This is a genomic window from Actinoplanes sp. NBC_00393, assembly GCF_036053395.1.
Taxonomy (GTDB): Bacteria; Actinomycetota; Actinomycetes; order Mycobacteriales; family Micromonosporaceae; genus Actinoplanes.
This window is the reverse complement of the sequence record NZ_CP107942.1, coordinates 6,775,516-7,688,540: the sequence shown is the minus strand read 5'-3', so window position 1 is coordinate 7,688,540 and position 913,025 is coordinate 6,775,516. Positions and strand designations below refer to the sequence as shown.

Annotated in this window: 820 protein-coding genes, 8 tRNA genes, 5 pseudogenes and 1 riboswitch (2 of these 834 only partly in view); of the genes and pseudogenes, 500 read left to right on the top strand and 333 right to left on the bottom strand. The window is 70.6% G+C overall.

The annotated features are described in order from the left end of the window. From OHA21_RS35495 to OHA21_RS35470, 6 genes are all read left to right on the top strand, one after another. Positions 1-554 carry the 3' end of a diguanylate cyclase gene (locus tag OHA21_RS35495; protein ID WP_328462543.1) on the top strand. 1,444 nt of this gene lie to the left of the window's left edge, so only the last 554 of its 1,998 coding nucleotides appear in the window; the start codon falls outside the window, past its left edge; it ends in the stop codon at positions 552-554. 47 nt (positions 555-601) lie between these two features. After that, positions 602-1,495, top strand: a complete 894-nt coding sequence (locus OHA21_RS35490) for a UTP--glucose-1-phosphate uridylyltransferase (RefSeq protein WP_328462541.1) — start codon at positions 602-604, stop codon at positions 1,493-1,495. Next, on the top strand, positions 1,492-2,802 hold the full coding sequence (locus tag OHA21_RS35485) for a molybdopterin molybdotransferase MoeA (protein ID WP_328462539.1): 1,311 nt from the start codon (positions 1,492-1,494) through the stop codon (positions 2,800-2,802). The genes OHA21_RS35490 and OHA21_RS35485 overlap by 4 nt, the downstream gene beginning before the upstream one ends. After that, positions 2,803-3,438 carry a GNAT family N-acetyltransferase gene (locus tag OHA21_RS35480; protein ID WP_328462537.1) on the top strand — a complete coding sequence of 212 codons (636 nt, stop codon included), beginning with the start codon at positions 2,803-2,805 and terminating at the stop codon, positions 3,436-3,438. A 100-nt stretch (positions 3,439-3,538) separates the two neighbouring features. Next, complete coding sequence (gene sepX, locus OHA21_RS35475; protein WP_328462535.1) at positions 3,539-4,288, top strand: divisome protein SepX/GlpR; 750 nt, start codon at positions 3,539-3,541, stop codon at positions 4,286-4,288. A gap of 93 nt (positions 4,289-4,381) precedes the next feature. Beyond that, a tRNA-Ala gene (locus tag OHA21_RS35470) sits at positions 4,382-4,455 on the top strand. 83 nt (positions 4,456-4,538) lie between these two features. Here OHA21_RS35470 and OHA21_RS35465 read toward each other — a convergent pair. The 4 genes from OHA21_RS35465 to OHA21_RS35450 all read right to left on the bottom strand — a co-directional run bounded on the left by OHA21_RS35465 (position 4,539) and on the right by OHA21_RS35450 (position 6,907). Then, a complete protein-coding gene (locus OHA21_RS35465; protein ID WP_328462533.1) occupies positions 4,539-4,823 on the bottom strand; it encodes a hypothetical protein in 285 nt (94 codons plus the stop codon). Then, the gene (locus OHA21_RS35460) at positions 4,816-5,919 is read right to left on the bottom strand and encodes a WXG100 family type VII secretion target (RefSeq protein ID WP_328462531.1); all 1,104 of its coding nucleotides are present in this window, start codon (positions 5,917-5,919) and stop codon (positions 4,816-4,818) included. The genes OHA21_RS35465 and OHA21_RS35460 overlap by 8 nt, the downstream gene beginning before the upstream one ends. Then, positions 5,916-6,278: a hypothetical protein gene (locus tag OHA21_RS35455; RefSeq protein WP_328462529.1), complete on the bottom strand. Its 363-nt coding sequence runs from the start codon at positions 6,276-6,278 to the stop codon at positions 5,916-5,918. The genes OHA21_RS35460 and OHA21_RS35455 overlap by 4 nt, the downstream gene beginning before the upstream one ends. Positions 6,279-6,394: 116 nt before the next feature. Next, positions 6,395-6,907, bottom strand: coding sequence for a DUF2199 domain-containing protein (locus OHA21_RS35450; protein ID WP_328462528.1), 513 nt, complete (start codon positions 6,905-6,907; stop codon positions 6,395-6,397). 149 nt (positions 6,908-7,056) lie between these two features. Between OHA21_RS35450 and OHA21_RS35445 the strand changes: the two genes are divergently transcribed. Then, positions 7,057-8,301 (top strand): GAF domain-containing sensor histidine kinase, encoded by a 1,245-nt coding sequence (locus OHA21_RS35445; protein WP_328462526.1) that lies wholly within the window; start codon positions 7,057-7,059, stop codon positions 8,299-8,301. Between the two features lie 53 nt (positions 8,302-8,354). Here the strand turns inward: OHA21_RS35445 and OHA21_RS35440 are convergent, their stop codons facing one another. Further along, complete coding sequence (locus tag OHA21_RS35440) at positions 8,355-10,715, bottom strand: bifunctional polysaccharide deacetylase/glycosyltransferase family 2 protein (protein ID WP_442875194.1); 2,361 nt, start codon at positions 10,713-10,715, stop codon at positions 8,355-8,357. A gap of 516 nt (positions 10,716-11,231) precedes the next feature. Between OHA21_RS35440 and OHA21_RS35435 the strand changes: the two genes are divergently transcribed. Then, positions 11,232-11,591 carry a hypothetical protein gene (locus tag OHA21_RS35435; protein ID WP_328462522.1) on the top strand — a complete coding sequence of 120 codons (360 nt, stop codon included), beginning with the start codon at positions 11,232-11,234 and terminating at the stop codon, positions 11,589-11,591. Between the two features lie 1,699 nt (positions 11,592-13,290). Here the strand turns inward: OHA21_RS35435 and OHA21_RS35430 are convergent. Continuing rightward, positions 13,291-14,871, bottom strand: coding sequence for a dolichyl-phosphate-mannose--protein mannosyltransferase (locus OHA21_RS35430; RefSeq protein ID WP_328462520.1), 1,581 nt, complete (start codon positions 14,869-14,871; stop codon positions 13,291-13,293). Between the two features lie 50 nt (positions 14,872-14,921). Here OHA21_RS35430 and rsmI point away from each other — a divergent pair, with 50 nt between their 5' ends. Continuing rightward, complete coding sequence (rsmI, locus tag OHA21_RS35425) at positions 14,922-15,779, top strand: 16S rRNA (cytidine(1402)-2'-O)-methyltransferase (protein WP_328462518.1); 858 nt, start codon at positions 14,922-14,924, stop codon at positions 15,777-15,779. Here the strand turns inward: rsmI and OHA21_RS35420 are convergent. After that, positions 15,773-16,648 (bottom strand): hypothetical protein, encoded by an 876-nt coding sequence (locus OHA21_RS35420; RefSeq protein WP_328462516.1) that lies wholly within the window; start codon positions 16,646-16,648, stop codon positions 15,773-15,775. The genes rsmI and OHA21_RS35420 overlap by 7 nt on opposite strands. 132 nt (positions 16,649-16,780) lie before the next feature. On the opposite strand from OHA21_RS35420, the gene metG reads away from it, so the two are divergent. Together metG and OHA21_RS35410 are read left to right on the top strand one after the other, a co-directional pair. Continuing rightward, complete coding sequence (gene metG, locus OHA21_RS35415; RefSeq protein ID WP_328462514.1) at positions 16,781-18,583, top strand: methionine--tRNA ligase; 1,803 nt, start codon at positions 16,781-16,783, stop codon at positions 18,581-18,583. Between the two features lie 246 nt (positions 18,584-18,829). Next, on the top strand, positions 18,830-20,107 hold the full coding sequence (locus OHA21_RS35410; RefSeq protein WP_328462512.1) for a PKD domain-containing protein: 1,278 nt from the start codon (positions 18,830-18,832) through the stop codon (positions 20,105-20,107). A gap of 48 nt (positions 20,108-20,155) precedes the next feature. Here the strand turns inward: OHA21_RS35410 and OHA21_RS35405 are convergent, their stop codons facing one another. Continuing rightward, positions 20,156-21,190, bottom strand: a complete 1,035-nt coding sequence (locus tag OHA21_RS35405; RefSeq protein ID WP_328462510.1) for a hypothetical protein — start codon at positions 21,188-21,190, stop codon at positions 20,156-20,158. Positions 21,191-21,260: 70 nt separating this feature from the next. On the opposite strand from OHA21_RS35405, the gene OHA21_RS35400 reads away from it, so the two are divergent. Then, positions 21,261-22,154: a TatD family hydrolase gene (locus OHA21_RS35400; protein ID WP_328462508.1), complete on the top strand. Its 894-nt coding sequence runs from the start codon at positions 21,261-21,263 to the stop codon at positions 22,152-22,154. Between the two features lie 4 nt (positions 22,155-22,158). Here the strand turns inward: OHA21_RS35400 and OHA21_RS35395 are convergent, their stop codons facing one another. Further along, entirely contained in the window at positions 22,159-22,581 is a 423-nt protein-coding gene (locus OHA21_RS35395) for a hypothetical protein (protein WP_328462506.1), read from the bottom strand. A gap of 57 nt (positions 22,582-22,638) precedes the next feature. Between OHA21_RS35395 and rsmA the strand changes: the two genes are divergently transcribed. The 4 genes from rsmA to OHA21_RS35375 all read left to right on the top strand — a co-directional run bounded on the left by rsmA (position 22,639) and on the right by OHA21_RS35375 (position 26,785). After that, a complete protein-coding gene (gene rsmA / locus OHA21_RS35390; RefSeq protein ID WP_328462504.1) occupies positions 22,639-23,496 on the top strand; it encodes a 16S rRNA (adenine(1518)-N(6)/adenine(1519)-N(6))-dimethyltransferase RsmA in 858 nt (285 codons plus the stop codon). Next, positions 23,493-24,440 (top strand): 4-(cytidine 5'-diphospho)-2-C-methyl-D-erythritol kinase, encoded by a 948-nt coding sequence (locus OHA21_RS35385; protein WP_328462502.1) that lies wholly within the window; start codon positions 23,493-23,495, stop codon positions 24,438-24,440. Before rsmA ends, OHA21_RS35385 begins: the two co-directional genes overlap by 4 nt. Before the next feature lie 7 nt (positions 24,441-24,447). Further along, a complete protein-coding gene (locus OHA21_RS35380; RefSeq protein WP_328462500.1) occupies positions 24,448-26,241 on the top strand; it encodes an ABC-F family ATP-binding cassette domain-containing protein in 1,794 nt (597 codons plus the stop codon). Positions 26,242-26,323: 82 nt separating this feature from the next. Continuing rightward, entirely contained in the window at positions 26,324-26,785 is a 462-nt protein-coding gene (locus tag OHA21_RS35375; protein ID WP_328462498.1) for a DUF4383 domain-containing protein, read from the top strand. Positions 26,786-26,826: 41 nt separating this feature from the next. Here the strand turns inward: OHA21_RS35375 and OHA21_RS35370 are convergent, their stop codons facing one another. Next, a complete protein-coding gene (locus OHA21_RS35370; RefSeq protein ID WP_328478737.1) occupies positions 26,827-27,432 on the bottom strand; it encodes a TetR/AcrR family transcriptional regulator in 606 nt (201 codons plus the stop codon). 179 nt (positions 27,433-27,611) lie between these two features. Here OHA21_RS35370 and OHA21_RS35365 point away from each other — a divergent pair. The 9 genes from OHA21_RS35365 to cysN all read left to right on the top strand — a co-directional run bounded on the left by OHA21_RS35365 (position 27,612) and on the right by cysN (position 37,116). Beyond that, positions 27,612-27,683, top strand: a tRNA-Gln gene (locus tag OHA21_RS35365). Between the two features lie 111 nt (positions 27,684-27,794). Then, positions 27,795-29,234, top strand: a complete 1,440-nt coding sequence (gene glmU / locus OHA21_RS35360; RefSeq protein ID WP_328462496.1) for a bifunctional UDP-N-acetylglucosamine diphosphorylase/glucosamine-1-phosphate N-acetyltransferase GlmU — start codon at positions 27,795-27,797, stop codon at positions 29,232-29,234. Between the two features lie 113 nt (positions 29,235-29,347). Beyond that, on the top strand, positions 29,348-30,328 hold the full coding sequence (locus OHA21_RS35355) for a ribose-phosphate diphosphokinase (protein ID WP_328462494.1): 981 nt from the start codon (positions 29,348-29,350) through the stop codon (positions 30,326-30,328). Positions 30,329-30,666: 338 nt separating this feature from the next. Continuing rightward, the gene (locus tag OHA21_RS35350; RefSeq protein ID WP_328462492.1) at positions 30,667-31,281 is read left to right on the top strand and encodes a 50S ribosomal protein L25/general stress protein Ctc; all 615 of its coding nucleotides are present in this window, start codon (positions 30,667-30,669) and stop codon (positions 31,279-31,281) included. 85 nt (positions 31,282-31,366) lie between these two features. Further along, on the top strand, positions 31,367-31,954 hold the full coding sequence (pth, locus tag OHA21_RS35345) for an aminoacyl-tRNA hydrolase (protein ID WP_328462490.1): 588 nt from the start codon (positions 31,367-31,369) through the stop codon (positions 31,952-31,954). Between the two features lie 140 nt (positions 31,955-32,094). Then, entirely contained in the window at positions 32,095-33,924 is a 1,830-nt protein-coding gene (locus OHA21_RS35340; RefSeq protein ID WP_328462488.1) for a sugar transferase, read from the top strand. Positions 33,925-33,964: 40 nt separating this feature from the next. Continuing rightward, a complete protein-coding gene (locus OHA21_RS35335; protein WP_328462486.1) occupies positions 33,965-34,858 on the top strand; it encodes a 3'(2'),5'-bisphosphate nucleotidase CysQ in 894 nt (297 codons plus the stop codon). Positions 34,859-34,906: 48 nt separating this feature from the next. Continuing rightward, positions 34,907-35,818, top strand: a complete 912-nt coding sequence (gene cysD / locus OHA21_RS35330; RefSeq protein WP_328462484.1) for a sulfate adenylyltransferase subunit CysD — start codon at positions 34,907-34,909, stop codon at positions 35,816-35,818. Then, the gene (cysN, locus tag OHA21_RS35325; protein ID WP_328462482.1) at positions 35,818-37,116 is read left to right on the top strand and encodes a sulfate adenylyltransferase subunit CysN; all 1,299 of its coding nucleotides are present in this window, start codon (positions 35,818-35,820) and stop codon (positions 37,114-37,116) included. Before cysD ends, cysN begins: the two co-directional genes overlap by 1 nt. Positions 37,117-37,119: 3 nt before the next feature. Here cysN and OHA21_RS35320 read toward each other — a convergent pair whose 3' ends face one another. From OHA21_RS35320 to galE, 4 genes are all read right to left on the bottom strand, one after another. Beyond that, positions 37,120-37,944 carry an ATP-binding protein gene (locus tag OHA21_RS35320; protein ID WP_328462480.1) on the bottom strand — a complete coding sequence of 275 codons (825 nt, stop codon included), beginning with the start codon at positions 37,942-37,944 and terminating at the stop codon, positions 37,120-37,122. A gap of 116 nt (positions 37,945-38,060) precedes the next feature. After that, on the bottom strand, positions 38,061-38,264 hold the full coding sequence (locus OHA21_RS35315; protein ID WP_328462478.1) for a hypothetical protein: 204 nt from the start codon (positions 38,262-38,264) through the stop codon (positions 38,061-38,063). Positions 38,265-38,301: 37 nt separating this feature from the next. Then, positions 38,302-39,432 (bottom strand): galactokinase, encoded by a 1,131-nt coding sequence (gene galK, locus OHA21_RS35310; protein ID WP_328462476.1) that lies wholly within the window; start codon positions 39,430-39,432, stop codon positions 38,302-38,304. Further along, positions 39,429-40,403, bottom strand: a complete 975-nt coding sequence (galE, locus tag OHA21_RS35305) for a UDP-glucose 4-epimerase GalE (RefSeq protein WP_328462474.1) — start codon at positions 40,401-40,403, stop codon at positions 39,429-39,431. The genes galK and galE overlap by 4 nt, the downstream gene beginning before the upstream one ends. A gap of 132 nt (positions 40,404-40,535) precedes the next feature. Between galE and trpS the strand changes: the two genes are divergently transcribed. The 10 genes from trpS (at position 40,536) to OHA21_RS35255 (ending at position 51,285) form a co-directional block, all read left to right on the top strand. Then, on the top strand, positions 40,536-41,561 hold the full coding sequence (trpS, locus tag OHA21_RS35300; protein ID WP_328462472.1) for a tryptophan--tRNA ligase: 1,026 nt from the start codon (positions 40,536-40,538) through the stop codon (positions 41,559-41,561). 5 nt (positions 41,562-41,566) lie between these two features. After that, positions 41,567-42,100, top strand: a complete 534-nt coding sequence (locus OHA21_RS35295) for a 2'-5' RNA ligase family protein (RefSeq protein WP_328462470.1) — start codon at positions 41,567-41,569, stop codon at positions 42,098-42,100. Positions 42,101-42,136: 36 nt separating this feature from the next. After that, the gene (locus tag OHA21_RS35290; RefSeq protein WP_328462468.1) at positions 42,137-43,066 is read left to right on the top strand and encodes a YihY/virulence factor BrkB family protein; all 930 of its coding nucleotides are present in this window, start codon (positions 42,137-42,139) and stop codon (positions 43,064-43,066) included. A gap of 296 nt (positions 43,067-43,362) precedes the next feature. Then, on the top strand, positions 43,363-44,451 hold the full coding sequence (locus tag OHA21_RS35285) for a BMP family lipoprotein (RefSeq protein WP_328462466.1): 1,089 nt from the start codon (positions 43,363-43,365) through the stop codon (positions 44,449-44,451). A 157-nt stretch (positions 44,452-44,608) separates the two neighbouring features. Next, positions 44,609-46,087, top strand: coding sequence for an ABC transporter ATP-binding protein (locus OHA21_RS35280; RefSeq protein ID WP_328462464.1), 1,479 nt, complete (start codon positions 44,609-44,611; stop codon positions 46,085-46,087). Beyond that, the gene (locus OHA21_RS35275) at positions 46,084-47,322 is read left to right on the top strand and encodes an ABC transporter permease (protein ID WP_328462462.1); all 1,239 of its coding nucleotides are present in this window, start codon (positions 46,084-46,086) and stop codon (positions 47,320-47,322) included. The genes OHA21_RS35280 and OHA21_RS35275 overlap by 4 nt, the downstream gene beginning before the upstream one ends. 4 nt (positions 47,323-47,326) lie before the next feature. Then, entirely contained in the window at positions 47,327-48,595 is a 1,269-nt protein-coding gene (locus OHA21_RS35270; RefSeq protein ID WP_328462460.1) for an ABC transporter permease, read from the top strand. A gap of 15 nt (positions 48,596-48,610) precedes the next feature. Then, positions 48,611-49,324: a cytidine deaminase gene (locus OHA21_RS35265; protein WP_328462458.1), complete on the top strand. Its 714-nt coding sequence runs from the start codon at positions 48,611-48,613 to the stop codon at positions 49,322-49,324. Further along, positions 49,321-50,598, top strand: coding sequence for a thymidine phosphorylase (locus OHA21_RS35260; protein WP_328462456.1), 1,278 nt, complete (start codon positions 49,321-49,323; stop codon positions 50,596-50,598). Before OHA21_RS35265 ends, OHA21_RS35260 begins: the two co-directional genes overlap by 4 nt. 6 nt (positions 50,599-50,604) lie before the next feature. Then, positions 50,605-51,285 (top strand): DUF4272 domain-containing protein, encoded by a 681-nt coding sequence (locus OHA21_RS35255; RefSeq protein WP_328462454.1) that lies wholly within the window; start codon positions 50,605-50,607, stop codon positions 51,283-51,285. On the opposite strand, the gene OHA21_RS35250 is transcribed toward OHA21_RS35255, so the two are convergent. Beyond that, entirely contained in the window at positions 51,282-52,082 is an 801-nt protein-coding gene (locus tag OHA21_RS35250) for a putative RNA methyltransferase (protein ID WP_328462452.1), read from the bottom strand. The two genes, OHA21_RS35255 and OHA21_RS35250, sit on opposite strands and share 4 nt — an antisense overlap. 26 nt (positions 52,083-52,108) lie before the next feature. Here OHA21_RS35250 and OHA21_RS35245 point away from each other — a divergent pair, with 26 nt between their 5' ends. The 5 genes from OHA21_RS35245 to OHA21_RS35225 all read left to right on the top strand — a co-directional run bounded on the left by OHA21_RS35245 (position 52,109) and on the right by OHA21_RS35225 (position 58,633). Then, positions 52,109-53,230 (top strand): adenosine deaminase, encoded by a 1,122-nt coding sequence (locus tag OHA21_RS35245; RefSeq protein WP_328462450.1) that lies wholly within the window; start codon positions 52,109-52,111, stop codon positions 53,228-53,230. 453 nt (positions 53,231-53,683) lie between these two features. Further along, on the top strand, positions 53,684-57,172 hold the full coding sequence (locus OHA21_RS35240; protein WP_328462448.1) for a sensor histidine kinase: 3,489 nt from the start codon (positions 53,684-53,686) through the stop codon (positions 57,170-57,172). After that, the gene (locus tag OHA21_RS35235; RefSeq protein WP_014447580.1) at positions 57,169-57,573 is read left to right on the top strand and encodes a roadblock/LC7 domain-containing protein; all 405 of its coding nucleotides are present in this window, start codon (positions 57,169-57,171) and stop codon (positions 57,571-57,573) included. The genes OHA21_RS35240 and OHA21_RS35235 overlap by 4 nt, the downstream gene beginning before the upstream one ends. 90 nt (positions 57,574-57,663) lie before the next feature. Further along, a complete protein-coding gene (locus OHA21_RS35230; RefSeq protein WP_045740042.1) occupies positions 57,664-58,044 on the top strand; it encodes a DUF742 domain-containing protein in 381 nt (126 codons plus the stop codon). A gap of 1 nt (position 58,045) precedes the next feature. Then, positions 58,046-58,633 (top strand): GTP-binding protein, encoded by a 588-nt coding sequence (locus OHA21_RS35225; protein WP_196413414.1) that lies wholly within the window; start codon positions 58,046-58,048, stop codon positions 58,631-58,633. Positions 58,634-58,692: 59 nt separating this feature from the next. On the opposite strand, the gene OHA21_RS35220 is transcribed toward OHA21_RS35225, so the two are convergent. From OHA21_RS35220 to deoC, 6 genes are all read right to left on the bottom strand, one after another. Then, on the bottom strand, positions 58,693-59,397 hold the full coding sequence (locus OHA21_RS35220) for an HAD family hydrolase (RefSeq protein ID WP_328462443.1): 705 nt from the start codon (positions 59,395-59,397) through the stop codon (positions 58,693-58,695). Positions 59,398-59,526: 129 nt separating this feature from the next. Then, entirely contained in the window at positions 59,527-61,731 is a 2,205-nt protein-coding gene (locus OHA21_RS35215) for a transposase (RefSeq protein WP_328462441.1), read from the bottom strand. Between the two features lie 67 nt (positions 61,732-61,798). Then, a complete protein-coding gene (locus OHA21_RS35210) occupies positions 61,799-62,671 on the bottom strand; it encodes a DNA primase (RefSeq protein WP_442874945.1) in 873 nt (290 codons plus the stop codon). Positions 62,672-62,768: 97 nt separating this feature from the next. After that, entirely contained in the window at positions 62,769-63,605 is an 837-nt protein-coding gene (locus OHA21_RS35205) for an aldehyde dehydrogenase family protein (protein ID WP_328462437.1), read from the bottom strand. Continuing rightward, positions 63,598-65,022: an aldehyde dehydrogenase family protein gene (locus OHA21_RS35200; RefSeq protein WP_328462435.1), complete on the bottom strand. Its 1,425-nt coding sequence runs from the start codon at positions 65,020-65,022 to the stop codon at positions 63,598-63,600. The genes OHA21_RS35205 and OHA21_RS35200 overlap by 8 nt, the downstream gene beginning before the upstream one ends. A 10-nt stretch (positions 65,023-65,032) precedes the next feature. Next, a complete protein-coding gene (gene deoC, locus OHA21_RS35195; RefSeq protein WP_328462433.1) occupies positions 65,033-65,962 on the bottom strand; it encodes a deoxyribose-phosphate aldolase in 930 nt (309 codons plus the stop codon). Positions 65,963-66,021: 59 nt separating this feature from the next. Here deoC and upp point away from each other — a divergent pair, with 59 nt between their 5' ends. After that, positions 66,022-66,654 carry a uracil phosphoribosyltransferase gene (gene upp / locus OHA21_RS35190; RefSeq protein WP_328462431.1) on the top strand — a complete coding sequence of 211 codons (633 nt, stop codon included), beginning with the start codon at positions 66,022-66,024 and terminating at the stop codon, positions 66,652-66,654. Here the strand turns inward: upp and OHA21_RS35185 are convergent. After that, complete coding sequence (locus tag OHA21_RS35185) at positions 66,651-67,139, bottom strand: NUDIX hydrolase (RefSeq protein WP_328462429.1); 489 nt, start codon at positions 67,137-67,139, stop codon at positions 66,651-66,653. The two genes, upp and OHA21_RS35185, sit on opposite strands and share 4 nt — an antisense overlap. A 197-nt stretch (positions 67,140-67,336) precedes the next feature. Between OHA21_RS35185 and OHA21_RS35180 the strand changes: the two genes are divergently transcribed. The 6 genes from OHA21_RS35180 (at position 67,337) to OHA21_RS35155 (ending at position 73,129) form a co-directional block, all read left to right on the top strand. Further along, complete coding sequence (locus OHA21_RS35180) at positions 67,337-68,443, top strand: DegT/DnrJ/EryC1/StrS family aminotransferase (protein ID WP_328462427.1); 1,107 nt, start codon at positions 67,337-67,339, stop codon at positions 68,441-68,443. Beyond that, positions 68,440-69,438 carry a Gfo/Idh/MocA family protein gene (locus tag OHA21_RS35175; protein ID WP_328462425.1) on the top strand — a complete coding sequence of 333 codons (999 nt, stop codon included), beginning with the start codon at positions 68,440-68,442 and terminating at the stop codon, positions 69,436-69,438. The genes OHA21_RS35180 and OHA21_RS35175 overlap by 4 nt, the downstream gene beginning before the upstream one ends. A gap of 77 nt (positions 69,439-69,515) precedes the next feature. After that, positions 69,516-70,643 carry a glycosyltransferase family 4 protein gene (locus OHA21_RS35170; protein ID WP_328478735.1) on the top strand — a complete coding sequence of 376 codons (1,128 nt, stop codon included), beginning with the start codon at positions 69,516-69,518 and terminating at the stop codon, positions 70,641-70,643. Positions 70,644-70,650: 7 nt separating this feature from the next. Then, a complete protein-coding gene (locus OHA21_RS35165; RefSeq protein ID WP_328462423.1) occupies positions 70,651-71,181 on the top strand; it encodes a hypothetical protein in 531 nt (176 codons plus the stop codon). Continuing rightward, positions 71,178-72,554, top strand: a complete 1,377-nt coding sequence (locus tag OHA21_RS35160) for a glycosyltransferase (RefSeq protein ID WP_328462421.1) — start codon at positions 71,178-71,180, stop codon at positions 72,552-72,554. Before OHA21_RS35165 ends, OHA21_RS35160 begins: the two co-directional genes overlap by 4 nt. Then, positions 72,551-73,129 carry a hypothetical protein gene (locus OHA21_RS35155; RefSeq protein WP_328462419.1) on the top strand — a complete coding sequence of 193 codons (579 nt, stop codon included), beginning with the start codon at positions 72,551-72,553 and terminating at the stop codon, positions 73,127-73,129. The genes OHA21_RS35160 and OHA21_RS35155 overlap by 4 nt, the downstream gene beginning before the upstream one ends. 59 nt (positions 73,130-73,188) lie before the next feature. Here OHA21_RS35155 and wecB read toward each other — a convergent pair whose 3' ends face one another. Both wecB and OHA21_RS35145 read right to left on the bottom strand, forming a co-directional pair. Further along, positions 73,189-74,268 (bottom strand): non-hydrolyzing UDP-N-acetylglucosamine 2-epimerase, encoded by a 1,080-nt coding sequence (gene wecB, locus OHA21_RS35150; RefSeq protein ID WP_328462417.1) that lies wholly within the window; start codon positions 74,266-74,268, stop codon positions 73,189-73,191. A 63-nt stretch (positions 74,269-74,331) separates the two neighbouring features. Next, positions 74,332-76,473 carry a glycosyltransferase family 1 protein gene (locus OHA21_RS35145; protein ID WP_328462415.1) on the bottom strand — a complete coding sequence of 714 codons (2,142 nt, stop codon included), beginning with the start codon at positions 76,471-76,473 and terminating at the stop codon, positions 74,332-74,334. A 112-nt stretch (positions 76,474-76,585) separates the two neighbouring features. Here OHA21_RS35145 and OHA21_RS35140 point away from each other — a divergent pair, with 112 nt between their 5' ends. Beyond that, positions 76,586-78,118: a glycosyltransferase family 4 protein gene (locus tag OHA21_RS35140; protein ID WP_442874944.1), complete on the top strand. Its 1,533-nt coding sequence runs from the start codon at positions 76,586-76,588 to the stop codon at positions 78,116-78,118. 9 nt (positions 78,119-78,127) lie between these two features. Here the strand turns inward: OHA21_RS35140 and OHA21_RS35135 are convergent, their stop codons facing one another. Both OHA21_RS35135 and OHA21_RS35130 read right to left on the bottom strand, forming a co-directional pair. After that, positions 78,128-78,967, bottom strand: coding sequence for a hypothetical protein (locus OHA21_RS35135; protein WP_328462413.1), 840 nt, complete (start codon positions 78,965-78,967; stop codon positions 78,128-78,130). Positions 78,968-78,984: 17 nt separating this feature from the next. After that, entirely contained in the window at positions 78,985-79,506 is a 522-nt protein-coding gene (locus OHA21_RS35130; protein ID WP_328462411.1) for a class I SAM-dependent methyltransferase, read from the bottom strand. A 353-nt stretch (positions 79,507-79,859) separates the two neighbouring features. Here OHA21_RS35130 and OHA21_RS35125 point away from each other — a divergent pair, with 353 nt between their 5' ends. Then, positions 79,860-81,419, top strand: coding sequence for a glycosyltransferase (locus OHA21_RS35125; RefSeq protein WP_328462409.1), 1,560 nt, complete (start codon positions 79,860-79,862; stop codon positions 81,417-81,419). Continuing rightward, positions 81,416-82,699, top strand: a complete 1,284-nt coding sequence (locus OHA21_RS35120) for a nucleotide sugar dehydrogenase (RefSeq protein WP_328462407.1) — start codon at positions 81,416-81,418, stop codon at positions 82,697-82,699. The genes OHA21_RS35125 and OHA21_RS35120 overlap by 4 nt, the downstream gene beginning before the upstream one ends. A gap of 54 nt (positions 82,700-82,753) precedes the next feature. Here the strand turns inward: OHA21_RS35120 and OHA21_RS35115 are convergent, their stop codons facing one another. Further along, complete coding sequence (locus OHA21_RS35115) at positions 82,754-83,299, bottom strand: acyltransferase (protein ID WP_328462405.1); 546 nt, start codon at positions 83,297-83,299, stop codon at positions 82,754-82,756. Positions 83,300-83,431: 132 nt separating this feature from the next. On the opposite strand from OHA21_RS35115, the gene OHA21_RS35110 reads away from it, so the two are divergent. The 3 genes from OHA21_RS35110 to OHA21_RS35100 are packed head-to-tail and all read left to right on the top strand — an operon-like array spanning position 83,432 to position 89,571. After that, the gene (locus OHA21_RS35110; RefSeq protein WP_328462403.1) at positions 83,432-85,540 is read left to right on the top strand and encodes a bifunctional glycosyltransferase/CDP-glycerol:glycerophosphate glycerophosphotransferase; all 2,109 of its coding nucleotides are present in this window, start codon (positions 83,432-83,434) and stop codon (positions 85,538-85,540) included. Further along, positions 85,533-88,865: a bifunctional glycosyltransferase/CDP-glycerol:glycerophosphate glycerophosphotransferase gene (locus tag OHA21_RS35105; protein ID WP_328462401.1), complete on the top strand. Its 3,333-nt coding sequence runs from the start codon at positions 85,533-85,535 to the stop codon at positions 88,863-88,865. The genes OHA21_RS35110 and OHA21_RS35105 overlap by 8 nt, the downstream gene beginning before the upstream one ends. 19 nt (positions 88,866-88,884) lie before the next feature. Further along, positions 88,885-89,571: a GOLPH3/VPS74 family protein gene (locus OHA21_RS35100; protein WP_328462399.1), complete on the top strand. Its 687-nt coding sequence runs from the start codon at positions 88,885-88,887 to the stop codon at positions 89,569-89,571. 53 nt (positions 89,572-89,624) lie between these two features. Here the strand turns inward: OHA21_RS35100 and OHA21_RS35095 are convergent, their stop codons facing one another. Both OHA21_RS35095 and OHA21_RS35090 read right to left on the bottom strand, forming a co-directional pair. Beyond that, on the bottom strand, positions 89,625-91,274 hold the full coding sequence (locus tag OHA21_RS35095; protein WP_328462397.1) for a phospho-sugar mutase: 1,650 nt from the start codon (positions 91,272-91,274) through the stop codon (positions 89,625-89,627). A 24-nt stretch (positions 91,275-91,298) separates the two neighbouring features. Beyond that, a complete protein-coding gene (locus OHA21_RS35090) occupies positions 91,299-93,200 on the bottom strand; it encodes a serine/threonine-protein kinase (RefSeq protein ID WP_328462395.1) in 1,902 nt (633 codons plus the stop codon). A 205-nt stretch (positions 93,201-93,405) separates the two neighbouring features. Here OHA21_RS35090 and OHA21_RS35085 point away from each other — a divergent pair, with 205 nt between their 5' ends. Further along, positions 93,406-94,971 carry an acyl-CoA mutase large subunit family protein gene (locus OHA21_RS35085; protein ID WP_328462393.1) on the top strand — a complete coding sequence of 522 codons (1,566 nt, stop codon included), beginning with the start codon at positions 93,406-93,408 and terminating at the stop codon, positions 94,969-94,971. 182 nt (positions 94,972-95,153) lie between these two features. Beyond that, on the top strand, positions 95,154-96,410 hold the full coding sequence (locus OHA21_RS35080) for an amidohydrolase (protein ID WP_442874943.1): 1,257 nt from the start codon (positions 95,154-95,156) through the stop codon (positions 96,408-96,410). A 99-nt stretch (positions 96,411-96,509) separates the two neighbouring features. Here OHA21_RS35080 and OHA21_RS35075 read toward each other — a convergent pair whose 3' ends face one another. Next, on the bottom strand, positions 96,510-97,448 hold the full coding sequence (locus OHA21_RS35075) for a DUF4349 domain-containing protein (protein WP_328462391.1): 939 nt from the start codon (positions 97,446-97,448) through the stop codon (positions 96,510-96,512). 106 nt (positions 97,449-97,554) lie between these two features. On the opposite strand from OHA21_RS35075, the gene OHA21_RS35070 reads away from it, so the two are divergent. From OHA21_RS35070 to OHA21_RS35055, 4 genes are all read left to right on the top strand, one after another. Continuing rightward, positions 97,555-98,187 carry an MBL fold metallo-hydrolase gene (locus OHA21_RS35070; protein WP_328462389.1) on the top strand — a complete coding sequence of 211 codons (633 nt, stop codon included), beginning with the start codon at positions 97,555-97,557 and terminating at the stop codon, positions 98,185-98,187. Between the two features lies 1 nt (position 98,188). Continuing rightward, a complete protein-coding gene (locus OHA21_RS35065; RefSeq protein ID WP_328462387.1) occupies positions 98,189-99,118 on the top strand; it encodes a hypothetical protein in 930 nt (309 codons plus the stop codon). A 68-nt stretch (positions 99,119-99,186) separates the two neighbouring features. After that, on the top strand, positions 99,187-99,924 hold the full coding sequence (locus tag OHA21_RS35060) for an SCO6745 family protein (RefSeq protein WP_328462385.1): 738 nt from the start codon (positions 99,187-99,189) through the stop codon (positions 99,922-99,924). Between the two features lie 44 nt (positions 99,925-99,968). Further along, positions 99,969-100,943, top strand: a complete 975-nt coding sequence (locus OHA21_RS35055; RefSeq protein ID WP_328462383.1) for a GNAT family N-acetyltransferase — start codon at positions 99,969-99,971, stop codon at positions 100,941-100,943. Here the strand turns inward: OHA21_RS35055 and OHA21_RS35050 are convergent, their stop codons facing one another. Then, positions 100,944-101,405 (bottom strand): gamma-glutamylcyclotransferase, encoded by a 462-nt coding sequence (locus OHA21_RS35050; protein WP_328462381.1) that lies wholly within the window; start codon positions 101,403-101,405, stop codon positions 100,944-100,946. Positions 101,406-101,493: 88 nt separating this feature from the next. On the opposite strand from OHA21_RS35050, the gene OHA21_RS35045 reads away from it, so the two are divergent. Next, the gene (locus tag OHA21_RS35045; protein WP_328462379.1) at positions 101,494-102,894 is read left to right on the top strand and encodes an NAD(P)H-quinone dehydrogenase; all 1,401 of its coding nucleotides are present in this window, start codon (positions 101,494-101,496) and stop codon (positions 102,892-102,894) included. On the opposite strand, the gene OHA21_RS35040 is transcribed toward OHA21_RS35045, so the two are convergent. Both OHA21_RS35040 and OHA21_RS35035 read right to left on the bottom strand, forming a co-directional pair. Next, positions 102,872-103,531 carry a DedA family protein gene (locus tag OHA21_RS35040; RefSeq protein ID WP_328462377.1) on the bottom strand — a complete coding sequence of 220 codons (660 nt, stop codon included), beginning with the start codon at positions 103,529-103,531 and terminating at the stop codon, positions 102,872-102,874. The two genes, OHA21_RS35045 and OHA21_RS35040, sit on opposite strands and share 23 nt — an antisense overlap. A gap of 315 nt (positions 103,532-103,846) precedes the next feature. Further along, positions 103,847-105,595 (bottom strand): acetyl/propionyl/methylcrotonyl-CoA carboxylase subunit alpha, encoded by a 1,749-nt coding sequence (locus OHA21_RS35035; RefSeq protein ID WP_328462375.1) that lies wholly within the window; start codon positions 105,593-105,595, stop codon positions 103,847-103,849. Positions 105,596-105,630: 35 nt separating this feature from the next. Between OHA21_RS35035 and OHA21_RS35030 the strand changes: the two genes are divergently transcribed. The 4 genes from OHA21_RS35030 to OHA21_RS35015 all read left to right on the top strand — a co-directional run bounded on the left by OHA21_RS35030 (position 105,631) and on the right by OHA21_RS35015 (position 109,118). Continuing rightward, positions 105,631-106,206, top strand: a complete 576-nt coding sequence (locus OHA21_RS35030) for a PadR family transcriptional regulator (RefSeq protein ID WP_328462373.1) — start codon at positions 105,631-105,633, stop codon at positions 106,204-106,206. A 378-nt stretch (positions 106,207-106,584) separates the two neighbouring features. Then, on the top strand, positions 106,585-107,526 hold the full coding sequence (locus OHA21_RS35025; protein WP_328462370.1) for an ATP-binding cassette domain-containing protein: 942 nt from the start codon (positions 106,585-106,587) through the stop codon (positions 107,524-107,526). After that, on the top strand, positions 107,523-108,278 hold the full coding sequence (locus tag OHA21_RS35020) for an ABC transporter permease (protein ID WP_328462368.1): 756 nt from the start codon (positions 107,523-107,525) through the stop codon (positions 108,276-108,278). The genes OHA21_RS35025 and OHA21_RS35020 overlap by 4 nt, the downstream gene beginning before the upstream one ends. Before the next feature lie 48 nt (positions 108,279-108,326). Further along, positions 108,327-109,118: an ArsR/SmtB family transcription factor gene (locus OHA21_RS35015; protein ID WP_328462366.1), complete on the top strand. Its 792-nt coding sequence runs from the start codon at positions 108,327-108,329 to the stop codon at positions 109,116-109,118. Positions 109,119-109,191: 73 nt separating this feature from the next. Here the strand turns inward: OHA21_RS35015 and OHA21_RS35010 are convergent, their stop codons facing one another. The 4 genes from OHA21_RS35010 to OHA21_RS34995 all read right to left on the bottom strand — a co-directional run bounded on the left by OHA21_RS35010 (position 109,192) and on the right by OHA21_RS34995 (position 113,252). Next, entirely contained in the window at positions 109,192-109,806 is a 615-nt protein-coding gene (locus OHA21_RS35010; RefSeq protein ID WP_328478732.1) for a Maf family protein, read from the bottom strand. Between the two features lie 349 nt (positions 109,807-110,155). Further along, positions 110,156-111,235 carry a S8 family serine peptidase gene (locus OHA21_RS35005; protein WP_328478731.1) on the bottom strand — a complete coding sequence of 360 codons (1,080 nt, stop codon included), beginning with the start codon at positions 111,233-111,235 and terminating at the stop codon, positions 110,156-110,158. Positions 111,236-112,547: 1,312 nt separating this feature from the next. Continuing rightward, positions 112,548-112,970, bottom strand: a complete 423-nt coding sequence (locus OHA21_RS35000; RefSeq protein ID WP_328462364.1) for a hypothetical protein — start codon at positions 112,968-112,970, stop codon at positions 112,548-112,550. An 84-nt stretch (positions 112,971-113,054) separates the two neighbouring features. Then, positions 113,055-113,252 carry an acyl-CoA carboxylase epsilon subunit gene (locus OHA21_RS34995; RefSeq protein WP_328462362.1) on the bottom strand — a complete coding sequence of 66 codons (198 nt, stop codon included), beginning with the start codon at positions 113,250-113,252 and terminating at the stop codon, positions 113,055-113,057. A gap of 101 nt (positions 113,253-113,353) precedes the next feature. On the opposite strand from OHA21_RS34995, the pseudogene OHA21_RS52845 reads away from it, so the two are divergent. The 4 genes and pseudogenes from OHA21_RS52845 to OHA21_RS34975 form a co-directional block, all read left to right on the top strand. After that, positions 113,354-114,778: pseudogene (locus OHA21_RS52845) on the top strand (serine/threonine-protein kinase); the annotation flags it as partial. A gap of 1,617 nt (positions 114,779-116,395) precedes the next feature. Then, positions 116,396-116,611: a hypothetical protein gene (locus tag OHA21_RS34985; RefSeq protein WP_328462360.1), complete on the top strand. Its 216-nt coding sequence runs from the start codon at positions 116,396-116,398 to the stop codon at positions 116,609-116,611. A 23-nt stretch (positions 116,612-116,634) separates the two neighbouring features. Then, the gene (locus OHA21_RS34980; protein ID WP_328462358.1) at positions 116,635-117,372 is read left to right on the top strand and encodes a M50 family metallopeptidase; all 738 of its coding nucleotides are present in this window, start codon (positions 116,635-116,637) and stop codon (positions 117,370-117,372) included. A 66-nt stretch (positions 117,373-117,438) separates the two neighbouring features. Then, positions 117,439-118,089, top strand: coding sequence for a M50 family metallopeptidase (locus tag OHA21_RS34975; protein ID WP_328462356.1), 651 nt, complete (start codon positions 117,439-117,441; stop codon positions 118,087-118,089). A 3-nt stretch (positions 118,090-118,092) separates the two neighbouring features. On the opposite strand, the gene OHA21_RS34970 is transcribed toward OHA21_RS34975, so the two are convergent. Beyond that, positions 118,093-119,646 carry an acyl-CoA carboxylase subunit beta gene (locus tag OHA21_RS34970; RefSeq protein WP_328478729.1) on the bottom strand — a complete coding sequence of 518 codons (1,554 nt, stop codon included), beginning with the start codon at positions 119,644-119,646 and terminating at the stop codon, positions 118,093-118,095. A gap of 125 nt (positions 119,647-119,771) precedes the next feature. Between OHA21_RS34970 and OHA21_RS34965 the strand changes: the two genes are divergently transcribed. The 3 genes from OHA21_RS34965 (at position 119,772) to OHA21_RS34955 (ending at position 123,063) form a co-directional block, all read left to right on the top strand. Beyond that, entirely contained in the window at positions 119,772-121,403 is a 1,632-nt protein-coding gene (locus tag OHA21_RS34965) for a hypothetical protein (protein ID WP_328462354.1), read from the top strand. A 273-nt stretch (positions 121,404-121,676) separates the two neighbouring features. Then, complete coding sequence (locus tag OHA21_RS34960) at positions 121,677-122,531, top strand: biotin--[acetyl-CoA-carboxylase] ligase (protein ID WP_328462352.1); 855 nt, start codon at positions 121,677-121,679, stop codon at positions 122,529-122,531. 4 nt (positions 122,532-122,535) lie between these two features. Then, positions 122,536-123,063 carry a PH domain-containing protein gene (locus tag OHA21_RS34955; protein WP_328462350.1) on the top strand — a complete coding sequence of 176 codons (528 nt, stop codon included), beginning with the start codon at positions 122,536-122,538 and terminating at the stop codon, positions 123,061-123,063. Here OHA21_RS34955 and OHA21_RS34950 read toward each other — a convergent pair. Genes OHA21_RS34950 through OHA21_RS34940 form a run of 3 tightly spaced genes read right to left on the bottom strand, consistent with a single transcriptional unit; the run spans position 123,060 to position 124,971 of the window. Further along, positions 123,060-123,617 (bottom strand): GtrA family protein, encoded by a 558-nt coding sequence (locus OHA21_RS34950; RefSeq protein ID WP_328462348.1) that lies wholly within the window; start codon positions 123,615-123,617, stop codon positions 123,060-123,062. The two genes, OHA21_RS34955 and OHA21_RS34950, sit on opposite strands and share 4 nt — an antisense overlap. 27 nt (positions 123,618-123,644) lie before the next feature. Continuing rightward, positions 123,645-124,181: a GtrA family protein gene (locus tag OHA21_RS34945; protein ID WP_328462346.1), complete on the bottom strand. Its 537-nt coding sequence runs from the start codon at positions 124,179-124,181 to the stop codon at positions 123,645-123,647. A gap of 25 nt (positions 124,182-124,206) precedes the next feature. Beyond that, positions 124,207-124,971, bottom strand: coding sequence for a sigma-70 family RNA polymerase sigma factor (locus tag OHA21_RS34940; protein WP_328462344.1), 765 nt, complete (start codon positions 124,969-124,971; stop codon positions 124,207-124,209). Between the two features lie 300 nt (positions 124,972-125,271). Here OHA21_RS34940 and OHA21_RS34935 point away from each other — a divergent pair, with 300 nt between their 5' ends. From OHA21_RS34935 to OHA21_RS34925, 3 genes are read left to right on the top strand one after another with little or no spacing between them, the layout of a single operon-like run. Next, positions 125,272-127,077, top strand: a complete 1,806-nt coding sequence (locus OHA21_RS34935; RefSeq protein ID WP_328462342.1) for a phosphoenolpyruvate carboxykinase (GTP) — start codon at positions 125,272-125,274, stop codon at positions 127,075-127,077. A gap of 33 nt (positions 127,078-127,110) precedes the next feature. After that, the gene (locus OHA21_RS34930) at positions 127,111-128,238 is read left to right on the top strand and encodes an NAD(P)/FAD-dependent oxidoreductase (protein ID WP_328462340.1); all 1,128 of its coding nucleotides are present in this window, start codon (positions 127,111-127,113) and stop codon (positions 128,236-128,238) included. A 32-nt stretch (positions 128,239-128,270) separates the two neighbouring features. Beyond that, the gene (locus OHA21_RS34925; RefSeq protein ID WP_328462338.1) at positions 128,271-129,041 is read left to right on the top strand and encodes an isoprenyl transferase; all 771 of its coding nucleotides are present in this window, start codon (positions 128,271-128,273) and stop codon (positions 129,039-129,041) included. Positions 129,042-129,141: 100 nt separating this feature from the next. On the opposite strand, the gene otsB is transcribed toward OHA21_RS34925, so the two are convergent. Continuing rightward, on the bottom strand, positions 129,142-129,948 hold the full coding sequence (otsB, locus tag OHA21_RS34920; RefSeq protein ID WP_328462336.1) for a trehalose-phosphatase: 807 nt from the start codon (positions 129,946-129,948) through the stop codon (positions 129,142-129,144). A 274-nt stretch (positions 129,949-130,222) separates the two neighbouring features. On the opposite strand from otsB, the gene OHA21_RS34915 reads away from it, so the two are divergent. The 4 genes from OHA21_RS34915 to OHA21_RS34900 all read left to right on the top strand — a co-directional run bounded on the left by OHA21_RS34915 (position 130,223) and on the right by OHA21_RS34900 (position 134,088). Then, positions 130,223-131,635, top strand: coding sequence for a PhoH family protein (locus tag OHA21_RS34915; protein WP_328462334.1), 1,413 nt, complete (start codon positions 130,223-130,225; stop codon positions 131,633-131,635). A gap of 240 nt (positions 131,636-131,875) precedes the next feature. Then, entirely contained in the window at positions 131,876-132,577 is a 702-nt protein-coding gene (locus tag OHA21_RS34910) for a transglycosylase SLT domain-containing protein (protein ID WP_328462332.1), read from the top strand. Between the two features lie 66 nt (positions 132,578-132,643). After that, positions 132,644-133,426: a S1 family peptidase gene (locus OHA21_RS34905; protein WP_328462330.1), complete on the top strand. Its 783-nt coding sequence runs from the start codon at positions 132,644-132,646 to the stop codon at positions 133,424-133,426. A 47-nt stretch (positions 133,427-133,473) separates the two neighbouring features. Beyond that, positions 133,474-134,088 carry a rhomboid family intramembrane serine protease gene (locus OHA21_RS34900; RefSeq protein ID WP_328462328.1) on the top strand — a complete coding sequence of 205 codons (615 nt, stop codon included), beginning with the start codon at positions 133,474-133,476 and terminating at the stop codon, positions 134,086-134,088. Positions 134,089-134,188: 100 nt separating this feature from the next. On the opposite strand, the gene glpX is transcribed toward OHA21_RS34900, so the two are convergent. Continuing rightward, positions 134,189-135,265: a class II fructose-bisphosphatase gene (gene glpX / locus OHA21_RS34895; protein ID WP_442874942.1), complete on the bottom strand. Its 1,077-nt coding sequence runs from the start codon at positions 135,263-135,265 to the stop codon at positions 134,189-134,191. On the opposite strand from glpX, the gene OHA21_RS34890 reads away from it, so the two are divergent. Then, positions 135,177-136,049, top strand: a complete 873-nt coding sequence (locus OHA21_RS34890) for a DUF4245 domain-containing protein (RefSeq protein WP_328462324.1) — start codon at positions 135,177-135,179, stop codon at positions 136,047-136,049. The genes glpX and OHA21_RS34890 overlap by 89 nt on opposite strands. A 137-nt stretch (positions 136,050-136,186) precedes the next feature. Here OHA21_RS34890 and OHA21_RS34885 read toward each other — a convergent pair whose 3' ends face one another. The 3 genes from OHA21_RS34885 to OHA21_RS34875 are packed head-to-tail and all read right to left on the bottom strand — an operon-like array spanning position 136,187 to position 138,192. Continuing rightward, entirely contained in the window at positions 136,187-136,390 is a 204-nt protein-coding gene (locus OHA21_RS34885; protein WP_328462322.1) for an exodeoxyribonuclease VII small subunit, read from the bottom strand. Then, the gene (gene xseA, locus OHA21_RS34880; protein WP_328462320.1) at positions 136,387-137,625 is read right to left on the bottom strand and encodes an exodeoxyribonuclease VII large subunit; all 1,239 of its coding nucleotides are present in this window, start codon (positions 137,623-137,625) and stop codon (positions 136,387-136,389) included. Before xseA ends, OHA21_RS34885 begins: the two co-directional genes overlap by 4 nt. Before the next feature lie 9 nt (positions 137,626-137,634). Next, positions 137,635-138,192 (bottom strand): hypothetical protein, encoded by a 558-nt coding sequence (locus OHA21_RS34875; RefSeq protein WP_328462318.1) that lies wholly within the window; start codon positions 138,190-138,192, stop codon positions 137,635-137,637. 115 nt (positions 138,193-138,307) lie between these two features. On the opposite strand from OHA21_RS34875, the gene OHA21_RS34870 reads away from it, so the two are divergent. Next, the gene (locus tag OHA21_RS34870) at positions 138,308-139,327 is read left to right on the top strand and encodes a 4-hydroxy-3-methylbut-2-enyl diphosphate reductase (RefSeq protein ID WP_442875193.1); all 1,020 of its coding nucleotides are present in this window, start codon (positions 138,308-138,310) and stop codon (positions 139,325-139,327) included. On the opposite strand, the gene OHA21_RS34865 is transcribed toward OHA21_RS34870, so the two are convergent. After that, the gene (locus tag OHA21_RS34865; RefSeq protein WP_328462314.1) at positions 139,320-140,453 is read right to left on the bottom strand and encodes a DNA recombination protein RmuC; all 1,134 of its coding nucleotides are present in this window, start codon (positions 140,451-140,453) and stop codon (positions 139,320-139,322) included. The two genes, OHA21_RS34870 and OHA21_RS34865, sit on opposite strands and share 8 nt — an antisense overlap. A gap of 53 nt (positions 140,454-140,506) precedes the next feature. Here OHA21_RS34865 and OHA21_RS34860 point away from each other — a divergent pair, with 53 nt between their 5' ends. Then, positions 140,507-141,226, top strand: a complete 720-nt coding sequence (locus OHA21_RS34860; protein WP_328462312.1) for a hypothetical protein — start codon at positions 140,507-140,509, stop codon at positions 141,224-141,226. Between the two features lie 18 nt (positions 141,227-141,244). Here OHA21_RS34860 and OHA21_RS34855 read toward each other — a convergent pair whose 3' ends face one another. The 4 genes from OHA21_RS34855 to OHA21_RS34840 all read right to left on the bottom strand — a co-directional run bounded on the left by OHA21_RS34855 (position 141,245) and on the right by OHA21_RS34840 (position 147,542). Then, positions 141,245-141,796, bottom strand: a complete 552-nt coding sequence (locus OHA21_RS34855; protein WP_328462310.1) for a hypothetical protein — start codon at positions 141,794-141,796, stop codon at positions 141,245-141,247. A gap of 66 nt (positions 141,797-141,862) precedes the next feature. Next, a complete protein-coding gene (gene valS, locus OHA21_RS34850) occupies positions 141,863-144,400 on the bottom strand; it encodes a valine--tRNA ligase (protein ID WP_328462308.1) in 2,538 nt (845 codons plus the stop codon). Positions 144,401-145,331: 931 nt separating this feature from the next. Next, complete coding sequence (locus OHA21_RS34845; protein WP_328462306.1) at positions 145,332-145,829, bottom strand: methylated-DNA--[protein]-cysteine S-methyltransferase; 498 nt, start codon at positions 145,827-145,829, stop codon at positions 145,332-145,334. Positions 145,830-145,952: 123 nt separating this feature from the next. Then, positions 145,953-147,542: a DNA-3-methyladenine glycosylase 2 family protein gene (locus tag OHA21_RS34840; RefSeq protein ID WP_328462304.1), complete on the bottom strand. Its 1,590-nt coding sequence runs from the start codon at positions 147,540-147,542 to the stop codon at positions 145,953-145,955. 105 nt (positions 147,543-147,647) lie between these two features. Here OHA21_RS34840 and OHA21_RS34835 point away from each other — a divergent pair, with 105 nt between their 5' ends. The 4 genes from OHA21_RS34835 (at position 147,648) to OHA21_RS34820 (ending at position 150,320) form a co-directional block, all read left to right on the top strand. Next, complete coding sequence (locus OHA21_RS34835; protein ID WP_328462302.1) at positions 147,648-148,445, top strand: alpha/beta fold hydrolase; 798 nt, start codon at positions 147,648-147,650, stop codon at positions 148,443-148,445. 23 nt (positions 148,446-148,468) lie between these two features. Then, complete coding sequence (gene ychF, locus OHA21_RS34830) at positions 148,469-149,554, top strand: redox-regulated ATPase YchF (protein ID WP_328462300.1); 1,086 nt, start codon at positions 148,469-148,471, stop codon at positions 149,552-149,554. Between the two features lie 134 nt (positions 149,555-149,688). Beyond that, positions 149,689-149,928 carry a hypothetical protein gene (locus tag OHA21_RS34825; RefSeq protein ID WP_328462298.1) on the top strand — a complete coding sequence of 80 codons (240 nt, stop codon included), beginning with the start codon at positions 149,689-149,691 and terminating at the stop codon, positions 149,926-149,928. Between the two features lie 14 nt (positions 149,929-149,942). Further along, positions 149,943-150,320 carry a PIN domain-containing protein gene (locus OHA21_RS34820; protein ID WP_328478727.1) on the top strand — a complete coding sequence of 126 codons (378 nt, stop codon included), beginning with the start codon at positions 149,943-149,945 and terminating at the stop codon, positions 150,318-150,320. Positions 150,321-150,354: 34 nt separating this feature from the next. Here OHA21_RS34820 and OHA21_RS34815 read toward each other — a convergent pair whose 3' ends face one another. Then, the gene (locus tag OHA21_RS34815) at positions 150,355-150,945 is read right to left on the bottom strand and encodes a helix-turn-helix domain-containing protein (RefSeq protein ID WP_328462296.1); all 591 of its coding nucleotides are present in this window, start codon (positions 150,943-150,945) and stop codon (positions 150,355-150,357) included. A 63-nt stretch (positions 150,946-151,008) separates the two neighbouring features. Between OHA21_RS34815 and OHA21_RS34810 the strand changes: the two genes are divergently transcribed. Further along, on the top strand, positions 151,009-151,488 hold the full coding sequence (locus OHA21_RS34810) for a GNAT family N-acetyltransferase (protein ID WP_328462294.1): 480 nt from the start codon (positions 151,009-151,011) through the stop codon (positions 151,486-151,488). A 10-nt stretch (positions 151,489-151,498) separates the two neighbouring features. Here OHA21_RS34810 and OHA21_RS34805 read toward each other — a convergent pair whose 3' ends face one another. The 4 genes from OHA21_RS34805 to OHA21_RS34790 form a co-directional block, all read right to left on the bottom strand. Beyond that, positions 151,499-152,119 (bottom strand): hypothetical protein, encoded by a 621-nt coding sequence (locus tag OHA21_RS34805; protein WP_328462292.1) that lies wholly within the window; start codon positions 152,117-152,119, stop codon positions 151,499-151,501. Positions 152,120-152,317: 198 nt separating this feature from the next. Further along, a complete protein-coding gene (locus tag OHA21_RS34800) occupies positions 152,318-152,623 on the bottom strand; it encodes a DUF1905 domain-containing protein (protein ID WP_328462290.1) in 306 nt (101 codons plus the stop codon). Between the two features lie 15 nt (positions 152,624-152,638). Next, complete coding sequence (locus OHA21_RS34795; protein ID WP_328462288.1) at positions 152,639-153,232, bottom strand: phosphoesterase PA-phosphatase; 594 nt, start codon at positions 153,230-153,232, stop codon at positions 152,639-152,641. Positions 153,233-153,276: 44 nt separating this feature from the next. Beyond that, positions 153,277-153,744 (bottom strand): MarR family winged helix-turn-helix transcriptional regulator, encoded by a 468-nt coding sequence (locus OHA21_RS34790; RefSeq protein ID WP_328462286.1) that lies wholly within the window; start codon positions 153,742-153,744, stop codon positions 153,277-153,279. A gap of 199 nt (positions 153,745-153,943) precedes the next feature. Here OHA21_RS34790 and OHA21_RS34785 point away from each other — a divergent pair, with 199 nt between their 5' ends. From OHA21_RS34785 to OHA21_RS34775, 3 genes are read left to right on the top strand one after another with little or no spacing between them, the layout of a single operon-like run. Next, positions 153,944-154,828 (top strand): G5 domain-containing protein, encoded by an 885-nt coding sequence (locus OHA21_RS34785; RefSeq protein WP_328462284.1) that lies wholly within the window; start codon positions 153,944-153,946, stop codon positions 154,826-154,828. Positions 154,829-154,877: 49 nt separating this feature from the next. Continuing rightward, positions 154,878-155,711: a nucleotidyltransferase domain-containing protein gene (locus tag OHA21_RS34780; protein ID WP_328462282.1), complete on the top strand. Its 834-nt coding sequence runs from the start codon at positions 154,878-154,880 to the stop codon at positions 155,709-155,711. Next, the gene (locus OHA21_RS34775; protein ID WP_328462280.1) at positions 155,708-156,454 is read left to right on the top strand and encodes a peptidase E; all 747 of its coding nucleotides are present in this window, start codon (positions 155,708-155,710) and stop codon (positions 156,452-156,454) included. Before OHA21_RS34780 ends, OHA21_RS34775 begins: the two co-directional genes overlap by 4 nt. Positions 156,455-156,623: 169 nt before the next feature. On the opposite strand, the gene OHA21_RS34770 is transcribed toward OHA21_RS34775, so the two are convergent. After that, positions 156,624-156,809: a hypothetical protein gene (locus OHA21_RS34770; protein ID WP_328462278.1), complete on the bottom strand. Its 186-nt coding sequence runs from the start codon at positions 156,807-156,809 to the stop codon at positions 156,624-156,626. Between the two features lie 261 nt (positions 156,810-157,070). On the opposite strand from OHA21_RS34770, the gene OHA21_RS34765 reads away from it, so the two are divergent. Further along, positions 157,071-157,973 carry a hypothetical protein gene (locus OHA21_RS34765; protein WP_328462276.1) on the top strand — a complete coding sequence of 301 codons (903 nt, stop codon included), beginning with the start codon at positions 157,071-157,073 and terminating at the stop codon, positions 157,971-157,973. Between the two features lie 597 nt (positions 157,974-158,570). Here the strand turns inward: OHA21_RS34765 and OHA21_RS34760 are convergent. Together OHA21_RS34760 and OHA21_RS34755 are read right to left on the bottom strand one after the other, a co-directional pair. Beyond that, entirely contained in the window at positions 158,571-158,933 is a 363-nt protein-coding gene (locus tag OHA21_RS34760) for a PH domain-containing protein (protein ID WP_328462274.1), read from the bottom strand. A 25-nt stretch (positions 158,934-158,958) separates the two neighbouring features. Then, positions 158,959-159,270 (bottom strand): pterin dehydratase, encoded by a 312-nt coding sequence (locus tag OHA21_RS34755; protein ID WP_328478725.1) that lies wholly within the window; start codon positions 159,268-159,270, stop codon positions 158,959-158,961. Positions 159,271-159,455: 185 nt separating this feature from the next. Here OHA21_RS34755 and OHA21_RS34750 point away from each other — a divergent pair, with 185 nt between their 5' ends. Beyond that, the gene (locus OHA21_RS34750) at positions 159,456-159,878 is read left to right on the top strand and encodes a (deoxy)nucleoside triphosphate pyrophosphohydrolase (RefSeq protein WP_328462272.1); all 423 of its coding nucleotides are present in this window, start codon (positions 159,456-159,458) and stop codon (positions 159,876-159,878) included. Here the strand turns inward: OHA21_RS34750 and OHA21_RS34745 are convergent. Continuing rightward, complete coding sequence (locus OHA21_RS34745; RefSeq protein ID WP_328462270.1) at positions 159,867-161,408, bottom strand: long-chain-fatty-acid--CoA ligase; 1,542 nt, start codon at positions 161,406-161,408, stop codon at positions 159,867-159,869. The genes OHA21_RS34750 and OHA21_RS34745 overlap by 12 nt on opposite strands. Positions 161,409-161,513: 105 nt before the next feature. On the opposite strand from OHA21_RS34745, the gene OHA21_RS34740 reads away from it, so the two are divergent. From OHA21_RS34740 to OHA21_RS34715, 6 genes are all read left to right on the top strand, one after another. Next, positions 161,514-162,146 carry a TetR/AcrR family transcriptional regulator gene (locus OHA21_RS34740; RefSeq protein ID WP_328462268.1) on the top strand — a complete coding sequence of 211 codons (633 nt, stop codon included), beginning with the start codon at positions 161,514-161,516 and terminating at the stop codon, positions 162,144-162,146. Continuing rightward, a complete protein-coding gene (locus OHA21_RS34735) occupies positions 162,143-163,552 on the top strand; it encodes an aldehyde dehydrogenase family protein (RefSeq protein ID WP_328462266.1) in 1,410 nt (469 codons plus the stop codon). The genes OHA21_RS34740 and OHA21_RS34735 overlap by 4 nt, the downstream gene beginning before the upstream one ends. Beyond that, on the top strand, positions 163,549-164,637 hold the full coding sequence (locus tag OHA21_RS34730) for an alcohol dehydrogenase catalytic domain-containing protein (RefSeq protein WP_328462264.1): 1,089 nt from the start codon (positions 163,549-163,551) through the stop codon (positions 164,635-164,637). The genes OHA21_RS34735 and OHA21_RS34730 overlap by 4 nt, the downstream gene beginning before the upstream one ends. A 48-nt stretch (positions 164,638-164,685) precedes the next feature. Further along, entirely contained in the window at positions 164,686-165,708 is a 1,023-nt protein-coding gene (locus OHA21_RS34725; protein ID WP_328462262.1) for a 5'-3' exonuclease, read from the top strand. A gap of 60 nt (positions 165,709-165,768) precedes the next feature. Continuing rightward, positions 165,769-168,252: an ATP-binding protein gene (locus OHA21_RS34720; RefSeq protein ID WP_328462260.1), complete on the top strand. Its 2,484-nt coding sequence runs from the start codon at positions 165,769-165,771 to the stop codon at positions 168,250-168,252. A 94-nt stretch (positions 168,253-168,346) separates the two neighbouring features. Then, on the top strand, positions 168,347-168,877 hold the full coding sequence (locus tag OHA21_RS34715; RefSeq protein WP_328462258.1) for a DUF6886 family protein: 531 nt from the start codon (positions 168,347-168,349) through the stop codon (positions 168,875-168,877). On the opposite strand, the gene OHA21_RS34710 is transcribed toward OHA21_RS34715, so the two are convergent. The 12 genes from OHA21_RS34710 to OHA21_RS34655 form a co-directional block, all read right to left on the bottom strand. Beyond that, the gene (locus tag OHA21_RS34710; RefSeq protein ID WP_328462256.1) at positions 168,834-169,436 is read right to left on the bottom strand and encodes a TetR/AcrR family transcriptional regulator; all 603 of its coding nucleotides are present in this window, start codon (positions 169,434-169,436) and stop codon (positions 168,834-168,836) included. The two genes, OHA21_RS34715 and OHA21_RS34710, sit on opposite strands and share 44 nt — an antisense overlap. Continuing rightward, entirely contained in the window at positions 169,433-170,632 is a 1,200-nt protein-coding gene (locus tag OHA21_RS34705) for an acyl-CoA dehydrogenase family protein (protein ID WP_328462254.1), read from the bottom strand. The genes OHA21_RS34710 and OHA21_RS34705 overlap by 4 nt, the downstream gene beginning before the upstream one ends. Further along, entirely contained in the window at positions 170,632-171,612 is a 981-nt protein-coding gene (locus OHA21_RS34700; RefSeq protein WP_328462252.1) for a phosphotransferase family protein, read from the bottom strand. Before OHA21_RS34700 ends, OHA21_RS34705 begins: the two co-directional genes overlap by 1 nt. After that, positions 171,609-172,382 carry an SDR family oxidoreductase gene (locus OHA21_RS34695; RefSeq protein ID WP_328462250.1) on the bottom strand — a complete coding sequence of 258 codons (774 nt, stop codon included), beginning with the start codon at positions 172,380-172,382 and terminating at the stop codon, positions 171,609-171,611. The genes OHA21_RS34700 and OHA21_RS34695 overlap by 4 nt, the downstream gene beginning before the upstream one ends. Next, positions 172,379-173,125 carry an SDR family oxidoreductase gene (locus tag OHA21_RS34690; RefSeq protein WP_328462248.1) on the bottom strand — a complete coding sequence of 249 codons (747 nt, stop codon included), beginning with the start codon at positions 173,123-173,125 and terminating at the stop codon, positions 172,379-172,381. Before OHA21_RS34690 ends, OHA21_RS34695 begins: the two co-directional genes overlap by 4 nt. A gap of 43 nt (positions 173,126-173,168) precedes the next feature. Next, the gene (locus tag OHA21_RS34685) at positions 173,169-174,437 is read right to left on the bottom strand and encodes an ABC transporter substrate-binding protein (RefSeq protein ID WP_328462246.1); all 1,269 of its coding nucleotides are present in this window, start codon (positions 174,435-174,437) and stop codon (positions 173,169-173,171) included. After that, a complete protein-coding gene (locus OHA21_RS34680; RefSeq protein ID WP_328462244.1) occupies positions 174,434-175,474 on the bottom strand; it encodes a branched-chain amino acid ABC transporter permease in 1,041 nt (346 codons plus the stop codon). The genes OHA21_RS34685 and OHA21_RS34680 overlap by 4 nt, the downstream gene beginning before the upstream one ends. Beyond that, positions 175,471-176,349 carry a branched-chain amino acid ABC transporter permease gene (locus OHA21_RS34675; protein WP_328462242.1) on the bottom strand — a complete coding sequence of 293 codons (879 nt, stop codon included), beginning with the start codon at positions 176,347-176,349 and terminating at the stop codon, positions 175,471-175,473. Before OHA21_RS34675 ends, OHA21_RS34680 begins: the two co-directional genes overlap by 4 nt. An 8-nt stretch (positions 176,350-176,357) precedes the next feature. Beyond that, positions 176,358-177,074, bottom strand: a complete 717-nt coding sequence (locus OHA21_RS34670) for an ABC transporter ATP-binding protein (protein WP_328462240.1) — start codon at positions 177,072-177,074, stop codon at positions 176,358-176,360. Positions 177,075-177,737: 663 nt separating this feature from the next. Then, the gene (locus tag OHA21_RS34665) at positions 177,738-178,445 is read right to left on the bottom strand and encodes an ABC transporter ATP-binding protein (protein ID WP_328462238.1); all 708 of its coding nucleotides are present in this window, start codon (positions 178,443-178,445) and stop codon (positions 177,738-177,740) included. Positions 178,446-180,036: 1,591 nt separating this feature from the next. Continuing rightward, positions 180,037-180,672, bottom strand: a complete 636-nt coding sequence (locus tag OHA21_RS34660; RefSeq protein WP_328462236.1) for an alpha-ketoglutarate-dependent dioxygenase AlkB — start codon at positions 180,670-180,672, stop codon at positions 180,037-180,039. Then, a complete protein-coding gene (locus OHA21_RS34655; RefSeq protein WP_328462234.1) occupies positions 180,669-182,174 on the bottom strand; it encodes an MFS transporter in 1,506 nt (501 codons plus the stop codon). The genes OHA21_RS34660 and OHA21_RS34655 overlap by 4 nt, the downstream gene beginning before the upstream one ends. Before the next feature lie 88 nt (positions 182,175-182,262). On the opposite strand from OHA21_RS34655, the gene OHA21_RS34650 reads away from it, so the two are divergent. Further along, positions 182,263-182,991 (top strand): TetR/AcrR family transcriptional regulator C-terminal domain-containing protein, encoded by a 729-nt coding sequence (locus OHA21_RS34650; protein ID WP_328462232.1) that lies wholly within the window; start codon positions 182,263-182,265, stop codon positions 182,989-182,991. Further along, positions 182,978-183,499 carry a GNAT family N-acetyltransferase gene (locus tag OHA21_RS34645; protein ID WP_328462230.1) on the top strand — a complete coding sequence of 174 codons (522 nt, stop codon included), beginning with the start codon at positions 182,978-182,980 and terminating at the stop codon, positions 183,497-183,499. Before OHA21_RS34650 ends, OHA21_RS34645 begins: the two co-directional genes overlap by 14 nt. 69 nt (positions 183,500-183,568) lie before the next feature. Here the strand turns inward: OHA21_RS34645 and OHA21_RS34640 are convergent, their stop codons facing one another. The 7 genes from OHA21_RS34640 to OHA21_RS34610 all read right to left on the bottom strand — a co-directional run bounded on the left by OHA21_RS34640 (position 183,569) and on the right by OHA21_RS34610 (position 193,332). Further along, positions 183,569-184,138 (bottom strand): GNAT family N-acetyltransferase, encoded by a 570-nt coding sequence (locus OHA21_RS34640; RefSeq protein ID WP_328462228.1) that lies wholly within the window; start codon positions 184,136-184,138, stop codon positions 183,569-183,571. Positions 184,139-184,147: 9 nt separating this feature from the next. Beyond that, positions 184,148-185,146 carry a succinate dehydrogenase/fumarate reductase iron-sulfur subunit gene (locus OHA21_RS34635; RefSeq protein ID WP_328462226.1) on the bottom strand — a complete coding sequence of 333 codons (999 nt, stop codon included), beginning with the start codon at positions 185,144-185,146 and terminating at the stop codon, positions 184,148-184,150. Beyond that, on the bottom strand, positions 185,146-187,038 hold the full coding sequence (locus OHA21_RS34630) for a fumarate reductase/succinate dehydrogenase flavoprotein subunit (RefSeq protein ID WP_328462224.1): 1,893 nt from the start codon (positions 187,036-187,038) through the stop codon (positions 185,146-185,148). Before OHA21_RS34630 ends, OHA21_RS34635 begins: the two co-directional genes overlap by 1 nt. Positions 187,039-187,049: 11 nt before the next feature. Then, positions 187,050-187,841 (bottom strand): hypothetical protein, encoded by a 792-nt coding sequence (locus tag OHA21_RS34625; protein ID WP_328462222.1) that lies wholly within the window; start codon positions 187,839-187,841, stop codon positions 187,050-187,052. Between the two features lie 350 nt (positions 187,842-188,191). Next, positions 188,192-189,868 (bottom strand): TldD/PmbA family protein, encoded by a 1,677-nt coding sequence (locus tag OHA21_RS34620; protein ID WP_328462220.1) that lies wholly within the window; start codon positions 189,866-189,868, stop codon positions 188,192-188,194. Between the two features lie 217 nt (positions 189,869-190,085). Next, positions 190,086-191,522, bottom strand: a complete 1,437-nt coding sequence (locus OHA21_RS34615; protein ID WP_328462218.1) for a TldD/PmbA family protein — start codon at positions 191,520-191,522, stop codon at positions 190,086-190,088. A 31-nt stretch (positions 191,523-191,553) separates the two neighbouring features. Continuing rightward, complete coding sequence (locus OHA21_RS34610) at positions 191,554-193,332, bottom strand: alpha/beta hydrolase family protein (protein WP_328462216.1); 1,779 nt, start codon at positions 193,330-193,332, stop codon at positions 191,554-191,556. A 93-nt stretch (positions 193,333-193,425) separates the two neighbouring features. Here OHA21_RS34610 and mshB point away from each other — a divergent pair, with 93 nt between their 5' ends. The 3 genes from mshB to OHA21_RS34595 all read left to right on the top strand — a co-directional run bounded on the left by mshB (position 193,426) and on the right by OHA21_RS34595 (position 195,309). Continuing rightward, the gene (gene mshB, locus OHA21_RS34605; protein WP_328462214.1) at positions 193,426-194,304 is read left to right on the top strand and encodes an N-acetyl-1-D-myo-inositol-2-amino-2-deoxy-alpha-D-glucopyranoside deacetylase; all 879 of its coding nucleotides are present in this window, start codon (positions 193,426-193,428) and stop codon (positions 194,302-194,304) included. Then, positions 194,301-194,762, top strand: coding sequence for a hypothetical protein (locus tag OHA21_RS34600; protein ID WP_328462212.1), 462 nt, complete (start codon positions 194,301-194,303; stop codon positions 194,760-194,762). Before mshB ends, OHA21_RS34600 begins: the two co-directional genes overlap by 4 nt. 79 nt (positions 194,763-194,841) lie before the next feature. Beyond that, complete coding sequence (locus OHA21_RS34595) at positions 194,842-195,309, top strand: hypothetical protein (RefSeq protein ID WP_328462210.1); 468 nt, start codon at positions 194,842-194,844, stop codon at positions 195,307-195,309. Positions 195,310-195,313: 4 nt separating this feature from the next. Here the strand turns inward: OHA21_RS34595 and OHA21_RS34590 are convergent, their stop codons facing one another. Further along, positions 195,314-196,273: a GNAT family N-acetyltransferase gene (locus OHA21_RS34590; protein WP_328462208.1), complete on the bottom strand. Its 960-nt coding sequence runs from the start codon at positions 196,271-196,273 to the stop codon at positions 195,314-195,316. Between the two features lie 83 nt (positions 196,274-196,356). Here OHA21_RS34590 and fdxA point away from each other — a divergent pair, with 83 nt between their 5' ends. The 4 genes from fdxA to OHA21_RS34570 are packed head-to-tail and all read left to right on the top strand — an operon-like array spanning position 196,357 to position 199,747. After that, positions 196,357-196,683: a ferredoxin gene (gene fdxA / locus OHA21_RS34585; protein ID WP_328462206.1), complete on the top strand. Its 327-nt coding sequence runs from the start codon at positions 196,357-196,359 to the stop codon at positions 196,681-196,683. Continuing rightward, on the top strand, positions 196,680-197,786 hold the full coding sequence (gene dapC, locus OHA21_RS34580) for a succinyldiaminopimelate transaminase (protein WP_328478723.1): 1,107 nt from the start codon (positions 196,680-196,682) through the stop codon (positions 197,784-197,786). The genes fdxA and dapC overlap by 4 nt, the downstream gene beginning before the upstream one ends. A gap of 16 nt (positions 197,787-197,802) precedes the next feature. Next, positions 197,803-198,450, top strand: coding sequence for an SIMPL domain-containing protein (locus OHA21_RS34575; protein ID WP_328462204.1), 648 nt, complete (start codon positions 197,803-197,805; stop codon positions 198,448-198,450). A 49-nt stretch (positions 198,451-198,499) separates the two neighbouring features. Continuing rightward, entirely contained in the window at positions 198,500-199,747 is a 1,248-nt protein-coding gene (locus OHA21_RS34570) for a DUF4407 domain-containing protein (protein ID WP_328462202.1), read from the top strand. A gap of 104 nt (positions 199,748-199,851) precedes the next feature. Here the strand turns inward: OHA21_RS34570 and OHA21_RS34565 are convergent, their stop codons facing one another. The 8 genes from OHA21_RS34565 to OHA21_RS34530 all read right to left on the bottom strand — a co-directional run bounded on the left by OHA21_RS34565 (position 199,852) and on the right by OHA21_RS34530 (position 206,727). Next, entirely contained in the window at positions 199,852-200,856 is a 1,005-nt protein-coding gene (locus tag OHA21_RS34565; RefSeq protein WP_328462200.1) for an SDR family oxidoreductase, read from the bottom strand. A gap of 36 nt (positions 200,857-200,892) precedes the next feature. Next, positions 200,893-201,513 carry a hypothetical protein gene (locus OHA21_RS34560; RefSeq protein WP_328462198.1) on the bottom strand — a complete coding sequence of 207 codons (621 nt, stop codon included), beginning with the start codon at positions 201,511-201,513 and terminating at the stop codon, positions 200,893-200,895. 425 nt (positions 201,514-201,938) lie between these two features. Then, positions 201,939-202,646: a hypothetical protein gene (locus OHA21_RS34555; protein ID WP_328462196.1), complete on the bottom strand. Its 708-nt coding sequence runs from the start codon at positions 202,644-202,646 to the stop codon at positions 201,939-201,941. Continuing rightward, complete coding sequence (locus OHA21_RS34550) at positions 202,643-203,125, bottom strand: hypothetical protein (protein WP_328462194.1); 483 nt, start codon at positions 203,123-203,125, stop codon at positions 202,643-202,645. Before OHA21_RS34550 ends, OHA21_RS34555 begins: the two co-directional genes overlap by 4 nt. A gap of 63 nt (positions 203,126-203,188) precedes the next feature. After that, a complete protein-coding gene (locus tag OHA21_RS34545) occupies positions 203,189-203,683 on the bottom strand; it encodes a hypothetical protein (protein ID WP_328462192.1) in 495 nt (164 codons plus the stop codon). Between the two features lie 490 nt (positions 203,684-204,173). Further along, positions 204,174-204,977: a class I SAM-dependent methyltransferase gene (locus tag OHA21_RS34540; protein WP_328462190.1), complete on the bottom strand. Its 804-nt coding sequence runs from the start codon at positions 204,975-204,977 to the stop codon at positions 204,174-204,176. Between the two features lie 51 nt (positions 204,978-205,028). Next, a complete protein-coding gene (locus OHA21_RS34535; protein ID WP_442875192.1) occupies positions 205,029-206,081 on the bottom strand; it encodes a MerR family transcriptional regulator in 1,053 nt (350 codons plus the stop codon). A gap of 46 nt (positions 206,082-206,127) precedes the next feature. Further along, on the bottom strand, positions 206,128-206,727 hold the full coding sequence (locus OHA21_RS34530) for a LysE/ArgO family amino acid transporter (protein WP_328462186.1): 600 nt from the start codon (positions 206,725-206,727) through the stop codon (positions 206,128-206,130). A 71-nt stretch (positions 206,728-206,798) separates the two neighbouring features. Here OHA21_RS34530 and OHA21_RS34525 point away from each other — a divergent pair, with 71 nt between their 5' ends. Continuing rightward, positions 206,799-207,623, top strand: coding sequence for a LysR family transcriptional regulator ArgP (locus tag OHA21_RS34525; RefSeq protein WP_328462184.1), 825 nt, complete (start codon positions 206,799-206,801; stop codon positions 207,621-207,623). A 3-nt stretch (positions 207,624-207,626) separates the two neighbouring features. Here OHA21_RS34525 and dapD read toward each other — a convergent pair whose 3' ends face one another. Then, positions 207,627-208,607: a 2,3,4,5-tetrahydropyridine-2,6-dicarboxylate N-succinyltransferase gene (gene dapD / locus OHA21_RS34520; RefSeq protein ID WP_328462182.1), complete on the bottom strand. Its 981-nt coding sequence runs from the start codon at positions 208,605-208,607 to the stop codon at positions 207,627-207,629. A gap of 34 nt (positions 208,608-208,641) precedes the next feature. Between dapD and dapE the strand changes: the two genes are divergently transcribed. Continuing rightward, entirely contained in the window at positions 208,642-209,712 is a 1,071-nt protein-coding gene (gene dapE, locus OHA21_RS34515) for a succinyl-diaminopimelate desuccinylase (protein WP_328462180.1), read from the top strand. Here the strand turns inward: dapE and OHA21_RS34510 are convergent. Beyond that, entirely contained in the window at positions 209,709-209,909 is a 201-nt protein-coding gene (locus OHA21_RS34510) for a hypothetical protein (protein ID WP_328462178.1), read from the bottom strand. The two genes, dapE and OHA21_RS34510, sit on opposite strands and share 4 nt — an antisense overlap. 173 nt (positions 209,910-210,082) lie before the next feature. Between OHA21_RS34510 and OHA21_RS34505 the strand changes: the two genes are divergently transcribed. The 4 genes from OHA21_RS34505 (at position 210,083) to OHA21_RS34490 (ending at position 218,944) form a co-directional block, all read left to right on the top strand. After that, entirely contained in the window at positions 210,083-210,862 is a 780-nt protein-coding gene (locus OHA21_RS34505; RefSeq protein ID WP_328462176.1) for a TIGR00730 family Rossman fold protein, read from the top strand. Further along, entirely contained in the window at positions 210,862-211,413 is a 552-nt protein-coding gene (locus OHA21_RS34500; RefSeq protein ID WP_328462174.1) for a TIGR00730 family Rossman fold protein, read from the top strand. The genes OHA21_RS34505 and OHA21_RS34500 overlap by 1 nt, the downstream gene beginning before the upstream one ends. A gap of 77 nt (positions 211,414-211,490) precedes the next feature. After that, a complete protein-coding gene (locus OHA21_RS34495) occupies positions 211,491-215,315 on the top strand; it encodes a UvrD-helicase domain-containing protein (RefSeq protein ID WP_442875191.1) in 3,825 nt (1,274 codons plus the stop codon). Beyond that, positions 215,315-218,944: an ATP-dependent helicase gene (locus tag OHA21_RS34490; RefSeq protein ID WP_328462172.1), complete on the top strand. Its 3,630-nt coding sequence runs from the start codon at positions 215,315-215,317 to the stop codon at positions 218,942-218,944. The genes OHA21_RS34495 and OHA21_RS34490 overlap by 1 nt, the downstream gene beginning before the upstream one ends. 10 nt (positions 218,945-218,954) lie before the next feature. On the opposite strand, the gene OHA21_RS34485 is transcribed toward OHA21_RS34490, so the two are convergent. Continuing rightward, a complete protein-coding gene (locus OHA21_RS34485) occupies positions 218,955-219,362 on the bottom strand; it encodes a pilus assembly protein CpaE (protein ID WP_328462170.1) in 408 nt (135 codons plus the stop codon). Between the two features lie 224 nt (positions 219,363-219,586). Here OHA21_RS34485 and cspE point away from each other — a divergent pair, with 224 nt between their 5' ends. Beyond that, a complete protein-coding gene (cspE, locus tag OHA21_RS34480; RefSeq protein ID WP_014447450.1) occupies positions 219,587-219,790 on the top strand; it encodes a transcription antiterminator/RNA stability regulator CspE in 204 nt (67 codons plus the stop codon). A 316-nt stretch (positions 219,791-220,106) separates the two neighbouring features. Here cspE and OHA21_RS34475 read toward each other — a convergent pair whose 3' ends face one another. After that, positions 220,107-220,823, bottom strand: a complete 717-nt coding sequence (locus OHA21_RS34475; RefSeq protein WP_328462162.1) for a lysophospholipid acyltransferase family protein — start codon at positions 220,821-220,823, stop codon at positions 220,107-220,109. A gap of 100 nt (positions 220,824-220,923) precedes the next feature. Here OHA21_RS34475 and OHA21_RS34470 point away from each other — a divergent pair, with 100 nt between their 5' ends. Further along, positions 220,924-221,787, top strand: a complete 864-nt coding sequence (locus OHA21_RS34470; protein WP_328462160.1) for a hypothetical protein — start codon at positions 220,924-220,926, stop codon at positions 221,785-221,787. A 26-nt stretch (positions 221,788-221,813) separates the two neighbouring features. Here the strand turns inward: OHA21_RS34470 and OHA21_RS34465 are convergent, their stop codons facing one another. The 4 genes from OHA21_RS34465 to OHA21_RS34450 are packed head-to-tail and all read right to left on the bottom strand — an operon-like array spanning position 221,814 to position 224,920. Beyond that, positions 221,814-222,680 carry an ABC transporter permease gene (locus tag OHA21_RS34465; RefSeq protein WP_328462158.1) on the bottom strand — a complete coding sequence of 289 codons (867 nt, stop codon included), beginning with the start codon at positions 222,678-222,680 and terminating at the stop codon, positions 221,814-221,816. Then, a complete protein-coding gene (locus OHA21_RS34460; RefSeq protein WP_328462156.1) occupies positions 222,670-223,416 on the bottom strand; it encodes an ABC transporter ATP-binding protein in 747 nt (248 codons plus the stop codon). Before OHA21_RS34460 ends, OHA21_RS34465 begins: the two co-directional genes overlap by 11 nt. Before the next feature lie 2 nt (positions 223,417-223,418). Next, positions 223,419-224,498 (bottom strand): ABC transporter substrate-binding protein, encoded by a 1,080-nt coding sequence (locus tag OHA21_RS34455; protein ID WP_328462154.1) that lies wholly within the window; start codon positions 224,496-224,498, stop codon positions 223,419-223,421. Between the two features lie 8 nt (positions 224,499-224,506). Next, the gene (locus OHA21_RS34450; RefSeq protein WP_328462152.1) at positions 224,507-224,920 is read right to left on the bottom strand and encodes an RrF2 family transcriptional regulator; all 414 of its coding nucleotides are present in this window, start codon (positions 224,918-224,920) and stop codon (positions 224,507-224,509) included. 152 nt (positions 224,921-225,072) lie between these two features. Here OHA21_RS34450 and OHA21_RS34445 point away from each other — a divergent pair, with 152 nt between their 5' ends. The 4 genes from OHA21_RS34445 (at position 225,073) to OHA21_RS34430 (ending at position 229,610) form a co-directional block, all read left to right on the top strand. Further along, positions 225,073-226,380, top strand: coding sequence for a M16 family metallopeptidase (locus tag OHA21_RS34445; protein WP_328462150.1), 1,308 nt, complete (start codon positions 225,073-225,075; stop codon positions 226,378-226,380). Next, on the top strand, positions 226,377-227,690 hold the full coding sequence (locus OHA21_RS34440) for a M16 family metallopeptidase (RefSeq protein ID WP_328462148.1): 1,314 nt from the start codon (positions 226,377-226,379) through the stop codon (positions 227,688-227,690). The genes OHA21_RS34445 and OHA21_RS34440 overlap by 4 nt, the downstream gene beginning before the upstream one ends. Beyond that, the gene (gene nudC / locus OHA21_RS34435; protein ID WP_328462146.1) at positions 227,687-228,655 is read left to right on the top strand and encodes an NAD(+) diphosphatase; all 969 of its coding nucleotides are present in this window, start codon (positions 227,687-227,689) and stop codon (positions 228,653-228,655) included. The genes OHA21_RS34440 and nudC overlap by 4 nt, the downstream gene beginning before the upstream one ends. Positions 228,656-228,728: 73 nt before the next feature. After that, positions 228,729-229,610: a phytanoyl-CoA dioxygenase family protein gene (locus OHA21_RS34430; protein ID WP_328462144.1), complete on the top strand. Its 882-nt coding sequence runs from the start codon at positions 228,729-228,731 to the stop codon at positions 229,608-229,610. Between the two features lie 48 nt (positions 229,611-229,658). On the opposite strand, the gene OHA21_RS34425 is transcribed toward OHA21_RS34430, so the two are convergent. After that, the gene (locus OHA21_RS34425) at positions 229,659-229,901 is read right to left on the bottom strand and encodes a mycoredoxin (protein ID WP_093619172.1); all 243 of its coding nucleotides are present in this window, start codon (positions 229,899-229,901) and stop codon (positions 229,659-229,661) included. A gap of 83 nt (positions 229,902-229,984) precedes the next feature. On the opposite strand from OHA21_RS34425, the gene OHA21_RS34420 reads away from it, so the two are divergent. From OHA21_RS34420 to OHA21_RS34410, 3 genes are all read left to right on the top strand, one after another. Further along, positions 229,985-232,120 carry an ATP-dependent DNA helicase UvrD2 gene (locus OHA21_RS34420; protein ID WP_328462140.1) on the top strand — a complete coding sequence of 712 codons (2,136 nt, stop codon included), beginning with the start codon at positions 229,985-229,987 and terminating at the stop codon, positions 232,118-232,120. 119 nt (positions 232,121-232,239) lie between these two features. Then, a complete protein-coding gene (locus OHA21_RS34415; RefSeq protein WP_328462138.1) occupies positions 232,240-232,524 on the top strand; it encodes a hypothetical protein in 285 nt (94 codons plus the stop codon). Between the two features lie 141 nt (positions 232,525-232,665). Continuing rightward, positions 232,666-233,028, top strand: coding sequence for a WhiB family transcriptional regulator (locus OHA21_RS34410; RefSeq protein ID WP_328462136.1), 363 nt, complete (start codon positions 232,666-232,668; stop codon positions 233,026-233,028). A gap of 462 nt (positions 233,029-233,490) precedes the next feature. Here the strand turns inward: OHA21_RS34410 and OHA21_RS34405 are convergent, their stop codons facing one another. From OHA21_RS34405 to OHA21_RS34395, 3 genes are all read right to left on the bottom strand, one after another. Next, a complete protein-coding gene (locus tag OHA21_RS34405; RefSeq protein WP_328462134.1) occupies positions 233,491-234,837 on the bottom strand; it encodes an ABC1 kinase family protein in 1,347 nt (448 codons plus the stop codon). Positions 234,838-234,864: 27 nt separating this feature from the next. Further along, entirely contained in the window at positions 234,865-235,995 is a 1,131-nt protein-coding gene (locus tag OHA21_RS34400) for a hypothetical protein (protein ID WP_328462132.1), read from the bottom strand. 211 nt (positions 235,996-236,206) lie between these two features. Beyond that, positions 236,207-236,371 (bottom strand): DUF5679 domain-containing protein, encoded by a 165-nt coding sequence (locus tag OHA21_RS34395; protein WP_328462130.1) that lies wholly within the window; start codon positions 236,369-236,371, stop codon positions 236,207-236,209. 474 nt (positions 236,372-236,845) lie between these two features. Between OHA21_RS34395 and OHA21_RS34390 the strand changes: the two genes are divergently transcribed. Then, complete coding sequence (locus tag OHA21_RS34390; protein WP_328478719.1) at positions 236,846-237,382, top strand: M48 metallopeptidase family protein; 537 nt, start codon at positions 236,846-236,848, stop codon at positions 237,380-237,382. 35 nt (positions 237,383-237,417) lie between these two features. Continuing rightward, on the top strand, positions 237,418-238,014 hold the full coding sequence (locus OHA21_RS34385; RefSeq protein ID WP_328462128.1) for a hypothetical protein: 597 nt from the start codon (positions 237,418-237,420) through the stop codon (positions 238,012-238,014). Here the strand turns inward: OHA21_RS34385 and OHA21_RS34380 are convergent. Then, positions 238,011-239,246, bottom strand: a complete 1,236-nt coding sequence (locus OHA21_RS34380; RefSeq protein ID WP_328462126.1) for a zinc-dependent metalloprotease — start codon at positions 239,244-239,246, stop codon at positions 238,011-238,013. The two genes, OHA21_RS34385 and OHA21_RS34380, sit on opposite strands and share 4 nt — an antisense overlap. Before the next feature lie 90 nt (positions 239,247-239,336). Here OHA21_RS34380 and OHA21_RS34375 point away from each other — a divergent pair, with 90 nt between their 5' ends. The 5 genes from OHA21_RS34375 (at position 239,337) to OHA21_RS34355 (ending at position 246,271) form a co-directional block, all read left to right on the top strand. After that, positions 239,337-240,365, top strand: coding sequence for a YlbL family protein (locus OHA21_RS34375; RefSeq protein WP_328462124.1), 1,029 nt, complete (start codon positions 239,337-239,339; stop codon positions 240,363-240,365). 128 nt (positions 240,366-240,493) lie between these two features. Next, positions 240,494-243,442 (top strand): UPF0182 family membrane protein, encoded by a 2,949-nt coding sequence (locus tag OHA21_RS34370; protein WP_328462122.1) that lies wholly within the window; start codon positions 240,494-240,496, stop codon positions 243,440-243,442. Positions 243,443-243,508: 66 nt separating this feature from the next. Next, positions 243,509-243,582: transfer RNA gene (locus tag OHA21_RS34365), tRNA-Met, on the top strand. A 1,108-nt stretch (positions 243,583-244,690) separates the two neighbouring features. Beyond that, a tRNA-Met gene (locus OHA21_RS34360) sits at positions 244,691-244,764 on the top strand. 268 nt (positions 244,765-245,032) lie between these two features. Next, the gene (locus OHA21_RS34355) at positions 245,033-246,271 is read left to right on the top strand and encodes an FxsB family cyclophane-forming radical SAM/SPASM peptide maturase (RefSeq protein ID WP_328462120.1); all 1,239 of its coding nucleotides are present in this window, start codon (positions 245,033-245,035) and stop codon (positions 246,269-246,271) included. Positions 246,272-246,276: 5 nt separating this feature from the next. Here OHA21_RS34355 and OHA21_RS34350 read toward each other — a convergent pair whose 3' ends face one another. The 3 genes from OHA21_RS34350 to OHA21_RS34340 all read right to left on the bottom strand — a co-directional run bounded on the left by OHA21_RS34350 (position 246,277) and on the right by OHA21_RS34340 (position 250,317). Next, on the bottom strand, positions 246,277-247,488 hold the full coding sequence (locus OHA21_RS34350; RefSeq protein ID WP_328462118.1) for a lamin tail domain-containing protein: 1,212 nt from the start codon (positions 247,486-247,488) through the stop codon (positions 246,277-246,279). Between the two features lie 107 nt (positions 247,489-247,595). Further along, positions 247,596-248,933 (bottom strand): lamin tail domain-containing protein, encoded by a 1,338-nt coding sequence (locus OHA21_RS34345; RefSeq protein WP_328462116.1) that lies wholly within the window; start codon positions 248,931-248,933, stop codon positions 247,596-247,598. Positions 248,934-249,033: 100 nt separating this feature from the next. Continuing rightward, the gene (locus OHA21_RS34340) at positions 249,034-250,317 is read right to left on the bottom strand and encodes a lamin tail domain-containing protein (RefSeq protein WP_328462114.1); all 1,284 of its coding nucleotides are present in this window, start codon (positions 250,315-250,317) and stop codon (positions 249,034-249,036) included. Between the two features lie 151 nt (positions 250,318-250,468). Here OHA21_RS34340 and OHA21_RS34335 point away from each other — a divergent pair, with 151 nt between their 5' ends. Together OHA21_RS34335 and OHA21_RS34330 are read left to right on the top strand one after the other, a co-directional pair. Further along, complete coding sequence (locus OHA21_RS34335) at positions 250,469-251,383, top strand: pentapeptide repeat-containing protein (RefSeq protein ID WP_328462112.1); 915 nt, start codon at positions 250,469-250,471, stop codon at positions 251,381-251,383. Positions 251,384-251,392: 9 nt separating this feature from the next. Continuing rightward, positions 251,393-252,373, top strand: a pseudogene (locus tag OHA21_RS34330) (TerC family protein); the annotation flags it as partial. Between the two features lie 242 nt (positions 252,374-252,615). Here the strand turns inward: OHA21_RS34330 and OHA21_RS34325 are convergent. Next, positions 252,616-253,494 (bottom strand): translation initiation factor 2, encoded by an 879-nt coding sequence (locus OHA21_RS34325; protein ID WP_328462108.1) that lies wholly within the window; start codon positions 253,492-253,494, stop codon positions 252,616-252,618. 158 nt (positions 253,495-253,652) lie between these two features. Beyond that, entirely contained in the window at positions 253,653-254,504 is an 852-nt protein-coding gene (locus OHA21_RS34320) for a spermidine synthase (protein WP_328462106.1), read from the bottom strand. An 82-nt stretch (positions 254,505-254,586) separates the two neighbouring features. Between OHA21_RS34320 and OHA21_RS34315 the strand changes: the two genes are divergently transcribed. The 3 genes from OHA21_RS34315 (at position 254,587) to OHA21_RS34305 (ending at position 257,832) form a co-directional block, all read left to right on the top strand. After that, positions 254,587-256,137: a DUF1800 domain-containing protein gene (locus OHA21_RS34315; RefSeq protein WP_328462104.1), complete on the top strand. Its 1,551-nt coding sequence runs from the start codon at positions 254,587-254,589 to the stop codon at positions 256,135-256,137. 5 nt (positions 256,138-256,142) lie between these two features. Beyond that, positions 256,143-257,396 (top strand): DUF1501 domain-containing protein, encoded by a 1,254-nt coding sequence (locus OHA21_RS34310; RefSeq protein WP_328462102.1) that lies wholly within the window; start codon positions 256,143-256,145, stop codon positions 257,394-257,396. Positions 257,397-257,457: 61 nt separating this feature from the next. Next, the gene (locus tag OHA21_RS34305; protein WP_328462100.1) at positions 257,458-257,832 is read left to right on the top strand and encodes a hypothetical protein; all 375 of its coding nucleotides are present in this window, start codon (positions 257,458-257,460) and stop codon (positions 257,830-257,832) included. A gap of 24 nt (positions 257,833-257,856) precedes the next feature. Here OHA21_RS34305 and malQ read toward each other — a convergent pair whose 3' ends face one another. Continuing rightward, complete coding sequence (malQ, locus tag OHA21_RS34300) at positions 257,857-259,953, bottom strand: 4-alpha-glucanotransferase (protein WP_328462098.1); 2,097 nt, start codon at positions 259,951-259,953, stop codon at positions 257,857-257,859. Between the two features lie 67 nt (positions 259,954-260,020). On the opposite strand from malQ, the gene OHA21_RS34295 reads away from it, so the two are divergent. Next, positions 260,021-260,263 (top strand): hypothetical protein, encoded by a 243-nt coding sequence (locus OHA21_RS34295; RefSeq protein WP_328462096.1) that lies wholly within the window; start codon positions 260,021-260,023, stop codon positions 260,261-260,263. A gap of 25 nt (positions 260,264-260,288) precedes the next feature. Beyond that, the gene (locus OHA21_RS34290; protein WP_328462094.1) at positions 260,289-261,524 is read left to right on the top strand and encodes a chitosanase; all 1,236 of its coding nucleotides are present in this window, start codon (positions 260,289-260,291) and stop codon (positions 261,522-261,524) included. A gap of 19 nt (positions 261,525-261,543) precedes the next feature. On the opposite strand, the gene OHA21_RS34285 is transcribed toward OHA21_RS34290, so the two are convergent. The 8 genes from OHA21_RS34285 to aroA all read right to left on the bottom strand — a co-directional run bounded on the left by OHA21_RS34285 (position 261,544) and on the right by aroA (position 269,266). Next, positions 261,544-262,791 (bottom strand): family 16 glycosylhydrolase, encoded by a 1,248-nt coding sequence (locus OHA21_RS34285; protein ID WP_328462092.1) that lies wholly within the window; start codon positions 262,789-262,791, stop codon positions 261,544-261,546. A 94-nt stretch (positions 262,792-262,885) separates the two neighbouring features. After that, positions 262,886-263,605 (bottom strand): carbohydrate-binding protein, encoded by a 720-nt coding sequence (locus tag OHA21_RS34280; RefSeq protein ID WP_328462090.1) that lies wholly within the window; start codon positions 263,603-263,605, stop codon positions 262,886-262,888. An 86-nt stretch (positions 263,606-263,691) separates the two neighbouring features. Further along, positions 263,692-264,249: a DUF5709 domain-containing protein gene (locus OHA21_RS34275; protein WP_328462088.1), complete on the bottom strand. Its 558-nt coding sequence runs from the start codon at positions 264,247-264,249 to the stop codon at positions 263,692-263,694. Between the two features lie 29 nt (positions 264,250-264,278). Next, positions 264,279-265,010 (bottom strand): ATP-binding protein, encoded by a 732-nt coding sequence (locus tag OHA21_RS34270; RefSeq protein ID WP_328462086.1) that lies wholly within the window; start codon positions 265,008-265,010, stop codon positions 264,279-264,281. A 176-nt stretch (positions 265,011-265,186) separates the two neighbouring features. Continuing rightward, entirely contained in the window at positions 265,187-265,987 is an 801-nt protein-coding gene (gene hisN, locus OHA21_RS34265; RefSeq protein WP_328462084.1) for a histidinol-phosphatase, read from the bottom strand. Positions 265,988-266,104: 117 nt separating this feature from the next. Further along, entirely contained in the window at positions 266,105-266,314 is a 210-nt protein-coding gene (locus OHA21_RS34260; protein ID WP_328462082.1) for a hypothetical protein, read from the bottom strand. A 586-nt stretch (positions 266,315-266,900) separates the two neighbouring features. Then, on the bottom strand, positions 266,901-267,971 hold the full coding sequence (gene rsgA, locus OHA21_RS34255; RefSeq protein ID WP_328478717.1) for a ribosome small subunit-dependent GTPase A: 1,071 nt from the start codon (positions 267,969-267,971) through the stop codon (positions 266,901-266,903). Between the two features lie 2 nt (positions 267,972-267,973). Further along, the gene (aroA, locus tag OHA21_RS34250) at positions 267,974-269,266 is read right to left on the bottom strand and encodes a 3-phosphoshikimate 1-carboxyvinyltransferase (protein ID WP_328462080.1); all 1,293 of its coding nucleotides are present in this window, start codon (positions 269,264-269,266) and stop codon (positions 267,974-267,976) included. A 151-nt stretch (positions 269,267-269,417) separates the two neighbouring features. On the opposite strand from aroA, the gene OHA21_RS34245 reads away from it, so the two are divergent. The 5 genes from OHA21_RS34245 to rsrA all read left to right on the top strand — a co-directional run bounded on the left by OHA21_RS34245 (position 269,418) and on the right by rsrA (position 272,486). Next, positions 269,418-270,098, top strand: a complete 681-nt coding sequence (locus tag OHA21_RS34245) for an SOS response-associated peptidase (RefSeq protein ID WP_328462078.1) — start codon at positions 269,418-269,420, stop codon at positions 270,096-270,098. A 191-nt stretch (positions 270,099-270,289) separates the two neighbouring features. Beyond that, positions 270,290-270,685 carry a WhiB family transcriptional regulator gene (locus OHA21_RS34240; RefSeq protein ID WP_328462076.1) on the top strand — a complete coding sequence of 132 codons (396 nt, stop codon included), beginning with the start codon at positions 270,290-270,292 and terminating at the stop codon, positions 270,683-270,685. A gap of 13 nt (positions 270,686-270,698) precedes the next feature. After that, positions 270,699-271,307, top strand: a complete 609-nt coding sequence (locus OHA21_RS34235; RefSeq protein WP_328462074.1) for an alpha/beta hydrolase family protein — start codon at positions 270,699-270,701, stop codon at positions 271,305-271,307. A gap of 101 nt (positions 271,308-271,408) precedes the next feature. After that, complete coding sequence (locus OHA21_RS34230; RefSeq protein ID WP_328462072.1) at positions 271,409-272,203, top strand: sigma-70 family RNA polymerase sigma factor; 795 nt, start codon at positions 271,409-271,411, stop codon at positions 272,201-272,203. A 4-nt stretch (positions 272,204-272,207) separates the two neighbouring features. Further along, positions 272,208-272,486: a mycothiol system anti-sigma-R factor gene (gene rsrA / locus OHA21_RS34225; protein ID WP_328462070.1), complete on the top strand. Its 279-nt coding sequence runs from the start codon at positions 272,208-272,210 to the stop codon at positions 272,484-272,486. A 59-nt stretch (positions 272,487-272,545) separates the two neighbouring features. Here rsrA and OHA21_RS52840 read toward each other — a convergent pair whose 3' ends face one another. After that, the gene (locus tag OHA21_RS52840; protein WP_369752275.1) at positions 272,546-272,620 is read right to left on the bottom strand and encodes a 50S ribosomal protein bL37; all 75 of its coding nucleotides are present in this window, start codon (positions 272,618-272,620) and stop codon (positions 272,546-272,548) included. A gap of 133 nt (positions 272,621-272,753) precedes the next feature. Between OHA21_RS52840 and OHA21_RS34220 the strand changes: the two genes are divergently transcribed. After that, complete coding sequence (locus OHA21_RS34220) at positions 272,754-272,972, top strand: biotin/lipoyl-binding carrier protein (RefSeq protein ID WP_328462068.1); 219 nt, start codon at positions 272,754-272,756, stop codon at positions 272,970-272,972. A gap of 5 nt (positions 272,973-272,977) precedes the next feature. Here OHA21_RS34220 and OHA21_RS34215 read toward each other — a convergent pair whose 3' ends face one another. Beyond that, positions 272,978-274,519 carry a tetratricopeptide repeat protein gene (locus tag OHA21_RS34215; protein WP_442874941.1) on the bottom strand — a complete coding sequence of 514 codons (1,542 nt, stop codon included), beginning with the start codon at positions 274,517-274,519 and terminating at the stop codon, positions 272,978-272,980. Between the two features lie 180 nt (positions 274,520-274,699). On the opposite strand from OHA21_RS34215, the gene OHA21_RS34210 reads away from it, so the two are divergent. Further along, complete coding sequence (locus OHA21_RS34210) at positions 274,700-275,716, top strand: SIS domain-containing protein (protein WP_328478713.1); 1,017 nt, start codon at positions 274,700-274,702, stop codon at positions 275,714-275,716. 24 nt (positions 275,717-275,740) lie between these two features. Next, a complete protein-coding gene (locus OHA21_RS34205) occupies positions 275,741-277,279 on the top strand; it encodes a sensor histidine kinase (RefSeq protein WP_328462066.1) in 1,539 nt (512 codons plus the stop codon). Here OHA21_RS34205 and OHA21_RS34200 read toward each other — a convergent pair. Beyond that, a complete protein-coding gene (locus OHA21_RS34200; protein ID WP_328462064.1) occupies positions 277,160-278,392 on the bottom strand; it encodes a glycosyltransferase family 39 protein in 1,233 nt (410 codons plus the stop codon). The genes OHA21_RS34205 and OHA21_RS34200 overlap by 120 nt on opposite strands. 375 nt (positions 278,393-278,767) lie before the next feature. Between OHA21_RS34200 and OHA21_RS34195 the strand changes: the two genes are divergently transcribed. The 3 genes from OHA21_RS34195 (at position 278,768) to OHA21_RS34185 (ending at position 282,265) form a co-directional block, all read left to right on the top strand. Continuing rightward, positions 278,768-280,462 (top strand): nitrite/sulfite reductase, encoded by a 1,695-nt coding sequence (locus OHA21_RS34195; protein WP_328462062.1) that lies wholly within the window; start codon positions 278,768-278,770, stop codon positions 280,460-280,462. A gap of 151 nt (positions 280,463-280,613) precedes the next feature. Continuing rightward, positions 280,614-281,369: a phosphoadenylyl-sulfate reductase gene (locus tag OHA21_RS34190; protein WP_328462060.1), complete on the top strand. Its 756-nt coding sequence runs from the start codon at positions 280,614-280,616 to the stop codon at positions 281,367-281,369. Beyond that, positions 281,351-282,265 (top strand): sirohydrochlorin chelatase, encoded by a 915-nt coding sequence (locus tag OHA21_RS34185; protein ID WP_328462058.1) that lies wholly within the window; start codon positions 281,351-281,353, stop codon positions 282,263-282,265. The genes OHA21_RS34190 and OHA21_RS34185 overlap by 19 nt, the downstream gene beginning before the upstream one ends. Before the next feature lie 972 nt (positions 282,266-283,237). On the opposite strand, the gene OHA21_RS34180 is transcribed toward OHA21_RS34185, so the two are convergent. Together OHA21_RS34180 and OHA21_RS34175 are read right to left on the bottom strand one after the other, a co-directional pair. Beyond that, on the bottom strand, positions 283,238-283,492 hold the full coding sequence (locus tag OHA21_RS34180; protein ID WP_328462056.1) for a WhiB family transcriptional regulator: 255 nt from the start codon (positions 283,490-283,492) through the stop codon (positions 283,238-283,240). Between the two features lie 412 nt (positions 283,493-283,904). Next, the gene (locus OHA21_RS34175; protein WP_328462054.1) at positions 283,905-284,855 is read right to left on the bottom strand and encodes a diacylglycerol/lipid kinase family protein; all 951 of its coding nucleotides are present in this window, start codon (positions 284,853-284,855) and stop codon (positions 283,905-283,907) included. 52 nt (positions 284,856-284,907) lie between these two features. Between OHA21_RS34175 and OHA21_RS34170 the strand changes: the two genes are divergently transcribed. Then, positions 284,908-285,303, top strand: coding sequence for a hypothetical protein (locus OHA21_RS34170; RefSeq protein ID WP_328462052.1), 396 nt, complete (start codon positions 284,908-284,910; stop codon positions 285,301-285,303). Between the two features lie 38 nt (positions 285,304-285,341). Next, a complete protein-coding gene (locus OHA21_RS34165) occupies positions 285,342-286,034 on the top strand; it encodes a FadR/GntR family transcriptional regulator (RefSeq protein ID WP_328462050.1) in 693 nt (230 codons plus the stop codon). A 7-nt stretch (positions 286,035-286,041) separates the two neighbouring features. Here the strand turns inward: OHA21_RS34165 and OHA21_RS34160 are convergent, their stop codons facing one another. Beyond that, positions 286,042-286,449, bottom strand: coding sequence for an ATP-binding protein (locus OHA21_RS34160; protein WP_328462048.1), 408 nt, complete (start codon positions 286,447-286,449; stop codon positions 286,042-286,044). Positions 286,450-286,545: 96 nt separating this feature from the next. Continuing rightward, entirely contained in the window at positions 286,546-286,950 is a 405-nt protein-coding gene (gene sodN / locus OHA21_RS34155) for a superoxide dismutase, Ni (RefSeq protein ID WP_328462046.1), read from the bottom strand. Positions 286,951-287,035: 85 nt separating this feature from the next. Between sodN and OHA21_RS34150 the strand changes: the two genes are divergently transcribed. The 3 genes from OHA21_RS34150 (at position 287,036) to OHA21_RS34140 (ending at position 289,789) form a co-directional block, all read left to right on the top strand. Beyond that, a complete protein-coding gene (locus OHA21_RS34150) occupies positions 287,036-287,344 on the top strand; it encodes a S26 family signal peptidase (RefSeq protein WP_328462044.1) in 309 nt (102 codons plus the stop codon). Positions 287,345-287,487: 143 nt separating this feature from the next. Next, entirely contained in the window at positions 287,488-288,774 is a 1,287-nt protein-coding gene (locus OHA21_RS34145) for an NAD(P)-dependent malic enzyme (RefSeq protein ID WP_442874940.1), read from the top strand. Between the two features lie 73 nt (positions 288,775-288,847). Then, positions 288,848-289,789, top strand: coding sequence for a zinc-binding dehydrogenase (locus OHA21_RS34140; protein ID WP_328462042.1), 942 nt, complete (start codon positions 288,848-288,850; stop codon positions 289,787-289,789). A 528-nt stretch (positions 289,790-290,317) separates the two neighbouring features. On the opposite strand, the gene OHA21_RS34135 is transcribed toward OHA21_RS34140, so the two are convergent. Then, positions 290,318-291,187 (bottom strand): alpha/beta hydrolase family protein, encoded by an 870-nt coding sequence (locus OHA21_RS34135; protein ID WP_328462040.1) that lies wholly within the window; start codon positions 291,185-291,187, stop codon positions 290,318-290,320. 114 nt (positions 291,188-291,301) lie between these two features. Between OHA21_RS34135 and OHA21_RS34130 the strand changes: the two genes are divergently transcribed. Further along, the gene (locus OHA21_RS34130; RefSeq protein WP_328462038.1) at positions 291,302-291,466 is read left to right on the top strand and encodes a hypothetical protein; all 165 of its coding nucleotides are present in this window, start codon (positions 291,302-291,304) and stop codon (positions 291,464-291,466) included. Here the strand turns inward: OHA21_RS34130 and OHA21_RS34125 are convergent. Next, entirely contained in the window at positions 291,455-292,570 is a 1,116-nt protein-coding gene (locus OHA21_RS34125; RefSeq protein ID WP_328462036.1) for an acetate/propionate family kinase, read from the bottom strand. The genes OHA21_RS34130 and OHA21_RS34125 overlap by 12 nt on opposite strands. Further along, positions 292,567-294,648, bottom strand: a complete 2,082-nt coding sequence (pta, locus tag OHA21_RS34120) for a phosphate acetyltransferase (RefSeq protein ID WP_328478709.1) — start codon at positions 294,646-294,648, stop codon at positions 292,567-292,569. Before pta ends, OHA21_RS34125 begins: the two co-directional genes overlap by 4 nt. A gap of 49 nt (positions 294,649-294,697) precedes the next feature. Here pta and OHA21_RS34115 point away from each other — a divergent pair, with 49 nt between their 5' ends. After that, positions 294,698-295,165: a hypothetical protein gene (locus tag OHA21_RS34115; RefSeq protein WP_328462034.1), complete on the top strand. Its 468-nt coding sequence runs from the start codon at positions 294,698-294,700 to the stop codon at positions 295,163-295,165. 3 nt (positions 295,166-295,168) lie between these two features. On the opposite strand, the gene OHA21_RS34110 is transcribed toward OHA21_RS34115, so the two are convergent. The 5 genes from OHA21_RS34110 to OHA21_RS34090 all read right to left on the bottom strand — a co-directional run bounded on the left by OHA21_RS34110 (position 295,169) and on the right by OHA21_RS34090 (position 301,623). After that, positions 295,169-295,348 carry a DUF6104 family protein gene (locus OHA21_RS34110; RefSeq protein WP_328462032.1) on the bottom strand — a complete coding sequence of 60 codons (180 nt, stop codon included), beginning with the start codon at positions 295,346-295,348 and terminating at the stop codon, positions 295,169-295,171. 58 nt (positions 295,349-295,406) lie between these two features. Then, a complete protein-coding gene (locus OHA21_RS34105) occupies positions 295,407-299,120 on the bottom strand; it encodes a multifunctional oxoglutarate decarboxylase/oxoglutarate dehydrogenase thiamine pyrophosphate-binding subunit/dihydrolipoyllysine-residue succinyltransferase subunit (RefSeq protein ID WP_328478708.1) in 3,714 nt (1,237 codons plus the stop codon). Positions 299,121-299,284: 164 nt separating this feature from the next. Continuing rightward, complete coding sequence (locus OHA21_RS34100; RefSeq protein ID WP_328462030.1) at positions 299,285-300,055, bottom strand: ABC transporter permease; 771 nt, start codon at positions 300,053-300,055, stop codon at positions 299,285-299,287. Beyond that, a complete protein-coding gene (locus OHA21_RS34095; RefSeq protein ID WP_328462028.1) occupies positions 300,052-300,948 on the bottom strand; it encodes an ABC transporter ATP-binding protein in 897 nt (298 codons plus the stop codon). Before OHA21_RS34095 ends, OHA21_RS34100 begins: the two co-directional genes overlap by 4 nt. Positions 300,949-300,957: 9 nt before the next feature. Further along, positions 300,958-301,623, bottom strand: coding sequence for a hypothetical protein (locus OHA21_RS34090; RefSeq protein ID WP_328462026.1), 666 nt, complete (start codon positions 301,621-301,623; stop codon positions 300,958-300,960). Positions 301,624-301,716: 93 nt separating this feature from the next. Here OHA21_RS34090 and OHA21_RS34085 point away from each other — a divergent pair, with 93 nt between their 5' ends. From OHA21_RS34085 to OHA21_RS34055, 7 genes are all read left to right on the top strand, one after another. Beyond that, complete coding sequence (locus OHA21_RS34085) at positions 301,717-302,478, top strand: GNAT family N-acetyltransferase (RefSeq protein WP_328462023.1); 762 nt, start codon at positions 301,717-301,719, stop codon at positions 302,476-302,478. Next, positions 302,475-303,236: a lysophospholipid acyltransferase family protein gene (locus OHA21_RS34080; protein WP_328462021.1), complete on the top strand. Its 762-nt coding sequence runs from the start codon at positions 302,475-302,477 to the stop codon at positions 303,234-303,236. Before OHA21_RS34085 ends, OHA21_RS34080 begins: the two co-directional genes overlap by 4 nt. A 98-nt stretch (positions 303,237-303,334) precedes the next feature. Beyond that, entirely contained in the window at positions 303,335-304,048 is a 714-nt protein-coding gene (locus tag OHA21_RS34075) for a response regulator transcription factor (RefSeq protein ID WP_328462019.1), read from the top strand. Positions 304,049-304,084: 36 nt separating this feature from the next. Then, positions 304,085-305,638, top strand: a complete 1,554-nt coding sequence (locus OHA21_RS34070; protein WP_328478706.1) for a PAS domain-containing sensor histidine kinase — start codon at positions 304,085-304,087, stop codon at positions 305,636-305,638. 39 nt (positions 305,639-305,677) lie between these two features. Then, entirely contained in the window at positions 305,678-307,297 is a 1,620-nt protein-coding gene (locus tag OHA21_RS34065; RefSeq protein WP_328462017.1) for a trypsin-like peptidase domain-containing protein, read from the top strand. A 218-nt stretch (positions 307,298-307,515) separates the two neighbouring features. Further along, a complete protein-coding gene (locus OHA21_RS34060) occupies positions 307,516-310,710 on the top strand; it encodes a cyclic nucleotide-binding protein (protein WP_328462015.1) in 3,195 nt (1,064 codons plus the stop codon). Between the two features lie 34 nt (positions 310,711-310,744). Further along, complete coding sequence (locus tag OHA21_RS34055; protein ID WP_328462013.1) at positions 310,745-310,960, top strand: hypothetical protein; 216 nt, start codon at positions 310,745-310,747, stop codon at positions 310,958-310,960. On the opposite strand, the gene trxA is transcribed toward OHA21_RS34055, so the two are convergent. After that, positions 310,957-311,304: a thioredoxin gene (trxA, locus tag OHA21_RS34050; RefSeq protein ID WP_328462011.1), complete on the bottom strand. Its 348-nt coding sequence runs from the start codon at positions 311,302-311,304 to the stop codon at positions 310,957-310,959. The two genes, OHA21_RS34055 and trxA, sit on opposite strands and share 4 nt — an antisense overlap. Continuing rightward, positions 311,286-311,666, bottom strand: a complete 381-nt coding sequence (locus tag OHA21_RS34045) for a MerR family transcriptional regulator (RefSeq protein ID WP_328462009.1) — start codon at positions 311,664-311,666, stop codon at positions 311,286-311,288. Before OHA21_RS34045 ends, trxA begins: the two co-directional genes overlap by 19 nt. A gap of 83 nt (positions 311,667-311,749) precedes the next feature. On the opposite strand from OHA21_RS34045, the gene OHA21_RS34040 reads away from it, so the two are divergent. Then, positions 311,750-312,604, top strand: a complete 855-nt coding sequence (locus OHA21_RS34040) for a patatin-like phospholipase family protein (protein WP_328462007.1) — start codon at positions 311,750-311,752, stop codon at positions 312,602-312,604. Next, positions 312,604-313,659: a 1-acyl-sn-glycerol-3-phosphate acyltransferase gene (locus tag OHA21_RS34035; protein WP_328462005.1), complete on the top strand. Its 1,056-nt coding sequence runs from the start codon at positions 312,604-312,606 to the stop codon at positions 313,657-313,659. Before OHA21_RS34040 ends, OHA21_RS34035 begins: the two co-directional genes overlap by 1 nt. On the opposite strand, the gene OHA21_RS34030 is transcribed toward OHA21_RS34035, so the two are convergent. Both OHA21_RS34030 and OHA21_RS34025 read right to left on the bottom strand, forming a co-directional pair. Beyond that, on the bottom strand, positions 313,638-314,441 hold the full coding sequence (locus tag OHA21_RS34030; protein WP_328462003.1) for a hypothetical protein: 804 nt from the start codon (positions 314,439-314,441) through the stop codon (positions 313,638-313,640). The genes OHA21_RS34035 and OHA21_RS34030 overlap by 22 nt on opposite strands. Before the next feature lie 102 nt (positions 314,442-314,543). After that, on the bottom strand, positions 314,544-315,272 hold the full coding sequence (locus tag OHA21_RS34025; RefSeq protein WP_328462001.1) for a hypothetical protein: 729 nt from the start codon (positions 315,270-315,272) through the stop codon (positions 314,544-314,546). A gap of 140 nt (positions 315,273-315,412) precedes the next feature. Between OHA21_RS34025 and OHA21_RS34020 the strand changes: the two genes are divergently transcribed. Then, entirely contained in the window at positions 315,413-316,561 is a 1,149-nt protein-coding gene (locus OHA21_RS34020) for an FHA domain-containing protein (RefSeq protein ID WP_328461999.1), read from the top strand. Between the two features lie 40 nt (positions 316,562-316,601). Here the strand turns inward: OHA21_RS34020 and rocD are convergent, their stop codons facing one another. From rocD to OHA21_RS34000, 4 genes are all read right to left on the bottom strand, one after another. Further along, a complete protein-coding gene (gene rocD, locus OHA21_RS34015) occupies positions 316,602-317,816 on the bottom strand; it encodes an ornithine--oxo-acid transaminase (protein WP_328461997.1) in 1,215 nt (404 codons plus the stop codon). Next, positions 317,813-318,619 (bottom strand): dimethylargininase, encoded by an 807-nt coding sequence (ddaH, locus tag OHA21_RS34010; protein ID WP_328461995.1) that lies wholly within the window; start codon positions 318,617-318,619, stop codon positions 317,813-317,815. Before ddaH ends, rocD begins: the two co-directional genes overlap by 4 nt. A gap of 271 nt (positions 318,620-318,890) precedes the next feature. Then, the gene (locus OHA21_RS34005; protein ID WP_328461993.1) at positions 318,891-319,508 is read right to left on the bottom strand and encodes a hypothetical protein; all 618 of its coding nucleotides are present in this window, start codon (positions 319,506-319,508) and stop codon (positions 318,891-318,893) included. A gap of 107 nt (positions 319,509-319,615) precedes the next feature. After that, positions 319,616-320,221, bottom strand: a complete 606-nt coding sequence (locus tag OHA21_RS34000; protein ID WP_328461991.1) for an ATP-dependent Clp protease proteolytic subunit — start codon at positions 320,219-320,221, stop codon at positions 319,616-319,618. A gap of 123 nt (positions 320,222-320,344) precedes the next feature. Here OHA21_RS34000 and OHA21_RS33995 point away from each other — a divergent pair, with 123 nt between their 5' ends. After that, positions 320,345-321,187: an Fpg/Nei family DNA glycosylase gene (locus tag OHA21_RS33995; RefSeq protein WP_328461989.1), complete on the top strand. Its 843-nt coding sequence runs from the start codon at positions 320,345-320,347 to the stop codon at positions 321,185-321,187. Here the strand turns inward: OHA21_RS33995 and OHA21_RS33990 are convergent. Together OHA21_RS33990 and OHA21_RS33985 are read right to left on the bottom strand one after the other, a co-directional pair. Further along, the gene (locus OHA21_RS33990) at positions 321,165-322,256 is read right to left on the bottom strand and encodes a polysaccharide deacetylase family protein (protein WP_328461986.1); all 1,092 of its coding nucleotides are present in this window, start codon (positions 322,254-322,256) and stop codon (positions 321,165-321,167) included. The genes OHA21_RS33995 and OHA21_RS33990 overlap by 23 nt on opposite strands. 580 nt (positions 322,257-322,836) lie before the next feature. Continuing rightward, on the bottom strand, positions 322,837-323,994 hold the full coding sequence (locus OHA21_RS33985) for a carboxylate-amine ligase (RefSeq protein WP_328461954.1): 1,158 nt from the start codon (positions 323,992-323,994) through the stop codon (positions 322,837-322,839). Between the two features lie 75 nt (positions 323,995-324,069). On the opposite strand from OHA21_RS33985, the pseudogene OHA21_RS33980 reads away from it, so the two are divergent. The 3 genes and pseudogenes from OHA21_RS33980 to OHA21_RS33970 all read left to right on the top strand — a co-directional run. Further along, positions 324,070-324,356, top strand: a pseudogene (locus tag OHA21_RS33980) (1,3-beta-glucanase); the annotation flags it as partial. A 224-nt stretch (positions 324,357-324,580) separates the two neighbouring features. Then, complete coding sequence (locus OHA21_RS33975; protein WP_328461952.1) at positions 324,581-325,861, top strand: chitinase; 1,281 nt, start codon at positions 324,581-324,583, stop codon at positions 325,859-325,861. A gap of 28 nt (positions 325,862-325,889) precedes the next feature. Then, complete coding sequence (locus tag OHA21_RS33970) at positions 325,890-327,086, top strand: carbohydrate-binding protein (RefSeq protein WP_328461950.1); 1,197 nt, start codon at positions 325,890-325,892, stop codon at positions 327,084-327,086. A gap of 10 nt (positions 327,087-327,096) precedes the next feature. Here the strand turns inward: OHA21_RS33970 and OHA21_RS33965 are convergent, their stop codons facing one another. Further along, entirely contained in the window at positions 327,097-327,753 is a 657-nt protein-coding gene (locus OHA21_RS33965; protein WP_328461948.1) for a DedA family protein, read from the bottom strand. 167 nt (positions 327,754-327,920) lie between these two features. On the opposite strand from OHA21_RS33965, the gene OHA21_RS33960 reads away from it, so the two are divergent. Genes OHA21_RS33960 through OHA21_RS33945 form a run of 4 tightly spaced genes read left to right on the top strand, consistent with a single transcriptional unit; the run spans position 327,921 to position 332,302 of the window. Then, positions 327,921-329,567, top strand: coding sequence for an alpha-amylase family protein (locus OHA21_RS33960; RefSeq protein WP_328461946.1), 1,647 nt, complete (start codon positions 327,921-327,923; stop codon positions 329,565-329,567). 52 nt (positions 329,568-329,619) lie between these two features. Beyond that, the gene (fabG, locus tag OHA21_RS33955; protein ID WP_328461944.1) at positions 329,620-330,384 is read left to right on the top strand and encodes a 3-oxoacyl-ACP reductase FabG; all 765 of its coding nucleotides are present in this window, start codon (positions 329,620-329,622) and stop codon (positions 330,382-330,384) included. A gap of 46 nt (positions 330,385-330,430) precedes the next feature. Continuing rightward, positions 330,431-330,835 carry a hypothetical protein gene (locus tag OHA21_RS33950; RefSeq protein WP_328461942.1) on the top strand — a complete coding sequence of 135 codons (405 nt, stop codon included), beginning with the start codon at positions 330,431-330,433 and terminating at the stop codon, positions 330,833-330,835. A gap of 3 nt (positions 330,836-330,838) precedes the next feature. Continuing rightward, positions 330,839-332,302, top strand: a complete 1,464-nt coding sequence (locus OHA21_RS33945) for a glutathionylspermidine synthase family protein (RefSeq protein WP_328461940.1) — start codon at positions 330,839-330,841, stop codon at positions 332,300-332,302. 4 nt (positions 332,303-332,306) lie between these two features. Here OHA21_RS33945 and OHA21_RS33940 read toward each other — a convergent pair whose 3' ends face one another. Together OHA21_RS33940 and OHA21_RS33935 are read right to left on the bottom strand one after the other, a co-directional pair. Then, a complete protein-coding gene (locus OHA21_RS33940; protein WP_328461938.1) occupies positions 332,307-332,726 on the bottom strand; it encodes a hypothetical protein in 420 nt (139 codons plus the stop codon). After that, positions 332,719-333,084, bottom strand: a complete 366-nt coding sequence (locus tag OHA21_RS33935; protein ID WP_328461936.1) for a hypothetical protein — start codon at positions 333,082-333,084, stop codon at positions 332,719-332,721. Before OHA21_RS33935 ends, OHA21_RS33940 begins: the two co-directional genes overlap by 8 nt. 77 nt (positions 333,085-333,161) lie before the next feature. Here OHA21_RS33935 and OHA21_RS33930 point away from each other — a divergent pair, with 77 nt between their 5' ends. Both OHA21_RS33930 and OHA21_RS33925 read left to right on the top strand, forming a co-directional pair. Continuing rightward, positions 333,162-334,061, top strand: coding sequence for a Gfo/Idh/MocA family protein (locus tag OHA21_RS33930; RefSeq protein ID WP_328461934.1), 900 nt, complete (start codon positions 333,162-333,164; stop codon positions 334,059-334,061). Positions 334,062-334,311: 250 nt separating this feature from the next. Next, positions 334,312-334,641, top strand: coding sequence for a hypothetical protein (locus OHA21_RS33925; protein ID WP_328461932.1), 330 nt, complete (start codon positions 334,312-334,314; stop codon positions 334,639-334,641). 2 nt (positions 334,642-334,643) lie between these two features. Here the strand turns inward: OHA21_RS33925 and OHA21_RS33920 are convergent, their stop codons facing one another. Beyond that, complete coding sequence (locus OHA21_RS33920) at positions 334,644-335,633, bottom strand: AraC family transcriptional regulator (protein ID WP_328461930.1); 990 nt, start codon at positions 335,631-335,633, stop codon at positions 334,644-334,646. Between the two features lie 291 nt (positions 335,634-335,924). Here OHA21_RS33920 and OHA21_RS33915 point away from each other — a divergent pair, with 291 nt between their 5' ends. Then, positions 335,925-336,281: an STAS domain-containing protein gene (locus tag OHA21_RS33915; protein ID WP_328461928.1), complete on the top strand. Its 357-nt coding sequence runs from the start codon at positions 335,925-335,927 to the stop codon at positions 336,279-336,281. Between the two features lie 67 nt (positions 336,282-336,348). On the opposite strand, the gene OHA21_RS33910 is transcribed toward OHA21_RS33915, so the two are convergent. The 3 genes from OHA21_RS33910 to OHA21_RS33900 are packed head-to-tail and all read right to left on the bottom strand — an operon-like array spanning position 336,349 to position 339,054. Further along, positions 336,349-337,926, bottom strand: a complete 1,578-nt coding sequence (locus tag OHA21_RS33910; protein WP_328461926.1) for an MDR family MFS transporter — start codon at positions 337,924-337,926, stop codon at positions 336,349-336,351. Continuing rightward, positions 337,923-338,555: a TetR/AcrR family transcriptional regulator gene (locus OHA21_RS33905; protein ID WP_328461924.1), complete on the bottom strand. Its 633-nt coding sequence runs from the start codon at positions 338,553-338,555 to the stop codon at positions 337,923-337,925. The genes OHA21_RS33910 and OHA21_RS33905 overlap by 4 nt, the downstream gene beginning before the upstream one ends. 40 nt (positions 338,556-338,595) lie before the next feature. Further along, positions 338,596-339,054, bottom strand: a complete 459-nt coding sequence (locus OHA21_RS33900; protein WP_328461922.1) for a hypothetical protein — start codon at positions 339,052-339,054, stop codon at positions 338,596-338,598. A 66-nt stretch (positions 339,055-339,120) separates the two neighbouring features. Here OHA21_RS33900 and OHA21_RS33895 point away from each other — a divergent pair, with 66 nt between their 5' ends. Further along, positions 339,121-339,483, top strand: a complete 363-nt coding sequence (locus OHA21_RS33895; RefSeq protein WP_328461920.1) for a nuclear transport factor 2 family protein — start codon at positions 339,121-339,123, stop codon at positions 339,481-339,483. Here the strand turns inward: OHA21_RS33895 and OHA21_RS33890 are convergent. Then, entirely contained in the window at positions 339,480-341,117 is a 1,638-nt protein-coding gene (locus OHA21_RS33890; protein ID WP_328461918.1) for a CocE/NonD family hydrolase, read from the bottom strand. The genes OHA21_RS33895 and OHA21_RS33890 overlap by 4 nt on opposite strands. 130 nt (positions 341,118-341,247) lie before the next feature. Here OHA21_RS33890 and OHA21_RS33885 point away from each other — a divergent pair, with 130 nt between their 5' ends. The 6 genes from OHA21_RS33885 to OHA21_RS33860 all read left to right on the top strand — a co-directional run bounded on the left by OHA21_RS33885 (position 341,248) and on the right by OHA21_RS33860 (position 348,186). Next, positions 341,248-342,711: a serine/threonine-protein kinase gene (locus OHA21_RS33885; protein WP_328461916.1), complete on the top strand. Its 1,464-nt coding sequence runs from the start codon at positions 341,248-341,250 to the stop codon at positions 342,709-342,711. A gap of 63 nt (positions 342,712-342,774) precedes the next feature. After that, positions 342,775-344,736: a capsular polysaccharide synthesis protein gene (locus tag OHA21_RS33880; protein WP_328461914.1), complete on the top strand. Its 1,962-nt coding sequence runs from the start codon at positions 342,775-342,777 to the stop codon at positions 344,734-344,736. A 58-nt stretch (positions 344,737-344,794) separates the two neighbouring features. After that, positions 344,795-344,977 (top strand): hypothetical protein, encoded by a 183-nt coding sequence (locus OHA21_RS33875; protein ID WP_328461912.1) that lies wholly within the window; start codon positions 344,795-344,797, stop codon positions 344,975-344,977. A 276-nt stretch (positions 344,978-345,253) separates the two neighbouring features. Beyond that, the gene (locus OHA21_RS33870; RefSeq protein ID WP_328461910.1) at positions 345,254-346,195 is read left to right on the top strand and encodes an SCO2522 family protein; all 942 of its coding nucleotides are present in this window, start codon (positions 345,254-345,256) and stop codon (positions 346,193-346,195) included. Beyond that, positions 346,179-347,117, top strand: coding sequence for an SCO2521 family protein (locus OHA21_RS33865; protein ID WP_328478704.1), 939 nt, complete (start codon positions 346,179-346,181; stop codon positions 347,115-347,117). The genes OHA21_RS33870 and OHA21_RS33865 overlap by 17 nt, the downstream gene beginning before the upstream one ends. A gap of 310 nt (positions 347,118-347,427) precedes the next feature. Beyond that, positions 347,428-348,186: a GNAT family N-acetyltransferase gene (locus OHA21_RS33860; RefSeq protein ID WP_328461908.1), complete on the top strand. Its 759-nt coding sequence runs from the start codon at positions 347,428-347,430 to the stop codon at positions 348,184-348,186. 290 nt (positions 348,187-348,476) lie between these two features. On the opposite strand, the gene OHA21_RS33855 is transcribed toward OHA21_RS33860, so the two are convergent. The 3 genes from OHA21_RS33855 to OHA21_RS33845 all read right to left on the bottom strand — a co-directional run bounded on the left by OHA21_RS33855 (position 348,477) and on the right by OHA21_RS33845 (position 350,071). After that, positions 348,477-348,548: transfer RNA gene (locus tag OHA21_RS33855), tRNA-Arg, on the bottom strand. Between the two features lie 66 nt (positions 348,549-348,614). Next, positions 348,615-349,268: a DUF305 domain-containing protein gene (locus tag OHA21_RS33850; RefSeq protein WP_328461906.1), complete on the bottom strand. Its 654-nt coding sequence runs from the start codon at positions 349,266-349,268 to the stop codon at positions 348,615-348,617. Beyond that, entirely contained in the window at positions 349,265-350,071 is an 807-nt protein-coding gene (locus OHA21_RS33845) for a DUF3105 domain-containing protein (RefSeq protein ID WP_328461904.1), read from the bottom strand. Before OHA21_RS33845 ends, OHA21_RS33850 begins: the two co-directional genes overlap by 4 nt. An 86-nt stretch (positions 350,072-350,157) precedes the next feature. Between OHA21_RS33845 and argS the strand changes: the two genes are divergently transcribed. The 5 genes from argS (at position 350,158) to thrC (ending at position 355,993) form a co-directional block, all read left to right on the top strand. Further along, a complete protein-coding gene (gene argS / locus OHA21_RS33840) occupies positions 350,158-351,822 on the top strand; it encodes an arginine--tRNA ligase (RefSeq protein ID WP_328461902.1) in 1,665 nt (554 codons plus the stop codon). Positions 351,823-351,824: 2 nt separating this feature from the next. Further along, on the top strand, positions 351,825-353,210 hold the full coding sequence (gene lysA / locus OHA21_RS33835) for a diaminopimelate decarboxylase (RefSeq protein WP_328461900.1): 1,386 nt from the start codon (positions 351,825-351,827) through the stop codon (positions 353,208-353,210). Further along, complete coding sequence (locus OHA21_RS33830; RefSeq protein ID WP_328461898.1) at positions 353,207-354,505, top strand: homoserine dehydrogenase; 1,299 nt, start codon at positions 353,207-353,209, stop codon at positions 354,503-354,505. The genes lysA and OHA21_RS33830 overlap by 4 nt, the downstream gene beginning before the upstream one ends. Continuing rightward, positions 354,505-354,873 carry a VOC family protein gene (locus OHA21_RS33825; RefSeq protein ID WP_328461896.1) on the top strand — a complete coding sequence of 123 codons (369 nt, stop codon included), beginning with the start codon at positions 354,505-354,507 and terminating at the stop codon, positions 354,871-354,873. The genes OHA21_RS33830 and OHA21_RS33825 overlap by 1 nt, the downstream gene beginning before the upstream one ends. A gap of 70 nt (positions 354,874-354,943) precedes the next feature. Next, positions 354,944-355,993 carry a threonine synthase gene (gene thrC, locus OHA21_RS33820; RefSeq protein ID WP_328478702.1) on the top strand — a complete coding sequence of 350 codons (1,050 nt, stop codon included), beginning with the start codon at positions 354,944-354,946 and terminating at the stop codon, positions 355,991-355,993. 2 nt (positions 355,994-355,995) lie between these two features. Here thrC and OHA21_RS33815 read toward each other — a convergent pair whose 3' ends face one another. Then, a complete protein-coding gene (locus tag OHA21_RS33815) occupies positions 355,996-356,346 on the bottom strand; it encodes a MarR family winged helix-turn-helix transcriptional regulator (protein WP_328461894.1) in 351 nt (116 codons plus the stop codon). Positions 356,347-356,595: 249 nt separating this feature from the next. Between OHA21_RS33815 and OHA21_RS33810 the strand changes: the two genes are divergently transcribed. The 6 genes from OHA21_RS33810 to OHA21_RS33785 all read left to right on the top strand — a co-directional run bounded on the left by OHA21_RS33810 (position 356,596) and on the right by OHA21_RS33785 (position 366,247). Then, positions 356,596-359,895, top strand: coding sequence for an efflux RND transporter permease subunit (locus tag OHA21_RS33810; RefSeq protein WP_328461892.1), 3,300 nt, complete (start codon positions 356,596-356,598; stop codon positions 359,893-359,895). 60 nt (positions 359,896-359,955) lie between these two features. Next, positions 359,956-361,215 carry an MFS transporter gene (locus OHA21_RS33805; protein ID WP_442875190.1) on the top strand — a complete coding sequence of 420 codons (1,260 nt, stop codon included), beginning with the start codon at positions 359,956-359,958 and terminating at the stop codon, positions 361,213-361,215. Positions 361,216-361,247: 32 nt separating this feature from the next. Next, positions 361,248-362,192 carry a homoserine kinase gene (thrB, locus tag OHA21_RS33800; RefSeq protein WP_328461888.1) on the top strand — a complete coding sequence of 315 codons (945 nt, stop codon included), beginning with the start codon at positions 361,248-361,250 and terminating at the stop codon, positions 362,190-362,192. A gap of 300 nt (positions 362,193-362,492) precedes the next feature. Next, positions 362,493-364,541 carry a transcription termination factor Rho gene (gene rho / locus OHA21_RS33795; protein WP_328461886.1) on the top strand — a complete coding sequence of 683 codons (2,049 nt, stop codon included), beginning with the start codon at positions 362,493-362,495 and terminating at the stop codon, positions 364,539-364,541. A gap of 133 nt (positions 364,542-364,674) precedes the next feature. Further along, positions 364,675-365,844 (top strand): nitric oxide synthase oxygenase, encoded by a 1,170-nt coding sequence (locus tag OHA21_RS33790; RefSeq protein WP_328461884.1) that lies wholly within the window; start codon positions 364,675-364,677, stop codon positions 365,842-365,844. Between the two features lie 10 nt (positions 365,845-365,854). Then, complete coding sequence (locus OHA21_RS33785; protein ID WP_328461882.1) at positions 365,855-366,247, top strand: VOC family protein; 393 nt, start codon at positions 365,855-365,857, stop codon at positions 366,245-366,247. Here OHA21_RS33785 and OHA21_RS33780 read toward each other — a convergent pair. Genes OHA21_RS33780 through OHA21_RS33770 form a run of 3 tightly spaced genes read right to left on the bottom strand, consistent with a single transcriptional unit; the run spans position 366,231 to position 368,799 of the window. After that, the gene (locus OHA21_RS33780) at positions 366,231-366,848 is read right to left on the bottom strand and encodes an RNA ligase family protein (RefSeq protein ID WP_328461880.1); all 618 of its coding nucleotides are present in this window, start codon (positions 366,846-366,848) and stop codon (positions 366,231-366,233) included. The two genes, OHA21_RS33785 and OHA21_RS33780, sit on opposite strands and share 17 nt — an antisense overlap. Positions 366,849-366,851: 3 nt before the next feature. Further along, positions 366,852-367,748, bottom strand: coding sequence for a phosphatase domain-containing protein (locus OHA21_RS33775; RefSeq protein WP_328461878.1), 897 nt, complete (start codon positions 367,746-367,748; stop codon positions 366,852-366,854). Positions 367,749-367,761: 13 nt separating this feature from the next. Then, the gene (locus OHA21_RS33770) at positions 367,762-368,799 is read right to left on the bottom strand and encodes an RNA ligase (protein WP_328461876.1); all 1,038 of its coding nucleotides are present in this window, start codon (positions 368,797-368,799) and stop codon (positions 367,762-367,764) included. Between the two features lie 194 nt (positions 368,800-368,993). Between OHA21_RS33770 and rpmE the strand changes: the two genes are divergently transcribed. Both rpmE and prfA read left to right on the top strand, forming a co-directional pair. Beyond that, complete coding sequence (rpmE, locus tag OHA21_RS33765; RefSeq protein WP_328461874.1) at positions 368,994-369,218, top strand: 50S ribosomal protein L31; 225 nt, start codon at positions 368,994-368,996, stop codon at positions 369,216-369,218. A gap of 80 nt (positions 369,219-369,298) precedes the next feature. Continuing rightward, a complete protein-coding gene (prfA, locus tag OHA21_RS33760) occupies positions 369,299-370,390 on the top strand; it encodes a peptide chain release factor 1 (RefSeq protein ID WP_328461872.1) in 1,092 nt (363 codons plus the stop codon). On the opposite strand, the gene OHA21_RS33755 is transcribed toward prfA, so the two are convergent. From OHA21_RS33755 to OHA21_RS33745, 3 genes are read right to left on the bottom strand one after another with little or no spacing between them, the layout of a single operon-like run. Then, on the bottom strand, positions 370,374-371,726 hold the full coding sequence (locus tag OHA21_RS33755; RefSeq protein ID WP_328461870.1) for an outer membrane protein assembly factor BamB family protein: 1,353 nt from the start codon (positions 371,724-371,726) through the stop codon (positions 370,374-370,376). The two genes, prfA and OHA21_RS33755, sit on opposite strands and share 17 nt — an antisense overlap. Further along, positions 371,723-373,027: an outer membrane protein assembly factor BamB family protein gene (locus OHA21_RS33750; protein WP_328461868.1), complete on the bottom strand. Its 1,305-nt coding sequence runs from the start codon at positions 373,025-373,027 to the stop codon at positions 371,723-371,725. Before OHA21_RS33750 ends, OHA21_RS33755 begins: the two co-directional genes overlap by 4 nt. Before the next feature lies 1 nt (position 373,028). After that, positions 373,029-374,525, bottom strand: a complete 1,497-nt coding sequence (locus tag OHA21_RS33745; RefSeq protein ID WP_328461866.1) for a GGDEF domain-containing protein — start codon at positions 374,523-374,525, stop codon at positions 373,029-373,031. Positions 374,526-374,622: 97 nt separating this feature from the next. Here OHA21_RS33745 and prmC point away from each other — a divergent pair, with 97 nt between their 5' ends. From prmC to OHA21_RS33725, 4 genes are read left to right on the top strand one after another with little or no spacing between them, the layout of a single operon-like run. Continuing rightward, a complete protein-coding gene (gene prmC, locus OHA21_RS33740) occupies positions 374,623-375,495 on the top strand; it encodes a peptide chain release factor N(5)-glutamine methyltransferase (protein WP_328461865.1) in 873 nt (290 codons plus the stop codon). Positions 375,496-375,519: 24 nt separating this feature from the next. Continuing rightward, positions 375,520-376,164 carry an L-threonylcarbamoyladenylate synthase gene (locus tag OHA21_RS33735; protein WP_328478700.1) on the top strand — a complete coding sequence of 215 codons (645 nt, stop codon included), beginning with the start codon at positions 375,520-375,522 and terminating at the stop codon, positions 376,162-376,164. 1 nt (position 376,165) lies between these two features. After that, positions 376,166-376,759: an arsenate reductase/protein-tyrosine-phosphatase family protein gene (locus tag OHA21_RS33730; protein ID WP_328461864.1), complete on the top strand. Its 594-nt coding sequence runs from the start codon at positions 376,166-376,168 to the stop codon at positions 376,757-376,759. Continuing rightward, on the top strand, positions 376,756-377,748 hold the full coding sequence (locus tag OHA21_RS33725; RefSeq protein WP_328461863.1) for an L-threonylcarbamoyladenylate synthase: 993 nt from the start codon (positions 376,756-376,758) through the stop codon (positions 377,746-377,748). The genes OHA21_RS33730 and OHA21_RS33725 overlap by 4 nt, the downstream gene beginning before the upstream one ends. Here OHA21_RS33725 and OHA21_RS33720 read toward each other — a convergent pair. Further along, the gene (locus OHA21_RS33720; RefSeq protein ID WP_328461861.1) at positions 377,707-379,233 is read right to left on the bottom strand and encodes an SDR family oxidoreductase; all 1,527 of its coding nucleotides are present in this window, start codon (positions 379,231-379,233) and stop codon (positions 377,707-377,709) included. The genes OHA21_RS33725 and OHA21_RS33720 overlap by 42 nt on opposite strands. 82 nt (positions 379,234-379,315) lie before the next feature. Between OHA21_RS33720 and glyA the strand changes: the two genes are divergently transcribed. The 14 genes from glyA (at position 379,316) to OHA21_RS33650 (ending at position 390,942) form a co-directional block, all read left to right on the top strand. After that, a complete protein-coding gene (gene glyA, locus OHA21_RS33715) occupies positions 379,316-380,605 on the top strand; it encodes a serine hydroxymethyltransferase (RefSeq protein WP_328461859.1) in 1,290 nt (429 codons plus the stop codon). A 107-nt stretch (positions 380,606-380,712) separates the two neighbouring features. Continuing rightward, positions 380,713-381,081 carry a hypothetical protein gene (locus tag OHA21_RS33710; protein WP_442874939.1) on the top strand — a complete coding sequence of 123 codons (369 nt, stop codon included), beginning with the start codon at positions 380,713-380,715 and terminating at the stop codon, positions 381,079-381,081. A 210-nt stretch (positions 381,082-381,291) separates the two neighbouring features. Then, positions 381,292-381,528, top strand: coding sequence for an AtpZ/AtpI family protein (locus OHA21_RS33705; RefSeq protein ID WP_442874938.1), 237 nt, complete (start codon positions 381,292-381,294; stop codon positions 381,526-381,528). A 15-nt stretch (positions 381,529-381,543) separates the two neighbouring features. After that, a complete protein-coding gene (gene atpB / locus OHA21_RS33700; protein ID WP_328478694.1) occupies positions 381,544-382,332 on the top strand; it encodes a F0F1 ATP synthase subunit A in 789 nt (262 codons plus the stop codon). Positions 382,333-382,411: 79 nt separating this feature from the next. Next, positions 382,412-382,642: an ATP synthase F0 subunit C gene (locus OHA21_RS33695; protein WP_328461857.1), complete on the top strand. Its 231-nt coding sequence runs from the start codon at positions 382,412-382,414 to the stop codon at positions 382,640-382,642. 26 nt (positions 382,643-382,668) lie between these two features. Then, positions 382,669-383,214, top strand: a complete 546-nt coding sequence (locus tag OHA21_RS33690) for a F0F1 ATP synthase subunit B (RefSeq protein ID WP_328461855.1) — start codon at positions 382,669-382,671, stop codon at positions 383,212-383,214. Continuing rightward, positions 383,214-384,035 carry a F0F1 ATP synthase subunit delta gene (locus tag OHA21_RS33685; protein ID WP_328461853.1) on the top strand — a complete coding sequence of 274 codons (822 nt, stop codon included), beginning with the start codon at positions 383,214-383,216 and terminating at the stop codon, positions 384,033-384,035. Before OHA21_RS33690 ends, OHA21_RS33685 begins: the two co-directional genes overlap by 1 nt. A gap of 78 nt (positions 384,036-384,113) precedes the next feature. After that, complete coding sequence (gene atpA / locus OHA21_RS33680) at positions 384,114-385,685, top strand: F0F1 ATP synthase subunit alpha (protein WP_328461851.1); 1,572 nt, start codon at positions 384,114-384,116, stop codon at positions 385,683-385,685. A 2-nt stretch (positions 385,686-385,687) separates the two neighbouring features. Further along, on the top strand, positions 385,688-386,614 hold the full coding sequence (locus tag OHA21_RS33675; protein ID WP_328461849.1) for a F0F1 ATP synthase subunit gamma: 927 nt from the start codon (positions 385,688-385,690) through the stop codon (positions 386,612-386,614). Beyond that, the gene (gene atpD / locus OHA21_RS33670; RefSeq protein WP_442874937.1) at positions 386,614-388,053 is read left to right on the top strand and encodes a F0F1 ATP synthase subunit beta; all 1,440 of its coding nucleotides are present in this window, start codon (positions 386,614-386,616) and stop codon (positions 388,051-388,053) included. Before OHA21_RS33675 ends, atpD begins: the two co-directional genes overlap by 1 nt. Before the next feature lie 130 nt (positions 388,054-388,183). After that, a complete protein-coding gene (locus tag OHA21_RS33665; protein WP_442874936.1) occupies positions 388,184-389,299 on the top strand; it encodes an LCP family protein in 1,116 nt (371 codons plus the stop codon). Positions 389,300-389,378: 79 nt separating this feature from the next. Then, the gene (locus OHA21_RS33660) at positions 389,379-389,660 is read left to right on the top strand and encodes a F0F1 ATP synthase subunit epsilon (RefSeq protein ID WP_196413689.1); all 282 of its coding nucleotides are present in this window, start codon (positions 389,379-389,381) and stop codon (positions 389,658-389,660) included. An 8-nt stretch (positions 389,661-389,668) separates the two neighbouring features. After that, positions 389,669-390,136, top strand: coding sequence for a DUF2550 domain-containing protein (locus tag OHA21_RS33655; RefSeq protein ID WP_328461841.1), 468 nt, complete (start codon positions 389,669-389,671; stop codon positions 390,134-390,136). A gap of 2 nt (positions 390,137-390,138) precedes the next feature. Then, positions 390,139-390,942, top strand: coding sequence for a PhzF family phenazine biosynthesis protein (locus tag OHA21_RS33650; protein WP_328461839.1), 804 nt, complete (start codon positions 390,139-390,141; stop codon positions 390,940-390,942). A 1,209-nt stretch (positions 390,943-392,151) separates the two neighbouring features. Here OHA21_RS33650 and OHA21_RS33645 read toward each other — a convergent pair. Both OHA21_RS33645 and OHA21_RS33640 read right to left on the bottom strand, forming a co-directional pair. Further along, positions 392,152-392,562 (bottom strand): VOC family protein, encoded by a 411-nt coding sequence (locus tag OHA21_RS33645; protein WP_328461837.1) that lies wholly within the window; start codon positions 392,560-392,562, stop codon positions 392,152-392,154. Beyond that, positions 392,559-393,137 (bottom strand): cob(I)yrinic acid a,c-diamide adenosyltransferase, encoded by a 579-nt coding sequence (locus tag OHA21_RS33640; protein WP_328461835.1) that lies wholly within the window; start codon positions 393,135-393,137, stop codon positions 392,559-392,561. The genes OHA21_RS33645 and OHA21_RS33640 overlap by 4 nt, the downstream gene beginning before the upstream one ends. 42 nt (positions 393,138-393,179) lie before the next feature. Between OHA21_RS33640 and murA the strand changes: the two genes are divergently transcribed. Continuing rightward, complete coding sequence (gene murA, locus OHA21_RS33635; RefSeq protein ID WP_328461833.1) at positions 393,180-394,469, top strand: UDP-N-acetylglucosamine 1-carboxyvinyltransferase; 1,290 nt, start codon at positions 393,180-393,182, stop codon at positions 394,467-394,469. Here the strand turns inward: murA and OHA21_RS33630 are convergent. After that, the gene (locus OHA21_RS33630; protein WP_328461831.1) at positions 394,466-394,816 is read right to left on the bottom strand and encodes a hypothetical protein; all 351 of its coding nucleotides are present in this window, start codon (positions 394,814-394,816) and stop codon (positions 394,466-394,468) included. The genes murA and OHA21_RS33630 overlap by 4 nt on opposite strands. A 121-nt stretch (positions 394,817-394,937) precedes the next feature. Between OHA21_RS33630 and OHA21_RS33625 the strand changes: the two genes are divergently transcribed. Continuing rightward, on the top strand, positions 394,938-395,786 hold the full coding sequence (locus OHA21_RS33625; RefSeq protein WP_328461829.1) for a 3-hydroxyacyl-CoA dehydrogenase family protein: 849 nt from the start codon (positions 394,938-394,940) through the stop codon (positions 395,784-395,786). A 12-nt stretch (positions 395,787-395,798) separates the two neighbouring features. Here the strand turns inward: OHA21_RS33625 and OHA21_RS33620 are convergent, their stop codons facing one another. From OHA21_RS33620 to OHA21_RS33605, 4 genes are read right to left on the bottom strand one after another with little or no spacing between them, the layout of a single operon-like run. After that, positions 395,799-396,551, bottom strand: coding sequence for a hypothetical protein (locus OHA21_RS33620; protein ID WP_328461827.1), 753 nt, complete (start codon positions 396,549-396,551; stop codon positions 395,799-395,801). Continuing rightward, positions 396,538-399,039: an FtsK/SpoIIIE domain-containing protein gene (locus OHA21_RS33615; protein WP_328461825.1), complete on the bottom strand. Its 2,502-nt coding sequence runs from the start codon at positions 399,037-399,039 to the stop codon at positions 396,538-396,540. The genes OHA21_RS33620 and OHA21_RS33615 overlap by 14 nt, the downstream gene beginning before the upstream one ends. A gap of 38 nt (positions 399,040-399,077) precedes the next feature. Next, a complete protein-coding gene (locus tag OHA21_RS33610) occupies positions 399,078-400,421 on the bottom strand; it encodes a hypothetical protein (RefSeq protein ID WP_328461823.1) in 1,344 nt (447 codons plus the stop codon). Between the two features lie 8 nt (positions 400,422-400,429). Next, positions 400,430-401,050 carry a DUF4126 domain-containing protein gene (locus tag OHA21_RS33605; protein WP_328461821.1) on the bottom strand — a complete coding sequence of 207 codons (621 nt, stop codon included), beginning with the start codon at positions 401,048-401,050 and terminating at the stop codon, positions 400,430-400,432. A gap of 60 nt (positions 401,051-401,110) precedes the next feature. Here OHA21_RS33605 and nucS point away from each other — a divergent pair, with 60 nt between their 5' ends. Continuing rightward, on the top strand, positions 401,111-401,770 hold the full coding sequence (nucS, locus tag OHA21_RS33600; protein ID WP_328461819.1) for an endonuclease NucS: 660 nt from the start codon (positions 401,111-401,113) through the stop codon (positions 401,768-401,770). Here nucS and OHA21_RS33595 read toward each other — a convergent pair. Genes OHA21_RS33595 through OHA21_RS33585 form a run of 3 tightly spaced genes read right to left on the bottom strand, consistent with a single transcriptional unit; the run spans position 401,722 to position 405,413 of the window. Further along, positions 401,722-403,275, bottom strand: coding sequence for a DUF6297 family protein (locus OHA21_RS33595; protein WP_328461817.1), 1,554 nt, complete (start codon positions 403,273-403,275; stop codon positions 401,722-401,724). The genes nucS and OHA21_RS33595 overlap by 49 nt on opposite strands. Next, positions 403,272-403,910: an ABC transporter ATP-binding protein gene (locus tag OHA21_RS33590; RefSeq protein WP_328461814.1), complete on the bottom strand. Its 639-nt coding sequence runs from the start codon at positions 403,908-403,910 to the stop codon at positions 403,272-403,274. The genes OHA21_RS33595 and OHA21_RS33590 overlap by 4 nt, the downstream gene beginning before the upstream one ends. Before the next feature lie 9 nt (positions 403,911-403,919). Further along, on the bottom strand, positions 403,920-405,413 hold the full coding sequence (locus OHA21_RS33585; protein ID WP_328461812.1) for an aldehyde dehydrogenase family protein: 1,494 nt from the start codon (positions 405,411-405,413) through the stop codon (positions 403,920-403,922). Positions 405,414-405,466: 53 nt separating this feature from the next. Here OHA21_RS33585 and OHA21_RS33580 point away from each other — a divergent pair, with 53 nt between their 5' ends. Both OHA21_RS33580 and OHA21_RS33575 read left to right on the top strand, forming a co-directional pair. Then, positions 405,467-405,793 (top strand): hypothetical protein, encoded by a 327-nt coding sequence (locus OHA21_RS33580; RefSeq protein ID WP_328461810.1) that lies wholly within the window; start codon positions 405,467-405,469, stop codon positions 405,791-405,793. A 53-nt stretch (positions 405,794-405,846) separates the two neighbouring features. After that, complete coding sequence (locus OHA21_RS33575) at positions 405,847-406,650, top strand: alpha/beta hydrolase (protein ID WP_328461808.1); 804 nt, start codon at positions 405,847-405,849, stop codon at positions 406,648-406,650. Here the strand turns inward: OHA21_RS33575 and OHA21_RS33570 are convergent. From OHA21_RS33570 to mce, 4 genes are all read right to left on the bottom strand, one after another. Beyond that, on the bottom strand, positions 406,647-407,867 hold the full coding sequence (locus OHA21_RS33570) for an AI-2E family transporter (RefSeq protein ID WP_442874935.1): 1,221 nt from the start codon (positions 407,865-407,867) through the stop codon (positions 406,647-406,649). The two genes, OHA21_RS33575 and OHA21_RS33570, sit on opposite strands and share 4 nt — an antisense overlap. Positions 407,868-408,041: 174 nt before the next feature. Next, the gene (locus OHA21_RS33565) at positions 408,042-409,526 is read right to left on the bottom strand and encodes a Laminin subunit beta-1 (protein WP_328478690.1); all 1,485 of its coding nucleotides are present in this window, start codon (positions 409,524-409,526) and stop codon (positions 408,042-408,044) included. Positions 409,527-409,746: 220 nt separating this feature from the next. Beyond that, positions 409,747-411,072: a cell division protein DivIVA gene (locus OHA21_RS33560; protein WP_328461805.1), complete on the bottom strand. Its 1,326-nt coding sequence runs from the start codon at positions 411,070-411,072 to the stop codon at positions 409,747-409,749. Between the two features lie 265 nt (positions 411,073-411,337). Beyond that, a complete protein-coding gene (gene mce / locus OHA21_RS33555; RefSeq protein WP_328461803.1) occupies positions 411,338-411,811 on the bottom strand; it encodes a methylmalonyl-CoA epimerase in 474 nt (157 codons plus the stop codon). A gap of 82 nt (positions 411,812-411,893) precedes the next feature. Between mce and OHA21_RS33550 the strand changes: the two genes are divergently transcribed. Both OHA21_RS33550 and meaB read left to right on the top strand, forming a co-directional pair. After that, positions 411,894-413,078 (top strand): acetyl-CoA C-acetyltransferase, encoded by a 1,185-nt coding sequence (locus tag OHA21_RS33550; protein WP_328461801.1) that lies wholly within the window; start codon positions 411,894-411,896, stop codon positions 413,076-413,078. Positions 413,079-413,121: 43 nt separating this feature from the next. Continuing rightward, complete coding sequence (meaB, locus tag OHA21_RS33545; RefSeq protein ID WP_328461799.1) at positions 413,122-414,078, top strand: methylmalonyl Co-A mutase-associated GTPase MeaB; 957 nt, start codon at positions 413,122-413,124, stop codon at positions 414,076-414,078. 400 nt (positions 414,079-414,478) lie between these two features. Here the strand turns inward: meaB and OHA21_RS33540 are convergent, their stop codons facing one another. Continuing rightward, positions 414,479-415,060 (bottom strand): PadR family transcriptional regulator, encoded by a 582-nt coding sequence (locus OHA21_RS33540; protein WP_328461797.1) that lies wholly within the window; start codon positions 415,058-415,060, stop codon positions 414,479-414,481. 53 nt (positions 415,061-415,113) lie between these two features. Between OHA21_RS33540 and OHA21_RS33535 the strand changes: the two genes are divergently transcribed. The 4 genes and pseudogenes from OHA21_RS33535 to OHA21_RS33520 all read left to right on the top strand — a co-directional run. Further along, a complete protein-coding gene (locus OHA21_RS33535; RefSeq protein ID WP_328461795.1) occupies positions 415,114-416,445 on the top strand; it encodes an FAD-dependent oxidoreductase in 1,332 nt (443 codons plus the stop codon). 325 nt (positions 416,446-416,770) lie between these two features. Then, entirely contained in the window at positions 416,771-418,444 is a 1,674-nt protein-coding gene (locus OHA21_RS33530; protein ID WP_328461793.1) for an acyl-CoA mutase large subunit family protein, read from the top strand. Positions 418,445-418,517: 73 nt separating this feature from the next. Further along, on the top strand, positions 418,518-419,459 hold the full coding sequence (locus OHA21_RS33525) for a tetratricopeptide repeat protein (protein ID WP_328461791.1): 942 nt from the start codon (positions 418,518-418,520) through the stop codon (positions 419,457-419,459). 15 nt (positions 419,460-419,474) lie between these two features. Next, positions 419,475-420,378 (top strand): annotated as a pseudogene (locus tag OHA21_RS33520) (arginase family protein); the annotation flags it as partial. A 1,806-nt stretch (positions 420,379-422,184) separates the two neighbouring features. Here OHA21_RS33520 and OHA21_RS33515 read toward each other — a convergent pair. Continuing rightward, on the bottom strand, positions 422,185-424,089 hold the full coding sequence (locus OHA21_RS33515) for a penicillin-binding transpeptidase domain-containing protein (RefSeq protein WP_442874934.1): 1,905 nt from the start codon (positions 424,087-424,089) through the stop codon (positions 422,185-422,187). Between the two features lie 201 nt (positions 424,090-424,290). On the opposite strand from OHA21_RS33515, the gene OHA21_RS33510 reads away from it, so the two are divergent. Both OHA21_RS33510 and OHA21_RS33505 read left to right on the top strand, forming a co-directional pair. Further along, a complete protein-coding gene (locus tag OHA21_RS33510) occupies positions 424,291-429,234 on the top strand; it encodes an NAD-glutamate dehydrogenase (protein WP_328461787.1) in 4,944 nt (1,647 codons plus the stop codon). Positions 429,235-430,165: 931 nt separating this feature from the next. Beyond that, a complete protein-coding gene (locus OHA21_RS33505) occupies positions 430,166-431,098 on the top strand; it encodes a type IV toxin-antitoxin system AbiEi family antitoxin domain-containing protein (RefSeq protein ID WP_328461785.1) in 933 nt (310 codons plus the stop codon). A gap of 254 nt (positions 431,099-431,352) precedes the next feature. Here the strand turns inward: OHA21_RS33505 and OHA21_RS33500 are convergent, their stop codons facing one another. From OHA21_RS33500 to OHA21_RS33485, 4 genes are all read right to left on the bottom strand, one after another. Beyond that, positions 431,353-432,084, bottom strand: a complete 732-nt coding sequence (locus tag OHA21_RS33500) for a TetR/AcrR family transcriptional regulator (protein ID WP_442874933.1) — start codon at positions 432,082-432,084, stop codon at positions 431,353-431,355. Continuing rightward, positions 432,065-432,490 (bottom strand): thiol-disulfide oxidoreductase DCC family protein, encoded by a 426-nt coding sequence (locus OHA21_RS33495; RefSeq protein ID WP_328461783.1) that lies wholly within the window; start codon positions 432,488-432,490, stop codon positions 432,065-432,067. The genes OHA21_RS33500 and OHA21_RS33495 overlap by 20 nt, the downstream gene beginning before the upstream one ends. A gap of 10 nt (positions 432,491-432,500) precedes the next feature. Further along, on the bottom strand, positions 432,501-432,908 hold the full coding sequence (locus OHA21_RS33490) for a hypothetical protein (RefSeq protein WP_328461781.1): 408 nt from the start codon (positions 432,906-432,908) through the stop codon (positions 432,501-432,503). Between the two features lie 135 nt (positions 432,909-433,043). Then, positions 433,044-434,495: a glycoside hydrolase family 3 N-terminal domain-containing protein gene (locus tag OHA21_RS33485; RefSeq protein ID WP_328461779.1), complete on the bottom strand. Its 1,452-nt coding sequence runs from the start codon at positions 434,493-434,495 to the stop codon at positions 433,044-433,046. A 174-nt stretch (positions 434,496-434,669) separates the two neighbouring features. Here OHA21_RS33485 and OHA21_RS33480 point away from each other — a divergent pair, with 174 nt between their 5' ends. From OHA21_RS33480 to OHA21_RS33470, 3 genes are all read left to right on the top strand, one after another. Next, positions 434,670-435,848, top strand: a complete 1,179-nt coding sequence (locus OHA21_RS33480; RefSeq protein WP_328461777.1) for an ROK family transcriptional regulator — start codon at positions 434,670-434,672, stop codon at positions 435,846-435,848. An 82-nt stretch (positions 435,849-435,930) separates the two neighbouring features. Then, complete coding sequence (locus tag OHA21_RS33475) at positions 435,931-436,746, top strand: ABC transporter ATP-binding protein (protein ID WP_328461775.1); 816 nt, start codon at positions 435,931-435,933, stop codon at positions 436,744-436,746. Then, positions 436,747-437,637, top strand: coding sequence for a ribokinase (locus tag OHA21_RS33470; protein WP_328461773.1), 891 nt, complete (start codon positions 436,747-436,749; stop codon positions 437,635-437,637). A 60-nt stretch (positions 437,638-437,697) separates the two neighbouring features. Here the strand turns inward: OHA21_RS33470 and OHA21_RS33465 are convergent, their stop codons facing one another. Genes OHA21_RS33465 through OHA21_RS33450 form a run of 4 tightly spaced genes read right to left on the bottom strand, consistent with a single transcriptional unit; the run spans position 437,698 to position 440,018 of the window. Beyond that, positions 437,698-438,615, bottom strand: a complete 918-nt coding sequence (locus OHA21_RS33465; protein ID WP_328461771.1) for a methyl-accepting chemotaxis protein — start codon at positions 438,613-438,615, stop codon at positions 437,698-437,700. Continuing rightward, positions 438,612-439,154, bottom strand: a complete 543-nt coding sequence (locus OHA21_RS33460) for a PAS domain-containing protein (protein ID WP_328461769.1) — start codon at positions 439,152-439,154, stop codon at positions 438,612-438,614. Before OHA21_RS33460 ends, OHA21_RS33465 begins: the two co-directional genes overlap by 4 nt. Before the next feature lie 52 nt (positions 439,155-439,206). Then, positions 439,207-439,560 carry a DoxX family protein gene (locus OHA21_RS33455; RefSeq protein ID WP_328461767.1) on the bottom strand — a complete coding sequence of 118 codons (354 nt, stop codon included), beginning with the start codon at positions 439,558-439,560 and terminating at the stop codon, positions 439,207-439,209. Continuing rightward, complete coding sequence (locus tag OHA21_RS33450) at positions 439,557-440,018, bottom strand: DUF6232 family protein (RefSeq protein ID WP_328461765.1); 462 nt, start codon at positions 440,016-440,018, stop codon at positions 439,557-439,559. The genes OHA21_RS33455 and OHA21_RS33450 overlap by 4 nt, the downstream gene beginning before the upstream one ends. A 160-nt stretch (positions 440,019-440,178) precedes the next feature. Here OHA21_RS33450 and OHA21_RS33445 point away from each other — a divergent pair, with 160 nt between their 5' ends. The 3 genes from OHA21_RS33445 to OHA21_RS33435 are packed head-to-tail and all read left to right on the top strand — an operon-like array spanning position 440,179 to position 444,628. Next, entirely contained in the window at positions 440,179-440,952 is a 774-nt protein-coding gene (locus OHA21_RS33445) for an enoyl-CoA hydratase/isomerase family protein (RefSeq protein WP_328461763.1), read from the top strand. Positions 440,953-440,994: 42 nt separating this feature from the next. Beyond that, positions 440,995-442,992, top strand: coding sequence for an Hsp70 family protein (locus tag OHA21_RS33440; protein ID WP_328461761.1), 1,998 nt, complete (start codon positions 440,995-440,997; stop codon positions 442,990-442,992). A 13-nt stretch (positions 442,993-443,005) separates the two neighbouring features. Further along, positions 443,006-444,628 (top strand): acetolactate synthase, encoded by a 1,623-nt coding sequence (locus OHA21_RS33435; RefSeq protein ID WP_328461759.1) that lies wholly within the window; start codon positions 443,006-443,008, stop codon positions 444,626-444,628. Here OHA21_RS33435 and OHA21_RS33430 read toward each other — a convergent pair. Genes OHA21_RS33430 through OHA21_RS33420 form a run of 3 tightly spaced genes read right to left on the bottom strand, consistent with a single transcriptional unit; the run spans position 444,625 to position 445,735 of the window. Then, positions 444,625-444,957 (bottom strand): PLD nuclease N-terminal domain-containing protein, encoded by a 333-nt coding sequence (locus OHA21_RS33430; protein WP_328461757.1) that lies wholly within the window; start codon positions 444,955-444,957, stop codon positions 444,625-444,627. The two genes, OHA21_RS33435 and OHA21_RS33430, sit on opposite strands and share 4 nt — an antisense overlap. A 38-nt stretch (positions 444,958-444,995) precedes the next feature. Beyond that, a complete protein-coding gene (locus tag OHA21_RS33425) occupies positions 444,996-445,352 on the bottom strand; it encodes a DUF202 domain-containing protein (protein ID WP_328461755.1) in 357 nt (118 codons plus the stop codon). Then, entirely contained in the window at positions 445,352-445,735 is a 384-nt protein-coding gene (locus OHA21_RS33420; protein ID WP_328461753.1) for a YidH family protein, read from the bottom strand. Before OHA21_RS33420 ends, OHA21_RS33425 begins: the two co-directional genes overlap by 1 nt. A gap of 376 nt (positions 445,736-446,111) precedes the next feature. Between OHA21_RS33420 and OHA21_RS33415 the strand changes: the two genes are divergently transcribed. The 11 genes from OHA21_RS33415 to OHA21_RS33365 all read left to right on the top strand — a co-directional run bounded on the left by OHA21_RS33415 (position 446,112) and on the right by OHA21_RS33365 (position 463,070). Beyond that, entirely contained in the window at positions 446,112-446,888 is a 777-nt protein-coding gene (locus OHA21_RS33415; RefSeq protein WP_328461751.1) for an electron transfer flavoprotein subunit beta/FixA family protein, read from the top strand. A 20-nt stretch (positions 446,889-446,908) separates the two neighbouring features. Next, positions 446,909-447,859 carry an electron transfer flavoprotein subunit alpha/FixB family protein gene (locus tag OHA21_RS33410; protein ID WP_328461749.1) on the top strand — a complete coding sequence of 317 codons (951 nt, stop codon included), beginning with the start codon at positions 446,909-446,911 and terminating at the stop codon, positions 447,857-447,859. A 1,474-nt stretch (positions 447,860-449,333) separates the two neighbouring features. After that, positions 449,334-450,509: a cysteine desulfurase family protein gene (locus OHA21_RS33405; RefSeq protein WP_328461747.1), complete on the top strand. Its 1,176-nt coding sequence runs from the start codon at positions 449,334-449,336 to the stop codon at positions 450,507-450,509. Positions 450,510-450,518: 9 nt separating this feature from the next. Next, a complete protein-coding gene (mnmA, locus tag OHA21_RS33400; protein WP_328461745.1) occupies positions 450,519-451,607 on the top strand; it encodes a tRNA 2-thiouridine(34) synthase MnmA in 1,089 nt (362 codons plus the stop codon). Next, positions 451,600-452,589, top strand: coding sequence for a methionine synthase (locus OHA21_RS33395; RefSeq protein ID WP_328461743.1), 990 nt, complete (start codon positions 451,600-451,602; stop codon positions 452,587-452,589). Before mnmA ends, OHA21_RS33395 begins: the two co-directional genes overlap by 8 nt. A gap of 185 nt (positions 452,590-452,774) precedes the next feature. Beyond that, the gene (gene ligA / locus OHA21_RS33390; RefSeq protein ID WP_442875189.1) at positions 452,775-455,069 is read left to right on the top strand and encodes an NAD-dependent DNA ligase LigA; all 2,295 of its coding nucleotides are present in this window, start codon (positions 452,775-452,777) and stop codon (positions 455,067-455,069) included. 1,111 nt (positions 455,070-456,180) lie between these two features. After that, positions 456,181-458,265, top strand: coding sequence for a putative bifunctional diguanylate cyclase/phosphodiesterase (locus tag OHA21_RS33385; protein ID WP_328461739.1), 2,085 nt, complete (start codon positions 456,181-456,183; stop codon positions 458,263-458,265). 13 nt (positions 458,266-458,278) lie between these two features. Beyond that, a complete protein-coding gene (gene gatC, locus OHA21_RS33380; RefSeq protein WP_328461737.1) occupies positions 458,279-458,578 on the top strand; it encodes an Asp-tRNA(Asn)/Glu-tRNA(Gln) amidotransferase subunit GatC in 300 nt (99 codons plus the stop codon). 2 nt (positions 458,579-458,580) lie between these two features. Continuing rightward, positions 458,581-460,044 carry an Asp-tRNA(Asn)/Glu-tRNA(Gln) amidotransferase subunit GatA gene (gene gatA, locus OHA21_RS33375; RefSeq protein ID WP_328461735.1) on the top strand — a complete coding sequence of 488 codons (1,464 nt, stop codon included), beginning with the start codon at positions 458,581-458,583 and terminating at the stop codon, positions 460,042-460,044. A gap of 10 nt (positions 460,045-460,054) precedes the next feature. Beyond that, positions 460,055-461,533, top strand: a complete 1,479-nt coding sequence (gatB, locus tag OHA21_RS33370; RefSeq protein ID WP_328461733.1) for an Asp-tRNA(Asn)/Glu-tRNA(Gln) amidotransferase subunit GatB — start codon at positions 460,055-460,057, stop codon at positions 461,531-461,533. 277 nt (positions 461,534-461,810) lie between these two features. Then, positions 461,811-463,070 carry a pectate lyase gene (locus OHA21_RS33365; protein ID WP_328461731.1) on the top strand — a complete coding sequence of 420 codons (1,260 nt, stop codon included), beginning with the start codon at positions 461,811-461,813 and terminating at the stop codon, positions 463,068-463,070. Positions 463,071-463,102: 32 nt separating this feature from the next. Here OHA21_RS33365 and OHA21_RS33360 read toward each other — a convergent pair whose 3' ends face one another. Further along, a complete protein-coding gene (locus OHA21_RS33360) occupies positions 463,103-463,765 on the bottom strand; it encodes a response regulator transcription factor (RefSeq protein WP_328461729.1) in 663 nt (220 codons plus the stop codon). Beyond that, positions 463,762-464,916, bottom strand: coding sequence for a sensor histidine kinase (locus OHA21_RS33355; RefSeq protein WP_328461724.1), 1,155 nt, complete (start codon positions 464,914-464,916; stop codon positions 463,762-463,764). The genes OHA21_RS33360 and OHA21_RS33355 overlap by 4 nt, the downstream gene beginning before the upstream one ends. 206 nt (positions 464,917-465,122) lie before the next feature. On the opposite strand from OHA21_RS33355, the gene OHA21_RS33350 reads away from it, so the two are divergent. Continuing rightward, entirely contained in the window at positions 465,123-465,800 is a 678-nt protein-coding gene (locus OHA21_RS33350) for a hypothetical protein (RefSeq protein ID WP_328461722.1), read from the top strand. 12 nt (positions 465,801-465,812) lie between these two features. On the opposite strand, the gene OHA21_RS33345 is transcribed toward OHA21_RS33350, so the two are convergent. The 3 genes from OHA21_RS33345 to OHA21_RS33335 all read right to left on the bottom strand — a co-directional run bounded on the left by OHA21_RS33345 (position 465,813) and on the right by OHA21_RS33335 (position 469,052). Continuing rightward, complete coding sequence (locus tag OHA21_RS33345; protein WP_328461720.1) at positions 465,813-467,390, bottom strand: metallophosphoesterase family protein; 1,578 nt, start codon at positions 467,388-467,390, stop codon at positions 465,813-465,815. A 48-nt stretch (positions 467,391-467,438) separates the two neighbouring features. Continuing rightward, positions 467,439-468,599, bottom strand: a complete 1,161-nt coding sequence (locus OHA21_RS33340) for a PQQ-dependent sugar dehydrogenase (protein WP_328461718.1) — start codon at positions 468,597-468,599, stop codon at positions 467,439-467,441. A gap of 66 nt (positions 468,600-468,665) precedes the next feature. After that, the gene (locus OHA21_RS33335) at positions 468,666-469,052 is read right to left on the bottom strand and encodes a PH domain-containing protein (protein WP_328461716.1); all 387 of its coding nucleotides are present in this window, start codon (positions 469,050-469,052) and stop codon (positions 468,666-468,668) included. A 204-nt stretch (positions 469,053-469,256) separates the two neighbouring features. Between OHA21_RS33335 and OHA21_RS33330 the strand changes: the two genes are divergently transcribed. After that, a complete protein-coding gene (locus OHA21_RS33330; RefSeq protein ID WP_328461714.1) occupies positions 469,257-471,884 on the top strand; it encodes a putative bifunctional diguanylate cyclase/phosphodiesterase in 2,628 nt (875 codons plus the stop codon). On the opposite strand, the gene OHA21_RS33325 is transcribed toward OHA21_RS33330, so the two are convergent. Further along, positions 471,881-472,894 (bottom strand): LacI family DNA-binding transcriptional regulator, encoded by a 1,014-nt coding sequence (locus OHA21_RS33325; RefSeq protein WP_328461712.1) that lies wholly within the window; start codon positions 472,892-472,894, stop codon positions 471,881-471,883. The genes OHA21_RS33330 and OHA21_RS33325 overlap by 4 nt on opposite strands. 285 nt (positions 472,895-473,179) lie before the next feature. Here OHA21_RS33325 and OHA21_RS33320 point away from each other — a divergent pair, with 285 nt between their 5' ends. Genes OHA21_RS33320 through OHA21_RS33310 form a run of 3 tightly spaced genes read left to right on the top strand, consistent with a single transcriptional unit; the run spans position 473,180 to position 476,352 of the window. Further along, positions 473,180-474,466: an ABC transporter substrate-binding protein gene (locus OHA21_RS33320; RefSeq protein WP_328461710.1), complete on the top strand. Its 1,287-nt coding sequence runs from the start codon at positions 473,180-473,182 to the stop codon at positions 474,464-474,466. A gap of 57 nt (positions 474,467-474,523) precedes the next feature. Continuing rightward, positions 474,524-475,504 (top strand): carbohydrate ABC transporter permease, encoded by a 981-nt coding sequence (locus OHA21_RS33315; RefSeq protein ID WP_328461708.1) that lies wholly within the window; start codon positions 474,524-474,526, stop codon positions 475,502-475,504. Further along, positions 475,501-476,352, top strand: a complete 852-nt coding sequence (locus OHA21_RS33310; RefSeq protein WP_328461706.1) for a carbohydrate ABC transporter permease — start codon at positions 475,501-475,503, stop codon at positions 476,350-476,352. Before OHA21_RS33315 ends, OHA21_RS33310 begins: the two co-directional genes overlap by 4 nt. Before the next feature lie 64 nt (positions 476,353-476,416). On the opposite strand, the gene OHA21_RS33305 is transcribed toward OHA21_RS33310, so the two are convergent. Continuing rightward, a complete protein-coding gene (locus OHA21_RS33305; RefSeq protein WP_328461704.1) occupies positions 476,417-476,887 on the bottom strand; it encodes an NUDIX hydrolase in 471 nt (156 codons plus the stop codon). A 216-nt stretch (positions 476,888-477,103) separates the two neighbouring features. Between OHA21_RS33305 and OHA21_RS33300 the strand changes: the two are divergent. Continuing rightward, positions 477,104-477,947, top strand: a pseudogene (locus OHA21_RS33300) (IS5 family transposase). Positions 477,948-478,232: 285 nt separating this feature from the next. Here OHA21_RS33300 and ilvD read toward each other — a convergent pair. Further along, entirely contained in the window at positions 478,233-480,080 is a 1,848-nt protein-coding gene (gene ilvD, locus OHA21_RS33295; protein WP_328461702.1) for a dihydroxy-acid dehydratase, read from the bottom strand. Between the two features lie 102 nt (positions 480,081-480,182). Here ilvD and OHA21_RS33290 point away from each other — a divergent pair, with 102 nt between their 5' ends. The 8 genes from OHA21_RS33290 to OHA21_RS33255 all read left to right on the top strand — a co-directional run bounded on the left by OHA21_RS33290 (position 480,183) and on the right by OHA21_RS33255 (position 493,541). After that, positions 480,183-482,525 (top strand): putative bifunctional diguanylate cyclase/phosphodiesterase, encoded by a 2,343-nt coding sequence (locus OHA21_RS33290; protein ID WP_328461700.1) that lies wholly within the window; start codon positions 480,183-480,185, stop codon positions 482,523-482,525. 143 nt (positions 482,526-482,668) lie between these two features. After that, positions 482,669-484,498 carry an acetolactate synthase large subunit gene (locus OHA21_RS33285; RefSeq protein ID WP_328461698.1) on the top strand — a complete coding sequence of 610 codons (1,830 nt, stop codon included), beginning with the start codon at positions 482,669-482,671 and terminating at the stop codon, positions 484,496-484,498. Beyond that, a complete protein-coding gene (gene ilvN, locus OHA21_RS33280; protein WP_196413761.1) occupies positions 484,498-485,016 on the top strand; it encodes an acetolactate synthase small subunit in 519 nt (172 codons plus the stop codon). Before OHA21_RS33285 ends, ilvN begins: the two co-directional genes overlap by 1 nt. Before the next feature lie 30 nt (positions 485,017-485,046). Continuing rightward, a complete protein-coding gene (gene ilvC, locus OHA21_RS33275) occupies positions 485,047-486,060 on the top strand; it encodes a ketol-acid reductoisomerase (protein ID WP_328461694.1) in 1,014 nt (337 codons plus the stop codon). A gap of 134 nt (positions 486,061-486,194) precedes the next feature. Further along, positions 486,195-487,793: a phosphoglycerate dehydrogenase gene (serA, locus tag OHA21_RS33270; protein ID WP_328461692.1), complete on the top strand. Its 1,599-nt coding sequence runs from the start codon at positions 486,195-486,197 to the stop codon at positions 487,791-487,793. Between the two features lie 572 nt (positions 487,794-488,365). Then, positions 488,366-488,830 carry a hypothetical protein gene (locus OHA21_RS33265; RefSeq protein WP_328461690.1) on the top strand — a complete coding sequence of 155 codons (465 nt, stop codon included), beginning with the start codon at positions 488,366-488,368 and terminating at the stop codon, positions 488,828-488,830. Positions 488,831-488,972: 142 nt separating this feature from the next. Next, the gene (locus tag OHA21_RS33260; RefSeq protein ID WP_328461688.1) at positions 488,973-492,995 is read left to right on the top strand and encodes a hypothetical protein; all 4,023 of its coding nucleotides are present in this window, start codon (positions 488,973-488,975) and stop codon (positions 492,993-492,995) included. A gap of 18 nt (positions 492,996-493,013) precedes the next feature. Then, entirely contained in the window at positions 493,014-493,541 is a 528-nt protein-coding gene (locus tag OHA21_RS33255) for an SMI1/KNR4 family protein (protein WP_328461686.1), read from the top strand. 16 nt (positions 493,542-493,557) lie between these two features. Here OHA21_RS33255 and OHA21_RS33250 read toward each other — a convergent pair whose 3' ends face one another. The 3 genes from OHA21_RS33250 to OHA21_RS33240 form a co-directional block, all read right to left on the bottom strand. After that, the gene (locus tag OHA21_RS33250) at positions 493,558-493,893 is read right to left on the bottom strand and encodes a hypothetical protein (RefSeq protein WP_442875188.1); all 336 of its coding nucleotides are present in this window, start codon (positions 493,891-493,893) and stop codon (positions 493,558-493,560) included. 133 nt (positions 493,894-494,026) lie between these two features. Beyond that, a complete protein-coding gene (locus OHA21_RS33245) occupies positions 494,027-495,883 on the bottom strand; it encodes an RICIN domain-containing protein (RefSeq protein WP_328461682.1) in 1,857 nt (618 codons plus the stop codon). 80 nt (positions 495,884-495,963) lie between these two features. Next, positions 495,964-497,847 carry a hypothetical protein gene (locus tag OHA21_RS33240; RefSeq protein WP_328461680.1) on the bottom strand — a complete coding sequence of 628 codons (1,884 nt, stop codon included), beginning with the start codon at positions 497,845-497,847 and terminating at the stop codon, positions 495,964-495,966. Positions 497,848-498,148: 301 nt separating this feature from the next. Here OHA21_RS33240 and OHA21_RS33235 point away from each other — a divergent pair, with 301 nt between their 5' ends. From OHA21_RS33235 to OHA21_RS33215, 5 genes are all read left to right on the top strand, one after another. Beyond that, complete coding sequence (locus OHA21_RS33235) at positions 498,149-499,201, top strand: hypothetical protein (RefSeq protein ID WP_328461679.1); 1,053 nt, start codon at positions 498,149-498,151, stop codon at positions 499,199-499,201. A gap of 67 nt (positions 499,202-499,268) precedes the next feature. Then, entirely contained in the window at positions 499,269-503,396 is a 4,128-nt protein-coding gene (locus tag OHA21_RS33230; RefSeq protein ID WP_328461678.1) for a polymorphic toxin-type HINT domain-containing protein, read from the top strand. Then, on the top strand, positions 503,393-503,875 hold the full coding sequence (locus OHA21_RS33225) for a hypothetical protein (protein ID WP_328461677.1): 483 nt from the start codon (positions 503,393-503,395) through the stop codon (positions 503,873-503,875). Before OHA21_RS33230 ends, OHA21_RS33225 begins: the two co-directional genes overlap by 4 nt. A gap of 393 nt (positions 503,876-504,268) precedes the next feature. Continuing rightward, positions 504,269-505,294, top strand: a complete 1,026-nt coding sequence (locus OHA21_RS33220) for a 3-isopropylmalate dehydrogenase (protein ID WP_328478686.1) — start codon at positions 504,269-504,271, stop codon at positions 505,292-505,294. Between the two features lie 155 nt (positions 505,295-505,449). Beyond that, positions 505,450-506,547 (top strand): branched-chain amino acid aminotransferase, encoded by a 1,098-nt coding sequence (locus OHA21_RS33215; RefSeq protein WP_328461675.1) that lies wholly within the window; start codon positions 505,450-505,452, stop codon positions 506,545-506,547. Positions 506,548-507,136: 589 nt separating this feature from the next. On the opposite strand, the gene OHA21_RS33210 is transcribed toward OHA21_RS33215, so the two are convergent. Together OHA21_RS33210 and OHA21_RS33205 are read right to left on the bottom strand one after the other, a co-directional pair. Then, positions 507,137-507,487, bottom strand: a complete 351-nt coding sequence (locus OHA21_RS33210) for a hypothetical protein (protein WP_328461673.1) — start codon at positions 507,485-507,487, stop codon at positions 507,137-507,139. Positions 507,488-507,661: 174 nt separating this feature from the next. Then, complete coding sequence (locus tag OHA21_RS33205) at positions 507,662-508,408, bottom strand: tyrosine-protein phosphatase (protein WP_328461671.1); 747 nt, start codon at positions 508,406-508,408, stop codon at positions 507,662-507,664. Between the two features lie 200 nt (positions 508,409-508,608). On the opposite strand from OHA21_RS33205, the gene cimA reads away from it, so the two are divergent. Further along, positions 508,609-510,195: a citramalate synthase gene (cimA, locus tag OHA21_RS33200; protein ID WP_328461669.1), complete on the top strand. Its 1,587-nt coding sequence runs from the start codon at positions 508,609-508,611 to the stop codon at positions 510,193-510,195. On the opposite strand, the gene thrS is transcribed toward cimA, so the two are convergent. From thrS to OHA21_RS33175, 5 genes are all read right to left on the bottom strand, one after another. Then, positions 510,192-511,406: a threonine--tRNA ligase gene (gene thrS / locus OHA21_RS33195; protein ID WP_328461667.1), complete on the bottom strand. Its 1,215-nt coding sequence runs from the start codon at positions 511,404-511,406 to the stop codon at positions 510,192-510,194. The genes cimA and thrS overlap by 4 nt on opposite strands. Before the next feature lie 157 nt (positions 511,407-511,563). Next, complete coding sequence (locus tag OHA21_RS33190) at positions 511,564-512,097, bottom strand: GNAT family N-acetyltransferase (RefSeq protein WP_328461665.1); 534 nt, start codon at positions 512,095-512,097, stop codon at positions 511,564-511,566. Then, positions 512,094-513,089 (bottom strand): endonuclease/exonuclease/phosphatase family protein, encoded by a 996-nt coding sequence (locus OHA21_RS33185; RefSeq protein WP_328461663.1) that lies wholly within the window; start codon positions 513,087-513,089, stop codon positions 512,094-512,096. Before OHA21_RS33185 ends, OHA21_RS33190 begins: the two co-directional genes overlap by 4 nt. Before the next feature lie 116 nt (positions 513,090-513,205). Beyond that, positions 513,206-514,546, bottom strand: a complete 1,341-nt coding sequence (locus OHA21_RS33180; RefSeq protein ID WP_328461662.1) for a M16 family metallopeptidase — start codon at positions 514,544-514,546, stop codon at positions 513,206-513,208. Beyond that, on the bottom strand, positions 514,543-515,856 hold the full coding sequence (locus tag OHA21_RS33175; RefSeq protein ID WP_328461660.1) for a M16 family metallopeptidase: 1,314 nt from the start codon (positions 515,854-515,856) through the stop codon (positions 514,543-514,545). Before OHA21_RS33175 ends, OHA21_RS33180 begins: the two co-directional genes overlap by 4 nt. Positions 515,857-515,932: 76 nt before the next feature. Between OHA21_RS33175 and arfB the strand changes: the two genes are divergently transcribed. Beyond that, the gene (gene arfB, locus OHA21_RS33170) at positions 515,933-516,361 is read left to right on the top strand and encodes an alternative ribosome rescue aminoacyl-tRNA hydrolase ArfB (protein WP_442874932.1); all 429 of its coding nucleotides are present in this window, start codon (positions 515,933-515,935) and stop codon (positions 516,359-516,361) included. 45 nt (positions 516,362-516,406) lie between these two features. Beyond that, positions 516,407-516,616 carry a hypothetical protein gene (locus tag OHA21_RS33165; RefSeq protein ID WP_328461658.1) on the top strand — a complete coding sequence of 70 codons (210 nt, stop codon included), beginning with the start codon at positions 516,407-516,409 and terminating at the stop codon, positions 516,614-516,616. A 224-nt stretch (positions 516,617-516,840) separates the two neighbouring features. Here the strand turns inward: OHA21_RS33165 and OHA21_RS33160 are convergent, their stop codons facing one another. Continuing rightward, positions 516,841-517,782, bottom strand: a complete 942-nt coding sequence (locus OHA21_RS33160) for a 3-methyladenine DNA glycosylase (protein ID WP_328461656.1) — start codon at positions 517,780-517,782, stop codon at positions 516,841-516,843. 133 nt (positions 517,783-517,915) lie between these two features. On the opposite strand from OHA21_RS33160, the gene OHA21_RS33155 reads away from it, so the two are divergent. The 4 genes from OHA21_RS33155 to OHA21_RS33140 are packed head-to-tail and all read left to right on the top strand — an operon-like array spanning position 517,916 to position 520,819. Next, positions 517,916-518,848 (top strand): ABC transporter ATP-binding protein, encoded by a 933-nt coding sequence (locus OHA21_RS33155; protein WP_442874931.1) that lies wholly within the window; start codon positions 517,916-517,918, stop codon positions 518,846-518,848. Further along, positions 518,848-519,690: an ABC transporter permease gene (locus OHA21_RS33150; protein ID WP_328478680.1), complete on the top strand. Its 843-nt coding sequence runs from the start codon at positions 518,848-518,850 to the stop codon at positions 519,688-519,690. Before OHA21_RS33155 ends, OHA21_RS33150 begins: the two co-directional genes overlap by 1 nt. Positions 519,691-519,742: 52 nt before the next feature. Next, complete coding sequence (locus tag OHA21_RS33145) at positions 519,743-519,985, top strand: helix-turn-helix transcriptional regulator (RefSeq protein WP_328461654.1); 243 nt, start codon at positions 519,743-519,745, stop codon at positions 519,983-519,985. Positions 519,986-520,024: 39 nt separating this feature from the next. Continuing rightward, complete coding sequence (locus OHA21_RS33140; RefSeq protein ID WP_328461652.1) at positions 520,025-520,819, top strand: fumarylacetoacetate hydrolase family protein; 795 nt, start codon at positions 520,025-520,027, stop codon at positions 520,817-520,819. Here OHA21_RS33140 and OHA21_RS33135 read toward each other — a convergent pair. Next, on the bottom strand, positions 520,808-521,599 hold the full coding sequence (locus OHA21_RS33135) for a TetR/AcrR family transcriptional regulator (RefSeq protein ID WP_328461650.1): 792 nt from the start codon (positions 521,597-521,599) through the stop codon (positions 520,808-520,810). The two genes, OHA21_RS33140 and OHA21_RS33135, sit on opposite strands and share 12 nt — an antisense overlap. Positions 521,600-521,620: 21 nt before the next feature. Here OHA21_RS33135 and OHA21_RS33130 point away from each other — a divergent pair, with 21 nt between their 5' ends. The 3 genes from OHA21_RS33130 (at position 521,621) to OHA21_RS33120 (ending at position 522,721) form a co-directional block, all read left to right on the top strand. Beyond that, a complete protein-coding gene (locus OHA21_RS33130) occupies positions 521,621-522,424 on the top strand; it encodes an SDR family oxidoreductase (RefSeq protein WP_328461648.1) in 804 nt (267 codons plus the stop codon). A gap of 62 nt (positions 522,425-522,486) precedes the next feature. Then, positions 522,487-522,558, top strand: a tRNA-Gln gene (locus OHA21_RS33125). 90 nt (positions 522,559-522,648) lie between these two features. After that, positions 522,649-522,721: transfer RNA gene (locus OHA21_RS33120), tRNA-Glu, on the top strand. An 819-nt stretch (positions 522,722-523,540) separates the two neighbouring features. Here OHA21_RS33120 and OHA21_RS33115 read toward each other — a convergent pair. Then, positions 523,541-525,211 (bottom strand): ISAzo13 family transposase, encoded by a 1,671-nt coding sequence (locus OHA21_RS33115; protein ID WP_442874930.1) that lies wholly within the window; start codon positions 525,209-525,211, stop codon positions 523,541-523,543. Between the two features lie 531 nt (positions 525,212-525,742). Here OHA21_RS33115 and OHA21_RS33110 point away from each other — a divergent pair. Beyond that, positions 525,743-525,815 (top strand) — tRNA-Glu (locus OHA21_RS33110). A 95-nt stretch (positions 525,816-525,910) separates the two neighbouring features. Beyond that, positions 525,911-526,567, top strand: coding sequence for an MBL fold metallo-hydrolase (locus tag OHA21_RS33105; protein WP_328461647.1), 657 nt, complete (start codon positions 525,911-525,913; stop codon positions 526,565-526,567). 62 nt (positions 526,568-526,629) lie between these two features. Here the strand turns inward: OHA21_RS33105 and OHA21_RS33100 are convergent, their stop codons facing one another. The 5 genes from OHA21_RS33100 to OHA21_RS33080 all read right to left on the bottom strand — a co-directional run bounded on the left by OHA21_RS33100 (position 526,630) and on the right by OHA21_RS33080 (position 532,538). Further along, positions 526,630-527,400 (bottom strand): MBL fold metallo-hydrolase, encoded by a 771-nt coding sequence (locus OHA21_RS33100; RefSeq protein ID WP_328461645.1) that lies wholly within the window; start codon positions 527,398-527,400, stop codon positions 526,630-526,632. Next, positions 527,376-528,164, bottom strand: coding sequence for an alpha/beta hydrolase (locus tag OHA21_RS33095; protein WP_328461643.1), 789 nt, complete (start codon positions 528,162-528,164; stop codon positions 527,376-527,378). Before OHA21_RS33095 ends, OHA21_RS33100 begins: the two co-directional genes overlap by 25 nt. Next, positions 528,161-528,991, bottom strand: coding sequence for an alpha/beta fold hydrolase (locus OHA21_RS33090; RefSeq protein ID WP_328461641.1), 831 nt, complete (start codon positions 528,989-528,991; stop codon positions 528,161-528,163). The genes OHA21_RS33095 and OHA21_RS33090 overlap by 4 nt, the downstream gene beginning before the upstream one ends. A gap of 69 nt (positions 528,992-529,060) precedes the next feature. Then, positions 529,061-531,820 (bottom strand): AAA family ATPase, encoded by a 2,760-nt coding sequence (locus OHA21_RS33085; protein WP_328461639.1) that lies wholly within the window; start codon positions 531,818-531,820, stop codon positions 529,061-529,063. 31 nt (positions 531,821-531,851) lie between these two features. After that, on the bottom strand, positions 531,852-532,538 hold the full coding sequence (locus tag OHA21_RS33080; protein ID WP_014447202.1) for an IclR family transcriptional regulator: 687 nt from the start codon (positions 532,536-532,538) through the stop codon (positions 531,852-531,854). 49 nt (positions 532,539-532,587) lie between these two features. Here OHA21_RS33080 and leuC point away from each other — a divergent pair, with 49 nt between their 5' ends. The 4 genes from leuC (at position 532,588) to OHA21_RS33060 (ending at position 536,072) form a co-directional block, all read left to right on the top strand. Further along, positions 532,588-534,042, top strand: coding sequence for a 3-isopropylmalate dehydratase large subunit (gene leuC, locus OHA21_RS33075; protein WP_328461637.1), 1,455 nt, complete (start codon positions 532,588-532,590; stop codon positions 534,040-534,042). Positions 534,043-534,058: 16 nt separating this feature from the next. Next, a complete protein-coding gene (gene leuD, locus OHA21_RS33070) occupies positions 534,059-534,649 on the top strand; it encodes a 3-isopropylmalate dehydratase small subunit (RefSeq protein WP_328461635.1) in 591 nt (196 codons plus the stop codon). Between the two features lie 161 nt (positions 534,650-534,810). After that, on the top strand, positions 534,811-535,542 hold the full coding sequence (locus OHA21_RS33065; RefSeq protein ID WP_328461633.1) for an HU family DNA-binding protein: 732 nt from the start codon (positions 534,811-534,813) through the stop codon (positions 535,540-535,542). A 98-nt stretch (positions 535,543-535,640) separates the two neighbouring features. Beyond that, positions 535,641-536,072 carry a hypothetical protein gene (locus OHA21_RS33060; protein WP_328461631.1) on the top strand — a complete coding sequence of 144 codons (432 nt, stop codon included), beginning with the start codon at positions 535,641-535,643 and terminating at the stop codon, positions 536,070-536,072. Here the strand turns inward: OHA21_RS33060 and OHA21_RS33055 are convergent. From OHA21_RS33055 to cofC, 4 genes are read right to left on the bottom strand one after another with little or no spacing between them, the layout of a single operon-like run. Beyond that, positions 536,029-536,907 carry an NUDIX hydrolase gene (locus tag OHA21_RS33055; RefSeq protein WP_328461630.1) on the bottom strand — a complete coding sequence of 293 codons (879 nt, stop codon included), beginning with the start codon at positions 536,905-536,907 and terminating at the stop codon, positions 536,029-536,031. The genes OHA21_RS33060 and OHA21_RS33055 overlap by 44 nt on opposite strands. Further along, a complete protein-coding gene (locus OHA21_RS33050) occupies positions 536,907-539,156 on the bottom strand; it encodes an RNA degradosome polyphosphate kinase (RefSeq protein ID WP_442874929.1) in 2,250 nt (749 codons plus the stop codon). The genes OHA21_RS33055 and OHA21_RS33050 overlap by 1 nt, the downstream gene beginning before the upstream one ends. 55 nt (positions 539,157-539,211) lie before the next feature. Beyond that, positions 539,212-539,409, bottom strand: a complete 198-nt coding sequence (locus OHA21_RS33045) for a cold-shock protein (RefSeq protein ID WP_328461628.1) — start codon at positions 539,407-539,409, stop codon at positions 539,212-539,214. 18 nt (positions 539,410-539,427) lie between these two features. Beyond that, on the bottom strand, positions 539,428-540,069 hold the full coding sequence (cofC, locus tag OHA21_RS33040) for a 2-phospho-L-lactate guanylyltransferase (protein WP_328478676.1): 642 nt from the start codon (positions 540,067-540,069) through the stop codon (positions 539,428-539,430). A 128-nt stretch (positions 540,070-540,197) separates the two neighbouring features. Here cofC and OHA21_RS33035 point away from each other — a divergent pair, with 128 nt between their 5' ends. From OHA21_RS33035 to OHA21_RS33020, 4 genes are read left to right on the top strand one after another with little or no spacing between them, the layout of a single operon-like run. After that, the gene (locus OHA21_RS33035; RefSeq protein WP_328461626.1) at positions 540,198-540,923 is read left to right on the top strand and encodes a lysophospholipid acyltransferase family protein; all 726 of its coding nucleotides are present in this window, start codon (positions 540,198-540,200) and stop codon (positions 540,921-540,923) included. After that, entirely contained in the window at positions 540,920-541,912 is a 993-nt protein-coding gene (locus OHA21_RS33030) for an NAD(P)H-dependent glycerol-3-phosphate dehydrogenase (protein ID WP_328461624.1), read from the top strand. Before OHA21_RS33035 ends, OHA21_RS33030 begins: the two co-directional genes overlap by 4 nt. Further along, the gene (locus tag OHA21_RS33025; RefSeq protein WP_328461622.1) at positions 541,909-543,012 is read left to right on the top strand and encodes a cystathionine gamma-lyase; all 1,104 of its coding nucleotides are present in this window, start codon (positions 541,909-541,911) and stop codon (positions 543,010-543,012) included. Before OHA21_RS33030 ends, OHA21_RS33025 begins: the two co-directional genes overlap by 4 nt. After that, positions 543,009-543,368, top strand: a complete 360-nt coding sequence (locus tag OHA21_RS33020; protein WP_328461620.1) for a hypothetical protein — start codon at positions 543,009-543,011, stop codon at positions 543,366-543,368. Before OHA21_RS33025 ends, OHA21_RS33020 begins: the two co-directional genes overlap by 4 nt. A gap of 3 nt (positions 543,369-543,371) precedes the next feature. Here OHA21_RS33020 and OHA21_RS33015 read toward each other — a convergent pair whose 3' ends face one another. After that, on the bottom strand, positions 543,372-543,755 hold the full coding sequence (locus tag OHA21_RS33015; RefSeq protein WP_328461618.1) for a hypothetical protein: 384 nt from the start codon (positions 543,753-543,755) through the stop codon (positions 543,372-543,374). Positions 543,756-543,917: 162 nt separating this feature from the next. Between OHA21_RS33015 and OHA21_RS33010 the strand changes: the two genes are divergently transcribed. After that, on the top strand, positions 543,918-545,000 hold the full coding sequence (locus tag OHA21_RS33010; RefSeq protein ID WP_328461616.1) for a D-alanine--D-alanine ligase family protein: 1,083 nt from the start codon (positions 543,918-543,920) through the stop codon (positions 544,998-545,000). 6 nt (positions 545,001-545,006) lie between these two features. Here the strand turns inward: OHA21_RS33010 and OHA21_RS33005 are convergent, their stop codons facing one another. Further along, on the bottom strand, positions 545,007-545,636 hold the full coding sequence (locus OHA21_RS33005) for a DUF3515 domain-containing protein (protein WP_328461614.1): 630 nt from the start codon (positions 545,634-545,636) through the stop codon (positions 545,007-545,009). Between the two features lies 1 nt (position 545,637). Continuing rightward, positions 545,638-545,871: an Lrp/AsnC ligand binding domain-containing protein gene (locus OHA21_RS33000; protein WP_196413799.1), complete on the bottom strand. Its 234-nt coding sequence runs from the start codon at positions 545,869-545,871 to the stop codon at positions 545,638-545,640. Positions 545,872-545,968: 97 nt separating this feature from the next. Here OHA21_RS33000 and OHA21_RS32995 point away from each other — a divergent pair, with 97 nt between their 5' ends. Together OHA21_RS32995 and OHA21_RS32990 are read left to right on the top strand one after the other, a co-directional pair. Next, positions 545,969-546,910 (top strand): thiamine-phosphate kinase, encoded by a 942-nt coding sequence (locus tag OHA21_RS32995; protein WP_328461605.1) that lies wholly within the window; start codon positions 545,969-545,971, stop codon positions 546,908-546,910. A 16-nt stretch (positions 546,911-546,926) separates the two neighbouring features. Further along, positions 546,927-547,385 (top strand): GNAT family N-acetyltransferase, encoded by a 459-nt coding sequence (locus OHA21_RS32990; RefSeq protein ID WP_328461603.1) that lies wholly within the window; start codon positions 546,927-546,929, stop codon positions 547,383-547,385. A gap of 439 nt (positions 547,386-547,824) precedes the next feature. Here OHA21_RS32990 and OHA21_RS32985 read toward each other — a convergent pair whose 3' ends face one another. Together OHA21_RS32985 and rpmB are read right to left on the bottom strand one after the other, a co-directional pair. Next, the gene (locus OHA21_RS32985; protein ID WP_328461601.1) at positions 547,825-548,397 is read right to left on the bottom strand and encodes a hypothetical protein; all 573 of its coding nucleotides are present in this window, start codon (positions 548,395-548,397) and stop codon (positions 547,825-547,827) included. Between the two features lie 458 nt (positions 548,398-548,855). Further along, complete coding sequence (gene rpmB, locus OHA21_RS32980) at positions 548,856-549,047, bottom strand: 50S ribosomal protein L28 (RefSeq protein WP_026207002.1); 192 nt, start codon at positions 549,045-549,047, stop codon at positions 548,856-548,858. Between the two features lie 176 nt (positions 549,048-549,223). Between rpmB and OHA21_RS32975 the strand changes: the two genes are divergently transcribed. From OHA21_RS32975 to OHA21_RS32965, 3 genes are read left to right on the top strand one after another with little or no spacing between them, the layout of a single operon-like run. Beyond that, positions 549,224-550,942 (top strand): DAK2 domain-containing protein, encoded by a 1,719-nt coding sequence (locus OHA21_RS32975; protein ID WP_328461599.1) that lies wholly within the window; start codon positions 549,224-549,226, stop codon positions 550,940-550,942. After that, positions 550,939-553,113 (top strand): ATP-dependent DNA helicase RecG, encoded by a 2,175-nt coding sequence (gene recG / locus OHA21_RS32970; RefSeq protein ID WP_328461598.1) that lies wholly within the window; start codon positions 550,939-550,941, stop codon positions 553,111-553,113. The genes OHA21_RS32975 and recG overlap by 4 nt, the downstream gene beginning before the upstream one ends. Before the next feature lie 2 nt (positions 553,114-553,115). Next, positions 553,116-553,469 (top strand): DUF952 domain-containing protein, encoded by a 354-nt coding sequence (locus tag OHA21_RS32965; protein WP_328461596.1) that lies wholly within the window; start codon positions 553,116-553,118, stop codon positions 553,467-553,469. Between the two features lie 29 nt (positions 553,470-553,498). Here OHA21_RS32965 and OHA21_RS32960 read toward each other — a convergent pair whose 3' ends face one another. Then, positions 553,499-554,419 carry an LPXTG cell wall anchor domain-containing protein gene (locus OHA21_RS32960; RefSeq protein ID WP_328461594.1) on the bottom strand — a complete coding sequence of 307 codons (921 nt, stop codon included), beginning with the start codon at positions 554,417-554,419 and terminating at the stop codon, positions 553,499-553,501. Positions 554,420-554,699: 280 nt separating this feature from the next. On the opposite strand from OHA21_RS32960, the gene rsmD reads away from it, so the two are divergent. The 9 genes from rsmD (at position 554,700) to mutM (ending at position 560,998) form a co-directional block, all read left to right on the top strand. Then, positions 554,700-555,263 carry a 16S rRNA (guanine(966)-N(2))-methyltransferase RsmD gene (rsmD, locus tag OHA21_RS32955; RefSeq protein WP_328461592.1) on the top strand — a complete coding sequence of 188 codons (564 nt, stop codon included), beginning with the start codon at positions 554,700-554,702 and terminating at the stop codon, positions 555,261-555,263. Further along, positions 555,260-555,739: a pantetheine-phosphate adenylyltransferase gene (gene coaD, locus OHA21_RS32950; protein WP_328461590.1), complete on the top strand. Its 480-nt coding sequence runs from the start codon at positions 555,260-555,262 to the stop codon at positions 555,737-555,739. Before rsmD ends, coaD begins: the two co-directional genes overlap by 4 nt. Before the next feature lie 94 nt (positions 555,740-555,833). Further along, positions 555,834-556,331 (top strand): hypothetical protein, encoded by a 498-nt coding sequence (locus OHA21_RS32945; protein ID WP_328461588.1) that lies wholly within the window; start codon positions 555,834-555,836, stop codon positions 556,329-556,331. Between the two features lie 132 nt (positions 556,332-556,463). Next, the gene (locus OHA21_RS32940; protein ID WP_328461586.1) at positions 556,464-557,027 is read left to right on the top strand and encodes a YceD family protein; all 564 of its coding nucleotides are present in this window, start codon (positions 556,464-556,466) and stop codon (positions 557,025-557,027) included. A gap of 5 nt (positions 557,028-557,032) precedes the next feature. Then, the gene (gene rpmF, locus OHA21_RS32935) at positions 557,033-557,206 is read left to right on the top strand and encodes a 50S ribosomal protein L32 (RefSeq protein WP_127543102.1); all 174 of its coding nucleotides are present in this window, start codon (positions 557,033-557,035) and stop codon (positions 557,204-557,206) included. A 21-nt stretch (positions 557,207-557,227) separates the two neighbouring features. Further along, positions 557,228-558,196, top strand: coding sequence for a phosphate acyltransferase PlsX (locus tag OHA21_RS32930; protein ID WP_328478674.1), 969 nt, complete (start codon positions 557,228-557,230; stop codon positions 558,194-558,196). Continuing rightward, on the top strand, positions 558,189-558,941 hold the full coding sequence (gene rnc, locus OHA21_RS32925; protein ID WP_328461583.1) for a ribonuclease III: 753 nt from the start codon (positions 558,189-558,191) through the stop codon (positions 558,939-558,941). The genes OHA21_RS32930 and rnc overlap by 8 nt, the downstream gene beginning before the upstream one ends. A 26-nt stretch (positions 558,942-558,967) precedes the next feature. Then, positions 558,968-560,134 carry a hypothetical protein gene (locus OHA21_RS32920; RefSeq protein WP_328461581.1) on the top strand — a complete coding sequence of 389 codons (1,167 nt, stop codon included), beginning with the start codon at positions 558,968-558,970 and terminating at the stop codon, positions 560,132-560,134. 12 nt (positions 560,135-560,146) lie between these two features. Then, positions 560,147-560,998 carry a bifunctional DNA-formamidopyrimidine glycosylase/DNA-(apurinic or apyrimidinic site) lyase gene (gene mutM, locus OHA21_RS32915; RefSeq protein ID WP_328461579.1) on the top strand — a complete coding sequence of 284 codons (852 nt, stop codon included), beginning with the start codon at positions 560,147-560,149 and terminating at the stop codon, positions 560,996-560,998. Positions 560,999-562,552: 1,554 nt separating this feature from the next. Here mutM and OHA21_RS32910 read toward each other — a convergent pair. The 3 genes from OHA21_RS32910 to OHA21_RS32900 are packed head-to-tail and all read right to left on the bottom strand — an operon-like array spanning position 562,553 to position 566,159. After that, the gene (locus OHA21_RS32910) at positions 562,553-563,107 is read right to left on the bottom strand and encodes a spherulation-specific family 4 protein (RefSeq protein WP_328461577.1); all 555 of its coding nucleotides are present in this window, start codon (positions 563,105-563,107) and stop codon (positions 562,553-562,555) included. Next, the gene (locus OHA21_RS32905; protein WP_328461575.1) at positions 563,104-564,606 is read right to left on the bottom strand and encodes a hypothetical protein; all 1,503 of its coding nucleotides are present in this window, start codon (positions 564,604-564,606) and stop codon (positions 563,104-563,106) included. Before OHA21_RS32905 ends, OHA21_RS32910 begins: the two co-directional genes overlap by 4 nt. Further along, positions 564,603-566,159 (bottom strand): DUF3492 domain-containing protein, encoded by a 1,557-nt coding sequence (locus OHA21_RS32900; protein ID WP_328461573.1) that lies wholly within the window; start codon positions 566,157-566,159, stop codon positions 564,603-564,605. The genes OHA21_RS32905 and OHA21_RS32900 overlap by 4 nt, the downstream gene beginning before the upstream one ends. A gap of 514 nt (positions 566,160-566,673) precedes the next feature. Between OHA21_RS32900 and OHA21_RS32895 the strand changes: the two genes are divergently transcribed. From OHA21_RS32895 to OHA21_RS32880, 4 genes are all read left to right on the top strand, one after another. Beyond that, positions 566,674-566,868 carry a hypothetical protein gene (locus tag OHA21_RS32895; protein WP_014447165.1) on the top strand — a complete coding sequence of 65 codons (195 nt, stop codon included), beginning with the start codon at positions 566,674-566,676 and terminating at the stop codon, positions 566,866-566,868. A 249-nt stretch (positions 566,869-567,117) separates the two neighbouring features. Then, on the top strand, positions 567,118-570,747 hold the full coding sequence (gene smc, locus OHA21_RS32890; protein WP_328461570.1) for a chromosome segregation protein SMC: 3,630 nt from the start codon (positions 567,118-567,120) through the stop codon (positions 570,745-570,747). A gap of 6 nt (positions 570,748-570,753) precedes the next feature. After that, positions 570,754-571,368, top strand: a complete 615-nt coding sequence (locus OHA21_RS32885) for an HAD family hydrolase (RefSeq protein WP_328461568.1) — start codon at positions 570,754-570,756, stop codon at positions 571,366-571,368. A gap of 89 nt (positions 571,369-571,457) precedes the next feature. Beyond that, positions 571,458-572,129 (top strand): hypothetical protein, encoded by a 672-nt coding sequence (locus tag OHA21_RS32880; RefSeq protein WP_328461566.1) that lies wholly within the window; start codon positions 571,458-571,460, stop codon positions 572,127-572,129. A gap of 1,061 nt (positions 572,130-573,190) precedes the next feature. On the opposite strand, the gene OHA21_RS32875 is transcribed toward OHA21_RS32880, so the two are convergent. Together OHA21_RS32875 and OHA21_RS32870 are read right to left on the bottom strand one after the other, a co-directional pair. Next, positions 573,191-573,712, bottom strand: a complete 522-nt coding sequence (locus OHA21_RS32875; protein WP_328461564.1) for a DinB family protein — start codon at positions 573,710-573,712, stop codon at positions 573,191-573,193. Further along, positions 573,709-575,403 (bottom strand): alkaline phosphatase D family protein, encoded by a 1,695-nt coding sequence (locus OHA21_RS32870; protein ID WP_328461562.1) that lies wholly within the window; start codon positions 575,401-575,403, stop codon positions 573,709-573,711. Before OHA21_RS32870 ends, OHA21_RS32875 begins: the two co-directional genes overlap by 4 nt. A gap of 117 nt (positions 575,404-575,520) precedes the next feature. On the opposite strand from OHA21_RS32870, the gene ftsY reads away from it, so the two are divergent. The 8 genes from ftsY (at position 575,521) to OHA21_RS32830 (ending at position 587,558) form a co-directional block, all read left to right on the top strand. Then, complete coding sequence (ftsY, locus tag OHA21_RS32865; RefSeq protein ID WP_328461560.1) at positions 575,521-576,717, top strand: signal recognition particle-docking protein FtsY; 1,197 nt, start codon at positions 575,521-575,523, stop codon at positions 576,715-576,717. A gap of 39 nt (positions 576,718-576,756) precedes the next feature. After that, positions 576,757-577,554 carry an aminoglycoside phosphotransferase family protein gene (locus OHA21_RS32860; protein ID WP_328461558.1) on the top strand — a complete coding sequence of 266 codons (798 nt, stop codon included), beginning with the start codon at positions 576,757-576,759 and terminating at the stop codon, positions 577,552-577,554. 166 nt (positions 577,555-577,720) lie between these two features. Then, entirely contained in the window at positions 577,721-579,094 is a 1,374-nt protein-coding gene (locus OHA21_RS32855) for an ammonium transporter (RefSeq protein WP_328461556.1), read from the top strand. 33 nt (positions 579,095-579,127) lie between these two features. Then, positions 579,128-579,466 (top strand): P-II family nitrogen regulator, encoded by a 339-nt coding sequence (locus OHA21_RS32850; RefSeq protein ID WP_328461554.1) that lies wholly within the window; start codon positions 579,128-579,130, stop codon positions 579,464-579,466. A 14-nt stretch (positions 579,467-579,480) separates the two neighbouring features. Further along, positions 579,481-581,748, top strand: coding sequence for a [protein-PII] uridylyltransferase (locus OHA21_RS32845; protein WP_328461552.1), 2,268 nt, complete (start codon positions 579,481-579,483; stop codon positions 581,746-581,748). Positions 581,749-581,948: 200 nt separating this feature from the next. Further along, positions 581,949-584,411: a glycosyltransferase family A protein gene (locus tag OHA21_RS32840; RefSeq protein ID WP_328461550.1), complete on the top strand. Its 2,463-nt coding sequence runs from the start codon at positions 581,949-581,951 to the stop codon at positions 584,409-584,411. 58 nt (positions 584,412-584,469) lie between these two features. Beyond that, entirely contained in the window at positions 584,470-585,519 is a 1,050-nt protein-coding gene (locus tag OHA21_RS32835; protein WP_328461548.1) for a class I SAM-dependent methyltransferase, read from the top strand. Beyond that, positions 585,516-587,558, top strand: a complete 2,043-nt coding sequence (locus OHA21_RS32830) for an acyltransferase family protein (RefSeq protein WP_328461546.1) — start codon at positions 585,516-585,518, stop codon at positions 587,556-587,558. The genes OHA21_RS32835 and OHA21_RS32830 overlap by 4 nt, the downstream gene beginning before the upstream one ends. A 3-nt stretch (positions 587,559-587,561) precedes the next feature. On the opposite strand, the gene OHA21_RS32825 is transcribed toward OHA21_RS32830, so the two are convergent. Both OHA21_RS32825 and OHA21_RS32820 read right to left on the bottom strand, forming a co-directional pair. Further along, entirely contained in the window at positions 587,562-588,044 is a 483-nt protein-coding gene (locus OHA21_RS32825; protein WP_328461544.1) for a CAP domain-containing protein, read from the bottom strand. Positions 588,045-588,158: 114 nt separating this feature from the next. After that, positions 588,159-590,504, bottom strand: coding sequence for a glycosyltransferase family 2 protein (locus tag OHA21_RS32820; RefSeq protein WP_328461542.1), 2,346 nt, complete (start codon positions 590,502-590,504; stop codon positions 588,159-588,161). 122 nt (positions 590,505-590,626) lie between these two features. Here OHA21_RS32820 and OHA21_RS32815 point away from each other — a divergent pair, with 122 nt between their 5' ends. Both OHA21_RS32815 and OHA21_RS32810 read left to right on the top strand, forming a co-directional pair. Next, positions 590,627-593,236 carry a glycosyltransferase gene (locus tag OHA21_RS32815; protein ID WP_328461540.1) on the top strand — a complete coding sequence of 870 codons (2,610 nt, stop codon included), beginning with the start codon at positions 590,627-590,629 and terminating at the stop codon, positions 593,234-593,236. 5 nt (positions 593,237-593,241) lie between these two features. Beyond that, positions 593,242-593,955, top strand: coding sequence for a hypothetical protein (locus tag OHA21_RS32810; protein WP_328461538.1), 714 nt, complete (start codon positions 593,242-593,244; stop codon positions 593,953-593,955). A gap of 622 nt (positions 593,956-594,577) precedes the next feature. Here the strand turns inward: OHA21_RS32810 and OHA21_RS32805 are convergent. Further along, a complete protein-coding gene (locus tag OHA21_RS32805; protein WP_328461536.1) occupies positions 594,578-595,840 on the bottom strand; it encodes a nucleotide sugar dehydrogenase in 1,263 nt (420 codons plus the stop codon). Between the two features lie 15 nt (positions 595,841-595,855). After that, positions 595,856-597,628 carry a stealth family protein gene (locus OHA21_RS32800; RefSeq protein ID WP_328461534.1) on the bottom strand — a complete coding sequence of 591 codons (1,773 nt, stop codon included), beginning with the start codon at positions 597,626-597,628 and terminating at the stop codon, positions 595,856-595,858. A gap of 241 nt (positions 597,629-597,869) precedes the next feature. On the opposite strand from OHA21_RS32800, the gene OHA21_RS32795 reads away from it, so the two are divergent. From OHA21_RS32795 to OHA21_RS32780, 4 genes are all read left to right on the top strand, one after another. Beyond that, positions 597,870-598,100 carry a hypothetical protein gene (locus OHA21_RS32795; protein ID WP_328461532.1) on the top strand — a complete coding sequence of 77 codons (231 nt, stop codon included), beginning with the start codon at positions 597,870-597,872 and terminating at the stop codon, positions 598,098-598,100. A 62-nt stretch (positions 598,101-598,162) separates the two neighbouring features. Further along, positions 598,163-599,713 (top strand): signal recognition particle protein, encoded by a 1,551-nt coding sequence (gene ffh, locus OHA21_RS32790; RefSeq protein WP_328461530.1) that lies wholly within the window; start codon positions 598,163-598,165, stop codon positions 599,711-599,713. Positions 599,714-599,774: 61 nt separating this feature from the next. Continuing rightward, the gene (locus OHA21_RS32785; protein WP_328461528.1) at positions 599,775-600,389 is read left to right on the top strand and encodes a Uma2 family endonuclease; all 615 of its coding nucleotides are present in this window, start codon (positions 599,775-599,777) and stop codon (positions 600,387-600,389) included. A 25-nt stretch (positions 600,390-600,414) separates the two neighbouring features. After that, entirely contained in the window at positions 600,415-601,491 is a 1,077-nt protein-coding gene (locus OHA21_RS32780) for an amidohydrolase family protein (protein ID WP_328461526.1), read from the top strand. Here the strand turns inward: OHA21_RS32780 and OHA21_RS32775 are convergent. Together OHA21_RS32775 and OHA21_RS32770 are read right to left on the bottom strand one after the other, a co-directional pair. Then, a complete protein-coding gene (locus tag OHA21_RS32775; RefSeq protein ID WP_328461524.1) occupies positions 601,481-602,845 on the bottom strand; it encodes an outer membrane protein assembly factor BamB family protein in 1,365 nt (454 codons plus the stop codon). The genes OHA21_RS32780 and OHA21_RS32775 overlap by 11 nt on opposite strands. Continuing rightward, positions 602,835-603,329, bottom strand: a complete 495-nt coding sequence (locus OHA21_RS32770; RefSeq protein WP_328461521.1) for a SigE family RNA polymerase sigma factor — start codon at positions 603,327-603,329, stop codon at positions 602,835-602,837. Before OHA21_RS32770 ends, OHA21_RS32775 begins: the two co-directional genes overlap by 11 nt. 83 nt (positions 603,330-603,412) lie before the next feature. Here OHA21_RS32770 and proS point away from each other — a divergent pair, with 83 nt between their 5' ends. The 13 genes from proS (at position 603,413) to OHA21_RS32705 (ending at position 612,207) form a co-directional block, all read left to right on the top strand. Continuing rightward, positions 603,413-604,819 carry a proline--tRNA ligase gene (gene proS / locus OHA21_RS32765; protein ID WP_328461519.1) on the top strand — a complete coding sequence of 469 codons (1,407 nt, stop codon included), beginning with the start codon at positions 603,413-603,415 and terminating at the stop codon, positions 604,817-604,819. A gap of 2 nt (positions 604,820-604,821) precedes the next feature. Further along, entirely contained in the window at positions 604,822-605,469 is a 648-nt protein-coding gene (locus OHA21_RS32760) for a DUF402 domain-containing protein (RefSeq protein ID WP_328461517.1), read from the top strand. Between the two features lie 173 nt (positions 605,470-605,642). Further along, entirely contained in the window at positions 605,643-606,158 is a 516-nt protein-coding gene (gene rpsP / locus OHA21_RS32755) for a 30S ribosomal protein S16 (RefSeq protein ID WP_328461515.1), read from the top strand. Continuing rightward, positions 606,136-606,393 carry an RNA-binding protein gene (locus OHA21_RS32750; RefSeq protein ID WP_014447131.1) on the top strand — a complete coding sequence of 86 codons (258 nt, stop codon included), beginning with the start codon at positions 606,136-606,138 and terminating at the stop codon, positions 606,391-606,393. Before rpsP ends, OHA21_RS32750 begins: the two co-directional genes overlap by 23 nt. Positions 606,394-606,399: 6 nt before the next feature. Then, a complete protein-coding gene (gene rimM / locus OHA21_RS32745) occupies positions 606,400-606,966 on the top strand; it encodes a ribosome maturation factor RimM (RefSeq protein WP_328478671.1) in 567 nt (188 codons plus the stop codon). Beyond that, positions 606,963-607,727 (top strand): tRNA (guanosine(37)-N1)-methyltransferase TrmD, encoded by a 765-nt coding sequence (trmD, locus tag OHA21_RS32740; RefSeq protein ID WP_328461510.1) that lies wholly within the window; start codon positions 606,963-606,965, stop codon positions 607,725-607,727. The genes rimM and trmD overlap by 4 nt, the downstream gene beginning before the upstream one ends. A 123-nt stretch (positions 607,728-607,850) precedes the next feature. Beyond that, positions 607,851-608,207 carry a 50S ribosomal protein L19 gene (gene rplS, locus OHA21_RS32735; RefSeq protein ID WP_328461508.1) on the top strand — a complete coding sequence of 119 codons (357 nt, stop codon included), beginning with the start codon at positions 607,851-607,853 and terminating at the stop codon, positions 608,205-608,207. Between the two features lie 164 nt (positions 608,208-608,371). Further along, positions 608,372-609,268 carry a signal peptidase I gene (lepB, locus tag OHA21_RS32730; RefSeq protein ID WP_442874928.1) on the top strand — a complete coding sequence of 299 codons (897 nt, stop codon included), beginning with the start codon at positions 608,372-608,374 and terminating at the stop codon, positions 609,266-609,268. Beyond that, positions 609,265-609,930, top strand: a complete 666-nt coding sequence (lepB, locus tag OHA21_RS32725; protein ID WP_328461506.1) for a signal peptidase I — start codon at positions 609,265-609,267, stop codon at positions 609,928-609,930. Before lepB (OHA21_RS32730) ends, lepB (OHA21_RS32725) begins: the two co-directional genes overlap by 4 nt. Positions 609,931-610,010: 80 nt before the next feature. Next, positions 610,011-610,457: an NUDIX hydrolase gene (locus OHA21_RS32720; RefSeq protein WP_328461504.1), complete on the top strand. Its 447-nt coding sequence runs from the start codon at positions 610,011-610,013 to the stop codon at positions 610,455-610,457. Next, entirely contained in the window at positions 610,457-611,290 is an 834-nt protein-coding gene (locus OHA21_RS32715; protein WP_328461502.1) for a ribonuclease HII, read from the top strand. Before OHA21_RS32720 ends, OHA21_RS32715 begins: the two co-directional genes overlap by 1 nt. Next, a complete protein-coding gene (locus OHA21_RS32710; protein ID WP_014447123.1) occupies positions 611,287-611,610 on the top strand; it encodes a DUF2469 domain-containing protein in 324 nt (107 codons plus the stop codon). Before OHA21_RS32715 ends, OHA21_RS32710 begins: the two co-directional genes overlap by 4 nt. A gap of 72 nt (positions 611,611-611,682) precedes the next feature. Continuing rightward, complete coding sequence (locus tag OHA21_RS32705) at positions 611,683-612,207, top strand: murein hydrolase activator EnvC family protein (protein ID WP_328461496.1); 525 nt, start codon at positions 611,683-611,685, stop codon at positions 612,205-612,207. Here the strand turns inward: OHA21_RS32705 and OHA21_RS32700 are convergent. Together OHA21_RS32700 and OHA21_RS32695 are read right to left on the bottom strand one after the other, a co-directional pair. Then, positions 612,194-613,384 (bottom strand): aminotransferase class V-fold PLP-dependent enzyme, encoded by a 1,191-nt coding sequence (locus tag OHA21_RS32700; RefSeq protein WP_328461495.1) that lies wholly within the window; start codon positions 613,382-613,384, stop codon positions 612,194-612,196. The genes OHA21_RS32705 and OHA21_RS32700 overlap by 14 nt on opposite strands. A 17-nt stretch (positions 613,385-613,401) precedes the next feature. Continuing rightward, a complete protein-coding gene (locus OHA21_RS32695; protein ID WP_328461494.1) occupies positions 613,402-614,499 on the bottom strand; it encodes a tyrosine recombinase XerC in 1,098 nt (365 codons plus the stop codon). A gap of 53 nt (positions 614,500-614,552) precedes the next feature. Here OHA21_RS32695 and OHA21_RS32690 point away from each other — a divergent pair, with 53 nt between their 5' ends. Continuing rightward, positions 614,553-615,014, top strand: coding sequence for a pyridoxamine 5'-phosphate oxidase family protein (locus tag OHA21_RS32690; RefSeq protein WP_328461493.1), 462 nt, complete (start codon positions 614,553-614,555; stop codon positions 615,012-615,014). 445 nt (positions 615,015-615,459) lie between these two features. Here the strand turns inward: OHA21_RS32690 and OHA21_RS32685 are convergent, their stop codons facing one another. Both OHA21_RS32685 and OHA21_RS32680 read right to left on the bottom strand, forming a co-directional pair. Beyond that, positions 615,460-615,864, bottom strand: a complete 405-nt coding sequence (locus OHA21_RS32685) for a winged helix-turn-helix domain-containing protein (protein WP_328461491.1) — start codon at positions 615,862-615,864, stop codon at positions 615,460-615,462. Positions 615,865-616,121: 257 nt separating this feature from the next. After that, entirely contained in the window at positions 616,122-616,382 is a 261-nt protein-coding gene (locus tag OHA21_RS32680; protein WP_328461489.1) for a hypothetical protein, read from the bottom strand. Positions 616,383-618,574: 2,192 nt separating this feature from the next. Here OHA21_RS32680 and OHA21_RS32675 point away from each other — a divergent pair. Then, complete coding sequence (locus tag OHA21_RS32675) at positions 618,575-618,760, top strand: AlpA family phage regulatory protein (protein WP_328478667.1); 186 nt, start codon at positions 618,575-618,577, stop codon at positions 618,758-618,760. Positions 618,761-619,017: 257 nt separating this feature from the next. On the opposite strand, the gene OHA21_RS32670 is transcribed toward OHA21_RS32675, so the two are convergent. The 3 genes from OHA21_RS32670 to OHA21_RS32660 form a co-directional block, all read right to left on the bottom strand. Next, complete coding sequence (locus tag OHA21_RS32670; RefSeq protein WP_328461487.1) at positions 619,018-620,211, bottom strand: DNA-processing protein DprA; 1,194 nt, start codon at positions 620,209-620,211, stop codon at positions 619,018-619,020. 82 nt (positions 620,212-620,293) lie between these two features. After that, the gene (locus OHA21_RS32665) at positions 620,294-621,826 is read right to left on the bottom strand and encodes a YifB family Mg chelatase-like AAA ATPase (RefSeq protein ID WP_328461485.1); all 1,533 of its coding nucleotides are present in this window, start codon (positions 621,824-621,826) and stop codon (positions 620,294-620,296) included. Next, positions 621,826-622,185, bottom strand: coding sequence for a YraN family protein (locus tag OHA21_RS32660; RefSeq protein ID WP_328461483.1), 360 nt, complete (start codon positions 622,183-622,185; stop codon positions 621,826-621,828). The genes OHA21_RS32665 and OHA21_RS32660 overlap by 1 nt, the downstream gene beginning before the upstream one ends. A 357-nt stretch (positions 622,186-622,542) precedes the next feature. Here OHA21_RS32660 and rpsB point away from each other — a divergent pair, with 357 nt between their 5' ends. From rpsB to OHA21_RS32625, 7 genes are all read left to right on the top strand, one after another. Further along, positions 622,543-623,427, top strand: a complete 885-nt coding sequence (rpsB, locus tag OHA21_RS32655) for a 30S ribosomal protein S2 (RefSeq protein WP_328461481.1) — start codon at positions 622,543-622,545, stop codon at positions 623,425-623,427. A gap of 74 nt (positions 623,428-623,501) precedes the next feature. Next, positions 623,502-624,332 carry a translation elongation factor Ts gene (gene tsf / locus OHA21_RS32650; RefSeq protein WP_328461480.1) on the top strand — a complete coding sequence of 277 codons (831 nt, stop codon included), beginning with the start codon at positions 623,502-623,504 and terminating at the stop codon, positions 624,330-624,332. 108 nt (positions 624,333-624,440) lie between these two features. After that, on the top strand, positions 624,441-625,193 hold the full coding sequence (gene pyrH / locus OHA21_RS32645) for a UMP kinase (protein ID WP_328478665.1): 753 nt from the start codon (positions 624,441-624,443) through the stop codon (positions 625,191-625,193). Between the two features lie 61 nt (positions 625,194-625,254). Further along, positions 625,255-625,812, top strand: a complete 558-nt coding sequence (frr, locus tag OHA21_RS32640; protein ID WP_328461479.1) for a ribosome recycling factor — start codon at positions 625,255-625,257, stop codon at positions 625,810-625,812. Further along, the gene (locus tag OHA21_RS32635; protein WP_328461477.1) at positions 625,812-626,834 is read left to right on the top strand and encodes a phosphatidate cytidylyltransferase; all 1,023 of its coding nucleotides are present in this window, start codon (positions 625,812-625,814) and stop codon (positions 626,832-626,834) included. The genes frr and OHA21_RS32635 overlap by 1 nt, the downstream gene beginning before the upstream one ends. A 24-nt stretch (positions 626,835-626,858) precedes the next feature. Continuing rightward, complete coding sequence (rlmN, locus tag OHA21_RS32630) at positions 626,859-628,037, top strand: 23S rRNA (adenine(2503)-C(2))-methyltransferase RlmN (protein ID WP_328461476.1); 1,179 nt, start codon at positions 626,859-626,861, stop codon at positions 628,035-628,037. A gap of 37 nt (positions 628,038-628,074) precedes the next feature. Beyond that, positions 628,075-629,286, top strand: a complete 1,212-nt coding sequence (locus tag OHA21_RS32625; protein WP_328461475.1) for a DivIVA domain-containing protein — start codon at positions 628,075-628,077, stop codon at positions 629,284-629,286. 54 nt (positions 629,287-629,340) lie between these two features. Here OHA21_RS32625 and OHA21_RS32620 read toward each other — a convergent pair whose 3' ends face one another. Further along, the gene (locus tag OHA21_RS32620; protein WP_328461474.1) at positions 629,341-629,580 is read right to left on the bottom strand and encodes a DUF2631 domain-containing protein; all 240 of its coding nucleotides are present in this window, start codon (positions 629,578-629,580) and stop codon (positions 629,341-629,343) included. Positions 629,581-629,707: 127 nt separating this feature from the next. Between OHA21_RS32620 and OHA21_RS32615 the strand changes: the two genes are divergently transcribed. Further along, positions 629,708-631,267, top strand: coding sequence for a Rieske 2Fe-2S domain-containing protein (locus OHA21_RS32615; protein WP_328478663.1), 1,560 nt, complete (start codon positions 629,708-629,710; stop codon positions 631,265-631,267). A gap of 124 nt (positions 631,268-631,391) precedes the next feature. Here the strand turns inward: OHA21_RS32615 and OHA21_RS32610 are convergent, their stop codons facing one another. Both OHA21_RS32610 and OHA21_RS32605 read right to left on the bottom strand, forming a co-directional pair. Continuing rightward, positions 631,392-632,963, bottom strand: a complete 1,572-nt coding sequence (locus OHA21_RS32610; protein WP_328461472.1) for a phytoene desaturase family protein — start codon at positions 632,961-632,963, stop codon at positions 631,392-631,394. Positions 632,964-632,974: 11 nt separating this feature from the next. Next, positions 632,975-633,802, bottom strand: coding sequence for a YhjD/YihY/BrkB family envelope integrity protein (locus OHA21_RS32605; RefSeq protein WP_328461470.1), 828 nt, complete (start codon positions 633,800-633,802; stop codon positions 632,975-632,977). 66 nt (positions 633,803-633,868) lie between these two features. On the opposite strand from OHA21_RS32605, the gene dxr reads away from it, so the two are divergent. Genes dxr through ispG form a run of 3 tightly spaced genes read left to right on the top strand, consistent with a single transcriptional unit; the run spans position 633,869 to position 637,508 of the window. Beyond that, a complete protein-coding gene (gene dxr / locus OHA21_RS32600) occupies positions 633,869-635,068 on the top strand; it encodes a 1-deoxy-D-xylulose-5-phosphate reductoisomerase (protein WP_442874927.1) in 1,200 nt (399 codons plus the stop codon). Beyond that, positions 635,068-636,327, top strand: a complete 1,260-nt coding sequence (locus OHA21_RS32595) for a M50 family metallopeptidase (RefSeq protein ID WP_328461466.1) — start codon at positions 635,068-635,070, stop codon at positions 636,325-636,327. Before dxr ends, OHA21_RS32595 begins: the two co-directional genes overlap by 1 nt. A 5-nt stretch (positions 636,328-636,332) precedes the next feature. Then, a complete protein-coding gene (gene ispG / locus OHA21_RS32590; protein WP_328478661.1) occupies positions 636,333-637,508 on the top strand; it encodes a flavodoxin-dependent (E)-4-hydroxy-3-methylbut-2-enyl-diphosphate synthase in 1,176 nt (391 codons plus the stop codon). A gap of 53 nt (positions 637,509-637,561) precedes the next feature. Here ispG and OHA21_RS32585 read toward each other — a convergent pair whose 3' ends face one another. Continuing rightward, the gene (locus OHA21_RS32585; protein WP_328461464.1) at positions 637,562-638,401 is read right to left on the bottom strand and encodes a GNAT family N-acetyltransferase; all 840 of its coding nucleotides are present in this window, start codon (positions 638,399-638,401) and stop codon (positions 637,562-637,564) included. A gap of 123 nt (positions 638,402-638,524) precedes the next feature. Between OHA21_RS32585 and OHA21_RS32580 the strand changes: the two genes are divergently transcribed. Beyond that, positions 638,525-639,127 carry a PadR family transcriptional regulator gene (locus tag OHA21_RS32580; RefSeq protein ID WP_328461462.1) on the top strand — a complete coding sequence of 201 codons (603 nt, stop codon included), beginning with the start codon at positions 638,525-638,527 and terminating at the stop codon, positions 639,125-639,127. 166 nt (positions 639,128-639,293) lie between these two features. Here the strand turns inward: OHA21_RS32580 and OHA21_RS32575 are convergent, their stop codons facing one another. The 7 genes from OHA21_RS32575 to OHA21_RS32545 form a co-directional block, all read right to left on the bottom strand. Beyond that, the gene (locus OHA21_RS32575) at positions 639,294-639,776 is read right to left on the bottom strand and encodes a GNAT family N-acetyltransferase (RefSeq protein ID WP_328461460.1); all 483 of its coding nucleotides are present in this window, start codon (positions 639,774-639,776) and stop codon (positions 639,294-639,296) included. A 128-nt stretch (positions 639,777-639,904) separates the two neighbouring features. Next, a complete protein-coding gene (locus OHA21_RS32570) occupies positions 639,905-640,885 on the bottom strand; it encodes an LLM class F420-dependent oxidoreductase (protein ID WP_328461458.1) in 981 nt (326 codons plus the stop codon). 77 nt (positions 640,886-640,962) lie between these two features. Next, positions 640,963-642,030: an ABC transporter permease gene (locus OHA21_RS32565; protein ID WP_328461456.1), complete on the bottom strand. Its 1,068-nt coding sequence runs from the start codon at positions 642,028-642,030 to the stop codon at positions 640,963-640,965. Next, a complete protein-coding gene (locus OHA21_RS32560; protein ID WP_328461454.1) occupies positions 642,027-642,920 on the bottom strand; it encodes an ABC transporter ATP-binding protein in 894 nt (297 codons plus the stop codon). Before OHA21_RS32560 ends, OHA21_RS32565 begins: the two co-directional genes overlap by 4 nt. 61 nt (positions 642,921-642,981) lie before the next feature. Beyond that, positions 642,982-643,641: a response regulator transcription factor gene (locus OHA21_RS32555; RefSeq protein ID WP_328461452.1), complete on the bottom strand. Its 660-nt coding sequence runs from the start codon at positions 643,639-643,641 to the stop codon at positions 642,982-642,984. Further along, the gene (locus OHA21_RS32550; RefSeq protein ID WP_328461450.1) at positions 643,638-644,921 is read right to left on the bottom strand and encodes a sensor histidine kinase; all 1,284 of its coding nucleotides are present in this window, start codon (positions 644,919-644,921) and stop codon (positions 643,638-643,640) included. The genes OHA21_RS32555 and OHA21_RS32550 overlap by 4 nt, the downstream gene beginning before the upstream one ends. Before the next feature lie 44 nt (positions 644,922-644,965). Further along, complete coding sequence (locus OHA21_RS32545; protein WP_328461448.1) at positions 644,966-645,349, bottom strand: MerR family transcriptional regulator; 384 nt, start codon at positions 645,347-645,349, stop codon at positions 644,966-644,968. Positions 645,350-645,937: 588 nt separating this feature from the next. Between OHA21_RS32545 and OHA21_RS32540 the strand changes: the two genes are divergently transcribed. From OHA21_RS32540 to OHA21_RS32510, 7 genes are all read left to right on the top strand, one after another. Then, positions 645,938-647,473, top strand: coding sequence for an amino acid permease (locus OHA21_RS32540; protein ID WP_328461446.1), 1,536 nt, complete (start codon positions 645,938-645,940; stop codon positions 647,471-647,473). Between the two features lie 14 nt (positions 647,474-647,487). Then, positions 647,488-648,834: a glutamine synthetase family protein gene (locus OHA21_RS32535; RefSeq protein ID WP_328461444.1), complete on the top strand. Its 1,347-nt coding sequence runs from the start codon at positions 647,488-647,490 to the stop codon at positions 648,832-648,834. 53 nt (positions 648,835-648,887) lie between these two features. Then, positions 648,888-650,243 (top strand): aldehyde dehydrogenase family protein, encoded by a 1,356-nt coding sequence (locus OHA21_RS32530; RefSeq protein WP_328461442.1) that lies wholly within the window; start codon positions 648,888-648,890, stop codon positions 650,241-650,243. Then, positions 650,244-651,008: a 3-oxoacyl-ACP reductase gene (locus OHA21_RS32525; protein WP_328461440.1), complete on the top strand. Its 765-nt coding sequence runs from the start codon at positions 650,244-650,246 to the stop codon at positions 651,006-651,008. It begins immediately after the preceding gene. Positions 651,009-651,178: 170 nt separating this feature from the next. Then, positions 651,179-651,868: a gamma-glutamyl-gamma-aminobutyrate hydrolase family protein gene (locus OHA21_RS32520; protein WP_328461438.1), complete on the top strand. Its 690-nt coding sequence runs from the start codon at positions 651,179-651,181 to the stop codon at positions 651,866-651,868. Between the two features lie 16 nt (positions 651,869-651,884). Beyond that, the gene (locus OHA21_RS32515; RefSeq protein WP_328461436.1) at positions 651,885-652,619 is read left to right on the top strand and encodes a gamma-glutamyl-gamma-aminobutyrate hydrolase family protein; all 735 of its coding nucleotides are present in this window, start codon (positions 651,885-651,887) and stop codon (positions 652,617-652,619) included. 62 nt (positions 652,620-652,681) lie between these two features. Beyond that, complete coding sequence (locus OHA21_RS32510; RefSeq protein WP_328478659.1) at positions 652,682-656,224, top strand: SpoIIE family protein phosphatase; 3,543 nt, start codon at positions 652,682-652,684, stop codon at positions 656,222-656,224. Here OHA21_RS32510 and OHA21_RS32505 read toward each other — a convergent pair. Further along, a complete protein-coding gene (locus OHA21_RS32505) occupies positions 656,211-656,588 on the bottom strand; it encodes an STAS domain-containing protein (protein ID WP_328461434.1) in 378 nt (125 codons plus the stop codon). The genes OHA21_RS32510 and OHA21_RS32505 overlap by 14 nt on opposite strands. Here OHA21_RS32505 and map point away from each other — a divergent pair. Next, positions 656,587-657,444 (top strand): type I methionyl aminopeptidase, encoded by an 858-nt coding sequence (gene map / locus OHA21_RS32500; RefSeq protein ID WP_328461432.1) that lies wholly within the window; start codon positions 656,587-656,589, stop codon positions 657,442-657,444. The genes OHA21_RS32505 and map overlap by 2 nt on opposite strands. A 3-nt stretch (positions 657,445-657,447) precedes the next feature. Here the strand turns inward: map and OHA21_RS32495 are convergent, their stop codons facing one another. From OHA21_RS32495 to OHA21_RS32485, 3 genes are all read right to left on the bottom strand, one after another. Continuing rightward, positions 657,448-658,155, bottom strand: a complete 708-nt coding sequence (locus tag OHA21_RS32495; RefSeq protein ID WP_328461430.1) for a nucleotidyltransferase domain-containing protein — start codon at positions 658,153-658,155, stop codon at positions 657,448-657,450. Positions 658,156-658,218: 63 nt separating this feature from the next. Next, complete coding sequence (locus OHA21_RS32490) at positions 658,219-658,638, bottom strand: ferritin-like domain-containing protein (protein WP_442874926.1); 420 nt, start codon at positions 658,636-658,638, stop codon at positions 658,219-658,221. After that, positions 658,638-659,138 carry a hypothetical protein gene (locus tag OHA21_RS32485; protein ID WP_328478657.1) on the bottom strand — a complete coding sequence of 167 codons (501 nt, stop codon included), beginning with the start codon at positions 659,136-659,138 and terminating at the stop codon, positions 658,638-658,640. The genes OHA21_RS32490 and OHA21_RS32485 overlap by 1 nt, the downstream gene beginning before the upstream one ends. A 171-nt stretch (positions 659,139-659,309) precedes the next feature. On the opposite strand from OHA21_RS32485, the gene rimP reads away from it, so the two are divergent. The 10 genes from rimP to truB all read left to right on the top strand — a co-directional run bounded on the left by rimP (position 659,310) and on the right by truB (position 670,234). Then, entirely contained in the window at positions 659,310-659,927 is a 618-nt protein-coding gene (gene rimP / locus OHA21_RS32480) for a ribosome maturation factor RimP (RefSeq protein WP_328461426.1), read from the top strand. Continuing rightward, positions 659,924-660,940, top strand: coding sequence for a transcription termination factor NusA (gene nusA, locus OHA21_RS32475; protein WP_328461424.1), 1,017 nt, complete (start codon positions 659,924-659,926; stop codon positions 660,938-660,940). Before rimP ends, nusA begins: the two co-directional genes overlap by 4 nt. Continuing rightward, positions 660,918-661,304 carry a YlxR family protein gene (locus OHA21_RS32470; protein ID WP_442875187.1) on the top strand — a complete coding sequence of 129 codons (387 nt, stop codon included), beginning with the start codon at positions 660,918-660,920 and terminating at the stop codon, positions 661,302-661,304. The genes nusA and OHA21_RS32470 overlap by 23 nt, the downstream gene beginning before the upstream one ends. A gap of 106 nt (positions 661,305-661,410) precedes the next feature. Further along, a complete protein-coding gene (infB, locus tag OHA21_RS32465) occupies positions 661,411-664,500 on the top strand; it encodes a translation initiation factor IF-2 (protein ID WP_328461420.1) in 3,090 nt (1,029 codons plus the stop codon). Positions 664,501-664,565: 65 nt separating this feature from the next. After that, positions 664,566-665,591: a TRM11 family SAM-dependent methyltransferase gene (locus OHA21_RS32460; protein WP_328461419.1), complete on the top strand. Its 1,026-nt coding sequence runs from the start codon at positions 664,566-664,568 to the stop codon at positions 665,589-665,591. A gap of 33 nt (positions 665,592-665,624) precedes the next feature. Continuing rightward, positions 665,625-665,918 carry a DUF503 domain-containing protein gene (locus OHA21_RS32455; RefSeq protein WP_328461417.1) on the top strand — a complete coding sequence of 98 codons (294 nt, stop codon included), beginning with the start codon at positions 665,625-665,627 and terminating at the stop codon, positions 665,916-665,918. Between the two features lie 72 nt (positions 665,919-665,990). Continuing rightward, entirely contained in the window at positions 665,991-666,452 is a 462-nt protein-coding gene (gene rbfA, locus OHA21_RS32450) for a 30S ribosome-binding factor RbfA (RefSeq protein ID WP_328461415.1), read from the top strand. Further along, entirely contained in the window at positions 666,449-667,465 is a 1,017-nt protein-coding gene (locus OHA21_RS32445) for a DHH family phosphoesterase (protein ID WP_328461414.1), read from the top strand. Before rbfA ends, OHA21_RS32445 begins: the two co-directional genes overlap by 4 nt. A 447-nt stretch (positions 667,466-667,912) precedes the next feature. Further along, entirely contained in the window at positions 667,913-669,244 is a 1,332-nt protein-coding gene (locus OHA21_RS32440; RefSeq protein WP_328461412.1) for an MATE family efflux transporter, read from the top strand. A gap of 102 nt (positions 669,245-669,346) precedes the next feature. Continuing rightward, positions 669,347-670,234 carry a tRNA pseudouridine(55) synthase TruB gene (gene truB / locus OHA21_RS32435; protein WP_328461410.1) on the top strand — a complete coding sequence of 296 codons (888 nt, stop codon included), beginning with the start codon at positions 669,347-669,349 and terminating at the stop codon, positions 670,232-670,234. An 11-nt stretch (positions 670,235-670,245) separates the two neighbouring features. Here truB and OHA21_RS32430 read toward each other — a convergent pair whose 3' ends face one another. Beyond that, positions 670,246-670,647 (bottom strand): response regulator, encoded by a 402-nt coding sequence (locus tag OHA21_RS32430; protein ID WP_328461408.1) that lies wholly within the window; start codon positions 670,645-670,647, stop codon positions 670,246-670,248. Then, positions 670,644-673,220, bottom strand: a complete 2,577-nt coding sequence (locus OHA21_RS32425; RefSeq protein WP_328461406.1) for a response regulator — start codon at positions 673,218-673,220, stop codon at positions 670,644-670,646. Before OHA21_RS32425 ends, OHA21_RS32430 begins: the two co-directional genes overlap by 4 nt. Before the next feature lie 101 nt (positions 673,221-673,321). Here OHA21_RS32425 and OHA21_RS32420 point away from each other — a divergent pair, with 101 nt between their 5' ends. From OHA21_RS32420 to OHA21_RS32380, 9 genes are all read left to right on the top strand, one after another. Next, the gene (locus OHA21_RS32420) at positions 673,322-674,254 is read left to right on the top strand and encodes a bifunctional riboflavin kinase/FAD synthetase (protein WP_328461404.1); all 933 of its coding nucleotides are present in this window, start codon (positions 673,322-673,324) and stop codon (positions 674,252-674,254) included. A gap of 114 nt (positions 674,255-674,368) precedes the next feature. After that, entirely contained in the window at positions 674,369-674,638 is a 270-nt protein-coding gene (gene rpsO / locus OHA21_RS32415) for a 30S ribosomal protein S15 (RefSeq protein WP_111651421.1), read from the top strand. 193 nt (positions 674,639-674,831) lie between these two features. Then, positions 674,832-677,159, top strand: a complete 2,328-nt coding sequence (locus OHA21_RS32410; RefSeq protein WP_328461398.1) for a polyribonucleotide nucleotidyltransferase — start codon at positions 674,832-674,834, stop codon at positions 677,157-677,159. After that, the gene (locus tag OHA21_RS32405; RefSeq protein WP_328461396.1) at positions 677,160-678,488 is read left to right on the top strand and encodes a M16 family metallopeptidase; all 1,329 of its coding nucleotides are present in this window, start codon (positions 677,160-677,162) and stop codon (positions 678,486-678,488) included. Positions 678,489-678,512: 24 nt separating this feature from the next. Continuing rightward, positions 678,513-679,457, top strand: a complete 945-nt coding sequence (locus OHA21_RS32400) for a phosphatase PAP2 family protein (protein WP_442875186.1) — start codon at positions 678,513-678,515, stop codon at positions 679,455-679,457. A 4-nt stretch (positions 679,458-679,461) separates the two neighbouring features. After that, positions 679,462-680,211 (top strand): 4-hydroxy-tetrahydrodipicolinate reductase, encoded by a 750-nt coding sequence (dapB, locus tag OHA21_RS32395; protein WP_328461394.1) that lies wholly within the window; start codon positions 679,462-679,464, stop codon positions 680,209-680,211. 39 nt (positions 680,212-680,250) lie between these two features. After that, entirely contained in the window at positions 680,251-680,688 is a 438-nt protein-coding gene (locus OHA21_RS32390; protein WP_328461392.1) for a hypothetical protein, read from the top strand. After that, positions 680,685-681,524 carry an MFS transporter permease gene (locus OHA21_RS32385; protein WP_328461390.1) on the top strand — a complete coding sequence of 280 codons (840 nt, stop codon included), beginning with the start codon at positions 680,685-680,687 and terminating at the stop codon, positions 681,522-681,524. The genes OHA21_RS32390 and OHA21_RS32385 overlap by 4 nt, the downstream gene beginning before the upstream one ends. Before the next feature lie 392 nt (positions 681,525-681,916). Beyond that, positions 681,917-682,462 (top strand): winged helix-turn-helix domain-containing protein, encoded by a 546-nt coding sequence (locus tag OHA21_RS32380; protein WP_328461388.1) that lies wholly within the window; start codon positions 681,917-681,919, stop codon positions 682,460-682,462. Positions 682,463-682,799: 337 nt separating this feature from the next. Here OHA21_RS32380 and OHA21_RS32375 read toward each other — a convergent pair whose 3' ends face one another. Beyond that, on the bottom strand, positions 682,800-683,204 hold the full coding sequence (locus tag OHA21_RS32375) for a thiol-disulfide oxidoreductase DCC family protein (RefSeq protein ID WP_328461386.1): 405 nt from the start codon (positions 683,202-683,204) through the stop codon (positions 682,800-682,802). A 4-nt stretch (positions 683,205-683,208) separates the two neighbouring features. Then, entirely contained in the window at positions 683,209-683,772 is a 564-nt protein-coding gene (locus tag OHA21_RS32370) for a GNAT family N-acetyltransferase (RefSeq protein ID WP_328461384.1), read from the bottom strand. Between the two features lie 42 nt (positions 683,773-683,814). Here OHA21_RS32370 and OHA21_RS32365 point away from each other — a divergent pair, with 42 nt between their 5' ends. The 5 genes from OHA21_RS32365 to OHA21_RS32345 all read left to right on the top strand — a co-directional run bounded on the left by OHA21_RS32365 (position 683,815) and on the right by OHA21_RS32345 (position 689,849). Further along, on the top strand, positions 683,815-685,056 hold the full coding sequence (locus tag OHA21_RS32365) for a winged helix-turn-helix domain-containing protein (protein WP_328461383.1): 1,242 nt from the start codon (positions 683,815-683,817) through the stop codon (positions 685,054-685,056). Then, on the top strand, positions 685,053-685,586 hold the full coding sequence (locus tag OHA21_RS32360; RefSeq protein ID WP_328461381.1) for a DUF2752 domain-containing protein: 534 nt from the start codon (positions 685,053-685,055) through the stop codon (positions 685,584-685,586). The genes OHA21_RS32365 and OHA21_RS32360 overlap by 4 nt, the downstream gene beginning before the upstream one ends. A gap of 26 nt (positions 685,587-685,612) precedes the next feature. Continuing rightward, the gene (dapA, locus tag OHA21_RS32355) at positions 685,613-686,506 is read left to right on the top strand and encodes a 4-hydroxy-tetrahydrodipicolinate synthase (protein ID WP_328461379.1); all 894 of its coding nucleotides are present in this window, start codon (positions 685,613-685,615) and stop codon (positions 686,504-686,506) included. A 13-nt stretch (positions 686,507-686,519) separates the two neighbouring features. After that, positions 686,520-688,208 (top strand): ribonuclease J, encoded by a 1,689-nt coding sequence (locus OHA21_RS32350; protein WP_328461377.1) that lies wholly within the window; start codon positions 686,520-686,522, stop codon positions 688,206-688,208. An 87-nt stretch (positions 688,209-688,295) separates the two neighbouring features. Further along, positions 688,296-689,849 carry a S1 family peptidase gene (locus OHA21_RS32345; protein WP_328461375.1) on the top strand — a complete coding sequence of 518 codons (1,554 nt, stop codon included), beginning with the start codon at positions 688,296-688,298 and terminating at the stop codon, positions 689,847-689,849. Positions 689,850-689,958: 109 nt separating this feature from the next. On the opposite strand, the gene OHA21_RS32340 is transcribed toward OHA21_RS32345, so the two are convergent. Further along, positions 689,959-690,381 carry a YbjN domain-containing protein gene (locus tag OHA21_RS32340; RefSeq protein WP_328461373.1) on the bottom strand — a complete coding sequence of 141 codons (423 nt, stop codon included), beginning with the start codon at positions 690,379-690,381 and terminating at the stop codon, positions 689,959-689,961. Between the two features lie 86 nt (positions 690,382-690,467). On the opposite strand from OHA21_RS32340, the gene OHA21_RS32335 reads away from it, so the two are divergent. Next, complete coding sequence (locus OHA21_RS32335; protein ID WP_328461371.1) at positions 690,468-692,960, top strand: FtsK/SpoIIIE family DNA translocase; 2,493 nt, start codon at positions 690,468-690,470, stop codon at positions 692,958-692,960. On the opposite strand, the gene OHA21_RS32330 is transcribed toward OHA21_RS32335, so the two are convergent. Both OHA21_RS32330 and OHA21_RS32325 read right to left on the bottom strand, forming a co-directional pair. Beyond that, the gene (locus OHA21_RS32330) at positions 692,911-693,390 is read right to left on the bottom strand and encodes a DUF3291 domain-containing protein (protein WP_328461369.1); all 480 of its coding nucleotides are present in this window, start codon (positions 693,388-693,390) and stop codon (positions 692,911-692,913) included. The two genes, OHA21_RS32335 and OHA21_RS32330, sit on opposite strands and share 50 nt — an antisense overlap. 31 nt (positions 693,391-693,421) lie before the next feature. After that, positions 693,422-694,087 (bottom strand): helix-turn-helix transcriptional regulator, encoded by a 666-nt coding sequence (locus OHA21_RS32325; RefSeq protein WP_328461367.1) that lies wholly within the window; start codon positions 694,085-694,087, stop codon positions 693,422-693,424. Positions 694,088-694,175: 88 nt separating this feature from the next. On the opposite strand from OHA21_RS32325, the gene rimO reads away from it, so the two are divergent. The 9 genes from rimO (at position 694,176) to OHA21_RS32280 (ending at position 701,668) form a co-directional block, all read left to right on the top strand. Next, a complete protein-coding gene (gene rimO / locus OHA21_RS32320; RefSeq protein ID WP_328461365.1) occupies positions 694,176-695,636 on the top strand; it encodes a 30S ribosomal protein S12 methylthiotransferase RimO in 1,461 nt (486 codons plus the stop codon). After that, entirely contained in the window at positions 695,633-696,226 is a 594-nt protein-coding gene (pgsA, locus tag OHA21_RS32315; protein ID WP_328461363.1) for a CDP-diacylglycerol--glycerol-3-phosphate 3-phosphatidyltransferase, read from the top strand. Before rimO ends, pgsA begins: the two co-directional genes overlap by 4 nt. Before the next feature lie 30 nt (positions 696,227-696,256). After that, positions 696,257-696,742 carry a CinA family protein gene (locus tag OHA21_RS32310; protein WP_328478653.1) on the top strand — a complete coding sequence of 162 codons (486 nt, stop codon included), beginning with the start codon at positions 696,257-696,259 and terminating at the stop codon, positions 696,740-696,742. Positions 696,743-696,901: 159 nt separating this feature from the next. Continuing rightward, positions 696,902-697,270, top strand: coding sequence for a helix-turn-helix domain-containing protein (locus OHA21_RS32305; RefSeq protein WP_328461361.1), 369 nt, complete (start codon positions 696,902-696,904; stop codon positions 697,268-697,270). A gap of 225 nt (positions 697,271-697,495) precedes the next feature. Then, positions 697,496-698,365 (top strand): PspA/IM30 family protein, encoded by an 870-nt coding sequence (locus OHA21_RS32300; RefSeq protein ID WP_328461360.1) that lies wholly within the window; start codon positions 697,496-697,498, stop codon positions 698,363-698,365. A gap of 14 nt (positions 698,366-698,379) precedes the next feature. Further along, positions 698,380-699,144 (top strand): phage shock envelope stress response protein PspM, encoded by a 765-nt coding sequence (gene pspM, locus OHA21_RS32295; RefSeq protein WP_328461359.1) that lies wholly within the window; start codon positions 698,380-698,382, stop codon positions 699,142-699,144. A 63-nt stretch (positions 699,145-699,207) separates the two neighbouring features. Further along, a complete protein-coding gene (locus OHA21_RS32290; protein WP_328461358.1) occupies positions 699,208-699,516 on the top strand; it encodes a type VII secretion target in 309 nt (102 codons plus the stop codon). After that, on the top strand, positions 699,513-701,192 hold the full coding sequence (locus OHA21_RS32285; protein ID WP_442874925.1) for an alpha/beta hydrolase: 1,680 nt from the start codon (positions 699,513-699,515) through the stop codon (positions 701,190-701,192). The genes OHA21_RS32290 and OHA21_RS32285 overlap by 4 nt, the downstream gene beginning before the upstream one ends. Then, entirely contained in the window at positions 701,189-701,668 is a 480-nt protein-coding gene (locus tag OHA21_RS32280) for a hypothetical protein (RefSeq protein WP_328461357.1), read from the top strand. Before OHA21_RS32285 ends, OHA21_RS32280 begins: the two co-directional genes overlap by 4 nt. Here the strand turns inward: OHA21_RS32280 and OHA21_RS32275 are convergent. Then, positions 701,654-702,457 carry a DNA-formamidopyrimidine glycosylase family protein gene (locus tag OHA21_RS32275; protein ID WP_328461356.1) on the bottom strand — a complete coding sequence of 268 codons (804 nt, stop codon included), beginning with the start codon at positions 702,455-702,457 and terminating at the stop codon, positions 701,654-701,656. The two genes, OHA21_RS32280 and OHA21_RS32275, sit on opposite strands and share 15 nt — an antisense overlap. Before the next feature lie 17 nt (positions 702,458-702,474). Further along, positions 702,475-705,171, bottom strand: a complete 2,697-nt coding sequence (locus OHA21_RS32270; protein ID WP_328461354.1) for a BTAD domain-containing putative transcriptional regulator — start codon at positions 705,169-705,171, stop codon at positions 702,475-702,477. 66 nt (positions 705,172-705,237) lie between these two features. On the opposite strand from OHA21_RS32270, the gene OHA21_RS32265 reads away from it, so the two are divergent. Both OHA21_RS32265 and OHA21_RS32260 read left to right on the top strand, forming a co-directional pair. Beyond that, complete coding sequence (locus OHA21_RS32265; RefSeq protein WP_328461352.1) at positions 705,238-705,900, top strand: hemerythrin domain-containing protein; 663 nt, start codon at positions 705,238-705,240, stop codon at positions 705,898-705,900. Between the two features lie 12 nt (positions 705,901-705,912). Next, complete coding sequence (locus tag OHA21_RS32260) at positions 705,913-706,653, top strand: N-acetyltransferase (protein ID WP_328461350.1); 741 nt, start codon at positions 705,913-705,915, stop codon at positions 706,651-706,653. A gap of 516 nt (positions 706,654-707,169) precedes the next feature. Here the strand turns inward: OHA21_RS32260 and OHA21_RS32255 are convergent. Next, positions 707,170-707,958 carry an SAM hydrolase/SAM-dependent halogenase family protein gene (locus OHA21_RS32255; protein ID WP_328461348.1) on the bottom strand — a complete coding sequence of 263 codons (789 nt, stop codon included), beginning with the start codon at positions 707,956-707,958 and terminating at the stop codon, positions 707,170-707,172. A 73-nt stretch (positions 707,959-708,031) separates the two neighbouring features. Here OHA21_RS32255 and OHA21_RS32250 point away from each other — a divergent pair, with 73 nt between their 5' ends. Further along, positions 708,032-708,958 (top strand): LLM class F420-dependent oxidoreductase, encoded by a 927-nt coding sequence (locus tag OHA21_RS32250; protein WP_328461346.1) that lies wholly within the window; start codon positions 708,032-708,034, stop codon positions 708,956-708,958. 339 nt (positions 708,959-709,297) lie between these two features. Here OHA21_RS32250 and OHA21_RS32245 read toward each other — a convergent pair whose 3' ends face one another. Next, positions 709,298-713,893 (bottom strand): ATP-dependent helicase, encoded by a 4,596-nt coding sequence (locus OHA21_RS32245; protein WP_442874924.1) that lies wholly within the window; start codon positions 713,891-713,893, stop codon positions 709,298-709,300. A 217-nt stretch (positions 713,894-714,110) separates the two neighbouring features. Here OHA21_RS32245 and OHA21_RS32240 point away from each other — a divergent pair, with 217 nt between their 5' ends. Further along, a complete protein-coding gene (locus tag OHA21_RS32240) occupies positions 714,111-716,282 on the top strand; it encodes a serine/threonine-protein kinase (protein WP_328461342.1) in 2,172 nt (723 codons plus the stop codon). Between the two features lie 174 nt (positions 716,283-716,456). On the opposite strand, the gene leuE is transcribed toward OHA21_RS32240, so the two are convergent. Together leuE and OHA21_RS32230 are read right to left on the bottom strand one after the other, a co-directional pair. Further along, the gene (gene leuE / locus OHA21_RS32235) at positions 716,457-717,107 is read right to left on the bottom strand and encodes a leucine efflux protein LeuE (protein WP_328461340.1); all 651 of its coding nucleotides are present in this window, start codon (positions 717,105-717,107) and stop codon (positions 716,457-716,459) included. Positions 717,108-717,119: 12 nt separating this feature from the next. Continuing rightward, a complete protein-coding gene (locus tag OHA21_RS32230; protein WP_328461338.1) occupies positions 717,120-718,358 on the bottom strand; it encodes a bifunctional pyridoxamine 5'-phosphate oxidase family protein/GNAT family N-acetyltransferase in 1,239 nt (412 codons plus the stop codon). Positions 718,359-718,418: 60 nt separating this feature from the next. Here OHA21_RS32230 and OHA21_RS32225 point away from each other — a divergent pair, with 60 nt between their 5' ends. The 6 genes from OHA21_RS32225 to rny all read left to right on the top strand — a co-directional run bounded on the left by OHA21_RS32225 (position 718,419) and on the right by rny (position 726,787). After that, a complete protein-coding gene (locus OHA21_RS32225; RefSeq protein ID WP_328461336.1) occupies positions 718,419-719,765 on the top strand; it encodes an aminotransferase class I/II-fold pyridoxal phosphate-dependent enzyme in 1,347 nt (448 codons plus the stop codon). Positions 719,766-719,829: 64 nt separating this feature from the next. Further along, positions 719,830-720,492 (top strand): UdgX family uracil-DNA binding protein, encoded by a 663-nt coding sequence (locus OHA21_RS32220; RefSeq protein ID WP_328461334.1) that lies wholly within the window; start codon positions 719,830-719,832, stop codon positions 720,490-720,492. A gap of 25 nt (positions 720,493-720,517) precedes the next feature. Further along, a complete protein-coding gene (locus OHA21_RS32215) occupies positions 720,518-720,718 on the top strand; it encodes a DUF3046 domain-containing protein (protein WP_328461332.1) in 201 nt (66 codons plus the stop codon). Positions 720,719-720,915: 197 nt separating this feature from the next. After that, the gene (gene recA / locus OHA21_RS32210) at positions 720,916-721,959 is read left to right on the top strand and encodes a recombinase RecA (protein WP_328461330.1); all 1,044 of its coding nucleotides are present in this window, start codon (positions 720,916-720,918) and stop codon (positions 721,957-721,959) included. Between the two features lie 14 nt (positions 721,960-721,973). Continuing rightward, the gene (locus OHA21_RS32205) at positions 721,974-722,675 is read left to right on the top strand and encodes a regulatory protein RecX (protein WP_328461329.1); all 702 of its coding nucleotides are present in this window, start codon (positions 721,974-721,976) and stop codon (positions 722,673-722,675) included. Between the two features lie 2,387 nt (positions 722,676-725,062). Beyond that, positions 725,063-726,787, top strand: coding sequence for a ribonuclease Y (gene rny, locus OHA21_RS32200; protein WP_328461327.1), 1,725 nt, complete (start codon positions 725,063-725,065; stop codon positions 726,785-726,787). Positions 726,788-726,794: 7 nt separating this feature from the next. On the opposite strand, the gene OHA21_RS32195 is transcribed toward rny, so the two are convergent. The 4 genes from OHA21_RS32195 to OHA21_RS32180 all read right to left on the bottom strand — a co-directional run bounded on the left by OHA21_RS32195 (position 726,795) and on the right by OHA21_RS32180 (position 730,036). After that, on the bottom strand, positions 726,795-727,673 hold the full coding sequence (locus OHA21_RS32195; protein ID WP_328461325.1) for an amino acid ABC transporter permease: 879 nt from the start codon (positions 727,671-727,673) through the stop codon (positions 726,795-726,797). Further along, positions 727,670-728,335: an amino acid ABC transporter permease gene (locus OHA21_RS32190; protein ID WP_328461323.1), complete on the bottom strand. Its 666-nt coding sequence runs from the start codon at positions 728,333-728,335 to the stop codon at positions 727,670-727,672. The genes OHA21_RS32195 and OHA21_RS32190 overlap by 4 nt, the downstream gene beginning before the upstream one ends. Before the next feature lie 64 nt (positions 728,336-728,399). Further along, positions 728,400-729,263 (bottom strand): glutamate ABC transporter substrate-binding protein, encoded by an 864-nt coding sequence (locus OHA21_RS32185; RefSeq protein WP_328461321.1) that lies wholly within the window; start codon positions 729,261-729,263, stop codon positions 728,400-728,402. 29 nt (positions 729,264-729,292) lie between these two features. Further along, positions 729,293-730,036, bottom strand: a complete 744-nt coding sequence (locus OHA21_RS32180) for an amino acid ABC transporter ATP-binding protein (RefSeq protein ID WP_328461319.1) — start codon at positions 730,034-730,036, stop codon at positions 729,293-729,295. A 136-nt stretch (positions 730,037-730,172) separates the two neighbouring features. Here OHA21_RS32180 and OHA21_RS32175 point away from each other — a divergent pair, with 136 nt between their 5' ends. Continuing rightward, a complete protein-coding gene (locus OHA21_RS32175; protein ID WP_328461317.1) occupies positions 730,173-730,601 on the top strand; it encodes a hypothetical protein in 429 nt (142 codons plus the stop codon). Between the two features lie 21 nt (positions 730,602-730,622). Beyond that, positions 730,623-732,107 carry a tRNA (N6-isopentenyl adenosine(37)-C2)-methylthiotransferase MiaB gene (miaB, locus tag OHA21_RS32170; protein ID WP_328461315.1) on the top strand — a complete coding sequence of 495 codons (1,485 nt, stop codon included), beginning with the start codon at positions 730,623-730,625 and terminating at the stop codon, positions 732,105-732,107. A gap of 211 nt (positions 732,108-732,318) precedes the next feature. Here the strand turns inward: miaB and OHA21_RS32165 are convergent, their stop codons facing one another. Continuing rightward, positions 732,319-733,206: a LysR family transcriptional regulator gene (locus tag OHA21_RS32165; protein WP_328461313.1), complete on the bottom strand. Its 888-nt coding sequence runs from the start codon at positions 733,204-733,206 to the stop codon at positions 732,319-732,321. Positions 733,207-733,290: 84 nt separating this feature from the next. Here OHA21_RS32165 and OHA21_RS32160 point away from each other — a divergent pair, with 84 nt between their 5' ends. The 3 genes from OHA21_RS32160 to OHA21_RS32150 all read left to right on the top strand — a co-directional run bounded on the left by OHA21_RS32160 (position 733,291) and on the right by OHA21_RS32150 (position 736,595). Continuing rightward, positions 733,291-734,238 (top strand): threonine ammonia-lyase, encoded by a 948-nt coding sequence (locus tag OHA21_RS32160; protein ID WP_328461311.1) that lies wholly within the window; start codon positions 733,291-733,293, stop codon positions 734,236-734,238. Between the two features lie 79 nt (positions 734,239-734,317). Continuing rightward, positions 734,318-736,111 carry an NAD-binding protein gene (locus tag OHA21_RS32155; RefSeq protein ID WP_328461309.1) on the top strand — a complete coding sequence of 598 codons (1,794 nt, stop codon included), beginning with the start codon at positions 734,318-734,320 and terminating at the stop codon, positions 736,109-736,111. Positions 736,112-736,127: 16 nt separating this feature from the next. Further along, complete coding sequence (locus tag OHA21_RS32150) at positions 736,128-736,595, top strand: hypothetical protein (protein WP_328461307.1); 468 nt, start codon at positions 736,128-736,130, stop codon at positions 736,593-736,595. Here the strand turns inward: OHA21_RS32150 and OHA21_RS32145 are convergent. Beyond that, positions 736,576-737,538, bottom strand: a complete 963-nt coding sequence (locus OHA21_RS32145; protein WP_328461305.1) for an SCO2521 family protein — start codon at positions 737,536-737,538, stop codon at positions 736,576-736,578. The two genes, OHA21_RS32150 and OHA21_RS32145, sit on opposite strands and share 20 nt — an antisense overlap. A gap of 183 nt (positions 737,539-737,721) precedes the next feature. Between OHA21_RS32145 and OHA21_RS32140 the strand changes: the two genes are divergently transcribed. Then, positions 737,722-738,687, top strand: a complete 966-nt coding sequence (locus OHA21_RS32140; protein WP_328461303.1) for an FAD-dependent oxidoreductase — start codon at positions 737,722-737,724, stop codon at positions 738,685-738,687. A 103-nt stretch (positions 738,688-738,790) separates the two neighbouring features. Continuing rightward, a complete protein-coding gene (locus OHA21_RS32135; protein ID WP_328461301.1) occupies positions 738,791-742,918 on the top strand; it encodes a HEAT repeat domain-containing protein in 4,128 nt (1,375 codons plus the stop codon). On the opposite strand, the gene OHA21_RS32130 is transcribed toward OHA21_RS32135, so the two are convergent. The 4 genes from OHA21_RS32130 to OHA21_RS32115 all read right to left on the bottom strand — a co-directional run bounded on the left by OHA21_RS32130 (position 742,887) and on the right by OHA21_RS32115 (position 748,241). Next, entirely contained in the window at positions 742,887-743,864 is a 978-nt protein-coding gene (locus OHA21_RS32130; RefSeq protein WP_328461299.1) for an SCO2522 family protein, read from the bottom strand. The genes OHA21_RS32135 and OHA21_RS32130 overlap by 32 nt on opposite strands. Beyond that, entirely contained in the window at positions 743,861-744,778 is a 918-nt protein-coding gene (locus OHA21_RS32125) for an SCO2523 family variant P-loop protein (RefSeq protein WP_328461297.1), read from the bottom strand. The genes OHA21_RS32130 and OHA21_RS32125 overlap by 4 nt, the downstream gene beginning before the upstream one ends. Continuing rightward, positions 744,778-746,700 (bottom strand): SCO2524 family protein, encoded by a 1,923-nt coding sequence (locus OHA21_RS32120; protein WP_328461295.1) that lies wholly within the window; start codon positions 746,698-746,700, stop codon positions 744,778-744,780. The genes OHA21_RS32125 and OHA21_RS32120 overlap by 1 nt, the downstream gene beginning before the upstream one ends. Positions 746,701-747,032: 332 nt before the next feature. Beyond that, entirely contained in the window at positions 747,033-748,241 is a 1,209-nt protein-coding gene (locus OHA21_RS32115; protein ID WP_328461293.1) for a DUF349 domain-containing protein, read from the bottom strand. A gap of 179 nt (positions 748,242-748,420) precedes the next feature. Between OHA21_RS32115 and miaA the strand changes: the two genes are divergently transcribed. The 3 genes from miaA to OHA21_RS32100 are packed head-to-tail and all read left to right on the top strand — an operon-like array spanning position 748,421 to position 750,887. Then, the gene (miaA, locus tag OHA21_RS32110) at positions 748,421-749,326 is read left to right on the top strand and encodes a tRNA (adenosine(37)-N6)-dimethylallyltransferase MiaA (protein ID WP_328461291.1); all 906 of its coding nucleotides are present in this window, start codon (positions 748,421-748,423) and stop codon (positions 749,324-749,326) included. 8 nt (positions 749,327-749,334) lie between these two features. Next, a complete protein-coding gene (dapF, locus tag OHA21_RS32105; RefSeq protein WP_328461289.1) occupies positions 749,335-750,165 on the top strand; it encodes a diaminopimelate epimerase in 831 nt (276 codons plus the stop codon). Further along, on the top strand, positions 750,165-750,887 hold the full coding sequence (locus OHA21_RS32100; protein ID WP_328461287.1) for a glycerophosphodiester phosphodiesterase: 723 nt from the start codon (positions 750,165-750,167) through the stop codon (positions 750,885-750,887). Before dapF ends, OHA21_RS32100 begins: the two co-directional genes overlap by 1 nt. On the opposite strand, the gene OHA21_RS32095 is transcribed toward OHA21_RS32100, so the two are convergent. Beyond that, positions 750,884-752,380, bottom strand: coding sequence for an NAD-dependent malic enzyme (locus OHA21_RS32095; protein WP_328461285.1), 1,497 nt, complete (start codon positions 752,378-752,380; stop codon positions 750,884-750,886). The genes OHA21_RS32100 and OHA21_RS32095 overlap by 4 nt on opposite strands. Positions 752,381-752,493: 113 nt before the next feature. On the opposite strand from OHA21_RS32095, the gene hflX reads away from it, so the two are divergent. Further along, the gene (gene hflX, locus OHA21_RS32090) at positions 752,494-753,906 is read left to right on the top strand and encodes a GTPase HflX (RefSeq protein WP_328461283.1); all 1,413 of its coding nucleotides are present in this window, start codon (positions 752,494-752,496) and stop codon (positions 753,904-753,906) included. A gap of 71 nt (positions 753,907-753,977) precedes the next feature. Then, on the top strand, positions 753,978-755,864 hold the full coding sequence (locus OHA21_RS32085) for a hypothetical protein (RefSeq protein WP_328461281.1): 1,887 nt from the start codon (positions 753,978-753,980) through the stop codon (positions 755,862-755,864). A 560-nt stretch (positions 755,865-756,424) separates the two neighbouring features. On the opposite strand, the gene lexA is transcribed toward OHA21_RS32085, so the two are convergent. Beyond that, positions 756,425-757,144: a transcriptional repressor LexA gene (gene lexA / locus OHA21_RS32080; RefSeq protein WP_328478649.1), complete on the bottom strand. Its 720-nt coding sequence runs from the start codon at positions 757,142-757,144 to the stop codon at positions 756,425-756,427. Positions 757,145-757,471: 327 nt separating this feature from the next. On the opposite strand from lexA, the gene OHA21_RS32075 reads away from it, so the two are divergent. The 3 genes from OHA21_RS32075 to OHA21_RS32065 all read left to right on the top strand — a co-directional run bounded on the left by OHA21_RS32075 (position 757,472) and on the right by OHA21_RS32065 (position 761,382). Then, on the top strand, positions 757,472-757,609 hold the full coding sequence (locus OHA21_RS32075) for a hypothetical protein (RefSeq protein ID WP_328461279.1): 138 nt from the start codon (positions 757,472-757,474) through the stop codon (positions 757,607-757,609). 317 nt (positions 757,610-757,926) lie between these two features. Next, entirely contained in the window at positions 757,927-758,445 is a 519-nt protein-coding gene (gene nrdR / locus OHA21_RS32070; protein WP_328461277.1) for a transcriptional regulator NrdR, read from the top strand. 45 nt (positions 758,446-758,490) lie between these two features. Then, on the top strand, positions 758,491-761,382 hold the full coding sequence (locus tag OHA21_RS32065) for a vitamin B12-dependent ribonucleotide reductase (protein ID WP_328461275.1): 2,892 nt from the start codon (positions 758,491-758,493) through the stop codon (positions 761,380-761,382). A gap of 62 nt (positions 761,383-761,444) precedes the next feature. Here the strand turns inward: OHA21_RS32065 and OHA21_RS32060 are convergent, their stop codons facing one another. Further along, entirely contained in the window at positions 761,445-761,993 is a 549-nt protein-coding gene (locus tag OHA21_RS32060) for a hypothetical protein (protein WP_328461273.1), read from the bottom strand. Positions 761,994-762,123: 130 nt separating this feature from the next. On the opposite strand from OHA21_RS32060, the gene OHA21_RS32055 reads away from it, so the two are divergent. After that, complete coding sequence (locus tag OHA21_RS32055; RefSeq protein WP_328461271.1) at positions 762,124-763,305, top strand: MFS transporter; 1,182 nt, start codon at positions 762,124-762,126, stop codon at positions 763,303-763,305. A 465-nt stretch (positions 763,306-763,770) separates the two neighbouring features. On the opposite strand, the gene OHA21_RS32050 is transcribed toward OHA21_RS32055, so the two are convergent. Together OHA21_RS32050 and OHA21_RS32045 are read right to left on the bottom strand one after the other, a co-directional pair. After that, entirely contained in the window at positions 763,771-764,679 is a 909-nt protein-coding gene (locus OHA21_RS32050) for an alpha/beta fold hydrolase (protein WP_328461269.1), read from the bottom strand. Then, positions 764,676-765,254 (bottom strand): hypothetical protein, encoded by a 579-nt coding sequence (locus tag OHA21_RS32045; RefSeq protein ID WP_328461267.1) that lies wholly within the window; start codon positions 765,252-765,254, stop codon positions 764,676-764,678. The genes OHA21_RS32050 and OHA21_RS32045 overlap by 4 nt, the downstream gene beginning before the upstream one ends. Before the next feature lie 633 nt (positions 765,255-765,887). Between OHA21_RS32045 and OHA21_RS32040 the strand changes: the two genes are divergently transcribed. Beyond that, positions 765,888-766,439, top strand: a complete 552-nt coding sequence (locus OHA21_RS32040; RefSeq protein ID WP_328461265.1) for a hypothetical protein — start codon at positions 765,888-765,890, stop codon at positions 766,437-766,439. Here OHA21_RS32040 and OHA21_RS32035 read toward each other — a convergent pair. Beyond that, positions 766,436-767,119, bottom strand: a complete 684-nt coding sequence (locus tag OHA21_RS32035) for a metal-dependent transcriptional regulator (protein ID WP_328461263.1) — start codon at positions 767,117-767,119, stop codon at positions 766,436-766,438. The genes OHA21_RS32040 and OHA21_RS32035 overlap by 4 nt on opposite strands. A gap of 238 nt (positions 767,120-767,357) precedes the next feature. On the opposite strand from OHA21_RS32035, the gene OHA21_RS32030 reads away from it, so the two are divergent. Beyond that, positions 767,358-768,539, top strand: a complete 1,182-nt coding sequence (locus OHA21_RS32030) for an acetoin utilization protein AcuC (protein ID WP_328461261.1) — start codon at positions 767,358-767,360, stop codon at positions 768,537-768,539. A 3-nt stretch (positions 768,540-768,542) separates the two neighbouring features. Then, entirely contained in the window at positions 768,543-771,089 is a 2,547-nt protein-coding gene (locus OHA21_RS32025; RefSeq protein WP_328461259.1) for a bifunctional acetate--CoA ligase family protein/GNAT family N-acetyltransferase, read from the top strand. Between the two features lie 3 nt (positions 771,090-771,092). Here the strand turns inward: OHA21_RS32025 and sigB are convergent, their stop codons facing one another. Next, entirely contained in the window at positions 771,093-772,085 is a 993-nt protein-coding gene (gene sigB, locus OHA21_RS32020; RefSeq protein WP_442874923.1) for an RNA polymerase sigma factor SigB, read from the bottom strand. A gap of 233 nt (positions 772,086-772,318) precedes the next feature. Here sigB and OHA21_RS32015 point away from each other — a divergent pair, with 233 nt between their 5' ends. After that, entirely contained in the window at positions 772,319-773,104 is a 786-nt protein-coding gene (locus OHA21_RS32015; RefSeq protein ID WP_328461257.1) for a sporulation protein, read from the top strand. Here OHA21_RS32015 and dtd read toward each other — a convergent pair. Beyond that, positions 773,101-773,523 carry a D-aminoacyl-tRNA deacylase gene (gene dtd, locus OHA21_RS32010; RefSeq protein ID WP_328461255.1) on the bottom strand — a complete coding sequence of 141 codons (423 nt, stop codon included), beginning with the start codon at positions 773,521-773,523 and terminating at the stop codon, positions 773,101-773,103. The genes OHA21_RS32015 and dtd overlap by 4 nt on opposite strands. 218 nt (positions 773,524-773,741) lie before the next feature. Here dtd and OHA21_RS32005 point away from each other — a divergent pair, with 218 nt between their 5' ends. The 13 genes from OHA21_RS32005 (at position 773,742) to OHA21_RS31945 (ending at position 785,764) form a co-directional block, all read left to right on the top strand. Beyond that, complete coding sequence (locus tag OHA21_RS32005) at positions 773,742-775,679, top strand: methyl-accepting chemotaxis protein (RefSeq protein WP_328461253.1); 1,938 nt, start codon at positions 773,742-773,744, stop codon at positions 775,677-775,679. A gap of 23 nt (positions 775,680-775,702) precedes the next feature. Beyond that, the gene (locus OHA21_RS32000) at positions 775,703-777,262 is read left to right on the top strand and encodes a chemotaxis protein CheW (protein ID WP_328461251.1); all 1,560 of its coding nucleotides are present in this window, start codon (positions 775,703-775,705) and stop codon (positions 777,260-777,262) included. A gap of 12 nt (positions 777,263-777,274) precedes the next feature. Further along, complete coding sequence (gene cheB / locus OHA21_RS31995; protein WP_328461249.1) at positions 777,275-778,339, top strand: chemotaxis-specific protein-glutamate methyltransferase CheB; 1,065 nt, start codon at positions 777,275-777,277, stop codon at positions 778,337-778,339. A 22-nt stretch (positions 778,340-778,361) separates the two neighbouring features. Continuing rightward, entirely contained in the window at positions 778,362-778,985 is a 624-nt protein-coding gene (locus OHA21_RS31990; RefSeq protein WP_328461247.1) for a HEAT repeat domain-containing protein, read from the top strand. 2 nt (positions 778,986-778,987) lie between these two features. Next, positions 778,988-779,857 carry a CheR family methyltransferase gene (locus tag OHA21_RS31985; RefSeq protein ID WP_328461245.1) on the top strand — a complete coding sequence of 290 codons (870 nt, stop codon included), beginning with the start codon at positions 778,988-778,990 and terminating at the stop codon, positions 779,855-779,857. After that, complete coding sequence (locus OHA21_RS31980; RefSeq protein ID WP_328461243.1) at positions 779,857-780,258, top strand: response regulator; 402 nt, start codon at positions 779,857-779,859, stop codon at positions 780,256-780,258. The genes OHA21_RS31985 and OHA21_RS31980 overlap by 1 nt, the downstream gene beginning before the upstream one ends. Next, the gene (locus OHA21_RS31975; protein WP_328461241.1) at positions 780,255-782,621 is read left to right on the top strand and encodes a chemotaxis protein CheA; all 2,367 of its coding nucleotides are present in this window, start codon (positions 780,255-780,257) and stop codon (positions 782,619-782,621) included. Before OHA21_RS31980 ends, OHA21_RS31975 begins: the two co-directional genes overlap by 4 nt. After that, entirely contained in the window at positions 782,602-782,877 is a 276-nt protein-coding gene (locus tag OHA21_RS31970) for a hypothetical protein (protein ID WP_328461239.1), read from the top strand. Before OHA21_RS31975 ends, OHA21_RS31970 begins: the two co-directional genes overlap by 20 nt. Further along, positions 782,874-783,245 (top strand): response regulator, encoded by a 372-nt coding sequence (locus OHA21_RS31965; RefSeq protein WP_328461237.1) that lies wholly within the window; start codon positions 782,874-782,876, stop codon positions 783,243-783,245. The genes OHA21_RS31970 and OHA21_RS31965 overlap by 4 nt, the downstream gene beginning before the upstream one ends. Positions 783,246-783,271: 26 nt before the next feature. Continuing rightward, entirely contained in the window at positions 783,272-784,318 is a 1,047-nt protein-coding gene (locus OHA21_RS31960; RefSeq protein ID WP_328461235.1) for a methyl-accepting chemotaxis protein, read from the top strand. A 32-nt stretch (positions 784,319-784,350) separates the two neighbouring features. Then, entirely contained in the window at positions 784,351-784,623 is a 273-nt protein-coding gene (locus tag OHA21_RS31955; protein WP_328461233.1) for a hypothetical protein, read from the top strand. 20 nt (positions 784,624-784,643) lie between these two features. Further along, on the top strand, positions 784,644-785,222 hold the full coding sequence (locus OHA21_RS31950) for an HhH-GPD-type base excision DNA repair protein (protein WP_328461231.1): 579 nt from the start codon (positions 784,644-784,646) through the stop codon (positions 785,220-785,222). A 158-nt stretch (positions 785,223-785,380) separates the two neighbouring features. After that, positions 785,381-785,764: a DUF3099 domain-containing protein gene (locus OHA21_RS31945; protein WP_328461229.1), complete on the top strand. Its 384-nt coding sequence runs from the start codon at positions 785,381-785,383 to the stop codon at positions 785,762-785,764. Positions 785,765-785,769: 5 nt separating this feature from the next. On the opposite strand, the gene OHA21_RS31940 is transcribed toward OHA21_RS31945, so the two are convergent. Both OHA21_RS31940 and OHA21_RS31935 read right to left on the bottom strand, forming a co-directional pair. Further along, positions 785,770-786,645 carry a carbohydrate kinase family protein gene (locus OHA21_RS31940; protein WP_328461227.1) on the bottom strand — a complete coding sequence of 292 codons (876 nt, stop codon included), beginning with the start codon at positions 786,643-786,645 and terminating at the stop codon, positions 785,770-785,772. A 70-nt stretch (positions 786,646-786,715) separates the two neighbouring features. Next, on the bottom strand, positions 786,716-787,666 hold the full coding sequence (locus OHA21_RS31935; protein ID WP_328461225.1) for a pseudouridine-5'-phosphate glycosidase: 951 nt from the start codon (positions 787,664-787,666) through the stop codon (positions 786,716-786,718). Between the two features lie 130 nt (positions 787,667-787,796). Between OHA21_RS31935 and OHA21_RS31930 the strand changes: the two genes are divergently transcribed. The 5 genes from OHA21_RS31930 (at position 787,797) to OHA21_RS31910 (ending at position 791,268) form a co-directional block, all read left to right on the top strand. After that, complete coding sequence (locus OHA21_RS31930) at positions 787,797-788,015, top strand: DUF3039 domain-containing protein (RefSeq protein WP_328461223.1); 219 nt, start codon at positions 787,797-787,799, stop codon at positions 788,013-788,015. A 7-nt stretch (positions 788,016-788,022) separates the two neighbouring features. Further along, positions 788,023-788,637: a trimeric intracellular cation channel family protein gene (locus OHA21_RS31925; protein ID WP_328461221.1), complete on the top strand. Its 615-nt coding sequence runs from the start codon at positions 788,023-788,025 to the stop codon at positions 788,635-788,637. A 173-nt stretch (positions 788,638-788,810) separates the two neighbouring features. Beyond that, positions 788,811-790,478 (top strand): DEAD/DEAH box helicase, encoded by a 1,668-nt coding sequence (locus tag OHA21_RS31920; RefSeq protein WP_442875185.1) that lies wholly within the window; start codon positions 788,811-788,813, stop codon positions 790,476-790,478. 56 nt (positions 790,479-790,534) lie between these two features. Further along, positions 790,535-791,035 carry a hypothetical protein gene (locus OHA21_RS31915; protein WP_328461217.1) on the top strand — a complete coding sequence of 167 codons (501 nt, stop codon included), beginning with the start codon at positions 790,535-790,537 and terminating at the stop codon, positions 791,033-791,035. Then, positions 791,035-791,268: a helix-turn-helix transcriptional regulator gene (locus tag OHA21_RS31910; protein WP_328461215.1), complete on the top strand. Its 234-nt coding sequence runs from the start codon at positions 791,035-791,037 to the stop codon at positions 791,266-791,268. The genes OHA21_RS31915 and OHA21_RS31910 overlap by 1 nt, the downstream gene beginning before the upstream one ends. 76 nt (positions 791,269-791,344) lie before the next feature. On the opposite strand, the gene OHA21_RS31905 is transcribed toward OHA21_RS31910, so the two are convergent. Further along, positions 791,345-791,587 (bottom strand): DUF7455 domain-containing protein, encoded by a 243-nt coding sequence (locus tag OHA21_RS31905; RefSeq protein WP_328478645.1) that lies wholly within the window; start codon positions 791,585-791,587, stop codon positions 791,345-791,347. Positions 791,588-791,833: 246 nt separating this feature from the next. After that, positions 791,834-793,390, bottom strand: a complete 1,557-nt coding sequence (locus OHA21_RS31900; RefSeq protein ID WP_328461213.1) for an RNA polymerase sigma factor — start codon at positions 793,388-793,390, stop codon at positions 791,834-791,836. 254 nt (positions 793,391-793,644) lie between these two features. Between OHA21_RS31900 and OHA21_RS31895 the strand changes: the two genes are divergently transcribed. Beyond that, entirely contained in the window at positions 793,645-794,466 is an 822-nt protein-coding gene (locus tag OHA21_RS31895) for an inositol monophosphatase family protein (RefSeq protein ID WP_328461211.1), read from the top strand. 14 nt (positions 794,467-794,480) lie between these two features. Here OHA21_RS31895 and OHA21_RS31890 read toward each other — a convergent pair whose 3' ends face one another. Beyond that, complete coding sequence (locus tag OHA21_RS31890) at positions 794,481-795,029, bottom strand: LytR C-terminal domain-containing protein (RefSeq protein ID WP_328461209.1); 549 nt, start codon at positions 795,027-795,029, stop codon at positions 794,481-794,483. Between the two features lie 334 nt (positions 795,030-795,363). Here OHA21_RS31890 and OHA21_RS31885 point away from each other — a divergent pair, with 334 nt between their 5' ends. Both OHA21_RS31885 and OHA21_RS31880 read left to right on the top strand, forming a co-directional pair. Further along, on the top strand, positions 795,364-795,660 hold the full coding sequence (locus OHA21_RS31885; protein WP_023561654.1) for a DUF4193 domain-containing protein: 297 nt from the start codon (positions 795,364-795,366) through the stop codon (positions 795,658-795,660). 144 nt (positions 795,661-795,804) lie between these two features. Continuing rightward, the gene (locus OHA21_RS31880) at positions 795,805-796,623 is read left to right on the top strand and encodes a hypothetical protein (RefSeq protein WP_328461202.1); all 819 of its coding nucleotides are present in this window, start codon (positions 795,805-795,807) and stop codon (positions 796,621-796,623) included. Here OHA21_RS31880 and OHA21_RS31875 read toward each other — a convergent pair. Next, complete coding sequence (locus OHA21_RS31875) at positions 796,589-797,086, bottom strand: DUF3093 domain-containing protein (protein ID WP_328461200.1); 498 nt, start codon at positions 797,084-797,086, stop codon at positions 796,589-796,591. The two genes, OHA21_RS31880 and OHA21_RS31875, sit on opposite strands and share 35 nt — an antisense overlap. A 94-nt stretch (positions 797,087-797,180) precedes the next feature. On the opposite strand from OHA21_RS31875, the gene dut reads away from it, so the two are divergent. The 4 genes from dut to OHA21_RS31855 all read left to right on the top strand — a co-directional run bounded on the left by dut (position 797,181) and on the right by OHA21_RS31855 (position 799,540). Continuing rightward, the gene (gene dut, locus OHA21_RS31870) at positions 797,181-797,648 is read left to right on the top strand and encodes a dUTP diphosphatase (protein WP_328461198.1); all 468 of its coding nucleotides are present in this window, start codon (positions 797,181-797,183) and stop codon (positions 797,646-797,648) included. 16 nt (positions 797,649-797,664) lie between these two features. After that, positions 797,665-798,309, top strand: coding sequence for a DUF3710 domain-containing protein (locus OHA21_RS31865; protein ID WP_328461196.1), 645 nt, complete (start codon positions 797,665-797,667; stop codon positions 798,307-798,309). Between the two features lie 86 nt (positions 798,310-798,395). Continuing rightward, positions 798,396-798,773 (top strand): OB-fold nucleic acid binding domain-containing protein, encoded by a 378-nt coding sequence (locus tag OHA21_RS31860; protein ID WP_328461194.1) that lies wholly within the window; start codon positions 798,396-798,398, stop codon positions 798,771-798,773. Beyond that, on the top strand, positions 798,770-799,540 hold the full coding sequence (locus OHA21_RS31855; protein ID WP_328461192.1) for a DUF3159 domain-containing protein: 771 nt from the start codon (positions 798,770-798,772) through the stop codon (positions 799,538-799,540). Before OHA21_RS31860 ends, OHA21_RS31855 begins: the two co-directional genes overlap by 4 nt. Here OHA21_RS31855 and OHA21_RS31850 read toward each other — a convergent pair. Further along, positions 799,508-800,188: a potassium channel family protein gene (locus OHA21_RS31850; RefSeq protein ID WP_328461190.1), complete on the bottom strand. Its 681-nt coding sequence runs from the start codon at positions 800,186-800,188 to the stop codon at positions 799,508-799,510. The two genes, OHA21_RS31855 and OHA21_RS31850, sit on opposite strands and share 33 nt — an antisense overlap. Position 800,189: 1 nt before the next feature. Next, positions 800,190-800,855, bottom strand: coding sequence for a potassium channel family protein (locus OHA21_RS31845; protein ID WP_328461188.1), 666 nt, complete (start codon positions 800,853-800,855; stop codon positions 800,190-800,192). A gap of 113 nt (positions 800,856-800,968) precedes the next feature. On the opposite strand from OHA21_RS31845, the gene OHA21_RS31840 reads away from it, so the two are divergent. Both OHA21_RS31840 and OHA21_RS31835 read left to right on the top strand, forming a co-directional pair. Further along, positions 800,969-803,002, top strand: a complete 2,034-nt coding sequence (locus tag OHA21_RS31840; protein ID WP_328461186.1) for an APC family permease — start codon at positions 800,969-800,971, stop codon at positions 803,000-803,002. Beyond that, positions 802,999-804,288, top strand: a complete 1,290-nt coding sequence (locus OHA21_RS31835) for a class I SAM-dependent RNA methyltransferase (RefSeq protein ID WP_328461184.1) — start codon at positions 802,999-803,001, stop codon at positions 804,286-804,288. Before OHA21_RS31840 ends, OHA21_RS31835 begins: the two co-directional genes overlap by 4 nt. On the opposite strand, the gene OHA21_RS31830 is transcribed toward OHA21_RS31835, so the two are convergent. Then, positions 804,228-804,623, bottom strand: coding sequence for a MerR family transcriptional regulator (locus OHA21_RS31830; protein WP_328461182.1), 396 nt, complete (start codon positions 804,621-804,623; stop codon positions 804,228-804,230). The genes OHA21_RS31835 and OHA21_RS31830 overlap by 61 nt on opposite strands. A 57-nt stretch (positions 804,624-804,680) precedes the next feature. Here OHA21_RS31830 and OHA21_RS31825 point away from each other — a divergent pair, with 57 nt between their 5' ends. Further along, positions 804,681-805,754, top strand: a complete 1,074-nt coding sequence (locus OHA21_RS31825) for an alkene reductase (protein WP_328461180.1) — start codon at positions 804,681-804,683, stop codon at positions 805,752-805,754. A 22-nt stretch (positions 805,755-805,776) separates the two neighbouring features. Here OHA21_RS31825 and OHA21_RS31820 read toward each other — a convergent pair whose 3' ends face one another. Beyond that, complete coding sequence (locus tag OHA21_RS31820; protein WP_328461178.1) at positions 805,777-806,634, bottom strand: bifunctional 5,10-methylenetetrahydrofolate dehydrogenase/5,10-methenyltetrahydrofolate cyclohydrolase; 858 nt, start codon at positions 806,632-806,634, stop codon at positions 805,777-805,779. Between the two features lie 14 nt (positions 806,635-806,648). After that, a riboswitch (ZMP/ZTP riboswitch) is annotated at positions 806,649-806,731 on the bottom strand. Positions 806,732-806,864: 133 nt separating this feature from the next. Between OHA21_RS31820 and dxs the strand changes: the two genes are divergently transcribed. Genes dxs through OHA21_RS31790 form a run of 6 tightly spaced genes read left to right on the top strand, consistent with a single transcriptional unit; the run spans position 806,865 to position 814,765 of the window. Next, positions 806,865-808,808 carry a 1-deoxy-D-xylulose-5-phosphate synthase gene (gene dxs / locus OHA21_RS31815; protein ID WP_328461176.1) on the top strand — a complete coding sequence of 648 codons (1,944 nt, stop codon included), beginning with the start codon at positions 806,865-806,867 and terminating at the stop codon, positions 808,806-808,808. A 44-nt stretch (positions 808,809-808,852) separates the two neighbouring features. After that, positions 808,853-810,160 carry an outer membrane protein assembly factor BamB family protein gene (locus OHA21_RS31810; RefSeq protein ID WP_328461174.1) on the top strand — a complete coding sequence of 436 codons (1,308 nt, stop codon included), beginning with the start codon at positions 808,853-808,855 and terminating at the stop codon, positions 810,158-810,160. Between the two features lie 24 nt (positions 810,161-810,184). Then, positions 810,185-811,534, top strand: a complete 1,350-nt coding sequence (locus tag OHA21_RS31805) for an outer membrane protein assembly factor BamB family protein (protein ID WP_328461172.1) — start codon at positions 810,185-810,187, stop codon at positions 811,532-811,534. Between the two features lie 36 nt (positions 811,535-811,570). Then, positions 811,571-812,863, top strand: coding sequence for an outer membrane protein assembly factor BamB family protein (locus OHA21_RS31800; RefSeq protein ID WP_328461170.1), 1,293 nt, complete (start codon positions 811,571-811,573; stop codon positions 812,861-812,863). Between the two features lie 10 nt (positions 812,864-812,873). Continuing rightward, complete coding sequence (locus tag OHA21_RS31795) at positions 812,874-813,548, top strand: response regulator transcription factor (RefSeq protein WP_328461168.1); 675 nt, start codon at positions 812,874-812,876, stop codon at positions 813,546-813,548. Then, positions 813,545-814,765 (top strand): sensor histidine kinase, encoded by a 1,221-nt coding sequence (locus tag OHA21_RS31790; RefSeq protein ID WP_328461166.1) that lies wholly within the window; start codon positions 813,545-813,547, stop codon positions 814,763-814,765. The genes OHA21_RS31795 and OHA21_RS31790 overlap by 4 nt, the downstream gene beginning before the upstream one ends. Here the strand turns inward: OHA21_RS31790 and OHA21_RS31785 are convergent. From OHA21_RS31785 to OHA21_RS31770, 4 genes are all read right to left on the bottom strand, one after another. Then, positions 814,762-815,556, bottom strand: coding sequence for a hypothetical protein (locus OHA21_RS31785; protein ID WP_328461164.1), 795 nt, complete (start codon positions 815,554-815,556; stop codon positions 814,762-814,764). The genes OHA21_RS31790 and OHA21_RS31785 overlap by 4 nt on opposite strands. 104 nt (positions 815,557-815,660) lie before the next feature. Then, entirely contained in the window at positions 815,661-817,721 is a 2,061-nt protein-coding gene (locus OHA21_RS31780) for a 3-hydroxyacyl-CoA dehydrogenase NAD-binding domain-containing protein (protein WP_328461162.1), read from the bottom strand. Continuing rightward, on the bottom strand, positions 817,718-818,911 hold the full coding sequence (locus tag OHA21_RS31775; RefSeq protein ID WP_328461160.1) for a thiolase family protein: 1,194 nt from the start codon (positions 818,909-818,911) through the stop codon (positions 817,718-817,720). Before OHA21_RS31775 ends, OHA21_RS31780 begins: the two co-directional genes overlap by 4 nt. Positions 818,912-819,008: 97 nt before the next feature. Next, positions 819,009-820,316 carry a ribonuclease D gene (locus OHA21_RS31770; RefSeq protein ID WP_328461158.1) on the bottom strand — a complete coding sequence of 436 codons (1,308 nt, stop codon included), beginning with the start codon at positions 820,314-820,316 and terminating at the stop codon, positions 819,009-819,011. Between the two features lie 140 nt (positions 820,317-820,456). Between OHA21_RS31770 and OHA21_RS31765 the strand changes: the two genes are divergently transcribed. Continuing rightward, on the top strand, positions 820,457-821,521 hold the full coding sequence (locus OHA21_RS31765; protein ID WP_328461156.1) for a S1C family serine protease: 1,065 nt from the start codon (positions 820,457-820,459) through the stop codon (positions 821,519-821,521). Between the two features lie 139 nt (positions 821,522-821,660). On the opposite strand, the gene OHA21_RS31760 is transcribed toward OHA21_RS31765, so the two are convergent. Then, complete coding sequence (locus OHA21_RS31760; protein WP_328461154.1) at positions 821,661-822,233, bottom strand: DUF3000 domain-containing protein; 573 nt, start codon at positions 822,231-822,233, stop codon at positions 821,661-821,663. 82 nt (positions 822,234-822,315) lie between these two features. Between OHA21_RS31760 and hemE the strand changes: the two genes are divergently transcribed. From hemE to hemQ, 3 genes are all read left to right on the top strand, one after another. Beyond that, entirely contained in the window at positions 822,316-823,350 is a 1,035-nt protein-coding gene (gene hemE / locus OHA21_RS31755; RefSeq protein ID WP_328461152.1) for a uroporphyrinogen decarboxylase, read from the top strand. Positions 823,351-823,438: 88 nt separating this feature from the next. Continuing rightward, positions 823,439-824,830, top strand: a complete 1,392-nt coding sequence (hemG, locus tag OHA21_RS31750; RefSeq protein ID WP_328461150.1) for a protoporphyrinogen oxidase — start codon at positions 823,439-823,441, stop codon at positions 824,828-824,830. Beyond that, complete coding sequence (hemQ, locus tag OHA21_RS31745; protein ID WP_328461148.1) at positions 824,827-825,531, top strand: hydrogen peroxide-dependent heme synthase; 705 nt, start codon at positions 824,827-824,829, stop codon at positions 825,529-825,531. The genes hemG and hemQ overlap by 4 nt, the downstream gene beginning before the upstream one ends. On the opposite strand, the gene OHA21_RS31740 is transcribed toward hemQ, so the two are convergent. Then, positions 825,503-825,958: a GNAT family N-acetyltransferase gene (locus tag OHA21_RS31740; RefSeq protein WP_328461146.1), complete on the bottom strand. Its 456-nt coding sequence runs from the start codon at positions 825,956-825,958 to the stop codon at positions 825,503-825,505. The genes hemQ and OHA21_RS31740 overlap by 29 nt on opposite strands. An 83-nt stretch (positions 825,959-826,041) precedes the next feature. Between OHA21_RS31740 and OHA21_RS31735 the strand changes: the two genes are divergently transcribed. The 4 genes from OHA21_RS31735 (at position 826,042) to OHA21_RS31720 (ending at position 828,273) form a co-directional block, all read left to right on the top strand. Continuing rightward, on the top strand, positions 826,042-826,317 hold the full coding sequence (locus OHA21_RS31735; RefSeq protein WP_328461144.1) for an isoamylase early set domain-containing protein: 276 nt from the start codon (positions 826,042-826,044) through the stop codon (positions 826,315-826,317). Positions 826,318-826,384: 67 nt separating this feature from the next. Then, on the top strand, positions 826,385-826,987 hold the full coding sequence (gene wrbA, locus OHA21_RS31730) for an NAD(P)H:quinone oxidoreductase (RefSeq protein WP_328461142.1): 603 nt from the start codon (positions 826,385-826,387) through the stop codon (positions 826,985-826,987). A 9-nt stretch (positions 826,988-826,996) separates the two neighbouring features. After that, positions 826,997-827,797, top strand: a complete 801-nt coding sequence (locus OHA21_RS31725) for a thymidylate synthase (protein ID WP_328461141.1) — start codon at positions 826,997-826,999, stop codon at positions 827,795-827,797. Beyond that, on the top strand, positions 827,794-828,273 hold the full coding sequence (locus OHA21_RS31720; RefSeq protein ID WP_328461139.1) for a dihydrofolate reductase: 480 nt from the start codon (positions 827,794-827,796) through the stop codon (positions 828,271-828,273). The genes OHA21_RS31725 and OHA21_RS31720 overlap by 4 nt, the downstream gene beginning before the upstream one ends. On the opposite strand, the gene msrB is transcribed toward OHA21_RS31720, so the two are convergent. Beyond that, positions 828,251-828,658: a peptide-methionine (R)-S-oxide reductase MsrB gene (gene msrB, locus OHA21_RS31715; protein ID WP_328461137.1), complete on the bottom strand. Its 408-nt coding sequence runs from the start codon at positions 828,656-828,658 to the stop codon at positions 828,251-828,253. The genes OHA21_RS31720 and msrB overlap by 23 nt on opposite strands. 73 nt (positions 828,659-828,731) lie before the next feature. On the opposite strand from msrB, the gene OHA21_RS31710 reads away from it, so the two are divergent. The 3 genes from OHA21_RS31710 (at position 828,732) to ligD (OHA21_RS31700) (ending at position 830,909) form a co-directional block, all read left to right on the top strand. Further along, positions 828,732-829,220 (top strand): hypothetical protein, encoded by a 489-nt coding sequence (locus OHA21_RS31710; RefSeq protein ID WP_328461135.1) that lies wholly within the window; start codon positions 828,732-828,734, stop codon positions 829,218-829,220. A 99-nt stretch (positions 829,221-829,319) separates the two neighbouring features. Next, on the top strand, positions 829,320-829,826 hold the full coding sequence (locus OHA21_RS31705) for a hypothetical protein (protein WP_328461133.1): 507 nt from the start codon (positions 829,320-829,322) through the stop codon (positions 829,824-829,826). Positions 829,827-829,892: 66 nt separating this feature from the next. Then, positions 829,893-830,909, top strand: a complete 1,017-nt coding sequence (gene ligD / locus OHA21_RS31700; protein ID WP_328461131.1) for a non-homologous end-joining DNA ligase — start codon at positions 829,893-829,895, stop codon at positions 830,907-830,909. Here ligD (OHA21_RS31700) and OHA21_RS31695 read toward each other — a convergent pair. Beyond that, the gene (locus tag OHA21_RS31695; RefSeq protein WP_328461129.1) at positions 830,898-831,341 is read right to left on the bottom strand and encodes a GNAT family N-acetyltransferase; all 444 of its coding nucleotides are present in this window, start codon (positions 831,339-831,341) and stop codon (positions 830,898-830,900) included. The two genes, ligD (OHA21_RS31700) and OHA21_RS31695, sit on opposite strands and share 12 nt — an antisense overlap. A 56-nt stretch (positions 831,342-831,397) precedes the next feature. On the opposite strand from OHA21_RS31695, the gene OHA21_RS31690 reads away from it, so the two are divergent. Further along, positions 831,398-831,856, top strand: coding sequence for a potassium channel family protein (locus OHA21_RS31690; RefSeq protein ID WP_328461127.1), 459 nt, complete (start codon positions 831,398-831,400; stop codon positions 831,854-831,856). Here OHA21_RS31690 and OHA21_RS31685 read toward each other — a convergent pair. Further along, positions 831,807-833,360 (bottom strand): alpha/beta hydrolase, encoded by a 1,554-nt coding sequence (locus OHA21_RS31685; protein ID WP_328461125.1) that lies wholly within the window; start codon positions 833,358-833,360, stop codon positions 831,807-831,809. The two genes, OHA21_RS31690 and OHA21_RS31685, sit on opposite strands and share 50 nt — an antisense overlap. A gap of 25 nt (positions 833,361-833,385) precedes the next feature. Further along, entirely contained in the window at positions 833,386-834,453 is a 1,068-nt protein-coding gene (locus tag OHA21_RS31680; RefSeq protein WP_328461123.1) for an ATP-dependent DNA ligase, read from the bottom strand. A gap of 84 nt (positions 834,454-834,537) precedes the next feature. Between OHA21_RS31680 and OHA21_RS31675 the strand changes: the two genes are divergently transcribed. Together OHA21_RS31675 and OHA21_RS31670 are read left to right on the top strand one after the other, a co-directional pair. Then, the gene (locus tag OHA21_RS31675) at positions 834,538-835,353 is read left to right on the top strand and encodes a MerR family transcriptional regulator (RefSeq protein ID WP_328461121.1); all 816 of its coding nucleotides are present in this window, start codon (positions 834,538-834,540) and stop codon (positions 835,351-835,353) included. Positions 835,354-835,358: 5 nt separating this feature from the next. Beyond that, on the top strand, positions 835,359-836,291 hold the full coding sequence (locus tag OHA21_RS31670; RefSeq protein ID WP_328461119.1) for a transglutaminase-like domain-containing protein: 933 nt from the start codon (positions 835,359-835,361) through the stop codon (positions 836,289-836,291). Between the two features lie 266 nt (positions 836,292-836,557). On the opposite strand, the gene OHA21_RS31665 is transcribed toward OHA21_RS31670, so the two are convergent. The 3 genes from OHA21_RS31665 to OHA21_RS31655 all read right to left on the bottom strand — a co-directional run bounded on the left by OHA21_RS31665 (position 836,558) and on the right by OHA21_RS31655 (position 838,607). After that, positions 836,558-836,923, bottom strand: a complete 366-nt coding sequence (locus OHA21_RS31665; RefSeq protein WP_328461117.1) for a DUF3037 domain-containing protein — start codon at positions 836,921-836,923, stop codon at positions 836,558-836,560. Continuing rightward, entirely contained in the window at positions 836,923-837,648 is a 726-nt protein-coding gene (locus OHA21_RS31660; protein ID WP_328461115.1) for a HipA family kinase, read from the bottom strand. The genes OHA21_RS31665 and OHA21_RS31660 overlap by 1 nt, the downstream gene beginning before the upstream one ends. A gap of 407 nt (positions 837,649-838,055) precedes the next feature. Further along, complete coding sequence (locus OHA21_RS31655; RefSeq protein ID WP_328461113.1) at positions 838,056-838,607, bottom strand: hypothetical protein; 552 nt, start codon at positions 838,605-838,607, stop codon at positions 838,056-838,058. A 959-nt stretch (positions 838,608-839,566) separates the two neighbouring features. Between OHA21_RS31655 and OHA21_RS31650 the strand changes: the two genes are divergently transcribed. Continuing rightward, positions 839,567-839,914 (top strand): histone-like nucleoid-structuring protein Lsr2, encoded by a 348-nt coding sequence (locus OHA21_RS31650; protein ID WP_328461111.1) that lies wholly within the window; start codon positions 839,567-839,569, stop codon positions 839,912-839,914. Between the two features lie 741 nt (positions 839,915-840,655). Next, positions 840,656-841,723: an NAD-dependent epimerase/dehydratase family protein gene (locus OHA21_RS31645; protein ID WP_328461109.1), complete on the top strand. Its 1,068-nt coding sequence runs from the start codon at positions 840,656-840,658 to the stop codon at positions 841,721-841,723. Positions 841,724-841,899: 176 nt separating this feature from the next. Here OHA21_RS31645 and OHA21_RS31640 read toward each other — a convergent pair whose 3' ends face one another. Further along, positions 841,900-844,929 (bottom strand): putative bifunctional diguanylate cyclase/phosphodiesterase, encoded by a 3,030-nt coding sequence (locus OHA21_RS31640; RefSeq protein ID WP_328461107.1) that lies wholly within the window; start codon positions 844,927-844,929, stop codon positions 841,900-841,902. Positions 844,930-845,011: 82 nt separating this feature from the next. Between OHA21_RS31640 and OHA21_RS31635 the strand changes: the two genes are divergently transcribed. Beyond that, positions 845,012-845,647, top strand: coding sequence for a class I SAM-dependent methyltransferase (locus OHA21_RS31635; RefSeq protein ID WP_328461105.1), 636 nt, complete (start codon positions 845,012-845,014; stop codon positions 845,645-845,647). On the opposite strand, the gene OHA21_RS31630 is transcribed toward OHA21_RS31635, so the two are convergent. From OHA21_RS31630 to OHA21_RS31615, 4 genes are all read right to left on the bottom strand, one after another. Beyond that, complete coding sequence (locus OHA21_RS31630; protein WP_328461103.1) at positions 845,644-846,360, bottom strand: HAD family hydrolase; 717 nt, start codon at positions 846,358-846,360, stop codon at positions 845,644-845,646. The genes OHA21_RS31635 and OHA21_RS31630 overlap by 4 nt on opposite strands. Further along, positions 846,357-847,112, bottom strand: coding sequence for an ROK family protein (locus tag OHA21_RS31625; RefSeq protein ID WP_328461101.1), 756 nt, complete (start codon positions 847,110-847,112; stop codon positions 846,357-846,359). Before OHA21_RS31625 ends, OHA21_RS31630 begins: the two co-directional genes overlap by 4 nt. Before the next feature lie 56 nt (positions 847,113-847,168). Next, positions 847,169-847,876 carry a dethiobiotin synthase gene (bioD, locus tag OHA21_RS31620; RefSeq protein WP_328478643.1) on the bottom strand — a complete coding sequence of 236 codons (708 nt, stop codon included), beginning with the start codon at positions 847,874-847,876 and terminating at the stop codon, positions 847,169-847,171. Between the two features lie 569 nt (positions 847,877-848,445). Continuing rightward, positions 848,446-849,579, bottom strand: a complete 1,134-nt coding sequence (locus tag OHA21_RS31615) for an 8-amino-7-oxononanoate synthase (RefSeq protein WP_328461099.1) — start codon at positions 849,577-849,579, stop codon at positions 848,446-848,448. Positions 849,580-849,663: 84 nt separating this feature from the next. Between OHA21_RS31615 and bioB the strand changes: the two genes are divergently transcribed. Both bioB and bsaP read left to right on the top strand, forming a co-directional pair. After that, positions 849,664-850,659 carry a biotin synthase BioB gene (gene bioB / locus OHA21_RS31610; protein ID WP_328461097.1) on the top strand — a complete coding sequence of 332 codons (996 nt, stop codon included), beginning with the start codon at positions 849,664-849,666 and terminating at the stop codon, positions 850,657-850,659. Next, complete coding sequence (gene bsaP / locus OHA21_RS52835) at positions 850,656-850,835, top strand: biotin synthase auxiliary protein BsaP (protein ID WP_442875184.1); 180 nt, start codon at positions 850,656-850,658, stop codon at positions 850,833-850,835. Before bioB ends, bsaP begins: the two co-directional genes overlap by 4 nt. A 146-nt stretch (positions 850,836-850,981) precedes the next feature. Here bsaP and OHA21_RS31605 read toward each other — a convergent pair whose 3' ends face one another. Both OHA21_RS31605 and OHA21_RS31600 read right to left on the bottom strand, forming a co-directional pair. After that, a complete protein-coding gene (locus tag OHA21_RS31605; protein WP_328461095.1) occupies positions 850,982-852,028 on the bottom strand; it encodes a GNAT family N-acetyltransferase in 1,047 nt (348 codons plus the stop codon). 107 nt (positions 852,029-852,135) lie between these two features. Next, positions 852,136-852,849 (bottom strand): amino acid-binding protein, encoded by a 714-nt coding sequence (locus tag OHA21_RS31600; protein WP_328461093.1) that lies wholly within the window; start codon positions 852,847-852,849, stop codon positions 852,136-852,138. A 239-nt stretch (positions 852,850-853,088) separates the two neighbouring features. On the opposite strand from OHA21_RS31600, the gene OHA21_RS31595 reads away from it, so the two are divergent. From OHA21_RS31595 to OHA21_RS31515, 17 genes are all read left to right on the top strand, one after another. Beyond that, positions 853,089-853,799, top strand: a complete 711-nt coding sequence (locus OHA21_RS31595) for a pyrimidine reductase family protein (RefSeq protein WP_442874922.1) — start codon at positions 853,089-853,091, stop codon at positions 853,797-853,799. Positions 853,800-853,887: 88 nt separating this feature from the next. Then, positions 853,888-855,678, top strand: a complete 1,791-nt coding sequence (locus tag OHA21_RS31590) for an ATP-binding protein (RefSeq protein WP_328461092.1) — start codon at positions 853,888-853,890, stop codon at positions 855,676-855,678. 20 nt (positions 855,679-855,698) lie between these two features. After that, positions 855,699-856,853: an exonuclease SbcCD subunit D gene (locus tag OHA21_RS31585; RefSeq protein ID WP_328461090.1), complete on the top strand. Its 1,155-nt coding sequence runs from the start codon at positions 855,699-855,701 to the stop codon at positions 856,851-856,853. Then, the gene (locus OHA21_RS31580) at positions 856,850-859,408 is read left to right on the top strand and encodes an SMC family ATPase (protein WP_328461088.1); all 2,559 of its coding nucleotides are present in this window, start codon (positions 856,850-856,852) and stop codon (positions 859,406-859,408) included. Before OHA21_RS31585 ends, OHA21_RS31580 begins: the two co-directional genes overlap by 4 nt. Beyond that, positions 859,405-860,373: a hypothetical protein gene (locus OHA21_RS31575; protein WP_328461086.1), complete on the top strand. Its 969-nt coding sequence runs from the start codon at positions 859,405-859,407 to the stop codon at positions 860,371-860,373. Before OHA21_RS31580 ends, OHA21_RS31575 begins: the two co-directional genes overlap by 4 nt. A 581-nt stretch (positions 860,374-860,954) precedes the next feature. Further along, complete coding sequence (locus tag OHA21_RS31570; protein ID WP_328461084.1) at positions 860,955-861,638, top strand: sigma-70 family RNA polymerase sigma factor; 684 nt, start codon at positions 860,955-860,957, stop codon at positions 861,636-861,638. Beyond that, positions 861,635-862,408 (top strand): anti-sigma factor family protein, encoded by a 774-nt coding sequence (locus tag OHA21_RS31565; protein WP_328461082.1) that lies wholly within the window; start codon positions 861,635-861,637, stop codon positions 862,406-862,408. The genes OHA21_RS31570 and OHA21_RS31565 overlap by 4 nt, the downstream gene beginning before the upstream one ends. 222 nt (positions 862,409-862,630) lie before the next feature. Next, entirely contained in the window at positions 862,631-863,305 is a 675-nt protein-coding gene (locus tag OHA21_RS31560; RefSeq protein WP_328461080.1) for a COG4315 family predicted lipoprotein, read from the top strand. 119 nt (positions 863,306-863,424) lie between these two features. Next, positions 863,425-864,201, top strand: a complete 777-nt coding sequence (locus OHA21_RS31555; protein ID WP_328461078.1) for a DUF4142 domain-containing protein — start codon at positions 863,425-863,427, stop codon at positions 864,199-864,201. 39 nt (positions 864,202-864,240) lie between these two features. After that, complete coding sequence (locus OHA21_RS31550; RefSeq protein WP_328461076.1) at positions 864,241-865,485, top strand: Pecanex-like protein 1; 1,245 nt, start codon at positions 864,241-864,243, stop codon at positions 865,483-865,485. 280 nt (positions 865,486-865,765) lie between these two features. Further along, positions 865,766-866,674, top strand: a complete 909-nt coding sequence (locus tag OHA21_RS31545; RefSeq protein WP_328461074.1) for a DNA-3-methyladenine glycosylase family protein — start codon at positions 865,766-865,768, stop codon at positions 866,672-866,674. Positions 866,675-866,738: 64 nt separating this feature from the next. After that, complete coding sequence (locus tag OHA21_RS31540; protein ID WP_328461072.1) at positions 866,739-868,007, top strand: hemolysin family protein; 1,269 nt, start codon at positions 866,739-866,741, stop codon at positions 868,005-868,007. A 64-nt stretch (positions 868,008-868,071) separates the two neighbouring features. Beyond that, entirely contained in the window at positions 868,072-868,638 is a 567-nt protein-coding gene (locus OHA21_RS31535; protein ID WP_328461070.1) for a GAF domain-containing protein, read from the top strand. A 26-nt stretch (positions 868,639-868,664) separates the two neighbouring features. Then, positions 868,665-868,862, top strand: coding sequence for a hypothetical protein (locus tag OHA21_RS31530; protein ID WP_328461068.1), 198 nt, complete (start codon positions 868,665-868,667; stop codon positions 868,860-868,862). A 19-nt stretch (positions 868,863-868,881) separates the two neighbouring features. Beyond that, positions 868,882-869,781: a diacylglycerol/lipid kinase family protein gene (locus tag OHA21_RS31525; protein ID WP_328461066.1), complete on the top strand. Its 900-nt coding sequence runs from the start codon at positions 868,882-868,884 to the stop codon at positions 869,779-869,781. Between the two features lie 1,060 nt (positions 869,782-870,841). After that, positions 870,842-871,309 (top strand): DIP1984 family protein, encoded by a 468-nt coding sequence (locus OHA21_RS31520; protein WP_328461064.1) that lies wholly within the window; start codon positions 870,842-870,844, stop codon positions 871,307-871,309. Positions 871,310-871,690: 381 nt separating this feature from the next. Then, positions 871,691-871,894 carry a hypothetical protein gene (locus OHA21_RS31515; RefSeq protein ID WP_328461062.1) on the top strand — a complete coding sequence of 68 codons (204 nt, stop codon included), beginning with the start codon at positions 871,691-871,693 and terminating at the stop codon, positions 871,892-871,894. 33 nt (positions 871,895-871,927) lie between these two features. Here OHA21_RS31515 and OHA21_RS31510 read toward each other — a convergent pair whose 3' ends face one another. Further along, positions 871,928-873,031, bottom strand: a complete 1,104-nt coding sequence (locus OHA21_RS31510; protein ID WP_328461060.1) for an MBL fold metallo-hydrolase — start codon at positions 873,029-873,031, stop codon at positions 871,928-871,930. A gap of 148 nt (positions 873,032-873,179) precedes the next feature. Here OHA21_RS31510 and OHA21_RS31505 point away from each other — a divergent pair, with 148 nt between their 5' ends. Together OHA21_RS31505 and OHA21_RS31500 are read left to right on the top strand one after the other, a co-directional pair. Continuing rightward, positions 873,180-873,698 carry a hypothetical protein gene (locus OHA21_RS31505; protein WP_442875183.1) on the top strand — a complete coding sequence of 173 codons (519 nt, stop codon included), beginning with the start codon at positions 873,180-873,182 and terminating at the stop codon, positions 873,696-873,698. 9 nt (positions 873,699-873,707) lie between these two features. Then, positions 873,708-875,174 (top strand): deoxyguanosinetriphosphate triphosphohydrolase family protein, encoded by a 1,467-nt coding sequence (locus tag OHA21_RS31500; RefSeq protein WP_328461056.1) that lies wholly within the window; start codon positions 873,708-873,710, stop codon positions 875,172-875,174. A 456-nt stretch (positions 875,175-875,630) separates the two neighbouring features. Here the strand turns inward: OHA21_RS31500 and OHA21_RS31495 are convergent, their stop codons facing one another. From OHA21_RS31495 to OHA21_RS31465, 7 genes are all read right to left on the bottom strand, one after another. After that, complete coding sequence (locus OHA21_RS31495; protein ID WP_328461054.1) at positions 875,631-876,353, bottom strand: SDR family oxidoreductase; 723 nt, start codon at positions 876,351-876,353, stop codon at positions 875,631-875,633. 9 nt (positions 876,354-876,362) lie between these two features. Further along, the gene (locus OHA21_RS31490) at positions 876,363-877,259 is read right to left on the bottom strand and encodes an AraC family transcriptional regulator (protein WP_328461052.1); all 897 of its coding nucleotides are present in this window, start codon (positions 877,257-877,259) and stop codon (positions 876,363-876,365) included. Positions 877,260-877,413: 154 nt separating this feature from the next. Beyond that, the gene (locus tag OHA21_RS31485; protein WP_328461050.1) at positions 877,414-879,045 is read right to left on the bottom strand and encodes a GMC family oxidoreductase; all 1,632 of its coding nucleotides are present in this window, start codon (positions 879,043-879,045) and stop codon (positions 877,414-877,416) included. A gap of 39 nt (positions 879,046-879,084) precedes the next feature. Then, positions 879,085-880,704, bottom strand: a complete 1,620-nt coding sequence (locus OHA21_RS31480) for a phospholipid carrier-dependent glycosyltransferase (RefSeq protein ID WP_328461048.1) — start codon at positions 880,702-880,704, stop codon at positions 879,085-879,087. A gap of 27 nt (positions 880,705-880,731) precedes the next feature. Beyond that, positions 880,732-881,190 carry a hypothetical protein gene (locus OHA21_RS31475; RefSeq protein ID WP_328461046.1) on the bottom strand — a complete coding sequence of 153 codons (459 nt, stop codon included), beginning with the start codon at positions 881,188-881,190 and terminating at the stop codon, positions 880,732-880,734. A gap of 101 nt (positions 881,191-881,291) precedes the next feature. After that, positions 881,292-882,146, bottom strand: coding sequence for a CDP-alcohol phosphatidyltransferase family protein (locus tag OHA21_RS31470; protein WP_328461044.1), 855 nt, complete (start codon positions 882,144-882,146; stop codon positions 881,292-881,294). A gap of 141 nt (positions 882,147-882,287) precedes the next feature. Next, positions 882,288-883,283 carry a fatty acid desaturase family protein gene (locus tag OHA21_RS31465; protein WP_328461042.1) on the bottom strand — a complete coding sequence of 332 codons (996 nt, stop codon included), beginning with the start codon at positions 883,281-883,283 and terminating at the stop codon, positions 882,288-882,290. Between the two features lie 107 nt (positions 883,284-883,390). On the opposite strand from OHA21_RS31465, the gene OHA21_RS31460 reads away from it, so the two are divergent. Continuing rightward, positions 883,391-884,677 carry a sensor histidine kinase gene (locus OHA21_RS31460; RefSeq protein WP_328461040.1) on the top strand — a complete coding sequence of 429 codons (1,287 nt, stop codon included), beginning with the start codon at positions 883,391-883,393 and terminating at the stop codon, positions 884,675-884,677. Continuing rightward, a complete protein-coding gene (locus OHA21_RS31455; RefSeq protein WP_328461038.1) occupies positions 884,629-885,267 on the top strand; it encodes a response regulator transcription factor in 639 nt (212 codons plus the stop codon). The genes OHA21_RS31460 and OHA21_RS31455 overlap by 49 nt, the downstream gene beginning before the upstream one ends. Before the next feature lie 651 nt (positions 885,268-885,918). Here the strand turns inward: OHA21_RS31455 and OHA21_RS31450 are convergent. Further along, positions 885,919-886,962 carry a WD40/YVTN/BNR-like repeat-containing protein gene (locus OHA21_RS31450; RefSeq protein WP_328461036.1) on the bottom strand — a complete coding sequence of 348 codons (1,044 nt, stop codon included), beginning with the start codon at positions 886,960-886,962 and terminating at the stop codon, positions 885,919-885,921. Between the two features lie 86 nt (positions 886,963-887,048). On the opposite strand from OHA21_RS31450, the gene OHA21_RS31445 reads away from it, so the two are divergent. Continuing rightward, on the top strand, positions 887,049-887,618 hold the full coding sequence (locus tag OHA21_RS31445) for an antibiotic biosynthesis monooxygenase (RefSeq protein ID WP_328461034.1): 570 nt from the start codon (positions 887,049-887,051) through the stop codon (positions 887,616-887,618). 1 nt (position 887,619) lies between these two features. On the opposite strand, the gene OHA21_RS31440 is transcribed toward OHA21_RS31445, so the two are convergent. From OHA21_RS31440 to OHA21_RS31430, 3 genes are read right to left on the bottom strand one after another with little or no spacing between them, the layout of a single operon-like run. Next, the gene (locus tag OHA21_RS31440) at positions 887,620-888,213 is read right to left on the bottom strand and encodes a hypothetical protein (protein WP_328461032.1); all 594 of its coding nucleotides are present in this window, start codon (positions 888,211-888,213) and stop codon (positions 887,620-887,622) included. 58 nt (positions 888,214-888,271) lie between these two features. Next, positions 888,272-888,511: a hypothetical protein gene (locus OHA21_RS31435; protein ID WP_328461030.1), complete on the bottom strand. Its 240-nt coding sequence runs from the start codon at positions 888,509-888,511 to the stop codon at positions 888,272-888,274. A gap of 12 nt (positions 888,512-888,523) precedes the next feature. Continuing rightward, entirely contained in the window at positions 888,524-890,125 is a 1,602-nt protein-coding gene (locus OHA21_RS31430; protein ID WP_328461028.1) for an alpha/beta hydrolase, read from the bottom strand. 387 nt (positions 890,126-890,512) lie between these two features. Between OHA21_RS31430 and OHA21_RS31425 the strand changes: the two genes are divergently transcribed. The 5 genes from OHA21_RS31425 to OHA21_RS52830 are packed head-to-tail and all read left to right on the top strand — an operon-like array spanning position 890,513 to position 896,545. Then, on the top strand, positions 890,513-892,300 hold the full coding sequence (locus tag OHA21_RS31425; protein WP_328461026.1) for a sensor domain-containing diguanylate cyclase: 1,788 nt from the start codon (positions 890,513-890,515) through the stop codon (positions 892,298-892,300). Between the two features lie 51 nt (positions 892,301-892,351). Next, on the top strand, positions 892,352-894,064 hold the full coding sequence (locus tag OHA21_RS31420; RefSeq protein WP_328461024.1) for an acyl-CoA dehydrogenase: 1,713 nt from the start codon (positions 892,352-892,354) through the stop codon (positions 894,062-894,064). 10 nt (positions 894,065-894,074) lie between these two features. Further along, positions 894,075-895,022 (top strand): non-homologous end-joining DNA ligase, encoded by a 948-nt coding sequence (ligD, locus tag OHA21_RS31415; protein ID WP_328461022.1) that lies wholly within the window; start codon positions 894,075-894,077, stop codon positions 895,020-895,022. A 45-nt stretch (positions 895,023-895,067) separates the two neighbouring features. Next, positions 895,068-896,456 (top strand): OFA family MFS transporter, encoded by a 1,389-nt coding sequence (locus tag OHA21_RS31410; RefSeq protein WP_328478639.1) that lies wholly within the window; start codon positions 895,068-895,070, stop codon positions 896,454-896,456. After that, positions 896,453-896,545, top strand: a complete 93-nt coding sequence (locus OHA21_RS52830) for an MFS transporter small subunit (protein WP_442874921.1) — start codon at positions 896,453-896,455, stop codon at positions 896,543-896,545. Before OHA21_RS31410 ends, OHA21_RS52830 begins: the two co-directional genes overlap by 4 nt. 11 nt (positions 896,546-896,556) lie before the next feature. Here the strand turns inward: OHA21_RS52830 and OHA21_RS31405 are convergent, their stop codons facing one another. The 5 genes from OHA21_RS31405 to OHA21_RS31385 all read right to left on the bottom strand — a co-directional run bounded on the left by OHA21_RS31405 (position 896,557) and on the right by OHA21_RS31385 (position 903,313). Then, a complete protein-coding gene (locus tag OHA21_RS31405; protein ID WP_328461020.1) occupies positions 896,557-896,721 on the bottom strand; it encodes a hypothetical protein in 165 nt (54 codons plus the stop codon). A 1,883-nt stretch (positions 896,722-898,604) separates the two neighbouring features. Continuing rightward, positions 898,605-900,134 (bottom strand): arabinosylfuranosidase ArfA, encoded by a 1,530-nt coding sequence (gene arfA / locus OHA21_RS31400; RefSeq protein WP_328461018.1) that lies wholly within the window; start codon positions 900,132-900,134, stop codon positions 898,605-898,607. 16 nt (positions 900,135-900,150) lie between these two features. Continuing rightward, positions 900,151-900,948, bottom strand: coding sequence for a carbohydrate ABC transporter permease (locus OHA21_RS31395; protein WP_328461016.1), 798 nt, complete (start codon positions 900,946-900,948; stop codon positions 900,151-900,153). Between the two features lie 137 nt (positions 900,949-901,085). Continuing rightward, positions 901,086-902,015, bottom strand: coding sequence for a carbohydrate ABC transporter permease (locus OHA21_RS31390; RefSeq protein WP_328461014.1), 930 nt, complete (start codon positions 902,013-902,015; stop codon positions 901,086-901,088). Next, positions 902,015-903,313, bottom strand: a complete 1,299-nt coding sequence (locus OHA21_RS31385) for an ABC transporter substrate-binding protein (RefSeq protein WP_328461012.1) — start codon at positions 903,311-903,313, stop codon at positions 902,015-902,017. Before OHA21_RS31385 ends, OHA21_RS31390 begins: the two co-directional genes overlap by 1 nt. Before the next feature lie 300 nt (positions 903,314-903,613). Here OHA21_RS31385 and OHA21_RS31380 point away from each other — a divergent pair, with 300 nt between their 5' ends. From OHA21_RS31380 to OHA21_RS31350, 7 genes are all read left to right on the top strand, one after another. Next, positions 903,614-904,636 (top strand): LacI family DNA-binding transcriptional regulator, encoded by a 1,023-nt coding sequence (locus OHA21_RS31380; RefSeq protein WP_328461010.1) that lies wholly within the window; start codon positions 903,614-903,616, stop codon positions 904,634-904,636. After that, positions 904,633-904,959 (top strand): hypothetical protein, encoded by a 327-nt coding sequence (locus tag OHA21_RS31375; protein WP_328461008.1) that lies wholly within the window; start codon positions 904,633-904,635, stop codon positions 904,957-904,959. Before OHA21_RS31380 ends, OHA21_RS31375 begins: the two co-directional genes overlap by 4 nt. 134 nt (positions 904,960-905,093) lie before the next feature. Continuing rightward, positions 905,094-906,731 carry a beta-1,3-glucanase family protein gene (locus tag OHA21_RS31370; protein WP_328461006.1) on the top strand — a complete coding sequence of 546 codons (1,638 nt, stop codon included), beginning with the start codon at positions 905,094-905,096 and terminating at the stop codon, positions 906,729-906,731. Between the two features lie 226 nt (positions 906,732-906,957). After that, complete coding sequence (locus tag OHA21_RS31365) at positions 906,958-908,427, top strand: pyridoxal phosphate-dependent decarboxylase family protein (RefSeq protein ID WP_328461004.1); 1,470 nt, start codon at positions 906,958-906,960, stop codon at positions 908,425-908,427. Further along, positions 908,427-909,725 (top strand): lysine N(6)-hydroxylase/L-ornithine N(5)-oxygenase family protein, encoded by a 1,299-nt coding sequence (locus OHA21_RS31360; protein ID WP_328461002.1) that lies wholly within the window; start codon positions 908,427-908,429, stop codon positions 909,723-909,725. Before OHA21_RS31365 ends, OHA21_RS31360 begins: the two co-directional genes overlap by 1 nt. After that, positions 909,722-911,917 (top strand): GNAT family N-acetyltransferase, encoded by a 2,196-nt coding sequence (locus tag OHA21_RS31355; RefSeq protein ID WP_328461000.1) that lies wholly within the window; start codon positions 909,722-909,724, stop codon positions 911,915-911,917. Before OHA21_RS31360 ends, OHA21_RS31355 begins: the two co-directional genes overlap by 4 nt. Further along, positions 911,914-913,025: the 5' portion of a penicillin acylase family protein gene (locus OHA21_RS31350; protein ID WP_328460998.1), read on the top strand. Its footprint extends 700 nt past the window's final position; only the first 1,112 of its 1,812 coding nucleotides appear in the window; its start codon is at positions 911,914-911,916; its stop codon lies off the right edge, out of view. Before OHA21_RS31355 ends, OHA21_RS31350 begins: the two co-directional genes overlap by 4 nt.

Genomic DNA, 913,025 nt, shown 5'->3' with positions numbered 1-913,025 from the left:
ACCCGCTCACCGGTCTCTGGAACTACCGTTATCTACGTGAGGTGCTGCGCCGGGAGGTGGAGCGGGCCAGCCGGTTCGGCCGGATGCTCACCGTGCTGGTGCTGGACCTGGATCACTTCAAGGAAGTGAACGACACTTACGGGCACACGGCCGGTGATCAGGTGCTGGGCGAGTTCGCACGGCGGATCCGGATCGGGTTGCGCGAGGTGGACGTGGCGTTCCGGCAGGGCGGGGAGGAGTTCGTGGTGCTGCTTCCGGAGACCGACGCCTACGGCGGTGTGATCGTGGCGGAACGACTCGGCGCCGCGGTGCGGGACTGGCCGGTGCCGGTCGACCCGCGGCGTCCCGGCCTCGACGACCGCATCCCGATCAGCGTCTCGATCGGCATCGCGGTCTTCCCGGAGCACGGCAGCACCGCGCAGGAAGTGCTCGACGCCGCAGACGAAGCGCTTTACGCGGCGAAGAACGCGGGTAGAGATACATACCGACTTGCCGAGCGGGAATCGGTCGCCACCGGTGGGCCGCAACCGCCGAGACACGGTGGCGGCCGATAGTCTCGCGGCATGCCCGGGCACGATCCAGTGAAGGTGCGGTGGACTGAATGACGACGAAGAAGCGCGCGGCGAAGGCAGTGATCCCGGCGGCGGGTCTCGCCACGCGGTTCCTGCCGGCCACCAAGGCGGTTCCCAAGGAGCTGCTTCCGGTGGTCGACCGGCCGGTGCTGCAGTACATCGTCGAGGAGGCGGCGGCCGCCGGTCTGAACGACGTCCTGTTGGTCACCGGCCGTGGCAAGACTTCGATGGTCGATCACTTCGACCGCCGACCCGACGTGGAGCAGCGGCTGGAGGAGAAGGGCGACCAGGAGCGCCTCGCCGCGGTCCGGCGGACGAGCGAGCTGGCCGATATCTACACCGTGCGGCAGGGCGAGGCGCTCGGGCTCGGCCACGCCGTCGGCACGGCCGCCTCGCACGTCGGCGACGAGCCGTTCGCGGTGCTGCTCGGCGACGAGTTCGTCGAGGAGGATCGGCCGCTGTTGCCCGCGATGCTCGATCTGCAAGCGGAGACCGGTGGCATCGTGCTGGCGCTGCTCGAAGTGTCGCCATCCGAAACATCCCGGTACGGGATCGCTTCCGTGGAAAAAACGGATGAGTCCGATCTGGTGAAGGTCACCGGCTTGGTCGAGAAGCCGTCGCCGGAGGAAGCGCCGAGCAATCTGGCGGTGATCGGGCGCTACGTCCTGCCGGGGAAGATCTTCGACGCGATCGCGGACACCAAGCCGGGCGCCGGCGGCGAGATCCAGCTGACCGACGCGATGGCGACGCTGCTCGCCGAGGGCACGCCGGTGCACGGCATCGTCTACCGCGGCCACCGCTACGACACCGGCATGCCGCTGGGCTACCTGCAGACGGTCGTCGAGCTGGCCGTCAAGCGCCCGGACCTGGGCGAGGAATTCCTGACCTGGCTGACCGACTTCGTCGGTGGTCGGAAGGGATGACCGCCACGGCCGATGCCGAGGCGGCCGCCAACGAGCTGATGCCTCTCGCCGAATACCTGGGCAGCGTGCTGCGCAGGTTGCGGGCGCTGCCTCCGCTCGACCTCGACCTCACTCAGGCGCACGGGAACGTGCTGGCGGCCGACGTGGTCGCGCCGCACCCGTTCCCGGCGTTCGACCAGGCCGCGATCGACGGGTACGCGGCCCGATGGGAAGACCTGGCCGGCGCCGGGCGCATCGGGTCGCACCCGTCGTTCGGGCAGTTCGAGAGCAGCGCCCGGACGGTCCGGCTCAACGTGGTCGGTGACCTGGGTGCGGCCAGCTGGCGCCCGGTCCGGCTCACGCCGGGGACCTGCTTCTCGGTGGCGGCCGGCGCGCCGCTGCCGATCGGCGCCGACGTCGTGGTTCCGGTGCACTGGACCGACCAGGGCATGGCGGCCGTGGAGATCATGCACGCGCCGAAGCGGGGGTCGGGCGTACGCCGAGCCGGCGAAGAACTGGCAGTCGGCCAGGTGCTCGCTCCCAACGGCTCGTACGTGAGCCCGCCGATGGTGGCCACCTTCGCCGCCGCCGGCATCGGGCACGTGCTGGTCCGGCCCAGCCCGCGGGTGGTCGTCGTGGCCACCGGCGACGAACTCGTCGACGTGGGCCGGCCCAGTCAGCCGGGCCAGGTCGTCGACGCCAACTCGCACGCGCTCACCGCTGCGGCGGTGGAGGCGGGGGCTCTGGCGTACCGGATCGGCATCTGCGACGACGACCCGGAAGGCCTGCGTGGCCTGCTGGAGGACCAGACGCTGCGCGCCGACCTGATCATCACGACCGGGGGCACCGGCACCGGGCCGGGTGACATGCTGCGCCGGGTGCTCTCCCGGCCCGGCCCCGGCCGGGGTTCGGTGGAGTTCACCAACGTGGCGCTCTGCCCCGGCACCTCGCTCGGCTTCGGCACCGTCGGCGGCGAAGAGGTGCCGGTGGTGTGCCTGCCGGGCGAGCCGGGCGCCGCGCTGATCGGCTTCGAAGTGCTGGCCCGCCCGGTGATCCAGCTGCTCGCCGGATCCGAACCGGTCTTCCGGCCCAGCGTCAAGGCGCACCTGCTGGAGACCGTCTCCTCACCCGGCGGGCTGCGCGAGTTCCGGCCGGCGCACGTCGCGGAACGGCGCGGGGGTGGCTACACGGTGCAGCCGCTCGCCGGTGGGCCGTACACTCTCTCCGGTCTCGCGGAGGCCAACGGTCTGTTGGTGCTCGGTGAACGAGTCACCACCGCGGCCGCGGGATCGACCGTCGACGTACTGCTCCTCGACCGGAGGCGATGAATGCTGGGGGCCACGCCCGGTTGGCCCGCCGTGCTGGCGGACGGGCCGGTGCTGTTGCGGCCCTACAAGCGTGGCGATGCCCGGGCCTGGTCCGATGTGCGGATCGCCAACCAGGCGTGGCTGTCGCCCTGGGAGTCGGCGCCGCCCGGGCCGTGGGCCGAGATGAACTCGCCGCGAGCCTTCGGCTACGTCTACCGCGACATGAAACGAGCCGCCCGGCGCGGCGAGAGCATGCCGTTCGCTGTCTGCCTGGCTGAGAACGGGCAGGAGCGGCTGGTCGGGCACGTCAACCTGGGCAACATCGTGCGGCGGGCGTTCGCGTCGGCGTACGCGGGCTACTGGGTGGACTACCGGGTGGCCGGGCGCGGTGTGATCCCGACGGCGCTGGCCCTGGCTGTGGACCATGCGTTCGGGCCGGGTGGGCTGCACCGCATAGAGGTCAACATCCGGCCGGAGAACGGGCCCAGTCGCCGGGTCGTGGAGAAGCTGGGGTTTCGCGAGGAGGCGTACCACCAGCGCTACATGCACATCGACGGCGGCTGGCGCGACCACCTCGGGTACGCCATGACCAGCGAAGAGGTCGTCGCGGAGGGCGGGCTGCTGTCCCGCTGGAAGCGCGTACGCACCGGCAATTGATCTTGTACGTCGCGACGCTACCGGCGCGGCGCGCGAAATATCACGGCTACCGCCCGTAACCTCGCATTCGTCGTGTCATCTGTTCTGGTGGAACGGAGGGGTGAGGGTGCCGACCTCGGTGCTCCTCGCCGTCCTGGCCGCAGCCGGATTGCTCGCTCTCGCCCCGGCGCTCGTCCGCCGGTACGACGCCACCGAGCGACTGGCCGCGGAACGGGCGTCGTCGACGGCGCGGGTGCTGCAACGCCACCGCCGTCGCCGCACCGTGCCCGGACGCCGACCGATCAACCCCGGCCGCCAGGTCACGGTTACGGTACCCGCCCCATCGGGTGATCCGGCGCCACCCCAACGGCGTCTGCGGCTGGTCACGGGGAAGCGGCCGATGCGCGTACGCGAACGCCGTGGCACCCCCGCGGTGGTCCGCCGCCGCCGCGTCTTCGCCGCGCTGATCCTGCTCAACCTGATCGAGCTGGTCGGCGTCCTGGCCGTCGGGCCCGGCTTCTGGATCAGCTTCGCGGTCACCGGCACCCTCCTCGGCGTCTACCTGATCCACCTGCGCAACCGCGCCATCGCCGACCGTCGGCGCCGCCGCATCCAGGCCCGCGAAGCGGCCTGGCTCGCCGCGCGCCAGGCCGAGGTCCGCCGGGAACAGGCCCGCCGTGCTGCTGCCCGCCGCGAAGCCCAGCGTCGCCTGGCCGCCCAGCGCGAAGCCGTCCGGCGTGCTGCCATGGGCTTGGATCGGGAGCCGTCCGATCTGCCGATGGTTGCCAACGGGGGGTCCGTCTCCTACCGCCGCCGGGGCGGCCTGCGCGGCCGCCCCTACGAAGCCGGCGGCCGGCACCACACGGCCTAGGTGTGCTGATCTTGTGGGGTCGGTTCGCGGGGCGGTTCGCCGACCTGTTAGCCTTGCTGCGGTTCCACGGTGAGGTAATCGCCGAGGAAGTAAGGGGCTGTGGCGCAGACTGGTAGCGCACCTCGTTCGCATCGAGGGGGTCAGGGGTTCAAATCCCCTCAGCTCCACCCACACACGACGGCCAGCGGAAACGCTGGCCGTTGATGGTTCTGGGCCTTGCACGATCTGAGCTGGACCAGATCGACGCCTACTAGATCATTTCGCCGAACTGATCTTTGCCGGCTTCGGCGAGATCGGCCCGCTCGGACGCGGACAAGGCCTGGCACCTCGCCCATCCGCGGCCGAAGGCTTCGCCGAGTTCGTCGCCGTAAACGCTGCTGAGCGCCAACTCGCGAAGCGGAGCGCCGGCGAGAGCGTCGCGGGCCATCTCGCGCATCTTCTCGCTGCCGCTTTCGGCCATTGTGCTGAGTATCTGGCGGATCGCTTCAGCGACGCGAGCGTTGCCGTGCGCCAACTCAAGAATGTGGTCAGGCACGGGCGCCGGCTCCCGCCAAAGGATGGTCGTATCCGGCTCCGCCGCCGAGGACCGGCATCTCGACTGACTCGAGATCGCTGAGTCCCTGGTTGAGAGCCGCCCGGAAAGCCATGATCGCAGCGTTGGCGTTCTGCACGAACTTCATCGTGTCGGCCCACAGCTTCAGCACGTTGGCTGCCTGTACGGCCGCGAGGGTGTAGCCGACACCCAAACCCACGCCGCTGGCGGCTGTTGCGGTGCCGGCGTAGAAGGCCATCGCCGAGATGATTGCCGCGTCAATCATTGCTTTGAGCGTTCCGCCTATCGCTTCGCCGGCGGCCCAGACGGCGTCGGACATGGTCCGGTATGAACGGCCGATCTCCTCGAGCGACGGGCGAATTCCATCCATTGCCGTAGCAAGATTGCTGAAGTACTGGTACGCCGATCCTCCAGCATTGCCTTGCCACCTGTCGCCCAGTTGGGTGGCTCCCGACTGGAGGTTCGCGGCGGTGTCGTGGAGCGCTGCACTCGCGTTGGCCAGTACCTCTGGCATCTTCGCGAAGATTTCCCAGTCGCCGAACATCTTGTTCTGCAACTCGGCGATGGGATCGAAGCCAAAGATGACGTCGAGGCCCTTCATCAACCACGATGCTGGGCTGATGTAGTCCATGAATGCGAACTTGTTGGGTGAATTTGGCGGTTCACCGGGCGGAAGTAGATGGTTCTCGGGAGCTCGGCTGTCGCGGAACAGGCCGGGCTCGCAGGCATTGGCGGCGATCTCCTGCTCGAGAGCTGTGGGGCATTGGCCGAGATTCGAAGGTAGTGCCTGGTCCAGACTCGTTGCCGCTGCGTGAACGGTCTCCCGGTAGTAGGCGGCCGCGCTGCGCAACTCGGGGGCTGAAGCCTCCAACAGGCACTGGAGCCGCGTGAAGGTGTTCTCAATCGTCTGTAGCGCCTGCAGGTTCCCCTCCTGGGCGAAAGAGAAGAGCTCCCCGCCGGTTCCCCCTTCCGCGTTCTTGGCGATGTAGCCGTTGATGACCGTTGAGTCGAAGCGAACCCGGTCCACCTGATCTGCATAGGCGGACAAAGCGGGAGGCTCAACCGTGAGGGTTGTCATTTGCCGGCACCCACGACGATGACCAGGGCTATTACGCCGAGGACGGTTAGCGTGACCGACGCGATGAGCAGCCGGCGGGTCAACGCCGGGTAGGGCCGGCTGAAGTAGACCCCCGCCCCGCAGACGCCGGCGATCGCGCAGACAAGCGTCGGGGCCAGCCGTGCTCCGTCGGCTCCACCACTTGCGACCACGACGAGCGAGAGCAGTCCCAGGACGATGCTGACGTTGGCGATACGAGTCCGTAGGTTCCAGTACGCGGACCGCTGGAGCCGGCCGACAGCAGCCTCGTACTCGGCTGCGGCTGCTCTGTGCTCCTCGGGCGTACCGCGTCGAACCTTGGGGTTGTTCTTCCTCGCCATGGCCGGAACGGTAACAATCGACGAAGATCATTACCGCCGTTGATGCCTCGTTGTCAGGTGCCGCGAACTTCCTGGTGGCGGTGAACCGGCGGAGTTATTTCGGCGTTCAGCGAGTGCTAGGCGTCCGTGCGGTGCAGGTGGAACGCGGCGATCTCCTTGACCCGGGTCAGGGTCAGGCCGGCCCGCTGGTCCACGGCGAGCGGGTGGTCGGTCGGCTCGAGTTCGATGTACGGCAACTGCCCGACCGGCCGGGTGTGGACATTTGTCTTGAGGTTGAGCGTCGTCGGCTCGTACCCCGCAATGGCGTTGGAAAGCCAGCCGAAGTAGGGCGGCTCCGTTTCTCTGCCGGCCTGCTCCCAGACGTCGACGGCGCGGGTGAAGTTGGGTCGGCTGAGGGAGACCCACATGCTCCAGGTGAAGACCTCCCCGGTCTCCCACACCGGCAGTTCGATGAGGCCGCGGACGAAGAACTGCTCGCCGGAGATGACGCACAGGTCGGAGTCCAGCAGGCAGGCGGAGTCGTTCGCCATCTCCGGCTGCCAGTAGTCCGGCGCGGTCGCGGCGAAGCTGAGCGGCGGGCCGCTGTGCATTGCTCCGCAGATGCCGCAGGCGAACTTTTCGGTGCTCATGGGCGCGAAGCATACGACCGGACGTATAAATCTTGGTTGCAGAGCCCGATACGTCACACCGGCGCGCGGTCAGCCGTTCAGTCTACGCAAAACGTGAAAATAGCTACTTTTGGGTGGTATCTCTGGAGCAAGTCTCGGAGGTGACCCACATGAAAGCACCCCTGCCCGACAACGAGATCGAGCGCTTGGCGGCGCTCTACTCCCTCGACATCCTCGACAGCCCGCCCGAGAAGGACTTCGACGACATCGTGGCCCTGGCGGCCGGCGTCTGCGAGGCGCCGATGGCGATGGTCAGCCTGGTCGACGCCGACCGGCAGTGGGCCAAGGCGAGCACCGGAACGGAGCTCGCCGAGACCTCACGGGACGCGTCCTTCTGCGCTCACGCGATCCTCGGCCGGGACCTGCTGGTGGTGCCGGACGCCCGGGAGGACGCCCGGTTCGCCGACAATCCCGCGGTGACCGCCTCGGACGGCGTCCGGTTCTATGCCGGGGCGCCGCTGCTGACCACCGACGGGTTCGCGCTGGGCACGCTCTGCGTGCTCGACAACGAGCCGCGCCGGCTGGACATGGAGCAACAGCAGGCGCTGCGTGCGCTGGCCAGGCAGGTCACGGCCCAGTTGGAGCTGCGACGGTACGCCTTCGCGCTCGCCAACACCACGGCCCGGCTCCAGGAGCTGGAACGCCGTAAGGACGACCTGGCCGGTCTGGTGGGCGGGGAGCTTCGGTCGTCGCTGCGGCTGATGTCGGCGTACCTGGAGCGGCTCGGTGACACCGGTTTCCACGACGCCGAGATGGCGGACCTGGTGGCCCGGGCCACCGCAGCGCACTGCCGGGGCTTCCGTGAGCTGATCGACCACCTCACCACGATGGCCGAGGCCGGTCTGGGCGGCGACAGCCTGCACATGCGGCAGTGCGACCTGACCCGGGTCACGCAGCGGGCGGTGGAGGCGGTCCGGCCGATCGCCGCCAGCAAGCACATCTGGATCCTCAACCAGGCCGGCGGCCCGTCGCTGCCGATCATCGCCGACCCGGTCCGGCTCGAACAGGTGCTGACACACCTGCTCTTCGCCGCGGTCAAATACACGCCGGAGGGCGGCCGGGTCCGGGTGGGCACGGAGATGGAGTCGGGCCCGACGGTACGCCTGGACGACATGGACCTGCCCGACGGTATGCGGCCCGACCTGTTCCCGCACCTGTACTACGGCGCGATTGCGAACCCGGCTGACGTACCCGGCCCGGATCGTGGCCTGGCCGTCGCCAAGCGAATCCTGGATGCGCACCATGCCACCGTCGCCCTTTCCGACCGGCCCGGCGACGGCACGTCGTTGCATGTGGTCTTTCCGTACGCGCAGATGAACCCGACCGAGCTGATCCGCGACCTCGCCATCGCCTGAGTCCGCCGGCCCGGACCCCGACCGGCTGCACAGTGGGGTCCGGGCCGGCGCGTTCACCCGGCGCGGTCGTCGGGTGTCCACCCGGCGCGCACCGGGCCGTAGTCCGCCGGGGCTGAGCCGGCGGACGGAAGCTCCGCGGAGTGCCGCGGCTGGACCGGCACGACGGGCGGGGCCACCGCCCGGCCGACCGGCGACCGCGGATAGGAGGGCGGGATGTCCTGCCGGGCCGGCGGCCAGGTGTCGAGCGCCGGCCCGACACCGGCGCCGGCCGGTGGGGTCGGCTCCGGGCTGGGCGAGCGTGGGGCCAGCCCGGCCCGGTTGAGCTTGTGCCAGCGCAGCCGGCCGCCGGTCAGCGCGGTGGTGGCCGACTGGAGCAGCACGAGGTACATCAACTGCCGGTAGGCGAACTGCTGCAACGGCAACCGCAGCAGCGGGCGCATCGACTCGCGGTCGAAACGGAACGCCACCGCCGCGGTGAACATCTGCAACGCCAGCATGCCCAGCCAGGCCGCGACGGTCTCCTGCAGGTTCCAGAAGACCAGGCCGTAGACCAGCATGATGTCGACGACCGGGGCGAGCATCGGCAGCGCCACCCCGAACAGGGCGAGGAACGGCAGGCCGACCCGGCCGAAGCGGCCCGACGGACCGGACTCGAAGATCGCGTGGCGGTGCTTCCACATCGCCTGCATGGTTCCGTAGCTCCACCGGTACCGCTGGCGGTAGAGCTGCTCCAGAGTGGTCGGCGCTTCGGTCCAGGCCTTGGCGTTCTCCTCGTACACGACCCGCCAGCCGGCCCGGCACAGCGCCATCGTGACGTCGGTGTCCTCGGCCAGGGTCTCGTCGCTGACCCCGCCCACCTGCGCGAGCGCCTCACGCCGGAACGCGCCGATCGCTCCGGGCACGGTCGGCATGCAGTTGAGCACCTCGTACAGGCGGCGGTCCAGGTTGAAACCGATCACGTACTCGATGTGCTGCCAGAGCGCGACCATGGTGCCCCGGTTGCCGACCTTCACGTTGCCGGCGACCGCGCCCACCGACGGATCGGCGAACGGCTGCACCAGCCGCCGGATCGAGTCGGTCTCGAAGATGGTGTCGCCGTCGACCGTGACGATCAGGTCGTGCCGGGCCAGGGCCACCCCGGTGTTCAGCGCGTTCGGCTTGCCGCCGTTGGGCACGCGGACCACCCGTACGTTCGGCAGGCCCATCCGCTCGACCAGGTCGGCGGTGCCGTCGGTGGACCCGTCGTCGACCACCACCACCTCGATCTCCGGGTAGTCGCCGCAGGCCAGCGACCGGACAGCGGCCTCGATGCCCTCCTTCTCGTTGTAGGCGGGCACGATCACCGACACCGGGTCGGTGACCGGTGGGCCCCAGCGCCAGCTTCGCTTGCGGCGCTGCCGGGCATGCCGGGTCGCCAGCAGAAGCAACAGCGCGGTACGCCCGATCGTCAGCAGACCCACCACGATGAAGAGCCCGGCGATCACGGTGACCATGCCGTCGGCCAGCCGTACCGTCCAGATCAGAGCCAGCCCGCGCCACTCGTCGCTGTGCGGGGCGTCCTGATTGAGCGGCAGCTGAGCAACCGTCTCAGTGCTCTCGGCGCGACCCTTGGCCGCGGCGTTGGCGCTGATGCCGAGGTTGAGGCCCTCGGTGACGGTGGTGAACCGGTAGCCGCGAGCCTTCATCCTCGGGATGAACTCGGCCAGAGCGGCCACCGTCTGCGACCGCTCGCCGCCGGCGTCGTGGAACAGGATGATCGCCGACTCGTCCTTCGGCGGCGTGGCGTTACGGACGATCTGCTCGACCCCGGGACGCTGCCAGTCCTGGCTGTCCGTGTCGTTGACCACGACGAGGTAGCCCTGCGCGCCGACCTCCTTGACGATCTTCCAGTTCACCTCGTCGATCGCGGCGTTCTTCGAGGAGTACGGCAACCGGGCCAGGTTGGTCCGCACCCCGGTGGCCCGGGCGATCGCCATCTGGTTCTGCGACAGCTCGAGCTCCCGTCGCCAGGGTGCGAGCCGCTGCATGTTCGGGTGGGTGAAGGTGTGCAGGCCGAGCTCATTGCCGTCGGCCACGATCTGCTTGGTGAGTTCCGGGCGACGGGCCACCTGCGAACCGACGACGAAGAACGTCCCGTGCGCGTCGTTGTCCCGCAGCACCTTGAGGATCTTCGGCGTCCACTCGGGATCCGGGCCGTCGTCGAAGGTGAGCGCGATGGTCCGCTCCGGCAGCCGGCTGGTGCTCTCCTGGCCGCCGGTCGTGTTGATGACCGGCCCGCCCTCCCGGATCGTCTGCGGCACGCCTGCCTGGTCGCCGACCTCGGACGCGACGTGGTCGCTCTTGAACTCGGCGTTGATGTAGGCCTGCACCACCAGCACCGCGACGAAGAACCCGATCAGCAGGGTGCCGAGCATGACACGGGGGCGCGGCAGGATGCGCCGCCGGCTGCGGGCACGGCGCCTGATGGGTACGCCGGTCACGCCGCAACCTTCGCCGGCGGCGTGCTGTCCGCGGGGTCGTCGTCGGGTGACGGCTCGGCTGGTGCCTTCGTGTCCCCGGATTCGGTCGGCGGTGGCACGGGCGCGACCGGGCCACTCACCTGGCCGCCGCCACCGCTGCCGCCGGAAGCGCCTCCGCTGCCGCTTCCGGCCCCGGTCCCACTGCCCCCGGTTCCAGTTCCGCTGCCGGACCCACTTCCAGCGCCGCTGCCGGTGCCGGATCCACTTCCGGTCCCGCCTCCGGTTCCTCCGGTCCCACTTCCGGAGCCGCCGGTTCCGCTTCCGGAGCCGCTGCCGGTCCCGGAGCCGCCGCCGGTCCCAGTCCCGGTTCCGCCTCCGGTTCCGCCTCCGGTTCCGCCTCCGGTTCCGCCTCCGGTTCCGCCGGAGTCGACGACTGGCGGCTCGGGGGCGGGCGGCTCCTGCACGGGTGGCTTGGACGGGCTCGCCGACGGGCTGGGCGACGCCGGCGTGCTCGTCGACTCCAGCGGCCTACTCGTCGAGGGCGACGGCTTCTTGGTGGCCGACGGTTTCGCGCTGGCCGACTTCGACGGGCTGCCGGCCGGCCGCGAAGCCGGCGCGCTGGGCCGCCGCCCGATGCTCTCGGTACGGCGTTGCAGCGCCTCCGGAACGAACCGCGGCGGCGCGCTGGTGGTCGGCGCCGGCGTGGGACTGGGCTTGGGCTGCGGCTCGGGCTCGTCCCGGTCGTCGTCGTCCTCCAGGCCGGGCAGCGGGAACACGGCGCTGGAACTCACCGGGCCTCCGGCCAGGCTGACACTGACCAGCCCGCCGTAAGCGACGACGAGGACACCGAAGGCCAGCGCGATGCGCCGCAGCATCCGGCTGCGTCGCCCGGTGGAGTCGACGAACACGGGTGCGGGCGTCGACACGACGATCACTTCCGTGGCGGGCACGTCGGTATCGGCGGTTGGCGAGTTTTCTGGTTCCTGCGAAGTCACGCGGCGAGCTTAAGAACATTTATCGCGATCTTGGCACTTATCACTCACAAGGGGGACGACCGACTGATCCCTAGAAAGGGGACGAAATGATGAGGCTGGGGATTTGACCCGCTGGTGCCCGGAAGTCCGATGTCGGCCGCCATCATGCTGAGCTGCGGCGCGAGGGACAAGCCAAAGACGTTACGCCGATTTCCGCAACGATTTGCTGTCGCCTTGCCGACTCGATAATCGAGCATTCCTCGCGAATCGATTAAACCGATAAGCGTTATAAGAGGCTAATGTCCGAATCGATGAGATGCTCGGACCGACACGGCAATCTTGCCCAGGCACCGTTGTGCCGGTCATCGCACCTCGATAAGCTCCAGGGTGCGCGCCCCTATCGCCCGCTTCCCCCGTGGCAGGCGATCGGGGCGCGCCCTTGCGTCCACCACATGCGGCCGACGCGGACCCGCAGAACGTCCCGCAACCGCGCGCGGTGCCCCGCAACCCACGCCGTGCCCCGCAACCCACGCGGTGCCCCGCAACCCGCGCGGTGCCCCGCAACCCGCGCGGTGCCCCGCAACCCGCGCGGTGCCCCGCAACCCGCGCGGTGCCCCGCAACCCGCGCGGTGCCCCGCAACCCGCGCGGTGCCCCGCAACCCGCGCGGTGCCCCGCAACCCGCGCGGTGCCCCGCAACCCGCGCGGTGCCCCGCAACCCGCGCGGTGCCCCGCAACCCGCGCGGTGCCCCGCAACCCACGTGCCGTGCAACAGCGCATCCCAGCCGGTATCAGCGCCTCAAGCCGCCTCGCGGCGCCGGCTCCAGTCCTCGAGCGCACCAAGTCGTCGATTCTGGCCCTCAAGCGCTCCGACCGGAACGGCGAAATGCCTCGCTTGCACCGTTTCGCCAGCCCACCTGGCTCGGGCTGGGGTTGGGTGCGTGAGCGGCGGCTGGGCGGTCCCGGCCGCCGTGTAGGCAGGTTTCGGGCCCGGGATTCAGTGCGTGAGCGGCGGCTGAGCAGTCCCGGCCGCCGTGTAGGCAGGTTTCGGGCCCGGGATTCAGTGCGTGAGCGGCGGCTGGGCAGTCCCGGCCGCCGTGTAGGCAGGTTTCGGGCCCGGGATTCAATGCGTAAGCGACGGCTGGGCGGCCTCGGCCGTCGCGTAAGCAGGTTTGGGCCTGCCATTGCATGTGCGGACGACGGCTGGGCGGTCTCGGCCGTCGTGTAGGCACTGCAGCACACAGCCCGAACCACCAGCAGTGGCCGCGAGGCCGGCGAGCTGGCGCCCGCGAACGCAACGGCGCCCGCATGAGGTATGTCTGTGCCGGCCCGCGGCGGTGGGCCGGCGTCAGCCCACGCAATGACCGCACGCCGGCCCACCGCCAAGGGGGTTGATCTTGCATGGGAAGCCGGGTGGTGAGCGCGCGCTGCGGAGCGGGACCGCCTGCGGATGCTGCATGGGCCCGGCGGCCGCGCTGGGGCCCGGTGTTGCACCCGCATCGCGCGGCTCGGCGGGACGGGCTAGCTGGGTTCGGGGGCGAGGCTCACCCGTACGAAATCAGATCCATCTGCTGCCCAGCCACATCCGCACCGACCAATCGTCGTAAGGCATGAGGGTGCCCACGAAGATCGGGTAGAAGTAGGCGAAGCAGAGTGCCACCAGGACCACGAATGTCGTCGCCACGACCGTGCCGACCAGTTGGCGGTCGGATTTGTTCGGGCCGGAGACCAGGCCGCCCGGTGGGGTCATGATCGCGCCGAGGACGTAGACGACGGCGAGGATGAGGAATGGCAAGGCCGGGAGTGCGTAGAACGAGAACATCGTGCGGCCGTCGGCGACTGCGAAGTAGAACCAGGGCAGCAGGCCGGCGACCGCGCCGGTGAAGATGGCGTAGGCGCGCCAGTCGCGGCGGGCGATGCCGAACCACACCAGGGTGCACAGGGCCGGCAGGAACGACCACCACAGGATCGGGGTGCCGAGCAGCAGGATCTCGGCCGCGCAGCTGGGGGCGCCGCAGTTGCCGTTGCCGTTCCAGTAGAAAGCGACCGGGCGGCCGAGCAGCAGCCACTGCCACGGCCAGGACTGGTAGACGTGGCGTTCGGTCAGTCCGCTGTGGAAGTCGTAGGCCTGGGTGTGGTAGTGGATCAGGTTGAGCAGCGCACCGATGATCGGCGGCTCGGCCATCCCGTTGTCGGCGCGGTAGTGCCGGTAGTAGCCGGTGTCGGTGAGCAGCCAGCCGGACCAGGAGCCGATGTAGACGAGCAGGGTCAGGCCGAAGGCGAGGACCAGCCAGCCCAGGTCGCCGAGGATGCCGGCGAGGAACGGGCCGCGTACGCCGGCCGAGCGCCGGGCCTGCACCCGCCAGGCGATGACGAGCACCGCGAAGAACGGGGCGAAGAACAGCGCGCTCCATTTGACGCCGCAGGCCATACCGAAGGTGATGCCGGCGACCAGCAGCCACCATGGCACGATCCGGGGTACGCGCGGGGTGGTGGCCGGGTCGAAGCCGGACTCCAGCGCGCGCTTCCACCGGCGCCGGTAATGATCTCGGTCGATGACCATCGCGGCGAAGGTCATCAGGATGAACAGGCCGAGGAAGATGTCGAGCAGCGACGTCCGCGACAGCACGAACTGGAAGCCGTCCAGCGTCATCAGCAGGCCCGCGATGCCGGCCAGCACGATCGAGTGGAACAGCCGGTAGGTCAGGCGGATCAGGACCAGGATCATCAGCGTGCCGGCGACCGCGCTGGAGAACCGCCAGCCCAGCTCGTTGTTGCCGAACAGGTGCTCGCCGAACGCGATCAGCCACTTGCCGAGCGGTGGGTGCACCACGTACGCCGGGCCGTTGGTCTTCTCGTCCCACTCCACACCGTGCTGGAGCATGTCCCAGGCGTCGGTCGGGTAGTACACCTCGTCGAAGATGTAGCCCTTGGGTTTGCTGATGCCGGCGAACCGCAGGATGCCCGCGACGGTCACGATGATCGCGGTGACCAGCCAGGAGTACGGGTCGAAGCGCCGGTCCAGCGTCGACAGCCGACGCCGGACGATCGTGGGTACACCACGTACGCCCGGGGACTTCTCGGCCTCGGCGGGTGAATCCGCGGGGGTGAGGTCGGTCTCAGCTGTCGCCGTTGTCACCCCGCGATCGTAGGCCACCGACGCGTTCCGGCATGTGATGGACTCTTCTGATGGTGAGCGACGAAAAGACCGCCGGGCGGGTCGTGCTGGCGGGTGCGCCACTGGGCAACATCGGCGATGCCTCGGCCCGGTTGCGTGAGGTCCTGGCCTCGGCGGACGTGATCGCGGCGGAGGACACCCGGCGTCTGACCCGGCTGGCCCGCGACCTGGGTGTCACGGTGCGCGGCCGGATCGTCTCCTACTTCGAGGGCAACGACGAGCGGCGTACGCCCGAGCTCGTCGAAGCCCTCGAGGGCGGCGCGGTGGTCGCCGTGGTGACCGACGGTGGCATGCCCAGCGTCTCCGATCCCGGTTACCGGCTGGTCCGGGCCGCGCTGGACGCCGGCTACCCGGTGACCGCGGCGCCCGGCCCGAGCGCGGTGACCACCGCGCTCGCCCTGTCCGGCCTGCCCAGCGACCGGTTCGTCTTCGAGGGTTTCCTGCCGCGGTCCGGTTCGGGGCGCCGGAGCCGGCTGCGGGAGCTGACCGGTGAACCGCGCACGCTGGTCTTCTTCGAGGCGCCGCACCGGATCGTGGCGGCGCTGGAGGACCTGACGGCGATCTTCGGCGGGGAGCGGCCGGCCGCGGTCTGCCGGGAGCTGACCAAGACGTACGAGGAGGTGCGCCGCGGCGGGCTGGCCGAGCTGGCCGCCTGGGCCGCGGCCGGCGAACCGCGCGGCGAGATCACGCTGGTGGTGGGTGGCGCGCCGGCCGGGCCGGCGGAGCGGCCGGCGGACGAGGAGCTGCGCGCGGCGGTCGCCCGGTGCGAGGCCGCGGGCACGACACGCCGGGACGCGATCCAGGCCGTCGCGGACGAGTACGGCTTGAAGAAGCGCGACGTCTACAGCCTGGTGCACAGCGCTCAGTAGGCGGCGATCAGGAATCCGAGCAGCAGCAGAACGGGACCGGCGAGGCAGGCGAGGACGGCCCGCCGCCGGGCCCGCCGGGACTCCAGCCGGCGCGCCCCGGTCGCCTCCGCGATGCCGTAGCCGCAGACCAGCACCAGCAGGAACCCGAGCGTCCAGCGCAGGTGCATCAGATAGCCGGTGGGCGTGGTGTACGCCTGGGTGCTGTCCGGGCTGACCATCCGGGCCGGGGAGACCGCGCCGGCGTCGCGGTTGTCGCCGGCGATGCCGAGCAGTGTCACCTGGGACACGCTGAACTGCCCCTCGCCGGCGGTGAACCGTCCGGTGCAGCGCTGGGTCAGGCCGCTGCCCTGGCATTGCGTGGTGGTCGCGAAGCCCTCGTCGCCGTGCCCGACCGCCAGCCAGAACGGTTCGGCGCTGACCCATCCGAAGAACGCGGCCATCAGACCGAGCGTGAGCAGCGCGACCAGGGCGCTCGCCGGGTTGCGTACCGGCGGTTTGCGGCGCCGGTCCGGCCGCCGTGCGGCCTGCTCGGCCGCCCGCCGGGCACGTTCCTCCTCGGTCAGCCAGAACGTCGAGCTCTCCATCCGCTCCAGCCGCGCCGCGACCGCGGGAGAGGCGGCCGGCGGCCGATGCGTGGTGAGGGCCACGGTGGGCCGGTTGCGGTCCTCAGGTTCTTCTTCCGGTACGCGCGAAGCGTCCCCGTTCCCGCCGGGCTCGATGATCATCAGCTCGCCGGCGGTGGCGAGCCGGGAGCCCTCGGCCGGTTCCTGGTCCGCCTGCCCGCGCCACCAGGCGCCGTCGGGGTCGGCGGGGGTCCACGGGTTGGCCTGGCCAGGTGTTTCTCCGGGCTGCGGCGCGTCTCCGGTCACCTGATCATTGAACGCCGCGGGCCACCATCGGGTACGTCATCTATGGGGCGTGTCGGGACAAAAAGGCATTCCGGCGTGCCGGGTGGCAATCCGTTCGCAGCGCACCGTCAGCGGTCACTACGCTGGGGAGCCATGAGTCACGTTCTCGCCGCGGTCGCCTGGCCCTACGCCAACGGCCCGCGCCACATCGGTCATGTTTCCGGTTTCGGAGTGCCTTCCGACGTCTTCAGCCGGTACATGCGGATGGCCGGTCACGACGTGCTCATGGTCTCCGGCACGGACGAGCACGGCACCCCGATCCAGGTCCAGGCCGACGCCGACGGGGTCACCCCGCGTGAGCTCGCCGACCGCTACAACCGGGTCATCGTCGAGGACCTGCACGGGCTGGGGCTCTCCTACGACCTGTTCACCCGGACCACCACGCGCAACCACTACGCCGTGGTGCAGGAGCTGTTCGAGGGGCTGCACCGCAACGGGTACATCGTTGCGCGCACCACTCTCGGCGCCATCTCGCCGTCCACCGGCCGCACCCTGCCGGACCGCTACATCGAGGGCACCTGCCCGATCTGCGGCTACGACAGCGCCCGCGGCGACCAGTGTGACAACTGCGGCAACCAGCTCGACCCGGAGCAGCTGCTCAACCCGCGCTCGCGGATCAACGGGGAGACGCCGCAGTTCGTCGAGACCGAGCACTTCTTCCTGGACCTGCCGGCGTTCGCCGAGGCGATCGGCAGCTGGCTCGACCACCGGGAGAACTGGCGGCCCAACGTTCTCAAGTTCTCCCGCAACCTCCTGGACGACCTGCAGCCGCGGGCCATCACCCGGGACCTCGAGTGGGGTGTGCCGATTCCGCTGGACGGCTGGCGGGACCGGTCCGACAAGCGGATCTACGTCTGGTTCGACGCGGTGATCGGTTATCTGTCGGCGTCCATCGAGTGGGCTCGGCGTACCGGGGATCCGCAGGCCTGGCGCCAGTGGTGGTCGGCCGACGCGCAGGGCAAGGACGCGTCCGGTTACTACTTCATGGGCAAAGACAACATCGTCTTCCACTCGGTGATCTGGCCGGCCCTGCTGCTCGGCTACTCCGGCGAGGGCGACAAGGGCGGCGACGCCGGCGAGTTCGGCAAGCTCAACCTGCCGACCGAGGTCGTCTCCAGTGAGTACCTGACGATGGAGGGCAAGAAGTTCTCGTCGTCCCGGCGCGTGGTCATCTACGTGCGCGACTTCCTGGAGCGCTACGACGCGGACGCGCTGCGCTACTTCATCGCCGCCGCCGGCCCGGAGTCGAACGACACCGACTTCACCTGGGCCGAGTTCGTCCGGCGCAACAACGACGAGCTGGTCGCCGGCTGGGGCAACCTGGTGAACCGGTCGATCTCGATGGCGGCGAAGAACTTCGGGGCCATCCCCTCTCCGGGTCCGCTGACCGCCGAGGACGAGGCGGTGCTCGCGGTCGCCAAGGCCGGTTTCGGTACGGTCGGCGAGCTGATCGGCAAGCACCGGCAGAAGGCCGCGATCGGCGAGGCGATGAAGGTGGTCGCCGAGGCGAACAAGTACCTGTCGGAGCAGGCGCCGTGGAAACTCAAGTCGGACGAGGACAAGCCGCGCCAGGCGACGATCCTGCACGTCGCGCTGCAGGTGGTCAGTGACGCCAACACGCTGCTCACCCCGTTCCTGCCGCATTCCGCGCAGAAGGTGTTCGAGCTGCTCGGCGGCGAGGGCGTGCACGCGCCGATGCCGCGCATCGAGGAGGTCGAGGACCTCGACGGCGGTCCCGGCTACCCGATCCTGACCGGTGACTACACCGGCGGAGCGCGCTGGCAGTCGGTGCCGCTGGTGGCCGGCACGCCGTTGAGCGCCCCGAAACCAGTTTTTCGCAAACTCGACCCGTCCGTCATCGAGGAGGAGCTGGCCCGGTTGGGCGAAAGCTCCTGACCTGCGGGATCTTCCTGATCGATGCCCGTCGGTGCCGGTTCGGCACCGGCGGGCATCGTCGTCGATGTGGCGGATTCCACGTCGGCTGTCCGTTTATGGGATTGATCAGGTCTACGTAGATCCGGTACCGTCACGTCGCCACGGGGGAACGTGGGCGTTTCATCGGTACGACTGCGTCACGGCGCAGGCACCGAGCGTGACGCCTTCCTTCTTCGTGTGGATCCACCCCCTCGAAGGAGTTTCGTTTTGAAACCACGTCTTTCGCGTCCGCTCCTGGCGGCGCTCGTCAGCGGCGCGCTCGTCGCAGGTGGCGCGGTCTACACGTCCCCGGCCTCCGCTGCCCCCGTGCAGGCCCTCAAGGCTGACCCGTCGGCCAGCGCGTCGGCCGACCCGTCGCCGAGCGTCACGGAAAGCGAGACGACGCCCGCCAGCCCGTCGCCGAGCGTCTCGGCGAGTGACACCCCCGTCAGCCCGTCGCCGAGCGTTTCGACGAGTGACACCCCCGTCAGCCCGTCGCCGAGCGCCCCGGTGAGCCCGTCGCCGAGCACCTCGAGCAACCCGGCGACGCCGGACACCAAGGCGCCGACCGGCACGTTCAAGCTGAACCGGACCTCGATCTGGTACGGCCAGACGGTCACCTTCAGCCAGACCACGCTGTCGGACGGCGACGGCAGCAAGCCGGAGCAGATCGTCCGGAAGATCAGCTTCGGCGACGGCACCAGCGTCACGCTGCGCGGCACCCAGAACACCTTCACCAAGAAGTACACCAAGCTCGGCAAGTTCACGGTCACCGAGACGCTGACCGACCTGGCCGGCAACACCGGCACCGCGAGCACCAAGTACACGGTCACCGTCGCCATCCCGGGTAAGTACTCGCTGAGCGCGAAGACCGTGTACCGGGGTCTGCCGTTCAAGGTGTCTGTCACCAACATCCCGGCTGGCACCAGCGTGATCCGGATCTACTGGAGCGACAACACCTACACGAAGTACAGCCCCAATGGCAAGAAGTCGGCGACGTTCACTGGTTGGATCCGCAACCAGAACGACAACCCCGCGTTTCCTGTGATCGTCGGCAAGCGTTCGATCACCGCTACCTTCCAGAACGCGGCGGGCATGACTGCCCCGTTCCGGATCGGTCAGATTACGGTCCTGAACGACACGACGAGGCCGACACTGACGATCACGAAGCCGTCGAGCCCGAGCCGGGTCAGCTCTTGGAAGACCGTTCGGGGCACCGCCAGCGACAAGGGTAGCGGGTTGCTGCAGGTGAGGGTTACGGTGCTTCGGGCGACCACCTCGGGCAAGACATATTGCATGACCTCGAAGAGTGCGTGGAAGCGCTACACCACTGACGCCCCGCCCGCCTTCTGTAAGACGTTCCCGGTGAAGGTGGCCAAGGGTAAGTGGTCTTTCAAGCCTGCGCCTGGTCTCACGAAGGGCTACGTCCTCGTGCTCGCAGCCGCCGTGGACAAGCTGGACAACGCAAAGATCGTTATTCGTGAGGGCGAGCTCACCCGCAACTGAATCTGATCACTTGAAAGGGCCGGCGAAAGCCGGCCCTTTTTCGTGTGCTCAGATCTGGTAGGCGAGGTCCGCCAGATGATGTTCGGTCAGCTCGTCGATCGGCGCCCACGACTCGTACACGCCGCGCTCGTAGCAGCGGGCCCCGGTCAGGTTGACCGCGTCGGCGTCCGGGCGGACCAGCCGCAGCCGGGCCCAGGTCTCGTCGCGCTGGAGCACCCAGCAGGGGATGCCGCGCCACAGCGCCTGCTCGGCCCGGCGGCTCAGCGACTGCACCGGGTACCGGGCGGCCCGGGTCAGCGCCCGCACCCGGAACTCGCCGGGCGGGTCGGCCACCGCCTCGTACTCCTTGCCGTTGATCCGGCCGACCAGCTTCGCGGTGCCGGTCGCGGTGCACGGCACGTACTCCCGGTCCGGGCTGACGCCGGGAATCTCACCGAGCAGGCCCCGCCAGCGTGGCCCGGCCAACCGCAGCCACCCGTGCTGCTCCGGCTGGTACGTGTAGAGCACCACCTCGTCCCCGCCCGGCACATACGCCAGCAGCTGGGCGTTGGCGGGTAGCGGAAGATCGGCGAAACCGCTGGTGACGTACTCCGGGATCAGGTCGTCGGTGCTCGGCGTGAACCCGGTGCCGAGGACCATCGCGCCGATCCGGGAGTGAGCCGGCAACGCGGCCAGGCCGGGCTGCGCGGGTTCCGCCGGCACCTCGAAGTCCATCGGGTCGGTGGCCCGCCAGCGCAGCGCGAACGCCACCCGGTCGTCGGTGGCGCCGTCGGTGCGCAGCAGGGTGAGCTGTTCCGGCTCGCGCAGGTGGGCGATGTCGCAGGACCGGTAGCAGAAGCCGTACGGCAGCCAGCCGCCGAGATGGCCGGCGACCTGTGCCGCGGAGAGCACCTTCGTCATCCGGGTGCCGCGGCGGATCGCCGCGGTGGCCCGGATCCGGTGGAGTTCAGGATCCTCCCGGTACGCCACCGACTGGCTCATCAGCTGCACCTGCTGCCATGTCAGGTCGCGGCGCAGCGGAGCCATCAGGGGCGCGTCCAGCGGGTCGGCGCCGATCTCACTGTCCTCACCGGTCACGGTCACGCGGCGCAACCTAAGTGACGCCGGTGGATGCGGGATGAACGGCCGGTTACCGGAAAACGCGACGTGCACAATGTCTCACATGCCTTCACCATCCGAATCGCGTCGTGCGAAGAACGCCCGCCGGGCCGGGGAGTTCCCGCCGGCTCCGGAGCCGCTCGCCGTGCCGGTCTTCGACAGCCACACCCACCTCGACCTGACGGTTCAGGAGGCGGGTGTCCCCGGCGGCGCGTCCGGCGACCCGGTCGAGGCGCTGATCACCGCGGCGGCGAAGAGCGGGGTGGACCGGCTCGTGCAGGTCGGCGTGGACGTCGACTCGTCGCGCTGGGGCGCCGAGCTGGCCGAGCGGCACGGCTCGGTGCTGGCCACGGTCGCGCTGCACCCCAACGACGCGCCGCGGCTCTCCGATCTCGACAGCGCGCTGCGGGAGATCGAAGCGCTCGCCGGCCGCCCGCGGGTGCGGGGCATCGGGGAGACCGGCCTGGACACGTTCCGTACCGGGGAGGAGGGCCGGGCCGCCCAGGAGGAGAGTTTCCGGGCGCACATCGCGATCGCGAAGCGGCACGGCAAGGCGCTGGTCATCCACGACCGGGACGCCCACGACGACGTGTTGCGCGTCCTCGACGCGGAGGGCGCTCCGGACACTGTGGTCCTGCACTGCTTCTCCGGCGACGCGGAGTTCGCCGCCGAGTGCGTGCGCCGTGGCTATTACCTGAGCTTCGCCGGGACGGTGACCTTCGCCAGCGCGGGTTCGCTGCGGGAGGCGGCCGCGCTCACCCCGATCGAGCAGATGATGGTGGAGACCGACGCGCCCTATCTGACGCCTACGCCGTACCGGGGGCGGCCGAACGCGTCGTATCTGATCCCGCTGACCGTGCGGGTCCTGGCCGAGGCGCGGGGTGTCGACGCCGACGAGCTGTGCGCGGCGATCTCGGCGAACGGGGAGCGGGTCTTCGGGCCCTGGTAGGGCTTCAGTCCAGCTCGACCCAGGCGGCCGCGCCCAGTTCGCGGCTGAGCTGTTCGAGCTGGGTGGCGAAGGCGGTGGGCGCGGCGTGCAGCGGGCCGCGCGACACCATCCGGACCGCCCATTGGTGCCCGGGGGCGATGTTGAAGATCCGGCGCACCACCCGGGAGCCGCGCGGGTCCGGCTCCACGGCGGTGACCCCGCGGTACCACCACTCGCCCTGCTCGGCGACCGAGCGGGCAGCCTGGTCCACGGTCACCGTGAGCCGGCTGCCGTCACGGATCACCACGAACTCGCCGTGGCCGGACCGCTCGATCGTGCCCTCGGCGGCGAGCGGGGACCGGCCGCCCGGCAGCACGTCCAGCAGCACCCCGGCGACCTCGTCCGGGGTTGCTTCGATGACACCGCGCAGCACGAGCAGCTCGCTCATGAATCATTACTACCCGGCGGTGTCCAGTCCGCCGGGTCGCCCACCTAGGCTCTGGGCATGGCTGAATCGCTGCTCGGCCCGGCGGAGATCCGGGAAATCGCCGCCCGGCTGGGCGTGGCGCCGACCAAGAAGCTCGGCCAGAACTTCCTGCACGACCCGAACACCATCCGGCGCATCGTGGCCGCGGCCGGCCTGCGCCCGGACGACGTCGCCCTGGAGGTCGGGCCCGGCCTGGGCTCGCTCACCCTCGGCCTGGTCGGCGCGGCGCGGCACGTGCACGCGGTGGAGATCGATCCGGCCCTGGCCGCCGCGCTGCCGGACACGGTCCGGGCCGAGCACCTGACCGTGCACCCCGCCGACGCGCTCCGGGTGAGCGGCGACCGCTTCGACCCGGCGCCGACCATGCTGGTGGCGAACCTGCCGTACAACGTCGCGGTGCCGGTGGTGCTGCACCTGCTGGCCGAACTGCCCACGCTGCGCGGCGGGCTGGTCATGGTGCAGAAGGAGGTCGCCGACCGGCTCACCGCCGGCCCCGGCTCGAAGGTGTACGGCGTGCCGTCGGTCAAGCTGGCCTGGTACGCCGAGGCCAGACCGGCCGGCAAGGTGCCACCGGCGGTGTTCTGGCCGGTGCCCAACGTGGATTCCGGCCTGGTCGCCTTCACCCGGCACACGCCGCCGGAGGGCGCCGACCGCGCGGCCGTCTTCGCGGTGGTCGACGCGGCGTTCGCCCAGCGCCGCAAGACCTTGCGGGCCGCGCTGGCCGGCTGGGCCGGCGGCCCGGACCGCGCCGAGCAGGTGTTGCGTGCGGCCGGCATCAGCCCGCAGGCGCGTGGCGAGTCGCTCACGGTGAGCGAGTTCGCCGCGATCGCGGCGGCGGCGAAAGTGTCGGAGCACGGCGGTAAGCTCAGCCCGTGACTGAGGCCTGGGGACCGGACGACGACGAGCCGCGCCCGCACCACGGCCCGGTCAAGGTGCGTGTGCCGGCGAAAATCAACCTGCACCTCGGCGTCGGTCCGCTGCGTCCCGACGGCTATCACGAGCTGAACACCGTCTATCACGCGATCAGCCTCTTCGACGAGCTCACCGCCCGCCGCGGTGACACGCTCACGCTGACCATGGAGGGCGAGGGCACCGGCGAGCTCGCGCTCGACGAGAGCAATCTGATCATCCGGGCCGCCCGGGCGCTGGCCACCCGGGGGCGGGTTCCGGCGTTCGCCCGGCTGCACCTGCGCAAGTCGATCCCGCTGGCCGGCGGGCTGGCCGGTGGCAGTGCCGACGCGGCCGCCACGCTGATCGCCTGCGACATGCTCTGGGGTCTCGGCATGTCCCGTGAGGAGCTGGCCGAGGTGGGCGCCGAGCTCGGCTCCGACGTGCCGTTCCTGCTGCACGGTGGCACTGCGCTGGGCACCGGTCACGGTGAGACGGTCAGCCCGATCCTGGCCCGCCCGACCACGTGGCACTGGGTGGTCGCGGTCGCCGACGGCGGCCTTTCCACCCCGTCCGTCTACCGCGAGCTGGATGTGTTGCGTGACAGCTCGTGGCCACCACCCCCGCTCGGCGGGCCGGATCAGCTGATGGCCGCGCTGCGCCAGCGTGACCCCGAGGTGCTCGGCGCCGCCCTCGGCAACGACCTGCAGCCCGCCGCGCTCTCGCTCCGCCCGCAGCTGGCCGACGTGCTGAAAGCCGGTCACGAGGCGGGCGCGGTCACCGGCATCGTCTCCGGTTCCGGGCCGACCTGCGTCTTCCTGACCACCGATGCCGGGCACGCGCAGCGGGTCGCCGCCGGGCTGAACGCGGCGGGGGTGTGCCGGGCCGCGGTCACCGCGCGAGGGCCGCAGCCGGGCGCGCGGGTAATCTAGACGCATCGTGGCCAACATCATCAACCTGGACCGGGTCAACAAGGGTTACGGCGCCGCCGGTCAGCTGCTCACCGACGTCTCGCTCGGCTTGGACGACGACGCCCGCATCGGCATCGTCGGTCTCAACGGCGCCGGCAAGTCCACCCTCCTCCGCCTCCTCGCCAAGATCGAGGAGCCCGACTCCGGCCGGGTCACCCACCGGCGCGACCTGCGGGTCGCCACCCTGCCCCAGAGCCTGAACCTGGCCGGCGACCTGACCGTGCGGGACGTCGTCCTCGGCACCGCCTGGCTCGCCGAGGGCATGGGCGCCGAGCACGAGTGGGCCGGCGACGCCGGAGTCCGCCTGATCCTCGACGGCCTCGGCATGGGCTACCTCGGCCTGGACACCCCGGTCGGGCCGATGTCCGGTGGCGAGCGCCGCCGGGTGGCGCTCGCCGCGCTGCTGGTCCGGGAGAGCGACCTGCTCATCCTCGACGAGCCCACCAACCACCTGGACGTGGCGGGTGTCGACTGGCTCGCCAAGCACCTGCTGACCCGGAAGGGCTCGCTGGTCGTGGTCACCCACGACCGCTGGTTCCTCGACGAGGTCTGCACCGCGACCTGGGAGGTCGTGGACGAGCAGGTGCACACCTACGAGGGCGGTTACGCGGCCTGGACCCTCGCCCGGGCCGAGCGGCAGCGGGTCGCCGCAGCCGTCGAGGCCCGCCGGCAGAACCTGTTGCGCAAGGAGATCGCCTGGCTGCGCCGCGGCCCACCGGCGCGCACGTCGAAGCCGAAATTCCGGATCGACGCGGCGAACGAGTTGATCGCCGACGTGCCGCCTGTCCGCGACACAGTCAGCCTGCAGAAACTGGCCACCACCCGGCTCGGCAAGCAGGTCTACGACCTGGAGCAGGTCACGCTGAACGCCGGGCCCAAACCGATCTTCGGTGAGCTGACCTGGCAGGTCGGCCCCGGCGACCGGATCGCCATCCTGGGTGCCAACGGCGCCGGCAAGACCACCCTGCTGCGTCTGCTCGCCGGCATCACCAAGCCGGATGGCGGCCGTCTGGTCACCGGCTCGACCGTGCGCCCGGCGTTCCTCTCCCAGGAGCTCAAGGAGCTGCCCGGGCACCTGCGCCTGCTGGAAGCGGTGGAGGAGGTCGCCAAGCGGGTCAAGCTCGGCGACCGCGAGCTGTCGGCCGGCCAGCTCGCCGAGGTGTTCGGCTTCACCGACAAGCGGATCTGGACCCCGGTCAGCGACCTCTCCGGCGGCGAGCGGCGCCGGCTCCAGCTGCTCCGGCTGCTCGCCACCGAGCCGAACGTGCTGCTTCTCGACGAGCCGACGAACGACCTGGACACCGACACCCTGGCCGCGCTGGAGGACCTGCTCGACTCGTGGCCGGGCACGATGGTGGTGGCCAGCCACGACCGCTACCTGGTCGAGCGCGTCACCGACACGGCGTTCGGGATGTTCGGCGACGGCCGGCTGGTGCACCTGCCCGGCGGAGTCGACGAATATCTGTCCCGTGTCGGCGATCCGAGTGCTCCGGGCGTACCGGCAAAGGATGCGCAAGCGGCGCCGAGCGCGCCGGGCCTCTCCCAGGGTGAGTTGCGCCAGGCTCGCAAGGATCTGGCCCGGCTGGAACGCCAGATGGACAAGCTTTCCGAGAAGGAAGCGAAAATCAACGAGAGCCTGGCCGAGCACGGCAGCGACTACGACAAACTGATCGAGCTGGAAGCGCAGCTCAAGGCCGTGCGCGAGGAACGCGCACAGGTTGAGGAGAGCTGGCTCGAGCTGGCGGAGCAAGTGCCCCATTAAGGGATCCGGGGGGTGTGCCTGCGCCGCTTGTGGGGGATACGCGAGAATCGGCACGTAGGCACCCGACCTTGGAGACGGAACCATGGCGCACACCCCGGTCAACCACCCGCTTCGGCCGATCTACCGGATAGTCGGTTTCATCGTCGGGGCATACCTGGTGGCCTTCGGCATCCTCGGGTTCATCCAGACCTCGGGTGAGAGCTTCACCGGACCCGGCATCCGGGTCCTCGGCCAGGGCACCAACATGCTCTGGTCGATCGTGTCCCTGGCGGTCGGCGCGATCGTGCTGCTGACCACCGCGGTCGGGCGCAACCTCGACGTCGCCGCCGACAAGTACCTGGGCTGGGGCCTGCTGGTGCTGGGCAGCTACGAGCTGGCCGTGCTGCGCACCGACGACGTCAACATCTTCGGCTTCACCATGTCGACGGTGGTCGTCACCTACCTGGCCGGCCTGCTGCTGATCACGGTGAGCCTGTACAGCAAGGTCGCCCCGCGGTCCGAGGCCGGCGCGCCCCGCCAGGTGCGCGAGGGTCGCACCGCCTGATCTCTCTGATCGCCTGATTCACCTGACCCGTCGGGGTCCGCTCAGCGGACCCGGCGGGTCAGCAGGCCCGGTTTCGTCTCGAGGTGGGACAGACCGTTCCAGGCCAGGTTCACCAGGTGCGCGGCGACCATCTCCTTCTTCGGCTTGCGCGCCTCCCGCCACCACTGCCCGACCAGGGCGACCATCCCGACCAGCGCCTGCGAGTAGAGCTCGGCGACCTTCGGGTCCAGGCCCCGGCTCTTGAACTCGGCGCCCAGGATGTGCTCGACCTGATGCGCCACATCGCTCATCACGCTGGAGAAATTGCCGCCTCCGGCGGAGAGCACCGGCGACTCCCGGACCAGTACGCGGAAACCGTGCGGTTCCTCCTCGATGTAGTCCAGCAGCGCCAGCGCCGCCTGCTCCAGCAGCTCGCGCGGATGCCCGGCGGTCAGGGCCGTGGCGATCCGGTCCAGCAGGGCCCGCACCTCCCGGTCGACGACCACGGCGTACAAGCCTTCCTTGCCGCCGAAGTGCTCGTAGACCACCGGTTTCGACACCTTGGCCCGGGCGGCGACCTCCTCGACGCTGGTGCCGTCGTAACCGCGTTCGGCGAAGAGCTGCCGGCCGATCACGATCAACTGCTCACGGCGCTGGGCTGCCGACATCCGTACCCGCGGCGTGCGTCTGTCCCCCTGATCGCTCACCGCCCCATCCTGCCAGCCTCGTTCTCGCCCGCTCGCGGCTCTTGACGTCTCTTGTCGTCGCGCCGAACGGCTGTCGCCCGACAGACTTCGTCCGCTTGCCACGATCGTCGAGGGGGACGCTAGGCTAGCCACGGAACCATTCGGCCGTGGTGTAATTGGCAACACTCTTGGTTTTGGTCCAAGCTTTCCGGGTTCGAGTCCTGGCGGCCGAGCAATTTCTGTGGTAATCGCCCTGGTGGGTGGTACAAGCCCGTTTGGGCTGCGGGCGGCGTCATCGGACGCCGCCCCCGCAACATGCCACTGCGAATTGATGGAGTTGCCGCGTGAGCCAGGCCCCCAGCCGTACCGTTGTCGTCCTTGCCGCTGGTGAGGGCAAACGGATGAAGTCCGCGACCCCCAAGGTTCTGCAGCCGCTCCTCGGCCGCACGCTGCTCGGGCACGTGCTCGCCGTCGCTCAGGCCATCCACACCGACCGCACCCTGGTCGTGGTCGGGCACAAGGCCGACCAGGTGGGTGCGTACCTCGCCGACGCCGCGCCGGAGGCCACCCCGGTGCTGCAGGCCGAGCAGAACGGTACGGGTCACGCCGTCCGGATCGCCCTCGACGCCGCCCCGGAGCTGACCGGCACGGTGGTGGTGCTCAGCGGCGACGTGCCGCTGCTGCGCCCGGAGACGGTCGAGGCGCTGCTGTCCACCCACGAGCGGGCCGGCGCCGCGGCGACCGTGCTGAGCGCCGAGGTGGCCGAGCCGGGCGGGCTGGGCCGGATCGTCCGGGATAAGGACGGCAACCTGGAGCGGATCGTCGAGCAGAAGGACGCCTCCGCCGAGGAGCGCCTGATCCGCGAGGTCAACTCCGGGATCTACGCCTTCGACGCGGCGCTGCTGCGGGAGGCGCTCGGCAAGCTCTCCACCGACAACGCGCAGGGCGAGGAGTATCTGACCGACGTCTTCGGGATTCTCGCCTCGCAGGGGCACCCGGTGGCGATCGAGGTCGCCGAGTTCGCGTACGAGACGCTCGGCTGCAACGACCGGGCGGAGCTGTCCCGGCTGCGGGTGCTGATGCGCGACCGGGTCAACGACGGCTGGATGCGTTCCGGGGTGCTGCTGCTCGACCCGGCCACCACCTGGATCGACGTGACGGTGACGCTGGAGCCGGACGCCGTGGTGGATCAGAACTGCAAGCTGTCCGGCAGCACCACGGTGGCGCGGGACGCGGTGATCGGCCCGGACACCACGCTGATCGACACGACGGTGGCCGAGGGCGCGACCGTCCTGCGTACTCACTCGATCGGGGCGCAGATCGGTCCGGAGGCGACAGTCGGACCGTTCTCGTTCCTGCGGCCGGGGACCACGCTGGCTCGCAAGTCCAAGATCGGCGGTTTCGTCGAGGCGAAGAACGCCGAGCTCGGCGAGGGCGCCAAGGTGCCGCACCTGACCTATGTGGGTGACGCGACGATCGGGCCGAAGGCGAACATCGGCGCGGGCACGATCTTCGCCAACTACGACGGCGTGCGGAAGAGCCGGACCGTCGTCGGTGAGGCGGCGTTCGTCGGGTCGGACACGGTTCTGATCGCGCCGGTGGAGGTCGGTCCGGGGGCGTACGTGGCCGCGGGCAGCGCCATAGCGAAGGATGTTCCGGCCGGCAACCTGGGGGTGACCCGGGCGCAACAGCGCAACGTCGAGGGCTGGACCGCGCGCAAGCGTCCGGGGACGGCTTCCGCCGCTGCCGCCGAGGCCGCGGATACCACCTCTGAGCAGGAGTGATCCAGCTGGGGTGAGCCATCCCACCCAGCGGGCTCGAAACGTGGCGGTTACCTTGTCGCAAGGGATACTTCACTGCGAACCCAGATCCCCCAACCAACGGGAGCAGCGAGCCGATGGGCAGCATCGTCGCCGAGAACCGTAAGAGTCTGATGCTCTTTTCCGGCCGGGGTTTCCCCGAGCTGGCAGAGGAGATCGGCCAGGTGCTCGGCGTCGCGCCGACGCCGTCGGATTCGTACGAGTTTGCGAACGGTGAGATCTTCGTCCGTTTCAAGGAGTCGGTCCGTGGCTCCGACGCCTTCGTGGTCCAGTCGGTCACCGAAGGGGTGAACCGCTGGGTCATGGAGACCCTCATCATGATCGACGCGCTGAAGCGTGGTTCGGCGAAGCGGATCACCGTGGTCCTGCCGTTCTACCCGTACTCGCGGCAGGACAAGAAGCACCGCGGCCGGGAGCCGATCTCCGCCCGCCTGGTGGCCGACCTGCTGAAGACCGCGGGGGCGAACCGGATTCTCACGGTCGACCTGCACACCGCGCAGATCCAGGGCTTCTTCGACGGCCCGGTGGATCACCTGTTCGCGATGGACATCCTCGCCGACTACGTGCAGCGCAAGTTCGCCGGACGGCCGATGACCGTGGTCGCGCCCGACTCGGGCCGGGTGCGGGTCGCCGAGCGGTGGACCGACCGGCTGGGCGGGTGCCCGCTGGCCTTCATCCACAAGACCCGTGACCCGCTGAAGCCGAACCAGGTGGTGGCGAACCGGGTGGTCGGTGAGGTCGAGGGCCGGGTCTGCCTGATCGTCGACGACATGATCGACACCGGTGGCACGATCACCAAGGCGGCGGACATCCTCTTCGAGGAGGGCGCGGCCGACGTGATCGTGGCCTCGACCCACGCGCTGCTCTCCGACCCGGCCACCGAGCGGTTGAAGAACAGCCGGATCAGCGAGCTCGTGGTGACGAACACTCTGCCGCTCTCGCCGGAGAAGCGGCTGGACAAGATCACTGTGTTGTCGATCGCTCCGCTGCTGGCCCGGGCGATCCGTGAGGTGTTCGACGACGGCTCGGTGACCACTTTGTTCGGTGGCCTCAGCTGATCTTCGCCGCTTTGGGAACGCCCGTCTTCCGACGGGCGTTTCCCATGTGGTGCAAGTTGCAGCCGGGGAGTCATTTTGCGCGGACGCCGCCAGGTGGCCGGACCCGCTGAATGATGCGCGATCGTGGCAGGTAAGCTAGTGCGGTTGCCACGGCGAGGGTGCCTCGTGGGCTGTTGAGGTTCGCAGTCCGCTCGAGGCGCCGTCATCGACGCGGTGCTCCGGGCCTGTGCCCGCGCGCCCTCTTGCCCGGCAGCGCCGAAAAACCACCGCAGCACTGCCGGATACCGCAGCCGCAGACTTAGACGCAGCCCGCTTCGAAGAGTTTCAGGAGTTTCCCCGTGTCCGAGGTAAAGATCAGCGCCGAGCCCCGTACCGAGTTCGGCAAGGGTGGTGCCCGTCGCACGCGCCGGGCGGGTCTGGTGCCAGCCGTGCTGTACGGCCACGGCGAGAAGCCGCAGCACATCGCCCTGCCGGCCCGTGAGTTCGCGGCCGCCATTCGTCATGGCGGCATCAACCAGATTTTCACGATCGACATCGCCGGCGGCTCGGGCGCCACGTTCGCCCTGCCGAAGGCGATCCAGCGTGACCCGATCAAGGACACCTTCGAGCACGTCGACCTGCTGATCGTGAAGCGTGGCGAGAAGATCCAGGTGGACGTCCCGGTGACGCTGACCGGTGAGGCCGCCAAGAACACGCTCGTCGTGCACGAGTCGAACACGGTCGCTGTCGTCGCCGACGCGCTGCACCTGCCGTCCGAGCTCGAGGTGTCGATCGAGGGCCTCGAGGCGGGCTCGCACGTCACCGCCGGCGACGTGAAGCTGCCCCGCGGCACCGAGCTCGCGGTGGACCCGGAGACCGTTCTCGCGGTCGTCAGCGCGGCCCAGACCGTCGCGCCGGCCGAGGACGAGGCGGGCGAGGGCGGCGAGGCCGCCGAGGGCGAGACTGCGGAGTAAATCAGTCGCGCAGCAGCGGTAAGCCAGCTATCAGGGAAAGTGCCGGACGGCACTTTCCCTGAATGCGTATGTGGGAGGCGAAGTTTTGAGCGACGAGGCGCCGTGGCTGGTGGTCGGCCTGGGCAACCCGGGCCGGGAGTACGCCGGGAACCGGCACAACGTGGGCTTCATGGTGGCTGATCTGCTGGCTTCCCGTACCGGTGCCAAGTTCGGCCGGGCGAAGCGCGCGCAGGCGGAGGCTGCGGAGTGCAGGCTCGGCTTCGGTGGTCCGCGGCTGATTCTGGTGAAGCCGCTGACCTACATGAACCTGTCCGGCGCCCCGGTGGTGTCGCTGGCGCAGTTCTTCAAAGTGCCTGTGTCGAATGTGATCGCGGTGCATGATGAGCTGGATGTGCCGTTCGGACAGGTTCGGGCGAAACGTGGCGGTGGCGAGGGCGGGCACAACGGGCTGCGCTCGATGTCGAAGTCGTTGGCCAGCAAGGAATATGCGCGGGTGCGGTTCGGGATCTCCCGCCCGCCGGGCCGGCAGGATCCGGCGGACTACGTGCTCTCCGACTTCTCCGCAGTGGAGCGCAAGGAACTGGACTTCCTGGTGGATCGGGCAGCCGACGTCGTCGAGGCGATCGTTCTCGAGGGTGTCGAGTGGGCGCAGAACAAATACCACGGCAATTGATCTTCGTGGGACGAAACAAAGAATCCGTTTGGGTCGTTTTGTCCGCCTAGTCATCCCGTGACGCGCTCCACCGTCCATCCGTTGGTCACACGGACGCACGCAATCGGTGCGCCGGTCGACGGGACGGGGAGGTTCGAGGGATGTCGCAGGACGTGTCCGAGGACCGGGCGGGCGCGTTGACCGAGCCGACGGCGGTCCTGCCGGTGATCCGGCCTGAGCCGGCCCGCCGAACTGCGGCTGAGCACCGGGCGGGCCCGGCCGGAATCCGGCCGGATCCGTCGCCCGGGTACGGCCTGGCGAATCATCCCCCGGCGAACCAGGGGCCGCAGCGACCGCCGCGCCGGGGACCGGCACTCAACCAGATTCCCGGCCCGGTGGCGCCGCTGAGCCCGCCACCGGCCGGCGCCGGAGAGCGCAACGCCGCGCCCCGCAACGTACGATCCGCCCCCGACCCGGCCCGCAATCATGCGATGGAGCGGCACTGGTCCACCCGGCCCAGCCGCTCGCAGGCCGCCCGTGCGGCCAACCGCCCGTTCGTGCGGGCCCGCGGCCGGCATGCGGCGATGTCGCGGCGGCAGCTCTGGGAACGCCGGTACGTCTGGGCGCTCGTCCTCTGCGACCTGGTCGCCGGGGTGGTCGCCGGAGTCGTGACCTTCATGATCCGCTTCGGGGACGGGGTGACCGCGTACAACCGCGGGTACCTGATCCTCTCCGCGCTGCTCCCGGCCGCGCTCCTGGTCGTGCTGGCCTTCTTCCGGGCGTACGAGCGGCGCTATCTCTTCGTCGGCAGCGACGAGTACCAACGGGTGATCCGCGGTGGGGTCAGCCTGATTGCGGGCGCCTCGGTCGTGTCCTACGCCCTCGATCTGGACCTGGCCCGCTCGTACGTTCTGGTCGCTCTGCCGGTCGCGATAGCCGCCGTCGTGGTGGCCCGGTTCGTGCTCCGCAAGCGGCTGCATCTCGCCCGGGCACACGGCGAGAACCTCCGACGAGTGATCGTGGTCGGCCACGAGCTGTCGGTCATCGGCATCACCCGGCAGCTGCGCCGCGAGCGCTATCACGGTCTGGAGGTGGTCGGCGCCTGCCTGCCACCGGGCGCCGACGGGATCGGCGTGACCGATCTGACCGTCTACGGCACGTTCGACGACGTGGCCAGCGCGGTGGAGCAGGCGGACGCGGACACCGTCGTGGTGACCAGCTGCCCCGAACTGGACGGTGCCGCGGTACGCCGGCTGGCCTGGCAGCTCGAGCGGGACGAGGTGGACCTCGTGGTGGCCAGCGCGCTGGTCGATGTGGCCGGTGCGCGTACCACGATCCGGCCGTTCGACGGCCTGCCCATGCTGCACGTCGAACATCCCCGGCTGCATGGCGGATCGCGCCTGGTCAAGGACGTGGTCGATCGTGCAGGTGCGCTCCTGCTCCTGATCCTTTTCGGTCCGGTGCTCCTGGGCGTGGCGCTCTGCGTGAGCCTTACGTCGCGTGGCCCGGTACTCTTTCGGCAAGTGCGCGTGGGACGTGACGGCCGTCATTTCCGGATCTTCAAGTTCCGCAGCATGTATATCGACGCCGAGGCTCGCCTGAGCGAGTTGAGGCACCTCAACGAGCACGACGGTGTGCTCTTCAAAATCCGCGACGACCCGCGGGTCACCCCGGTCGGACGGTGGTTGCGCAGGTTCTCGCTGGACGAGCTCCCGCAGCTGCTCAACGTCCTGCTGGGGCAGATGTCGCTGGTCGGTCCACGGCCGCCGTTGCCGACGGAGGTTGCCGCCTACGCCGACGATGTGCGGCGCCGGCTGGCGGTCAAGCCCGGCATGACCGGCCTGTGGCAGGTCTCCGGGCGCTCCGACCTCTCCTGGGAGGAGGCGGTCCGGCTCGACCTTCGCTATGTCGAGAACTGGTCCCTGAGCCTGGATCTGGTGATCCTGCTCAGGACGGTGACCGCGGTGGCGCGGTCATCCGGAGCGTACTGAAGGTCGCTGGCTGCCGAGAGGCGAAGTGAGGAGCTAGACGATGGGCGAGCAGACGAAGACGTCGGCACGCATTGCTGGTCAGCGGGACGCCGGCGAGAACGGCACACCGCCGGTGATCGACGCCGCGTTCGCCCGCTGGCTGGCCGACCGCGCCGGCCAGGTGCTTCTCCAGGTTCGCAACGAGATGGGGTACGCCGACCCGAAGGCTCTCAAGGCCGCCGGTGACCAGGCCGCGCACGACCTTCTCCGGGCTGAGCTGGCCCGCTGGCGTCCGGCTGACGCGGTGCTCTCCGAGGAGGACGAGCACGCCCGGGTCGCCTGGCCGGAGGGTGAGGAGAGCACCACGGTCCGCCCGGACCGGCTCGGCGCCTCGCGGGTCTGGATCGTCGACCCGCTCGACGGCACCCGGGAGTTCTCCGAGGAGGGCCGCACCGACTGGGCCGTACACGTGGCGCTCTGGACCGCCGACTCGTCGAACCCGTCCTGTCTCGCGGCCGGCGCGGTGGCGATGCCCGCGCAGCACCGCACCCTGGCCACCGACAAACCGCCGGCCTACCCGCCGATGCCGCTGGAGGCGGCGACCGGCGGCGCGATCCGGATCGCGGCCAGCCGGACCCGTCCGCCCGCGTTCGTCACCACGCTCGCCGAGGAGCTCGGCGCCGAGCTGGTGCCGATGGGCTCGGCCGGTGTGAAGATCGCGGCGGTGATCAGCGGCGAGGCGGACGCCTACGTGCACGCCGGCGGACAGTACGAGTGGGACTCGGCCGCTCCGGTTGCTGTGGCATTGGCCACGGGGTTGCACGCGTCACGTATCGACGGCTCACCGTTGAGCTACAACGAAGCCGATCCCAAGCTTCCCGACCTCGTCGTCTGTCGCAAAGATCTCGCTCCTCGGTTGCTTGCTGCGCTACAGCGGCATCTTCCGCAACAATGACGAACCGGAAACCGGCCGATAACCCCGAAAGGTCTGGGGACTGAACCCATGAGCCAGACGAAGCCCTACCGCGTCTCGCATCTCGATGCTCTCGAAGCCGAGAGCATCTTCGTCATGCGGGAGGTCATGGCCGAGTTCGAGCGCCCCGTGCTGCTCTTCTCCGGCGGCAAGGACTCGATCGTGATGCTGCGTCTCGCCGAGAAGGCGTTCGCCCCCGCGCGCATCCCGTTCCCGGTCATGCACGTCGACACCGGCCACAACTTCCCCGAGGTCCTGGAGTACCGGGACAGCCGGGTGGCCACGCTCGGCCTGAACCTGGTGATCGCCAGCGTGCAGGAGGCGATCGACACCGGACTGGTCCGCGAGCTGCCGGACGGCACCCGTAACCGGATCCAGACGCCGGTGCTGCTGAACGCGGTGGAGAAGTACCGCTTCGACGCGCTCTTCGGCGGCGCCCGCCGGGACGAGGAGAAGGCCCGGGCCAAGGAGCGGATGTTCAGCTTCCGCGACGAGTTCGGCCAGTGGGACCCGAAGAACCAGCGGCCCGAGCTCTGGGCGCTCTACAACGGCCGGCACCACCCGGGCGAGTCGATCCGGGTGTTCCCGCTCTCCAACTGGACCGAGCTGGACGTCTGGCACTACATCGCCAAGGAGAAGATCCCGCTGCCGAGCATCTACTACGCCCACGACCGCGAGGTCGTCGAGCGCAACGGGATGTTCTACGCGGTCAACGAGTTCATCCGGCTGCGCGACGGCGAGACCTCCGAGGTCCGCCGGGTGCGGTACCGGACGGTCGGTGACGCGTCGCAGACCGCGGCCGTGCTCTCCGACGCCGACACGGTGGACAAGGTGATCGACGAGGTCGCTGCCACCCGGATCACCGAGCGCGGCGCCACCCGTGGCGACGACAAGGTCTCCGAGGCCGCGATGGAAGACCGCAAGCGAGAGGGTTACTTCTGATGAGCCAGGCAGTCATCCAGCCTGACGCCGCCGCCTCGCGTGGCATGGACCTGCTGCGGTTCGCCACCGCCGGAAGCGTCGACGACGGCAAGTCGACCCTGATCGGCCGCCTACTCTTCGACACCAAGACGATCTTCGAGGACCAGCTCGAGGCCGTGGAGAGCGCCAGCGCGTCCCGCGGCGACGAGTACACGAACCTCGCGCTGCTCACCGACGGCCTGCGCGCCGAGCGCGAGCAGGGCATCACCATCGACGTGGCGTACCGGTACTTCGCCACGCCGCGGCGCAAGTTCATCATCGCCGACACCCCGGGGCACATTCAGTACACCCGGAACATGGTCACCGGCGCCTCCACCGCCGACCTGGCGCTGATCCTGGTCGACGCCCGCAAGGGCCTGGTCGAGCAGTCCCGCCGGCACGCGTTCCTGACCAGCCTGCTGCGGGTGCCGCACCTGGTGCTGTGCGTCAACAAGATGGACCTGGTCGACTGGGACCAGAAGGTCTTCGAGCGGATCGCCGACGAGTTCACCTCGTTCGCCGCGAAACTCGACGCCCCGGACCTGACCATCATCCCGATCTCCGCGCTCAACGGTGACAACATCGCCACCCGCTCGGAGAACAGCCCCTGGTACGAAGGCCCGTCCCTGCTGCACCACCTGGAGCACGTGCACATCGCCAGCGACCGCAACCTGGTCGACGTGCGGTTCCCGGTGCAGTACGTGATCCGTCCGCAGTCGACCACGGTCACCGACTATCGCGGGTACGCCGGCCAGGTGTCCTCCGGGATCCTCAAGCCCGGCGACGACGTGATGGTCCTGCCGTCCGGGATGACCAGCACGATCGCGTCGATCGACACCGCCGACGGCCCGGTCGACGAGGCCTTCCCGCCGATGTCGGTGACGGTCCGCCTGACTGACGAGATCGACATCTCGCGCGGTGACATGATCTGCCGTCCGCACAACGCCCCGACGCCGGCTCAGGACGTCGAGGCGATGATCTGCTGGATGGACGAGACGGCCCCGCTGCGGGTCGGCGGCAAGTACGCGATCAAGCACACCACGCGTACCGCCCGGACCGTGGTCCGCGGCGTGCAGTACCGGCTCGACGTGAACACGCTGCACCGCGACGAGTCGGCCAACGAGCTCGCGCTCAACGAGATCGGCCGGGTCCGGCTGCGCACCACCGTGCCGCTGCTCGCCGACGAGTACCGGCGTAACCGGACCACCGGCGGTTTCATCCTGATCGACGAGACCACCAACCGGACCGTCGGCGCCGGGATGATCATCGAGGCCAGCTAGCGCCTAGCGGGACGACCGATCCGGGTCCTCGTCACGGGCCCGGATCGTCGCCCACACCACCTTGCCGTTCTCGGCCAGCATGGCGCCCCACAGCGTGGCCGTCTCGTGCACGGTCCGCAGGCCGCGACCGCGTACGTCGAGCGGCACGTCCGGGCGCGGCCGGGTCAGCCTGATCATCTGCGGCAGGACGGGATCCCCGTCGCCGACCGAGAGGTGCAGACCGGCGCCACGCCGGGTCACCACCACGCGGATCTCGGTGCGGGCGTGCTCGACGGCGTTCGTCACGAGTTCGGACATCACCAGCCGGCTGGAATACAGCAGGTGCCCGAGGCCCCACTGCAGACAGGCGTCGCCGACCAGGTTGCGGGCCACGCTCGGTGCGTCCGGGTCGGGCAGCAGGGTCACAGCCACCCGCTCGGTGCCGGGTATCCGGCCGGCCAGGGCCACCCGGGCCTGACGGACCTTCGCGTACACCGGCAGGAAACGGCCGGCCCCCAGCGCCTGCATCCGGTCGGCCAGCGGCAGGTCCGGGGGCACACAGAGGGCGAAGTGCACCGGCGGCTCCAGGCCGGCGGCGACGTGCTGGGCGGTCACCCACGTCGAGGCGCTTTCGCTGTGGGGGTCGAGCAGGCCGGCGAGGTCGACGATCAGGCCGTCGGGATGCTCGGTGAAGCATCGGCGCAGCGTCACCGAGGTGTGGTAGCGCAGCGGCGCGTCCCAGGAGCCCCGCACCGTCAGAACGGAGACGACAGCGTCGTCACCGGCATCGACGCTGACTGCGACACCCTGCGCGGTGTCATCGCGCAGGTGCGGTGGGCTGACCCCCATGCCGGACACCATAACCGCGTGCCCGTCCGGTGAGCCTCTGGTCTCGCTCCTGCGGGTGATCAGGCGAAAGGCCGACGGCACCCCTCGGATTGGTGGCAGCGAGGGGCCCGAAAGGCTCAGTCGCCGTCGTCGGAGAGCCGTTCCTCGATCGCCTCGGTGATGGCGCCGGTGAGGTCCCCGGACGGGATCGCGACGCTCTCGCCGTCGACGTCACCGGTCGGCTCGGGCTGCGGGGCGGTGCCTTCCCCGCCGAAGCCGAACTCGTTGGGCTCGTTCGTCTCCCGGGGCTGGTCCTGCGGCGGGTCGGTCTCGGTCGTCATGGGACGTGCCATACCCGCCGCAGGGCTGCTCGAAGCGTTACAGCCGGGTTGCGCCGGGACCGGCGACGGCCACCCAGCTGGTCGGGGCGGTGAAGTCCCGCTCGGCGTACGCCTCGGCCACCGCGGTGGCGGTCGCCTCCGCCCGGTCGCTGTCCACCAGGGCCAGCACGCAGCCGCCGAACCCGCCGCCGGTCATCCGAGCGCCGTACGCCCCCGCCTCCAGCGAGGCCTGCACGGCCACGTCCACCTGCGCCACGGTGATCTCGAAGTCGTCGCGCATCGAGGCGTGCGAGGCGGTGAGCAGCGGGCCGATCTCCCGGACCCGGCCGGAGCGCAGCAGGGTGACGGTGTCCAGCACCCGCTGGTTCTCGGTGACGATGTGCCGGGTGCGCTTGCGCAGCACGTCGTCGTCGAGCCGCTCCAGCGCGGCCGGCAGCTCGTCCACGCCCACGTCGCGCAGGGCGGCCACGCCCAGGACGGCGGCGGACGCCTCACACGACTTGCGGCGAGCGCCGTACTCCCCGTCGACGTGCTGGTGCGGCGCGTTGCTGTTGATCACCAGGATGGCCAGGCCCTCGGCGGCGAGGTCGAACGGGATCTGCTCGACCTGGTAGGTGCGGCAGTCGAGGAACAGCGCCCGGCCCGCCTGGCAGCGGATGGACGCGGACTGGTCGAGGATGCCGGTGGGCGCGCCGACGTAGAGGTTCTCCGCGCGCTGGGCCAGCGCGGGCCGCTTCTCCACCGGCAGGTCCAGCCCGCCGAGGTCGACCAGCGCGGTGAGCACGGCCGACTCCAGGGCGGCCGACGAGGACAGACCGGAGCCGAGCGGCACGTCGGAGTCGATCGCGATGCGGACCGGCGGCACGTCGAAACCGGCGTCGCGCAGCGCCCAGACCACGCCCGCCACATACGCCCCCCAGCCGGTCACCTCGCCCGGCTCGGTGATCCCGAAGGTCACCGGCTCGCCGGTCAGCGTGGAGCAGACCGACCACCGGTCGTCCGGCGCCGGCCCGACCGCCGCCACGGTGCGCTGCGGCAGGGCGAAGGGCAGCACGAAGCCGTCGTTGTAGTCGGTGTGCTCGCCGATCAGGTTGACCCGGCCGGGCGCCGCCCACAGCCCGGCCGGCTCCACACCGTACGCCTCCTGGAAAGCCTCGGAGGCGCTCATGCCACGTGCTTGCGGTAGAAGGTCCAGGCGTCGCCGATCATCGCCTGCAGCGTGTTCTTCTGCGGCACCCAGCCCAGCTCCGCGCGGGCCCGGTCGGAGGCGGCGACCAGGGTGGCCGGGTCGCCGTCGCGCCGCGGGGCGATCTCGACCGGGATCGCGGCGCCGGTGACCTCGCGAGCCGCCTCGACCACCTGCCGGTTGGAGAAGCCGTTGCCGTTGCCCAGGTTGTAGATCTTGTGCTCGCCGGCCACCGTGGCGTCCAGCGCCAGCAGGTGGGCCCGGGCCAGGTCCTCGACGTGGATGTAGTCGCGGACGCAGGTGCCGTCGGCGGTGGGATAGTCGTCGCCGAAGAGTTGGAGCTTCTCCCGCTTGCCGGCGGCGGCCTGCAGCGTGATCGGGATGAGGTGGGTCTCCGGGTCGTGCCGCTCGCCGATCTCGTGCCCGTCGTGGATGTAGGCGCCGGCCACGTTGAAGTAGCGCAGCGAGACGGCGGCCAGCCCGTGTGCGAACGTCTCGGACGTCAGCGCCAGGTCGAAGGTCAGCTTGGTCGACCCGTACGTACTGGTGGGAGCCTTGATCGCGGACTCGGTGATGGGCAGCTCGACCGGGTTGCCGTAGACCGCGGCGGTGGACGAGAAGATCACGCGGGGCACCTTGGCGGCGCGGATCGCGTCCAGCAGGGCGAGGGACTTCACCACGTTCTCGTGCCAGTAGAGCTCCGGCTTGGCCATCGACTCGCCGGCTGCGATCAGGCCGGCGAAGTGCAGCACCGCGTCGAAGCCCGCGTCCGGCGTCAGCACCTGAGCGGCGTCGGCGATGTCCGCCTGGACGAAGGTGGCGTCGGGGGCCACCGCCTCGCGGAAGCCGGTGCGGAGATTGTCGAGGACGACGACCTCGTGGCCGGCGTCCAGCAGCAGCCTGCTGGTCACGCTGCCGACGTAGCCGGCGCCACCGGTGACGAGCAATTTCACGACTCAGGCCCTTTCGCTAAACTGACGACTTCAGAATTTCTCATAAACGCTCATAAGTCAACAGGTTCGAACATCGGCACGAACCGGTGGGGGATTCGCGGTATCCCGGGCGGTGCTGACACAATGGCGCCCATGTCCGACGCTGCCCGCCGCCCGCGTGTGCTCTCCGGCATTCAGCCGACCGCCGACTCCTTCCACCTCGGCAACTACCTCGGCGCCGTACGCAACTGGGTGTCGATGCAGGACACGCACGACGCCTTCTACTGCGTGGTCGACCTGCACGCGATCACCATGGGGCATGACCCGGTTGCTCTCCGTAACCGTACTCGCGTTTCCGTCGCGCAATTGCTCGCGCTCGGGCTGGACCCGGACCGCTGCACCCTGTTCGTCCAGTCGCACGTGCCGGAGCACGCCCAGCTGGGCTGGGTGCTCAGCTGCATCACCGGTTTCGGCGAGGCCGGCCGGATGGTGCAGTTCAAGGACAAGTCGGCCAAAGCCGGCCAGGACAGCACCACCGTCGGCCTCTTCACCTATCCGATCCTGCAGGCCGCCGACATCCTGCTCTACCAGGCCGACCAGGTTCCCGTCGGGGAGGACCAGCGGCAGCATCTGGAACTGACGCGGGATCTCGCGCAGCGGTTCAACACCCGGTACGGCAAAACCTTCAACGTGCCCTCGGCGTACATCGTGAAGGACACCGCGAAGATCACCGACCTGCAGGACCCGACGAGCAAGATGTCGAAGTCGGCCTCCTCGCCGAACGGCATCATCGAGCTGCTGGACGACCCGGCGCGCTCGGCCAAGAAGATCAAGTCGGCGGTCACCGACACCGGCCGGGAGATCCTCTACGACGAGGAGAACAAGCCGGGCATCAGCAACCTGCTGACCATCTACGCGGCGCTCACCAACCGGGCCATAGACGAACTGCTGGAGATGTACGACGGACGCGGTTACGGCGACCTGAAGAAGGACCTCGCCGAGGTGCTGGTCGAGTTCGTCAAGCCGATCCAGGAGCGGACGAAGGCGTACCTCGACGATCCGGCGCAGCTCGACAAGGTGCTCGCGATCGGCGCCGAGAAGGCGCGCGCCGTGTCCGCGGTGACGCTGGCTCACGCGTACCAGAACGTGGGTTTCGTCAGCCCCGCCCGCGGGGCCTGACCGCGGTGCCCGAACCGGTACCGGCCCGCACGCGCATCGGCGTGGCCATCGACATCCCGGAACCCTGGGGTTCGATGCTGACCCGCCGGCGTGCCGAGGCCGGCGATCCGCAGGCCGCCTACACGCCGGCACACGTCACCCTCCTCGGCCCGACCGAGGTGGCGACCGACGCGCTGCCGGCGGTGGAGAAGCATCTCGAGGCCATCGCCTCGGCGCAGCCGCCGTTCGTCATCCACCTGCGCGGGACCGGCACCTTCCGGCCGGTCACCGAGGTGGTTTTCGTGACGCTGGCAAGGGGCATCAGCGAGTGTGAGCTGCTGGCCGAGGCGATCACACGGTCGGAGGACGTGCGGCGGGACACCCGGTTCCCGTATCACCCGCACGTCACTGTCGCGCAGGAAGTGCCACCGGAGTCGCTGGACGCGGTCTTCGAGGATCTGGCCGGATTCTCGGCCAGCTTCGAGGTCGGCTACTTCACGTTGTTCTCGCACGGCGGAGAAGGCCCGTGGCGCCCACGGCGGGACTTCCCGCTCGGCTGAGCCCTCGTTCGGCGTGATGTCGGTTACGGTCTGCCGGTGAATCCGATCGACCGGGCTTATGACGCGGCTGAGGCCCGGATCATGGCGCTGCGCTACCGGTCGCCGTACTTCGATCATCTGTGCCGGGCGATCCTGCGCTACGAGGACGTCCAAGGTGGCCGGCTGGCCGCGGCGATCGCCTACTACGGCTTCTTCGCGATCTTCGCGCTGCTGCTCATCGGGTACTCGGTCTTCGGCATCCTGCTGACCAACAACAACGAGCTGTTCGACCTGGTCGTCGACTTCCTCGCGAACAACCTGCCCTTCCTGGACGTGCAGGCCATCGTCGACAGCAAGAAGACCGTCGGGATCGTGGGCATCCTCGGCCTGACGTTCACCGGCATCGGCTGGGTCGAGTCGATCCGCTCCTCACAGCGCCTGATCTGGCAGTTGCGGGAGCAGCCCGGCTACATCGGCGTACGTCAGGTGGTCGACCTGGTGGTGCTGATCGGCGTCCTGCTCCTGCTGGCGCTCTCCCAGCTCGCCGTCTACGGCCTGGAACGGCTGCTGCACTGGTTGGCCGGGGGCGGATTCACCACGGTCCTCTCGATCGTCAGCTGGGTGCTCACCCTGGGCGTGAACATGCTGCTGGCGGCGGCCCTGCTGGCCGCGGTGCCGCGGCTGCGGATGACCGCCCGCCGGATGGCGCCGCCGGTGCTCCAGGTCGGCATCGGCATCATGCTGCTCAACACCGTGGGCCGCTCGTTCGTCGCTCTCGTCGAGCGCAATCCGGCGTACGCGCTGGTCGGCTCGGCCGTCGGCGCCCTGGTCTACCTGTACGTCTTCAACCAGCTGCTGCTGTTCGGCGCGGCCTGGGCGGCGACCAGCCCGCACGGCCGGGTGGTGGACCTGTCGGCGGACGACAAGACCGCCCCGGTGGGCCAGAACATCTGGATCAGGCACACTGGGCCGCGCGGCGATCACTAAGCGGTGCGCGATTCATTTGTCGCGCTGAATCAGCCTTTTTGGCATTAACGACTGTTAAGGTGCTGATAACAGTGCGCTGGCCACCCGCGCCTTCGAAGAGCCGCATGATATCCGGGTTGCCCGTTTCCCGGGCGTACAACGTGATACAGAAACGTCTCGACCGGGACCTGGGATTGCAACCAGGTAACGGTGCGCGAACAGTCCGGAACGATCCTCTGCCGGGGCGTTTGGCCACGGCTACGCTGCCGACCTGAGATTCACCGTACGGATTCGGTGAGCAGTGGAAGGAGGGCGTCTTGCGCCCAGTACGTGGGAAGCGGATCGTGGCGATTCTCGCGGCAGGTGGGCTGACGCTCGCTGCCGCTGCCTGTGGCGACGCCCCTGACGAGACCCCGACCGGTGGCAGCTCCGCCGCGGCGGAGTACGCGGCCTGCATGGTCACCGACCTCGGCGGCATCGACGACAAGTCGTTCAACGCCTCCGCCTGGGCCGGCCTCGAGGCCGCCAAGGGTGAGCAGAGCAACATCAAGACCTCGTACACGGCTTCGTCGTCCGAGGCGGACTACGAGCCCGGCCTCCGTGGCGCGGTCAGCAAGAAGTGCAACTTCATCCTCGCGGTCGGCGGCCTGATGGGCGACGCCACCAAGAAGGTCGCGGGCGAGAGCGCCGACTCGCAGTTCGGCATCGTCGACAGCGGCAGCTCGGGTGACAACGTCTACCCGATGCAGTTCGCCACCCACCAGGCCGCGTTCCTCGCCGGCTACCTGGCCGCGGGCTACTCGAAGTCGGGCAAGGTGGCCACCTACGGCGGCCTGAAGATCCCGCCGGTCACCATCTTCATGGACGGCTTCGCCGACGGTGTGGCGCACTACAACCAGGCCAAGGGCAAGACCGTCCAGGTTCTCGGCTGGGACAAGGCGAAGCAGAACGGCACCTTCGCCGAGAGCTTCATCGACCAGAACAAGGGCAAGACCGTCACCCAGACCCTGGTTTCGCAGGGCGCCGACGTGATCATGCCGGTCGCCGGCGGCACCGGCCTGGGCAGCGCGCAGGTGGCCAAGGACTCGGCCGGCAAGCTCTCGGTCATCTGGGTCGACCAGGACGGCTGCAAGAGCGCCGAGCAGTACTGCGACGTGTTCCTGACCACCGTGGTCAAGAACATCCAGGACGCGGTCAAGCAGGCCGTCCTCAAGGGCGCGAAGGGCGAGGCGCTCGCCGCCGCCCCGGGCTACCTGGGCACCCTGGAGAACGACGGTGTCTCGCTGGCGCCGTACAACCAGTTCGACTCCAAGGTCGACGCCGCCCTCAAGACCGAGGTCGACACGCTGAAGGCGGACATCGTCTCGGGCAAGGTCAAGGTCGAGTCGGCCAGCGCGCCGCAGTGATCCAGCAGTAGTAACATCTGGCCGCCGCGCGGCCGCAGGCAATAACCTGCGGCCGAGCGGCGGCTCGCATTGAACCGTCCACCAGGCCAGAACCGACGTCGGGGAGATTCCGCTGAAACTGGAACTGCGCGGCATCACCAAGCGCTTCGGCGACCTGGTGGCCAACGACCACATCGACATCACCGTCGAACCCGGCGAGGTGCATGCCCTCCTCGGCGAGAACGGCGCGGGCAAGTCCACGCTGATGAACCAGCTCTACGGCCTGCTGCAGCCGGACGAGGGCCAGATCATCGTGAACGACGAGCCGAAGGTCTTCCGCAGCCCGCGGGACGCCATCGCGGCCGGCATCGGCATGGTCCACCAGCACTTCATGCTGGTCCCGGTCTTCACCGTGGCGGAGAACATCGCGCTCGGCCACGAGGAGGTGCGCGGCGGCCCGCTCGGCTGGCTGGACCGCCGGCGCTCCCGCCGCGACGTCCTCGAGACCTCCAAGAAGTACGGCCTGCCGGTCGACCCGGACGCGCTGGTCGAGGACCTGCCGGTCGGCGCCCAGCAGCGGGTGGAGATCGTCAAGGCGCTGACCCGCGACGTGGACCTGCTGATCCTGGACGAGCCGACCGCGGTGCTGACCCCGCAGGAGACCGAGGAACTGCTCACGGTGATGCGCTCGCTCACCGAGCTCGGCAAGTCGATCGTCTTCATCACCCACAAGCTCAAAGAGGTCAAGTCGATCGCCGACCGGATCACCGTGATCCGGCGCGGCAAGGTGGTCGGCACCGCCACCCCGCAGACCAGCGAGGACGAGCTCGCCTCCCTGATGGTCGGCCGCGCGGTCAGCCTGGAGGTCAGCAAGACCCCGGCTGAGCCCGGCCGCAACGTGCTGCAGATCTCCGGCCTGGTCGTCGAGGACGACCGTGGCGCCCGCGCCGTGGACGGTCTGGACCTGGTGGTGCGCGCCGGTGAGGTGCTCGGCATCGCCGGTGTGCAGGGCAACGGCCAGGAGGAGCTGGTCGAGGCGATCATGGGCCTCCGCCCGGTGCGGGCCGGCTCGGTCGAGCTGGACAACGAGGACCTGTCCGGCATGAGCACCAAGAAGATCCTGCGCTCCGGCGTCGGCTACATCCCCGAGGACCGCAGCCACGACGGCGTGGTGAAGGAGTTCACCGTCGCCGAGAACCTGGTCCTCGACATGTACGACCGGGCGCCGTACGGCAACGCGTTCAAGCTCAACCCGGCCAAGGTCGGCGAGTCGGCGCGGGAGCGGATCGAGCAGTTCGACATCCGCTGTCAGGGCCCGGAGACCGCGGTCGGCACCCTGTCCGGCGGTAACCAGCAGAAGGTCGTGGTGGCCCGGGAGATGTCCCGCCCGCTGCGCCTGTTCATCGCGTCGCAGCCGACCCGTGGTGTGGACGTCGGGTCGATCGAGTTCATCCACGGCCGGATCATCCACGAGCGCGACCAGGGCACCGCGGTGCTCGTGGTCTCGAGTGAGCTCGACGAGGTGGTCGGGCTCGCGGACCGGGTCGCGGTGATGTACCGCGGCCGGATCCTGGCCGTCGTCTCCCCGGACACCCCCCGCGAGGAGATCGGTCTGCTGATGGCCGGCATCACCGGCGGAGAAGAGGAGTCCAAGTGACCGCCGAGCCGCGGAAGTCTGACGAGGACTCCTTCGTCAGCCATTTCGTACGCAACCTGTGGTCGGCGAACAGCGTCACGGTCACCCTGCTGTCGGCGTTCCTGGCCGTGGTGATCGGCGCGGTCCTCATCGTGGTCTCCGACTCGGAGGTGCTGGCGAAGTTCGGGTACTTCACCGCCCGGCCGAGCGACGCCATCTCGTCGAGCTGGGAACTGATCAGCACCGCGTACTCGGACCTGCTCAAGGGCGCGCTGGGGGACCCGGCGGCGTACCAGGCCTGGTTCTCCGGAACCGGCACCTGGCAGGAAGCGTTCGCCCCGCTCTCGGAGACGCTCACCTACGCGGCGCCGCTGGTCTTCACCGGCCTCTCGGTGGCGCTGGCGTTCCGCGGTGGCCTGTTCAACATCGGCGCCCAGGGCCAGGCGGTGCTCGGCTGCATCACGGCCGGGGTCGTCGGCTTCTCGTTCGGCCTGCCGATCGTGCTTAACCTGCTGATCGCGCTCATCGCCGGCGTCATCGGCGGTGCGATCTGGGGGTTCATCCCGGGCATCCTCAAGGCCCGCACCGGGGCCCACGAGGTGATCACCACGATCATGCTGAACTACATCGCCAGCCTCTTCCTGTCCTGGCTGGTGCTGCAGAAGGGCGTCCAGGACCCGGACCGGACCGACGCGATCAGCAAGGCCGTCGCCGAGTCCGCACAGCTGCCGTCGTTCGGCGGGGTGCTCCGGGTGCACCTGGGCATCCTCATCGCGGTGGCCGTCACCTTCGGCGTGGCCTGGCTGCTCAACCGGTCCGCGTTCGGCTTCGAGCTGCGTGCCGTCGGCGCCAACCCGCACGCCGCGGAGACCGCGGGTATCAGCGTGGCCAAGACGTACGCGCTGCTGATGGCCGTCGCCGGTGGCCTCGCCGGCCTGGGCGGCGCCACGCAGGTGCTCGGCACCGCCCACGCGCTGACCCCGGCCGTGGCCGGCAACATCGGCTTCGACGGTCTGCTGGTCGCGCTGCTCGGCCGCAACAAGCCGTGGAGCACCTTCTTCGCGGCGCTGCTGTTCGGCGCCCTGCGGGCCGGCGGCAACCGGATGCAGACCTTCTCCGGCATCTCGCTGGAGCTGGTCACCGTCCTGCAGGCCCTGATCGTCATCTTCATCGCCGCCCCCGCACTGGTTAAGGCGATCTTCCGACTCCGCGCCAGCCGCAGCATGCGGCCCGGCGTGACCCTGGCGAAGGGCTGAGGACATGTCGACCGCGACTGTGGAGGAGCTGACCGAGGTCGCCGCTCCGGAGCCGTTCTGGACCCGGCAGCGCCGCCTCGGCCTGGGCCTGATCATCGTCGGCGGCCTGGCCGCCGTGCTGTTCGGCGCGCTCGCCCCGAGCGAGGCCGCGCGCTTCACGCTCAGCGAGGACGCCGAGGGCGCCGCGATCTCGATCAACGGTCAGCTCGGCGCGATCCTGTTCGGCGTGCTGACCGTGGTGACGGGTGGGGTGCTCTTCAGCGGGCGCGCCAAGCAGTACCAGAACCTGTTGCTCAGCCTCGGCATCCTGTCCTTCGTCCTGTCGTTCCTGTGCTGGCAGGTGGCGGGCAAGTTCCTGCCGCTGGTGGACACCACGAGCGGCACCCTGCAGCTGGCTCTGCCGCTGATCCTGGGCGCGCTGGCCGGTGTGCTCGGCGAGCGCTCCGGTGTGGTGAACGTGGCGATCGAGGGCCAGTTCCTGATGGGCGCGTTCGCCGGCGCACTGATCGGCACGATGGCCGGCAGCGTCTGGGCCGGCCTGATCAGCGCCGCGGTCGGCGGTGTGATCATCGCCGCCATCCTGGCCGTGCTCTCCATCCGCTACCTGGTCGACCAGGTCGTGGTCGGTATGGTGCTCAACCTCTTCGCGCTGGGCATCACCGGCTTCCTCTACGAGCGGCTGATGCAGACCGACGCGACCAGTTACAACACCCCGCCGCAGATGCCCACCTGGAGCATCCCCGGACTCTCCGACATCCCGGTGATCGGCCCGGTGCTCTTCCGGGCGAACCTGCTGGTCTGGGTGGCGCTGCTGCTGGTCGTGGTGATCTTCTTCGCGCTGAGCCGGACTCGCTGGGGCCTGCGCACCCGGGCGGTCGGCGAGCACCCGACGGCAGCCGACACCGTGGGTGTCCGGGTGCGTGGCCTGCGGTACATGAACGTGCTGCTCGGCGGGGTGGTGGCCGGCCTCGGCGGCGCCTACTTCACCCTGGTGGCGACCGGCAGCTTCACCAAGAACATGACCGCGGGCGCCGGCTTCATCGCGCTGGCCGCCCTGATCTTCGGCCGGTACTCGCCGATCGGGGCGCTCGGCGCGGCGCTCTTCTTCGGCTTCGCCCAGAAGCTCGCGACCTACCTGAGCGCGGTCGGCAGCCCGGTGCCCAGCCAGTTCCTCAACATGCTGCCGTACATCGCGACCATCATCGCGGTGGCCGGCCTGGTCGGACGGGTGCGTGCCCCGGCTGCAGACGGTCTCCCCTACGTCAAGGGCTGAGGCAGAATCAAAGCTATGGAGATCGACTGGGCAGGACTGCGCGCGGCCGCCATCGAGACGATGCGGCGCGCCTATGTGCCGATTTCCGACTTCCCGGTGGGGGTTGCCGGGCTGACCGATGACGGTCGGATGGTCGTCGGCTGCAACGTGGAGAACGCGTCGCTGGGCATGACCCTGTGCGCCGAGTGCGGGCTGGTCAGCTCGCTGCACGCGACCGGCGGGGGACGGCTGGTGGCGATCTCCTGCGTGGACGCGACCGGCGCGCCGCTGATGCCGTGCGGCCGGTGCCGCCAGCTGCTCTGGGAGCACGGCGGCCCGGAGCTGCTGGTCGAGGCGCTGCCCCGGCCGCTGCGGATGACCGAGCTGCTGCCGCACGCGTTCGGCTACGAGGACATGGAGCGGGTCACCGGCCCGGCCGGCGGCGCCGAGGTGCCCGCCGAGCTGGCCAAATGGCGGGGCCGGGGTACGGTCTTCGTCCACCCCGACCTGTCCGGCGGCGAGACCATCTGGACGGCGTACTGGGAACGCTCGTCCGGCACGCCCGGCGCGGCCGAGACCACCGGCATCCTCGAGGAGGGGCCGAATTTTCCGACCGCGGCCGCCGCGGTGGCCTGGGGACTGGTCCGTTCGCCGCGGGTCGTGGTGGTCGACGCCGAAGGCAAACTCGCGTGGGCCGGTGAGGGGGAAGTGCCCGACGGCATCCCCCAGCGGTGGGAAGGTACAGAATGAGCAATTTCACAGCTGTGGACGTCATCCGCGCGAAGCGGGACGGCCACAGCCTCTCCGACGCGCAGATCGACTGGGTGGTCGACGCGTACACCAAGGGTGTCGTCGCCGACGAGCAGATGTCGGCGCTGGCCATGGCGATCCTGCTGCGCGGGATGACGCCGGCGGAGATCGCCCGGTGGACCGCCGCGATGATCGCCAGTGGTGAGCGGCTGGACCTGTCGTCGGTCTCCCGGCCGACCGCCGACAAGCACTCCACCGGCGGCGTCGGCGACAAGATCACACTGCCGCTCACCCCGCTCGTGGCCGCGTGCGGGGTGGCCGTGCCGCAGCTGTCCGGGCGCGGTCTCGGGCACACCGGCGGCACCCTGGACAAGCTCGAATCGATCCCGGGCTGGCAGGCCCGGATCTCCAACGAGCAGTTCAAGAGCCAGTTGCAGGACATCGGCGCGGTCATCTGCGCCGCCGGCGAGGGCCTGGCCCCCGCCGACCGCAAGCTCTACGCGCTGCGCGACGTCACCGGCACCGTCGAGGCCATCCCGCTGATCGCCAGCTCGATCATGAGCAAGAAGATCGCCGAGGGAACCGGCGCGCTGGTCCTGGACGTCAAGGTCGGCACCGGCGCCTTCATGAAGGACCTGCCGACCGCCCAGGAGCTGGCCCGGACCATGGTCCAGCTCGGCAAGGACAGCGGGGTCACCACGGTCGCGCTGCTCACCGACATGAACACCCCACTCGGGTACGCCGTGGGCAACGCGAACGAAGTCGCGGAGTCGGTCGAGGTGCTCGCCGGTGGCGGTCCGGCCGACGTGGTCGAGCTGACCCTCGCGCTGGCCCGGGAGATGCTGGCCGCGGCAGGCGTGGACGCCGACCCGGCGAAGGCGCTCGCGTCCGGCGCGGCGATGGACAGCTGGCGGGCGATGATCCGGGCGCAGGGCGGCGACCCGGACGCGGCACTGCCGACCGCGGCGCACACCGAGATGCTGCGGGCCGGCAGCGACGGCGTGGTGCAGACCGTCGACGCGTACGGGATCGGCATCGCCGCCTGGCGTCTGGGCGCCGGCCGGGCGCGCAAGGAGGACCCGGTCAGCTTCGGCGCCGGCGTTCAGCTCAAGGTCCGCCCCGGCGACCGGGTCAAGGCCGGTGACGTGCTGCTCGAGCTGCGCGCTGACGACGAGTCCCGGATTCCGGTGGCCCGCGACGACGCCGAAGGGGCGATCCGCATCGGTGACGAGGAGCCCGCCTCTGTCCGCCTCCTGCTGGACCGCATAGCCTGACCGACCATGACAAAGGCCGCCCCCGATCCCCGAGCGGTTCGCGAGGCCAGCCTCGACGAACTCGCTCGTCTCGGCCTGCCCCTCCCGCCCCTTGCGTTTCCGCTGGTCTGGGAGGCGGGTGACACGGTCGAACTGCGACCGGTCGCCGAGCTGGAAGCCCGCGCCGCGGTGCTGCACGTCGTCGTCGCGCGCTGCTTCGGCATGCCCACCGAGGCGGCGATGAGCTGGCTGCTCGGGTCCCACCTGGTCGAATCGGTCACCCCGCCGGAGTGGCAGTTCGTGATCGGGGCCAAGGGCGACCACCGCTCGTTCGTGCTGCACCACGACGCGGTGTTCGCCCTGGGCTGGCTGCTCGGCCTGAGCCGGCACCTGGATCCCACGGTGCCGCCGGAGGAGCGGCTGATGGACCAGATGCCGGACCTGCCGGGCGGCGAGACCTTCACCAGCTGGCGTTCCCGGTCGCTGGTCGCGGTCCGTGACCCGATCGAGGCCGCGGTGCTGCTGGACCTCTACTACTGCCTGGACTGGGCGTACCAGGAGGCCGAGCAGCAGGGCCGGTCACTGCCCGGCGAGGTGGACAGCAACGCGATCGGCCAGCGCCGCTGGGCGCTGGAGTGGGCGGTCATCTTCCACGGCCCCTACCACGACAAACCCCCGGAGTGGGAAGAGGTCGACCTGTCGGTCTAGCGCGGCCGGTAGACCGCGAGATCGACCGCCGCGGTCACCTCGACCGCCCGCGCCGGCAGGTCCTCCAGCGGCACGTGCCGTGCGCTCGGGGTCATGCCGATCAGAGTGCGTGTCTGCGCCGCGGTGAGCATGATCGACCGCCGCAGCGCGGTGCCGGAGACGAGCTCGAAATGGTCGCCGAGCGCCGCGCTCACCCGCTCCGACTTGTTCGGGTCGACGTGGATCAGGTGGTGCGTGGCGATCAGTTCGGTGAGGTGGTCGGCGGCCGGAGTGACGACGAGCAGCACGCCGTCCGGGTGGAGCACACGGCGGAACTCCGGGCCGTTGCGCGGCGCGAAGACGTTCAAAATCACGGCGGCGCACGCGTCCACCACCGGCAGCGGCCGCCACAGATCGGTCAGGACGGCCGCGGCGCGTGGATGGGCCCGGGCCGCCCGGCGCAGCGCGGGCTTGGAGACGTCCAGGCCGAGGCCGGTCGCTCCGGGGGAGTCCGTCAGGAAGCGGGCCAGATAGTCGCCGGTTCCGGTGCCGGCGTCCAGGACCAGCCCGTCGGTCCGGTGTTCGGCGAGCGCCGACGCGATGAAGTCGTAGTGCCCGGCGGCCAGGAAATCGGCGCGGTCGGCGACCATTTCCGCGGTGTCACCGGTGTGCGGCAGACGTCCTGCGCTGAGGTCGGCGTACCCCTGCTTGGCCATGTCGAAGCTGTGCCCGCGCGCGCAGCGCAAGGCCCGCTCGCGTCGCGTGAGTGGTTCGCGGCACACCGGGCACCACAGATACGGAATTGCTCCGTCGATCATCGGGGGCTTCCCTCTAGGCTCTTCTGATGGCTGGCATCGCGCATTCCGACATCGTCAAGGCACCGAAGGTTCTGCTCCACGACCACCTGGACGGCGGTCTGCGGCCGGCCACCATCGTCGAGCTCGCCGAAGCCGTCGATCACGAACTGCCCACCCGGGATCCGGAGCAGCTCGGCGAGTGGTTCGTCGCGGCCGCCGACTCCGGCTCGCTGGAACGGTACCTGGAGACGTTCGCGCACACCGTGGCGGTGATGCAGACGCGCGAGGGCCTGCACCGGGTGGCCAAGGAGTGCGCGCTCGACCTGGCCGCCGACGGCGTGGTCTACGCCGAGGTCCGCTACGCCCCGGAACAGCACCTGGAAAAAGGGCTGAGCCTGGACGAGGTGGTCGAGGCGGTGCACGCCGGGTTCCGTGAGGGCTGCGCCGAGGCGGAGGCGCAGGGCACGCCGATCCGGATCGGCACCCTGCTGACCGCCATGCGGCACGCCGCCCGGTCGCAGGAGATCGCCGAGCTGGCCGTCCGCTTCCGGGACGTCGGCGTGGTCGGTTTCGACATCGCCGGCGCCGAGGCCGGCTTCCCGCCCACCCGGCACCTCGACGCCTTCGAGTACCTGCAGCGGGAGAACTTCCACTTCACCATCCACGCCGGCGAGGCCTTCGGGCTGCCGTCGATCTGGCAGGCCATCCAGTGGTGCGGGGCCGACCGGCTGGGCCACGGCGTGCGCATCATCGACGACATCAACAGCGCGCCGGAGGGCCCGAGCGCGGTCACCGCGACCGGTGGCACACAGGCCGCCCCGCCGGTGCTCGGCCGTCTCGCCGCCTACGTCCGGGACAAGCGGATCCCGCTCGAGCTGTGCCCCTCGTCGAACGTGCAGACCGGTGCGGCGCCCTCGATCGCCGAGCACCCGATCAAGCTGCTGCACGATCTCCGCTTCCGGGTCACGGTCAACACCGACAACCGGCTGATGAGCGGTACGTCGATGTCCCGCGAGATGACACTGCTCGCGGAGGCGTTCGGCTGGGGCTGGATGGAACTGCAGTGGCTGACGATCAACGCGATGAAGTCGGCGTTCATCCCGTACGACGAGCGATTGGTGATCATCAACGAGGTGATCAAGCCGGCGTATGCCAAGTTGGTGAGCTGAAAGTCCGGCTTGTCGCCCTTTCCCGGGAAAGGGACGAACGTACGTCAAAAGAAATCGACGGTCCGGCTTCGGCGGTCCACCGTTCGGCTAGACTGCCGCCTGCAAAGTCGGCAGAATCCGGCATCTCGCCTTGCCGATCGCGCGGAAGCGAGCCATCGTCGTTTCTGCCGCGATCGACTAGGATCGGGTCCCGGTCGGCCAGAAGCCACCCCCCAACGCAGTGCCGACCGAGTGAAGTGACCTTGAGAGATGTGCACATCTACAGGCAGTGATACGAGACCGGCGATGTTCAACTTCGATGTTGCAACATCGCGTCACACAACCGGTCCGTGTCCGCGCGCCCTTTCTCTTTGACACTTGTCGTGATGGAATCTCGGGGGCCCGACCCGGCGAGTCGGCCGTGCGCGGTGCCCGGCAAGCCGAATGCCGGGCCCGAATCAGGAGGACGGTGACGTGAGCAAGCGCCCCAACACGGCGAACGGCGTCATGTCGCGTCTCAGTCGACCCGCTGGTCGACTGCGAGACCTACCAATCTGGTCAAAGCTTGGCTTGATCATGTTGGTCCCGACCGTGGCGACGATCATCGTTGGCGTCAACGGCCTCGTGGACCACATCGACGAGGCCAGCAACGCGGAGCGTGCTCGCACCCTTTCGGTGCTCTCGCAGAACGCCGGTGCTCTCGTCGACCACCTGCAGGCTGAGCGCACCTACGCGGTCATGCTGACGCTCGCGAAGGAGAAGGCCCGGACCGCCCCCAGCGACGCCGTCAAGGACGCCGCCAACCAGCAGGCCGCGGCGGCGAAGAAGCTGTACACCGACGAGCACCCCGGCGCGGATGAGGCCAAGGGGCCCTACGCGCAGCAGAAGGGCGCGCTCGAAGAGGTGCCGCAGAACGTCGGCGTCCTGCTCCTCCGTCTCGACAACAACCTCGAGGACCTGCCGTCGTTCCGGAGCAAGGTCGGCAACGGCAGCGGCGCGGAGCCGGACCTCAAGACGGTCAAGGATGCCTACACCCGGCTGATCGAGGACCTCCTCCAGGTGCGCGAGGCCTCTGCCCAGCTCGCCACGGACCCCGACCTGAGCAGCCGTCTCGGCGTGGTCGCTGCGGTCGCCCGCCAGAAGGAGTACATCGCCCAGCAGCGGTACCTGGGTCACCAGGTGATCAGCCAGGGCGATCTGACCGCGGACCTGCGTACCGCGTTCCTGCAGACCGAAGTCGGTAAGAACCTCGCCAAGAGCTCCATCGAGGCGAGTGGCACCGACGCCGAGAACCAGACCATCGCCGACACCATCACCGGCGACAAGGTTCGTGCCGCGACCAACCTCACCGTCCCGCTGCTCGCCCTGCAGGGTGGGAACACCAAGAGCCCGCCCTTCATGCAGACCCCGAGCTGGGAAGAGGCGATGAAGGGGTACAACGACCTCTTCCGGGACGTGGAGAGCAAGTTCGACGCCGAGATCGTGAATCAGGCGACGGTCCTGCGGGACGACACCAACCAGCGGGTCTTCCTGGAGACCAGCGTGCTGCTCGGCATGCTCCTGCTGGCCATCCTGTTCGCCTGGTTGGTCGCCCGCTCGATGGCCCGCTCGCTGCGTGAGCTGCGCCAGGGTGCCCTCGCGGTCGCCCAGTTCGGTCTGCCGCACGCGGTGAGCCGGCTGCGTGACCCGGCGCTCTCCGCGTCGCTCACCCCGGCCCAGGTCGCCGACCAGATCGCCGAGCCGCTGCCGGTCCGGAGCCGGGACGAGTTCGGGCAGGTGACCGAGGCGTTCAACGCGGTTCACCTCGAGGCCGTGCGTACTGCGGCTGAGCAGGCCGCCCTGCGTGCCTCGGTCGCGACGATGTTCGTCAACCTCGCCCGCCGTTCGCAGATCCTGGTCGACCGGCTCATCGGTCACCTGGACCGGCTGGAGCGCGGCGAGGAGGACCCGGACCGTCTGGCCGAGCTCTTCCAGCTCGACCACCTGGCCACCCGAATGCGGCGTAACGACGAGAACCTCCTGGTCCTCGCCGGCGCCGACTCGACCCGCGTGCAGCGGGAGCCGGCCGCTCTGATCGACGTGCTCCGTGCCGCCCAGTCCGAGGTCGAGCACTACACCCGCATCGAGTTCGGCATGATCGACCGGGAGATCGAGGTCGCGGCCCACGCGGTCAACGACATGGTCCACCTGGTCGCCGAGCTCTTCGACAACGCGACCGCCTTCTCCCCGCCGAACTCGCACGTCCTCGTCGAGGCGCGCCGGATGGGTGAGAACGCGGTGCTCACCGTCGAGGACCACGGCATCGGCATCAGCCGCGAGCAGCTCCGCGACCTGAACGAGCGGCTCGCCAACCCGCCGACGGTGGACGTGGCCGTCTCCCGGATGATGGGCCTCGTCGTGGTCGCCCGGCTGGCCAACCGGCACGGCGTCCGCGTCGAGCTGCGGCCCGCCGACCGCGAACGCGGCACCGTCGCCGAGGTCGGCCTGCCGATCTCGGTCCTGGCCGCCGCGGCCTCGGCCCGGGTGCAGACCAACGGTTACGGCGAGCCGAGCCCGATCGGGTTCGACGAACCGCTTGCGCTGGAGGGCGGCCGCGGTGGCTACCCCGGTGGTGGCAACGGTGGCGGCCGGCCGTTCGACACGGCGAGCATCAGCAACGGTGGCGTGCCGGCCTGGTCGGACCTCACCGGTGCTCCGCCGCCCGCCAACTTCGGTCTGAACGGTGCGAACGGTTCGGCCAACGGCTTCCACGGCCCGCGCAGCAACGAGGTCATCCCGCCGCTGCCGTCCGCCCCGCAGGGCTTCGCCGGTCTCGACGACCTGGTGCAGCGGCGCAACGGCGGCGAGTTCCAGCGTCCCGACGGGGAGACCAACGGCTTCGGTGGCGCGACCATCCCGCGTCAGCTGCCGGCCAACCCGGAGAGCCAGGGCCGCAACCCGTTCATGCCGCCGGTGTCCGCGCCGCCCGTGCCGCCGATCTCCGCTCCGCCGGTCTCGTCGGCGCCGCCGGTCTCCGGTCCTCCGATCTCCGCGGCTCCGGCCGAGCCGATCTCGGCCGCCCCGGTCTCCGGGCAGCCGCTCGAGCAGCGCAACCCGTTCGCCTCGGCGCCGCCGGCCTGGCCGCCGGTCGCCGCCGACCGGGAGGCCGGCGCGACCCCGCACGTGCCGGAGAACCTTGCCGCGGCGCTCGACATGACCGCGGAACTGCCGCGCTACCGGCCCGAGGCCTTCGAGTCGCAGGCGCAGGTGGCCCGTCCGACCAACCCGCAGACCGCACCGGTTCCGGTGTCGGCCCCGCCGGTTCCGGCCGGACCCGAGATCGCTGCTGCCGAGGCGCATGCCGCGGCCGCCGCACAGATCGCCGCGGCGCAGGCCTCGGCACACCAGGAAGGCGCGGTTCCGTTCGCCGACGAGACGATGGAGCTGCCGATCTTCCGGGAGCTCGAGTCGGCCTGGTTCACCACGGCGCGTACCGATGCGCCGCCGCGCAGCACCAACGGTTCGGGTGACGAGCCGGTTCTCTCGCAGCGGATCCCGACCGGCGAGCCGACCCGCTCGGCCGGCGTGCCGCAGCAGGCCGGTCCGCCCGAGGAACGTGACACGGCCACGGTCGGGGCAGCAGCCACGGCCGCTTCCTACAGCAACGGCGCGGGCGGCAACAACCCGTGGCGCACCGCGGCTGACGACGGCTGGCAGGCGGCCCGCATGGCGGCCGAGGCGCCGGTCGAGACCACCACCACGGCAGGCCTTCCGAAGCGCACGCCGATGGCGCAACTCGTCCCCGGCGGTGTTGACCGGGGCGGTAACTCCGTCCAGCGTCGTACGCCTGAGGGGGTTCGCGGTCTGCTTTCCGCGTACCACCGGGGTGTTCAGCGCGGTCGCACCAAGGAACAATCGACCAACCTGGAGGAGACTCCAGGAGGGCAGCAGCCCTCGCAGGCTGGCAAGGAGCATGAGGCATGACATCTACGCAGGATCTCGGTTGGCTTCTGGCCAACTTCGCCGACCGCGTACCCGGGGTTGCGCACGCGATCGCGGTCTCCGCCGATGGCCTGCTCCTCGCGGCCTCGCGGGACCTTCCGCGCGACCGTGCCGACCAGTTGGCGGCCATCGCGTCCGGCCTGGTAAGCCTGACCCAGGGCGCCGCCCGGTGCTTCGAGGGTGGCGCCGTTCTCCAGACGGTCGTCGAGATGGACAATGGGTTCCTGTTCCTGATGTCCATCTCCGACGGTTCCTCGTTCGCGGTGCTCGCAGCGCGCAGCTGCGACGTCGGGCAGGTGGGCTACGAGATGGCTCTCCTGGTCGACCGCGTCGGCGAGGCACTGACTCCCGCGCCGCGTTCGGCGGCCGGGGTGCTGGGCTGAGAGGGACTGGTAGCCGGCCCAGTCGGCTACTGTCAGAAACCTTGACAACTAATACACTTCTAGGGGCCGAGGGAGGGGTTGACGGTGACGATGCCTGAACGCGATGAGCCGACCGGCGCGCTGGTCAGGCCGTATGCCGTGACCCGCGGTCGGACCCGGCCGAAGCTTGAGATAGCGCTGGAAGCGCTGGTCGAGACAACCGTGCGCGGCCGTTCTGGAATCAGCCGCGGCGGGCAGGGTGGAAGCGAGCATCAGTACATCGCGGCGATGTGCGACGGGGGGCGCGTTCAGTCGCTCGCCGAGATCGCCGCACGCATGCAACTGCCGCTCGGTGTGGCACGTGTGATCGTCGCCGACATGGCCACTGATGGCCTGGTTGCGGTGTATGAGCCCACCTCGCTCGAAGACGAGACCGACGCGGTAGGCACGGAACTGCTGGAAAGGGTGCTGAGTGGACTTCGCAGGCTCTGACATGTCGCACCGTCCCGCTGCGGGACGCGTGACATCGGCGAAGATTGTCATCGCCGGTGGCTTCGGCGTCGGTAAGACGACGCTGGTGGGGTCGGTCTCGGAGATCACCCCACTGACGACTGAGGCGATCATGACCTCGGCGGGTGTGGGTGTCGACGACAACCGGCAGGTGCCGGGCAAGATGACCACCACCGTCGCCATGGACTTCGGCCGGATCAGCATCGACCGGGACCTGATCCTCTACCTGTTCGGTACCCCCGGCCAGACGCGGTTCTGGTTCATGTGGGACGAGCTGGTCCGGGGTGCGATCGGTGCTGTGGTCATGGTGGACACGCGTCGGCTCGCCGACTGCTTCGCCGCCATCGACTTCTTCGAGCATCGTCGCCTGCCGTACCTGGTGGCGATCAACTGCTTCGACGGCATGCAGTATCACAACGCGCAGGACGTTCGGGACGCTCTCGCGGTCTCGAGCGACGTGCCCGTCGTGAGCTGTGACGCCCGCAACCGTGAGTCGACGAAGAACGTCCTCATCTCGCTGGTCGAGTATGTGTTGACGATGCGTCGCTCGCGCGCGGTAGCGCCGGCCTGACGAACGGTCGAAGCCCCGCTCCGCCGGCCGGAGCGGGGCTTCTCCGTGCCCGCTTGCACTTACGCTGAGTGAGCGTATCGATGCAGTAGGGCCGGCAGCTCGGTGATGTCGTCGATGCTCAGCCGTGGCACGAACGCGTCCGGATCAACCCGGAAGGCGTGCGCGCCCGGATGCCCGGCGTTCGTGATCAGTACCGGTCGCATGCCTGCCCGCTCGGCGCCGGCGTGCTCGCGGCTGCCACCGTCGCCGACGTACCAGCACTCCTCGGCGGGCACGCCCAGGCGGGCCGCTGCGGTGGCGTACAGGCGGGGGTCGGGCTTGCGGTGTCCCTCGCGCCAGGAGAAGACCGGGGCGTCGATGCGGGACGCGTACGGGGTGTCCGCCCACGCCTCGCAGAGCTCACTGGAGCAGTCGCTGAGAAGGCCCAGACGGTAGCCGCCGGCCCGCAGGTGATCCAGGGTGGGCAGTGCACCGGAACGCGGCCTGCGGACCAGCTCAGCGCCCGCGTGGTGACTGGTGATCGCGGCCGCGAGGGTCTCCTGGTCCGGGTCGGCGCCGCACTCGCCGGCGATCCGGCGCAGGGTGTCGGCGGTGCTGCCGTACTCGCCCACCACGCGCTGCGGGAAGCTCCCCGACATCGCGGTCCAGAACCGTTCCGGCGGAATGCCGAGGACCGCTGCGGTCGCGGCGAAGGTGTCCGCGCGCAATGTCTCGGCGGAGGGGTCGGTCAGCGTACCGAAGAAGTCGAAGACGATCGCTCGCATCCGTGCAGCTTCGGATACGGCGATGGGTCGCGAGCGAGCGGGTCGCGGCGACGATCGCTCGCGTCCGTCCAGCTTCGGATACCGAGATGGGCCGCGACCCAGCGGGTCGCGGCCCATCCACGTTTTCGGTCAGCGACCGCCGTAGCCGGCGTTGTTGTTGTTTCGGTAGTCGTCGGCCGGCTGGCCGTCCCGGGTGAAGTCCCACCCGCCGGCCGCCTCGCGTCCGGGCCGGCCACCCATCGCGAAACCGCCGATCTCCTGCCCGCGCCGCCAGCCACGGAAGTAACCGGTGGTGTGCGCGGCGATCGACGCGGCGTCGCGGACGATCCGCAGCGGGCGCTCCTCGCGCAGCGGCGAGCCTGGGACCAGGTTGGCCTGGGGCACCCGCTTCGGCAGGCCGGCCGAGGTCTCGGCGGCCACGGCCGGGGTGGCGGCCTTCTCCGCCGCACGCCAGCCGCTGTCGTTCGGGTTGGTCCAGTCCAGCTTGTCGGGCTTGTTGGACTCGTCGTGCCCGGTGAACCAGGCGGACCGGGCCGCCGCGAAGATCAGCAGGTCACCGTCGCTGCCGTCGGCGGGAACCGGCGGGGTGGTGCTGCGGTCCAGGGCGGTCAGCTTCGTGCTGGAGGTCCCGCCGGCACTCCGGCTGTCGCCGTCGACCAAGCGCAGCGGCGGCGTCTGGACCGGGTCGAGACCGGCGCCCCGGTTGCCCAGCTGCGACTCCACCAGGCGCAGTGACGGCGGCTCCTGCGGCATGTCCTGCCACGGCGGCTTCACCCGGCCCGACGCGGGCGGCGAGCTGACCGCGGCGGCGGCCGGCGGCGCCGCTGGGGCGTCGTCGTTCCCGGTGTTGAGCAGCGGCCAGTTGGCCCGCGAACCCGGCTCCGGCATCTCCTGCGCCGGACGCGGGGAGGGCATCGGCAGGCTCAGGTCGGTCGGCCCGCTCGCCGTGCCGTTGGCCGGCGCGGACGGGCGGGTGTTCGGCCGGGACGGGATGACCGTGCGCTGCCGCTCGGCCCGGGCCCGGTTCAGCTCGGCGTTGGTGAGGGTGGGCCGGAACGGCTCGCCCTGCTCGGCGGGGGTGCTTCGGCCGGCCGCGGGCTGCACCGACGAGGGCGCGCCCGGGTTGCGCGACGCCGGCACCGGACGCGAGCCCGGAGTGATCGGGGTCATGCCGGGCGGAGGCGGCGGGACCGAGACGGGCCGGTTGCCCGGGTTGCCGGTCCGGCTGGGAAGGCCGTTGGCCGCGGCCGGTGCGATCGGCGGGGGAGCGATCGGGTCCGGCGCGACCGGCGGTGCGGTCATCGGCTGCGGGCTGGCCGGTCCGGCGCCGGTGGACGCCGGCTCGGGACGGCCACGCCGGCCGAAACGCGGGATCTCGGTGCTCGGGGCGGACTGCATCGGAGCCGGCTCGGGAGCCCGGCGGGTGGCCCGGCGTCCCACGCTCGGCGTGCCGGCGGACTGCATGCCGCGGGCGCTGAGGGTGCCCACCAGAGCGGTGCAGGCGGCGTCGCAGGAGCGGACCGCGCCGATCGCCTGACGGACCGCGTCGGCGGCGGCCGGGGCCAGGGACTTGTTGACCCCGCCCCGCCGGGGCGACTCGCTGATCGCCACGTGCAGAGCGGTGACGGCGGCGATCACCTGGTCCTCGGTGCCCGCGCCGGCCCGGGTCAGCTCGACGGCGATCTCCCGGGCGGTGTGCTCCGGGTCGGCGCCGCGAGCGGTCAGCCGGCCGGGCTCGGGCACCGCGTCGAGCACGGCGAGGGCCAGGCGGTGCGCGGGATCCGGATAGGCCCGGAGGGCGGCGGGGTAGAGCTCGCGCAGTACCTCGCGCAGGGCGGCCGCGGCCGCGTGCCGCCCGTTGAGCATGGCGACGTGGGCGGCCAGAACCGGCTTGTAACTGACCAGGTCCCGGGGGGTGGGCAGGTTCACCGCAGCGATCGCGCCGGCCTGCAGTGCCCGGGCCAGGCCGACCGCGCGGCGTGCGGCGGCCGGCGCCTGGATCTCGTCCGGGGACTCGTCGTCGGAGAAACGCTCCGCGAAGTCGTCCGCGTCGTCGTCGTCGATGACCACCAGCGGCCGGCCGGCCGCGGTCAGCAGTGAGGTGACCACGTGGTCGTCGCTGTCCGCGGCGACTGCCGCGTCGCTGAAACCGGTCGTCCGTTCCACGAGCAGCGATCCCAGCTGGGCGTAACCGGCCGGGTCGTCACTGATCTCATGGACGCCGAGCAACCGGCCTGCGTCGTCCACCACGGCGATGGTCAGTGGCGCGGCCGAGGCCGAACGCACCGCGTCATCAGCCGACGCCAGACCGCAGTACACGCGCACGAGCGCCACGGCGTCGTCCTCCTCCCCGGGACTGCTGCTTTTCTGTGGCCAAGGACTGATGTTCCCTGGTAATCGGTCAGTCACGCCAGTCCACAGCGGCAGAGATCTTGCCGATGACGGAGCGCCAACCCAGGCTTGCCTGTTGTGCCCCGATTTTCTTCAATCGCCGCCGGCCGAAGAAACCACCCATACCGCCACTTTCCGCGGCGCGGAGTGATTCGTCCAGGTCGTCGAGTGGTGAGCCGGGCGACAGTGCCAGGATCACCGGCTTGATACGGAGCGCGTATCCCAGGTCGCGGGCCACCTCACCGGCAGCGATGAGCAGCGGCAGATCCCACGTGTCATGGCCGCCACGCAGGTTCTCCACCACGAGGTCGAGCTCGTAGCGATCATCCGGCAGCGGGTCGATGTCGCTCGACTGTACCCGCTCCGCGACGGTGCCCCAGGTGTCCAATTGTGCGAGATCGTGCGGAGCACCCGAACGAAGGAAGGAGACCAGCGATTCGGCGCTCTTGAAGGCGAGCAGGCGGCCCTTGTGGCTGAGGAACATGGGTACTTCCTCGTCGCCCGCCTGGGTCGCGGCCTCCTCCGGCTCGTCCTCGAAGTCGGCCGGATCGGGCTCACCATCAGCCCGTTCGGCTCCGTCCTTGTCGGCCTCGCCCTCGGCGAGCAGCGCCTGGAACTCCTCGTCGACGATGACTTCCTCGTCGTCCTCGGCGGCGCGCTTGCGGCTCTCGAACGGGTCGTCCTCGTCGGCCTCGATCTCGGTCGGCGTGATCTCCGACGCCTTCCGGTACGCCCGCAGGGTCAGCCCCACCCCGCCCGGCAGTGCGATCTCGACCGGCTGGATGCGGACGCTCTCCCAAAGCTCACGCCCGGAACCGCCCCCGGTCGAGGACTTCTCGGCCACCGGCGCGGACGCCTCGGGCTCGTCGGACTGGCTGGTCACGGTAGACCTCCGGGTGATCTTGGGGGTGGCGGGACGGGTGACTCTGGGCACACACCCTAGTAGGCAACGCTGTGTGACAGCGGCCCCGTCCCTGTTCCTAGTAGCCCTTCGGGTGCCACACAGTCTTGATCTCCAGAAACGCGGTCATCGGACGCAGTCCCGGGTCGGCGGTGAAGTCGACGCCGCCGGCGGGTGGCCGGACCACCCGCTTGAGCGTGCCGGCGGCCGCCTTCTCCAGTTCAACGGCCAGATCGGGGTCCTCGACACCGGTCAGGTCCAAACCGTTGACGTCGGCGTGCGCGGCCAGCCAGGGTGCGGTCTCCGCATACCGGCCGGTGAGGACGTTCACCACGCCGCCGGGCACGTCCGAGGTGGCGAGCACCTCGGCCAGGGTGATCGCAATCTGTGGATCAGCGGCGAGCACGACCACCGTGTTGCCGGTGACCACGGCCGGGGCTACGACGCTGACCAGGCCGAGCAGGGTGGGCGGGGCGACGACGGCGACGACGCCGGTGGGCTCCGGTGCGGAGATGTTGAAGAACGGCCCGGCCACCGGGTTCGCTCCGCCGGCCACCTGGGCGATCTTGTCGGACCAGCCCGCGTACCAGACCCAGCGGTCCACCGCGGCGTCCACCTCAGCTCCCGGCACGCCGAGCGCCTTGAACTCGGCACGCCGCGCCTCGATCATCTCGGCGATCCGGTAGAGCACCTGCCCCCGGTTGTACGCCGTGGCGCCGGCCCACTTCGGCTGGGCGGCACGGGCGGCCACCACCGCGTCCCGGGCGTCCTTGCGCGAGGCGAGGGCCACGTTGTCGCCGTTCACCACGTACGTCCGTCCTGACTCGCTGCGAGGAAAGGCGCCGCCGATGTAGAGCTTGTAGGTCTTGCGTACGGAAAGCCGCGTCGGTTCCGTCGCCTTGGCTGTCTTAGGCAAGGTACGCCTCCAGGCCGTGCCGGCCGCCCTCCCGGCCGTAGCCGGACTCCTTGTAGCCGCCGAACGGCGACGTCGGGTCGAACTTGTTGAACGTGTTGGCCCACACCACGCCGGCGCGCAGTTTGTCGGCGATCGACAGGATCCGTGAGCCCTTCTCCGACCAGATGCCGGCGGACAATCCGTACGGAGTGTTGTTGGCCTTCTCGATCGCCTCGGCCGGGGTCCGGAAGGTCAGGACCGACAGGACCGGTCCGAAGATCTCCTCCCGGGCGATCCGGTGGGCCTGGGTGACGCCCGTGAAGATCGTCGGAGCGAACCAGAAACCCCGGTCCGGCAGTTCGCAGGCCGGCGACCAGCGTTCCGCGCCCTCGCCTGCACCGATTTCTGACAATTCGGTAATACGCGCCAATTGCGCGGCCGAATTGATCGCGCCGATGTCGGTGTTCTTGTCCAGCGGGTCGCCGACCCGCAGCGTCGCCATCCGACGTTTCAGCGAGGCGAGCAGCTCCTCGGCGATCGACTCCTGCACCAGCAGCCGGGAGCCGGCGCAGCAGACGTGTCCCTGGTTGAAGAAGATGCCGTTCACGATGCCCTCGACCGCCTGGTCGATCGGCGCGTCGTCGAAGACGATGTTCGCCGCCTTGCCGCCCAGCTCCAGGGTCAGGCGCTTGCCGGTGCCGGCCACCGCGCGGGCGATCTCCCGGCCCACCTCGGTGGAGCCGGTGAAGGCCACCTTGTTCACGTCGGGGTGCGAGACCAGGTACGCCCCGGTATCGCCGGCCCCGGTGACGATGTTCACCACGCCGGCCGGCAACTCGGCCTGCCGGCAGACGTCGGCGAAGAAGAGCGCGGACAGCGGCGTCGTCTCGGCCGGCTTGAGCACCACGGTGTTGCCGGTGGCCAGCGCCGGCGCGATCTTCCAGGCCAGCATCAGCAGCGGGAAGTTCCACGGGATGACCTGGCCGGCGACGCCGAGCGGGCGCGGATCGGGGCCGAAGCCCGCGTACGCCAACTTGTCGGCCCAGCCCGCGTAGTAGAAGAAGTGCGCCGCGACCAGGGGCAGGTCGACGTCCCGCGACTCCTTGATCGGCTTGCCGTTGTCCAGCGACTCCAGCACGGCCAGCTCGCGGGAGCGCTCCTGGATGATGCGGGCGATCCGGAACAGGTACTTCGCGCGCTCCGACCCGGGCAGCGCGGACCACGGCCCGAACGCGCGGCGGGCGGCGGCGACGGCCCGGTCCACGTCCTCCTGGCCGGCTGCGGCGATCTCGGCGAGAACCTCCTCGGAGGCCGGGTTCACCGTCTTGAAGACGCCGCCCTCCAAGGCCTGCTCGAATGAACCGTCGATGAACAATCCGTACGACGGGGCGATGTCGACGACGGAGCGTGACTCTGGCGCGGGTGCGTACTCGAACATGACCCCTCACTCAGTCCAGGGTGAAATAGTCCGGACCGGCGTAGTGGCCGGTGGTGAGCTTGGTCCGCTGCATGAGCAGGTCGTTGAGCAGCGACGAGGCGCCGAACCGGAACCAGTCCGGGTGCAGCCAGTCGTCGCCGACCGTCTCGTTGATCATCACGAGGTACTTGATCGCGTCCTTCGTGTTCTTGATGCCGCCGGCCGGTTTCACCCCCACCTGCCGCCCGTGCCGCTCCCGGAAGTCGCGGACCGCCTCCAGCATGACCAGGGTGATCGGGAGGGTCGCGTTCACCGCGACCTTGCCGGTCGAGGTCTTGATGAAGTCGGCGCCGGCCAGCATCGCCAGCCAGGACGCCCGGCGCACGTTGTCGTACGTCGCCAGCTCGCCGGTCTCCAGGATGACCTTGAGATGGGCGTCCCCGCACGCCTCCTTGACCGCGACGATCTCGTCGAACACCTTGCGGTAGTCGCCGGCCAGGAACGCGCCCCGGCTGATCACCATGTCGATCTCGTCGGCGCCGGCCTCGACCGCACTCCGCGTGTCCGCCAGTTTCACCTCGAGCGGCGCCTGCCCGGACGGGAACGCGGTCGCGACGCTGGCCAGGTGCACGCCCGAGCCGGCGAGGGCGGCCGAGGCGACCGGGACCATCGCGGGGTAGACGCAGATCGCGGCCACCGGCGGGCAGCTCGGGTCGGCCGGATCGGGCCGGCGGCCCTTGGCGCAGAGCGCCCGCACCTTGCCCGGCGTGTCGGCGCCCTCCAGCGTGGTCAGGTCGACCATGCGGATGGCCAGGTCGATGGCCTTGGCCTTGCTGCTCGTTTTCACCGATCGGGTGCCGAGCGCGGCCGCTCTGGCCTCGACACCCACCTTGTCGACACCGGGCAGCCCGTGCAGGAATGAGCGGAGATCGGACAGCCCGGTGGCCGCTGTCACAGTCATGAGAGCGATTCTACGCAGCCCACCGACAATTGATCTTGATGGAACGGTAGGTTGAGCCCGTGGACGTCCTGGTTGTAGATCACCCGCTGGCCCAGACCCGGCTCACCGCGATGCGTCGTGCGGACACCGACTCCGGCGTCTTCCGCGCCTCGCTGCACGAGCTCACCACCATGGTGGTCTACGAGGCGGCCCGCCTCTTCGCCGTCGAGAAGTACCCCATCGAGACCCCGGTCGCGCCGACCGAGGGCACCCGGCTGGCCAACCCACCGCTGATCGTGCCCGTGCTCCGCGCCGGCCTCGGCATGGCCGACGCGGCGCTGGGCCTGCTGCCCGAGTCGTCGATGGGCTTCGTCGGCCTGGCCCGCGACGAGAAGACGTACGAGCCGCGTGCCTACATGGAGTCGCTGCCCGGCGACCTCTCCGGCCAGCCGGTCCTCGTCCTCGACCCGATGCTCGCCACCGGCGGCTCGCTGCTGCACTGCTGCAAGCTGCTCGCCGACCGGGGCTGCACCGACATCATCATCTGCTGCGTGCTGGCCGCACCGGAGGGTATCGAGCGGCTCGCCGCCTCCGACCTGCCGCTGCGCCTGGTGACCGCCTCGATCGACCAGGGCCTCAACGAGAAGGCCTACATCGTCCCGGGCCTCGGCGACGCCGGCGACCGCCAGTTCGGCGGCATGCGGCGCTTCTAGCCGGGGGTGTGCGACCAGCTGAGCGCCTTGCCGTCGGCGAACGGCATCACGCCGTGGAACGGGCGCGGCTGGTCACCGAGGACGAGCGGGAGGAAATGCCGGTCCGACTCCCACATCGGGACGCGGCCGGCCAGCACGTCGGCCTTCTCGACCCAGTGCAGCGAGCCTTCCGGATTGGCCGACAGCGGGGTGCCCGACCAGTCCGGAATCCGGAACAGAAAGCCGAACCAGTTCTCGCCGTTCCGGCCGAATCCGGGCCAGGAGATCGTCCCGGCCAGATCGAGCCGGTGGCACTCCAGCCCGGACTCCTCGGCGATCTCCCGGCGCATGCCGGAGACCACGTCCTCGTCCGGGTGCAGCTTGCCGCCGAGCCCGTTGTACTTGCCGAAGTGGATGTCGTCCGGACGGGTGTCCCGCCGGATCATCAGAAGCCGACTCCCGTCGGCGGAGAGGACATAACCGAGGGTAGCGAGGATGGCCTGCACGGCCGCCACCCTAGAGTGGCTGCCGGGTACAGTGGCCGCGTACGCCGGACCGTTCCAACTGGCGTAAGTGCTGTACCATCTCGTGCGCCGTCGTCGATGCGCGGCCGGCGCCATGCACCGGCACCCCTAGCGTGCGTCGTTGCGGGGAGTGACACGCTCCCTACGCACCTCTTACTCTTCGCTCAGGAGGAACGCCCATGACGGGCTCCCAGCCTGCCATCCCGCCCGCTCGTCCGGTGATCGGTGAGGATGAGATCGAAGCCGCGGTCCGCGTCCTGCGCAGCGGCATGGTGGTTCAGGGCCCGGAGGTCGCGGCCTTCGAGAACGAGTTCAGCGAGCTGGTCGACGGCCGGCACTGCGTGGCGGTGAACTCCGGCACGTCGGCCCTGCAGCTGGCGCTGCTCGCGCTCGACCTGAAGCCGGGCGACGAGGTCATCGTGCCGTCGTTCTCCTTCGCTGCCAGCGCCAACGCGGTCCGGCTGGCCGGCGCGACGCCGGTCTTCGCGGACATCGACCCGGCCACCTTCTGCATCGACCCCGACGCGGTGGCCGCCGCCGTGACGCCGCGCACCGTGGCGATCATGCCGGTGCACCTGTACGGGCACCCGGCCGCGATGGACCGGATCATGCCGATCGCCGAGGCGCACGGCCTCGCCGTGGTGGAGGACGCCGCGCAGGCGCACGCCGCGGGCCTGAACGGCACGCCGGTCGGCGCCTTCGGTGTCGCGGGCTGCTTCAGCTTCTACCCGACGAAGAACATGCACTCGCTCGAGGGCGGCATGATCACCACGGCTGACGCGGAGTTCGCGCGCAAGCTGCGGCTGCTGCGCAACCAGGGCATGGAGCAGCGGTACCAGAACGAGATCGTCGGCGCGAACATGCGGCTCACCGACGTCGCCGCCGCGATCGGCCGGGTGCAGCTCGGCAAGCTCGCCGGCTGGACCGACAAGCGCCGGGCCAACGCCGCGTACCTGGACGAGCGCCTGACCGGCGTGGTCGTCCCGGCGGTCGCCGCCGGCGCCAAGCACGTCTACCACCAGTACACGATCCGGGTCTCCGGTGACCGGGACGCGTTCCAGGCCGCGCTCGCCGAGCGGGGCATCGGCAGCGCGCCCTACTACCCGACGCCGATCCACCGGCTGCGTCCCTACCTGACCGAGGACGGCCAGCCCGGCCCGTGGAAGCTGCCGGAGACCGACCGCGCCACCGGCGAGGTGCTCTCCCTGCCGATCTTCCCGAGCCTGACCACCGAGGACCTGGACCGGATCGTCGCGGCCGTGAACGACGCGGCGGTGAGCGCATGACCGGCAAGGTGCTGCGCGCCGGCCTGATCGGGCTGGGCGCGATGGGCCGCAACCACGCCCGGGTGCTCAGCCTGCTGGACGGCGTCGACCTGGTCGGCGCGGTCGACCCGGCGCCGAACGCGGTCGGACCGCACGGTGTGCCGGTCGTCTCCGACCTGGACCAGCTGTTGAAGATCGGCGTCGACTACGTGGTGGTGGCCTCGCCGACCGCCCTGCACGAGGAGCTCGGCCTGCGCCTGGCCGAGGCCGGTGTGCACGCCCTGATCGAGAAGCCGCTGGCCCCGTCGGTGGAGGCGGCCGGTCGGCTGGTCGAGGCCTTCGCGAGCCGTGGCCTGGTCGGCGCGGTCGGTCACATCGAGCGCTACAACCCGGCGCTGCAGAGCCTGCGGACCCGCCTGGAGTCCGGCGAGCTGGGCGAGATCTACCAGATCGTCACCCGGCGGCAGGGCCCGTTCCCGGGCCGGATCGCCGACGTCGGTGTGGTGATGGACCTCGCCACCCACGACATCGACCTGACCGCCTGGGTCACCGGCCGCCCGTACGAGCAGGTCTCGGCGCGGACCGCGTCCCGCAGCGGCCGTCCGCACGAGGACATGGTCTCCGCGGTGGCCGGCCTGGCCGGCGGTCTGATGGCGAACCACCTGGTGAACTGGCTGAGCCCGTTCAAGGAGCGGTCCACCGTCATCACCGGCGAGCGGGGCAGCTTCGTCGCCGACACCCTCACCGCCGACCTGACCTTCTACGCCAACGGCGCGGTCGGCACCGAGTGGGAGGCGCTGCGCGCCTTCCGTGGCGTCGCCGAGGGCGACATGATCCGGTACGCGATCCCGAAGCGGGAGCCGCTGCTGGTCGAGCACGAGCGCTTCCGTGACGCGGTGGACGGCAAGGAGAGCGACATCGTCACCCTCGAGCAGGGCATGCGTACGGTCAAGGTGGCTGAGGTGGTGCTCGAGTCCGCGAGGACCAGCGCGACCCTCACGATCCCCGCGACCTGATGGCGCGTGACGTTGCCGTAGTAACGCCCTGGTACCCCAGCGCGGAACTGCCGTTCCGGGGTGCCTTCGTGCGAGCCATGGTGGAGGCGACCGCACCGGTCGCCGACACCATGACCGTCTATCACTGCGACTCCTGGGTGAGCCGGCTGTCCGCAGCCGAGGACGCGGCCATCCAGGAGGCGGTTTCGGAGCTGTGGGCGTACGCCGCGGTTCCGGCCGAAACGGTGGGCGGCGCCGCGCTGGTCACCGCGCCGGTCGCCATGCCTCGCGCCCTGCCCTTCGCCGAACAGGCCCGCCGGGCGGCGGACGCCCTCGGCGGCGCCCTCGGTGGCAAGCCGATCGACGCCGCGGTGGTGCACGCCCACGTCGGCCTGCTCGGCGGCATCCCGGCGCTGCGCAACATGCGCCCGGACGCCCGGCTGTTCGTCACCGAGCACGCCACCTTCCTGGACCGGATGCTGGCCGAGCCGGACGGCCGGGCCGGCTACGCCGAGGTGCTCGCCGCCTGCGAGGCGTTCTTCGTGGTCGGCGACGAGCTGCGCCAGCAGCTCGCCGAGGCGTTCCCGGAGCACGAGGCGAAACTGAAGCTGATCGCCAACCCGATCGACTTCGACGTGCCCCGCGCGGAGCCGGTGACCGAGCTGCGCCGCTGGCTGTTCGTCGGCGGCCTGATCGAGCGCAAGGGCGTGCGCTGGTTGCTGGAGGCCTTCGCGGCCTGCCGCGCCGACGACCCGTCGCTCACCCTGACCGTGGTCGGCACCGGCGAGCTGAACGGCTGGCTCACCGAGCGCGCCGCCGAGCTGGGCGTCGCGGACGCGATCACGCTGACCGGCGCGCTGGCGCCGGAGCAGGCCCTCGAGCTGATGCGCGAGCACGACCTGCTGGTGCACCCGAGCCGGTACGAGACGTTCGGCGTGGTGATCATCGAAGCGCTGGCGGCCGGCATGCCGGTCCTGATCACCCGCAGCGGTGGTCCGGAGCAGACTCTCGCGGGCATCGAGGCGGACGCCGGCGAGCTCGTCGAGATCGAGGACGCGCCGGACGCCCTGATCGCCGGTTATCAGCGGCTGCGCGGCCGCTTCCCGTCCGGGCTGGACCAAGCGCACGCTCGAGCCGTCCTCGCCGACCGGTATGGTTATGGTGCCGTCGCACGCAGTCACCAAGCAGCCTGGTTCGCATCCTCGTACTCCGGTCAGACCCGGTAGGGATCTCATGCAGGTACTTTTTCTGGCTCTCGGAGCCAACCGCCGGCGTGCGGTGATCGAGGAGAGCCGGCGGGTCGTCGAGCACGGCGGCCGCGCGGTGGTGCTGGTCACTAGCCGCTCGGCCTGGTCGGCCGAGACGTTCGCGCCCGGCGTACGCGTACTCGCGCTCCCGTCACCCGACACCCACTGGCCGTTGCGTGCCGAGCAGGTCGTGCTCTTCCGCGGCCCGCGGTTCGTCCTGGCCCGGGCCGCCCGGGTGCTCAAGCGCAGCCCGAAACGATGGATCGGGGCGTACGAGAAGCGGGTCGCCAACCGGATGCACCGCAAGGTCTTCCTGCCCGTCTACCGCAAGGCGTGGCCGGATCAGCAGAAGCGAGCCCTGGCTGCCCAGGTTCGTGCCGGCGGGCCATACGATGCCTTTGTGGTGACCGACCCCATTTCCTTCCCGGTCGCCCGGGAGCTGATCGGCTCCGAGCGCGTCGCGTTCCGCATCGACCAGTTGGTCACGCCGGCTAACTCGGACAAGGGAAAGGTATGACCTCCAGCAGACCGAAGCCGCCCCGGCTGCTCTACATCGCCTTCTACTTCCCGCCCTCGCGGGCCAGCGGTGTCTACCGCGCCCGTGCCACCGCCAACCACTTCGCCGCCGCGGGCTGGGACGTCACCGTCTTCGCCGCTCCGCTGCGGTTCCTGTACCACGTGATCGGTTCGGTCGACGAGAAGCTCTCCGAGACGGTCGACCCCCGGATCAAGGTGGAGCGCCCCGAGCTGGACCTCTCCCGCTGGGAGAACGAGCTGCACAACATGACCTGGCTGGAGGGCACCCTCCCGGAGGCGGCGAAGAAGCTGCGGCAGTGGCGTGAGGACCGCTACTTCCCGGAGGTCTACGCCTCCTGGGCCCGTGACTCCGTGACCAAGGCGCTGCGGATGCACAAGACCGAGAAGTTCGACGCGGTGCTGGCCACCGGCAACCCGTTCGCGGCCTTCGCCGCGGCCTGGGAGATCAACAAGAAGACCGGGATTCCGTACGTCGCCGACTACCGCGATTCCTGGACGCTCGATCTGTTCAGCGACGAGCCCGCGTTCCCGCCCGAGCACGCTGCCTGGCGGTGGGAGAAGCGGATCATCGGCGACTCCAGCGCCACCGTGTTCGTCAACAACGCGCTGCGGGCCTGGCACGCCGACCGCTACCCGGCCTCCGCCGACCGGATGCTCGTGGTGCCGAACGGCTGGGACCCCGACCTGCTGGAGGTCGCGGCCGGCGACGGCGCGGAGAGTGCGAACCGTCCACTGCGCTTCGGTTACCTCGGCACCGTCACCTCGAAGCAGCCGGTGGTCGAGATGGCCGAGGCGTTCCGTCAGGCCCGGGAGTACCCCGACCTGCATGACGCCGAGCTGAACATCCATGGACATCTCGGTTTCTTCAAGCAGAGCCACGCCGCCTTCCTGCCGCTGCTGGGCCTGGACGCCAAGGGCGAGCCGGACCCGGAGTCGGACCACGGTCTGCGCCTGCGCGGCCCGGTCTCCAAGACCGAGGTGGCCGGGGTCTACGAGCACAACGACGTCCTGGTCTTCCTGGCCGCCGGCGGCAAGTACGTGACCTCCGGCAAGATCTTCGAATACATGGCCGCGGGCAAGCCGATCGTCTCGGTGCACGCGCCGGAGATCGCCGCCCGTGAGGTGCTGGAGGGCTATCCGCTCTGGTTCACCGCGGACAGCCTGGACCCGGGCCAGGTGGCCAAGTCGATGGTGGAGGCCGGCCGGGCCGCCCGCACGCTGACTCCGCAGCAGCAGGCCGAGGCCCGGGCGTACGCCGACCGGTTCCAGCGCGACAAGCTGCTGGACCCACTGGAACACGCGATCCGGGGCATGGTGCGCCGGCCGATTCCCGCGGCGGAGGTGCAGGCATGAGCGAGCCGTCCGCGGCTCAGCCGCGCGTCGTGGTGCTGACGCTGAGCTACAAGCTGTCCCGGCGGGTGCAGTCCTACATCGACGATCTGACCAACGCCGGCGTGCGGGTCGACCTGCTCGTCGTGGAGAACCGCACGCTGGAGGGCACCGAGTTCGGCCCGCTGGTCAACGCGCGCCCGGTCTTCAAGAGCGAGATGTACGGACTGCCGCTGCGCTGGGTCGAGCGGAAGCTGGTCTTCGACGTACCGTCCAAGGTGTTCGGCAAGACCCGCGCGATCACCCGCGAGGGCGAGCGTCTGCGGCTGCTGGACCGGACCGCGCTGGCGGTCCGTCGCCGGCAGAGCCGGGTCTCGAAGGGCATCCACAACAAGATCTTCTGGCCGGTGTTCAAGCAGGCGCGCCCGCTGCTGCTGATCCCGCGCAGCCGCAAGCAGGCGCTCACCTTCGACATCGGCAACGCCGACCGGATCGTGGCGGCCGACGCGGCGGCTCTGCCGCTCGCCTGGCGGATCGCCAAGCGCTATCCGAACGTGCAGGCGACGAAGGCGCTCGATCGCAAGCCCTGGATCGCATAGGGGACATCGAAAAGGGCAGGGGCAGCAGATCGCCGCCCCTGCCCTTTCTCGTCTGTGGGTCAGCGCTGCGAGAGCACCTCGACGACCCGGTGCGCGGCGCGGCCGTCACCGTACGGCTCGCCACGGTCGGAGGTGGGCGCCGGACGGGTCGCCGCGGCGGCCCAGTCGGCGCCGAGCGTCCACGGGTCCGGGATCAGCCGGTTCCAGTCGCCGACCAGGGTCTCCACCCATTCGGTCTCCGGGCGCAGCGTGGTGCACGGCCGGGCCAGAAGGTACGCCTCCTTCTGCAGACCGCCGGAGTCGGTGACGACGCCGGCCGAGCCGAGCACGGCGGCGACCATTCCGGCGTACGGCAGCGGGCGACCGGCGTACAGCGAGCCCTGGGTCAGCTTCAGGCCGTAGCTCTCCGCCCGGGCGACCAGGCGCGGGTGGGCGAGCAGCGCCACCGGAACGGGCAGCGAGGCCAGCGACTCGATCAGCGCGGCGAGCCGTTCCGGGTCGTCGGTGTTCTCCGCCCGGTGCAGGGTGGCGAGAAGGTACGGCGAGTTCGGGTCGATGCCGGCCGGCAGCTCCGGACGGGGGTGCTCGCCGGCCGTCACCGCGTCACGGATGCGCAGGCAGACGTCGACCATCACGTCACCGACCAGCACCGAACGCTCGGACAGCCCCTCGGCGGCGAGGTGGCGCATGGCCTCCTCGGTGGGCGCCAGCAGCAGGTCCGCCGCGTGGTCGGTGAGCACCCGGTTGTGCTCCTCCGGCATCCGGCGGTTGAACGAGCGCAGGCCGGCCTCCAGGTGCGCGACCCGGTAGTGCAGCTTCACCGCGGAGACGGCGCCGGCGAGGGTGGAGTTGGTGTCGCCGTACACCAGGACCCAGTCGGGCTTCTCCCGATCCAGCACGGCGTCCATCGCGGAGAGCACGGCGCCGGTCTGCACGCCGTGGCTGCCCGAGCCGACCCCGAGGTGGACGTCCGGGTCGGGGATGCCGAGACCGGAGAAGAAGACGTCAGAGAGGTCGGCGTCGTAGTGCTGGCCGGTGTGCACGATGACGTGCTCGTGCTCGGTCGCGCCGAAGGCGGCGGCGATCGGGGCCAATTTCACCAACTGCGGGCGAGCGCCCACCACACTGAGGACTTTCACGCTGCTCCTAGCGCTGATCGGTTGCGAGCCGCGGCACACGATACGTGAGGAAGGTTGCGCGCTTCACCCCGCCGGGTTCTGGAGCAGCTCATCGTACTGTTCCTGGACGACGGACCAGTCCCATGTCACCGCCGCGTGCTCGGCGGCGGCCTCGCCGGTCTTGCGCCAGATCTCCTCGGTGGCGGTGTGCGCCAGGATCCGTTCCACGGCCTGGGCCGGGGTCTCCACCATCCAGTCGGCCGGGAAGATGCTGCGGGCGCTGTGCGTACGGCCGGCGAAGAACGGCCAGTCCCGGACCACCGGCACCGCGCCGCTGGCCGCGCCCTCGATCACGCCGAGGTGGAAGCTCTCCCGTACCGAGGCGCTGAGGATCACACCGACGTCGGTGAGCGCGCCCGGCACGTCGTCGGTCTGCCCGATCCGCCGGACCGCGCCCTGCATCTCGAACTCGGCCAGCTCCCGGGTGTACTCCCGGGCGTAGTCGGCGGCCTGCGGGGTCGGCAAGCCGTCCAGGTCCGCGCCGATCAGGACGAGGTTGTACCGCTCGTCGTGCCGGCGCAGCCCGCGCAGCACCTCGAAGGTCCAGCGCGGGTCCTTGGCGATCCGGCTCTGGCCGATCTGGGCCAGCGTGAACCGGGCGTCCGGGTTCTTGGGCCGGCGGTAGCGGTCCAGCCGGGCCGCGTTGGTGACCACCCGGGTACGCGGTCCGCCGGGTTCGCGCAGGCGGGGCGCCACGTCCAGGGTGTAGTCGAGCAGCGGCTCCGAGACGAAGACGAAGTCGTCGATGCGCGACATGTCGACCAGGTGCGGGAACATCGTGAACGCCTCGAACAGGTGCAGCCGGACGATGATCCGGGTGGTGCCCGGGTCGATCACGGTGAACAGCGCGGCCTGCATGAGGCACCACTCGACGAAGACCGTGTCGGCCCACTCGAGGTGCGGCGCGAACCACTCCTGGATCCGCTCGGCGTACTCCGGGTCGCCGCCCAGCTTGTGTTTGAGCATCGCCGGGACCCGGGACAGCTCCTGTTTCTCCGGGTCGGCGAGGAGGTCCAGGGTCCGTACCTCGAAGTCCGGGCTCTCCTGATAGCGCTCCCGGATGGTCCCGAGGAAGTTCTCGTTGCCCCGGCTGACGAAGAGCAGCCGGTGCGGCCGGTCGGTGGGCGGCGGCGCGGCCGGGGTCCGGCGCCCGCGGGGCGCGGCCATGGTCTGTCCCACCCGGCTGTCGTGCAGCGGCGCGAGATACCCGGTCGGGTCCGGCGCCATCGGCGAGGTCAGCCAGTCGAAGTGCACGGCCCGGTGGAAGAGCAGCTGCATGACCTGGTTCACCGAGCGGGTCGCCGCGTCGAAGTCGGCGCGGGCGAGCTGCTGGTCGGCGACGGCCAGCTTGGCCGTCGCGGCCTCGGTGAGGAACTCCGGGATGCGGCCGGCGGCCAGCTCGTCCTTGGCCGCGGCCATCAGCATCTTGGCCCGGACCTCGAGCCTGCTCATCCGCTGCGCGACGCTCACCCGGGCCGCGGTCGCCTCGGCGGGCAGGCCCAGCCGGGTCAGCCGGCCGATCACCTGCCGGCCCAGGTTCTCCCGCCGGGTGTCGCTGAGACCGCGCGCGCCCAGCAGGGCCTGACCGGCGCGCAGGCCGGGCGGGAAGGTCAGCGCCTTGCCGACGACCCGGTCGCCCGCCTTGTCGGCGAGCCGCTTGGCCCGCTGCCGGATCGCGTCCACCGCCACCACGGGGCTCGGGCCGATCCGCAGGACGCGGCGGGCCGCGTACTTGGACGGGCGGGCGGCGCGCTCGGCCAGCACCGCGGAGGCGGACGGCAGGTCGAACACGGTGTCGGCGGCTCGGTTGCGGCGGCCCAGTTGGCGTACGGCCGTGGCCGCTGCCGGGTCCAGCGCGACGAGCACCTCCGCCGTCGCGGCCCGCCGGCGCAGCTCCGCGTCCTGCCGGACCCGCAGCCAGAGCTGGTGACCGGCGCGGGCCGCCTGGTGCTCGCGCCGGGCGTCGGCGGGCAGGCTCTGCGCATCGCGCACCGCGAGGATCTCGGCGGTGCCGGGCATGATCGTGATCTGGTCGGTGGGGCATCCGGCGGCGATCGTCACCTGGGCCCCGCCGGCATGCATCCGGGCCACCGCCTCGGCGACGGCCTCCGGCGTGGCAGGCGCTTCGGCGGAGACGATCAGCACCGTGGCGAATCGCTGTGTCATAAGGTGTGTGCGCCTCTGAGTGGGGGATGCGAGACCGACACTCGAATCTACGCTATAGCGTGGACCGCCTCACCTCGCATCGGCGGGGCAGAGACGAGGGAGTAGCAGCTTCATGAGTTCCGACGTGGCGCCAGGGCAGCGCAGGATCGTCATGCTGGTGGACAACAGCGTGAACGGCGACTCGCGGGTACAGAAGGAAGCGCGCTCCGCGGCCGAGGCGGGCTGGGACGTGACCCTGCTCGGCAAGTCGCCGGACAACAAGGAGCACACCTGGACGCTGGGCCCGGCCAAGGTCCGGCTGCTGCGTACGCCCTTCCTGCTGGGCAAGCGCCCGCACGAGTTCCGCCGCCGCTGGCTGATGGCCCCGCTCGCGTACCCGCAGACCGGTGTCGCCGAGAACCGCGTGCAGCAGGTCAAGGCGTGGAAGGCCGACCTGAGCATGAGCCGGCTGGCGGAGCCCGACGGCACACGCCGGCCCTCGGTCGAGGCGCAGTGGCACGCCGCCCGGGCGCTCGGCCGCTGGGTGGCGATCCGCCAGCGGCAGACCAGGAAGGCCGCACGGGCGCGGAAGAAGCTGGACACGCCGAGCGACAAGTTCTACGCGTGGTTCTGGAGCACGGTGCAGGGCGAAGGCGCCTGGCGCAAGCTCGAGCCGCAGCTCTGGGACTGGGAGCTGGCGTACGGGCCGGTGATCGACGAGCTGGCGCCCGACCTGATCCACGCGAACGACTTCCGGATGCTCGGCGTGGGCGCCCGGGCCAAGATGCGGGCCAAGGCCGACGGCCGTGACATCAAGCTGGTCTGGGACGCGCACGAGTTCCTGCCGGGCGTCCGGCCGTGGACCGACAACCTGCGGTGGCGGGCCGCGCACATCCTCCACGAGAAGGAGTACGTGCCGTACGCGGACGCCGCCATCACCGTCTCCGACGACCTGGCCGGCATGCTACAGGAGACGCACGGTCTCAAGGAGCGGCCGCGGGTCGTGCTGAACACCCCGGCCGTCGAGCACGCTCCGCACGAGCTGATCGAGGGTGTCGACGTCGACGCGCCGGCCGCCGACCTGCGCGCGATGTGCGAGGTGGGACCGGACGTGCCGCTGCTGGTCTACAGCGGAGCCGCCGCGCCGCAGCGTGGCCTGGCCATCATGATCGAGGCGCTACCGCAGCAGCCCGGCGTGCACGTCGCCCTGGTCACCAACAACCAGACCGGCGGGTTCATGACCGGGTTGCGCAAGCGAGCCGGTGAGCTCGGCGTGCTGGACCGGGTGCACTTCCTGCCGTACGTGCCGCACTGGCAGGTGGTGCCGATGCTGTCCGGGGCGGACGTGGGCGTCATCCCGATCCACCACTGGCCGAACCACGAGATCGCCCTGATCACCAAGTTCTTCGAGTACTCGCATGCCCGGCTGCCGCTGGTGGTCAGCGACGTCCGGACGATGTCCGCCACCGTGCGGGCAACCGGGCAGGGCGAGGTGTTCAAGGCCGAGGATCTCGACGACTACCTGCGGGCGGTGCAGGCGGTCCTGGACGATCCGGATCGCTATCGAGCGGCGTACGACAAGCCGGGCCTGCTCGACGGATGGACCTGGGAGGCCCAGGCGAATGTGCTGAACTCGGTGTACCGGGAGCTGCTCGACCAGGCCTGAGCCCGCGGGTCAGCCACGGTTGCGCCAGGCCCGGACCAGTCCGGTCGGCACCGACACCAGTGCGCGTGCCGGCCGGCGGGCGCCCTCGACGATCGTGTATCCCACCTGGAACGTGGTGGACGACCGCAGCTGGGTCAGCCGCTCCTGGGCGGTGGCGAGCTTGGCCCGGGTGGTGGCGAGCTTCTCCTGCACGGCGGTGTGCCGCTCCTCCAGACCGGCGACCTTGGCGTCGGCGGTCCGGACGGCCGCCTCCAGCTCCCGGATCCGCTTCTGCTGGGTGTCGACGCGATCGCGCAGGTCGGCCAGCTGACGGCGCAGCGGGCGGGCGACCAGGTCGCCGAAGAGGTGTTCACCGGTCAGCCGCAGCAGCGTACGCAGCTCCGGCTCCGCCCCGCCCAGGGTGATCGGGCTGTCGTCCAGGTACGACCGCAACGGCGCCAACCGCTCCACCCGGGCCGCGACGACGGCGCAGTGGACGCCGTGCCGGTTCGCCCGGTCCACCGGCACCGCCTGCAGCACCTGGCATCCCGCCTCGACGAGCGGGTCCAGCAGGACGTGGTAGGGAAGCTCGTCCACCGGCCAGCCGAGCAGCAGCACCACCCGGCCGCCGGGCGCGAGCCTCCGCAGCGTCGCGGCCAGCTGATCCGCAGCGAGATCCGGCCCGGCGAAGGCCACGACGAGGGTGTCCGTGTCGAAGGCGTCGGTGCCGTCCGGGTCGTACGGCAACCGCCGGATCCCGTCCTGCCCGTTCAGCAGGCCGGCCAGCAGCTCCTCCGCCCGGCTGTCGTCGCCGGCCCAGACGAGCGTGGTCGCCTCGCCGGCCAGGGCCGGCAGTTCCTTGATGAGCATGTGTTCTCGCCGATCGTTCAGCTGGTACGGGTGAAGGCGTAGAAGCCGATGACGCTGCGCCGGAAGTCGTACGGGTGATACCCGTCGAGCCGCATCCCCAGCGCGGAGAGCAGCGGCAGGTACGTGTTCCGGCCGCGGAGCACCTGGTAGTTGCCCATCGGCTCGTCGTGGTCGGCGTCCCAGTCGGCGACGACCAGCCGGCCGCCGAGGCGGACCAGGGACGCGAGATTGCGTACCGATCGCTCCCACTCGCCGTCGTCGAGGATGTGGAACAGCACGTCGACGCAGAGCACCACGTCGTACAGCCAGGGGCTGCGCCATCCGGAGAGCGACGACTGGTGGTACCGCGGCCCGCCACCGTTCTGCCGGGCGTTCTCCAGCGCGGCCTCGCTGCCGTCGATCCCGTCGACCCGGTGGCCGAACCGGGCGAGCTCCCGGCTGAACCAGCCCTTGCCGCAGCCGGCGTCCAGCAGATAGAGCGGTGCGGTGGGAGAGGACTGCAGGCCGACCAGGTCCATCAGCAGGCTCAGCCGCCGCATGTAGAACATCCGGTTGGTCGCCTCGTCGAAAGATATGTGGCCACCGGAACGCAGATCACTCTCCTGCTGGTGTCTCTGGTTCCAGTACGCCGACGCCTCCGCGTCGCTGAGGAGCGCCATGTGGGGCGTACCGCCTTCGTTGCGCGAGTGAACAGGGCGACACTATGTATACGCCGGAAACGGGACGAAAGTCCGCCGTCGCGGCCCTGAACACGAGTTGACTTCCGGGGAAGCTGCTGGGAAACGGCACGGGAGGAGTTCCTCGCCCGGTTAACGATGGTGAAACCATGGCATACACTCCACTGCGCCTCGCCCCTCGAGCGGGGGTCTGGAGGAAAAAGCAGGTGCCAGCGGTGAGCGTGCCCGACGTCAGCGTCGTGGTCGCCGTCTACAACACGATGCCGTACCTGACCGAGTGCCTCACCTCTCTCGTGCAGCAGACCATCGGCCTCGACCGCCTGGAGGTCATCGCGGTCGACGACGGCTCCACCGACGGCGGCGGCGAGGAGCTCGACCGCTGGGCGGAGCGCTACCCGGGCACGATCAAGGTGCTGCACCAGGCCAACTCGGGCGGTCCGGCCAAGCCGAGCAACCGGGCGCTGGACATCGCCACCGGGCGCTACGTGTTCTTCATCGGCGCCGACGACCACCTGGGTCCCGAGGCGATGCAGCGGCTCGTCGCCACCGCCGACAAGCTGGACGCCGACATCGTGCTGGGCCGGATGGTCGGCGCCGGCGGCCGCTACGTGAACCAGGCCGTCTACAAGCCCGGCAACAAGAACTCGATCACCCTGGCCGACTCGGCGCTGCCCTGGGCGCTGTCCAACACCAAGCTGTTCCGCCGCTCGATGATCGAGGAGAACGGCATCCGCTACCCGGAGCAGCTGCGCTCCTACAGCGACCAGCCGTTCACCCTGCGGGCCGTGGTGGCCGCCCGGCGGATCGCGGTCCGCGCCGACTACGACTTCTACTACGCGGTCCGGCGCCAGGACGACAGCAACATCACGTACGGCACTCCGGTGACCCGGTTCCTGCAGGACGCCGAGGTCGTGATGGACACCGTGGCCGACGTGGTGACCGATCCGGAGAGCCGCCACCGGGTGCTGCGCCGCAACTTCACCTGGGAGGTCTACAAGCTGGTCAGCGCCCGCTTCGTGGCCGCCGGCCCGGAGGAGCGGCGGCAGGTGCACGAGGGCGTGCGCAAGCTCGCCGAGGCATACCTGACCGAGGAGATGCGGGCCAGTCTGGACGTGCACCGGCGGGTGCCGATCTCGATCGCGCAGCACGGGTCGCTGGAGGACCTGGAGGCGGTCGCGGAGCACTACGCGGAACACGGCCTCGGCCCGCTGGTGATCGAGGGCGACCGCTACTACGTCGCCTTCCCCGGCTTCCGCGACCCGGCGAAGGACTTCCCCGACGCGTGGTTCGAGGCGACCGCTGGCGAGTCCTCGGCCGCGGTGCAGCGTGAGCCCGCCACGGTGACTCTCGGTGAGGGAGTCCTCCGGTTGGAGTGGCACAGCCACCTGCCGGCGCTCGGCCCGGGCGCGTCGGTCTCGATCGGCAGCCAGAAGGCGCGGAGCCTGACGGCCGAGCCGGTCGACGGCGGCCTGCGGATTCGTGCCGAGTTCGCGCTCACCGATCTGGCCGCGTCCTGGAAGGGCCGGCCGGTCAAATTCCGGCATTCCGCTGCAGAGCCTGCGATAACTCGTGACCTCACCGTCATTCCCCCGGCGGTGGTTACCGTCCGCTACCGCAACGGTCTACGCTTCTACACCGTCGCGCTCCGGACGAACAGCAAAGCACGGCTGACGGTCGTGGTGAGCACGTTCGGTCCGCGACGTCTCGCCGGCCGTCTGGTACGGAAGCTGCGGCCCGTCCTCGGGCCACGCCAAGGAGGAAAGACCCCCGCATGAAGATCTGTGTCGTGGCGCTCGGGAAGATCGGGCTCCCGCTCGCTGTCCAGTTCGCCAGTAAGGGCCACACCGTGCTCGGCGCCGACGTCTCCGAGTCGACGGTGCGTACCGTCAACGAAGGTCTGGTGCCGTTCCCGGGCGAGGCCGACCTGGACGTCAAGCTGAAGCAGGCGGTCGGCGCCGGGCTGCTCACCGCGACCACCGACACCGCGGCCGCGGTCGCCGAGTCGGACGCGGTCGTCGTGGTCGTGCCGCTCTTCGTCGACGCCGACGGCAAGCCGGACTTCGGCTGGATGGAGTCGGCGACCCGGGACATCGCCCGTGGGCTGCGCCCGGGCACGCTGGTCAGCTACGAGACCACCCTGCCGGTGGGCACCACGCGGGACCGCTGGGCGCCGCTGCTGCAGGAGGGTTCCGGCCTGGTGGCCGGTCAGGACTTCGACCTGGTGTTCAGCCCGGAGCGGGTGCTCACCGGCCGGGTCTTCGCCGACCTGCGCAAGTACCCGAAGCTCGTCGGCGGCGTCAACGCGACGTCGGCCCAGCGGGGCGTCGAGTTCTACGAGGCGGTGCTCGACTTCGACGAGCGGCCCGACCTGGACCGGCCGAACGGCGTGTGGGACCTGGGCAGCGCCGAGGCGGCCGAGCTGGCGAAGCTCGCCGAGACCACCTACCGCGACGTCAACATCGGCCTGGCCAACCAGTTCGCCCGGTACGCGGACACGCTCGACATCGACGTGAACCTGGTGATCGACGCCTGCAACACCCAGCCGTACAGCCACATCCACCGGCCGGGCATCGCGGTCGGCGGGCACTGCATCCCGGTCTACCCGCGGCTCTACCTGTGGAACGACCCGGCCGCCACGGTGGTCCGGGCGGCCCGGGAGGCCAACGCGGGCATGCCGTCGTACGCGGTGGACCTGCTCGCCGCGGCCGTCGGCGACCTGTCCGGCCTGAGCGTGCTGGTGCTCGGCGCGTCGTACCGGGGTGGGGTCAAGGAGACGGCGTTCTCCGGCGTCTTCCCCGCGGTCGAGGAGCTGACGAAGCGCGGCGCGACGCCGTACGTGTCGGATCCGATGTACAGCAACGCCGAACTGACCGCCCTCGGCCTGCCGGCGTGGAACGGTGAGGAGGTCCGTGCGGCGATCGTGCAGGCCGACCACGCCGAGTACCGGACGCTGACCGACAAGGACCTGCCGGGCGTCGAGGTCGTCGTGGACGGCCGCCGGGTCACCGACCCGGAGCGTCTCGGCGGCATCCGCCGGGTCGTCATCGGCGGCTGACGAGAGACCGAAGAGTGCGGCCCCTCAGGATCTCCTGAGGGGCCGCGCTGTTTCTCAGGGACGGCGTTCCGGGTCCCGGCTGACGATCTCGCCCTTCTCGTCCACCCAGCCCTTGGGCCGGGCCGGGTTGCCGGCGACCAACTGGTACGGCTGCACGTCCTTGGTCACCACCGAGCCGGCCGCGATCATCGCGAATTCGCCGATCTCGGTGCCGCAGACCAGGGTGGCGTTGGCCCCGATCGACGCGCCCCGCCGGATCAGGGTCGGCGTGATCGTCCAGTCCGGATTCTGGGCGCGCGGCCGCAGGTCGTTGGTGAAGACCACGCACGGTCCGACGAAGACCTCGTCTTCGATCGTGACGCCCTGGTAGACCGACACGTTGTTTTGGATCTTGACGCGGCTGCCGACCACGGCGTTGGCGTCGAGGTAGACGTTGCGGCCGATCACGCAGTCGTCGCCGACCACCGCGCTGGACCGTACGTGTGCGAGGTGCCAGACCTTCGTCCCGGCGCCGATCCGAGCGCCGTCCTCCACGTCGGCCGTGGGGTGCACGAACGGTGGCCGTTCGTCGGCTGCGGAGTTCTGAGTTTCGGAGTTCATGCAGGTAGTGTCGCTGGTCCCCGACTTGAAGTCGCAATCGGATGGCCATCTCGCGGTGACGGGTCACGATGTGCCCGGTGTTACCCTTGGCGCTCTTCTCGACGTTGTCACACGGACGGTGTGCGCCCACAAATGCCGAACTTCCTGAGCGTGGTCATCCCTGCGTGGAACGTGCAGGGATATCTCCCAGAATGTCTTGATTCTGTGCTGCGGCAGCAGCGGTCCACCGACGTCGAGGTCGTGGCGGTCGACGATGCGTCGCCGGACCACTCCGGTGAGGTGATCGACGAGCGAGCCGCAGCCGACCCGCGGGTGGTCGCCCTGCACCTGGCGGCCAACGGCGGCGCCGGCGCGGCACGCAACGCCGGCCTGGACCGCGCCACCGGCGACTACGTGTGGTTCGTCGACGGCGACGACCGGATCGTCCCGGACGCGCTCCCGGTGATCGAGTCCCGGATCGCCGAGGAGAAGCCGGACGTCCTGGTGGTCGGCGTGGCCCGGGAGCGGTGGAACCGCAAGGTGTCGCGCTGGCTCACGCCGACCGCGATCCGGACCGGGGCCGAGGCGCTGACCGTCGCGCCGCCGCCGCTGGGCGCGCTGGTGATCCGCCGCCAGTTCCTGATCGACGCCGGGATCCGCTTCGAGCCGGGCCTGTACGAGGACGTCGCCTTCGCCTACGCCGTGCTCGCCGCCACCGGCGACGTGGCGACCGTTGAGCCGGCCTGCTACATCCACCGGCTGGACCGCCAGGGCTCGCTGCGGGCCTCCCGATCGCCGCGGCACGCCGACGCCGTGACGCAGTACGGCCGAGCGCTGAGCCTGCCCGCGCTGGCCGGGGCCGACCCGAAGCTACGCCGCCGGGCTCTCGATCACGCGGCCGGCGAGCTGTTGAAGATCCTCGACAACGGTTCCCTGCTACCGGCCAAGGCGCGGCGGACGATGTTCCAGAACACGTCCCGGCTGCTCGCCGAGCATGGGGCCGGTGAGCTGAACGGCGTACGTCTCAAGCATTCCTACCCGCTCTACCGTGCCCTGACTGCCGGCCGCAGGCTGGCCGGCCGGGTGCTGGGCAAGCCCCGGCGGGCGGTCCGCAAGGCACGGGTGACGCTGCGCAAGGGCCTGCTGCGCGCCTACTACCACTGGGAGCTGCGGCGCCCGATCGACGAGAACCTCGCGGTGTACGGGGCGTACTGGTACCGGGGTTACTCCTGCAACCCGGCCGCGATCTACGAGAAGGCCCGGGAGCTCGCCCCGCACGTGCGCGGTGTCTGGGTGATCAAGCCGGGCGCCAAGGCTGTCCCCGAGGGGGTGCCGACCGTCGTGCCCGGCAGCCGGGCCTACTTCCGGACCCTCGCCCGCGCCAAGTACATGGTCAACAACGCCACCTTCCCGCCGTACGTGGTGAAGCGCCCCGGCCAGATCCAGGTGCAGACGCACCACGGCACCCCGCTCAAGACCATGGGTCTCGACCAGCCCCGCTTCCCCGCCTCGCTGAAGAACTTCAACGTGGAGCGGATGCGCCGCAACCTCGCCAAGTGGGACTTCAGCATCACCGCCAACCGGCACACCACCCTGCTCTGGGACCGGCAGTTCCCGATCAAGGGGGAGACGCTGGAGGTCGGCTACCCGCGCAACGACCGGCTCGCCCTGGCCGGCCCGGCGGAGGTGACCGCGGCCCGCGCCGAACTCGGCATCGAGCCCGGCGAGCAGGTCGTGCTCTACGCGCCGACGCACCGGGAGTGGCACGCCACCTTCACCCCGATGCTCGATGTGGACGCGCTGGCCGAGGCGCTCGGCCCGAACACCCGGATCCTGCTGCGCGGCCACTACTTCTACGACTCGATCGGCTTCCCGCCGCGGCATCCGCGGGTGCTCGACGTGTCCACCCACCCGTCGGTCGAGACGCTGGCGATCGCGTCCGACGCGCTGATCACCGACTTCTCCTCGATCATGTTCGACTACGCGGTGCTGGACCGGCCGCTGGTGATCTTCGCGCCGGACTGGGAGACGTACCAGGCGGTCCGCGGTGTCTCGTTCGACCTGGCGGCCGAGCACCCGGGCACGTTCGTGCGCACCTTCGACGACCTGGTCGCGGCGTTCCGCGGCGGCACGATCGACGACGATGCCGCCCGGCAGGCGCGGGCGCGGTTCCGGCAGCGGTTCTGCTCGCTGGAAGACGGGCACGCCTCCGAGCGGGTGGTCCGGCGGGTGTTCCTGAACGAGCGGGACGCCGATGGCTGAGCTGGTGCCCGGGCTGATCAGCGTGATCGTCCCGGTCTACAACGTCGCGCCGTTCCTGCGCGACTGCCTGGACTCGCTGCGGGCGCAGACCTACCGCGACCTGCAGGTGATCATGGTGGACGACGGGTCGACGGACTCCTCGGCCGCCATCGCCGAGGAGTACGTGGCGGCCGATTCCCGCTTTCGGCTCATCCGGCAGGCCAACGGCGGCCTCAGCGCGGCCCGCAACGCCGGGCTGCCGGCCGCGACCGGGGAGTTCCTGGCCTTCGTGGACAGTGACGACGTGCTGGTCGCCCACGCGTACGAGCTGCTGGCCGGCGCCCTGGCCGACGGTGCCGACTTCGCCACCGGTGGAGTGCTCCGCCTGAACTCCCGGGGCACCCGCAAAGGCTCCCCGCACCGGCACGCCATCGTCGCGACCGACCTGGCGGCGCACGTCTCCACGGTGGACAGCCTGCTCGCCGACCGGACCATCTGGAACAAGCTGTTCCGCCGCTCGTTCTTCGACCGGCACGGCTTCGCGTTCCCGGTCGGCCGGCTCTTCGAGGACGCGCCGGTCACCGTCCCCGCGCACGCGCTGGCGAACAAGGTCGCGGTGGTCGCGGAGACGATCTACTTCTGGCGGCTCCGCGAGGGCGCCGAGCAGTCGATCACGCAGACCGGCAAGGAGCTGCGCAACATCGAGGACCGGTTCCACTCGATCGACCTGGCCGCCCGGGCGCTCGCCGCGGCCGGCCGGGACGAGCTGCGCCGGCAGTTCCTCGAGCTGTCGATCCGCGACCAGCTGAGCAACTACTTCAAGTTCCTGCCGTCGGCCGCGCCGGAGGTCCGGGCGCGGTTCATGGAGCTGGCCCAGGCTTATCTGAAGCAGGTGGACCCGGCGGTGGTGGACCGGCTGCCCGCCGCGATCCGCCGGCACTGGAAGCTGATCCGCGACGGCCGTACCGACGAGCTGATCGAGCTGATCGACCACGGGTACCGCTCGGCGGGCAAACCGCAGCTGCCCCGGCTGGAGTCGACCGTGCGATCCGTGCGCTGGCAGGACGGCAAGCTGGAGCTGACCGGCGCGGCCCGGTCCCCGGCCGAACCGGGCAGCCGGGTGGGCCGCCTGAAGGTGTTCTGGGCCTCCGGACCGGCCGGATCCCGCCGGATCCCGCTGTGGGCCCGCCGGCACGCGGACGGCTTCGCGCTGACCGTCCGGCCGGAATCGCTGCGTACCGCCAAGGGCTGGACCCGGGGCAACTGGACCATCGTGACCGCTATGACGCAGGGCCTGAACGTCCGGCGGACCCCGCTGCGGGTGCCGGCCGACTGGGCCGGTCCGATGCCGCGTCTCGCCGTCGCCCCGGGCGTCTGGGTCCAGCCGACGGCCACCAGCTCGGGGGTCGTACGGATCTCGGTGGTCAAGGCGGACGGCTGGCTGACCGGCAGCCGCCGCGACGGCGACGACCTGGTCCTGGAGGGCCGGCTGCGGCGCCCGGAGCAGTCGGCGCGGGTCCAGTTGTGCCGCGCGCCCGGCGTCGTCGCCCTCAGCGTGGCGGCCGAGCTGAGCGGGGACGGTCACGAGTTCACCGCGCGCTTCCCGCTGAGCCGGATCGCGCTGGACGTCCGCGATGACAACCACGCGTCCGGCCTCTACGCCCAGCGCTTCCGGGTGGAGCTGGTGACCGGCAAACCGGCCCGGCTGCCGGCCGCCGACGACTACGTCCCGATGCGCACCGCGTACGGCACCGACGAGGTCTACACCGCGCTCTCCGGCAGCGGTCTGCTCACCGTCGGCACCCGCCCGCAGGGCCCGGTGATCACCGAAGCCCGGTGGCGGCCGGACGGCGTCCTGGTGGTCGGCGGGACCAGCCCGGTGCCGGCCGAGGGCGAGCTGCTGCTGCGCCTGCGCGGCCGGCGCAAGGACCTCGGCCTGCCGCTGCGCGTCGCGGACGGCCGCTGGGAGGTGGCGATCGACCCGGCCGCGGTGCCGACGCTGGCCGGCCCGTTGCCGCTGGCCGGCGGCAGCTGGGACCTGAACTTCCGGTCCGCTGGGCGGCATCGCGACGCGATCGCGCCGCTGGACCTCGACGGGTCGGCGCTGGCCGGCCTGCCGCTCACCGGGCCGGGGATCGACGGCGTCCGGGGCCTGCTGCGGCGCGGCCAGAACGAGCACGCGGTGCTCGACCTGAGCGTTCCGGAGACCGGCCCGCAGGAGCACACCCGGCTGCTGGCCCGGCACTTCCCGCCGAGCGGCCGGGCCGCGCTGCGCGAGGTCGTGCTGCTGGACGCCGCGCCGGGCCGCCGCTTCCTCGACGACCCGGCGGCCGTGCTGGCCGAGCTGAACTCCCGGCCGGACGCGCCCCCGGTGCTCTGGACCCTGGACCGCGGTCAGCCGCTGCCGGCCGGCGCCGAACCGGTCGCCCTGAACTCCGAGGCCTGGTACGCCGCGCTGGCCACCAGCCGCTGGGTGGTGACCAACGACAACCTGCCGCTCTGGTTCCGGCCCGCCCCCGGCCAGGTGGTGCTGCGGCTCGGCGGTGGCTGGCCGGTCGCCCGGTCCGGCGCCCTGGCCACCGGCCACCCGCTCGGCCAGAGCCTGATCGAGCAGCTGCGCTCGGACGCCGCGAGCTGGACGGCGGTGGCCTCGCCGAGCCCGACCGCCACCCCGGTGCTGCGCCGCGAGCTCTGCTTCGACGGACCGGTCCTGGAGTACGGCCGGCCGGCCAACGACTCGCTCGCCACCGTCGACCCGGCCGCCGCCCGGGTACGCGTGCTGGACCAGCTCGGCCTGCCGGACGACACCCGCCTGGTGCTGTACGCGCCCACCCGCCGCCCGGCCGACCTGCGCCGCCGCGGGTCCAGCGACCCGGGCCGGTTCCTGGACCTGCTCGCCGTCTCCGCCGCGCTGCCGCCCGGGCACCGGCTGCTGGTACGCCGCCACCCCGCGGTGCCCGACGACGTGGCCGGCCTGGTCTCCGGCGTGCTGGACGTGACCGCCTACCCGCGGGTGAGCGAACTGCTGCTCGCCACCGACATGTTGATCACGGACTACTCGGCGCTGCTCGCCGACTACGCGGGCACCGGCCGTCCGGCTCTGCTCTTCGTGCCGGACCTGGCGGACTTCACCGCGTCGCCCGGTCTGAACGTCGATCTCGAGCAGGAGGCGCCCGGGCCGTTGTTACGGACTTCTGGCGAGGTGGTAACGGCGTTGCAGGACATTCCGGGAATCGTCGCCGGGCACGCTGCGCGAGCGTCGGCCTTCGCCGCCACGCACGGCTCGGGTAGCGAAGGGGGAGCAGCTGCGAAGCTGGTCGACTGGCTGCTGGCGGCCGGGCGTTGAGCCACTATCGTTGCTAGATATGACCCCCATTCCGCTCGCCGAGGAACTCCTCCTCCTCGCGTACGACGATCAGACCGGCAAGGCGACCGGGTCCCGCATCGGGCTCGATCTGGGCATGGCCGCGGCCGTGCTGATCGACCTGGCGCTGGCCAACCGGATCGCCTACGCGGCTGACGGCTACCTCATGGTCGTGGACGCCACTCCACTCGGTGACCCGGTCGCCGATGCTGTCCTGGCGAAGGTGGCGGCGGACGAGCCGCACACCCCGGCGCAGTGGCTGCAGCGGCTCCGGCACCGCCTGCGCACCCGGGTCCTGGAGGACCTGTGTGCCCGCGGCGTCGTGCAGGACGTGGACGAGACCCAGCTGGGCGTCATCCACGTGCATCGGTACCCGACCACCGACCCGGCCTACGAGGCCGAGATCCGGCAGCGGCTGGCGGCCGCGCTGATCGGCGACTCGCTGCCCGACGAGCGGACCGCCGCGCTGGTCACGCTGCTGGTCGCGGCCCGGATGGAGCCCGCTCTGAAGCTGCCGGCCGGCGAGACCGAGCGGGCACACGAGCGGCTCGAGGAGATCGCCAGCAACGCCGGTTTCCTCGGTGACGTGAGCCTGGAGGACTCCATCGTGCGGCCGAGCGTCGCGCTGGTGGTGGCCACCCTGGGCAAGGCCATCACCGCCGCGCTGGGCGCGCCCAAGCCGATCTGATCGATTCGGGTCGTTCGGGGAGAGCAGTTGCCGCTGCTCTCCCCGCAGCTTTTCTAGACGCCGAGCACGGCGGCGATCTCGGCCCGCAGCGCGGCGAGGCCGGCCGAGGCGCGGGTCCGGGCCGACGCCAGGTCACCCTCCGCGACCGGTTCGACCACTTCGAGGTACGCCTTGAGCTTCGGTTCCGTGCCGGACGGCCGGATCACCACGCGGGTCGCCGCGGTCCGGAACGTGAGCACGTCGTTCTCCGGGAGCAGGTCGGCCACCTCGGTCACCGGTGACCCGAGCAGGGCGGCCGGCGGGTCCTGCCGGGCCCGGGTCATCGCCCGGCCGATCTCGGACAGATCCTCCACCCGGACCGAGAGCTGGTCGGTGGCGTGCACGCCGAACTCGGTCGCCAGCTCGTCGAGGCGGTCACCGAGGGTGCGGCCGGACTCCTTCAGTTCGGCGGCGAGCTCGGCCACGGTCAGCGCGGCGGTGATGCCGTCCTTGTCGCGCACCAGGGCGGGGGCGACGCAGTAGCCGAGCGCCTCCTCGTAGCCGAAGGCCAGCTCCTCGGCGGCCCGCACGATCCACTTGAAGCCGGTGAGGGTCTCCGCGTACGGCACGCCACGGGCGGCGCAGAGGCGGCCCAGCAGCGAGGACGAGACGATCGTGGTCGCGTACGTGCCCGGGACGCCCCGCCGGATCAGATGGTCCGCGAGCAGCACCCCCAGCTCGTCGCCCCGCAACGGCCGCCATCCGTCCGGCGAAGGGATCGCCACCGCGCACCGGTCGGCGTCCGGGTCGTTGGCGATGGCCAGGTCGGCCCCGGTCGTGTCGGCGAGGGCCAGCAGCAGGTCCATGGCGCCCGGCTCTTCCGGGTTGGGGAACGAGACGGTCGGGAACTCGGGGTCCGGCTCGGCCTGTTCGGCGACGACCGCCGGCACGGCGAATCCGGCGGCGGCGAACGCGGCGGCCACCGTACCCCCACCCACACCGTGCAACGGCGTGTACGCGACGCTCAGGGCCCGGGAACCGCCCTCCGAGAGGACGTTCGCGGCGCTTTGCACGTACCCCGCGAAGATCTTCTCGTCCAGAACCGTGCCCGGCTCGCCCAGCGGAACCGCGACCAGGCTGCCGGCCGCGCGGATGGCCGCCTCGATGCCGGCGTCGGCCGGCGGCACGATCTGGGCCCCGTCCCCGGCCGGCCCGCCGAGCTGACGGCCCAGGTAGACCTTGTAGCCGTTGTCCTGCGGCGGGTTGTGACTGGCGGTGACCATCACGCCGGCGACCGCGTCGAGAGCGCGTACCGCGTACGCCAGAACGGGCGTGGGCAGCGTGCGGGGGATCAGCAGGGCCGCGCGCCCGGCGCCGGTGGCGACCCGGGCGGTCTGCTCGGCGAACTCGCGGGAGCCGTGCCGGGCGTCGTACCCGATCACCAGCGGCCCCTCGCCGCCCTGCGCGGCGAGCCAGCTCACCAGGCCGGCCGCGGCCTGGGTGACCACCGCGAGGTTCATGCCGTTGGGGCCGGCGCGGAGCCGGCCGCGCAGGCCGGCGGTGCCGAAGGTGAGCGGGCCGGCGAACCGGTCGCGCAGCTCGGCCGCCGTGCCCGGCAGACCGTCGATCAGAGCGCGCAGCTCGGCCCGGCTCGCCGGATCGGGATCGTCGGCGAGCCAGGCCTCGGCCCGGGCCGTCAGGTCAACATCAACTTCGGACGCCATCAGGGATTGATAGCACAGCGACGGTCACAGCTTCAGCTGGAAGCTCTCCGCCATGGCGTCGAAGTACTTCCGGCTCTCCGCGAAGTCGGCGTCCGTGGTGGTCAGGTAGAACGAGTACATCTTGTTGTTGACCGTGGTCATCCGCCAGATGCCGTGCCGCATGTTCTCGCCGCTGCCGCAGGTGTACTCCAGCTGCGCGCCCGGGTTGCCGGCCACCTCGACCTCCTCGGTGGCCACCTGGGTGAACGGCGACGGGCAGTTCTTCGACTTCTTCAACCCGGCCGGGGCGGTCTGCGAGACGAACTTGGTCGGGGCGATCGAGCCCTTCTCCACCAGGACCCGGACCTTGCGCAGCTTGTTCTCCGGATCGACGTAGTCGACGTAGACGCCGCCGGCGGCCCTGGTCCAGCCGGCCGGGACCTGCACGCTGACCGCGGCGTTGCCCTTGTAGTCCTGGGTCTCGAAGTCGGCGACCGGCGCGGCGCTGGCCGGCGGCTGGGCAGCCGGTGTCGTGTTCTCCGGGTCGTCACCGCCGGAGAGCGCGAAGACCAGGACCAGGATCAGTACGACCGCGCCCGCGGCCCCCGCCGACGCCAGCTGCTTGTTGCGCGGCCAGGACTTGAACGTGCTGACCGCCCGCTCGGAGTTCTCGCGCAGCGACCGGGTCACGCCCTCGATCGCGACCCGCCGTTTCGCCGCCGGGCTGGCGACGACTGTGCCCGGACGCGGGCTCTGCCACGGGTTCTGCGGCGGGATGACGCTGGTCGGGTCGGCCGACGGGATCTGGTGCGCGGGCATCGTGCCGGTCGGGTACCCCGCCGCGTCGGCCGGCTCGGGGGCCCGCCGCCGCCCGCCGCCCGAGGAGTTCTGCTGCTCCAGTTTCGCCAGGTGGTCGGTGAGCGACTCGCCCGGCGCGAGCATGGCCCGGCCGCCGATCTGGCCGGTCGGCTGCGGCGGGATCTGCTGCGTCTCGGCCGGCGCCGGGCTGACCGGGCGCGGACCGGAGACCACCGAGTACGGATCGGTCATCATGTGCGGCGGGCTGGTGCTGGCCAGCGGGCCGGCCAGCTGCTGGCGCAGCATGGTGCGCGCGGTCTGCACGTCCATCCGCTGCGCCGGGTTCTTCTCCAGCAGGCCCATCAGGACCGGGGTCAGCGAGCCGGCCCGGACCGCCGCGGCGGGCGGGTCCTCGACGACGGCGTGCATCGTCTCGATCGGGTCGCCCTTGTCGAACGGCGGCCGGCCCTCGATTGCGGTGTAGAGCGTGACGCCGAGCGAGAACAGGTCGCTGGGCGGGCCGAAGTCGTGGCCCATGGCCCGCTCCGGCGAGATGAAGTGCGGCGAGCCCAGCACCATGCCGGGGGTGGTCAGCTGCACGTCGGTCGGCATCCGGGCGACGCCGAAGTCGGTCAGCACACAGCGGCCGTCCTGGCAGATCAGCACGTTCGCCGGCTTCACGTCGCGGTGCAGCACGCCGTGCGCGTGGGCCACCTCGAGGGCGCCGAGCAGTGCGATGCCGATCTTGGCGACGACGCGCGCCGGGACCGGGCCGTCCTCGATCACCATGTCGGCCAGGCTGCGGGCGTCCAGCAGCTCCATCACGATCCACGGCCGGCCGTTCTCGTGCACCACGTCGTAGACCTGCACGACGGCGGGGTGCTGGAGCGCGGCGGCGGCGCGGGCCTCGCGCATGGTCCGCTCGTACATCGCGTCGCGGTCGCTCGGGGCCAGGCCGGGCGGGAGGATGACCTCCTTGATCGCCACGTCCCGGCGCAGCAGCGTGTCCGCCGCGCGCCAGACCGTTCCCATGCCGCCGTGACCCACCGCTGCGCGGAGCGTGTACCGCCCGCCGATGAGCGTGCCGGGGGCCGCACGTCCGCTGGGGGGAGCCGTGTTGCCGCCGCTCCACGTCGGAATCTGAGTCACTGAGGATGCCACCGAGGGGTGTAGGGGGCTGTCGACCAACCCCGCTATCTTGCCCGCTGGTGGCCTCACTGCAAAAGTCGCAGTCGGAGTGTTAACCACTCTTCGACCCTGGGTAGCCACCGCGTGGCCGAGGGTGGAGCAGTGCCAACGCTGAGTGCAAAATCCCTCACTGTCGGCGGCCTGAACGAGCATTAGGATCACTTAAGTGAATGCAGAGTCTGGGTTCCCCATCAAGCCGGTGTACGGCCCCGGCGATGTGCCCGCGGATGCCGGAACCGATCAGCCCGGTCAATTTCCGTACACCCGCGGGGTCTACCCGACGATGTACACGAAACGGCCGTGGACCATGCGGCAGTACGCGGGCTTCGGCACCGCGGCCGAGTCCAACGCCCGCTACCACCAGCTGCTGGCCGCCGGGACCATGGGCCTCTCGGTCGCCTTCGACCTGCCCACCCAGATGGGGTACGACTCGGACGACCCGATCGCGCACGGGGAGGTCGGCAAGGTCGGCGTGGCGATCGACTCGATCGACGACATGCGCCGGCTCTTCGACGGCATCCCGCTGGACCAGGTCTCCACGTCGATGACGATCAACGCGCCGGGTTCGGTGCTGCTCCTGCTCTACCAGCTCGTCGCCGAGGAGCAGGGGGTGCCCGGCGACAAGCTGCAGGGCACGATCCAGAACGACATCCTGAAGGAGTACATCGCCCGCGGGACGTACATCTTCCCGCCGAAGCCGTCGCTGCGCCTGGTGGCCGACACGTTCGCCTACTGCCGGGCCGAGATCCCCAGGTGGAACACCATCTCGATCTCCGGCTACCACATGGCCGAGGCCGGTGCGACGCCCGCGCAGGAGATCGCGTTCACCCTGGCCAACGGCATCGAGTACGTGCGGGCCGCGATCGCCGCCGGCCTGGCCGTCGACGACTTCGCGCCCCGGCTGAGCTTCTTCTTCGTGGCCCGGACGACGCTGCTCGAGGAGATCGCGAAGTTCCGGGCGGCCCGCCGGATGTGGGCCCGGATCATGCGCGACGACTTCGGCGCCGAGGACCCGAAATCGATGATGCTGCGGTTCCACACGCAGACCGCGGGTGTCCAGCTCACCGCCCAGCAGCCCGAGGTCAACCTGATCCGGGTGGCGATCCAGGCGCTCGGTGCGATCGCCGGCGGCACGCAGTCGCTGCACACCAATTCGTACGACGAGGCGATCGCCCTGCCCACCGAGAAGTCGGCCCGGCTGGCCCTGCGCACCCAGCAGGTCCTCGCCTACGAGAGCGGCCTCACCGGCACCGTCGACCCGTTCGCCGGGTCGTACGCGGTGGAGGCCCTGACCGACGCCGTCGAGCAGGAGGCGACCGCGCTGATCGACCGCGTCTTCGAGTTCGGCTCCGCGGTCGACGCGATCGAACAGGGTTTCCAGAAGGGCGAGATCGAGACCTCCGCCTACCGGATCGCCACCGAGATCGACGGCGGTGAGCGGGTCGTGGTCGGCGTGAACCGGTTCGTCGCCGACTCGGAGGAGAAGTACGAGCCGCTACGGGTCGATCCGGCCATCGAGGCCGCCCAGGTGGCTCGGCTGGCCAAGCTGCGTGCCGAACGCGACGAGCCGGCGGTGCAGGCCGCGCTGGCAGATCTGGCGAAGGCCGCCGCTGGAAGTGTGAACGTCTTACCGTTGATGAAGGAAGCGTTGCGCCTGCGTGCCACCGTGGGAGAGGTCTGCCACACGCTGCGTGGCGTTTGGGGCGTACACCGGCCGGTCGAACGCTTCTGAACCACGAGACGTACTCGTAGTGTGTCGCGTCACCTGCGCGATCCACTACCCGTTGTAGAAAAGCGGACGGGGCGATCTCCCGTGCGCTTTTACCTGACCGTTACACACGGTGATCGGAATGGGATTAAGCTGTCGCGCGTTGCGAAACGCGACAAACCTCGAGACTGAAGACGGAAGCCGACGTGACTACTGCTCTGACGGCGCCGGAAGGCGTCGAGAAGGCGTGGCCCGGGCCGATGCCCGGTGCTGATCCGCTCCCTGGCCAGCTGGACCGCTGGCTCGCCGCGCGGGGTGCCGAGCTGGTAGCGATTCGCCGGCACATTCACGCCCACCCGGAGCCGTCCCACTCGGAGTTCGAGACCGCCGCGCTGATCGCCCGTGAGCTGGCCGTCGCCGGTCTCGCGCCGCGGATGCTGCCGCGCGGTAACGGGGTCGTCTGCGACATCGGCGAGGGTGACCGGGTGATCGCCTTCCGGGCCGACATCGACGCGCTGCCGCTGCAGGACCTGAAGGACGTGCCGTACCGCAGCACCGTGGACGAGATGGCCCACGCCTGCGGTCACGACGTGCACACCACCGTGATGCTCGGCCTCGGCATGGCCCTGGCCCAGCTGAACGAGCAGGGCGAGCTGCCCGGCCGGGTCCGGCTGATCTTCCAGCCCGGCGAGGAGGCGATCCCGTCCGGCGCGCCCGAGGTGATCGCCGCGGGCGCGCTGAAGGACGTCGCCGCCATCTACGCGCTGCACTGCTACCCGCAGCTGCCGGCCGGGCTGGTCGGTGTCCGTTCCGGCCCGTTCACCGCCGCCGCGGACACCGTGAAGGTCGAGCTCTCCGGTCCGGGTGGGCACACCGCCCGTCCGCACCTGACCGCCGACCTGGTGCACGCGCTGGGCCGGGTGATCGTCGACGTGCCGGCCCTGCTGGACCGCCGGATCGACCCGCGCGCCGGTGTCTCGCTGGTCTGGGGCGCGGTGCACGCCGGCCAGGCGTTCAACGCCATCCCGGGCACCGGCGAGGTGCTGGGCACCGTCCGGATCCTGAACCGGGACGCCTGGCGGCAGGCGCCCGAGCTGATCACCAAGCTGATCCACGACGTGGTCGCGGCCACCGGCGCCGAGGTCAAGGTCACCTACACCCGCGGCGTGCCGCCGGTGATCAACGACCGGATGGCCTCGGCGATCATCGCCGGCGCGGCGGGCGCCGCGCTCGGCGCCGACCGGGTGGTGGAGGCCGAGCTCAGCATGGGCGGCGAGGACTTCTCGTTCTACCTGGAGCACGTCCCGGGCGCGATGATCCGGCTCGGCACCGGTGTGCCCGGCTCCGACGTGCGCCTCGACCTGCACCAGGGCGACTTCGACGTCGACGAGCGCTGCATCGGTTACGGCGTGCGCGTCATGACGCACACCGCCTTGGCGGCGCTCTCCACGGGCGCTTTCTAAAACCTTTTCCGGTACGGGTTCTCGAACAGTCCCGCCGCCACCGCGCGACGTGACAGCCACCTCAGCCCGGCGGCGCGGCCGCCGGGCTGATGCGGTGGTTCAGCTCGCGGCGTCCGTCGTGGCCGGAGCGGGCCGGGGCAGCGCCGGGCCGGCCGGCGGAGTCCGGCGGCGGAGCCGCCGGATCGTGTAGAGGATCGCCACCGCCGGCACACCGATCGCGATGACCCACGGCAGGACCGCGCCCAGCACGGTCAGCAGCACGGCCAGCGACGCCTTCAGCGCCTTCCAGCCGCCGCTCAGGCCGGCCAGGAAGCCCGGCGGCTCGTCACCCGGGTCGGCGGCCTGGGTGGCGTCCGGGTCGAGCAGCACGACGGTGATGGTGGAGAGCGCGGTCAGGTCGGCCAGCCGGCGCTTCTTGGCCTCCAGCGACGCCAGGTCCGCCTCGCGGGTGGCCACCTCGCGCTCCAGCATCACCAGGTCGTCCAGCGAGTTCGCCTGGGAGAGCAGCTTCTTGGCGCTCTCCACGCGGGCCTTCTGCACCGAGATCCGGGCGTCCAGGTCGACGACCTCTTCGGTGACGTCCTGCGTGTTGATCCCGCGTACCTCCTCGGTGCCCAGCTTGGCGAGCTGGTCCACCACCGAGCTGAACTTGGCGGCCGGTACCCGCAGGGTGAGGTTGGCGGTGTCCGAGCCGGTGCCGCTGTGCCGCTCGTCGGAGCCGATGAACCCGCCGGCCGCCGACGCGATGCCGGTGGCCTGCGCGGCCGCGGCGGTGACGTCCTCCACCCGGACCGTGATCGAGCCGGTGTAGATGATCGATCGCTGGTCGACGCGCAGGTCGGGCGCCTGGGCGGCGGTGTTCTTGCCCTGGTCCGCGGCACCCTGCCGAGCCGCCTGCTCGCCGCCCGCCACTTCACCGACGGCCGGCGCGGCCTCAGAGGTCGCCGCGTTGTCCTCGGATCCGCCACCACAACCGGTCAGCAGGGCGCCGCTCAGCAACAGGGCGGCGATCACCTTGGTGGTTCCCCGTACTCGCATCGTTGCTCCGATCTGTCTCGACTGACCGGTGGGACGTGCGGCACACGTCACCCGGTTCCGGCAGACTGCGAGGTGACCGGTCACGATTCAGCAGCGGAGGGGTCCCGTGCGCGTCACGAAGTTCACGCATTCCTGCCTACGGGTCGAGGGTGCGGGGGTGCTCGTCGTCGATCCCGGCGAATTCTCCGAGTCGTCCGCATTGGACGGAGCGGACGCCGTGCTCATCACCCACGAGCATTTCGATCATCTCGACGTGAAGGCGGTCGTCTCGGCCGTCTCCCGGCGCGCCGATCTGCGGATCTTCGCGCACGAGGCGGTGCTGCCGCTGCTCGCCGAGGTCGCCGAGGCCACCACCGCGGTCACGGCCGGGAGTGAGTTTGAGGCCGCCGGATACCGGGTGCGGGCGTACGGCGGACAGCACGCGATCATCCACCCGTACGTCCCGGTCTTCGCCAACCTGGGCTTCCTGATCGCCGACGAGGGCAGCAACCTCTACCACCCGGGTGACTCGTTCGCGCTTCCCGACCAGCCGGTGGAGACTCTCTTCGTGCCCCTGAACGCGCCGTGGACGACGATCGCCGAGTCGCTGGAGTTCGTCCGGACGGTTCGGCCCGCCCGGGCGTTTGCGTTGCACGACGGCCTGCTCAACCAGCGTGGCGCCGGTGTCTACGACAAGCACCTGGAGACCTTCTCCGATACCAGGTACCAGCACGCTGCTCCCGGGACGGTTCTCGACTGACGTGCCCAGCAGCACCGACACCGTCGTCCGGCGGCTCTACGAGGACCCGCCGGAGAGCTTCGTCGCCACCCGGGCCGCCGCCGTCGACGAGGCGCGCCGCAGCGGCGACCGGGACGCGGCCAAACGCCTCGCCGCGCTGAAGAAACCCACCGTGGCCGCCTGGGTGGTCAACCTGCTGGCGCTCAAGCGCCCCGAGCTGATCGGCGAGCTGGTCGAGCTGGCCACCGCGCTCCGGGCCGCTCAGCGTGACCTGCACGGCGAACAGTTGCGGGAACTGTCCAACCAGCGCCGGCAGTTCGTCTCCGCGCTGGTCGCGGCCGCCCGCAAGCTCGCGGTCGCGGCCGGGGTGCCGGCGGCCCGGCTGCCGCTAGCCGAGGTGGAGTCGACCCTGACCGCCGCGCTCGCCGAGCCGGAGATCGCCGAGCAGGTGCGCACCGGCCGGCTGATCCGGGCGGCCACCTACGCCGGCTTCGGTGAGGTGCCGCGGCCCCGGTTGCGGCTGGTCACCGGCGAGGCGGCGGACGCCGACCAGGACCAGGACCAGGAGGAGGACGAGCCCGACGAGGACGCGGGAGCGGAGGTCCCGCGACTGTCGGCGCGGGAACGGGCCGCCGCCGAGCAGCGCCGCCGCGAGCGCGACCGCAAGCAGCGGGAACTCGACCGTGAGCTGTCCACCGCGCTGGCCGCCGAGCGGCGTGCGGACGAACAGCTGGAACGGGCCGAGGCCGCCGAACGCGACGCCGGCCACCTGGTCGAGGACCTCGACGCCGAACTGGCCGAGCTGGAACGCCGGCGCACCGAGGCGGTGGCCGACGTGGCCCGGCGCAAACTCGCGCGGCGTACCGCCGAGCGTGAATCGGCGGCCGCCCGCCGGCGGGTCGGTGACGTGCAGGCAGCCCTGGATGACCTGGCCGCAGAGGGTGCCGACTAGCCAATTCGGACGGTCGAGGCGCGCGGGAGCGTTTTCTTTCGGCGCTCGAGGGGAGCAGAATCGGGCAGGTGACCCCGGAACAGGCCGCCGCCAACGCCAAAGCGGGACTCGCCATGATCGTCGGCGCCTTCGCGGAATCACCGCAGACCCTGCGCCGCGCCCGGCTGCTCGGTCTGTCCGGCTGGGCGTACCACGTCTCGGCCCGGGCCGGCGCGCTCGGCGAGGTCCGGCCGGAGACCGTGGCCGCCGCGCTGGCGTTCATCGCGCCGGAGGCGGTCACCGACGGCTGGGAGGCGACCGTGAAGACGTCGTCGCCGGTCGAGGTCGCCAAGTGGCACCTGCACGAGCTCTGCACCTGGGGCAACGACCAGCTCAGCGGCTTCCCGCGGCTCTCCCGGCTGCTCGAGCTCGCCGGCCGTCTGGTGGACGCGGTGGACCCGGCCGGCCTGCCGCTCTTCGCCGCCTGGCGGGCGATGCCGGTGCCGGACACCGATCCGGGCGCGCGGGCCGCCGTGCTGCTGCACCTGCTGCACGAGCACCGTCAGGGCGTCCACGTGATCGCGGTGCGGGCCGGTGGGCTGTCCCCGATCGAGGCGATCATCGCCGGGCCGGACGGCGAGACCGGCGCGGTGGCGTTCGGCTGGCAGCCGCCCTATCCGCCGGCCGGCCCGCTGGTGCGCCGGCTGATGTGGGCCGAGGCGGTGGCGAACTCGCTGGCCGGCCAGGCGTACGCGGTGCTGGACCGGGCCGAGCGGGTCGAGTTCGCGGGCCTGCTGGAGTCGCTGAGCCACCGCCTGGCCCGCTGAAAATCCGTTGGCAGGCGCGGCCCGGCCGTGGTCGGATGCCGGGCATGACCGAGCTGCCCACCGGCTGGACGATCCGTCGGCCCACCCTCGACGACGTCCCGGCGATCCTCGAGATGGTGCACGCCAGTGACATCGCGGCGCTGGGCGAGCCCGACTTCACCCTCGACGAGGTGCGCGAGGAGCTGACCGGGCCGAACACCGACATGTCCCGGGACTGCTGGGTGGCGCTGGACGGCACCGGCCGGATCGTCGGCTGGGCCTACCCGCGCAACAACACCGGCCTGGCGCGCGACTTCGCCGAGATCTACGTGTGGCCCGATGCCGGTGAGCCGGCCGAGCGGCCGCTCCTCGGCCTGCTGATGGCACGGATGCCGGAGCGTGCCGCCGAGCTGGGTCACGACGTCTACGAGGTGCGGGCCGGCGCCATCCCCACCGAGAAACAGCACATCGAGGCGCTCACCGAGGCCGGCTTCACGTTCCTCAAGCAGCACGCCCGGATGCAGATGAAACTCGACGGGGTGTCCCCGGCCGCGCCGGAGCCACCGGCGGGTGTGACGATCCGGCCGGTCCGGGCCGACGACGAGACCGAGATGCGCCGGTTCCACGCCGTGATCGAGGAGGCGTTCCGGGACGCCGACCACCCCGCGATGGCGTATGGGGACTGGCGTGAGCAGTTCGAGGCCGAGTCCGGGGTGGCCTTCGACGAGTGGTTCGTCGCCGAGGCCGACGGGGTGATCGCCGGGGCCCTGCAGTCCGGCGGCAACGGCGGCGACGAGGAGAACGACGAGGGCTGGGTCAAATACCTCGCGGTGCTCCGGGCGTACCGTAAGCGGGGTTTGGGGGAGGCGCTGTTGCGCCGTGCTTTCGCCGCCTATGCAGCCAAGGGCCGTGCCAAGGCCGGGCTGGGCGTCGATCTGGCGAACCCGACCGACGCCGCGAGCCTGTACCGCAAGGTCGGCATGACCTCGCTCTACCGGGCGAACGTGTATCAGACCACGGTGACCGCGGCCGCCCGCTGATCAGACCTCCGGCGAGGCGGTCCCGGTCGGTCGCCCGCGCAGCTCCTCGACGTAGTCGTCGGGCGCTCCGGCCTTCTCGGCCGCGTTGGCGATCTCGGAGAGATACCACGCGGTCGGCAGGCCCCCCTCGTACCCGGTGAAGACGTAGACCCAGGCGGGCACGTCACCGTCGAGCGTCGATACACGGACGGTGACCTTCTGGTACGCGCCCGCGGTCACCCCCTCGACCTCGTCGAGCTGCGCCGCGTCCCAGGGGTGCACGTCGTACAGCGAGACGAACACCCGGTCGCCGGGCGACTCGACAATCGTGGTTACCGCTCCCTCCCAGCCGATTTCTCCCTCACCCGCAAAGGTGAGACGCCAGCCTTCGACCCACCCCACGCCGACCATCGGCGAGTGCGGACAGTAGGCCCGCATGCGGGCGGGATCCAGGTTCGAGCCATACGCGGCGTAGTGACGCACGGCGACGACGATAGTCGCAGCAGCGGGTAGTGAGAATATGGAACGTGCGTGTCGGCACAGTTCCTGTCTCTTTGGAGGTCGTTCAGTCGTGAGTCGGATCGTGATCATCGGTGGGGGACCGGGAGGATACGAGGCCGCCCTGGTCGCCGCGCAGCTCGGCGCGGAAGTCACCCTCGTCGAGGCGGACGGTCCCGGGGGAGCATGCGTTCTGACCGACTGTGTGCCGTCCAAGACCTTCATCGCCAGCTCCGAGGTGATGACCGGATACCGCCACAACGAGCGGTTCGGGATCCGCTCGCGCGGGCTGGACGGCGTCAGCGTCGACGCGGTGGCGGTGAACGAGCGCGTCAAGAAGCTCGCGCTGGCTCAGTCCGGTGACATCCAGACCAAGCTGATCAAGGCCGGGGTGGACGTGGTCCGTGGCCGGGCCAAGCTCGGCGAGGACCGGCTCGGGCACACCCACCAGGTGCTGATCACGCCGGACGACGGCGAGACGTACGCGGTGGAGGCCACCACCGTGCTGCTGGCGACCGGCGCCACCCCGCGGGTCCTGCCGACCGCCCGCCCCGACGGCGAGCGGATCCTCGACTGGCGCCAGGTGTACGACCTGACCGAGCTCCCCTCCCACCTCGTGGTGATCGGCTCCGGTGTGACCGGCGCCGAGTTCGCCAGCGCCTACCTGGCGATGGGCGTCCAGGTGACCCTGGTCTCCAGCCGTGAGCGGGTCATGCCGCACGAGGACGCCGACGCCGCCATGGCGATCGAGCGGGTGTTCCGGGAGCGGGGCATGACGATCCTCAGCCAGGCCCGGGGCAAGTCGGTGGAGAACACCGGCGACGGCGTACGGGTGACCCTCTCCGACGGCCGGGTGATCGACGCCTCACACGCGCTGATCGCCGTCGGCGCCATCCCGAACACCGCTGAGCTGGGCCTCGCCGAGTACGGCGTGGCGGTCGGCGACGGCGGCTACGTGACCGTGGACCGGGTGTCGCGGACCAACGTGCCGGGCATCTACGCCGCCGGTGACTGCACCGGTGTGCTGCCGCTGGCCAGTGTCGCCGCCATGCAGGGCCGGATCGCGATCTGGCACGCCATGGGTGAGGCGGTGGCGCCGCTGCGGCTGCGGACCGTCTCGGCGAACGTCTTCACCGACCCGGAGCTGGCCACCGTCGGCGTGTCGCAGAACGAGGCGGACTCCGGCCGGACCCCGGCCCGGCAGGTGATGCTGCCGCTCACCGGCAACGCCCGGGCCAAGATGGCCGGCCTGCAGGACGGGTTCGTCAAGCTCTTCTGCCGCCCGGCGACCGGCCAGATCATCGGCGGTGTGGTGGTCGCGCCGAAGGCCAGCGAGCTGATCCTGCCGATCACCATGGCGATCGAGAACAACCTGACCGTGGACCAGCTGGCCCACACGATCACGATCTACCCGTCGCTCTCCGGCTCGATCGCCGAGGCGGCCCGGCAGCTCATGCTGCACGAGATTCAGTAGTCGTCTTCGTCTTGTCGCCCTCTTCGGTGTCCTTGCCGCCGAAGAGGGCCAGGATCCAGCCGGCGGTGCCGAAGATCACCGCGGCGGTGGCCGCGATGGCGAACAGCCGCCAGGCGTCCTGAGTGATCGCGGTGCCGCCCAGATGCCCGACCAGGCCGCCGTAGCAGGCCCAGCTCAGCGCCGCGGCGAGGTCGTAACCGACGAAGAACTTGATCGGATAGCCGGTCTTGCCGGCGTTGTAGCCGGACGCCATCCGCCCGCCGGGGACGAACCGGCAGAGCAGCACGACGAGCGGGCCCGGCCGGCGTAGGCCGCGGGTGAACCGCTCCGCCGCCCGCCGGGTCTTGGACGGGTCGGCGTCCTCGTTGCGCGGGGCGAACCGGGCGCGTAACGCGCTCAGCCGGGCGCCGGTGGAGCGGCCGAGGACGAAGGCGATCGCGTCGCCGGTGAACATCCCGAGCGTTCCCACGGCGATGACGGCAGCCAGATCGAGATTTCCGTAGACAGTGAGGGCCCCAGAGGTGATCATGATGGCCTGAATGGGTACGACCGGCACCAGAGCGTCCACGGCCAGGAAGCCGAACAGAGCAAGGTACGCCCAAGCCGGCGTTGCCAACATGGTCAACAGTTCGGTCATCGGGGTGCCACCTCGCGGCTTCGGGACTCACGGCATTGTGCGTGGGCGTAGCTGAGAGTGCGCTGTGTTCAGCATGCCTCCGAACCGGCCCACCCGGCGGTGATGCCCGACACGGTACGTGGCCGGGTCACACCTGCGCGCCTCCTTTTCGATGCGCCGGGGCGGGCGGGCGTACCGTTGGACTGCCCGCGCCACCGGGCCCCAGTTTCCCGGTGGGATGCGGCCGCGGGCCGCCGGTAGGTCCCGTATCGGCGGCCCGCCCCTACCTCGGCGTTGTTCGAGGAAGCCTCGGTGTTGCTCGATCGAGCCTTGGTGTTACTCGATCGAGCACAGCACGGTGCCGGCGGTGACCGTCGCGCCGACCTCGACTGTGAGCCCCGACACTGTTCCCGGTTTGTGAGCCTGCAGCGGCTGTTCCATCTTCATCGCCTCGATCACCACGATGGTGTCGCCCTCGGCCACCTGGTCGCCGTCCTGGACGGCGACCTTGACGATCGTGCCCTGCATCGGCGCGGTGAGCCCGTTGCCGGAGACCGCGGCCGTGGCCCCCGACCCGCCTCGCGAGCGGCTCGTGCTGCGTTTGGGGGTGCTTGCCGGCGTACCGGAAAACAGGGTCTTGGGAAGGCGCACCTCGATGCGCCGCCCGCCGACCTCGACCACCACGGTCTCGCGCTCGGTGGGTTCGCCCTCCGGCGCAGCCGGGGCGGCGAACGGCGGCACCCCACCGGCCCACTCGGTCTCGATCCAGCGGGTGTGCACCGTGAACGGCTCGCCGGTGAACGCCTCGTCGCGGACCACCGCCCGGTGGAACGGCAGAACCGTGGCGATGCCCTCGATCACCGTCTCGTCGAGCACCCGGCGGGAGCGTTCCAGAGCCTCGGCCCGGGTCGCGCCGGTCACGATGATCTTCGCCAGCATCGAGTCGAAGTTGCCGCCGATCACGCTGCCCGTCTCGACACCCGAGTCGACCCGCACGCCCGGCCCGGACGGCCAGGTCAGCTCGGTGACCCGGCCCGGCGCCGGCAGGAAGTTGCGCCCGGCGTCCTCGCCGTTGATCCGGAACTCGATCGCGTGCCCGCGCGGAGCCGGGTCCGAGGTGAACGCCAGCACCTCCCCGGCGGCGATCCGGAACTGCTCCCGCACCAGGTCGATGCCGGTGGTCTCCTCGCTGACCGGGTGCTCCACCTGCAGGCGCGTGTTGACCTCGAGGAACGAGATCGTCCCGTCCTGGCCGACCAGATACTCCACGGTGCCGGCCCCGTGATACCCCGCCTCGCGGCAGATCGCCTTCGCGCTCTCATGGATCTTCGCCCGCTGCTCGTCGCTGAGGAACGGCGCGGGCGCCTCCTCCACCAGCTTCTGATGGCGGCGCTGCAACGAGCAGTCCCGGGTGCCGACCACCACGACGTTGCCGTGCGTGTCCGCCAGGACCTGGGCCTCCACGTGCCGCGGCCGGTCCAGGTAGCGCTCGACGAAGCACTCGCCGCGCCCGAACGCGGCCACCGCCTCCCGGGTCGCGCTCTCGAACAGGGCCGGGATCTCCTCGGCCGTGCGGGCCACCTTCAGCCCTCGGCCTCCGCCGCCGAAGGCGGCCTTGATCGCCACCGGCAGGCCGTGCTGCTCGGCGAACGCGACGATCTCGGTTGCCTCCGCAACCGGTTCAGAAGTGCCGGGTACGAGCGGCGCGCCCGCCCGCTGCGCGATGTGCCGTGCGGTGACCTTGTCGCCCAGGTCGCGGATCGCCTGTGGGCTCGGCCCGATCCAGATCAAATTCTTGTCGAGTACGGCCTGCGCGAACTCGGCGTTCTCGGAGAGGAAGCCGTAGCCGGGATGCACCGCGTCCGCCCCGCTGCGCGCTGCGATGTCGAGCAGCTTGTCGATGCGCAGGTAGGTGTCGGCGGCGGTCTCGCCGTCCAGCGCAAAGGCCTCGTCGGCCTGCCGCGCGTGCAGCGCGTCGCGGTCGCTGTCGGCGTAGACGGCAACGCTCGTGAGGCCGGCGTCTTTGCAGGCCCGGATCACCCGAAGGGCGATCTCGCCACGGTTGGCGATCAATATCTTCCGCACGGCTATGAGCCTAACGGTCGTTTTACTCTTGAGTAGTGTCCGCGACTCGCATGATGATCCTCGGTTTGGTCCAGCTGATGCAGCCGGTGCACGGCTATGACGTGCGCCGTCAGCTGCTGAGCTGGAACGCCGACAAGTGGGCCAACGTCCAGCCCGGATCGATCTATCACGGCCTGCGCAAACTGACCGAGGAAGAGCTGCTGCGCGAGGTGGCCACCGAGCAGGTGGGCGCGCGGCCGGCGCGGACGACGTACGAGATCACCGAGAAGGGCCAGGCGGAGTTCGAATCCCTGGTCCGCAACTACTGGTGGAACCTCGCCTCCCCGCCGGACCCGTTCATGGCCGCCTTCTCGTTCCTGCCGGCGCTGCCCCGCTCGGAGGCCTCCGCAGCGTTGCGCAACCGGGCTGCTCAGCTTCGGACCGCGGTGGAGTATCTGCACGTCAGCACCGGTGCGGAGTGGGCGAAACAGAAGCCGGCCTTCGTGTCGTGGCTGTGGGAGCTGGGGATCGTGCGGGCGGAGGCCGAGATCGCCTGGTGCGAGCGCACTGCCACCCGCATCGAGTCCGGCGAGGAATACGGCGATGGTCGCCCTCCCGCCCCTAACGGCTGAACGAATCCCGCCGCTTCCGCTTCCCGCGGCCCCGGCTTGCTTCGGCCCGCTTTTCCGCGGCCCCGGCTTGCTTCGGCCCGCTTTTCCGCGGCTCCGGCTTGCTTCGGCCCGCTTTTCCGCGGCTCCGGCTTGCTTCGGCCCGCTTTCCCGCGGCCCCCGGATACCCCGCGGCCCCGCCTCCCGCGGCCCCGCCTCCCGCGGCCCGGCTTCCCCGCGGCCCCGCCTCCCGTGGCCCGCCTTCCCCGCGGCCCCGCCTCCCGCGGCCCCCGCTTCCCCTCGGCCCGCGCTTCCTCGCCTTCAGCGGGTTCCTGCCGCCATCCTGCGGCTGTTTAATAATCAAGTTTGACTAAAGTGATTGATGGTCGTAGTTTGGGTCGTATGATTGAGACTCGCGGGCTACGCAAGTCCTTCACGTCCCGTCGCGGGCCATCCGTGGAGGCCGTCCGAGGCATCGACCTGGACGTCGCCGAGGGCGAGATCTTCGGTTTCCTCGGCCCGAACGGGGCCGGCAAGACCACCACGCTGCGCATGCTGGCCACCCTCATCGAGCCGGACGGGGGCGAGGCCACCGTCGCCGGCGCCGACCTGCGGCGCGAGCCCGGCGAGGTGCGGCGCCGGATCGGGTATGTGGCACAGGGCGGCGCCACCTGGGACGACTCCACCGCCGTCGAGGAGTTGGTGCTACACGCCCGCCTCTACGGCCTGTCCCGCTCGGCCGCCCGGTCGCGCGCCGCCCGGGTGCTGGAGTCCTTCCAGCTCGCTGAGTACGCGGACCGCAAGTGCCGGACCTACTCCGGTGGCCAGCGCCGCCGCGTCGACATCGCGCTCGGCATCATCCACGAGCCGCGGCTGCTGTTCCTCGACGAGCCGACCACCGGGCTCGACCCGCAGAGCCGGGCGCACATGTGGGACGAGATCCGCCGGCTGCGCGACGAGGGGATGACCGTCTTCATCACGACGCACTACCTGGAGGAGGCGGACGCGCTCTGCGACCGCATCTCCATCATGGACCACGGCGAGATCGTCGCCTCCGGGACGCCTTCGGCCTTGAAGCGCTCGATCGCCGGCGAGGTGGTCGTCGTCAGCCTGCCCCTGGGTTCGGTGTCCGCCGCGGCCGACGTGCTGACCTCCTACAAGCTCGACATCCTCACCGATGGCGTCCGATTGCACGTCGAGGACGGCGCCACCGCCATTCCGGACATCCTCCGGTTGCTGGACGCCGCCTCGGTGCCGCTGACCGGGATCGAGTTGCACCGGCCCAGCCTCGACGACGTCTTCCTCACTAAGACCGGTCGATCCCTGCGGGAGAGTGCGGCATGAAATTCGTACGCGACACTTGGTTGATCTTCGAGAACCAGATGCGTCTGCTGCTGCGCAATCCCGTCTGGGTCCTGGTGGGCGTCTTCCAGCCGGTGATGTACCTGCTGCTCTTCGCCCCGCTGCTGCGGCCGGCGCTGCAGGTTTCCAGCGACGCGGAGGCGTACGAAATCTTCGTCCCTGGAATGTTGGTCATGCTCGCCATCTTCGGCGGGCTGTTTCAGGGCTTCGGCCTGATCGCCGAGCTGCGGGCCGGCGTGATCGAGCGCTCCCGGGTCACCCCGGTCAGCCGCCTGGCGCTGCTGCTCGGCCGCACCCTGCGCGACGTGGTCTCCCTGGTCGTCCAGGCCGTCATCATCACGCTGCTCGCGATCCTCTTCGATCTGCGGGTGTTCCTCGGGAACCTGCTGCTGGCGTACCTGATGCTGGCTCTCATCGCCCTGATGACCTCGGCGATCAGCTACGGCGTGGCGCTGCGGGTCCGCAGCGAGGACGCCCTGGCCCCGCTGATGAACACGGTGGCGCAGCCGGTGCTGCTGCTTTCCGGGATCTTGCTGCCACTGACGTACGCGCCCGCGTGGCTGCAGAACGTCGCCGACTGGAACCCGTTCTCCTGGGCGGTGGACGGCACCCGGGCCCTGTTCCGCGGCGACCTGGGTGCGCCGGAGGTCTGGCAGGGCCTGGCCATCACCGCGGTGCTCGCCGTCCTGGCGGTCGTGTGGGCGGCACGGGAGTTCGCGCGCAGCGTTCGCTGAGCTCTCGGGGGTTGATAGGCAGCCGTTTGGCTGCCTATTATTCGTGGTGTGGACGAGGTCTTCCGGGCGCTCGCCGACCCCGGCCGGCGGCAGTTGCTCGACAGCCTGAACCAGCGCAACGGTCAGACGCTGCGCGAGCTCTGCGACGGCATGGGCATGGCCCGGCAGTCGGTCAGCAAACACCTGGCGGTGCTGGAAGCCGCCGGCCTGGTCACCACGGAACGGCGCGGCCGGGAAAAGCTGCACTACCTCAACGCCGCGCCGGTCAATGCGATCGCGGACCGCTGGATCAGCCGGTACGACCGGCCACGCGTCCAAGCGCTCGCGGCACTCTCTTCGCAGGCCGCTTTCTTTTCGGAGGCTTTGACTATGGGGTTCAGTTACACGACGTACATCGCTACCACCCCGGAAAAGCTGTGGACGGCGTTGACGGATCCGGCTTTCACCAGGGAGTACTGGGGGGTCGCTTTCGAGACGGACTGGACGCCCGGTTCGCCGATGACCTGGACGGAAGCTGGCGTCACGATCAGCGATCCAGCGCAGGTGGTGCTCGAGGCCGTGCCGGGGCGGCGGCTGGCGTATACCTGGCATACCTTCACGCCGGAGTTCGCCAAGGTCCACGGCTTCTCTGAAGAATGGCTGGCTTCGGCTGTCCAGGGCAGCCGCTCAAAGGTCACCTTCGACATCGAGCCCCAGGGCGCGATGGTCAAGCTGACCGTGACCCATGATGATTTCGGCCCGGACGACGTGGCTTTCCAGGGCGTGGGGGAGGGGTGGGCGCAGTTGCTCTCCAGCTTGAAGACCCTGCTGGAGACCGGCTCGGCGCTTCCCGCTGGCTAGATCGCGGCGACTTCCCCGAGTCCGTCAGGATCGCGCCGGAGTTCGGTCAGCCAGCCGCCGCCGTCGTCTTGCTTCAGCGCCGCCACAGAGACGTGATCGGGACGCCCATCTCAGCGAGAAGGTTGCGCAGCAGCGGCAGCGACAGCCCGATCACGTTCCCCGGATCCCCCTCGATCCGCGTAACGAACGCCCCACCCCGGCCGTCCAGCGTGAACGCCCCAGCCACCTGCAACGGCTCACCCGAAGCCACATAGGCCTCGATCTCCGCATCACTGACATCCGCGAAATGCACCACCGTGGTGCCAACCGCCTCCGCCTGCAGCCCACTGACCAGCCCGGTCAGGTGATGCCCGGTGTGCAGAACCCCGGACTTCCCGCGCATGGCCATCCACCGCTTGGCCGCTTCCTCAGCGTCAGCAGGCTTGCCGAACACCTCATCCTCGAACGCCAGCACCGAATCACACCCGAGCACCAGAGCCCCCGGGTCAGCCGGCAGTTGGGCGGCCACCGTACGCGCCTTCATCCGCGCCAGGGCAAGACTCATGGTGTACGCATCGTCAGCGTCCACCACACTCTCATCCACCCCGCTGACGATGACCTCGGCGTCAATCCCAGCCCCGGTAAGCAGCGCCCGCCGAGCAGGGCTCGCCGAGGCAAGAATCAGTCGGTACGCGATGTCGGTCTGCACGAAAAACGAGACTACAAGCCCCAGCCAGCCAAAAACCGCATGCAAGCCGCGTGTTTCAGCCTCGAACTCCTACAAATCGCTCACCTTGTCTACCGCCGGACCTGGCGAGACCGACCACACTGTCCAACTCCGCCGCCGCCCAGCCCTTGGTCAGCCGAATTTGGCTCCGTCTAACGCGTAGCGAAACCTGCCGTCCGATGCGACTACACCTCTTGGCGGCTAGGTGCGCCAAAAGGTCGAGCACAACCCGCCCGGTCGCCGCCTACACTCCTCTTCCTTTGGCTACCCGGTCCGCTTCGTTACCCGTCCGATCCCAGATTCGCGGATGCTGCCGACCAAGCAGCAGCCGTCAACCAGGTCGCCGCCGTCTCCGAGCGGCTGCAAAAGCGAGAAGCGTGCCGATCGCAACGATTGCGGCGCCACCACCAGTGACCGCCAGCAAGGCAGAACCACCCGTTTCTGCGCCGGGAGGGTGGGCCGAAGATGCGGAACCTGATGGCACTGCGGCGCCTGATGGGTCAGCACCTGGACCCGTAGTGGAATCAACCGGCGGCACGTAAGCGGTAAGAGCCTTGACGATATTGAGTACGCCAAATCCACACTCGTCGTCCCGCCCCGGAGGCCCAATATCCGTAGCCGTGGCCGTCAGCCGATGAATCACCTCCTGAGCGGAGAGCTCCGGGAACCTAGACCGCACAAGCGCAGCTGCTCCCGAAACAATAGCCGTCGCCGCAGAGGTTCCATCCGTATCGCGGTAACCGTTGTCGAGGCCAGTCGTTACGATTTCCGTTCCCGGTGCGCAGATTCCAACGCTAGGTCCTGTTAGGGAATAATCTGCATGCCGTCCGTTTCTGTCTATTGCACCCACTGCCAGAACTCCAGGGCTTACAGCCGGATACCGCATGAACGCGTCTCTGGAACGATTGCCGGCGGAAGCCACGATAACCGAGTCGCTCGTTGCCGCCGCGTCAACGGCAGCATCTAGATTCTTAGATGGAGCGGCCGTTGAAGATATGCTTATAACTTCAACCCCATTTCGTGCGGCCCACTTGATGCCGGCGTGCAAATTGACATCAGTGTCCGTCGATCCAAATATCTTGATCGGCAAAACCTTGGCAGCCGGTGCAATTCCTAGGGCGCCGACTCCATCCCTTCCGTGCGCCACAATCAAGCCAGCCATCTGTGTTCCGTGGCCAATTTGGTCGAATTGTCCGATGCCGTGTCCGCCAGCAACTACATCGATGCCTCGCAGGAGATTGTCTTCGAGGTCTGGGTGGGGGGCGACGCCGCTGTCTGGGAGGCCGACAATGACCCCGGCTCCGGTGCTTATGGAATGAGCCTTTCCGGCGTCGAGGTACGCCAGGAACCATTGGGCCGAGCGGACCTTATCGGCGGGAGCATCATTCGCTGTAAGAGGAATCGGCAGCATGGCCGCCAGCAAGGCCAGGCCTATCGCGGTAATCGTGGCGTGCATCTCTAGTTAAGTCCGATTACTGGTCCGGGATCTATCTTAGTTTCGCGGGGAGGTCGTAGAATCGGTTCGACACCCTCAGTGATTTCCCAGGGGTGGTCCCGGTTCAACTCTCGTTTTGCTTCGCCGTTCCTGCGGCCCGGGCTTGGGGCGGGCGGCGGTTGGCCGATGAGACCTCCAACCGGGTTCACTCGTTGAGAGGTGTGTGCATTTGACGTAGGTGGCCTTACTCCGCCACTTCCTGGAACTCCGCCAATTACAGAGCCTGGCGGTAGTGCGTGATTCTTGACGGGCGAGCCGGGCGCATGGTTGGCTGTGTAACTGGGCCTTGTGGTACTAGGCGATTGAATCGGATTCAAGCCATTTGGGCCTCCGCTGGACGAGATTATTCCTGGTCCGGAAAGTGGCGGCCGCCCTTCGGGGTTCCCGGTTGATGGCGATTGGATGCTTTCCTTCGCAGGCGGTGGATTGCCGGCAGGGTCGTGGCCGCCCAGTATTGGACCGGGTCGTTCCGGAGCGGGCGCGGGTTTTCCTGCCCTGGGCGTGAGAACTGATCGCGATTCGCGCGGTTTTCGCTCAGTTCCTCTGCGGAGTTTGCTGAGCGAGGTGATGGTGGGCGTTGCCGCAGGTAAGGGCAGGTTCGCGTCGGCGGAAGTCGAAAAAGGGTCGTTGCGCTCGTCATTCTTCAGCGGCGGCTTGTAGAGCTTGGGCTGGATGATTGAGACCTGGGCTAGGGCCAGTTCTGAGCTGAGAGACGACATCACCCTTCGGGCCTGGTCTTCCAAGGTTGCCTGCCGGCCGTCGGCCACCGGGGACTGGGGTGGAACTCCCCGTCCCTTGCTCGGGGTTGCCTGGTAGGCCCGCTTCTCCTCCTCGTACCCCGCCAGCAGGACCTCATTGGCACCGTGCTCTCGCTGGATCTCCGCCATCGTCTTTCTTGCGGAGTCCAGCGCCCCCGTCGCCCCCGCGAGGGCGCGATGGTTGGCCACGGCGGCCTCGTGTGTGTCCTTGAGGCTGAGGATCAGGGCGTCGAGCCGCTCCATATATGCGGCCGAGGCCGCGCTGCGCTCAGGCGGCCAAGCGGCCGCGAGGCTCTCGCGGTAGCGCTGCACGCCCGAAATGTGCTGCAGCACCAGCTCAGCCGACCGCTTCCAGGCGGCGATCAGATGCTGATGGCCGGCGCCGTCGTGGCGTTCGATCATCGACCACATCTCGGGGACCCGCAGGCTCCACCAGTTCGTCCCGCCGCTGATACCTCCGCTGTCCAGCATCAGATCTGCCCCTCCCCGGCCGGGAGGATGCCTGCGATCCGCAAGCCGGCATGCACGTCGGTGACTCTGGCGCGGGCGTAGGCATCGGCCCCGCGATACTGCTCGCTGACTTCGCGGGCGGCGGTGGCGAAGCCGTACGTCCCGTTGGCGTAGTTGTAGACGTTCTGCAGGGCGGTGTCCTGGGCCCGCTCATGGGCGGCCAGGAAGAGGTGCAGCTCGCTGAAGCGCTCGTCGGCCGGTGGCAGCGTGGTGAGCATCGTGTCGGTGACTTCGAGCGCGCGTGGGCTGTAGTTCTGTTCGACGTCGGCTTTCAGCCGGGCCGCGAACTCCTCCATGGCGAGGATGTCGGCTTCGATGTCGCCGAAATCGGTGTGACCGTAATCTCGCAGCCACGCCGGGCCCAGGTCCTCGTCAGGGATCATCGTCGCCCTCCATCGACGTCGAACGAATTACCCCTGCGAGGTTAGCTGCTCACAGCGAGTATTTCCGCCCCCTGTGGACAGCGCTCAGCGGGGCAGTGCGGAGGTGCGCCAGCTGCGGGGTGCGGCCTGTGGACGGGCTGATCGGGCCCAGTTTGAGGGTGGCTGGGGCACCGTTCCGGAATTGACCGAAGTGGATCGAGATGCCAGGATGGCGGCCAGCGCGGCCAGCTCATGATCGTCTAGGCTTCCCCGTACGACGCTGACCAGCGGTTCCTCATTCATCAGCCGAGCGTACGACGGGTTCCGGGAGATCCGGTGACACGTGTCCCACACTCGGCTGATCAATTCGCGGCCGCTCGACAGAACCAGGTATTTTCTGCGTGATGTCTTCTTCTCCCCCACTCGTTGTCGCTGATCGGTACCGGCTCGTCGCGCCGCTCGGTCAGGGCGGGATGGGGCGTGTCTGGCGGGCGACGGACGTCGTCCTGCACCGGGACGTGGCCATCAAAGAGCTCGTTCCGCCGCCGGGGCTGACGCCGGGCGAGCGGCAGGAGATGCGGGAGCGGTCGCTGCGCGAGGCGCGCGCGATCGCCCGGCTCAACAACATCAACGTGGTTCGCGTCTTCGACGTGCTGCGTACGGATGCGGACCCGTGGATCGTCATGGAGTACGTGGCGTCCCGCTCGCTCCAGGACACGCTGGCGGCCGACGGCCCGTTCAACCCGGTCCGCGCCGCCGAGATCGGTCTCGGCGTGCTCAACGCGCTGCGCGCCGCGCACCGGGCCGGGGTGGTGCACCGCGACGTCAAGCCGGGCAACGTGCTGCTCGGCGCCGACGGTCGCGTCGTGCTGACCGATTTCGGTCTCGCCACCGTGCCCGGCGACCCGAACGTGACTCGCACCGGCCTGGTGCTCGGCTCCCCGGCGTACATCGCTCCGGAGCGTGCCCGCGACGGCACTGCGGGCCCGGCGGCGGACCTGTGGTCGCTCGGCGCGACGCTGTTCGCCGCGGTCGAGGGGCAGTCGCCGTTTGCGCGCCCGTCGGCGATCGCCACGCTGGCTGCGCTGGCCACCGAGAACCCTCCGCCCTCTCGTGCGGCGGGTCCGCTGAAGCCCGTACTGAACGGGTTGTTGCGCAAGGATCCCGCCCACCGCATCAATGCGGAGGAGGCGGAGCGACTGCTGTCGCGTGCTGCCGGGCGGCGCGCTCGGGTGACCTTCCCGATGAGCCCGACCATGCGCCGGCCTGGTGCCGGCCGCGAGCGGCCGTCGTTGCCGAGCGGTCCGGGTGGCCCGCCGGTGCTGCCGGGTTCCGGCTTCGCGACCGGTTCGGCGCCGGTGGTGCCCAATCCGCGCCCGCCGGTCACCGCCACGCCGCCGCCGGGCCGGCCGACCTTCGCGTCCGGCAAGGCGTCCGTCAGTGGCCAGGCTCCGGCAGACACGCCGCCGCGCGCTACGCGCCCGGGCAGCAAACCACTCGATGCGACCAGGCTCGACACACCGCCGGTTCAGGACCCTTCCGGTACGCCCAAAGCACCCCGAACCGGCCAGAGCGCTCCGCCCGCGGGTCCGCCGGCGACCGCTCCGGTCAGCCCGGCCCGGATCGGGTTCACCGCTGCCGACGTGGCCGCCAACCGCCGGAGGCAGGCCGCCCCGGAGCACGAGCGCTCGCTGGCCGCCGCGACCGGTGCGTACCCGATCGTGCCCACCCCGTCCGACTCCGCCCAGGCCACGACGGTGATGCCGGCCGGCGGTGCACCGGCCGGTGGTGCGCCGGCTGGTGGTGAACCCGCGTCCGAGGACGCGACGACCGTGATGCCGAAGGGCGCCGCGCCGGCCACTGAGGACGCCACGACGGTGATGCCGTCCGGCGGCCCGCAAACCGGCACAAAGCCCACCGAGTCGGCTTCGGCTGAGTCCGGTTCGGTCAGCAGCGCGCCCGCCGGTACACCGAGCGCGGACCAGAAGGCTGCTGCCGCCGTGACGGCCGCCGAAGCCCAGGTCAGCGACACGAAGACTGCGGACGCGGAGGCTGACGAGGCCGCGACAGGGCAGGAAGCGAAGTCCGGCGCGGCTGGAACGGCATCGACGGCCACCGAGTCGACGAGCGACGAGAAGTCGGGCGAGGGCTCTGCCGCCGAGGCGGAGGCAACCGCCGCTGAGCCGGACACCGACGAGCGGAAGCCGACTGCTGACAGCGCATCGAAGGCGGCTACTGCCGGCGCTGGGGAGGACGCGCAAGCTTCCGACGACGCGAATGCGTCCGAAGCCGACAGCCCGGCGACAGCCGGCGCCGCCGAGCAGGCGAAGGTCAGCGAGAACGAGCAAGCCGAGGTCGAGGCCGACGAGCAGGCAAAAGCCGAGGCCGACGAGCCGGCAAAGGCGGAAGCCGACGAGGCGGCGAATGCGAAGGCCGCAGGTCAGCCGAAGGGGGACACGGACGAGCCGGCGAAAGCCCCGGAGCCGGTGCAGAAGCCCGCGGCGGCTGACGAGGCCACCTCGGTCATCGCCGCGCCCGAGGTCGACGCGGACAAGACCTCGTTCGTCGACCTGACCGCTGTGGTGCCGCCGGCCAGGACGGCGCAACCGGCCGGGGACGACGCGACCCGGGTGGTCGGCGATCTGGGTGCGGTTCCGCAGTTCAGTCGGCCGAACCGTCCGGCCTGGACGCCGATGCCGGTACGCGAAGGGGAACGCCGCACCGGTATCACCGTGCTCGGCACGACGCTGACCAAGCGGCAGGCCGCCGTCGGCCTCGGCATCCTGCTGACGTTTCTGCTGCTCGTCGGCATCATCCTGGTGCAGGCGTTCGGCGACGAGGGCACCACGCCGGACGGTAACTCGGCCAAGCCCGCGGCGGCCGCGACCGGTAAGCCGGGTTCCGGCAAGCCGAGCGCCGGGGGGAGTGCCACGCCGAGTTCGGCCGCGCCGACCAGTGGCGGAGCCGTCCCGAACGGCTGGCACACGTACAAAGGCTCCGGTTTCAGTTTCCCCGTGCCGGACAGCGTCAAGGGCTCCGGCGGCGGCACCGGCCTGATGCTGGAGTGGAAGAACCGGCTGGTCCGCGTCGACAAGATCGAGGCTCCGCTCGGTGACCCGGTCAAGTTCCTGGAAGAGCAGCAGAGCAGCCACTACCGGAACTACCGCAAGATCGGCATCACCCCGGTCGAGTACCACGGCAAGGCCGCCGACTGGGAATTCACCTACACCACCGACAGCGGCTCCGAGCAGCGCGTCGTCCGTCGCGCGTTCGCGGTCGACGGCCAGACTTTCCTGCTCAGCTGGTACACGCAGCAGAAGGACTGGGACGCGGCGAAGAAGGACTTCGAGGTCATCAAGCAGGCGTTCGACGCGAGCTGAGGGCACGATGCGTGAGATCCGGACGGCTGGGTAGTTATCCAGCACCACGGATGGAGGTGCATCATCATGAGCTGCCGACGACACGGCAGTAAGCCCACGATCGCCCTGTGGATGCTGGTAGCGGTGGCTGACGTCGCGTTGATCGTGGCGACCGCCGGTCTGCTCACTGTTCTTCTCGTCGTCGCCGGTGCCACGGTGCTGGGCGGCGGTTTCCTGGCTGCGCGGGCCCTCGGCCGGCGCGACGCCGAGCCCGCAGAGGCGGTGGTACGCCGACGCGCATAGCGTGATCGGCTACAGTCCCCGGCGTGTTGTCGATCGACGGTGTGACTGACCTCTGGGACCAGCTGTTCGGCGCTCAGCCGGACCCTCCCGGAATGCTCGTGCTGCTCACAGCGGTGGCCGGCTTCCTGGCTGTGGCGATCCGCCCGGTCTGGCGGGTGGCCCGTAACGCGGTCACCATCGCGCACGAGGGCGGCCACGCCCTGTTCGCGTTGCTGACCGGCCGCAGGCTGCGCGGTATCCGGCTGGAGTTCGACACGTCCGGCCTCACCCTGTCGGCGGGCCGGCCGACCGGTCCCGGAATGATCCTGACTCTGCTCGGCGGCTACATCGCGCCGTCGCTGGTCGGTGTGCTCGGCGCCTGGCTGCTCGGCGGCAACCGGATCACGCTGCTGCTCTGGCTCGCGGTGGTGTTGCTGCTCCTCATGCTGATCAACATCAGGAACGTGTTCGGCGTGATCTCACTGGTGGCGACCGGCGCGATCGTCTTCGTCGTCTCCTGGTACGCGGAGCCGCAGGTGCAGGCCGCGTTCGCGTACGCCGGGGTGTGGTTCCTGCTGTTCGGCGGGGTCCGCCCGGTGTTCGAGCTGCAGACGCTGCGCAAGCGTGGCCGGATGCGTGACTCGGACGCGGATCAGCTCGCCCGGCTCACCCACGTGCCCGCGCTGCTCTGGGTCGGCGTCTTCCTCGTCGTGAACCTGGTCGGGCTGGCGGTCGGCGCATTCCTGTTGGCCGGTCAGTGGCTGCCGGAATCCATCGGCTGAGCGGCCGGTGGATCGGAGCCTGAACGGCGATAGGCGTCGCTGTCCGGTTTAGATAACTTGCCCGGCATGGAGGCTTCGCCGGGGCTCGCCTGGACCACCGGTCTGGTGGCGTTCGTCGCCGCTGTGCCGTTGTGGCGCTACACCACGAATGCGATCACCGTCGCGCACGAGGGCGGCCATGCCGTGTTCGGCCGGATGTTCGGCAGCACGGTCAAGCACGTCAAGATCTTCCGCCAGGGAGCGGGGGAGATGCTGCCCGGCAAGGAGAATCCGTTCTCCCGGTTCATCTCGCTGGTCGCCGGCTATCTCGGGCCGTCCATCTTCGGGTTCGGCGGGGCGCTGTTGCTCGCCAACGACTTCGATCCGCGCTCGGTGCTGTTCCTGACCATGGTGTTCCTGGTCGCGGTGCTGATCATGACGAGGAACGCGTTCGGCTTCCTGGTCATTATCGGACTGGGTGCGCTGTTGTGGGTGGTCGCTATGCGGTCCGTCGCGGAGGTTCAGCTCGCTTTCGCGTACGTCTGGGTCTGGTTTCTCCTGATGGGTGGAGCCCGTCAGGTGCCGGAGCTGTTCTGGGTGATGTGGAGCGGCGACCGGAGCAACGATGCGGCGCTGCTGGAGAACCAGACGCACATCGGCGACGTGGTCTGGCTCTTCCTGTTCTGGCTGCTGTCGCTGGGCGCGCTGGTCTACGGCGGTGCGCTGATGGTCCGGTGACGATCAGAGCGGGATGTTGCCGTGCTTCTTCGGCGGCAGGGTCTCCCGCTTGGTGCGCAGCATCCGCAGCGCCCGGGTCACCTGTGATCGCGTCTGCGCGGGGCGGATGACCGCGTCGACGTAGCCGCGTTCGGCGGCGATGTACGGGTTGGCGAAGGTGTCCTCGTACTCCTGCACGCGCTGCGCCCGCTGGTCCGCCGGCTCCCCGCGGTAGAGGATGTTGACCGCGCCCTGCGCGCCCATCACCGCGATCTGCGCGGTCGGCCACGCGAAGTTGACGTCTGCGCCGATGTGCTTGGAACCCATCACGTCGTAGGCGCCGCCGTAGGCCTTGCGCGTGATCACCGTGACCTTCGGGACGGTGGCCTCGGCATACGCATAGATCAACTTGGCGCCGCGCCGGATGATGCCGTCCCACTCCTGCCCGGTGCCGGGCAGAAACCCCGGCACATCCACAAAGGTCAAAACTGGGACATTAAAGGCATCACAGGTACGCACGAAGCGCGCCGCCTTCTCACTGGCGGCGATGTCCAGTGTGCCGGCCAGGCTGATCGGCTGGTTCGCGACGACACCCACCGGCCGGCCCTCGACCCGCCCGAACCCGACCACGATGTTCTGCGCGTAGAGCGGCTGGACCTCGAGGAACTCGTCGACGACGGTCTCGACGACCTTCTTGATGTCGTAGGGCTGGTTCGGCGAGTCCGGGATGAGTGTGTCCAGGGCGAGGTCCGACTCCCGTTCCGAAAGGTCCGCCTCCTCCTCGTAGACCACCGGCTCGTCGAGGTTGTTCGACGGCAGGTAGGACAGGAGTGCCCGTACGTAGTCGATCGCGTCCTCCTCGTCTTCGGCGAGGTAGTGCGCGTTGCCGCTGCGGGTGTTGTGGGTGCGGGCGCCGCCGAGTTCTTCGAAACCGACCTCTTCGCCGGTGACGGTTTTGATCACGTCGGGGCCGGTGATGAACATGTGGGAGGTCTGGTCGACCATGACGGTGAAGTCGGTGATGGCGGGGGAGTAGACGGCTCCGCCGGCGCAGGGGCCCATGATCAGGGAGATCTGGGGGATGACGCCGCTGGCGCGTACGTTGCGGAAGAAGATGTCGGCGTAGAGGCCGAGGGCGACGACGCCTTCCTGGATGCGGGCGCCGCCGGAGTCGTTGATCCCGATGATCGGGCAGCCGATCTTCATGGCCAGGTCGAGGACTTTGACGATCTTTTCGCCGAAGACTTCGCCGAGGGAGCCGCCGAAGACGGTGAAGTCCTGGGAGAAGACGCAGACCTGGCGGCCGTCGATTGTGCCGTAGCCGGTGACGACGCCGTCGCCGTAGGGCCGGTTGCGGTCCAGGCCGAAGGCGGTGGAGCGGTGCCGGGCGAGTTCGTCGAGTTCCACGAAGGAGCCCTTGTCGAGCAGCAGTTCGATGCGTTCACGGGCGGTCTTCTTGCCGCGGGCGTGCTGCTTCTCGACGGCCCGGGCGGAACCGGCGTGCACGGCCTCCTCCGTGCGAGCGGCCAGATCGGCCAGCTTGCCGGCGGTCGTGTGGATGTCAGGCTGCGTCGTCACGGTGGTCTCCACGCTCGGAAGGCGGCGGTGCACTCCGCCGATGATCCTAGTAGCGGCGGCATCGCCCGGGGCGGGCGTCGCTACGAGTGCGTTTCGCGCGCAATGCCCCATTCGTTACCAAGTTCGTGACGAACTGGATGACCGCGGCCGGGCTCGCCTTCATCGCAGGCGGCCTCGCCACGTTGATCAGCTTCCGCGCCATGATCTTCGGGGGCGGCGCCCGTCGCGCGACCCGGGCCGGCGCATCCGCCCGTCGCCGGCGTTCGCGAAGCCTGCCCGCCCCGCCGCCCTCGATGGAGACCGGGCCGACCTTGGCCAATTCCGCGCCGGCGCCGATGGGAGCCGGCCCGCGGTCGGCGCCGGACCCGAGGGAGCTGGACCCGCGAGAGCTGGACCCGCGAGAGCTGGACCCGCGAGAGTTGGACCCGAGGGAGTTGGACCCGCGAGAGCTGGACCAGAGGGAGCCGGACCCGCGGCAGCCGGGCTCGCTGGAGTCTGACCCGCGAGAGCCGGGCCTGCTGGAGCCGGACCCGCGGCAGCCGGACCGGGCCCTGCAGACGGTGCCGGGCCTGCTGGAAGCCGGGCCGGTGATGGTTGACGCCGAGCCGAGCCTGGGTGACGGCCTTGAACCGATCGAGCCGGAACTGGAGCCGGAACCGCAGCCGGAACCGGCCCGGCGGTCGGCGCGCAGCCGGGTGGGCCGCCGGCGTCGGCTGGCTGCCGCCTTCAGCGGGCGACCGACCGACACCGACCCCGGGCACAGCGGGCTCGCCTCGATCGGCCTGGCCGACGACGAGTCGCCCTTCGAACCGGCCGCGGCCTTCGATCGTGCCGATCAGGATTTTGATCATGCCGATTATGCCGAGCCGGCCGGGGCCTTCGAGCTCGTCGAATCGGCGCCGGCTTTCGAGCTGGCCGAATCCGCGCCGGCTTTCCAGCACGCCGGATCCGCGCCGGCTTCTGAGTTCGCCGAGCCGGCGCTGGCTTTCCAGCACCCCGGATCCGCGCCGGCCTCTGAGTTCGCCGAGCCGGCGCTGGCTTTCCAGCACCCCGGATCCGCGCCGGCTTCTGAGTTCGCCGAATCGGCGCTGGCTTTCCAGCACGCCGAACCCGCGCCGGCCTCCGACTTTGCCGAGCTGGCGCCGGCTTTCCCGGCGGTCGCGGCCGGCGACGAATACCCCGAAGCAGAGGTCGCAGAATTCGGCGGGATTCGCGATTACGGCCCCGAACCCGCCGACAACCGCTTCGCCGAGGCGGCCCCGATGCCGGAACCGCGGCCCGCCGTCGACCGCTCGGACCGCTCCTACGGCGACCGCATCGACGGTTGGGTCCGCCCGCACTATCTCGATCTGGACGACCGCCCTCCGGCCGGCGACTACTGGACCCCGGTCCCGGACGACCTCTACGCCGATCCCGAGCCCTCGGCCCGCGGCTACGGCTGGCCGGTCCCGGTGGAGCGGCTGCCACCCGTTCCCGACTACGAGCCGGCCACCGGGTTCGACCTGACCCCGGTGGAGGCGGCCGAGCCGACCGCGCTGGTGCCGGCCTGGCCGCCGGTCGCCGAGGACCGCCGGATCCGCCTGCCCCGGTCGTGGGCGGCCCGCGACGAGAAGGCAAGCGGGCAGGAGCAGAACACCGGCCGCCGCAGCCGTCGTACAGGCGCCGACGACCGGCCCCGGCCGCGACCCCGGCCGACCGCGCAGATCGAGCCCGGCTCCGCGTACGTCAGCCGCCACGCCGCCGGCCCGCATGGCTGAAGCCGCCCGCATGGCTGAGGCCGCCCGCATGGCTGAGGCCGCCCGCATGGCTGAGGCCGCCCGCATGGCTGAGGCCGCCCGCATGGCTGAGGCCGCCCGCATGGCTGAGGCCGCCCGCATGGCTGAGGCCGCCATGGCTGAAGCGGCCGCCATGGCTGAAGCGGCCGCCATGGCTGAAGCGGCCGCCATGGCTGAAGCGGCCGCCATGGCTGAAGCCGCCCGCCGGCTGAAGCCGCCCCTCCGCCGACCGGCACGGCTGACTAGGCTGCGCGGATGGCTTCCTCGTCGTACGCCGACCTCGACCGCCCTCCGCTCTCGGCCCGGTCGCTGAGCCGGGCCCTGGTCGTGCCCGGCGGGCTCTGGTCCCGGCTGGACGTGCGCGACGAGACCGGTTCGACGAACGCCGACGTGGCCGAGGCCGCCCGGGCCGGCGAGCCGGAGGGCCTGGTCGTGGTGGCCGAGAGTCAGGTCGCCGGCCGGGGTCGCCGGGATCGGCAGTGGGTGTCGCCGCCGCGGGCCGGACTGACGTTGAGTATCCTGCTGCGGCCCGGTGCCGCCGATGCCGAGCGCGGCTGGCCGGCCGCCCCGGCGGCCGGGTTCGGCTGGCTGCCGCTGTTGGCCGGGGTGGCGCTGCGGGAGGCGGTGACCCGGGTGGCCGGTGTCGAGGCTGCCCTGAAATGGCCGAACGATCTGCTCGTCGGCGACCGCAAGTGTGCCGGGATCCTGGCCGAGGTGTCCGCCGACGCCGTGGTGGTCGGCATCGGACTCAACGTCAGCACCCGCGCCGAGGAGCTGCCGGAGACCACCGGTGTGCCGGCCACGTCGCTGCGGGTGGCCGGCACCGACAAACTCGACCGGGATCCGCTGCTGCGGGCGCTGCTGCGCGGGCTGGCCCGGTGGTACGGCGGGTGGCGCGAGTCCGGCGGGGACGCGGAGATGTGCGGGCTGCTCGGCGAGTATCAGCGAGGCTGCGCGACGATCGGGCGTACCGTGCGGGTGCTGTTGCCGGGCGGCGGCGAGCTGACCGGCGAGGCGGTCACCGTGGACCGGGACGGGCAGTTGGTGATCCGTACGGAGGACGCCCGCGACCTTCGTGTCTCAGCGGGTGACGTGCTGCACGTACGCTGACCGCGTGGCGTTCCCGGACGATGTGCTCATCGACGAGGAGGAGCTGGTCCTCCACCTGCGTCCGCATGCGAAGGCGGCGGTGCTCCCGATCCTGCTGCTGCTCCTCACGCTGTCCGGGTTCATCCTGGCCTGGGTGATGCTGCCGGACTCCGAGGGCGGCCGGATCGGTCTCGGCCTGGTCGCCGCGATCATGCTCTGGCACGCGGTGAAGTACGGCGTGGTCCCGCTGCTGAAATGGCGCTGCACCCATTACGTGCTGACCGACGAGCGGATCCTGCTGCAGCACGGTGTGGTCAACCGGGAGCGGCGGGACCTGCCGCTGAACCGGGTCAACGACCACGCGCTGACCCAGTCGCTGCTGGACCGGGTGCTCGGCAGCGGGACGCTCACCATCGACTCGATCGGCGAGCAGAGCGCGCGGCTGACCGCGATTCCCGGCGCGCCGCAGGTGCAGACCCTGCTCTACGAGCTGATCGAGCAGGCGCCGGCCGAGGAGGACGAGGAGCAGGACGAGGTGGAGGAGGTCCGCTAGCGGGCGTCGAGTTCCGGCTGCAGGTCGAGCCGGGCCACGCTGCCCGGGGTCTCGACGGCGCTCAGCTCGGCCAGCCCGGCCGTGGCGTCCAGCTCGGTGATCGCGGCCTCGTGGCCGTCGACCGGCGGCTTGAGGAAGACGAACGTGCGGTACGCCCAGAACCGGAAGATCGTCGCGATCCCGATGCCGAACAGCGTGACCGTCATGAAGAGCAGCTCGTCGTGCTCCTCGGTGAGGCCGAACCCGTACTTGCCGATGGCGATCGTGCCGGACTGGATGACCATGCCGACCAGGTTGAACCCGAAGAACAGGGTGTACTCCCGGCGCAGCGCGGTCCGGGTGTGGTTGCGGTAGGTCCAGTACCGGTTCGCCAGGTAGGCCAGGGTGGTGGTGACCACCGTGCCGACGACGCTCGCCTTGACCGCGCCGATCGGCAGCAGGGCGTACGTGATCGCCATGTAAAGCAGCATGTTGCTCGCGCCGATGATGCCGAAGGCGATGGCTTCGGGGGCTAGACGGCGGAGGCGATCCGTCAGCGGACTGGCTGAGGGCATTGGGCAACCTTACGCGAGCAGTGGTGATTACGCCGAGTCACTGACGGCGGATGAGGGCGACGTCATCTTCGGGTCGTCGCTGACCCGGAACACGAACCGGCGGTATGACCAGAATCGGAACAGGGTGCCCACCGCGGTGCCTACGAACTGCCCGGAGATGTTGTCGGCGAGCGGGGTCTGCAGGGCCGGCCAGATCTGGCCGAGGCCGTAGTGGCTGATCGCCAGGCACAGCAGGGCGATGCCCAGGCCGATCGCGTTCAGCACGAAGAACGTCGTGTACTGCCGGGCCATGTTCGTGTGGTCGCCGTGCCGCCAGGTCCAGAACCGGTTGCCGAAGAACGCGAACGTCGTCGCGATCACCGTGGAGATGGTCTTGGCGAGCAGGGTCTCGCTGCCGACGCTCAGCAGCACATTGAAGATCGTGAGATCGATGGCGAAGGCAGTGGTGCCGACGACGCCGAACTTGCCCACCTCACGGGCCAGTGCGACGAGCCGCGTGCGCAGACCGGATGCGGGCTGCGGTGGGTTCGGAGGCACGCGTCCGAGGGTACCGGCGGGTGTCATCTGTGGCTGTCTTCGCTGCCGAGTCTTAACCGGACGTCTCGGCATGGTGACGTTGTCGATACGGTGCGTTCCGGAAGCCGTCGATTTCCCGGATCTCGGCGAGCCGGCCCTGGCAGTCGTCGCACCAGGAGAGGTGGGTGCGCATCCGGTTCGCGTCGCGCGCGGCGAGCCGGCCGCGGACCTGCCCGCCCAGATGCTCACCGGCCCAGCGGCACTCCGGATGATCCGCCGCGGTCACGTGCTGCTGCAGGTAGAGACTGCGCAGCCCTTCCCGCGCGCGGTGGGCCAGCACCGCCACCGCGTTCGGCGTCAGTCCCATCCGGGGCGCGAGCTCGGCGGGGGTGCTGCCCTCCACCTCGGTCTGCCACAGCACGTCACGCCAGCGTGGCGGCAGTTTGCGGAACGCGGCCGCGGCGTAGGTGCGTTCCAGCCGGTCCAGCGCCGGGTCGGTGAACGGCTCGCCGGCGTCGTAGCGGGTCAGGTCGTCGGTGAACTCCAGCCGCCGGTCCAGCCGGGCCCGGTGGTAGCAGACGTGCCGCATCGTGGTGTGCAGGTAGGCGCGGAACGCGACCAGCGGCCCGCGCCCCGCCCGCAGGGTCGCGAAGACCTTGGCGAACGTCTCGGCGACCAGGTCGTCGACGTCGGCGGGATCACGGACCAGCCCGTACGCGAACTGGCGGGCAGCGCTGTGATGACGCTCGTAGAGGGTGCCGAACGCGGCGGTGTCGCCGGCCCGGACGGCGGCCAGCAGGTCGTTGTCCGAGTCCGCATGGTGGCCCGGGATCGTCATTCCGCCTCCTGTGGCAGGAACTGCGAGGAAAGCCCGATTAGGTGAAAGTCTAAGGCTTTAAGTCCCTTTTGCGAAAGTTGTCGCCTGCCGGTGTGGCTTTACTGTGACCCTGCGCAGTGATGCGCTCAACGGCGAAGAATCGATCGTCTGCGAGCAGAGCAACCATAGATTGTGCGGTTGTCCACAGGTTCTGCCGATGAACTCAACGCGGTATCGGCTTAGGCTGACGTAACTCCCACGACCGAGCCGGGCTCTCCGGCAGCTTCGTCGTAGGTCAGTGCCGACCGAAGGAGCTTCACCTTGACTCAGCCCCCTACCTCGCACCCCCGCCTGCTGGCGTGGATCGACGAGGTCGCCGCCCTGACAACGCCCGACCGGATCGTCTGGTGCGACGGTTCGGAGGCCGAGTGGACCCGCCTCACCGACGAACTCGTCGAGTCCGGCGCGCTGGTCCGTCTCGACCCGGAGAAGAAACCCAACTCGTTCTGGGCGCGTACCGATCCGTCGGACGTGGCCCGTGTGGAGGAACGCACCTTCATCTGCTCGGCCGACGAGGCCGACGCCGGGCCCACCAACAACTGGATGGCGCCGGCCGAGATGAAGCAGCTGATGACCGGGCTGTACCGGGGCTGCATGAAGGGCCGGACGATGTACGTCGTCCCGTTCGTCATGGGTCCGCTCGACGCGCCGAAGCCGATGTTCGGCGTGGAGCTGACCGACAGCCCGTACGTGGTGGCCAGCATGCGCATCATGACCCGGATGGGGGCCGGGGTCCTGAAGGCGATGGGTGACGACGCGGACTTCGTGCCGTGTCTGCATTCGATCGGCGCGCCGCTGTCCGAGGGTGACGCGGACGTCGCCTGGCCGTGCAACGAGACGAAGTACATCTCGCACTTCCCGGAGACCCGGGAGATCTGGTCGTTCGGCTCCGGGTACGGCGGCAACTCGCTGCTCGGCAAAAAGTGCTACGCGCTGCGGATCGCCAGCGTGGCCGCCCGGGACGAGGGCTGGCTCGCCGAGCACATGCTGATCATGAAGCTGACCTCGCCGGAAGGTCAGGTCAAGTACATCGCGGGCGCCTTCCCGTCGGCCTGCGGCAAGACCAACCTCGCCATGCTCCAGCCCACCCTGCCGGGCTGGAAGGTCGAGACCGTCGGCGACGACATCGCCTGGATGCGGTTCGGCGAGGACGGCCGGCTCTGGGCCACCAACCCCGAGTTCGGGCTGTTCGGCGTCGCGCCGGGCACCGACTTCCACACCAACCCGAACGCGATGCGCACCCTGGCCAAGGGCAACTCGGTCTTCACCAACGTGGCGCTCACCGACGCCGGCGACATCTGGTGGGAGGGCATGGGCGAGCCGCCCGCGCACCTCACCGACTGGAAGGGCCAGGACTGGACGCCGGAGTCGGAGGCGCCGTCCAGCCACCCGAACAGCCGCTTCTGCACCCCGATCGAGCAGTGCCCGATCCTCGCCGACGAGTACCACGACCCGCGCGGCGTACCGATCGACGCGATCCTGTTCGGCGGCCGCCGCAAGACCACGATCCCGCTGGTCAGCGAGGCTCGCGACTGGGTGCACGGGGTTTACCTGGGCGCCACCCTGTCGAGCGAGACCACCGCGGCCGCGGTCGGCCAGGTCGGGGTCGTACGCCGTGACCCGATGGCGATGCTGCCGTTCATCGGCTACCACGCCGGTGACTACTTCCAGCACTGGATCGACATGGCGAAGGGCGCCTCGGGCGACGCCGACAAGCTGCCCAAGGTCTTCTACGTCAACTGGTTCCGGCGCGACGCGGACGGCGGTTTCCTCTGGCCGGGATTCGGCGAGAACAGCCGCGTCCTCAAGTGGGTCGTCGAGCGCCTCGACGGCAAGGCCGACGCCGTGGAGACCCCGATCGGCCACGTGCCGACGCCGGAGTCGCTCGACCTGACCGGCCTGGACCTCGACCCGGCCGCGCTGGAGGCCGTGCTGAAGGTCGACACCGACGAGTGGCTGGCGGAGATCCCGCAGGTCACCGAGTGGTTCGAGAAGTTCGGCGACAAGCTGCCCGCGCAGCTGTGGGCCGAGCTGGACGCATTGCGGGCCCGCCTCGACAAAGCCTGACCCGGCAGCGCCGGATAGGGCACGATCCCCTTCATGGGGATCGATGCCTACGACGTGGCGGTGATCGGCGCGGGACCGGCCGGCTCGGCAGCGGCGATCGCCGCCCGCCGGGCCGGCGCCCGCGTCCTGCTCCTCGACCGGGCGGACTTCCCGCGCGACAAGACCTGCGGAGACGGGATAGCCGCCGAGGCGGTCGACGTCCTCACCGGCCTCGGCGTGCCGGACGTCACCCGCGGCTACCGGCCGATCGAACGGCTCCGGCTGGTCTCGCCCGGTGGCGCGGTGGCGGCGCGGGCCCTGCCGAGGCCGGCGCACACCGTGCCGCGGCGGGTCTTCGACGAACGCCTGGTGCGGGCCGCGGTCGCCGCCGGCGTCGAGCTGCGCCGGCACACAGTAAGAGAGGTACGCGAGGAGCACACCGTCGTCATCGACGGGACGTTCCGGGCACACGTGGTGATCGGCGCGGACGGCGCCGGCTCGGTGGTGCGGCGCTCGCTGGGTGCGGGCGTCAACCCCGCCGGGCATCTGGCCATCGCGATCCGCGGTTACCGGCCCAGCACCAACACCGGCGAGCAGGTCATCGTCACGACCCGGCAGCGCTGGCCCGCGTACGCCTGGGAGTTCCCGATCGGCGACGGCACCGCCAACGTCGGCTACGGCGAACTGCTGCGCGGGAATGCGCTGTCTCGCGCGTACCTCGCCGGCCGGATGGCCGAACTGCTTCCCGGCAGCGACCCGGCCGGCGTGCGTGGGCACCACCTGCCGCTGTCCACCCACCGCCCGGCGCCCGGCCGCGGCCGAGTGCTGCTCGCCGGCGACGCGTTCTCCCTGGTCAACCCGTTCACCGGGGAGGGCATCTTCTACGCGGTGCTGTCCGGGGCGCTGGCCGGCGCCGCAGCCGCCCGCGGCCCCCACGACGTGGTGCGGCGCTATCGCGACGCGCTGAACCGCCGGCTCGGCCGGCACCTGCGCCACTCCAGCGCCGCCGCCCGGCTCACCATCTGGCCGCGGGTCGCCGACGCGGCGGTGCGGGCGGCCGCAGCGGACGCCGGCGTATTCGACCGGATGGTGGAACTGGGTCTCGCGGACGGACTGCTGGACGCTCGCACGATCGGGCGCATCGCGGTGGGGATGGTCTCGTGGCGTACTGTCCCCGCGTGAACCTGCGGTCGGGGTGGTTACGCTTTGCGGTGATGAGTCTGCGTTCCCTGGTTTATTCCTTCTACGAGCGACGGTTGGCCGGCAAGCTGGCCGGCACGCCCGTCCCCCGGCATGTCGGGGTCATGTGCGACGGCAACCGGCGCTGGGCCCGCGAGATGGGCTTCGTCGACCCCAACGACGGCCACCGGGTCGGCGCCACCCGGGTCAAGGAGCTGCTGGCCTGGTGCGATCAGGCCGGCATCGAGCACGTCACGCTCTACCTGCTGGCCACCGACAACCTGCGCCGCCCGGCCGCCGAGCTGGACCCGCTCGTGAAGATCATCGAGGATCTCGCCACCGAGCTGGCCGAGGACGGCAACCCGTGGCGGCTGCGCATGGTGGGCGCGCTCGACCTGCTGCCCGCCGCCACCGCGGCGACGCTGAAGGCGGCCCAGGAGAAGACCCGGGATCGCAGCGGCGGCGTCGAGGTCAACATGGCGGTCGGTTACGGCGGGCGCCGCGAGATCACCGACGCGGTCCGCTCACTGCTCTACGAGCACGCCGCCTCCGGGGGAACACTCGAGGAGCTCGCCGAGATCCTCGACGTCGAGCACATCGCCGAGCACCTCTACACCCGCGGCCAGCCCGACCCCGACCTGGTCATCCGCACCAGCGGTGAGCAGCGGCTCTCCGGTTTCCTGCTCTGGCAGTCGGCGCACTCGGAGTTCTACTTCCACGACGCCAACTGGCCCGACTTCCGCCGGATCGATTTCCTGCGCGCGCTGCGTTCCTACGCCGGCCGCCAGCGCCGTTACGGCGCATAACCTCATTCTTACGACAAACCCCTGCTGGTACGACAGAGCCGCGGCCCGGGCGTACCGTCCCGGCCCCAGCGCGACCGCCGGGCTCAAGCAGGGCCCCGCACTAGAACCGGCGCAGGCCCTCGGTGAGGAAAGCCGCGACCGCGTCGGGGGAGTCGAGGGTGAGGTCGGCGGCGCTGGACACCTCGGCGCCGGTCTCCGGGTTGGCCACCGCGACGGCCATGCCGAAGAACGACGGGTCGACCGCCTCCCGCGCCCGCAGCGCGTCGAACGCCTTGATGTCAGACATGTCATCCCCGAAATACCAGGCGCAACCGGCGTTGCGGACACCCTCGGTGATGACCATGCCCTTGTCCTGGTCGACCGGCGGCTTCAGCTCGGCCACCATGCGGCCCCGCTGGATCCGCAGCCCCAGTTTCTCGGCCTGCTCGTGCGCCCAGCGCTCGACCGTCTCGGCCAGCTCCGGCGCGACCCGGTAGTGCAGGGCCACGGAGAGCCGCTTGAACTCCACCAGGATCTCGCCGGGCAGCTCGGCGCGGGCCCGCTCGGCCAGGTCGGCCATCGCCGGCACGAACTCCAGCGCGGCCGGCTCGGTGACCACCTCGCCGTCGTGCCAGACCTCGAGGCCGTACAACCCGTACAGATCCACGTGCTCCAGGGTCTCGAAACGCGACCGCAGGAAGCTCACCGGCCGGGCCGAGACGATCGCCACCCGGGCCACCGCCGTCGCCAGGCGCTCCAGCACGCCGAGCACGGCCGGCACCGGCTGCGAGGCGTCCGGGTCGTCGGTGACCGGCGAGAGGACACCGTCGAAGTCGAAGAAGAAGGTGGTCGCGGATGCGCGCTCAGCCGTGAACGCCCACGCCTCGTCGGTGGTCAGCGGATGCGTCGGACGTGCGGTGTCTGCCACGCAGTCAGATTACCCGCGGAAGGTCTTCTTTTATGCCGGCCGAATTCACGTGCGTCGAGAGTCACCCCTGGGTGCCCGATTTTGCGCTCTACCGCAGGACGCGGTTGACCGCTAGCTTTGAGGCATGGCACGGGGTCATCCCGAGCCAGCCGGTCGGCCCGGACCTGCGACAACATGCGCCACGGGGCCCGCAATCCGACCCCGTGTCAGGTTCCGGCGACCGGAGGTGGCGGACCGCGGGCGGACCGGGTTGCACGCCCGCTGGAGCAGGCCTGTGACATCTCGCCGTACCGATGCCGGGGTCCCTTCGAACCCGGCCGACGCAGTCTCCAGCAGCCGAGCCACCGCGGGGCGCCGTAAGCCCCGAGACCGGCACGCTGACGCGGAACCCGCCCCGGCAGGGCGGGTTTTCGTTCTGGACACTTCGGTCCTGCTGTCCGACCCGGCGGCCTTCCGCCGGTTCACCGACCACGAGGTCGTCGTTCCGCTCGTGGTCATCTCCGAACTGGAGGGCAAACGTCACCACCCCGAGCTGGGCTGGTTCGCGCGGCAGTCGCTGCGCATGCTGGACGAGCTGCGCATCAAGCACGGCCGCCTCGACCAGCCGGTGCTCTGCAACGACGAGGGCGGCACGCTGCGGGTCGAGCTGAACCACGCCGACCAGAGCGCGCTGCCGCACGGCTTCCGCAACGACTCGAACGACACCCGCATCCTGTCGGTGGCGCTCGGGCTCGCCGCGGAGGGCCGCGACGTCACGCTGGTCAGCAAGGACATGCCGCTGCGGGTCAAGGCCGCCTCGGTGGGCCTGACCGCCGACGAGTACCGGCACGGCCAGGCCAGCGACCCCACCTGGACCGGCATGGCCGACCTGCAGCTCACCGAGGAGCAGGTCGGGTCCCTCTACTCCGGTGACGAACTGGAGGTGGAGGAGGCCGAGACGCTGCCCTGCCACACCGGTCTGGTGATCCACTCGCCGCGCGGCTCCGCGCTGGCCCGGGTCAACCCGGACAAGACCGTCAAGCTGGTGCGCGGCGACCGCGACGCGTTCGGCCTGCGTGGCCGTTCCGCCGAGCAGCGGGTGGCGCTGGACATCCTGCTCGACGAGTCGATCGGCATCGTGTCGCTGGGCGGCCGGGCCGGCACCGGCAAGTCCGCGCTGGCGCTCTGCGCCGGCCTGGAGGCGACGATGGAGCGCAACCGCCACAAGAAGGTCGTCGTCTTCCGCCCGCTCTACGCCGTCGGTGGCCAGGAGCTCGGCTACCTGCCCGGCAGCGAGTCGGAGAAGATGTCGCCCTGGGCGCAGGCGGTCTTCGACACCCTCGGCGCGGTGGTGCACGCCAACGTCGTCGAGGAGGTGCTGGCCCGCGGCATGCTCGAGGTCCTGCCGCTGACCCACATCCGCGGCCGCAGCCTGCACGACGCGTTCGTCATCGTCGACGAGGCGCAGTCGCTGGAGCGCAACGTGCTGCTCACCGTGCTCTCCCGGATCGGCCAGGGCTCGCGGGTGGTGCTCACCCACGACGTCGCGCAGCGTGACAATCTGCGGGTCGGCCGGCACGACGGGGTGACCGCGGTGATCGAGGCGCTGAAGGGGCATCCGATCTTCGCCCACGTCACGCTGACCCGTTCGGAGCGGTCCCCCATCGCCGAGGTGGTCACCGACCTGCTGGAGGAGATCCCCCTGTGAGATGACGCCAGCGCGGTGGATTTGGTCCGAAATGATGCACAATTGTTAGTGACTAAAATCACAACACCGCGCTGGCATTTCACATCCACTTCACGTTGCGCCATGGTGTTCGGCGGGCACCTGGTCAACTCCCTGCGGGTGTGAGGCGGCGACCGGACGGTCGCGGGTGCTCGCGGCGCGCTCCACTGAGAGTAACGGTGGGAACGCGCCGCGTCATTGCCCCCGACGAAGGGAATCTTCGTGAAGCGGCTCTGGAGCCGGCTCGGAGTTCGTGCGGCGTCCGTCAGTCTTCTCCTGGCCGGTCTCATCGGCGGTGTCTACGTCGGTCAGACCCAGGACTTCCAGGAGCAGAGCGCCGAGACGGCTCTCGTGACCCAGGCGACCGCGGACGAATTCCAGCTCCTCAAGGAACGCCAGAACCACCACGCCGCGGCGCGGGCGCACCGCAGCCAGGCGGAGGCGGCCGCCGCTTCCAAGGCGGCCACCGAGGCCAAGGCCGCCGCCGGCAAGGCGCGGACCCTGGAGAAGAAGGCGATCGCCGAGGAGAAGGCCGCCAAGGAGGCCGAAGAGGCCAAGGAGGCCGAGGAGAGCGGCGGGCCGGTGCCCTTCACCGGGGACATCCCGGCGTCCTGCGACGAGTACAGCGGAAGCCGGAAGATCGGCTGCGCCCTGATGCTCGACAGGGGCTTCGGACTCGACCAGTTCCCGTGCCTGGACAAGCTGTGGAAGAAGGAGAGTGGCTGGAACTACAAGGCCACGAACCGCAGCTCCGGGGCGTACGGAATCCCGCAGGCCCTGCCCGGCACCAAGATGGCCTCGGCCGGCGACGACTGGAAGACCAACCCGGCCACCCAGATCAAGTGGGGCCTCGGCTACATCAAGGGCCGCTACAACACCCCGTGCAGCGCCTGGAACCACTCGCAGAACGTCGGCTGGTACTGATCGAACCTCGCGACGGGGCTGTGCGGCGTGCCGCGCAGCCCCGTTTTGCTGTGATCAAATGTCTGCATGGTCCGAAATGCCGTCTCGCTTGTTCTGGCCGTCGCCGTCACCCTGGCCTGCGCGAACCTGCCCGCCCGGGCCGCCGAAACTGACGAGCCGGTTCGCGAGGTGGTCGGCGGCAAAGTGGCGACGGCCGGCAAGTTCCCCTGGGTGGTGCGCCTCTCGATGGGCTGCGGCGGCACGTTGACCGCGCCCCGGGTGGTGCTGACGGCCGGGCACTGCGTCGGCGCCACCGGACCCAACAAGAAGATCACCGTCACCGCGGGAGTCTCCGACCTCAAATCCGACCGGGCCATCACCGTGAAGTCGGTCGAGGTGATCCGGGCCGAGGACTTCATCACCGAGACCCGCGGCGACGACTGGGCGGTGGTCAAACTCGAACGCCCGCTCGACCTGCCGACCATCGGCCTGGTCGAGGACGGCAGCGACACCGGCACGTTCACGGTGATGGGCTGGGGACAGACCCGCGAGGGCGCGCTGCGCCAGCAACGGCGACTGCACTACGCCGACGTGCCGACCATCCCGGACGACAAGTGCGCGGCGGCGTACCGCAAAGCCGGCGTGACCCTGGTCCGCGACGAGTCGATCTGCGCCGGCCGGCACGGCGTGGACACCTGCCAGGGCGACTCCGGCGGGCCGATGGTGCGCCGGTCCGCCGCCGGGCGCTGGGAACAGGTCGGCATCGTCAGCTGGGGGCTGGGCTGCGCCCGGGACGGCTACTTCGGCGTCTACACCCAGATCTCCAAGTTCCGCCCCGCCATCCAGGAGGCGATCCGCAAGCTCAGCTGAGCGGCTCCCGGGTGGCCGCGCGAGCAATGCCCTGCCACCATCGGTGCATGGGGTACGGGTGGACGGCGGCACGCGAGGACGAAGCGGCGAAATTCGGGACTGACGCGTTCTACTCGTCGATCGGGCGCGCGTTCGTGACCATGTGCGCGGTGATCCCGGTCCTGTTCGTCATCGAGGCGATCGACGTGGGCCTGGGCCCCGGCACCCTCGACGTCGCCGGCGGCATCATCCCGCACCGCATCGAGGGGCTGGACGGGATCCTGTTCAGCCCGTTCCTGCACTCCGGCTGGGACCATCTGTACGGCAACGCCGTCCCGCTCATCCTGCTCGGCACCTTCGTGCTGGCCGGCGGCGCCCGGCGGGCCATCTGGTCCACCTTCGTGATCATGATGGTCACCGGGATCGGCGTCTGGTTCGTCGGCGACCCGCGCAGCGTCGTGGTCGGCGCCAGCGGCGTGATCTTCGGATACCTGGGCCTGCTGTTCACCCGCGGCCTGGTCGAGCGCAGCTGGTGGAACTTCGGGGTGGCCGTCTTCATCGGCCTGCTCTACTGGTACCAGCTGTACGGCATCCTCCCCACCGACCCGCGGGTCTCCTGGCAGGGCCACCTGCTCGGCCTGATCGGCGGCGTGATCGCCGCCATCCTGTTCCGCCGCCGCTGACCCCCTCGGCTGACCGCCCGCGCTGCCTCCGCAGCCGTGAAACAGCTCTGGCCGTCAGCCGGGTTTCTCAGCTGACGGCCAAAGCTGTTTCGGCGAACCGTCAGCTGAGCGGGACCGTCGGCAGGTGGCCGTCGAAGTCGACGGCCGAGTAGAGGGCCAGCTTCTCCAGCCGGTGATACGAGTCGATCACCCGGATCGTGCCGCTCTTGGACCGCATCACGATCGACTGGGTGTGCGCGCCACCGGAGCGGTAGCGGACCCCCTTGAGCAGGTCGCCCGAGGTGACACCGGTGGCGACGAAGAAGCAGTTGTCGCCGGTCACCAGGTCGTCGGTGGTGAGCACCCGGTCCAGGTCGTGGCCGCCGGCGATGGCCTTCTCGCGCTCGGCGTCGTCGCGCGGCCACAGCTTCGCCTGGATCATGCCGCCGAGACACTTCAGGGCGCAGGCCGCGGTGATGCCCTCCGGGGTGCCGCCGATGCCCATCAGCACGTCGACGTCGGACTCCAGACGCGCCGCCGAGATGGCGCCGGCGATGTCACCGTCCGAGATGAACTTGATGTTGGCGCCGGCCTGCCGCACCTCGTCGACCAGCTGCGAGTGACGAGGACGGTCCAGGATGCACACCGTCACGTCGGAGACGCTGGAGCGCTTCGCCTTCGCGATGCGGCGCAGGTTCTCCTTCACCCCGGCGTTGATGTCGACGACGTCGGCGCAATCCGGGCCGACCGCGATCTTGTCCATGTAGAAGACCGCGCTCGGGTCGAACATCGCACCCCGCTCGGCCACCGCGAGAACCGCGATCGAACCCGGCATCCCCTTGCTCATCAGCGTGGTGCCGTCGATCGGGTCGACCGCGACGTCCACCTCCGGCCCGGTGCCGTCGCCGACCCGCTCCCCGTTGAAGAGCATCGGCGCCTCGTCCTTCTCACCCTCACCGATCACCACGACGCCGCGCATCTGGATCGAGTTGATGAGCTTGCGCATGGCGTCGACGGCGGCGCCGTCACCGCCGTTCTTGTCACCGCGGCCGACCCAGCGGCCGGCCGCCATCGCGGCGGCTTCGGTCACGCGGACGAGGTCGAGGGCGATGTTTCGGTCGAGATCCTGGGGGACTCGGGCGGGCACGGCGGCCTCCTCGCGACATTGCGGGGCTGGTAGGTCCTCCGATCCTGGCATTAGAGGCCGCGCCAAGTCTCGGTTCAGCGACATGGTTAACAATGGGTCGGTGGAACCCGCATCGCCCCAGCAGCCCCAGCCCGCCGACACACCGGCCCCGGCGGGCACAGCAGCCCCGGCCGACGCACCCCTCGGCAGCGCGGCCCCGGCTGGTGCGGCCCCGGACAGCGTGGCACCGGCTGGGGTGGCGGCACCGGCCGCCGGTGACGCGGCAGCCGCCGGTGGGGCGACGTCCGCCGGGGCAGGGCCCGGCCAGGCTGCGGCTCAGCCGCGGCTTGCGGCTCGGGAAGGGCGCCGGCCGCGCGACATGTTCTACTCGCTGGCGGTGCTGCTCATTCCGATCGCGCTGGTTCTGACCTTCTACCGGGTCCTCTTCGACGGCGACAAGCCGATCTCCGTCGACCCGGCCCCGGCGATCCAGCAGGCGGCACAGGAGTTCACCGTCGCCGAGCCGACCGGCTTAGGCGACGATTGGCACATCACATCGGCCCACACCCGCCACGAGGACGGTGGGGTGACGCTGCGCCTCGGGTTCGTCGACCCGGACGACGACCCGATCCTGCTGGTGCAGAGCACAGTGCCGGCCGCCACCCTGGTCCCGGCCGAGGTCGGCGCCGAGGGCAAGCGCATCGGCGCCTTCCGCACCACCGAACGGACGTGGATGCGCTACTCCGGCCGCCCCGGCGAGACCGCCCTGATCTTCACCGAGCAGAACCGAACCGTGATCATCGTCGGCAAGACCGACCAGGAGAACCTGGACACCCTGGCCGCAGCGCTGTCCTGACCAACGGCCGGCCGTAATGGCCCGTGCTCCGCTCCAACGGTCGGCGGCGCGGTTGGCTATTGGTCGGCGCGGGCGGCTACTGGTCAGCTCAGGCGGCTATTGGTCGGCTCGGGCGGCTATATGGTCGGCTCAGGCGGCTATTGGTCGGCTCGGGCGGCGCGGGCCGCCTCGATGCGCTCGCGGGCGCCCTCCAGCCAGCGCTGGCAGATGTCGGCCAGTTTCTCGCCGCGCTCCCACAGGGCGAGCGACTCCTCCAGGCTGCCGCCGCCCTGCTCCAGCCGCTCGACCACGGTGGCCAGCTCGGTGCGGGCCTGCTCGTAGCTCAAGTTCTCGTCGGTCATTCGCTCTCCTGTACCGCTGCCTGCAGCTCGCCGTCCGCGAGCCGGATCCGAAGGAGGTCGCCGGCCGCCACCTCGTCCGCGGCGCGGACCACGTGGCCGTCGGCGCGCTGCACGATGGCGTAGCCGCGCTCCAGGGTCGCCGCCGGTGACAGCGCGCGCAGCCGGGCCACGGTGTGCCGCAGGTCGTCGTCGGCCCGGCGGAGCCGGTGCTCGAGGCTGCGCCCGGCCCGGTCACGCAGCGCGGTCACCTCGGTGCCGCGCTGGTCGAGCAGCGCCTCGGGGCGGGCCAGCACCGGCCGGGACCGCCACGCCTCGATCCGCTGCCGCTCCCGGTCGATCATGCCGAGCACCGCCCGGTCCAGCCGGGACCGGGCGTGCTCCATCAGCCGCAACTCGTCGGCCAGGTCGGGCACGATCCGCTTGGCGGCGTCGGTCGGGGTGGAGGCGCGCAGGTCAGCGACGTAGTCGAGCAGCGGCGCGTCGGTCTCGTGGCCGATCGCGCTGACCACCGGGGTCCGCGCCCCGAACACGGCCCGGCACAGCGCCTCGTCGGAGAACGGCAGCAGATCCTCCACGCTGCCGCCGCCGCGGGCGATCACGATCACGTCGACGGTGTCGTCGTTGTCCAGCACCTTGAGCGCGTCGATGATCTGCGGCACCGCGGTCGGACCCTGCACCGGCACGTTGATGACCCGGAACTCGACGGCCGGCCAGCGGCGCCGGGTGTTCATCAGCACGTCCCGCTCGGCGGCACTGGCCCGGCCGGTGATCAGCCCGATCCGGCCGGGCAGGAACGGCAGCCGCCGCTTGCGCTCCCGGGCGAACAGGCCCTCCGCGCCCAGCAGACGTTTCAGTTTCTCCAGCCGGGCCAGCAGCTCACCGAGCCCGACCTGGCGGATCTCGTCGGCGCGCAGGCTGAGCGTGCCCCGGCCCGGATAGAACTCCGGCTTGGCGTGCAGCGTGACCCGGGCGCCCTCGGCCAGCTCGGGGGCACCGGCGTCGAGCACGTCACGGTGCGCGGTGACGGTCAGGCTGAGGTCGGCGGACGGGTCGCGCAGGGTCAGGAAGACCACCCCGGAGCCGGGCCGCCGGCTGATCTGGGCGACCTGCCCGTCCACCCACACCCAGCCGAGCTTCGCGATCCAGGCGCCGACCTTCTGGCTGACCACGCGCACCGGCCATGGCTCCTCGGCGGTGCTCTTGGCCGCGCTCTTCTGCGGATCGGGCTCAGTCACCCGGCCAGATTAGGTCAGCCCACCGACATTCTGGTCTCTGCGATCCGGGGTGGCGGCGTACGCCCGTCCTTCGGCATGCCCGCCGAGGCCGCTCAGATCCACCGGGGTCCGCCGTTCCGGCAGCCGCCGCTCCACCGCGGTGAGGACCGTCAGCAGCAGCAGAGCCACACAACCCCAGAAGATCAGGTCAGCGACCAGGTACTTCACGTCCACGTGCGCACCGGCGCCGGTTCCCAGGAACGGGTACGGATACCCGCGCCGCTGCGGATAAGCCTCCAGACAGCACCGCGTGGTCGTCGGCAGCGCCCCGGCCACCAGACCGGCCAGCGCGATCGGCGTGGCGAGGAGATACCCGGCGCGGCTCGGGTCCAGCCGGTGCCGGGTCAGCAGCAGCGCCCCGCCCAGCGCCAGCACCACGTGGAACACCAGGTACGCCCCGGTCAGCCCACCGTCCACCTCGACAGCAAGGTTCAACAGCCCGATGCCCAGCAGGAACCAGCCGGTCATCACCCGCAGCACAGCCGGGATCGAGGGCCACAGACCGTCCTGCGCGTCCTCGCCCGTCATGATCCGAGTATCCCGCCGGATCAGGCACGTTCGGGCCGAAACGCCCCGACCGGGCGCACAGCGTCAACACTCCACCGTCCGGCCCGGGGCCGTCGATCACCCTGCTGTGGCGCTGATCGCAGGAAAGCGGCCGGGCGAGCGAGGCACGTACCATGGCCGGGTGACTGAAGCTCGTAAGCGGGTGTTGCTCGCCAAGCCGCGTGGCTACTGCGCCGGTGTCGACCGCGCTGTGCAGACCGTCGAGGAGGCGCTGAAGCTCTACGGCGCCCCCGTCTACGTGCGCAAGCAGATCGTGCACAACAAGCACGTGGTGAGCACGCTGGAGGCCCGCGGGGCGATCTTCGTGGAGGAGAACTACGAGGTGCCCGAGGGCGCGACCGTGGTCTTCTCCGCGCACGGCGTGGCCCCCGAGGTGCACGAGCAGGCCCGCGAGCGCAACCTCAAGGCGATCGACGCCACCTGCCCGCTGGTCACCAAGGTGCACCACGAGGCCAAGCGGTTCGCCGCCGAGGACTACGACATCCTGCTCATCGGCCATGAGGGCCACGAGGAGGTGATCGGCACCTCCGGTGAGGCGCCCGCGCACATCCAGCTCGTCGACGGGCCCGACGACGTGGACAACGTCGTCGTCCGCGACCCGGCGAAGGTCGTCTGGCTCTCCCAGACCACGCTGTCGGTCGACGAGACGATGGAGACGGTTGCCCGGCTCAAGACCCGGCTGCCGCTGCTGCAGTCCCCGCCGAGCGACGACATCTGCTACGCCACGTCCAACCGGCAGCACGTGATCAAGGAGATCGCGCCGGACTGCGACGTGGTGATCGTGGTCGGCTCGACCAACTCGTCGAACTCGGTGCGTCTCGTCGAGGTCGCCCTCGGCGCCGGCGCGCGAGCCGGCCACCTGGTCGACTTCGCCTCCGAGATCCAGGACGAGTGGCTGGCCGGCGCCACCACGGTCGGTGTCTCCTCCGGCGCGAGCGTCCCGGACGAGCTGGTCATGGAGGTGCTGGCGCACCTCGCCGAGCGTGGCTTCGGCGAGGTCACCGAGTACACGACGGCCGAGGAGCGCCTGACCTTCTCGCTGCCGCAGGAGCTGCGCAGGGACATGAAGGCCGCGGCCGCCGCGAAAGCTAGCTGAGCTCCGGCGCCTGCGGCTGGCGAGGCGTCAACTCGATCTGTACGGGCGGCGGCAGCTCGTCGTCCGCGACGCCCATCTCGGCCAGCTTGCGGGCGCTCACCAGCACCCGCGACTCCAGCGACCCGACCGCCCGGTTGTACGCGGTGACCGCCCCGGCCAGCGACGTCCCCAGCTTGTCGACGTGGTCACCGAGGGTGGACAACCGCCCGTACAGCTCCCGGGCCAGCCCGTGCACAGCGGCCGCGTTGCGGGTCAGCGTCTCCTGCCGCCACGAGTAGGCGACCGTGCGCAGCATCGCGATCAGCGTCGCCGGGGTGGCGAGCACCACATTGCGGCGGAACGCGTACTCCATCAGCGTCGGGTCCCGCTGCAACGCGACGTCCAGGAACGGGTCGGCCGGCACGAACAGCACCACGAAATCCGGGGTCGACTCGAACGCCGTCCAATACCGCTTCCCGGACAGCGAGTCCACATGCGCCCGCAGATGCCGGGCGTGCTGGTCCAGGCAGGCGTCGCGCTCCGGCTCGGAGCGGGCCTCCATCGCCGACAGGTACCCCTCCAGCGGCGCCTTGGCGTCGACCACCACACTGCGCCCGCCGTGCAGCCGCACCACCAGGTCGGGCCGCACCCCCTGCTGATCGGTGGACGCGGTCACCTGCTCCGCGAAGTCACAGTGCTCCAGCAGCCCGGCCGCCTCCACGATGCGCCGCAACTGGTGCTCACCCCACCGGCCGCGCACCTGCGGCGCCCGCAGCGCCGCCACCAGCTGCTTCGTCTCGGTACGCAACTCGCCCGAGACCACCCCCATGGCCCGGACCTGTTCGCGCAGCTCCGCGTACGCGTCGATCCGGTCGTGCTCGAGTTGGGCGACGCGTTCCTCGTACCGTCGCAGGGTTTCGTGCAGCGGGCCCACTGCCCGGGCGACCGCCTCCTGGGACTGGGCCGTGGCCTCATAGGACAGAGCGCGTAGCGACTGCTCCAGGCGCTGCTCGCCGTCGCGCGCGGCGGCCAGCGTCGCCTCCAGCCGGGCGATGTCGGTGGCGGCGCGGGCGCGGGCAACCAGCCAGCCCAGGGCGGCGCCGGCGAGCAGGCAGACGAGAATCACAGCCAGTGTCGAGAACGTCACCACCGCAGATTGCCAGAAAGGTAAGACATGAACTGCGGGGGTACCGTGGAAACATGACGAGCGTGTTGCTGATCGTGGCCATTGTGGCGGTGGTCGTGCTGGTCATCGCCGGGACGCAGCGCAACGGCCAGGCGCGCCGGCAGACCCAGCTCGAGGACGCGCGCGCCGAGGCGCAGCGCTGGTATGAACGGCTCGGCGGCCAGGTGATGAACCTGTCCTCCGAGGAGCCGGCGGCACGGCAGGCGCTCGCTGACGCGAGCGAGCGTTACAACGCGGCCGGCGGCCAACTTCAACAGGCCAACACGGTACGGCAGTACGAGCTGGCCCGGGAGTCGGCGCTGGAGGGTCTGGCGTACGTTCGGGCGGCCCGCACCGCGATGGGCATCGACCCCGGCCCTGACCTGCCGCAACTCGCCGGCGCCCAGGGCACCGGGCAGCTCACCCAGGAGCGCGAGGTGACCGTGCAGGGCCACGCCTACAAGGCGGGGCCGCGGCCCGGCGCCGACACGCCCTACTACTACCCCGGCGGCCGCGTGCAGGGCCGCCCGGTCCCGGCCGGCTGGTATTCGACACCGGTGTGGAAGACCGCGCTCGGCGCCGGCGCCGGTGTGCTCGGCGGCATGCTGATCTTCGACGCCCTGTTCTCGCCGGGCTTCGGCGACTTCGGCTACGACGGTGACTTCGGCGACGCCGGCGGCGGCGATTTCGCGGGCGGGGACTTCGGCGGCGATTTCGGTGGTGGCGGGGACTTCGGCGGCGGCTTCGACTTCTGACCGCCGCGGACGTCGCGTCTAGACCTTGCCTGCGGCGCGCATCCGCCGGTCCAGCTCGCGGCGCAGGGCACCCGGGCTGGGCCAGATCTGAGTGAGATCAGCGGTGTACGCCGGCCCGCGCGGCGTGTCCACCAGGGCCGGATCACCGTGGTCGGCGCCCTGCACCGGGTGCACGCTGTCCAGGTCGGCCGGCACGACCTCGAGCACCGTACGCAGGCCGTCGCGGCGAACCACCACGGCGGCGATGTCCGCCCAGTCCAGCAGAATCGGGTCGCTGTCCTGCGCGGCCAGCTCCAGACCGCCGGCCGAGACCCGTACCCAGGTCGGCAGAGCCGCCCGGGCGGAAAGCGCGTAGGTGCCGGCCACGCATGCGCCGATGACGACCGCCTGCAGCGCGGTGACCCACCACGGGTCCCCGGAGTCGCCCGTGATCCAGCCGACGATCGGTGACACCGCGACATAGGCGACGATCAGCGCGACGGACACCACGGCGAACGTCCGGGCCGGTGACGACCGGAACAGCACCGCGTCCCGGGCCGGCGCCACGACCTGCTCCGGTGCGATCGACATGCCTCCTATGGTGGACCAAGCCGAGCCCCCGCTACCGGGCTTTCGCCAGGTAGCGGAGGCCGTGACTCAGAACGCGCAGGCGATCACGAGCTCCGGGGTGCGGTCGCGCAGCAGGTCGAGCTTGGTGATCCGGCCGGCGGCCCGGAAATCACCGTCGATCAGCTCCAGCCGGTCGAGCAGCTCCGCCGGGCCGAGCGCCTCGGCGAGCGGCACCTCCGTCTTCATCGACAGCTTCCGGTCCGATTTGGCCCGCCGGACCTGCCGCAACGCCTCCCCGGCGAGATCCAGCAGGGTCGGATCGCTGTCCGGAGCGACGCGGGACAACTCGTACGTCGTCGGCCAGGTGGCGCGGTGCACCGAACCGTAACGCCACCAGGACCAGACCTCCTCCGTCACATACGGCAGGAAGGGTGCGAACAGCCGCAGCTGCACCGACAACCCGGCCGCCAGCGCGGCCCGCGCCGAGTCGGCGCCCGGCCCCGACCCGTAGGCCCGGTCCTTGACCAGCTCGATGTAGTCGTCGCAGAACGTCCAGAAGAACGTCTCGGCGGTTTGCAGCGCATCGGTGTGCTGGTACTGCTCGAAGGCGGTCGTCGCGGCGCCGAGCACCTCCGCCAGCCGGCCCAGCATGGCCCGGTCCAGCGGCTCGGTGACCGGCCGGCGCAGCGCCTCGGCCGCACCCAGCCCGAGAGCGAACTTCGACGCGTTGAGCAGCTTGGTCGCCAACCGCCGCCCCACCTTGAGCTGAGCCGGCTCGAACGCCAGGTCGGCGCCGGGACGGCCGCTCGCCGCCCAGTACCGAACGGCATCGGACCCGTACTGCTCCAGCAGCGCGAGCGGGGTGACCACGTCGTTGCCCTGCGACTTGGAGATCTTCTTGTGGTCCGGGTCGAGGATCCAGCCGGACAGCACCGCCCGCTTCCACGGCAGCGTGTCGTGGAGCTGATCGGCACGCAGCACCGACGAGAACAGCCAGGTCCGGATGATCTCCTGGCCCTGCGGGCGCAGATCCATCGGGAAGACCCGCCGGTGCAGGTCCTCGTCGGTGCTCCAGCCGGTGACGATCTGCGGGCTCAGCGACGACGTCGCCCAGGTGTCCATCACGTCGGGATCCGCGGTGAAACCGCCCGGGACGTCGCGCTGCGACTCGGTGAACCCCGGCGGACAATCCGAGGACGGGTCGACTGGCAGTGTGGAATCGTCCGGTATGAGAAGCTGGTCGTAATCCGGCTCGCCAGCGTCGTCGAGCCGGTACCAGATCGGGACGGGCACGCCGAAGAACCGCTGCCGGCTGATCAGCCAATCCCCGGTCAAACCGGTGACCCAATGGTCGTACCGATGGCGCATGCTCTCCGGAACCCACTCCAACTCCCGGCCGCGCGCCAGCAAGCGCTCGCGCAGCCCCGGATCGCGCCCGCCGTTGCGGATGAACCACTGCCGGCTGGTGACAATCTCCAGCGGCGAGTCGCCCTTCTCGTAGAACTTCACCGGATGCGTGACCGGCCGCGGCTCCCCGAGCAGGTCACCGGACTCCTGCAGCAACCGGACGATCTCCCGGCGGGCCGCGTTGACGGTCAGGCCGGCAAACGCCTGATAGGCCGCCGCGGGAACACCGGCCGGACGATCCGCCAGGAACCGCCCGTCCCGGCCGAGCACGACCCGCGTGTCCAGCTCCAGGTCGCGCCACCAGGTGACGTCGGCCAGGTCGCCGAACGTGCAGACCATCGCGATACCCGTACCCTTGTCGGCCGCGGCCAGCGGATGCTCCCGGACCGGAACCTCGACGTCGAAGAACGGCGTCCGCACCGAGGTCAGGCCGGCGAACCGCGGATCACCGGGATGATGAACCAGAGCGACACACGCCGGCAGCAACTCGGGCCGGGTCGTGTCGACCTCGACCGGGCCGTCCGGCCCGTGGAACCGCAACCGGTGATAGGCGCCGGGCCGCTCCCGGTCCTCCAACTCGGCCTGCGCCACCGCCGTCCGGAAACCGATGTCCCAGAGCGTCGGCGCCTCCGCCGTATACGCCTCCCCGCGAGCCAGATTGGCCAGAAAGACCCGCTGCGAGACAGCCCGCGCCTTCGTCCCGATCGTCGAATAGGTCAATCCCCAGTCGACAGAGAGACCCAGCCGGCGCCACAACGCCTCGAACGCCTTCTCATCCTCGACCGTCAACCGATTGCAGAGCTCGACGAAATTGCGCCGCGAGATCGAAACCGGCTGCTTCGGCGGTTTCGCCGGCGGCTCCCAACCCGCGTCGTAGGGCAGCGCCGGATCGCAACGGACACCGAAAACATTCTGCACGCGGCGCTCGGTGGGCAGCCCGTTGTCGTCCCAGCCCATCGGATAGAACACGGTCTTCCCACGCATCCGCTGAAAACGCGCGACGGTGTCGGTATGCGTGTACGAAAAGACGTGCCCGATATGCAACGACCCCGATACGGTCGGCGGGGGTGTGTCGATCGAATACACATCCGCCCGCTCCTTGGAACGGTCGAATGCGTACGTGCCCTCCCCCTGCCAGCGCGGCGCCCACTTCCCCTCGAGCCCGTCCAGAGACGGCCGCTCGGGGAGACCGTGGCGCCCGGTTCCCGTATCAGTCATGCCGCTCAGCGTAGGACCGATGCCCTGCCCCGGCGAGACCTTTTGCGCCGCTGTGGACAACCCTCAGCCGCTGGTCGCACGGCGGCCGGGTCCGGCATGCCGATTCCCCTGAAAACCAGCTTCGGTACGCGTATTCGCCCGAGTTCGCCATACCCAGCGGCCTGAACACCCACTGCAGTCAGCGTGCCCGCCGAACTGAAGCACGTGGCCGCCGCTCGCCTGCACGTCTCCCACCGCCGCACCCTTAACCCAGCTCAGCCCCGCCGTGGGTCGCTCCTCCCGCTCAACCCCGCTGCGAGTCGCCCTCCCGCTCAGCCCGCTCAGTCCCAGCCGCTAGTCCCCTCGGCTCAGCTCAGCTCCGCCGTGAGTCGCCCTCCCGCTCAGCCCCATCCAACCGCGAGCCGCCCTCCTGCTCAGCCCAGCCCAGCCGCAAGTTCTCCCAGCTCAGCTCAGCCGCAAGCCCCCGTTCAGCCCAACCGCGAGCCGCCCTTCCGCCCAACCCAGCCCAACCGCGAGCCGCCCTTCCGCTCAACCCAGCCCAACCGCGAGCCGCCCTTCCGTTCAGTCCGCCCAACCCAACCCAGCTCAGCCCAGCCCAGCCCTCTCAGCTCAGCGGCCCCGCGTCGCCCCCAGCCCAGCCGCCGATGACGCACGTTCGAGTGCGAGTTGCTCGGTTAGGTGTCTGGGTGGCGGCTGGTGGGGGCGAGCCGCCACCCAGGCGTGTTTCAAAGCGCTGGTTGGATGCCCAGGCGGCGGCTGGTGAGGGCGAGCCGCCACCCAGGCGTGTTTCGAAGCGCTGGTTAGATGCCCAGGCGGCGGCTGGCTTGGGCGAGCCGCCGCCCACGCATGTTTTCGAGGTGCCGATTGGGCTGCCGGAACCGCCCGGCAGCCGCGTGCCCGTTTCTCCCGGCCACTGCCGCGGCGGCCGAGCTCAGCCGGCGGCCTCGTGTTCCAGCAGCCACGACTTGACCGGCAGTCCCCAGCGGTAACCGCCAAGCGATCCGTCGGTGCGCAGCACCCGATGACACGGCAGGATCAGCGCTACCGCGTTGCGGGCGCAGGCGGCCGCCGCGGCCCGGATCGCAGTCGGCCGGCCGGACAGATCGGCATATCGGGTGTACGTCACCGGGGCGCCCGGCTTGATCTGCCGCATGACCTCCCAGGCATGCCGCATGAACTCGCCACGCGTGTACTGCTCCACCACGATCCCGTCCAGCGCGGTCAGATCACCGGCCAGATAGTCGCGCACCGCGGCACGCACGGGCCCGACGTCGTCGTCCGCCTCCACCGGCGCCAACAGGCTCGGATGGACCAGACTCATCAACTCCGGCACGTCGGTGGTGAAACCCGCGGCACGAACCGCACCCGCGGCCGTGGTGACCACCGTGAACGGGCCGATCGGGGTGTCCAAGGTCGAATGACGCAACATGATTCTCTCCTCACAGGGGGATCCAGCGTGGCCGACCGGGAGCGATCTTGCGCAGCGGCCTGTGGACAACGCGGGATTGTGGACAACGGTTCGGATGGGATGCGGCGCCGGTAGGTTCGGTTCTCAGGCGGCGCGCCAGAGGCGGACCAAGGCGTAGGAACGCCAGGGCCGCCAGCGTTCGGCGTGTTTTGCCAAGGATCGGGGGGAGTCGGGCAGGCCCAGTGCTGCGGCGCCGCGGCGGGCGGCCAGGTCGGTCTCGAGTAAGACGTCGGGGTCGCCGATCGCACGCATCGCCACGTAGCCGGCAGTCCATGGGCCTATTCCGGGCAGGTCCATGAGGCGGGCGACGGTTTCGGTGCGGTCGGCGCCGGGTTCCAGGTCGAGCTTGCCGTCGGCCACGGCTTCCGCCAGGGCGCGGATGGTGGCGCGGCGAGAGGCCGGCATGCCGAAGGCGGAATCGGGAAGCGCAGCGATGGCTTCGGCGGCCGGGAAGCCGGTGAGCGGCCGGGTAGCCGGTTGGGAGGTGGACTCGGGGGAGGGGGAGGGGCCCTCGGCCGGAGATGAGCCCGCGGCCGGAGATGAGCCCTCGGCCGGAGATGAGCCCGCGGCCGGAGATGAGCCCGCGGCCGGAAATGAGCCCGCGGCCGAAGATGAGCCCGCGGCCGAAGAGAGGCCATCGACCGCACCAGCAGCACGCAGCATCCGGTGCAAAGTCGTCCGAGCACCCGCCACACTCACTTGCTGCCCGACCACAGCCCGAACAGCCATCTCAAACCCATCGACCGCCCGAGCCACCCGCACCCCCGGCTCAGCCGCCACGGCCGCACCCAGCGCAGGATCCGCCCCCAGCATCGCGTCGACCGCGACCGGATCGGCGTCCAGATCGAACAGCCGCCGGCACCGCGCCACCGCCGGCGCCAGATCCCGCACGTCGCTGAGCTGCAGCGTCGCATGCACCCACCGATCTCCCGGCCGCAGCGCGACGCTCGCGCTGCCATGCGGCAGGAGCAACCCTCGGCGGTACGTGTCTCCGGCCATTTCGTCGACTCCGGGCAGGGTGCGCGCCCCGAGGAACTCCAGGAGCGACGCGGCGTGCAGCGGAGGCCGGTACGCCAGACGCAGGTTGATCACGCCGGCTTCCCCCCGCCCGGTGGGCCGCTTCTCGCGCAGCTGGCTGGGCGATGTCGCGTACACCTCAAGCATCGTGTCGTTGAACTGCCGCACACTGCCGAACCCAGCCGCGAACGCGATCTCGGCCAGCCCGAGATCGGTGGTCTCGACGAGGATCCGGGCGGTCTGCGCCCGCTGGGCTCGCGCGAGCGCCAGCGGCCCGGCGCCGAGTTCGGCGGTGAGCATCCGGTTGAGGTGCCGTTCGGTGTAGCCGAGCCGGCTGGCGAGCCCGGACACGCCTTCCCGGTCGACGACGCCGTCGCCGATGAGCCGCATGGCCCGTCCGACGGTGTCGGCCCGGGCGTCCCATTCCGGGGAGCCGGGGGCGGCGTCGGGCCGGCAGCGGCGGCAGGCCCGGTAGCCGGCTCGTTGGGCGGCGGCTGCGCTCGGGTGGAAGGTGACGTTCTCCCGTTTCGGGGTGACCGCCGGGCAGGACGGCCGGCAGTAGATCCCGGTGGTCCGGACCGCCGTGTAGAACCAGCCGTCGAACCGTTGGTCGCGGCTGTCGACGGCGCGGTAGCAGCGTTCGAAGTCCAGTTCCATGCCTTGAGTCTGCTCCCGGCGCGCCCCGGAAAGCTGGCGGGATTCGGACATGGCCGTCTGTCAACCGTGGTTGACGACTCGGGATCTGTCAACTACGGTTGACGCATGGCGACGACAGCGATCAAGCGCCAGATCCACTGGCGGACCTACGGCAGCGGCGGCCCCAAACTCGTGCTCCTGCACGGCGGGATGCAGGCCTCCGCCAACTTCACCAAGCTCGCCCGCAACCTCGCCCGGACCCACACTGTGTACGTCCCTGACCGTCGCGGACGTGGCCTCAGCGCTCCGGCGGCGGCCGGTCACGGTCTGCGGGTCGAGATCGACGACCTGCACGCGGTGCTCGACGAAACCGGCGCCGGCAACGTCTTCGGCCTCAGCTCCGGGGCGGTCGTCGCGCTGCGCGCCGCGATGGAGTTGCCGATCGAGCGCCTGGCCCTCTACGAGCCACCGCTCAAGTACGGCGTACACGACCCGATCGCCTGGCTGCCGCGGTACGAGAAGGAGCTGGCCGCGAACAAGCGGGCCGCCGCGTATGTGACGGTCGTTCAGGGCACCGGCGAGCTCCGCCACGTGCCGAGGGCTGCGCTGACCCCGTTCATCCGGCTCGCGATCAGCAATGGCCGGGGCCGGCTGATCGGCGACCTGATCCCGACGATGCGCCTCGACGCGGCGGTGGTCCAGGATGCGGCCGGGCCGTTGGAGACGTACGCGGCGGTGACGGCCGAGACGCTTCTGCTCGGTGGCGAGCGCTCCTCGGCGTACCTGAAAGGGGTCTTGAATGACCTTGAACCGATCCTGCCGAGAGTGCGCAGAGTGACCCTGAGCGGGGTGGGGCACACCGCCGCGGACGACAGCGGCAAGCCCGAGCTGGTCGCCGCCGAACTGCGCCGGTTCTTTGAATAGCCGAACCCGTAGACTGGCGTTCCGTGAGCCTCACCATCGGAATCGTCGGCCTGCCCAACGTCGGCAAGAGCACCCTGTTCAACGCCCTGACCAAGAACGACGTGCTCGCCGCGAACTACCCGTTCGCGACGATCGAGCCCAACGTCGGCGTGGTCGGGCTGCCCGACGAGCGGCTGGGGAAGCTCGCCGAGCTGTTCAGCAGTGAGAAGATCCTGCCGGCGCCGGTGAGCTTCGTCGACATCGCCGGCCTGGTGCGCGGCGCCTCCAAGGGGCAGGGCCGGGGCAACGCGTTCCTCGCGAACATCCGCGACGCTTCCGCGATCTGCCAGGTGGTGCGGGCCTTCTCCGACCCGAACGTGCTGCACGTCGACGGCAAGGTCTCGCCGGCCGACGACATCGAGACGATCAACACCGAGCTGATCCTGGCCGACCTGCAGACGGTCGAGAAGGCCCTGCCGCGGCTGCAGAAGGAAGCGAAGCTCAAGAAGGAGAAGGCCGCCGCGGTGGCCGCCGCCGAGGCCGCGTTCAAGCTGCTCAACGACGGTGTCACGCTCTACCAGGGTGCGAAGGCCGCGGGCATCGAGCTGGAGCTGCTGGCCGAGCTGCACCTGCTCACCACCAAGCCGTTCCTGTACGTGTTCAACGTCGACGAGGCCGAGCTGGGCAACGAGACGTTCCTCGACGAGCTGCGCGCGCTGGTCGCCCCGGCCGAGGCGGTCTTCATGGACGCCAAGATCGAGTCCGAGTTGATCGAGCTGGACGACGACGAGGCCCTCGAACTGCTGCAGTCGACCGGGCAGTCCGAGCCGGGGCTGAACCGGCTGATCCGGGTCGGGTTCGAGACGCTCGGCCTGCAGACCTACCTGACCGCCGGTCCGAAGGAGGCCCGCGCCTGGGTGATCCCGGTCGGCGCGACCGCCCCCGAGGCGGCCGGCGTGATCCACTCCGACTTCCAGCGCGGCTTCATCAAGGCCGAGATCGTCAGCTTCGACGACCTGATGGCGGCCGGGTCGATGGCCGCGGCCAAGTCCGCCGGCAAGGTCCGCATGGAGGGCAAGGACTACGTCATGAAGGACGGCGACGTGGTCGAGTTCCGCTTCAACGTCTGATTTCATGCCGACGTCTGCCGCATCGGGTCTGCGCCTTAATAGGCGCGGATTCAACCTCCGCCGAGCTTTCAGTGCAGTCGTGGCCTGCGCGCCAGGCTCGCTCCGTGCTGGTAATACCATGGTATGGTCGATGGATGGCCAGGACGAAGAAGGTCACGATCACGCTGCCGGCAGAGTTGCTGGAGAGCATGAAGGCGCACACGGACAACGTCTCCGGCTACCTCACCGAGTTGGCCGAGCGGGCCGAGCGGCGCAGGCTACTCCGGGAGGAGTTGGACCGCTACCAGGGCGAGTCCGGGGCGTTCACTGACCAGGAGATGGCCGAGGCTCGGGCGCTCCTGCACGGGACCGGGGAGACCGGGCGTGCGGCGTGAGCCTTGAGTCATTGGTGCTCGACTCGCAGGGCTTCTCGGAGTGGATCGACCAGGATCGCAAGGTGATGCGCCTGCTGGAGCAGGCGGAGCGTGACGGGGTCGATCTGGCCATGTCGGCTGCCACGATCATCGAGGTTGCTCACTTTGGTGTGGATGTCGCGCGGCTGAGTTGGCTGCTGTCCCGGATCCGGGTGGAGTCGGTGACGAAGGAAACCGCCCGTCGCAGCGCGGGGCTGTTGAAGGCGGCAGGGCTTCATGGGCACAAGTACGCCATCGACGCCATGGTCGCGGAGGTGGCGCTGCGGCTACCTGCGCCGGTGGCGGTCTTGACCTCCGATGTCGACGACATGGTCAAGCTGTGCGGGCAACGGGTTCGGATCATCGGGCTGTAGGTGGGTTCTCCAGCGGTTGCGGCCGGCGGTCGGGTCACTCGGCCAGGTCGTAGACGGCGAGTGCTGCGTCGAGCATCTGCTTCTGGGCGACAGCCGGGAAGGCGGCCGGGTCGGCGGCTGCGTACGCCGCCACGCCCTCGGTCATGGCGATCAGGGCCAGTGTCGCGGCTGACACCCGGTCCGCCGGCCAGTCGGGTGCGGCTGCGGCGGTGAGGCGTTCGACCCTGGTCCGCCAGGCGCGGTTGTTGCGGCGGTGCTCGGCGATCAGGTCTTCGTCGGAGACGGCTGCGGCCAGGAAGCCCATCCAGACCACCGCTTCCTGGCGGGTCTGCTCGTTGATCGCCATGCCCTGATGCAGGACTGCCCGCAACGCCGCCCGGGGGGTGGCTGCTGCGGCCTCCAGCGCCTCGACCCGAGCGCGGGTGGTCTCGTGCAGTAGCTGCCGGGCGTGCAGGAGCAGGGCCTGGCGGTTCGGGAAGCGGTGCATCACCAGCCCGGTGGTGCAACCGGCGGCAGCTGCTACCGCGCGCACGGTCAGCCGTTCCAGACCCTGCTCGGCCAGCACGGTCCATACCGCCCGGGACAACGCCTCGCCCTGCGCCGATCGGTCCGCTGTGCGTGACACGCGTCGCACCTCTCTCTTTTCGTAACGGATGTTACCGTAACGCTTGTTACGAAGGAGGCCGCCATGACCTGGACCATTGAAGAGCGCTCGTGGGACGACCCGGCGGGGGCTGCGCTCCGCAACGCGCAGCGGGCCGAACTCGACGTCCGTTACGGCTCAGACGACCATGAGCCCGGTACGCCGCCGTCCGCCGCCGACATCGATCTCTTCCTGGTCGCCCTGGACAGCGCCGGGCGGGCTGTCGGCTGTGGAGCTCTGCGCCGCCTGGACGCGGACAGCGCCGAGGTCAAGCGCATGTATGTCGAGCCGGGCAGCCGCGGCTCCGGCGTGTCCACGGCGATTCTGCACGCCTTGGAGGCGGCCGCGCTCGACCGCGGGTGGACGACGATCCGCCTGGAGACCGGGCCGGCCCAGCCGGACGCGATGCGCTTCTACGAACGCGAGGGGTACACCGAGATCCTGCCGTTCGGCGCCTACGTCGGCTCCGACGTGTCGGTCTGCTACGAACGCGCGCTGCGGGACAGCACCGGCGCGCGCCGATAGGAAAGGCCCCTCAGATCTCGTCCTCCTGCGTGGCCGCCAGATAGGTCTGGTTGAGCACACCGAGCGTCGACATGCCCTGCGGAATGCCGCCGCCGACGTATTGCCACGGGATGGCGCGCAGGTGGCGGCGCACCTCCTCGTCCTGGGTGATCAGCCGTTTCATGGTGACCGCGATCTGGTCGGCGATCCATTTCTTGTCGGCGGCGGTGAGAGCCACGGGTACCTCCTCAAGGTGCCAGGTGCCGGTGTCACGCTCGCGGGCCGGTGTGTCGCCGGCCGAGAAATGCGCGTGCGCGGTGTGGGGGTTGTCGCCGGAATAACGCCGGGCGGTCCAGCCCTGTGTCGCCGACCAGATGGTCCGGTCGTGAATGACATAGGTGAGGCGTTTCTCCTTGCCGGACCGGCAGCGCGCCACGATGAACTCGACGACGTCGCGCATGTCGACGCCGGAACCCAGGTTCGCGTCGACGTCGATCGCGTGGACCAGATTGCGCTCGTCCGGGTTGTGGTCGGAGTCGCGGCCCTGATGCGCGGTGTCGCCGATCCACCCGTCCGAACTCTTGTCGCGACCGGGGAACACGGTGTTGAAATCGGTGCGCAGGCGCACCAGGCTCGGAACCAGGGTGGCCATCAGCGGACCCCACCCTGCTGTTCGGTTTGGTTGTCCATGGGGGCCTTTCGCCAGGATTCGGCTCCCGTGGTTGTTCCCAGCCACCGTCGGGGATAATCCGGGTCGCGTCCGACCAATCTGGTGTTCGGTTCGCGTCAAGCGTGCGCCGGGAGGCGGCGCGGCGACCAGGTTGCCGACCGATCGGGTGACGCGAGCGCTTCAGTCTCCGGTCTGGCGGGACGGGCGCACAACTACCGCGACGACGTCACCTTCGCCTATGCCTTCGGCGTTTCGGACGGCGTCCTTGAGGGGGACCAGATAGCGGCCGTCGCGGGGGAAGAGGGCCGTTCGGAACTCGGTTCGACCGATGACGGCCTGTACCGGCACCTGGCCCCAATAGATCAGTTCTCGTGCTTCTTCTTTGAGTTCGGCGCTGTCGGCTTCGGACATCGCCACGAAGTAGAAGGGCGCCGGCCCGCGCCACTCGATGATCTCGCCACTGAATCGCCACTCCACAATGCGCATTGAACCAGCTGAACGTCAGCGCAGCGCCGGGAAGACGGTGCCGGCGATCACGGCGCCGGCCAGGGCGCCCACCACCACCTGGGCCGGGGTGTGCGCGGTGAGCCGGACCCGGGCCCAGCCGCCGAGAATCACCAGCGGGACGCCGAGCAGGGCCACCGGCCCGTAGACGGCGGTCAGCGCGGCCACCGTGCCGGACGCGACGCCGGCGTGGATCGACATCTTCCACCAGTGCGTGACCAGGGCGAACACCGCCAGCCCGACGCCGCCCGCGGCGAGCAGCGCAAGGACCTCGCGGGGTGCGCCGAGCACGATCAGCAGCACCAGGCCCGCGACGAGCGACGCGGTTCCGAAGATCAGCGGGATGCGGCGGTCGGCGCGTTCCGGGATGTGGTGGTTGGTGAGCCGGCCGGTGCGTACGCCGTGCAGCACGTAGCCGAGCGGGATGACCGCGGCGAACAGCGCACCGGGCAGACCCCACCACCGTGATACCCCGGGCGCCTCGCCGGCGTGCCAGCCGACGATCAGCAGGAGCGCGGCGACCAGCACCGCGGGGGCGAGCACTTCGGAGACGATGCGGGCGATCCGGTCCCGCACACCAGCGTTGAGCACGCCCTAATCATCGCAATCCGCCGGATCTTGACGGGGAGGCGCGCTCAGGCGTCGGAGGCCATGGCGTTGAAGGCGGCGGCCAGGCGGGCCAGGTCGATCTCGCCGAGGTGGTCGAAGATGTGCCGGCGGACGCTGGCCAGATGGGTGGGCCAGGCCTCCTGGAGACGCTCCAGGCCTTTCTCGGTGAGCACCGCGTTCGCTCCGCGAGCGTCCTCCTGGCAGCGGATGCGGCGCAGATAGCCGAGCGACTCGAGTTTCGCGGCGAGCCGGGTCATGCCGCTCAGTGACATATCGCACGCGGTGGCGAGCTCGCTCATCCGCATCAGTTGGCCGGGTGTCTCGGAGAGGTGGCGCAGCACCGAATACTCACTGGCGGACATCCGCTGCTCGCGGACCAGGTCGGCGTCGAGGGCGCGGGGCATGACCAGCAGGAACCGGCCGAGCGCCCGCATCACCGCCTCCTCCTGCGGAGACAGCGGAGCGAGGCCCGCCGGTGAACTTGAGGCGGACATGGACCCGATCGTACGGCCGCCGCGCACGCCCCGGGGCAGTCGATTTTGCGGCTCGCCGGGGCAACGCGCGAACCCGGTCACGGGGCACGGCGGTCAGCATTTCGGGTGACTCGGGGAGGCTTGCGTCCGGCTCGTGGAGAGTCACAATGCTTTGGTGCAAAACCAGACAACTAGTGACTCTTGGCAGCATCTGCTCGAAATGCCACGAAAGTCTTGGTGGGCCCGGCTGCCGTTCGGCATCCGGATGACCGCTGGCGCCGCGGCGCTCCTCGTGGTCGTCGGTGGTGGGGCGGCCGGAGTCGCGTCCCTGACCGGGGACGACACGAAGACCCTCGCGGTGCAGCAACGGTCTGCCGAGGACCTCGGCGCCCCACAACTCGACGAGGACCCCGAGGTGGTGAGCCGGGCGGCCGCCGCGGCTGAGCCGCTGCCTCGCCGGCACACCGCCGTTCCCCAGCAGGCGACCCCGGCCGAACCCGCGGCGGAGCAGCTCAGCCGGGCCCGCGACGGCGAGGACCGCGCCGACCGGACCGGGCCGCGGCCCACGCGTACCGCTGACGGAGAACCGGCCGTGCGGGTCGCGCCGGCGCGGGCCGCCCAGCCGGCCCCCGCGCCGGTCGTCACCACCCGGACCGACGTGGAGACCCGGGCGATCCCGTTCCCGACCCGCCTGGTCCGCGACTCGTCGCTGCCGCGCGGCACCCGGCGCATCCAGACGCCCGGCGCCCCCGGCGTGGAGACTGTGCGCTACCTGGTGACGCTGGTCGACGGCAAGCCGGCCGACCGCAAGCTGGTCGACACCGCCGTCACCAAGAAGCCCGAGCCGCGGGTCGTGGCGTTCGGGGCGCGGCGCAAGCCGGTCAAGGAGTGCGGCAAGCCGCTGCACCTGTGCATGCCGCTCGGGCGGTCCGCGGTCTGCCCGGAGGGGCAGGAGAAGCCGGCAACGGCGGCCGGCGAGGAGGGGCGCGAGGAAAGCAGCGCGGTTCAGCTCGGCGGTTCGGTCCTGCTTTCGGACGAGGACCTCGAACTGCTCAACCCGGAAACCCTGGACAACGTACGCCTGGAGCCCGCAACACTGTGTTGAGGACCACCCGGTCATTGCGCCGTCCGGCCCGGCAGACCACGGTGAACCCATGGCACTGACCGACGCCGCCCTGATCGGCCTCGCCGACCGGCTGGCCGCCGTGCCCGGCGTCGTCGGGGTGGTCCTCGGCGGCAGCCGCGCCCGCCGCACCCACACGCCGGAGTCGGACACCGACCTCGGGCTCTACTACCGGCACCCGCTCGACACCGGTCGCCTCGGCGAGCTGGCCGTGGCGGTCGGCGGGACCGGCGCCAAGGTGACCGTGCCGGGCGACTGGGGCCCGTGGGTCGACGGCGGCGGCTGGCTGCGGGTGGACGGCGACCCGGTGGACTGGATCTACCGCGACCTGGACCGGGTGCACCGGTGCTGGGCCGACGCCGAGAAGGGCCGGTACGCGTTCCACACCCAGGCCGGCCATCCGCTGGGGGTGCCCGACTTCGCGTACCCCGGCGAACTGGCCCTGGGCCGCATCCTGTCGGACCCGACCGGCGAGCTGACCACGCTGCAACGCCGCGTGCGCACCTTCCCGCGCCCGCTGGCGGATGCCCTGGTCGGCGGCCTCTGGGAGGCCGACTTCCTGGTCGGCATCGCGCGCAAGGCGGTCTCCCGCGGCGACAGCGCCTATATCGCCGGGTGCCTGTTCCGGCTGGCCGGGGTGTGCGCGCACGCCCTGCACGGCGCGGCCGGGCAGTGGTTGATCAACGAGAAGGGCGCGGTCGCCGCGGCCGGTGCGCTGCCCGGCGCGCCGGACCGGTTCCAGGCCCGGGTGGACGCCGCGTTCGCCGCGGTGACCAATGATCCGATGCACCTCGCGCTGGCCATCGACATCGCGGCGGATCTCGTGCTGGAGACCTCCGACGCGTGCGCGATGATGTTGCGGTGACTGCCGACGTTCCCACGATCCTGGCCACCAGCGCGTTCTTCCGCCGCGGCAAGCACGGCCCGATGAGCCTGCGCCCGGGTGCGATCCACTACTTCGCCGCCGAGCTGGCGAACGCCCGCAAGGCGCCGAAGATCTGCGTGCTGACCCAGGCCACCGGCGACCCGGAGACGCGGATCGGCGCGTTCTACTCCGCGTTCGCCGGGACCGAGTTCACCATGTCGCACCTGCAGCTGTTCCCGATGCCGAACGTCGAGGACATCCGCGCGCACATCCTGGCCCAGGACATCGTCTGGGTGGACGGCGGCAGCGTGGCGAACCTGTGCGCGGTCTGGCGGGTGCACGGCCTCGACGAGATCCTGCACGAGGCTTGGCAGGCGGGTGTGGTGATGAGCGGGGTGTCGGCCGGATCGATCTGCTGGCACCAGGGCGGCAGCACCGACAGCTACGGGCTCGAGCTGCGTGCCTTCACCGACGGGCTGGGCTGGCTGCCGTACAGCAACGGCGTGCACTACGACGCCGAGGAACAGCGCCGGCCGAAGATGCACGAGCTGATCGGCGAGGGCACCCTGGCGGATGGATACGCGACCGACGACGGGGCCGGGCTGGTCTATCGCGGCACGGCGCTGGCCGAGGCGGTCGCCGACCGGGAAGGGCCATCGGGGTACGAGTTGAAGCGCGCCGCCGACGGTTCGGTCACCGAGACTCCGCTGCCCACCCGCGTCCTGCCCGTTCCGGCGAACTGACGCCGGGACCCGCGGCCGTGGTTAGGCTCGAATCGGATGAGGAACACGCGCAACCCGGAGCGGATCGATTCCGTTGAAGCTTCGGAGTCATTCCGTGCCAAGAGGGAGAACGATGTCTGTCACGCGTGGCGGTGAGGGCGGAAGTTACCGCTAGCCGAGGGGTGGCCCTTCAGTGGAGGGCCACCGTGGCGAGCCCCACCAGGACCGCGGACAGCAGGAACGCGAAGGCGAAGATGGCGTTCGCCCCCAGCGCGGCGCTGAGCCGGTGTGGCTGGCCCCCCTCACCACCCCCGGTGCCGGCCGGGGCCGCATCGAGGTCATGACCGAACAGCTCGGCGCGGTATCTGCGGGTCAACGGTCGCTGTAAATGGGTCAGCACCGGTGATCGCCTCCGGGGGGTCGGGGAGGTCGGGGTGGAAAACTCCTGGGCCAGCATGCGGCGGCGGGAAATCCGGGAGCAATAGTTACTCGTGGGTAACCGTCGGCGGTGGGCCGGTCTGGCATGTCTCGTCCGCTGATCGGGCCGGCGACCTCGTACGATCGGGCGTCCCGGCCCGTGTCAGGTCACTCTATATAGGTATTTGTCGGTTAGCGCCCATTCGACATCATTGTGTCGATGATGGCCGAGACACCGTCGAAGTATCAGACCCTGTTCAGGGGCACCCTGAACGTCTCGATCGTGCTCATCGGACTGGCCTCCGGCATCGCCCAGCTCGCTGAGATCCCGACCAGCATCGCCCAGTGGGTGCTCACCGCCGTCTTCTTGGCCTGCCTGCTCTATTTCGTGGTCCGGCTGTGGCAGCTCGCCTTCGTCGTCAAGATCCGCCAGCTGCGGGCCGAGCTGCTGAACACCACCAAGGACCTCGCCCTGCAGCGGGCCGGCCACCAGCACTACCTCGACGCGATCCAGCGGATCAGCGACCGGGAGAAGCCGCTCTTCTCCGAGACGCTCGAGGTGCTGGTGACGGTCGGCGCCGACGACGACAGCGACCGCATCGTCGAGAAACGGGTCACCACGCCCGAGCCGCTGGTCACGCACCGGACCATGCGGCCGATCGTGCCGACCGACAACGACCGGCTGATCCGCATCGACGACATAGCGTTCAAGACGATCCGCCCGGTTGCCGGCACCATCACCGCGCTGCCACTGGAACAGACCCGGCTCCTGCGGGTCTGGCTGATCTTCGACCCGGCGATGACCACACCGACCGAGTGGCAGGTCGAATACCGCCCGAAAGGCCTGTGGCGGCCCCTGCGCGAACGCGGCTGGGACCAGCTGGTCTGGGAGGACCGGCTGCCCAACGCCAGCGGGACGCCGTCGGCCTTCACCCGCTTCGAGGTCACCTTCAGCTTCCCGGAGAGCGACCAGCCGCCGAGCGTCAAGGAACGCCAGGGTTACGGCCGGATGAGCGAACCGGTCCGCGACCCACGCGGCCGCTGGGAGGTGGTCTGGCGCGACGAGAAACCCGCCGGCCGCCGCTACGTCTGGGACCTCACGCAGGCAGTCGGCGGCCCCTGAAAACCTGCGGGGTACGGGTAACCCCCGCCCCGCCGAATCTGCCCCGTCCCCGCTTTCCGGCGCGACCACCAGCCCACTCCCGGCCCCACCGCGACCGCCGGGCTGATCCAGTGCCCCAGCCGCAGGGCGACCGCCGGGCTGATGCGGTGCCCCGGCCCCCAGCGCGCGCTCAAACCCTGAGCGCGCGTATCCGGAAAGGCCACCCTTCACTGCGATCTTGGGCCGCTTTTCCCTGTCGGGTGTGGCCGGAAGCCCAAGATTGCTCAGGGCGATTGGACCTTGTGCCGCTTTGCCCCGCCGGGTGTGGCCAGGAGCCCAAGATCGCTGCATGAAGCTGAGGGAGCGTGACAGGGTCGGCAGCGCTGGTCCCGGGCTGGGGCGGCGTTCTCGAGTTCGGGCGGTGCCTCTGCGCCCGCCCCAGGGCACGCGGGTGCCGGGCCCGGCCCGTGAGTGGCTGCATGGGCCCGGCGGTCGCGCTGCGGCCGGGAGTGGCACCCGGAGCGCGGGCAGGGCGGGACGGTGTCGATCTGGCGGAGCGGCGCGGCGCGTACCGGGAAGGAACCGGAAGCGAAACGAAGACCTGGGGCCGGGAGGGGTTCAGGAGGCCCGGCTGAGGATCAGGTTATGCACGGTGTGGGCCTTGTCGGAGCCGCGGAACTCGATCTCGTACACGTGGGTGCCGACCGTGATGGCGATGGTGCCGGAGGAGAAGAACTGGCCGGCCCAGCTCTTGTTGCTGACCACGCTGACGCTGTGCACCTTCGAGTACGGGATGCTGGTGATGGCGAACCGCTTGCCGACGTAGGACTTGTCCTGAACGATGATCCGCCGGTTGGTCAGGCCGATGAAGCCGGTGCCGGCGCCGATCGCGTCGTAGACGGCGATGATCTCCTCGCCGTCGAGCAGGCCGCTCTTGATCTGCTCGAGCTGGCCCTTGTTGTCGTACACCACGTCAGTCATGCGGCGCAGCGTAGCGCCCGCAGCGTTACGGACGCTCGACCACAGTGCGGTAGAAATCCTCGATCCGGGCCGCCAGCGTTACCTCACCATCGGTAATCGCGGTGCCGTCCTGCGGGCCCAGACAGATCTGAGTGTGACCGTCGATCCGCCGGATACTTGGTCGAATGTGCAGTGTGTCCGCCGCCACTTTGATGCGCTCGGTGAGTGCCGCGTGCTGGCTGTCGTCACAGGCGAGATCCCGCCGGATCTGCACCCCGTCGCGGGTCCACCCACCCAGTAGCGCCAAAGCATCGCTCAGATAATCGGTGTTGGTGCTCCGGCGTCGTCTGGCCCGCACTTGCCGCACCCCCCTTAGCGTCGTTGCCGGCTTGTGGCCGAACTGTCGCCGTGTCGTCATGGTCGGTGCCCCACAGTTTCGTCTTTTGGGACAGTCATGTCCACGCCCACATATCCGTGTTTGCGTGACGATCAGGGCAGCAACGGGCAACCTGATCGGTGAACTTTTGTGGGATCTTTGAAACCATGCCGTCGGAACAGTACGTCAGGCCCACGTCGTCACCCAGGGTGATTGTCGCGGCTGTGATCATCACCGCTGGGCGGGTGCTCGCCTGTCAGCGCAGCGCACCGCCGGAGGCGGCCGGCAAGTGGGAGTTCCCCGGCGGCAAGGTCGAGCCCGGTGAGACCGAGGAGCAGGCGCTGGCCCGCGAGTGCGTCGAGGAGCTGGGTGTGCGGGTGAAGGTCGGTGACCGGGTCGGCCCGGACGTGCCGCTGGCCCACGGTCGCGCCGTGCTCCGGGTCTACGCCGTCACCCTGCTCGACGGCGACGTCCCGACCGCGCTGGAGCATGTCTCCATGCGCTGGCTGACCGTGGACCAGCTGGGCAGCGTCACCTGGCTGCCGGCCGACAAACCGATCGTCGCGGAACTCCCGGCTCTACTGACCTGAGTACTGCTTGCGCAGCTCCCGCTTGAGGACCTTCATGCTCGGCCCGAGCGGCAGCGACTCGGCGAACCGCACCTGGCGCGGGTACTTGTGCTTGCCCAGGCGCTCCTTCGACCACTCGATGAGCTCGTCCTCGGTGAGCCCCTTGTCGTCGAGGACCACCACTGCGCAGACCTCCTCACCCTGCACCTCGTCGGCCACGCCGATCACCGCGACCTGCTGCACCGCGGGGTGCCGGGCGATGACCTCCTCCACCTCACGCGGGTAGACGTTGAAGCCGCCCCGGATGATCAGGTCCTTGGTGCGGTCGACGATGCTGATGAACCCCTCGGCGTCGCGCACGCCCAGGTCGCCGGTGCGGAACCAGCCCTCCACCAGGGCTTCCGCCGTCGCCTCCGGCCGGTTCAGGTAGCCGGCGAAGACGTTGTGCCCGCGGATCACGATCTCGCCGAGCTCGCCGTCCGGCACGAACTCGATGCTCTCCGGCACCTCGGCCCGGGCGATCTCCACCTCGACACCCCAGATCGGGTGCCCGACCGTGCCCGGCTTGGCGCCGAAGGACGGCTGGTTCGTGGTGGCGGTCGGTGAGGTCTCGGACAACCCGTACCCCTCCCAGATGGTCGAGCCGAACGCGGCGGCGAACTTCTCCAGCACCGCGACCGGCAGCGACGCCCCGCCGGAGACGCAGAGCTTGAGCTGCGGCAACTGCTCGGCCTTCGCCGCGGCCTCCAGCAGCCCGATGTACATCGTCGGCACGCCGTGGAAGATGGTCACCTTCTCCTTGAGCATCAGCTCGATCGCCGCCTCGCCGGAGAACCGGGGGAGCAGCACCAGCGTGCCGCCCAGGCGGAAGGTGGCGTTCATGCCGACCGTCTGCCCGAAAGTGTGGAACAGCGGCAGGCAGCCGAGCACCACGTCGTCGCCGGTGAGCGGGTGCACGTCGAACACGTTCACCGCGGCGTTCATCACCAGGTTGAGGTGGGTGAGCATGGCGCCCTTGGGCTGGCCGGTCGTCCCGCTCGTGTAGAGGATCACCGCGACGTCCTCGGCCTCGCGGGTCACGTACGTCCGGATCGCCTCGACCCCGGCGGCGACCTCCTCGAGCCGGGTGGGCGGGTTGGGCAGATCGGCCGGCAGCGGGCCGACGTTGACCAGCCGGGTGCCGGTCGCGTGCGCCGCGCCCGCGCCGACCTGGAGCATCGCGGAGTGGGTGACCAGCAGGTTCGCGCCGCTGTCGCGCAGCACGTAACCCACCTCCTCCGCGTTGAGCAGGAGCGACACCGGCACCACGCGGGCGCCGACGGCCAGCGCCGCGAAGTAGACCCGTGGGAAGTCGGCCACGTTCGGGATCATCACGCCGATCGTGTCGCCCGGCTTGATGCCGAGCTCGCGGAGGCCGGCCGCGTAGGAGCGGGTCTGCTCCCACAACTCCGAATAGGTGATGCGGGCGCCACCGGCGTCGATGACCGCCACCTTCTCCGGGTATCGGCGCGCGGCCTCGGCGAGGACGGTAGCCAGAGACAGCGTCGTCATGCGGAGCCTCCTTCGTAAGCTCGGGGGAGTGATGTACATCGCAGCTGTGCTTAAACTAGCGGCGTAAGTTTTTGCGCGTCCAGTGCGAATTCCTGAGGAGTCCCCATGGCCCGGCCCCGGCAGGCGCTGCTCACCCGTGAGCGGATCGTCGAGGCTGCCGGTGCGCTGATCGACGCCGAAGGGCTCGACGCGCTCTCCATGCGGCGGCTCGCCACCGAGCTGGGCGTGCAGGGCCCCTCGCTGTACAACCACTTCGCGACCAAGGCGGAGATCGTCGACGCGGTGGCCGAGGCCGTGGTGGCCGAGGTCGACATCTCCGGCTTCACCGACTGCGACTGGCGTGAGGGACTGCGGCTCTGGGCGAAGTCGTACCACGCGGTGCTCGCCGCCCACCCGAACATCGTTCCGGTGCTGGCCACCGGCCCGGGCCGCCGGCCGGCCGGGCTGGCCATGGCCGAGGCCGTCTACGGCGCGCTGCTCGACGCCGGCTGGTCGCGGGCCCGGGCCACCCACATCGGCGCGCTGATGCGCTACCTGATCACCGGTTCGGCGCTGGGTTCCTTCGCGCTCGGCTTCGAGGCCGACCCGGAGCTGTACGACGACCGTTATCCGCACCTGCACCGCGCCCACGAACTCGCCGCACACCGCGACGCCGTCGACGAGGGCGCCTTCGAACTCGGGCTGGATCTGTTGATCACCGGCCTGTCCGACCGCTATGACCAGGGGGTACGCCGATGACGTCGGTATTCCGTGACGAGCTCTACATCGGAGGCGCGTGGGTGCCGCCGGATTCGAGCGAGCGGATTCCGGTGGAGAACCCGTACACCGAGGAGGTCTTCGGCCACGTGCCGGCCGGCACCGCCGAGGACGTCAATCTGGCCGTCTCCGCGGCGCGCCAGGCCTTCGAGGGCTGGGCTGCGACGCCGCCCGCCGAGCGTGGTGCAGCCCTCGGCCGGCTGCACGCTGCGCTGGCCGCGCGCGCCGACGAGATCGCCCGCACGGTGGGCCTCGAGCTGGGCACGCCGCTCAAGATCGCCAAGGCGGTCCAGGCGGGCCTTCCGCTGACGGTCCTCGCGGGGTACGCGGAACTGGCCGCCCGCCCCGCGCCGGAAGAGACGATCGGCAACTCGCTGGTGGTCCACGAGCCGGTCGGCGTGGTCGGCGCGATCACCCCGTGGAACTACCCGCTGCACCAGGTGGTGGCGAAGGTCGGCGCGGCCCTGGCCGCCGGGTGCACCGTGGTTCTCAAGCCGAGTGAACTGACGCCGCTGGTGGCGTACCTGCTGGCTGACGCGGCCAAGGACTCCGGCCTGCCGCCCGGCGTGCTCAACGTGGTGACGGGCACCGGGCCGGAGGTCGGCGCGGCGATCGCCGCCCACCCGGACATCGACATGGTGTCGTTCACCGGCTCCACCGCGACCGGCCGGGCGATCTCGCACGCCGCCGCGGACCGGATCGCCCGGGTGTCGCTGGAGCTCGGCGGCAAGTCGGCCAACGTGATCCTCCAGGACGCCGACCTGGTCAAGGCGGTGAAGGTCGGCGTCGGCAACGCGTTCCTCAACTCCGGGCAGACCTGCACCGCGTGGACCCGGATGCTGGTGCACCGCAGCCACTACGACGAGGCGGTGGAGCTGGCCGCCAAGACCGCGGCCGGATACCCGCTGGGCGACCCGTTCGACGCCGCGACCCGGCTCGGGCCGCTGGTCTCGGCCGGGCAGCGCGAGCGGGTCCGCGGCTTCATCGAGCGGGCGTCGGCCCGGCTGGTCTCCGGCGGGCTGGACGCCCCGGTGCCGTCCACCGGCTATTTCGTCGCGCCGACCGTCTTCGCCGATGTGGACCCGAGCAGCGAGCTCGCGCAGGAGGAGGTCTTCGGCCCGGTCCTGTCGATCATCCCGTTCGGTGACGACGACGAGGCGGTGGCGATCGCGAACGACTCGAAGTACGGGCTGGCCGGCGCGGTCTGGGGTCCGGACGAGCGGGCCGTGGCGGTGGCCCGGCGGATCCGCACCGGTGCGGTCGACGTCAACGGTGGCGCGTTCAACCCGTTCGCGCCGTTCGGTGGTTACAAGCAGTCCGGCATCGGCCGGGAGCTGGGCGCGTACGGCCTGGCGGAATTCCAGCAGGTGAAGGCGATCCAGCGATGAGCCGTTACATGTCCGGGCTGGTGGTTCGTGCCGAGGGCACGCCGGCCGAAATCGTCGAGCTGCGGCTGCCCGAGATCGGGCCGGGCCAGGTGCGGGTACGCATCCGCGCGGCCGGGGTGTGCCACTCCGACCTCTCCATGATCAACGGCACGCTGCGGCCGCCGCACCCGCTGATCCTCGGGCACGAGGCGTCCGGCGAGGTGGTCGAGACCGGCGACCACGTGACCCGGGCCGCGGTCGGTGACCGGGTGGTGCTGAACTGGCAGCCGGCCTGCCGCAACTGCTGGTTCTGCGAGCACGGCGAACCGTGGCTGTGCAGCACCTCACACGGGGTTGCCGCCCTGGAGAACGGGATCACCCTGGACGGCGCCCCCGTGCACGTGACACTCGGCGTCGGCGCGCTGGCCGAACAGGTCGTGGTGCCGGAGAACGCCGTCATCCGCGTACCGTCGGAGCTTGATTTTGATCTTGCTGCGCTGCTCGGCTGCGCGGTGCTCACCGGAACCGGCGCTGTGCGCAACACCGCCCGGGTGCAGCCCGGCGAATCGGTCCTGGTCATCGGCCTGGGCGGGGTCGGCCTGTCGGTGGTCTCCGCGGCCCGCGCAGCCGGCGCGGCGCAGGTGATCGCGGTGGACGTCACCGAGGCGAAGAAGGAACTCGCCGAGGCGGCCGGCGCCACCGACTTCGTGGTCTCCTCGGAGAACCTGTCGAAGGACATCCGCGGGCGGACCGGCAAGCTCGGCGTCGACCACGCCATCGAGTGCGTCGGCCGGGCCTCGACGATCCGCGCGGCCTGGCGCGCCACCCGCTCCGGCGGCCAGGTCACCGTGGTCGGCATGGGCGCGGCCGACGACATGGTCCAGCTGAGCGCGCTGGAGATCTTCAGCTCGGCGCGCATCCTGCGGGCCTCGGTGTACGGGCAGGCCGACACCGACCTGGAGGTCCCGGCCCTGGCCCGCGACGTCCTGGACGGCAGACTGACCCTCGACCACCTGATCACCGACCGCATCCGCCTGGCCGACGTCCCGGCCGCCTTCGACCGCATGAGCCGAGGCGAGGGAGCCCGCTCGGTGGTGAACCTCTAGCGGATCGTGGACTGGCGGTTGCCGGGGTCGGCGGGACACACTCGTCGGGTGTCGTCTCGCCTGCCGCTGCTGCTTGTCCTGGACGGCAACAGTCTGCTGCACCGCGCCTACCATGCGGCCGCGGGCGAGGGGTTCATCGACGACGACGGGCGGCCGGTGTGGGCGCTGCGCGGCCTGGTGGGCTTCGTGGCCCGGGCCGCCGCGCACCTGCGGCCGGACGGGCTGGTCGTCGCGTTCGACTGCCCGGAGCAGTCGGCCCGCCGCCAGGAGTACCCCGATTACAAGGCGCACCGGCCGGACAAGCCGGCCGACCTGACCGAGCAGATCGCCGGTGCGCCGGGCCTGCTGCGGGCCGCCGGGGTGTGCACGGTCGTGCCGCCGGCGTACGAGGCGGACGACGTGCTGGCCAGCTGTGCCGCGCACGCCCGCGGCAAGGGCTGGCGGTCGGTGCTGATGACCAGCGACCGGGACGCGTTCGCCCTGATCGACGAGACGACCTCGGTGCTGCGGGTGCGCAACGGCGGCATGGACGAGGCGGTGCTCGTCGACGGGGACGGGCTGTCCGCTCTCTACGGCGTCCAGCCCTGGCAGTATCGCGACTTCGCCGCTCTGCGCGGTGACCCGTCGGACAACCTGCACGGCGTACGCCGCTTCGGCTCGACCCGGGCCGCCCGGCTGCTCGCCTCGTTCGGCACGGTCGAGGCCGCCTGGAAGGCCATCGACGACGGTGACCTGCACGCCGTACGCGAAGTGGTGGGTGCCCAGGCTGCTGAAGAGCTGACCCGGACCGCGGCCCGCGAGGCGGTCGAGCGCAACCGGCGGCTGATGCGGATGCGCGACGACCTGCCGGTGCCGCCGCTGGAGCAGGCCCGGCTGCCGCTCGACTATCTGACCATCCGCAAGGCGCTGCGGGCCCGGGCCATCAATTTCGGCCCGTCCCTGTGGGCGCTCGTCGGCGGCGCCGAGCCGCCGGCCGGGGTGGACCCGGCGCCGGAGGCACGCCCGTGGGTGTTCCGCAGCGGGCTCACCGCACGCCGCGACCCGACGCCCGGCCAGATGGCGCTGTTCTGAAGCAGAAGCAAGTCGGATAGGTGATGGAGCCGGACGGGTGCCGGCTGTCATGGTTCGGGGGTGCTGCTCGAACGCTCGGAGCAACTGCATGCGCTGCACGCCGCCGCGGACAGCGTGCGAACCGGGCCGGGCGGAGCCCTGGTGCTGCTCGGCGGCGAGGCCGGCGGTGGCAAGACCGCACTGCTGCGGCGGTTCCGCGCGGAGAGCGATGCGGAGTTCCTCTGGGGTGCCTGCGATCCGCTCTTCGCGCCGCGCCCGCTCGGGCCGTTCCAGGAGATCGTGACGGGGACGAGGCCGCATGAGGTGGCCGCGGCGATCACCCGGGACGCTCGGGCGCGTCCTGGCCTGATTCTCGTCCTGGAGGATCTGCACTGGGCCGACGAGGCCACATTGGACGTGCTCAGCCTGCTGGGGCGCCGGATCGAGGGCATTCCGGCGCTGGTCGTCGCCAGTTACCGCAGTGACGAGCTGGACCGCGGTCACCCGCTGCGCCGGACGCTCGGCGAGCTGCGCGGCGAGTCGGTGCAGCGGCTCCGCGTCGAGCCGCTGTCCCGGGAGGCGGTGGGCGTGCTGGCCGGAGGGGACGGCGCCGCGCTGCACCGGGTCACCGGGGGAAACCCGTTCTTCGTCACGGAGGTCCTGGCCGGCGCGGGCGAGCAGGTGCCGTTGACCGTACGGGACGCGGTCCTGTCCCGGATCGTCCAGCTGGACCCGGAGGCGGTGGCCCTGCTGGAGGCGGTGTCGGTGGCCCCGTCCTTCATGGAGCTGCGGGCCGTCCCCGGCCTGGACGCGGCGCTGGGCGCCGGAATGCTGGAGGGCGTGCCGGGCGGCGTGGCGTTCCGGCACGAGCTGGCCCGGATCACCGTCGAGGAGTCACTCACCCCGCACCGGCGGCTGGAGCTCAACCGGGCCGTGCTGCGGGCTCTGCTGGACGAGCCGGACACGGCCGACCCGAGCCGGGTGGCGCATCACGCGGAGGCCGCCGGCGATGCCGCGACCGTCCGGATCTGGGCGCCGATCGCGGCCGAGCAGGCCGCCGCCCGCGGCGCACACCGGGAGGCTGCCGCACAGTACGCGCGAGCCCTCCGCTTCGCCGGCACGCTGCCCCCGGCCGAACGCGCCACGCTGCTGGAACGCCGCTCGCACGAGTGCTACCTGACCGAGCAGACCGACGAGTCGATCGCCACCCTGCGCGCGGCCATCCGGCTCCGGCAGCAGACCGGTGACCGGCTCGGCGCGGGCGCAGCGCTCGTCGCGCTGGCCCGGCGGCTGTGGTGCGCCGGTCTCGCCGCGGAGTCGGCGCGGGCCGGGGACACCGCGATGGAGCTGCTCGACAGCCTTCCACCGGGCCCGGAGCTGGCGGTGGCGTGCAGCAACCAGTCCGCGACCTGGCTCAACCTGGAGGACTACGCGGGCACGATGACCTACGGCGAACGAGCCCTGCGCCTGGCCGCGGAGCACGACGTGCCGGAGATCGTCGTGCACAGCCTCAACAACATCGGCACCATGCAACTGCTCACCGGCGAGCCGGACGGCATCCGGAAACTGGAGCGCAGTCTCGCCCTGGCTGAGCAGGAGGGGCTGGACGAGCACGTCGGCCGGGCGTACCTGCATGTCGGCTGGGCGATGACCCGCACCCGCGCGTACCACCTGGTGTCCTGGTTGGACCACGGCCTGGCCGCGTGCGAGGAGCTCGGGCTGGAGGCCTGGAGCAGCTACCTGGTGGCGTACCGGGCGAGGTACCTGCTGGACACCGGCCGGTGGGAGGCCGCGGCCGGGGACGCCCGGTCGCTGCTGCGTGCCGCCGGGCCGGCGCCGCTGCTGCGGATCCTGGCGCTGACCGTGGCCGGGCTGGTCGCGGCCCGGCGCGGTGACGAGGATCCGTGGGTACTCCTGGACGAGGCGCGGGCACTGGCTGAGGGGCAGACCGAGCTGCAGTATCTGGCGCCGGTAGCGGCCGCCCGGGCGGGAGCGGCCTGGCTCGCCGGACGGCCGGTGGAGGCCGAACTGCGGGACACCCTCGAGGTGGCCCGGCGGTGGCAGGCAGCCGCCGTGATCGGCGAGCTGACCCGGTTGCTGAACCTGGCAGGGGAGAGCCCGGCCGGAGCGGGGGAGATGGCGGCGGCGGAGCAGTTGCGGGCGCGCGATTGTGCGTACGATGCGGCATTGGTCCTGGCCGGGGCACCGCACGAGGCCGGCTTACGTGCCGCGCTCGCGGAATTCCAGCGGCTCGGCGCCCGGCCGGCGGCCGCGATCGTCACCCGGCGGCTGCGTTCCCGCGGCCTGCGGGACATCCCGCGCGGACCGCAACGCCGCACCCGGGCCCATCCGGCCGACCTGACCCGGCGGGAGGTCGAGGTGCTCGCCCTGGTCAGCGAGGGCATGTCGAATGTGGAGATCGCGCAGCGGCTGTTCCTGTCGACGAAGACCGTGCACCACCACGTCTCCGCGATCCTGCGCAAGCTCGGCGTGGCCCGGCGCGGCCAGGCAGCCCGGCATTTTATGGGTACGGACACCGATTTCCCGGGGCGCCCGGCTTCCTAGCGTCGAACCATGACGACACCGTGGCAGATCCAGCGGGAGATGATCCGGGCCCGCGAGGCCGACCTGGCCCGCGCCGTGCGGCACCATCATCGGGATGAGACCAGCGGACGGCCAGGTGCTGCACTTCTCCGAAGATCCGTCGATCACGCGCTTCGTGCCGCACGTGGCGGCTACCGCGCAGCAGCCCGAGGCCTACGTCTGGGCCGTCGACCACGACCGGGCACCTGACTACTGGTTCCCCCGGCAATGCCCGCGGGCGATGGCCTGGGTCCGGCCGGAGACCACCACAGACGATCGCGAGCGGATCATCGGCGCCGGGTGCGGGGAGCGGGTCCATGCGATCGAGTACGCCTGGCTGGACGCCATGCGGACCACAGTCCTGTACGCCTACCGGCTCCCCGCCGAGCGTTTCCGCCCGTTCGGCGACCATGCGCGAGTGGCCACCGAAACGGTCGAGCCGCTGGGCGCCCCGGAACCGGTCGGTGACCTGCTCGAATGCCACGCCCGCGCCGGCATCCAGCTGCGGGTGCTGGACAACTTGTGGCCCTTCTGGGAGCAGGTCATCGCCAGCACCGCCGGCTTCAGTGGGATTCGGCTGCGTAACGCCCGGCCAGCAGCGCGGTGACGGTGCGGCTGAGGGCGGCCTCGGCGTCCTCGATCGGCAGGTCCATCGCCTCCCGCCAGGTCGCCCAGGTCGGCCACTGACTGATCGAGGTCAGCGCGTTGAGCAGATCGTCGTCGCTGCCGATCTCGGCCGGGAAGGTGGTGAGCAGCTCGTCGCGTACCCGGTTCGAATGCAGCTTCCGGTAGTGCTGCAGGCCGGCCGAGAAGGGCTCCTTCAGGGCGGAGGCCCGGGCGTTGGGGCTGATCTCCTCGAGCAACCGGGCACGCTGGCGGCTGTACGCCTGGATCCGCTCCGCCAGCGGCAGGTCGGCCGGCACCGGCTCGTAGGAGGCGTCCCGCTGCTCGAGGACGCGCTGACCGCTCGCAGTCATCAGCGCCTCCATGTCGGCGAAATGGCTCCACAGGGCGCGCAGTGAGACCCCCGCCAGCTTGGCGATCCGGTCCGCGGTGGGCCGCAGGTCGCCTTCCTTGATCAGCTGGAGGTGGGCGTCGACGATCGCATTGCGGGTCCGCTCGGAACGTGCGGTGCGACCGTCGACGCGGACGGGTGGTGTGGTCACGAACTACTCCGGTAACGCTTGAGCTCACGGTGGGCCAGGGAACGTTTGTGCACCTCGTCGGGGCCGTCGGCGAGCCGCAGCATGCGGGCGCTGGCCCAGAGCCCGGCGAGCGGGGTGTCCTGGCTGAGCCCGGCCGCGCCGTGCGTCTGGATCGCCTTGTCGAGGATCCACTCCACGGTCGCCGGCACCACGATCTTGATGGCCTGGATCTCGGTGTGCGCGCCCTTGTTGCCGACGGTGTCCATCAGCCAGGCGGCCTTGAGCACCAGCAGGCGGGCCTGCTCGATCCGGACCCGGGACTCGGCGATCCAGTCCTGGATGACGCCCTGCTCGGCGAGGGTCTTGCCGAACGTGCTCCGGGACAGCGCCCGGGTGCACATCAGCTCCAGACCACGCTCGGCCATGCCAATCAGCCGCATGCAGTGGTGGATCCGGCCCGGGCCGAGGCGCGCCTGGGAGATGGCGAAGCCGCCGCCCTCGACGCCGATCAGGTTGGACGCGGGTACGCGTACGTTCTCGAAGATCAGCTCGGCGTGCCCACCGTGGTCGCCGTCGGTGTAGCCCATCACCGTCATGCCGCGCTTGACCGTCAGGCCCGGCGTGTCCCGCGGTACCAGGATCTGGCTCTGCTGCACGTGCCGCGCGGCGTCCGGGTCGGTCTTGCCCATCACGATGAAGATCTTGCAGTTCGGGTTCATCGCGCCGGTGATGTAGAACTTGCGCCCGTTGATGACGTAGTCGTCGCCGTCGCGCTCGATCCGGGTGCCGATGTTGGTGGCGTCGGAGGAGGCGACCTGCGGCTCGGTCATCGCGAAGGCCGAACGGATCTCGCCCGCCAGCAGCGGTTTCAACCACTGCTCCTGCTGTGCCGGGGTGCCGAACTCGGCGAGCACCTCCATGTTGCCGGTGTCCGGGGCGGCACAGTTCAGCGCGGGCGGGGCGACCGCCGGGCTGCGGCCGGTGATCTCGGCGAGCGGCGCGTACTGGAGGTTGGTCAGGCCGGCGCCGTGCTCACCCGGCAGGAAGAGATTCCACAGGCCGGCTTCCTTGGCCTTCTCCTTGAGAGAGGAGAGCACGGCGGGCGGCTCCCAGCCGTCTGTGTGGAATTCCGATTCGACCGGATAGATGTGCTCGTCCATGAAGGCGAGCAGCCGCTTGCGATAGTCCTCGGTCTTCGCGTCGAACTCGAAGTCCATCAGTGTCCTTCCAGCGCTCGGTGGCCCTGCTCGATCAGGACCGGGACCATCGCCCCGATGGTGTCGAAGCCGGGGCCGACCGTCTGACCCTTGGTGTAGCGGTAGTGCACGCCCTCGAGGATGACGGCGAGTTTGAACGCGGCGAATCCCACGTACCAGTGCAGGTCACCGACGTCGCGCTTGCTGCGCTCGGCGTAGCGGGCGGCCATCTCGTCCAGCGACGGGTGACCGGGCAGGTCGATCGGCGCGACCGGCTCGCCGTCGCGGAACAGCAGCGGCCGGCCGGCGTAGACGAGCATCAGGGCGACGTCGCTGAGCGGGTCGCCCAGTGTCGACATCTCCCAGTCAAGGACGGAATTGACCGTTAAATCAGAACCTATTAGGACGTTGTCCAGCCGGAAGTCGCCGTGCACCACCGCACCCGGCCCGCCGGCCGGAATGTCCACGGCGAGACGGGCGTGCAACTCCTCGATGCCGGCCAGTTCGCGGCTGCGGGAGGCGTCGAGTTGCTTCTTCCACCGGCGCACCTGCCGCTCGTTGAAGCCCTCCGGCCGTCCGAAGTCGCCGAGGCCGATCGCCACCGGATCCAGCGAGTGCAGATCGGCGAGGGTGTCGACGAGGGTGAGCGTCAGCGCGTGGAGATCGATCTGCTCGAGTTCGGCGGCCTCGCGGTAGATCTTCCCGTCGACGTGCTCCATCAGATAGAAGGGTGCCCCGATGACTTCGGTCTCGGTGCAGAGCAACACCGGCTTCGGCACCGGGAAACCGGCCTCGGAGAGCGCCGCCAGCACCCGGTGTTCCCGGACCATGTCGTGCGCCGTGGGCAGCACGTGCCCGAGCGGCGGCCGCCGCAGCACCCAGCGGTTGACGCCGTCGGTGACCGCATAGGTCAGGTTCGACCGGCCCCCGGCGAACATCGTCGCGGTCAGCGGCGGACTGTCCAGAAAGGCCTGGAGTTTCGCCAGGTCCAGCCCTTTCATTTCGCGCTCTCGAAGCCGCGCTGCAGTTTGTTCATGCCGCCCAGCCAACGGTCCGGATCCGTCGCGCGCAAGCGGTAGTAGTCCGCCACCTCAGCATGCGGGAGGATCAGGAAATCGGTCCCGCTCAGCGAGTCGGCCGCCAGGTCGGCGACGGCTTCCGGCGGCAGCGCGCCTTCGGCGAGCAACGCCGCGCTGCCACTGCCCGCGGCGTTTCCACGGTTCAGCATGTCGGTGCGCACGCCCTGTGGGCACAACGCCTGCACGATCAGACCCCGGTGCGCGTACGTGGCACGCAGCCATTCCGCGTACGCCAGCGCCGCATGCTTCGTCACCGAGTAGGTCGCGCTGCCCAGCAGGGTCAGCAGGCCGGCCGCGCTGACGGTCATCAGCAGCCGCTTCGGTTCACCGGTGTCCAGCCAGCGCGGCAGCAGCGCCCGGGTCACGTAGACGTGCGACATCACGTTCACCCCGAAGTCGCGCTGCCACTGCTCGTCCGGCGTGTTCTCGTCGCCGGACGACAGCACGCCCGCGTTGGAGCAGAACAGGTCGATCCCGCCGAGATCCGCCCACGCGGTGTCGATCAGGTGCCGGACGTCCTCCTCACGGGCCGCGTCGCCGGGGACCGCGAGACCGCCGATCTCGTCCGCGACCGTCCGGGCGGCGTCCCCGTTCAGGTCGTTGACCACGACCCGGGCGCCGTCGGCGGCGAACCGGCGGGCCAGGGCGGCCCCGATCCCACCGCCGGCGCCGGTGACCACGACCCGCTTCACTGAACCGACCCGGTGAGGGTGACGCCGCCGTCGATGACGATGGTCTGGCCGGTGATCCAGCCCGCCTCGGGCGAGCAGAGGAACGCGACCGTGGCGGACACGTCCTCGGGCACGCCCAGTCGCTTCAACGGGTAGGTGGCCGCGACCTCGGCCTCCCGGCCCTCGTAGAGCGCGGTGGCGAAGCGGGTCTTCACGACCGCCGGGGCGACCGCGTTGACCCGGATCTTCGGGGCCAGCTCGATGGCGAGCTCCTCGGTGAGGTGGATCAGCGCCGCCTTGGTGGTGCCGTAGAAGGCGATCCCGGGCGCCGGCCGGACCCCGGAGACCGACGAGATGTTGACGATCGAGCCGCCCGATGAAGCCAGCCCGCCGCGCAGCGCCTCCTGCACCCAGCCGAGCGTGCCGATCAGGTTGACGTCGGCCATCTTGCGGGCCGCGTTCAGGTCGAGCGTGGCCAGCGGCCCGTACGCCGGGTTGATCCCGATGTTGTTGATCAGAGTGGTGACCGGCCCGAACGTCTCGCGCACGGTGTCGACCACCGCGGCCCGGTGCGCCGGGTCGTCACCTTTGCCGGCCACCCCGACCGCCACCTCGGGGCCGCCGAGCTCCTTCACCGCGGCCGCGAGCGCGTCGGCGTCCCGGCCGGTGACGGCGACCCGGGCGCCCTGAGCTATCAAGCGTTGGGCGATGGCGAAGCCGATTCCTCGGCTCGCACCGGTCACGATTGCTACCTGGTCTGCCATCGCCCAACCTCTCGTCGTTTTTGTTGCATAGGGAGTGCAGATATTACGCGGCCGGTACGCCGTTCTGCGGCGGCGTCACAGCCTGAGCCGTGTGCGGGGCCACCGGGGCGTCCTTGTCGTCGGTCGTGTACGGCGTACCGAAGAAGACCGCCTTGCCGCCCTCGACCTTGGTGAGCTGGGCTCCGCCGTACCCGGAGTGGTCGGTGTCGGAGAAGCGCATCGGGACCAGGCCGGGGCCCTGGAAGCCGTTCTTCTTGACCGCCGCGATGATCCCGTCGCGGGTCAGGTCCTTGCCCGCCGCCTGCAGCGACTGCACGAACAGGTACGCCACCGACATGCCGTAGACGACGTTGTTGTCGAACTCGGCGTTGCCGTTGTACTCCGCGTTGACCTTCTTGTAGAGCTGGATCCACGGGTTGGCCTCGTCGGTGGTCAGCGGCAGGTAGTTCGACGCCACCACGCCTTCCATCAGCGGCGCGGCGGCGCCCAGGGCCTTGCCGACAGTCGTCGGGTCGGCGCCCACGTTACTCACCACGAACTGCGGCTTGAAGGCGATCTTCGCAGCCGTGCCGATCGAGAGCGCGGTGAAACCGGGCACCGTGGCCAGCATGACCACCTGGCAGCCGGCCGCCTTGAGCGCACCCATCTGCGGCCCGACGTTCGGGTTGCTGGTCACGTAGGTCTGCTTGGCCGCCACCGGGCCGACCACCTTCTCCACGCCGGCCAGGAAGTCGCGGCCGAAGTCGTCGTCCTGCCCGAGGACACAGACCTTCTTCCCGGCCTGCTGCTCCTTCACGTACGTACCGAGGATCTTGCCCTCGACCGTGTAGTCCGGGTTGAAGCCGAACGTGCCCGGGTACTTGTCCGGCTGGTTCCAGCTGCGGCTTCCGCTCGCCACGAACAGGTCGGGCACCCGGTTGGTCTTCAGGAAGTCGAGCACGCCGGTGTGCGTGGGCGTACCCAGGCCGTTCAGGATCGCGAAGACCTTGTCCTGCAGGACCAGCTCGCGCACCACGGTCTGGGTGTTCGCCGGGTTGTAACCGTCGTCCTTGACCTTGTAAGTGATCTTGCGGCCGTGAACGCCGCCGTTCGCGTTGACGAAGTCGAAGTAGGCCTTCGTGGCCGGCGAGATCTTCGAGTAGCCGGCGGCCGCCGGACCAGTGAGCGGCATGTGCGTACCGACGGTCACCTCGGTGTCGGTCACACCCGGGACGTCAGCGCTGCCGCTGCTCCCACCGCCGCCGTCGTCGCTGCAACCCGCGGCGGTGGCCAGCAGCACGACGGCCAGAGCCGTCGCTACCGTACGTTTCATCGGTTCCTCCTGACAGTGTTAGCCCAAAATCGGTTGAAGCGGATTGATGCGATGCCGCCCGGGGCGGCGAGCATGACGACGATGAGCACCACACCGAAGACGACCAGCGCGAGGTTGCCCTCGAGCCGGTGCGATCCGGTCTGTTCGGCGATCGACTGGGACAGCGTGGGAAGCACGACCAGCAGCAGGGCGCCCAGCAACGAGCCGACCAGGCTCCCCAGCCCGCCGATCACGATGGCCATGACCAGGAAGAGCGAAAGCGTCAGCGGGAACGCGCCGGGGGAGACGCTCTGCGCGAGGAAGGCGAACAGGGCGCCGGACAGCCCGGCGCAGGCGGCGCTGACCACGAAGGCCAACACCTGGGTACGCGCGACGTTGATCCCGGCGAGCTTGGCCGCGGTCTCGTCGTCCCGCACCGCCCGCATGTCCCGGCCGAACCGGCCGCGTACCAGAAGAACCAGCAGCGACACCGTGACCAGCGCGCCGGCCCAGCACAGCCAGGCCTGCCAGCGTTCCATCGGGATCGTGCCGGGCGGCGGGTCGAGCACCACCGACAGGCCCTGATCGCTGTTGAAGGTCTCGTCGAACGTACTGGTCACCGATGGCACGACGATCGCCACGGCGAGTGTCAGACCGGCCAGATAGGGCCCGCGCAGCCGGGCCGCGGCCAGGCCGATCACCACGCCCACCGCGGTGGTCACCACGATCGCCAGCAGGAAACTGAGCGGCAGGTTGAGCCACTTGTTCTGGGCCAGCGCCAGTGTGTAGGCGCCGGTCGCCATCAGCGCGCCGTGCCCCAGCGAGAGCTGCCCGTTGAGTCCGGTCAGGATGGTCAGGCCCGCGGTCACACAGAGATAGGCGCCGACCGTGGCGAGCTGGTAATTGCGGAACGGCGGCAGCGTGTAGGTCAGCGCGAGCACGATCGCGGCGCCGGCCAGGATCACCAACAGCGCCGGAACGCGGCGCCGCCTTCCCTTCGTCGGCGCAACCAGATCCGGTACGGGCGCCGTGCTCGACTTCTGCTTCATGTCGGTCATGCCACCCTCGCCTTCGAACTGGAGAAGAGCCCGCCCGGCTTACCGAGGAGCACCACGACGAGCAGGAGCAGGACGGCCATCGGGGCGACCGTCGGCTCCACGTATCCGCTGACGTACGAGAGCAGCAGCCCGACGACCAGGCCGCCCACGACCGCGCCGATCGGGCTGTCCAGGCCACCCACCACCGCGGCCGTGAACGCCGAGATGAAGACCACGTCCATCGCGGTCGGGTGCAGGCCCAGCTCGGTGGGGACGACCAGCATCCCGGCGAGCGAACCGACCGCGGCGGCCAGCGCCCAGCCGAGCGTCAGCATCCCGCCGACGGAAACCCCCAGCAGCCGGGAGACGTCCGGCGCGAACGCCGCGGCCCGCATCCGCAACCCCACCGCGGTACGCGTGAACAGCAGCGTCAGAGCGCCGACCACCACACCGACCGCGGCGAAGACGAACAGGTCGTACCGGGAGAGCAGCGCCACCCCGCCCACCTCGAAGGCGTCCCGGCTGAACGGCGTCTGCACCGGCCGGAACTCGTTGCCGTAGAGGATGCCGAGCACACCCTGGATCACCAGGACCAGGCCCAGCGCCACCACCACCCCGTTCAGCGGCGACGAATGGTCGACGAACCGCATCACCACCCGCTCGACCGTGACGCCGAGGACCAGCCCGAACGCGATCGCCACCACGAACCCGAGCCAGTAACTGCCGGTCGCGCTGGTCACCGAATACGCCGCGTAGACCGCCGCCACCGCCATCGCGCCCTGCGAGAAGTTGACGATCCGGGCGGCCCGCCAGATCAGCACTAGGGCGAGCGCGAAGGCGGAATACACCGCGCCGCGGCTCAGCCCGTCGAAGGTCAGATAGATGAACTCGTTCATGCTTCTTCCTAAAAGCCCAGGTAGGCGTGGCGGAGATCGGCGTCGTCGCGGAGCACCGAGGCCTTGTTGCGGGCCACCACCTGGCCGAGGGCCAGCACCACGCCCTCGTCGGCGATGGAGAGCGCACTGCGTACGTTCTGCTCCACCAGCAGCACCGCCAAGCCGGTGCGTTCCCGCAGGTCCCGCAGCAGCGCCATGATCTGGCCGGTCACCTTCGGGGCCAGACCCAGCGACGGCTCGTCGAGCAGCAGCAGCCTCGGATTGCCGACCAGCGCGCGGCCCAGCGCGAGCATCTGCCGCTCACCACCGGAAAGCTGATGGCCGGCGAAGGTACGCCGTTGCGCCAGCGGCGGGAACAACTCGTACACCTCGTCGAGCGCCTGCTTCGCCGCCGCCCGGTCCTTGCGCCACAGGCCGCCCAGCCGCAAGTTCTCGTCGACGGTCAGCTCGGTCACCACACCCCGGCCCTCCGGCACGTGCCCGATGCCGCGGCGCACCATCTGCTCGACCCGGGTGCCACGCAGATCCGTGCCGTCGAAGACCACCCGGCCGTTGCCCTTGACCAGGCCGGACAGCGTGCGCAACAGCGTGGTCTTGCCGGCCCCGTTCGCGCCGAGCACCGCGACGATCTCTCCTGGTTGGACCGTGAGGTTCACGTCGTGCAGGACGGGCGCCGCGCCGTACCCGGCGGTGAGGCCCTCGACCTCCAGCAGTGCGCCGCTCATGCCGGGTCACCGGCCGTTGCCGGGGTACGGGTGCTCATCGGCGTTCCTCCTTCGGGGACCGTCGTTCGGTGCTGGGCTCTTTGCTCTTTGCTCTTCTGCTCTTTTGCTTGGTCGCTCGCTGCTCGCTGCTCTTGCGCTTTGCTGTTCGCGGCCGTTGACTCTTCGCTGCCTGCTGCCTGCTGCCTGCTGCCTGCTGCCTGCTGCCTGCTGCCTGCTGCCTGCTGCCTGCTGCTCTGGCTCTTGGCTGCTTGCTGCTCGCGGATCTCTTTGCTGTTCGCGCTTTGCCCGGCGTCTTCGGTTCCGGCGCCCTTCGTTCCGGCGCCACCCTTCGTTCCGGCGGCATCCTTCGTTCCGGCGCCACCCTTCGTTCCGGCGGCGTTCTTTGCTTCGCGTCTCTCTGGCTCGGCGTCGCTTCGGTGCGCGGATATGCCGGGTGGGCCGGTCCGCCGCGGGCGGCTCCGGCTTCCGGTGTGTATCTGTCTAGCTGGATATAACGCTTTTTTCCGGATACGGCGTTGCTGCCGGCGGACCGCCCGGCCGGGGTGCGGCCGAGCGGCCGGTCCGGCCAGGAAATGCGGTGGCCGATCAGGCGGTGGTGGATGGCCGGGTCAGGCCCTGGCAGGGTGACTGCTCAGGCCCAGGGCTCGAAAGATCCGGCAGCGGTCAGGCCGCCGCGCCCAGGTAGGCGTCGGTGACCCGGGGGTTGTTGCTGATCTCGTCCGGCGTCCCGAGCGCGATCGGCTTACCGAAATCCAGCACGAGAATCTCGTCGCACACCGCCATGACCAGATCCATGTGGTGCTCGACCAGGAGAACCGTGGTGCCGGTCTCCTTGATCAGGGTGGCCAGCCAGCTGATCTCGTCGGCATCCAGGCCACCGGCCGGCTCGTCGAGCATCAGGATGCGCGGCTTGGCGACCAGCGCGCGGGCCAGCTCGATCCGCTTCCGGATCGCATAGGGCAGTGCGCCGGGTCGGGCCCCCGCATAACGGTCGACCCCGCATCGCGCCAGCGCAGCCATGGCCTCAGCCTCGGCTCGCCGCCCACGGGTCCCGACCATCACGTTCTCCAGCACAGACATGCCGCCGAACTGGCCGACACCCTGCAACGTCCGGGCGATGCCAAGCCCGTTGAGCTGGTGCGGTCGCGGCCGCCAGGGCTGCCCGTCCAGAGTCAGACTCCCGGACGAAGGCGGAACAAAACCGCAGATCACATTGAAAAGCGTCGTCTTGCCCGCCCCGTTCGGCCCGATCACCCCGACGATCCGCCCCGGCGCCACACGCAGAGACACATCATCAAGAGCAGTCAGCCCGCCGAAGCGAACAGTTATGTGATGGAGCGCAAGCTCCTTGAGCGGGGATTCTGTCGACATGGAGCCACCTCGCTGGACCGGTGGAAGTCCTGTGTGGAGCCGATTGCCTCTGCAGCAGAGACTTAAGGTCAACTATTTACACTAGGAGTGTAACTTTCTCGGCCGCGCCGTCAACCACTTGCAATGCCCCTGTTACCTCGAGATTTCAAAGCCGCCCTCAGCCCCCGCCCATCCCCCCTCCTACCAGGCGTTTCCCCCCGCTCGCCAGCGCAGCCCACCCGGCCCCGTAGCCCACCTCGACCCGACAGCCCACCTCGACCCACTGCTCACCTCAGGCCTTCAGCCACCCGGGCCGCACCCATGTGGGCCGCACTCACTCGGGCCGCACGCACCGGGCCGCACCCACCCGGCGCGCACGCACCCGGGCCGCAGCCGCCCGGCCGCAGCCGCCCGGGCCGCAGCCGCCCGGTTGCATCCAGCCGGGCTCCCAGCCGTCGGCCGTAGCCTGTCCGGGTCGCTGTCGCCCCAGGCCCCGGCCCCTCCGCGGCCAATCAGGCCCGGCCAGCCCGGCCGCCCCGGCCAGCCCGGCCGCCCCGGCCAGCCCGGCCGCCCCGGCCAGCCCGGCCGCCCGGCCAGCCCGGCCGCCTGCCTCCGCGTCCTACCTTCGGTAGCTGCGCCAGCTTCACCCAGCCAGCTGGCGTTGCGGCAGGTTATGGCCTGCGGATTCGATGCTTGATTGCCAGCTGGGCGTGGCCGGCTGGCGTTGCGGCAGGTTATCGCCCGCATATTCCATGTCTGAGTGCCAGCTGGGCGTGGCCGGCTGGCGTTGCGGCAGGTTATGGCCCGCCGATTCGGTGCCTGAGCGCCAGCCGGTGGTCTCGGTCCGAGGTAGAGCGTCGCGGTGACCACATGCGTTCGCGTGAGCACGTCGCCCCGGCTCGCCGCGATCTTGGCGGCTGCCACCAATGCGGGTGGACGAGCCCTGGTCGCCAAGATCGGGCCGAGGCTTACCGCCTGGGAGACCTGAGGACATCGGTGGTCACGGCCCGACAGATGCGCCGCATGCCCGGAGCGATGGGTTGCCTCATCCGACCGTTGGATTCAAGGCGGTGGCCGTGCTGATGTGCGGCCGGGCAGTAGATGTGCGGCCGCGGCTGTGCTGCAAGCAGTAGTCAGCAAGCTTCGGGCCATTAGGGCGCGGCGCGGCCGCCCGCGGTGCGGACGTGGGCCGGGCGCGGGCCGGGCGCGGCGTGGACTGGGCGCGGACGTGGGCCGGGCGCGGGGCCGGGCGCGGCGTGGACTGGGCGCGGACGTGGGCCGGGCGCGGGGCCGGACGCGGCGTGGACTGGGCGCGGACGTCGGCCGGGCGCGGGGCTGGACGCGGCGTGGGCTGGACGCGGCGGGGACTGGGCGTGGGCTGGGCGCCGGACGCGAGCGGGGTGCGGAAAGGGCTGGGCGCGGACGCAATGCGCGGACGTGGGCTGGGCGCCGGACACGAGGCACGCCCGCGGGCGCGCGAAATGTCGGGTTCAGCGCAAGCCGCTACATGGGCCCGGCGGCCGCGCTGCGGCCCGGCCCGGCATCCTGCATCGCGCGGCCACGGCGGAACGGCGTAGTTGCGTTTGAAGAACTGCGCTAACCCGTACCCCCTCTAAGCCACACCCGCAGGCCGGAACTGAACGCTGATGCGCGGCCCCACGGGTTTGGCCGTCTTCGGCACGGCATGTTCCCAAGTGCGCTGGCAGGACCCACCCATGACGATCAGGTCACCGTGGCCGAGTGGGAAGCGAAGCGTGTCATGGTCGCCGGTGCGCGAGCGGAGCAGCAGATTGCGCGGAGATCCAAAGGAGACGATCGCAACCATGGTGTCGTGTTTCGCGGAGCGGCCGTGGGTGTCACCGTGCCAGGCCACGCTGTCGCGGCCGTCGCGGTAGAGACACATGCCCGCGGTGACGAACTCCTCGCCGAGCTCATCAGCGTAATAGCTGTTCAGTGCGGCCTTCGCAGCATCCAGCGCAGGATGTGGCAGAGGTTCACGACCGCTGTACCACCGCAGCAGCCGCGGAACGTCGACGACGTCGTCATACATCTTGCGGCGCTCGGCGCGCCAGTCGATGCCGAGCAGGGTCTCGAAGACCTCGTCGGAGCCGTGCATCCAGCCTGGCAGGGTGTCGACCCACGCGCCCGCGGTGAGCCGGAGCCGGATGAGGCGGCCGGCCAACGGCTCGAGCTCGCTGGCCGGCCCGGACATCAGATCAAGCATCGAAGGCTGGTAAGCGCCGGTCATCCCACCATGTTAGTACGAACGTTCGAATCCGTGGGGGCAACCTCGGGCCGTGGCCGCAGAATGGCGGTGGCGACGACCGCCGCCACGATGCCACCCACCACGCCGACCAGCGCGGTGATCGAGAAGGCGTCGACGAAGGCGTCCTGGGCGAGCCGGGCCAGGGCGTTGTCGCCGGTGGTGGCCGCCAGGTTGAGCGCGTCACCGATGGATTCGCGAGCCGGGACGGGGGCGTCGTCCGGCATGGCCGAGCGGTACGCGGCCGTCAGCACTGCGCCCAGCACCGCAACGCTGAGCGCCGTGCCGACCTGCTGAACCGTGTCGTTGACCGCGGACCCCACGCCGGCGCGTTCCGGCGGGAGGGCGCCGAGCAGCGTCCCGACCGCGGCCGGCACCGCGGTCCCCTGGCCCGCGCCGATCAGTACGAGCGCGGCGGCCAGCGTCGGGTAACCGTCACCGGAACTCAGCGAGGCGAGCACGCCGAAGCCGCCGGCCATCAGCAGCAGCCCGGCCCCGAGCGCCACCCGCGCCCCGAACCGTTTGTCCACCACCACGCCGACACCGTTGAACGCCATCGCCGTGACCAGCATCGGGATGAACGCGAGGCCCGCCTTCAGCGGCTCGTAACCGAGCACGAACTGCAGATACTGGGTCAGCGCGAGCACGATGCCGCCGGCCGAGAAGCCGAGCAGCACGATGGAGAGGCTGGCGCCGGCGAAGTTGCGGTTACGGAACAGGGTGAGCGGCAGCATCGGCTCGTCGGTCCGGCGTTCCCAGACGGCGAACGCGGTCAGCGCGACCGCGGCGACAGCGAAACCGCCGAGGGTACGCGCGGACGACCACCCGTGCCCCGGGGCGTTGATGATGCCCCAGACCAGGGCGGTCATGCCGAGCATCGAGGTGACCGCGCCGACCAGGTCGGGCCGGCTCGCCGGTCCCCGGGACTCCGGAATGATCACCAGGGCGGCGATGATGCCGAGGATCGCGATCGGGATGTTCAGCAGGAAGACCGAGCCCCACCAGAAGTGTTCGAGCAGCAGCCCGCCGAGGGTGGGCGCGCCCAGGGCGCCGAGCATCAGGACGGAACTCCAGATCGCGATCGCTTTCTTGCGCTCGCTGTCGTCGAAGACCGTGGTGAGGATGGACAGGGTGCCGGGCATCAGGAAGGCGGCGCCGGCGCCCATCAGCCCGCGCGCGGCGATCAGCTGACCGGGTGTCTGGCAGATCGTGGCCAGAATCGAGGCGCTGCCGAACACGATCAGGCCGAACACCAGGCCGAGCCGGCGTCCGTGCCGGTCGGAGAGGCTGCCGGCGGTGAGCAGCAGGCCGGCGAAGACCAGGATGTACGCGTCGATGATCCATTGAATGTCCGTGCTGCTCGCGCCGAGGTCGACGATCAGCGACGGGATCGCGATGTTGAGCACCATGTTGTCGACGACGACCACGAGCAGGCTGAGGCACAGCACGCCCAGGATCAACCAGCGACGGGGGTGACGTTCGGGCATCGGTGAGCCTCTCTCGTACGGTGTGCGAGTGACTCGAACACCGTACACCTGACTCGTACAGTGTTCGAGTGTCGGTAGGATGACATCCATGCCCGACTTCACCGACTCGGTGTGGACCCGCCCGCCACGCACCCGGGGTGACCAGCCCGCATTGACTCGTGAGCAGATCGTGCGTACCGCGGTGGAGATGCTCGACGCCGAGGGGACGGCCGGCCTGAGCATGCGCCGGCTGGGCACCCGGCTCGGTTCCGGCGCCACCTCGCTCTACTGGCACGTCGCCCACAAGGACGAGCTGATGGAGCTGGCCGTCGACCAGGTGCTCGCCGAGGTCTACGTGCCGGAGCCGGGCGACACCGGCTGGCGGATGGGCGCATCGGTGCTGGCCAACGGCATGCGCGACGCGCTGCTGCGACACCCCTGGGTGATCGGGCAGCTCGGCCTGCGCCCCACCCTCGGCCCCAACGCGATGCGGATGGGAAACCGGATGGTCGCCCTGTTCACCGCCGCCGGATTCACCGGGATGGCGGTGTCGCACGCGGCCGCGGTGTTGCAGGCGCACGCGGTCGGCTCGGCGACGACCGAGTCGGCGGTGGCCGCGTCGATGCAGCGGTCCGGGATCGATCCGACCGAGGTGGGCCGGCGCCTCGAGCCCTACCTCGAGCAGATCGCCGATGACTACCCCGACTACGACAAGTGGCGGCGGGCGACCGACGAGATCAACCAGAATCCGTACGACATGTTCCGGGAAGGCTTCGTCTTCGGCCTGGAACGGATCCTCGACGGCCTCGAACTGTGGTTGAACAATGCTGAAGATTAGGGACGCCGGTCCCGCGGATGCGGCTGCCTGCGCAGCCATCTATCGCCCTTACGTCCTGGACACGGCGATCACCTTCGAGACCGAGCCGCCGACAGCGGCCGAGATGTCCGAGCGGATCACGGCAGCTTCCCGGGCGCACGCCTGGCTGGTGGCCGAGCTTGAGGACAACATCATCGGGTACGCGTACGCGGGCCCGTTCGCCGTCCGCCCGGCGTACCGGTGGTCGTGCGAGGTGAGCGTCTACCTGGAGACCGGCCGGCACCGCACCGGGGCCGGCCGCGCGCTGTACCAGGTGCTGCTGCCCAGGCTGGTCGACCGCGGCTACCGGGTGGCCGTGGCGAAGACGACGCTGCCCAACGAACCGAGCCTCGGCCTGCACGCGTCGTTCGGTTTCGAGCCGGTCGGGGTGCACCGCCGAATCGGCTGGAAACACGGCGCCTGGCGCGACGTAGCCATCACCCAGCTCAACCTGGTCACCGACAGCGCCGAACCGATCGAACCCCGCTGACCGCCCCTGCGTCCGCGCTCGCCCGTCGGCCCCGAGTTCGCTCCGGGCCAGACGGCGGGCGGGGCCCGGTCAGTCGGTGGCGAGCCGGGCGTGGCCGTGCATGTCGTGCCAGCCGTCGGCGTGCCTGGCCACCCCGCGTTGGACGCCCTCGGCCGGGAATCCGGCCAGCTCAGCCACCCGGCACGACGCGTTGTTCAACGTCGAGTGGTTCAGCTCCACCCGGTGCAGCCCCAGCGTGCCGAACGACCACACGGCCAGCGCCCCGAGCGCCCGCGGCGCGATGCGCTTGCCGCGGGCCGACGGCAACACCCAGTACGACACCTCGGCCAGCCCTTCGTCCAGGTCGACCCGGCGGAAGCTGATCTGCCCGGCCACCGCGCCGTCCAGGGTCACCGCCCAGCCGGCGCCGGTCTCCGTACTCCAGCGTCCCGGCCACCGTGCGATCCACTCCCGGGCCTCATCGCTGGTCATGCTGCGGCAGTGCCACCGCTGGATCGCCGGGTCCGAGTACCCGGCGATCACGTCCGCCAGATCCGATTCCTGCCACGGTCGTAGTTGCAGGCCGTCGTCGGTGATGACGGGTTGCGGCAGGGAACTGAGCGTTCCGGCGGGCAGAGCCGGGGTGTAAAGCGACGGCATGCGGCGAGGTTACTTCTCCTTCTCCGCCTCCGGGTGGTGGTAGACGATCTGCTCGGGCGGGAGCGGGAAGGTGATGTCCTCCCCGAACGGGGACAGTCCACCCTGGAGCGGCGCCGCCATCTCGGAGATGTCCATGTGCCCGTCCGGCCCGACCGGTGCGTTCTCCGGCAGCCGCGCGCTGGAGAACGGGGTGCCGGCCGCCACGCCGGTGACTCCTACCGAGGTGCTCGGGGCGAGCGACTCGGATGACTCCAGCTGATCCCGGCGGAAGATCTTGCGACCGAGCCAGACCAGCGGGTCGTAGCGGCGGTCGACGACGCGCTCCTTCATCGGGATGATCGCGTTGTCAGTGATCTTGATGTGCTCGGGGCAGACCTCGGTGCAGCACTTGGTGATGTTGCAGTAGCCGAGACCCTGCTCGGCCTGCGCATACTCCTTGCGGTCACTGCGGGCGTCGAGCGGGTGCATGTCCAGTTCGGCGGCGCGGATGAAGTACCGCGGGCCGGCGAACGCCTCTTTGTTCTCCTCGTGGTCGCGGACCACGTGACAGGTGTTCTGGCAGAGGAAGCACTCGATGCACTTGCGGAACTCCTGGCTGCGCTCCACGTCGACCTGCTGCATCCGGTACTCACCGGGAGCCACTCCGGCGGGCGGCGCAAACGCCGGTGTCTCCCGCGCCTTCTCGTAGTTGAACGAGACGTCGGTGACCAGGTCCCGGATGATGGGGAAGGTCCGGATCGGGGTGATCGAAACCGTCTCGTCCTCGTCGAACGTGGACATCCGGGTCATGCAGCCGAGCCGCGGCTTGCCGTTGATCTCCATGGAGCAGGAGCCGCACTTGCCGGCCTTGCAGTTCCACCGGCACGCCAGGTCGGGTGCCTCGGTGGCCTGCAGCCGGTGGATGATGTCGAGGACGACCTCGCCCTCGTTCACCTCGACGTCGAAGTCGCGCAGCTCGCCGCCGGATGCGTCGCCGCGCCAGACGCGGAAGCGCCGTTTGGTGCCCATCACTCTGCCTCCAGCTCGGCAAGTTCCTCGTCGGTCAGGTATTTCGCCAGCTCACTGCGGTCGAACAGGTCGATCAGCTCGTCACGCATCTTCGGCACCGGCTTGCGTTCCAGCAGCACGTCGCCGCTCTCGTCGAGCGAGCAGATCAGGTTGACCCGGCGCCACTCCGGGCTCATCTTCGGGTGGTCCTCCCGGGTGTGGCCGCCGCGGGACTCCTCCCGTTCCAGGGCTGCCTTGGCCGTGCACTCCGAGACGACCAGCATGTTGCGCAGGTCGATGGCGAGGTGCCAGCCCGGGTTGTACCGCCGGCCACCGTCCGCCGACACGTTCGCCACCCGCAGGCGCAGCTCGTGCAGCTTCTTCAGCGCGTCGGTCAGCTCACCCTCGCGGCGGATGATGCCGACCAGGTCACCCATCACCGCCTGCAGGTCCTGCTGCAGCGTGTACGGGTTCTCCCCACCGGTACGCACCAGCGGCGCCAGCGCGACCTCGGCCGCCGCGGCGACGTCCACCTTGCTCACCTTCGGTCGGCGGCCGAGCGCATCAACGTACGCCGCGGCGTGCTCGCCCGCCCGCTTGCCGAAGACCAGCAGGTCGGAGAGCGAGTTGCCGCCGAGCCGGTTGGACCCGTGCATCCCGCCGGAGACCTCACCCGCGGCGAAGAGCCCGAGCACCGTACCGAGGGCGGCCCCGGTGTCCGGCTCGACCTCGACGCCACCCATCACGTAGTGGCAGGTCGGGCCGACCTCCATCGGCTCCTTGGTGATGTCGACGTCGGCCAGCTCCTTGAACTGGTGGTGCATCGACGGCAGCCGCCGGATGATCTGCTCGGCCGGCATCCGGCTGGCGATGTCCAGGAACACTCCGCCGGCCGGGCTGCCGCGACCCGCCTTGACCTCGCTGTTGATGGCCCGGGCCACCTCGTCGCGGGGCAGCAGCTCGGGTGGGCGGCGATTGTTGTCAGGATCGGAGTACCAACGGTCGGCCTCCTCCTCCGTCTCCGCGTACTGCTTGCGGAAGACGTCGGGGACGTAGTCGAACATGAACCGCTTGTTCTCCGAGTTGCGCAGCACGCCGCCGTCGCCGCGGACCGACTCGGTGACCAGGATGCCCTTCACACTCGGCGGCCAGACCATGCCCGTCGGGTGGAACTGCAGGAACTCCATGTTGATCAGAGTCGCGCCGGCGCGCAGGGCCAGCGCGTGGCCGTCACCGGTGTACTCCCACGAGTTCGACGTGACCTTGTAGCTGCGGCCGACACCGCCGGTCGCCAGCACCACGGCCGGCGCCTCGAAGAGCAGGAACTCGCCGGACTCCCGGTAGTACCCGAACGCCCCGGCCACCCGGTCGCCGTCGAGCAGCAGCTCGGTGACCGTCGTCTCCTGGAACACCCGGATCCGTGACTCGTAGCTGCCGGTCTCGGCGAAGTCCTCCTGCTGCAGCGAGACGATCTTCTGCTGCAGGGTGCGGATCAGCTCCAGTCCGGTCCGGTCGCCGACGTGGGCCAGCCGCGGATACTCATGGCCGCCGAAGTTGCGCTGCGAGATCTTGCCGTCCTTCGTCCGGTCGAAGAGCGCACCGTACGTCTCCAGCTCCCAGATCCGCTCCGGCGCCTCCTTGGCGTGCAGCTCGGCCATCCGGAAGTTGTTCAGGAACTTGCCGCCGCGCATGGTGTCCCGGAAGTGCACCATCCAGTTGTCGCGGCTGTTCACGTTGCCCATCGCGGCGGCGGCGCCGCCCTCAGCCATGACGGTGTGCGCCTTGCCGAACAGCGACTTCGAGATGATCGCCGTCTTCTTGCCGGCCAGCCGGGCCTCGATCGCCGCGCGCAGTCCGGCGCCACCGGCGCCGATCACGACGACGTCGTACAGGTGTCGTTCGATCGTGGTCATCGTGGTCGCCCTCAGTTGATGAAGCGCAGGTCGGAATACCACTCAGCGGCGAGGCCCATGATGTAGAAGTCGGTCAGGGCCAGCGTGCCGAGAGTGATCCAGGCCAGCTGCATGTGCCGGGTGTTGAGCTTGGAGACGAAGGTCCAGAAGCGATACCGCACCGGATGCTGGGAGAAATGCTTCAGCCGGCCGCCGGCGATGTGCCGGCAGGAGTGGCAGGACAATGTGTACGCCCACAGCATGATCACATTCACCCAGAGGATCACGTTGCCGAGGCCCAGCCCGGTCGCCTGAGCGATCGCCGCGTCCCACGTGTTGATCAGCGAGATGATCACCGCGGCGTAGAACGCATACCGATGCGCGTTCTGGAAGATCAGCGGGAACCGGGTCTCGCCGGAGTAGCGCTTGTGCCCGTCCGGCACGGCGCAGGCCGGCGGCGACAGCCAGAACGACCGGTAGTACGCCTTCCGGTAGTAGTAGCAGGTCAACCGGAAGAGCAGCAGGAACGGCAGGCTGAACGCCGCCTCCGGGATCAGGAAGAACGAGGGGAGCGGAGTGCCGAACAGCGCCGCGTCGCCGCACACGTCGGTGAGGCAGGGCGAGTAGAACGGCGTCAGATAGTGGTAGTCGTCGACGAAGAACCACTGGTGCATGAAGACCCGGACCGTGGCGTAGGTGACCCAGGCCGCCAGCCCGACGCCCGTGACCAGGGGGGCGAACCACCACCGGTCGGTGCGAAGCGTTCTCGCCGCGATCGCCGCGCGTGCGCGGCTGCCGCCCGGCGTCGTTGCCGTCGTCGTCATTCCATCTCCCGGAGAGTGCCGTCTCAGGTGTGCCGGCGACTGCCACAGGACACAAAGGTGCCCCACGCCAGCCGTCGCCAAGCGACAGTGATGTGGGGCACACGTTACGCCGAACGTCCGACACTTTCCCGGCCGGGCTGCCCTCCGCGTCACAAAAAGATCATCCCGCCCTGCAAAGACAGTCACCGATGAGGTAATGGATCTTTCTGGATGAACCTGCCGCGGGTGGCGGCCGTTGCCGGTCCGCCCTCCGCCCTCGGCCCTCCGCCCTCGGCCCTCCGCCCTCCGCCCTCCGCCGGGAGCATCGGCGGTGTCGACGCACCTACAGCCGGAGGCGGTGGGGCGCACCCTCAGCCGGACGCGTTGCCGGTGATGTTCCACGAGGCCAGATGGAGGGCCGGCGCCGCATACCGGGCGCGGCCCCAGGCCTGTGGCAGCAGCACCGCCTCGGTGCCGATCCCGAGCACCCGGCCGGGAGCCAGCGCCTGCGGGTAGGACTGGGTGAACCGCAGCCCGCCGACCGCCGAGACGATCTCGCCGTCCTCCACGAGCCAGACGCCGTTCCGGGTCAGCCCGGTCACCACCAGGCTTTTCGGGTCGAGCACCCGGGTGTACCAGAGGTCGGTGACGAGCAGCCCCCGGCGCATCCGGGCAACCAAGGGGCGGGCCGACTCGGCGATCATCCCGGCGCCGTCGCTCCCGGCACCGCTGTGCCCGGCTCCGGCCTGAGCCGCTCCGGGTTGAGCCGCACCGGGTTGAGCCGCACCGGGTTGAGCCGCACCGGGTTGAGCCGCTCCAGCGTGAGCCGCACCGGGTTGAGCGGCGCTGACCTGAGCAGCGCCGGCCTGAGCGGCGCTGGCCTGAGCGGCGCTGGCCTGAGCGGCGCCGGCCCGACTAGCGCCGGCATAAGCGGCGCCGGCGTGAACGGTGCCGGCACCCGCAGCGGCAGTGGCCGGCCGGTCGGCCGCCTCCAGGCGCATATGGGTTGGCAGCGGCCCCCACGACCGGGACACCGCGGAGGCGTGACCGGTGGACTCCGTGCCGTCCTGCGCGGCCGAGGTGCGGTCGTGCGCGACCGCTGTGGTCACCCCGTCCCGGACCAGCACCAGCGTGCGGCGCGGGGTGCCCTCGTCGTCGAAGGGCAGGCCCGGGGCCGGCTCGCCGCGGCTGCCGAGCGCATCGTCCACGATGGTCACGGACGGGTCGAACTGGGCGGCGCCGAGCTGGGCGAAGGACTGCCGCTGCACGAACGCCTTGCCGTTGAAACCGAACGTCGCGAAGTTCTCCAGCAGGTCGGCGACCGCGTCCGGCTCGAGGACCACCTCGTACTCCCCGGGTGGGAGTTCGGCCGGCTGCCGGGCGGCCCGGGCCTTCGCTGCGGCCCGCGCGCCGAGCACTGCACCGTCCAGGTCGGCCAGCCGGCAGGCTGCGAGGCGCGCGACCCCGTCGGAGCCGTCGACCCGGGCGATCCCGTCTATGGCGGCCTCGGCTGTCCGGCCCTCGACGGCCTGGCCCGCAGTGTTCGCGAAGGCGGCCGAGACGTAGACGGTCCGGCAGTAACCCGCGGTCTCCAGACCGCCGGCGGCCTCCACGAAGTCGCGCACCCGCACGGCCCGCTCGTCGGGCGTGGCCCGCGCGGTGGCCTCGTCGAAGCCGAACGCCAGCCCGGAGCGGTCGCCCGAGCCCGGATGCGCGGCCGAGACGTGCAGCGCCGCCGGCCGGGTCAGCCCGGGCCAGGCTGGGTCTGGTGGGCTCACCGAGGCCGCCGCGACGGTCCGCTCGACCAGCGCGCGCAGGCCGTCGGCCCCGGTGACCGTGGTGGAGCCGCCCGCAGTCCGCCCGTCGAGGTGCAGCCGCAGACGCACGCCGGTGGTCGCATCCGCCACGTTCTGATGGATCATCGAATTGGCGAAGCGGGTCAGTGCCTCGGCCCGGTGGCCGACCACCACCTCGGCCTCCGCGGACCGCCCGGCCACCTCACGGACCAGCTCGATGACCCGGGCCGCAAGCCCCAGCTCCGCGCTCATGCCCCCACCTCCGCTTCGCCCAGGCGCCGACCAAAGCTGATGCCTCGGTGCCGATCGGAGCTGACGCCCCGGCGCCGATCGGAGCTGACGCCCCGGCGCCGATCGGAGCTGACGCTCCACCGCCGATCGAAGCTGATGCCCCGGCGCCGATCGGAGCTGACGCTCCACCGCCGACCGAAGCTGACGCCCCGGCACCGGCCAAAGTTGAACAGGCCGCTCATCCGTGCACCCCCACCCGAACGTTGGTGAACCGGGCCGGCGCCGCCGGGTGCCCGGTGTGCCCGATCTGGCCGGGCTGGCCCTTGCCGCAGTTGGGCGTGCCCCAGGCGATGGTCTCCGAGGAAAGCATGTCCATCGACTGCCAGAACCGCGGGCCGATCCCGGTGTAGGTGGGGTTGCGCAGCATCCGCCCCAGCTTGCCGTTCTTGATCTCGTAACCGATCTCGCAGCCGAACTGGAAGTTGAGCCGCCGGTCGTCGATCGACCAGGAGCGGTTGACGTCCATGAAGACGCCGTCGTCGGTGGCCGCGATGATCTCCTCGAGGGTGTGCGGGCCGGGCTCCAGACCGACATTGGTCATCCGGACCATGGGAAGCCGGGACCAGCCGTCGGATCGGACGCTGCCCGCGTAGTCCAGCCCGGCGACGGCCGCCGAGTCCCGGCCGGCCAGCACGCCCACCCAGATGCCGTCGCGGACCGCGTGCCGCTTGGTGGCCGGGGTGCCCTCGTCGTCGAAGCCGAAGCTGCCCAGCCCACCCGGGAAGGTGGGATCGATCGTGATGTTCATCAACTCGGAGCCGTAGCGCAGTGAGCCGAGCCTGCTCAGATCGAGCCAGCTGGTGCCGGCGAACGCCGCCTCCCAGCCGAGGATCCGGTCCAGCTCGATGGCGTGCCCGACCGACTCGTGGATCTGCAGGGCGAGCTGCTCGCCGCCGAGCACCAGGCTGGTCTCGCCGGACGGGCAGAGCGGCGCGGTCAGCAGCGCCCGCGCCTCCTCGGCCATCCGCGGAGCGTTGCCCACCAGGTCCAGCTCGTCGACCAGCTCCCAGCCGCGGGCGCCGAACTGCCCGCGCCAGGACGGCCAGGAGCGCCGCTGGATCTCCCCGTCGCCGAACGCGGTCGCCTCCACCCCGGCGCCGCACTCACGGATGTGCTGGTCGATGCGGTGCCCCTCGCTGGAGACGAACCACTTACGGGTGTCCCAGATCGAGTAGTTCGCCTCGGCCATGTCGGCGCCCGCCGCCTTGGCCGCGAGGGTGGCCCGGACCAGCAGGTCGCCCTTGTCGGAGAGGGACACGCCGAGCGGATCGACGAGGCAGTCGCTGGCCCAGCTGGCCACCACGGCTCTGCCGGGCACCAGCTCGACCGGCGGGCCGGGCACGGTCGCGCTGGCCGCGGCGATCTGCGTCGCCCGCCGGCCGGCCGCCTTGGCGGACGGCTCGGACAGATCGGGCACGGCGTAGAAGCCCCAGCTCGACCCGACCAGCGCGCGGACGCCCAGGCCCGCGCTCTCGTCGAACCCGAGGTCCTCGACGGCCCCGTCGCGGGCCGACAACGTCTCAGTGCGCCGCACCATGACGCGCGCGTCCGCATAGCGGGCGCCGGCATCGAGCGCGGCCTGCACCGCCGCGCCCGCCTCATCGAAGTGGCTCATGACCCGACCCTAAGTGGCCGGTACGACACTTTCAGTTCGCCGGCCGCAGGAAGGGCCGCAGGAATTGCAACTCGTCCTCCGGCGAGGCGGCCGGCGCCGACGGGAATCCGGGCAACTCGGCCCCGACCAGGAGCACGTCCGGGGAGGAGCCGGCCTCGGCGAGGCTGTGGTGGGCGTACACCTCGGCGGAGTCGTGCCGGTCGCCGAGGTAGCGCTCGGCGATCGGGGCCGGCAGCTGCGCCCAGTCGAGCACCGGGTCGCGGGCCACCGCGCGGTGGAACACCTCCGGCATCCGCAGCACGGCCAGCGCGGCGAGCCAGCCGCCGAGGCCCCGGCCGCGGACCGCGACCCGGGTCAGGTCCAGATCGGGATGCTTGCCGACGAGCGCGTTGAGGGCGTCCGCCTGGTCGCCGAGCACCACGTCGGCGAGCCGCCGGTGCACCGCCTTCTCGAAACTGGGCGCCAGTCCGGGCGTACCCCGGGAATCTGTGCTCACGACGGCGAAGCCGGAGTCGGCCCACCACTGGCGTTCCTGCCAGGCCGTGCTCTCGGTGACCACCTGCTGATGCCCGGGCCCGTCGCCGAGGCTGACCAGCACCGGAAGACGGGTTCCGGCGACGAAGCCGGTGGGGTAGAGCACCGCGGCCGGCAGTCGCCGATCGGTGACCCGCTCCAGGACCGGCTCCGGTCGGTACGAGGGCTCCACCGCGTACGTCCGCAGTGTGGCCACCTGGACCTCCCCGCGCCACACCTGCTCGCCGGCCACCAGCAGATCCCCGCCCACGGTGACCCCCTGCGGCCCGCACCGGACCGGGACCCGGCTCACCTCGGGCCCGCCGCCACCCAGCGAGGTACGCACCCGGAACACCTCCCGGGTCGCCGGGTCCCCGAGGCTGCCCTCGACGATCAGATCCGGTGAGCCGGTCGGCCCGTCGAGCCGGGGCAGCGTGCCGGCCACCCGGCGCACATAGAGACTCGGCGGCGTGAGCAGGCTGCCGTCGGCGAACAGGCAGCGTGCGTCGAAGCCGTCGTGGGCCAGCTCGCCGCCGACCAGCACCCGGCCGTCCGGCAGGTGCCGCGGGGTGCCCGGGATCGGCTCGACCCAGCGCGCGTCGGCGAGTTCGGCGTGCACCTGGCTCTCCCCGGTACGCGGGTCGACCGACAGCACCAGCCCGTGCTGCTGCATCCGGCGCAGCACCGTGATCAACGGTCCGCCGCTGTGCCACCGGACCTGGGCGAGATAGGGATAGGTCTCCCGGTCCCAGTGCACGTCGACCCAGCCGTCGTCCAGGTCGAGCAGGTGCAGGCTGGCCGCCTTGGCGGTGCGGACGGCGAGGATCTGGCTGCCGTCCGGCGCCCACCACCAGCCCCGAGTCCGGCCGAACTCGGCGGCGCCGACCCCGGCGACACCCCAGGAGATGGCGCCGCAGTGCTCACGCCAGGCGTTGCCCGGTTCGCCGGCGAGCAGGCGGTCGCCGTCCGGGCCGACCACCCGCAGCGTGGCCGAGCCGTGCGGGTCGGTGACGTAGCCGATGTTGCGGCCGGCCGGGTCGGGGCGCGGATCGTGGACCGGCTCGGCGGTCGGGATCGCGGTCACCGTGCCGTCGATCAGGTCGGCCCGGAACAGCTCGCCGGCCCGGGCGAAGGCGGCGACACGGGCGTCGCGGTCGGTCGCGTACGACTCCACCGGCCCCGCCGCCACCTGCTGCTCCGTGCCGGTGGCCAACTCGAACGTCCAGAGGCCGGCCGAGCGGAGGAACACCAGCCGTTCGCCGTCGGCGCCGATCGTCACGCTGTGCGGGTAGTCCACGTGGACAGCATCGCTGATCAAGACGGCCTCGTGCGGGGCAAACCGCGGGCTCGTCGAGCGAACCTGTCGGTGGTCGCGCGTACAGTATCGGCCGTGACCGCTAGCAATGAGCTGCCCGCCCGCCGACTGCTGTTGGTTCATGCGCATCCCGACGACGAGGTCATCGGCACCGGCGCGACGATGGCGCACTATGTCTCCTCCGGCGCCCACGTGACCCTGGTGACCTGCACTCTCGGCGAGGAGGGCGAGATCCACGTGCCGGAGCTGGCGCAGCTCGCCGCCGGGCAGGCCGACCAGCTCGGCGGCTATCGGCTGGTGGAGTGGGAGCGGGCCTGTGCCGCACTCGGCGTGACCGACCACCGGATGCTCGGTGGCCCGGGCCGCTACCGCGACTCCGGCATGATGGGCCTGCCGACCAACGATCATCCGCGGGCGTTCTGGCGGGCCGACCTGGACGAGGCCGCGGCGTCCCTGGTGAAGATCATCCAGGAGATCCGCCCACAGGTCATGATCACGTATGACGAGAACGGCTTCTACGGCCACCCGGACCACATCCAGGCGCACCGCGTCGCGATGCGGGCCGCCGAGCTGGCCGGCGAGGACGGTCCCGCCAAGATCTACTGGAACGCGATGCCGCTGAGCGTGATGCGCAACGGGATGGACGCCTTCCGGGAGTCCGGCGACAACCCGTTCGCCGAGGTGGAGAAGGTGGAGGAGCTCCCGTTCGGCACACCCGACGAGGAGATCGCCGCCTGCATCGACGGCACCGACCACCACGCGAAAAAGGTCGCGGCGATGCGCGCCCACGCCACCCAGATCCCGGACAACTCCTGGCTGTACGGGATTGCCGGCGACTTCGGCGGCGAGTTCATGGGCGTGGAGTACTACACGTTGGCCAAGGGCGAGCGCGGCCCCGGCTCGGGCCCGTTCCAGTGGGAGGACGACCTGTTCAGCGGCCTGGAGATCCGATGACCGAGCCGGTCGTCACCAGGGAGCCGTGGGCGGGCTGGGACCCCCTGATCCGCGCCGCCGGCGTGATCGTCTCGATCCTGGCCACCGTCGTCACCGTCTTTCTCGAGCTGGAGCTGAGCGCCCTGCGCCTCGGCGGTTTCGCCGAGCTCTTCGCCGGCCGCTCGCCGTGGGGCGGCAGCGGCGCCGCGGTCCCGCTGGCGATCCCGGTCGCGGTCGCGGCGAACATCGCGATCTGCTGGTTCGCGGTGACCACCACCGGCCGCCGGTGGGCGATCGGGCCGCCGTGGGCGCTGTGGACCCTGCTGATGCTGGCCGCCGCCGGTGTCCGCACCGCCGAGGGGGACTACCTGCTCGGCGGGACCAACTGGGTGGCGCTCGTGATGATCCTGGTCGGGAGCCTGACCTTCGCGGTGTATTCGTACCGGTTGATCCTGCGCCCGGTCCCGGCTGACAGCTGACTCCTAGCCCGCATCTAGGAATCCTCGCGTTCCATCCGCCAAGATGTGCGTTACGTGGACGACTTCAGCGGGAGGAAAGATGAGGGAGCAGCGCTGGTTCCGGATCACGGTGCTGGCGGTCGCACTGTTCGCGATCAATGCGGTGGCACGTCTGGTGGTCCGTTTCGGATTCGACGGCTCCGACACCGCGCAGAGCCGGGCGACGATCGTCATGTTCGTGCTGATCTCGCTCGTGCTCGGCACCCTCACCTTCATCCGGGCGCAGCGCGTGCGGCCCAGCGACTGGCTGCCCGACATCGGGTTCGGCGCGCTGGGCGGCATGCTGCTGACCGTCCTGGTCGGCCCGTTCATCAGCGGCAACGGCCCGTTCGCGAACGGCGCCGGTGACTTCTTCGCCCAGATCTGGCTCTACGCCGGCTGCTCCATCGCGGGCACGCTGCTCGGCTACTGGGTCGCTGTGCTGCTCGGCCGCGACTACCGCTCCAAGTCGCTCAAGGCGTTCACCGAGCGGCGCCACACCCATCCGCGCCGGGTTGTCGGCCGGTAATCGTTTACCGGGGGCCTTCCCTGGTCAGATAGGTGTGGTGGGTGCTGAAGCCGAGCCGGCCGTAAAGCGTGACCGCCGGCTGGTTGCGCTCCTCGACCTGCAGGTAGGCGCGGGTGGCGCCGCGTTGCGCCGCCCATCCGGCGACGGCACGCACGACATGCCGCGCCAGGCCGCGACGGCGTGCGGCCGGCGCGGTCTGCACCAGGGAGAGGCCGAGCCAGCGATCCGGGCCGGTGACCGCACCCCGGGCCACCGCGATCAGGTCACCGTCGGCATCACGGACGTGGGCGAAGACCTTCTCCGGTACGCCGTTCAGAATGCGAAGTGCGGTCCCCGGCAGGGTGCCCTTGTGCTCGGCGACCATGGCGTACCACTCGTCGGTCGGGTTGTCGGCCAGATCGACCGGTGGCAGGTCGGCACGGGCCGGGGCGGCCAGCAGCGGCGCCAGCGGCGCGGTCTGCACCAGGGTGAGCGGCCGGGCCGTCCAGCCGCGCTCGTCCAGCGCCGCGTTGACCGGGGCGGCGAGCGGCATCGGGGTGTTGATCAGCGGCTGCTGGCCACGGTCGGTGTACCAGGCGGCGACCGCGTCGATGGCGGCCTCGAGCGGCCGGTCCGGGTCACCCACGGCCAGCGCCGAGTTGGCCCGGCCGGTCCAGTTGTCCGCGGCGCGCAGGATCCACCCACCGAGCCGGGACCGGACCGGGGCCGGCCAGGCCTCGTCGGCGGCCAGCTCGAGGGCGATCACTTCGGCGGCGCGGGCGCGGCGGGCGGGCGGGACACGCTTGGCCCGGTGCACTTCGCGCAGAGGTACGCGTACCGTCCCCTTGTCGGTGGCGATTGTGAGATCGGTCTCGGTGAGGTCCACGAGCTCACCGAGGGCATCCGTGAAGAGCGTGCGCTCCCCGGTTACGCCTACAATTCGCCGTACCACCACCCGGTGTCCCACATCCTGCTGTCGGAGCACGCATTACCTCCTTCGGCGGGAATACTAGGCTCTGCAATTTGTCGTCGGCGGTCCCCGCGGCGTGGCTTCGAAGGGAAAGACCCGTGACCTACATCATCGCTGAGCCCTGCGTCGATGTTCTCGACAAGGCATGCATCGAGGAATGCCCGGTCGACTGCATCTATGAGGGCAACCGGATGCTCTACATCCACCCCGATGAGTGCGTCGACTGCGGGGCCTGCGAGCCGGTCTGCCCCGTCGAGGCGATCTTCTACGAGGACGATGTTCCGGACCAGTGGAAGGACTACACGAACGCGAACTACGAGTTCTTCGAGGATCTCGGTTCGCCCGGTGGCGCGTCCAAGGTCGGCAAGATCGACAAGGACACCCCGTTCGTGATCTCCCAGCCGCCGCGCGGGGACGCGCACTGAACGCTCGGTCGTCGGCCCTGCCGGACTTCCCCTGGGACCTGCTGGAGCCGGCCAAAGCCATCGCCGCGGCGCATCCGGACGGCATCGTGGACCTGTCGGTCGGCACGCCGGTCGACTCGGTCCCGCCGGCTGTCCGGCAGGCTCTCGCGGATGCGTCGGACGCGCCCGGCTACCCGCTGACCGCAGGCTCACCCGGGCTGCGGGCCGCCATCACCGGCTGGCTCACCCGGGAGTGTCACGCTTCCGGGGAGTTCGGCGTGCTTCCCACGATCGGGTCCAAGGAACTGGTCGCCTGGTTGCCGACGCTGCTCGGCGTCGGCCCGGGCGACGTCGTGGTCATCCCGGCGGTCTGCTACCCGACGTACGAGGTGGGAGCCAAACTGGCCGGCGCCGAGGTGATCCGGTCCGACTCGCTGACCGCCCTCGGCCCCGATCGCCGGGTGAAACTGATCTGGATCAACTCGCCGTCGAACCCGACCGGCCGGGTGCTCCCGGTCGAGCACCTGCGCAAGGTGGTCACCTGGGCCCGGGAGCGGGGCGTCGTCGTGGTCAGCGACGAGTGCTACCTCTCGCTGGGCTGGGAGTCGCAGCCGGTCTCGGTGCTCTCCGACGAGGTCACCGGCGGTGACTACACCGGTGTGCTGGCCGTGCACTCGCTCTCCAAACGCTCCAACCTGGCCGGTTACCGGGCCGGGTTCGTCGGTGGGGATCCGGCTCTGGTCGCCGAGCTGCTCGCGGTCCGAAAGCACGCCGGCATGATCGTCCCGGCGCCGGTGCAGGCCGCCATGGTCGCCGCGCTGAACGACGAGGCGCACGTCGCCGAGCAGCGCTCGCGGTATGCGTCGCGGCGCGACATCCTGCGGACCGCGCTGGTCAAGTCGGGTTTCGAGATCAGCCATTCGGAGGCCGGCCTCTACCTGTGGGCCACCCGCGACGAGGACTGCTGGGCGACCGTCGACCGGCTCGCCCGGCGCGGCATCCTCGCCGCACCGGGCGCTTTCTACGGTCCGGCCGCGGCTCGCCACGTACGGATAGCGTTGACCGCGACCGACGAGCGCGTGGCCGCGGCAGCGGACCGGCTCGCCGAGCCGTTCACCGACTGAACCCGGGGGAATCGCCGTGGACAGACCGATCGTGACCGTCCACGGCGAGGCCCACCGCGAGGTTCCGCCGGAGCAGGCGGTCTTCTCGCTCACCGTCTCCACGGTCGACCGCGACAAGGCTGCCCTGGTCGCCCGGATCACCCAGCGAGCCGCCGAGGTCGGCGCGGTGCTGGATCGCTTCGGCGCGGCGGTCGAGCGCCGGGAGACCACCGGCGTCCAGGTGAGTCCCGAGTACAACCGGCGTGGTAAGCGCACCGAGACCTATTCGGGGTCGATCACCACGACGGTCACCGTGACCGACTTCGACCGGCTGGGCGAGCTGCTGGCCGAGCTCGCCGTCGGGGAGCTGACCTCGATCTCCGGCCCCTGGTGGCAGCTTCGCCCGGGCAGCCGGGCGGATGCCGACGTGCGCGGCGAGGCCGTCACCGACGCCTTGGACCGGGCTCGGGTGTACGCGGCCGCGGTCGGCGCCGAGCTGGACCGGATCATCGAGATCGCCGATGCCGAGTCCGGTGGCATGCACCCGATGACGCGGTCCTTCAAGGGCGGCGCGGAGATGGCCGACGAGGCCGCCGCGTTCGAGCTCCACCCTCAGCAGCAGACCGTCGAGGCCCGGGTCCTTCTACGGGTCAGCATCACGGAACCAACCGTCCTGCGCGGCTGATCCGCCATTTCCTGAACGCGCGGCCGGGTCGTCGGCCAGACTCGGCAGCATGCGCAAGGGCCTCGGGCACCTGCTGCTGCGGGTGGCGAACGTGAATCCCCGAAGTGTGGCGACACACTCGGACCGCGTTCTTTATCGATCGATCGGCGTCTTCATCCTGCTGTACTTCGTCTACGCGACGGTGGGCGGTGCCGCGTTCATCGACGCCAGCACCGGCTACTCCCATCCCTGGTACCAGTGGCTCGTCGGGCCGCTGGTCGGGATCGGCGTGGTCGCGTACGACCGGGCGGTGGTGGGCCGGGTGGCGATCAATTACGACCGGCTCGACTCGGCCGATCCGCGGCATCTGCTGCGCCGGCCGACGATCGGGCTCTACCTGGGCCGGCTGGGACTGGCCCTGCTCTTCGCCGTGGTGGTGACCGAGCCGCTGATGCTGGCCCGGTACCGCGGCGAGATCGACGCCCGGCTCGCCGAGGTGCACAGCGTGCAGCTCGACGAACTGGACCGCGGTGGGGCGGTGGCCGGCTACCGCGCCCGTCTGGACACGCTCCGGCGGGAATCCGCGGCTGACGACGAAGCGGTCCGGTCGCTCACCGACCGGGCGGCCGGCAAACGCGGCGACGCCCGGCTGCTCTACCGGCAGGCGCTCGCCGACTCGGCCGGCGGCGGCGTCACCGGCCGGGCCGGCTGTCCGCGCGGTGGCTACTGCGACGATCTGGTGCAGCGCTCGCGCAACCTGGACCGGGAGGCCACCGGCCTCGACCGGCAGGCCGCCGAGCTGCAGCGGGACCAGCGGGCAGCGCGCGCGGCCCGGGCCGCCGAGCAGGCCCGGCTGGGCGAGCAGATGAACACTGAGCAGGCAGCCAACGCCGCGGTGGTACGCGCGGACGCCGGATTCGGTGCGCGTACGGCAGCGATGTGGCACCTGATCACCGCGGACTTCTGGGGCGTCGGGCTGTTCTACCTCGGCATCGCGTTGCTGCTGGTGGCCCTGGACTGCGCGGCGATCGGGCTGAAGTTCGTCTCCCGCGGAAACGCGTACGAGCGGGCCGAGGCGCGGGCCGGCCGGCTGCGTGAGCACGAAGCGTCCCTGATCCACGAGCGGGAGATCCACGACGCCCGTACCTACGGCGACGCCACCGCCAAGGTGATCGCCGACGGCATCGAGGCGGCCAGCCACGACGGTCGCCTGGTCCGGGCCGCCGAGGACCGGGCCCGAACTGTCCTCACCACGGCAGTCGTCGTCGACCCCTCCCAGCTCGACCGCCCCATCCCGCGCCACCGCATCAACGCCTGACCCCAGCTGTCACTCAGGGCTGCTTCACGCCACGTGAAGCAGCCCTGCCCGTCAGCCGGTTTGTCCGGCTGGCGCGGGCTGTTCCCCGGCCCGCCGAACAGCCCTCAGCGCCGGCTACAGGTGTTGGCCCAGACAGCGCCCGCGATCAGGCCGCCGGCCAGCGAGGCGAGCAGTCCGTGATGCTGGGAGGCCCAGAGCTGCAGGCTGCGGCCCTTGGCGTCGCCGTCGAACGCGCCGTGCGCACCGGCGTCCCGGCCGCCCGGCCCGTCGGCGGGCTCCCACAGGTTCGCCGGCTGGTCCGGGTCATGCTGCTCGCCGGTCTGCTGACTCCCGTAGCCCTGCCAGGCCAGATACCGGTCGAGCAGGCCGGGCGCCACGGCGTTCGCGGCCAGGGTGAGCGCGGTCGAGCCGCCCACCCAGTACTCCCGGCGCCGCGGATGCTCGGCGGCGTAGAGCACCGCCCGCGCGGCGACCTCCGGCTGGTAGATCGGCGGAACCGGCTGCGCGTTGCTCGGCAGCCGGGAGAGCACCCAACGGAACTGCGGCGTGTTCACAGCCGGCATCTGCACCATGGTGACGTGCACGTTGCTCCGCTCGTGCAGCAACTCCACCCGTAGCGCTTCGGTGAACCCCTGCACCGCGTGCTTGGCTCCGCAGTAGGCGCTCTGCAGCGGGATCCCACGGTAGGCGAGGGCCGACCCGACCTGCACGATCACGCCGCGGTCGCGGGCGCGCATCCGGGTCAGGGCGGCCCGCGTGCCGTGCACGTAGCCGAGATAGGCAACCTCGGTGGTACGGGTGAACTCGTCCATCCCGATCTCGGCGAACGGGGCGAAGACGCTGGAGAAGGCGTTGTTCACCCAGAGGTCGATCGGGCCGAGCTCCTTCTCGATCCGGTCGGCGGCGGCGTCCACCGCGGCGAAGTCGGCGACGTCCACTTCCAGGGGCAGAGGGGTGCCGCCGGCTCGGCGTACGTCATCGGCTGCTGCGGCCAGGCCCTCCGCGCCGCGCGCCAGCAGCGCCACCGCATCGCCTCGCGCTGCCAGCCTGCGGGCGACCGCCCGCCCGATTCCGGCGCTGGCGCCGGTCACCACCGAGATCCTGGTCATGCCGATGCTTTTCACCGGTCCAGCAGGCCGGAAACATCATGCGGGTACGGCCTGAGCCTGCACCGGCACTGTGAAGGTGGCGCCCTGGCACGCCGCCGGGCCCTCCCGCATGGTGAGCGCGCCCGGCAGGATGAACGCCCCGATGGTGTCCTTCGGGACCTCCCAGGCCACCGCGAACGTGGCTTGGTTGATCTCCACCTGCGGGTTCACACAGCCGGCCGCCCGGTGCGCTTCATCGGCGACCACCGGACCGGCGCCCCGCATGATCGAGGTGATCCGGATCGGCACCGAGTGCCGGGTGGGCACGGTCACCGTGAGGTTGCCGGCGACGCCCGGCCGCAGCGTCTGAGTGGCGTCCGAACTGCCGCTTACCACCAGCTCGAACGCCGAGTTGCCGGCCCCACGTGGCCCGTTGAAGTGCCAGTACGCCCACGCCGCCCCCGCGTTGGCCAGCACCGCAGCGATCGCCGCCGCGGTCAGGATGGCGCGGGCCCGGCGGTCGAACCGGCGCCGCGGCGAACCGGGCCGGTGCACCTCCCAGGTCGGCTCCTCGTGATCGGCCGCCCTCGACTCGGTGTCCTTCCCGCCGGGGACCTGCGCGCGGCCGTGAGCGGTGCCGCTCTCGGCCAGACTCGCCAGCACGTCACGCCTGTTCACGAGACGGCCTCCACAGCGACGGCCGCGAATGGGTGGCTCGGGTGGGACATGCGGCTCGCTCCTCCTCGAAGGCCGGCGGAATCATGCCTGTTCGGCGTTCATACAACGGTCCCCGATGGAGATGTCCGATGTGATCGGTTTTCCGTACGCCGTTCCGGCGCATAAATCGGACAGGTCCACCTGTCTGGCTTAACCCGCCAGGGTGAGGTCATCGGATGCCGCCGAAGCACCTGGCAGGCGGCTCGATCATCGGTAACCGGTCAGCCTGCCGGTATGCCCAGCTAGCGTCATCGGGGCTACTGCTCAAATCAGTGCCAGTCTACGCGCAATACCATAGACCGCTCATAACGCTGTAGAACGTGTCTAACCAGACAGGTTCGAGCCCCCTCGGCGCGGCTGCACCGGGGGGCTCGAACGGGGCTGGGTTATTGCTCGGGTGCGGCCGGGCTGGCTGACGCGACCGGCTCCGGAGTGGACTCCTCCGGCTTCGGGACACTCGGGTCCGGCTTCACGACCTCCGGGTCGGTGCTCGCCGGCTTCCCGTTCTCCGGATTGCCGTTCTCCGGCTTCCCGCTCTCCGGATTTGCGTTCTCCGCCGGGGTCGGCGACTCCGGCGCCGGCGGAGCAGGGTTCGGTGCGACCGGATCACCGGGAGCTCCGGCCGGCGCGTTCACCTGCACGCTCTGCGGGGCGGGCGCGGCGAAGGCGAGACGCTGACTCCGCCGGCTCTCCTCGCCGGTCCAGTTCCGGAACCGGGGAACTACGGTCCAGCGCCACTTGCCCCCGGCCACCTCGGCCGCGGTGAAGGTGACCGACTCGACCGGCCCGCCACTGGCCGCCACGGTGTGCGTGACGTCGGGCCGTGGCGGGTCACTCACACTGTGCGCGGTGATCGCGTAGTGGTCCATCAGCACGCCCGGGGCCATCTCCTGGGCGCTCCAGGTGACCACGGCCTGAAGGCCCTGCTTGGCGACACTCGGCTCGACGCCGCGGGGCATCCCGGCCACCTTGACGGTGTAGGACCCCGGGTTGTCCGGCAGCGTCCAGCCACCCGCGTAGGCGAACACGGTCCCGGTCGCGCCCAGAGCCGCCACCACCCCGGCCACCAGCAGGACTTTCCCGGCGCGCCTCATCGGTTCATCCGATGGCCGACGCCGGAGACCGTGATGGTGAACCTGGCTCCCGCACACTTCTGGGACGCGCCGACCGGCATCACGATCGGAATCGAACCGGCAAGCTCGGTACGCCCGGTCGCCGCCACCGTCGCCGGCAGCCGACCGCTGAACTCCCGGACCTGCAGATTCTGCGAGTTCGCCGGGCATCCCCGCCGCGACGACGAGGACACCTTGGCGGTCAGCCTCTGCAGGCTGAGCCGAAACCCGAGCGGATTGCGCACCGTGATCTTCATCTGCCGCACCGCACCGGGGTGGAGACCCCGAACCGGCTTACCCTCCAGCGTGAAGTAGAGCGGCCCGTCACGGTGGTCACCGCCCTGGCCGACCAGCCGCAGGACGTCGCCGTCCCGGACCGACGGCGCGTCGGGCGCGACGGCGACCAGAACGCCGGCCAGGACGGCCGCCAGTGCAGCCGCGGTCCACCAGCTCTTCAACATGGACGGTCCCAGGTGTAGTCGGTGCGGCGGGGCGGAGTGGTCCGCCCCGCTCTGCAGGAAAGGTCACGAAGCCTCGGGCAGGCTCTTGGCGTTGAACGAGTAGTCGATCTTGACCGTCTTGGCGGAGCAGGCCTGCGGGATGTTGCCGATGGTCACCGTGCCCGGCACCGATGCCGCCTCATCCCCGGCGGCGATCGTCGGCGTGCCGGGGAAGGTCGTGGTGAACATCCCCGCCTCCTTCAGCCCCGCCGCGCAGGCGGTCGCGTCCTCTCCCGCCGGTGTGACCGTCGCGTTGACCACGGCGATCTCTCCGGTGAGCTGGACCGGGAACTCGTTCGGGTTCTTCATCGTCGTCGTGATGTCCGTGGTGAGACCCGGGTAGAGGTTGTCGGTGAAGGTCGTCGACGCGGTCAGCTTCTTGATCTGCGCGGCCTTGCCGTTGGCCTTGCCCTCACCCTCGATGTCCCAGCCGGAGAAGGCGGCCCATGCCGCGCCCCCACCCAAGGCGACGACAGTGACGCCGACGATGACAGCGGAACGCTTCGAGATCTTGCGCATGGGAATGTTCCTCCTGGAACGGTAAGCGTGCGCTAACGCCCCGTAAGAGGTCGCGAGCGACCAGAACGGGGTGCGCGTCGTTAATCGGGTGTCCCGGGAGCCCAAAAGGCGTCCCGGCGCTGCGACAAAGATGACGGACCCGCCATTTCCCGGCGATAGTTCTTCCCGTCGGCCTGTTGCATGCGATCCGGCGGCGCCTCCGAGCCGTTCCGGTTACCCCGCACGTGTGACGGAGCGCCCGCCACCTTCCCGGTGAGCAGTGCCAGAGCCTCACGAACACACGCGAAGAGCTGCAGTTTCGCCTTACTGCCACGCATCGGCGAAATTCTCAACTCCGAAAGCTGTTCGGATTATCGAAAACCGCCGCAGGAAGCTTGAAACGCGAAGCTTTAATGTGAAACCAAGCGTCCCGTACAATGGCCAGGGCGACATTTTCCGGCAGCTGGACACTATCGTGTTGTCCGGCATTCCCCTGAAAGAGGCTTGCGGCTTACGGTTCTGTCGGCCGCTCGGCCTGGAGCAGGAAGCGGTGCGCCCGCGCAGTGAACTCACCGCGGGCCCGGATGGTCGCGGCGAGACGGGCCAGCGCCCGCTCGTACTTGTACGGAGTGAAGTCCCGGATCTGCCACGGCACAGTGCGCAGCTGGTGCACCACCGCCGAGATGTCCCGGAAGACCGCGTGCGGGTGCTCCTCGCGCACGTCGACCACCTGGAGCCCGGCCGCCTCCAGCGATGCGGCCGCGACCTCGGCATCCCACCGGCGCGGATGTGGCGGTGGCGCGCCGAGCGCGACATTCAGATCCGCCAGATCATCACTGCCGACCTGCTGGGTGAGCAGGACTCCGCCGGGCTTCAGCAGACGGGCGATGTCCGCCGCGGGAAGCCGCCCGTGCCGGCTGAGCACCAGATCGAACTCGTCCTCGCCGGCCGGCAGCTCGGTGAGCACCGCCACCCCGAACGGGGTGAGCCGCTCCCGGGCGGCCGGAGTGTTCCGCGCCCAGCTCTCCACGGCCACGGTGTGCGGGGGCAGCGGGGCAAGCTCCGCCAGCAGCTCGCCGCCGCCGGTGTCCAGGTCGAGCACGCTCGTGGCTCGGCGCAGCAGCGGACGGGCCAGCTCCAGGTACGACCAGGACGGCTCGGACGCCACGGCCAGGCCGTCCAGCCAGGCGAATTCCCACCCGGTCATGGAGGCGCCGGTAGCCGCGGCGTTGAGTTCGTCCTCCTGCCGGTTGCTGCGCACATCGGAAACGTAGCCGGGCGGCCCGCCGACGAGCGACTCCATCTCACGTCTCATGCGGGACCGGTGCCGGACTGTGGCTGAACGGTTACCAGAGCCCTTCCCTCCTCACTGCCGGACCGGCATCAGGAGCGAGAACCGGGACTCGTCACCCGCCACCCGGACGGCGAGCGGCCGCAGCGGCCCGTCGAGCTGGAGCACCAGCTGGCCCGGGCCGCCCGCGTCCAGCGCCTCGAGTAGAAACTCGCGGTTCACCGCGACGTGGGCACCGGCATCCGCCGCCCACTCGCTCTCGGCGGCGAGGTGCAGACCACCCACGGGGTCCAGATTCAGGATCGAGACCGGGTAGGTCGAGCCGTCGTGCTCCCGTGCCACCACCGGGGCTGCGGCGAGTCGCTCGCGCAGCTCGGCGGCATCCACCAGGACCTGCCGGGTCTCCGGGCCGGAAGGGCTCAGCAGCCGCTGGTAATCCGGGAAGTCGACGTCGAACGGCTCGCTCGTCAGCGCCGAGTCGCCGATCCGGGCGCTGACCTGGTCGGCGGTCAGGTCGAGGGTCACCGAGCCGGTGTGCACGCCGCGCAGCCCGTCGACGAAGGCCAGGGGCAGGAAGCTGCGAGCCGCCGGACCGGTGATCTCGGCCGGGGTGGAGGCGACGGCCAGTCGATAGCGATCGGTCGCGACCAGGGTCAGGACACCCTCGCCGGTCTCGAAGAGGACGCCGGCGGGAATGACGTCGGCGGTGGCGGGCGCGGCGAAACGCACCGCGTCCAGCGCGGCGCGCAGGTCGGCGGCCGGCAGGGTGACGCGCGTCATGGACTTCTCCTCCGAGTCGAGCAGAGCGTGCAGGCGGGAGAGCTCACGTCGAGCGTCGGCGAGACCGGCCTCCAGCCGGGTCAGGTGGAGATCGAGCTTGACCCGCACCGAATCGGGGTCATCCAGGTCTCGCACCGCCTGCGCGATCTCGGCGACCGGCATGCCCACCCGCCGCAGGCCGGCGATGAGCCGGGCTGCCCGGATCTGCTCCGCCGTGTAGCGGCGATAGCCGGTGACCCGGTCCACCGCGGCAGGGACCAGCACCCCGGCACCGTCGTAGAACCGCAGCGCGCTGACACTCAACCCGCTGGCACGTGCGACGTCACCGATTCCTTTTAAGTCCCGCAGCTCGCTCCTCACCTGCACAACTCTGAGGTCTGCCCCAGGGTGAGAGTCAAGCCTGCACGACCAGCGCGATGCCGAGAATCGCCATCACCGCCGCGATCAGGCCGTCGAGCACCCGCCAGGCAGCCGGGCGGGCCAGCAGCGGCGCCAGCCGGTGCGCGCCGGTGCCGAGCGCGGTGAACCAGACCAGGCTCGCCGCGGCCGCGCCCAGGCCGAAGGCCCAGCGGTTCGCGTGCTGTTGGGCAACCGAGCCGAGCAGCAGCACTGTGTCCAGGTAGACATGCGGGTTGAGGTAGGTCAGGGCGAGGCAGGTGAGCAGCGTGGCGCGCAGGGTCGCGGGCGCCTTGCCGGCCGGGTCGAGCGCCTGCGGCCGCAGCGCCCGCCGCGCCGCCAGCGCGGCATAGGCCAGCAGGAACGCCGCGCCGGCCCATCGGATCATGGTCACCAGCTCGGGCCGGGCGGTCAGGACCGCGCCGAGGCCGGCGATGCCGGCCGAGATCAGCGCAAGATCGGAAAGAGCACAGGTCAACACCACCGGTAGTACGTGCTCCCGGCGCAGACCCTGCCGCAGGACGAAGGCGTTCTGTGCCCCGATGGCGATGATCAGTACGGCGGACGCGGCGAACCCGGCGAGAGCGGAGGGAAGCATGTGCTCGACGCTACGGACGCCGGCTCCCGTACTCCAGCTAATCATTCTCAAGATGGATTAGCATCTCTTACGTGGACCAGGTGCAACTAGCGACCTTCCAGGCCGTGGTCGAGCTGGGAAGTTTCGAGGCGGCCGCACGTGCGCTGCACGTCACACCATCCGCAGTCAGTCAGCGGATCAAGGCGCTCGAGCAGTCCGTCGGTCAGGTGCTGGTGCGCCGGGCAAAACCGTGCACAGCCACCGAGGCCGGCCAGGCGCTGGTCCGCTTCGCCGGCCAGGTCGCGCTGCTGGAGCGCGAGGCGCTGGCCCAGGCCAGCGGCGGCACCCGGCTCTCCTTCGTGGTCAACGCGGATTCGCTGAACAGCTGGTTCCTGCCGGTGCTCGCCCGGGTGCCGGGGGTCAGTTTCGAGATCCACACCGATGATCAGGATCACACCGCCGAGCTGCTGCGGGCCGGCATCGCGATGGCCGCGGTCACCGCGGATCACGTCGCGGTGCAGGGGTGCCGGGTGGAGCGGCTGGGCGCGATGCGGTATCTGCCGGTCGCCGCGCCCGGCTTCGACGCGACCGACCTGAGCCGGGCGCCGATGCTGGTCTACAACCGCAAGGACCGCCTGCAGCACCGGTTCCTCGGCGACCGGCCGGAGCCGCCGATCCACTACGTGCCCGGCGCGGCCGCCTTCAACGAGGCGATCCGGCTCGGCCTGGGCTGGGGCCTGGTCCCCGAGCAGAACGCCCGGCCCGACCTGGAGAACGGCCGCTACGTCGACATCGCGCCGGGCCGCTACCTGGACGTGCCCCTCTACTGGCAGTGCTGGCGGATCGAGTCGGAGACCCTGAACAGACTGACGGCCGCCGTTCGCACGGCGGCCGCCCAGGCCTTGCGTCCCTCTTGAGGGTCAGTCGTTGGCGTGCAGCGCGCTGTTCAGCTCGATGCCGGTGCCCTTGCGCGGGCGGGCCTCCAGAGCGCCGGAGACCGAGTTGCGCCAGAAGAGGAGATTGCTCACACCGGACAGCTCGATGGCCTTCACCACGCGGCCGTCGGGCAGCGTGATCTTCGAGGCGGCAGTGATGTAGACACCCGCCTCCACCACCGAGTCGTCGCCGAGCGAGATGCCGATGCCCGCGTTCGCCCCGAGCAGAGCGCGCTCGCCGATGCGCACCTTCTCCTTGCCGCCACCGGAGAGCGTGCCCATGATCGACGAGCCGCCGCCGATGTCCGAGCCGTCGCCGACCACCACACCCTGCACGATCCGGCCCTCGACCATCGAGGTGCCGAGCGTGCCGGCGTTGAAGTTGACGAACCCCTCGTGCATCACGGTGGTGCCGGAGGCCAGGTGGGCGCCGAGCCGCACCCGGTCCGCGTCGGCGATCCGCACGCCGGACGGCACCACGTAATCGATCATCCGCGGGAACTTGTCCACGCCGTAGACGGCGAGCTGCCGGCCGGCCGCGCGCTCCAGGAAGCGCAGCTCGTCGACCCGCTCCGGCGGGCACGGGCCGGCCGAGGTCCAGGCCACGTTCGCCAGCTTGCCGAAGATGCCGTCCAGGTTCAGCGCGTTCGGCTGGACCAGGCGGTGCGAGAGCAGGTGCAACCTCAGGTACGCGTCGGAGGCGTCGGTGATCGGGTCGGCCAGCGACTTGATCACCGTACGGACCTCGACGGTGCTCAGGCCGGGAAGCAGCTTGGTGCCGGTCAGCCCGGCCGGGAGGGCCGGCGCGTCGGCGGGCTCCTCGCCCAGTCCCAGGTATCCGGCCGGGAACCAGGTGTCGAGGACCTGCCCCTCGGCGGTCACGGTGGCGAGGCCGATGCCCCAGGCGGGCGAAGTCGAGATCGCGGTTTCCACGGACCGAACCCTACCGGACCCGGAACGAGGCATCGGGAGCGTCGTACGCCCCCGGTATGGTGCGCTCATGGCCAACCCGCTTACCCCGGACGTGCTGCTCGACCCGGTCGTGCTGACCCGCGCCCTGGTCGACATCGAGTCCGTCTCCCGCGATGAAAAGGTGATCGCCGACTGTGTGGAGGACGTCCTCCGCAGGGCCGGTCACCTGAGCGTCCGGCGACTGGGTAATACGGTGATGGCGCGGACCAAACTGGGCCGCGACCAGCGGGTGATCCTCGCCGGCCACCTGGACACGGTCCCGGTCAACGACAACCTGCCGTCCACGGTCGTCGACGACCTGATCTACGGCTGCGGCACCTCGGACATGAAATCCGGCGTCGCGCTCGCGCTGCACCTGGCCGTCACCCTGCCCGACCCGCGTTACGACTTGACCTACCTCTTCTACGAGGCGGAGGAGATCGAGTCCGAGTTCAACGGGCTCAACCTGGTGGCCGAGGCCCACCCCAAGTGGCTGCAGGCCGACTTCGCGGTGCTGCTCGAGCCGACTTATGGGTTGGTCGAAGCCGGTTGTCAGGGGACCATGCGGGTGCGGGTGCACACCACCGGGCGCCGGGCGCACACGGCCCGGGCCTGGCGCGGGGTGAACGCGATCCACGCGATGGGTGAGCTGCTGCGGCGGCTCGAGGACTACCACCCACGCACCGTGACGATCGACGGGTGTACGTATCGGGAAGGGCTGAGCGCGGTCCGGATCGAGGGCGGCATCGCCGGCAACGTGGTGCCGGACGACTGCTTCCTGGATGTGAACCTGCGGTTCGCCCCGGACCGCTCGGAGAAGCAGGCGCTGGAGCACCTGCAGGAGATCTTCCATGGGTACGAGTTGGAGGTGACCGACTCCGCCCCAGGCGCCCTGCCCGGCCTCAAAGCGGCCCCGGCCAGGGAATTCCTCGCCGCCATCGGCCTCGAGCCGGCCGGCAAGCTCGGGTGGACCGACGTCGCCCGTTTCGCCGCGCTCGGCATCCCGGCGCTGAATTACGGGCCCGGCGACCCGGCGCTGGCACACGCGCCGGACGAGCACGTCGAGATCGGCAAGATCCGCGACGGCTCGGCCACGCTTTACCGCTGGCTGGCCGACTAGATCTGCGGCACCGCCACCCGGCCGATCGCGCGCTGGGGGAGAGCCAGCAGCTCGGGCGGTATCTCCATGGTCGCTTCCGGGTCGACGGCCGGTTCGGGATCACGCGCCGCGAAAGCCATCCGCCGTTCCTCCACCACCAGGCGGATCCGGCGCTGCATGCGGCGCTGCATCTTGAGGCGCTCGTATCGATTCGTCACGGTGGCTGCTCCTTCGCCGGGAGCCCGGTGATGCCAGGTCGGTAACAGTACAGACGTGCTGGAGCTACTGTCGGTTGCTTCAATCTGGCAAAAAGGTCTCGAGGTCGCAATCCTCTTACCGAAACGCAGCCGGTTATTCACCAGGTACTGACCGTCCGCACTACCTTGGTGGCATGACGGAGAGCACCAACGGGCGACCATCTACCGGCCCGGAACGTCATCGCGGCGCGGTCACGCTGCGGCGTGATTCGATCCCACCGAGCACCGCTGATCAGAAACTGCTCGACTCGCACCACCGCGGTGAGTGGAAGACCAAGGACGCCTGGCGGGCGCTGCGGATCCTCTCCGAGTTCGTCGAGGGCTTCGACACCCTGGCCGATCTGCCGCCCGCGGTGAGCGTTTTCGGGTCCGCGCGCAGCAGCCCGGACAGCTACGAGTGCGAGCTGGCGTACAGCTTGGGCGCGGCGCTGGCCGAGGCGGGGTACGCGGTGATCACCGGTGGCGGTCCAGGGGTGATGGAGGCTGCCAACCGGGGAGCGACCGAGGCCGGCGGGATGTCCGTGGGCCTCGGTATCGAGCTTCCGTTCGAGCAGGGGCTCAACGACTGGGTCGACGTCGGCATCGATTTTCGCTACTTCTTCGTACGCAAGACCATGTTTGTGAAGTATGCCCAGGCCTTTGTCGTGCTTCCTGGCGGTTTCGGAACGCTGGACGAGCTCTTCGAGGCGATCACGCTGGTGCAGACCAAGAAGGTGACCCGGTTCCCGGTGATCCTGATGGGCGCCGAGTACTGGGGTGGGCTGCTCGACTGGATGAAGCGGCGGATGCTCGACGAAGGCAAGATCAGTGCCATGGATCTCGACCTGATTCAGACCACCGACGACGTCGCCGAAGCGGTCCGCATCATCGTGGACGCCGACGCGGCTCTCGCCGACCCGAACGGTAAGCGGTAGTGGCGGCCGTCTGCGTCTTCTGCGCCTCCTCGACCACGCTGGAACAACGCTGGCTCGACCTGGCCGGCGAGACCGGCCGGGCCCTCGCCGAACGAGGGCACGTGCTGGTCTCCGGCGGCGGCTGCGTCGGCATGATGGGTACGGTCGCCGACGGCGCCCGGTCCGCCGGCGGGCACACCCTCGGCATCATCCCGCAGTGCCTGGTCGACCTCGAGGTCGCCGACGTCGCCTCGGACGAGCTGCTGATCACCGCAGACATGGCCGCCCGGAAGAACCTGATGATCGAACGATCGGACGCCTTCCTCACCCTCCCGGGTGGTCTCGGCACGCTGGACGAGCTCTTCGAGGTGTGGACCACCGCGACCCTCGACGTGCACCGCAAACCGATCGTGCTGCTCGACCCGGACGGCTTCTACGACGGGCTGCTGCGCTGGCTCGGCGGCCTGGTCGACGAGAAGTTCGTGCGGCCCGCCGCGATCGAGATGATCCAGGTCGCCCGGACCGTTCCGGCCGCCCTCGACCTCATCGAGGACACCCTCGGCAGCCGATAACGTCGTACCGGCGTGCTCTCATAGATGCCGTGAGCACGCCGGCCCCCCGTCCCCCGGTGCGCCGGCCGGCCTATCGCCTGGTCCGGCGGCCCCGCCCGATCGTTCCCGAGCTGCCGGTCGACCCGGTTCAGCGCCGGGCGGTCGAGCACACCACCGGGCCGCTGCTGGTGATCGGCGGGCCCGGCACCGGCAAGACCTCGGTTCTGGTCGAGGCGGTCGCCGCCCGCATCGCCGAGGGCACCGATCCCGAGCGCATCCTGGTGCTCACCTTCGGCCGCCGCGGCGCGGCAGCGCTCCGCGACCGGATCGAGGCCCGGGTCGCCGACGATCCCGGGCGGATCGTGCACGAGCCCCTGGTCAGGACCTTCCATGCGTACGCGTTCGGCTTGCTCCGCCGCGCCGCAGCCGAACGGGGTGAGCCCTCCCCGCGCCTGCTCACCGGCCCCGAGCAGGACCTGATCATCCGGGAGCTGCTGGCCGCGGTCGGCGATCCCGAGGCGCCCGACACGATCGGCTGGCCAGAAGCGCTGCGGCCGGCCCTGCCCACCAGGGCCTTCGCCCAGCAGTTGCGTGACCTCATGCAGCGCGCCGCGGAGCGCGGCATCGGGCCGGTCGAGCTGGCCCGGCTCGGCGAGCGCCTCGGCCGTGACGACTGGCCGGCCGCCGCCCGCTTCCTCCGGGAGTACGTGGCGGTTCTCGCCCTGCGCGACGTCACCACGCGCGGTTCCACGGCGTATGACCCGGCCGAGCTGGTCCGGGCCGCCTCCGGCCTGCTCGCCGACGAGCCCGACCTGCTGGCCGCCGAGCGCCGCCGTCTGGATTACGTCTTCGTCGACGAGCTGGCCGAGACCGACCCGGCGCAGATCGACCTCCTCACCCAGGTCGCCGGCGGCGGCAAGCCCCTGATCGCGTTCGCCGACCCGGATTCGTCGGTCTTCGGCTTCCGAGGCGCCGACCCGGAGATCGTCGCCACGTTCGCCGAGCGGTTCCGCTCGGCTGCGGGCGCCCCGGCCGAAACCGTCGTCCTGCACACCAACTACCGCGCAGCACCTCAGCTGCTCGACGCGACCGGCCGGGTGGCCCGCCGCATGCGCGGTCCGATCGGGCACCGCCCGATGTTCCCGCCGCCGACACCGGAGCCCGGCCCCACCGGGCCCGGGCCGGCCGAAGCCGGTTCCGCCGGGTCAGTCCCTTCCGAGTCTGGTTCCGCCGGGTCGGGGCGTGCTGGGGCCGGTGCCGTCGAGCCGACGGCTTCCACGCCCGGTCCTGCCGCCGAGGGGGATGCCCGGCCCGGTGACGGGGCCGGCGGGGATGCCCGGCCCGGTGGCGGGGCCGGCGGGGATGCCCGGCCCGGTGGCGGGGCCGGCGGGGATGCCCGGCCCGGTGGCGGGGCCGGCGGGGATGCCCGGCCCGGTGGCGGGGCCGGCGGGGATGCCCGGCCCGGTGGCGGGGCCGGCCGCCCGGTCGATGATGTCTTCGGGCCGGTGCCGGAAGCTGTGGTGCGGACCTTCCGGTCGCCGGCCGCCGAGACCGCCTACATCGCGCACGCGCTGCGCGAGGCGCACCTGCTGCACGGGGTGCCGTGGTCGCGGATGGCGGTGCTGATGCGGTCCACCGCGCTGCAGCAGCCGTCGGTGCAGCGGGCCTTGGCCGCCTCCGGCGTGCCGACCGTGATCCATGCCGAAGATCTGCCGTTGCACCTGCAACCGGCGGTCGCGCCGTTCCTGCTGCTCCTACGGTGTGCGCTCGATCCCCAGGTGCTCGATGAGGAGGCCGCGGTAGCGTTGCTGCACTCCGCGCTCGGCGGCGCCGATCCGCTGGCCGAGCGACGGCTGCGGCAGGGTCTGCGGGCCCTCGCGCTGGCGGCGGGTGATCGCCGGCCGTCCGGTGAGCTGCTCGTCGACGCGGTCCGGGATCCGGCCGGGCTGGACATGGTCGAGCGGCGCTGGGCACGGCCGGCCCAGACGATCGCCCGGCTGATCGCTGTCGTCCGAGAGGCCGCGGCGGAGCCCGGGGCCACCGCCGAGGAGGTGCTCTGGGCTGTCTGGCGGGCCAGCGGTCTCGCCGACCGGTGGTATGCGATGAGTACCCGCGAGGCCCCCATGCCGGACCAGCGCGAGGTCGGCCGGGCCCGGCAGTGGCGAGCCGAGGCTGCCGACCGAGACCTGGACGCGATGGTGGTCTTGTTCGACGCCGCCGCCCGGTTCGTCGACCGGCTGCCCGGCGCGCGTACCGAGGTGTTCTTGGACCATGTGCTCGGCCAGGACCTGCCCGCTGACTCGATCGCGCCGAGCGCCGACCGCGGCGAGGCGGTCCGGCTGCTCACCGTGCACGCGGCGAAAGGCCTGGAGTGGGACGTGGTGGTTCTGGCCGGGGTGCAGGAGGGCATCTGGCCCGACCTGCGCCTGCGCGGCAGCCTGCTCGGCTCGGAGCGCCTGGTCGACGTGATCGCCGGCCGCCCGGCCACGGGCGCGGCCGCCGTCGCCACCGAGACGTCCGCGCTGCTGGACGAGGAACGCCGGCTCTTCTACGTGGCGACCACCCGGGCTCGCCGCCGCCTGGTGGTCACCGCGGTGGCCTCGGCGAGCGTCGGCGGCTCGGCCGGTGAGGAACAGCCGAGCCGGTTCCTGGCCGAGCTGGCCCTCTCCGCCCCTGGCCCCGGCCCGGGTGCCGGTCCGGACGCTCCGCCGCCGACCGAACCGCCCGAGCCGGACCCCTGGGACACCGGCCCGCCCGACGGACCCTCCGGTCCCTCGGACAGCGGCCCGGACCCTGATCAGCAGCTCGACAGCCAAGCAGCGGCCGAGGACGCGCCGGACGGGGCCGAGCCGGAGGCGCGTGATGCTGAGCCGGCTGTGGACGATGACGGCGGGCCGGTTGAGGAGGATGAGCTTCCGGTCGGGCGGGCGCCGCGGGCACTCACGCTGGCCTCGTTGGTGGCCGAGTTGCGTACCGTCGTGGTGGGATCTGCGGAAACGCCCAGCCGGCGGCGCGCTGCGGCGGCTGAGTTGGCTCGCCTGGCCGCGGCCGGAGTGCCCGGCGCGCACCCGGACGAGTGGTGGGGGCTGAGGCCACTGTCCGACGACCGGCCGCTGGTCGACGAGGGCGAGCCGGTGAAGGTCACCCCGTCCTCCATGGAAAGTGCGCTGCGCTGCAGCCTGCGGTGGCTGCTGGAGCGGCACGGCGGCGCGGCCCCGGCCGGTCCGGCGCAGGGCATCGGCAACCTGGTGCACGCTGCCGCCATGCTCGCCGAGGATGCGAACGCCGATCGGGAGAAGCTGGTGGAGTACGTGTCGGCCCGGTTCGACTCGATCGAGCTGGCGGCGCGCTGGCTGGCCGGTCCCGAGCAGGAGCGTGCCCAGGGCATGGTCGACAAGCTGCTGCGCTGGCTGGCGGCGAACCCGCGGCGGCTGCTGGCGATCGAGCACGAGTTCACCGTGCGGCTGGAGGACGAGCGGCGCCCGATCCAGCTCACCGGGCGGGTCGACCGGCTGGAGATCGACGACGCCGGCCGGCTCGTCGTCATCGACCTGAAGACCGGCAAGACCACCGCCGTCTCGGCCGCCGACGTGGCCGAGAATCCGCAGCTCGCCGGCTATCAGGCCGCGGTGGATGCGGGCGCGTTCGCCGATTACGGCGCGGACAGCGGCGGCGCGGCCCTGGTGCAGCTCGGGCCGGGCAAGGAGGCCCGCGAGCAGATGCAGGTGCCGCTCACCGAGGCGGCGGATCCGCAGTGGGCGTACGCGATGGTGCGCCGGACCGCCGAGACCATGGCCGCGTCGACCTTCTCCGCGGTGGCCAACAGCCGGTGCCGGGTCTGCCCGGTCCGGACCAGCTGTCCCATCTCCGGTAAGGGCCGCCAGGTCGTCGAGCCGGGCCCGTCACGACCGGACGGTCCCTGATGACCCAGCCGCCGCTGTTCACCGATGAGGCCCGGCCGCGCCGCCGGGCTGCTGAGGGACCCCGCTACACACCGCGGGAACTCGCCCGGATGCTGCGCCTGCCGCCACCGACGCCGGAGCAGGAGGCGATCATCGCCGCGCCGGTCGAGCCGCTGCTGGTGGTCGCCGGCGCCGGGTCCGGCAAGACCGAGACGATGGCGTCGCGGGTGGTCTGGCTGGTCGCGAACGGGTACGCGCATCCCGGCGAGATCCTCGGCCTGACCTTCACCCGCAAGGCCGCCGGGGAACTGGCCCACCGGGTCCGGACCCGGCTCGGCCAGCTGATCCGCCGGCTCGGCCGGGACGACGCGTTCGCCGGCGAGGCGACCATCTCGACCTACCACGCGTACGCCGCCCGGGTGGTCACCGAGCACGGCCTGCGCGCCGGGTACGAACCGTCCGCCCGCCTGCTCACCGAGGCCGCCCGCTGGCAGATCGTCGACTCGCTGGTCCGCGCCTACACCGGGGAGATGACCGGCCTGAACCGGGCGCCCGGCACCGTCACCGACGACGTGCTGGCCCTCTCCGGCGAGCTCGCCGAGCACCTGGTCTCCCCGGAGGATCTCGCCGCGTGGACCGGCCGGTTCTTCGCCGAGGTGCAGGAGTTCCCCGGCCGGGTCTACGCCGACGTGACCGAGATGCTGCGCCGCCAGCAGCACCGGCTCACCCTGCTACCCCTGGTCCGCCTCTACCAGCAGCGCAAACTCGATCTGGAGGCGATGGACTTCGGCGACCAGATGGCCCGGGCCGCCCTGGTGGCCCGGGATCATCCCGAGGTCGGCGAGACCGAGCGTGGCCGGTTCCGGATCGTGCTGCTCGACGAGTACCAGGACACCAGCCACGCCCAGGTCACGATGCTGAACAACCTGTTCGGCGGCGGACATCCGGTGACCGCGGTCGGTGACCCGTGCCAGTCGATCTACGGCTGGCGGGGCGCCTCGGCCGGCACTCTGGAGCGGTTCCCGGCCGAGTTCACCGACCGGACCGGCCGGCCCGCCTGGGTGCAGGGCCTGACCCGGAGCTGGCGCAACCGGCCGGAGATCCTGCGGGTGGCGAACACGCTCGCCGCCCCGCTGAACGCGCAGGTCGGCGTGCTGAAGGCGGCCGACCGGGTGGCCGCCCCGGTGGGTGGGCGCACGGTGACCTGTGCGCTGCTGCCGACGTACGCGGACGAGGCCAACTGGATCGCCGACTCGATGCTGACCGCGTGGCGCCTGGTCGCCGGGATGCCGTCGGCGCTGCCCGAGGAGATCCCGCTGGAGCAGCGCCCGACCAGCGCCGTGCTGGTTCGGGTGCGCAGCCAGATCCCGGTGATCGAGGAGGCGCTGCGGGCCCGCGGGCTGCCGGTCGAGGTGGTCGGTCTCGGCGGTCTGCTGGACACGCCGGAGGTCCGCGACGTGGTGTGCACGCTGCGCGTTCTGGCCGACCCGACCGACGGTGCGTCCCTGTTGCGCCTGCTCACCGGGGCCCGCTGGCGGATCGGCCCGCGCGACCTGGTGGCCCTGCACCGGCGGGCCCGGTCGATCGCCGCGGCCCGCGCGGTCCCGGCCGGCGAGGAGCAGGAGGACGTGACCGCCGACCGGCTCGACGACGCCACCCTGGTCGAGGCGATGGCCGACCTCGGCATGCCCCAGCAGTATTCGACTGAGGGTTATGTGCGGCTCCGGGCGTACAGCAGCGAGCTGTATGCGCTGCGGCAACGCCTGGACCAGCCGCTGCCCGATCTGCTCGCGGACATCGAGCGCACCATCGGCCTGGACGTGGAGGTGGCGGTTCGCGGGTGGGCGGCCGGGGACGCCGGGCTGGCCCGCGGGCACCTCGACGCGCTCGGTGACGCCGCGACCCGCTACGTGAGCGAGAACGAGACCGGCACGCTCGCCGGTTTCCTGGCCTTCCTGGCGGCCGCCGAGGAGGAGGAGCGCGGGCTCGAACCGGGGCAGGTCGACGTGGTCGAAGGCGCGGTGCAGATCCTCACCGCGCACGCGGCGAAGGGCCTGGAGTGGGACGTGGTCTCGGTGGCCGGCCTGTGCCGTGGCGTCTGGCCCGGGCAGTCCCGCAGCTCCGACCACTACCTGGGCGGCATCGGGGTGCTGCCGTTCCCGCTGCGGGGTGATTCGTCCGGTCTGCCGGACCTGGACCTCGGCGACGCGGTCGATCAGAAGGACGTCGCGGCGGCGTTGAGCGCCTTCACGCGGGCCTGGCGGGAGCACGACGAGCGGGAGGAGCGGCGTCTGGCGTACGTCGCAGTGACCCGACCCCGCCGGCTCCTGCTCTGCTCGGGTTACTGGTGGGGCGACGGCGTGAAACGGCCGCGCGGCCCGTCGGTCTTCCTCGACGAGATCCGGGCGACCTGTGCCGAGGGCGCCGGCGTGATCGACGTGTGGACGCCCGAGCCGGCGCCCGGCGAGTCCAACCCGAGTGACCGCGTGGTGGCCAACGCCGAGTGGCCCGCCGACCCGCTCGGCCTGCGCCGGCCGGCCATGCAGGCCGCCGCCGACCTGATCCGCCGCATGATCGCCGCCCCGGACGCGTCCGCGGCCGAGGCTTTCGCCGACCTGGCGGCCGCCGATCCCGAGGTGGCCGCGCGGGCCGGGCTGGCAGCCGACCTTGCAGGCTTGGCTGCCGCCGGCTGGGAAACCTCAGGGGTACGCCCGGACGACCGCGCCGATCGACCAGAGGCAGCCGACGCCTCCACAGAGCAGGCCGAACCGGTCATCCCTGCCCAACGCCCAGCCGCGGCGAAGGCCGCCGAGCCCGACGGCTCGGCGGATGCTTCCGAATCCGACGGCTCGCTGGAGGAAGCCGATGCCGAAACCGAGGCCGAGGGGGAGCCCGCGGATCGGGAGGAGCTGGCGGCGGCGGTCGCGGAGGTGGATCGGGCGGCTGCGGCCGAGGATCCGGATATCGCCCGCTGGCGGCGGGAGGCTCAGCTGCTGCTCGCCGAGCGGGCGGAGCGGGCCCGGCACGACGGGCCGATCGAGGTGGCGCTGCCGCCGCACCTGTCGGTGTCCCAGCTGGTGGTGCTGCGCCGCGACCCGCAGGCGCTGGCCCGGTCGTTGCGCCGGCCGCTGCCGCACCGGCCGGCGCCGCAGGCCCGCCGTGGCACCGCGTTCCACGCCTGGCTGGAGCAGCGGTTCGGCACGTCGCGGCTGATCGACATCGACGAGCTGCCGGGCGCCGCCGACGAGGGTGCGGCCGGCGACGAGGAACTGGCCGCGCTGCAGGAGGCGTTCCTGACCGGCGAGTGGGCCGACCGCACGCCGGTCGAGGTGGAGGTGCCGTTCGCGACGACGGTGGCCGGGGTGGTGGTGCGCGGGCGGATGGACGCGGTCTTCGCCGACCCGGGGAACCGGTTCGACGTCATCGACTGGAAGACCGGGCGGCGGCCGTCCGGTGCGGAGGCCGAGGCGGCGGCGGTGCAGCTGTCGGCGTACCGGATTGCCTGGGCGTCGCTGGCCGGGGTCCCGGTCAACCGGGTGCGCGCCGGGTTCCACTATGTCCGCGAGCAGGTCACCGTCCGGCCCACCGATCTGATGGACGCGGCGACGCTGGCCGCGCTGATCGAGGAGATCCCGGCCGGGTCGCTCTGACCGAATCCGGTCAGGCTCCGGCCGCTTTCAGCAGGTGCAGGAGCGCCGCGGCGTACCCGTCCTCCGGCGTCGCGGCGGTGAACGTGTGACTCTCGTCGAGCAGCTCCACGCGTACCCGATAGTGGTCCGGCTCGCGGCCCAGCTCGCGGAACGTGCCGCCCAACAGCTCCCGCAGCTGGTCCTCCCGCGGTAGCCAGATGGTCTCGTCCAGGTCCACGTCGTCGAGCGCCCACTCGGTGGTCCCGTTGAAGCCGATGATCCGCCCTTCCGGCCGGTCGTGCACCTGAATCGTCATGTTGCTCAGCACGAAGACCTCGTCGTCCAGGTCCCGGTCGGGCACCGCGAACCGGTCGCCGAGGCGGGGCTTCCAGATCAGTCCAGCGGCTTTGAGCTGCCTCGCGACTTGCACGCCGAGCACGTCCCGGCCTCCTTCGTCATGCTAGGCTCCCTGCGTTGTCAGTTTGGTTCCCAAGTACTCAGGAGCGCCTGTGGGGAAGTCTGCCCCAGGCGCTCTTTGTCGTAACCCGGATTCCTCCGGTACGGGCGATCAGTACGGCGACACGAGCCCCGCAGAATGCGGGTCTTATTACCTCGCTCTCGTCCATAATGGGCGGAGAGCGATCGACCGTCGAGGAGACGATCATGGTTACCGGCGTAGTGAAGTGGTTCAACGCGGACAAGGGCTTCGGATTCATCACCCCTGACGACGGCGGCGCCGACGTCTTCGCCCACTTCTCCGCGATCCAGATGTCGGGCTACCGCAGCCTGGAGGAGAACCAGCGGGTCGAGTTCGAGGTGACCCAGGGCCAGAAGGGCCCGCAGGCCGCCAACATCCGCTCCGTCTGATAATCGCATCCGACGAGCGGCTGCCCTCGGCAGTCGCGAGCGCATGATTGCGGCGCCGTACCCGGCCGGGTACGGCGCCGTTTGCGTTTCCGCAGGCCGGCGGCGAGATGCCGCGCCCGCGGGAGAGCGGGGCCCGCGCCCGCGGGAAGTCGCGCCTGCAGGAAAGCCGGCACGGACTGCGCTGACGGGATGCCGCGCCGGCCGCGGGCGACGCTGACGAAGAGGCCGGGCAGGCGGGGAGGCCGCCGGTCGGGAGCCGGCCCGGGGACGCTGAAGGGCTCCCGGCACGCCGGAAGCCCTTCGAGATCAGTTTCGGTCAGATGGCCGCGGTGGGCTGCGGCAGCGGCGCGGTGCCGCCCAGGTGGGCCGGCAGCCACCAGCGGTCGTCCGGGCCGGAGGGCTGTTCCGGGTACGCCTTCTGCACGGCGTCGAGCAGGCCGGCCAGCCGCACCTTGAGCGCCGCGGTGATCGCCTCGGGGGTGGCGCCCTCGGGCATCTCCACCGCCTCGCCGATCTTGATCAGGACCGGCACGTGGCGTTTGGTGAGCTCCTTCTTGCGGCCCTTGGTCCAGAGCCGGTGCGGACCCCAGACGGCCATCGGGATCAGCGGGACGCCGGCCTCCTGCGCCATCCGGGCGGCGCCCGACTTGAGGCCCTTGATCGTGAACGACTCGCTGATCGTCGCCTCCGGGAAGACGCCGACGATCTCGCCACGCTTCAGCGCCTCGATCGCCTCGCGGAACGCCGCGGTGCCCGCCTTGCGGTCGACCGGGATGTGCCGCATGCCGCGCATCAGCGGGCCGCTGATCTTGTGGTCGAAGACCTGCTTCTTCGCCATGAACCGGACCAGCCGCTTGGCCGGCTGAGCGCCCAGGCCGCAGTAGATGAAGTCGAGGTAGCTCGAGTGGTTACTGGCCAGCACCGCTCCGCCCGTCGCCGGGATGTGCTCGGCGCCCTCGATCTGGATCTTGTTGTCGAGCACGCGGAACATCGTCTTGGCCAAGGCGACGACCGGGGGATACACCAGTTCCATGGCAGAACGGTAACCGACAACGCCTGGAATCGCGCTGGCCGGGCGCACAATACCGGCCGCCGTACCGGCCCGTGGGACAGTCGTGGTGTTCACTGGTGACATGTCGAATCGCGCGGGCGGTCCGTGGGCGTCGGGGGCGGTGACCGCTTCGGGCGTACCCCCGCTCGGTCCTGCGCAACCGGCCGCGCCGCCGCCGGCGCCCTCGCCGGATGGACCACAGCGTCGCCGGCGGCAGTTGCTGATCTTCGGTGGCATCGCCGGCGTGATCCTGGCGGTGGGTCTGTCGGTGTTGCTCGCCGTGCTGCTCGGCGGGGAGAGCAATCCGTTCCGCGACAAAGCGTCCGCACCGGCTGACCTGCGGCCGCCGCTCGCCCAGGCGTGTCCGGCGCCGACCGTGTTGCCGAGCGGGGCCGCGACGCGGGGGCCGAGCGCTCCGCCGCCGGCCGCCGGGGAGCGGACCGTGGACGAGGACGCCGGGATCTCGTACCGGAAGTACGGGAAGCCGTGGGTCACCTGGGACACGGTGTGGCGGGCCGGGACGCTGGAGGTGCCCTACCGGGTCGGCCAGCACTTCGTGACCGAAACCTACAGCGGCGGTGAGTACCACGCGTCGATCCTTTCCGCGGCGGTGCCGGCGGCGGACAACGACGCGGTCTCGCTGGATCTCGAGTGTGTCGGGCGGCAGGTGGCGGCGGATGTCCGCGCCGAGTACTACCCGCAGCCGAACACCATGGAGCCGCTGCGCGACGAGGTGACCACGCTGGGCGGGTTGCCGGCCTGGGTGAGCGAGTTCCGGCTGCGTTTCGAGGCGAACGGACTGACCGCCACCGACGAACTCTCCGCGGTGGCGGTCATCGACGTCGGCAAGCCGACGGCAGCGATTCTGTACGTGTCGATCCCGGGCACGCACAAGCAGTTCGACTACGTCGTCGAGGATGTCCTCAACTCGATCCGCCCGCTCTAACTCGGCGGCAATCGAAGCGAAGCCAGCTAGCTCAGCAGGCCCCAGCGCTTGCGCAGCGAGTTGTCGGCGGCGTTGAACAGCACGTCGATCAGGATGCCGATCACCAGCACCACGATGATGTAGCAGATCACCAGCGAGGCCTCGTTCAGTTCCCGGGCCTGCTGCATGCGTACGCCGATGGACAGCGCGCCCGGCACGATGACCAGCAGCTCACCGGCCATCAGGCTGCGCCAGGAGAACGCCCAGCCCTGCTTGAGCCCGGAGATGAACGACGGCAGCGACGCCGGCAGGATCAGGTGCCGGTACTTCGCCAGGCCTTTCATCCCGAGCACCTCGCCCACTCTCAGCCAGGTCCGCGGCACGTAGTCGATGCCGCTGATCAAGCCGTTCGCCACCGAGGGTGCGGCCCCGATGATGACCACGAACATGATCGCGCTCTCGCTGATCTGGAAGAGCAGGATGGCGAGCGGGAACCACATGATCGACGGCATGGTCTGCAGGCCGGTGATCAGCGAGCCGATGGCGGCCCGCAGCGGGGCGAACCGGGCCACCGCCGCGCCGATCACTGTGCCGATGATCACGGCGAACACGAAGCCGGTGAGCGCCCGGGTCAGGGTCAGCTGGATGCCGTCCCAGAACGAGCCGGTGGTGATCAGGTCGGCGAGGTCGGAGAAGACCGTCTCGGGCCCGGGCAGGACGTAGACCGGCTTCCACTCGGAGAGCACGACCAACTGCCAGACCGCGATGACGATTGCGATCGCCAGCAGCTTCGGCCAGGTGTTGCGCCAGATGCGCAGGCCGAGGTTGCCCTTCTCCTTCTCAGGCCCGAGCTCGAGGGCGTCCAGGCCGCTGATCTCATCGGCTTTCGTGGACTCGACGACTTCAGTTGGCATGACGGGCCACCTCCGCGCGGAGCCGGTCGGTGATCTCGGCGGCCTGCCCGGCCACCTCGGTCGAGTCGATACGCCGTGGACGCGGGTGGCCGATCTTGAAGTCCTCGATGACCCGGCCGGGCCGGCTGCTCAGCAGGATCACCCGGTCTCCCAGCCGGACCGCCTCGCGGACGTTGTGCGTCACGAAGAGCACGGTCAGCTCCTGCTCGCGCCAGATCCGCTCCAGCTCGTCGTGCAGGATGTCGCGGGTCATCGCGTCGAGCGCGCCGAACGGCTCGTCCATCAGCAGGATGTCGGCGTTCTGGGCGAGCGCGCGGGCCAGGGCCACGCGCTGCCGCATACCGCCGGAGAGCTCGTGCGGGCGCTTGTTGCCGAAGCCGCCCAGCCGGACGATCTCCAGCAACTCGTTCGCCCGCTTCTTGCGCTCGGCCCGGCCCACACCCTGCAGGCGCAGGGCCAGCTCGACGTTGCCGGCCACCGAGAGCCAGGGGAAGAGGGCGGCCTCCTGGAACATCAGCGAGACGTTCTTCCCGCCGATGTCCAGGGTGCCACCGCTGATCTTGTCGAGCCCCGCCACCAGCGACAACAGCGTGCTCTTACCGCAGCCGGAGGCGCCCAGCAGGCAGACGAACTCGCCCTTGCTGACGGTCAGCGACACGTGGTCGAGCGCGAGCAGGGCGTTGCTGCCGGACCCGTACTGCTTGGAGACGCCGTCGAGGCGTACCACCGCGGTCATCGTCAGGCCGCGGCGTCGCTGACCGCGGGCTGGCCGTCGGCCTTGAGGACCTCGTTGAGCAGCGTGAGGTCGTAGATGCCGGCCAGGTCCACCGGCTTGAGCAGGCCGACCTCCTCGGCGTGCTTGGCGCTGGTGAACAGCGACGGGGCGATCGGATCGTGGGTGAACTTCAGGTTCTTGAACGCGGCGGCCAGGATCTCCGGCTTCAGCGGCTTGCCGGACAGCGCCTCGAGCTGGGCGTTCGCGGCGGTTTGCGCCTCGGCGTTGTCGGTCTCGATGTACTTGACCGACTTGACGTGGCCTTGCAGCAGCTTCTTGACCGTGCCCGGGTACTTCTTCAGGAACTCCTGGCTGACGATCAGATAGGTGGTGACGAACTGCTCGTTCGGCCACAGGGTCTTCTCGTCGACCAGCACCTTGCCCTTGGATTCCAGGATCAGGCGGCTGAAGTTGGGCTCCGGCACCCAGGCGCCGTCGATCGCGCCCTGGGCGAAGGCCTGTAGCGCGGTCGCGTTCTCCTGCGGCTGGATCGAGACGTCGCCGCCGCCCTGCTGATCGGCGTTGAGGCCGTTCTCCTTCAGCCAGGCGCGCAGCGCGACGTCCTGGGTGTTGCCCAGCTGTGGGGTGGCGATCTTCTTGCCCTTGAGGTCGGCGGCAGTGTTGATGCCTTCCTTGACCACCAGGCCGGCGCCGCCCGAGGTGCTTCCCGCGATGATCTTCAGCGCGGTGCCCTTGGACTGCGACCAGCCGTTGATCGCCGGGTTCGGGCCGATGTAGGTGGCGTCGATCGCGCCGGAGAAGAGCGCCTCGATCGCCGACGGGCCGGCGTTGAAGGTCTTGGCGTCCAGCTTGGTGCCGGTGCCCAGGGCCTCCTCGAAGAACTTCTTGTTCACGCCGACCAGGGCCGGGGCGTGGGTGATGTTCGGGAAGTAGCCGAGGCGCAGGGTCTCGGCCTCGGCGCCGGCAGCACCCGAGCCTGCGGCGGCCGAGGTCTGGTCGTCGGAAGCGCAAGCGGCGAGGGCGGTCGAGGCCACCACAGCGGCCGTGGCAAGGGCGAGCGCACGTATGGTGCGGGAGCTCATGCTCACTCCTAGTTCGTTTTCACTGAGATGCTGGAGAGTTCGGCCAGGGTTTTGTGGTCGACGACACCCTCGATGGCCGCCTCGACGGCGATCCACACGTCGTGCAGCGCCGTCGCCGCACCGTGATAGGTCGCCGTGGACGTGGGGAGCCCCCGGACGGTGGTGAGCGCGCCGCCGACGGCGCGGACCACGTCGCCGACGGTGATCTCCTCGGCCGGGCGGGCCAGGGCGTATCCGCCGTCCACGCCGCGGTGGCTGTGCAGCAGCCCGGCGCGGCGCAGGTCCAGAAGGATGCCTTGCAGAAAGCTGAGCGGGATGTCCTGTGCGGCCGCCAGACCGGCGGCCTTGACCAGACGAGGGTCCTCGGCGGTGACCGCGAGCATGGCGCGAACCGCGTAGTCCGTGCGTGCCGAGACGTACACGATGCGCGCCCCCTTCCGTCGAAACTTTGCATTGCCTATCTGTTGGATGGGAATGATGGAACAGATGGGTTTAGTGCGTCAAGCCCAGGGAGGTGGACGGTTGTGTCGGGTGACTACAGCGCGGATCCGCGCCGACACGCTAGATTCGTACCGTGGCGCCCAGAATCAAGATCCCCGCGACGAAATATCCGGTCGAGCGACTCACCCTCGGCAATGGTCTGCGCGTGGTCCTGTCCCCGGATCGCAGCGCCCCGGTCGTCGGTGTGGCCGTCGTCTACGACGTCGGCATCCGCAGCGAACCGGAAGGCCGTACCGGTTTTGCCCACCTCTTCGAGCACCTGATGTTCCAGGGCTCGGAGAACCTGGAGAAGCTGGCGCACTTCCGGCACGTGCAGGGGGCCGGTGGCAGCTTCAACGGCTCCACCCACCTGGACTACACCGACTACTTCGAGGTGCTGCCGGCCGGCGCCCTCGAACGCGCGCTCTTCCTCGAGGCCGACCGGATGCGCGGTCCCCGGCTCACCGAGGAGAACCTGCGCAACCAGGTCGACGTGGTCAAGGAGGAGATCCGGGTCAACGTGCTGAACCGGCCGTACGGCGGTTTCCCCTGGTTGAAGCTGCCGCCGGTGATGTTCGAGACATTCGCCAACGCGCACGACGGCTACGGCTCGTTCGAGGACCTGGAAAGCGCCACGGTCGAGGACGCGCAGGGTTTCTTCGACCGCTATTACGCCTGCGGCAACGCGGTGCTGTCGGTCGCCGGTGACTTCGACGTGGCCGAGGCGACCGCGATGATCGAGCGGCACTTCGGTGATGTGCCGGCCCGACCCGCCCCGACACTGCCGGACTTCGCGGAGCCCGGGCTGGACGGGGAGCGGCGGGAGTCGTACACCGACCGGATCGCCCCGCTGCCCGCCGTCGCGGCCGGCTACCGGGTGCCCGACCCGATCAGCGACTTCGCGGCGTACCTGCCGTTTGCGGTGCTCGCCGAGGTGCTCACCGACGGTGACGCGTCCCGGCTCGTCGAGCGGCTCGTCCAGCGCGACCGTACGGCCACCAACCTCGGCGGCTACCTGGGCTTCATGGGCGACGAGTACCAGGTGCGCAACCCCACCGCGCTGCTGCTCCAGGCCCACATGCCGCCCGGTGGCGACGCCGGCAAGGTGCTGCAGACTATCGACGAGGAGCTGGACCGGCTCGCCACCGACGGCCTCAAACCGGGCGAGCTGGCCCGCACCCAGGCCCGGATGGCGACCCGCCTGCTGCACGACACCGACGCGGTCCTCGGGCGAGCCCTTCCGATGGCCGTGCTCGAACTGCAGCGTGGCCGGCCCGGCCTGCTCAACGACCTGCCGAAACTGATCAACGAGGTCGGCGAGGAGCAGATCGTCGCCGCCGCGGCCACCCTGCGGCCCGAACACCGTGCCAGTGTCGAAGTGATCCCGGGAGCCTCCGCATGAAGACGTTGCCCGACCTGCTCCCGGACGCGGAACTCCACCTGCCGCGCGAGTCCGAGCGCACCCTGCCCAACGGCCTGACCGTGATCGCGATCCGGCGGGCCGCGGTGCCCCTGGTCGAGGTGCGGCTGCGGATCCCGTTCGGCCGGGCGCCGCTGGCCCCGGCCACCCTGCTGTCCCAGGCCCTGTTCACCGGGACCAGCGCGATGTCGAGCATCGACCTCGCCGCCGAGCTGCAGGCAGTCGGCGGCAGCCTGGCCGCCGGGAACGACCCGGACCGGTTGCTGATCACCGGCAACGCTCTCGCCGACGGGTTGGACCGGACCCTGGAGCTGCTCGCCTCGGTGCTCACCGACGCCGCCTACCCGGCCGAGGAGGTGGGCACCGAGCGGGAACGCCTGGTGGACAACATCCAGGTCGCACTGAGCCAGCCCGCACACCTGGCCCGGGTGGCGCTGCTGAAGCGGATCTACGGCATCCATCCGTACGCGGTGCAGACCCCCGCACCGGAAGAGGTGCGGGGCGTCGAGCCCGCCGCGCTGCGCGAGCTGCACGCCGCCCGGGTCCGCCCGGCCGGCGCGGTCCTGGTGCTGGTCGGCGACATCGACCCGGAGCAGGCCATCGACACCGCGGAGAAGGTGCTGGGCGGCTGGACCGGTGCCGGGCCGGACGGCACCATCTCGGCGACCCCGGCCCTGGAGACCGGCCCGCTGCTGCTCGTCGACCGGCCCGGGTCGGTGCAGTCCTCGCTGCGGATGGCGCTGCCCGGCATCCCGCGGACCGACCCCGACTACGCCGCGCTCAGCCTGGCGAATTTCGTCTTCGGCGGTTACTTCTCGTCCCGCTGGGTGGAGAACATCCGGGAGGACAAGGGGTACACGTACGGCTCGCACTCGCTGATCGAGCACTTCGTGGCCGGTTCCACGCTGCTCGCCGCGGCCGAGGTGGCCACCGAGGTGACCGGCCCGTCGCTGCTCGAGACGCTCTACGAGCTGGGCCGCATCGCCAGCCTCCCGCCCGGTGAGGAGGAGCTCGAGCAGGCCCGGCGCTACGCCCTGGGCACGCTCCGGCTGGGCATGTCGACCCAGGCCGGCCTGGCCGGGCTCGCGAGCATGTACGCCGGCTTCGGCCTGCGCCTCGACCACCTGCGGGAGCACTCGGCCGCCCTCTCGGCCGCCACCCGCGAGGAGGTCGCCGCCGCGGCCGCGAAGTACCTGGCCCCGTCCCGGGCGGTGACCGTGGTTCTCGGCGACGCGGAGAAGATCGAGCCGCAGTTGTCCGCCCTGATCGCAGTGGAGCGCAGCGCAGAGTGACCGAGCCGGAACAACCCGACCTGGGCGAGCAGCCCGGGACCCCGCCGCTGGCCAGGAGCACCCTCGACCGGGCCGCGCTGCGGCGCAAGGACGAGGCCTGGCTGGCCGCGGCCTGGGAGCGCGGCCGGGTCCTCGTGGTCGACCTCGCCAAGGGCGGGCGGGCACTGATCACCGACCGCGCCGACGGTGGCGCCCAGCTGGTGCTGGTGCCGTCGGCCGAGGCGCCGGAGGGGGAGCGCTGGTTCCTCGGCGTCGACGTGGACGACACCCCGGTCTGGACCACCAACGCCCCGCTCGCGTCGTCCGGCGACACGCGGGCGGTGACCCTGCGCGAGATCGGTCATCTGCTCGACGACCGGGACGCCGGCCTGTTCACCGCGGCCGCCGCGCTGGGCAACTGGCATGCCAGTCACCAGTTCTCGCCGCGGACCGGCAAGGCCACCGTCGCCGTCGAGGCCGGCTGGGCGCGCGCCGACAGCGACGGGCAGCTGATGTGGCCGCGGACCGACCCGGCGATGATCGTTCTGGTGCACGACGGGGTCGCCGGCCCGGCCGGGCGGTGTCTGCTCGGTCACAACGCGGCGTGGCCGACCGGTTCGGACGGTGTCCGGCGCTTCTCCTGCCTGGCCGGTTACGTCGAGCCCGGAGAGTCCGCCGAGGCTGCCGTGCTCCGTGAGGTGGGCGAGGAGGTCGGCATCCGGCTCGCCGCCCTCCAGTACGCGGGTAGCCAGTCCTGGCCGTACCCGGGATCGCTCATGCTGGGCTTCCACGGCGTGGCCGACCCGGCACAACCGCTGGTCCTGGACCCCGAGGAGATCGACGAGGCGCACTGGTTCAGCCGGGAGGCGATCGCCAAGATGATCGCCGGCGGGTACGTCGACCCGGATTCAGGTGTGCCGATGAGCCTGCCGATGCGTTCCTCGATCGCCTTCTATCTGATCGAGAAGTGGCTCCACGCCGGCTGAAAATTCTTCCCCTTCCGAGGCAACCATTACGAGGGTTCGTCGCGTCTTGGTTGCAAAGACGAGAGGGGAACCGATGACCCAGGTGGAAGCGCCGGCGTGGACGCCGATGTCCGCGGACGAGCGGGCGGCGTTCGACCGCGACGGATACATCGTCGTTCCGTCGGTGCTGAGTGAGAGCGAGATCGCGATCGGCCGGACCGCGATCCTCGAGGCGTACGAGAAGGGCAAGCGAGACGGGAAGCTCGGGCCTACGGGGGCTCTGCACCAACTCTCCCCGATCACCGGGGTTCCTGAACTGGCCTTCCTCCTCGACCACCCGAAGGCGTTCAAGTACATCTGGTCCCTGCTCGGGTGGAACATCCACGTGTACCACTCGCACATCGACGTGCACCCGCAGATCCACGAGCAGCAGAAGACCTGGTGGCACTGGCACCAGGACGGTGGCCGGCAGAACCGGGAGCTGGAGACCGACCCGCGCCCGATGATGTCGGTGAAGTTGGCGTACTGGTTCTCCGACGTCAGCGAGACCGGCCGCGGCAACTTCACCGTGCTGCCCGGCAGCCACAAGACCAACTGGTTGCCCGGCCCGCCGAGCCGTGGTGTCCCGTGGCCCCAGCCGGAGGGTGCGACGCAGATCACGGCGAACCCCGGTGACCTGGTGGTCTTCGACCGCCGCATCTGGCACGCCCGGTCGGACAACTACTCCGACATCACCCGGGTCGGCGCCTTCTTCGGTTACACGCCGCGCTGGGTGGCGATCCGCGACGAGGTCGCCGACCTGCCGAACCGGCCGGAGTGGGAGACCTTCACCGAGGTGCAGAAGCAGCTGCTCGGCGGCTTCGGCAACGGTGACGGCGACCACCAGTGGGGGCACTACCCGGAGACCACGCCGCTCTACGGAGCGCTGAAGGAGCGGGGTCTGCTCGACTCCAGCATCCCGGCGCTGATCCCGTAACACGAAAGTGGGGCCGCCCGGCCGGGCGGCCCCACTTTTCTTGACGACTTACGCCGCGATGGCGGCGAGGTGCTGCTTGACCTGCACGATCGACGGGTTGGTCAGCGCCGAGCCGTCGGAAAACTTCAGCGTGGGGACGGTCTGGTTGCCCCCGTTCACGCTGCGCACGAACGCGGCCGAGGCCTCGTCCTGCTCGATGTCCACGACGTCGTAGGCGATGCCTTCCCGGTCGAGCTGGGACTTCAGACGGTGGCAGTACCCACACCAGGACGTCGAGTACATGGTCAGCATCGGTCAGAGCTCCTTTGGGGATGAGTCACACGGCACTACACCTTCCCGCATAACGCCCGCCGGGGGTGTCATGATTCCCTACCGTGCGGACTGATGGGGTGCTGGCCGGGCTCGACCCGGAGCAACGGACGGCGGTGACCGCTCCGGCCGGCCCGGTCTGCATCCTCGCCGGGGCCGGCACCGGGAAGACCCGGGCCATCACACACCGGATCGCGTACCGGACATCGAGCGGCGAGATCAGCCCCCGCCACGTGCTCGCGGTCACCTTCACCGCCCGGGCCGCCGCTGAGATGCGGGCCCGGCTCACCTCGCTGGGCACGGCCGGCGTGCAGGCCCGCACGTTCCATGCCGCAGCCATGCGCCAGGTGCGCTACTTCGCCCCCCGGCTCCTCGAGGGCCGCGGCATGCCCGAGCTGATGGAGAGCAAGGCGCGCACGGTCGGCCTTGCGGCAGCCCGAGTCGGGGTACGCGCCGACCGCGCCGCCGCACGCGACCTGGCGAGCGAGATCGAGTGGGCCAAGTCGTCCCTGGTCGAGCCGGGGGAGTACACCGTCGCGGCCGCCAAGGCTCTGCGCGAGCCACCGTACGAGCCGGCCCGGGTGGCCGAGGTCTTCGCCGCCTACGAGCAGCTCAAACGCCGTCAGGGCGTGATCGACTTCGAGGACCTGCTGCGCGCCGCGGTCTGGGGCATCGAGGAGCACCCGGACGTCGCCGACCAGATCCGCGCCCAGTACCGGCACTTCGTCGTCGACGAGTACCAGGACGTCAACCCGCTGCAGCAGCGCCTGCTCGACGCCTGGCTGGGCGGGCGCGACGACATCACCGTGGTCGGGGACGCCAGTCAGACGATCTACTCGTTCACCGGCGCGACCTCGGCGTACCTGATCGACTTTCCGCGGCAGCGGCGCGGCGCGGTCGTGGTGCGCCTGGTCCGCGACTACCGCTCGACCCCGCAGGTGGTCGGGCTGGCCAATGCGGTCATCCGGCAGGCCCGCGGCACCGAGGCGAAGCTGCGCCTGGAGCTGGTCGGCCAGCGGCCGGGCGGCCCGGAGCCGGAACTCAAGATCTTCCCGGACGAGCCGGGGGAGGCGGTCGCGGTGGCCCGGCGCTGCCGGGACCTGATCGCCGCCGGCACGCCGGCGAGTGAGATCGCGGTGCTGTTCCGCACCAACGCGCAGTCCGAGGCGTACGAGGAAGCGCTGGCCGAGGCCGAGGTCCCGTACGTGGTCCGGGGCGCCGAACGGTTCTTCGAGCGCGCCGAGGTGCGGCAGGCCATGATCGCTCTGCGGGCGGCCGTGCGTTCCATCCCGGGCGAGACTCCGCTGGTGGATGCGGTCGTCGAGGCGCTCGCCGCGACCGGGTGGAACCGGACCCAGCCCCCGCCGGGCGGTGCGGCACGCGAGCAGTGGGAGGCACTCGCGGCTCTGGTCACTCTCGCCGAGGAGTACGCGGCGACGCCCGAGATCCTCCCGATCGGTGAGGCCGGGCGGGTGCAGCGGGACGTGTCGCTCTCGGCGTTCAACGACGAGCTGGCCCGTCGCGCGGAGCAGCAGCACGCACCGACCGTGGCGGGTGTCACACTCGCCTCGTTGCATTCGGCCAAGGGCCTGGAGTGGGACGCGGTCTTCCTGGTCGGCCTCGCCGACGGCACGCTGCCGACGACGTACGCCAAGACAGCCGAACAACTGGAGGAGGAGCGCCGTCTGCTCTACGTCGGGGTCACCCGCGCCCGCCAGGTGTTGTGGCTCTCCTACGGCCAGTCCCGCTCGCCGGGCGGCCGCCCCCGCCGCCCGAGCCGCTTCCTGCCGCAGCTGGAACGATCCGGATCGGCCGAGCGCACCGCGGACCGCAGTCGGAAACCCGACCGCCGCCGACCGCAGGTGTCCTCCTGCCGGATCTGCGGTGCCACCCTGCTGGCCGGCGCCGACCGCAAGCTGGGCCGCTGCCCGACCTGCCCGTCGGACCTCGACGAAGACCTCTACCAGCGTCTTCTCCAGTGGCGCGCGAACACCGCCGCACACCTCAAAGTCCCTGCATATGTGGTGTTCACCGATGCCACTCTGGTGGCCATGGCGGAACGCCGCCCGGCCGAGCCGGCGCAGCTGCTGGCGATCGCCGGGATCGGCCCGCGCAAACTCGGTCAGTACGGCGATGCGGTCTTCGCTCTGGTCGCCGGAGCGAGCCCCGATGATCTTGCGCAAAAAAACTTCGAAAGTTAGTCCGTTAATTCGTTTGCCCTCTCCTGTAGGGCAGGCATAGCCTCAGGACACGTCTTGGCGAGCACTGAGTTCGCTGGGGTTCTCAACACGAGTGCAAGGTCATGGAGGAGGTGGCAACGATGAAGCTCAACACCACGATGCGTCCGTCGATGCTGCCGACTGCTGCCTGGCCTCTGTCCGCCTCGCTGCCCGCAACCGCCGCTCCGTCGGCGCTGCTGGTTGCTGAGCGGACCCCGGCTCCGCAGGTGCACCAGGTCCAGGCTCAGACCGAGCTGGGCAAAGCGGTCCTGGTGCTCATCGACGGAAACAAGGGGACCACTGGGTTCAAGGGCGGCGTCTCCATCTCCCGCAAGCGCTACACGGATGGTGGCAGCGGTGTCCCGCCTCGAGGAAGGCCGGTCTGATAAACCAGACCTCCGGCTCACCTCGAGGCCGCGGAACCCGTAACCGGGATCCGCGGCCTAAATTTTTGCCGGCTTACCGGCCGGTGCACGACCCGAACGGCGATCCAGAAGATCGAGAAAAGAGAGAGGTGACCGGGCTTTATGAGTCTGGCGCTGGCCCCGATCGACATCAACGTCGAGCTCGAGGCAAACCTGCCCTGTCGGAAGTTCGACCCGGACCTTTGGTTCTCGGACTCCCCGGCCCAGCTGGAACTGGCGAAGTCGCTCTGCGGGGACTGCCCGCTGCGCGTCGAGTGCCTGGCCGGCGCGGTCGAGCGGAGCGAGCCCTGGGGTGTCTGGGGCGGCGAGATTTTCGAGCGTGGCGCCGTGGTTCCGCGCAAGCGGCCCCGTGGACGTCCGCGTAAGGCCGACGTCGCTCGCGACGCCGAGCTGGCTGTCGAGGTCGAGGAGCGGCTCGCCGCGAACGGTCTCGACTCGCGCAACTCCGTCCGACTGGCGGCCTGACATGACGACCCTCCCCATTGCAACCACCGAGATCCGGAAGCCGAGCACCCAGATGAAGAATGATGGAGCCACCAAGATGAGACTCATCCAAGAGGCATTGTCCAGAGCTCGAATGCGTCGGCCTCAGAGTGACCGTGCACCTGAGGCTTACCGCTCCGCCCGTCAGATCGCCATGCAGGCCCGTCACCGGGCAGCCCGCGAACTCGGGGTCTGAGCCCGAATCCCACCAAGACCCGCTACCTGGGAAATGAACATGGGCCCGTCCGCTTCAGCGGACGGGCCCATGGCCGTTGTCGGCAAGTGATCAGCGCAACAGGGCGATGCCGGGCGGCCGGCCGATCAAAGCGCCGGAGCCAAGCCGGGCAGCCAGGGCCGGCCGATCAAAGCGCCGGAGCCAAGCCGGGCAGCCAGGGCCGGCCGATCAGGGCGCCGGGACGAAGCCGGGCAGCCGCGGCCGGTCGATCAGGGAGTCGGGGCGAAACCCGGCAACCAGTCGATCAGGATCTGCCGGTACGGCGCCTCCGCCTCCAGCTGGCTGAGCACCCCGATCGAGCCCAGCGTGACCCGGTGGATCAGCAGGTAGGACGGCGGCAGGTTGAGCTTGCGGCTCAACTGGTAAGCCGGCGACCGCGGACTGCCCAGCCGGGTGGCTTCGGCCCGCAACCAGGTACGGGTGAACCGGAACCGCTCCACCGCGACCGGTTCGATCATCGGCCGGAGGAAGGTGAGCACCGCCTCCGCGTCGATCTCGTCGTCCGCCTTGATGAACTTCTCCTCGCGCAACCCGTCCACCACCGCCTGGGCGTCACCGTCCAGCGCGAGCCGCACCAGCCGGCCGATCGGCTCGGGGTGGCCCTCGGGGAGACGGGCGACGGCACCGAAATCGATCACTCCGAGGCGGCCGTCGGCGAGGATCCGGAAGTTGCCGGGGTGCGGGTCGGCGTGCAACAGCCCGGCCCGGGCCGGCGCCGAGAAGTGCAGGATCGCCATCAGCCGGCCGGCCTCATCGCGCTCCTCCGGGGTGCCGTCGGCGATCACCCGGGCCAGCGGGGTGCCGTCGACCCACTCGGTGACCAGGACCTGGGGCGCCGAGGCGACCACCCGGGGCACGAAGATCTCCGGATCGTCCCGGTACGCCTCGGCGAAGGCCCGCTGGGTCTCCGCCTCCATCTCGTAGTCGAGCTCCTCGGTGACCCGGTCCCGCAGTTCGGCGAGGAGCGGCTTCACGTCGATCCCCGGCTGGATGATTTTGAACATGCCGGCGAGACGGCCGAGTTGCTTGAGATCGGCGATCAGCGCGTCGCCGGCGCCCGGATACTGCACCTTCACTGCGACCGGCAGCAGCTTCGGTTTCGCGTTGCGCCGGGCCGGCGGGAGTTTCCACACCGCGCGGTGCACCTGGCCGATGCTGGCCGCGGCGGCCGGGCTGTCGTCGAACTCGGCGAACCTGTCCCGCCAGTCCGGCCCGAGTTGCTGGGCGAGCGCCTTGTGCACGTTCGCCACCGGCATCGGCGGCGCCGCCTCCTGGAGCTTGGTGAGCGCCTGCCGGTAGGGGCCGGCCATCTCGTCCGGCAGTGCCGCCTCGAACACCGACAGGGCCTGGCCGAATTTCATCGCACCACCCTTGAGCTGCCCGAGAACGCTGAACAGTTGCTCGGCGGTGCGTTGCTGGATGTCGGCGGAGATGACGTCGGTGGCGATCCCGACGGCTCTCTTGCCCAGCCCCAGAGCAGTACGCCCGGCGAAGCCGAGTGGGAGGGCTGCGAGCTTGGCCGTCCGGGAAGCCGCGCGGCGCGGTATGTCCGTCACCAGATCATTGTTACCGACGTTCGCCCCTTACTCTGCCCGTCGCCTGGTGGTTTGGTGCTTATGCGGTGAAGGTCTGGTGAAGGTGGCCGTCCGCCGACGGCGCTGGCAGGCACAGCCCGGATGCGGTGGCCAGGTCCGGCGCCGGAACCGGCCGGGCGCAGTGATCTCCACCGCCGCACCGAGCGTCTCCGGTGTCCGGCCGTCCAGGTAGGCGAGGGCTTCCGCCGTCGCGTACGCCGTGGCGGCCAGCAGCGTGGCGACGGCGCACGGCTCGGCGGCGTCCGGAGCCGGCGGGGTCAGAGCGCCGGGCCAGCCGGCGTCCCGTTCGCGTCTGTGCAGGTCGAGGCAGTTGAGGCAGGGAGTGCCGCCGGCCGGCACCAGCGGGCCGATCACGGCCGCGCCGTCGCGGATGGCGACCGCCAGGTGCGGCTGGCGCCGCCCGGCGTGCCCCGCGGCGATCAGGGTGGTCGGTTCGTCGTGGGCGAGCTGGACGACCAGGGAGGCTGCCATGCGGCGTACGCCGTGCGCGTCGGTGCCGGGTGCGACGCGCTGGATCGCGGCGCTGACGGCGGCGCGGCGTGGACTGCCGACGTCGTCCGGCCCGAGCGGCGCCCCGGCCAGTTCGTCCGGGCCGACGACACCGGCGAGATCCGGGTACACGTGGCCGACCCCGGACTCGGCCAGGGCGACGGCGATGGTGGCGCCGAGCCGGCCTCGGCCGCTGACCACGACCCGGGCAGCGCGGCGGCGCCGGAAGACACGGGCGGGTGAGGGGTCGGTCCGGGCGCCCTCACCGGTACGCGCGGCAGCGTCCAGAGCCAGCGCGGCAGCCTCACCGGAGAGCCGGTGGCGGGTGGTGACCGGCATGGTCGCCGGCAGCAGAGCCGCGGAGGGCATGACGAGCCCGGCGGTGTGCAGAAGGTCGAGAAGAGCGCGTGCGTCGTCCGGTGGCACCCCGAGCTCGGCCGCACGGAGCAGGACGACCCGCTCGGACCGGCGGCCGTCCAGCAGATCCAGCACCTGGGCGGTGCGCGGATCGGCCAGCTGAAGCAGCACGGCGTGTGCCGGATCGAGCCCGATCTGCAGCTCACCGGGGCTCCGCCAGATGCGCGGCAACCCCGGGATCAGGGTGGGCCGGGGCAGCGGTGTCCGAGTCATGAATGACAGGGTGTCACCGCAGCGCTGCGGAGCGGTGTGGTTATCCACAGGCAGACATCGCCCTGAAGCGGTTTTTCCACAGCTTCGAGCGAGTTATCCACAGGCTGTTGTGGTTGTCCCGATAACTCAACGTGTTGGAGCGAACACGGTTACGGCAGTACGGCATGTGTGCCGGGGAGGACGACCGCAGCCGGCCTCCCCGAGCACATGATCACGCCTTGGCCTTGCCCAGGATTCGGTTCATGGTCGTCCCGCAGACCGGGCACTTGCCCTTGGCCATGTTCATGCCGGTCTTCGAGACCTCCACGTTGCCCTGGAAGTCACGCTTCTCCTTGCACTTGACGCAGTAGCCGTTGTACGTGGTGTTGTCGGCCACGGTTCCTCCTCATCGTTCTCGTCGGCCGCTCGGCCCTGTGCCTCGTTCGCGGCGACGGGCGCGAACCTGTCTGCGGCGCTGGACCGCTTGCGCGGCCACGCGGATGTGGCCACCCGTCCGGGGCGGTCACTTACCCAGGTCAGGCCGGTTCCATGTCAACGCAGCGTCGGCGGTCTCGCCGACGAAGCGAGTGTGCCGGTACGAACTATCCTTTTCCGCCAGGTTTGCCGGGACACGCCGACGAATCCCTTCAGAAGGTCCCAAAACGGATATTCGAGTGCGGGATAGCAGTGAGTCGACGATGGTCTAGGTTGACGGAAGTCTCCGCTGTTGCCCGTGAGGAAAATTTTTTCGGGTATATCAGGGCGAAGTGCGCATTTTCCGTGACAGTCATTGCCCGTACTCTTGCGGTGACCAGGGGCATCCGGATTAGCGTCACAACGTGAACCCGAATCTGGGCCGCGCGAGCCGATGATGGCTGCCCGCGTGCGCAAGCCTGTCGTGGAAGTGCGGCGCAGTCAGCGTCGGCGCCGGACGGTGTCCGCGTATCGCGACGGTGAGCGAGTCGTGGTACTCATCCCGGACCGTTTCTCCCGGGCCGAGGAGACCGAGTGGGTCGAGCGGATGCTCGCCCGGCTCGCCGCCCGTGAGGAACGCTTGCGGTGTACCGATGCTGAGCTGCTGGCCCGCGCCCGCCGCCTGACCAACCGGTACCTGGCCGATCACGCGGACCGGGTGGCTCCGGCCAGCGTCCGCTGGGTGACCAACCAGAACGGCCGCTGGGGCTCCTGCACGCCGGACGACGCCACGATCCGGATCTCGCACCGGATCCAGGAGATGCCCGACTGGGTCATCGACTACGTGCTGCTGCACGAGCTGGCCCACCTCGTCGTGCCGAGCCACAACACCCGCTTCTGGGACCTGGTCAACCGGTTCCCCAAGGCCGAGCGCGCCCGCGGTTACCTCGAGGGTGTCTCCGCTGCCGGCAGTCTGGTGATGGTCGACCAGTAAGGCTCCGAGGGCCAATGAGGCTCTAAGCTCGACCCGTGACGCGGCGGGTGGTTGTGGCGATGCTGGTGCCGGTGTCCTGGAGCCCACCCGGCGTCGACCTGCGAGCCTGGCGCTCCGCGATGGCCGAGGACGTGGTGGACCTGCTGGCCCGCCTGGCCCAGGCGGAGGCCGCGATCGCCGCCGTGCCGGCCGATCGGGAGCTGGCCGAGGAGATCGCCTGGCCGGGCACCCGGATCTACGAGATTCCCGCGCCCACGGTGCTGCCGGTGCTGGCAGCGGCCGCCGAGGACGGGTTCGACCAGGCCGCTGTGATCGCCGCAGACGCGCCGGACGTACCCGGCATGACCCTCGGCAAGCTGCTACGGCCGCTGGACAGCAAAGCTGTCGCGGTCGCACCCGGCGGACCCGGCGGTGGCCTCTTCGGCGTCGCCACCGGCCTGCCGGCGCCCGGCTGGCTCGTCGACCACGACCTGGACAGCGCCTCGGCCCAGCTGCTGCGCAAGACGGCGCCGGTGCCGGGGGACGTCACGTCCACCCCGCACTGGCGCCGTCTGCGCGGTCCGGCCGAGCTGGCGACGCTGGACGTCGCCCTGGAGGGCTGGGAGAACACCCGCGCCCTGCTCGGCGGTTAGTCCTCCTTCGGGCCGTCCTCCAGCCCCTCCAGCTCGCTGATGTCCCAGTCCGACCGGCTGCGGGCGAACGACTCCGGGTCGGCGAAGTCGTCGTCGGTGGGCAGCAGGTCCGGGTGGTCCCAGAGCGCGTCGCGCCCGGCGATGCCGCGGTTCTCGGTGACCGCGGCCCACAGGGCGCCGGCCTCGCGCAGCCGGCGCGGCCGCAGCTCCAGGCCGACCAGGGCGGCGAAGGTCTGCTCGGCCGGCCCACCGGCCGCCCGGCGCCGGCGGAACGCCTCACCGAGCGCGGCCACCGACGGCAGCCGGTCGCCGGCGGCGTTGTCGACGACGTGGCCGACCCAGCCCTCGACCAGCGCGAGCGCCGTCTCCAGGCGGGCCAGACTGGCCTTCTGCTGGGGCGTGTCCTCCGGAGTGAAGATGCCCTCCAGAGCCATCGCCTGCATCGACTCGGGATCGGTCGGGTCGACGCGGCTCATCGCCTCCTCGATCGCCTCCCGGTTCACGGTGATGCCGTTCGCATATGTCTCGACGGCGCTCAGCACGTGCGCCCGCAGCCACGGGACGTGCCCGAAGAGCCGCTGGTGGGCCGCTTCGCGAAGAGCCACGTACAGCCGCACCTGGTCCTCGGGAAGTTCGAGCCCGGACCCGTACGCCTTGATGTTGGACGGAATCAGTGCGGCCGTGCCCGCGGGGCCCAGCGGAAGCCCGATGTCGCCCGCGGAGAGCACCTCCGCGGCGAGCTGGCCGAAGGCCTGCCCGAGCTGGCCGCCGAAGAGCGCGCCACCGAGGGTGGCGACCATCGAGGCCATCGGGCCGAGCTGCGCCCGGGCCTCCTCCGGCACCAGGTCGCCCATGGCGCCCACCATGCGGCCGGCGATCGGCTCACACAGCTTCTTCCACACGTCGAGGGTGTTGTAGATCCACTCGTTGCGGTTCCACGCGACGGCCTTGTGGATGCCGCTGGGAAGCGCGGTGACCGGGTCGAGCCAGAGGTCGGCGAGTCGCAGCGCCTCCTCGACCTGGTGGCGCTCCAGCATGTTCACCGCCGGATCGCCGGTCGCCGAGAGCTGGCTGGCGGCGACCTGCCGGGCCAGGTCCCAGTTGACCGGGCCACTGCCGGGCGCGGCGAACATCTGCTGCAGCTGCGCCATGAACTGCTGCATCTGCTGCGGGTCGGAGGGGTCGGGCGGCTGAGCGCCCGGCAGTTGGAAGCCGAACGGGATATCAGGCACGACCACAACGGTACGCGCGAAATGCTCGTAGCGGACCGAGGGCGGAGTCAGCTCAGAGAGAACTCAGACAGAGTGGGTACGCTCACGCGCATGAGACGTCGCGGAGTCACCGTCATCCTCGGCGCCCTGATCACCGCTCTCCTGGCAGCCGGTGTCATGGTCGCACCCCTGCCCTACGTGGTGCTCAAACCCGGACCCACGGTCAACACCCTCGGCTCGGACAACGGCACCGAGGTCATCCAGGTCAAGAAGGGCGAGACCTCGACGTCCACCGGCCAGCTCCGGCTCACCACCGTCAATGTGCAGTCGCAGGTGGAGCTGGTGTGGGCCATCCGCGGCTGGCTGAGCGGGGAGGACGCGGTCGTCCCGCGCGAGCTGATCTACCCGCCGGACCAGAGCGAGAAGCAGGTCCAGGAGCAGAACGCCCAGGAGTGGCGGCAGTCGCAGACCAGCGCCGAGACGGTGGCGCTGCGCGAGCTGGGATACCCGGTCCTGACCTACGTGTTCGAGGTCACGAAGGGCAGCCCGGCCGACGGCGCGCTGCAGAAGGACGACGTGATCACCGCGGTCGACGGCACCGCGATCGCCGGGCCGGGCCAGGTCACCGAGCTGGTCCGGGCCAAGCCCGCCGGCACCACGCTGACCGTCTCCTACGAGCGGGACGGCAAGGCCGGCTCGGCCCAGGTCACCTCGCGGGCCGGCGAGGACGACGACACCCCGCGGATCGGTATCGACATCCGCACCAAGCAGCCCAACCCGTTCGACATCGAGATCGACCTCGACAAGATCGGCGGCCCGAGCGCCGGGCTGATGTTCACCCTCGGGATCATCGACAAGCTCAAGCCGGAGGACCTGACCGGCGGCAAGATCATCGCGGGCACCGGAACCATCGACGACGACGGTAACGTTGGCGCGATCGGCGGCATCCCGCAGAAGCTCGTGGGCGCCAAGGATGCCGGCGCCGAGCTCTTCCTGGTGCCCAAGGACAACTGCGCGGAGGCGTTGCGCAACCCGGTCGACGGCCTGGTCATGGCCGAGGTGGCCACCGTGGACGACGCCCTCACCGCGCTCCAGACCTTCACCGCCGGCGGGACCCCCAAGCCCTGCTCGGCGGCGTGATGCCCGCGTCGGTAGTGACGACTCAGTTCTGCCGCGTATAGAAGCTGGATGCGACATCGTAAGGTGAAACACCGGCCAGACGAAGTGTGGAGCCAACGTTGGTCATGCGTAACAGTCCTCTACCGAGGATGAGCCGTCGCGGTCGCGTGACCGTCGGCGTCCTGGTCGGGGTCTTCATTCTTTTCACACTGCTCGGTTGGGGCATCGACGCCTACACCGACTACTTGTGGTTCTCCGAGGTCGACTTCACCGCCGTCTTCTCCGGGATGCTGCTCACCAGGCTCACGCTGTTCCTGGTGATCGGCGCGTTGATGACACTGGTCGTGGCGGGCAACCTCTACCTGGCGTACCGGTTGCGCCCCCTGCTGCGCCCACACTCGGCGGAACAGGCCACCCTGGAGCGGTACCGGATGATCCTGGCGCCCCGCCTGGGCACCTGGATCGCCGTGATCAGCCTGATCATCGGGTTCTTCGCGGGTCTCTCCGCGCAGGCCCGGTGGAGCGACTGGATGCTGTTCCGCAACGGTGGCGACTTCGGGGTCCAGGACCCCGAGTTCAAGGTGGATATCTCCTTCTACATCTTCGAGTACCCGCTGATGCGCTACCTGCTCGGCGTCGCGTTCACCGCGGTGGTGCTCTCGGTGCTCGGCTCGCTCGCGGTGCACTACATCTTCGGCGGCGTCCGCCTGCAGGGCGTCGGCGACCGGATGACCACCGCGGCCCGCGCCCACCTCACCTCGCTGGTCGCCATCTTCGTGCTGCTCAAGGCCGTGGCGTACGTTCTGGACCGTCGTGCCCTCCTGCTGGAGCAGCACGTCTCGCCGGGGCTGTACGGCGCCGGCTACACCGACGTGAACGCGCTGCTCCCGGCGAAGGAGATCCTGGCGTACATCTCGGTGGTGGTCGCAATCGCGATCATCGTGTTCTCCAACGCGGTGATGCGGAACCTGGTCTGGCCCGGTGTCTCGCTGGCGCTGCTGGCCATCTCGGCCGTGGCGATCGGCGGCATCTACCCGCTCGCCGTGCAGAACTTCCAGGTCAAGCCCAGCCTCTCGGACAAGGAGCGGCCGTACATCGAACGGTCCATCAACGCCACCCGGGACGCGTTCGGCCTCGCCCAGACCGATGTCACGCAGTACAGCGCGAACAGCGGCGCCCCGCCGGCGAGCCTGAGCGGCGACACCAGCGCGCAGAACGTACGGCTGATCGACCCGCAGTTGGTCTCCCAGGCGTTCACCCAGTCCCAGCAGTCCCGCGGCTTCTACGACTTCGGCGAGAAGCTCGACGTCGACCGCTACACGATCGACGGCAAGACGCAGGACTACGTGGTCGGCGCCCGTGAGATCAACGACGCCAAGCTCACCGCCCAGCAGCGCAACTGGCTCAACCGGCACACCGTCTACACCCACGGCTACGGCCTGGTGGCGGCGCCGGCCAACCAGGTGTGCGGCACCGGCCTGCCGTACTTCGTCTCCGGCTTCCTCGGCGCCGAGACCCGCACCGGCAACAGCTGCACCGCGGCCACCGACCTGATCAAGACCGAGCAGCCGCGGATCTACTACGGCGAGCAGTCCACCGAGTACGTGATCGTCGGTCAGTCCGACCCGAACAAGAACGTCGAGTTCGACCGGCCGCAGGAGCAGAACGCGGACGCGTCGGTGCTCTACACCTACGAGGGCAAGGGCGGTGTGGAGATCGGCTCGTTCTTCCGCCGGCTGGTCTTCGCCATCAAGAACACCGAGAGCAACTTCCTGCTCTCCGATGCGGTCAACGAGGACTCGCGGCTCATGTACACCCGTACGCCGCGTGACCGGGTCGAGAAGGTGGCACCCTTCCTGACGATCGACGGCGACCCGTACCCGGCCGTCGTCAACGGACGGATCACCTGGATCCTGGACGGCTACACCACGGCGCAGACCTATCCGTACGCCCAGAAGATCAACCTGGCCACCGAGACGCGGGACGAATTGACCGGGCAGGGCTCGTTCGCGCTCGCCCGCGACGACGTCAGCTACATGCGCAACTCGGTGAAGGCGACCGTGGACGCGTACGACGGGACGGTCACCCTCTACGAGTTCGACGAGAAGGACCCGGTGCTGAAGGCCTGGAACAAGGCGTTCGGTGGCGACCTCGTCGTACCCAAGGCGGAGATCCCGACCGACCTGGCCGCGCACTTCCGCTACCCGGCCGACCTGTTCAAGGTGCAGCGCAACCTGCTGACCAAGTTCCACGTCACCGACCCGGGCACCTTCTTCTCCGGTGACGACTTCTGGCAGGTGCCGAACGCCCCCGACGCTCCGCAGAACGGTGTCAAGCAGCCGCCGTTCTACCTGAACGTCAAACTCCCCGAGCAGGAGGAGACCCGCTTCCAGCTCACCTCGGGCGTCACACCGGCCAACCGGGAGAACATGGCCGCCCTGATCTCCGCGTCGTACGTCGACGGCCAGCCCAAGCTCGAAGTGCTGGAGCTACCCGACGACACCGTGGTCCCCGGCCCGGTCCAGGTGCATCAGCGGATGGTCAACAACTACAACATCTCGCAGCAGCTGGCCCTGCTCACCCGCGGTGGGCAAGCCTCCGTCCTGTACGGCAACCTGATCTCGCTGCCCCTCGGCGACGACATCCTCTACGTGGAACCCGTCTACGTGAAGAGCAGCCAGGCAGGCGCGGCACCGCTGCTGCAGAAGGTCCTGATGTCCTACGGCGACGGCGGCACCTACGTGGTGCTCGAGGACAACCTCACCGAAGGCCTCAAAGCCCTCGTCGAACTCGGCAAGACGGCCGGCAACAACAACACGCCACCGCCGGGCAACAACAACAACACGCCACCGCCGGCCAACAACACCCCACCCGGCACGATCAGCGCCGAACTGGCGCAGGCCGCCGCCGACGTGGACAAGGCCATCGAAGACCTCCGCAACGCACAGATCGCCGGAGACTTCGCCAAGCAGGGCGAGGCCCTGAAAGCCTTGGACGAAGCGATGACCCGCTTCCAGACCGCCCAGAACACCGCAGGCGGCGGCGCCACCCCGGCACCGTCCGGAGCCGCCAGCCCCGCCCCCACCACGGGCGGTTGATCCCGGCACCGCTCCGGGGGCCGTTTTGCGGCCCCCGGAGCGAGTGCGCTAGTGTTGGTGAGCCGACGCGGGGTGGAGCAGCTCGGTAGCTCGCTGGGCTCATAACCCAGAGGTCGCAGGTTCAAATCCTGTCCCCGCTACGAGTCCTAGGGGCCTCCTGTCCGCGGAAAGCGCGGAGTGGGAGGCCTCTTCGCGTTTCTGCTCCGGGGCCGAGCCCCGGAAACCCACGTTGCGGTGGTTGCTGTGGGTGGCATCGCTTGCGCTTGCCGAAAACCCCTTGTTGTACGGTCACGCGCGTTCGACCTGCGCCGGACCGCCCGACCGTCGCTGTCGCTGTCGTCACGGTCGCTGCCGCGTGCCTGCCAGCCTGGCCCATCGCGCCGACCTGGCTCGCCCGGCTGGACTAGCTCGCTCTGGCCGGGTTGGCTCGCCCCGCCGACCTGGCGGGTCCAGCGAGCCGGCTCGCTCCACCGGCTGCCCGGCATTATGACTCCTCCGTCGGCCCGGCCCATCGGCCCGGCCCATCGGCCCGGCCCATCGGCCCGGCCCATCGGCCCGGTCCTCCATCGGCCCGGTCCTCCATCGGCCCGCTCCTCCATCGGCCTGGTCCTCCATCGGCCTGGTCCTCCATCGGCCTGACCCTTCAACGGTCCTTCCGACCCCTCTGATTGGCCGGCTCGCACCCGTCCCGTCCCACTGGTCCGTCAGGCCTCACGTCCGCCAATCCCCACTGGCCCGCCCGCCCCCAGCGGACCGCCGACTTCACCGGACAGCCAGCCCCGCTGGCCAACTGGCCTCCCCTGAAGCTGAGCTGGCCGCGCGCTGGGCTGGCTGGCCCACCGGGCTGCGCGCTCTACGGGTCCGTGGCCCCACCGGGCCGGCTGGCCCTAGCCCTTGCCTTGCCCCACCGGGTCGGCTTTCCTGGCTTTCCTGGCTCTTGGCCCGCCGGGTCGGCTGGGCCTGGCGTTGTTGGTCGGGTGCTCCGCCGGTCCGGCCGGCTTCTACCCACCCCGGCTCCACCGGTCCGCCTTGCCCTATGCGCCCATCCGCGCTCCGACTGGACCCGGCCGACCTACCCGGCTTGGGCGGGCCTGAGGGTTGGAAGGCGCCTGGGCGGGGCCTCCATTGCCGCGGCCTTTGATGAGGGAGTCGGGAGGCCAGGTCAGGATGGGAATGTGGGGGTGGGGAGGCGGAAAGCCGACCCGGTGTGGGGGGTGCGTGGGGGACGAGCTAAGCTTTACCTACCGACGCGGGGTGGAGCAGCTCGGTAGCTCGCTGGGCTCATAACCCAGAGGTCGCAGGTTCAAATCCTGTCCCCGCTACGAGATGAGAGGCCTTCTGTTTGCGGAAACGCGAGCAGGGGGCCTCTTCGCGTTCAGCGCGCAAGGCTGATTGCGCCCGCCTGCGGCGTCCGTGCGCCGGTGACCCTTCCCACATTGCTGCCGACGCTCTGCCCTGTTGCGGCGTCCAGCGGGCGGCCTCTGGTTGCTCGGGGTGGGTGGTGGGAAAGGGCACGGGGCGCGGGCGGGGAAGCTTGCTGCTTAGGCTTTGAGTGTCTGCTGTGGTCGGTCGGGTAGGCTGGGAGGGGCGGTGGCGGGGCGGGAAGCGGTTCGGGAGCGGCACGTTCGGGCGGCGCCCTGGCCGTACGCGGGACTTGATCTTGCGGGTGGGGTGGGGGTGCCGTTTCGCGAGCTGGTGTTGAAGGTTCATCAGCGGTGCAACCTCGCCTGTGACTACTGCTACGTGTACGAGCACGCGGATCAGAGCTGGCGGGAACGGCCCCGGGTGATGTCGGACACGGTTCGGGACGCGGCGCTGGGGCGGTTTGCGGAGCATGCACGGCGGCACGGGCTGGAGAAGGTGCGGATCTTGCTGCATGGGGGAGAGCCGCTGCTGTACGGCCGGGAGCGGATCGCGCGGCTCGCGGAAGCGGCACGGGCGGCCTTTCCGGACGGGTGTGACGTCGAGCTCGGGATGCAGACGAACGGGGTGCTGGTCGACGCGCCGATGGTTGCCTTGCTGGTCGAGCACGGGATTCGGGTCGGGGTCAGCGTCGACGGGCGGGCGGCGGACCACGATCGGCATCGGCGGACTGCGGACGGGCGGGGAAGCTTCGCGGCGGTTGCCCGCGGTCTGGAGTTGCTGGGGCGGGCAGAGAACCGGGCGGCGTACGCGGGGGTGCTCTGCACCGTTGCGGTGGACACCGATCCGATCGGCTGTTACGAGCAGCTGATCGCGTTCCGGCCGCCGGCGATCGACCTGCTGTTGCCGCACGCGAACTGGGACAACCCGCCATGGCGACCCGCGGGGCGGCGTACGCCGTACGCGGACTGGCTCTTTGCGATCTTTGATCGGTGGTACCGGGAGCCGGAACCGCCGCGGATCCGGCTCTTCGATGACGCCGTCGCGCTCGTTCTCGGTGGAAGTGCACGTGGCGAACAGCTGGGGCTGAGCCCTTCGGGCGTGGTGGTGGTCGAGTCCGACGGTGCGATCGAGCAGGTGGACGCTTTGAAGAGCGCGTACGCGGGGGCCTGCGCTACCGGCCTCGACGTGTTCCACGACGACCTGGACGCGGCGCTGCGGGATCCCGGGATCGTGGCCCGGCAGATCGGCCGGGCGGCGCTGTCGCAGGAGTGCCTGAGCTGTCCCGCGGTCGCGTATTGCGGGGGCGGCCACTACGCCCACCGCTACCGGCGCGGCACCGGCTTCCTGGCGCCCTCGGTGTACTGCGCAGACCTGCGCGTCTTCGTCCGGCACGTCCACCGGCGGGTCGCCGCTGACCTGCGCGAACGGCAGTCAGCCCTCCGGGAGCGGGTCCCGGAGGGCTGACTGGTTCAGCAGTCGGTGTAGCCCTTGCCGGGCTTGGTCCACTTGCACGTGTCGATCGTCTTGCCGGCGCCGGTGCGCAGGTAAGCGGTGTCGCCACCGTTGTTCCAGACGTGTTTGGTCCGGCCCCAGTACCGGGTGGTGCTGGTGTTGCTGCCCTTGCCGCTGCGCACGATGACGTACTTGCCGGCGCCCAGTTGGTAGGTGCTGGTGAACCGGTAGAGGTTCCCGGCGGCGTCCCGAACGGTCCAGCCCTTCAGGTTGATCGTCTGCTTGAACTTGCTGGTCAGCTTGAAGTACTCGCGGTTGAGGTTCTTTGTCGTGTCAGTGCCCGGTGCGTTGTAGAGGACCCGGGTGAACAGCACCGACCCCGCACCGGGAGTGGCCGGAGTGGGCGGCTTGGTGGTCGGTGGCGTGGTCGGTGGCGTGGTCGTCACCGGGCCGCTGGTCGCGCCTGCCGGCACGGCTGGTGCGATGTTGGCCGGCGGGACCGGGCCGCCGGCCGGCGACGAGCCGGCCACCGCGGCCGCCACATTCGCCGAGTAGTTGGCTAACAGCAGGTTGTCCGCCGAGGCGTAGCCCGTGCTCCCCTCCGACAGGAATGCCCGGTAGTAGTGGGTGCCCGCAGGCTGCCCGCTGGCCGAGGTGACTACCTCGGCCGAGTTGTCAGCGCTCGACTCGGTGAAACCGTTCGCGACCTCAGTCCAGCCGCTGCCGGTATACCGCTGGATGCTCACCGGGATGCCCGGTTGGGCCGGGGATGCCTCCACGACGAAGTTCACGGTGCCGGTGCCGCCCGGAGTCGCGGTGAACTCGGAGGTGGACACCCGCAGCGGGGCCTTGACGATGCGGGAGTACAACCCTTCCGCCTCGACCGAGAAGACGAAACCGGAGTCCATGGTCCGGGTGATCGTCCAGTTGCCGTTGCTACCCGACCGTACGGTGGTGGGCTTGTCCGGGAACCACTGCTCGGCGGCCTCCAGCCCGGCCGGATCCACCACGTCCCTGCCGAAGATGTAGGCCCGCTCGTGCAGCGTGACGTCGACGTTCGGTGCGGCAGTGCCGGTCAGCAGAATGTCGCCGTAGCCGACGCCGATCGGCGGCACGTTGAACGTCGGTGTGGTGGCTGCGGTAACCGGATTCGCGAACAGCAGTCCCGAGGCAGCGACGAGCACGCCCGCCGCGGTGCTCACACCGAGGACGGTTTTCGGTCGCATCATCTGGTGGTCCTCCGTCATGGCCCGGCAGAACGGGTCGCTGCCGGCTGCAAAAACAGACTGCCCTCCGGGACCGGTCCCGGAGGGCAGTTCTGAGGGATTGCAGGTGATCAGCAGACGGTGTAGCCCTTGCCCGGCTTGGTCCACCGGCAGGTGTCGATCGTCTTGCCGGCGCCGGTGCGCAGGTAGGCGGTGTCGCCACCGTTGTTCCAGACGTGGCTGGTCCGACCCCAGTAACGGAGGCTGCTCGAGCTGGTGCCCTTACCGGTACGGACGATGACGCTGTTGGCGGCACGCAGGTTCAGCGTCGTGGTGAACCGGTAGAGGTTCCCGGCGGCGTCCCGGACCGTCCAGCCCTTCAGGTTGATCGTCTTCTTGGTCTTGTTGGTGATCCGGAAGTACTCGCCGTTGAGGCTCTTGTTCTTCTTCGTGTCCTTGCCCGGAGCGTTGAACTGGATCCGGGTGAACTGCACCGAACCCACAGCGGGGGCGGGCGGCGCCGGCGGGGTCGTCGGCTTCGGCGGAGTCGTCGTCGGCTTGCTCGGGCTCGGGCTCGGGTTGGCGCTCGACCGGCTCGGGCTCGGGCTGGGGTTCGTCGGGTTCGGGTTGTCGACCGGCCCGCCGTCCGGGTCCGCGATGGCCGGGTTGGGCACCGGGTTGCCCTCGGAGGGCGCCGGACCGTTGGTGGCGGGGGAGCCGGGGACGTCGACCCGGAGGTTGATCGAGTAGTTCGCGATGATCAGGTTCAACGGATCGGCGTAGCCGGCCTTCACCGACTCGCCGTTCTCCAGGCTGCCGACGAACGCGCGGAAGGTGTGGCTGCCGGCGGGGAGGCCGGTGACCTGGTTGCCCCACCCCGCGGCGTTGGACAGGCCGTTGTCGACCGCAGTCCACCCGTTGCTGGTGTAGCGCTCGATGGTGATGGGGAACCCGGCCTGACCGGGGTTCACGCCGACGTTGAAGCTGACGGTGCCGGCCTCGGCGACGTTGGCCGTGAAGACGGGCTGCACGCGGACCGCGGAGTAACGGCGGTTCGAGAACCCGTCATCGGTGCCGACCATCATGATGTGGCCGGAGTCCATCGCGCGGGTGATGGTCCATCGACCGGCGCTGTTCGCGACCGTCGTGACGGGCTCGTACTCGTTCTCGCCGTTCTCGTTCTGCCCGATCCACTTGTCGTAGTCGTTCGCCGGCTTGGCCTTCAACTGGTCGACCGTGAAGTCCTTGGCCCAGTAGTAGGCGTCCTCGTAGAGCGTGACGGTGTCGCCGGGCTCCGCGGTGCCGGTGAGGACCACCTTGTCGTTCGTGTTGTAGCCGTTCGCGACCGGAATCTTGTCGAACGTGGGGGCATCGGCGGCGAACGCCGGGCTGGGAGCCGTCAGCACCGCTGCGGTGATCACACCGAAGGCGGCACTGGCGCCGAAAATTGCTTTCGGGCGGATCTGCATTGAGGTTCCTTTTTCGAGGGGTGGTTCGCCGCCGGTCACGAATCAGGAACTGCCCCCCGGGACCGAGATCCCGGAGGGCAGTCGCCGATATGGCGGACTATCAGCAGTTGGTGTAGCCCTTGCCGGGCTTGCTCCAGGTGCAGGTGTCGATCGTCTTGCCGCCGGAGGTCCGCAGGGTCGCGCCGTCGCCGCCGTTGTTCCAGACGAACTTGGTCTTGCCCCAGAACCGGACGGTGCGCGTGTTCGAGCCCTTGCCGGTGTGCACGATCGTGCTGTTGCCGGCGGCCAGGTAGTAGTTGCTGGTGAACCGGTAGAGGTTCCCGGCGCGGTCCCGGACCGTCCAGCCGATCAGGTTGATCGTCTTCTTGGTCTTGTTGGTGAGGCGGAAGTACTCACCGTTGATGCTCTTGTTCGTCCTCTTGTCCGTGCCCGGGGAGTTGTAGTAGATCCGGGTGAACTGCACCGAACCGGCCGCCGGCGCCGCCGGAACGGGCGGCTTCGTCGGAGTCGGGGTCGGCTTGGTCGGGGTGGGGCTGGTCGGCGGCTTGCTCGGGCTCGGCGCCGGCGAGCTCGGAGCCGGCGAGGAGCTCGTGCTCGGGCTCGGGCTCGGGTTGCCGCCACCCGTACCGCTCACCGTGACGGTGTCGGTGAAGGTGTTGCTCTCGATCAGGTTGGCCACGGAGGCGTAGTCCGCGTTGCCGGCCTCGGCCACGACCGCACGGTAGGTCTGCGAGCCGGCCGGCTGGTTGGCGGCCGTGCCCTGGAACTCGGCGTCGCCGTCGCCGTCGTCGCCCTCGGGCAGCTCGTCGTTGCCCTCACCGGGCGGGCCGTCGGTGTAGCCCGACGCGACGTCCACCCAGCTGCTGCCGTTCTGCCGCTGGATCGTCACCGGGAACCACGGCTGGTCCGGGCTCGCGTGGAACCGGAAGCTGATGGCGTTGTTGGCGCCCGCGGTCACCTCGAAGGCCCCACCGACCTTCATCGGCGCCGTGACGATCGGCGAGTAGGTGATGTCGTTGCCGGTGCCGGACGAGACCGCCCAGACGAAACCCGAGTCCATGTACCGGGAGATCGTCCAACGGCCCTGGGCGTTCGCCTTGACCGTGACCGGCATGCTCGCTTGGTACTCGGTCGCCGCGGGGAGGTCGGCGCCCGTGGTCGCACCGCCGCGCCAGACGTAGGCACGCTCGCGCAAGGTGACGTCGGCGCCCGCGGTCGCGGTGCCGGTGAGCTGCACCTCGGCGAAGCCGGTCGGGACGGTGGGCTTGTCGAAGGTCAGCTCGCCGGCTGCGAACGCGGGCGTCGCACCCATCAGGCTGGTGCCGGTAACGAGCACACCCAGAGCGGTTCCTACGCCGAAAATCGTTTTCGGTCGTGTCTGCATGTAGTGGTCCTCCGTCATGGGGGCAGCACAGTTGGCGCCCGCGCCAGGATCGAACGGTGACACTAGCGAGAATTCACCGTCATGGTCATCGTTCACACAGATCGGCACCATACCCGCTGGTCCCTTGAAATGTGGTCCCCAAGGCGGGCAAGTGATCGAACTTGCAGTCGGAAATGGCTTTCCGGACGATGTCGGTAAGGTGTCTGACGGGCGCGTGTCCGGTGATATCGGCAAAATCGGTCAGCCCGCCGATATGGCTCGAACTGCTGCGACCCGGACGCCACGTTCTACGGAAACGGATGAGATGACCCGCCTGGCTGCCGATTGTGTTCGTTGCGCTGCGCTCTGTTGCGTGGCTCCGGCTTTCGCCAAATCTTCCGATTTCGCCATCGACAAGCCGGCCGGGCGCCCTTGCCGAAATTTGACAGACGACTTCCGCTGTGGCATTCACGAGGAACTGCCCCGGCGCGGGTTCAAGGGCTGCGTCGTGTTCGATTGCTTCGGCGCCGGGCAGCGCATCACCCAGGAAATGTTCGGCGGCCGGGACTGGCGGTCCGCACCGGAGATCGCCGGTGACATGTTCGCTGTGCTGCCGGTGATGCGGCAACTGCACGAGTTGATGTGGTACCTCACCGAGGCGCTGCGCCTGGACGAGGCGCAGCGCCTGCATCCGAAACTGCGTGCCGCCCTGGCCGAGACCGACGCGCTGGCCGCCGGCACTCCCGCCGAGCTACGGGCGCTCGACGTCGACGCGTACCGGGGAAAGGTCAATCCGCTGCTGCGGCGCGCGAGCGAGATGGCCCGGTCCCGGGCCGGTGGCCGCCGCCCGGACCACACCGGAGCGCAGCTGATCGGCCGCCGCATGCGCGGCGCTGATCTGCGCGGGGCGAGTTTCCGCGGCGCTCTGCTGATCGGCGCCGTCCTGAGCGGCGCGGATCTGCGCCGGGCCGATTTCACCGGTGCGGACCTGCGCGGCGCCGATCTGCGCGGCGCGAATCTCGATGGTGCGCTATTTCTCACCGCCTCCCAGTTGCGCTCCGCGGTGATCGACGCCGATCAGCCCTAGGATGAGCGCATGCAGCAGGTATCCGGTGCGGTGTGGGTCCTGACGGTTCTGGGCATCGTCGGTCTCCTGCTTTTCGACTTCTTCTTCCATGTACGCCGAGCGCACATCCCCACGTTGCGCGAGGCCGCACTGTGGACGTCGATCTACGTCTCGATTGCGATCCTGTTCGGCGTCGGGGTGTGGGTGTTCGGCGGCTCCACCATGGGCGCGGAGTACTTCGCGGGCTATGTGACCGAGGAGGCGCTGTCGGTCGACAACCTCTTCGTCTTCCTGCTGCTGATGAGCAGTTTCAAGGTGCCCCGAGCCGATCAGCAGAAGGTGCTGCTCTTCGGCATCGTGGTCTCGCTGCTCGCCCGGACCGGGTTCATCCTCGTCGGCGCGGCATTGATCAATTCCTTTGCCTGGATCTTCTACATCTTCGGGCTGATCCTGCTGATCACGGCGGGCAACCTGCTGAGGGAGAAGCACGACGACGAGGACGAGCCGCCGAACAACTTCGTCATCCGGCTGGCCCGGCGGTTCCTGCACACCTCGGACAAGTACGACGGGGACAAGCTCTTCACCTATCAGGACGGTAAGCGGGTGCTGACCCCGATGCTGCTCGTGATGGTGGCGATCGGCGGCACCGACATCCTCTTCGCCCTGGACTCGATCCCGGCGATCTTCGGTCTCACCCAGAACGTCTATCTGGTCTTCACCGCCACCGCCTTCTCCCTGCTCGGGCTCCGGCAGCTCTACTTCCTGATCGACGGCCTGCTGGACCGGCTCGTCTACCTCTCCTATGGGCTGGCCGCCATCCTCGCGCTGATCGGCGTGAAGCTCGTGCTGCACGCCCTGCACGAGAACAACGTGCCGTTCATCAACGACGGCGAGCCGGTGCACGTGACCGAGATCCCGACCGCGGTCTCTCTCGCGATCATCGTCGCGGTGCTGGTGATCACGGTGATCGCTTCGCTGCTCAGCCCGAAGGGCCGCGCCCGGACGTACGTCTCGAACGCCCGGCGGCACGCCAACGAGTTCCTCGACATCGAGACCGACCCGAACTACTGCGACGAGATCTACCACCGGCTGCTGGTCGAGGAGGAGAACCTGCGGCAGCTGCCGGAGCGGTACCGGGCCCGCATCCGCCAGGAGTCCGAGCTGATGGACCTGCTGCGCCGGGCACACCAGGTGCACACCGAGCGGGTCGCCGAGGGCCGCTGTTTCGCGCCGTCGACGGCGAACTGATCAGCTCAGCGGTACTCGTCGGACGGCGGCGCGGACAGGTACGCCGACAGGTTGGTGCTCTGACCGTTTTCCTCGGGGGCGGCGGAGACGAGGTTGGCCACCCGGGCGGCCAGGCTCGCGGCGCGGGAGGCGAGATCGGGTTCCGCGTGCCGGCTGTCCTGCTCGGCGCGGATCGCCTGCTCGGCGCGGAGCGCGTCGGCGGCCAGCCCGGGGCGTTCCACGTAACCACGGCTGTCCGAGACCGGGGTCGCGGAGATCGGTGTGGCCGAGACCGGAACCGACGAGACGGGCGGGGAGAAGTACTCGGGCTCGGGAGCGGGCACCGGCACAGCGCCGAGCAGCGTCACGGTCTGCCCCTCGCCGCCCTGGTAGTTGCTGAACTCCGGGCCGATCACCAGGCGGGAGAGCATCCGGGCCTGCGGCGCCGGCACGCCGATCTCGTCCGCGTTCTCCACCCGGAACCGGGCGATCGCCTGCCGTAGCAGATTGGCGAGCCGGTCCGCGTCGCTGACCTTTGTCACGTCGCCGCCGGCGAAGACCAGCGCCGGGAAGCTCGTGCCCGGGCCGGTGCAGACCAGCTGGATCTGGGTGACCGTGGCGTTGCGCCCGGTCTCCCGGTTGCCGGGCTGGACGCGCAGGTGCTGCGGCCAGAGCCAGAACAGCTCGCCACTACTCTGCGTCGTTTCGCCCGCGTGGGAAAAGCGCACCCGGCGGTCCGTCACGAGGACCGCGGTCTCCTCCGGCAGCGTCCAGCGGGGCAGTGAGGACGCCTCGTCGAATCCGTACTCCGCGACGGCGCAGTGGCCCTGCCAGAGCACTCGCTCACCGCTGTCCAGCGGTCCGAGATCGGTTCCCGTCGCCGACAGGAAGTGCTGGTGGAACATGGTTGCCTTCCCCGTGGTCGCCGCGATCGGTAAACGCGGCCGCAACGATTACAGCCGGGCGCGGGCGGTGTCGCCAGTCACCCGACGCGAATCACACTGTACTTCCGGAAATCGACATGCCGCGGTGACCGTAGGTGCACCTTCGGCCGATCCAACCATCACTTTCGGTTACTGAAAAGTCCTTCGGGCGGTGCTGGGGAGGCAACCGCGGTGGCATCCGGCACCGGCGCGGCCCCGCCGGTGAAGCGCTCCAGGTCGGTCTCCACCCGTCCGGGGAACCAGTCCCCGGCGGCGCGGCGGGTCAGCTCGGCGATCGGGGGCGGGGTACGCCCGGCGAGCACCACGAGGTTGCCGAAGCGCCGCCCGCGCAGCACCCCGGCGTCGGCGATCAGGCAGGCGTCGGGCAGCGCGGCCCGGATCGTGGCGACCTGGCTGCGGGCGTGCTTGAGCGGGGGCCCGTCGGCGACGTTCGCGATCAGCCACCCGGCCGGGTCGAGGACGCGGGCCACCTCCCGGAGGAACTCGGCCGACGCGAGGTGGGCGGGGGTGCGGGCACCGGCGAACACGTCCAGGACCACCAGGTCGTACCCGGCGTCCCGCATTCCTTCGACAGCGGCGCGAGCGTCGGCTACGCGTACCCGGACATTGGCATTGACCGGGAGCGGCAGTGCCTGCCGGACCAGCTCCACCAGCGGCCCGTCGATCTCCACCACCCGCTGCGGCGAGCCCGGCCGGGTGGCCGCGAGGTAGCGCGGCAGCGTCAGCGCGCCGCCGCCCAGATGCAGGGCGCGCAGCGGCCGCCCCGCGGGCGCCGCCAGATCGATCGCCGCGGCCATCCGGCGCACGTACTCGAACTGCAGGTATGTCGGGTCGGCGAGGTCGACGTGCGACTGCGGCGCGCCATCGAGCAGCAGCGTCCACGCGGTGTCCCGGTCCGGGTCGGGAACCAACTCGGCGACGCCCGAGGCGACCGTCTCCACCCGCCGCCGGGCTGTCCTGCGCTGTGCCATCCGGCCAGTATCCAGGGAGCAGATCGGTAGCACGGCGCAGGGAACCCAACGATCACACCGGAAACTTCCGACAGATTCCCCCGTGAACGCATTCGAGCAGACGGTGACCCGCCGCGCGGTGGTGGGCGGGATGGCGGCCGCCGGCGCGGCGGTCACGCTGGCCCCCGGTATGCCGGCGACCGCCGCCCCCTCGTCGAGCCCGGCCTCTCTGCTGCCCGCCGACCCGCTGCTGCACCTGCTGCGCCGGGCCACCTTCGGGCCGAGCCCGGCATCGATCGCCGAGATCCGCAAGCTGGGCGCCGCGGCCTGGCTGGACCGTCAGCTGAGCCCGGCCACGATCCCCGACAAGGTGGCCGACGGTGTCGTCGCTCGGCTGCCGCTGAGCGGGCTGACCATCGCCCAGATCCGCAGCCAGGTGTCCACCGGCAAGCTCAAGCTGTACAGCTGGGACCCGATGTGGCAGCTCGGGTTCGCCGCCGTCGGCCGGGCGATCTGGAGCGAGCGGCAGCTGTTCGAGGTGATGGTCGACTTCTGGAGCAACCACCTCAACGTGACCGCGCCGTACGGCGACGTCTGGGACAGTCGCGCCGATTACGACCGCAACGTGATCCGCAAGTACGCCCTCGGCAGGTTCTCCGACATGTTGAAGGCCTCGTCGCGGCACCCGGCGATGCTGACCTACCTGGACAACCGGTACTCGACGAAGGCGGCGCCGAACGAGAACTACGGCCGTGAGCTGCTCGAACTGCACACGGTCGGGCTGGCGTACACCGAGGCGGACGTGCAGAACGCGGCCCGGCTGCTCACCGGCCTGACCGTCGACCACGCCACCGGCCTCTTCAAATTCGACTCCGCGATCCACGCCACCGGCGCGGTCCGGGTGCTGGCCTTCCAGCACGCCAACACCACTCCCGGCGGCGGTGCCAGCGCCGCGCTGGCGATGATCGACTACCTGGCCCTGCACCCGGTGACGGCCCGCCGGATCGTCACCAAGCTGTGCGTCCGGTTCGTCGCCGACGAGCCGCCGGCCGCTCTGATCACCGCGCTGGTCAAGATCTACCTGGACAACGGCTCGGCGATCGCGCCGGTGCTGCGGGCCCTGTTCACGTCGGCCGAGTTCGCGGCCTCGATCGGGGCCAAGACCCGGACCCCCTTCGAGGACCTGGCCGCGACCGTACGAACGCTCGGCTACGGCCCGGCGACCAGCGGCACCAAGTTCCTGGAGAGCCTGTACTGGATGTGCCGTGAAGCCGGGCAGGCGCCGCTGTTCTGGGGCCCGCCGAACGGCTACCCGGACGTGGCAGCCGCCTGGGCGTCTCCGTCCGGTCTGCTGGTGCGGTGGAACTTCCACCTCTCCATCGCGGCCGGGTGGTGGCCGGACACGCTGGTCAAACCGGCTTCGCTGGCGACCGGGATGGTGGGGGTGGTGCCGGCCACGTACGGCGCCCTGATCGCGGCCGTCGGCATCCGGCTGACCGGGATCGCGCCGACTCCGGCGCAGACCACCGCGCTGGCCGCGTTCTACGGCAAGACGCCGGCCTCGCCGCTCAAGTCGAACGACCCGGCCGTCGGCTGGATGTTCCCGTACCTGATGGGGATGCTGCTCAACTCCCCGTCCTTCGCGTTGAGGTGACCACGATGACTTGCGGATGTGACGACCTGCGCCAGGCCACCACGTCGCGGCGCGGCCTGCTCGCGGCGGGGCTCGCCGGCGCCGGTGTCGCCGCGATGGGGCTCGACACCAGCGTGGCGTACGCCGCCGACCCCGCGTACGCCGGTGACGTGCTCGTACTGGTCTCGTTGCGCGGCGGGTTCGACGGGCTGTCCGCGGTGGTTCCGGCCGGCGACGCCGCCTATTACGCTGCGCGGCCCGGGATCGGCGTACCGAAATCCCAGCTCATCGGCGGTGACTCGTTCTTCGGCCTGAACCCCGCGCTGGCCCCGCTGCTGCCGTATTGGACCGGCGGGCAGCTCGCCGCGGTGCACGCGGTCGGCCAGCCCGCGCCGAACCGGTCGCACTTCTCCGCGATGGAGGAGCTGGAGCGGGCCGCCCCCGGCACGTCGTTGCGGACCGGCTGGCTGAACCGGATGCTCGGCTCGCTCGGATCGACCGACCCGTTCCAGGCGATCGCGATGGGCACCGCCCGGCCGGCCCGCGTGCTCAGCGGCGCCGCGCCCTACCTGAGCCTGACCGCGGTCGACGACCTGCAGCTCACCGGTGAGCAGGCCGACCGGCCGATCGGCGCCACCATGGCGGCGCTCTACGCCGGCGCCCCGGCCGCGCTGGCGGACCCCGCGACCCAGCTGACCGGGGCGCTCACCCGCGGCGCGAAGCTGCGGGCGGCGGGCTACACACCGGCGAACGGCGCGGTCTATCCGGACACCGAACTCGGTGCGGCACTGCGCGACGTGGCCCGGCTGATCAAGTCCGACGCCGGGCTGATGAGCGCGACGGTCGACTCCGGCGACTGGGACATGCACGAGAACCTCGGCCCGGCGGTGGCCGGCCGCCGGATGTTCGACCAGCTCAAGCTGCTCGCCTCGGCGCTGGCGGCGTTCGCCGCCGATCTGGGCGCCGAGGGCATGCGCCGGGTCACGCTGATCACCATCAGCGAGTTCGGTCGCCGGGTCGCGCAGAACGGCTCCGGCGGATTGGACCACGGCTACGGCAACGCGATGTTCGTGCTGGGCGGCAACGTCAAGGGCGGCAAGGTGTACGGCCGATGGCCCGGCCTGACCACCGCCGCGCTGCGGGACGGCGACCTCGCGGTGACCACCGACTATCGGGCGGTGATCGGCGAGATCCTCCGGGCCCGCTGCGGCGTCGGTGATCTGGCCGGCGTCTTCCCCGGCGTCCCCTCGTCCTTGCTGGGGATCGTCACCGGTCACTAAACGTGGCTATTTTCCGCAAAACCGTCATACGGTTCATGAAGCACGTTCCACACTGAAAACCATGTCGAGCAACGTGCTGGCCGAGATCATCGGTGGACAGCGGCGGCCACTGGGGCCGCCGCCGATCGTGGAGATGCCTGCGATCCTCGAGGCCGCCCGCCAGAGCGCGGGCGCGCCGCTGCAGATCCGGCGGCACACCTCCGAGGAGGGGGCGCCGTTCTGGCGGTGGGACTGCGCCGGCTGCGGAGAGTACGGCGGCGGCCGGCACCACGAGGACGCCGTCGCCCGCGCGCTGCGGCACTGCCGCGAACACCCTCAGCACCGCTCGTCCCTGCTGCCGCCGGCCCGCTGCCGGCAGCCGGACACCTTCCTGCCACTGCACCCCATGCTGTACGCGGTGGACGACGACCCGCCGCCCGAGCCGCTCGCGATCTGAGCGGTCCGGGCGGCGGCGCCGCGGTCACCGCTGCGTGTCGCCCGACCCCGTGCGCTTCTGCGCCTCGTCGACTCCCCGGTCGATGTGAGCCGTGTACTTGTGGCCGGTACGCCGGTCCACCGCGTCACCGATCTTCTCCAGCGCCATGTCGACCTTGTCATCGTGCTTGTCGGCCAGCGCCTTCGCCTTGTCCAGGAAACCCATGCTCTTACGGTTACCCAGAATCTCGGCAACCTTGCGGAACATTGCGTCCGAACTGATGTCGGCCAGATCGGTGCCGAGCGGGATCCGCCAGTTCGGGTACTCGTCGAAGGTGCCCGGCAGGTTCGGCTGCCGGCGTTCCAGCAGGACGTCGTGCAGTGCGGCGGTGACCAGCCGGCACGGCGTCCGGGCCAGGAACCGGTGCATCGCGACCACGGTCTCCTCGGTCGTCGCGTCCGGTTGCAGGAGACCCTCGGCGCGGAGGCGGTCGAGCAGCTGATCCCGGTCCTTGGCCCAGTTCGCCCGCTCCTGTTCCACCGGTCCGGCCAGCTGGCCGAGCTCGGCGCGTACCTCGACCTGCTCACCGGCCAGGAAGCCGGCGGCGGTCGGCAGGTCGTGGGTGGAGATGCTGGCCAGCGCGTTGCGCGGGTATCCGGCGGCGGGCCGGTAGCCACCGTCGTCGTCGCGGGTGAACCAGAGCACGGCCGAGCCGAGCATGTTCATCCGGTCCAGGCCCTCGGTCACCACCGGCAGGACCGTGCCCAGGTCCTCGCCGATCACCACGGCGCCGGCGCGGTGCGCCTCCAGGGCCAGGATGCCGAGCATCGCCTCCGGGTCGTAGTGCACGTAGGTGCCCTCGGCCGGGCCCATCCCGGACGGCACCCACCACAGCCGCCAGAGCCCGGCCACATGGTCCACCCGCAGACCGCGGGCGTGCCGGAAGATCCGGCGCAGCATGTCCCGGTACGCCGCGTACCCGCTCTCGACCAGCCGGTCCGGCCGCCACGCGACGCCACCCCACTCCTGGCCGAGCTGGTTGAACGCGTCCGGCGGCGCCCCGGTCCGGGCCTCCATCGCCAGCACGTCCTGCAACAGCCAGCCGTCCGCACCGGACGGGTCGACCGCCACCGCGAGGTCGTGCACGATGCCGACGGACATGTCCCGGGCAGCCTCGGCGGCGGCGTCGAACTGCTCCTCCAGCAACTGCTGGATCCAGGCATGGAAGAAGATCCGATCACTTTCGTACGCGAGGACAGCGGGCGAGTCCGGCCGGCGCAGTTCCTCCGGCCACTCCCGCCAGTTCGGACCGTGCTCCTCGGCGAGCGCGCAGAACCGGGCGAAGTCCGCCAGTCCCGGGTCGCTCTCCAGGTCGACCGGTCCGGCCAGCGGCCGCAGCAGTTCCAGCGCGGCGAGCTTGGCCGCCAGCACCGCGCTGTAGTCGATCAGCCCGTCCGCAGGTTTCGCCGGGCGCAGCGCGTCGACCCGCTGCTGCAACTCCGGATCGGCCCGCCGGTACTCCGCGGTGTCCGCCACCCGCAGGTAGAGCGGGTTCGCGAAGCGCCGGCTCGACGGCGAGTACGGCGAGGCCGGCACCGGCAGGGTCGGGGTGACCGCGTGCAGCGGGTTCAGCAGCACCACGTCCGCGCCGCCGCAGTCACCGGCGAAGTCGCGCAGGTCGCCGAGGTCGCCCATGCCCCAGGAGCCGGCCGAGTGCAGCGTGTAGAGCTGCAGCATCCAGCCCCACGCCTCCGGCGGCTCGGGCAGTTCGGTGGGGACCACGACCAGGGTGACGTCCTGGTCGGCGACCCGCAGGCGGTGCCAGCCGAGCGGCAGGTCGGCGGGGAGCCGGTCCACCGTACGCGTGCCGCCGTCCTCGAGCGTGATCTCGCCGGGGGACGGCAACGGCCGGGTGCTCCCGGCCCGCAGCACGACTGTGCCGGGCAGGCGTTCGCCCTGGTCACGCCGGCGGGCGGCGGCGAGCGACGCGCGTACCGCCGCGGGGGTCGTCGCGTCCACGCCGAGCATGCCCAGCACGCCGATCACCGACTCCGCGGCGACGGCGGTGCGCTTTCGGCGCCAGTTCTCGTACCACGTGGCCACGCCGTGCGCCTCGGCCAGCGCCTCCAGATCCGGGTTCATGGGGCTGTTTCCTCTCACTCGGTAACGGCTCTCTTACCCGTTGCGCGCATGGGTCAGCATGGAACACATGTCTGACGTGGCGAAGTGGTGGACCCGACTGACCGCCGTGCTGACCGGCGCGGTGCTGGCCCTGGTGATCCCGGCGCACGCCTGGGCCGCGAGCAACGGCGTGACGGAGATCGCGGTCGAGGCGGCCCGGCGCCGCTCCCGAGGCGGGTTCGGGGTGTTCGGCCTGCTCTGCTGCCTGGTCGTCGTGGGTTTGGTCATATTGGCGATAGTGTTGATTTCGCGGAACCGTAAGCGTCGCTGACGCGTCCCGCCCTAGCGTTGAAGGTATGCGTTCCTTCGCGCTGGGTGCCGGGATAACGGCTGTTCTGTGTGTTCCGCTGGCCGTCTCCGTGGCCGCCAGCGCGTCCCCGGACGTGCTGCTCTCGTTGCGGCGGCCGGTGCTCGCCTCATCCACCGAGAGCGTCGCGTGGGCCGCTGCCAAGGTCACCGACGCGCACCGCGGCACCCGCTGGTCCAGTGCGGGTGGCGCCGGCACCCAGTGGGTCCAGATCGATCTCGGCGCCGCTCAGCAGGTGCACCGCGTGCGGCTGGCCTGGGCGAAGGCATACGCCAAGGCGTACCGGATCCAGATCTCCGGCAACGGCTCGGTGTGGACCGATCTCTACCGCACCGCGACCGGCAACGGCGGCACCGACGACGTCCACAACCTCGCCGGCAGCGGGCGCTACCTGCGGATCCTGGCCACCCAGCGGGGCACCACCGGCGGCTACTCGCTCTGGGACGTGCGGGCGTACGGTCCCGGGCCGGCCGCGCCGGTGACCGAGGCGGGCCAGTCCGCTGCCGCTGTGGTGCCCGCGATCGCTGCGGACCTGACCGCGAACGTCAAGAAGGAGACCGCGCTCAAGCTGGTCGCCAGCGCGGAGAACTCGACGCTCGACTGGCGCTCGTTGTACGGCTACATCGAGGACCTGGGCGACGGCCGCGGGTACACCGGCGGTCTCGTCGGGTTCTGCTCCGGCACCTCCGACATGCTCGCCGTGGTGACCGAGTACACCAGGCGAAAGCCGGACAACAGTCTGGCCGGCTACCTGCCGGCGTTGCGTGCGGTGGACGGCACCGACTCGCACAAGGGGCTCGACCCGGGCTTCCCGGCGGCGTGGCGGGCGTCCGCAGCCGACCCGGTCTTCCAGAAGGTGCAGGAGGAGGCGCGGGACCGGATGTACTTCCGGCCGGCGGTGCGGCTCGCCGAGGCCGACGGGCTGCGGGCGCTGGGCCAGTTCGCCTACTACGACGCCGCGGTCATGCACGGGGTCGCCGGACTGCGCGAGATCCGGGCGCGGGCGGTGGCCGGGCAGCGGACGCCGGTCCAGGGCGGCGACGAGATCAGCTATCTCTCCGCGTTCCTGGACGCTCGGCGGGCTGAGATGCGTACCGAGGCGGCGCACCGCGACACCACCCGGGTGGACACCGCCCAGCGGGCCTTCCTGCGGGCCGGCAACCTGGACCTGGTCACCCCGCTGAGCTGGCGGGTCTACGGGGACCGGTACACCGTGACGCGGTAGACCGGTCCCCGCTGTTACCTCAGGCCCGCGTCCACTTCTGGTTTGCGGTGCCGCCGCAGTCCCAGAGGTGCAGGCGGGCGCCGTTGGTGTTGTTCCACTCGGCGATGTCGACACACCGGTTCGCCGAGACGTTCACCAGGTCACCGGCGGCCGACAGGGTGAACCGCTGCACCGGGTTGCCGTTGCAGGTGACCAGCTGGATCGGGGTGCCGTTGGCCAGCGCGCCACCGGCCGGGTCCATGCACTTGCCCAGGGCTCGCAGGGTGCCGTCGCTGTTGAACGTCCACTTCTGGGCGCCGCTGCCGTTGCAGTCCCACATCTGCAGCCGCGCGCCGTCGACCGCGTTGGCGCCCGGGATGTCGATGCACTTGCCGTTGAAGTTGCTCTTCAGCGCGTTGCCGGTGGCCGGCGGCGGGGTGGTGCCTTCGTTCCAGGCCGAGACCCGGACGTAGTCGACCAGCATGGTCTGCGGGAACGAGGTGGAGGCGTCCGGGCTGCCCGGCCAGTTACCGCCGACCGCCACGTTCAGGATCATGAAGAACGGGTGGTCGAAGACCCACTGGCGGCCGCCGAGCGAGGCCGGGGTGACCCGGAAGTACTCGGAGCCGTCCAGATACCAGACGATCAGGTTCGGCGACCACTCCACGGCGTACTGGTGGAAGGCGTCGCCGAGCGGTGCGCCGAGGGTGCGGCTGCCACCGATCGCGCTGCCGCCGGAGTAACCGGGGCCGTGCACGGTGCCGTAGAGCTTGTTCGGCTCCTTGCCGACGTTCTCCATGATGTCGATCTCGCCGGACTGCGGCCAGCCGACGCTGCCCAGGTTGTCGCCGAGCATCCAGAACGCCGGCCAGATGCCCTGGCCCTTCGGGACCTTGATGCTGGCCTCGAACCGGCCGTACCGCTGGGTGAACTTGCCGGAGGTCAGGATCCGGCCCGAGGTGTACTGGCACGTGCCGTACCAGCACTGGTAGTTGGCCGGGTTCTCCTTGCGCGCGGTGATCGCGAGCTGGCCCTGGCCGTTCTGCCGGACGTTGTTCGTCGAGTTCGTGTAGTACTGCAGCTCGCTGTTGCCGAAGCCGCCACCGCCGACGTCGAAGTTCCACTTCGAGCCGTCCACCGGTGCGCCGGCCGCGCCGTTGAACTCGTCGGACCAGGTGACCGGGCCGATCGCGGCCTCTGCGGTGTCGCTGCGGGAGGCCAGCGTCAGGGTGCTGGCCAGGGTTGTCGCGACTATCGCCGCGCCGAGCAGGATGCGTAACTTGCGCATGGGGGATCCTCCGGGGGAGAGGGAACCGTACTCCAAACAGTCTTTAAAGTTCGACTGTCATCGGTCAATGGAGACGGGTTCCGGAACCTCCGGATCACACTTTTTTGAAAATCGCCGGCACGAGATCGGGCTGCCAGCCCGGCAGCGAGGTGTGGAATTCCTGTACGCGGTACAGCTCGCCCCGGTAGCGGACGTACTTCCCGGGCCGATACGTCGTCTGGATCTTCCAGTTCGTCGCCTGGACGGTGACCCGGACCGAGACGCGCACGTAGTCGACCAGCATGGAGTCCGGGTCCCGCCCGCCGGCGGCCGTGTTGAGCGACAGCCGGAACGGCTGACCCGCGGTCGACGGGGTGAAGCGCAGGACCTTGCGGCCGTCGACCGACCAGACCAGTGTGGTGGGCGACCAGTCGATCACGTACGTGTGGAAGTCCTCGCTGCCCACGCTGTCGTCGGCCAGGACCTCCACCCGGCCGGCCGGGAGCCCGCCGTCCGGGGTCAGCACACCCAGGGCACGCCAGGCGCCGCCGTCGCGGCTCATCCGGATCCGGGCCTCGGCCCGCCCGGACTTCTGCCCGAGGGTCTTCTGCGTCCGCAGCTGCGTGGCGAGGAAGAGCTCGCCGTCGCCGGTCAGCTGGGCGCGGCGCGCATCGCCGGCCACCGCCCACTTCGCGCCGTCGGGCGCGCCGCCCCGGGCGCCGGTGAAGTCGTCACTGAGCGCGGAGCGGCTCACCGTGTCGGCGGCCCGGGCGGGAGCGCCCGGGCCGATCCCCAGGACCAGCACTGCGGCCGCGAGCAGGTGCGCGTATTTCACCGCTGCACTCTGCTCAGCTGCCCGGCTACCAGGCAAGAGGCGCAGCCGAGATTTAATGTTCAGCCGCAGTCGGTTTTTTTGGGTGTTCAGTCGTAGTCCGGTGCTCGGGTCTCGTGCATGGCCAGCTCCTCGGCGCTCGCCCCGCCGCCGGCCGCGCCCGCGTCGTACGCCACGCTGTCCGGCTCCTCGTCCCAGCCCGAACCCTCGTCCGGCGCGACCAGCCGGCCGACCGCCTGCGGATCCTCCTCGTCCAGCTGGCCGTCGTCGTAGAGCGAGACCTGCGAGTGCGGGTCCGAGGTCGGGCCCGGCTCCCAGACGTCCCGGTCGAACTGGCGCTGCTCCGAGTCGTCCACCGTCTCGTCGATCGGGTCACGGCGCTCCGGCAGCGCCTCCTCGGCGCCGAAGTCCGGCTGCTCCTGCCGCAGCCGGCGGTCCAGTCCCTCGCCCTGCCGCTGCTCCTCGGCGGTGTCACCGAAACGGTTCGACCCGCCGGGACCCACGCCCGCGAGCGCGGCCGGGTCCGGGCCGTCGCTCCACCGCGGGCTGTTCACCTCGTCATACGCCGTGGAATCGTCGTCGGCGGTGTCCGGCAGCCCGGACGCCTCCGGATCGCTGACCTCTGCCGGGTAGTCGTTGTCTCGCATGTCCGCAATCTACCCACGGGTGGGGCCGGTCATACAGGCATCGCGGGCTCGGCTTCGAGCCGTGCCCACACCACCTTGCCGTCGGCCAGCAGCAGGTGACCCCAGCGGTCGGCCACCGAGTCGATCAGAAGCAGGCCGCGCCCGCCGTACGAGGTCGGTGCGACCGGGCCGTTGAACCGGGGCATCGAGGGTGAGCCGTCCCGGACCGCCACGCTCATCGTCCCGCCGTGCAGGGCGAGGAGGAACTGCATCGGCGTACGGGCGTGGGCCACCACGTTGTTGACCATCTCGGTCGCCACGATGCAGGCGTTACCAGCCAGTTCGGGCTGCTCCCACCGGCCGCACGCCTCGGTGATGACCTCCCGCGAGCGGCGGGCCGCACCCACCACGGGCTCCAGCTCGATGCTGACCCGGTGATCGGTATCGGGCTTGCCGAGCGCCGCGAACGCGCCGGCCGGGTCCGGCCACACCGGCCAGCCGCTCGCCTTCCAGGTCCCCGCGTCGGACGGACCGCAGAGGGTGAGATGGCTGCCTGGCCAGTCCCGGGTGTCGTCGAGGAGCTCACGCAGCATGGAGACCGCGTCGGCCCGGGCCACCTGCAGACCGGTGACGTCGACGACGATGGCCTCCGGCTGCGAGGCCAGGACGTCGAGCAACGCTGAACGGATCGGTGTGACAGTCTCGTCGTCGAGCACCCCGCTCAGCCGGACCAGGGGATAGGGCTGGCCGCGGTCCACCAGGTGACGAACCTCGCTCGGCATGATCGCTCCATTGTGCATAACGTGTCCCCTCCTCGCATTTCGGCGCGTGAGGATCCGTTGCCGCGGTCACCACCAAGTAGGCATAAATCCTGAAATCGGGTTATACGCCCCCGGCGGGCATGCAGAGGAAGTACCCCGCTCGGGTGGTCTCACTCCCGAACCGGGCACTCAGCTGATCAGGGTCGGCGAGCCAGCGCCGCGAGGACACTCTCGTGCAGCAGCCCGTTGGTCCCGACCACCGAACTCTTGTCGCCCGTCGGCCGCCCGTCCAAGTCGGTGATCTTGCCGCCCGCCTCGGTGACGATCGGGATCAGCGCCGCCATGTCCCACAGCGACAGCTCCGGTTCCGCCATCGCGTCCAGCGCGCCTTCGGCGAGCAGCATGTACCCGTAGAAGTCGCCGTAGGCCCGGCTCCGCCACACCCCGAGCAGAATGTCCATCATCTGGTCGAGGCGGCCCATTTCCGCCCACCCGTTCAGGCTGGCGTAGCAGAAACTCGCATCGGTCAGCTTCCGCACCGACGACACGCTGATCCGGGTCGCGGCGTGCTGATGCTTGCCCGCGAACGCGCCCAGCCCGCGCCCGGCCCACCAGCGCCGGCCGAGAGCCGGCGCGGACACCAGGCCCACCACCGGAGTGTCACCCTCCATCAACGCAATCAGCGTGGCCCAGATCGGTACGCCGCGGACGAAGTTCTTCGTCCCGTCGATCGGGTCGATCACCCAATACCGGCTGCCCGGCCCCGCCGCCGCGACCGACCGCCCGAACTCCTCCCCGAGCACACCGTCCCGCGGCCGCGCCCGGGCCAGCGTCGCCCGCACCGCCTTCTCCACCGCGGTGTCCGCGTCCGAGACCGGCGTCAGATCCGGCTTCGCCTCAACCCGCAGATCCAGCGCCCGAAACCGAGCCGTGCTGATCGAGTCGGCCGTGTCGGCGAGCAGGTGAGCAAGCGCAAGATCGTCCGCGTATCCAGCCATGCCAGCAAGCTAGTCCATCCACCACGCCACAGCCGCACAGGTCCAGGCCCTCCCGCCCAGACCCACTCCACCCAGCCACCCACCCAGCCACCCGGCTCAGCCACCCAGGCACCCGGCTCAGCCCACCCGGGCGCCCGGGCCCAGCGACCAGGTGCCCGGGCCCAGCGACCAGGTGCCCGGGCCCAGTGACCAGGTGCCCGGGCCCAGTGACCAGGCGCCGCGGCCCAGCGACCAGGGCCCGGGCCTAGTGACCAGGCGCCGCCCGGGCCCAGCGACCAGATGCCGGGCCCAGCCACCCAGGCGCCAACCCTCCGGCCGGGCTGACACCAGACCTGCCTGCCAGCACCCCCGAAGCCGATTGGCAGGCGCACCGAATAGGAGCGCTGTTACGTGCGCAGGTGCCAGCTCAGCGGGCTCGGCTGGCGCAGGAACACGGAATGCAGCCGTCGTTACATGCGTGGGCGGCGGCTGGGTCTGCTCGGCCGTCGGCGAGGCATGGAATGAGGGGGCTGTTGGGTGCCTGAGTGGCGGCTGGCGGATGGGAGCCGCCCGTCAGGCGGGTTTCGAGTGGTTTGTTGGGTGCGTGGGTGGCGGCTGGGTGTGCTCGGCCGTCGGTCAGGCATGGAATGAGGGGGCTGTTGGGTGCGTGGGTGGCGGCTGGCGGATGTGAGCCGCCCGGCAGGCGGGTTTCGAGTGGTTTGTTGGGTGCGTGGGTGGCGGCTGGGTCTGCTCGGCCGTCGGTCAGGCATGGAATGAGGGGGCTGTTGGGTGCTTGAGTGGCGGCTGGCGGATGTGAGCCGCCCGGCAGGCGGGTTTCGAGAGGTTTGTTGGGTGCGTGGGCGGCGGCTGGGGTCTGCTCGGCCGTCGGTCAGGCAGGAATGGGAGGGTGCGGTCGGCTGGAGGAGGGCGGGGGTCAGCCGGCGGGGGTTTCGTCGGCGGGCTGGTCGCGTTGGTCCAGGTCGCCGGCGCGGGAGCTGAGCAGGCGGCGGTATGAGGCGAGCCGGCGGGGATCGGCGTGTCCGTCGGCCACCCAGGCGTCGAGGCGGCAGTCGGCGTCCGCGGTGGTGTGCCCGCAGTTCGGCTGATCCTCCAGAGTGCCCTCGACCAGGTCGGGGAAGCCGTGGAGCAGGCTTTCCGCGCTGACGTGGGCTAGACCGAAGCTGCGGATCCCGGGTGTGTCGATGATCCAGCCCGGATCCTTCCGGGATCTGCCGATCGCCGGGAGCCGCAACGCCACCGCGCTGGTCGACGTGTGCCGGCCCTTGCCGATCGCGCTCACCGCGCCGACCGCCCGCAGCGCATCCGGCACCAGACGGTTCACCAGGGTCGACTTGCCCACCCCGGAATGGCCCACGAGCACCGAGATCCGGCCGGACAGTCGCTCCCGGAGCTCGGCCAGGTCGCTGCCCGGGCGCACCAGGACGTACGGCAGGTCCAGCTCGGCGTAGTAGCCCAGCACCTGCTCCGGCCCGGCCAGGTCGGCCTTGGTCAGGCAGAGCAGCGGCTCGACATCCGCGTCGTACGCCGCGACCAGGCACCGGTCGATGAACCCGGTCCGCGGCGGCGGGTCGGACAGCGCGCTGACGATCACCAACTGGTCGGCGTTCGCCACCACGACCCGTTCCAGGCGGCCCTCGGGCGTGGTGTCGTCGTCATCCGCGGTGCGCCGCAGCACCGAGGTGCGCTCACCGATCCGGACGATCCGGGCGAGCGCGCCCGGCGAACCGGAGACGTCCCCGACCAGCGCCACCCGGTCGCCGACCACCACCGACTTGCGGCCCAACTCGCGGGCGCGCATCGCGGTGATCACCTCGGTGTCGCCGGTGTCCTCGCGCACGCACCCGTACCGCCCCCGGTCGACCGTGATGACCAGCGCGTCGATCGCATCGTCGTGCTTCGGCCGCAACCGGGTACGCGGACGCGACGAGCGGCCCGGTCGGATCCGGACGTCGTCCTCGTCGTACTCCCGCTTACGGCCTGGCAGATCTAGCTCCTCGCCACGAGTCCCGCCCAGAGTTCGGGGAACTCGGGCAACGTCTTCGACGTACAACCTACGTCGGTGAGGTTGATCTCCGGCACGGCGAGGCCGATTACCGCCGCGGCGTGTGCCATCCGGTGGTCGGCGTAGGTCTCGAACGTGGTGCCGTGCAGCGGCCGCGGCACGATCCGCAGACCGTCCGGGAACTCGGTGATCTCGGCGCCGGCCTTGCCGAGCTCGGTGGCCAGCGCGCTGATCCGGTCGGTCTCGTGACCGCGGATGTGCGCGACGCCGCGCAGCTCGGACGGGCCCTCGGCGAGCGCGGCCAGGGCGGCGATCACCGGGGTGAGCTCGCTGACCTCGGAAAGGTCGGCGGTGATCCCGCGCAGCGTGCCGGTGCCCCGCACGGTCAGGCCTTCGGCGGACTGGCTCACCTCGGCGCCCAGCTCGGTGAAGAGCTCCTTGACCCGGTCGACCGGCTGCCAGCTGTCGGCCGGCCAGCCGGCCAGCGTCACCGAACCGCCGGTGACCGCGGCGGCGGCGAAGAACGGCGCTGCCCCGGAGAGGTCCGGCTCGATCGTCCAGGTCCGCCCCTGCAGCGGGCCCGGCTGGACGGTCCACACGTCGGGCACGCTCTCGTCCACCACCGCGCCGGCGGCGCGCAGCATGTGTGTGGTCATCCGCAGGTGCGGGGCGGACGGCACCGGTGGGCCCTCGTGCCGCAGGACCAGGCCCTTGCTGAACCGGGCCGCGGAGAGTAACAGCCCGGAGACGAACTGGCTGGAGCCGGAGGCGTCGATGACCGCCTCGCCACCCTCCACCAGGCCGGCGCCGCGCACGGTGAGCGGCAGCCCGCCGGTGGGCGAGGCCTCGATCGACACGCCGAGCGAGCGCAGTGCCTCGACGATCGGGCGCAGTGGCCGGTTGCGCGAGTGTGGGTCGCCGTCGAACTCGACGGTGCCCTCGGCCAGCGCGGCCGCCGGTGGCAGGAACCGCATGATCGTGCCGGCCAGCCCCACGTCGATCCGGGCCGGGCCGCGCAGCGGGCTTGGCTCCACCACCCAGCGGTCGTCCGCACCGGTGTCGACGCCGACGCCGAGCGCGCGCAGGCCGGCGGACATCAGCACGGTGTCGCGGGCGCGCAGCGGCGCCTCGATCACCGACGGGCTGTCGGCCAGCGCGGCGAGCACCAGGGCCCGGGCGGTCATCGACTTGGAGCCGGGCAGGCGCACGGTCGCCGTGACCGGACCGGAAGCGGGCGGGGCGAGCCAGGGGCGAGGTTCAGCAGTCACGGTCGCCATTCTGCCGCCGCCCACCGACATTTCCGCGGCGAGTTCCCGGCCCACGGGACACCCCACCCGTCCGGCTGACCCGAGCCGCGGCCGTGGGGTGCGGTGAAGGGGCGGCATTGCGGGCGGACGGTCGGGGCCGCCGGGGCGTACCGTGCTGCGCATGTGCGGGCGATACGCGACCACCAGGAGCAACGCCGACCTGAGCCAGTTCTTCGAGGCGGTCGACGTGGCCGAGCCGTTGCGGCCCAGCTGGAACGTCGCGCCCACCGATCCGGTGCCGCTGGTGCGGATGTCGCAGCGGGATGCGGCCCGCGTCGTCGACAGCGCGCGCTGGGGGCTGGTTCCGCCGTGGGCGCCCGACCTGCGCGGCGGCGCCCGCATGATCAACGCCAGGGCGGAGACGGTGGCGACGCTGCGGTCGTTCGCGCCGTCGTTCGCCCGGCGGCGGTGCCTGATTCCGGCTGACGGCTGGTTCGAGTGGGTGCGTACCTCGGGCAAGCAGAAGCAGGCCTACTACATGACCCCGGGGGACGGTACGCCGCTGGCGTTCGCCGGACTCTGGTCGGCGTGGGGTCCGGAGTCCGTGCTGACCTGCAGCGTGGTGACGACCGCTGCGATCGGGGGCCTGACCCGCGTGCACGACCGGATGCCGCTGATCCTGCCGGCCGACCGATGGGCGGATTGGCTGGCCGGCGGCGGGGAGCCCGAGGAGCTGCTTCGCCCGCTCTCCGAGCGGGATCTGGAGGCGATCGAGGTACGCCCAGTAGGCTCCGATGTCGGAAATGTCCGAAACAACGGTCCAGCCTTAGTGGAACCTGTTGCCGAGGTAACGCTTTTCTGAACAGCTCTAGATCAACGATGGTCTTTGTCGCTTTATGCGCCCATTCTGGATCGACAACTTTGTTTCAAGATAGATCACCCCCTTGTTCTGATCTTGTACGGTGCGGTACAAACCAGCGCCGGAGTGGTGCCGGACCGTAAGGTGCGGCCCGGCCGCCACAGCAGTTCCGGTCCCACGGGGGAGGTGGGCTGATGACACGAGCACGCATGCCGCGTCCGCACGAGGTGGCTATCGCGCGACGCGACCCGCGGCTGCTCGAGGCGATCGCGCAACGGCAGACCGATGAGGCGTGGCGCACGAGGGGCGCATGCCGCAGCGTTGATCCGGAGACGTTCTTTCCCGCGCCGAACGAGCCGTCCGGCGGAGCCGTCGCGCTCTGCGGCACGTGCGACGTGCAGGGCCCATGTCTGGCCTGGGCGCTGCAGGTCGGCGACTGCCACGGCGTCTGGGGCGGCACCACGCCACGGGAACGGCGGGCCATGCTGGTGGCCTGGCGGGAGCGGGTCCAGGCGAACGGCGAGATGGTCGAGGACGACGACTCCGACGACGATCGCCGGTTCCTGACGCTCACACCGGTCAGTCGCTGATAGAACGGGCCTTGTGTCCAGTTCCACCCGAACGATCGAAACCCCACGCGGCCCCGCTGCCGTGCTCGTCACCGAGCCGTCCGGTCCGGTGCGGAGTCTGCTCGTCCTCGGCCACGGTGCCGGGGGCGGCGTCGACGCGCCCGACCTGGTGGCGGTGCACGACGCGGCGGTGGCGGCCGGCGTGCGGGTCGCTCTGGTGACCCAGCCGTACCGGGTCGCGGGCCGTCGCGCCCCGGCGCCGGCCGGGCACCTCGACGAGGCTTGGACGACGGTGGTGGGCGCTTTACGCGTACCGGAGATGCCGTTGATCCTGGGCGGGCGCTCCAGCGGAGCGCGCGTCGCCTGCCGGACCGCGCCCACGCTCGGGGCCACGGGGGTGCTGGCGCTGGCCTTCCCGCTGCATCCGCCGGGCCGGCCGGAGAAGAGCCGAGCCGGCGAGCTGCCCACCTCGATCCCGACGCTGGTGCTCAATGGTGATCGTGATCCGTTCGGGGTGCCGACCGCGACCGGCTCGGTCGAGGTGCTGGTCCGCCCGGGTGCCGTCCACGATCTCCGCAAGGATCTGTCCACCACCGCGGAGCTGGCCGTGAGCTGGTTGCGCAGGCACGCCTGGGCCGCTTGATCCACTTGCGACGGGGGTCACCCGGCGCCCTCTTCCGGAATGCAACTTGCGAGTTTGTGGTTGTACCGCTCGGAAGATGTCGGCGGGAAGGGGTATTCGTAGTGCGAGCCGGTACCGAGTACGTCCAGCGTGACGGCCGGGAGGCGGCCCGGGTGCGGACGTTGTTGAGTTCACCCGAATGGCCTGCGGCCCAAACGCCCCCTTCGGTGAGCGTCGGCACACCCGCGGTTTTCGAAGGCGTTACACGGGCACTACCCGTATCCTCGGCGGGGCGGTCGAGGGGGGAGTCCAGGGTGGCCCAGAAGGAGCGGACCGACGAGCGTCGCCGGCGGTTCGAGCGCGACGCGTTGCCGTTCGTGGATCAGTTGTATGCCGCCGGACTGCGGATGACCCGTAACCCGGCCGATGCCGAAGACCTGGTGCAGGAGACGTTCCTGAAGGCGTTCTCCGCGTTTCACCAGTTCGAGGAGGGTACGAACCTCAAGGCCTGGCTGTACCGGATCCTGACGAACACCTACATCAACTCGTACCGGCGTAAGCAGCGGCAGCCGGTGCAGGCGCCGACCGAGGAGATCACCGACTGGCAGCTCGCGTCGAGCGAGTCGCACACGTCGCAGGGTCTGCGGTCGGCCGAGACCGAGGCGCTGGACCGGCTTCCGGACAGCGACATCAAGGAAGCGCTGCAGTCTCTTCCGGAGGATTTCCGGCTCGCCGTCTACCTCGCCGATGTCGAGGGTTTCTCGTACAAGGAGATCGCCGACATCATGGGTACGCCGATCGGCACCGTCATGTCCCGGCTGCACCGCGGCCGGCGCAACCTGCGCAAGCTGCTCGAGCAGTACGCGGCTGACCGCGGTATCAGCCGTACCTCGACGTCCGAGCCGCAGGAGGCCTGACGGGATGACCAGCGACGAGCACGAGACCGATTGCACGGTCGTTCTCAGCGAGGTCTACCTCTACCTCGATCTGGAGTGTTCCGAGGAACGCCGCCAGCTGATCAAGAAGCATCTCGACGACTGCTCCGGGTGCCTGCAGGAGTTCGGCATCGAGCACGACGTGAAGGCGCTGGTCGGCCGCTGCTGCGGCGACGAGCGTGCCCCGTCCGAGCTGCGTGACCGGCTGCGGCACAAGCTCGATCAGCTCGAGGTGCAGACCGAGACGCGTGAGTTCCTGATCTGAACGTGACGAAGGGCCCGGCGGCGGGAGCTGCCGGGCCCTTCGTCACGTATGCAGACGGCTCAGCTGTTGGGGCGCTTGCCGTGGTTCGCGCTGCTCTTCTTGCGAGCCTTCTTCTTACGGGCTTTCTTGGCCATGGCCGACTCCTGTTCCTGGCGTGTGACTCGCAGCCGATCGTAGTGGGCGCGTCCCGTGGCCTGAGACTCACCTGCTCCGGATCCATGATTTGATGGCGTCAATCGACAGCGTTGACGAGGAGGACGACCGGCGATGGCGGACGAGATCCGGGCCGAGATGGTGGCCAACGTGTGGAAGGTCGTGGCCTCGGTCGGCGACACTGTCGCGGAAGGCGACACGCTGGTGATCCTCGAGTCCATGAAGATGGAGATCCCGGTGCTCGCCGAGTCCGACGGGACGGTCGGTCAGCTCGCGGTGAACGAGGGCGACGTGGTCCAGGAAGGCGACCTGATCGCCGTCATCGACGGCTGACCCTTTCAGTCCCGGCGCCAGCGCAAGAGCGATCTTCCCCGCCCGCGCTGGCGCGGGACCGCCGGAACACGGACGGTGGCGGCGGCCAGTTCCCGGGTGGGCCGGTCCAGTTCGGGCGCGAGCAGGGCGAGCTCGGCGACGGCTCGCGCCGACGGGCCGGAGGCGGTTTCCGCCACCCGCCCGGCAACCACTGCCGCCACGTCGTAGCGGGCCTCCGGGTCCACCCAGGAGTACGCGATGAGCGCGAAAAGCGCCGCCTGAGTCACCCGGTCCACGTCCCCGTCCAGCAGGCCGAGCAGCAGCCGCCGGCGGCTGGACTCCAGCCAGGGCTCCTCGGTGCCGTGGTGCAGCAGTCCCAGGCAGGCCCAGACTTCCAGGCCGGTGGGTTGTTCGGCACCGGCGACGGACGGGTGGGCGAGCAGGGCCAGCAGCTCCCACGGCTCGACGAGGACCAGGCCGAGCGCGCGGTCGTACGCCCCCGGCGGATGCTCCCAGCTGATGGTGGCAACCTGCCGGAGCCGCCGGAGCGCGTCCGCGGAGGGTTCCGCGTTGACCGGCGCCCGGCCCGCGGGCAGCGGCATCCCGGCCGGCAGACCGCCCAGCCAGGCCGAGTTCCGGCAGCATTCGGCGAGGTCGGTGTGCTCGTGCGCGTCGTCCGGGTGGTCGCGGACGAAGTCGGCCAGGGACACCAGGTGGGCGACGTCGCCGTCGGCGCGGTACCGCAGGCGGTGGGCGGTGTGCACCACGCAGTCGAAGGTGGGGTCGCGTTCCAGGGCCAGCTCGGTCCAGCGCAGGGCTTCGTCGAGGCGGCCCAGGTCGGCCAGGGTGGCGGCGACGTCCGCGTACACCGAGAGGTCGTCGGGGTCGTAGGCGACGGCCCGGCGCAGCGCGGCTAGGGCTTCGGGGATCCGTCCGGCGCTTCGGTACGCGTACCCCAACCAGATTTCCCCCAGCTTGGAAGGCTGCGCCCGCGCGCCCCGCCCGGCCCAGTCGACGGCGAGGCGGGTCTCGCCGAGCCGGCGCGCCAGCGCTGAGCCGGCGCCGAGCAGCATCGCGTGCTCGCCGTGCGCGGCGACCGCATTGCGGACCACCGTGAGGTACGGCCGAAGCGCGCCCACCGTCTCCACCGGCGCCGGATCGCCGACCGTGGTGCACAGGCGCATGACCGTGCGGGCGAGCTGCCCCGGCTCGATCCGCGCGCCGAGGGCCGGGTCCTGCACCCACGGCACCCCGGCCCAATCGGTCTCCGGGGTCTGACCGCTGGCCGCGGCGAGCAGGGCGAGACCGTCCTCCGGCCGGCCCGCGGCGGCGAGCAGGTGCGCGTGGGCGACCACCCGGCCGACCGGCGCGTGCGGCTCGAGCGGGAAGAGGTCGAGAGCCCCGTCCGCCCGTGCGGCCAACCGGCTGAGCAGCTCGTGCGTCTCCGGCAGGGTGGGTGCGTGGGGCAGCGCGCCGGCCAGCAGCCCGGCGGCGTTCGTCATCTCGCCGGCGTCGAGGGCGGCGCGGGCGCGCGCGAGGTCCTGGCGGGCCGAGGGGCGGGAATCCACGAGTGAAGACCCTAGGGGAAGTGCCCGCCATCTGTCAGTCCTCACGTTTGCGCACTCGTGCTCGAAACCTTGACCAAGTAAGCTTTTTCTTGCAAGACTGCGCATGCTTCGAGCGAGGCGTGCAAATTACAGGGCGTGCACGATCAAGGGGAGGATCACGTGACACAGCGAGGCCACGGCATGTCGGCGGACATCGCCGAACAACCGGCAGGATTCGCCCGGCTGCTGGAGGCCGAGCACGCGGACGCGATCGCCGGCGTCGCCGCCGAGGTGGCCCGCCGCCGCCCGCGCAACGTCGTCTTCGTCGGCCGCGGCACCTCCGACCACGCCGCGCTCTACGGGGCGTACCTCACTGAGATCCGGCTGGGCCTGCCGGTGGCCAGCGCCTCGCCGAGCGCGATCACGCTCTACGGCGCCCGGCCCGACTTCACCGGCTCACTGGTCATCGGGGTCAGCCAGAGCGGTGGCTCGGCAGACCTGAGCGGCGTGCTCAGCGTCGCCCGGGAGAACGGCGCGCTCACCCTCGCGATCACCAACAACCCGGAGTCCACCCTCGCCAAGGCGGCTGAGCTCTCGATCGACGTGGCGGCCGGGCACGAGCGGGCGGTGGCAGCCACGAAGACGTATACGGCGGAGCTGCTCGCCCTGCTGCTGCTGGTCGAGGGCGTGCGGGCCGGTGACGGCCGGTTGCCCGCCGACGAGCAGGCCGCGCTGGCGAAGCTTCCGCAGCTGGCCGAGGAGGCGCTCGCCGACTCGACGGCTGACGAGCTGGCCCAGCGCTACCGGTTCGCGTCCAGCCTGGTCACCACCGGGCGGGGATATGCGTACCCGACTGCCCGGGAGACCGCGCTGAAACTGATGGAGACGTCCTACCTGCCGGCGCTCGCCTTCTCCGGCGCCGACCTGCTGCACGGCCCGCTGGCCATGGCCGACCCGGACGTGCCGGTGCTCGCCGTGGTCGGTGACGGCCCGGGTGGGAAGTCGATGCAGGACGTGGTGGCCCGGCTGGGTGAGCGGCGGGCCGACGTGGTGACCATCGGTCCGGCCGGGAAGATCAGAGTGCCGGCGGTCGACGAGCGGTACAGCCCGTTGCTCGACATCCTGCCGCTGCAGAAGCTGGCGCTCGCCCTCGCGCTGGCACGTGGCGAAGATCCCGACGCGCCCCGTGGCCTGAAGAAGGTCACCACCACCCTGTAGAAAACGCCCGAATAAGCTGGGCTCGTGTCCACCCTGCGTGACCTCGTCGAGGAACACACCACCCTCGGCCCCGCCGACATCGACCACCTGCACCGGCTCGCCGGCGACTGGCTGCTGCTGTCCGACCTCTCCTTCGCCGACCTGCTGCTCTGGGTGCCGATCAAGGGGGATCCGCGGCAGCCGCGGGAGTTCCTCTGCGTCGCGCAGGTGCGGCCGGTCACCGCGCCGACGGCGTACCAGGACGACCAGGTCGGCAAGATCGTCGGCGGGCCGGAGGTGGCGCACCTCGAGGTGGCGCTGACTCAGGAGCGGATCTGGCGGGAGGGCGACCCGGTCTGGTACGGCGACACCCCCGCCCGCCACGAGGCGATCCCGGTCCGCCGGCGCGACGAGACCGACCTGGAGGAGGCGGCCAGCGAGGTGATCGCGGTGATCGGCCGGGACACCAACCTGAGCACCGCCCGCACGCCCAGCCAGCTCGAACTCAACTATCTGACCACCGCCGACGACCTGGCCCAGATGGTCGCCGACGGGACGTTCCCGCCCCGGCGGCATCCCGGCGAGATCACCTCGGCGCCGCGGGTCGGCGACGGCCTGATCCGCCTGGACGCCTCCGGCAAGGTCACCTACGCCAGTCCGAACGCGCAGTCGGCGTACCGGCGTCTCGGCTTCAACGCCCACCTGGTCGGCGAGGAGCTGGCGAAACTGGCCAGCCGGCTCTCCGCCGACCCGCTCGAGGGCAACGACGCGTCGGAGCGCATTCTGGCGTCGCTCCGCGGCGAGTTCCCGCCGCGGATGGAGGTGGAGGCCCGCGGCGCCACCGTGCTCACCCGGGCGCTGCCGCTGCTGCCGGCCGGGGTGCCGATCGGCGCGCTGGTCCTGGTCCGGGACGTCACCGAGGTGCGCCGCCGGGAGCGCGCCCTGATGACCAAGGACGCCACGATCCGGGAGATCCACCACCGGGTGAAGAACAATCTGCAGACCGTGGCCGCGCTGCTGCGCCTGCAGGCCCGCCGGGTGGACGCCCCGGAGGCCAAGATGGCCCTGGAGGAGTCGGTACGCCGCGTCGCCTCGATTGCCCTGGTCCACGAGACGCTGTCGATGTCGAGCGACGAGGCGGTCGAGTTCGACGGCATCGTCGACCGGGTCGCGACCGCCGCCACCGAGGTGGCCACCACCGCGTTCCCGGTGCACATGCGCCGGGAGGGCACCTTCGGCGTCCTGCCCGCGGAGATCGCCACCTCGCTCGTGATGGTCCTCAACGAGCTGCTGATCAACGCGGTCGAGCACGGCTTCCCCTCCGCGGAGGACGAGGAGCCGGCCGAGGGCACGACCGGCGAGGTGGTCGTCTCTGCGCACAAGTTCCGCAAGCAGCTGCACGTCACGGTGGCCGACAACGGGCAGGGACTGCCGGACGACTTCAAGTTCGAGGGGAGCAACCGGCTAGGTCTGCAGATCGTCCGGGCGCTCGCCACCGGTGAGCTGCGCGGCAGCATCGAGTTGCGCAACCGGGCCGGCGGTGGCACCGAGGCGGTCCTGGTGGTGCCGCTCGGCAAGCGCTAACGGTTGGTGACCGGACGGCGCCCGGACCGCCCGGTGCTGCGGCACGGCGAGCAGGACCACCAGCGCCAGCACCAGCACGGCACGCAGGCGCAGGCCACGTAGCGCGACCGCGGCGCAGAGCGCGATCGGCGGCAGCACGAAGAGCACGTGCTGCGGCGCCCAGAGCGGCCCGGTCAGGAACGACCCGGCGAGCAGCACCAGCGGTGGCACGGCGGCGAGCACGGCGAGCTCGCGGATCAGCGCCCGGTCCGGCCAGCGGGCGGCGAGCGCCAGGCCGGCCACCACCAGCCCGGCCGCTCCCGCCAGCGCCTCCGGCGCGGACCAGGCCATCTCCCACCGGGCCTGCGGGCGGAAAGCAAGCAGGGCGGCATGCTGCCGCAGACCCAGAGAGATCAACGGCGCCGGGGGTACGAGTGACAGCACGGTCACCGGAAACCACCAGAAGAGCGCGGACTGCCTGCTCAAACGCCACCGGGACACCACGATGTACGCGTGTCCGGCCAGCATCAGCAGCGCGGTCACCTGGGCCAGCCCGGTGCCGATGACGAGTAGCCCGTAGCCGGTCCACCGCCACCAGCGCGGGCGGTCCAGCGTCCGGTAGAGCACCAGGGTGGCGGCGGTCGCGAAGAGGAAGGCCAGGGCGTACGGGCCGGCCTCCTGGGCGTACCGGCTGACCGGGACGAGCGCGACGAGCAGCAGCCCGCCGTAGAGCCCGGCGCCGGGGCTGAGGATCCGCCGGCCCAACTCGCCCGCGAACCCGACGCCGAGCACCATCGCCACCAGCGAGGGGAGGCGCACAGTGCTGGCCGCGTCGCCGAACAACCCGGTCCAGTAGTGCAGGAACAGGTGGTAGGGCGCGTTCACGGCGTCCGCCAGCCGGGCCGACTCGACGATCGCCGCGGGATCCGGGACGCTGAGCGTGAGGCGCAGCGTCTCGTCCGGCCCGAGCGCGGGCCCCGCCAGGCCGAGCAGGCCCACCGCGGCGGTCAGAGCAGCCGGTACGAGCGACGGAGCCCAGATCCAGAACACGGTGGCCGCGCGCCGCGGGCTCGAACGACGCGGACCGGAGAGTGGTCGGCTGGGGGAGTCGTCGTGGGCGGACTGTGCGAGCATGCGCGGCTCCCGATACCGACCGGCGTTCGCTCGAGTCTCGCAACGTGTGGTGACGTTGTCACTACTACAAGTGGTTCGCCGACGTCCGATCTTGTGCGACCTGACACACTCCCGAAATCTGGACCGCACTGGCCGAGATTGCCTCGGGCGTGAGAGGCTAGCCGACATGACCGCTGCAGTTGACCCCCACCTCGTGGCCCGCCGCCACGTGGACTATGGGCGTGTCCGCAGCGCGATGTGTCCGGCTTCCTGACGCCACCCGAATTCAGTTCGGGTGCGCAAGACGCGCCGGCCCTCTCCTGACACAGATGTCACGAGCCTCCAGGTGGCCGTGAGCGTCCTCGCGCGCCCACTAAACCCGGAGGGAACGCCGACATGGCGCCCAGCAACACCCCCGCTGCACGGCCGACCGCCCGCCCCCGTAAGGCGCGCGGCGAGGGACAGTGGGCGCTCGGACACCGCGAGCCGCTCAACCCCAACGAGCGCAGCAAGAAGGACGACAACCCGCTCAACGTGCGGGCCCGGATCGAGAACATCTACGCCCACGGCGGCTTCTCCTCGATCGACCCCGCCGACCTGCGGGGCCGGTTCCGCTGGTGGGGGCTCTACACCCAGCGCAAGGCCGGGATCGACGGCGGGCGGACCGCGGTGCTCGAGCCCGAGGAGCTCGAGGACGAGTACTTCATGTTGCGCGTCCGGATCGACGGCGGCGCCCTCAACCTCGCCCAGCTGCGCACCATCGCGCAGATCTCCACCGAGTTCGGCCGCGACAGCGCGGACATCACCGACCGGCAGAACATTCAGCTGCACTGGGTCCGGGTCGAGGACGTGCCGGAGATCTGGCGCCGGCTCGAGGCGGTCGGCCTGCAGACCACCGAGGCCTGTGGTGACTGCCCCCGCGTCGTGCTCGGCAGCCCGGTCGCCGGCGTCTCCGCCGACGAGGTGCTCGACGGCACCCCGGCGATCGACGAGATCGTCAAGCGGTACGTGGGCGACACCCGCTACTCCAACCTGCCCCGCAAGTTCAAGTCCCAGGTCTCCTGGCTGGCCGACGGGCCGTACCAGGCGAACGACATCTCGTTCGTCGGCGTGGTGCACCCGGACCACGGCCCCGGCTTCGACCTCTGGGTCGGCGGCGGCCTCTCCACCAACCCGCGCCTGGCCGAGCGGCTCGGCGTCTGGGTGCCGCTCGGCGAGATCCCGGACGTCTGGGAGGGCGTCGTCGGGATCTTCCGCGACTACGGCTACCGGCGGCTGCGGCACCGGGCCCGCCTGAAGTTCCTGCTCGCCGACTGGGGTGTGGAGAAGTTCCGCGAGGTCCTGGAGAAGGAGTACCTCGGGCGCGCCCTGATCGACGGGCCGTCGCCGGACCTGCCGGAGAAGCCGATCGACCACATCGGTGTGCACAAGCAGATCGACGGGCGCAACTACGTCGGCGCGGCGCCGGTCGTCGGCCGGTCCTCCGGCACCCAGCTCAGCAAGCTCGCCGATCTGGCCGAGGCGCACGGGTCGGATCGGGTGCGGCTCACGGCGTACCAGAAGCTCCTGGTTCTCGATGTTGTTGACGAGCAGGTGGAATCGCTGATCGCCGGCCTGCGCGGCATCGGGCTGGAAGCCCGGCCTTCGGCCTGGCGGCGCGGCACGATGGCCTGCACCGGCATCGAGTACTGCAAGCTCGCCATCGTCGAGACCAAGGCGCGTGGCGAAGAGCTGGTGGCCCGGCTCGAGGACCGGCTCAAGGACTTCGACGCGGACATCTCGGTGCACATCAACGGCTGCCCGAACGCCTGCGCCCGCACCCAGGTCGCCGACATCGGCCTCAAGGGCCAGCTGGTGATGAACTCGCACGGCGAGCAGGTCGAGGGCTTCCAGATTCACCTGGGCGGCGCGCTCGGCATGGCCAAGGGTGAGACCGCCGGTTTCGGCCGCAAGGTCCGCGGCCTCAAGGCCACTGCCGAAGAGCTTCCGGAGTACGTCGAACGCGTGGCCAAGCACTACCTGGACGGCCGCACCGACGGCGAGACGTTCGCGAACTGGGTGCTCCGCGCGGAAGAGGAGCTCCTGAAATGAGCGACGCCAGATCGGCCCCTCTCTACTGCCCCTACTGCGGTGAAGAGGACCTCCGTCCCAACGAGGCATCACACGGGGCCTGGGAGTGCCACTCCTGCGCCCGGGTCTTCTCGGTCAAGTTCATCGGGTTGTTGTCCAAGGGAGTAAACCAATGAGTCTCCTGAACGCCTCCGGCCTGGGCCTGATCAATCTCGGCGCCCCCGCTGACCACTCTCTCCGTTCCGCCGACGAGCTCCGCGAGCTCGCCGCACAGGCCGGTCGTGACCTCGAGGGCGGCTCCGCCGAGGAGATCGCCAAGTGGGCGACCGACACCTTCGGCGCGCGCTTCTGCGTCACCAGCTCGATGGCCGACGCGGTGGTCGCGCACATCTTCTCCCGGGTGTCGCCCGGCGTGGACGTGGTCTTCCTCGACACCGGCCTGCACTTCCCGGAGACCCTGAAGGTCCGCGACACCGTCGCCCGCACGATGAACGTGAACGTCCGCTCGATCCGCCCGCGGATGACCGTCGGCCAGCAGGACGGCGAGTACGGCCCGCGCCTGTTCGCCCGCAGCCCCGACGAGTGCTGCTTCATGCGCAAGGTCGAGCCGCTGGAGCGCGCCCTCAGCGACTACGACGCCTGGGCCACCGGCCTGCGCCGCGACGAGTCGCCGACCCGGGCCAACACCCCGGTGGTGGCCTTCGACGCCAAGAAGGGCAAGGTCAAGGTCAACCCGATCGCGGCCTGGACCGAGGCCGACGTGAACCGCTACATCAGCCGCTGGAACGTGCCGGTCAACGAGCTGTTCAAGAAGGGCTACGGCTCGATCGGCTGCTGGCCGTGCACCCGCCGCACCAAGGCCGGCGAGGACCCGCGGGCCGGCCGCTGGGCGATGTTCGAGAAGACCGAATGCGGCCTGCACGTCTGACCCCCCGCGGCCGTGACGGCTTGTCCGGCCGGCCCGCGGTGGTCCTGGTGGCACACGGCAGCCGGGACCCCCGGGCCGCTGTGGCCACCGAGTCACTGGCCCGGGCGGTCCAGGTGGCCCGGCCGGAGTGGGACGTCCAGGCGTCCTACCTGGACCACGACGGCCCTCGCCCGCTCGACATCCTGGCCTCACTCGGCACCCGCCGCGCTGTCCTGGTGCCGCTGCTGCTGACTGCGGCGTACCACGGCCGTGTCGACCTGCCCGCGGTCGTCCGTGCCGCCGAATCCCTGCCGGTCTCGGTCACCGCTACCGATGTGCTGGGCCCGGCGTCGCCGCTGCTGCTCGCCGCGGTCAGCCGCCGTCTGGACGCTGCCTGCCGGCGTTTGCCGGAGACTCCGCTGAATGCCGACCGCGGCCTTTCGCGTTTGAAGGGCGTCTCGCTGGAGGCGAGCCGTCCGCCTTCGGGACACGTCCCGCTGGACGAGCCTCTGCGTATGGCAGGCGGCGACCGTGGGTGTTCGTCGAGTGCCGGCTTGGACGCCGTGGTGCTGGCTGCGGCCGGGACCCGGAATGCCGCTGCCCGCGAGACAGTCGCGGCGGCCGCGGCGGCGCTCGGTGCGCGCCTGGGGCTGCCGGCCGCGGTCGGTTACGCCTCCGGCCCGGGCGGCACCGCCGGAGAGGCCGTAGCCGCCCTACAAGGCGCCGGCGCCCGCCGGGTCGGGATGGCGGCCTACTTCCTGGCGCCCGGCCTGCTCTACGACGTAGCGGTCCGCTCCGCCACCCAAGCCGGCGCGGTGGCGATCGCCGAGCCGCTGGGCGCGGCCCCGGAGTTGGTCCAGCTCGTCATCGCGCGCGCTGAGTCGAACCTCGACACCCCGCTCGCTGCCGCGGCCTGAGCGCTTCTCTGCCGCCCTTCCCCGGTCCGTTCCTCCGCCATCCGCTGTGGCCGCGCCCACGACGCCTGTGATCGCCTCTTCGCGGTGCGACTGACGGATCTCAGCGGCGGCTCTGGGCGCGATCACGGCGGCTTTCCGGGTGATCCTCTCGGGCTCGCGGCAAGATCGCGGCGGGTTGGGACGACGAGCGACCCGGCGAACGCAGGCGGCCTCCTTCCGAGTACGCGGCCTGAGGCAACGACAGTCGGTGTCAGCCGAACCGTCCGGCTGACGCCGAGCGCTCCTTCGGCGGCCGGGATACGACATCAGGCGACAGCCGGACGGCTGGGCTGACACCGAGTGCTCCCTCAGCGGTCGCGAAACGACACTGGCGGTCAGCTGAGCTGTCCGGCTGACACCGAGTGCTCCCTCAGCAGTCGCGAAACGACACTGGCGGTCAGCTGAGCTGTCCGGCTGACACCGAGTGCTCCCTCAGCGGTCGCGAAACGACACTGGCGGTCAGCTGAGCTGTCCGGCTGACACCGAGTGCTCCCTCAGCGGTCGCGAAACGACACTGGCGGTCAGCTGAGCTGGTCGGCTGACGCTGAGGGCTCCATCAGGGGCCAGGAAGCAGCGGTGGCGGTCAGCTGGGCACGAGTGGCTCGCTCCAGGGCCGGCCTGGGCGCGGTGGGTAGCTCGAGAGGGCGCCGGCCGTGGGGAGCGGGACCGGATTAGTTCACTCTGGGCTACCGTCACTCTGCGCTAGGCGACGATTCACCGCGATGACTCTTCAAGATCGTCCAATGCGGAGGGTGCCGGGATGACAACTCAATGCGCTTGATCGGCAATTTCGAGATCATTTCGGCGAGTGGGTAAACGTACTGTGATCGGATTAGCGCACAGTGGAATGTAAACCCTCGGTGAGTGCCCCGAAACAGCAAGACGCCCCGGTGCCGTACGGCCCGGGGCGCAAATGCTGTGTGGGGGATTAGTTCAAGCGGTGGGGGCGCCGATCCGGAGACCGCCACGACGCTTGACTGCGCGCCGCTCGTCTTCGCTCATCCCGCCCCATACGCCGGCGTCCTGACCGGACTCGAGTGCCCACGAGAGGCATTCCTCGGTCACCGGGCACCGCCGGCACACGGCCTTGGCCTGCTCGACCTGCAGGAGCGCCGGGCCGGACGTCCCAATCGGGAAGAACAGCTCGGGGTCCTCGTCGCGGCAGATCGCATCGTGACGCCAGTCCATGGCGGCAAACTCCTTGTTTCGGATGGGGTAATGAAAACAGTGCTGTTTACCTATATGCATGCGCCTGGTGCTTGACGGGTTGTACCCGCACGATCACCAGTGCGTCAGCAAGCTTTTGGTGTTTGGTGGCTGTTCCGCGCTTCTGGATTAGGAACGCGTACAAGCAGCAACCGGTTACTTCTTATCGCTTGTGAATGCTTTCACGAACTCTCGCGATGTCAAGGGTAGCGCTGGAAGTTTCTCCCGCTGGGTGAGCTGCCTCACGCACCCTTATGTCCGGTTCCGCCGTTACTGCCAGAGCCGGTTGACGAACGCTCCCATCAATGTAGTACGGTCCCGGCCGTTTCGCCGACCTTTTGCCCGTGTTTCTGTAACGGATCGTGAGCACGCGTCCGGAACACGTACCCCGTTCTCAGCAGATCACACGCAGCGCCGACGGGACGGACACGAAGTGCACCTTCTGGCGCTCCCCTAGGTAGTCGCCGTCCAGCTGGAATGCCTGGGGTCGGGACGCCACCACGGTGAACTCGGCGATGTCATGCAGCCGTAATACTTGTTTACCGTGTGGATCACCGGCGCGCCACGCGAGTTGTGTCACGGTCCGTGCTGTACCCGGGATGTTCAGACGGCGCAGGGCCGTCACATCGAGCCCGAGATCGAACGAGGCGTCAGGATTGAGGTGGATCGCCCGCTCGCGGACATACGTCCACGGCGCGGTGTTCTGCACCATCACTGTGCCCAGACCGGATTCGTCCTGCTCGCCCGGGCGTTCCAGGGTCAGCGGCGGGTTCTTCCGGTCGAGCCCGGTGAGGAACTGGCCGGCCATCGAGCGCACATAGAGGCCGGGAGTCGAGGTACGCCCCCGCAGCCGCGCCTGTTCCACCCGCCGGATCGTCGCGGCGTCCCAGCCCAGCCCGGCCGTGAAGGTGAAGTAGCGATCGTCCGCCCGGCCGAGATTGATCACTCGGTGCCGTCCGTCACGGATGCCGTCCAGGATGACGCTGGTCCCGTCGACCCAGTCGCGCGGCATGCCGAGCGCGCGGGCGAAGACGTTGGTGGAGCCTCCGGGCACCACGGCGAGGGCCGGCAGCCGGTACGCCGAAGGCCCGGCAAGCTCGGCGAGCGCGGTCGACGCGGTGAGCAGTCCGTTGACGGCCTCGTTGACAGTGCCGTCGCCGCCCAGCGTGACGACCACGTCGACACCACTCTCGGCAGCGTCGCGAGCCAGCTTCGTGGCGTGTCCGCGCCGTTCCGTGTACTTCACCGTCAGGTCCACCGCGCTGCGCAACGCCCGGACCAGAACGTCGCGGCTGCGCTCACTGGTCGTCGTCGCCCGGGGGTTGACCACCAGCAACGCTCGCATGGGCGGCACTGTACCCAACGGAAGCCCTCCGGACTGTCGGTATGGTGCTGCAGTGACCGGTGAGAAGCCTGCGACCACCCCCGTGGCGACCCTCGATTGGGGGGTTCGCCTGCTCTACCTGCAGAGTGCTGGTCTTGCCGCGCTCACGGCGTACCTCATCGTCCTTGATCTGACCAGCGATGAGGTGAACGTTGCGATCGCCGCGTCGCTCACCGTGATGGCCGCCCTGGCCGCGGCCGCCGTTTTCTTCGTGGCCCGCGCCCTCGGGCGCCGGGCCGTGCGTGCCCGCGGGCCGGCGGTCGTGGTGCAGCTGTTCCTGCTGGCCACCGGCGGCTTCCTGCTGCAGGTCGGACCGATGGCGCTGGGCGTCGCGATGCTGGTCCTGGCCGTGCTGACGGCGGTTCTGATCCTGGTTCCACCCAGTAGCCGAGCGTTGGGCGTCGATTAACGGCCCCTTTCTAGCCGATCAGGGCCTAACCTGGACGGGTGACCGGCTCTACGGTGCGCCCGCCTGCCTATCAGCAGCTAGCGGACGATTTGCGGGCGGATATCACTTCGGGGCGGCTCCAGCCAGGTGAGCGGCTGCCACCGGAGCCCGAACTGTGCGTGAAGATCGGCGTCAGCCGCAGCACAGTACGGGAGGCGCTGCGATTATTGGCCAGCCAGCATCTGATCGTGACGACCCGCGGGGTGACCGGCGGAAGTTTCGTGGCGCATCCGGATGCGGCGAAACTGGCTGACGGCCTCTCCACCGGGTTCGCGCTGCTGGCCCATTCCGCCCATGTCGGGCTTGCCGACCTGCTGGAGCTGCGGCGGGCGCTGGAGGTGCCGGCCGCCGGCCTGGCCGCGGTGCGGCGCACCGACGCGCACCTCACCGAGCTGCGCGGGACACTCTTCGATCCGGCGATCGACGACATCGACACGATGCTGGCGGCGCACGCGGCGTTCCACCGGGCGGTCGCCAAGTCCACCGGCAATCCGCTCTTCGAGCTGGTCGGAAGCCCGCTCTATCAGGCTTCGTACGGTGAGGAGGTGATCGGCGGGTTGCCCGAGGGCTACTGGAACCGGATCGACGCCGATCACCGTACGCTGCTGGAATGCCTGGCCGCGCAGGACGCCGAGGGCGCCACCCGGGTGGCCGCGCAGCACCTCGACTTCATCGCCGAGACCGTGCGCTGAGCGAGGATCAGAACTCGGTACGCCGGGTGAGCAGGCGAATCGTCGCATACCGCCCGTTCGCCTCGGCGGCGGCGGACGTGGTGAGGGCGGTCAGCACCTTCCACGCGAAGGACGACTCGGAGGGCAGTCGTGCGCCGCGCACTGTGGAGACGGTGACCTCGACGGTCAGCGCGTCGTCGGTGACGGCGAAGCGGCACTCCAGCTCGGCGCCGCGGGTGGCGATCGCGAGCAACATGGCGCACGCCTCGTCCACAGCGATCCGCAGGTCCTCGATCTCGTCAAGCGCGAAGTGCAGTCGCGCGGCGAGGCCGGCGGTAGCCGTACGGAGGACGCCGAGGTAACCCCCGTCGGCGGGGACCGTCAGCAGTACGACGTCGTCTCCGACGTCAGGCTCCGTCTGGATCAGCTGAGTCACGCGAGCCCTCCTCCCGATGGAGGAGACTCTAGCCGCTCACCGTGCGTGAAGACGAGTGTGGCGCCGGCCGGAGTGTCCGGCGGCGCCACGACAGCGTCAGGCCTGCTTGGTCTCCCAGAAGATCTTGGAGATCTCCTCGATCTTGCCGAGCAGCTGGTCGGCGACCGCCGGGTCCACGGAGCCCTTGGCGCCGGCGGCGCCGGCGAGCTTGGTGGCCTCGTTGAAGAGCTGGTGCAGGTTCGGGTACTTCTCGAAGTGCGGGGCCTTGAAGTAGTCCGTCCACAGCACCCAGAGGTGGTGCTTGACCAGCTCGGAGCGCTGCTCCTTGATCAGGATGGCGCGGGTGCGGAACTCGGGGTCGGTGTTCCCCTGGTACTTCTCGGCGATGGCCTTGATCGACTCGGCCTCGATCCGGGCCTGAGCCGGGTCGTAGACCCCGCAGGGCAGGTCACAGTGCGCGCTGACCTCGGTGCGCGGCGTGAGGAAACGCGGAAGTCGCATCAGGACTCCTCCATAGAGTTTGCGATGATCCAGGGTTGACACTACCCCTTACATCCATGCCGTAACGCGACGGAGGCTTGATGCCTTGAGGTGGCAATTACCACTGTTCGCCGTGCTCGTCCGGGGCCCCTCGATGGCGCCGACACTGCGGGCCGGGGACGCTCTCGTGGTCCGTCGCGGCGGGCGGGTGAAGGCCGGTGACATCGTCGTCGCACAGTTCCGGTCGAGGCCCGGTCTGCTGGTCGTCAAGCGGGCCGCCGAAACCCGTGACGGCGGGTGGTGGCTGATCGGTGACAACGAGTTCGTGACGGACGATTCCCGTGCTCACGGCGTCGCGGACGTCATCGGGCGTGTGATATTTCGCTACTACCCGAGACCGTTCCGGTTAAGTTAGTGTCCTCTGATCCCCAGCGCACACCCGCGCTGTGGTGGATTTACCGGGTGATCCCCGCATAGCACCGCCCTTCCGGCGCATACTCGCGACCGGGAGCCGCGCAGGTGCCACGTATCAATGTCGATGCATTGTGGAGTTTCACCGTGTCTTTCTTCAGCTTCGAACTCGATCCCGCCCTGGCCGCCGATCCCGTCTTCGACCTGCACCGCCGGGGCAAGATGACGATGAGCGCGACCGTTCCGCTGGCCAGCCGCGACGACCTGTCCCTCGCCTACACGCCCGGCGTCGCCCGGGTCTGCGAGGCCATCGCCGAGGACGAGTCGCTCTACTCCGACTACACCTGGACCTCCAACACCGTCGCCGTGATCACCGACGGCTCCGCCGTTCTGGGCCTCGGCAACATCGGCCCGAAGGCCGCGATGCCCGTCATGGAGGGCAAGTCGGTCCTGTTCAAGCAGTTCGGCGGGGTCGACTCGATCCCGATCGTGCTGGACACCCAGGACGTCGAGGGCATCATCGCCACGGTCAAGGCGATGGCGCCGTCGTTCGGCGGGATCAACCTCGAGGACATCAGCGCGCCCCGCTGCTTCGAGATCGAGCAGCGCCTCGACGCCGAGCTCGACATCCCGGTCTTCCACGACGACCAGCACGGCACCGCGGTCGTCACCCTCGCCGCGCTGCGCAACGCCGCCAAGCTGCTCGGCCGGCAGTTCGCCGACCTGCGGGTCGTGGTCAGCGGCGCCGGAGCGGCCGGGGTCGCGATCACGCAGACCCTGATCGCGGCGGGTGTCCAGGGCGCCAACATGATCGTCGTCGACTCGCGCGGCATCATCCACGGCGAGCGGGCCGGTCTGACCGGGAAGAAGGCGGAGCTGGCGGCGACGACGAACTTCTCCGGGCGTACCGGGGGGATCGCCGAGGCGCTGATCGGCGCCGACGTGCTCGTCGGTGTCTCCGGCGGCAACATTCCGGAGGAGGCGCTGGCCGGCATGGCCCCCGGCGCGATCATCTTCGCGCTGGCCAACCCCACGCCGGAGGTTCCGCCGGCGACCGCACACAAGTACGCGGCGATCGTCGCGACCGGCCGCAGCGACTTCCCGAACCAGATCAACAACGTGCTGGCGTTCCCCGGCATCTTCCGCGGCGCGCTCGACGTCCAGGCGTCCACCATCACCGACCGGATGAAGGTGGCCGCGGCCGACGCGATCGCCGCGATCGTCGCCGACGACCTGCGCCCCGAGGCGATCGTGCCGTCGCCGCTGGACCCGCGGGTCGCCCCGGCAGTCGCGGCAGCCGTCGCCGCCGCCGCGATCGAGGACGGCGTCGCCCGCCGCACGGTGGCTCCGGCCCCGGCCCCGGCCCCGGCGGCCGCGGCCCCGGCTTCGGCCCCGGCTGCCGCGGCCCCGGCTCCGACCTCGCAGCTCGCCTGATCAACCCCCAGTGCGCCGTCCCACCTCGCTCGGTGGGGCGGCGCACTGCGTTAACGACGACTAAGGTCGGGTGATGCGCGCCGCCTACGCCTCCTCACTCCAGCCCGACGCGCCGCTGAGCGGCCTCACCGTCGGTGACCTGCCCTTCTCCGCCCCCGAGGGCTGGGTGCCGGTCCAGGTCCGGGCCAGCTCCCTCAACCACCACGACATCTGGTCACTGCGTGGCGTCGGCCTGCCCGCCGACCGGCTGCCGATGATCCTCGGTTGCGACGCCGCGGGCGTCGACCCGGACGGCAACGAGGTCGTGCTCCATCCGGTCGTCGAGGACAAGGCCGACCCGCGCGGCTACTCACTGCTCTCCGAGCGGCACCCCGGCACCCTCGCCGAGCAGGTGGCCGTACCCAGGGAGAACCTGATCCCCAAACCCGCCGGCGTGTCCTTCGTGGAGGCGGCCTGCCTGCCCACCGCGTGGCTCACCGCCTACCACATGCTGGTCAGCCGGGGCCGCGTCGCCGACGCCTCCGCGATCCTCGTCCAGGGCGCCGGCGGCGGCGTCGCCACCGCGGCCGTCGCCCTCGGGGTCGCGCTCGGCAAGCGCGTCTACGCCACCAGCCGCGAACAGTGGAAGCGCGACAAGATCACCGCCCTCGGCGCCACCGCCGTCGAACCCGGCGCCCGCCTCCCCGAGCGCGTCGACGTGGTCGTCGAATCGGTCGGCTCACCCACTTTCGACCACTCGATGAAGTGCTCCGCACCCGGCGCCCGCATCGTCGTGTGCGGTGCCACCGCAGGTCACAAGGCCGAGATCGACCTGCGGCGGGTGTTCGCCATGCAGCTGGAGATCCTCGGCAGCAGCATGGGCACCGCGGCGGAACTCGCCGAGCTCCTCGAACTCTGCGCCTCCGGCAAGGTCAAGCCGGTCATCGACTCCACGCACGCGTTCAGCGCGATCGACGAGGCCTTCGCCCGCCTCGCCTCCGGCGAAGTCTTCGGCAAGGTGGCCATCACCCACTAGCCCATCGGTTTCTGGTAGCGGCAGGCTTCCCGCTCACGCCCATTTTTCGGTACGGGTCAGCACCGTCCCGCCAAATCGACACCGTCCCGCCGAGCCACGCGATGTAGGCGCGTGGCCCGGCCCCAGCGCGCCCGCCGGGAAACACCACGTGGCCGCGCCCACCCCCGGCTGACTGCTGCCCCACCCCACGAAACAACCGTGAGAGCCAGCCGGCTTGTCCAGCTGACGTTGAGTGCTGCTTCCCGGGCCGGGAAGCGACCGTGAGTGTCAGCTGGGGGGGTTGGTGGGCTGACGGTGAGTGCTGCTTCCCGGGCCGGGAAGCGACCGTGAGTGTCAGCTGGGTTGGTGGGCTGACGGTGAGTGCTGCTTCCCGGGCCGGGAAACAGCCCTGGGAGTCAGCTGGGGGCGGCGGGAGCTGTGCGGGAGTGGCGGCGGCCACCTGCCGTTTCCCGGCGGGGGCGCTGGGGCCGGGAGCGGGCAGGTGGCCGCCTCGTAGAGCGAGATGGCGACGTCCGTACGTCGAATGGGTTAAAGCGTGCCCACCAACCCGGCCGCGCCGGTGGAGGAGGCGTCCTGGGGGAGGCGCGCCTTGGCGGCCGAGTCGCCGTAGAGGGACCAGCGCCAGAAGTCGGTGGTGGTCGTCGCGACGACGGCGGGCTGGTCGCGGTGCGGCAGGTGGGTGCCCTGCGGGAGTTCCAGGAAGGCCTTCGGCCAGGTCACCTGGTTGTAGGCGCCGTACGCCTGCTCATAGGTGACCGTCGTGTCGAGCTTGCCCTGAACGAACAGCAGCGGGACCGGCGTGCCGGAGAACGGCGCCGGCTGGGGCATCTGGCGGCCGGAAATGATCAGGCCGGCCTTGAGTCGTTCGTCGCGGCTGCTGCTGAAGAGGCCGATCGTGGTGATGCCGCCCGCGGAGTGTCCGGCGGCGGCGATCCGGTTGGGGTCGATCTGGCCGGGCAGCGCCTTCAGCACTTCGGTGATGACGAACTGGGCGTCAGCGGGCTGGTTCACCACGTCGTCGGCCCGGTAGTCGGTGGCCTGGTTCCACGTGTGCGGGTATCGCGGGGCGGCGACCACGAAGCCGGCCTGGGCCCACGAGTTCAGCAGGTCGATGTAGTCGTCAGGCTGCGAGGTGAGGCCGTGGCTGAAGTAGATCAGGGGGTAGGGTCCGCCGCCGGTGGGCAGCCAGACCTTCGTGGGCAGCGGGCGGCTGCCGTCCCGGTTGAGTTCGATCTCCTGGGTCCGCACCTCGAGGCTCTGCTCCGGCGCGCCGGCGGCGGACGGTGAAGCGGCAGCCGGGGCGGATGTGGTGGCGTTGGGGTCCTCCGAATCGGGGGTGCAGGCGCTCAGCGCTGCGACAGCGACGATGGTCAGGGCGGCAACGGCACGACGTAACACCCGACCCATTGTGCCGTGCCGTGATCAAGCTGCCCGTCGCCGAGGTCACACCCGGTTCCGCCGAACAGGTGCTGTGCTTCGCCATCCTTGACCGGTTCGGCTATGGTCCGGCGCATGTCTGACAACCACGTGGACCCGAGTGGCAACACCGAGGCGTTCCGGGCGTTCACCCGGACCACCCCGGATCCCACCGAAGCGCCGTCCAGGGCGCCGCTCGTGATCGGCGGCGTCGTCGTCGCGGTGGTGCTGATCGCGCTGATCGCCTGGCTAGCTCTCTGATCCGATCGCCCGGCGCGCCTCGTCGGCGATCTCCAGTTCCTCCTCGGTCGGCACCACGCAGACCGTGATCGGGGAACCGTCCGGCGAGATGATCAGCTCGTTGCCGGCGTTGCGCTCCGGGTCGATCGCGATGCCCAGCGCTTCGAGGCCGGCGAGGGCGCCGATGCGTACGTTCGGCGAGTTCTCCCCGATCCCGGCGGTGAACGTGATCGCGTCCACCCGGCCGAGCACGGCCAGGTAGGCGCCGACGTACTCGCGTAGCCGCCGGTAATAGATGTCCAGGGTGAGCGCCGCCTCCGGATCCCCGGCGGCGCGGCGTTCCTGAACCGCCCGCATGTCGTTGTCGCCGGCCAGGCCGAGCAGACCGGACCGGCGGGTCAGCGCGTCCTCGATCTCGTCGAGCGACAGTCCCGCGACCCGGTGCAGGTGGAAGACCACGCTCGGGTCGACGTCACCCGATCGGGTGCCCATCACCAGGCCGGGAAGCGGCGACATGCCCATCGAGGTGGCCACGCTCTGGCCGCCCTGGACGGCGGTCGCGCTGGCGCCGTTGCCCAGGTGCAGGGTGATCACGTTGGTCTCGGCGACCGGTTTGCCGAGCAGACGGGCGGTCTCGCGAGACACGTACGCATGAGATGTCCCGTGGAACCCGTAGCGCCGCAGCCCCCACCGTTTCGCCAGGTCCCGCTCGATCGCCCAGAGCACCCCCTCCGGCGGGATGGTCGCGTGGAAAGCCGTGTCGAAGACGGCCACCTGCGGCACGTCCGGCAGCAGCTTGCGGGCGACTTTGATCCCGGTCAGCGCGGCCGGGTTGTGCAGCGGGGCGAGCGGAATCAGCTCCTCGATGGTGGCGACCACCTCGTCGTTGATCACGGTGGAGCTGGTGAACCGGTCCCCGCCGTGCACCACCCGGTGCCCGACCGCGGCCAGCCCGCTCAGATCGACCGTGTCCATCAGCCGCTGGAGCGCCTCGCCGTGGTCGGCCGCGTCGCCGCCGCCCTCGCCGATCCGCTGGATCAGGCCCTTGGCCAGCACCTCGGAGCCGTCGAAGAGCCGGTAGCGCAGCGACGACGAACCGCTGTTGAGGACGAGCACCCGAGTCATTTCGCTCCCGCCTGGATCGCCGTGATGGCGACGGTGTTGACGATGTCCTTGACCGTCGCGCCGCGGGACAGGTCGTTGACCGGCCGCCGCAGGCCCTGCATCACCGGGCCGACCGCCACCGCGTTCGCCGACCGCTGCACCGCCTTGTATGTGTTGTTGCCCGTGTTGAGATCGGGGAACACGAAGACGGTGGCTTTGCCCGCGACCGCGCTGCCGGGCAGTTTGGCGGCGGCGACGGCCGGGTCGATCGCCGCGTCGTACTGGATCGGGCCCTCGACCGGCAGGTCGGGCCGCCGCTCCCGGACCAGTGCGGTGGCCGCCGCGACCTTGTCCACGTCGGCGCCCGAGCCGGAGCTGCCCGTCGAGTACGACAGCATCGCCACCCGCGGCTCGATGCCGAACGCGGCGGCGGTCTCGGCTGAGGAGAGCGCGATGTCGGCCAGTTGGGCGGCGTCCGGATCCGGGTTGACCGCGCAGTCGCCGTAGACCAGCACCCGGTCGGCGAGCAGCATGAAGAACACGCTGGAGGCGACCGTCAGCCCCGGCACGGTCTTGATGATCTCGAAGGCCGGGCGGATGGTGGCCGCGGTGGTGTGGGTGGCGCCGGAGACCATGCCGTCGGCCAGACCGGAGGCGACCATCAGGGTGCCGAAGTAGTTCACGTCGCGGACCACGTCGTACGCCAAGTCCAGCGTCACGCCGCGGTGTTTGCGCAGCTCGGCGTAGCGGGCGGCGAAATCCTCCCGCCACTGGCTGGTGGCCGGGTCGACCAGCCGCGCCCCGCCGATCTCCACGCCGATCTCCCGGGCCCGCCGGTTGATCTCCTCGGGGTCGCCGAGCAGCGTCAGGTCGGCCACCCCGCGGCGCAGCAGCGTCTCGGTGGCCCGCAGGATCCGCTCCTCGGTGCCCTCCGGCAGGACCAGGTGACGGCGGTCGGCGCGGGCCTTCTCGATCAGATCGTTCTCGAACATCAGCGGGGTGACCCGGCTGGACCTCGCCACGTTCAGCAAACCGGTCAGCTCGGCGGTGTCCACACTCTCCTCGAAGACGCCGAGCGCCGCGTCGACCTTGCGCGGGGTGCTCAGCTGCGCCTCGATCCGGCCGGCCGCGGAGATGGTGTGGTAGCTGTCCGACTTGGCGATCAGGATGGCCAGGCCGGTGTTGAGGCGCTCGATGACGCGGACCGCCTGCTCGTCCGGCGGCTCGCCGAGAGTCAGCATCAGCCCGGCCAGGGTGACCGTGCCGGCGGCATGCGCGGCGCTCGCCGCGACGAGCAGGTCGGCCCGGTCGCCGGGGGTGATCAGCAGCGCGCCCTCGGTCAGGTGCTTCAGGACGGTGGGGACCTGGGCCGCGCCGACGACGTAGTCGAGCACGTCGCGGTCGAGGGCGCTCGACGTACCGGAGAAGACTGTGGCATCGAGCGCGCCGGCCACCTCGCCCACCGTGGGCGCGGCGATCACCGGCATCTCCGGCACGGCCCAGAAGGGCACCGGCAGTCCGTCCGGCGCGCCGCCCGAGGCGGCGGCCGGCACGCGGTTGGCGATCACTGCGACGACGGTTGCGCCGAGATCATCAAATGAGTGGTACGCACTACGCGCGACCGCCGTCAGCGACTCGGCACTGCGGCCCTCGCCACTGACCACCGGCACGACGACGGTGCCGAACTCGGTCGCCAGCCGCGCGTTGAAGGCCAGCTCACGGGGCAGCTCCTCGCGGCCCTCGGCGGGCTTGTCGACGAAGTCGCTGCCGATCACCACGACCGCGGAGCTCTGCCGCTCGACCGCGCGGTAGCGCTCGACGATCCGGCCGATCAGCTCCTCACGGCGGTCGTCGGCGATCAGGGCCGTCGCCTCGGCGATGGTGGCGCCGTAGGACTCCTCGTAGGCCGTCTCGCCGGGATAGCGCTCGCGCAACAGGGTCAGCAGGGGGTCCCGGCCGTTGCCGATGACCAGCGGGCGGAACACACCCACCTGCGCGACCTGCCGGGACAGCAACTCGACGATGCCGAGAGCCACGGTCCCCTTGCCGACACCCGGACCCAAACCCGCGACGTACACACTGCGTGCCACGACCTTCAACCTACCGGCCGGAACGGCGGCACGTCGGGCCGAAAGTCCCGTCTTGTGGATGACCACCGTCACGTGCACACTGGGCATGCGTCAAGGTGGCGTGCGCCTACCGGGGGAGGTTGTGTTGGGCTGGCAGATCGACGAGCGGATCAAGAAGCTGGAGGGCTGGACCATGCTGCAGGAAGGGCTCCAGGAAGCGATCAACACGCACCTGGAATCGGTGAACCAGCATTTCGAGAGTCACGCACGACGGCTGGACGTCATCGACGGCAGGTTCGAAGCGATCGATCGTAGGTTCGATGGGATCGATCGCCGACTGGACGCCATGGATGGCAGGTTCGACGCCATGGATGGCAGGCTCGACGCCATGGATGGCAGGTTCGACGCCATGGACGGCAGATTCGACGCCATGGAACGCTCCTTGGAGCGCAGGTTCGACGCCATGAATCAGAGCGTCGGGAAGTTGGGCGGCAAGTTGGATCTGTTGATCGAGCTGCTGCGACCGCGCGTCATCGACCGCGGCTGAGGACTACTCCTCGTCCTCGTCGTCGTCGCGGGCGAGCCACGTGGCGAGACGCTCGATCGGCGTCTCGAACTCGGGGTTGAGGTCGACGAAGGTGCGCAGCTGTTCGCCGAGCCACTCCAGGGTCACGGTCTCCGCGCCGCGCCGTTCGACCAGTTCCTCGATGCCACGATCGGTGAAGTACATGTCCGGATAGTAAGAGGGGGCGCTCCGCCGCAGCGGAGCGCCCCCTCCCGTCAGTCCGTCACGGACGCGGCAGCGAGGCCTCGATCAGCGCGGCCTGCTCGGCCTCGTGCATCTTGGCCGAGCCCACCGCCGGGGCCGCCGCGGCCGGGCGGGAGATCCGCCGCAGCCGGACGCCCTCGAGGTGCTCGAGCAGGTTGAGCGCCACGAACGACCAGGCGCCCTGGTTGGCCGGCTCCTCCTGGACCCAGGCGAAGTCCTCGGCGTTCGGGTACTGCGCCAGGATCGCCTTGAGCTCCTCGACGGGCAGCGGGTAGATCTGCTCCATCCGGATGATCGCGGTGTCGCTGTTCCCGCGGTCCGCCCGCGCCTGGAACAGGTCGTAGTAGACCTTGCCGGAGCAGAGCAGCACCCGCTTCACCGAGCCGGCGTCCAGCGGCTGGCCGTTGATCCCGGCGTCGCCGAGGACCGGCTGGAAGGTGCCCTCGGTGAAGTCGGTCACCGAGGAGACCGCCAGCTTGTGACGCAGCAGCGACTTCGGCGAGAAGACCACCAGCGGCTTGCGCTTGCTGCTCAGGGCCTGGCGGCGCAGCAGGTGGAAGTAGTTCGCCGGGGTGGTCGGGTTCGCCACGCGCATGTTGTCCTGCGCGCAGAGCTGCAGGAACCGCTCGGGACGGCCGGACGAGTGGTCCGGGCCCTGGCCCTCCATGCCGTGCGGGAGCAACAGCACCAGCGACGACTGCTGGCCCCACTTCACCTCGCCGGAGGAGAGGAACTCGTCGACGATCGACTGGGCGCCGTTGACGAAGTCACCGAACTGGGCCTCCCAGAGGACCAGCGCGTCCGGGTTCTCCACCGAGTAGCCGTACTCGAAGCCCATCGCCGCGTACTCGCTCAGCAGCGAGTCGTGCACGAAGAACCGGGCGTTTCCGGTGATCATCGAGCTCAGCGGCAGGAAGTCCTTGCCGGTCTTCGAGTCGACGATCGCGGCGTGCCGCGAGGTGAAGGTGCCCCGCCGGGAGTCCTGGCCGGCGAGCCGGACCGTGACGCCCTGGTTGAGCAGCGAGCCGAACGCGATCAGCTCGCCGAAGCCCCAGTCGATGCCGCCGTCGGTGGACATCTTGGCCCGCCGGTCGAGCAGCTGCTGGACCCGCTTGTGCGGGGTGAAGCCCTCGGGCAGCTCGACGTGCGCCTGCCCGACCGCCCGGACCACGCCGGCGTCGACCGCGGTCTCCGCCTCGGGCTCCGGCTCCTCGGCGATGATGTGCGGCCGCGGCGGGGTCTTGGCGGTGTCCCGGGTGGCCTTGAAGACGTCCTCGAGACGGCCCTGGTAGTCGCGCAGCTGCTCCTCGGCCTCCTGCACGGTGATGTCGCCGCGGCCGATCAGCTCCTCGGTGTAGAGCTTCCGCACGCTGCGCTTGGTGTCGATGATCTGGTACATCCGCGGGTTGGTCATCGACGGGTCGTCGCCCTCGTTGTGACCGCGGCGGCGGTAGCAGATCATGTCGATCACGACGTCCTTGTTGAACGCCTGCCGGTACTCGAACGCCAGCTTCGCGACCCGGACGACTGCCTCAGGGTCGTCGCCGTTCACGTGGAAGATCGGTGCCTGGATCATCCGGGCGACGTCCGTCGAGTACATCGAGGAGCGGCTGTACTCCGGCGCGGTGGTGAAGCCGACCTGGTTGTTCACGATCACGTGGACCGTGCCGCCGGTGCGGTAACCGCGCAGCTGGGAGAGGTTCAGCGTCTCGGCGACCACGCCCTGGCCGGCGAACGCAGCGTCGCCGTGCACCAGGACCGGCAGCACTGTGTAGCCGTGCAGGCCCAGGTCGAGGCGGTCCTGCTTGGCGCGGACGATGCCCTCCAGCACCGGGTCCACGGCCTCGAGGTGGGACGGGTTGGCCACCACGCTGACTGTGGTCGCGTGCTCGCCGTCCGGCGTCGTGTACTTGCCGGTCTGGCCGAGGTGGTACTTCACGTCACCCGAGCCGTGGGCGGACTTCGGGTCCATCCAGCCCTCGAACTCGTTGAAGATCTTCTCGTACGGCTTACCGACGATGTTGGTGAGCACGTTCAGCCGGCCGCGGTGGGCCATGCCGATCACCATCTCGTCGAGACCCGCCTCGGCGGACGACTGCAGCACCGCGTCGAGCAGCGGGATCAGCGACTCGCCGCCCTCCAGCGAGAACCGCTTCTGGCCGACGAACTTGGTCTGCAGGAAGGTCTCGAACGCCTCGGCCGCGTTCAGCCGGTGCAGGACGTGCTTCTGCTCCTCGGCGTCCGGCTTGGTGTACTTGACCTCGACTCGCTCCTGGACCCAGCGGCGCTCCTCCGGGTCCTGGATGTGCATGTACTCGATGCCGATCCGGCGGCAGTAGCTGTCCCGCAGCACGCCGAGCACGTCACGCAGCTTCATCTTCTGCTTGCCGGCGAAACCGCCGACCGGGAAGGCCCGGTCCAGGTCCCACAGGGTCAGGCCGTGCTGCAGCACGTCCAGGTCGGGGTGCTTGCGGATGGTGAACTCGAGCGGGTCGGTGTCGGCCATCAGGTGACCCCGGACCCGGTACGCGTGGATCAGCTCGACCACCCGGGCGGCCTTGTCGATCTGCCCCTCGGAGGTCCGCGCCACATCGCGCACCCAGCGCACCGGCTCGTACGGGATCCGCAGCGCCGTGAAGATCTCGTCGTAGAAACCGTGCCCGCCGAGCAGCAGCTCGTGCATCACCTTGAGGAACTCGCCGGACTGCGCGCCCTGGATGACCCGGTGGTCGTAGGTGCTGGTCAGCGTGGTGACCTTGCTGACGCCGTGCTCGGACAGGGTCTCGTCGCTCATCCCGGAGTACGGAGCCGGGTACTCCATCGCGCCGACGCCGATGATCGCGCTCTGCCCGTTCATCAGGCGGGGGATGGAGTGCACGGTGCCGATGCCGCCGGGGTTGGTCAGCGAGATCGTGGTGCCCGAGTAGTCGTCCATGGTCAGCTCGTTGCGGCGGGCGCGCCGGACCACGTCCTCGTACGCCTGCCAGAACTGCCGGAAGTCCATCGACTCGCAGTTCTTGATGGACGGCACGACCAGGGTGCGGGAGCCGTCCTTCTTCGCGAGGTCGATCGCGATGCCGAGGTTGATGTGCTCGGGCTGGACCAGCGCCGGCTTGCCGTCGATCTCGGCGAACGAGTTGTTCATCTCCGGGTGGGCGACGACCGCCCGGATCAGCGCCCAGCCGATCAGGTGGGTGAAGCTGACCTTGCCACCGCGGCCGCGCAGGAGATGGTTGTTGATGACGATGCGGTTGTCCACCATGAGCTTCGCCGGGACCGCGCGCACCGACGTGGCGGTGGGCACCTCGAGCGAGGTCTCCATGTTCTGGACGATCTTGGCAGCGACGCCGCGCAGCGTGGTGGTCTTCGCCCCGTTCACCGAGGGCTTGGCGGCGGGCTTCTCCGCGGCCGCGGGCTTCGCGGGGGCGGCCGGCGCCGGCTTGGCGGCGGGCGCGGCCGGGGTCACCGGTTTCGGCTTGGCGACCGTGGCCGCGGCCGGCGCGTCTGTCCCGGCTTTGGCGGCGGTCGCGGTCGCGTTGGCCGCCTTCGCCTCGTCCGGCGTCGCGATCGAACCCGTGGCCATCGCCGGCTTGTAGTCCGCGAAGAAGTCGTGCCACGCGGGGTCGACACTGGTCGGGTCGGACAGGTATCGCTGGTACATCTCATCGACGATCCACTCGTTGGGACCGAAGTCCGCGAGCGGATTGTCCTGCGAAGTCTGCTGCGTCGACACTGCCGCGTTCGCCTCTTTCACCGTGTTTGTCATCACGTGACTGCTCCGTCACGCGGGACGGGTAGGATTCGGTGTCCAGGCTACGCCGTGTACGAGCGCTGTCCGCTCGGACGTCCGCTCTGTGACCTACACGGCCCGCAAGCTTTGCTGACGCGCCCGGTTTGTCAGCCGATGTCGCGCCGACGGACGAGCAGCGTTCCGAGGCCTCCGCCGACCACGGCGTACGCGATCAGCACCGCCGCGCCGGTCCAGCGGCCGGGACCGCTCGGCAGGTCCTGCCCGGTGATCATCAGATCCGACGCGACGGTCGGCACCAGGAAGTCCAGCTTCTCGAGGCCGGGGAGGTAGTCGCTCAGCACGACGAAGAGCGCGGTGACCACGGCGGAGCCGAGCACGTAGAGCGTCGTGAGGATCAGCGTCGCACCGAGCTGGCTGCGGATCAGCACCCCGCATCCGACGCCGAGGATCGCCCAGAGCGCGAACGCGACGGCGTTGAGGCCGACCGCCTGCCAGACCTCGGCCGCGCCGAGCTGCCCGGGCAGGCCGAGATCCGACATCACGACCGGGGTGACGATCAGGTTCGCCACGGTGACCAGCGCCCAGACGCCCAGGCCGACGATGATCGCGGCGCCGAACTTGGCCAGGATCACGTGCTCCCGGCGGGGCGTGGTGAGGAACGTGGTGGTCGCGGTCAGATGGTGGAACTCGCTGGTCACCATGATCGCGCCGAGCAGCAGCACCACCAGGATCCCGAAGAACTGGCCGCTGGTGGTGAGGTTGACGGCCACACCCAGCGCGTTGTCCGGTGGCTGGCTGCTGGCGTCGGCCCAGTTGAAGAAGAGGGCCATGCACCACAGCGGCAGCAGCAGGAGGCCGAAGCCCCACCACAGCGAGGTGGTCCGGACCTTCAGCAGTTCGGCACGGACGAGGTTCATCGGATCGCCGCCTTCCCGGCCGTCAGGTCCAGGAACACCTGTTCCAGGTCCACCCGTTCACCGGTCAGCTCGTGCAGCTCCACCCCGGCCCGGAACGCCAGCTGCCCGACCTGGGCCGGTTCCGCGCCGATCACCAGCAGCGAACCGTCGGCCTCACCGTGCATCGACAACCCCGCCTCCTCGATCGCGGCGGCCAGCCGGTCCGGCTCCGGGGTACGCACCCGGACCTGCGCGGCCTCGCCGCCGCCCAGCACGTCGGCGACCGGGCCCTGCTGGACCAGCCGCCCCGCCGCCACGATCACCACGTCGTCGGCGAGGTGCTGCATCTCGGCCAGCAGGTGGCTGGAGACCATAATCGTCCGGCCCTCGGCGGCCAGGCCTTTGAGCAGGTCACGCATCCAGCGGATGCCCTCCGGGTCGAGCCCGTTGGCCGGCTCGTCCAGGATCAGCACGCCGGGGTCGCCGAGCATCGCGGTGGCGATGCCCAACCGCTGCCGCATGCCCAGCGAGTAGCCCTTGAACTTGCGGTGCGCGGCCGGCTGGAGCCCGACCAGGTCGAGCACCTCGTCGGCCCGGCCCGCCGGCAACCCGGCGGCCTGGCAGACCACCCGCAGATGGTCGCGCCCGGTCCGGCCGCGGTGCGCGGCGGACGCCTCCAGCACCGCGCCGACGTGCCGGATCGGGTCGGTCAGGTCGGCGTAAGAGCGGCCGTCGATGGTGGCCTCACCGGCGGTCGGGGTGACCAGGCCGAGCAGCATCCGCAGCGTGGTGGTCTTGCCGGCGCCGTTCGGCCCGAGGAAACCGGTCACCCGGCCGGGCCGCACCTCGAACGACAGGTCGTCGACGGCACGCAGCTTGCGGTACTGCTTGGTGAGGTGCTCGACCGCGATCATGGCGGCAACTTACTTGATCACCGCAATCCATGTGGCCCGTGCGGACGCGAGGCGCTGTCCGCCGGGCCCGTAGACGGTGGAGTCGACGGTCGCCTTACGCCCGGCGATCTCGGACGCGGCGCCGACCACCACGCACTCCGCGCCGGGTGCCGGCAGGGCGTCGACCCGCGCCGCGATCCGGCCCAGCACGTACGCCTGACCCCGGGCGATCGCCGCCCACCCGCCCGGGCAGTCCAGCGCGGCCCACAGGGTGGGCACCGACACGTCGTCCGGAACGGTCCACGGCGCCGCGGTACGCCCGTCCGGCAGGACGCCCGGGAAGATCTCCAGACCGTCCTTGCCCGGCCGTCCCGGGCCGCAGACGAAGCAGGTCGGGAAGGGATGGGTGACGAAGCCGGGATAGCCGCGCGAGGCCTCGACGGCCGTGGCGAGCGGGACCGGCGGGACGTCGTCCCCCACCCCGGCCACCTCGAGCACCTCGGCGACCAGCGTGTCGCCAGCGAGGACCGTGTCGTCACGCAGCTCCAGCGTGGTCTCCAGGGGCGGCGGCACGCGCAAGGTGACCTGGAACGGCGGGCCACCGGTGCGGGCGCCGGCGGCGACCGCGAAGACGCCTGAGCACCAGCCGCCGTTGCCGGTGCCGGGAGGGCCGTTGAAGCGAGCCGGAATCAGCATCCACCGACCTTCGCACACGTCGTTCATCCAGCGGTCACACATCACTACCTGACCCGACACTCCATCGGCAGACGTCGCCCTTACACAGTTCTCATGGCAGTTCTGATGACCGCCGCCGCACCCACCGGGACCAGCGGCTACACCCTCCTCCTCGCGGACGACGCGAGCCTCGTCGAGGCCGCGCAGCGTCTGCGCCACGACGTCTTCGCCGGCGAACTCGGAGCGAACCTCCCGGGCGCGGCCGCCGGGCTCGATGCCGACGGCTTCGACGCCTACTGCGACCACCTGATCGTCCGGGACGACGCCACCGGAGCCGTCGTCGGCACCTACCGGATGCTGTCCCCACGGGCCGCCGAGCTGGCCGGCCGCCGGTACGCCGACACCGAGTTCGACCTGAGCGCGCTGCGGCCGCTGCGCGACCACCTGGTCGAGATCGGCCGCTCCTGCGTGCACCCGGACCACCGCTCCGGCGCCGTGGTCAACCTGATGTGGGCCGGCATCGCGCGGTACCTGCACCTCAACAACCTGCGCTGGCTGGGCGGCTGCGCCTCGGTGCCGCTCGCCGACGGCGGCCACGTCGCCGCCGGGGTGCGCGCCCGGCTCAACGCCAAGCACCTCTCACCGCCGGCCCTGCGGGTCCGCCCGCGCCGCCCCTGGGTGCCCGGGGAGGACCTGGTCGCCGACCCCAAGGTGGCGGTGCCCCCGCTGCTCCGCGGCTATCTGCGGCTGGGCAGCTGGGTCTGTGGCGAACCGGCGTACGACCCGGACTTCGACTGCGCCGACTTCTACGTGCTGTTCTCCATGGACCGGCTGGACCCCCGCTATCGCCGGCACTTCCTGGGCGCGACGCGATGATCTGGCATCCCAGCTCGCAGTGCGGGGACCGGTGCCGGGACGGCGGGCGTCCCGCCGCGAGCCCGGTCTCCGCTGTGGTCCGGGTGGCGGCGCTGCTCGGCGTACTCCTCGGGGGTCTTCTGCCGGCGTCTCTGCTGGGTGGCGCCGCGTTCGGCCGCCTGTCGCGCGCCATGCTCGCGGCTCTCGGTGTCCGGATGGTGTGGCGCGGCCCGGTGCCGCGGCCCGGCAGCCTGCTGGTCGCCAACCACGTCTCCTGGCTGGACATCGTGGCGCTCACGGCGGTGCGGCCGGTGCGCCTGGTGGCCAAGCACGACGTGCGGGCCTGGCCGGGGATCGGCGCCACCGCCGGGCGGGCCGGCGCGATCTTCATCGATCGCTCCCGGCCCCGGGCGCTGCCGCAGACGGTGGGCGAGGTGGCCGGGGCGTTGCGAGCCGGGCGGTCGGTTGCGGTCTTTCCGGAGGGTACGACGTTCTGCGGCGCCGAACACGGCCGGTTTCGTCCCGCTCTCTTCCAGGCCGCGATCGATGCCGGCGCGCCGGTCGTCCCGATCTCGATCACCTATGACTCGACCGAGGCGGCGTTCGTCGGCGGAGACACCCTCTGGAGTTCGGTGGTGCGGGTGGCCCGTGTCCGCCGGCTGACCGTCACGCTGGTGGCCGCGCCGGCGCTGCGCCCGGAAGCCGGCGCCGACCGCCGCGTGCTGGCCCGGGCCGCGCAGGCCAGCCTCGGCGGGTCCGGATATCGCCTGGCCGCGTGACCCACCCGCCACCCGAAAGCGGCATGAAAGCTCTCGCTCACAGATAATTTTCAGGAAGTGTGCAGCCCCGGCGCAGCGGCCGGGGACACAATGACCGCATGGCGACCCAGACCCAGCCCAAGCAGAGCGAGGCGAAACTGCTCGTCGTCGAGGACGACGCCAACATCCTCGAGTTGCTCTCCGCCAGCCTGCGCTTCGCCGGGTTCGACGTCACCACCGCCACCAGCGGCAGCGCCGCCGTCAGCGCCGCGCGCAGCTCCTCGCCCGACCTCGTCGTGCTCGACGTGATGCTGCCCGACCTCGACGGCTTCGAGGTGATCCGCCTGATGCGCGAGGGTGGGCAGCGGACCCCGGTGGTGTTCCTGACCGCCCGGGACGGCACGGACGACAAGATCCGTGGCCTCACCCTCGGCGGCGACGACTACGTGACCAAGCCCTTCAGCCTGGAGGAGCTGACCGCCCGGATCCGGGCGGTGCTGCGCCGCACCACGGCCGGCGACGAGCAGCCCTCCCGGCTGGTCTTCGCCGACCTGGAGCTCGACGAGGAGACCCACGAGGTTTACCGGGCGGGCAGCCGGGTGCAGCTCTCGCCGACCGAGTTCAAGCTGCTGCGCTACCTGATGCTCAACGCCAACCGGGTGCTCTCCAAGGCGCAGATCCTCGACCACGTCTGGAAGTACGACTTCCGTGGCGACGACAACATCGTCGAGTCGTACATCTCGTATCTGCGCCGGAAGGTGGACAACGTGCAGCCGCGCCTCATCCACACCCTGCGCGGAGTGGGTTACGTGCTGCGCAAGCCAGCGGTGTAGGCGGCGGTGAGCCTCGCCGAGCGGGTCCGGGAGTCGATGCCCCGCCAAACCAGCCTGCGCAAGATCTCGCTGCGGACCAAGCTGGTCGCGGCGGTCTTGACGCTGGTGTTCGCTGCGCTCGCCATGATCAGCGCAACCAGCACGTACGCGTTGAACCGCTTCATGCTGGACCGGATGGACGCGCAGCTGAAGTCGTTCGGTACTCAGACGGTCAACGCGTTCAATGAGGGCCCGGGCGGCCGGATCTTCCTTCCGCCCGACTACTACGTGGCCCGCACCTCGGTCAGTGGTATCGGCATCCCCAAATATGACGACACCCAGTTGACGCCGGAGGATCTTCCGCCGCTCTTCACCGGTGCGGAGGAGATCAACGAGCACCTCGGCGAGCCGTACACGGTCCGTTCTCAGAACGGCGAATACGTGTGGCGGATGGTGGTGGCCCGGCTCAACAACGGTGAAGTTCTGCACATCGCCCAGATGATGATCGGGGTGGACGCGGTCATCGCCCGGCTGATCTGGGTCGATTTTCTGGTCGGCGTGGGTGTGCTGATCGCGCTCGCCACGGTCGGCGCCGCGATGGTCCGGCAGAGCCTGATCCCGCTCGTGCAGATCGAGCGGACCGCCGCCCGGATCGCGGCCGGCGACCTGAGTCAGCGGGTGCCCGACCCCGAGGTGGACGGCGCCGAACCGACCACCGAGCTGGGCCGGCTCTCGGTAGCGCTGAACGCGATGCTCACCCAGATCGAGTCCGCCTTCATCGCCCGGGCACAGTCCGAGCAGGCGGCCCGCGCGGCCGAGCACAGCGCCCGGCAGGCGGCCGAGGCCGCCCAGCGGTCCGAGTCGCGGGCGCTGCAGTCCGAGGAGAAGATGCGGCAGTTCGTGGCGGACGCTTCGCACGAGTTGCGTACGCCGTTGACCACCATCCGTGGGTTCGCCGAGCTCTACCGCCAGGGCGCGGTGTCCGACCCGGAGGCGGTGGCCCGGCTGGTGCGCCGGATCGAGGACGAGGCCGCCCGGATGGGCCTGCTCGTCGAGGACCTGCTGCTCCTCGCCCGGCTGGACCGGGAACGCCCGCTCACCCTGGCCCCGGTCGAGCTGCCGGTGCTGGCGCTGGACGCGGTGCAGGCCGCGCAGGCCACCGCGCCGGACCGGGAGATCAACCTGGAGATCCGGGACGAGCCGGAGCGGCTGGTGGCGTACGGGGACGACGCCCGGTTGCGCCAGGTGATCGGCAACCTGATGACCAACGCCGTGGTGCACACCCCGCCGGGCGCCGCGGTGACGCTGCGACTGCACGCCGGCGCCGGGGACACCGCGGTGATCGAGGTGTCCGACACCGGTCCGGGGCTGAGCCCGGAGCAGCGGGAGCGGGTGTTCGAGCGCTTCTATCGTGCGGACGGGGCCCGGACCCGCAAGACTGACCGGGAGGCGACGGGCACCGGTTTGGGGCTGGCGATCGTCGCGGCCATCGTGGCGGCACACCAGGGAACCGTCGAGGTAGTTTCCGAACCGGACCAGGGCGCAACGTTCCGAGTCTCTTTGCCGACCATAAATGCGGATAAAGGGTTCACAGAAAACGTCCAGGACTAACACAGTTCGGTACGAGTACGACGGGGCAGAGTTACCTACATGAACGAGAACGAGACCAACCCGCGGCCCGCGGACGCCGCCGCTGACAACACCAGCGCGGAGCGGGTGGAGTCTGAGCAGCCGACCGCTGTGCAGCCGTCGGTTGCCCCGCAGTCAGCCGCTCCCCAGTCCGCGGCACCGCACTCCCCGGGCGCCGCCCCCTCGGCCGCCTACGCCCCCGGCGTCGCGCAGCCCCCGGCGCCGCAATCGTCGGCGCCGCCGGCACCGCAGCCGCCGTCATTCCAGCCGCCCGCGCCTCAGCCGCCGCACGGCCAGGTCCCGCAGCCGCCGCAGAGCCCGTGGGCCCAGTCGCCCTGGCAGCAGCCGACCTCGGCGCAGCCGGCCGGCCCGGACTACCCGACCACCGCGGTGCCGTACGGCCACCCGCACCAGGGCTACCAGCCGCCGGCCGGGTACGGGCAGACCGGTTACCAGGACTACGGGCACCAGTCCGCGTACGCCGCCTGGCAGGCCAACCAGGCGCAGCCCGGCACCGAAGGCGCCGCCTGGGCCCAGCCGGTCGCCACCGAGCAGCGCACCCCGGGCCGCGGCCGCAAGATCTTCGTGGCCGGAGCGGCCGCCGTGCTGATCGCGCTCAGCGCGGGCGGGGTCGGCGCCGCCACCGCACTGGCCCTGGACAACGACAACGGCACGGCAGCCGTGCAGACCGGCAACTCCTCGGTCACCCGGGTGGTGGACCGGTCGTCGCTGGCCCAGATCGCCGCCGCCGTGCAGGACAGCGTCGTCTCGATCACCACCGGGACGGGCGAGGGCTCCGGTGTGGTGCTCAGCGCCGACGGTTACATCGTGACCAACAACCACGTGGTCGCGAACGCGCAGGGCGAGTCGGTGAACATCATCTTCGCCGACGGGACGAAGGCCACGGCCAGCGTCGTCGGCACCGACCCGCGTACCGATCTGGCCGTGGTCAAGGCCACCGGGGTGAGCGATCTGAAGGCCGCCAAGTTCGGCGACAGCTCGCAGATCCAGGTCGGCGACACCGTCCTGGCGCTGGGCAGCCCGCTCGGCCTGGAGGGGTCGGTCACCGCCGGCATCATCAGCGCCAAGGACCGGACCATCCAGTCCAGCGGCGAGGAGGACCAGCAGCAGAATCCGTTCGGCGGCCAGCAACAGCAGCAGTCGAGCACCACGATGACCGGCCTGCTGCAGACCGACGCCCCGATCAACCCGGGCAACTCGGGTGGCGCGCTGGTCAACACCAACGGCGAGGTCGTCGGCATCAACTCGGCGATCGCCACGTCCGGCTCGAGCTCCGGCAACATCGGCCTCGGCTTCGCGATCCCCAGCAACAAGGCCCGGCAGGTCGCCGACGCCCTGATGCAGGGCAAGAAGGTGAGCCACCCGGCGCTCGGCGTCAGCGTCACCGACGCGGAGAACGGCGGCGCGCTGATCAGCAGCATCACCGGGGACAGCGCGGCGGCGAAGGCCAAGCTGCAGCAGGGTGACGTGGTCACCTCGGTCGACGGCAAGGCGATCGAGGACTCCGACGATCTGGTGGCGGCGGTCCAGGCCGGCACGGTCGGGCAGAAGATGACCCTCAAGTTCACCCGCAACGGTGACGAGCAGACCGTCACGGTCACGCTCCAAGAGGCGCAGTAACGCTTATACGGCGGGTGACGCGACCGGGGGTGGCGCGTCACCCGCCGTATTCCTATCTATGCCGTAATTCGCGACCTTCGAGACCAACAGGGCGCATTTGCCGCACGGGACTCGCGTTTGACCAGGCGACCGCCTAATCTCCATTCGCCACAGGCGTTGGCCGTCGCCGCCCGCCGCAGTGGAGATATTCGCTTCGGCGGAGTGAGAGGCCCTGCGAGTTGACGTACGTCGAGACCCGGACCAGCGTTTGGGAAGCCCTGGCCGGCCGTGCCCCGGGGGTGCCGTCCGGACCCGCCGACGCCGGTCTTTGGCACACCGTGGCCGAGCGGCTCAACCCTTCCAGCGCCCGTCCCGTGCTGCGCCCCGGCATCGAGGTCCGGCACCGGACCGCGGTTCGCGGCGGCCGGTACGTGATGCTCCGTTCGCCGGACGAAGGCGGCCGTAGCTCGTACCTCCGGCTGACGCCGGAGGAGTATCAGCTGGCGCTGATGATGGACGGCATCAGTACGGTGGCCCGGCTGGTCGCCGAGTTCGCCCGGATCGCCGGCCGGCTCGCCCCGGACCAGGTCCGCCGGGTGGTCGCCGACCTGGCCGCCAACCGGATGCTGGAAGAGCTCCCGACGGACGCTTTCCGGCCGCTGCGGGAGATGGTCCGCGAGCCGCTGCCGAAGCGGGTCGGCAACTCGCTGCTCGCCGCGGTCCGCGGCCGGCAGGTCGTCTCCTTCGAGGCCGACGGCCTGCTCACCAGCCTCTACCGGTCGGCCGGCCGGTTCCTGTTCACCCGCGCCGCGGTCGGGGCCGGCGGGCTGCTGGCGCTCGCCGGCGTGTTCCTGTTCGCGGCCACCTGGCAGCGGGGGAGCCGTTCACTCTTTCTGGTGGGTGACTCGTACCTACTGGGTGCGATCGCACTCCTGTTGCTCAACGTGCTGGTGCTCGCCGCCCACGAGCTGGGTCACGCGCTCGCCGCGAAACGGGTCGGGCGTGAGGTCCCGGTCGCCGGGCTGCTGCTCTACTTCGGCATCCCCTCGGTCTTCATCGACACCAGCGACGTCTGGATGGCGGGCCGCCGCGCCCGGATCGCGGTCACCGCGTCCGGTCCGGCCACCGCGCTCGGTCTGGCCGGTCTGGTCCAGGTGATCGGGCTGGCCGTCCCGGCCACCGGCGGGATCGCCTTCAAGCTGGCGTTCCTCTTCTACCTGCACGTGTTCTTCAACCTCAGCCCGCTGCTGCCGCTGGACGGGCAGTACCTGCTGATGGACTGGCTGGAGATCCCGGACCTGCGGGCCCGCGGGCTGTCCTGGGTGTCCGGCCGACTGCGCCGTCGCGGTCCCCGCTGGTCCAACCTGGACCGCGAGGGTCGCCTGGTCGCCCTGTACGGGCTGCTCGCGGTGCTCTGGTCGGTCGCGGCCCTGGGCCTGGGCTACCGGCTCTGGAAAGACCGGGTGCAGGGACTGGCGGTCGGCCTCTGGTATTCCGGCTTCTTCGGCAAGCTGCTGCTCCTCGTGATGCTCCTGGGCATCGTCGCGCCACCGTTCTACTTCCTGCTGGGCCGCCTCGGCACCGCCTGGAGCCGGTGGCGGCAGCGGGCCGCCGAGCACGACCGCGAGTCCGACCTGCCCCGCCGGGTCGCCGCGCTGCACGCCTCGGAGCTGGGCGGCCTGGCCGAGCCGGCGCTGCAGTCGCTGGCCGCGCGGGCCCGCTGGATGCACCCGCCGACCGGTCGCCATCTGGTGCTCGCCGGCGAACACCAGCCCGCCGTCTACGTCGTGGTCGAGGGCGCCATGCACGGCCGCCGTCCCGGCGACCCGGGCGGCACCATCCGGCACCACGTCGGCCCGGGCGGCGTGGTCGGCCTCGCCAACGCGCTCACCGGGCGCAGCGCCCAGCTCGACTGGCACGCCGCGGGCGCCACGCTGCTCGCCCTGCCGGCGTCCACGGTGGCCACTGTGGTCGGCCCGATGCCCGGGCCGCCGCCGCAGGAACGCGCGGAGGCCGAGGCACTCTTCGCCGACACCCCGGCGCTCGCCGGTCTCGAGGAGGACCAGCGCCTGGCGCTCATCGCCGGAGCGCACGCGGTCGACCTGGACCCCGGCGCGCCGGTGGTTCTGCACGGCCCGACCCATGCGGTCGTCGTCGAGTCCGGGGTCATCGCGATGCCGGACGGCGTCGAGCTGCGCCGGGGCACCCTGGTCGGCCCGGTCGGTGACGGCAGTCCCGGCATGGTGGCGCAGGCGCGTACCCCGGTCCGGCTCTGGATCATTCCGGACGCCGCCGATCTGCCGCCGCTGGTCGGCGGGTTCGGCGCGGGCGCGCAGATGCCGGCGATCCGGCCCAGCGCGCCGGTCGCGGTCCGCCCGGGCGCCGCACACCCGCCGCTGGCGGTGCCGCCCGGTCCGCCGGACGGCACCGAGGAGTACGGCGTGGACAGTCATTTCGAGCGCCGGATGTGGGCCTTCGTGAGCCTGCTCCTGGTGTTCGCCCTGATCAGCGTCGGGCTCAACATCAGCCGCGGTCCGGCCTGGGCCGAGATGCCCGGCGAGCGCGTGCTGCTCGCCGTGGACCGCGGGCAGGCCAGCGCGCTCGCGGACCGGGAGTCGGAGAGCCTGCAGGAGGGTGACGAGCGTTACCTGAGCGCCGGCGCGCGGATCGACGTGCCCACCTCGTCGCGGGCCCTGCTGACCTTCCCCGGTGGGGCGACCGTGGTGCTCTGCCCCGGTTCCCGCGCCGAGGTGAACGAGGTGGCGGTGGACACCGGACGGCACCAGGTGCCGGCCGGCCGGCTGACCCTGACCAGTGGGCGCCTGCTGGCGGACACGAACAGCTCGAGTGGGGCGTACGAAGCGTTGCACCTGACCGTGCGGCGGCCCCAGGGTGACGTCACCAGCACCGGCCAGGCCTGGTACGCGGTCGACACGGCGGCGGTCGCTGTCGCCAAGGGCCGGGTCGCTGTCGGGGGCGGCGGCACCTCGTCCAGCAGCCCCGAGCTGAACTGCGGTGACGGCATCGCCGTCACGCCGCCGTCGGCCGGCCCGAGTTCGGAGCCGTCCGAGGCGCCGGCCCCGGTGGACGCCCCCACGTCACCCGTCGCGCCGTCGACCACGCCGACCACCGTTCCGGGTACGACTCCGCCGGTGGCGCCCAACCCGGGTAACAACAACGACGACGTGCAGCCCACGACGACGAGGACGACGAACCCGGTCCCGACCCGGACCACCACCGCCCGGCCGCCCGCTAACCCGACGATCACGGTGCCGACGGCTCCCCGGCCGACCCGTACGACGACCCGGCCGACCACGAACCCGACGACCACCACCCCGGACGAGCCGGACCCCGACCCGACGACCAAGGAACCCACCGAGGAACCGACGGAGACCTCCAGCCCGGCCGGTGAGCCGTCGCCATCGTCTGACTGACCGCGGCCGCTCCGTCAGAGAGAGGAAGGCCGCGATGCTGTGCTGGTTCTGCGCCGAGGGGGCACGCGCGACGTGCCGGTTCTGCGGGCGGGGCGTGTGCCCGGAGCACGCCCGGTTCGGGCCGTTCCTGCTGGAGGTCACCCGCTCGGTGGTCCGGGACCGCAGTGAGGCGCTGGTGGTCGAGGACGCGGTGCAATGCGGCACCTGCCGTCCCCGACCACAGCCGGTGGCCATGCCCGAGTTGGACTAGACGTTCGCGTACGGGGTGGTCGCGCTGGTCAGAGCCCGGCGCAGGACCGACTTCGGGCGGGCGCCGACGAGGGATGCGGTGACCACGCCGTCGCGGAAGAAGAGCAGGGTCGGCATCGAGGTCACCCGGTGGTCGCGGGTGGTCTCCGGGTTGGCGTCCACGTCGAGCTTGACGATGCGTACCTGCCCGTCGAACTCCTCGGCGAGCTCGGCCAGGACCTGCGCCATCGGGCGGCAGGGCGGGCACCACTCGGCCCAGAAGTCGACCAGCACCGGGATCGGTGACTGCTTGACGACCGCTTCGAAGGTGTCGTCGGTGACGTCGGTCAGGGATTCATCTGGCATCGGATCTCCCGGTTGTCGAGCGCTTGGCCCAGCTGGTCCTGCAACCGGTCCCGCACCTCGGTGAGCCGGGCGAGGTAGTCGTCCACCTCGGCCAGCCGGCGGCGCAGCACCGCCACCGAGTCGGGGCACACGTGGCCGGCGTCGTTGCCGGCCCGCAGACAGGCGACGAAGGGCTTGATGTCGTCCAGGCCGAAACCGTCGGCGAGCAACGTACGGATCTCGTGCACCACACGCAGCTCGGCGTCGTCGTACTGGCGGTAGCCGTTGCCGTCCCGGCTGGGGCGGACCAGCCCGTGCTCCTCGTAGTAGCGCAGCGTCCGCGGGCTGGTACCGGCCCGTTCGGCCAGCTCTCCGATCAGCATGCTCCGACGGTATGCCTTGACGTCGGCGTCAAGGCAACCGCCGGCGCCGGGGCGGACTCGCAAGATCGTGGGAGGATGAACACATGGTCGACGGTCCGGTGGCGTTCGTGCTCGGTGGCGGCGGTGTCCTCGGCGCCGTCGAGGTCGGGATGCTGCGGGCGTTGTTCCGGGCCGGCTTCCGCCCCGACGTCGTCGTGGGCACGTCGATCGGCGCGGTCAACGGCGCACTCGTCGCCGCCGATCCCGCCGAGTCGGTCACCGACCGCCTGGTCCGGCTGTGGACGTCGCCGGAGGCCGCCGCGGTGTACGGCGACTCGCTCGGCCGCCAGATGCGGCGCTTCGCCGCGCGTACCCATCTGCACTCGCCGCGTCCGCTGCGCCGGCTGCTGGAGGGCGAGCTCGGGGAGGGCGCCGCGTTCGCCGATCTGAAGATCCCGTTCCGCTGTTGCGCGGCCAGCATCGAGCGGGCGGCCGAGCACTGGTTCGACAGCGGGCCGCTGATCGACGCGGTGCTCGCCTCCTCCGCGGTGCCCGGGCTGCTCCCGCCGATGGAGATCGGTGGCGAGCACTATGTGGACGGTGGCATCGTGAACTCGATCCCGATCGGCGAGGCGGTCCGGGTCGGCGCGAAGCTGATCTTCGTGCTCCAGGTGGGCCGGGTGGAGCGGCAGCTCGCCGTTCCGCGCCGGCCGTGGGAGGTGGCTCAGGTGGCGTTCGAGATCGCCCGCCGGCACCGGTTCGCCCGGGAACTTGCCTCGTTGCCCGACGATGTACGGGTGCATGTGCTTCCCAGCGGTGGCGGTGAGAGCCGGGACGACTCCCCTTGGGCGTACCGGGACATGGCGTCGGTGGGCCGGCGGATCAGTCGCGCGTACACCGCGTCCCGTCGCTACCTCGCGGCCAATGTGCATCCGCTGCCGGAGGCGGGTGGTCGTTGATGGGGTTGCCGCCGGTCTGGGTACGCCGTCTGCTGATCGCTCCCGCCGTCGTGCTGCTCGCGTCGGCGCTGCTCACCACCCTGCCGGTCTGGCTGCTGATCGCGCTGGCCGTCTCGCCGCTGATGCCTGGCCGGCTGCGGGTGCCACGGGTGGTCTTCCTGGTCATCGTCTACCTGGTCTGGGACGCGGTGGCGCTGATCGTGCTCGCCGTCCTCTGGGTCGCCTCCGGTTTCGGGTGGAAGATCCGAAGTGCCGCGTTCCAGCGCGCGCACTACGTGGTCACCGGGCATTTTCTTCGTACGCTGTTCTGGTTCGCCCGCTGGTCGCTGCACCTGGCGATCGACGTGGTGGGCACCGACCCGGACACTGCGCAGCCCGGCCGCCCGGAGATCGTGGTGAGCCGGCACGCCGGCCCGGGTGACTCGTTCACCCTGATCCACGCGCTGGTCAACTGGTTCGCCCGGGAGCCGCGGATCGTCCTGAAGGCGACGCTGCAGTGGGACCCGGCGGTGGACGTGCTGCTCAACCGGCTGCCCAACCGGTTCGTCTCGCCGGGGCGGACCGGCACGTCGACTCTCGAGGAGCAGATCGGCGACCTCGCCACCGGCCTGGACCACAACGACGCCTTCGTGATCTTCCCGGAGGGCGGCAACTTCACCCCGCGCCGCCGGACCAGCGCCATCGCCCGGCTCCGGGCCCGTGGCCTGCATGACATGGCCGTGAAGGCCGAGGGCCTGCGCAATCTGCTGCCGCCGAAACCGGGCGGGCTGCTGGCCGCGATCGAGGCCGCGCCGGACGCCGGGGTCATCTTCGTGGCGCACACCGGCCTGGACCGGATGCTGAGCGTCTCCGACGTCTGGCGCGAGCTGCCGATGGACAAGCGGTTGGTGATGCGTTTCTGGAGTGTGCCTCCGGAGGAGGTGCCGGCCGGTGAGCAGGACCGCATCGAGTGGCTCTACGACTGGTGGGCCCGCATCGACGCGTGGATCGAGGAGAACCGGCCGGACACCGTTCCGTTGTGGACGCCGCTGGGTCAGCCGCCCAGGGCGCGGTAAACGTCCTCCGGGGCCTCGACGACCTGGGCGGCCGGCGGGCGCGCGGCGGTCACCGTTGTGCCGTAATCGGTGTAGAGCGCCTCGAGCACCGTCGACTGCGGCAGCTGGAGCGTCAGCGCGGAGAGGCGGCCCTGCTCGTCGAGGCCGGCGGTGAACGGCACCCGCTGAGCGGCCGGGCCGTACCCCTCGATGGTCACCTTGTCGAGGCCGGCGACGCCGGTCGCCTGGGTCAGATCCACCGTGCCTGCGTAGCTGCGCGCGCCGGTCGAGTGCACGTCGGTGGTCGAGCTGATCAGCCGGGCGGTGTCGACCGGGTCGATCCGGCCGGGGCGCAGGCCGGTGTTCGCGCCGTCCGGCAGCCGGCTCATGTCGAGGTGGGTCCAGGTGTCGCCCTTGGTGATGCCGGGGATCTGCGCGTACAGGTCCTGGCCGACCAGCAGCGACTTCACGGTGAGTTCGGTGTTGGTGCCGGAGGCTTTCAGCTCGGCGGTGCCGTTGCCGTTCGGCGCGTCGATCAGCGCGGTGAGCTGGAAGCCGACACCGGCGGTGACGGTCAGCTTGAAGCTTTCGCTGTCCAGCTTGGCGGTGGCGTCGGCGAGGGCCTGGACGGCGGCCGGGTCGGCCGAGCCGGCCGCGGACGGCGCCGTGGCCACCGGCGTGGATGCGGAGGCGGAGCTGGAGGCCCCGGGCCCGGCCACGCCGTTGTCAGCACAGCCGGCCATCGCGAGGGCGGCCGTGGTCGCCGCCGCGAGGCCGATCCCGGCGAACCGTGATGTCCGCATGTCGATCCCTCCTGCCGTGCCGGCGGTCGGGTGACGCCGGTCGATGGCGGAGTTCCCGATCGCGCCGAACGGCAAACGGACACGGCGGGTTAAACGGACACCTCAGGCTGTGATCGAGGCGAGCATCTCGGCCGGCATCTCGACGACCTGCGACGCCGGCGGCTTCTGGACCGTCACTGCGCTGCCGAAGTCGTAGTACGTCGTGGTGATCTTCCCGGCGAGCGGGCTCAGACTGTTCATGTCGAGCACGAGTTCGGTGAGCCGGCCCTGCGCGTCGACCTCGGCGGTGAACGGCACGGCGGCGGCCTTGTCACCCAGCGCCTTCAGGGCCGACTGGTCGGCGTCCGGCGTCTTGGTCATGTCCAGCGAACCCCGGTACGACCCGTCACCGGTTCTGGTGACCCCGGTGGCCGCCGAGATGAATTTGTCGGCGCTCGCCATGTTCTCCGGGTTCAGGTCGCTGCCGGCCGGGATCTTCGCCGCGTCGACGTGCATCCACTTGCCGCCGGAGACACCCTCGTACCGCATGTACAGGTCCGCGCCGATGAGCCGGATGGCCATGACCATGGTCTCGCCGCTCATCGACATCTTCATGGTCATGTCGAACTTCTTGTTCGCCGTGTCGGCCGCCCCGGCGGCCTCCATGCCGGCCGACATGGCCATCTTCATCTTCATCGACTCGTCCTTGAGCCGGTCGGCGGCCGCGGTGAGCTCGGTGATCGGGTCGGCCGCGGCGACACCCGGACTCGCGCCGGAGCTCCCGCCGCAGGCGCTCAGCCCGAGCGCGACGACGACCACAACCCCAAGAACCGGCAGACGCTGAAATTTCATATGTTTCCCCTCATTGATGTCCGAAGCGTCGCCCACCATAGCGACCCGCTCCACCAAATCGCGGGCCGATTTTCTTGACGATCATGGGCGGGGCATGATGGGTCGCAGCGGTCCGCACGCGCACGCACAGGGGAGGACTCGTGAGATTCGAGGTCAGCAAGGTCCTCGACGCCATCGAGGCCCGGCTCACCACCGACCCGGCTCTGGCCCGGGGTGTGGTTGATCTGTCAGAGGTCGTCCGTTACGCCGACCTCGATGGTGGTCGCCCGGCCAGCCTGGTACGCCTCGGCCTTCTGGTGGACGCGCTCGGCCGGCACGTGGCCGAGGAGAACGTCCCCGTCTACGCGATCGCCCCACGCGGTCTCATCTCGGACACCGACCTCACGTCGAACGAGCGCATGGTGGTCCGGCGCTGGGCTGACGACGGCAAGATCGAGGTCGTTCCGCAGATCGAGGACCGGGTGCTCGAGGTGGCCGAGATGCTGGGGCTTCCGGTGCTCACCCGCGACCGGGAGGACCGGTTCCGGGACCGCCGGCCGTGGGTCACCGACCCGGGCCGGCTGCTCGCCCTGGTGTCGAACGCCGGCGGGCCGGTGCTGGTGGCCCGGGTGGGCCGCGGAGAGGCGCTGCCGCAGGCGTCCCGCTCACCACTCGGTGAGCGGCTGCTCGCCCGGGTGTGGAGCTGTCCCGCGCCGAACTGCAACAGCTACGGCAACGGTGGCGACCCGGACAGCCCGTTCGCCGACATGCGTACCTTCACCAGCCCGGTCGCGCAGCCGCCGCCCACCCTGCGGGCCGGCGCGCCGACCTGCCCGCGGCACGGGGAGCGGCTCCGGGACACCGGCGCGCGCCCGGCCACCGAGGTCTTCTCGGTACGCATCGACGGCGTGATCCGGCAGCGTTTCGTGGTCTCCGAGGAGACGCCGGTGACCGTCGGCCGGGCCCCCGAGGGCGGTTCCGGGATCATGCTCGGCCAGTGGCTCACCGACGACGCCCGCAAGTGGATCAGTCGCGGTCACGTGCGGTTCGCCCTGCGCGGTGGTGAGGTGACCGTCCAGGACATCAGCACCAACGGCAGCGGCATCCGGCCCGGCGGCTCCTTCGACGACCAGGACCGGATCACTCTCAAGCGGGAGGAGAGCCGGGTGCTCGCCGCGGACGACGTGGTGGAGCTCTACGCCGGGGTGCACGTCGGCCGGTCCAACCTGTGGGCCAGCGGCGGCGTCGTGCAGCCCGAGTCGGTGATGGGCGAGGCGCCCACGATGGCGTTCCGCCCGGTCGGCCGCTGACCTTCTCGATGGGCGCCGCCGACGGCGGCGCCCATCGAGCTCAGCCCGCCAGCACCGCCGCGAGCTGCGCCAGCGCGTGATCCAGGTCGGCCTCGGTGACCACCAGCGGCGGGGCCAGCCGGATCGTCGACCCGTGCGTGTCCTTGGCCAGCACGCCACGCTCGGCCAGGCGTTCGCACGCCTGCCGCCCGGTCATCAGCGCCGGGTCGATGTCCAACCCGGCCCAGAGACCCCTACCGCGTACGCCCACCACGCCCTTGCCGATCAGTGCCTCCAGCCCGGCGTGCAACCGTGCCCCGAGCCGGGCCGACCGCTCCTGGAACTCGCCGGTGGCCAGCAGCCGGACCACCTCGGTGCCGACCGCGCAGGCCAGCGGGTTCCCGCCGAAGGTGGAGCCGTGCTCGCCGGGCCGCAGCACACCGAGCACGTCCCGGTTCGCGGCGACCGCGGAGACCGGGACGATGCCGCCGCCGAGGGCCTTGCCCAGCACATACATGTCCGGTACGACGCCGTCGTGCTCGATCGCGAAGGTCTTCCCGGTCCGGCCCAGACCGGACTGGATCTCGTCGGCGATCATCAGCACGTTGTTGCCGGTGCACAGCTCCCGCACCCCGGCGAAGAAGCCGGCGGGCGGTACGAGCACCCCGGCCTCGCCCTGGATCGGCTCCATGAGCACGGCCACCGTGTTCGGGGTGATCGCCGCACGGACGGCCGCCAGGTCGCCGTAGGGCACCATCACGAAGCCCGGCGTGTACGGCCCGAAGTCGGCCCGCGCGTCCGGATCGTCGGAGAAGCTGACGATCGTTGTCGTACGCCCGTGGAAGTTCCCGCCGGCGACGATGATCTCGGCACGCTCGTCGGCCACGCCCTTGACCCGGTAACCCCACTTGCGGGCCACCTTGATCGCGGTCTCCACCGCCTCCGCGCCGGTGTTCATCGGCAGCACCAGGTCCTTGCCGCAGAGCTCGGCGAGCCCCCGGCAGAACGTGGCGAACTGGTCGTGCACGAACGCGCGGCTGGTCAGCGTGACCCGGTCCAGCTGGGCGTGCGCCGCGGCGATCAGCCCGGGGTGGCGGTGCCCGAAGTTCAGCGCGGAGTATCCGGCCAGGAAGTCGAGGTAGCGGCGGCCGTCGACGTCGGTCACCCAGGCGCCCTCGGCCTCGGCGACGACCACCGGCAGCGGGTGGTAGTTGTGCGCGGTCCAGCGCTCGGCGTCCTCCAGGGCGCCCGGCGTACGGAACTCGACAGTCGTCATGAGCGCACCTCCAGCGTGCAGCACTTCGGTCCACCGCCGGCCTTGCGAAGCTCGGACATGTCGACCCCGATGGTCTGGTAGCCGGCCGCGCGCAGGGCCGCGGCCAGTCGGGTGGCCTGCTCGGCCAGCACCACGGTACGGCCATCGCTGACCGCGTTGAGGCCGAGCACCGCCGCGTCCTCCGGCGTTGCGATGATCGCATTCGGGAACAGCTGCCGGAGCACGGATTGCGAACCCGGCGAGAAGGCCTGCGGAAGGTACGCGATGTTGGTCTCGTCCAGCACGCAGAGCGCCGTGTCCAGGTGGTAGTAAGCCGGGTCGACCAGCTGCAGCGTGATCACCGGCCGCTGGAGGACCTCCTGCGTCTCGGCGTGCGACGCGTGGGCGGTCCGGAATCCGGTGCCGGCGAGCAGCAGGTCACCGGCGAGCAGGATGTCGCCCTCGCCCTCGTTGGTGTGCTTGGGCTCGTGCACGTCGAAGCCGCGCTCACGGAACCAGGCGGAGTACGCCGGGGCCTCGTCGGCCCGCTCGGCGTCCCGGAACTGCACGCCCAGCACCCGCCCGCCGACCACGGTGGCGCCGTTCGCGGCGAAGACCATGTCGGGCAGGCCGGGCAGCGGGTCGATCAGGTCGACGGTGTGCCCGAGGCTGAGGAACGTCTGCCGCAGGTTCTCCCATTGGCTGATCGCCAGCGCGTTGTCGTACGGCGCCGTGGGATCCATCCACGGGTTGATCCGGTACGTGACCGCGAAGTGGGTGGGCCGGCACATGAGGTATCGGCGCGGCGAGGCGTGGAACGTCATGGAAGAAAACGCTAGGCGGGAACCCCTGCCGAATGCTCTGGATCAACCATGCGTACCGCGCCGGATCGTTGCGTGATCGCCCGGGCGCGCGGCGAATCGTTGCGTAGGGCCCGCAGACGCGCTGAGGGAGTGGCGAACCGCCACTCCCTCACCGCGTTGCGATCTCCAGCGCACCGCCGGAGTGTTTTCGGGGCGGGCCGACGCCAGACGTCGTCCCGGTTCCGAGGGGTACGTTGCCGGTGCATCACCGGCGTTGAATGTCAGATACCCGTCAGAATCGGGTCTCAAACTGTGTGTCGAGCCACTGGCGGAGATCGTTTGCCGGCTGCATGTCGGTGCCCAGCCAGGACAGCTGCCCGGCCAGCGCCAGGATGCCGACGACGATGGCGCCGATCGACAGGATCAGGCCGATCAGGGCGTCGGTCTTGCCCGCGATGTGCCGCTTACGGGTCGCGAACAGGCCGGCCATGGAGAGCACCAGGGCGACGGCGGCCACGCCGATGCCCCAGCCCAGCAGCGGTCCGGAGAGCACGAGGAGCGCACCGGCCACACCGAGGATCAGGCCCAGGGTGGCGAGCATGCTGGCCCGCGGCTTGCGGTCGGCGACCGGCACCGGAGCGGGACGGTCGGTGGTGCGGTCGGCGACGGTGGGGTTCACCGTGGCGCGGCCGGTGGTGTTGCGGTCCCGGTCGACCGCGGCGGCGCGGTCCACCTCCGTGCGGGCGGCCGGAATGGTCGCCGTGGTCGCGGTGTCGTCCCGTCGGGGGCTGACCGGCGGCCGGGGGTCATGCTGCGCCGGCCGGTTCTCACGATGCGTCGCGACCGTCTCGGTGCGGTCGGCGTCCGTGTTATCGGCCGTGGTCTGGCGGGAGAACGTCGGGATCCTCACGTCAGCACCTCCTTGACGATGTACGGGTATGACGTGCCTCTATACCCGCACCGCCCGGAAACGACACGAGGGGCACGCGACGCGTACCCCTCGTGTGTGACGGTGGCTCAGCGCAGCGGCGCACCGGTGTGCACGTCGGACGCCTGCCGGATGACGTGGTCGACGATGCCGTACTCCTTGGCCTGCTCGGCCGTGAACCAGCGGTCCCGGTCCGAGTCGCGCTCGATCTCCTCCGGGGTGTGCCCGGTGTGGAACGCGATCCGCTCGTTCATCACCTGCTTGATGTGCAGCATGCTCTCGGCCTGGATGGCGATGTCCGCCGCGGTGCCGCCGATGCCACCGGAGAGCTGGTGCATCATCACCCGGGCGTGCGGCAGCGCGTACCGCTTGCCGGGGGTGCCGGCGCAGAGCAGGAACTGGCCCATCGAGGCGGCCATGCCCATGGCGATGGTCGCCACGTCGTTCTTGATGTACTGCATGGTGTCGTACACCGCCATGCCGGCGCTGATCGAGCCGCCCGGGGAGTTGATGTACAGGGCGATGTCGCGCTCCGAGTCCTCGGAGGCGAGCAGCAGCATCTGCGCGCAGATCCGGTTGGTCACCTCGTCGTTGACCTCGCTGCCGAGGAAGATGATCCGCTCCCGGAGCAGGCGCTCGAAGACCTGGTCGTCGAAGGTCGCGCCGCCGCCACGCATGGTCGTGTCAATGGTCATGGACCCACCCTCTCGCATCCGCTGTTCTACGTCTCACACCCTCTCCCAGGGCGCGCCCGGATCCCAGCAATTCCCCTCAGGGCGAATCCGCTCTCGGCATAATGCGCGGCTACCTTTGATCGTGTGCCGGAGGGACATACGATTCACCGCCTCGCGATGCGTCACCGCGAGCTCTTCACCGGGCGGCCGGTGGCCGCCAGCAGCCCGCAGGGCCGCTTCGCCGCGGGCGCCGCGCTGATCAACGGGAGCGTGCTGCTCGACACCGAGGCGTACGGCAAGCATCTGCTCCATCATTACGAGGACGACCGGATCGTCCACGTCCATCTCGGCCTGTACGGCAAGTTCACCGAGGGCGAGCTGCCGATGCCCGAGCCGGTCGGGCAGATTCGCATGCGATTGACCGGTTCTGGTCACTGGCTCGATCTGCGCGGGCCGACCGCGTGCGAGGTGCTGGAGCCGGCCGCGGTGGACCTGCTGCGGGCCCGGCTCGGCGCGGACCCGCTTCGCGACGACGCCGATCCGGCAGCCGCGTACGCCCGGGTCCGCTCCAGCACGAAGCCGCTGTTCGCCCTGCTGCTGGACCAGTCCATCGTGGCCGGCTGCGGCCTGATCTACGCCAACGAGGTGCTGTTCCGGGCCGGCCTGTCGCCGGAGACACCGGGCGCGGCCATCGACCCGGCGCGCTGGACCGCGCTCTGGGACGACCTGCGGGCGCTGATGAAGGAGGGCGTCGCGCGCGGCCGGATCGACACCGTGCACACCGAGCACACCCCGGAGGCGATGCGGCGGGCGCCGCGCGTCGACCGGCACGGCGGTGAGGTGTACGTCTACCGCCGCCCCGGCCAGCCCTGCCTGGTCTGCGACACCCCGGTGGCCCGCGGCCCGATGGCCGGCCGCAACCTCTACTGGTGCCCGACCTGCCAGCCCGCCGCGGACCGCCCGGTCAGGCGGGCACGGAAGGGGTGACCTCCGGCGCGGTGGCCGACCCGGACGGCTGCGGGGTAGCGGGCGTGGTCGGCTCCGGCTCGGCCGGCGTGCTTGGCTCCGGCTCGGCCGGCCGCACCGGGTCGCCGGGCAGGCCGACCTGGAATCTCTCGGTCAGCCAGGGCAGCAGCCGCTCGAACGCCTCGGTGGTCGCGGGCTGGTTGAAGTCGTGGGCCAGCACGATCGAGCCGGGCCGGGTGTTCTTCTTCACCTCGTCGACGATCCGCTTCACGCGCTGGTCGTAGGTCTCGCCGGCCGGGTGGAACCAGTCGCGCGGGTCCACCTCCCAGTACAGCGAGGTCATCTGCTTCCCGTACGCCACCTCGACCAGCCGGTCGGTGAAGTTGCCGCCCGGCGCCCGGAAGTACGGGATCTCGGCGTCCGGAACCGCGGCCCGGATCGCCGCCGCTGTCCGATCCAGATCATCGCGGATCTTGTCCGGCTTCTTCTTCCCGATCGCCAGGTCGTGGTCCCAGGTGTGGTTGCAGAGCACGTGCCCGGCGTCGACGATCTGCCGGACCAGCTCAGGGTGCGCCTGCGCCTGCGTGCCGACCAGGCAGAAGACCGCCTTGACCTGGTACTTGTCGAGCAGAGCCAAGATCTTCGGGGTCTCGTTCGGGTCCGGGCCGTCGTCGAACGACAGCATGACCACCTGCGAGCCGGTGGTGATCAGCGAGCTCGCCGGGCCGTCACCCTTCGGCACGGTCACCCTCTCCGGGGCGGCCTCCTCACGCTCCGGCGCGGTGCGGGTCGCTTCCGGCGTGGGCGGCGGCGGTGCGGCGGTCTGGGTGGCTGCCGGGCGTGCGGCCGCGGCCGGGGGCTCCTCGGTCTTCGGCCGCTCCGGCTGCTTCTCGGTGATCCGGCCGGCCACCGCCTGCGCGGCCACGTTCATCACGCTGGTGTTCTCGCCGCCGCTCTGCGGGATCGGCACGGCGGTCAGCAGCAGCCCGGCCGCGACCAGGGTGCCGAGCAGGATCTGCGGCCGCTTCTTCGCGGTCTCCAGCCAGGTTTCCAGGGGCAGCGTGCCGGGCGCGCGATGCGTACCGGTCACCGGGCGGGTGCCGGCCCGGCCGCTGGCCTGCGCATGCCGGGCAGCGCGCGACCGGCGCGTTTCGCTCCTGTTCGGGTACGCCTCCGCGCGATGCCTCGCGGAAGCCGAAGTCACAGACCGAGCGGAACCCCGAGTCGCAGACCGAGCGGAACCCGGCGTCGCGGACCGAGCGGCAGCCGGTATTGCGGACCGGGTGGAACCCGGCGTTGCGCGCCGGGTGCCGGCCGGTGTTTCGGGCTGTGCGTGGCGGCCCTCGGTGACGTCCGTGAACGCGACCCGCGGCCGGACCGGGCGTGCTGCCGCCGGCTGCGCCTGGGCCGCGTCGGCCAGCGATTCCGGCCGCCGGTGCCGCCCGCCCGTGGAGCTCTGCGCGCCGGTCAGCGGCGCTGCGGGGGACGAGGTGTGCGGCGGCATCCGTCATGACTACCGTGCCGCAAGATCGAGCGCGAGACCGAATTGGTCACCGTGCCATTACGCAGCGGAATCCCCGCTGGTCACGCTCGGTACTCGTGTCGAATGCCACCAGTGTTATTCACCGCCGAGCATTGACCGGCGTCTGTCTGGAATCGCTCCCAGCCGTTCAGGCCTCGCCCTTGGTGGCCTGGGCGAGCCAGTCCACCACCGCGCCGACCGGCTCGCCACCGGCAAGGATGGCGCGCTGCCGGGCCGCACCGGTGCCGTTCGACCGCAGCCGGCCCAGCAGCAACGTGGCCGTCTCCAGGTCACCGTGCCGCTCCAGCTCCGGCCGCACGTAGTCGAAGAGCTGCCGCATCAGCCGCCAGGCCGGGCGCGGCTGCCGGGTCGCCATGTCGATGTTGAGGCCCTCGAGGCCGTCGTGCGCCGCCCGCCAGTGCGCCGCCATCAGCAGCGGGTGCGCCACGTCGGGCGCCTCGATCCCCTCCCGCACCTCGCGCAGCAGGGTGGCGACCAGGGCCCGGGTCAGGGCGGCGAGCAGGATCGCGTCGTCCAGGGTCGGGGTGACGTCGCCCATCCGGATCTCCACCGTCGGATAGCTCGCGGAGAGGCGCGCGTACCAATAGAGCATCCCCTCGTCGAGCATCGCGCCGCTGGCCTCCAGGTCGGCGATGAGCGTCAGGTAGTGCTCGTGCGACTGCAGGTACGGCGTGGGGCCGACGGTCGGCCAGCGCTCCCACATCATCGAGCGCCAGCTGGCGTAGCAGGTGTCGCGCCCGGCGAACAGCGGTGAGTTCGCCGTGGCGGCCTGCAGGATCGGCAGCCAGGGCCGCAGGTGGTTGAGAACCTGCACGCCGGTCTCCGGGTCCGGGATGCTGACGTGCACGTGCGTACCGCACATGCCCTGCCCGGGGGAGAGGTCGCCGAAGCGCTCGCGCATCCGGTGGTACCGCGGGTTGTCCACGATCCGCATGTTGGGTCCGGAGGCCGGGCCGGTGCCGACCGCGATCAACCGGGCGCCGGCCCGCTCGGTCGCGGCCGCGAGCTCGGACCGGAGCCGCCGCATCGCCGTGGTGAGCCCCTCCAGCTCGAGCTGCGGCGGACTGGCCACCTCGATCTGGCTCCGGTAGTACTCGTGCTGCACGCTGCCGCGCAGCTCGTCCGGCAGCTCGTCGAAGACCGCCTCGACCGCCTCGACAGCACGCGGTTCGGTCGCGTCGACCAGGAGATATTCCTCCTCGACGCCGAGGGTCAGCAGGTCGTGGCGTTCGGCCTCGGCGGCGATCTCCGGGGGGAGTTCGGTGCCCTCGGTGACGGTTTCCATGGCCGCACCCATACCCGGGGACTTTTCCCCGGAAACCGTGGCTCAGAGATCGGCGCGCGTCCCATATTGACAAGCTCCGGCCATCCCGGCGGCGCGCCCAACTGGGGCACCGGCGAGGTCGAGACGATGACCGACTCGACCACGAACGTCTACCACGACGGCAACGGCAACCTGGCGATCAAGCCGCTGCGCGACTCCGCCGGCCGGTGGACCTCCGGCCGGGTCGAGACTCGGCGCACCGACTTCGCCGCACCGGCGGGCGGCCGGATGCGCATGGAGGCCCGGATCCAGCAGCCCAACGTGACCGGTGCGGCGGCCGCCGGCTACTGCCGGCGTTCTGGGCGCTCGGCGCCGCGGCCCGCCCGGTCGGCGTTAGCGGCAAGCCCGCCGACTTCGTGAACGTGAACTGGATCCAGTTCACCCGGTAAACATTTTTATCGACTGAGACAGATGGGCTGTGGCCGTTGACCTGCGGCTGCGGCCCATCCTGGCGATTTAAGGAAGTTTAAGGCCGGGCCTCTTTACTTTTACTGTTAACAGTCCTAAAGATTGATGCATCTCACCGGATGTGCATGGAAGGACGGCGATGAAGCGCACCCGATCGGTAATCCTCGCAACGGTCACGGCGCTGGTCGCCGGTGGAGCGGCGACGTATTTCTCCGGCAACGCGTCGGCCGCGACGGCTTGCGCGCCCGCCTGGAGCTCGGCCGCCGTCTACGTCAAGGGCAACGTGGTCTCGCAGAACAACCAGAACTACACCGCGAAGTGGTGGACGCAGAACGAGTCGCCGGCTGTCCGCAGTGGTCAGTGGGACGTGTGGGCGAACAACGGCGCCTGTGCGGGCGGCACGAACCCGACCACGCCGCCCACCACGACGCCGCCTACGACGACACCGCCCACCACCACGCCGCCGACCACCACGCCGCCCACGACGACTCCGCCGACGACGAATCCGCCCAGCAACGGGTCGCTGCCGAAGCACTTCATCACCGGGTACTGGCAGAACTTCGACAACGGCGCCGCGCCGCTCAAGCTCGCCGCCGTCCCGGCCACCTACGACCTGATCGCGGTCGCCTTCGCGGACGCCACCGCCACCCAGGGCGCGGTCACCTTCACCCTCGACCCGGGCCTGGCCACCGCGGTCGGCGGCTACACCGACGCCCAGTTCAAGGCGGACATCGCCACCCTGCACTCGCGGGGCAAGAAGGTGATCATCTCGGTCGGCGGCGAGAAGGGCACGGTCGCCGTCAACAGCGCCGCCGCGGCCACCGCGTTCGCCGACTCGGTGCACACGCTGATCAGGAACTACGGCTTCGACGGCGTCGACATCGACCTGGAGAACGGGCTCAACCCGACCTATATGGCGCAGGCCCTGCGGTCGCTGCGGAGCAAGGTCGGCAGCAGCCTGATCATCACGATGGCGCCGCAGACCATCGACATGCAGAACCCGCAGTCGTCGTACTTCAAGCTGGCGCTGGACATCAAGGACATCCTCACCGTCGTCTTCACCCAGTACTACAACTCCGGTTCGATGCTGGGCTGCGACAACAACGCCGCGTACAGCCAGGGCACCGTGAACTTCCTGACCGCGCTGGCCTGCATCCCCCTGCAGAACGGGCTGCGCCCGGATCAGATCGCCCTCGGCCTGCCGGCCAGCACCCGCGCGGCCGGCGGTGGCTACGTCGCCCCGTCGGTGGTCAACGCCGCCCTCGACTGCCTGGCCAAGGGCACCAACTGCGGCACCTTCAAGCCGCCGGCGACCTACCCGGGCATCCGCGGCGCGATGACCTGGTCGATCAACTGGGACGTCACCAACGGCAACGGCTGGGCCAACACGATCGACCCGCACCTCGCCACCCTCCCCTGACCCCCTCCGACCCTCAGGAAGCATCCCCATGAACCTGCGCAGGAAGATCGCCGTCATCGCGGCAGTCGCAGCGGTCGGTACGGCCGCGGCGGTCCTGCCGATGGCCACCTCGAGCGCGGCCGTCGCGTGCGCCCCGGCGTGGAGCGCGTCCGCGGTTTACGTCAAGGACAACGTGGCCTCGCAGAACGGCCACAACTACACCGCGAAGTGGTGGACGCAGGGCGAGTCACCCGCCACCAACAGCAGCCAGTGGGCCGTCTGGATCGACAACGGGGTCTGCGGTGGAACCACCCCGACCACGCCGCCGACCACCCCGCCCACGACCGGGCCGACGCCGCCGCCGACCGGCAACAAGATGGCCGCCGCGCCGTACCTCTACCCCGGCTGGGGCAACCCGCCGGCGCCGGCCACGGTGGTCAACGCGACCGGGATCAAGGCGTTCACGCTGGCGTTCGTGCTCGCCAGCAACGGCTGCAACCCGGCCTGGGACGGCTCGACCGGTCTCACCGGCGGGGCGCACGCCAGCACCATCGCGGCGATCCGGGCGGCCGGCGCGGACGTCGTTCCGTCGATCGGCGGGTGGAGCGGCAACAAGCTCGGCCCGAACTGCGCAACGGCCGAGGCGCTGGCCGGGGCGTACCAGAAGGTGATCGACACGTTCCAGCTCAAGGCGATCGACGTCGACATCGAGAACACCGACGAGTTCGAGAACTACGTGGTGGCGGACCGGATCGTCGACGCGCTGAAGATCGTCAAGCAGCGCAACCCGGGCGTGAAGACCATCCTCACCTTCGGCACCACGCCGAGCGGGCCGAACGCGCACGGCGTACGGCTGATCCAGCAGGCCAAGGCGAAGAACGCGAACATCGACGTCTTCACCCAGATGCCGTTCGACTTCAGCGGCCACGCGGACATGTACGCCGCCACGGTCGGCGCCACCGAGGGCCTGAAGAACGTGCTGAAGACGACCTTCGGCCTCAACGACGCGCAGGCGTACTCCCGGATCGGGATCTCCGGCATGAACGGCCTCTCCGACCAGCAGGAGCTGACCTCGGTGGAGACCTGGACCCGGATCCGGGACTACGCGAAGAACAACGGTCTGGCCCGGTTCGCCTTCTGGGCGGTCAACCGGGACCGGGGCTGCGCCGGCGGTGGAGTGGTCTCCAACTGCTCCGGCATCGCCCAGGCCGACTGGGCGTTCACCAAGGTGAGCGCCGGCTTCTGAACCAGCATCGCTACGCGCGGTCGCTCGTCCGGGCGGCCGCGCGCCGGCGTTTGCGGACCTTCTTGAACACCCACTGTCCGATCACGATGGCGAAGAACGCCCAGATCGCGTAGTCGAAGTAGTGGGCGTACGTCTCCAGGTCCTGCCAGCGCGACCCGAGCGCGTAGCCGCCGCCGATGAACAGCGCGTTCCACACCCCGCTGCCGAGGGTGGTGAACAGAATGAACAGCCCGAGCCGCATGTGGTTGGCGCCCGCCGGGATGGAGACCAGGCTGCGCACCACCGGCATGCAGCGGCCGATCAGCACGGCTGACTTCTCGTGCTTGGAGAACCAGCGGTCCGCCTTGTCCAGGTCGTCGAGGTCGACCAGCGGAACCTTGTCGAGCCAGCGGCGCAGCCGGTCCTCACCGAGCCCGCGGCCCAGCCAGTAGAGCAGCAGCGCACCGCCGAGCGCGCCGAGCGTCGCGGTGATCCAGACCAGCACCAGGTTGACCCGGCCGACGCTGGCGAGGTAACCGGCCATCGACAGGACGATCTCGCTCGGGATGGGCGGCACGAGATTCTCGAGTGCGACCAGCAGGCCGACGCCGACCTCGCCGAGTGAGTCGATCACCGAAGCGACCCAGCCGGTCAGTCCACCGAGGTTGGTGAGATCGCCTTCGGCCATGTGTGGTCCTCCTCGGAAGTCGGTGCCAGAGGTGTACCCGCCATCCAGCGTACGAACCGGCTCGCGTATATACCGTTGATCGGGATATCCCCCGGCCATGACCGACCTGCCGGTCCGGTGGGCATAGGGCGTTTCGCGGGGCGGGCGCGTGGCTAAAGAACAGGGCCATGAGTGACCGGTGGTATGAGAAGGCCGTCGTCTATTGCCTGGACATCGACAGCTTCGCCGACTCGAACGGTGACGGGTGCGGTGACCTGCGCGGCCTGATCGGCCGTCTCGACTATCTGTCCCGGCTGGGCATCACCTGCCTGTGGCTGAACCCGATCCACCCCTCGCCGAACCGCGACGACGGGTACGACGTGTCGGACTTCTACAACGTCGATCCGCGGTTCGGCAACCTGGGCGATTTCGCCGAGCTGCTGCACGAGGCGGGCAACCGCGGCATCAAGGTCATCATCGACCTGGTGGTGAACCACACCTCCGACCAGCACCCGTGGTTCCAGTCGGCACGGTCGTCGCCGGATTCGCCGTACCGAGACTGGTTTGTCTGGAGCGAGACCGAGCCTGCGGACCGCAAGCAGGGCATGGTCTTTCCGGGCGAGCAGGCGGAGACCTGGACCTACGACCGCACCGCGAAACTCTGGTACTACCACCGGTTCTACAAGTTCCAGCCGGACCTGAACATCAACAACCCGGCGGTCCGCGAGGAGATCAAGAAGATCTGCTCGTTCTGGCTGCAGCTCGGGGTCGCCGGGTTCCGGATGGACGCGGTGCCGTTCATCATCGAGAAGACCGAGCCCGGCAATCCGGCCTCGCCGATGGACTTCGAATTCCTCTCCGAGCTGCGCCAGCACGTCCAGTGGCGGCGTGGCGACGCGGTCCTGCTGGCCGAGGCCAATGTGGAGCCGGCCCAGCTCACCGAGTACTTCGGGGATGCCGGTGGCTCGTCGAACCGGATCCACATGCTGTTCGACTTCATGCTGAACAGCAGGATCATGCTGGCGCTGGCCCGAGAAGACCCGGAGCAGGTCATCGACGCCCTCCGGGACGCGCCGAAGCTGCCGCAGGGTGGGCAGTGGGCGACGTTCCTGCGCAACCACGACGAGATCGACCTGTCCCGGCTCACCACCGAGCAGCGTGCGGACGTGTTCGCCAAGTTCGGCCCGGACGAGAACATGCAGCTCTACGGCCGGGGCATCCGCCGCCGGCTGGCGCCGATGCTCGGCAACGACCGGCGGCACATCGAGCTGGCCTACTCGCTGCAGTTCACCCTGCGGGGCACGCCGGTGCTGCGCTACGGCGAGGAGATCGGCATGGGGGACGACCTCGAGCAGCCCGGCCGGCACTCGGTGCGTACCCCGATGCAGTGGTCGCTGCAGCCCAACGGCGGGTTCTCCACCGCGGACCCGGACCAGCTGGTCCGCCCGGTCATCTCCGACGGCGAGTTCAGCTATTCACAGGTCAACGTCACCCTGCAACGGCACGATCCGAACTCGCTGCTCTCCTGGTTCGAGCGGATGATCCGTACGCTGCGCGAGGCCCCGGAGATCGGCGGCGGCGAGTGCAAGCACGTCGACGTGCCCGTGCCGCCCGGCGTGCTGGTGCACCGGGCCGACGACGGCACCGGGACGATGGTCTTCGTGCACAACCTGGGCACCGAGCCGGGTGTGGTCGATCTGAGCAGCCTGGCCGCCGAGGCCGACTTTCCGAACGACGTGCTGGCCGACCAGGAGTACCCGGAGCCCGGCAAGCTCGACGCGATCCGGGTCGAGGGACACGGATACCGGTGGATCCGGCTGCGCAGGACGGCCTGATCGGGACTAGCATCGGCCGTCAGTGGTAATGGAGATCACTACGGAGGCCGCAATGTCGCAGTCCGCACCCCGCCGGGTGGCCGTCGTCACCGGAGCCGCGCGCGGCATCGGCGAGGCGATCGCTCTGAAGCTCGCCGCCGATGGTCTGGCCGTCGCCGTCGTCGACCTCGACGAGGGCGCCTGCGCCAACACGGTGACCGCGATCCACGACGCGGGCGGCACGGCGGTGGCGGTCGGCGCGGACGTGGCCGACCCGGCCCAGGTGACTGCCGCGGTCGAGCGGGTGGTGTCCGAGCTCGGCCCGCCCACCGTGCTGGTCAACAACGCCGGGGTGCTCCGCGACAACCTGCTGTTCAAGATGTCCGAGGATGACTGGGACACCGTGATGGCGGTGCACCTGCGCGGCGCCTTCCTGTTCAGCAAGGCGGTGCAGAAGCACATGGTCGACGCCGGCTTCGGCCGGATCGTGAGCCTGTCCAGCACCTCCGCGCTCGGCAACCGCGGCCAGGCGAACTACGCCGCCGCCAAGGCCGGCATCCAGGGCTTCACCAAGACGCTCGCGATCGAGCTCGGCAAGTTCGGCATCACCGCGAACGCGGTCGCGCCCGGGTTCATCGTCACCGACATGACCCGGGCGACGGCCGCCCGTATCGGGGTCGATTTCGCAGATTTCGAGAAAGCGACCGTGAGTCAGATTCCGGTGAATCGGGCAGGCCGTCCCGAAGACGTGGCGAACACCGTAGCCTTCCTGGTCAGTGACGGGGCAGGCTTCGTCTCGGGACAGGTTGTGTATGTCGCGGGCGGGCCGAAAGACTGATCGTGACGGATGCTGGCAACTTGCTGAGAAGAGTTACAAAGAAATCATGAACCGACGCATGAGTTCCCGCAGCGTGTCGCTCACCAGCACGTTTCTTCTGCTGGCCGCGGGAGGTGTGGCGGCGTGCGACAACGATGAGTACGAGGACCAGGGCTTCTACTGCGCCGACGCCAACGGTGTGGTCGTCGACGAGGACTACTGCGACGACGATGACAGCTACCACCCCGGCGCCGGCTTCTTCATCTGGCACTCCACGGCGTACCGGTCCGGATACCCGGTCGGGCACAAGCTCCCCGCCGGCGGCTCCAAGTTCGCCTACAACGACGCCGCCTCCCGGTCCAAGTTCGGTCTGCCGGCCGCCGGAAAGATCACCAACGGCACGGTGAAGACCAGCGTCGTCGGCAAGGGTGGCAGCGGCGGCTCCCGCAAGTCCTCGTCGTCCGGGGGCTGACCGGTGCGACGTGTTCCGTACGGGCCGGTGCGTGACGGCTGGCAGCTCACCAACTTCAGCCTCGGCTTGACGTACAACGACACCGAGCTGCCGGACGGCACCATGACGTCGTACTGGCGGGAGGGGCCGTACTACGACTTCACGGCGGCGGAGATCGAGGAGCTGGAGACGGCCACCGCCACCCTGCACGCGATGTGCGTGGAGGCCGGCGACTGGATGGTCCAGCAGTGCCCGCGCCGTACGGTCGAGGGCCGCAAGCAGGGCTTCTTCGCCTCGGTCTGCAACGACGAGACGTGTTTCCTGGCGCGCATCGGCATCCCGGAGTACACCCACGAGCAGATCCTGCGGACCTGGTTCGACGGCGACGCGGAGACGTGGACGCACTACGACAAGGATCCGGACATGCGTCTGCCGATGCAGACGCCGGACTACTCGCCGAGCGTCTACGGCCGCTTCGACCTCTGGTACAACGGGGCCGGCAGCGTGCCGCGGCTGCTCGAGTTCAACGCGCAGACGCCGACGTCGCTGGTGGAGGCCGCGGTCATCCAGTGGCACTGGATGGATCAGACCGGCGTCACCCAGCACGAGTGGCGCCAGTGGAACTCGATCCACGAGCGGCTGGTCGGCTGGGAGGCCACCCCGGGCGAGCCGGGCGACCCGGGAGCGTGGCGGCGCAACATCAACAAGCTGCGCGAGGCCCGTACCTGGCTCCCGGAGAAGCCGAAGATCTTCTTCGCGTACGAGACGAGCGAGACGTCCGGCGAGGACCGGATGAACGTCGCCTACCTGATGGCCACCGCCGAAGAGGCCGGCTACCCGGTCGAGCTGATCGCGATGAGCCAGATCGGCTGGGACGTGGCCGGTGACCGGGTCGTCTTCGTCCCCGGCCCGGGTCAGGAACACAAGGCCGAGCCGATCGACGTGATCTTCATGCTCTACCCGTGGGAGTGGTTCTGGCACGAGGAGGGCGGCAAGGCCTTCTTCCGCAACATGGCCGATCCCGAGAAGCGTGGCACGGTCTGGATCGAGCCGCCCTACAAGGCCGCGCTGCTCGGCAACAAGGCGCTGCTCCCGGTGCTGTGGAAGCTGTTCGGTGACGACCCGGAGCGCGGGAAGTACCTGCTGCCGGCCTATTTCGCCGAGTCCTCCGGCGCGGCGAAGCTGACCTCCTACGCCAAGAAGCCGGTCTGGGGCCGGGAAGGCGGTTCGGTCACCCTGGTCCGCGACGGGGTTCCGATCACGGCAAACCCCTCGGAGTACGGCGCTGACGGCCGTTACATCGTGCAGGAGCTCTGCGAACTGCCGTCCTTCGAGGGCCTGGAGGGCACGCTGCACCCGGTGATCGGCGCCTGGCTCATCGACGGGGAACCGGCCGGCATGGGCATCCGCGAGGGCATCGGCACCGAGGGCCTGGTGACCGGCAACACCTGCAACTTCGTCCCGCACGCCATCGAGTCCAACGCCTGATTCGTCAGGCTTTATGGCGCCAGATCCACCAGAGGCCGATGAACGGCAGGACGAGCGGGACGTAGCCGTAGCCGCTCCCGAAGTGGGACCACACGGTGTCGTCGGGGAAGGCGACCGCGTCGACGATGCTCAACAGGCCGACGATCAGCACGCCGGCCAGCTCGATGCTGCAGCTGACCAGGGCGATCATCCGGCCGCGCGGGCCGCCGCGGGCCAGGCCCACGGTGGCGGCCAGGTAGACCAGGCCGGCCAGGGCGGAGAGCAGGTAGGCCAGCGGCGCCTCGGAGAAGTGCGTGCTGATCTGTACGAGTGCGCGCGCGCTCGCGGAGAGCGCGAAGATGCCGTAGACCAGCAGGAGGACCCGGCCGAGGCCGGTGTTCAGCGCGGCGTCTTGCGGGCGGGTGGTGGTGGGAGTGTCAGGCACCGGTCACCGACGCGATCTGCTGCAACCGCAGCACGAGAACGGGCAGGACGAGGCAGCCGATCCCGAGAATCAGGCTGCCCCAGCGGGTCGGCTCCATCCTGGCCAGCACCAGCGCCGTCGGGGCGAAGGCCAGCGTCGTGATGAGATAGCCGGCGAAGGTGGCGGTGTCCTGCGGCCGGCTGCCGTCGAAGAGGCCGATGACCGCGATCACGAGGAGCACCGCGACCAGGGCGCCGAGCACGGCCATGAGCAGCAGGTCGAGCCGGTTGGGGGCGCGGTCCAGGGCGGCCCGCAGCAGGTACCACGCCGCGAGCAGGAGGGCTGCGACGATCGTCGCGGTCGACAGGGCACCGTTCACCCGGCCAGGTTACTGATGCCCCGGCGGGCTGGTAACTTCCGGCCTGGAGATCAGCTTCTACAAGGGTGGTCGATTCAGTGCGCTTCGGACTTTTTGGAACCGGCCCCTGGGCGCACATGGCGCATGCACCGGCGCTGGCGGCGCATCCCGGGGTGGAGTTCGCCGGCGTGTGGGGGCGGGACCCGGCGAAGGCCGCCGATCTGGCCGGCCGGTTCGGCGTCCGGACCTACGCCGGCGTCGACGAGTTGATCGCGGATGTGGACGCGGTGGCGATCGCGCTGCCGCCCGATGTGCAGGCGCCGATCGCCCTGCGCGCGGCGGAGGCGGGACGGCACCTCCTGTTGGACAAGCCGGTCGCTCTGCGTACCGATGAAGCGAATGCTCTCGCCGCGGCAGTCGCAGAGCGTGACCTTGCCTCGGTGGTCTTCTTCACCCGGCGCTTCGCGCCGGAGGTCTCCGGCTTCGTCGCCGGGGCGGTCGCCACCGGTGGCTGGACCGAGGCCCGGGTCGACCATCTCGGTTCGATCTTCGAGGATGGGAACCCGTTCGGCGCCTCGCCCTGGCGGCGGGAGCGCGGCGGTCTCTGGGACGTCGGCCCGCACGCGCTCGCGCTGGTCGTGCCGGTGCTCGGTCCGGTCACCGAGGTGACCGGGATGGCCGCCGAGCCGGATCTGACCCACCTGCTGCTCCGGCACGCCGGCGGGGCGATCAGCCGGGTCACTCTTTCGGTGGACGCGCCCGCTCTCGCGGCACGCGAGGAAGCCGTGTTCGCCGGCCGGGCCGGAGTGGTGCCGGTGCCGGACGCGGTGTGGGACCCGGAACAGGCTTTCGGCGTGGCCCTGGACCAGCTGATCTCCGCTGTCGCGGGTGGCGCGCGCCCGGAGTGCGACGTGCGCTTCGGCGCCGAGGTGACCGCCGTGCTGGTCGCCGCCGAGCGGGCGATCCGGGAGCGGGTGACCGTGCGGCTGGAGGGCTGATCCGCCCTACGCCCGGTAGCCGGATCACGGCGAACTGAGCGCTAACTGGACAGAACCTGCGCGTTACGGATGGACGCATAGTAGCGAGCCGAATACATTTTCGCCTTGTCACGCGCACCGGGTCGGACGTCCGGCTGAGGCTCTGGCAGCCTCACGGCGTACCCCGGGGTGGGTGTGGGGGTGAGGGGATGCGCCACATGACCGACTGCACCGCAGGGAAGCAACCGGCCGCACGGGTGGAGGTCCGGGCGTGACCGGGCTCTGGGACGCCGAGCGGGACGCGTACGAGGCGGCGCAGGCGCTGGCCGGCCTGGCCGCGCTGCTGTCGCACTCCGCGACCGGGCGCGCTCCGGACGAGCTGCTCAGCCTGGTCCGCAACGGCGAGGTGGCGGCCCAGCGTGTGGTGGCCTACCTGCGGCATCAGCGCGCCGCCGGCGACGGTGACCTGGCCGCGGTGCCGACCCGGCTGGCCCCCTGGCGGGACTGGGTGCCGACCCGTGGTCATCTCTTCGGCGCGACGGCCGCCCCGCACCGGGCCGGCGAGGTGCCCCAGCCCCGGCGCTGCGACCCGGGGGAGTGACGCTACGGCGTCGTCCGCAACGTCTCGGAGGGTGACTCCCCGAACCGCTGCCGGTACGCCGACGCGAACCGCCCCAGGTGGGCGAATCCCCAGCGGTGCGCCACCGTGGCCACTGTGATCCGGGCCGGGTCACCGCGCCGCAGGGTCTCCCGGGCGCGGGTCAGTCGTACCTGCTGCAGATAGGTCATGGGTGCGCACCCGACGTGCCGGCGGAAGCCCTCCTGCAGCGACCGCACGCTCATCCCGGCGATCGTGGCCAGGTCGGCGACGGTGAAGCCACGCTCCGGCTCGTCGTTGATCGCCTCCACCGTGCGCCGGATCGCGCGCGGTGGGCCCGCGGAGACCGGCCGGACCAGCTCGTCGCGGTAGCGGTGCGGCACGCTCAGCAGCAGCCCGCTCAGCACGCTGCTGCACAGCTGCTCGGCGATCAGCGGCTGGTAGATCAGGCTGGTCTCGTGGTCCAGCTCGTCGTGGAGCAATCTGATCAGCCGGCTCCAGCTGTGCGCGGGCCCCTCGGTGAGGTCGAAGGTGGCGGGCAGGTCGATCGGCCCGTCGACCGGGTGACCCAGCAGGGTGGCGAGCTCCGCCTCCAGCGCCCAGCTCTCGATCCGTACCTCGAGCTCCGCGGTGTTCGCCTCGTGCCGCAGGTGGACCGGGTCGCCGGGCCGGAAGGCGAGGGCGGTCGCCGGGGTGGCGGTGACCTCCTGCCCGTCCTGCCGGGAGCGGATCGCCCCGGAGGTCGGGAGTGTCACGTGGTACGCGTCCGCCTCCGGCGCGATCAGCGTGGCGGATCCGGCGAAGGTGAAATGTCCGACGGTCAGCGGTCCGAGCTGGATCACCTCCACTCCCACCTCGGCCTTCTCGCCGTCCGGCGCGCCCAGCGACACCGGACGGTAGAAACGATTCAGTAGGTCGTGGGCCGACTCGGCTTCGACGCTGTCGAAGTAGGCCGCTCCCGGCGCCGACGTGGCGCTCGGTAGGGCGTCAACCATGCCGACCGGAGCTCCATCGCATACGGTGAGTATTCGGTCAAAGTCTGTGGACAGTCAACGGAGACGCCACGCAGTGACCGTTCCAGCACATTCCGGCCATATGAACTACTCTGGCGTTCCGCGCCTACGTGGCGTAACTTGCAGACCAGCGGATTGTTGTAGGAACGCGGGTTCCGGTCGGTGTCCCCCAGCGAGCGCCGCACGCGTACGACCCCTTTTTCCGGGTTCGGCGCACCGTGCCCCGCGGAAAGTCGGCGTCGGCTCCGGCCCGATGCCAGGAAGAGGGCAGCTGTGTATCTGCCGATCACGACCCGCCAGCTGGCCGACGGCACTGTCGAGATCGCACCCAGCGGTGAGATCGATCTCGACAACGCTCACGTCATGAGGGATGCCGTCAATGACGTTCTGACCAGCATGACACCGAGCAAGATCTGTCTGGATCTCCAGCGGGTCATGCTGATCGACAGCATCGGGATCGGCATCCTGGTGGCCTGCTTCCACACCGCCGCGGCGAGCGGCGTGAAGCTTGTGGTGAGCCACCCCAGCGCCACGGTCTACCGGCAGCTCTGGGTCTCCGGGCTGGTCGGCCTGCTCGGGTGCGCCGAGCCGCCGTCACCGCGGACCTCGGTGGGCCTGCGCCCGTCCTGAGCCCGGTTTTCACCCGTCTGAGCGGTGCCGGACGTCCGATAATGACCGTCCGGCACCGTCTCGAGGGTCAGTGCGCGGCGAGGGCTGCCGCTTCCTCCTGGGCGCGTCGTTCGTCGCCGGAGAGCGTGGACAGCGGCTTCTCCTTGATGAAGAGCACCGCGATCACCGCCAGGAACGCGATCGGCGCACCGACCATGAACAGGTCGGCGGTGGCCGTACCGTAGATCTCCTTGACCACGGTGAGCACCTCGGGCGGAAGCGTTTCCAGATCCGGGACCTGTGCGGTGCCGCCGGAGGCGGCCGTGCCGAACTTCTCGCTGAACAGCGAGGTGACCCGGCTGGCCAGGACCGCACCGAGCGCGCTGACGCCGATCGAACCGCCCATGCTGCGGAAGAAGGTCAGCGCCGAGGTGGTGGCGCCGAGCTCGGCCGCGGGCACGTCGTTCTGCGCGGCGAGGACCAGGTTCTGCATCAGCAGGCCGACCCCGATGCCCAGCACGGCCATGTAGACCGAGAGCACCACCACGCTGGTCGTGGCCCCGATCGTGCTCAGCAGCAGCATCCCGGCGGTCATCACGACCGAGCCGGCCACCAGGTACGCCTTCCACCGGCCGTGCTTGGTGATGAGCGCGCCGGCGACGGTGGAGGAGATCAGCAGACCGAAGACCATCGGCAGACCCATCAGGCCGGCGACGGTCGGCGACTTGCCGAGCGAGATCTGGAAGTACTGCGACAGGAAGACCGTGCCGCCGAACATCGCCACACCGACCAGCACGCTGGCGACGATCGCGAGGGTGACGGTGCGGTGCCGGAAGATGCCGAGCGGGATGATCGGCTCCTTGGCCTTGGACTCGACCAGCACGGCCAGCGCGAGCAGCACCAGACCGCCGGCCACCATGGCCGCGGTCTGCCAGGACGCCCAGTCGAAGTGCTCGCCCGCCAGGGTCGACCAGATCAGCAGGGTGCTCACCCCGGCGGTGATCAGCAGCGCGCCCAGCCAGTCGATGCTCACCTCGCGGCGGACCACCGGCAGGTGCAGGGTCTTCTGCAGCAGCGCGATGGCGATCACCGAGAACGGCACGCCGATCAGGAAGCACCAGCGCCAGCCCAGCCAGGAGGTGTCGACCAGGACGCCGCCGATCAGCGGGCCGGCGATGGTGCCGACGCCGAAGACCGCGCCGAACATGCCGGAGTAGCGGCCGAGTTCCCGCGGCGGGATCATCGCGGCCATCACGATCATCGCGAGCGCGGTCATGCCGCCCGCGCCGACGCCCTGGATGACCCGGCTGACCAGCAGAACCTCCACGTTCGGCGTGAGGCCGGCGACCAGTGAGCCGAGCACGAAGAGGCCGAGCGAGAGCTGGATCAGCAGTTTCTTGCTGTAGAGGTCGGCCATCTTGCCCCAGAGCGGGACGGTGGCCGTCATGGCGAGCAGTTCGGTGGTGACGATCCAGGTGTAGACCGACTGGCTGCCGTTGAGGTCGGCGATGATCCGGGGCAGGGCGTTGGCCACCACGGTGGAGGCCAGGATGCTCACGAACATGCCGAGCATCAGGCCGGAGAGGGCCTGGATCACCTCGCGGTGCGACATCCGGCCGGACGACTCGGCGTCCGGTGCGGGCGGTGTTTCGGGGGTGGTGGTCATGCGGCGGAGTCCTCGCTCGTGCTGTCAGGGGCGACGAGTCCCTCGGCGACCGTGCCGAAGGCCTCGCGGGTGTGGTCGGAGAGCAGCCGCTCGGTCTCGTCGGCGGCCCAGCGCATCACCGCGACGCGCAGCGCGGCGTTGGCGACCGCGGCGGCGAGCGGCGGAAACGGATGATCAAGGGCCAGCCCGGTACGCCGGGCGATCGCCTCGGTCAGCTCCCGCTCGGCGGTCGCCGCGGCGGCGATCAGCAGAGGCATGAGCTGCGGATTGTTGCTGATCACCCGCATCCGGAGCAGCCAGAGCGCCCGGTCCTCCTGGATCTGGCGCATCGCCGGGGCGAGGGCCGCCAGGAGGGCGTCCAGCAGGTGGGTGCCGCCCGGTACGGCCAGCAGCTGCTGCGTGATGTCGGTGCACCCCTCCAGCGGATCGCCGACGAGGGCGTCCTCCTTGGTGGGGAAGTAGTTGAAGAAGGTCCGCGGCGACACCTCGGCGAGCGTGCTGATCTCGTCGACCGTGACCCGGTCGGCGCCCCGCTCGTCGACCAGCCGGAGCGCGGCGCTGATCAGGGCGAGGCGGGTCTGCCGGCGTTTGGTCTCGCGCAGGCCGGCCGGGCGCTCGGGGGTGGGCACCCGGCGAGGCTACGCGCGATCTTGCAGTTTCTGCAAAGTTTTAATCGTTCAGCTGTGTGCGCTCGATCTCAGCCAGAGCAGCGGTCAGCCAGGGCGCCGCCGGACGGCCGCTGAGCAGGTCGGCGATCAGCACGGCGGACTGCCGGGCCAGCGCGTCCGGTTTGGGGGCCGGTGCGCCGTCCTCGTCGAGCACGCCGAGCGCGCCGGCCAGCAGCCAGAGCACCACCTGCGGGTCGGCGGCGGGCCAGGACCGTACGCAACTCGCCAGCGCGGCCCGCACGTCGTCGGCGGTCAGCCCGTCCGGATGCCCGTCCTCCAGCAGCAACCGCACCACTGTGCCCAGAATCAGCCCGGTCTGCGCCGGATCGAGCCCGGCCAGCCGGTCGGTGGCATCGTCGAGCTCCGCCGCGTCGCCGGCCCGGACAGCGTCGACGGCGGCGGTCGCCGCGGCCGCGATCGGCCGGGCCGGAGCGGGCAGATGCCGCCAGGATTCGGTCATGACGACGACCCTACCTACGGCCGCTTGCTGGCAGTCTGTACGCAGCGGACGACGGAAGGACACGCGATGTCGAACCTGGACGCGGTCACCGCCTGGGTGGACAACTACCGCAGGGCATGGGAGTCCAACGACCCGGATCACGTCCGGAACCTCTTCGCCGACGACGCCGCCTACTTCACCGAGCCGTACGCGACGCCGTGGGTCGGCCGGGAGGCGATCGTCGTCGGCTGGCTGGACCACCAGGACGAACCGGGCACCACGACCTTCGCGTGGCACCCGCTCATCGTCACCGACGAACTCGCGGTGATCGAGGCGACCACCACGTATCCCGACAAGGTGTTCCGCAACCTCTGGATCCTCCGGCTGGACCACACCGGACAGGCCCGCCAGTTCACCGAGTGGTGGATGCGCGAGCCGGACCCTGCCTAGCGGGCCACCGGGAGGTCCAGGCGGGAGCCGGCCAGGTGCAGGGTGTGCAGGGAGGGCTTCAGATAGCGGCCCTCGGCCGGGTCGCCGGGGGTGCCGAGGTTGCGGGCGAACCGGGGGAAGGCGCCACCGGAGATCTGCAGCCGCAGCCGGTGACCGGCGGGCAACCGGTGGAAGCACTGGTCCAGGGTCAGGCTGAGCCGCTGCAACCGGCCGGCCGGCACCGACGGGTCGAGGCGGAGATGCTGGTCGGAGAAGTTGCGGGACCGGCCGCGCGGGTCGACGTCGCAGAGTCTCGCGAAGACGTCGGCGTACGGGTTGTCGACGTCGATCGCCAGCTCCAGGACGGGCGCGCCGACCACGTCCACGGCGGTGGGCAGCGGGTCGGTGGTGAACGTGGCGACATCCGCGCGGGACTCGAGCCGGCGGTTGTCGCGTACGCCCATCGAGCCGGTCAGCGTCCGGCCGCCCACCGACGGGGTGGGGTCGGCCGGGTCGTACCGGAAGGCGGCGCTGCCCTCCGGCCGGCCCGGCGCGGCGGTGGTCAGCGAGCGGTCGGCCCGCAGGTGGAAGGTGACCGGCTCGGCCGGCGGCGGCCACGACGGCAGCTCGTGCCAGGCGCCCTCGCCGGTGCGGTAGACCCGGACCGGTGACTTGCGGGCCGACGCGCCGCCGCTCAGATGCTGGTCCAGCCAGGCGACGCTCTCCCGGGCGACCTGGCCGGCGGCCTGGAACGCGACCTGGAAGTGGGTCCACGGGCCGACGGTCAGGGCCACGTCGACGCCGCGGGCCTCGAGCGCCGCGTACTGCTCCAGGGTCTGGTCCAGGAACAGGTCCTGCCAGCCGCCGATCAGCAGCACCGGGACGGTGGAGCGCTGCAGCGCCGACCCGGCCCGGTACGGCTCCCACCACGGGTCGTCGCCGTCCGGGTGGGAGAGCCACTCGCGGTACCAGGGCGCGCGGCCCCGCAGCACCGGCACCGCCGCCGCGGGCAGAGGGAGCCCGGTCAGGCCGGGGCTGATCCGGCGTGGGGCGGTCGCCATGGTCAGCAGCCGGCGCAGGCCCGGGCCGTCCTCCTGATGGGCGATCTGGTCGCTCCAGCCGAGGAAGTCGCCGAGGGTGAACGCGCCGGTGCCGAAGACCGCCTGTCGGAAGTCGTGCGGTCCCACGTAGACCACCGCGGCGCGCAGCTCCGGCGGTGGGTCCTGCATCAGCGTCCACTGTGCCCACCCCAGGTACGAGGCGCCGAGGGTGGCCAGCCGGCCGTCGAACCACGGCTGGTCCCGCAGCCAGGCGACGGTGTCCAAGCCGTCCTCGGTCTCCTGGGCCATCGGCCGGAACTCCCCGCCCGATCCGAAGGTGCCGCGCACGCTCTGGATCAGCACGTGATAGCCGCGGGCGGCGAGGAGCCGGCCGTTCAGCGCCGAAGTGGGGAATCCCCGTCCGTATGGGGTCCGGATGAGCACGGTGCCGCGCGGCTCGTCGCTCTCGGGGATGAAATGGTCTCCGATGAGCACGGTGCCGTCGCGCATCGGAGTGCGTACCGATTCGACGGTATATGCGTTCAATGCGGGGGTTTGACCGAGAACCCGGCTCAGCACCCGGTCGGCCATCCGCTGCCGTTTCGAGATCGCCATGAGCTCGCCCCCTGCTGGTCGATGACGGGTCTGGCGACGATATCCGGGGCCCGGCGGAATGTGAATGATGAATGGCATTCGCTATCCGGCCGATGTGCGAATTCCCGAGCGTTTCGGCAAACTGCCTCGGGTGGACGAGGACCGCAAACTCGGTGGCCGGTACCGCTTGGAGAACGAACTCGGCCGTGGCGGCATGGCCGTCGTCTGGCGTGCCCGCGACGAGGTGCTCGACCGGCCGGTCGCGGTGAAGGTGCTGGCCGGGCACTACGCCGGCGAGCCCCGGTTCCGGGCCCGGATCCTGCACGAGGCGCGCGCGGCGGCCACCCTTTCGCACCCGAACATCGCGCAGATCTACGACTTCGGCGAATCCGACGAGAACGGCCGGCAGGTTCCGTACGTGGTGATGGAATTGATCAACGGGCCGACATTGCAACAGAAGGTCGCCCGCGGCCGGATTCCGCCGCGCACGGTCTTCCGGATCTGCGGCGAGATCGCCACCGCGCTCGCCGTGGCCCACGAGGACGGCCTGGTGCACCGGGACATCAAACTGGCCAACATCATGGTCACCGCCGGTGGGGCGAAGGTGGTGGACTTCGGCATCGCCGCGGTGGCCGGCCCCGCCTCGCCCGAAGACGCGCTGCTCGGCACCCCGGCCTACCTCGCCCCGGAACGCCTGACCGGCGGCGCCGTCGAACCCGCCTCGGACATCTACGCGCTCGGCGTGCTCCTCTACCGGCTGCTCGCCGGAGTGGCGCCCTGGAGCGCGGAGACCACCACCCAGATGCTCAGCGCGCACGTCTACCAGGAGCCGGAGCCGCTGCCGTCGCTGCCCGGCGTGCCCGCCGAGATCGCCGCGCTGGTCAACCGGTGCCTGGCCAAGGACCCGGCGGAGCGGCCGGACGCAGCCGAGGTGGCGGGCACGCTGGGTGACGCGGCCGAGGCTGCCAGCACCGATTTGGCGGTACGGGAGAGCACCGTCCCGGTCGTGCCGGCGCCGGTCGAGGCGAGTGCGGTCGACGTACCCCCCTGGTGGAAGCGGAAGAAATTGCTGGCCGCCGCCGGGCTGGCGACCGTGCTCATCGCCGTGCCGGCCCTCTGGTCCGGTCGCGACGGCGACCGCGGCGCCTCGGCGGGGATCAGCGACCTGGCGCCGGCGTCACCCGGCGTCACCAGGAAGGCGTCCGGTGCGGCGGACGTGACGCGCACTGCCGCGGCAACCGTCCGGCCGGGTCGCGTCGTGCCCGGCATGAGCGGCGGCGCGTCGGCGGTGCCGGAGCCGATGCCCTCGCTCGTGCTGCCGGAGGTGCCTTCGGATCCGGCTCCGGCACCGAGCGGCGGCAGTGTGGCCCCGCCCGTCTCGGCACCGCCGGAAGGCACCCGGCTGGAGTCGCCGGGCGGCTCGGTCCTGGCGCGCTGCGCCGACGGGAAAGCCGAACTGGTGGCCTGGGAACCGCGGCCGGGTTTCGTGGTGGAACGGGCCGCCCCCGGACCGGCGCTGGCCCCGGTGGTGGTCTTCCGAGGCGACCTGGCACGGTACCGGATGACCGTGACCTGCATCGGCGCCCGTCCCTCCGCTGTGGTGCTGCCGCTGTGACGGATCACGCGGAGTCGAGGCCTCGTTAGACTGCGGCGTAACGCGTGGTGCGAAGGGATGTCGATGACGAGCGCGATCACCCTCTGGACCCGACTGGCCCGGCTCCGGACCGGTGCCACGAGCCTGCCTCAGACGGTCCCGCAACCGTCCACACCGGCCACGCCGACGGTGCTCAACCTGGTGCCGGACCCCGGATTCCGCGGTCCGCTGGACCGGCCCTTCGAGGCCGGCGGGGTGCACGTGCACGCCCACAACTCGTGCGAGCTGGCCGAGGTCCCCGGCCGGCCCGGTGTGTCCGGCGCCCGGGTCGAGGGGGTCGGGCGGACCAACGACACGTTCATCGCGCCCGGTGGCTACGAGGCGCCCGGTGCGATGCGGCTCGGGATGCGCGCCGGGGCGACGTACACCGCCGGCGTCTCGGTCTTCCTGCCCGCGCCGCTGACCGGCGCGCTGCATCCGGCCGCGCTGCGGCTGGCGCCGGGTTGCGTCACCCAGGGCGCCCGGCGCGCCCTCAAGCCGTCGCCGCCGGCCCGCAACGAGTACGGCCACCACCGGATCAGCGTGACCTTCACGGTCCCGGCCACGGCCACCAGCGCCTGGATCAGCCTGCACAGCGGCATGGCCCGCGGCGGCGGGACAGTGCACTGGTACGACTTCGCGCTCACCGAGACCGCGGCGCCGGTCGACCACTTCGACGGGTCCACGCCGGACGATCTCTTCCACACCCACGAGTGGACCGGCGAGCCGAACGCGTCGCCGTCGCGCCGGACGTTGCGGGTGGACGCCGCTGCCACGCCGGCGGAGATCGCCGCGGAGGCCGTCCGGCTGGCCCGGGCCGGTGCCGGGGACGAGGTTCGTCACCTGCAGAGACACCTTGGCGGGGACCGGTTGGCGGCGGCTCGGATCGCGCTGGCCGAGGGGCAGGAGCAGGCCGCGGTCAAGGTGCTGCGCCGGGTCGTCAAGGCCGGCGATCCGGACGGGGCGGCGGCGTACGAGCTGGGCCGGCTCGCGCTGGCCGAGGGGGACGGGGAGAGCGCCGAGAAGCTGTTGCGCGAGGCGGTGGCCAAGCGGCCGGAGGCGTACGAGCGGGGGTACGCGCTGGCGTCCGCGTACGACCGGCTGCGGCGCTTCGAGGACAGCAAACGGGTCGCGGCCGCGGCCCTGGAGCACGACGTCAAGCTGCCGTTCGACGGTCCGGCCGTGCTCGACCTCGACGCCAGGCACTTCGGCGCCCGGCGGGACCTGGGCGTCTTCGTCGGCGAACACCTGGAGCAGATTCGGGTGCAGGCCGAGCAGCGCCTGGCCGCGCCGATCGCCAGCACCTTCGACCAGCCGATCTTCATCTACTGGGCGCAGGGTTTCGGGTCCGTGCCGCCGGTGGTGCGGGCCTGCCTGGCCGCGCTGAAGGCCAACAATCCGGGCGCCCGGGTGCACGAGCTCAGCGACGCGAACGTCGGCGCGTACGTCGACGTGCCGGAGGACCTGGTGGCCCGGCTCGACGGCGACCGGGCGCGCTTCTCCGACCTGCTGCGGATGCTGCTGCTGGAGAAGTTCGGCGGGATCTGGGTGGAGGCGACGTGCTACGTCTCCGAGCCGCTGCGCCCGCGGATCGACGCCGCCCTCGCGCAGGGAGGTGCCTTCGCCTTCAACTACACCGGGCCGTTCATCTCGAACTGGTTCCTGGCCGCCCGCCCGGACAGTTACGTGCTGCACCTGTGGCGGGCAGCGGCCCTGCTCTGGTGGGAGCTGCGCGGCGAGCTGATCGACGACTTCCTGCACCACCATCTCTTCGAGATGCTGCATCACCTGGACGAGCGGTTCCGCGCCGAGTGGGACGCCGGGCGGCGGCTGAACGCGAAACCGCCGCACGCTCTGCAGCGCGTGATGTTCCAGCCGTACGACCCGGACATGTTCCAGACGATCCGGGAGGGTGCGTTCGCGCACAAGCTGCGTCACCGCTATCCGGAGGGGGAGTTGCGCAGCGAGTCGTACCTGGCCCGCGTCATCCGGGGCGACCTGCCTTGATCCGTTTCCACAGGATCGGCCCACGGGATTCGTAGGGTGGATTCCTAAGGTTGGCGGCATGCCCGTTTTCGTGGATTCCACCGGTCGTCGCAAGCGCCTGCTCGCCGTACTCGGATTTCTGGTCGTGTTGTTCGCCGCGCTCTACATGGCCGTGGTGGGTGCGAGTGTCCTGCTGGCCTCGGATGCCGGCCTGACCACCAGAGCGACCGTGTCACCCTCGGCGTCCACTTCGGCCGGTTGACCATGCGTGGCTTCGAGCTCACCAATTGTCAACGATCCATGCCCTTATGTGATTGATGCGCAAAATGTCGTGCGGTTTGAGGCCGGGGTGGCGAGATATGCTTCGGCGCACGAAGCGGTGCTGAGTGCGCGACGAACGGGGGGTGGGTGCCCGTGAGGCTGCTGCCGCCCCAGGAGTTGCTCTCGGTGGCTGGTCTTCCACCGATGGACCCGGCAGCACATGCCGGCGGCGGCCGGCTCGTCCACGGCAAGGACGGCACCGCATTCGGGCGGGCCGATGAGAGCTGAGGCCGAATTCATCGAATCGAGCGCCGACGGGCGTACGGAATCCGTTCCGCTGTCGCACCTGTCGGTCGAGCTGGGCCATTTCTGCGGCTCGGACCCGGCTTTCCTGGCCGACAGTTTCCGGCGCATCAGTCCGTGGTTCTCCGCGGCCCGGGACGCATTGCGGTTTCCCAGGCCCCGGGTCAGCACCTGCTTCCTGATCGACGATTACTTCGGCCGGCCGGAACCGCCGCGGACGCTGATCGCCGAACTGCTCGGCGCCGCTGAAGAGGCCGGGATGACGATCGACTATCTGGTCCGTGCCTCCGGGTTCGCGGAGCCGCGGGACACCGATCCGGGTTGCTCGCTGGCCGAGCTCGTGATGGCGCGGGTGGTGGAGGATCCTCCGCCGGACACCACCGGGGCGCGCCCGCCGGTCCAGCAGTCCGGCTGGCTGTCCAACGGGCAGCGGTCGCCCTCGCCGTGGGCGCCGCCCGCGGAGAACGCCGCCACGGATCATTCGATCTTCGCCGACATCGAGTTGTGGAATGCCGGCTCCGACGGCCGGCGGTGGTCCTGCGCGATGCTGGCCTCGGTGTGGCAGCTCCTCCGGCTCGGCGTCCTGCGGGACCACGGACGCCGGGTGGCGGTGCCGGAGCCGCTTCCCGCCGGCCTGCCGCACGACTGGCGCGAGCTTCCGGTGGTTTCCCAGGTCAGCGACCGTGCCGCGCCCTTCACCGCCTATCGGACGATGACCGTCTGCGCCCCGCTGTTCCTGCCGGTCGAGAACGCCATCCGGACGATTCTCCAGCAGGTGGCGATCGAACCGGCGGTGCTCGGCCAGCTCGCCGCGCGGGCCACCGCTGAGCACCTCGATCTGCCGGCAGCAGTGGTCGATCGGATCGAGTACCTCTTCGTCGACACCGGACCGGTGCGTGATGCTGATTCTCGGTGAGGTGCAGACCACCGCCCTGCGGCACTCCGGCAGCGTGCCCCGCGAGCTGGCGGAGAGCGCGCTCGGGCTGGTGGCGGGCGAGCGGGTCCGGGTCTCCGAGCGCCCGGTCAGCTACGCGACCAGCCCTGATGTCCTCACCGGGGTGGACTGTTCCCTGGCCGCCCGGCCGGGTGCCCGTGGCGTGGGCACGCTGACCGGCCGGGTCTGCCTGACCGGTGGCCTGGTCCTGCAGGGCTCGGTGCTGGCCCCGATCGATCCGGTCGCTGCCGGCCGGCGGCAGCCCTGGTCGCACTACCTCGCCCGGCCGGGTGTGGTGGAGGCGATCGGGCGGGCCGACCTGCCCGGGGTCGTGGCCACACATCTCGCCTCGGGCCGGGACGTCTCCACGATGGGGATGGGTGCGTTCGCTGCGCGGCTCCTGGACGACGTGCAAGGCTGTCCGGCGCTGGACCGGCATACGCCGATCCGGGCGCGCCGCACCGTCCTCCGGTGGGCCGCGCTGCACGACGAGGAGGTCGACGGCGTTCGGGTCCGTTTCACCGTGCGCGAGGACGGGCTGCGTACCGTGTTTCTGCTTCTCGGATCGCAGGAGACGGCGGAGATCGCCGACCTCTGCGAGGACCTGGCGATGCACGACTGGCTGCTGACCGCTCTGTTGTCTGTCATCGACCACAGCCGGATCGGCGTGGCGGAGCCGGCGCACAGCGTGGAACGGCTGCGGCCCGCCGTCGACCGCCTGCTGCACCTGTGGATGCCGGCGGCGCGGCTCGGCGGATTCGCGCCGGCGGTCTGGGGTGCTCTGGAGGACCGGCCCGGCCTGTCCCGGCAGTGGGAGGCGTCGGTGCAGCGGATCCGGGATCAGATGGCGATGGCGGCGGCGCTGGCCACCCGCACCGCCGGGGCTCCACAGCTCTTTCCTTGACCATTTCGACCTTGATTTGTCAAGACCGAATCATTCAATACCGCGATGTTTTCCAAAGTCGCAGAACTGAGCGGGCGAAGGGGTGACGAGTAGTCTGCTTGGAGTGCCGTGAGTCATGGCGTATGGTCGTGCCTCGCTTCCGCGGAATGGGCCGCGCTGGCATTGATCATGGTCATGACTTCCGGCTGACGAGAATGCGCCTTGCCTTTCGGCGCAGGAACGGTGGGTAGCGGTGATGAAGTCCGGAGACGCCGTGGCTGAGCGGCAAACCGCTGGTGTCGAGCCCGGTCCACCAGGCTCTGCCTTGGAAGTGAGCACGCTGCGCACCGGTGAGCAGCTGGAGGCCGCCGCGCGGCTGCTGTGGGCGGTCTGGGAGGCGCGCACCGCTGCGGAGCGGACCCAGGTGATCAGCACCAGCATGCTGCGCACCCTGGCCCACACCGGCAACTACGTGGCCGGCGCTTTCCTCGGCGAACAGATGATCGGCTGTACCGTCGGCTTCCTCGAGACCGGATCCGGTCAGGTGAACAGCCTGCATTCGCACATCACCGGGGTCCATCAGCCGGAACGCAATCGGGGTACGGGTTTCGCGCTCAAACGGCACCAGCGGCAGTGGGCCCTGGAGAACGGGCTCGACCTGGTCACCTGGACCTTCGACCCGTTGGTCTCCCGTAACGCGTACTTCAATCTCTGCAAGCTGGGCGGCACCGTCACCGATTACCGGCCGGACTTCTACGGGCAGATGGACGACGGCGCCAACACCGGCGACCGCACCGACCGGCTCCTGGTCGAGTGGACCCTGCGCGCCGAATGGGTCGAGCGGGCGATGGACAACGACGACCCGGGCCTGCGGCGGCACGCCTCGGTCGAGCCGGGCGCGGAGCTGATCGCGGTGCCGGAGGACATCGGCCTCCTGCGACAGACGGACCCGCTCCAGGCCCTGAACGAGCGCTTCGCCGTCCGCGACCGCTTCCTGTCCCTGTTCGCCGAGGGCTACCGCGTGGTCGGCATGACCAGAACCCGCGAATACGTCCTGCTCCCGCACGACCGCATCGCCTCTTACGAGTAATGCGGTAAAGCGCCCCGGGAAACGACCGCCGGAATGGCGCGGAATGGCCTCCGGCGCGATACCGCGCCGCATCAGAAGGCAGCACAATGCCAGCGTCGCAAAGCCCGCGGCGCGGTAGGCCACCGCCCAAGACTTGCATCGCGGCAGATCACGCGCAAACCCCACGGCGCGGCAGGTCACCGCGCAAAAACCTGCATCGCGGCGTGGGGTCTGGGGCTCGGGCCCCAGGCTGGAAAAGCACGATGGGCACCGTTCCGCGTTTTCTGCGGAAACAGGTGCCCGATCCATCGTGCCCCCGGCAGGATTCGAACCTGCGCTTTCGCCTCCGGAGGGCGACGCTCTATCCCCTGAGCTACGGGGGCCCAGTGGTTCAGAAGCCTAGCAGGCCCGCCGGAGCCATTGCCAACCGGTTCCGGCGGTGTCGCCCGTCAGCTCTGCTGAACCTCTTTGAGCAGGGAGTCGATCAGCTGGATCTCGCCCTGCTGGGCCTTGACCATGCTCTGGGCGATCCAGTCCACGTTCTCGTCGTCGGAGAGCTCCACGGCCTCCTGGGCCATGTGCACGCCGCCGAGGTGGTGTGCGCGCATCAGCGTGAGGAACTGGACGTCCAGCTCCTTGCCGGTGGCCTTGCGCAGGGCCGCCATCTGCTCGCTGGTGGCCATGCCGGGCATCAGACCGTCGACGATCGAGCCGTCCGAGTTCGGCATCCAGGCCATCGGCTCGGCCGACCCGGTGGGATCCAGATGCCAGTCACGCAGCCAGGCCTGCATGTAGCCGATCTGCGCCTGCTGGGTGGTGGCGATGTCGGCGGAGAAGGTGACGATGTGCGGGGTGTCCGAGCCGGCGTGGGCGATCATCGCCATCTCGACGGCCTGGGCGTGGTGGGTCGACATGTCCCGCAGGAAGCCGGCCTCCACCGAGTCCTCGCCCGGGGTGCGCAGGCGCGGCACCACCAGGCCGGCCGCGACGCCGAGGAGCAGGCCGACGAGGAGCACGGCCACGGCGGTGTAGCCGAACCGGCGGTTCGACGGGCCCGCCCCGGGCGCGGTCATCGCGCCCGAGGCACTGACTTCAGTCGTCATCCGGTGGGGTTGTCCATACCCGTGCCGTTGGGGGCGCCGGCGGTGATCGGGCCGGTGGTGGTGTTGCCGCTGGAGCAGGCCGCGCCCGGCTCCAGGGAGGCCTTCACCCGGGTCGTCTTGATGAACTCGTCGATCCGCGCGTCGTTCGCGTCGTCGAGCTTGAGCTGGTAGCCCCAGACCTGCACGGAGATGTTCTTGTCCAGGTTGGCGATCGGGGACATGAACATGTAGTCCTGGCCCTGGACCTTGCTCTGCAGCGCCGTGACCTGGTCGGCCGCGAGGCCCTGCTTGTACGTGATCCAGACCGCGCCGTGCTCGAGACTGTGCACCGCGTACTCGTTGGCGATCGGCTCGCTGTAGATGTCACCCATGCAGTTCTGCCAGGTCTGGTTGTGCGCGCCGCCGACCGGCGGATTCGTCACGTACGTCTGCGCGCCCTCTTTGTGGGTCTGGTCGTCGATCTGCGGGTTCTTCTGCGCCCGGTAGTTGACGACGCCCTCGATCTCGGCGACCTGCTCGTCCCACGGGCGGGAGCCCTGGACCGAGGCGAACACGCCGTAGCCGATGATGCCCACGGCGATGAGCACCACCACACCGGCGACCGCGATGGGTCCCCAGTTGCGCCCGCCGGCGACCTTCACCGGGGTGACTGGCTTGCGGCCCTTGCCACCCTTGCCGGCCGGGCGGTTGCCGCCGGGACGGTTGCCGCCGGACTTGCCCGCCGGTGGCTTGCCCTGGCCGGTGGTCTTGCCGACCTTGACCGTGGACGGGACCCGTTCGGGACCCGGCGTGCTCATACTCATCGCGCCTCGTCGATTCTTAAAATTGGGAAGGGGCGGGGCTCGGGTGGCCGCCGAACGCCGAAGTCTACCCCCGATAGCATGGCCGGGTGACTCCCGCCAACCTTGCTGACACCGTTCTCTCAGCTGCTCGTGCCGTTTTCGAGACGCGTGGACTCGACGTCGCCGCGCTGCCCGCGACCACCGCGGTGGAGCGCCCGCGCAACCCCGAGCACGGCGATTACGCCTCGACCATCGCCCTGCAGGTCGGCAAGAAGGCCGGTGTGGCGCCACGTGAGCTGGCTGCCGCGCTCGCCGAGGAGCTGGGACGACGTCCCGGGATCAAGTCGGTGGAGATCGCCGGGCCGGGCTTTCTGAACATCCGGCTGGACGCTGCCGCGGCCGGTGTCCTGGCGCGCGAGATCGTGCTCGCCGGCTCAGCTTACGGGCGTACCGACCGGCTCGCCGGCGAGCGCATCAATCTGGAGTTCGTCTCGGCCAACCCGACCGGTCCGGTGCACATCGGCGGCGTCCGGTGGGCCGCGGTCGGTGACGCCCTGTCCCGCCTGCTGCGCACCGCCGGGGCCGAGGTCGGCACCGAGTACTACTTCAACGACGCCGGCTCGCAGATCGACCGGTTCGCCCGTTCGCTGCTGGCCAGCGCGAAGGGGGAGCCGGCGCCGGAGGACGGGTACGGCGGGGCGTACATCGCCGAGATCGCGACCGAGGTGGTCAAGCAGTCCCCGGACGTGCTGGCCCAGCCCGAGGAGCAGGCGCAGGAGACGTTCCGGCAGGTCGGCGTCGAGCTGATGTTCGCCGAGATCAGGAAGACGCTCGGCGAGTTCGGCGTGCACTTCGACACGTACTTCAACGAGAAGGACCTGCACGACCGGGGTGAGCTGCAGGAGGCTCTGGACCGGCTGCGCGAGCAGGGGCACATCTACGAGCAGGACGGGGCGACCTGGCTGCGCACCACCGATTTCGGTGACGACAAGGACCGGGTGCTGCGCAAGTCCGACGGCGACTGGACGTATTTCGCCGCCGACTGCGCGTACTACCTGGACAAGCGCAAGCGCGGCTTCGACCGTGTGGTGATCATGCTGGGCGCCGACCACCACGGCTACATCGGCCGGATGAAGGCGATGGCGGCCTGCTTCGGCGACGATCCTGCGAAGAACCTGGAAATCTTGATCGGCCAGTTGGTGAGCCTGGTCCGCGACGGCGAGCCGGTACGGATGAGCAAGCGCGCCGGCACCGTGGTGACCCTGGAGGACTTCGTGGACGCGCTCGGCGTCGACGCCACCCGGTACGCGCTGGCCCGCTACTCCAGCGACTCGCCGATCGACATCGACATCGACCTGTGGACCCGCGCCACCCGGGACAACCCGGTCTACTACGTGCAGTACGTGGCCGCCCGGACCTTCAACGTGGCGATCAACGCGCACGACAAGGGTGTCACCCGCGGCGAGCCGGACGAGTTCAAGCCCGAGCTGCTCAGCCACGAGAAGGAGAACGACCTGCTCAAGGCGCTGAACGAGTACCCCGACGTGGTGGCTCGCGCGGCTGAGCAGCGGGCCCCGCACCACGTGGCCCGCTACCTCGAGGAGGTGGCCGGGGCCTACCACCGGTTCTACGACAAGTGCCTGGTGAGCCCGAAGGGCGACGATCCCGTCACGGAGACGCACCGCGCGCGGCTCTGGCTGAACGACGCCACCCGTACGGTGATCGCGAACGGTTTGGGCCTGCTGGGCGTCTCCGCCCCGGAGAGGATGTAGTCATGCGCGCACACGAGGCCGGGGCCCTGCACGGAGACCTCGGCAGTCGCGGGCCGGCCTGGCTGCGTACCCCGGAGGATGTCAACAACCTGGTGCCGCAACTGTGGCCGCGGACCGTGACCCGGACCGAGGCCGGGTCCCTGGAGATCGGTGGGGTGAACGTCGCCGATCTGGCGGCCGACTACGGCACCCCGGCCTACCTCCTCGACGAGGAGGATCTGCGGGCCCGCTGCCGGGACTTCGCGGCGGCCTTCGCCGGCGCCGACGTCTACTACGCGGGCAAGTCGTTCCTCTGCAAGGCGGTGGTCCGGGTCGTCGACGAGGAGGGCCTCTTCCTGGACGTCTGCTCCGGTGGCGAGCTGGCGGTGGCGCTGGCGGCCGGGTTCCCGCCCGAGCGGCTCGGCTTCCACGGCAACAACAAGTCGGTGTCCGAGCTGTCCCGCGCGGTGGAAGCAGGCGTCGGCCGGATCATCGTCGATTCGTTCCACGAGATCGACCGGTTGACAGAGATATCAAAAAAGTCCGGCAAGCGGCCCGGCGTGCTGATCCGGGTCACGGTCGGCGTCGAGGCGCACACCCACGAGTTCATCGCCACCGCTCACGAGGACCAGAAGTTCGGTTTCTCCCTCGCCGGCGGCGCCGCCTTCGCCGCGGCCGCGAAGATCATCGACGAGGGAGTGCTCGACCTGCGGGGCCTGCACTCGCACATCGGCTCGCAGATCTTCGACACCAGTGGTTTCGAGGTGGCCGCCCGCCGGGTTCTGGAGCTGCAGGCGCAGATCCGGGACGCTCGCGGCGTGGAGCTGCCCGAACTGGATCTCGGCGGCGGCTTCGGCATCGCGTACACCACTCAGGACGACCCGTCGACCGCCGATGACCTGGCGAAGCGGATCAACAAGATCGTCGAGTCGGAGTGCGAGCTCGCGTCGTTGCGCGTGCCGCACCTGTCGATCGAGCCGGGCCGGGCGATCGTCGGGCCCGCCGTGTTCACGCTCTACGAGGTGGGCACGGTCAAGGACGTCGACGGCATCCGGACGTACGTGAGTGTGGACGGCGGGATGAGCGACAACATCCGGACCGCGCTTTACGACGCCTCGTACTCGGCCACCGTGGCGAACCGGCGCAGCGACGCGGAGCCGATGCTCGCCCGCGTTGTGGGAAAACATTGTGAGTCCGGGGACATCGTCGTGAAGGATGAATTCCTGCCCGCCGACGTGCAGCCCGGAGATCTTATTGCGGTGCCGGGCACCGGTGCCTATTGCCGGAGCATGGCCAGCAACTACAACCACGTTCCTCGGCCGCCCGTCGTGGCGGTGCGTGACGGCGCGGCTCGCGTCATCGTGCGGCGCGAGACCGAGGACGACCTGCTTGCATTGGATGTTGGATGAGCTCAACGCGATCGGTCCGCCTCGCCCTGCTCGGCTGCGGCACCGTCGGTACTGAAGTGGTCCGGCTGCTCCATGAGCAGGCCGAGGACCTGACCGCCCGGATCGGCGCCCCGCTGGAACTGGTCGGCATCGCGGTGCGCCGGCCCGGTCGCGAGCGTGGTGACCTGCCGGTCGACCCGTCGCTGTTCACCACCGACGCGCTGGGCCTGGTCAAGCGGGACGAGGTGGACGTGGTGATCGAGGTCATCGGCGGCATCGAGCCGGCCCGGAGCTGGCTGATCGAGTCGCTGCGGGCGGGCAAGAGCGTGGTCACGGCCAACAAGGCCCTGCTGGCCGAGGACGGTGGCGCGCTGCACGACGCCGCCGCCGAGGGCGGCGCCGACCTCTATTACGAGGCGTCGGTGGCCGGCGCCATCCCGCTGCTGCGCCCGCTGCGCGAGTCGCTGCACGGCGACCGGGTCACCCAGGTCACCGGCATCGTGAACGGCACGACCAACTTCATCCTCTCGTCCATGGCAGCCACCGGGGCGGGCTTCGACGAAGCCCTCGAGGAGGCCACCGAGCTGGGGTACGCGGAAGCCGACCCGACCGCCGACGTGGAGGGTTTCGACGCCGCCGCCAAGGCCGCGATCCTCGCTTCCCTCGCCTTCCACACCCGGGTCACCGCCGCTGACGTGTTCCGTGAGGGCATGACCGGGGTGACCGCCGGCGACATGGCCAGCGCCAAGGAGATGGGCTGCACGATCAAGCTGCTGTGCATCGCTCAGCGCGGGGACGATTCGGTCTCGGTGCGGGTGCACCCGGCGATGATTCCGCTCAGCCACCCGCTGGCCGGCGTGGGCGACGCCTTCAATGCGGTCTTCGTCGAGGCCGAGGCGGCCGGTCCGCTGATGTTCTACGGCCGCGGCGCCGGGGGCCGGCCGACGGCCAGCGCGGTGCTCGGCGACATCGTCGCGGCGGCCCGCAACAAGCTGACCGGGACCCGGGCGCCGAGCGAGAGCAACTACGCGCGGCTCACGGTCCGCCCGATCGGCGAGTCGTCGACCCGCTACCACATCAGCCTCGACGTGGCCGAGCGGCCGGGCGTCCTGGCCAAGGTGGCCGGGGTCTTCGCCGACCACGAGGTCTCCATCGCGACGGTCCGGCAGTCCGGCCGTGAGGATGACGCGAAATTGGTCATCGTGACGCACAGTGCCCCGGACGCGGCGCTGGCGGCTACCGTCGAGGCACTGTCGCGACTGGACATCGTCCGGTCGATCGCGAGTGTGCTGCGTGTCGAGGGGGGAGCCGGCTAGTGCTGGACCACGTGGGGTTCCAATGTGCCGATCTTGCGGCCAGCGCATCGTTCTACGACGCGGTGCTGGCGCCGTTGGGCGGCCGCCGACTGCTGGACTTCAAGGTCGCGATCGGCTACGGGACGGACCACGCGGACTTCTGGATCGGCGAGTTCAACGAGGGTGAGGGCTTCCGCGAGTCGCACATCGCGTTTGCGGCGGCGGACCGGGCGGCGGTCGACGCCTTCCATCGGGCCGCGGTCGAGGCCGGCGCCGAGGTGCTGCACGAGCCGCGCCTGCACCCGGAGTACCACGAGCACTACTACGGCGCGTTCGTGCGCGATCCGGACGGCAACAATGTCGAGGCCGTCTGCCACCGTCCCGAATAATGGGCATCCGGTCTCAAGAACCGGATGCGTGAGGCACTCTGTGCCGGACGAATCGAGTGAGGAGCAGACCATGTGGCGGGGCTTGATTGAGGCGTACCGGGACCGGCTGCCGGTCACCGACGCCACGCCGGTGGTCTCGTTGCGCGAGGGCAACACCCCGCTGGTCCCGGCGCCGGTGCTGTCCCAGCGGGTCGGCGCGGACGTCTACCTGAAGGTGGAGGGCGCCAACCCGACCGGCTCGTTCAAGGACCGCGGCATGACCATGGCCGTCTCCAAGGCGGTCGAGGAGGGCGCGAAAGCGATCATCTGCGCCTCCACCGGCAACACCAGCGCATCGGCCGCCGCGTACGCGGCCCGGGCCGGGATCACCTGCGCGGTCCTCGTGCCGCAGGGCAAGATCGCGCTGGGCAAGCTGGCCCAGGCTCTGGTGCACGGCGCCCGGCTGCTACAGGTGGACGGCAACTTCGACGACTGCCTCGCGCTCGCCTCGAAGCTCTCCCAGGACTACCCGGTCGCGCTGGTCAACTCGGTGAACATCTTCCGCCTGCACGGGCAGAAGACGGCCTCCTTCGAGATCGTCGAGGCGCTCGGCGACGCTCCGGACATCCACTGCCTGCCGGTCGGCAACGCCGGCAACATCTCCGCGTACTGGATGGGTTACCAGGAGGACAAGGAGGCCGGAAACTCCACGAAGCTGCCGAAGATGTACGGCTTCCAGGCTTCCGGCGCGGCCCCGATCGTGAACGGCAAGGTGGTCGAGCAGCCGTCGACCATCGCCACCGCGATCCGGATCGGCAACCCGGCCAGCTGGACCAAGGCCCTCGACGCCCGTGACGCGTCCGGCGGCCTGATCTCCGCGGTCACCGACCGCGACATCCTCAACGCCTACCGGCTGCTCGCGCGCGAGGTCGGCGTCTTCGTCGAGCTGGGCAGCGCGGCCAGCGTGGCCGGTCTGCTCCAGCAGGCCGCGGCCGGGAAGATCCCGGCCGGCTCGCGGGTGGTCTGCACGGTGACCGGCCACGGTCTGAAGGACCCGGAGTGGGCCATCTCCACCGCGCCCTCACCGACTGTCATCCGGAACGACGCACTGCTTGCCGCCAAGGCACTCGACCTGGCCTGATCTCACCCGGCCCGATTCGGGTCGGAGGCCGTACCCGCCTCTCTGACCAGCAGTTCCATCGCCTTGGCGACGATCTCGAGCTCCTCGGCTGAGAGCCGGCTGAGGAGCTCGCGCTGTTTCGCCACGCCGGCGGTGATGATGCCCTCGATGAGCTCGGTGCCTGCCCTGGTGAGGCCGATGCGGCGGATCCGCCGGTCGTGCAGGTCCTCCGCGCGCGTGACCAGGTTCTGCACCACCAAGCGGTCGATCATGCCGCTGAGTGCCGCGGCGCCCACTCCCACCATGCGGGCGAGCTCGCCGCCGGGCAGGGTCCCGTGCCGGGACAGCAGCAGCATGATCTTGAGCTGCGACATCGTGAGATGCGATGAGAAGAGCGGATCCGACCGATCGTCGACGAACAGGTGCTCCAATCGAATCTGGGCACCCATGATGTCTGCGATGAGCTTTTCCTTCTGGCTCAGCGCCGGCTCCTTATGTGACGTGCAGATGGCGTATGCGCTGCCACCTCGTGACGGACGGTACCAGGGGGACCCGATCGAAAATCATTTGTTCGCGTCAGGCAAACTATCAGCATCGACCGAACTTTTCTCGGGGGAGCGCCCATGTCAGCACTGACACGGCTCAGCCTTGCCAACCGAGGTCTAGTGGCGCTGATCGCGATCGTGATCAGCGGATTCGGCCTCTACGCGATTCCGTCTCTCAAGCAGCAGCTCTTCCCTTCGATCGAGCTGCCCGCCGCCTTCGTCAGTGCGGTGCTGCCCGGCGCCTCGCCGGAAGCGGTCGAGGAACAGGTGACCAAGCCGATCGAGGACGCGGTCAAGGGCATCGACGGCATCGACAGCGTGTCGTCGACCTCCCGGGAGAACGTGTCCAGCGTCGTCGTGCTCTTCGAGTTCGGCACGGACATCGAGTCGGCGGTCAACCAGGTCACCACCTCGGTGAACCGGATCCAGTCGCAGCTGCCGGAGAGCGTCGACCCGCAGGTCTTCGCCGGCGGCACCGACGACATCCCGGCGATCGTGCTGGCCGCCTCCGGCGGTGACGACGAGAGCGACCTGCTCCGCCGGCTCAACGAGACCGTGGTGCCCGAGCTCAACGGGATCGAGGGCGTGCGGGACACGCAGGTCACCGGCGCCCGCTCCGAGCAGGTCGTGATCACGCCCAACCTGGCGAAGATGGGCGCCGCCGGGGTCAGCCCGGCCTCGCTCACCACGGTGCTGCAGAGCAACGGCGTCTCCATCCCGGCCGGTACGGTCGTGGAGGGCGACAAGTCGCTGAACGTGCAGGTCGGCACCCCGATCACGGCCGTCCAGCAGCTCCAGGACGTCTACCTGACCGGCTCGCGCGGCCCGGTGCGGCTCGGTGACGTCGCCACGGTGGAGAGCAAGCTGCCGGCCCCGGAGTCGTACACGCGGACCGACGGGGTGGACAGCCTCGGCATCGCGGTCACCGCCCGGCCGGACGGCAACCCGGTGGAGATCTCGCACGAGGTCCGGGACATGCTGGACGACCTGCAGCGCGAATCGGGCGCGACGATCACGGTCATCACCGACCAGGCGCCGTACGTGGAGCGGTCGATCCACACCCTCACCGTCGAGGGACTGCTGGGCCTCGTGATGGCCGTTCTGGTCATCCTCGTGTTCCTTCTCAGCGTCCGCTCGACGCTGGTCACCGCGGTGTCCATCCCGCTCTCCGTGCTGGTCGCGCTGATCGCCCTCTGGATCGGTGACTACACACTCAACCTGCTCACCCTCGGCGCGCTCACCATCGCGGTCGGCCGGGTGGTGGACGACTCGATCGTGGTGCTGGAGAACATCAAACGCCACCTCGAGTACGGCGAGGAGAAGGTGCACGCCATCCTCGGCGCGGTCCGCGAGGTGGCCGGCGCGGTGCTCGCGTCAACACTCACCACGGTTGCCGTCTTCGCGCCGATCGCCCTGGTCGGCGGCCTGGTCGGGCAGATCTTCTCGTCCTTCGCGATCACCGTGACGGTGGCGCTGCTGGCCTCGCTGATCGTCTCGTTGACGATCGTGCCGGTGCTGGCGTACTGGTTCCTCAAGCCGCCGCCCGCCGGCGTCGACGCCGAGGCGGTCCGTAAGGCCGCCGAGGAGAAGGAGCTGCGCAGCCCGCTGCAGCGCGGCTACCTGCCGGTGATCCGGTTCGCCACCACCCGCCGCTGGACCACGGTGCTGATCGGCATCGCGGTGCTGCTCGGCACGTTCGCCCTGAGCACCCGGCTGGAGACGAACTTCCTGGACGAGTCCGGCCAGGACAGCATCACGATCAGTCAGGAGATGCCGGCCGGCACCAGCCTGGCGGCCACCGACGAGGCGGCCAAGAAGGTCGAGACCGTGGTGGCCGGGCAGGAGGGCGTCAAGACCTACCAGGTCACCGTCGGTGGCAGCTCGGGCAACCCGTTCGCGGGTGGCGGCGGCGCCGGCACGGCGAGCTTCAGCGTGGCGCTCGAGGAGGACGTGGACGCCGCGGAGGTCTCCGACGAGCTGCGGACCAAGTTCGACGCGCTGGCCGACGCCGGTGAGATCAAGATCGGGCAGGAGGGCTCCGGGCTGGGCAGCAGCCAGCTCTCCGTCTCGGTCAACGCGGCCGACACCGAGGTCCTCGCCACCGCCACCGAGCAGGTGCGCAAGGCGATGTCCGAGGTGTCCGGGGTCTCCGACGTCGACACGTCGCTGGCCGAGAGCGTGCCGCGGCTCGACGTGGTGGTGAACCGCGAGGCGGCCGCCGAGGCGGGCGTCACCGAGGCGCAGGTCGCCCAGAGCGTCGCGGGGCTGTTCCGTGCCGCCCCGGCCGGCGAGATCAACGTCGACGGCACCACCCAGGACGTGGTGATCTCGTTCGGTGCGGCGCCGGCCAACCCGGCCGCGCTGCGTGTGATTCCGATCACCACCCCGGGTGGCGTGGTCCCGCTGGACCAGATCGCCGACGTCAAGCAGGTGGACGGCCCGGTGCAGATCAGCCGGGTCGCCGGGAACCGGACCGTCACCGTGACCGGCGCGGTCACCGGGTCGAACCTGACCCAGGTCAACCAGGACCTGACGGCGAAGCTGGACGGGCTGGACCTGCCGCCCGGCGCCGAGTACACGATCGGCGGCGTCAGTGCCGACCAGGAGGAGGCCTTCGGTCAGCTCGGCCTCGCCGTGCTGGCGGCCATCGCGATCGTCTTCGTGATCATGGTGGCCACCTTCCGCAGCCTGCTGCAGCCGGTGATCCTGCTGGTCTCCATCCCGTTCGCGGCGACCGGCGCGATCGGCCTGCTGCTGATCACCGGTACCCCGCTCGGCGTCCCGGCCCTGATCGGTGTGCTGATGCTGGTCGGCATCGTGGTCACCAACGCGATCGTGCTGATGGACCTGATCAACCACTACCGGGCGCAGGGCTACGGCGTGACGGAAGCGGTGATCGAGGGCGGCCGGCACCGGCTGCGGCCGATCCTGATGACCGCGATCGCGACCATCTTCGCGCTGATCCCGATGGCGCTCGGCCTCACCGGCGAGGGCGGCTTCATCTCCCGGCCGCTGGCCATCGTGGTGATCGGTGGTCTGGTCAGCTCCACGATCCTGACCCTGGTGCTGGTGCCGACGCTCTACACCATGGTGGAGAACCGCAAGGAGAAGTCGCGGGCCAAGCGCGCGGCGAAGCGGCTCCGCAAGGGCGAGGGCGCCGTCCCGGTTCCGGTCGGTCCGGCGGCCACGGATGTGCTGGCAGCCGCGCCGAAGGACGACACGGTGACGGACGACCCGGCTCCGGCTCCAGTGCCGGACACCGGCGACGGAGCCCGCGAGGCCTCTCCCGAGAACGGCAGCGGTGCGGCCCTGCGCGGCTACACCGACCAGTTCGAGGTGCTCAAGATGCCTCGCAAGCAGGACAAGCCGAACGAGTAGGCGTACCGAAGACCGATGCCCGGCCCTGTGCGGCCGGGCATCGGCGTATTCCGGACCGCTATGGTGCTGTATGTGCCCGCAGCCTTTTCGGTCCTTACCCGCAACCGTGATTTCCGCCGTCTCTTCGCGGCGGAACTCGTGGTCTTCGGCGCCGACTGGTTCGTCATGGTGCCGTTGCTGGTGCTGCTGCCGGAGCTGACCGGCAGCGGGGCCTGGGGCGCGCTGGTGCTGGCCGCCGACACCGGGATCGTCGCGCTGCTGCTGCCGTACACCGGCACCGTCGCCGACCGGGTGGACCGGCGGAAGATCCTGGTCATCGCCAACTTCGCGGCGTTCGTCTCGGTGCTGCTGCTGTTCGCGGTGCGGTCCGCGGCCACCGCGCCGCTGGCCCTGGTCGCGATCGGCGCCATCGCGGTGTCGAAGGCGTTCTATTCACCGGCCGCCTCCGCCGCGCTGCCGAACGTGGTCGACCCGTCCGACCTCGCGGCGGCGAACACCATCTCCGGTTCCGCTTGGGGCACGATGACCGTCGTCGGCGCCTCGCTCGGTGGTGTCGTGAGCAGCGTCTTCAGCCCGTACGTCTGCTTCGCCGTGACCGCGGTCTTCCTGCTCGCCGGCGCTGTGCTGACCACGCTGATCCGGCGCCCGCTGCAGGCGCCGCGCGGTGACGCCGAAGGTGGCCAGTCGCTGCGCGCGATGTTCGAGGCGCTGCGCTACATCGCCGCCCGGCCCCGGCTCCGGGCCCTGGTCACGGTGAAGTCGGCGGTCGGCCTCGGCAACGGGGTGCTCACCGTGTTCCCGCTGATCGCGGCGGCGCACGGTGCGGGCGCGATCGGCGCCGGGCTGCTCTTCGCCCTGCGCGGTCTCGGCGCCCTGATCGGCCCGCTGGTGATGCGGCCGGTGCTGAACCGGCCGTCCTGGCTGCTCCCGGGCCTGGCCCTGTCGATGGGCCTGTACGGCGTCGGCTATCTCGGTGTCGCCTTCGCCCCGTGGTTCCCGCTGGTACTGGCACTGGTCTTCGTCGCGCACTTCGCCGGCGGCACGAACTGGGTGCTCTCCAACTTCGCGCTGCAGGGCGAGGTCCCGGACGCGCTGCGCGGCCGCATCTTCGCGGTCGACATGATGCTGGCGACGCTGGCGATCGCGATCAGCCAGCTCGGCGCCAGCCTGTTCATCGACCGGGTCGACTCGCGGATCATCCTGGCCACGTGCGCGCTGATCACGCTCACGTACGCGATCGGCTGGCGCTTCGCCACCCGGCGGCTGACCCCGGTCGCCGCCGCGCCGGAGACCTCCGACCGTCCGGCGACGGCGGAGTGAGGAACCGTTTGATCAAGCCCTAGCATGTGGCGATGGGCTTGTCCTTCGTCACCGCTCCGGTCTCCGTCAGCACGCCGGCGACCAGCGCCAATCTCGGTCCCGGCTTCGACTCACTGGGTCTGGCGCTCACGCTCTACGACGACCTGAGCGCTCGGGTGACCGGCGACACGTACACGGTCGCGGTCAGCGGCGAGGGCGCCGGTGAGTTGCCCACCGACGAGACCCACCTGGTGGTCCGGGCCATGCTGGCGACCTTCGACGAGCTGGGCGAGCGCCCGCCCGGGGTGGCCGTCGAGTGCGTCAACCGGATCCCGCAGGCGCGCGGCATGGGCAGCTCGTCGGCCGCCATCGTCGGTGGCGTGCAACTCGCCCGTGGCCTGGTCCGGGACGGGCTGCGGCTGATCGACGACGCGGCCGCGCTGCGGATCGCCGCCCGGCTCGAGGGCCATCCGGACAACGTGGCACCCTGTCTGCTCGGTGGCTTCACCGTCGCCTGGACCGAGGCGTCCGGCGGGCGCGCGGTGCGCCTGTCGCCGGCCGAGGGGGTCCGCCCGACAGTTTTCGTTCCGGTCGAACGTGGGTACACGGCGACCGCCCGGGCGGCGTTGCCGTTGGAGGTTCCGCACGCTGACGCGGCGTTCAACGCGGGGCGGGCGGCGCTGCTGACGCACGCTCTCACCAGGGACCCCGCACTGCTGTTCCCGGCCACCGAGGACCGGCTGCATCAGGACTACCGCTCCGCCGGGATGCCGGGCACGGCTTCGCTGGTGGCGGCGCTCCGGTCGGCCGGGGTGGCCGCGGTGGTCAGTGGCGCGGGACCGACCGTACTGGCGTTGACCGAGGTCCCGGGCGATTTCGCGCCGGGTGCGCACTGGCACAGCGAAGTGCTGGGCGTGGATGACGCCGGTGCTCGTGTGAAAGGGGGTATGGTGGAACACGCCGAGCGGGGCCCTGTTGCCGCAGGTCGTACGAGTTGATTACGCTCAAGACCTAGCACAGCCGCGAAGCAAGCGATCTCTGCGGTTCGGCGCACCCCCGAGATTTCTGGGCCTTGGTGGCCTTTCTCAACTCTCATCAAGGCACACGCCGGGCAGCAGTCGATAGATCGCTGCACTCGCCGAGACCTACCCGTCAAGCCCTGGCGGGCAGGGATACCGGTCGAGCTGCCGTGCTGCACGAAACTCCCGCGCCGCTGTTGCGAAGCGGGCTCCGAGGGCACCCGGCCCTGGCTGCAAAGTTCCGGGTGACTTCGGGTCTTTTCCGACGGAAGGAATCCATTGAGCGACACCACCGACGTGACGTCGGGTGTTTCTGACGTCGCTGACGGCGCCGGCACCACCGCGACCGCTACCAAGCGCCGCCGTGGCGGCACCGGGCTGTCCGCCATGCTGCTGCCCGAGCTGCAGAGCCTCGCCGCTTCCCTCGGCATCTCCGGTACCGCCCGGATGCGCAAGGGTGAGCTGATCGCCGCGATCACCGAGCGCCAGAGCGGCGGCAACGCCGCTGCCGCCGAGTCCGCCCCGCGTCCGCGGACCAACGGCTCCGAGGCTGTCGCTGCCCCCGCCCCGGCTCAGCCGGCCCCGGTCGAGGCCGCCCCCGCGCCGAATCCCCCGACGGGAACGGCCCAGCTTGCCCCGGCCGAAACGGCTCAGCCCGCCCCGGCGGCCGAGCGCCCGGCCCGGAGCCGGCGTGAGCGTGGCTCCCGCCAGACAGCTCCGGCTTCGGCTCCGGCCGAGAGCGTTGCTGTCGCCGAGGCCGCGCCCGCGCCGGCCGCTGCCGCCCCCGCCGCGGTGACCGCCCCGGCCGAGACCACGCCCGCCGCCCCGGCGGAGAACACCGAGCGCCCCGAGCGTGGTGACCGGCCCGAGCGCGGCGAGCGCAACCGGGACCGGCAGCGCAACCAGCGTGACGGTCAGCAGCGTGACGATCGTCAGCGCGACGACCGCCAGCGCGACGGGGACCGCAACAACGACCGGGACCGCAACAACGACCGGGACCGGGACCGGGATCGTGCCCCGCGGGCCGACCAGGGTCATGACGACGACGACAACGACTCCGGCGAGGGTGGCCGCCGGAGCCGCCGCAGCCGCTTCCGGGACCGCCGTCGTGGCCGGGACCGCGACGGCGACGGCGGCGGCCAGCGCGACGGCGGCCGCGAGAGCCGCGAGCCGCACGTGGCCGAGGACGAGGTGCTCGTTCCGGTCGCCGGCATCTTGGACGTGCTGGACAACTACGCGTTCGTCCGGACCACCGGCTACCTGTCCGGGCCGAACGATGTGTACGTGTCGATGTCGCAGGTCAAGAAGTACGGCCTGCGTCGCGGCGACGCCGTCACCGGCGCCGTTCGCTCGGCCCCGCGCGACGGTGGCGGCGACCAGCGGCGGGACAAGTACAACCCGCTGGTCCGCCTGGACACCATCAACGGGATGGAGCCCGAGGAGGCCCGCCGGCGTCCCGAGTTCTACAAGCTCACGCCGCTCTACCCGCAGGAGCGCCTGCGGCTGGAGACCGAGCCGCACATCCTCACCACCCGCGTCATCGACCTGGTCATGCCGATCGGCAAGGGCCAGCGGGCGCTGATCGTCTCCCCGCCGAAGGCCGGTAAGACGATGGTGCTGCAGGCGCTGGCCAACGCGATCACCCGCAACAACCCCGAGTGCCACCTGATGGTCGTGCTCGTGGACGAGCGGCCCGAAGAGGTCACCGACATGCAGCGCTCGGTCAAGGGCGAGGTCGTCGCGGCCACGTTCGACCGTCCGCCGCAGGACCACACCACGGTCGCCGAGCTCGCCATCGAGCGGGCCAAGCGGCTGGTCGAGCTGGGCCACGACGTCGTCGTGCTGCTCGACTCGGTCACCCGGCTCGGCCGGTCGTACAACCTGGCGGCGCCGGCCTCCGGCCGGATCATGTCGGGTGGTATCGATTCGACCGCGCTCTACCCGCCGAAGCGGTTCCTCGGCGCGGCGCGCAACATCGAGAACGGTGGCTCGCTCACCATCCTCGCGACCGCGCTGGTGGAGACCGGCTCGATGATGGACACGGTCATCTTCGAGGAGTTCAAGGGCACGGGTAACGCCGAGCTCAAGCTGGACCGGAAGATCGCCGACAAGCGGGTCTTCCCGGCCGTGGACGTCTCCGCCTCCGGCACCCGTAAGGAAGAGATCCTGATGGGCAAGGAGGAGCTGGCGATCATCCACAAGCTCCGCAAGGTGCTCAGCTCGCTGGAGTCCGGCGCGGCTCTGGACCTCCTGCTGGACCGGCTCAAGCAGACCCGGACCAACATCGAGTTCCTGATGCAGATCGCCAAGTCGACGCCTGGCGAATAATCGAATAAAAGCGACGGGCCCCACCCAAACGGGTGGGGCCCGTCGCTTTTGTCGCACAGATTGTCTGATTCGGCCCATCCGGGGTCGTGCGAACCTCCGGTATCCCCATCCCTCGATAATCCGGAGGCGCTCGATGATCGTGCCTGGCTACCGGGACCACCCGACGGAGCCCTGGGACCGCTCCGCGCCCGTCGACCCCGGTGAGGCCGAGGACTTCCTGCGCCGCTGCTACACCGAGAACCCCCGGCTCGGACCGGTCGAGCCGCGCCTCGCCATCGTGCGGGCCCAGATCGCCGCGACCGGAAGCTACGTGCACACCACCGACGAGCTCACCCACGGCGCCAAGATGGCCTGGCGCAACGCGAGCCGGTGCATCGGGCGCCTCTACTGGCGCAGCCTGCTGGTGCTGGACCGCCGCCGGGCCCGCACCGCGGACGAGATCTACTCGCTGCTGGTGCAGCACCTGCAGACCGCCGGCACCGGCCAGCTCCGTCCGGTGATCAGCATCTTCGCGCCGGCGCAGCCCGGCATGCCGTACGCCCGGGTGTGGAACGAGCAGCTGATCCGCTACGCCGGCTACCGGACCGAGGACGGCCGTCCGGTCGGTGACCCGCGGCTGGCCGGCTTCACCGCGGCGGTCCGCGGGTACGGCTGGCGGGGCAAGGGCGAGGCGTTCGACGTCCTGCCGCTGGTCATCGAGACACCGGGGGACGGCGTACGCCTCTACGAGCTCCCCGAACGTGCCATCCGTGAGGTGCCGCTGACCCACCCCGAGTACGGCTGGTTCGCCGAGCTGGGCCTGCGCTGGCACGCGGTTCCGGCGATCTCCAACATGCGGCTCACCATCGGCGGGGTGCACTACCCGCTGGCGCCGTTCAACGGCTGGTACATGGGCACCGAGATCGGCGCCCGCAACCTCGCCGACACCGACCGCTACGACATGCTGCCGGTGGTGGCCGCCCGGATGGGCCTGGACACCAGCCGGGAGTCGACCCTGTGGCGCGACCGGGCCCTGGTCGAGCTGAACCGGGCGGTGCTGCACAGCTTCGAGCAGGCCGGCGTGAAGATGAGCGACCACCACACCGAGTCCCAGCGGTTCCTGACGCACATCCGCAACGAGGAGAAGGCCGGCCGGCCGGTGCCCGCGGACTGGAGCTGGATCGTCCCACCGCTCTCCGGCGGCGCCACCCCGGTCTTCCACCGCTACTACGAGGAGCTCGATCTCAAGCCGGCGTTCTACCTCGACGACGAGGCGGCGGAGCTGGCCCGCGACGGAATGCGGCGGTGCCCGCACGCCAACTAGCGTGTGAGTCATGACCTCGTTCATCTCGCACACGACCGTGGACGCCACCGACGCTTTCGCGTTGAGTCGCTGGTGGCAGCAGGTTCTGGGCTACACCGACGATCCGGAGGATCCGAACGAGCCCGGTCACGAGGAATGCATGATCATCTCGCCGGACGGGCGGCACAAGGTGCTCTTCATCGAGGTGCCCGAGCCCAAACAGGGCAAGAACCGGGTGCATTTCGACCTGCGGCCGGCCGAGGGCACCCGGGACGAGGAGTGCGACCGGCTGATCGCGCTGGGCGCCAAGCCGGTCGACGATCTGCGGGTCGCGGACGGCACCGGCTGGGTGGTCTTCAACGATCCCGAGGGCAACGAATTCTGCGTGCTTCGCAGCGAGGAGGAGCTCAGGCGAACTCGTTGACGGCGAAGTCGTCGCGGTGGCGCCACGACGCCTCGGTCCGGACGTGGTCCTCGCGTACCCATTTGAGGACCTTGTGGGAGAAGTCGGCGGCCGGGATGCGCCCGGCCGCGCGCACCACGTACCCCTCTGAACTCGAAGGTTTGCGTTGCGCCGCCCAGGCGGAGCGTGCCTCGGAGATGCTGCCGCCGCGGTAGAGGACCGGGACCATCGGCAACTCCAGGCGGCGCGCCCAGTCGACGGTGTCGTCCCAGCCCAGCAGCGTGTCCGTCTCGTCCCAGATGCCGAAGACCAGGAAGACGCCGGGCAGATCGCAGTAGGCGATGCTGCGGCGGGCCCACATGGACTCGCCGCAGACCCGCCAGTCGTCCGGAATCCGGTACGCCGTCATCGCCCACAACGCTTTCGCCGGGCGATCCCAGGGCTGGGTGCCGGAGTCGAGCGACCGGGCGTACATCGAGTCGCGGGTGAAGGTGAGATTTCCGCCGTCCATCTTCTCGGTCACCACGAGCTCACCGTCCAGCCAGGACAGATCATGCTGAATGCGATCATCAGCGGTCGCGCCCGGCGAGTCCGGCAGATGGAACGTCCGCGGATATTTCACGGTCTAGAAGTCCCCCTCCGCCACCTGGAACACGGTGAGCCCGAGCGCCCGCCACATGCGTACCACCTGTTGACGGTCGTCGAACACCCCGACGATCCGCCAGCGGTCGCGGACCTCCTGCTCGAAGATCTCCCGCTTGACGATCGAGTCCTTCCGGCTGTCGCCGGCGGACCGCATGAAGAGCGCTTCGTACGGCACACCGACGAACAGGTCGAGCCACGCCTCGGTCTCCGGCCGGCACACCTCGTCCCGTCCCGAGCAGAAGACGATGGCGTGGCCGGCCGCATGCATCGCCCGGACCGCCGTGATGACCGCCGGATTCGGCTCATCCTCACCGACCCGGCCCCAGTCGTACGGGCTACGGCCGGTCATCAGCGCGACCGTCCCGTCGATGTCCACCAGCACCGCCTCCGGCAGCTCCGGATCCGGCCGGTACACGACTCCGGGGCCGCCGCGCTCCACGAACGGCACCGGGAGCGGCAGGTTCTTGCCGGCCAGATAGCGGTCGTGCATACGGCGGATGGCGTCCGCGCCGACCCGCTCGTCCTCGGGCCGGTCCGCGTCCCGCCGGACACACTCGTCCAGCGGGACGTCGGTGAAGTCGTGCACCTCGAACGACGCGCCGAACCGGGCGGCCAGCTCAGCCCACTCCCGGACCGTCTTGGCGCGCAGGTTCGTGTCGTCCACGATGACGCTGCCGTGCGCCCGCAGCAGCGCCTCGACCGCCGCCCGCTGCGCCTGGGTGACCTGCGCCTCGGCCCGCTGAGTGAACAGCCGCCGGCCGTGCAGCATGATCCGCAGGTCGTCGCGGTTGACCCGGACCACGTCCGGCTGAAGCTTGCGGGCGAACGTGGTCTTGCCCGAGGCGGGCAGGCCCCGCGTGATCAGAAGTCGTGTCATCCCCAGATCCCTGTCAACCGGCCGGCCGGGCCCGCTGCCACAGGCCGGAACGGTAGTCCTTGCCGTCGAGCCGCAGGAACAGCTCGCCCCGGAACTCGGTGCGCAGCGCGGCGGCCGCGAACTCCTTGCGGCCCCACCCGGCAGGCAGTGCCGCGACGATCCCGGCGAAGGCCGCCTCGACCTCTGCGGCCCGCGCCTCGACGGTCGCGGTGAGCTCCGCGGCGATGCCGCTGACCCAGACATGGAACTCGTCGGGCAGCGGCGCGGTGAGAGCGTCCAGGTCGCCGCCGTTGGCGAGAACGTCCCACACGGTACGCGGAGTCAGCCCGGTCACCAGCCGGTGCAGGCGCACGTAATCGGCATACTTGATCTTCACGCGGTGGTCGGTGCCGGTGAAGTGGACGACCAGGCCCTCCCGTCCGTCGCGCGGCGGAGCGGCGAGCGCCTCGGCCAGTGTCGCGTACCCGAACGTCTCGACCACCGGGCCCGGCCAGTCCGGCACGGCCTCCGGGCCGGACGTGCGGCCGGTGGCGATGTCGACCGTGCCGAGCAGCACCAGGTCGTCGAGCCCCTGGTAGTCGACGACGATCCGGTTGCCGGGGTAGATGATCTCGACGAGGACGGTCAGGCCGGCCGGCGGGACGAAGGACGCGTAGCGCGTACGAAGAATGTCGGTTGCGTGCCGTGCCTGGTCGGAGGCGAAAGACCCACGCGTGGCGACGGCGTAGCCGGAGCCGTCGTGATAGATCACGCCGAGGCTGCCGTCCGCCTTGTCGGTCACCGCGACCCGGGCTTCCAGATCGAGCTTCTCCTGAAGTTGATCATGGTTGAAGAACTTCGGAAAGGGCCGGGCGACGATCCGGCCGGTGTCGCTGACGACCAGGCCGCGGCAGGCGAGCGTGACCGGGGTCCAGGCGCCGGAGTACTGGCAGGCCTCGGTGTAGTTGTAGATCACCAAGGGCAGCGAGGGGTGCCGCTGCGACCGGACGTGCCCGTTCTCGAGCGCCGAGGTCAGTTCGACCGGATCGAGCACGTCGTGGAGCAGGGTCATCGCGGCGCCTTTCGCTGCGGGAATTACCGGAGGGGCGCTCACGTTAACCAGGGCGAATCCAGTTGCACCTCCTGATTTCCGCGCGGTACGGGAGGCATGGCAGACTGGTACATCGGCCAGTAGGGGTTCCGGTTCACGTCTCAACTCATAGAAGGCGACCCGGCGACCCGATCATCGAGAGGGACCGAGAAGACATGAAGAGCGGCATCCACCCGGAGTACACGACGACCAACGTCATCTGCTCCTGCGGCAGCACCTTCACCACCCGTAGCACCGCCAAGGGCGGCGAGATCCGCGTCGAGACCTGCAGCGCCTGCCACCCGTTCTACACCGGCAAGCAGCGCGTCCTCGACACCGCGGGCCGGGTTGCGAAGTTCCAGGCGAAGTACGCGAAGGTCAACGCCGGGAAGAAGAAGTAACTGCTTCAACGGCGCCCGTCCCGGTCACCGGGGCGGGCGCCGTTCGCATGTGAGTCGCTTCGATCGGCTGGGAGAGACCGATGAGCAACGACCGCCTGACCACGCTTCTCGACGAGTACGCGGACTTGGAGAAGCGGATGGAGGATCCGTCGATCCACGCCGACCAGGCCCTGGTCCGGCGGGTCGGTCGCCGCTTCGCCGAGCTGGCGCCGCTGTACGCCGCCCACCAGGAGCTGGAGGCGGCCCGGGCCGACCTGGCCGCGGCCAAGGAGCTGGCGGCCGAGGACCCGGCCTTCGCCTCCGAGGTCGAGGCGGTCGCGGCGGTTCTGCCGGCGCTCGAGGAGAAGCTCGGCGAGATGCTCATCCCGCGCGACCCCAACGACGCCAAGGACGCGATCATCGAGATCAAGGCGGGTGAGGGCGGCCAGGAGTCCGCGCTGTTCGCCGGGGATCTGCTGCGCATGTACACCCGGTACGCGGAGCGCCGCGGCTGGGTGGTCGAGGTGATCGACTCGCAGGAGTCGGACCTCGGCGGTGTGAAGGACATCTCGGTCGCGGTGAAGACCAGGGGAGTGCCGGAGGGCGGCCACGGCGTCTGGTCCCGGATGAAGTGGGAGGGCGGCGTGCACCGGGTGCAGCGGGTGCCCGTCACCGAGTCGCAGGGCCGGATCCACACCTCCGCGGCCGGCGTGCTGGTGCTGCCGGAGGCAGAGGAGGTCGACGTCCAGATCGAGCCCGGGGACCTGCGGATCGACGTGTTCCGTTCGTCCGGCCCGGGCGGGCAGTCGGTCAACACCACCGACTCCGCGGTCCGGATCACCCACCTGCCCACCGGCACCGTGGTGAGCTGCCAGAACGAGAAGAGCCAGCTGCAGAACAAGGAGTCCGCGATGCGGATCCTGCGGTCCCGGCTGATGGCGGTGGCACAGGAGGCGGCGGACGCGGCGGCCGGTGACGCGCGCAAGGCCCAGGTGCGTACGGTCGACCGCTCGGAACGCGTCCGGACGTACAACTTCCCGCAGAACCGGATCACCGACCACCGGATCGGCTACACCGCCTACAACCTGGACCTGGTGCTCGGCGGCGAGCTGGACGGGGTGCTGGACGCCCTGGCCGGCGCGGACCGCGCCGCCCGTCTGGCCGGCGACACGGAGCTCAGCCGACGGCAGTGATCGTCAGTTCGCCGGCCTGGTCGCAGGCCATGTACCGGCGGGCGGACATGCACTGCGGGCCGTCGGCGTTGGGGATCTCACCGATCCGGACCACCCGGCCGGTCTCCAGGTCGAGGTGACTGATCGAGCTGTACGCCCGGCGCTCCTCGAGGACCCGGCGCACCAGGATCTGCGAGCCGTCGACGGCCGGGCCCTGCAACGGCCAGCCGGTGGCGCCCGAGCCGATCTTCCGGCCGGTGGTCAGGTCCAGCAGTACCTGCTCCTCCGACGCGGAGCCGGGCAGGGAGGCGAGCACACGGTCCTCGGCGACGAGTTGGATGCCGCTGTAGCCGGGTTGCTGCCAGACCGGGCGCCCGGTGAGCGGTTCGAGGGTGCTGACCGCGGTCTCTTCGGAGAGGCAGAGCAACGGGCCACAGCCCTGGGCGAAGGCGTACGCGCTCGCCTCCCTACGCCACAGCTCTTCCAGCGTGTCCAGCCGGTACGCCTCGATCAGGCTGCTCCGGTCCGCGTCCTGCCGGATGGTCATCACCAGCCCGTTGGTCACCGAGAGGTACGTCGAGTAGCCGAAGCCCGGTGTGCCCCGGCTCCACGGAAGCTCGGCCTCGTGCACCACCTTGCCGTCCGCATACCGCACAACGGTGACTTTGCCCTGGCTGTCGGCGGTGACGATCCGGTCCGGCGACGACTGGTCCTGCGGGACCGTCACCTGCTCGGTCGCGGTGACGTCGCGCCGCCACACGATCGATCCGTCGCGCGGCCGGACCAGCCAGATCGACGAGAAGAAGCTGTCCTGGCCGCGCTCGGCGAACAGCAGCGCGTCGCGGCGGGCGTCCAGCACCTCGCCCCGCCCGCGCCACAGCTCCTGCCCGGTACGCGCGTCGATCGCGGTGGTCGTGCCGCCGTACACCACGAAGCCGGTGCTGCCGTCCTCCAGCTTGATCTGCTTCGACTTCTCGTCGCCGGGGATCAGCAGGAGGCCGGCCTCCTCGCCCAGCGACATGTAGGTGGGCTGCCGGTCGAACGGCAGCCGCCACTGCACCGTCCCGTCAGCCAGGTCGTACGCGACCAGGTCGCTCCCGTCCCGGGTCGGCTGGTGCACGAAGACGCCGTCCGAGCGCACGGTCATCGCGAAGCCGGCGTTCGGCCGTACCGACCACACCTCGCGAACCGTCGGCGGGCCGGGCAACCCGGACGCGCCGAGCACGAGCAGGCAGAGCAGCGTCACGCCGATCGCGGCCACCCGGCGCCACGTGCGCGGATTGAACTCCGGGTGTTTCTCCCGCTCCTCCGGATCGGGTGCGGCGGCCCCGACGTCGCCGAGCTCGATGACGGTCATCGGGGGACCGCGGCGACGACGAGCCGGCCCGGGCCCTCGCAGACCAGGTAGCCGGGGGCCGACCGGCAGCGTTGCTGATCCGGAACGCCGGCCACCGCCCCGAGCAGGGCCCGCTTCCCGGTACGCAGGTCCAGCGAGGCCACCGAGGTCCGGCTCTGCGGTGTGGCCGTCGGGTTCAGCAGCAACAGCGAGTCCGGCCGGGTGTGGTCGGTCGCCACCGACCCGCGCAACCCGTCCGCCAGGACCCGCCCGCTCCGGCTCTCCACCAGCACGTGTTCCCCGCCCCCCTGCACGTCGATCAGCATCCGGTCCGAGCCGATCACCGAGATGCCGGCCACGTCCGGGTACCGCCACAGCTCCCGGCCGGTCTCCGGGTCGAGGGCGACCATATCCGCTGCCGCGTGCCCGCAGAGGACCACACCACAGCTGAACGATATGTCGGCGCCGGAGCCGACCCGCGGGATCTCGGTCAGAGTCTGCAGGTCGTAGGCCGCGCTGTAGGTCCGCTCGCCGTCGGAGTGCAGCACCACCAGCCGCCCGTCCTCGGCCTGCAGCGTCACGTAGCGGCCGATCGCCGGCTCGGTGGTGAGCCCGGGGATGCGGCGCTCGATCAGAACGGCGGCGTCGGTGTACCGCAGCACGGTCAGCTGACCGGTCGGGCTGTTGGTCACCAGACGGGTCGGCCGGCCGTGGTCGCTCTCCACGGCGACCTCCTGCACCGCGCTGACCGGCCGGTCCCAGTACGGCGTACCGTCGGTCAGCCGCACCCGGGCCAGCCCGAGGATGCCGCCCTGACCGTCATACCTGATCAGGAGCGTGCTGTCGTCGTCGACGGCCAGCGCGTGCACCTCGCCCGGCCGCTGCCAGATCTGTTCGCCGGTGCCGGTCCGCAACGCGATCGTCGTCCGCGTGACCGGCTCGGGCCCGGCGGGCGGCGGTTCGACCGAGAGCAGCACGGGACCGCCGCCGGGGGTGACCCGGAACCCGGCCAGGCTCCCGGGCAGCTCCCTGTCCCACAGCCGGGCGCCGTCGGTGAGCCGGAACGCGGTGATCCCGGTCCGCTCGCCGGCGCGCACCAGCAACGCCGTGTCGCCGCTGACCATGACGTTGCTCTCGGACGCCATCTCGGCGCTCCACAGCAGACGGACGCCCGGCTCGGCAGCCGGCGCCGAGCCGGCACAGACCAGCAGGGACAGCCCCGCCAGGGCCGCGCCGAGCCGGCGGCTGCGAGGCCGGATCCGATCGGCTTCCGTGTCCGGTGGGCGGCCGGCGGTGACGTCGCCGAGCTCGATCACGGACATCTCACGTGGGTTTCCGGCTCGCCGCCGCGGCTGCCAGGGCGACGGTCAGCCCGCGGCCGCGGGAGCCCACCTCGGACCAGCCGGCGGCCAGGCCGATCGGGGTGCCGGGGACCAGCGCCTGCCAGTTCTCCGCGGTCGCCGCGGCGCCGATCCGGCGGGACACCTCGGCCGCCTGATTCGGCCCGGCGCCGGGCAGCACCAGCACGAACTCGTCGCCGGCGAACCGGGCCACGAAGTCGCCGCGGCGCAGCGCCCGGTGCAGCACCCCGGCGATCCGTTGCAGCACCAGGTCGCCGCAGTGCCGGCCGTGCCGCGCGTTCACCCCGGAGAAGCCGACCACGTCACAGACACCGACCGCGGCCCGTTCGCCACGGGCCAGCAGGGTGTCGACGTAGCGCTCCAGCTGCCGGCGGTTGGGCAGGCCGGTCAGCGGGTCGACCAGCGTCTCGTCGCCGTACCGGCCCGGGTCGCGTTGCGTCTCCTGGGCGTCCAGGCGGGCGGCGACCCCGTCCAGGTAGCCGTCGCGCAGCTGGTCGATGCGCTGCGCGGCGAGGCGGAACGCGTACCGGTCGGCGGCGTGCGCGGCTGCGTGATCGCCGGCGCTGGCGTGGCAGATGCTGCGCAACCGGGCCGGCTCGGGGGCGCCGAGCACCTCGGCGGAGACCGGCACCGACTCCAACATGGTCAGTGCCCGCTCCGGTTTGCCGGAGGCGATGGTCAGGCAGACCGAGCCGAGATGTCGCAGGTCACGGGTGCGCACGCTGTCGCCGCCGCCGGTGAGCCACGGTTCGGCGTCGGCGCCGGTCGGCTCGCCCAGCGCGGCGCGGCGGGCCAGCGCGTACCCGTAGACCGCGCGGCTGCCCGGCCGCAACTGGTCGGTGGCGACGTAGCGGGACAGCTCGGCGTCGATGTCACGCAGCACCCGCAGGCAGCCGTCGGTGTCGCCCTGATGGTCCAGCGAGACCGCGTTGCGCAGCCGGATGCCCGGCGCGGCGAAGATCTCCGCCGCCAGGCCGGCGCTCGCGCCGACCTCGCGGGCCTGCTCGATGGCGGTCAGCGCCTGGCCGTGAAAGCCCAGATAGGAGTACGCCATGGCGAGGTCGTGCCAGCCCCAGGCGGTCTCCTGATCCCGCTCCGGAACGGCCGCCAGGGCTCGGGAAGCCTGCACCAGATGGGTCACCCCACGGTCCAGATTGCTCTGCAGGTGCGCGCCGAGCGCGGCGAACGCGTGCATCTGACCCCGCAGATAGGGATCCGGCACCTCCCGGACCGCCTCGGCGGCCGCGGCCATCGCGGTGGCCAGCTCGGCGACGCGGCCCAGGTTGATCAGTGCGCCGAAACGCTGCACCAATGCGTACGCCCGGGTGGTCGGATCGGTCGTGGCGGCCAGCACCGCGTCGAGGATCGGCAGTGCCTGTGCGGACCGGCCGTTCTGCTGCAGATCCCCGGCCCGGCGCAGGTCCTCGACGTGTTCCGCGAGCTGGTCCAACCAACCCACCAGGCGCCTCCCACGACCTCGGCGGCGCGCGCATCCGAACGAACCCGGGTGACCCGGCCGATCCCCACGGTGCGCGACGTCTCATGATTATGCCGTGATGCCGCGACACGAACACCCCCGCGAAACCGCGGATCGGACCCGGCTCGCGCCGGAACTGGCCGCCGCCACGGCGGCGCTCGCGACGGCCGGGGTGGCATCACCGCGTGTCGATGCGGAGCTGCTGGCCGCGTACGCCCTGGGTGTGCCCCGCGGCCGGCTGCTGCTCATCGACACGATGCGAGCCGGCGAGGCGGCACGTTTCCGGGCCCTGGTCGCCGATCGGGCCCGCCGGATCCCGTTGCAGCATCTGCTCGGCACCGCGGCCTTCCGGCATCTGGAGCTCGCGGTCGGTGACGGCGTCTTCGTCCCACGGCCCGAGACGGAGCTGCTGGCCGGGTGGGGGATCGAGTGCACCGGGCCCGGTGCGGTCGTGGTGGACCTGTGCAGCGGCAGCGGCGCCATCGCGCTGTCGGTGGCCGACGAGACGAAGGCCGCCCGGGTGATCGCGGTGGAACGGTCCCCGGAGGCGCTGCCCTGGCTGCGGCGCAATGCCGCCGGGTTCGGGTCGGTCGAGGTGGTCGACGGGGATGTGACCGATCCTGATCTGTTGTCCGATCTGCACGGTCAGGTCGACGTGGTGCTCTGCAACCCGCCATATGTCCCGGACGGCACTCCCGTTCCGGCGGAGGTGTCCGATCACGATCCGCCCAGCGCCGTCTTCGGAGGCGCTGACGGGCTGTCCGTGATCCGGCCCGTCATCGCGCTCGCTGCGAAGCTGCTGCGTCCCGGCGGCTGGTTCGGCGTCGAGCACGACGACGTGCACGGGGCGGCCGTGCCCCGGCTGATCACCGCCGACGGCCGGTTCACCGAGGTGAGGGCGCACGACGATCTCACCGGCCGCCCCAGATATGCGAGCGCTCGGCTCCGCTGACGACATGGCACACTGCATCTCGTGATGCTCTACGACTGCGCCACCGTCGCCGACCGGGACCGGGGGATCGCCGCGGCCGTCGAGGCGGCCAAGAGCGGCGAGCTCGTGGTGATGCCCACCGACACGGTGTACGGCGTCGGCGCGGACGCCTTCACCCCCCACGCGATCACCCAGCTGCACCACGCCCGCGGCTCGGACCGGCGGGTGCCGCCGCCGGTGCTGGTCGGCTCCCGGCACACGCTGGACGGGCTGGTCTACTCGCTGCCGCGGGCCGCCCGGGAGCTGGCCGACGCCTTCTGGCCCGGCGCGCTGACCATCATCGTCGAGCATTCGCCCAGCCTGCAGTGGGATCTCGGGGACACCGGCGGCAGCGTCGCGGTCCGGATGCCGCTGCACCCGGTCGCGCTCGAGGTGCTCCGCGAGGTCGGCCCGATGGCCGTCACCACCGCCAACAAACTCGGCCAGCCCGCGCCGGGCACCGCCGAGGAGGCGCGCGACCAGTTGGAGTACGCGGTCCGTGTCTACCTCGAGGCCGGCCCGGCCGCCGACCCGGCGCCGAGCACGATCGTCGACGTGACCGGCGATGTGCCCCGGGTCCTGCGGGCCGGCGCGGTGCCGCTGGAGAAACTGCGTGACGTGGTTCCGGACATCGTCGACGGGCAGGGCTGACGTGACGCCGTTCACTGTTCTGCACGTGTGCATGGGCAACATCTGCCGGTCGCCGATGGCCGAGCGCCTGCTGGCCCGGGCGGTCCGCGACCGGGCCGGCGACAGCACCGAGGAGCTGCTCCGGAGCCTGAGCGCGGGCACCGGTGGCTGGCACGAGGGCGAGCCGATGAACCCGCCGGCCGCCCGGCTGGTCCGGGCCCGCCGCGGCAGCGACGACGGTTTCGTGGCCCGCAAGCTGCGCGGCGACTTCATCGACGAGGCCGACCTGATCCTCACCGCCACCGCCGATCAGTACGACTACGTGGTCGCCCTGCGGCCGGACGCGGCCGGCCGGACCTTCGTGCTCGGCGAGTTCGGCCGCCTGCTCGGCGCGGTGGACCGGGCCGCCCTGCCGCCGGCCGACGCCAAGCCGGAGGCGGTGCACGCCCGCGGCGCCGCGATCGTCAAGGCGGTCGCCCGGCTCCGCGGCGACGACCAGCCACAGGGCGCCGACGACCTGGACGACCCGTGGGGCCGCGGCGACCAGACCTTCCAGCGCGTCGGCGACGAGATCGAGGACACCACGGTGCCGTTCGCCGCCCTGCTGCTCCCGTGACGAGCCGGATCGTTCGCCCGGACGCCGAAGGGCTGAGCCGGGCGGTGGAGATCCTGCGGGCCGGCTCGGTCGTCGCGTTCCCCACCGAGACCGTCTACGGCCTGGGCGCCGACGCCTTCTCCGAGCGGGCCGTCGGCGAGATCTACCGGCTGAAGAACCGGCCGAACTGGAACCCGCTGATCGTGCACGTCGCCGACGTGGCGGCGGCCCGGGAGCTGGCCGAGACCTGGCCCGCGCAGGCCGACGAGCTGGCCGCCGAGTTCTGGCCGGGCCCGCTCACCCTGGTCGTCCGCCGGGCCCGGCACCTGCCCGGCATCGGCGCCGCCAACGACACGGTCGCGGTCCGGGTGCCTGCGCACGACGTGGCCCTGCGCCTGCTCGAGGCGTCCGGTCTGCCGCTCGCCGCGCCCAGCGCGAACCGGTCGGAGGGCATCTCGCCGACCACCGCCGAGCACGTGGTGCGCAGCCTGCCGGACGTGCCGCTGGTGCTGGACGGCGGCGCCTGCTCGTGGGGCATCGAGTCGACGGTGCTGGACCTGACCACCGGCGTGCCGACCCTGCTGCGGCCGGGCGCGCTCGGCCTGCGCGTGCTGCGCGACGCGGCCGGCGCGATCGCCCTGCCGGACGCCGAGACCGCGGACGGCGCGGCCCGGCCGTCACCCGGGATGAGCCGGCGGCACTACGCGCCGCGGGCCCGGGTGCTGCTCTGCAAAGACATCCACGATGTGGACCGCGCCGAGCTGGCCGACCCGATCGGCGCGCTGGCGTACGAGGGCTCGGCCGGCTCTGAGGGAGCGTCGGGAACAGCCGTGGAAGCAGGCCGGACCGAGATCCTCTCGGCCGATCCGCGGGAGTACGCGGCCGACCTGTACGCGGCCCTGCACCGCCTGGACGACGCCGGGGTCGCGACGATCCTGGTCCAGGAGCCGCCGCAGACCGAGGACTGGCTAGCCGTCCGCGACCGGCTGGGCCGGGCGGCGGCGGAGTGACTCCTCGGCCTCGGCCGTGATGTTGCGGGCCATGCCGGCGAAGACCAAACCGTGGAAGGGCAGCACGGACGCCCAGTAGAGGTGGCCGGCCAGCCCGCGCGGCAGGAAGACCGCACGCTGCCGGTACACACTGCCGCCGGACGGTGACGGCTCGGCGCGCATCTCCAGCCAGGCACGGCCGGGCACCTTCATCTCGGCCCGCAGCCGCAGCAGCGAACCGGGCTCGATCTCCTCGACCCGCCACCAGTCCAGCGCCTCGCCGACCCGCAACCGGTGCTGGTCCCGGCGCCCGCGGCGCAGCCCGACGCCGCCGGCCAGCCGGTCCAGCCAGCCGCGGACCGACCAGGCGAGCGGGAACGAGTACCAGCCGTTCTCACCGCCGATGCCCTCGATCACCCGCCACAGGTGCTCGGGCGGCGCCTCGACCGGGCGGCAGCGCTCGTCGAGGTAGAGGCTGCCGCCGGACCACTTCGGGTCGCTGGGCAGCGGTTCGGCGGCGGCGTCCCCGCCGGACGCGGTGGACCAGCGGGTCTCCACGTCGGCGTCGCGGATCTTGCCGAGGGCGAGGCGGACGGACTCGTCGAAGCCCAGGACATCCGGGGTTGCCTTTTGTTTTCCGCCGCGGGTGGGCTCAGTCGGGCCGGGCAGCAGTTCGGTCAGGTCGTTCTCGTGTGCGACGGCCTCGTGCACCAGGCTGGCGACCAGCGGCCGGGCGATGGCGTTCGGCACCGGGGTGATCAGGCCGACCCAGTGCGCGGACAGCCAGGGGCTGAGGACGCGGGTCGGCAGGATGATCCGGCGGGGGAGACCGGCCACCCGGGCGTACCGGCGCATCATCTCGGCGTAGGTCAGCACATCGGCGCCGCCGATGTCGAACCCGCGGTTGACCTCGGGCGGCAGGTCCGCGGCGCCGATCAGGTAGCGCAGCACGTCACGTACCGCGATCGGCTGGATCCGGTTGCTGACCCAGCGCGGGGTGATCATGGCCGGGAGCCGCTCGGTGAGGTGGCGCAGCATCTCGAACGAGGCCGAGCCGGAACCGATGATCACCGGTGCCCGCAGCACCACCGTGGGCACCCCGCTCGCCAGCAGGATCCGGGCCACCTCGGCGCGGGAGCGCAGGTGCGCGGACGGGTGCTCGTCGGCCGGCGGCTCGGGTCCGCCCAGGTAGATGATCCGGCGTACCCCGGCGGCCCGGGCGGCGGCGGCCATGTTGGTGGCCGCCTGCCGGTCCCGCTGCTCGAAGTCGGCCTGCCCGAGCGAGTGCACCAGAAAGTAGACGACCTCGATCCCGTCGAGGGCCGCGACCAGGGAGGACGGGTCGAGCAGGTCGGCCTCGACGATCTCCACCCGGTCCTTCCACGGGACGTCGCGCAGCCGGCCCGCACTGCGGGACAGACAGCGCACGGCATGGCCGGCTTCGAGCAACCGCGGGGCGAGTCGGCCGCCGATGTAACCGGTCGCGCCGGTGACGAGGCATCGCATAAGTAGAGACTGTGCCCGCATGCAGGGGGTCTCACGCCATATGCTTTTTTCTGGCAGGCTCCTCGAGGTCGGGAGGCCAGAGGTGGGCACCTTCTGGGGACCGGACTTCGCCGCGCTCGAGCGCGACGATCCGGAGATCGCGGCTGTCCTGGTCGACGAACTGGCCCGGCAACGGGAGACTCTGCAGCTGATCGCGAGCGAGAGTTTCACGTCGCCGGCGGTGCTGGCCGCGCTCGGCTCGACGCTGGCGAACAAGTACGCCGAGGGCTATCCGGGTCAGCGCTACTACGGCGGCTGCGGGCAGGTGGACCGCGCCGAGGAACTGGCCATCGAGCGGGCCAAGGAACTGTTCGGCGCCGACCACGCCAACGTTCAGCCCCATTCCGGGGCGTCGGCAAACCTGGCGGCGTACGCGGCACTCGCTGAACCGGGCGACGTGGTGCTGGCCATGGGCCTGCCGCACGGCGGCCACCTGACACACGGCAGCAAGGCCAATTTCTCCGGCAAGTGGTTCCACCCCATCGCGTACCGGGTGGAGCCGGAGACCGAGGAGATCGACTACGACGAGGTACGCGACCTCGCCCTGGCGCACCGGCCCAAGCTGATCATCTGCGGGGCGACCTCCTACCCGCGGCTGATCGACTTCGCCCGGTTCCGCGAGATCGCCGACGAGGTGGGCGCCTACCTGCTGGTGGATGCGGCGCACTTCATCGGCCTGGTGGCCGGGCGGGCGGTCCCGTCGCCGGTGCCGTACGCCGACGTGGTCACCTGCACCACCCACAAGGCGCTGCGCGGACCGCGAGGCGGCATGATCCTCTGCCGTGCGGACCTGGCCCAGCGCGTCGACAAGGCGGTCTTCCCGTTCGCGCAGGGCGGCCCGATGATGCACACCGTCGCCGCCAAGGCGGTCGCGCTGCGCGAAGCGGGCATGCCCGCCTTCCGGGGGTACGCTCAGCAGACGGTCCGCAACGCCCGGGTGCTCGCCGCCGGTCTCGGCGCCGAGGGGATGCGCCCGGTCTCCGGTGGCACCGATACCCACCTCGCCGTGCTCGATCTGCGCGAGCTGGGCGTCAGCGGCCGGGAGGCGGAGGCGCGTTGCGCGGCCGCGCGGATCGCGCTCAACAAGAACGCGATTCCGTACGACCCGGAGAAGCCGGCCGTGGCATCCGGTTTCCGGGTGGGCACGCCGAGCGTCACCTCGCAGGGCATGCGGGAGGGCGAGATGCGGCAGATCGCGGGTCTGATCGGGGTGGCGGTGCGCAGCGATCCGGAGACGTCCGGCGGGGCGGGCCGGCTCGCCGAGGTCACCGAGGAGGTGTCGGCACTGGTCCGGCGCTTCCCGTTCTACGTGGAGCAGGAGGTCTTGGCGTGAGTCATGGGGACGGTCGGGATTCGGGCGCGGCGTACGCCGTACCGGATGATGAAGATGATCTCCCCCTGCCTGAGCTCCCGGCCCTGCCGGCCGACCCTCGCTGGCGGGTGGAACACCTGCCGCTGCTCTCCGCGGTCTGCGTCCTCCTGCTCACCTGCGCCGCCTCGGTCGGGTTCTTCGCCGGCGGCCCGGCCGCCGCGCTCGGCGCGGCCACCGGCGTCCTGATCGTCACCGTGAGCTACTCGATGTCGACCTTGGTGATCGCCTGGGCCGACACGGTGCGTCCGGCGCTGCTGATGCCCCTTGGCCTGCTCACATATATGCTGAAATACACGCTGTTGGGCATTATCCTGGCCTACGGAGTTTCCACCGATTGGCCCGGCAAAACGGCCCTCGGTCTGGGCATCGTCGCCGGCGTGATGGTGTGGACCGGCGTGCAGGCCTGGTGGATGTATGGCAGGACTGTCGGAAAGTGATCTATCGCACTGCGTTCCCCCTGGTCACAGCGGGTGAAGTAGGGCAGACGGCCACGATCTGGTGACCTCCTGGCTCGCGCCGTGTTCCGTTTTGGCGTGACAGGAGTACCGTGTCCAGACAGTTGCGAGACCCCTGACGCCTGGACAACTGCGGTTGTGCGGGGGGTCCCGCCTAGCTTCGCGTTTCCTGCTGATATCGTTCGGGCCGTCATGACCGGCCAGAAACCTCCCGACAAATCCCGCGGCGAAGACGGCTCCAACCTGCCTCCCGACTCGAGTGTGGGCATGACCGCTCTCTCGTATCTCATCGCGGGTTTGTTGGTATGGGGTGGCATCGGCTGGCTGGTCGACCACTTCGTCGGAACCAGGGGCATCTTCGCCGGCATCGGCTCCGTCCTCGGTATCGCCGGAGGCGTGTACCTCATCGTGCGCCGGCTCGGCGCCTGACAGGAAAGGGCCATGGTGATCGGTCAGTCGACGGTCCTCGCGGCGGCGTTCCCGCCCGATGTCGAGGACTTCTACCTGCCCAGCATCCTGCCGTGGGGCGAACACAACAATTACTGGTTCACCAAGGTCACGCTGCTGATCTGGGTGGCCGTCGCGATCATCATCGTCTTCTTCCTGGCCTCCTACCGGAAGCCGCAGCTGGTCCCCACCAAGAAGCAGTGGCTCGCGGAGAGCATCTACGGCTTCGTGCGGAACAACATCGCGGTCGACATGATCGGCCCGGCTGGTGTGCGCTTCGCGCCGTACCTCACGACGTTGTTCATGTTCATCCTGCTGAACAACTTCTGGGGCATCGTGCCCTTCGTGCAGATGTCCCCGATGTCGCACATCGCCTTCCCGGCAGTGCTCGCGGTGATCAGCTATGTGATGTTCATCTATGTGGGCGTCCGGCACCACGGTTTCGCCGGGTACTTCATGCACGCCCTGAAGCCGCCGGCCCCGTGGTTCATCCTGCCGCTGCTGGTGCCGATCGAGTTCTTCTCGACCTTCCTGGTCCGCCCCTTCTCGCTGGCGGTTCGTCTCTTCGCCAACATGTTCGCGGGCCACATGCTGCTGCTCGTGTTCACGCTCGGCGGCTTCGCGATGATCTCCGCGAACGCCATCTTCACGCCGTTCGCGGTTCTCTCCTGGGGTCTCACCATCGCGCTGACCCTGCTGGAGTTCCTGGTGATCTGTCTCCAGGCCTACGTCTTCACCGTGCTGACCGCGAGCTACGTCCAGGGCGCGCTCGCCGACGAGCACTGAGCAGTACTCGAACGCATCAGGTAACACCCCGTTTTTCGTCCCGCGTGACAGTCACGCGAGATACCAGGAGGAACAGAGAATGCTTCTCGCCGAAGTTGCTGGTAGCACCGCCGCCATCGGTTACGGCCTCGCTGCCATCGGCCCGGGTATCGGTGTGGGTCTCGTCTTCTCGGCCTACATCCAGTCGACCGCCCGCCAGCCGGAGTCGTCGCGTCTGACCCTGCCTTACGTCTGGATCGGCTTCGCCGTCATCGAGGCGCTCGCGCTGCTGGGCATCGCGTTCGGCTTCATCTGGCAGGGCGACTTCTGATCGTCGACCTCAACTAGGAGGTTCACATGATCGATCTCTATCTGGCGGCCGAAGAGGGCGCCACCGAGCACAACCCGATCCTGCCGATCTGGCAGGAGATCGTGGTCGGCTCGGTCGCCTTCGCGGTGCTCTGCTTCGTGCTCATCAAGTTCGTCTTCCCGCAGATGGAGAAGACGTTCCGGGCGCGGGTCGACGCCATCGAGGGTGGCATCAAGCGCGCCGAGGCCGCTCAGGCCGAGGCGAACCAGCTGCTCGAGCAGTACAAGGCGCAGCTGGCCGAGGCTCGTACCGAAGCCGCTCGCATCCGCGACGAGGCCCGGGCCGACGCCGAGGGCATCCGGCAGGACGTGCTGGCCAAGGCTCGCGAGGAGTCCGACCGCATCATCGCGGCCGGCAACGAGACGCTCGCCGCCCAGCGTGAGTCCATCGTCCGGGAGCTGCGCTCCGAGGTCGGCACGCTTGCGGTCGACCTGGCCAGCAAGATCGTCGGCGAGGCGCTGGCGGACGAGGCCCGTACCCGGGGCACCGTCGAGCGGTTCATCAACGACCTCGACTCGGCCGGGCGGCGCTGATGGCTTCGGGCGTGAGCCGCGAGGCCTACGGCGAAGCGTCGGACCGGCTCTCGGCCGAGACCGCGTCGGCCACGGCCGCGCAGCTGGCCACGGTCGCCGACGAGATCCTGTCGGTGGCCGGCCTGCTGCGGGCCCAGCCCCGGCTGCGCCGGGCGCTGACCGACCCGTCGCGGTCCGGCTCGGACCGGGCCGACCTGCTCAAGTCGCTGCTGTCGGGCAAGGTCACCGAGGCGACGGTGAACGCGCTGGGCACCCTGGTGTCCGGCCGTTTCTCCAAGCCGACCGAGCTGCTCGACGCCACCGAGCGCCTGGGCGCGGACACCCTGCTGGCCTCGGCCGGCAAGGACGGCAAGCTGGCCGAGGTCGAGGACGAGCTCTTCCGCTTCAGCCAGATCGTCTCGGGCAACTCGTCGCTGTCGGTCACGCTCAGTGACCCCAGTGCGCCGACGGAGCGCCGGGTTAAGCTGGTTCAGGACCTGCTGAAGGGCAAGGTTCACGTGGCCACCGGCCGGCTCGTCGAGCTCGCGCTGGACGGCTTCGGTGGCCGTGGTTTCGAGGCCTCGCTGATCCGGTTGGTCGAGCTGACCGCCGCGAAGCGGGATCGTGAGGTGGCGTACGTGACGGTGGCGAAGCCGCTCACCGACGCCGACGAGCAGTCCCTCGCCGCGAAGCTGTCCGCCCTCTACGGCCGTGAGGTCTCGCTGAAGGTGGACGTCAATCCGTCGGTTCTCGGCGGCGTGAGCGTCCGGGTCGGCTCCGATCTCTACGACGGCACGGTCCTGCGCCGGCTGAACGCAGCCAAGCAGGCGTTCGCTAAATAGTCCTTTCCCCTCGATTTTCCAATCGAGAAGCCCCCTCGGCGGCGGTGATCGTCCCGAGCTAGACAGAGAAGGCAGAGGATGGCCGAGCTGACCATCTCCTCGGATGAGATCCGGGGGGCGCTAGAGCGCTACGTCTCGTCCGGTACGCCCGAGCTCACCCGCGAAGAGGTCGGCATCGTCTCCGACGCGGGCGACGGCATCGCGCACGTCGAGGGCCTGCCCTCGACGATGGCGAACGAGCTGCTGGAGTTCGCTGACGGCACGCTGGGCGTCGCCCTGAACCTCGACGTCCGCGACATCGGCGCCGTGATCCTGGGTGACTACGCGAACATCGAGGAGGGCCAGCCGGTCAAGCGCACCGGCCGTGTCCTCTCGGTCCCGGTGGGCGACGCCTTCCTGGGCCGCGTAGTGGACGCGCTGGGTAACCCGATCGACGACCGCGGCGAGATCGCGAACGAAGGCTTCCGCGAGCTCGAGCTGCAGGCGCCGAACGTGATGGCGCGGCAGCCGGTGAAGCAGCCGCTGCAGACCGGCATCAAGGCGATCGACGCCATGACGCCGATCGGCCGCGGCCAGCGCCAGCTGATCATCGGCGACCGTAAGACCGGTAAGACCACGGTCGCGATCGACACGATCATCAACCAGAAGGCGAACTGGGAGTCCGGCGACCCGGAGAAGCAGGTTCGCTGCATCTACGTGGCGATCGGCCAGAAGGCCTCCACCATCGCCAGCATCCGGGGCACGCTGGAGGCGCAGGGCGCGCTGGAGTACACGACGATCGTCGCGGCTCCGGCTTCCGACCCGGCCGGCTTCAAGTACATCGCGCCGTACACCGGCTCGTCCATCGGACAGCACTGGATGTACAACGGCAAGCACGTCCTGATCGTGTTCGACGACCTGACCAAGCAGGCTGAGGCGTACCGGGCCGTGTCGCTGCTGCTGCGCCGTCCGCCGGGCCGCGAGGCGTACCCGGGTGACGTCTTCTACCTGCACTCCCGCCTGCTGGAGCGCTGCGCCAAGCTCTCCAACGAGCTGGGTGGCGGCTCGATGACCGGCCTGCCGATCATCGAGACCAAGGCCAACGACATCTCGGCCTACATCCCCACCAACGTCATCTCGATCACCGACGGCCAGATCTTCCTGGAGTCCGACCTGTTCGCCTCGGGTGTCCGCCCGGCGATCAACGTCGGCACCTCGGTCTCGCGGGTCGGTGGTTCGGCTCAGGTCAAGGGCATGAAGCGGGTCTCCGGCCGGCTTCGCCTCGACCTTGCCCAGTTCCGTGAGCTGGAGGCCTTCTCGGCCTTCGCCTCCGACCTGGACAAGGCGTCGCGTGCCCAGCTCGAGAAGGGCATCCGCCTGGTCGAGCTGCTCAAGCAGCCGCAGTACTCGCCGTACTCGGTCACCGACCAGACGATCGTCATCTGGGCCGGCACCACCGGCCAGCTCGACGACGTCCCGGTGGGCGATGTGCGCAAGTTCGAGCAGGAGCTGCTGGAGCACATCAAGCGCAACCTGAGCGAGGTCTACACCTCGATCGAGTCGACCAACAACCTGACGGACGACAACATCGCCTCGCTCGAGGGCGCCGTGGTCGACTTCAAGAAGTCCTTCCAGGGTGGGTCGGCCCAGGCCAGCGAGAGCGGTAACTAGGCATGGCCGGTCAGGTACAGGCGCTGCGACGGCGCATCCGCACCGTCAAGTCGACCAAGAAGATCGCCAAGGCGCAGGAGCTGGTCGCCACCAGCCGGATCGCCAAGGCTCAGGAGCGGGTGAACGCCTCCCGGCCGTACTCGGAGGCGATCACCAAGGTTCTGGGCGCGCTGGCGACCAACGCTTCGGTCGACAACCCGCTGCTGGTCGCGCGTGAGCGCGTCCAGCGGGCGGGTGTCCTGCTGATCACGAGTGACCGGGGCCTGGCCGGCGCCTACAACGCCAACGCCATCCGGACCGCCGAGCAGCTGATCGCTCAGCTCCGCTCGGAGGGCAAGGAGGTGGCGCTGTACATCGTCGGCCGCAAGGGCGTCGGTTACTACAGGTTCCGGAACCGGGAGATCGCCGCCAGCTGGACCGGCTTCTCCGAGCGGCCGTCGTTCGGCGACGCCAAGCGCATCGGTGACGCGCTGATCGAGGCGTTCGCGGCCGGTTCGGAGACGGACGGCACCTTCGGTCCGGAGAACATCGCGGGCGTGGACGAGCTGCACATCGTGAGCACCGAGTTCAAGTCTCTGATGACGCAGACCGCCAATGCGAAGCCGCTCGCGCCGGTCCAGGTCGAGGAGCAGGAGGAGACCTCCGAGCTGCGCCCGGCCTACGAGTTCGAGCCGGACGCCGACGAGCTGCTCGACGCGCTGCTGCCGAAGTACCTCAACACGCGCCTCTACGCGGCGCTGTTGGACTCGGCGGCGAGCGAGTCGGCATCGCGCCGGCGGGCGATGAAGAGCGCGTCGGACAACGCGGACGACCTGCTCAAGCGGTACACGCGCGAGATGAACTCCGCGCGGCAGGCTGCGATCACCCAGGAAATCAGTGAAATCGTCGGCGGCGCCAACGCGCTGGCCGAGGCGGGAAGTGATGTGTGATGACTGCTGTAGCTGAGCCCAAGGCTGAGACCGCTGTCGGCCGCGTCGTCCGGGTCATCGGCCCGGTCGTCGACGTCGAGTTCCCGCGGGACGCCATGCCCCCGATCTTCAACGCGCTGCACGTGGAGGTCACCCTCTCCGGCGGCACGAAGAAGCTGACCATGGAGGTCGCCCAGCACCTGGGTGACAACCTGCTCCGCGCCATCTCGATGCAGCCGACCGACGGCCTGGTCCGCGGCGCCGAGGTGGTCAACACCGGTGCGCCGATCTCGGTGCCGGTCGGTGACGTCACCAAGGGCCACGTGTTCAACGCCCTCGGCGAGGTGCTCAACGTCGACCCGTCGACCCTGGACATCCAGGAGCGCTGGTCGATCCACCGCAAGCCCCCGGCGTTCGCCGACCTCGAGCCGAAGACCGAGATGCTGGAGACCGGCATCAAGGTGCTCGACCTGCTCGCGCCGTACGTGCGTGGTGGCAAGATCGGCCTGTTCGGTGGCGCGGGTGTGGGCAAGACGGTGCTCATCCAGGAGATGATCATCCGGGTGGCCCGTAACTTCGGTGGCACCTCGGTGTTCGCCGGCGTCGGCGAGCGCACCCGTGAGGGCAACGACCTCATCCTGGAAATGGACGAGGGTGGCGTTCTGGACAAGACCGCGCTGGTCTTCGGCCAGATGGACGAGCCGCCGGGCACCCGTCTGCGGGTCGCCCTGACCGCTCTGACCATGGCGGAGTACTTCCGGGACGTCCAGAACCAGGAGGTGCTGCTCTTCATCGACAACATCTTCCGGTTCACCCAGGCCGGTTCCGAGGTCTCCACCCTGCTCGGCCGTATGCCGTCCGCCGTGGGTTACCAGCCGACCCTGGCCGACGAGATGGGCGAGCTGCAGGAGCGGATCACCTCGGTCCGGGGCAAGGCGATCACCTCGCTGCAGGCGATCTACGTGCCCGCCGACGACTACACCGACCCGGCGCCGGCCACCACCTTCGCCCACCTGGACGCGACCACGAACCTCGAGCGGTCGATCTCCGACAAGGGCATCTACCCCGCCGTGGACCCGCTGGCCTCCAGCTCGCGGATCCTGGCGCCGGAGTTCGTCGGCGCCGAGCACTACACGGTCGCCCGTGAGGTCCAGCGGATCCTGCAGAAGTACAAGGACCTGCAGGACATCATCGCCATCCTCGGTATGGACGAGCTCTCCGAGGAGGACAAGGTCACGGTCGCCCGGGCCCGCCGCATCGAGCGGTTCCTGTCGCAGAACACCTACGCGGCGGAGCAGTTCACCGGCGTTCCCGGCTCGACGGTCCCGCTGAAGGAGACCATCGAGGCATTCAAGAAGATCGCTGAGGGTGAGTACGACAACTACCCCGAGCAGGCCTTCTTCATGTGCGGTGGCCTCGAGGACCTCGAGAAGAACGCGCACGAGCTGATGAAGGGCTGATCTCAGCCCCGAATCCGTCCGAGAGCCGCACCGGTTGAACCCGGTGCGGCTCTCGCCCGTTTCCCAGGGCGGGGAGCCGTGGAGAATCTTGGGTATGCTTGGCGCCGCCTTGGCTGAGAATGGGGATCGAGTGGCAAAGAAATACAAGCGCCGCGCGCCGCTGTGGGCCCGCCTGAGCGCGGTTTTCGGCGCCGTCCTCATGGTGACGAGCGGTGGCGTGCTGGTGACCGGTCAGACCGTGATCGCCAAGTACACGGGGGCGGTGGACGCGGGCGACGTCCGGATCGGCGGCTCGGACACCAAGGAGGCCGCGGACATCAAGGGCCCGGTCAACATCCTGCTCGCCGGCATCGACCCGCGGGGCACGAAGACCGCGCCGCTCTCCGACTCGATCCTGGTCGCGCACGTGCCGGCCTCGATGGACCAGGTCTACCTGTTCTCCCTGCCCCGCGACCTGTACGTGGAGATTCCGGCCTTCGACAAGAACGGCTTCCGCGGCGCGAACTCGAAGATCAACGCCGCGATGACGTTCGGCAGCTCGATCGGCAACGGGAAGTACGACGAGAAGCAGGGTTTCCAGCTGCTCGCCAAGACGGTCACGAACCTCACCGGGATCAAGGAGTTCGACTCCGGCGCGATCGTCAACTTCGGCGGCTTCAAGGACATCGTCGAAGCCATGGGCGGCGTCACCATGACGATCGACCAGAACGTGAAGTCCGAGCACCTGCAGCCGAACGGCAAGCCCCGGCCCAAGCGGCCGGAGTGTGGGGAGGGCGGCTGCGAGCACCCGTACATCGGGCCGCAGAAGACCTACAAGAAGGGCACCTACCACCTCGAGGCGTGGGAGGCGCTGGACTACGTCCGCCAGCGCTACGGCCTGCCGAACGGCGACTACGACCGCCAGCGGCACCAGCAGCAGTTCGTCAAGGCGATGGCCAAGCAGGCGATGAGCAAGGACGTGGTGACCAACCCGTCCAAGCTGCTCAAGGTGCTGGACGCGGCCGGTGACTCGCTCACCTTCTTCGGCGAGGGGCACAGCGTCGTGGACTGGGGTCTGGCGCTGCGCGGCGTCAGCACCGACGACATGACGCTGATCAAGCTGCCCGGTGGGGCGCTCATCGAGAACGGGGAGTACCTGGGGGAGCAGCTGGCGCCGTCGACGGAGGAGTTCTTCCAGGCGGTCAAGGACGACCGGATCGCCGAGTTCCTGCTCGACAATCCGGAATACGTCAGCAAGAACGGCTGAGGCGGCACCCCGTACCAGGGTGACCTGGGGCGCAGATTAGACTTCACCCGATCGGTTCGCAGCGTCAAAGGGAGACAGCGTGGCCAACCAGCTGCACGTCGAGGTCGTCGCCGTCGAGGAGAAGGTCTGGTCCGGCGAGGCGGAGATGCTCGTGGCGCGTACGACCGAGGGCGAGATCGGTGTCCTGCCCGGTCACTCGCCGCTGCTCGGCCTGCTCAAGGAGCCGTCCCAGGTCCGTGTGAAGCTCGCCGGTGGCGAGCAGCTGACCTACGACGTGGCCGGTGGCTTCCTCTCCATCGACGCGAACGGTGTCACGGTGCTCGCCGAGAGCGCCACGCCCGCTACGCCCGAGTCTCACTGACACCGGCGATGCGGGTTCTGGAAATCTTCGGAATCTGCGTCGTCGCGCTGCTCGCACTGCTCTTCGCCGTCTTCTTCCGCCGCCGCCTGCTCATGGTCGGCGGCGGCACCATCCGGGTCCAGGTCCGGATCAGCAAGATGGTGCGCGGCCGCGGCTGGTCTGCCGGTCTCGGGCAGTTCGTCGGCGACGAGCTGCGTTTCCACCGCATGTTCAGCCTGGCCATCCGTCCCAAGCGGGTGCTCGACCGGCGGACGCTGACGGTCCAGGAGCGGCGCCTGCCGGCCGGCCCGGAGCGTCTCACCATGCCGGGGCACTGGATCATCCTGCGCTGCGCCACCGAGGTGGCCGAGGTGGAGATCGCGATGGCCGAGACCACCGTGACCGGCTTCCTCTCCTGGCTCGAAGCGGGCCCGCCCCGCGGCCCGGGCAGTGTTCCCGGCCGGCCGGTCTTCGGGCCGCGTCCCATCGAGGGCTGACCGTGCGCATCCGCGTGGTCGACGCCTTCACCGACCGTCCCTTCGCCGGCGCCCCGGCCGGGGTGGTCCTGCTGGACGCTTTCCCGGCCGACGACTGGATGCAGCGGGTCGCTGCTGAGGTCAACCACGCCGAGACCGCGTTCCTGCACCGCCTGCCGGCCGGCGCGGAGGCCGACTGGGCGCTGCGCTGGTTCACCCCGGCGGTCGAGGTGGCCCTCTGCGGGCACGCCACGCTGGCTGCCGCACACGTCCTGCGCGAGGCCGGCCCGGTCCGGTTCGCCACCCGCAGCGGCGTCCTGGTCGCGTCGCCCGGGCCGGACGGCATGCTCACCCTCGACTTCCCGACCGCGCCGCTGACTGCGCGTGAGCCCGATCCGGCGCTGGCCGCGGCCCTCGGCGCCGAGCTGGTCGCCGTGCACCACACCGGGCCGAACACCGACGACCTGCTGGTCGAGGTGGCGGACGAGAAAACGGTCCGCGCGATCGTGCCGGACCTGCGCGCTCTGGTCCCGCTCTCCGCCCGTGGCGTCATCGTCACCGCGGCGGCCGGCGACCCGGCCGCCGGCTACGACTTCGTCTCCCGCTTCTTCGGTCCGGCCGTCGGCGTGGACGAGGATCCGGTGACCGGCAGCGCGCACACCGCCCTGGCGCCCTACTGGGCGGGCAAGCTGGGCCGCGCCGAGCTGACCGGCTATCAGGCCTCGCCGCGCGGCGGCTCCGTGCGGGTCGCGCTGCGCGGCGACCGTACCCATCTGAGCGGCCACGCGGTCACGGTGATCGACGGCGAGCTGCACAGCGAGATCTGAACAGATTCCCGGTACGCCTACGCCTGCCAACCGCAGCCGATCCGCGATCGTCAGCCCACTCCCGGCCACAGCGCGACCGCCGGGCTGAAGCATTGGACAGCTTCAGGGATCTAGGTCCGCCCGGCTGGCGCCGTCTCGGTTCAGCCAGGCAACCCGATGCGGCTGTCGCTCAGGGGCGTTCCCCGCTTCCGCAACCAGCCGGGTCACCCGGCCGTCGGTCAGGGTCGTTTCTCGCTTCCGCGGTCAGCCGTGAAGCCAGCCGGGTCGCCCGGCTGTCGGTCACGGTCGTTTCCCGCCTCCGCAGCCAGCCCTGAAAGCCAGCCGGCGGGCGGTCGGTGGGGTTGTGGATCATCCGGCAACCGTAACTTCCAGCTGGGTGGCCCTAAGGGAAGTTTGCCGAGCATCGGCTGGGAGCTGTGGCTGTCTCCACCGGCCGGAAAGGTGCGCAGTTCCCAGCCGGGTGATCAACAAGCCAGGAAATGACGGCTCGGCTGTGGGTTATGGCCGGCGGGCGGCCTTGGCCGAGGCGTGACGTCGCTGCCGGGCGGCTGGGGCCTCGTATCGGACTCCGTTGATCGGTCGGCCGCGCGGTGGCGCTGTCTTTCCGGCCGGGAGACAACGCGGGTGGGCGGCTGAGTGATCGAACGGGTCGAAATAGCGGCCTCAGCCGTACGTTGGTGCTGTCACCAGCATGATCCGCCAGGAGCGTCGCAGCGCTCACCATGCTGCGGTGCCGCGGCGCCGGAAACATCGGCGTGCCCGTGGACGCGGTGCCGGGAAAGCCGGACTGCTTGTGGCGCGGTGCCGGGAGGCTGGCGTGCTTGTGGCGCGGTGCCGGGAGGCTGGCGTGCTTGTGGCGTGGTGCCGGGAGGCTGGCGTGCTTGTGGCGCGGTGCCGGGAGGCTGGCGTGCTTGTGGCGCGGTGCCGGAAATGTCGGCGTGCTTGTGAGCGTGGTGCCGGGAAGCCGGCGCGGTGCCGGGAAGCTGGTGTGCTTTTGTGGGCGCGGTGCCGGGAAGCCGGCGTGCCTGTGGGGGCGGTTTCGGAAGTGCCGACGTGCCTGCCGGGGAGGGCTTGCCGCGGGTGGGCGCTGGTCCGGCGAGCGGGTGGGCGTGCCCGGCTGCCCGGTGCAGACCGGGCCGGTCGAGGCGAGCTACGGACGGCCGCCCCCGGCTTCCCGGTCGGCGGCGAGACCTCGACGCCGACAGCTTCCTAGTCCGGTGCGGGAGGGAAGTGGCTGGCGCTGAGCTCGACCTCGTAACCCTCGGCGTCCTCCAGGTAGGCGGCGTAGCTCGCCGGGCCGCCGGCGTGCGGGTAGCGGTCGGCGAAGAGCGGGGACCAGCCGTTGGCCGGGGCCTCCGCCCACAGCCGGTCCACCTCCGTGGACGTGTCCACGGTGAACGCCAGGTGGTTCAGGCCGGGTGCCAGGCGGTCGTGCACCTCGCCGGAGAGCGCGGGGGACTGCTCCAGCACCAGGTAGACGTCGCCGTGCTTCCAGGAGCGGCCGCCCTGCCACTCCTGGAACGGCTGCCAGCCCAGCTCGCCGAGCAGCCAGCCCCATGGGCGCAGGGCGCCGTCGAGGTCGGGGATCCAGAGCTCGATGTGGTGCAGACCGCCGGTCATCTCCGGCTGCCGCCGGGGACCCACTTGACGTCGCCGTCCGGGTTGGCGACCCGGGACAGGATGAAGAGCAGATCGGAGAGGCGGTTCAGATATTTCGCCGGCTGCACACTCGTACGATCCGGCTCCTGTTCGTAAAGAGCCCAGGCCGTGCGCTCCGCGCGGCGCGCCACCGTGCGTGCCACGTGCAGCAGGGCCGCGCCGGGGGTGCCGCCCGGAAGGATGAAGCTGTCCAGTGGCGCGAGCCGCTCGTTGTACTCGTCGCACCAGCCTTCGAGGCGGGTCACGTACTCCTCGGTGACCCGCAGTGGTGGGTATTCCGGCGGCTCCGGCGAGAGCGGATTGCCCAGGTCGGCGCCGAGATCGAAGAGGTCGTTCTGGATGGTGGCGAGCACCGTGCGTACGTCGTCCGCGAGATCGCCCAGCGCCAGCGCGGCTCCCAGCGCGGCGTTGCACTCGTCGGCGTCCGCGTAGGCCGCGATGCGCGGCGCGGTCTTCGCTGCGACCTCGTTGTTGACCAGCCGGGTCTGGCCGGCGTCGCCGGTACGGGTGTAGATCCGGGTGAGATGCACTGCCATGCGGCCCACCCTACGCAGTCGATGATGCCGCGGGCCCATACCATGGCCCGCGTGGATGTGATCAGGGTGAAGGGCGGCGCGCGGCTCGCCGGAGACGTCGTGGTCGGCGGTGCGAAGAACTCGGCGCTCAAGCTGATGGCGGTGGCGTTGCTCGCCGAGGGCCGCAGCGTGGTGTCGAACGTGCCGCGGATCACCGACATCGCCATCATGGCCGAGGTGCTGCGCCGGCTCGGTTGCGACGTCAGCCTGCAGGGCGGCGAGGCGGTCATCGACGTGCCGGTGGAGCCGGGCAGCGAGGCCGACTACGACCTGGTGCGCCGGCTGCGCGCGTCGATCTGTGTGCTGGGCCCGCTGCTGGCCCGCCGCGGGTACGTACGGGTGGCGCTGCCGGGCGGCGACATGATCGGTTCCCGGGGCCTGGACATGCACGTCTCCGGCCTGGCCCGGATGGGTGCGGAGATCTCCAACGAGCACGGTTTCGTGATCGCCGCGGCCCCGGCCGGGCTGCGCGGCACCAAGATCTGGCTGGACTTCCCGAGCGTCGGCGCCACCGAGAACCTGCTGATGGCCGCGGTCCTGGCCAAGGGCGTCACCGAGATCGACAACGCGGCGCGGGAGCCGGAGATCGTCGACATCTGCCAGATGCTCAACTCGATGGGCGCCCGGATCGAGGGCGCCGGCACGTCGACGCTGATCATCGAGGGGGTGGACGGGCCGCTCAAGCCGGTGCGGCACGAGACCGTCGGGGACCGGATCGTCGGCGGCACCTGGGCGTTCGCCGCGGCGATGACCCGCGGCGACGTGACCGTACGCGGAGTCCGCCCGGAGTTCCTCGACATCGCGCTCGACAAGCTGGTCACCGCGGGCGCCACGATCGAGCCGGGCGACAACGAGTTCCGGGTCCGGATGGCCGACCGGCCGCGGAACGTCGACATCGTCACGCTGCCGTACCCGGGCTTCGCCACCGACCTGCTGCCGATGGCGCTCGGCCTGGCCGCGGTCGCCGAGGGTTCGTCGCTGATCACCGAGAACATCTTCGACGGCCGGTTCATGTTCGTGAACGAGATGGTGCGGCTGGGGGCGGACATCCGTACCGACGGGCACCACGCGGTCGTCAACGGGCGCGAGCGGCTCTCCGGGGCCCCGGTACGGGCCACCGACATCCGGGCCGGCGCCGGTCTGGTCATCGCCGGGCTCTGCGCCGACGGGGTGACCGAGGTCGGCGAGGTGCACCACATCGACCGGGGCTACCCGGACTTCGTGGCGGATCTGGCCCGGCTCGGCGTCGAGGTGGAGCGCACCGACGTGCCCGAGCCCACGTTCGACTTCTAACTCGACACCAGCCGGCGGGCCTCTTCCACCTCTTCGCAGAAGACCAGCACGCTGACCCGGCCGTCGCGGCGGGTCGCCGTGGTCGCCCGGATGCCGGCGTCGCCGAGGAGTCGCCGGATCTCGTCGGCGACCTCGGTGTCGTCGGCGACGGCGGCCGGGAAGAGGAGACCGTAGTCGTCCCGGTCGCCGAAGATCGTCAGACCGTCCGCGTACGCGTCACGCGCCGGTTCACCGCCGGTCGGGCCGGTGGGCTGCAGGCCCATGCGCCAGAACACCGCGCCGAGGAAGCCGACCAGTCCGACGGCGATCAACGGTCCGATGAGGTACCAGCCGTCGCTCGTGGCCATGCGCACAGTCTGGCACCGCGGACCGCTGTTTTCTGCGGATTTGCCCTGATCGAGGGCCGTGCTGAATCTCCGTTAAGTAGCGCCGTTAGACTGTGGCCCCCTCGAGGTGAAGGAGTTGGGCATGGCGGGTCGGCTCGCGGTCATCGGTTCCGGGTTGATGGGCTCCGGTATCGCACAGGTCTCGGCGCAGGCCGGATGGCAGGTCACCATGCGGGACGTCGACGACGCCTCGCTCAACCGCGGCATGGCCGCGATCAGGGACTCGCTGACCCGGTTCGCGGCCAAGGGCCGGATCGCCGAGGACGACGTCGAGGCCACCCTCTCCCGGATCAGCCCCACCACCGACCTGGACGCGGCCGCCGACGCGGACGTGGTGGTCGAGGCCATCTACGAGAAGGTCGAGGCCAAGCACGAGGTCTTCAAGGCCCTCGACAAGATCTGCAAGGCGGGCGCGGTCCTGGGGACCAACACGAGCGCCATCCCGATCACTCAGATCGCCACGGTCACCTCCCGGCCCGAGTCGGTCGTCGGCATCCACTTCTTCTCGCCGGTGCCGATGATGAAGCTGGTCGAGCTGGTCCGTGGCTACCAGACCTCGGACGAGACGCTGGCCTCGGCGCGTGCGTACGCCGAGGAGGTCGGCAAGACCTGCGTCGAGGTCAAGCGGGACGTCGCCGGCTTCGTCTCGAACCGGCTCTTCTCCGCCTTGCTTGTCGAGGCGATCCAGCTGGTCGAGTCCGGCGTGGTCAGCGCCGCCGACCTGGACACCGTGATGAAGCTCGGCTTCGGCCACGCCATGGGCCCGCTGGCGACCGTCGACCTGACCGGCCTCGACGTGATGCTGAACGCGGCCGGCAACATCTACCGCGACACCGCGGACGAGAAGTTCTTCCCGCCGGAGCTGCTCCAGCGCATGGTCCAGGCCGGCGACCTGGGCCGTAAGACGGGCAAAGGCTTCTACAGCTACTGAGGCTACGAGCGGTCAGCGGGAGGCGGCGAAGGCCAGGGACAGCAGGGTGGCGGCGACCATGCCGCCGAGCAGGGTGAGGCCGATCCCGCCGATGTCGAGGCGGGCGGCCAGCCGCCGGTGGGCCAGCAGGGCCGCGACGGGCACGCCCGCCGACGGCGCGACCAGGAAGGTCAGCCAGCCCAGTCCGCGGATGAGCAGGCCGCCCCAGACACCCGTACTCCCGAATGTCACCAGCCCGGCCGCCACCAGGCCGGCCAGTGCCGCGCAGACCGCGCCCACCACCGGTAGCAGCGGGAGCGCCCAGCGGGACAGCGACCGTCGCCCGGCCGGGCGCACGGTCACGTCGATCCGGTCGGCGGCGCGGGAGAGCAGGGTCCGCGGTGACTGACGTCCGGGCGCCGGCGCGTCCTCGGTCGACGGCCGGCGCTGCAACGCCACCCGGGGCAGCGTCTCCACCGGCGCCGGTTCGGGCACCTCGCCCAGCGCGCGGACCCGCATCCCGCGCGCCCGGCGCAGCTGGTCCCAGAGGCGGGCCGCCTCCCGGTCCACGTCGAGGACCTGCGCGGCCGCCGCACCCGCCCACCGGTCCGCGGCGAGCGCGTCGTGCTCGGCCCGGGCCAGTTCGCCGGCCGCGCGCGCCGCGCTGTCCTGGTACGCCTGCTCGGCGTCGTCCAGCTCCGCGTCGCGACGCCGGGTGACGTCGGCGAGGGCGCTCACCATCAGCTGGTAGTCGCGGCCCAGGGGCTGCCGGTCACGTGTGGTCACTGTTCACCTCGTACGGGATGATCACTTCGGGGGTGCGGTGCACGGATCGGTCGAAGAACAGCGCCCGCCGGGCTCGTGGGCGCCAGACCGGGCCGCCGGGCAGCGGATGCAGTGGGGCGAGATCGAGCGCGACCCAGGCGCCGATCGTGTCGAGGTGCTCGCCGAGCCCGGCCGTCGAACGCCACCAGCCGAGCACGTGGGTCCGCCGTTCCGGCCCGTCGGCGAGCAGGGACCGCAGATCGTCGTGGTGCTCGGGGCCGGCCGCGTCCAGTCCGTAGCCGAGCACGTACCGGGGCACCTCGGAGTGCGGCAGGTCGAAGTGGACGTCGGACGCGTCGTACCAGTCGGCGACCGGCAGTTCGGCGACCAGCCGGGCCGCGGCCCGCTCCGCCTCCGGCGCCAGGCAGACCACACTGAAGTGCGCGGGGCCCTGCGCGGCCAAGGAGAGCGCGGCGGCTGCCAGCACGTCACAGGCCTCATCGGTACGCGTACCCAGCACCGCCAGATTCCGCCCCGGCATCCGCCCGAGCCGCAGCCTGGCCGGCCGTTCCGCGACGTCGATCCGCTCGCCCAGCACCGCCCCCGGTGACGACCCGACCGGCTCGTCCGCCGACGGCACCCGCCCCGACGGCCGGTACGCGGACGGCAGCCGGGGCACCGCCGTACCGTCGAAGAGCCGTGGCTCCTCGCAGCCGAGCGGCCGGGTCCGCCAGAGTTTGCGCTGCAGGGCCCGCCAGCCGGCCCGGTCACCGGCATCCGGCAGCCGGACGATCCGGTTGGCGCCGGCCACCCCGGCCGCGGTGTTCACCACGGCGTGGCCGCGCGGGATCACCGCGGCCGCCAGGTTGTCCTCGGCGAGGATCCGGTGGGCCTTGGGCAGCGCGATCCGCAGCGGGAGGAGGCTGAGCAGCGCGGGGCTACCGGCGACCTCCCGGGCGGACAGGATCAGATGGATGCCCTGCGCCGGCCCACGCCGGGCCAGGTCCTCCAGCAGCGAGACGGCCTCGTCCCGCCTCTCCAGCAGCACCGGGAACTCGTCGATCACCGCGACGATCCGGGGCCAGTGGCCGGCCGGGTCGGCGGCGCGCAGCCCGGCCAGGGTGCCCGCGTCGTGCCGTTTGGCGGCCTGGGCCCGGGTACGCAGCTCCTCGCTCAGGTGCCGCAGCATGGCGAGCCCGAACTCGCGGTCGCCGGTCACGTTGATCCCGGCGAGGCGGACCTGGGGCAGCCAGCTGGGGTCGCGCGGATCCGGGGCGTACCGGGCGAACGACACCCCGTCGGCGAAGTCGAGCAGGTAGAGGGCGAGTTCCTCGGGGCCGTACCGGGCGGCGAGCGAGCCCAGCCAGGCGTGGATCAGGTTGGTCTTGCCCGCTCCGGCCGGACCACCGATCAGCGCGTGCGGCGGGTCCTCGCCGAGCGGCACCTCGACCAGGGCGCCGTCGGTGCTGTCGCCGATCGGCGCGATCAGGCCGTGCCGGGAGGACCCGGTCCAGTACGCGGCCGGCTCCAGATCGGCGAGCCGGGCCGGCGGCGGCCCGGACCGGATCCGCTCGGCCGCGTTCCGGCAGAACGCCGTGATCCGCTCGGCGGGTGGCGGCGGATCGAGCTGGATCTCCAATGTGCCGAGGGAGTCGCAGGTGGCGGTCCGGTCCCGGACCACGATGCGTTCCAGCGTGGCGTGCTGCTCCAGCTCCAGTCCCCGGACGACCAGGTGCACCCCGCAGGCCACCCCGGTACGCACGATCCGGTCCAGCTGAGCCCGCTCCCCGGCGGTGATCTCGGCGGCGGTGGCCCGGTCGGCGAGCAGCACGACGAGCCGCCACGGGAGTGGTTCGGCCGGGACCCGCTCGTTGACCCGGCAGATGTGCTCGACCAGTTCGTCGAGCAGCGGCCCGAGTCCACCCGGCCCGACCAGCGTAGGCCCGAGCGGGGCGAACGGCGCGAGCGTCCCGCCCAGCTGCTCCGGGTCGTAGACGGTGAGCTGCACGTCGCCCGGCCGGGTGCTGCCGATCGCCCGCAACAGCACCCCGGTGATCACCTCGTCGAGGACCGCTGTCGGACCGTCCAGGTGCAGGTGCGCGGCGCCGAGCAGCGGGATCAGCGCGGGAAGCGCGGTGGCCTCGTCGAACGCGATGGTGCCGATCCGCAGCAGCCCGGGCCGGCCGCCGGGTTCCGGCTCGCTCGGCGCCCACAGCCGCCAGGGTGCTCCGGCGGCGCCGTTGGCGCTGACCGTGGCCAGACCGCGCAGGTGCCCGGCGAGTCTGCCGGCCTCGTGCCGGTACCGCTGCCGGATGTCGTCCCGGGCCGATTCCCGGGCCGCCGCCAGCTGGCTCAGGCAGGTGGCGTACGCGTCCCGGACGAGCCGTCGTCGTTGCTGCGCCTCACCACGGGCCGACTCGGCGGCGGCCAGAACCGCCCGAGCGGTGCCGCGCGCCTCGGCCAGTTCCTGCCGCACGGCGGCGACCAGCGCGTTGCGGTGGCTGCCCATGGTGGGGGATTTTAGCCATTTCCGCCCATTTTGGGGTTTTAGGCGTTGCGTGTCGTGATCTCGTCCGTGGCAGGTCGCCCGGACAGCGCCCGGTGCCGGCCGCCGAGATCGGTCCACAGTCGCTCGGCCACGATCATCGCGGCCTCCCGCTGCCACTGCCGGGTCACGTCCCGCGGCACGTACCGCCGGAACCAGTCCACCGCCAGCCGCGCCTCCCGGCTCATCCCGTCGCTCCGCGGCCGCCGGGCGTACGGATTCAGTCCCAGCACACAGCAGAACTGCAGCACGTTGTAGTAGCGCCAGTCGTCGGTGGTGCTGAACGGGCCCGGCGGCCGCAACGCCGACACCGACTCCCGCAGCACCGCCCGCAACTCCCGGGCCCGGGCCCGCGGCTGATCCTCCCGGCCCGCCAGGCGCCGCTCCACCACCGGCATGTCCGTCAGCGGGCTGCGGGCCAGCCGGTCCAGATCACCGAAATCGTTCAGCGCCCGCCGGGTCAGCCGCAGGAACTCCGGCTCACCGATCGAACCCAGCCGGCGCGGCTCCCGCCGCCGCAGCAGCGCATCCGCGTTCAGGAACAGGACAGTGCGGTCCGAGCGCAGCGCGGCGTCGTCGGCCAGCGCCACCCGGTCCAGCAGGCGCCGCAGCCGGCCGGTCAGCCCGGCCACCGAAGCCGTGCCCGCGACCAGCACGAACTGCGCCGCCGCCACCCCGTCGTGATCCGGCACCAGCAGCAGGGTCACGGTGGCCGGAACCGCCGCCACCACGATCGCGGCGCCCGCGGCGACCAGCGCGCGGCGCAGATCGGGACGCAGCCGCTCGCCCGCCTCGGTCGCGTGCGCCACCGCCATCAGATAGCCGACCACCAGCAGATCCACGCCGATCGCCCCGATCAGCGGCGCGTCCCCGCCGAGATCGACCGGGCCGAGCAGCAGGCCGAGGCCGACCGCGTACAGCACCGCCATCATGGTCATCGCCGGTGGCAGCATCCGCGGCACCACCTGCGCGCGCAGCCGCCACAGCAGGACCAGGCCGCCGACCAGCGGGCTCAGCGCGACCAGCCGGCCCACGCCGGGCAGCGCGACCACCATCACCAGGAACAACAGGCCGAGCACGAGGGCGCCGCGGTCGATCGGCCGCCGCTCCGGCGGCGTCAGCGGCAACAGCGCCACCACGGCGCCGGCCCACCCCAGAGCAGGCAGGCAGAGCAGGACCTGGGCGGGCATGGAGCCCGGTGCGATCGTCCAGGCGGCGACCCCGATGGCGTACGCCGTGAGCGCCGCCGCCGACCACCGGAGGATCCACCGCCCCGGGTCGCGGCCGATCAGGTAGCAGGCGAGCCACCAGGCGAGGGCAAAAGCGGGTACGGCGACGGCGGGCACCCGAGCAGTCAACCAAATAGTTGGCGGGTCTCGATACCGGAGTTTCGTTCACGCCGGCGCCGTCGTCTGCGGCGGACCACCCACACCGCGCTCCACAGCAGCACGACCAGGCCGATCAGCACCAGAATCGGCAGCACGATGGCCACCACGGACATCACCACGCTGCCGAAATCCTCGGCGGTGCTGGCGACCGGCGCCCCGATGCCCGCCGTGCTCGCGTTCACCACCGGCCGCGACGCGCTCTTGATGCCGTGCACGCCCAGCGCTATCAGCCCGCCGACCACGATCGGCACCCACTGGTGCGAGGTGAAGAACGAGCCCGGGTCGGACACGGTCACCGTCTCGGACGCCGAACCGGCGCCGAACGCCAGCCCGCCCGCGGTCGGCCGGACGAACGTCTGCACCACGTCGTTCATGTGATCCACGACCGGGACCTTGTCGGCCACCACCTCGATCGTGAGCAACAGGCCCAGAATGATCAGGGTCCAGCCGTTGGACAGCCACGACCAGCCGGCCGGCAGGCTGATCGCCTCCGTGTACCGGGCCAGCAGACCCATCGTGAGCAGCGGAATATAGGCATTCAGGCCGGCTGATGCGGCGAGACCGGTGCCGGTCAATGCTTCGAACACGAAACCAGCATGGCACCGGCATGCGAACCCCGCCCGGCCGCAGTCGGGTAGTGTCGCCCGGTGCGTCTGGTCATCGCGAAATGCTCCGTGGACTATGTCGGCCGTCTCTCCGCCCACCTGCCCCCGGCGGTCCGGCTGTTGATGGTCAAGGCCGACGGGTCGGTGTCGATCCACGCCGACGACCGTGCCTACAAGCCGCTCAACTGGATGAGCCCCCCGTGCAAGCTGCAGGAGGCGCCCGGGGTGTGGAAGGTGGTGAACAAGGCCGGCGAGGAGCTACGGATCACCCTGGAGGAGATCTTCCAGGATTATTCGTACGAGTTGGGCGTCGACCCCGGCCTGGTCAAGGACGGCGTCGAGGCGCACCTGCAGGAGCTCCTGGCGGAACACCCGGAAACCTTCGGCGAGGGCTGGACACTGGTCCGCCGCGAGTACATGACCGCGATCGGCCCGGTGGACCTCCTGTGCAAGGACGCCGACGGCGGTTCCGTGGCGGTCGAGGTGAAACGCCGGGGCGAGATCGACGGCGTCGAGCAGCTGACCCGCTACCTCGAACTGATGAACCGCGACCCCCTGCTCGCCCCGGTGAAAGGCGTCTTCGCCGCCCAGGAGATCAAGCCCCAGGCGCGGGTCCTCGCCACCGACCGCGGAATCCGCTGCGTGGTCGTCGACTACGACAAACTCCGAGGCATGGAACGAAACGAACTAACCCTCTTCTGATTGCCCCAGCACTGATCAGCGGAGGGAAAGCTCCACACGCTGGTCGGTGTGGAGTACCGGAGGTAGGCGAGGACGCCGAGCAGGGTGACGGCGGTCTGGACGGTCAGCAGGGCCGGGGTGGCCGGCTGGTCCAGGCTCAGCGCCGCGACCGTGGGCAGCGTCAGCAGGAGCAGATCCAGCCCGGCGAAGGCGTGCAGCAGGGGACCGGTGGGAATCGCGCCCATCGGGGTGTCGAGGGGCAGCAGGTCGTTGCGGACCAGGCCGGCCCGGGCGGCGCGCAGCGCGGCGATCGCGCCGATCGGGCCGAGAACCAGGCCGAACAGCCACCACGGACCGCCGGGCAGAACGCCGGCCAATTGGAGAAGCACCAGGGCGACGGTGGCCCAGGCGGTGGCGAGCGCGGCGGGCACCCACAGCCGCTGGCGCAGCACTTCGCGTGCGGACAGGCCCAGCAGGCGGAGCAGGACCGGGTTCGCCGCGTCGGTCTTCACCGTGGCGGTGGTGGCCCGCGCGGCGATCATCGTCCCGGCCACCAGCACCGCGACCATCACCCAGCGCGGTCCGTTGGCGAGCAGCAGCGGGACAGTGGCGGAGGCAGCCGTCCAGAGCAGGCGCGGCGTGCGGCGCCGGGCCAGCAGCAGATCCTGGCCGGTCAACGGCGGCAGCCGGCGGGACAGGCGGTCCGACCGCAGGCGGCGATGGGACCAGTAGTCCCGTTCCAGCATGTCGGCGAGGAAGGTGGGCTCCACGCCGTACACCGAGTCGGCCACGGTGCCGGCGGTCCGGGCCGAGTCCAGGATGCGGTCGTTCGGGGTGCGCGCGAGGTCGCGTACGGCGAAGAAGGAGGCGGCGGCGGCGACCACCGCGAGGGCCCCGGCGAGCTGGACCACGACGGAGGCCGCGGGCCAGCCGCCGAAGGCGGGCGGTGTCCACCCGGCAGCTTCGGCGACCAGGGTGGCCAGGCCCGCGATCAGGGCCGACCGGGCCGCCGCATCGGTGACCGGACCCAGGCGTGGCCGGGTCTGGACGGCCGCCGCGGCGAGGGCCAGCAGTACGCCGGCCAGCGCCCCGGTCACCACCAGGGCGAGCGAACCGCTGCGCCGGTCGGCGTGGCCGAGGATGCCCAGCGTGGCGGCGGCGCCGGCGAGGCCCGCGGCGACGGCGGCGGCACGCAGCGACGGGCTCAACAGCACGCGACGGCTGACCGGGGCGGTGAGCAGGAAGTACGCGGCGGGGCGGCTGACCGCGACCGGGCCGAGGCGGCGCAGGGTGAGGTGCAGCAGGGCGGCGCAGACGGCCGCCCAGGAGACGGCGCCGGTGCCGCTGAGATCCTGGACCGTGGGCCGGAAGACCGCCTCGAGGGGGTCCTTGAGCATCGCCACGACGACGGCGAAGCAGAACACCGCGACGTAACCGGTGGCCAACGTCTCGCCGCGGTCACGGTGTGCGGCCTGGGTGCGGTGGATCCAGCGGCGGACCGGCCGCAGCGCAACGGTGGAGGTCACGACGCGAGCGCCTGCATGGTGGTGAGCTCGGCGCCCGAGGCGAGGGCGAACTTCTCGTCGTGGCTGGCCAGCAGCAGGGAGCCGCCGGCCGCCAGGTATTCGGCGAGCATCGCCGCGACCAGCGCCCGGCCGTCCGGGTCGAGGCGCTGCTCGGGTTCGTCGAGGATCAACAGGGAGCTGGGCCGCAGCAGCGCGAGCAGCAGGGTGAGGCGCTGCTTCTGCCCGGACGACATCGACGCCGGGATGGCGTCGCCGTGCGAGGCCAGCCCGAAGCGGTCGAACGCCTCCTCGACGGCGTCGTCCTCCGGGTCCTGGCCGTGCGCCCGGCAGACCAGCTCGGCGTGTTCCCGGGTGGTGAGGCCGGGGTACCAGGTCGGCGGTTCCACGGTGGTCACCACGGCCCGCCAGAAGTCCGGGGTCTGGCCCGGTTCGGCGCCGAAGACCCGGATGGTGCCGGCGTCCGCCCGCTGCAGGCTGCTCACGCAGCGCAGCAGCGTGGACTTGCCGATGCCGTTCTCCCCGGTCACGCAGACGCCGCCGTCGGCCGGGACGGTCAGCGCGACGTCCACCAGCACCGGTGCCGAGCCGTAGCTGACGGACAGACCGCTGACCTCGACCGCCGGATGATCGACCATCCGAACAGACTAGGGCTTGCGGCCGTACAGCAGGCGCAGGGCCTTGACGATCTGGTTGACCTGGGCCGGGGTCCGCTCGAAGGTCATCGCGGGGAGCAGGGACTTCGCCCGGCGTACCGTGATTGCCTTTGCCCTTGCGAACTCGCGCAGACCGTCCTCACCGTGGATGCGCCCGAAGCCGGACTCGCCGACCCCGCCGAACGGCAGGTTGCCCATGCCGACGAAGGTGAGCGTCCCGTTGACGGCGACCATGCCGGAGCGGAGCCGGCGGGCGATGCGGATTGCGTTCTTCTTGCCGAAGACCGAGCCGCCCAGCCCGTACGCGGTGTCGTTGGCCTTCTCCACGGCCTCGTCCGCGTCGCGCACCTTGGTGATGGTCAGCGTCGGCCCGAAGGTCTCCTCCCGGATCTCCGTGGAGTCCGCCGGAACGTCGACCAGGACCGTCGGAGCGACATACGGCGCCTGCACTGCATCGGACCCGCCCAGGACCGCCCGGCCGCCCTTGGCCAGCGCGTCCTCGATGTGGTCGCGGATGATCTCGAGCTGCCGCGGCATGGTGATCGGCCCGATCTCCTCACCGGTACGCAGCTTGCCCGCCTTCTCCACCACCGCGTCGACGAACCTGTCGTAGACCGGCGCGACCGCGTAGACCCGCTCGATGCCGATGCAGGTCTGCCCGGCGTTGGTCATCGCGCCCCAGACCGCTGCCTCGGCCGCCGCAGCGACGTCCGCGTCCTCGTCGACGATCAGCGCATCCTTGCCGCCTGCCTCGATCACCACCGGCACGAGGTTCTCCGCGCAGGCGGCCATCACCTTCTTGCCGGTCGCGGTGGAGCCGGTGAACGAGACTTTGCCGACCCCGGAGCGGCACAGGGCGCCGCCCACGTCGCCCAGGCCGTGCACCGCCTGGAGCACCGGGTGTTCCGGCACGATCTCGGCGAACGAGTCGGCCAGCCACTGCCCGACCACCGGTGTGTACTCGCTCGGCTTCAACACGACCGCGTTGCCGGCGGCCAGCGCGCCGCTGATCGGCCCGACCGGGGTGACGATCGGATAGTTCCACGGGCCGATCACGCCGACCACGCCGAACGGTTGGTACTCCAAGTGGCCGGAGTGCTCGGCGGTCAGCAGGCGGGTCCGCACCCGCCGCGGCCCGAGGACACGCTTGGCGTTGCGGGCCGCCCAGTCCAGGTGTTCGACCGCGGCGGCGATCTCCATGAGCCCGTCGGTGACCGGTTTGCCGGTCTCCCGGTGGGTCAGCTCGGCGAGCTCCTGCATCCGCTCGACCAGCAGGGTGCGCCAGCGCAGCAGCCGGGTGCGGCGGCCGTCGTAGCCGAGGCCCTGCCACCAGGCCGCGGCGGTGCGGGCCCGCTCGACGGCGGCGACGACCGCCTTCTCGTCCGCGACCGGCACGCGGCCGGCCTCGTCGCCGGTGGCCGGGTTCGTGGAGATGAGCCAGCCGTCCTCGATCACGGGAACGCCGGGAACGTGAATCGCCGTCATGACCGGAGTCTAGGGTGATTGTTACTGATCAGTCACTACGTACTCTTGAGCTTGTGAGCCCCCGCCGCAACCATCCCCGCCGCCGTGACGACGACGAGCGCCGTCCGGACCGGCCGGGAATCACCGAGGATCGCGTCCAGCAGTGGCAGGACGGTGAATGGATGGTCCGGAACATCTTCGGTGCGGCGGCCGTGAAGACGTACCGGTGTCCCGGTTGCATGCAGGACATCCGGCCGGGTGTGGCGCACGTGGTGGCCTGGCCGGCCGACGGCTACGGCGACGAGTCCGACCGGCGGCACTGGCACACCGGTTGCTGGCGCGCCCGGGATCGGCGCGGCCCGGGTGTGGAGCGCTCGCGCAACGCCCCCCGCTATGGGTGATCCCTTCAACCGCCCCACCCGCCACCCTGAAAAGGAACAAAGGCCCTTTCATCATGAGCAACCAGATCCGTGCCAACTCGATCCTCCCCGCTGACCGGGAGGAGATCGAGCTGCACACCGCGGACGGCGTCACCCTCGTCGGTGAGCTGGCCAAGCCGCTCGACCGCGAGCCGGTGGCCACCATCGTCTGCTTGCATCCGCTGCCCACCCACGGCGGGATGATGGACAGCCACGTCTACCGCAAGGCCGCCTGGCGGTTGCCGGCCCTGGCAGGCATCGCGGTGCTGCGTTTCAACAGCAGAGGGACCAGCAGCGTACGCGGAACCAGCGGCGGATCCTTCGCCAACGCGGTCGACGAGAAGTACGACGTCGCCGCCGCGATCGAGTACGCGGAGTTCGCCGACCTGCCCGACATCTGGCTGGTCGGCTGGTCGTTCGGCACCGACCTGACCCTGATGTACGGCCTGGACCCGGCCGTCTCCGGCGCGATCCTGCTCTCCCCGCCGCTGCGTTTCTCCAAGCCCGAGCACCTCGAGGCGTGGGCCGCCGACGGCAAACCGGTGACCGCGATCATCCCGGAGTTCGACGACTATCTGCGCCCGGCCGAGGCGAAGGAGCGGTTCGCCGCCATCCCGCAGTGCGAGGTCGTCCCGGTGGAGGGCGGCAAGCACCTGTGGGTCGGTGACGCCGAGACGATCCTCGACGAGATCGTCCGCCGGGTCGCGCCGGACGTGCCGACCCCGCTGCCGCGAACCTGGGACGGACCGATCGAGACCGGCGACGCCGGGGCGTACGCGGACCGCACGGTCGCCGCTTTCTCCGACGTCGAGGTGCCCCGCCCGCTGCGGGACAGCTAACGCGTCTCCATGCTGGGCTGCAGGACCTCCCGCATGATCAGCTGGATGGCGGCCACCATCGGGATGGCGACCAGGGCGCCGATCACCCCGAACAGGCCCACCCCGACCAGGGCCGCCACCAGCGCCGCCACATCGCTGACCTTGACCGAGCGCCGCATCACGTTCGGATAGATCAGGTAGTTCTCCAGCTGCTGGTAGACGATGAAGAAGATCACGCAGACGATCCCGTCGGTGATCGACGAGGCGAGCCCGACCAGGCTCACGATGATCGCGCCGAGGGTGGCGCCGATCTGCGGGATCAGGTCGAAGACCGCCACCACCACAGCCAGGGCGAACGGGTACGCCAGCCCGAGCGCGAGAGCCAGCCCGAAGGTGCTCAACCCGGCCAGGATGGCGATCGAGAGGGCACCCACCATGTACGCCCCGACCTTGGTGAGGATCTCGTCGGTCAGTAGCCGTACCCGATCCCGGCGCGACGACGGAACGAGCGAATACCCGGTCTCCTTGATCCGCTCGAAGGCCGCCATGAAGTAGATGGTCAGGACCAGCACGGTCAGGATGTTGAAGATCGTGCCGAAGAGCAGCCGGGCGCCGCCGACCACCCCGCCCACCGCGTTGCCGACCGTGCCCGCGTTGATCGCGCTCTGCACCTTGTTGGCGATGTCGTAGCGCTGGACCAGCTCGTTCACCGTCTCACTGCGGCGCAGGCTCTCGATCACTTCCGGCGCGTTGTTGATCAGCGCGGTGGTCTGCGTGACCAGCGGCGGGATCAGCGCGATCAGACCGCCGGCGAGCAGCCCGACCACGGTCAGCGCGACGATCGCCACCGCCACGCCGCGCGGCAGCCCCCACCGCCGCAGCCGGGACACCGCCGGGTTGAGGCCGATCGCCAGGAACAGCGCGATGAAGATGAGGACCAGGATCGAGGCGGCGTTGCGGACGCCGAGAAACAGCGCGTACGCCAGGATCGCGCCGAGTCCGAACAGGAACCCGAAGAAGAACGGACTACGCCGGTTCAGCGGTGGGCCCGGCTCACCGAACCTGGTCTCGTCCTCCGCCGTCTCTTCCACTGCTGTCTTCTTCTCGGCCGCCTTTTTACCGGCCGTCTCGACCGGAAGCTCGCGCTGGGGCGGCTGAGGCTGTTGAGTCGGCTCAGACGGCGAGGTGGATGCAGAGGCTTCATCGGGGGACGACATCGGGACCTCCACAGCGCACATCGGAGATCCCGGACGCTATCGCCGTCCGGCCTGCTCCGCCACCCCGGCGGAGCAGGCGTGTCGCGGCTACTCCACTACCCCGGCGGAGTAGGCGTGTCGCGGCTTCTCCACTACCCCGGCGGAGTAGGCGTGTCGCGGCTTCTCCACTACCCCGGCGGAGTAGGCGTGCCGTCGTTACTCCGCGTCGGCCGGAACCCGGCTGGCCTGCGGGACGGTCACCTTTGCGGACGCGGTGACCTTGCCCGGCTGACCGGCCGGCATCTCAGCGGCGTGCGCCCCGGCAGGCTTCTCTGCGGCGTGCGCCCCCGCCGGCTTGTCTGCGGCATGCGTTCCGGACGGCCGGTCGGCGGCGTGCGCCGCAGCCGGTGCGCCGGCTGCCGACTCAGCATTCGTGTCGTCATCGTCGTCGGGTGCCGCCGCAGCGGCCAGGACCGCGGCCGCGGCCAGCTCGGCCACCCGCTTCGCCTCTTTTTGCACCTGACGCCGGACGTCGGCAGCGTGCCGCTCGGCCGCCGCACCGGCCCGCTCGGCCTCGGTGACCCGCTTGAGCTCCGCCTCGAGCTGTTTGCGCGCGTCGGCCAGGCGCTCACCGACCCGCTCGGCCTCCTTGCCGGCGGTCTGTGCCTGGTCCTCGGCGGCGGCCCGGCGCTGCTCCGCGTCGGCGATCTTGGCGTTGGCGGCATCGAGTTCCCGCCCAGCCTGAGCGATCTTCTCCTGCTGCGCGGCGATCTCCTTGCGGACCGCGGTGGCCTGCTCGTCGGAGCGGCGCAGCACCTCCTCCGCGTACTTGTCGGCCTCGCTGCGCAGGTCGGCGCACTGCTTCTCGACGCCGGACCGCATCTGGGCGAGCTCCTCCAGCACCGAGTGCCGGCGCAGCGCGAGCTCGTGCTCGACCGAAGCTTTCAGGTCGGCGTGCTCACGGTCCGCCTCGGTACGCCGAGCCGTGATCTCCTGATGCGTCTTCTCCCGCAGCGCCTTGAGCTCCTGCTCGGCCTGAACCCGGGTGGACTGCACGTACCCGTCCACTTCGGCCTTGGTGCGCTGTGCGTCCTGAGCTGCCTTCTCGGCCAGGTGCTTCGCCTCGCTGCGGGCCCGGTTCAGAACGGCCTCGGCCTCGGCGTGCAGCTGCTCCGCGTTCTTACGGGCGGTGGCCACCGCCTTGTCGGTGGCGGCCCGCTTGGCCGCGTCGGCCTTCTCCTCCTCGGAGCGGCGCGCGGCCAGGGCGATCTCGAAGTCGCGGATGCCGTCGTGGGCGTGCGCCTCGGCCTCGGCCCGGATCCGCTCGGCCTCGGCGAGCCGGCCGGCGATGTCGTCGGTGGCGGAGGCCTTGATCGCCTCGGCCTGTTCCTCGGCGAGGGCCAGGATCTGTTCCACCCGGGGGCCGAGGTGCCGGAACGAGACCTCGCCGGTGATCCCGGAGTTGCGCCGGGTCTGCGTGATCTCCTGCTGCAGCCGCTCGATCTGGGCGGCCATCGCCTGAATCTGTGAGTACGCCTGCTCCCGCTCGGCGGCCAGGGCGGCGATCTCGTTCTCCGCCCGGGCGACGTACCGCTCGACCTGCTTCCTCTCGTAACCCCGCAGGGCGGTCTCGAAGCTGGGCTCGGTGGCCGACTCTCCGCCAAGACCGAAGATTTCACCGCCGTGCGACATGTTGTCCATCCTCACATACGCATCGTCCCGGGGCATGTCGGTACACACCGGGTTGGCTGGGACTGTGCGGGTAGTCACGTTTTGTCTCACCTCGGCTTGCCAAACCCAGGCTACGCGCCAAAACGATTGAGGCCGTACCGGAGAAACTCCGGTACGGCCTCAATCGTCACGAACCTTCCGGCCGGTTCACCGTCGCGTACTCGCGGCGGGGACGCAACCGGAGGAGGAATCAGGAGTTGGTCTTAGCTGCTACCGGCTGGTCGCCGGCCTCCGCGGCCTCTGCCTGCTCGGGCTGGTCCCCGCCCTGCTCGGGGGCACGCTGAGCGGGTGCCTCGACCGGCTTCGCAGCCGCCTCGGCGACCGCCTGCACGGCCCCGCCGACACCCGGAACCAGGCCGGAGAGACCGGACAGCATCTGCCCCAGCTGGTTGGTGACCGCGTCCTTCTGCCGGGTGAGGTCCTCGACCTCGCGGCGGGCGGCCTGGGTGGTCAGCTCGGCCTCGCTGCGCGCCTCGCTGAGCAGACGGTTGGACTCGGCACGGGCCTCGGTGACGGTCTTCTCCGCCAGCGCCCGCGACTTCTCGACGACCTCGGCGGCGCTGCGCTCCGACTCGACCCGGCGGGTCTCGGCACGCTGCTCGATCTCCTTGGCCCGGTCCTCGGCGGCGCGGGCCCGCTCCTCGGCCTCGGCCACCATCTTCTGGGTGGCGGCGACCTGGGCGGCGTGGCGCTCCGACTCCTCGCGCTCCGACTTCTCCCGGCGCTCGGCGATCTCCAGGGCCAGCGCCTGGAGGTCCTTGTCACGCTTGTCGCGCGCGTCGGTCAGCAGCTTGGTGGCCTCGGCCCGCTTCTCCTCGGCCTCCCGGGCGGCCTTGGCCCGGGCCTGGGTGATCTCCCGCTCCGCGGTGGCGCGCAACGAGGCGACCTCCCGCTCCACGGTCGACTTCAGCTCGGCGACCTCGTGCGCGGTCACCGTACGCAACTGCTTGGTTTCCCGGTCTGCATCCGACCGGAGCGTGTCGGCCTCGCGCCGCGCCTGCACCCGGGTCTCTGCGGCCTCGCGCTCGGCGTGCGTGCGCACCTGGCCGGCCTCACGCTCAGCGGTGGCCTTCATGGCCGCGGCCTCGGCGCGCGCCTTGTCGGTGATCTCCCGCGCCTCGAGCCGGGCGGCGGAGAGGATGCCCTCCGACTCGCGCTTCGCCTCGCCGCGGTGGTCGTTCGCCTGCTCCTCGGCGAGACGCAGGATCTGCTCCACCCGGGTGCCCAGCCCGGAGAGCGTCGGACGGTTGTTCTCCTCCAGCAACTTGTTGCTGTCGGCGAGCTTCTGCTCCAGCGCGTTGAGCCGCTGCTCGGCCTGGCGCAGACGACGCTGAGCGTCGTTCATCCGCTGCTCGGCCTCGCCACGAGCCTGCTCGGACTGATTCAGCGCGGCGAGCAGCCGGCCGATGTGTCCGTCGACCTGGTGACGGTCGTAACCCCGCAGGACAACGGTGAAGTCGTGCTGCGAGTTGGCGGTCTCGAAGAAGGCCAGGTTCTGATCCTGCTGCTGGGGCATTGCGCCATCCTGGCGAGAAGGGGGCGGACATGCAAGAGCGGATGAGCATCCGAACCGCATCGTAGATCAGCTTTGACCTGGACCGCAGCCGGGGGCCGGGCCGAACGGCGGTGACTCTCGGCTCACCGGTCGGCCCGGCGTCGTCCCCTCGCCACCTGCCCACTCGGGGCTTCGGGGGATCAGGGGTCGGTCGCCGGCCTCGTCGGCCCCGCTCAATGGCGACGATCCTGCCAGGAGGCCGGGGCGCAGTCAGGAGGAATCACTCCTACGGCGTACCCGGTTCCACCAGCTCCACCAGAACCCCGCCTGCGTCCTTGGGGTGCACGAAGTTGATCCGCGACCCGGCCGTGCCGCGGCGTGGCTGGTCATAGAGGAGACGGAGTCCGCGGGCCCGGAGCTGATCGGCTGCCACCTGGACGTCGGCCACCGTGTAGGCGAGTTGCTGCAGTCCCGGGCCGCTGCGGTCGAGGAACTTGGCGATCGCCGAGTCCGGGCGCAGCGGGGCGAGCAGCTGAAGGCGTGGGCCGGTGCCGTCGCCGACGGCGAGCATCGCTTCCCGTACGCCTTGTTCCTCGTTGGTCTCTTCGTGCACACAGCGCAATCCGAAGTTTTCGGCATAGAACCGGATGGCTGCGTCCAGATCAGGCACGGCGATGCCGACGTGGTCGATGCGCAGTAATTCGATGCCGGAGAATGTGACATTGTCGGATGCCCCGGCAGGCGGTGAGACGTCTGTCATGCGGTTAGTCTCGAACCTGAGTCATCGTTAAGGCCAATCGGGTATCCCCCAGTGCCCGGACGTCGCAGATGGGATCGAGACCGTGACCAGTTCCGTGATCGTCAGTGGCGCCCGGACCCCGATGGGGCGCCTGCTCGGCAACCTCAAGCACCTGCCCGCCACCGCGCTGGGCGGCCACGCGATCGCCGCCGCGCTGCGCCGTGGCGGAGTCGCCCCCGAGCTCGTGCAGTACGTGATCATGGGACAGGTCCTCCAGGCCGGCTGCGGCCAGATCCCGGCACGGCAGGCCGCAGTCGCCGCCGGCATCCCGATGACCACGCCCGCGCTCACCATCAACAAGGTCTGCCTCTCCGGCATCGACGCGATCGCCATGGCCGACCAGCTGATCCGGGCCGGCGAGTTCGACATCGTGGTGGCCGGCGGGATGGAGTCGATGACCAACGCCCCGCACCTGCTCACCGACCAGCGGCAGGGCCGCAAGTTCGGCGACGTGCTGGTCCGGGATCACACCGCCTTCGACGGGCTGATGGACCCGTGGGCTGGGATCTCGATGGGTGAGTCGACCGAGGCGAGTGGCGTACAGCTCGGGATCACCCGTGCGGCGCAGGACGCGTTCGCCGCGCTCAGCCACCAGCGGGCCGCCGCTGCCCAGCGTGAGGGACGGTTCGCCGAGGAGATCGCCGCGGTCCCGGCCGGCGGCCGTGACGCCGGGCAGCCGGTGGAGACCGACGAGGGCGTCCGGCCGGGCGCCACCGCCGAGTCGCTGGCCGGTCTGCGCCCCGCCTTCACGCCGGACGGCACGATCACCGCCGCCAGCGCCTCGCCGATCTCGGACGGCGCCGCCGCGGTCGTCGTGATGAGTAAGAAGAAGGCCAAGCAGCTCGGTCTGACCTGGCTCGCCGAGATCACCGCGCACGGCAACGTGGCCGGGCCGGACAGCTCGTTGCAGTCCCAGCCGGCCAACGCCATCAAGCACGCCCTCGGCAAGGCCCGCCTCACCGTGGAGGACCTCGACCTGATCGAGATCAACGAAGCGTTCGCCCAGGTGGTCATCCAGTCGATGCGCGAGCTGAAGGTGGAGGAGGACATCGTCAACGTGAACGGCGGGGCGATCGCTCTCGGACACCCGATCGGCATGTCCGGCGCCCGTCTGGTGCTCACCCTGGCGCTGGAACTGCAGCGGCGCGGCGGCGGCTACGGCGCAGCCGGCCTCTGCGGTGGTGGGGGCCAGGGCGACGCCCTGATCATCAAGGTACCGTCGGCGTGACGGCCGCAGCGGTCTGCGGCGCCGCTGGCGAGGAGGTACAGCCGTGACCCGGTTCGGGGACGTGCCCACCTTGGTCGCGAAGGCCCGGGACGGCGACCCCAGATCGGTGGCCCGGCTGATCAGCCTGGTGGAGAACGGCGATCCCGCCCTGCCCGAGGTGGCCGCCGCGATGGCGCCGCACGCCGGCCGGGCCCAGGTGATCGGCCTGACCGGCGCGCCCGGCGTGGGCAAGTCCACCACGACCAACGAGCTGGTCCGGCTGCTGCGCGAGCAGGGCGCCCGGGTCGGTGTGCTGGCCGTGGACCCGTCCAGCCCGTTCAGCGGCGGCGCGATCCTCGGCGACCGGGTGCGGATGACCGAGCACACCGCGGACCGCGGCGTCTACATCCGGTCCATGTCCAGCCGCGGCCAGCTCGGCGGCCTCTCCGCGGCCACCCCGCAGGCGGTCCGCGTCCTGGAGGGCGCCGGCTGCGACGTCATCCTGGTCGAGACCGTCGGCGTCGGCCAGGCCGAAGTGGAGATCGCCTCCCTGGCCGACACCACGCTGGTCCTGCTCGCCCCCGGCATGGGCGACGCCATCCAGGCGGTGAAAGCCGGCGTCCTGGAGATCGCCGACGTCTTCGTCATCAACAAAGCGGACCGGCCCGGCGCCGACACCACCTACCGTGACATCCAGGGCATGCTGGCCCTCGGCGAACGCGGCCCCGGCGACTGGCGCCCCCAGGTGGTCCGCGCGGTCGCCGCCAAGGGCGAAGGCGTCGACGAAGTGGTAGCGGCGATCACCAAACACCGCGACTGGCTGGAGTCCAGCGGCAACCTGCGGACCCGCCGCGAACAGCGAGCCGCCGCCGAGGTCTCCGCGCTGGCCCTGGGCACGCTCCGGGCCCGGATGGGCGACCTACGCTCCGGCACCACCCTGAACGACCTCGCTGCGCTCGTCGCCGTCGGCGAACTGGACCCCTATGCCGCAGCCGACCAACTGCTGGCCAACCTTTCCTGATTCGGTACGAGTCTCGAAAGGTCCCCGCTCTCCCTCCAGCGACCACCAGCCCACTCCAGGCCCCAGCGCCCCCGCCGGGCTCACCCTCAGCTCCAGCTGACCCCCAGCGCTGCCTCCCGCCCCACGTAACAACCACGGCCGTCAGCCGGTGGCGCCGGCTGACGCTGAGCGCTGCCTCCCGCCCCGCGAAGCGACCGTGGCTGTCAGCTGGTGGTGCGGGCTGACGGTGAGTGCTGTGTCCCGGTGCGGGAGGCGACCGTGGCTGTCAGCTGGTTGTGCGGGCTGACGGTGAGTGCTGTGTCCCGGCGCGGGAGGCGACCGTGGCTGTCAGCTGGTTGTGCGGGCTGACGGTGAGTGCTGTCTCCCGGCGCGGGAAGCGACCGTGAGAGCCAGCTGGGGGTCAGCTGAAGTGGGCGAGGGTTTCGTCGATCAGGGTGCGGTCCCAGTGCAGGGCGCCGGAATCGAGGTCGGCGGCGACGGTGTGGAGCCAGGTGATCTCGGCGCGGAGGGCGGCCAGACGGTACTCGTCCTCGATCAGGAAGATCCGGGGGAGGCCGGGCGGCGCCTGGGCGGCGATGGCGGCGGCGCGTTCCTCCTGGATGGCGGCGCGGCGTAGCAGTAGGTCGCGGCTTTCGGCCGGGGTGAGCATCGGCAGGAAGGCGAGGGCGACCGGCAGTTCGGGGAACTCGCGGGCCGGGGTCGGCAGCATCTCTAGGAGCCAGCGCCGCAGGGTGGCGGCGCCTTCGTCGGTCACTTCATAGACGGTTCGCTCGGGGCGGCCGGCTTCCCGGGTGGTGGCGCCGGGGCGGACCAGATCTTCCCGGACCAGGCGGTCGAGGGTCTGGTAGACGCTGTTGCGCTGCGCCACGTTGACCAGCTGGTCCTGGCCGCGTTCCTTGATCACCTGCTGCATCCGGTACGGGTGCATCGGCGCCTCCACGAGCAGTGCCAGCAGAACCATCGCCAGGGGAGACCGCTTCATGGCGGCCAGCTTAGGCCTTGACGATTGTTAGTCATTGCATCAATAGTTATAACATGACTAAGGAAGCGAGAAGTGCCATCGTGATCGGCGGAGGGATCGCGGGCACCGCGACGGCCGTAGCCCTCCGGTATGCCGGGTTTCAGCCGGTGATCTACGAAGCCGGCGAGCCCGCTGTCGATGAGCGGGGCGCGTTCCTCACCCTCGCGGTGAACGGGATCAATGCTCTGCGCTCGCTCGGGATGGATCCGGCGCGTGTGCTGGCCCGCGGCTTCCCGACGCCGTCGATCGCCCTCCGGGGTGCATCCGGCCGGCTGCTCGCGGAGGTGCCGCTGGGCGGCCCGCTGGCCGACGGGGTGGTCACCACCACGATTCGGCGGGCCGACCTCTACGCCGCCCTGCGCGCGGAGGTGGCGGCCCTGGGTGTGCCCATCGTGTACGGCGCCCGGCTGGTCGCGGTCAGCGAAGGCAAGCGGGGTGAAGGGGAGAGGGGCGAAGGCAGGCGGGGTGAAGGGGAGAGAGGCGAAGGAGGGCGAGGTGAAAGGGAGAGAGGCGAAGGCGCGCAGGGTAAGGAAAAGCAAGGCGGCGGTGGGGGCGGTGAAGAGGCAGGGGAGGTCACCGCGAGGTTCGAGGACGGGCGGACTGCGAGTGGCCGATTGCTGGTCGGAGCGGATGGGCTGCATTCGCGTACCCGGCAGGTTTTGAATCCTGGCGCGCCGGCGCCGCACTATCTCGGGCTGCTCAATGCGGGTGGGTTCACCGCCGGGCCGGTGGATGGGCCGCCGCCCGGGGTGATGCAGATGTCCTTCGGGCGGCGGGCGTTCTTCGGCTGGGTGAGCGCGCCGGACGGCTCGGTGTGGTGGTTCGCGAATCCGCCGCGCAAGCGCCCGATGGAGCCGGGCGAGTTCTCTCCGGAGGCTTGGCGTGCGTATTTGATGGATCTTTTCGCGGGGGAGCCGGCGGCTGACTTCATCGCGGCTTCGGACGAGATCGTGGGGCCGTGGAACACCCGGGATCTGCGGCGGGTCCGGGTCTGGCAGCGCGGCCGGATCGTGCTGGTCGGCGATGCCGCGCACGCCGTGGCGCCGTCGTCCGGGCAGGGGGCGGCGATGGCGCTGGAGGATGCCGTGGCGCTCGGCCGACAGCTGAAGGAGAGAGCGCTGCGGGAGGCGCTCGCGGCCTACGAGGCCAGCCGCCGTCCGCGGGTGGAGAAGGTGGTCGCCTATGGCCGCCGGACCAGCAACGGGAAGGTTCTGGGACCGGTCGGCGCGGCCATCCGGGACGCCATGCTGCCGATGATCATGCGCCGGATGCATCGCCGGGGTGATCCGCAGGCGTGGATCCTGGACCACCGCATGCCCAGCCTGACTGAAGCCGCCGGTCGCTGAAACCGCTGCGGGGCGGCGCGAAAACCTGAAGCCGCCGGTCGCTGACACCACCGATCGGGCGGCGTGGAGAAACCGGCGGCCCGCCGGCCGCGCACCGCCGCCGGTCGGGCGGCGCGGGTCGGCAGGCGGTGGCATGACGGTGGCATTGCCCCGGCGGCGTGGCGGACGCCACCGGGGCCTGAGGGGCCGTCCGGAACCACTCTCGGTGATCGAGCGCCGGAGCGACAGAACGCCGAAGAAGACAATCCGAACAATGATCTCAAGCTGACCATCCCGAGTGGGTCATAGCCTTAATGATCGTTCAGTTCTGCGCTACGGTGTCGGCATGGACGCTGCCGAGATCGCCGCCGGCCGGGAGCGCTGGCAACGGCGCTACGATGCGGCCCGCAAGCGGGACGCCGACTTCACCACGCTCTCCGGTTCGACGGTGGACCCGGTCTACGGGCCGCCCGACGGCGTCGAGTACCCCGGCTTCGAGCGGATCGGGTGGCCGGGCGAGTTCCCGTACACCCGTGGTCTTTATCCGACCGGCTATCGCGGGCGGACCTGGACCATCCGCCAGTTCGCGGGCTTCGGCAACGCCCGGCAGACCAACGAGCGCTACAAGATGATCCTCGCTGCCGGCGGCGGCGGGCTGAGCGTCGCGTTCGACATGCCCACCCTGATGGGCCGCGACTCGGACGAGCCGCAGTCGCTCGGCGAGGTCGGCCACTGCGGCGTCGCGATCGACTCGGCCGCCGACATGGACGTGCTCTTCGACGGCATCCCGCTGCAGGACGTCACCACGAGCATGACCATTTCCGGTCCGGCAGTGCCGGTCTTCTGCATGTACCTGGTGGCCGCCGAACGCCAGGGCGCCTCGATCAAAGATCTTGACGGCACCCTGCAGACGGACATCTTCAAGGAGTACATCGCGCAGAAGGAGTGGCTCTTCGAACCGGAGCCGCACCTGCGCCTGATCGGCGACCTGATGGAGTACTGCGCTCGCGAGATCCCTCGTTACAAGCCGTTGTCGGTCAGCGGCTATCACATCCGGGAGGCGGGTTCGACCGCTGCGCAGGAGCTGGCCTACACCCTGGCCGACGGCTTCGGCTACGTCGAGCTCGGGCTCTCCCGCGGGCTGGACGTCAACACCTTCGCGCCCGGGCTGAGCTTCTTCTTCGACGCGCACGTCGACTTCTTCGAGGAGATCGCCAAGTTCCGCGCCGCCCGCCGGATCTGGGCCCGGCACCTGCGCGACGACTACGGGGCGACCAGCGAGAAAGCGCTGTGGCTGAAGTTCCACACGCAGACCGCCGGGGTCTCGCTGACCGCGCAGCAGCCGGTCAACAACGTGGTGCGTACCGCCGTCGAAGCCCTGGCCGCGGTGCTCGGCGGCACGAACTCGCTGCACACCAACGCGCTCGACGAGACGCTCGCGCTGCCCACCGACGAGTCCGCCGAGATCGCCCTGCGCACCCAGCAGGTGATCATGGAGGAGACCGGTGTGGTCAACGTGGCCGACCCGCTCGGCGGCTCCTGGTACGTCGAGGCGCTCACCGACCGGATCGAGGCCGAGGCGGAGGAGATCTTCACCCGGATCCGCGAGCTCGGCCACGACGGCACGATCACCGCGGGCATCCTGCGCGGCATCGAGGACGGCTGGTTCACCGCGAACATCGCCGAGGCGGCGTTCGCCTACCAGCAGGCGGTCGAGAAGCGGGAGAAGAAGGTGGTCGGGGTCAACGCGCACCTCGGCACGGTCGCCAAGGAACTCGAGATCCTGCGTGTGTCGCACGAGGTCGAGGTGGCACAGCGGCGCGAGCTGGGCGCTCGCAAGGAGAACCGCGATGGGGTACGGGTGAAAGCGGCTCTCGAGCACCTGGTGGCCGTCGCGCGTACCGGGGAGAACATGATCCCCGCGATGCTCGACGCGGTCCGCGCCGAGGCCACTCTCGGCGAGATCTGCGGCGTCCTCAAGGACGAGTGGGGGGTGTACCGGGAGCCGGCCCGCTTCTAGGGGTTGTGACGTCCGATATCGGGCGGCTGGTGGCGACGCGAACAGGCTGGACAGCGTGCGAGACTAGGTAACCATGAGCGACCCACGGACCACTCCGTCGATCTTCACCCGCGGCGCGGTCGATCTCAGCACGCTGCGCCCCCCGGCGCCGGCCAAACCGGCCGCGCCGAGCCGTCCCGCCCCGAGCGACGGCGCCCCGGCCACCGGCACCCCCGGTGCGGCCCCGGGCGCCGTTCCGGGCGTCACCCCGGACACCGTCATCGAGGTCACCGAGGCGAATTTCCAGTCCGTCCTGGAGCGATCGCTGACCACGCCGATCCTGCTGGACTTCTGGGCCGACTGGTGCGAGCCGTGCAAGCAGCTCTCCCCCGTGCTGGAGAAGCTGGCAGGGGAGTACGCGGGCTCGTGGATCCTCGGCAAGGTCGATGTGGACTCCAACCCCCGGCTCGCTCAGGTCTTCCGGGTGCAGGGCATCCCGATGGTGACCGCGGTGATCGGCGGGCAGCCGGTCGAGGGCTTCACCGGGGTGCTCTCCGAGGCCCAGATCCGGCAGTACATCGATGCAGTGCTCAAGGCGGCCGGGGTCAGCGTGGAGACGCCCGCCGACCCGCGGCTGGACGCGGCCGACGACGCCCTGATGACCGGTGATCTGGATGCGGCCGAGGCGGCGTACAAGAAGATCCTCGCCGAGTCCCCGGCCGACGCGGCTGCCGAGTCCGGCCTGGCCCAGGTCGAGCTCTACCGCCGGATCAGCGGCGCCGACCCGGCGACCGCCCTGGCCAAGGCCGACGCCGCGCCGGACGACATCGAGGCCCAGCGGCTCGCCGCCGACATCGAGGTGCTCAGCGGGCAGGCCGAGCAGGCGTACGCGCGGCTGGTCGCCCTGGTCAAGCGGACCAGTGGGGACGAGCGCGATGCCGTACGCAAGCATCTGCTGTCGCTGTTCAGCGTGGCCGGCCCGGACGATCCCGCGGTGGCCGGCGCGCGTCGCGCTCTGGCCAGCGCGCTCTTCTAGGCAGAGGGGGGCGTCGTGCGCCGCATCGCCGTTCTGGACGCGCCGTCCAACCTCGGCCTGCGCCCGCCGACCGTGACGTCGGTGCCGGGCTGCGCCAAGGCGCCCGGCGCCCTCCGCGACCAGGGCCTGCTGACCAAGCTGCACGCGCGCGACGCCGGCTGCCTCACCCCGCCGCGGTACGACCCGGGTGACTGGCGGCCCGGCGACGGCGTGGCGCACGCACCGGAGATCGCGGCGTACTCGCGGGCGCTGGCCGACCGGATCGGCGCGATCATCGACGGCGGCGAGTTCCCGGTGGTGCTCGGCGGCGACTGCTCCATCCTGATCGGATCCGGCATCGCCATGCACCGTCTCGGCGAGGCGGTCGGCGGCCGGATCGGCCTGGTCTTCGTGGACGGTCACTCGGACTTCCGGCATCCCGGTAACGCGTCCTACGTCGGAGCGGCGGCCGGCGAGGACCTCGCCCTGGTCACCGGCCGCGGACAGGCCGACCTGGCCGCGATCGAGAGCCGCCGGCCGTATTTCCGGGACGTCGACGTCGTGGTCCTCGGCATCCGCGCGCAGGACGAGTACCGGTTGGACCTGCAGGCCGCCGGCATCGTGACCCGCCCGGTCCCGGCCCTGCGTGCGGAGGGCGCCGCCCGGTCCGCGCAGTGGGCCCGGGACCAGCTGGTCGACTGCGCCGGCTACTGGGTGCACGTGGACGTGGACGTGCTCGACCCGGCGGTGATGCCGGCGGTGGACGCGCCGGATCCGGGTGGCATCGCCTTCCCGGAGCTGGAGCTGCTCCTGGCCGGGCTGGTGGAGTCGCCGCACTGCCTGGGCGTGGAGATCACCGTCTTCGACCCGGACTACGACCCGGACGGCCGCTACGCGTCGGAGATCACCTCGGCGGTGGTCGCGGGGCTGGCCCCGGTTCGGACGACGCCTGCCCGGCCGGATCTGATCGCGGCGCGCCGAGACCTGGACAACGGGGCCGGTCCGTCGGTGGCTGCCGGCGGTGGTGCTGGGTCCGTCGCTTCGGATGCTGCTGGCGGTGGTGCCGGGTCTGTCGCTTCGGATGCTGCTGGCGGTGGTGCCGGGTCTGTCGCTTCGGATGCTGCTGGCGGTGGTGCCGGGTCTGTCGCTTCGGATGCTGCTGGCGGTGGTGCCGGGTCCGTCGCTACGGATGCCACTGGCGTTGATGGCGGGGCCGTCCCTCCGGAAGCCGCTGACACCGATGCCGGATCTGCTGCTTCGGAAACCGTCGGTTCTGATGCCGCAGTCGGTTCCGAGGCTGCGCGCAGGGAGCTGGGTGGTCTAGGAGCGGCCGCTTTCGGAGCAGCCCACTCCGATCTGGTCGCTTCGGCCGGGATCGGGCGGCTGGCCCGCCCAAGCTGGGAAGAAAGGCTCTCCTCTGCTGAGGAGGATGCCATCGCACGGCGCCGGGCCCCGGCCGAGCAGGCCACGGACGGTCCAGCTGCGGGAGCGTTGCTCACTCCTGTGCCGGCCCCGGCCTTCGAGCCGGCGGTGTCTACTGATGTTCAAGAGTCCGAAGAGGCGTTGCTGCCGGCCGACGAGCCCGCCGAGCCGGAGGCGTCGGCGGTCGAAGACCCCGAGCTCGCCGAGGACCAGCCCGTCGACGAAGTCGGCGAGGAACGGTGGGAGCGCGAGCCGCTCGACGAAGTCGGTGAAGTCCGGCCGGAGCACGGGCCGCTCGACGAAGTCGGTGAGGTCCGGTGGGAGCACCAGCCGCTCGACGAAGTCGGTGAGGGGCAGCCGGAGTCCGAGCTGATCGACGAAGTCGGCGAGCCGCTGACGGAGCACGAGCCGGCCGGAGGAGAGGCTCAGTCGCCCGCCGAGGCGGATCCGGCCTTGACCGAAACCGATCAGTTTCCGGTGGATCAACCGGACGAAGCGGACCGCGCGGTGTCGAACGGTTGGGGAGCGGGCGATACCGCTGACAGCGACCCGGCACAGGCAGTGCCGAGCGATGCCGAAGCGAGCCGCGACGAGGCGATCAACGCCGAAGCGAGCCGTGCCGAAGCGAGCGGCGCTGAAGCGAGCGACGACGAGGGGATCGGCGCCGAACCGGCCGACACAGAGGCGATCGGTGCCGAAATGGGCCATGTCGGCTCCAGCGATGCCGGAGCCGAGGACGCCGCACCGATCGATGCCGGGTCGGACGAGGCCGAAGCAAACGATGCCGAGGCGGACCACGCCCAGCCGGACCACGTTGAGCCCGGCAGTGTTCCAGTGGGAGCCGGCGGCGAGCTGACCAGCGACGGTGAGCGGCCCGAGGTGCGGCTGCTGTCCCGGCCGCTCGGCTCCGCGCCGCTGCTCGACTCGGAGCCGTTGCCGGCCACCCGGCCCGGCATGCTTCGTCCCCGGCCGCCGCTGGACCCGCCGGCCGCCGGCGCGCTGTACCGCCCTGACCCGGGCTTTCCCGACGGCGCCGCCTGAGCGTTGAGGCGCACGCCGGCCCACCGGCGCCGGCCCCCACTGTGCCGCCCGAGCCGGGATCCGACGGCGCCGCCTGAGCAGTGACGTGCGCGTCGGCCGCGACCCGCACTGGCTGGGACCGGCAGCCGAGGTCTGCGCTGGTCGGGATCGGCAGCCGCGGCCCGCGCTAGGTGGGAGCCGCGGCCGCAGCCCCCGTGGCTGGGACCGGCAGCTGCGGCCCGTGCTGGCTGGGAGCGGCGGCCGCGGCCCGTGCTGGCTGGGAGCGGCGGGCCGGGCCGGCGGGTTACTTGTTCAGGTTGGTCAGGAAGCGCTTGGCGATCGGCACCGCCGCCTCGGAGCCGGCGCCGCCGTTCTGGACCATCACGGCGAAGGCCACGTCGCCCTGGTAGCCGATGAACCAGGAGTGGGTGGCCTCCGAACCGGTCTGGAACTCGGCGGTGCCGGTCTTTCCGAACACCGGCTTTCCGGGCACGGTTCGCAGCGCGGTGGCCGTACCGCCGGTGATCACCTCGCGCATCATGTCGCGCAACGCGCCCACCGCGGTCTGGTCCAGGGCCGGTCCGGGGGTGCCGGTGTTGGCCGGCGCCGGGTCGAGCAGCAGCTTGGGTGGCTGGAACTGGCCCTTGGCGACGGCCGCGGTCGCCGCCGCCATGGCGATCGGGCTGACCGTCGTGCTGCCCTGGCCGAACGTCGCGGCCGCCAGTTCGGTGGCGGTGCCGCCGTCGGAGACCTGGCCGGCGTACGCCTCGATGCCCAGATCCCACGTGCTGCCCAGCCCGAGCGCCGTCGAGGCTTGCTGCAGCCCGGCCGAGCCGAGTTTGGACGACAGGGCGGCGAACGCGGTGTTGCAGGACTTGGCGAAGTCGACGTGGAACTGCACCTTGCCGAGCGCCTCGTCGTGCGAGTTCTTGAATTCGCGGCCGTCCACGTTGTACGTCTTGGGGCAGTCCACGACGGTGTCCGCTTTGACCGCGCCGCCGGCCAGTAGCCCGTACGCCGAGATCATCTTGAAGGTGGAACCGGGCGGCACCTGCCCGGTCAGTGCGGTGTTGACGCCGCCGGCGTCGGGCCCGTTGGCGGCCGCCAGCACGGCACCGTCGCTGACCCGGATCGCGACCAGCGAGCTCGGCTGTTTCTCGGCGGCGAGGGCCTGGTCGGCGGCGTTCTGGGTGGCGGTGTCCAGGGTGACCTTGACCGGCTTGCCGTCGACCGGGTCGGAGGTGAAGATCGGGGCCTGTTCGGCTTCGCCGTCGGCGGCCTCGCGGGAGATCACCACGGAGAGGCCGGGGGTGCCGCGCAGCACGGTGTCGTACTTCTGCTGGAGCCCGCCGTGACCGACCATGTCGCCGGTGGCCAGGGTGTCCGGCCGGGCGCCGAGGTCCTCCTTGGTGGCGGCGTCGACGGTGCCGAGCAGTGCCCGGGCGAACTCGCGGGTCGGGGCGAGCTGCCGGGTCTCCTCGCGGAAGACGGTGCCGTCGAGTGGGCGTACCTCGGGTCGGATCTTGAGGTAGACCGGCCGGCGCAGGGTGATCAGGTCGATGAAGGCGCCGGGGTCGGCGGCGTCGACCCGGGCCTTGAGGTCCGACATGTCCACGTCGACGTCGATCTTCTGGAACGACGCGGCCAGATCCTTCTGTAGCTGGGGCAGGTTTTTGATCTCCTGCGGGGTGACCCCGACGACCACCACCGGCTGCGGCCCGAACAGGGCCTTGCCGTCGGCGTCCTGAATGGCGGCCCGTTGCGGGGCGACCCGGCGCAGCCGGAGTTTGTCGCCGGCGGCGAGTTCCGGCTGGAGGACGGCCGGTTCCCAGATCACGCTCCAGTCGTCGCCGGCCTTGGTGGCGCGGACCGTGCTCGGGTACGACCAGTTCACCCCGCCGGGCAGGGTCCACTTCAAGGTGATCGGCGTGCTGGCCACGTCGCCGCTGGTCTTCGAGTCGCCGGCGACCGAGAGTTCGAGCGGCTGCTGGGACAGGTCGCCGTAGAGCTCGCGGATGCCGGTCAGCACGTCGTCGGCGGAGATCTTGCCGCCGCTCGCGGTGACGAAGCCGACCTCGTTGAGGTTGCCGTTGCGCCAGCCGTCCAGGAACGCCTTGACGGTGTCCTCGGGCGGGTCGGCGGAGCAACCGGTCAACCCGCCCACGGTGAGAAGGAGCAATGCCGCCAAACCAGCTCGATAACGGCGCATGACGGTCCTTTCCGTGGGGTAGCAGATCAGACCGTAGTAGGCACACGCCCGTCATGCTGACCCGCAGCGGGTGATACTCGGCAAACCGGCACATCGCCGTGCTGGCACACCCGGGGTGTGAGGGGTGCCGGGCCGGTCGTTCTAGGCTGTGCTCGAACACGTTCGAACCCACAGTGCCGTGGGTGAGGGGAGCGCCAGGCCATGGCTGTCGCCGACGAGGCAGCGACCGAAGCTGATCAGACTGTGCCCGAGGATTTCGCGGCCGGTCCCGGACTCGCCCTCACCGGGCGATTGGGGACGTCCACCGAATCAGGAGAGCTCGACGAGCCCCTGCCCGACGCCGAACGGCTGGTGGAGCAGGCGGTGCAGCGAGCCGGCGAGGACCATTCCACCGCGTCGCTGGTCGGCCGCTTCTGGCGGTTCGCACCCGACGAGGAGCTGGTCGGTTACACGCCTGACGAGATGTACGCGGCCGCGCTGGAGCACCGCGAGCTGGCCCGCAACCGGCTGCCCGGTGAGCTGAAGCTGGCCATCACCGAGCCGACCGGTTCGCAGGGCCACACCGTCCTGCAGATCGTCACCGACGACATGCCGTTCCTGGTCGACTCGGTGATCGCTCTGCTCACCGCCCACAACCTCCAGGTCCACCTGCTGGTCCACCCGCTGATCGTGGTGCGCCGCGAGCCGCTCGGCGCGCTCGCCCAGCTCGAGGCCGACGTCGAGCCGGACGACGCGATCGAGGGCGACCTGGTGGAGAGCTGGATCCGGATCGAGATCGATCCGGTCCGCCGGGCGGAGGCGCGCGACCAGCTGCTCAACGAGGTGCGGCGGGTGCTCACCGACGTCCGGGACGCGGTGGAGGACTGGCCGCGGATGCGCCAGCGGGCCGTGGTGATCTCCGACGAGCTGGCGGCGGCGCGTGGCAGCGAGCACAAGCTCCCGGTGCCGGACAAGGACGTCACGGACACGATCGAGCTGCTCAAGTGGCTGGCCAGCGACCACTTCACGTTCCTCGGCTACCGGGAGTACCGGCTGGACGGCGGTGTTCTGAGCGCGGTGCCGGGCACCGGCCTGGGCATCCTGCGCGGGGCGAGCAAGCCGCGCAAGCTGGCTTCCGAGATGGCCCCGGAGGCGTACGAGCGAGCGCTGGAGAAACGCCTCCTGGTGATCACCAAGGCGAACTCGCGGGCCACCGTGCACCGATCCGCCTACCTCGACTACATCGGCGTGAAGGTCTTCGACGACCAGGGCAACGTCACCGGCGAGCGGCGCTTCCTGGGCCTGTTCTCCAGCTCCGCCTACCGGACGAGTGTGCGCCAGCTGCCGGTGGTCAAGCGCAAGGTGCAGGAGGTGATGGACCGTTCCGGCCTGTCGCCGCGCGGTCACTCCGGCAAGGACCTGCTGCAGATACTGGAGACCTATCCCCGCGACGAGCTGTTCCAGATCAAGACCGATGATCTGTACGAGGCGGTCGTCGGTGTGCTGCGGATGGCCGGCCGCCGTCAACTGCGCCTGTTCCTGCGCCGGGACGGCTACGGCCGGTTCATCTCCTGCCTGATCTACCTGCCCCGGGACCGCTTCACCACCGGCAACCGGCTGCGCATGCAGGAGATTCTGCTGCGCGAGCTGAACGGGATCGGCGTCGACTACACCACCCGGGTCACCGAGCGGATGCTGGCGCGGGTGCACTTCATCGTGCGCACCGATCCGGTGGCGCCGCCCGGGCAGATCGACCCGAACGCACTGGCCGAGCGGCTCGCCGACGCGACCCGCATGTGGGACGACGACTTCTCCCTGGTGCTGGAGCGCAAACTCGGCGACGAACCGGCGAAACGCCTGTTCACCCGGTATTCGACGGCGTACCCGGAGAGCTATAAGAACAGCCACACGCCGTACGAGGGGATGCAGGACCTGGCCAAGCTGGAGCTGCTCGAGGAGCCCGGCCAGCTGGCGATGCACCTGTTCCGGCGGCGGCTCGGTTCGGACGGCACACCCGAGCCGGACGAGCGGGACGTCCGTTTCAAGGTCTACCGGTACGGCGAGCCGATGATGCTCTCCGCGGTGCTGCCCGTCCTGCACTCGTTGGGCGTCCGCGTGACCGACGAGCGGCCGTACGAGATCCGCCGCGACGACGGCGTCATCTACCTCTACGACTTCGGTCTGCTCCCGCCGGCCGGCCACCGCGAGCTGGCCGAGGTGCGCCCGCAGGTGGAGAACGCGTTCGCCGCGGCGTGGCGGGGCGAGGCCGAGGTGGACGGCTTCAACGAGCTGGTGCTGCGGGCCGGGTTCACCTGGCGGCAGGTGGTCGTGCTCCGGGCGTACGCGAAATACCTGCGCCAGGCCGGCAACGTCTTCTCGCAGCGCTACCTGGAGTCGACCTTCACGGCGTACCCGGAGATCGCCGGCCTGCTGGTGAAGCTCTTCGAGACCCGGTTCTCCCCGGCGCTGCAGGTCGGCGAGGCCGAGCGCGGCCGCCAGGCCGTCGAGCTGCGCACCCGGATCACCGAGCTGCTCGACCAGGTGGAGAGCCTGGACCAGGACCGGATCCTGCGGTCGTACCTGACGCTGATCGAGGCCACCCTGCGGACCAGCTTCTTCCAGCGCGGCTCCGAGGGACGCCCCAAGTCGTACGTGGCGTTCAAGCTCGACCCGCAGGCCATCCCGGACCTGCCGCAGCCCCGCCCGAAGTACGAGATCTTCGTCTACTCGCCCCGGTTCGAGGGCGTCCACCTGCGGTTCGGCGCGGTCGCCCGGGGTGGTCTGCGCTGGTCGGACCGGCGTGAGGACTTCCGTACCGAGATCCTCGGCCTGGTCAAGGCGCAGATGGTGAAGAACGCGGTGATCGTCCCGGTGGGCGCCAAGGGCGGCTTCGTGCTCAAGCGCAAGCCGGGCGACCGGGACGAAGCGGTCGAGTGCTACCAGCAGTTCATCACCGCGCTGATGGACGTCACCGACAACATCCTGAGCGGCAAGATCGTGCCGCCGCGGGACGTGGTGCGCCACGACGGCGACGACCCTTATCTGGTGGTGGCCGCGGACAAGGGCACCGCCACGTTCAGCGACATCGCCAACGCGATCTCGGTGAAGAAGGACTTCTGGATGGGCGACGCCTTCGCCAGCGGAGGCTCGGCCGGATACGACCACAAGAAGATGGGCATCACCGCCCGCGGCGCGTGGGAGTCGGTCAAGAAGCACTTCCGCGATCTGGGCACCGACACCCAGACGCAGGATTTCACCGTGGTCGGCGTGGGCGACATGTCCGGCGACGTCTTCGGCAACGGCATGCTGCTGTCGCAGCACATCAAGCTGGTGGCGGCCTTCGACCACCGCCACATCTTCCTGGATCCCGACCCCGACCCCGCGATTTCGTACGCCGAACGCAGGCGCCTCTTCGACCTGCCCCGGTCCTCCTGGGCCGACTACGACAAGTCGCTGATCAGCGAGGGCGGTGGGATCTACCCGCGCGCCGCCAAGTCGATCCCGGTCAGCCCGCAGGTCCGCGAGGTGCTCGGGCTGGAGTCCTCGGCGAAGACGATCAGCCCATCCGAGCTGATGCGGGCCATCCTCAAGGCCCCGGTTGATCTGTACTTCAACGGCGGCATCGGCACCTATGTGAAGGCGACCGCCGAGTCGCACGCCGACGTGGGTGACAAGGCCAACGACGCGATCCGGGTCAACGGCTCCGAGCTGCGGGTCAAGGTGGTCGGCGAGGGCGGCAACCTCGGTCTCACCCAGCGCGGGCGGATCGAGTTCGCCCGCAACGGGGGCCGGGTCTTCACCGACTTCATCGACAACTCGGCCGGTGTGGACTGCTCCGACCACGAGGTCAACATCAAGATCCTGCTCGGCGGGGCGGTCGCCGACGGCGAGATGACCATGCCGGAACGCGACGAGCTGCTCGCCGCGATGACCGACGAGGTCGGCGCCCTGGTGCTGCGGGACAACTACGAGCAGGCGATGGCGCTCGGCAACGCCCGGGCCCAGGCGCACTCGCTGCTCCCGGTGCACCGGCGGATGCTCAAGTCGCTCGAGCAGCGCGGCGAACTCAACCGGGAACTCGAGGCGCTGCCGTCGGACAAGGAGCTCGCGGCCCGCGACGAGGCCGGCCAGGGGCTCACTGCTCCGGAATTCGCGGTGCTTCTCGCGTACGTCAAGATCAGTTTGGAGCGCGAGGTCCTCGCGGATGAACTGGTCGACGAAGCCTGGACCACTGATGTGCTGACCCGGTATTTCCCGACGCCGCTGCGCGAGCGGTTCGCCGCGCGGATGGCCGGCCACCGGCTGCGCCGGGAGATCATCTCGACGTCGCTGGTGAACGAGGTGGTCAACCGGGGCGGCACCTCCTTCGTCTACCGGGCGATGGAGGAGAGCGGGGCGTCCGCGGCCGACGTGATCCGGGCGTACGTGGTGATCCGCGACGTCTACGGCCTCCCGGAGATCTGGGCGGCCGCCGAAGGGCTCGACAACGAGGTGCCCACCCCGGCGCAGACCGCGGTCTTCCTGGAGACCCGGCGACTGCTCGACCGCGCCGTACGCTGGCTGGTCAGCACCCGCCGCTCGCCGATCGACGTGGCCGGTGAGATCGCCAAACTGCGGCCCGGCGTCGCCACCCTGCTGCCGCAACTGCCGCAGCTGGTGGTCGGCGGCGAACGCCGTGCCCTCGAGGCGCGGGTCGCCTCGCTGGCCGAGAAGGACGTGCCGCCGGCCCTGGCCGAGAAGGTCAGCCGGGTCTTCTACGGATTCGGCCTGCTCGACATCCTGGAGACGGCGGCCGCGATCGACCGGGACGCCACCGAGGTGGCCCAGGTCTACTTCGTGCTCTCCGAACGGTTCGGCGTGGATGCGCTGCTCTCGCACATCTCCCGCCTGCCGCGCGGCGACCGCTGGCAGACCCTGGCCCGGATGGCGCTGCGCTACGACCTGTACGCGGCGCTGGCCGCCCTGACCGCCGAGGTCCTGCAGTCGACGCCGGCCACGGCGGCCCCGGAGGACCGGGTCTCGGAGTGGGAACAGGTCAACGCGGCGTCGATCGCCCGCGCCTCCAACGCCATGGGCAACGTCGAGGATTCTCCGGCGGATCTGGCTGCGTTGTCGGTCCTGCTCCGCCAGATCCGGACGCTCGTCAAGACGTCGTCCGCTTCCTGATCAGCTCGATGGGTGGCTGGGCGCTGCGCGCCCAGCCACCCACTTCGTCGCTCCCCTCGGCCAACCTGCTGTTCCGCGGCGACCGCGTCCACCCCAGCGGCGTCCGTTCCCGTCTTGCTTTTCCGGTTTGGCCGTGCCTGGCTGGCGGGGACCGTTCCTGCTTTGCTTTTACCGGCCTGACCGTGCCCAACCCGCGTCCGTCGCACGGACTCACCGTTGGGCGCCCAGAAACGGGGCGGTCGCCTTCGGCGTGCGTTCTCCGCTTCTTTGCCCTGCGCCCAGCCTGCGCCACCCGGCATTCCCGGTGCTGGCACCAAACCTGCGTGGCGTCGGCTGCCCCGCCTCCATGCCCGTGAATCCGGCGCGTCTTCCGCTCTCCTGTCCGGCTCCACGCTCGGCGGGGCGCAGCGGGCTTGGGATTTGTCTCCTCCCGAGATCGATTTGCGCCTTTCATTCGTTCTTTCTGATCCTTGTGGCTGATTGGGTGCGCCATAGCGCACCCAATCAGCCACGTAACGCGATCGACCACATCAGGGAGCACCCGATCCACCACGCAAACGGGCTGCCGGGGAACTGGGCGATCGGGCGTGGGGTGCTCTGGGGCCGGGGCTGTTCGGGTGCCGGGCGATCGGGCGTGGGGTGCTCTGGGGCCGGGGCCGTTCGGGTGCTGGGCGATCGGGCGTGGGGTGCTGCTGGGGGGTGAGGAGCTGGAGGATCGGAGCCGGCGGGGTAACCGGGGGTTGCTGCATTCGAGCGCCGCGGAAGCAGTCCGCGGCAGGTGCGATTCGCATGTCGGATTTGTCGCCCCGGATGCGGCCTGAGCACGGCGGCAACCACGGAACCCGGATCCACCACGTAGGCGTTGTCCACAATCTGTGGCTGTCCACAGGCCTGGTGGCGGGCGGTAGTGCCAAACGCGAGAGTTGCCCGCATGGACATCGACGAGGTTGGGCGGCGCCAGCGCGGCATCGTCACCAGGGCGCAGGCACTGCATGCCGGTCTGACGATCGACGAGGTGAAGCATCGGCTGCGGTCTGGGCGGTGGCAGCGGCTGTCGGCGGGGATCTACGCCACATCCTCGGGTGCGGTGCCGAGGCAAGCGTTGCGCTGGGCGGCCGTGCTGCGGGCCGGTCCTGGGGCGATGCTGTCCCACCGCTCCGCGGCCGAGGAAGTCGGGTTGATCGAGGCGGGATCGGGTCCGTTGCATGTCACGGTGCCGGCGGTCCGGCACATCGTGACGCCGAGGGGGACGGTGGTGCATCGCTGCCGGCATGCCGCGAAGCGGCGACATCCGAGTCGATCGCCGCCACAGACCCGCATCGAGGAAACGGTTCTCGACCTTGCTGTGGGGGAGCCGACCGAGACGGCCATGGGCTGGATCGCGGCGGCCTGCGGTGCGCGGCTCACCACTCCGGAGAGGATTTCCGGGGCCATGCGGCGAAGAGGGCGGGTCGCCGGCCGTCCGATGCTCGCTGGTTTGCTCGAGGACGTGGCGGCCGGCTGCATGTCGGTGCTGGAGCGGCGATACCTGCACGACGTGGAGCGCCCGCACGGACTTCCCGAGCCGGCCCGTCAGTCGCAGCGCCCTCGCGGCGGCGGCTACTGGTACGACGACGTCTACTACCCCGACTTCCGGGTTCGGATCGAGCTCGACGGGCGGGCCGCGCATCCGGCCGAGCAGCGCTGGCGTGACTTCCGGCGCGACAACTCCGCCGTCCTGTCGGGTGATGTGGTCCTGCGCTACGGCGCGGCCGACATCCGGGAGAACCCGTGCGGGGTGGCAGCTCAGGTGGCCGAGGTTCTGCGGCAACGCGGTTGGGCAGGCCGCCGGCAGCGATGCCAGTCGTCGTGTCGCCCGATGTGAAGGTGGTGAGCCGGGCTCCGGAGGGCTGCTCCCGAAGTCCGCCGTGCCCGGCTCACCGTCTGCGTCGCGGTTTCGTACTGGTCCCGAGTCGAGATCCGCGACGTCCCCAGACCCACCTGCGGACCTGACGCTACGTGACTTTCAGTGAGGGGCGGAATGGCTGCGGTCACGGATTGTCCGTTCGGTTGGCCCGATTCGGGCGTAAGACAACGACATATCCGACACCAAGAACAAGGAGCGCAGGAGTGATTACGCTATGTGATGTCGTCGCGGCGCACGTTATTCAGCAGGTCGAGCACCTGACGCAGCGCCGGGCGCAACACGCGCAGTCGGGACAGGCCGACCAGCCGGTCGATCAGAGGGACTGCGCCGTCGATCAGCCGCCGGGAACGCCGCTGCTGCGGAGACTTGTCGTAGACCCAGAACAGGGTGACGCCCATCCAGCTCAACCAGAGCAGTTCCGGCAGGTGCTCCCGAAGTTCGGAGTCGACCTTGGCCGTCGATCCGTCGAGCACCTGGCGGAAGAGGTCGATCGAGGCGTCCCGCGCGGGCGACGACTCGGGGGAGAACGGGCTCAGCGGCGAGGACGGCTCGGCCGCGGTCTTGAAGAACGTCGCGGCGAACGAGTGGTACGGCGCGTTCACGTCGATGCCGGCGTGCAGAACCCCGCGCAGGCGGGCCGCGAAGTCACGCTCTGTCGCCAGCACGGGCGCCGCTGCCAGGCGGTGCTCGCTCTGCAGATGGTCGTAGAACCCCTGGATCAGGTGTTCCTTGGAGTCGAAGTAGTAGTAGGCGTTACCGACCGCGACCCCGGCCTCCTTGGCGATGGCCCGCATGGTCGTGTCCGCATACCCCCGCTCCCGGAACAGCCGCAGGGCCGTCTCCAGGATCGCCTGCCGGGTCTGCTCGCCGCGGGCCCGCAGTCGTTTCCCGGTGGGCGGCTCGGTGGGCGGCCCGGCGGGGCCGTCAGCGGCAGCTGTCGTCACATGCCTCACCGTATCCGGGGTCCCGGGTGGACCGCCGGACGGCCGACGCGGCGGCGATGAAACTGCGGGCCAACGGCAGCATCGACGGGCCGGCCAGCCGGTCTGCCAGCCCACGGTAGTCGGCGAGCGCCCAGAGGCAGGCCAGCCAGGCGCCGTCGCCCGTGTAAACCGAGCCGGTGTCGGCGATCACGGTGAGATCCCGCAGCGTGGCGGCGTGGTCGAGGGTGGGGAACCGGTGCCGGGCCTCGGCCGAGGCGGCCGGGACGAACTCCAGTGGCACGAGTTGATCCCGCCGGTCGAGCCACAGATGGGCGGTCCGGCAGATCGGGCAACCCGCGTCGTACAGAACGGTGAACGAACCGATCCGGCCGGCCCCGTGCCCGGCCGGATCGGGGACCTCGGTCATCCGCCGGGCCTCAGGCGTGTGCCGGCGGCATCGGCAGTCGCGCGGCGGGCGGCAGCGGCGGGGTGCCCTGGTGCTGGCGGAGCCGGCCGCGCCGGTAGCGGCCCAGGATGAAGACGTTGCAGAAGTGCAGGACGCCGAGGACGAGCAGCACCAGGCCGACCTTCAGGGAGAGCGCCTCCAGCAGCTCGCTCGTGCTGGTGACGATCCGGTCGGACCGCATCGCGACTGCCACGTAGCCGAGATTGAGCAGGTAGAAGCCCATGGTGAGGAGCTGATTGACCGCACGGGCCAGGGTGGCGTCGGCGAAGACCTCGGCCAGGAAGATCTGGCCGTTGCGGGACAGCGTGGTCGCCACCCACACGGTCAGCCCGATGCTGATCGCGAGATAGACGAGATACATCAAGGCTTGCTGGTCCATGGCGTGCCCCTCTTGAACGTGTTCAAAAACGTGCCCCCTCAAGGTAGGCCTTTTCTTGAACGCGTTCAAGGATTCGGATCGAGGAAACGGAAAGCCGGCCCGCCGCGATGGCGGGCCGGCTGAGGAGGAGCGGGGTCAGTGGGCGAGGCCGAGCGCTTCCGCGGCGGCGCGGCCGTTGGCGAGGCTGGCGCCGTGGGTGGTGATGAACGCGCGGGCACCCTCCGGCCGCCAGGACGACGGCCAGCCCATCTCCACCACGCCGACGGGCCGGGTCGCGGCCAGTTCGCCGACCAGGGCGCGGCCTGCCGGGGAGCTGTGGATGCGCCGCCCGACCACCACGATCGGCCGTTCGCCGGCCTGGTCGGCGATGGCCTGCGAGGTGGTCGAGCCGGCCACCACCTCGACCAGCTCGGTGCCGTTCAGGTGCGGTTTCAGGCCCCACGGCACCCGGCCCTCGGCGATCGAGAAGCCGGCGACCAGCTGCACGACCAGTGGGGAGCGCAGGTCACCGGGGGAGCCTTCGACGGTCACGGCCCGCCGGGCGGCGGCCACGCCGAGCTCACGGTCGCGGTCCGCGGCCGGGCGCGGGGTGGAGCTCCAGGCTGCCAGGGCGGCGGTACGCGCCACCGCACCCTCCAGCCGTTCGAGCGGAAGCCGCCCGTCGCCGACCGCCGCCACGATCTCCGCCGCCACGGCTTCGACCAGTGCCCGGTCCACGTCCGCGCCGATGCAGAGCAGGTCTGCTCCGGCGCTCAGGGCAGCCACCGCCGCCCGCGGAATGCTGCCCGCGGTCCCCGCCGCGCCCCGCATCTCCAGGGCGTCGGTGACGATCACGCCGCGATAGCCGTACTCGCCGCGCAGCAGCCCGGTCAGCGCGGCCCGGCTGAACGTGGCGGGCAGGTCCCCGGTGAGCGCCGGCACCCGGATGTGCGCGCTCATCACGGCCTGTGCCCCGGCGGCGACGGCCGCGGCGAACGGCGGCAGGTCGCGTTCGCGCAGCACGGCCATCGGCACGTCGACGGTGGGCAGTTCGAGGTGCGAGTCGGTGACGGTGGCGCCGTGGCCGGGGAAGTGTTTCGCGCAGGCGGCCACGCCGGTCGATTCGAGCCCGACGATCGCCGCGCCGGTGTGCCGGGCCACGAGCGCCGGGTCGGCGCCGAAGGACCGGGTGCCGATGATCGGGTTGTCGTCGGCGGTGTTGACGTCGACGGTCGGCGCCAGGTTCAGGTTGATGCCGGCGGCCGCGAGGTCGGCGCCGATGGCCGCGTAGACCCGGCGGGTCAGCGAGGGGTCGTCGACCGCGCCGAGCGCCGCGTTCCCCGGGTACGCGCTTCCGGTCCGGTGCCCGAGCCGGGTGACGTCGCCGCCCTCCTCGTCGATGGCGACCAGCACGTCCGGCCGGGCCGTGCGCAGCTGCGCGGTCAGTGCCGCGAGCTGGCCGGAGTCGCCGACGTTGGTGCCGAACAGGGTGTGGCCGGCCAGTCCTTCGGTGAGCAGTTCGAGTGCCCAGTCCGGCGCGGTGTGCCCCGGAAAGGCGGCCAGGAGGGTGTGCAGGGCGAGTCGGCGAAGGCCGGGGTCGGTCGACATGTTGTCCTTCCGATGACGCAAAACTGGTCCGGGCGGCCTCCGAGCTGCCATGATCGCTCGGAGTCGATGAGCCACCCACCGGCTCGGCGACGTTGCCGACCGTTACGCTGCGGCTGCGTGTCGTGCGCCGACACTGTAACAGGAAAGAAACCTAATCATTAGGGGACGAACGCTATGGCCGCCACCCGCCTCCCGGGCACGCCCCGGCTGCTGCGCGCACTCAACGACCGTGCAGCGCTGGACCTGCTGCTCACGCGCGGTCCGCTGACCCGGGCCCAGCTCGGTGAGCTGACCGGCCTCAGCAAGGTCACCGCCTCGCAGTTGGTCGAGCGGCTGGAGGAGCGCGGCCTGGTCCGCCGGGTCGGCGAGCAGGCCGGCGGTCGCGGTCCGAACGCGCAGCTCTACGCGGTCACTCCGGGCAGCGCGCACGTGATCGGTGTGGACGTCGGCCCGGACTGTGTGGTGGCGGCCTGCGCGGACATCACCGGCACGATCATCAGCCGGGTCGAGCAGAGCACCAAGGACACCGACGATCCGGTCGGGGTCGTACACAATGCGGTGGTCCAGGCCGCGGGCGAGGCCGGCACCGACATGACTTCGGTACGCCGAGTCGTGCTCGGAACCCCCGGCCTGGTGGACCCGGAGTCCGGCGAGATCTCCTTCGCCCACGACCTGCCCCGCTGGCACCGCGGCCTGCTCGCCGAGCTGCGCCGCGACCTGAGCACCCCGGTCTTCTTCGGCAACGACGTGAACCTGGCGGCGGTCGCCGAGTCCGGCACCGGCGCGGCCACCGGCGTCAGCGACTTCGCGCTGGTCTGGATCGGCCGGGGCGTCGGTCTGGCCACCGTGATCGCGGGCCGCCTGCACCAGGGCGCGACCGGCGCCGCCGGTGAGATCGGCTACCTGCCGGTGGGCGGCGCCGAGGTGCCGCACAACGCCTCCCGCCGCGGGGTGAAGGGCGCCTTCCAGGCGATCGCCGGCGCCGACGCGGTCAAGGCGATCGGCAAGCAGTTCGGCTTCCGCGGCGCCGAGGGGGCGGACGTGGTGCGTGCCGCGGTCGCGGCCGGCCCGGCCGGTGAGCCGGTGCTCGACGAGCTCGCCCGCCGCCTGGCCCTCGGTGTCGCCGCCACCTGCGTGGTGCTCGACCCGCCGCTGGTCGTCCTGGCCGGCGAGGTGGGCCGGGCCGGCGGCGAGGCGCTGGCCGAGCGGGTGGAGCGCGAGGTCGCCGCGATCACGCTGGTCTCGCCCAAGATCGTGGTGACCGGTGTGGCTGCCGAACCGGTCCTGCACGGCGCCCTGCGGATGGCCCTGGACGCGGTTCGCGACGAGGTCTTCGGCTCGACGACGGACTGATCCGCGGGCGGCCGGACACCCGGGTGGGTGCGGCACCGGCACGCCGTCTCGTTCCGCTCCGGGCGCGTGGTTGGATGGATGCGTGCTGGAGGCTGCCGTACCCATTCCGCCCGACGAGGACACCGTCATCGCCTTCGACCGCGTCAGCGTGGTCCGGTCGGGAAATCACCTGGTCCGTGACCTGTCCTGGCAGGTCGAGCTGGATGAGCGGTGGGTGGTGCTGGGCCCCAACGGCGCCGGCAAGACCACCCTGCTCAACCTCGCGTCCGCCCGGTTGCACCCCACCCGAGGTACGGCGTACGTGCTCGGTGAACGGCTCGGCCGCGTCGACGTCAACGAGCTGCGCACCCGGGTGGGCATCACCACCGGCCGCTTCGCCGATCAGGTGCCGCCGGACGAGCGGGTGCTCGACGTCGTGGTCACCGCCGCGTGGTCGGTGGTCGGCCGGTGGCGGGAGAGCTACGACCCGCAGGACGAGGCCCGCGCCCGCGAGCTGCTCGACCAGCTCGGCATGACGGGTTTCGCCGACCGCGAGTTCGGCACCCTCTCCGAGGGCGAGCGCAAGCGCACCCAGATCGCCCGCGCGCTGATGACCGACCCCGAGCTGATGCTGCTCGACGAGCCGACCGCCGGGCTCGACCTGGGCGGCCGGGAGGTGCTGATCGGGCACCTCTCCGAGCTGGCGCTGGACCCGGACGCGCCGGCCATGGTGCTGGTCACCCACCACGTCGAGGAGATCCCGCCGGGCTTCACCCACGGCCTGCTGCTGCGCGAGGGCGTGGTGGTCGCGTCCGGCCTGCTCGGCGAGGTGATGACCGCGGAGAACCTGACGAAGACCTTCGGCCTGCCGCTGGTGGTGGACCGGTTCGGCGACCGCTACACCGCACGGGCGGGCTAGATGGCCCCGCGGATCGTCGTCGCCGGCAGCGCGAACATGGATCTGGTCGGGCTGGCGCCACGTCTGCCCCGGCCGGGCGAGACGGTGCTCGGCGACGACTTCGTGATGGCGCCCGGCGGCAAGGGGTCGAACCAGGCGATCGCGGCCGCCCGGGCGGGCGGCGCGACCACCTTCCTGGGCGCGATCGGATCGGATGCGTTCGGGGTCACCCTGGGCGCCCGGCTCACCGCCGCAGGCGTCGACACCAGCCGGGTACGTACGAGCTACGGCACGTCCGGCGTAGCAGTGATCATGGTGGACCGGGACGGGGAGAACTCGATCCTGGTCAGCCCGGGGGCGAACAGCTCGTTCGTCGGCCTGACCGACGACGAGCAGTCCGTGATCGCCGAGGCCGACGTGCTGCTCTGCCAGCAGGAGATCCCCCTCGAGACGGTCTTCGCCGCGCTGCGCGCCGGCCGTGCCGCGGGCACCCGGACGATCCTGAACGCGGCGCCCGCCATGGACCTGCCGGACGGCCTGCTCGACGAGGTGGACCTGCTGGTGGTCAACGAAATCGAGGCCCGGGCGATCACCGGCGAGAAGGAGCCCGACATGGCCGCGCTCCTGCGGCTGGTGCCGCGGGTGGTGCTCACGCTCAGCGGCGCCGGCTCGCGGTACGCCGACCGGGACGGCCGCGACGAGCAGATCCCGGCGTTCCGGGTGGAGGTCGCCGACACCACGGCCGCCGGCGACGCCTTCACCGGGGCACTCGCCGTCGCCTGGGGCGAGGGCCGGGACCTGGTCGACGCGGTGCGCTGGGCGAACGCGGCCGGCGCGGTGTGCGTACAGAAAGTCGGCGCCAGCGGCGCCCTGCCCGAGCGCGCCGAGATCGAAGCCCTCTACAGCGCCTGACCAGCTGGCCCTCAGTGCTGTTTCCGGGCTTGTGAAACAGCACTGAGAACCAGCCGGGGGTTACGACTCCCGGATGGTGGTGACGAACCGGGAGACCTCGCCCCGGAGCACCTCGGCGAGCTGGGAGAGTCCCACGTCGGCCGGGTCGGCGCCGCCGTCCACCGCGATCGCGATGCCCTCGACCAGCGCGCTCATCTCCCGGATCCGGGCGGTGACCGCCTCCAGCACGGCGATCGCGTCGGCTGCGGCCTGCTGCACGGTGTTGACCTGACCCATGATCTCCTCGCTGGACGAGCTGGTCTCGTTCGCCAGGGACTTCACCTCGTTGGCGACCACGCCGAAGCCGCGTCCGGCGCTACCCGCGCGGGCCGCCTCGATGGTGGCGTTCAGGGCCAGCAGCCGGGTCTGCGCCGCGACCTTGTTGATCAGGTCGACCGCGTGCCGGATCTGCTCGGACGAGGTCCGCAACGACGAGACCGTGCCCAGGCCCTGCTCGGCGTTGGTGACCGCGTCCCGGGCGAAGTCGGCCAGCCCGTTTGCCGAGCGGCCCATCTCGGTGGCCGCGGTGGCGACCTGCTCGGAGACGGTGAGCACCGCCGACTCCAGCTCGTCGGCCAGCGCCTGCCGGCCCCGGGCCGCGTCTGCGAACTGCTCCGCGGTCCGGCTCATCACCTCGTTCGAGCGGGTGATCTGCTGCGCCGCCGACCGGTACGCGCCGGCCAGCCCCTGGGTGAGGAAACGCCGGTGGAAGCGGCCCTGCGCGGCGGCGGCCGACGCGGCGCCGGCCTCGCGGACGAAGGCGTCGATGTGGTCGAGCAACCCGTTGATCGCGTTGCGGACGCCGATCGCCCGTTCGGTGTCGGCGAGCGGCGGCACCCGGGCCTCCAGGTCGCCGTTGCGGGCCCGCTCGCAGATCTCGGTGACGATGCGTACCGCCCGGTCCAGGTCGGCGTCCCCGGCGGCCGGCGTGGGCTTCACCGGCTACCGCCGTCGGTGAGCGCCCAGACCAGTTCGTCGTACGTCTGCCCGCGCTCGGCGAGCATCTGCTGCAGCGTCGCCGCGCCGGCCGCGACCGCGTCCGGGGTGTGGCTGTGCCGCCGCTCCTCGGCCCGGATCCGCTCGTAGACGGCGCTCACCGCGGCGACGGACGGGGCAGACGGGCTGCGCCGGTTCGAGTGGTAGCCGATCAGCCGCCCGGATGCGTCGTGGGAGGGCGTGATGTGCGCGAAGACCCAGTAGTGCGCGCCGTCGGCGGCCAGGTTCAGGACGTACGCGAAGATCTCCTCGCCGTCCTTGAGGGTGTCCCAGAGCAACTGGAACACCGCCCGCGGCATGTCCGGATGCCGGATCAGGTTGTGCGGCCGGCCCAGCGCCTCGGACTCGGCGAGCGCCGAGACCCGCAGGAAGACATCGTTCGCGTACGTGATGACGCCGCGCGGATCGGTCTTGCTGACGATCAACTCGTTCTGGCCGAACGTGCGCTCGACACCGGTGGGGCGTACCTCAGTCGCTCTCATGATGTCTTGATCGTCGCGAACCGATGCCGTCGGCACCGGGATTTCGCCGGATTCAGCGGGCCACGCGCAGCGCCCAGGCGATCAGCGGGATCTGCATCGGCAGGCGCCCGTAGGCGATCGCCCGGCGCGCCGGCGGGGCATGCCGCCAGTCGATCGCCATCCGCACGTTCGCCGGGAACACCGCGGCGAAGAGGGCGGCGGCGGCCAGGCCACCGGCCCGGCGGGTGCGGGGATGCGCGACAGCGGCGGCCACCGTCAGTTCGGCAACCCCACTGAGGTACGTCCACGTGCGCGGCGACCCCGGCAGCGACCGCGGCACGATGCCGTCGAACGGCTTGGGCGCGACGAAATGCAACGTGCCCATCGCGCCCAGGAACGCGGCCAGACTGGCAGCGTCCTTTCTCATCGGCGCACCGCCGGCTCCAGGGCCCGCTGCAGGGCCCGGTAGATCCGGCCGAAACGTTGCGCGTTGTCGGTGCGCAGCAGGAGCACGTCGCCGCCGCGCACCCGGCCCCAGATTTCCAGGCTGCGGCTGCCCCGGTCGTAGGAGTGGTCGACCCGCTCGAGCATCAGGTCGGCGACCGGGACCACGGCCAGGCCCAGCAGGATCCCGCCGACGACCAGGGTCAGGGTGGTGCTGAGCTCGGTGTCCAGAAGCAGGGCGACCGCGATGGCGAGCCCGCCGAGCAGGAGCGGGAGGAGGATGGTCAGGCCGAGGGCGCCGCGCCAGGCGATCACGCCCCAGGACCGGGTGCCCCGGGTGTACCAGACCTGGATCAGCTCGGGCAGGCGGAAGTCGCGGCCGTTCATCCGCACGCCGGACGACGTGATGAGGACTTCCGGATCCCGGTAATAGGTGGTCATCGTCTCCTCCAGGGGCCGGTGAGGCTTGTTCGCGACGGTGGAGACCCGGGCGGATGGCCTGCGCAGACTAGTGGCTTGCGGTAGGTCGCGAACAAGCCTCAAATTTAGCTCGTACCCCGCATAGGCTGACGGCGAAACGGCTCGATGCGAGGAGGCGCGGGTGGGCGAGTTCGTACGGCTCGAGATCGCGGACGGAATCGGGACGATCCGGCTCGACCGGCCGCCGATGAATGCGCTGAACGTGCAGGTCCAGGAGGAGTTGCGGGCAGCCGCGCAGGCGTTGTCCGACGACGCGTCGGTTCGGGCCGTGATCGTGTACGGCGGGGAGAAGGTGTTCGCCGCCGGCGCCGACATCACCGAGTTCGCCACCGTTTCGTACCCGGACATGGTGGCCCGCGCCGGGGCCCTGTCCAGCGCTATCGACTCGATCGCCCGGATCCCTAAGCCGGTCGTCGCCGCGATCACCGGGTACGCGCTGGGCGGCGGCTGTGAGCTCGCTCTCGCCTGCGACTGGCGGGTGGTCGCCGAGGACGCCAAGCTCGGCCAGCCGGAGATCAAACTCGGGCTCATCCCGGGTGCCGGCGGGACCCAGCGGCTCGCCCGTCTGGTGGGTCCGGCCCGGTCCAAAGATCTGATCTTCTCGGGTCGGATGGTGGACAGCGACGAGGCGTTGCGGATCGGGCTCGCCGACCGGGTGGTTCCGGCCGCCGAGGTGTATTCGACCGCGGTCGAGCTCGTCCGGCCGTACCTGACCGGGCCGGCGTTCGCGCTGCGAGCGGCCAAGCAGGCGATTGACGGCGGCCTGAGCGTCGACCTGGCAGCCGGCCTAGCGCTCGAGTCACACCTCTTCGCCGGGCTGTTCGCCACGGACGACCGGCTCGAAGGGACTGCTGCTTTCGTCGAGAAGCGCAGGCCCAAGTTCACCGGCAGGTAATGGATCACTCGGCTACGGCCGGTCATTGCCTAGACTGCGGTCATGTCCATCGACCAGGGTGGTCCGAAGCGGTACGCCCTCGGCATCGACTTCGGCACCTCGAACACCGTCGCCGTCGCGCGATGGCCGGACGGCCGTGCCCGCCCGATCCTGGTCGACGGCTCACCGCTGCTGCCCTCCGCGGTGTACGCGGACGCGAGTGGGAACCTGCTCGTCGGCCGGGACGCGGTGCACAGCGCCCGGCTGGACCCGGCCCGGTTCGAGCCGAACCCGAAACGCCGGATCGACGACGGTCTGGTGCTGCTCGGCGAGCGTGAGTTCGAGGCCGTCGAGCTGATCACCGCGGTGCTCGCCCGGGTCACCGAGGAGTGGCATCGCGCCGTCGGGCCGTACCGGCCGCAGACCACCCTCACCTGCCCGGCGAGCTGGGGCGCGACCCGGCGTACGTTGCTGGCCGAAGCCGCCGCCCGGGCCGGCCTGGAAGGCGCCCGTCTGGTCGCCGAGCCGGTCGCCGCGGCCACCTACTTCGCCGAGATCCTCGGGCGGGACGTGCCGATCGGCTCGGTCGTCATGGTGCACGACTTCGGCGCCGGCACGTTCGATGCCAGCGTCGTCGCGCGTACCGCCGAGGGTTTCGAGGTCCTGGCCGTGGACGGCCGCGACGACCTGGGCGGCCTGGACGTGGACGCCGCGATCGTGGAGTACCTGCGCACCGACGACTGGCGCCGGCTGATGGAACCGGGGACCGTCGAGGAGCGGCGGGCGCGGCGGCAGCTCTGGGACGACGTGCGGATCGCCAAGGAACGGCTCTCCCGGGCCCAGTCGGCCGACTTCGTGGTGCCGCTGCTCGACACCGAGGCCCACCTCACCCGCGACGAGCTCGAGACCTTGGCCCGGCCGGTGCTCGAGCAGACCGTACGGGTCACCAAGAACCTGCTGCGCTGGGCCGACCTCCCGGAGGGCCGGCTGGCCGGCGTCTTCCTGGTCGGCGGCGCCAGCCGGATCCCGCTGGTCGCCACGCTGCTGCACCGCGAGCTGGGCGACCCGCCGGTGGTGATCGAGCAGCCCGAGCTCGTGGTGGCCGAGGGCAGCATCCTGGCCGGGGCCGCGCTGCTGTCCAGCGAGCCGGCCGCTCCCGGGCCCACCGAGGAGCTGCGGCTGCCGTCGAAATACCTGCCGAGCGCGACCGGTCTGATCGCCGTGCAGACAAAGCCGCTCGCGCCGTCGCCTTCGTCTTCGTCTTCGCCCGAGTCGCTCTCGTCCGAGTCGCCTCTGCAGGAATCCGACGAGACAGTCGTCGCGAGAGCGGGCGAACCGGTGGTGGAGGCCGAACAGGCCACGGTGGTGGCGGCCGTCAGCGAGCCGGGGACGAGCCGGCGCGAGATCGACGCTGCGCCGACGCTGGCGACCGAGCGGCTGGGCCCACCCGAGCCGGAGCAGGCGCCGGAGAGCACCCCGCTGCCGAAACGGGTGAAACAGCCGGTGGCCGAGGCGCCGGACGACGACCTCCCGCCGGACGACGACATGCCGCCGCATCTGCGCCCGCCGGTCGACCCGTGGCCGCACGCCGACCCGTCCACCTGGCGGCCGGATCCGGACGCGACTGCCGCCGCCCCGCACCCCCGGGGCGATTGGAAGCCGGATTCGAGCTGGAAGCCCGTACCCCCGCCGCGGAAAGCCGGACCACCGCATCGGGCGAACCGGCCCACCACGCCAGTGGTCGCGCATGCCCGGCCGATCTCGCCGGTGGCGGCGCAGCCGCACCAGATCCCACACGTGGTCGGCTCGGCGCGCGCTGTTCCGCAGGGGCGTGCGGTGGCCGCCGCGCCGAGGCCGCCGCAGCTACCGGAACCCAAGCCGAAGAAGCGGCGCAGAGGCGGCTTCCTGCGTGCCGTGCAGATCCTGCTCAGCCTGCTCACGATGGTGCTGGTGCCGATCGTGGCGCTGGTGCTCGCGTACGGCTACGCGAACGGCGACCCGCTGCAGGAGGACGCCATCAACGTCTTCGAGGACCTGGGGAACCTGCTCGGATTCAACTAGACCGGGAGAGCTCGTGAGCGGAACGATCGAGGGGCACGGCGGGGAACTCGCGCTCGCCGCGCTGCGGGCCTTCGGGGTGACCGAGATGTTCACCCTCTCCGGCGGGCACGTCTTCCCGCTCTACACCGCGGCGCACGAGGCCGGCTTCGGCGTCCACGACGTGCGGCACGAGCAGTCCGCGGTGTTCGCCGCCGAGGCGGTGGCCAAGTTGCGCCGCCGTCCCGGGCTCGCCGTGCTCACCGCCGGTCCCGGTGTGACCAACGGCATCTCCGGGCTGACCAGCGCGCATTTCAACGGCTCCCCGGTGCTGGTGCTCGGCGGGCGGGCGCCGGCGTACCGGTGGGGGTCCGGCAGTCTTCAGGAGCTCGATCACGTGCCGCTGGTCGCCCCGGTCACCCGGTACGCGGCTACGGTCACCGGCACCGAGGACATCCCCGGCCAGATCGGGGCGGCACTCACCGCGGCGCTCACACCGCACCGCGGGCCGGTCTTCCTCGACCTGCCGCTGGACGTGATCTACTCCACGGCTGAAGCGGCGAGTCCCGGAGTTCCGGCGATCCCGGTGCTGGAGGCCGACCCGGACGAGGTACGGCGGGCCGCCGAACTGCTCGCCGGGGCGGACCGGCCGGTGATCATCGCGGGTTCCGACGTGTGGACCGGGGACGCGGTGACCGAGTTGCGGGCGGCGGCCGAGGCGTTGCGCGTACCGGTCTTCGCCAACGGCATGGGCCGCGGCGTGCTGCCGCCCGGCCATCCGCTCGCTTTCTCCCGGGCCCGCCGGGTCGCCCTGAACGAGGCCGACGTGGTGGCCGTCGTCGGCACCCCGCTCGACTTCCGGCTCGGCTTCGGCGATTTCGGCGGCGCGCGGGTGGTGCACATCGTGGACGAGCCGGGCCAGCGGGCCGGTCACGTGACCCCGGCCGTCTCCCCCGCCGGTGATCTCGGTCGCATCCTCGCCGCGCTCGCCGAGTACTCCGGGCGGCGGGCCGACCACGAGGAATGGGTGTCCGGGCTGCGTACCGCCGAGGACGCGGCGCGGACCCGCGACGCCGAGGCGATGGCCGCCGAGACCGACCCGGTACGGCCCGCCCGGATCTACGGTGAGCTGCGCAAGGTGCTCGCCGCGGACGCGGTGACCATCGGCGACGGTGGGGACTTCGTGTCGTACGCCGGGCGCTTCCTGGAGCCCGCTCAGCCCGGGACCTGGCTCGACCCCGGCCCGTACGGGTGCCTCGGCACCGGGCTCGGCTACGCGATGGGCGCCCGGGTCACCTACCCCGACCGGCAGGTCTGTGTGCTGATGGGCGACGGTGCGGCCGGCTTCTCCCTGATGGACGCCGAGTCACTGGCCCGGCAGGGGCTGCCCGTGGTCATCGTCGTCGGCAACAACGGCATCTGGGGCCTGGAGAAACACCCGATGCGCGCCATGTACGGCTACGACGTCGCCGCCGACCTGCAGCCGGGATTGCGGTACGACGACGTGGTGAAAGCGCTGGGTGGTGCGGGCGAGACGGTGGAGAAGGCAGCCGAGATCGGGCCGGCACTGCGACGGGCCTTCGACGCGGGTGTGCCGTACCTGGTCAACGTCCTCACCGACCCGTCCGACGCGTACCCCCGCAGCTCGAACCTGGCCTAGGCCTGCTGTTCGTCGTCCTTGTTCAGATCGCGTTCCCACTCGGCGAGCGTCTCGCGGTCCCGCCGGGATTGTTCGGTGTCCATGGAGCGCAGGAAGTCCGGGTCGTCGTCCGGGGAGGACGGGCGCGGTGACCGACGCCGTTGGGCACGGGTCACCGGGCGGCCCCACACGAAGTAGGCGATCGGACCGGCGATGGGGATGAGAAGGATCACGAGGATCCAGAGCGCCCGCGGCATGTTCCGGACGCGTTCCGCTGCCAGGCCGCTGATGAGGGCCAGGATGAGCAGGGCGAGCGCCGCCGCGGCCAAGACGATGAGCAACCGGACCATGGGGCAATGATGCATCGGTTATTCCCGGTCGGCGACGATCAGAGCATGACAACCCATCCACCGAGGATCGCCAGCAGCGCCGTGATCAGCGCGTAGGCCCGGATCGACCGCGGTACGGCCACCGGAAAACGGGTTCGCAGGCCGCGGGCGCGGTGTAGGGCGAGGGCCACCATCGCCGCCCAGCCGATCATCACGGCCGCGGCGACCAGCCATTCGGCCGGTCCGGCGCCGGGTGCGAAAGCGGGCCGGGCGGCGAGCAGCGCCACCGCGGCAGCCGACAGACCGGTACGCCGCCAGGCCAGCCGGGTCCGCTCCGGAGAAGCCCCCGGATCCCGGTCGATCCCGGCGCAGGCCCCCGGATCATGTTGATGGTCGGCGCAGGGCTCCGACGACATCAGAAGACCTGGATCAGCACCGCGACGACCAATGCGAGCGCGCCCAGGGCGACCACGATGGCGAGCACCGCCGGGAAGCGGGACCGGGGCAGCGCCGTGCCGTTGCGCATGGCCCGCTCGGTCCGCGCCCAGTGGTCGACGGCGCGCAGCGCCACCACCCCGCCCAGCACGAGCAGCAGGATCGCGATGATCTCGCGCAGATGCGTGACCGGCAGCGGCGGCAGGAACTGCGCGCACGCCAGGCCGCCGGCGATCAGCGCCAGGCCGGTCCGGATCCAGGCCAGGAAGGTACGTTCGTTGGCCAGCGAGAACCGGTAGTCGGGCGTGGTGCCCCGCTCCGATTCCCGCTCCGGGTCGAACCACTGAGCCAGGCCACCGAACACCTGTCGATTATTGACCTAGTGGGTCAAGAATCCGGGTGCCAGAGGATGCGGACTTCGTCACTGACGCAGGCCTCGCGTGAGTGCCCACAGAGGCACCACGGTGAGTCCGGGCCGGCGCGACCATGGGACTGCGGCTCGATCACGTCGGGGCGTGGGGGACTATGGGACGCAGGCGGACTGACATCGTCGACCAGCGAGACGTTTTGACCGGACATGTCTGACACCTCCTCGTCGCCCACTGTAGCGATCTCGGTCGCCTCGTGGGTGAGGTGTGTCACTCTGGGTGGCCGGCAACATCAAATCTACTGGCGGGTAACCTGGCTGACATGTCCGTCGCCGGCGGGTGCGTTCAACTCAGGAGGGTCGTAGGAGCGCGATGAACATCGTCGTACTGGTGAAGCAGGTACCCGACTCCGGTGCCGAGCGCACCCTGGCCGCTGATTTCTCGGTGGATCGGGCGTCGTCGAGCAATGTCATCAACGAGATGGACGAGTACGCCATCGAGGAAGCGCTGAAGATCAAGGAAGCGCACGGTGGTGAGGTGACCGTGTTGACGGTGGGCCCGGCGGGTGCGACCGACTCGATCCGTAAGGCGCTGTCGATGGGGCCGGACAAGGCGGTCCACGTGCAGGATGACGCGTTGCACGGTTCGTGTGCGGTGGCGACGTCGAAGGTTCTGGCGGCGGCGCTGGGTCAGTTGAACGCGGATCTGATCCTGTGTGGCGCGGAGTCGACCGACGGCCGGGTGCAGGTGATTCCGCACATGCTGGCGGAGCGGCTCGGGGTGGCGGCGCTGACCGGGGCGCGCAAGCTGAGCGTGGACGGGTCGCAGCTGACCGTGGAACGGCAGACCGACGAGGGCTACGAGGTCGTCACGGCCGCCACGCCGGCGATCGTCAGCGTCTGGGACACCATCAACGAGCCGCGGTACCCGTCGTTCAAGGGGATCATGGCCGCGAAGAAGAAGCCGGTGCAGAGCCTCACGCTCGGTGAGCTGGGTGTGGCCGCCGACGAGGTCGGGTTCGCGGGTGCCACCAGTCAGGTGCTGGAGTTCTCGAAGCGGCCGCCGCGTACCGGCGGTGCGAAGGTCGTGGACGAGGGCAACGGTGGCGAGCAGCTCGTCGCGTACCTGGCCACCGAGAAGTTCGTCTGAGTCTGAGGGGATAGAGGACAATGGCTGAAGTACTGGTCGTCGTCGAGGCCTCGCAGGCCGCCGGCGTCAAGAAGGTCACGCTGGAGATGCTGACCATCGCGCGTGGACTCGGTTCGCCGTCCGCGGTGGTCTTCGGTGACGCGTCGGCGCTGACCGAGAAGCTCGCCGAGTTCGGGGCGGAGAAGATCTACACCGCGTCCGGTGAGGACGTCGAGGGCTACCTGGTCGCGCCGAAGGCGACCGTGGTCGCCGAGCTCGTCAAGCGGGTGCAGCCGGCGGCGGTGCTGCTCGGCTCCACGCAGGAGGGCAAGGAGATCGCCGGTCGGCTGGCGGTCAAGTTGGACAACGGGCTGTTGACCGATGCGGTCGCGGTCGAGGCGGACGGCACCGCGACGCAGGTGGTGTTCGCGGGTTCGACGATCGTGAAGTCGAAGGTCACGCGGGGTCTGCCGATCGTGACGATCCGCCCGAACTCGGTGACCCCGGCGCCGGCCGCGGCGTCGCCGGCGGTCGAGGAGCTGACCGTGGCGGTGTCGGAGGCGGACAAGCTGACCAAGGTGGTCGAGCGGGTCGCCGAGCAGAAGGGTTCGCGCCCGGAGCTGACCGAGGCGTCGATCGTGGTCTCCGGTGGCCGCGGTGTCGGTAACGCCGACAACTTCAAGCTGGTCGAGGAGCTGGCCGACCTGCTCGGCGGCGCGGTCGGCGCGTCACGCGCGGCGGTCGACTCGGGTTACTACCCGCACCAGTTCCAGGTCGGGCAGACCGGCAAGACGGTGTCCCCGCAGCTGTACGTGGCGCTGGGCATCTCCGGCGCGATCCAGCACCGGGCCGGCATGCAGACCTCGAAGACGATCGTCGCGGTCAACAAGGACGCCGAAGCGCCGATCTTCGAACTCGCCGACTTCGGCGTGGTCGGCGACCTGTTCAAGATCGTCCCGCAGGCGGCCGACGAGATCCGCAAGCGCAAGTAAGGCATCCCGCTCCACGAGGGAAGAACGGCCCGGCGGCCATCCGCCGGGCCGTTCGCCGTCGAACCCCTCCCCGGTACGCGCGACGCCGCCCCCAACCCCAGCCACACCTCCCTCGCTCAACGAAGCGACCACCAGCAACTCAAGGCCCCAGCGCCCCCGCCGGGCTCATCCCCGCCAAGCCCACCCCGCCCGGCCCCGCCGCAGCCTCCCGCCAACCCCGGATGGCCGTCTCGCCCCGCCGCCACCGCAGCCTCCCTCAACCCCGGATGGCCGTTTCGCCCCGCCGCCGCCCAGCCCTCCCTCAACCCGGGATGGCCGTCTCGCGACGCTGCCGCCCAGCCGTCCCTCAGCCCCATACGCCCGCCCGCGACGCCGCGAGCAGCAGCCTGACCACCCGGTGGCCATGATCAATTCAGCCGAGCGACGGCGCCTCAGCGCCAACTGGCAGGCGAGCACCGAATAGGAGCGGGGGATGTCAGGCTGGCGCTGAGGGCTGTTTGGCGGGCGTTGAGACAGCACTGAGCGTCAGCCGAGCGATCCAGCTGGTTGCCACGGCTGTTTCCGGAGGCCCGAGACAGCCCTCAACGCCAGCCGGGCCACGCGCGTCCGTCCGGCTGGCGCTCAGTGTTGTTTCGAGGCGGTCGAGACAGCCGTCAGCGCCAGCTGAGCGATCCGGCTGGCCGCCATCGCTGTTTCCCGAGGCCCGAAACAGCCCTCAGCGCCAGCCTGGCCGCAGACTCCGCCCGGCTGACCGCCAGCGCTGTCTACATCGCCCCCGAGTGCCAACAGGTGCGCACGTAACAGCTCGGCGGATCTGGGCGCCAACAGGTGCGCACGTGCCAGCTCGGCGGGTTCGGCTGGCGTAGGGCATGGAATGCGGCCGTTGCTACCTGCGTGGGCGACGGCTGGGCCGGGCTCGGCCGTTGGTCAGCCATGGAATGCGGCCGTTGTTACCTGCGTGGGCGACGGCTGGGCGGGTCCGGCTGGCGTAGAGGCATGGAATGGGGCCGTTGTTACCTGTATGGGCGACGGCTGGGCCGGGCTCGGCCGTTGGTCAGCCATGGAATGCGGCCGTCATTATCTGCGTGGGCGACGGCTGGGCGGGCTCGACCGTCCGTCAGGCATGGAATGAGAGGGCTTTGCCTGCGTGGGCGACGGCTCCGGCTGGCGGCCGGCTGGTGGCGGGCGGCCAGCTGGTGACGGGCGGTGGGCGGTGGTCGCGGCGGGCGGCGGGGGCGGGCATGCGGGGCGATTGTGCGGGGGAGGCGGGGGCTGGGGTGGGTGAGGTGAGGGTGAGCCCGGCGGTCGCCGGGCGGCCTTGAGGGGTGCCGGGGTCGCGAGGTGCGGCGGGGCGGGCAGGGAGGAGGGCTGGGGAGGATGGGGTGGGCGGCGTCGCGCGTACGCCGCATGGGTTTGATCTTCGGGGGTAGGACGGCGGCGAGGGTGCGCGGCGGGACGGCCTAAGCTGGGAGTGATGGCCTACCTGGATCACGCGGCGACTACGCCGATGCTTCCCGCCGCGCTTGACGCCTACGTCGCCGCGGCGCGGGAGGTCGGCAATCCGTCGTCCCTGCATGCGGCCGGGCGCGGCGCCCGGCGCCTGGTCGAGGAGTCGCGGGAGCGGGTTGCCGCGGCGCTCGGCGCGCGCCCTTCGGAAGTCGTCTTCACCGGCGGCGGTACGGAGAGTGACAACCTCGCCGTCAAGGGGATCTTCTGGGCCCGGCGCGATGCGGAGGCGGAGCGGGTGCGGGTCGTGGCCTCCGCGGTCGAGCATCATGCCGTCCTGGACGCGGTCGACTGGCTCGGCCGGCAGGAAGGCGCGGAGGTGACCACGCTGCCGGTGGACGAGACCGGACGGGTGGCTCCGGAGGCGTTGGCCGAGCTGATCGCCGAGCGTGGCGACGAACTCGCGGTGGTCAGCGTGCAGTGGGCGAACAACGAGGTCGGCACGGTTCAGCCGATCACCGAGCTGGCGGGGATCGCCGCGGCGGCGGGTGTGCCGTTCCACACCGACGCGGTGCAGGCGATCGGGCAGATTCCGGTGGATTTCGCGGCCAGCGGGGTGGCCGCGCTCACGGTGACCGGTCACAAGGTCGGCGGGCCGGTCGGGGTGGGCGCCCTCCTGCTGGGCCGGGACGTGCCGTGCACGCCGCTGCTGCACGGCGGCGGCCAGGAACGCGATGTGCGCTCCGGCACGTTGGACACGCCGGGCGTGGTCGCTTTCGCGACCGCGGTGGAGACCGCGGTGAAGACCCGGGAGGAGTACGCGGCGCGCCTCGCCGGACTCCGCGATGAGCTGGCGGATCGGGTACGCGCGGCGATCCCAGACGCGATCTTCAACGGTGCCGTGACCGACCGGCTGCCGGGTAACGCGCACTTCTCCTTCCCGGGGTGCGAGGGCGACGCGTTGCTGCTGCTCCTGGACGCGCAGGGGGTCTACTGCTCGACCGGTTCGGCCTGCTCGGCCGGGGTGGCGCAGCCGAGCCACGTGCTGCTCGCGATGGGTGCCGACGACGCCCGGGCCCGGTCCTCGCTGCGGTTCACTCTCGGCCACGACAGCACGGTCGCCGACATCGACGCGCTGCTGGCGGCGCTGCCGGGTGCGGTCGAGCGGGCCCGCCGGGCCGGGGCGTGGAAGACGCCCAGATAGGCTTTGAGCATGCGAGTTCTTGCGGCCATGTCGGGCGGTGTCGATTCGGCGGTTGCCGCTGCGCGCGCCCGGGAGGCCGGTCACGACGTCACCGGTGTGCACCTGGCGCTGGCGCGTAACCCTCAGACGTTCCGGACCGGGGCGCGCGGCTGCTGCACCCTGGAGGACTCCCGGGATGCGCGCCGGGCGGCCGATGTGATCGGGATCCCGTTCTACGTGTGGGACATGGCCGAGGAGTTCCACGACAGCGTCGTCGACGACTTCGTGAACGAGTATGCGGCTGGGCGTACGCCGAATCCCTGCCTGCGCTGCAATGAGAAGATCAAGTTCGCGGCCGTGCTGGACCGGGCGGTGGCCCTCGGCTTCGACGCCGTGGTCACGGGGCACCACGCCCGGCTGGGCGGGGACGGTCTGCTGCGCCGCAGCGTCGATCTGGCGAAGGACCAGTCCTACGTGCTGGCCGTGCTGACCCGCGACCAGCTGGACCGGGCGATGTTCCCGCTCGGTGACTCGACCAAGGAGCAGGTGCGGGCCGAGGCTGCGGCGCGCGGGCTGGCGGTGGCGGACAAGCCGGATTCGCACGACATCTGCTTCATCTCGGACGGGGACACGCGCGGATTCCTGGAGAGCCGGCTCGGGTCGGCGCCGGGGGACATCGTGGACGGGCGGACCGGGGAGAAACTCGGGACGCACAACGGGGCATACGGGTTCACCATCGGCCAGCGCAAGGGTCTCGACCTGCGGGTTCCCGCCGCCGACGGCCGGCCTCGGTATGTCTTGTCGATCACCCCGGTGAACAACACGGTGACCGTGGGCCCGCGCGAGGATCTCGAGGTCGACGTGGTCACCGCCACCCGCCCGATATGGCACGAAATTTCGGCGGATGTCTCGTGTGAGGTGCAGTTGCGTGCCCACGGTGAGGTGGTCGGCGCCTCGGTCTCGGTGGCTGACGGCGGCCTGACCGCCCGGCTGACCTCGCCGGCCCGGGGTGTCGCGGCGGGGCAGGCGATCGTCGCCTACCGGCCGGACCCGGACGGTGACGTCGTGCTCGGCTCGGCCACCATCACCGCGGGCTCCCGGGCCTCGGCCAATGCCTGAGTTCCCGTGGTCCGCCGGCGCCGCCACCGGCATCGGCTCGCTGCCCGGCACGGACATCGCCGAGGCGCAGCGCATCGTCCTCGGCGAGCTGCCCGACCTGCCGCACCTGCCGGAGCTGCCCGACCGTGGCCCGGGCGCCGACATGATCGGCCGTGGCGCCGGTTTCCTGGTGGAGCTCCCGGTCCAGCTGTACGCCGGTCGCTGGCAGATCGCCTCGCGTCCCGGCAAGGATCTTCGCCGTACAGCTGACCTGCTGGAACGCGACCTGGACCAGCTAACCGAGCAGGCCGACGGCTACGCCGGGCCGCTGAAGATCCAGGCGACCGGCCCGTGGACGCTCGCGGCCGGCCTGGACCTGCCGATCGGCGGCCGGATGCTGCGCGACCCCGGCGCGGTCCGCGATCTCACCGACTCCCTCGCCGAGGGCCTGCGCCGGCACGTCGAGGACGTCCGCAAGCGGGTGCCCGGAGCGACCGTGCTGCTCCAGCTGGACGAGCCGTCACTGCCCGCAGTGCTCGCCGGGCAGGTGCCGACCGAGAGCGGCCTCTCCGCCTACCGCAAGGTCGACGGCCCGGACGCGGCGACGCGCCTGCGGACCGTCGTCGAGACGGTCGGCACGCCGGTGATCCTGCACTGCTGCGCGCCTTCCGTTCCGCTGCAGGTGGTCCGGGACTCCTCCGCGGCCGCGGTGGCGCTGGACCTGTCGCTGGTGAAGGACCTCGACCCGCTGGGCGAGGCGATCGAGGCCGGCCTGGGGATCTTCGCGGGCGCGGCGCCGTCGACCGGCACTTCCCGGCCGGACTCGAAGAAGATCGCCGAGCGGGTGCGCACGCTCTGGCAGCGGCTGGGCTTCCCTGCCGCGCGCCTGCCCGAGCAGGTGGTGATCACACCGGCCTGCGGCCTGGCAGGAGCAACTCCGGGGTACGCGAGAGCGCTGCTCAAAGCGTGCACCGAAGCCGGTCGGCGCATCTCGGAGGTGTGAGCCCCCGTTTTGTCGGGGGGTGCGACTACCGTGCCTCGTAGTTGATTGATACGGAGGTTCCGGTGTCTGACACAGCCCCCACCGCGGAGCAGGAGGCGGCCGCGGGCAAGGACCCGACGCCTGAGGCCAGCGCTCGCCACGCTGAGCTCGCCGACGAGGTCCGCGGGCATCAGTATCGCTATTACGTGCTGGATGCTCCGACGATCTCGGACCATGACTTCGACGTGCTGCTGCGCGAGCTGGAGGCGCTGGAGACCGAGTTCCCCGCGCTGCGCACGCCGGATTCCCCCACGCAGAACGTGGGCGGCACCTTCTCGACGCAGTTCACCTCGGTCGACCACGCCGAGCGGATGATGTCGCTCGACAACGTCTTCGACGACGACGAGCTGGCCGCCTGGGCCGACCGCACGGTGCGGGACGCCGGCGGTCCGGTGCAGTTCCTCTGCGAGCTCAAGGTCGACGGGCTGGCGATCAACCTGACCTATGAGAAGGGCCGGCTGGTCCGCGGCGCCACCCGCGGCGACGGGCGCACCGGGGAGGACGTCACGCCCAACGTGCGGACCATCCGGGAGATCCCGGAGCGGCTGACCGGCGACGACGTGCCCGATCTGCTCGAGGTGCGCGGCGAGATCTACTTCCCGGCCGAGGCCTTCGCCGACCTGAATGCTTCGCTGGTCGAGGCTGGCAAGGACCCGTTCGCCAACCCGCGCAACGCGGCCGCCGGCAGCCTCCGGCAGAAGGACCCACGCGTCACCGCCTCCCGCGGCCTGCGGATGGTGGTGCACGGCATCGGCGCGCGCGACGGCTTCGCCCCCACCTCCCAGTCGCATGCCTATGCGGCGTTGAAGGCCTGGGGTCTGCCCACCAGCGAGCGGTGGAAGCTGGTCGACGACATGGCCGGCGTCCGCGACTACATCGCCTACTACGCGGAGCACCGGCACGGCGTCGAGCACGAGATCGACGGCGTGGTGATCAAGGTCGACTCGGTCGCCATCCAGGGCCGGCTCGGCTCGACCAGCCGGGCGCCACGCTGGGCCATCGCGTTCAAGTACCCGCCGGAGGAGGTCAACACCAAGCTCCTCGACATCGCGGTGAACGTGGGGCGCACCGGCCGGGTCACCCCCTATGCGGTGCTCGAGCCGGTGAAGGTGGCCGGTTCGGTGGTTGCGCAGGCCACCCTGCACAACGCGCAGGAGGTGGTCCGCAAGGGCGTCCTGATCGGCGACACCGTGGTGCTGCGCAAGGCCGGCGACGTGATCCCGGAGGTCCTCGGCCCGGTCATCGACCTGCGCCCGGACGACGCCCGGGCCTTCGTGATGCCGACCGAGTGCCCGAGCTGCGGCACCCCGCTGGCCCCGGCCAAAGAGAGCGACATCGACATCCGCTGTCCCAACGCCGAGTCCTGCCCGGGGCAGCTGTGGGAGCGGCTGAGCCACGTCGGTAGCCGCGACGTGCTGGACATCGAGGTGCTCGGCGACAAGGCGGCCAAGGCGCTGCTCGACTCCGGCGTGCTGCACAACGAGGGCGACCTGTTCGACCTCACCGAGGAGCACCTGCTCCGGGTCCCGTTCTTCGTGAAACAGAACGGTGAGCTCGGCGCCAACGCCCGCAAGATGCTGCAGAGCCTCGAGGAAGCGAAATCGCGCCCACTGGCCCGCGTGCTGGTCGGCCTCTCGATCCGGCACGTCGGGCCGACCGCGGCTGATGCGCTGGCCCTGGAGTTCGGCTCGATGGCCGCGCTGGAGGAGATGCTCGCCCGCACGGCTTCCGAGCCGGCGGTGGTGGCGGCCACCGCCGAGGCTGCCGCCGCCGAATCGGCCGGCGTCGAGCCTGCTGCCGAGCCTGCTGCCGCCGAATCGATCACCGCTGAGGCGGCTGCTGCCGAATCGGCCACTGCCGGGGCTGCTGCCGAATTGGCCGGCGTCGAGCCTGCTGTCGGCGAATCGACCGCCGCTGAGGCTGTTGCTACCGGATCGGCCGGCGCCGAGGCTGCTCCGGCCGGATCGGCTGCCGACGCTGGTGTGGTGGCCGGGGAGGCGCCGGAGGCGAAGCGCAAGGCCAAGGTCCTCGACCCGCTGGCGGCGGTCGACGGGGTCGGCCCGATCATCGCGGACAGCCTGCGCGAGTGGTTCACCGTGCCGTGGCACCGGGAGATCGTCCGCAAGTGGCGCGAGGCCGGGGTGAAGATGGCCGACGAGCGCGTCGAGACCGGTCCGCGCCCGCTGGAGGGCATGACCTTCGTGGTCACCGGCACGCTGGCCGGCTACACCCGGGATCAGGCCGCAGCGGCGCTCACCACCCGCGGCGGCAAGGTGAGCGGCTCGGTCTCGAAGAAGACGGCGTTCGTGGTGGTGGGGGAGAACCCGGGCAGCAAGTACGAGAAGGCGGTCTCCCTCAAGGTGCCGGTGCTCGATGATGCCGGCTTCGAGGTGCTGCTCGCTGAGGGGCCGGAGGCGGCGCGGGCAGTCGCCGAGCTCTGATCGCGGGCCCACGCGTCTCGCGGTATTCGGTCGGGTCAGCAGGCACGCCTGCTGACCGCTAGGGCCGACCGCCCGACACTACGCGGCTGCCACGCCGGACTGGGCACATCGGGCGGTCGGCCGAACACCGCGGCCGCTGCGCGCTATCCGCACACGGCGCAGCCGGCCGGACGCCGCGGTGCGCCGCGCGTGTGGCCGATCGCCCGCCGCGCCGTGTGTTGGCGGCCTGGCCGGGCGCTGCCACGCGCCGCGCTGGTGGCCGAAGGCCCGCCATGCGCTGCGTTGATGGCCGGACGCTGCCGCGCGCTGCGCAGCTAGCCGAACGCCGCCCGTGCGCCGCGCCACACCGCGGGGCCGCCGGCACACCGCGAGGGCGCCGGCACACCGCGGGGCCGCTGGCACGCCGCGGGGCCGCTGGCACGCCGCGGGGCCGCTGGCACGCCGCGGGGCCGCCTGCACACCGCGGGGGCGCCGCATGCCGCAGACCCGCGCAGCTAGTCGAACGCCGCGGTACGCCGCGCCATACACCGCGTGGCGCCTGCACGCCGCTGGGGAAACTGCACGTCGCGGGGGCGCCGCATGCCGTAGGCCCGCGCAGCCGGCCGAACGCCGCTGCGCGCCGCGCCACACACCGCGTGGCCGTCTGCACGCCGCCGCGCCACATGCTGCGTGGCCGCCTGCACGCCGCGGGGGCGCCGCATGCCGTAGGCCCGCGCAGCCGGCCGAACGCCGCTGCGCGCCGCGCCACACACCGCGTGGCCGTCTGCACGCCGCCGCGCCACACGCCGCGTGGCCGCCTGCACGCCGCGGAGGCGCCGCCTGGCGCAGACCCGCGCAGCCAGCCGAACGCCGCCGCGCGCTGCGCCAAACTCCGCGTGGCCGACTGCATACCGTCGGGGTGGCGCAAAACGCAGCCACACCCGCCGCGGCCGCCGTGCCGCGGCGGGGAGGCGGCTGCGACGGGCGACGGTCACCCATTCGGGCGAATCGTGATGGTTCTCACGTCTATTGGCTTATGACGGTTTAGTAACTCATAGGCGCTTTAGCGCAAAAAAGACCATATGGATCTATGGTGTAGGCGATCGGTGATCGAGGCCATCGTGGAGGTCGCATGGATGCCGCTCGCCCCCGCATGGCCACGTTCCGGGCCGCCGCTCCTGAGGTGGCCCGGAACGAGACAGGTCCGCCGCACCGGCGGACCGTTCTCATCACGACGGTTGTGGCCGTCGCCGCAGCGCTGATCCTCTGGGCGGCGGACCCAGGCTCGTTCGCCGGGCTGCCGTCCGGGTTCTGGACCATGGCGCTGCTGGCCGTGGTCGCCGACGTCCGGCCCTACCTGGTTCCGGGGCGCCGGGCCAGCGCCGTCATCCTGCCGTCGATCTGTTTCACCTTCGCGATCATGCTGGCCTGGGGTGGGCCTCCCGCGCTGGCTGTTCAGCTGGTCGCGGTGACCGTCGCCGGCGTACGGATGCGGCATTCACTGCGCCGCACCCTGCATCTGGCGCTGCAGCACGCTGCCGCGCTCGGAGCCGCCACGGCCGTGGCTGCGCTCACCTCGTTGCGGATCGGTCCCCAGCCGGGTTGGCGGGACGCCGCGCTCACCTGCGCCGCCGCGGCGGTGTGGATCGCCGCCCGGTACGCGGTCGCCGCCGTGGTCCGTCGCTGGACCGCCGACGGCCGCCCGCGTAGTTACCGGCGGCGGGTGCACGCCGACCTGCTGGCCACCGCCGCCCTGCTCCTGCTCAGCCCGGTCGTCCTGGTCGCCGCCCACGTCAGCCCGGCCCTGCTGCCGCTGGCTCTGCTGGCGCTGCACGCCGTGCACCGGATGGTCCGCTGGGCCGGTGAGTCGGAGCGGGCCACCCGGTTCGACACGCTGACCGGCCTGCCGAACCGCCGGGCGCTGCAGGCCGCGATGACCGAGCGCGCCCCGGACCGCCGGCGGGCGCTGTTGCTGCTGGATCTCGACCGGTTCCGCACGGTCAACGACGCCCTCGGCCATGGCGCCGGCGACCGCCTGCTGACCCGGGTGGCGGGCCGTCTCGCCGCCGCGGTCCCCGCCCACGATCTGGTCGTCCGGCTGGGCGGCGACGAGTTCGCGGTGCTCGCCACCCGGGTCGAGGGCCCGGCCGCGGCCCGCCGGATCGCGCAGCACCTGGCCGAGACGTTGAGCCGCCCGTTCCTGATGGACGGCACACCGATCGAGGTGAGCGCCTCGATCGGGATCGCGCTGCAGTCCGGCCGGCGTGACGGCGGCACCCTGCTGCGTGAGGCCGAGGCCGCGATGTACGAGGCGAAGCAGCGCGGCGACCAGATCGCGGTGCACGGCCCGGACGCCGCACACCACTCGCCGGAGCGGCTGGCGCTGCTCGCCGACCTGCGGACCGCGCTGCGCCGCGAGGCCCCGGACGACGGGATCATGCTCTTCTACCAGCCGCAGATCGCCATCGCGACCGGCGAGGTGATCGGTGTGGAGGCGCTGCTGCGCTGGCGGCACCCGGAGCGCGGCACAGTCGGCCCGGACGAGCTGCTGCGGGTGGCCGAGCCCACCCCGGTGATGCGGTTGCTGACCAACCGGGTCCTGGAGGAGGTGATCGCGCAGCTGGCCGCATGGCAGAAGCAGCAGCCGGCCGCTTGGCAGAAGCAGAAGAAGCCGTTGCGGGCCGCGGTCAACGTCAGCGCCCGCGACCTGCACGCCGGGGACATCGCGGATCGGGTCGCCGGGCTCCTGCACCGCTACGCGGTCCCGGCCGAGCTGCTCCAGCTGGAGATCACCGAGAGTGCCCTGATGGCCGACCCGCACCGGGTGCTGGACACCACCACCCGGCTGAGCCGGATGGGGGTCGCGATCTCGCTGGACGACTTCGGCACCGGCTACTCGTCGTTGCAGCATCTGCGCCGGCTGCCGCTCTCCGAGGTGAAGATCGACAGGTCGTTCGTGCTGGGTATGGCGACGGACCGGGGCGACGCGGCGATCGTACGATCGGTGATCGGTCTTGCCGAGGCCCTCGGCCTGCGTGCCGTCGCCGAGGGGGTGGAGGACGAGGCGACCTGGCGGCTCCTGGCCGCCGCCGGATGCCACACAGCGCAGGGCTGGTTCCACGCGCGCCCGATGCCGGCCGCTGATCTCGCCGAGTGGCTGGCCCGGTACCGGCCGGTCCATCCCCGGAAAATAGAATCAGGCAAACCGTCGAACTAAATGAGGGGGCAGGATGGCCGCCATCTCCCGCGAAGAGGTAGCGCACCTGGCGCGCCTGTCGCGGCTCGCCGTGACCGAAGAGGAGCTCGATCGATTCGCGGGACAGCTCGACGTGATCCTGCAGTCGGTCGCGCGGGTCGGTGAGGTGGCCGCGGAGGACATCCCGCCGACCTCGCACTCGGTGCCGCTGACCAACGTGTACCGCGACGACGTTCCCGTGCCGAGCTTGACGCAGGACGAGGCGCTCTCCGGCGCGCCCGACGCGTACGAGGGCCGGTTCCGGGTGCCGCGCATCCTGGATGAGGAGGACTGATCGTGACTGACCTGACCAGGATGTCCGCGGCTGACCTCAGCAAGTTGATCACCGCGAAGGAGGTCTCTGCCGTCGAGGTCGCCACCGCGCACCTCGATCGCATCTCCGCAGTTGATGATCGAGTGCACGCGTTCCTGCACGTCGACCGCGAAGGCGCCCTCGAAGCGGCAGCAAGAGTTGACCGGGGCGAGGTCACCGGGCCGCTGGCCGGTGTGCCGATCGCGGTCAAGGACGTGGTGACCACCAAGGGCATCCCGACCACCGCCGCCTCCAAGATCCTCGAAGGCTGGAAGCCGCCGTACGACGCGACCATCGTCGAGCGGCTGAAGAAGGCCGGCATGCCGATCCTCGGCAAGACCAACATGGACGAGTTCGCCATGGGGTCGTCGACGGAGTACAGCGCTTACGGCCCGACGAACAACCCGTGGGACCTCGGTCGCATCCCGGGTGGTTCGGGTGGCGGCTCCGCGGCGGCGCTCGCCGCGTACGAGGCCCCGCTCGCAATCGGCACCGACACCGGTGGCTCGATCCGCCAGCCCGGCGCGGTCACCGGCACGGTCGGCGCCAAGCCGACCTACGGCGGAACGAGCCGGTACGGCCTGATCGCCTTCTCGTCCTCCCTGGACACCCCGGGTCCCTGTGCCCGCACGGTCGAGGACGCCGCCCTGCTCCACGCCGTGATCGCCGGCCACGACCCGCGGGATTCCACCTCGATCCCGCAGCCCGTGCCGGACGTGGTCGCCGCCGCGCGACTCGGGAAGCAGGGCGATCTGTCGGGCGTCAAGCTCGGCGTCGTCAAGGAGTTCACCGGCGACGGCTCCGAGCCCGGTGTGAGCGCCGCGTTCAAGGACAGCCTGGAAGCGCTGGTCAAGCTCGGCGCCGAGATCGTCGAGGTCTCCTGCCCGAACTTCCAGTACGCGCTGCCGGCCTACTACCTGATCGCCCCGAGCGAGTGCTCCTCCAATCTCGCCCGCTTCGACGGTGTCCGTTACGGCCTGCGCGAGGGCGACGACGGCAACCGCTCGCTCGAGGAGGTCATGTCGCTGACCCGCGAGGCGGGCTTCGGCGCCGAGGTGAAGCGCCGGATCATCATCGGCACCTATGCCCTGTCGTCGGGTTACTACGACGCCTACTACGGCCAGGCGCAGAAGGTCCGGACCCTGATCACCCGGGACTTCCAGTCCGCGTTCGAGAAGGTCGACGTGCTGGTCTCGCCGACCACGCCGTTCGTGGCGTTCCCGTTCGGGTCCCGGACGTCCGACCCGTACCAGATGTATCTCGCCGACCTCTTCACCATCCCGACGAACCTGTACGGCGGACCGGCCATCTCGGTCCCCTGCGGTCTCTCCGAGGGCCTGCCGGTCGGCTTCCAGATCATGGCACCGACGATGGCCGACGACCGGATGTACCGGGTCGCGGCAGCCCTGGAGTCCGCTGTCGGCACGCTGACCCCGCCGGCGCTGTGAGGGAGAACCGATGACCTACGAAGAGATCCTCACCCGGTACGAGCCGGTGATCGGCCTGGAGACGCACGTCGAGCTGGGCACGAGGACGAAGATGTTCTGCGGCTGCAAGACCGACTTCGGCGCCGAGCCGAACACCCAGGTCTGCCCGGTCTGCCTGGCCCTGCCGGGCGCGCTGCCGGTGGCCAACCGCGCCGGCATCGAGGCGACCATCCGGATCGGCCTCGCGCTGAACTGCGACATCGCCGAGTGGTGCCGGATGGCCCGGAAGAACTACTTCTACCCGGACATGCCGAAGAACTTCCAGACCTCGCAGTACGACGAGCCGCTCTGCACCGACGGCTACGTCGACGTGACCGTGGACGGCAAGGAGTACCGGATCGGCATCGAGCGGGTGCACCTCGAGGAGGACACCGGCAAGACGCTGCACGTCGGCGGCGCGACCGGCCGCATCCACGGCGCCACCGAGTCGCTGGTCGACTACAACCGGGCCGGCATCCCGCTCGTCGAGATCGTCACCAAGCCGGTGCCCGGCCTCGGCGCGCTCGCTCCCGAGATCGCCAAGGCCTACGTCGCCGAGCTGCGCGACATCATCCGCTCGCTGGACGTCTCCGACGTGCGCATGGAGCAGGGCTCGATGCGCTGCGACGTGAACACCTCGCTGAACCGGCCGGGTGAGGAGTGGGGCACGCGGACCGAGACGAAGAACGTCAACTCGCTCCGCTCGGTCGAGCGCGCGGTCCGCTCCGAGATCATCCGCCAGTCGGGCATCCTCGACGAGGGCGGCAAGATCTTCCAGGAGACGCGGCACTTCCAGGAGACCACCGGCGACACCCGTCCCGGCCGCTCCAAGGAGACCGCGACCGACTACCGCTACTTCCCCGAGCCCGACCTGGTCCCGATCGCGCCGGACCCGGCGTGGGTCGCGGAGCTGAAGGCCGCGCTTCCGGAGAAGCCCAGCGCGAAGCGGGCCCGTCTCCGCGAGGAGTGGGGGATGAGCGAGCTCGACATGCAGTCGGCCACGAACGCCGGCGCGGTCGAGCTGATCGAGGAGACGATCGCTGCAGGCGCGTCGCCCGCCGGCGCCCGCAAGTGGTGGCTGGGCGAGCTGGCCCGCCGCGCCAACGAGCAGGGCATCGAGCTCGCCGAGGTCGGCGCCACGCCGGCCCAGGTGGCGGCGCTGCAGAAGCTGGTCGACGACGGCAAGCTCAACGACAAGCTGGCCCGCCAGGTCCTGGAGGGCGTGGTGGCCGGCGAGGGTGAGCCCGCAGCGGTGATGACCGCGCGCGGTCTCGAGGTGGTCAACGACACCGGCGCGCTCACCGCCGCGGTCGACGAGGCCATCGCCGCCAACCCGGACATCGCCGCCAAGATCCGTGACGGCAAGGTGGCCGCCGCCGGCGCCCTGGTGGGCGCGGTCATGAAGACCACGCGCGGCCAGGCGGATGCCAAGACCGTCCGCGAACTCATCCTGGAGCGTCTCGGCGTTTAACCCTTTCATCGGTACGCCTAACCGCCCGGCCCTCTCTTGCGGGGGCCGGGCGGTTGCCGTTCCCGGCCTGGTCCCGCCGGTTCCGGGCGGTGGGCGGTGGTTGCGCTAACAGCGAGGCAGTTGCAGCAAATAGCTGCAACAAAAAACAAATGACCTGTCCCTTGACGAGGCCGTTTGTGAGCGACAACATCGATGGACATCTGTAAAGCGAGGGGCCGGGCGCATCCCCACAGTACGCCGCCCGGCCGTTCCCCCATGCCCTCGGACGGAGAGAACCATGAGTGAGATCAGAAGACGACGGCGCTGGGCGGCTGCGGCCGTCACGGTGCTGGCCACGGTGGGGCTCGGCGCGGCCGGCCTCGTCACGGCCCAGCAGGCGAGCGCCGCGAGCATCGATCTCAACGCCTATTACGTGCTGAAGAATCAGCACAGCGGCAAGGTGCTGGACGTCTGGAACCTCTCCACCGCCGACGGCGCGGTCATCAACCAGTGGACGCAGAACAACGGCGACTGGCAGCAGTTCAAGTTCCTCGACATGGGCAGCGGCAACTACCGGCTGCAGGCCAAGCACAGCGGCAAGGTCCTCAACGTGCAGGGCGCCTCGACCGCCGACGGCGCGCAGGTCATCCAGTCCAACGGTGACAAGAACGCGACCAGCCAGCAGTGGAAGATCCAGGACATCGGCAGCAACATCCAGCTGATCAACCGGAACAGCGGCAAGGCCCTCGAGGTCTTCGAGTGGTCGACCGCCGACGGTGGCAACGTGGTGCAGTACGCCGACCAGAACTTCGCCAACCAGCAGTGGCAGCTCATCAAGATGGGCAGCGGTGGCGGTGGCGGCGGCACCGGGCCCACCACGCCGTGGCCGAGCGAGACCGGCAGCGTGAAGGTCAACGCCACGATCAGCGTGCCGTCGAGCGGCCTGGACGGCGGCAACAAGCGCTACTACGGCATCGGTGACGGCGGGCAGAGCGAGAGCCAGGACCCGATGTTCAAGCTGGCCAACGGCGCCACCCTGTCGAACGTGATCATCGGCGCCCCGGCCGGCGACGGCGTGCACTGCGACGGCAACTGCACCCTGCGCAACGTGTGGTGGCTGGACGTGGGCGAGGACGCCGCGACCTTCCGCGGCGGCAGCTCCACGGTGGCCACCGTCGACGGCGGCGGCGCCCGGTCGGCCTCCGACAAGGTGTTCCAGCACAACGGCGGCGGCACGCTGACCATCAAGAACTTCCAGGTCAGCAACTTCGGCAAGCTCTACCGCTCGTGCGGCAACTGCTCCACGCAATACAAGCGCACGGTCGTCATCCAGAACATCCGGGCCACCGCGCCCGGCACCTCGATCGCCGGGATCAACACCAACTACGGCGACACCGCGACCTTCAGCGGCATCACCATCGTCGGCGACAGCTCGAAGAAGATCTCGATCTGTGATCGGTTCACCGGCAACAGCAGCGGCAACGAGCCGACCAAGACCGGATCCGGGCCGGACGGCACCTACTGCCGGTACTCCACGTCCGACATCACCTACTCCTGAGGGAACAGGGGAACAGAGCTGGTCCGGCCGGGTCAGGAGGCTCCCGGCCGGACCAGCCCGCTCTCGTACGCGAAGGCGACCGCCTGCACCCGGTCCCGCAGGCCGAGCTTCATCAACATCCGGGACAGGTACGTCTTGACCGTCGCCTCGCCCAGAAAGAGCTCCGCCGCGATCTCGGAGTTGGACAGCCCTCGGGCCACCAGACGCAGCACGTCGGTCTCCCGGTCGGTGAGGCCGCCGAGCCGGGACGCGTGCGCCGGATCGTGCTGCGGCGCCTCGGCCAGCGACTGGATGACCCGCAGGGTGACCGCCGGGTCGAGCAGGCCACGGCCGTCGGCGACGGTACGCACCGCGTCGAGCAGCTGTTCCGGCGGCGACACCTTGAGCAGGAATCCGCTGGCCCCGGCACGCAGCGCGCCGGTGACGTACGCGTCCTCGTCGAACGTGGTGAGCACGATGACCCGGGTGGCGGGCAGTTCCGCGACGATCCGCCGGGTCGCCTCGATCCCGTCGACCCGGGGCATCCGGATGTCGATCAGCAGCACGTCCGGCTCGGTGCGCAGCACGACCGAGACCGCTTCGGCCCCGTCCGACGCCTCACCGACGACCTCGATGTCCGGCTGGTGGTCGAGCAGCATCCGCAGCCCGGCCCGGATCATGCCCTCGTCGTCGGCGAGGACCACGCGGATCGTCATCGGGTTCTCCTGATCGGAAAATTGGCGCAGACCGCGTAGCCGCCGGTCGGGCCTGGACCGGCACGCAGGGTACCGCCGAAGAGCACCACCCGTTCTCGCATCCCGATCAGCCCGTGACCGCCGACCCGATTCTCGGCGGGTTCGGCGGGCGCCCTGGTGGACGGGTCGTTGGTCACCTCGACGGTGAGCGTGTCGGCCTCCTGGCACACCCGGACCCGGGTGGGCACCGGGCCGGCGTGCCGCAGCACGTTCGACAGGGCCTCCTGGGCGATCCGGTACGCCGACACGTCCAGCGTCCGCGGCAGGTCGAAGTCGCCGGTCAGTTCCAGCTCGACCGGGAGACCGGCTGCGCGTACGTCATCGATCAGCTCGTCGATGTGCCGCAGCGACGGCTGCGGAGCGCGCCCCGCCGCTTCGGCCTCGTCCCGCAGGATGCCGACCAGGCCGCGCAGCTCCTGGACCGACTGCCGGCCGAGGCGTTCCACGCCGAGCAGCACCTCGCTCTCCATCGGCCGGTCGTCCATCCGGGTGCGCAGGACCCCGATCTGCAGCACCATCACGCTCACCGAGTGGGCCACCGCGTCGTGGATCTCGCGGGCGATGCGCTGCCGTTCGGCCATCACGACGGCGCGGTCGCGGGCCTCGCGTTCGGCGTCCAGGGCGGCGGCCAGGCGGGCCAGTTCGTCGCCGCGGGTCCGTTCCCGGCGGACGACCCGGCCGACCCACCACGACACCCAGTACAGGGTGCCGAAGAACATCGACTCCCACGCCGACTGGCCGCCGGCGACGACCGCGACGACCGCCATCAGGTGCCCGGCCAGCGGTCCCACCCAGCGGTGCCGGCCGGTCTGGCGGTAGCCGAGCCACCCGTACGCCAGCAGCAGCGCGACCACCGTCGTGCCGGGCGGCCCGGGGACGCCCAGCGCGACCACCGCCGGGAACGTCGCGGACATCAGCAGCGCTCCGCCGAGTGGCGACCAGGCCGCCAGCACCGCACCGGCCGATGTCATCGCGACGCTGACGACCGGGGCGAGCGGCGCGGCCCGGTACGACGGGTCCAGCGTCACCTCCGCCACGCCCAGCGCGGTGAGCAGCACCGCTGCGGCGATGGGCAGCGTGCGCCAGGGCGCGGGTACGCGGAAGGACGGCATGTGGATCACGGTAGCCAGCGTGGGCAGCGGGGCGGATCCGCCTGCTGGTGGACAACCGGGCGCTCTGCGGTCCACCGCGCGGTGGACGAGCGGTCCGGCGCCGCCAACCGCGTGACGGGTGGCGATCAAGCTTCCAGGAGGCATCGACGAGCACCGTCGAAGACCTAAGTTTTCCCTGGTCAAACGAGAACCGAGGAGAACTGATCATGACTGTGACCGCAACCACCGCCGACGCTGTGACGACCCGCGAGAACCCGGCCGCCAGGGTGCTGTGGCGGACCGGGGCGGCGTCCCTGATCGCCGGCCCGCTGCTCTTCTTCGCCGGCAGTGTCACGGCGCCGGTGCAGGATTCCGAAACCCAGGCCGGGTACGTCGAATCGCTCGCCCGGGACCCGCTGCTGACGCAGGTGTCGGCGCTGCTGCTGCACTACGGCAACATCTTCATCGGCGTCGGCGCGCTGCTGCTCCCGCTGCTGGTGCGCGGCCGTCGAGGCGCCGTCGTCACCATCGTCGGCTCGCTGATGATGGCGCTCGGCTTCCTCAACATCTCCGGCAACCTGCTCAGTGACTGGTGGATCATGGAGCTGGGGCGCAACCTGCCGATCGAGCAGGCGGTCGCCCTGGCCGAGGGCGCGCTGGGCCACGGCCTGCTGCAGGTCTGGAACTTCACCGAGATGCTGTCCCTGCTCGGCGTGGTCGTCGTCCAGGTCGGGCTGGCCCGCGCCGGCGTGATCGGCTGGTGGGCCGTCCCGGTTCCGGCGATCTGCCTGCTCGGCGCGTTCGCGCTGCCGCTGAGCATGCCGGTGCTGATCTCCGCGGTGGTCGGCGCCGCCTTCGCCCCGCTCGTGGTGGCCGGCGTCCGGGCTCTGCGCCGCCCGGCCTGACGGCTTGGAGGCCTAACGGCTGGGCTGGCTGACCGGTACGGACGACTCCGGCGTGGGCACCGGCTCCTCCTCGTCGAGGCCGACCACGTTGCGCTGCATCTCCACGTTCGACTGGCCGGTGCCGCCCAGCTGGATGTCGTCGTAGGCCTTGAGCTCGTTCTTCTCGTCGAAGTAGAGAACCGACAGGCTCAACGGCGTCGGCTCCTCCTCCTCGAGCCCGCGCAGCCCGGCCCCGCCCGTCGACCCCTCGATCATGAGCCGGGTGGTCATCAGCGGCTGGGCGACGGCGGCGGCCGACGGCGCCGCGGAGGGGCCGGCCGACGGCTCCGGAGCCTCCGGGGCGGGCAGCCGGCTCACCTCGCGCTGGTGCCGGTGCCCGGCGAGGACCAGCGGCACCACACCGGAGAGCGGTTGCGCCATGGCCGGGTCGTGGACCAGTGCGATGTCCACCTTCTTGCCGGAGTCCCGGATCGTGGTCGCCAGCCGCTCGCCGGCCGCGGTCAGCAGCTCCGGTGCGGCGTCGTCGCCGGCCTCGTTCGTCTCGCTCTTGTCCGGGGTGAACTGCGGGTCGCCGATACCGGCGATGGTCAGCCCGTCCACCGTGGTCAGGGCGTTGTCCAGGACGACCGCGTTGCTCTGCGCGCGCACCGCGGCCTGGATGGAGGCGGAGTCGTGGTTGCCCCGCACCCAGATGTACGGCACCTGGATCGACGGGATGGAGGCGACGTACCCGGTCTCGGCGCTGCTGCCCCAGTCCACGATGTCGCCGGTGTCGATCACCGCGTCGATCTCGAAGGTCTCCACGACGGTCCGGATCAGGCCCCACGAGGCCGGGTTCAGGTGCAGGTCGGAGACGTGCAGCAGGCGGGTGGTGTTACCGGCCGGCTCGTAGACCGGCAACGTCGAGATCGTCGAGTAGACCCGGCTGACGTTGCCGACGATGGCCTGCAGCTGCTCCGCGTACCGTCCGTAGTTGTCCGCGATCCGGCGGGCGTCGCCGACCACCGCGGGTGCGTTGATCAGCAATCCTTCGTACCGCGGCTCGCTGATCGCGTCGGGCCGCAGCGTGGCCGCCGCCAGGCCCAGGCTGCCGCCGGTGACCACCAGCGCGGTCACGCCGGCCGCCGCGGTGCGGCGGACGTCCCGGAAGATCAGCGCGGCCAGGATGAGCGCGCTGAGCACGGCCAGCCCGAGCGTACGCAGACCGAGGCGGGACACTCCGGCGACCACCTCGTCGACCGCCCGGTCACCCGCCGAGCTGATCGCCGCCGGGTTGTCGATGAGCGCCTCGGTGCGGCTCTGATCCAGTGAACCGAGGGCCACCTCGAGGTGCAGTGGACCGCGGTGACTGTCGAGATGCAGCGAGCCGAGCGGCGGGATGTCCACCGAGGTGCCGCCGTGGATCGACGGCGTGATGGACATCTCGGCCGAGAACGGGCCTACGTTGAGCCCGGACTGCGCGAACAGCATCACGCCGATCATCGAGCCGAGCACGCTGACCAGGCCGACGGACACGGCGACCCCGACCCGCCTGGTCCAGCGGTGCCGGGCCACCCGGCCGGCCCGGTGCAGGAGTTCGCGAGGCTTCATCGGGGCCTCACCTGCCCGGCCCCGCGCTGATCGAAACAGTCATGGCCGTCAACTCCGGCCGGCGCCGCCGTCGGAGAAGACCAGGCGGATGATGCGGTCGTCGTCGGGATTCGGCTCACCGGCCTCCTCCTGGTTGGAGGTGCTGACCCAGAACGAGCCGTCCGGCGCCGCGACCAGGGCCCGCAGCCGGCCGAACTCGTCCTTGAGCAGCTCCTGCGGGTTGCCGAGCACCGTGCCGTTGCCGGTCACGTTCAGCAGGTAGACGCGCTTGCCGAGCAGACACGCGGTGGCCACCAGGCTTTCCAGCGCGGCCACCCCGCCGCAGGACGAGTCCGGAGACGGCCAGGAGGCCAGTGGGTCCTTCAGCTTCGGGTCGCCACCACCGCCGTCGGCCTTCGGCCAGCCGTAGTTGCCGCCCTTGGTGATCACGTTCAGCTCACCGAACCGGGGCTGACCACTTTCGGTCGCGTACATCCGCTTGCTCTTGTCCCAGGACAGTCCCTGGACGTTGCGGTGGCCGGAGGACCAGACCGCCGAGCTCTTCACCGGGTTGCCGGCGGCCGGCTTGCCGGACGTGCTGATCCGCAGGATCTTGCCGCCGAGACTCTTCGGGTTCCCCGCCTGGTTGCCGCTCGGCGTGCCGTCGCCGGTGCCGACGTAGAGCTGGCCGTCCGGCCCGAAGGCGAGCGCGCCGCCGTTGTTGTCCACCGAGCGTGGGATGCCGGTGAGGATCGGCTGGAGCCTGCCGCCGATCACCAGCTTGCCGACCCGGTTGTCCCGATCGGTGGAGTAGTAGACGTACAGGGTCTTGTCGGTCGCGTATCTGGGGGAGACGGCGATGCCGAGCAGCCCGCCGTCGCCGGAGGACTGCACCTCGTCGAGTCGCTGCAGCTCGCTGACCTTGAGGCCGTCGGCGTCCGACTCCGGACCGACCTTCAGGATGCGGGCGGTGTCCCGCTCGGTGACCACGGCGGAACCGTCCGGCAGGAAGGCGATGCCCCAGGGCACCTCGAGCGCCTTGGCCAGGACGGTGACCGCGACCTCCCGCTCCTCGCCGTCGTCACCGGCGGTCGGCGCGACCGACGGACGGGGCAGGTTCGGCGGGGAACCGGCCTGATCCGGCCCGGGCGGCCCGAAGCTGCACCCGGCGGTCAGCACCAGCACGGCACCGACGCTCGCGACCGCGGCACGGCCCCGGCGGAATAGCACGACCAAACCACCCCTCTCAGGCTCTGCCGACCAGGGTAGCCGTGGAGCCTGAGAGAGCCGGGCCGGTCAGCGCCCGGCGCCGGCCGAACCTGCGATCGGATGCCCGCTCGCGGCCAGCACCAGCGGAAGGTTGTCCCGGTTGACGCCGGTCAGCCGGATGACGTTGCCGTTGTCCAGCAGGGCGGAGACCCGGCCGCGCTGATCCGGGGCGAGCTCGGTGATCCGGCTCCAGGGCACCCGGCTGCCGCCGAACAGGGCGCGCACGCGCAGCTCGTCGGCGTACACATCGGTGCCGGCCCGCCAGGCCCAGAGCAGCACGGCGAGCGGGATCAACAGGATCGGCGTCAGCACCCAGGCCGCACCGGCCAGCGGCACCGCGCTGACCAGCGCGATGAGCGCCGCGACCAGGACGGCGCCGGACTTGCGGACGCGGAGGACGGGACGAGTGCTCACGACCCCATTCTCCCACTCACGGCGGCCGGAACCGTCCGGGGACCCGGCGGGCGTGCAGGATTTGACCATCATCGCTGGATGGCAGACGATCGGATTACCGGAAAGGCCGTAACCCGATCCGGGGACATTCGTTGACCGGATGCAGTTCCCACCCCGACCCACGGGGGACCCGTTACCCCCGGGGGAGAACGCAGAGGACACATCGTGGCTGTGCCGACCCCTGCGCCGGCCCCGCCCCGGAGTACCGGCCGGGCGGTCCTGATCGCTGTCCCCATCGTCTCCGCGCTGGTTCTCCTCGCCGGCGCGGCCGGTCTGCTGCCCGGTCCGGCGGCGCTCGCCCTGGCGGTCGGCGCCGGCGGTCTCAGCGCGGCCGCCGTCCTGATCCGGACCGCACTCGACATCCACCACGCCGAGGGCACGTTCGCGGCCTGCCGGGGCGCCGGTTTCGTCGGGCTCGGCGCGCTCGCCACGGCGATCACCGCGGTGCTGCCCTGGGTGGCGCCGCCGGGGCTGGTCGGCTGGCTGACCGCGGGGCTGGCAGTGGTGGCGATCTGCTTCGTGGTGGGCACGTCATTGCTGCCCGGCGCGGCTCGCAACTGGCAGGTCCGGCTGCGGCGCACCTTCGACGGGGTCGGGCTGGGGGTGAGTCTCGGCTTCGCGGCGTACCTCGTACCGGGGGCGGCGGCCGGGCCGGCCGCGGTGCCGGCGATGCTGATCGCCGCCGGCGGGGTCGCGATCGTCACGGTGATCGTGCTGCGGGCGCACCCGCGCCCGAAGCCGGCGCTCTGGTGCGGTGCGGGGGAGACTCTGACGCTGCTCTCGCTCTGCGGGCTCACCGAGCTGGTCGCGTTCGGGGTGACCGGTCCGGCTCTGCCGCTGGCCGGTCTGCCGATGGTGGCCGGGCTGACCGCGTCGGCGTTCGGCGGCTCACCGCGGGACCTGCCGGTGCCCCCGCTGCAGCCGCGTCACCCCGATCAGTACCTGGCGAGCTACCCGTTGCTGGCGGTGCCGGCCGCGGTCGGCGTGGTGGCCGCGATCTGGCACCTGATCGCCGTCCGCGCCTTCAGCACCCAAGCGATCATTTTCGGTCTCGTGATGGTCAGCGTCCTGGCCATACGGGAGCTGCTCGTGGTCCGCGACATCCGCCGCTACGCCGGCCGGCTCCGGGTCGCCGAGGCCCACTTCCGCTCATTGGTGGCCGGTGCCACCGACCTCACCCTGGTGCTCGATGAGCACCTCACCATCCGTTGGCAGTCACCGGCGGCGGCCCGCCTCTTCGGGCTCCGCGACGACGCGGTGCTCGGGCGCGAGTTCCGCGAGCTGATCCACCCGGACGACGCCGACGACGCTCAGGCGGTGATCGAGTCGGTGCTCGCCGGCGAGCACGAGGGCGGGCCGCCGGTGCTGGTCAGCGCCCGGTTGCGGGACGGCGCCCGGATGTGGCGGGACACCGAGTCGACGATCTCCGACCAGCGGTCGGTGCCCGAGGTGGCGGCGCTCGTGGTGCACGTCCGGGACGTCGGGGAACGCGTACATCTGGAACGCACCCTGCACCGCCTCTCCCACCTGGACCAGCTGACCGGGCTGGCGAACCGGCCGGCGCTCATGCGCGACCTGCTGGAACGCCGGCGCCGGGCAGGGCAGCGCGGCACCCTGCTGGTGATCGACCTGCACGGGCTGGCCGAGATCAACGACTCCCGCGGCCGGGAGATCGGCGACGCCGTGCTGGTCGAGGTGGGCCGCCGGATCCGCGGCCTGCTCGGCGCCGAGGACGTGCCGGCCCGGCTGGGGGGTGACGAGTTCGCGGTGCTCACCGTGGAGTCGGCGGTGCCGGCGTACGCCCTGGCCACCCGCATTGTGACCACCCTGCGCGAGCCGTACCCGCTGCCCGGTGCCACGGTCGAGCTGCACACCAGTGTGGGCCTGGCCGAGCTGTCCGGCGGCGCCGACTCCGAGGAGGTGCTGCGGCACGCCGACCTGGCCCGGCAGCGCGCCCGGCAACTCGGCCTGGATCGCGTCGAGTGGTACGACCCGGACGTCGAGATCCAGTTGCACCGCCGGATGGAGCTGGAACGGCAGCTGCTCGGTGCGGCCGGCCGTGGCGAGCTGGACCTGGTCTTCCAGCCGGTGGCCGGCCTGCGCGACAACCGCCCGGCCGGGGTGGAGGCGCTGCTGCGCTGGCGTCACCCGGAGCTCGGCACCATCCTGCCGGAGGAGCTGCTGCCGATCGCCGCGTCCCTGGGTATCACCGCGCAGCTGGACGAGTGGGTTCTCGACGAGGCCTGCCGGCACCTGACGACCTGGTCGTTCCCGGACGACAACTTCTGGCTGTCGGTCAACGTGGGCCCCCGCGAGCTGCTTACCGCACGCTTCCCGGAGCACGTCGCCGAGACCCTGAAGCGGTACGGCCTGGCCCCGGAACGCCTGATCGTCGAGGTGGCCGAGACCTGGATCGCCGAGGACGTGCCGGCCATCGTGGCCGCCCTCAGCGGCCTGCGCAAACTCGGCGTCCGGGCCGCGCTGGACGACTTCGGATCGGGGCAGACCTCGCTGTCGCACCTGCGGCGGCTCCCGGTGGACATGCTCAAGCTGAGCGCGTCACTGCTGAGCAACCCGGCCGAGGCGGTGGTCGGCGGTGGTCCGGCGGTGCTCGACGTGGTGGTCAGTCTCGGTCGCCGGCTGGGTCTGGAGATCGTCGCCAAAGGACTGGAGACGGACGTGCAGATCGAGCGGGCCACCGCCGCGGGCTGCCGGTACGGCCAGGGGCACGCCCTGGGGTACCCGGCGCCGGCCGAGCGGATGGAGGCCTACCTGGAGAGTCACCGGTCCTAGCGCGGCGGGGCGGTGCTGCCCCGCGGGGTGAGGTGCACCCGGCCGGCTTCGACGTTGCCGACCTTCTTGCCGTCGATCGCGTTCAGCAGCTCCCGGGCCGCCTGCGCACCGTACGCCGAGATGTCCCGGCTCAGCGCGGTGAGCGGCGGGTGCACCAGGCTGCACAGTGGTGAGTCGTCCCAGGCCACGATGGACAGATCGCCCGGAACGGCGAGGCCCATCTCCTGTGCCACGGCCAAGCCGGCGACCGCCATCACGTCGTTGTCGTAGATGATCGCGGTCGGCCGGTCGCCGCCGATCAGCAGCCGGCGGGTGGCCCGGCTGCCCTCCTCGCCGGTGTAGTCGGCGGGTAGCGTGACCACGTTGTCCAGCCCGAGCGAGGCGCAGACCTCGTTGAACGCCTTGGTCCGGACCTGGGTGTGCAGCAGGTCGGGCACACCGCTGACCCGGGCGATCCGGTGGTGACCGAGGGCGACCAGGTAGCGGACCGCCTCGGTGATCGCACCGGCGTCGTCGGACCAGATCTGGGCGATCGTGCCGGTGTCGCCCGGGCCGCCGATCACCACGGCCGGGAGCTGGAGCTGCTGCAGCACCGGGATGCGGACGTCGCCCTCGCGGATGTCGGTGACGATCACGCCGTCGATCCGGCGCTCGCCCCACCAGCGGCGGTAGACCTCGATCTCCTGCTCGGGAGTGGCCACCACCTGCAGCGTCAGCGCGTACGAATGCGCGCCGAGCTCGGCTTCGAAACCACTGATCAGGCCCATGAACCAGGGCTCGATGCCGAGAATCCGGGCGGGCCGGCACAGGGTCAGGCCGACGGCCCGGGCACGGGCGCCGGAGAGCGCGCGGGCCGCGCTGTTGGCGTTGAAGCCGATCTCCTGAGCGATCGCCAGGATGCGTTTGCGGGTCGCCTCGGAGACGCCGGGCTGGCCGTTCAGCGCATACGACACGGCGCCCTTGGACACACCCGCTCGCCGTGCGATGTCGGCGATCGTGGGCCGTTTCACTCAGTCTCCTCCGTACCCCGATGCTGCCGAGCTTAACCGGCACTGAACGGCCGTTGGCGGGCTCCCTTGGCGCTCGGAAGGCGCTTGAGCGGTTAAGTGTTACGGCACACATCGATGGCTGTAAAGCATGGGAGCGCGCCCATGTCCGTTAAATGCCGCTTATCCACACCTGCGGTCGCGAAAAAATCACGACTGTAACCGGCTATTGACAGCCGCCGAAGCCCCACATAGCGTCGGCGCAACTTACCCGGTTCAGTGACTTACCTCTCCGCACTGGAGGAAACTATGGAGCGTTTCGGACGTCGTGCCCTGCGCGCGGCCGTCGCTGGTGTCGCAGCGACGCTGTTGATCACCGGCTGCAGTGGCCAGGCCCTGGAGGGCGACAGCAGTGACAGCGCCAGCGGCGAGCAGGTCACGCTGAAGTTCAACATCTTCGGCGACATGGGCCAGGAGCAGCTCAAGGCCAAGTACGAGAAGGCCAACCCGAACGTCAAGATCGTCTTCAACAAGACCGAGTACAACGCTCACCACGAGGACCTGCAGAAGAAGCTGGTCGCGGGCAGCGGCGCGGCCGACGTGGTCGCCGTCGACGAGGGCTTCATGGTCCAGATGCGGGCGCAGGCCGACAAGTTCGTCAACCTGCTCGACAAGGGATCCGGCAAGCTCGAGTCCAACTACCTGCCCTGGAAGTGGAAGGGCGGACAGTCGGCCGACGGCAAGCTGATCGGTCTCGGCACCGACGTCGGCGGCCTGGCCATGTGCTACCGCACCGACCTGTTCAAGGCGGCCGGCCTGCCGACCGAGCGTGACAAGGTCTCCGAGCTCTGGCCGACGTGGGACGCGTTCATCCAGACCGGCCAGAACTACGTGAAGTCCACCGGCAAGAAGTTCGTCGACTCGGGCACCAACATGTTCAACCCGGTGCTCGCCCAGCAGCCGGTCGGCTTCTACAACGAGCAGGAAGCGCTGCAGATGGAGGGTGGCCCCAAGGCCGCCTTCGAGATGAGCATGAAGGCGCTCGACGCCGGCATCTCCGCCAACCTGAACAGCTTCCAGCCGGGCTGGGACCAGGGCTTCACCGGTGACAAGTTCGCCGTGCTCGCCTGCCCCGCGTGGATGCTCGGCCACATCCAGCAGACCGCGCCCAAGCAGAAGGGCAAGTGGGACATCGCCGCTATCCCGGGCGGCGGCGGCAACTGGGGCGGTTCCTGGTTCACCGTTCCGGCCCAGGGCAAGAACATCGACGAGGCCGTGAAGTTCACCGAGTGGATGGTGCAGCCGGAGCAGCAGATCGAGGTCTTCAAGACGGTCGGCAACCTGCCCTCGCAGCCGGCGCTCTACAAGGACCCCGCCGTTCTGGACTTCAAGCACGAGTTCATGAGCAACGCGCCGACCGGCCAGATCTTCGCCAAGACCGCGGAGAGCCTGCAGCCGCAGTACCTCGGCAAGAAGAACGGCAAGACCCGTGAGGCTGTCGAGGCGGTCATCACCCGCGTTCAGCAGGGCAAGCTCAAGTCCGACGCGGCGTGGGCCGAGGCGGTCAAGGAAGCCGAGAAGGTCGCGAATTCCTGATCTGGATCGCACTGGCGGGGCGACGCGAGTCGCCCCGCCTTCGCTCAAGGAGTGCCCGTGTCACTGACCCAGATCCGGCCCGCGCCGCCCGCGCCGCAGCCGGCCGAGCGCGTCAGCAAGTCGAAGCTGTGGTGGCACCGCTTCGACACCAAGACTGTTCCGTACATTCTGATCGCGCCGTTCTTCGTGCTTTTCGCGATCTTCGGTCTGTTCCCGCTCATCTACAACGCCGTGGTGTCCTTCCGCTACTGGCGGCTCGACGACCCGACCAAGACCGGCTGGTCCGGCCTGGCGAACTACACCCAGCTCTTCACGGACGAAGACTTCTGGAACGCGCTGTTCAACACGTTCGGCATCTTCATCCTGTCGACCGTGCCGCAGCTGCTGCTGGCGCTGACCATCGCGAACCTCCTCAACCACCGGCTGCGCGGAACCACCTGGTGGCGGGTCGCGGTGCTGCTCCCGTACGTGACGCCGGTCGCGGCGTCCACCCTGCTCTTCTCGATGTTCTTCGCGCGTGACTACGGCATGGCCAACTGGTTCCTCTCGCTCGTCGGGTTCGGCCAGGAACAGCCGCTGGACTGGCGCGCCGAGAAATGGAGCTCGTGGATCGCGATCGCCACGATGGTGAACTGGAAGTGGATCGGCTACAACGCGCTGCTCTACCTCTCGGCCATGCAGGCGATTCCGCGCGACGTCTACGAGGCGGCGGCGGTGGACGGCGCCGGGCCCCAGCGCCAGCTGTGGCAGATCACCGTGCCGATGATCCAGCCGGTGGTGATCTTCACGGTGGTGCTCTCCACCATCGGTGGTCTCCAGCTCTTCAACGAGCCGATGCTCTTCGACGAGAACCCGGCCCTGGCCCGGGGTGGATCGGACCATCAGTGGCAGACCATGGCCCAGTTGATCTACGAGGTCGGCTGGCGTGACCTGAACCTGGGCTACGCGGCGGCGATGTCCTGGGCGCTGTTCCTCATCATCCTGGTCGTGGCCGCGATCAACGCCCTGCTGACCCGGCGCTTCGGAGGTGGCCGATGAGCACCGTGACGGGTCGTGCACCGCAGGACACGCGCGCCGGCTGGCGTACCTATCTCGGCCTGGCCACCGTGCTGGCACTGTCGATCTTCCCGCTGTACTGGATGTTCGTCATCGCCACCAGCCCGGACGGCGCGATGGTCAAGTACCCGCCGGTGTTCCTGCCGGGCGACCAGTTCCTGGTCAACCTGCGCGAGGTCTTCACCGCGGACAACGTGTACTTCGCCGCTTCGCTGATCAACAGCACCATCGTCTCGACCGTGGTGACGGCGACGACGCTGTTCTTCTGCTCGCTCGCCGGCTTCGCCTTCGCCAAGCTGCGCTTCCCCGGCCGCGACAAGCTGATGTTCGTGGTCATCCTGACCCTGACCGTGCCCAACCAGCTCGGTGTGGTCGCCCTCTACATCCTGATGGGCGAGATCGGCTGGAACGGGACGCTGCTGGCGGTCATCGCACCCAGCATGGTCACCGCGTTCGGCGTGTTCTACATGCGCCAGTTCATCGACCACGCGGTGCCCGGCGAGCTGATCGAAGCGGCGCGCATCGACGGCGCGTCGACGTTCCGGATCTACTGGAACATCGTGCTCCCGGCCATCCGCCCGGCGCTCGCGGTGCTCGGCCTGCTCACCTTCGTGGCGACCTGGAACGAGTTCCAGTGGCCGCTGATCACGCTCGGCGGCACGGAGTTCCCCACCTCGATGGTGGCGCTCTCCGACCTCGCCAGCGGCAGCTTCGTGGTCTTCCGCAGGGTTCTGGCCGGCGCTTTCGTGGCCACTCTGCCGCTGCTCGTGCTGCTGATCATCGGCGGTCGGCAGATCGTGCGCGGCATCATGGAAGGCGCGGTCAAATAACAAAAGCTGGTTAACAGGGCTGTTTCCGGCGTCCCGGAACAGCCCTGTTGACCAGCTGTATTCATTACGCCACGAAGTAGGGGGTCGCGGTGGGGTCGAGGGCGAGCTCGAGGTAGCGCTTCTGGCGGGGACCGAGATCCGGTACGGCATCGGGTGCGAACCAGGCCACGTCGATCGACTCGTCGTCGTTGACCCGGGCCTCGCCGCCGACGGCCCGGCAGGCCAGGCAGACCTCGAGCCAGTAGACCTGGTCGCCGTTCTGCATCGTGCGCAGCTCAGAGGCTTCCACGGCGAGGATCCGGTCGACCACGATCTCGACGGCGGTCTCCTCGTAGACCTCCCGGATCGCCCCGGCCGCCGGCTGTTCGCCCGGATCGAGGACGCCGCCGAGCAGCGACCAGCGGTGATCGTCGCTGCGCTGGTTGAGCAGGACCCGGCCCGCGTCGTCGAGAACGATGGCGGTCACGCTGGGCAGCGGTAGTGGTGCGTGTCCGATGTGCTGCCGCAGCTCGACAATGAATTCCGGAGTAGCCACAAAGCGACCTTAACCGCCGCACTCCGGGCGGGCGCGGTGGAGGGCCCGCGGGAGGCGAGGGCTAGGCCGGCTGCTCGAGGGAGTGGGCGGCGCTGGCCGGCGTGAGCAAGCTGAGAGGCTGGGCCGCGCGAGGCGCGCCGCGCGAGGGAGCGGAGAGGCCGGGCCGTGCTAGGTCGTGTCTTCAAAGGATCATGACCATGGGTGATGTACGGCGTGATCCGCCGCTATGAGCTGACCGACGCCGAAGGGGAATCGTTGTCACCACACTTGCCCTCGGTGATCACCGGCGGTCGCCCCCCGGTGAGGACGACCGCCGCGTGCTCAACGGCATCGTGTGGAAGATCCGCTCCGGCGCCCCTGGCGTGACGTGCCCGCCCGGTACGGCTCCTGGAAGTCGATCTACACACGTTCCCGCAGGTGGGCTCTCGGCGGCACGTTCACCACGAATGCTCGCCGCCTCTCGGGCCGCGGCCGACGCGAACGCCGACATTGACTGGCTGGTCTCGGCCGACTCCACGATCGTGCGGGCCCACCAGCACGCCGCCGGCGCTAAAGGGGGCACCCGGAAACGGATAAACCGGATCACGCCCTCGGACGATCCCGTGGCGGACTGACCAAGATCCACCTCGCGTGCGACGGCGCCGGCCGCGTCCTGGCCTTCGTACTCACCGGCGGCAACGTTAACGACTGCACCCGCTTCGAGCAGGTCATGGACGCCATCCGCGTCGCCCGGCCCGGGCCCGGCCGACCCCGCACCGAACCCGAGCACGTCATCGCCGACAAGGGATACAGCACCCGCGCCATCCGCCGCTATCTACGCCGCCGCGGCATCACCCACACCATTCCCGAGCGCAGCGACCAGCAGAAACGCCGCCGCAACTGAGGACCCCGCGGCGGCCGACCACCCACCTTCAACAAGCAGATCTACCGGCACCGCAACGTCGTGGAACGCTGCTTCAGCCGGCTCAAACAGTGCCGATCTCTGGCCACCCGCTACGACAAGAGCAGCCACTCATTCCAAGCCACCGTTACCATCGCCGCACTGCTGCAGTGGCTATGACCCCTTTGGCGACACGGCCTAGGCGCGCCGCGTGGGAGAGCGGAGAGGCTGGGCCGCGCGAGGCGAAGGGGCGGCGGCGTGGGGCGGGCCGCGTGACAAAGCGGAGAGGCGGCGGGCGCTGGGTGGGCCGCTTCCGGAGATCTGGGAAATTGGGGCGGGTTGGCGAGCCGAGTCGTGGCGGGTGGCAGTGGGCTACGCCGTGGGAGGTGTGGGCCGTGCCGGCGCCAGCCGCCGTAGGCGGGGCCGGGCGAGGATTCCGCGCCCGGCCCCGTAGGCGTACGAAATCTATTCGGGAACTCGGCGGTAGGCGCCGTCGCTGGCGCTGGTGGCCATCGAGGCGTAAGCGCGCAGCGCCGCCGAGACCGGGCGCTGGCGCGCGACCGGCGTGTACGGCTTGGCCCGCCGCTCCTCCTCGTGCCGGCGCTGGGCCAGCACGTCGTCGTGGACGTTGAGGGTGATGCTGCGGCCCGGGATGTCGATCGTGATCTCGTCGCCGGTCTCGACCAGGGCGATCAGGCCGCCGCCCGCCGCCTCCGGGGAGACGTGGCCGATCGAGAGGCCGGACGTGCCGCCGGAGAAGCGGCCGTCGGTGATCAGCGCGCAGGCCTTGCCCAGACCGCGGCCCTTCAGGAAGGACGTCGGGTAGAGCATCTCCTGCATGCCCGGGCCACCGCGCGGGCCCTCGTAGCGGATGACCACGACGTCGCCCTCGACGACCTCCTTACCGAGGATGCCGGCGACTGCGTCGTCCTGGGACTCGTAGACCCGGGCCGGGCCGGTGAACTTCCAGATCGACTCGTCGACGCCGGCGGTCTTCACGACACAGCCGTCGGGGGCGAGGTTGCCGAAGAGGATGGCCAGGCCGCCGTCGACCGTGTACGCGTGCTCGACCGACCGGATGCAGCCTTCGACAGCGTCGGTGTCGAGCGTGGCCCAGCGGTTCTGCGTCGAGAACGGCTCGGTGGTACGCACGCCGCCGGGCGCGGCGTGGAACAGCTCCAACGCCTCGGGCGAGGGGTCGGAGCCGCGGATGTCCCATTTGTCGAGCCAGGCGGACAGCGACGTCGAGTGCACGGACCGCACGTCGGTCTGCAACGCCCCACCGCGGTGCAGCTCGCCGAGCAGCGCGGGGATGCCGCCGGCCCGGTGCACGTCCTCCATGTGGTACTTCGGGCTGTTCGGCGCCACCTTCGACAGGCAGGGCACCCGGCGGGAGATGGCGTCGATGTCCGACACGCTGAAGTCGATTTCGGCCTCGCGGGCCGCCGCCAGCAGGTGCAGGACGGTGTTGGTCGAGCCGCCCATCGCCACGTCCAGCGCCACCGCGTTCTCGAAGGCGCTGCGGCTGGCGATCGAGCGCGGCAGGACCGACTCGTCGTTCTTCTCGTAGTAGTCCTTGGCGATCTCCACGATCAGCCGGCCGGCCTCGGTGAACAGCGCCTTGCGGGAGGCGTGCGTGGCCAGGGTCGAGCCGTTGCCGGGCAGCGACAGGCCGATCGCCTCGGTCAGGCAGTTCATCGAGTTGGCGGTGAACATGCCGGAGCACGAGCCGCAGGTCGGGCAGGCCGAGCGCTCGATGGTGTCGAGCTGGGCGTCGGTGACGTTGTCGTTGGCCGCGGCGCTCATCGCGTCGACCAGGTCGAGCTTCTCGTGCACGATGCCCTCGATGGCGACCGTCTTGCCGGCCTCCATCGGGCCGCCGGAGACGAAGACCGTCGGGATGTTGAGCCGCAGCGCGGCGATCAGCATGCCGGGGGTGATCTTGTCGCAGTTCGAGATGCAGACCAGGGCGTCGGCGCAGTGCGCATTCACCATGTACTCCACCGCGTCGGCGATCAGCTCGCGACTGGGCAGGGAGTAGAGCATGCCGCCGTGGCCCATGGCGATGCCGTCGTCGACCGCGATGGTGTTGAACTCACGCCCGACGCCGCCGGCCGCGGCGATCGACTCGGCGACCAGACCGCCGAGGTCCTTGAGATGGACATGCCCCGGTACGAACTGGGTGTAACTGTTGGCGATCGCGACGATCGGCTTGCCGAAATCGTCGTCGGTCATGCCGGTGGCGCGCCACAGGGCGCGCGCGCCGGCCATCGTGCGACCGTGGGTCGAGGTCCGGGAGCGCAGCTCAGGCATCCCCCCATACTGCCACCGGCCGGCCGGCGAATCGCCTAGGACGTCCACAGCTCGGGACGCCGGGGTCTGTTGAAATCGACGGAGATCCGGCACAGTGTGTCCGTGCATTCACCGTCCGGATTGGAGCTGGCGGCACTCGCGTGCCTGCTGGCTGCCGTCCCCGCGGTGGCCTATCTCGGGCAGTCCGGTCGCCGGCACACCGGCGCGGCCCGGCGGGCACATCTCCTGCTCGCGGCCGGTGGCGCGCTGGCCACGGCCGCCGCGCTGGCCGGGCTGGCCAGCGCCCTGCTGGTGCACCACCATGATCCCGGCCACACGCGGACGCTGGCCACCGCGGTCGCGATCGCCATGAGCTGCGGCACACTCACCCTGTTGGCCGGCACGGTGGCGCTGCCCGGCGCGACCCGCGGCCCGGCCGCCGCGGTCCGTCACGTGCTGGACGGCCTGGTGATCGCGGCGGCGATCTGGTTCGTCGGCTGGGTGCTGATCTCCCGGCCCACGCGGATCCTCGGCGACCTCACGCCGTACCCGTGTCTCGCCGTGCTGCTGCCCGCGGTCTTCGCGGTGCTGGCCCTCGGGCTGACCGCGGTGATGGGGTTGCATGCGCACCGGCCACGTCGGCACACCGTCCGGGTGGCGGCCGGGGTGAGCCTGGTCGCGATCGCGGCGACCGCGCTCGCCGGCGGCATCTGCCGGGAACGCGACGGGTTCGCCCTGTTCAGCGTGCTGCTGCTCACCGCCGGGCTGGTGCACATCGCGTTCGCGGTGCGGGCCGCCGACCGCCCGGTCGAGCTGAACGGTGACGTCCTGGAGCGCGGCGGGGCGTACGCGGTGGTCGTGATGATCGCCATGCTCGGCGCGCTCGGCTACCACCTGATCCGCGGCGGCACGATGGACGTGCTCGGCTATTTCGGCGCCGCGGTCGTCGGCCTGGCCCTGGTGGCCCGGCAGTACCTGGCGCTCGGCGACGTCCGGCGCTACACGGTGCAGCTGCGCCTGCGGGAGGCCCATTTCCGCGAGCTGGCGCACACCGATCCGCTGACCGGCCTGGCCAACCGCCGGGGCCTGCAGCGGGCCCTGCGCGAGTCGCCGGAGAACGCCGCCCTGCTCGGCATCGACATGGACGGCTTCAAGATCGTCAACGACATGCGCGGGCACGACATCGGCGACGCCGTGCTGGTCGAGGTCGGCTCCCGGCTCAAGCACAACCTGCTGGAGGGCGACGTCGCGGCCCGGCTGGGCGGCGACGAGTTCGCGGTGCTGATGCACGGCGACGCCGAGGAGGCGGTGCTGGCCGCACACCGTCTGCTGGCCGTGCTCGGCGAGCCGTACGAGGTCGACGGCGGCCCGATCTTCCTCTCCGCCAGCGTCGGGGTGGCCGACACCGGTGAGCTGCTGCACGACGCCGACCTGGCGCTGCGCTACGCCAAGCAGCGCGGCAAGAACCGGGTGGAGCGCTACCAGGCCGGCTACGACGAGCTGCTGCGCCGCCGCGGAACGTTGCAGGGCGAGCTGCGCCACGCGATCGATCGCGAGCAGCTGCGGCTGGTGTTCCAGCCGGTGGTGGCGCTGCCGTCGATGCGCCCGGTGGGCGCCGAGGCGCTGCTGCGGTGGACCCATCCGGACCTGGGACCGGTACGCCCGGACGAGTTCATCCCGGTCGCCGAGGAGTCCGGGCTGATCAACCGGATCGGCGCCTGGGTCCTCGAGCAGGCCTGCAAGCAGCTCGCCGACTGGCTGGGCAAGGGGCACGACGTCTGGGTCTCGGTGAACCTGTCGCCCAAGGAGCTGCACGCCGCCGACTACGCCGGCCAGGTCGCCGACGTGCTGGCCGAGTACGGCGTGCCGCCGCAGCGGCTGGTGCTGGAGGTGACCGAGCACGCCGTCGCCACCGACATGGAGGAGCTGGTCGGCCGGCTCGCCGAGCTGCGCGAGACCGGCGTACGGATCGCGCTCGACGACTTCGGCGCGGGCTATTCGTCGCTGACCCAGCTGCGGACCCTGCCGGTGGACATCCTGAAGATCGACCATGCGCTGGTGGCCGAGCCCGAGTCGCGGACCGGGACGGCCGCCCCGCTGGTCGACGTGGTGGTCCGGCTCGGGCACCGGCTCGGCCTGGAGGTGCTCGCCGAGGGCATCGGCACGCCGGCCCAGCGCGAGGTGGTCGAGGAGGCGGGCTGCCGGCTCGGGCAGGGTTCGCTCTTCGGCTGGGGTGTGCCGGCCGAGCACTTCGAGACGCGACTGCGCACCCTGCGCCCGGCGGGACCGCGACCGCAGCCGCCGGCGCCGCGCAACGCCCCGGCGATCGATGCCCCGGCGCGCAGCCAGGTGGTCCGCCTCGGCCCGGGAATGCGGCAGGTCAGAGCGCTGCTGCCGAGCGACCCTGATTTCGCTGATCAAAATGTGGGATCAGTTGACTCAGGCCGTGAGATGGGGCAAGGTTAGCCGCATGTGCTTCCAGTCCCGAGTACTTATCTGAGCGCACTCTCCGCTTGAGGAGGGTGCGCTAGGTCCCGTGCTTCTGCACGAGGGCCTTTTTTGTTGCTCAAATTGACTGGACCGACCAACCCGAAAAGGTCTGAACTGCCATGACGAGACCCACTCCCGAATCTCTCGCCCAACGAGTCACTCCGGCCACCGTCGCGGCGGCCGTGAACACCGCCCCCGCAGTCGTGGCCCCGGTAGCCACCACCGGTGCCGGCGCGCTCGTCCGGTCGCTCGAGGCGCTCGGGGTCGAGGTCGCGTTCGGCATTCCGGGCGGCGCCATCCTCCCGGCGTACGACCCGCTCTTCGACTCGAAGGTGCGGCACATCCTGGTCCGGCACGAGCAGGGCGCCGGGCACGCCGCCACCGGCTATGCGCAGGCCACCGGCAAGGTCGGCGTCTGCATCGCGACCAGCGGTCCGGGCGCGACCAACCTGGTCACGCCGATCGCGGACGCGTACATGGATTCGGTTCCGATCGTCGCGATCACCGGGCAGGTCGGCCGGCCGTACATCGGGACGGACGCCTTCCAGGAGGCGGACATCCAGGGCATCACCCTGCCGATCACCAAGCACAACTTCCTGGTCCAGAGCCCGGAGGAGCTGCCGCGGGTGCTGGCCGAGGCGTTCCACCTGGCGGCCACCGGCCGGCCCGGCCCGGTCCTGGTCGACATCCCGAAGGACGTGCTCCAGGCGCAGACCACCTTCGCCTGGCCGCCCACGCTGGACCTTCCGGGCTATCGCCCGACTCTGCATCCCCATGGCAAGCAGATCCGTGAGGCCGCGCGGTTGATCGCCCAGGCCAAGCGCCCGGTTCTGTACGTCGGAGGCGGCGTCCTGAAAGCCGGTGCCACCGACGGGCTGCGCAAGCTCGCCGAGCTGACCGGCATTCCGGTGATCACCACGCTGATGGGCATCGGCGCGTTCCCCGACTCGCACCCGCAGCACCTGGGCATGCCCGGCATGCACGGCACGGTTCCCGCGGTCTACGCGATGCAGAAGTCCGACCTGCTGGTCACGCTCGGCGCCCGCTTCGACGACCGGGTCACCGGCAAGCTGGACTCGTTCGCCCCGGACGCCAAGGTCGTGCACGCCGACATCGACCCGGCCGAGATCGGCAAGAACCGGCACGCGGACGTCCCGATCGTCGGCGACGCCCGGCACGTGATCGACGAGCTGATCGCCGCGGTCTCCGCGACCGCCGAGGGCGCCGGCCAGTACGAGGCCTGGTGGAAGACGCTCAACGAACTTCGCGAGCGCTACCCGCTGGGCTACGAGGAGCCGACCGACGGCACCCTGGCCCCGCAGTACGTGATCGAGCGGATCGGCGAGCTGGTCGGGCCGGACGCGATCTACTGCGCCGGTGTCGGGCAGCACCAGATGTGGGCGTCGCAGTTCATCAAGTACGAGAAGCCGGGCACCTGGCTCAACTCGGGCGGCGCCGGCACCATGGGCTACGCCGTCCCGGCCGCGATGGGCGCCAAGGTCGCGCAGCCGGACACCCAGGTCTGGGCGATCGACGGCGACGGCTGCTTCCAGATGACCAACCAGGAGCTGGCCACCTGCGCGCTGGAGGGCATCCCGATCAAGGTCGCCGTGATCAACAACGGCAACCTGGGCATGGTCCGGCAGTGGCAGACACTGTTCTACGACGGCCGGTACTCGAACACCGAGCTGGGCACCCACAAGCACCGTATCCCGGACTTCGTGAAACTGGCCGAGGCGCTCGGCTGCATCGGCCTGCGCTGCGAGTCGAAGGACGACGTCGACAAGGTCATCAAGCAGGCCATGGAGATCAACGACGCTCCGGTGGTCATCGACTTCACGGTCGGCAAGGACGCCATGGTCTGGCCGATGGTCGCGGCCGGCACCAGCAACGACGAGATCATGTTCGCCCGGGACGTGCGTCCCACGTTCGATGAGGACGACCTCTGATGACGAACAAGCACACGCTGAGCGTGCTGGTCGAGAACAAGCCGGGTGTGCTGGCCCGCGTGAGTGGCCTGTTCTCCCGGCGCAGCTTCAACATCGACTCCCTGGCGGTGGGCGAGACGGAGAACCCGGAAGTCTCCCGCATCACGATCGTGGTCAACGCGGACACGTCTCCGCTGGAGCAGGTCACCAAGCAGCTCAACAAGCTGGTGAACGTCCTGAAGATCGTGGAGCTGGACCCGGCTCAGTCGGTCCAGCGTGAGCTCCTGCTGGTCAAGGTGCGTGCCGACCGGGCACAGCGCAGCCAGGTGCTCGAGACCGTCGAGCTGTTCCGGGCCCGGGTGATCGACGTCGCTCCGGACACCCTGACGATCGAGGCCACCGGTAACCCCGACAAACTGGATGCGTTGCTGCGCGACCTCGAGCCGTACGGCATCAAGGAGATGGTGCAGTCGGGTCTCGTGGCGATCGGCCGCGGCTCCCGTTCCATCACCACCGGCCCGGCCCTTCGCGCCGCCTAGTTGTTACGAACACGAGAGAAGAAGGAATCCATGACCGCGGAAGTTTTCTACGACGACGACGCCGACCTGTCGATCATCCAGGGCAAGAAGGTCGCCGTGATCGGCTACGGCAGCCAGGGCCACGCGCACTCGCTCTCGCTGCGTGACTCGGGCGTCGACGTGGTGGTCGGTCTGCAGGAGGGCTCGAAGAGCCGTCCCAAGGCCGAGGAGCAGGGCCTGACGGTGAAGACCCCGGCCGAGGCCTCCGCCTGGGCCGACGTGATCATGGTGCTGGCGCCGGACACCGCCCAGCGCAAGATCTACGCCGAGTCCATCGCCCCGAACCTGACCGCGGGCAAGGCGCTCTTCTTCGGCCACGGCCTCAACATCCGCTTCGAGCTGATCAAGCCGCCGGCGGACGTGACCGTCGCGATGGTCGCCCCGAAGGGCCCGGGCCACCTGGTCCGCCGCCAGTACGTGGACGGCAAGGGCGTCCCCGCGCTGGTCGCCGTGGAGCAGGACCCGACCGGCGAGGGCCTCGCGCTCGCCCTGTCGTACGCGAAGGCGATCGGTGGCTCCCGCGCCGGCGTCATCAAGACGACCTTCAAGGAAGAGACCGAGACCGACCTCTTCGGTGAGCAGGCGGTCCTCTGCGGCGGCACCGCGGCGCTGGTGCAGACCGGTTTCGAGGTGCTCACCGAGGCCGGCTACGCCCCGGAGATCGCGTACTTCGAGTGTCTGCACGAGCTCAAGCTGATCGTCGACCTGATGTACGAGGGCGGCATCTCCCGGATGCGGTACAGCGTCTCGGACACCGCCGAGTTCGGTGACTACGTCTCCGGCCCGCGGGTGATCAACGCGGAGACCAAGGAGGAGATGAAGCGGATCCTCGCCGACATCCAGTCCGGCGCGTTCACCCGCCACCTGATCGAGGACGACGAGGCCGGCGGCCCGGAGCTCAAGAAGTACCGCGAGCAGGGCGCCCAGCACCCGATCGAGATCACCGGTGCGAAGCTGCGCGGCATGATGAGCTGGGTGGACCGGCCCATCACCGAGACCGCCTGATCTTCTCGCTGCGCTACTGATGACGCCCGGCCGGGTTTACCCGGCCGGGCGTTTTCATGAATGAACTGAACCTCAACTGGCCTCCGTTCGTACCATTCGGCATCGTCAATGGCGACGAAAGGCGGATGGAAGTCATGACTGCTGTCGTCCTGGTCACCGAGGAACTCGCTCCGGCCGCGCTCGACCTGCTCGCCGAGGACCACGAGGTCCGGCAAGTGGACGGCACCGACCGGCCGGCACTGCTCGCCGCGCTCGCCGAGGCGGATGCGGTCATCGTCCGCAGCGCCACCCGGATCGACGCCGAGGCGCTGGCCTCCGCGCCCCGGCTGCGCGTGGTGGCCCGGGCCGGGGTGGGCCTGGACAACGTCGACCTGCCCGCCGCGACCGCCCGCGGCGTCCTGGTGGTGAACGCGCCCACCAGCAACATCGTCTCGGCCGCTGAGCAGGCGGTCGCCCTCCTGCTCGCGGTCGCGCGGCATACCGCGACAGCCAGCGCGACGCTCAAGGCGGGCGCCTGGCGGCGCTCCGCGTTCACCGGGGTCGAGGTTCAGGGCAAGACCGTCGGGGTGGTCGGGCTGGGCCGCATCGGCGTCCTGTTCGCACAACGCATGGCCGCCTTCGGGGTACGCCTCATCGCGTACGACCCGTATGTGCAGCCGGCCCGGGCGGGACAGTTGGGCGTCCAGCTGATGAGCCTCGACGACCTGCTCAAGGAGAGCGATTTCATTTCGGTGCACCTGCCGCGTACGCCGGAGACGCTCGGCCTGATCGGAGCGCGGGAACTGGCGCTGGTCAAACCGACGGTCCGGATCGTGAACGCGGCCCGCGGCGGGCTGGTCGACGAGGCGGCGCTCGCCGAGGCGCTGGCCGAGGGCCGGGTGGCCGGCGCCGGCCTGGACGTCTTCGAGGCCGAACCGATCACCTCGTCGCCGCTGTTCGGCTTCGACAACGTGGTGGTCACCCCGCACCTGGGCGCGTCGACGGCCGAGGCGCAGGACAAGGCCGGGATGGCGGTGACCCGCAGCGTGCAGCTGGCTCTGCGCGGCGAGTTCGTGCCGGACGCGGTGAACGTCCGGGCCGGCGGGGCGGTCGACGAGGACGTCCGCCCGCTGCTGCCGCTCGCCGAACGGCTCGGCCGGGTCTTCACCGCGGTCGCCGGCGGGGTCGCGGCCCGGATCACCGTGGAGGTCCGCGGTGAGGTCGTCGCCCACGACGTCACGGTGCTCGAACTGGCCACCATGAAAGGCCTGTTCGCGCCGGTGGTCGAGGAGCAGGTGACGTACGTGAACGCCCCGCACCTGGCCGCCGACCGTGGAGTCGAGGTGGACCTGGCGACGTACGAGGACGCCGGGGAGCACGTCAACCTGATCACTGTGCGTGGGGCGCTGCCGGATGGGCGTACCGTCGCGGTGGCCGGCACCATCGTGACTGCCGGCACCCGGGAGACGGCGAAGCTGGTCGAGGTCGACGGCTTCGAGCTGGACCTGCCCCCGGAGAACGTGCTGCTCTTCTTCCGCTACCGGGACCGGCCCGGCGTGGTCGGCGCGATCGGCACCACCCTCGGCCGCGCCGGCGTGAACATCGCCGCGATGCAGGTGGCCCGCCGGGCCGCCGGCGGCGAGGCCCTGATGGCGCTGACCATCGACTCGGCCGCCGACCCCGAGGTGCTTGCCCGGGTGTCCCGCGAGATCGGCTCCTCTCAGGCGGCCGCAGTCGACCTGCGCACCGCCTGAGACGTGGGCATCAGTCGCGGGCGGTCACGACGCCGGTGGCGAGGTGGTCGGCGTCCGCACCGGCGAGACCGGTCAGCCTCGCACGCGTGATGATATTCACGTCGGCCTTTCTGAATTCATGGGAGGCGAGCGATCCGGGCAGCAGCCATTGCGGGCAGCCGTGAAACGGTGCCCGAGGTCAGTGGTAATTCGTCAGCCTGATCGGCGTGTGGTCTCCGGGGACGTCGTTCGTCAGACCGGCCACTGTGGAAGTACGCGCCGATGAAAGGTGCATGTGAATCCCCGTGATTCGATGCGCACGACCGGCGTCCCCGTGTGCCGGAAGCGTCGCAGTTGCCGGATGCTATCGACTTCATCGATGAATTTGCAAGACCGGGATTGCGTTCCGTCGCGAGGTGTTCGACTCCGCTGGGGAGCGTGCTGTCCAATGTGTCGATCATGTGATTCAATGCCCGCGGCGTGAACTCATCGATCCCGGTGATTCGCGCGGTTCGCGTTGCGGCCCCGTGTCGGATGAACCTGCGTCCCACGTGCGGCTTCGATCGTTTGCGATGTTCCACGGGGGAGCTGACATGCAAGCACGCGTCCTAGCTGCGGCAATAGCCACAGAGGCGCTGACATTGGATGGTGGGGCCGGCCTCGCCGGCGCGGCTGCGGCGAATATCGCGGCCGTGTCCACCATGGCCGTCAATGACGCAGAGTGCGAATTCGTCCGCTGGCCGGCGCAGTACGACGAACGCGCCATGATCCGGTCGGCAGTGTGGAGCACGCTGCTCAGCGAAGACGTCACCATGGGTGTGCGGCGGTTCTTCGAAACCGGGTGGGAATACGCGGAGTCACGTTCCTCGGGTAGTCGGCCGAGCTACCAGGATTTCGTGTCCCACCTCGTCGCGATGTGCGTACCGGCCTATTCGCCGGAAGTCTTCGCGGTCGTGCCACAGGCGTCCCGAACACCGGACGTGAAGCGCGAAGCGTTCGTGCGTACCGCCTACGCGACGGCCAGGGAGCGCGACCGCTGCTATCGGGAAACGGCCTGAACGAGCAGGCCGTCAAGGCCGGGCGCTCCTGGGCGCATTTACCCGCCTGACCTTTCACGCCAAAACGGTTTCGCCGCTGAGGCATGACCTCAGCCTGCCCTTTTTCACCCGCTATGCGGATTTAACCGCGAACGGATGTGTTGTGAGCATCACGAAGCGAATACGCAACGCGATCACGCTGTCCCTGGCCGGTCTGGTGGCCGGCACGCTTCTGCACGCTCCACCGGCATTGGCGGCGGAGCCGACTCCGACGCCGTCCGTCGTGGCGTCGGAGGAGCCGTCACCGGATCTCAACATTCCGCCGCTGGTCACCGAGTCGTGGAACGGCACGGCCGGTGTGGACGTGATGGCGGAGCGGTGGCGCAAGGCCGTGTCCGACGTGGCCGCCCTGACGCCGGAGCCGGAGATCCGCGATGCCGCGTTGGCGGCCCTCGCGACCGGTGACCCGGCGGTCATCCAGAAGTTCGCGATCACCGACAAGCCGGCGTTGGACAAGCAGGTTGCGGCTCGTAAGGCGAAGGAAGCCGCGGACAACCTGGCGGCGATCAAGGCGATGAAGGGCACTGGCGGCCCGTACTTCAACGCCGAAGTCGACCGGGTTCTCGCCGGCACCGATCTGGACCGGGCCAACTTCCTCGCCTACGGCGCCGACATCGCCCGGGACCGGGACGCGAAGGTCGAGGCGGACAAGGCCGAGCGGGCACGCACGTTGCGCGAGCGGGTCCGGCTGATCGCCGCGGCGGCGCCCGCGGAGACGAACCTGAAGCGGGCTGCCGAAGCCGCGCTCGCGGGCAATGACGACGCCATCAACACGTTCCTGACCACCGGTTATCTGGCAGCGGCTCGGGCCGATGCGGCGGAGCGTGAGCAGTATCTGAAGGACCTCGAGGCGCGGAACAAGGCGGCCGAGGAACTGACCGAGCTGGCGCGGAAGTCGGCGGCGGCGAACGAGGCACGGACCCGGTTGCTGGCCGCGCACGGCGAAGGCGTGCGGGCGTTGCAGCAGGCGTCGAACGCGATGGCGGCGGCGGCGAACTCTGCCCGGCACGCGACGCGAGTACTGGATGGATCCGGTACGTCGGCGTCGAAGGCCACCGAGTTGGCGGCGGCCAATGCGGAGTCGAAGCGGCAGCTCGGGTACGCGCAGACCGCGGCGACCGAGGCCGCCCGATCGGCGCAGGTGGCCACTACTGCGGCGAATGATCTGATCGAGATCGGCCTGGAGTACGGCGCGGAGTGGTCGCAGATCACCCAGGGCATGAGCGAAGCCGCCACCGCCGCGGTCGGCGCCGCGCAGACCGCCGTGCACGCGGTCGACGCGACCGTCGCGACGAACAACGCGGAGGATGCCCAGGCGAAGGCTGAGGCGCACGCGCAGCAGGCGATCAAGTGGCGTCAGCACGCGGAGGAGCACGCCAAGGCGGCGGCCAAGCTGGCGGCTGCGGCAGCGAAGCAGGCGGCAGCGGCGAGGACCGCTGCGGCGCGGGCGAAGAAGGCCCGGGAGCAGGCGCAGGCTGCGGAGAAGAAGGCGTGGGAGGAGGCGGAGAAGACCCGCCAGCATCGCCAGGAAGCCGAGGCCAAGGCGGCCGAAGCCAAGCGCCAGCGGCAGATCGCTGAGCAGGAGGCGGCCAACGCTGCCGACCACCGTGCCGAAGCCGATCGGCAGGCGGCGGACGCCCGTAGTGCACGCAAGAACGCTGAGGCGCAGGCTGCCATCGCGGACAGCGCCAGCAAGAGCTCCGAGGAAGCCGATGCGAAGGCGGCCGAGGCCGACCGGAAGGCGTGGGCGAAGGAGCAGGAGGCGGCGCAGGCCCGGGACGCGGCACTGGTCGCCGAACGGGACCGGCAGGCGGCCCAGGCCAAGGTGCAGGCCACCAACGCGTGGGTCGCGTCGGCCGACAGCGACGCCGCCAAGGCGGAGGCGCAGGCCGCCGCGGACGAGGCGAAGCGCGAATACGAGACGGCTGACGCCGCGGCCAAGTCGGCACGCTCGTTCGCGAACACCGCGACCGGCGCGGCGGCAAACGCCCGGGCCTCCGCGACGGCCGCGAAGCAGGCTGCCAACCGGGCATGGGCTGCGTGGCGGAAGGCTTCCGCTGCGGCCGACGCCGCGGATGCGGCCGCGGACCAAGCCGAGTACTCAGCCAAAGCCACCCACGCCGCGCGGGTCAAGGCGGATGCCAAGGCCGCGGAAGCGACCGCGCAGCAGATCAAAGCGGCGAACGCGGCCACCGCGGCGATGAACCTGGCCATCCAGGCCGCCGATCAGGCAGTGCGGGCGCTGTGGGCGGCTGACCGGACGAAGAGTGAGGCCGAGGCGGCGACGTCCGAGGCGGTTGCCGCGGCGGTGCAGGCCGAGACCGCGATCCGTGCCGCGGCGGCGGCCGCGACCTCGGCGGCGGGTATCGCTGATCCGGCGAACACGGCGATCGGGATGGTGTCGCCGTTCACCGGCGCCGACATCGACGCCGACTTCGTCAAGACGGTGGCGGAACTGGCCAAGACGATCGGCGAGGAGCAGGCGGCCGAGGCGCAGGCTCGTGCCGACGAGGCCCTGGTCGCGGCGACCAAGGCACAGCAGGCCGCGGATCTGGCGAATGCCCAGGTCAAGCCGGCCTATGTGGCGGCTGCGGCGGCGGCGAAGTCGTCTGCCGAAGCGGCGCAGTCGGCTGCCGAGGCCAAGAAATACGCCGCGCAGGCGGCAGCGGACGGTGCGGCCGCTCGTGAGGCGGCGGCCAGTGCCGGGCGTGCGGACGCCCAGGCTCGGGCCGACGCGCGGTCGGCGCGTCAGTCAGCGAACGAGGCAGCGGCCGATGCCGCGGCCGCCGGCCGCAGCGCCGAGCAGGCGCAGCGCGACGCGGATGCCGCCAACGCGGCGGCGACGGCTGCCGAGAATGACGCCGCAGCCGCGAAGAAGGCGGCGGAAGAGGCCGAGGCCGACGCGGCCGACGCCAAGGCCTCGTCGGACTCCGCGCAACAGCATGCCGACAGTGCCGCTACGGCTGCCGCGAAGGCCCTCGAACACGCTGTCGAGACCCAGAAGGCCTACGAGCGAGCCGAGGAAGCCGAACGCCAACGGCTCGAGGAGGCGCTCGAGAACGGCGCCGGTCTGACTCCCGAACAGGAGGAGGAACTCCTCCGCGAGCTCACCCCGGAGGAGCGGGCGGAGTACGAAGCCGCGAAGGAACTGGCCGGTCAGGGCTTCCTGGACTTCGTCAAGGAGAACGGGCTGGAGATCCTCGGCGACCTGATCCTCGGCGAGATCCTCACCTGCATCAAGACTCCCAGCTGGAGTGCGTGCTTCTGGGCGGTTCTCGAACTCGTCCCGTTCGGCAAGCTGAAGAAGCTCGGGAACCTCTGGGACATCTACAAGAAGTACAAGAAGTTCGCCGAGAAGATCCGCAACGCCGGCAAGAAGCAGGACGAGCTCCTCAAGAAGGCCCGAAAGAAGAAGAAGGACCGCGACGACGAGGAATGCAAGCTCCTTCCGCCCGTCTACACCGCGAGCGCCGACCCGGCCACGCTGAAATCCGGCGGCGTCGTGGACACGGTCTATCGAGCGGGTGACGGCGCGAAGCTTCAGACGGATGTGGACACCGGTCGCACCACGGTTGCCGACTCCACCCCGAAGACTTCCTTCCTGTCCGTCCCGACCTTCGAGCAGTCGGGCTCGGCCACTCCGTCCGGACAGCACTGGCTGCGCACCGGCGCCGGAACCCATGTCCAGCTCTCCGCGGTCCAGAACGCAGCTAGTGCACCGCTGGTTCCGGGATGCGGCGAGGTAAAGATCAAGATTCCGGATACGGCAACTGCCACCCACATCAAGGAGTACGAGGCTTACGTGGAGGCCTCGAACGAGGCGATCGCCAAGAAGCTGCTCTCCAAGACGGGACGTGTCTCCACCGCTGGCGACATCCGCCGGGAGGCCGACAACGCCGCGGCCCGGGAACGCCGACGGGCCGAGAAGGCGGGTACGCCGTACAAGGGAGTCGCGGGTCACGCGCCGGACGCCATGTGGCTCGGTCACGGTATCCCGTACAAATGGATCGACATGGCAAAGAAGGTGAACAGCAGCCTTTCCATCCAGGGATGGCGCAACTACCCGGTCGGGTACAAGCCGACTAAGTTCGTCCTGATCTACCCCAGCGGCGGCGGTACGCCCTAGCAGTAGGAGGCGGTGACGATGACACTCGACTGGGCCGGCGAGATCGATCGCATGGTGTCGGCGAAGCAGGTGCTGAGGGAGGCCGACCAGGAGGAGTTGTGGAGGTACGAGGCGCCGAATCCACCGGCGACCGAGAAAGCCGTCCGGCAGGCGGAGACCGCGGTCGGGTTCACCTTCGACAGTGAGTACGCCGCGTTCCTGCGGCATGCCGACGGGTGGCCCGCACTCCTGCAGAACACCGACCTGTTCGGCACCGCCGATCTGACGGGCCCGGCCTACGCCGAAGCGCTGGACCTGCTCGAGGACGCGAAAGCCGAGGCCGAGGGAACCGATCTGGCCGAGTCCGTCGGCTTCCCGATCGGTGCCTCGGAGACCACCATCGACATGTTCGTCCTGCTCCGCGGCAAGGGCGACCAGCAGTGGTCGATCGTCTGGATGGCGGGCGCCGAGGTCGAGCGGTACGACAGCTTCCCGGCGTTCTTCCGAGCGATGGTGGAGCACAACCTCAGAGAGGCCGACGATTTCCGTCGGAGGCTGAGCGAGTAAGGGTTCCCGGCACGGTCTACCTGGTCTGCAGCGGCGGCCGGTAGACCGTGCCGTCCTGTAGGTCCAGCAGGTCCAGGTTGAGTTCGCCGGCCAGGCGTTCGATGGTCTCCAGGACCACGTCCGGGCAGTTCTCGTCCAGCCTCATCTGGATGTGGTCGGCGGCCGCGTGCAGCGGTGCGGTCGCCCACGGTGTGCCCGGCGCCGTGGCACGCGGCCCGCGGTCCGGGTAGCTGCTGGTCAGGGCGTCGTAGAAGGCGACGACGCGCGGGTCGGCCGGGCGCTGCGGGTGGTCGCCGCGGGCGCACCGCTCGTTGGCGGCGCGTACCGTGTCCGGCGCGGCGGTCGGGTCCATGGCCCAGACGACGAGGTCGAAACTCACCGGCGCATGGTGCCATCACGGCCGCTGCCCGCCGTGAATCCGGTGCCTCGACACGCGGAAACAAAAGAGGGGCTCCCCGCCCGCGCGGGGAGCCCCTCTTCTTCGGTCAGCTCGCGGTCCTGGTGTCCCAGATCGGCTTGCTGTCGCGGTTGCGGTAGAGCACCAGGTTGCCGTCCTCCTGCATCCACAGCGTCGAGGGTCCGTTGCCGCTGGTGTTGGACGCCCACACCGCCTTGCCGGCGGCGGTGTAGAGGACCAGGTTGCCGTCCCGCTGGTTCACCAGCTTCACACCGGTGGTGGTGTTGGTCGCCCAGACCGCCTTGCCGCTCTTGTAGACGACGGCGTTACCGTCGCGCTGCAGCCACAGCTGGTGGTTGTTGCGCGAGTGCAGGCCCAGGGTCGGGCTGAGGAACTGCCCGGCGGTGAGCTTGGTGCTGGTCGGGTACCACTGCTGGTTGGTCTTGTCGTTCACGTCGTAGGTGATCGCCGCGGCGCCGTTGTCCCGGCTGGCGTTCTGCACCGTGATCGCCTTGTGGCCGTTCTCGTTGACCCACACGTAGTTGTCACCGACGGTGCGGTAGTAGAAGTGCTGGTCCGCCCGGCCGTCACAGGTCCGGATCTCCACCGGCGCGTCGTTCCCGGTCGCGGCGCCGACGATGCCGGCGCACTTGGTGCGGTCCTTGGCGTTGACGAGCCGGTACTGGCCACCCGTGTTGTAGACGCGCATCGCGATCCACTGCTGGTGGTCGGCGCCGCAGTCGGTCTGGACCAGGCGGGTGCCGTCACCGGTGCCGCCGTTGACCGGGCCGAGGCACTTCTGCGAGTTGACGTTGCGCCACTCCCACGTGCCGCCGCTGGGCCGGTTGGCGTCGTCGATCGCGACCTCGTACTGGCCGGTGGTCACGAACCGGCGCAGCGCGTCGGGGCCGGCGGCGAGCGCCTGGGTGGCCGCGGTCACGAGGTTGTCGAAGCCGGTTCCGAGAGCGCCCGACCGGATCCCCTCGGTGACCCGCCGGTCCTCGGCCTCCTGCTTGTCCAGGGCGATCTGGATGTCCCGTTCCTTGGCCTGGTGGATGCCGGTGTGGATGAACGCCTTCCACACCGCCGGATCGTGGCTGCGGATCGTAGCGATAGCGGCGGTCTGGACCTCGGTGCCGTCCGCGCTGAAGTTCCACACCTCGATCACGAAGTCGCGATCGGGCAGGTTGAGCAGCTCGGCGGTCACCGGCATCCCGATCCGGTTCGCGGCGAACTGCTTCGCGGCGCGAGCCAGCGCGTCGGCCTTCTCCGTATCGGTTTGCGCCTGGTCCGCGGCGATCCGGTCGGCGGTGTCCTCCCGGGCCAGCGCTGCCAGGCCGGACGTGATGAACAGCCGCTGCTCCTCCGCGGTGCCGGCCAGCGCGGCAGACCCGGCTGCCTTGACCTTGGGCCAGTCGGGGTTGTCCTTGATGAGGTTCCAGATACGACGGATGAAATCGGTGTCGCTGCCCGCGAGCAACTCGGCGTCGGCGACGATGTCGACCGCGGCGGCCGCGGTGGCGCGCAGGACCTCACGTTCCCGCTTGTCGTCGGCCTCCCGCTTCAACCGCGCGACGTCCCGGTCGTACGCGGCGTGCACCTCGGTGGTGATGAACCGGACGCAGAGCTCGTCGGCCCGGTCCAGCGAGCTGAACGCCTGCTCGGCGGCGAGCCGGACCTCCAGGTGGTCCGGGTTGTCCTTGATCTCCCGCCAGAAGGCCATCACGAAGTCGCGGTCGGAAAGGCCCGGCAGGTCCGGGTTCTCGCCGAGGCCGAACTTCATGGCGACGGTGAGCTTCTCTTCGTAGAGGTCCTCAACAGCAGCCGCCAGCACGACCCCGGCCGTGGAAACCGGAACGGCGTGGGCGGTGGTGGGCAGCGTCGGGACGAGGGCGGCGACGGCAATTCCGCCGGTGAGCAGCCGCCGGGTCAGCGTACGTCTCATGGTTCTCTCCGGATATGGAAAGCGGCGTAGGCGCTCATGAATGCAAAGGCATTCATGAGCGCCTACGTGGAGGCTGATTGTCAGGCGGGGTTGGGAACGGTCTTCTGGACCGTCCAGAGGGCGTTCAGAGCGCCTTCCTTGACCCGGGCGATCCGGTTGGTGTCCAGAACCGCGATCCGGGTGCCGTCGATGGCGAACTGCGTGACGCCGCTGTACTGGAAGACCCAGTTGGCGTTGAGCGCGCCCTCCTTCACCTGGGCCACACCGGCGTTGGTCAGCGTGCCGATCCGGTCGCCGGAGAGCGCCAGCTGCTTGACCCCGGTGAACTGGGTGCTCCAGTTGGCGTTCAGCGCACCGTCCTTGACGAGCGCCGCGCCGGCGGTGGTGAGGACGCCGATCCGGTCGCCGGAGAGCGAGAGGTGCTTGACGCCGGTGTACTGGTTGCTCCAGGCCGCGCTCAGCGCACCCTGCTTGACCAGAGCGGCGCCGGCGGTGGTGAGGACGCCGATCCGGTTGCCGGAGAGAGCGATCTGCTGGATTCCGGTGTGCTGGTTGCTCCAGGCGGCGCTGAGCGCACCCTCCTTGACCAGGGCCGCACCGGCGGTGGTGAGCACGCCGATCCGGTTGCCGTCCAGGGCGATCTGCTTGACGCCGGTGTACTCCTTGACCCAGCCGGCGCTGAGGCCACCCTCCTTGACGTACGCGATGCCGTCGGTGGTCAGGATGCCGATCCGGGTCCCGGCGATCACGAGCTGCTTGACCCGCGGGTACTCCTTGACCCAGGCCGCGTCGAGCGCGCCCTCCTTGACGTACGCGGCGCCGTCCGACGTGGTGATGCCGATCCGCTTGCCGGTCAGCGTCACGAACGTCGCGTCCGGGCCGACCTCGTACTGACCGGTCTGCAGGAACTTCACGACCGCCTCGTACGTACCGGCCAGCGCGACCCGTCCGGCGGCCGCCAGGCTGAGGTGCCCGGCCTTCACTGCCCGGTCGATGATCGCCTGGACCGCCTTGCGGTCGTCGGCTTCCTTCTTCTTGATGGCGTTCTCGATGTCCCGGTCCTTGGCCTGGTGGATACCGGTGTCGATGAACGTCTTCCAGTCGGCCGGGACCAGGCTGCGCGAGGCGGCGATGGCCGCCAGCTGAACCTCGCTGCCCTCAGGGGCGAAGTTCCAGACCGTCACCACGAAATCCCGGTCCGGCAGGTTGAGCAGCTCCTCGGTGACCGGCAGACCGATCCGGTTCGCGGCGAACTGCTTCGCGGCGCGGGCCAGCGCGGCGGCCTTCTCGGCCTCGGTCTTCTCCTCGTCCTTGGCGATCCGGTCGGCGGTGTCCTGCTTCGCGGCCTCGGCCAGGCCGGAGGCGATGAACGCCGCCTGCTGCTCGGCGGTGCCGGTGCTGGCGGCGACCGCCGCGGCCTCGACCTTCGGCCAGTCGTCGCCGTCGTTGACGAGCTCCCAGATCTTCAGGATGAACTGGGCGTCGGTGCCGCTGAGCAGGGCGGCGTCGGCGACCACATTGATCGCCGCGGCCGCGGTGCTGCGGGCCAGATCGCTCTGCCGCTTCGCCTCGGCGACCTGGCGCTCCCGCTCGATGTCCCGGTCGAAGGCCGCGAAGACTTCGGTGAGGATGAAGTCGGCGCAGGCCTGGTCGACGGTCTCCGGTGCGGAACTGAAGGCGATCTCCGCGGCGACCCGGACCTCGGAGTGCTCCGGCTTGTCCTTGACGTGGTTCCAGATCGCGATGACGAAGTCCCGGTCGGGCAGACCCGGAAGGTCGACGTCCTCGCCCAGACCGAACTTGATGGCGACCGCGAGCTTCTGGTCGTACAGGTCTGCGGCCAGGGCGAAGGCCGTGACGGGCCGGGACTGGATCGGGGCTGCAAGCGCGGTCGACGGCGCCGCCGCGGTCAGGGCCACCGCGGCGATGCCGGCAGCGAGAAGTCGTCGGGTGATGGGTGACATGAAGGTGATTCCCCCGTGTGAAGTGCTGGAGAGACGTCAATGCCGAAGGGCGCGAGCAACGGGACCTGCCCGCGCCGCCAACGGACGCCCGGGCAAGCTAGCCCGGCGCTTCGGCCATTGACAAGGCTGCATCGCTATGACGGATCGCTCAGATTTCTGTTTCCGCTGATCAGCCCGGAGAAAGTCATGTTCCTGAGATTTCCGGGGAGGCGTTTGGCAGACATTTATGTTTTCATCTGCGTCTATTGCGCAGACCTCGGGAGGTCGGCGCATCAGTGTTGCGCGAAAAACGGGGGATTCCATGAAGCGCAGAAGTGTGCTCTTTGCGGCGGCCGCGATGACGCTGGCGGCCGTTCCGTACGCCGGTCCCGCGTGGGCGGCGGAGCCGTTGACCGAGCTCGAGGAAGCGGAGCGGTTCTTCGTACGCTGGCTCTCGGTCCACGATGAGCGTGCGCTGGTGCGCAGCGCCGCCCGTGCGGCCCTCGCGCCCGGCGACGTCGCGTCCATCACCAACTTCCTGGCGATCGAGGGCGGCTACGACAAGGCGATGGAACGCGCCGCGACGACGCTTGCCCGGCACATCTCCTACACGCAGCGGATGGTCAATACCCACCCGGTCCAGTACTACCCGTGGGTCAACAACGCAGGTCGCCGTGCCTTGATCGGCAGCGAGGCGGAGCTCGCCTACTTCGTCAACACCGGCTACCAGGAGAATCTGGCTCGCGACAAGCAGGGCATCGCCGACGACAAGCTCCGCGCCGACCTGGTGAAGCAGGCCGACCGCGACTACGTGATCTTCCTGAGCGAGAACGACCCCGGCGATCAGGTCCGGGCCTGGGCCGGACGGGCCGTCGCCGAGGGGACGACCGACAAGGACGTCGCCGAATTCCTGAACTACGGCTGGGTCAGCGCGTCCAAGCTGGACACCCAGACCTTCCGTAGGCAGTGCGCCGACGCGGACAAGGCCTGGCTGGTGACGTCCCGCGGGCTCGTGAAGGCGGCGGAGGACGCCGAGCTCAAGGCGCGCAACGCCGCCGACGAGGCGAAGGCGCAGCTGCGCGCGGCCGCGGCCCGGGAGTGGGCCCTCGTCGGCGCACAGACCAGCGCCCCCCGGGTGGCCTGGGCCAACGCCGAGCAGGTCGCCCTCCAGCAGGCCGAGGTCTGGCTGCAGATCTCCATCGCCGCCGCGTCGGCGACCAGCCCGCACTGGCAGACCATCGCCGGCACCTCGCTGGGCACGCGCGAGGAATGGCTCAAGGAACAGCAGGCGGCAGCGGAACAGGCCGCGTCTTGGCTTGCGCTCTTCGACAAGGCCGTGAAGGCCGAAGCTGCGCTTCTCGACCCCAACGGCTGACGCCGACTCCGACTTTCTGCATGCGTACGGGTGACGCGTGCCCATTTCTGCTGGATAGGACTCTGCAGTGAAGCTCACGCGACTACGCGCCGTGCTCACGGCGTCGCTCGCAGCTATCGTTTTCGGCACCGCTCTACACGCCCCACCGGCCTGGGCCGCCGAGCCGACGCCCACACCGTCCGCGGCAGCGACGGAGGCGCCGGCCTCGGAAATCGAGATCCCGCCACTGGTCACCGAGTCGTGGAACGGCACGACTGGTGTGGACGTGATGGCGGAGCGGTGGCGTAAGGCGGTCGCCGACGTTGCCGCCTTGACGCCGGAGCCGGAAATCCGCGACGCCGCCCTGGCCGCGCTCGCCACCGGTGACGCGGCGGTGATCCAGAAGTTCGCGATCACCGACAAGCCGGCGCTGGACAAGCAGGTCGCGGCCCGCAAGAAGCAGGAAGCCGCGGACAATCTGGCGGCGATCAAGGCGATGAAGGGTACCGGGGGTCCGTACTTCAACGCCGAGGTCGACCGGGTCCTGGCTGGTACCGACGACGATCGAGCGGCGTTCCTGGCGTACGGGGCGGACATCGCCCGCGACCGGGACGCGATCGTCGCCAGAGACGCTGCCGAACGGGCTGCCACCTTGCGGGAGCGGGTCCGGTTGATCGCTGCGGCAGCACCGGCAGAGACGCACGTCAAGAAGGCTGCCGAGACCGCCCTCCTAGGCAACGACGCAGCGATCAACGCGTTCTTGGCCACCGGCTATCTGGCTGCTGCTCGTGCGGACGCAGAGGAGCGTGAGCAGTACCTCAAGGACCTCGAGGCCCGGAACAAGGCGGCCGAGGAACTGACCGAGCTGGCGCAGAAGTCGGCGGCGGCGAACGAGGCACGCACCCGGTTGCTGGCGGCGCACGGCGAAGGCGTGCGTGCTCTGCAGCAGGCGTCGAACGCGATGGCGGCGGCGGCGAACTCTGCCCGGCACGCTACCCGGGTGCTGGCCGGCACTGGTACGGCGGCGTCGAAGGCCACCGAGTTGGCGGCGGCCAATGCGGAGTCGAAGCGGCAGCTCGGGTACGCGCAGACCGCGGCGACCGAGGCGGCCAGCTCAGCGCAGGTGGCCACCACAGCGGCAAACGATCTGATCGAGATCGGCCTGGAGTACGGCGCCGAGTGGTCGCAGATCACCCAGGGTATGAGCGAGGCTGCCACCGCTGCGGTCGGCGCCGCGCAGACCGCGGTGCACGCCGTGGACGCGACTGTCGCGACGAACAACGCGCAGGGTGCTCAGGCGCAGGCGGAGGCGCACGCGCAGCAGGCGATCAAGTGGCGTCAGCATGCGGAGGAGCACGCGAAGTCGGCGGCGAAATTGGCGGCTGCGGCGGCGAAGCAGGCGGCTGCGGCGAAGACGGCTGCGGCGCGGGCGAAGAAGGCGCGTGAGCAGGCGCAGGCGGCCGAGGCCAAAGCTTGGGCGGAGGCAGAGAAGACCCGCCGGCACCGTCAGGAGGCCGAGGCTCAGGCAGCGGAGGCGAAGCGGCAGCGGCAGATCGCCCAGCAGGAAGCCGCCAACGCGGCAGCGCACCGTGCGGAGGCCGAGCGGCAGGCCGCAGCAGCCCGAACCGCGCGGGCGAACGCCGAAGCCCAGGCAGCCATCGCCGACGGTGCCGCGAAGCGTTCTTCGGACGCGGACAAGAAGGCTGCCGGCGCTGCGAAGACCGCATGGGATAAGGAACGAGCCGCGGAGCAAGCCCGGGATGCGGCGCTCGCTGCGGAGCGCAATCGGCAGACCGCTCAGGCCAAGGCGCAGACGACTAAGGCGTGGGTGGCCCAGGCTGACAGCGAGGAAGCCCGGAACGAGGCGCAAGCCGCGGCGGACCAGGCCGACGGCGAGTATCGGACTGCGGACAACGCCGCCAAGTCGGCACGGGGATTCGCGAACACCGCCACTGGCGCTGCGGCGAACGCACGCGGCGCGGCCACGGCGGCTCAGCAAGCTGCTGACCGGGCATGGGCAGCGGCCGAGAAGGCGCGTGCCGCGGCAGCTGCAGCTGATGCGGCTGCCGACAAGGCCGAAGCCTCGGCAAAGGCCACGCATGCGGCTCGCGTGCGGGCTGATGCGAAGGCTGCGGTCGCGACAGCGCAGCAGGCGAAAGCGGCGCAGGCAGCTGCCAACGCGGTGAACCTGGCCCGGCAAGCCGCTGAGGAAGCGGTCCGTGCACTGTGGGCAGCGGACCGGACTAAGAGTGAGGCCGAGGCCGCAACGACCGAGGCTGTTGCCGCAGCGGCGCAGGCCGAGACCGCGATCAAAGCGGCTTCTGCAGCAGCGTCGTCATCGGCGGGAATCGCAGCACCGCACGACACCGCGATCGCCATGGTCTCCCCGTTCACCGGCGCCGACATCGACGCGGACTTCGTCAAGCTCGTGGCCGAGCAGGCCAAGACCATCGGCGAGGAACAGGCGGCCGCGGCGCAGGCCCGTGCGGATGAAGCTCTCGTCGCAGCTACCAAGGCGCAGCAGGCTGCCGATCTGGCCAACGCCCAGGTCAAACCCGCCTACGTCGCCGCTGCCCAAGCGGCTAAGTCGGCTGCCGAAGCTGCGCAGTCTGCGGCGGAGGCTAAGAAGTACGCCGCGCAGGCTGCGATCGAGGGCGCGGCTGCTCGTGCGGCGGCGGCCAGTGCGGGTCGGGCGGACGCGCAGGCGAAGGCCGACGCCTACGCAGCGCGGCAGGCTGCCAACGAAGCTGCCAATGACGCCGCGATCGCCGGCCGCAGCGCCCAGCAGGCGCAAGCCGATGCGGACGCTGCCGACAGCGCCGCCATTCGGGCAGAGAGCGACGCTGCCGCAGCCCGCGGCGCCGCCGACGAAGCCGAAGCGGACGCCGCGGACGCCAAGGAGGCAGCGGAATCGGCGCAGAAGCATGCCGACAGTGCCGCCGAGGCCGCTGCAAAAGCTCTTGAACACGCCGTGGAAGCGCAGAAAGCGTACGAGCGGGCCGAGACCGCTGAACGGGAACGAATCGAAAAGGCTTTGGAAGACGGCTCCGGCCTGACACCAGAGCAGGAGCAGGAACTCCTCAACGAGCTGACCCCGGAAGAGCGGGCGGAATACCTCAAGGCCAAGGAAGCCGCCGAACAAGGCCTGATGGACTTCATCAAGGAGAACGGTCTTGAATTCCTGGGTGACCTGTTCATCGGTGAGATCAAGAACTGTGTCACCAAGCCCAGCTTCGGCGCTTGCTTCTGGGCGGTCTTCGACCTGGTCCCGTTCGGCAAGCTGAAGAAGCTCGGAAACGTCTGGGACCTGTACAAGAAGTACGAGAAATTCGTGGAGGGTCTCCGGCTCGCCGGCAAGAAAGCAGACGAGCTGCTCCAGAAGGCCAAGAAGAAGCTGCTGGATCGCCGCAACACCGGCTGCCCTGGTAACAGTTTTGTTCCTGGCACCCCGGTCCTGCTCGCCGACGGTACGACTCGCGCGATCGAAAAGCTGGCCGTCGGCGACGAGGTGCTGGCGACCGACCCGATCAGCGGCGTCACCGCGGGCAAGGCAGTCACCGACACGATCATCGGCAGCGGTGACAAGCAGCTCGTCGACATCACCGTCGACACTGACGGGACTCGTGGTGTCGCTACTGCCACCATCACCGCCACGCACAACCATCCGTTCTGGGTGCCAGCGTTGTCTGAGTGGGTCGAAGCCGAACGCCTCTCGCCGCAGCAGTGGCTACGGACCAGCGCCGGCACGCTTGTCCAGATCTCCGCTGTCGGGCACCGCTCCGTTCAGATGGTGGTCCACAACCTCACGGTCGCCGACATCCACACGTACTACGTGGTTGCTGGTTCCGCGTCGATTCTGGTCCACAACGATGGTTCGGGACTCTGTGAGACTGCTACCAAGACGGCTCTCGCCAAAAATGACCGGCTCAACCATGCCTGGCGGCACCTCCAGGAGGTCGGCATCGTCACCGGTAACTGGTCAGGGAAGAAGAGCCCGGAGGCGCTCCGCAAGATCCTGAGTCCGATCCTCCAGAACCCCACGAAGCGGCTCACCCCGACGCACACGCAGGGCGACCCCGTAGAAATCTTCGTGGGAGAGCAGAATGGTCGCTGGATTGCAGTTCAAGTATGGACTTCCGGGGACAGAAAGGGTGAAATGGCGACTGCCTATGAGGCTACGGCGGATCAGCTGCGCCACTGGGGCGTCACCCCTTGACAACGCCGGCCCGCGCCACGCTGAGGCAGCCGTTCCGTGGTGACCGACCCGGCATCACGTTCTACGCTCTGTTTCCGCGTGGCGCGTGGCACGGCGATGATTTCCCGCTCGAGTGTTTCCCGGCTCTGGCGCAGGCCGGTGACTTCACGATGCATGGGCAGGACTGGGAGATAAAGCTCTGGGATCTCACTTTTGAGGAGTTTCCCGACAGTGAGTCATGGCGCACGGGCGTCCATCGAACCTATGACTGGATCTTCGCCTCCGGAGGCGTGGTGGCGTGGATCGGAGACGGGACTGGATACGCGGCACCTCCGCAGTTGTTCGACGCCAAGCGGATGGCCAACAGCGTCTTCGAGGGAAGGAGCGCGGACGGGATCCGGGTAGGGGCATTGGAGCTGGATGCCCCGGCCGTCTATCTCGACGGAGCCGGACTCCGGGTTCTCCGCACTGCGTCGGGTGGACTGGCGATGGCCGACTAGCTGTAGATGGGTGCAGCGCATCATCCCTCCGCAGGGATGATGCGCTGTGTGTTCGAGGGCGTATTCGACACGCGATCTTCGCAGTTGGTTCGACTCGGAGCCGGACACGCGGTGATGCGCCTTGCGCGTCATTAGTCCGTCTCGCTAGCGTTGTCCCTGCCGCACGGCGCCGCGCGGGCTCGTCTTCGGGTGATGAGCTTCGTGTCCGGCCGCGCGGTCATCCGGCGGGACCGAACCACGCGTACTCGTCGCAGCAGCCCCCGTGACCGTTTGCCGCGGTCCGGGGGCTGTTCGCGTACCCACTAATCCAACCAGTGGGACCGGCGTACCGCACAACGGGAAGCACGGCTACCCTGGCACGGGTTGGACCCGACGTTGGGAGTGGACGTGAGCGTGGCGCGGATCGCGGTTGTCGCCGGAGACGGCATCGGGACCGAGGTGACCGCCCAGGCCCGCAAGGTGATCGACGCCGTCCTCCCCGGGGCCGACTACAACGAGTACGACTTGGGTGCCCGCCTCTACAACCGCACCGGTGAGGTCCTGCCGCAGGCGATCCAGGACGAGCTGGCCGGCCACGACGCCATCCTGCTCGGCGCGATCGGCGACCCGAGCGTCCCGCCGGGTGTCCTCGAGCGCGGGCTGCTGCTGAAGCTGCGGTTCGACTTCGATCAGTATGTGAACCTGCGCCCCTCCAAGCTGTGGCCGGGCACCACCAGCCCGCTCGCCGGCGTCAAGGCGGGCGAGATCGACATGGTCGTGGTGCGTGAGGGCACCGAGGGCCTCTACGTCGGCGCCGGCGGCGTCCTGCACAAGGACACTCCCGCCGAGATCGCGACCGAGGAGAGCCTGAACACCCGGCACGGCGTCGAGCGGGTCATCCGCGACGCCTTCGCCCGCGCCGAGCGCCGCGACCGCCGCCACGTCACCCTGGTGCACAAGACCAACGTGCTCACGCACGCCGGCAACCTGTGGTCGCGGGCGTTCGCCGCCGTCGCGGCCGAGCACCCCGGCGTCACCACGGAATACCAGCACATCGACGCCGCCAGCATGTTCATGGTGAGCAACCCGCAGCGGTTCGACGTGGTGGTGACCGACAACCTCTTCGGTGACATCCTCACCGACATCGCCGCGGCCGTGACCGGCGGCATCGGCATGGCAGCCAGCGGCTCCGTCAACCCGGAGCGCAAGTTCCCGTCGACCTTCGAGCCGGTGCACGGCTCCGCGCCGGACATCGCCGGCAAGGGCCTCGCCGACCCGGCGGCCGCGATCCTCTCCGCGGCCCTGCTGCTGGAGCACCTGGGCCACCTCGATGAGGCACGGCGAGTAACCGAGGCGGTCGCGGCCGAGGTCGCGTCCCGCACTTCGGGCGCGCCGCTGCGTACCGCCGAGGTCGGCGACCGGGTCGCCGCCGCCGTCTGAGTCGGCGCCTCTCCCAGCCGGAGCCAACCGGAGCCCGACCAGGGCTCCGTCACCCCGCGGTCATTGTTTTAACGACCGTTCGGGGTAGATTTCATGCGGCACTACGGGTGCCTCGCATGCTTCGATCTTTTCTGCAGAAAGCAGGTCTCTTTGTCATGAGCGGTGGTGACAACCTCGATTTCGAGATCCGTCCGAACCCGGCACCCGTAGGCGACGCAGAACGCGCCGCCCTGCTGGCGAACCCCGGCTTCGGCCGCATCTTCACCGACCACATGGTCACCGTGCGGTACGCGGACGGTAAGGGCTGGTACGACCCGCGGGTCGAGGCCCGCGCCCCGATCCCGATGGACCCCGCGAGCGCGGTGCTGCACTACGCCCAGGAGATCTTCGAGGGCCTCAAGGCGTACACGCTGCCGGACGGCGGTGTCGCGATGTTCCGCCCGGATGCGAACGCGGCCCGGTTCAACCAGTCCGCCGCGCGGATGGCGATGCCGGCCCTGCCCGTCGAAACCTTCCTCCGGTCGCTGCACGAGATCATCTCGATCGACCGGAACTGGATCCCGGGCGGCGAGGAGGGCAGCCTCTACCTGCGCCCGTTCGCCTACGCGAGCGAGGTCTTCCTCGGCGTCCGCCCGGCAACGGAGTACCTCTACCTGGTGATCGCCTCGCCGGTCGGACCGTACTTCTCCGGCGGCGTCAAGCCGGTGAACATCTGGGTCTCGCCGGACTTCACCCGCGCGGCGCCCGGCGGCACCGGCGCGGCCAAGTGCGGCGGCAACTACGCGGCCGGTCTCTCGGCCCAGGCCGAGGCCGCCGAGCACGGCTGTGACCAGGTCGTCTACCTGGACGCGGTCGAGCGTAAGTACATCGACGAGCTGGGCGGCATGAACGTCTTCCTGGTCTTCGACGACGGCAGCCTGGCCACCCCGCCGCTGACCGGCACGATCCTGCCCGGCATCACCCGCGACTCGGTGATCAAGCTGGCGCAGCGGGCCGGCCGCCGGGTCGAGGAGCGCCCGATCAGCCTGGAGGAGTGGCGTGACGGCGTCGCTTCCGGCCGGGTCCGCGAGGCGTTCGCCTGCGGCACCGCCGCGGTGATCACGCCGATCGGCACGATCCGCAGCGAGGACGGCGAGTTCACGGTCGCCGACGGCGGTTCCGGCGAGGTCACCATGGGCCTGCGCAAAGAACTGGTCGACATCCAGCGCGGCCGCGCCGAGGACCCCTTCAGCTGGGTGCACCGAGTTCTTTAAAGAAGAAACATCCGGGGTACGACAAATCCGCGACCACGCACGGCGAAAGGCCGAAGCGCGACCGCCGGGCTGATGCGGCTCTCACCCACCCAGAGCCGCGCCACCCGACGCTGGGGGTCAGCCGGTTCCACCGGCTGACCCCCAGCGCTGTCTCCGGCCGTTTCAAGGAACATTGGCGGTCAGCCGAAGAACCCGGCTGACGCCGAGCGTTGTCTCGCGGGCGTTGAGGCAGCATTGGCGGTCAGCCGAGGGAAGTCGGCTGACGCCGAGCGTTGTCTCCCGGCCGTTGAGGCAGCATTGGCGGTCAGCCGAAGGAAGTCGGCTGACGGTGAGGGCTGTGTTCCGGGCGTTGAGGCAGCACTGGCCGTCAGCTGGTCAGTGGTGGGGGCGTCTGGCGGGGCGGCGATTCCGGACTGGACGACGCGGGATCGGGCGCGCAGCTCGGGAGTTCGCCGGCGGCTTTGGCGACGGTTGCGGGGGACAGGTCCGGCGGCGGGACAACCAGGGCGACCCCCGCGGACGCGGGGGGCGACTCCCGCGTCCGCGGCGCGGGCCGAGTTGACGAACTGGTCGGCGCCCCGCGGCAGGATCAGGTGCGGCAACCCGTGGCAGAGCGCCGCCACGATCGTCCCGGCTCCGCCTGGGTGCGGGCGCCGAACCAGTCCCACGCCTCCGCGGGCAGCGGTCCCAGCCCGTGGACCGCATGCCGGGCGCCGGTCCGGGTCGCCGCGATCGCACCGGCCAGCTCGGTGACCGGAGGGATCACCAGATCCGGCCGCCACTCCTCGGCTCGCGGCACGGGATTCGAGGCCCGCCGGAGCGCGGCCGCCCCGAACATGCCGGAGATGATCGCCGGCATCCGCTGCGACGGTGGAAGCGGGTCCACCCCGCTCGCCCGGAAGCCGGTCTCGCCTCCGCCCGGCTGGGCCCGATGTCCCACGTGGAGATTGCTCGCCGGGCGGCTTCCGCGGCGCCTTCCGCGCCCGAGGCGAGCACCACCTCATGACCCCGCCTCCTGGGCGGCCCGGATCATCGGGGAGCAACGGCAGGAGGTGCCCGTGCGCGGGCCAGGTTCTGAAGAGGATGCGGCAACCTGCCCGCGCCGGTACGGCAGTCAGTTCTCGGTCAGCAGGTGCGCTCGCATCGACGCGATCTCGTCGGCGGTCAGGCCGATCTCCTTCGTGTACGCCTCCACCGACCCGTGCCGGTCCCGGAGGTCGCCGAGGAACATCCGCATCGCCTCGGGCGGCGAGTCGAACATGTGCTCGTTGCCGAGGATCGTCTCCGGGTTGTGCTCCAGCAGGTATTTCGTGAGCGGGCGCATCGCCTCGGTGGTCAGCGCGTAGTCCGCCGCGATCACCTCGTCCTCGACGCCGAGCAGGGCCAGCGTCAGCGCGCAGACCGTGCCGGTCCGGTCCTTGCCGGCCATGCAGTGCACCACGACCGGAGCGGCCGCCGGGTCGGCGATCAGGCGCAGCGAGTCGGCGATCGCCTCGTGCCCGTCCTCGGCGAAGTTGAGGTAGCGGTCGGCGAGCCAGCGCTCGTGCACCTCGTCCTCGGTGTGCCCGACCTCTTCCCAGTCCACGTGCCGCAGCACCAGGTTCCGGTAGTCGACGCCGTGCGCGTCGGCGACCCGGCCGAACTTCTCGACCTCGTGCGGCCGGCGCAGGTCGATCACCGTACGCACGCCCAGCGCCGCGAACGCCTCGGCGTCCGCCTCGTCGAGCCGGTGCAGCGAGTCGGCGCGGAACAGCCGTCGCCAGCGCACCGTGCGCCCGTCGAGGCCGGCGTATCCGCCGACGTCACGGAAGTTGTACGCCTTCGAGAAGGGCAGGTTTCGTGAATACGATTCGTCCACCACAGGGCCAACTTAGTCCCGATAGTTGGAACAGCGCTTCCCGTGAACACGGTTAGTGGCATGCTTCATCTCGTGACCCACCTCGTGCTCATTATTGGCACCTAGCGCGCCGGCTGACTCTCCGCCGACGCGCAGACCTCCCGCATCCGCGGGGGGTCTTTTTGTTGTCGAAGTGGGTGACCAACCCGAAAGGACTTCCTCTCATGGACTACCAGGTGTTCGACACGACGCTGCGCGACGGCGGGCAGCGTGAGGGAATCAGCTACACGGTCGCCGACAAGCTCGCGGTCGCACGCCTGCTGGACGAGTTCGGAGTGGGGTTCATCGAGGGTGGCTGGCCGGGCGCCATGCCCAAGGACACCGAGTTCTTCGAACGGGCGAAGACCGAGCTGGAGCTGCGGCACGCGGTGCTGGTGGCGTTCGGCGCGACCCGCAAGGCGGGCGTCGACGTGGCTGAGGACCCACAGGTCAAGGCGCTGCTCGACGCCGGTACGCCGGTCGTCTGCGTGGTCGCCAAGTCGGACATCCGGCACGTCGAGCGGGCCCTGCGCACCACCGGCGACGAGAACCTGGCGATGGTTCGGGACACCGTCCAGCACCTCGTCGCCAATGGACGGCGCGCGTTCGTGGACTGCGAGCACTTCTTCGACGGCTTCCGCTACGACCCGGAGTACACCGCCAGTGTCGTGAAGACCGCGATCGACGCGGGCGCCGAGCGGGTCGTCATGTGTGACACCAACGGCGGCATGCTCCCTTCGATGATCACCAGGGCGATCAACGAAGTGGTGAGAAGCGCCGGCGTCAGCCCGGAGCAGCTCGGCATCCACTGCCAGAACGACACCGCCTGCGCGGTCGCCAACACGGTCGCGGCGGTCGAGGCGGGGGTCAGGCACTTCCAGTGCACCGCCAACGGGTACGGCGAGCGCCCCGGCAACGCCGACCTGTTCGCCACGGTCAGCAACCTGCAACTCAAGCTCGGGCTGAAGGTCCTACCGGACGGATGCCTGGAGAAGGCGACGCGGGTCTCCTCCGCGCTCGCCGAGATCGCCAACATCGCCCCCGACACCCACCAGGCCTATGTCGGGGCTGCCGCGTTCGCTCACAAGGCGGGCCTGCACGCGAGTGCGATCAAGGTGGATCCGCTGCTGTACAACCACATCGACCCTGCGGTTGTCGGCAACGACATGCGGATCCTGGTGACCGAGATGGCCGGCCGGGCCAGCATCGAGCTCAAGAGCCGTGAGCTCGGACTGGACCTGGCCGGCCATCCGGACACCCTGACGAAGGTGACCCGGAAGGTCAAGGACCTGGAAGCGGGCGGCTGGTCGTTCGAGGCCGCTGACGCCTCCTTCGAGCTGCTGGTCCGCAGCGAGCTGCCCGGTGCTGACTTCGCCCGGCCGTTCACCCTGGAGTCGTACCGGGTGCTGGTCGAGCACCGCGAGGACGGCACGGTGATCTCCGAGGCCACCGTGAAGGTCCGGGTACGCGGTGAGCGCGTGATCGCCACCGCCGAAGGCAACGGCCCGGTCAACGCCCTGGACGAAGCGCTTCGGGTGGCGCTGTCCAGCCACTACCCGCAGCTGAAGTCGTTCGAGCTGACCGACTACAAGGTGCGGATCCTGGAGGGCAGCCACGGCACCAACGCGATCACCCGGGTGCTGCTGGAGACCAGCAACCACACCGGCGAGTGGACCACGGTCGGCGTCCACGAGAACATCGTCGAGGCGAGCTGGACGGCCCTCGTGGACGCCTTGACCTACGGCCTCGCTCGCAGCACAGCGGCGGCCTAGAGCAGATCTCCGGAGCGGGCGGCGGCGACCGACGCGATCAACGCGATGGCCTCCGCCGCCGGCATCGGGTCGAGCTGCCGACCGTTCCGCAGCCGTAGCGCGACCCGGCCGTCCACAGCTTCCCGGGCGCCGATCACCGCGACGTACGGGATCTTGCGCGCCGCCGCTTCCCGGATGCGGGCCCCGACCGACCCGTCGCGGTGGGCCTCCACCCGCAGCCCGGCGGCGAGCGCGTCCCGGACGACCGCGGAAGCCGCTTCGTCCTGGTCGGCGCCGACCGGCAGCACGGCCAGCTGGACCGGCGAGTACCAGACCGGGAACGCGCCGCCGTGCACCTCGATCAGGTGCCCGAAGAGCCGCTCCATCGACCCGGCCAGGCTGCGGTGCACCATCACCGGCCGGGACCGTCCGCCGTGCGCGTCGGCGTACTCCAGCTCGAACCGTTCCGGCTGGTGGTGGTCGATCTGGACGGTGGCGAGGCTCCATTCCCGGCCGGCCGGATCCGAGATCTGCATGTCGATCTTGGGGCCGTAGAAGGCGGCTTCACCGGGCGCGTCCGCGTACCCGATCTGTGCCTCGGAAAGCGCCTTGCGCAACAGCGCCTCGGACCGTGCCCAACCGGCTTCGTCGCCGCCGTATTTTCCGCCGGGACCGCGCAGCGAGAGCCGGTACGAGACCGGCCCGAGGCCGAGCGCGGCATGCGCCTCGCGCATCAGCCGCAGCACGCCGGCCACCTCGGCGCCGGCCTGCTCCTCCGGGCAGAAGATGTGCGCGTCGTTGAGCAGGATCGAGCGGACCCGGGAGAGGCCGCCGAGCACGCCGGAGCGTTCCGCGCGGTACATCGGGCCCAGTTCGGCGATGCGCAGAGGCAGATCACGGTACGAGCGACCGCGTGCCTTGAAGATCAGAGCGTGGTGCGGGCAGAGGCTGGGCCGCAGCACCAGTTCGTCGTCGCCGACCCGCATCGGCGGGAACATGTCGTCGGCGAACTTGTCCCAGTGGCCGGAGAGCTCGAACATCCGGCGTTTGCCCAGGACCGGCGAGTACACGTGCTGGTATCCGGCGCGCCGCTCCAGCTCGTAGAGAAAGGACTCCACCTCGTGGCGCGCCGCGGCGCCGCCCGGCAGCCAGAACGGCAGGCCGGCGCCGATCAGCGGGTCGGAGTCGAAAAGGTCCAGCTCGCGGCCGAGCCGGCGGTGGTCGACAGACATGGTGTTCTCCTCGGGTGCGGTGGGCGACCGGCCGAGGACAGGAAGACGGCCCCGGGCTTGTCGCCCGGGGCCGTTGTCGTCACTGAGAGATCAGCGGGAACGAACGCCGGGACTCGCCGGCGTCGTCGTGACTGCGCTGTTTCTCATGCCGCCGATGCTAGGCCTCACCCGGCTGGGCGGCGAGCCAATTCTCGGCGAGGAGCTGGAACAGGTAGTGGTCCTGCCAGTCACCGGCGATCCGCAGGTAGCGCGGCGCCATCCCGAACCGTTCGAAGCCGTTGCGTTCCAGGACGCGCTGCGACCGTACGTTGTGCAGCAGTGTCCCGGCCTCGATCCGGTGCAGGCCGTGCTCGGCGAAGGCCGCCCGGACGAGCATCGCGACCGCTTTCGTCGCGACCCCGCGACCGGCGGTCTCCTCGGCGACCCAGTACCCGAGGTTGGCGGAGAGGAACGGGCCGCGCACCACGTTCGACAGGTTGATCCGGCCGACGATCCGGCCGTCCTCCACGATCACGTGCGGCAGGGCGTTGTCCTGGGTCAGCACATCGGCGAGGAGCGCCCGCTGGCCGGCCTCGGTGTAGAAGCTCTCCTCGCGGATCGGGTCCCACGGCTGCAGGTACTCCCGGTTGGCCCGCAGCAGCGCGGCGAGCGGCCCGGCGTCGGCGAGCGCCACGCGCCGAATCTCGATCATGACGCTGCCGGGATGGTGAGCGAGGCGAACACCGCACGGTGGTCGGACTCGGTCACGTCGTGCACCTCCACGTCACGCACTCCGATCCGCTCGTCGACCAGCACGTGGTCGATGGTCACCAGACCGTTCGATCCTCCCCGGGACGGCCAGCTGGGCACCAGACCCTTGCCCACGGTGTCGGCCGCGTCCCGGTACCCGGTCGCGATCAGTTCCCGCAGCACCTTGTGATCGAGCGTCGCGTTGAAGTCGCCGAGCAGGATCCGCGGCGTGCTGTTCTCGTCGGCGGGCAGCTGCTCCCGGATGTCGGTGCTCCAGCCGGCGAACATCGTCGGGTGGGCCGGGGCGAGCGGGTGCACCGACTCCAGATAGACCGGGGCGGCGCCGGGTGGCTGGATCGTCGCGAACGCCTGCTGGAAGCCGCCGGCGTTGCGGCGCGAAGCCTGGTCCAGCATCGGGTACCGCGAGTAGAGGCCGGAGCCGCTCGCGCCGTACTCCGGGGCCAGCTGCTGGTGCGGCAGCAGCTCGTCGATGCCGGCCGCTTTCAGAGCCGCCTCGCCGCGCGGGGTGAACTCCTGGACGGCGAGCACGGCGACGTCGTTGTCCCGGACCATCTGGACGATCTGATTCGGGTCGGCGTCGCTGAACAGCAGGTTGGCGGTCAGCACCCGCAGCTCGACACCCTCCGACGGGCCCTTGTCGAAGTCCGGCACGGCGCGCGGCAGCACGCACACCGCCATGCCGAGGGCCACCAGACCGGCCACCGCGGCAGCCGCCCAGCGCCTGGCGGCCAGCGCCAGCAGGAAGGGGATCAAGGTCCAGGCAGCGACGTACGGCGTACCGGCGAACAACATGATCAGCATGCCGCGTTCGAGTCCGAACGCCCGCCCCAGGAACCAGATCGCCCCGGGGGTCAGCAGCAGCCAGAGGAAGACAGAAAGGACGATGCGGCGCCGGGCCGGGCGCTTCTCGGTCGGCGCTTCGGTGATCGTCATGGCGGCAAAGTTATCCGGCGTCGGCTAACAGGATGCTGTGAAGGCGGTCCAGGTCACATCATCGACGTCGCTGAGAGCCCGGGGTCGCGGCGCGACACGACCCCGGGAACCCATCATCAGACGTCGGCGTCGATCAGGTCGCCGAACTCGGCGAGATCCCCCCGGATGACGGACCCGTCACCCTCCACCACCAGGGTCAGCCCGTCCACCGCCAGGTGCCGGGCCGCGGCCGCGGAGACCTGCTCCACGGTCGCTTCCAGGTACTCCCGGCGCAGCGTCTCGTAGTAGTCGTCCGGTAGGCCGTACACGACCAGCGTGGCCAGGGCCCCGGCGATCGCACCGGGCGTCTGCATCTCCACCGACAGCTGCCCGGCCCGCCACGAACGGGCCACCTCGAGCTCCGACTCGGTGACACCCTCCCGCTGGGTCCGGGCGATCTCGCCCAGGGTGTCCTGGATCGCCGGCCCGGTCACCGCGGTCTGCACCCCGGCGGCCACCTCGAACCGGCCCGCCCGCCGGGTCATCGCGAACGAGCCGCGGATCCCGTACGTGTAGCCCTTCACCTCGCGGATCAGGTGGTTCAGCCGGGACGTGAACGCGCCGCCCAGGACCGTCGCGGCGAGCGTCATCGCCACGTAGTCCGGGGTGGCCCGCTCCGGCGCCCGGTGCCCGAGCCGCAGCGTCGACTGCACCGAGCCGGGCCGGTCGACCAGCAGCGTGCGGACCCGGTCCGGAACCGGTACGCCCAGCGGGCCGGCCACCGCCAGCGGCTCACCCGAGGTGCCGGCGAACGCGGCCTCGGCCAGGGCGTCCAGGTCGAGCGCGTCCAGGTCGCCGGCGACCAGCAGCACGCCGGGCCGCAGCATCCACGACTCGTGGAAGGCGAGCACGTCCTCGACGGTGACCGCGGCGACGCTCGCCGGGTCGCCGTGCAGCGGGCGGGAGTAGCGCCCGTCCGCGCCGAACAGGTCCTTGCGCAGGGCCGCGTCGGCACGCGGGCCGGGCTGGGCCCAGTCCATCCGCAGCGCGGTCACCTCGTCGTCGCGCACGCGCGCGACATCCGCGGCGTCCAGCTTCGGTGTGCGCGCGGCCTCGGCGGCCAGGCGCACGGCGTCGGTCAGCATCGGTACGGGCGCCGACACCCCCACCCGGAAGGTGTCCCAGTCGACCGACGGGGACAGGTCGGCGCCGAGACCCTCCAGGGCCAGCGCGTACGCCGCCGAGTCCCGCTTCTTCGTCCCCTCCTCCAGGCACTTGGCGAGCACCGTCGCGGTGCCCTCCCGGCCCTCGGCCTCGCGGGCCGCGCTCGCGTCCAGCAGCAGCGCGGCGCTGGCGAGGATCTGGCCGGGCAGGTGCGCGGCGATCACCGTGCCGCCGTGCGCGGTGATGCGGCGGACCGCGGGGAACGCGTACGGCCGGGCCGGTCCCGGGGCCGGACGGGTGGTGACGAGGGTCATGACGGCTCCCCGGGCAGGTAGGTGAGGGTGACACGGGACTCGGGCCGCAGCGTCTCGGCGGCCGCGGCGGTGACGTCCTCCGCGGTGACGGCGAGCCACTTCGCCAGCCGGTCGCCGGCCGCGGACGGATCGCCGAACTGGGTCGCGTACCGGCCGAGGGTGTCGGCGCGGCCGCCCACAGTGGAGACCTGCCGCCACCACGCGGTGGTCAGCAGCGCCTTCGCCCGGTTCAGCTCGTCGGCGGTGACCGGCTCGTCGATCAGGCTCTGCACGACGTCGGCGAGGCCCTGTTCCAGGGTTTCCACGGGGACGCCGTCCTTCACCGTGGCCGTGATGATCAGCGGGGCCGGGGCGTGTGCGAGATCCACCCCGTACGAGCCGATGTAGTCCGGCTGGGCGATCCGGGCGCCGTCGGCGAGCCGCTGGTAGAGCCGGCTGCCACGGCCGTTGCCGAGGATCGTCGCGAGCACGGTCATCGTGTCGTAGCCGGGCGTGCCGAACGGGTAGGTCCGGTGCGACAGGTAGATCCGGGCCGCGGGCACGGCGGCGGTCACCGTCTCCCGGGCGGGTCCGGCGGCCGGGCCGGGCAGCGAGCCGTCCGGGGCCGGGGGGATGTCCGGCACTGTGGCGATCGCACCGAAGTACTTCTCCGCCAGGGCGAAGACCTCGTCGGGCGTGGTGTCGCCGACTACCGTGAGCACGCAGTTGTTCGGCGCGTAGTACTGCTGGTGGAACGCCTTGAAGGTGTCCAGGCTCGCCGCGTTCAGATCCTCCATCGACCCGATCGTGGCGTGATGGTACGGATGCCCCGGCGGGTAGAGCAGCGGCAGCAGGCGCAGCCAGGCGTCACCGTACGGCACGTTCTCGTAGCGCTGGCGCCGCTCGTTCTTCACCACCTCGCGCTGGTTGTCCAGGGTCTCCTGGGTGAGCGCCGGGACCAGCCCGCCCATCCGGTCGGCCTCCAGCCAGAGCGCCAGCTCGAGGTGCTCGGACGGCATGGTCTCGAAGTAGTTCGTCCGGTCCGGATTGGTGGTGGCGTTCAGCGAACCGCCGTTGCCCTGCACGAGCCGCATGTGCTCGGTCTTCTTCACGTGCTGCGACCCCTCGAACATCAGGTGCTCGAAGAGGTGCGCGAACCCGGTCTGACCTGGCGGTTCGTGCCGGGAGCCGACGTCGTACCAGAGGTTGACGCAGACGACCGGTGCGGTCCGGTCCGCACTGACGACGACCCGCAGGCCGTTCGCCAGCCGCGTGGTTTCGATGGGCCACGGATAACCGGTCGTGGCGACCGGTGCGGTTGGTGACGTCACCCCACCAATCTTGCACTGCCCGGGTCCCGGCGATAACCGCGTGGCGCATGATCGTGGCGGATGGAATGCTGGGGCGGTGCTGGACGACGTACGGGTGAACGACCGCCTGACCATCCCGGCGGCCGAGCTCTCCTGGCGTTTCTCTCGGTCGAGCGGCCCCGGTGGGCAGGGCGTGAACACCACCGATTCGAGGGTCGAGCTGTCGTGGGACCTGCTCGGCTCCGACCTGCTGCCCCTGACCCTGAAAGAGCGGGCGGTCTCCCGCCTGGGTAACCGGCTCGTGCAGGGCGTGATCACGATCACCGCCGCCGAGCATCGCTCCCAGCTGCGCAACCGGGAGGCGGCCGCCGCCCGGCTGGCCGCCGCGGTCGCCGGAGCGATCGCCGCGCCGCCGCGGGCCCGCCGCGCCACCAAGCCGTCCCGCGGCTCGGTCGAGCGCCGCATCGCCGAGAAGAAGCGCCGTGGCCAGACCAAGCGCAACCGCCGCGCCGATCCGTCGGACTGACCCGATCCGCTGCGCGACGCGGGTCGGTTTCTGGATACTCGCTGCATGGCGGACTTGATGGACAAGAGCGACGAAGACCTGGTCGGCATGTTGAAGTACGACGCCAGCCACCTCGGGGACGTGGTCGACCAGCTGAAGTCAGGCTTCCACGGCGACCCGGCCGAGGCGATCCGGCTGCTCGACGACGCGGCCGCTACCCAGCAGGAGAACGTCGAGATCCTCCAGGAGCTCGCCCGCCGCCGAGCCCAACATTGATCTTGCTCAGCTGACACTGAGGGCTGCTTCCTGGGCCGCGAGACAGCGCTGAGCGTCAGCCGGCGAACTCGGCTGACGCTCAGGGCTGTCTCGCGGCCCGTAATGCAGCGCTGAGCGTCAGCCGGGTGAACCACTGGGTAAGCCCGGCGCGGGCGCTGGGGCCCGGTGTTGCAGGTGGTCGCCGGGGAGAGCGGGGACGGATTCGTGACCCGTACCCCGCATTTTCATCTTTGGTTGAAGGGGGCGACCGCCTCGCGGTTGCGGGCTGCGGCCTCGGGGCCGAGCAGTTCCTCGCAGACCCGGATGAGGCGGTTGCGCAGGCCGGCCGCGCGGCGGGCCAGCTCGCGCTGGCGAGCGACGTACTCAGCCTTGCCCTCGGGGGTTTCGATCTTGACCGGAGGGTGGCCGTAGGAGGCCAGGTCGTAGGGGCTGGCCTGCATGTCCAGCAGACGGATCTCGCCGGCCAGGGCGAAGCAGTCCAGCGCGAGCGCGCCCGGCACGGCCGGGCCGAGCTTCTGAGCCCATTTGTGTACGTCCATCGCCGCGTGCAGACAACCCGGCTGATCCAGATCCACCTGGGTGGCACGGGTCGGCTGGAGCCGGTTGAGCCCGACCGCCTCGGGGGTGAAGAAGCGGAACGCGTCGAAGTGGGTGCAGCGGATGGTGTGCTGCTCGACCACCTTGTCGGTGCCGTCCTGCCCGAGGCGCAGCGGCAGCTCGTGGCGGTGCTCGGAGTCGCGGTAGACCATCGCCCACTCGTGCAGGCCGAAGCAGCCGGAGAAGACCGGCCGGGACGCGGTGGCGGTCAACAGGCCGTGGATGTATCGCACGCTCTCGCTGCGGGCGTGCAGGAAGGCGTCGACGTCGAGGGTGACGACACCGTCCGCGTGGGTCAGGTAGAACTTCCAGCCGGCGTGCTCGGCCAGGCCGTCGGGGGCCGGCGCGAGGCCCGCGCCGACGCCGGGATGCCAGCGGCGCAGTGAGGAAGGCCTGGTCCCGTAATAGTCGTATAGAAAGTCTTCTATGGCATGCTTGTCGCCCGTCGCGCGACGGGTGCGGTGGCCCGCGGTCATCTGGTCGGCGCGCTCGGCGTGCGCCCGGGCGAGGGGAATCCAAGTGACCGAGGGCAGCGTGGTGGTGAGCGCCCTCACCTGCTTGATCCCCATCGCACCAATGTATATAGCCAAGGCGATCAACACGATCACCGTTTGGCGCGAATGAGTTCCGCCACGGTTGGCGATGACATAGGCATGCTTAGGTATGTAGTAGAAGTGCTACATTCTTGATAGTGTGCTGGACATGAACGAGACGGTGCTGGCGGGGGAGGCCGCCATCGGTCCCGGTGCGCCGGCCGACGAGCCGGCCATCGAGGTCCGTGACCTGCGGATGAGCTACGGGCCCAAGGAGGTCCTGACCGGCGTCGACTTCATGGCACGCCGGGGTGAGGTGCTGGTCCTGCTGGGGCCGAACGGCGCGGGCAAGACCACCACGATCGAGATCCTCGAGGGCTTCCGGCGGCGGTCCGGCGGGGACGTCCGGGTCCTCGGGGTGGACCCGGAGGAGGGCGCCGAGGCCTGGCGGGCCCGGCTCGGCGTGGTGCTGCAGTCCTGGCGCGACCACAGCAAGTGGCGGGTGCGCGAGCTGTTGGAGCACCTCGGCGCCTACTACGCGGCCTATGCGACGCCGGAGCGCCCGCGGCCCTGGCCGGTCGACGAGCTGATCGAGGTGGTCGGCCTGACCGAGTCGGCGGGCACCCGGATCGCCCGGCTCTCCGGTGGCCAGCGCCGCCGGCTCGATGTCGCGATCGGCATCGTGGGCCGCCCTGAGCTGCTCTTTCTGGACGAGCCGACGGTCGGCTTCGACCCGGAGGCGCGGCGCGAGTTCCACGATCTGGTGCACCGGCTGACCGATGTGGACGAGACCACGATCATGCTGACCACGCACGACCTCGACGAGGCGGAGAAGCTGGCGGACCGGATCCTCATCCTGTCCGGCGGGCGGATCGTCGCCGGTGGCTCGGCCGACGAGCTGTCCCGGCAGGTGGCCGGCGAGACGGAGATCCGCTGGACCCGGGACGGGCAGCGGTTCGTGCACTCGGCGGCCGACGCGACGAGCTTCGTGCGGGAGCTGTTCCGCCAGCACGGCGCCGCGATCGGTGACCTGGAGGTGCGGCGGAGCAGCCTCGAGGAGACATACATGAAGCTGGTCCGCGAGGCGGAGGGGACGGCGTGATGATCAGAGTGGCCCGGCTGGGCGTGCGGCGTGGCCTCATCGAGCTGCGCCAGTCGCTGAGCAGCGCGTCCGACCTCTTCGGCTATCTACTGCCCGCGGTGTTCCTGGTCATCGCGCTGTTCCTGATGCGCGACAGCACGATTCCGGGCACCGCATTCGCCCTGGGCGCGCACACCCTGGTCGGCTCGCTGGCGATGCTCATCGTGATCAGCGGATTCATGAGCATGATGCAGTACCTGTCGATGGAGCGGGAGGACGGCACCCTGCTGCGGGCGAAGGCCACGCCGAACGGGATGGCCGGCTACCTGGTCGGCAAGATCGTCCTGGTCGCCGGGGTGTCCGTGATCAGTTGCCTGTTCGCCCTGGTGCCCGGCCTGTTCCTGGTGGACGGCCTGACCTTCGGTGTGGACCGGGCGCTGGTCCTGCTGTGGCTGACGCCGCTCGCCTTCCTGGCGACCATGCCGTTCGGCGCCGTGCTGGGGTCGATCTTCGACAACCCGCGCAACGCCGCCATGCTGATGCTGCCGCTGATCGCTCTGACCGCGGTCTCCGGCATCTTCTACCCGATCACGGCGCTGGCCGGCTGGCTGCAGGGCGTCGCGCAGGTCTTCCCGATCTACTGGCTAGGGTTGGGCCTGCGCTCGGCGTTCCTGCCGGACGCGCTGGCGGCCGCGGAACTCGGCGGCACCTGGCGCCACCTGGAGACGTTCGGCGTCCTGGCGGCGTGGTCGGTGATCGGCCTCCTGCTCGCGCCGGGCATCCTGCGCCGGATGGCCCGCCGGGAGTCCGGCTCCGCGGTGGCGGCGCGGCGGGAACGGGCGATGACTCGGATGAGCGTCTAGGTGGGCAGGTTGTCTTCCGTTTTCGGGCGGCGGGTGGGGCGGTTGGAGGGGGATGGCTAGCGAGGTCACGTACAACCGGATCGCAATGCTGCGGGCGGAGCGGGGGATCACCCGCCGGCAGCTCGCGGATGCGCTCGGCGTGCACTACCAGACCGTGGGCTATCTGGAGCGCGGCGAGTTCAGCCCGAGCCTGCACCTGGCGTTGCGCATCTGTGGGTACTTCGAGGTGCCGGTCGAGGTGATCTTCTCGCTGGAGCCGTTCCCGCGACTCGGTGCGGAGAGCCGCCCGGCGTAGATTTCGGGGGAGTCCATTCCTTCAAAGAGGGGTTGTCCCGTGCGCTTCGCCCGTTTTGTTCATGCCAAGGGGGTCTCGTTCGGCGTCGTCGAGGGGGATGGCGCCAGCGGCCTGACCGTGGCCGAGATCAGCAGCCTGCCGTTCGAGAAGGTGGTTACCACCGGGCAGCGGTGGGCGCTGCCGGACGTACGCCTGCTCGCCCCGATTTTCTCCAGCAAGGTGATCGGAATCGGCCGCAACTACGCCGACCACGCCGCCGAGCTCGGCAACGAGGTCCCCAAGGAGCCGCTGATCTTCATCAAGCCGTCCACCTCGGTGATCGGGCCGAACGACGCGATCCGCATCCCGGCTGTCAGCGAGCGGGTCGAGGAGGAGGCCGAGCTCGCCGTGGTGATCGGCGCCACCGGCGCCCGCCGGGTCGACCGGGCCGGCGCCGAGAAGGCGATCTTCGGCTACACCTGCGGCAACGACGTGACCGCCCGGGACCTGCAGCGCAAGGACCCGCAGTGGACCCGGGCCAAGGGCTTCGACTCGTTCTGCCCGCTCGGCCCGTGGATCGAGACCGAGCTCGACGTCAGCGACCTCGAGGTGCGGTGCGAGGTGGGCCGCGATCCGAACGCCATGGAGGTGCGCCAGATCGGGCGGACCAAGGACATGGTCTTCGACATTCCGAGCCTGATTTCGTACGTGTCGCACGTCATGACCCTGCTGCCGGGTGACGTGATCCTCACCGGCACGCCGGCCGGGGTCAGCCAGATCGTGCCCGGCGACACGGTGTCGGTCAGCGTCCAGGGCATCGGCGAGCTGCGGAACCCGGTCGTCTCACTCGACTGACCGTTCGCGCCCGTCTCGTTCGGGCCCGTTCCATTCGAGCCCGTCTCGTTCGAGCCCGTCTCGTTCGATCCCTTTGAGGAGCAGGTCCAGGCCGTACCGGAAGGCGTCCTGGTCCTGCTCGAACCCGCCGGCGTTCCACAGCGCCGTCATGGCCGGGTGTGCGGTCACGTCGAACCACTTGTCCCAGAGCTCGGTGCGTTCCAGCCACCACGCCTCGGTGGACTGGCCGGACGCCCGGCGCAGGCGGGCGTCCTCGCCGGCCTCGCGGGCGAACGCGTAGACGTACCCGGTCACCGCCAGCGCCGCCGCGTTGATCCGCTCGACCGGCAGGCCGAGCGCGGTCATCGTGGCGATCATGTACTCCCGCTCGGCCAGCATCCCCGGGCCCAGCGGCGGCCGGACCAGCGACACCGCGGTCAGCCAGGGATGCGCCACATACATCCCCCGGGTCCGCTCGGCGAAGTCGGCGACCCGGGCGCGCCAGTCCTCCGGCGGCTCGCCCGGGCCGGGCAGCCGCCGGGCGGTGAGCACCTCGTCCACCATCAGGTCGACCAGCTCCGACCGCGACGGCACGTAGGTGTAGAGCGTCATCGTCGCCACCCCGAGATCGGCGGCCACCCGGGCCATCGAGGCCGCGTCCAGCCCGTCCGCATCCGCGATCCGGATGCCGGCCGCCACCACCGCGTCCACGCTGAGCCGCGGCGGCCGGCCGACCGGTTTGCGGGCCGGGACGGTGTGCCGGAAGAGCAGCGGCAGGATTCGGCCGGTGAATTTCTCCATGATTCCGTATACCCTACGGGAATGCGGATCCTGGTGACCGGCGCCACCGGCAACGTCGGCCGGATGGTCGTCGACGAGTTGCTCGCCCGCGGCGCCACCGACGTGCGGGCCCTCACCAACAACCCGGCCAAAGCCCAGCTGCCGTCGCAGGTCGAGGTGGCGCACGGCTTCCTCGGCCGGCTCGAGACCCTGCCCGCCGCCCTGGCGGGCGTCGAGAAGCTGTATCTCGCGCCGCATCCCGCCACCGTGTTCGAGGTGTGCCGGCTGGCAGCCGAAGCGGGGGTACGGCAGATCGTCGACATGGCCGGCGCAAAAGGCGGGACGTGGCAGATCATCGAGGACGGGGTCGAGGCGTCCGGGGTGGCGTACACGCATCTGGAGCCCGGCGAGTTCATGGCCAACTCCACGCTGTGGTCGCCGCAGATCGCCGCCGGAGACGTGGTGCGGGATGCGTACGGGGACGTCGTCAACGCCCCGGTCGCCCAGGAGGACATCGCCGCCGTCGCCGCGCAGGTGCTCCTGTCGGACGACCATGTCGGCAGGTCGTACGAGCTCACCGGCCCGGAAGCCCTGAGTCGCCGCGAGATGGTCGCCGCGATCGGCCGGGCGCTCGGCCGCGACCTGACCTACATCGAGCTGACCGGCGCCGAGGCCCTCGCCCAATTCGAGTCCGTCATGGGCGAATACGGGAAGTGGTACCTCGACGGCCTCGCCCACCTGGCCGACTACCCGCAGGCCGCGGTATCGACCGTCGCCGACCTGCTCGGCCGCCCGGCGATGACATACGAAGAGTGGGCGCGCCGTCACGCAGATCTGTTTCGGTAACCCGATTTGGCGGGCCGGTAGGGCTCGGGTAAAGTTCTCCACGGCACGGCAAGCCGGGCCAATGGGGTATGGGGTAATTGGCAGCCCGACTGATTCTGGTTCAGTTAGTCTAGGTTCGAGTCCTGGTACCCCAGCGTTACCACTCCCGCCTCGGGAGGGTGGCGCTGGATCTCTGGTAGGTCTGGTGCGCCGTCTCAGGCGAGAGCCGGTGACAGGTAGGTTCTGGTCCCGTCGTCTAGCGGCCTAGGACGCCGCCCTCTCAAGGCGGTAGCGAGGGTTCGAATCCCTTCGGGACTACAGCATGGAACGGCCCGCATCTCCGGATGCGGGCCGTTTCAGTTCCTGAACCGCGCCCGGCTCCAACGGCGCTACCCGCCTGCTTGCTGCCGGCTCAGCCTGGTGCGCGGCTCGTCTGCTTGCCGCCGGCCCAGCTCGGTCCGCGGCTCGCCTGCTCGGTCCGGCTGGCCCGCGTGCTTGCGGTCGGCTCAGCTCGGCCCGCGGCTCACGTGCTCAATCCGGCCAGCCGGCTTGGCGTCTATCTCGGCCCGGCGCGCCGCTTGCTTGCTCAGCCCGGCCAACTGGGTGGCGTCTATCCGCCCTGGCAAACGGCTCGCCAGATCAGCTCGGCCCGACTGCCTGGCGCCTACTCGTCCCGCGCGCAGCTTGCCTACTAACTTACGGCCAGCCCAGCCCGGCTCCGGACCAGCCGAGCCCGGCTCCGGACCAGCCGAGCCCGGCTCCGGACCAGCCCAGCTCGGCTCCAGGCCCGGTTCCAGCCCGGCCTGCCCTCGCGCGGCTCAGCCAGTCTGTCCCGGCACCCGGTGCATCAGCCAGCCCAGCCAGCCCGCGTGGATTCCGCCGGGTTGATCCGCCGGAGCGGCCTGCCGGCGGGTCCTGGGTGCCGGCAAATCGGCTCGGCCGGTGTTGGGTGTCTGGGCGGCGGCTGGCTGGGGCCGGCCGTCGTTGAGGCAGGTTATGGGGCCGGTGTTGGGTGTCTGGGCGGCGGCTGGCTGGGGCCGGCCGTCGTTGAGGCAGGTTATGGGGCCGGTGTTGGGTGTCTGGGCGGCGGCTGGCTGGGGCCGGCCGTCGTTGAGGCAGGTTAGGGCTCGTCGATTTTTAACTCGCTGTTTTGATCAAGGCGGGTGCGGTGAATCCGGCGGCGCGGGTGTGAGCGGCGAGGTCGGTGTGGTTGGTGAGGCGGATGTTGCTGGGTTCGATGGGGTGCTGGATTTGGGTGAGCAGGGTGCGGGTGTTGCGGATGGCGACGTTGATGGTGGTGCCGGCGACGCCGAACAGATCGGCGATGACCTTGCGGGGCAGTTGGTAGCGGTCGTGGAGCAAGGTGGCCAGTAGTTGGTGGCTGAGGGTGACGCGGATCTTGCGGCCGCCGCCGCGGGGCCGGGCGTGGCCGCGCAGGTTGTGCAGGAACGCTTCGTGTTGGGCTTGATGGGGAACGGTGAGCCGGCTGATCAGGTCGTTCCATGCGCTGTCGGGCATGCCGGTGATGGCCGGGTGCACCAGCGCGGCCAGGTGATGCAGCGGTGGTAGGGCTGTCGCGGGTTCGCCGGCGGGTGTGGCCGGGTCGGGGCGCAGGGTGTAGTTCCAGTCGCCGTGCCAGTCGTGACGGTCGATGGCCAGGGTGCTCATCTGCTCGTCGGTGATGACGACGCCGGTCGGGTAGTGGCCGGTGTCGAGTTCGGCGTGCACGCGCAGCCCGCTGCTGGTGGTGGTCGCGGCGATCGTGTGGACGATGGTCTCGTGGCTGGTCAGGGGTCGTGCCCGCCAGTTCATCGAGATGTGGGCGAACAAGCGATGCTCGATACGGTTCCATTTACTGGTGCCGGGCGGGAAGTGGCAGACGGTGATCGGTAGCCCGATTTCGGCGGCGAGAGCGGCCAGATCCGTTTTCCAGGCGCGAGTGCGGTAGCCGTTGGATCCGCCGGCGTCCGCGGTGATCAAGAGCCGTCCGGCGTTCGGGTAGCGGTCACGGCCGTAGCCGTCCCACCAGCGGCGCAGAGTGGCGACGGCGAACGCGGCGGTGTTGTGGTCGGTGCCGACGGCGACCCAGCCGGTGTCGGCGGCCAAGTCGTAGACCCCGTAGGGGATCACCTGTCCCAGCTGCGGATCGGCGAAGTCGTGGGTGCGGACTACGGCCGGCTCACCGGCAGGCCGCCACTCGCGGCCCTTGTTCGCGAACGCGCCGACGAGTTCCTTCTTCTTCGTATCGACGCTGACGACCGGGTCACCGCTGGACAGATAATCCTTGACCTGCTCGTTGATGTAGCCGAACTGGGCGTCGCGGTCGGGATGGCGTCTGCCTTCCAGAGTCTTGGCATTGCCCTGAAGGCTGAATCCCTCACCGTGCAGCAGAGCAGCGATCGTGTCCGGCCCGGCCTTATGACCCCGCCCGGCCAGTTCCTGCGCAAGGTGGCGCAACGACTTCGTCGTCCATCGCAGCGGCGACATCGGGTCCCCCCGCTCGTCCGGCTCGACCAGCCCCAACAACGCCGGCATCAGAGCGGGATCATGTTCGGTCACCGGCTTCCGGCCGCCACCGGCACGGCGGACCCGGCCCAGCGGCGCCACCCCGGCCTCCAACTCATCGACGCCCGCAGCCACCGTGCCCTCCCGGACCCCGGCAGCTCGCGCTACCGCCCGGATCCCGCCATGCCCCAGCACCCGAGCCTCAGCACCCAGCAGCAACCGGCGTTGCCGCTCGTCCAGATGCGGCAAGATCACCTCAAACTTCGCTGCCAGCCTGCCCCGTTCCTCCTCCGATACCGCCATAACAGATCAACGCATCGAAATCCGCCAAGCAACGGCTTGTTCTTCGACGAGCCCTTATAGGGCCGGTGTTGGGTGTGTGAGCGACGGCTCGGGCGGTTCGGCCGTCGCTGAGGTATGGAATCCGAGGTGCAGGGGTGCCGCCGGGCTGGGCCGTCGGGGATTGCGAGAGGCGTCGGTTGGTGCGTGCGTGAATGAGTGAGGCCGAACGCGCCGAGCGGGTCAGAGAGCAAGGCCGGCGGACAGGGAGAGGGCGGAGGAGATCAGAAGGGGCGACGGTGAGAAGGGGCGACGGTGAGGAGGGGCGACGGTGAGGAGGGGCGACGGTGAGGAGGGACGATGGCGAGGAGGGTTGAGGTAGGGAAGCAGGGGGATGAAGGGAACTGAGAGATAGGGGAAGAAGTAGAGGAAGGGGAGGAGAAGTAGGGAAATGGGAACGGCGGGGTGGGTGGGGATGGCTGGGCAGCCGATTTCGGGTGGGCGGGCCGTCCTGATAGAGTTCAGCCCGCCGCTGGAGCAGGACGCAGCGGCAAGGGTCCCGTCGTCTAGCGGCCTAGGACGCCGCCCTCTCAAGGCGGTAGCGAGGGTTCGAATCCCTTCGGGACTACTTACGGGAACGGCCCGCACCGGCATCGGTGTGGGCCGTTCTGCTGTGCGGAGAGTGGCGTGACGCACGCCCGTCGAGGTGGGAAGACTGCGACGATGCGGCGGATCAACTACGGCTACTTCGTGCGGCCGGCTGAGGAGACGGGCACCGGCGTGCCCCGGGTCGAGCCGGCTCTCGGCTATCTGATCGATCATCCGGATGGCCTGATCCTGGTCGACACCGGCATGGGTAGCCATCCCGAGGTGGACGCGCACTATCAACCCCATCGGGTTCCGCTGGGCGCGGCGCTCGCGGCCGCAGGCACCACGGTGGCCGACATCCGGTACGTGGTGAACTGCCACCTGCATTTCGACCACTGTGGCGGTAACCCGGAGCTCGCCGGGGCGCCGATCTTCACTCAGCGGGCCGAGCTGACCACCGCCCGCACCGTGTCCGGCCACACTCTGCCCGAGCTTGTCGATTTTGCCGGCGTTCACTACGAGGAGCTGGACGGTGAGGCGGAGATCAGCCCCGGCGTGCTGATCATCCCGACTCCCGGGCACACCGCGGGTCATCAGTCCGTGGTGGTCAGGGAAGCCGACGGCACGGTGATCGTGGCCGGTCAGAGCCACGATCATGCGACCGCGTTCACCGGGGACGTGCTGGCTCGCCGGGCCGGGGTGGGCGTACCCCCGGCCTGGCTCGACCGTCTGCTGGCCCTCGACCCGAAGCGGGTCGTCTTCGCCCACGACAACGCCGTCTGGGAGCCCTAGACCGGCCGGCTGGAAGCCCTGGACCGGCCGGCTGGGAGACCCTAGACCGGCTGGCTGGAAGCCTAGACAGCCTGCGGCACTCCCGGCGTGAGCCAGGTCAGCGTGCCCGGCGGAAAGGCGGCCTCGGCACCCGCCCGCCCTTCGTGGAAGTGCGACCAGCCTTCGTAGTGCACCGGCACCACGACCCGCGGCCGTACCGCGGCGATCAGCCCGGCGGCGTCACGCCCGTTCATCGTGTATTTGACCGGCCCGGTCAGGCCGAACTTCACCTCGCCCAGGTGCAGCACGACGGTGTCGACGGTGAACCGCCGGGCCACCTCCCGGACCCCGCCGAACACCACGGTGTCCCCGGTGATCCACACCACCGACGAGGCGCCGGGTGGGCGCAGGGTGAATCCGATCGCGTCCCCGACGAGCGGCCGGCTCAGCCGTGGACCGTGCCGCGCCGGGGTCGCGGTGATCTCCACGTCCCCGACCGTCGCCGACGCCCAGGGCGCCAGCCCGCGGGCGTTGCCACCGAGCCGGCCCGCGCCGCTGACGGTGGTCAGCACCACCGGCGCCGACGGCAGCAGCGCCCGGCCCGCATCGTCGAGGTTGTCGCTGTGATGGTCGTGACTGAGCAGGACCGCGTCGATGCGGCCCAGTTCGGCAACGGGAAGCGCCGGTCCGGCAGTCTTCACCGACGACGTGCCCAGGCCGAACGAGTACCGCCGGCCCGGAGCGTCGAACGTCGGATCGGTCAGCAACCGCACCCCGCCGATGGAGATCAGCGTGGTGGGGCCACCGATGTGGGTGATCGTCAGGTCGCTCATCGGGCGTGTCGCAGCGCCCATTCGAGGACCTCGTCGGCGATCTGCTCCCAGCCCTTCTGGGCGGGCAGCAGGTGGGCGTAGCCCTCGTACTCCTTGCGTTCGGTGATGGTGTTCGACTTGTAGTGCTTCAGGTTCGACTCCTGGATCGCCGGCGGCATGATGTGGTCCTCGGAGCCGGAGACGAACAGCAGCGGCGCCCGGTTGTCGTTGTGGTAGTCGACCCAGGTGTCCTGGTGGCCGGGCTGGAAGTTGGCGAGCACGCTGCCCCACAGGATGCCGCCGTTGGCCGGGATGTGGTAGCGCTCGTAAAGAAGACGGGACTCCTCGTCGCTGAACGTGTTGGTGAAGGCGTACTTCCACTCGTCCAATGAGAGCCCGATCGCCTTGTGCCGGTTGGCCGGGGACTTGAGCACCGGGAACGTCGACTTCACCTGGGAGAGCGGGACCACCCGTACGCCCTCGGTGGGCGCCGAGTTCATCGCCACGCCCGCCGCGCCGTACCCGTGGTCGAGAAGGATCTGGGTGAACGCGCCGCCGGCCGAGTGACCGATGATGATCGGCGCCTCGGGCAGTGCTCGGATCTCCTCCTCGAGATGCGCGATGATCTGCGGAACGGTGACGTTCACGATCGGGGTCGGGTCGGCGTTGAGGGCCTCCACCTCGACCTCGAAGCCCGGGTAGCCCGGCGCGATCACCCGGTGGCCCTTGGCCTCGTAGTGCGCGATCCAGTTCTCCCAGCTGCGCGGCGTGACCCAGAAACCGTGGACGAGAACGATGGGCTTCATGCGTACTCCTTGAGGAAGGCGAGCAGGTCCGAGGAGAGCTGCTCTTTGTGGGTGTCGGTGATGCCGTGCGGCGCGCCCGGGTACACCGTCAGCGCCGCGTTCTTGATCCGGGCGGCCGAGGCCTGCCCGCCCACGGGGAACGGGACCACCTGGTCGTCGTCGCCGTGGATGACGAGGGTGGGCACGTCGATGGCGTCCAGATCGGCCCGGAAGTCGGTGGCCGAGAATGCGGCGATGCACTCGTACGCGTTGCGGTGCCCGGCCTGCAGACCCTGCAGCCAGAAGGCGTCCCGGATGCCGGCGGCGACGTCGGCGCCGGGCCGGTTGTTGCCGAAGAACGGTCCGTCGGCGAGATCCCGGTAGAGCTGGGAACGGTCGGCCAGGGACCCGGCGCGGATCGCGTCGAAGACCTCGACCGGCACCCCGCCCGGGTTGTCCGGGGTGCGCAGCATCAGTGGCGGCACCGCGGAGACCAGCACCACCTGGGCGATCCGGCCGGTGCCGTGCCGCCCGATGTAGCGGGCCACCTCGCCGCCGCCGGTGGAGAAGCCCACCAGGGTCACCTCGGTCAGATCGAGCGAGGTCAGCAGGGTGGCGAGGTCGTCGGCGTACGTGTCCATCTCGTTGCCGTCCCACGTCTGCGTGGAACGGCCGTGCCCGCGCCGGTCGTGCGCGATCGCGCGGTAGCCGTGCGCAGCCAGGAAGAGTTGTTGCGCCTCCCAGCTGTCGGAGTTCAGCGGCCAGCCGTGGCTGAGCACGACCGGGCGCCCGGACCCCCAGTCCTTGTAGAAGATCTCCGCCCCGTCGGCGGCCGTGGCGTATCCCATGCGGAAATCCTCATGGGAACGTGCCCATCACCGAATCCCGTGCAATGCGTAGTCGCGCGTGCACACGGTTCAGTCGTCGAGTGCGTCCCGCAGCTGCCGTCGGGAGGCGACGCCGAGCTTCCGGAACACCTTGCGCAGGTGGTAGTCGACCGTGCTGACGCTGAGGAAGAGGTTCGCGGCGATCTCGGCGTTGGTCGCCCCGGCGCGGGCCAGGCGCGCAACGGAGGCCTCCTGCGGGGTCAGGGCCGCATCGTCGGTCTCGGGTACGAGTGAGCGCACACTTTCGCCGAGAGCAGCGAGTTCCCGTTCGGCTCGTCCGGCGAAGGCGTCCGCGCGTACCTCGCTGAACATCTCCAGGGCCGTGCCGAGCTCGGTCCGCGCGTCCCGGCGGCGTCGACGGCGGCGCAGCCACTCGCCGTAGAGCAGGTGGGCCCGGGCCAGGTCGCCGTGCGACAGCGTGCCGGTGAACCGGTCGATCGCCGCCTGGTAGTGCCGCTCGGCCTGCTCCGGGGAGGCGAGCAGGGCCCGCGACCGGTCCAGCAGAGCGAGCGCGCGCGGGGTGTCACTGGCATGGGCGGCGAGGTCGAGGTCGGCGCAGGCCTGTTTCGCGGTCTGCCGGTCGCCGGAGCGCAGGGCTGCTTCGACGAGGTCGGGCAGCGCCCATGCGTACCGCCGGGGCCGGCCCAGGTCGACCAGGGTCAGCAGGCCCTCCTTGGCGGCCGCATAGTCGCCGACGGCGTTGTCGAGGACGGCCAGGCTGAGCCGGGTCACCGCGTGCATGCCGCCCATGTGCAGCATCTCGAAGATCTGCAGGGCGTGCGGAACCGTCGGCCGGAAGTCGGCCGGCCCGCGCCACGCCACCAGTTCCGGGTGCCGCCAGATCTGCTCCTGCTCGGTGGTGATGCCGATGGCCCGGCGGACCCGCTGCCCGGCCGCGTCGTGCCGGTCGGCCTCGGTGAGCCGGCCCAGCACGGCGCCGGTCATCGCGCCGATGAAGTGCACGATGTCCAGGGCGTGCAGCGCACCGGTACGCCGGGCGGCCGCCTCGGCCCGCTCGATCAGCGACTGCTTGGTGACCTCGTCCCAGGTCATGTTGCAGAAGTTGATGCCGAGGATGAACCGGGCCAGCAGCTTCTCGTCCGGCAGGTCCGGGTCGGCGATCGCGGCGACCGCCCGGCGCAGGGCCGGGATGCCGGACGTGTAGCCGTCCGTGATGAACGCCGCATAGCCGGCGAGCAGGAGCCCGTCGACGTCCGCCGGGTCGCTCCCGGCGAGCCGGCGGGCCGCGGCGGCGATGTCCCGAGCGCTCGTGCCGTTCAGGTGCTCCGCCGTGGTGTCGTGCTCGATCGCCTTGATCAGGGCCAGCCGCGCCCGGTCCTGGTCGTCGCCGAAGGCCTCGGCGGCGGCCAGCGACATCGCCGAGGCGTCCCGCAGGCCGTGCGGCACCCCCGAGTTGACCGAGGCGGAGGCCCGGGTCAGCAGCGCCTCGCCCCGGCCCGTGCCGGTGAGCAGCGATTCGTCCACGGTGTCCAGCAGCATCAGGGCCCGGGAGTGCGCGCCGGCGATCATCGCGGCGCCGGCCGCCTGCACCTGCCGGCCGGCGCGGGTGGCCGGGTCCGGGGTGAGTTCGGCGGCGCGGGTCAGGAAGGTGGCCCGGGCGGCGTGCCCGCCGCGGGCCCCGGCCCGGTCGGCGCCGCCGGCCAGCTCGGCCGCGACGGCTTCGTCCGGGACGACGGTGGCGGCGGCCAGGTGCCAGGCCCGCCGGTCGGCGTCGGCCGCTTCGGTGGTGGCGGCGGCCAGGGCGGCGTGCACGGCCCGGCGGTGGGAAGGTTCGGCGTCGCCGTAGACGGCCGAGCGCACCAGCGGGTGCCGGAAGTCGACCGGCGGCGAGCCGGCCACCAGCCGGTCCGCCTCGGCCGGGGCGGCGTCCTCCGGTTCGGTGCCGAGCCGCTGCGCGGCCGCCAGCAACTGTTCGGTACGCCCACCCGCCCCCGCTGCGGCCAGGACCAGCCAGGTCCGGGTCGTCTGCGGATAGCCGCGGACCCGCGCCGAGTAGTGCGTCTCGAGCCGGCTGCCGATCGGGACCGGCTCGGGCAGCGGGGAGGCGCCGCGCAGTTGGTCCTCGGTGAGCTCCTGACCCAGGTCGGTGAGGGCGAGCGGGTTGCCGCCGCTGGTGTCGGCGATGTGCTCGGCCAGGCCGAGGTCGAGGTCGGTGGCGACCACGTCGGAGAGCAGCGCCATCGCGGCGTCCCGGTCCAGGCCGGCGATCGGCAGCTCCGGGATGCCGGCGAGCAGACCCGGGTCGTCCTCGACGCTGAGCTGACTATGAGTCGTGCGCAACCCGAACAGCATCACCACGCCCTCGGCGTGCAGCCGGCGGGCCACGAACGCCAGCGCCCGCGCCGATTCCGGGTCCAGCCAGTGCACGTCGTCGACCACGCACAGCCGGGGTTTGGCGGCGAGCAGGGTAAGCGCGGCGAGGCTCACCAGGTACAGGTCGGCCGGTGGGCCCTCGGTCAGGCCGCAGGCCACCTCCAGGGCGGCACGCTGCCCGGCCGGCAGCCGGTCGCGGCGGGGGAGCAACGGTACGAGCAGCCGGTGCAGACCCGCATACGGAAAGCCGGACTCGGACTCCACACCCCGGACGGTCAGCGACTCCGGGGACTGGCTCTGCGCGTACCGAAGAAGTGCGGTCTTGCCCACACCCGCCTCGCCGCGCAGCACCAGCGCCGCGCTCTGCCCGGATCGCGCCCCCGCCAGAAGACCGTCCAGCGTGTCGCACTCAGCGTCCCGGCCGAACAGCCGATCGCTCGTCCCGAAGATCCGCACGGCGGCAGCCTAGCCGACCGTGATCGATGAATTACAGCCCGGAGAGGCGCTGGCCGGCGCGGACGACGGCCATCGCGTGGCGCTCGCCGGGACGGCGGCCGAGACGCTCGATCGGACCGCTTATCGAGATGGAGGCGATCACCCGGCCGGTGCGGTCGCGGATCGGCGCGGAGACGCTGGCCACACCGGGCTCGCGCTCGGCGACGCTCTGCGCCCAGCCGCGGCGGCGGACCTCGGCCAGCGTGCGGCCGGTGAACTTGCAGCGCGGCAGCAGCGGCATGACGGCCTCGGGCGGTTCCCAGGCCAGCAGGATCTGCGCGGCGGAACCGGCCACCATGGGCAGCACCGAGCCGACCGGAACGGTGTCGCGCAGACCGCTGGCCCGCTCGGCCGCGGCCACGCAGATGCGCTCGTCGGCACGGCGCAGGTAGAGCTGCGCGCTCTCGCCGGTGGCGTCCCGCAGTGCGGACAGCAGCGGCTCGGCCGCGGTCAGCAGCACGTCCGGTGCGGCGTTCGCCAGCTCACCCAGGCGTGGCCCGGGGCGCCACCGTCCCTGGGTGTCCCGGACCAGCATCCGGTGAATCTCCAGCGCCTGTGCCAGGCGATGCGCGGTCGCCCGCGGCAGCTTGGTGCGCTCGACGAGTTCGGCCAGGCTGGCGCCGTCGACACATGCGGCGAGAATGACAACCGCCTTGTCGAGAACGCCGACACCGCTCATACTGTGTCCCACAAGCCGAAACATACATTCCAGAATTTAGGATGTCCAGATGGTGGGAGTCACTCCCCAGAGCGGGAAACCCAGGACCCTGGCCGAGAAGGTCTGGGATGACCACGTGGTGCGCGCGGCCGAGGGCGAGCCTGACCTGCTCTTCATCGACCTGCACCTCCTGCACGAGGTCACCAGCCCGCAGGCGTTCGACGGTCTCCGGATGGCCGGTCGCCCGGTCCGCCGGACCGACCTCACGCTCGCGACGGAGGACCACAACACCCCGACCGGGTACGCGGATCCCGCCTTCAACACCCGTCGCGGTGAGCTGCTGACGATCGCCGACACGGTGTCGCGGACGCAGATCGAGACCCTGCGGAAGAACTGCGCCGAGTTCGGCGTGCAGATCCGCCCGCTCGGCGACGTGAACCAGGGCATCGTGCACGTGATCGGCCCGCAGCTGGGCCTGACCCAGCCCGGCATGACGATCGTCTGCGGTGACTCGCACACCGCCACCCACGGCGCGTTCGGCGCGCTCGCCTTCGGCATCGGCACGAGTGAGGTCGAGCACGTGCTCGCCACCCAGACACTGCCGCAGTCGAAGCCGAAGACGATGGCCGTCACGGTCGTCGGCGAGCTCCGCCCCGGCGTGAGTGCGAAGGACCTGATCCTCGCCCTGATCACGCAGACCGGCACCGGCGGCGGCAACGGCCATATCGTGGAGTACCGCGGGGAGGCGATCCGCAAGCTCTCCATGGAGGGCCGGATGACGATCTGCAACATGTCGATCGAGTGGGGCGCCAAGGCCGGCATGATCGCGCCGGACGAGACCACCTTCGAGTACCTGAAGGGACGCGCGCACGCCCCGCAGGGCGCCGACTGGGACGCCGCGGTCGGGTACTGGCAGACCCTCGCCACCGATGAGGGCGCCGAGTACGACACCGAGATCATCCTCGACGCCGCGGCGATCAGCCCGTTCATCACCTGGGGCACCAACCCGGGTCAGGGCGCCGCGCTGGACGACGTCGTGCCGAACCCGGAGGACTTCCTCGACGAGGTCGAGCGTGGGGCGGCCGAGCGTGCCCTGGCGTACATGGACCTCACCCCCGGCACCCCGTTCCGCGAGGTTCCGGTCGACGTCGTCTTCGTCGGCTCCTGTACCAACGGCCGGATCGAGGACCTGCGGGCCGCCGCCGACGTGATCCGCGGCCACAAGGTGCACGAGGGCGTCCGGATGATGATCGTCCCCGGGTCGTACCAGGTGCGGGAGCAGGCCGAGGCCGAGGGGCTCGACCAGATCTTCAAGGACGCGGGCGCCGAGTGGCGGTTCGCCGGCTGCTCGATGTGCCTGGGCATGAACCCGGACACGCTCAGCCCCGGCCAGCGCGCCGCCTCCACCTCCAACCGCAACTTCGAGGGCCGGCAGGGCAAGGGTGGGCGTACCCACCTGGTCTCGCCGCAGGTCGCCGCCGCCACCGCCGTGGTCGGCAAGCTGGCCGCCCCCGCCGACCTCTGAGCCGGGAGTAAACGCCATGGACAAGTTCGTCACCCACAGCGGCAAAGTCATGCCGCTGCGCCGTTCCGATGTGGACACCGACCAGATCATCCCGGCGGTCTATCTGAAGCGGGTCACCCGGACCGGTTTCGAGGACGGCCTCTTCAGCGCCTGGCGCGAGGACCCGGGCTTCGTGCTGCACAACCCGGCGCACGCCGGCGCCACGATCCTGGTCGCCGGGCCGAACTTCGGCACCGGCTCGTCGCGGCAGCACGCTGTCTGGGCGCTGCGTGACTGGGGCTTCAAGGCGGTCATCGCCTCCCGATTCGGCGACATCTTCCGGGGCAACGCCCTGAAGGAGGGCCTGCTCCCGGTCCAGCTGGACCAGAAAATCGTCGAGAGCCTCTGGGATCTGGCCGAGAGCGAGCCGGAGAAGCAGATCACCGTCGACCTGGACGCCCGGGCGGTCCGCGTCGACGACGCGGCGTACGGCTTCCCGATCGACGATTTCAGTCGGTGGCGGCTCATGGAGGGCCTCGACGACATCGGACTGACGTTGCGCCATGCGGACGCGATTAGCGCGTACGAGAAGGGCCGCCCGTCTTTCAAGCCGGTCGTCGTTTCCTAACCGCAGCGATGTATTCGCCCCCATCCGGGTCGCCGATGGGGGCGAATTTCGTTGGGACACAACGGATTTTTGCCCCGAATGTTTGTGTCTCCAGGTCACAGGGCATACGGTGCGCGCAGAATGGCCTTCGTTGGGCCAGTTCTCACGTCCGGGAGGAAACCGTGAACAAGGCCGAGCTCATCGAGGCGCTCGCCGACAAGCTGGGGGACAAGAAGACGGCGACCCTGGCTTTGGACGCGCTCATCAATGAGGTGCAGAACGCCGTCGCCAAGGGCGACAAGGTGGCCATCACCGGATTCGGTTCCTGGGAGAAGCGGACCCGCAACGCGCGTACCGCGCGCAATCCCCGTACCGGCGAACCGGTGAAGGTGAAGAAGACCGCCGTCGCCGCATTCCGCCCGGGGAGCACCTTCCGGGAACTGGTGGCCAGCGGCAAGCCCGCCAAGGCCACCGCGGCCAAGAAGACCACCGCCACCAAGGCCACCACCGCCAAGGCGGCGCCGGCAAAGGCGACCGCTACCAAGACGACTGCGGCGAAGAAGACGGCTGCCACGAAGACGGCGCCGGCGAAGACGACCGCTACCAAGACGACTGCGGCGAAGAAGACGGCTGCCACGAAGACGGCGCCGGCGAAGACGACCGCTACCAAGACGACTGCGGCGAAGAAGACGGCTGCCACGAAGACGGCGCCGGCGAAGACGACCGCTACCAAGACGACCGCGGCCAAGAAGACGACCGCCACCAAGGCGGCGCCTGCCAAGACGACGACTGCGGCGGCGAAGAAGACCACGGCCACCAAGGCTGCGCCGGCCAAGAAGACCGCGCGCAAGACGGCCACTCCGGCGGCTGCACCGGCCCGGGCCCGTAGTGCCTCGGCCCGCAAGGCGCGCTGACCGGCTCACCTTTCCCACCCCGCAAAGGCGTCCACCCGTACGGTGGACGCCTTTCGGTGTTCCCGCGCCGGGCACCCGGGCCGTCCTACCGTCCGGGCATGGAACGCAGACCGATGCCGCGCGGCCTGGTCGCCCGGGCCACCATCGCGGCGGCCCTGTTCGCCGTCGCGGTCGTACCCGGGTGGACGTTCGGTGACCTGGCCGAGCAGCGCACCGGCCGGCCGGTCCTGGACTGGCTGGTCACCTGCGGCTGGTCCGGTCTGGCCGTCGCCGCGTACGCGCCGTGGAGCTCGCACCGGCGGCGGGACGGCTGGCTCGGCGCCGTTCCGCTCTACGGCTGGTACCTGGCCGGCATTCTGAGCTGGCGGCTGGCGCTGTTGCCGTACCGGGACTGGGAACCGCGCCCCGATGAGCAGTGGCAGGCCCGCTGGCTCACCGGGGACCTGCTCGGTTACTGGCGTGCCGATGCGGCCGGAACGCGGCCGGTCACAGGCGCGAGGCGTCCAGCAACCGCTCGCCGGACCAGGTGAGCAGCCAGCCGTCGCCCTTGCGGGTCTTGAACGGCTCCGGATTCTCGGCGTCGTGCAGCAGCGCCAGCAGCGGCGGAATCACCTTGCCCTGACTGCAGACCACGACCCGCTGGTCCGCGCGCAGCTGCCGTAGCCGGGACTGCGCCACGGTCAGCCGGGCCGGCAGATCGGCCGGATCGGACGGTTCGGCGAAGGCGCTGTCCAGCACGATCGGCATGCCGCCCAGCGCCTCGGCGAGCGGCTCCAGCGTCTGCTTGCACCGCAGCGGCGGCGCGGCCGTCAACCGGCGCGGCCGGAACGAGGTGAGCTCGTCGGCGACCCGGCCCGCCTGCTGCTGCCCGAGCGGGTCGATCGGGCGCAGCGCGTCCCGGCCGGCCCACTTCTTGCGCTCCCCGGCGTGCGCGTGGCGGACCAGCGCCACCACCGCGGTCACCGGCGGCAGCGCGGCCACCCGGTCGAGCAGCGGCCGTTCGTCCGGGTAGCTCAGTCGCCCGGCAGCCTCCGCGAGCGGCAGCCAGACGAGCTGGTCGACCTCGTCGGTGTCCTGCACCGGGCCTTCGTCGCCGGCCCGCATCAGCCAGAACTGGACGGTCTTCGGCCGCCCGTTCGGCAGCGTGTACGCCACCTCGGGCAGCCGCAGCTCGGGGATCCCGGACACGCCGGTCTCCTCGGCGACCTCCCGCACCGCGGCGGTCAGCGCGCTCTCGCCCGTCTTGAAGGTGCCCTTGGGCAGGCTCCAGTCGTCGTACCGCGGGCGGTGGACCAGGCACACCTCGATGCCGCCGGCGGTGGGGCGGTAGAGCACGCCACCGGCGGCGTGGACCGGATCGGACATCAGCTGCGCTTGCCGATGACCCGCCGCAGCAGGGCCTCCTGGAGATGGACCTGCGGCCGGCCGGTGGTGCTGACGTTGCGGTGCCAGTTGCCGTCGCCGTCCAGGTCCCAGCCTTCGGTCTGGTCGCTCATCGAAAGCTCGAGCACGTTGCGCATCTCCTCGCGGGCCGACGTGAGAGTCACCTTGACCAGTGCCTCTACCCGCCGATCGAGGTTGCGATGCATCAGATCCGCAGAACCCATCCAGTACTCGGCGTCGGCGCCCGGACCGAACCGGAAGATCCGGGAGTGCTCCAGGAACCGGCCGACGATCGAACGGACCCGGATGTTCTCCGACATCCCCTTCACACCCGGCCGCAGCGCGCACATGCCGCGGATGACCAGGTCGACCTTCACCCCGTCCTGGGAGGCCCGGTAGAGCGCGTCGATGGTCTGCTCGTCGACCAGCGAGTTCACCTTGAACTGGACCAGCGCCTCACCGCCCTCACGGGCGATCCGGGCCTGCTCCTCGATGCGTTCGACGAGACCCTTGCGTACGCCGTGCGGCGCCACCAGCAGCCGCCGGAACGTGGTCTGCCGGCTGTACCCGGTGAGCACGTTGAACAGGTCGGTGACGTCCGCCCCCACCTCGGGGTCGGCGGTCAGCATGCCGAAGTCCTCGTAGAGCCGGGCGGTCTTCGGGTGGTAGTTGCCGGTGCCGATGTGGCAGTAGCGCCGGATCTGGTTGCCCTCCTGGCGCACCACCAGCGACGTCTTGCAGTGCGTCTTCAGACCGACCAGGCCGTAGACGACGTGGCAGCCGGCCCGTTCCAGGGTGCGCGCCCACGCGATGTTCGCCACCTCGTCGAAGCGGGCCTTCACCTCGACCAGGACCACCACCTGCTTGCCGGCGGCCGCCGCGTCGACCAGCGCGTCCACGATCGGTGAGTCACCGGACGTGCGGTAGAGCGTCTGCTTGATGGCCAGCACGTTCGGGTCGGCCGCGGCCTGCTCGATGAAGCGCTGCACGCTCGTCGAGAACGAGTGGTACGGGTGGTGCACCAGGATGTCCGACTCGCGGAGCCGGTTGAACACGCTGCGCGGCACCTCGCCGTCGGCCAGGTGCGGGTGGGTGGCCGGGACGAACGGGCGGTCCTTCAGATCGTCGCGGTCGCAGTCGCCGAACACCTGCCACAGCGACGACAGGTCGAGGATGCCCGGCACCCGCAGCACGTCGTGGCTGTCCATGTCGAGCTCGCGGACCAGCAGATCGAGCACGTGGTCGCTGATCGACGCGGCCACCTCGAGCCGGACCGGCGGGCCGAACCGGCGCTGCGCCAGCTCCCGCTCCAGGGCCTGCAGCAGGTCCTCGTCGCGGTCCTCGTCGACCTCCAGCTCGGCGTTGCGGGTCACCCGGAACAGGTGCCACTCCAGGATCTGCATCCCGGGGAAGAGCTGGTCCAGATGGTTCGCGATCAGCTCCTCGACGGGGAGGAAGCGGACGCCGCGGCTGTCGTTCTGCACGGTGACGAAGCGGGGTACGTTGTTCGGCACCTTCACCCGGGCGAACAGCTCCGGGTTGTCGCCGTCGGGGTAGCGCAGGGCCACCGCGAGGTTGAGCGAACGGCTCGAGATGTACGGGAACGGGTGCGCCGGGTCGACCGCGAGCGGCGTCAGCACCGGGAAGACCTGCTCGCGGAAATACGTCCGCAACCGGCCCTGCTCCGGCGCGTCCAGCTCCTTCCAGCTGACCAGCTCGATGCTCTCCGCCGCGAGCTTCGGCCGGACCTCGTCGGCGAAGCAGGCGGCATGCCGGGTGACCAGGTCAGCGGTCCGCTCGGTGATCATCTCGAGCTGGTGACGCAACGGCGACCGGTCGCCACCACGGACCGGCAGGCCGGCGCTGAGCCGCCGCTTCAGGCCCGCCACCCGGACCATGTAGAACTCGTCCAGATTGCTGGCGAAGATGGCCAGGAACTTGGCTCGCTCCAGAAGCGGGGTGCCCGGATCCTCGGCCAGCGCCAGCACCCGCGCGTTGAAGTCGAGCCAGGAGAGCTCCCGGTTCAGGAACCGGCCCTCGGGCAGCTCGTAGTTCTGCTCGTCCACCGCCGGATTCTCCTCCTCCAACTCCACCATCAGATTCACCGGCTGATCCGCGACGGGGGCTGCGGCGGGCGCGACCGGATCCGGTTCTGCGGGCTCCGGTCGGGGGAGAAAGCGGCCGTTCGGGCCACGCCTACGGGTCTCGGGGGTCCGGGGCGGGGTTGGCATGACGCCTATTCTTGCCGCTCACGGCGAAACGTGAAACGAACTACCGGACTATGGTTCAAGCAACTCCGGGAATTGCGACGCGGCGGATCGAACCGTCGCTGTCCGGCTCGACGACGACGCGCTGGCCGAGGCGGAGCAGGCGCAGCCCGGAGCGGTCGAAAGCCCCGGAGCCGAACGCCAGCTCAGAGCCGTCGTCGAGGAGCAGCGTGCCGCTGCGGGTGTCCTGGTCGAAGGTCGCGACGGTGCCCTGCATACGGGCACGGTACCCGGCTCAGGCGGCCGGCGCGCACTCCGCGGTGAGTCCCAGATCACGCAACAGCTCACAGGTACGCCGTCCGGCGCCGAGCGTCAGCACGGTCGCCAGATCGGCGGCGGTGTCCACGTCCTGCCGCAGGCCCGGCCACTCCCCGATCAGGCGGGCGGCCCCGGAGCTCGCGTGCGCCGCCGCGGACGGCCCGCCGAAGCGTGGATCCAGCGCGGCGCCCGGCGGGACGGCGAGCAGGACCGTGCCGATGCCCGCGGCGTCCGGCACGAAGCTGCGGCCGGACACCCGCCCGAGCGCCTCGTCCAGATCCTCCGGGCGCAGCGCCGGCAGATCCCCGGCGAGCACCGCCCGGTACGCCGACGGTCCGGCCACGTCGTCCGCCCCGTACCGCATCGCCGCGTTGAGCCCGGCCCCCGGATCCGGCGCAAGCCGGGCGCCCAGCTCGCGGACCGCCGCGCCGACTGCCGGATCGTCGGTGACCACCACGAGCTCGGCCACCGCCGAGGAGGCCAGCACCGCTGTCGCGGTATCGCGCACCATGGCGAGGGCCAGCTCGGGATGACGATCCGAGGGCACCGCACCGCGCAGCCGAGTCTTGGCCGCGTCCAGCCGTTTGACCGGGATCACCGCCGTCCATTTCCGCACCACCCCGCCAGTCTGCCAGCGGATCACCGGCATACCCTGCCTGGTACCGCCGGGGATGAGGGGGCATGATTTCGCGCAGGTGAGCGTCGTACGGCGGGGGACGCGTCACCGATCGAGGGACGGAGGAAGCCGTGGCACAGCTGAGGCTCGGATTCTGGCAGCGTGTCGCGGTGATGCTGGTGCTTCCCGTCATGACCGTGCTGACCAGGAAGACCTGGCTCCACCGGGAGAACGTCCCCGCCACCGGCGGTGTGATCCTCGTCCCCAACCACGTCTCGCACTTCGACCCGCTGGTCGTCGCCCACTACATCTACCGCTCCGGCCGCTGGCCGCGTTTCCTCGGCAAGGCCAGCGTCTGGAAGGTGCCGGTGATCGGCTTCCTGCTGCGCAAGGTCCGGCAGATCCCGGTCGAACGGGGCAGTGTGGAAGCGGTGAAGTCCCTGGACACCCTGGTCGAGGCGCTCCGCGAGGGCGGCGCGGTGGTGATCTACCCGGAGGGCACCACCACCAGGCACCCCGATCTGTGGCCGATGCGCGGCAAGACCGGGGCGGCCCGGCTGGCGCTGCTCACCGGCGCACCGGTGGTGCCGATCGCGAACTGGGGCGCACAGGAGATCTTCGACCCGCGTACCAATCGGCTCAAACTGCGCCGCACGCACGTCACCGTGACCACCGGCCCGCCGGTCGACCTCAGCCGCTGGGCCGGCGTCGAGCCGACCCGGCAGGTGCTCGAGGAGATGAGCGAGAAGATCATGCTGGACGTGCGGGACCTGCTCGGCGAGATCCGCGACGGCGAACCGCCGGCGCTCCACGACCGGCCCGCGCGACGGGCCTCGACCTCGGAGGACGCACCATGAGGGCGGCCGTCATCGGATCCGGAGCCTGGGGCACGGCGTTCGCCAAGGTGCTCGGCGACGCCGGCTCCGACGTGACCATGTGGGCGCGGCGCGAGGTGGTCGCCGCGGAGGTCCGGGACAAGCGGACCAACGAGGGCTCGCTGCCGGGCGTCCGGCTCGCCGAGAACGTGACCGGTACGACCGATCTGGCCGCCGCCGTCTCCGGAGCGGAACTGATCGCCATCGCCGTGCCGTCGCAGACCCTGCGCGGCAACCTCGCCGACTGGGCCGGCGACTTCCCGTCCGACGCCACCGTCGTGTCCCTGATGAAGGGCATCGAGCTCGGCACCCTCAAACGGATGAGCGAGGTGATCACCGAGACCGCGGGCGTCGCGCCGGAGCGCGTGGTGGTCGTCTCCGGGCCCAACCTGGCGCCCGAGATCGCCGGGGAGCAGCCCACCGCGACCGTGGTGGCCTGTGCCGACGAGAGCCGCGCCAAGCAGGTGCAGCACGCCCTCGCTACGCCGTACTTCCGGCCGTACACCAGCGACGACGTGATCGGCTGCGAGTTGGGTGGCGCGACCAAGAACGTGATCGCGCTGGCGTACGGAATGGCGATCTCGATCGGTCTCGGGGACAACACCCGCGCGTCGCTGATCACCCGCGGTCTCGCCGAGACCGCCCGGCTCGGGGTGGCGCTCGGCGCCGACCCGCTGACCTTCGCCGGTCTGGCCGGCCTGGGCGACCTGGTCGCCTCCTGCTCGTCGCCGCTCGCCCGCAACCGCACGTTCGGCGAGCACCTGGGCCGCGGCGAGACCCTGGAGCAGGCGCAGATCGCCACCCGGCAGACCGCCGAGGGCGTGAAGAGCTGCCTCTCCATCCGTGACCTGGCCCGCTCGCACGGCGTCGAGATGCCGATCGTCGAGCAGGTCGAGCGCGTCTGCCACGAGGGTGTGGACCCGCGCGTCGCGGTGAAACTGCTGATGACACGAGAGATGAAACCCGAGTGACGTACTCCGACGGCACCCGTGCCGTACACGCCGGTCTGCCCGCGCCGATCGTCGGCGAACCGTTCCTGCCCGGCCCGGTCTTCGCCGCGCCCTACCACCTGGACCCGGTCACCGGGCCGGGGGAGAACGGCTACGCGCGTACCGAACATCCCACCCGGGAGGCGCTGGAGGCCGCCATCGGCGCCCTGGAGGGCGCGCCCACGCTGGTCTTCGCGAGCGGCCAGGCGGCGATCACCGCGCTGCTGCTCTCGGTGCTGCGCACCGGCGACACGGTCGCGCTTCCCGCGGACGGCTATTTCACGGTACGCGCATTCGCCGACGGAACCCTGCGTGACCTGGGCGTGAAGACGGTCCTGGTGCCGACCGCCGGGCCCTACCCGGACTTCACCGGGGTGCGGCTCGTGCTGCTGGAGACCCCGGCGAACCCGGGGCTGGACGTCTGCGACGTGCGGGCGGTCGCCGCGGCCGCGCACGAGGCCGGGGCGCTGGTGGCGGTCGACAACACCACGGCCACGCCGCTCGGGCAGAACCCGCTGGCCCTCGGCGCCGACCTGGTGGTGGCGTCCGGGACCAAGGCGCTGACCGGGCACTCGGACGTGCTGCTCGGCTACGTCAGCGGCACCGACCCGGAGCTGCTCGGCAAGGTGGAGACCTGGCGCAAGCAGACCGGTGGCGTACCCGGGGCGTTCGACTGCTGGCTGGCACACCGCTCGATCGCCACGCTGGACCTCCGGCTGGGCCGGCAGAGCGCGAACGCGGCCGCCGTCGCCGAGTTCCTGCTGGCCCGCGACGACGTGTCCGGGGTGCGCTGGCCGGGGCTGCCGGCCGACCCGTCGTACCCGATCGCGTCCGCACAGATGCGCCGGATCCCCGGCGTGGTCTCGTTCGACCTGGGCTCGGCCGAGCGGGTGGCGCGCTTCCTGACCGCGGCGAAGCTGATCTTCGCGGCCACCTCGTTCGGCGGTGTGCACACGACCGCCGACCGCCGGGCCCAGTGGGGTGACGACACGTCGCCCGGGTTCGTGCGGTTCTCCTGCGGCATCGAGGACACCGCGGACCTGCTGGCCGACCTCGCCGCGGCGCTGGACACCTCCGCGTGACGGCGTGGAGCAGCTTCAGCGGTGACGAGGTGGCGGCGCTGGCCCAGGGGGAGAGTTTCTTCCTGTCGCCGGGTGAGCGGGAGTGCCCGGCCTGCGGGGAGCAGCGGCTGCGGGCGTACTTCACCGCGCCGGAGAACGCCCGGCGTCCCACGCTGGTGAGCTACGTGTGGTGCGGCGCCTGCGAGAAGTTCGTCGGCACCCGGGCCAAGCACCCGGAGGGCCTGATCTTCTCGGATCCGCTGGCTGCCCTGCCCGCCGCGGAGCGCCGTGAGCTGGAGCGCAGCCTGACCGGATTCCTGGCCCACCTCGACTCCCTCTGGGAGCGGGGCGCGCTGCCGCAGACCTTCACCGCCTGACCCTCACGCCGAGACGAAGTCGTGCAGCCAGTCCTGGGGGACGTCCGTGCCGGGCTCGCCGCCGATCCGGCGTAAGGCCTCGCCCGGCCGGATGCCCAGCAGCGTCAGCGTCATGACGGACAGCAGGGTGGTCCGGCCGATGTCGCCGGACGACTGGGTGACCACGAAGCGGCCGGCGCGGACCTCCCGGGCCAGACGGGTGGCGAGGGCGACCATCTGACTGGCCTCCTCGCGCAGAGCGTCGTCGGTGGCCGGCGGAAGCGGCACCAACTCCATCCCGGCGGTCTCCGGGCCCGGCTCCGCGGTGGACACCAGGACCTGTACGCCGGCGCGGGCGAGCGCGCCCAGTTCCTGCGCCGACCAGGGCTCGTCACGTGGGTGTGCCATCGTCGCCAACTGGCCCGGACCCGGACCCGCGATCACGTGGAGTGCTGGCGCCATGAACTGTTCGTCTCCCCTGCCCTGCGGAGCCCGCCGCGGATCCCATATCTGGCTTACGCAGAGTAGGGTCACCCCCGGCATGACCGCTAGCGAGAGGCGCGGAGAAGAGTGACGACCCCCCGGAAGACTCGGGTTGCGATCGTGTTCGGTGGTCGCAGCACTGAGCACGCCATTTCCTGCGTGAGCGCGGGCGCGATCCTCGGTGCGCTCGACCCTGACCAGTACGAAGCGGTCCCGGTCGGAATCACCCGGGAGGGTCGCTGGGTCCTCGCCGCGGGTGACCCCGCTCAGCTCGCCATCGCCGGCACCCGGCTGCCCGAGATCACCGCGTCGTCCGGCAACTCGCTGGTCCTCGCGGCGGGGGAGCTTCTCGTCCGCGACCCGGCCGAGGGCATGCAGGAGCTGGCCGGTGTGGACGTCGTCTTCCCGGTGCTGCACGGCGCGTACGGCGAGGACGGCACCATCCAGGGAATGCTGGAGATGGCCGGGATCCCGTACGTGGGGGCGAACGTCTTCGCCTCGGCGGCGGCCATGGACAAGGAGTTCACCAAGAAGCTCGCGGCGGCCGACGGCATCCCGGTCGGGCCGTACGCGGTGCTGCGCGCCGGGGTCTCACTCTCCGAGGCCGACAAGGAGCGGCTCGGCCTGCCGGTCTTCGTGAAGCCGTCCCGGGCCGGCTCGTCCACCGGCATCACCAAGGTCACCGACTGGGCCGACCTGGACGCGGCGATCGCCACGGCCCGCGCCATCGACCCGAAGGTGCTGGTCGAGGCGGCCATCGTGGGCCGCGAGATCGAGTGCGGCGTGCTCGAGGGGGAGAACGGCGGCGGGCCCCAGGCTTCGCTGCTGGCCGAGATCCACGTCGACGACGCCGACTGGTACGACTTCGAGACGAAATACCTGGTCGGCAGCCGGTACACGATCCCGGCCGACTTGCCCGACGAGGTTACTCGCCGCGTTCGCGACCTTGCCCTGCAGACTTTCACTGCATTGGACTGCGCCGGCCTGGCCCGCGTCGACTTCTTCGTGACGGCCGACGGCGAGATCTTCCTCAACGAGATCAACACGATGCCGGGCATGACGCCGACCTCGATGTTCCCGCAGATGTGGGCGGCCACCGGCCTGGAGTACCCGAAGGTCGTGGACCGGCTGATCCGTACCGCGCTGAACCGCGGCACGGGCCTGCACTAGTTTCCGCTAGACCTGGCAGCCGCTCGGCAGGCCCTCGGTCTTCGACTTGACGGTCTTCACCACCGTGTCGGAGAACTCGTTGGCCCACTGAGCCGGATTCTCGTACACCGACGGCACGGTCACCTGCACCGGGACCTCACGGTCCATCGTGGTGAAGGTGGCCGCCTCGGCGCCGGGTTTCGCGTACCAGCAGACCCTGTTCATGATCAGCAGCTCGGTGTCCAGCGGCACGCAGCCCGGAGCCATCTTCTCCAGGGACTCACACATGATCGGCTGCGGAACGCCACAGGCGACGGTGAGCGGGGGCTCGCCGTACGCCGCGTTCTGCTCCGGTCCGGCGCTCACCTGGCGGGCCGGCAGATCACGCACCTTCAGCGGCAGCTGACTCGTCACGGCGAGGCAGACCTGGGCGCTGCGCTCGTCGAGTTTCGGCGCCGCCATCTCCACCGCGGCGCTGGGCATCGCCGTGGGCACTTTGTCCGCCGTTTCGGACTTCTCCGGCTGAAGAGCCAGAAAAGAGATGACACCCACGAGCAAAGTCACCGGTACGGCCACCGCGGTCGCCCAGAGTGCGGCGACCTTCTTCGTGCCGTCCGGTTCCTGTGGCTCTGTCTTCGGGGTGTCGAGATTCACCATGTCAGAGGTTTACCACGGAGCAGGTCAGGGTCCGCGTGATGCCCGGTACGTACTGGACCTTGCTCACAATCAGCCCGCCGAGTTCGTCGACGGTGTGTGCCTCGGTCAGCACCACGACGTCATACGGCCCGGTCACAGCGTCGACCCGGACCACCCCCGAAATCTTCTCGATCGCTGCGGCCACGTCACGGGCCTTACCGACCTCGGTTTGAATGAGGATGTATGCCTGGACCACGATCGACTCCAATCCGCCACCGTCGGTGATCCCCGGAAAGTGAAACTACCGTACGAAGCCGCTCCGCAGCGGCACGCCACCATCGAAGGACTTAGAAGTGAGCATCGCAGAGGCCGGTGAATTCGGTTTGATCGGCCGAATCGTCTCCCGGCTCGGCTCCGGCCCGGCTACCCTGCTCGGCCCCGGCGACGACGCCGCCGTGGTCCGCGCCGCCGACGGGCGGGTGGTGGCCTCCACCGACGTCCTCGTCGAAGGGCGGCACTTCCGCCGGGACTGGTGCGGCCCCGCCGACATCGGGCACCGGGCCGCCGCGGCCAACCTCGCCGACATCGCCGCCATGGGCGCCACCCCGACGGCGCTGCTGGTCGCCCTCTGCATCCCGCCCGGCACCGACGCGGCCTGGGCCGAAGGGCTCGCCGACGGGCTCAGCGACGAGGCCGCCTCGGTCGGGGCCTCGGTGGTCGGCGGCGACATGTCGTCCAGTCCCACGCTGACCATCGCGGTCACCGCACTGGGAGACCTGGGTGGCGCGGCGCCGGTCCGGCGCGACGGGGCTCAGCCGGGCGACATACTCGCGCTTTCCGGCCGGATCGGGTACGCGGCAGCCGGCCTCACGGTGCTGTCGCGGGGATTCCGGACGCCGAAACTGCTGGTCGAGGCGTACCGGCGACCGGCCGTTCGCTACGCCGCCGGCCCGGAAGCGGCCCGGCTCGGCGCCACCTCGCTGATCGACGTCTCGGACGGGCTGCTCCAGGACCTCGGGCACGTCGCGGCCGCCAGCGTGGTCGCGATCGACGTGCGCAGCGACGCCTTCGAAGTACCGGACCAGATGCGGGACGCGGCCAACGCGCTCGGCGTCGACCCGTACCAGTGGATCCTCTCCGGCGGCGACGACCACCCGCTGGCCGCGACGTTCCCGCCGGACACCGAGCTGCCCGACACCTGGCAGGTGATCGGCAGCGTGCACGACGGCACCGGCGTCACCGTCGACCGCAAACCGTGGACCGGTGGGGGCCTGGGCTGGGATCACTTCCGCTGAGATCTAGGCTCTCGGCGTGCTTTCGTACCAGATCGAGCAGGCCGACTTCGCCAGCCCCGCAGTACAGACCCTGGTCGCCGAGAACATGGCCGACCTCTCCGCCCGCTACGGCGGAACCGGCGACGACACCCCCATCTCGGCGGCCGACTTCACCCCGCCCCGCGGCGCCTTCCTGGTAGCGGTGGCCGGCTCCCAGCTGATCGCCAGCGCTGGTTGGCGCCGCCACGGCACCGACGCCGAACTGAAGCGCATGTTCACCACAGCCACCGCCCGCGGCCGAGGCGTGGCCCGCCGCATGCTGGCCGCCGTCGAGGACTCAGCGCGCTCGGCCGGCTGCAAACGGCTCATCCTGGAAACCGGCGACCGCCAGCCGGAGGCCATCGCCCTGTACGAAAGCGCCGGCTACACCCGCATCGAGGACTTCGGCTTCTACGCGGGCCACGAGGGCGTCCTCTCCTACGCCAAGCCCCTCTAGCCACCCGCCCACCTCCCCACCCACGGCCTCACCCCGCCGCCACCGCACTCCGCCGCACCGCGCCACCGTGCCGCCGCGCTCGCGTCCCAGCGTGACGATCTTGGGTGATTTTCCACTCTGGAGTGTGGTCGCGTGCCCAAGATCTTCTCCGGCCTTCCCCACCTGCGCGATCATGGGCGATTTACCACTCCGGAGTGTGGCTACCGTCCCAAGATCGCGGGGAGGGGAGCCGGGCACAGCTCGACGGCGCCTTGACGGCTGGAGGAGGCGGGTGGCGGGTGCCTCGGCGAGGGCGGCTGGATTGGCCCGGTGGGGAAAGCGCCTCGCCGAGCGTCGGCTGGATTGGCCGGGTGGAGGAAGCGCCTCGGCGTCGGCTGGACTGGCCGGGTGGGGAAAGCGCTTCACCGAGCGGGCTGGATTGGTGGGTGTGGGAAGTGCCTCACCGAGGGATGCAGGGCGGCCCGCAACTGGGTGAGGACCTCGGCCGGCTGGTGGCGGATCGCCCAGGCCGGAATCTGAGTAGTCGCTCGCCCGGTAGCCACAGGCTGTTCTGCCGGGCCATGTCGGCCCACCACTGCCGTACGTCGACGTGATAGCTGCCGTCGATCTCCACGTGGACGCCGTGCTCCGGGAAATAGGCGTCGAGGTAGTTCTGTCGTCCACGGCTGTCCCGCCGCGAGTGCTGCAGTTGCGGTTCAGGCAGGCCGACGGTGCGGCACAGCCGGAGGAACTCTGCTTCCGGCAGCGAGTGCACGCCCCCGGACGCGTCGGCAATCGTCTCGGCGACCACAGCGCGATGCCGGAGCCGCGGCATCGTCGCCAGCACCGGGACATTGTCGCCGGCGCAGACGAGGCGCTGCTGGAAGCCGGCCATGATGATCGCTGCGGCACGGCGTTCGGGACGCTGCCACTGGGCGGCGTCGAGGAGCGACCGGGCCGGGCTGGTCGCGGGCGGACGGCCGAGCAGATTCAGATCGGAATGGGTTAACAACACCGTGCGATGGACGATCACGCCGTCCGGGGGTCGCTTCGGCGTCAACGGTGCCGGCACCAGTACGTAAATGGCGCTCGTGGGAATCCTCGGAGCCCGGCTGCCTCCAGCGCCGAAAGTCCGCCGAGGTAGGCGGGCTGCCCGACGGCGGTGCCCAGCACGGCGATCCAGCGGCGCTCTTCCGTACCGATCGGGCCGGTGTGGGTGACGTAGATCCCGCTGCCAGCGTCCGGAACCCACTCGGTGCTCGAGCCGCCGGCGGGTGAGATGGCGGAGGGCCTGGGCCCGGCTGATCACGCCGTTCTGCGGTTGGAGCAGGTCCAGCAGCTGAGGATCGTCGTCCGGCACGGCGAGAATCCTGACCGACCGGACAGGCCGCGCGCCCGTTGCCTGTGGATAACCCGCTTCAGGCTGTGGACAGCAATCAGCCGCCGGACCTCGGGGGTCCGGCGGCTGATCGGTGGAACAGAACGCTCAGGTCAGGCGCGGACGACCTTGCCGGCCTTGATGCACGAGGTGCAGACCTTGAGCTTCTTGGTGGTCCCGCCACCGGCCGGGGTGCGCACCGACTGGATGTTCGGGTTCCAGCGGCGGTTGGTCCGCCGGTGCGAGTGGGACACGTTGTGGCCGAAGCCCGGTCCCTTGCCACAGACGTCGCACACGCTAGCCACGGGATACTCCTGGGTTTGATACGAAAACTGACCTGTTACCAGAAAACTGGAGGCGCCCAGGGAAGCATCGCCCAGGCAACCCGGCAAGGTTACCCGATGCCAGGGCGGGACAGCCAATCGCCCCCGCTCAGGGTGCGTACCCCGCTTTTGTCGGGGGTCGTTAGTACGATTTTCGCGTGCTGGAGACCCTGGACGCCGCTGCGGTCCGCCGCTGGTGCGGTGGTGGGCTCGACGCGCTGCGTGCGCACCAGCGCGAGATCGACGAGCTGAATGTCTATCCGGTGCCCGACGGGGACACCGGCACCAACCTCGTCCTCACCCTGACCGCCGCCCACGAGGCGCTCGTGCAGGAGCCGCTGGAGCACGATGCGCTGGGGCAGGGGCCCGAGACGCCGCCCGCGACGACCACGGCGGTCGGCCGGCTGATGCGGCGGATGGCGCGCGGTGCGCTGCTGGGCGCGCGGGGCAATTCCGGGGTGATCGTGTCGCAGATTCTGCGCGGCATGGCCGACACCTTCGCGAGCGCCGTCGCGGTCCGTGGCAGCGAGTTGGCCCGCGCGTTGCGCACGGCGACGGACGCGGCCTATGCGGCGGTCGCCCGCCCGGTCGAGGGCACCGTGCTCTCCGTGGTCGCGGCCGCAGCCGAGGGCGCCGGCCGGATCAGGTCCGACAACCTGCTGGCAGTGGCGCGCGCGGCCGCCAGGGCCGCCGCAGAGGCCCTGGACCGGACGCCGCAGCAGCTCCCCGTCCTCGCCCGCGCCGGCGTGGTCGACGCCGGCGGCCGCGGCCTCTGCCTCCTGCTGGACGCCCTGGTCGAGGCCGTCGCCGAGACCGACGCCCCAGCCGGGCAGAACGGATCGGGCGGCAGCCGAGCTGAGCAGAACGGATCGGGCGGCGGCCTGAAGAGCACCGGAACACGGCCTTCGGCGCTGTGGCCCGCCGGGGACGCCCATGCCCACGCCCATGCCCACGAAGGCGAGCAAGATGAGAACGGCTGCTCCGGCATGGGCTTCGAGGTGCAGTACCTGCTCGACGCCACCCCAGAAACCGTCAGCGAGCTACGCCGCACCCTCGACGCCCTGGGGGATTCGCTGGTCATCGTGGGCACCGGCGACGGCGACCCCCCGACCTGGAACGTCCACGTCCACGTGACCGAGATCGGTCCCGCCATCGAGGCCGGGATTGCCGCCGGTCGGCCGTACCAGATCCGGGTCACCCAGCTGGAGGAGCGCCGAGCCGGCGCCGGCGTGCGGGCCGCCGTGGTGGTTGCCGCCGGCGAAGGGCTGACCGCGCTCTTCGAGGCCGAGGGCGCCATCGTCGTCGACCGCAATCCCTCCACCGCCGAGCTGCTCGCCGCCGTCCACGCCACCGGCGCCGACTGTGTGGTGCTGCTGCCCAACGACGCCAACACGCACGCCGTGGCCAGTTCTGCAGCGCGCGAGGCAGCCGCCGCCGGCGTGCAGGTGAGTGTCGTCCCCACCCGCTCCCCGGTGCAGGCCCTGGCCGCCCTGGCCGTGCGGGATCCGCAGCGCCCGTTCGCCGACGACGTGATCGCGATGGCCGAGGCTGCCGGCGCCTGCCGGTACGGGGAGGTTTGCACCGCCCGGCGCGACGCCCTGACGGTGGCCGGCCCGTGCCGCGAGGGCGATCTTCTCGGCCTGGTCGACGGCGAGGTGCACGTCATCGGCGACGACCTGACCGACGTGAGCCACCGCCTGCTGGACCGGATGCTCGGCGGCGGTGGCGAGCTGGTCACCCTGGTGCTCGGCGCGGACGCCCCACCCGATCTGGAGACCGTTCTGCGCGGCCACGTGCACCGGACCTGGCCGTTCATCGAGTTGGAGTGCTACGCCGGCGGCCAGCCGCGGTACCACCTCCTGGCAGGAGTCGAATGACCACGACCGACACCCCGCTGACCAAGGTGCTCGGCGCGAAAACCGCCAAGGCCCTCGAGACCCACCTCGACCTGCACACCGCGGGTGACCTGATCTACCACTTCCCCCGGCGCTACGACGAGCGCGGCGAGCACACCGATCTGCGCCGGCTGGAGGTCGACGAGCAGGTCACCGTGCTGGCCCAGGTGCAGGGCATCAATGTGAAGCCGATGCGGGCCCGCCGCGGCAACATGCTCGAGGTGACCATCGGCGATGGGTCGGGTGCGACGCTGACCTGCACGTTCTTCAATCAGGCGTGGCGCGAGCGGGAGCTGCGCAAGGGCGTGTGGGGGCTGTTCGCCGGCAAGGTCTCCGACTTCCGCGGCAAGCGGCAGCTGAACAATCCGGCCTATCAGCTGCTCAGCGCCGATGCCACGCAGGACGACGCGGCCGCGGAGATCGAGGAGTTCGCCGGCGCGCTGATCCCGGTGTATTCGGCCGCGCAGGCCGTGCCGACCTGGGTGATCGCCAAGTGCGTGCGGACCCTGCTGGACACGTTCGAGCCACCGGCCGACCCGCTGCCTGCCGAGACCCGGGCGAAACGGAACCTGGTCGGCATCGGGACAGCCCTGCGCGAGATCCACCGGCCGAGTTCCGAGGAGGCTCTGTACCGGGCGAAGTACCGGCTGAAATGGGATGAGGCGTTCGCCGTACAGCTGACGCTTGTTCAACGCCGGGCGCGTGCGGCCGCGGCGCCCGGCACCGCGCGGCCGCGTGCCGAGGCCGGGTTGCTGGCGAAATTCGACGCCGGGCTGCCCTATGAGCTGACCGAGGGCCAGCGCGAGGTGGGCGAGGAGATCGCGGCCGATCTGGCCCGGCCGCATCCCATGCACCGGCTGCTGCAGGGCGAGGTGGGTTCCGGAAAGACCCTGGTTTCGGTACGCGCGATGCTCCAGGTCGTCGACGCCGGTGGGCAGGCCGCTCTGCTGGCCCCGACCGAGGTCCTGGCCACTCAGCACTACCGGGGGATCAGTGCGCAGCTGGGCGCGCTGGGCCGGGCCGGCGAGCTGGACGGTGATCCGGCGGGCACGCAGCTCACCCTGGTCACCGGCTCGCTGGGGGCGGCGGCCCGGCGTGCGGCGCTGGCCAAGGTCGCCGACGGGACAGCGGGCATCGTGGTGGGCACGCACGCTCTGCTGTACGAGGGTGTCGACTTCCGCGATCTCGGGCTGGTCGTGGTGGACGAGCAGCACCGGTTCGGTGTGGAGCAGCGGGACGCGTTGCGCGCGAAGGCCGCCCGACCACCGCACGTGCTGGTGATGACGGCGACGCCGATCCCGCGCACGGTTGCGATGACGGTCTACGGCGACCTGGAGACGTCCGTTCTGTCGCAGTTGCCGCGTGGCCGGTCGCCGATCGCCTCGCACGTCGTGCCCGCGCTGGAGAAGCCGGCATACCTGGACCGCGCGTGGAAGCGGATCCGCGAGGAGGTGCAGGCCGGCCACCAGGCGTACGTGGTGTGCCCGCGGATCGGCGATGACGAGGAGTCCCCACCCAAGGACGACGAGCCGGCCCGCCGCCCGCCGCTGGCCGTCACCGAGGTCCTGCCGCTGCTGCAGCACGAGTATCTGAAGGGGCTGCGGATCGCCATGCTGCACGGCAAGATGCCGGCGGACGAGAAGGACGCGGTGATGCGCACGTTCGCGGCCGGCGACCTGGACGTGCTGGTGGCGACCACGGTGATCGAGGTCGGCGTGGACGTGCCGAACTCCACCGTCATGCTGATCATGGATGCCGACCGGTTCGGGGTGTCCCAGCTGCACCAGCTGCGCGGCCGGGTGGGCCGGGGTTCGGCGGCCGGGATCTGCCTGCTGCACACCGAGTCGGCCGAGGGTTCCGCGGCCCGCGAGCGACTGGACGCGGTGGCCTCCACGACGGACGGTTTCAAGCTCTCCGAGATCGACCTGGAGCAGCGCCGGGAGGGCGACGTGCTGGGCGCCTCGCAGTCCGGCAAGCATTCGCATCTGCGGCTGTTGTCGCTGCTCCGCGACGAGAAGCTGATCAAGGAAGCCCGGGCCGAGGCGTCCGAGCTGATCGGCGACGACCCCGACCTCTCCCGTCATCCCGCTCTGGCCGCCTCGGTGGCCGCGCTGGTCGACGAGGAACGCGCCGAGTATTTGGAGAAGGGTTGATCATGCATATCTGCCCACGCGATGCGTGGGCCGAGGCGACCGACGCCGGGGTGTACGAGGGGGACACGCTCGCCACCGAGGGGTTCATCCACTGTTCCCCGACGGACTGGGTGCACGTCCCGGCGACGCTGCGGTTCCGCGGGCGGACCGATCTGCTCCTGCTGGAGATCGACGAGGCGCGCCTGGACGTGCCGGTGGTCTGGGAGGACGGCAGCCCGCCGGAGCCGGACGGCCGGCAGTTCCCGCACATCTACGGCCGCCTGCCGGTGACCGCGGTGGTGGCGGCGCACGAGTTCCCACCGCAGGCCGACGGCTCGTTCGCCCCCTGGGATGCGGAAGGGCGCGCCGACCGCTGACCGGTCGGCGCGCCCTTTCAGTACATCTGTCAGGCGGTGAACTTCACCTTGCGGCGACGCGCCACGAAGAACAGCGCACCACCGGCGACGAGCAGGGCCGCGGCACCGCCGGCGACGCCGCCCGCGGCCGCGCCGGTGACCGGCAGGCCGCCGCCGTTGCCGTCCTCACAGTCGGCCGGCTGCTCGTAGTCGAGGGTCAGCGTCTCGGAGTAGGTCTCGCCGTCCTCGGTCGCCGAGACGGTGACGTCGACGGAGAAGCCCTCGGTCGCGCTGAAGGTCTCGCTCTTCGACTCGCCCGGCGCGATGCTGACGTCGCGCTCCTCGCCCTTGCTGGTCTTGTAGTGCAGGTCGATCGTGATGCCGTTCTCGGGGATGCTCAGCCCGAACGTCATGGTGTCGCAGGTGAGCTCGAAGATCGGCTCCGCGTCACCCGGGATCTCCTCGGCGGGAGTGCTGGGGGACTGGCTGGGGGCCGGCGACGCCGAGGTGCTCGGCGACGGGCTCGGCTGCGACTCCTTCTTGCAGGTGCCGTCGAAGTTCTCGGTGTTGGAGGCCTCGACCGGGTGCTTGTTGTCGAACAGCACCTTGACGCTCAGCCGCGCGAAGTTCTTGTCGCCGGCGACGCGCTGCTGGGCCTTGATGTCCTCGTTGGTCGAGTACTTGAAGTCCTCGGTCACCGTGTACTCGGGCAGCGTCGTGGCCTTGACCGGGAAGCCGACCTCGGACTTGACCTCGGTGAAGCGGAACTTCTCCACGCCGTCCGGGGCGTTGCCCTTGACGGTCCAGTCGACGACCCATTCGCCGGTGGCCTTGTCGCAGTAGGAGGCCTTGCCGATGACGGCGTCGGTGGCGTAGGCGGGCGATGCCGCAACGGCGACGCCGGCCAGGCCGAGCACCGCGCCGGCGGCCAGACCGGCCAGACGGCGGAGCGGGGATTGGGACAGGTTCACGCCAACTCCTGAAGGGGGGTACGGGGGCGTGAGGAAGCGGACGGTGATCCCGGTCAAAGGATCGACAACCGTGACGACGCCTCCCCACGTCGCAACGCTGCCCGACCCTAGCCAGTTCGCAAGGTCAAAGAAACGTCTCAGCCGCCGCTAAGGCTCTTGATACCAATCTGAGATCTTCGCTGTACCGAACGGAACGGTACCGTTGCGCGTCGTGCCCGTGACGAGGGAATTGTTCACGCGAAGGTGGCTTGACGCAGGTGGTGAAGTAGCGTCGGCTGTGATGACGAGGATTATCGCGGGTGCGCACGGCGGACGGCGTCTGTCCGCACCGGCCGGTGCGCACACGAGGCCCACATCGGATCGCGTACGCGAGGCGTTCTTCAGCTCACTGGAGACGATGACGGATTTGTCCGGCGCCCGATTCGCAGACCTTTACGCCGGATCCGGAGCGGTCGGCCTGGAGGCGCTGTCCCGGGGTGCGGACCACGCGCTGCTGGTCGAATCGGACGCCAAGGCGGCGCGGATCATCCGGGACAACATCGTGACGCTGCGTGTCGGCCCGGCAACCCGTCTGGTCACCGGAAAAGTGCTGCCCACCCTCGCCGACCCGCCCACCGGCGGACCGTACGACGTGGTCTTCGCCGACCCGCCGTACGCGCTCGGCGCCGACGAGATCGACACCGTGCAGGAGGAGCTCGTGGCCAACGGCTGGCTGGCGCCGGACGCCGTGGTGATTTTCGAGCGGTCCACCCGCTCCGGACCGCTGAGCTGGGTGGACGGTCTCTCGGGGGAACGCGCCCGCCGTTACGGCGAGACCACTCTTTGGTACGGTCGCCGATCATGAGACGAGCGGTGTGTCCTGGCTCCTTCGACCCGGTCACCAACGGGCACCTCGACATCATCGGACGGGCCAGCCGGCTCTTCGACGAGGTGATCATCGGAGTTCTGATCAACCAGTCGAAGGTGGGGCTCTTCACCATCGAGGAGCGCATCGAGATGCTGGGCGAGGCCACCGCCCAGTACGAGAACGTGCGCGTAGCGGCCTTCCACGGCCTGCTCGTGGACTTCTGCCGGGACCAGGGCGCGGCCGTCGTGGTCAAGGGCCTGCGCGCGGTCAGCGACTTCGACTACGAGTTGCAGATGGCGCAGATGAACATCGGCCTGTCCGGTGTGGAGACCCTCTTCATGCCGACCAATCCGCTCTACTCGTTCCTCTCGTCGAGCCTGGTCAAAGACGTGGTCAAGTGGGGCGGCGACGCGTCCGCGTACCTGCCCGACCCGGTGCTCGAACGTCTGGTCGGCCGTCTCAAGCAGAACTAGCCTCACCGGCGCGCCGAAACCTGGTGCGGCGGTTACGCAGTAACGTGATCGCACCACGCTGAGTGGAGCGAGAGGGACAAGGAGTGAGGCGCCGGTGGATCCGCTCGACGGCATCGACGAGATCATCGACCTCGTGCACGAGTCGCGTTCCGTGCCGATGTCGCGGACGAACGTGATGATCGACCGGGACCACCTGATCGAGAAACTCGAGATCCTCCGCTCCGACCTGCCGTCGGAGTTGCGCAAGGCGGCTGCCGTGCTGGAGGAGCGCGACCGGATCATCGAGGCCGGCCGCCGGGAGGCGGACCGGATCATCAGCGAGGGTGAGACCGAGCACGCCCGGCTCGTCTCGGTGAACGAAATCACTGTCTCCGCCGAGCACGAGGGCGCCCGGATCATCGCCGAGGCCCGGACCGAGGCGCAGCGGCTGCGCGAGGAGGTCGACGACTACGTCGACACCGCCCTGGCCAACTTCGAGCAGTTCCTGACCCGTGCGCTGGCCTCGATCGAGCGCGGGCGGGACAAGATGCACGCGCTCCGAGAGATCGGGACCTTCCAGGGCGAGGACGCTGAGCGGCCGTTGCCGTTCTGAGCCAACCCGGACATAAGGGTGTTTTTCTTCCGTTTTAGGGCGGTGGCGGGGTGGTTGGATGGGCCGATTCGACGATGTCCGCCAAGCTCAGGTAATGTTTTCCGTCGGCCTACCTATGGCTGAGAGTTCACTATGCCAAAGTCACCGCAGAGTCACCTGGACCCCAGGCAGCCGCTGGTCGTCGACACGACGAAACTCCCCCGGCAGCCTGGTGCGACGCGTGCCCTGAATCGGGTGGTGCCGGCGCCGGCGGACCTCGGTCTGGAACTGATCTCGGTCCCCGAGGGATCCGACCTCGAGCTCGATCTGAGCCTGACGTCGGTCTCCGAGGGGGTGTATGTCAGCGGCACCGTGCGCGGCTCGCTCAGCGGCGAGTGCGGGCGTTGCCTCAACGAGATCGGCAAGTCCTTCGAGGTCCGAATCGCGGAGCTGTACGCCTACGAGGACAGCACCACCGAGGAGACCACGGACGAGGACGAGGTCGGCCGGATGCAGGGCGACCTGATCGACCTGGAGCCGGCGGTACGGGACGCGGTGGTGCTGACCCTGCCGACCAATCCGCTCTGCCGGCCGGACTGCCCAGGGTTGTGCCCCGACTGCGGGGTGCACTTCGACGACCTGCCGGCTGATCACAGCCACGAGGACGTCGATCCCCGCTGGGCCGCTTTGCGCAATCTGACACAAAACGAGGAGTAGGAACCGTGGCCGTCCCCAAGCGCAAGATGTCGCGCAGCAACACCCGCTCGCGCCGGGCGAACTGGAAGGCGACTGCGGTAGTCACCGCGGCGTGCCCTCAGTGCAAGTCGCCGAAGCTGCCGCACGCCGCCTGCTCGGTCTGCGGTACCTACAACGGCCGTCAGGTCCTCGAGGTCTGACGTCGCCGCGTGACACGCCCGATCACCGGGCGGGTCGTACCTGAGCAGTGGCGTTCCAGCGGTGCCACGGTTCCCCGAGGGGAACCGGGCACCGCGCGGATCGCCGTCGACCTCCTCGGCGGGGACCATGCTCCCGACGTCGTGGTTGACGGCGCTCTGCGTGCCTGTCAGGCCGATCCGTCCCTCCACCTGACTCTCGTCGGCCCGGCTGATGCCGCCGACGCGGTCCTCGCTGCCCTGGGGCCGGCGGACCGGCGCCGGATCACCACCTCGCTCGCGACGGCCGAAACGGTCCGCTCCGGCGTCCGCGCGGTCGCCGACGGCAGCGTCGACGCGGTCGTCTCGGCCGGCGACACCGCGATCACTGTTCTGGCCGCGGCCCGGGAACTGGGCCGCTGGACGGGCGTACGCCGACCCCCGCTCGCCGCCGTCCTGCCCACCGCCGCCGGCCGTCTGGTCCTGCTCGACGTCGGGTCGACGGTCGACCCCGACGCGGACACCCTCACCGTTCACGCCCGCCTCGGCGCCGCGTACGCCTCGGTCGTACACGGCATCGCCGAGCCCCGCGTGGGCCTGCTGACCATCGGCGTGGAGCCCGGCAAGGGCGACCGCCTGCGCCGTGCGCTGCCACCCCTGCTCGCCGCGCTCCCGTTGCCCGGCGGCGCCCGCTACGCCGGGCTGGTCGAAGGCAACGACGTCGTCGCCGGCACCGCCGCGGATGTCGTGGTCACCGACGGTTTCACCGGGAACGTGCTGCTCAAGGGACTGGAGACGGCCTACGCCACGGCCGGCCCACCCGCTCCCGACTCGGAAATGCCACCCCGGGCCGCGCTGCTGCTCGGGGTCGGTGGCACCGTCGTGGTCTGCCACGGCGCCGCCACCGGACCGGATCTGGCCGCGGGCATCGGGTTCGCGGCTGAACTGCATCGCCGCGCCTCGGTCGCGGCCATCGCCAATCTGCTCAGGTACAGCGAGGTATCGCATGATTGACAAGCGCCGTCGTCCGTCCACACTGCCGCTGGAGGAGGCGTTCGGGATCCCGTTCAAGCCGGAGTTGCTGGAACGCGCGCTGACCCACCGGTCGTACGCCTACGAGAACGGTGGCCTGCCCACCAACGAGCGCCTGGAGTTCCTCGGCGACTCGGTGCTCGGCGTGGTGATCACCTCGGCGCTCTTCCACAACCACCCGGACCTCCCCGAGGGCCAGCTCGCGAAGCTGCGGGCCAGCGTGGTCAACATGCACGCGCTCGCCGACGTGGCCCGCGGCCTGGGCCCGGAGGGGCTCGGCCCGCACCTGCTGCTCGGCAAGGGCGAGGAGACCACCGGCGGCCGGGACAAGGCGAGCATCCTGGCCGACACCCTGGAGGCCCTGCTCGGCGCGATCTACCTCGAGCACGGCCTGGAGGTCGCCGGCGAGGTGATCCACCGGCTGTTCGACCCGCTGATGGCCGAGTCGGCCGGGCGGGGCGCCGCGCTGGACTGGAAGACCAGCCTGCAGGAGCTGACCGCGGCGCTCGGCCTGGGCGTGCCGGACTACGAGATCGAGGACTCCGGTCCGGACCACGCGAAGACGTTCACCGCCTGGGTGGTGGTCGCCGGCGAGCGGTACGGCGGATCCGAGGGGCGCAGCAAGAAGCAGGCCGAGCAGCGGGCGGCCGCGGCGGCGTGGCGAACCCTGACCGAGCGGGCCGAGGCGGAGACCGAGGCTGAAAGTCCGGCGCCGGACGTGTCATGATCCCGGCCGTGGATGGAGCGAAGGTTGTGGATGAGCCCGAGGCCGGGACCGCGCAGACCCCGAGGCTCTGGGATGCCGCAGGCGCCTGGCGGGGTGTGCTCACCGCGATCGGCATCCTGGCCCTGACCCGGGCCGGTCAGCTGCTGATGATCTGGTGGCTCGGCGGGGCCACCCAGGAGCCGCGGACCATCCGGGAACGGTTGCTGATCTGGGATGCCGGCTGGTTCCTGCGGGTGGCGATGGACGGGTACCCGGAGGGGTACACGTACGACGCCAACGGCACCCTGCAGGGCAACGAGCTGGCCTTCTTCCCGGTCTACCCGATACTGATCCGGGCCGGCGCGGCGATCGGGATCGACCCGGGAACGGCCGCGCTGGGCGTCGCCTGGATCGCCTCTGTCGGCGCCGCGATCGCGCTGCACCTGCTCGGCACCAGCCTGTACGGCAAGAAGGCCGGCTGGGCCCTGGTGGCCATCTGCTGTTCCGCACCGGCTTCCGTGGTGCTGTCCATGGCGTACTCGGAAAGCATCTTCCTGGCCCTGGTGGCCGGCACTTTCGTGGCCGCGCACCGGAAGGTGTGGTGGGCGGCCGGCCTGCTCGGCCTGGCGACCGCGCTGAGCCGCCCGACCGGCGCCGCGGCCGCGCTCGGCCTCGCCGTGGCCGCGCTGATCGCGATCCGCGAACCCGGCGGGCGAAAGCTGGCACCGCTCGCCGCGGCCGCCGCAGCCGGCGCCGGCGTGCCGCTCTACCTGGGTTGGGTGGCCTGGCGGGTGGGCGACCTGAGCGCCTGGTTCAAGATCCAGACAGCGGGCTGGGGCACGTCGTTCGACTACGGCGTCAGCACCTTCAACTTCCTGAAGACCACCTTGCGTACGGGCGACGGCTGGGTCCCGATGAGCGTGGCGCTGATCCTGCTGGTGGCGCTGGCCGCGGCCGGGGTGGCGCTGGCCCAGAAGCCGTGGCTGCCGCTGGCCGTCTACGGTGTGGTCGCGATGATCCTGGTCTACGGCCAGGCCGGTTTCTACCACTCCAAACCGCGGCTGCTGCTCCCCGTACTGTTGACGCTGCTGCCGGCCGTCGTGGCCGCCGCCCGCGCCCGCCCCCGGGTCGCGGTCCTGTCGATCGTCGCGTGGGCGCTGTTCGGCCTCTGGTACGGCGCCTACCTGGTCACCGTCTGGCCCTACACGCTGTAAAGGACCCCCGCTTTGCCCGAGCTTCCCGAGGTCGAGACCGTCCGCCAGGGCCTGGCCAAGTGGGTGGCCGGCCGCACCATCGCCACCGTCGAGGTGCACCACCCCCGGGCCATCCGCCGCCACCTGCCCGGCGACGCGCACTTCATCGCGATGCTGACCGGCCGCACCGTTCTCGACATCTCCCGCCGCGGCAAATACCTGTGGCTGCCCCTCGACTCCGGCGACGCGCTCATCGGCCATCTCGGCATGAGCGGCCAGCTGCTGATGCAGCCCGCCGAGGCCGCCGACGAGAAACACCTGCGCGTCCGCTTCACCTTCACCGACGGCGGCCCGCAGCTGCGCTTCGTCGACCAGCGCACGTTCGGCGGCCTCTCGGTCTCCGAAGGCGGCGCCGAACTCCCCGACGAGATCTCCCACATCGCCCGCGACCCGATGGACCCGTTCTTCGACGACGAGGCCTTCGTGGCCCGCCTGCGCGGCCGGCACACCGAGATCAAGCGCGCCCTGCTGGACCAGACCCTGATCTCCGGCGTAGGCAACATCTACGCCGACGAGGCCCTGTGGCGAGCCAAACTCCACGGCGCCCGCCCCACCGACCAGCTGACCCGCCCCGCGGTCAAGCGCCTGCTGGCCCACGTCCGCGACGTACTCGGCGAAGCCATCACCGCCGGCGGCACCAGCTTCGACGAGCTCTACGTCGACGTGAACGGCGACAGCGGCTACTTCGACCGTTCCCTCAACGCCTACGGCCGCGAGAACGAGCCGTGCTCCCGCTGCGGCGCGCCCATCCGCCGCGAACAGTTCATGAACCGCTCCTCGTTCAGCTGCCCACGCTGCCAGTCGCGCCCCAGAACCAAAATCTGAACCCTTCGGCGTACGCCTACCCCAGTCCCGCCCCACCCTCGCGACCTGAGCAGCCACTCCAGGCCCCAGCGCCGCCGCCGGGCTGATGCCCGCCCCGGCCCCAACGCCCCCACCGGACCCGAGGGCGGCACGAACCGCAACGCCCGCGCGGGTTCCGAGGCCTGGCGCCAACCCCCAACGCCCGCGCGGGTTCCGAGGCCCGGCGCGGGCCCCCAACGCCCGCGCGGGGTCTGATGCCCGGCGCGGACCCCCAACGCCGCCGCCGGGCTGATGCGGCCCGTGGCGAGCCTCGACCTCAGCGCCCCGGCCTGGCTGATGCGGACCCAAGGCCCGGCTCGCCCGTCCCTGGCGCTCGGTGCCCCACTCACGCCGGTTGCCCCACTCACGCCGGTTGCCCCGGTCACGCCGGGTGCCCTGTTCAGGTCGGGTGCCCTGTTCAGGCCGGGTGCCCCGTCAGGCCGGGTGCCCCGGTCACGCCGGGGTGCCCACTGACGGCCGCATCCCCGACGCCCACCAGCCCGCCGACGAGTAGCGCCACCCCCCCACACCTGCCCAGCCGTAGCTCACGCAGGTATCGCCGCCGGCTGTTCCGTGTCTGAGCGGCGGCTGGCTGGGCTGAGCTGGCGGTCGCGCGGGTAATGGGGCTGCTGTTCCGTGTCTGAGCGGCGGCTGGCTGGGCTGAGCTGGCGGTCGCGCGGGTAATGGGGCTGCTGTTCCGTGTCTGAGCGGCGGCTGGCTGGGCTGAGCTGGCGGTCACGCGGGTAATGGGGCTGCTGTTCCGTGTCTGAGCGGCGGCTGGCTGGGCTGAGCTGGCGGTCACGCGGGTAATGGGGCTGCTGTTCCGTGTCTGAGCGGCGGCTGGCTGGGCTGAGCTGGCGGTCACGCGGGTAATGGGGCTGCTGTTCCGTGTCTGAGCGGCGGCTGGCTGGGCTGAGCTGGCGGTCACGCAGGTAATCCGGCCGCTATTCCATGTCTGAGCGCCGGCTGGGCAGGCTGCGATGCGCCGGGCCGAAGTGGATCATGCTGGTGGCTGGTGGCTGGTGGCTGGTGGCTGGTGGCTGGTGGCTGGTGGCTGGTGGCTGTGCGGCGGCGGTCGCGAGTGCCCTTTCGGTGATGACCTGCTGGGCCGTGCACTCGCGGACTGGTGCCTGCGTAGCCATGCGCTACTTATCCGAAGATCAACTCGAGCTGGCATTGAGGCTGCGAGCTGGCGCGGGGATACCGAATAGGAGTGCCGTTACCTGCGTGAGTGCCAGCTGGGGTGAGTGAGCTGGCCGGGGCGAGCCGACTGGGGGCGCTGTTGCCGGCGTGGGCGACGGCTGGGGTGGGTGGTCGGCTGGGGTGGGTGGATGGGTGGTGAGGGGAGCTGGGGTGAGGGGTGCCAGCTGCGCGGGAGCGGCGCTTGGAGGCCGGCGTTCTAAGAGGTTGGCCTGGGTGAGTGGCTGCGTGAGCCCGGCGGTCGCGCTATGACCCGGCACGACCGCCCAGCCCGCGCGGCACCCACAAAACAATCAAACAAAGGCGGAACGGCGAAAAGCCGTACCGAAAAGGACCCTAATCCGCCCGATGAGCCCCAGCCGAGGTCAGATGCGGGCTGGCGTCCGTAGCCAGCCCGAACCCCGCCCCTCGCCGCCCCATCAAGCGCCGGGCGGCCGTGAGCAGCGTGGTGGGCACGCCATGCACGATGTGCCCGTCCCCGGGCCGGCAGCCGTCACCGTCCCAGCTCTGGTACGCCTCCCACGGCCCTTCGAACGTGCAGATCCGCACCCCGAGATCCCGGTAGAGCGGATGCGTCGGCACGCCCGGGTTGAGCACCACCCGGTGCAGCCCTCGGCGGGCAGCGAGCCGGACCGTGAGCGCCACCGGCCCGACCCCGCCGGATCCGGCCGGGGCGCGGTCCAGGAACAGCCCTTCCACGCCGTCAGCCCGCCAGGCGTCCACGTCGGCGAGCACGTCGGCGAGTGATCGGCTGCCCCAGTCCAAATCGATGCGGCCGAGCGACTGGTGCAGGCTGCGGCGGTCTCCCGGCTGTTCGCGGATGATCCAGGTTTCGGCGTCGAGTTCCAGCTCGGGCGACGGGTAGGCGTACGGGGGGAACAGGGTCTTCACGGCGTCCTCCGGAGGTCGGCGGCGGTCAGGGCGACGATGAGCAGGCCGGTCAGGTGCGTCGCGGCCAGTACGGCTACGGCGGCGGGCAAGGGGCCGGCGGGTGAGGGGAAGAGGGCGAGTACGGCGGCGGCGAACGGCGGGATTGCCGCCAGGGCCGCGGCGACGATGGCCCGGGATCGGGCGGCGAGCAGGAACGTGACGGCGAAGACACCGCCGAGCAGGGTTCCGGCGGCCAGGGCCAGCACCGCGTCCCGGGCGCCGGGCAGGGTGGACAGGCCGTAGGGCAGCTGGAAGGCGGCCAGGGCGAGCCCGGCGCCGGCGGCCAGCGGCGGCAGCAGGCCGGCCAGCGTGATGACGGTGACGTTGCGGACGTGCCGGTCGAACTCGGCGGGTGTTTCCGCCGAGTCCAGGCCGGCGTCGAGCCGGTCGGTGTGCCAGCCGATCAGCGCTTCGAGCAGCGGGACGGCGAGCAGCAACGGCAGGGCGGCGGGCAGCGGGGTGACGGCCGGCCCGGCGCGCCACAGCAGTGCCACGCAGACCGCCTGGGACGCGCCGATCACCAGGTAGGCGGCTCCGCGGCGACGTTCGGCGGCGGTGAGCCCGGCGGCCCGCTCGAACCGGGACGGGACCACGGCGGGACGGAACGCGCGTACCGAAACCGCCACGATCGCGGCCGGCAGCAGCGTCGCCACCAGAGGTGCGGCGCCGGCCACCGCGGCGCCGGCGAGCACCCAGCACGGCACGAACCAGGCGGCCACCGCGGCTTCCGAGCGGCTGACCAGGGCGGCGGTCACCGAGCCGAGGGTCAGCAGCCCACCGATCCCGACCGTCGCGGCCAGCGCACGGTCCGGCCCGAGCAGCGCGTCCGGCGCGATCCACACCAGCGCGCACCACAGTCCGGTCACCGCCGCGAAGCCCGCGCCCACCAGCCGGGCCGCTGCGGTCGGCCCGCACCGGCGGGCCACGGTCACCCCGACGCTGGTCAGGCCTTGCGCGGCGGTCCAGCCGAGCAGCAACATCACCGCGGGCACCGGCCAGGCCACCCGGCCGAGCGGCGCCGCGGCGGCCACCGCGACGCTGAGCGGTCCGAGATAGAGCAGGCACCGCACGAGGGCAAGCCCCAGATAGGCACGCCGGGCAGGCTTCCGCCGGCTTCCTTTCCATTTTCGGTACGCGCGACCCGCTCGTTCGCCCGCGCAAGAGGTATCCGGCCCCACCGGCTCGGCGCAGGCCTCCACCGGCGACCCGGTCTCGTCGCGTTCCGCCTGTTCCATCGGCGGTTCGACGAGCGCCACCGGCGCCGGGAACGCCACGTCGGCGTCGAGCTCGACCACGAACTCGGCCGAGTGCCGTCCCGCACCGGGCGCGCGCCGGCGTACCGGGGCCTGGTTGACTGCGGCGTGCCGCGGCTCGGTGGTGGCGGCGTTGCGCCGCCGGTTGCGGTTGCGCGCGGTCCGGGTCGTCGTCCCGCCGGTTCCGCGCGGGGGAGTGATCGTCATGCTGTCTCCCGGGTCAGCCATCGCACGGTCGCCGGCACGGTGGTCCGGGGTGCGGGAACGGTGAGCTGCAGTTCGAAAGCCGGCGCCGGCGGTGGCGCGGCCAGGTCGGTGTAGAGGGCGCCGTACACTCGGACCACCCGGTCGACGGTGAAGTGGTTGAGCGCCCGTTGCCGGGCCGCGTCACCGAGGGCGCGCCGCCGGGCCGGGTCGCGCAGCAGGTCGACGATGGCGATGGCCAGTTCCGGCGGATCGTTCGCCGGGACCAGCACCCCGGTGTCGCCGAGCGTCTCGCCGGCCGGCCCGACGTCGACGCCCACCACCGCCCGGCCCGACATCATGGCTTCCACCAGCCGGTACGGCGGGTCGGCCGGTCCGGGCACGTGCGCCACGACCTGGCCGACGGTGTACCGGTCCCTTGGGTCGGCCGGCAGCGGGTGCAGGCGTACCGCCCGGCCCAGCCCGGTTCGTTCGATCTGTTCGGCGCAGTGGTCCTCGTGTGTCGCGGTGACCCCGACCAGGTGCAGGACCGCCCCCGGCAGCGCCGCCGCGACTTCGGTGAACGCCTCCAGCATCAGGGCGAGCCCGCTGTCCGGCCCGCCGCTGCCGGCCCAGACCACAGCCGGTGAAGCGCTCGGCTCGACGGCTCCCGGGTACTCCCGCGGGTCCACCCCGGCCGGCACCTGGACCAGCCGGGCCGGACGGGCGCCGTGCTCCAGGGCCCAGCCGTGGTGATAGGTGCTCAGCGGGGCGATCAGCTCGGCCTCGGCGTACCCGGTCCGGGCCACCGACGTGCGGAATCGCCGCAGCACCGTCCGTACGCCCACCGACAGCCGGTCCTCGGCGGGCCGTTGCCGGGCCACCGCCGCGCGTGCCTCGGTGAGCAGCAGCGGCGTACCGGTCCGCCACCGCCCGGCCAGCGCAGCCAGCAACGGGGTGGTACCGCCCACGCAGTGCACCAGCTCCACCTCCGGCAACGGCACCGCCAGCGCCCGCAGCGCGTGCCGGAGCAGCGTCGCCGCCGTACGCGCGTCCCGCACACTGAGCCGGGGCAGCGGAGGCTGGTCGGGTGTCATCTCGTTCTGCCGTTGCCGCCACGCTTCGATAAGCGCGTCGGTGAGCGGCACACCGGTCAATGGGTCCGGCGGCCCGGGTTCAACGGGTTTTCTTCGGTTCTCCGCTGCGGGCAGGCAGAGTTCGGCGATCCGGCGCAGCCCGGTGGCGAACTGCTCGGCGACCGGCCCCTCGTCGCCCAGCAGTCCCCGGCAGAGCAGTGCGGCGGCCTCGGCGGCGCCGTCCGGGGCGGCGACCCGCCGTCGTTCGGCCCGGGCCGGGTCGCGGCCGAGCGCGACAGCGCGCGCGGAGCCGACGTGGAACGGGAGCGGGTACGCCGGCGCGGACGGCAATTCGCGGTCCGTGACGGTCAGCAACTCGAAGCGGAATCGGCGCAGGCCCTCGACCAGGGTCCGGCACCAACCACCGAGCGCGTCCCGCCGGTACGGGTACCCGCCGCCGGTCAGCAGGCAGATGCGCTCACGCGACGGGGTCGGATTCACGCTGGAGGCAACGACACAACCGGCCCAAGTCACCGGAGCATGTCGGCTAGGCGACACATTTGCGTACCATTTAACCCGGTTTGTCGCCCACGTTTGCCCGAATTTGCCCGAAAAGGGGTTAGCTGCGGAGGGGCAATTATCGACGTTCGTCAGGCCGGCCGCCGCGAGAGGCGCCTTGGAGATCGACAGACCGGGTGAACGCGGGAAAGCCCAGTTGAGCCCGGCTCGTGGCGTGATTCACTGGAATCCGAGGGCCGGCCGGTGCTGCCCCGGCTTGACGGAGGGTGGGGATCGGCGGACTATGGAGGTGTCGCCAGTCGCGCCCACTCATGCCCCGGTTCCACTCAGGGCTTGAGCATCTGCACCTAAAGAAACCTGATTGCTTACGCAGGCAGGATTCTGCGCTCACGCGTGCCCGTGAGTGTCTGGTGCGCTTGTACGCCACTGGGCGCACGTTGGCCGGCCCTTCCGGCAACGCAAAACAACGAGACGCAGCGCGTCACAAGGAGTCACGATGGCGAAGGCCCTCTACGGCCACGTAGGTGCGGCGCCCGACCGGCGCCTGCTCGACGAGGTCACCCGACTGCGTTCCAGGGTGCAGAGCCTGGAGTTCGAGGTCACCCGCCTGCGGGCGGAGAACGATCGTCTCGCGGCGGCGGCCGCGGAGGCAGACGATTTCGCGCGGCTGACCGAGCCCGCACTGACCTGAGCTCCGATCGAACGCCGGTGGATACAGCGGGGTGATCACCCGGCGTTCACATCCCCTCAAACGCAGTTAAGATCCCCTGAGTACGCAAACCGCAACAAAGAAAAGCGCGCCTCCACAACAGTGGCGGCGCGCCGCTTTTTTGCCTGATTTCTCGGCCCGGACGGCCCGCCGGGCGCGGCGTGTACACGCTCCGCCGAGCACCTGCGGGTAGCCTGCCTCCAGCAGACCACCGCCGACCCTCGGAGATCCGTGCACCTCAAGAGCCTGACGGTCAAGGGCTTCAAGTCCTTCGCCTCCGCTACCACGCTGCGGCTGGAGCCGGGCATCACCTGTGTCGTGGGCCCGAACGGATCCGGCAAGTCCAACGTCGTCGACGCCATCGCCTGGGTTCTCGGCGAGCAGGGCGCCAAGGCTCTGCGCGGCGGCAAGATGGAGGACGTCATCTTCGCCGGCACGTCCGGCCGTGCGCCGCTGGGCCGCGCCGAGGTGACGCTGACGATCGACAACAACGACGGCGCCCTGCCGATCGACTACACCGAGGTGTCGATCACCCGCCGGATGTTCCGGGACGGCGCCAGTGAGTACGAGATCAACGGCAACTCGTGCCGCCTGCTCGACATCCAGGAACTGCTGAGCGACTCCGGCATCGGCCGCGAGATGCACATCATCGTCGGCCAGGGCCGGCTCGACGCGATGCTGCACGCCAAGCCCGAGGACCGCCGTTCCTTCATCGAGGAGGCGGCGGGCGTACTCAAGCATCGCAAGCGCAAGGAAAAGGCGATCCGCAAGCTGGACGCCATGCAGGTGAACCTGAATCGCCTGACCGACCTGACCGCCGAGCTGCGGCGGCAGCTCAAGCCGCTCGGCAAGCAGGCCGAGGTGGCCCGCCGGGCCGCCGGCATCCAGGCCGATCTGCGCGACGCCCGGCTCCGGCTGCTCGCCGACGACCTGCACACCCTGCGCACCACGCTGGACAAGGAGATCGCCGACGAGTCGGCGATGCGCGAGCGCCGCCAGCAGGTGGAGGAGGAGAACCGCGAGGTCCAGCGCTGGCTGGCCGAGCTGGAGGCGGCGCACGCCGAGGACGCGCCACTGCTGGCCGCCGCCCAGGACACCTGGTACAAACTGTCCACCCTGCAGGAGCGGTTCCGGTCCACCGAGCAGCTCGCCACCGAGCGGCTGCGGCACCTGGCCGCCACTCCCGACGACGAGCGTCCCGGCCGCGACCCGGAGATGCTCGAGGCCGAGGCCGAACGGGTCCGCGAGCAGGAGGAGGAGCTGCGCGAGGCGCTCACCGAGGACCAGATGCGCCTGGCCGAGGCCCTGGAGCACCGGCAGGAGCTGGAACGCCAGCTGGCCGCGGCTGAGGGCGCGCTGCGGGCGGCCGCCAAGGCGATCGCGGACCGGCGGGAGGGCCTCGCCAAACTCGCCGGCAACGTGAACGCGGCACGCGCCCGGACCAGCAGCGCGGACGAGGAGATCGAGCGGCTGGCGGCGGCGCACACCGACGCGCTGATGCGGGCCGAGGCGGCGCAGGCCGAGGTCGACCTGGTCGCCGCCGAGTCCTCGGACGCGGACCGGGACAACGCCGACCTGGACGCCCGGCACGACGAGGCGGTCGCCGCGCACGACCGGGCCGCCGCCGTGGTGCGGGAGCTCTCCGACGCCGAACGGGCCGCCGAGAAGGACGCGGCGAGCTGGAAGGCGCGGGAGGAGGCCCTCGCGCTGGGCCTGCGGCGCAAGGACGGCGCGGGCGCGCTGCTGGCCAAGGCCGGGCAGGTCCCGGGCCTGCTGGGCAGTCTCGCCTCGATGCTGACGGTGCGGCCGGGGTACGAGGTGGCGCTCGCGGCGGCACTGGGCGGACTCGCCGACGCGGTGGCTCTCACCGGTGTCGACGAGGCGATCGAGGCGATGCGTACGCTCAAGATCGCTGATGCCGGACGGGCCGACCTGGTGGTCGCCGCCCCTGCCCGGCCGGGCATGCAGGGCTCGCTGGACAGCCTGCGCCCCGCGCTGCCGGAGGCCGCCGTCTGGGCGCCCGACGTGGTCGACTGCCCGGAACAGATCCGGCCCGCGCTGAACCGCGCTCTGCGTGACGTGGTCCTGGTTCCTGATCTGGCCGCGGCCGCTCGATTGGTCGCGGAGAACGGCGAGCTGCGGGCGGTGACCCCGGAGGGCGACGTGCTCGGCACGTACGCGGCGGCCGGTGGCTCGGCGAAGGCGACCAGCTACATCGAGGTGCAGGCGGCGGTCGACGAGGCCAAGGCCAAGCGGGCCACGGCCGAGGAGACCATCGCCGAGGTCAAGGAGCAGCTCGGCGCCGCCCGCGCCGAGGTGGCCGAGCTCAAGCAGGCGGTGAACGTGGCCGCCCAGGCCAAGCGGGCCGCCGAGGGGGAGCGCAACGCGGCCGCCCGCCGCCTGGCCGAGCTGGGCGCCGCCGCCCGGTCGGCGAAGGCGGAGAGCGAGCGGCTCGGCGCGTCCCGGCAGAAGGCCGAGGCGGCCCGGGAGACCGACCTGCTGCGCCTCGACGAGCTGGAGGAGCGGCTGCGGCTGGCCGAGGCCACCCCGATCGACGAGGAGCCGTCCACCGAGGAACGCGACCAGCTCGCCGCGCTGGTCCCGCAGGCCCGGCAGAACGAGATGGAGGTCCGGCTCGCGGTGCGTACCGCGGAGGAGCGGGTCTCCTCGATCGCCGGCCGGGCCGACTCGCTGCTGCGGCAGGCCAACGCGGAGCGGCAGGCACGCGAGCGGGCCGCGGCACGCCGGGCCGCACGCGCCCGGGGCGCCGAGATCGCCCGCGCGGTCGCGCTCGGTGCGGCTGCCGCGCTGCAGCGGGTCGCGGTCTCGCTGGCCGGCGCGGCCGAGGCCCGCGACGAGATCGCGCAGGCGCGGACCATGCGGGAGGCCGAGCTCCAGGAGGTACGCGCGAGCGCCAAGCGCCTCGGCGTCGAGCTGGAGCGGCTCACCAGCGAGGTGCACCGCGACGAGATGGCCCGCGCCGAGCAACGGATGCGGATCGAGCAGCTGGAGGCGAAGGCCGCCGAGGACTTCTCGCTGGACGTCGACACGCTGATCACCGAGTACGGCCCGGACCAGCTGGTCCCGCCGACGCAGGCCGACGTGGCGCTGGCCGAGAAGGACGGCAAACCGGTCCCGGAGCCGGTGCCGTTCCACCGCGCCACCCAGGAGAAGCGGGCCAACAAGGCGGAGCGGGACCTCACCCTGCTCGGCAAGGTCAACCCGCTCGCCCTGGAGGAGTTCGCCGCGCTGGAGGAGCGCTTCAAGTTCCTCTCCGACCAGCTCGAGGACCTCAAGGCGACCCGTAGGGACCTGCTCACCGTCGTGAAGGACGTCGACGACCGGATCCTCGAGGTCTTCACGTCGGCATTCGAGGACACCGCCCGCGAGTTCCAGACCGTCTTCCAGGTGCTCTTCCCGGGCGGCGAGGGCCGGCTGGTGCTCACCGACCCGGAGGACATGCTCACCACCGGCGTCGAGGTGGAGGCCCGCCCGCCGGGCAAGAAGATCAAGCGGCTGTCGCTGCTCTCCGGTGGTGAGCGCTCGCTGACCGCGGTCGCCATGCTCTGCGCGATCTTCCGGGCCCGCCCCTCGCCGTTCTACATCATGGACGAGGTGGAGGCGGCCCTCGACGACGTCAACCTGGGCCGGTTGATTACCCTCTTCCAGCAGTTGCGGGAGAAGAGCCAGCTGCTCATCATCACGCACCAGAAACGCACGATGGAGGTCGCGGACGCCCTCTACGGCGTGACCATGCGCGCCGGCGTCACCCAGGTGATCAGCCAGCGGCTGAACCCCGATCCAACCGCCCCACCCACCACGCTAAACCGGACTGAAGGCCATTCCGACTCGGAGGACTAGTCAGAGATGCGCGACCGCGCCCGGGCCCTGTTGATCGACCTGGACGGCGTGCTCCGCCGCTGGGATCCGGCTCCGATGATCGCCACCGAGGTGAAGTACGGCCTCAAGCCGGCCTCGTTCCTGGAGACGGCGATGTCGTGGGACATCTACCGGCCCGCGATGGCCGGTGAGATCACCGACGCCGAGTGGATGAAGCTGGTGGCCGACCGGCTGCCGCTCTCCGCGGAGGAGTCCGTCGCGGCGGTCGCCGAGTGGCAGGCGTACCGGGGTGAGGTGGACCCGGAGGTGCTGGCGTTCGTCCGGGAGGTGCGGGCCGGCGGCCGTCCGGTCGGGATCGCCACCAACGGCACCGACCGGCTCCGCGGCGATCTGGACGCGCTCGGGCTGACCGGTGAGGTGGATCTCGTGGTCAGCTCGTGGGAGCTCAAGGTGCACAAGCCGGCGCCGGAGTACTTCGAGCAGGCCTGCCAGGCGGTCGGGCAGCTGCCGAAGCACGTGCTGTTCGTGGACGACGACGACCGGGTGGTCCGGGGGGCGCGGTCGGCGGGGCTGTCGGCGTACCGGTGGGCCGGGCCGGAGCATCTGCCCTATCTGCGCAAGGTCCTCGACCTGCCGGAGTGATCGGCATTCTTCCGGGATTCTCGCTGAAAGCCGGACTCGGAAGGATGGGCGTCGTGCCGCACCGGCACGACTGCTCGAAGGGGACCGTCATGTCAGTACCCGGCCGGATCGGCGCGCTCGTCAGTGGATGCGCCCTCGTCCTGTTCGCTCAGGCCTGCACGTCCGGCTCTACCGGGCAGCCCACGGCGGCCCCGGCCTCGGCTGCCCCGACCTCGGCTGCCCCGGCCTCGGCTGCCCCGGCCTCGGCCCCTGCTTCCGCGTCGGCGCAGGCTTCCGCGCCGGCCTCCGAGGGGACCGCGGTGCCGCTGCGCGGCGGGCGTCAGGTTCTCCTCGCCTTGGCCGGGACCGGCGGCAAGTCGCTGCTCACCGTCGCCGGCACCGGGATCGTCGAGCTCACCGAGGGGGAGAACGACCAGGCCCTGTTCGTGCCGACCCCGGTGCGGGTGGGTGGCGACACGTACCTGATCAAGACCGCGAAGATGCAGGCCGGTGGGGAGGCCTGGTGTCTCAAGGTGCACTCGCCCGGGGAAAGCCAGGCGCTGCGGCTCAAGATCGCCGCCTGTGACGCCGGCGACCGGGACCAGGTCTTCACCTTCCCGGCCGCCGAGGACAAGTCCGGCCGGCTGGTCGAGGTGGCCGGCCTCTTCGCCTTCGCCAAGGCCGGCGACCCGGATGTCGTGGTCGAGGAGGCCGGCGAGGGCGGCTTCCCCGCCTTCACCGTCGTCGACCGGGGCCGGGCGACGATTCCCCGCCTCGGCTGACATCTGCTGCTTCGACGAGCGGGAGACGACGCTCCGCGTCAGCCGGCCCGTCCGGCTCTCGGGGTCGAGCTCCGCCCACCACGTCGCAGGCAGGCCCGGTGGCCCGCCACGTCGCAGGAGGCCCGGTGGCCCGCCACGTCGCAGGAGGCCCGGTGGCCCGCCACGTCGCAGACGGGCCCGGCGTTGGCGATGCCGCTGGAACCGGCCTCGTGGATCTTCCTGGCGGCCATAACTCCCAGCCGGGTGAGTCACAGGTCCGGTTTGCCCGGGTCGGCTGGGAGCTGCGGCTGTCTCCGTCGGCTTGATGGGTGCGCAGCTCCCAGCAGGATGATCGACAAGCCTAAAAATACGGGCCTGGCTGTGACTTGCGGCTCTCCACCGGCCCTGCCGGCCTCACCGTCAACCAGCAATGCGGGCGGCGCACCCGCGCCGCGGGGCGGCCTGATCCGAACGGCTGACGGGCCGCGGTTGACCACGCTACCGGGCGGCTGAGGCCTCGTTTCGGGCTCAGTTGATCACTCGGCCGCACGGCGGGTCTGTCTCACAGCGCGGCAGGCAACGCTGGCGGGCGGCTCGCTGATCGAACAGGCCGAAACAGCGGCCCCGGCCGCGCGTTGGCGCTGTCACCCGTCGATCCGGTCATCTCTCGGGGCCGAGGCCGGCCGCTAGGGAGCAGCCTTTGTGCCCGCCTGAGCCGTCGGGTCGCCGCATCCGAAGCGAGGGGTCAGCGTCTGCCTTTGGGTCACGCGCTTTCGGGGGTACGCGTCACGCCGCCCCGCCGAAGTCGTGGCCGTTCCCGCCGTTCCCCGCGAGCCGGCAGCCGGGGCACGGCAGTCGGCGCGGCCGCCGGGCTTATCCAGCTGGTCGCGCACGAACCACGGCCGCCCGGCGCAGGGGTGGCCTTGAGCGTGACCGGCAGGGTGAGCCCGGCGGCCGCGCTGCGGGCCGGGACCCGGTGCCTGGGCCGCGTGGTGCGGCGGAACGGGCACGACTTCGGCGGGGCGGCGTAGCCCGTACCCCGAAGAAGCCGGAACCGAGAAGCGGACCCCGACCCGGTGAAGCTAGAAGCCGGTGGCGCCGTCGATGCGTTCGCGGAGCAGGTCGGCGTGGCCGTTGTGCCGGGCGTACTCCTCGATCATGTGGAGGTAGACCCAGCGCAGGCTGATCGGGCCCCGCCGGCCCTCGAACTCGCTCTCCAGCGGCAGGTCGGCCACCGCGGCGTCGGCCAGTTTCAGCTCCTCCAGGAAGGCGGTGAAGTCGGCCTCCGCGTCGGCCTGCGGCACGTCGTCGAAGTCGCCGTCCCGGTTGTCCGGGGAGCTGTAGGGGTCGCGCAGCCCGGCGTCGCCGGCGGCACGCTGCCGGAACCAGGCGCGCTCCACCTCGGTCATGTGCCGCACCAGGCCGAGCAGCGTCAGATTGGACGGCTCGACACTGGCGGTCTTGAGCTGGTCGGCGGTGAGGCCGGCGCATTTGCCCAGCAGGGTCTGCCGGTGATAGTCCAGCCAGCCCTGCAGCATGGCGCGCTCGTCGCCGGTCATCGGTTCGTTCTCGCGGTGCGCCTCGGGCGCGGTCCAGGTAGTCATCGCCGCACATTCTGCGGGCGGTAGTCGACCGAGGCCACCTGATAAAGCTCGCCGTCCTTGGTGGTGCCCTCGATCCGGGCGGTCGCGACCTGGCCGTGCAGGCGCAGCGTGCCCACCGCGTTGCCGAAGTACGGCCCGGCCAGCCGCTTCCAGCGCAGCATCGGCTTGCGCACCCCGGCCGCCTTGGGCAGCCCCCGGGCGATCCGGGCCACCGCCCGGGACCAGCTGATCCGCATCAGCGGGCGCATCGGTGCGGGCACCTCGTTGTGGATCGGCGAGCAGGTGAGCTGCATCACCGGCGTGGCCATGGCGTGCCCGAAGTCGGCGCGGGCCACGTACGAGTGATGCACGTCCCCGGAGAGCACACTGATCGACGCCGGCGCCGCGTACGCCCCACCGGCGCCCACCCGCCCGGTCGGCGCGTCCGGCCCACCCTCGCCGAGCCGCCGGAAGAGCTCGCCGAGCGCGTTGAACGACTTCCCGAACGCCGCCCAGTGCTCCAGGTCGAACGCCCGGCGTACCTTCTCGCCGAAGGCGGCCGTCCGGGGCTGGTGCGACTCGGCAGCCCGCTCGTTCCACGCCTCCAGGTGGTGGATGGCGGGCGGCATGAGCCACGGCAGCGACGAGCCGATCACCAGGTGGTCGTAATCACCGTGCGCCCGGTCCAGGAACCAGTTCCACTCGGCGGCCGGCAGCATGGCCCGCGCGCCCGGCGTCAGCACCCGGTTGCACCGGTTGTCCAGGACGACCAGCCGGGTCCGGCCGAGGTCGAGCGCGAAACTCCACTGGTACGGCTGGTCGGTGTTCTCCGCCGACTCCGGCTCGTCCACCCGGCGCCCGAAATCGCGCATCAGGTCGGTGGCGTCGTCCGCGATGCTCACCTTCTGAAACAGCGGGTCGGCGGCGAGCTCGTCCGGGCTCAGGTTGCCGAGGTGCTGGTAGATCCAGTACGAGGCGAGACCGCCGGAGATCCGCTCCCGCCACCAGGACTGCTGTGCCATGTCGGCGCGCCAGGAGGCCGAGGTGTTCCAGTCGTCGATCAGCTCGTGGTCGTCGAAGATCATCACGCTCGGCACGGTGGAGAACAGCCACCGCACCTCCGGGTCGCGCCACGACTCCAGGTAGAGCTTCGTGTACTCCTCGAAGGTGACGACCTGGTCCGGCGGGCCCTGGTGGCCGTTGCGGCGGCGATGGCGCAGGAACCGGCGCACCTTCTTGGACGGCTCGTCCGCGTACACCTGGTCGCCGAGCAGCACCAGCAGGTCGGGGTGGGCGGTGGGGTCGGCCATCAGGCGCCGGGCGAAGGCGTCCAGGGCGTCCGGCGGCAGGCGCCGCCGGGTCGCCTCCGGGGTCGCCTCCCGGCAGGAGCCGAAGACCAGGCTGACCGGTTGGTCACGGTCGTCGGTGGCCCGGGTGCGAAGGACCGGGTCGGGGTACGGCGAATCGGCCGCCGGCCACACGACCCGGTCGTCCAGGGTGACCCGGTACGCGTTCGCCGAGTCCGGGACCAGCCCGGTCACGATCACGAGTGCGTAGTGGTGGCCGTACGCCGAGAAGGTCGGTGCGGAGCCGGCGCCCCCGCCGTCCACCTCGACCCGCACCTCGGCGGGCTCGCTGGTTTCCAGCCACAGGGTGGCGCTGTCGCCGACGACGCGGCGCAGCACCGGGCCGATGAGCAGTTGTGCGGTCACCGGGGGGATCCTCCACGCTCTCGTCAAGGGGGTGCCCCATCCTCCGCCACCGCGGGCCGGAACCGCCAGTGCGTGGCCCACGCCACGGCCGGACGGCTCATCTGTCAGGATTCGGGCATGGAATACGTGGTCGCCGCAGTGATCCTGCTCGTCGTCCTGGTGGTGGGCGCGGTCGGGCTGGTGGTGCCGAGGATGCGCCGCCGTGAGCTCCCGCCGCCACCCACCTCGGGCTCGACCACCACCCTGGAGCGGCCGCCGGTCCAGGTGCCGCCGGTCGAGGAGGAACTTCCGCCGCTCATCGAGAAGCCGGCCGAGGCGCCGGTGGTCGTCGAACCGCCGGTGGTCGAGGAACCGGTCGTCGCCGAGCCGGAGCTGGAGAGGCCGGCTCCCACCGCCGGCCGCCTGGTGCGGCTGCGGGCCCGGCTGGCCCGGTCACAGAACGCGCTCGGCCGTGGCCTGCTCAGCGTCCTGTCCCGGGATCACCTGGAGGAGGACGACTGGGAGGAGATCGAGGACAGCCTGATCACCGCGGACGTCGGGGTCGAGGCCACCCAGGTGATCGTCGAGCGGCTGCGTGAGCGGGTCCGGGTTCTCGGCAGCCGTACCGTCACCGAGGTCCGTGAGCAACTCAAGGAGGAGCTCGTCGCGGCCCTGGAACCCGACCTGGACCGCAGCCTGAAGACCGAGCCGCACGACGGCCGCCCGGCGGTGATGCTGGTGGTCGGCGTGAACGGCGCCGGCAAGACCACCACCTGCGGCAAGATCGGCCGGGTGCTGATCGCCGACGGGCGCACCGTGCTCTTCGGCGCGGCCGACACCTTCCGGGCCGCCGCCGCCGAGCAGCTGGCGACCTGGGGTGAGCGGGTCGGCGCCGAGACGGTCCGCGGACCGGAGGGCGGTGATCCGGCCAGTGTGGCGTTCGACGCGGTGAAGCGGGGCATCGACGTCGGTGTGGACACCGTGCTGGTGGACACCGCCGGGCGCCTGCAGAACAAGGTCGGCCTGATGGACGAGCTCGGCAAAGTCAAGCGGGTGGTGGAGAAGCACGGCCCGGTCGACGAGACGCTGCTCGTGCTCGACGCCACGACCGGACAGAACGGACTCGAGCAGGCCCGGGTGTTCACTGAGGTGGTGGATGTCACGGGTGTGGTGCTCACCAAGCTGGACGGCACCGCGAAGGGTGGCATCGTCATCGCCGTGCAGCGCAAGCTGGGAATTCCGGTCAAACTCGTCGGTCTCGGCGAGGGTCCGGACGACCTGGCGCCGTTCGAGCCGGAGGCCTTCGTCGAAGCCCTCCTTGGTGGGGACGCGTAGGCTCGGCGGAGGTATTCGATCGGGTTTGGGAGGCCGTGAGTGACGCAGGAGCCGGTGCGCGAGATTCCGCTGCACGGTGGCAACGTCAGCACGGTCTCCCGGATCGGCGACACGGTCCGGCGCAACGCGGGCCCCTGGACACCGGCCGTGCACGCGCTGCTCAACCATCTGGAGCGGGTCGGCTTCACCGGTTCGCCGCACGCCCTGGGCATGGACGAGAAGGGCCGGGAGGTCCTCTCCTACCTGGACGGCGAGTGCGGTGAATATCCTCTCGCCCCGCACTGGGTGACCGAGGAGGCGCTGGTCACGGTCGCCACCATGCTGCGGATGTTCCATGACGCGCAGTACGGTTTCGTTCCTCCGCCCGGCTCGGTCTGGCGCTCGTTCGGGCCGCCGCCGCCGGACACCGAGGTGATCTGCCACCACGACGCGGCACCGCACAACGTGGTCTGGCGGCCGGACGGCACTCTCGCCCTCATTGATTTCGATCTCGCGTCGCCCGGCTCACGGCTCTACGACGTGGCGTACGCGGCGTGGACCTGGGTGCCGCTGTTCAGCGACCGGGATTCGTACACACTGGGCTGGAAACGGCCCAACCGGCCCCGCCGGCTGCGCCTGTTCGCGGATGCGTACGGGTTGATCCCGCGGGACCGCCACCGGCTGGTGCGGACCATAAGGAAACGGATCGTCGACCACGTCGAGGGCATTCGGCGGATGGCCGCGGCCGGTGACCCGGCCTTCGTGCGGATCGTGCACAAGGGCCACCTGCGCCGCCCGATGCGGGATCTGCGCCTGCTCGACTACGAGCGCCACACCCTGGAGTACGCGCTCCGCTGAGGGGCTGTGAGAGTTTCTTCACACGTCGGAAACACGCCGTCACTCGCCGGTAATCGCGCGAAGACCATGCGCGAAACAGCGGAGCGGAAAGCTTCGCCGCATCCGGCCAGGGGCGATGCCGCCACGCTGCGCCGCGAGGGAGGGATTCCTACTTTAGGAGGCCAGCGTGCCTGAAGCACCGACGATTGATACTGGCAACACCGCGTGGCTGCTCGTCTCCACCGCACTCGTGTTGCTCATGACCCCTGGACTGGCGCTGTTCTACGGCGGCCTGAACCGGTCCAAGGGCGTACTGAACATGATGATGATGAGCTTCAGCGCCATCGGGCTCGTCTCCGTACTTTGGCTCTTCTACGGCTTCTCCCTGGCCTTCGGTACCGACCAGGGCGGTGTCATCGGCAACATCGGTGACTACCTCGGCACCAAGACCTTCCTCGGCGAGGGCGACCTGTGGGGCGCCACCGCGGAGAACCCGAGCGGCACCGGTATCCCGCTCTACGTCTTCATGGCCTTCCAGATGATGTTCGCGATCATCACGGTGGCCCTGATCAGCGGCGCGATCAGCGACCGCACCAAGTTCAGCGGCTGGCTGCTGTTCGCCGGCGCGTGGGCCACCCTGGTCTACTTCCCGGTCGCCCACTGGGTCTGGGGCGGTGGCTTCATCTACGACCTCGGCGCGCTGGACTTCGCCGGTGGTACTGCGGTGCACATCAACGCGGGCGCCGCGGCTCTCGCTCTGGTCCTGGTGCTCGGCAAGCGGGCCGGCTGGCCGCGTGAGGCGATGAAGCCGCACAACATCCCGCTGGTCGCGCTCGGCACCGGTCTGCTGTGGTTCGGCTGGTTCGGCTTCAACGCCGGCTCCGAGCTGACCGCCGACAGCATCACCGGTCTGGCGTTCATCAACACCCAGGTCGCCACGGCCGCTGCGGTGCTCGGCTGGCTCATCGTGGAGAAGATCCGCGACGGCAAGCCCACCCTGGTCGGCGCGTCCTCCGGCGCCATCGCGGGTCTGGTCGCCATCACCCCGGCCTGTGCCTTCATCGCCCCCTGGGCCGCCACCCTGCTCGGCCTGGTGGCCGGCGCGGTCTGCGCCCTGGCGGTCTCGCTGAAGTACAAGCTGGGCTACGACGACTCGCTCGACGTGGTCGGCGTGCACTTCGTCGGCGGCTGGATCGGCTGCCTCTGGATCGGCCTGTTCGGCAGCAGCGAGGTCAACGCGCTGGTCGCCAACGACGGCCTGTTCATGGGCGGCGGCGTCAAGCAGCTCGGCATCCAGGCGCTCAGCGCCCTGATCGTCACCGTCTACTCCTTCGTCGTCGCGTTCGCCCTGGGCTTCGCGATCCAGAAGACGATCGGCTTCCGGGTCTCCAAGGAGGCCGAGATCGACGGCATCGACCTCGCCGAGCACGCGGAGAGCGGCTACGACCTGTCCCCGGCCGGCGGCAGCGGCGGCGGTGGTGCCTTCGCGATGGCCGGTATCAAGCCCGCCAGCGCGCCGGCTGAGGAGTCTTCCCCGGTCAGCGAGAAGATCTCCGGTTAAATTCTGATGGCTGCACCGATGGAAGGACTGAGCATGAAGCTGGTGACCGCCGTCATCAAGCCGTACCAGCTCGACGCGGTGAAGGAGGCTCTGCACGCCCTGGGCGTCGCCGGGCTCACCGTGAGCGAGGTACAGGGTTACGGCCGGCAGAAGGGCCACACCGAGGTGTACCGGGGCGCCGAGTACACCGTCGAGTTCCTGCCCAAGATCAAGGTCGAGGTGCTGACCGACGAGATCGACGTGGAGAAGATCGTCGACGCCGTCATCACCGCCTCGCGGACCGGGAAGATCGGTGACGGGAAGGTCTGGGTGACCTCGGTGGACGAGGTCGTCCGGGTCCGGACCGGCGAGCGCGGCCTCGACGCCCTGTAGACGCCGCAACCGACATGACGAACCCGTTGAGTGAGCCCCCGGCCCCGCCGGCCCGTCCTGCGGCCGGTGGCTCACTCGACAAACTCAAGGAACACATCGGCGCTGCCGCCCGCGAAGAGCGGGCGGCGGCGCTCGATGCTTGGCTGCGGACCCTGTTCCCGGCCCACCTCAGCGGCGTCAGCCTGATCGCGGTCGGCGGCCTGGGCCGCCGGGACTGCGCGCCCTACAGCGACCTCGACCTGGTCCTCCTGCACAACGGGACGGCCGGGATCGACCGGATCGCCTCCTCGCTCTGGTATCCGATCTGGGACGCCCGGCTTGGCCTGGACCACTCGGTACGCACCCTGCCCGAGGCGCTCTCGGTCGCGCACGACGACGTGAAAGTCTCGCTCGGACTGCTCGACGCCCGGCACGTGGCCGGCGACGCGGCCCTCTCCGGCGAGCTGATCGCGGCCGCCGGTGACCAGTGGCGGCGTACCGCGGTGCGGCTGATGCCGCAGCTCAGGGAGCTCACCACGACCCGCTGGACGACGCACGGGGAGCTGGCCTTCCTGCTCGAGGGCGAGCTCAAGGAGGCGGCCGGCGGGCTGCGCGACGTCACGCTGCTGCGCGGCATCGGCCGGGCCGGCATCGCCGACATGCGACCCGCGGTACGCGCTGCCTACCTGCGCCTGCTCGACACCCGGGACGCCCTGCACCTGGCCGTCGGCCGCCGGGTGGACCGGCTCGTCGCCCAGGAGCGCAAGGCCGTCGCCGACCTGCTCGAGATCGACGACCCGGACAACCTTCTGCGGCGGGTGGCGGGCGATGCCCGTACCGTCGCTCATGCCGTTGACGACGCCTGGCGTGCCATCGACCGGCTGCGCAGCGGCCGGCGGCGCGGTGGCCCGCCGGCCACCCCGGCCCGGCGCCCGATCGCGCGTGACGTCGTGGAGCAGGACGGCGAGCTGGTGCTCGCCCGGACCGCGATCGGCCCGGTCCCGGATCCCAGCCTCTCGTTGCGGGTGGCGGCGGCCGCCGCGACCGTGCAACTGCCCATCGCCCGGGCCACCTGCGAGTGGCTCGCCGCCTTCTGCCCGCCGCTGCCCACCCCGTGGCCGCCCGCGGCCCGCGCCGCGCTGGTGTCGCTGCTCGGCTCCGGCTCCGGTCTGCTGGCCGCCTGGGAGACCTGCGACCGGTACGGACTGATCGACGCCTGGCTTCCCGAATGGGCCCGGATGCGTAGCTTGCCGCAGCACCACCCGATCCACCGGTACACCCTGGACCGGCACCTGGTGCAGGCCGCCTACGAGGCCACCCGGTTCACCCGCGAGGTGGATCGGCCCGACCTGCTGCTGCTCGGCGCGTTCCTGCACGACGTCGGCAAGGGCCTGCCGGGCGACCACAGCATCGTGGGCGCCCCGATCGCCGCCGAGATCGCCGCCCGGATCGGCCTGCCGGCGGCCGAGGTGGCGACCATCGAGAAGATGGTCCGCCTGCACCTGCTGCTGCCGGATGTGGCGACCCGGCGCGACCTGAGCGACCCGAAGACCATCTCCGCGGTGGCCGGGGCGGTCGGCGACGCGGCCACGCTGGACCTGCTGCACGCCCTGGCCCGGGCCGACTCGCACGCCACCGGACCGGCCGCCTGGTCGGACTGGAAGGGCCGGCTGATGGCCGAGCTGGTCGCCAAGGTGCACACCGCGCTGGACAGCGGCGCGCTGCCCGAGCCACCCCGGCCCGATCCGGAGCTGCTGGACGGCGGCCTGCCGGTGGTCCACCTGGACGGTGACCGGGTGGCGGTGGCAGCGGCCGACCGGCGGGGGCTGCTGGCCGGGGTGACGGCCTGCCTGACCATGCACCGGCTGGACGTGGTCGCCGCGAACACCTCGACCGTGGACGGTCGGGCCATCGTGGAGTTCTACACGTCGCCGCGGTACGGGTCGCCGTACGATCCGGTCGCTCTCGCCGCTGACCTGCGCCGTGTCGCCTCGGGCGACGTCTCGGTGACCCAGCGGGTGCGTGCCCGGGCGATGAGCGCCCGCGGTGGCACCGCCTCGCCCCGGGTGGTGTGGCAGCGGGACGTGGCCACCGACGCGGTCGTGCTGGAGTTGCGCGCCGCCGACTCGCCCGGCCTGCTGTACCGGGTGACCACCGCCCTCGACGAGGCCGGCGCGGAGATCCGGGCGGCCCGCATCTCCACCCTCGGCAGTGACGTGGTCGACGCGTTCTACCTGGTCGGCGCCTGGTCCGACGCCGCCGACCGGACCCGCGTCGAAGCCGCCGTCCTGGCCGCGGTGTAAACCCGGCTGACGCCCAGGGTCGTATCCCGGCCGTCGAAGCGACACTGACCGTCAGCCGGGTACCTCCGGCTGACGGTCAGTGCTGCCTTCCGGACGCTGAGGCAGCATTGGGCGTCAGCCATTCAAGATCGCTGCGCGTCACCGAAGGCTGGTGCCCGGAGTTGTGCTGATCGACATTGCCGGGCACGGACGGAGAGTCGATGGCTGAGGCACAGCCGGTGGCGTTGCTGGACGATCACGTCACCCTTGCCGGACCGGGGGTGGAGATCTCCCTCCCGCTCGCCGTGATGCGGAACCGTTCGGTGGCGGCCCGCCGGCTGCTGGCCCGCGCGGCCTGCGGCGCCGGCATCACGTTCGAGGAGCTGCTGACGGCGGCCCGGACCGGTGACGTGCGCCGGCTGCGCCGGATCCGCCGCCGGGTCGATCCGGCGCTGCTCGCCGGCCTCGCGCAGACCGTCGCGCTCCAGGACGACCTGCCCACCGACCGGGACGACGCGCTGGCCCTCTACAGCCTGATCCGGGCCGCTCTGGGCACGCGGGCGATACCCGCGGCACACCAGACCCTGCACACCCAGCTGACGTACGCCTGGCAGGGCCCCACCCAGGCGAAGGAGCTGCTCAACGGGTACCGGCGGATTCCCCGGGCGGCACGGGAGACGCTGGAGGTGGATCTGGCGAACCCGTACGCCGGCTCCCAGGTGCCCGAGGAGACCTGGCTGGCCCGGTTCGGCGGTCTCTTCCCCGACCCGGCGCCCGAACTGCTGCCGGCCCCCGAACAGGTGCCGTTCGACCGGCTGACCGCGACCGTGGACCGCCCGGTGGAGCCCGCCGAGCACCAGGTCTCGGTCGTGATCACCGCGTACCGCCCGGGTCCGGCCCTGCTCACCGCGGTCCGCTCGGTGCTGGCGCAGTCCTGGCCGAACCTCGAGATCATCATCGTCGACGACGCGTCGCCGGCCGAGCACGACAGCGTCCTGGCCGAGGCCGAGGCGCTGGACGACCGGGTCCGGGTGCTGCGGTCGGCGGCCAACGCCGGCACCTACGCGGCGCGCAACGCCGGACTGGCGGCGGCGCACGGCGAGTTCATCACCTTCCAGGACTCGGACGACTGGTCCCACCCGCGCCGGATCGAGCTGCAGCTGCGGCCGCTGTTCAAGGACCCGGGCGTGGTCGCGTCCGTCTCGGACGGGATCAGCGTCACCGACAAGCTGGTGATGACCCGTCCCGGCATCCGGCGCGGCCGGACCAACCTGTCCTCGCTGCTGTTCCGGCGGGAGGCGGTGCACCGGAGGATCGGCTGGTTCGACTCGGTACGCAAGGCCGCCGACTCGGAGTACCTGGAGCGGATCCGCGCGGCGTTCGGGCCCCGGTCAGTCCGGCGGGTGGCCAAGGCGCTGGCGTTGATCCGGCTCTCCGAGGGGTCGCTGTCCCGGTCGGAGATCCGCGCGCACTGGATGCACCCGGCGCGGCTCGCGTACATCTCGGCGTACCGCTGCTGGCATGCCTCCGGCGAGCCGCTGCACCGGGAGCGGGACGGCGCCGGCCGCCGGTTCGCGGTGCCGGCCCATCTGACCGGGCGGTCCGCCGAGCGGGCGTACGACGTAGTGGTGGCCGCCGACTGGCGGTTCCTGACCGGCACCCAGCGGTTCGCCATCGCGGAGATCGAGGCGCTGCGCCGGGCCGGTCTGTCGGTGGCGATCCTGCACCTGGAGGCGCTGCGCTCGGTGCACCAGCAGCGCCAGGGGCTGAGCCCGGGCGTGCAGCGGCTGATCAACGCGGGCCGTCTGGAGCAGGTGCTGGAGAGCGACCGGGTCGACGCCGGGGTGCTGGTGGTCCGGCAACCCGAGGTGCTGCAGTTCGCTCCCGAGGGGGACTGCGGGGTCCGGGCGCGGCGGCTGCTGATCGTCGCGGACCGGGCGCCGGCCCGGCGGGACGGCAGCGATCGCCGGTACACGGTGGCGGCGGTCGGGTCGGCGGCCGAGCGGCTCTTCGGGGTGCCGCCGCTGTGGTGCCCACAGGACGCCGGGATCCGGGCGGGGTTGGGCGACGACGTGGAGTTGACCGGGTACGACCTACCGGTAGTCGTCGAGCCCCAGGACATCTCCCGGCCGTTGCCGAGCGCGACGGGCGTACCGGTGATCGGCACCGACTTGTGTGACGCGGGTGAGTGGCCCGGCGACCTGGCCGACGCGCTCGCCGTGCTGCGGCGCTGTCGCAACGCCGACGTGCGGCTGCGCCTGCCGGAGACGCCGCACCGCCCGGCCGCCGTGCCCGCGTCCTGGCTGGTCTACGAGCCGGCCGACCTGGACCCACGGACCTTCGCCGCCCAGCTCGACTTCTACCTGCACTTCCCCTCGGACCAGGCCGCCGAGCTGCTGTCCCGGCCGGCGCTGGACGCCGCGGCGACCGGCTGCCTCGTGCTCGTGCCGGAGCGGCTCGCGGACGCCTTCGGTGACGCCGCGGTGGCCTGCCGGCCCGCCGACGTGCCCAAGGTGATCCGGCGGTTCCAGGCCGACCCGCGCCGGTACGCCGTACGCAGCCGCCGGGCCCGGGCCGCGATCGCCCGTGCCCACCAGCCCGCGGCGCTGGCCGACCGGATCGCCGTCCTGGCTCGCGCGGCGGCCGGCGCGCCGGCTCAGCGGACCGCCGCGATCGAGGCGTAACGGCCCCGGGACCAGCGACGTTTACGCCAGGGGAGACCCCGTCGATGAGGAGTGCCGCATGAGTCACCTGTCCCGCGTCGGCCGGCGACTTCGCCGGAAGACGCCGCGCCTGACCAAGCCCCGGGTGGCCGCCCTGGCGCTGGTCGGCCTCCTCTGCGCCGGCTCGGTGGTGACCGCGCTCACCGGCTTCCCGCAGGTCGCGATCGCCCTGCTCGCGCTGCTGACGGGGGTGACCCTGGCGGTCCTGCTTGCGGTGTTCCGCCGGCTGGCCCGGATGCAGCGGGCCGGGCTCGCCGCGCAGCGGGACCTGCGGACCACGGTCGAGCAGATGCAGCGCCGGCTGGTCGCCGCAGTGGAACGGGAGCGGCTCACCGCCGGCGACCGCTACCTGGAGCTGACCGAGGCGATGACCCGGCTCCGGCAGGTCACCGACCGCAAGGCCGGCACCGCGCAGATGCTCACTCTGCCCCGCGAGTTCGAGGCGACCGTGCAGCTCTTCCAGGGCTTCGTGCCGCGGGCGCCGATGCCGCCGTCGGGCCAGTTCGCGCTGACCCCGACCGGTCTGCTGGACCTGCTCCACCTGATCCGCACCCGCAAGCCGCGCTGCGTGCTGGAGCTGGGCAGCGGCACGTCGACGGTGTGGATCGGGTACCTGCTGGAGCAGATCGGCGGCCGGCTCATCTCGCTGGATCACGACGCCGGGTACGCCGGCCGGACCCGCGAATCCCTGGTCACCCACGGTCTCACCGGGGTGGCCGAGGTACGCGACGCGCCGCTCACCCCGGTTGAGATCGACGGCCGCGAGTACCCGTGGTACGACCCGGAGGCGCTGGCCGACCTGCACGACGTCGACTTCGTGCTGATCGACGGCCCGCCCGAGGCGACCGGCCCGGACGCCCGGTTCCCGGCGCTGCACGTGATCGAGAAGCGGCTCGCCGCCGAGGCGACCATCGTGCTCGACGACGCCGGCCGCAAGGACGAGCAGGCCGCGCTGGCCGCGTGGACCGAGCGGTTCGACGGGCTCACCCTGCAGGGCGAGGTGCTCGGCCGGCACGCGGTGTTGTCCTACGCCCGTCCGCCGGCGATGGCCCCGCAGCTGACCCGATGACCACCACCCTCGCCCGGGAGAGCGTCCGTCCGCCCGGCACTGCCGGCCATCCGCCGTACCGGGGGGACATCGAGGGCCTGCGCGCCGTCGCGGTGCTGCTCGTCGTGCTCGCGCACGTGGGCGTACCGGGGGTGGCCGGGGGGTTCATCGGGGTCGACGTCTTCTTCGTCATCTCCGGCTTCCTGATCACCTCGCTGTTGCGCCGGGAGCTGGCCGCCACCGGCCGTCTCGACCTGCCCCGCTTCTACGCCCGCCGGGCGGTACGCCTGCTGCCGGTCGCCACCCTGGTGACCGTGGCGACCCTGGCCGCGACCTGGCTCTGGGCCCCGCCGGTGCGGTTCGCCGGGTACGCCTGGGACGCCCTGGCCGCCGCGACGTACACGGTGAACCTGCGCCTGGCCGACACCGGCACCGACTACTTCGCCGGCGAGGCGCCGTCGCCGTTCCAGCACTTCTGGTCGCTCGCCGTCGAGGAGCAGTTCTACCTGGTCTGGCCGGTCCTGATCGGCGTGCTCGCGCTCTGTGGCCTGCGCCGCCGGTGGGTGCCGCTCACCGTGCTGACCGGGATCTCAGTCGCCTCGTTCGCGTGGAGCCTGCACGAGCTGGAGCGGGCCGCGCCGTGGGCGTACTTCGGCTCGCTGAGCCGGGCCTGGGAGCTGGGCGCCGGCGCGCTGCTGGCGCTGGTGGTGACCGGGCGGCCGCGCCGCCGGCCTGCGCTGGCCTGGGCCGGCTGCGCCGCGATCATCATCGGCGCGGTGGTCTTCGACGAGGGCACACCGTTCCCCGGTACGGCCGCGCTGCTCCCGGTGCTCGGCGCCGTGGCGATCATCGCGGCCGGCGGCAACCGTCTCCTGGAGGCCGCCCCGATGCGCTGGGTCGGCCGGATGTCGTACGGCTGGTACCTGTGGCACTGGCCGCTGCTGTTCTTCGCCCCCGCCGGTCTGCCGGCCCGTGCCGGATTCGCGGCCGCCGCTCTCGGCCTGGCGGTGCTGAGCCACCACCTGCTGGAGAACCCGGTCCGCTACCACCGCTGCTGGTCGGTCCGCCCACGCCGCGGCCTGTTCCTCGGACTGGGCCTCTCCGCCGCCACCGCGGTCGTGGCCGCACTGGGCCTGCTCGTCCCGCCGCAGGTGCCGACCGGCGACGCCATGCCCGACACCCGGCAGGCCGTGGACCGGGCCGCCGATCCGGCCGCCGAGCTGCGGCGCCAGATCGTGGCCGGCACGAACGCCGAGCGGCTGCCGGAGAACCTGACGCCCCGGATCGCCGAGGCGCTGAAGCAGAAGCTGGCCCCGCAGCGGGACGGCTGCCAGGTCGGGCTGACCGGCTCGTTCCAGCCGAAGAGCGACTGCGTCTATGGCGACCGGCAGGGAAAGCGGACCGTGGTCCTGTTCGGTGACTCGCACGCGCTGCAGTGGTTCCCCGCTTTCGACCAGATGGCGAAGCGGCGCGGCTGGCGGCTGGTCAACTGGACCCGCAGCGCCTGCAGCCCGGCCGAGATGGACATCCTCGAGCGGCGGGCCGGGCAGCGGTACCGGGAGTGCGACACCTGGCGTACCGAGATCCTGGACCGGATCGGGAAGCTGAAGCCGGACTACGTGGTGGTCTCGTCCAGCATCAACTACCGGCCGCTGCTGTTCGGCGATCCGGCCGACCCGGACGCGGTGTGGCGGACCGGCTGGGAACGCACCCTGGCCACGCTGAAGCGGCACGCCGGGGCGGTCACGCTGCTCGCCGACACGCCGATCTTCGCCGAGGACCCGGCCGACTGCCTCACCGCAGAGGTCGAGCGGATCAGCGACTGCGCCGACCCGGCCACCGAGGTGATCCGGGATCCGGTGTGGCGGCAGATCCAGCAGGAGACCGGGGAGGCGGCCGGCATCCCGACGGTGGACCCGGTGCCGTGGCTCTGCGCCGACCGGTGCCCGATGGTGGTCGGCAACACGCTGGTCTACCGGGACAGTCATCACCTGACGGAGGCGTACGCCCTGCTCGTCGCGCCCTTCCTGGACGCCGAGCTGCCCTGGCCCGGTGAGTGAAGGTCAGTAACCGAAGTTCTGGGTGTAGTACGGCGTGCCGTTCTTGGCGTACACCGCGCCCACGCCGACCTTCTTGACCTTGCAGTTCAGGATGTTGGCGCGGTGTCCCGGGCTCTTCATCCAGCCCTTGACCACCTCGGCGCCGGAACGGTAGCCCCAGGCGATGTTCTCGCTGGCCGGCTTGGTGTAGCCGGCCGCCTTCACCCGGGTGGCGAACCGCGAGCCGCCCCGGCCGGTGTGGCTGAAGCTGCCGGTGGTCGCCATGTACGCGCTGTGGCCCCGGGCCGCCCTGGTGAGCGCCGCGTTGACCGTGACCGCCGGGCAGCCGTGCGCCTTGCGCTGCTGGTTGGTGAGGCGGTTGATGTCGGCCTGCAGGGTGTTCACGGCGACCGGCGCCGCCTCGGCCGGGGTCGCGAGCAGTGTCGCGCCGACGAGCGCGGCGGGGGCGACGGCGACCAGGGCGAGACGACGGAGCAGCGAGCGCACAGGGAGCCCTTTCGGAGTACGGCGCCTGGCTCATCGCCAGGTTCGCCGTTCTCTTCGGAGCTCCCGCTGCTTCCTTGATCACCGGACGGGTGTCCGGCCGTCGCTGTTCGGTTGCTACCCCAGCTTCGCGATCGCCTCCGCGTACCGGTCGTGATGGTGGGCCCGGCGGACCAGGTCGAGGCCGCGGGCCCGCTGTGCGCCCAGGTCCTCCGGACGGCTGTGCAGGTCGGTCACGACGGCAGCCACCTGGTCCGGGCCGCAGTAGACGGCCGCCGTCCCGAAGAGCGGCTCGTACCGGTCCGGCAGCACCGGGACGCAGCCCGCGGCCAGCGCGATCACCAGCTCGGGTACGGCCACCACCGGCGAGTCCTCGGCGGGGAAGTGCAGATAGAAGTCGAGCTGGTGCAGGAACACCCGGGTGTCGACGTCGGACGGCCGGTAGACCAGCCAACTCTGCGGCGGGCGGTACCTCGCGCGGGTGCGATCGAGGACGCGTACGTCGAGGCAGGTGGCGTCCGGCAACGTCCGCAGTTCCGGCTCGGTCCGGCAGATCCGGCCGAGCACCGGCCGGTCCGAGCGCGGCCCCGGGCGGTGCAGGCGCCAGCGGCCCAGGTTCACCGTGCCCGGCAGGTCGGCGGGCGCCGGCCGGGTGCCGAGCGGCCCGTCCGCCAGCGCGGCACGCTCGGCCGGTCCGGCCGGCGCCCAGTGCGGCACCACCCCGAACAACCGGTACGCCTCGGCCGCGCACGGCCCGGCCGCGCCCACCCACTCCGGGTCGGCCTCGACGACCACCCGGTCGGCCCGGATCCGGGCGGCGGTTCCGGGCGCGAACGCCAGGACGCCGGGGCCGTGCACCACGACCAGCCGGGCGGACACCTCGTCGTCGAGCATGACCTGGTCCACGCGACCGGAATTGATCAGTTCTTGGAGCGCCGGATCCAGATCGGCGGGTGCGGCCAGCCCGGCTAGGTGGAGCAGGGCCACGGCACGGCCGGGGACGGCGAGGGCGCGTACCCGTTCGCTCGCCGGCCAGGCCACGTCGCCGCGGGCGGTCCAGTCGCCCGCCAGGATCACGTCGTAGGTGGACCGCGCGGGCTCGCCGGTGAGCCGGCGTGGCGCCGCGAAAGCGCGGGACTGCGGCGAGCGCGGCCGCACCGGGTCGGCAGCTCCTGCCGCGACCCGGGCATGCCATGCGGCGAAAGCGGAGGTGTACGCGTACCGCGCCGGATGCCTCCACCCGGGAGCGGTGTCCGTGCCGGACAGCGAGTGGGAACCGACCCGGATCAGGGCCAGCGGCTCGTCACCGAGATGCCGTACCGCGTCCGGCCCGAAGACCGCGCGGATCCGGTCCAGATATTCGGCGTCCGCCCCCTGCCGGACCGTGTCCAGATAGCCGAGCCGGGCCAGCGCCACCTCGCGGCGCACCATCGGCGCCGACAGGTTGCCGGACCGCAGCTCCGGGAATCCCGGCCGGGTCAGCACCAGGTCCTCGGTCACCCGAATTCCGGCCGCCGTGGTCGCCACCAGCGCGTCGTCGGCGAGCAGCGGCGCCACCTGGCGTTCCAGCCGCAGCGGGTGCGACCAGTCGGCCGAGTTCTGGAAGGTGACGAACGTGCCGCTCGCCGCGTCCAGGCCGGCGTTGCGGGCCCGGTAGGCGCCGCCGTTCTCCGGCATCCGCAGCACCCGGACCCGCGGGTCGAGCGCGGCCGCCCGTCCCAGCACCACGTCGAACTCCGGCCCGGACCCGTCGTCGACCACCAGGATCTCGTGATTGGTCCAGCTCTGCGCCACCAGCGAACGAACCGCGGTGAGCAGCGCGATCCCCGGCCGGTACGTCGTGACGATCGTGGTGACCCGGTGCGGCGAACCCCGCCGGGGCGCGTGGTTCGAGCGGATCCGGTCGAACGGCGGCCCACCGTCGGCGGCGTCCAGGGTGATCCCGGGACCCGGCAGCAGCCCGTTGAACCGTGACGGCCAGTCGTCCTTGCTGCTCAGGTCCACGGTCAGCGCGTCGCGTACCGGCTCCGGGAGGTCCGGGCAGTCGGCGAGCAGCTTCGCGGCCCGGCCGTGGTCGCCGGCCGCGAACGCCAGCTGGGCGTGCAACCCCTGATGCTCCCGGGCCACCCCCGCGGTACCGAACGTGCGCAGCAGCGAGTCGAAGAGGGCCAGGCCGTCGGCGCGGTCCTCGGGGAACAGGTCCTGACCGGCGATCACCCGGGCCAGCTCGCCGAGGGCCCACGGGTCGGCGTCCGGGAACAGCCGGCTCTCGTGCGCGCCGGCGATCAGGTCGTCGACCGGGCGGCGGGCGGCGGCGTACGCCAGCAGGGTCCGCGCCCCGGCCGACCGGGTGTGCAGCGCGGCCGCCGCGGGGGCGGTGCGATCGGTGTCGAAGAGCCGTCGCCACTGCCGGTCCAACAGGCCGGTTCCGTACGCGTCCGGTGTCGTGTGCTGCCTGCGCATGGGCTCCCGCCGGTTGATCTCGCCGTCACCTGATCAACGGGTGGGTGGCACGGAGCGTGACGCCGGGTGAGCGCCGTTCGTTGTGTCCGCGGGGTAGAGCACCGAGGATCGGAGATGACGGCGTGACCGCTAGCGCTCATGACGTGGCGATCCTTTCGGACTTCCGGGAGCCGGGGGAGGGGATTGCGGCTGAGGTACGCGTACAGGCTCGCGCCGGTCTCGCCACGGTGCTCGTGCCGGTGCGACCAGGCCCATTTCACCCGCTCATCGTCGAACTGCTCCGGGACGGTCTGGCCGACCTGAACGCCGGTGAGCCGGTCGACGCGCGGCTGCTGGTGCTCCACCGGCCGCGGATCCTGCTCGGCGAGGTCCCCGAGCTGCCCCGGATCCGGGCGGCCCGGACGGTCGTGGTCCTCGACGAGCCGGCGGAACTGCGGCAACGGCTGGAACGGCTCTTCGGCGCCGGGCTGGAATGGGCGCCGGTGAGCCCGCGCGTGCGGGCCGCGATGCAGGGTGTTCCGCTGGCGGCTACCGACTGGCACGAGGTCATCGACACCGTCGACTGGTGGGCCGAGCGGGGTGGGCCGGTTGCGGGCGTACCGGTCCTGGGCCGGCACGGGCCGCCGCAGTGGCCGGCGACCGCCGAGGAGGTGCTCCAGGCCTATCCGGAGAACCCCAGCCTCCGGGTACGACTGCTCGGCGGCGAACCGGCGGTGCAGTTGCTCGGCCACAAGCCGGACAACTGGGAGCTGCTCGAACCGGGCCGCCTCACCATCGCCGAGTTCCTGCGCGGCCTCGATTTCTTCGTGCACTTCCCGGATCCCTCGCTGGTCGGCGGCTTCGACCGCAACGTCGTCGAGGCGATGGCGGCCGGGGTTCCGGTGGTCGCCGCCGAGCACCTGCGGCCGGTCTTGGGCGACGCCGCGCTCTACGCCGCCCCGGCCGGGGTGACCGCCCTGATCCACCAGCTCTACGACGACCCGGACCGCTGCCGGGTGCTGGCGCGGCAGGCCCGGGACCTCGTCGAACAGCGCTTCGGGCCCCGGTCCCACCTGGCCCGCCTCGCCGAACACGGCGTCCACCCGCCCACGGTCATCGACGGCCCGCAGCCCGGCCCGGACTCCGGACCGTCCGGTGGGGTGCTGCTGGTCAGCGACAACGGGGTGGGCCTGGGACACCTGTCCCGGCTGATGGCGATCGGGCGGCGGCTGCCACCGGAGACGCCGGCCGTGGTCGCCACCCAGTCGCACGGCGCCTGGGTGGCACACCGCGAGGGCTTCCTCACCGAGTACATCCCGTCCCTCGGCGTGCTGCAGCTGCCCTCGGCGCGCTGGGCCGAGCTGGTCCGCAGCCGGCTGGAACACCTGGTCGACCTGCACCGCCCGGCCGTCGTGGCGGTCGACAGCGTCCCGCACGACGGCGTCCTGGCCGCGGTGGCCGCCCGCCGCGACGTGACCTGGGTCTGGGTACGCCGCCCGATGTGGCGCCGCGACACCGGCGCCGAGTGGATCGACCGCGGAGCGGTCTTCGACGGCATCCTGGAACCCGGCGAGTTCGCCGGCGCGGCCGACGAGGGCCTGACCGTCGCCGACCGCGCCCGCGTCCATCCGGTCGAGCCCATCCTGTACCTGGACCGCCACGAACTGATCGACCGCGACGCCGCCCGCGCCGCCCTCGACCTCGACCCGGACCGCCCGGCCGCCCTGCTCCAGCTGGCGCCGGGCGACGTCGCCGAACGCGTCGTCGCGCACCTGACCGAGGCCGGCTTCCAGGTGCTGCTGGCCGAGCCCGCCACCGCCGCGGAGCCCGCGCCCCCACTTCCCGGTGCCCGCCCGGTCAAGCTCTACCCGATCAGCCGCTACCTGCGAGGCCTGGACCTGGTGGTCAGCGCGGCGGGCTACAACGCGTTCCACGAGCTGCTGGCCTTCAGCGTCCCTACGGTCTTCATCCCCGACCGCGAAGCCTGGGACGACCAGGTCAGCCGGGCCCGCTTCGCGGCCGCCGCCGGAGCCGCCCTGATGGTCGAGGATCCAGGCGGCCCCGACCTGACACACGCCCTCAACCAGGCAACCCACCCCGGGGTACGCGCAAACCTCAGCCACCGCTGCACCGAAGTCCACTTCGGCAACGGCGCCGCCGCCGCAGCCCGCTGGCTGGTAGGCCTGGCCGACCCACCCCTGCCACCCCCACCCGTCCCCACCCCACCCGTCCCCACCCCACCCGCACCCACCCCAGCGCTGCCCACTCCACCTGCACCCACAGCCACCCCAGCGCTGCCCACTCCACCCGCGCCCACAGCCACCCCAGCGCTGCCCACTTCGCCTGCCTCCGTGGCCACCCCAGCGCTGCGCACCCCAGCCCGCGCCATCCCAGCCCTGCCAGCCCCAGCACTGCCGGACCAGCCTCGCCTGGCCGCCCCCCAGCCCGCCGCGGAGCCGTCTCTGCCATCCCAGCCCTCCGGGGAGCCGGCGTTGCCCACAGCAGCCCAGCCAGCCGCAGCCCAGCCCGCCGTGGAGCCGGCTCTGTCGGCCGTACCCCAGCCCGCCGCGGAGCCTTCTCTGCCATCCCGAGCCGGTGCCGAGCCGGCTCTGCCGGCCGCAGCGCAACCCTCCGCGGAGCTGGTTCTTCCGGCCGCACCCCAGCCCGCTGACCTGCCGAGCCGGGCGCTTCCGGCTCCGGCGCAGCCCGGTTCCGTGTCTTCCCGTCCGACCTCGACCTCTGCCGGAGCGTGACCAGCATGTCCGACTCCACCAGCGAACTCTCCGTCTTCGCCGCAGACCCGGCCGGCCGCGAGCAGGAGGTGGCCCGCCTGCAAGCGCTCGTGGTCCGCCTGCGCACGGTCGAGCAGCAGCGCGACGCCTGGCGTTCCCGCTGCGAGAGCCTGGCCGAGGAACGCGACCAGCAACGCGAGTCCGCCCGCAGGTTGCGGACCAGCCGTTCCTACCGCCTCGGACGCACATTGGTGACCCTTGCCCGCGACCCTTTGCATTCCTCACCGCGGCTGCTGCGCGGTTTGGTCCGCCGAATGCGCAGCCGGGTCCCCGCCGTCCCGCGCCTGACCCGGACCGCCGGCCCGGCCCTGCCCACCCATCTCTACGTGGCGATCGGCCTCGGCCTACCCGGCCTGCGCTCCCTTGTCCTAGCCCTGCAGCGCCGCCTCCTGGTCGAACCCGACCACCGAGCCGTAGTGCTGACCGACGACCCCGCGTTCTCGCTGCTCCGCAACTCCGGCCTGGTCATCGAATACCTGCCGGACCGGGACACCTGGCACCGCCACCGCCCCGACCGCCCCTGGGACACCGTCCTGGCCGAACGCCTGGCCCGCCTCTCCCGCGAACACGCCACCGCCCAGGTCGTCTTCATCGACCCGGAGCACCCGCCCACCTTGGCCGACCTCCTCCGCCACCGGGACACCGCCACCCCGCTCCGCCGCGCCCTACCGCACGCGTAGCGCCGAAGGCGATCCCAAACCTGCCAGACGCCAGCCGACCGGGCTCAGCCGGCCAGACGCCAGCCGACCGGGCTCAGCCGGCCAGACGCCAGCCGACCGGGCTCGGCTGGCGCTGAGCCATGAAATGGGGCGGCGATTACCTGCGTGGCGGCCAGCTGGGTGGGCTCGGCTGGCGCTGAGCCATGGAATGGGGCGGCGATTACCTGCGTGGCGGCCAGCTGGGTGGGCTCAGCTGGCGCTGAGCCATGGAATACGGTCCCGGTTACGTGCGGGAGCGGCGGCTCACCACCCCCAGCCGCCGCTGAAGCACGGATTGCAGTCAGCGATTGCCTGCGTGGCGGCCGGCCGGGTGGGCTCGGCTGGCGCTGAGCCACCGAACAGGGCTGTCACGGGCGGAACGGGCTGTCACGGCGGAACGGGCTGTCACGGCGGAGCAGGGCTGTCACGGCGTGCTTGAGCGCCAGCCGGTGGGTGCGGCTGGCGCTCAAGCATGGGAGGCGCGCGGCGGAGTGATGCTTAAGCCCGGCGGGGGCGCTGGGGCCTGGACCACCTGGGTGGTCGCCTGGCTTGGCGGGACGGGGTGGATTCGGCGGGGGCGGGCTAGGTCGTACCCCGCATGGTCTTAAAGGCGGTGTGCTTCCCGGACCGAGGTGACGCCGCGGGTGTCGAAGAAGCGCTTCGCGATGCGGGCCAGGTGGTCGGGGTCGTATTCGCGGTGGTTCTGGACCAGGATGACCAGGTCGGCGGAGGCGGTGGCGCCTTCGAGGTCGTCGGTGCGTTCGACCGGGACGCCGCCTACGTCCCAGGTGCGCACGTGCGGGTCGTGGTAGGCGACTGTGGCGCCGAGGGCGGCCAGGTGGCGGGCGAGTGGGGCGGCGGGGGATTCGCGCTGGTCGGCGATGTTGGCCTTGTAGGTGATGCCGAGCAGCAGGATGGTGGCGCCGCGCACCGCCTGGCCGTCCGAATTGAGGAGATTTTGGGCGCGCCGGGCGACATAGGCGGGCATGGTGGTGTTGATTTCCTGGGCCAGCTCGACGAACCGGAACGGGTAGCCGAGCTTGCTGCGGACGTTGTGCGAAAGGTAGTTCGGGTCGATCGGGATGCAGTGCCCGCCGACGCCCGGGCCGGGGTAGAACGCCTGGAAGCCGAACGGCTTCGTGGACGCCGCGTGGATCACGTCCCAGAGGTCGATGTCGAGTTCGTGGCAGAACCGCGCCATCTCGTTGACCAGGGCGATATTGACGTGGCGGTACGTGTTCTCGAGCAGTTTGGCCGTCTCCGCCTCCCGGGTCGAACGGGTCCGGACCACCGTCTCGACGAACCGGCCGTAGAAGCGGGATGCCACGTCGGTGCAGGCCGGCGTGTAGCCACCGACCACCTTCGGGGTGTTGTGCGCGCCGTACGTCTCGTTGCCCGGGTCGATCCGCTCCGGGGAGAACGCCAGGTGGAAGTCGATGCCGGCGGTCAGCCCGGCGAGCTGCTCCAGCCGCGGCCGGACCACCTCGTCGGTGGTGCCCGGGTAGGTGGTGGACTCCAGCACCACGAGCATCCCCGGCCGCAGGTTGCGCCCGACCGCCGAGGTGGCGCCGACGACCGCCCGCAGGTCCGGCCCGTCACCCTCGGAGAGCGGGGTGGGCACGCAGATCACCGCGGTACGCGCGTGCGCGATCAGCGTCTCGTCGGTGGTCGGCACGAACCCGCCGGTCAGCATCTCGTCCACGTCTTTGTCGCTCAGGTCGTCCACGTGCGACCGGCCGGCGCCGAGCGCGCGGACCACGTGCTCGTCGACATCGAAGCCGAGCACCGACATGCCGGCCCGGATCGCCTGCTGCGCCAGCGGCAGCCCGACGTACCCGAGTCCGAGGATGACGACGTCGTAGCTCACAGGAGTCTCCTTGTGTCAGGCGACGGGCGGCAGGGCCACGTCGGTGGGTGGGAGGGGCTGGCGGGGCGGGGTGGGCACGCGTACCACCGCGCGCGGCGCGACGGTGGCGGGCTGCGGCACCCGGAGTTCGAAGGGGGAGGCGAACGGCAGGTAGGCCGGCAGGAACTCGGCGAGCAGCGCCTCCTGGTCGGCTACCGCCGCGCTGTGCACGTCCACGTCGTTGAGGCAGAACGCGTCGACGTTGCGGTTGCGCAGCAGCCGGGCCAGCCGTAGCGGTGTGCTCGGCTGGGCCAGGTCGGTGTAGAGGAAGCGGATCCGGCCGGGCGCGGCCCGCCCGGTCAGGTACGCGTAGTACTGCTGCAGCGACGAGAGCAGCGAGATGTCGTCCGGGTGCCGGAACTGGTGTTCCGCGGTGGCGGTGACGTGCTCGGCGAACCGCTCCTCGATCTCGGCGATCACACTGCGCCGCGACGGGTGCGGGGTGTGCATCATCTTGCGGGTCAGCACCCGGCCGAACGCCTGCTCGATCAGCCGCCGGTTGTTCTTGGCGGCGGAGTCGGCGGGCCGGTCGGCGGGCCCGCGCGGCGCGGTGTCGACCGGTGCGCCGGACGGGAAGAACTTGGTCAGCCCGCCCGGGGTGAAGAACAGGTCCGGGGTGACCGGCCGGCCCAGGATCACGTCGTCGTTGAGGTACAGGAAGTGCTCGGCCAGACCGGGGATCCGGTGCAGCCGCGACTCGATCGCCTGCGAGTTGAACGTCGGCAGGGTGCCGGTGCTGCCGAACACCTCCCGATGGCTGATCACGGTGATCCGGGGGTGGGCCAGGTCCAGCCACGGCGGCACCTGGTCGTCGGTGACCAGGAAGACCCGGCGTACCCACGGGGCGAAGCTGTGCAGGGCGCGCAGCGAGTACCGGAGTTCGTCGCGGCTGGCGTACCGGGAGTCGTTGGCCGCCTGGGTGTTGATCTCGTCGACCCAGGAGTTGCCGGCCAGCGCCCGGGCCTTGCGGCGCTGCCAGGCCGGGTCGCCGCCGTCCACCCAGGTGTAGACCACGTCGATCGGGAACTCGATCCGGTCCGGGTCGACCACGGTGAAGACCTGGCGGGTGCGGTATCCGGTCGGGTCGTCGGGGGAGCTGAACGCGCCGAACACCGGCTCCGGGGCGATCACGACCGGCTCGTCGGCCGGGATCGAGTCGGCCACCGGGTTGCGGCGCGGGGCCACCAACCGGCCGTCCGACTCCCTCCAGAACTCGACCTCGCAGGCGTAGTCGGCGCCGAGGAGCATGCTGCCGCGGGGATCGGTGACCGGCCAGCAGACCGCCACCACGCCGGTCCCGCGCCGGCGCTTGCGGCCGCCCGGCGTCACCGGGCGGAGCCGCCCGTGGTCGCTCTCGATCAGCTTGCCGAGCAGCCGCAGGACCTGCTGCCGATCGGCCTCGCGAACGGCGACCGCGGTGCGCACCGGATTGCGGGTCGGCACCCGGAACCAGTCGATGCCGGCCAGTTCGAGCGCCTGCGCGACCCGGTTCAGGTTGTGCCGGCGGACCTCGACCGGGTCGGCCTCGGCACGCACCCGAGCGGTCACGGCGCCTTCGGCGGTGCGGATGCGCAGGCTGGTCACGCCGGTCCCGCCGCGCAGCCGGACCGGGCCGAGGGGCATCAGCGTACGAGCGATCCGCAGGCGCTGTTCGGCTGCCACGCGAGGCAGGACGCGCTCCTCGACCGCCTCGAAGACCCGTCGCCGGACCGACCAGGGGGTCAGCCGCAGGATCTGCCGCAGGGTCACGCCGTCGTCCTTTCGCCGCGGATCCTTCGGAGCACTAACGCGCCCGCAGAGATGGAAGTTGCGGTCTATATCAGGAGTTGCACCCTTTAACTGCGGTATACGCCCTTGATGGGTACCTTGCGGCGAATTGGGAAACGGCCCACCCTTAGGGGAACGCATCGGGGGCACGGCCGATGCGGGACCTTGCGCCCAGACGGCATGGTGGAAAGCGGCGACGACGCTACGACGGCGGGAGGCCGTGATGGGCAAGGCAGTGGCATATCTGGTGGCACTGATCGCCGGCGTGATCGTGGTGGGCTGGGTGGTCAGCTCCCTGATCGGGCCGTTCCTCTTCTACCTGGTCATGGGCGCGCTCGCGATCGGCGGCGGGCTGTACGTGTACGGGAAGATCAAGAAGTCGCTGGCCCCGGGGACGCGGACCCAGCGGCGGATTGAGGCGGCGGCGAAGACGTACCGCATGCGGAACCAGTGAGGTTCGAACGGTGCGGCTAGGCTTGCGGCGACGCCACCCTTCGACCAACGGGAAGTCGCACCGTGTTTGACACCTTGAGTGACCGCCTCTCCGGGATCTTCACCAAGCTCCGCGGCAAGGGCAAGCTCACCGACGCCGACATCGACGCCACCGCGCGCGAGATCCGCCTCGCGCTGCTGGAGGCGGACGTCGCGCTGCCGGTGGTCAAGGCGTTCATCGCCAACCTCAAGGAGCGGGCGCGCGGCGCCGAGGTCTCCCAGGCGCTCAACCCGGCGCAGCAGATCATCAAGATCGTCCACGAGGAGCTCATCAACATCCTCGGTGGCGAGGGGCGGCGGCTGCAGTTCGCCAAGCAGCCGCCCACCGTCATCATGCTGGCCGGTCTGCAGGGTTCCGGTAAGACGACGCTGGCCGGCAAGCTCTCCCGCTGGCTCAAGGGCCAGGGCCACCAGCCGCTGCTGGTCGCCTGTGACCTTCAGCGACCCAACGCGGTGAACCAGCTGCAGGTGCTCGCCGGCCGGGCCGGGGTGGATGTGTATGCGCCGCAGCCCGGCAACGGCGTCGGCGACCCGGTCCAGGTCGCGCGGGACTCGATCGAGCACGCCAAGCGGACGGCGAAGGACATCGTCATCGTCGACACCGCCGGCCGCCTCGGTATCGACGCCGAGATGATGCAGCAGGCCGCCGACATCCGCGCCGCGGTCCAGCCGGACGAGGTCATCTTCGTCATCGACGCGATGGTCGGCCAGGACGCGGTGCAGACCGCCGAGGCGTTCCGCGACGGCGTCGGCATCACCGGTGTGGTCCTCTCCAAGCTCGACGGTGACGCCCGTGGTGGCGCCGCGCTCTCCGTGCGGCACGTCACCGGCGAGCCGATCCTGTTCGCCTCCACCGGTGAGAAGCTCGAGGACTTCGACGTCTTCCACCCGGACCGGATGGCCAGCCGGATCCTCGGCATGGGTGACGTTCTGACCCTCATCGAGCAGGCCGAGCAGGCCTTCGACGAGGATCAGAAGGAGAAGATGACCAGCAAGCTGCTCGGTGGCGAGCAGTTCACGCTGGAGGACTTCCTGGACCAGCTGATCGCGGTCCGGCGGATGGGCCCGATCGCCAACATCCTCGGCATGATGCCCGGGATGAACCAGTTGAAGGGCCAGCTCGACGAGCTCGACGACAGCCACTTCGACCGGGTCACCGCGATCATCCGCTCGATGACCCCGCAGGAGCGGACCACTCCGAAGATCATCAACGCCTCGCGCCGGCTGCGCATCGCGAACGGTTCCGGCGTCACCGTGATGGACGTCAACCAGTTGCTCAACCGCTTCGCCGACGCGCAGAAGATGATGAAGCAGATGACCGGCATGATGGGCCTGCCGGGCTCGCGCCGCAGCGCGACCAAGAGCTCGAAGAACAAGCGCAAGGGCAAGGGCGGCAACAACCGGCCGCGGCCCGCCGGTGGCCGGATGCCGGCCGGCTTCCCGGGTGGCATGCCGCAGCTGCCGCCGGGCATGGACCCGGGCGCGCTGGGTGGCGGTCAGGGCGGCATGCCGCCGGGCTTCAAGCTGCCGAAACTCGACTTCAACAAGCTGAGCAAGCCGAAGGACGACAAGTAGGCATTGGGCTAGTGGCTAGGTGACTAGTATGGTCAGAGGTGAATCCGTTGAGGAGGAGCCGATGACCGCTGCGCCGCACCTGAACGAGCAGGACTTGATCGAGCATCTGCTGGGGCGAGACGACCTGACCGTCGACGACATCGCGGACCTTCCTGAGGATCTCCGCTACGAGTTGATCGACGGAAGGCTCGTCTTGTCGCCCTTCGCACTGCCTATTCATCAATTGCTCGGCTTCCGGGTGGCCGGCGCGATCGACGAGCACTGCCCGGACGACTATTTGATCAATGTCGAGCAGGCCGGCCAACTGGATAGGCGCAACGAGTTGCGCCCCGATGTCATGCTGATCCACGGCTCGGCAGCGTTGCGCTCACCGGTTCTGCCGGGTGACGTGCCCTTGGTTGTCGAGATCATCTCCTGGTCCTCCAGGAAGTCTGACCGTGGCCGCAAGCTCAAGAAATACGCCTATGTCGGGATTCCGAACTACTGGATAGTCGATCCGTTGGCAGAGCGCATCACATCCACGCAGTTCGTCCTGGGTTCGGACGGGATCTATCAGAAGCTGCTGCAGACAGATGAGCGAGTCACCGTCGACCGGCCATGGGAAATCACGCTGGATCTTCCGTCCTGGACGGGCCGGCGAGATGAGTTCGGCGCGATGGCCCGGCCGGACAACTGAACGGTTGATCAGGTAGGACTGTTGCATGGCGTTGCATGTGCGCGGGACGGTTCTGCCGGACGGTGAGGTCCGGGATCTCTGGCTGGTGGGGGATCGGGTCACCTTCGAGCCGGTGGCCGATGCCGAGACGATCAGCGACGGCGGCTGGATCCTCCCGGGGCTCGTCGACGCGCACTGCCATCTCGGGATCGCCTACGGGGCGAAGCCGATCGAGAGCGTCGACCAGGCGCGTGAGCTGGCCGGCCAGGACCGGGACGCGGGCGTTCTCACCATCAGGGACGCCGGCTCGCCGTACCCGTACCCCGAATTGGATGACGAACCGGGCGTGCCGCGCCTGGTGCGGGCCGGGCGGCACGTGGCCGCGCCCCGCCGCTACCTGCGGGACATCGGCGTCGAGGTGGTGGGGGACGAGGTCGCGAAAGCGGTCACCGCACAGGCGAAGGCCGGCACCGGCTGGGTGAAGCTGGTCGGCGACTGGATCGACCGGGATCTCGGCGACCTGGCGCCCAGCTGGGACGCGGCGACCATGGCGGCGGCGGTCGAGGCTGCGCATGCGGCCGGGGCCCGCGCGGCGGTGCACACGTTCTCCGAGGAGGGCGTGGCGATCATGGTGCGCGCCGGGGTGGACTCGGTGGAGCACGGCACCGGCCTCTCCCTGGACCTGATCGACGAGATGGCCCGGCGTGGCACCGCGCTGGTCCCCACGATGATCAACATCCGGACGTTCGGGAAGATCGCCGACGCGGCCCGCGGCAAGTTCGAGGGCTACGCGAACCACATGATCCACCTGCGTGACCGCTTCCCGTCGGTGGTGCTGGCCGCGCACGAGGCCGGCGTGCCGATCTACGTCGGGACCGACGCGGGTGGCGGCATCCGGCACGGCCTGGCCGCCGAGGAGATGCTTTACCTGCACGAGGCGGGCATCCCGGCGCTCGACGTGCTCGCTGCGGCGTCCTGGAAGGCCCGTGAGTGGCTGGGCTTTTCCGGTCTGGTCGAGGGCGGGCTCGCCGACCTGGTGGTCTACGAGGCGGACCCGCGCGCGGACCTGAGGGTGGTCCGCGCGCCGAGCTGCATCGTGCTGAAGGGTCAGGTCATCCGGTAAGGCTCCAGATCCGCAGGCCGTCCGAGGTCGGGCAGGCCAGCCGGTCCGGGACCGCCGCGCACGCCCCGATCTGCAGTGGGATGGTGCCGACCGGCTCGACGTGGCCGTCCGCGACCCGGATCCTCTCGACCGGGCCGCCGCCCGCCACCCGCAACAGCGAATCCGCGGTGAGCCAGGCGACCGCGCTGTCCGGAGCCCGGTAGACCACCTGCCCGTTCCGGTCGTAGAGGGCGCCGGAGCCGCCGACGGTCAGCACATACCCGCCGTGCGACTCGATCGACGAGGCATGGTCCGGGGCGGGTACCTCCCAGACCTGGGTGCCGGTCGTCAGGTCGATCGCGGTCAGGGTGGTCTTGGCGTCCTGCGCGTCCAGCACGCAGAACCGGTCCGTGCCGCACATGCCGGCATGGCTGAGGGTGTGCCCGATCGCCCGGTCGGCGATCATCCGTGTGGTGCCGGTGCGCGTGTCGGTGGCGTGCAGCCGGTAACCGCTCCGGTCCGGCTGCGTCTCCTGGCTGATCACCCATCCCTTGACGGCCATGACCATCCGGTCGTCCACCGCCGGCCCGGGGAGGCTCAAGGTCAGGCCGGCAGTGCCGGTGTCGATGTCCATGACGCGGGCCTGGCCGGCGGCAGAGATCCGGAGCACCTGCTCACCGATGAGGTCCTCCGGCCGGAACTCGTCGCCGGACCGTAGGGTGGTCAGGCCGCGCGGCTTCTCGCCGGGCGTCGCCTGCGACCAGAGTCGCTTCCCGCCCGCCCAATCGAACGCCTCGATCCGCTCGGTCTCCGCGGACCACCGGACCACGGCTCGGCTCTGCACCAGGAATCGGTCGGCCTCGGGGACGGGCAGCTCCCAGCGCAGCCTCCCGTCCGCGTTGTCGTAGACCGACAGTTTGCCCTCGGTGACCAGCGCGATTCCCTGGCTCATGACGTACATGTACGGGAACGTGTCCGGTTTCGCCGGACGCCGCGCGATCCAGGCCCGTGCACCGGTGTGCAGGTCGGCCGCGAGCAGGTTGATGGTGCCGTCGGTGGCCTGCCAGAGGCTGAAGACCCGTCCGCCGGCGGTCATCGAGTAGTCGACCGTGACCGGTTTGCCGAGGTCGATCGGGGAGCCGACGTCCGGCAATTCCCGGTGGGACGGCGTGTCTGCCGGGTCGGCCTGCCGGGCGGGGCGGTTCACCAGCCCGGAGACGCCACCCGCCACCAGGCACACGGCGACGGCGGCGGCCACGAGCCGGCTCCGCCGGAGCTGCCGGCCACGCTGCCGGGCCGCTTCCGGTGGGGCGATCGGGATGGCATCGGCCTGGCGGCTCAGCCCCTGGAAGAGTTCGTCGAGGTCAGTGGGCATCGGACGTTCCCTCCGGCAGAAGAGCAGGTTCGAGTGCGGTCGCCAGGCCGGCCCGGCCGCGGGACAACCACGATTTGACGGTGCCGATGGAGACGCCGGTCTCCGCGGCGATGTCGGCGATCGACCGGTCGAGGAGGTAGTGCAGCGCCAGCGCGTTGCGGTGCGCGGCCGGCAGCGTCCGCATGGCCGCCACCAGCAGCACGGTGTTCTCCGACGGCGGGGCGACCGGTGGACGCGGTGGTTCGGCCGCGGCCCGGTCGCGCCGGACGAACAGCCGGCGCCACCGGTCGGTGGAGAGCCGGTTCACCACCAGCCGCAGCCAGGCCTCCGGATCCTCGTATCTCGAGACCCGGCGCCAGCGTTGCCAGGCCCGGGCGTACGCCTCCTGCACCAGGTCCTGGGCCTCACCGGCGTCCCCGGTCAGGCCGTACGCGTATCGCATCAACCGCCGGGAGGTGTCCCGGTAGAACCCGTCGAAGTCCATCCATCACCCCGTTCGTCTCCGTTGAGGGACACGGGACGCCCACCCCGAGGGTTGCAGGGCGGCCGAGACTAGGATGTCTGCTCATGGCTCGCGTGCTCACTCCCCGTGCGGAGGACTTTCCCCGCTGGTACCAGGACCTGATCGCCAAGGCGCAGCTCGCCGACAACGGCCCGGTGCGCGGCACGATGGTGATCCGGCCGGTCGGCTACGCCATCTGGGAGCGCATGCAGGCCGACATGGACGCCCGCATCAAGGAGCAGGGCGTCCAGAACGCGTACTTCCCGCTCTTCATCCCGGAGAACTACCTGCGCCGCGAGGCCGACCACGTGGAGGGCTTCTCGCCGGAGCTGGCCGTGGTCACCCACGCCGGTGGCAAGGAGCTCGCCGAGCCGCTCGTCGTCCGTCCCACCAGCGAGACGGTGATCGGCGAGTTCATGGCCAAGTGGGTCGACTCGTACCGTGATCTGCCCCTGCTGCTCAACCAGTGGGCCAACGTGGTCCGGTGGGAGCTGCGGCCGCGCACCTTCCTGCGCACCACCGAGTTCCTCTGGCAGGAGGGGCACACCGCGCACGCCACCGAGGCCGACGCCCGCGAGCATGCCCGGGACATCCACAAGAACGTCTACGAGGCGTTCATGACCGAGATGCTGGCCATCCCGGTGGTGCCCGGCCGCAAGACCAAGGGTGAGCGGTTCGCCGGCGCCACCAACACGATGACCGTCGAGGCCATGATGCGCGACGGCAAGGCCCTGCAGATGGGCACCTCGCACGAGCTCGGGCAGAACTTCGCGAAGGCCTTCGACATCACCTATTCGTCGGCCGAGCGGACCGTCGAGCACGCCTGGACCACCTCGTGGGGCACGTCGACCCGCATGGTGGGCGGCCTGATCATGGTGCACGGCGACGACAACGGGCTGCGGCTGCCGCCGCGCCTGGCGCCGATCCAGGTCCAGATCATGGTGGTCAAGGCCGGCGAGGGCGTCGCGGAAGCAGCGGCCAAGCTGCGCGACGACCTCAAGACCGCGGGTGTACGGGTGAAGCTCGACGATCGTGCCGACATCCCGTTCGGCCGGCGTGCCGTCGACGCCGAACTCCAGGGCATCCCGATCCGCGTCGAGGTCGGCCCGCGTGACCTGGCCAACGGCAATGCCGTGGTGGCCCGCCGGATCGACGGCAGCAAGTCGCCGATCGCCCTGGCCGAGGTGGCGAACGATGTCGTCGCCGCCCTCAAGGCCGACCAGCAGCGGCTCTACGACGACGCGCTGGCGTTCCGCGAGGAGCACACGGTCGACGTGAAGACCCTCGGTGAGGCGCTCGAGGCGTCGCAGACCGGCTGGGCCCGGGTGCCGTGGTCGGCGGTCGGCGAGGCCGGCGAGAAGGAGGCGAACGGCAAGGCCGTCACGGTCCGTTGCCTGACCCGCCAGGACGGGACGATGCCGGAGTCCGACGAGGAACCGGACCTGGTGGCGTACCTCGGTCGTTCGTACTGATTGTGATTTTCGACCCAGGCCGGCCCCTCGTCTACCGCAACTTCTCGGCGGGCCGGCTGGTGAACGTCCGGCTTTGCCGGGTGGTCTCCGACGACGAGCGTGGCCTGCTGCTCTGGCTGGCCCGCGGCTCGGCGGCGATCATCGAGGTGGCGACCGACGGCCGCGGTGTCCGCAGCATGCCGTTCGCCGAGTGGGTGACGGTCGGGCACAAGCTGGTCCCGGCCGCGTGGAACGGCCCCGGCATCCTCAAGTTCATCCCGTCCGAGGGTGAGCACTCGGTGTGGTTCTTCCGCACCGACGAGGGCGTCTTCAAGGAGTGGTACGTCAACCTCGAGGAGCACGCGGTCCGCTGGGACGACGGCGCCCTCGCCGGGGTCGACGTGGTCGATCAGGACCTGGACGTGGTGGTCGCGCCGGACCGGTCGTGGCAGTGGAAGGACGAGGACGAGTTCGCCGAGCGGCTCGCCCTGCCGGAGCACTACTGGGTGCCTTCCCCGGACGAGGTCTGGGCGGAGGGCCGGCGGGTGATCAAGAAGATCGAGGCCGGCGACTTCCCGTTCGACGGCACCTGGACCGATTTCCAGCCGGACCCGGCGTGGCCGGTGCCCACCGAGATGCCGCCCGGCTGGGACCGGCCCGGAGCGCGTTGAGACCCGGTTGGGCGGCACGGCCTGCGATCTGGCAGAATGGCTCGTTGGTATCCGGCATGCGTCAGGCGCCCTCTAACCCCTGATCGCGACGCCAGTCCACGAGGCATCGGTCCCGCATCCCCACGTGGGTTCCGGTCGGCTCAACCCACGCAGTCATCAGGAGCGAATACACCGTGGCCGTTAAGATCCGGCTTCTGCGGATGGGCAAGATCCGCAACCCGCAGTACCGCATCGTCGTCGCCGACTCGCGCACCAAGCGCGACGGCCGTGCCATCGAGTACGTCGGCATCTACCAGCCGAAGGAACACCCTTCGGTGATCGAGGTCAAGTCCGACCGCGTTCAGTACTGGCTCTCCGTCGGCGCGCAGCCGAGCGAGCCCGTGCAGCGGATCCTGGAGAAGACCGGCGACTGGCAGAAGTTCAAGGGCCTGCCGGCCCCGCCGCCGCTGCTGGTCGCGCCGAGCAAGCAGAGCAAGACCGAGGTGTACGAGGCGGAGGCCAAGGCTGCCGCGGGTCTCGCCGACACCAAGCCGGCCACCGCGCCGAAGTCGAGCAAGAAGGCCGCTGCTCCGGAGGCCGCCGAGGCCAAGCCGGCGCAGACCAAGGCCGCCGACCCGGCCGAGCCCAACCGCGAGGCCGTCGCCGAGACTGCACAGGACCCGGCCGGTGCCGGCGCCGACGCGAGCTGACGGGGCGCTCCGGCCCGCGCTGGAGCACCTCGTCAAGGGCATCGTCGACAACCCGGACGACGTCCGGGTCCGGCTGGTCGACTCGCGCCGCGGCAAGCGGCTCGAGGTTCGCGTGCACCCGGAGGACCTGGGAACGGTCATCGGGCGCGGCGGGCGTACGGCCAAGGCTCTGCGTCAGGTCATCGGTTCGATCGGCGGCCGCGGCATCCGCGTAGACATCGTCGACGCGTACTGATCGATGCTGCTCGTCGTCGGCCAGATCGGTAAGCCGCACGGCATCCGGGGCGAGGTCTCGGTGGTCGTGCGGACCGACGAGCCCGAGGAACGCTTCACGACCGGGTCGGTGTTCATCACGGAGGTCCCCCGGGACCGCCGGGTGAGCGCCGGCCCGGCGGCAGCGCCCACCCCCGGTGCTCAGTGGGAAGTTCCCAAGCAACTCGTCCTCGAGCAGATCCGCTGGCATCAGGGCCGCGGGATCGCGCTCTTCGAGGGCATCTACGACCGCAACCTCGCCGAGGCGATGCGCGGCGTCTACCTCCAGGTGGACAGCGCCGATCTGGCGCCCCCGGAGGACCCGGAGGAGTTCCACGACTACCAGCTCGTCGGGCTGCGCGTGGAGTCGGTCGACGGCACGGCGCTGGGTACCGTGCAGCGGATCGAGCACGCCCCGTCCTCCGACCTGATCGTGCTGGCCCGGACCGGCGGCGGGACGGCTCTGATCCCGTTCGTCACGGTGATGGTCCCGACCGTCGACATCGCCGGCGGCCGCGTGATCGTCGATCTCCCGGAAGGTCTCCTGGATCTGTGAAGGTCGACATCATCTCGATCTTCCCGGACTACTTCGCCCCGCTCGACCTCTCGCTGATCGGCAAGGCGCGGACGACCGGTGTGCTCCAGCTGGCGGTCCACGATCTGCGCACCTGGACCCAGGACGTGCACCGTACGGTCGACGACACCCCGTACGGCGGTGGTCCCGGCATGGTGATGCGGCCGGAACCGTGGGGGCAGGCACTGGACGCTGTCGCCGGGCCGGAGGCGACTCTGGTCGTACCGTCGCCGGTCGGCAAACCCTTCACCCAGGCCGACGCCCACCAGCTCGCCGAGCTGGACCACCTGGTCTTCGCCTGCGGGCGGTACGAGGGCATCGACCAGCGGGTGATCGACGACGCGGCGGACCGGATGCCGGTGCGTGAGGTGTCCCTCGGCGACTACGTGCTCTTCGGCGGCGAGGTCGCGGTCATCGTGATCATGGAAGCGGTCACCCGGCTGCTGCCCGGGGTGCTCGGCAACGCCGAGTCGCTCACCGAGGAGTCGCACGCCGCCGGCCTGCTGGAGGCCCCGGTCTACACCAAGCCGCAGTCCTGGCGGGACCGGGAGGTGCCGGACGTGCTGCGTTCCGGCGACCACGGCCGGATCGCCCGCTGGCGCCGCGAGCAGAGCATGTTCCGGACCGCCTCGCGCCGCCCCGACATGTGGGCCGCCTACCCGCCGGAGAATCTGGACAAGAAGGATCGGAAGGCGCTGGCCGAGGGCGGATTTCAGATCCCGCCTCCGCGTGTGGCAGAGTAGTGAGGTTGCCGTCTCAGCTTCGCGCCGCGGAGCCGGGACGAGGATCTTCTGAGGTCAGGGAAGATCAGAATCACCCATCCGCGCACCGACTCCCGGTGCGCCTAGTACGACGAGGATGCAGCGATGAACACGCTGGACGCTCTCGACGCCCAGTCGCAGCGCACCGACATTCCCAGCTTCCGCGCCGGTGACACGATCAAGGTGCACGGCCGGGTCGTCGAAGGTAACCGGTCCCGTGTCCAGGTCTTCCAGGGCGTCGTGATCGCCCGCCAGGGCGCCGGCCTCCGCGAGACCTTCAAGGTTCGGAAGATCAGCTTCGGCGTCGGTGTCGAGCGGACCTACCCGATCAACAGCCCGGCGATCGACCGGATCGAGGTCGTCACCCGCGGTGACGTGCGTCGCGCCAAGCTCTACTACCTGCGTGAGCTCCGCGGCAAGAAGGCCAAGATCAAGGAGCTGCGGGAGAAGCAGACCGTCTGATCGACTCCGATACGGCACGAACGGGCGCGGGCGAACTACGCTTGCGCCTGTGCCGGACGGTTCTGGTGAACCATTCCAGTCCTACCGCCCGTAACTTCCCCTAGCCGGGAAACTCGGGCGGTAGTGCTGTATCCGGGGACGGTTCGGCCGGCGGACGGCGGGAGATGCGAAGCGTGGAACCGATGGAAGGCTACGGGCCGACGGCCCGGCGGCGGCGTGGGATCTCCCGGCGCAAGGAGATGCCGCTCTGGCAGGAGTTGCCGCTGCTGCTCGTGGTCGCCTTCTGCCTGGCGGTGCTGATCCGCACCTTCCTGGTCCAGGCGTTCTTCATCCCGTCCGGGTCGATGGAGAACACCCTCGAGGTCAACGACCGGGTGCTGGTCAACAAGGTCGTCTACGACATGCGCGACCCGCTGCGCGGCGAGATCGTGGTCTTCCGCGGCACCGAGGACTGGGCGCCCGAGGTCACCGAACCGGTCAGTGACGCCTTCATTGCGAAACTCGGCCGCACGGTCGGCGACCTGGTCGGCATCAGCCGCCCCGGCGAGCGCGACTTCATCAAACGGGTGATCGGCCTTCCGGGTGACAAGGTGGCCTGCTGCGACGAGCAGGGCCGGATCACCGTCAACGGGGTCGGCATCGACGAGCCGTACATCAGTGAGGGCTTCAACTCCGACCTGAACCAGCCGCCGATCGCCGGTCAGTGCACCAGCCGCCGGTTCGCCGAGGTCACCGTGCCGGCCGGCCAGATGTTCGTGATGGGCGACCACCGCTCGGTCTCCCAGGACGCGCGCTGCCAGGGCCCGGTGCCGATCGAGAACATCATCGGGCGGGCCTTCGTGGTGGTCTGGCCGAGTGACCGATTCAACAGTCTGAGCGTCCCGGACGTGTGGAAACAGTTCGCCGCGGACCAGCCGACCGCGGCCGGGGCGAAACCGCAACCGCAGCCCAAAGCCGACCCGGTCGTCGCTGCGAACGTTTTGCCGCTTCTCATCGGAGTGGCTTTATCCGCGCGTTCCGGCATGTCGTTCGTGACTCGACGACGTAGGCTCCGAGCGTGATTGACGAGCAGACCGAAAAGCGCCGGGGCTCCTTCTGGCGCGAGCTTCCCATCCTCCTGGGTGTCGCGATTCTCGTTGCGGTGCTCGTTCGCGCGTTCGTGCTCCAGACGTTCTACATCCCGTCGCCGTCGATGGAGCACACCCTCAACGTGTGGGACCGGGTGCTGGTCAACAAGCTCGTCTACGACTTCCGCGACCCGCGCCGGGGCGAGATCGTGGTCTTCAAGGCGCCCAAGGAGTGGCAGTCCGGCGCCGAGGGTGAGGACTTCATCAAGCGCGTCATCGGCACCCCGGGCGACAACGTGGTGTGCTGCGACGAACAGCAGCGGCTCCAGATCAACGGCGTCTCGCTCGACGAGCCGTACATCTACACCGAGACCGACGGCACCCGGAATCAGGTGGCCGACCAGGAGTTCGACATCACCGTGCCGGCGGGCCGGCTCTGGGTGATGGGCGACCACCGGGAGGCGTCCGGCGACTCCCTGGAGCACTACGAGCAGAGCACGGCCACCGACGAGGCCGGCAAGATCGATGACGCCACGGTGCCGGTCGACTCGGTCGTCGGGCGCGCCTTCACGATTTTCTGGCCGGCCAGCCGGGCCTCCTGGCTGTCGGTGCCGGAGACGTACGACGCGATCCCGAACGCCGCCTCGGGGAAGTAGTTCGGGGTTGCTTCGGTTTTCCGCTGCGAGGAAGCTCGGCCGGGTCGCCGGGTCCACCACGAGCGCAATAGGCTTGTCACGTGACCGTGATTGACCGGCGCGCCGGCCGCGTCCTCCTCGTCGATCTCGCGGGCCGGGTGTTGCTGCTGCACGGCGGTGATCCGGCCCGGCCGGAGCAGCGGTGGTGGTTCACCGCCGGTGGTGGCCTCGCCGACGGCGAGACCGTCGCCGAGGCGGCGGCCCGCGAGCTGTTCGAGGAGACCGGGCTGCGGGTGACACCGGGCGACCTGGGCGAGCCGGTCTGGCACGAGACCACCGAGTTTTCGTACGACGGTCGCGACTACCGCCAGGAGCAGGACTTCTTCCTGCTCCGGGTGGCCGACTGGCAGGTCGACACGGCCGGGATGGACGCCGAGGAGAAACTCACCATCACCGAGCACCGATGGTGGTCGGCGGCCGAGATCGAGGCGAGCACCGAGCAGATCTTCCCGCTCGATCTGGCCGACCTGTTGCGGCGGTGCTGCTGATGCTGGCCCCACCTCGTACCGTGGTTCGCCGCGAGGCCGGGCTCTACGCTCTGGAGCAGGCACTGCAGCGCCGGGGCTTCCGGCATGTGGCCGGCGCCGACGAGGCCGGCCGCGGCGCCTGCGCCGGTCCGCTGGTGGCCGCCGCCGCGATCCTGCCGGAGGGCAAGCGCGGCGAGATTCCCGGCCTGGCCGACTCGAAACTGCTGACCGCTGCCGCCCGGGACCGGGTCTACGAGCACGTCGTGGAGCGGGCGCTGGCCTGGTCCGTGATGATCATTCCGCCGACCGAGGTCGACGCGCGCGGCCTGCACGTCTGCAACCTGGCGGCGATGCGCCGCGCGCTGGCCTCGCTCACCGTCCGCCCGGAGTACGTGTTGACCGACGGTTTCCCGGTCGACGGCCTGGGCGTGCCCGGCCTCGCGGTGTGGAAGGGTGACCGGGTCGCGGCCTGCGTCGCCGCCGCCAGCGTGCTGGCGAAAGTCACCCGGGACCGGCTCATGATCGAGCTGGACGAGCAGTTCCCGCACTACGGCTTCGCCGTGCACAAGGGTTACATCACCGACGAGCACAGCGCCGCGCTGCTCCGCCACGGGCCGTGCGCCGAGCACCGGTTCTCGTACGTCAATGTCGCCGCGGCATCCGGCCGTGGAAACCGGCCCCCGCGGGCACGCCGCCCGGTGGAGACCCCAGCGGCGCTGTTCGACGTATCCGTTACGGAGCCGCTGCTGCTTCCGGGGACAGCTGAGGGTACCGTCGGCGTGGCGTCGGGCGAGCAGCCTCAGCCGTCGCCGTCGGTGGGGGAAGATGAGGCCATGGAGGGCGAGAAGCGATGAGCGCAGAGGATCTCGAGAAGTACGAGACCGAGATGGAGCTGCAGCTCTACCGGGAGTACCGCGACATCGTCCGACAGTTCTCCTACGTGGTGGAGACCGAGCGCCGGTTCTACCTGGCCAACCAGGTCGACCTGCATGTGCGCAACTCCGACGGCGAGGTGTACTTCGAGGTCGAGATGCACGACGCCTGGGTCTGGGACATGTATAGGCCGGCGCGGTTCGTGAAGAACGTGCGGGTGATGACGTTCAAGGATGTGAACGTCGAGGAGCTGGAGAAGCCGGACATTTCGCTGCCGGATGATGCTGGGTTCGGGGGATAGCGGGTTTTCCACAGTTCGCGGCCGTCCACAGGGGCGGTCGCGGGCGGGAAGTCGGGCGGGCAGGCTGCCCGCATGCTTCCTGTTGTCCTGACGTCCGCTTTGGCTCTGGCCGTTCCTGCCTTTGTTCCGGTCTTTGTTTCGGCGGCGCCGGCTCCTCCGGCCTCGCTCGCCTTTGTCCCGGTCTCCCGATATCGCTGGCCGGTGGAGCCGCCGCGCGTGGTTCGCCGGTTCGATCCGCCCGCCCAGCAGTGGCTGGCCGGTCACCGCGGCGTCGACCTCGCCGCCACTCCCGGCGCAACCGTCCGGGCCGCCGGCGCCGGGACGGTCGTCTACGCGCAGATCCTCGCCGGCCGCGGTGTCGTCAGCGTCGCCCACCCGAACGGCCTGCGCACCACCTACGAGCCGGTAACCGCAACGGTCACCCTCGGTGATCAGGTATCGGCGGGCCAGCCGCTCGGCACCGTCGGCGCCGGCCATCCCGGCTGCCCGGAGAACGCCTGCCTGCACTGGGGCCTCCGGCGGGGCGCCGTCTACCTCGACCCGCTCGCCCTCCTCGGCCTCGGCCGGGTCCGCCTGCTGCCGCTCAGCGACTCCTGAACTCGCTCAACAACGCGGGAAGATGCTCGGCCAGGTGGTGATACTCCTCCGGCCGGTTGTAGACCTGCGCGCTCAACCGCAACAGCCCACGCCCGCCCCACGCGTTCACCGCGGTCTCCACCGCCAGCTTGTCGGAGATCTGCTGCCGCAGCGCGTGCGCCTCCGGCACCGTGGTCGCCAGCCCCGAAGGCAGTGGCACGACACGAATCGAAACCCCGGGTCCGCCGGGGTCAGGCAGGTCAGCGGGCGCGAGGCCGAGGGCCTCACCGACAACCCGTTGGCCGTACGCGACGAGCGCCGCATTGTGCTCCCGGACCGCTTCCAGCCCGAGCGTCCGCAGGGTGAAGATCCCCGCCGGAGCCGCCAGCCACGGGGTGTAGTCGATCGTCCCCTGATACTCGACGGACCTCGGGAAACCCTCCTCCTGATCCCAGGACACGACCAGCGGGTCGATCCGGCGCCGCCAGGCCGGAGCGACGTTCAACAGCGCGGTGCCCCGCGGCGCGAGACCCCACTTGTGCAGGTTGCCGACCCAGAAGTCGGCCCCGATCGCACTCACGTCCACCGGCAGCATCCCGGGCACGTGCGCCGCGTCGACCAGCACCGGGATGTCGTGTTCGCGGGCGGCGGCGACGATCTCGCGTACCGGAAAGAGCGCAGCCGTGGCCGACGCCAGCTGATCGACCACCAGCAGCCGGGTCCGGCCGGGCCGCAGCGCCGCCCGGATCCGGGACACCACCTCCCGCGCCGGCGCCCCGAGCGGCACCGCCACCGTGCGCGCGCTGGCCCCCGAGCGGCGACACTGCCGGCGTACGGCCAGCGCGACCGCCCCGTACATCTGATCGGTCATCAGCACCTCGTCGGAGGCGCCCAGCCGCACCGACTGCAGAACCAGCGACACCGCGGCAGTCGTGTTCGGAACCAGGGCGCTCCCGTCCGGGTCGGCGCCCAGAAATCCCGCCAGATGCCGCCGCGTGTGCGCGATCCGGTCGAGCAGCCCGGTCCCGTAGAACCGCAGCGGGTTCGCCTCCATCTCGTCCCGCAGCCGTTGCTGGGTGCGCTGCACCCCGACCGGGACCGCGCCGAACGACCCGTGGTTGAGATAGGACACCGCCGGATCCAGCGAGAACAGAAGCCGGGCGCCGGGAATGGACCGTGGCGGATCTTCGGCGCTCATCTTCGGATCGTACGGTCTCATGCCCGCGGGTGCGCCTGATTGAAGGCCGCACGCAGCCGCTCGGTGGACACGTGCGTGTAGATCTGCGTACTCGACAGCGAACTGTGCCCCAGCAGTTCCTGCACGGCCCGCAGGTCAGCACCCCCGTCAAGCAGGTGCGTGGCAGCCGAATGCCGCAGATCGTGCGGCTTGGTGTGCGGCAGCCCCGCAGCCTGCGCCGCCCGAGCCACAATCCGCCGGACCACGGTCGGTTGCAGGCGCCCACCCTTGGCCCCGAGGAAAAGCGCATCCCGGCTGTAGCGTGCAGCCAGCTCAGGCCGCCCCAGACGCAGCCAGTCCTCCAGCGCCCGCCGTGCCGGATGCCCGAAGGGGACGGCCCGTTCCTTGGCCCCCTTGCCGAAAACCCGCACCACTTGCCGCCCATGATCCACATCAGCGCGGTTGAGGTTGCAGAGTTCGCTTACGCGTACGCCGGTCGCGTACAACATCTCCAGCACAGCCCGGTCCCTGATCGCCAGAACGTCCCCCTCGGCCCCCACCTCCCCACCCAGCGCGTTCTCCGTACCAGGCTCCCCATGCCCGTCATCCGCGTCTGGCTCGCGATGCGTTCCTTGCGTGCTGTGGATTCCTTCGCGCTCCGCGACTGTGCCGTGTGCGGTCTGGTGCCCGGGCCCGGCGGCGGCGCTCATCAGATCGGCGGCCTGATCAGCGCGGAGGACCGTGGGAAGCCCTCGGTGCGCCCGCGGGCTCGCGAGCTGCGCCCCCGGATCCTCCGAGGCGCGCCCGGTGCGATGCGCCCAGCCGGTGAAGGTCCGGGCCGCCGCGGCCCGTCGCGCCTGCGAGGTACGAGCGGCGCCACCGCTCAGCCGCGCGGCCAGCCAGCCGCGAAGAACCGCGATGTCAAGCTCAGCAACAGTCGTGCGGCCTTCACGCGCCGCATGGTCGAGGAGCGAGACGACATCACCGACATAAGCACGGACGGTGTGCTGCGACCGGCCGTCCACACCGGCCAGATGAGTCCCGAAGTCGTCCACCGCCTCACGGAGAGCCGGCGGCAGGGTCTGGTGCATCTCCCGGATACGCATCACCTCCGACCGTCCCCCGATCAGGATCATGGCGTCAAGCGGATCCGGTGTTCCTGTCACACCCCAGGTCTAGCCTCAGGGGCATGGCAAGTTGGGGAGAGATCGAGAAGGAAGCACCCGAGTTCGCAGCAAAGGTCCGAGCCAGGTTCGACGCCGGCACCAACAAGACCATCGCCACCCTCCGGCAGGACGGCTCACCCCGGATCAGCGCCTGCGAGGCCCAGTTCACCGACGGCGAGATCACCTTCGGGATGATGTCGGATTCGGTGAAGTTGCGTGATCTGCGCCGAGACCCACGGCTGGCCATGCACAGCCCCACTCTCGAGCCGCCGGAAGACCACCCGGAGACGGGCCCCGGCGACGCCAAACTCGCCGGCTTGGCGGTGGAGACCCCACCACCTCCAGACAACCCACACGAGGACGCCGGCTTCTTCCGCATCGACATCCGCGAGGTGTCGCTGACCTATGTCGGAGTGCCCGCCGACCACTTGGTCATCGAGTCCTGGCACACCGGCCACGGCTACCGCCGCCGCACCCGCACCTGACCCGCTCCCACACCGACCTCGCGGGCCGTCCGAGCCGGTGGGCTGGCGATGGCTCACGCCTGCCGGCTTGCCGGTTTGCCGGACGTGCTTGCCGGGTCCGCTTGTCTACCCGCGGCCTACTTGCCGGGCATGCCTGCGGGCCTGCTTGCCGAGCCTGCCGACCAAGCGTGCCTGCCGGTTCGTCCGCCAAGCGTGCCTGCCAGGCTTGCCGGACTTGCCTGCCTGCCGACCGTACTTGCCGATCTGCCGTACTTGCCCAACTGCCGCGCGTGCCTACCTGCCGGGCGTGGTGCCTTCGGACCCGCCGGGCCTGGCTGATACCAGGCCGCACCGATCGCCGCCGCAGCTGGATCTGCCCGGTCTCACCGAACCTGACCGCCGTCGGATGAGGAGCTCGTGTGGGGGAGCAGATGCGGCTTGGGCGGTGTGTCCTGAGGCCGGTCGTTCAGGGGCGGGTGAGCTGGAAGCGGTCGGCCGGGTGGACTGTCTCGGTGCCGTCGTGAGCGGTTACGACGAGCACCGGAACGCCGTCGCGGAGCCGATACTTGCGGCGCTCGGTGTCGGTTGGCATGCGGGCGCTGACGCGGTCGCCGCGGGCCAGTGTGATCACCTCGACCGGCTCGGGGATGCGCACGAAGGTGCCGCGCGGCCGGTCCACTGTGACCAGCCCTTCGGAGCGCAACTGGCCGATGGCCTGTCGCACCGTGGTGCGGCTGATCCGGTAGTCGTCCGCAAGACGCAGCTCGCTGGGAAGGGCCTCGCCGGGCGCCAGCTCCCCGGACTCGATCTGCCGGCGCAGCAGGTCAGCCAGCTGGCGGAAGACCGCGCGGTCGGCAGAATGATCGATCATGACGATTATCCTACGTGCCCACGTAGCTCCGTCATGTTGTCCCTACGGGCTTACGTTACTACAATAGACCTTGCCGCACCGAGAAGGCCGAGCTCGATTGGGTGGCAGGGCGGGCGGCGGTTGTCGCCGAGGTTGGCTGCGTGCCGGCCAAGGCGTGGCCGTCGCCCGTTTCTCTCCGTTGCCGCTCACCGGCGATTTGAAGCGTGGCTCGAGCTACGCGAAGCCGAAGTGCCGGCGCGTGTGGCATCCAGCTCACCTCAGAGCACCGACGGCCCGACTCGCGTCCAGGACAGAAAACGCTCGTAAAGGTTGGGTGGTGCCCCGCCCTCCGCGGTCAGATCATCCAGAGCGTCGTACATCTGCGCGGATAGGTAGACCTTCAACAGGGAGGGGAAGGCCCGGTACTCAGCGAGCAGATTGACCTTGGCGCTGTCACATGGCCATGCCTGCGCACAGACGCTGCACGTCCACTGGGGACGCGTGTGAAAGTGCTCGGTGTTGCCGACTGTAGTAGTCATGCGTTCCCTTCACCGGCTTTCGTTAATTGCGTCGTGGGGCGGCTGGATCACGCATGCCGCGCACCGGAGGCTCGCTGCGCAGGCGCTGAGGAGACTCGGCTGCTTGTCCCCGCGGTCAGTCGCGGATGCCTCGCTGCGCTGAGGCGGCCTGGCCTGCGGGCACTGCGGCCGCGCGCCCGCCGAATGGCTTATGTCGAAGCGCCCTTCTGCTGGAAGCTCGCTCCTGAGGGTGGGTCCGGGTGGGCTGTCGAGGGGGCGGAGTCGGTCGACACTCCCCGGATGCCTGCTTGAAGGGCTTCGCTTGCGTGAAGCCTTGTTGCCTCAGGGGCCGTGTATTGGGCCTCAGAGCCCGCCTTGTTGGAGGGCCATGTGCGTCCGAAGGCCGTAGCTGTTGCCGTACCTGTTCGAGGCCGGCTCCAGCAGAAGGCATTGATCACCCGAGGCCTTCTCCGCCTGAAGGCTCCGCCTGTTCGCGTGTGCTGTCCGCTTGAAGGCGCTGCTTGACCGCGCTGCGCCGTCTTGCGCCTTGCTTGCCTGAGGATCTCGTCCGCCTCAAGGCGCTGTTGCTGGTCGGTGTTGCCGCTGAACCCGGGGCCGACCTGTGAACTCTGCCCGCCTCAAGGCCTTGTCCGCGCGAAGACCGGATCCGCCCAACGTCCTGCTCGCTCGACGGTCCTGCTCGCTCGACGGTCCTGCTCGCTCGACGGTCCTGGTTGCCCGGAGGTCCTGTTCGCCCGAAAGTCCTGCGCGCTCGACGGTCCTGCGCGCCCGAGGTCCGGCCCGCTCGACAGTGCTGGCCCCGTCTGACGGTCCTACCTACCCGAGCGTTCTGATCGCCTGAGGCTCCTGCCCGCCTAGGACTACGCCGTCTCTGAGGCCTTCTTCCGCCTGAAGGCCTTGTTCGTGGACTGCGTCGGCCCGGAGGTCTTGTCCGTGCGAGGGCCGCATCCGCCGAGGACCCTGTCCGTCCGTGAACTGCGCCCGCCCGAGGACTGCGCCCGCCCGAGGACTGCGCCCGCCCGAGGACTGCGCCCGCCCGAGGACTGCGCCCGCCCGAGGACTGCGCCCGCCCGAGGACTGCGCCCGCCCGAGGGCACCGTCACGCCGGACCGCCTTTTTGCCTGCGGCCTTGTTCGTGGCTTGCGTCCGCAGGAAGTTCTGTCGGACCGAGGACCGCATCCGCCCGAAGGCCTTGCCTGCCTGAAGGCGCGGAATCCGTTTTGTCGGGCCGCAGCCAAGGGGTGCGATCTCGTCGGTCTGTCGCGGCGAAGTGGATCCGCTCGGCCTATCCAGGGCGGTTGCGACATCGGCCTCACCGGGCCTGCTTAGGCACTGCCTATGCCGCCGTCCTCTGCGGACTCGTCAGCGACCATGTTTCTGGCGGCGCCGGAATAGCGAGCTCTGCCCCACCCGATGCTGCTGTGCGGGTGTCAGACGCCCGGCACGACCGATGGCCGACTCGGGATGCGGAGATCTAGGAGTGGTGTCAGCTCCGCGGCTGCTGGGGCTCGATTCCGCGTCGGGCCGTGCCTGCCTCGATCGGTAGATCCCACGGCGCGATGTCGCATCCCGGCGACGAGCGGACCCGGAAGCCGCCGGGAAGGGCGCCGAGGTGCCCAGGGCGTCAGGCCCGGGTTCGGTGGCGGACGGAGAGGACGGAGCCGTGTTCGGTTGGTTGTGCCCACATTCAGCGGCCGGTGCGTGCGGGTGGTCGCGCTCGGATTCACCGGCCGCCGGGGAGGGCTGAGGCGCGACCGGCTGGTTGCGCGCCGAGTCGATCGCCGGCGAAGAGAGCTCGGGCGCGGTCGGTCGGTTGTGGGCGGCTTCGATCATCGGCGGAGTGGGCTGGACGGTGGTGGGTTGGTGGGAGGTGGGTTCGAGGGCTGACGGAGAACGACCCGCGGCGGGAAGTTGGCGGAGTGCGGAATCAGGCACGGGCGGGAAGGGCAGAGGCGCCGTCGGCACGCGGCTGTCGAGGCACGGGGCCGGCAGGCCGCATATGCAACGACGCCACAAGGTCCGCCAATCACGGCGGTGCCTGGGGGAATGCGGGACGGGACCGGTTGTCTGTTGCCGTCTAGTCATAGGCACAGAGTACTTGCTTAAGGACTAGCTGTCTCCTATCAAGTTGATTATCGACTAATAGTCCCGCGCCTACGGTCGATCATGTGGGAGTGAAGCCGATCCGACTCATGGGCGCGCACGAGATCCGCATCCGACTGGGCGGAGTCAGCCGGCAGCGGGCCTACCAGATCACGAGTCGAGCCGATTTTCCGAAGCCGGTCGCCGACCTGGCCCAAGGCAAGGTCTGGCTCACCGACGACGTGGAGGCGTGGATGAAGGTCCATCGCCGTGATCTGGACGAGTCCGAGGACTGAGGCAGTACCCGCGCCGCCACGACGGCGCGGCCGTGCGACCGGCCCGGGGCGCCGGGTCACCACGTGGTTCGTGGTGACCGGACAGCCCGACGGGCCGGCCGCCGCTGTGCCGTGCGCCGAACAAGGGACGGTCGCCGCGCGCCGAACAAGGGACGGTCGCCGCGCGCCGAACAAGGGACGGCCGCCGCGCGCCGAACAAGGGACGGTCGCCGTGCGCCGAACAAGGGACGGTCGCCGTGCGTCGAACAGGGGACGGTCTAGATCGGATCGGTCGACTCCGGTGGCTTCTCCGAGACCAGGGCGATGCCGCCATCTCTGCGGGTGACGAGACCGGCCACCTCGAGCAATGACAGCCGCCGGAGGACGGTGCGCAGGCTCATCCGGGCAGCCGCAGCCAGTTCTTCGGGCGTAGCCGTACCGCGCGGTGGCACTGCTTCCAGGACCAGCGCCGACTCCTCGTCCAAATTGTCCCGGCGGTGCTCCGGACCGCGAGGTGGTTCCGCCAGGTACTCGCCGATCCGGCCGACCTCCTCGAGCACGTCGAGGGCGGAGGTCACCAGCCGGGAGTACGGGTTGCCGCGCAGAATCTCGTGGCAGCCCACCGACATCGCGGAGGTCACCGGCCCGGGTACGACCATCGCGGGCCGGTTCAGCGCCAGCACCCGGCTCATGGTCTGCGTCGCGCCGCTGCGGGCCGCCGCCTCCACCACGACGGTGCCGGCCGTGACCGCCGCGATCACCCGGTTGCGGATCAGGAAGCGGTGCCGGAGCGGTTCGGCGCCGATCGGCCATTCGCTGACCAGCAGGCCCTGCTCGATGATCTGCTCGAACATGGCGGAGTTGCCGACCGGATAGGGCCGGTCCACCCCACAGGCAAGGACCGCCACGGTACGACCACCAGCGGCAAGAGCCCCGCGATGAGCGGCCGCGTCGACACCGAAGGCACCCCCGGAGAGCACCGTCCAATCTCGTTCGGCCAGTCCGAACGCCATGTCGGTTGCCACATGCGCGCCGTAACTGGTCGCCGCCCGCGCGCCCACGATCGCCACCGACCGTTCCAGGGTCGCCTCGAGCGGCCAGACGCCGCGCACCCAGAAGCACAGCGGCGGCCGGGTGTCCTGGTTGATGCGACCGCCGGTGTCCAACTCCAGCCCGGCGAGATCGTCCACCCGGCTCGGCCATTCGTCATCCCCCGGTACGACGAGCCGGGCACCGAGCCGTTCCGCCCGGCGCAGGGCGATCTCGGCGATCCGTCGTGGGTCGCCGACCGCGGTGCGGGCTTTGACGGCCGAGCGCAGGCGGCCGTCGGGGACGTCACCGTCGAGGACGTGTTGCAGTGTCGCAACCGCGCCGGCCTGCTGCACCAGGGTCCACACTGTTCGGTTGCCCGGTTCGGCGAGCCAGGTCAGCGCGACCCTGGCAGCCCGTTCCTCAAGAGTGGCGCCGCTCATCCGGACCACCGCGTGATAACAGTGCCGGGCAGGGCATTCATGACTTCTCCCATCGGATCGAGGCTGACTGTGGTTTGGGGGGTCAGGGACGGCGTTCCAGTAGTTCGCCCATGCGGAGCTGGTAGGCCTCGCTCACGTCGTCCGCGTTCGGGCTACAACGGCCGTCCAGGTCGCAAACGGTCCAGGCCAGGCGCAAAATACGGTCGAAACCGCGGGCGGACAGTCGGCCGCGGTCCATGGCCCGGTGCAGGATCTCGGTGTCCCGTGGCGGCAACCGCCAGGGTGGTCTGCGCAGATGCGGCCCGGGCACTTCGGCGTTGACCCGCCATCCGCCGCCGGCCCAGCGCTGCGCAGCGGCGGCCCGGGCGCGGGCCACCCGGGCCGCGACAGCGACGGATGATTCGGCCGGTTCGGAGGAACCCATCAGCTGCGCCGCGGTCAACGGCAGCACAGTGAGGGTGATGTCGATCCGGTCGAGCAGCGGGCCGGAGAGCCGTCCCAGGTAGCGGCGCCGCACGATCGGACTGCAGCTGCAGACGTGGTCGCCGGCGGGGGAGGCGCACGGGCATGGGTTGGCCGCCACGACCAGCTGGGCCCGCGCCGGGAACTCGGTGGTGCCGCGGGCCCGGGACAGCACGACCCGGCCGCTCTCCAGTGGCTGGCGCAGCGCCTGCAGCGTCGTCCGCGCCATTTCTGGTACTTCATCCAGAAACAACACACCTCGGTGAGCCAGCGACAGCGCGCCCGGTCGGCCGAGGCCCGTGCCGCCGCCGATCAGGGCTGCCAGGCTGGCGCTGTGGTGTGGCGCCTGGAACGGCGGGCGGCGGACCAGCCGGCCGTCGGGCGGCAGCACACCGGCGATCGACTGCAGGGCGGTGACTTCGAGGGCGGCCTCGTCGTCCAGCTCCGGCAGGATCGACGGGAGGCGCTCGGCGAGCATGGTCTTGCCGGCGCCGGGTGGGCCGAACAGGGCGAGGTGGTGCCCGCCGGCAGCGGCGATCTCCAGGGCGTACCGGGCGGTCTGCTGGCCGGCGACGTCGGCCAGGTCGGGTCCGGTGGGCGGGGGCGCCGGCGGTGCGGGTGGCGGATCCAGCAGAGGCGCGCTGCCCCGGACGTATTCGACCAGGCGGTGCAGGGAGTCGACCGCGCGTACCGTCACGCCCGGCACCACCGTGGCCTCCCGGGCGTTGCCGAGCGGCACGATGACCCGGGTGATGCCGGCGCGGGCGGCCGCCGCGACCATCGGCAGGACGCCGCGCACCGGGCGGACCGCGCCGTCGAGACCGAGTTCGCCGAGGAGCACCACCCCGTCCAGCGGGGCCGGCGGCAGGTCACCGGCGCCGGCGAGCAGCGCTGCGGCAATCGCCAGATCAAATCCGCTGCCTTGTTTGGGCAGCGCCGCGGGGAGGAGATTCACGGTGATGCGGCGGTTCGGCCAGTCCTGGCCGGAGTTGACCACGGCCGCGCGGACCCGGTCGCGGGCCTCGTTGAGCGCGGTGTCCGGCAGGCCGGTCAGGACCAGCGCCGGCAGGCCGGCGGAGAGGTCGGCCTCCACCTCGACCAGGTGACCGGTGACACCGACCAGGCCGACGCAGAGCACGCGGGCATAGCTCATCAGAAGGCCGACCGGATGTGTACGACCCGAGCAGCGCCACGGCGCTGCGGAAGCACCTCCACCACGTCGAAACGGACGTGCTCCGCGCGTACCCCCGATTGGGCCAACCACCGGCCGGCCAGAAGCCGCAGCTTGCGGACCTTGCGCGGATCGATCGCGGCGGCCGGCGGGCCGAAGGTCGCCGTGCGGCGTGTCTTCACCTCACAGAAGACCACGTCGTCGCCGTCGCGCAGGATGAGATCCACCTCGCCGTCGCTGCACCGCCAGTTGCGGTGCAGCAGCACCAGACCGATCTCCTGCAGGTGCCGGGCGGCCAGCCGCTCGCCGTAGGCGCCGACCGCCCGTCGCTCAGTCGTCATGGGGCCGGACCGTGCCAGGAATCCGGTTTCGCCGCGCGGCCCCCTGTGTGTTCGGCGGGATTGTGGATGACCGTTTCCAGCCCGCTCCGGTGTGATAAGGGCCGCTGGGCCGCCCGGGGCCCGACCGCCCGGCCGGAGTCGTCGCGGCGGTTGGCGTATGCTTGTCGACGGCGACCGCCCAGGCGGTCGACCTCGCGCGCCCTCCGACCGTTCCGAGCGCTGGTTTCAGCGACGGCCGGCGGCGACGGCCTTCCCTGGTCCCGATGATCGTCGGGTCCGACTGTGGCCGTCGACCAGGCGCCAGGACGCCCACCGCCGGTGAGCGTGACAACCAGGGTAGATCAGGGAGTACCAACCATGGCCGTCGTGACCATGCGTCAGCTGCTGGAAAGCGGTGTCCACTTCGGGCACCAGACCCGTCGCTGGAACCCGAAGATGAAGCGCTTCATCTTCACCGAGCGCAACGGCATCTACATCATCGACCTGCGCCAGACCCTCGACTACATCGAGAAGGCGTACAGCTTCGTCCGTGACACCGTCGCCGAGGGTGGCCACATCCTCTTCGTCGGCACCAAGAAGCAGGCGCAGGAGGCCATCGCCGAGCAGGCGACCCGGGTCGGTCAGCCGTACGTGAACCACCGCTGGCTCGGCGGCATGCTGACCAACTTCCAGACCGTGTACAAGCGCCTTCAGCGGATGAAGGAGCTCGAGGCTCTGGGTGACCTGAGCGGCACCGCCGCCGGTTACACCAAGAAGGAGACCCTCCAGCTCTTCCGCGAGAAGACCAAGCTCACCAAGACCCTCGGTGGTCTGCGTGACATGACCAAGACGCCGTCGGCGATCTGGGTCGTGGACACCAAGAAGGAGCACATCGCGGTCGACGAGGCCCGGAAGCTCAACATCCCGGTCATCGCGGTGCTGGACACCAACTGCGACCCGGACGAGGTCGACTTCCCGATCCCGGGCAACGACGACGCGATCCGCTCGGCCGAGCTGCTGACCAAGGTCATCGCGGCCGCCGTCGCCGACGGTCTGATCGCCCGCTCCGGCCGTGGCCGTGGCGGCAACGCCGACGAGAAGCCCGAGGCCGGCACCGTCGCCGCCGGCGAGCCGCTGCCCGAGTGGGAGCGGGACCTCTACGAGGGCGCCGAGAAGAAGGCCGACGAGACTGCTGAGGCTGCTCCGGCTGCCGCTGCTGCTCCGGCTGCTGCTCCGGCCGCCGCTGCCGTCCCCGCCGAGTAAGTCAACCGACGTGCTTCCGGCCGCCGTGATCAAAAGCGGCGGCCGATTTCCCGACTGACATCGAGAGAAGAGTCATGGCTAACTACACCGCCGCGGACGTGAAGAAGCTCCGCGACCTCACCGGTGCCGGCATGATGGACTGCAAGAAGGCGCTCGAGGAGGCCGAGGGCGACTTCGACAAGGCCGTCGAGTTCCTGCGCATCAAGGGCGCCAAGGACGTCGGCAAGCGCGCCGGGCGTACCGCGGCCAACGGCATCGTGGCCCACTCCGGCAAGGCGCTGCTCGAGCTGAACTGCGAGACCGACTTCGTCGCCAAGACCCCGGACTTCGTGGCCCTGGGCGACCGCCTGGTCAAGTTCGGCGAGGACAACAAGATCGCTGACGCCGCCGCGCTGCTCGCCGCGACGCTGGAGGACGGCAAGACCGTCGCCGACACCGTGCAGGACTACGCGGCGAAGATCGGCGAGAAGATCGTCGTGAACCGCTTCGCGATCCTCGACGGCAACGTCGCGGTCTACCTGCACCGCAAGGCGCAGGACCTGCCGCCGCAGGTCGGCGTGCTGGTGGAGTACACCGGCAAGACCGACGAGGCCGGCGACAACGACGCCCGCGCCGTCGGCATGCAGATCGCTGCGATGCGGCCGAAGTTCCTGACCCGCGACGAGGTTCCGGCCGAGGTCGTCGAGTCGGAGCGGCGGATCGCCGAGCAGACCGCTCGCGAGGAGGGCAAGCCCGAGCAGGCGCTGCCCAAGATCGTCGAGGGCCGGGTGAACTCCTTCTTCAAGGACTTCGTCCTGCTCGAGCAGGCGTCGGTCACCGACAACAAGAAGACCGTCAAGCAGGTCGTCGAAGAGGCCGGGCTCCAGGTCACCCGATTCGTCCGGTACGAGGTCGGCCAGGAGTAAGGCTCCACTTTCATTTGGCACGGGAGGTCGGGAACGCGATTCTGCGTCCGGCCTCCCGGTCGCATAGGGTCTCCTGTTGATAGGGAAGGGAAGGCGGGTCTCATGACGATGGTGACCGATCAGTCCGCCACGGTTGACGAGAACCCGCCGACCTCGCGGCCGCGGCGGGTCGTTCTCAAACTCTCCGGCGAGGTCTTCGGCGGTGGTGACGTCGGCGTCAACCCCGACGTCGTGCAGGCGCTGGCACGGCAGATCGCCACCGTGAACCGGCGCGGCACGCAGGTCGCCGTGGTGGTCGGCGGCGGCAACTTCTTCCGCGGCGCCGAGCTGCAGAAGCGCGGCATGGACCGCAACCGGGCCGACTACATGGGCATGCTCGGCACCGTGATGAACTGCCTGGCCCTCCAGGACTTCCTGGAGAAGGAGGGCATCGAGACCCGGGTCCAGACCGCCATCACGATGGCGCAGGTCGCCGAGCCCTACATTCCGCTGCGCGCGATCCGGCACCTGGAGAAGGGCCGCGTCGTGATCTTCGGAGCCGGCGCCGGTATGCCGTACTTCTCCACCGACACGGTGACCGCCCAGCGCGCGCTGGAGATCCACGCGGACATGGTGCTGATGAGCAAGAACGGGGTGGACGGCGTCTACACCGCCGACCCGCGGGTCGACCCGACCGCCCGCAAGCTCGACACCATCACCTTCCAGGAGGTCATCCAGCGCGGGCTGCGGGTGGCCGACCAGGCCGCCTTCAGCCTCTGCGAGGAGAACAAGCTGCCGATGCTGGTCTTCGGCGCGGAGGGCGACGACACCATCGTGCGCGCGTGCGCCGGAGAGCGGATCGGCACCCGGATCACCGCGTGAGCGCTCGCCCACGTCCCCACATTCCGCACCACCCAAGACAGCAAGGAGGCGAGAAGAGCCGGTGATCGAGGAAACCCTCTTCGAGGCCGAAGAGAAGATGGACAGCGCGGTCGAACACGCCAAGGAGGAGTTCGCCGCCATCCGTACCGGCCGGGCCACCCCGGCGATGTTCTCGAAGATCCTGGTCGACTACTACGGCGCGCCCACGCCGGTGACGCAGATGGCCTCCGTCGGCATCCCGGAGCCGCGCATGGTGCTCGTGAAGCCGTACGACGCGTCGCAGCTCGGCCCGATCGAGCGGGCGATCCGCGACTCCGACCTCGGTGTCAACCCCAACAACGAGGGCACTCAGCTGCGCATCCACCTCCCCCAGATGACGGAGGAGCGGCGGCGCGAAATGATCAAAGTGGCACGCCACAAGGCTGAAGAGAGCCGCGTTGCCATCCGTAACGTCCGCCGTAAGGCCAAAGAGCAGCTGGACAAGCTGGTCAAGGACGGCGACACCGGCGAAGATGATGGCCGTCGTGCGGAGAAGGAGCTCGACGACCTGACCCACCGCTACGTGGCGGTCGTCGACGAGCTCCTCAAACACAAGGAAGCTGAGTTGCTCGAAGTCTGATGTCGTACCTCGATCCGCGTGCCGGGCAGGCCTCCGGCGACGACACGAGCGTGCCGGCGCCGTACGTCTACGACCCCTCCGGCGTTCCGACGGCCGGCTCGGCGCCCCCGAGCCAGGCCTGGCACGCGGACGAACCGGCCGGGCCCGCCCCGAAGAACGCGAAGGGCAGGCGCCGGGCCGGGAAAGAGCAGAAGAAGAGCCGGGCCGGGCGCAACCTTCCCGCGGCGATCGGTGTCGGGGTCGGCCTCGGCGGCATGGTGCTGGCCTCGCTGCTGATCGAGCCGATGGCCCTGCTGGTCGTCCTGGTCGCCGCCTCCGCGGTCGGGGTCTGGGAGATGACCCGCGCGCTGTCGGTCACCGGAAGCCGCCCGCCGCTGGTCCCGCTGATCGCCGGTAGCGCCCTGATGGTCGGCCTGGCCGGGTGGGCCGGGCCGGACGCCCTCACCATCGGCCTGCTGGTCACCGTGGGCGCCGCGATGTTGTGGCGGCTGGCGGACGGGATCGACGCGGTCCGGCGGGACTTCACTCCGACCGTCCTGACCGCCGTCTACGGCCCCTTTCTGCTGAGCTTCGCCGCGATGCTGGTGCAGGCCGACGACGGCGAGGATCCCCGGGCAGGCGCCTGGCGGGTGATCGCGACTCTGGTCGCGGTGGTGCTTTCCGACACAGGCGGTTACGCCTCCGGGGTGTTCCTCGGCAAGCACGCGATGGCGCCGAAGATCAGTCCGAAGAAATCCTGGGAGGGCTTCGCCGGTTCCGTGACGGCCGCCGCCATCGGCAGTTCGGCGCTCCTCTACTTCCTGCTTGACGTGCCGGTTTACTGGGGTTTGCTGTTCGGTGCGGTGATTTCGGTGGTCGCGGTCCTCGGTGATCTGGCCGAGTCGATGCTCAAGCGGGATCTCCGGATCAAGGACATGAGCAACCTTCTGCCCGGCCACGGCGGGCTGATGGACCGGTTGGATTCGATCCTTTTCGCCGTTCCGACCGCCTACCTGCTCTTCTCGATCATCACTCCGAGCTAGCAGGCGTGAGAAGCTGGATATGCCATGACGATTCTTCCGGTCATTCCGATCAGCCCCGACCAGCCCGACGCGGTGACCACCCGTCGCCGTCCCAGCATGCCCCCGCGCCACCTCGCCGACCTGGATCTGGCCGCCCGCAAGAGCGCGGTCGCCGGTCTGGGCGAGCCGGCCTTCCGGGCCAAGCAGCTCTCCACCCACTACTTCGGCCGGCTGGTGCGCGACGCCGCCGAGATGACCGACCTGCCGGCCGCGACGCGTGACCGGCTCACCGCCGATCTGCTGCCCACCCTGCTGACCCCGATGCGGGAGCAGGCGTGCGACGAGGGCGCGACCCGCAAGACGCTGTGGCGGCTGCACGACGGCGCGCTCGTGGAGAGCGTCCTGATGGGTTACCCCGATCGGGTGACGGCCTGCGTGTCGAGTCAGGCCGGCTGTGGCATGGCGTGCCCCTTCTGCGCAACCGGGCAGCAGGGCCTGACGCGGAACCTGTCGGTGGCCGAGATCGTGGACCAGGTGGTCTATCTGGCCGGTGTGGCGGCCTCGGGCGCGGTCACCGGTTCACCGCCGCGGCTGTCCCGCGTGGTCTTCATGGGCATGGGTGAGCCGCTGGCCAACTACCCGCGGGTGATCGAGGCGGTGCGCCGCCTCACCTCGCCCGCCCCGGAGGGGCTCGGCCTCTCACAACGGCACATCACGGTGTCGACGGTGGGATTGGTGCCCGCTATGCGCCGGTTGATAGCCGAACAGCTCTCCGTGACTCTTGCGTTGTCACTGCATGCCCCCGATGATGATCTGCGCGATGAGCTTGTGCCCGTCAACCAGCGTTGGAAGGTGGCCGAGGTGCTCGATGCCGCGTTCGACTACGCGGCTCAGACCGGCCGTCGGGTCTCCATCGAATACGCCCTGATCAGGGACGTAAACGATCAGCCCTGGCGCGCCGACCTGCTCGGCCGTCTTCTGAGCGGCAAGCTGGCCCATGTGAATCTCATCCCGCTCAACCCGACACCGGGCAGCAAGTGGGATGCGAGTCCCAAGCCGGTCGAGCGCGAGTTCGTCCGCCGGCTGCGAGAGGCCGGCGTCTCGACGACTGTGCGGGACACGCGGGGGCGGGAGATCGACGGCGCATGCGGCCAACTGGCCGCGGGAGAGCTGACGCACGCGAGCGCAGGGGGCGCCGCAGCCGACGCGGAGGTGGCACAGTGACTGGGCGCAGGTCCCAGCGAGCGGAGTGGGAGACGTTGTGACGAGTCAGGGACAGCGTTTCCGGCGGCGTGCGCTGCGGCGCGGCTACAAGGTCGACGAGGTCGATGCCTTCCTGGACCGGGTCGAGGCGACCCTGGCCGGTGAGCAGGTCGGCCCGCCGGTCGGCGCGCAGGAGGTGCACGACGTCGTCTTCCGGGTGCGCTTCGGTGGGTATGACGAGTGGCAGGTCGACCTCCACCTGGACCGGGTCGAGCGGCAGCTCGCCGAGTTCGAGGAGCGCGGCGGCCGCCCGGCGCCCGACCCGATGCGTGACTCGATGCGCAGCGGGCTCTCGGCGGCCCAGCAGGCCCCATCCGGCCCGCCGCCCGGCATGGGTGGTCAGGGTGGCTTCGGCCAGCCGCAGCAGCCCCCGGGTGGCTTCGGCCAGCCGCAGCAGGCTCCGGTCGGCCCGCCGCCCGGCATGGGCCCCGGTCAGCCGCAGTTCGGTGGCGCCGCGGCGGGCATGGGTGGTGGCCCCGGCATGGGGCAGGCCCCGGGCCGGATGGCGCCGCCGACCGAGCGGCTGCCCGCTCCGGTGCGCGACGACCGGATGATGCCGCCCCAGATGCCGCAGCGTCAGCAGCAGCAGCAGCAGTTGCCGCCGTCGGATCCGTACGGCGGTCGGTACGACGAGCCCACCGGTTACGGCCAGCAGCAGCCCCCGCAGCGTCCCGGCCCGCCGCCGGGGTACGGCGGCCAGGGCGGCGGTTACGACCAGGGCGGGTATGACGAGCCCACCGGCTACGACAACTTCGAGCCGGGCCGGCACGGCCGCGCGGACATGACCGCCGAGATCCGGATGCCGGACCGCGATCAGCGTGGTGGCGGCTACGGCGCGCCCCCGATGCCCAACGCGATGCCGGGTTCGCCGATGCCGGGTGCGCCGATGAGCGGCCCGCCCGGTGGCGGTTACGGCGCCCCGCAGCCGCAGCTCGGGCCGCCGCTGGGTGAGCCCGGCGGCGAGCTGTACCGGGTGGATCAGCTCCGGCGGACGTTCCAGCCGCGCCGGTTCGGCAGCGGTTACGACCCGATGCAGGTGGACCGCCTCTTCGAGGGCATCCTGCAGGCGATGACCGGGCGCGGCCCGATGCCGGTGAACGAGAACGACCTGGACATGCTGCAGTTCGGCCTGGTGCCGAACGGGTATTTCGAGGCCGAGGTCGACGCGGCGCTGCGCGAGGTCAAGGACATCCTGCTGCGCCGGCGCTGACAGACGGACAACGCGAAAGAGGGGGCCTAGGCCCCCTCTTTTCCATGCAGAGCGTTACTGGTCGTTCGGACTCAGGCCGCTGCGCCGGAGCACAATGTCGCCGATGATGACGGCGACCAGCCCCAGGGCGATGACGACGAGCCAGACCTTCTCGGTGTTGCCCTGCTGGTTGCCCCAGAAGAAGAGCAGCAGGATCACGGCCGAGATGATCGCACCACGCTGCGCCCGCTTGCGGTTACCCGGCTTGAGCTGGTCGGGTGAGTAAACCTCTTCGTGGTGTTCTTCCGCGGCCACGGGCCGGTCCTCCTCGTCGATGTTCGTTGACGTCGGATCTCAGTGTGTCACGGGGTCGGCGCGCGGCACCCGGCAACCCGGTTGTACTTTCGGAGGCGGTCAGAATCCGAAATTGAGGAGCGATCTAGTGCGGATCACCGGCACCGGCCACGCGAGCATGCGGATCGACACCGCCGCCGGCAGCATTCTGTGCGATCCGTGGGTGAACCCGGCGTACTTCGCCTCGTGGTTCCCGTTCCCGGACAACTCCCTGCTGGACTGGGAGACCCTCGGCGACGTCGACTACCTGTACGTCTCCCACCTGCACCGGGACCACTTCGACGCGGAGCACCTGAAGCGGTTCATCAGCAAGAAGGCGACCGTCCTGCTGCCGGAGTACCCGACCAGCCAGCTCGAGGACGAGTTGCGTGACCTGGGCTTCACCAGCTTCCTGCGGACGAAGTCCGACGAGGTGCACGAGCTGGACGGCGGCCTCAAGATCATGATCCAGGCGCTGATCAGCCCGACCGACGGCCCGATCGGTGACTCGTCGCTCTGGGTGGAGTACGACGGCATCCGCGTGCTGAACCAGAACGACGCCCGCCCGGCCGACCTGACCCGGTTCAACGAGCTGGGCCACGTGCACGCGCACATGCTGCAGTTCTCCGGCGCCATTTGGTACCCGATGGTCTACGAGCTGCCGGAGAACGCGAAGACCGCGTTCGGCAAGCAGAAGCGGGAGCGGCAGTTCGACCGCACCTGGCGCTACATCGACGACCTGAAGGCCGACTTCGTCTTCCCGATCGCCGGCCCGCCGTGCTTCCTCGACGACGAGCTGTGGCAGTTCAACGACATCCACGGCGACGAGGGCAACATCTTCCCGGACCAGTCGGTGTTCCTGAGCGAGTACGCGAAGGTCGGCGGCACCAACGCCGTCGTGCAGCTGCCGGGCAGCGTGACCGAGCTGTCCGAGGGCGGCACCAGGCAGACCACGACCCACCCGGTGCCGGTCGACGAGTTCTTCGCGAACAAGAAGCAGCACCTCGAGGAGATGCGCGAGCGCAAGCGCCCGATCATTGAGGCCGAGAAGGCCTCCTGGCGGCACCCGGAGATCGACGTTCTCAAAGAGCTGAAGAAGCGGATCGAGCCGCTCCTCGAGGAGTCGATCTACCTGGCCAAGGGCGTCGGCGGCCCGGTCCGCTTCGACCTGGTCTCCTACGACGGCGACGAGATCGAGTCGATCGTCGTGGACTTCCCCGGCAAGCAGGTCCGGCCCTACGCCGACGAGAAGGTCCGCTACCGCTTCCGCACCCAGCGCGAGCTGATCGAGCACCTCATCTTCATCGACGAGGGCGACTGGGTGAACTCGCTCTTCCTCTCCTGCCGCTTCTCCGCGGCCCGGATCGGGCAGTACAACGAATTCGTCTACGCGTTCTTCAAGTGCCTCTCCGAGGAGCGCCTGCAGTACGCCGAGGGTTGGTACGACGAGCACGAGAAGGCGGTCGACGCCGAGGACATCCAGTTCGGCGACTGGACGGTGCAGCGTCGCTGCCCGCACCTGAAGGCCGACCTGTCCCGCTTCGGCGTCCTGGACGGCAACGTGCTCACCTGCCAGCTGCACGGCTGGAAGTTCGACCTGCCCAGCGGACGCTGCCTGACCGGCGTCGGCCACAAGATCAGGGCAAGCAAGACCGAGAATCAGGCATAAGGGTACGGGCTACGAAAAGTCCCCTGGCTGTCGCAGCGACCTGGGTGCCACTTCAGGCCGCTGCGCCGCCGCCGGGCTTAAGCACGGACAGGGCTTAAGCACGGACAGGCTCAAGCAGGGGCCGTTACCGGCCCAGGTCCTTCAGGATGCGGCGAGCCACGTTGTGACCCGCGGCGCCGATCACGCTGCCGGCCGGGTGCGCGCCGGCCGAGCCCGCGTACAGCCCGTCGAGCCCGGTGAAGTACGGCATCCGCTGGTCGAAGGCGACCGTGTTGTCGACGTGGTGGATGTGCCCGCCGGTGATCCCGAAGTGCTCCTCGATCCCCGGCGGGGTGAGCGGCATCATGTCCGCCACCAGGTCGGACGTGCCCGGTGCGTACCGGTCGCAGATCGCCAGCAGCCGCTCCACGTAACCGGGCAGCTCGGCGTCCCAGGACGAGCCGGCGATCTCGTACGGCACCGACTGCACGAACAGCGCCGCCGAGTGGTGACCGGCCTCGTCCCGCAGCGACGGGTCGACCGTGGTGTGCAAATACCACTCGATGGTCGGCTCGGCGGGCAGCCGGCCGGCCTGGACGTCCGCCCACATCTCCCGCAGCGCGGCCATCGGTGAGTCGGAGGCGCCGGGCAACAGGTGGATGGTCGAGCCGAACGGCGACGCGGCACCGGCCGGCAGACAGGAGAACGTCGGCAGATCACGCAGCGCCAGGTTCACCTTCAACGTGGTGCCCGTGCGCCGGACCGCAGCCATCCGTGACGTGAGCTCGGACGGCAGCGCACCGTCCGGGACCAGGTCCATCAGCCGGTACGGGTCGCAGCTGCCGAGGACCACCCGGGCCGAGATCGAGCGCCCGTCGGTGAGCACCACGCCACTGGCCGCCCCGCCGTCCACGGTGACGGCGCTGACCGCGGCATCCGTGAAGATCTTGGCGCCGGCCGCGCGGGCCGTGCCGGCGAAGACCCGGGAGACCGTGCCCATGCCGCCCTCGGCGATCAGCCAGGTCCCGTCCGCCTTCGGGAGCCGGCACATGTTGTGCACCAGGAAGTTGTGCCCGGTTCCGGGGTCGTCGGGGCCGGCGTTTAGCCCGGACAGGCCGTCGGTCACCGCGTACATGCTCACGAGCAGCTCACTCTTGAACCCGAACCGGCCCAGATAATCGGCCACGTTTCCGCGTACAAGATCAAGGAATGTGCTCTGGAGCTGGGGCCGGATGTGCCGGTCGGCGATCTCCTCCACCGAGCCCGGCTCCTCGAGCCAGGCCGGCGCGAGATCGGCGCGCAGCGCGCCGATCTCGACGGCGAGCGCCTCGTCGGCCTGCGCATCACGGACCGAGAAGAAGCTCTCCAGCTGCGCGCGGGTGGCCGCGCGGTCGCTGCCGAACAGCAGGTACGGCGAGCCGGCCGGACCCGGTGTCGGCAGGAAGTAGTGCGGATCCCGGCGCAGTGCCGGGATGTCGACGTCGAGCGTCCGCAGCAGCTCGGGTGGCATCAGCCCGAGCAGGTAGGAGCCGGTGGACTGGCCGAGCCCGGGCACCTTTCCGAAGGGGTGTTCGGTACGGGTGGCACCGCCCAGCACGCCTGCGGCCTCGAGTACGACGACGTCGAGCCCGGCGCGGGCGAGCAGGATCGCGGAGACCAGACCGTTGTGGCCGGCACCGATGATCACCACGTCGGCGCGATCGGGAATGGGGGTCATGGTTGGCGAGGCTACCCCGCGGTTCGGATGGCCGGCCTCGCCGAATCGTCCGGTAAATGCACCTTGACGGAGTGCGTGACGGCGAATCCGGCCAGCAGCACCACGTGGAACAGGTACAGCCAGAGACCGACCGCGACCATCCCGCCGATCTCCGTGAAGCCGCCGAACGGCACGCCGAGATCGAGCGGCAGCGAGCAGAAGAGCACGAAACCGTGCAGGAAGCCGGAGAGGTTCGCGGCGGTGAACGAGCCGATCAGGATCGTCTCCAGCCACGGCGGGTGGCCCGGCGCGAGGTACCGGAACACCCAGATCACCACCGGGGTGAGCACCAGCCAGGCGGCCAGGAAGGAGAGGATCACGCCGAGCACCGACCACCAGCCGCCGCGCAGCCAGAGCGTGCTGGTGGTGGGCAGAGCCAGGAAGAGCGCCAGCATCAGCGCGGGCGCGGCGGCCAGCAGCGGCAGCCAGAGCAGCCGGCCGCGCCAGCCGACCAGGGACTCGCCCGGCTCGCGCAGGGAGACGAAGGCGCGGCGCAGACCCTCGCCGTACAGGGTGGCCGGGAGCAGGCTGGCGAGCGCGAGCATCGGGGTCAGTTCCAGGCCGGCGTCGATCAGTGCGCTGAGCGCGGCCGGTGCGCCGATGGCGTCCGGCAGCGCGGAGATGGTCCGGCCGGTCAGTTCGCGTACGCGTGACGCGCCCGCGACCAGCCCGGTGAGCCAGATCGCCAGCAGCGCCACCGGCACCACCGCGATCCCGCCGTAGAAGGTGATGGCGGCCGCGTGCAGCGCGACGTCCCGCCCACGCAGCGGCCGGAAAAGGGCCGCGATTCTCGATCGCACGTCTGGGACGTACCCCATCGGTGCCCGCGGCTCACCCGTGGGCGGCCGTCCGGGAAGATGGGCGGCATGCGTGACCTAGTCCTGCTCGGCTCCACCGGATCCATCGGCACCCAGGCCATCGACATCGTCCGGCGCAACCCGGACCGGTTCCGGGTGGTCGCCCTCGGCGCCGGCGGCGGCAACGTCGAACTGCTCGCCACCCAGGCCCTGGAGCTGAACGTCGAGGTGGTCGGCGTCGCCCGGTCCTCGGCCGTGCAGGACCTGCAGCTCGCCTTCTACGCCGAGGCGCAGAAGCGCGGGTACGCCTCCGGCGACTTCAAGATCCCGAAGATCGTGGCCGGCCCGGACGCGATGACCGAACTGGCCGCCCATCCCTGTGACGTGGTGCTGAACGGCGTGGTCGGCAGCCTCGGCCTGGCGCCCACCCTGGCCGCGCTGGAGAACGGCCGGATCCTCGCCCTGGCGAACAAGGAGTCTCTGGTCGCGGGCGGTCCGCTGGTTCGCCGGATCGCCAAGGAGGGACAGATCGTCCCGGTCGACTCCGAGCACTCCGCGCTGGCCCAGTGCCTGCGGGGCGGCTCGGCGGCCGAGGTGCGCCGGCTGATTCTCACCGCGAGCGGTGGCGCCTTCCGTGGCCGCCGCCGGGACGAGTTGGCGAACGTCACACCGGAGGAGGCGCTCAAGCATCCGACGTGGGACATGGGCCCGGTCGTCACGATCAACTCGGCGACGATGGTGAACAAGGCGCTCGAGGTGATCGAGGCGCACGAGCTGTTCGGCGTGAGCTACGACGACATCGAGGTGATGGTGCACCCGCAGTCGGTGCTGCACTCGCTGGTCGAGTTCACCGACGGCTCCACGCTGGCCCAGGCCAGCCCGCCGGACATGCGGCTACCGATCGCCCTGGCCCTGGCCTGGCCGGACCGGGTGCCGCAGGCCGCCGCCGCGGTGGACTGGACGCTCGCGCACAACTGGGAGCTACGTCCGCTGGACAACGAGGCGTTCCCGGCGGTCGAGCTGGCCAAGGAGGCGGGTCGCATCGGGCGCTGCCGGCCGGCCATCTTCAACGCCGCCAACGAAGAGTGTGTGGCCGCGTTCGTCTCCGGTCGGCTACCGTTTCTGGGCATCGTCGACACCCTCGAGCGGGTGCTGGGGTCAGCCCCGGATTTCGCGGAGCCGGGTACCGTCGAGGACGTGCTTGCTGCGGAGGCATGGGCCCGTGCCCAGGCGCAGCAGACGATCGTGACATTGGCTGAAGGAGCCTGATGCTGTTCTGGCTTGGCTGCGCGGCGTTCGCGCTGACCATCCTGATCTCGGTGAGCCTGCACGAGCTGGGTCACATGATCACCGGCAAGCGGTTCGGCATGAAGGTGACGAAGTACTACGTCGGCTTCGGCCCGACCATCTTCTCCTTCAAGCGCGGCGAGACCGAGTACGGTCTCAAGGCCATCCCGCTCGGCGGCTTCTGCAAGATCGTCGGCATGACGCCGCAGGACGACGACGTGGCGCCGGAGGACGAGCACCGCGCGATGTGGCGCTTCCCGGTCTGGAAGCGGACCGTGGTGATGGCCGCGGGTTCCATCACCCACTTCATGCTCGCGCTGGTCGGCGCCTGGGCGATGGCGATGACCATCGGCCTGCCGAACACCGACATCCCGCAGACGACCGAGGCCCAGCGCTCCGCCCCGGCGATGATCCGGGTCGGCGACTGCATCCCGACCTCGCTCTCCGACACCAGCACCGAGTGCGTGCCCGGGGTGGCCAGCGCCGTCGAGGCGCCGGCCAAGGCGGCCGGCCTGCAGACCGGTGACGTGATCACCAAGGTCGGCGCCACCCCGGTGGAGAACTACGGGCAGCTGACCGACGCGATCCGCGCCTCGGCGGCCGGCCCCACCCCGTTCGAGTACGTGCGGGAGGGCCAGACCGCGACCGCCACGGTCGACCTGGTCCGGGCCGAGCGGACCCCGCTCGACGACCCGGAGGGCCCGGTCTCCCAGGTCGCCGTCGCCGGGGTGAGCTGGACCACCGACCAGCCGGCCGTGATCACCTACAGCGCCATCGGCGCGATCCCGGCGTCCGGCGAGTTCAACTGGTACCTGGTGGAGAACTCGCTGAAGGCGATGGCCCGGATCCCGGAGAAGGTCCCCGCCCTGTGGAACTCGATCACCGGCGAGGAGCGCGACCCGGACACCCCGATCAGCGTCGTCGGCGCCAGCCGGATCGGTGGCGAGGCGATCGAGAAGGGCGTGCCCGAGGTCTTCTGGCAGGTCTTCATCTCGCTGAACGTGTTCATCGGCCTGTTCAACCTGCTGCCGCTGCTGCCGGTGGACGGCGGGCACATCGCGATCGCCTGGTTCGAAGCGATCCGGTCCCGGCTCTACCGGCTGTTCCGCCGACCGGATCCCGGCCGGGTGGACTACTACAAACTGATGCCTGTGACCTATGCGGTCATCCTGATCGGTGGCGCTTTCACCCTGTTGACGGTGACCGCCGACATCATCAACCCGATTACTCTTTTCAAGTGAGTGAGATGACGACCCCGATCAGTCTGGGAATGCCGGCCGTCCCCCCGCCACCGCTGGCTCCGCGCCGGCACAGCCGCCAGATCAACGTCGGGGGCGTGCTGGTCGGCGGCGGCGCCCCGGTCAGCGTGCAGTCGATGACGACCACGCTCACCGCCGACGTCAACTCCACCCTGCAGCAGATCGCCGAGCTCACCGCCTCCGGCTGCCAGATCGTCCGGGTCGCCGTCCCCTCGCAGGACGACGTCGAGGCGCTGCCCGCGATCGCCAAGAAGTCGCAGCTCCCGGTGATCGCCGACATCCACTTCCAGCCGAAGTACGTGTTCGCCGCGATCGACGCCGGCTGCGCCGCGGTCCGGGTGAACCCGGGCAACATCCGCCAGTTCGACGACAAGGTGAAGGAGATCGCCAAGGCGGCCTCCGACGCCGGCATCCCGATCCGGATCGGCGTCAACGCCGGCTCGCTGGACAAGCGGCTGCTGGAGAAGTACGGCAAGGCCACCGCCGAGGCACTGGTCGAGTCGGCACTCTGGGAGTGCTCGCTCTTCGAGGAGCACGGGTTCCGGGACATCAAGATCTCGGTGAAGCACAACGACCCGGTCGTCATGATCCGGGCGTATAGGCAGCTCGCCGAGCAGTGCGACTACCCGCTGCACCTGGGCGTCACCGAGGCCGGCCCGGCGTTCCAGGGCACGATCAAGAGCGCGGTGGCGTTCGGCGCCCTGCTCGCCGAGGGCATCGGCGACACGATCCGGGTCTCGCTCTCCGCCCCGCCGGTCGAGGAGATCAAGGTCGGCAACCAGATCCTGGAGTCGCTGGGTCTGCGCGAGCGCGGCCTGGAGATCGTCTCCTGCCCGTCCTGCGGCCGGGCCCAGGTGGACGTCTACACGCTCGCCGAGCAGGTCACGGCCGCGCTCGAGGGCTTCCCGGTGCCGCTGCGGGTGGCCGTCATGGGCTGCGTGGTGAACGGGCCGGGCGAGGCGCGCGAGGCGGACCTCGGGGTGGCTTCCGGCAACGGCAAGGGTCAGATCTTCGTCAAGGGCAAGGTGATCAAGACCGTGCCCGAGTCGATCATCGTGGAGACGCTGGTCGAGGAGGCTCTGCGGCTCGCCGACGAGATGGGCGCCGACCTCCCCGACGAGCTGCGCGAGCTACTCCCCGGCCCGACCGTCACCGTGCACTGAGCCTGCTGGCTCCGCTTCGCTCCGCGGCGATTCGCCTTGTAACCGGTGAATCGCTAGAAGAGCACCGTCGCGAACGAGCCTGCTGAGACGAAGCCGCACCGCTGGTAGACCCGGCGTGCGGCTTTGTTGTAGTCGTTGACGTACAGGCTGACGGTGGGTGCGACCCGGCGCAGGGCGTCGGAGACCACCGCGGCCATGGCGGCGGTGGCCAGGCCGTGCCCGCGATACTCCGGGTGCACCCAGACGCCCTGCACCTGCGTGGTCCGGTGGGTGATGATCGCCAGTTCGGCCTTGAAGATCACCTGGTCGCCGACGAACCTCGCATACGCCCGCTTGCCCTTCACCAGCTCGGCGATCCGCCGCCGGTAGCCGCGCCCGCCGTCGTCGAGCAACGGCGAGACCCCGACCTCCTCGGTGTACATCGCGACGGCGGCCGGGAAGAGCTGATCGACCTCGCCGGAGCGGACGAGGCGCACGTCCGGGTCGGGGCGGACCAGCGGATCACGGTCGGTGACCAGCAGCGGCTGGTTGCGCCGCACGTCACGGGCCGGCCCCCAGTGCCCGCCGAGCCGGTCCCACAGGTCCAGGACCGCCTCGGCACGGCCGATGATCGACGAACAGATCCGCGGGTCGGAGCCGAGCAGATCGGCGAAGGCGGCGGTCGCGGCCGGGGTGGCTCCGACCGGCACGAGATGCGCGCCGGACCAGATGATCGACTCGACCCGGCGGGCCGGCTCGTAGCCGTAGATCCGCCCGTCGGAACGCCACCAGTTGAGGCCGTGCGAAGCCACCCGCTCCGCGATCTGGGCGCCCGCATAGGGGTCGGCGTCCAGAATCCGCTCGACCGCTGGGCGCTCGGACTCGCCGAGCTGCCGAATGGGCACCGTCAACACAGGTACCAGATTGCCAGATCCGAGCGGCCCGACACGTACCGCAACCCATCGTTCCCAGAAACCCTTGCCCTCGACTGTTCGCCGATATATCGTCTAACTATCGCCAACAGAACGGAGAAGGTCATGAGGTACATGCACGATGGTGAGCGTGGGCACGGACGCGGTGGCTGGGCCGGCGAGGCCCGCCGACGCGGTTTCGGTTTCCCACCCGGATTCCCCTTCGGCCCCGGCGGCCCGGGCGGCCCGCCGCCCGAGTTCGGCCGGCACGGCCCGCGCCGAGGTGGCCGCGGCTCCCGGCAGAACGTGCGGCCGGCGATCCTGGCGCTGCTCCTGGAGCGCCCGATGCACGGCTACGAGATCATCCAGGAGCTGGATTCCCGCACCAACGGGATCTGGCGGCCCAGCCCCGGCTCGGTCTACCCCACCCTCCAGATGCTGGAGGACGAGGGCCTGATCGAGGCGACCGCCGAGGGCAGCCGCAAGAGCTACCAGCTCACCGCCGACGGCCGGCCCGAGGCCGAGGCCGCCGCGCAGAATCCGCCGTGGGCCCAGTTCGGCGCCGACGCGATGTCGCAGGTGCAGGATTTCCGCGACGCGGCGGTCGGCATCATGAGCGCCCTCAAGCAGGTCGGCTTCACCGGCACCCCCGAGCAGCGCCAGAAGGCGCTGGAGGTGCTCAACGAGACGAAGCGCAAGCTTTACGCCATCCTCGCCGACGGCGAGTGACCCCCCAGAGAGCACGCACCCCGGGATGCTCACCCGGGGTGCGCTTTTCTATCGGTACGGGTTTTCCCCGCCCCGAAACCCGACTACCCCGTCCCGCCGAGCCGCGCGATCCGGCTGCCTGGTCCCGGCCACAACGCGGCCGCCGGGCTCAAGCAGATGGTTGCGCTCAGAGCGCCTGGTAATAGTGGACCAGCGGCAGCGGGGTGAAACCGGCCTTCTCGTAGGCGGCCCGGGCCGGCGCGTGCCCGGGATCGCCGCCGGTGCCGACGCCGGCCAGCTTGAGCCCGGCCGCGCGCATCCGGCCGAGTGACTCCTCGATCAGCGCGGCGGCGATGCCCTGCCGGTGGTGCTCCGGGTCGACCGCGATCATCTCGATCTCCCCACTGGACGCGCCCTCGTCGTAGATCGAGGCGGCGAACCCGACCGGCCGTCCGTCGAGGACCGCCACGAGCGTGTGCTCCGCGTGCTCGGTGCAGGTCCGGGTCACGTCGCGGGCCTGCGACTCCAGCCAGTTCGGATACGCCAGCGGGAAGATCTCCGGCCCGAGAACCTTCTCGAAGGACTCGAAGACCGGCGCCCACGCCCGCAACGCGAACTCGACGACCGCATCGATGTCGGCGGCAGTGAATGGTCTGATCTCGATCGACATGCCCTCAGCCTGGCATCAGGGTCAACGGATTAACCGGAAGCGCGAACCGCGGGCGGCCGAACGCGGTGCGGCCGTCCAGAGCGAGCTGCTGGAACAGCTGCGGGAGGCGCCGGACGGCGGCTGAGGGGTCAGCGGCCGAGCGCGGCGATCAGCTCGCCCAGGGCCTTCGCGCCACCGCGCTCCAGCTCGGGCGTCGGGGTCAGCGCCATGACCGGGACGGTGATCCCGGCCTCCGCATACGCCTGGACGCGCTCGCGGCACTGCTCGGGTGACCCGTGCACGATCAGCTCGTCGACCAGCTCGTCGGGGATCGCGGCCAGCGCGCCCTTACGGTCGCCGGACTCCCACGCCTGCCACATCGGGGCCAGCACCGTCTCCCGGCCGAGCCAGCGGTGGAAGGCCGCATACGCCGGCACGGTGAGGTACGACGTGATCATGCGACGGCCGATCGTGCGGGCGTAGCCGATGTCCTCGGTCGGGATCACGAAGATCCGGGCCGCCACGTCGAAGCCCGGCCCGGCCGCCTTGGTCTCGGCGAGGGCGGTGCCGACGTCGCCGGGGGAGAGCCAGTTGAGGATCACGCCGTCGGCCTCGGCGGCGGCGAGGCGCAGCATCTGCGGGCGCAGCGCAGCCAGCATGATCTGCGGCGGGGTGGCGGGCGGCCGCTCCAGGCGGAAGCGCCGCACCCGGAACGTCTCGAACTGCTCGTCGACCATCTCGCCGGCCAGCGCCGCGCGCAGGAAGCGGAGCATGTCGCGGCTGCGCGCGAACGGCTTCACGAAGTCGGCAGCGTTCCAGTCGCCGGAGACCACCGGCGAGGAGGCCCCGATGCCGAACTGGAACCGGCCCGGCGCGGTCTCGGCCAGCGCCGCCGCGGTCATCGCCAGCAGGCCCGGTCCCCGCGTGAAGACCGGCGCGATCGCGGTGCCCAGCCGCAGCCGGGGCTCCCAGGCGGCGGCCAGGGTCAGCGGGGTGAACGCGTCGGTGCCGGCCACCTCCGCCGACCAGACGTCGGTGAAACCCGCATCGGCCAGGGCCGAGTAGACGGCGGCGTGCTCGGCGAGCGAGACGCCGCTGAGCGGCACGGTCATGCCCCAGCGCATCGACATGTCCTTGATCCTGCCCGCAGGTGCCGGGCGATGTCCACCGACTGGGGATCATCGACCCGGCACCTGCAACGGGCGTCTCAGCTCACCGTCGAGCGGGAGCGCCACGCCGTCGCGAAGGACGTCCGCGTGTTGGTGCGCAGCAGCGAACCCTCGTAGATCCGGGCGCCGACCGCGAGCAGGGCGACCGAGGTGAGCGCCAGGATCGCCAGCGCCACGAACGGCTCCCATCCGGCGGCGTCACCCTGGAAGATCCGGATCGGCATCGCCATCGGCGCGGAGAACGGGAAGTACGAGAGGAACTGCAGGGCCGCGGCGTTGTCCCGCAGGAAGATCACCGCGAAGAACGGGATGAGCACCACCATCTGCACCGTTCCGGAGGTGCTGCCGAGGTCCTCCTGGCGGGCGGCGAGCGCGCCGGTGCCGGCCCAGATCGCGGCCAGCATGATGAAGCCGAGCACGAAGAACGGCACGAACCAGCCGAGAGCCGGCCGGAGTGCGGTGAGCAGGCCGCTGTCGATGTCGGTCATCGTGGTGCCGACCAGGGCGATCACCGTCAGTACCAGGATCTGGGCGAAGGCGAGCAGCGTCATCGCGGCGACCTTGCCGGCGAGCAGCGCCCGGGGCGGAATGCTGGAGACCAGGATCTCGATGATCCGGGTCTGCTTCTCCTCGACCACGCTCTGCGCGATCTGCAGCCCGAAGAGCAGCGACGTGATGTAGCAGAGCATGGCGATGGCCAGTGGCACGAAGATCGCCAGGGCCGGGTTGAACGCCGGGGCGTCGAGCAGCTCGACCGGGGGTGCGGTGCTCAGCGCGTCCACCACGTCGCCCGGCGCGTCCTCTAGGGCGATCACCCGGGGCCCGGCGACCACCGCGGCCTCCACCTCGCCGTCACGCACCAGCTGCTCGGCGGTCGCCTCGTCGGGAACCTGCTGGACCTCCATACCGGCCTGCTGCAGGGGCGCCACCGACGCGGTGTCGGTCACCGCGACCTTGGTGGGGCCGCTCTCCAGCAGGGTCGGCACGACGATCGACGCGATCAGGATGAACAGGAACGACAACGTGCTGAAGATGAACGCCTTGTCCCGCAGCTTGGCGCGGAGCTCCCGGGCCGCCACCAGCCGGGTGGCTTGGAACGTGGTCACTGGATAACCTCTCGGAAGATCTCGGCGAGGGAGGGGCGGACCGGGCCGAACGCGCGGACCGGGCCGCGGGCCAGGGCGGACCGCAGCACCTGCTGGTCGTCGGTCACCGGGTCCAGGTCGATGACGGCGCGCGGGCCGTCCAGCTCGACCAGAGTCACCCCGGGTTCGTCGCGCAGCCAGCCGGCGTCGGCGCCGACCTCGACCGAGTAGCGCGGCAACGCGTACTGCTCACGCAGGTAGGTGCGGCTGCCGGCGGCCCGGATCGTGCCGTCGGCGATGATCACCAGGTCGTCGCAGAGGCGCTCGACGACGTCCAGTTGGTGGCTGGAGAAGAGCACCGCGGTGCCGGCGGCGGCCCGTTCGCGCAGGACCGTCACGACGTTGTCGACGGCGAGCGGGTCCAGACCGGAGAACGGCTCGTCCAGGACCAGCAGTTCCGGGTCGTGGACCAGCGCCGCGGCGATCTGGGCGCGCTGCTGGTTGCCGAGCGACAGCTTCTCCACCGGGTCTCCGGCCCGTTCGGCCAGCTCCAGGCGCTCGAGCAGGCCGGTGGTGTTGCGCTTGGCGTCCCCGGTGCTCATCCCGTGCAGCCGGCCCAGATAGACGACCTGTTCGGCGACGGTCATCTTCGGGTAGAGCCCGCGCTCCTCCGGCATGTAGCCGAAGCGCGACCGGATGGCCCGGTTCATCGGCGCACCCTTCCAGGTCGCCGCGCCCGAGTCGGCGGCGAGCACGCCCAGGATGATCCGCATGGTGGTGGTCTTGCCGGCGCCGTTGGCACCGACGAACCCGGTCAGCCGGCCGGATTCCACCGCGAACGACACGTCCTTGAGGACCTGGCGATCGCCGAAGGACCGGTTGACGGCATCGACGTTGAGGACGGTGGTCATGAACTCACGCTAGGCGTTGATCTATGTCTGTGTCGTCCGGCGCGGGAACGACCCGGCCGGGTCATCCTTGCGAAGGACGGACCACCCCGAGCTCGTACGCGAGAACCACCGCCTGCGTCCGGTCCCGCGCCCCCAACTTGGTCAACACCCGGCTGACGTGCGTCTTCACGGTCGTCTCACCGAGGTGCAGCTCGGTCGCGATCTCGGCGTTGGTGGCGCCCCCGGCCAGCAGGATCAGCACCTCGTGCTCGCGCGGGGTCAGCTCGTCGAGGCGGGCGCCCGGTTCCGGGTTCCGCGGCCGGGGCGTGCTGAACTCGGCGATGACCCGGCGGGTGACCGCGGGTGCCAGCAGAGCGTCGCCGGCGGCGATCACCCGGACCGCCTCGGTGAGGGCCTCCGGCGTGCCGTTCTTCAGCAGGAACCCGCTGGCCCCGGCCTGCAGCGCGGCGAACAGGTAGTCGTCGCGGTCGAAGGTGGTCAGGATCAGCACCGAGGGACCGCCCTGTGCGGCGATCCGGCGGGTGGCCTCCAGCCCGTCGACGCCGGGCATCTCCACGTCCATCAGCACCACGTCCGGCCGCAGCCGCAGCGCCAGGTCGGTGGCCTGGGCGCCGTCCGCGGCCTCGCCGACCACGGTGATGTCGTCCTCCATCTCGAGGATGACCCGGAATCCGGTACGCACCAGCGCGTGATCGTCGGCGAGCAGCACGCTGATCGTCATGGCTTCCCTCCGGCGGTGGTGAGTGCGGCGGCGTACGGCAGACGAGCCCGCACCCGATAACCGCCCCCGCCGCCGCGCGGACCGTGTTCCAGTTCCCCGTCGTGCACAGCCACCCTCTCCCGCATGCCGATCAGACCCATCCCGCCCGCCGCGCCCGGCGCCCCGCCCCGGCCGTCGTCGGTGACGTCCAGCTCCACGCCGCCGCTCAGGTACCGGACCCGGATGTCCAGGCTGGTGGCGTTCGCGTGCTTGAGCGTGTTCGTCACCGCCTCCTGCACGATCCGGTACGCGGCCTGCGACACCGAGTCGGGCAGGGCGACTTGCTCGCCGTACGCGGCGTACTGCACGGCCAGCCCGGCGTCGCGGGCGTTGTCGGCGATCTGTGGGATCCGGTCGATCCCGGCCGCCGCGGTGTCCGTGGTCGCTCCGGAGGCGCGCAGCGCGCCCAGCATCCGCCGTAGCTCGTCCACCGCGGTCCGGGCGCCGTCCTCGATCGCGGTGAGCGCGGTCCGGGCCCGGGCCGGGTCCTTGTCCATCGCGCGCCGGCAGGCGGAGGCCTGGATGCCCATCACTGACACGTGGTGCGCGACCACGTCGTGCAGCTCCCGCGCGATCCGGACGCGCTCGCCGATGACCGCCCGTTCGGCGGCCGCGGCCTGGGCCGCCCGCAGTTCGGCGGCCTGGTTCTCCAGCTGGTGCTGCCGGTGGGCGCTGTTCCAGGCGGCGTCGCCGATCAGGTAGACCGAGCCGAAGAAGACCACGTTGAGTCCGTAGATGTTGAACACCAGCGACCAGAGCGCCGGCAGTTCCCCGGAGGCGCCGGAGAAGTCCGCGCTGGTCATCTCGTCGACCGTCGTCAGGAACGAGACGGTGAGCCAGACGAACATCGCCGCGATGATCCCGAGGCGCATGAACCGGGACCGCCGGTGGTCCGGACCCCAGGCGCCGAGCGTGTAGATGGCGGCGAACAGGGCGTAGGACGCGACCTGCTGCTCCTGGGCGCCCCGGAACTGGCTGCCGATGAAGAGCACCGACATCACGATCGCGACCGCCTCCGGCCACCGGCGGCGCCAGGCCAGCGGCAGGGTGGTGCCGACCGCCCAGGCGATCTGCTCGGCGCGGGCCGGCACGTCGTCGCTGTGCAGGATGCCGGCGCTGCGGGAGAGGAAGAGGTTGAGGACCGCGACCGCCATTACCGCGAGCCCGATCCAGACGTCGTTGCGGCGCTGGGTGGGGGTCGGACCTGGCCGCCGCCAGTCGTCGGCAATCACGGGGGGCATGAGGGTGACGATCGCACGTCATGGATGCGGGTGGCCAGGCCGGGTCAGGGTGCGGAGGGCGACCGTTCCGGGCGGGGCGCCGAGTAGTAGCGGGTGGCGCCCAGGTCGCGACGGGTCTGCCCGGGGATGCTGGTGTGCTCGCCGGGGCGCAGCTTGCCGCCGAGGTCGGCGATCCGCTGGTGCGCGTCGGCCAGCCGGTCCTCCAGCAAGACGATGCGGCAGGCGGCGGTGAGCAGGATGCCCTCGTCGAGCAGTTGCCGGACGCGGGCGGCGAGGTCGAGTTGGTGGCGGGAATAGCGGCGGTGACCGCCGTCGGAGCGTTCCGGCGCGATCAGGCCGGCGTCGTCCAGGCTGCGCAGGAAGGCGGGCGTCACGCCGATCAGCTCGGCGGCGCGCCCCATGCTGTAGGTCGGCGCGTCTCTGTCCATGATCTCCTTACCACATGGTCCAGGACCCCGGCGGGTAACCGGGGCCCTGGATTTTCAATTCTTGTGCCGAACTCTGTCGGCGCATGTGGTCGACCGGCTGCGTGCCGCTAGCAGTCGACCGGAGTGTTGGGCATCGGCTGCGATCACCTCTTGTCGGTTCGGGGACGTGGTGATTACGCGTTGCTGCGGTATCTCGTCCTCCTTCTCCAACTCAGCGACTGTGCCTTGTTGCAGTGCCGGCCGTGGCCGACAAGCCAAATGTATGCCGCCGCGAGCCCGATTTCTAGTGTCGCCGCTGTAGATTTTTTCCGCGAAAGGTCTGACTAGCTGCGGAAACGTTCTCGTTCATCGATGTCTTGGGTGCGGCGGCGCGGGGCGGGCGCTTGCGCGCGGGAGAGAGAGGTGACCGCACCCCGCGCCGCCGCGGGAGGGCTGTCCGAGCAGCCCTGGCCTGACTTCAGGCTCGCACCGGGCCCGGGGCCGGGCAACGCAATTAACCCACCGTCATTGACGCCTGTAACAACGCGGGGCGATCATCACGGCATCGCGTGGCTCAGGTCACAACCCTGCGGGCAAGGGAGCACTCAGATGAGCGCTGATCCAGGCATCGCCTCCACTACCGACGAAGAACGACTCGCCCAGCTCGGTTACAAACAAGAACTTCACCGCCGGCTGTCCGGCTTCTCCAATTTCGCCGTCTCCTTCTCGATCATCTCCATCCTGGCCGGTGCGATCACCTCGTACGGGATCGCCATGAACGCCGGCGGGCCGATGGCGATCACCCTGGGCTGGCTGTTCGTCGGCATCATGGTGACCTTCGTGGCCCTGGCCATGGCCGAGGTCTGCTCGGCCTACCCGACCGCGGGCGCGCTGTACTGGTGGGCCGCCGCGCTGGCGAAACGGAACAAGGCCGCATGGGCCTGGTTCATCGGCTGGTTCAACTTCCTCGGTGAGGTCGCGGTGACCGCCGCGATCGACTTCGGCGCCGCCATCACCACGTCGGCGTTCCTCAGCCTCACCTTCGACATGGAGGTGACCGCCGGCCGGACGTTCCTGATCTTCCTAGTCATCATCGTGGTGCACGGCCTGCTCAACACCTTCGGCGTGAACCTGGTCCGGGTCCTCTCCGACATCAGCGCCTGGTGGCACCTGGTCGGCGTCGCGGTGATCGTCGGCGCGCTGGCGATCATCCCGGACCAGCACAAGCCGATCTCCGAGGTCTTCTTCGAGGTGCGCAACGAGACCGGCTTCACCTTCGCCGGGGCGAGTGTCTACGCCGTCCTCATCGGCCTGCTCATGGCGCAGTACACGTACACCGGCTACGACGCCTCGGCGCACGTCGCGGAGGAGACGCACGACGCCGCCCGGGCCGCGCCGCGGGGCATCGTGATGTCCGTGGTGGTGTCGGTGATCGCCGGTTTCGTGCTGCTCTTCGCGATCACCTGGTCCATCCAGGACTACGACGCGCAGCTCGCCACCGATCTCGGCCTGCCCCCGGCGCAGATCTTCATCGACGCGGTCGGCCACGACACCGGCACGTTCCTGCTGCTCATCTGCATGGTCGCGCAGTGGTTCTGCGGCATGGCCTCGGTCACCGCCAACTCCCGGATGTCCTACGCCTTCGCCCGCGACGACGCGATCCCCGGTTCGCGAATCTGGAAGAAGGTCAACACCCGGACCGGTACGCCGACCAACTCGATCTGGCTCTGCGTGACGCTCTCCACCCTGCTGGTGCTGCCGTCGCTGTGGAACACCACCGCCTACGCCGCGGCCACCTCGATCGCGGTGATCGGGCTCTACATCGCGTACGTCGGCCCGGTTCTGCTGCGCCGTCTGAACCCGGACTTCGTACCCGGTCCCTGGAATCTCGGAAGATGGAGCGCCCCGATCGGCTGGATCGCGATCGTCTGGGTAGGGATCATCTGCGTGCTCTTCGTCCTGCCGACCTGGTATCCGTTCGAGTGGAAGACCCTCAACTACACGATCGTCGCCGTGGTCGTGGTGGTCGGCGCGGCCGCGATCTGGTGGTTCGCGAGCGCACGGAAGTGGTTCACCGGGCCGAAGCAGAACCTGATCGAGAAGGCCGCGCACGGCGAGCAGACCATGCCGTCCGGCAACGACTGATAGGACTGGGATTCATGGACCTTGAGGAACTCGACGTCTCCGTCGACAACGGCAGCATCGACACGGTGCTGCTGGCACTGACCGACATGCAGGGCCGTCTCCAGGGCAAACGACTGCACGGACGGTACTTCCTGGACGAGGTGGTGTCCGGCGGCAGCGAGGGGTGCAACTACCTGCTCGCGGTCGACGTCGACATGAACACCGTCGACGGGTACGAGATGTCCTCCTGGTCCACCGGTTACGGCGACTTCGTGATGCGGCCGGACTTCGCCACGCTGCGCCGCGTCCCGTGGCTGCCCGGCACGGCGATGGTCCTGGCCGACCTCACCGACACGTCGGGCCGGCCGGTGCCACCCTCCCCGCGGCAGATCCTGCGCCGTCAGCTCGAGCGGCTGGCGGCGCACGGTCTGACCGCGTACGCGGGCACCGAGCTGGAGTTCGTCCTCTACCGGGACAGCTACGAGCACGCCTTCACCAAGGGCTACCGCGACCTGGTGCCGGCCAACCAGTACAACGTGGACTATTCGATCCTGGGCACCTCCCGGGTGGAGCCGTTGCTGCGCCGGATCCGCAACGAGATGTACGGCGCGGGCCTGGTGCCGGAGAGCGCCAAGGGCGAGTGCAATTTCGGTCAGCACGAGATCGCTTTCCGGTACGCGGACGCGCTCACCGCCGCCGACCACCACGTGATCTACAAGAACGGCGCGAAGGAGATCGCCGCCCAGGAGGGCATGTCGCTGACCTTCATGGCCAAGCCGAACGACCGCGAGGGCAACTCCTGCCACATCCACTTCTCGCTGCGCGGACGGGACGGGAAGTCGGCGATGCTCGGCGACGGGCCGGCCCACCTCAGCGACACCGGGCAGCGGGTCCTGGCCGGGCTGCTCGCCACGATGCGCGAGTTCAGCCTGCTCTTCGCGCCGAACATCAACTCGTACAAGCGGTACCAGCCGGGGTCGTTCGCGCCGACCGCGCTGCGCTGGGGCGTGGACAACCGGACCTGCGCGCTGCGGATCGCCGGGCACGGGCAGGGGATGCGGGTGGAGAACCGGGTGCCGGGCGGCGACGTGAACCCGTACCTGGCTATCGCCGCCCTGATCGCCGGCGCGCTGCACGGGATCGAGAACGACCTGACTCTGGAGGACGAGTTCGTCGGTAACGCGTACCAGGACGAGGCCGCCGAGCGGGTGCCGGGCACGCTGCGCGACGCGGCCGATCTGTGGGCCGGCAGCGGGGTGGCGGAGGCCGCGTTCGGGTCGGACGTGGTCGCGCACTACGCCAACATGGCCCGGGTCGAACTGGCCGCCTACGACGCGGCGGTCACCGACTGGGAGCTGCGGCGCGGATTCGAGCGCCTCTAGGTGTGTGGAAGAACGCGCCGACGAACTCGCACACCGGAGAGGATGATCAAGGCGTGACTGACGTGCTCAACCCGGCCACCGGGGATGTGCTCACGACCGTACCGTCGCTGGGTTTGGAAGAGACCGATGCGGCGATCGAGCGTGCGTCGCAAGCCTTCGCCACCTGGCGCCAGGTGGCGCCCGGGGACCGGGCGCGGCTGCTGCGCCGATTCGCGGCGGTGGTGGACGAGCATCTGGAGGAGCTCGCGCAGCTGGAGGTACGCAACGCGGGCCACACCATCGGCAACGCGCGCTGGGAGGCGGGCAACGTCCGGGACGTCCTGAACTACTACGCGGGCGCCCCGGAGCGGCTGATCGGCCGGCAGATCCCGGTGCCCGGCGGGATGGACGTGACGTTCCACGAGCCGCTCGGCGTGGTCGGGATCATCGTGCCGTGGAACTTCCCGATGCCGATCGCCGGCTGGGGTTTCGCCCCGGCGCTGGCGGCCGGCAACACCGTCGTGCTGAAGCCCGCCGAGCTGACCCCGCTGACCGCGATCCGCCTGGGCGAACTGGCTCTGGAGGCCGGGTTCCCGGAGCACGTCCTCCAGGTGCTGCCCGGCAAGGGGAGCATCGTCGGGCAGCGGTTCGTGACCCATCCGGCGGTCCGCAAGATCTGCTTCACCGGTTCCACCGAGGTCGGCAAGTCGATCATGGTCGGCTGCGCCGACCAGGTGAAACGGGTGACGCTCGAGCTGGGCGGGAAGAGCGCCAACATCGTCTTCGCGGACGCCGACCTGTCGGCCGCGGCTGCCGCCGCGCCGGGCGCGGTCTTCGACAACGCCGGTCAGGACTGTTGCGCGCGCTCCCGGTTGCTGGTCGAGGCGTCGGTGTACGACAAGTTCCTCTCGCTGCTCGAGCCCGCTGTCCGGGATTTCCGGGTACTGGACCCTTCCGATGAGATGTCGGAGATGGGGCCGCTGATCTCCTCCGGTCAGCGTCGTGCGGTGGCGTCCTATGTCGACGACGCCGACGTGGCGTTCCGGGGCTCGGCGCCGTCCGACCGGGGCTGGTGGTTCCCGCCGACCGTGCTGCTCGCCCACTCGGCCGCCGACCGGCACTGGCGGGAGGAGATCTTCGGCCCGGTCGTGTCGGTGCTGCCGTTCCGGGACGAGGCCGACGCCATCCGGCTGGCCAACGACACCGAATACGGGTTGTCCGGCTCGCTCTGGACCCGGGACGTGGGCCGGGCGCTGCGGGTCTCCCGGGCGGTGGAGACCGGGGCGCTCAGCGTGAACAGCAACTCCTCGGTTCGCTACTGGACGCCGTTCGGCGGCATGAAGCAATCCGGTCTGGGCCGTGAGCTGGGACCGGACGCGTTGCTGTCGTTCACCGATGTGAAGAACGTGTTCTTTTCGATGGGGGATTAGGTGGAGCGTTTACAGGACCGGGTCGCTGTCATCACCGGCGCCGGCAGCGGGATCGGGCTGGCCACCGCGCGGCGGTTCGCCGCCGAAGGAGCCTTCGTCGTCTGCGTCGATATCTCCGACAAGTCCGGCAAGGCGATCGCCGAGGAGGTCGGCGGCGAGTTCGTGGCCTGCGATGTCAGTGACGAGGAGCAGGTCAGGGCGCTCTTCGACGGCGTCGTGCAACGGCACGGCCGGCTGGACATCGCGTTCAACAACGCCGGCATCTCGCCGCCCGACGACGACTCGATCCTGGTCACCGGGATCGACGCCTGGGAACGCGTTCTGAAGATCAATACGACCTCGGTCTTCTACTGCTGCAAGTACGCGATCCCGCACATGCAGCGGCAGGGCAAGGGCTCGATCATCAACACCGCGTCGTTCGTCGCCCTGCTCGGCGCGGCCACGTCACAGATCGCGTACACCGCCAGCAAGGGCGGGGTGCTCGCGATGACCCGGGAGCTGGGCGTCCAGTTCGCCCGCGAGGGCATCCGGATCAACGCGCTCTGCCCCGGGCCGGTGGCCACCCCGCTGCTGATGGACCTCTTCGCCAAGGACCCGGAACGGGCCGCCCGCCGGCTGGTCCACGTGCCGATGGGCCGGTTCGCCGAGCCGGCGGAGATCGCCGCAGCGGTGGCCTTCCTGGCGAGCGACGACGCCTCGTTCATGACCGCTTCGCAGTTCGTCGTCGACGGTGGCATCACGGGGGCGTACGTAACTCCGCTGTGATGTTTCAACACCGGCTACCGTGGGAAGGGACCTTTATACGCCCAGCTCAACTAGGTGTAGGGGGTCGAATCCCCGCCGGCACGGGTCTGATCCCCGTGTGGGTGGGACAGAAGGGCCCGTCACGCGGCGCCGGTTCTCCGGCGCCGCGCGCCTGTGACTACGGTGGTGCGATGCGTCCGATCATCGGCATAACGACATACGTCTTGCCCGCGACCTGGGGGGTCTGGCGCGACCTGCCGACCGCGCTGGTGCCGCACGACTACGTCGAGGCGGTCCGGCTGGCCGGTGGCCGCGCCGTTCTGCTGCCCCCGGACGAGCGGGACGCCGACGTGCTGGAGCGGCTGGACGGCCTGCTCCTGGCCGGCGGCCCCGACCTCGACCCGGCGCTGTACGGCGCCGCGGCCGAGCCGCTCACCGTGGCTCAGCCCGAGCGGGACGCGGCCGAGCTGGTGCTGCTCCGCGCGGCGCTGGACCGCGACCTGCCGGTCCTGGGCGTGTGCCGGGGCATGCAACTGCTGGCGGTGGCCGCCGGCGGAACGCTGCACCAGCACCTGCCGGACGTGCTCGGCCACGAGAAGCACCGCATCGCCCCGGGCGTGTACAGCGAACTGTTCGCGACGTTCGAGCCGGGCAGCCGGATCGCCGGTCTGCTGGGCCCGGACGCCACCATCAACTGCTTCCACCACCAGGGCGTTGCCGACCCCGGCTCGCTGACCGTCACCGGGCGGGCCGTGGACGGCCTCCCGGAAGCGGTCGAGCATCCGGACCGCCGGTTCGTGCTCGGCGTCCAGTGGCATCCCGAGGTGGGCCGGGACCATCGGCTCTTCGGTGCCCTGGTCGAGGCGGCAGCCGGAGTTTGAGGAGAGTTCCACCGCAATGCGCAGACCGCTGATCGGCCTCACCGCCTATGCCGAACACGTGAAGTACGGCCACCACGATCTGATGGCCGGCGTGCTGCCGATGACCTACGTGAAGGCGGTACACGCCACCGGCGGGCGGGCTGTGCTGATCACGCCGGACGAGCCCGGCGTCGACGTCCTGGAGTCGCTGGACGGGGTGCTCTTCACCGGTGGCGGCGACGTCGACCCGGCCAACTACGGTGCGGCGCGGCATCCGGCGACCGAGCCGGACAAGGAGCGGGACACCGCCGAGCTGATGCTGATGCGTGCCGCGCTCGACGCCGATCTGCCGACCCTGGGCGTCTGCCGGGGCATGCAGGTGATGGCCGTGGCGACCGGCGGCTCCCTGCACCAGCACCTGCCCGACCTGGTCGGTCACGAGCGGCACCGGGCCGCCACCGGCACCGACCCGCTCGCCGCCGACGCCTCCGACTACGGCCGGCACGACGTGGTGGTCGAGGAGCGGAGCCGGGCGCACGGGTACTTCGGCCGCAGCCTCACGGTCAATTCGTTCCACCACCAGGCGGTCGCCGACCCGGGTGAGTTCGTACCGGTCGGATGGTGCCCGGACGACCAGGTCATCGAGATCATCGAGCATCCCGGGCGGACCTTCGCGCTCGGCGTGCAGTGGCATCCGGAGCGGACCGCGGATCTGCGGTGCTTCGCCGCACTGGCCGAGGCGGCCAGCCGTGCCAGGACGATGGCCGCCTGACCAAGATCCGCGCCGATTCATTTCCGCTGTGGTCCGTTTCGCGGTGCTAACGTGCCACCGTGATGGGTGCCCTGCCGAGCCGGCTGCGCATCGCCTTCGAGCGTGGCGGCGAGATGGGTGGGCGGATGTCCGCCCTGGACTGGTCCACCTCACCGCTGGGTGATCCCTCGACGTGGCCGGCCGAGCTGGTCGAGGCGGTCGTCACGATGCTGGCGTCCCGCGCGCAGATCATCATCTTCTGGGGTCCGGAGTACACGGCGCTCTACAACGACGCCTACATCGCGGCGCTCGGTGGCAAGCATCCCGCCCATCTCGGCCGGCCGGGCCGTGAGCTGTGGGCGGAGACCTGGGATCTGCTGCGTGAGCTGTTCGACGGGGTGCTCACCACCGACCGGTCGTACTACGCGCCCGATCACCCGTTCCTGCTGGAACGGCACGGGTTCCTGGAGGAGGCGTACTTCGACATCTCGTACGACCCGATCCGGGACGGGACCGGCCGGGCAGCCGGGGTTTTCTGCATCGTCACCGACACCACCGGCCGGGTGCTCAGCGAGCGCCGGGTGCGTACGCTCAGCGCCCTCGGCCGCCGGCTGGCCGACTCGCCGGATCCGGTCGCACTGGTCGCCGAGGTGGCGGCGGTGCTGGCGGAGAACGCGAAGGACGTACCGTATGCCGCCCTTCTGATGGACGAGCCCGCGCCGCACCCGGTGATCCGCGCCGTGATCGACAGTGGCAAGCCCGGCCGGGTGGCCCTGCGCGAGCTGGTGGCCGAGCCGGCCGAGCCCGCCGCCGACGAGGCCCTGGTGCTGCCGATCGACACGGCCGGCGCGCTGGTTCTCGGGGTGAGCCGGTTCCTCGCGCTGGAGGGCGACTACCGCGACTTCCTCGAGCTGGCCGCGGCGCAGATCTCCCGGGCGGTGGCGAACGCGCGGGCGTACGAGCAGGAGCGCAAACGGGCTGCGGACTTGGCCGCCCTGGACCAGGCGAAGACCAACTTCTTCTCGAACGTCAGCCACGAGTTCCGTACCCCGCTGACCCTGATCCTCGGCCCGCTGGAGGACCTGATCGAGGACCCGGCGTCCGCCGACCCGGTCCGCGACCGCCTGCGCCCGGTCCACCGCAACGCCCTGCGCCTGCTCAAACTCGTCAACACGGTGCTGGACTTCTCGCGGATGGAGTCCGGCCGGATGCGGGCCGTGTACCGGCCGACCGATCTGGCCGGCCACACCGCACGGCTGGCCGGCACGTTCCGGCCCGCCGCCGAGCGGGCCGGCCTGGAGCTCACCGTCGACGCGCCATCGCTGAGCGAGCCGGTCTACGTGGACCACGAGCTCTGGGAGAAGATCGTCTTCAACCTGCTCTCCAACGCCGTCAAGTTCACCCGCGACGGCGTCGTCGAGGTCCGGGTCCGGTCCGCGAACGGGCACGCCGTCCTCTCGGTACGCGACACCGGCGTCGGCATCCCGGAACGCGAGCAGGCGCTGCTCTTCGACCGCTTCCACCGGGTCACCGGGACCTGGTCGCGCAGTCACGAGGGCACCGGCATCGGCTTGGCGCTGGTCCGCGAGCTCGCCGAACTGCACGGCGGCTCGGTCGGGGTGCACAGCGAGGCGGGCCGGGGCAGCGAGTTCACCGTCCGGATCCCGTTCGGCACGGCCCACCTGCCGGCCGATCGGATCACCGACGACCCGGTGGCCGCCGAGTCGGCCGAGCCCCGCCTCTGGGTCGACGAGGCCACCTGGTGGGCGGGTGACGGGCCGGTCCTGCCGGAGCCGGTCGGGGACCGGGCCGGCGGCCGGATCCTGCTCGCCGACGACAACGCCGACCTGCGCGAACACGTCTCCCGGCTGCTCAGCCCGCATTGGGAGGTGGTCACCGCGGTGGACGGCGCGGCCGCTCTGGAGCAGGCCCGTGAGCACGCGTTCGACCTGGTGCTGACCGATGTGATGATGCCGCGGCTGGACGGGTTCGGGCTGATCACGGCGTTGCGGGCGGACGGGCGTACCCGGGATGTTCCGATCGTGGTGCTCTCCGCCCGGGCCGGCGAGGAGTCGGCGGTCGCCGGACTTGCCGCCGGCGCCGACGACTACCTGGTCAAACCGTTCTCCACCCGGGAGTTGGTGGCCCGGGTCCGGGCCAACCTGGAGCTGGGCAAACTGCGCCGGGACATCGTCAGCCGGCTCCGCGGCGTGGTCGACGCGGCGGTGGCCGTGAACACCGTGCCGACCACCGCCGAGGTGCTCGACGTCGCGGCCCGGCACGTGCTCGCCATGACCTCGGCCGGGCGGGTGGTGCTGACCGTGCCGGAGGCCCGGGCCGAGCGGGACGGCGGCGCTCCCGCCTCCGCCGAGCCGGACATGGTGCTCCCGCTCCCGGACACCGCCGGACCGCCTCTCGGCGAGCTGCGGGTCTGGCACGGCCGCGGCGCGCCGGCCGACCCGGCGGTGCTCACCCAGCTGGCCCGGCTCGTCGGTCTGCGGCTGGCCAACGCCCGCCTCTACGAGACCGAGCACCGGATCGCCACCACGCTGCAGCACAGCCTGCTGCCGCACTCGCTGCCGCGAGTGCCCGGCGCCACCGTGGCCAGCCGGTACGTGCCGGGCAGCAACGAGGCCCGGGTCGGCGGCGACTGGTACGACGCGATCGCCGGTCCCGACGACGAGTTGTTCCTGGTGATCGGCGATGTGGTCGGCAAGGGCGTGCAGGCGGCCGCCGGCATGGGCCAGTTGCGCAACGCGCTGCGGGCGTACGTGCTGGAGGGCTTCGACTGCGGCGTCGCGCTGTCCCGGCTGAACCGGCTGGTGGACACGCTCGGCCGGCGGCAGTTCGCGACCGTCCTCTGTGTCGCCTTCGACCCGCGCACCAGACGGCTGCGGTATTCGTCGGCCGGCCACCCCTCACCGATCCTGATCGACCGCGGCCGGCAGGGCACCTTCCTGTACGGCCCGGCGCTGGGCCCGCCGATCGGGGCGCTCGGCGACGTGGAGTACCCGACCCGCGAGACGTTCCTGTCCGCCGACAGCCGGCTGCTGCTCTACACCGACGGCCTGATCGAGGACCGGCGGCAGGGCATCGACAACGGGCTCGCCGAGCTGACCCTGGACGCCGCCAAGCCCACCGAGCACGTCGAGGACCTGCTGGACTCGCTGCTGGCGAAGGCGACCCGGGCCACCCGGCGCGACGACATCGCGCTGATCGCGCTCGAGGTGACCGAGCCGCGCGAGTTCCTGTTGCGGCTGCCCGCCGAGCCCGGCCGGCTGACCGTGCTGCGCCGCCGGCTCGAGGACTTCCTGGCCGCCTACGGCGTCGCCGAGGAGGACGCTTTCGACCTGGTGGTGGCGGTCTCCGAGGCGGCGGCGAACGCCATCGAGCATCCGGTCGACCCGGCCCAGCCGGTGATCACCGTCGAGGCGTCGATCTCCGACGAGGCGGTGCTGGTCACGGTCCGCGACACCGGCCACTGGCGCCCGGCCACCGAGGCCGGCTTCCGCGGCCGCGGGCTGGCGCTGATCGGGGCGCTCACCGAGCTGTCCGTGCACCGCTCCCCGGAGGGCACCGCGGTGACTCTGCGCCGGCCCCTGGGCGCGGCGGTCAGGCCGGCCTGAGCCAGGCCTGCTGGCCCAGCCCGGAGATCTCCAGGATCCGGCGGACCCGGTCGGACGGGACGACCTCGAGAGCTCCCGGGTAGCGCTCGGCCAGCCGGATCAGCGTGTGGATCGCGGCCGAGTCGAAGAACGTCACGGCGCGCAGGTCGAGCGTGGCCGCCTCGGCCCGGTCGGGAGTGGCAGCCCGGTACAGCGCCTCGGCCGACGCCATGTCGACCTCACCGCTCACCGTCACGGTGACACGCCCGTCGGCGAGATCCCCGGTCGCCGAGAAGTTCGGGTCCTCTTGATCCACGGACTCACGATTCCACAGCGCCCACAGGGCGGCAAGGATGGCGTCGGCAGGCGGATAGGCTGTGTTCATGACCGTACGTGCACCACTGGTGCCGGGAAAGCAGTCGCCCTGGCGATCGGTCCCGGCGAAGATCGTCCGCCCTGAGTACGTGGGCAAGAAACGCCCACGCGAGTGGCGCGGATCGCACGTGCAGACACCCGAGACGATCGAGAAGATGCGGATCGCCGGGCGGCTCGCGGCGCAGGCCACCCAGCTGGCCGGTGAGCACTGCAAGCCGGGCGTGACGACCGACGAGATCGACCGGGTGGTGCACGAGTTCCTGCTCGACCACGGGGCGTACCCGTCGACGCTCGGCTACAAGGGCTTCCCGAAATCCTGCTGTACGTCGCTCAACGAGGTGATCTGTCACGGCATCCCGGACTCCACGGTGCTGGAGGACGGCGACATCATCAACGTCGACGTGACGGCGTACCTGAACGGCGTGCACGGCGACACCGACGCCACCTTCTGCGTGGGCGAGGTGAGCGAGGAGGCCCGCCTGCTGGTCGAGCGGACCCACGAGGCGATGATGCGGGGCATCCGCGCGGTCGCCCCGGGCCGGCCGCTCAACGCGATCGGCCGGGTCATCGAGGCGTACGCACGGCGCTTCGGCTACGGCGTGGTCCGCGACTTCACCGGCCACGGCATCGGCGAGACCTTCCACTCCGGTCTGTACGTGCCGCATTACGACAACCCGCGGCTGGACACCGTCATGGAGCCGGGCATGACGTTCACCATCGAGCCGATGATCACTCTCGGCACCCACGAGTACGAGATCTGGAAGGACGGCTGGACGGTCGTCACGAAGGACCGTAAGTGGACCGCCCAGTTCGAGCACACCCTCGTGGTGACCGACGACGGCTACGAGATCCTGACCCTGCCGTAGGGCTCAGTCGAACAGCGCGCCCAGGGTGCCGTCCACCGGGCGGCCCCGGGCGGTCAGCTCCTCGGCCTGGTATTTCAGGATCGCGCCGATCTCCTGCATGTCGGCCGCGGCCACTCCGGTCCGTTTCACCGCGTCGGCCGCGTTGCGGAAGTAGGTGCGGGTCAGCAGGCCGGCGACCAGGGCGGCGTGCAGCCGGGCCTCGGCCATCAGGATCAGGGCGGCGTCGGTGTCGTACCACTGCGCGAGCCGGACGGCCCGGGCGTGCGCGCCGTTGGCGATCGCCCAGTTGTGCCGGGCCAGCTGGCTGAACTCGACCGGCCGGGCCTCGGCGAGCAGCGTGAGGTGCGCCTCCCGCTGGTCGGTGAACCAGTCCTTCGGGTCGTACAACGGGTACGTCGTGATGAACCCGTCGGCCTGCAGCGGCCAGCGGGGCGTCATCACCCGGGCCTGCCCGAGGCCGTCCTCGCCGGTCACCACCTGCAGCTCGACCGGGGTGCCGTCGACCTTGCGCAGCGTCGGCTTCGGACCGGTCTTCGGCCGGTACGTCACCACCACCAGGTTGACGTCGCTGCTGTCGGTGTCGTCGCCGTGGGCGACCGATCCACGGACCCCGATGGCCTGGACGTCGGCCGCCCATCGGGTCTGGATGACGTCGCGGAGCCGGATCGCGAGCGACCCGCGTGGTGTGGTGGCGTCGGGCTCGTCGATCACCCGTTCATTCTCTGCCAAACCGGTATCCGAGGAAGCGTCGATCGGCAGCGATAAGTCTGTCTTTCAGCTGGGACGACCGGGAAACGCCATGGTCAGCGGGGTCATCCCGGCGATTCGCCGCCAGCGGGTTGCGCGAACTGCCGACTCGGTCAAAGCCGACAATGCGTCGATACGCTCCGTACCCTCGGTAACCGGCAGCACCACCCGCCAGGCCTGCGCGACCCCGTCCTCGACGTGCACAGCCAGCTTCAGCGCGGACTCGCGGTCGGTCACCTCGAACGGCAGCTGATAACCGGCCGGCGCCGGCGCGGTGCTCGCCTGCAACTCGTCGAGGCGGTCGACCAGCTCGTCGCGGCGCACCCGGTGCTGCTGCTCGGCGGTCCGGGCCCGGTCCTGCTCGGCCTCGGCCAGGTGCACACCGACCAACCCGTACGCGTAGATCGCCGCCTCCTCGGCAGCGAGCGCGCCGGCCAACTCCTCCATCACGATCCTCTCAGCGACTCGGCGTGGGTGGCCCGGCAGGCGGCGATCGACCCGACCAGCGCGGCCCGTTCCCTCGGCGCCGTCTGGCACGCCGCCACCGCCGTCTTCTGTGCCGCCTGCTCGGCCGCACGCAGGTCAGCGGTGCTGTCGCCGTCGGTCGCCGAGGCCGACGAGGACGGTCCCGCCGCGGCGGAGGGCAGCATCGCGCCGATCAGCTCGGCCAGCTCGGCGGCGTGCGCCCGGTGGTCCTCGGCCAGCGGGGCCAGCCGGGCGCTCAGGGCCGGCTGCGCGGCGATCGCCCGGTCGTACGCCGCGGCCAGCGCCAGAGCCTCGTCCAGCAGCGGTTGCAGGGGATCCGGCGCCGGCGCGGGCTCCGGCTCGTCGTCGAAGAGCCCACAGCTGGCCAGCACCCCGGCGCCCAGGACCGTGCCCGTCCCGGCCAGCACCCGGCGGCGTGTGTGTCCTCCCGCTCGCATCACCACCGCGCCAGTCAACACCATCCGTTCGGTTTCCACCGGTCCGGGCCCTTGACCTGCGGGTGAGGGTGGAATCGGTGCGGCGGCTCTCCGGCCGGCCGGTCGGCGCGTTACGCTCAGCGTCAGCCGCGGGGCCGCGAACTGCCCGGCGGCATATAGTCGTTGCCAGCACAAGCTAGCGAGAGGTCGAGCCCGATGACGCAGCGTGGTCGCGCCGGGGCCCGGCCCGGCGGCCGTCCCGGTGGCCGCCGTTCCCGGCCGGAGCCGGAGCCCCGCACTCCCGCCGCCCCGCGGATCGACCTGACCGCCGCCAAGGCGCGGGTCCGTGCCGTGGTCGAGCCGGTGGTCGCCGGAGCCGGTTACGACCTGGAGGATCTGACCCTCTCCCGGGCCGGGCGCCGGCACGTGGTGCGGGTCCTGGTCGACACCGACGGCGGGATCAGCCTGGACGACGTGGCGATCGTCTCCCGCGAGATCTCCGCAGCGCTCGACGCCGCCGAGGAGAGCGGCGGCGATCTGCTGAACGGGGAGTATCAGCTGGAGGTCGGCTCGCCCGGCATCGACCGGCCGCTGACCGAGCCACGGCACTGGCGGCGCAACACCGGCCGCCTGGTCGCGGTGAACGGCGTGACCGGCCGGGTGGTCTCCACCGACGACACCGGCGTGGTGCTCGACGTGGACGGCGCGACCCGGGCGATCGGATTTGCGGAGCTCGGACCGGGCAAGGTCCAGATCGAGTTCAAGCGCATGGACGAGGCCGATTTCGGCGACGACGAAGATGAAGACGACAACGAAGGGGAGGGCGAGGAATGAACATCGACCTCGCGGCGCTGCGCGCCCTGGAGCGCGAGCGGGAGATCCCGTTCGAGACCATTCTGGCGGCCATCGAGACCGCGCTGCTCACGGCGTACCGGCACACCGAGGGCGCGGAGAGCCACGCCCGGGTGGAGATCGACCGCAAGACCGGGGTGGCCTCGGTGCTGGCCCAGGAGCTGGACGCGGACGGCACCGTGGTGCGGGAGTGGGACGACACCCCGCACGACTTCGGCCGGATCGCGGCGATGACCGCCAAGCAGGTGATCCTGCAGCGGCTGCGGGAGGCCACCGACGAGCAGCACTTCGGTGAGTACGCGGGGCGCGACGGCGACCTGGTCACCGGTGTGGTGCAGGCGGACGCGGCCCGGGCCGAGAAGGGCATCGTCACCGTCGACCTGGGCAAGCTGGAGGCGGTCCTGCCGCAGTCCGAGCAGGTGCCCGGGGAGGCGTACGACCACGGCTCCCGGATCCGCTGCATCGTGGTGCACGTGGCCAAGGGCTTCCGCGGCCCGCAGATCACCCTGTCCCGCTCGCACCCCGCCCTGGTGAAGAAACTCTTCGCCCTCGAGGTGCCGGAGATCGCGGACGGGACCGTGGAGATCGCCGCGATCGCACGTGAGGCAGGTCACCGGACCAAGATCGCGGTGCGATCGACCGTTCCGGGCGTGAACGCCAAGGGTGCGTGCATCGGTCCGATGGGTCAGCGGGTCCGTGCCGTGATGAGCGAGCTGCACGGCGAGAAGATCGACATCATCGACTGGTCGGACGACCCGGCCCAGTTCGTCGGCAACGCGCTCTCTCCGGCCAAGGCCCTGCGGGTCGAGGTGGTGGACGCGGCCAGCCGTACGGCCCGGGTCACCGTCCCGGACTTCCAGCTGTCGCTGGCGATCGGCCGGGAGGGACAGAACGCCCGGTTGGCGGCCCGGCTGACCGGCTGGCGCATCGACATCCGTCCGGACAACGAACCGGCCGGCGTCTCGGACCGTGATGCGGCCGAGGCGGGGAACTGACCGGATACGCGTCCGGCACGATCGAGGGGTAGACTTGCCATCGGCCGGCCCGACGCGAACCTGCGTCGGCTGCCGCAACCGCGCGCCGGCCGCTTCATTGCTGCGGTTCGTCGCGGCCGGATCCGGGGGAGACCTCCGGCTTCTGCCCGATCCGCGCCGCCGACTGCCGGGCCGGGGAGCACATTTGCATCCCGATCCGGCTTGCTTAGCGCAGGCAGAGAGACGTCGCGCCTTCGGGCGTGCGTTGCGTCTCACTGGTGTTGCTGACACTGGCCTGCTAGCCGAGCACATTCGTACGGTCTCCGTGCCGTCCGAATCCACCGATGACGGAGCGTCCTCGTTCCGTCACGACCCAGCAAGGTAGGACGACCCAGATGAGCACACGATGAAGTCCCTGAAATGACCAGGCTTCTAGTGCACGAGTGAGGTCTGTGCGGGTGCGCTCGCACGACCTCGAAGTGAGGAGTGCAGTGCCAGGCAAGGCCCGCGTTCACGAGCTCGCCAAAGAGCTCGGGGTCGACAGCAAGACCGTGCTCGCCAAGTTGAAAGAAATGGGCGAGTTCGTCAAGTCCGCATCGAGCACCGTCGAGGCCCCGGTGGCCCGGCGGCTTCGTGGTGCCCTGGAGCAGGGTGGAGCCGTTTCGTCGGCCCCCAGCGCTCCGGCATCGAGTGCTCCCGCCGGCCCCGTCGGCTCGAGCACCGCTACGCCCCCGCGCCCGGGACCCCCGATGGGGCGGCCGCAGCCGCCGCGTCGTCCCGGACCGCCGCAGGGCGTGTCCAGTAACGCTCCTACTTCCCCTGCTCCCTCGCCCGGCCAGTTCGCCCGGCCGAAGCCGTCGACGCCCGGTCGCCCGGGTCCGACGCCAGGTCCGGTCGCCAAGCCGGCCAGCGCCCACGACATCGAGGTGGCGGCCGCCGAGGCGCGCGCCTCGGCGCTGAAGGCCGAGCAGGAGGCCGCCGTCAAGGCGGCGCAGGCCGCACAGGCCGCCCGGACCCGCGATGCCGAGCAGCGCCGGCAGCAGGGCCCGGCGGACGGCGGCGCCCCGCGTGGCCCGCGTCCCGGCCCCGGCAGTGTCCCGCCCCGCCCGGGTTCCCCGGCTGCGGGTCGCGGTGCCGGCCCGGGTGCTCCCGGTGGCCCGCGTCCCGGCCCGGCCGGCGGTGCTCCGCGCCCGCCCGCCCGTGGTCCGGGTAACAACCCGTTCGGTGTCTCCGGCGGTGCCGCTGCGCGGCCCTCGCCGTCCTCGATGCCGCGTCCGAACCAGCCCGGCATGCCGCCGCGGCCCAGCCCTGCCTCGATGCCGCCGCGGCCCAGTCCCGCGTCGATGCCGGCGCAGCGTCCGGGTCGTCCCGGCGGTCCCGGTGCCGGCACCGGTCGTCCCGGCGGTCCCGGCGGCGGTCGTGGCGGTCCCGGTGGTGGCGGCGGCGGTTACCGCGGCGGCCCCGGTGGCGGCGGCGGTGGCGGTGGCGGCTTCCGTCCCGGTGGCGGCGGTGGCGGCGGCGGTGGCTTCCGTCCCGGTGGCGGCGGTGGCGGCGGCGGTGGCTTCCGTCCCGGTGGCGGCGGTGGCGGTCCGGTCGGTGCCGGCGCCCCGGGTCGTCCGGGTGGTGCCGGTGGCCGCGGTCGCGGCGGCGGTGCGGCGGGTGCCTTCGGGCGTCCCGGCGGCCGGCCGACGCGTGGCCGCAAGTCGAAGAAGCAGCGGCGTCAAGAGTTCGACAACCTGTCCGCTCCGCAGATGAGCTCTGGCGCTCCCCGCGGTAACGGCCAGGAGATCCGGCTCTCCCGCGGCGCGTCGCTCTCCGACTTCGCCGACAAGATCAACGCCAACCCGGGCTCGCTCGTCCAGGAGATGTTCAACCTGGGTGAGATGGTCACGGCGACGCAGTCCGTCTCCGACGACACGCTGCTGCTGCTCGGTGAGCACCTCGGCTTCGACGTGAAGATCGTCAGCCCCGAGGACGAGGACCGTGAGCTGCTCGCGCAGTTCAACATCGACCTCGACGCCGAGGTGGCGGAGGACCGGCTGGTCACCCGGCCGCCGGTGGTGACCGTCATGGGTCACGTCGACCACGGTAAGACGAAGCTGCTCGACGCGATCCGCAAGACCAACGTGGTCGCCGGCGAGGCGGGTGGCATCACCCAGCACATCGGCGCCTACCAGGTCGTCGTGCCGCACCAGGGCGAGGACCGCGCGATCACCTTCATCGACACCCCGGGTCACGAGGCGTTCACCGCCATGCGTGCCCGTGGTGCCCAGGTGACCGACATCGTCATCCTCGTGGTGGCGGCGGACGACGGCGTGATGCCGCAGACGGTCGAGGCGTTGAACCACGCCAAGGCCGCTGAGGTGCCGATCGTCGTGGCGGTCAACAAGGTGGACAAGCCGGACGCCAACCCGGAGAAGGTCCGTCAGCAGCTCGCCGACTACGGCCTGCTCGCCGAGGACTACCAGGGCGACACGATGTTCGTCGACGTGGCCGCCAAGCCGGGTATCGGCATCGACAACCTGCTCGAGGCCGTCCTGCTGACCGCCGACGCGGCTCTGGAGCTGACCGCTCCGATCGACGGCCCCGCTCAGGGTGTCGCGGTCGAGGCGCACCTGGACAAGGGTCGCGGCGCCGTGGCCACCGTCCTGGTGCAGAAGGGCACGCTGCGGGCCGGCGACTCGATCGTGGCGGGCGGCGCGCACGGCCGCGTCCGCGCCATGCTCGACGAGAACGGCAAGCAGGTCGCCGAGGCCGGTCCGGCACGTCCGGTCCTGGTCCTGGGTCTGACCTCGGTGCCGAGCGCCGGCGACACGTTCCTCGCTGCTGAGGACGACCGCACGGTCCGGCAGATCGCTGAGCAGCGGCAGGCCCGCCGTCGTGCGGCCGCCTTCGCCAACTCGGGGACCAAGGCCACGCTCGAGACGCTCATGGCCCAGCTCAAGGAGGGCGAGAAGACCTCCCTCACGCTGGTCATCAAGGGTGACAGCTCGGGTTCGGTCGAGGCGCTCGAGGACGCGCTGTTCAAGATCGAGATTCCGGACGAGATCCAGCTCAAGGTCATCCACCGCGGCGTCGGTGCGATCACCGAGAGCGACGTCAACCTGGCGTCGGCCTCGTCGGAGCAGACCGCGACGATCATCGGCTTCAATGTCCGGGCCTCGAACAAGGTCAAGGAGATGGCCGACCGCGCCGGCGTGGAGATCCGCTACTACAGCGTGATCTACCAGGCCATCGAGGAGATCGAGGCGGCTCTGAAGGGCCTGCTCAAGCCGGAGTACGAAGAGGTCGAGCTGGGCACCGCGGAGATCCGCGAGGTCTTCCGCTCGTCCAAGATCGGTCTCATCGCCGGTTGTATCGTCCGGTCGGGTCTCATCCGCCGCAACGCCAAGGCGCGCATCCTTCGGGAGGGCACCGTGGTGGCGGACAACGTCACGATCAGCTCGCTCAAGCGGTTCAAGGACGACGCCACCGAGGTCCGCGAGGGCTTCGAGTGTGGTCTGACGCTCCAGGGCTTCGGCACGCCGCAGATCGGCGACGTGATCGAGACCTTCGAGATGCGCGAGAAGCCGCGGGCGTAAGCCCCCGGTTCGACCGACGGCCCCCGGTGCGGAAGCGCCGGGGGCCGTTTCGGCAGAATGGCGGGATGTCCAGGTACGCCATGCTGCTCGCTCCGTCCGCCAACCGTGTCTACGCCGACCAGGCGTCCCGGATGTCCCAGGCGGAGCTCGCTGCCTTCGGTCCGGTGCTCTCCGCGGAGCCCACCGAGATCGAGGTGACCGCGATCGGCGGCGTGGAGTACCTCACGTTCAGCGCCGACCTGAACCCACGCGACATCGCCTACCTGTCGAACCTGTCGTCCGCCTACGCCCTCTTCGAGCTCCTCGACGCCGACCTGCTGCGGCCGCTCACGCTCACCCCGCTGGCCCGGTACGACAGCGACTTGATCACCATCCCGAAGTACGCCGGCAAGACCAACGAGCAGTTCACCAAGCTGGTGCTCAACCTCACGCTGCTCGCCTCCGCGTCGGCCGAACGGATGCTGGACGGCCACCTCACCGTCCTCGACCCGCTGTGCGGCCGCGGGACCACGCTCAACCAGGCCCTGATGTACGGCTACGACGGCATCGGCGTGGAGATCGACGGCAAGGACGTCGAGGCGTACAAGCTGTTCCTGCAGACCTGGCTGAAGCGCAAGCGGCTCAAGCACACCGCCGAGCTGGTCCCGATGCGCCGGCAGGGACGCCGGGCAGCCCGGCGCATGGAGGTGACGCTCGCGCCCAGCAAGGACGACCACAAGGCCGGGGCGGTGCAGAAGATCACCGTGCTGCACGCCGACACCACCCAGCTCGACGGCCTGATCCGCGGCGGGTGCGCCGACGTGCTGGTCGCCGACCTGCCGTACGGCGTGGCGCACGGCAGCTACGACGACGGTGGGAACATCTCCCGGCGCCCGCTCGACCTGCTGGAGCGTGCGGTGCCGCAGTGGCTGCCGCTGCTGCGCCCCGGCGGCGCGATCGGCCTCTCCTGGAACACCAAGGTCGCCAAGCGGGAGCTGGCCGAGGACATCCTGCTGGCCGGCGGGCTGACCCTGGTCGAGCACCTGCCGCTGGAGCACCGGGTGGACCAGGGCATCGAGCGCGACGTCGTGGTGGCCCGGAAATCGGGCTGATCCCGGTGCCCGTCGGGCGTACCCTGCTCGCTGATGTATACCGAGACCGCAGTCTTCGACCTGCTCCTGCCCGGTGACTCCCGCTCGCTGAAGCAGAAGCGTTCCTATGTCCGCCCGATCCTCGCGATGCTGAAGAAGTACGAGGTCAGCGCCGCCGAGGTGGGCTTTCACGACCTGCATGGACGGGCCCAGATCGGGGTAGCCGTCGTGGCGGGCGACCCGGCCCAGGCCCGGGCCGTCGTCGACACCTGCGAGAACCAGGTGGCCGGCCGCCCCGAGATCGAGTTGCTCTCGGTCAAGCGACGGCTGTACGGCGACGAAGACTGAGATGGGTACGCTTCAGCAGTTAGAGGCGGGGGCGGTGCTGACCCGCGGGAACGACAGTCGGAGGTGGGCTAGATGTCGGATCCGGCCAAGACACGGCGGCACGCGGAGCGCATCCGTGAACTGGTGGCTTCGCTGGTGCGGGAGATCAAGGACCCGCGCCTCGGCATGGTGACGATCACGGATGCCCGGATCACCGGCGATCTGCGTGAGGCGACCGTCTTCTACACGGTTCTCGGCGACGTGACCGAGCAGTCCTCGACGGCGGCGGCCCTGGAGAGTGCGAAGGGGATGCTGCGCAGCCGGGTCGGGCACGCGCTCGGCCTGCGGCACTCGCCGAGTCTGACGTTCGTGCTGGACAACGTGCTGGAGAACGTCAAGGAGATCGACGATCTGCTGACCCAGGCACGGCTGAAGGACCAGGAGGTGCAGCGGCTGGCCGCCGGCAAGAAGTACGCCGGCGATCCGGACCCGTACAAGATCGAGGACGACGAGGACGATTCCGAACGGGTCGGTGCCGGCGAGGATCAGGGGTGAGTCTGCCCTCCGAACCCTCGGCCGAACAGTGGGCCGCCGCCGTCGCGGCGGTCCGTTCGGTCGGCGTGGACGACGAGGTGCAGCTGATCTGCCACGTCAACCCGGACGGGGACGCCCTCGGCAGCATGCTGGGCTTCGGTCTCGGTCTGCGGCGCCTCGGCTTCACCCGGCTGCGGGCCACCTTTCCCGGCGATTTCAGCGTGCCGGACCCGTACGCCGCATTGCCCGGTTCTGATCTGTTGGTGCCGGAGCCGGACGCCTTCGGTGACCCTCGCCTGGTCCTGGTCTTCGACGTGGCGAGCGAGTCGCGCCTCGGCGCGCTCGCCGGCCGGCTCGAGGCCGCGCCCTGCAGCATCGTGCTGGACCACCACGCCTCGAACACCGGCTTCGGCGACGTCCGGCTGGTCGATCCGCGGGCGGCCGCCACCTCGGTGGTGGCCGAGCAGCTGCTTGCCCGGCTCGGCGTCCCGCTGGACCGGGAGATCGCCGAATGTCTGTACGTGGCACTCGCGACCGACACCGGCTCGTTCAAGTTCGACATGACGACGGTTGCGGTGCACGAGCTGGCGGCCCGCCTGATCGCCACCGGCATCCGGCCCGGGGAGATCTCCCGGCGCATCTTCGACAGCCGTCCGTTCGGGGCGATGAAGCTGACCGGCGAGGTGCTCGGCCGGGCGGTGCTGGAACCCGGCGCGGCCGGCGGGCGGGGCATGGTCTGGACCTATGCCACGCTGGCCGATCTGGATCGGCACGAGCAGCCGCCGTACGTGTTGGACAGCCTGATCGACCCGGTCCGCTCGGTCGCCGAGGCGGACGTGTCGGTGGTGGTGAAACAGGTCGCCGCCGGCGAGTGGTCGGTGTCGCTGCGCAGCAAGGGCGCCGTGGACGTGAGTGGCGTGGCGGTGGCGCAGGGCGGCGGCGGGCATCGGCTGGCGGCCGGCTTCACCGGCCACGGGGAGGCCCACGAGGTGGTTGACACCGTTCGTCGCCTACTTGACGAATACCTGAACTGAACCGCGTTTACGCAGGAAAATGGGGGTCACCCGAACGGGTGGCTCCCATTTTCGTTGTCCCGGATACCGGGATCCGCGTTCCGAAGCCATGAGTGAACGTTAGTTTGGGTCCTGAACGGTGATTTGGTTTTGCGCGGCCGCCACCACCGCCTTCCGCGAAACCTCGAGCCACCCGGGTCCACCGACCCGGGCCGCGTCACCGCAGCCCGAGATCCGGCGATCCCGGATCGGCTGGTGACGCCCCGCTCGACCACTCCAGGGCGCCCTGCGCCCATCCCACCGTGGAAGGAATACCTCTCATGGCTGCCAAGCCGAAGCCCCAGCCCACCGACGAGGCCCGCGAGCAGGCGCGCCGCGCCCTGCAGACCTCGCTGGACACGCGTCAGTAGATGTAAGTGACGGGTCGCGTTTGCGGCCCTTACGGCTGGGCGGGCATCATGGGACACCATGAGCCCGCCTGCCGACGCGTACGCCGTACCGCAGCGCACCGCCACGGCCCGCCGGATCGCCGGCCTGGCCCTGCCCGCGCTCGTGGTCCTGGCCGCTGAGCCGCTCTACGTCCTGGTGGACACCGCAGTCGTCGGCCACCTCGGCCGGGTCGAGCTCGCGGCGATCGCCATCGGTGGCACCGTCATGTCGGTCGCGGTGTGGTTCGGCACGCTCATGGCGTACGGAACGACCGGCCGCGCCGCCCGCCGCTTCGGCGCCGGTGACCGCCCGGCCGCCGTCGCCGAAGGCGTCCAGGCCTCCTGGCTGGCGCTCGGAGTCGGTGTGCTCCTCGCCTTCCTCGGCCTGTTCGGCGCCGAGCCGCTCGCCCGTCTGCTGGCCGGCAACCCGGAGACCGCCGAGGCCGCCGCGGGATGGCTGCGGATCGCCGCCCTCGGTGCGCCCGGGCTGCTGCTCGCCGCCGCCGGCAACGGCTGGATGCGGGGTGTCCAGGACACCCGGCGCCCGCTCTACATCGTCCTCGGGGCGAACGTGCTCTCCGCGATCCTCTGCCCGATCCTGGTCTACCCGCTCGGGCTCGGCCTGACCGGCTCCGCCATCGCCAACGTCGTCGCGCAGACCGTCGGCGGCGGCCTGTTCCTCCTGGCCCTGATCCGCGAGGCCCGAGCCCTGCGCCCGGTCCCGTCGATCATCGTCCGCCAGGTGGTCCTCGGTCGCGACCTGCTGATCCGCGGCGCTGCCTTCCAGGCCTGCTTCCTCTCCGCGACCGCGGTGGCGTCCCGCTTCGGCGTCGCTGAGGTGGGTGCGCACCAGATCGCGCTGCAGCTGTGGTTCTTCGCCGCTCTGGCCCTCGACGCGGTGGCGATCGCGGCCCAATCGCTGGTCGGCGCTGCTCTGGGTGCGGGCGATGCTGACGAAGCCCGCGACGTGGCTCGCCGGGTCACCCTGGCCGGTGGGGTGGCCGCCACCCTCTTCGCGGCGCTCGCCCTGGCCGGCGCCTCGGCGGTCCCCACCTGGTTCACCTCCGACCCGGCGGTGCACGCCCAGGCCGCGGTGGTCTGGCCCTGGTTCGTGGCGCTGCTGCCGTTCGCCGGGGTCGTCTATGCGCTCGACGGCGTGCTGATCGGCGCTGGGGACGTGGCGTTCCTGCGGACCATCACGCTGATCTCGGCACTGGTCGGCTTCCTTCCGGCCATCTGGCTGGCCTACGCCCTCGACCTCGGCCTCGGCGGGGTCTGGGCCGGGCTGGGGCTGTTCACGTTGATCCGCTTCGCCACCCTGGTCTGGCGGTGGCGGTCCCCGCGCTGGGCGATAACGGGCGCCACCCGCTGACCCACTCTGCGGCTGGCGCTGAGGGCTGCTTCCCGGCCCCGCAAACAGCCGTGAGGGCCAGCCGCGGAAGGGTGAGTGGGACGGCGGAAATAGGGTGGGCGGGTGAACACGGATGGACTGATCGTGGTGGACAAGCCGGCCGGGATGACGTCGCACGATGTCGTGGCCCGGATCCGGCGGCTGGCGAAGACCCGCCGGGTGGGGCACGGTGGCACGCTGGATCCGATGGCCACCGGTGTCCTGATCATCGGGGTGAACCGGGCCACCCGGCTGTTGACCTATGTGATCGGTTCGCGGAAGAGCTATGCGGGGACGATCCGGCTCGGGCAGACGACCGTCACGGACGATGCCGAGGGCGATGTCACCGCGAGCGTCCCGGCCGGCGCGGTGAGCGACGAGGCGATCCGGGCCGGGCTGGCGGCGCAGGTCGGTGAGATCGACCAGGTGCCCAGCGCGGTGAGTGCCATCAAGATCAACGGCGAACGGGCCTACAAACGGGTACGCGAGGGCGAGACGGTCGAGATCCCGGCCCGGCGGATCACGGTGTACCGGCTCGACGTGCTGGACATCCGGAGACCCGAAGGCGCCGACGTGATCGACGTCGACATCGACGTGACCTGCTCGTCCGGCACGTACATCCGGGCGATCGCCCGCGACCTGGGCGCCGCCCTGGGCGTCGGCGGTCACCTGACGGCGTTGCGCCGGACCGCCGTCGGGGACATGGCCCTCGACGCCGCGGCCACCCTGCCCGAGTTGGAGGAGCGCGCCCCCGACGTGGTCGGCCTCTCCCTCGCCGAGGCGGCCCGGCGGTCGTTCCCGCAGCGTACGGCCACGGACGAGGAGACCCGGGTGCTCCGCCACGGCGGTCCGCTGGAGCCGGTCGGCATCGAGGGTCCGTACGCGGTGTTCGACCAGTCCGGCGAGGTCCTCGCGATCGTCAGCGAGCGGGGTGGCAAGGCCCGCGCCGAGATCGTCCTCGCCCCGGCCTGACCGGCTCCCGCTCAGGCCGGCAGGTGGCGGGCGACCGTGGCCACCAGGTCGGCGGCCGCGTAGGGCTTGTCCAGGAAGTCGTCGCAGCCGGCGTCCAGGGCGGCCTTCTGATCCTGCGGCAGGACGCTGGCGGTCACCGCGACCACGTGCGGTTTCGGGCGGCCGTCCGGCGGCGGGCCGGCGGCGAGCTCCCGGGCCAGGGTGAGTCCGTCGCCGTCCGGGAGGTTGAGGTCGAGCAGGATCAGGTCGACATCGGTCTCGGCCAGGCGCTGGCGGGCCGCGGCGAGTGTGACGGCGTCGACCACCTCGGCGTCCCGGACCGTGGCGATGTCGGCCCGGGAGAGGACGGCCTTGACCAGCATCCGGTTCAGTTCTTCGTCCTCGACCAGCAGGATGCGGTGCGGTTCGCTCACAGGTCGTCCTTCCGGCGTGGGACTGCGCTGCGCAATCGCGGCGGGACCGGGGCCGGCGGCCCGGTGAGCCCGGCGACCTCCGCCACCGGTCCCACACTTCTGATTCCGGTGGGGTGTGCACGCGTACCCCAGAAGTCGGGAAGCGGGAGGGTCAGCACCGGCGTGTGCCTGCCGGCGGGGTCCTGCTCGAGCGCGGCCAGCAGGCTGAAGCCGTCGGCGGCCGGCGACTGCGTGTCGCAGACGATCAGGTCGAACTCCTCGGCGCGGCTGCGGGCCAGGCCGGCGTGGCCGTCGGCGCAGGCGACCACGTCGGCGCCGCCGGCTCGCAGCCCTTCCTCGATGGTCCGGCGGACCGCGTCGTCGTGGTCGACCACCAGGACGCGCGGGCGGGCGGCGATCGCGTTGGCCAGGGCGCTGAGCAGCACCGCCGGGTCGACCGGTTTCACGAAGTAGTCGTGCGCGCCGAGGGCCAGGCCGGCCGGGATCTCGTCGACGACGCTGGCGAAGAAGACCGGTACGCCGGACAGCCGCGCGTCCGCCTTGAGACGGCGCAGCACCTCGAAGCCGTCGATGCCGGGCAGGCCCACGTCGAGCACGATCGCGTCGGGGTGGTGCTCGCGGGCGACGGCCAGTCCGCTCTCACCGGTTCCGGCCACCTCGACGCGGTATCCGGCGTTGGCCAGGTGCGTCTGCATGAGTTCGGCCGACTGCGGGTCGTCCTCGATCAGGAGCACTGCCGGGGCGCCGGCTGCGCCGGTCGCGGACGCCTGGGTCACCGGGGCAGCCGGCAGCCGTACGGTGAACGAGCTCCCCTTCCCCAACTCGGACTCGCACGTGACGCCGCCCTGGTGCGCCTCGGCCAGCCGCCGGGTGAGCGCCAGCCCGAGCCCGGTTCCGGCGTGCCGCCGCGACGGGTCGCCGACCTGCTGGAACTCCTCGAAGATCCGCTCGATGTCCTCGGCCGCGATGCCCACCCCGGTGTCCGTGACAGTGATCAGTCCCTCATCACCGCCCGCCGCCACCGTGATCGAGACCGTGCCACCCGATGGGGTGAACTTCACCGCGTTCGAGAGCAGGTTCTCCACGATCTGCCGCAGCCGGACCCGGTCGGCGAGCACGGTGACCGGCGCCAGATCGGTCCGCACCGTCAGCTGCTTCTCGGTGAAGAGTGGCGCCAGAGCGGTGAGCAGCTCCTCGATCGCGGTGTCGGCGCGGACCGGGGCGAGGCGCAGTTCCATCCGCCCGGCCTCCACCTTGCTCAGGTCGAGGATGTCGTTGATCAGGCCGAGCAGGTGCCGGCCGCTGCCGTGCACGTGGTCCACCCAGTCGGCCGGGACCCGGCGGCGGTCGCCTTCCGGCTCCTCCATCCGCATCAGGTCGCTGAACCCGATGATCGCGTTGAGCGGCGTACGCAACTCATGGCTCATGTTCGCCAGGAAGTCGCTCTTCGCCTGGTTGGCCCGGGTCAGCTCGGCGACCGACGCGCTCAGCCGGTCGGTGATCGCCTGCCGCTCGGCCAGCAGGCCGGCCTGCCCGCCCAGGTCGGTGAGCAGGCGCAGGTCGTCCTCGCTGAACAGGTTCCGGTGCCGGTTGAAGAACAGCACCGCGCCGTCGACGTCCGGCGGGACGCGCATGCACAGCGCGCGGACGTAGTCGTTGTCCAGGCCGGCGAAGTGCCGGGCCAGCTCCGGAACCGCCTCCTGGAGGCGTAGCGGCACGTTCCGTTCGACGAGCCGGGTCAGGTCGGCGTCGATCGGCTCGTCGGTGGAGGCGAGCGGCGGGCCGGCGTACGCGATGCGGGCCAGCGTCCGGTCGCCGTCGTGCAACAGGACGGCGACCGCGTCGGCGCCGGTCTGTTCGCGCATGATCTCCGCGTACGTCTGCCAGACCTGGTCCGAGGTGGCCAGCAGGCGCTCGGTCACCGACTGGGCGGCCGCCGCCGAGAAGAGCCGGCGCAGCCAGCGGGGCGGCATGAAGGCGATCAGGTAGCCGAGTCCGCTGCCCAGAGCGAGGATCACGCTGACCGCCCGTAACGGGGAGTCGGCATCGCCACCCCCGCGCAGCATCATCATGAGACCGAAGGTCAGGGTCGCGCCGGCCGCGGTCATCAGCCGGGCCCGGTTCGCACCGGTACGGCAGCGGGCTTCGCCGTAGAGCAGGCCGGCCGCGATCACCTCGACGGCCAGGAAGTAGACCACCGCGGCGACACGTGCCTCGACCGCCAGCGGGCGGGGCAGCACAGCGAACGGAGCGAGCACCGCCGCGTACCCGGTCAGGGCAGCGACGTGCAGTGCCCGCGGTACCGATCGCAGGCGGCCGGCCAGCCGCAGCGTCAGATAGGGCTGGGCCAGCAGCGCTGCGGCGGTCAGCAGATTGACCCAGCCGGGCATCGGACCCAGGGCGGCTCGCAGCCCGTCGACGCAGAACGCGAGCATCAGCGGGGCGAAGACCAGGGCGACGTCGCGTTGCAGCGGATCGTGCCGGCGCAGGTGACCGAGCAGCGCGCGCAGGAAGAGCACCGCGAAGGCGATCTCCGCAGCGAGCAGGACGAGACGGGTCCACTCGACGCTCATATCGGCATCAATCGTAGCGAGCCGGACGAGTCGCAGGGGGCAGACCGCCGCTCCCCGCGCTCGATACGCTAGGGCCGGGAAGTTCGGCGGAGGGGCGTTCGATGCAGCGGTGGCGGGGGTTCGAGTCGGTCCCCGGCGGGTGGGGCCGGTCGGTGGTGACGATCGGTGTGTTCGACGGTGTCCACCGGGGGCACCAGGCGATCATCGGGCACGCGGTGAAGCGCGCCCGTGACCTGGGCCTGCAGTCGGTGGTGGTGACCTTCGACCCGCATCCGGCCGAGGTGGTCCGGCCCGGGTCGCACCCGGCGGTGCTCACCGAGTCGGTGCGCAAGGCCGAGCTGATCGAGGAGCTCGGCGTCGACGCGCTCTGCGTGGTGCCGTTCACGCCGGCGTTCTCCCAGCTCAGTCCCAACGAGTTCGTCCACGACGTGCTGGTCGAGGCGCTGCACACCGCGGTCGTCGTGGTGGGGGACAACTTCCGCTTCGGGCACAAGGCAGCCGGCGACGTGCAGCTGCTCGACACTCTCGGTCGCAAGTTCGGCTTCACCCTCGAGGACGCGCCGCTGGTCTCCGAGGACGGGCTGGTGTTCTCCTCGACGTACATCCGCAGTTGTGTCGACGCCGGGGACGTGCGCGCCGCCGCGGCCGCGCTCGGCCGGCCGCACCGCCTGGCCGGCGTGGTGGTCCGCGGCGATCAGCGCGGGCGCGAGCTGGGGTTCCCCACCGCCAACCTGATGGTGCACCGCTACGCGGCGGTGCCCGCCGACGGCATCTATGCCGCGTGGCTCACCCGTGGTGGTGAGAACGCCGCCCGGCTGCCGGCCAGCGTGTCGATCGGCACCAATCCCACCTTCTCCGGTCGCGAGCGCCGGGTGGAGGCCTATGTCCTTGATTTCTCCGGGGATCTGTACGGTGAGCGGGTCAGCCTCGACTTCGTCGCGCACCTCCGTGAGCAGCGCAGATACGACGAGATCGAGCCGCTGATCGCACAGATCCGGGCGGACGTGGAAGAGACCCGGGTGTTGCTTCAGTAACGCCCTGATAGGGTTGGTTCGCCGTCGGAATATCCGACGCCGGTCCCGCCTGCCTGCCCGACGCCGCGGGTCGCGGGGTAACCGTGTAATCGGCAACACAGAAGTCCGGAGAACATGGCGCTCGATCAAGAGACCAAGAACAAGATCATGGGTGAGTACGCGACCAAGGAGGGCGACACCGGTTCGCCCGAGGTTCAGGTCGCCATGCTGACCAAGCGGATCGCCGACCTGACCGAGCACCTCAAGGTGCACAAGCACGACCACCACAGCCGTCGTGGCCTGCTGCTGCTGGTCGGTCAGCGCCGCCGCCTGTTGAACTACGTTCAGAAGAAGGACATCGCCCGCTACCGGACGCTCATCGAGCGTCTCGGCCTGCGCCGATAGCTTGACCTCGGGGAGCGGCCGTTTGGTCGCTCCCCGAAAGTTTCCACCCCACGGACCCGCGCGGATCACACCCTCAGCACCGGTCCTCGGTAGTGGTTCCCAGGCACATCTCTCCTGGGTACTTCGATCGAAGACCGGCCTTCTGAACCGCGCTGTAGACCGCCGGGTCCTCGACGAAGGAGTACCGCACTTCATGACAGAGCAGAACAACGCTCTCGGCACCGAAACCCGCACCGCCGTCATCGACAACGGATCGTTCGGCACCCGGGAGATCGTCTTCTCCACCGGCCGCCTCGCACAGCAGGCCGCCGGCTCGGTGATCGTCCAGCTGGGCGACACCACCGTCCTCTCCGCCACCACCGCCAGCAAGCAGCCGAAGGAGCACTTCGACTTCTTCCCGCTGACCGTGGACGTCGAGGAGCGGATGTACGCGGCGGGCCGCATCCCCGGCTCGTTCTTCCGGCGTGAGGGCCGTCCCAGCGAGGACGCCATCCTCACCTGCCGCCTGATCGACCGGCCGCTGCGCCCGTCGTTCACCAAGGGCCTGCGCAACGAGGTCCAGGTCGTCGAGACCGTGCTCGCGCTCGACCCGGCCCACCCGTACGACGTGGTTGCGATGAACGCCGCCTCGATGTCGACCAAGCTGTCCGGCCTGCCGTTCAGCGGCCCGGTCGGCTCGACCCGCGTCGCGCACGTCGAGGGCCAGTGGGTCGCCTTCCCGACCCTCGAGGAGCTCGAGCGGGCCACCTTCGACATGGTCGTCGCCGGTCGTGTGACCGCCGAGGGCGATGTCGCGATCATGATGGTCGAGGCCGAGGCCACCCCGCACGCGATCAAGCTGATCTCGGCCGGCGCCACCGCGCCGACCGAGGAGGTCGTCGCCAGCGGCCTGGAGGCCGCCAAGCCCGCGATCCGCGAGCTGTGCCGCGCGCAGAGCGAGCTGGCCGAGGTCGCCGCCAAGCCGGTCGCCGAGTTCCCGGTCTTCCTGGACTACCAGGACGACGTGCAGTCGGCCGTCTCCGAGGCCGTTCGCGCCGAGGTCGCCGAGGCGCTGAAGATCGCCGGCAAGCAGGAGCGCGAGGAAGCCCTCGACCTGGTCAAGGCGAAGGCGCACGAGCTGCTCGACGAGCGGTTCGAGGGCCGGGAGAAGGAGATCAGCGCGGCTTTCCGCTCGATCACCAAGTCCGAGGTCCGGCAGCGGGTGCTGCGCGAGCAGGTCCGCATCGACGGCCGCGGCCCGCGTGACATCCGTCCGCTGACCGCGCAGGTCGGCGTGCTGCCGCGGGTGCACGGCTCCGCGCTGTTCGAGCGTGGCGAGACCCAGATCCTGGGCGTCACCACCCTGAACATGCTGCGCCTGGAGCAGTCGCTGGACACTCTCGCCCCCGAGAAGACCAAGCGCTACATGCACAACTACAACTTCCCGCCGTACTCGACCGGTGAGACCGGCCGGGTGGGCTCGCCGAAGCGCCGCGAGATCGGCCACGGCGCGCTGGCCGAGCGGGCCCTGGTGCCCGTGCTGCCGTCGCGCGAGGAGTTCCCGTACGCGATCCGTCAGGTCTCCGAGGCCCTCGGCTCCAACGGCTCGACCTCGATGGGCTCGGTCTGCGCCTCGACGCTGGCCCTGCTCTCCGCGGGTGTGCCGCTGAAGGCCCCGGTCGCCGGTATCGCGATGGGCCTGATCTCCGACGAGGTCGACGGCAAGACGGAGTACGTCGCTCTCACCGACATCCTCGGCGCCGAGGACGCGTTCGGCGACATGGACTTCAAGGTCGCCGGCACCAGCGAGTTCGTCACCGCCCTGCAGCTGGACACCAAGCTCGACGGCATCCCGTCGGACGTGCTGGCCGGCGCGCTCTCCCAGGCGCACGACGCCCGGGCGACGATCCTCAGCGTGATGAACGCGGCGATCGAGGCCCCGGCCGAGATGAGCGAGTACGCACCTCGCGTCACCAGCGTGAAGATCCCGGTCGACAAGATCGGTATGGTCATCGGCCCCAAGGGCCAGACGATCAACGCGATCCAGGACGAGACCGGCGCCGACATCTCGATCGAGGACGACGGCACGATCTACGTCGGCGCGACCAACGGCCCGGCCGCCGAGGCCGCGGTCGAGCGGATCAACGCGATCGCCAACCCGACTCTGCCGAAGGTCGGCGACAAGTTCCTCGGCACCGTGGTGAAGACGGCCGCGTTCGGCGCGTTCGTCTCGCTGCTGCCCGGCCGTGACGGCCTGCTGCACATCTCCAAGGTGGGCGACGGCAAGCGGGTCGAGAAGGTCGAGGACTTCCTCAACGTCGGCGACAAGGTCGAGGTGTCGATCGCGGACATCGACCAGCGCGGCAAGATCTACCTGGACAAGGTCCGCCCGGAGGGCGAGGAGGCCCCGGCCGCGCCGGCCGCTTCCGAGGGTGGTCGCCCGCCCCGCGAGGAGCGCGCTCCCCGCGGTGAGGGTGGCGGCGAGCCCCGCCGGCGCCGGTCGCGTTCGTCCGGCGGCGACCGCGGCGAGCGTCGCGACTAAGTGACAACGCTTTCCAGCGGGCCGGCCGGAGGGCCGGCCCGCGTCGTCACCAGGGCGCTCGGCGGCGGCGTCAAGAAGACCACCCTGCCGAGCGGCCTGCGCATCATCACCGAGGCGATCCCGACCACCCGCAGCGCCTCGCTCGGGATCTGGGTCGGGATCGGCTCCCGGGACGAGTCACCGTCCCTCCACGGCGCCTCGCACTTCCTGGAGCACCTGCTCTTCAAGGGCACCCACAAGCGCACCGCCCTGGACATCTCCGCCGAGATCGAGGCGGTCGGTGGCGAGACGAACGCCTTCACCACGAAGGAGTACACCTGCTACTACGCGCGGGTGCTCGACGCCGATCTGCCGCTCGCGGTGGACGTGATGGTGGACGCGGTGGCCGACTCGCTGCTCGACCCGGCGGACGTGGAGACCGAGCGCGGCGTCATCCTCGAAGAGATCGCCATGCACGAGGACGAGCCCGGTGACGAGGTGCACGACGTCTTCGCCGAGGCGATCTACGGCAATCACCCGCTGGGCCGGCTGATCTCCGGCACGCCCGGCTCGATCACGCCGATGACCCGCAGCCAGATCAACGGTTTCTACCGGCGGCGTTACACGCCACCGCAGATCGTGGTCGCCGCGGCCGGGAACCTGGACCATGCGCTGGTGGTCAGGCTGGTCCGCAAGGCGCTGGCCGGGACCCCGCTGGACACCGCGCCGGCGGCGCCGGCCGAGCCGAGGTCGGCGACCACGAGGGTACGCGTACAGAAGCCCCGCAACGTCGTGCTGCACCGCGACACCGAGCAGGCCCACATCGTGCTGGGCGGCACCGGACTGGGCCGGCACGACGAGCGCCGGTTCGCGCTCGGCGTGCTCAACAACGTGCTCGGCGGTGGCATGTCGAGCCGGCTGTTCCAGGAGATCCGGGAGAAGCGCGGCCTGGCCTACTCGGTGTACTCGTACGCCGGCCAGTACGCCGACTCCGGCCTGGTCGGCGTCTACGCGGGCTGCGCCCCGGCGAAGGCGGCCGAGGTGCTCGACCTGATCCGGGGCGAACTCGACCGGGTCGCCGCCAAGGGCATCAGCGCCGACGAGCTGCTCCGCGGCAAGGGCATGGTGAAGGGCTCGTACGTGCTCGGCCTGGAGGACACCGGTTCCCGGATGAGCCGGCTCGCGAAGTCGGAACTGCTGCACGGCGACCTGATGGGCGTCGACGAGCTGCTCGCCAGGGTCGATGCGGTCACCGTGGAGGAGGTCAACGCGGTCGCGGCCGACCTGTTCTCGGGTGAGCGTTCGCTGGCCGTGGTGGGACCGTTCGACGAGGCCGAGTTGCCCACGTAGTTACCCTTGGACCCCGTGACAACGCTGGAGACCCCGCCCGAGACCCCCGCCACCCCGCCGCCACCGGAGCTCCGGAAGCGGCGGATCATCGGGATGCTGATCTGGGCGGTGGTCTTCGCCGTCGGGGTGTACTTCGTGGGCGTGCCGACGAGCGACCCGCTGATCGCTTTCGGCTGGCTCTGGCTGGCGACCATCGCGTGGCGCAACTACGAGCCGTGGCGTACCCATCTGCGGTTTCTTCGTGACTGGCTGCCGATCTGCCTGCTGCTGGTCATCTACAACGTCTCCCGCGGCTTCGCCGACCGCTTCTTCGAGCCGCACGTCACCGAGCTGATCGCCTTCGACCGGTGGATGTTCGGGGTCGTCCCGACCGAGTGGCTCCAGGAGCACCTCTACCAGCCCGGCGTGGTCCAGTGGTGGGAGGTGGTCGTCTCGCTCGTCTACTTCTCGCACTTCCTGACCATGCCGACCATCGCCGTGGTGCTCTGGATGCAGAGCCGCCCGCAGTGGGCCCGGTTCATGCGCCGCTGGTTCATGCTCTGCGTGTTCGGCCTGATCACCTACTTCCTCTACCCGGCCGCCCCGCCGTGGTGGGCCGCCGAGAAGGAGCACGGCTCGCTGATCGAGGCGGTCCGGATCTCCACCAACGGCTGGAAGGCGATCGGGCTGGAGGGCGCCGGCAACACCCTCAACGCGCTGCAGATCGAGGCGTCGAACCCGGTCGCCGCGATGCCCTCGCTGCACACCGCGTTCGCCTTCATGTCGGTCGTGTTCTTCCTGCCGATGATCCGCAAGCGGTGGTGGCCGCTGCTGTTCGCCTACCCGCTCTCGATGACCTTCACGCTGGTCTACACGGCCGAGCACTGGGTGATCGACGTGCTGGTCGGATGGCTGTACGTCGGCCTTGTCTTCATCGTCGTGGGGCTCGCCGAGCGGTGGCGGGCGGTCCGCCGCCGTACGTTAGGTTGACGGTGTGACTGAAGCTATTCGTGTCGGTGTCCTCGGTGCCCGTGGCCGGATGGGCCTCGAGGTCTGCAAGGCGGTCGACGCCGCCGACGACCTCGAGCTGGTCGCGATGATCGACCAGGGGGACTGGCTGTTCAACGCCTCCGACGCGGGTGCCCAGGTGCTCGTCGACTTCACCAGCCCCGACGTGGTGATGGACAACCTGCACTGGGCCATCGAGCAGGGCATCCACGTGGTCGTCGGCACCTCCGGCTTCACCGAGCAGCGGCTCGACCGGGTGCGCGGCTGGCTCGCCCGCAAACCCGAGGCCGGCGTCCTGATCGCGCCCAACTTCGGGATCGGCGCGGTGCTGATGATGCAGTTCGCGGCCCGTGCGGCCCGCTACTTCGACTCGGTCGAGATCATCGAGCAGCACCACCCGCGCAAGCTCGACGCGCCCAGCGGCACGTCGATGCACACCGCCAAGGTGATCGCCGAGGCGCGGGCCGCGGCCGGTTGCGCCCCGATGCCGGATGCGACCAAGGAGGAGCAGCTCGGCGCCCGCGGCACCGACATCGACGGGGTCCGCGTGCACTCGATCCGGGCGGCCGGTCTGGTCGCACACCAGGAGGTGCTGTTCGGCACCACCGGGGAGACGCTGACCATCCGGCACGACTCGCTGGACCGGTCGTCGTTCATGCCCGGAGTGCTGCTGGCCGTGCGCAATGTGGTCAAGCGCCCGGGTCTGACCATCGGCCTGGACCCCCTGCTCGACTGACCCGTCTATGTGAAGGAAGGGCCCGGCTACATTGTCGCGGTGACTGAACTGACGACGACCGGCCGGCGGGTGCGGGTCCTGGCGACCATCGCCGTCTTCACCCTGCTCCTGGCCGGGACCTTCTTCGGCCAGGACGACCACTTCCCGTTCGGCCCCTTCCGGATGTACTCGACGTCGCCCGACCCGAACGGCGACGCCAAGGACACCCGGGTCGAGGGTGTGGACGAAACCGGCCGGACCGTCGTGATCAACGAGGCGAACAGCGGGATCCGGCGGGCCGAGATCGAGGGCCAGCAGGCCGACTACCAGGCGGATCCGTCCCGGCTGAGCCGGATCGCCGAGGCGTACGCGGAGCACACCCCGAACGCCCCGGCGCTGCGCGAGGTGCGGATCGTCATCCGCTGGCACGGCATCGAGGACGCCCGCCCGACCGGCACCCACCGGGACGAGATCATCGCGGATTGGATCCGGCCGTGAACACTGTCACCCGCTGGCTGACCGAGCCGGTGCCGAAGGGGCGGATCGCGTCCTTCCGTACCCTGGTCTATCTTTTCGTCGCTCTTGACCTGGTTGTCTTCACGCCCTGGGTGCGGTCGCACGCGAACACCCCCGGCGACCTCTACGAACCGCTTTTCATCGGCCGTCTGCTGCCGCTGCCGACGCCCGGCCCGCTGCTGGTCAACGGCATCTTCTGGGCGCTGATCGGGCTCTCACTGGCGGCCGCGAGCGGACGCGCGCCACGCCTGCTCGGCTGGCCGGTCTTCCTGCTCTACTTCGAGTGGATGATCATCGCGATGAGCTACGGCAAGGTCGATCACGACCGGGTCGGTCTGCTCGTCGCCCTGGCGGTGCTGCCCACGGTCGGCCGCGCCCGGCACGGCGACCGGACGCTGACCGAGGCCGGCGGCTGGGCACTGCGGGTCACCCAGATCGCGGTGATCTGCACCTACTTCCTGGCCGCGATCGCCAAGCTGCGGTTCGGCGGCCTGGAATGGGTCACCAGCGGGGTGCTCGCCCAGGCGATCATCCGCCGCGGCACCGAACTGGCCGACCTGATCGCCGGCGTCCCGTACCTGCTCATCCTGGCGCAATGCGGCATCATCGCGTTCGAGCTGCTCAGCCCACTGATCTTCGTGGTGCCGCCGCGCTGGCGCGGCTGGGTCGTGGCGTTCTTCTACTCGTTCCACGTGATCACGTTCTCGACGATCACCATCTCGTTCGCGCCGCACCTGGTCGCGATGGCCAGCTTCCTGCCGCTCGAGAAACTGCGGCTGCGCCGCACGGTGGAGACCATGCCAGAACGCACCGGCTGACTTTTCGGTACGGGTGTGGCCGTTCCCGCCGATCGTGACCGAACCCGCTCTCCCACGCGAGCCGGCAGCGGTGCCGGCCCTCCAACGCGGCCGCCGGGCGTAAGCATTTCTCCAGCTGGTCAACCGGGCTGCTCCCGGGCCACGAGAACAGCCCTCACCACCAGCCGGATCGTCCGGCTGGCTCACAGGGCTGTCTGCGAGACCCGCAAACGACCGTCAGGGCCAGCTGGATCTGTCTGGCTGGCTTCCGGGGCTGTTTGTGGGCCTGGGAACAGCCCTCAGGGGCAGCTGGACGGAATGCTTACTGAGCTTCTGGAGTCGGGGTCACTCTCGTGTCCACATCGTCGCTTTGAGTGATTCCAGGCGGTATGGGTCTCGTGTCTAGTTAGGGCATGCGATACGGGGACGGGGGCGGGGTCGGTCCGCAGCAACGCGCTCGCCGCGAACAGGTGCGGCGGCAGGCGGCGCGGATGTTCGCGGCCGGTGCGAGTGCGCCGCAGGTCGCCGCCGAGTTGGAAGTCTCGGCCAAGTCGGCGTACGCGTGGCGGCGGGCCTGGCTGGCCGGCGGTGAGCACGCCCTGACCTCCAAAGGTCCGCCGGGCCCGGACCGCAAGCTGTCCGAGGCGCAGGTGCAGAAACTGATCCGCAAGCTGGACGAGGGCCCGGCCGCGGCCGGCTGGGACGAGGACCAGCGGTGGACCCTGGCCCGGGTCTGCACGATGATCGGCCGGATGTTCCAGGTCACCGTCAGCATCGCCACGGCGTGGGAGCTGCTGCGCCGTGCCGGCTACACCCCGCAGCAGCCGATCGCCCGGGCCGCCGAACGCGACGAGCAGGCCATCGAACACTTCACGCGGTATCAGTGGCCGGCGGTAAAAGAGTCGCGCGCAGGCTGGGCGCGTGGATCTGCTTCGTCGACGAGTCCGGCATCACGCTGAGACCAGCCCGGGCCCGGACCTGGGCCCGGCGAGGCACCACCCCGATCGTGACGGTCGCCGGCCGCGGCGGCCGCAAACTGTCCCTCGTCGGGCTCGTCGCCTACCGCGCCGAACACCGGCCGCGGCACCAACGACCTCCTCCACATCGTCAAGAACCGGCTCAAGCGGATGCAATACCGGCCCACACTCGCCCACGGATTCCTCGCCACCAGCGGCCTGGCACCACCCTGACCCCAACCCCGAAAGCTCAGTAAGCCCGGCGGGGGCGCTGGGGCCTGGAGGGGCTGCGGGATCGCGTCGTGCGGCGGTACCCGGGTAGTTCGTACCGCTGCGGTTTCTAGCTCTCCGGGGCCGCCTGGGGCCGGCGGTTCTGCGGCACCGCGCAAGCAGCTGTCCCGCCGGGCATGAGGTGGCGGTGGTCGGCGACCCACTGGTAGGCCGGCCAGGCCGCGGCGCGAATCGGCCGCAGCCCGAGAGCTGAGCCGGCGACCGACCAGATCCGGCCGGCGTCGCGCAGCAGCAACGCGATCGCGTCCGGGCCGGCGGCGGTGGCGCCGTCTGTGCCGACCCACTGGACCGCCGCCTCGCACTGTTCGACGGTGAGGCCGAGGGCGGGCAGGTCGGCGAACTGCCACGGGATCACCGTGGCCCGGGTCGGGATGCGGCGCTCGATGAACTGGGCGCACGAGGTGCAGAAGGAGCAGTCGCCGTCGTAGACGAAGGTCGGCTGATTGTTCGTCACGATCTCATTCTCCGTCGATCGCCACGTGCAGCCGGAGTTGGGGTACGAGCAGGTCGTCCACGTCCAGCGCACGGCCGGCGCCGTCCGGTTCCCAGCCGGTCGAGCCGAGGAACTTGCGCATCACCTCGTCGGCCTCGTAGACCCAGGCCACCGCGGTGCGGAAGCCGTCGTCGCGCCAGTTGTCGACCGCGGCGGCGAGCAGGCGGCTGCCGTGCCCGCGCCGGCCCCAGCGGGGTTCGATCAGCAGGTCGGTGACGGCCGCCACGTGCTCCGGCAGCGGCTGCTCCTCGGGGGCCAGCGCCTGCTCGTCGGCCGGCCCGGAGGCGGCGAACCCGACCACGTTGGTGGCGGTCTCGCCCTGTTCGACGGCGATCAGCACCCGGTGGCGCGGCGTCGGTGGCGCGGTGATCGCCTCGGTCCAGCCGCGAGCCAGATAGCTCTCGTCCAGGTTGGCCAGCACGTGTGCCGGGAACATACGCCGGTAGGCGGTGCGCCAGGTGGAGAGCTGGATGCGCGCGATCTCTTCCGCGTCCTCGGGACGCGCGGGACGGACGAAGCCGAGAGCCATGGCGGCAACTTTGTCATACCCCTGACCTAACCTGCTTTCACGATGGCTGCCGTTGAGAAGATCTCCGTCGCCCAGGCCCGCCGGATCACGCTGGCGGCCCAGGGTTTCACCGACCCCAAGCCGGGCGGTGCCACCGACCTGCGCCACCTGCGCCGGGTGCTGCGCCGGCTCCATCTGATCCAGATGGACTCGGTCAATGTGCTGCAGCGCGCCCATTTCATGCCGCTCTACAGCCGTCTCGGGCCCTATCCGGCCGGGCTGCTGGAGCGGGCCGCCTACCGCAAGCCACGCGAGCTGTTCGAGTTCTGGGGGCACGAGGCCTCGCTGATCCGCAGTGATCTGCAGCCGCTGTTCCGCTGGCGGATGGCCCGGGCACACGAGCTGGCCTGGGGCAACATGCGCCGGATCGCCGTGGAGCAGCCCGATCTGGTGGCCTGGGTGCTCGACGAGGTCCGTGGCCAGGGCCCGATCACCGCCGCCGAGATCGAGCACGACGCCCCCCGGACGAAGGACCACTGGGGGTGGAACTGGTCGGTGGTGAAACAGGCGCTGGAGTGGCTGTTCTACACCGGCCAGGTGACCGCCGCCGAGCGGACGACCTCGTTCGCCCGGCGCTATGACGTGCCCGAGCGTGTCCTGCCGGCCGCCGTGCTCAACGCGCCGACCCCGGAGCCGGCGGAGGCTTTCCGTGCCTTGGTGGAGCTCTCCGCCCGGGCGCTGGGCGTCGCCGCCGAGCCGGAGCTGCGCGACTACTTCCGGTTGCCGCTCGCCGAGTGCCGCGCCGCGGTCGCCGAGCTGGTCGAGGCCGGGGTGCTGCGCCCGGTCGCGGTCGCCGGGTGGAAGGCGCCGGCCTACCTGCATCACGAGGCCCGGCTGCCCCGGCGGGTCGACGTGGCTACGTTGATCAGCCCGTTCGACCCGCTGATCTGGGAGCGGGCGCGCACCGAGCGGCTCTTCGACATGGCGTACCGGATCGAGATCTACGTGCCCCAGCCGAAGCGGCTGTATGGGTATTACGTGCTTCCGTTCCTGCTCGGCGACCGGTTCGCCGCCCGGGTCGACCTGAAAGCCGAGCGCAAGACCGGTGTCCTGCAGGTCCCGGCGGCCTGGCTGGAGCCGTCCGCCGATCAGGACGAGACGGCCGAGGCGCTCGCCGCCGAGCTGTTCCGGCTGGCCGGCTGGCTGGGGCTGGAGGCGGTGGCGGCGCCCGAGCGGGGTGACTTCGCCGGCCCGCTCGCGGCCGCGCTGAAGGCGGGTCCCCCGGGTGTACCGTGGCGCCCATGAGCACGACGAGTCTGCCCCCGTGGCTCGCCGGTCAACCCGTGCAGGGTCCCGCGGTGCCGCCGGAGTGGCTCACCTACCCGCAGCCCGACCGGCTGACCCGGTTCGCGATGCGGCTCAGCGCCCGGTCGCCGATGTGGCTCGCCCCGCTCGCCGCGCTGGCCTGCATGGGCGCCGCGGTCGGCTACACGCTGATCAGCAACCCGGTCGAGGCGGAGGCCGGCGCCGAGCCGAGCTGCATCCTGAAATTCACCACCGGCTTCCTCTGCCCGGGCTGCGGCGGCACCCGCGCCGCTTGGTATCTGCTGCATGCCAACGTCCCGGCCGCCGCCCGCCACCACCTGCTGTTCGTCTTCGCGGTGCCGTTCCTGCTGTACATGTATGTGGCGTGGGCCGGCCGGGCGGTCTTCAAGTGGAAGCTTCCACAACTCTTGATCCGTCCCGCCGTCATGATCACATTCATGGTGGTCTGGGCCGTCTGGAGCATCCTGCGTAACGTGCCGTGGGCCCCGTTCACCGCTTTCTACGTGTGACCGGGCCGTCCGATAGGTTGTCAGGTATGACGCACGACCCGCGGCCCTTCGGACGGCTGCTGACCGCCATGGTGACCCCGTTCACCGCCGACGGTTCCCTGGACCTGGCGGGCGCGGCCCGGCTCGCTGCCCACCTCGTCGACGAGCAGCGCAACGACGCACTCGTGATCAGCGGCACCACGGGGGAGTCCCCGACCACCACCGACGCGGAGAAGGACGCGCTGCTGCGGGCTGTGGTCGACGCCGTGGGGGATCGCGCCCGGGTCGTGGCCGGTGTGGGCACCAACAACACCGCCCACACCATCGAGCTGGCCCACGCCGCGGAGAAGGCCGGGGCGCACGGGCTGCTGGTCGTCACGCCTTACTACAACAAGCCCCCGCAGGCCGGCGTCGAGCGGCACTTCAAGGCGGTCGCCGACGCGACCGGGCTGCCGATCATGGCGTACGACATCCCGCACCGGGCCGGCACGGCGATCGCCACCGAGACCATGTGCCGGATCGCCGAGCACGAGCGGATCGTCGCGGTGAAGGACGCCAAGGGCGACCTGATCGCGAGCTCCTGGGTGCTGGCCCGGACGGGTCTGGCCTACTACTCCGGCGACGACGCGGCCACGCTGCCGCTGCTCTCGATCGGTGGGGTCGGCCTGGTCGGCACCTCGACGCACTTCACCGGTGCGATCGCCAAGGACATGATCGAGGCGTACGAGCGGGGTGACGTCGCCGCCGCGCTGACGCTGCACCGCCAGGCGTTGCCGCTGTTCACCGGCATCTTCCGGTCGCCCGGGACGATGCTGGTGAAAGCCGGGCTGAACGCCCTCGGACTTCCCGCCGGCCCGGTCCGTTCGCCGCTGGTCGACGCGGGTACTGAGGAATTGAACCAACTGCGCCAGGACGCCGCCGCGGCCGGCATCGTGCTCTGACAGGAAGAGGCGAATGAGTCAAGCTCACACGGAGCTGGGTCCGCCGCCGCCGCTGCCGGAGGGCGCCCTGCGCGTCGTCCCGCTCGGTGGGCTCGGCGCCATCGGCCGGAACATGACGGTCTTCGAGTACGACGGGAAGATCCTGGTCGTCGACTGCGGGGTGCTCTTCCCCGACGTCGAGCAGCCGGGTGTCGACCTGATCCTGCCCGACTTCGCGCCCATTCTGGACCGGCTCGACGACATCCAGGCGATCGTGCTGACCCACGGTCACGAGGACCACATCGGCGCGGTGCCGTACCTGCTCGCCCACAAGCCGGACATCCCGCTGGTCGGGTCGGAGTTCACGCTGGCGCTGGTCGAGGCGAAACTGGCCGAGCGGCGCCTGGATCCGTACACACTGACGGTCCGGGAGGGCCAGACCGAGCGGCTCGGGCCGTTCGAGTGCGAGTTCTTCGCGGTCAACCACTCCATCCCGGACGCGCTGGCGGTCGCGGTGCGTACGCCGGCGGGCCTGGTGCTGCACACCGGTGACTTCAAGATGGACCAGGTGCCGCTGGACGGGCGGATCACCGACCTGGCCGGGTTCGCGCGGCTCGGCGCCGAGGGCGTCGACCTGCTGCTGTCGGACTCGACGAACGCCGAGGTGCCCGGTTTCGTCACCCCGGAGCGCGACATCGGTCCGGTGCTCAGCTCGATCTTCGGCAAGGCGCGCGGCCGGATCATCGTGGCCAGCTTCGCCTCGCACGTGCACCGGGTGCAGCAGGTGATGGACGCCGCCTGGGAGTACGACCGGAAGGTCGCCCTGATCGGCCGTTCCATGGTCCGCAACATGGGCATCGCCCGTGACCTGGGCCTGCTGCGCATCCCGGAGGGCCTGCTGGTCGGCCTGGACGAGGCCACCCACCTGCCGCCCGACGAGATCGTCTTCATGTCGACGGGTTCGCAGGGCGAGCCGATGAGCGCGCTGGGACGGATGTCCACCGGCGACCACCGGCACATCACCATCGCGCCCGGCGACACCGTCGTGCTCGCCAGCTCGCTGGTGCCGGGCAACGAGACCTCGGTCTACCGGGTGATCAACCAGCTGTCCCGGGCCGGCGCCACCGTGATCCACAAGGAGACGGCCAAGGTGCACGTCTCCGGGCACGCGCCGGCCGGCGAGCTGCGTTACCTGCTCAACGTGACCCGGCCCAGCAACCTGATGCCGGTGCACGGCGAGTGGCGGCACCTGCGCGCCCACGCCCAGCTCGGCATCGAGACCGGCGTCGCGCCCGACCGGGTGGTGCTCTGTGAGGACGGCGACGTGGTGGACCTGGTCGAGGGTCACGCCCGCGTGGTCGGCCGGGTCAAGAGCCGGTACGTCTACGTGGACGGTCTGGCCGTCGGCGACGTCTCCGAGTCGCTGCTCACCGAACGCCGGATCCTCGGCGACGGCGGGTTCATCGCCGCCACCGTGGTGATCGACTCGGTCACCGGCAAGGTGGTCGGCGAACCGGTCATCTCGGCGAAGGGCTTCTCCGAGGACCCGGAGGCGTTCAATCCGGTGGTCCCGTTGCTGACCGCGGCACTGCACCGGTCCGCAGAGGACGGGATCACCGACACCCACCAGTTGCAGCAGGTGGTTCGCCGTACGGTGGGCCGCTGGGTGAACGACGCCTACCGCCGCCGGCCGATGATCGTGCCCACTGTTGTAGAAGTTTGAGGTCTTTTTCAACCATCTTCGATCCGGCTGCGTACTCCCTGGCACGGTGCCGCCCCCACGGCACCCGTGGCGGAGGGAGTTCTCCAGATGCAGCGCAGACCGATCGCCGTAGCGGCGGCGGTGTTGGCGGCGACGGGAGCAGCGGTGGCCTTCACCCTGCCGTCGCTCGCCGGCACCGAGTCCGACAGGTCGTCGTCAGCCGTGGTCAGCAAGGACGGGGACGTCGCCCCGCAGCTGCTCGCGGCGATGAAGCGCGACCTCGGGCTCGACGGCGACCAGGCGCGTACCCGGCTCGCCCGGGCCGAGTGGGCCGGCGGTGTGTCGGCGACCCTGGCCGCGCAGACCGGCGGCGACTTCGGCGGCGCGTGGCTGGCCGAGGACGGCACCACCCTCAAGGTGGCGGTGACCGACGCCGGGGCGGCTGACGACGTACGCGCCGCGGGCGCTGTTCCGGTGCTGGTGAAACGCAGCGAGGCGCAGCTCGACGAGGCGAAGACGAAGCTGGACGAGGCGAACTCCAGCCCCGACGACGTGACCGGCTGGTACGTGGATCCGGCCACCAACAAGGTGGTCGTGGTCGCGCAGCCGGGCGCCCGGTCGGAGGCGCTGTCCTGGGCCCGGAACAACGGGCTCGCCGGCAGCACGGTGACCGTGAAGATCAGCAAGGCGCAGCCGAAGCCGCTGTTCGACGTGCGCGGCGCCGACCCGTACTTCATCAACGTCGGCGGCGGCCAGGCCCGCTGCTCGATCGGCTTCTCGGTGGAGGGCGGGTTCGTCACCGCCGGGCACTGCGGCGCCGAGGGGGCACAGACCACCGGCTTCAATAACGAGGCGCAGGGCACCGTGGAGTTCTCGGTGTTCCCGGGCGAGGCCGACATGGGCTTCGTCGCGGTGAACGGGGACTGGACGCCGCGCGCCGTGGTCAACGACTTCCGCGGCAACGAGCTGCCGGTCGCCGGTAACACCGAGGCGCCGGTCGGTGCCGCGGTCTGCCGGTCCGGCTCCACGACCGGCACGTTCTGCGGCACGATCCTGGCCAAGAACCAGACGGTCCGGTACCCGGAGGGCGCGGTCACCGGGCTCACCCGTACCGACGTCTGCGCCGAGGGCGGTGACTCCGGTGGGCCGTGGCTCTCCGGCGACCAGGCCCAGGGCATGACCTCGGGTGGCTCGGGTGACTGCACGGTCGGCGGCGAGACGTTCTTCCAGCCGCTCAACGAGGTGCTGGCAGCGCAGAACCTGACCCTGGTGACCAGTGGTGGCGGCGAGGCCGCTCCGCCGCCGGCCGAGGAGCCCGCACCGCCTGCCGAGGAGGAGAACCCGGCGTCGGCCTGCGACAGCCTTCCGGTGCAGCGCGACGGTGAAATCACCCGGGCCGGCTCGGCGCAGGCCCAGCCGAACGGTGGGGCGTACCGCTCCCGGGCCGGCACCCACACCGCCTGCCTGGACGCTCCCGAGGGGGCGGACTTCGACCTGGCACTGCAGCGGCTCAACAGCCGGGGCCAGTTCCGTACGGTCGCCCAGTCCACCGGTGCGGGCGACAAGACGCTGAGCTTCACCGGCCGCTCCGGCACCTACCGCTACGTCGTGGTGGCGTCGGCGGGCACGGGCGCGTACTCGCTGGGCTTCAACGTCAGCTGATGGCGATCGGTGGGCCGGGTGTGGAAGCCACCCGGCCCACCGCTGCCGGGTCCGCAACCTCCGCCCGGCCAGGTGACCGAGGCCCGGTACGGGGTCGGGGCTCTCGTTCCTACGAGGGCCCTGATCCCGTTTTGAGCTCGCCCAGCGCCTCGCCGAGCCGGCAGCCGGTCGCGATCCCGCAGAGCAGCACCTGGTCGAGCTGTTCCGGCGTCACGCCGTGCTCCCAGTCGCTGGTGACCTCGCCCACGACGACCGCGTTGCCCTCGTCGGTCACGTGCACGTACGCCTTGGGCCAGAGCTGGTCACGGTTCCACGTGTTGCAGAACTCGTAGAGCTTCGGGATGTCGTCGACCGAGAAGACGTGCTGCATCATCGCGCGTACCTGAAGGATCTCCTTCCGCTCCCCGAGCCGGAAGAAATAGATGAGATTCCCCTGGAAGTTGCCGGCGATGTCGTCGTCCGCATCGACGAAGTACGCGAAGCCCCGCGCGTCCAGCGCCGCTTTGATCATGTCGTTGCTGAGAGGGTGCACCCGGAAATGGTAAATGCCTGGAAAGCGAGAAGCTGTCACGGTGCGCCTTCTCGGCGGATTGGGCCCGCCCGGCTACGGTGACATCCATGGCGGGCCGTACTCCTCCGGCGAGCCGGGGCCGCGCCGCGTCTGCGTCGCGCGGCGCCGCGGTCAACCGTGCCCGGCAACCGGCGCGCAAACCGGCTGCCCGTAAGCCCGCGGCCCGGCGTACGCCTGTCCGGAGGAAGAGCAACACCGGAGCGGCCGTGGGCCGCGGTATCGGCGCGCTCTGGATGGGCCTGGCGCACAGCGTCGGCTGGGTCGCCCGTGGCGCCGGCCGGCAGGCCGCCAGCGCCCGCAACATCGGGCCGGAGCACCGCCGCGACGGCGCCGGCCTGCTCGTTCTCGGTTTCGGCATCCTGATCGCGGTCGCGCTGTGGGGCCGGGGCGCGGGCCCGGTCGGCCTCTGGCTGGCCGACGCGATCCGCCTCTTCCTGGGCAGCCTCGCGGTCTTCCTGCCGCTGCTGCTCTTCTACGGCTCGGTCCGGTTGATGCGCGAGCCGGCCGACCCGGAGCACCAGGGACGGCACCTGGTCGGCTGGTCGGCGATCCTGGTGGCCACCGCGGCCCTGCTGCACATCTCCGGGCAACCGGCAGACGATCTGGCCCTGGACGAGGCGGGCGGGCTGCTCGGCTACGGGATCGGCGGGATGCTCGAGCGGGCGGTCACCGCCTGGGTGGCCGTACCGTTGCTGGTCCTGCTCTTCGTCTTCGGTCTCTTGGTGATCACCGCGACGCCGATCGCGAAGGTCCCGGAGCGCTTCCTGCTCCTGCTCGATCTGGTGAGCGGGCGTTCGCGGGCGACCCGCCCGGCTGCCGAGGTCCTTCCGGAGGACGAGGACGAGGAGGCGCCGGCGAAACCGCGCCGCCCGGCTCGCCGGCGACAGGGCGCGCTCGCGGAGCCGGAGCCGGATCCGGCGCCGCTGCCGGTCGAGCCGCTGGACGACTTCGATCAGGAACTCATCCTGCACGACACCATCGCGCTGCCGAAGGTGCCGGCGACCCGGAAGAAGCCGCCGGAGCACTCGCCGCTGCCGACCCGCGCGGAGCAGCTGGAGATCTCGGCGGTCAAGGGCGACTACCGATTGCCGCCGCCGAACCTGCTGGGTGCCGGCGCACCGGCGAAGGCCCGCAGCCGGGCCAACGACGAGATCATGGCCGCGCTCACCGGCGTCTTCGACCAGTTCAACGTGGATGCGGTGGTCACCGGCTTCACCCGCGGCCCGACGGTCACCCGCTACGAGGTCGAGGTCGGCCCGGGCGTCAAGGTCGAGCGGATCACCCAGCTGTCCCGCAACATCGCGTACGCGGTGAAGTCCCCGGACGTGCGGATCCTCAGCCCGATCCCGGGCAAGTCCGCGGTGGGCGTGGAAATCCCGAACACCGACCCGGAGAACGTGTCGCTCGGCGACGTGCTGCGCTCCCGGGCGGCCACCGCCGATCACCACCCGATGCTGGTCGCGCTCGGCAAGGACATCGAGGGCGGGTTCGTCGTGGCGAACCTGGCGAAGATGCCGCACATCCTGATCGCCGGCGCGACCGGCGCGGGTAAGTCCAGCTGCCTCAACTCGCTGCTGGTCTCGCTGCTCACCCGGGCCACGCCGGACGAGGTACGCCTGCTGCTGGTCGACCCGAAGCGGGTGGAGATGACCGCGTACGAGGGCATCCCGCACCTCGTCACGCCGATCGTCACGAACCCGAAGAAGGCCGCGGACGCCCTGGAGTGGGTGGTCCGCGAGATGGACATGCGCTACGACGACCTCGCCGCGAACGGGGTCCGGCACATCGACGACTTCAACCGCAAGGTCCGCAACGGCGAGATCAAGGCGCCGCCGGGCAGCGAGCGGGAGATGAAGCCGTACCCCTATCTGCTGGTGATCGTCGACGAGCTGGCCGACCTGATGATGGTCGCGCCGCGCGACGTGGAGGACTCGGTCGTCCGGATCACCCAGCTGGCCCGGGCCGCCGGCATCCACCTGGTGCTGGCCACCCAGCGCCCGTCGGTGGACGTGGTCACCGGCCTGATCAAGGCGAACGTGCCGTCCCGGCTGGCCTTCGCCACCTCGTCGCTGGCCGACTCCCGGGTCATCCTGGACCAGCCGGGCGCGGAGAAGCTGCTGGGCCGCGGTGACGGTCTCTTCCTCCCGATGGGCGCCTCGAAGCCGACCCGGATCCAGGGCGCCTGGGTGGACGAGAAGGAGATCTCGGCGGTCGTCAAGTTCTGCAAGGACCAGCGCGAGCCGGAGTTCCGTGAGGGCGTCACCGAGGCGCCGCCGAGCAAGAAGAAGGAGATCGACGAGGAGATCGGCGACGACCTCCAGGTGCTGATCCAGGCGATCGAGCTGGTGGTGACCAGTCAGTTCGGCTCGACGTCGATGCTGCAGCGCAAGCTGCGGGTCGGTTTCGCCAAGGCGGGCCGGCTGATGGACCTCATGGAGACCCGGGGCATCGTCGGCCCGTCCGAGGGCTCGAAGGCCCGGGACGTGCTGGTCAAGCCGGACGAGCTGGAAGAGGCGCTGGCTGCCCTGCGGGTGGACTGAACACCTGCCGGAAGGTGAAGGCCTCCGCGGTCGGCCCCTGCGCGGCGAGCCGCCCGAGCCGGGAGATGCCCTGCCGTAGCGTGGGGCGGCGGCCGGCCGGGATCCACCACAGCACCAGCGAGACCGAGTGCTCGTGCGGCAGGAACCACTCCCGGCGCCGGCGCAGGTAGTCGAGATGCTCGCTCTGATACGCATATGCCCGGAGGTCCTCGACCGACTCCCAGACCGAGAGCGTGAAGATCGTCCGCGGGTCGGCAAGGGAGATGGTGCCGTCCCCGTTCTCCCCGATCAGCCGCCACACGAAGCCCGGTGAGCGGTCGGCCAACGCGTTCATCCGCTCCAGGCCGGTCACGAACTCGGCCATCGACGGGTCTTCCAACGGGGCTCGGAGGCGGGCGCTGTTGATCTGGGCCAGGTGGAAGTCGGTCATGGGCTCAGCTCACCAGTCCCTCGGTTTAAAGTCAATCAGATTTGTTTTTAGAGGTCGCAGAGACGGTCACGCAGCACCGGCCGGGTGCCGGCTCCATCCGCGCCTGCCACCCGGTCAGCCCGGCGCCCTCCAGCAGGCCGGTGATCATCGCGAGGTTCATGCCGCAGATCAGCGGCGGGAACTGCTCGGCCAGCCGGTGGAACGGGCAGTTGCGCAGCTCGATCCGGGACTCCTCCGGGTCCACGGTCGGTGCGTAGCCGTGCCCGGTGAGCAGCTCGGTGACCTCCGGGCAGCCCGGTCCGGCCTGCCGCCCGTAGGCCAGCGCCACCCGGTTGAGGGTCTCGTCGGCGCCGCTGCGCTCGAGCGCCTCGGCCAGCAGCTCGGCGGCGGTACGGTAGGCGCGTGGCGGCACGCTGACGGCATGTTCCGCGGCGGAGATCCGGTAGAGCTTGGCGGGGCGGCCCGCGCCGGGCCCGGTTCGGCCGGACCGGCGGGCGTACGAGACTTCGAGCAGTCCCACGTCCACCAGTTTGTCCAGGTGGAACGCGGCGAGCGTGCGGCCGATGCCGAGCGACTCGGCCACCTCGTCCCGGCCGACCGGACTGTTCCCGGCGGTCGCCACCATCCCGTACGCCGCCCGCCGCACCCCGTCGGCCAGCGCGGACACCGCCGCCAGATCGTCCAGATTCTCGCTCACCCGGCAATCGTATTGCCAACCTGACTTGGTGCTAGAGACCGCCTGTCCGGAGGACGGCTGTCGCAGGGCCGCCCGGTAACCTTGGCGAGTGTCTGTAACGCCACCCCACCGCCGTGTCGCACTCCTCACTCTGGGCTGCGCCCGTAACGAGGTCGACTCGGAAGAGCTCGCCGCCCGTCTCGACGCAGGTGGTTGGGAGGTCGGCACCGACGCCGAGGGCGCCGACGTGGTGCTGGTCAACACCTGCGGTTTCGTCGAGAAGGCGAAGCAGGACTCGATCGACACCCTGCTCGCCGCCGCCGACACCGGGGCCAAGGTCGTCGCCGCCGGCTGCATGGCCGAGCGCTATGGCAAGGAGCTCGCCGAGAGCCTGCCCGAGGCGAACGCGGTGCTCGGCTTCGACGACTACACCGACATCGCCGCCCGGCTCGACGGCGTGCTGGCCGGGGAGAGCTTCGACGCGCACACCCCGCGGGACCGCCGTGAGCTGCTGCCGATCACCCCGGTGCAGCGGCAGAGCGCCAAGGTGGTCGTCCCCGGGCACGCGACCGTGGACGAGCACACCCCCGCCCACCTGCGCAAGGTGCTGCGCCGCCGGCTCGACAGTGGCCCGGTGGCCTCGCTGAAACTGGCCAGCGGCTGCGACCGGCGCTGCGCGTTCTGCGCGATCCCGGCCTTCCGCGGCTCGTTCGTCTCCCGCGACCCGCAGGAGCTGCTCGCCGAAGCCGAGTGGCTGGCCAAGTCCGGCGTCCGCGAGCTGGTCCTGGTCAGCGAGAACAGCACGTCGTACGGCAAGGATCTGGGCGACCCCCGCGCGCTGGAGAAGCTGCTCCCGCAGCTCGCCCGCATCGACGGCATCGTGCGGGTCCGGGCCAGCTACCTGCAGCCCGCCGAGACCCGGCCCGGCCTGGTCGAGGCGATCGCCACCACCCCCGGCGTCGCGGCCTACTACGACCTGTCGTTCCAGCACTCCAGCGAGCCGGTGCTGCGCCGGATGCGCCGGTTCGGCTCGACCGAGCGGTTCCTCGAGCTGCTCGACTCGGCCCGCAAGCTGGCGCCGTCGGCCGGCGCCCGGAGCAACTTCATCGTCGGCTTCCCCGGCGAGACCAAGCAGGACGTGGACGAGCTGATGCGCTTCCTCACCGAGGCCCGGCTCGACGCCATCGGCGTCTTCGACTACAGCGACGAGGACGGCACCGAGGCGGCCGGCCTGAGCGGCAAGCTCAGCGAGGCCACCGTCAAGCGGCGGTACGACCGGGTCGTCGCGCTCGCCGAGGAGCTCTGCGCCCAGCGTGCCGAGGACCGGATCGGCAACACCGTCGAGGTGCTCATCGACTCGATCGACAGCGGCGAGATCGAGGGCCGCGCCGAGCACCAGGCCCCCGAGGTGGACGGCTCCACCACACTGGTGGCCGGCGACCGGGGTGTCGACCTGACCGCGCTGCGCCCCGGCGACCTGGTCCGGGCGACCGTCACCGGCACCGAGGGTGTCGACCTGATCGCCGTCCCGGTCGAAATGATCTCGGCTGCCACGGTGCCCACGGCATGACCAACGAGCCGGCTCCGGTGCCCGCGCCCCGCGTGGTGTCGCTGTACAACGCGGCGAACGCGTTGACCGTGATCCGGATCGTGCTCATCCCGGTGTTCGTGGCATTCGTGGTCGTGTCCGGGATGACCGACCCGGATTGGCGGATCGCGGCCTGTCTGGCGTTCTGCATCGCGTCCGCGACCGACTTCGTGGACGGCTGGATCGCCCGGCGCTGGCAACTGGTCACCTCGTTCGGCAAGGTGGCCGACCCGATCGCCGACAAGGCGCTCACCGGCACGGCTCTGGTGCTGCTCTCGGCGTACGACCAACTGCCCTGGTGGGTGACGATCGCCATCCTGGTCCGCGAGTGGGGGGTGACCGCGCTGCGGTTCTGGGTGATCCGATACGGCATCATCCCGGCCTCGCGGGGTGGCAAGCTGAAGACCGGACTGCAGACCGCCGCCATCGCCTGGTATTTGTGGCCCGTGCCGGAATCAGCACAGATCGTCGGGGTATGCCTGATGGGCGCCGCGCTGATCGTCACGGTCGTCACCGGAGTCGACTACGTGCTGCAGGCGCTCCGCCTGCGCAGGGCGGCGGGTAAGAGCTAGGCCGGTACGAGCTGGGAGGCCCGGGTGGAGATGTCGGTGGCCGCTGCCGCGGCGGTGCATGTGCTGGTCGAACGGCACGAGACCCTGGCGGCGGCGGAGTCGCTCACCGGCGGTCTGGTCGCCGCGACCATCGTGGAGATCCCCGGGGTGAGCGCCGTCTTCCGCGGCGGGATGGTCGTCTACGCCACCGATCTGAAGAGCAGGCTCGCCGGCGTGCCGAAGGATCTTCTCGACGAGCGCGGCCCGGTCGACCGGGACGTGGCCGCCGCCCTGGCGTCCGGTGTCCGGGAGCGCTGCGGCGCGGACTGGGGCGTGGCCACCACCGGCGTCGCGGGCCCGGAGCCGCAGGACGGCAAGCCGGTCGGGTTGGTGTATGTGGCGGTCGCCGGTCCGTCCGGGGTAGAGGTGCGTGAGCTCAACCTCACCGGCAACCGGGAGGCCATCCGCACCGAAAGTGTGACGGCCGTCCTGCAGTTGTTGACGGACGCCCTGCGTACCGCGGCCGCTCCGGTCTGAGCTGGGAATTCTTCCGGTCGTGCGGGAGTTGTCCGATAGCGCCGACGGCCGATGGGTCCGGGAATTCGGCGGGGCGGGATGTCGGTGTCGCTCGCGCCAGGTACGGTTGCGGGAAGCCTCCGGCGTATGCCGGCGGCCCCGCCCGCAGGAGGAGGTGCCATGGTCCTGCTACGCCGCGTGATCGGCGACGCACTTCGGGCGCGCCGGCAGGGACAGCACCGCACGCTGCGCGAGGTCTCGACTGCCGCGAACGTGAGCCTGGGGTATCTGTCCGAGATCGAGCGCGGGCAGAAGGAAGCGTCCAGCGAGCTGCTGGCAGCGATCTGTGATGCGCTCGGCGCCCGCCTCTCCGAGTTGCTCAGTGAAGTCAGCAACACACTGGCGATCGCGGAGAACATGGAAGGCGTGCTGGTTCCGCTCGACGAGGAGGCCACCGACGTTTCCGTCTCGGTGCGCCAGGATTCGCCGCTGAAGACCACACTTCGCGCGACCCGCAAACAGCAGCGGGACATCGTCTACGCCGCCTGATCATGCTGATTCGACCGCAGGGCCGCCCCTCAGGGGGCGGCCCTGCGTGCATGTCGCCGCAGGGCTCAGGGGAGCGTAGCCTCGATGCCAGGGGAGACCCTGAGATCCCCCGTAGGTCACGTGACGCCGCTGGCGTCGGGCTGACACGATGGGCTTTCCGCGTCACCGTCAAGTAACTCGAAACGGTGACGCGTCAGACGGAGCGACTTGAGGGGATACCGCGAGATGGCGAATCCGTTCGTCAAGGGCTGGAACTACGTGATGGCGCTCTTCGGCGCGAAGATCGATGAGTACGCCGATCCGAAGGTCCAGATCCAGCAGGCCATCGAGGATGCCCAGCGGCAGCATCAGGCGCTCGTTCAGCAGGCCGCCGCCGTGATCGGCAACCAGCGGCAGCTGGAGATGAAGCTGTCCCGGCAGATGACCGAGGTCGAGAAGCTGCAGGGGATGGCGCGCCAGGCGCTGGTTCTGGCCGACCGGGCCCGCGCCGCCGGCGACGAGGCCGAGGCGCAGAAGTACGAGTCGACCGCGCAGACCCTGGCCACCCAGCTGGTGGCGGGCGAGCAGTCGATGGAGGATCTGAAGACCCTCCACGACCAGGCGCTCGGTGCCGCCGGGCAGGCGCGCAAGGCGGTCGAGAACAACGCGATGGTGCTGCAGCAGCGCATCGCCGAGCGTTCTCGCCTGCTCAGCCAGCTCGAGCAGGCCAAGATGCAGGAGACCGTGGCGAAATCGCTGGAGTCGATGTCGCAGCTGGCGGCGCCGGGCAACACCCCGTCGCTGGACCAGGTGCGCGACAAGATCGAGCAGCGGTATGCGAATGCCATGGGCCGTGCCGAGCTGGCCTCCAACTCGGTCGAGGGCCGCATGCTCGAGGTGCAGAAATCCAGCCTGGACCTGGCCGGCTCGTCCCGGCTCGAGCAGATCCGGGCCAGCATGGCGGGTGAGAAGCTGGGCGGCGCCGCCGCGCAGCCCGCGGTCGAGCAGCAGCAGCAGAGCGCCACACCGGCCGCCGACCCGGCCAGCGTGGCCCGCCTCGACGAGATCCGGGCCAGCATGAACCAGAAGCGCGGCGACACCACGGCCGCGGGCTGAGAGCGGGGGCGACGGTGGACGAGCGGACCAGGTACTTCCGGCGGCTCAAGCGGCTGCGCGGGTCAGCGCGCCGGTGGAGCGTGCTCGGTGGCGGCCTGACCGCGGCCGCTGCCGTCCTCACGCCGTACGCGGGGATCGGTATCGGCGACGCCGCCTGGGCGGCTGCCGCGGGTGGTTCGGCGGTGCTGGCCTGGTGGCGCTGGAGCGACCACCGGGAGCTCGCCGCGACCCCGGCGCCGCCGCCCGCGATCACCGCGCCCGGCCTGGCCGGGGCTCTGGAGAAGTTCCCGGCCGGCCGCACGGTGCTGCACGAGGTGCGGCGCCAGCGCACCCGGTTCGCGCTCCGCGGCTCCACGATCGCCCAGTCCTGGGACCGGCTGGACCGGGCGTCGCAGACGATGTCCGGGCTCGCCGGCCGGCTCACCGGCGCCGGGGAGACCGCGGCGCTGGAGGCGGCCACCGCCGAGACCTGGCTGCGCGATCTGGGCCAGCGGGCGGCGAGTGTGGAACGCGCCATCCCGCTCGGGCAGCCCGGCCAGCGGGATGCGCTGACCCAGTCGCACGCCGCCCTGGCCGAGCAGTTCGACGAGGGTGTGACGGCGTTCGAGAGCCTCGTCGCGGCGGCGGCCAGCTATGTCGCGGAGGACGGGCACCCGGTGGCCGACGCCCGCCACCCGGCGTATTTCAGCCTGATCGAGGCGACCGACCGGCTCCGCGGCATCGCCGAGGGGCTGGCCGAGCTGCGCGACAGCACCGCCCGGTTTCGAGCCGCCGGCTGACGGTTGAACCCTGCGCCCCCGTGCGGTGTTCTCTCTGGATAGGGAGAACGACGGGAGACGGGGATGGAAGACGGCCTGGCTGTCGACGTGCCGGCTCTGCGAGCCTGCGCGACGGGGACGCAGGCGGCCGGAAACACCCTCAAGGCCGCGATGTCGGCCGCCGAGCACCGGCTTGCCACCACCAGCGAGCCCGGCTGGTCGTCGGCCACCGCGATCCGTGCCGCCGAGCAGGTGTGGGAGGCACATCTGCGCCGCCTGACCGCGGAGATCGAGGGGTTCTCCGCGGCGCTGACCGCTGCGGCCGATGACTACACCCGGACCGACGAGGCCGGCGGGCAGCGGATCCGCGGGGCCGGGCAGGTGCCGCGGTGAGCGCGCTGACGCTGGAGCAGCTGCTCAAGGCGTACGACACGCCGTGGCATCAGGCCGCTGCCGCGTGGAAGCAGCTCGCCGGCCAGATCGACGACACCGCCGAGCAGCTCATCCGGGCCACCCGCGATCTTCCGTACGCGTGGTCGGCCGGCGCGGGCTCGGAGGAGGCGGCCACCCGGGCGGCCGGGCTGCGGGCCGAGGTGAGCAACACCTACAACCCGGCGCGGCGGATCTACGACGCTCTTGAGGAGCATGCGTACGCCGTAGGCGCCCTCCGCAGACAGGCCGAGGAGATCGTCGCGTCGGCGCAGCAGGCCGGGTTCACCATCGACGCGGCGGCGGGCCGGATCACCGCGCCGGCTTCGGCGTACACGGGTGGCCAGCTGGATCACACCGCCCGCGCGATGGCCGGGATCATGGCCGATCTGGAGGCGGTGCTCGAGCGGGCGCGGGCGCAGGACGACTCGACGGCCAACGTGCTGAACGTCAATCTGCCGTCCGGCGCGAACGGTTTCGGGCAGCTGCAGATGCGGACCGTCAGCCGGGCCGATGTGGAGGATCAGCGTGCCCGGCAGCCCCGGGAGATCCGGGAGTGGTGGGAGACGCTGACGCCGCAGCAGCAGGAGGAGGCCCTGCAGAACTTCCCGGAGCTGATCGGGGCGCTGGACGGCGTCCCTGCCACCGACCGGGACACCGCCAACCGGATCGTCCTCGACCGCGACCTGGCCGGGCTGACCGACGAGATCCAGCGGCGGGACGAGCTGAACCGGCGGGAGGAGTTCCTGCGGGCGATGGCCGCGCAGGGCCGGCTCGGCGAGATCTACCCGGACTCGGCGAACCCGGCCGGCAGCGTCCTCGCCGAACTCGATCGCATCGACCGGGAACGTGAGCCGCTGGAGAAGCAGTTGGCCGGGCCGCTGGCGGTGCGCGACCGGCTCGCCGACCCGGGCAAGCCGCCCGCCTTCCTGCTGGGGTATTCGTCGGCGGACGACGGCCGGGCCATCGTCGCCGTCGGCAACCCCGACGAGGCCGACAACGTGGTGACCTATGTGCCCGGCACGATGGCCGATCTGCCGAGCATCGCGGGCGACATCGACCGGGCGGACGTGATGGCCGACGACGCCAACCGTCTCGATCCCTCCGGGCGAAAGACGGCCGCGATCACCTGGCTCGGCTACGACGCGCCGGACTTCTTCCATAACGCCGCCTCGGCCGGCTATGCCGAACGTGCCGCCGGTGACCTGTCCCGGTTCCAGGACGGATTGCGGGTCACCCACGACGGGCCGCCGTCGCGCAACACGATGATCGGCCACAGCTACGGCACCACGACCGTCGGGATCGCGGCCCACGAGAAGGGCCTGGCCGTGAACGGCCTGATCTTCGTCGGCAGCCCGGGAGTCGGCGTCGACTCGGCCTCGGACCTGTACATCCAGGGCGACGCCGGTGACGTGTGGGCCAGCACCGCCGCCAACGACGTGATCCAGCTGACCGGGGTGGACGACAACATGCGGTTCGGCGAGAATCCCGCCAATCCGGGCTTCGGCGGTCGCCAGTTCACCAGCGACCCGGGATCGTTCAACCCGGTCGAAGCCCACTCGGACTACTGGGACCCGAACAACCCGTCCCGCCGCAACATCGCCTTTATCGTCACCGGGCAGGAAGGCAGGGTGCAGTGACACCCCGGAACCGGTTCGCTCTGACCGTCGCCGCCGCGCTCGTCGCCGGCGGCCTGATCACTGGATGTGGCACCGTGTACCCCAGGCCGGACATCACCGCCAACGAGGCCGTGGTGCGTGTCGCCGAGCTCGCCGACGAGGCGATGAAGCAGCTGCCGCCGGGCGCGACGCTGCGCGAGACGCTGCACGCCGACGACATGAAGTGCGACGACGGTCCCGGTGACGACCGGGTCTTCATCGAGACGCACTACCAGATCGACTACCCGCAGGGCTGGCCGGTCGACGACGCCGTGCCGACCCTGGCCGACTTCTGGACCGGCAAGGCGTACGAGACGGTCCGGGACGAGCGTGACGACCCGCAGCTGCCGAACTTCGCGGTCGAGGCGCCGGACGGCTTCCGGATCAGCATCGACGTCACCAAGCGGGACAACGGGACCGTCGACGCGTACCTGAACAGCAGCTCACCCTGCCTCTGAGACCGGCTCGGGCTGGCAGCGGGGACACCAGTACGTGATCCGTTCGCCCTGGTCGGCCTTGCGGATCGCGGTGCCGCACCGGCGGCAGGGTTGTGCGCGTCGTCCGTACACATAGCTTGTCTCGCCGCGTCGTAGCGACCCGGTGGTGGTCTGCGTCCAGCGACCCCGGTTGGAGGCCACCAGTTTCTGGGCCAGCTCGACCGTGCCGGTCAGATCGGGCACGTCGGCGACCGGGGTCCACGGCCAGAGGCCGCGCAGGAACAGCGTCTCGGCCTTGTACAGGTTGCCCACCCCGGCCAGATTGCGCTGGTCCAGCAGCGCCTCCGCGATGCTCGTCGCCGGATGGGCGGCGAGCCGGCGGGTCGCCTCGGCCGGATCCCAGTCGGCGCCCAGCAGATCCGGGCCCAGATGCCCCACCAGCCGCTCCTCCTCGGCGGTCGGCACCAGCATCACCTCGTGCAGGTGATAGCCGACCGCCACCGAACGCGCGGTGCGCAGCACCACCCGGATCAGGTGGGCCGGGCGGGCGGTCCAGCGCTCACCCGGGGCATAGGCCCGCCAGGCGCCCTCCATCCGCAGGTGCGAGTGCAGGGTGTGCGGCGGCCGCCCGTCGCGGGTCAGCCGCAGCAGCAGATGCTTGCCCCGGCTCGCCGACTCGGCCACGGTCCAGCCGGTCAGGTCGGTGGTGGCCAGGCGCGGCACCCGGAAGTCGGAGCCGGTCAGCACCTCACCGAGGAGTGCCTTCTCCAGCACCCGGGCGGTGTTCCAGACGGTGTCCCCTTCCGGCATGCCCCCATCCTGCCCCGTCAGCCGGTCGCCGAACCGAGCAGCGCGATCATCTCCGCCTCCCCGAGGTCACGGGCCGCCTGAGCGGCGGCTTCACAATCAACCCCGGCCAGCACTTCCTCCAGCGCGGCGGTCAGCGTCGGGCCGGCCAGATCCGGATCAACCCCATGGCGTACGGCGTGCCGGCGCACCCCCGCGAGCAGAACCGCAGCGGTCTCCCGTCGCCCGTCCAGTGCCAGCGCGTAACAGCCGGTGTGCAGGCTGGTCAGCACGTTGCCGATGTCGTTCTCACGCTGGAACAGCTCCAGGGCCCGGCGCACCGACGCGAGCGCGGCGACCGGATCCACCGGCGCCGCCGCGTTCCCGGTCAGGAAGGCGCGGGCCAGGGCCAGTTCGCCCAGCGCGGCGGCCCACCGGCTGTGCTGGGTGAGCGCCGCCTCGATCGCCTCGACGAGGATCCGCCGGCCGTCCGCGATCTCGCCCAGCCCGGCCAGGGCGAAGCCGAGGCAGACCTCGCCGGACGGGACGATCCACTCCTCGCCGTACGCCCGGGCCGCGGCAATCGACTCCCGGGCCCGGTCGGCGGCCGCGGCGAAGTCACCCGTCGCCTCCTGCAGCAGCGAGTCGTAGTACAGCATCTGCGCGTGCACGACCCTCGCCTCCCGGTCGGCGGGGGTGCCGATCGCCGCGTACGCCTCCCGGAGACAGTCCCCGGCGCCGGCCAGGTCGCCCGCGATGAACCGCAGCGTCGCGCAGGCCGACCAGGCCCGCGCCCGGTCCCGTCCCGGTGCCTGCGGGGCCTCGGCCAGGCCCGCGGTGAGCAGGCGCAACCCGTCGGCGACGTGTCCACCCCGGAACCAGAACCAGCCGAGCAGAGCAGCGGTCCGCAGGGCGGCGGGCGGATCGGCGGTCAGGTCGTGCTCCACCCCGGCCCGCAGGTTGGGCAGCTCCCGGTTCAGCATCCGGATCGCGTGGGCCGACCGGTCGCCGCTCAGCTCCGGGATCCAGTGCAGGACGAGTCCGCGTACCCAGGCCGCGTGCGCCGCCCGGCTGCCGGCCGGGTCCGGATCGTGCGCCCGGCAGTACGCCCGGATCATCTCCAGCAGCCGGTACCGGGCCGGGGTCACGCCGGTGTCCGCGACCACCACCGAGCGGGCCACCAGCCCGGAGAGCGCCTCCAGATCCGGGCCCACAGCGGTCAGCGCGAACCCACCCTCGTACGGCCACAGGCGCAACAACAGGGCCCGGTCGGCCGGCGGCAGCAGGTCCACGCTCCAGGCGACCGCCGCCTCCAGGGTCTCGTGCGGAGCGAGCGCACCCCGCGGCACCGGCCCGAGCTGCGGGAACCGGTCGTCCAGCAGCTCGCTCAGCTCACCGAGACTCAGGATCCGGGCGCGGGCGGCGGCCAGCTCCAGGGCGAGCGGGATGCCGTCCAGGGCCGCCGCGATCCGCCGCAGGTGCCCGATCTCCGCCGAATCGGGCCGCCAGCCCGGGCGGATCGCCGAGATCCGGTCGGTGAGCAGCGCGATCGCGTCCACGGACGGCAGCGGTGCGACCGGCAGCAGCCGTTCCCCGTCCACACCGAGCGCCTCCCGGCTGGTCGCCAGCACTCGGATCCCGGGGCAGTGGACGAGCAGGTGCAGCACCATGCCGGCGACCGGCTCGACCAGGTGCTCGCAGTTGTCCAGCACGAGCAGGCCGGTCCGGTCGGCCAGCGCCGCGGTCACCGCCTCGACGGTGGAGCCGCGTAATCCCAGCGTGGCGGCGACGGCCAGGACCGGGTCGGTCGCGTCGGCCAGCCGGACGAACCAGCCCCGGTCGGCGGCGTGCTCGACGGCCAGGCGGGTCTTGCCGGCGCCGCCCGGTCCGACCAGGGTGACCAGGCGGCTCGTGGCCATCAGCCGGTCCAGGGCGGTCAGCTCGGCGGTCCGGCCCAGGAAGGCGGTGAGCGGGCGGACCGCGGGCGCTGGGCGGGTTTGCAGGAGCAGCTGCGGGTCCTGGGCCAGCAGGCGGCTCTCCAGCTCCTGCAGGCCGGGGCCCGGGTCGATGCCCAGCTCGTCGGCGAGCAGTGCCCGCACGCGGCGCAGCGTGGCCAGCGCGTCGGCCTGCCGGCCACTGCGGTACTGGGCGAGGATCAACAGTTCCCAGCGTCGTTCCCGGTAGGGCTCCGCGCGTACGCCCGCTTCCAGATCGCCCACCGCGCCCGGCGCATCGCCGGTAGCGACCTTCGCGGCCAGCCGCTCCTCCACCGCGACCGCGCGCAGCTCGTCGAGACGCGCCCGCGACGGCGCGGCGAAGCCCGGCAGATCGGCGAAAGCCTCACCCCGCCACATCGTCAGGGCCGCGTCGAAGGCGCGGACGGCATCGCCCGGCCGCTCGTCGGCGAGCAGCGCTCGCCCCTGCTCCACCGCGGCCTCGAAACGGGCCGCATCGGTCTCCGCGAGCCGCAGCCGATAGCCGTCCTCGACGCGTTGCAACGCGTCACGCGCGTCGCCGAAGGCGCGCCGCAACCGCGACACGTAAGCCTGCAGGGAGACCGACGGGCTGGCCGGCGGGGTGTCCGCCCAGAGCGCCTCGGCCAGCGTGTCCTCGCTGACCGGACGGCCCTCGGCCGAGATCAGCGCGGTGACCAGCCGGCGCGGCAGCGGACCGCCCAGGTCGACCGGCGCGCCGCCCGCCTCGACCTCGGTCGGTCCCAGCACCCTGCCGATCAACACGCGCCGATCATAGGAGTGCAGGCGGGTTGCAGGCAGTCTGCAAGCCGACCCGGGCATGGTCGCGGTATGACGACGACAACCACCACACCGGTCGACACCTGGGAGATGGTGCTCGTGCACCGGGTCTTCCGCCGCGAGTTCCGGATGCTGCCCGCCCTGGTCCGGGCAGTCGCCCCCGGTGACACCGCCCGCGCCGAAGCGATCGGCGACCACCTGCACAACCTGGCCGGCGCCCTGCACCACCACCACACCGCCGAGGACGAACTGCTCTGGCCCCTGCTGCTGGACCGGGCACAGATGCACGCCGACCTGATCCACCGGATGGAGGCGCAACACGACCGGCTGCACGAGCCGCTCGAGCGGATCTCCGAGCTGAACCCGCGGTGGCGCGCCACCGCCTCCGCAGCGGACCGCGACGAGTTGGCCGACGTGATCGCGCAGGCCTCGGTAGCGCTGGACGAACACCTCGCCGACGAGGAAGCAGAAATCCTGCCGCTGGTCAGCGAGCATCTGACCCACGCCGAATGGGACGCCCTCGGCAGACGCGGCCAAGAGGCCATCCCGAAGAACAAGCTGGCCCTGGTCTTCCTCGGCTCGCTCTTCGAGGAGGCGACGCCGCAGGAGAAGCAGCGGTTCCTGGCCCAGATGCCGCCGCCGATCCGGCTGGTCTGGCGCCTCGTCGGCGACCGCACCTACCGAAAAGCACGTGACCGGGTACGCGTCGGCTGACATCCTGCGCGCATGGACCTGGACATCGCGCCCGTCGGCGATCGCTGGGAGCTCTTCGACGAACTCGAGGGCCTCTGGCCGGAATTCATGACGAAAGACCCCACGTCATCGCTCTACTACCGGCACTACGAGCAGCTCTGGCCAGAGTTCGTGCTGCTCGCGGTCGACCGGTCCACCGGGCAGCCGGTGGCCAAGGCGCACTCGGTGCCGATCTCCTTCGACGGGACCATTGCGGACGGTCTCCCCGAAGCCGGCTGGGACTGGGTGGTCCGGACCGCGATCCACGACCGTCTGACGGGCGCCAAGCCGTCGATCGTCTCCGCCCTGGAGATCGCGATCCGGCGTGACGTGCGGGGCAGCGGCCTGTCCAGCCGGATGCTGGCCGCGATGCGCGACAACGCGGCCCGGCTGGGCTTCACGGACCTGGTCGCGCCGGTCCGGCCGAGCGCCAAGACCGCTCAGATCACCAAACCCATCGATGCGTACGCGTACGAGGTGCGCCCGTCCGACGACCTCCCGGTGGACCCGTGGATCCGGGTCCACGTGCGAGCCGGCGGTCGCATCGTGAACGTGGCCCACCAGAGCATGGTCATCACAGGAACGCTGGACCAGTGGCGGTCCTGGACCGGCCTGCCCTTCACCGATGCGGGCCCGGTCGAAGTGCCGGGTGCGCTGGTCCCGGTCCATTGTGAGCCGGCCCAGAACCAGGCGGTTTACGTAGAACCCAACGTCTGGATCCACCACCGGATCTGAGGCCCTCGCCCGCCGCAGCCGGACCCGGGCAGGCCTCGGCTCTCCAGCGGTCCGGCTTTCCGGCCTGTTCCTGCGCCTTCCTGCGCCTTCCGGCCCGTTCCTGCGCCTTCCTGCGCCTTCCGGCCCGTTCCTGCGCCTTCCTGCGCCTTCCGGCCCGTTCCTGCGCCTTCCTGCGCCTTCCGGCCCGTTCCTGCGCCTTCCTGCGCCTTCCGGCCCGTTCCTGCGCCATCCTGCGCCTTCCGGCCCTGCCTGCGCCTTCCGGCCCTGCCTGCGCCTTCCGGCCCTGCCTGCGCCTTCCGGCGCCTGCCTGCGCCTGCCGGCGCCTGCCGGCGCCTGCCGGCCCTCCCGGCCCTCCGCGCTTCCGCCCGTCCCTGAGCGCTCCGGCCTCTTCCCGCCCTTTCCGGCCCTCCCGTCGCTTTTCCGCGCCTTCCGGCCCCCTCTGGCCCCTTTCGGGCACTGCCGTGCGCCACTTGCGTTGCGTGAGGGCCACTACGGTGGATGATTTGTCGGTTTTGGTCAGCGGGTGGCGATGCGGACGACGTCGCCGGGGCGGACGGAGAGGACGACGACGGCGCGGCCGTTGTTGACCGCGATCGCCACCCGGTCCGCCGAGTCCGCGAAGACCAGCAGCTCGCCCGCGTTGACATCGGCGAAGGTGGCCCCGCGCCGGGCCCGGACACTGCCGTTGACCATCAGGTCCGGGCCGAGGCCGGTCAGCGCCGAACCGTCCGCCGCCAACTGAACATTGCCGAACCGGTCCACCGTCAGGACCTCGGCCTCGATCCAGCCGTCGCCGACGCTCAGAACCGGGTCGGGTAGCCGTACCAAAGTGCTGGAATCCACCTCGGGACCGGCATCCGCGGCGGGGGCGCCCGCCGCCAGCCGGGCCGCGGCCGGCGCGAAGACGTCCCGCCCATGGAACGTGCGCGACACGTCGCCGAGCATCCAGTCCTTGTTGCTCAGCTCGAACGCCGAATCCACCCCACCCAGCGCCTCCGCCGCCCAGATCAGCAGCCCGTTGTCCGGCCCGACCAGCAGACCGTTGGGCGTGGACAGGACCACCCCGCGCCGGGCCGTGCCCACGCCGGGATCCACCACCGCGAGATGCACCGACTCCGGCAGGCAGGGCGCGGTCTGCGCCAGCACGGCCGCACCCCGTGCCACATCGGCCGGCGGAACATGATGAGTGATGTCGATCACTCGAACCTCGGGCGCGATGCGCGCGATCGAGCCGTGGCAGGCCGCGACGAAACCGTCGAACGTGCCGTAATCGGTGGTGAAACTGATCCATCCATAACCGGCCATGGTGGCCAACGTTACTGCCTGTTGTTGACGGATGTGGGGCGGGCACGCCGCGCGAACATGGCAGTGTTGATCCATGCGTCTCGTGATCTTCACCGAACCCCAGCAGGGCGCCAGCCACGACGATCTGCTGCGGGTGGCCAAGGCCGCCGAGGACGGCGGATACGACGGATTCTTCCGCTCGGACCACTACGTCAAGATGGGCGACGTGTCTGGTCTGCCGGGACCCACCGACGCGTGGATCACGCTGGCCGCCCTCGCCGTCCAGACCTCCCGGATCCGGCTCGGCACACTGGTCAGCTCGGCCACGTTCCGGCTGCCCGGCCCGCTGGCCATCGCGGTGGCCCAGGTCGACGCGATGAGCGGCGGCCGCATCGAGTTCGGCCTCGGCGGCGGCTGGTTCGAGACCGAGCACACCGCTTACGGCATCCCGTTCCCGGCCCTCGGCGAACGCTTCGACCGCCTCGAGGAACAGCTCGAGATCATCACCGGCCTGTGGGCGACCCCGGACGGCTCCACCTACGACTTCACCGGCAAGCATTACCAGCTCACTGAATCGCCGGCGCTGCCCAAACCGGTGCAGTCCCCGCTGCCCGTCATCGTCGGCGGACACGGCAAGAAGCGCACCCCGGCCCTCGCCGCCCGCTACGCCGCCGAGTTCAACGTCCCCTTCTCCAAGATCGAGGACATCCCGGCCCAGTACGAGCGTGTCCGCGCCGCCAGCACCGCCATCGGCCGCGCCGAGCCGCCCGCCTTCTCCGCCGCCGCCGTACTCTGCGTAGGCCGCGACGACGCCGAGGTCCGCCGCCGGGCCGCAGCCATCGGCCGCGAGCCGGAGGAGATGCGCACCAACGGCGGCATCGTCGGCACGCCGGCCGAAGCCGTGGAAACCATCCACCGGTACGCCCAAGCCGGCGCCTCCCGTCTCTTCCTCCAGGTGCTGGACCTGGCCGACCTCGACCACGTCGACCTGGTCGCCGCCGAGGTGGCCCGCCAGCTCTGATCCCACCGGCCGCGCGCTGATGGTGGTCGCCGCGAGACAACCATCATCAGCGCGGCCTCGGCTGAGCCGCTCGGCTGCGCCGGGCCAGCTGCGTTGCCCTGGCCGCGCTGCCCCGGTTGGGCCGGGCCAGCTGCATCGCCCTGGTTGCGCTGCGCTGCTTGAGTCGCCCGGCCGCACCGCCCCGGTTGGCTGCGTTGCCCCGGCTGCGCTGCCTTGGCTGAGCCGGGCCAGCTGCATTGCCCCGGCTGCGCTGCCCTGATTGAGCCGCCCGGCCGCGCTGCCCGGACTGCGCTGCCGGCGTTCCCCGTGTTTGTGCGCCTTCTTGGTGCGCCGGCCTCCTTACGCGCGTAGGCGCAGTCCGCGCGGTGTGGTGCGGAAGCCCGCCGCAGTCAGCGCGTCCCGCAGGGGAGAGGCATGGACCGACTCGCCGTCGGCGCGTTCCACCGACATCGCCCCGAGTGCGCCCGAGCGCACTGCGCCGGCTAACCCATGGGCCGCCTTCGTCAGGGCCTCCGTATCGTCCGTGAAGGACAGCAGGGTGCGGCCACCACGCTCGACGTAGAGCACCACCTCGCCGCCCACCAGCACGACCAGGGCTCCGGCCTTGCGTCCGGCCCGGTGGCCGGCCTTTGCGGCCGGCTCGCCGTCGCCGCTGTCCACGACGCGGTCGGGCCAGGGGAGCGCGGCGCCGTAGGGGTTCGCCGGGTCGGTCGCCGCCAGCACCACGGAACTGCCGGCCCGTTTCTCCAGCTCGGCGGGCTCGGCCAAGGCACGGAGACGATCCACCGCGCCGGGCACCGCGAACTGTGCCGCTCCCAAGCCCTCCACGAAGTAGCCACGCCGGGCTGCACCGCGCTCCTCCAGCGCGGCGAGCACCGGGTAGACCGCCGCGAACCCGCCGGTCACCCCCTCGGCGATGGCCGCGCCGCGGGTCACCACGCCGTGCCGCTCCAGCAGCAGGTCGGCGACCGCAGCCGCCCGCCGGGTCGGATCGGAATCCCGCTCCGGCAGCCGTGACCAGCGGCCCGCCATGTTCAGCGGCCCGGTCCGTGACGGCATCTGTGGCCGGCCCGGTCGTCTATACCGGGTGCGCGCCGGGGCGGCTTTCGCCCGGTGCGCACCGCTGCCCCCGAGCAGCGCCCGCAGCGGTGCGAACGTGTCGTTGGTGAGGTGCCCGGCCCAGACCAGATCCCACACCGCGGCCGCCAGCTCAGTGTCGTCGGTGGAGCCGACCCTGTCCGACAACGATCGGAAGAACAGCGCCTGCCCGTCCCCGAGCGAGTCCAGAACGGACTGGTGCAGCGGTGTCGCCGCGAACTCGTCGTCGGGCGGGGGCAGCAGGAGCGGCGCACTGTCCGCGTACGCCAGCGTCACCCAACCGTCCCCGCCGCTGATGGAACCGGACCCGGCCCACAGCACCTCGCCACTAGCGCACAACTCGTCGAGCAGCGGCGCGGCAAAGTCGGCAACCCGTGCGGGCAGAACCAGCCGCTCCCACGCCGAAGCCGGCACCGCCACGCCCTGCACCTGCTCGATCGCGGCAGCGACCGCGTCGACTCCGCGCGCATTGCCGCCGACCTGCTGCCACCGTGGCAGGAAGGCAGCGAGCACCGCGGGCGGCACCGGCTCGATCTCCCGGCGCAATGCGGCCAGCGAACGCCGCCGCAGCATGCGCAGCACTTCCGCGTCGCACCACTCGGTGCCGGCGCCACCGGGGGAGAACTCGCCCGAGGTGACCCGGCCGGTCGCGCTCAGCCGTTTGAGCGCCTGCTCCACCACGAACACGCCGAGTCCGAACCGGGCCGCGCAGGTCGCCGCCGGGAACGGCCCGTGGGTCCGCGCATACCGCGCCACCAGATCGCCGAGCGGATCGGCCACCGGCTCCATGTAGGCCTCGGGGATCCCGACCGGCAGCGCCACACCGAGCGCATCCCGGTAGCGTCCCGCGTCCTCGACGCCGATCCAGCGTTCCTCCCCGGCCACCCGGATCCGGATCGCTCGCCGGGCGGCCTCGAGGCTGAGCACCCACTCCTCCGGGGCACCGCGCTCGGCCATCTCCGCGCTGGAGAGATCGCCGAGTAGGCGCAGCAGCTCAGCGGTGTCCTCCGCGTCCCGTGGGGTGCGCTGCTCAGTACGCCACTGCAGCTGTGCTTCGGTCTCGGTGACGACCTGGGGATCGAGCAGCTCCCTCAGGTCGACCCGGCCGAGCAGCTCACCGAGCAGGGTCGAGTCGAGGGCCAGGGCGGCGGCCCGCCGCTCGGCCAGGGGAGCATCCCCCTCATACAGGAAGGCGCCGACGTAGCCGAACAGCAGCGAGCGGGCGAACGGCGACGGCCGCGCAGTCTCCGCCTCGATCAACCGGACTTTGCGGCCGGAGATCTCCCGCATCAGGCCGATCAGTCCGGGCACGTCGAAGACGTCCTGCAGACACTCGCGGGCAGCCTCCAGCGTCACCGGGAAGTCGGCGAACTCCCGGGCCACGTCGAGCAGCTGTGCCGACCGCTGCCGCTGCTGCCAGAGCGGTTGGCGGCGTCGAGGATCGCGCCGCGGCAGCAGCAGTGACCGGGCGGCGCATTCCCGGAAACGGGACGCGAACAGCGCGGACGTGCCGACCGACTCCTCGACCAGCTGGGCGATCTCCTCCGGGTCGAAGGAGATCAGCTCAGCGCCGGGTGGTTCCTCCGCGGTGTCCGGGAGGCGGATCACGATGCCGTCGTCGGAGGGCATGACCTGACCGTCCACCCCATACCGCTCGGAGAGGCGGCGGCCGACCGCCAGCGCCCACGGCGCGTTCACCCGGGCGCCGAGGACGCAGTGCACGGTCATCCGCCAGTCGCCCAGCTCGTCGCGGAAACGCTCCACCACCACGGTCCGGTCGTCGGGTAGGTGGCGGGTCGCCTCTCGCTGTTCGCGCAGGTAGGAGACCAGGTTGTCGGCCGCCCACTCGTCCAGACCGGCGTCGCGCAAAGTCGTCGTGGCCCGCTCGTCGCCGGCCCTGGTCAGCGCGCGCAGTCGGGCCCCGATGGCGCGGCCCAGCTCGATCGGACGGCCGGGGGAGTCGCCTTTCCAGAACGGCATCCGGGCCGGTGCGCCGGGGGCGGGGGAGACCAGCACCCGATCCGGGGTGATGTCCTCGATCCGCCAGGACGTGGAACCCAGCAGGAAGACGTCGCCGACGCGAGACTCGTACACCATCTCCTCGTCGAGCTCGCCCACCCGCGAAGCCCGCTCCGAACCGGCCAGAAAGACCCCGAACATTCCCCGGTCCGGGATCGTGCCGCCGCTGGTCACGGCCAGGCGCTGCGCGCCGGGCCGGCCGGTGAGCTCATCGGTGCCGCGGTCCCAGACCAGGCGGGGCCGCAACTCGGCGAAGGCGGTCGACGGATAACGCCCGGAGAGCATGTCGAGCACGGCGTGCAGGGCGGAGTCGGGCAGCTCGGCAAAGGGTGCGGCACGGCGCACCAGCGCGGCCAACTCGTCGACCTGCCAGGCGTCGAGGGCCACCATCGCGACGATCTGCTGCGCCAGCACGTCGAGCGGGTTGCGCGGGTAGCGCAGCTCCTCGATCGCGCCCTCGCCCATCCGCTCCGCGACGACGGCGCAGGACAGCAGGTCACCACGGTGCTTCGGGAAGACCACCCCACGCGACACCGCGCCGACCTGGTGCCCGGCCCGGCCGATGCGCTGCAGGCCGGCGGCGACCGAAGGCGGCGCCTCGATCTGCACGACCAGGTCGACCGCGCCCATGTCGATGCCCAGCTCCAGGCTGGAGGTCGCGACCACGGCCGGGAGCTGACCGGATTTCAGCGCCTCCTCGATCTGCTTGCGCTCCTCACGGGAGACGCTGCCATGGTGAGCCCGGGCGACGACGGGTGGTGCGCCCTTCGTCCCCCCGGCCTGGGCCATGATCTCGGCCGGCAGCCGGGCGAAGGCTCGCTCGGGTTGCCCGGGATCCGCCTGCTCGCCGGCGCCGGGCAGCATGGCCGCGGCCTGCTCGGCTCGCTCGCTGGCCAGCTCGTTGAGGCGAGCGCAGAGCCGCTCCGAGCCACGCCGCGAGTTGGTGAACACGATCGTCGACCGGTGACCCTCGATCAGGTCGAGAACCCGCTCCTCGACCGCAGGCCAGATCGACGGTGTGTGCCGGCTGCCCTCGAGATCGTCGCCATCGGAATCCGGCACCTCGTCGAGGCGGGTCATGTCCTCCACCGGGACCTCGACCGCCACCTCGATCGTCTTCGCGCTTTTCGGCTGGACGATCTCGACGTCGTGCGCGCCGCCGAGGAATCGAGCGGTCTCGTCGATCGGCCTGACTGTCGCGGAGAGCCCGATCCGCTGCGCCGGGCGCTCCAGCAGCGCGTCGAGCCGCTCCAGGGAGAGCGCCAGGTGAGCGCCGCGCTTGGTGGCCGCGACGGCGTGCACCTCATCCACGATCACCGTCTGGACTCCGCGCAGTGAATCCCGTGCTGCTGAGGTGAGCAGCAGGAACAGGGACTCCGGAGTGGTGATCAGGATGTCCGGTGGGGTGCGCGCGAATCCTCGCCGCTCCTCAGCCGGAGTGTCCCCGGTGCGCATCCCGACCGTGATCTCCGGTGGTGGCAGCCCCAGCCGGCCGGCGGCCTGCCGGATCCCGGTCAGGGGAGCGCGCAGGTTGCGCTCCACGTCGACCGCCAGTGCCTTCAGCGGGCTCACGTAGAGCACCCGGCATCGCTGCCGGACCTCCTCGGGGACCGGCTCATTGGCGAGCCGATCCAGGGACCAGAGGAAGGCGGCCAGCGTCTTGCCGGAACCCGTCGGTGCCACCACCAGGGCATTTCGCCTCGCGCCGATCGCACGCCAGGCACCGGCCTGGGCAGCGGTGGGCGCGGCGAAGGCGGCCGTGAACCACTCCCGCGTGGCCGGTCCGAACTTCTCGAGCACCTCTCGCATGCCGTCCATCCTGCCCCGGGGGTATGACAGAAATCGGGGGCTCGGTTGCGCGTACCCCAGCTTTGTTCTTGGGAAGCGCCGGGCGCGACCCCGACTACTTGCGCGAGGTACGCCGGACCGAAGCGTTCTCGCGTCCCACCGAGCCTCACGCAGCGACCGGGTGATCGTCATTCCTTGGGCGGTCTGTGACTGATTATCCTGATACCCGACGTGATGGGTGGTGCCGATGGCGGTCAGGCAGATGCTCGTCGTCGGTCGGTACCGTCTTCTGGAGCCGGTCGGCGCCGGCGGGATGGGACGGGTCTGGCTGTCCCGTGACGAAATGCTGGACCGGGACGTGGCGATCAAGGAGATCGTCCCGCCGGACTGGATGACCGAGGCTGAAAAGGATCGGCTACGGGACCGGACGCTGCGGGAGGCGCGCAGTGCCGCCCGGCTGAACCATCCCCATGTGGTGCGGATCTACGACGTGGTGCACGACGAAGGCCAGTCGTGGATCGTCATGGAGTACATCCCCTCGCGCTCGCTCCACCAGGTGCTCCGCGAGGAGGGACCCTACGATCCGGCGGGCGCGGCCCGGATCGGGCTCGCCGTCCTGGATGCGCTGGACTCCGCACACCGGGCCGGGGTGCTGCACCGCGACGTGAAGCCGCACAACGTGTTGATCGGTACGGACGGCCGGGTAGTGCTGACCGATTTTGGACTGGCGACCTTCGTGGACGACGGCACGGTCACCGCTCCCGGGCTGATCGTCGGCTCGCCGCAGTACGTCTCTCCGGAGCGTGCCCGGGACGGGGCATCCACCGTGGAATCGGACCTTTGGTCCCTCGGCGCCACGGTCTATGCCGCTGTGGAGGGCCGATCTCCGTACGCCCGGGAGACCGCGATGGCGACGCTGGCCGCGCTCGCCACGGAGCAACCCGACCCTCCGGTACGCGCCGGCCCGCTGACCCCCATCCTCGAAGGGCTCCTGCAGTACGACCCGCTCGACCGGCTGACCGCGACCGAGGTGGAGAACCGGCTGCGGCTCATCGTCGGGATCGATCACCGGGAGGTTCCGCTGGTCCCCGGCCAGCGTGGCGTTCGGCATCATCGCCCGGAGGAACCGCGGAAACCGGCCGACGGCGCCGTTTTCAAGAATCCGGACGAGTCCGCGCCGCCGGTGGTGCTCACGGAATCCGAGGCTGATGGGCCGCGCAACCCCGACACCTCGGACCGTCAGGGCTCGGCCGGCATCGAGTCGGTCCGGGCCTCCGGGCCCGGCGAGGACGTGGAGGACGACCTGGCCGGTGCGGCTGTGCCGGAGCGGCGACGGGAAAGCCCGATGGCGACACCGGCTGATCCTCCGGTCGTCGCTTCCCCTGCAGTCGCTTCTCTTGTCACCGCTCCTCCGGTGGCCGCTTCTCCGGTGGCCGCTTCTCCGGTGGCCGCTTCTCCGGTCGCCGCTGACGACTCGATAACCACACCACTGCGCCAGGGGAGTCAGGCGCTCCTGCCCTTCACGCCGCAGCAGGCGGCAGCGCCATCCGGCCGGATCCCGGAACGCACGGCCCGGCCGCGGCGCCGCCCGCTGCGAGGCGTGGTGCACGCTCGGTCCGCTGTCATCGTCGGAGTGGTGATCGTGCTGGTCGGCGGCAGCGTCTCGGCGGGCTATCTCGCGCAGAAGAGCCGGCCCCGCGCCCACGTGGTGCTTCCCACTGCACCGAGCGCGTCGGCCGTGCCGACCACAGTGACTCCGTCCGGACGATCACCCGGCGTCTCCGCTCAGCCGGGCGTGGTCTCGCCTCCCTCCGTGGCCGTGCCGACCACCGCCGTCGCCGACCGGAACGGCTTCTCGCCCGTCGTTTGCGACTCGCCGCCCCCGCCGGATGTCCGGGAAACGCCGAAGAAGGGCGCGGCCCGAGGAGTCAACGGCTGGTCGCTGCTGGCCGGATGGTCCTACTTCACGGACCGCTCCGGGTTTCACATCGCGGTCCCCGACGGCTGGACCTATCAGCGGATCGGCACCACATACTGCTTCCGTGACCCGGGAAGCTCCCTGGTGATGAGCCTTGACGCGGGCCGGGATGCGAGTGCCGACCCGGTCCGGGCGTGCCATGCCGAAGAAGCTCGTCTCAAACAGGACGAGGCGGTGGCCGGGTACTCGCTGATCTCCATCACAGCGGTGCCGTTGCTGCACAAGGCCGCCGACTGGGACTACCGCTATCAGGCACAGGACGGCGAGCCGAGGCGGGCGAGCCTTCGCTGGTTCGCCGTCAACGGCAGGGCGTATGCGATCGGCTGGGCCACCCCTGAGAAGGCCTGGCCGGAGCATCTGAGCAAGATCCAGATGGTCCGGAGCACCTTCTTCGCGGACCGGGCCGGCCGGACTCCGACTGCCGCAGCTGGGCACCGCTGACGCTTGCCTGCCGGTGCACGCCAAGGGCGGCCGGGGCAGAGCTCGCAGGCGCCCACTGGCAAGCCGCGCTGGCTACCTGTGAACCGGAGGCGGCTGAGCTACCCGGCTTCCTGCGTCGACCGGCACTGATGCTGGAAGCGAGCCGAGCTGCCTGAAAAGGCGCCGCCCGTGCCGTCAGCTCGCGCTCGCCGTGGCCAACTTGATGCCGAACCCGACGAAGAGTGCCCCCACGCCCGTGGTGGCGCCCGCCGCCAATCGCCGGCGTTCCCGGAACTGCCCCGCGAGATACCGGCCGCCGAAGATCAGCGCGGACAGGTACAGCGCGCTGAAGAACTGCACCACCGCGCCCAGGATCAGGAACGACAGCGCCGGATGCGGATAGCCCGGCTCGACGAACTGGATGAAGAACGAGACGAAGAACAGGATCGCCTTGGGATTGAGCAGGCTGATCACCGCGGCGCGACGGAACGGATGCCGGAGCCCGGGGAACTCGCCGGTCTCCACCGGAGAGATCTCCGACCGGTGCCGCCATCCCCGCCAGGCGTTGCGGATGATGTTGATGCCGACCCAGAACAGGTAAGCGGCGCCCGCGTATTTCAAGACCAGGAAGAGCGGTGGATAGGTGCCCAGCAGCGAGGCCACCCCGGTCGCCGAGAGGACCATCAGCACCGCGTCGCCGATGAAGACGCCGCCCGCCGCCTGATATCCGGCTCGCACACCCCGCCGGGCCCCGACCGACAGCACGAAGATGGAGTTGGGCCCCGGCAACAGGATGATCGCCACCACACCGAGCACGTACGTCCAGAAATCGGTGATGCCTAACACGAACCCTCCTGATCAGCCGGCGGCCAGCCGGTCGCGAAGTCGCTGCGCAGCCACCGGCCACTCGTCCGCGGTCATGGCGAACAGTACGGTGTCGCGCCAGGTGCCGTCGGGCCGCAGCCGCTGGCGGCGGATCACCCCGTCCCGGCTGGCGCCGAGCCGCGCGATCGCCTGCTGGGAGCGCTCGTTGCGAATGTCCGTGTACCAGAAGACCCGCTCGGCGCCGAGCACGTCGAACGCCCTCTCAAGCAGCATCAGTTTCGCCTCGGTGTTGACGCCGGTGCGCCACCATTTCCGGCCGACCATCGTGTGCCCGATCCCGAGTGACCGGGTGCCGGTGTCGATGTCGTGGTAGCTCGTCATGCCGATGATCGCCCCGGTCGCCGGGTCGACCTGGGTCCAGCCTGCTCGATGGCCGAGCCACTGTCCCTCCAGCACGCCGGCGATGTCCTCGGCCATCCCCGATACGTCGCGTGGCCGGGATTTCGGGATGTGCCGCCAGACCTCCTCGTCGTCCAGCGCCTGGAACAGGCCCTCGGCGTGACCGGGAGTCAGCGGCTCCAGCCGCACGTGGCGGCCCTCCATCACGACCGGGGTCTGCCACTCGGACGGAGACCCTGGCAGGTAGGCAGGTGGTGCCGCGCCCACGCCTGCCTCGGTCATCGGTGGGCCCGCCACCGTCCGCAACGGCAGCACCCCGGCCCAATGGGGGAGATCAAGGTCGTCCGGGTCGTCGAGCACGCCACCGGTCCGCGCCCGGACCGAGACCTCGGCGAGGGGCAGGGCGAGCACGCTGGTCTGGGCCAGCTCCTGCCGGTTCGGTGGGCGGCTGTCGCCGGAACGGCCTGCCCCGATCTTGTCGGCCAGGGCGCCGAGAACCCGGCGCTTCTCACTCTCCTCGGTGACCGGACGAGCCATGCCGAGCGCCACCACCGAGCGGTAGTTGGCGCTGTGGTGGAACTGGGATCGTCCGTAAACCAAGCCGTCGAGCAGGGTGACCGTCACACACACCGGCACGCCGTCGCCGCGGGCCGCCAGACCAAGCCGTCCCCCGGTGGAACCGTGCAGGTAGAGGGTCTCGTCCAGCCGGACGTGCAGATTGGGCAGGACGCGTGGCTCGCCGTCCACGACGACGCCGACCGCACAGTCGAACGCCTCGTCCAGGATGGCGTGTGCCGCCTCCTTCTCGTAGCGCATCCGGCTCCGGGTGCGCGTGGCGGTCGTGCGCTCGGTCGGGGGATAAAGGTCGGTCACCGTGGCCTCCGGGAGGTGATCGGCTTGCGCCTGGTGCTGTACTAGTACAGAATCTCATCTGTGTCAGGACAGTATCAGGTCACCGGCGAGACCGCTGCCGAGATTTCTGCCAGCATCGAGGCGGGGGTGCTCCGGGGCGACTGGGTCTCCGGAGCTGCGTTGCCATCGGTGCGCGTGCTTGCCGGCGCTCTCCATGTCAGCCCAGCCACGGTCGCCAAGGCCTATCAGGAGCTGCGGCAGCGCGGCGTGATCGAAACCGAGGGCCGACGGGGTACGCGGGTGCGGTCCCGTCCCGCGGTGGCGGTCCCGCGGTCCGGGGCGCGGTCACCGGTGCCGGCCGGCCTGCGGGATCTCTCCACCGGCGAGCCGGATGTCCGGCTGCTGCCGCCCCTGGGCCCGTCGCTCGCAGTGGTCGCCGAGCAGACCGGCGCTCCGCAGGGTTATGCCACTGCCGTCACGATGCCGGAGCTGATCGATGCCGCCCGGCCACGTCTCCTCGGGCAGGGCATTCCGGTGGAGCACGCCGACTTCGCGGTCACCGCCGGTGCCCTCGATTCGATCGAGCGGGTGCTGACCGCTCATCTGCGCCAGGGAGACGCGGTGGCCGTCGAGGACCCGGGCTGGGCAGGCATCATCGATCTGATCGCCGCTCTGGGTCTGCGGGTGCTGCCGTTCGCCGTCGACGAGGAGGGGCCGGTTCCGGAGTCCTTCGCGGCCGCGTTGCAGGCCGGCGCGCGGGCCGTCGTCATCACCGTGCGAGCGCAGAACCCGACCGGGGCCACGGTCAGCGCGCAGCGTGCCGTCCAGTTGCGGGAGCTGCTCAGCGGTTCTCCCGAGGTCGTGGTCATCGAGGACGACCACGCCGCCGAGCTGGCTGAGCAGGCCCCGCACTGCGTCGGCCCGGTTACGAAATCGTGGGCGTTCGTCCGATCCGCCTCCAAACCGTTCGGGCCGGATCTGCGCATCTCCGTTCTGGCCGGTGACGAGACGACCGTCGCCCGGGTGGTCGGCCGGATGCGTATCGGGATGGGATGGGTCTCCACGACACTGCAGCGGCTGCTCCTGCGCCTCTGGGAGGACCCGGAAGTCACCGCTCAGGTCGCTACCGCCGCCGAGGCGTACAAGCGACGCCGGCGTGGCTTGCGCGATGCCATCCGGGCGTACGGCGTACCTGCTCACGGTGACAGCGGCATCAATGTCTGGATCCCGGTCCCCGACGAGACACAGGCTGTCGCAGCGATGCGTGACGCCGGCTATGCCGTCGCACCCGGTTCACTCTTCCGGGTCCGTTCCGCTCCGGGGATCCGCATCACCATCAGCTCGCTTGACGACGAGGACATACCTGAGCTGGCGAGAGCGGTCGCTGCTGCGGTCCGACCACCGGCAACCGGCGTGCCGATGCGGTGACCGGGTCCACCACGCGGGTCAGGCCGGTCGGCATGGAGATGGCAGGTGCGGGTAGAACGGAGGCATGCCGAGGACAGAGGCGCCAATCGGAGCACAGCAGTGGGTGCCGCCGCAGTCACGGAGTATCGACGACCTGAAATCGGCCGCCGCTGACTGTCAGGGCTGCGAGCTGTATCAGGACGCGACGCAGACCGTGTTCGGCCGCGGCGCGCCGCACGCGAAGATCGTGTTCGTCGGGGAGCAGCCAGGCGACGTGGAGGACCAGCGTGGCCTGCCGTTCGTGGGCCCTGCGGGCCATCTGCTGCGCGAGGCGGTCGACGACGCCGGTATCGACCCGGGTGATCTCTACATCACCAACGCGGTCAAGCACTTCCGTTTCGAGATGCGGGGCAAGCGACGGATCCACCAGAACCCGGGCCCGGCGCACATCACGGCCTGCCGGCCCTGGCTGGTCGCGGAGTTCTCCCTGTTGAAGCCGGAGTTGGTGGTCATCCTCGGCGCGACCGCGGGACGGGCGTTGCTCGGCCCCTCCTTCCGGGTCACCAAGTCCCGGGGGCAGCTGATGCCGTGGCCGGCGTCCGCCCAGCATCCGGAGGACTTCCCGGTGGCGGAGATCCAGGCGCTTGCGACGATCCACCCGTCGGCGGTGCTGCGGGCGGACGATCGGGAAACGGCGTACCGGGGGCTCGTCGACGACCTGCGCGTGGCTGCGGCCGCGATCGCTTGAACGTAGCCGTGAGTAGGCTCTTACCGTGCGGTTGACTGATTTCTGGGAGCGGCTCGAGCAGTCGTTCGGATCCGCTTATGCCCGCAGCATCGCGGCGGATCACGCCTTTACGGAGCTCGGTGGGCGGACCATCGACGAGTCAATTACTCAAGGTGTCGAAACCGCTACTATCTGGCGCGCAGTGGTGGCGGCATACCCCGATCGGGTGCCTTCGCGCCTGCGCTGAGCAGCTTTTCGTACGCTTGTTCTGGCGTGTCGCTCGATCGTCGTACAGGTGTTCGGCTATTGTCCACAGCGGCTTGGCCTATCCACAGCCCGCGGTGGGGCGGAAGATTTTTGTCATACCCACCGCATAACGTGTCGGCCGTGGTGAACAAGAGCTCTTCGACGAAGACCGCGAAGTCGAGTACAGGGGTGGCGGCAATGGCAGGACCGGATCGGGAAAAGGCGCTCGAGCTAGCGCTGGCACAGATCGACAAGCAGTTCGGCAAGGGGTCGGTGATGCGGCTCGGTGAGCGGCCGGTCATGCAGATGGCCGTGATCCCGACCAGCTCCATCGCTCTCGATGTGGCGCTCGGCGTCGGCGGGCTGCCGCGAGGCCGGGTCATCGAGGTCTACGGGCCCGAGTCCAGCGGTAAGACAACGGTCGCCCTGCACGCGGTGGCCAACGCACAGAAGGCGGGTGGCCTCGCGGCGTTCATCGACGCGGAGCACGCGCTCGACCCGGAATATGCGCGGGCCCTCGGCGTCGACACCGACGCGCTGCTCGTCTCCCAGCCGGACACCGGTGAGCAGGCGCTGGAGATTGCGGACATGCTGATCCGCTCCGGCGCCCTCGACATCATCGTCATCGACTCGGTGGCCGCCCTCGTGCCGCGCGCCGAGATCGAGGGTGAGATGGGCGACAGCCACGTCGGCCTCCAGGCCCGGCTGATGAGCCAGGCGCTCCGTAAGATCACCGGCATCCTGAACAACTCCGGGACCACGGCGATCTTCATCAACCAGCTGCGCGAGAAGATCGGTGTGATGTTCGGCTCGCCCGAGACGACGACCGGTGGTCGCGCGCTGAAGTTCTACGCGTCCGTTCGTCTCGACGTGCGCCGGATCGAGAGCCTGAAGGACGGCACCGACGTCGTCGGTAACCGGACCCGGGTCAAGGTCGTCAAGAACAAGGTGGCCGCGCCGTTCAAGCAGGCCGAGTTCGACATCATGTATGGCAAGGGCATCTCGCGGGAGGGCTCGCTCATCGACGTCGGCGTCGAGCAGAGCATCATCCGCAAGTCCGGCGCCTGGTACACGTATGACGGCGACCAGCTCGGCCAGGGCAAGGAGAAGGCGCGGGAGTTCCTCAAGGAGAACCCCGACGTCGCCGCCGAGATCGAGAAGAAGATCTTGGAGAAGCTCGGCGTGGGGCAGACCACCGGTGACGCCGCGAGCGGCCCCGAGCTGCCGCCGGTCGACTTCTGATCCGGTAGGCCGTGATGGCCGGAAGACGAGGTGCACGGTCCGGGCGGGGATGGGATGCCATCCCGCCCCGGGCCGACGCCGGCGAAGCCGAGGGTTCTCGCCGGCGTTCCGGGGCGGCGGGCCGCCGACGATCATCAGGTGACGGGGAGGACTCGCCGGCTGCTGAGAGACAGCCGCCGCAGAGCGAGTCCGAGCGCGCCCGTGAGATCTGTCTCCGCCAGCTCGCTGTTCGTCCGAGGACGCGCGCTGAGCTGGCGAAGGTGCTGGCCCGGAAGGAGATCTCCGAAGAGGTGATCGCCGAGGTCCTCGATCGGTATGACGAGGTCGGCATCATCGACGACGCGGCGTTCGCCCGGGCGTGGGTGTCCAGCCGGCACCACGGTCGAGGGCTGGCCCGGCGGGCGCTCGCCAACGAGTTGCGCCAGCGCGGTGTGGATCCGGAGGTCGCCGGCGAGGCGCTGGAGTCCCTTGACGACGAGTCTGAGGCTGCTGCCGCCCGCGCGCTGGTGGATCGCAAGCTGCGCACCGCGAGCGGTACGCCGGAGGCGGTGTTCCGCCGTCTCGTCGCCATGCTGGCGCGCAAGGGCTACTCCGCCGGAGTGGCGATCCGTGCGGTCAAGGAGGCGCTGGCCGCACGCGATGCGGAGGCGGCCGAGTTCGCCGACGCCATCGACGAGGATGCTCTGGCGGACCAGGCCGGCGACTCCACGCTCTGAAACGCGCCGTCGATGGTCGGGCTGTCGAAGGCTGATCCCGGCGACAGCGCCAACCGGCCGAGGCGCGCTCGCTCCGGCTCAGCGGCTGGGCGTCAAGGCCGAGCGCTTCGGCCGGCGAAGAGCGGAGATGAGATCACCGGGTCGGCCCCGGCAGGCGGGCGAAGCGAGGCCCGGCCAGCTGGCGGTTCCTGCTGAACCCGGAGGCCAGCCTGGCGGACAAAGCGAAACCTGCAGGCAGGCCGAGGCGAAACCCGACGGACGGGCTGAGGCGAAGCGAAACCCGGTGGGCTGAGGCGGAACCCGGCGGGCCGGGCCGAAGCCCGGTGTGCGGGCCGAGGCGAAGCGAAATTTGGGGGCGGAGGCGGAACCCCGCGGGCCGGGCCGAAACTTGGTGGGCGGGCTGAGGCGAAGCGAAACCCGGTGGGCTGAGCCGGAACCCGGCGAGCCCGCCGAAGCGAAACCTGGGGCCGAGCTGGAACCCGGCGAGCCGGGCCGAAGCGAAACCCGGCGGCCCGGCCGAAGCGAAACCCGGCGGCCCGGCCGAAGCGAAACCCGGCGGCCCGGCCGAAGCGGAACCCGGCGGCCCGGCCGAAGCGGAACCCGGCGGCCCGGCCGAAGCGGAACCCGGCGGCCCGGCCGAAGCGAAACCCGGCGGCCCGGCCGAAGCGGAACCCGGCGGCCCGGCCGAAGCGAAACCCGGCGGCCCGGCCAAAGCGAAACCCGGCCGCCGGACACGGCCCATTGGTAACGATCGGAAGCCTCTCACCGATATAGTCCCGATGTGAGGATCCTTCCTCTTGTGCTCTTTCAGCAGGATCTCCCACGGCGTCCGTGCGGCATCGTGGTGGATCTCGGCCGTGTCGTCACGCTGTGTGTCCCCGGGCACCTTTGCGGAGGGCAAGGAGATCGGAGTCGATGGTTCCGGTGAGTACCGAGGTCTAGGCGTCATCGTACGGTACGCCGGAAATATCCGGGCGGGATCGTGAGCTGGGCGTAAGCACGTCTGTGCCGTACGTCCTATCCGCTGCCGAATCATGAGTCCTTGACCGAAGCGGTGCTCGCGACCTAGCCTCGCGTTACACAAGGTTTGTTCGACCATCGCAAGCAACAGGCACAACATAGATCGCATTACATTACGGCATCACTTGGTTGGTTTCGCTCTCTCAGGCGATGCCTCTGCCGGCCGCTGACCGCGCGGCTGGCAGCGCGACATACCGGCGGTCGACCCCACAACTCCACAAACTCCGATCCGAGCAGCGAGCAGACGGTTCGCAGGCCGGAGGCAGTCCTCGGGTATTCATACCGCACCCGAGGAGAACGATGCTTCCCGGCTCGCGGGCAGACTGCGGCGAAGCTCCGCAGGCGACCGGGGCGAGGCTCCGACCGGTGATCCACCACGGATCCCTGCATGGTGAACCAGAGATGGCGATCTGTGTGCGGTTCCGATGGCGGTGGTGACCCGGGCATCGGTGACCGACCGACCTCGACGAAGGCGATCCGTGCCAGGGCTGACCTGACCGGATTGATCAGGCTATCCGCGAACGGCCTCACAGCCGCGAGTGCGACACCCCGATCATCCGGTACGGCGGCCACAGCAGGGAAGCTGGGCGAAACGCAGGCGGAGTATTCGTCAGCCTCCAGCGGCCCTGACCATCCGGCCGCTCGCAACGCGAAACCCGCGGTGTGAGCGAAAGGAGGGCCAGCCGCGGAAGGGCAGCCAGGGGAGCCGGCCAACAAGGTGGCGACCCGCGGCGGCCGGACGCGCGAGAACGGCAGCCTCACCGGCAGCCCGAACCACAGAAAGGCAGCCATCAGGCAGCCTGATCTGCGGAAAGGCACTGATAGCCCGATTCGCGAAGAAGGCAACGGCGGTCCGATCCGCGGAGACGGCGAGCCGACAGCGGCAGCCAAGGCCTGCAGACAAGGCAGCAGCGCGGCAGCCAGACCCGCAGGAGATGGCAGCGGCAGCCGGAAGGCAGCGGCCAGGCTTGCAGGGATGGCAGCGGCAGCCGGAAGGCAGCGGCCAGGCTTGCAGGGATGGCAGCGGCAGCCGGAAGGCAGCGGCCAGGCTTGCAGGGATGGCAGCGGCAGCCGGAAGGCAGCGGCCAGGCTTGCAGGAAAGGCAGCGGCAGCCGAAAGGCAGCAGCCAGGCTTGCAGGAAAGGCGGCCGCAGCCGAAAGGCAGCAGCCGGACCTGCAGGAAAGGCAACCACGCAGCCCACCCCGGCGGCCCGAACAGCCGCCTGGAGACTGGATAGCTCGGGGAAGCCGAAGCGGAGCGAGTGAGCCCGGGTTCGGTGCCGCCTGCGGTCATCTGCCTTGGTCGGGCATCCCGCAATGAGGCCGCGCGCGTGCACACCGCGCGGCGGCGAAGGGAGACGCGGCGAGATGACCCCCCTGGTCTGGGTGCTCGTGGTTGCGACCATCGTGCTCGCCGTGTCGGTGATAGCCGGGATCGTTTTCGGGGCGCGGGCGCTGCGCAATCTGAACGCCGACCGGCAGGATGCCCAGGAGCGGCAGGAGCAGGCGGTCGGTGACGCGCAGGCGAAGGTCGAGGACGCGAAGGCGAAGGCCGCTTCCGTACGCGCAGAAACTGCTGCTGCGAAGGCGGAGGCCAGCGCCGCCCGTGCTGAGGCCCGCCGGGTTCTGGAGGCCGCCCACGAGGAGGCCGACACGATTCTCGAGCACGCTCACCGCCAGGCCGAGACTGACGCCGAGCAGCTCCGGGCTGCGGCCCGCCGTTCCGGTGAGCGGGAGATCGCGCTGCTCAACGCCACGGTGAAGGAGCAGGCTGCCGAGGTGGAGCGCCGGGCCGCCCGGATCGACGAGCGGGAGCGCCTGCACGCCGAAGAGGTGGAGCGCCTCGTGGAGCGGGAGCGCCGGCTCGGCACCCTGGAGGCGGAGCTGACGAAGAGAGAGTCCGCCCTGGCCGAGCGGGAGACCAACCTCACCAGGACCGAAGAGGTGAAGCGCCGCGAGTTGGAGCGGATCGCCGGGCTGAGCGCCGAGACGGCGCGGGGTGAGCTGATCGAGTCGATCGAGGGTCAGGCGAAGCGGGAGGCGGCGATCCTGGTCCGGGACATCGAGACCGAGGCGAAGAACACCGCGGACACCCGGGCCCGGCACATCGTGGTCGACGCGATTCAGCGGATCGCCAGCGAGCAGACCGCGGAGAGCGTGGTCAGCGTCCTGCACCTGCCGAGTGACGAGATGAAGGGCCGGATCATCGGGCGGGAGGGCCGCAACATCCGGGCCTTCGAGTCCACCACCGGCGTGAACCTGATCATCGACGACACCCCGGAGGCGGTGCTGCTGTCGTGCTTCGACCCGGTACGCCGGGAGGTCGGCCGCCTGACCCTGGAGAAACTGGTCCTGGACGGCCGGATCCACCCGCACCGCATCGAGGAGGTCTTCGACAGCGCGAAGAACGAGGTGGAACGGCTTTGTGACCGCGCCGCCGAGGAGGCGCTGGTCGACGTCGGCATCACGAACATCCACCCGGAGCTGGTGAAGTTGCTGGGCCGGCTGCGGTACCGCACCAGTTACGGGCAGAACGTGCTGAAGCACCTGGTCGAGACCGCGCACATCGCCGGGATCATGGCCGCCGAGCTGGGCCTGGACGTGCCGACGATGCGCCGGGCCGCGTTCCTGCACGACATCGGCAAGGCGCTCACCCACGAGGTGGAGGGCAGCCACGCGCTGATCGGCGCCGATCTGGCCCGCAAGTACGGTGAGCACGAGGACGTGGTGCACGCTATCGAAGCGCATCACAACGAGGTTCCGCCGCAGACCATCGAGGCGGTGCTGACCCAGGCCGCGGACGCCTGCTCCGGCGGCCGGCCGGGTGCCCGGCGGGAGAGCCTGGAGGCGTACGTCAAGCGCCTGGAACGCATCGAGGAGATCGCCGGCGGCAAGACCGGGGTGGAGAAGGTTTTCGCGATGCAGGCCGGCCGCGAGATCCGGGTGATGGTGCGACCGGACGACATCGACGACATCGGCGCTGCCGTGCTCGCCCGGGATGTGGCGAAGCAGATCGAGGAGGAGCTGACCTATCCGGGCCAGATCCGCGTCACGGTCGTCAGAGAGTCCCGCGTCACGGAGCTGGCCCGGTAGAAGCCCGTCAGATGGTGGCGGCGGTGACCTCACCGGTAGGTGCCGGCGCCTGCGGCCCCTTGGGTGCCCGCCCACCGCGCCGGGTCCGGCGTTCCAGCCAGCCGGCAAGCGCGGTCAGCGACGAGTTCACCACGATGAAGATCACGGCGACCACGATCGCGGCCTGGATGACGTTGCCGAAGTTCGCGGCGACGTTGTTCACGCCGTACTGCAGCAGCTCCGGGTAGGAGATGATGTAGCCGAGCGCGGTGTCCTTCACCAGGACCACGAGCTGGCTGACGATCACCGGGAGCATGGCCCGCGCCGCCTGCGGGACGAGGATCTCCTTCATCACCTGGCTCTTGCGCATGCCGATCGCGTACCCGGCCTCGCTCTGCCCGCGCGGCACCGCCCGGATGCCGGCCCGGAAGGCCTCCGCGAGCACCGACCCGTTGTAGAGCGTGAGGGCGATGACCAGCGCCCAGAACACCGACATCGGCTGCAGGGTGAGGAACGGCACGCCGAAGAAGATGAAGAAGATCAGCAGAAGCAACGGTACGGCGCGGAAGAACTCCACCACCGCCCCGGCCGGATAGCTGATCCACTTGTGGTCGGAGAGCCGGCCGACGGCGAAGGCGATACCGAAGACCAGCGATAGGACCATGGCCACCGCGGCTGCGGAGAGCGTGCCCCACAGGCCGGGGAGGATGTAGTCGGTCCACGTCGAGCTCTCGGTGAACGGCTTCCAGAGGGCGGCGGCCCACTGCCCCTTCTCGTCGAACTTCAGGTAGATCCAGTACGCCAGCCCGAGCAGAACGACGCCGAACAGCACGGTGAGGACGCCGTTGCGGATCCGGGCGCGGGGGCCAGGGTGGTCGTAGAGCACCGCGTCCGTGTTGCTGCTCATCGCTTGACCGCCAGTCGGTTGGCCAGCCAGCCGAAGGCGTAGCCGGTGGGGATCAGAACGGCGGCGAACGTGCCGGCGAAGATCAGGAAGATCAGGATGACCCGGTCACCGTTCGCGTTGATCAGCTCTTTCATCGCGTTGGAGGACTCCATCACGCCGATCGTGCCGACGATCGTGGAGTTCTTGGACAGCGCGATGAAGATGCTGCCGAGCGGCGCGACCACGGCACGTCCGGCCTGCGGCAGCACGATGATCGTCAGGGTCTGGAAGAACGACATCCCGATCGCCCGTGCGGCCTCGGCCTGACCGGACGGCACCGTGTTGATGCCGGACCGGATCGCCTCGCACACGAACGCGGCGGTGTAGACCGACAGGCCGATCACGCCGAGCCAGAAGTTGTTCCACTCGATGCTGTCCGGGTAGGGCGCGAAGCCGAGGACCGCGAACAGACCGAAGTAGCAGAAGAAGATGATCAGGGTCAGGGGCGTGTTCCGGAACACGTTCACCCAGGCCGCGCCGAAGCCGCGCAGCACCGGAACGGGCGAGACCCGCATGGCCGCCAGCAGGACGCCGAGTACCAGCGCGCCGACCGTGGAGGCGGCGGTGAGCTCGATGATCCAGATGAATCCGGCCCGATAGGCCGGATCGGAGAAGATGTCCATCGTCACCTTCGGCAACAGGTGAGCGGAGCCGGGGAGTGCCCGGCTCCGCTCAGAGAACGACGGTTCAGGAGCAGTTGGTGAGCTTGGTGACGTCCAGCTCCGGCGCGGCCGTGCCGCTCTTGCCGAGGGTGTCGTCCCAGGCCTTCTTGTACGAGCCGTCCGTGGCCGCGGTCTTCAGGATCTCGTTGATCTTGTTGCAGCCCTCGGTGTCGGCCTTGGCCAGCCCGATGCCGTACGGCTCCTCGCTGAACGGCTTGCCGACGACCTTGAACTTGCCCGCGTACTGATCCTGCGCGGCGTAGCCGGCGAGGATGATGTCGTCGGTGGTGACCGCGTCGACCTGACCGCCGGCCAGCGCCGTCACACATTTCGAGTACGAGTCGAACTGCTGCAGCTGCGCGTCCTTGTACTCGGTCTGGATCCGCTTGGCGGGCGTCGAGCCGCTCACCGAGCAGACCTTCTTACCGGCCAGCGACTCCGGCCCGGTGATCGTCGAGTCGGTCGGGACGAGCAGGTCCTGGCCGGCCACGAAGTACGGCCCGCCGAAGTTGACCTTCTGCTTGCGCTCGTCGTTGATCGTGTACGTCGCCACGACCAGGTCGACCTGGTTCTGCTGGATGTAGGGCTCGCGGTTCGCGGAGACCGTGGTCTTCCACTCGATGCCGCTCTCCTCGACGCCCAGGCCCTTGGCGATGATCTTGCCGATCTCGACGTCGAAACCGGTGTACTCGCTACCGGTCTGCAGGCCGAGGCCGGGCTGGTCGGCCTTGACGCCGATGACCAGCTTCTTGTCGTTCTGGGCCTTGCCGACGATGCCGGACGCGGTGTTGCCGCTGCCGCCGGAATCGTCGCCACCGCCGCCGCATGCCGCCACGGCCAGCGCCATGGTCAGCGCGCCGAAGGTCGCTGCCAGTCGGGTGATGCGCATTTTTAACGCTCCTCGAAACAGGGTTTTGATCAGTGCGTGAGGATCTTGGACAGGAAGTCCCGCGCCCGATCGCTCTTCGGATTCGCGAAGAATTCGGCCGGCGCGGCCTGTTCGACCAGTTGTCCGTCTGCCATAAATACGACACGGTTGGCCGCGTGCCGGGCAAAGCCCATCTCATGGGTGACGACCACCATGGTCATGCCCTCCTTGGCCAGCGAGGTCATGACCTCCAGCACCTCGCCGACCATCTCCGGGTCGAGGGCACTGGTGGGCTCGTCGAAGAGCAGGGCCTTCGGCTGCATGGCGAGCGCGCGGGCGATGGCCACACGCTGCTGCTGGCCGCCGGAGAGCTGTGCCGGGTACTTCTCGGCCTGGTTGGCGATGCCGACCCGCTCGAGCAGCCCCATGGCGCGGTCGCGGACCACCGTCTGCTTCTCCTTGCGCACCTTGACCGGGCCCAGCATCACGTTCTGCAGGATGGTCTTGTGCGCGAACAGGTTGAAGGACTGAAAGACCATGCCGACCTCGCTGCGCAGCCGGGCGAGGGCCCGGCCTTCCGCAGCCAGTGGCTGTCCGTCGAAGGTGATCGTGCCGGAGTCGATCGGCTCCAGCCGGTTGATGGCGCGGCACAGCGTGGACTTGCCGGATCCGGAGGGTCCGATCACGACCACGACTTCGCCGCGCGCGACAGACAGGTCCACGTCCTGCAGCACGTGCAGTGGCCCGAACCACTTGTTGACCTTGTCAAGGACGATGAGAGCCTCGTCTGCCACCCCGGGTCCATCCACTCGTCGGTTCACTCGAATGGACACACCCTATGGGGCGGTCAGTATCGGATCGTGTCGAGAATGGTCACGGAGCGGTAACACAGCAGGTCTCGGCGGGACGGGGTGGACAAACATGGTGGGTATGGCGGCAGACGGCCTCTGGAATTGGAGTGTGGCCGCGCGGCTCGACCCCGACCTGGTGAGGGGTGCGTTGGCCGGTGCGCTGGAGCAGCCTGTGCACGATCTGGTCCCCGGCGGTGGGCTGCTCTGCGACGTCTACCACGTTCGTGGTGATTTCCCGACAATTGTCGACGTCTATCTCGCTCCGTCCGAGCTCGCCGAGGAGACCATCGCGAGCGCGGTGGCGGTCCGGCTGCGTGCCGCGGTCCTGCTGCCCGACGACACGCTCGACCCTTCGCGGTACGTGCTGGCGGAGCCCGACGGCACACTACGGCCGGTGCACGTCGCCGAACGGGAGAGTGATGACGGCACGGAGCGGCGCCTGCTGCATCCCGGCGAGGGCTGCGGTCCCAGATGTGGCCGGACGCCGGAGCGGCCCGCCGCGGCCTAGCGGGTAGCCTGGTCAATTGCCATGACTACCGAATTGCAGGGCGCCCCCCGCACGTACGACGTGCGTACCTACGGCTGCCAGATGAACGTGCACGACAGCGAGCGGATCTCCGGCCTGATGGAGGACGCCGGCTATGTGCGCGCCGCTGATGCCGACGCGGCGGACGTCGTGGTCTTCAACACCTGCGCGGTCCGGGAGAACGCGGACAACCGCCTCTACGGCAACCTCGGCCACCTGCGCCCGACGAAGCTGAAGAATCCGGGCATGCAGATCGCCGTCGGCGGTTGCCTCGCGCAGAAGGACAAGGGCGACATCGTCAAGAAGGCGCCCTGGGTCGACGTGGTCTTCGGCACCCACAACATCGGCTCGCTGCCGGCGATGCTCGAGCGCGCCCGGCACAACGAGGAGGCTCAGGTCGAGATCCTCGAGTCGCTCGAGGTCTTCCCCTCCACGCTGCCCACCAAGCGCGAATCGACGTACGCGGGCTGGGTCTCGATCTCGGTCGGTTGTAACAACACGTGCACGTTCTGCATCGTCCCGAGCCTGCGCGGCAAGGAGAAGGACCGCCGGCCCGGCGACATCCTGGCCGAGGTCCGCGCGCTGGTCGCCGAGGGCGTCCTCGAGGTCACCCTGCTCGGGCAGAACGTGAATTCCTACGGCGTCGAGTTCGGCGACCGGCTCGCCTTCGGCAAGCTGCTGCGCGCGACCGGCGAGGTGGAGGGCCTGGAGCGGGTCCGGTTCACCAGCCCGCATCCGAAGGACTTCACCGACGACGTGATCGCCGCGATGGCCGAGACGCCGAATGTGTGTCACTCCCTGCACATGCCGCTGCAGTCCGGCTCCGACCGGGTGCTCAAGGCCATGCGCCGCAGCTACCGCCAGGAGAAGTACCTGGGGATCATCGAGAAGGTCCGGGCCGCCATGCCGGACGCCGCGATCACCACCGACATCATCGTCGGCTTCCCGGGTGAGACCGAGGAGGACTTCGAGCAGACCCTCGAAGTGGTCCGTCAGGCGCGCTTCTCCAGCGCCTTCACCTTCCAGTACTCGAAGCGTCCCGGCACCCCGGCCGCCACCATGGAGGAGCAGATCCCCAAGGCCGTCGTCCAGGATCGCTACAACCGCCTGATCGCCACCCTCGAGGAGATCACTTGGGCGGAGAACAAGAAGCTGGTCGGCGAGAAGGTCGAGGTCCTAGTCGCGGTCGGCGAGGGCCGCAAGGACGAGCGCACCGGCCGGCTGAGCGGCCGCGCCCGCGACGGCCGCCTGGTCCATTTCGCCACCGGCGACCGCAAGCCGCGCCCGGGCGACATCATCGAGACCGTGGTCACCTACGCCGCGCCGCACCACCTCAACGCCGACGGCGCCCCGCTGAGCCACCGCCGCACCCGCGCCGGCGACGCCTCCGAAGCCGGCCTCACCCCCAAACTCAAGGGCGTCTCCCTGGGCCTGCCCAGCATCGGCGTCCCGGCCCCACTGCCGCCCGCGGAAGGCTGTGCCCTTTAAGAACCCCGATGGGGTACGAGCTACCCGGGTACCCGCCCTACACCGCGACCATCAGCCCACTCCGGGCCGCAGCGCGGCCGCCGGGCCGGGTAGGTGGTCCAGGTGGTCCGCCCACGCCGGACGCCGGGCCTGGGTAGGTGGTCCAGGTGGTTCGCCCACGCCGGACGTCGCCGGGCCTGAGTAGGTGGTCTAGGTGGTCCTGGACGCCGTTCTACAGGCCGGCTGACAGGTTCCGAGCGGCGGTCCGGAGGTGGTCGAGCACCGCGGCGGTGCCCGGCGGATCCGGCGGCTCGCCCAGCACGGCGACCGAGATCCGCCGTCCCGGACCGGGCAACGGCGCGACCCGTACCCGGGAATTCCGGTGCGCGGCAAGCGCGAGCGCGGGCAGCGTGGTGACCCCCATCCCGGCCGCGACCAGCGCCTGAACCGCGACGTAGTCGTCAGTCATGAACCGGATGTCCGGAGTGAACCCCTCCGCCGCGCACGCCGCCGACAGCCGCGCCCGGCACCGCTCGCACCCACCGATCCACGGCCGGTCCCGATGGTCGGCGAGCCCGTCACCGGCCCAGCCGGCCGGCGCCACCAGGTGCGCCGGCTCGTCGAACAGCGGTTCCACCCGCAGACCGCCGGGATCCGGCACGCCGTCGAGGTGATCGAAGACGACGGCGACCTCCACCTCGCCGTTGCGCAGCAGCCGGAGCGCCTCGGGCGGCTCGGCCTCGGTGAACCGCAGGTCCACCCCGGGATGCGCGGCCACGAACCCCGCCGCCGCGACCGGCACGAACGTGCCCAGCGCCGACGGGAACGCCGCCAACCGCACCCGGCCGCTGCGCAACCCGGTCAGCTCGGCCAGTTCCGTCTCGGCCGCGGCGAGCCGCCCCAGGATCTCCTCGGCCCGGTCCGCGAGCAGCCGCCCGGCCTCGGTGAGCCGCACGCCCCGGCCCACCCGTTGCAGCAGGCGGCTCCCGGTCTCGGTCTCGAGCCGGGCCAGGTGGTGACTGACCGAGGGCTGCGCGTAGTGCAGGGCCCGGGCCGCGGCGGTGACCGAGCCGTGCCGGGCGACGGCGACCAGGACGGTGAGCCGGGTGACGTCGAGCATCGGGCCAATCTATCAATGCGGTCTATGAGTCAGCGAGATCTTTGACATTGGACCTATGGGAGGGTTCCGCACGAGGATCGGTGCATGACTCCGAGCCTCGCCGAGGTGCGCGCCGCGCGTACCCTCCTGCAGCAGCATCTCCCGCCCACCCCGATCTGGTCCTACCCGCTGCTGGACCGCGCCGCCGGCGCGTCCGTGCTGGTCAAGCACGAGAACACTCAGCCGGTCGGCGCCTTCAAGGTGCGTGGCGGGCTGACCCTGCTGGCCGGCATGGACGACGCCGACCGGGCTCGCGGCACGGTCACCTACTCCACCGGCAACCACGCCCAGTCGATCGCCTACGCCGGGCACGTCTTCGGCGCGAAGTGCACGGTGGTCATGCCGGCCGGCACGCCGCCGGCCAAGGCCGCGGCGGTCGAGGCGTGGGGCGCCCGGGCCATCCTGACCGGAGACTCGCTGGCGGCCGCCGAACGGTACGCCCACCAGCACGCCGCCGACACCGGCGCACTCCTGATCAGCCCCGGCGATACCCCGGAACTGCTGGCCGGCGTCGGCACTCTCTATCTGGAGATCCTCGAGGCCCACCCGGACCTGGACGCGATCGTCGTCCCGGTGGGCAGCGGCACCGGCGCCGCGGCCGCCTGCCTGGTCGCCGCCGAGCTGGCGCCGAACTGTGCCGTGATCGCGGTCCAGTCCACCGCCTCGCCCGCCGCCCACGACTCCTGGCGCGCCGGCCGGATCGTCGAGCGCCCCAACCGCACCACCGTCGCCGGCCTGGCCACCGGCCGCGGGTTCGCCCTGCCGCAGCGCCTGATGCGGGCCCGGCTGGCCGACTTCCTGCTGGTCACGGACGACCAGATCACCGAGGCGCGGCGCGTGCTGGCCCGCACCGCCCACACGCTGGCCGAGGGCGCCGGCGCGACCGCCCTGGCCGCCGTCCTGAGCCACCCGGCCGTGTTCACCGGCCGCCGGATCGCCGTCGTGTGCACCGGAGGCAATGCTGACCCTGCCGAATTGGCCACCCTGCCCTGAGGGGGATACGGTGCGTGGCCGGAACGGCCACCGCGTGTAACACTGTGGACCATCGCAGCCGTGCTGCCGAGAGGTACCGATGGCCAACTTCCCCCGAACGCCGTTGTCCTTCCGGGACGAGCAGAGCCAGACCGCGGTGACCGCCACCCGCGCGGTCTTCGCGCTGATCGGCATCCTGGCGCTGATACTCGGCTTCATCGGGTTGGATCAGTACCTGGCGACGAAAGCCGAGCCGGCCGCCCGTCATCCGCTCAACCTCATGTACGGCACGCTGCAGCTCTTCGTCCTCGGCGCCGATCCGCTGGAGGGTGGCACCGACTTCCCGCTGGCCCTGCAGATCGCCCGGTTCGCGGCGCCGATCGTGACGCTGTACGCGGTCGTCGAGGCGGCCCGGTTGCTGCTCTCCTCGGAGTTGCGCCGGCTGCGGGCCCGGCGTTCGAGCGGGCACGTGGTGGTCTGCGGGGACACCTCGGTCGCGCGGACCCTCGCGCACCGGCTGCATCTGAGCGGCCGTCGTGTCGTCGTCGTGCGTACCCAGCCGATCGGTCCTCTGGAACTGCGGCGCCGGAGCCTGCTCGGCGTGCAGGGCGACGGCCGCGACCCGGACGTGCTGCGCGGCGCCGGTGTCGCCCGGGCCGCCGTGCTCTACGCCTGCGCGGACACCAGCGCCGCCAACCTGGCGATCGCCGCGGCCGCCGCCCGGGTGGCCGCCGCGCGCAACGACATCGCGCTCTACGCACAGATCCACGAGCCGGAGTGGGCGCTGACCCTGCAGGCCCGGCGGCTGGGCGTGCCGCACACGCCGGGACAGCGCCTGGACTTCTTCCACCTCGACCAGCTCGCGGTCCACGTCCTGCTCGACCAGCAGCCGCTCCCGGTCCGCCCGGGCGAGGTCCCACGGCTGCTGGTCGCCGGTGACTCGTCGCTGGCGCAGGTGCTGCTCCTGGAGATCGCCCGGCACTGGCGGCTGCGCCGGGCCGAGCCGGAGCAGCGGGTGGACGTCGACTTCGTGGCCACCGACGCCGGCCGGGTCCTCGACGAGCTCACCCACCGGCACGAGGTGATCCTGGACGGCTGCCGCCCGGTGCCGTACGAATCCTCCCTGCACGAGTTGCTGGAGGAGGGCGACCTGGGCCGCTACGACCGGGCCTTCGTGTGTTACTCCGACGACCGGCAGGGGCTGGAGCTGGCCCTGAGCGAGCACCGGCTCTGGAGCCGGGTCAGCGGCGACATCGTCGTGGTGGTGGACGCGCTCGCCGCGATCACCGAGGCGTTCAGCCGCAACCACCGGGAGCAGCCGCTGCTCGACCCGATCGACGGCCGGGTCAAGCTCTTCTCCGCGGTGGCCGCCGGCTGCGATCCGGCCCTGATCGCGGACGACCTGTCCGAGCGGCTGGGCCGGTTGATACACGAGCGTTTCGTCGAGGGCTGCCTGCGCCGCGGCGAGAAGCTGGGCAGCACTCCCGCGATGCGCCCGTGGGTGGACCTGGAGGAGGAGCTGCGCAGGTCGAACCGCCGGCAGGCCGACGACATCGGGGTCAAGCTGCACATGGTCGGCTGCGCCGTGGTGCCCGCCGACGGTACTTCCGACGACTTCCGGTTCACGCCGGTCGAGGTCGAGGTGCTCGCCCAGCGCGAGCAGGAGCGATGGGTGCAGGCGGCCCGGGCCGACGGGTGGATCCATGGCACGGAGCGGGACAGGGCTCGCCGTCGGTCGCCGGATCTGGTGGACTGGGACGACCTGGGGCCGGAGGGACGTGCCAAATGCCGGTCCGCGGTGCTGGAGATTCCGCACATCCTGGCCGACGCCGGGTTCCGGGTGGTGCGGTTGACGGACACTGGAGTGGACCGGGTCTTCGATCCGGCCCGATGACGGCGGGAGCACTGGGATGACGACGATCGGAGTCACCGGGCACATCCGCCTGACCCCGGCGTCCAGCCGGCTGATCTACCGGGAGCTCGTGCGCTATCTGGCGAGGTTCCCGCGGGTGCACGGCATCACCTGTCTGGCCGACGGCGCCGACCAGCTCTTCGCCCGCGCGATCCGGGCCTGCCACGGCACCTTCGACGTGGTGCTGCCCGGTGCCGCCACGGCGCCGGCCCGGCTGCTGCACCAGGCCGGGCGGATCTCCCGGCTCGAGGTGCCCGGTCCGCCCGAGGCGGCGTATGAAGCGGCAAGCCGCGAGGTCGTCGACCGCAGCGACATCCTGATCGCGGTCTGGGACGGCGACCCGGCCGGCGGGCGGGGCGGCACCGCCGAGACGGTCGAGTGGGCCCGTGCCCAGGGCAAGACCGTCGTGCAGGTCTGGCCCGCGGGCGCCCGGCGGATGCCGCTGGTCAGCGTCCCGGTGGGCTGACCGGCCGCGCGACCCGGCCGTCGGCCGCCTGCAACAGGTCGAGGGTCTCGACCGTCACCTGGTCGCGGATGCGGGCCACCGCGGCTTCCCACTGCCGGGTGAACCCTGGGCGCTGGTCCAGCGCCGTCCAGACCGGCAGGAGCTGCTCGGGCACGTGGGCGCCCGGCATCCAGAGGTGCAGCAGATGCTCCAGGAGCGGCTGCAACCGGATCACCCGTTCGGCCCGGCTCTGGTCGTGGGCGAGCGTCGCGTCCAGGACGGACAGCACTGTGGTCAGCAGCCAGTCGTGCAGCGCGAGGTCCTCGCAGAGCGCCACCACGGCCTTCAGGTCCGGCGTGGGCACCCGGAGTTCGATCGTGCGCAACTCGTCGGAGACGAGCGTGAAGATGCTGTCCGGCTCGTCGAGGCTCTTGTCCAGGACGGCGGTCCACCTCAGCCGTACGCGTGGCGTGCGCAGTGGAGGCGCGTGGTCGACGAACCGGGACCGTTGCACCAGGTCCACCACCCGCGTGGTGAACGCGCCCAGCTCCAGCGTCTTCCCAGTCCGTACGCCGCTGAGCACACCGAGCGCGACGTCCTTCGAGTCCAGTTTGCCGATCGCCTCCAGTTGGCCGGGGTTGGCCAGATAGTGCGACCACGGCAGCCGGACTGTGTTGCGGGCCGGCGCGACCTGCGCGTACGCGGAGCCCTGAATCACGTGCCCACCGACCACCGCGACCCGGGTGAGCACCGTGCCGACGCCCCGCGTCTGCCGGCCCGAGACGGCCGGCAGCAGACAGTCCACACCCTCCTGCCGGGCCTGCGCCGACGTGTGCCCGATCGGGCGCTCCACCGTACGGATCCGCTCGTCCACCGCGGTGGCGATGAGCTGCTCGGTGCCCCGCCGGGAGAGCGCGGCGGAGTTCTGCAGAAGGCCGGTCTGCACCTCGCCGAAAGCCAACATGGGTCCTCCGCAGACTTTTCCTGGGTCCATCGTGACGCTCCGGATCGAGGCCGGGCAAACACCGGCGTGCCTAGCTCGCGCCGGAAGGATAAAGGCTCATCACCCCAGCTCGTCTCAGGTGTGGCCGGTCGCCGGAATTTCGGCGCGTGGCGACGCCGCGGAGTAAGCCATTAGTGTCGGGGTGTGATTGTCACGAACGTCGATGCCATCGTGGTCGGTGCGGGCGTCTGCGGTTTGACGAGCGCCCTGTGCCTGGCCCGGCGAGGGTTGTCGGTGCGCGTCGTGGCGGATCGGCTGCCACCGCACACCAGCTCCTGCGCGGCGGGAGCGATGTGGGGTCCCTTTCTGGTCGGCCATCCGGATGCCGCGCGGTGGGCGAGGCAGAGCCTTGCCGCCTTCCGTGAGCTCGCGGCCAAGCGCCTCGCCGGGGTGACGATGGTGCGTGGCATCGAGGTGTCGCGGGACTTCGCCGTTCCGCATCCCTGGCTCGACTTCACCGGCGACCTGCAGCGCTGTGACGAGAGCGGATGGCCGGGTTATCGCAGCGCCTGGCGGTACACCACAGCGGTGGTGGACATGCCGGTCTACTCGGAGTACCTGCTCGCCGAGCTGCGCGCCGCGGACGTGGTGGTGGAGCGGCGGGAGATCGTCTCGCTGCACGAACTGAGAGACCTGGCCCCGGTCGTCGTCAATTGCAGCGGATCCGGCGCCCGCGAACTGGCCGCGGATCCGGAGCTGATTCCGGTCCGCGGTGTGGTGGTCGTGGTCGGCAACCCGGGGATCGACACCTTCTTCGCCGAGGAGGGCACGGGTCCGGAACTCACCTACATCATCCCGCACCGTGACACGGTGGTGCTGGGCAGCACTCTCGAGTCGCCGGACTGGGCGGCGATTCCGCAGGCCACGGCGGTGCAGCGGATCCGGGCCCGGTGCGCGCGGATCGAGCCGCGGCTGCGGAACGCCCCGGTGGTCGCGGTCCGGGAGGGACACCGGCCGGTGCGTGACCGGATCCGGCTGGAGGTGGCCGGCCTGGGCGATCAGCTCGTGGTGCACAACTACGGTCACGGCGGCGGTGGAGTGAGCGTCTCCTGGGGATGCGCACGCGATGTCGCGTCCATGGTGGAGGCTTGCCTGACCCGGATATATTGACCGCTACGCAGCGCTGCCGGGGAGCGCCGCCGAGTGATCGCCGTGACGGCTCTGCCGCTGCCCACTCCGGCTGTGGCGAGCACTCCGGCGAGGGGAGAAGCGCTTGACCGAGGCCTACATCTCCGCCACGTTCGAGGATCTGAAGGAGTGCCGCCAGGCGGTCCGTGAGGCGCTCGAGCTCTTCGGCCTGTCGTTCCGGACGATGGAGAAGTATTTCGCCGGTAGCCGTACCCCCTTGGCGCGCTGCCTCGCCGACGTGGAGTCGTGCGACATCTACATCGGCATCTTCGCGTGGAACTACGGGGACACGCCGCCCAAACAGTCGAAGTCCTTCACCCACCTGGAGTACGAGCACGCCGTCGCCCGCGGCAAGGACTGCCTCATCTTCCTGCTCGACCCGGAGGCGCCGTGGCCGGTCAAGTTCGTCGACCGGGGCCCGCGATCGGCGCAGGTCGACGCGCTGCGCAAGGTGCTGCAGACCGAGCACCTGTGCAACTTCTTCAGCTCGCCCGGTCAGCTCGCGCTGCTGGTCTACGGCGCGGTCCACAAACTGCTGGAGGAGCAGGCCCAGGAGGAGGGTCCGGCCTCGGCCGGCCCGGTGCTGCCCGGCCTGAGCCCGGCGGCGACCGAGCACTACTTCGAGCGCCTCCGCCAGCAGTACGGCGGGCTCGACCTGCTCAACCTGAACCCGCAGGAGTACCTCGGCACCCAGTTGCTCGACGTGTTCGTGGAGCCGCGCGCGCGTGCCGAACAACCCCCCGAGCTGGACCGTCCGCCGCGGGGGAGCGCCGACTCGGAGCGCCTCGACCGGTCGGCGCTGCCGATGTCCTGGCCCGGGCAGCCGGTCTTCGACGTGATCTGCGGGCGCGACCAGCACCGTCTGGTGCTGATCGGCGACGCCGGTGCCGGCAAGTCGGCGGTCGTCCGCCACCTCGCGCTCGCTCTGGCCCGCGCGCACGGCGACGAGCGCCTGGCCACCCTCGCCGATCACCTGCCGATCCTGATCGAGCTCCGGTCGTACGCGGGGGCCGTCGCCGCCGGCCAGTGCCGCAACTTCCGGGAGTACCTGGCGTATCGCGCGGCCTCCGACGGCTACCAGGAGGAGCCCGACGGCCTGCACCTGCATCTGGCCCGCGGTGACCCGGCGGTGGTGGTCTTCGACGGTCTCGACGAGATCATCGACCGGCGTGTCCGCGAGGAGACGGCCGGACAGATCGCGGCTTTCGCCGAGAGTTTCGCGAACGCCCGGGTCGTGGTGACCACCCGCCCCGCGGAGTACAACCGGGCCGCTCTGGCCGCTGCCGGCTTCGCCCATCACACGCTGCAACGGTTCTCGCCGGAACAGACCGCAGAGTTCATGAACCGCTGGTTCCAGGCGGTGGCCGAGACCGACGCCGCGGCCCGGCGCGAGGTGGTTCTCAGCACCATCCGCCGCTCGCCGGAGCTCACCGAGCTGGCCGGAAACCCGATGCTGCTCAGCATCCTCGCGGTGCTCGGGCGGCACCACATGCTGCCGAAACAGCGGTGGCGGCTCTACCGCAAGGCCGCCGAGACATTGGTGGACAGCTGGGACGACAGCCGGCTGGTGGACACCCCGACCACCTCGCAGTTCCTCGACGCCGAGGAGAAGCACAAGCTGCTCCGCTCGCTGGCCTTCGACATGATGTCCGGCCGGCTCGGACCGCACGGCGACGACGTCGGCGGCGACCAGCTCCGGCAGATCTTCGCCCGGCACCTGGAGCAGCAGGGGTCGAACTGGGCGGAGGCGAAGGCGTCCGCCAAGCAGGCCATCGAGCAGTTGCAGACGCGCAGCTTCGTGCTGGGCCGCGCCGGTCACGCCGACTACCGCTTCGTGCACCGGACCTTTTTGGAGTTCTACTGCGCGTGGGCGATCGTCGAGCGCTTCAAGCGGCACGAGTCCTCGTTCGAGGAGATCCGGACCCTGTTCCGGGAGCGGTGGGCGGACCCGGGCTGGCGGGAGACGCTGCGGCTGGTCGCCGGCCAGCTGCGGGTGCCGCTGGCGGCCGATCTCGTCGAGCTGCTCGTCACCGAGATCAACCCGGACTGGCACCGGGATCCGCCGGCCGACCCACCGTGGAACGTGGCGCTGGCCGTGCAGTGCCTGGCCGGGATTCATCCGATCGGGGGCGCCGGGCATGCCGCCGGTCTGGTGTTGCGGCAGGTCGGCCTGGTTCTGGAACACTGCGCGGCGACACCGTCTGAGCCCGGTTCGGCGTACGCGGACCTGCTGGTCGACGAGCTGATCCCGGCCGTCGAGGCGGTCGGTTCGAGCTGGCCGGACGGCGAGACCTACCTGGGGTGGTACCTACGGGAGGGCGTGCGGATCGTCGGCAACCCGGCCGCGGTCTCGGCGGCCCGGCTCGCGGCGATCCTCGCGCAGCCGGGGGAGCGGCTGAAGGCGAAATTCGAGTCCCAGCTCGCCGACGCCGACGTCCGGATCGTCTGCGCCGCGGTGGCCGGCCTGGGCGAGCTGGCGCAGCAGGCGGTCCGGCACGAGGCCACCGAGCAGGGCCGGGCCGCGCTGGAGCCGCTGCTGAGGGTGGCACACACCGGGCCGGCGGTCGTCCGCCTCGCCGCGGTTCAGGCGCTGGCGCCCCTGGTCGCGGTCTACACCGAGGCGCGGGACGTGCTCTTCGAGGCGGCGGGTGAGGACGCATTCTCGACGGTTCGGCTGGCGGCCGTACAGATTCTCGGTGAGCGCCTGAGCGGTGAGCCGGAGGTCGAGGAGATCCTGCTGACCTCCCGGCGCGACGACCATCATCCAGCCGTGCGCGCCGGGGCGGTCCGGATCCTGGCCCGCAGCGGGCAGCTCTCCGGCCGGGTGAGGGAGGCGCTGATGGACGCCTGCCGCCGCGACCCGGCGCCGGAGGTCGTGGAAGCGGCCGCCGCGGTGCTGCTGCCCCGGGCCGACACCGACGGGGAGGCTCGCGAGCTGCTGCTGACCCGTTTGCGTACCGGTGAGTCCGCCGGGGTCCGCCGCACCGCGGTCGGGCTGCTCGGCCGCAGCGGCCCGGAAGGCGCCCTGATCGAGCGGATCCGCGAGGACGTGGACGGGCTCGTGGTCCGGGACGCGGCAGTCGCCCTGGCCGCCCGTGGTCAACGGCCGCGGGACCGGTCATGGGAGGCGCTGGTGACCCGCCTGGTCACCGAGCCGGACGAGGTGATGCGGCGCGCCGTGGTGCGTACGCTGAGCGGCTCCTACCGCTCCTACCCCCGCCTGGAGGCCACCCTGACGGCCGCGGCGGGCGACGACGAGCCGTCTGTTCGGCTGGCCGCGGTGCAGGGGCTGACGGATCTGCCCGAGACTCCGGCCCGCCAGGATCTGCTGATCCGCCTCGCCGGTAAGGACCCGACCCCGCCGGTCCGGCGCGCCGCCGTCGAACTGCTCGCCGCGGATCGCAGCGAGTCCGCGACACAGGCGCTGATCCGGGCCGCGGTGAACGATCGGGACACCGAGATCCGCGCGGCCGCCCTGCGCGGTCTCTGCGGCCGGCCCCTGGACCCGCCGTCCGGCGGCGAGCTGGTGCTGCTCACCGGCGACGGGCATCATCCGCAGATCCGGCTGGCCGCGCTCCAGGTGCTGATCGGGTTCTGCCCGTCCGGGGTCGACCTCGCCGCGGTGCTGCTGGACCGGCTCTCCCACGACAGCGTGGGTGAGGTCTTCGCCGCCGCGGCGGCCGCTGCGGTGGGCGACACCGCCAACGCCGCCCCGTTGTGGAACGTGATCGCGGACCGGGCCACCAGAGACCCGAAACCGGAGATCCGCGCGGTCGCGGTGGAACTGCTCGGCACCGGCGCCGACCCGAAGACCGCCGCCGAGGTCTTCCGCGACCGGGTCCGGTACGACGCAGACCCGGCCGTGGTCGCCGCGGCGGCGGGCGCGGCCGCGGCGCTCCCACAGGAGGAGCTGCGGGACGACCTGCTGGCCCGGCTCGCCGACAGCGAACCGGCGATCCGGCAGGTGGTGATCCGGGCGCTGGCCGGCTGGCTCACCGACGACGCGGTCCGCACGGAGGTGCTGGTGCTGGCCCGGGCCGCCGAGCAGCACGAGGTGCGGCGCGCAGCGGTGGAGACCCTGGAGCCGGTCGCGCACCTCGACGACGTGCAGGAGGTCCTGTCCTACTGCACCCATGACGACGACTTCGCCGTCAGCAGCACCGCGGCCAACCTGTTGCGCCTCAGCGGCCGGTGGCGGGAGACCAGTCGTTGATGAAGGCGTAATCGATGCGGTCGAGGATCTCGGGCGGCAGCTTGATCCCCTCGTCGGCGGCCCGGTCGTTGAGGTCTTCCATGATCAGCGGATCGAGCCCGACCTGGTGCAGAACCGTGCGCGCAGCCATCTCGACCTCCATGAAGCGGGTCGGGAGGATGGAGAAACTCCGGTATGCGCAGAACGGGTTGTTGGTGTTGGTCAGCTTGATCACCGGGGGCAGATCGGACCAGTCGGTCGGATAGTCACCGGCCAGCCTCACCGGCTTGGTGAGCTGCTTCTCCTCCGGCCGGAGCAGGCCCAGGCGCAGGAGCTGCCACACCGCGGCGAGGAAGGAGCACGACCACAGGTTGTCCCGGATCTGCACGTCCATGAAGATCGAGTGCCGATTGGCGGCGGTCTGCTCGGGGCTGCGCCACGTCTCGCCCGCCATGGCCGGCGCGACCGCGGGGTCGAAGGACCGGCGGCCGTTCGCCAGCCAGCCGCTCTCCTTGAGCGGGGGCCGGCTCCCGTTGGCGCCGGGCAGGGCCTCCGGCACGATCGAGTTGAAGACCTGCTGCGCCAGCTTGGTCGTCCCGAACTCGGCGCAACTCGACTCGCGGGCGATGTAGTCGATGATCACCCCGCTCTTGGCAGCGGCGTCGACCACCTTCTTGATGATCACTGCCGGTTCGTCGAGGCGGCTGAAGTAGTCGTCGATCAGAAAGCAGGTGCTGACCCGTGGTGACTTGATGCCCCAGCGACCCATCGACTTGATGGCCTCGAGCCAGTGCGAGACGCTCCGAAAGTGCTCGGCGAGCCGGCTCTCGCTCTCCGCCGCCTGCAGATCCTCCATGTAGAGGTGGCCCAGCTCGAGTGAGACGTGTGAGAGTCCCACAGAGGGAGCGGTTGGCTCGGCCGCCGTCTCCCGGTAGACCGAACGGGGGCGGTGCGGGGCTACCGTCATAGGGTCTCCCAGGCAGAGTCGTCGACGAGGCGCCTCGCCAACGAATCGAAGGCGTTCCGCGTCTCCTGCTTCGCGACGCCGGCCACCACGTCCTTGTCAGTGATCAACTGTTCCTGCCATTGCAACATGGGATCGAGCGGTACGGTCCCTAATACCAGATTTTTGCCGACTTGGTGCTGTCCCGCCAGCCGAGTGAGTCGCTGATTGCACTCGGTGAGCCAAACGTCCTGCTTGGCGGTGAGGCCGCTGTGTGTCGACGGGGTCGGGTCGATCACCGCGGTCCGGACGTATCGAAGATTGTTGGCGAACTGCTGCCGGTCGTGGCCCGCCGCCTCGGCGTTGGCGAGCAGGCCGCGGGGACCGTTGACGAGACCGCCGGCCGCCACCACGTGCTGCCGGGTCCACCGGTGGAAGACCAGCCAGCGGCTCATGATGTTGCGCATCTCCGGCCTGGCGGTCACCTTCAGGGCCATCTCGACGGCCAGGTTCCGCCCGGCGCTGAGATCGACCATGCAGAGGCTGAACTCCTCGTTGAGCCGCAGGAACAGGTTGAGGCACTGGTCCTCGAGGTCGGTCCGCTTCGGGAAGTCGCCGCTGCCGACGTCACCCGGAAGCAGGACCAGCCGGCCGGTGTTCGCCTGGCCGTCGCTGATCGCGCGCCGGTCGGTCGACGTCCAGATGTCGATGCGCTCCGGTTCCTCCACCTCCTGCAGCAGGAAGCGGTAGAGGCCGGACCCGCTGTGCGTACCGTTCTCGGCCTTCTCAATGCCGAAGATGGCGCCCGCTGTCGGGGAGCCGAAGTCGAAGTCCAGGTAGCAGACGTCGTTGCCCTGCAGCGCGCTGCGATACAGCAGGTTGCTGCTGGTCACCGACCGGCCGGTGCCGCCCTTGTCGGACGCGGCGAAGACGAACATCAGATCGCCGTGCTTTCGTTGCCGCGGACGGCGTCGAGGCCGTCGAGTTCCAACAGGATCCAGTTCACCAGGGCGGTCGCCGCTCCCGGCCGGGTACGGGCGATGGACCGCGCCCGTTCGAGCTTGGACCGGATCTCGGTGAGGACGTCCACGACGCCGAGGCTGGCGTCGGTGGTGCCCCGCATGAGCTCCATGTCGTACAGATGCTCGGCCTCGAACAGCAGGTCGAAGGCGTGGATCACGAGCCGGTCGTTGACGATCGGCTCCTCGCTGAGCAGGTTCGCCGTGCTGACGAGGCCGGCCACCACCCGCTCGGTGTAATACCACGAGGGCTCTTTGTGCTCGGGCAGCTCGGCGAACACGTTGGACGGCTGGTCCCACAGTCTCCGGTGGTTCTTGCCGGTCAGCCGGCGGCGGGCCAGGTGGTCCCAGACGCCGTCCGCCAGGCGGAGCAGGCGTGCGCGCTCCTCCACGTCGTTCAGCAGGCCCGCGATGGCGACGGCGCGCTGGAGCAGCAGGGAGGCGAACTCCTCGACGTACCAGATCGACTTCGTCTTGTCCGGTGAGTCGGTGTCGCTGCCCTCCAGGACGACTTCCAGGCCGGGGTTGTGCAGCAGCAGCCCGGAGTCACCCTTGCGGTACTGCCGGGTCACCCGGCCCTCGTTCGACAGGTCGGAGAGGACGGCGCCGATCCGGGCGAGCCTGGTGTCCGCGCCGCGCCGCCGGACCAGGTCCTTCACGACGATCGAGGTCACCAGAAGGCTGTAGTACTCACTGCGCAGGCCGTCGGTGGTCTGCCAGGGTGGGTCCTCGAGCGGCCAGGTGGGACCACCGCTGAACGTCGCCACGGTCGCCCAGTAGGTGAGCGTGAGATCCCAGCGCAGCTGCAGCGCACGGGACAGGCGCTGCTGCTCCTCGTTGAGCAGACCCAGGACACGGGTCCGTTCGGAGAAGAGGTCCTCGATGGCGTCGACCGCCACCACGGTGAAGTAGAGGTACGGCTTGTTCTCGGCGATGCCGTTCGGCTGGGGGCCGATGTCCTCGGTCTCGTCGGCCGGGATGCCGACCGGCGCCTCGGTCCCGGTGCCCGGCTCGCTGCCCCGGTTGGCCGGCTTGTATTCCAGCATGACCTCGGGGGCTTCCCGGACGATGCCCCACGACCAGCCGCACTCGAAGAGCGTGTTGGCGCCCACCAGCCGCTGGGTCTGGCCCGATCCGATCAGGACCTCGCCGAACGACGCGATGGTCTCCTGCAACGCCGTCCGGAACTGGCTGACCACGGCCTTGGACGGCGCCTGGCTCTTGTTGATGGTCTGGAGCAGGATCTGCCCGGCTTCCTCGTCCGCGTCGAAGACGTGCGTGGAGAAGCTGCGCAGCAGACCGACCATGGCCGCGGTGAGCCGGGTGCTGGCCAGAGTCTCCAGCTCTCGCAGCTCGCGGCGCAGGTCCTGCCGGGTGACGGACTGCCGGAAGATGCGGACGAAACCGATGGTCGCCAGCGACAGCGTCACCGAGATCGCGAACGAGTCCACGATGTCCCGGCCCAGCTGCTCCTTGGCCAGCTCGGCGCCCTTGTGGGTCTTGTAGTAGCTCCCACCGGAGAAGATCGGGCGGTTGCCGTCCTTCTCGTCGATGTACCGAGTGAAATACTCCGTCGCGATGCGGACCAGGTTGATCGGGATGGTCGTCTCGTCGCCGAGCGGCCGCAGCGCCCGGACCATCGCGTCGGCGGTGGCGTTCGGCCGGTCCAGCGCGAACGGCGTGACCTGGGTCGCCGGCAGCAGGATGCAGAGCAGCTGCTCGGCGTCACTGATGGAGTTGGATCCGTCGCGGCCACCCCAGTGCCATCGACCGTCGCGCCAGGAGCTCTCCACGGTCGCTTTCCAGGTCTCCAGCAGATGCTGTCGCGGTTCGATCCTCACCGGTGCACACCACCATCTCCGCAGACGGGCCCGAGGGCGACAGATGCCCGCGGCTCACCGGCTGCGCCGAGGGGGCCTCGGCCGCCCGGCGTGCCGCGAAGCCGGATCAACGGACATCCTGTTCGGTCGATGGCCGCCCGATCCGCGCTGACTCCCTCATGATGTCGCACCCGTCAAGCTATCAACCTCGCAGGCGCTCAAAAGTAGCGTCACGAGCGGGGCGAAGTCGATCCAACCCTCCAATGGAGAGCGAATTGAGATCCAATGGAGAACGAAAGAAGCGGGGCGACGGACCAGTGGTCCGCCGCCCCGCTCCTCCGAACGTGTTGTACTCAGCTCGCCTGTTCGGCCAGGGCCAGGAACTGCTTCTTGGAGGCGAGCGCCTGCTCCGCCTCCTTGACCCGGCGGGCGTCCCCGGCGGCCTGTGCCCGGGCCAGCCGCTGCTCGGCCTCGGCGACCTGCTCGCGCATCTGGCGCAGCAGCGGGTTGTCCTGCGGGCTGGTCTTGCGCCACGCCGAGTCCATCGCCACCCGGATCCGCTCCTCGGCGTTCCGCCAGCGGCGGTCCAGCGAGGCGGCCGACTCGCGCGGCACCCGGCCGGCGTCGTGCCAGGCCGCCTGGGCGTCACGCAGCTTGTTCTGCGCGCCCCGCGGGTCGGCGTCGACGTCGAGCGCCTCGATCTCGGCGAGGATGGCCTGCTTCTTCTCCAGGTTCCCCTGGTACTCCGCGTCGCGGGCGGAGAAGACCTCGCTGCGCCGGGTGAAGAAGGCGTCCTGAGCGGCCCGGAAGCGTTCCCAGAGGCGCTGCTCGGCCTCCTTGGCGGCGCGCGGCGCCGCCTTCCACTCGGTCATCAGCTCCTTGAGCCGGTTCGCCGTGCTCGACCACTCGGTCGAGTCGGACAGGCTCTCCGCCTCCTTGACCAGCTCTTCCTTGGCCGTCTGGGCCTGCTTGCGCTGGCCGTCGAGGGTGGCGAAGTGCGCGCCGCGGCGGCGGGTGAAGCCGTCCCGGGCGGCCGCGAACCGCTTCCACAGCTCGCCGTCGGTCTTCTTGTCGACGCCGCGGATGGTCTTCCACTCGTCGAGGATCTCCTTGAGGCGGTCGCCGGCCGACTTCCAGCCGGTCGCCTCGTTGGCGATCTTCTCCGCCTCCTCGACCAGGGCGGTCTTGCGCGCGAGCGCCTCGGTCCGGGCCACCTCGCGGGCCGCCCGGGCCTCCCCGGCCTTCTCCTCGGCCAGACCGGCGAGCCGCTCCAGCCGGGCCGCCAGACCGTCGATGTCACCCACCACGTGGGCCTCGTCGAGCTGGGTGCGGAGCCGCTTGACACTGCTCAGCGAGTGCGAGGCGTCGGCCGCGCCGGACTTGAGGCGAGCCTCGACGAGGTCGACCTCGGTGACCAGGTCGTCGAAGCGCCGGGCGAAGTGAGCCAGCCCTTCCTCCGGCGTGCCCGCCTGCCAGGAGCCGACCACCCGGTCGCCCTCGGCGGTCTTCACGTACACGGTGCCGTCGGCATCCACGCGCCCGAAGGCCGTCCAGTCGTTCATGAGCTCATCCTCGTTCTCCCGGCGTCATCGGACCCGGTCGGGCCCGTGGCCACCGCCACAGCACAGTTGAATGCAATCTTCCCACCGGCATTCTTTCTCGCGCATTGTCACAGGTCCAACCCGGTTAGGGGAAAGCTCCCGCCGACGACCGTGACACAACGGTGTCCTACGGTTGGCCCGTGCCGTTCCGGACAGGTCCCCGCGTGGTCACCGTCGTCGGCCCCACCGCGGCCGGCAAGTCCGCGCTGAGCATTTCGCTCGCGCACGAGCTGGGCGGCGAGGTGGTCAACGCCGACTCGATGCAGCTCTACCGGGGGATGGACATCGGGACCGCCAAGCTGACGCTCGCCGAGCGCGAGGGCGTGCCGCATCATCTGCTCGACATCTGGGACGTCACCGAACCGGCGGCCGTCGCCGAGTACCAGCGGCTGGCCCGGGCGGCGATCGACGACATCCTCGGCCGCGGGCGGGTGCCGCTGCTGGTCGGTGGTTCCGGTCTGTACGTACGGGCGGTGCTGGAGGACTTCGACTTCCCGGGCACCGATCCGGCGGTCCGGGCGCGCCTGGAGGGCGAGCTGACCGAGATCGGACCGGCAGCGCTGCACGAGCGCCTGCGGGAGCGGGATCCGGACGCGGCCGCGAAGATCCTGCCCTCCAACGGCCGCCGGATCGTCCGCGCGCTCGAGGTGATCGAGCTGACCGGGCAGCCGTTCACCGCGGCGCTGCCGGACCCGAAACCCGTCTACGACGCGCTCCAGATCGGTGTCGACCGCGACACCGCCGAGCTGGACGAGCGGATCGAGCAGCGGGTCGGCCTGATGTGGGCGGCCGGGCTGATCGACGAGGTGCGCGGGCTGGACGGCATCCGGGACGGCCGGACCGCCTCCCGGGCCCTCGGCTACCAGCAGGCCCTGGCCCAGATCGACGGCGAGCTCACCGAGGACGAGGCGAAGGCCGACACGGTCCGGGGCACCCGCCGCTTCGTCCGCCGGCAACGCTCCTGGTTCCGCCGCGATTCCTCGATCACCTGGCTGGACGGCGCCTCCCCGACGCTCGTGGCGGACGGTCTCGCGCTTGCGCGATGATTGTCCGCGTGCGTTTTACCAAGGGCCATGGAACCGGCAACGACTTCGTCATCCTCCCCGACCCCGACGGTGAGCTGGAGCTGACACCCGAGCGGGTGGCGGCGCTCTGCGACCGGCGCCGGGGGATCGGTGGCGACGGCGTGCTGCGGGTGGTGCGCAGCGCCAAGCACCCGGAGGCCGCCGGGCAGGCCGGCGAGGCCGAGTGGTTCATGGACTACTGGAACAGCGACGGTTCGATCGCCGAGATGTGCGGCAACGGCGTCCGCGTCTTCACCCATTACCTGGTCAGTAACGGGCTCGCCACGCCCGGCCCGGAGGGCCTGCCGGTGGCGACCCGGGCCGGGATCATGGTCGCTCAGGTGCGGGAGGAGACCATCCGGGTGCGGATGACAACCCCTCGGGTGTACGCGGGAAGCACCGCGACCATCGGAGCCCTGACCGTCCCCGGAGTCGCGGTGGACTGCGGCAACCCCCATCTGGTCTGCAACCTGCACGACGGGGTGGCGCTGGCCGGCCTCGACCTGACCCGGGCGCCCGGTCACGACCCCGCGGTCTTCCCCGCCGGGGTGAACGTCGAGTTCGTCGAGCCGGCCGAGCCGGTCGACGGCGTGGACGGGCACGTCCGGATGCGGGTGCACGAGCGCGGCTCCGGCGAGACCCTCTCCTGCGGCACCGGCGCCCTGGCGGTCGGCGCGGTGGCGCTGCGCGACACGGGCCTGGCGGCCGGTTCGATCGCCGTGGACCTGCCCGGTGGCCGGCTCGTCGTGACCCACGACGCCGACGGCGCCTGGTGGCTGGAGGGCCCGGCGGTGCTGGTGGCGACCGGCGAGGTGCTTTGATGCTGCACCGCGTCGCGCACCGCGGTTACTCGACGGTGGCGCCGGAGAACACGCTGCCCGCCTTCGACGCCGCGCTGCGGGCCGGGGCGACCTTCGTCGAGTTCGACGTCCGGGTCACCCGCGACGGCGTACCCGTGGTGATCCACGACCGGACGGTCAATCGCACGACCTCCGGCGTGGGCCGCGTCTGGGACCTCAGCCATGCCGAGATCGCGGCCCTGGACGCGGGCTCGTGGTTCGGCGCCGGGTTCGCCGGTCTGCGGGTGCCGACGCTGGCCGAGACGCTGGACCTGCTGGCCGCCGGCCCGGCCGAGCTGCTCGTCGAGATCAAGCCGCCGGCCACGCTGGACGAGGTCAAGACGATCGTCGCCCAGCTCGCCGAGCGGGACCTGCTGGACCGTTCGGTCATCCAGAGCTTCGACGCCGACGTGATCCGCAAGGTGCGCGGGCTCGTCCCCGGCGTACGCCTCGGGCTGTTGCTCTTCCGATTCGACGCGGAGACCGTGGCCGCCTGTCAGGAGCTCGGCGTGGCCTACTGCAATCCGGACCTCGAGGATGTCCTGGCCCGGCCGGAGACGATGGCCGGACTGGCCGAGGCCGGGGTCCAGGTGATGCCCTGGACCCCGAACGACATGGCGCGATGGCGTCCGCTGGTGGACGCCGGGGTGGCCGGCCTGATCACCGACCACGTCGGCGAGCTCACCGGCTGGGCCAACGCCTAGAAGACGCCCTCCGGAGCCTGGTCGAGCTCGGACTCCGGGGCCGCCGACGGGTTGGTCGGCGCCGGCACGCCCTTGACCGCGGCCCGGATCGCGGCGGCCACGGCCGGCGTCACCCGCTGGTCGAAGACGCTCGGGATGATCACGGTCGGGTTGAGCTTGTCCTCGCCGACCACGTCCGCGATGGCCCGGGCCGCGGCGAGGGCCATCTCCTCGGTGAACTCCTCGGCGCTGACGTCCAGCATGCCGCGGAACACGCCGGGGAAGGCCAGCACGTTGTTGATCTGGTTGGGCTGGTCCGACCGGCCGGTCGCCACCACGGCGGCGTGCTTGCGGGCCTCCCGCGGGTCGACCTCCGGGTCCGGGTTGGCCAGTGCGAACACGATCGACTTCTCGGCCATCCGGGCGATGTCGTCGCCGGTGAGCAGGTTGGGCGCGCTGACCCCGATGAAGACGTCCGCGCCGGCGATCGCGCCGGGCAGGTCGCCGGAGTAGTTCGCCTTGTTCGTGTTGTCGGCCAGCCACTGCCAGGTCTCCGACATGTCCGGCATCCCGCGGTGCAGGGCGCCCTTCCGGTCGTACGCGATGATGTCGCCCACACCCTGCCGCAGCAGCAGCTTCATGATCGCCGTGCCGGCGGCGCCGGCGCCGGAGACGACCACCTTGACGTCCTGCATCCGCTTGCCCACCACGCGCAGCGCGTTGGTGAGCGCGGCCAGCACACAGATCGCGGTGCCGTGCTGGTCGTCGTGGAAGACCGGGATGTCCAGCAGCTCCCGCAGTCGCGCCTCGATCTCGAAGCACCGCGGCGCCGCGATGTCCTCCAGGTTGATGCCGCCGTAGGCGGGCGCGATCGCCCGGACGATGTTCACGATCTCGTCGGTGTCCTGGGTGTCCAGGACCACCGGCCAGGCGTCCACGCCGCCGAACCGCTTGAACAGCGCGGCCTTGCCCTCCATCACCGGCATCGCCGCGGCCGGCCCGATGTTGCCCAGCCCGAGCACCGCCGAGCCGTCGCTGACCACCGCGACGGTGTTCCGCTTGATGGTGAGGCGGCGGGCGTCGGCCGGGTTCTCGGCGATCGCCATGCAGACCCGGGCCACACCCGGCGTGTAGGCCCGGGACAGCTCGTCCCGGTTACGCAGCGCGACCTTCGACGACACCTCGATCTTGCCGCCCAGGTGCAGCAGGAAGGTCCGGTCGGAGACCTTGCGGACGTCCACGCCGTCCTGGTCCTCGAGCTGCTTGACCACCTGGTCGGCGTGCGCGGCGTCCGCGGTGTCACAGGTGAGGTCGACGAGCACGTGGGTGGGGTCGGAGTCCACCACGTCCAGTGCCGTCACGATCGCTCCGGCCTCACCCACACAGGTGGTGAGCCGGCCGATGGACGAGGCGTCCGCGGTAACAGCGATGCGAATCGTGATCGAGAATCCTGCGCTCGGCAGGCGGGTGGTCACCACGGTGTTCCCTCCGACGTTGGTGGGTGGTCTCCGCATTGTCGCTCTTGCGGAATAGTCGATTCGCCCGCGGTGGTTACTAGTGAGTTAGCCCAGTTATGTGGATGCGCCGCCCGACGGGACATGCCACGATCGGGCGGAGGAGGTCACTTTTGCGAAACACGTACCAGACACCCGTCCTTGACGAGCTTGATCCCACTACCGGGGAGCTCGAGCTCGAGGAGCGGCACTCGCTCAGGCGGGTGGCGGGTCTTTCCACCGAGCTGACCGATATCACCGAGGTCGAGTACCGACAGCTGCGACTCGAGCGGGTCGTGCTGGTCGGCGTCTGGACCGAGGGCAGCGTCGAGGACGCCGACAATTCACTCACCGAGCTGGCCGCCCTCGCCGAGACGGCCGGTTCCCAGGTCCTCGAGGGCCTGATCCAGCGCCGCAAGCAGCCCGACGCGGCCACCTTCATCGGCCGGGGCAAGGTCGACGAGCTCCGCGACGTGGTCGTGAGCAGCGGCGCCGACACCGTCATCTGTGACGGCGAGCTGTCCCCGTCCCAGCTGCGCAACCTGGAGCAGCAGATCAAGGTCAAGGTGGTCGACCGGACCGCTCTGATCCTGGACATCTTCGCCCAGCACGCCAAGAGCCGCGAGGGTAAGGCGCAGGTCGAGCTGGCCCAGCTGCAATACCTGCTGCCCCGTCTGCGTGGTTGGGGTGAGTCGCTGTCCCGGCAGGGCGGTGGCGCGGGTGGCGGTTCGGGCGGCGGTGGCGTCGGCACGCGTGGTCCCGGTGAGACCAAGCTGGAGACCGACCGCCGGCGGATCAACACCCGCATCGCGAAACTGCGGCGCGAGATCAAGGCCATGAAGACGGTACGGGAGACCAAGCGCTCCCGCCGTGCCGCGAGCGGTGTCCCCGCCGTGGCGATCGCCGGTTACACCAACGCCGGCAAGTCCAGCCTGCTCAACCGCCTGACCCAGGCGGGCGTGCTGGTGGAGAACGCGCTCTTCGCCACGCTGGACCCGACCACCCGGCGGACAGCCGCGGAGGACGGGCGGGTCTTCACCCTCTCCGACACCGTCGGTTTCGTCCGGCACCTGCCGCACCAGATCGTCGAGGCGTTCCGCTCGACCCTGGAGGAGGTGGCCCGGGCCGACCTGGTGGTGCACGTCGTCGACGGCGCCCACCCGGACCCGGAGGGTCAGGTCAGCGCGGTCCGCGAGGTGCTGGGTGAGGTCGGCGCCGACCGGATTCCCGAGCTCCTGGTGGTCAACAAGGTCGACGCCGCCGACGAGGAGACGAAACTCCGGCTCAAGCGGACCTGGCCGGATGCCGTCTTCGTCTCCGCCCGCTCCGGTACGGGTATCGCCGAGCTGCACAAGGCGATCGCCGACCGGCTGCCCCGCCCGGCGGTCGAGCTGACCGTCCTGGTGCCCTACGACCGGGGTGAACTGGTGGCCAGGGTGCACCGGTCCGGTCAGGTGCTGCAGTCACGCCATCTGGACGACGGCACCGAGCTGCGCGTCCGGGTGGACGAGCAATTGGCCGCGGAGCTGGCCGACTTCCGCTGCTGACCATCGAGCGCTCCACCAGCGTTGATCCACACGTAATACCGGTACGCGACGCCGCATGCGACACTGTTCGGATGCGGCGTCTCGTGTTCCCGATCATCGTGGGTCTTGGTCTGGTGATGGTCGGTTCCTCCAGCGCGTCCGCCGAGGACCCGACCCCAGCGGCGACGGTCAGCGCGAAAGCGACGCCCGGCAAGAAGCTCTGCAAGATCACCGACAAGCGGATCGACGAGATCTCCGGCATGGTGGCGACCAGCAAGGGCTACGTCGTCGTCAACGACAGCGTCACCGACGACGCCAAGAAGAAGATCTTCTTCCTGGACCAGGAGTGCAAGATCGTCGACGACCAGGACTACAGCGGCGCCGGCCCGCTCGACCCGGAGGATCTGGTCCTCTCCGCCGACGGCGACACCCTGTGGATCGCCGACATCGGCGACAACGACGTCCGCGGCTCCGACCCGGATCCGCGCCCGAGCATCGCGCTCTGGAGCATGCCGGTCAGCGGCAGCAAGAAGCCGGTGCTGCACCGGCTGAGCTACCCGGAGGGCGACGCCCACGACGCCGAGGCGCTGCTGCTCAACGGCGACGGGACGCCGCTCGTCGTGACCAAGGAGATCGGCAAACCGGCGTACGTGTACCAGCCGACGGAGCCGCTGAAGGCGAAGAACTCCGAGCCCATCCCGATGAAGCGGGTGGCGGAACTCAACATCAACGCCACCGAGACGGCCGGCAACACGCTCGCCCGGATCGGCAATAAGACGATCACCGGCGGCGCGGTGGCTCCCGGCGGGGCTCGGGTGACGCTCCGGACGTACACGGATGCCCTGGAGTGGGACGTCGCCAACGGCGACGTGATCGGCGCGCTGAAGACGCAGCCGCGCACCACCGGCCTGCCGAACGAGCCGTTCGGCGAGGCGATCACCTACAGCGCGGACGGAAAGACCTTCCTGACCGTCTCCGACATGAACGGTGACGCCGAGACCGCCAACAACATCCGGCAGTACACACCGGCGACCACGGTGGCCGAGATCTCCGAGAAGTCCGGCCAGAACGGCAGCGGCGACTCGTGGTACTCGGACCTCACCCTCGACGACGTCACCTACATGGTCGGCGGCGTCGGCGCGCTCGGCCTGATCCTGGTCGGCGTCGGGGTCTTCGGCATCATGCGCTTCCGCAAGTCCCCGCAGGCGGCTGTGAACGACTCGGACAGCCTGTCCAGCGGCCTGAACACCACCGACCCGGAGACCGAACTCATCGGCGTCGGCGGCCTGCCCCAGCGAGCCGGCGCCTACGGCGGCGCGGGCGGCCGTCCCGGCCCGGTGTACGGCGGCGCGCAGTCCGGCCCGGCGGCGGGCGGCGCGCAGCGCGGCACCGGCGTCTACGGCGGCCAGGGCAACGGCCCGGCCGGTCCCGGTGGCGGTGCGGCTCGTCCCGGCAGCGGTGGCCCCGGTGGCGGTGGCGGCCCAGTCGGCCCCGGTGGCGGTTCGGCCGGTCCGGGTGGCGGCGGTAAGGGTCCGGGCGGCGGTCCCGGTGGCGGCCCGCAGTACGGCCGGCCCGGAGGTGGCCAGCCGGCTCGCGGCCCGCAGCAGCCGCGCGGCCCGCAGCAGGCCCCAGCCCGGAACCCGCAGGCGCCGCCGGTGCGTGGCCCGCAACCCGGGCGTGGCGGCCAGCAGCCGCCCGCTCGTGGCCCGCAGCAGCAACCCCCGCGTAATCCGCAGCAGCAGCCACCGGGTCGTGGGCAGCAGCAGCCCCCGCGCGGTCCGCAGCAGCAACCGCCGGGTCGTGGGCAGCAGCCGCCTCCCGGCCGGGGGCAGCAGCCCCGCGGTGGTGGCGGCGCCTACGACGGTGGCGGGCGCGGACCTCAGCAGGGGCGCGAGCCTCAGCAAGGCCCGGGACAGCGGCCGGGCGGCACCTACGGTGGCCGACCGCAGGGGCCCGGCCAGGACGGGTATCAGCGCTGACAGACGACGAAAGGCCGGCTTACTCGTACGGGTAAGCCGGCCTTTCATTCTGTGGCCTGGCTTTCTTTGTGGCCGGCCTCGTGCTGAGTACCGGCTCCTGGTTGCCGGCTCGGTTCTGGTCAGCTGTCGGCGAACGGACGCCTGGTCTCCGGCTCGTGGCCCGATCTCCTGATCATGGGCTGGCCAGGGCCGGCTCCCAGCCCGGCGCAGGATGCGGTGCCCGGCCGAGGGCTGCCGGATCGAGGGCCAGCTGCCAGCCCGGCGCAGGATGCGGTGCCCGGCCGAGGGCTGCCGGATCGAGGGCCGGCTGCCAGCCCGGCGCAGGATGCGGTGCCCGGCCGAGGGCTGCCGGATCGAGGGCCGGCTCCCAGCTGGGTGCAAGATGCGGCGCTCGGCAGAGGGCTGCCGGGCCGGAAGCGCGTTCGGCCTAGGACCGGGCAGCCTCATGTTCACTGTCAGGGCCGCCCTCGCGAGGTACTGTCCGGCATGCCGGACATCTCGGCTTTGCGCGGCCTGCACCGCCCGGAGCGCACCCCGCGCAGCCGTGTTCGGGTCAGCGGTCAGACGCGACGGAGGACCGCCACCACCCGACCCATGATCGTTGCGTCGTCACCGGGGATCGGGTCGAAGGCCGGGTTGGCCGGCATGAGCCAGACATGCCCGTCCCGCTGCCGGTAGCTCTTGACCGTGGCCTCACCGTCGATCATGGCGGCCACGATGTCGCCGACCTCAGCGTTCGGCTGCTGGCGGACCACGACCCAGTCACCGTTGCAGATCGCGGCGTCGATCATCGAGTCGCCCTTGACCTCGAGCATGAAGACCTCGCCCTCACCGACCAGCTCGCGCGGCAGCGGGAAGAAGTCCTCGACGGCCTGCTCGGCCAGGATCGGGCCACCGGCAGCGATCCGGCCGACGAGCGGCACGTACGCCGGCTGCGGACGGGCGGCCCGCATCGCCTCGTCGTCGACCAGCTCACCGGGCGCACGGACGTCCACCGCCCGTGGCCGGTTGGGGTCGCGGCGCAGGTAGCCCTTGGTCTCGAGGGCCTTCAACTGGTACGCCACGCTGGACGGGGAGACCAGCCCGACGGCCTCGCCGATCTCACGGACGCTGGGCGGGTAGCCGTACCGCTCCACCCAGTCCCGGATGAACTCCAGAATGCGGCGCTGCCGCGCGGTGAGATCGGTGGCGACCGCCTCGGGCAGGTGGCCGACCGGCGTCACCGAGCGCAGCTGTGGCGCGTCAGCGCTGCGGGCGCGGCTGGGGGTGCGGCGCCGCATGGCCGCCGAGGCGCCGACCGCCTCGGGTTTCCCGGTCTGTTGCTGTCGGCTCGTCCGGTCGTCGGTCGACACGTCCGCCCTCCCTGTCGGCCAGTGCCTGTCGGCACGTGGTGCGTCGCGGAGCCGAACATCCGCCGTGGGGATGGCGTTTGTCCGGCTGACCCCTCTTGAATGCAAAACCTAATAGGCGGGTCCGACATATTCAAACATCTGTACGAGATTTCCCCGGCGTGTTGCGCTCAAGTGCTCGACTTCCGTACCTGTGTTCTGATAGACCGTCGTACGGGCGTTCTATCGAACGGGTGTCCTAGGAGGGGGAGTCTCGTCATGGTGACCACTGGTGCACGGCACGTCGAGCCGCCGTTGCGGCTCACCCGGCGCGGCCGGGTCGTGCTGCTCAGTCTGTTCTTCATGATGTCGGCGTTCGCGAGTGTCGTCTTGTTCACCACCGCCTCCCAGGGTTGATGTATGTCCCGAACTGACCACTGATCGGCGCGTCGAGCCCTACTTCCCGGGCGCTCCGCGTGATCGTGACATCACCCCTGGTGGTGAGGCGCAAAATACGGCGCGTCGGCACGCCACTGAGCTTGCATCGGCGTCCGCCGGGGCATAGCGTCTACCCCAACATCTAGTGGTTACAAAGATGTAAGTCATCCACAGGTTGGGTTTCCTCTCCCCGGTTATCCACATGTCGTCCACAGCATCGCGATGGTCGTGACCATGGCGGAGCTGCGCTTCAGCATGTCCGGATTCCGTGGAGCGGTTGTCCGGAAGGGGTCGCGGTGCGTTGCCCGTACTGTCGTCATGCCGATTCGCGCGTGGTCGACTCGCGTGAGGCCGATGAGGGTCAGCTGATCCGTCGCCGGCGGGCGTGCCCCGAGTGCGGCAAGCGGTTCACCACGGTCGAGGAGGCGATCCTCGCGGTCGTCAAGCGCAGTGGCGTCACCGAGCCCTTCAGCCGGACGAAGATCATGAGTGGGGTCCGGAAGGCCTGTCAGGGCCGGCCCGTCGACGAGGACTCGATCGCGCTGCTCGCGCAGCGGGTGGAGGAGACCGTCCGGGCCCGCGGCGCCGCCGAGATCCCCAGCCACGAGGTGGGCCTGGCGATCCTCACGCCGTTGCGTGAGCTGGACCAGGTGGCATATCTCCGGTTCGCCAGTGTCTACAAGTCGTTCGACTCTCTCGACGAATTCGAGAAGGAGATCGCGGCACTGCGCGACGCGGCGGTCGTCAGGGAGCCCGGGACGCGACACGCCGTCGCGCCGCGGTCCGGCGGTCGCGCACCAAAGCTCAACGGCTGATCACAGCCTGCATTCAGCTGGTACTACGAGGGGGAGCACGTTCATATGGCCGGAGACGGCATCACTGCAGGTCGCCAGCGCAGCCGGACCAGCGGCGGCAACGGCGCGGCGGCCGGGGGGCTGCGTGTGGAGCGGGTGTGGACGACCGACGGCGTCCACCCGTACGACGAGGTGGAGTGGGAACGCCGCGACGTCGTCATGACCAACTGGCGTGACGGCTCGATCAACTTCGAGCAGCGGGGCGTCGAGTTCCCAGCGTTCTGGAGCGTCAACGCGGCGAACATCGTCACGACCAAGTATTTCCGCGGTGCGGTCGGCACCGAGGAGCGCGAGTGGTCGCTGAAGCAGCTCATCGACCGCGTCGTGAAGACGTACCGGAAGGCGGGCGAGGAGTACAGCTACTTCGCCTCCCCGGCGGACGCCGAGCTGTTCGAGCACGAGCTGACCTGGATGCTGCTGCACCAGGTGTTCAGCTTCAACTCGCCGGTCTGGTTCAACGTCGGCACGAAGTCGCCGCAGCAGGTCAGCGCCTGTTTCATCCTCTCCGTGGACGACTCGATGGACTCGATCCTCGAGTGGTACAAGGAGGAGGGCCTGATCTTCAAGGGCGGTTCCGGTTCGGGTGTCAACCTGTCCCGGATCCGTTCCTCCAAGGAGCTGCTGTCGTCCGGTGGCACCGCCAGCGGCCCGGTGAGCTTCATGCGCGGCGCGGACGCGAGCGCGGGCACCATCAAGTCCGGTGGCGCCACCCGGCGCGCCGCGAAGATGGTGATCCTCGACGTGGACCACCCGGACATCGAGGAGTTCGTCTCCACCAAGGCGCGCGAGGAGGACAAGATCCGCGCGCTGCGGGACGCCGGCTTCGACATGGACCTGGGCGGCGCCGACATCGTCTCGGTGCAGTACCAGAACGCCAACAACTCGGTGCGGGTCAGCGACGAGTTCATGCGGGCCTACGAAGAGGGCGGGCAGTTCGGCCTCCGCGGCCGGCTCAACGGCGAGGTCATCGAGACCATCGACGCCAAGAAGCTCTTCCGCGACATCGCCAAGGCCGCGTGGGAGTGCGCCGACCCAGGCCTGCAGTACGACGACACCATCAACGACTGGCACACCAACCCCGAGACCGGCCGGATCACCGCGTCCAACCCGTGCTCGGAGTACATGTCGCTGGACGACTCGTCCTGCAACCTGGCCTCGCTCAACCTGATGAAGTTCCTCAAGGCCGACGGCGGCTTCGAGGTGGAGAAGTTCGTCAAGAGCGTCGAGTTCATCATCACCGCGATGGACATCTCGATCTGCTTCGCCGACTTCCCGACCGAGAAGATCGGGATCACCACCCGGGCGTACCGCCAGCTCGGCATCGGGTACGCGAACATCGGCGCGCTGCTGATGGCCTCCGGCCTGCCGTACGACTCCGAGGGCGGCCGCAATGTCGCGGCGGCGATCACCTCGCTGATGACCGGTACGGCGTACCGGCGCTCGGCCGAGCTGGCCGGAGTCGTCGGTGCGTACGACGGATACGCCCGTAACGCCGAGGCGCACCAGCGTGTCATGCGCAAGCACGCCGCGGCGAACGACGAGATCCGTCCGCAGGGTGAGGTCGCGACCGAGATCGTCCGCGAGGCGACCCGGCAGTGGCAGTCCGGCAACAAGATCGGTGCGAAGAACGGCTGGCGCAACGCGCAGGCCTCGGTCCTCGCCCCGACCGGCACCATCGGCCTGATGATGGACTGCGACACCACCGGCATCGAGCCCGACCTGGCGCTGGTCAAGTTCAAGAAGCTGGTCGGCGGCGGCTCGATGCAGATCGTCAACCAGACTGTGCCGCGCGCCCTGCGCAGCCTCGGTTACCTCGAGGAGCAGGTCGAGGCGATCGTCGAGCACATCTCCGAGCACGGCAACGTGATCGACGCCCCCGGCCTCAAGCTGGAGCACTACGCGGTCTTCGACTGCGCCATGGGCGAGCGGGCCATCGCGCCGATCGGTCACGTCCGGATGATGGCCGCGGTGCAGCCGTTCATCTCGGGTGCCATCTCCAAGACGGTCAACATGCCGGAGACGGCGACCATCGAGGAGATCGAGGAGATCCACTACCAGGGCTGGAAGCTCGGCCTGAAGGCGCTCGCGATCTACCGCGACAACTGCAAGGTCGGGCAGCCGCTCTCCGCCGCCAAGAAGAACAAGGCGGAGGAGCCGGCCGAGGCCAAGGCTGAGGTCGAGAAGATCGTCGAGAAGGTCATCGAGTACCGGCCGATCCGCAAGCGCCTGCCGAAGAAGCGCCCGTCGGAGACGGTGTCCTTCTCGGTCGGCGGTGCCGAGGGCTACCTCACCGCGTCGTCCTACCCGGACGACGGCCTCGGCGAGGTCTTCCTCAAGATGTCGAAGCAGGGTTCCACCCTGGCCGGCGTCATGGACGCCTTCTCGGTGGCGATCTCCATAGGGCTGCAGTACGGCGTTCCGCTGGAGACGTTCGTCAGCAAGTTCACCAACATGCGCTTCGAGCCGGCCGGCATGACCGACGACCCGGACGTGCGCATGGCGTCGTCGGTGATGGACTACATCTTCCGTCGCCTCGCGCTGGACTTCCTGCCGTACGACACCCGGGCTGAGCTCGGCATCTTCACCGCGAAGGAGCGGACCGCCCAGGCGCAGGCCGAGGCGGCCGCCGAGGCCGCCGCGGTGGACCTGGCCGGCATGGCCGCGTCCGCGCCGGTGTCCGCCCCGGTGGGCGCGGCGACCGCGCCGGCCGAGGCGAAGGCGCCGGTCGCGCAGGAGAAGGAGGCGCCGGTCTCGGCCGGCTCGTCCACCGAGCTGCTGGAGATCGTCACCGGCCACGCCGCTGACGCGCCGCTCTGCTTCACCTGTGGCACCAAGATGCGCCGCGCGGGCAGCTGCTACGTCTGCGAGGGCTGCGGCTCCACCTCCGGCTGCAGCTGATCACTGCCGCTTGAACGACGACCGCCCGGTCCCTTCAGGGACCGGGCGGTCGCCCGTTTCACTCAAGGTTTCTTCTGCGCCTCACGCAGCCAGACCCCGAATTCCACCGCGGTACGCACACCGTGCTCCAAGACCGCCGTGTAAATCTCGAAACCGCTCACCTCGTCGGGATACTCCGGACGCTGGTGCCAGACGCTCTTGATGGCGAGGACCGCCTCGCGTTCCTCGTCGGTGATGCGCTCGGCCAGCGCCCGGTGCCACTCGGCGCCGTCGGCGTGGTCGTGGTTCAACCAGATCGACAGGTCGACCCGCCAATCGTCCAGTGTGAGCGTCACGTGGTAGCGCTCGTCGCGTTCCTCACCCGTCGGCGACCGGGAGCCGCGCTCGTCGGCGTACCCGAACCCGGTCACTCCGGGAATCCGGACCGCCCGCGCGAGCAGCGCCATGACGTCGTCCGGTGTGTACTCCGGCCCGCCGAGCAGCATGACGTCCAGGTCGCGCCAGACCATCAGCCCGGAGACGTAGCTGCCGGTGGGCATCAATGGCCCCAGGGGCTCCAGCTGCGCAAGAACCGAGCGTGCCTCCGCCTGCAGTTCCTCCGGCCGGCCCATCCAACTCTCCTTCCGTCACGTACCCGTGATGCCGCCGCCGCCCATTGTGGGATGTGCCCGTTCGACCCGCCGTGCCACCCCCACCGGCCAACGCCGTGGCTGCCCTCGCTTTAACGTGTAAGTTCGGGTAGTGGCTAATCTCGCCGTCGATCTCTCACGTGTGAATTCCGCGAAGACCGCCGTCGGCGTCGCTTTTGCCATGAACGGGTTCGCCTATGCGGGCTGGCTGTCCCGGGCACCCGCCGCCCGCGAGGCCCTGGACGTCTCCGCAGCCGGCTTCGGCCTGCTGCTGCTCTGCATGTCCGGTTCCGCAGTCGCCGCGATCCCGTTGGCCGGCCCGATCGTGCAGCGTTTCGGCCCCGCCCGGACCGTGCTGCTCAGCTGCCTGACACTGGTGTCCGGCCTGGCCGTGCTGGCCACCGGCGTCCTGCTCGGCGAACCGATCGTGGCCGGCGCCGGCCTGCTCCTCGCCGGGGTGGCCACCAGCACGTGGGACGTAGCCATGAACGTCGAAGGCGCCGACGTGGAGCGCCGCTTAGGCCGTACCCTGATGCCCCGCTTCCACGCCGGCTTCAGCCTGGGTACCGTGACCGGCGCAGCCACCGGCGCCGCCGCCGCGGCGACCGGCCTGCCACTCTCTGCCCAGCTCTACCTCTCCGCGACAGTCACCGCCGCCGTGATGGTCTTCATGGTGCGGCGTTTCCTGCCGCACGTGGCGCTGGAACCCGGCGAACGCCCCGCCATGACCATCGGCCAGGCCTGGCGCGAACCCCGAACCCTCCTCATCGGCCTGATCATGCTCGGTTTCGGCTTCACCGAGGGCACCGCCAACGACTGGCTGGCCATCAGCCTCGTAGACGGCTACGGAAGCAGCGAAACCATCGGCGCGATCGGCTTCGGCGTCTTCGTTACCGCAATGACCTTGGCCCGCCTCTTCGGCGGCCAGGCCATCGAACGCTGGGGCCGCGTACTCGTCCTCCGCCTGACCGCCCTGACCGCAGCCGCCGGCCTCCTGCTCGTGGTCTTCGGCAGCACCATCCCGGTAGCCCTGCTCGGCGCCCTCCTGTGGGGCGTAGGCGCTTCCCTCGGCTTCCCCATCGGCATGAGCGCAGCCGCCGACGACCCACTCCGCGCAGCCATCCGCGTTTCCGTGGCCGGCTCCATCGGCTACGGTGCCTTCCTGGCCGGCCCTCCCCTGATCGGCTTCGCCGCCGAGCACTACGGCATCCTGAACTCCACCCTCTGCGTACTCGGCGCCCTAACCATCGGCCTCGCCGCCTCCCACGCCGCCAGACCCACCACACCCCGCTGACCCGCCCCCGGGTACGGGCAATCGCTGCGCCCAACCCACCGCAGTCACCCGCAGCACCCGCAGCAGCCCGCGACTCTGCCGCGTCACACAGCCGCCACCCGGCCGCCGGGCGGGTTGCCGTCCTCCGCTTGAGTTGTTGGCCCTCGCGACTTGCCACATTGCAGGACGTGGCCTCTCCCGCCGGGACTGGGCAGCGGCCGACCGCGCCCCGAACCCGGGCGGGGTGCAAGCCCGGGCGTCGCGGCGGGAACCAGTTAGGCACCTGCTGCAAGCCGGCCGGCACCTTCCGCGAGCCAGGCACAGCCAGGGTCCAAATCCGCCGCCGGGTCGGCCCGAAGCCGGACCGGGCCAGGGCGGCCTCGCATGATCGGCTCAGTGGCGGTCGGTGTGCCCTTCCGAGCGGACAGCCGAGTCGGCCTCGTACCCGGACCGGCCGGGTCGGAGGACTCCACCAGCCGGGCGCCACTACCGGCCGCGGTGTTCGGCGAGGAAGTCGGTGATCACCGAGGCGATCAGCGCCGGCTGTTCGATCACCATGGCATGGGAGGCGTCGGCCAGGGACAGGTAGCGCAAGCGGGGGACCGCCTTGGCCTGCTGCAGCAGGTAGCGGCGGTGTGCCTCGTAGAGCTCGGCGAACGGCTCCTGCTCCGGCAGGTTGCGAGTTGGCAGGATCACCAGCTCCGGGCAGGTGGTTGCCGAGTACACCGGGGTCAGGTCGAGGCTGTTCATCAGCGCCCGGAGCTGCGACGTCGTTGCGGCGGACGGGCGGATCGAGGTCTCGCCGTTCTCGTGTTTCAGGTTGCGGCGGAAGCCTTCGATCCAGACCTTCTCGTTGGCGCCCATGTCCCGCGCCGCCATCTGCTGGCGTTCCACCAGGTCGGGCAGCTTGTCCGCCTCGATCACCTGGCCGGCCACTGCCTCCATGGCGTCGAAGATCGCGTGCAACCGGGCCAGTTCGGCTTCGGCCTTCTCCGGGTCCAGCCCGGGCAGGTGCTCGGCGCGGGTGGGCGGTGGGTTGCCGTCCAGACTGATGATCCCGGGCGACTCGGGGTGGCGCTGGCCCCAGAGAGCGGCCAGCATGCCGCCGAGGGAGTGCCCGACCACTGCTGGTCGCTCCAGCTCGAGCTGAACGCAGACCGCGGCCAGGTCACCGAGGGCGGCGTCCCACGTCCAGGTGCCGTCGCCCGAGCGGCCGTGCCCGCGCAGATCGACGGTGACGACCCGGTGGTGGGGGCGCAGCGCACGCGCCAGCGTGGTCATCTGCGCGAGGTTGCCGCCGGCGCCGTGCAGGAGCAGGAGCGGCGGCGCGGTGCCACCGAAATCGCGAACCGCGAGCGGCAAGTCCCCGGCGTCGATGAGGCGGTCGTTGATCATGTGGGCTCCTCAATCGGAGGCTTACGCAAAATCGGAGACGCATGCAGGTCCGGAGACGCATGTAAATCCGGAGAGGTATGCAGAAGGGGAGACGCATGCGAAATCGGAGACGTGTGCGAAGTGGGAGGCGTGTGCAGAAGTCGTTCCCGGATTGCCGCTACCGGCACCCCGCCATCCGCGTGGCGGGGCAGCCGGCCCCGGCGCACCAGGTCGTGCACGCCCTGCCGGCTGATGCCGAGCATCGCGCCGGCGGTGGCCAGCGACACGGACTCGGCGAACGGGTGGCCGACCCGGCGGACCACGGCCTGCCCGAACGGGGCCCGCCACCAGTCGGCCGGCGGGGCGAAGGCGTGATCGTCGGGATAGAGCGTGGCCATCAGCCGGGCGATCGTCCGGATAGCGGCGGCGTCGCTCCCGTTCTCGATCGCGTCGGCCCAGTCTGCGGTCAGCTCGCGAAGCCTGTCCCTCGCCCCGTCGATGGCGCGATCATCTTCGAGCAGGACCTCGAGCGGGTCGAGCAGGCGTATGTCGATCAGCCGAAGCAATTGCTCACTCAGCTCATCACTCCCACCCATGTCCCCATCCTTCCGTTACTTGACACCGCGCGTCAAGTGGCGAAGGAATGCGGCTGCCGCGGAGGTCGGCACGAATGCGGAGGGCTGCTTGAACGGAGCCTTGGAGCCCGCACAAAAGGTGAGGCGAGCCTTGCGGTCGCTTCGCCATCGCGCCGCAAGCTAAGGCAAGCCGAGGCAAGCACCGCACGGCGCGGCGCGCCGCCAAGCCACGCCGTGCCCCGCCGCGCCACAAAGCCACGCCGTGCCGCGCCCCGCCGCGCCATAAAGCCACGCCGTGCCACAAAGCCACGCCGTGCCCCGCCGCGCCACAAAGCCGACCAAGCCGCGCCACAAAGCCCAGCCACGCCGTAGGCCAAGCCGCGCCGTGCCGCGCCGTGCCGCAAGCCAAGCCAAGTCGCAAACCGCGGCCCTGCTCCGAACAGGTGATCACTCCCGCACGGAGCAGCCGTAGAAAGCAGCCACAGAGATCAACGACGCAAATCACCAGGAACAACCTGACCAGAAAGCGCACGCCACAACACAAAGAGTAACCACCAAGGCAGTCACTACCTGTACACCAATGTGGCGTGATCAACCCCTTCCCCTCAAGGCCCACGGCCAGTACGGTGTCCCCGGTACCGGGGAGGATCAAGAGTGCGTACGCGTTTCGCCATCTCGGCCGCCGCCGTCCTACTACTGGCCGCGCCCGGCTGCAGCAAGCCCGCCGAGTCCAGCCCGGCCGCGCCCCCGATCACCGTCGCCGAGGTCCCGGCCGCTTCAGCCGGCGGCGCCTGCATCCTCTGGGACTGGAATTTCATCGAGGAGAAGATCGGCGTCCGTTTCTCCGTCGCCGCCTCGGAGCAGATCGACGACACGTCGACCTGCGTGGTGCAGACCGTGAACACCGCCTGGCCCGACCTGTCGCTCTCCGTGGTCGAGACGACGAAGGCGACCCCTGCCCTTTTCCTGGCCGAGCGCATGCCGCCGAAGGCGACCAAGCTCAAGGGTCTGGGCAAGGCCGCCTATCTGCTGAACACCAAGGCCGCCGGCGGGCACGGCCCGACTGTCGAGATCGGCTGGCTGAGCAGCGCCAAGCAGTTGCAGACGCTGCGTTTCACCTTCGCCAAGGGGCCGAAGGCCAGCACCGTCAAGAAGATGAACGCGAAGCTGCTGGAGCTGGCCAAGGCGATGGACACCGACAGCTAGCGAGCCGCCACGAACACCCGGGACGCCACCTCACGCGGCAGACGGATCTTGTCGCCGGAGCGGTCGATGGTGACACCGTCCCGTTCCTGGGCGACGGTCACCGTGGTGCCGGGGTCGATGCCGGCGGCGTGCAGTTGGCGCAGCACGTCCGCGTTGGTCTGCACGCTCTCGCAGATCCGCCGGACCACGACGTCACCGGACAGGCCGGGGAACGCGAGGTTGCGTTCGGCCTGGTCGGCGGGCTGGGCGCTCTCGTCCGGCGCGCCGAGCTGTTCGAGGCCGGGGATCGGGTTCCCGTACGGCGAGCGGGTCGGCTTGTTGAGCAGCTCGTAGACCCGCTTCTCGACTGAGTCGCTCATCACGTGCTCCCAGCGGCAGGCCTCTTCGTGGGCCTCCTCGTAGGGCATGCCGATGACGTTGACGAGCAGCAGCTCGGCGAGACGGTGCTTGCGCATGACGGCGATGGCGTGCGTGCGGCCGGCTTCGGTCAGGACCAGGTGGCGGTCGCCCTCGACGGTGAGGAGCCCGTCCCGTTCCATCCGGGCGACGGTCTGGCTGACCGTGGGACCGCTCTGGTGCAGGCGCTCGGCGATCCGGGCGCGGAGGGCCGGAACACCCTCTTCCTCGAGCTCGAGGATGGTCTTCAGATACATCTCGGTGGTATCGACCAAGTCGTTCAACGTGTACCTCCGAGGTCGCAGGTACACCCGCGCGAAGTGGTATCGACGAGATCATTCACGATGCGGTCCTCCCAGCAGCGATAATACCGCGCGGCGGGGGGTTGACATCCGCCCCGAGCAAGTGCCAAGAGACCCTACCCGACCGCGAAACAGGTGTGCTAACGACACGTCGCCCGGCGCGGCGAAAGAGGCGTCGGCAAACCGTCGGAGGACCGCGGCGCATGGCAGCATGTCGAGCATGGCCGATGAGACGACGGCAGTGGTGTGGGACAGCGCTCTGCTCGACTATGACATGGGTGATCATCCGCTCAATCCGGTGCGGGTGGAGCTGACCATGGCGCTCGCCCGCGAGCTGGGCGTCCTTGATCGGCCGCACGTCCAGATGATCACGCCGCGGCCGGCGAGTGATTCTGATCTCACCCGGGTGCATCGTCCCGACTACTTGGACGCCGTCCGGTTGGCGCCGATCGATCCGTTCTTCACCGGCTGGGGTCTGAACACTCCGGACAACCCCGTCTTCGACGACATGCACGACTCGGCGGCGCGCATCTGCGGGGCGACTCTCGCCGCGGCTCAGGCGGTCTGGCACGGCTCGGCCCGCCGGGCGGTGAACGTGGCCGGCGGGCTGCATCACGCCATGCCGGCCCGGGCCGCCGGGTTCTGCGTCTACAACGATCCTGCGGTGGCGATCGCCTGGCTGCTGGAGCAGGGCGCGCAGCGGGTGGCCTACATCGACGTCGACGTGCACCACGGCGACGGCGTGCAGTACGCCTTCTACGACGACCCACGGGTGCTCACGGTGAGCCTGCACGAGACGCCGCTGGCGCTCTTCCCGGGCACCGGGTTCGCCGACGAGGTGGGCGGTCCGAACGCGGAGGGCACCGCGGTGAACGTGCCGCTGCCGCCGAACACCGATGACGCAGGCTGGCTGCGGGCCTTCCACGCGGTCGTGCCTTCGGTGGTCCGGGCTTTCGCTCCGGAGATCATCATCAGTCAGTGCGGCGCCGACGCGCACCGGCTCGACCCGCTCGCCGACCTGCGGTTGTCGGTGGACGGGCAGCGGGCGGCGTACATCGCGATCCGGAAGTTGGCCGACGAGGTGTGCGAGGGGCGGTGGGTGGCCACCGGCGGCGGCGGGTACGCGCTGGTCGAGGTGGTGCCCCGGGCCTGGACGCACCTGCTCGCGGTGGCCACCGGGGAGCCGCTGGCACCGGAGACGCCCACACCACCGGAGTGGCGCCGGCTGGCCTCCCAGAAACGGCCTGACGCCCGGGTTCCGGAGACGATGACCGACGGGACCACCCCGCCGGTGCAGAGCTGGGCACCGGGTACGACCGATCCGGTCGACCGCGCCATCCTGGCCACCCGGTCCGCGGTGTTCCCGCTGCATGGCCTCGACCCGCACGACCCCCGGGACTGACCGGTGGAGAGGAGCGCAGACGTTCTGCTGGCCGACGGCTCTGCCGCGCATCTGCGGCAGATCCGGCCCGAGGACGCACCGGCCATCGTGGACTTCCACTCCCGGATGAGCGACCGCACCCGTTACCTGCGCTATTTCTCGCCGTACCCGCGCATCCCGGAGCGCGATCTGCAGCGGTTCGTCAACGTCGACCATCGGGACCGGGAGGCCTTCGTCACGGTCGCGGACGGCAAGATCACTTCAGTGGGACGGTACGAGCGACTCGGCCCCGACTCACCCGAGGCCGAGGTCGCCTTCGTGGTCGAGGACGCGCTGCAGGGCCGCGGCATCGGCTCGGTGCTGCTGGAACATCTCGCCGACGCCGCTCGCGACCACGGCATCACCCGCTTCGTCGCCGAGGTGCTGCCGGAGAACGGCGGCATGCTGCGGGTCTTCGGCGACTCGGGCTACCAGGTGCAGCGCCGGTACGCGGACGGCGTCGTGCACCTGAGCTTCCCGATCGCGCCGACCGAGAAGTCCCGCGAGGTGCAGGAGTCCCGCGAGCACCTCACCGAGGCCCGGTCGATCGCCCGGCTGCTCGCCCCGAGGGGCATCGCCATCTACGGTGCCAGCGCGACCGGTCACGGGATCGGCGCCGCGATGCTGGGCAACCTGCGGGACGGCGGGTACTCCGGAGCGATCGTGCCGGTCCATCCCACCGCGGAGCGGATCGCCGGGCTGGCGGCGTACCGGACAGCTGCGGAAGCCGGAGCCCCCATCGACCTGGCCCTGATCGCCGTGCCCGCGGAGGCGGTGCCGGAGGCCGGTGCGGACGCCGCCCGCGCCGGAGCCGGTGGCGTGGTCGTGGTCTCCACGGGCTTCGCCGAGGCCGGCCCGGAGGGCGCCGCGCAGCAGCGTGCCCTGATCGAGCGGGCCCGCGCCGTCGGCCTCCGGGTGGTCGGCCCCAACAGCTTCGGGATCGCCAACGCCGACCCCGAGGTGCGCCTGAACGCCACCATGTCCCCGCGCCTGCCGACCGCCGGCCGGGTGGGCTTCTTCAGCCAGAGCGGCGCGCTGGGTGTGGCGCTGCTGGCCGAGGCCGATCGACGCGGGCTGGGCCTGTCCAGCTTCGTCTCCGCCGGCAACCGGGCCGACGTGTCCGGAAACGACCTGTTGCAGTACTGGCAGGACGACCCCGGCACCGACGTCGTCCTGCTCTACCTGGAGACGTTCGGCAACCCGCGCAAGTTCGCCCGGCTGGCCCGCCGGATGAGCCGGATCAAGCCGGTGGTGGCGGTCGCCTCGGCGACCCGGCCGCCGGGTCTGGCCGGCGACACCCCGGGCCCCGATGTGAACGCGGTGACCGCCCTGTTCGCCCGCTCCGGCGTGATCCGGGTGGACACCGTCCAGGAGCTCTTCGACGTCGGCATGCTGCTGGCGCATCAGCCGTTGCCGGCCGGGCGCCGGGTGGCCGTCGTCGGCAATTCGTCCGCGCTGGCCGAGCTGGCCGTCGTCGCCTGTCGCGCCGCCGGCCTGGTGGTGGCCGAGGGCTATCCCTTCGACGCGGGGCCGTCCGCGACCGCGCACGATCTGGCCGACGCGCTCGCTGACGCCGCGGTCGACGAACGGGTGGACGCGCTGGTCGCGGTCTGTGCGCCGCCGGTGCCCGGGCAGCTCTCCGACGAGGACGCCGACTTCTCCGCGGCGCTGGCCAGCGTTGCTCTGGCGGGGGAGAAGCCGACCGTCGCGATGCTGGTCTTCGGGAAGGCGCCGCCGCGCGTACCGGTCTATCCCTCGGTCGAGGAAGCGGTGCGGGCCCTGGCCCGGGTGGTCAACTACGCCGACTGGTTGCGGCGCCCGCCGGGCGTGATGCCGGAGCTGTCCGGTGTGGATCCGGTCGCTGCCGAGGCTGCCGAGACCCCCGAGGAACTGCTGGCCGCCTACGGCATCCCGGTCGTGCCGTCGACCCTCGCCGGCACCGAGGATGCCGCGGTCGCAGCCGCGGTAGAGCTGGGCTTTCCGGTCGCGCTCAAGGCGGCAGGCGGTGGGTTGCGCCACCGGATAGACCTCGGCGCCGTGCGCCTCGCCCTTTCCGACCCCGATGGCGTACGCGCTGCGTACCGCGAACTTTCCACCGAGTTCGGTACGGACGTCCTAGTCCAGACCATGGTGCCGGCCGGCGTCGCCTGCGTGGTGGAGGTGCTGGAGGATCCGGCGTTCGGCCCGGTCGTCGGGTTCGGCCTGGGCGGCGTCGCCAGCGAACTGCTCGGTGACCTGGCCTGGCGGGCCGCACCGCTGACCGACCGGGCGGCCGAGGCGCTGGTCGACGAGCCACGGGCGGCGCCGCTGCTGCACGGGTACCGCGGCTCCACGCCGGTGGACCGCGCCGCGCTGATCGATCTGCTGCTGCGGGTGGGCCGCCTGGCCGACGAGCACCCGAAGGTCCGCTCGCTCACCCTGAACCCGGTGCTGGCCCGCCCGGACGGTTTCTCGGTGCTGCACGCCGTCGTCGAATACGGCGATGCCGGTGTCCGTCCGGACACCGGCCCGCGTAGGTTGCGCAGTGTGTGAGGGTCAGACCGCGTAGGCCTCGAGGCGGGAGGCCCGCTCCGGGTCGCGAAGCTTGAGCATCGTGACCTTCTCGATCTGGCGGATCCGCTCGCGGCTGAGGCCGAACTCGCGGCCCACCTCGTCCAGCGTGCGCTGCCGGCCGTCGTCGAGGCCGAAGCGGAGGCGGATCACCGCCGACTCCCGCTCGGAAAGCGTGGCCAGGACGATCTCGACCTCGCTGCGCAGCTCGCCCTGCCCGACGCCCTCACCAGGCTGGTTCGGGTCGACCGCGGCGACGAAGTCACCGAGGGCGCTCTCGCCGTCCTCGCCGACCGCCTGGTCCAGGCTGACCGGCTCCCGGTCGTACGAGATCAGCTCGATGACCTGGAACTCCGGCACGTCCATCGCCTTGGCGATCTCACCGATGCTGGGCTCACGGCCGAGCGTGGCGGCCAGGTCGCGACGGCAGCGGACCATGCGGTTGACCTGCTCGACCATGTGCACCGGGATGCGGATGGTGCGGGCCTGGTCGGCCATGGCGCGGGTGATGGCCTGCCGGATCCACCAGGTGGCGTACGTGGAGAACTTGTAGCCCTTGGTGTAGTCGAACTTCTCGACCGCGCGGATCAGGCCGAGGTTGCCCTCCTGGATCAGGTCGAGGAACGCCATGCCCCGGCCGGTGTAGCGCTTCGCGATGCTCACTACGAGCCGGAGGTTCGCCTCGAGCAGGTGGTTCTTCGCGGCCTTGCCTTCGGCGACGATGATGTGCAGCAGGGGTGCGAGCTCGGCGCCGGCGGTGGGGAGCTTCTCCTCCGCGTACAACCCGGCCTCGATGCGCTTCGAGAGCGTCACCTCCTCGACGGCGGTGAGCAGGCGGGTCCGGCCGATGCCGTTGAGGTAGGCGCGAACCAGGTCGGCTGAGACACCACGCTCGTCGGTGGCGTCCAGGTCGGCGAGCGCCTCGACCTCGTCGGGCATGCTGTCCTCGACGACGACCTTGGACTCCGACGCCTTCATGTTCAGGACCACTTTGAGTCCCCTCCCCGCGATAACGTCTCGTGCGTACCAGCCGCATCCGTGCCGGTGATGGCTAGCTTGGTCTGCGGCGCGTTAAGCGGAGGTGAGGCCAGCGTCCAGGTGGCATGAATCGGGGAGAACCCTGACGTCGTCAAGTCGACAACCGGGCGCTTGATCACTCTCCGCGGTTGTCTCATCTCGATAATGTGCTTCCCGAGGAAGGGAATGGTGTCGTGGTCTTCAAACGCATGATGCAGGCACTCGGAGTCGGCGGTCCGTCCGTCGACACGGTGCTGGCGAACCCGAACACGTACCCGGGCGGGTTTCTGGAGGGCCAGGTGCACATCGTCGGCGGCGATCACGCTGTCGACGTGGAATATCTGGCGATCGGCCTGACCACCCGGGTCGAGGTCGAGAGCGGCGACAGTGAGTACCAGAGCAATCAGGAGTTCCACCGGCAGCGCCTGACCGGTTCGTTCCGGTTGGAGCCGGGGGTCCGGCACGACGTCCCGTTCAAGTTCGACGTGCCGTGGCAGACCCCGATCACGGTGGTGAACGGTCAGCATCTGCACGGCATGACGATGGGCCTGTCGACCGAGCTCGAGGTGGCCCGCGCTGTCGACAAGACCGACCTCGACGCGGTGGCGGTGCACCCGCTGCCGGCTCAGGACCGGATCCTGGCGGCCCTGCTGCGGCTCGGCTTCCGGTTCAGCAAGGCCGACGTGGAGAAGGGCCGGGTCTACGGCGTCGAGCAGCAGCTTCCGTTCTATCAGGAGATCGAGTTCTACCCGCCCTCGCAGTACGCGCGGGGCATCAACCAGCTCGAGCTGACCTTCCTGCCCACGCCGCACAAGCTCCAGGTGGTGCTGGAGCTGGACAAGCGGGGTGGCATGTTCACCGAGGGCCACGACGCGTTCGGCAGCTTCGACGTGGACTACGCCACGGTGGACCAGGTCGACTGGACCGCCCGGCTGGACCAGTGGCTGCGGCAGTCGGCCCAGCGGCGCGGCCTCTTCTAGAGTTCCAACAGGACCGTCCGCGGTCCGACATTCACGCTTTCGACCAGCATGTGGGCCCGGAAGCGACCGGTTGCGACGGTCGCTCCCCGGGCCCGCAGTGCTTCCACGAAGCTGGTGATCAGCGGTTCGGCGACCTCGGCGGGCGCGGCGGCGTTCCAGGTCGGACGGCGGCCCTTGCGCGCGTCGCCGTACAGGGTGAATTGACTGACCACCAGCACCGGCGCGTTCTCGTCCGAGGCCGACCGGTCCCCGTCCAGGATGCGCAGCTCCCACGTCTTGCGGGCCAGCTCGGCGGCCTTCGCCGTGGTGTCGTCGTGCGTCACCCCGACCAGGACGAGCAGGCCGTCCTTGATCTCTCCGACGATCTCGTCCTCGACCTGGACGCTCGCTCGGCTGACGGTCTGTACCAGTGCGCGCATCAGGCGAAACTAGCCGAGGTCGGTCAGACACTTCCGGGCAGGTGGCACCTCGTTTCCAGGCCGGATCGGAATGGCTGAATACCGCCTCGCCAGCAGTCGCGCCGGTGCCAGGATTTTGCTGGTCGAAGGGGCCGCCGACGGCGTGGTCCCGACTCACGGTTACCTGACGCGCACCCCGTGTGCGCGGGATCGACCGGACTCAGATTGGGAGACCACCCATGCCGCTCACCAGCACTACCAACGGGCGTGCCACCGACAGCTCCCGGACGGCTCGCCCGACCGCTGCGCCCGCCCGTCCAGCCGCCCGGGGTGCGGACTCCGACGCGACCCGGCGCCAGGCCCGCTCGGTGGCGAAGCAACAGCAGGCCGCCGAGCGGATCGCCACCGCCACCGCCGAGATCTCCGCCCAGAACGCCCAGGCGGCTGAGGCGTCCCGGCAGCTCACCGAGTCGATGCAGCAGATCGCCGCGGGCGCCGAGGAAGCCTCGGGCGCGACGCAGCAGAGCCTCGCCGCGATGAACCAGGTCGAGGAGCGGGTCAGCCGCCAGGAGTCGACCACCCGCCAGGTCGCCGACCTGAGCCAGGCCCTGCAGGGCTTGCTGAACGAGACCCGCAACGGGATCAGCAACCTGCTCGCCAACGTCGACAGCGCCTCCACCCGGCAGACCGGGTCGGTCGTGACGATCACCGAGCTGGAGAAGCAGGCCGACGAGATCGGCGAGATCGTCAAGACGGTCGCGCATATCGCGGACCAGACCAACCTGCTGGCGCTGAACGCCGCCATCGAGGCGGCCCGGGCCCGGCAACACGGCAAGGGTTTCGCGGTCGTCGCCGACGAGGTGCGCACCCTGGCCGAGACCAGCGAGCGCAGCGCCCGGCAGATCCGCGACCTGATTGACGAGGTCCGCAACAGCGTCACCGAGATCGCCGCGGCGGTGCAGGGTTCGGCGGAGACGGCCCGGGGCGAGGTGGAGAAGGGCAAGACGATCACCTCGCAGCTGGAGACCATCCGTGCCGACATGGGCACGATCATGGTCGGCGCCACCGAGATGGCGGCCGCGGCGGAGCAGGCGAAACGGTCCGCCGCGAGCGCCAAGCAGCGGTCCGAGGAGATCGCTGCGGCGGCCGAGCAGCAGTCCGCGGCGTGTGAGGAGTCGCTGCAGACGGTCGGCCAGCAGACCCAGGCACTGCGGCAGAGCGAGCAGGCCGCCGAGTCACTGGCCGAGGTCTCGGAGACCTTGCGGAGCAGCACGGACATCGCCAAGAGCGCCGAGGAGGTGGCCTCCGCGGCCGAGGAGCTCTCCGCCGCGGTGGAGGAGATCAACCGGGCGGCGAGCCAGATCAACGTGGCGATCAACGAGATCAACACAGGGGCTCGTACCGCGGCCGAGAAGGGTCAGCAGACGGCCGAGGCGGTCAACCAGATCGAGCAGGGCGCCCAGCTCTCCGCGACTCGCGGCGGAGCAGCGGTGGAACGAGCCGATGTGATCCTGGAGCTGCTCGCCACCAACAAGGAGGCGGTCGACTCGATGATCGAGGCGATCGGTACGGCCGCACGGGAGGGCATCGAGAACGTCCGGAAGGTCTCCGAGCTGGAGCAGATCTCCCGGCGCATCGACAAGATCGTCGACGCGATCGCCAACGTCTCGATCCAGACCAACATGCTCGCGGTCAACGGCTCGGTCGAGTCCGCCCGGGCCGGCGAGTTCGGCAAGGGTTTCGCGGTGGTGTCCACCGACATCCGGAATCTGGCCCGCGACTCCGCCGACAACGCCGACCGGATCAAGGACCTCGTCAAGTCGGTGCAGGACCGGATCGTCGAGGTTCGTGCCGACCTCGAGGAGACCAGCCGGCTCTCGCTCGCCGAGGTCGAGTCGGCCAAGGCCACCACGGCCCGGCTCGAGGAGATCGAGCGGGACATGCAGCAGGTGCGCGGCGGCAACGAGGAGGTCCGCGAGTCGGCGCAGCAGATCGCCAGCGTCCTCGGTGAGGTCAAGGTGGGACTGGAGCAGATCTCCTCGTCCGCCAACGAGGCCGAGCAACTGGCCGGCCAGTGCTCTACCGCGGCCCGGGAACAGTCCCAGGGCGCGGAGGAGCTCGCTGCCGCGGTCGAGGAGATCGCCGCGCTCGCCGACGAGCTGCAGAACGCCGCTTGAGACCGGCGAGAGGGGAGAGACCCATGGACTCCGACGAGGATCTCGCCGCGGACGAGCTGGACGAGGACGGTGCGGACTACGTCACTTTCGACATGGCGGGGGAGCGGTACGCCTTCCCGATGCGCCGGGTGCAGGAGATCATCCGGATGCCCGCCGTGGTGAAGGTGCCGCTCGGTCCGCCGTCGCTGGAGGGACTGGCGAACCTGCGTGGCCGGGTGCTGCCGGTGGTGAGTCTGCGGCGCTGCTGCGCCATGGACCAGACCGGCCACGACGAGACCACCCGCGTGATCGTGGTGGACGGCGGGGTGCCGCTCGGGTTCGTGGTGGACCGGGTGGCGAGCGTGATCAGCATCGACCCGCAGCAGATGGAGGCGGCGGAGTCGGTGCAGTCGACGGTCCGCTCGGACGTCCTGGTCGGCGTGATCAAGTCCGGTGACGGCGACATGACGACGGTGCTCGACGTGGACCGGCTGATCGGCAGCCAGTTCTCCCGGCTCGCCGAGCGGCGCGGCGGCCGCGACACCACGGCCGCCACCCGGATGACGGCCGAGAACGACATCGACGGCGACCTGGATGACACGCTCGAGCTGGTCAGCTTCGCGGTGGAGGGGCAGGAGTACGCGCTGCCGATCGACCAGGTGCAGGAGATCGTGCAGGCGCCGGAGTCGGTCAGTCACGTGCCTAACGCCGGCAGCCGGGTGCTCGGCGTGATCGATCTGCGCGGCCGGCTGCTGCCGGTGGTGAGCATGCGCCGGGTCTTCGGACTGCCGGTGACACCGCTCGAACCGCAGAACCGGATCGTCGTCGTCTCGATCGACGGCGGTGTGGTGGGCGTCGTGATGGACACCGTTCGCGAGGTCCTCCGGGTGCCGCACCAGCTGGTCGCCCCGCTGCCCAGCGTGGTGGCCGGCGACAGTCGCAAGACCGAGGTGGAGTCGGTGTGCCGGCTCGAGGACGGCAAGCGGCTGGTCTCGGTGCTGAGTGTGAACCGGATGTTCGACTCGCCGGAAGTACGCAACGAGATCGCCGAATACCGGGAGGACGAGCCGGACATGGTCGAGGAACGGGCCGGGTCGGTCGACGACGGGCGTGGCGACGAGGAGCTGTTCGTCGTGTTCCGCCTCGACGACGAGGAGTACGCCGTCGACGTCGACGCGGTGCAGGAGATCATCCGGGTGCCCCAGGCGCTGATCCGGGTCCCCAAGTCGTTCGATTTCGTGGAGGGCCTGGTCAACCTGCGCGGCACGGTGCTGCCCGTGGTGGACCTGCGGACCCGGCTGGGTCTCGGGCGCACCGAGCGGGACGAACGGCAGCGCATCGTCGTACTGATCATCGGTGGGGTGCGTACCGGCTTCATCGTGGATTCGGTGGCCGAGGTGGCCCGGGTGGGCCGCAACGTGCTGGAGCCGGCGCCGGAGCTCTCGGCCGAGCAGGCCCGGGTGGTGTCGCGGGTGGCGAACCTGCCCGAGCAGCAACGGATGCTCCTGCTCGTGCAGGTGGACCAGTTGCTCGCCGCCGACCAGGCCGACCAGGCCGCGGAGCTCTGCGAGAGCCTCGTCGACGAGGCTCTCGCCGCCGTCTGATCGGAGCTGCCGATGCCCCCCACATCAGTGCTCGTAGTCGACGACTCGGCGTTGATGCGCCGTGCGCTCAAGGGGATCCTCGCCGACGCGGGTGAGTTCGAGGTGCACACCGCCCGCAACGGGGTCGACGCTCTGGAGCAACTCGGGCGGATACAGCCGGACGTGGTCACCCTCGACATCAACATGCCGGAGATGGACGGGCTCACCTGCCTGGCCAAGATCATGGAGGAGCGGCCCACACCGGTGGTCATGGTCTCCTCCCTGACCGAGCACAACGCGCTCGTCACGCTGGAGGCCCTGGAACTGGGCGCGGTGGACTACGTGCCCAAGCCCGGCGGCACGGTCTCGCTCAACATCGACGAGGTCTCCGGCGATCTAGTGCGCAAGGTACGCAGCGCGGCGGCGGTGAGACTGAAACGGGCCGGTGGCCTGCGCGACCGGATGCGCGCGCAGAACGCCCGGACCGCGGCGGCCCCGCCCCGCCGGCAGCTCGGCGCGGTCGGCTCGGTTGACCTGGTGCTGATCGGGTCCTCCACCGGCGGGCCGGCACTGTTGTCCGAGCTGTTGCCGCAGCTGCCGAGCACGCTGGGCGCGCCGGTGGTGCTGGCCCAGCACATCCCGGCCTCGTTCACCGCGGCACTCGCGCGCCGGCTCGACGAGATCTGCGCCCTGCGGGTGCACGAGGTCGACCGGATCATGAACATCCAGCGCGGAAACATCTACATCGGGCGGGGCAACGCCGACGTCGTGGTGGCCCGGCGCAGTGACGGGCTGATCGTCAAGAGCGTCCCCGCCGCGTCCGAGTACCGGTGGCACCCGAGCGTGGACCGGATGGTCGCCTCGGCCCGCAGGTACATCGATCCCAGCCGCCTGGTCTGTGTGCTGCTCACCGGGATGGGCGACGACGGGGCCGCCGAGATGGGGGCCGTCAAGGAGGGTGGCGGCCGCACGATCGCCGAGGCCGAGGAGACCGCGGTGGTCTGGGGCATGCCTGGCGAACTGTCACGGCGCGGAGGGGCCACGGTTGTGCTTCCGGCGTACGAGATCGCCGACCGTCTGGCTGACTGGGTTCGCTGACTCGTAGGAAATGGGGGTCACGATGGGACTGGTACGAAAGCAGGCTCCGCAGCAGCCCGAAGAGCTGACGGCGGAGAAACCCTCGGTGGACACGCTGCTGCAGCAGCTGGACGACCCCGATCCGGAATGCCGCCGGGAGGCCGCGCTCGGACTCGAAGGTGTCGCCGACGCGGTTCCGGCGCTGTTGACCCGGGTCACCGTGGAGACCGAGACGCGGGTCCGGGACGCGGTGCTCACCACGCTGTCCGCGCACGACACCGAGACGGTGGCGGGCGGGCTCGCGGTCCATCTGGCCAGCGACGACGCCGCCTTGCGTACGGCCGTGGCCGAGGCCCTGGCCACGATGCCCCGCTCGGTCCCGGCCCTGATGCCGAACCTGCTCGCGGCACCCGACCACGACGTACGCGTGATGACCGCGATGGTCCTCGCCGACCTCGCCCATCCCGACGCGCAGGTCTGGCTGACCCGGATGATCGCCGAGGACCCACACCCGAACGTGGTGACCGCGGCGATCGACGCGTTGCTGCCGGGCGCCACCGCGGAGCACGCACCGGTGCTGGAGGCCGCCGTGCTGCGGTTCCCGGACGACCCGTTCCTCCGCTTCACCGTCCAGGCAGCGCTGCCCCGGCTCACCGGGACGGCGTGAACGTGAGCGCCCCCGCGACCGGTGCCGTCCTTTCGGACACGGACTTCACCCGCTTCACCGAGTACTTCTACAAGCGCACCGGCATCCATTTCACCTCGGGCAAGCGGTACTTCGTCGACAAGCGGATCGAGACCTGCATCCGCAACTCGACGTACGACACCTTCACGAGCTGGTTCGCCGCGCTGCGGATGAGCGACAACTCCGGGATGCTGCAGGATCTGATCAACCAGCTCACCGTCAACGAGACGTACTTCCTGCGCGAGGATTACCAGTTCGACGCGATGCTCAGCACGGTGCTGCCGAACGTGCTGAAGGACCGCGGCGGGGTGTCCCGGATCGCCGGCCCGGTCAAGATCCTCTCGTTGCCCTGCTCGACCGGCGAGGAGCCGTACTCGATCGCGCTGCGCCTGCTCGAGGAGTGGGACCAGATCGACCAGGTGGACGTCGAGATCCACGGGGCGGACATCGACAGTGAGGTGCTGGCCAAGGCGGCTCACGCCAGCTACGGCGAACGGTCGCTGCAGCGGGTGCCGAAGCCGTGGATCGCCAAGTACTTCAACTCGGTCGGCACCGGCCGCTACCAGGTCGAGGACGGCATCCGGAGCGCCGTCACGCTGCACCGGGTCAATGTCTGCGACACACCCGCGATGCGGGCCTTCCGCGACTTCGACGTCGTCTTCTGCCGCAACGTGCTCATCTACTTCGACGAGCTGTCCAGCCGCCGTGCGGCCGAGAACCTGTACGGCGCCATGCGCCCCGGCGGCTATCTGTTCCTGGGCCACTCCGAGTCGATGAGCCGGATCTCGCCGATCTTCACGCCGACCCGTTTGCCGGAGGGCATCGTCTACCAGCGACCGACCGGAGCAAAGTGATGACCTCGGATACCGAGACGAAAGCCCGAGTGCTCGTCGTCGACGACGCCGCCACGGTGCGGCTCTACCACACCAGCCTGCTCACCGCCGCCGGATTCGAGGTGGCCGAGGCGGCGAACGGGCTGGAAGCCGTGGAGGTGGCCCTAGGTACGCCGTTCGACCTCTTCGTCGTCGACGTCAACATGCCGAAGATGAACGGCTACGCCTGCGTCGAGGCGCTGCGATCGGAGACGGTCGGCACCTCGGCCCCGGTGCTGATGATCAGCACCGAGGACCGGCCCGGTGACGCGGACCGGGCGTACCAGGCCGGAGCAAACCTATACCTGGTCAAGCCGGTCTCCGGAGATCGCCTGGTGCGAATCGCCACCATGCTGACCTCCGGAAAGGACGAGCCGGCATGAATCCGCTCCTCGCACAGTTCCTCGCCGAGGCCAACGACCTGCTCGCCCAGGTCGACGAAGGCCTGCTCCAGCTGGAACGCGACCCCGGCGACCCGGAGCTGGTCAACGAGGTGTTCCGGGCGGCGCACACCTTCAAGGGCTCGTCCGGCCTGTTCGACTTCCCCGAGCTGACCCGGCTGACCCACGCCGCGGAGGACCTGCTGGACGCGGTACGCGGAGGCCGGCTCTCCCTCGACTCGCAGATGGCCGACGACCTGCTCGCCGCCTTCGACCTGATCCGCGGCTGGCTGGCACACGTCACCTCGCACGAGCGGCTCCCGGCCAGCGCCGGCAACGACGCCGCCGGGCTGATCACCAAGCTGCGGGCGCCGATCGGTGGCGAGGCGGCCGCACCCACCCAGAGCGCCGCCGGCCCAGCCGCCCGGATCGACGCGGCGCCGGACTGGCTCGCCTGGCTGGACGCGGAGTGGCTGACCGAGACCGGGACCTGGCTCTCCACCACCTCGTCCACCATGCGCTTCGTCCGGTACGCACCCGACTCGGACTGCTTCTTCCGGGCCGAGGACCCGCTGCACCTGATCCGCCAGGTGCCCGGCCTGGACCGGCTCCAAGTGGTTCCGCCCGAGCAGTGGCCGTCCACCGACGAGTACGACGAGTACGTCTGCCTGCTCTCCTTCGTCCTCGCCACCCGGGCCGCGGTCGGCGAACTGGAGTACCTGTTCCGGTACGTCCCGGATCAGGTCCAGATCGTCGAGCTGGACGCCGACGCGATCACTCGCCACCTCAGCGGTGAGCCGCCGCTGCACGCCGAGGAACCGGTCACCGTGGCTGTGACCGAGATGATCGACTCGGCGATCGCCGCCGACGCCCGGGCCGTGCTGGCCGCGGCGCAGCGCTCCCTCGCCGTGACCGAAGGCGTGCCCGCGGCGGACGGGGCACAACTGCGGGCCGTGGCCCGGAGCGTGACCGCGGCGGCGCAGGCGCTGGGCGTACCGATGGATCTTGCAGAGGCGGACCGAACCGCGCTGCTCGAGGCGGTGGAACGTCTCCTTCCGGAAGCGGCGCCGGAGCCGGTGAAACCGGCTGCCCCAGCAGCCGCGGCGGCCCCCACCCCGCCGGCCACCGCCCCGGCCGACATGGCCGGCCGGGCCGACGACCCCGGCGGGCAGGTCGGCACCCGGGTGCTCAAGGTCGACCAGGAGAAGGTCGACCGGCTGATGGAGCTGGTCGGCGAGCTGAACGTGGCGAAGAACGGGCTGACCTTCCTGGCCGACGAGGCCGAGGAGGAGTTCGGCAGCCGGGTCTTCAGCCGCCGGATCAAGGACCAGTACGCCGGCCTGCACCGGATCGCCGAGGAGCTGCAGGCCGCGGTGATGGACGTACGGATGCTCCCGCTCTCGGTCGCCTTCGGCCGTTTCCCCCGCCTGGTCCGTGACCTGAGCCGGCGGCTCGGCAAGAGCATCGAGTTGGTCACCGAGGGTGAGGACACGATGGCCGACAAGGACGTCATCGAGGCGCTCGGCGACCCGCTGGTGCACCTGGTGCGCAACAGCCTGGACCACGGCATCGAGACCTCCGACGAGCGGGTGGCGGCCGGCAAACCGCCGGCGGCGAAGCTGACCCTGGCGGCGGTGGCGGACGGCGACGCGGTGATCGTGGAGGTCAACGACGACGGGCGCGGCATCGATCCGGAACGGGTCAAGCGCAAGGCGTACGAGAAGGGGCTGATCTCCGAGGAGGAGTTGGAGACGCTCTCCGACAACGACGCCGTCGACCTGGTGTTCCGTGCCGGATTCTCCACCGCCGACCAGGTTTCGGATCTCTCCGGACGGGGAGTCGGGATGGACGCGGTCCGGGCCAGCGTGGAGAAGCTGGGCGGCACCGTGACCATGCGGTCCCGGCTGGGCCACGGCACCTCCACCCGGCTGCGGCTGCCGCTCTCGATGGCCGTCACCCAGGTGATGGTGGTCAGCGTCGCCGGTCAGCGGTTCGGCATCCCGGTCGACCTGGTGGTGGAGACGGTACGCGTGCCCGCCGCCGAGATGGGCCACGTGCTGCACCAGGAGGTGGTCGTGATGCGCGGCGAGGTGGTGCCGGTGATCGACCTGGCACGGGCGCTGGACATGCCGTGGGAACCGGATCCCGGCGCCGATCGGGCGATCCTGGTGGCGAACGTGAACGGCCAGCGGGTCGGCCTGCTCGTCTCGCAGTTCCACCGCGAGGTCGACGTGATCCTGAAGCCGATGGAGGGGCTACTCGCCTACGCCGACGAGTTCTCCGGAACCGCTTTGCTCGGGGACGGCCTGGTCCTGCTGGTGCTCAACATGAAGGAGGTGCTCGGTCTTGCCGCTCGAGTTGCATGACGACAGCGCCACGCTGATCGGCGTGGTGACCGTGGACGAGGTCGAGCAGCTGGCCGGCTGGCTGCGGTCGGCCCGCAAGCCCAGGGTCAGCCTGCGGCGTTGCAACCACTTGCACACCGGCGCGCTCCAGGCTCTGCTTCTTTTCCGGCCGAAGATTTCTTCAGCACCGAATGACGCCTTCCTGGCTGCTCAGGTGCTGCCGCTGCTCAACGGGAGCAGCGGCCTCGCCAGCAGACAGGGAAGCGAACCTCCATGACCACTGTGATGCTCGTCGACGACTCCGCCACCATGCTGATGAGCCTCAAGTCGATCCTCACCAAGGCCGGGTACGCGGTGGAGACCGCGGGCCACGGCAAGGAAGCTCTCGACAAGCTCAGCAAGGGTGTCAAGCCGAACCTCATCATCAGCGACGTCAACATGCCGCAGATGGACGGGATCACCTTCGCCCGCGAGGCCCGCAAGGCCCCGGGTATGCGGTTCACCCCGATCCTCATGTTGACCACCGAGTCGGAGCAGACCAAGCGCACCGAGGCCAAGAACGCCGGTGCCACCGGCTGGCTCGTGAAGCCGGTCGGACCGGACCAGCTGCTCGGTGTGATCAAGCAGGTCCTGCCCGGAGCCTGACACTCGTCCCATTACGGAGGTATCGCATGCCAAGCCTTCTCCGCAAGCTCACGCTGCCGCCGGCCGAGCCGGACAGCCAGCAGGTGCGCGGGGACGTCGTGGCCGAGGCGCTGGACCCGATCCCGTCGTTCTGCGAAGTGATCGACGGGCACGTTCACGACGTCATCGACCAGACCGGCGAGGCTGCGCAGGCGATCGTCCAGCAGCTCATCAAGGTCGACTCATTGGCGGAGGTGATGGCCGGCGACGTCTCGCAACTCGCCGGCACCCTCAGCCGCACCGAGACCGAGCTGAGCCAGGTCAGCTCCTCCAACGACCAGCTGGTCGGGCGGCTCATCGCGTACTTCCTGTACCGCGATCATCAGATCCGGGCCCTGGTCGACCAGATGCGTGAGCTGGACCAGCACGTCAAACAGATCGAGGAAGTCAGCCGGGCGACCAACATCCTCGCCCTGAACGCGATGATCGAAGCGGTCCGCGCCGGCGATGCCGGCGAGGGCTTCTCGGTCGTTGCCGACGAGGTACGCAAACTCGCGCACCGCTCCTCCGAGGCCGCCCACGGCATCGGCAGCAACATCGCCGATCTCACCAACCGGCTCGACGCGGTGCTCTCCGACGACACCCAGTTCGACCGGACCGGGGAACTGGCCGAGATGACCGAGGAGACGGCGATGACCCGCCGGCTCGGCGGCATCCTGAACGCGCAGCGGGAGATGTCGGCGATGGTCACCGGCATCCTCAAGGACACCGTCAGCGCTGCCGAGCAGGTGCAGCGCAGCTCCGACGCGCTCACCTCGGAGACCACCGGCGCGGTCGGGCACGTGCAGTTCCAGGACATCAGCCGGCAGATGCTCGAGCACGTCGCGGAAGCCGTCGACGACGTGCGCCGGCAGTCGGAGAACGTCGCCGCGTACGCCCGTGGGGAACTCGGTGCGGAGGATCTCGCGGCGCAGTCCATCAACGTGGAGGACCTGCGCAGCAAGCACGTGATGTCCCGCCAGCGGTCCACCCATGCTCAGCAGACCGGTGGGGACACCTCGGCCGGCAACGAGCCCCTCATCGAACTGTTCTGACCACCACGAGATCGCCAGCGAGAGGTGCCGCGATGGCCCGGATCGAGAATTACGGCCCCGACATTCCCACCGAGCAGGACGCGGTGAAGGCCCTGGCGGATCTGATCGGCCCGCAGATGGCCGAGGGCCTGTGGTCGCTGGCGGTACAGGCCCAGGGCCTGCGGCGGCCGGTGACCGCGCCGTCCGACCTGCGACGGGTGGCCGAGCACATCATGGAGGTCGGCGAGCTGAGCCGGGTCGCGGGGCGCTCGCTCAAGGTGCGCATCATCACCTACGAGGCCCTGGCCGGGACGGTGCAGGCCTGAGCCTGTAGCAAGATGTGAGCATGCCATTCTCGCTGCCCATCGACGCCGAGGCGAACGCGCTGCTGGACCGGGACCCGCTCGCCGTGCTGGTCGGCCTGACGCTGGACCAGCAGATCACCATGGAGAAGGCGTTCACCTCGCCGTGGGTGCTCGCGCAGCGCCTCGGCCACGAGCCGACCGCCACCGAGCTCGCCGACTTCGACCCGGACGCGCTGATCGCGATCTTCGCCGAGCCGCCGGCCCTGCACCGCTTCCCGAAGGCGATGGCGGTCCGCGTGCAGGAGGTCTGCCGGGTGCTGGTCGACCAGTACGACGGGGACGCCGCCGCCCTCTGGCGGGGCGTGCCGACCGGCGCCGAGCTCTACAAGCGGATCTTCGCGCTGCCCGGCTTCGGCAAGCAGAAGGCGCAGATCTTCGTCGCCCTGCTCGGCAAGCAGTACAACGTGCAGCCCGAGGGCTGGCGCGAAGCGGCCGGCGCCTACGGCGAGGTGGACGCGTTCAAGTCGGTCGCCGACATCGTCGACGACGAATCCCTCGCCAAGGTCCGGGCGAACAAGAAGGCGGCCAAGGCCGAGGCGAGAGCCGCCAAGGGCGCTTGATGAACCTTTCTCAACCTGGCATCGGGCCGGAAATGTCCCGGCGGTTGGCCGGTGCCGGGTGCTGCCGGCCCTGGCCACGTTGAAAGGTTCAGTCACCGACAGGTTGGGCACAACGGCCCGGACGGTGCAAGGATTACCGGGTCGATCGGAGTCCTCGCGTGAAGAAGCAGCCGGAGCATCCGGTGTTGATCACCGATGCCGCGCACAGTCAGGACGCTCAGCTCCGCAGCAGGCAGATCCGCTACGTCACGATGATGAGTGTCCGGGCGGGCTGCCTGATCCTGGGTGGTGTGCTGATCAGCGCCCGGGTCCCGCTCCTGCCGCTTTGGCTGGGCCTCTGCGCGCTCGGGATGGTCCTGCTGCCCTGGATGGCCGTGCTGATCGCGAACGATCGGCCGGCCAAGACCAAGGCCGAGCGTGCCGCCGACCGGGCCGCGCGTGAGGACGTCCGGCGGGCGCTCGTGCAGCAGGAGCCCGAGTACATCACCATCGACTCCGAGGTGGTCGACGACCCGGTCGAGCAGCAGCGCCGCGGCTCCTGACCCGGTTACGGGCGGGCGCCGATCCGGGCCACGGCGGCCGCGCCCAGAGCGGCGCCGGCGGCCAGCGCCGCTTCCGGCCCGGCACCGGAACACCATGCGGCCAACAGGCCGGCAGCGAAGGCGTCACCCGCCCCGGTCGGATCCTTCACCGGTACGCGCGAAGCCGCCCCCGAGAACACCTCGCCGTCCCGCACGCGCCAGACGGCTCCGGCCGCCCCCTGTTTCACCACCGCGTTCCGCACGTGGGCCGTCAGCCGGGCCGCCTGCTCCTCCGCGCTGCCCGGACCGGCGAGCACGTCGGCCTCGTCCTGGTTGCACAGGAGCAGGTCGGCGTCGCGTACCCAATCCAGGAAAGCCTGCGCACCGGCGGCGCGCAACGGGGCTGCCGAGGCCGCATCGACGCTCACCGTGATTCCTCGTCCTGCCGCGGCGGTGAGGGCCGCGAGGCCCGCCGGACGTGACCCGGCATGCAGCAGCGGATAGCCGGAGAGGTGCAGGTGGCTGCCGGCCGGAGCGGCGGAGACCACCGCGGTCACGTGGTCCGGGTCGAGCAGCAGCGAGGCGCCCCGATCAGTGATCATGGTGCGCTCGGCCGGGCCGGTGAGGACCACCACGCTGCCGGTGACGGCGCCCGGGTGGACGTGCACCGCGCAGCGCACGCCCACCGACTCGAGTTCCGCGACCCGCTCCCGGCCGGCCGCGTCGTCACCGACCGCGGCGACCAGCGTCACCGGCTGCCGGGCGTGGGCCAGCCAGGCCGCCGTGTTCGCGGCCTGACCTCCGCCGGCGACCCGGATCGCGGCATCGGTGTCCGATCCGACCTGGATCGGCCCGTTCTGCTCGACCAGGACGTCCGTGACCAGGTCCCCGACAACGATCATCGTGAGTTGCCCACGCGCGCGCTGTTCATACGGGCGCTGTCCATGCGGGCGCTGTTCATGCGGGCGCTGTTCATGCGGGCGCTGCGAAGCCCACCGGCGCGGCCGCGCCGGTGTTGGCCGCCGCCGCGATCCGGGCCGCCAGGGCGGAGTTGCGCAGGATGATCCGGATGTTCACCTCGAGGCTCTTGCCCTCGGTGCTGGCGTGGAAGTGGCCCAGCAGGAAGGGGGTGACCGCCTTGCCGGTGATGTTCTGCTCGGCCAGCAGGTTCAGTCCGGCCGCCAGGGTCCGGTCGTGCAGCCCCGGGTCGAGCTGCTCGTCGGTGGGCAGCGGGTTCGCCAGCACCAGGGCGCCCTCGCTGACGCCCTGCTCGGCGCGGGCCCGGATGAAGTCGGCCACCTGCTCCGGCGAGTCCAGCTCCCAGTCGACGTCGAAGCCGCCGTCGGTGATGAAGAAGCCGGGGAACCGCCGGGTCCGGTAACCGGCCACCGACACACCGAGGGTCTCCATCCGCTCCAGGGTGGCGCCCACGTCGAGGATCGACTTGACGCCGGCGCAGACCACCACGATCGGCGTCCGCGCCAGCGCGGTCAGGTCGGCCGACTCGTCGTACGTGATGTTCGCCTCCCGGTGCACCCCGCCCAGCCCACCGGTGGCGAACACCCCGATGCCCGCGGCGTCCGCGATCGCGCTGGTGGCGGCGACCGTGGTGGCGCCGTCGGCACGCCGGGCCGCGGCGATCGCGAGATCCCGGACCGAGAGTTTCGCCACGTCCCCGGCGAGCGCCAGGTGCTCGACCTGCGCGTCGTCCAGGCCGACGACGACCTCTCCGCCGATCATGCCGATGGTCGCCGGCACCGCCCCGTTGTCCCGGACGGTCTGCTCGATCTCGCGCGCCACCCGGAGGTTGTCGGGGTGCGGCAGGCCGTGCGAGATGATCGTGCTCTCCAGGGCCACCACCGGACGGCCGTCCCGGCGGGCCCGGGTCACGTGCTCGCCGTATCGAATTGCGAAGTCAGTCACGCCCGCTACGGTACGGCGCTCACGACCTGCGTTGTCGTTGGACCGACCAGGCGTGAGCTGTCAGACTTGGCGGCTGGAGCTGTGACTCCGCCATGGCATGAGCATTGATTCTGCGAAGGGTAGATAAACCGTGAGCACCCAGATCCTGGAGCGTCCGGAGACCAAGGATGCCGACACCGGTCCGGAGATGTTCCACTACGTTCGCAAGGAGAAGATCGCGGAGAGCGCGGTCATGGGCACCTTCGTGGTGGCCCTCTGCGGCGAGAAGTTCCCGGTGACCAAGGCGCCCAAGCCCGGCTCACCGGTGTGCCCGCAGTGCAAGGAGATCTACGAAGCCATGAAGGTCTGATCAAGGCGTGACGAGCGGAGACGCACTGCTCGTCGCGGACCTGATCGGTGTGGCGGTCTTCGCCGCCTCCGGCGCCTCGGCCGGCGTCGCCAAACGCCTCGACCTGTTCGGGGTGGCGTTCGTCGGCTTCGTGGCCGCGCTGGGTGGCGGCATTCTGCGTGACCTGGCCATCGGCGCGGTTCCACCGCTGGCGTTCGCCGACTGGCGATATGCGGTGACCGCGGTCCTCGCCTCGGTCGCGGTCTTCTGGCTGCACCCGAGACTGAACCGGGTCCGCCGGACCGTGCTGCTGCTGGACGCGGCCGGCCTGGGACTGTTCACCGCGACCGGCACCCTGAAAGCCCTCGACGCCGGCGTTCCACCGGTCGGCGCGTGCCTGCTCGGCATGCTCACCGCGATCGGCGGAGGGCTGGCCCGCGACCTGCTGACCGGGGAGATCCCGGTGGTGCTGCAGCGCGAGATCTACGCGGTGGTCGCCCTGGGCGGCGCGGTCCTGGTCACCGTCGCGGAGCGGATGGGCTTCACCGGGCCGGTTCCGCTGATCACCGCGGCGAGCTTGATGACCGGGGTACGCCTCATCGCGCTCTACCGTCGCTGGTCGGTCCCGGTGGCGATGCCGTAGCCCCGATTCGCAACGGTTCGCGGCTATGCTGGGGCCCTGCCTCCGCGCCCCGAAATCGCGGAGGCTTTGTCTTGGACGAGCCTTGTCTTGAATGAAGGGATCACCGGAGCTTGAGCCCGTCACTGCCGAACCTGGAGATCTTCCCGCCCCTGCGGGATTGGCAGCGTAAGGCGATGGTGACGTACCTGCGCCGCCGTTCCGACGACTTCATGGCGGTGGCGACGCCCGGCGCGGGCAAGACCACGTTCGCCCTGCGGATCGCCGCCGAGATGCTCGTCGACGGCACCTGCGACGCGGTGACCGTGGTCTGCCCGACCGAGCACCTCAAGACCCAGTGGGCGCTCGCGGCGGCCCGGGTCGGCATCCAGCTCGACCCGCAGTTCCGCAACTCCGACGTGCACTCGTCCCGCGACTTCCACGGCGCGGTCCTGACGTACGCGCAGGTCGGCATGGCGCCGCAGGTGCACAAGCGGCGGACCATCACCCGGCGCACGTTCGTCATCCTCGACGAGATCCACCACGCCGGCGACTCGCGTACCTGGGGGGACGGGGTCAAGGACGCCTTCGAGCCCGCCGTACGCCGCCTCCTGCTCACCGGCACACCGTTCCGGTCGGACGAGAACCCGATCCCGTTCGTGACGTACGAGCGGGGCCAGGACGGCATCCAGCGGTCCCGGGCCGACTCGATCTACGGCTACGCCGACGCGCTGCAGGACCGGGTCGTGCGCCCGGTGCTCTTCATGGCGTACTCCGGCGAGACCCGGTGGCGGACCAGCGCCGGTGACGAGCTGGCCGCCCGCCTGGGCGAGCCGATGACCAAGGACCTGATCGCCCAGGCCTGGCGGACCGCCCTGGACCACCGCGGCGACTGGATGCCCCAGGTGATGCGGGCCGCCGACGCCCGGCTCACGAAGATCCGCGAGCACGGCATGCCGGACGCCGGCGGTCTGGTCATCGCGAGCGACCAGACCTCCGCCCGGGCGTACGCGAAACTGCTGCACGACCTGACCGGTGAGCCGGCCACCATCGTCCTCTCCGACGACGAGGGCGCCTCCGGCCGGATCGCCGAGTTCGCCAACTCGGAGAAGCGCTGGATGGTCGCGGTCCGGATGGTGTCCGAGGGGGTCGACATCCCGCGGCTGGCCGTCGGGGTCTACGCCACCAGCGCCTCCACCCCGCTCTACTTCGCGCAGGCGATCGGCCGGTTCGTCCGGGCCCGGCGCGAGGGCGAGACGGCGACCGTGTTCCTGCCCAGCGTCCCGCACCTGCTCGGCCTGGCCAGCGAGATGGAGGCGCAGCGCAACCACGTCCTGGGCGCGCCGAAGGAGAAGGACGGGCTCGACGACGAGCTGATCGAGCGGGCGCAGAAGGCCGAGGACGCGCTCGGTGAGCTGGACAAGAAGTTCGAGGCGCTGTCCTCGATCGCCGAGCTGGACCAGGTCATCTACGACGGGACGTCGTTCGGGACCGGCGCGCGTACCGGGACCGCCGAGGAGGCCGACTATCTCGGCCTGCCCGGCCTGCTCACCCCGGACCAGGTGACCACCCTGCTGAACAAGCGGCAGGCCGACCAGATGGCGTCGCAGAAGCGGCAGCAAGCGGAGCAGACCCGCAACGAGGTGCCCGCGCAGCGGGAGGCGGTCGTGCCGATGAGCGCCGGGGAGCGGCGCAACAGCCTGCGCCGGCAGCTGAACACGCTGGTCGCGGCCCACCACCACCGGACCAACCTGCCGCACGGCAAGATCCACGCGGAGTTGCGGCGGCTTTGCGGGGGGCCGCCGAGCGCCCAGGCCACGATCGAGCAGCTCGAGGAGCGGATCGCCACGATCCAGACGTTCTGACGCCGCCGATGTTAAGTCCACTTGACGTCAAGTGGACTTAACATCAAGATGGATGCATGACGACGACGATGCTCGATCGGGTGGTGCGCTGGAACCTGGATCTCGACGGCGACATCTACGGCGACGAACACGAGCGCTTCCGGTGGTACGAAGGGCTCGCCGTGGCGTCCTCGCTGCAGATCCTGCTGTTGCCGTGGGTCGCGGCGGTCCTGGTCTGGACCCTGGGCCGGCCCGCGGTGCTGCCGCTGGGCGTCATGCTCGTGGCGTTCCAGTTGCCGTTCCTGATCAGCACGGCCTACCTGAGCCGCCGCGGGATCAGGCCGCGGACCCAGATCCGGACCCGCAAACAGTTCGGTCTCTCGGTCCTCAGCGGCCTGCCGTTGCTGCTCTTCGTCTTCGGCGCAGTCTTCGCCTTCCGCGGCCCGGAGGGGAACGGCCTCACCGGAGCGGTGATCGGCGGCGCCATCGGCGGACTGGTGGCGGTCGGCTTCGTGACCTGGGAGACGCGCCGCCGCCGGGGTAAGGAAGCCGAGATCGTCGAGGACGAGGAGAACTGATGTCCCCGGTCTCCGGCCCGGTGCGGGCCCCTGAGGCGGGTGGAGCGGCCGGCGGGCGGATCCGGGTGGCCCGCAAGGAGGCCGGGCTGACCCAGCAGGGTCTCGCCTCGGCGGTCGAGGTCAGCCGGCAGACCATCATCGCGATGGAGACCGGCGATTACGCCCCCTCGGTCTATCTGGCCATCAAGGTGGCCCGGGCCCTGGGTGCGCCCGTTGAGGAGCTCTGGGGCTGAATCAGGCATGCAGAAGGGGCGCTCCAGGAGGAGCGCCCCTTCTTCTGACGCCTCAGTCGGGGGACCGCTGCTGTTGCTAGTTGGTGGAGTTCGACATCTTGACCGCGCCGCGCCAGGTGAAGTCCGGGTCAGCGGAATACTGCACCGCGATCTTCACCAGGTCCTCGGCATACCGGTTGGCGTGGTGGCCGCAGAACACGAGCTCGCCACCGCCTGCCAGGGTCAAACGGAGCTTCCCTGCTGCATTGCAGCGGTCGCACCGTTCATCGGCTGCTGGGCCGGCCAGGCTTCCCGCCGGCGGCGTGAGGGTCGGGGTCATCGCCTTCCTCCTCTGTTCGTCACCGATGAACATGTTCCTCGGCTACTGCTCACACATCGTGCAACACCCTGCACCGTTGCAGCCTTCCCAGAGTGCCCCGGGGGGACCGAAGTCACACGCTGGTCTGGCTAGTGTGCCGTGATCCAAGGGTGCCACGTCAACGATCACTTCTGCACAACGGTCTGATCACCACCCGTTGATGTACGGGTGGTGACCAAATGGACACGTAATGTTGACTAATCGGCCCTAGTCCAGGTAGTCGCGAAGGACCTGCGACCGCGACGGGTGTCGCAACTTCGACATCGTCTTGGACTCGATCTGCCGGATCCGCTCACGGGTCACCCCGTACACCTGGCCGATCTCGTCCAGCGTACGCGGCTGGCCGTCGGTCAGGCCGAAGCGGAGCCGGACCACGCCCGCCTCCCGCTCGGAGAGCGTCTGCAGGACCTGCTGGAGCTGGTCCTGCAGGAGCGAGAACGACACGGCGTCGACCGCGACGACCGCCTCGGAGTCCTCGATGAAGTCACCGAGCTGGCTGTCGCCCTCGTCGCCGATGGTCTGGTCCAGCGAGATGGGCTCACGCGCGTACTGCTGGATCTCCAGCACCTTTTCCGGCGTGATGTCCATCTCCTTGGCGAGCTCCTCCGGGGTGGGCTCGCGGCCCAGGTCCTGGAGCAGCTCACGCTGGATGCGGCCGAGCTTGTTGATGACCTCGACCATGTGCACCGGGATGCGGATGGTGCGGGCCTGGTCGGCCATGGCGCGGGTGATGGCCTGCCGGATCCACCAGGTGGCGTACGTGGAGAACTTGTAGCCCTTGGTGTAGTCGAACTTCTCGACCGCGCGGATCAGGCCGAGGTTGCCCTCCTGGATCAGGTCCAGGAACGCCATGCCGCGACCGGTGTAGCGCTTGGCCAGCGAGACCACGAGCCGCAGGTTGGCCTCGAGCAGGTGGTTCTTGGCCCGCTCGCCGTCCCGGTTGATCCACTTGAGGTCGCGCTCGAAGTTGCGCTCGAGCGCCTCCTCGCCCTCGTCGGCGGCCCGCAGCCGCTCGGCGGCGTAGAGGCCGGCCTCGATCCGCTTGGCGAGCTCGACCTCCTGCTCCGCGTTGAGCAGCGGGACCTTGCCGATCTGCTTGAGGTAGGCGCGGACCGAGTCGGCGGAAGCGGTGAGCTCCGCGTCGCGGCGCGCCTGCTTGAGCGCCTCGGACTCCTCGTCGTCCCACTCGAAGTCGCCCTCGGTGGCCGAGCTGGCGGCGTCGGTGGCCGCGGCGGCGACCATCGCGGGCGGCTCCTCGACCACGACGTCCTCGATCTCGGCGGCGAGCTCCTCGGGATCGATCTCCTCGCCGGGGCCCTCCTCGCCGGGCTTGGCGGCCTTGGCAGCGGTGACCTTGCGGGCCGGCGTGGCCTTGGCGGCCGCGGCGGTGACCTTGCGGACCGGTGCGGCCTTCTTCGCCGCTGCCGGCGTGTCGCCCTCCCCGGCCGGCGTGGCCTGCTTCGGGGCGGGCGCCGCCTTCTTGACCGGAGCGGTCTTGGCGGTGGTCGCCTTCGAGGCGGGCGTAGCGGCCCGGGCCGCGGCGACCTTGCGGCGAGTGCTCGCCGAGCCGTCGACCACCACGGTGATCCCGGCGTCCACGAGGCCGCGCAGAATCTTCTTGGCCTGGGCGGTGTTCACCGCGGCGGCCTCGAGAGTGTGCTGAACCTGTGCCGAGGTGAGTTGCCCGCCCGCACCCTGGGCATGGGTGATCAAGGCCTCGGTGAGAGAGCGAACGTCGGCACCGTTCTGGTGGGCTTCTGTCACGAATGACCTTCCGGAGGCGATGAGGTTGGGCACGGCCAGGATCCAGCGCAGCACGCGGGGGCGAGGCTTGCTGGAGTCGGTTTGGGGGCCCTCGGGACACGGACCGTCCCGCAGGTGAGTGTCCGTGAAGCGTGGGCAGGGGTGAATTGTAGCGCCGCCGACCGAGATCCTCCGCCTCCAGCACGCCGCTAGAGCCCGACGACCTCGTCAGAGACGGTCGACGCGACAATGCTAACGGTGGAAAGGACCCATACGTGAACGAGATTTCGACGGTATCGACGCCCGACGAGTTGCTGGCCGTGGCTGTCCGGGTGGCCCGGCAGGCGGCTGCCACGGCCCGGCGGATGCGCGACGAGGCGATCGGCGACGTGCAGACCAAGAGCACCGACACCGACGTCGTCACGGCGGCCGACAAGGCGGTCGAGCGGCAGGTGGTGGACGCGCTGCTGGCCGAACGGCCCGGCGACGGCGTGCTGGGGGAGGAGTACGGGGACTCCGTGACGGTCGCGCCCGGCGCCGTGCGGTGGATCCTGGACCCGATCGACGGCACGGTGAACTACCTCTACGGCCTGCCCCAGTACGCGGTCTCACTGGCCGCTGAGCGGGACGGAGAGGTGGTTGCCGGGGTGGTCTGCAACGCCGCCACCGGCGACGAGTGGACGGCCACCCGGGGCGGCGGGGCGTGGCGTGACGGCCGCCGGCTGACCGGCTCGGCCCGGACCACGCTGGACCAGACACTCGTCGGCACCGGATTCGGCTACGACCCGCGGCGCCGGGAGCATCAGGGGGCCGTACTGGCCCGATTGATCACCCGAGTGCGTGACATCCGGCGGCTCGGCGCGGCGGCCCTCGACCTCTGCCTGGTCGCCGAGGGCATGCTGGACGCCTACTACGAGAAGGGCCTGAACCTGTGGGACCACGCGGCCGGAGGCCTGATCGCGGCGGAGGCCGGACTCACGGTCGCCGGACTCTCCGGTGCGCCGGCCGGCAAACAGATGCTGGTCGCGGCGCCACCGGCGATCTTCCCGGCGCTGCACGACGCCCTGGTGGAGCTGGACGCCGCCGGTGGCCCGTAGGACGGGCCGGCGGCTCAGTCGGCCTTGGCCTTCGCGTCGACCGGCTTGAGGCAGGCGCCCGGCGGCAGGGTGGGGTTGCCGACCGCGACCAGCGACTGGTTGACCTCGGTCGTGGTGGCCAGCTGCTGGTACTCGTTGCCGATCACGACCTCGATGGCGTCGCCCTTGCGCTTCGGGCTGTACACCATCTCGGCCTGGGCCAGGAAATACGCCCGCAGCAGCTGTGCCTTGCCGACCGCCTCCGGCCCGAAGCGGATCTCCGCGACGCCCTTGAACTTGGTCTTGCTCTTGGCCGGGTCCTGGACGGTGAAGCGGCGGTTCTTGAACTGCTCGGTGACCTGCTCGGCCAGGCCGGCCTTGCTGGTGCCGTTGAGGACCTTGAGGGTGACCTCGCCCGGGTCGTCCGGCAGCCGGACGTCGGCCAGCGGGGCGCCGGCCGGGCAGTCGCCGCCGTTCGCGGCGTCGCGCTGTGAGTCACGCACGAGAGCCACGACGACGAAGACCAGCGCGGCGACGGCGAGCACTCCGACGACGACCAGCGCTCGGACGCGCGCAAAGCTCATGGGGCTTGCTCCAGGATCGGACGGCGGACCCGGGTGGCATCGCCGGACTTGTCGAGAGGTTAGCGTCTGTCCGCCAGGCGCGCGGAAACAGGGAATGCTTCCGGCGCGTTGACAATGATCCAGACGCTGGTGCCCCTACTTTGATGTCGCCTCAGTCACATCGGGAACAATGTGCCGCCGGAACGCGTACAACCCTGCCGCAGCAGCGGTAAGGTTCCGCGCTCGCCGGGGTAGATCCGGGTGTCAGAAATCGTCCAGCGGAACCGGGAACCGAAACCTTGTCGCAAGCGTTACTAACGCCAAGCGACACATCGATACAGGAGAGTGAAGACCGATGGCCACCGACTACGACGCCCCGCGTCGCGATGAGGTCGACCTCGGCGAGGACAGCCTCGAGGAGCTCAAGGCCCGTCGCGCCGACTCGCAGTCGGGCGCAGTGGACGTCGACGAGGTCGAGGTGGCGGAGAGCTTCGAGCTGCCCGGCGCCGACCTGGCCGACGAGGAGCTGACCGTCAAGGTGCTGCCGATGCAGACCGACGAGTTCCGTTGCGCCCGCTGTTTCCTGGTGCACCACCGCAGCCAGCTGGCTGTGGAGCGCAACGGGGAGCTGATCTGCCGCGAGTGCGCCTGAGCGCACTCGCGCGCAGCGCGCCACCACCCGATCGCGGATCCCGCGGTCGGGCGTACGGCGTTCGCCACGGGGATGGAAAACGGGGTTTGACCCTGAGGCGTGACCGGGCACAGATACCGGTGACCGCCGCTGGGGAGGACGACGATGAACCACGCCGATCGGGTGACCGAGCCCGGTGCCGAGTCCGCGCCGGGTAGCGAGCTGAAGCCTGCCCAGGCCGACCCGGAGCTGGGCCGTGCCGTCGTGGCCGTCACCGCCGACGACCTCGAGCCGGCCGAGCGCCGGCGGCGGGTGGTGCGGCTCATCAGCGACGTCCGGGCCCGCGGCATCGGCCGGCTGTTCCGCCCCAAGGCGGCGCTGCGCTGGATGGCCGACCTGGTGGGGGACGTGGCTCCGCACGTCCCGGTGCGTGACCTCGAGACGCTGCGCCGGCACTTTCCCGGCCTGGACGACGAGGAGCTGGCCGAGCGGCTGATCCGCAACGCCACCCGGGCCACCGCCGGGGTGGGTGCGGCCGGCGGCGGGATCGCGTCGGTCGAGTGGGTGGCGACCCCGACCCTGCTCTCGGCGCCGGTGCTGCTGGCCAGCGAGACGGTCGCCGTGGTGGCGATCGAGATCAAACTGATCGGGGAGCTGCACGAGGTCTACCGGCAGCCGATCACCGGCGGCGCGCCGGAGCGTGCCCTGAAGCTGGTCGAGTCCTGGTCCGGGCAGCGCGGGGTGAACCCGATGATCCCGGGCGTGGGTGTCGCGGCGGTGCTCGGCACGGCGGCCCGCAAGGATCTGCAGAAGACGCTGCTGAAGCGGTTCGGGCGCAACCTCACCACGCTGGGGCCGATGCTCACCGGCGCGGCGGTCGCCAGTTACCTGAACCGCCGGGCGACCCGGGCGGTGGGCGACAAGGTCCGCGAGGACCTGCGCAAGCAGCTCAGTTCGAGCGGGCAGCGCGTTCTCGACGGCTGACCTCGAGCAGCGCGGTGGCGAGCTCGACCGGGCGCCGGGTGCTGACCACCCAGTACGGCGTCGGGTCCTCCGGATCGTCCAGGAGCACCTGCACCGCCGGCCCGATCCAGGCCCGCTGGACCACGAAGGCGAGCGGGTGCGCGCCGATGCCCAGCGCCTCGCGCTTGCCGGCGGCGTCGAGCGCGACCACGTCCGAGATCACCGAGACCGGCAGCCGGGCGTCGTCGACCTGGAACTCGTCGGCGGTGACCGCCACCCGGAGCCGGCCGGCCGGGATCAGCAGCAGCACGGAGAGCGGGAGCAGCACCGCGTACGGCAGCCAGCCGGGCACGTCGGGCAGGCCGAGGACCAGCTCGGTGGCGATGATCGCGCCGGCGGTGAGGGTGGCGGGCCAGGCCCACCACGGCAGGCTGAGCCGTTCTCGGTGGGTCGCATCCGTGCGCGCCGGGGACTCGGGTGTCACCCTCGAAGGGTACGGCGCGCCTCCGCTGCCCGGCACGGCAGGATGGCAGGGTAGGTGCCGCCCGCAGTACCCGTACCGGTGAGGAATCCTCGTTGTGAGCGATGTGGTCATCCAGGTCCGCCGGCTCGACCCGGACCTGCCTCTGCCGGCGTACGCCCATCCCGGTGACGCCGGCGCGGATCTGTTCGCCGCGGAGGAGGTGGAGATCGCCCCCGGCGGCCGCGCCAAGGTCCGGACCGGTCTGGCGATCGCTCTGCCCGAGGGGTACGTGGGCCTGGTGCATCCGCGTTCGGGGCTGGCCGCTCGCCTCGGCGTGACGGTGCTCAACGCGCCCGGTACGGTCGACGCCGGTTACCGCGGCGAGATTATGGTGATCCTGATCAATCACGATCCGGGGAACACCGTCAAGATTTCTCGGGGCGACCGGATCGCCCAACTCGTGGTTCAGCGTGTGGAGCGGGCCGTCTTCGACGTGGTGGAGATGCTCGACGACACCGCGCGCGGGGCAGGCGGGCACGGTTCGACCGGCGGCCACGCAGCGCTGCCCGAGCAGCAGAACTAAACGGAAGGTGGCAGTGATGTTCTCCCGTAAGCGCGATGCCGCTAAGCACGTTCGTGCGGCCGACGCGCCGCCCTCGAAGGCGCTCGCCGACAGCCTGGCCTCCGGCGGGGACGCGCCGGCGCCCGAGTTCGGCCCGTGGGACGCCAAGCACGCGCCGGGCGGGGTGCAGCGACTCGACCTGGGCAGCCTGCAGATCCCGGCGGTCGAGGGCGTCGAGGTGCGGGTGCAGGCCAACCCGGACGGCGGCGTCGAGCAGATCGTGCTGGTGGACGGCGAGAGCGCCCTGCAGCTGGGAGTCTTCGCGGCGCCGAAGACCGAGGGCATCTGGGACGAGGTGCGCGCCGAGATCGCCGAGGCGATGGCCGCCGACGGGGTCAGCCCGCAGGAGCTCACCGGGAAGTACGGGATCGAGCTGGCGGCCCGGGTGAACACCCCGGACGGGCCGGCCGACGTGCGGTTCGTCGGTGTCGACGGCCCCCGCTGGATGGTCCGGGCGCTGTACCAGGGTGCGGCCGCCTCCGACCCGGGCCGCGAGGGCGTGCTCGGCGAGGTGCTGTCCGGCCTGGTGGTGATCCGGGACAACGAGCCCCGGCCGGTCCGCGAGCCGCTGCCGTTGCGCCTGCCGCGGGAGATGGCCGAGCAGGGTCAACAGGCCGAATAGCCGGGAGTGATCCATGTCACCACGATCCATCGGGCGTACCGTGGACCCGAGACCCGCATGGCGTCGAGGAAGGTGACAGCGGAGTCATGACGACCGAAGAGCGCACCGGTCTGCGCAGGTTCCTCAACCGGTTGACAGCGACCGAGGCGGAGCTGGACGCGGAGCAGTTGCAGCGGGACAGCGCCAAGTGCGGCGCCGTCCCGGCTGGGGAGTGTCAGCGGGGTCAGGTCGTTTCGGTGTCAGGGCGACTGCGGACGGTGGCGTACACTCCACGCACCAACCTGCCGACGCTGGAGGCCGACCTCTACGACGGCAGCGACGTGGTCACGTTGGTCTTCCTGGGACGCCGGTCGATCCCCGGCATCGAGCCGGGACGCCAGCTCACCGCGCGCGGCCGGATCGCGGTCCGCGACGACCGTAAGGTGATCTACAACCCGTACTACGAGCTGGAGGCGCCCCGGTGAGTGGCAGCGAGCCGCGCCACGCCGCGCACGAGTCGGTCGAGGAGCGGATCGCCGAGGAGGTCGTCGAGGAGCTGGAGCTTCATCAGGTCCGCAAGGACGATGAGGACGAGCCGCTCCCGTCGATGAGCGAGCAGATCTCCGAGCAGCTCGGCGGGGTCCGCGGGCTGATCGAGTCCAGCCTCCCGGTGCTCGCCTTCGTGGTGCTCAACGTGCTGCTCGGCGAGTCGGTGGTGGGCCTGGAGAAGCGTGAGGCGCTGCTCTGGGCGATCATCGGCTCGGTCGGCTCGGCGGTGGGCATCGGCGCGGTCCGGCTGATCCGCCGGCAGCCGGTGCGACACGCGGTGAACGGCCTGTTCGGCATCGCGATCGGCGCCTGGCTGGCGTGGCGTACCGGGGATGCCAAGAACTTCTACCTGCCCGGCATCCTGCTGACCTTCGGTCAGGCCGCGGTGCTGCTGCTCTCGGTGGTCTTCCGCAAGCCGCTGATCGGGTACGCCTGGGGCATCATGGCCAACAAGGGCCGCCAGGACTGGTTCGGCAACACCCGGCTGTTCCGGACCTTCCAGTGGCTGACCCTGCTCTGGGTGGCCTCACTGTGCGTGCGGGCCGGCATCCAGGCGTACCTGTACGCCATCGGTGAGGCCAACGCGCTCGGCATCGTGCGGATCCTGGTGAGCTGGCCGATCTACGCGGGCACGTTCGCGTTCACCGCCTGGGCGATCCACCGGGTGACGTCAGCCCAGCGCCGGGAGGCCGCCGTCGCCTAGCACCACGGCGCGGATCTGATCCTCGACGTCGCTGGTGCACACGAAGATCAGCTCGTCGCCGGCCTCGAGCGGGTCGTCCGGGGTGGGCACCAGGACCCGTTTGCCGCGCAGGATGGCGACCAGGGCGGCGTCCCGGGGCATCGGCACCGAGCGGAGCGGCTTCCCCTCGTACGGCGCGTCGCGCGGGAGGGTGATCTCGACGAGGTTCGCCTCGCCCTGGCGGAAGGTCATCAGCCGGACCAGGTCGCCGACCGTGACCGCCTCCTCGACCAGGGCGGCCATCAGGCGGGGCTTGCTCACCGCGACGTCCACGCCCCACTGCTCGGTGAACAGCCACTCGTTCTCGGCGCGGTTCACCCGGGCCACCACCCGGGCCACCGCGAACTCGGTCTTGGCGAGCAGCGACACCACGAGGTTGGCCTTGTCGTCGCCGGTGGCCGCCACCACGACGTCGCAGGACGCCAGGTCGGCCTCCTCCAGGCTGCTGAGCTCGCAGGCGTCGGCGAGCACCCACTGGGCCTGCGGCACCCGTTCCGGGCAGAGCTGACGGGGTTGCCGCTCGATCAGCATCACGTCGTGCCCGTTGCCGATCAGCTCCTGCGCGATGGACCGGCCCACGTTGCCGGCGCCGGCGATGGCGATGCGCATGTCAGTTGCCCTCCTTGTCGGCGCGCTCGCAGATGTCCAGTGCCGTGCCGACGGTCTCGTCGGTCACCAGCAGGAAGACCTGATCGCCGTCCTGGAGGACGGTGGAGGGCTGGGCGAGCAGGCCCATCCCGAACCGGGTCAGGTACGCCACCCGCGCGCCGGTCCGCTCCTCCAGCGACTTCACCGGCCGGCCGATCCAGTCCCGGTGCAGCGGCGCCTCCACGATGCTGACCACGCTGGTCGGGTCACGGAACACCTCGACGCGGTCCTCCGGCACCAGGTAGCGGAACATCCGGTCGGCGGCCCACCGGATCGTCGCGATCGTGGGGATGCCGAGCCGCTCGTAGACCTGGGCCCGCCGGGAGTCGTAGATTCGGGCCACGACGCGGCTCACGCCGAACGTCTCGCGGGCCAGCCGGGCCGAGATGATGTTGGAGTTGTCGCCGCTGGAGACCGCTGCGAACGCATCCGCCCGTTCGATGCCGGCGGCCTGCAGCACGTCCCGGTCGAAGCCGATCCCGTTCACCGTCACGCCGCCGAACTCCGAGCCCAGCCGCCGGAAGGACTCGGCGTCGCGGTCGATCACGGCCACGTGATGACCCTGCGCGTCGAGCTTCTGTGCCAGCGTCGAACCGAGCCGGCCGCACCCCATGATCACCACGTGCACGGTTCGTGCCCTCCCGAATCACTACGGACCAGTGTGAGCCTGCCATGCGCTTCTAGCCGACGGTGTCCGGGGCGGGGTACGGGCGTGGTCGCCCGCCCGTACTCTTGGCACTCGTGGCCAGTACCACCTCCCTCGCCAAACGGCTGCTTCTCGGCCGTCCGTTCCGCTCGGACAAGCTGAAACACACGCTGCTGCCGAAGCGGATCGCACTGCCGGTCTTCGCCAGCGACGCGCTCTCCAGCGTGGCGTACGCGCCGGACGAGATCCTGCTGACCCTCTCGATCGCCGGTGCCGCCGCCTACGTGTATTCGCCCTGGGTGACGCTCGCCGTCGCGGTGGTGATGGTGACGGTGGTCGCGAGCTACCGGCAGAACGTGCACGCGTACCCGTCCGGCGGTGGCGACTACGAGGTGGCCACGGTCAACCTGGGGCCGAAGTTCGGGCTCGGGGTGGCCAGTGCCCTGCTGGTGGACTACATCCTGACCGTCGCCGTCTCGGTCTCCTCCGGAGTCAGCAACCTCGGCTCGGTGGTGCCCTGGGTGGCCGAGCACAAGATCGGCGTGGCGATCGCCGCGGTGGTCCTGTTGAGCGCCCTCAACCTGCGGGGACTGCGCGAGTCCGGGACCGCCTTCGCGGTGCCGACCTACCTGTTCATCATCGTGATCGTCGGGATGATCCTCACCGGGCTGGTCCGGGTCTTCATCCTCGGTGACGACCTGCGGGCGCCCAGCGCCGACCTGGTGATCGACGCCGAGGAGCACCACCTCACCCAGATCGGCTTCGTCTTCCTGCTGTTACGGACGTTCTCGTCCGGCTGTGCGGCGCTGACCGGTGTCGAGGCCATCTCCAACGGCGTGCCCGCGTTCAAGCCGCCGAAGAGCAGGAACGCCGCCACCACGCTGATGCTGCTCGGCGGTCTGGCGATCGTCATGCTCTCCGGCATCATCCTGCTGGCCCGGGCCACCCACCTGCAGTACGTGGAGAACGAGAGCCTGCAGATCCTCGCCGGCCCACCGAACTACGTACAGAAGACGGTGACCACCCAGCTCGCCGAGACGGTGTTCGGCTCCGGCTCGGTGCTGTTCATCGTGGTCGGCGCGGTGACCGCGATGATCCTCTTCCTGGCCGCGAACACCGCGTTCAACGGCTTCCCGGTGCTCGGCTCGATCCTCGCCCAGGACCGGTACCTGCCCCGGCAGCTGCACACCCGCGGCGACCGGCTGGCCTTCAGCAACGGCATCCTGTTCCTCGCGGTCGCCGCGCTCGTGCTGATCGTGGCGTTCGAGGCCGAGGTCACCAAGCTGATCCAGCTCTACATCGTCGGCGTCTTCGTCTCGTTCACGCTGTCCCAGGCCGGCATGATCCGGCACTGGAACCGGCTGCTGCGCACCCAGCGGGACCCGGAACGCCGGCGCCGCATGATCCGGTCGCGGGCCATCAACACGTTCGGAATGGGACTTACCGGGGCAGTACTGATCATCGTGCTGATCACCAAGTTCCTGCTCGGCGCCTGGATCGCGATCGCCGCCATGGTGGTGATCTACGGGCTCATGGTGGCCATCCACCGGCACTACACCCGGGTCGCCGAGGAGCTGAAGCCGACCGACGAGCGGCCCGTGCTGCCCTCCCGCAACCACGCGGTGGTGCTGGTCAGCAAGGTGCACATGCCGACGCTGCGGGCCATCGCGTACGCGCAGGCGACCCGGCCGGACACGCTGACCGCGGTGACGGTGAACGTGGACGACAACGACACCCGCAACATCCAGGAGGAGTGGGAGCGGCGTCAGGTGCCGGTGCCGCTGACCGTGGTCGACTCGCCGTACCGGGAGATCACCCGGCCGATCATCGACTTCGTGAAGGGCGTGCGCCGCTCCTCGCCGCGCGACGTGGTCACCGTCTTCGTGCCGGAATACGTGGTCGGCCGCTGGTGGGAGAACCTGCTGCACAACCAGAGCGCGCTGCGGATCAAGGGCCGGCTGCTCTTCGAGCCGGGCGTGATGGTCACCAGCGTGCCGTGGCAGCTGCGCTCCAGCCAGGACCGCGATCTGGAGCGGCTGGACCGCGGTCTGAGCCGGGCACCGGCCCGCGGCCCGCGCAACCGGGCCGAGGAGGCCGAACCGTTCGGCAACGACAGGGAGCCGTCATGACCGAGCTGGTCGAGGGCGACCGGGTCGAGGTGACCGTGGGCGCGCCCGCCCACGGTGGGCACTGCGTGGCCCGGATCGGCGGACCGCACGGCCGGGTGATCTTCGTCCGGCACGCGCTGCCCGGCGAGCGGGTCACCGCCGAGATCACCGAGTTGCACCGCGGCTATCTGCGGGCCGACGCGGTGGAGATCCACGAGGCCTCCCCGGACCGGGTCACCCCGCCCTGCCCGTTCGCCCATCCGGGTGGTTGCGGCGGCTGCGACCTCCAGCATGCCACCGAGGACGCGCAGCTGCGGTGGAAGACCGCGGTGGTCCGGGAACAGCTGGGACGGCTGGCCGGGCTCAGCCCGGAGGATCAGGACCGGATTTTCGTACGCGTGGAGCCGCTCCCCGGCCCGTCCGGACCCGATCGGCTGCTGGGCTGGCGCAGCCGGATCCGCTACTCGGTGGACGCCGCGGACCGCCCGGGCCTGCTCAAGCACCGCTCCCACGAGGTGGTGGCGATCGACCGGTGCCGGATCGCGCACCCGGCCATCCAGGAGCTCGACCTGCTCAAGCGGACCTGGCCGGAGGCGGACGGTCTGCAGGCGGTCGCGAGCACCGGCGGTGAGGTGGCGGTGCTCGCCAGCCGGTCACCGCTGACCGGGGACGATCTCACCGATGCCCCGTCGGGTGGGGGACTGGTCCGGCTCTCCGGGCCCGAGGAGGTCACCGAGGTGGCCGGTGGGCGTGCTTGGCACGTACCCCCGGAAGGTTTCTGGCAGGTGCACCCGGCCGCCGCCGACACGCTTGTCGGTGTGGTGCTGAAGATGTTGCGGCCCGCCGAAGGCGAGGTCGCGTGGGACCTGTACGGCGGCGCCGGGCTGTTCGCGGCGGCCCTGGCCGCTCGCACCGGCGCCCGGACCACAGTGGTCGAGTCCTCCTCGATCGGGGTGGCCGCGGCCCGTGCCAACCTCGGCGGCCTGCCGAACGTGGAGATCGTCACCGCCAAGGTGGATGCCGCGCTGAGCCGGCGGCGGGTCACCGGCCCGGTCGACCTGGTGGTGCTGGACCCGCCGCGGGCCGGCGCCGGCGCGAAGGTGGTCAAGGCGGTGGCGGCGGCCGGGCCGCGCGCGATCGCCTATGTGGCGTGCGACCCGGCGGCCCTGGCCCGGGACTTGAAGACGTTCCGGGCCGAGGGTTACACCGCCACCGGGATCCGGGCCTTCGACTGCTTCCCGATGACTCAGCACGTGGAGTGCGTGGCGCTGCTGGAGCCGGAGGTCAGCTCCTCGCGCGCCCGCTGAGCCACCACGATCAGGCGGTCCAGGGTGTCCCGGGTGCGGGCCAGCTCGTCGATGTGCCGGGAGAGCCGGTCGCGTTCCAGGGCCATCCGGTCCAGGGCGGCGTCCGAGTTCTCCTCGCTGGGGGACTCGACGCAGGGCATCAGGTCGGCGATGGTCCGGCTGGACAGGCCGGCCGCGTAGAGCCGCTGGATGAACTCCACCCGCTCGACTTCCTTGTCGCCGTAGAGCCGCTGGCCGCTCGGGCTGCGCACGCTGGACAACAGGCCCTGCTCCTCGTAGTAGCGGACCGAGCGGACGCTGACGCCGGCCCGGGCCGCGAGCTCACCGATGCGCAATTCTGTGGCCTCCGTAACCTTGCCTCTGACGTCAGTGTGAGGTTTTAGCGTAGCCGCATGACGAAGCTCTTCAGCGGGTTCCCGCTCGGCAACCTGTCGCTGCCCAACCGGATCGTGATGGCCCCGATGACGCGGGTCCGTGCCGCCGCCGGTGGTCTCGCCACCCCGTCCATGGCCGCCTACTACGCGCAGCGCGCCACCGCCGGCCTGATCGTGAGCGAGGGCGTGCAGCCCAACGCCGTCGGGCAGTCCAATCCGGGCACGCCGGGCCTGCACACCGATGCCCAGGTGGCCGCCTGGCGGCCGGTGACCGATGCCGTGCACGCCAGCGGCGGCCGGATCTTCGCCCAGGTGATGCACGGTGGCCGGGTGTCACATCCGGACACCACCGGGCTGCAGCCAGTCGGGCCGTCGGCCGTTCCGGCGATCGGTGACGTGTTCACGCCGAGCGGGCCGCAGCCGGCGCCGGTGCCGCGGGCGCTGGCGCTCGAGGAGGTGCCGGAGCAGGCCGAATCCTACGGGTCGGCCGCGCGGCGGGCCGTCGAGGCCGGATTCGACGGGGTCGAGCTGCACGGCGCCAACGGGTACCTGATCTCGCAGTTCCTGTCGTCGAACGCGAACCTGCGCACGGACCGCTACGGCGGGCCGGTGGCGAACCGGATCCGGTTCGCCGTCGAGGCGGTGGAGGCGGCCGTCGATGCGGTCGGCGCAGCGCGGACCGGTATCCGGCTGTCCCCCGCGGGCACTTTCTGGGGCGTCCAGGAGTCCGACATTCCGGAGATGTACGCGGCGTTGCTGCGCGAGCTGGCCCGGCTGGAGATCGCCTACGTGCATCTGGAGGCGACCGCGGACGAGGAGGTGCTGATCGAGCTCCGGCGGGCCTGGCCAGGCGTGCTGATCATGAACCCGGTGCTGCCGATGGGGCCGAAGCAGACCGGCCGGACCGAGGCCGAGCACTGGCTCGGGCTGGGCGCGGATCTGATCAGTTTCGGGCGGGCGTTCGTCGCCAACCCGGATCTCGTGGAGCGGCTGCGGATCGGCCTGCCGCTGGCCCCGGTCGAGGAGGCGACGTACTACCAGGGTGGTGACGCCGGCTACCTGACGTATCCGGCGTACCAGTACGCCGCCTGAGCTCGACCGGGCCGCGGAGCGGTCAGGCGGTGGCGCGCTCGGCCGCGGTGACGGCGTTGCGGAACAGCATCGCAACCGTGGTCGGGCCGACGCCGCCGACCCGCGGGGTGATCGCGCCGGCCACCTCGGCGCAGGACTCGTCGACGTCCGGCAGCAGGCGGCGGCCCTCGTAGCGGACGCCGGCGCCGATCACGACCGCGCCGGGCTTGACGTGCTCGGGCTGGATGATGCCCGGAACGCCGGCGGCGGCGATCAGGATCTCGGCGCGCTGGGTGTAGCGCGGCCAGTCCTTCACCCCGGTGTGCACGACGGTGACCGCGGCGTTGGCGGTCGGCCGCTTCTGGGCCAGCAGCATGGCGAGCGGCCGGCCCAGGGTGGCGCCGCGGCCCAGGATGACCACCTCCCGGCCGGAGACCTCGATCTCGTGGAAGGCGAGCAGCGCCTCGATGCCGGCCGGGGTGCAGGGCAGCGGGCCGGGCAGGCCGACCGCGAGCCGGCCCATGTTGAGCGGGTGCATCCCGTCGACGTCCTTGTCCGGGTCGAGGGTCTGCAGGGCGGCGTCGTAGTCCAGGTGGGCCGGGATCGGGTACTGGATCAGGACGCCGTGCACGTTCTTGTCGTCGTTGAACTCGGCGATCACCTTGAGCAGGTCGGCCTGCGTGACGTCGCCGCTGAGGTGCTGGTGCGGCGAGGCGAAACCGAGCTCGGCGGCCTGCTTCTGCTTGATCCGGATGTAGCCGGCACTGGCGTCGTCGTCGCCGACCAGGATGGTGGCCAGGCTGGGCTGGACACCGCGCTCCTTGAGCGCGGTGACCCGCGCCTTGACGTCGGTGAGCACGGACTCGGCGACCGGGGCGCCGGGAAGCAAACGGGCAGACATGTGCGACTCCTCAACCGGGGAGCCCAGGCGGTCGACTCCTCGTGACGCGCTCCCCGATGGTTCGACCATCCCCGTGCCGCCAGTCGCTGCTTGCCTCCCAGGATGCCGGACGGCGGGCTCGTCCGGCCAACCGGGGTGGCCGGACGGGGGATGTGAGGGTTGTGTGGAGGATCGGCTCTGCCCGTTCGCTCCAGTCGCGGAAAAGCGAGGCCCGGATAGACTCCACGCTCATGAGCGACTCCCCCTCGACCTCGGCCGGCCTGCTGTCCAGCATCACCGCTCCCGGTGAGCTGAAGCGACTGACCCCAGAGCAGTTGTCCCTGCTCGCGGCCGAGATTCGTGACTTCCTCGTGGCCAAGGTCTCGCGTACCGGCGGGCACCTCGGTCCGAACCTCGGTGTGGTCGAGATGACCCTCGCCCTGCACCGGGTGTTCGACTCGCCACGCGACCGGATCCTGTTCGACACCGGCCACCAGGCTTACGTACACAAGATCGTTACCGGCCGGCAGGACGGCTTCGACCTCCTTCGCCAGCGCGGCGGTCTCACCGGGTATCCGAGTCAGGCGGAGAGCGAGCACGACCTGATCGAGAACTCGCACGCCTCCACCGCCCTGTCGTACGCGGACGGCCTCGCCAAGGCGTTCACGCTGCGCGGCGAGGACCGGCACGTGGTCGCGGTCGTCGGTGACGGCGCGCTGACCGGTGGCATGTGCTGGGAGGCGCTGAACAACATCGCGGCCACCCGCAACAAGCTGGTCATCGTGGTCAACGACAACGGTAGGTCGTACGCGCCGACCATCGGCGGTCTCGCCGACCACCTCTCCACGCTGCGCCTCAACCCGGGCTACGAGCGGGTGCTCGACCTGGTCAAGGACGCGCTGGGGCAGACCCCGGTGGTGGGCAAGCCGGTCTTCGAGGTGCTGCACGCGGTCAAGAAGGGCATCAAGGACGCGGTCAGCCCGCAGCCGATGTTCGAGGACCTGGGCCTGAAGTACATCGGCCCGGTGGACGGCCACGACCAGCTGGCGATGGAGTCCGCGCTGCGCCGGGCCAAGGGCTTCAACGCCCCGGTCATCGTGCACGCGGTCACCAAGAAGGGGTACGGCTACCGGCCGGCCGAGCAGGACGAGGCGGACTGCCTGCACGGTCCGGGCGCGTTCGACCCGCAGACCGGCGCGCTGACCGCCAAGCCGTCGCTGAAGTGGACGAAGGTCTTCTCCGAGGAGCTCGTGAAGATCGCCGACGAGCGTCCGGACGTGGTCGGCATCACCGCCGCGATGGCCGAGCCGACCGGCATCGCCGCGCTCGCCCAGAAGTACCCGGAGCGGACCTACGACGTGGGCATCGCCGAGCAGCACGCGGCGACGAGCGCGGCCGGCCTGGCGATGGGCGGGCTGCACCCGGTGGTGGCGGTCTACGCGACCTTCCTGAACCGGGCGTTCGACCAGGTCCTGCTGGACGTGGCGATGCACAACCTGCCGGTGACCTTCGTGCTGGACCGGGCCGGGATCACCGGGCCGGACGGGCCGAGCCACTACGGCATGTGGGACATGAGCGTCTTCGGTGTGGTGCCCGGCCTGCGGATCGCCGCGCCGCGCGACGCCGCGACGCTGCGCGAGGAGCTGCGTGAGGCGGTCGCGGTGGAGGACGGCCCGACGATCGTGCGGTTCCCGACCGGTTCGGTCGCGCCGGACACCCCGGCGCTGCGCCGGGTGGGGCAGGTCGACGTGCTGCGCGAGACTGGGCCCGACAAGGGCGGCCGCAAGGACGTGCTGGTCGTCGCGGTGGGCTCGTTCGCGGGCCTGGGGCTGGACGTTGCGGAGCGCATCGCCGAGCAGGGGTACGGCGTGACGGTCGTCGACCCGCGCTGGGTCCGTCCGGTGCCGATCGAGCTGACCGGCCTGGCCGCCGCGCACCGGTTCGTGGTCACCCTCGAGGACGGCGTGCGTGCCGGTGGCGTGGGTGACGCGGTGGCGAGCGCGCTGCGCGACGCCGGGGTGACCGTCCCGCTGCGCGACTTCGGCGTGCCGGTCGGCTTCCACCCGCACGGCACCCGCGCGGAGATCCTCTCCTCGCTGGGCCTGACCGCGCAGGACGTGGCGCGGGACGTGACCGAGTGGGTGTCCCGTCAGGAGGCCGCAGTGCCGGTTGAGGAGCCGCAGACCACGCTCTGAGGCCCCGTCGCGCGCTTTCGTTACGGAACCGTTACCTTTGAGGTATGGGTGCGGAGTCGTACGGCCAGACCATCGTCATCGATCTCGGTCTGGAACGCGGTGAACCCGAGTCGTATCACCGGCCAGGGCGGCGCACCACGTCGCCCTGGTTCGGCCCGGCGATCGTCGCGGTCCTGGCGCTCTTCGGCCTGACCACGTCGGTTCCGCCGGCTCCGCCGCTGCTCACCGAGGTGCTGCGGGTGCCGATCGGACCGGGCGACCCGTACACCATCGATGCCGACCGTCTGCTGGTCCAGTCGACCGGGCAGCTCAGCTCGTACCGGCTGGCGGACGGTGAACGGGTCTGGCAGATCGCGCAGGACCAGCCGGTCTACCGGCTGCGGATCGGCGGCGGCGTGCTGCTCCTGCGGCCGTGGAACACCGGCCGGGAAGAACGCGGCACCACGGCGATCTCGCTCGACACCGGCGCCCGGGAGTGGCACAACGCCCGCAACGTCGTCTCCTTCCCCGGGACCGGGCTGCTCTTCGCCGTGGAGGGCGTCCGCAGCAACTCCGGCAGCGGCCGGCGGGTGCAGAACACGGTCGAGGTGCTCGACCCGCACGTCGGCCTGGCCCGCTGGCGGGTCGAGGTGCCCAACACCGCGGTGCTGCTCAGCGTGCCCGGTTCGCTGTCCCGGATCATGCTGGTCCGCGACGACCAGACCGCCGACCTGTACGACGTGCCGACCGGCGCCCATCTGGCCAGCCAGAAGTTCCCGGTCGCCGACTACGACCCGGAGAACCCGGTGGTGGCCGGCGGCGCGGTGCTCCTCCGGCATCCCGGGCGGGGCTCGATCCGGGTCTCCGCGTACGACCCGGCGACGCTGCAGCTGCTGTGGAGCGTGCGCACCCCGAACGTCCAGCGGGTCAAGCCGTGCGGCAAGCTGGCCTGCCTGATCGGGCCGGACGGCATCCGGGCCGTCGACCCGGTCACCGGCGCCGAGCGCTGGCGGCAGGCCGGCTGGCACGGCGTCGAGCAGTACGGCACCCGCGTGGTCGCCTTCTCGTCCAGCAACACCAGCGACCCGGTCGCCGTGATCGACCCGGCGACCGGCCGGATCCTCGCCGACCTGACCGGGTGGACCCCGGTCCCCGGCCGGACCGCCGGCGGCGAACTACTGGTCACCAGGGAGATCGGGCCGGGTCCGCGTACCATGGTCGCGGTCGTCGCCCCGGACCTTGATCGTCCGCGGCTGCTGGCCGAGCTCCCGCCGGGCACCGGGGACTGTCAGACCGCCCCGGACCGGCTGGTCTGCCGGTCGATGTACGGCGAACTGCTCGTCTGGACCTACCGGACGAGGGGAGCGGGCTGACCGCGTACCGGTGAAGGGTGGGGCGTGACGCTGATCGAGCTGGACCGCGACGCCCCGCTCGACCCGGAGGCCGGCCGGCGCCCACCGCCCTGGCGGTACCGGCATGCCGGCCTGCTGGTGGTGGCGGTGCTGCTGATCGCGCTCGGCGGCGCGGCGCCCGGACCCGCGGTGCTCTGGCGCTATCTCGGCGCGATCGACGCGAAGGACGCGGTGAGCCCGATCCAACTGGCCGGCGGCCGGCTCTACACGGTCACCTCGACCGGCCGGGAACGCGCGGTGACCGCCTGGGAGATGACGCAGCCGGCCCGGCGCTTGTGGACCGTCCAGGTGCCGATGACCCGGGGACACGACCCGGCGCAGAGCATCTTCGGCTCGATCAGGGTGCAGCGCAGCGGCGACCTCGTGCTGCTCTCCGAGAGCCTGGCCACCACGGCCGTGGATACCGCCACCGGCCGGACCCGGTGGACCTCGCCGGTCCGGATCACGGTCGCCGGCGGCGTCGGGTACACGGTCGGATGGATCTTCCGGCCCGGCACCGCCTACGACGAGAGCTCCGGCGACCCGGGCGCGCTCTACTTCTCCGCGGACGGGGAGGCGCACACCGAGCCGCCGGTCCGCACCGAGTTGCGCGGGGTGGACCTGGCGACCGGCAAGCAGCTGTGGGCGTACGCGGCGGCCGGTGCGGCGACGGTCGACCCGGCGCCGGGCACGCCGGCCGCCCTGTTGATCACCTCCTCCGACCGGCTGACCCTGCGCGCCGTGGCCACCGGTGACGTGCTGGCCGAGACCGAGCTGGTCCGGATCGACGGCGCCTGGCCGACCAGCGCCTCGGTCGTCGGTGACGTGGTGCTCGTCGAATACCAGGAGGCCGCCCGGGAACTGGTCTACGAGGCCCGGACACTGCGCCGGATCTGGCAGCGCGAAATCTCCCCGATGCTGCCGGACGCGGTGGACTGTCAGGACGTCCTGTGCTCGGCGGACGGCGGCGAGACCTGGGTGCTGGATCCGGCGACCGGCCGTCCGGTCTGGCCGGTGACCGAGGCCGACCGGCTCTACCGGCGGGCAGGCTATCTGCTGGAGACGGACGCGGCGACCGGTGCGCCGGTGCGCCTGGTGGACCCGCGGACCGGGGCGAGCCGGGTCGACCTGGAGGGCTGGGCCGAGGAGGTCGGCGGCGCCACCGAGGACGGGCCGCTGCTGCTGCGACGGGGCGGGGCGGCCGGCGGCCAGACGTTCGGCGTGGTGCTGCCCGGACATCCCGAGGTACGCCTGCTGGGCACCGCCGAGGTGGCGCCGGAGGAGTGCGCCGCCGACGAGCATCACCTGGTCTGCCGGGACGAAGCGGGGCTGCGAATCTGGGCGTACCGCATCTGACCCTCTCCCGGCAGAATGAGGGCCGGGAGGCTTGCGGTGAGCGGTGTCCTGATCGACCTAGGTGATGTGGCGCGCCGGGAGTCACAGGCGGCGGCCGAGACCGTCGCGCCTCCCGTGCCCTACCGCCTGCTGCTGGCGTTTCTCTCCGTCCTGCTCCTGATCTCGCTCGCCGGATCCGCGGCCCACGCCGATCCGGTCCGGCCGGTGATCGTTCCGGCCGTGCTCGGCGACACCATGCGAGTGGCGGGCGACCGGCTTTTCGTGATCAGCCGCTCCGAGGTGGAGGGCCGGCGGACCATCCGGACGTACGCGCTGCCCGACGTGACCCTGCTGTCCCGGCACACCGTCACGGTCCACGGCGACGTGCTCGGCGTCAGCTCGGCCGGGGACCTGCTGCTGGTGACCGTGCAGGACGAGCGGACCATCACGTTCGGCACGATCGCGCTGCGGCCCGGCGCGGATGAGCCGCTCTGGCAGCGGCCGGCCCGGTTGCAGGGTGTCTCGGTGGCCGACGGGCTGGCGCTGGTCCGCGAGGAGGGCGCGGCCTTCGGTGACGCCGACTGGCACGGCGTCGACCTGCGGACCGGGACGGTGCGCTGGACGGTCCACCAGGGCGACCGGGACGACGTCGCGGTGTCCCGCTACGACGGCGCCTACCCGCAGTGGCTGTACGTGCTGACCGGGGACGGGCGGCTGGTGGCCCGCGACGCGCGTACCGGGCGGGTGGTGGCCGAGGCGCACGTGCCGGAGCGCCGGGACACGACCACCTCGCTCTGGCCGGCCGGAGACCTCGTGCTGATCGGTGCCGGCGGGTCCGGGACCACGGGATACGACATCACCGACGGGCTGGCGCCGAGCTGGCACACCGGCATGAACCTGAGCTGGTACCGCGGGCCGTCCCAGTGCGGGGACCTGATCTGCGCGTTCCTGCCGCAGCGCGGCATCCTGGTGATCGACCCGGTGTCCGGGCGCGAACGCTGGTCGTCGGACCGGTGGGACTTCGCCGAGCGGATCGGCGCGCACCTGCTGACCGGGATGCCGGACACCGCGTACCCGAGGCTCTACGTCCTCGACGCGCAGACCGGTGACGTGCTCGCCGACATGGGGCTCTGGCAGAGCGCCGGTCCAGGTCCGGAGCCCGGGACGGCCTACGTGCGGCGCACGGTCAGTGGCGAGGACCGGCTCTGGTACGGCGTACTGCTGCTGGACCGGCACCGGATCCGCGTGCTCGGGTCGGCCGACCGCGTCGCCGGCGACTGCCACTTCACCGTCGGGGTGCTGGTCTGCCGGCGGATCGACGCCTCGGTCGGGGTGTGGCGCCTTCGGTAGCCTTTCACGTATGCGGGTGCTGGTGGTGGAGGACGAGCGGAACCTGGCCGACGCGATCGCGCGTGGCCTGCGCCGCAAGGGTATGGCCGTCGATGTGGCGTACGACGGTCTCGAGGGCCACGAGATGGCGTACGTGACCCGCTACGACGTGGTGGTGCTCGACCGGGACCTGCCCGGCATGCACGGCGACGACATCTGTGCGGCGCTGGTCGAGTCCGGCACCCTGACCCGGGTGCTGATGCTCACCGCGAGCAGCACCGTCGCCGACCGGGTCGAGGGCCTCGAGCTGGGCGCCGACGACTACCTGGCCAAGCCGTTCGCCTTCGAGGAGCTGGTGGCCCGGGTGCAGGCGCTGGGCCGGCGGGCCACCCCGGCCGCGCCACCGGTGCTCACCGTCGGCAACCTGGTGCTCGACCAGACCCGCCGGGTGGTGACCCGGGCCGGTGCGCCGGTCGACCTCACCAACAAGGAGTTCGGGGTGCTGGAGGAGCTGCTCAAGGCCCGCGGCGGGGTGGTGTCCAGCGAGGAGCTGCTGGAGCGGGTCTGGGACGCCAACACCGACCCGTTCACCACGACCGTGCGGGTCACCATCAACACCCTGCGCAAGAAGATCGGTGATCCGCCGCTGATCGAGACCGTCGTCGGCGCCGGCTACCGGGTTCCCGAACCGGTCGTGGCCTCGTGACCGTCTACCTCGGGCGGACCCGCCGGCCGCTGCGGCTCCAGCTGCGGCCCACGCTCCGGCTGCGGCTCACCCTGCTCAACGGCATCCTGCTGGTCGGCGCCGGGGTGGCGCTGGTGCTGCTGGCCTGGCTGCTGGTCAGCGAGTCGCTGCACCCGGTCGACGAGCTGAAGGCCGGGTCCATGGTGACCCTGGCCGACGGCAGCCCGCGGGAGGCGCTCGGCTGGCAGACCGACATGGTTGCGCGGGCCTCCCAGGAGCTGCTGCTCAAGGGCCTGAGCGCGCTGGTCGCCGTCGGCATCATCGGGATCGCCGGGGCGTACGCGGTGGCCGGCCGGGCCCTGCGACCACTGCACAGCGTGACCCAGACCGCGCAGAGGCTCGGCGAGGAGACCCTCGACCAGCGGATCCGCTACTCCGGAGCGGACGACGAGGTGGCCGAGCTGGCCCGCACCTTCGACGCGATGCTGGACCGGTTGGCGGCCGCGTTCGAGTCGCAGAAGAGGTTCGTCGCGAACGCCTCGCACGAGCTGCGGACCCCACTCGCCGTGATGCGTACCGAGATCGACGTGACGCTCAGCGACGACGAGGCGGACGTGGCCGAGTACCGGCGGATGGCCAAGGTGGTCCGCAACGCGTCGGAGCGGGCCAACGGGCTGGTGGACGCGCTGCTCGTCCTGGCCCGGTCCGAGGCGCAGTCCGGGCGGCGGCTGGTCCGCAAAGTGCCGGCCGACCTGGCGACCAGCGTCTACAACGCGCTCTCCGCGGTGAAGGCCGAGGCCGAGCGGATGAAACTGGACGTCAGCACCGAGCTGGAACCGGCGCCGGTGGTCGGCGACCCGAGCCTGCTGGACCGGCTGGCCGGCAACCTGATCGAGAATGCGATCCGCTACAACCACCTGCTGGGCAGCCTGTGGCTGCGCACCGGGTCGGTGAACGGGCAGGCCCAGCTGGTGGTCGGGAACACCGGATACGAGGTGGAGCCGGCCGACGTACCCGGTCTGTTCGAGCCGTTCCAGCGGGGCGGCTGGGAACGGACCGGGTCGCGCGGCTCCGGGCTCGGGCTGTCGATCGTCCGCGCGGTCTGCGACGCGCACGGCGGCACGGTCTCCGCGGTGGCCATCGAGGGCGGCGGCCTGGAGGTCACCGTCTCGCTGCCGGCCGCGGACACCACCCCGGTGGTCGCCGCGACCGCCAGCGTGCCGCGTGTGCGTTCCTAGCTGCTTCTCGTCTCGATCTCGGCGCGTAGCTCCGGGAAGTCGGCGAGCACGTCGGGTGCCGTCTTGCCGTAGAAGATGATCATGCCGACGCTGCCTGCGTCGGCCCAGCCGCAGACAGCCAGGTCGCCGTCCGGGTCGGAGCTGGTGCCGCACTCCGCGACGCCGCCCAGCGAACCGGTCTCGACCGCGGTCACGTCCTTGACGTCGCCGAACTCGCGGAACGAGGCGGTCAGCTCGGCTCGCGGCGAGATGACCGTGGCCCGGGTGGCCAGGGCGGCGATCATGTCCTTCTCGGGGTCGCCCCAGAAGCCGGCGAACGAGTCCTTGGCGCCCGGCATCGAGGCCAGGCCGTCCTCCATCTGCTGCGCGAGCTTGTCGAACTCCGCGCTTTCCAGCTTGGCCAGACCGCCGAGCGTCGCCGGCTCGGCGATGGCGATCTTCGCCGCCTCGGCGCCGGCGTCCTCCACGGTGTTGCGGGCGAACAGGACGGCGGCGGTGACGCCACCGATGCAGAGCACCAAGACGATGCCCACCGAGATCAGCACGATCGGCAGGACCCGCGACTTCTGCTTCGGAGGTGGAGGCGGCGGGAGCGGGTATCCGGGCGGGCCGTACTGCGGGTGCGGCTGCTGCTGCGGCTGGGCGTAGGGCTGCTGCTGCGCGTAAGGCTGCTGCTGCGCGTAGGGCTGCTGCTGCGCATAGGGCTGCTGCCCGTAGGGCTGCTGCGGCTGAGCGTAAGGCTGCGGCGGATGGTAGGGCTGAGGCTCGCCCGGGGGCGGGGGGTAGGTCATCGAAGCTCCGTAGCTGTGAAGTCGGTGGATCCTACCGGCCCGGACCGACACAAACGGATGCCCCGCACCTGACGGCACGGGGCATCCGGGAGGAACTACGCAGGTCAGGCGCGGACGTTCGCCACACCGTTCGGCAGGAAACGCTTGCCGGTGACCCGCTCGGCGGTGCCGCTGCGGTCCAGGTACGCCGTGACGCCACCCAGGTGGAACGGGTAGCCGGCGCCGAGGATCATGCACAGGTCGATGTCCTGCGCCTCGGCGACCACGCCCTCGTCCAGCATCAGGCGGATCTCCTCGGCCAGGGCGTCGAGCGCCTTCTGGCGTACCTCATCGGCGGTCAACGGCGCCGAGCCGGTCTCCAGAAGCGCGACCACCTCGGGGTTGATCTCGTCGTCGACCATGACCGGCAGGCCGGCGTCGACGATCTTCTTGAGGTTGGGGCTGTCCTTGAACCGGTCCGGGAACGCCGCGTGCAGCGTCTCGCCCACGTGGTAGGCGACCGCCGGGCCGACCAGCTGGAGCAGCGCGATCGGGCGCATCGGCAGACCCAGCGGGTCCATCGCCACGTTCACCACGTCCAGCGGGGTGCCCGCGTCGACGGCCTGGAAGATCTCGCTGGTGACCCGGGTGAGCAGGCGGTTGACCACGAACGCCGGGGCGTCCTTGACCAGCACCGACGACTTCTTCAGCTGCTTGCCGACCTCGAAGGCGGTGGCCAGCGTGGCGTCGTCGGTCCGCTCGCCCCGGATGATCTCCAGGAGCGGGAGGACCGCGACCGGGTTGAAGAAGTGGAAGCCGACGACCCGCTCCGGGTGCTCCAGGTCGGCCGCCATCTCGGTGATCGACAGCGAGCTCGTGTTGGTCGCGAGGATCGCCTCCGGGGAGACGATCTTCTCGAACTCGGCCCAGATCTGCTTCTTCAGGTCGAGGTTCTCGAAGACCGCCTCGATCACGAAGTCGGCGTCGGCGAAGACCGACTTGTCCACCGAGCCGCTGATCAGCAGGCGCAGCTTGGCCGCGGTGCCCTCGTCCATCCGGCGCTTGGCGACCAGCTTGTCGATCTGGTCGGTGACGTAGGCGACGCCCTTGTCGACCCGCGTCTGGTCCAGGTCGGTGAGGACCACCGGCACCTGCAGGCGGCGCAGGAAGAGCAGCGCCAGCTGCGAGGCCATCAGGCCGGCGCCGACGATGCCGACCTTGGTGACCTTCCGGGCCAGGGACTTGTCGGGTACGCCCACCGGCCGCTTCGCCCGGCGCTGCACCAGGTCGAACGAGTACAGGCTGGCGCGCGACTCGTCACCCATGATCAGGTCGGCGAGCGCCTCGGTCTCGGCCGCGGTGCCGTCCTCGAACGACGCCTCCTTGGCCAGCGCGAGCAACTCGATCGCCTTGTTGGCCGACGGGACAGCGCCGTGCAGCTTCTCGTCGAGCTGCTGCTTGGCGAACCAGAGCACGCCGTCCCACATCTCCCGATCGATCTCGGGACGCTCGACGGTGACCTTGCCCTGCACCACGCCGGCCGCCCAGGCGAGCGAGTCCTCGAGGAAGTCGGCCGCCTCGAAGAGGGCGTCCGCGACACCCATCTCCCTGGCCTGCTTCGGGCGCAGCACCTTCTGGGTCAGCGGGTTCTGCAGGATGACCTGCGCCGCGCCGGCGATGCCGATCAGGTTCGGCAGGATCTGGCTGCCGCCCCAGCCGGGGATCAGGCCGATCGCGACCTCGGGCAGGCCGAGCGCCGCCGCGCCGGTGGAGACCGTGCGGTAGTGGCAGTGCAGGGCGACCTCGAGGCCGCCGCCGAGCGCCGCGCCGTTCACGAACGCGAAGGTCGGGATCTCGCTGTTCTTGAGGCGGGCGAAGACCCGGTGGCCGAGCTCGCCGAGCGCCACGGCCTGGTCCCGCGAGGAGATCAGCGGCATGCCGGTGATGTCCGCGCCGACGCAGAAGATGTACGGCTTGCCGGTCACCGCGATGAACGCCGGGTTCGCCTCGGTGGCCGCGGTGATCGCCTCGTCGAGCGACTTCAGGCCGGCCGGGCCGAAGCTGTTCGGCTTCTTGTGGTCGAAGCCGTTGTCCAGCGTGATGAGGGCCGCGGGCTTCTCGAGCCCCGGCACCTGGACCAGGCGGACGATCGCCTTGGTCACTACCTCGTTCGGGTTCTCGATCACTTCGCGCCTTCCCAGTACGGGTTCTCCCAGATCACGGTGCCGCCCATGCCGATACCGATGCACATGGCATTGATGCCGTAACGGACGTCGGGGCGCTCGGCGAACTGCCGGGCGAGCTGCGTCATCAGGCGGATGGCCGAGGACGCCAGCGGGTGACCGATGGCGATCGCGCCGCCCCACGGGTTGACCCGCGGGTCGTCGTCGGCGATGCCGTAGTGGTCGAGGAAGGCGAGGACCTGGACGGCGAAAGCCTCGTTCAGCTCGAACAGGCCGATGTCGTCGATGGTAAGGCCGGCCTTCTTCAGCGCCTTCTCGGTCGACGGGATCGGGCCGTAACCCATGATCTCCGGCTCGACGCCGACGAACGCGTAGGACACCAGGCGCATGGCGACCGGCAGGCCCAGCGCACGGGCGGTCTTCTCGTCGGCCAGGATCGCCGCGGTCGCACCGTCGTTCAGGCCGGCCGCGTTACCCGCGGTGACCCGGCCGTGCGGGCGGAACGGGGTCTTCAGCGTGGCCAGCTTCTCCAGCGACGTCTGGCGCGGAGCCTCGTCGACCGTGGCCAGGCCCCAGCCCTGCTCGGCGCTGCGGATCGCGACCGGCACCAGGTCCGGCTGGATCTTGCCGTCGGCGTACGCCTTGGCGGTCTTGACCTGGGAGTTCAGGCCGTACTTGTCGGCCCGCTCCTTGGTGATGTGCGGCAGGCGGTCGTGCAGGTTCTCCGCGGTCGAGCCCATCACCAGGGCGGACGGGTCGACCAGCTTCTCCGCCAGGATCCGCGGGTTGGGGTCGACGCCTTCACCCATCGGGTGCCGGCCCATGTGCTCGACGCCACCGGCGATGGCGATGTCGTACGCACCCATCGCGATGCCGCCGGCCACATTGGTGACCGCGGTCATGGCGCCCGCGCACATCCGGTCGACGGAGTAGCCCGGGGTGGTCTTGGGCAGACCGGAGAGCAGCGCGGCGGTCCGGCCGAGGGTCAGGCCCTGGTCGCCGATCTGCGTGGTGGCCGCGATCGCGACCTCCTCCACCTTCTCCGGCGGGAGGTTGGGGTTCCGCTTGAGCAGCTCTCGCATGCAGCGGATCACCAGGTCGTCGGCGCGGGTCTCGGCGTACATGCCGCCCGCCTTGCCGAACGGGGTGCGGACGCCGTCGACGAAGACGACCTCGCGTACTTCACGGGGCACAGCAAGCCTCCTTGCGGGCGTGAACCCAAATGTGTCGGCAATGCTACTCGCCAGTAACTAGAGGCTGCCAGGGCATCCGCGAATTGGTCACATCCCCTTATGCGGGACCTGGTGCCGGGTCCGGCAGCACCTCGCTGAGCTGGGCGGCCAGCAGGCCCACCTGCCAGTTGCGGGCGCCGAAACCGAGCAGCGTGTCGCCGACCGTCCGGTCGGTGATCTCATCCGGCGGCGACCAGGCCAGGCGGCGTACGAAGTCCGGGCTGATCAGATTCTCCGGCGGCAGGTTGTGCTTCTCGGCGGTGCCCACCACGATCTGCCGGCACCTCGCCAGCCGGGCCGCGGCGACCGGGTCACGCTCGGCCCATCGATGCGGCGGGGGCGGACCGTCCACCGGCTGGTTCACCGGCAGCGCCTCGTCCGGCAGCGACCGGGCCTGGTCGAGCGCGTCCAGCCAGATCCGGGCCAGCCGGCGTACCGACCGGCCACCGAAGCCGGGGATGCCGAGCAGGGTGCGCTCGTCCTTCGGATCGGCCTCGGCCGCCGCGACGATCGCCGAGTCGGGCAGCACCCGGCCTGGCGCGGAATCCCGGCGGGCGGCGATGCCGTCCCGCGCGTACCAGAGGGCGCGCACCCGTGACTGGGCCCGCGCACCGCGCACCCGGTGTATGCCGGAGGTACGGCGCCAGGGATCGGGGCGGACCTTGGGCGGCCGGTCGGCGCCGGCCACCAGGGCCGCGAACTCCTCGGCCGCCCACTCGGTCTTGCCCTGCCGGTCCAGCTCGGCCGCGAGCACGTCGCGCAGGTCGGTGAGCAGCTCCACGTCGAGCGCGGCGTAGGTCAGCCACGACTCCGGCAGCGGCCGGGTCGACCAGTCCGCCGCCGAGTGGTGCTTCTCCAGCGAATAGCCGAGCAGCTGCTCGGTCAGCGCGGCCAGCCCCACCCGCTCGAACCCGGCCAGGCGCGCGGCCAGCTCGGTGTCGAACAGCCGGCGCGGTTTCATGCCGAGCTCGGCCAGGCACGGCAGGTCCTGGCTGGCGGCGTGCAGCACCCACTCGGTGTCCGCGAGAGCCAGGTCCAGGGTGCGCAGATCGTCCAGCGGAAGCGGGTCGAGCAGCACCGTGCCGGACCCGGCGCGGCGCAGTTGTACCAGGTAGGCGCGTTGCGTGTAGCGATAGCCGGAGGCGCGTTCGGCGTCCACAGCGACCGGGCCGGAGCCCGAGGTCATCCGGGAGACGACGTCGGCCAGCTCGGCCGCGGTCTCCACCGGACGCGGGGTGCCGTCGCGGGGTGCGGTCAGTGGTGTTGCCTCGGGGCCGCCAGAATTCGGGCCGGGCGGCACTGGGTGCGGTCCGTCCCCTGCTGTGTCCGGCGAGTCCCGACGGCGCAGGGGTGCATCGTCGGTCACTCCGTAACCGTACGGGGGTGGCACCCCTGCTGTGCGCAGCCGGGGTCCGGCGCGTCATTTCGATCTTGCTCGGAGTTCATCCGGAGAGCGTTCCGCTGCGTATCACTTGTCAGCGCCGAGACCTGGGGAGGCCGCGCCCGATGTCCGCAAGCTATGAGCCCTTCACCCCTGCCAACGGATCCGATCACTACCGATCCGGTGGGCGGCGGCGTGCGGACGAGCGCTGGAACGGCGAACCGGCCTGGAACTCGGCACCGGTCCAGGAGGAGCCACGCTGGTCCTATTCGCAGCAGCAGGCCCAGTACGAGCAGCCGCAGTATCAGCAGTACGAGCAGTGGCCGCAGCAGCAGCAGTGGGCTTCCCAGCAGCAGCCGGAGCCGCAGTGGCCGGCTCCGCAGCAGCAGCAGTGGGCCGTACCCGAACCGCAGCTCGCCTCCCCGGCCGCGTCGGCCACCGGGCGCACCGGCCGCGGTCGCGTCATGATCATCGCCCTGGTGGCAGCGCTGCTGGCGGTCTCCGCCTGGCAGGCGTTCCGGGTGGAAAGCATGATCAAGAGCAGCTCCGACCTGGCCTCGGCGGTCACCGCGGAACAGGGCCGCACCCAGGAACTCGAGAAGCAGCTCGCCACCGTCTTCGACCCGGAGGGCATCTCCTCGGCCGTGCTCCCCAGCGTCTTCCGGGTCCGCGCCGGCGACTTCACCGGCACCGCGTTCGCGGTCGGCAAGACCGACGGCGGCGACACCAACCTGTTCACCAACTACCACGTGGTCGAGGAGGTCTTCGCCGGCGGCGACCGCAAGGTCACCCTGGAACGCGGCGAGACCCGCATCGAAGCCACCATCGTCCGGGTCAACGAGGGCCGCGACCTGGCCCTGCTCCGCGCCGACCAGGACATCAAGGCGCTGACGCCGGCGCCCGGCGAGGTCAAGTCCGGCCAGCAGGTGGTCGTGGTCGGCGCGCCGCTCGGCCTGGAGGACTCGGTCACCACCGGCGTGATCAGCGCCTTCCGCAAGGGCAGCGCGGAGGGCCCGACCATCCAGTTCGACGCCCCGATCAACCCGGGCAACTCCGGCGGCCCGGTGGTCAACTCCAGCCGGCAGGTGGTCGGCATCGCCACCGCTAAGGCGCGCGACGCCGAGGGCATCGGCCTCGCCATCCCGATCGAGACCGCCTGCAGCACCCTCAAGGTCTGCGCCAACAATTAACTCCTCCGATGTACGGGGTTGGCGCGCCCGTCCCGCGAAGCCGTGCCCGTCCCGCCGAGCTGCTTCCCGCGCTGGGCTGAGTGGGTGGCGGCTGGGTGGGTTGGGCCGCCGGTGAGGCACGGAACGCGGATGCTGCGGGTTAAGAGGCGGGGGCCCGGTGCCGGTCGGTAAGGGAGGACACGCCGGGCGGGGGTAGGCCCGCGGTGGAGGCCAGCATCGCGCACCAGCCGCGCAGGTGGGCGCCGAACTCGGTGGAGGTCGGCGTCCAGGAGGCGCGTACCTCCAGGTCGGCGGTGGGGGCCGGGCCGGCCAGTTCGCCGAAGCGGGTGGAGGCGGTCTGGGTGATCGTGCCGCCGATCGCGGTGTACGCCGCCGCGTGCTGCTCCAGGCCGTCGGTGAGCCAGGTCCAGGCGACTGCCGGCAGCAGCGGGTCGGTGGCGAGGTCGGCCTCGAGTTCGGCGGTGACGAGCGTGACCAGCCGCAGGTCACCGCGCCAGGCCTCGTGGCCGTCGGGTTCGTGCAGCAGGATCAGCCGACCGCTGGCCACCTCGTCGCCGCCGCGGAGCACGGTGGCGCTGAGTGCGAACGAGTACGGCGCGAGCCGCTGAGGCGCGGCGATCTCCTCGAGGAGGATCTCCGGCCGCGGCGACTCCGCGCGCAACCCGGCCACGGCGCGGGTGAACGCCTCGGGGGGAGCGGAAGGGGACGCCATGGAGGCAGACTATGCCGATCTACCGTCCGGTCCGTGGTCGCCGCGCCGCCGGGCCGGTTCACTCACGTGTCACCATGAGTCGGTGACCGTTCTCGAGGATTCCCCCTTTGTCCGGGCGTGCCGGCGGCTCGACGGGCCGCACACGCCGGTCTGGTTCATGCGGCAGGCCGGGCGCTCGCTGCCCGAGTACCGCAAGATCCGCGAGGGGATCGGCATGCTCGAGTCGTGCCGGCGGCCCGATCTGGTCACCGAGATCACCCTGCAGCCGGTGCGCCGGCACGGTGTGGACGCGGCGATCCTGTTCAGCGACATCGTGGTGCCGATCGCGGCGGCCGGGATCGATCTGGACATCGTGGCCGGCACCGGTCCGGTGGTGGCCGAGCCGATCCGCGCCGAGGCCGACCTCCAGCGCCTGCGCACGATCACCGCGGACGATGTGGACTTCGTCGCCGAGTCGGTGAAGCTGCTGGTCGGCGAGCTCGGCGCCACCCCGCTGATCGGTTTCGCCGGTGCTCCGTTCACGCTGGCCAGCTACCTGATCGAGGGCGGTCCGTCCCGGACCTATCTGAAGACCAAGGCGATGATGTACGGGGCGCCCGACCTCTGGAACGCCCTGCTCTCCCGCCTCGCCGAGATCACGCTGACCTTCCTGCGCACCCAGGTGGACGCCGGGGTCAGCGCCGTGCAGCTCTTCGACTCGTGGGCCGGCGCGCTCTCCGAGGCGGACTACCGGCACTATGTGCTCCCGCACTCGGCGACCGTGCTGCGGGGCCTGCAGGACGCCGGGGTGCCGCGGATCCACTTCGGTGTCGGCACGGCTGTGTTGCTGGAGGCGATGGGCCAGGCCGGGGCGGACGTGGTGGGGGTCGACTGGCGTACGCCGCTGGACATCGCCACCAAGCGGATCGGGCCGGACCGGGCGGTGCAGGGCAACCTGGACCCGGCGATCCTGTTCGCCGGCTGGGACGTGGTGGAGCGCGAGGCTCGCCGGGTCGTCGAGCAGGGCCGGGCCGCGCCGGGGCACGTGTTCAACCTGGGTCACGGCGTGATGCCGGAGACCGAGCCGGACGTCCTGACCCGTCTGGTCGCCCTGGTGCACGAGATCTCCGCACGCTGAGGTCTTTCGGCCCTGTGCGCGCCGGCCGAAGTTCACAACTGTGGACCCCGGTGGATGGGTGGCCGCGGGGCCTGGGAGGGTGAGGAACGTGCGGAAGCGGATCGCGATCATCGGCGGCGGCATCGCCGGCCTGGCGGCTGCCGTGCGGCTGCGGGATCGCGTCCCCGCCGACACCGAGATCATTGTGTACGAGCAGAGCGGCGCCCTCGGCGGCAAGCTGCGAACCGGTGAGCTGGCCGGTGTGCCGGTCGAGCAGGGCGCCGAGTCGCTGCTGTTCGGTGCTCCGGACGGTGGCGAGTCCGCGGCGGTGTCCCTGGCCCGGCGGCTCGGTCTGGGCGGCGCGCTGGTGCACCCGGCCCCGCAGCCGGCCGCGCTGGCGATCGGCGGCCGGCTCACCCCGATCCCGGCCGGCACCCTGGTCGGCGTCCCCGGTGATCTGTCGACCCTGGACGGCGTGGCGCTGCCGGAGAGCGACGCGGACCGGGACGAGGGCCGCCCGCTGCTCGCCCCGGGCCAGGACGTCGCGGTCGGCGCACTGGTCCGCGACAGGTACGGCGCCCAGGTGGTGGACCGGCTGGTCGACCCGATGCTCGGCGGGGTGTACGCGGGCCGCGCCGACCAGCTCTCGCTGCGCGTCACGATGCCGCAGCTGGCCCGCGCCGCCGAGACCGAACACACCCTGCGCGGGGCGGTCCGGGCCGCGCAGGCCCTGTCGAAGCGGGTGCCCGGCCGGCCGGTCTTCGCGGCTGTGGACGGTGGGATGAGCCGTTTCGTGGCGGCTGCGGCGTCGGCCAGCGGCGCTCGGATCAGCCTGGGGCTTCCGGTGCGCGAGCTCACGCGTACCCGGCATGGTTTTCATCTGACCCTCGGCCCGGCGCCGGCCCCGCAGACCGATGACGTGGATGCCGTGGTTCTGGCGGTTCCGGCGAAGCCGGCCGCCCGGCTGCTGGCGGATGCCGCGCCGGTGGCGGCGCAGGCGGTCGGCGCGCTGGAGTACGCGAGTGTCGCGCTGGCCGCGATGGCCCTGCCGGCCGGGACGCGGCTGCCGGAGCTGTCGGGCTTCCTCGTGCCGCCCGGAGAGGGCACGCTGGTCAAGGCCGCCACCTTTCTCACGCGCAAGTGGCCGCATCTGGCCGCCCCGGACGGCCCGGTGATCGTGCGGGCGTCGCTGGGCCGGGCCGGTGAGGAGGAGCGGCTTCAGCTGAGCGACCGGACCCTGTTCGCGCAGGCGCATGCCGAGCTGGGCGCGCTGGCCGGGCAGGCGCTGCCGGAGCCGGACGGATTCTGGATCCAGCGCTGGGGTGGTGGCCTGCCGCAGTACGCGCCCGGGCACGCTGACCGGGTGGCGTCGGCGCGCGAAAGTCTGCCGCCGGGGCTGGCGCTGGCCGGTGCGGCGTTCGACGGGGTCGGCATCCCGGTGTGTGTGGCCAGCGGTGAGCGTGCGGCGGACCATGTGTGCAAGTACTTGGAGGAGCTATGAGCGAGCAGCAGAGCAACGCGTCCCGGATCAACGAGCTGAACGCGACCATCCGGTACACGATGTGGTCGGTGTTCCGGGCCTCATCGCCACTGCCGGCGCTCCGCGACGAACTGGCCGGTGAGGTCGACGCGCTCTTCGAGCAGCTGTCCGGCAAGGATGTGACGATCCGCGGCACCTACGACGTGTCCGGGCTGCGGGCCGACGCCGACGTGATGATCTGGTGGCACTCCGCCTCGTCGGACGCGCTGCAGGACGCGTACGGACTGTTCCGCCGGACCGCGCTGGGCCGCCACCTGGAGCCGGTCTGGTCGCAGATGGCGCTGCACCGGCCGGCCGAGTTCAACAAGAGCCACCTGCCGGCGTTCCTCGCCGACGAGGAGCCCCGCAGGTACATCTGCGTCTACCCGTTCGTCCGCTCCTACGAGTGGTACCTGCTGCCCGACGCGGAGCGCCGCCAGCTGCTCGCCGAGCACGGCAAGATGGCCCGGCCGTATCCGGACGTGCGGGCCAACACGGTCGCGTCGTTCGCGCTCGGCGACTACGAGTGGATGCTCGCCTTCGAGGCGGACGAGCTGCACCGCATCGTCGACCTGATGCGGGACCTGCGGGCCTCCGGCGCGCGGCGGCACGTGCGCGAGGAGGTGCCGTTCTACACCGGGCGGCGCCGCTCGGTCACCGAGATCGTGGCGAATTTGCCATAGGCACGTGGGGGATGCCGTCCTCCACGTACTCCGGGCCGGTCTGCTCGAAGCCGTAACGGGCGTAGAAGGCCTTCAGGTGGGCCTGGGCGTGCAGCACGGTGGGCCGGTTGCCGATGACGATGAGCGCTTTTTCGAGCAGCCGGCCCGCCAGCCCGTCGCCCCGGGCGTCCGGTGCGGTGACGACCCGGCCGATGCGTTCCTCCGGGCCGTTACTCAGGATGCGAAGGTATGCCCGGATATTTCCGTCGTTTTCCACCCAGAGGTGCCGGGTGCCGGGCTCGTTGTCCCGGCCGTCCAGATCCGGGTAGACACAGTTCTGCTCGACCACGAAGACGTCGGAACGCAGCTTGAGGATGCCGTAGAGCGTTGTGGTGTCCAGGTCACGGAACGAGGCGACTCGTATCTCGTCGTGTGGTTCCGGATGCATCGACACAACATACGCGGCGTGTCCTCACCTTCGGGCGGGTCCTGCCGTTATACCGATTGAAGGGCCCGACCGTGGAGGACGTCATGATCAAGCGCAGCAAGCTGTTCGGCAACAAGACCCGGGTGACGTTCAGCCTCCCGGCGGACCGGCCGGCCGGCACGGTCAGTGTGGTCGGCGACTTCAACGACTGGCAGCCGGGCCGGCACGAGCTCCAGGTTCGGCGCAACGGCACGCGTACCGTGAGTGTCCCGCTCGAGCCGGGCCATTACGCGTTCCGTTACCTGGCCACCGACGGCGTCTGGCTGGACGACGAGGAGGCTGACGGCGTCGGTCCGCGCGGCAGCGAACTCCGTCTATAAAGGTTTCACCGCGTCCGCCGAGGAGATTTGCTTGATCCGTCAGGTGAATCTTCCCGAAGGGGGAACCGTGGGCGACGTCAAGCTGGCGATCATCTACTACTCGTCCACCGGAACCGTGCACGGCATGGCCGAGCGGCTGCGGGAGGCGGGGGAGAAGGCCGGCGCGGAGGTACGCGTACGCCAGGTCGCGGAACTCGCCCCCAACGAGGCGATCGCCTCGAACGCGGCGTGGAGCCAGCACTTCGACCGGACCAAGAACGAACCGAGGGCGACCGCCGACGACGTCGTCTGGGCCGACGCGGTGCTCTTCGGCACACCTACCCGGTACGGCAACGTGGCGAGCCAGCTCAAGCAGTTCCTGGACACGCTCGGGCCGCAGTGGGCGCAGGGTCTGCTGGCGAATAAGGCGTACGCCGGGTTCACCGCGACGATGACCGAGCACGGCGGGCAGGAGTCCACGCTGCTGGCCCTCTACAACACGATCTACCACTTCGGTGGCGTGGTCGTGGCGCCCGGGTACACCGACCCGCTGAAGTTCGCGGACGGCAACCCGTACGGGGTCTCGCACGTGACCGGCGGCAGCAACGACGCTCCGCTCACCGAGGTGCAGTTCGCCGCGCTCGACCACCTCGCCCGCCGCATCGTGGGCATCGCGGGGAAGCTCCGCTAACGTTTCCGCATGCCCGTCGACACCCAGTACGAAGACCTGCTCCGCAGAGTTCTGCACTCCGGCATCGAGAAGAGCGACCGCACCGGTACGGGTACGCGCAGCCTCTTCGGTGAGCGCCTGCGTTACGACCTGTCCCAGGGCTTCCCACTGATCACCACGAAGCGGGTGCACTTCAAGTCGATCGCCGTGGAGTTGCTCTGGTTCCTCCGCGGCGAGACGAACGTCGCCTGGATGCGCGACCAGGGCGTCACCATCTGGGACGAGTGGGCTTCCCCGTCGGGCGAGTTGGGGCCGGTCTACGGCGCGCAGTGGCGGTCCTGGCCGACTCGGGATGGCGGCCATGTGGATCAGATCACCGAGCTGCTCGACACGCTGCGCCGGGACCCCGACTCCCGCCGGATGATCGTCTCCGCTTGGAACGTATCTGACATTCCGGAGATGGCCCTGGCGCCGTGTCACGCGCTGTTCCAGTTCTACGTGGCCGACGGCAAGCTCTCCTGCCAGCTCTACCAGCGCAGCGCCGACCTCTTCCTCGGCGTGCCGTTCAACATCGCCAGCTACGCCCTGCTGACCCGGATGATCGCGGCGCAGGTCGGGCTGGCGCCGGGCGACTTCATCTGGGTGGGTGGCGACTGCCACATCTACAACAACCACGTCGAGCAGGTCACCGAGCAGCTGACCCGGGAGCCGTACCCGTTCCCGCAGTTGGAGATCGCGGACCGGCCCAGCCTCTTCGACTACGAGTACAGCGACTTCACCGTGGTGAACTACGAGCACCACCCGCTGCTGCGGGCCCCGGTGGCGGTGTGACCATCCACATGATCTGGGCGCAGGCCCGCAACGGGGTGATCGGCGCGGACGGGTCGATCCCCTGGCGGGTCCCGGGCGAGCAGAAGCTGTTCAAGGAACGGACCATGGGCGCCACCGTCGTGATGGGGCGGGCCACCTGGGACTCGCTGCCGCTGCGCCCGCTCCCCGGCCGGCGCAACGTGGTTCTCACCCGCGATCCGGACTGGAAGGCCGACGGTGCGATCGTGGCGCACTCCGCCGAGGAGGTCGCCGACGACGAGTTCTGGGTGATCGGTGGGGCCGCGGTCTATCAGGCCTTCCTGCCGCGGGCCACGCACCTCGTCCGGACGATCGTGGACCTCGAGGTGGCGGGCGACACGTACGCCCCGGAGCTCGGCCCGGAGTGGACGGTCTCCGCCACCTCGGGCTGGCTGACCGCGCCGGACGGCCAGCGTTACCTGGTGGAGGACCTGGTCACTGCTTCGGGTCCAGCCTGATCGACAGGCTGTTCACGCAGTGCCGGGTGTTCTTCGCGGTGAAGCCCTCGCCGCGGAACACGTGGCCCAGGTGCGAGTCGCAGCGCGCGCACCTGATCTCGACGCGAAGCATCCCGAGGCTGCGGTCCTCGATCTCCTTGACCGCGCCCGGGATGGCGTCGTCGAAGGACGGCCACCCGCAGTGCGAGTCGAACTTGGTGTCGCTCGGGTAGAGCTGGGCGCCGCAGGCACGGCAGTTGTAGATGCCTTCGGTCTTGGTGTTCACGTACTCGCCGCTGAACGGCGCCTCCGTGCCCGCCTCCCGCAGGACCCGGAACTCGGCCGGGCTGAGGCGGATCCGCCACTCTTCCTCGGTGGTGGGCAGGGTGGTCTCATCGGTTGCCATGCCTCAACCGTACGTCGGAGACATGTCGCACCGAGGGTGCGCCGGCGCGTGTGCGACGCCCGTTGAGCCTTCTATGGAAGCTGCATCCCCGGCGACGTTCCGGCCGACCTGGCAGCAGGTCCTCGGCCACGGTCTGTACCTCGGCGCGCTCTGCGCCGTGGCGAGTGTCACCACCGGTCTTCTGGTGGAGCTCGCCTGGCCGAGGGAGGGCGGGCCGCCGGGATGGATGTGGCCGCTGCTGACCCTGGCGCCGCTGCTGCTGGGCGCGATGATCGGCCTGGTGGCGGGCCGGCGGACCGGTGTCGAGGTGGGTGACGGCGGGATTCGTACGTCGTCGGTCTTCGACGAGGGGGTGGCGCCCTGGAACCAGGTCGTGGACCTGCGGGCGGAGCGTCGCGGCCGGCGGACGGTGATCTCGGTGTACCTCGAATCGGGGACCAGTGTGCAGCTGCACGCGCCCTACAGCGGGGGACTTTTCGCAGCTGACCCGCAGTTTGAGCTCAAACTGTTCGCTTTGTCGCATTTGTGGCGTAGTCACCGTTTTGGTGGTCTTCCGAGTTGATGACCCGCCGAGGGATGTTTCCGGGTAAATCGGGCAATCAGCGTTAAGCTCCCGTGCGACCATGGAACCGTACCTTCAGCAACAGAACGGATACTCCTCATGAGCTTCTCGCGTCGGTTGGCCGCCGGACTTCCCGCGGCCGGCGTGACCCTTTTCGCCGCCCTGGCCCTCACCGGAGCGCCCGCGGCCGCCGCCGAGCCTGCGGGCCAGGGTGGCTATCCGGCCGTCATGACCAGCCCGGACCCGGGCGATACCCGGGGCAACGCGGGCTACGGGGGCACCGCGGCCGAGGTGCCCGGCGTGACCTCGACCACGACCGCGCCCACCCGGGGCAACCCCGGTTACGGCGGGGAGAGCCCGAGCGCCACCCCCACGCCCAGCAGCAGCGTTCCGACCGGCAACGTGGCCTCCGTACCGCCGGGTGGGGTTCAGTCGGAGACCGAGACGCCGGCTCCGGCCGTGACCACCCACGGCGCCGGCGTCAGCTCCGGCAGCACGCTGCCGGTCACCGGCGCGCCGCTCACCGGCACCCTGGTGTTCGGTGGCCTGCTCGTCGCGGCGGGCGTCACGGCGGTCTACTACACCCGCCGGCGTCGCAGCGCCTGAGGATTTGTGAAGGGCCGTCCGGTTCGCCGGGCGGCCCTTCGGCGTTCGTGGGCATAGGGTCGGGGCATGCCGAAAGCCGCCGCGGAAGAGCTCGAGATCGCCGGCCACACCGTGCGCCTGTCCAGCCCGGACAAGATCGTGTTCCCGGGGCCGGGCTACACGAAGCGTGACGTCTTCGAGTATTACGTGGCGGTCGGTGACGGCATCATGCGAGCACTGCGTGACCGTCCCACCACGCTGCAGCGCTTCCCGGACGGCATCGAGGGCGAGGCGTTCTTCCAGAAGCGCATCCCGACCCGCGGCGTGCCCGATTGGATCAAGACCGCGAAGATCAAATTCCCCAGCATGCGTACGGCGGACGAGCTCTGCCCCGCCGATCTGGCCCACGTCGCATGGGCGGCGCAGATGGGCACCGTGGTCTTCCACCCCTGGCCGGTGCGCGGCGCCGCGCCGGACAACCCGGACGAGTTGCGCATCGACCTGGACCCGCAACCCGGCCTCGGCTTCGGCGACGTGACAGCCGCGGCCGCGGTGGTGCACGAGGTGCTCGACGAGCTGGGCTGGGTCGGCTTCCCGAAGACCTCTGGCGGCCGCGGCGTGCACGTCTACATCCGGATCGCCCCGCGCTGGGATTTCGTGCAGGTCCGCCACGCCGCGATCGCGCTGGCCCGCGCGGTGGAGCGGCGCAACCCCTCGGCCATCACCACCGCGTGGTGGAAGGAGGAGCGGGGCGACAAGGTGTTCATCGACTTCAACCAGATGGCCCGGGACCGGACCATCGCGTGCGCCTACTCGCTGCGGGCCAACGCCCGGGCCACCGTCTCCACCCCGGTCACGTGGGACGAGCTCACCCGGGTCGAGCCGGACGACTTCGATTTGCGGACGGTGCCGCAGCGCATCGCGTCGACCGGGGACGCGCACGCCGCCATCGACGAGATCGAGCACGATCTGACCCCGCTGCTGGAGTGGTATGAGCGGGACGGTCTCGGCGACATGCCGTACCCGCCGGATCACCCCAAGATGCCCGGCGAGCCGAAACGGGTGCAGCCGTCGAAGGACCGTGACCTCAAGTCACAGCGCTAGCTTCATGCCCTCGTGCGAGGCGACGAAGCCGAGCGCTGCGTAAAACCGCTGCGCGTCGGTGCGGCGCTTGTCCGTGGTGAGCTGGACGATCTTGCAACCGCGCTCCCGGGCCCGCTCGACGGCCCACCGGATCAGCTCACCGCCACGCCCGCGTCCGCGCTGGTCGGAGCGGACCCGGACGGCCTCGATCAGCATCCGCTCCGCGCCGCCGCGGCTGAGCCCGGGGATGAAGGTCAGCTGGCAGGTGCCGATCACCTCGTCGCCGTCGGTCGCGACGATCAGCTCGTTGCGGTCGTCGGCGGCGATCGCCTCGAAGGCGGCGTACACGGCGGTCTCTTCGGTTCGGTGAGCGCGATCGCGGGTGATGTCGTCATCGGCCAGCAGGGCGAGGATTGCGGGAACGTCGGCGCGGGTGGCGATCCGGATCTGCATGATCGAAAGCCTGTCACGGGCTGTCGCGCGGCGCTCGTCTCGGGCACGATGACCGCATGAACGCGCTGCTCATGCTGCCTCGGTGGTTCTACCGCAGGCTGGTCTGGCTGGCCAACTCGCCGAAGACGCTGATCCTCTCGTACCTGCTTCTGATCGTGTTGTGCGGCACCCTCTACCACTATTTCGAGCCGGACACCTCCGTCGGCGACGCGGTCTGGTGGGCCGTGGTCACCGCTTCCACCGTGGGCTACGGCGACATCTCTCCGGAGACCTGGCAGGCGCGGGTGATCGCCGCTGTGCTCATCTCGGTGATGGTGCTCCTGGTGATCCCGTTGATCACCGCTCAGTTCGCCAGCCGGCTGATCGTCGACAACGACGCGTTCCGCCACGAGGAGCAGGAGGAGCTCAAAGCGAACCTGCGCCACGTCCGCGAGTTGCTCGAAGAGATGGCCGCCCGGCAGGGCGTCAGCGTGCCGGACAGCGCAGCCCCTCCTGAGGCAACGTCAGATCGATGAGATAGCCGTCCACCGCGTCGCGGATGCAGGCGGTCGACGGGTACGCCGTGTGCCCCTCGCCCTCCCACGTCAGCACCCGGCCCCCGCCCAGCATCTTCGCCAGGTCGGCGGTGTTCTCGTACGGCGTGGCGGGGTCACCGGTGGTGCCGACCACGAGGATCGGGGGTGCGCCGGTCGCCGGGCCGGTCGGATAGGGGTCGCGCTTGCCGGTCCAGTACGAACAGCCCAGCATGCCCATCGCGAGCGGCGCGCCGAACAGCGGATACTTCGCGCGCCACTCGGACTGCAGCCGGCGGATCTCCTCCACGGTCGGGGCGTCGTCGGTGTCCGCGCAGTTCACCGCCATGTTCGCGTCGAAGAGGTTGGAGTAGCTGCCGTCCGGTTTGCGTTCCGCGTACTGGTCGGCGAGGGCGAAGATGCCGGACGCGTCACTGCGCTGCAGATCGTCGATCGCGGCGGCCACGCTGGCCCAGCCGGACTCGGTGTAGAGCGACGAGATCAGCCCGTAGAAGATCCAGCCCGGGGTGGCGTCCCGGCCGTCCGCACCCTTCACCGGGGAGGCCTCGGCCTTGGCCAGGGCGTCGGTCACGGCGCCGCGCGCGTCCGGGGCGATCGGGCACTTGCCCGGCGTCTGCTCGCACCACTTCGTGAAGTTGGTGAACGCCCGCTCGAAACCCTTGGCCTGCGCCTCCGAACCCTGCACGTAGTTCTCCGTGGGGTCGACCGCGCCGTCGAGCACGAGGGCCCGCACGTTCTGCGGGAAGAGCTGGGCGTACGTGGCGCCGAGCAACGTCCCGTACGAGTAACCCAGGTAGGTCAGCTTGGGGTCGCCGACCGCGGCACGCAGCGCGTCCAGGTCGCGGGCGGCCTGCTCGGTCGAGAAGAAGGGCAGCTGCGGACCGTACTTCTCGGCGCAGCCGTCCGCGATCTTCTTGTTCAGCGCGGCGACCTGGTCGAAGTCGGCCTGGTCCACCGGGTCCGGATCGCTGCCGAAGTTGGCGTCCTGATCGTCGTTGTCGATGCACTTCACCGGGCTGGACCGGCCCACCCCGCGCGGGTCGAACCCGACGATGTCGAACCGGTCGGTGACCGCGGTGGGCAGGCCGCCCAGCGCCTGGCCGAACGACAGATAAACCGCGGTGTCGATGCCCGAGCCGCCCGGACCACCCGGGTTGAGCAGCAGCGACCCGATCCGGTTCTGCTGGGCCTTCGACCGGATCCGGATCATCTCGATCTCATAGGTCTCGCCGCTGCTCGGCGCGGCCCAGTCCCGCGGCACGGCGACCGAGGCGCACTCGTACGTCATACCGCCCGCGGCCCGGCCGACCAGCTTCTCCGGCACGGCAGGGCAGGGCTGCCACTGCGCCGGGGCGCCCGCGGTGCTCGCCGCGCCACCCGGCTTGGCCGGCTCGGCGGCGCCGTTCGGCGCGAAGGCGGGCAGCGTGCACCCGGAGGCGAACAGGGTCAACGCGGTGACGAGTGCGGCGGCCAGACGTCTCTGCACGAGACGACCCTATCCGGTCATCCGGTCATCGACCGGTCAGCACCTCGGCGAGGTCGAACCGGACCGGGCGCTCCAGCTGCTCGTAAGTGCAGGTGTGGGGGTCGCGGTCGGGACGCCACCGCTCGAACTGCGCGGTGTGCCGGAACCGGATGCCCTCCATGTAGTCGTAGCGGACCTCCACCACCCGCTCCGGCCGCAGCGGGGTGAACGAGAGGTCCTTGCCGTTGTTCCACCGGCTGACCTCGTTCTTCCGTGGGGTGCGCTCGCCCTGCATGTGCGCCGCCCAGTCCCACGGGTGGCCCTCGAAGGAGGTGACCAGCGGCTGGAGCTCCTCGAACAGCTCCTCCCGGACCTTGATCGGGAACGAGCCGATCACCCCGACGCTGACCAGGATGTCGCGCTCGTCGTAGAGGCCGAGCAGCAGCGAACCGATCCGGTTCTCCGCCGACTTGTGCACGCGGTAGCCGGCCACCACGCAGTCGGCGGTCCGCTTGTGCTTGATCTTGGTCATCACCCGCTTGTCCGGCTGGTAGGTGAGGTCGCGGGCCTTCGCGATCAACCCGTCCAGGCCGGCGCCCTCGAACTCGTCGAACCAGCGCCGGGCGGTGTCCAGGTCGTCGGTCGCGGGAGTGACGTACACCGGTGGTTTCGCGTTCTTCAGGGTCTCCACCAGACGATCGCGGCGCTCGCCGAACGGCAGCTCGCTGAGATCCTCGTCGCCGATCGCCAGCAGGTCGAAGGCGACGAAGCCGGCCGGAGTCTGCTCGGAGAGCAGCTTGACCCGGCTGGCCGCCGGATGGATGCGCTGCTGGAGGGCCTCGAAATCGAGCGTGTTGCGCTCGGTGTCGGCGACGATGATCTCCCCGTCGATCACCACCCGTTCCGGGAAGTTGGCCAGAACCGCCTCGACCACCTCGGGGAAGTAGCGGGTCATCGGCTTCTCGTTGCGACTCCCGATCTCCACCTCGTCGCCGTCCCGGAAGATGATCGACCGGAACCCGTCCCATTTGGGCTCGTAGATCTGCCCGGGCGGGATGTCGGCGACGGGCTTGGCGAGCATCGGCTTGACCGGTGGGTTGAGCGGCAGCTGCATCCGCTCAGTCTGCCCTTTATCCGCGTTTCCGGAAGCCCCTTAGGTCTTTACTCGGCCCCTGGGGCAGGCCTCACCATCATGTGCATGTCGATGACGATCAGCGAGTTCGGCCGCCGGGCCGGTCTGTCCATCAAGGCGCTCCGGCTCTATGACGTCTCCGGCCTGCTCCCACCCGCCGAGGTGGATGCCGACAGCAACTACCGGCGATATTCGGCCGACCAGTTGGAGCGGGCCGGGCGGATCAGCCTGCTGCGCCGGCTCGGCATGCCGCTCGCGGTCATCACCGAGCTGATCGACCTGCCCGACGCCGAGGCGGCGCAGCGACTTGATCGCTGGTGGGCCACCGAGGAGGCGGCGGTCGCCGCCCGGCGGGAGAGTTACACCTGGTTGCGCACCCGTCTGGTGCACGGCAACGAGCCCGACCGGGATTACCCGGTGCACATCGCCCTGCGGCCCGCACAGAAGGTGGCCACCCTCCAGATCGTTGTCGACCAGCCGAATCTGGTCACCGCCATGGGCTCGGCCGAGTGGGAGATCCGCCGGCACCTCGAGGAGCAGGGCGCGACCGCCACCGGCGAGCACTGGGTGATCTATCCGGCTCCGGTCACTCCGGACGGTGAGACGGCCATCGAGGTCTGCGTGCCGTATTCGGGGTCGGTCGAGCCGGTCGGCCGGCTCACCATCCGGATGGAGCCGGAGCAGCTGATGGCCTACGCCGTGGTGATCCGGGACGACTGCTTCTTCCCGCGGATCGCCCAGGCCTATGAGGCCGTCTGGGCGCACGTCTCCGCGGCCGGTCACCTTCTCGCCGCCTCGCCGCGGGAGATCTACCTCGACTCGTGGGAGCGGCTCAGCGGAAGCGACCCGTTCGCGCACGTCGCACAACCGATCGAAGGGTGAAGTTCATGGACTACACGCGACAGACCGCCTACTCCGATCCGCGGCACCATCTCGCCCGGCTCACCGCTCTGCCCGACGACGTCAACGGGATCGCGGCCGTGGTCCGCAACCTCGTCGTGCACTATCGGGCCTCCGGCCTGCCGTTTTCCCCCGCCCGGCTCGCCGAGATCGACAGCCGCTGGGTCGATCGCATGCTCGACGCGGACGCTTCCCGGTTCACCGCGCCGCTCGACGCGCCCCGGCCGGCGGAGCAGCGGATCGTCGGCTGCTGCCGGGACTTCACGCTGCTGACCGTGGCGGCCCTGCGGGCTCACGGCGTGCCGGCGCGCAGCCGGGTCGGTTTCGCCGACTACCTGGATGAGGGCTTCCACACCGACCACGTGATCGCGGAGTATCACGACGGTGCCCGATGGGTCGCCGTCGACGCCCAACTGGACCCCGCGGCCGGCTTCCCGGTGGACGTCGCGGACGTCCCACTCGGCTCCGGCGGCCTGCGCACGGCGGCGCAGTCCTGGCTGGCCTGCCGCGGTGGTGACGACCCCTCGACGTACGGGGTGGGGCCCGGTCATCCCATCGGCGGCTCCCGCATGATCGGTCAGTATGTGCTGACCGAGCTGGCCCACCGGATGGGCGACGAGTTGCTGCTTTGGGACACGTGGGGCTACACAGCTGACCTGGCCGATCAGATGGCCGGGCGGTCGTTCGAGGACGCCTGGTCGCATCTGCCGCCGTGGCAGCCGGTCGAGCTGGCTTTGGTGGACGAGCTCGCGGAGCTGTTGCTGGCGGCGGACGCGGGGGACCGGGTCGCTGAGGAGAAGCTGGTGGTCCGCTATACCGAGGACCCGCGGCTCCACCCGGGTGATGCGGTCGTCTGCCATTCGCCCCGCGGCGTCCGGGCCTCGGTCAACCTGGTCCGGCGCACCTCGACCATGTCCTGACATTGGGCGCGCTGACGTTTCTGCGCCCAGCCATCGGCCCTGGCCGCGTTGTCTCGTTAGGCACCTTGGCGTCGCCATTTTGGCCTTGCCATCCTGGGCTCGCCACCTGGGCCTTTTCAACCTGGGCTCGCCACCTGGGCCTCGCCACCTGGGCCTTTTCACCTTGGGCTTGCCACCTGAGCCTTGTCGCCCTGGGCTCGCCACCTTGGCCTTTGTCGCTCGTGCTTTGTTCCGTGGGCGGCTTTGGCTCGGCTTCCGTTTGGTGGTCAGCGGACCAGCAGGTCCACGAGCCTCTCCAACTCGGCGGCCGGGTCCGCTGCCAGGCCCATGTGGACCGGCCCGGCGCGAAGCACTGTGCTGCGCGGCGCGACCAGCCAGCGGAAGCGTTCGCCCAGCCGCATCTGCTCGGAGGCGCCGCCACCGGCGCAGGTCCGCGCCCAGGACTCCAGGGCGGCCCGGATGGCCGGCACATCGGCGGCCGGGTCCAGCGCGCGCAGCCGGTCCTCGTCCAGATGGGTGCGGGCAGAGAGGAATTCATGCCGCTGGCAGTAGAGCAACACGCCAACGTTGATCAGCTCACCGCGCTCGATCCGTGGGACGGCCTGGATGATCGCGTACTCGTAGGGCGCCATCACGGCAACCACGCTTCCGGCTGGGCCGCGCGCTGCGACAGGTGGTTCAGATATGCGTCCCGGGTGCCCTCGTCATCCAGCCACTCGTCGGGAACGAGCGCGAGGACCTCCTCGAGGAGCGCCGGCGTGATCCGCGCCGCCAGGGCCGGGCCCTCTTCGGCCAGCCGTGTGGCGTAGGGCTTCAACACATGATCATCCCAGCGATACGCCCTGTGCACCGCGGTCGCCGCCCGCGGCCAGTTGTGATGAAAGTAGAGGGTCGCCCCGTGGTCGATGAGCCAGAGGTCGCCGTGCCAGATCAGCAGGTTCGGGTTACGCCAGCTGCGGTCCACGTTCTCGACGAAGGCGTCGAACGCCAGCACCCGGCTGGCCAGCCCCGCTTCGACGGGGTGTGCGTTCGGGTCGTACCCGAGCGCCCCCGGCAGGAAATCCATGCCCAGATTCCCGCCGGCGCTGGCCTTGATCAGCTCCTGAACCTCTTCGTCCGGCTCAGCCCGCGCCACCACCGGATCGAGCTCCACCCGGGCCAGCTCCGGAACCGGCAGCCCGAGCCGCCGCGCCAGCTCCCCGGCGATCACTTCCGCCACCAGAGCCCGCGGCCCTTGCCCGGCCCCGCGGAACTTCACCACATACGTCCCGAAGTCGTCAGCCTCGACGACGCCGGGAAGCGAGCCCCCTTCCCGAAGCGGGGTGACATACCGAATAGCGGTGACCTCACGCAGCACGTAGATCACCCTACGGCCGCCTCAGCCATCCGCTCCCCACCGGTGCCCACCCGGCGTCGCCAGCCATGTTCTCCGCTCGCCCGAGCTTCGCCGAGCCTGTCGGCGTTACCTGGGTTCCTGCTGGCCCCGAGCTTCGCCGAGCCTGTCGGCGCTTTCTGGGTTCCTGCTGGCCCCGAGCTTCGCCGAGCCTGTCGGCGTCACCTGGGTTCCTGCTCGTCCGAGCTTCGCCGAACCCCTCGGTGCTGCCTGACGCTGCCCCGTTCCTGCCCGCGACTTTCCGTCGGCTTGTCAGGGGTCCCGCGGGGCCGTGACTTTCCGTCGGCTTGTCAGGAGTCTTGCGGGGCCGTCGGAGGCGCCGGCTACCGAAGGCGGTAGCCGGCGTTTCCGCTCTGCTCGATGCCGGCAGGTCAGGCGTTCGGGCCCTGCCTGCGTAGTTCGTCGACCCTGGTCATGGCACTGCGTAGCTCGCCGAGCCAGTCTTCGGTGTGCCGGCCTACCAGCTTCACGCACCAGGCCAGCGCTTCCGAGCGGGAACGGGCCACGCCGGAGTCGACCAGCGTGTCGAGGATCTGCCGTTCGGGCTGGCGCAGCCGGGTCATCACCGGCGCGGCGAGGTGGGTGAAGAGTTCGGAAGCGTCTCCGCAGCGGATGCCCCAGGCGACCTTGCGCTGGTAGCGGTGTTCGACCTGGCGGGCGACCCGGATCCGGGCGTCGCGGGTGTCCTCCCGGAACTGGGCGATCCGCCCGGCCTGACCAGCGGCCTGATCCGCATCGGTCGCATCGGCAGCCAGTTCGGGCCGTGGCAGCCGGCCCCAAATGATGATCTCGTCGCGATCCACGACGACTTCCGGCGGCTCGGTGAACCATCCGTCCGGAACCGCACCGGTCACCCAGGCGGCCGCGTCGTCAGCGTTGGGTGGCTCGGACCGCCCACCGGGCGGTGCAACTCGAAGGCGCATTCCAACCTCCCATAACCCTTGAATTACTTGATTACATGCTTACACCCTTGCAGCAGCTGATCGACAGTGCTGTTCGCAGTGGGCGAACCCAGGCGCCGTGGGTGGCCCCTTGCGGCCGTTCGCCGGGGTGGCGCGACTCGTGGTTCGGGCGACGGCCTTCAGCGTGGCGGTGCTGGCGCAGCACGAATCTCCGAGCCCTTCGCGGTCAAGCCAGGTCGGCACCGCACCCAGTACCTAGGCGTTGACCTCTTCCAAGGAGACCGCGCGTTCCAAGGAGACCGCGCGTTCCAAGGAGACCGCGCGTTCCAAGGAGACGCGCGCCGCCAGATGGCCACTGCCCTGCCGGGCTGGATTTCGACAGATAACGGGGACTGGACGCTGTCCGAGCGTGCCCGGAGCCGGATCTCCGCAGACAGTGGAGCCGAAGTGCTGTTATCCGGCGCGCCTGGAGTGGAACCTGGGCAGATAGCGCGCCGAGAGGCGAACCTGGGCAGATAGCGGGACTGGAGTCGAACCTGGGCGCATAGCGGGAGCAGTGCAGCCGTCCGGGCGTCCCGGCGATACGCCGCTGCGATTGCGCTTGGCCCCTGCCGTCTGATGCTGGCCGCTCACTGACTCCGCTCCCCGTCGGCCCGTGCCTCGACTGCTTGCGATTGCGAGGCAAGGCTGTGCGAACGGAGATCAGCCGGAACAGGCCGAGCCGAACTGACTGTCAGTAGCAACGCGAACCCTGCCTGGCAGCGCCGGCCGGCGTACAGGTGAAGGGGGCGCGCATTCACGGTGCTGAAAACGAGTTCGGGGATCAGTCACCCCCAGCAATTGCGACATGCCAGAACGCACAATTTGCATTGGATACCGCGAACGCGCCAGAATGAATGTGACGACGACCATTCGCGGCTGAGAACTCCGCGCGGGCGCAACTGTCACCCGAATGACATCGCTGTAGGAGCGACACACACATGGCCAAGCAGATAATTACCCTTCTCACCGACGACCTCGACGGAGGCGAAGCCGACCGCACCGTTGAATTTGGGCTCGACGGCGTGAACTACACGATCGACCTGTCCGAGAAGAACGCCGGCAAGCTGCGTAAGGCCCTGGAACCGTTCCTCTCCGCTGCGACCCGGCTGGGCCGCAACGGTGGTGCTCCGGCCGCCGCCCGGCGGGCCGCTCCGGCTGCGACGAGCCGGTCCAGCCGCGACCAGAACCAGGCCATCCGCGAGTGGGCCAACAAGAACGGGCACAACGTGTCCGAGCGTGGCCGGATCCCGAGTCACGTCGTCGAGGCCTACCACAGCAAGCGATAACGCATCACCGCAGCAAGCGATGGGTGCGACGCTGCATCGAAGTCGCAGGCGCAACGCCGCAGCCCGCAACGGATCTGAGGCAGCGCCGAGCGCAACGCAACAAGCAAATGAAGATGCGACGCCGGACGGCGCCGCCGGGACGGATCCGGCGGCGCCGTCCGGCGTGTTGCGGAACCGGGCAGGCCGGGGCCGGGCTGACGTGGAAACGCCGGCGGCGCACGAAACCAGCAGCGACCTGGATCGATAGCGAAGGACGCCGGATAGCGAAATCCAGCCGGCAGCCGAAAACATCAGACCGACGCGCCGCGGTCGGCGGCGAACTCCGCGAACGCATGCCCGGCCCGAACCGCGGAAACCCGAACCCGACCGGCCGGGGCCGAAACAAGAAGAAGGAAGGCCGCGCAGCCGAGGCAAAAACGCCGGATCGCGAACCCTTGAGGCGGCGCCGCCCGTCGATAACCCCGGACCACAGAAATGTGTAGCCGCTTGGTAACGCCAGGTCGCAGAAGGTGGGTGGGCGCGAAGCGGTCACCCCGGGCCGCGGGGCTGGGTCGGGAGGGCCGCCCTGGCAATACCGGCACGCGGACCACGGGGCCGACGCCGTCCCAGCGCGAGGACGCAGAACGTGGGATCGACGCCGCACGCCGAAAAGGCATCCGAACCCGGCGACCTGCAACGCGCACACCAAGGCCAGAATGCCGACCGCGGTTCAAGCCCACCCTGCTGGGTACGCGAAACCCCATGCGTGTAGTGATCGTGGGAGCCAGCGGCAACGCCGGTACAGCCCTGTTGCGCCGCCTCCGCGCCACCGAACCCGACGTCGAACCCGTCGGTGTGTCCCGCCGCGCACCGGACAATCCCGGCATCCCCTGGCACACCGTCGATGTAGGCGCCGACGACGCCACCGACCGCCTCGCCGAGATCTTCGCCGGCGCGGACGCCGTGGTGAACCTGGCCTGGCAGATTCAGCCGAGTCACGACCAGCAGCGGCTGTACCGGACGAACGTGCTGGGCAGCCGCTCCGTCTTCCGGGCTGTCGTGCGGGCCGGCGTGCCGGCGATCATGCACGCCTCGTCGGTCGGTGTCTACGCGCCCGGGCCGAAGTGGGCGTTCGTCAAGGAGACCTGGTTGCGCACGGGCGTGCCGGAATCGTCCTACAGCCGCCACAAGTCACTCGTGGAACGGATGCTCGACGAGATCGAGAGCGACCACCCGACGCTGCGGGTGGTCCGGCTGCGGCCCGGCCTGATCTTCCAGCGGGACGCCGGCACCGAGATCGGCCGCTACTTCGCCGGACCGCTGCTGCCCGCCCGGTTGCTCAGCTTCGGCTGGATCCCGCTGCTGCCGCAACATCCGGGTCTGCGCATGCAGGCGGTGCACGCCGACGACGTCGCCGACGCCTATGTGCGGGCACTCCGGGCCGACGTGCGGGGCGCCTTCAACATCGCGGCCGGCCCGGTGCTCGATCCGCGGGTGGTCGGGGACGCTTTCCACGGCGTACCCCTGCCTGTTCCTGGTCTTCTGCTCGAGGGCGCCGCCGCGCTCAGCTGGTGGTTGCGGCTGCAGCCGGTGGATCGGGGTTGGGTCCGGCTGGCGCTGAAAGCGCCGCTGATGAGCTGCGACCGTGCGGCGGCCGAGCTGGGCTGGCGCCCGCAGACCGATGCGGTGGCCGCGCTGCGCGAGCTGGTCGCGGGCCTGGCCGGCCGCGCTCACACCGACAGCCCGCCGCTCCGCGCCGACCCCGACCTGCCCGGCCGCATGGGCGGTCTCCTGCGAGGCCGCCTGCCCGGCACCGGAAACCCCTACTGAATCCCACCATTTCCGGTACGCGCGACGCCGCCCCCAAACCCAGCTACACCTCCCTGCACTACGAAGCCACCACTCAGGTGGTCCAGGCCCCAGCGCCCCCGCCGGGAAACGGCACGTGGAGACCGGGCAAAGGCCCGCCGACAACGAAGCCGGGCGGCGAGGGCGCGCGGCGGCGGTCAGACGGCGAGGGGCTGGGGGCCGCGCATCCAGGCCAGGACCTCGGTGGGGCCCAGCGGGCTGGAGAAGAGGTAGCCCTGGCCCAGGGGGCAGCCCATCCGGACCAGCAGCTCGCGGTGGGTGGTGCTTTCGATGCCCTCGGCGACCACGGTCAGGCCGAGCGACTGGGCCAGGCTGACGATGCCGCTGACCAGCGCCAACGGCTGCTGGCTGGTGACCATGTCGTCGATGAACGTCTTGTCGATCTTCACGATGTCGATCGGGCGCTGGCGAAGGTAGGCGAGCGACGAGTACCCGGTGCCGAAGTCGTCGATGGCGATGCGGATGCCCATCTCGCGCAGCGTGGCGAGGTTGGTCCAGACCTGCTCGTCGTCCTTGACCAGCATCGTCTCGGTGATCTCCAGCATCAGGCCCTGCGGTGGCACCCCGGTGTGCTGCAGCGCGTTGCGCACCTGGTCGAGGAACCCGCTCTCCCGGAACTGCCGGACGGAGACGTTGACGCTCACGTACGGAGCTTGGCCCGGCGGCAGGATGCGCCGCCACTCGGCGACGGTGCGCAGCGCCTCCTCCAGCACCCAGCGGCCCATCGGCACGATCAGGCCGCTCTCCTCGGCCACCTCGATGAACTGGTCCGGCGTGATCACGCCGTGCTTCGGGTGGTGCCAGCGGACCAGCGCCTCGAAGCCGGCCGCCATCCCGGACGCCAGGTCGACGATCGGCTGGTAGTGCAGCAGGAAATGGCCCTCGTTCACCGCGTGGTCGAGCGCCGAGCGCAGCTCCAGCCGTTCCACCATCTCGTTGTGCAGGCGCGCCTGGTAGCGGCGCCACTGGTTCTTGCCGGCGCCCTTGGCCACGTACAGGGCCAGGTCGGCCTGCCGGAGCAGTTCGTCGGCGTCGTTCGCCTCGGGGGTGGTGGTGATGCCGATGCTGGCGACCGCGTGCAGCGGCTTGGCGTCGGTCATGATCGGCGGGGCCAGGGCGGCCAGGATCCGGTTGGCGGTCTCCTCGACCGCGCCCGGGTCGTTGACGTTCTCCACCAGGGCGGCGAACTCGTCACCGCCGAGCCGGGCCGCGGTGTCGTCGGCCCGCAGCGCGCCGGCGATCCGGTTGGCGACCTCGATCAGCAGTTGGTCGCCGACCGCGTGGCCCAGCGTGTCGTTGACGATCTTGAAGTCGTCCAGGTCGATGAAGAGGACACCTACCACTGAACCGTCCCGGGCGCCGCGGGCCAGGGCGTGCTTGAGGCGGTCGTTGAAGAGCACCCGGTTCGCCAGCCCGGTCATCGCGTCGTGGAACGCCTGGTGGATGAGTTCCTGCTCGAGCCGGCGCTGCTCGGTGACGTCCCGCATGGTGATGACCAGCCCGGCCACGGTCGGTTCGGCCCGCAGGTCCCGGCAGTGCAGTTCCAGGAGCACCTCGGTACGCCGGTTCCCGCGGGCCCGGAAGTCGAGCTGCTCCTGCGACTGGTCGCCGCTGCGGACCGCGGTCAGCACCTCGGCCAGCCGGTTGCGTTCGCCGGGGTGGATCACCTCGGGCAGTTCGGCGCCGGTCGGGTCGCCGCCGAACACGCCGACCGCGGACGGGCTCGCGTACCGGATCCGGTCCTGCTCGTCGACGATCAGGATGACATCCGCGGTGTTCTGGATCAGGGTGCGGAAGTAGGTCTCGCTGTTGCGCCGGGCCACCTCGTGACCGAGCGCGATCCGTTCCAGCGCGAGGGCGACCTGGCCGGCCAGCACCTCCACCGACCGTTGCAGCTCGAGCAGTGCCCAGGTCGGGGCGCCGACGTGCAGGACACCGACGAGCGGGTCGCCGCCGGGACGGTCGATGAGCACCATCGGGCAGCGCAGCGTCTTGGTGAACTGGGTGAGGCGTACCGCGACGGCCCAGTCCACGTCGCGGGTGGTGACCAGCCGGGCGGCCGTACCGGTGGCCCGGTCCACGGCCGCCTGCGCGACGGCCTCCGGCGACTGCGGCTCGACCTGGGTGATCGCGATCGCGAGCACCACCCCGTGCGGCACGTCGCCGGGGAGAAGCTGGGCGACCGCCGTGCGTACCGCGAGTCCGACGGCCTCGGCGTCGACTGCCGAGACCAGCGCCGCGGACGCCCCGCGCAGGGCCCGTTCCCGGGCCATCGCCTGCCGGTGACTGGTCATGATGCCGGCCATCCGGGCCAGCACCAGCAACAGCATCAGCATGCTCAGCGCGGCCACCGTGGTCAGGCCGGCGACCTGCCCGTCCCGGAACATCTTGGCCACCAGCACGGTCGGCGCGACCAGCGCCGCCACGGCGAGCAGCGCGAGCCGGCTCCGGCTGGTCTCGGAAGGCGGGACCTCGGACGGGCGGGTCAGTTCGGCCATCGACGGGATCAGCGCGGCCAGCCCGGCGGCAGCGTAGAAGGCGAGGTGACCGAGCACCGGCTGGCGGGCCACGTCGGCGACCAGCATCGCGAACACGCCGGCGCCGAGCCAGTGCCCGGGCGCGACGAGCCGGCCGGGCATGGTGGCCAGCCGGATCAGCAGGCCGAGGCAGAGCAGGTCGGCCACCGGCATGGCCAGGCCGGTCCAGCCGTCGCCGACCGAGCCCTCCACCCGCGGCCCGATCACGAACGTCCAGATCAGCAGCGCCACCCCGGAGGTGACGGTGAGAGCGTCCAGCAGGCCGGCGTGGTCCCGGGCGGAGTTGGTGCGGCGGCTGACGAAGCCGGCCAGGGCGACAGCCAGGATCACGTACGCGAGCAGCAGCAGAGCGGTGCCGGCCGGTTCCAGCCAGAGCAGCCAGTTCGTGATGAAGGACGGCGCCTCGGACGCGGCGCCACCGGCGGCGGAGAGGGCCACCGCGGCGGCGAGCAGCCACCATGGGCGTACGTCGTCGGGCCGGCTGCGGCGGATTCCGACGGCCATCACCGCGACCGTGGATCCCCCGGCGATCAGGCGCAGCGGAATCTCCAGGCCGGGCTGCAGGGCCACGACGAGGGCGAGCACCGCCATCCAGGCGCCGAAGAGGGCGGCGGGCCACCGTGTCGGCATCCTGCTCCCTCCCGAGCTACCCCGATATCGGCCTGATCGGCCCGGCAGCCAATGATCTGAGCGATAGCGGCACAATCGGGAGGTGCCTCTCGAGTTCGTGCGCGCCCACACCGTTCCGGCGCCGGTCCCGTTTGTCCCGGAGATCACTCTTCGCCAGGCCGAGGAGCCGATCGCGCTCTGGGAGGCCACCGAGGTGGGCGGTACGTCGCAGCCGCCCCCGTTCTGGGCATTCGCCTGGGCCGGCGGGCAGGCCCTGGCCCGGCACATCCTCGACGAGCCGGACCTGGTCGCCGGCCGCAGCGTCCTCGACCTGGCCACCGGATCCGGCCTGGTGGCGGTCGCGGCGGCCCGCGCCGGGGCCCGGCCGGTCACCGCGAATGACATCGACCCGTTCTCGCTGGCCGCGGCCCGAGCCAACGCCGAGGTCAACGGCGTGCAGGTGGAGACCGTGGAGGCCGACCTGCTGGACACCGACGACCGGTACGGGGTGGTGCTGGCCGGCGACGTCTTCTACAGCCGCGAGATGGCCGGCCGGGTCCTGCCCTTCCTGCGCCGCGCCGCCGGCCGCGGCTCCCTGGTCCTGGTCGGCGACCCCGGCCGCGCCTACCTGCCGACCGGCCTCATTCAGCGAGCTGTCTACGACGTCCCGGTCAACGAGGAGCTGGAGAGCGTCCCGGTCCGCCGGACCACGGTCTGGCAGGTGACGGCGGGTTCTTAGAGCAGACCGAGTAGAGCGTGGCCGTCCATGACGACGGCGTCCGGGGCCGGCCATGGCGATTCCGCGTCCGGGTCGTCGCGGCCGGACGGCATGAGGACGGCCTTGCCGATGTCGGCGCGGCGGGCGCAGAGGATGTCGCGGCGGCGGCTGTCACCGACGAACCAGCAGGCGGTGGGGGAGACGCCGAGGACGTCGGTGGCGTTCCAGATCATCTGCGGGTTGGGTTTGCGGACGCCGGCCTCGTCGCTGTAGATCTGCGTCGTGAAGAGGCGGCCGACGCCGGCCTTGGTCAGGTAGTCGCGGTGCGCGGCCCCGCACAGGGTGTTGCTGACCACCGCCAACCGGATGCCGGCCTCGGCGAAGCCGGTCAGCGCCTCGGCGATGCCGGGCCGCAGGGTCCAGCTGTCGCGCCAGGCCCAGTCGTAACTGAGACGGGGTACGGCGCCGCGCACCCGGATCTGCGCCAGCCGAGGCCAGTCGGCGATCACGAAACGCTCCCAGACCTCGGCCTGTGGCAGCTCGTCGGGCCAGTCCTCGTCGCGCCAGCGGGCATAGGCGGCCGCGCCGTCGATGAGCGAACGCTGGATCTGGCCGGGTGTCAGCGCGCCCTGGATCAGGTTGTACAGCCGCAGGACCAGCTCGGGCGGGTCGGCCCGGAACGGGGCGTCAGCCAGGACGCCGCCGAAATCGAGCAGAACGGCGTCCGGCCTCATCGCACCTGACCGAGGGTCCAGGCGCGGACGCCGCCGACGATGCCCGCGGTGTTCGGCACCACGACGACATCATCGCCCATCCGGGCCAGCTGCGCCGGCGTGATCAGCCGGGAGTTGCCGCCGCCCAGATAGACCCGGTCCCAGAGGAAGACCGGCCGCAGGCCCTCGACCACGTTGCGGACCCGGCGGGACCAGAGCGCGTCGCCCAGGCGGCGGCGTTCGTGCTCACCGATGTACGTGTCGTAGGACATCCCCCAGCGCACCGGGGCCTGGGACATCTCCAGGTGCGGGGCGAGCTCGCCACCGTCGAAGAGCGCGCAGCCCAGCCCGGTGCCGAGCGTTAGAACCAGCTCGCAGCCGGTGCCCGCGACCACGCCGGCGCCGTGCACCTCGGCGTCGTTGAGCACCAGCGTCGGCAGGCCGAAAGCATCAGCCAGCGCGGTACGCGCGTCGAAGCCCCGCCAGGCCTCGACCAACTCCGGATCCACCTTGGTCCGCGGCCCGCTGCGGGTCACGTAGTGCGGGGTCGCCACCACCACCCCGTGCCGGATCATCCCGGGCATCCCGACCGTGACCCGATCCGCGTTCGGCAGCTGTTCACCGAGATTCACCAAGGTCTTGACGAAGAGGTCGGGCGGTAACGGATACGGTGTCGGCACTCGGATCGGGTGCGCCCGCATCGTGCCGGCCTCGTCCAGCACCGACCCTTTGATGCCGCCGCCGCCGCAATCGATCGTCAGGGTGAAAGCCACGCCGCCAGTCTGCATGTGGACCACCTCCCGGCACAGTAATTGTGCCGGGTGTTGCCCTAACCCGCCTCCTCCGCCCAGACGCGCCAATTGTCCAGAACCCCGTACAGCAGCGGGGTGAGCCAGCCCGGCGCGGACCGGCGGAACACACCCGGATCCATCGACCCGGCGCCCGCCGGCAGGGCGCCGACCAGGTGCGGGACCAGCTCGCTCAGGTTGGCCCAGTGCACCAGCTCGGGCTCGGCCGGCCAGGCGCCGAGGATCACCCGGGCCGGGACGCCGCGCCGGTTCAGCGCCTCCAGGGTGAGCGCGGTGTGGTTGAGCGTGCCGAGACCGGCACGGGCCACCACGATCATGTTGGCGCCGAGCGTGGTGGCCAGATCGGCGAAGGTCCAGGGTTCGCCGGAGGGGCGCAACCCCATCGGTACGAGCAGCCCGCCGGCACCCTCCACCAGCACCAGGTCGTGGTCCTCGGCCTCGGCCCGGATCGCGTCGACCACGTCGAACAGATCCAGCGCGGCGACCCCGGCCACCTTCGCGGCGGCAAGTGGGGCGAGCGGCTCCGGGTACTCCGCGAGAGTGCGCACGGTGGCCGGCCCGGCCAGCCGGGTGATCACCTCGGCGTCGGTGGGCGCGCCGGTGACGGTGCCGGTCTGCCCGGGTTTGATCACGGCGACGCGGAGGCCGGCGCTCTGTGCGGCGGCGGCCATGGCGGCGGTGGAGATGGTCTTGCCGACCTCGGTGTCGGTGCCGGTGACCAGGACGATGCCGTGCCATTCGTCGCGTTCGGGGCGGCTGGGGGCGGGCTGGGTGGCGGTGGTGGCGGCTTGGGCGGCCAGCTCGGTGTCGATCTCCTCGACCAGGGCTTCGCCGTCCACTTCGGCCTCGGCGATGGGCTCCGTGGTGGGCTCGGTGAAGGGCTCCGCGGTGGGCTCGGTGAAGGGCTCCGCGATGGGCTCGGTCGGATTGGCGAGCGGGGCGGGCTCGACAGGGAGCCCGGGCGGCGCCGGCTCGGCAGGCGGCGCCGACCCGGCGGGCGAATCGGCCCCGGCTGGCGAATCGGGCGAATCGGGCCGGGTCGGCTCGGTGCCCGAAGCAGGGAAATCGGTCCCGGCGGGCGACTCGGGGCCGGCGGGCAAAGCAGCCTCAACGGAGGAAGGCGCAACAGGCAAGGCCGGCTTCCCTCCACCATGCGCCAGCAACGGGTCCACCTCATCGGTCTCCCTGGCTGTGGGCGGCGGCCCCAACGGCAACCCGTGCCCACGGCTCTGGGCCGCCCGTGGCGGCGGCACCATCGAGATACCGGCGTAATAGGACATTTCCGGGGGGTCTGCGGTCATGGTGCGCACTCCACGATCACGTTCAGGGCTCTGGTGAAGTCCGTAGCGGGCACGCCCGCGTTCAAGGTCAGCCGCAGTCGCGAGCTGCCGTCCGGTGTCGAGGGTGGCCGGAAGCAGCCGACCGCGACCCCGCGGTCCCGGCAGTCACCGGCCCACGCCAGCGCCGCCTCCGGGCCGGGAGCGGGCACCGAGAGCACCCCGGCCGCCGGATCCCGCACCGCGAAGCCGGCCGCCCGCAGCCGCCCGGTGATCTCGGCGCCCCGGCCGGCCACCACCGCCCGCAGGTCGTCGGCGGCCCGGGTGACCTCGACCGCGGCGAGCACGCCGGCGATCACGGCCGGCGGCGGCGCGGTGTCGTAGATGAAGGTGCGGCCGGTGTCGACCAGATGCCGGACGAACGCCGCCGGCCCGGCCACCACACCACCGGCCCCGCCCAGGGACTTGGACAGCGTCGCGGTGACCAGCACGTCGGGCTGCCCGGCGAGGCCGGCCGCGGCCACCCCACCGGAACCCGACGGGCCGAGCAGACCGAGCGCATGCGCGTCGTCGACGATCAGCAGCGCGCCCCGCGACGACGTCACCGCGTGGAGCTCGGCGAGGGGAGCGAGGTCACCGTCGACGGAGAAGACCGACTCGGTCACCACGGCGGCGCGGCCGGGATGCGCGTCCAGGATGGCGGCGACGGCGGCCGGGTCGTTGTGCGGTGCGACCGTCACCGGCAGCCCGGAGATCCGGCAGCCGTCGATCAGCGAGGCATGGTTGTAGGCATCCGACACGACCAGGTCGCAGACCGCCCCGACACCGCGGATGACAGCGAGGTTGGCGAGGTAGCCGGAGGAGAAGAGGAGCGCGCTCTCCGTACCGATCCAGGTGGTGAGGGTCTCCTCCAGCGCGGCGTGCGCCTCGGTCGAACCGCGGACCAGACGGGATCCGGTGGCACCCAACCCGTACGCCTCGATCGCCTGCCGTGCCGCGGCAACCACCCGGGGGTGACCGGAAAGGCCGAGGTAGTCGTTGCCCGCCAGATCGACGACGGCATCGCCGGCGGCCCGCGGCCGCAGCTGACGGGTGAGTCCCGCCTTGGCCCGCTCGCGGGCCAGGCGGTCGAGCGCCTCCAACCAGTCCGCCAAGACACCCCCAGAGATCACGAGAAGGGCAAACTACCACCCACCACCGACAGTCCTACCGGCCTGGGAACTCTGTAGGGTACGGGCATGCCAGAGATCCTCGACCGGGCCCGGACCCGGGTGCTCGATGCAGGTGCCGGACTCGACGAGGCGGACATTCTGGAAATCCTGCGTCTGCCCGACGAGGATCTGCCGGCCCTGCTGCAGCTGGCGCACGACGTCCGGATGAAGTGGTGCGGTCCCGAGGTCGAGGTCGAGGGCATCGTCTCGCTGAAGACCGGCGGCTGCCCGGAGGACTGCCACTTCTGCTCCCAGTCCGGTCTGTTCGCCTCCCCGGTGCGCGCCGTCTGGCTGGACATTCCCTCCCTGGTGGAGGCGGCGAAGCAGACCGCGGCGACCGGTGCGACCGAGTTCTGCATCGTGGCCGCGGTGCGCGGGCCGGACAAGCGGCTGATGGACCAGATGCGCGCGGGCGTCAAGGCGATCAAGGAAGCGGTCGACATCCAGGTCGCCGCGAGCCTCGGCATGCTCACCAAGGAGCAGGTCGACGAGCTGGTCGAGATGGGCGTGCACCGCTACAACCACAACCTCGAGACCTGCCGCTCCTACTTTCCGAACGTGGTGACCACGCACTCCTTCGAGGAGCGCTGGGAGACGCTGAAGATGGTCCGCGACTCCGGCATGGAGGTCTGCTGCGGCGGCATCCTCGGCCTGGGCGAGACGATCGAGCAGCGCGCCGAGTTCGCCGCGCAGCTGGCCGAGCTGGATCCGCACGAGGTGCCGCTCAACTTCCTCAACCCGCGCCCGGGCACGCCGCTCGGTGACCGCCCGGTGGTCGAGGGCAAGGACGCGCTTCGCGCGATTGCAGCCTTCCGGCTGGCGATGCCCAGAACCATTCTTCGGTACGCCGGAGGCCGCGAAATCACCCTCGGCGATCTCGGTACGCGTGACGGCCTGCTCGGCGGCATCAACGCGGTGATCGTCGGCAACTACCTGACCACGCTGGGCCGCCCGGCCACCGCCGACCTGGAGCTGCTCCAGGACCTGAAGATGCCGGTCAAGTCGCTGTCGGCCACGTTCTGATGTTCTGTGACCGGTGCGGTTCGCCGGCCGCAGAGGGTGACCACGCGGCGTGCGCCGCGGCGCGGGAGCTGGAACCGCCACGCTTCTGCCCGCACTGCCGCCGCCGGATGAAGGTGCAGGTCGTCCCGACGGGCTGGCGCTCGACCTGCGTGGAGCACGGCGAGACCCTGGGCTGAGCTCAGCCCAGGGCTCTTCCGAATCTGCGCGCCCGCGCCTGCTTGCCCGCGCTCGCTTGCCCGCGCTCGCTTGTTCGGGTCGCTTGCCCGCGCTCGCTTGCTCGGGCTCGCGCTCGCTTGCTCGGGCTCGCGCCCGGGTCCGCTCTCTAAGCCGAAGCGGCCGGAGTCTCGTCGCCGACCGGCCGCCCGGCCGCCGGCATCGTCACGCTGACCACCGGACCGTCCTGCTCCACCCGGTCCGCCCCGAGGTGCTGCAACGCCCGAACCATGGCCGTGTTGTCCGCCCCGGTGTGCGCGACCAGCGCCGCCAGCCCGGTCCGCTCGGCGTGCGCGCGCAGCCGCCGCAGCAGGGCCGTGCCCAGCCCGCGCCGCTGCCACCCGTCCTCCACCAGGAGCCCGATCTCGCCGAGGTCGCCCTCGATCACCAGGCTGGCCATGGCCACCACCCGCCCGCCGGACGCGACCGCCAGCAGGGTGACCCCACCGGCCGGCTCCAGCAGGCGGCGCAGCCGTGACTCGTCGGGAACCGCGCCGCTCAGGTAGCGCTGACCCAGGGTCGCGGCCGAGCACTCCTCGTGCAGCTCCTGGACGGCGGCCAGGTCGTCTCGCCCGGCCGGCCGGAGCACCAACTCAGTGCCGTCCGGCAGGAGCATGGTCACCTGCTCGTGCTGCTGCCGCTGGACCGCGCCGGCGACCTCGACCAGGGCCTGGGCCCGCGCATACTCCGCCGGGGTGAACGCGGGCAGGGCGCGAAGCACCTCGTAGGCCCCGCCGGCCGGGTCGGCCAGCGTCATCCGGCCGCCGTGGAAACCGGGCAGGTCGGCGGTGGCCGCCGGCCGCCAGCGCACCTCGGTCGCGTCGAGCAGGGCCGCCAGCGTGTCGCCGAGCGCATCCGGCTCGTGGAACAGGCGGCCGGCCAGCGCCAGCGCCCGGGTCGGCTGGTCGGCCAGGCCCTGCGGGTCGGCCCGGGTCACGAACGCGTCCCGCCCGCGGCCCTTGACGACGGCGGCCAGGATGTCCGACTCGGTCAGCATGTCCGGCGCGTCGACGAGGAAGTCGTCGACCGCGCCCTCCTCGGTGGTGTGCACCTGGACGGCGAGGATGTTGACCGACCGCAGAGCGAGGCTCGCGGTCAGCACGGAAAGATAGCCAGGACGGTCGTCAACCGTTGCCCGCACTCGCCACAACGCCATCGGGGCACTCCTTTCGACTCTGTTCCCGTCTTCCAGAGTGCCCCGTTCGTGTTAACCGGATATTGCCTGACCTGCGATTTGAGGGTTAGAACACAGGGTCGGCCGGGTCACACCGGATTGGCTGCGGCGGCCTGCCCGATCGGGTCCAGCCGGTCGCCGAGGATCGTGGCGGCAGCGCGGACGAGCTGCGCGACCCGGTCCACCTCGGTCACGTGGAACGCGGCGGCGGGCAGGTCGTCCTCGTCGGTACGCGCCACCAGCAGAACCAGCCCGCCACGACCGAACGGGGCGACCGCGTACCGCGCGCCACCGGGCTCGGTGAGCGGGCGGGCCCGCAGCGGGGTCACCTCGGGCAGGTGCAGCGGGGACGGGGCGCGCCAGCTCGCGTACACCACCCGGGGCTCGCCACCGACACTGCCGGAACCGTTGCGTGCGGCCCAGTCGGCCGGCACCACCGCGGCGGCCGCCCAGTCCGCGGCCAGCAGGCCGGGCACGGCGTCGACCAGGGTGGCCAGCCCGTCCACCGGGTTCGCCGCGACCTGGGCCAGCAGCTCCGCGTCGTGGCCGCCGTTGACCGGTGCGCCGATCGCCTTCCACACGCCGTCCACCTGGACGCCGGGGATCGCGGCGAGCCCGGCGAGGAGGCGTTCCACGCGGGACGCGCCCGGCCAGACGACGGTGAAGTCGTCGACGGCCCGGCCGCCGAGCCGCTCCAGCACCACGACCTGGACGATGTCGGCGCCGGCCACCCCGAGGGTGCGCGCGACCTGTCCGAGGGCGCCGGGACGGTCCGGCAGGGTGACTCGTACCCGCAGCAACATGAAACTCCTCCCGTCGCGGACCGCCGGAGACGGCCGTACCGGTACAGCCTGCCCAATTGCCGTTTCTGACTGGTTGCGCAGTCGTGTCCCGGTCGTCAAGCCGTCGCCGCTAGGGTCGGAAACATGATTTGCCAGGCGTGCCGGGAACGACGGCACGACGACTGCCGGGGCGGCTCGTGGTGCGACTGCCAGCATCGGCAGATCGAGCCGATTCCGCCGGTCACCGGTCCGGCCGGCCCGTGACCGCGCTGCACACCTGGCCGTCCGGCCCGGACGGCCTGCGCGAACTGTATCCGCGCGAGCCGCACCCGACGTTGCGGGTGAATTTCATCGCCAGCGCGGACGGCGCGGTCACCGTGGACGGCGTGTCGGCCGGCCTGCAGGGGCCGGGCGACAAGGAGATCTTCGACCTGTTGCGGGCCTCCTGCGACGCGCTGATCGTTGCGGCCGGCACGGTCCGGGCCGAGAAGTACGACGCCCTGCGCCCCGACCCGGCCTGGCGGCTGGCGCACGGGCTGCCCGAGTTCCCGCTCATGGTGATCATCTCCGGCTCGCTCGACCTCGACCCGGAGCAGCTGATCTTCGCCGACGCCCCGGTTCGCCCGATCGTGTTCACCCATCGCGGTGCTCCCGCCTCGCCGGTCCGCGAGGTCGCCGAGGTGATCGAGGTCGGCGACGACCGGGTCGATCTCGCCGCGGCGGTCCGGCACCTGCACGAGCGCGGCGCCACCCAGCTGCTCTGCGAGGGCGGCCCGGGCCTGCTGGGTTCGATGATCGCCGCCGACCTGGTGGACGAGTTGTGTCTCACAGTCGCTCCACTGCTGGTGGGCGGCTCGGCGGGCCGGATCGCCCAGGGTGTGCCGGCGCCGCCTCGCCCGATGACGCTCCGGCACGTGCTCACCCGCGACGACATGCTCTTCCTGAGGTATGCGCGCGCCTCCACAAGATGATCAATATCTTGTGCATAACTCTGTGGATGGACCCCAGAAGTTGTGGACAACCGATCCCGCGGGCATTTTGTCGTACGCCTGAGGCACGATGATCGGCGTGTCTGACGAAACTGTGCCTCTCCGCGGCGGAAAACTGAATGACAACCCGCAGGGGGACCCAGTCGGACGGGTGCTGGGTACAGCTGATGCCACCCCGTTGCAGTTCTGGACGGCCGTGACCCCCGGCAGCTACCTGCAACTCGACGACGTCGTGGTGACCAAGCGCGACCTGCCGGACCGCGAGCCGGTGACCATCGCCGGCGTGGTGACCCAGGTGCGGGCCCGGCACGAGGGCGCCCAGTTCGACTCGGACGTGTTCGCCATCGCCGACGGCACCCTGCCGGCGATGGTCCAGGAAGCGGCCGAGATCACCACCACCCGGGTCGACCCGGAGCTCTATGTCCCGCCCGCCCCCGGCGCGATCGTGCACCGGGCGTCCGGCGAGGCCCGCGACGCGGCGCTGCACTTCGACCGGATGGAGCGGCGGGTCCCGATGGGCACCGGCCGTGACGGGGTCCCGGTCTTCCTCAACGCCGACTTCCTCGACGGCACCCGCGGCGCCCACGTGTCGATCTCCGGCATCTCCGGCGTGGCCACCAAGACGAGTTTCGCCACGTTCCTGCTCTACTCGGTGTTCCGTTCCGGTCAGCTGGGGGCGGACGGGACGAATGCCCGGGCGCTGATCTTCAACGTGAAGGGCGAGGATCTGCTCTTCCTCGACCACCCGAACACGAAGCTCGACGAGAGCACGCGGGCGGCGTACAAATTGCTGGATCTTCCGGCCTCGCCCTTCGCCGACGTCCGGGTCTATGCGCCGCCGCGGGCCGGCGACTCCTCCGGCGCGCCGGATGTGAGCAGCCGCCTGACCGGGGTCGACTCGTTCTACTGGACGCTCGAGGAGTTCTGCTCCGCCAAGCTCCTGCCATACGTGTTCGCCGACGCCGACGACGAGCGCCAGCAGTACACGATGGTGGTCCACTCGGTCACCGCCCATCTGAACCGGTTCGCGGTGCCCGCCGAGGGCGGCATCAGCATCGACGGCCGCCGGATCGGCTCCTACGGCGATCTGGTCGATCACATCGTCGAGCAGCTCACCGACGACGAGACCCGGTCCACCTGGGCCGGCAGCGCGGTCAACATGGGGACGGTCAACGCGTTCGCGCGGCGGCTGATCGGCAGCAAGCGTGACCTGGCCCGGCTGATCCGTGGCGACCTGGCGTCGCGCCGCCCGCACCAGATCAAGACCGCCAACAGCGCCCAGGTCACCGTGGTCGACCTGCACAATCTGCCGGACCGGGCCCAGCGGTTCGTGGTCGGTGTGACGCTGAAGACCGAGTTCGAGGAGAAGGAGAAATCGGGCACCGGCCGCCCGCTGCTCTTCGTCGTCCTCGACGAGCTGAACAAGTACGCACCTCGGGAGGGCTCCTCGCCGATCAAGGAGGTGCTGCTCGACATCGCCGAGCGGGGCCGCTCGCTCGGCGTGATCCTGATCGGCGCGCAGCAGACCGCCAGCGAGGTCGAGCGCCGGATCGTCACCAACTCGGCGATCCGGGTGGTCGGCCGGCTGGACCCGGCCGAGGCCTCCCGCCCGGAGTACGGTTTCCTGCCCCCGGCCATGCGCCAGCGCGCCCTGCTGGCCCGACCAGGCACGATGTTCGTCAACCAGCCGGACATCCCGGTCCCGCTCTGTGTCGAGTTCCCGTTCCCGGCCTGGGCCACCCGCAAGTCGGAGTCCGGTCCGCCACCGGCCGAGACCATGCGTTCGATCGTGCAAGGGGCCGATCCGTTCGCCGTCGTGGGCAGTGGCGGTGGAGCTGCGGACGACGACATTCCCTTCTAGCTTGGGACTAAGGTTCTGCGATGCGCATCCTGCACACCTCCGACTGGCACGTCGGAAAGGTCCTCAAGGGCCGCAACCGGTTCGAGGAGCACACCAAGGTGCTCGCCCAGGTGATCGAGATCGCCCAGGCCGAGCGGCCCGACCTGGTGATCGTCGCCGGCGACCTGTACGACACAGCCGCGCCGACCGCGGACGCGACGAGGCTGGTCACCCGGGCGCTCTCGGCGTTGCGCAAGACCGGCGCGCGGGTGGTGGCGATCGGCGGCAACCACGACAACGGCGCGGCGCTGGACGCGCTGCGGCCGTGGGCCGACGCGGCCGGCATCGAGCTGCGCGGGTCGTACCCGAAGGGTGATCTGAAGGATCTGCTGATCGAGGGCACCACCGAGGGCGGCGAGCGCTGGCGGCTGGTCGCCCTGCCGTTCCTCTCCCAGCGCTACGCGATCCGCGCCGCCGAGATGTACGACTTGTCCGCCGCCGAGGCGAACCAGACGTATGCCGACCTGGTGGCCCGGCTGATCGCCAAACTCAGCGAGCCGTTCGCCGAGACCGGCGTGGTGAACCTGGTCACCGCCCACCTGACAATCGTCGGCGCGAGCACCGGCGGCGGCGAGCGGGAGGCGCACACCATCATGGGGTACGCGGTTCCCGCCACCGTCTTCCCGCAGAACGCGCACTACGTCGCCCTCGGCCACCTGCACCGCTCACAGCAGGTGATCTCCCCCTGCCCGACGCGGTACAGCGGAAGCCCTCTCGCCGTCGACTTCGGTGAGGAGGAGAACGTCAGCTCGGTCGCGATCGTGGACGTCGCTGCCGACCAGGCCGCCCGCGTCCGGGACGTGCCGGTGACCTCGGCGATCACCCTGCGGACCGTGCGCGGCACGCTCGACCAGCTGGCCAAGGTGAACCTTCCGGACGCCTGGCTGCGTGTCCTGGTCCGGGAGGCGCCGCGGCCGGGCCTCCGCGAGGACGTGCAGGACCTGCTGCCCAACGCGCTGGAGGTGCGCATCGACCCGGACATGCTGCCGGACCGGACGGGCGCGCGTTCGGCGGAGCGGGCCGGCCGTTCCCCCCGCGAACTCTTCGGTGACTACCTGGACAGCCGCGGCAACGCCGAGGAGGGCGTCCGCGAGCTCTTCGACGAGCTGTACGACGAGGTGAGCAGCAACCAATGAGGCCAATCCGGCTCGACCTGTCCGGGTTCACGGTGTTCCGCGAGCCGACCACCGTGGACTTCACCGACGCCGACTACTTCGCCCTGGTCGGCCCGACCGGCTCGGGCAAGTCGACGGTGCTGGACGCGATCTGTTTCGCCCTGTACGGCACGGTTCCCCGCTGGGGCGGCACCCGCGGGATCGGCAACGCGCTGGCCCCGTCGGCCGCCGAGGCGAAGGTGCGGCTCTGCTTCGAGTCGGCCGGCGACCGGTACATCGCGACCCGGGTGGTGCGCCGCGACGGCCGGGGCAACGTGAAGACCGCCGGGGCCGGTCTGCAGCTGATGCCGCCCGGCTTCGACGTGAGCAAGCTCGACACCGGCATGGACCTGGACGACCTGGGTGAGGCGCTGGCCGGCACCCCGGCCGAGATGGACCGGGCGGTGCTGGACGCGGTCGGCCTGCCCTACGAGCAGTTCACCAGCTGTGTGGTGCTGCCGCAGGGCCAGTTCGCCGACTTCCTGCACGCCAAACCGGCGGTCCGCCAGCAGATCCTGGTCAACCTGCTGGGCCTGCACGTCTACGAGGAGGTGCAGGTCCGGGCGGCCGAGCGGGGCAAGACGGCCGAGGTCAAGCTCGGCGTGATCGAGCAGCAGATGGGCGCGCTGGAGGACGCCACCGACGAGGCGGTCGAGGCGGCGGGGGCACAGCTGGAGCGGATGCGCGAGCTGACCCGGGCGGTCGAGGACGCGGTGCCGGGGTTGCGTACCGCCCGGGAGGCGGAGACTGCGGCGCTCGGCACCAGGGACACCGTCGATGCGGAGTTGGCTCTGCTGTCGTCCGTGCGTACCCCGACGGGGTTGGCCGAGGCGAACGGCGCGGTTGTCGCGGCTCGCGCCGCCGCCGAGGAGGCGGCGCGTGAGGTGCATGCCGCCGAGGAGGCCGAGGAGAAGGTACGCGGTGAGCTCGCCGCGGCCGGTGACGCGGGCTCGCTGCGGCTGATGCTGGACCGGCACACCGAGCTGGCCCGGCTGGTCGAGCAGGAGGAGTGGTTCGCCGGCAAGGTCTCGGTCGCCGAGGTGGAGTACCGGGACGCGCTCTCCGCCGCCGAGCTGGCCCAGAGCGAGCACACCGGCGCGCAGCAGCTGCTGGAGCAGGCCCGGCAGGACTACCGGGACGCCCAGCAGCGGGACCGGGCGACGGCGTTGCGCGGGCACCTGGTCGCCGGCCACGCCTGCCCGGTCTGTGAGCAGCCGGTCACGGTCGTTCCGGAGGTGCCCCGCGAGTCGGCGGTCCGGCTGGCCGAGGCGGCCGGCAACGCGGCGCGCGAGGCGGCCGAGCAGGCCACCGCCCGCTGGCAGCAGCGCGACGCGGTGGCCCGCAATCTGGAGAGCGACCTGGAGCGCAAGCGCGGGCAGTACGAGCATCATCTTTCCCGGCTGGCCGAGGTGCGCTCGGCCGTCTCCGGGCTGCCGCCGGTGGAGGCGGTGCAGGCGCGGCTGGCCGATCTCGGCGAGTTGCAGCGGCAGCTGGAGGCCGCGACCGCCGCGGTGCGTGCCGCCCGCGACGCGCATCGGCGTGCGCAGAACGCGGTCCGCTCCGCGGAGGATGAGCAGCGTACGGCGTGGCGCAAGTTCGACTCGGTGCGCGACGGGCTGGCCCGTTTCGTGCCGCCGCCGGCCGACCGGGACGACCTGGCCGGCGCCTGGCAGACCCTGGTCGAGTGGGCCCGGGAGGAGCACGCGACCCGGCTGACCGCGCGGGCCGAGGCGGAGATCGCGGTCACCGCGGCGCACGAGTCGACGGTCCGGGCCTACACCGGGATCGTCGCGCTCTTCACCGCGGCCGGAATCGACCCGCCGGGCGGCCCGGCGCCGGGCCTGTCCCGCCCGGGCGTCTCGGCGTCGCGGTCGGCGGAGCTGGGTGCTTCGGTGGCCGACGCCGAGGCCGGGCTGATCCGGGCGGCTGCCGTGGCTGCCGAGCGGGCCGAGGCGGCCTGGCAGCGCCTGGTCGAGCGGCGGCAGCAGGCCCGGGAGGCGGCCGAGCAGCGGGACGCGCTGCTGCGCGAGGGCCGGGTGGCCAAGTCGCTCGCCGGTCACCTGCGGGCCAACAACTTCGAGCGCTGGCTGCTCGAGGAGGCCCTGGACCTGCTGGTCGACGGCGCCTCGCGGATCCTGCGGGAGCTCACCAACGGGCAGTACGAGTTGATCCACACCAAGGGCGAGTTCTTCGTGGTCGACCACCACGACGCCGGCCTGCAGCGTGGCGTGCGGACGCTGTCCGGCGGGGAGACCTTCCAGGCCTCGCTCGCCCTGGCGCTGGCCCTGTCCGAGCAGCTGGCCGGGATGAGCACCACCGCGGCCAGCCTGGAGTCGATCGTCCTGGACGAGGGCTTCGGCACGCTCGACGCGGCCACGCTGGACGTGGTCGCCGCCACCCTGGAGAACCTGGCGGCCCGCGGCGACCGGATGGTCGGCCTGGTCACGCATGTGCAGGCGCTGGCCGAGCGGGTGCCGGTCCGGTTCGAGGTGCACAAGGACGCGCGGACGGCGTACGTCGAGAGGGTCGGCCTGTGACCAGGATGTATGTCGACGCCTGGGACCCGTCGTACGGCTCGTCGTTCGAGGGCGGTGAGGGCGACGGACCGGGGTCGTCCAGCAGCGCCCAGGTCGACCTCGACGTCGAGGTCCCGGCGGCGGAGTGGGCGCCGATCGACGCCTCCGCCACGGCCCGGGCGCCGGACGTGGTCTTCCTGGTCGACGGGGTGCGGCGCAACGATGCCGGGCTGTGGACGGCGGAGGACGACGGCACGTCCTACGCGGGGCTCGCCGCCTCGTACGCGGCCGGGGTGGTCCGCTGCGACCTGGCCAACGGCATCGCCGAGCTGGCCGGCGCCCGGGTGGCCCGTGGCCTGTTCACGGCGAGCCCGACGGCGACCGACGTGCAGGCCGGTTCGGTGCGCTACGAGGTGCACCGGATCAGCGGCACCGGTGAGGCCAGCAAGCTGCCGGCCGCGGTGCAGGGCCCGCTGACCGCCCTGGAGATCGAGATCTCGGCGGCGGCCCGGGACGGCGGCTCGGACGGCGCCGACCTGCTGATCGTGGACGGTCCGCTGCGGAACAGGCGACAGCTGCCGCGCACGATCGGGTATGTGAAGACCCAGCAGAAGCACTACCTGCCGGCCGCGCAGGAGGCGATCGTGCCCCGGCTGCGGCCCGGCCAGCGGACCCCGGTGTTCCACCTGGGCACGGTCTGGGGCGGCTGGTCCTGGTATCTGCGGTTGCCCGGTTCGTCCGGGGCGCCGTGGTCGGGGATCGTCCGGGTGGAGTGTTCGCCGGATCTGTCGCCGGATCAGGCGATCGAGCTGGCCGACGTGTCGGGGGTCACACTGCCGCGGTTCGCCTCTTCGGCCTACAAGGATCCCCGTGCGCCGCAGAATCTGGTGCCGATCGCCGGCCTGGAGCGGCGCCTGCGCGGGATGCTCGGCGATTCCCGCGTGCTGCACCGCGCGCTCGCTCTGGCGACGTCCCGCAGCCGGTGACCGGTTCATGGCCGTTGACCGGTTCGCGGTGTGTGCACGATCCCACAAGATGGCACAGGTCTCAAGAAATGATCAGCGCTCCCGGGACTTGGGACACGGTTTCGGTGAGCGCGGAAACGCCCAGCGGATCGGCACAGAAAGTGACGACCGAGCCCGCCAGCAGGGAGATCAGAATTGGGAGCGCTCCCGGACGGGTGACGCCCGAAAGAGTCCGACTGGCATAAAGGCATCCCCCGAACGGTTCTCCCACCCCACCATTCACCACACAATACTCAGCTCTCGCGACGCTGAGGAATCGTCCGTTCACGCTCTGAGATCGCGCTCTCCCGCCTCCGGGAGAATTATTCTCAGGGACATGTCTGTGGTCCCTTGTCACTGAGTATTATTCCGCCTTACCTGGCGTCCGAATCGGCGTAGATCAATACGGAGGGTGATCCGCGACCGGCGCGCCTTCACGATCACGATCGCAGCGGAGGACCGTTGAGACCGAGTACCCCGGAAATTCTCGGGCCGGCTTTGATCCCGGCCGGGCCCCCCAGCCGTACTACAGGCGACGGGGAAGGGTCCGGGCGGAGGTATCGATGCATGCGGTGGCCGAGTATCGGCTCGCGCCGGAGAGGGTGCGTGTGATGGCGCGGCAACACTCCGGTGGTAGGTGGCAGGCTCTCGACGGCGGTGGCAACCATCGCGACGAGGGCACGGTGATCCCGCGGCAGGCGCCGCGGCACGAGGCCGCTCCGAGCAGCAGCCCGAGCCATGAGGACACGCTGGTCAAGCTGCTCTACGAAGAGCACGCGGGACCGCTGCTGATGTTCGTGCTGCGACTGACCGGCGGTGACCGGCAGCGCGCCGAGGACATCGTGCAGGAGACCCTGCTCCGGGCGTGGCGCAACGCGCACCGCCTCGGCGCGCAGGGTCAGCAGTCGCTGCGCCCGTGGCTGGTCACCGTCGCCCGGCGGATCGCCATCGACGAGCACCGGAGCGCCAACGCCCGGCCCGCCGAGACGTACGATCGGGAGTTGGAGAGCTTCCCCACCACGTCCGACGAGACCGACAAGGTTCTCCAGTCGATGACCGTGTCGGATGCTCTCCGGCAGTTGAGCCATTCGCACCGGGAGATCCTCATCGAGACGTATTTCCGCGGTCGCACCGTGCCGGAGGCGGCGGAGGCGTTGAACCTGCCGCTCGGCACGGCCAAGTCGCGGGTGTACTACGCCCTGCGTGCGCTTCGTACCGCGCTCCAGCAGCGGGGGGTGACCGAATGACACAGGAACAGCACTTCGACGTGGCGTCGTACGCGCTGGGCGTACTCGACGACCGGGACGCCTCGCTCTTCGAGGACCACCTCATCGACTGCCCGCAGTGCGCCTTCGAGCTGGAGTCGTTCGTCCAGGTGGCCGACGTGCTGGCGACCGTCGACGCGGAGGCGCTGATCGCCGCCGAGCAGTCCGAGCGCGACGGCGCCGTGCTGAACAAGATGCTCCGCGAGGTCCGGGTGGAGCGGCACCGCGCGAACAGCCGCCGGCTCTACTCGCTGGCCGCCGCCGTGGTCGTGTTCACCATGCTCTCGATCGGCGCGCTCTTCGCCGGTGGCCGCTGGCTCGGCCCGGAGTCGACCCCGCCGGCCCAGACTGCGACGGGCGACAGCAGCCGGCTCGACCCGCTGCCGAACAGCGACGGGGTGGCCCTGGGCGGCACCAAGCTGCCGGGTGAGACGTTCGACGGCACCGACCCGCGCAGCGGCGTGTCCGCGGCCGTCGGCCTGGAGAAGAAGGACTGGGGCACCCAGATCTCCTTCGCGGTCGGCAACCTCGCCGGCCCGAAGAAGTGCGCCCTGGTCGTGGTCCGCTCCGACGGCACCTCGGAGCAGGTGGCGTCCTGGGAGATCGGCGAGAAGGGCTGGGGTACGGCGGCCAACCCGTCCCCGCTGCTGCTTCAGGCGGTCACCGGGACCCCGCGCGACGAGATCGCCCACGTCCAGGTTCAGGAGATCACCGAAGCCGGCCCGGGGGAGACTCTGGTTCGCGTTCCGTAACCGTACGAACACGAATAGGCCCGGTCGCGATGCGGCCGGGCCTTTTTCGTGCGCAGTGGTCTTCGTCTTACGTACGTGTCTGCCGGAAGGTTCAAAAGAAAATTTACTGATTTGATCGCGCCGAATGTTCAACCGACTTCGCACCCTCTCCGTACTACTGCCCGGAAATGGCTGCAGCCAGAATCAGCTGGAGGGCTCGTGGTAGCGGACAAGCGGAAGTTGATGGTCATCGGCGCTGCGCTGGCGGCGGTGGTAGCACTGCCCGGTTGCGCCCCGGCCGGATACCAAGCGGCCGACTACGGCAACGCCGCCGAACCGGCATCGAACGACATCGCCGCCTCCCCGGGCGCGACGGCCGACCCGGAGGCCACCGCTGAGGCGACGGCGCCCGCGGACCCGGCTGACGCCGAGGCGAACACCCCGGAGATCAGCGACGAGCTCACCACCACCTCGCTGACCGGCTCGAAGGTCCCCCGGATGGGCAAGGTCGTCGAGGACCAGGACGGCTTCGTGCTGTACCGGTTCGACGACGACAAGGACGACCCGGCGAAGTCCAACTGCAACGGCGACTGCGCCGAGATCTGGCCGGCGGCGCTCACCAACGACGGCGAGCCGAAGCTCAAGGGCGTCAGCGCTGACCTGGTCGGCACGGTCACCCGGGCGGACGGCACCAAACAGCTCACCCTCAAGGGCTGGCCGCTCTACCGCTACATCGGCGACAAGAAGCCGGGTCAGTGGAAGGGCCAGAACGTCGGTGGCAAGTGGTTCGTGATCAACCCGGACGGCACCAAGAACCTCACCTGCCTGCCCGCCATCTCGAAGCCGGTCGCACCGCCGGCCGACGACGAGGGCGCCGAGGGCGAGGCCGAGGACTCCGGCAGCGATTACAGCTACTGAGGTTTGTTCGCGACCTACCGCAAGCCGCGCATCGCGTGCGCTGGTTCGCAAGGTCTCCACCGTCGCGAACAAATCTCATCGATTCGGCAACACACGTGGCATTGGAGGTTGGAGAAGAGATGAAGGCCCGCCGTGTCCCCCGATGGCTGGTCGGCACCCTGGCTCTCGCACTGGCGTTCATGGTGACGCCGGCCGGAGCCGCCCACGCCGAAGACGCAGTGCCCGTGCCGCCGAATACCGGCCTCACCGACAACGGCACCGGAACTCTGACCGCCGCCGACCGTGACTTCGTCATCAAGGTCCGGCTCGCCGGCCTGTGGGAGGTCCCGGCCGGCAACATGGCCGCGGAGAAGTCGGAGAACGTCAAGGTCGCCAAGATCGGCGCCGAGATCGCCAAGCAGCACGTCGCCCTCGACAACCTGACCCGTGCGGCCGGCAAGAAGCTCGGCATCAGCCTGCCGAACCAGCCCAACGGCGACCAGCAGTTCTGGCTCAGCGAGATGCGCAACGCCCGGACGCCGCAGCAGTTCGACCAGATCTTCATCGACCGGCTGCGGGCCGCGCACGGCAACATCTTCCCGGCCATCGGCACGATCCGGGCCACCACGCGCAGCGACACGGTCCGCAAGCTGGCCCAGCAGACCAACCAGTTCGTCATGACCCACATGACGCTGCTGGAGAGCAGCGGCATCGTCGACTACGCCGCACTGCCCACCGCGCCCGCTCCGAAGGCGGCGGCCGGGCAGGGACCGGTGCCGGTCGACAACCAGATGCTCGTCGCAGCGACCGAGGGCGGCAACGTTCCCGGTCTCAGCAACACCGTCATCCTCATCGTCCTCGCCGCCGCGCTGGTGGTCGGGGTCATCACGACCATGCGCATCTTCCGCGCGCGGTAGGTATCACATCGCCCACGGCGACCAAGAAAGGTGTCACCCATGCGAAGGTCCAAGTACCGGCGCGCCAGTTCCCCGACGTGGTTCAGCGGTCGGCGCCGCATCATCGCCGTCGCGGCCACTCTGGTTGCGTTCGGCGGCATCGTGACCGTGACCCAGGTCTCGAACGCCAGCACCGACCGCACCACCAAGCGGGCCTTGGCAGCCTGTGACGACCTGGCCGCACCGAACCAGTCCCGGTTGTCCACGGAAACACGGCGGGGCACGTACACCACGAACAACGGCCAGGTAACCCAGCACGCCGATGACGGCGCCGGCGATGTGGCGACGACCGCTGAAGTGCGGGCCCGCTGTCGGCAGTGGGTGATGAACAACGTCGCCGACGAGGAGGCGGCCGAGGAGGCCACCACCAACGCCCGCCGTGGCCGCGGTAACAACGGCGGCGGCAACAACAACGGCGGCAACAACGGCGGCGCCCAGCCGTCCGCGCCGGCCGCCGAGCCGAGCGAGGAAGCGCCGCCCGCCGAGGGCGGTCAGGAGCAGCCGCCGGCCGAAGAAGGCCAGGAGCAGCCGCCCGCCGAGGGTGGCCAGGAGCAGCCGCCCGCTGAAGAGGGTCAGGGTGGCGACCAGGGCGGAGACCAGGGTGGCGACCAAGGCGGAGACCAGGGTGGCGATCAGGGCGGAGACCAGGGCGGGGACGGGGACCAGCCCGACCCGGGCCAGACCACGCCGCCTCCGGGCGCCGGCCTCGGCATCCTGACCAACAGCTGTGACACCTCCAACCTGGAGGACCACGACGGCTTCCAGCGTGGCGACCGGTGCGTCTCCACCGAGTTCGGTGAGGTCGGCGCCGCCGCGAACAACCCGACGCTGCTGATCACCCGGGCACCGGGCCAGGTGCGGGTGAACCAGCCGTTCACGCTCTCGGTCAGCACCCGGAACCTGATCCGCGACCGCTTCCTCGCGGCCGGCCAGGGCGGTTACTACGTGGAGAGCAGCGTCCTGCAGAACGGCCTGGTCCGCGGTCACTTCCACACCGCGTGCCGGATCCTGCAGAGCCGCAACAACGCTCCGGACCCCGCCCCGGTCCCGGCGTTCTTCGTCGCGACCGAGGACAGCCAGGGCAGTGCCACCCCGGACACCGTGAACATCCAGGTGCCGGGTCTGCCCGAGGCCGGTACGTTCCAGTGCTCCTCGTGGGCGGGTGACGGTTCGCACCGGATCCCGATGATGGAGCGCGCCAACCAGACGCCGGCGTTCGACTCGGTCCGGGTTCGCGTCCGCTGACCTGGCCGGCGTAGCAACGACGCGGAGCACTGCCGCTTCGCCGGTACCGAACCGGACCGGGCTACTCCCAGCCCGGTCCGGGACCCCCCTTCGGCACCGTCGACCGTCCTACCCCCTGCCGGACGTGTACGCGGCAGGCCGCCCGGCCACCACCGGGCAGGCTCCGCACGGGTGACCGGACCTTTCTCGGGTGTCCGGTCGCCGACCGATGGCCCTGGCCCGGAGACGGCCAGGGCCATCGGCCTGTTCTTCGGACCGGGAACGGTGGCATAGTTCAGCGGTGACGTCCGAGGTGAGCCGCCGGTTGACGCCGCCGGAGCACTACCGGTTCGGTGCCTCGGTGCGGCCGTTGCTGGTGCCCAAGCACGACCCGTGCGGGATGCTTCGGGACGGCGATTTCTGGCTCGCTGCGCGTACCCCGGATGGTCCTGCGACCCTGCATCTTGCCCGCGCCGGTGGTGAGCTGACCGCGACCGGCCATGGGCCGGGGTCGCAGTGGATCGTCGACCGCGCGGACGCGATCGCCGGACTCCGTGATGATCTGAGTGCCTTCCCGGCCTTGGCAGCGCGCCATCCGCTGGTCGCGCGCCTGGCCAAAACCTTCTCCGGGGTACGCCTACCCGCCACGAACCTCCTCTTCCCCCGTCTGCTGCGCGCGATCCTGGAGCAGAAGGTCACCGGCAAGGAGGCACACCGGTCGTACCGTGCGATCTGCCGGCATTTCGGCGAGCCGGCGCCCGGCCCGGTTGATCTGGTGCTGCCGCCCGACCCGGCCGCCGTGGCCGCCACGCCGTACTGGACGTTCCATCCCTTCGGCGTCGAGCAGCGCCGCACCCAGGCGCTGCTGCGCGCGGCCCGGGTGGCGGACCGCCTGGAACGCTGCGTGGACGCGGCCGAGGCGACGGCCCGGATGACCGCGCTGCCCGGGATCGGCCCGTGGACCGCCGCCGAGACGGTCCGGTACGCGTTCGGCGACCCCGACGCGGTCAGTGTGGGCGACTTCCACATCCCGAACACGGTCGCGTGGGCGCTGGCCGGCGAGGTCCGGGGCACCGACGCGCGGATGCTCGAGCTGCTCGAGCCGTTCCGCGGCCACCGGGGCCGGGTCTGCGAGCTGTTCGCCCTGGGCGGGCTCGGCGCGCCGAAGTTCGGCCCGCGGATGCCGGTGCGGTCCTTCGCGCGGTTCTGAGCAGCACCGCTGAATCCGGCGTTACGGTTGTCCGGAATGATGTATTAGTCCGGAAGGCGTACCTGTGGATGGCTTTGTCGGTCCGGTTCTGCTCGTCCTGGCGCTGACCCTGGTCAACGCCGTCTTCACCGGCAGTGAGATGGCCGTGATCTCCCTCCGGGAGAGCCAGCTGCACCGGCTGGAGCGCGAGTCCCGCGGCGGCCGGGTGCTGGCCCGGCTGAGCCGCGACTCGAACCGGTTCCTGGCCACCATCCAGATCGGCATCACGCTCGCCGGCTTCCTGTCCTCGGCCGTGGTCGCCAAATCGTTCTCCGAGCCGTTGGAGAAGCACCTCAGCGTGCTCGGCTCGGCCGCCCAACCGGTCGCCACCGTGCTGCTCACCATCGTGCTGACCTTCGTCACGCTGATCCTCGGCGAGCTCGCTCCGAAGCGGATCGCCATGCAGCGCGCGGAGGGCTGGGCGCTGCTGATGGCCCGCCCGCTGGACGTGATCGCCACCTTCTCCCGGCCCGCGGTGTGGCTGCTCGGCAAGGTCACCGACGGGGTGGTACGCCTGGCCGGCGTCGATCCCAACGCCCAGCGCGAGGAGGTCACCCCGGAGGAGATCCGCGACATGGTCGCCGCCCAGCAGGAGTTCTCCGCCGAGCAACGGGAGATCATCTCCGGCGCCTTCGAGATCGCCGACCGGATCCTGCGGGAGATCCTGGTGCCGCGCCGCGACGTGCTCACCCTGACCAGCGGCACCCCGGCGCCGGACGCGCTGCGCACCCTGATCGAGGGCGGACACTCCCGGGCCCCGGTGATCGGCCCGGCCGGCCTGGACGACGTGATCGGCGTGGTGCACCTGCGGGACCTGGTGAGCGCCGGCGGCCCGGTGGACTCGGTGGCCCGGCCGCCGCTGTTCCTGCCGGAGACCCTGCGGGTGTCGGACGCCCTGAAAGAGCTCCGCGGCGAACGCCAGCCGCTCGCCCTGGTCGTCGACGAGCGCGGCGCCATCGACGGCATCGTCACGATGGAGGACCTGGTCGAGGAGATCGTCGGGGAGATCTACGACGAGACCGACCGGGACGTCGCCGCGACCGTGCGCGAGGCCGACGGCGCCCTGCTGATGCCCGGCTCGTTCCCGATCCACGACCTGCCGGACGTCGGCTTCCACGGCCACCCGCCGGAGGAGGGCGACTACACCACGATCGCCGGGATGGTGCTGGCCGCGCTCGGGCACATCCCGACTGAGCCGGGGGAGTCGGTGACCCTGCCCGAATTCACCGCCGAGGTGGTCGAGGTGACCGGCCGCGCCATCACCCAGGTCCGGGTACGCCCACTCGGCGACTGACTGGGTGTGCGACTTGGACATTCGAACAGTTGCGTGACGCCCGACACAAAATAGGCTTGCATCCATGACTGTGTCGTCGAACGCCTACGAATATCTGGACAACGTCGGACCGCAGGAGCAGGCCCGGCTCGAGGCGGTACGCCGCTACCGGCTGGTCGATCAGCCGGTCGAGGACGCGTACGACCGGATCGCCTTCGTAGCTGGCGCGATCTTCGAAACGCCGATCGCGACGGTGTCCCTGGTCGAGCAGGACCGGGTGTGGCTGGCCGCCTGCCAGGGCCTGTCCGGGGTCCGTGAGGTCGGCAAGGAACCCGGGCTCTGCGCCTCCGTGATCGCCCAGGACGACGTCTACGTGATCAACAACGCCGCCGTCGATCCGCGCACCCTCGAACATCCGCTGGTCCGCGGCGAGCTGGGCCTGCGCTTCTACGCCGCCGCGCCGATCCGGACCCACGACGGGTACCGCCTCGGCACGGTCAACGTGATCGACAGCCGGCCGCGCGAGGCCAACCCGCGCCAGCTCAAGGCCCTCCAGCACCTCGCCTCGATCGTCGCCGACGAGCTGGAACTGCGCCTCATGGTGATCCGTAGCGCGGCCGCCGAACAAGCCATGCGGGACACGGTGAGCTGATCTTGAATTGTGGGTACACCGTACTCATGATTTGGAACTTTGCTCGCAAAATCGTCCTTACTGCCATCCTCGTTCCGCTGGGTGCCGCCGGCGCCCGCAAGTTGAGCGACAGCATCGAGCGCCGCCGCGGAGCGAACCGGGTCAGCCGGCTCCTGCGCCAGGGCGCCGACACCGCGCAGACCCTGTTCGGCCGCAAGAAGCGCAGCCGATTCGGCTTCCGCTGATCTGGGTAACGGCGGCGATATGCGAACCCCCCGCACGATCGCCGTCGTTGCCCATCAGCGCAAGAACCTCGGTGGCGGCCTCGACGAACTGCGCCGCCGGATCACCGGTCAGGGCGTCGAGAAGCTGCTCTGGTACGAGGTGCCGAAAAGCCGCAAGGCGCCGAAGCAGGTCCGCAAGGCCGTCGAGGCCGGTGTGGACCTGCTCGTCGTCTGGGGCGGCGACGGCATGGTCCAGCGCAGCCTCGACGTGCTCGCCCGTACCAAGCGCGGCGGCAAGACCCCTGTCGCGATCATGCCGGCCGGCACCGGCAACCTGCTCGCCGGCAACCTCGGCATCCCCACCGACCTGGAACAGGCCGTCGACATCGCCTTCAACGGCGAACGCCGCCGCTTCGACCTGGGCCGCCTCGCCGGCGAACACTTCGCCGTGATGGCCGGCGTCGGCTTCGACGGCGCCATGATCAAGGACGCGGACGGCGCCCTGAAGGACCGGCTCGGCAAACTCGCCTACGTCTGGACCGGCATCCGCCACGTCAACGGCTCGGCCCCGCGCGCGTCCATCACGATCGACGGCACACCGTGGTTCGACGACGAGGCCAGCTGCGTACTGATCGGCAACGTCGGCAAAATCACCGGCGGCATCCAGGCCTTCGACGACGCCGCCCCCGACGACGGCTGGCTCGAAGTCGGCGTCGCCACCGCCCAGGGCGCCCTGGAATGGGCTCGCGCCCTCGGCACGATGGCCGTCGGCCGCTCCGACCGCTCCCCGTTCGTCCGGATGACCCGCGCCCGGCGCGTGGACGTCAAACTCGAGTCCAAGCTCGAATACGAACTCGACGGCGGCGCCCGCGCCAAAACCAAGAAGTTCACGGCGTCGGTGGTCCCGGCCGCAGTCCAGATCTGCGTCCCAAAACCCTGATCCGTACGCCATAGCGCCCACCCACCCGACCCCAACCTCACCGGCCGCCCCCCACGCACGCAACCGCGACCCCGAAACAGGCCTCACCGGCGGCTCGCACCCACCGGCCGCCACTCAGGCGCGTAACGCCGGCCGCGAGACAGGCCTCACCGGCGGCTCGCCCCCGCCGGCCGCCGCTCAGGCGCGTAACGCCGGCCGCGAGACAGGCCTCACCGGCGGCTCGCCCCCGCCGGCCGCCATTCAGGCGCGTAACGCCGGCCGCGAGACAGGTCTTGGCGGCGGCTCGCACCCGCCGGCCGCCGCTCAGGCGCGTAACGCCGGCCGCGAGACAGGTCTTGGCGGCGGCTCGCACCCGCCGGCCGCCGCTCAGGCGCGTAACGCCGGCCGCGAGACAGGCCTCACCGGCGGCTCGCACCCGCCGGCCGCCATTCAGGCGCGTAACGCCGGCCGCGAGACAGGCCTCACCGGCGGCTCGCACCCGCCGGCCGCCGCTCAGGCGCGTAACGCCGGCCGCGAAACAGGTCCCGGCGCGGCTCGCCCTCACCGGCCGCCGCTCAGGCGCGTAACGCCGGCCGCGAGACAGGCCTCACCGGCGGCTCGCGCCCACCGGCCGCCGCTCAGGCGCGTAACGCCGGCCCCGAGACAGGCCTCACCGGCGGCTCGCCCCCCGCCAGCCGCCGCTCAGGCACGTAACACCGGCCCCGAAACAGGTCCTGGCGGCGGCTCGCCCCTGCCGGCCGCCGCTCAGGTGCGTAACGCAGGCCCCGAGACAGGTCCTGGCGGCGGCTCGTACCCGCCAGCGCCGCCCAGGCACCCAACACCGGGCCAAACACGCGGCTGCCAGCAGGATGCCGGTTTTGTTACGTGCGTGGGCGGCGGCTGAGCATGGCTTGGACCAGCTCGGCCGTCGCTCGTGCATGAATTCCGCCCCGGCTTGCGCTTCCGGCTGGCGCGCTCAGGCACAGAAGGCGGCCCCGAGCCGTCCGACACAGGAGGCGGCAGCGAAGAGGGCGGTGACAAATAGGTGGGCGTCATGATCTATTGGCGGGATACTTGCGGCATGAAGCTTGCTGAGGGCCTTGCGCTGCGGGCGGAGAAGACGCGGCGTGCCGAGCAGCTGCGCGGGCGGATCACCGCGAACGCGCGCTACCAGGAGGGTGAGACGCCGGCCGAGGAGGCGGGTGACCTGCTTGACGAGGCCGGCGAGGTGCTGGCCGAGCTGGAGCTGCTGATCCGGCGGATCAACCGGACGAACGCGGCGGTCGTGCTCGACGGCGGCGGCACTCTGACCGATGCGCTGGCCCGGCGGGACGTGCTCCGGCTCCGGCACGGCCTGATCACTGCGGCGGCGGGTGCCGCGGCGGGGGAGGGGCAGCACGGGTATCGGCAGTTGCGGTCCGAGCTGCGGATGATCGCGGCGCTGCCGGTGGCCGAGTTGCGCGCCCAGGCTGACGAGCTGGCGCGTGAGCTGCGTGAGGTGGACACCCTGATCCAGCGGACCAACTGGGAGGCGGACCTCCTGGACTGACCGGTCGCGGGGTGCGGAGCAGGTAGCCGTCGTGGAGGCGTGCACGAACCCGGGAGCCGCGGGTCATTCCGGCTCACTCGCTGGCGCGCTGAGGGCGGCGCGGGGGTTCGATTCCCCGATTCACATCGCATGCCCAGCACACCGCACAGGTGACGGCGCACAGGGAACAACTCACCACCATGTGCAGATCCACGACCGGTGAGGGCGGGCACGGGGCATCCGCACCCCGCGATCAGTCGAACGTATCGAGTGACCGATAGGCGACAGTAAGCTTCGTCGCCGTCCGTGCCGGGACGGGCTCTATCCGCCCGAGGATCCTCTGGATCGGGCGCCGGAGCGGACCCCAGACTGGCTGTCACCGTTCGACTCCAGGGGGTTCCGATGTATCTTGGCGCGCTGCTCGCCACCAGCGGATTGATCGCTGTCGTCTACCGCCCGCACGCGGCCTGGCGGGAGGCCAGGCCGGCGCGGTACTCGGTGCGTTCCGGCCGGCGGCTGGCCTGGTCGCACACCGTCCGATTAGCCGCCGGCGTGGTCGCCATGATCATCGGCCTGCTGATGGCCGGCTTCGAACTGGCCCGCTGAGAAAGCCGGCGACGGCGCCGAAGACAGGCAAGGTCAGGCGATCTGCTGCCACCAGCCGTCGACCGCGGGCGGGTTGTCCACATCCACCCGCTCGCCCGGCCGCGGGATCGCCAGCCGCACATCGCGAGCCTTGGCCTCCCGCCAAGCCCGGTCAGCCGGCTCCGCCCAGTCGTGCAGGGCAAGATTGAACGTCGCCCAGTGCACCGGGATCATCAGCCCACCACGGACGTCGACATGCACCGCCACCCCGTCCTCCGGGAACATGTGGATGTCCGGCCAGGCCTCCCCGTACGCCCCCACCTGCACCAGTGTGGCGTCGAACGGCCCGTGTTCGGCCCCGATCTCGGCGAAGCCGGGGAAGTACCCGGTGTCCCCGGAGTAGAAGACCTTCCGGGTCGGCCCGTTGATCACCCAGCTGGCCCAGAGTGTCTCGTCCCGGTTGAACCCGCGGCCGGAGAAGTGCCGGGCCGGGGTCGCGATCAGTTCGACGCCGGCGACCTTGGCTTTCTCGTGCCAGTCCAGCTCGATGATCCGGGTCTCCGGCACACCCCAGCGCTCCAGGTGCGCGCCGACGCCGAGCGGGACCAGGAACGGCGCGGCCTGCAGGTCCACCAGGTTCTGAATGGTGACCATGTCGAGGTGGTCGTAGTGGTCGTGCGAGATCACCACGGCGTCCAGCGGCGGCAGCTCGCGCAGCGGGATCGGCGGCTCGTGCAGCCGTTTCGGGCCGGTCAGCCGCGACGGGGAGCACCGGTCGCTCCACACCGGGTCGAGCAGGATCCGCCGTCCCTCGATCTCGACGAGTGCGGACGAATGCCCGTACCAGGTCACATGCAGACCTTGGGGATCGGCGCCCGCGACCGGCGTGATCACCGGGACCGGCTGGTGCGGCCGTCGGGCTTCGCGGCCGGTGGCCGCCGCTGCGGCCAGGCGCGGCATGGAGGCCGCGATGATCTCGCTGGCCGGCACGGTGTTGCGGAACTTGCCGCCGGAGAACTGGGGCGAAGCCTCGATCCGGGCGCGGCGTGCGCCGCTCGCCCGGGCGCCGAGCTGCGCGGGAAGGTCGCGGACGGCCCAGACCGCTGCGGCGCCGAGGGCCAGAGCCATGACTGTACGGGTACGGGAGCGCTTCGCCATCTGCCCAGTCTGACCGGCACCAGCCCCCTGTCGCCAGCGTGCGCCTCAGCGTCCCCTCAGCCTGTGACGGGTATGACACACTGCCGCGGTGACGATCAACACCCTTCAGTCTCAGCAAGAGCTCATCGTTCGCCAGCGCATCCGTCTCATGGTCAACCAGTACGAGGTGCACGCCGCCGGACCGAACGGTGAGGAGGCCGGTGTCCTCGCCTTCGCGCAGCAGAAGCGGATGGCGTTCAAGGAGCAGGTGACCCTTTACACCGACGACACCAAGCAGACGCCGCTGCTCGGGTTCCGGGCCCGCCAGGCGATCGATCTGGGCGCCACCTACGACGTGACCGACGCCGCCGGCCAGCCGATCGGCCTGTTCCGCAAGCAGTTCGCGGCTTCGCTGCTGCGGTCCACCTGGACGCTGGAGCAGCCGGGGTACGGCGAACTGGTCGGCCAGGAGCGCAACGCCTGGGTCGCGATCCTGCGCCGTTTCGTGGACTCGCTGTCCTGGCTGCCGTACCACTTCGATTTCACGATCGGTGGGCACCCGGCGTTCTCGGTGGTGCGCAAGTGGGGCCTGCGCGACAGCTTCCACGTGACGATCCAGGACCCGAACCTGGACCGTCGCCTGGTCGTGGCGATGGCCGTGGCATTGGACGCGCTGCAGGCCCGGTAACCTCCGGGCATGGACGATCCCCGTGCCCAGCGGCTCTTCGGCGACAGCCTGGTCGCACCCGGTGACCTCGCGTCGAGCCCGTTCCGGGTGGACCGGGACCGGATCGTCAGCTCACCCTTCCTGGCCCGGCTGGCCGGCGTCACCCAGGTGATCAGCCCGGGCGGAGCCGGTCTGCTGGTGCACAACCGGCTCACCCACAGCCTCAAGGTGGCGCAGGTGGGCCGGGCGATCGCCGAGCGGGTCCGCGATGCCCAGCCGGACCTGGCGGAGAAGCTGGGCGGCTGCGACCCGGACGTGGTGGAGGCGGCCGCGCTCGCCCACGACCTGGGGCACCCGCCGTTCGGGCACCTCGGCGAGCGGGTGCTGGACCGGCTGGCCCGCAACCGGCTGCGGCTGCGGGACGGTTTCGAGGGCAACGCCCAGTCGTACCGGATAGTCACCAGCACGGAGATCCGCGGCCAGGCGACGATCGGGTTGAACCTGACGAACGCCACCCGGGCGGCGATCCTCAAGTACCCGTGGACCCGGCGCACCTACCCGGACCCGCACCCGCGTTTCATGGACCCGGCGCCCCGCGGCGCCGCCGTGGTTCCGGACGATCCGGACGGTGGTTCGCTCAAGTTCAACGCGTACTCGACCGAGGTCAACGACATGCGCGCGGCCCGGGCGCCGTTCGCCGGGCGGGTCGCCGACTGGCAGCAGACGGTCGAGGCGTCGGTGATGGACACGGCCGACGACATCGCGTACGCCATCCACGACCTGGAGGACGTGCACCGCGTCGGCGTCCTGCAGCAGGGCGCGGTCGCCGCCGAACTGATGGCCTGGCAGCGCTGGCGCTCCGAGACCGACCTGAACCGGGCCGGCGGCGCCATCGAGTCGCTGCGCCGCCAGCTGCACCGCAAGGACGACTGGATCGCCGACGACGAGGCGTTCGCCGACGCCGTCGAGCTGGTCCGGGCCGAGCTGGTGGACGGCCTGCTGGCCCGCCCGTTCGACGGTTCGCTCGAGGCCGAGGCCCGGGTGGCGGCGTTCTCCGCGAACTGGACCCGCCGCCTAGTCGAGTCGATCGAGATGATCGGCCATCCCGCGATCCGCAGCGGTCACGTCCAGCTGGCCCGCGCCCAGTGGCACGAGGTGCAGATCCTCAAATTCGTGCAGAACCGGTTCGTCCTGGAACGCCCCGACCTGGCCCTGCACCAGCGCGGTCAGGCCCGCCTCCTCGCCTCGCTCGTGGAAGCGCTGCTCGCCTGGCTGACCGACCCCGATGAGGCCCAGCGCCTCCCTCGCCGCCTCCGCGACCTGGTCGAACTCGCCGAGGCCGAGCTACCCACCGACACCCCGGACCGGATCAGCCGGGGCCGCGGCCGCGCGGTCATCGATTTCGTCGCCGGCCTGACCGACAGCCAGGCCGTCGGCCTCATGGAGGCCTTGTCAGGCCGGTCACGGCAGTTGTGGACGGACGCTTTCGTGCTTTAGGGGTACGAGTGACGAAAAGTCCCCGCTCTCCCCAGCGACCAACCAGCCACTCCAGGCCCTAACGCCGCCGCCGGGCTGAAGCACAACTCCAGCTGACATCCAGCGCCGTGTCCGGGCCGCTGAAGCAGCGCTGGGTGTCAGCTCGTTTGTTGGGCTGACAGCCAGCGCCGTGTCCGGGCCGCTGAAGCAGCGCTGGGTGTCAGCTCGTTTGTTGGGCTGACAGCCAGCGCCGTGTCCGGGCCGCTGAAGCAGCGCTGGGTGTCAGCTCGTTTGTTGGGCTGACGGTCAGTGTTGTGTCCGGGTCGTTGAGGCAGCGCTGGGTGTCAGCTCGTTTGTTGGGCTGACGGTCAGTGTTGTGTCCGGGTCGTTGAGGCAGCGCTGGGTGTCAGCTCGTTTGTTGGGCTGACGGTCAGTGTTGTGTCCGGGTCGTTGAGGCAGCGCTGGGTGTCAGCCGGGTTAGACCAGGAGGCCGCCGGAGGCGCGGATGTTCTGGCCGGTCACCCAGGCCGCGTCCGGGCCGGCCAGGAAGGCGATCACCGCAGCCACGTCGGCCGGCTGGCCGAGACGCTGCAGGGCGGTGAAGGCGACGGACTGGGTGAGGCCCTCGGGCGTGTTGGCGCCGCGCAGCATGTCGGTGTCGGTGGCGCCCGGTGAGACGGTGTTCACCGTGATCCCGCGGCCGCCCAGTTCGCGGGCCGCGACCGCGGTGACCTGTTCGAGTGCGGCCTTGCTGGCGCAGTAGAGGGCCAGGCCAGGAGCGGGTACCACGGTGTTCAGCGTGGACAGGTTGATGATCCGGCCGCCGTCCCGGAGCAGTGGAATCGCCTCGCGGATCGCCAGCAGCGAGAACTTCACGTTGATCGTCATCATCCGGTCGAAGTCGTCGGCGGTCAGTTCGGCGATCGGCTGGGAGCCGCTGACAGCCGCGTTGTTGACCAGGATGTCGAAGCCGTCGTTGCGCACGCTGTCGAACACAGCGGGGACCGCAGTGGCCGGGTCCGCCTGGTCACACTGGACAGCGGTGGCGCCGAGCTCGTCCGCCAGTTCTTCGGCGGCGGCCTTGCTGGCGCGATAGGTGAAGATCACCCGAGCCCCGTCGGCGGTGAGCCGCTGGACCACGGCCCGGCCGATGCCGCGGGAACCTCCGGTGACGATGGCCGTCTTTCCGGTGAGCGTCATGCCCCGAAACTACGGGCGCCCGGCCGGCGCGTCTTGAACGAATGCGCGCTGCCGGGAAGGATCGGCGGGAGCACGGCTCGATGCCGCGGAGGGGACGGCGGTAGGACGGGGCGATGCAGTGGAGGGGACCCGTGGCATCGCGGCGGACAACGCGTCGCGCAGGGCGGTTGGTGTCACCCCAGCGAAGGCGCCCACTTCGCGAGTCAGGTGCGGCTGGTCGGCGTACCCCGAATCTGTTGCCACCCGGGGCAGCGCCGTGCCCACCGCGATCATGTCGACTGCGCGCTGGAAGCGTGCGATTCGGGCGACCGTGCCCGGTGTGAGGCCGATCCGGCGCTGGAAGCTGGTCTCCAGTCGGCGCCGGCTGACGCCGAGCGAGACCGCGACCGACGCCACCCGGCTGCGGGTTGGGCCGCGTTGCAGCCGCGACCACGCGGCCGTGACCAGCGGATCTTCCGAACTGGAGCGCAACCGGGAAGCCAGCCAGGTGTCGAGCGCGTCGAAGCGGGCGGTCCAGGAGGGCAGGGCGGCCAGGCGTTCGGCGAGTGAGGCGTCGCGGCCGCCGAGCAGGTCGCCGAGCGGGACGGAACGGTCCGTCAGCTCCCGCATCGGTACCCCGAGCAGCGCAAGCACGCCGGCCGGGGTGAGGCCGACCGTGACGCCGTGTCCCCAGCGGACCGCCTGCTCGACCACCGGGCTGCTGCTCGCGCCGGTCACCACCCGCCCCGCGCCGGTGATGTCGATGATCAGCGCGGGGATGTTGATCGGCAGAATGCGGTGCGCGATCGGCTCCGCGGTGCGGAAACCGCTGTAGGAGAACACGTGGTCGCGCAGCCGGGGATGCGGCCGGCGGACCAGGGTCTCGCATGGGCTGACAGCGGGCACCGCCGGCAGAGAGTGGATCATCGCCGGCCCGCGAAAGTGAGCAGGCCGGCGCGAGCGGGCAGGCCGGCGCGAGCGGGCAGGCCGGCGCGAGCGGGCAGGCCCGTGCGAAAGAGCAGGTCGGCGCGAGGGGGCGGGCCCGCGTGGGCGGGCATGTTGGCGGGCGGGCGTTGCGGGTTCATCGGAGGCGCAGGGCCGCCGGCGCGTGGGCCGGGACCGCGGGTGAGCGCGGCGCGATCGGCTCCAGCCGCTGGTAGGCCTCGCCGATCGACGGCCGGCGGTCCTCGTCGCCCTTGTTCGGCCAGAGGGCGATGGCCCGCTCGGCCATCGCGGTGATGGTCAGCGACGGGTTGACCCCGAGGTTCGCCGGGACCGCCGAGCCGTCGATCACGTGCAGGCCCGGATAGCCGTAGACGCGGTGGTAGGCGTCGACCACGCCTTCGGCAGGCGAGGCGCCGATCGTCGCGCCGCCCAGAATGTGTGCGGTGAGTGGAATGTCGAAGATGTCACCTACGGTCCCGCCGGGATACCCGCCGATCCGGTCCGCGATGCGGCGGACCGCCTCGTGCCCGACCGGGATCCAGGTCGGGTTCGGGTTGCCGTGGCCCATCGACGTCGTCAGGCGCCCGCGCTTCGTACGCCGTACCGTGAGCGAATTGTCCACCGACTGCATGACCAGTGCGATGATCGTCCGCTCGCTCCACCGCCGTACCGAGATCGAGTGGGCGAAGACCACCGGGTGCCGCAGTGCCTCCCAGAGGAACCGCAGCGGCCGCGGGATCCGCCCACCGTCGACCAGGATCGTCGACAGCAGACCCATCGCGTTGCTGCCCGGGCCGTAGCGCACCGGCTCGATGTGGGTGTCCGCGTCCGGGTGGAACGACGACGTGATCGCGATGCCCTTGGAGAACGGCTGCTCGGGCACGTCCTTGGTCTCCGCGCCGAGCAGCGCCTCGGAGTTGGTCCGGGTCAGCTGGCCGAGCCGGTCGGAGATGCCGGGCAGTACGCCGGTGTCCTTCATGGCGTGCAGCAGCCGCTGGGTCCCGAGCGCGCCGGCCGAAAGAATCACCTGGCTCGCGGTGAATGATCCGTTTCTAACGGAGAGATGCCAGCCGTCGGAGGTGGGACGCAGCGCGGTCACCTCGGTGTCCGGGTGCACCACCGCACCGGCCCGCTCGGCCAGGTAGAGGTAGTTGACGTCGAGCCGGTTCTTCGCGCCGACCCTGCAGCCGATCATGCAGTTGCCGCACTCCATGCAGCCGGTCCGGTCCGGGCCGGCGCCACCGAAGTACGGGTCCGGCACGGTCTTGCCGGGCTCGCCGAAGTACACGCCGACCGGGGTGAGCCGGAACGTGCGCCCCACCCCCATGTCCTCGGCGACTTGCTTGAACACCACGTCCGCCGGGGTCATCGTCGGCTGCTGGGTGACGCCGAGCATCCGTGACGCCTGGTCGTAGAAGGCCGACAGCTCCGCCTTCCAATCGGTGATCCCGGACCAGTGCGGGTCGGCGAAGAACGGCGCCGGCGGGACGTAGAGCGTGTTCGCGTACACCAGAGAGCCGCCGCCGACACCGGCCGCGGAGAGCACCATGATGTCCTTGAGCAGGGTGATCCGCTGCATGCCGCGCAGGCCCAGCTTCGGCGCCCAGAGGAAGTTGCGCAGGTCCCACGAGGTCTTGGGCAGGGTCTCCGGGGTGAACCGGCGGCCGGCCTCGAGCACGCCGACCCGGTAGCCCTTCTCCGCCAGGCGCAGTGCGCTGACGCTGCCACCGAAGCCGCTGCCCACGATCACGATGTCGTAGTGCGTCATCGCATCACCTAAGCATTACCGGCCGGTAACCGGAAGATGTCAGCGTCGATAGATGCTGATCGAGTGGCCGACCTGGTCGATCCGGGTGCTGCTCTCGATCAGCCGCTTCAGGCGCGGGCCGGCCAGCGCCACCCGGGAGTCGGAGATCACCAGCAGGCCGCGGACCTGCTCCTCCGGTACGGCGTACGGATCCTCGGCGGTGATCCCGTAGTAGCTGGGCACCCCGGCCCCCTTGTAGACCAGCCAGATCCGTTCCCCCGGATACCGGGTCTTCAGGTGCCGGCCGAGCCGGGCCAGGTCCTGCCCCCAGTCGACGTTCGCGTCGTGCAGGTTCCGGTGCGTGTTGTCGGTCCCGCCGAACGCCACATTGGAGTAGGGCAGGTAGTACGGAAACGTGAGCAGCGAACCGACCGCCACGGAGAGCACCAGGACACCGGCGGTGATGTGCGCCCATCGGAACCGGATCAGCGCCACGGTGCCCGCCGCCACCGCCAGGAAGAGCGGCAGGAAGACCACGTACCGGGTGCCGAAGTTCCGGCTGCCGGTCATCGTGAACAGCAGCAACACCGCCGAGATCGGCAGCAGGTACAGCGCCGCGATCCGCAGCTTGGGCAGGACCAGCATGGTGATCGCGCCGGCCGCCCAGAGCGCCAGCATGCCGAGCGGCGTCTTGATCAGCAGCGCGACCGGCATGTAGTACCAGGGCGACCCGCGGTAGGCCTCACCCAGCAGGAACCCGTTGTAGAGCTTGTTCTCGAACTTGAGCTGGACCAGCATCCCGTCCCGGTAGGCCTGCGGGAACGGCATCAGGTCGACCGCGAGCCCCTTCAGCCCGGCCGGGTCGGGCAGGCCGGACGGCGAGGTCCAGCGCAGCCGCGGATCCACCGCCAGGTAGGTGAGCCAGACCAGCGCCACCGCGAGCAGCCCGACGCCGAGCGTGGCCGCCGCGGTGAGCAACAGGCGGCGCCTGAGCGCCGTGGGTGGTCGCTCCGGCAGCGCCCGTTGCGCATGCCAGGCGGAGAGCGCGGCGAGAAGGACCAGCAGGGGTACGGCCGGAAGCACGCTCATCCGTGTCGCCAGCGCCGCTCCGAGCGCTGCCCCGGCCAACGGTAGACAGAGCAGTGGCCGGTTCCGGGCTCGCCAGGTCAGCCAGGCGGCGGTGAGCAGCATCCCGGCGGCGGGCACGTCCAGGGTGGCCAGCGAGCCGTGGGCGATCACGTCGGGGGAGAAGGCGTACAGGGCGAGGGCGATCAACCCGCCCACCGGGCCCGCCAGGTCCCGGGCGAAGGCCAGCACGACCAGGCCGAACAGCAGGGTGAGCAGGATGATCGGCAGCCGGGCCCAGAGCATGACCTGGAACGGGTTGTTGCCGTTCTCGTAGAGCAGGTGCCGGCCGAGCCGGGTCTGGTTGCCGGGATAGCCGGGGTCCAGCTCGGGTCCGGCGAACGCGGTGCCGGCCGCGATGATCAGCTTGCCGAGCGGCGGATGTTCCGGGTTGTAACGCAGGCTGTGCTGCTGGCGGTAGACCTCGGCGGTGGCCACGTAGACCGGCTCGTCGATGGTCGGCGACTGCTGCACCGCGGTGGTCACCATGGCGAACGCCATCTGTCCCAACATCGCGACGACGGCGAGCAGATACAACAGTCGGCGTCGCGGCATCGGGCAAATCTAGCCGGTGCCCCGGGTTCAGAGACCGACGGTACGGGTGGCCACCAGACCCCGGACGGCGTCGCCGGTGACCGACGGCATCTCCAGCGCCCACCCCTCGGCGAAGCATCCGTCCGCGCCGAGCGTCTGCCCGGTGAGCTGCCGCCGTCCGAAGGCCTGCGCGCAGGCGTCCCCCGGAAGGGCGAGTTGGGCGGCGTGCAGCCGGACCCCGGCGCGGGACACCTCGAAGTGCACGTGCGGCCAGCGGCCCGCCCCGGCGTCCGGGAAGGCGCTCGGGAACGACACCCAGCCGTCGGGGTCGGCGACCTGCCGTGCACGGGCACCGGGTCCACCGGCCGGCGCGCAGTGCCACAGGCTCACCGCGTACCCCGGCATCGGCCGCCCGGACCCCGTGCTCAGCAGGCGCAGACGGACGGTGAGCGGCACGCCGCGGGCCGGCTCGGCCGGCCGGTCCAGGATCAGCGGTTGGGCAGTCATGATCGTCTGTTCGGCACCGGATCCCGGGCCCGCGAGAAACGCGGGTTTCAAAACAGGAGCACCCCGGCGGAGTCCCGCCGGGGTGCTCGAGGTTGTCCGGTTCAGACCGAGGTGGCCGTCTGCGCCACTCGGGCGTCGTGCTCCCGCTGGGCGGCCGCGAGCCGAGCCGGGAAGGCCCGGCAGGCGCCGTAGAGCTTGTAGATCAGGAAGGTCTCGAAGACCAGCAGGCCGGCGCCGGCCACGATGGTGACCGGGAAGATCAGGCCGGTCAGCGGGCCGATGATGAATACGAACATCTCGTACTCGATGCCGCTGATCAGGTGGGTCCGGATCCGGCGGGCCCGGAGGAAGTCCCCGATCCGCCGCTTCGTCGACACCGCCTGGTCGGGCATCTCGTCGCCCGGCTCGGCCATCTCGGCGGGCGCCTCAGGGTGCACCTGCTGCGGCGGCTGCAGCTCGGCGAGCTGGTCGCTCATGCTGCGCCGGACCTTGGTCATCTGGCTGCTGTTCAGGTAGCGGAACAGGTCCAGGAAGATCGCGACGGCCATCAGCCAGAGGTACGCCACCTCGTCGGTGTGCACGTACTGCCCGCCGAACAGGGCCAGCGCGATGAAGAACACCCGGACCCGGTCAAGCACGAAGTCGAGCCACTGCCCGAACATCGTGCCGGTCCCGTTCAGCCGGGCGATCTTGCCGTCCATGCAGTCGACCACGAAGCTCAGGTGGAAGAGCACCGCCCCGGCGACCAGGAACCAGCGATCGCCCATGGCGAAGCAGACCGCCGCACCGGTACCGAAAATAGTCGCGACGAGGGTCAGAACATTGGGCGTGATCCACCGATAGGGCGCAACCAGACGCACCAGCCGAGCTGCCAGCGGGTCGACCAGAAGCACGGTCCACCACGCGTCGACCGGCTTGTAGGTCCGCTCCCGGATCTCCTGCAAGGTCACCTTCACGCGCGGCACTCTAGACCTTAATCCTAGACAAACGCCAAATACCCGCCGGTTAAATCTCGTTAACTACCAGGGGTAACGCACACTTTACGCGCGTACCGGCGGGTAGCCTCCGTCGCCTGGGTGGACAGTCGCCCGGACGGGTCAGCCGGCCCGCAAGTCGGCCCCCACCTCGTGCAGGTGCCGCAGCGCCTGCCGGTAGGAGTCGGTCAGGCTGGTGATCTCGTACGGCACCCCGATCTCCGCACAGTACCGCTGCACCAGCGGCTGGGCCTTACGCAGGTTCGGCGTCGGCATGGCCGGGAACAGGTGGTGCTCGATCTGGTAGTTCAGCCCGCCCAGCGCGGTGTCGACGAACCACCCGCCGTGGACGTTGCGGGACGTCAGCACCTGCTTGCGGAGGAAGTCCTCGGTGCCGTCCGGGTGCGGCATGCCCTTGTGGTTCGGCGCGAACGTCAGGCCGAGGTAGACGCCGAAGAGGGCCTGGTGCACGACGAAGAAGGCCAGTGCCTGCAGCGGGCTGAGCACCAGGAGCAGCGCGGCGGCGTACCCGATGAAATGCACGCCGAGGAGCGTGGCCTCCAGGCCGCGCCGCTTGACCGTGCCGTCGCGCAACGCCCGGACGCTGTCCTTCTTCAGCGAGATACCCAGCAGGGTGAGCAGCGGAAAGAAGAGGAACGCCTGGTATTTCGCGATGAAGCCGCGGGCGTTCTCCCGGTTCCAGACCAGCACGCCCGGGCCGACGTCGGGGTCCAGATCGTCATGGTTCGGGTTGGCGTGGTGCTTGGTGTGCTTGTCCATCCAGTAGCCGTAGGACATCCCGATCGCCAGGTTGCCGGCGATCAGGCCGGCCCGCGCGCTCGGTTTGTTGGTGCGGAACACCTGCCGGTGGGCCAGATCGTGCGCCACCAGCGCGACCTGGGCGAACACCACGGCCAGGAACGCGGCCACGGCGAGCGTCCACCAGGAGGAGCCGATCAGGAAGAACGCGGTCCAGCCGCCGGCCAGGGCGAGGGCCACCAGACTGAGGCGTACGGCGTAGTAGGCCGGTCGTCGTCTCAGCAGCCCGGCCGCGTTGATCCGCCGGTTGAGTTCCGCGAAGTCGCTGCCGGCAGTTCTTCTCTCCGCTGTCGTCGTCATGACTCCAGCGAACCGTGCTGTCCGGTTCCGGTCAGGAGTGCCAGATCCCCCTGCTTGGTAGGGCTGGCACTACCGACACGGTGGTGTACCGGGGTCAGGATGAGGTCATGGAGTCCCGTGACTGGATCCGCGACGGCATCCGAGCAGTGGCCGGCGGGGTGCTCGCCATCCCGCTCGCCATCCTGAACATCCCGCTGTTCGTGCTCTTCGTGGTGTCCCTGGTGCTCACCCCGGTGCTCGGCATCGGGCTGTTCCTGTTGCCGCTGGTCACCGCGCTGATCCGGGCCAAGGCGGACCTGTCCCGCCGGCTCGGCGTCAGCTTCGGTGTCCCGATGGCCCGGCCGTACCGGCCCCGCCCGGAACGCGCGATGCTGGGCAGCATCCGGCGCTACCGGTGGGTGATGACCGACCCGGCTACCTGGCGGGACTTCGCCTGGCTGCTGCCCGGCGCCGTGGTCGGGCTGGTCCTGGGCGTCCTGTCGCTCGCCGTCCCGCTGTACGGCGTGGAGGGCATCCTGCTGATCCCGCTGTGGATCTGGCTCGGCACCGGCAACTACGGCTACGGGATGATCTGGCCGATCGAGACCCTCGGCGAGGGTTTCCTGTCCCTGCCGCAGGGCGCGCTGTTCCTGGCCATCGGCGTCGCGGCGGCGCCGTACCTGCGCTGGGCGGACGCGCAGTTCAACCGGTTCTTCCTGGCCCCGACCCGGGCCGCCGAGCTGCGCCTGCGGGTCAGCCAGCTCACCGTCACCCGGGCCGACACGGTCGACGCGCAGGCCGCCGAGCTGCGCCGGATCGAACGCGACCTGCACGACGGCGCCCAGGCCCGGCTGGTCTCGCTCGGCATGACCATCGGCCTGGCCGAGGAGATGGTCGCCTCCGACCCGGAGACCGCCCGCAAACTGCTCGCCGAGGCCCGGGAGACCAGCTCCACCGCCCTCGTCGAACTGCGCCACCTGGTCCGCGGCATCCACCCGCCGGTGCTGGCCGAACGCGGTCTGGAAGGCGCGGTACGCGCACTCGCCATGGCCCTGCCCATCCCGACCAGCGTGGGCGCCGCGATTCCGGGCCGGCTCGACACGCCGGTCGAGTCGGCGGCCTACTTCGCGGTCGCCGAGGTGCTGGCCAACGTGACCCGGCACAGTTACGCCCGCAACGCCGAGGTGCAGCTCTGGCACACCGACGGGATTCTGTACATGCGGGTCAGCGACGACGGTCTGGGCGGGGCCGACCCGTCCGGCGGCACCGGGCTGCGAGGCATCGAACGCCGTCTCGCCGCCTTCGATGGCACGATGATCCTGTCCAGCCCGCCGGGTGGACCGACCGTCGTGACCATGGAGCTGCCGTGCGCGTTGTCATCGCCGAGGATCTCGCCCTCCTCCGGGACGGCCTGACCCGCCTGCTGGAGGCGTACGACTTCGAGGTGGTGGCCGCGGTCGACAACGGACCGTCGCTGTTGCCGGCCCTCGTCGAGCACCGGCCCGACGTCGCCGTGGTGGACGTCCGGCTGCCGCCGACCTTCACCGACGAGGGGCTGCAGGCGGCGATCGCGGCCCGGGTGGAGGTCCCCGGCCTGCCGGTCCTGGTCCTCTCCCAGCACGTCGAACCGCTCTACGCCCGGGAGCTGCTGACCGACCGCAACGGCGGCGTCGGCTACTTGCTGAAGGACCGGGTCTCGCACGTCGCCCAGTTCGTCGACGGGGTGCGCCGGGTGGCCCGCGGCGGCACCGTGATGGACCCGGAGGTGGTCTCGCAGCTGCTGGCCCGCAACCAGCCGCCGCTGGCCGCGCTGACCGCCCGGGAGAAGGACGTGATCGGCCTGATGGCCGAGGGCCGGTCGAACGCCGCGATCGCCGCGAAACTGTTCATCGGGGAGAAGGCGGTCAGCAAGCACATCAACAGCATCTTCACGAAGCTGGGCCTGCCGCCCTCGGACGACGACAACCGCCGCGTCCTCGCCGTCCTCGCCTACCTGAACGGTTGACCAGCCGCCCTCCTCGCAGCCCCTTCGTTCCGGCCGTTCACTCTTTGCCGCTCTCGCCGCCGACCCCTCCTCGCCGCCCCTTCGTTCCGGCCGTTCACTCTTTGCCGCCCTCTCGCCGCCGACCCCTCCTCGCCGCCCCTTCGTTCCGGCCGTTCACTCTTTGCCGCCCTCTCGCCGCCGACCCCTCCTCGCCGCCCCTTCGTTCCGGGCGTTCACTCTTAGCTGCCCTCTCGCCGCCGACCCCTTCTCGCCGCCCTTCCTTTCCTGCCGCTCACCCCCTACCCGCCCTCCCGCCCCGGGGCTGTGGCCAAGAAGAAGGACCTGGCGACCACGCCGGAGGGCGTGGATGCCGAGAGGGCGTGGATGCCGAGCTGGTCGGCCGGTCGAGCAGGCCCGCGCCGCGGGCCCACAGCTGACCCGCCACCCGCGCTTCCGCGATCTTGCGGGGTTCGCCGCAGTGGCAAACTTCGCAAGATCGCGCAAGGAGCGGGCGGGCCAGCGTGGTGCGCGACAACTTCGCAAGATCGCGCAGGGGTGGGTGGGCGAGGGTGGTGCGCGACAACTTCGCAAGATCGCGCAAGGGGTGGGCGGGCGAGGGAGGTGGGCGGCGGAAGTCCGGCACGCAGGGGTGCGTGAGGGTGGTGGAGAGAGTCAGCGCCAGGAGAGGCGGGCGATGCGGCCGGCCTCGCCCGCGGCCCAGCACGAGCGGTCGTCCGTGCAGATCACCGCGTCGAAGCTGCCGGTGTCGAAGCGCCGCCAGGTGACCCCGCCGTCGTAGGAGACGTCGCTGCCGGTCGGTCCGACCGCGAGCGCCGTACGCCCCCGCCCGGTCCATGCCACCCCGGACCGGTACTCGCCGGGCACGGTCTTCGAGACCGTCCACCGCTTCCCACCGTCCCGGCTGACCGCCGACCCGTCCGGCGCGGCGGCCGGAACCGCGTAGTCCCCGCCGACGGCGAGCCCGTGCCGGGAGTCACGGAACGCCAGCGAGTAGATGCCCGCGCTGGCCCCGCTGGGGATCGGCGAGTCGGTCACCGACCAGGTCCGGCCGCCGTCGCGGGAGGCGAAGACCCGGGCCGTGGCGCCGCCGCCGGTGGCGAACCAGGCGTGCCGGCCGGCCGAGACCAGACAGGTCCCGCTGGCCGCGAAGGCGAACTCGCCGGGCAGGGCGTCCGGCATCCCGGCGGTCGGCCGGACCTGCCAGCTGCGCCCGCCGTCGCTGGTGGCGAGGATCCGGAACTTGCCGTCGACCGGGTCGGACAGGGCCAGGCCGTGCCGCCGGTCGAGGAACGTCAGACAGTCGTAGAAGGCCGCCGGATCCTCGTTGCGGAACGTCTCGGTCCAGGTGCGTCCGCCGTCCGCGGTGGCGTACACCCGGGAGTCTGTGCCGTTGCCGATGGTCAGCGCGACCGCGTTGCGTGCGTCGGTGGCCTCGATGTCGCGGAATTGGAGGGTGGCCGCCTCCGGCGGCCCGACCGACGCCCAGGAGTGCCCGCCGTCGACCGTGCGCAGGATGGTTCCGGCGGATCCGGCCGCCCACGCGACCTTCGCGCTGACCGGGGCGAGCCCGCGGAACCGGGCGGTCGACCCGGTGTCGCTGAGCTGCCAGGACGGCCCGCGGCCCGGGGTGAATCCGGTGCCGGCGACCATGACGAGAGCGAGTGCTGAGATAGACAACTTTCGTTGCAGCGTCATGCCTCGGCAACTTACCGCCAAGACCGTGATGTGGGGTATGGCACTCGGACTTGGACCAGAAACAAGCACTTACCACAATGTGAGACATGCAGACGTTGGCGCAGCTCCCGGTGACCGTGGCCATCACGCGTCGGGTCGATCCTGACCGCGACGCGGAGATGGCCGCCTGGGTCCGGGCCGGCGCGTCGCTCGCCGAGGACTTCCCCGGTTTCCTCGGCACCGGATGGGTACGCCCGGAGCCCGGCTCCGCCGAGTGGCACATGCTCTACCGCTTCGCCGACGCCGAGTCCCTGCGCAACTGGGAGGAGTCGCCGCAGCGCCGCTGGTGGCTTTCCTCGGCCGAGGGTTTCGTCGAGCACGCCCGCGAGGAGCGGCGCTCCGGGATCGAGGGCTGGTTCGACCCGCCCCGTGAGCAGCCGGCCGATCAACCCAGCGCGGCTACGGAGAAGGCGCCGCCGCGCTGGAAGCAGGCGGTCACCATCTGGCTCGGTTTCTTCCCGGTCAGCCTGGTCGCCGCGGTCCTGCTGAACCCGCACCTGGACGGTCTCAACGTGGTTCTGCGCACGCTGATCAGCACGCTCTGCCTCACCCCGGTGATGACCTACCTGGTGCTGCCGCGGGTCACCAGGGCCCTCCAGCCCTGGCTGCGCCGCTGACCTAGGTGCCGCGGATCGTGAACGTCTTGGAGATGGTGCCGACCGCCCGGTCGTCCCCGGGGACGTAGACCCGGTACGAGTACGTGACCTTGCCCGGCGGGGTCGCCGCGAGCGTGTACCGGCCGCTGTCGCGCATCCTCGCGGTGCTCACCTTGCGCCACGTCTTGTCCGCGTAGAGCCGGTGCAACTGCAGGACCTTGCCCTTCTGTACGGGTCGCACGTTGCCGTTGACGGCGACGGTCGTGCCCGACTCGGCCGTCTTGGCGGCCGGCGTCGCGGTGACCGCATAGCGCTCGGTCCGGACGTGATTATTGATCGCCGTGATCATCGTCTGCGGGAACGGCATGGTCGGCTGGTCGACGCCGGGCACCCAGGCGCACTGGGGCACCGGGGCTTCCGCCGCGCTGAGGGTCCGCTGGTAGGTGCCGTCGGCTCGGGTCCGCACCGAGTCGAACCCGGCCGGCTCCGCGCAGCCGTTGTCCGAGCTGAGACGCAGCGGCAGGTTGGCCCACGGTTTGCCGGTGGTGGTGTCCCAGGCCCGGATCCGCTGGGTGAACGATTTGCCCTTCGGCAGCGGTTCCGGGGCGAAGGTCATGGCCAGTCCCGGGCGATGTGAGCTGGTCACCTGCAGGCTCGGCGTGTCGACGACCGTGCTACGCGAAGAAGCCGACCGGCTTGAGGGGCCCGCTCCAGGCGCTGGTGACCGGGATGACGCCGGTCCAGATCCCGTCCTGTGCGGTGCCCTCGGCCAGACGGAACAGCACGAACGAGTTGTAGATCGAGTCGAACCTGAGCCAGGGGGTGCCCGGCGAGTGGATCTGTGGTGGCGCGGTGTCCGCGGCCGGGGCGAGTGACACCGCGAGAACTGCCGAAGTGATGAGCGAGGTGAGCATGGCCGGCTCCCGTCAGCCGTCGAGGAGGGCGCGCAGCCGGAGGGTATCGCTGACGGTCCAGCCGGGTGGCGGGACGAGCGCGGCCCATCCGTCGACCGTCTCCGATTTGTACACGTGGCCGTGCCCGGTCGGGACCTTGATGGCGAACACCAGGTCGCAGGTGGTCTGCCAGAACGTGATGCCCGGGTACCAGTGCATGTCCGGCGTCACGTCCGGCCCGCGTTCGCCGGTCAGCCACTCCGGTTTCTTCCAGAGCAGGTCCCAGCTCCACCAGACGACCGGGTCGGTCGCGTTCTGCAGGTAGACCACCTTCGGCGGCGCGCCGGTGAGGTCGCGCAGGCCGGCGGCGTTCTCGGCGAACTCGACCGGGAGGCCGGGATAGACCGGGTCCCACACCGGGCTGTCCTCGGCCCGGTCCCGGGTGAGCTGCCGGTGGACCGGGTTGGCGAAGGTCGGGCCGAGCAGCAGCGCGCCGTCCGACCCGTCGGCCAGGTTCTCCGCGGTGCCGAAGGTCTTCTCCAACCCGTACGTCCCCAGGCTCTCCCCGAAGAGCAGCAGCTTGGGCCGGTCGTGCTCGGGCATCGCGGCCCACCGCTCGCGGACCGCGCCGACCAGCGCGCCGGCCGCGTCGACCACTTCGGAGCGGTCCCCGAGGAAAGCGGCCCAGCTGGGCAGATACGAGTACTGCATGGAGACCAGCGCGGTGTCCCCGGCGTACATGTACTCCAGCGACCGGGGCACCTTGTTGTCCACCCAGCCGGTGCCGGTCGGGGTGATCACCGCGATCACGGCACGGTCGAACGCGCCGGTCCGGTCCATCTCGCGGACCACCAGGTCGGCGCGCTCGGTCAGGGTGCGGGCCGAGGTGAGCCCGGCGTAGAGCCGGATCGGCTCAGCGGCCGGGCGCCCGGCGAATTCGCTCAACTCGGCCTGGGTGGGCGCGCCGGCCACGAACGAACGGCCCTGCCGGCCGAGTGAGTCCCAGGCGATCAGGGAGCGCGGGCCGCCGGAGCGCAGGCTCGAGGCCGGTACGAGTACGCCGTTCCCGGTCCCGCTGTTGATCACGGCGGCGGACCTGTCGGCCATCGTGAAGACCTGGGCCATCAGCAGGCCGTCGAAAGCGCCGTAACTGAGCACGGCCACCACGACAGTGCCGGCGCAGTACGCCGCGCGGTCCGGCACGATCCGCCGGAACACCAGGGCGAACCCGTGTGTGGCGAGCCGCAGGGACCGGGCGATCAGCAGCAGCAGACCGAAGGTGAGCAGACTGGCGCCGACGGTGCGGGCCACGTCGTACTCCTGGGCGGGTTCCATCCCGAGCCGACCGCGCAGTTCGCGCTGCCAGCGGGTGCCGAGCCAGAGGAAGACCACGACCAGCAGCGGCACCAGGGCGATCAGAATCCGCCACGCGATGCGTACGGTCCGGTCGCCGAACGGGTGGCGGAGCCGGATCAGGGCGCCGATCGCGGTGCCAAGCGCGTATCCCATCGCGGCGGTGATGCCGGCGATCACGCCCTGCAGGAACCAGGCCCGGGGCAGGAGGGACGGGGTGAAGGCGAGACAGTAGAAGACGGCGGCGAAGGCCGCGCCGGTGATGCTGAGGCCGGATCGCATGATCCGCGGGCGGTCGGCGCGGTCCGGCGCGATCGGCGGGGAAACCTGTTCCGGGGACCTGCGTTGCACTGGTATTCGGCCGCGGAGCGGCGCGAGCCATCCCGGCGGTGACGCCACCACCTGTCTGCGCATGCGGTGCTCCGTTCATCGACGTCGGTCGTGCGGTTACATCGCTTGCCGCCAACCGGCCCGGATCGCACCTGGTGTGACGATTCCGACCCGCTACGTGCCTTCTCCATCATCGGGGTCGATCGCGCCGAACGCCGCCCCCTTTTCCCCTGGTTTTGGCCACTGGTCACCCCGGATTTGCTCCGGCGGACCCCTAGTGGGCGTTTTGTTTCAGCTCGGCCTCCCGCTGCCGATGACATGCGGTGAGGAGGAACACCGATGCGGCTGCGCAACTGGATCGCCGTGGTGGTCAGCGTGCTGTTGCTGGCCGCTGCCGGGGTCATTGGTTTTCTGGTCAACCGGTCCGCCCTGCGCGCGGCCGACTCCGTGCACCGGGCCGACACCGAGGCCCTGGGCAAGAACAACGGCACGCTGACTTCGCAGCTGCAGCTGAACTCCGCCGCCGAGCTGATCGAGATCATCAGCGAGCACCCGCTGCGTCTCGCGGCCGATGTGCAGGCGGACGAGGCGACGCTGGTCGCGGCCGCGAAGAAGAGCGCCACGTTCCAATACGGGATGCTGACCGCCGACCTGAACGGGAACATCCTGACCGCCAGCCGGGAGAACGGTCTTCCGTCGGCTACCGACCCGGCCTGGGCGCCGCTGCTCGCTCAGCTCAAAGCCGGTAAGCCGGGCTTCTCGGACGTGATGGTGGTGGACGGCACCGCCCTCGCCGCCGTCGCGGTGCCGATCACCGTGGGCGACACGCCGGTCGGTTTCCTGATCGGCCTCAACGAGGTCGCCACCACGTCGTTGCAGATCTATCTGGCCCGCCTCGCCACCGGCCTGCACGAGACGCTGGTGGTCGACAGCAGCGGCACCGTCGGCGCCGCGAGCATCCGGACCCTGATCGGTACGGACGTCGACCCGGCGCTCAAGGCGAGCCTCGGCGGCTCCGGGGTGCGTTTCGTCGAGTACACCGTCGGCGACACCGACATGATCGCGATCATCAACAGCGACCTGTCCAGCGGCTGGTCGTACGTGCGGACGCAGACCAAATCCTCCTTCGACGGCGCGGTGCACACCCGCAGCCAGACCCTGAACCTGACGCTGGGCGCGATGCTGCTCATCGGGGTGGCCGGCATCTCGGTGCTCGGCTACCGGACCCAGATCCAGCGGCGCCGGGCCGACGAGCGGTTCCAGGCGCTCTTCCAGCACGCCCCCGACCTGGTGTCGGTGCTGGACGGCTCCGGCCGGATCATCTTCAGCAGCCCGAGCGCGAAGTCGGTGCTCGGGTTCGAGACCGGCGCGCTGAAAGGGCACACCGTCTTCGAACTGCTGCACCCCGAGGACGAGCCGAAGATGAAGGAGCACCTCAAGGCGCTGCTCGCCGACCCGGCCGGGGTGATGCGGCTGCAGTGCCGGGCCCGGTCGGCCGAGGGTGAGTACCGGTGGTTCGACTTCACCGCCTCCAACCAGATGCTCAACCCCTCGCTGGAGGGCGTCGTGATCAACGCCCGGGACATCTCGGAGAACCGGGCGTTCCAGGAGCGGCTGGCGCACGAGGCGCAGCACGATCCGCTGACCGGCCTGCCGAACCGGCGCCGGATGCAGGACGCGCTCGGTTCGTCGCTGCACAGCTCCTCGGTGGCGGTGCTCTTCGTCGACCTGGACGGCTTCAAGCCGGTGAACGACCAGTACGGCCACGAGGTCGGTGACGAGCTGCTGCGCCAGGTGGCCGACCGGCTCAGCGCCTGCGTACGCTCCGGTGACGTGCTGTCCCGGGTCGGCGGCGACGAGTTCGTGATGCTGATGCCCGGGGTGACCCCGGAGGACGCGACCGGCATGAGCGACCGCCTGCGGTACGTCCTCGAGCTGCCGTTCCGGATCGCCGGCCAGGAGATCACCATCGGCGCCAGCATCGGCCTGCACGTCGCGCCGGTCGCCGGGGACCCGGACACCGCGCTGCGCGCCGCGGACCACGCGATGTACGCGATCAAGCACGCCGGCGGCAGCCGGGGCGCCCGGGTCGAATCCCGGGTGGGTAGGCACCGCGCGGAGGACTGAACTTAGTGCACACTGTGTGCAAGGAGTTCCCTCAGAACGGTGGTGGCTGCGGTGTCCAAGGTCCTCTCCCGGCGTGATCTCGCGTTCCTGCTCTACGAGTGGCTCGACGTCGAGTCGCTGACCACCCGGGAGCGGTTCGCCGAACACTCCCGGGAGACGTTCGACGCGTTCCTGGACGTGTCACAGCAGATCGCCGAACGGGACTTCGCGCCGCACAACCGGAAGAACGACCTGAACGAGCCGACCTTCGACGGCGAACGGGTCGAGATCATCCCGGAGGTGTCCCGAGCGCTGAAGGCCTTCGCCGAGTCCGGGCTGATCGCCGCGCCGCTCGACGCCGAGCACGGCGGCATGCAGCTGCCGGCCGTGGTGGCCCGGGCCTGCTTCCTCTGGTTCCAGGCGGCCAACACGGCCACCTCGGCATACGCCATGCTCACCTCGGGCAATGCGCATCTGTTGCTCGCGCACGGCACCAGGGAGCAGATCGAGACGTACGTCTACCCGATGCTCGAGGGCCGCTTCACCGGGACCATGTGCCTGTCCGAGCCGCAGGCCGGGTCCGCGCTCAGCGACGTGCTCACCAAGGCGACCCCCGCGGGCGACGGAACTTACCGGGTCACCGGCAGCAAGATGTGGATCTCCGGTGGCGATCACGAGCTGAGCGAGAACATCGTGCACCTCGTGCTGGCCCGGGTCGCCGGGGCGCCGGCCGGGGTCAAGGGCCTGTCGCTGTTCATCGTGCCGAAGAAGCACGTGGAGACCGGCGAGCGCAACGGCGTCACCCTGGCCGGGCTCAATCACAAGATGGGCTATCGGGGTACGACGAACACGGTCCTCGCCTTCGACGACGCCACCGGTTATCTGGTGGGGGAGGAGGGGCGCGGTCTCGCGTACATGTTCCTGATGATGAACGAAGCCCGGATCGGGGTGGGCGCCGGCGCCGTGGCCCTGGGCTACACCGGCTACCTGCACGCCCTGGACTACGCCAAGGAGCGGCTCCAGGGCCGCCCGCTCGCCGACAAAGATCCGTCGGCTCCGCCGATCCCGATCATCAAACACCCGGACGTACGCCGGATGCTGCTCGCCTCCAAGTCGTACGTGGAGGGCGGCCTGGCCCTGATCCTCTACGCCGCGAAGCTGCTCGACGAGCGCTCCGAGGAGAACGACCTGCTCCTGGACGTGCTCACGCCGATCGTCAAGGCCTGGCCGTCGCAGTGGTGCCGGCTCGCCGACGACCACGCCATCCAGGTCCACGGCGGGTACGGCTACACCCGCGAGTACCCGGTCGAGCAGTTCTACCGGGACAACCGGCTCAACTCGATCCACGAGGGCACCGACGGCATCCAGGCCCTCGACCTGCTCGGCCGCAAGGTCACCATGAAGGGCGGCGCCGGCCTGGGCCTGCTGCTCGACCGGATCCGGGCGACCGCCTCGTCGGTTCCGGCTGATCTCGGGTCCCCGGTCCTGGAGGCCTGCGACCGGCTGGCCCGGACCACCGCGAAGCTCTGGGCGACCGGCGACCCGTCCGCGGCCCTGGTCAACGCCACCGCGTACCTCGACGCCGCCGGCCACCTGGTGATCGCCTGGCTCTGGCTGGAGCAGCATCTCGCGGCCGGCGACAAGGAGGGCGACTTCTACGACGGCAAGCGGCTCGCCGCGCGCTACTTCGTCACCCACGAACTGCCCCGGATCGGGCCGATGCTGGACCTGCTGGACTCCGGTGACACCCTGCTTCGGGACATGGACGACGCCTGGCTGGGATAGCTTTACGACCATGGCCGGTAAAGCCACTGTCATCGAGGTCGGCGACTACGACGTCCGGGTCTCCAACCCGGACCGGATCTACTTCCCGGAGCTCGGCGCCACCAAGCTCGACCTGGTCGAGTACTACCTGGCGGTGAGCGACGGGATCGTCCGGGCGCTGCGCGAGCGCCCCTGCATGCTGCACCGCTTCCCGGACGGCCTGGCCGGGGAGAAGGTGCACCAGAAACGGGTGCCGAACGGCGCTCCGCCCTGGCTGGAGACGGTCCGGGTGAAGTTCCCGCGCTACAACCGGCACGCCGACGAGCTGTGCGTGACCAAGCCGGCCGACGTCATCTGGGCGGTGCAGATGTCCACCGTGGAGTTCCACCCGTGGAACTCGCGGCGGGCTGACACCGAGAAACCCGACGAGTGGCGGATCGACCTGGACCCGATGCCGGACTGCCCGTTCGACACCGTGCGCCGGGTGGCCGGGGTCGCCCACGAGGTGCTCGATGAGCTGGGCATCACCGGCTTTCCGAAAACCTCCGGTGGCAAGGGTCTGCACATTTACGTGCGCATCGCGCCGAATTGGGGCTTCTCCGACGTACGCCGTGCCGCACTCGCCTTCGCCCGCGAAGTGGAACGGCGCGCCCCGGACGACGTGACCACCACCTGGTGGCGCAAAGACCGCGACCCGGGCTCGCTGTTCATCGACTACAACCAGAACGCACGCGACCACACCATCGCCAGCGCCTACTCGGTGCGCGGCGTGCCGACCGCCACCGTCTCCACCCCGGTGCACTGGGACGAGATCCCGGACGTCGACCCGCGGGACTTCACCATCCGTACCGTGCCGGCCCGCTTCGCCGAACTCGGCGACCTGCACGCCACGATCGACGACCGCGCCTTCACCCTGGACACGCTGCTGGAATGGGCCGAACGCGACGAGAAGGCGGGGCTGACCGCGCCGGAGGAGTGAGCGCGTTTATCGAGATCTCCCGATGGGTAAACGCGCGCAATGGCCCTGTTGTCCGCGTTCGATCGCGCGCATTCCGTGGCGCCGGAAGGGTACAGCCGCTGGCTGATCCCGCCCGCCGCGCTCTCGGTGCACCTGTGCATCGGCCAGGTGTACGCCACCAGCGTCTACAAGAACTCGCTGGTCCAGCACTTCGACACCAGTCAGACCGCGATCGGGATCATCTTCAGCATCGCGATCGTCATGCTGGGTCTGTCCGCCGCGGTAGGCGGCACCTGGGTGGAGTCGAGCGGGCCACGCAAGGCCATGTTCGTCTCCGCGTCGTTCTGGGCCTCCGGCTTCCTGGTCGGCGCGCTCGGCATCGCCACCGCACAGCTGTGGCTGCTCTACCTCGGCTACGGCGTGCTCGGCGGCATCGGCCTCGGCATCGGATACATCTCCCCGGTCTCCACCCTGATCAAATGGTTCCCGGACCGGCCCGGCCTGGCCACCGGCCTGGCGATCATGGGCTTCGGCGGCGGCGCGCTGATCGCCGGCCCGCTGTCCCGGCAGCTGATGTCGCTCTACGACAGCGACTACGACCCGAACGTGGCCACCTCGGTCGCCGACGGCAGCGCCCTGACCTGGCTGTTCGTCACCCTCGGCATCGGCTACTTCATCATCATGATGTTCGGCGTGTTCAACATCCGGGTGCCCCGCGAAGGCTGGAAGCCGGCCGGTTGGGACCCCGCGACCGTACGCGAGAAGTCCCTGGTCACGACCGCCCAGGTCTCCGCCTCCAACGCGATCCGCACGCTGCCGTTCTGGCTGCTCTGGATCGTCCTGTTCTGCAACGTGACAGCCGGCATCGGCATCCTGGAACAGGCCAGCCCGATGATCCAGGACTTCTTCCGCGTCGACGGCGAATCGTCGGTGGCGGTCTCCGCAGCGGCCGGCTTCGTCGGCGTGCTCTCGCTGTTCAACATGGCCGGCCGCTTCGTCTGGTCGTCGACATCCGACCTGATCGGCCGCAAACCGATATACATGATCTACCTCGGCGGCGGCATGGTCCTCTACGTCCTGCTCGCCCTGATCGGCCCCACCGCAACCGCGCTGTTCGTCCTGCTGGCCGGCGTGATCCTGTCGTTCTACGGCGGCGGCTTCGCCACCATCCCCGCCTACCTGCGCGACCTGTTCGGCACCTACCAGGTCGGCGCCATCCACGGCCGCCTGCTGACCGCCTGGTCCGCAGCCGGCGTCGCCGGCCCCCTGATCATCAACGGCTTCCTCGACGCCCAGGGCAAGCCCGGCACCCTGACCGCCGACGCCTACCGCCCAGCGCTGTTCACCATGGTCGCCCTGCTGGCCGTCGGCTTCATAGCCAACCTGCTGGTCCGCCCGGTGCCCTCCCGCTACCACGAGCCGGCGAAGGATGAAGAGGAGGAGGTGGCAGCGTGAGGCTCTTCCTCTCCTGGGCTTTGGTGACCGTGCTGCTCGGCTACGGCATCATCCAGACCGTCATAACCGCGTCCAAGCTGTTCCAGTAGCCCACAGCACCTCAGAACGCCGCCCATTCCGCCGACCTGACACCCCACAGCGGCGCGCCGGTCACCGCGTCCAAGCTGTCCCGGCAGGCCGCCGCGGGCAGCCAGATCGGCCAGTTCGCCGAACCTGGCGCCCCGGCGGCGCTGGTGACCGCCTGCATGCTGTTCTGCTCTGCCATGGTGGGCGGCTGGGCCGGCCTGGCGCCCCGGCGGCGCTGGTGACCGCATCCATGCTGTTCAGCTCTGCCAGGTGAGCGGCTGGGCCGGCCTGGTCGACGACCGGGCGCCCCGGCTGCGCTGGTCACCGCTCGCGGAGTGCGCGCTCCGGATATGCCTATTGGCAGCCGAGGCCGGCCGCGCTCGTTTCCACGCTTTCGTCACGGTTTGCAGCCTCCACCCGCAAGCCATGGCCAGCATTGGTGTCCCTGACGGTCCTTGATCGAGGCCGACTTCCGCCCAGCCCACCGCGATCATGCGAACCGGCCATCCGTGCGGCGTCGCAGCCCGTCCGTGGGCGGTCGCAACCGGGGCCGGGTGTCTTCGTGCGGTGATGCTGCGGGGCTGGGTGGTCCATCCGGGCTGCGGGCCGTCAATCCGGTGATGGTGCGGGCCGTCCCTTCGTTGGTATACCGCAGGAGAATGTCGATTTGTTCATTCGGCGCCAACTAATAGCGTAATTATCCGGCCTTCCGGGCAGCCTCAGCTGCCAGGCCTGAAATTTCTGAATAGGCATGATCGAATACTTACAAAGCGCGATTTATTTCGGGAAGAATGGAGGCATGAGGCAGCCGGGCCTGTTCAGCAGGGATGAATTGTCGGCCATGCGTGACCGAACCGCGTCACGCAACTATTCGCCGATCCGCGATGCTTTCCGCCGCGAGCACGAGCGACACCGCGCATGGGGACTGGCGCGCCGCCACTCCGACCGTCTGCGCCGCGGCCAAGACCGGCGCCGGGCTCCTAATCCAGCGATCAAAACCCACCGCGACCGCACCCCCGATTCAACCCCGTCCCCGTCGACGGTGGCGGTGGCGTGGGCGAGTTCGCGGTCGGCCCCAGTCTCGGCCCCGGCTTCGGCACTGGCTTCGGCTTCGGCTTCGGCTTCGGCTCCGGTCCTGGCTCCGGTCCCGGTCCTGGCTCCGGTCCCGGCCCTGGCTTCGGCTCCGGTCCCGGCTCCGGTCTCGGTCTCGGTCCCGGCTCCGGTCTCGGTCCCGGCTCCGGCTCCGGTCTCGGTCCCGGTCCCGGCTCCGGTCTCGGTCTCGGTCCCGGTTCCGGTCTCGGTCCCGGTCCCGGCTCCGGCTCCGGCCCCGGCCTCGGTCCCGGCCCCGGCCCCGGTCCCGGCTCCGGTCTCGGTCCCGGCTCCGGTCCCGGTCCCGGCTCCGGCCCCGGCCTCGGTCCCGGCCCCGGCCCCGGTTTCGGCCCTGATGCCGTCGGCGTCCCCTTTCCCTTCCCGGGTCACCGCGGTCCTTCCGTGCGCGGGTGAGCGGGGAAGGCTCATGTCCGCAAACGCGCTGGCACTGGGCACTCTTGTGCCCGGGCGAGCGGGGGAGGCTCGCATCGGACGTGCGCGGGCGGGGGCACGTCCGTCTCCGGCCGGGAAGGTGAGGGGCGGATCTGTAACGCCAGACGGGCCCAGGCTGCCGGCGCGGGCTCGACTAAGGCAGGTGTGCCGACCGAGTGTTGGGACGCGGAAGCGGACCATCTGGACTGCACGGCAGACGCCGGACCCATGTGGAGGGTGGCAAAAGGGGCAGGGAGCGTTTATCCGAGATTTGTTGTTTCGGATGGCAAGAGTTTGGCAGAAGTGCGGCATTGGCTGCTAGGGAAAGCGACCTTCGTGCCGCGGTGGCGATTCTTTTTTGCCGCGCGGCAGGGGCAGTGGGCTCCAGCGCGATTTGCGTCATCAAGATGGGCAGCCCGGTCGCGCGTTGCATTGCCTGCAATTGCTGGACCGTTCGGGCTACCGGAATTCGGCGGGGCAGGACCGCTGCGCCGCCGAGGAATAGTTCTGATCGGGCCGTGACCGGAAAGGAGGACGGTCACGGCCCGGTGGACGGTGGGCTCAGTTCGCGCGGGTCAGGCGCACCACCGACCAGGAGATCCGCGGCAGGACCAGGGTGGCGGCGACGCCGTCGACTTCGACTGCGCCGGTGGGTACCTCGGCGGTCGGGCGCAGGGTGACCCGCTCCGGGGCGTCCCGGGTGTTCGAGGCGCGTACGTCGTCGTCGGTGAGCGTCCAGGCCTCCGCGACCGTCAGTCCGGCGCCGAACGCGCTCAGGTCGACGGTGAACTCGACCGGCTGCTCCTGGTCCCGGTTGACCGCGAAGATCACGACGTCGCCGGTGGACGGGTCGTGGGTGGCGACGGCGTCGACCACGTCGGCCACGCCGTACTTCGCGGTCTCGTAGGTCGGGGTGTCCACTCGCAGGTCCAGCACGTCGCCCTTGGCCAGCGCGGCGGTACGGGCGAACGGGTGGAAGATGGTCTGCCGCCAGGCCGGCCCGCCCGGCTCGGTCATGATCGGCGCGATCACGTTGACCAGCTGCGCCTGGCAGGCCGCGGTCACCCGGTCGCTGTGCCGCAGCAGCGAGATCAGCAGGTTGCCGACCACCACCGCGTCCGCGACGTTGTACTGGTCCTCGATGACCCGCGGGGCGACCTCCCACTCCTTCGGCAGCGGCGCGTTCTGGAACCGGGACAGGTACCAGACGTTCCACTCGTCGAACGACAGGTTGATCTTCTTCTTGCTCTTCAGCCGGGCGCCGACCGCGTCCGCGGTGGCCACGATGCTGTTCACGAAGTGGTCCATGTCGACCGCGCTGGCCAGGAACGAGCCCAGGTCGCCGTCGTGCTCCTCGTAGTACGCGTGGCAGGACACGTAGTCGACCACGTCGTACGCGTGCTCCAGCACCGTCGACTCCCAGGCGCCGAAGGTCGGCATCACCGAGCTCGAGCTGCCGCAGGCGACGAGCTCGAGATCCGGTTCCGCCGAACGCAGCGCCCGGGCGGTGGAGGCGGCCAGTAGCCCGTACTCCTCCGGGGTTTTGTGCCCGGTCTGCCAGGGACCGTCCAACTCGTTGCCCAGGCACCAGATCTTGATGCCGTAAGGCTTCTCCGCGCCGTTGGCGCGGCGCCGCTCGGAGAGTTCGGTGCCCTCCGGGTGGTTGATGTACTCGTGGACGTCGAGCGCCTCCTGCACGCCGCGGGTGCCGAGGTTCACCGCATACATGATCTCGACGTCGGCCTTCTCCGCCCACTTGGCGAACTCGTCGATGCCGACCTCGTTCGTCTCGATGCTGCGCCAGGCGAGATCACGCCGGCGCGGGCGCTTCTCGACCGGGCCGACCCCGTCCTCCCAGCGGTAGCCGGAGACGAAGTTCCCGCCCGGGTAGCGGACCATCGTGACGCCGAGTTCGCGGGCCAGGGCCAGCACATCGGTACGGAAGCCGTCCTCGTCGGCGAGCGGATGCGAAGGCTCGTAGATCCCGGTGTAGACGCAGCGGCCCATGTGCTCGACGAACGAGCCGAAGGTGCGGCGGCTGACCGGCGCCACGACGTGGGCAGGGTTCAGTGCGACAAATGCACGGAGCATGTTGTTCCTTAGGGAGTCACTTGACGGCGCCGATGGTCAGGCCACCGCGCCAGTACCGCTGCAACATCAGGAAGGCCACGATCAGGGGGACGATCGCCACGAGAGCGCCGGTGATGATCACGTTGAACGTGGCCGCGCCGCCGTTGCCCATGATCGCGGACATGTACCAGGTCCGGAGCCCGACGGTGAGCGGGTAGAGCCCGTCGTCGCTCAGCATCACCAGCGGCAGGAAGAAGTTGTTCCAGGACGCGACCATGCTGAACAGCAGCACGGTGACCAGGGCCGGCCGGATGGCGGGCAGCGCCACACTGCGGAACACCCGGAACTCGCCGGCGCCGTCGATGCGGGCCGCCTCGAGCATCTCGTCCGGAATCGAGTCGTGGATGTAGACCCGGAGCAGGTAGACGCCGAACGGGTTGAGCAGCGACGGCAGGATCACCGCCCAGATCGTGTCGACCAGATCGGCCTGCGACATCAGCAGGTAGGTCGGCAGCACCAGCGCCGTCGCCGGCACCATGATCAGGCCGAGGAGCAGCGCGAACAGGGCGTTGCGGCCCGGGAAGCGCAGCTTGGCGAAGGCGTACCCGGCCAGCGCCGAGATCGCGGTCGCACCGACGCCGCTGACCACGGCGTAGAACGCCGAGTTGCGCAGCCAGGTGAGGTAGATCCCGTTCTCCTGGGTGAACAGCAGCTTCACGTTGTCGATGAAGTGGAAGCCGTTGAACCACAGGGCACCCGCGTCGAAGAGCCCCTCGTTGTTCTTCGTCGACGCCACCAGCAGCCACCAGAACGGAAGCAGGAAGTAGACGGCCATCACGGCCATCACGACGTGGGCGGCGACGCTGCCTTTTCTGAAGCTCAGTGAACCTTTTTCAACCTGACTTCGGGCCGAAAGGGTCCGGGCCGAAGGTCCGCGCCGGGCGGCGGGGCCCTCGCCACGTTGAAAAAGGTTCATCGCAGCGCGCTCCGCTTCCGGGTGGCGAACAGGAAGATGTACGACCCGACGAAGACCACCGCGCCGAGCAGGAACGAGATCGCCGCCGAGTAGTTGTACTGCTGGAATGAGAACGCCTGGTTGTAGGCGTACACATTGGGTGTGTAGTGCTGGGTGATCGCGCCCGGATTGAGCGGCTGCAGGATCAGCGGCTCGGTGAAGAACTGCAGGGTGCCCATGATCGTGAAGAGCGTGGCCAGCACCAGCGCCGAGGAGATCATCGGCGTCTTGATCCGCAGGGCGATCTGCACCTGCCCGGCCCCGTCGATCTTGGCGGACTCGTAGATCTCCTTCGGCACACCTTGCAGCGCGGCGTACAGGACGATCATGTTGTAGCCGGCCCATTGCCAGGTGACGATGTTGCCGAGCGACGCCAGCACGGTGTCGCTGCCGACGAAGTCAATGCCGGTCCAGGCCAGCGGGCCGATGCTCTTGCTGTAGAGGAAGCCCCACATCAGGGTGCCGATCACCACCGGCACGGCGTAGGGCACGAAAGCCGCGAGCCGGAAGACGCGCGAGAAGCGCGAGGTCGCGGCGTCGATCAGCAGGGCCGCGAGCAGCGCGAGTCCGATCATCACCGGGGTCTGGATCAGACCGAAGATCAGTACGCGGAGCACGCCCTCACGGACCAGCGGGTCGTCGATCGCCTGCTGGTAGTTGTCGAACCAGGCGAACACCTCACCCTCGATCAGGGTGGACCGGTAGAGGCTGATCTTGAAGGCGTACGCCATCGGCAGCAGCAGGAAGGCGACGAGCAGCACGGCGAACGGCAGGACGAACAGCCAGCCGGTGGCCGCCTCCCGCGCGCGCCCGAAGAACGGCCGGCGTTGGGTGGGGCCCGCGGCCGCCGGAGCGACGGCCGCGGACCTGGTCTGCACCTGGGTCATTACTGAACCTGGAAGCCCTGCTGGGTGGCGTAGGTCTTGACGTTCTCCTGAGCCGTGTCCAGCGCCGCCGTCCAGGACGTCTTCTTCTCGATCGCCTGGTTCAGGTTCGTGGTCAGCTGGTTGAAGTTGTAGCTGTTGAACGGGCTCCAGGAGAACGGGCCGATCGCGTTGTACGCCGGGACGAAGACCTCGTTGACCTTCTGGCCGCCGAAGAACTCGTACTCCTTGTTCTTGAAGTCGGCCGACTCCAGGACCGGCGTGGCGGTCGGGAAGAGGAACGCCTTGTCGATGCCGATCTTCCAGGCCTCGGTGTTCTTCGCGCCGAAGATCTCCATGGCGACCTTGGCCGCGATGTCCGGGTACTTCGCCTGGTCGGTCACCGCGAACGAGGAGCCGCCCCAGTCACCCTGCTTGTTCTCACCGGCGGTCCACTGCGGCAGCGGCGCGACCTTCCACTTGCCGGACGACTTCGCGGCGTTGGCCTGGATGTAGCCGGGACCCCAGCCGGCGGCGAGGTAGGTCGCGTACTTCTCGGTGTTGAGACCGTTGTAGAAGTCCGTGGTGTGGAAGGCCGTGGAGTCGGCGAGGCCTCCGTTGACCATGCCCTCCCAGTACTCGATGACCTTCTTCGCCTCGGCGCTGTTGACGTTGACCCCGATGTTCGTCGGGTTCGCGATGTCGTAGCTGTACGGCTGGGCGCCGGCCTGCCACATCAGGCCGGTCATGAAGCCGCCGTCGTTGGCGCCGAAGTCGGTGATGAAGGACTTGCCGGCCGACGCGGTCTTCAGCTTCTCGGCCTGCGCCTTGTACTCGTCCCAGGTCTTCGGCACGGTCAGGCCGTACTTGGAGAAGATGTCGTCGCGGTACATCATCGCCATCGGGCCGGCGTCGACCGGGATGGCGTACACCTGGTCGCCCGTGCTGACCTGCTTCCACGCCCAGTCGACGTAGTCGCCCTTCACGTCGTTGGCGCCGTACTTGCCCAGATCGACGAGGTGCTTGGTGAGCTGGAAGGTGGGGATCTCCTGGAGCTCGAGCATCGCCACGTCGGGCGCGCCCTTGCCGGCCTTCAGCGCGGTCTGCAGCTTGGTGTACTGGTCCTGACCGGTGCCGGCGTTCGTCCACTCGATCTTGATGTCGCTGTGCGTCTTGTTGAACAGGTCGACGACACCCTGGAACTCCGGGTACCACGCCCAGACCTTGATGGTGACCGGCCCGGTCGGCTTCTCGGGAGTCTCAGCGGCGTCACTGCCACAGGCGACCAACGTGACCGCGGTAAAAGCAGCGATCGCCGTCACGGCTGATCGCCGCAGGCTTCGCCTTACACTAAAGTTCCTGACGTTCACTGGGTCCTCACAGGGTTGAGCAATCGAGCATCCGGTTGACGTGTCGGGTAAGAGCCGGCTCCCGGTGCTGGCACACCGAGGGCCGGCCACTGGCTTGGCAACGCCCTCCCACCTGCGCTTATGTCACTTTCACACAGGTGTTGCTAGTGTTTTGCAGCGCTGCAAAACACAGCATGCACGGACGGTCAATCGACGGCAAGGGGTAACCTGCCGGAAACTTGACGCACGCGGGAAGCCGCAAAGGGGGGCACATTGCGTCGGGAAGTCACTCTGCGTGACGTGGCGGAGCTGGCCGGAGTGTCCAGCCGCACCGTCTCCAACGTGGTGAACGGCTACGCGAACGTCACCGAACGGACCCGGGTGCGGGTCCAGCGGGCGGTCGATGAACTGGGCTACCGGCCCAACGTCCTGGCACGCAACCTGGCGCAGGGCAGATCCGGCCAGATCGCGCTCGTGGTGCCGTACCTGGACACCCCGTACTTCTCCGAGCTGTTGCAGAGCGTGATCCGCGCCGCGCGGGTCAGCGGATATAACGTTCTGATCGACCAGACCGACGGCGACCCGGAACACGAGCGGGCCTTCATCGCCCACGGCTCACGCCGGCTGCTCTTCGACGGCGTCATCTTCAGCCCGCTCGGCCTCGACCAGCAGGCCCTCGCCGACCGCGACCCCACCCTGCCGCTGGTCATCCTCGGCGAACGAAGCAGCGACGGCAGCTTCGACCACATCGGCATCGACGACGTCGCCGCCTCCCGGCAGGCCACCGAACACCTGCTCGACCTGGGCCGCCAGCGGGTAGCCGCAATCGGCGACCAGCCCTACGCCACCGGCGAGGCCGCCCAGCGCCGCACCCGCGGCTTCCGCGAAGCCCACCAGTCACGCGGCCTCCCGGTCCGCGAAGACCTGATCATCGGCACGCCCCGCTTCAACCGCCCCGACGGCGCCCGCGCGATGGCCCACCTGCTCGACAGGTCAGACCCGCCAGACGCAGTGTTCTGTTACAGCGACCTGGTCGCCCTCGGCGCCATCCACACCATCGTCTCCCGGGGCTTGCGGGTGCCGGAGGACGTGGCAGTGATCGGATACGACGACATCGAGGACGGCCGCTTCTCCAACCCGCCGGTCACCACCATCTCCCCGGACAAGGAGATGATCGCAACCACGGCGGTCGAACGCCTGCTCCTGCGCATCGGCAGCTCGACCCCGCCGCCGGGCCTGGAACTGCGCGCCCCACACAAACTCATCGTCCGGGAAAGCACCGTCGGCCGGGGTTGAGGGGAACGCGCGAGCCGGGGCCACCGCAGGGTGTGCTGCTCGAAGGCACGGTCACCGCCCACCGGCCGCCGCTGAACGGCTATCCGGCCACTGCCGAGATCCGGGTCGAGGCGCCCTCCGGCCCCGCGCTGTGCCTGATCGACCAGAAGTCGTTCCCGGGCGACCTGCGCCCGCAGCCGCAGACCCGGATCACCGTCGACTACCTGCCCACCGGGCACTGCAAGGTGCCGCCCGAACCGGGCTCGCGGTGGGGCGTTTTCGCGATCGGGGTCTTCTTCGCGCTCACCGGCACGGCCATGCTGTGGTACCGGATGAACGAATAAGTGTTATCCCGGGCCACCGAAAAACGTCCCCCGAATCCGACCTTAAAGGGACATTAAAGAAGGCGTCACGGTCGAAACCGGCTGTCAATAATGGCGGGGTTCCCTGACCGTTCTCCTACGGAGGCAGCACCCCCATGCGCCGCAAACGGAGTCTCATCCTCGCCGCGGTGGCCACTGTCGCCGCCCTCACCACCGCCTGGATCGCCCTGCCCGCCTCGGCCGCCGCAGCGACCGCCACCGTGCGCACGGTCGACGACTGGGGCAGTGGCTGGCAGGCCGAGGTGACCATCAGCAACGCCGGAACGTCCGCCATCACGTCCTGGAAGGTCGAATTCGATCTCCCGGCCGGCGCGGCGATCGGCAGTTTCTGGGAGGCTGACATGGCCGCGTCAGGCAGTCACCGGACATTCACCAACCGCTCCTGGAACGGTGCGATTCCGGTCGGTGCGAAAGCCACCTTCGGCTTCGTCGGCTCCGGTGCCCAGCCGGTCAACTGCAAGCTGAACGGCGCGCCCTGCAACGGGGAAGCCACCAGCACGCCGACGACGACCCCGGCCACCGTCGCGCCGACCACGAAGGCGCCGACCACGGCCCCGACGACCGCAGCGCCGACGACCACTGCGCCGACGACCGTGCCGACCACCGCCGCGCCCAGGACCGACGAGCCGGTTCCGCCGGCCACCGATCTGCTGCCGGTCAAGGTGGAGAACCGGTCCGGCCGCAGCCAGGCCGTCCACCTCTATGTGCTCGGCACCAACCTGAACACCGGCAAGCTCGGCTATGTCGACGCCGCCGGGAAGTTCACCCCATGGACCGGCGGTGGGGCCGTGCCGGTGCCCGCACCTGACGTGGCCATCGCCGGCCCGGACAACGGCAGCAGCACGACGATCCGGGTGCCGCGGAACATCTCCGGCCGGATCTACTTCTCGTTCGGCCGCAAGCTGGACTTCCGGCTCACCACCGACGGTCTGGTCCAGCCCGCTCCGTGGGCGTCCGGCGATCCGAACCACGACATCCTCTTCGACTGGAGCGAGTTCACCCTGAACTCCTCCGGGTTGTGGCTGAACAGCTCGCAGGTGGACATGTTCGCGATCCCGCACGAGGTCAGCGTCACCGGCGGCACGGGCGCCACCGCCCGGACCGGTGCGCCGGTGGCCGGCGGGCGGCAGAGGGTGATCGACGCGATCAAGGCGAACCCGGACTTCGCGAAGAGCGTGGTGACTGCTTCTGACGGCACCGTGCTCCGGGTGCTGGCGCCGGGCAAGGCCGCCGACGCCGGTCTGATGAGCCCGGCCTACCTCGACCCGTACATCACCAGTGCGTGGAACGCGTACACCGCGAAGAGCCTGACCGTGGTCCCGTTCACCGATCAGCCGGGTGTGAAATACCTGGGCCGGACGAGCGGCGACGTCATGAGCTTCACCGACAGTTCCGGCAAGACCGTGGCGTCCTTCACCAAGCCGTCGACGGCGAACGTGTGGGGTTGCGACGGGGCCCTCGGAGCGCCCAACGACCAGGTCGTCGGGCCGATTGCCCGGACGCTCTGCGCGGCCCTGCAGCGCACCACGCTGGGCCGGCTGGACACTCAGCCGAGCGGCACGGCAACCGACTTCTACCAGGGTGAACGCACCAACGTGTACGCCCGGGAGATTCACGCGAACATGGCCGACGGCAAGGCGTACGCCTTCGCCTTCGACGACGTGCAGAACCAGGAGTCGCTCGTGCACGACGGTGACCCGCGCGCTGCCGGGATCGTGCTGTCCCCGTTCTGATCCACCGTAGGTCCATCGATGAAGCCCACCGTTCTATCGGACGGTGGGCTTCGCCCGCATTATGGGATGAATCACCCTTCACTCGCGGAAGAATCTTGTGACCGCCGATGCGCTGGTGAGGGCCGGTCTGGACGGTCCGCGGGCGAACTCCCGGCGCGGTACCCAAGTTTCGATCTTGCGACCGGCAAGTTAGCCTCCACTCAGTTAGGTAAGGTTTACCTTAGTAGTGGAGGCCACGTTGGAGGCGCATCTGTTCTCCGGGTCCACGCTGGACGGTTACACGTCCGCCGTGTGGCACGCATCCGCGCTGCTCGCGGATCGGGTGAAAGCGGTGCGGCAGCCGTATTCCGGCGCTTCGGTCGCCGAGTTGCAGACGCAGGTCGACGCGGTCGACCTGGACCGTCCGCTCGGTGACACCGGCGCCGCGTTGCACGAGGTCGCCCGGCTTTACCTGGACAACGCCGTCTGGTTCCACGAGCCGACCTACGTGGCGCACCTGAACTGCCCGGTCGCCATCCCGGCACTGAGCGCCGAGGTCCTGATCTCCGCCGTCAACTCGTCCGTCGACACCTGGGACCAGAGCGCCACCGGCACGCTGATCGAGCGCCGGCTGATCGACTGGACCGCCGGCCGGATCGGGTTCGGCCCCGACGCGGACGGCGTCTTCACCAGCGGCGGCACCCAGTCCAACCTGCAGGGTCTGCTGCTGGCCCGGGAGGAGACGCTGGCCGGCCGGGACCGGACCGACGCGATCCCGCGCCTGCGGACCTTCGCCACCACCGAGAGCCACTTCAGCGTCAGCAAGTCGGCCGGCATCCTCGGCATGGCCGCCGACGCCGTCGTCGGCGTGGCCACCGACGGCACCGGCCGGATGGACCCGGTCGCGCTGGCTGCCGCGATCGAGGATGTACGCCGTGACGGCGGCATCCCGATGGCCGTCGTGGCCACCGCGGGCACCACCGACCTGGGCCGCATCGATCCGGTCGCGGAGATTGCCGGCGTTTGCGAGAGCCAGGGCATCTGGTTCCACGTCGACGCGGCGTACGGCTGTGGCCTGCTCGTCTCGGTCCGCCGCCGGCACCTGCTGGACGGCATCGAGCGGGCCGACTCGGTCACCGTCGACTTCCACAAGAGCTTCTTCCAGCCGGTCAGCTCCAGCGCCATCGTGGTGCGCCGGGGCGAGACGATGCGGCGGATCGCCGTGCACGCCGATTACCTGAACCCGCGCACCGCGACCGTGCCCAACCAGGTCGACAAGAGCCTGCAGACCACCCGCCGGTTCGACGCCCTGAAACTGTGGATGACGCTGCGCACGATCGGCTCGGACCGGATCGGCGACATGTTCGACACCGTGGTGGACCGGGCGCACGAGGCGTACCAGTTCATCGTCGACGAGCCGGATTTCGAGGCGGTGGCCCCGCCGACGCTGAGCACCGTGCTCTTCCGCTTCCGGCCGGAGGGCCTGAGCGTCGCCGAGTGCGACGCGCTGATGCCGCGCCTGCGGCAGAAGCTCTTCTACGGTGGCCAGGCGATCGTCGCGGGCACCACCATCGGCGGCCACTACTGGCTGAAGTTCACCCTGCTCAACCCGAACACCACGATGGGCAACCTGAAGGACGTGCTGGACCTGATCCGGGAGATCGGCCGGGACATGCTCCGTAACGAAGAGCCCGAGGTCGCGGCGGTGATGGCCTGATGCGTACGCACGACTTCGTCGCGATCGGCGTGGGACCGTTCAACCTCGGCCTCGCCGCGCTGACCGCCGACCTGCCCGACGTGGACGGCGTCTTCCTGGAGCAGCGGGCCGAGTTCGACTGGCACCCCGGTCTGATGATCGAGGGGGTGACGATTCAGGTCCCGTTCCTCGCCGACCTGGTCACCATGGCCGACCCGACCAGCCGGTTCTCGTTCCTCAACTACCTCAAGCAGGTGGGCCGGCTCTACCCGTTCTACATCCGGGAGAGCTTCTACCCGCTGCGCGCCGAGTACAACGAGTACTGCAAGTGGGTCGCCGGGCAGCTGCCGTCGATCCGCTGGAACACCCGGGTCGACACCGTCACGCACGACGGCGAGGCCTATCTGGTGCACACGGCGGGGGAGACCTTCCGGGCCCGCAAGCTGGTGCTCGGCATCGGCACCGCGCCGCGCATCCCGGCCGTCGTCGACCAGGGGCCGTACGTCCACAGCGCCGACTACCTGCCGAACAAGGAGAAACTTCAGGGCCTGGAGTCGATCACCGTCATCGGCAGCGGACAGAGCGCCGCCGAGATCTACCTCGACCTGCTCAACGAGATCGACGTCCACGGCTACCACCTGAGCTGGATCACCCGGTCACCGCGGTACTTCCCGATGGAGTACACCAAGCTGACCCTGGAGATGACCTCGCCGGAGTACATCCGGTACCACCAGGCACTGCCCATGGAGGTGCGCGACCGGCTCGGCCGGGAGCAGCGCAACCTCTACAAGGGAATCAGCGGTGACCTCGTCGACGCCATCTACGACACGCTCTACACCAAGAGCCTGCACGGGCCGGTCGCGACCACGCTGCTGACCGGAACCGAACTGGAGGGCGTGATCTGGGACGAGGCGGAGCAGCGCTACACGCTGGCGCTCCACCACGCCGAGCAGGGCCGCTCGTTCACCGCCGGCACCCAGGGCCTGGTGCTGGCCACCGGGTACGCCCCGCGCGTGCCGTCCTTCCTCGACCCGGTCCGGGACCGGATCAACTGGGACGCCCGCGGCCGCTTCGACGTCACCGTCGACTACGGGGTCGGCAAGTCCGGTGACATCTTCGTGCAGAACGCCGCCGAGCACACGCACAGCGTCACCGACCCCGACCTGGGGATGGGCGCCTACCGCAACTCGGTGATCCTCAAGGGCATCACCGGCCGGGAGATCTACCAGATCGAGGAGTTCATCGCGTTCCAGCAGTTCGGCGCGCCGAACACCAAGAAGCCGAAAGCCGACATCCCCCGACAGCTGGTGACATCGTGAGACTCGTACCGCTGGATCTTGATCGTGACCTGGACCTGCTGCACGAGTGGGTGACGCACCCGCGCTCGCACTTCTGGGGCCTGCAAGGCGCGAGCGCCGAGAAGGTGCGCGCCGAGTACCAGGGCATCGCGGACAATCCGCACCATCACGCGTGGCTCGGGCTGGACGATGACGGCAGCCCGCTCTTCCTGGCCGAGACCTACGACCCGGCGCACAGCGAGCTGGCCCAGCACTACGAGGTGCGGCCGGGTGACATCGGCATGCACGTGCTGGTGTCGCCGCCGACCCGGAAGCGGTCCGGGGTGACCTCGGCGGTGATGCGCGCGGTGATGGACTTCTGCTTCGCCGACTCGTCGGTCGAGCGGGTGGTGGTCGAGCCGGACGTGCGCAACGAGGCGATCGAGCGGAAGAACGCCGAGGTCGGCTTCGTCGAGGAGCGCCACGTGCAGCTGCACGACAAGGTGGCCCGGCTGAGTTTCTGCACCCGCCAGGCGTACGCGATGAGCGTGCCGCATCTGCGGCCGGAGACGATCGAGTACGCCAACCGGCGGCTGATCGCTAAGGCCATCGCCGAGTTCAGTCACGAGCGGTTGATCTCGCCGATCGAGGAGGGCGACCGCTACCGGTTCGGGGACCTCACCTTCCGGGCGCAGCGGTTCGAGCTGGAGCACTGGGTCGTCGACCCGGAGTCGCTGGACGGGCCGCTGGACGCGCTCGACTTCATCGCCGGGCTGCGGGAGACCCTCGGCATCCCGGAGAAACTGCTCGGCACGTACCTCGAGGAGATCTCCGCGACGCTGGCCGGCACCGCCTGGAAGGTCACCCACCGGCGCGAGACCGCGGACGAGCTCGTGCACGCCGACTTCCAGACCATCGAGGCGGCGATGACCGAGGGGCACCCCGGCTTCGTGGCCAACAACGGCCGGATCGGGTTCGGTCTGCAGGACCACTTCGCCTTCGCTCCGGAGTCCGGGCAGCCGGTGCGGTTGCGCTGGGTCGCGGTCCGCCGGGACGAGAGCATCTTCGTCTCGACCGGTGACGAGCGCGAGCACTACGCGGCCGAGCTCGGCGATCTCCATGCGCGGTTCGAGCAGCAGCTGCGAGGTCATGGGCTGAACCCGGACGACTACCGCTACCTGCCGGTGCACCCGTGGCAGTGGGAGCACAAGGTGACCGTCACGTTCGCACCGGACGTGGCCCGCCGGGCGATCGTCCCGCTCGACGAGGGCGCTGACCGCTATCGGGCACAGCAGTCGATCCGGACGTTCTTCAACCTGGACCGGCCGGAACGGCACTACGTGAAGACCGCGATCGCGGTGCAGAACATGGGGTTCCTGCGCGGACTGTCGCCGAAGTACATGCAGGCCACGCCGCCGATCAACGAGTGGGTCGCGTCGATCGTGGAGGGCGACGAGGAGTTGCGGGCCTGCGGTTTCGGCGTGCTGCGGGAGCTGGCGTCGGCCGGGTACGTCGGGGACGCGTATCACCGGACGGGGACGCCGTCCGCGTACACCAAGATGCTCGCCGCCCTCTGGCGGGAGAGCCCGGTCCCGCGCCTGACGGACACCGAGCGCCTGGCCACCATGGCCAGCCTGCTGCACCGCGACCGGGACGGGAACGCGCTGGTCACCGCGCTGATCCGGGAGTCCGGGGTGCGGCCCGCCGAGTGGGTCGCCACCTACCTGCGCGCCTACCTACGGCCGATCGTGCACTGCCTGCTCAAGCACGATCTGGCCTTCATGCCGCACGGTGAGAACCTGATCCTGGTCCTCGAGAACCACGTGCCGCGCCGGGTGTTCATGAAGGACATCGGCGAGGAGGTGGCGGTGATGAACGACCAGCCGCTGCCGCCCGAGGTGGAGCGGATCCGGGTCGACGTCAGCGACGAGATCAAGGAACTGGCGATCTTCACGGACGTCTTCGACGGGTTCCTCCGGCACCTCGCCGGCATCCTGGCCGTCGACGGCGTGCTGCCCTCCGCCGAGTTCTGGTCACTGGTCGGCGACTGCGTCCGCGAGCACGCCAAGGACCACCCGTCGCTGAGCGGACGGCTCGACCTGCTGCGGCCCACCTTCCAGCACTCCTGCCTCAACCGGCTCCAGCTGCGCAACACCCTGCAGATGGTCGACCTCACCGACCAGGCCGGCTCGCTGATCTTCGCCGGCGAGCTGGACAACCCGATCGCACGATGAAGGTCTACCGTGACGACCACGGGATCCCGCACCTGCGGGCCGGCTCGGTTCTCGAACTGGCCTACCTGCAGGGGCGGGTGACCGCTTCTGATCGTGGCCGGCAGATCACCGTCGAGCGCCTGCGCTCGGAGGGCCGGCTGGCCTCGGTGCACGGCGCCGCCGAGGTGGGCTGGGACCGGTTCGCCCGGCGTGCCCGGCTCGACGACACTGCCCGGCGGTGTTACGAGAATTCGGACATCGAGACCCGGGAGTGGGTCGCGGCCTACGCGGAGGGCGTCCGGGCGGGCGGTGTCGAGTGGCACCCGTGGTCGTCCTACGGGGTGTTCCTGGTGCAGCACATCCTGTTCGGGACGTTCCCCAACAAGATGTGGCGCGCCCACGTCGAGCGCACCCTGGGGCCGGAGGCGGTCGCATGGTTCGCCATCGAGGGGCCGCACGGATCCGGCAGCAACGCCTGGGCCGTGCCCGGCGAGATCGCCGGCGACCCGCACCGGCTGCTCGAACTCCCCGGCGTCTACCAGCAGATCCGGCTGGCCTGCCCGGAGTTCGACGTGGCCGGCCTGACCTTCCCGGGCGTGCCGGGTGTGCAGCATTTCGGGCACGCCGGCACGGTGGCCTGGGCGGTCACCAACGCGATGGCCGACTATCAGGACCTCTATCTGGAGGAACTGCGCGGGGACGAGGTCCGCGGCCCGTCCGGCTGGGAGCCGGTGGTCACCCACGTCGAGACCATCGAGGTACGCGACGACGACCCGGTGACCGTCGAGATCACCGAGACCCCCCGTGGCCCGATCATCGACGGGAACCTGAGTCTGCGTACCCCCGCTCGGTCCGATTTTGATCTCGGCTTCGACGCCCTGCTACCGCTGCTGCGAGCCTCCACGGTGGACGACGTGGCGGACGCCCTGTCGCACTGGGTCGAACCGGTGAACAGCGTCCTGGTCGCCGACCGCACCGGCCGGGTCGTGCAGCTCACCGCGGGCCGGGTGCCGCTGCGCGACGACCGCAACCGCTGGGTGCCGGTCCCGGCCTGGGAGGAGCGCTACGCCTGGCGGCCAGGGTGGGCGCCGATGGCCCGATGCGACGTGGCGAGCGCGGTGAACGCCAA

What these genes read in the sequence shown, in the direction of transcription:
- OHA21_RS35490 (WP_328462541.1), top strand. Translation starts at nt 602, where the DNA reads ATGACGACGAAGAAGCGCGCGGCGAAGGCAGTGATCCCGGCGGCGGGT.
- OHA21_RS35485 (WP_328462539.1), top strand. Translation starts at nt 1,492, where the DNA reads ATGACCGCCACGGCCGATGCCGAGGCGGCCGCCAACGAGCTGATGCCT.
- OHA21_RS35480 (WP_328462537.1), top strand. Translation starts at nt 2,803, where the DNA reads ATGCTGGGGGCCACGCCCGGTTGGCCCGCCGTGCTGGCGGACGGGCCG.
- OHA21_RS35460 (WP_328462531.1), bottom strand. Translation starts at nt 5,919, where the DNA reads ATGACAACCCTCACGGTTGAGCCTCCCGCTTTGTCCGCCTATGCAGAT.
- OHA21_RS35455 (WP_328462529.1), bottom strand. Translation starts at nt 6,278, where the DNA reads ATGGCGAGGAAGAACAACCCCAAGGTTCGACGCGGTACGCCCGAGGAG.
- OHA21_RS35450 (WP_328462528.1), bottom strand. Translation starts at nt 6,907, where the DNA reads ATGAGCACCGAAAAGTTCGCCTGCGGCATCTGCGGAGCAATGCACAGC.
- OHA21_RS35445 (WP_328462526.1), top strand. Translation starts at nt 7,057, where the DNA reads ATGAAAGCACCCCTGCCCGACAACGAGATCGAGCGCTTGGCGGCGCTC.
- OHA21_RS35440 (WP_442875194.1), bottom strand. Translation starts at nt 10,715, where the DNA reads ATGCTCGGCACCCTGCTGATCGGGTTCTTCGTCGCGGTGCTGGTGGTG.
- rsmI (WP_328462518.1), top strand. Translation starts at nt 14,922, where the DNA reads ATGGTGAGCGACGAAAAGACCGCCGGGCGGGTCGTGCTGGCGGGTGCG.
- metG (WP_328462514.1), top strand. Translation starts at nt 16,781, where the DNA reads ATGAGTCACGTTCTCGCCGCGGTCGCCTGGCCCTACGCCAACGGCCCG.
- OHA21_RS35400 (WP_328462508.1), top strand. Translation starts at nt 21,261, where the DNA reads ATGTCTCACATGCCTTCACCATCCGAATCGCGTCGTGCGAAGAACGCC.
- OHA21_RS35395 (WP_328462506.1), bottom strand. Translation starts at nt 22,581, where the DNA reads ATGAGCGAGCTGCTCGTGCTGCGCGGTGTCATCGAAGCAACCCCGGAC.
- rsmA (WP_328462504.1), top strand. Translation starts at nt 22,639, where the DNA reads ATGGCTGAATCGCTGCTCGGCCCGGCGGAGATCCGGGAAATCGCCGCC.
- OHA21_RS35375 (WP_328462498.1), top strand. Translation starts at nt 26,324, where the DNA reads ATGGCGCACACCCCGGTCAACCACCCGCTTCGGCCGATCTACCGGATA.
- OHA21_RS35370 (WP_328478737.1), bottom strand. Translation starts at nt 27,432, where the DNA reads ATGTCGGCAGCCCAGCGCCGTGAGCAGTTGATCGTGATCGGCCGGCAG.
- OHA21_RS35355 (WP_328462494.1), top strand. Translation starts at nt 29,348, where the DNA reads ATGGGCAGCATCGTCGCCGAGAACCGTAAGAGTCTGATGCTCTTTTCC.
- OHA21_RS35340 (WP_328462488.1), top strand. Translation starts at nt 32,095, where the DNA reads ATGTCGCAGGACGTGTCCGAGGACCGGGCGGGCGCGTTGACCGAGCCG.
- OHA21_RS35335 (WP_328462486.1), top strand. Translation starts at nt 33,965, where the DNA reads ATGGGCGAGCAGACGAAGACGTCGGCACGCATTGCTGGTCAGCGGGAC.
- cysD (WP_328462484.1), top strand. Translation starts at nt 34,907, where the DNA reads ATGAGCCAGACGAAGCCCTACCGCGTCTCGCATCTCGATGCTCTCGAA.
- cysN (WP_328462482.1), top strand. Translation starts at nt 35,818, where the DNA reads ATGAGCCAGGCAGTCATCCAGCCTGACGCCGCCGCCTCGCGTGGCATG.
- OHA21_RS35320 (WP_328462480.1), bottom strand. Translation starts at nt 37,944, where the DNA reads ATGGGGGTCAGCCCACCGCACCTGCGCGATGACACCGCGCAGGGTGTC.
- OHA21_RS35315 (WP_328462478.1), bottom strand. Translation starts at nt 38,264, where the DNA reads ATGACGACCGAGACCGACCCGCCGCAGGACCAGCCCCGGGAGACGAAC.
- galK (WP_328462476.1), bottom strand. Translation starts at nt 39,432, where the DNA reads ATGAGCGCCTCCGAGGCTTTCCAGGAGGCGTACGGTGTGGAGCCGGCC.
- trpS (WP_328462472.1), top strand. Translation starts at nt 40,536, where the DNA reads ATGTCCGACGCTGCCCGCCGCCCGCGTGTGCTCTCCGGCATTCAGCCG.
- OHA21_RS35270 (WP_328462460.1), top strand. Translation starts at nt 47,327, where the DNA reads ATGTCGACCGCGACTGTGGAGGAGCTGACCGAGGTCGCCGCTCCGGAG.
- OHA21_RS35265 (WP_328462458.1), top strand. Translation starts at nt 48,611, where the DNA reads ATGGAGATCGACTGGGCAGGACTGCGCGCGGCCGCCATCGAGACGATG.
- OHA21_RS35260 (WP_328462456.1), top strand. Translation starts at nt 49,321, where the DNA reads ATGAGCAATTTCACAGCTGTGGACGTCATCCGCGCGAAGCGGGACGGC.
- OHA21_RS35255 (WP_328462454.1), top strand. Translation starts at nt 50,605, where the DNA reads ATGACAAAGGCCGCCCCCGATCCCCGAGCGGTTCGCGAGGCCAGCCTC.
- OHA21_RS35250 (WP_328462452.1), bottom strand. Translation starts at nt 52,082, where the DNA reads ATGATCGACGGAGCAATTCCGTATCTGTGGTGCCCGGTGTGCCGCGAA.
- OHA21_RS35245 (WP_328462450.1), top strand. Translation starts at nt 52,109, where the DNA reads ATGGCTGGCATCGCGCATTCCGACATCGTCAAGGCACCGAAGGTTCTG.
- OHA21_RS35235 (WP_014447580.1), top strand. Translation starts at nt 57,169, where the DNA reads ATGACATCTACGCAGGATCTCGGTTGGCTTCTGGCCAACTTCGCCGAC.
- OHA21_RS35230 (WP_045740042.1), top strand. Translation starts at nt 57,664, where the DNA reads ATGCCTGAACGCGATGAGCCGACCGGCGCGCTGGTCAGGCCGTATGCC.
- OHA21_RS35225 (WP_196413414.1), top strand. Translation starts at nt 58,046, where the DNA reads ATGTCGCACCGTCCCGCTGCGGGACGCGTGACATCGGCGAAGATTGTC.
- OHA21_RS35220 (WP_328462443.1), bottom strand. Translation starts at nt 59,397, where the DNA reads ATGCGAGCGATCGTCTTCGACTTCTTCGGTACGCTGACCGACCCCTCC.
- OHA21_RS35200 (WP_328462435.1), bottom strand. Translation starts at nt 65,022, where the DNA reads ATGTTCGAGTACGCACCCGCGCCAGAGTCACGCTCCGTCGTCGACATC.
- deoC (WP_328462433.1), bottom strand. Translation starts at nt 65,962, where the DNA reads ATGACTGTGACAGCGGCCACCGGGCTGTCCGATCTCCGCTCATTCCTG.
- OHA21_RS35180 (WP_328462427.1), top strand. Translation starts at nt 67,337, where the DNA reads ATGACGGGCTCCCAGCCTGCCATCCCGCCCGCTCGTCCGGTGATCGGT.
- OHA21_RS35175 (WP_328462425.1), top strand. Translation starts at nt 68,440, where the DNA reads ATGACCGGCAAGGTGCTGCGCGCCGGCCTGATCGGGCTGGGCGCGATG.
- OHA21_RS35170 (WP_328478735.1), top strand. Translation starts at nt 69,516, where the DNA reads ATGGTGGAGGCGACCGCACCGGTCGCCGACACCATGACCGTCTATCAC.
- OHA21_RS35165 (WP_328462423.1), top strand. Translation starts at nt 70,651, where the DNA reads ATGCAGGTACTTTTTCTGGCTCTCGGAGCCAACCGCCGGCGTGCGGTG.
- OHA21_RS35160 (WP_328462421.1), top strand. Translation starts at nt 71,178, where the DNA reads ATGACCTCCAGCAGACCGAAGCCGCCCCGGCTGCTCTACATCGCCTTC.
- OHA21_RS35155 (WP_328462419.1), top strand. Translation starts at nt 72,551, where the DNA reads ATGAGCGAGCCGTCCGCGGCTCAGCCGCGCGTCGTGGTGCTGACGCTG.
- OHA21_RS35145 (WP_328462415.1), bottom strand. Translation starts at nt 76,473, where the DNA reads ATGACACAGCGATTCGCCACGGTGCTGATCGTCTCCGCCGAAGCGCCT.
- OHA21_RS35140 (WP_442874944.1), top strand. Translation starts at nt 76,586, where the DNA reads ATGAGTTCCGACGTGGCGCCAGGGCAGCGCAGGATCGTCATGCTGGTG.
- OHA21_RS35135 (WP_328462413.1), bottom strand. Translation starts at nt 78,967, where the DNA reads ATGCTCATCAAGGAACTGCCGGCCCTGGCCGGCGAGGCGACCACGCTC.
- OHA21_RS35130 (WP_328462411.1), bottom strand. Translation starts at nt 79,506, where the DNA reads ATGCGGCGGCTGAGCCTGCTGATGGACCTGGTCGGCCTGCAGTCCTCT.
- OHA21_RS35120 (WP_328462407.1), top strand. Translation starts at nt 81,416, where the DNA reads ATGAAGATCTGTGTCGTGGCGCTCGGGAAGATCGGGCTCCCGCTCGCT.
- OHA21_RS35115 (WP_328462405.1), bottom strand. Translation starts at nt 83,299, where the DNA reads ATGAACTCCGAAACTCAGAACTCCGCAGCCGACGAACGGCCACCGTTC.
- OHA21_RS35110 (WP_328462403.1), top strand. Translation starts at nt 83,432, where the DNA reads ATGCCGAACTTCCTGAGCGTGGTCATCCCTGCGTGGAACGTGCAGGGA.
- OHA21_RS35105 (WP_328462401.1), top strand. Translation starts at nt 85,533, where the DNA reads ATGGCTGAGCTGGTGCCCGGGCTGATCAGCGTGATCGTCCCGGTCTAC.
- OHA21_RS35100 (WP_328462399.1), top strand. Translation starts at nt 88,885, where the DNA reads ATGACCCCCATTCCGCTCGCCGAGGAACTCCTCCTCCTCGCGTACGAC.
- OHA21_RS35095 (WP_328462397.1), bottom strand. Translation starts at nt 91,274, where the DNA reads ATGGCGTCCGAAGTTGATGTTGACCTGACGGCCCGGGCCGAGGCCTGG.
- OHA21_RS35075 (WP_328462391.1), bottom strand. Translation starts at nt 97,448, where the DNA reads ATGCGAGTACGGGGAACCACCAAGGTGATCGCCGCCCTGTTGCTGAGC.
- OHA21_RS35055 (WP_328462383.1), top strand. Translation starts at nt 99,969, where the DNA reads ATGACCGAGCTGCCCACCGGCTGGACGATCCGTCGGCCCACCCTCGAC.
- OHA21_RS35040 (WP_328462377.1), bottom strand. Translation starts at nt 103,531, where the DNA reads ATGACCGAACTGTTGACCATGTTGGCAACGCCGGCTTGGGCGTACCTT.
- OHA21_RS35025 (WP_328462370.1), top strand. Translation starts at nt 106,585, where the DNA reads ATGATTGAGACTCGCGGGCTACGCAAGTCCTTCACGTCCCGTCGCGGG.
- OHA21_RS35020 (WP_328462368.1), top strand. Translation starts at nt 107,523, where the DNA reads ATGAAATTCGTACGCGACACTTGGTTGATCTTCGAGAACCAGATGCGT.
- OHA21_RS35005 (WP_328478731.1), bottom strand. Translation starts at nt 111,235, where the DNA reads ATGCTGCCGATTCCTCTTACAGCGAATGATGCTCCCGCCGATAAGGTC.
- OHA21_RS35000 (WP_328462364.1), bottom strand. Translation starts at nt 112,970, where the DNA reads ATGATCCCTGACGAGGACCTGGGCCCGGCGTGGCTGCGAGATTACGGT.
- OHA21_RS34995 (WP_328462362.1), bottom strand. Translation starts at nt 113,252, where the DNA reads ATGAATGAGGAACCGCTGGTCAGCGTCGTACGGGGAAGCCTAGACGAT.
- OHA21_RS34985 (WP_328462360.1), top strand. Translation starts at nt 116,396, where the DNA reads ATGAGCTGCCGACGACACGGCAGTAAGCCCACGATCGCCCTGTGGATG.
- OHA21_RS34975 (WP_328462356.1), top strand. Translation starts at nt 117,439, where the DNA reads ATGGAGGCTTCGCCGGGGCTCGCCTGGACCACCGGTCTGGTGGCGTTC.
- OHA21_RS34960 (WP_328462352.1), top strand. Translation starts at nt 121,677, where the DNA reads ATGGCTTCCTCGTCGTACGCCGACCTCGACCGCCCTCCGCTCTCGGCC.
- OHA21_RS34950 (WP_328462348.1), bottom strand. Translation starts at nt 123,617, where the DNA reads ATGCCCTCAGCCAGTCCGCTGACGGATCGCCTCCGCCGTCTAGCCCCC.
- OHA21_RS34945 (WP_328462346.1), bottom strand. Translation starts at nt 124,181, where the DNA reads ATGACACCCGCCGGTACCCTCGGACGCGTGCCTCCGAACCCACCGCAG.
- OHA21_RS34940 (WP_328462344.1), bottom strand. Translation starts at nt 124,971, where the DNA reads ATGACGATCCCGGGCCACCATGCGGACTCGGACAACGACCTGCTGGCC.
- OHA21_RS34930 (WP_328462340.1), top strand. Translation starts at nt 127,111, where the DNA reads ATGGGGATCGATGCCTACGACGTGGCGGTGATCGGCGCGGGACCGGCC.
- OHA21_RS34925 (WP_328462338.1), top strand. Translation starts at nt 128,271, where the DNA reads ATGAGTCTGCGTTCCCTGGTTTATTCCTTCTACGAGCGACGGTTGGCC.
- OHA21_RS34905 (WP_328462330.1), top strand. Translation starts at nt 132,644, where the DNA reads ATGGTCCGAAATGCCGTCTCGCTTGTTCTGGCCGTCGCCGTCACCCTG.
- OHA21_RS34900 (WP_328462328.1), top strand. Translation starts at nt 133,474, where the DNA reads ATGGGGTACGGGTGGACGGCGGCACGCGAGGACGAAGCGGCGAAATTC.
- OHA21_RS34890 (WP_328462324.1), top strand. Translation starts at nt 135,177, where the DNA reads ATGTTTCGGTCGAGATCCTGGGGGACTCGGGCGGGCACGGCGGCCTCC.
- glpX (WP_442874942.1), bottom strand. Translation starts at nt 135,265, where the DNA reads ATGCCAGGATCGGAGGACCTACCAGCCCCGCAATGTCGCGAGGAGGCC.
- OHA21_RS34885 (WP_328462322.1), bottom strand. Translation starts at nt 136,390, where the DNA reads ATGACCGACGAGAACTTGAGCTACGAGCAGGCCCGCACCGAGCTGGCC.
- OHA21_RS34875 (WP_328462318.1), bottom strand. Translation starts at nt 138,192, where the DNA reads ATGACGGGCGAGGACGCGCAGGACGGTCTGTGGCCCTCGATCCCGGCT.
- OHA21_RS34860 (WP_328462312.1), top strand. Translation starts at nt 140,507, where the DNA reads ATGACGAGCGTGTTGCTGATCGTGGCCATTGTGGCGGTGGTCGTGCTG.
- OHA21_RS34855 (WP_328462310.1), bottom strand. Translation starts at nt 141,796, where the DNA reads ATGTCGATCGCACCGGAGCAGGTCGTGGCGCCGGCCCGGGACGCGGTG.
- valS (WP_328462308.1), bottom strand. Translation starts at nt 144,400, where the DNA reads ATGACTGATACGGGAACCGGGCGCCACGGTCTCCCCGAGCGGCCGTCT.
- OHA21_RS34845 (WP_328462306.1), bottom strand. Translation starts at nt 145,829, where the DNA reads ATGTTGCGTCATTCGACCTTGGACACCCCGATCGGCCCGTTCACGGTG.
- OHA21_RS34840 (WP_328462304.1), bottom strand. Translation starts at nt 147,542, where the DNA reads ATGGAACTGGACTTCGAACGCTGCTACCGCGCCGTCGACAGCCGCGAC.
- OHA21_RS34835 (WP_328462302.1), top strand. Translation starts at nt 147,648, where the DNA reads ATGGCGACGACAGCGATCAAGCGCCAGATCCACTGGCGGACCTACGGC.
- OHA21_RS34825 (WP_328462298.1), top strand. Translation starts at nt 149,689, where the DNA reads ATGGCCAGGACGAAGAAGGTCACGATCACGCTGCCGGCAGAGTTGCTG.
- OHA21_RS34810 (WP_328462294.1), top strand. Translation starts at nt 151,009, where the DNA reads ATGACCTGGACCATTGAAGAGCGCTCGTGGGACGACCCGGCGGGGGCT.
- OHA21_RS34805 (WP_328462292.1), bottom strand. Translation starts at nt 152,119, where the DNA reads ATGGCCACCCTGGTTCCGAGCCTGGTGCGCCTGCGCACCGATTTCAAC.
- OHA21_RS34800 (WP_328462290.1), bottom strand. Translation starts at nt 152,623, where the DNA reads ATGCGCATTGTGGAGTGGCGATTCAGTGGCGAGATCATCGAGTGGCGC.
- OHA21_RS34790 (WP_328462286.1), bottom strand. Translation starts at nt 153,744, where the DNA reads ATGTCCGCCTCAAGTTCACCGGCGGGCCTCGCTCCGCTGTCTCCGCAG.
- OHA21_RS34785 (WP_328462284.1), top strand. Translation starts at nt 153,944, where the DNA reads ATGCCACGAAAGTCTTGGTGGGCCCGGCTGCCGTTCGGCATCCGGATG.
- OHA21_RS34780 (WP_328462282.1), top strand. Translation starts at nt 154,878, where the DNA reads ATGGCACTGACCGACGCCGCCCTGATCGGCCTCGCCGACCGGCTGGCC.
- OHA21_RS34765 (WP_328462276.1), top strand. Translation starts at nt 157,071, where the DNA reads ATGATGGCCGAGACACCGTCGAAGTATCAGACCCTGTTCAGGGGCACC.
- OHA21_RS34760 (WP_328462274.1), bottom strand. Translation starts at nt 158,933, where the DNA reads ATGACTGACGTGGTGTACGACAACAAGGGCCAGCTCGAGCAGATCAAG.
- OHA21_RS34750 (WP_328462272.1), top strand. Translation starts at nt 159,456, where the DNA reads ATGCCGTCGGAACAGTACGTCAGGCCCACGTCGTCACCCAGGGTGATT.
- OHA21_RS34745 (WP_328462270.1), bottom strand. Translation starts at nt 161,408, where the DNA reads ATGACGACGCTGTCTCTGGCTACCGTCCTCGCCGAGGCCGCGCGCCGA.
- OHA21_RS34740 (WP_328462268.1), top strand. Translation starts at nt 161,514, where the DNA reads ATGGCCCGGCCCCGGCAGGCGCTGCTCACCCGTGAGCGGATCGTCGAG.
- OHA21_RS34735 (WP_328462266.1), top strand. Translation starts at nt 162,143, where the DNA reads ATGACGTCGGTATTCCGTGACGAGCTCTACATCGGAGGCGCGTGGGTG.
- OHA21_RS34730 (WP_328462264.1), top strand. Translation starts at nt 163,549, where the DNA reads ATGAGCCGTTACATGTCCGGGCTGGTGGTTCGTGCCGAGGGCACGCCG.
- OHA21_RS34715 (WP_328462258.1), top strand. Translation starts at nt 168,347, where the DNA reads ATGAGACCAGCGGACGGCCAGGTGCTGCACTTCTCCGAAGATCCGTCG.
- OHA21_RS34705 (WP_328462254.1), bottom strand. Translation starts at nt 170,632, where the DNA reads ATGGACTTCGAGTTCGACGCGAAGACCGAGGACTATCGCAAGCGGCTG.
- OHA21_RS34700 (WP_328462252.1), bottom strand. Translation starts at nt 171,612, where the DNA reads ATGAAAGGGCTGGACCTGGCGAAACTCCAGGCCTTTCTGGACAGTCCG.
- OHA21_RS34690 (WP_328462248.1), bottom strand. Translation starts at nt 173,125, where the DNA reads ATGGCAGACCAGGTAGCAATCGTGACCGGTGCGAGCCGAGGAATCGGC.
- OHA21_RS34685 (WP_328462246.1), bottom strand. Translation starts at nt 174,437, where the DNA reads ATGAAACGTACGGTAGCGACGGCTCTGGCCGTCGTGCTGCTGGCCACC.
- OHA21_RS34680 (WP_328462244.1), bottom strand. Translation starts at nt 175,474, where the DNA reads ATGACCGACATGAAGCAGAAGTCGAGCACGGCGCCCGTACCGGATCTG.
- OHA21_RS34675 (WP_328462242.1), bottom strand. Translation starts at nt 176,349, where the DNA reads ATGAACGAGTTCATCTATCTGACCTTCGACGGGCTGAGCCGCGGCGCG.
- OHA21_RS34670 (WP_328462240.1), bottom strand. Translation starts at nt 177,074, where the DNA reads ATGAGCGGCGCACTGCTGGAGGTCGAGGGCCTCACCGCCGGGTACGGC.
- OHA21_RS34665 (WP_328462238.1), bottom strand. Translation starts at nt 178,445, where the DNA reads ATGTCGACAGAATCCCCGCTCAAGGAGCTTGCGCTCCATCACATAACT.
- OHA21_RS34660 (WP_328462236.1), bottom strand. Translation starts at nt 180,672, where the DNA reads ATGACCGGCGCTTACCAGCCTTCGATGCTTGATCTGATGTCCGGGCCG.
- OHA21_RS34655 (WP_328462234.1), bottom strand. Translation starts at nt 182,174, where the DNA reads ATGCCCGAACGTCACCCCCGTCGCTGGTTGATCCTGGGCGTGCTGTGC.
- OHA21_RS34650 (WP_328462232.1), top strand. Translation starts at nt 182,263, where the DNA reads ATGCCCGACTTCACCGACTCGGTGTGGACCCGCCCGCCACGCACCCGG.
- OHA21_RS34645 (WP_328462230.1), top strand. Translation starts at nt 182,978, where the DNA reads ATGCTGAAGATTAGGGACGCCGGTCCCGCGGATGCGGCTGCCTGCGCA.
- OHA21_RS34640 (WP_328462228.1), bottom strand. Translation starts at nt 184,138, where the DNA reads ATGCCGTCGCTTTACACCCCGGCTCTGCCCGCCGGAACGCTCAGTTCC.
- OHA21_RS34635 (WP_328462226.1), bottom strand. Translation starts at nt 185,146, where the DNA reads ATGGGCACCAAACGGCGCTTCCGCGTCTGGCGCGGCGACGCATCCGGC.
- OHA21_RS34630 (WP_328462224.1), bottom strand. Translation starts at nt 187,038, where the DNA reads ATGACCACGATCGAACGACACCTGTACGACGTCGTCGTGATCGGCGCC.
- OHA21_RS34625 (WP_328462222.1), bottom strand. Translation starts at nt 187,841, where the DNA reads ATGACGACGACGGCAACGACGCCGGGCGGCAGCCGCGCACGCGCGGCG.
- OHA21_RS34620 (WP_328462220.1), bottom strand. Translation starts at nt 189,868, where the DNA reads ATGAGCGCGGAGCTGGGGCTTGCGGCCCGGGTCATCGAGCTGGTCCGT.
- OHA21_RS34615 (WP_328462218.1), bottom strand. Translation starts at nt 191,522, where the DNA reads ATGAGCCACTTCGATGAGGCGGGCGCGGCGGTGCAGGCCGCGCTCGAT.
- OHA21_RS34600 (WP_328462212.1), top strand. Translation starts at nt 194,301, where the DNA reads ATGACCGAGCCGGTCGTCACCAGGGAGCCGTGGGCGGGCTGGGACCCC.
- OHA21_RS34595 (WP_328462210.1), top strand. Translation starts at nt 194,842, where the DNA reads ATGAGGGAGCAGCGCTGGTTCCGGATCACGGTGCTGGCGGTCGCACTG.
- OHA21_RS34570 (WP_328462202.1), top strand. Translation starts at nt 198,500, where the DNA reads ATGCGCAAGGGCCTCGGGCACCTGCTGCTGCGGGTGGCGAACGTGAAT.
- OHA21_RS34565 (WP_328462200.1), bottom strand. Translation starts at nt 200,856, where the DNA reads ATGACCAGGATCTCGGTGGTGACCGGCGCCAGCGCCGGAATCGGGCGG.
- OHA21_RS34555 (WP_328462196.1), bottom strand. Translation starts at nt 202,646, where the DNA reads ATGAGGCGCGCCGGGAAAGTCCTGCTGGTGGCCGGGGTGGTGGCGGCT.
- OHA21_RS34550 (WP_328462194.1), bottom strand. Translation starts at nt 203,125, where the DNA reads ATGTTGAAGAGCTGGTGGACCGCGGCTGCACTGGCGGCCGTCCTGGCC.
- OHA21_RS34545 (WP_328462192.1), bottom strand. Translation starts at nt 203,683, where the DNA reads ATGCGCAAGATCTCGAAGCGTTCCGCTGTCATCGTCGGCGTCACTGTC.
- OHA21_RS34540 (WP_328462190.1), bottom strand. Translation starts at nt 204,977, where the DNA reads ATGAGACGTGAGATGGAGTCGCTCGTCGGCGGGCCGCCCGGCTACGTT.
- OHA21_RS34530 (WP_328462186.1), bottom strand. Translation starts at nt 206,727, where the DNA reads ATGCTTCCCTCCGCTCTCGCCGGGTTCGCCGCGTCCGCCGTACTGATC.
- dapD (WP_328462182.1), bottom strand. Translation starts at nt 208,607, where the DNA reads ATGCCTCGTTCCGGGTCCGGTAGGGTTCGGTCCGTGGAAACCGCGATC.
- dapE (WP_328462180.1), top strand. Translation starts at nt 208,642, where the DNA reads ATGGCCAACCCGCTTACCCCGGACGTGCTGCTCGACCCGGTCGTGCTG.
- OHA21_RS34505 (WP_328462176.1), top strand. Translation starts at nt 210,083, where the DNA reads ATGACGGAGAGCACCAACGGGCGACCATCTACCGGCCCGGAACGTCAT.
- OHA21_RS34490 (WP_328462172.1), top strand. Translation starts at nt 215,315, where the DNA reads ATGACCCAGCCGCCGCTGTTCACCGATGAGGCCCGGCCGCGCCGCCGG.
- cspE (WP_014447450.1), top strand. Translation starts at nt 219,587, where the DNA reads ATGGTTACCGGCGTAGTGAAGTGGTTCAACGCGGACAAGGGCTTCGGA.
- OHA21_RS34475 (WP_328462162.1), bottom strand. Translation starts at nt 220,823, where the DNA reads ATGGAACTGGTGTATCCCCCGGTCGTCGCCTTGGCCAAGACGATGTTC.
- OHA21_RS34470 (WP_328462160.1), top strand. Translation starts at nt 220,924, where the DNA reads ATGTCGAATCGCGCGGGCGGTCCGTGGGCGTCGGGGGCGGTGACCGCT.
- OHA21_RS34465 (WP_328462158.1), bottom strand. Translation starts at nt 222,680, where the DNA reads ATGCCAACTGAAGTCGTCGAGTCCACGAAAGCCGATGAGATCAGCGGC.
- OHA21_RS34460 (WP_328462156.1), bottom strand. Translation starts at nt 223,416, where the DNA reads ATGACCGCGGTGGTACGCCTCGACGGCGTCTCCAAGCAGTACGGGTCC.
- OHA21_RS34455 (WP_328462154.1), bottom strand. Translation starts at nt 224,498, where the DNA reads ATGAGCTCCCGCACCATACGTGCGCTCGCCCTTGCCACGGCCGCTGTG.
- OHA21_RS34440 (WP_328462148.1), top strand. Translation starts at nt 226,377, where the DNA reads ATGAAGACGTTGCCCGACCTGCTCCCGGACGCGGAACTCCACCTGCCG.
- OHA21_RS34430 (WP_328462144.1), top strand. Translation starts at nt 228,729, where the DNA reads ATGACCCAGGTGGAAGCGCCGGCGTGGACGCCGATGTCCGCGGACGAG.
- OHA21_RS34425 (WP_093619172.1), bottom strand. Translation starts at nt 229,901, where the DNA reads ATGCTGACCATGTACTCGACGTCCTGGTGTGGGTACTGCCACCGTCTG.
- OHA21_RS34415 (WP_328462138.1), top strand. Translation starts at nt 232,240, where the DNA reads ATGAAGCTCAACACCACGATGCGTCCGTCGATGCTGCCGACTGCTGCC.
- OHA21_RS34410 (WP_328462136.1), top strand. Translation starts at nt 232,666, where the DNA reads ATGAGTCTGGCGCTGGCCCCGATCGACATCAACGTCGAGCTCGAGGCA.
- OHA21_RS34400 (WP_328462132.1), bottom strand. Translation starts at nt 235,995, where the DNA reads ATGACTCGGACACCGCTGCCCCGGCCCACCCTGATCCCGGGGTTGCCG.
- OHA21_RS34390 (WP_328478719.1), top strand. Translation starts at nt 236,846, where the DNA reads ATGGCTGCCCGCGTGCGCAAGCCTGTCGTGGAAGTGCGGCGCAGTCAG.
- OHA21_RS34375 (WP_328462124.1), top strand. Translation starts at nt 239,337, where the DNA reads ATGAGACGTCGCGGAGTCACCGTCATCCTCGGCGCCCTGATCACCGCT.
- OHA21_RS34370 (WP_328462122.1), top strand. Translation starts at nt 240,494, where the DNA reads ATGAGCCGTCGCGGTCGCGTGACCGTCGGCGTCCTGGTCGGGGTCTTC.
- OHA21_RS34350 (WP_328462118.1), bottom strand. Translation starts at nt 247,488, where the DNA reads ATGATGCGACCGAAAACCGTCCTCGGTGTGAGCACCGCGGCGGGCGTG.
- OHA21_RS34345 (WP_328462116.1), bottom strand. Translation starts at nt 248,933, where the DNA reads ATGCAGATCCGCCCGAAAGCAATTTTCGGCGCCAGTGCCGCCTTCGGT.
- OHA21_RS34340 (WP_328462114.1), bottom strand. Translation starts at nt 250,317, where the DNA reads ATGCAGACACGACCGAAAACGATTTTCGGCGTAGGAACCGCTCTGGGT.
- OHA21_RS34325 (WP_328462108.1), bottom strand. Translation starts at nt 253,494, where the DNA reads ATGTTCCACCAGCACTTCCTGTCGGCGACGGGAACCGATCTCGGACCG.
- OHA21_RS34320 (WP_328462106.1), bottom strand. Translation starts at nt 254,504, where the DNA reads ATGGCACAGCGCAGGACAGCCCGGCGGCGGGTGGAGACGGTCGCCTCG.
- OHA21_RS34310 (WP_328462102.1), top strand. Translation starts at nt 256,143, where the DNA reads ATGACTTGCGGATGTGACGACCTGCGCCAGGCCACCACGTCGCGGCGC.
- OHA21_RS34305 (WP_328462100.1), top strand. Translation starts at nt 257,458, where the DNA reads ATGTCGAGCAACGTGCTGGCCGAGATCATCGGTGGACAGCGGCGGCCA.
- malQ (WP_328462098.1), bottom strand. Translation starts at nt 259,953, where the DNA reads ATGAACCCGGATCTGGAGGCGCTGGCCGAGGCGCACGGCGTGGCCACG.
- OHA21_RS34295 (WP_328462096.1), top strand. Translation starts at nt 260,021, where the DNA reads ATGTCTGACGTGGCGAAGTGGTGGACCCGACTGACCGCCGTGCTGACC.
- OHA21_RS34290 (WP_328462094.1), top strand. Translation starts at nt 260,289, where the DNA reads ATGCGTTCCTTCGCGCTGGGTGCCGGGATAACGGCTGTTCTGTGTGTT.
- OHA21_RS34285 (WP_328462092.1), bottom strand. Translation starts at nt 262,791, where the DNA reads ATGCGCAAGTTACGCATCCTGCTCGGCGCGGCGATAGTCGCGACAACC.
- OHA21_RS34275 (WP_328462088.1), bottom strand. Translation starts at nt 264,249, where the DNA reads ATGCGAGACAACGACTACCCGGCAGAGGTCAGCGATCCGGAGGCGTCC.
- OHA21_RS34270 (WP_328462086.1), bottom strand. Translation starts at nt 265,010, where the DNA reads ATGCCGAGCGAGGTTCGTCACCTGGTGGACCGCGGCCAGCCCTATCCC.
- hisN (WP_328462084.1), bottom strand. Translation starts at nt 265,987, where the DNA reads ATGGCTGGATACGCGGACGATCTTGCGCTTGCTCACCTGCTCGCCGAC.
- aroA (WP_328462080.1), bottom strand. Translation starts at nt 269,266, where the DNA reads ATGGCGACCGTGACTGCTGAACCTCGCCCCTGGCTCGCCCCGCCCGCT.
- OHA21_RS34245 (WP_328462078.1), top strand. Translation starts at nt 269,418, where the DNA reads ATGTGCGGGCGATACGCGACCACCAGGAGCAACGCCGACCTGAGCCAG.
- OHA21_RS34240 (WP_328462076.1), top strand. Translation starts at nt 270,290, where the DNA reads ATGACACGAGCACGCATGCCGCGTCCGCACGAGGTGGCTATCGCGCGA.
- rsrA (WP_328462070.1), top strand. Translation starts at nt 272,208, where the DNA reads ATGACCAGCGACGAGCACGAGACCGATTGCACGGTCGTTCTCAGCGAG.
- OHA21_RS34220 (WP_328462068.1), top strand. Translation starts at nt 272,754, where the DNA reads ATGGCGGACGAGATCCGGGCCGAGATGGTGGCCAACGTGTGGAAGGTC.
- OHA21_RS34210 (WP_328478713.1), top strand. Translation starts at nt 274,700, where the DNA reads ATGTCGGCGGACATCGCCGAACAACCGGCAGGATTCGCCCGGCTGCTG.
- OHA21_RS34200 (WP_328462064.1), bottom strand. Translation starts at nt 278,392, where the DNA reads ATGCTCGCACAGTCCGCCCACGACGACTCCCCCAGCCGACCACTCTCC.
- OHA21_RS34195 (WP_328462062.1), top strand. Translation starts at nt 278,768, where the DNA reads ATGGCGCCCAGCAACACCCCCGCTGCACGGCCGACCGCCCGCCCCCGT.
- OHA21_RS34190 (WP_328462060.1), top strand. Translation starts at nt 280,614, where the DNA reads ATGAGTCTCCTGAACGCCTCCGGCCTGGGCCTGATCAATCTCGGCGCC.
- OHA21_RS34185 (WP_328462058.1), top strand. Translation starts at nt 281,351, where the DNA reads ATGCGGCCTGCACGTCTGACCCCCCGCGGCCGTGACGGCTTGTCCGGC.
- OHA21_RS34180 (WP_328462056.1), bottom strand. Translation starts at nt 283,492, where the DNA reads ATGGACTGGCGTCACGATGCGATCTGCCGCGACGAGGACCCCGAGCTG.
- OHA21_RS34175 (WP_328462054.1), bottom strand. Translation starts at nt 284,855, where the DNA reads ATGCGAGCGTTGCTGGTGGTCAACCCCCGGGCGACGACGACCAGTGAG.
- sodN (WP_328462046.1), bottom strand. Translation starts at nt 286,950, where the DNA reads ATGCGACTTCCGCGTTTCCTCACGCCGCGCACCGAGGTCAGCGCGCAC.
- OHA21_RS34140 (WP_328462042.1), top strand. Translation starts at nt 288,848, where the DNA reads ATGCGCGCCGCCTACGCCTCCTCACTCCAGCCCGACGCGCCGCTGAGC.
- OHA21_RS34130 (WP_328462038.1), top strand. Translation starts at nt 291,302, where the DNA reads ATGTCTGACAACCACGTGGACCCGAGTGGCAACACCGAGGCGTTCCGG.
- OHA21_RS34125 (WP_328462036.1), bottom strand. Translation starts at nt 292,570, where the DNA reads ATGACTCGGGTGCTCGTCCTCAACAGCGGTTCGTCGTCGCTGCGCTAC.
- OHA21_RS34115 (WP_328462034.1), top strand. Translation starts at nt 294,698, where the DNA reads ATGACCACCGTCACGTGCACACTGGGCATGCGTCAAGGTGGCGTGCGC.
- OHA21_RS34110 (WP_328462032.1), bottom strand. Translation starts at nt 295,348, where the DNA reads ATGTACTTCACCGATCGTGGCATCGAGGAACTGGTCGAACGGCGCGGC.
- OHA21_RS34100 (WP_328462030.1), bottom strand. Translation starts at nt 300,055, where the DNA reads ATGAACCTCGTCCGTGCCGAACTGCTGAAGGTCCGGACCACCTCGCTG.
- OHA21_RS34095 (WP_328462028.1), bottom strand. Translation starts at nt 300,948, where the DNA reads ATGATCGCGGTCGAGCACCTCACCAAGCAGTACCGCAAGCTGCGTGCC.
- OHA21_RS34090 (WP_328462026.1), bottom strand. Translation starts at nt 301,623, where the DNA reads ATGCTGATTCCGGCTCGCTTCAACGGCCCTCCCGGCACCGGCAACGGC.
- OHA21_RS34085 (WP_328462023.1), top strand. Translation starts at nt 301,717, where the DNA reads ATGGCAGTTCTGATGACCGCCGCCGCACCCACCGGGACCAGCGGCTAC.
- OHA21_RS34080 (WP_328462021.1), top strand. Translation starts at nt 302,475, where the DNA reads ATGATCTGGCATCCCAGCTCGCAGTGCGGGGACCGGTGCCGGGACGGC.
- OHA21_RS34075 (WP_328462019.1), top strand. Translation starts at nt 303,335, where the DNA reads ATGGCGACCCAGACCCAGCCCAAGCAGAGCGAGGCGAAACTGCTCGTC.
- OHA21_RS34070 (WP_328478706.1), top strand. Translation starts at nt 304,085, where the DNA reads ATGCCCCGCCAAACCAGCCTGCGCAAGATCTCGCTGCGGACCAAGCTG.
- OHA21_RS34065 (WP_328462017.1), top strand. Translation starts at nt 305,678, where the DNA reads ATGAACGAGAACGAGACCAACCCGCGGCCCGCGGACGCCGCCGCTGAC.
- OHA21_RS34055 (WP_328462013.1), top strand. Translation starts at nt 310,745, where the DNA reads ATGCTGTGCTGGTTCTGCGCCGAGGGGGCACGCGCGACGTGCCGGTTC.
- trxA (WP_328462011.1), bottom strand. Translation starts at nt 311,304, where the DNA reads ATGCCAGATGAATCCCTGACCGACGTCACCGACGACACCTTCGAAGCG.
- OHA21_RS34045 (WP_328462009.1), bottom strand. Translation starts at nt 311,666, where the DNA reads ATGCTGATCGGAGAGCTGGCCGAACGGGCCGGTACCAGCCCGCGGACG.
- OHA21_RS34040 (WP_328462007.1), top strand. Translation starts at nt 311,750, where the DNA reads ATGGTCGACGGTCCGGTGGCGTTCGTGCTCGGTGGCGGCGGTGTCCTC.
- OHA21_RS34035 (WP_328462005.1), top strand. Translation starts at nt 312,604, where the DNA reads ATGGGGTTGCCGCCGGTCTGGGTACGCCGTCTGCTGATCGCTCCCGCC.
- OHA21_RS34030 (WP_328462003.1), bottom strand. Translation starts at nt 314,441, where the DNA reads ATGCGGACATCACGGTTCGCCGGGATCGGCCTCGCGGCGGCGACCACG.
- OHA21_RS34025 (WP_328462001.1), bottom strand. Translation starts at nt 315,272, where the DNA reads ATGAAATTTCAGCGTCTGCCGGTTCTTGGGGTTGTGGTCGTCGTCGCG.
- rocD (WP_328461997.1), bottom strand. Translation starts at nt 317,816, where the DNA reads ATGACGACTGTCGAGTTCCGTACGCCGGGCGCCCTGGAGGACGCCGAG.
- ddaH (WP_328461995.1), bottom strand. Translation starts at nt 318,619, where the DNA reads ATGACGTTCCACGCCTCGCCGCGCCGATACCTCATGTGCCGGCCCACC.
- OHA21_RS34000 (WP_328461991.1), bottom strand. Translation starts at nt 320,221, where the DNA reads ATGACCATTGACACGACCATGCGTGGCGGCGGCGCGACCTTCGACGAC.
- OHA21_RS33985 (WP_328461954.1), bottom strand. Translation starts at nt 323,994, where the DNA reads ATGGAAACCGTCACCGAGGGCACCGAACTCCCCCCGGAGATCGCCGCC.
- OHA21_RS33975 (WP_328461952.1), top strand. Translation starts at nt 324,581, where the DNA reads ATGAAGCGCACCCGATCGGTAATCCTCGCAACGGTCACGGCGCTGGTC.
- OHA21_RS33970 (WP_328461950.1), top strand. Translation starts at nt 325,890, where the DNA reads ATGAACCTGCGCAGGAAGATCGCCGTCATCGCGGCAGTCGCAGCGGTC.
- OHA21_RS33965 (WP_328461948.1), bottom strand. Translation starts at nt 327,753, where the DNA reads ATGGCCGAAGGCGATCTCACCAACCTCGGTGGACTGACCGGCTGGGTC.
- OHA21_RS33960 (WP_328461946.1), top strand. Translation starts at nt 327,921, where the DNA reads ATGAGTGACCGGTGGTATGAGAAGGCCGTCGTCTATTGCCTGGACATC.
- fabG (WP_328461944.1), top strand. Translation starts at nt 329,620, where the DNA reads ATGTCGCAGTCCGCACCCCGCCGGGTGGCCGTCGTCACCGGAGCCGCG.
- OHA21_RS33950 (WP_328461942.1), top strand. Translation starts at nt 330,431, where the DNA reads ATGAACCGACGCATGAGTTCCCGCAGCGTGTCGCTCACCAGCACGTTT.
- OHA21_RS33920 (WP_328461930.1), bottom strand. Translation starts at nt 335,633, where the DNA reads ATGGTTGACGCCCTACCGAGCGCCACGTCGGCGCCGGGAGCGGCCTAC.
- OHA21_RS33910 (WP_328461926.1), bottom strand. Translation starts at nt 337,926, where the DNA reads ATGACCACCACCCCCGAAACACCGCCCGCACCGGACGCCGAGTCGTCC.
- OHA21_RS33900 (WP_328461922.1), bottom strand. Translation starts at nt 339,054, where the DNA reads ATGACCGAATCCTGGCGGCATCTGCCCGCTCCGGCCCGGCCGATCGCG.
- OHA21_RS33895 (WP_328461920.1), top strand. Translation starts at nt 339,121, where the DNA reads ATGTCGAACCTGGACGCGGTCACCGCCTGGGTGGACAACTACCGCAGG.
- OHA21_RS33890 (WP_328461918.1), bottom strand. Translation starts at nt 341,117, where the DNA reads ATGGCGATCTCGAAACGGCAGCGGATGGCCGACCGGGTGCTGAGCCGG.
- OHA21_RS33880 (WP_328461914.1), top strand. Translation starts at nt 342,775, where the DNA reads ATGACGAGCGCGATCACCCTCTGGACCCGACTGGCCCGGCTCCGGACC.
- OHA21_RS33875 (WP_328461912.1), top strand. Translation starts at nt 344,795, where the DNA reads ATGCCCGTTTTCGTGGATTCCACCGGTCGTCGCAAGCGCCTGCTCGCC.
- OHA21_RS33870 (WP_328461910.1), top strand. Translation starts at nt 345,254, where the DNA reads ATGAGAGCTGAGGCCGAATTCATCGAATCGAGCGCCGACGGGCGTACG.
- OHA21_RS33865 (WP_328478704.1), top strand. Translation starts at nt 346,179, where the DNA reads ATGCTGATTCTCGGTGAGGTGCAGACCACCGCCCTGCGGCACTCCGGC.
- OHA21_RS33850 (WP_328461906.1), bottom strand. Translation starts at nt 349,268, where the DNA reads ATGACGACTGAAGTCAGTGCCTCGGGCGCGATGACCGCGCCCGGGGCG.
- OHA21_RS33845 (WP_328461904.1), bottom strand. Translation starts at nt 350,071, where the DNA reads ATGAGTATGAGCACGCCGGGTCCCGAACGGGTCCCGTCCACGGTCAAG.
- lysA (WP_328461900.1), top strand. Translation starts at nt 351,825, where the DNA reads ATGCGCGCACACGAGGCCGGGGCCCTGCACGGAGACCTCGGCAGTCGC.
- OHA21_RS33830 (WP_328461898.1), top strand. Translation starts at nt 353,207, where the DNA reads ATGAGCTCAACGCGATCGGTCCGCCTCGCCCTGCTCGGCTGCGGCACC.
- thrC (WP_328478702.1), top strand. Translation starts at nt 354,944, where the DNA reads ATGTGGCGGGGCTTGATTGAGGCGTACCGGGACCGGCTGCCGGTCACC.
- OHA21_RS33815 (WP_328461894.1), bottom strand. Translation starts at nt 356,346, where the DNA reads ATGTCGCAGCTCAAGATCATGCTGCTGCTGTCCCGGCACGGGACCCTG.
- OHA21_RS33810 (WP_328461892.1), top strand. Translation starts at nt 356,596, where the DNA reads ATGTCAGCACTGACACGGCTCAGCCTTGCCAACCGAGGTCTAGTGGCG.
- OHA21_RS33805 (WP_442875190.1), top strand. Translation starts at nt 359,956, where the DNA reads ATGGTGCTGTATGTGCCCGCAGCCTTTTCGGTCCTTACCCGCAACCGT.
- thrB (WP_328461888.1), top strand. Translation starts at nt 361,248, where the DNA reads ATGGGCTTGTCCTTCGTCACCGCTCCGGTCTCCGTCAGCACGCCGGCG.
- OHA21_RS33790 (WP_328461884.1), top strand. Translation starts at nt 364,675, where the DNA reads ATGATCGTGCCTGGCTACCGGGACCACCCGACGGAGCCCTGGGACCGC.
- OHA21_RS33785 (WP_328461882.1), top strand. Translation starts at nt 365,855, where the DNA reads ATGACCTCGTTCATCTCGCACACGACCGTGGACGCCACCGACGCTTTC.
- OHA21_RS33775 (WP_328461878.1), bottom strand. Translation starts at nt 367,748, where the DNA reads ATGACACGACTTCTGATCACGCGGGGCCTGCCCGCCTCGGGCAAGACC.
- OHA21_RS33770 (WP_328461876.1), bottom strand. Translation starts at nt 368,799, where the DNA reads ATGACCCTGCTCCACGACGTGCTCGATCCGGTCGAACTGACCTCGGCG.
- rpmE (WP_328461874.1), top strand. Translation starts at nt 368,994, where the DNA reads ATGAAGAGCGGCATCCACCCGGAGTACACGACGACCAACGTCATCTGC.
- prfA (WP_328461872.1), top strand. Translation starts at nt 369,299, where the DNA reads ATGAGCAACGACCGCCTGACCACGCTTCTCGACGAGTACGCGGACTTG.
- OHA21_RS33755 (WP_328461870.1), bottom strand. Translation starts at nt 371,726, where the DNA reads ATGACCGTCATCGAGCTCGGCGACGTCGGGGCCGCCGCACCCGATCCG.
- OHA21_RS33750 (WP_328461868.1), bottom strand. Translation starts at nt 373,027, where the DNA reads ATGTCCGTGATCGAGCTCGGCGACGTCACCGCCGGCCGCCCACCGGAC.
- prmC (WP_328461865.1), top strand. Translation starts at nt 374,623, where the DNA reads ATGCCGCGACACGAACACCCCCGCGAAACCGCGGATCGGACCCGGCTC.
- OHA21_RS33735 (WP_328478700.1), top strand. Translation starts at nt 375,520, where the DNA reads ATGCTCTACGACTGCGCCACCGTCGCCGACCGGGACCGGGGGATCGCC.
- OHA21_RS33720 (WP_328461861.1), bottom strand. Translation starts at nt 379,233, where the DNA reads ATGCGATGCCTCGTCACCGGCGCGACCGGTTACATCGGCGGCCGACTC.
- OHA21_RS33705 (WP_442874938.1), top strand. Translation starts at nt 381,292, where the DNA reads ATGACCGGCCAGAAACCTCCCGACAAATCCCGCGGCGAAGACGGCTCC.
- OHA21_RS33695 (WP_328461857.1), top strand. Translation starts at nt 382,412, where the DNA reads ATGCTTCTCGCCGAAGTTGCTGGTAGCACCGCCGCCATCGGTTACGGC.
- OHA21_RS33690 (WP_328461855.1), top strand. Translation starts at nt 382,669, where the DNA reads ATGATCGATCTCTATCTGGCGGCCGAAGAGGGCGCCACCGAGCACAAC.
- OHA21_RS33685 (WP_328461853.1), top strand. Translation starts at nt 383,214, where the DNA reads ATGGCTTCGGGCGTGAGCCGCGAGGCCTACGGCGAAGCGTCGGACCGG.
- atpA (WP_328461851.1), top strand. Translation starts at nt 384,114, where the DNA reads ATGGCCGAGCTGACCATCTCCTCGGATGAGATCCGGGGGGCGCTAGAG.
- OHA21_RS33675 (WP_328461849.1), top strand. Translation starts at nt 385,688, where the DNA reads ATGGCCGGTCAGGTACAGGCGCTGCGACGGCGCATCCGCACCGTCAAG.
- atpD (WP_442874937.1), top strand. Translation starts at nt 386,614, where the DNA reads ATGACTGCTGTAGCTGAGCCCAAGGCTGAGACCGCTGTCGGCCGCGTC.
- OHA21_RS33655 (WP_328461841.1), top strand. Translation starts at nt 389,669, where the DNA reads ATGCGGGTTCTGGAAATCTTCGGAATCTGCGTCGTCGCGCTGCTCGCA.
- OHA21_RS33645 (WP_328461837.1), bottom strand. Translation starts at nt 392,562, where the DNA reads ATGACCGGCGGTCTGCACCACATCGAGCTCTGGATCCCCGACCTCGAC.
- OHA21_RS33640 (WP_328461835.1), bottom strand. Translation starts at nt 393,137, where the DNA reads ATGGCAGTGCATCTCACCCGGATCTACACCCGTACCGGCGACGCCGGC.
- murA (WP_328461833.1), top strand. Translation starts at nt 393,180, where the DNA reads ATGGCCCGCGTGGATGTGATCAGGGTGAAGGGCGGCGCGCGGCTCGCC.
- OHA21_RS33630 (WP_328461831.1), bottom strand. Translation starts at nt 394,816, where the DNA reads ATGGCCACGAGCGACGGCTGGTACCTCATCGGACCGTTGATCGCCGTC.
- OHA21_RS33625 (WP_328461829.1), top strand. Translation starts at nt 394,938, where the DNA reads ATGGCGGGTCGGCTCGCGGTCATCGGTTCCGGGTTGATGGGCTCCGGT.
- OHA21_RS33615 (WP_328461825.1), bottom strand. Translation starts at nt 399,039, where the DNA reads ATGGGCAGCCACCGCAACGCGCTGGTCGCCGCCGTGCGGCAGGAACTG.
- OHA21_RS33590 (WP_328461814.1), bottom strand. Translation starts at nt 403,910, where the DNA reads ATGGTCGATCATCCGGCGGTCGAGGTCAGCGGTCTGTCCGTCAGCTAC.
- OHA21_RS33585 (WP_328461812.1), bottom strand. Translation starts at nt 405,413, where the DNA reads ATGACGGCGATTCACGTTCCCGGCGTTCCCGTGATCGAGGACGGCTGG.
- OHA21_RS33575 (WP_328461808.1), top strand. Translation starts at nt 405,847, where the DNA reads ATGAGCAACCAGATCCGTGCCAACTCGATCCTCCCCGCTGACCGGGAG.
- OHA21_RS33570 (WP_442874935.1), bottom strand. Translation starts at nt 407,867, where the DNA reads ATGTGCGCTGTGGAGGTCCCGATGTCGTCCCCCGATGAAGCCTCTGCA.
- OHA21_RS33565 (WP_328478690.1), bottom strand. Translation starts at nt 409,526, where the DNA reads ATGGACAACATGTCGCACGGCGGTGAAATCTTCGGTCTTGGCGGAGAG.
- OHA21_RS33560 (WP_328461805.1), bottom strand. Translation starts at nt 411,072, where the DNA reads ATGCCCCAGCAGCAGGATCAGAACCTGGCCTTCTTCGAGACCGCCAAC.
- mce (WP_328461803.1), bottom strand. Translation starts at nt 411,811, where the DNA reads ATGACAGACGTCTCACCGCCTGCCGGGGCATCCGACAATGTCACATTC.
- OHA21_RS33540 (WP_328461797.1), bottom strand. Translation starts at nt 415,060, where the DNA reads ATGAAGCGGTCTCCCCTGGCGATGGTTCTGCTGGCACTGCTCGTGGAG.
- OHA21_RS33535 (WP_328461795.1), top strand. Translation starts at nt 415,114, where the DNA reads ATGACTAAGGAAGCGAGAAGTGCCATCGTGATCGGCGGAGGGATCGCG.
- OHA21_RS33530 (WP_328461793.1), top strand. Translation starts at nt 416,771, where the DNA reads ATGGACGCTGCCGAGATCGCCGCCGGCCGGGAGCGCTGGCAACGGCGC.
- OHA21_RS33525 (WP_328461791.1), top strand. Translation starts at nt 418,518, where the DNA reads ATGAGCGACCCACGGACCACTCCGTCGATCTTCACCCGCGGCGCGGTC.
- OHA21_RS33515 (WP_442874934.1), bottom strand. Translation starts at nt 424,089, where the DNA reads ATGCGCCGTTATCGAGCTGGTTTGGCGGCATTGCTCCTTCTCACCGTG.
- OHA21_RS33510 (WP_328461787.1), top strand. Translation starts at nt 424,291, where the DNA reads ATGGCTGTCGCCGACGAGGCAGCGACCGAAGCTGATCAGACTGTGCCC.
- OHA21_RS33505 (WP_328461785.1), top strand. Translation starts at nt 430,166, where the DNA reads ATGGACATCGACGAGGTTGGGCGGCGCCAGCGCGGCATCGTCACCAGG.
- OHA21_RS33495 (WP_328461783.1), bottom strand. Translation starts at nt 432,490, where the DNA reads ATGACCGAGGTCCCCGATCCGGCCGGGCACGGGGCCGGCCGGATCGGT.
- OHA21_RS33490 (WP_328461781.1), bottom strand. Translation starts at nt 432,908, where the DNA reads ATGGACCAGCAAGCCTTGATGTATCTCGTCTATCTCGCGATCAGCATC.
- OHA21_RS33485 (WP_328461779.1), bottom strand. Translation starts at nt 434,495, where the DNA reads ATGTCGACCGACCCCGGCCTTCGCCGACTCGCCCTGCACACCCTCCTG.
- OHA21_RS33480 (WP_328461777.1), top strand. Translation starts at nt 434,670, where the DNA reads ATGGCCGCCACCCGCCTCCCGGGCACGCCCCGGCTGCTGCGCGCACTC.
- OHA21_RS33470 (WP_328461773.1), top strand. Translation starts at nt 436,747, where the DNA reads ATGGCCCCGCGGATCGTCGTCGCCGGCAGCGCGAACATGGATCTGGTC.
- OHA21_RS33460 (WP_328461769.1), bottom strand. Translation starts at nt 439,154, where the DNA reads ATGAGAGCGACTGAGGTACGCCCCACCGGTGTCGAGCGCACGTTCGGC.
- OHA21_RS33455 (WP_328461767.1), bottom strand. Translation starts at nt 439,560, where the DNA reads ATGAGAAAGGACGCTGCCAGTCTGGCCGCGTTCCTGGGCGCGATGGGC.
- OHA21_RS33450 (WP_328461765.1), bottom strand. Translation starts at nt 440,018, where the DNA reads ATGACCACCTATTACCGGGATCCGGAAGTCCTCATCACGTCGTCCGGC.
- OHA21_RS33440 (WP_328461761.1), top strand. Translation starts at nt 440,995, where the DNA reads ATGTCCATCGACCAGGGTGGTCCGAAGCGGTACGCCCTCGGCATCGAC.
- OHA21_RS33430 (WP_328461757.1), bottom strand. Translation starts at nt 444,957, where the DNA reads ATGGTCCGGTTGCTCATCGTCTTGGCCGCGGCGGCGCTCGCCCTGCTC.
- OHA21_RS33425 (WP_328461755.1), bottom strand. Translation starts at nt 445,352, where the DNA reads ATGTCGTCGGAGCCCTGCGCCGACCATCAACATGATCCGGGGGCCTGC.
- OHA21_RS33415 (WP_328461751.1), top strand. Translation starts at nt 446,112, where the DNA reads ATGAACATCGTCGTACTGGTGAAGCAGGTACCCGACTCCGGTGCCGAG.
- OHA21_RS33410 (WP_328461749.1), top strand. Translation starts at nt 446,909, where the DNA reads ATGGCTGAAGTACTGGTCGTCGTCGAGGCCTCGCAGGCCGCCGGCGTC.
- OHA21_RS33405 (WP_328461747.1), top strand. Translation starts at nt 449,334, where the DNA reads ATGGCCTACCTGGATCACGCGGCGACTACGCCGATGCTTCCCGCCGCG.
- mnmA (WP_328461745.1), top strand. Translation starts at nt 450,519, where the DNA reads ATGCGAGTTCTTGCGGCCATGTCGGGCGGTGTCGATTCGGCGGTTGCC.
- OHA21_RS33395 (WP_328461743.1), top strand. Translation starts at nt 451,600, where the DNA reads ATGCCTGAGTTCCCGTGGTCCGCCGGCGCCGCCACCGGCATCGGCTCG.
- OHA21_RS33385 (WP_328461739.1), top strand. Translation starts at nt 456,181, where the DNA reads ATGGATGCCGCTCGCCCCCGCATGGCCACGTTCCGGGCCGCCGCTCCT.
- gatC (WP_328461737.1), top strand. Translation starts at nt 458,279, where the DNA reads ATGGCCGCCATCTCCCGCGAAGAGGTAGCGCACCTGGCGCGCCTGTCG.
- gatB (WP_328461733.1), top strand. Translation starts at nt 460,055, where the DNA reads ATGACCTACGAAGAGATCCTCACCCGGTACGAGCCGGTGATCGGCCTG.
- OHA21_RS33365 (WP_328461731.1), top strand. Translation starts at nt 461,811, where the DNA reads ATGAGTGAGATCAGAAGACGACGGCGCTGGGCGGCTGCGGCCGTCACG.
- OHA21_RS33360 (WP_328461729.1), bottom strand. Translation starts at nt 463,765, where the DNA reads ATGACGATCCGCGTGGTCCTCGCCGACGACGAGGGCATGATCCGGGCC.
- OHA21_RS33355 (WP_328461724.1), bottom strand. Translation starts at nt 464,916, where the DNA reads ATGCCGTCCTTCCGCGTACCCGCGCCCTGGCGCACGCTGCCCATCGCC.
- OHA21_RS33350 (WP_328461722.1), top strand. Translation starts at nt 465,123, where the DNA reads ATGACTGTGACCGCAACCACCGCCGACGCTGTGACGACCCGCGAGAAC.
- OHA21_RS33345 (WP_328461720.1), bottom strand. Translation starts at nt 467,390, where the DNA reads ATGAAGCCTCGCGAACTCCTGCACCGGGCCGGCCGGGTGGCCCGGCAC.
- OHA21_RS33320 (WP_328461710.1), top strand. Translation starts at nt 473,180, where the DNA reads ATGGAGCGTTTCGGACGTCGTGCCCTGCGCGCGGCCGTCGCTGGTGTC.
- OHA21_RS33310 (WP_328461706.1), top strand. Translation starts at nt 475,501, where the DNA reads ATGAGCACCGTGACGGGTCGTGCACCGCAGGACACGCGCGCCGGCTGG.
- ilvD (WP_328461702.1), bottom strand. Translation starts at nt 480,080, where the DNA reads ATGCCTGAGCTGCGCTCCCGGACCTCGACCCACGGTCGCACGATGGCC.
- OHA21_RS33285 (WP_328461698.1), top strand. Translation starts at nt 482,669, where the DNA reads ATGACGAGACCCACTCCCGAATCTCTCGCCCAACGAGTCACTCCGGCC.
- ilvN (WP_196413761.1), top strand. Translation starts at nt 484,498, where the DNA reads ATGACGAACAAGCACACGCTGAGCGTGCTGGTCGAGAACAAGCCGGGT.
- ilvC (WP_328461694.1), top strand. Translation starts at nt 485,047, where the DNA reads ATGACCGCGGAAGTTTTCTACGACGACGACGCCGACCTGTCGATCATC.
- serA (WP_328461692.1), top strand. Translation starts at nt 486,195, where the DNA reads ATGACTGCTGTCGTCCTGGTCACCGAGGAACTCGCTCCGGCCGCGCTC.
- OHA21_RS33265 (WP_328461690.1), top strand. Translation starts at nt 488,366, where the DNA reads ATGCAAGCACGCGTCCTAGCTGCGGCAATAGCCACAGAGGCGCTGACA.
- OHA21_RS33255 (WP_328461686.1), top strand. Translation starts at nt 493,014, where the DNA reads ATGACACTCGACTGGGCCGGCGAGATCGATCGCATGGTGTCGGCGAAG.
- OHA21_RS33250 (WP_442875188.1), bottom strand. Translation starts at nt 493,893, where the DNA reads ATGGACCCGACCGCCGCGCCGGACACGGTACGCGCCGCCAACGAGCGG.
- OHA21_RS33245 (WP_328461682.1), bottom strand. Translation starts at nt 495,883, where the DNA reads ATGAGACGTACGCTGACCCGGCGGCTGCTCACCGGCGGAATTGCCGTC.
- OHA21_RS33240 (WP_328461680.1), bottom strand. Translation starts at nt 497,847, where the DNA reads ATGTCACCCATCACCCGACGACTTCTCGCTGCCGGCATCGCCGCGGTG.
- OHA21_RS33235 (WP_328461679.1), top strand. Translation starts at nt 498,149, where the DNA reads ATGAAGCGCAGAAGTGTGCTCTTTGCGGCGGCCGCGATGACGCTGGCG.
- OHA21_RS33215 (WP_328461675.1), top strand. Translation starts at nt 505,450, where the DNA reads ATGAGCGGTGGTGACAACCTCGATTTCGAGATCCGTCCGAACCCGGCA.
- cimA (WP_328461669.1), top strand. Translation starts at nt 508,609, where the DNA reads ATGGACTACCAGGTGTTCGACACGACGCTGCGCGACGGCGGGCAGCGT.
- thrS (WP_328461667.1), bottom strand. Translation starts at nt 511,406, where the DNA reads ATGTCTGTCGACCACCGCCGGCTCGGCCGCGAGCTGGACCTTTTCGAC.
- OHA21_RS33190 (WP_328461665.1), bottom strand. Translation starts at nt 512,097, where the DNA reads ATGATCGAGATTCGGCGCGTGGCGCTCGCCGACGCCGGGCCGCTCGCC.
- OHA21_RS33185 (WP_328461663.1), bottom strand. Translation starts at nt 513,089, where the DNA reads ATGACGATCACCGAAGCGCCGACCGAGAAGCGCCCGGCCCGGCGCCGC.
- OHA21_RS33180 (WP_328461662.1), bottom strand. Translation starts at nt 514,546, where the DNA reads ATGACCCTCGTCACCACCCGTCCGGCCCCGGGACCGGCCCGGCCGTAC.
- OHA21_RS33165 (WP_328461658.1), top strand. Translation starts at nt 516,407, where the DNA reads ATGGCGGACTTGATGGACAAGAGCGACGAAGACCTGGTCGGCATGTTG.
- OHA21_RS33160 (WP_328461656.1), bottom strand. Translation starts at nt 517,782, where the DNA reads ATGGGGATCAAGCAGGTGAGGGCGCTCACCACCACGCTGCCCTCGGTC.
- OHA21_RS33155 (WP_442874931.1), top strand. Translation starts at nt 517,916, where the DNA reads ATGAACGAGACGGTGCTGGCGGGGGAGGCCGCCATCGGTCCCGGTGCG.
- OHA21_RS33150 (WP_328478680.1), top strand. Translation starts at nt 518,848, where the DNA reads ATGATCAGAGTGGCCCGGCTGGGCGTGCGGCGTGGCCTCATCGAGCTG.
- OHA21_RS33145 (WP_328461654.1), top strand. Translation starts at nt 519,743, where the DNA reads ATGGCTAGCGAGGTCACGTACAACCGGATCGCAATGCTGCGGGCGGAG.
- OHA21_RS33135 (WP_328461650.1), bottom strand. Translation starts at nt 521,599, where the DNA reads ATGGAGAAATTCACCGGCCGAATCCTGCCGCTGCTCTTCCGGCACACC.
- OHA21_RS33130 (WP_328461648.1), top strand. Translation starts at nt 521,621, where the DNA reads ATGCGGATCCTGGTGACCGGCGCCACCGGCAACGTCGGCCGGATGGTC.
- OHA21_RS33115 (WP_442874930.1), bottom strand. Translation starts at nt 525,211, where the DNA reads ATGGCGGTATCGGAGGAGGAACGGGGCAGGCTGGCAGCGAAGTTTGAG.
- OHA21_RS33105 (WP_328461647.1), top strand. Translation starts at nt 525,911, where the DNA reads ATGCGGCGGATCAACTACGGCTACTTCGTGCGGCCGGCTGAGGAGACG.
- OHA21_RS33100 (WP_328461645.1), bottom strand. Translation starts at nt 527,400, where the DNA reads ATGGGCGCTGCGACACGCCCGATGAGCGACCTGACGATCACCCACATC.
- OHA21_RS33095 (WP_328461643.1), bottom strand. Translation starts at nt 528,164, where the DNA reads ATGAAGCCCATCGTTCTCGTCCACGGTTTCTGGGTCACGCCGCGCAGC.
- OHA21_RS33090 (WP_328461641.1), bottom strand. Translation starts at nt 528,991, where the DNA reads ATGGGATACGCCACGGCCGCCGACGGGGCGGAGATCTTCTACAAGGAC.
- OHA21_RS33080 (WP_014447202.1), bottom strand. Translation starts at nt 532,538, where the DNA reads ATGAGCGGTGTCGGCGTTCTCGACAAGGCGGTTGTCATTCTCGCCGCA.
- leuC (WP_328461637.1), top strand. Translation starts at nt 532,588, where the DNA reads ATGGTGGGAGTCACTCCCCAGAGCGGGAAACCCAGGACCCTGGCCGAG.
- leuD (WP_328461635.1), top strand. Translation starts at nt 534,059, where the DNA reads ATGGACAAGTTCGTCACCCACAGCGGCAAAGTCATGCCGCTGCGCCGT.
- OHA21_RS33060 (WP_328461631.1), top strand. Translation starts at nt 535,641, where the DNA reads ATGGAACGCAGACCGATGCCGCGCGGCCTGGTCGCCCGGGCCACCATC.
- OHA21_RS33055 (WP_328461630.1), bottom strand. Translation starts at nt 536,907, where the DNA reads ATGTCCGATCCGGTCCACGCCGCCGGTGGCGTGCTCTACCGCCCCACC.
- OHA21_RS33050 (WP_442874929.1), bottom strand. Translation starts at nt 539,156, where the DNA reads ATGCCAACCCCGCCCCGGACCCCCGAGACCCGTAGGCGTGGCCCGAAC.
- OHA21_RS33045 (WP_328461628.1), bottom strand. Translation starts at nt 539,409, where the DNA reads ATGCAGGGCACCGTCGCGACCTTCGACCAGGACACCCGCAGCGGCACG.
- OHA21_RS33030 (WP_328461624.1), top strand. Translation starts at nt 540,920, where the DNA reads ATGAGGGCGGCCGTCATCGGATCCGGAGCCTGGGGCACGGCGTTCGCC.
- OHA21_RS33015 (WP_328461618.1), bottom strand. Translation starts at nt 543,755, where the DNA reads ATGGCACACCCACGTGACGAGCCCTGGTCGGCGCAGGAACTGGGCGCG.
- OHA21_RS33005 (WP_328461614.1), bottom strand. Translation starts at nt 545,636, where the DNA reads ATGGTGAATCTCGACACCCCGAAGACAGAGCCACAGGAACCGGACGGC.
- recG (WP_328461598.1), top strand. Translation starts at nt 550,939, where the DNA reads ATGACCACGACCGACACCCCGCTGACCAAGGTGCTCGGCGCGAAAACC.
- OHA21_RS32965 (WP_328461596.1), top strand. Translation starts at nt 553,116, where the DNA reads ATGCATATCTGCCCACGCGATGCGTGGGCCGAGGCGACCGACGCCGGG.
- rsmD (WP_328461592.1), top strand. Translation starts at nt 554,700, where the DNA reads ATGACGAGGATTATCGCGGGTGCGCACGGCGGACGGCGTCTGTCCGCA.
- coaD (WP_328461590.1), top strand. Translation starts at nt 555,260, where the DNA reads ATGAGACGAGCGGTGTGTCCTGGCTCCTTCGACCCGGTCACCAACGGG.
- OHA21_RS32940 (WP_328461586.1), top strand. Translation starts at nt 556,464, where the DNA reads ATGCCAAAGTCACCGCAGAGTCACCTGGACCCCAGGCAGCCGCTGGTC.
- rnc (WP_328461583.1), top strand. Translation starts at nt 558,189, where the DNA reads ATGATTGACAAGCGCCGTCGTCCGTCCACACTGCCGCTGGAGGAGGCG.
- OHA21_RS32905 (WP_328461575.1), bottom strand. Translation starts at nt 564,606, where the DNA reads ATGACGATCACTCCCCCGCGCGGAACCGGCGGGACGACGACCCGGACC.
- OHA21_RS32895 (WP_014447165.1), top strand. Translation starts at nt 566,674, where the DNA reads ATGGCGAAGGCCCTCTACGGCCACGTAGGTGCGGCGCCCGACCGGCGC.
- OHA21_RS32885 (WP_328461568.1), top strand. Translation starts at nt 570,754, where the DNA reads ATGCGCGACCGCGCCCGGGCCCTGTTGATCGACCTGGACGGCGTGCTC.
- OHA21_RS32880 (WP_328461566.1), top strand. Translation starts at nt 571,458, where the DNA reads ATGTCAGTACCCGGCCGGATCGGCGCGCTCGTCAGTGGATGCGCCCTC.
- OHA21_RS32875 (WP_328461564.1), bottom strand. Translation starts at nt 573,712, where the DNA reads ATGACTACCTGGACCGCGCCCGAGGCGCACCGCGAGAACGAACCGATG.
- ftsY (WP_328461560.1), top strand. Translation starts at nt 575,521, where the DNA reads ATGGAATACGTGGTCGCCGCAGTGATCCTGCTCGTCGTCCTGGTGGTG.
- OHA21_RS32850 (WP_328461554.1), top strand. Translation starts at nt 579,128, where the DNA reads ATGAAGCTGGTGACCGCCGTCATCAAGCCGTACCAGCTCGACGCGGTG.
- OHA21_RS32845 (WP_328461552.1), top strand. Translation starts at nt 579,481, where the DNA reads ATGACGAACCCGTTGAGTGAGCCCCCGGCCCCGCCGGCCCGTCCTGCG.
- OHA21_RS32840 (WP_328461550.1), top strand. Translation starts at nt 581,949, where the DNA reads ATGGCTGAGGCACAGCCGGTGGCGTTGCTGGACGATCACGTCACCCTT.
- OHA21_RS32835 (WP_328461548.1), top strand. Translation starts at nt 584,470, where the DNA reads ATGAGTCACCTGTCCCGCGTCGGCCGGCGACTTCGCCGGAAGACGCCG.
- OHA21_RS32830 (WP_328461546.1), top strand. Translation starts at nt 585,516, where the DNA reads ATGACCACCACCCTCGCCCGGGAGAGCGTCCGTCCGCCCGGCACTGCC.
- OHA21_RS32820 (WP_328461542.1), bottom strand. Translation starts at nt 590,504, where the DNA reads ATGCGCAGGCAGCACACGACACCGGACGCGTACGGAACCGGCCTGTTG.
- OHA21_RS32810 (WP_328461538.1), top strand. Translation starts at nt 593,242, where the DNA reads ATGTCCGACTCCACCAGCGAACTCTCCGTCTTCGCCGCAGACCCGGCC.
- OHA21_RS32795 (WP_328461532.1), top strand. Translation starts at nt 597,870, where the DNA reads ATGGGCAAGGCAGTGGCATATCTGGTGGCACTGATCGCCGGCGTGATC.
- OHA21_RS32785 (WP_328461528.1), top strand. Translation starts at nt 599,775, where the DNA reads ATGACCGCTGCGCCGCACCTGAACGAGCAGGACTTGATCGAGCATCTG.
- OHA21_RS32780 (WP_328461526.1), top strand. Translation starts at nt 600,415, where the DNA reads ATGGCGTTGCATGTGCGCGGGACGGTTCTGCCGGACGGTGAGGTCCGG.
- OHA21_RS32775 (WP_328461524.1), bottom strand. Translation starts at nt 602,845, where the DNA reads ATGCCCACTGACCTCGACGAACTCTTCCAGGGGCTGAGCCGCCAGGCC.
- OHA21_RS32770 (WP_328461521.1), bottom strand. Translation starts at nt 603,329, where the DNA reads ATGGACTTCGACGGGTTCTACCGGGACACCTCCCGGCGGTTGATGCGA.
- proS (WP_328461519.1), top strand. Translation starts at nt 603,413, where the DNA reads ATGGCTCGCGTGCTCACTCCCCGTGCGGAGGACTTTCCCCGCTGGTAC.
- rplS (WP_328461508.1), top strand. Translation starts at nt 607,851, where the DNA reads ATGAACACGCTGGACGCTCTCGACGCCCAGTCGCAGCGCACCGACATT.
- lepB (WP_442874928.1), top strand. Translation starts at nt 608,372, where the DNA reads ATGCGAAGCGTGGAACCGATGGAAGGCTACGGGCCGACGGCCCGGCGG.
- OHA21_RS32715 (WP_328461502.1), top strand. Translation starts at nt 610,457, where the DNA reads ATGCTGGCCCCACCTCGTACCGTGGTTCGCCGCGAGGCCGGGCTCTAC.
- OHA21_RS32710 (WP_014447123.1), top strand. Translation starts at nt 611,287, where the DNA reads ATGAGCGCAGAGGATCTCGAGAAGTACGAGACCGAGATGGAGCTGCAG.
- OHA21_RS32705 (WP_328461496.1), top strand. Translation starts at nt 611,683, where the DNA reads ATGCTTCCTGTTGTCCTGACGTCCGCTTTGGCTCTGGCCGTTCCTGCC.
- OHA21_RS32700 (WP_328461495.1), bottom strand. Translation starts at nt 613,384, where the DNA reads ATGAGCGCCGAAGATCCGCCACGGTCCATTCCCGGCGCCCGGCTTCTG.
- OHA21_RS32695 (WP_328461494.1), bottom strand. Translation starts at nt 614,499, where the DNA reads ATGATCCTGATCGGGGGACGGTCGGAGGTGATGCGTATCCGGGAGATG.
- OHA21_RS32690 (WP_328461493.1), top strand. Translation starts at nt 614,553, where the DNA reads ATGGCAAGTTGGGGAGAGATCGAGAAGGAAGCACCCGAGTTCGCAGCA.
- OHA21_RS32685 (WP_328461491.1), bottom strand. Translation starts at nt 615,864, where the DNA reads ATGATCGATCATTCTGCCGACCGCGCGGTCTTCCGCCAGCTGGCTGAC.
- OHA21_RS32680 (WP_328461489.1), bottom strand. Translation starts at nt 616,382, where the DNA reads ATGACTACTACAGTCGGCAACACCGAGCACTTTCACACGCGTCCCCAG.
- OHA21_RS32675 (WP_328478667.1), top strand. Translation starts at nt 618,575, where the DNA reads ATGGGCGCGCACGAGATCCGCATCCGACTGGGCGGAGTCAGCCGGCAG.
- OHA21_RS32670 (WP_328461487.1), bottom strand. Translation starts at nt 620,211, where the DNA reads ATGAGCGGCGCCACTCTTGAGGAACGGGCTGCCAGGGTCGCGCTGACC.
- OHA21_RS32665 (WP_328461485.1), bottom strand. Translation starts at nt 621,826, where the DNA reads ATGAGCTATGCCCGCGTGCTCTGCGTCGGCCTGGTCGGTGTCACCGGT.
- OHA21_RS32660 (WP_328461483.1), bottom strand. Translation starts at nt 622,185, where the DNA reads ATGACGACTGAGCGACGGGCGGTCGGCGCCTACGGCGAGCGGCTGGCC.
- rpsB (WP_328461481.1), top strand. Translation starts at nt 622,543, where the DNA reads ATGGCCGTCGTGACCATGCGTCAGCTGCTGGAAAGCGGTGTCCACTTC.
- tsf (WP_328461480.1), top strand. Translation starts at nt 623,502, where the DNA reads ATGGCTAACTACACCGCCGCGGACGTGAAGAAGCTCCGCGACCTCACC.
- pyrH (WP_328478665.1), top strand. Translation starts at nt 624,441, where the DNA reads ATGGTGACCGATCAGTCCGCCACGGTTGACGAGAACCCGCCGACCTCG.
- OHA21_RS32635 (WP_328461477.1), top strand. Translation starts at nt 625,812, where the DNA reads ATGTCGTACCTCGATCCGCGTGCCGGGCAGGCCTCCGGCGACGACACG.
- rlmN (WP_328461476.1), top strand. Translation starts at nt 626,859, where the DNA reads ATGACGATTCTTCCGGTCATTCCGATCAGCCCCGACCAGCCCGACGCG.
- OHA21_RS32610 (WP_328461472.1), bottom strand. Translation starts at nt 632,963, where the DNA reads ATGACCCCCATTCCCGATCGCGCCGACGTGGTGATCATCGGTGCCGGC.
- dxr (WP_442874927.1), top strand. Translation starts at nt 633,869, where the DNA reads ATGCGTGACCTAGTCCTGCTCGGCTCCACCGGATCCATCGGCACCCAG.
- OHA21_RS32595 (WP_328461466.1), top strand. Translation starts at nt 635,068, where the DNA reads ATGCTGTTCTGGCTTGGCTGCGCGGCGTTCGCGCTGACCATCCTGATC.
- ispG (WP_328478661.1), top strand. Translation starts at nt 636,333, where the DNA reads ATGACGACCCCGATCAGTCTGGGAATGCCGGCCGTCCCCCCGCCACCG.
- OHA21_RS32580 (WP_328461462.1), top strand. Translation starts at nt 638,525, where the DNA reads ATGAGGTACATGCACGATGGTGAGCGTGGGCACGGACGCGGTGGCTGG.
- OHA21_RS32575 (WP_328461460.1), bottom strand. Translation starts at nt 639,776, where the DNA reads ATGTCGATCGAGATCAGACCATTCACTGCCGCCGACATCGATGCGGTC.
- OHA21_RS32570 (WP_328461458.1), bottom strand. Translation starts at nt 640,885, where the DNA reads ATGTCGATGCGCTGGGGCATGACCGTGCCGCTCAGCGGCGTCTCGCTC.
- OHA21_RS32560 (WP_328461454.1), bottom strand. Translation starts at nt 642,920, where the DNA reads ATGACCACCGTCCTCAACGTCGATGCCGTCAACCGGTCCTTCGGCGAT.
- OHA21_RS32555 (WP_328461452.1), bottom strand. Translation starts at nt 643,641, where the DNA reads ATGACGATCAGCGTGCTGCTCGCCGACGATCACGCGCTGGTGCGTACC.
- OHA21_RS32550 (WP_328461450.1), bottom strand. Translation starts at nt 644,921, where the DNA reads ATGCCCCCCGTGATTGCCGACGACTGGCGGCGGCCAGGTCCGACCCCC.
- OHA21_RS32545 (WP_328461448.1), bottom strand. Translation starts at nt 645,349, where the DNA reads ATGGACAGAGACGCGCCGACCTACAGCATGGGGCGCGCCGCCGAGCTG.
- OHA21_RS32540 (WP_328461446.1), top strand. Translation starts at nt 645,938, where the DNA reads ATGAGCGCTGATCCAGGCATCGCCTCCACTACCGACGAAGAACGACTC.
- OHA21_RS32535 (WP_328461444.1), top strand. Translation starts at nt 647,488, where the DNA reads ATGGACCTTGAGGAACTCGACGTCTCCGTCGACAACGGCAGCATCGAC.
- OHA21_RS32520 (WP_328461438.1), top strand. Translation starts at nt 651,179, where the DNA reads ATGCGTCCGATCATCGGCATAACGACATACGTCTTGCCCGCGACCTGG.
- OHA21_RS32515 (WP_328461436.1), top strand. Translation starts at nt 651,885, where the DNA reads ATGCGCAGACCGCTGATCGGCCTCACCGCCTATGCCGAACACGTGAAG.
- OHA21_RS32510 (WP_328478659.1), top strand. Translation starts at nt 652,682, where the DNA reads ATGGGTGCCCTGCCGAGCCGGCTGCGCATCGCCTTCGAGCGTGGCGGC.
- map (WP_328461432.1), top strand. Translation starts at nt 656,587, where the DNA reads ATGACCGTACGTGCACCACTGGTGCCGGGAAAGCAGTCGCCCTGGCGA.
- OHA21_RS32505 (WP_328461434.1), bottom strand. Translation starts at nt 656,588, where the DNA reads ATGAACACAGCCTATCCGCCTGCCGACGCCATCCTTGCCGCCCTGTGG.
- OHA21_RS32490 (WP_442874926.1), bottom strand. Translation starts at nt 658,638, where the DNA reads ATGGAGGAGTTGGCCGGCGCGCTCGCTGCCGAGGAGGCGGCGATCTAC.
- OHA21_RS32485 (WP_328478657.1), bottom strand. Translation starts at nt 659,138, where the DNA reads ATGGTGTTGACTGGCGCGGTGGTGATGCGAGCGGGAGGACACACACGC.
- rimP (WP_328461426.1), top strand. Translation starts at nt 659,310, where the DNA reads ATGACGCAGCGTGGTCGCGCCGGGGCCCGGCCCGGCGGCCGTCCCGGT.
- nusA (WP_328461424.1), top strand. Translation starts at nt 659,924, where the DNA reads ATGAACATCGACCTCGCGGCGCTGCGCGCCCTGGAGCGCGAGCGGGAG.
- OHA21_RS32470 (WP_442875187.1), top strand. Translation starts at nt 660,918, where the DNA reads ATGCGGCCGAGGCGGGGAACTGACCGGATACGCGTCCGGCACGATCGA.
- OHA21_RS32460 (WP_328461419.1), top strand. Translation starts at nt 664,566, where the DNA reads ATGTCCAGGTACGCCATGCTGCTCGCTCCGTCCGCCAACCGTGTCTAC.
- OHA21_RS32455 (WP_328461417.1), top strand. Translation starts at nt 665,625, where the DNA reads ATGTATACCGAGACCGCAGTCTTCGACCTGCTCCTGCCCGGTGACTCC.
- rbfA (WP_328461415.1), top strand. Translation starts at nt 665,991, where the DNA reads ATGTCGGATCCGGCCAAGACACGGCGGCACGCGGAGCGCATCCGTGAA.
- OHA21_RS32440 (WP_328461412.1), top strand. Translation starts at nt 667,913, where the DNA reads ATGAGCCCGCCTGCCGACGCGTACGCCGTACCGCAGCGCACCGCCACG.
- OHA21_RS32425 (WP_328461406.1), bottom strand. Translation starts at nt 673,220, where the DNA reads ATGAGCGTCGAGTGGACCCGTCTCGTCCTGCTCGCTGCGGAGATCGCC.
- OHA21_RS32420 (WP_328461404.1), top strand. Translation starts at nt 673,322, where the DNA reads ATGCAGCGGTGGCGGGGGTTCGAGTCGGTCCCCGGCGGGTGGGGCCGG.
- rpsO (WP_111651421.1), top strand. Translation starts at nt 674,369, where the DNA reads ATGGCGCTCGATCAAGAGACCAAGAACAAGATCATGGGTGAGTACGCG.
- OHA21_RS32410 (WP_328461398.1), top strand. Translation starts at nt 674,832, where the DNA reads ATGACAGAGCAGAACAACGCTCTCGGCACCGAAACCCGCACCGCCGTC.
- OHA21_RS32380 (WP_328461388.1), top strand. Translation starts at nt 681,917, where the DNA reads ATGCGATACGGGGACGGGGGCGGGGTCGGTCCGCAGCAACGCGCTCGC.
- OHA21_RS32370 (WP_328461384.1), bottom strand. Translation starts at nt 683,772, where the DNA reads ATGGCTCTCGGCTTCGTCCGTCCCGCGCGTCCCGAGGACGCGGAAGAG.
- OHA21_RS32365 (WP_328461383.1), top strand. Translation starts at nt 683,815, where the DNA reads ATGGCTGCCGTTGAGAAGATCTCCGTCGCCCAGGCCCGCCGGATCACG.
- OHA21_RS32360 (WP_328461381.1), top strand. Translation starts at nt 685,053, where the DNA reads ATGAGCACGACGAGTCTGCCCCCGTGGCTCGCCGGTCAACCCGTGCAG.
- dapA (WP_328461379.1), top strand. Translation starts at nt 685,613, where the DNA reads ATGACGCACGACCCGCGGCCCTTCGGACGGCTGCTGACCGCCATGGTG.
- OHA21_RS32350 (WP_328461377.1), top strand. Translation starts at nt 686,520, where the DNA reads ATGAGTCAAGCTCACACGGAGCTGGGTCCGCCGCCGCCGCTGCCGGAG.
- OHA21_RS32345 (WP_328461375.1), top strand. Translation starts at nt 688,296, where the DNA reads ATGCAGCGCAGACCGATCGCCGTAGCGGCGGCGGTGTTGGCGGCGACG.
- OHA21_RS32335 (WP_328461371.1), top strand. Translation starts at nt 690,468, where the DNA reads ATGGCGGGCCGTACTCCTCCGGCGAGCCGGGGCCGCGCCGCGTCTGCG.
- OHA21_RS32330 (WP_328461369.1), bottom strand. Translation starts at nt 693,390, where the DNA reads ATGACCGACTTCCACCTGGCCCAGATCAACAGCGCCCGCCTCCGAGCC.
- pgsA (WP_328461363.1), top strand. Translation starts at nt 695,633, where the DNA reads ATGACCAACGAGCCGGCTCCGGTGCCCGCGCCCCGCGTGGTGTCGCTG.
- OHA21_RS32310 (WP_328478653.1), top strand. Translation starts at nt 696,257, where the DNA reads ATGTCGGTGGCCGCTGCCGCGGCGGTGCATGTGCTGGTCGAACGGCAC.
- OHA21_RS32305 (WP_328461361.1), top strand. Translation starts at nt 696,902, where the DNA reads ATGGTCCTGCTACGCCGCGTGATCGGCGACGCACTTCGGGCGCGCCGG.
- OHA21_RS32300 (WP_328461360.1), top strand. Translation starts at nt 697,496, where the DNA reads ATGGCGAATCCGTTCGTCAAGGGCTGGAACTACGTGATGGCGCTCTTC.
- OHA21_RS32290 (WP_328461358.1), top strand. Translation starts at nt 699,208, where the DNA reads ATGGAAGACGGCCTGGCTGTCGACGTGCCGGCTCTGCGAGCCTGCGCG.
- OHA21_RS32275 (WP_328461356.1), bottom strand. Translation starts at nt 702,457, where the DNA reads ATGCCGGAAGGGGACACCGTCTGGAACACCGCCCGGGTGCTGGAGAAG.
- OHA21_RS32265 (WP_328461352.1), top strand. Translation starts at nt 705,238, where the DNA reads ATGACGACGACAACCACCACACCGGTCGACACCTGGGAGATGGTGCTC.
- OHA21_RS32260 (WP_328461350.1), top strand. Translation starts at nt 705,913, where the DNA reads ATGGACCTGGACATCGCGCCCGTCGGCGATCGCTGGGAGCTCTTCGAC.
- OHA21_RS32255 (WP_328461348.1), bottom strand. Translation starts at nt 707,958, where the DNA reads ATGGCCGGTTATGGATGGATCAGTTTCACCACCGATTACGGCACGTTC.
- OHA21_RS32250 (WP_328461346.1), top strand. Translation starts at nt 708,032, where the DNA reads ATGCGTCTCGTGATCTTCACCGAACCCCAGCAGGGCGCCAGCCACGAC.
- OHA21_RS32245 (WP_442874924.1), bottom strand. Translation starts at nt 713,893, where the DNA reads ATGGACGGCATGCGAGAGGTGCTCGAGAAGTTCGGACCGGCCACGCGG.
- OHA21_RS32240 (WP_328461342.1), top strand. Translation starts at nt 714,111, where the DNA reads ATGGCGGTCAGGCAGATGCTCGTCGTCGGTCGGTACCGTCTTCTGGAG.
- OHA21_RS32220 (WP_328461334.1), top strand. Translation starts at nt 719,830, where the DNA reads ATGCCGAGGACAGAGGCGCCAATCGGAGCACAGCAGTGGGTGCCGCCG.
- recA (WP_328461330.1), top strand. Translation starts at nt 720,916, where the DNA reads ATGGCAGGACCGGATCGGGAAAAGGCGCTCGAGCTAGCGCTGGCACAG.
- OHA21_RS32205 (WP_328461329.1), top strand. Translation starts at nt 721,974, where the DNA reads ATGGCCGGAAGACGAGGTGCACGGTCCGGGCGGGGATGGGATGCCATC.
- rny (WP_328461327.1), top strand. Translation starts at nt 725,063, where the DNA reads ATGACCCCCCTGGTCTGGGTGCTCGTGGTTGCGACCATCGTGCTCGCC.
- OHA21_RS32195 (WP_328461325.1), bottom strand. Translation starts at nt 727,673, where the DNA reads ATGAGCAGCAACACGGACGCGGTGCTCTACGACCACCCTGGCCCCCGC.
- OHA21_RS32190 (WP_328461323.1), bottom strand. Translation starts at nt 728,335, where the DNA reads ATGGACATCTTCTCCGATCCGGCCTATCGGGCCGGATTCATCTGGATC.
- OHA21_RS32185 (WP_328461321.1), bottom strand. Translation starts at nt 729,263, where the DNA reads ATGCGCATCACCCGACTGGCAGCGACCTTCGGCGCGCTGACCATGGCG.
- OHA21_RS32175 (WP_328461317.1), top strand. Translation starts at nt 730,173, where the DNA reads ATGGCGGCAGACGGCCTCTGGAATTGGAGTGTGGCCGCGCGGCTCGAC.
- miaB (WP_328461315.1), top strand. Translation starts at nt 730,623, where the DNA reads ATGACTACCGAATTGCAGGGCGCCCCCCGCACGTACGACGTGCGTACC.
- OHA21_RS32165 (WP_328461313.1), bottom strand. Translation starts at nt 733,206, where the DNA reads ATGCTCGACGTCACCCGGCTCACCGTCCTGGTCGCCGTCGCCCGGCAC.
- OHA21_RS32160 (WP_328461311.1), top strand. Translation starts at nt 733,291, where the DNA reads ATGACTCCGAGCCTCGCCGAGGTGCGCGCCGCGCGTACCCTCCTGCAG.
- OHA21_RS32155 (WP_328461309.1), top strand. Translation starts at nt 734,318, where the DNA reads ATGGCCAACTTCCCCCGAACGCCGTTGTCCTTCCGGGACGAGCAGAGC.
- OHA21_RS32150 (WP_328461307.1), top strand. Translation starts at nt 736,128, where the DNA reads ATGACGACGATCGGAGTCACCGGGCACATCCGCCTGACCCCGGCGTCC.
- OHA21_RS32145 (WP_328461305.1), bottom strand. Translation starts at nt 737,538, where the DNA reads ATGTTGGCTTTCGGCGAGGTGCAGACCGGCCTTCTGCAGAACTCCGCC.
- OHA21_RS32130 (WP_328461299.1), bottom strand. Translation starts at nt 743,864, where the DNA reads ATGACGGTAGCCCCGCACCGCCCCCGTTCGGTCTACCGGGAGACGGCG.
- OHA21_RS32125 (WP_328461297.1), bottom strand. Translation starts at nt 744,778, where the DNA reads ATGTTCGTCTTCGCCGCGTCCGACAAGGGCGGCACCGGCCGGTCGGTG.
- OHA21_RS32115 (WP_328461293.1), bottom strand. Translation starts at nt 748,241, where the DNA reads ATGAACGACTGGACGGCCTTCGGGCGCGTGGATGCCGACGGCACCGTG.
- OHA21_RS32100 (WP_328461287.1), top strand. Translation starts at nt 750,165, where the DNA reads ATGCTGCACCGCGTCGCGCACCGCGGTTACTCGACGGTGGCGCCGGAG.
- OHA21_RS32095 (WP_328461285.1), bottom strand. Translation starts at nt 752,380, where the DNA reads ATGCGGAGACCACCCACCAACGTCGGAGGGAACACCGTGGTGACCACC.
- OHA21_RS32085 (WP_328461281.1), top strand. Translation starts at nt 753,978, where the DNA reads ATGCGGCGTCTCGTGTTCCCGATCATCGTGGGTCTTGGTCTGGTGATG.
- lexA (WP_328478649.1), bottom strand. Translation starts at nt 757,144, where the DNA reads ATGCGGCGCCGCACCCCCAGCCGCGCCCGCAGCGCTGACGCGCCACAG.
- OHA21_RS32075 (WP_328461279.1), top strand. Translation starts at nt 757,472, where the DNA reads ATGGTGACCACTGGTGCACGGCACGTCGAGCCGCCGTTGCGGCTCACC.
- OHA21_RS32065 (WP_328461275.1), top strand. Translation starts at nt 758,491, where the DNA reads ATGGCCGGAGACGGCATCACTGCAGGTCGCCAGCGCAGCCGGACCAGC.
- OHA21_RS32060 (WP_328461273.1), bottom strand. Translation starts at nt 761,993, where the DNA reads ATGGGCCGGCCGGAGGAACTGCAGGCGGAGGCACGCTCGGTTCTTGCG.
- OHA21_RS32050 (WP_328461269.1), bottom strand. Translation starts at nt 764,679, where the DNA reads ATGATCAACGACCGCCTCATCGACGCCGGGGACTTGCCGCTCGCGGTT.
- OHA21_RS32045 (WP_328461267.1), bottom strand. Translation starts at nt 765,254, where the DNA reads ATGGGTGGGAGTGATGAGCTGAGTGAGCAATTGCTTCGGCTGATCGAC.
- OHA21_RS32030 (WP_328461261.1), top strand. Translation starts at nt 767,358, where the DNA reads ATGGCCGATGAGACGACGGCAGTGGTGTGGGACAGCGCTCTGCTCGAC.
- sigB (WP_442874923.1), bottom strand. Translation starts at nt 772,085, where the DNA reads ATGAAGGCGTCGGAGTCCAAGGTCGTCGTCGAGGACAGCATGCCCGAC.
- dtd (WP_328461255.1), bottom strand. Translation starts at nt 773,523, where the DNA reads ATGCGCGCACTGGTACAGACCGTCAGCCGAGCGAGCGTCCAGGTCGAG.
- OHA21_RS32005 (WP_328461253.1), top strand. Translation starts at nt 773,742, where the DNA reads ATGCCGCTCACCAGCACTACCAACGGGCGTGCCACCGACAGCTCCCGG.
- OHA21_RS32000 (WP_328461251.1), top strand. Translation starts at nt 775,703, where the DNA reads ATGGACTCCGACGAGGATCTCGCCGCGGACGAGCTGGACGAGGACGGT.
- cheB (WP_328461249.1), top strand. Translation starts at nt 777,275, where the DNA reads ATGCCCCCCACATCAGTGCTCGTAGTCGACGACTCGGCGTTGATGCGC.
- OHA21_RS31990 (WP_328461247.1), top strand. Translation starts at nt 778,362, where the DNA reads ATGGGACTGGTACGAAAGCAGGCTCCGCAGCAGCCCGAAGAGCTGACG.
- OHA21_RS31980 (WP_328461243.1), top strand. Translation starts at nt 779,857, where the DNA reads ATGACCTCGGATACCGAGACGAAAGCCCGAGTGCTCGTCGTCGACGAC.
- OHA21_RS31975 (WP_328461241.1), top strand. Translation starts at nt 780,255, where the DNA reads ATGAATCCGCTCCTCGCACAGTTCCTCGCCGAGGCCAACGACCTGCTC.
- OHA21_RS31965 (WP_328461237.1), top strand. Translation starts at nt 782,874, where the DNA reads ATGACCACTGTGATGCTCGTCGACGACTCCGCCACCATGCTGATGAGC.
- OHA21_RS31960 (WP_328461235.1), top strand. Translation starts at nt 783,272, where the DNA reads ATGCCAAGCCTTCTCCGCAAGCTCACGCTGCCGCCGGCCGAGCCGGAC.
- OHA21_RS31955 (WP_328461233.1), top strand. Translation starts at nt 784,351, where the DNA reads ATGGCCCGGATCGAGAATTACGGCCCCGACATTCCCACCGAGCAGGAC.
- OHA21_RS31950 (WP_328461231.1), top strand. Translation starts at nt 784,644, where the DNA reads ATGCCATTCTCGCTGCCCATCGACGCCGAGGCGAACGCGCTGCTGGAC.
- OHA21_RS31940 (WP_328461227.1), bottom strand. Translation starts at nt 786,645, where the DNA reads ATGATCGTTGTCGGGGACCTGGTCACGGACGTCCTGGTCGAGCAGAAC.
- OHA21_RS31920 (WP_442875185.1), top strand. Translation starts at nt 788,811, where the DNA reads ATGGTGACGTACCTGCGCCGCCGTTCCGACGACTTCATGGCGGTGGCG.
- OHA21_RS31915 (WP_328461217.1), top strand. Translation starts at nt 790,535, where the DNA reads ATGACGACGACGATGCTCGATCGGGTGGTGCGCTGGAACCTGGATCTC.
- OHA21_RS31910 (WP_328461215.1), top strand. Translation starts at nt 791,035, where the DNA reads ATGTCCCCGGTCTCCGGCCCGGTGCGGGCCCCTGAGGCGGGTGGAGCG.
- OHA21_RS31905 (WP_328478645.1), bottom strand. Translation starts at nt 791,587, where the DNA reads ATGACCCCGACCCTCACGCCGCCGGCGGGAAGCCTGGCCGGCCCAGCA.
- OHA21_RS31890 (WP_328461209.1), bottom strand. Translation starts at nt 795,029, where the DNA reads ATGAGCTTTGCGCGCGTCCGAGCGCTGGTCGTCGTCGGAGTGCTCGCC.
- OHA21_RS31885 (WP_023561654.1), top strand. Translation starts at nt 795,364, where the DNA reads ATGGCCACCGACTACGACGCCCCGCGTCGCGATGAGGTCGACCTCGGC.
- OHA21_RS31880 (WP_328461202.1), top strand. Translation starts at nt 795,805, where the DNA reads ATGAACCACGCCGATCGGGTGACCGAGCCCGGTGCCGAGTCCGCGCCG.
- OHA21_RS31865 (WP_328461196.1), top strand. Translation starts at nt 797,665, where the DNA reads ATGTTCTCCCGTAAGCGCGATGCCGCTAAGCACGTTCGTGCGGCCGAC.
- OHA21_RS31860 (WP_328461194.1), top strand. Translation starts at nt 798,396, where the DNA reads ATGACGACCGAAGAGCGCACCGGTCTGCGCAGGTTCCTCAACCGGTTG.
- OHA21_RS31850 (WP_328461190.1), bottom strand. Translation starts at nt 800,188, where the DNA reads ATGCGCATCGCCATCGCCGGCGCCGGCAACGTGGGCCGGTCCATCGCG.
- OHA21_RS31835 (WP_328461184.1), top strand. Translation starts at nt 802,999, where the DNA reads ATGACCGAGCTGGTCGAGGGCGACCGGGTCGAGGTGACCGTGGGCGCG.
- OHA21_RS31825 (WP_328461180.1), top strand. Translation starts at nt 804,681, where the DNA reads ATGACGAAGCTCTTCAGCGGGTTCCCGCTCGGCAACCTGTCGCTGCCC.
- OHA21_RS31820 (WP_328461178.1), bottom strand. Translation starts at nt 806,634, where the DNA reads ATGTCTGCCCGTTTGCTTCCCGGCGCCCCGGTCGCCGAGTCCGTGCTC.
- dxs (WP_328461176.1), top strand. Translation starts at nt 806,865, where the DNA reads ATGAGCGACTCCCCCTCGACCTCGGCCGGCCTGCTGTCCAGCATCACC.
- OHA21_RS31810 (WP_328461174.1), top strand. Translation starts at nt 808,853, where the DNA reads ATGGGTGCGGAGTCGTACGGCCAGACCATCGTCATCGATCTCGGTCTG.
- OHA21_RS31795 (WP_328461168.1), top strand. Translation starts at nt 812,874, where the DNA reads ATGCGGGTGCTGGTGGTGGAGGACGAGCGGAACCTGGCCGACGCGATC.
- OHA21_RS31785 (WP_328461164.1), bottom strand. Translation starts at nt 815,556, where the DNA reads ATGACCTACCCCCCGCCCCCGGGCGAGCCTCAGCCCTACCATCCGCCG.
- OHA21_RS31765 (WP_328461156.1), top strand. Translation starts at nt 820,457, where the DNA reads ATGTCCGCAAGCTATGAGCCCTTCACCCCTGCCAACGGATCCGATCAC.
- OHA21_RS31760 (WP_328461154.1), bottom strand. Translation starts at nt 822,233, where the DNA reads ATGGCGTCCCCTTCCGCTCCCCCCGAGGCGTTCACCCGCGCCGTGGCC.
- hemQ (WP_328461148.1), top strand. Translation starts at nt 824,827, where the DNA reads ATGAGCGAGCAGCAGAGCAACGCGTCCCGGATCAACGAGCTGAACGCG.
- OHA21_RS31740 (WP_328461146.1), bottom strand. Translation starts at nt 825,958, where the DNA reads ATGCATCCGGAACCACACGACGAGATACGAGTCGCCTCGTTCCGTGAC.
- OHA21_RS31735 (WP_328461144.1), top strand. Translation starts at nt 826,042, where the DNA reads ATGATCAAGCGCAGCAAGCTGTTCGGCAACAAGACCCGGGTGACGTTC.
- OHA21_RS31725 (WP_328461141.1), top strand. Translation starts at nt 826,997, where the DNA reads ATGCCCGTCGACACCCAGTACGAAGACCTGCTCCGCAGAGTTCTGCAC.
- msrB (WP_328461137.1), bottom strand. Translation starts at nt 828,658, where the DNA reads ATGGCAACCGATGAGACCACCCTGCCCACCACCGAGGAAGAGTGGCGG.
- OHA21_RS31710 (WP_328461135.1), top strand. Translation starts at nt 828,732, where the DNA reads ATGGAAGCTGCATCCCCGGCGACGTTCCGGCCGACCTGGCAGCAGGTC.
- OHA21_RS31705 (WP_328461133.1), top strand. Translation starts at nt 829,320, where the DNA reads ATGAGCTTCTCGCGTCGGTTGGCCGCCGGACTTCCCGCGGCCGGCGTG.
- ligD (WP_328461131.1), top strand. Translation starts at nt 829,893, where the DNA reads ATGCCGAAAGCCGCCGCGGAAGAGCTCGAGATCGCCGGCCACACCGTG.
- OHA21_RS31695 (WP_328461129.1), bottom strand. Translation starts at nt 831,341, where the DNA reads ATGCAGATCCGGATCGCCACCCGCGCCGACGTTCCCGCAATCCTCGCC.
- OHA21_RS31690 (WP_328461127.1), top strand. Translation starts at nt 831,398, where the DNA reads ATGAACGCGCTGCTCATGCTGCCTCGGTGGTTCTACCGCAGGCTGGTC.
- OHA21_RS31680 (WP_328461123.1), bottom strand. Translation starts at nt 834,453, where the DNA reads ATGCAGCTGCCGCTCAACCCACCGGTCAAGCCGATGCTCGCCAAGCCC.
- OHA21_RS31675 (WP_328461121.1), top strand. Translation starts at nt 834,538, where the DNA reads ATGTCGATGACGATCAGCGAGTTCGGCCGCCGGGCCGGTCTGTCCATC.
- OHA21_RS31670 (WP_328461119.1), top strand. Translation starts at nt 835,359, where the DNA reads ATGGACTACACGCGACAGACCGCCTACTCCGATCCGCGGCACCATCTC.
- OHA21_RS31665 (WP_328461117.1), bottom strand. Translation starts at nt 836,923, where the DNA reads ATGGCGCCCTACGAGTACGCGATCATCCAGGCCGTCCCACGGATCGAG.
- OHA21_RS31655 (WP_328461113.1), bottom strand. Translation starts at nt 838,607, where the DNA reads ATGCGCCTTCGAGTTGCACCGCCCGGTGGGCGGTCCGAGCCACCCAAC.
- OHA21_RS31650 (WP_328461111.1), top strand. Translation starts at nt 839,567, where the DNA reads ATGGCCAAGCAGATAATTACCCTTCTCACCGACGACCTCGACGGAGGC.
- OHA21_RS31645 (WP_328461109.1), top strand. Translation starts at nt 840,656, where the DNA reads ATGCGTGTAGTGATCGTGGGAGCCAGCGGCAACGCCGGTACAGCCCTG.
- OHA21_RS31640 (WP_328461107.1), bottom strand. Translation starts at nt 844,929, where the DNA reads ATGCCGACACGGTGGCCCGCCGCCCTCTTCGGCGCCTGGATGGCGGTG.
- OHA21_RS31630 (WP_328461103.1), bottom strand. Translation starts at nt 846,360, where the DNA reads ATGAGGCCGGACGCCGTTCTGCTCGATTTCGGCGGCGTCCTGGCTGAC.
- bioB (WP_328461097.1), top strand. Translation starts at nt 849,664, where the DNA reads ATGCCAGAGATCCTCGACCGGGCCCGGACCCGGGTGCTCGATGCAGGT.
- OHA21_RS31605 (WP_328461095.1), bottom strand. Translation starts at nt 852,028, where the DNA reads ATGGCGTTGTGGCGAGTGCGGGCAACGGTTGACGACCGTCCTGGCTAT.
- OHA21_RS31600 (WP_328461093.1), bottom strand. Translation starts at nt 852,849, where the DNA reads ATGTTGCTGCGGGTACGAGTCACCCTGCCGGACCGTCCCGGCGCCCTC.
- OHA21_RS31590 (WP_328461092.1), top strand. Translation starts at nt 853,888, where the DNA reads ATGATCGGCGTGTCTGACGAAACTGTGCCTCTCCGCGGCGGAAAACTG.
- OHA21_RS31585 (WP_328461090.1), top strand. Translation starts at nt 855,699, where the DNA reads ATGCGCATCCTGCACACCTCCGACTGGCACGTCGGAAAGGTCCTCAAG.
- OHA21_RS31580 (WP_328461088.1), top strand. Translation starts at nt 856,850, where the DNA reads ATGAGGCCAATCCGGCTCGACCTGTCCGGGTTCACGGTGTTCCGCGAG.
- OHA21_RS31570 (WP_328461084.1), top strand. Translation starts at nt 860,955, where the DNA reads ATGCATGCGGTGGCCGAGTATCGGCTCGCGCCGGAGAGGGTGCGTGTG.
- OHA21_RS31565 (WP_328461082.1), top strand. Translation starts at nt 861,635, where the DNA reads ATGACACAGGAACAGCACTTCGACGTGGCGTCGTACGCGCTGGGCGTA.
- OHA21_RS31560 (WP_328461080.1), top strand. Translation starts at nt 862,631, where the DNA reads ATGGTCATCGGCGCTGCGCTGGCGGCGGTGGTAGCACTGCCCGGTTGC.
- OHA21_RS31555 (WP_328461078.1), top strand. Translation starts at nt 863,425, where the DNA reads ATGAAGGCCCGCCGTGTCCCCCGATGGCTGGTCGGCACCCTGGCTCTC.
- OHA21_RS31550 (WP_328461076.1), top strand. Translation starts at nt 864,241, where the DNA reads ATGCGAAGGTCCAAGTACCGGCGCGCCAGTTCCCCGACGTGGTTCAGC.
- OHA21_RS31535 (WP_328461070.1), top strand. Translation starts at nt 868,072, where the DNA reads ATGACTGTGTCGTCGAACGCCTACGAATATCTGGACAACGTCGGACCG.
- OHA21_RS31530 (WP_328461068.1), top strand. Translation starts at nt 868,665, where the DNA reads ATGATTTGGAACTTTGCTCGCAAAATCGTCCTTACTGCCATCCTCGTT.
- OHA21_RS31525 (WP_328461066.1), top strand. Translation starts at nt 868,882, where the DNA reads ATGCGAACCCCCCGCACGATCGCCGTCGTTGCCCATCAGCGCAAGAAC.
- OHA21_RS31520 (WP_328461064.1), top strand. Translation starts at nt 870,842, where the DNA reads ATGAAGCTTGCTGAGGGCCTTGCGCTGCGGGCGGAGAAGACGCGGCGT.
- OHA21_RS31515 (WP_328461062.1), top strand. Translation starts at nt 871,691, where the DNA reads ATGTATCTTGGCGCGCTGCTCGCCACCAGCGGATTGATCGCTGTCGTC.
- OHA21_RS31510 (WP_328461060.1), bottom strand. Translation starts at nt 873,031, where the DNA reads ATGGCGAAGCGCTCCCGTACCCGTACAGTCATGGCTCTGGCCCTCGGC.
- OHA21_RS31505 (WP_442875183.1), top strand. Translation starts at nt 873,180, where the DNA reads ATGGTCAACCAGTACGAGGTGCACGCCGCCGGACCGAACGGTGAGGAG.
- OHA21_RS31500 (WP_328461056.1), top strand. Translation starts at nt 873,708, where the DNA reads ATGGACGATCCCCGTGCCCAGCGGCTCTTCGGCGACAGCCTGGTCGCA.
- OHA21_RS31495 (WP_328461054.1), bottom strand. Translation starts at nt 876,353, where the DNA reads ATGACGCTCACCGGAAAGACGGCCATCGTCACCGGAGGTTCCCGCGGC.
- OHA21_RS31490 (WP_328461052.1), bottom strand. Translation starts at nt 877,259, where the DNA reads ATGATCCACTCTCTGCCGGCGGTGCCCGCTGTCAGCCCATGCGAGACC.
- OHA21_RS31485 (WP_328461050.1), bottom strand. Translation starts at nt 879,045, where the DNA reads ATGACGCACTACGACATCGTGATCGTGGGCAGCGGCTTCGGTGGCAGC.
- OHA21_RS31480 (WP_328461048.1), bottom strand. Translation starts at nt 880,704, where the DNA reads ATGCCGCGACGCCGACTGTTGTATCTGCTCGCCGTCGTCGCGATGTTG.
- OHA21_RS31475 (WP_328461046.1), bottom strand. Translation starts at nt 881,190, where the DNA reads ATGACTGCCCAACCGCTGATCCTGGACCGGCCGGCCGAGCCGGCCCGC.
- OHA21_RS31465 (WP_328461042.1), bottom strand. Translation starts at nt 883,283, where the DNA reads ATGACGACGACAGCGGAGAGAAGAACTGCCGGCAGCGACTTCGCGGAA.
- OHA21_RS31460 (WP_328461040.1), top strand. Translation starts at nt 883,391, where the DNA reads ATGGAGTCCCGTGACTGGATCCGCGACGGCATCCGAGCAGTGGCCGGC.
- OHA21_RS31450 (WP_328461036.1), bottom strand. Translation starts at nt 886,962, where the DNA reads ATGACGCTGCAACGAAAGTTGTCTATCTCAGCACTCGCTCTCGTCATG.
- OHA21_RS31445 (WP_328461034.1), top strand. Translation starts at nt 887,049, where the DNA reads ATGCAGACGTTGGCGCAGCTCCCGGTGACCGTGGCCATCACGCGTCGG.
- OHA21_RS31440 (WP_328461032.1), bottom strand. Translation starts at nt 888,213, where the DNA reads ATGACCTTCGCCCCGGAACCGCTGCCGAAGGGCAAATCGTTCACCCAG.
- OHA21_RS31435 (WP_328461030.1), bottom strand. Translation starts at nt 888,511, where the DNA reads ATGCTCACCTCGCTCATCACTTCGGCAGTTCTCGCGGTGTCACTCGCC.
- OHA21_RS31430 (WP_328461028.1), bottom strand. Translation starts at nt 890,125, where the DNA reads ATGCGATCCGGCCTCAGCATCACCGGCGCGGCCTTCGCCGCCGTCTTC.
- OHA21_RS31425 (WP_328461026.1), top strand. Translation starts at nt 890,513, where the DNA reads ATGCGGCTGCGCAACTGGATCGCCGTGGTGGTCAGCGTGCTGTTGCTG.
- ligD (WP_328461022.1), top strand. Translation starts at nt 894,075, where the DNA reads ATGGCCGGTAAAGCCACTGTCATCGAGGTCGGCGACTACGACGTCCGG.
- OHA21_RS31405 (WP_328461020.1), bottom strand. Translation starts at nt 896,721, where the DNA reads ATGGCAGAGCAGAACAGCATGCAGGCGGTCACCAGCGCCGCCGGGGCG.
- arfA (WP_328461018.1), bottom strand. Translation starts at nt 900,134, where the DNA reads ATGCTCCGTGCATTTGTCGCACTGAACCCTGCCCACGTCGTGGCGCCG.
- OHA21_RS31395 (WP_328461016.1), bottom strand. Translation starts at nt 900,948, where the DNA reads ATGGCCGTCTACTTCCTGCTTCCGTTCTGGTGGCTGCTGGTGGCGTCG.
- OHA21_RS31390 (WP_328461014.1), bottom strand. Translation starts at nt 902,015, where the DNA reads ATGACCCAGGTGCAGACCAGGTCCGCGGCCGTCGCTCCGGCGGCCGCG.
- OHA21_RS31370 (WP_328461006.1), top strand. Translation starts at nt 905,094, where the DNA reads ATGCGCCGCAAACGGAGTCTCATCCTCGCCGCGGTGGCCACTGTCGCC.
- OHA21_RS31360 (WP_328461002.1), top strand. Translation starts at nt 908,427, where the DNA reads ATGCGTACGCACGACTTCGTCGCGATCGGCGTGGGACCGTTCAACCTC.